The organism is Pseudonocardia sp. 2-7 (assembly GCF_056341085.1).
In genome coordinates this window covers 1237660-2150487 of sequence record NZ_CP094507.1, presented here as the reverse complement: position 1 = coordinate 2150487, position 912828 = coordinate 1237660, and the positions used below count along the sequence as shown (strand labels likewise).

The 912828-nt window shown below is 74.9% G+C and carries 847 protein-coding genes, 7 tRNA genes, 3 rRNA genes, 9 pseudogenes and 2 riboswitches (2 of these 868 cut by a window edge); of the genes and pseudogenes, 359 read left to right on the top strand and 507 right to left on the bottom strand.

Annotation, left to right across the window (positions count from 1 at the left end):
* Positions 1-199, top strand: the 3' portion of a protein-coding gene (locus MTO91_RS10640) for an ABC transporter substrate-binding protein (RefSeq protein WP_405417881.1). It extends 1133 nt beyond the left edge of the window; 199 of the gene's 1332 nt are visible here — the last part of the coding sequence; the start codon falls outside the window, past its left edge; it ends in the stop codon at positions 197-199.
* Positions 200-214: 15 nt separating this feature from the next.
* The gene (locus MTO91_RS10635; protein ID WP_405417883.1) at positions 215-1294 is read left to right on the top strand and encodes an ABC transporter ATP-binding protein; all 1080 of its coding nucleotides are present in this window, start codon (positions 215-217) and stop codon (positions 1292-1294) included.
* A gap of 186 nt (positions 1295-1480) precedes the next feature.
* Here the strand turns inward: MTO91_RS10635 and MTO91_RS10630 are convergent, their stop codons facing one another.
* Positions 1481-2467 carry a malate dehydrogenase gene (locus MTO91_RS10630; protein ID WP_405417885.1) on the bottom strand — a complete coding sequence of 329 codons (987 nt, stop codon included), beginning with the start codon at positions 2465-2467 and terminating at the stop codon, positions 1481-1483.
* 99 nt (positions 2468-2566) lie between these two features.
* Between MTO91_RS10630 and MTO91_RS10625 the strand changes: the two genes are divergently transcribed.
* Together MTO91_RS10625 and MTO91_RS10620 are read left to right on the top strand one after the other, a co-directional pair.
* Entirely contained in the window at positions 2567-3724 is a 1158-nt protein-coding gene (locus tag MTO91_RS10625; RefSeq protein ID WP_476654406.1) for a DUF418 domain-containing protein, read from the top strand.
* 64 nt (positions 3725-3788) lie between these two features.
* A complete protein-coding gene (locus tag MTO91_RS10620; RefSeq protein ID WP_337826283.1) occupies positions 3789-4301 on the top strand; it encodes a hypothetical protein in 513 nt (170 codons plus the stop codon).
* A gap of 6 nt (positions 4302-4307) precedes the next feature.
* Here the strand turns inward: MTO91_RS10620 and MTO91_RS10615 are convergent, their stop codons facing one another.
* Entirely contained in the window at positions 4308-5711 is a 1404-nt protein-coding gene (locus MTO91_RS10615; RefSeq protein ID WP_476654405.1) for an FAD-binding oxidoreductase, read from the bottom strand.
* Positions 5712-5897: 186 nt separating this feature from the next.
* Here MTO91_RS10615 and MTO91_RS10610 point away from each other — a divergent pair, with 186 nt between their 5' ends.
* Complete coding sequence (locus MTO91_RS10610; RefSeq protein WP_073573867.1) at positions 5898-6107, top strand: hypothetical protein; 210 nt, start codon at positions 5898-5900, stop codon at positions 6105-6107.
* 18 nt (positions 6108-6125) lie between these two features.
* Here the strand turns inward: MTO91_RS10610 and MTO91_RS10605 are convergent, their stop codons facing one another.
* Genes MTO91_RS10605 through pyk form a run of 5 tightly spaced genes read right to left on the bottom strand, consistent with a single transcriptional unit; the run spans position 6126 to position 11009 of the window.
* Positions 6126-6605 (bottom strand): CoA-binding protein, encoded by a 480-nt coding sequence (locus MTO91_RS10605; protein ID WP_073573868.1) that lies wholly within the window; start codon positions 6603-6605, stop codon positions 6126-6128.
* Positions 6602-7915, bottom strand: coding sequence for an O-acetylhomoserine aminocarboxypropyltransferase/cysteine synthase family protein (locus MTO91_RS10600; protein ID WP_476654404.1), 1314 nt, complete (start codon positions 7913-7915; stop codon positions 6602-6604). The genes MTO91_RS10605 and MTO91_RS10600 overlap by 4 nt, the downstream gene beginning before the upstream one ends.
* 19 nt (positions 7916-7934) lie before the next feature.
* Positions 7935-8645: a dienelactone hydrolase family protein gene (locus tag MTO91_RS10595; protein WP_208820781.1), complete on the bottom strand. Its 711-nt coding sequence runs from the start codon at positions 8643-8645 to the stop codon at positions 7935-7937.
* Positions 8642-9559 (bottom strand): acyl-CoA thioesterase, encoded by a 918-nt coding sequence (locus tag MTO91_RS10590; RefSeq protein WP_178375207.1) that lies wholly within the window; start codon positions 9557-9559, stop codon positions 8642-8644. The genes MTO91_RS10595 and MTO91_RS10590 overlap by 4 nt, the downstream gene beginning before the upstream one ends.
* Before the next feature lie 25 nt (positions 9560-9584).
* Positions 9585-11009, bottom strand: coding sequence for a pyruvate kinase (gene pyk / locus MTO91_RS10585; protein ID WP_251786066.1), 1425 nt, complete (start codon positions 11007-11009; stop codon positions 9585-9587).
* Positions 11010-11120: 111 nt separating this feature from the next.
* On the opposite strand from pyk, the gene MTO91_RS10580 reads away from it, so the two are divergent.
* A complete protein-coding gene (locus MTO91_RS10580) occupies positions 11121-11471 on the top strand; it encodes a VanZ family protein (RefSeq protein ID WP_476654403.1) in 351 nt (116 codons plus the stop codon).
* A 45-nt stretch (positions 11472-11516) separates the two neighbouring features.
* Here the strand turns inward: MTO91_RS10580 and MTO91_RS10575 are convergent, their stop codons facing one another.
* From MTO91_RS10575 to MTO91_RS10550, 6 genes are all read right to left on the bottom strand, one after another.
* Positions 11517-12548: a M28 family peptidase gene (locus MTO91_RS10575; protein WP_251786062.1), complete on the bottom strand. Its 1032-nt coding sequence runs from the start codon at positions 12546-12548 to the stop codon at positions 11517-11519.
* Between the two features lie 97 nt (positions 12549-12645).
* A complete protein-coding gene (locus MTO91_RS10570; RefSeq protein ID WP_476654402.1) occupies positions 12646-13335 on the bottom strand; it encodes a DUF2461 domain-containing protein in 690 nt (229 codons plus the stop codon).
* Positions 13332-14276, bottom strand: coding sequence for a prolipoprotein diacylglyceryl transferase (lgt, locus tag MTO91_RS10565; RefSeq protein WP_100880275.1), 945 nt, complete (start codon positions 14274-14276; stop codon positions 13332-13334). The genes MTO91_RS10570 and lgt overlap by 4 nt, the downstream gene beginning before the upstream one ends.
* 3 nt (positions 14277-14279) lie before the next feature.
* Complete coding sequence (trpC, locus tag MTO91_RS10560; RefSeq protein ID WP_308215870.1) at positions 14280-15149, bottom strand: indole-3-glycerol phosphate synthase TrpC; 870 nt, start codon at positions 15147-15149, stop codon at positions 14280-14282.
* A 49-nt stretch (positions 15150-15198) separates the two neighbouring features.
* Complete coding sequence (locus MTO91_RS10555; RefSeq protein WP_476654401.1) at positions 15199-15849, bottom strand: Trp biosynthesis-associated membrane protein; 651 nt, start codon at positions 15847-15849, stop codon at positions 15199-15201.
* Positions 15846-17459, bottom strand: a complete 1614-nt coding sequence (locus tag MTO91_RS10550) for an anthranilate synthase component I (RefSeq protein WP_476654400.1) — start codon at positions 17457-17459, stop codon at positions 15846-15848. Before MTO91_RS10550 ends, MTO91_RS10555 begins: the two co-directional genes overlap by 4 nt.
* A 57-nt stretch (positions 17460-17516) precedes the next feature.
* Between MTO91_RS10550 and MTO91_RS10545 the strand changes: the two genes are divergently transcribed.
* Entirely contained in the window at positions 17517-18164 is a 648-nt protein-coding gene (locus MTO91_RS10545) for a TetR/AcrR family transcriptional regulator (RefSeq protein ID WP_405417902.1), read from the top strand.
* Here the strand turns inward: MTO91_RS10545 and MTO91_RS10540 are convergent.
* Positions 18122-18790 (bottom strand): response regulator, encoded by a 669-nt coding sequence (locus MTO91_RS10540; protein WP_476654399.1) that lies wholly within the window; start codon positions 18788-18790, stop codon positions 18122-18124. The genes MTO91_RS10545 and MTO91_RS10540 overlap by 43 nt on opposite strands.
* Positions 18791-18985: 195 nt before the next feature.
* On the opposite strand from MTO91_RS10540, the gene MTO91_RS10535 reads away from it, so the two are divergent.
* Complete coding sequence (locus tag MTO91_RS10535) at positions 18986-19906, top strand: oxygenase MpaB family protein (RefSeq protein ID WP_405417906.1); 921 nt, start codon at positions 18986-18988, stop codon at positions 19904-19906.
* 12 nt (positions 19907-19918) lie between these two features.
* Here the strand turns inward: MTO91_RS10535 and hisI are convergent, their stop codons facing one another.
* Genes hisI through priA form a run of 3 tightly spaced genes read right to left on the bottom strand, consistent with a single transcriptional unit; the run spans position 19919 to position 21815 of the window.
* A complete protein-coding gene (hisI, locus tag MTO91_RS10530; protein WP_251786045.1) occupies positions 19919-20296 on the bottom strand; it encodes a phosphoribosyl-AMP cyclohydrolase in 378 nt (125 codons plus the stop codon).
* Positions 20293-21066, bottom strand: coding sequence for an imidazole glycerol phosphate synthase subunit HisF (gene hisF / locus MTO91_RS10525; protein WP_476654398.1), 774 nt, complete (start codon positions 21064-21066; stop codon positions 20293-20295). Before hisF ends, hisI begins: the two co-directional genes overlap by 4 nt.
* Positions 21066-21815 carry a bifunctional 1-(5-phosphoribosyl)-5-((5-phosphoribosylamino)methylideneamino)imidazole-4-carboxamide isomerase/phosphoribosylanthranilate isomerase PriA gene (gene priA / locus MTO91_RS10520; protein WP_476654397.1) on the bottom strand — a complete coding sequence of 250 codons (750 nt, stop codon included), beginning with the start codon at positions 21813-21815 and terminating at the stop codon, positions 21066-21068. Before priA ends, hisF begins: the two co-directional genes overlap by 1 nt.
* A gap of 37 nt (positions 21816-21852) precedes the next feature.
* Here priA and MTO91_RS10515 point away from each other — a divergent pair, with 37 nt between their 5' ends.
* The gene (locus MTO91_RS10515) at positions 21853-22635 is read left to right on the top strand and encodes a DNA-formamidopyrimidine glycosylase family protein (protein ID WP_405417909.1); all 783 of its coding nucleotides are present in this window, start codon (positions 21853-21855) and stop codon (positions 22633-22635) included.
* Between the two features lie 37 nt (positions 22636-22672).
* Positions 22673-23359, top strand: a complete 687-nt coding sequence (locus MTO91_RS10510) for an SDR family NAD(P)-dependent oxidoreductase (RefSeq protein WP_476654396.1) — start codon at positions 22673-22675, stop codon at positions 23357-23359.
* 47 nt (positions 23360-23406) lie between these two features.
* Here MTO91_RS10510 and hisH read toward each other — a convergent pair whose 3' ends face one another.
* Positions 23407-24042, bottom strand: a complete 636-nt coding sequence (gene hisH / locus MTO91_RS10505) for an imidazole glycerol phosphate synthase subunit HisH (protein ID WP_346109033.1) — start codon at positions 24040-24042, stop codon at positions 23407-23409.
* A 1050-nt stretch (positions 24043-25092) separates the two neighbouring features.
* A complete protein-coding gene (locus MTO91_RS10500; RefSeq protein ID WP_476654395.1) occupies positions 25093-26034 on the bottom strand; it encodes a helix-turn-helix domain-containing protein in 942 nt (313 codons plus the stop codon).
* Between the two features lie 64 nt (positions 26035-26098).
* Between MTO91_RS10500 and MTO91_RS10495 the strand changes: the two genes are divergently transcribed.
* Positions 26099-27484: a CoA transferase gene (locus tag MTO91_RS10495; protein WP_476654394.1), complete on the top strand. Its 1386-nt coding sequence runs from the start codon at positions 26099-26101 to the stop codon at positions 27482-27484.
* Here the strand turns inward: MTO91_RS10495 and MTO91_RS10490 are convergent.
* From MTO91_RS10490 to hisD, 4 genes are read right to left on the bottom strand one after another with little or no spacing between them, the layout of a single operon-like run.
* On the bottom strand, positions 27451-28503 hold the full coding sequence (locus MTO91_RS10490; protein ID WP_178375225.1) for an LLM class flavin-dependent oxidoreductase: 1053 nt from the start codon (positions 28501-28503) through the stop codon (positions 27451-27453). The two genes, MTO91_RS10495 and MTO91_RS10490, sit on opposite strands and share 34 nt — an antisense overlap.
* Positions 28504-28539: 36 nt before the next feature.
* Positions 28540-29139 carry an imidazoleglycerol-phosphate dehydratase HisB gene (gene hisB, locus MTO91_RS10485; RefSeq protein ID WP_062404576.1) on the bottom strand — a complete coding sequence of 200 codons (600 nt, stop codon included), beginning with the start codon at positions 29137-29139 and terminating at the stop codon, positions 28540-28542.
* 11 nt (positions 29140-29150) lie between these two features.
* Positions 29151-30272, bottom strand: a complete 1122-nt coding sequence (locus MTO91_RS10480; RefSeq protein WP_346109024.1) for a histidinol-phosphate transaminase — start codon at positions 30270-30272, stop codon at positions 29151-29153.
* Positions 30269-31597, bottom strand: coding sequence for a histidinol dehydrogenase (hisD, locus tag MTO91_RS10475; protein ID WP_476654393.1), 1329 nt, complete (start codon positions 31595-31597; stop codon positions 30269-30271). The genes MTO91_RS10480 and hisD overlap by 4 nt, the downstream gene beginning before the upstream one ends.
* Positions 31598-31689: 92 nt before the next feature.
* Here hisD and MTO91_RS10470 point away from each other — a divergent pair, with 92 nt between their 5' ends.
* Entirely contained in the window at positions 31690-32880 is a 1191-nt protein-coding gene (locus MTO91_RS10470) for a winged helix DNA-binding domain-containing protein (RefSeq protein WP_476654392.1), read from the top strand.
* A gap of 71 nt (positions 32881-32951) precedes the next feature.
* Here the strand turns inward: MTO91_RS10470 and nadC are convergent, their stop codons facing one another.
* From nadC to nadA, 3 genes are read right to left on the bottom strand one after another with little or no spacing between them, the layout of a single operon-like run.
* Entirely contained in the window at positions 32952-33839 is an 888-nt protein-coding gene (gene nadC / locus MTO91_RS10465; protein ID WP_405417928.1) for a carboxylating nicotinate-nucleotide diphosphorylase, read from the bottom strand.
* On the bottom strand, positions 33836-35437 hold the full coding sequence (locus tag MTO91_RS10460; protein ID WP_476654391.1) for an L-aspartate oxidase: 1602 nt from the start codon (positions 35435-35437) through the stop codon (positions 33836-33838). Before MTO91_RS10460 ends, nadC begins: the two co-directional genes overlap by 4 nt.
* On the bottom strand, positions 35434-36432 hold the full coding sequence (gene nadA, locus MTO91_RS10455; protein ID WP_062402227.1) for a quinolinate synthase NadA: 999 nt from the start codon (positions 36430-36432) through the stop codon (positions 35434-35436). The genes MTO91_RS10460 and nadA overlap by 4 nt, the downstream gene beginning before the upstream one ends.
* Positions 36433-36598: 166 nt before the next feature.
* Here nadA and MTO91_RS10450 point away from each other — a divergent pair, with 166 nt between their 5' ends.
* Both MTO91_RS10450 and MTO91_RS10445 read left to right on the top strand, forming a co-directional pair.
* Positions 36599-37309 carry an NUDIX hydrolase gene (locus tag MTO91_RS10450; RefSeq protein WP_476654390.1) on the top strand — a complete coding sequence of 237 codons (711 nt, stop codon included), beginning with the start codon at positions 36599-36601 and terminating at the stop codon, positions 37307-37309.
* 13 nt (positions 37310-37322) lie between these two features.
* Entirely contained in the window at positions 37323-37994 is a 672-nt protein-coding gene (locus MTO91_RS10445; RefSeq protein ID WP_405421879.1) for an LON peptidase substrate-binding domain-containing protein, read from the top strand.
* Between the two features lie 2 nt (positions 37995-37996).
* Here the strand turns inward: MTO91_RS10445 and MTO91_RS10440 are convergent, their stop codons facing one another.
* Together MTO91_RS10440 and MTO91_RS10435 are read right to left on the bottom strand one after the other, a co-directional pair.
* The gene (locus MTO91_RS10440; RefSeq protein ID WP_476654389.1) at positions 37997-39625 is read right to left on the bottom strand and encodes an ABC-F family ATP-binding cassette domain-containing protein; all 1629 of its coding nucleotides are present in this window, start codon (positions 39623-39625) and stop codon (positions 37997-37999) included.
* A gap of 128 nt (positions 39626-39753) precedes the next feature.
* The gene (locus tag MTO91_RS10435; protein ID WP_251786010.1) at positions 39754-40287 is read right to left on the bottom strand and encodes a type II toxin-antitoxin system PemK/MazF family toxin; all 534 of its coding nucleotides are present in this window, start codon (positions 40285-40287) and stop codon (positions 39754-39756) included.
* A gap of 81 nt (positions 40288-40368) precedes the next feature.
* Here MTO91_RS10435 and MTO91_RS10430 point away from each other — a divergent pair, with 81 nt between their 5' ends.
* Positions 40369-41406, top strand: coding sequence for a zinc-dependent alcohol dehydrogenase family protein (locus tag MTO91_RS10430; protein ID WP_476654388.1), 1038 nt, complete (start codon positions 40369-40371; stop codon positions 41404-41406).
* Positions 41407-41462: 56 nt separating this feature from the next.
* Here the strand turns inward: MTO91_RS10430 and bsaP are convergent, their stop codons facing one another.
* From bsaP to MTO91_RS10390, 8 genes are all read right to left on the bottom strand, one after another.
* Positions 41463-41684 (bottom strand): biotin synthase auxiliary protein BsaP, encoded by a 222-nt coding sequence (bsaP, locus tag MTO91_RS10425; RefSeq protein ID WP_405417936.1) that lies wholly within the window; start codon positions 41682-41684, stop codon positions 41463-41465.
* The gene (gene bioB / locus MTO91_RS10420) at positions 41681-42688 is read right to left on the bottom strand and encodes a biotin synthase BioB (RefSeq protein ID WP_405417938.1); all 1008 of its coding nucleotides are present in this window, start codon (positions 42686-42688) and stop codon (positions 41681-41683) included. The genes bsaP and bioB overlap by 4 nt, the downstream gene beginning before the upstream one ends.
* On the bottom strand, positions 42685-43389 hold the full coding sequence (gene bioD, locus MTO91_RS10415) for a dethiobiotin synthase (RefSeq protein ID WP_476654387.1): 705 nt from the start codon (positions 43387-43389) through the stop codon (positions 42685-42687). The genes bioB and bioD overlap by 4 nt, the downstream gene beginning before the upstream one ends.
* A complete protein-coding gene (locus tag MTO91_RS10410) occupies positions 43386-44567 on the bottom strand; it encodes an 8-amino-7-oxononanoate synthase (protein WP_476654386.1) in 1182 nt (393 codons plus the stop codon). The genes bioD and MTO91_RS10410 overlap by 4 nt, the downstream gene beginning before the upstream one ends.
* A 23-nt stretch (positions 44568-44590) precedes the next feature.
* Complete coding sequence (locus tag MTO91_RS10405) at positions 44591-45562, bottom strand: IS481 family transposase (protein ID WP_476651756.1); 972 nt, start codon at positions 45560-45562, stop codon at positions 44591-44593.
* Positions 45563-45754: 192 nt separating this feature from the next.
* Positions 45755-46144 (bottom strand): thioredoxin family protein, encoded by a 390-nt coding sequence (locus MTO91_RS10400; protein WP_020623876.1) that lies wholly within the window; start codon positions 46142-46144, stop codon positions 45755-45757.
* Positions 46145-46193: 49 nt separating this feature from the next.
* Positions 46194-48503, bottom strand: a complete 2310-nt coding sequence (locus MTO91_RS10395; protein WP_476654385.1) for a SulP family inorganic anion transporter — start codon at positions 48501-48503, stop codon at positions 46194-46196.
* Between the two features lie 279 nt (positions 48504-48782).
* Positions 48783-50120 (bottom strand): adenosylmethionine--8-amino-7-oxononanoate transaminase, encoded by a 1338-nt coding sequence (locus tag MTO91_RS10390; RefSeq protein ID WP_224402893.1) that lies wholly within the window; start codon positions 50118-50120, stop codon positions 48783-48785.
* 41 nt (positions 50121-50161) lie between these two features.
* Here MTO91_RS10390 and MTO91_RS10385 point away from each other — a divergent pair, with 41 nt between their 5' ends.
* Complete coding sequence (locus MTO91_RS10385) at positions 50162-51109, top strand: PaaX family transcriptional regulator (protein WP_476654384.1); 948 nt, start codon at positions 50162-50164, stop codon at positions 51107-51109.
* Between the two features lie 144 nt (positions 51110-51253).
* Here MTO91_RS10385 and dnaE read toward each other — a convergent pair whose 3' ends face one another.
* Complete coding sequence (dnaE, locus tag MTO91_RS10380) at positions 51254-54802, bottom strand: DNA polymerase III subunit alpha (RefSeq protein ID WP_346108998.1); 3549 nt, start codon at positions 54800-54802, stop codon at positions 51254-51256.
* Positions 54803-55146: 344 nt separating this feature from the next.
* On the opposite strand from dnaE, the gene MTO91_RS10375 reads away from it, so the two are divergent.
* Positions 55147-55773 carry an HAD-IA family hydrolase gene (locus tag MTO91_RS10375; protein WP_476654383.1) on the top strand — a complete coding sequence of 209 codons (627 nt, stop codon included), beginning with the start codon at positions 55147-55149 and terminating at the stop codon, positions 55771-55773.
* Between the two features lie 491 nt (positions 55774-56264).
* Here the strand turns inward: MTO91_RS10375 and MTO91_RS10370 are convergent, their stop codons facing one another.
* The 5 genes from MTO91_RS10370 to MTO91_RS10350 are packed head-to-tail and all read right to left on the bottom strand — an operon-like array spanning position 56265 to position 60821.
* On the bottom strand, positions 56265-56987 hold the full coding sequence (locus MTO91_RS10370) for a hypothetical protein (RefSeq protein WP_476654382.1): 723 nt from the start codon (positions 56985-56987) through the stop codon (positions 56265-56267).
* A 3-nt stretch (positions 56988-56990) separates the two neighbouring features.
* Positions 56991-57902 carry an RluA family pseudouridine synthase gene (locus MTO91_RS10365; protein ID WP_062404557.1) on the bottom strand — a complete coding sequence of 304 codons (912 nt, stop codon included), beginning with the start codon at positions 57900-57902 and terminating at the stop codon, positions 56991-56993.
* A gap of 10 nt (positions 57903-57912) precedes the next feature.
* Positions 57913-58461, bottom strand: a complete 549-nt coding sequence (lspA, locus tag MTO91_RS10360) for a signal peptidase II (RefSeq protein ID WP_357438027.1) — start codon at positions 58459-58461, stop codon at positions 57913-57915.
* A 43-nt stretch (positions 58462-58504) separates the two neighbouring features.
* Entirely contained in the window at positions 58505-59998 is a 1494-nt protein-coding gene (locus tag MTO91_RS10355; protein ID WP_405417951.1) for a potassium/proton antiporter, read from the bottom strand.
* Between the two features lie 13 nt (positions 59999-60011).
* Positions 60012-60821, bottom strand: coding sequence for a class I SAM-dependent methyltransferase (locus tag MTO91_RS10350; protein WP_476654381.1), 810 nt, complete (start codon positions 60819-60821; stop codon positions 60012-60014).
* Positions 60822-60887: 66 nt separating this feature from the next.
* On the opposite strand from MTO91_RS10350, the gene MTO91_RS10345 reads away from it, so the two are divergent.
* Entirely contained in the window at positions 60888-61499 is a 612-nt protein-coding gene (locus tag MTO91_RS10345) for a hypothetical protein (RefSeq protein ID WP_476654380.1), read from the top strand.
* A 23-nt stretch (positions 61500-61522) separates the two neighbouring features.
* On the opposite strand, the gene ileS is transcribed toward MTO91_RS10345, so the two are convergent.
* The 20 genes from ileS to mraZ all read right to left on the bottom strand — a co-directional run bounded on the left by ileS (position 61523) and on the right by mraZ (position 89450).
* Complete coding sequence (gene ileS, locus MTO91_RS10340; protein ID WP_476654379.1) at positions 61523-64708, bottom strand: isoleucine--tRNA ligase; 3186 nt, start codon at positions 64706-64708, stop codon at positions 61523-61525.
* Positions 64709-64974: 266 nt separating this feature from the next.
* The gene (locus MTO91_RS10335; RefSeq protein WP_476654378.1) at positions 64975-66543 is read right to left on the bottom strand and encodes a hypothetical protein; all 1569 of its coding nucleotides are present in this window, start codon (positions 66541-66543) and stop codon (positions 64975-64977) included.
* Between the two features lie 88 nt (positions 66544-66631).
* Positions 66632-67486, bottom strand: coding sequence for a DivIVA-like cell division protein Wag31 (gene wag31, locus MTO91_RS10330; RefSeq protein WP_073573917.1), 855 nt, complete (start codon positions 67484-67486; stop codon positions 66632-66634).
* A gap of 47 nt (positions 67487-67533) precedes the next feature.
* The gene (locus MTO91_RS10325) at positions 67534-67830 is read right to left on the bottom strand and encodes a YggT family protein (RefSeq protein ID WP_373324230.1); all 297 of its coding nucleotides are present in this window, start codon (positions 67828-67830) and stop codon (positions 67534-67536) included.
* A gap of 3 nt (positions 67831-67833) precedes the next feature.
* Complete coding sequence (locus MTO91_RS10320; RefSeq protein ID WP_476654377.1) at positions 67834-68583, bottom strand: cell division protein SepF; 750 nt, start codon at positions 68581-68583, stop codon at positions 67834-67836.
* A gap of 128 nt (positions 68584-68711) precedes the next feature.
* A complete protein-coding gene (locus tag MTO91_RS10315) occupies positions 68712-69470 on the bottom strand; it encodes a YggS family pyridoxal phosphate-dependent enzyme (protein ID WP_073573919.1) in 759 nt (252 codons plus the stop codon).
* Between the two features lie 64 nt (positions 69471-69534).
* Positions 69535-70302 carry a peptidoglycan editing factor PgeF gene (pgeF, locus tag MTO91_RS10310; protein WP_476654376.1) on the bottom strand — a complete coding sequence of 256 codons (768 nt, stop codon included), beginning with the start codon at positions 70300-70302 and terminating at the stop codon, positions 69535-69537.
* Positions 70303-70322: 20 nt separating this feature from the next.
* Positions 70323-71744, bottom strand: coding sequence for a cell division protein FtsZ (gene ftsZ / locus MTO91_RS10305; protein ID WP_476654375.1), 1422 nt, complete (start codon positions 71742-71744; stop codon positions 70323-70325).
* Between the two features lie 224 nt (positions 71745-71968).
* On the bottom strand, positions 71969-73000 hold the full coding sequence (locus MTO91_RS10300) for a cell division protein FtsQ/DivIB (protein WP_476654374.1): 1032 nt from the start codon (positions 72998-73000) through the stop codon (positions 71969-71971).
* A 34-nt stretch (positions 73001-73034) separates the two neighbouring features.
* Positions 73035-74399 (bottom strand): UDP-N-acetylmuramate--L-alanine ligase, encoded by a 1365-nt coding sequence (gene murC / locus MTO91_RS10295; protein WP_405421885.1) that lies wholly within the window; start codon positions 74397-74399, stop codon positions 73035-73037.
* A 47-nt stretch (positions 74400-74446) separates the two neighbouring features.
* On the bottom strand, positions 74447-75523 hold the full coding sequence (locus MTO91_RS10290) for a UDP-N-acetylglucosamine--N-acetylmuramyl-(pentapeptide) pyrophosphoryl-undecaprenol N-acetylglucosamine transferase (protein WP_208820799.1): 1077 nt from the start codon (positions 75521-75523) through the stop codon (positions 74447-74449).
* A gap of 2247 nt (positions 75524-77770) precedes the next feature.
* The gene (gene ftsW / locus MTO91_RS10285) at positions 77771-79051 is read right to left on the bottom strand and encodes a putative lipid II flippase FtsW (RefSeq protein WP_208826625.1); all 1281 of its coding nucleotides are present in this window, start codon (positions 79049-79051) and stop codon (positions 77771-77773) included.
* Positions 79048-80466, bottom strand: a complete 1419-nt coding sequence (murD, locus tag MTO91_RS10280) for a UDP-N-acetylmuramoyl-L-alanine--D-glutamate ligase (RefSeq protein ID WP_476654373.1) — start codon at positions 80464-80466, stop codon at positions 79048-79050. Before murD ends, ftsW begins: the two co-directional genes overlap by 4 nt.
* Complete coding sequence (gene mraY, locus MTO91_RS10275) at positions 80463-81533, bottom strand: phospho-N-acetylmuramoyl-pentapeptide-transferase (RefSeq protein ID WP_062404548.1); 1071 nt, start codon at positions 81531-81533, stop codon at positions 80463-80465. The genes murD and mraY overlap by 4 nt, the downstream gene beginning before the upstream one ends.
* Positions 81530-82975: a UDP-N-acetylmuramoyl-tripeptide--D-alanyl-D-alanine ligase gene (locus MTO91_RS10270; protein ID WP_405417966.1), complete on the bottom strand. Its 1446-nt coding sequence runs from the start codon at positions 82973-82975 to the stop codon at positions 81530-81532. The genes mraY and MTO91_RS10270 overlap by 4 nt, the downstream gene beginning before the upstream one ends.
* A 94-nt stretch (positions 82976-83069) precedes the next feature.
* Positions 83070-84680: a UDP-N-acetylmuramoyl-L-alanyl-D-glutamate--2,6-diaminopimelate ligase gene (locus MTO91_RS10265; protein ID WP_476654372.1), complete on the bottom strand. Its 1611-nt coding sequence runs from the start codon at positions 84678-84680 to the stop codon at positions 83070-83072.
* A gap of 368 nt (positions 84681-85048) precedes the next feature.
* The gene (locus MTO91_RS10260; protein WP_476654371.1) at positions 85049-86875 is read right to left on the bottom strand and encodes a peptidoglycan D,D-transpeptidase FtsI family protein; all 1827 of its coding nucleotides are present in this window, start codon (positions 86873-86875) and stop codon (positions 85049-85051) included.
* Entirely contained in the window at positions 86875-87561 is a 687-nt protein-coding gene (ftsL, locus tag MTO91_RS10255) for a cell division protein FtsL (RefSeq protein ID WP_476654370.1), read from the bottom strand. The genes MTO91_RS10260 and ftsL overlap by 1 nt, the downstream gene beginning before the upstream one ends.
* A gap of 64 nt (positions 87562-87625) precedes the next feature.
* On the bottom strand, positions 87626-88624 hold the full coding sequence (rsmH, locus tag MTO91_RS10250) for a 16S rRNA (cytosine(1402)-N(4))-methyltransferase RsmH (RefSeq protein ID WP_476654369.1): 999 nt from the start codon (positions 88622-88624) through the stop codon (positions 87626-87628).
* Positions 88625-89018: 394 nt separating this feature from the next.
* Positions 89019-89450, bottom strand: coding sequence for a division/cell wall cluster transcriptional repressor MraZ (mraZ, locus tag MTO91_RS10245; protein WP_043276508.1), 432 nt, complete (start codon positions 89448-89450; stop codon positions 89019-89021).
* Between the two features lie 673 nt (positions 89451-90123).
* Here mraZ and MTO91_RS10240 point away from each other — a divergent pair.
* From MTO91_RS10240 to MTO91_RS10230, 3 genes are read left to right on the top strand one after another with little or no spacing between them, the layout of a single operon-like run.
* Positions 90124-91077, top strand: coding sequence for an AAA family ATPase (locus MTO91_RS10240; protein ID WP_476654368.1), 954 nt, complete (start codon positions 90124-90126; stop codon positions 91075-91077).
* Between the two features lies 1 nt (position 91078).
* Complete coding sequence (locus tag MTO91_RS10235) at positions 91079-92431, top strand: DUF58 domain-containing protein (protein ID WP_208827051.1); 1353 nt, start codon at positions 91079-91081, stop codon at positions 92429-92431.
* Positions 92428-94773: a transglutaminase TgpA family protein gene (locus MTO91_RS10230; RefSeq protein WP_476654367.1), complete on the top strand. Its 2346-nt coding sequence runs from the start codon at positions 92428-92430 to the stop codon at positions 94771-94773. Before MTO91_RS10235 ends, MTO91_RS10230 begins: the two co-directional genes overlap by 4 nt.
* A gap of 385 nt (positions 94774-95158) precedes the next feature.
* Here MTO91_RS10230 and MTO91_RS10225 read toward each other — a convergent pair whose 3' ends face one another.
* Together MTO91_RS10225 and MTO91_RS10220 are read right to left on the bottom strand one after the other, a co-directional pair.
* On the bottom strand, positions 95159-95569 hold the full coding sequence (locus MTO91_RS10225; protein ID WP_100880227.1) for a DUF3040 domain-containing protein: 411 nt from the start codon (positions 95567-95569) through the stop codon (positions 95159-95161).
* Positions 95570-95883: 314 nt separating this feature from the next.
* Positions 95884-96642, bottom strand: a complete 759-nt coding sequence (locus MTO91_RS10220) for a class I SAM-dependent methyltransferase (protein WP_308819803.1) — start codon at positions 96640-96642, stop codon at positions 95884-95886.
* A gap of 128 nt (positions 96643-96770) precedes the next feature.
* Here MTO91_RS10220 and MTO91_RS10215 point away from each other — a divergent pair, with 128 nt between their 5' ends.
* The gene (locus tag MTO91_RS10215; RefSeq protein WP_073573930.1) at positions 96771-97601 is read left to right on the top strand and encodes a ParA family protein; all 831 of its coding nucleotides are present in this window, start codon (positions 96771-96773) and stop codon (positions 97599-97601) included.
* Between the two features lie 99 nt (positions 97602-97700).
* On the opposite strand, the gene MTO91_RS10210 is transcribed toward MTO91_RS10215, so the two are convergent.
* Positions 97701-98576 carry an SAV_6107 family HEPN domain-containing protein gene (locus tag MTO91_RS10210; protein WP_476654366.1) on the bottom strand — a complete coding sequence of 292 codons (876 nt, stop codon included), beginning with the start codon at positions 98574-98576 and terminating at the stop codon, positions 97701-97703.
* Positions 98577-98609: 33 nt separating this feature from the next.
* A complete protein-coding gene (locus MTO91_RS10205) occupies positions 98610-98930 on the bottom strand; it encodes a hypothetical protein (RefSeq protein WP_051050348.1) in 321 nt (106 codons plus the stop codon).
* A 326-nt stretch (positions 98931-99256) separates the two neighbouring features.
* Here MTO91_RS10205 and MTO91_RS10200 point away from each other — a divergent pair, with 326 nt between their 5' ends.
* Together MTO91_RS10200 and MTO91_RS10195 are read left to right on the top strand one after the other, a co-directional pair.
* Positions 99257-99868: a GNAT family N-acetyltransferase gene (locus MTO91_RS10200; RefSeq protein WP_062404536.1), complete on the top strand. Its 612-nt coding sequence runs from the start codon at positions 99257-99259 to the stop codon at positions 99866-99868.
* A 37-nt stretch (positions 99869-99905) separates the two neighbouring features.
* The gene (locus tag MTO91_RS10195) at positions 99906-100586 is read left to right on the top strand and encodes an LppM family (lipo)protein (protein ID WP_346102278.1); all 681 of its coding nucleotides are present in this window, start codon (positions 99906-99908) and stop codon (positions 100584-100586) included.
* A 39-nt stretch (positions 100587-100625) separates the two neighbouring features.
* Here MTO91_RS10195 and MTO91_RS10190 read toward each other — a convergent pair whose 3' ends face one another.
* The 4 genes from MTO91_RS10190 to MTO91_RS10175 all read right to left on the bottom strand — a co-directional run bounded on the left by MTO91_RS10190 (position 100626) and on the right by MTO91_RS10175 (position 104274).
* Positions 100626-101615 carry an NADPH:quinone reductase gene (locus tag MTO91_RS10190; RefSeq protein WP_476654365.1) on the bottom strand — a complete coding sequence of 330 codons (990 nt, stop codon included), beginning with the start codon at positions 101613-101615 and terminating at the stop codon, positions 100626-100628.
* Positions 101616-101671: 56 nt separating this feature from the next.
* Positions 101672-102292 (bottom strand): DedA family protein, encoded by a 621-nt coding sequence (locus MTO91_RS10185; RefSeq protein ID WP_405417988.1) that lies wholly within the window; start codon positions 102290-102292, stop codon positions 101672-101674.
* Between the two features lie 78 nt (positions 102293-102370).
* Complete coding sequence (locus MTO91_RS10180; protein ID WP_476654364.1) at positions 102371-103603, bottom strand: LCP family protein; 1233 nt, start codon at positions 103601-103603, stop codon at positions 102371-102373.
* A 320-nt stretch (positions 103604-103923) separates the two neighbouring features.
* On the bottom strand, positions 103924-104274 hold the full coding sequence (locus tag MTO91_RS10175; protein ID WP_251784452.1) for an ArsR/SmtB family transcription factor: 351 nt from the start codon (positions 104272-104274) through the stop codon (positions 103924-103926).
* An 86-nt stretch (positions 104275-104360) separates the two neighbouring features.
* Here MTO91_RS10175 and mgtA point away from each other — a divergent pair, with 86 nt between their 5' ends.
* Both mgtA and tatA read left to right on the top strand, forming a co-directional pair.
* Positions 104361-107096 (top strand): magnesium-translocating P-type ATPase, encoded by a 2736-nt coding sequence (mgtA, locus tag MTO91_RS10170; protein WP_476654363.1) that lies wholly within the window; start codon positions 104361-104363, stop codon positions 107094-107096.
* A complete protein-coding gene (tatA, locus tag MTO91_RS10165; protein ID WP_285898640.1) occupies positions 107093-107341 on the top strand; it encodes a twin-arginine translocase TatA/TatE family subunit in 249 nt (82 codons plus the stop codon). The genes mgtA and tatA overlap by 4 nt, the downstream gene beginning before the upstream one ends.
* Positions 107342-107386: 45 nt before the next feature.
* Here tatA and MTO91_RS10160 read toward each other — a convergent pair whose 3' ends face one another.
* From MTO91_RS10160 to MTO91_RS10150, 3 genes are all read right to left on the bottom strand, one after another.
* A complete protein-coding gene (locus MTO91_RS10160) occupies positions 107387-108031 on the bottom strand; it encodes a vitamin K epoxide reductase family protein (RefSeq protein ID WP_405417997.1) in 645 nt (214 codons plus the stop codon).
* Complete coding sequence (locus tag MTO91_RS10155) at positions 108028-108675, bottom strand: DsbA family protein (RefSeq protein WP_062402120.1); 648 nt, start codon at positions 108673-108675, stop codon at positions 108028-108030. Before MTO91_RS10155 ends, MTO91_RS10160 begins: the two co-directional genes overlap by 4 nt.
* Before the next feature lie 82 nt (positions 108676-108757).
* The gene (locus MTO91_RS10150) at positions 108758-109087 is read right to left on the bottom strand and encodes a hypothetical protein (protein WP_476654362.1); all 330 of its coding nucleotides are present in this window, start codon (positions 109085-109087) and stop codon (positions 108758-108760) included.
* 165 nt (positions 109088-109252) lie between these two features.
* Between MTO91_RS10150 and MTO91_RS10145 the strand changes: the two genes are divergently transcribed.
* Positions 109253-109753, top strand: coding sequence for a cupin domain-containing protein (locus tag MTO91_RS10145; RefSeq protein WP_405418000.1), 501 nt, complete (start codon positions 109253-109255; stop codon positions 109751-109753).
* On the opposite strand, the gene MTO91_RS10140 is transcribed toward MTO91_RS10145, so the two are convergent.
* The 4 genes from MTO91_RS10140 to MTO91_RS10125 all read right to left on the bottom strand — a co-directional run bounded on the left by MTO91_RS10140 (position 109746) and on the right by MTO91_RS10125 (position 114530).
* Positions 109746-110423, bottom strand: coding sequence for a response regulator transcription factor (locus MTO91_RS10140; RefSeq protein WP_224402914.1), 678 nt, complete (start codon positions 110421-110423; stop codon positions 109746-109748). The two genes, MTO91_RS10145 and MTO91_RS10140, sit on opposite strands and share 8 nt — an antisense overlap.
* Positions 110420-111727 (bottom strand): sensor histidine kinase, encoded by a 1308-nt coding sequence (locus MTO91_RS10135; protein ID WP_476654361.1) that lies wholly within the window; start codon positions 111725-111727, stop codon positions 110420-110422. Before MTO91_RS10135 ends, MTO91_RS10140 begins: the two co-directional genes overlap by 4 nt.
* The gene (locus MTO91_RS10130) at positions 111724-113151 is read right to left on the bottom strand and encodes a DUF418 domain-containing protein (RefSeq protein WP_476654360.1); all 1428 of its coding nucleotides are present in this window, start codon (positions 113149-113151) and stop codon (positions 111724-111726) included. The genes MTO91_RS10135 and MTO91_RS10130 overlap by 4 nt, the downstream gene beginning before the upstream one ends.
* A 248-nt stretch (positions 113152-113399) precedes the next feature.
* Entirely contained in the window at positions 113400-114530 is a 1131-nt protein-coding gene (locus tag MTO91_RS10125; RefSeq protein WP_476654359.1) for a hypothetical protein, read from the bottom strand.
* 1028 nt (positions 114531-115558) lie between these two features.
* Between MTO91_RS10125 and MTO91_RS10120 the strand changes: the two genes are divergently transcribed.
* The 11 genes and pseudogenes from MTO91_RS10120 to MTO91_RS10070 form a co-directional block, all read left to right on the top strand.
* Positions 115559-116518 (top strand): tetratricopeptide repeat protein, encoded by a 960-nt coding sequence (locus MTO91_RS10120; protein WP_405418007.1) that lies wholly within the window; start codon positions 115559-115561, stop codon positions 116516-116518.
* 118 nt (positions 116519-116636) lie between these two features.
* Positions 116637-117374: an SDR family NAD(P)-dependent oxidoreductase gene (locus MTO91_RS10115; RefSeq protein WP_405421888.1), complete on the top strand. Its 738-nt coding sequence runs from the start codon at positions 116637-116639 to the stop codon at positions 117372-117374.
* Positions 117375-117398: 24 nt separating this feature from the next.
* Positions 117399-118205 (top strand): enoyl-CoA hydratase/isomerase family protein, encoded by an 807-nt coding sequence (locus tag MTO91_RS10110; RefSeq protein WP_251784462.1) that lies wholly within the window; start codon positions 117399-117401, stop codon positions 118203-118205.
* 53 nt (positions 118206-118258) lie between these two features.
* Positions 118259-121111 carry an FAD-binding and (Fe-S)-binding domain-containing protein gene (locus MTO91_RS10105; protein ID WP_476654358.1) on the top strand — a complete coding sequence of 951 codons (2853 nt, stop codon included), beginning with the start codon at positions 118259-118261 and terminating at the stop codon, positions 121109-121111.
* A gap of 127 nt (positions 121112-121238) precedes the next feature.
* Entirely contained in the window at positions 121239-121637 is a 399-nt protein-coding gene (locus MTO91_RS10100; RefSeq protein ID WP_476654357.1) for a hypothetical protein, read from the top strand.
* A gap of 151 nt (positions 121638-121788) precedes the next feature.
* Complete coding sequence (locus tag MTO91_RS10095; protein ID WP_476654356.1) at positions 121789-123318, top strand: APC family permease; 1530 nt, start codon at positions 121789-121791, stop codon at positions 123316-123318.
* A 47-nt stretch (positions 123319-123365) separates the two neighbouring features.
* Positions 123366-124064 carry a response regulator transcription factor gene (locus tag MTO91_RS10090; protein WP_374210246.1) on the top strand — a complete coding sequence of 233 codons (699 nt, stop codon included), beginning with the start codon at positions 123366-123368 and terminating at the stop codon, positions 124062-124064.
* Positions 124061-125356 carry a sensor histidine kinase gene (locus tag MTO91_RS10085; RefSeq protein WP_346104589.1) on the top strand — a complete coding sequence of 432 codons (1296 nt, stop codon included), beginning with the start codon at positions 124061-124063 and terminating at the stop codon, positions 125354-125356. Before MTO91_RS10090 ends, MTO91_RS10085 begins: the two co-directional genes overlap by 4 nt.
* A gap of 84 nt (positions 125357-125440) precedes the next feature.
* Positions 125441-125809 (top strand): hypothetical protein, encoded by a 369-nt coding sequence (locus MTO91_RS10080; RefSeq protein ID WP_405418019.1) that lies wholly within the window; start codon positions 125441-125443, stop codon positions 125807-125809.
* Positions 125810-125921: 112 nt separating this feature from the next.
* A complete protein-coding gene (locus tag MTO91_RS10075) occupies positions 125922-126740 on the top strand; it encodes a hypothetical protein (protein WP_476654355.1) in 819 nt (272 codons plus the stop codon).
* Between the two features lie 282 nt (positions 126741-127022).
* Positions 127023-127388, top strand: a pseudogene (locus MTO91_RS10070) (C40 family peptidase); the annotation flags it as partial.
* Between the two features lie 198 nt (positions 127389-127586).
* Here MTO91_RS10070 and MTO91_RS10065 read toward each other — a convergent pair.
* Positions 127587-127991: an STAS domain-containing protein gene (locus MTO91_RS10065; protein ID WP_405418026.1), complete on the bottom strand. Its 405-nt coding sequence runs from the start codon at positions 127989-127991 to the stop codon at positions 127587-127589.
* A 315-nt stretch (positions 127992-128306) separates the two neighbouring features.
* Here MTO91_RS10065 and MTO91_RS10060 point away from each other — a divergent pair, with 315 nt between their 5' ends.
* Complete coding sequence (locus MTO91_RS10060) at positions 128307-128996, top strand: TVP38/TMEM64 family protein (RefSeq protein ID WP_405418028.1); 690 nt, start codon at positions 128307-128309, stop codon at positions 128994-128996.
* Positions 128997-129000: 4 nt separating this feature from the next.
* On the opposite strand, the gene MTO91_RS10055 is transcribed toward MTO91_RS10060, so the two are convergent.
* From MTO91_RS10055 to MTO91_RS10045, 3 genes are read right to left on the bottom strand one after another with little or no spacing between them, the layout of a single operon-like run.
* Positions 129001-129792, bottom strand: a complete 792-nt coding sequence (locus tag MTO91_RS10055) for an endonuclease/exonuclease/phosphatase family protein (RefSeq protein WP_476654354.1) — start codon at positions 129790-129792, stop codon at positions 129001-129003.
* 8 nt (positions 129793-129800) lie between these two features.
* Positions 129801-131366 carry an FAD-dependent oxidoreductase gene (locus MTO91_RS10050; protein ID WP_476654353.1) on the bottom strand — a complete coding sequence of 522 codons (1566 nt, stop codon included), beginning with the start codon at positions 131364-131366 and terminating at the stop codon, positions 129801-129803.
* Positions 131363-132247 carry a carotenoid biosynthesis protein gene (locus MTO91_RS10045; RefSeq protein ID WP_405418035.1) on the bottom strand — a complete coding sequence of 295 codons (885 nt, stop codon included), beginning with the start codon at positions 132245-132247 and terminating at the stop codon, positions 131363-131365. Before MTO91_RS10045 ends, MTO91_RS10050 begins: the two co-directional genes overlap by 4 nt.
* A gap of 126 nt (positions 132248-132373) precedes the next feature.
* On the opposite strand from MTO91_RS10045, the gene MTO91_RS10040 reads away from it, so the two are divergent.
* Entirely contained in the window at positions 132374-133510 is a 1137-nt protein-coding gene (locus MTO91_RS10040) for a glycosyltransferase family 2 protein (protein WP_476654352.1), read from the top strand.
* Positions 133507-135060 (top strand): phytoene desaturase family protein, encoded by a 1554-nt coding sequence (locus MTO91_RS10035; protein ID WP_476654351.1) that lies wholly within the window; start codon positions 133507-133509, stop codon positions 135058-135060. Before MTO91_RS10040 ends, MTO91_RS10035 begins: the two co-directional genes overlap by 4 nt.
* Here the strand turns inward: MTO91_RS10035 and MTO91_RS10030 are convergent.
* Positions 134960-135640: a CDP-alcohol phosphatidyltransferase family protein gene (locus tag MTO91_RS10030; RefSeq protein WP_476654350.1), complete on the bottom strand. Its 681-nt coding sequence runs from the start codon at positions 135638-135640 to the stop codon at positions 134960-134962. The genes MTO91_RS10035 and MTO91_RS10030 overlap by 101 nt on opposite strands.
* Positions 135641-135676: 36 nt before the next feature.
* Between MTO91_RS10030 and MTO91_RS10025 the strand changes: the two genes are divergently transcribed.
* Positions 135677-136489 (top strand): YhjD/YihY/BrkB family envelope integrity protein, encoded by an 813-nt coding sequence (locus MTO91_RS10025; RefSeq protein WP_346104566.1) that lies wholly within the window; start codon positions 135677-135679, stop codon positions 136487-136489.
* A 25-nt stretch (positions 136490-136514) separates the two neighbouring features.
* Here MTO91_RS10025 and MTO91_RS10020 read toward each other — a convergent pair whose 3' ends face one another.
* Entirely contained in the window at positions 136515-137309 is a 795-nt protein-coding gene (locus tag MTO91_RS10020) for an SDR family NAD(P)-dependent oxidoreductase (RefSeq protein ID WP_062402044.1), read from the bottom strand.
* A 153-nt stretch (positions 137310-137462) separates the two neighbouring features.
* Here MTO91_RS10020 and MTO91_RS10015 point away from each other — a divergent pair, with 153 nt between their 5' ends.
* A complete protein-coding gene (locus MTO91_RS10015) occupies positions 137463-138095 on the top strand; it encodes a TetR/AcrR family transcriptional regulator (protein WP_251784475.1) in 633 nt (210 codons plus the stop codon).
* 10 nt (positions 138096-138105) lie between these two features.
* Here the strand turns inward: MTO91_RS10015 and MTO91_RS10010 are convergent, their stop codons facing one another.
* Entirely contained in the window at positions 138106-138885 is a 780-nt protein-coding gene (locus tag MTO91_RS10010; RefSeq protein WP_405418050.1) for an SDR family NAD(P)-dependent oxidoreductase, read from the bottom strand.
* Between the two features lie 136 nt (positions 138886-139021).
* Between MTO91_RS10010 and MTO91_RS10005 the strand changes: the two genes are divergently transcribed.
* Both MTO91_RS10005 and MTO91_RS10000 read left to right on the top strand, forming a co-directional pair.
* A complete protein-coding gene (locus MTO91_RS10005; RefSeq protein ID WP_405418053.1) occupies positions 139022-140263 on the top strand; it encodes a PucR family transcriptional regulator in 1242 nt (413 codons plus the stop codon).
* A 73-nt stretch (positions 140264-140336) separates the two neighbouring features.
* Positions 140337-141167 (top strand): alpha/beta fold hydrolase, encoded by an 831-nt coding sequence (locus tag MTO91_RS10000; RefSeq protein ID WP_476654349.1) that lies wholly within the window; start codon positions 140337-140339, stop codon positions 141165-141167.
* A gap of 6 nt (positions 141168-141173) precedes the next feature.
* Here the strand turns inward: MTO91_RS10000 and MTO91_RS09995 are convergent, their stop codons facing one another.
* The 6 genes from MTO91_RS09995 to MTO91_RS09970 form a co-directional block, all read right to left on the bottom strand.
* Positions 141174-141926 (bottom strand): IclR family transcriptional regulator, encoded by a 753-nt coding sequence (locus tag MTO91_RS09995; RefSeq protein WP_307799891.1) that lies wholly within the window; start codon positions 141924-141926, stop codon positions 141174-141176.
* 143 nt (positions 141927-142069) lie between these two features.
* Positions 142070-142843 (bottom strand): SDR family NAD(P)-dependent oxidoreductase, encoded by a 774-nt coding sequence (locus MTO91_RS09990; protein ID WP_073573955.1) that lies wholly within the window; start codon positions 142841-142843, stop codon positions 142070-142072.
* Entirely contained in the window at positions 142840-143613 is a 774-nt protein-coding gene (locus MTO91_RS09985; protein WP_100880211.1) for an SDR family NAD(P)-dependent oxidoreductase, read from the bottom strand. Before MTO91_RS09985 ends, MTO91_RS09990 begins: the two co-directional genes overlap by 4 nt.
* The gene (locus tag MTO91_RS09980; RefSeq protein WP_476654348.1) at positions 143610-144920 is read right to left on the bottom strand and encodes an MFS transporter; all 1311 of its coding nucleotides are present in this window, start codon (positions 144918-144920) and stop codon (positions 143610-143612) included. The genes MTO91_RS09985 and MTO91_RS09980 overlap by 4 nt, the downstream gene beginning before the upstream one ends.
* Positions 144921-144957: 37 nt before the next feature.
* The gene (locus MTO91_RS09975; protein WP_476654347.1) at positions 144958-146694 is read right to left on the bottom strand and encodes an oxidoreductase; all 1737 of its coding nucleotides are present in this window, start codon (positions 146692-146694) and stop codon (positions 144958-144960) included.
* On the bottom strand, positions 146687-147613 hold the full coding sequence (locus MTO91_RS09970) for a dihydrodipicolinate synthase family protein (RefSeq protein WP_476654346.1): 927 nt from the start codon (positions 147611-147613) through the stop codon (positions 146687-146689). The genes MTO91_RS09975 and MTO91_RS09970 overlap by 8 nt, the downstream gene beginning before the upstream one ends.
* A 126-nt stretch (positions 147614-147739) precedes the next feature.
* Between MTO91_RS09970 and MTO91_RS09965 the strand changes: the two genes are divergently transcribed.
* Positions 147740-148633, top strand: a complete 894-nt coding sequence (locus MTO91_RS09965; RefSeq protein ID WP_073573960.1) for a LysR family transcriptional regulator — start codon at positions 147740-147742, stop codon at positions 148631-148633.
* Here the strand turns inward: MTO91_RS09965 and MTO91_RS09960 are convergent.
* The 4 genes from MTO91_RS09960 to MTO91_RS09945 form a co-directional block, all read right to left on the bottom strand.
* Positions 148630-149835 (bottom strand): cytochrome P450, encoded by a 1206-nt coding sequence (locus MTO91_RS09960; protein ID WP_073573961.1) that lies wholly within the window; start codon positions 149833-149835, stop codon positions 148630-148632. The genes MTO91_RS09965 and MTO91_RS09960 overlap by 4 nt on opposite strands.
* 38 nt (positions 149836-149873) lie before the next feature.
* Positions 149874-150821 carry a PDR/VanB family oxidoreductase gene (locus MTO91_RS09955; RefSeq protein WP_476654345.1) on the bottom strand — a complete coding sequence of 316 codons (948 nt, stop codon included), beginning with the start codon at positions 150819-150821 and terminating at the stop codon, positions 149874-149876.
* Positions 150822-150908: 87 nt separating this feature from the next.
* Positions 150909-152579, bottom strand: a complete 1671-nt coding sequence (locus tag MTO91_RS09950; RefSeq protein ID WP_476654344.1) for an FAD-binding dehydrogenase — start codon at positions 152577-152579, stop codon at positions 150909-150911.
* Between the two features lie 141 nt (positions 152580-152720).
* Entirely contained in the window at positions 152721-154001 is a 1281-nt protein-coding gene (locus MTO91_RS09945; RefSeq protein WP_476654343.1) for a hypothetical protein, read from the bottom strand.
* Positions 154002-154521: 520 nt separating this feature from the next.
* On the opposite strand from MTO91_RS09945, the gene MTO91_RS09940 reads away from it, so the two are divergent.
* Together MTO91_RS09940 and MTO91_RS09935 are read left to right on the top strand one after the other, a co-directional pair.
* Positions 154522-154983, top strand: a complete 462-nt coding sequence (locus tag MTO91_RS09940) for a hypothetical protein (RefSeq protein ID WP_476654342.1) — start codon at positions 154522-154524, stop codon at positions 154981-154983.
* A complete protein-coding gene (locus MTO91_RS09935; RefSeq protein ID WP_253067952.1) occupies positions 154980-155948 on the top strand; it encodes an arsenic resistance protein in 969 nt (322 codons plus the stop codon). The genes MTO91_RS09940 and MTO91_RS09935 overlap by 4 nt, the downstream gene beginning before the upstream one ends.
* A 13-nt stretch (positions 155949-155961) precedes the next feature.
* Here the strand turns inward: MTO91_RS09935 and MTO91_RS09930 are convergent, their stop codons facing one another.
* The 4 genes from MTO91_RS09930 to MTO91_RS09915 all read right to left on the bottom strand — a co-directional run bounded on the left by MTO91_RS09930 (position 155962) and on the right by MTO91_RS09915 (position 161317).
* Positions 155962-157161, bottom strand: coding sequence for a homogentisate 1,2-dioxygenase (locus tag MTO91_RS09930; protein WP_178375320.1), 1200 nt, complete (start codon positions 157159-157161; stop codon positions 155962-155964).
* The gene (locus MTO91_RS09925; RefSeq protein ID WP_476654341.1) at positions 157136-158908 is read right to left on the bottom strand and encodes an FAD-dependent monooxygenase; all 1773 of its coding nucleotides are present in this window, start codon (positions 158906-158908) and stop codon (positions 157136-157138) included. Before MTO91_RS09925 ends, MTO91_RS09930 begins: the two co-directional genes overlap by 26 nt.
* A gap of 24 nt (positions 158909-158932) precedes the next feature.
* Positions 158933-159892 carry an MBL fold metallo-hydrolase gene (locus tag MTO91_RS09920; RefSeq protein WP_405418078.1) on the bottom strand — a complete coding sequence of 320 codons (960 nt, stop codon included), beginning with the start codon at positions 159890-159892 and terminating at the stop codon, positions 158933-158935.
* A gap of 171 nt (positions 159893-160063) precedes the next feature.
* A complete protein-coding gene (locus tag MTO91_RS09915; RefSeq protein WP_476654340.1) occupies positions 160064-161317 on the bottom strand; it encodes a TetR family transcriptional regulator in 1254 nt (417 codons plus the stop codon).
* A 193-nt stretch (positions 161318-161510) separates the two neighbouring features.
* On the opposite strand from MTO91_RS09915, the gene MTO91_RS09910 reads away from it, so the two are divergent.
* Positions 161511-161657, top strand: a complete 147-nt coding sequence (locus tag MTO91_RS09910) for a hypothetical protein (protein WP_476654339.1) — start codon at positions 161511-161513, stop codon at positions 161655-161657.
* 507 nt (positions 161658-162164) lie between these two features.
* Here MTO91_RS09910 and MTO91_RS09905 read toward each other — a convergent pair.
* Both MTO91_RS09905 and MTO91_RS09900 read right to left on the bottom strand, forming a co-directional pair.
* Positions 162165-162719, bottom strand: a complete 555-nt coding sequence (locus tag MTO91_RS09905; protein WP_476654338.1) for an alpha/beta fold hydrolase — start codon at positions 162717-162719, stop codon at positions 162165-162167.
* 31 nt (positions 162720-162750) lie between these two features.
* Positions 162751-162882: a hypothetical protein gene (locus MTO91_RS09900; protein ID WP_476654337.1), complete on the bottom strand. Its 132-nt coding sequence runs from the start codon at positions 162880-162882 to the stop codon at positions 162751-162753.
* A 166-nt stretch (positions 162883-163048) separates the two neighbouring features.
* Here MTO91_RS09900 and MTO91_RS09895 point away from each other — a divergent pair, with 166 nt between their 5' ends.
* The 6 genes from MTO91_RS09895 to MTO91_RS09870 all read left to right on the top strand — a co-directional run bounded on the left by MTO91_RS09895 (position 163049) and on the right by MTO91_RS09870 (position 168181).
* The gene (locus MTO91_RS09895; protein ID WP_405418086.1) at positions 163049-164239 is read left to right on the top strand and encodes an FAD-dependent monooxygenase; all 1191 of its coding nucleotides are present in this window, start codon (positions 163049-163051) and stop codon (positions 164237-164239) included.
* A gap of 110 nt (positions 164240-164349) precedes the next feature.
* Entirely contained in the window at positions 164350-165270 is a 921-nt protein-coding gene (locus tag MTO91_RS09890) for a LysR family transcriptional regulator (protein WP_405418089.1), read from the top strand.
* Positions 165267-166370 carry a mandelate racemase/muconate lactonizing enzyme family protein gene (locus MTO91_RS09885; protein WP_346104521.1) on the top strand — a complete coding sequence of 368 codons (1104 nt, stop codon included), beginning with the start codon at positions 165267-165269 and terminating at the stop codon, positions 166368-166370. The genes MTO91_RS09890 and MTO91_RS09885 overlap by 4 nt, the downstream gene beginning before the upstream one ends.
* Before the next feature lie 26 nt (positions 166371-166396).
* On the top strand, positions 166397-167236 hold the full coding sequence (gene catA / locus MTO91_RS09880; RefSeq protein ID WP_405418091.1) for a catechol 1,2-dioxygenase: 840 nt from the start codon (positions 166397-166399) through the stop codon (positions 167234-167236).
* On the top strand, positions 167236-167520 hold the full coding sequence (locus MTO91_RS09875) for a muconolactone Delta-isomerase family protein (RefSeq protein WP_178375327.1): 285 nt from the start codon (positions 167236-167238) through the stop codon (positions 167518-167520). The genes catA and MTO91_RS09875 overlap by 1 nt, the downstream gene beginning before the upstream one ends.
* A gap of 226 nt (positions 167521-167746) precedes the next feature.
* The gene (locus MTO91_RS09870) at positions 167747-168181 is read left to right on the top strand and encodes a hypothetical protein (protein WP_405418092.1); all 435 of its coding nucleotides are present in this window, start codon (positions 167747-167749) and stop codon (positions 168179-168181) included.
* Here MTO91_RS09870 and MTO91_RS09865 read toward each other — a convergent pair.
* On the bottom strand, positions 168168-168800 hold the full coding sequence (locus tag MTO91_RS09865; protein ID WP_179760402.1) for a TetR/AcrR family transcriptional regulator: 633 nt from the start codon (positions 168798-168800) through the stop codon (positions 168168-168170). The genes MTO91_RS09870 and MTO91_RS09865 overlap by 14 nt on opposite strands.
* A gap of 117 nt (positions 168801-168917) precedes the next feature.
* Here MTO91_RS09865 and MTO91_RS09860 point away from each other — a divergent pair, with 117 nt between their 5' ends.
* Positions 168918-170960 (top strand): fatty acid desaturase, encoded by a 2043-nt coding sequence (locus MTO91_RS09860; RefSeq protein ID WP_405418095.1) that lies wholly within the window; start codon positions 168918-168920, stop codon positions 170958-170960.
* 90 nt (positions 170961-171050) lie between these two features.
* Here MTO91_RS09860 and MTO91_RS09855 read toward each other — a convergent pair whose 3' ends face one another.
* Both MTO91_RS09855 and MTO91_RS09850 read right to left on the bottom strand, forming a co-directional pair.
* Positions 171051-171254, bottom strand: a complete 204-nt coding sequence (locus tag MTO91_RS09855; RefSeq protein WP_139282678.1) for a hypothetical protein — start codon at positions 171252-171254, stop codon at positions 171051-171053.
* Between the two features lie 117 nt (positions 171255-171371).
* Positions 171372-171515: a hypothetical protein gene (locus MTO91_RS09850; RefSeq protein WP_405418097.1), complete on the bottom strand. Its 144-nt coding sequence runs from the start codon at positions 171513-171515 to the stop codon at positions 171372-171374.
* Positions 171516-171574: 59 nt separating this feature from the next.
* Here MTO91_RS09850 and MTO91_RS09845 point away from each other — a divergent pair, with 59 nt between their 5' ends.
* Positions 171575-176596: a SpoIIE family protein phosphatase gene (locus MTO91_RS09845; protein ID WP_405418098.1), complete on the top strand. Its 5022-nt coding sequence runs from the start codon at positions 171575-171577 to the stop codon at positions 176594-176596.
* 49 nt (positions 176597-176645) lie between these two features.
* On the opposite strand, the gene MTO91_RS09840 is transcribed toward MTO91_RS09845, so the two are convergent.
* Positions 176646-178121, bottom strand: coding sequence for an alpha/beta hydrolase (locus tag MTO91_RS09840; RefSeq protein ID WP_476654336.1), 1476 nt, complete (start codon positions 178119-178121; stop codon positions 176646-176648).
* A gap of 193 nt (positions 178122-178314) precedes the next feature.
* On the opposite strand from MTO91_RS09840, the gene MTO91_RS09835 reads away from it, so the two are divergent.
* The 3 genes from MTO91_RS09835 (at position 178315) to MTO91_RS09825 (ending at position 180488) form a co-directional block, all read left to right on the top strand.
* Positions 178315-178731 (top strand): hypothetical protein, encoded by a 417-nt coding sequence (locus MTO91_RS09835; protein ID WP_405418101.1) that lies wholly within the window; start codon positions 178315-178317, stop codon positions 178729-178731.
* The gene (locus tag MTO91_RS09830) at positions 178728-179711 is read left to right on the top strand and encodes an Acg family FMN-binding oxidoreductase (RefSeq protein ID WP_405418103.1); all 984 of its coding nucleotides are present in this window, start codon (positions 178728-178730) and stop codon (positions 179709-179711) included. Before MTO91_RS09835 ends, MTO91_RS09830 begins: the two co-directional genes overlap by 4 nt.
* A gap of 132 nt (positions 179712-179843) precedes the next feature.
* Positions 179844-180488, top strand: a complete 645-nt coding sequence (locus MTO91_RS09825; protein ID WP_476654335.1) for a response regulator — start codon at positions 179844-179846, stop codon at positions 180486-180488.
* A gap of 5 nt (positions 180489-180493) precedes the next feature.
* Here the strand turns inward: MTO91_RS09825 and MTO91_RS09820 are convergent, their stop codons facing one another.
* Positions 180494-182191 carry a sensor histidine kinase gene (locus MTO91_RS09820; protein ID WP_476654334.1) on the bottom strand — a complete coding sequence of 566 codons (1698 nt, stop codon included), beginning with the start codon at positions 182189-182191 and terminating at the stop codon, positions 180494-180496.
* A gap of 160 nt (positions 182192-182351) precedes the next feature.
* On the opposite strand from MTO91_RS09820, the gene MTO91_RS09815 reads away from it, so the two are divergent.
* The 3 genes from MTO91_RS09815 to cydB all read left to right on the top strand — a co-directional run bounded on the left by MTO91_RS09815 (position 182352) and on the right by cydB (position 185918).
* The gene (locus tag MTO91_RS09815; protein ID WP_405418108.1) at positions 182352-183356 is read left to right on the top strand and encodes an Acg family FMN-binding oxidoreductase; all 1005 of its coding nucleotides are present in this window, start codon (positions 182352-182354) and stop codon (positions 183354-183356) included.
* Positions 183357-183505: 149 nt separating this feature from the next.
* Positions 183506-184906, top strand: a complete 1401-nt coding sequence (locus MTO91_RS09810) for a cytochrome ubiquinol oxidase subunit I (RefSeq protein WP_405418110.1) — start codon at positions 183506-183508, stop codon at positions 184904-184906.
* A 13-nt stretch (positions 184907-184919) separates the two neighbouring features.
* Entirely contained in the window at positions 184920-185918 is a 999-nt protein-coding gene (gene cydB / locus MTO91_RS09805; RefSeq protein WP_405418112.1) for a cytochrome d ubiquinol oxidase subunit II, read from the top strand.
* 22 nt (positions 185919-185940) lie between these two features.
* On the opposite strand, the gene MTO91_RS09800 is transcribed toward cydB, so the two are convergent.
* Positions 185941-186756, bottom strand: coding sequence for a helix-turn-helix domain-containing protein (locus MTO91_RS09800; protein ID WP_405418114.1), 816 nt, complete (start codon positions 186754-186756; stop codon positions 185941-185943).
* A 101-nt stretch (positions 186757-186857) separates the two neighbouring features.
* Here MTO91_RS09800 and MTO91_RS09795 point away from each other — a divergent pair, with 101 nt between their 5' ends.
* The 3 genes from MTO91_RS09795 (at position 186858) to MTO91_RS09785 (ending at position 189302) form a co-directional block, all read left to right on the top strand.
* Positions 186858-187583 carry an SDR family oxidoreductase gene (locus MTO91_RS09795; protein WP_405418117.1) on the top strand — a complete coding sequence of 242 codons (726 nt, stop codon included), beginning with the start codon at positions 186858-186860 and terminating at the stop codon, positions 187581-187583.
* 445 nt (positions 187584-188028) lie between these two features.
* Positions 188029-189087: a fatty acid desaturase family protein gene (locus MTO91_RS09790; RefSeq protein WP_405418118.1), complete on the top strand. Its 1059-nt coding sequence runs from the start codon at positions 188029-188031 to the stop codon at positions 189085-189087.
* Between the two features lie 50 nt (positions 189088-189137).
* Positions 189138-189302, top strand: a complete 165-nt coding sequence (locus MTO91_RS09785; protein WP_251784515.1) for an RGCVC family protein — start codon at positions 189138-189140, stop codon at positions 189300-189302.
* Between the two features lie 35 nt (positions 189303-189337).
* Here MTO91_RS09785 and MTO91_RS09780 read toward each other — a convergent pair whose 3' ends face one another.
* Complete coding sequence (locus MTO91_RS09780) at positions 189338-191314, bottom strand: methyltransferase (protein ID WP_405418120.1); 1977 nt, start codon at positions 191312-191314, stop codon at positions 189338-189340.
* A 254-nt stretch (positions 191315-191568) separates the two neighbouring features.
* Between MTO91_RS09780 and MTO91_RS09775 the strand changes: the two genes are divergently transcribed.
* On the top strand, positions 191569-191916 hold the full coding sequence (locus MTO91_RS09775) for a hypothetical protein (RefSeq protein WP_476654333.1): 348 nt from the start codon (positions 191569-191571) through the stop codon (positions 191914-191916).
* A gap of 39 nt (positions 191917-191955) precedes the next feature.
* Here MTO91_RS09775 and MTO91_RS09770 read toward each other — a convergent pair whose 3' ends face one another.
* Together MTO91_RS09770 and MTO91_RS09765 are read right to left on the bottom strand one after the other, a co-directional pair.
* A complete protein-coding gene (locus MTO91_RS09770) occupies positions 191956-192894 on the bottom strand; it encodes an NAD(P)/FAD-dependent oxidoreductase (protein ID WP_476654332.1) in 939 nt (312 codons plus the stop codon).
* Complete coding sequence (locus tag MTO91_RS09765; RefSeq protein ID WP_476654331.1) at positions 192891-193907, bottom strand: LLM class flavin-dependent oxidoreductase; 1017 nt, start codon at positions 193905-193907, stop codon at positions 192891-192893. Before MTO91_RS09765 ends, MTO91_RS09770 begins: the two co-directional genes overlap by 4 nt.
* 149 nt (positions 193908-194056) lie before the next feature.
* Here MTO91_RS09765 and MTO91_RS09760 point away from each other — a divergent pair, with 149 nt between their 5' ends.
* Together MTO91_RS09760 and MTO91_RS09755 are read left to right on the top strand one after the other, a co-directional pair.
* Positions 194057-194539 (top strand): CBS domain-containing protein, encoded by a 483-nt coding sequence (locus tag MTO91_RS09760; protein WP_251784524.1) that lies wholly within the window; start codon positions 194057-194059, stop codon positions 194537-194539.
* Positions 194540-194609: 70 nt separating this feature from the next.
* Positions 194610-194846 (top strand): hypothetical protein, encoded by a 237-nt coding sequence (locus MTO91_RS09755; RefSeq protein WP_251784525.1) that lies wholly within the window; start codon positions 194610-194612, stop codon positions 194844-194846.
* 339 nt (positions 194847-195185) lie between these two features.
* Here MTO91_RS09755 and MTO91_RS09750 read toward each other — a convergent pair whose 3' ends face one another.
* The 14 genes from MTO91_RS09750 to MTO91_RS09685 all read right to left on the bottom strand — a co-directional run bounded on the left by MTO91_RS09750 (position 195186) and on the right by MTO91_RS09685 (position 207684).
* Entirely contained in the window at positions 195186-195998 is an 813-nt protein-coding gene (locus tag MTO91_RS09750) for a mycofactocin-coupled SDR family oxidoreductase (protein WP_405418126.1), read from the bottom strand.
* Position 195999: 1 nt separating this feature from the next.
* A complete protein-coding gene (locus tag MTO91_RS09745; protein WP_476654330.1) occupies positions 196000-196308 on the bottom strand; it encodes a hypothetical protein in 309 nt (102 codons plus the stop codon).
* Between the two features lie 141 nt (positions 196309-196449).
* Positions 196450-197262, bottom strand: a complete 813-nt coding sequence (locus tag MTO91_RS09740) for a mycofactocin-coupled SDR family oxidoreductase (protein WP_476654329.1) — start codon at positions 197260-197262, stop codon at positions 196450-196452.
* Between the two features lie 20 nt (positions 197263-197282).
* A complete protein-coding gene (locus tag MTO91_RS09735) occupies positions 197283-198167 on the bottom strand; it encodes an alpha/beta fold hydrolase (RefSeq protein ID WP_346104364.1) in 885 nt (294 codons plus the stop codon).
* Positions 198167-199087, bottom strand: coding sequence for an alpha/beta fold hydrolase (locus MTO91_RS09730; RefSeq protein ID WP_476654328.1), 921 nt, complete (start codon positions 199085-199087; stop codon positions 198167-198169). Before MTO91_RS09730 ends, MTO91_RS09735 begins: the two co-directional genes overlap by 1 nt.
* On the bottom strand, positions 199084-199995 hold the full coding sequence (locus tag MTO91_RS09725) for an alpha/beta fold hydrolase (protein ID WP_476654327.1): 912 nt from the start codon (positions 199993-199995) through the stop codon (positions 199084-199086). Before MTO91_RS09725 ends, MTO91_RS09730 begins: the two co-directional genes overlap by 4 nt.
* Before the next feature lie 18 nt (positions 199996-200013).
* Positions 200014-200826, bottom strand: a complete 813-nt coding sequence (locus MTO91_RS09720; protein ID WP_100880178.1) for a mycofactocin-coupled SDR family oxidoreductase — start codon at positions 200824-200826, stop codon at positions 200014-200016.
* Position 200827: 1 nt separating this feature from the next.
* The gene (locus tag MTO91_RS09715; protein WP_346104371.1) at positions 200828-201937 is read right to left on the bottom strand and encodes a glycoside hydrolase family 5 protein; all 1110 of its coding nucleotides are present in this window, start codon (positions 201935-201937) and stop codon (positions 200828-200830) included.
* A gap of 2 nt (positions 201938-201939) precedes the next feature.
* Positions 201940-202824: an alpha/beta fold hydrolase gene (locus MTO91_RS09710; protein WP_346104373.1), complete on the bottom strand. Its 885-nt coding sequence runs from the start codon at positions 202822-202824 to the stop codon at positions 201940-201942.
* Positions 202825-202835: 11 nt separating this feature from the next.
* Positions 202836-203987 (bottom strand): glycoside hydrolase 5 family protein, encoded by a 1152-nt coding sequence (locus MTO91_RS09705; protein WP_476654326.1) that lies wholly within the window; start codon positions 203985-203987, stop codon positions 202836-202838.
* 10 nt (positions 203988-203997) lie between these two features.
* Positions 203998-204843 carry a sugar phosphate isomerase/epimerase family protein gene (locus tag MTO91_RS09700; protein WP_346104376.1) on the bottom strand — a complete coding sequence of 282 codons (846 nt, stop codon included), beginning with the start codon at positions 204841-204843 and terminating at the stop codon, positions 203998-204000.
* A gap of 8 nt (positions 204844-204851) precedes the next feature.
* The gene (locus tag MTO91_RS09695; RefSeq protein ID WP_476654325.1) at positions 204852-205772 is read right to left on the bottom strand and encodes a sugar phosphate isomerase/epimerase family protein; all 921 of its coding nucleotides are present in this window, start codon (positions 205770-205772) and stop codon (positions 204852-204854) included.
* On the bottom strand, positions 205769-206812 hold the full coding sequence (locus MTO91_RS09690) for a Gfo/Idh/MocA family protein (RefSeq protein WP_476654324.1): 1044 nt from the start codon (positions 206810-206812) through the stop codon (positions 205769-205771). Before MTO91_RS09690 ends, MTO91_RS09695 begins: the two co-directional genes overlap by 4 nt.
* Positions 206813-206826: 14 nt before the next feature.
* Entirely contained in the window at positions 206827-207684 is an 858-nt protein-coding gene (locus MTO91_RS09685) for a sugar phosphate isomerase/epimerase family protein (protein WP_476654323.1), read from the bottom strand.
* A 130-nt stretch (positions 207685-207814) separates the two neighbouring features.
* On the opposite strand from MTO91_RS09685, the gene MTO91_RS09680 reads away from it, so the two are divergent.
* Entirely contained in the window at positions 207815-209107 is a 1293-nt protein-coding gene (locus MTO91_RS09680; protein WP_253067187.1) for an ROK family transcriptional regulator, read from the top strand.
* A gap of 175 nt (positions 209108-209282) precedes the next feature.
* On the opposite strand, the gene MTO91_RS09675 is transcribed toward MTO91_RS09680, so the two are convergent.
* The 6 genes from MTO91_RS09675 to MTO91_RS09650 are packed head-to-tail and all read right to left on the bottom strand — an operon-like array spanning position 209283 to position 215799.
* A complete protein-coding gene (locus tag MTO91_RS09675; protein WP_346104384.1) occupies positions 209283-210440 on the bottom strand; it encodes an acyl-CoA dehydrogenase family protein in 1158 nt (385 codons plus the stop codon).
* Positions 210437-211231, bottom strand: coding sequence for an NAD(P)H-dependent oxidoreductase (locus MTO91_RS09670; RefSeq protein ID WP_379673482.1), 795 nt, complete (start codon positions 211229-211231; stop codon positions 210437-210439). Before MTO91_RS09670 ends, MTO91_RS09675 begins: the two co-directional genes overlap by 4 nt.
* Positions 211228-212448 (bottom strand): acetyl-CoA C-acetyltransferase, encoded by a 1221-nt coding sequence (locus MTO91_RS09665; protein ID WP_476654322.1) that lies wholly within the window; start codon positions 212446-212448, stop codon positions 211228-211230. Before MTO91_RS09665 ends, MTO91_RS09670 begins: the two co-directional genes overlap by 4 nt.
* Entirely contained in the window at positions 212445-214088 is a 1644-nt protein-coding gene (locus MTO91_RS09660; protein ID WP_476654321.1) for an AMP-binding protein, read from the bottom strand. The genes MTO91_RS09665 and MTO91_RS09660 overlap by 4 nt, the downstream gene beginning before the upstream one ends.
* Positions 214085-214906, bottom strand: a complete 822-nt coding sequence (locus MTO91_RS09655; RefSeq protein ID WP_476654320.1) for an alpha/beta fold hydrolase — start codon at positions 214904-214906, stop codon at positions 214085-214087. The genes MTO91_RS09660 and MTO91_RS09655 overlap by 4 nt, the downstream gene beginning before the upstream one ends.
* Positions 214903-215799 (bottom strand): hotdog family protein, encoded by an 897-nt coding sequence (locus MTO91_RS09650; RefSeq protein ID WP_476654319.1) that lies wholly within the window; start codon positions 215797-215799, stop codon positions 214903-214905. The genes MTO91_RS09655 and MTO91_RS09650 overlap by 4 nt, the downstream gene beginning before the upstream one ends.
* 150 nt (positions 215800-215949) lie before the next feature.
* On the opposite strand from MTO91_RS09650, the gene MTO91_RS09645 reads away from it, so the two are divergent.
* From MTO91_RS09645 to MTO91_RS09635, 3 genes are all read left to right on the top strand, one after another.
* Positions 215950-216567, top strand: coding sequence for a TetR/AcrR family transcriptional regulator (locus tag MTO91_RS09645; protein WP_208824877.1), 618 nt, complete (start codon positions 215950-215952; stop codon positions 216565-216567).
* Positions 216568-216720: 153 nt separating this feature from the next.
* Positions 216721-218073, top strand: a complete 1353-nt coding sequence (locus MTO91_RS09640) for an MFS transporter (protein ID WP_476654318.1) — start codon at positions 216721-216723, stop codon at positions 218071-218073.
* A 207-nt stretch (positions 218074-218280) separates the two neighbouring features.
* Positions 218281-218787 (top strand): MarR family winged helix-turn-helix transcriptional regulator, encoded by a 507-nt coding sequence (locus MTO91_RS09635; protein WP_476654317.1) that lies wholly within the window; start codon positions 218281-218283, stop codon positions 218785-218787.
* 22 nt (positions 218788-218809) lie between these two features.
* Here the strand turns inward: MTO91_RS09635 and MTO91_RS09630 are convergent, their stop codons facing one another.
* The gene (locus MTO91_RS09630; protein WP_251784534.1) at positions 218810-219061 is read right to left on the bottom strand and encodes a hypothetical protein; all 252 of its coding nucleotides are present in this window, start codon (positions 219059-219061) and stop codon (positions 218810-218812) included.
* Between the two features lie 529 nt (positions 219062-219590).
* On the opposite strand from MTO91_RS09630, the gene MTO91_RS09625 reads away from it, so the two are divergent.
* From MTO91_RS09625 to MTO91_RS09615, 3 genes are read left to right on the top strand one after another with little or no spacing between them, the layout of a single operon-like run.
* Entirely contained in the window at positions 219591-220388 is a 798-nt protein-coding gene (locus MTO91_RS09625; protein ID WP_476654817.1) for a transposase family protein, read from the top strand.
* Positions 220385-220738, top strand: a complete 354-nt coding sequence (locus MTO91_RS09620; protein ID WP_476654316.1) for a hypothetical protein — start codon at positions 220385-220387, stop codon at positions 220736-220738. Before MTO91_RS09625 ends, MTO91_RS09620 begins: the two co-directional genes overlap by 4 nt.
* Positions 220735-222087 carry a MarR family winged helix-turn-helix transcriptional regulator gene (locus tag MTO91_RS09615; protein WP_476654315.1) on the top strand — a complete coding sequence of 451 codons (1353 nt, stop codon included), beginning with the start codon at positions 220735-220737 and terminating at the stop codon, positions 222085-222087. The genes MTO91_RS09620 and MTO91_RS09615 overlap by 4 nt, the downstream gene beginning before the upstream one ends.
* 240 nt (positions 222088-222327) lie before the next feature.
* Here MTO91_RS09615 and MTO91_RS09610 read toward each other — a convergent pair whose 3' ends face one another.
* The 3 genes from MTO91_RS09610 to MTO91_RS09600 form a co-directional block, all read right to left on the bottom strand.
* Positions 222328-222795, bottom strand: a complete 468-nt coding sequence (locus MTO91_RS09610) for a CBS domain-containing protein (RefSeq protein ID WP_476654314.1) — start codon at positions 222793-222795, stop codon at positions 222328-222330.
* Complete coding sequence (locus MTO91_RS09605; protein WP_476654313.1) at positions 222792-223628, bottom strand: universal stress protein; 837 nt, start codon at positions 223626-223628, stop codon at positions 222792-222794. Before MTO91_RS09605 ends, MTO91_RS09610 begins: the two co-directional genes overlap by 4 nt.
* Positions 223629-223689: 61 nt before the next feature.
* Complete coding sequence (locus tag MTO91_RS09600; RefSeq protein ID WP_405418180.1) at positions 223690-224262, bottom strand: Rv1733c family protein; 573 nt, start codon at positions 224260-224262, stop codon at positions 223690-223692.
* Positions 224263-224452: 190 nt separating this feature from the next.
* On the opposite strand from MTO91_RS09600, the gene MTO91_RS09595 reads away from it, so the two are divergent.
* Both MTO91_RS09595 and MTO91_RS09590 read left to right on the top strand, forming a co-directional pair.
* Positions 224453-225211 carry a SpoIIAA family protein gene (locus MTO91_RS09595; RefSeq protein WP_346104417.1) on the top strand — a complete coding sequence of 253 codons (759 nt, stop codon included), beginning with the start codon at positions 224453-224455 and terminating at the stop codon, positions 225209-225211.
* A 6-nt stretch (positions 225212-225217) separates the two neighbouring features.
* Positions 225218-226741: an AAA family ATPase gene (locus MTO91_RS09590; RefSeq protein ID WP_476654312.1), complete on the top strand. Its 1524-nt coding sequence runs from the start codon at positions 225218-225220 to the stop codon at positions 226739-226741.
* A gap of 42 nt (positions 226742-226783) precedes the next feature.
* Here the strand turns inward: MTO91_RS09590 and MTO91_RS09585 are convergent, their stop codons facing one another.
* Positions 226784-229399, bottom strand: coding sequence for a bifunctional acetate--CoA ligase family protein/GNAT family N-acetyltransferase (locus MTO91_RS09585; RefSeq protein WP_476654311.1), 2616 nt, complete (start codon positions 229397-229399; stop codon positions 226784-226786).
* Positions 229399-230409: a zinc-dependent alcohol dehydrogenase gene (locus MTO91_RS09580; protein ID WP_476654846.1), complete on the bottom strand. Its 1011-nt coding sequence runs from the start codon at positions 230407-230409 to the stop codon at positions 229399-229401. The genes MTO91_RS09585 and MTO91_RS09580 overlap by 1 nt, the downstream gene beginning before the upstream one ends.
* 263 nt (positions 230410-230672) lie before the next feature.
* On the opposite strand from MTO91_RS09580, the gene MTO91_RS09575 reads away from it, so the two are divergent.
* Positions 230673-231143, top strand: coding sequence for an Hsp20/alpha crystallin family protein (locus MTO91_RS09575; RefSeq protein WP_251784545.1), 471 nt, complete (start codon positions 230673-230675; stop codon positions 231141-231143).
* 60 nt (positions 231144-231203) lie between these two features.
* Here MTO91_RS09575 and MTO91_RS09570 read toward each other — a convergent pair whose 3' ends face one another.
* From MTO91_RS09570 to MTO91_RS09560, 3 genes are all read right to left on the bottom strand, one after another.
* Positions 231204-231689, bottom strand: coding sequence for a hypothetical protein (locus MTO91_RS09570; protein WP_476654310.1), 486 nt, complete (start codon positions 231687-231689; stop codon positions 231204-231206).
* A gap of 80 nt (positions 231690-231769) precedes the next feature.
* Positions 231770-234394: a cation-translocating P-type ATPase gene (locus MTO91_RS09565; RefSeq protein ID WP_476654844.1), complete on the bottom strand. Its 2625-nt coding sequence runs from the start codon at positions 234392-234394 to the stop codon at positions 231770-231772.
* Between the two features lie 104 nt (positions 234395-234498).
* Positions 234499-234999: a universal stress protein gene (locus MTO91_RS09560; protein WP_476654309.1), complete on the bottom strand. Its 501-nt coding sequence runs from the start codon at positions 234997-234999 to the stop codon at positions 234499-234501.
* A 273-nt stretch (positions 235000-235272) separates the two neighbouring features.
* On the opposite strand from MTO91_RS09560, the gene MTO91_RS09555 reads away from it, so the two are divergent.
* Together MTO91_RS09555 and MTO91_RS09550 are read left to right on the top strand one after the other, a co-directional pair.
* A complete protein-coding gene (locus tag MTO91_RS09555; protein ID WP_476654308.1) occupies positions 235273-235785 on the top strand; it encodes a hypothetical protein in 513 nt (170 codons plus the stop codon).
* The gene (locus MTO91_RS09550) at positions 235782-236657 is read left to right on the top strand and encodes a universal stress protein (protein ID WP_476654307.1); all 876 of its coding nucleotides are present in this window, start codon (positions 235782-235784) and stop codon (positions 236655-236657) included. Before MTO91_RS09555 ends, MTO91_RS09550 begins: the two co-directional genes overlap by 4 nt.
* Here the strand turns inward: MTO91_RS09550 and MTO91_RS09545 are convergent.
* From MTO91_RS09545 to MTO91_RS09525, 5 genes are read right to left on the bottom strand one after another with little or no spacing between them, the layout of a single operon-like run.
* Positions 236588-237574, bottom strand: a complete 987-nt coding sequence (locus MTO91_RS09545) for an Acg family FMN-binding oxidoreductase (protein WP_476654306.1) — start codon at positions 237572-237574, stop codon at positions 236588-236590. The two genes, MTO91_RS09550 and MTO91_RS09545, sit on opposite strands and share 70 nt — an antisense overlap.
* Before the next feature lie 10 nt (positions 237575-237584).
* Positions 237585-237854 carry a DUF1876 domain-containing protein gene (locus MTO91_RS09540; protein WP_476654305.1) on the bottom strand — a complete coding sequence of 90 codons (270 nt, stop codon included), beginning with the start codon at positions 237852-237854 and terminating at the stop codon, positions 237585-237587.
* Complete coding sequence (locus tag MTO91_RS09535; RefSeq protein WP_251784552.1) at positions 237851-240421, bottom strand: glycoside hydrolase family 65 protein; 2571 nt, start codon at positions 240419-240421, stop codon at positions 237851-237853. The genes MTO91_RS09540 and MTO91_RS09535 overlap by 4 nt, the downstream gene beginning before the upstream one ends.
* A 7-nt stretch (positions 240422-240428) precedes the next feature.
* Positions 240429-242783 (bottom strand): phosphoenolpyruvate synthase, encoded by a 2355-nt coding sequence (gene ppsA, locus MTO91_RS09530; RefSeq protein WP_476654304.1) that lies wholly within the window; start codon positions 242781-242783, stop codon positions 240429-240431.
* Positions 242770-243219 carry a CBS domain-containing protein gene (locus MTO91_RS09525; protein ID WP_476654303.1) on the bottom strand — a complete coding sequence of 150 codons (450 nt, stop codon included), beginning with the start codon at positions 243217-243219 and terminating at the stop codon, positions 242770-242772. Before MTO91_RS09525 ends, ppsA begins: the two co-directional genes overlap by 14 nt.
* 204 nt (positions 243220-243423) lie before the next feature.
* Between MTO91_RS09525 and MTO91_RS09520 the strand changes: the two genes are divergently transcribed.
* From MTO91_RS09520 to MTO91_RS09495, 6 genes are all read left to right on the top strand, one after another.
* Positions 243424-243633: a hypothetical protein gene (locus tag MTO91_RS09520; RefSeq protein ID WP_251784555.1), complete on the top strand. Its 210-nt coding sequence runs from the start codon at positions 243424-243426 to the stop codon at positions 243631-243633.
* A 202-nt stretch (positions 243634-243835) separates the two neighbouring features.
* A complete protein-coding gene (locus tag MTO91_RS09515) occupies positions 243836-244153 on the top strand; it encodes a DUF3040 domain-containing protein (RefSeq protein ID WP_251784556.1) in 318 nt (105 codons plus the stop codon).
* 192 nt (positions 244154-244345) lie between these two features.
* Entirely contained in the window at positions 244346-244723 is a 378-nt protein-coding gene (locus tag MTO91_RS09510; protein WP_346104445.1) for an STAS domain-containing protein, read from the top strand.
* Complete coding sequence (locus MTO91_RS09505) at positions 244720-246225, top strand: multicopper oxidase family protein (protein ID WP_476654302.1); 1506 nt, start codon at positions 244720-244722, stop codon at positions 246223-246225. The genes MTO91_RS09510 and MTO91_RS09505 overlap by 4 nt, the downstream gene beginning before the upstream one ends.
* A 97-nt stretch (positions 246226-246322) precedes the next feature.
* A complete protein-coding gene (locus tag MTO91_RS09500; RefSeq protein ID WP_251784559.1) occupies positions 246323-246709 on the top strand; it encodes a SpoIIAA family protein in 387 nt (128 codons plus the stop codon).
* Positions 246706-249240: a cation-translocating P-type ATPase gene (locus MTO91_RS09495; protein ID WP_476654301.1), complete on the top strand. Its 2535-nt coding sequence runs from the start codon at positions 246706-246708 to the stop codon at positions 249238-249240. The genes MTO91_RS09500 and MTO91_RS09495 overlap by 4 nt, the downstream gene beginning before the upstream one ends.
* On the opposite strand, the gene MTO91_RS09490 is transcribed toward MTO91_RS09495, so the two are convergent.
* The 3 genes from MTO91_RS09490 to MTO91_RS09480 are packed head-to-tail and all read right to left on the bottom strand — an operon-like array spanning position 249180 to position 253506.
* Positions 249180-251522 carry a phosphoketolase family protein gene (locus tag MTO91_RS09490; RefSeq protein ID WP_476654300.1) on the bottom strand — a complete coding sequence of 781 codons (2343 nt, stop codon included), beginning with the start codon at positions 251520-251522 and terminating at the stop codon, positions 249180-249182. The genes MTO91_RS09495 and MTO91_RS09490 overlap by 61 nt on opposite strands.
* On the bottom strand, positions 251519-252448 hold the full coding sequence (locus MTO91_RS09485; protein WP_476654299.1) for a universal stress protein: 930 nt from the start codon (positions 252446-252448) through the stop codon (positions 251519-251521). Before MTO91_RS09485 ends, MTO91_RS09490 begins: the two co-directional genes overlap by 4 nt.
* The gene (locus MTO91_RS09480) at positions 252445-253506 is read right to left on the bottom strand and encodes a DUF4389 domain-containing protein (protein ID WP_476654298.1); all 1062 of its coding nucleotides are present in this window, start codon (positions 253504-253506) and stop codon (positions 252445-252447) included. The genes MTO91_RS09485 and MTO91_RS09480 overlap by 4 nt, the downstream gene beginning before the upstream one ends.
* 191 nt (positions 253507-253697) lie before the next feature.
* Between MTO91_RS09480 and MTO91_RS09475 the strand changes: the two genes are divergently transcribed.
* Positions 253698-254450, top strand: coding sequence for an Acg family FMN-binding oxidoreductase (locus MTO91_RS09475; protein WP_476654297.1), 753 nt, complete (start codon positions 253698-253700; stop codon positions 254448-254450).
* Positions 254401-254688, top strand: a complete 288-nt coding sequence (locus tag MTO91_RS09470; protein WP_476654296.1) for a hypothetical protein — start codon at positions 254401-254403, stop codon at positions 254686-254688. The genes MTO91_RS09475 and MTO91_RS09470 overlap by 50 nt, the downstream gene beginning before the upstream one ends.
* 50 nt (positions 254689-254738) lie before the next feature.
* Here MTO91_RS09470 and MTO91_RS09465 read toward each other — a convergent pair whose 3' ends face one another.
* From MTO91_RS09465 to MTO91_RS09440, 6 genes are all read right to left on the bottom strand, one after another.
* On the bottom strand, positions 254739-255662 hold the full coding sequence (locus MTO91_RS09465) for a universal stress protein (protein ID WP_476654295.1): 924 nt from the start codon (positions 255660-255662) through the stop codon (positions 254739-254741).
* Positions 255659-256549: a universal stress protein gene (locus MTO91_RS09460; protein ID WP_405418189.1), complete on the bottom strand. Its 891-nt coding sequence runs from the start codon at positions 256547-256549 to the stop codon at positions 255659-255661. The genes MTO91_RS09465 and MTO91_RS09460 overlap by 4 nt, the downstream gene beginning before the upstream one ends.
* Positions 256550-256901: 352 nt before the next feature.
* Positions 256902-257450, bottom strand: a complete 549-nt coding sequence (locus MTO91_RS09455; RefSeq protein WP_405418192.1) for a GAF domain-containing protein — start codon at positions 257448-257450, stop codon at positions 256902-256904.
* A 373-nt stretch (positions 257451-257823) separates the two neighbouring features.
* Positions 257824-257970 (bottom strand): hypothetical protein, encoded by a 147-nt coding sequence (locus tag MTO91_RS09450; RefSeq protein WP_476654294.1) that lies wholly within the window; start codon positions 257968-257970, stop codon positions 257824-257826.
* A 731-nt stretch (positions 257971-258701) separates the two neighbouring features.
* Positions 258702-259529: a phosphatase PAP2 family protein gene (locus tag MTO91_RS09445; protein WP_476654293.1), complete on the bottom strand. Its 828-nt coding sequence runs from the start codon at positions 259527-259529 to the stop codon at positions 258702-258704.
* 85 nt (positions 259530-259614) lie between these two features.
* Positions 259615-260526: a LysR family transcriptional regulator gene (locus MTO91_RS09440; protein WP_179760449.1), complete on the bottom strand. Its 912-nt coding sequence runs from the start codon at positions 260524-260526 to the stop codon at positions 259615-259617.
* A 274-nt stretch (positions 260527-260800) separates the two neighbouring features.
* Here MTO91_RS09440 and MTO91_RS09435 point away from each other — a divergent pair, with 274 nt between their 5' ends.
* Both MTO91_RS09435 and MTO91_RS09430 read left to right on the top strand, forming a co-directional pair.
* On the top strand, positions 260801-261901 hold the full coding sequence (locus tag MTO91_RS09435; protein WP_208825844.1) for a PrpF domain-containing protein: 1101 nt from the start codon (positions 260801-260803) through the stop codon (positions 261899-261901).
* Positions 261902-261974: 73 nt separating this feature from the next.
* On the top strand, positions 261975-263273 hold the full coding sequence (locus tag MTO91_RS09430) for an SLC13 family permease (RefSeq protein WP_476654292.1): 1299 nt from the start codon (positions 261975-261977) through the stop codon (positions 263271-263273).
* Positions 263274-263842: 569 nt separating this feature from the next.
* On the opposite strand, the gene MTO91_RS09425 is transcribed toward MTO91_RS09430, so the two are convergent.
* Positions 263843-263917: transfer RNA gene (locus MTO91_RS09425), tRNA-Ile, on the bottom strand.
* A 95-nt stretch (positions 263918-264012) separates the two neighbouring features.
* Here MTO91_RS09425 and MTO91_RS09420 point away from each other — a divergent pair.
* Entirely contained in the window at positions 264013-264885 is an 873-nt protein-coding gene (locus MTO91_RS09420) for an LLM class flavin-dependent oxidoreductase (RefSeq protein WP_476654291.1), read from the top strand.
* A 29-nt stretch (positions 264886-264914) separates the two neighbouring features.
* On the opposite strand, the gene MTO91_RS09415 is transcribed toward MTO91_RS09420, so the two are convergent.
* Entirely contained in the window at positions 264915-270770 is a 5856-nt protein-coding gene (locus MTO91_RS09415) for a DUF4011 domain-containing protein (protein WP_476654290.1), read from the bottom strand.
* 148 nt (positions 270771-270918) lie between these two features.
* Here MTO91_RS09415 and MTO91_RS09410 point away from each other — a divergent pair, with 148 nt between their 5' ends.
* The 4 genes from MTO91_RS09410 to MTO91_RS09395 all read left to right on the top strand — a co-directional run bounded on the left by MTO91_RS09410 (position 270919) and on the right by MTO91_RS09395 (position 276609).
* Complete coding sequence (locus MTO91_RS09410) at positions 270919-272448, top strand: SIR2 family NAD-dependent protein deacylase (protein ID WP_476654289.1); 1530 nt, start codon at positions 270919-270921, stop codon at positions 272446-272448.
* A gap of 58 nt (positions 272449-272506) precedes the next feature.
* Positions 272507-274930, top strand: a complete 2424-nt coding sequence (locus MTO91_RS09405; protein WP_476654288.1) for an AAA family ATPase — start codon at positions 272507-272509, stop codon at positions 274928-274930.
* Positions 274915-275292, top strand: a complete 378-nt coding sequence (locus tag MTO91_RS09400) for a hypothetical protein (protein WP_405418241.1) — start codon at positions 274915-274917, stop codon at positions 275290-275292. The genes MTO91_RS09405 and MTO91_RS09400 overlap by 16 nt, the downstream gene beginning before the upstream one ends.
* Before the next feature lie 222 nt (positions 275293-275514).
* On the top strand, positions 275515-276609 hold the full coding sequence (locus tag MTO91_RS09395; protein WP_476654287.1) for a hypothetical protein: 1095 nt from the start codon (positions 275515-275517) through the stop codon (positions 276607-276609).
* A 308-nt stretch (positions 276610-276917) separates the two neighbouring features.
* On the opposite strand, the gene MTO91_RS09390 is transcribed toward MTO91_RS09395, so the two are convergent.
* Positions 276918-277853 carry an ADP-ribosylglycohydrolase family protein gene (locus tag MTO91_RS09390; protein WP_405418245.1) on the bottom strand — a complete coding sequence of 312 codons (936 nt, stop codon included), beginning with the start codon at positions 277851-277853 and terminating at the stop codon, positions 276918-276920.
* On the bottom strand, positions 277850-278680 hold the full coding sequence (locus MTO91_RS09385; protein WP_476654286.1) for an ARPP-1 family domain-containing protein: 831 nt from the start codon (positions 278678-278680) through the stop codon (positions 277850-277852). Before MTO91_RS09385 ends, MTO91_RS09390 begins: the two co-directional genes overlap by 4 nt.
* A 67-nt stretch (positions 278681-278747) precedes the next feature.
* Between MTO91_RS09385 and MTO91_RS09380 the strand changes: the two genes are divergently transcribed.
* Positions 278748-279404 (top strand): NUDIX hydrolase, encoded by a 657-nt coding sequence (locus MTO91_RS09380; RefSeq protein ID WP_476654285.1) that lies wholly within the window; start codon positions 278748-278750, stop codon positions 279402-279404.
* A gap of 3 nt (positions 279405-279407) precedes the next feature.
* Here the strand turns inward: MTO91_RS09380 and MTO91_RS09375 are convergent, their stop codons facing one another.
* The 3 genes from MTO91_RS09375 to MTO91_RS09365 form a co-directional block, all read right to left on the bottom strand.
* Complete coding sequence (locus MTO91_RS09375) at positions 279408-280109, bottom strand: TetR/AcrR family transcriptional regulator (protein WP_476654284.1); 702 nt, start codon at positions 280107-280109, stop codon at positions 279408-279410.
* 85 nt (positions 280110-280194) lie between these two features.
* Complete coding sequence (locus MTO91_RS09370; protein ID WP_476654283.1) at positions 280195-280950, bottom strand: SDR family oxidoreductase; 756 nt, start codon at positions 280948-280950, stop codon at positions 280195-280197.
* A gap of 69 nt (positions 280951-281019) precedes the next feature.
* On the bottom strand, positions 281020-281556 hold the full coding sequence (locus MTO91_RS09365) for a metal-dependent hydrolase (RefSeq protein ID WP_476654282.1): 537 nt from the start codon (positions 281554-281556) through the stop codon (positions 281020-281022).
* 119 nt (positions 281557-281675) lie between these two features.
* Between MTO91_RS09365 and MTO91_RS09360 the strand changes: the two genes are divergently transcribed.
* Positions 281676-282986 (top strand): D-arabinono-1,4-lactone oxidase, encoded by a 1311-nt coding sequence (locus MTO91_RS09360; protein ID WP_405418257.1) that lies wholly within the window; start codon positions 281676-281678, stop codon positions 282984-282986.
* Positions 282968-283978 carry an alanine racemase gene (locus tag MTO91_RS09355; RefSeq protein WP_476654281.1) on the top strand — a complete coding sequence of 337 codons (1011 nt, stop codon included), beginning with the start codon at positions 282968-282970 and terminating at the stop codon, positions 283976-283978. Before MTO91_RS09360 ends, MTO91_RS09355 begins: the two co-directional genes overlap by 19 nt.
* A gap of 3 nt (positions 283979-283981) precedes the next feature.
* Here the strand turns inward: MTO91_RS09355 and MTO91_RS09350 are convergent, their stop codons facing one another.
* The 4 genes from MTO91_RS09350 to MTO91_RS09335 are packed head-to-tail and all read right to left on the bottom strand — an operon-like array spanning position 283982 to position 287220.
* Entirely contained in the window at positions 283982-284422 is a 441-nt protein-coding gene (locus MTO91_RS09350) for an SRPBCC family protein (protein WP_251784596.1), read from the bottom strand.
* 22 nt (positions 284423-284444) lie between these two features.
* On the bottom strand, positions 284445-285200 hold the full coding sequence (locus MTO91_RS09345) for a hypothetical protein (protein ID WP_405418261.1): 756 nt from the start codon (positions 285198-285200) through the stop codon (positions 284445-284447).
* Positions 285200-286033, bottom strand: a complete 834-nt coding sequence (locus tag MTO91_RS09340; RefSeq protein WP_405418263.1) for a phosphoenolpyruvate hydrolase family protein — start codon at positions 286031-286033, stop codon at positions 285200-285202. Before MTO91_RS09340 ends, MTO91_RS09345 begins: the two co-directional genes overlap by 1 nt.
* Positions 286030-287220 carry a Tm-1-like ATP-binding domain-containing protein gene (locus MTO91_RS09335; RefSeq protein WP_476654280.1) on the bottom strand — a complete coding sequence of 397 codons (1191 nt, stop codon included), beginning with the start codon at positions 287218-287220 and terminating at the stop codon, positions 286030-286032. The genes MTO91_RS09340 and MTO91_RS09335 overlap by 4 nt, the downstream gene beginning before the upstream one ends.
* Before the next feature lie 127 nt (positions 287221-287347).
* On the opposite strand from MTO91_RS09335, the gene MTO91_RS09330 reads away from it, so the two are divergent.
* Complete coding sequence (locus MTO91_RS09330; protein WP_405418267.1) at positions 287348-288547, top strand: hypothetical protein; 1200 nt, start codon at positions 287348-287350, stop codon at positions 288545-288547.
* A 73-nt stretch (positions 288548-288620) separates the two neighbouring features.
* Here the strand turns inward: MTO91_RS09330 and MTO91_RS09325 are convergent, their stop codons facing one another.
* A complete protein-coding gene (locus tag MTO91_RS09325) occupies positions 288621-289751 on the bottom strand; it encodes a DoxX family protein (RefSeq protein WP_476654279.1) in 1131 nt (376 codons plus the stop codon).
* Positions 289752-289832: 81 nt separating this feature from the next.
* Between MTO91_RS09325 and MTO91_RS09320 the strand changes: the two genes are divergently transcribed.
* Together MTO91_RS09320 and MTO91_RS09315 are read left to right on the top strand one after the other, a co-directional pair.
* Positions 289833-290795, top strand: coding sequence for an ROK family protein (locus tag MTO91_RS09320; RefSeq protein ID WP_224403036.1), 963 nt, complete (start codon positions 289833-289835; stop codon positions 290793-290795).
* 43 nt (positions 290796-290838) lie between these two features.
* A complete protein-coding gene (locus MTO91_RS09315) occupies positions 290839-292560 on the top strand; it encodes an alkaline phosphatase D family protein (protein ID WP_251784602.1) in 1722 nt (573 codons plus the stop codon).
* A gap of 23 nt (positions 292561-292583) precedes the next feature.
* On the opposite strand, the gene MTO91_RS09310 is transcribed toward MTO91_RS09315, so the two are convergent.
* Entirely contained in the window at positions 292584-293453 is an 870-nt protein-coding gene (locus MTO91_RS09310) for a maleylpyruvate isomerase family mycothiol-dependent enzyme (protein WP_476654278.1), read from the bottom strand.
* On the opposite strand from MTO91_RS09310, the gene MTO91_RS09305 reads away from it, so the two are divergent.
* A complete protein-coding gene (locus MTO91_RS09305) occupies positions 293452-293835 on the top strand; it encodes a hypothetical protein (protein WP_476654277.1) in 384 nt (127 codons plus the stop codon). The genes MTO91_RS09310 and MTO91_RS09305 overlap by 2 nt on opposite strands.
* Positions 293836-293949: 114 nt before the next feature.
* Entirely contained in the window at positions 293950-297216 is a 3267-nt protein-coding gene (gene icmF, locus MTO91_RS09300) for a fused isobutyryl-CoA mutase/GTPase IcmF (protein ID WP_405418273.1), read from the top strand.
* Between the two features lie 36 nt (positions 297217-297252).
* Here the strand turns inward: icmF and MTO91_RS09295 are convergent, their stop codons facing one another.
* Positions 297253-298668 (bottom strand): MFS transporter, encoded by a 1416-nt coding sequence (locus MTO91_RS09295; protein WP_251784606.1) that lies wholly within the window; start codon positions 298666-298668, stop codon positions 297253-297255.
* Positions 298669-299114: 446 nt separating this feature from the next.
* Positions 299115-300362: an MFS transporter gene (locus MTO91_RS09290; protein WP_405418276.1), complete on the bottom strand. Its 1248-nt coding sequence runs from the start codon at positions 300360-300362 to the stop codon at positions 299115-299117.
* A gap of 67 nt (positions 300363-300429) precedes the next feature.
* On the opposite strand from MTO91_RS09290, the gene MTO91_RS09285 reads away from it, so the two are divergent.
* Both MTO91_RS09285 and MTO91_RS09280 read left to right on the top strand, forming a co-directional pair.
* Positions 300430-301329, top strand: coding sequence for a LysR family transcriptional regulator (locus tag MTO91_RS09285; protein ID WP_405418278.1), 900 nt, complete (start codon positions 300430-300432; stop codon positions 301327-301329).
* An 82-nt stretch (positions 301330-301411) separates the two neighbouring features.
* Positions 301412-302179: a helical backbone metal receptor gene (locus MTO91_RS09280; RefSeq protein ID WP_405418279.1), complete on the top strand. Its 768-nt coding sequence runs from the start codon at positions 301412-301414 to the stop codon at positions 302177-302179.
* Between the two features lie 16 nt (positions 302180-302195).
* Here the strand turns inward: MTO91_RS09280 and MTO91_RS09275 are convergent, their stop codons facing one another.
* Positions 302196-302843, bottom strand: coding sequence for a TetR/AcrR family transcriptional regulator (locus MTO91_RS09275; protein WP_405418281.1), 648 nt, complete (start codon positions 302841-302843; stop codon positions 302196-302198).
* Between the two features lie 60 nt (positions 302844-302903).
* On the opposite strand from MTO91_RS09275, the gene MTO91_RS09270 reads away from it, so the two are divergent.
* Positions 302904-305342: a glycoside hydrolase family 3 C-terminal domain-containing protein gene (locus tag MTO91_RS09270; RefSeq protein ID WP_476654276.1), complete on the top strand. Its 2439-nt coding sequence runs from the start codon at positions 302904-302906 to the stop codon at positions 305340-305342.
* A 152-nt stretch (positions 305343-305494) separates the two neighbouring features.
* On the opposite strand, the gene MTO91_RS09265 is transcribed toward MTO91_RS09270, so the two are convergent.
* From MTO91_RS09265 to MTO91_RS09255, 3 genes are read right to left on the bottom strand one after another with little or no spacing between them, the layout of a single operon-like run.
* Positions 305495-307054 carry a GMC family oxidoreductase gene (locus MTO91_RS09265; protein ID WP_405418286.1) on the bottom strand — a complete coding sequence of 520 codons (1560 nt, stop codon included), beginning with the start codon at positions 307052-307054 and terminating at the stop codon, positions 305495-305497.
* Positions 307051-308607: an APC family permease gene (locus MTO91_RS09260; protein WP_405418287.1), complete on the bottom strand. Its 1557-nt coding sequence runs from the start codon at positions 308605-308607 to the stop codon at positions 307051-307053. The genes MTO91_RS09265 and MTO91_RS09260 overlap by 4 nt, the downstream gene beginning before the upstream one ends.
* Positions 308608-308649: 42 nt before the next feature.
* The gene (locus MTO91_RS09255; protein ID WP_476654842.1) at positions 308650-310119 is read right to left on the bottom strand and encodes an aldehyde dehydrogenase family protein; all 1470 of its coding nucleotides are present in this window, start codon (positions 310117-310119) and stop codon (positions 308650-308652) included.
* Positions 310120-310246: 127 nt separating this feature from the next.
* Here MTO91_RS09255 and MTO91_RS09250 point away from each other — a divergent pair, with 127 nt between their 5' ends.
* Positions 310247-311008 (top strand): IclR family transcriptional regulator, encoded by a 762-nt coding sequence (locus MTO91_RS09250; RefSeq protein WP_346105234.1) that lies wholly within the window; start codon positions 310247-310249, stop codon positions 311006-311008.
* A 9-nt stretch (positions 311009-311017) separates the two neighbouring features.
* Here MTO91_RS09250 and MTO91_RS09245 read toward each other — a convergent pair whose 3' ends face one another.
* Positions 311018-311482: an SRPBCC family protein gene (locus MTO91_RS09245; RefSeq protein ID WP_073574048.1), complete on the bottom strand. Its 465-nt coding sequence runs from the start codon at positions 311480-311482 to the stop codon at positions 311018-311020.
* A 202-nt stretch (positions 311483-311684) separates the two neighbouring features.
* Between MTO91_RS09245 and MTO91_RS09240 the strand changes: the two genes are divergently transcribed.
* The 3 genes from MTO91_RS09240 to MTO91_RS09230 all read left to right on the top strand — a co-directional run bounded on the left by MTO91_RS09240 (position 311685) and on the right by MTO91_RS09230 (position 314465).
* The gene (locus MTO91_RS09240) at positions 311685-312044 is read left to right on the top strand and encodes a hypothetical protein (protein ID WP_405418292.1); all 360 of its coding nucleotides are present in this window, start codon (positions 311685-311687) and stop codon (positions 312042-312044) included.
* The gene (locus tag MTO91_RS09235; protein WP_476654275.1) at positions 312041-313657 is read left to right on the top strand and encodes an alpha/beta hydrolase; all 1617 of its coding nucleotides are present in this window, start codon (positions 312041-312043) and stop codon (positions 313655-313657) included. Before MTO91_RS09240 ends, MTO91_RS09235 begins: the two co-directional genes overlap by 4 nt.
* Before the next feature lie 160 nt (positions 313658-313817).
* Positions 313818-314465 (top strand): TetR/AcrR family transcriptional regulator, encoded by a 648-nt coding sequence (locus tag MTO91_RS09230; protein WP_346105240.1) that lies wholly within the window; start codon positions 313818-313820, stop codon positions 314463-314465.
* 67 nt (positions 314466-314532) lie between these two features.
* Here the strand turns inward: MTO91_RS09230 and MTO91_RS09225 are convergent, their stop codons facing one another.
* The 6 genes from MTO91_RS09225 to MTO91_RS09200 form a co-directional block, all read right to left on the bottom strand.
* Positions 314533-314736 (bottom strand): cold-shock protein, encoded by a 204-nt coding sequence (locus MTO91_RS09225; protein ID WP_020624259.1) that lies wholly within the window; start codon positions 314734-314736, stop codon positions 314533-314535.
* A 146-nt stretch (positions 314737-314882) separates the two neighbouring features.
* Positions 314883-315254, bottom strand: coding sequence for a hypothetical protein (locus MTO91_RS09220; protein WP_476654274.1), 372 nt, complete (start codon positions 315252-315254; stop codon positions 314883-314885).
* 42 nt (positions 315255-315296) lie between these two features.
* Complete coding sequence (locus tag MTO91_RS09215) at positions 315297-315704, bottom strand: DoxX family protein (protein ID WP_476654273.1); 408 nt, start codon at positions 315702-315704, stop codon at positions 315297-315299.
* Positions 315705-315765: 61 nt separating this feature from the next.
* A complete protein-coding gene (locus MTO91_RS09210) occupies positions 315766-317022 on the bottom strand; it encodes an alpha-hydroxy-acid oxidizing protein (RefSeq protein ID WP_405418297.1) in 1257 nt (418 codons plus the stop codon).
* A gap of 103 nt (positions 317023-317125) precedes the next feature.
* Positions 317126-317332 carry a tautomerase family protein gene (locus MTO91_RS09205; RefSeq protein ID WP_346105245.1) on the bottom strand — a complete coding sequence of 69 codons (207 nt, stop codon included), beginning with the start codon at positions 317330-317332 and terminating at the stop codon, positions 317126-317128.
* Between the two features lie 44 nt (positions 317333-317376).
* Positions 317377-318135, bottom strand: coding sequence for an SDR family oxidoreductase (locus tag MTO91_RS09200; protein ID WP_405418302.1), 759 nt, complete (start codon positions 318133-318135; stop codon positions 317377-317379).
* Between the two features lie 101 nt (positions 318136-318236).
* Here MTO91_RS09200 and MTO91_RS09195 point away from each other — a divergent pair, with 101 nt between their 5' ends.
* Positions 318237-319079 (top strand): helix-turn-helix transcriptional regulator, encoded by an 843-nt coding sequence (locus MTO91_RS09195; RefSeq protein WP_405418304.1) that lies wholly within the window; start codon positions 318237-318239, stop codon positions 319077-319079.
* Between the two features lie 12 nt (positions 319080-319091).
* On the opposite strand, the gene MTO91_RS09190 is transcribed toward MTO91_RS09195, so the two are convergent.
* Positions 319092-320303, bottom strand: coding sequence for a cytochrome P450 family protein (locus tag MTO91_RS09190; protein ID WP_405418306.1), 1212 nt, complete (start codon positions 320301-320303; stop codon positions 319092-319094).
* Between the two features lie 86 nt (positions 320304-320389).
* Between MTO91_RS09190 and MTO91_RS09185 the strand changes: the two genes are divergently transcribed.
* Complete coding sequence (locus MTO91_RS09185; RefSeq protein ID WP_476654272.1) at positions 320390-320989, top strand: TetR/AcrR family transcriptional regulator; 600 nt, start codon at positions 320390-320392, stop codon at positions 320987-320989.
* A 36-nt stretch (positions 320990-321025) separates the two neighbouring features.
* The gene (locus MTO91_RS09180; protein ID WP_476654271.1) at positions 321026-321214 is read left to right on the top strand and encodes a hypothetical protein; all 189 of its coding nucleotides are present in this window, start codon (positions 321026-321028) and stop codon (positions 321212-321214) included.
* A gap of 5 nt (positions 321215-321219) precedes the next feature.
* Here the strand turns inward: MTO91_RS09180 and MTO91_RS09175 are convergent, their stop codons facing one another.
* On the bottom strand, positions 321220-321597 hold the full coding sequence (locus MTO91_RS09175) for a hypothetical protein (RefSeq protein WP_476654270.1): 378 nt from the start codon (positions 321595-321597) through the stop codon (positions 321220-321222).
* Positions 321598-322081: 484 nt separating this feature from the next.
* Between MTO91_RS09175 and MTO91_RS09170 the strand changes: the two genes are divergently transcribed.
* Both MTO91_RS09170 and MTO91_RS09165 read left to right on the top strand, forming a co-directional pair.
* A complete protein-coding gene (locus MTO91_RS09170; RefSeq protein ID WP_476654269.1) occupies positions 322082-322705 on the top strand; it encodes a class I SAM-dependent methyltransferase in 624 nt (207 codons plus the stop codon).
* 489 nt (positions 322706-323194) lie between these two features.
* Positions 323195-323992: a transposase family protein gene (locus tag MTO91_RS09165; protein WP_476654817.1), complete on the top strand. Its 798-nt coding sequence runs from the start codon at positions 323195-323197 to the stop codon at positions 323990-323992.
* Positions 323993-324058: 66 nt separating this feature from the next.
* Here the strand turns inward: MTO91_RS09165 and MTO91_RS09160 are convergent, their stop codons facing one another.
* Complete coding sequence (locus tag MTO91_RS09160; protein ID WP_476654268.1) at positions 324059-324352, bottom strand: hypothetical protein; 294 nt, start codon at positions 324350-324352, stop codon at positions 324059-324061.
* Positions 324353-324667: 315 nt separating this feature from the next.
* Here MTO91_RS09160 and MTO91_RS09155 point away from each other — a divergent pair, with 315 nt between their 5' ends.
* Entirely contained in the window at positions 324668-325072 is a 405-nt protein-coding gene (locus MTO91_RS09155; protein WP_476654267.1) for a VOC family protein, read from the top strand.
* Between the two features lie 286 nt (positions 325073-325358).
* Here the strand turns inward: MTO91_RS09155 and MTO91_RS09150 are convergent, their stop codons facing one another.
* The 4 genes from MTO91_RS09150 to MTO91_RS09135 all read right to left on the bottom strand — a co-directional run bounded on the left by MTO91_RS09150 (position 325359) and on the right by MTO91_RS09135 (position 328070).
* The gene (locus tag MTO91_RS09150) at positions 325359-325619 is read right to left on the bottom strand and encodes a hypothetical protein (protein ID WP_476654266.1); all 261 of its coding nucleotides are present in this window, start codon (positions 325617-325619) and stop codon (positions 325359-325361) included.
* 111 nt (positions 325620-325730) lie between these two features.
* A complete protein-coding gene (locus tag MTO91_RS09145; RefSeq protein ID WP_476654265.1) occupies positions 325731-326066 on the bottom strand; it encodes a DUF4288 domain-containing protein in 336 nt (111 codons plus the stop codon).
* 340 nt (positions 326067-326406) lie between these two features.
* Positions 326407-327186 carry an inositol monophosphatase family protein gene (locus MTO91_RS09140; RefSeq protein WP_476654264.1) on the bottom strand — a complete coding sequence of 260 codons (780 nt, stop codon included), beginning with the start codon at positions 327184-327186 and terminating at the stop codon, positions 326407-326409.
* Positions 327183-328070: a DUF5919 domain-containing protein gene (locus MTO91_RS09135; protein WP_476654263.1), complete on the bottom strand. Its 888-nt coding sequence runs from the start codon at positions 328068-328070 to the stop codon at positions 327183-327185. The genes MTO91_RS09140 and MTO91_RS09135 overlap by 4 nt, the downstream gene beginning before the upstream one ends.
* Positions 328071-328256: 186 nt before the next feature.
* Between MTO91_RS09135 and MTO91_RS09130 the strand changes: the two genes are divergently transcribed.
* From MTO91_RS09130 to MTO91_RS09100, 7 genes are all read left to right on the top strand, one after another.
* Positions 328257-328580 (top strand): hypothetical protein, encoded by a 324-nt coding sequence (locus MTO91_RS09130; protein WP_010228114.1) that lies wholly within the window; start codon positions 328257-328259, stop codon positions 328578-328580.
* A gap of 155 nt (positions 328581-328735) precedes the next feature.
* Positions 328736-329494 (top strand): hypothetical protein, encoded by a 759-nt coding sequence (locus MTO91_RS09125; RefSeq protein WP_476654262.1) that lies wholly within the window; start codon positions 328736-328738, stop codon positions 329492-329494.
* Positions 329487-330440, top strand: a complete 954-nt coding sequence (locus tag MTO91_RS09120) for an FtsK/SpoIIIE domain-containing protein (protein WP_476654261.1) — start codon at positions 329487-329489, stop codon at positions 330438-330440. The genes MTO91_RS09125 and MTO91_RS09120 overlap by 8 nt, the downstream gene beginning before the upstream one ends.
* Entirely contained in the window at positions 330437-330757 is a 321-nt protein-coding gene (locus tag MTO91_RS09115) for a hypothetical protein (protein WP_476654260.1), read from the top strand. Before MTO91_RS09120 ends, MTO91_RS09115 begins: the two co-directional genes overlap by 4 nt.
* Positions 330757-332289 (top strand): replication initiator, encoded by a 1533-nt coding sequence (locus MTO91_RS09110; RefSeq protein WP_476654259.1) that lies wholly within the window; start codon positions 330757-330759, stop codon positions 332287-332289. Before MTO91_RS09115 ends, MTO91_RS09110 begins: the two co-directional genes overlap by 1 nt.
* 9 nt (positions 332290-332298) lie before the next feature.
* Positions 332299-332538, top strand: coding sequence for a helix-turn-helix transcriptional regulator (locus tag MTO91_RS09105; RefSeq protein ID WP_346105285.1), 240 nt, complete (start codon positions 332299-332301; stop codon positions 332536-332538).
* Positions 332538-333746 (top strand): site-specific integrase, encoded by a 1209-nt coding sequence (locus MTO91_RS09100; RefSeq protein ID WP_476654258.1) that lies wholly within the window; start codon positions 332538-332540, stop codon positions 333744-333746. Before MTO91_RS09105 ends, MTO91_RS09100 begins: the two co-directional genes overlap by 1 nt.
* 56 nt (positions 333747-333802) lie before the next feature.
* On the opposite strand, the gene MTO91_RS09095 is transcribed toward MTO91_RS09100, so the two are convergent.
* Positions 333803-333874, bottom strand: a tRNA-Asn gene (locus tag MTO91_RS09095).
* Between the two features lie 174 nt (positions 333875-334048).
* Here MTO91_RS09095 and MTO91_RS09090 point away from each other — a divergent pair.
* A complete protein-coding gene (locus MTO91_RS09090; protein WP_405418337.1) occupies positions 334049-334246 on the top strand; it encodes a hypothetical protein in 198 nt (65 codons plus the stop codon).
* A 48-nt stretch (positions 334247-334294) separates the two neighbouring features.
* On the opposite strand, the gene MTO91_RS09085 is transcribed toward MTO91_RS09090, so the two are convergent.
* From MTO91_RS09085 to MTO91_RS09065, 5 genes are all read right to left on the bottom strand, one after another.
* On the bottom strand, positions 334295-335068 hold the full coding sequence (locus MTO91_RS09085) for a trans-aconitate 2-methyltransferase (protein ID WP_251784631.1): 774 nt from the start codon (positions 335066-335068) through the stop codon (positions 334295-334297).
* Positions 335065-335577: a hypothetical protein gene (locus MTO91_RS09080; RefSeq protein ID WP_405418341.1), complete on the bottom strand. Its 513-nt coding sequence runs from the start codon at positions 335575-335577 to the stop codon at positions 335065-335067. The genes MTO91_RS09085 and MTO91_RS09080 overlap by 4 nt, the downstream gene beginning before the upstream one ends.
* A complete protein-coding gene (gene dnaG, locus MTO91_RS09075) occupies positions 335574-337442 on the bottom strand; it encodes a DNA primase (protein ID WP_476654257.1) in 1869 nt (622 codons plus the stop codon). Before dnaG ends, MTO91_RS09080 begins: the two co-directional genes overlap by 4 nt.
* 10 nt (positions 337443-337452) lie before the next feature.
* Complete coding sequence (locus MTO91_RS09070) at positions 337453-338436, bottom strand: DMT family transporter (RefSeq protein ID WP_476654256.1); 984 nt, start codon at positions 338434-338436, stop codon at positions 337453-337455.
* Between the two features lie 69 nt (positions 338437-338505).
* Positions 338506-338889 (bottom strand): STAS domain-containing protein, encoded by a 384-nt coding sequence (locus tag MTO91_RS09065; RefSeq protein ID WP_476654255.1) that lies wholly within the window; start codon positions 338887-338889, stop codon positions 338506-338508.
* Positions 338890-339033: 144 nt separating this feature from the next.
* On the opposite strand from MTO91_RS09065, the gene MTO91_RS09060 reads away from it, so the two are divergent.
* From MTO91_RS09060 to MTO91_RS09050, 3 genes are all read left to right on the top strand, one after another.
* On the top strand, positions 339034-339417 hold the full coding sequence (locus MTO91_RS09060) for a helix-turn-helix domain-containing protein (RefSeq protein WP_208824236.1): 384 nt from the start codon (positions 339034-339036) through the stop codon (positions 339415-339417).
* A gap of 111 nt (positions 339418-339528) precedes the next feature.
* Positions 339529-339975 (top strand): Hsp20/alpha crystallin family protein, encoded by a 447-nt coding sequence (locus tag MTO91_RS09055; RefSeq protein WP_208824234.1) that lies wholly within the window; start codon positions 339529-339531, stop codon positions 339973-339975.
* A gap of 268 nt (positions 339976-340243) precedes the next feature.
* Positions 340244-341026: an HNH endonuclease family protein gene (locus MTO91_RS09050; protein ID WP_476654254.1), complete on the top strand. Its 783-nt coding sequence runs from the start codon at positions 340244-340246 to the stop codon at positions 341024-341026.
* Positions 341027-341090: 64 nt separating this feature from the next.
* Here the strand turns inward: MTO91_RS09050 and MTO91_RS09045 are convergent, their stop codons facing one another.
* The 4 genes from MTO91_RS09045 to MTO91_RS09030 form a co-directional block, all read right to left on the bottom strand.
* A complete protein-coding gene (locus MTO91_RS09045) occupies positions 341091-342389 on the bottom strand; it encodes a deoxyguanosinetriphosphate triphosphohydrolase (protein WP_476654253.1) in 1299 nt (432 codons plus the stop codon).
* Positions 342386-343003 carry a YdcF family protein gene (locus tag MTO91_RS09040; RefSeq protein ID WP_062404469.1) on the bottom strand — a complete coding sequence of 206 codons (618 nt, stop codon included), beginning with the start codon at positions 343001-343003 and terminating at the stop codon, positions 342386-342388. The genes MTO91_RS09045 and MTO91_RS09040 overlap by 4 nt, the downstream gene beginning before the upstream one ends.
* Before the next feature lie 89 nt (positions 343004-343092).
* On the bottom strand, positions 343093-344139 hold the full coding sequence (locus tag MTO91_RS09035; protein ID WP_476654252.1) for an XdhC family protein: 1047 nt from the start codon (positions 344137-344139) through the stop codon (positions 343093-343095).
* Positions 344140-344219: 80 nt separating this feature from the next.
* Positions 344220-345299, bottom strand: a complete 1080-nt coding sequence (locus MTO91_RS09030; RefSeq protein ID WP_476654251.1) for an SLAC1 family transporter — start codon at positions 345297-345299, stop codon at positions 344220-344222.
* Between the two features lie 279 nt (positions 345300-345578).
* On the opposite strand from MTO91_RS09030, the gene MTO91_RS09025 reads away from it, so the two are divergent.
* The 3 genes from MTO91_RS09025 (at position 345579) to MTO91_RS09015 (ending at position 348274) form a co-directional block, all read left to right on the top strand.
* Positions 345579-347000 carry a hemolysin family protein gene (locus MTO91_RS09025; RefSeq protein ID WP_405418358.1) on the top strand — a complete coding sequence of 474 codons (1422 nt, stop codon included), beginning with the start codon at positions 345579-345581 and terminating at the stop codon, positions 346998-347000.
* Positions 346997-347986 (top strand): CNNM domain-containing protein, encoded by a 990-nt coding sequence (locus MTO91_RS09020; protein WP_208824226.1) that lies wholly within the window; start codon positions 346997-346999, stop codon positions 347984-347986. Before MTO91_RS09025 ends, MTO91_RS09020 begins: the two co-directional genes overlap by 4 nt.
* 87 nt (positions 347987-348073) lie before the next feature.
* A complete protein-coding gene (locus MTO91_RS09015) occupies positions 348074-348274 on the top strand; it encodes a hypothetical protein (RefSeq protein ID WP_073577983.1) in 201 nt (66 codons plus the stop codon).
* Positions 348275-348338: 64 nt separating this feature from the next.
* On the opposite strand, the gene MTO91_RS09010 is transcribed toward MTO91_RS09015, so the two are convergent.
* The 3 genes from MTO91_RS09010 to MTO91_RS09000 form a co-directional block, all read right to left on the bottom strand.
* Positions 348339-349745 carry a glycine--tRNA ligase gene (locus MTO91_RS09010; RefSeq protein WP_062401525.1) on the bottom strand — a complete coding sequence of 469 codons (1407 nt, stop codon included), beginning with the start codon at positions 349743-349745 and terminating at the stop codon, positions 348339-348341.
* Positions 349746-349947: 202 nt separating this feature from the next.
* On the bottom strand, positions 349948-350889 hold the full coding sequence (locus MTO91_RS09005) for a type IV toxin-antitoxin system AbiEi family antitoxin domain-containing protein (RefSeq protein ID WP_405418361.1): 942 nt from the start codon (positions 350887-350889) through the stop codon (positions 349948-349950).
* Positions 350890-351079: 190 nt separating this feature from the next.
* Positions 351080-351409 (bottom strand): antibiotic biosynthesis monooxygenase, encoded by a 330-nt coding sequence (locus MTO91_RS09000; protein WP_476654250.1) that lies wholly within the window; start codon positions 351407-351409, stop codon positions 351080-351082.
* Between the two features lie 105 nt (positions 351410-351514).
* Here MTO91_RS09000 and MTO91_RS08995 point away from each other — a divergent pair, with 105 nt between their 5' ends.
* Both MTO91_RS08995 and MTO91_RS08990 read left to right on the top strand, forming a co-directional pair.
* Positions 351515-351892, top strand: coding sequence for an ArsR/SmtB family transcription factor (locus MTO91_RS08995; RefSeq protein ID WP_020624590.1), 378 nt, complete (start codon positions 351515-351517; stop codon positions 351890-351892).
* Positions 351889-352341 carry a Fur family transcriptional regulator gene (locus tag MTO91_RS08990; protein WP_373324130.1) on the top strand — a complete coding sequence of 151 codons (453 nt, stop codon included), beginning with the start codon at positions 351889-351891 and terminating at the stop codon, positions 352339-352341. Before MTO91_RS08995 ends, MTO91_RS08990 begins: the two co-directional genes overlap by 4 nt.
* Before the next feature lie 10 nt (positions 352342-352351).
* On the opposite strand, the gene MTO91_RS08985 is transcribed toward MTO91_RS08990, so the two are convergent.
* Complete coding sequence (locus MTO91_RS08985; RefSeq protein ID WP_476654249.1) at positions 352352-353740, bottom strand: aminotransferase class V-fold PLP-dependent enzyme; 1389 nt, start codon at positions 353738-353740, stop codon at positions 352352-352354.
* A gap of 43 nt (positions 353741-353783) precedes the next feature.
* Positions 353784-353898: riboswitch (SAM riboswitch) on the bottom strand.
* A gap of 74 nt (positions 353899-353972) precedes the next feature.
* Between MTO91_RS08985 and MTO91_RS08980 the strand changes: the two genes are divergently transcribed.
* Together MTO91_RS08980 and MTO91_RS08975 are read left to right on the top strand one after the other, a co-directional pair.
* Positions 353973-354617: a hypothetical protein gene (locus MTO91_RS08980; protein WP_476654248.1), complete on the top strand. Its 645-nt coding sequence runs from the start codon at positions 353973-353975 to the stop codon at positions 354615-354617.
* A gap of 76 nt (positions 354618-354693) precedes the next feature.
* On the top strand, positions 354694-355071 hold the full coding sequence (locus tag MTO91_RS08975; RefSeq protein WP_346105320.1) for a DUF2795 domain-containing protein: 378 nt from the start codon (positions 354694-354696) through the stop codon (positions 355069-355071).
* Positions 355072-355110: 39 nt separating this feature from the next.
* Here the strand turns inward: MTO91_RS08975 and MTO91_RS08970 are convergent, their stop codons facing one another.
* The 13 genes from MTO91_RS08970 to hrcA form a co-directional block, all read right to left on the bottom strand.
* On the bottom strand, positions 355111-355503 hold the full coding sequence (locus MTO91_RS08970) for a hypothetical protein (protein WP_476654841.1): 393 nt from the start codon (positions 355501-355503) through the stop codon (positions 355111-355113).
* A gap of 20 nt (positions 355504-355523) precedes the next feature.
* The gene (locus MTO91_RS08965) at positions 355524-356354 is read right to left on the bottom strand and encodes an isoprenyl transferase (RefSeq protein ID WP_476654247.1); all 831 of its coding nucleotides are present in this window, start codon (positions 356352-356354) and stop codon (positions 355524-355526) included.
* Positions 356355-356388: 34 nt separating this feature from the next.
* Positions 356389-356751 (bottom strand): hypothetical protein, encoded by a 363-nt coding sequence (locus MTO91_RS08960; RefSeq protein WP_476654246.1) that lies wholly within the window; start codon positions 356749-356751, stop codon positions 356389-356391.
* Positions 356752-356973: 222 nt separating this feature from the next.
* A complete protein-coding gene (recO, locus tag MTO91_RS08955; RefSeq protein WP_251784648.1) occupies positions 356974-357810 on the bottom strand; it encodes a DNA repair protein RecO in 837 nt (278 codons plus the stop codon).
* 20 nt (positions 357811-357830) lie between these two features.
* Positions 357831-358733, bottom strand: coding sequence for a GTPase Era (gene era / locus MTO91_RS08950; RefSeq protein WP_224403076.1), 903 nt, complete (start codon positions 358731-358733; stop codon positions 357831-357833).
* Positions 358730-359962, bottom strand: a complete 1233-nt coding sequence (gene lhgO / locus MTO91_RS08945; protein ID WP_476654245.1) for an L-2-hydroxyglutarate oxidase — start codon at positions 359960-359962, stop codon at positions 358730-358732. Before lhgO ends, era begins: the two co-directional genes overlap by 4 nt.
* 112 nt (positions 359963-360074) lie before the next feature.
* The gene (locus MTO91_RS08940) at positions 360075-361499 is read right to left on the bottom strand and encodes a hemolysin family protein (RefSeq protein WP_476654244.1); all 1425 of its coding nucleotides are present in this window, start codon (positions 361497-361499) and stop codon (positions 360075-360077) included.
* Between the two features lie 37 nt (positions 361500-361536).
* Positions 361537-362082 (bottom strand): rRNA maturation RNase YbeY, encoded by a 546-nt coding sequence (gene ybeY, locus MTO91_RS08935; RefSeq protein WP_226356006.1) that lies wholly within the window; start codon positions 362080-362082, stop codon positions 361537-361539.
* Between the two features lie 91 nt (positions 362083-362173).
* Positions 362174-363277: a PhoH family protein gene (locus tag MTO91_RS08930; RefSeq protein WP_405418373.1), complete on the bottom strand. Its 1104-nt coding sequence runs from the start codon at positions 363275-363277 to the stop codon at positions 362174-362176.
* A gap of 93 nt (positions 363278-363370) precedes the next feature.
* Entirely contained in the window at positions 363371-364267 is an 897-nt protein-coding gene (locus tag MTO91_RS08925; protein WP_226369564.1) for an alpha/beta hydrolase family protein, read from the bottom strand.
* A gap of 158 nt (positions 364268-364425) precedes the next feature.
* On the bottom strand, positions 364426-365181 hold the full coding sequence (locus tag MTO91_RS08920) for a 16S rRNA (uracil(1498)-N(3))-methyltransferase (protein WP_476654243.1): 756 nt from the start codon (positions 365179-365181) through the stop codon (positions 364426-364428).
* 4 nt (positions 365182-365185) lie between these two features.
* Positions 365186-366352, bottom strand: coding sequence for a molecular chaperone DnaJ (gene dnaJ, locus MTO91_RS08915; RefSeq protein WP_161151755.1), 1167 nt, complete (start codon positions 366350-366352; stop codon positions 365186-365188).
* A gap of 45 nt (positions 366353-366397) precedes the next feature.
* On the bottom strand, positions 366398-367417 hold the full coding sequence (gene hrcA, locus MTO91_RS08910) for a heat-inducible transcriptional repressor HrcA (RefSeq protein WP_208824747.1): 1020 nt from the start codon (positions 367415-367417) through the stop codon (positions 366398-366400).
* A gap of 92 nt (positions 367418-367509) precedes the next feature.
* Here hrcA and MTO91_RS08905 point away from each other — a divergent pair, with 92 nt between their 5' ends.
* Genes MTO91_RS08905 through MTO91_RS08895 form a run of 3 tightly spaced genes read left to right on the top strand, consistent with a single transcriptional unit; the run spans position 367510 to position 370444 of the window.
* Positions 367510-368649: a hypothetical protein gene (locus MTO91_RS08905; protein WP_350590036.1), complete on the top strand. Its 1140-nt coding sequence runs from the start codon at positions 367510-367512 to the stop codon at positions 368647-368649.
* A complete protein-coding gene (locus tag MTO91_RS08900) occupies positions 368646-369596 on the top strand; it encodes an ABC transporter ATP-binding protein (protein WP_476654242.1) in 951 nt (316 codons plus the stop codon). Before MTO91_RS08905 ends, MTO91_RS08900 begins: the two co-directional genes overlap by 4 nt.
* Positions 369593-370444, top strand: coding sequence for an ABC transporter permease (locus tag MTO91_RS08895; protein ID WP_476654241.1), 852 nt, complete (start codon positions 369593-369595; stop codon positions 370442-370444). Before MTO91_RS08900 ends, MTO91_RS08895 begins: the two co-directional genes overlap by 4 nt.
* 22 nt (positions 370445-370466) lie before the next feature.
* On the opposite strand, the gene MTO91_RS08890 is transcribed toward MTO91_RS08895, so the two are convergent.
* Both MTO91_RS08890 and hemW read right to left on the bottom strand, forming a co-directional pair.
* On the bottom strand, positions 370467-371252 hold the full coding sequence (locus MTO91_RS08890) for a lipase (protein WP_476654240.1): 786 nt from the start codon (positions 371250-371252) through the stop codon (positions 370467-370469).
* Entirely contained in the window at positions 371249-372439 is a 1191-nt protein-coding gene (hemW, locus tag MTO91_RS08885) for a radical SAM family heme chaperone HemW (protein ID WP_476654239.1), read from the bottom strand. Before hemW ends, MTO91_RS08890 begins: the two co-directional genes overlap by 4 nt.
* A gap of 453 nt (positions 372440-372892) precedes the next feature.
* Between hemW and MTO91_RS08880 the strand changes: the two genes are divergently transcribed.
* From MTO91_RS08880 to MTO91_RS08835, 10 genes are all read left to right on the top strand, one after another.
* Entirely contained in the window at positions 372893-374560 is a 1668-nt protein-coding gene (locus tag MTO91_RS08880; protein WP_476654238.1) for a nitrite/sulfite reductase, read from the top strand.
* Positions 374557-374733, top strand: coding sequence for a hypothetical protein (locus MTO91_RS08875; protein ID WP_062401491.1), 177 nt, complete (start codon positions 374557-374559; stop codon positions 374731-374733). The genes MTO91_RS08880 and MTO91_RS08875 overlap by 4 nt, the downstream gene beginning before the upstream one ends.
* A complete protein-coding gene (locus tag MTO91_RS08870) occupies positions 374730-375434 on the top strand; it encodes a phosphoadenylyl-sulfate reductase (RefSeq protein WP_251784658.1) in 705 nt (234 codons plus the stop codon). Before MTO91_RS08875 ends, MTO91_RS08870 begins: the two co-directional genes overlap by 4 nt.
* Positions 375431-376369, top strand: coding sequence for a sulfate adenylyltransferase subunit CysD (cysD, locus tag MTO91_RS08865; protein ID WP_208824758.1), 939 nt, complete (start codon positions 375431-375433; stop codon positions 376367-376369). The genes MTO91_RS08870 and cysD overlap by 4 nt, the downstream gene beginning before the upstream one ends.
* Positions 376369-377706, top strand: a complete 1338-nt coding sequence (locus MTO91_RS08860) for a sulfate adenylyltransferase subunit 1 (RefSeq protein ID WP_346105347.1) — start codon at positions 376369-376371, stop codon at positions 377704-377706. The genes cysD and MTO91_RS08860 overlap by 1 nt, the downstream gene beginning before the upstream one ends.
* Positions 377707-378077: 371 nt before the next feature.
* Entirely contained in the window at positions 378078-378230 is a 153-nt protein-coding gene (locus MTO91_RS08855) for a hypothetical protein (protein ID WP_208824762.1), read from the top strand.
* Positions 378231-378366: 136 nt separating this feature from the next.
* The gene (locus MTO91_RS08850) at positions 378367-379281 is read left to right on the top strand and encodes a sulfite exporter TauE/SafE family protein (RefSeq protein ID WP_346105349.1); all 915 of its coding nucleotides are present in this window, start codon (positions 378367-378369) and stop codon (positions 379279-379281) included.
* A gap of 96 nt (positions 379282-379377) precedes the next feature.
* On the top strand, positions 379378-379506 hold the full coding sequence (locus MTO91_RS08845; protein WP_255625042.1) for a hypothetical protein: 129 nt from the start codon (positions 379378-379380) through the stop codon (positions 379504-379506).
* A gap of 92 nt (positions 379507-379598) precedes the next feature.
* Positions 379599-379775, top strand: coding sequence for a hypothetical protein (locus MTO91_RS08840; RefSeq protein WP_208824766.1), 177 nt, complete (start codon positions 379599-379601; stop codon positions 379773-379775).
* Positions 379772-380944, top strand: a complete 1173-nt coding sequence (locus MTO91_RS08835) for a YeiH family protein (RefSeq protein ID WP_476654237.1) — start codon at positions 379772-379774, stop codon at positions 380942-380944. The genes MTO91_RS08840 and MTO91_RS08835 overlap by 4 nt, the downstream gene beginning before the upstream one ends.
* A gap of 37 nt (positions 380945-380981) precedes the next feature.
* On the opposite strand, the gene MTO91_RS08830 is transcribed toward MTO91_RS08835, so the two are convergent.
* From MTO91_RS08830 to MTO91_RS08820, 3 genes are all read right to left on the bottom strand, one after another.
* Positions 380982-382934 carry an FAD/NAD(P)-binding protein gene (locus MTO91_RS08830; RefSeq protein WP_476654236.1) on the bottom strand — a complete coding sequence of 651 codons (1953 nt, stop codon included), beginning with the start codon at positions 382932-382934 and terminating at the stop codon, positions 380982-380984.
* Positions 382935-383166: 232 nt separating this feature from the next.
* Positions 383167-383538 carry a barstar family protein gene (locus MTO91_RS08825; protein ID WP_208824770.1) on the bottom strand — a complete coding sequence of 124 codons (372 nt, stop codon included), beginning with the start codon at positions 383536-383538 and terminating at the stop codon, positions 383167-383169.
* Complete coding sequence (locus tag MTO91_RS08820; protein WP_251784665.1) at positions 383535-384002, bottom strand: guanyl-specific ribonuclease; 468 nt, start codon at positions 384000-384002, stop codon at positions 383535-383537. Before MTO91_RS08820 ends, MTO91_RS08825 begins: the two co-directional genes overlap by 4 nt.
* Before the next feature lie 314 nt (positions 384003-384316).
* Between MTO91_RS08820 and MTO91_RS08815 the strand changes: the two genes are divergently transcribed.
* The gene (locus tag MTO91_RS08815) at positions 384317-384559 is read left to right on the top strand and encodes a hypothetical protein (RefSeq protein WP_145983293.1); all 243 of its coding nucleotides are present in this window, start codon (positions 384317-384319) and stop codon (positions 384557-384559) included.
* Between the two features lie 10 nt (positions 384560-384569).
* On the opposite strand, the gene MTO91_RS08810 is transcribed toward MTO91_RS08815, so the two are convergent.
* Entirely contained in the window at positions 384570-385430 is an 861-nt protein-coding gene (locus tag MTO91_RS08810; RefSeq protein WP_251784666.1) for an LLM class F420-dependent oxidoreductase, read from the bottom strand.
* Here MTO91_RS08810 and MTO91_RS08805 point away from each other — a divergent pair.
* The 3 genes from MTO91_RS08805 to MTO91_RS08795 are packed head-to-tail and all read left to right on the top strand — an operon-like array spanning position 385411 to position 386947.
* Positions 385411-385653 (top strand): putative leader peptide, encoded by a 243-nt coding sequence (locus MTO91_RS08805; RefSeq protein ID WP_405418400.1) that lies wholly within the window; start codon positions 385411-385413, stop codon positions 385651-385653. The genes MTO91_RS08810 and MTO91_RS08805 overlap by 20 nt on opposite strands.
* Before the next feature lie 38 nt (positions 385654-385691).
* Positions 385692-386141, top strand: a complete 450-nt coding sequence (locus MTO91_RS08800) for an OsmC family protein (protein WP_073578011.1) — start codon at positions 385692-385694, stop codon at positions 386139-386141.
* A 17-nt stretch (positions 386142-386158) separates the two neighbouring features.
* Complete coding sequence (locus MTO91_RS08795) at positions 386159-386947, top strand: enoyl-CoA hydratase-related protein (protein ID WP_405418402.1); 789 nt, start codon at positions 386159-386161, stop codon at positions 386945-386947.
* 156 nt (positions 386948-387103) lie between these two features.
* On the opposite strand, the gene MTO91_RS08790 is transcribed toward MTO91_RS08795, so the two are convergent.
* On the bottom strand, positions 387104-387988 hold the full coding sequence (locus tag MTO91_RS08790) for an endonuclease domain-containing protein (RefSeq protein ID WP_073578013.1): 885 nt from the start codon (positions 387986-387988) through the stop codon (positions 387104-387106).
* 306 nt (positions 387989-388294) lie between these two features.
* Here MTO91_RS08790 and MTO91_RS08785 point away from each other — a divergent pair, with 306 nt between their 5' ends.
* Positions 388295-389140, top strand: coding sequence for an NAD-dependent protein deacetylase (locus tag MTO91_RS08785; protein WP_073578014.1), 846 nt, complete (start codon positions 388295-388297; stop codon positions 389138-389140).
* 4 nt (positions 389141-389144) lie between these two features.
* On the opposite strand, the gene MTO91_RS08780 is transcribed toward MTO91_RS08785, so the two are convergent.
* A complete protein-coding gene (locus MTO91_RS08780; RefSeq protein WP_020626278.1) occupies positions 389145-389327 on the bottom strand; it encodes a hypothetical protein in 183 nt (60 codons plus the stop codon).
* A gap of 44 nt (positions 389328-389371) precedes the next feature.
* Between MTO91_RS08780 and MTO91_RS08775 the strand changes: the two genes are divergently transcribed.
* A complete protein-coding gene (locus MTO91_RS08775) occupies positions 389372-390337 on the top strand; it encodes a zinc-binding dehydrogenase (RefSeq protein ID WP_179760588.1) in 966 nt (321 codons plus the stop codon).
* Between the two features lie 221 nt (positions 390338-390558).
* Positions 390559-390987, top strand: coding sequence for a MarR family winged helix-turn-helix transcriptional regulator (locus MTO91_RS08770; RefSeq protein WP_073578016.1), 429 nt, complete (start codon positions 390559-390561; stop codon positions 390985-390987).
* Between the two features lie 87 nt (positions 390988-391074).
* Here MTO91_RS08770 and lepA read toward each other — a convergent pair whose 3' ends face one another.
* Complete coding sequence (lepA, locus tag MTO91_RS08765; protein ID WP_476654235.1) at positions 391075-392937, bottom strand: translation elongation factor 4; 1863 nt, start codon at positions 392935-392937, stop codon at positions 391075-391077.
* Between the two features lie 228 nt (positions 392938-393165).
* Here lepA and cynS point away from each other — a divergent pair, with 228 nt between their 5' ends.
* Entirely contained in the window at positions 393166-393630 is a 465-nt protein-coding gene (gene cynS, locus MTO91_RS08760; RefSeq protein WP_226369567.1) for a cyanase, read from the top strand.
* Between the two features lie 171 nt (positions 393631-393801).
* The gene (gene rpsT / locus MTO91_RS08755) at positions 393802-394065 is read left to right on the top strand and encodes a 30S ribosomal protein S20 (RefSeq protein ID WP_062401442.1); all 264 of its coding nucleotides are present in this window, start codon (positions 393802-393804) and stop codon (positions 394063-394065) included.
* A gap of 103 nt (positions 394066-394168) precedes the next feature.
* Here rpsT and holA read toward each other — a convergent pair whose 3' ends face one another.
* Entirely contained in the window at positions 394169-395137 is a 969-nt protein-coding gene (holA, locus tag MTO91_RS08750) for a DNA polymerase III subunit delta (protein WP_251784670.1), read from the bottom strand.
* 140 nt (positions 395138-395277) lie between these two features.
* Positions 395278-395431, top strand: a riboswitch (SAM riboswitch).
* 6 nt (positions 395432-395437) lie between these two features.
* Between holA and thrC the strand changes: the two genes are divergently transcribed.
* Positions 395438-396706 (top strand): threonine synthase, encoded by a 1269-nt coding sequence (gene thrC / locus MTO91_RS08745; RefSeq protein ID WP_073578019.1) that lies wholly within the window; start codon positions 395438-395440, stop codon positions 396704-396706.
* Positions 396707-396946: 240 nt separating this feature from the next.
* Here the strand turns inward: thrC and MTO91_RS08740 are convergent.
* Positions 396947-398395 (bottom strand): annotated as a pseudogene (locus tag MTO91_RS08740) (ComEC/Rec2 family competence protein); the annotation flags it as partial.
* Between MTO91_RS08740 and MTO91_RS08735 the strand changes: the two are divergent.
* Positions 398330-398695: a hypothetical protein gene (locus tag MTO91_RS08735; RefSeq protein WP_476654234.1), complete on the top strand. Its 366-nt coding sequence runs from the start codon at positions 398330-398332 to the stop codon at positions 398693-398695. The pseudogene MTO91_RS08740 and the gene MTO91_RS08735 sit on opposite strands and share 66 nt — an antisense overlap.
* Positions 398696-399165: 470 nt before the next feature.
* On the opposite strand, the gene MTO91_RS08730 is transcribed toward MTO91_RS08735, so the two are convergent.
* The 6 genes from MTO91_RS08730 to rsfS form a co-directional block, all read right to left on the bottom strand.
* Positions 399166-400143, bottom strand: a complete 978-nt coding sequence (locus MTO91_RS08730; RefSeq protein ID WP_476654233.1) for a ComEA family DNA-binding protein — start codon at positions 400141-400143, stop codon at positions 399166-399168.
* Positions 400144-400554: 411 nt separating this feature from the next.
* On the bottom strand, positions 400555-401409 hold the full coding sequence (locus MTO91_RS08725) for a DegV family protein (RefSeq protein WP_476654232.1): 855 nt from the start codon (positions 401407-401409) through the stop codon (positions 400555-400557).
* Between the two features lie 9 nt (positions 401410-401418).
* The gene (locus MTO91_RS08720; RefSeq protein ID WP_476654231.1) at positions 401419-402861 is read right to left on the bottom strand and encodes a xylulokinase; all 1443 of its coding nucleotides are present in this window, start codon (positions 402859-402861) and stop codon (positions 401419-401421) included.
* Positions 402858-403589, bottom strand: coding sequence for a diglucosylglycerate octanoyltransferase (gene octT / locus MTO91_RS08715; protein ID WP_062401422.1), 732 nt, complete (start codon positions 403587-403589; stop codon positions 402858-402860). Before octT ends, MTO91_RS08720 begins: the two co-directional genes overlap by 4 nt.
* On the bottom strand, positions 403582-404202 hold the full coding sequence (locus MTO91_RS08710; RefSeq protein WP_208825198.1) for a histidine phosphatase family protein: 621 nt from the start codon (positions 404200-404202) through the stop codon (positions 403582-403584). The genes octT and MTO91_RS08710 overlap by 8 nt, the downstream gene beginning before the upstream one ends.
* Positions 404199-404582: a ribosome silencing factor gene (rsfS, locus tag MTO91_RS08705; protein WP_062401418.1), complete on the bottom strand. Its 384-nt coding sequence runs from the start codon at positions 404580-404582 to the stop codon at positions 404199-404201. The genes MTO91_RS08710 and rsfS overlap by 4 nt, the downstream gene beginning before the upstream one ends.
* A 126-nt stretch (positions 404583-404708) precedes the next feature.
* Between rsfS and MTO91_RS08700 the strand changes: the two genes are divergently transcribed.
* The gene (locus MTO91_RS08700; protein ID WP_251784674.1) at positions 404709-405569 is read left to right on the top strand and encodes a MaoC family dehydratase; all 861 of its coding nucleotides are present in this window, start codon (positions 404709-404711) and stop codon (positions 405567-405569) included.
* 4 nt (positions 405570-405573) lie between these two features.
* On the opposite strand, the gene MTO91_RS08695 is transcribed toward MTO91_RS08700, so the two are convergent.
* Genes MTO91_RS08695 through MTO91_RS08685 form a run of 3 tightly spaced genes read right to left on the bottom strand, consistent with a single transcriptional unit; the run spans position 405574 to position 407553 of the window.
* Positions 405574-406254: a hypothetical protein gene (locus tag MTO91_RS08695; RefSeq protein WP_405418420.1), complete on the bottom strand. Its 681-nt coding sequence runs from the start codon at positions 406252-406254 to the stop codon at positions 405574-405576.
* 49 nt (positions 406255-406303) lie between these two features.
* The gene (locus tag MTO91_RS08690) at positions 406304-406801 is read right to left on the bottom strand and encodes a GNAT family N-acetyltransferase (RefSeq protein WP_476654230.1); all 498 of its coding nucleotides are present in this window, start codon (positions 406799-406801) and stop codon (positions 406304-406306) included.
* A 14-nt stretch (positions 406802-406815) separates the two neighbouring features.
* Positions 406816-407553, bottom strand: coding sequence for a class I SAM-dependent methyltransferase (locus MTO91_RS08685; RefSeq protein WP_346105381.1), 738 nt, complete (start codon positions 407551-407553; stop codon positions 406816-406818).
* A gap of 63 nt (positions 407554-407616) precedes the next feature.
* Between MTO91_RS08685 and MTO91_RS08680 the strand changes: the two genes are divergently transcribed.
* Together MTO91_RS08680 and MTO91_RS08675 are read left to right on the top strand one after the other, a co-directional pair.
* Positions 407617-408246, top strand: a complete 630-nt coding sequence (locus tag MTO91_RS08680) for a DedA family protein (protein ID WP_476654229.1) — start codon at positions 407617-407619, stop codon at positions 408244-408246.
* Entirely contained in the window at positions 408243-408884 is a 642-nt protein-coding gene (locus MTO91_RS08675) for a maleylpyruvate isomerase family mycothiol-dependent enzyme (protein ID WP_476654228.1), read from the top strand. The genes MTO91_RS08680 and MTO91_RS08675 overlap by 4 nt, the downstream gene beginning before the upstream one ends.
* Here the strand turns inward: MTO91_RS08675 and MTO91_RS08670 are convergent.
* From MTO91_RS08670 to map (MTO91_RS08640), 7 genes are all read right to left on the bottom strand, one after another.
* On the bottom strand, positions 408869-409420 hold the full coding sequence (locus tag MTO91_RS08670; RefSeq protein ID WP_251784684.1) for a dihydrofolate reductase family protein: 552 nt from the start codon (positions 409418-409420) through the stop codon (positions 408869-408871). The genes MTO91_RS08675 and MTO91_RS08670 overlap by 16 nt on opposite strands.
* Positions 409421-409496: 76 nt before the next feature.
* Positions 409497-409712, bottom strand: a complete 216-nt coding sequence (locus MTO91_RS08665; RefSeq protein ID WP_405418428.1) for a ferredoxin — start codon at positions 409710-409712, stop codon at positions 409497-409499.
* A complete protein-coding gene (locus tag MTO91_RS08660; protein ID WP_476654227.1) occupies positions 409709-410923 on the bottom strand; it encodes a cytochrome P450 in 1215 nt (404 codons plus the stop codon). Before MTO91_RS08660 ends, MTO91_RS08665 begins: the two co-directional genes overlap by 4 nt.
* Before the next feature lie 126 nt (positions 410924-411049).
* Positions 411050-412150, bottom strand: coding sequence for an alpha/beta fold hydrolase (locus MTO91_RS08655; RefSeq protein ID WP_476654226.1), 1101 nt, complete (start codon positions 412148-412150; stop codon positions 411050-411052).
* 81 nt (positions 412151-412231) lie between these two features.
* A complete protein-coding gene (locus MTO91_RS08650) occupies positions 412232-412411 on the bottom strand; it encodes a hypothetical protein (RefSeq protein ID WP_476654225.1) in 180 nt (59 codons plus the stop codon).
* Positions 412412-412659: 248 nt separating this feature from the next.
* Positions 412660-413592 carry an alpha/beta hydrolase gene (locus tag MTO91_RS08645; protein WP_476654224.1) on the bottom strand — a complete coding sequence of 311 codons (933 nt, stop codon included), beginning with the start codon at positions 413590-413592 and terminating at the stop codon, positions 412660-412662.
* A gap of 7 nt (positions 413593-413599) precedes the next feature.
* Positions 413600-414376, bottom strand: coding sequence for a type I methionyl aminopeptidase (gene map, locus MTO91_RS08640; protein ID WP_476654223.1), 777 nt, complete (start codon positions 414374-414376; stop codon positions 413600-413602).
* 63 nt (positions 414377-414439) lie between these two features.
* Between map (MTO91_RS08640) and MTO91_RS08635 the strand changes: the two genes are divergently transcribed.
* The 4 genes from MTO91_RS08635 to MTO91_RS08620 all read left to right on the top strand — a co-directional run bounded on the left by MTO91_RS08635 (position 414440) and on the right by MTO91_RS08620 (position 416891).
* Complete coding sequence (locus MTO91_RS08635) at positions 414440-414709, top strand: helix-turn-helix domain-containing protein (RefSeq protein WP_476654222.1); 270 nt, start codon at positions 414440-414442, stop codon at positions 414707-414709.
* A 339-nt stretch (positions 414710-415048) separates the two neighbouring features.
* Entirely contained in the window at positions 415049-415480 is a 432-nt protein-coding gene (locus MTO91_RS08630) for a nitroreductase/quinone reductase family protein (RefSeq protein WP_405418434.1), read from the top strand.
* A 349-nt stretch (positions 415481-415829) separates the two neighbouring features.
* The gene (locus MTO91_RS08625; RefSeq protein ID WP_476654221.1) at positions 415830-416384 is read left to right on the top strand and encodes a sugar O-acetyltransferase; all 555 of its coding nucleotides are present in this window, start codon (positions 415830-415832) and stop codon (positions 416382-416384) included.
* Between the two features lie 132 nt (positions 416385-416516).
* Positions 416517-416891 carry a DUF4345 domain-containing protein gene (locus tag MTO91_RS08620; RefSeq protein WP_476654220.1) on the top strand — a complete coding sequence of 125 codons (375 nt, stop codon included), beginning with the start codon at positions 416517-416519 and terminating at the stop codon, positions 416889-416891.
* 175 nt (positions 416892-417066) lie between these two features.
* Here MTO91_RS08620 and nadD read toward each other — a convergent pair whose 3' ends face one another.
* Together nadD and MTO91_RS08610 are read right to left on the bottom strand one after the other, a co-directional pair.
* The gene (gene nadD, locus MTO91_RS08615; protein WP_062401391.1) at positions 417067-417660 is read right to left on the bottom strand and encodes a nicotinate-nucleotide adenylyltransferase; all 594 of its coding nucleotides are present in this window, start codon (positions 417658-417660) and stop codon (positions 417067-417069) included.
* Positions 417661-417669: 9 nt separating this feature from the next.
* A complete protein-coding gene (locus tag MTO91_RS08610) occupies positions 417670-418284 on the bottom strand; it encodes an alpha-ketoglutarate-dependent dioxygenase AlkB (RefSeq protein WP_476654219.1) in 615 nt (204 codons plus the stop codon).
* Positions 418285-418346: 62 nt separating this feature from the next.
* Between MTO91_RS08610 and MTO91_RS08605 the strand changes: the two genes are divergently transcribed.
* Entirely contained in the window at positions 418347-419000 is a 654-nt protein-coding gene (locus MTO91_RS08605; RefSeq protein ID WP_208825170.1) for a DUF998 domain-containing protein, read from the top strand.
* Between the two features lie 93 nt (positions 419001-419093).
* Here the strand turns inward: MTO91_RS08605 and MTO91_RS08600 are convergent, their stop codons facing one another.
* Positions 419094-419408, bottom strand: a complete 315-nt coding sequence (locus MTO91_RS08600) for a hypothetical protein (RefSeq protein ID WP_179760610.1) — start codon at positions 419406-419408, stop codon at positions 419094-419096.
* A gap of 153 nt (positions 419409-419561) precedes the next feature.
* Positions 419562-420614, bottom strand: coding sequence for an ABC transporter substrate-binding protein (locus MTO91_RS08595; RefSeq protein WP_476654218.1), 1053 nt, complete (start codon positions 420612-420614; stop codon positions 419562-419564).
* 156 nt (positions 420615-420770) lie between these two features.
* Here MTO91_RS08595 and MTO91_RS08590 point away from each other — a divergent pair, with 156 nt between their 5' ends.
* A complete protein-coding gene (locus MTO91_RS08590) occupies positions 420771-421604 on the top strand; it encodes a hypothetical protein (protein ID WP_476654217.1) in 834 nt (277 codons plus the stop codon).
* Positions 421605-421623: 19 nt separating this feature from the next.
* Here the strand turns inward: MTO91_RS08590 and MTO91_RS08585 are convergent, their stop codons facing one another.
* Positions 421624-422175: a TetR/AcrR family transcriptional regulator gene (locus tag MTO91_RS08585; RefSeq protein WP_345642429.1), complete on the bottom strand. Its 552-nt coding sequence runs from the start codon at positions 422173-422175 to the stop codon at positions 421624-421626.
* Positions 422176-422258: 83 nt separating this feature from the next.
* Positions 422259-422627, bottom strand: a complete 369-nt coding sequence (locus MTO91_RS08580; RefSeq protein ID WP_062401380.1) for an SPW repeat domain-containing protein — start codon at positions 422625-422627, stop codon at positions 422259-422261.
* A 177-nt stretch (positions 422628-422804) separates the two neighbouring features.
* Here MTO91_RS08580 and MTO91_RS08575 point away from each other — a divergent pair, with 177 nt between their 5' ends.
* The gene (locus MTO91_RS08575; RefSeq protein WP_208825159.1) at positions 422805-423479 is read left to right on the top strand and encodes a hemerythrin domain-containing protein; all 675 of its coding nucleotides are present in this window, start codon (positions 422805-422807) and stop codon (positions 423477-423479) included.
* Here the strand turns inward: MTO91_RS08575 and MTO91_RS08570 are convergent.
* The 5 genes from MTO91_RS08570 to MTO91_RS08550 form a co-directional block, all read right to left on the bottom strand.
* Positions 423440-426847 carry a BTAD domain-containing putative transcriptional regulator gene (locus MTO91_RS08570; protein ID WP_476654216.1) on the bottom strand — a complete coding sequence of 1136 codons (3408 nt, stop codon included), beginning with the start codon at positions 426845-426847 and terminating at the stop codon, positions 423440-423442. The two genes, MTO91_RS08575 and MTO91_RS08570, sit on opposite strands and share 40 nt — an antisense overlap.
* A gap of 61 nt (positions 426848-426908) precedes the next feature.
* Positions 426909-428351 (bottom strand): vWA domain-containing protein, encoded by a 1443-nt coding sequence (locus MTO91_RS08565; protein WP_476654215.1) that lies wholly within the window; start codon positions 428349-428351, stop codon positions 426909-426911.
* A 41-nt stretch (positions 428352-428392) separates the two neighbouring features.
* On the bottom strand, positions 428393-428554 hold the full coding sequence (locus tag MTO91_RS08560) for a hypothetical protein (RefSeq protein WP_405418444.1): 162 nt from the start codon (positions 428552-428554) through the stop codon (positions 428393-428395).
* A gap of 18 nt (positions 428555-428572) precedes the next feature.
* Complete coding sequence (locus tag MTO91_RS08555; RefSeq protein ID WP_476654214.1) at positions 428573-429445, bottom strand: serine protease; 873 nt, start codon at positions 429443-429445, stop codon at positions 428573-428575.
* Between the two features lie 146 nt (positions 429446-429591).
* The gene (locus MTO91_RS08550; RefSeq protein WP_476654213.1) at positions 429592-430485 is read right to left on the bottom strand and encodes an AAA family ATPase; all 894 of its coding nucleotides are present in this window, start codon (positions 430483-430485) and stop codon (positions 429592-429594) included.
* 108 nt (positions 430486-430593) lie between these two features.
* Here MTO91_RS08550 and MTO91_RS08545 point away from each other — a divergent pair, with 108 nt between their 5' ends.
* The 6 genes and pseudogenes from MTO91_RS08545 to MTO91_RS08520 all read left to right on the top strand — a co-directional run bounded on the left by MTO91_RS08545 (position 430594) and on the right by MTO91_RS08520 (position 438239).
* Positions 430594-432696, top strand: coding sequence for a RecQ family ATP-dependent DNA helicase (locus tag MTO91_RS08545; protein ID WP_476654212.1), 2103 nt, complete (start codon positions 430594-430596; stop codon positions 432694-432696).
* A 61-nt stretch (positions 432697-432757) separates the two neighbouring features.
* Positions 432758-433765, top strand: a complete 1008-nt coding sequence (locus MTO91_RS08540; RefSeq protein ID WP_476654211.1) for an ABC transporter substrate-binding protein — start codon at positions 432758-432760, stop codon at positions 433763-433765.
* A 63-nt stretch (positions 433766-433828) separates the two neighbouring features.
* Positions 433829-434233, top strand: coding sequence for a nitroreductase/quinone reductase family protein (locus MTO91_RS08535; RefSeq protein ID WP_062404411.1), 405 nt, complete (start codon positions 433829-433831; stop codon positions 434231-434233).
* A 63-nt stretch (positions 434234-434296) separates the two neighbouring features.
* Positions 434297-437199, top strand: a pseudogene (locus MTO91_RS08530) (ATP-binding protein).
* Positions 437200-437333: 134 nt separating this feature from the next.
* A complete protein-coding gene (locus MTO91_RS08525) occupies positions 437334-437870 on the top strand; it encodes a DUF4333 domain-containing protein (protein WP_251784726.1) in 537 nt (178 codons plus the stop codon).
* A 3-nt stretch (positions 437871-437873) separates the two neighbouring features.
* Entirely contained in the window at positions 437874-438239 is a 366-nt protein-coding gene (locus MTO91_RS08520) for a hypothetical protein (protein ID WP_251784727.1), read from the top strand.
* A gap of 167 nt (positions 438240-438406) precedes the next feature.
* Here the strand turns inward: MTO91_RS08520 and MTO91_RS08515 are convergent, their stop codons facing one another.
* The 7 genes from MTO91_RS08515 to MTO91_RS08485 form a co-directional block, all read right to left on the bottom strand.
* Positions 438407-439645, bottom strand: coding sequence for a methyltransferase domain-containing protein (locus tag MTO91_RS08515; RefSeq protein ID WP_476654210.1), 1239 nt, complete (start codon positions 439643-439645; stop codon positions 438407-438409).
* A 25-nt stretch (positions 439646-439670) separates the two neighbouring features.
* Positions 439671-440783 carry a glutamate 5-kinase gene (proB, locus tag MTO91_RS08510; protein WP_405418454.1) on the bottom strand — a complete coding sequence of 371 codons (1113 nt, stop codon included), beginning with the start codon at positions 440781-440783 and terminating at the stop codon, positions 439671-439673.
* A 7-nt stretch (positions 440784-440790) separates the two neighbouring features.
* Complete coding sequence (gene obgE / locus MTO91_RS08505; protein ID WP_405418455.1) at positions 440791-442290, bottom strand: GTPase ObgE; 1500 nt, start codon at positions 442288-442290, stop codon at positions 440791-440793.
* Positions 442291-442410: 120 nt separating this feature from the next.
* Positions 442411-442668, bottom strand: coding sequence for a 50S ribosomal protein L27 (gene rpmA / locus MTO91_RS08500; protein WP_020624745.1), 258 nt, complete (start codon positions 442666-442668; stop codon positions 442411-442413).
* 12 nt (positions 442669-442680) lie between these two features.
* Complete coding sequence (rplU, locus tag MTO91_RS08495) at positions 442681-442986, bottom strand: 50S ribosomal protein L21 (protein WP_020624746.1); 306 nt, start codon at positions 442984-442986, stop codon at positions 442681-442683.
* Positions 442987-443167: 181 nt separating this feature from the next.
* Positions 443168-446533, bottom strand: coding sequence for a translation initiation factor IF-2 N-terminal domain-containing protein (locus tag MTO91_RS08490; protein WP_476654209.1), 3366 nt, complete (start codon positions 446531-446533; stop codon positions 443168-443170).
* A 168-nt stretch (positions 446534-446701) separates the two neighbouring features.
* A complete protein-coding gene (locus tag MTO91_RS08485; RefSeq protein WP_179760648.1) occupies positions 446702-447520 on the bottom strand; it encodes a TIGR03936 family radical SAM-associated protein in 819 nt (272 codons plus the stop codon).
* Positions 447521-447614: 94 nt separating this feature from the next.
* Here MTO91_RS08485 and MTO91_RS08480 point away from each other — a divergent pair, with 94 nt between their 5' ends.
* Positions 447615-448430, top strand: coding sequence for a class I SAM-dependent methyltransferase (locus MTO91_RS08480; protein ID WP_405418458.1), 816 nt, complete (start codon positions 447615-447617; stop codon positions 448428-448430).
* 75 nt (positions 448431-448505) lie between these two features.
* Positions 448506-448994 (top strand): AfsR/SARP family transcriptional regulator, encoded by a 489-nt coding sequence (locus MTO91_RS08475; protein WP_251784733.1) that lies wholly within the window; start codon positions 448506-448508, stop codon positions 448992-448994.
* Here the strand turns inward: MTO91_RS08475 and MTO91_RS08470 are convergent.
* Positions 448937-449485 (bottom strand): GNAT family N-acetyltransferase, encoded by a 549-nt coding sequence (locus MTO91_RS08470; RefSeq protein WP_208819388.1) that lies wholly within the window; start codon positions 449483-449485, stop codon positions 448937-448939. The two genes, MTO91_RS08475 and MTO91_RS08470, sit on opposite strands and share 58 nt — an antisense overlap.
* A complete protein-coding gene (locus tag MTO91_RS08465; RefSeq protein ID WP_405418461.1) occupies positions 449478-451451 on the bottom strand; it encodes a TIGR03960 family B12-binding radical SAM protein in 1974 nt (657 codons plus the stop codon). Before MTO91_RS08465 ends, MTO91_RS08470 begins: the two co-directional genes overlap by 8 nt.
* Positions 451452-451517: 66 nt before the next feature.
* On the opposite strand from MTO91_RS08465, the gene MTO91_RS08460 reads away from it, so the two are divergent.
* The 3 genes from MTO91_RS08460 to MTO91_RS08450 all read left to right on the top strand — a co-directional run bounded on the left by MTO91_RS08460 (position 451518) and on the right by MTO91_RS08450 (position 453994).
* Positions 451518-452393, top strand: coding sequence for an alpha/beta fold hydrolase (locus MTO91_RS08460; RefSeq protein WP_405418463.1), 876 nt, complete (start codon positions 451518-451520; stop codon positions 452391-452393).
* Positions 452394-452483: 90 nt separating this feature from the next.
* A complete protein-coding gene (locus tag MTO91_RS08455; protein WP_476654208.1) occupies positions 452484-453659 on the top strand; it encodes an acyl-CoA dehydrogenase family protein in 1176 nt (391 codons plus the stop codon).
* The gene (locus MTO91_RS08450; RefSeq protein WP_476654838.1) at positions 453656-453994 is read left to right on the top strand and encodes a nuclear transport factor 2 family protein; all 339 of its coding nucleotides are present in this window, start codon (positions 453656-453658) and stop codon (positions 453992-453994) included. The genes MTO91_RS08455 and MTO91_RS08450 overlap by 4 nt, the downstream gene beginning before the upstream one ends.
* A 13-nt stretch (positions 453995-454007) precedes the next feature.
* On the opposite strand, the gene MTO91_RS08445 is transcribed toward MTO91_RS08450, so the two are convergent.
* From MTO91_RS08445 to MTO91_RS08435, 3 genes are read right to left on the bottom strand one after another with little or no spacing between them, the layout of a single operon-like run.
* Positions 454008-454439 carry a hypothetical protein gene (locus MTO91_RS08445; RefSeq protein ID WP_346107625.1) on the bottom strand — a complete coding sequence of 144 codons (432 nt, stop codon included), beginning with the start codon at positions 454437-454439 and terminating at the stop codon, positions 454008-454010.
* 47 nt (positions 454440-454486) lie between these two features.
* Positions 454487-455668: a fatty acid desaturase family protein gene (locus MTO91_RS08440; protein WP_224403115.1), complete on the bottom strand. Its 1182-nt coding sequence runs from the start codon at positions 455666-455668 to the stop codon at positions 454487-454489.
* A 29-nt stretch (positions 455669-455697) separates the two neighbouring features.
* Positions 455698-456756 (bottom strand): ferredoxin reductase, encoded by a 1059-nt coding sequence (locus tag MTO91_RS08435; RefSeq protein ID WP_379674378.1) that lies wholly within the window; start codon positions 456754-456756, stop codon positions 455698-455700.
* A gap of 87 nt (positions 456757-456843) precedes the next feature.
* Between MTO91_RS08435 and MTO91_RS08430 the strand changes: the two genes are divergently transcribed.
* A complete protein-coding gene (locus MTO91_RS08430) occupies positions 456844-457653 on the top strand; it encodes a MerR family transcriptional regulator (RefSeq protein ID WP_208819397.1) in 810 nt (269 codons plus the stop codon).
* 13 nt (positions 457654-457666) lie between these two features.
* Here MTO91_RS08430 and MTO91_RS08425 read toward each other — a convergent pair whose 3' ends face one another.
* The 10 genes from MTO91_RS08425 to MTO91_RS08380 all read right to left on the bottom strand — a co-directional run bounded on the left by MTO91_RS08425 (position 457667) and on the right by MTO91_RS08380 (position 470363).
* The gene (locus tag MTO91_RS08425) at positions 457667-460882 is read right to left on the bottom strand and encodes an acetyl-CoA carboxylase family protein (RefSeq protein WP_476654837.1); all 3216 of its coding nucleotides are present in this window, start codon (positions 460880-460882) and stop codon (positions 457667-457669) included.
* On the bottom strand, positions 460879-461757 hold the full coding sequence (gene dapA / locus MTO91_RS08420; RefSeq protein ID WP_062401273.1) for a 4-hydroxy-tetrahydrodipicolinate synthase: 879 nt from the start codon (positions 461755-461757) through the stop codon (positions 460879-460881). The genes MTO91_RS08425 and dapA (MTO91_RS08420) overlap by 4 nt, the downstream gene beginning before the upstream one ends.
* Before the next feature lie 90 nt (positions 461758-461847).
* A complete protein-coding gene (locus MTO91_RS08415) occupies positions 461848-462624 on the bottom strand; it encodes a hypothetical protein (RefSeq protein WP_476654207.1) in 777 nt (258 codons plus the stop codon).
* Positions 462625-462701: 77 nt separating this feature from the next.
* Positions 462702-463226 (bottom strand): GNAT family N-acetyltransferase, encoded by a 525-nt coding sequence (locus MTO91_RS08410; RefSeq protein ID WP_476654206.1) that lies wholly within the window; start codon positions 463224-463226, stop codon positions 462702-462704.
* Positions 463223-463633 (bottom strand): nucleoside-diphosphate kinase, encoded by a 411-nt coding sequence (gene ndk / locus MTO91_RS08405; RefSeq protein ID WP_062404405.1) that lies wholly within the window; start codon positions 463631-463633, stop codon positions 463223-463225. The genes MTO91_RS08410 and ndk overlap by 4 nt, the downstream gene beginning before the upstream one ends.
* Before the next feature lie 72 nt (positions 463634-463705).
* Complete coding sequence (locus MTO91_RS08400; protein WP_307799092.1) at positions 463706-464116, bottom strand: DUF4233 domain-containing protein; 411 nt, start codon at positions 464114-464116, stop codon at positions 463706-463708.
* Positions 464113-465750, bottom strand: a complete 1638-nt coding sequence (locus tag MTO91_RS08395) for a bifunctional folylpolyglutamate synthase/dihydrofolate synthase (RefSeq protein WP_476654205.1) — start codon at positions 465748-465750, stop codon at positions 464113-464115. The genes MTO91_RS08400 and MTO91_RS08395 overlap by 4 nt, the downstream gene beginning before the upstream one ends.
* Positions 465751-465757: 7 nt before the next feature.
* Positions 465758-468394, bottom strand: a complete 2637-nt coding sequence (locus MTO91_RS08390) for a valine--tRNA ligase (protein ID WP_476654204.1) — start codon at positions 468392-468394, stop codon at positions 465758-465760.
* A 55-nt stretch (positions 468395-468449) separates the two neighbouring features.
* On the bottom strand, positions 468450-469796 hold the full coding sequence (locus tag MTO91_RS08385; RefSeq protein ID WP_476654203.1) for an acetamidase/formamidase family protein: 1347 nt from the start codon (positions 469794-469796) through the stop codon (positions 468450-468452).
* A 45-nt stretch (positions 469797-469841) separates the two neighbouring features.
* A complete protein-coding gene (locus tag MTO91_RS08380) occupies positions 469842-470363 on the bottom strand; it encodes a hypothetical protein (protein ID WP_476654202.1) in 522 nt (173 codons plus the stop codon).
* Positions 470364-470552: 189 nt separating this feature from the next.
* Between MTO91_RS08380 and MTO91_RS08375 the strand changes: the two genes are divergently transcribed.
* Positions 470553-470975: a PPOX class F420-dependent oxidoreductase gene (locus MTO91_RS08375; RefSeq protein WP_346107610.1), complete on the top strand. Its 423-nt coding sequence runs from the start codon at positions 470553-470555 to the stop codon at positions 470973-470975.
* A gap of 96 nt (positions 470976-471071) precedes the next feature.
* The gene (locus MTO91_RS08370) at positions 471072-472532 is read left to right on the top strand and encodes an MFS transporter (RefSeq protein ID WP_476654201.1); all 1461 of its coding nucleotides are present in this window, start codon (positions 471072-471074) and stop codon (positions 472530-472532) included.
* Positions 472533-472766: 234 nt separating this feature from the next.
* Here the strand turns inward: MTO91_RS08370 and MTO91_RS08365 are convergent, their stop codons facing one another.
* The 9 genes from MTO91_RS08365 to MTO91_RS08325 form a co-directional block, all read right to left on the bottom strand.
* Positions 472767-474311, bottom strand: coding sequence for an alkaline phosphatase D family protein (locus MTO91_RS08365; RefSeq protein ID WP_476654200.1), 1545 nt, complete (start codon positions 474309-474311; stop codon positions 472767-472769).
* A gap of 66 nt (positions 474312-474377) precedes the next feature.
* Complete coding sequence (locus tag MTO91_RS08360; RefSeq protein WP_157818505.1) at positions 474378-474524, bottom strand: MFS transporter small subunit; 147 nt, start codon at positions 474522-474524, stop codon at positions 474378-474380.
* Positions 474521-475909: an OFA family MFS transporter gene (locus MTO91_RS08355; protein ID WP_476654199.1), complete on the bottom strand. Its 1389-nt coding sequence runs from the start codon at positions 475907-475909 to the stop codon at positions 474521-474523. Before MTO91_RS08355 ends, MTO91_RS08360 begins: the two co-directional genes overlap by 4 nt.
* A 134-nt stretch (positions 475910-476043) precedes the next feature.
* Positions 476044-477333 (bottom strand): ATP-dependent Clp protease ATP-binding subunit ClpX, encoded by a 1290-nt coding sequence (gene clpX / locus MTO91_RS08350; protein WP_020625701.1) that lies wholly within the window; start codon positions 477331-477333, stop codon positions 476044-476046.
* A gap of 170 nt (positions 477334-477503) precedes the next feature.
* Complete coding sequence (locus MTO91_RS08345; RefSeq protein ID WP_062404399.1) at positions 477504-478166, bottom strand: ATP-dependent Clp protease proteolytic subunit; 663 nt, start codon at positions 478164-478166, stop codon at positions 477504-477506.
* Between the two features lie 29 nt (positions 478167-478195).
* Positions 478196-478792: an ATP-dependent Clp protease proteolytic subunit gene (locus tag MTO91_RS08340; protein ID WP_062404398.1), complete on the bottom strand. Its 597-nt coding sequence runs from the start codon at positions 478790-478792 to the stop codon at positions 478196-478198.
* Positions 478793-479087: 295 nt separating this feature from the next.
* Positions 479088-480533 carry a trigger factor gene (tig, locus tag MTO91_RS08335; protein WP_476654198.1) on the bottom strand — a complete coding sequence of 482 codons (1446 nt, stop codon included), beginning with the start codon at positions 480531-480533 and terminating at the stop codon, positions 479088-479090.
* A 211-nt stretch (positions 480534-480744) separates the two neighbouring features.
* Positions 480745-481050 (bottom strand): hypothetical protein, encoded by a 306-nt coding sequence (locus MTO91_RS08330; protein ID WP_476654197.1) that lies wholly within the window; start codon positions 481048-481050, stop codon positions 480745-480747.
* 74 nt (positions 481051-481124) lie between these two features.
* The gene (locus MTO91_RS08325) at positions 481125-481298 is read right to left on the bottom strand and encodes a CsbD family protein (protein ID WP_073578081.1); all 174 of its coding nucleotides are present in this window, start codon (positions 481296-481298) and stop codon (positions 481125-481127) included.
* A gap of 118 nt (positions 481299-481416) precedes the next feature.
* Here MTO91_RS08325 and MTO91_RS08320 point away from each other — a divergent pair, with 118 nt between their 5' ends.
* Genes MTO91_RS08320 through MTO91_RS08310 form a run of 3 tightly spaced genes read left to right on the top strand, consistent with a single transcriptional unit; the run spans position 481417 to position 482968 of the window.
* Positions 481417-482046, top strand: a complete 630-nt coding sequence (locus MTO91_RS08320; protein ID WP_476654196.1) for an RNA polymerase sigma factor — start codon at positions 481417-481419, stop codon at positions 482044-482046.
* Complete coding sequence (locus tag MTO91_RS08315; RefSeq protein WP_062401258.1) at positions 482037-482609, top strand: hypothetical protein; 573 nt, start codon at positions 482037-482039, stop codon at positions 482607-482609. Before MTO91_RS08320 ends, MTO91_RS08315 begins: the two co-directional genes overlap by 10 nt.
* Positions 482606-482968: an Asp23/Gls24 family envelope stress response protein gene (locus MTO91_RS08310; protein ID WP_062401256.1), complete on the top strand. Its 363-nt coding sequence runs from the start codon at positions 482606-482608 to the stop codon at positions 482966-482968. The genes MTO91_RS08315 and MTO91_RS08310 overlap by 4 nt, the downstream gene beginning before the upstream one ends.
* 35 nt (positions 482969-483003) lie before the next feature.
* Here MTO91_RS08310 and MTO91_RS08305 read toward each other — a convergent pair whose 3' ends face one another.
* Positions 483004-483825 (bottom strand): (2Fe-2S)-binding protein, encoded by an 822-nt coding sequence (locus tag MTO91_RS08305; RefSeq protein ID WP_476654195.1) that lies wholly within the window; start codon positions 483823-483825, stop codon positions 483004-483006.
* A gap of 586 nt (positions 483826-484411) precedes the next feature.
* Between MTO91_RS08305 and gltB the strand changes: the two genes are divergently transcribed.
* Both gltB and MTO91_RS08295 read left to right on the top strand, forming a co-directional pair.
* Positions 484412-488896, top strand: a complete 4485-nt coding sequence (gene gltB / locus MTO91_RS08300; protein WP_476654835.1) for a glutamate synthase large subunit — start codon at positions 484412-484414, stop codon at positions 488894-488896.
* Positions 488889-490340, top strand: a complete 1452-nt coding sequence (locus MTO91_RS08295) for a glutamate synthase subunit beta (protein WP_251784753.1) — start codon at positions 488889-488891, stop codon at positions 490338-490340. Before gltB ends, MTO91_RS08295 begins: the two co-directional genes overlap by 8 nt.
* 60 nt (positions 490341-490400) lie before the next feature.
* On the opposite strand, the gene MTO91_RS08290 is transcribed toward MTO91_RS08295, so the two are convergent.
* Positions 490401-490655, bottom strand: a complete 255-nt coding sequence (locus MTO91_RS08290; RefSeq protein ID WP_405418485.1) for a hypothetical protein — start codon at positions 490653-490655, stop codon at positions 490401-490403.
* Between the two features lie 392 nt (positions 490656-491047).
* Here MTO91_RS08290 and MTO91_RS08285 point away from each other — a divergent pair, with 392 nt between their 5' ends.
* Positions 491048-491446, top strand: coding sequence for a DoxX family protein (locus MTO91_RS08285; protein ID WP_476654194.1), 399 nt, complete (start codon positions 491048-491050; stop codon positions 491444-491446).
* A 103-nt stretch (positions 491447-491549) separates the two neighbouring features.
* Positions 491550-492446 carry a DUF2188 domain-containing protein gene (locus MTO91_RS08280; protein WP_476654193.1) on the top strand — a complete coding sequence of 299 codons (897 nt, stop codon included), beginning with the start codon at positions 491550-491552 and terminating at the stop codon, positions 492444-492446.
* A 63-nt stretch (positions 492447-492509) separates the two neighbouring features.
* Here MTO91_RS08280 and MTO91_RS08275 read toward each other — a convergent pair whose 3' ends face one another.
* A complete protein-coding gene (locus MTO91_RS08275) occupies positions 492510-493670 on the bottom strand; it encodes a PIN domain-containing protein (RefSeq protein ID WP_405418489.1) in 1161 nt (386 codons plus the stop codon).
* Between the two features lie 54 nt (positions 493671-493724).
* Here MTO91_RS08275 and MTO91_RS08270 point away from each other — a divergent pair, with 54 nt between their 5' ends.
* Positions 493725-494297, top strand: coding sequence for a maleylpyruvate isomerase N-terminal domain-containing protein (locus MTO91_RS08270; RefSeq protein WP_346107587.1), 573 nt, complete (start codon positions 493725-493727; stop codon positions 494295-494297).
* 33 nt (positions 494298-494330) lie between these two features.
* Here the strand turns inward: MTO91_RS08270 and MTO91_RS08265 are convergent, their stop codons facing one another.
* On the bottom strand, positions 494331-494894 hold the full coding sequence (locus MTO91_RS08265) for a DUF2231 domain-containing protein (RefSeq protein WP_476654192.1): 564 nt from the start codon (positions 494892-494894) through the stop codon (positions 494331-494333).
* Positions 494895-495020: 126 nt separating this feature from the next.
* Here MTO91_RS08265 and MTO91_RS08260 point away from each other — a divergent pair, with 126 nt between their 5' ends.
* On the top strand, positions 495021-496145 hold the full coding sequence (locus MTO91_RS08260; protein WP_476654191.1) for an alpha/beta hydrolase: 1125 nt from the start codon (positions 495021-495023) through the stop codon (positions 496143-496145).
* Between the two features lie 7 nt (positions 496146-496152).
* Here the strand turns inward: MTO91_RS08260 and modA are convergent, their stop codons facing one another.
* Positions 496153-496950, bottom strand: a complete 798-nt coding sequence (gene modA / locus MTO91_RS08255) for a molybdate ABC transporter substrate-binding protein (RefSeq protein WP_476654190.1) — start codon at positions 496948-496950, stop codon at positions 496153-496155.
* A 355-nt stretch (positions 496951-497305) separates the two neighbouring features.
* Between modA and MTO91_RS08250 the strand changes: the two genes are divergently transcribed.
* Complete coding sequence (locus MTO91_RS08250) at positions 497306-498448, top strand: hypothetical protein (protein ID WP_476654189.1); 1143 nt, start codon at positions 497306-497308, stop codon at positions 498446-498448.
* A gap of 28 nt (positions 498449-498476) precedes the next feature.
* Here MTO91_RS08250 and MTO91_RS08245 read toward each other — a convergent pair whose 3' ends face one another.
* From MTO91_RS08245 to MTO91_RS08235, 3 genes are all read right to left on the bottom strand, one after another.
* Positions 498477-499613: a regulatory protein RecX gene (locus tag MTO91_RS08245; protein ID WP_476654188.1), complete on the bottom strand. Its 1137-nt coding sequence runs from the start codon at positions 499611-499613 to the stop codon at positions 498477-498479.
* Positions 499614-499711: 98 nt separating this feature from the next.
* The gene (gene recA, locus MTO91_RS08240) at positions 499712-500764 is read right to left on the bottom strand and encodes a recombinase RecA (RefSeq protein WP_073578091.1); all 1053 of its coding nucleotides are present in this window, start codon (positions 500762-500764) and stop codon (positions 499712-499714) included.
* A 259-nt stretch (positions 500765-501023) separates the two neighbouring features.
* Positions 501024-501218 (bottom strand): DUF3046 domain-containing protein, encoded by a 195-nt coding sequence (locus tag MTO91_RS08235; RefSeq protein ID WP_476654187.1) that lies wholly within the window; start codon positions 501216-501218, stop codon positions 501024-501026.
* 78 nt (positions 501219-501296) lie between these two features.
* Between MTO91_RS08235 and MTO91_RS08230 the strand changes: the two genes are divergently transcribed.
* The gene (locus MTO91_RS08230) at positions 501297-501458 is read left to right on the top strand and encodes a hypothetical protein (RefSeq protein WP_167379121.1); all 162 of its coding nucleotides are present in this window, start codon (positions 501297-501299) and stop codon (positions 501456-501458) included.
* A gap of 9 nt (positions 501459-501467) precedes the next feature.
* On the opposite strand, the gene MTO91_RS08225 is transcribed toward MTO91_RS08230, so the two are convergent.
* The gene (locus MTO91_RS08225) at positions 501468-502721 is read right to left on the bottom strand and encodes an MFS transporter (protein ID WP_476654186.1); all 1254 of its coding nucleotides are present in this window, start codon (positions 502719-502721) and stop codon (positions 501468-501470) included.
* Between the two features lie 81 nt (positions 502722-502802).
* On the opposite strand from MTO91_RS08225, the gene MTO91_RS08220 reads away from it, so the two are divergent.
* The 7 genes and pseudogenes from MTO91_RS08220 to MTO91_RS08190 all read left to right on the top strand — a co-directional run bounded on the left by MTO91_RS08220 (position 502803) and on the right by MTO91_RS08190 (position 512314).
* Positions 502803-503324 carry a hypothetical protein gene (locus tag MTO91_RS08220; RefSeq protein WP_073578093.1) on the top strand — a complete coding sequence of 174 codons (522 nt, stop codon included), beginning with the start codon at positions 502803-502805 and terminating at the stop codon, positions 503322-503324.
* 60 nt (positions 503325-503384) lie between these two features.
* On the top strand, positions 503385-508469 hold the full coding sequence (locus tag MTO91_RS08215; protein ID WP_476654185.1) for an ATP-dependent helicase: 5085 nt from the start codon (positions 503385-503387) through the stop codon (positions 508467-508469).
* A gap of 105 nt (positions 508470-508574) precedes the next feature.
* Positions 508575-508775, top strand: a pseudogene (locus MTO91_RS08210) (DUF2848 family protein); the annotation flags it as partial.
* A 127-nt stretch (positions 508776-508902) separates the two neighbouring features.
* Positions 508903-509262, top strand: coding sequence for a DUF2848 family protein (locus tag MTO91_RS08205; protein ID WP_405418508.1), 360 nt, complete (start codon positions 508903-508905; stop codon positions 509260-509262).
* Positions 509263-509399: 137 nt separating this feature from the next.
* Positions 509400-509801, top strand: coding sequence for a MauE/DoxX family redox-associated membrane protein (locus MTO91_RS08200; protein ID WP_476654184.1), 402 nt, complete (start codon positions 509400-509402; stop codon positions 509799-509801).
* Positions 509802-509935: 134 nt separating this feature from the next.
* Positions 509936-511399, top strand: coding sequence for a glycosyltransferase family 39 protein (locus tag MTO91_RS08195; protein ID WP_476654183.1), 1464 nt, complete (start codon positions 509936-509938; stop codon positions 511397-511399).
* A 39-nt stretch (positions 511400-511438) separates the two neighbouring features.
* The gene (locus tag MTO91_RS08190) at positions 511439-512314 is read left to right on the top strand and encodes a DNA-formamidopyrimidine glycosylase family protein (protein ID WP_476654182.1); all 876 of its coding nucleotides are present in this window, start codon (positions 511439-511441) and stop codon (positions 512312-512314) included.
* Between the two features lie 121 nt (positions 512315-512435).
* Here the strand turns inward: MTO91_RS08190 and MTO91_RS08185 are convergent, their stop codons facing one another.
* From MTO91_RS08185 to rimO, 4 genes are all read right to left on the bottom strand, one after another.
* The gene (locus tag MTO91_RS08185; RefSeq protein ID WP_208819455.1) at positions 512436-513284 is read right to left on the bottom strand and encodes a PspA/IM30 family protein; all 849 of its coding nucleotides are present in this window, start codon (positions 513282-513284) and stop codon (positions 512436-512438) included.
* A gap of 189 nt (positions 513285-513473) precedes the next feature.
* Positions 513474-513845: a helix-turn-helix domain-containing protein gene (locus tag MTO91_RS08180; RefSeq protein ID WP_062401203.1), complete on the bottom strand. Its 372-nt coding sequence runs from the start codon at positions 513843-513845 to the stop codon at positions 513474-513476.
* 135 nt (positions 513846-513980) lie between these two features.
* Positions 513981-514598 carry a CDP-diacylglycerol--glycerol-3-phosphate 3-phosphatidyltransferase gene (gene pgsA, locus MTO91_RS08175; protein WP_405418514.1) on the bottom strand — a complete coding sequence of 206 codons (618 nt, stop codon included), beginning with the start codon at positions 514596-514598 and terminating at the stop codon, positions 513981-513983.
* Positions 514595-516091, bottom strand: coding sequence for a 30S ribosomal protein S12 methylthiotransferase RimO (gene rimO, locus MTO91_RS08170; RefSeq protein ID WP_476654181.1), 1497 nt, complete (start codon positions 516089-516091; stop codon positions 514595-514597). The genes pgsA and rimO overlap by 4 nt, the downstream gene beginning before the upstream one ends.
* Positions 516092-516143: 52 nt before the next feature.
* On the opposite strand from rimO, the gene MTO91_RS08165 reads away from it, so the two are divergent.
* Positions 516144-516665 (top strand): amino-acid N-acetyltransferase, encoded by a 522-nt coding sequence (locus MTO91_RS08165; RefSeq protein WP_405418516.1) that lies wholly within the window; start codon positions 516144-516146, stop codon positions 516663-516665.
* A 2-nt stretch (positions 516666-516667) separates the two neighbouring features.
* On the opposite strand, the gene MTO91_RS08160 is transcribed toward MTO91_RS08165, so the two are convergent.
* Positions 516668-517105: a hypothetical protein gene (locus tag MTO91_RS08160; protein WP_476654180.1), complete on the bottom strand. Its 438-nt coding sequence runs from the start codon at positions 517103-517105 to the stop codon at positions 516668-516670.
* 21 nt (positions 517106-517126) lie between these two features.
* Here MTO91_RS08160 and MTO91_RS08155 point away from each other — a divergent pair, with 21 nt between their 5' ends.
* Entirely contained in the window at positions 517127-517612 is a 486-nt protein-coding gene (locus MTO91_RS08155) for a PadR family transcriptional regulator (RefSeq protein WP_476654179.1), read from the top strand.
* On the opposite strand, the gene MTO91_RS08150 is transcribed toward MTO91_RS08155, so the two are convergent.
* The 10 genes from MTO91_RS08150 to MTO91_RS08105 form a co-directional block, all read right to left on the bottom strand.
* Positions 517527-517826: a gas vesicle protein K gene (locus MTO91_RS08150; RefSeq protein ID WP_062401193.1), complete on the bottom strand. Its 300-nt coding sequence runs from the start codon at positions 517824-517826 to the stop codon at positions 517527-517529. The genes MTO91_RS08155 and MTO91_RS08150 overlap by 86 nt on opposite strands.
* On the bottom strand, positions 517816-518025 hold the full coding sequence (locus MTO91_RS08145; RefSeq protein ID WP_476654178.1) for a gas vesicle protein: 210 nt from the start codon (positions 518023-518025) through the stop codon (positions 517816-517818). Before MTO91_RS08145 ends, MTO91_RS08150 begins: the two co-directional genes overlap by 11 nt.
* Positions 518022-518765, bottom strand: coding sequence for a GvpL/GvpF family gas vesicle protein (locus tag MTO91_RS08140; RefSeq protein WP_405418523.1), 744 nt, complete (start codon positions 518763-518765; stop codon positions 518022-518024). Before MTO91_RS08140 ends, MTO91_RS08145 begins: the two co-directional genes overlap by 4 nt.
* A 3-nt stretch (positions 518766-518768) precedes the next feature.
* Complete coding sequence (locus tag MTO91_RS08135) at positions 518769-519314, bottom strand: gas vesicle protein (protein ID WP_476654177.1); 546 nt, start codon at positions 519312-519314, stop codon at positions 518769-518771.
* A gap of 9 nt (positions 519315-519323) precedes the next feature.
* On the bottom strand, positions 519324-520172 hold the full coding sequence (gene gvpO, locus MTO91_RS08130) for a gas vesicle protein GvpO (protein ID WP_476654176.1): 849 nt from the start codon (positions 520170-520172) through the stop codon (positions 519324-519326).
* Positions 520173-520530: 358 nt separating this feature from the next.
* The gene (locus MTO91_RS08125; RefSeq protein ID WP_073578106.1) at positions 520531-520773 is read right to left on the bottom strand and encodes a gas vesicle protein GvpG; all 243 of its coding nucleotides are present in this window, start codon (positions 520771-520773) and stop codon (positions 520531-520533) included.
* The gene (locus tag MTO91_RS08120; RefSeq protein ID WP_251784775.1) at positions 520773-521525 is read right to left on the bottom strand and encodes a GvpL/GvpF family gas vesicle protein; all 753 of its coding nucleotides are present in this window, start codon (positions 521523-521525) and stop codon (positions 520773-520775) included. Before MTO91_RS08120 ends, MTO91_RS08125 begins: the two co-directional genes overlap by 1 nt.
* Positions 521522-521911: a gas vesicle protein GvpJ gene (gvpJ, locus tag MTO91_RS08115; RefSeq protein ID WP_062401185.1), complete on the bottom strand. Its 390-nt coding sequence runs from the start codon at positions 521909-521911 to the stop codon at positions 521522-521524. The genes MTO91_RS08120 and gvpJ overlap by 4 nt, the downstream gene beginning before the upstream one ends.
* A 36-nt stretch (positions 521912-521947) precedes the next feature.
* On the bottom strand, positions 521948-523246 hold the full coding sequence (locus tag MTO91_RS08110; protein ID WP_476654175.1) for an SRPBCC family protein: 1299 nt from the start codon (positions 523244-523246) through the stop codon (positions 521948-521950).
* Entirely contained in the window at positions 523239-524153 is a 915-nt protein-coding gene (locus tag MTO91_RS08105) for a hypothetical protein (RefSeq protein ID WP_405418527.1), read from the bottom strand. Before MTO91_RS08105 ends, MTO91_RS08110 begins: the two co-directional genes overlap by 8 nt.
* Before the next feature lie 483 nt (positions 524154-524636).
* On the opposite strand from MTO91_RS08105, the gene MTO91_RS08100 reads away from it, so the two are divergent.
* From MTO91_RS08100 to MTO91_RS08090, 3 genes are read left to right on the top strand one after another with little or no spacing between them, the layout of a single operon-like run.
* Positions 524637-525497 (top strand): helix-turn-helix domain-containing protein, encoded by an 861-nt coding sequence (locus MTO91_RS08100; protein WP_405418528.1) that lies wholly within the window; start codon positions 524637-524639, stop codon positions 525495-525497.
* Positions 525494-525880, top strand: coding sequence for a VOC family protein (locus tag MTO91_RS08095; RefSeq protein WP_405418530.1), 387 nt, complete (start codon positions 525494-525496; stop codon positions 525878-525880). Before MTO91_RS08100 ends, MTO91_RS08095 begins: the two co-directional genes overlap by 4 nt.
* A 3-nt stretch (positions 525881-525883) precedes the next feature.
* Positions 525884-526345, top strand: a complete 462-nt coding sequence (locus MTO91_RS08090; RefSeq protein ID WP_208819473.1) for a tRNA (cytidine(34)-2'-O)-methyltransferase — start codon at positions 525884-525886, stop codon at positions 526343-526345.
* Here MTO91_RS08090 and MTO91_RS08085 read toward each other — a convergent pair.
* On the bottom strand, positions 526338-527198 hold the full coding sequence (locus tag MTO91_RS08085; RefSeq protein ID WP_405418532.1) for a winged helix-turn-helix domain-containing protein: 861 nt from the start codon (positions 527196-527198) through the stop codon (positions 526338-526340). The two genes, MTO91_RS08090 and MTO91_RS08085, sit on opposite strands and share 8 nt — an antisense overlap.
* Before the next feature lie 95 nt (positions 527199-527293).
* Here MTO91_RS08085 and MTO91_RS08080 point away from each other — a divergent pair, with 95 nt between their 5' ends.
* Positions 527294-528445: an FAD-dependent monooxygenase gene (locus MTO91_RS08080; protein ID WP_476654174.1), complete on the top strand. Its 1152-nt coding sequence runs from the start codon at positions 527294-527296 to the stop codon at positions 528443-528445.
* Between the two features lie 10 nt (positions 528446-528455).
* Here MTO91_RS08080 and MTO91_RS08075 read toward each other — a convergent pair whose 3' ends face one another.
* From MTO91_RS08075 to MTO91_RS08055, 5 genes are all read right to left on the bottom strand, one after another.
* Positions 528456-529370, bottom strand: coding sequence for a YceI family protein (locus tag MTO91_RS08075; RefSeq protein WP_476654173.1), 915 nt, complete (start codon positions 529368-529370; stop codon positions 528456-528458).
* A 133-nt stretch (positions 529371-529503) separates the two neighbouring features.
* Entirely contained in the window at positions 529504-532095 is a 2592-nt protein-coding gene (locus tag MTO91_RS08070) for an FtsK/SpoIIIE family DNA translocase (protein ID WP_476654172.1), read from the bottom strand.
* A 79-nt stretch (positions 532096-532174) separates the two neighbouring features.
* Positions 532175-533863 carry a ribonuclease J gene (locus MTO91_RS08065; protein WP_476654834.1) on the bottom strand — a complete coding sequence of 563 codons (1689 nt, stop codon included), beginning with the start codon at positions 533861-533863 and terminating at the stop codon, positions 532175-532177.
* A 147-nt stretch (positions 533864-534010) separates the two neighbouring features.
* Positions 534011-535042, bottom strand: coding sequence for a 4-hydroxy-tetrahydrodipicolinate synthase (gene dapA / locus MTO91_RS08060; RefSeq protein WP_179760681.1), 1032 nt, complete (start codon positions 535040-535042; stop codon positions 534011-534013).
* A gap of 38 nt (positions 535043-535080) precedes the next feature.
* On the bottom strand, positions 535081-535707 hold the full coding sequence (locus MTO91_RS08055) for a TIGR03085 family metal-binding protein (protein WP_062401167.1): 627 nt from the start codon (positions 535705-535707) through the stop codon (positions 535081-535083).
* A gap of 165 nt (positions 535708-535872) precedes the next feature.
* Between MTO91_RS08055 and MTO91_RS08050 the strand changes: the two genes are divergently transcribed.
* Positions 535873-537186, top strand: a complete 1314-nt coding sequence (locus MTO91_RS08050) for an MFS transporter (protein WP_100880029.1) — start codon at positions 535873-535875, stop codon at positions 537184-537186.
* Between the two features lie 190 nt (positions 537187-537376).
* Positions 537377-538120, top strand: a complete 744-nt coding sequence (locus tag MTO91_RS08045; protein ID WP_357439081.1) for a Crp/Fnr family transcriptional regulator — start codon at positions 537377-537379, stop codon at positions 538118-538120.
* Positions 538121-538159: 39 nt separating this feature from the next.
* Here the strand turns inward: MTO91_RS08045 and thyX are convergent, their stop codons facing one another.
* On the bottom strand, positions 538160-538924 hold the full coding sequence (gene thyX / locus MTO91_RS08040) for an FAD-dependent thymidylate synthase (protein ID WP_062401161.1): 765 nt from the start codon (positions 538922-538924) through the stop codon (positions 538160-538162).
* A 151-nt stretch (positions 538925-539075) separates the two neighbouring features.
* Between thyX and MTO91_RS08035 the strand changes: the two genes are divergently transcribed.
* From MTO91_RS08035 to MTO91_RS08025, 3 genes are all read left to right on the top strand, one after another.
* Positions 539076-539648: a toxin-antitoxin system HicB family antitoxin gene (locus tag MTO91_RS08035; protein ID WP_357439079.1), complete on the top strand. Its 573-nt coding sequence runs from the start codon at positions 539076-539078 to the stop codon at positions 539646-539648.
* On the top strand, positions 539645-540847 hold the full coding sequence (locus tag MTO91_RS08030) for a DUF4097 family beta strand repeat-containing protein (protein WP_476654171.1): 1203 nt from the start codon (positions 539645-539647) through the stop codon (positions 540845-540847). The genes MTO91_RS08035 and MTO91_RS08030 overlap by 4 nt, the downstream gene beginning before the upstream one ends.
* Positions 540848-540913: 66 nt before the next feature.
* Positions 540914-541357, top strand: a complete 444-nt coding sequence (locus MTO91_RS08025; protein WP_476654170.1) for a nitroreductase family deazaflavin-dependent oxidoreductase — start codon at positions 540914-540916, stop codon at positions 541355-541357.
* Between the two features lie 4 nt (positions 541358-541361).
* Here the strand turns inward: MTO91_RS08025 and MTO91_RS08020 are convergent, their stop codons facing one another.
* Both MTO91_RS08020 and MTO91_RS08015 read right to left on the bottom strand, forming a co-directional pair.
* Entirely contained in the window at positions 541362-542609 is a 1248-nt protein-coding gene (locus MTO91_RS08020; protein ID WP_476654169.1) for a winged helix-turn-helix domain-containing protein, read from the bottom strand.
* A 118-nt stretch (positions 542610-542727) separates the two neighbouring features.
* Positions 542728-543612 carry a dioxygenase family protein gene (locus MTO91_RS08015; RefSeq protein ID WP_476654168.1) on the bottom strand — a complete coding sequence of 295 codons (885 nt, stop codon included), beginning with the start codon at positions 543610-543612 and terminating at the stop codon, positions 542728-542730.
* A 155-nt stretch (positions 543613-543767) separates the two neighbouring features.
* Here MTO91_RS08015 and MTO91_RS08010 point away from each other — a divergent pair, with 155 nt between their 5' ends.
* The gene (locus tag MTO91_RS08010; protein WP_476654167.1) at positions 543768-544298 is read left to right on the top strand and encodes a GNAT family N-acetyltransferase; all 531 of its coding nucleotides are present in this window, start codon (positions 543768-543770) and stop codon (positions 544296-544298) included.
* A 4-nt stretch (positions 544299-544302) separates the two neighbouring features.
* On the opposite strand, the gene dapB is transcribed toward MTO91_RS08010, so the two are convergent.
* Both dapB and MTO91_RS08000 read right to left on the bottom strand, forming a co-directional pair.
* Positions 544303-545052, bottom strand: coding sequence for a 4-hydroxy-tetrahydrodipicolinate reductase (dapB, locus tag MTO91_RS08005; RefSeq protein WP_476654166.1), 750 nt, complete (start codon positions 545050-545052; stop codon positions 544303-544305).
* A 144-nt stretch (positions 545053-545196) separates the two neighbouring features.
* Positions 545197-545676 (bottom strand): DUF456 domain-containing protein, encoded by a 480-nt coding sequence (locus tag MTO91_RS08000; protein ID WP_020627871.1) that lies wholly within the window; start codon positions 545674-545676, stop codon positions 545197-545199.
* Positions 545677-545908: 232 nt separating this feature from the next.
* Between MTO91_RS08000 and MTO91_RS07995 the strand changes: the two genes are divergently transcribed.
* Positions 545909-546967, top strand: coding sequence for an ABC transporter permease (locus MTO91_RS07995; protein ID WP_476654165.1), 1059 nt, complete (start codon positions 545909-545911; stop codon positions 546965-546967).
* Between the two features lie 39 nt (positions 546968-547006).
* Here MTO91_RS07995 and MTO91_RS07990 read toward each other — a convergent pair whose 3' ends face one another.
* The 8 genes from MTO91_RS07990 to MTO91_RS07955 all read right to left on the bottom strand — a co-directional run bounded on the left by MTO91_RS07990 (position 547007) and on the right by MTO91_RS07955 (position 555103).
* Entirely contained in the window at positions 547007-548317 is a 1311-nt protein-coding gene (locus tag MTO91_RS07990; protein WP_476654832.1) for a M16 family metallopeptidase, read from the bottom strand.
* Positions 548318-548396: 79 nt separating this feature from the next.
* A complete protein-coding gene (locus MTO91_RS07985; RefSeq protein WP_405418556.1) occupies positions 548397-550682 on the bottom strand; it encodes a polyribonucleotide nucleotidyltransferase in 2286 nt (761 codons plus the stop codon).
* Between the two features lie 242 nt (positions 550683-550924).
* Positions 550925-551194, bottom strand: coding sequence for a 30S ribosomal protein S15 (gene rpsO / locus MTO91_RS07980; protein ID WP_020621572.1), 270 nt, complete (start codon positions 551192-551194; stop codon positions 550925-550927).
* Positions 551195-551362: 168 nt separating this feature from the next.
* The gene (locus tag MTO91_RS07975; RefSeq protein ID WP_476654164.1) at positions 551363-551893 is read right to left on the bottom strand and encodes a 2'-5' RNA ligase family protein; all 531 of its coding nucleotides are present in this window, start codon (positions 551891-551893) and stop codon (positions 551363-551365) included.
* Between the two features lie 12 nt (positions 551894-551905).
* The gene (locus tag MTO91_RS07970; RefSeq protein WP_073578123.1) at positions 551906-552445 is read right to left on the bottom strand and encodes a helix-turn-helix domain-containing protein; all 540 of its coding nucleotides are present in this window, start codon (positions 552443-552445) and stop codon (positions 551906-551908) included.
* A 65-nt stretch (positions 552446-552510) separates the two neighbouring features.
* Entirely contained in the window at positions 552511-553473 is a 963-nt protein-coding gene (locus MTO91_RS07965) for a bifunctional riboflavin kinase/FAD synthetase (RefSeq protein WP_208826613.1), read from the bottom strand.
* 64 nt (positions 553474-553537) lie between these two features.
* Complete coding sequence (truB, locus tag MTO91_RS07960) at positions 553538-554434, bottom strand: tRNA pseudouridine(55) synthase TruB (protein WP_405418560.1); 897 nt, start codon at positions 554432-554434, stop codon at positions 553538-553540.
* A 9-nt stretch (positions 554435-554443) separates the two neighbouring features.
* Positions 554444-555103, bottom strand: a complete 660-nt coding sequence (locus MTO91_RS07955) for a response regulator transcription factor (protein ID WP_405418562.1) — start codon at positions 555101-555103, stop codon at positions 554444-554446.
* Positions 555104-555221: 118 nt separating this feature from the next.
* Between MTO91_RS07955 and MTO91_RS07950 the strand changes: the two genes are divergently transcribed.
* Together MTO91_RS07950 and MTO91_RS07945 are read left to right on the top strand one after the other, a co-directional pair.
* The gene (locus MTO91_RS07950) at positions 555222-556694 is read left to right on the top strand and encodes a cation:dicarboxylate symporter family transporter (protein WP_405418563.1); all 1473 of its coding nucleotides are present in this window, start codon (positions 555222-555224) and stop codon (positions 556692-556694) included.
* A gap of 121 nt (positions 556695-556815) precedes the next feature.
* On the top strand, positions 556816-558594 hold the full coding sequence (locus MTO91_RS07945; protein WP_405418565.1) for a sensor histidine kinase: 1779 nt from the start codon (positions 556816-556818) through the stop codon (positions 558592-558594).
* A 156-nt stretch (positions 558595-558750) separates the two neighbouring features.
* On the opposite strand, the gene MTO91_RS07940 is transcribed toward MTO91_RS07945, so the two are convergent.
* The 9 genes from MTO91_RS07940 to rimP all read right to left on the bottom strand — a co-directional run bounded on the left by MTO91_RS07940 (position 558751) and on the right by rimP (position 568065).
* On the bottom strand, positions 558751-560154 hold the full coding sequence (locus MTO91_RS07940) for an MATE family efflux transporter (RefSeq protein WP_405418566.1): 1404 nt from the start codon (positions 560152-560154) through the stop codon (positions 558751-558753).
* Complete coding sequence (locus MTO91_RS07935) at positions 560151-560792, bottom strand: class I SAM-dependent methyltransferase (protein WP_374231413.1); 642 nt, start codon at positions 560790-560792, stop codon at positions 560151-560153. The genes MTO91_RS07940 and MTO91_RS07935 overlap by 4 nt, the downstream gene beginning before the upstream one ends.
* Before the next feature lie 129 nt (positions 560793-560921).
* Positions 560922-561920: a DHH family phosphoesterase gene (locus MTO91_RS07930; protein ID WP_476654163.1), complete on the bottom strand. Its 999-nt coding sequence runs from the start codon at positions 561918-561920 to the stop codon at positions 560922-560924.
* A complete protein-coding gene (gene rbfA, locus MTO91_RS07925; RefSeq protein ID WP_476654162.1) occupies positions 561917-562363 on the bottom strand; it encodes a 30S ribosome-binding factor RbfA in 447 nt (148 codons plus the stop codon). Before rbfA ends, MTO91_RS07930 begins: the two co-directional genes overlap by 4 nt.
* 108 nt (positions 562364-562471) lie before the next feature.
* Positions 562472-562765 (bottom strand): DUF503 domain-containing protein, encoded by a 294-nt coding sequence (locus MTO91_RS07920; protein ID WP_062401124.1) that lies wholly within the window; start codon positions 562763-562765, stop codon positions 562472-562474.
* 69 nt (positions 562766-562834) lie between these two features.
* The gene (gene infB, locus MTO91_RS07915) at positions 562835-565885 is read right to left on the bottom strand and encodes a translation initiation factor IF-2 (RefSeq protein WP_476654161.1); all 3051 of its coding nucleotides are present in this window, start codon (positions 565883-565885) and stop codon (positions 562835-562837) included.
* 97 nt (positions 565886-565982) lie between these two features.
* On the bottom strand, positions 565983-566369 hold the full coding sequence (locus MTO91_RS07910) for a YlxR family protein (RefSeq protein ID WP_405418568.1): 387 nt from the start codon (positions 566367-566369) through the stop codon (positions 565983-565985).
* Positions 566370-566404: 35 nt separating this feature from the next.
* A complete protein-coding gene (gene nusA, locus MTO91_RS07905) occupies positions 566405-567448 on the bottom strand; it encodes a transcription termination factor NusA (RefSeq protein ID WP_208826701.1) in 1044 nt (347 codons plus the stop codon).
* Positions 567445-568065, bottom strand: a complete 621-nt coding sequence (gene rimP / locus MTO91_RS07900; protein ID WP_405418569.1) for a ribosome maturation factor RimP — start codon at positions 568063-568065, stop codon at positions 567445-567447. Before rimP ends, nusA begins: the two co-directional genes overlap by 4 nt.
* Before the next feature lie 322 nt (positions 568066-568387).
* Here rimP and MTO91_RS07895 point away from each other — a divergent pair, with 322 nt between their 5' ends.
* Positions 568388-568933 carry a hypothetical protein gene (locus MTO91_RS07895; protein ID WP_405418570.1) on the top strand — a complete coding sequence of 182 codons (546 nt, stop codon included), beginning with the start codon at positions 568388-568390 and terminating at the stop codon, positions 568931-568933.
* Positions 568930-569412: a ferritin-like domain-containing protein gene (locus MTO91_RS07890; protein ID WP_062401114.1), complete on the top strand. Its 483-nt coding sequence runs from the start codon at positions 568930-568932 to the stop codon at positions 569410-569412. Before MTO91_RS07895 ends, MTO91_RS07890 begins: the two co-directional genes overlap by 4 nt.
* A 13-nt stretch (positions 569413-569425) precedes the next feature.
* Here MTO91_RS07890 and MTO91_RS07885 read toward each other — a convergent pair whose 3' ends face one another.
* Positions 569426-569923 carry an aminotransferase class V-fold PLP-dependent enzyme gene (locus tag MTO91_RS07885; protein WP_405421910.1) on the bottom strand — a complete coding sequence of 166 codons (498 nt, stop codon included), beginning with the start codon at positions 569921-569923 and terminating at the stop codon, positions 569426-569428.
* A gap of 7 nt (positions 569924-569930) precedes the next feature.
* Positions 569931-570290, bottom strand: a pseudogene (locus tag MTO91_RS07880) (aminotransferase class V-fold PLP-dependent enzyme); the annotation flags it as partial.
* A gap of 241 nt (positions 570291-570531) precedes the next feature.
* Here MTO91_RS07880 and MTO91_RS07875 point away from each other — a divergent pair.
* Positions 570532-570942: a secondary thiamine-phosphate synthase enzyme YjbQ gene (locus MTO91_RS07875; RefSeq protein ID WP_178376808.1), complete on the top strand. Its 411-nt coding sequence runs from the start codon at positions 570532-570534 to the stop codon at positions 570940-570942.
* Between the two features lie 95 nt (positions 570943-571037).
* Positions 571038-571817: a hypothetical protein gene (locus tag MTO91_RS07870; RefSeq protein ID WP_251784801.1), complete on the top strand. Its 780-nt coding sequence runs from the start codon at positions 571038-571040 to the stop codon at positions 571815-571817.
* A 103-nt stretch (positions 571818-571920) separates the two neighbouring features.
* On the opposite strand, the gene MTO91_RS07865 is transcribed toward MTO91_RS07870, so the two are convergent.
* Positions 571921-573699 (bottom strand): proline--tRNA ligase, encoded by a 1779-nt coding sequence (locus MTO91_RS07865; RefSeq protein WP_476654160.1) that lies wholly within the window; start codon positions 573697-573699, stop codon positions 571921-571923.
* 66 nt (positions 573700-573765) lie between these two features.
* On the opposite strand from MTO91_RS07865, the gene MTO91_RS07860 reads away from it, so the two are divergent.
* Entirely contained in the window at positions 573766-574188 is a 423-nt protein-coding gene (locus MTO91_RS07860; protein WP_073578140.1) for a PPOX class F420-dependent oxidoreductase, read from the top strand.
* Between the two features lie 47 nt (positions 574189-574235).
* On the opposite strand, the gene metX is transcribed toward MTO91_RS07860, so the two are convergent.
* Both metX and MTO91_RS07850 read right to left on the bottom strand, forming a co-directional pair.
* Entirely contained in the window at positions 574236-575372 is a 1137-nt protein-coding gene (metX, locus tag MTO91_RS07855) for a homoserine O-acetyltransferase MetX (RefSeq protein ID WP_226356682.1), read from the bottom strand.
* 25 nt (positions 575373-575397) lie between these two features.
* Complete coding sequence (locus MTO91_RS07850) at positions 575398-576708, bottom strand: bifunctional o-acetylhomoserine/o-acetylserine sulfhydrylase (protein WP_226355794.1); 1311 nt, start codon at positions 576706-576708, stop codon at positions 575398-575400.
* A 276-nt stretch (positions 576709-576984) separates the two neighbouring features.
* Between MTO91_RS07850 and yaaA the strand changes: the two genes are divergently transcribed.
* The 4 genes from yaaA (at position 576985) to MTO91_RS07830 (ending at position 581459) form a co-directional block, all read left to right on the top strand.
* Positions 576985-577734 (top strand): peroxide stress protein YaaA, encoded by a 750-nt coding sequence (yaaA, locus tag MTO91_RS07845; RefSeq protein ID WP_476654159.1) that lies wholly within the window; start codon positions 576985-576987, stop codon positions 577732-577734.
* Positions 577735-577772: 38 nt separating this feature from the next.
* On the top strand, positions 577773-578243 hold the full coding sequence (locus tag MTO91_RS07840) for a hypothetical protein (protein WP_476654158.1): 471 nt from the start codon (positions 577773-577775) through the stop codon (positions 578241-578243).
* Positions 578244-578490: 247 nt separating this feature from the next.
* Positions 578491-579417: an RIO1 family regulatory kinase/ATPase domain-containing protein gene (locus tag MTO91_RS07835; RefSeq protein ID WP_476654157.1), complete on the top strand. Its 927-nt coding sequence runs from the start codon at positions 578491-578493 to the stop codon at positions 579415-579417.
* 248 nt (positions 579418-579665) lie between these two features.
* The gene (locus MTO91_RS07830; protein ID WP_476654156.1) at positions 579666-581459 is read left to right on the top strand and encodes a DEAD/DEAH box helicase; all 1794 of its coding nucleotides are present in this window, start codon (positions 579666-579668) and stop codon (positions 581457-581459) included.
* A 45-nt stretch (positions 581460-581504) separates the two neighbouring features.
* Here MTO91_RS07830 and MTO91_RS07825 read toward each other — a convergent pair whose 3' ends face one another.
* The gene (locus MTO91_RS07825; RefSeq protein ID WP_073578144.1) at positions 581505-581933 is read right to left on the bottom strand and encodes a LapA family protein; all 429 of its coding nucleotides are present in this window, start codon (positions 581931-581933) and stop codon (positions 581505-581507) included.
* A gap of 311 nt (positions 581934-582244) precedes the next feature.
* On the opposite strand from MTO91_RS07825, the pseudogene MTO91_RS07820 reads away from it, so the two are divergent.
* Positions 582245-582964, top strand: a pseudogene (locus MTO91_RS07820) (SCO6745 family protein); the annotation flags it as partial.
* A gap of 97 nt (positions 582965-583061) precedes the next feature.
* Here the strand turns inward: MTO91_RS07820 and MTO91_RS07815 are convergent.
* A complete protein-coding gene (locus MTO91_RS07815; protein WP_357457915.1) occupies positions 583062-583526 on the bottom strand; it encodes a GNAT family N-acetyltransferase in 465 nt (154 codons plus the stop codon).
* Between the two features lie 54 nt (positions 583527-583580).
* Here MTO91_RS07815 and MTO91_RS07810 point away from each other — a divergent pair, with 54 nt between their 5' ends.
* Positions 583581-584972, top strand: coding sequence for a mycothione reductase (locus MTO91_RS07810; RefSeq protein WP_476654155.1), 1392 nt, complete (start codon positions 583581-583583; stop codon positions 584970-584972).
* Between the two features lie 3 nt (positions 584973-584975).
* On the opposite strand, the gene MTO91_RS07805 is transcribed toward MTO91_RS07810, so the two are convergent.
* A complete protein-coding gene (locus tag MTO91_RS07805) occupies positions 584976-585785 on the bottom strand; it encodes a lysophospholipid acyltransferase family protein (RefSeq protein WP_226355786.1) in 810 nt (269 codons plus the stop codon).
* A 352-nt stretch (positions 585786-586137) separates the two neighbouring features.
* Here MTO91_RS07805 and MTO91_RS07800 point away from each other — a divergent pair, with 352 nt between their 5' ends.
* From MTO91_RS07800 to MTO91_RS07770, 7 genes are read left to right on the top strand one after another with little or no spacing between them, the layout of a single operon-like run.
* A complete protein-coding gene (locus MTO91_RS07800) occupies positions 586138-586866 on the top strand; it encodes an alpha/beta hydrolase (RefSeq protein ID WP_405418581.1) in 729 nt (242 codons plus the stop codon).
* On the top strand, positions 586863-588170 hold the full coding sequence (locus MTO91_RS07795) for an NAD(P)/FAD-dependent oxidoreductase (RefSeq protein WP_476654154.1): 1308 nt from the start codon (positions 586863-586865) through the stop codon (positions 588168-588170). The genes MTO91_RS07800 and MTO91_RS07795 overlap by 4 nt, the downstream gene beginning before the upstream one ends.
* The gene (locus tag MTO91_RS07790; protein ID WP_208822470.1) at positions 588167-588943 is read left to right on the top strand and encodes a DUF1365 domain-containing protein; all 777 of its coding nucleotides are present in this window, start codon (positions 588167-588169) and stop codon (positions 588941-588943) included. Before MTO91_RS07795 ends, MTO91_RS07790 begins: the two co-directional genes overlap by 4 nt.
* Complete coding sequence (locus MTO91_RS07785) at positions 588940-590247, top strand: class I SAM-dependent methyltransferase (protein ID WP_476654153.1); 1308 nt, start codon at positions 588940-588942, stop codon at positions 590245-590247. Before MTO91_RS07790 ends, MTO91_RS07785 begins: the two co-directional genes overlap by 4 nt.
* Positions 590248-590258: 11 nt before the next feature.
* Positions 590259-591623: a class I SAM-dependent methyltransferase gene (locus MTO91_RS07780; RefSeq protein ID WP_476654152.1), complete on the top strand. Its 1365-nt coding sequence runs from the start codon at positions 590259-590261 to the stop codon at positions 591621-591623.
* A complete protein-coding gene (locus MTO91_RS07775) occupies positions 591620-592429 on the top strand; it encodes a DUF1295 domain-containing protein (protein WP_476654151.1) in 810 nt (269 codons plus the stop codon). Before MTO91_RS07780 ends, MTO91_RS07775 begins: the two co-directional genes overlap by 4 nt.
* Positions 592430-592461: 32 nt before the next feature.
* Positions 592462-592926 carry a peroxiredoxin gene (locus MTO91_RS07770; RefSeq protein ID WP_476654150.1) on the top strand — a complete coding sequence of 155 codons (465 nt, stop codon included), beginning with the start codon at positions 592462-592464 and terminating at the stop codon, positions 592924-592926.
* Between the two features lie 24 nt (positions 592927-592950).
* Here MTO91_RS07770 and map (MTO91_RS07765) read toward each other — a convergent pair whose 3' ends face one another.
* From map (MTO91_RS07765) to dxr, 10 genes are all read right to left on the bottom strand, one after another.
* Positions 592951-593808: a type I methionyl aminopeptidase gene (gene map, locus MTO91_RS07765; protein ID WP_073578284.1), complete on the bottom strand. Its 858-nt coding sequence runs from the start codon at positions 593806-593808 to the stop codon at positions 592951-592953.
* 25 nt (positions 593809-593833) lie between these two features.
* A complete protein-coding gene (locus MTO91_RS07760; protein ID WP_224403194.1) occupies positions 593834-594217 on the bottom strand; it encodes a DUF3054 domain-containing protein in 384 nt (127 codons plus the stop codon).
* A 57-nt stretch (positions 594218-594274) separates the two neighbouring features.
* Positions 594275-596107, bottom strand: a complete 1833-nt coding sequence (locus tag MTO91_RS07755; protein ID WP_476654149.1) for a penicillin-binding transpeptidase domain-containing protein — start codon at positions 596105-596107, stop codon at positions 594275-594277.
* Positions 596108-596158: 51 nt separating this feature from the next.
* On the bottom strand, positions 596159-596605 hold the full coding sequence (locus MTO91_RS07750) for a MarR family winged helix-turn-helix transcriptional regulator (protein WP_345642839.1): 447 nt from the start codon (positions 596603-596605) through the stop codon (positions 596159-596161).
* 39 nt (positions 596606-596644) lie between these two features.
* The gene (locus tag MTO91_RS07745; RefSeq protein ID WP_345642842.1) at positions 596645-597355 is read right to left on the bottom strand and encodes a CPBP family intramembrane glutamic endopeptidase; all 711 of its coding nucleotides are present in this window, start codon (positions 597353-597355) and stop codon (positions 596645-596647) included.
* Positions 597356-597456: 101 nt separating this feature from the next.
* Positions 597457-598290 carry a GNAT family N-acetyltransferase gene (locus MTO91_RS07740; RefSeq protein ID WP_251784821.1) on the bottom strand — a complete coding sequence of 278 codons (834 nt, stop codon included), beginning with the start codon at positions 598288-598290 and terminating at the stop codon, positions 597457-597459.
* A gap of 45 nt (positions 598291-598335) precedes the next feature.
* Complete coding sequence (gene ispG / locus MTO91_RS07735; protein ID WP_174565920.1) at positions 598336-599493, bottom strand: flavodoxin-dependent (E)-4-hydroxy-3-methylbut-2-enyl-diphosphate synthase; 1158 nt, start codon at positions 599491-599493, stop codon at positions 598336-598338.
* Between the two features lie 55 nt (positions 599494-599548).
* A complete protein-coding gene (locus MTO91_RS07730) occupies positions 599549-600040 on the bottom strand; it encodes a phosphatase domain-containing protein (RefSeq protein ID WP_346101985.1) in 492 nt (163 codons plus the stop codon).
* A complete protein-coding gene (locus tag MTO91_RS07725; RefSeq protein WP_345642852.1) occupies positions 600037-601356 on the bottom strand; it encodes a M50 family metallopeptidase in 1320 nt (439 codons plus the stop codon). Before MTO91_RS07725 ends, MTO91_RS07730 begins: the two co-directional genes overlap by 4 nt.
* The gene (gene dxr, locus MTO91_RS07720; RefSeq protein ID WP_346101981.1) at positions 601353-602498 is read right to left on the bottom strand and encodes a 1-deoxy-D-xylulose-5-phosphate reductoisomerase; all 1146 of its coding nucleotides are present in this window, start codon (positions 602496-602498) and stop codon (positions 601353-601355) included. The genes MTO91_RS07725 and dxr overlap by 4 nt, the downstream gene beginning before the upstream one ends.
* Positions 602499-602571: 73 nt before the next feature.
* On the opposite strand from dxr, the gene MTO91_RS07715 reads away from it, so the two are divergent.
* The 3 genes from MTO91_RS07715 to MTO91_RS07705 are packed head-to-tail and all read left to right on the top strand — an operon-like array spanning position 602572 to position 604035.
* Complete coding sequence (locus MTO91_RS07715; RefSeq protein ID WP_168172194.1) at positions 602572-602859, top strand: DUF2631 domain-containing protein; 288 nt, start codon at positions 602572-602574, stop codon at positions 602857-602859.
* A 7-nt stretch (positions 602860-602866) separates the two neighbouring features.
* Positions 602867-603847 carry a non-homologous end-joining DNA ligase gene (ligD, locus tag MTO91_RS07710; protein ID WP_476654148.1) on the top strand — a complete coding sequence of 327 codons (981 nt, stop codon included), beginning with the start codon at positions 602867-602869 and terminating at the stop codon, positions 603845-603847.
* Positions 603848-603858: 11 nt separating this feature from the next.
* Positions 603859-604035 (top strand): hypothetical protein, encoded by a 177-nt coding sequence (locus tag MTO91_RS07705; RefSeq protein WP_208822450.1) that lies wholly within the window; start codon positions 603859-603861, stop codon positions 604033-604035.
* Here MTO91_RS07705 and mug read toward each other — a convergent pair.
* Positions 604032-604604: a G/U mismatch-specific DNA glycosylase gene (mug, locus tag MTO91_RS07700; RefSeq protein ID WP_251784826.1), complete on the bottom strand. Its 573-nt coding sequence runs from the start codon at positions 604602-604604 to the stop codon at positions 604032-604034. The two genes, MTO91_RS07705 and mug, sit on opposite strands and share 4 nt — an antisense overlap.
* Before the next feature lie 89 nt (positions 604605-604693).
* Here mug and MTO91_RS07695 point away from each other — a divergent pair, with 89 nt between their 5' ends.
* Positions 604694-605758, top strand: a complete 1065-nt coding sequence (locus MTO91_RS07695; protein WP_208822446.1) for an ATP-dependent DNA ligase — start codon at positions 604694-604696, stop codon at positions 605756-605758.
* A 125-nt stretch (positions 605759-605883) separates the two neighbouring features.
* Positions 605884-606015: pseudogene (locus MTO91_RS07690) on the top strand (type IV toxin-antitoxin system AbiEi family antitoxin domain-containing protein); the annotation flags it as partial.
* Between the two features lie 785 nt (positions 606016-606800).
* On the opposite strand, the gene MTO91_RS07685 reads toward MTO91_RS07690, so the two are convergent.
* Complete coding sequence (locus MTO91_RS07685; RefSeq protein WP_476654147.1) at positions 606801-607793, bottom strand: LacI family DNA-binding transcriptional regulator; 993 nt, start codon at positions 607791-607793, stop codon at positions 606801-606803.
* Between the two features lie 159 nt (positions 607794-607952).
* On the opposite strand from MTO91_RS07685, the gene MTO91_RS07680 reads away from it, so the two are divergent.
* From MTO91_RS07680 to MTO91_RS07665, 4 genes are read left to right on the top strand one after another with little or no spacing between them, the layout of a single operon-like run.
* A complete protein-coding gene (locus tag MTO91_RS07680) occupies positions 607953-609350 on the top strand; it encodes an ABC transporter substrate-binding protein (RefSeq protein WP_226369757.1) in 1398 nt (465 codons plus the stop codon).
* Positions 609347-610285 carry a carbohydrate ABC transporter permease gene (locus MTO91_RS07675; protein ID WP_405418602.1) on the top strand — a complete coding sequence of 313 codons (939 nt, stop codon included), beginning with the start codon at positions 609347-609349 and terminating at the stop codon, positions 610283-610285. The genes MTO91_RS07680 and MTO91_RS07675 overlap by 4 nt, the downstream gene beginning before the upstream one ends.
* Positions 610285-611148: a carbohydrate ABC transporter permease gene (locus tag MTO91_RS07670; RefSeq protein ID WP_224403201.1), complete on the top strand. Its 864-nt coding sequence runs from the start codon at positions 610285-610287 to the stop codon at positions 611146-611148. The genes MTO91_RS07675 and MTO91_RS07670 overlap by 1 nt, the downstream gene beginning before the upstream one ends.
* A gap of 30 nt (positions 611149-611178) precedes the next feature.
* Complete coding sequence (locus MTO91_RS07665; RefSeq protein ID WP_062401042.1) at positions 611179-612303, top strand: ABC transporter ATP-binding protein; 1125 nt, start codon at positions 611179-611181, stop codon at positions 612301-612303.
* Between the two features lie 87 nt (positions 612304-612390).
* Here the strand turns inward: MTO91_RS07665 and rlmN are convergent, their stop codons facing one another.
* Positions 612391-613500: a dual-specificity RNA methyltransferase RlmN gene (gene rlmN, locus MTO91_RS07660; RefSeq protein WP_062401040.1), complete on the bottom strand. Its 1110-nt coding sequence runs from the start codon at positions 613498-613500 to the stop codon at positions 612391-612393.
* A gap of 31 nt (positions 613501-613531) precedes the next feature.
* Entirely contained in the window at positions 613532-614110 is a 579-nt protein-coding gene (locus MTO91_RS07655) for a hypothetical protein (protein WP_337830210.1), read from the bottom strand.
* 171 nt (positions 614111-614281) lie between these two features.
* Between MTO91_RS07655 and MTO91_RS07650 the strand changes: the two genes are divergently transcribed.
* A complete protein-coding gene (locus MTO91_RS07650) occupies positions 614282-614764 on the top strand; it encodes a Rieske (2Fe-2S) protein (protein WP_251784831.1) in 483 nt (160 codons plus the stop codon).
* Between the two features lie 22 nt (positions 614765-614786).
* Here the strand turns inward: MTO91_RS07650 and MTO91_RS07645 are convergent, their stop codons facing one another.
* The 5 genes from MTO91_RS07645 to rpsB form a co-directional block, all read right to left on the bottom strand.
* Positions 614787-615539: a class I SAM-dependent methyltransferase gene (locus MTO91_RS07645; protein ID WP_405418604.1), complete on the bottom strand. Its 753-nt coding sequence runs from the start codon at positions 615537-615539 to the stop codon at positions 614787-614789.
* Positions 615536-616471, bottom strand: coding sequence for a phosphatidate cytidylyltransferase (locus MTO91_RS07640; RefSeq protein ID WP_308818468.1), 936 nt, complete (start codon positions 616469-616471; stop codon positions 615536-615538). The genes MTO91_RS07645 and MTO91_RS07640 overlap by 4 nt, the downstream gene beginning before the upstream one ends.
* Positions 616472-616476: 5 nt before the next feature.
* A complete protein-coding gene (frr, locus tag MTO91_RS07635; protein ID WP_020622047.1) occupies positions 616477-617034 on the bottom strand; it encodes a ribosome recycling factor in 558 nt (185 codons plus the stop codon).
* 101 nt (positions 617035-617135) lie between these two features.
* Positions 617136-617951, bottom strand: coding sequence for a translation elongation factor Ts (tsf, locus tag MTO91_RS07630; RefSeq protein WP_062401035.1), 816 nt, complete (start codon positions 617949-617951; stop codon positions 617136-617138).
* A 93-nt stretch (positions 617952-618044) separates the two neighbouring features.
* Complete coding sequence (rpsB, locus tag MTO91_RS07625) at positions 618045-618908, bottom strand: 30S ribosomal protein S2 (RefSeq protein ID WP_062401033.1); 864 nt, start codon at positions 618906-618908, stop codon at positions 618045-618047.
* Positions 618909-619372: 464 nt separating this feature from the next.
* Here rpsB and MTO91_RS07620 point away from each other — a divergent pair, with 464 nt between their 5' ends.
* Positions 619373-620188: a M23 family metallopeptidase gene (locus MTO91_RS07620; protein WP_476654146.1), complete on the top strand. Its 816-nt coding sequence runs from the start codon at positions 619373-619375 to the stop codon at positions 620186-620188.
* On the opposite strand, the gene MTO91_RS07615 is transcribed toward MTO91_RS07620, so the two are convergent.
* From MTO91_RS07615 to trmD, 10 genes are all read right to left on the bottom strand, one after another.
* Positions 620145-621188: a FliA/WhiG family RNA polymerase sigma factor gene (locus tag MTO91_RS07615; protein WP_405418609.1), complete on the bottom strand. Its 1044-nt coding sequence runs from the start codon at positions 621186-621188 to the stop codon at positions 620145-620147. The genes MTO91_RS07620 and MTO91_RS07615 overlap by 44 nt on opposite strands.
* On the bottom strand, positions 621163-622236 hold the full coding sequence (locus MTO91_RS07610; protein ID WP_476654145.1) for a tyrosine-type recombinase/integrase: 1074 nt from the start codon (positions 622234-622236) through the stop codon (positions 621163-621165). The genes MTO91_RS07615 and MTO91_RS07610 overlap by 26 nt, the downstream gene beginning before the upstream one ends.
* A gap of 31 nt (positions 622237-622267) precedes the next feature.
* A complete protein-coding gene (locus MTO91_RS07605; protein ID WP_405418611.1) occupies positions 622268-623449 on the bottom strand; it encodes a DNA-processing protein DprA in 1182 nt (393 codons plus the stop codon).
* Positions 623446-624960 (bottom strand): YifB family Mg chelatase-like AAA ATPase, encoded by a 1515-nt coding sequence (locus tag MTO91_RS07600; RefSeq protein WP_405418612.1) that lies wholly within the window; start codon positions 624958-624960, stop codon positions 623446-623448. Before MTO91_RS07600 ends, MTO91_RS07605 begins: the two co-directional genes overlap by 4 nt.
* Positions 624960-625322: a YraN family protein gene (locus MTO91_RS07595; RefSeq protein ID WP_062401027.1), complete on the bottom strand. Its 363-nt coding sequence runs from the start codon at positions 625320-625322 to the stop codon at positions 624960-624962. Before MTO91_RS07595 ends, MTO91_RS07600 begins: the two co-directional genes overlap by 1 nt.
* A 134-nt stretch (positions 625323-625456) precedes the next feature.
* Positions 625457-625780 carry a DUF2469 domain-containing protein gene (locus MTO91_RS07590; protein WP_020627284.1) on the bottom strand — a complete coding sequence of 108 codons (324 nt, stop codon included), beginning with the start codon at positions 625778-625780 and terminating at the stop codon, positions 625457-625459.
* Positions 625777-626547: a ribonuclease HII gene (locus MTO91_RS07585; protein ID WP_208822498.1), complete on the bottom strand. Its 771-nt coding sequence runs from the start codon at positions 626545-626547 to the stop codon at positions 625777-625779. The genes MTO91_RS07590 and MTO91_RS07585 overlap by 4 nt, the downstream gene beginning before the upstream one ends.
* Before the next feature lie 92 nt (positions 626548-626639).
* Positions 626640-628901: a signal peptidase I gene (gene lepB, locus MTO91_RS07580; RefSeq protein ID WP_476654144.1), complete on the bottom strand. Its 2262-nt coding sequence runs from the start codon at positions 628899-628901 to the stop codon at positions 626640-626642.
* A gap of 42 nt (positions 628902-628943) precedes the next feature.
* On the bottom strand, positions 628944-629300 hold the full coding sequence (gene rplS / locus MTO91_RS07575) for a 50S ribosomal protein L19 (RefSeq protein ID WP_060714490.1): 357 nt from the start codon (positions 629298-629300) through the stop codon (positions 628944-628946).
* A gap of 398 nt (positions 629301-629698) precedes the next feature.
* Positions 629699-630475, bottom strand: a complete 777-nt coding sequence (gene trmD / locus MTO91_RS07570) for a tRNA (guanosine(37)-N1)-methyltransferase TrmD (protein WP_476654143.1) — start codon at positions 630473-630475, stop codon at positions 629699-629701.
* A gap of 51 nt (positions 630476-630526) precedes the next feature.
* Here trmD and MTO91_RS07565 point away from each other — a divergent pair, with 51 nt between their 5' ends.
* Complete coding sequence (locus MTO91_RS07565; RefSeq protein ID WP_178376860.1) at positions 630527-631285, top strand: MgtC/SapB family protein; 759 nt, start codon at positions 630527-630529, stop codon at positions 631283-631285.
* Between the two features lie 31 nt (positions 631286-631316).
* Here the strand turns inward: MTO91_RS07565 and MTO91_RS07560 are convergent, their stop codons facing one another.
* The 18 genes from MTO91_RS07560 to MTO91_RS07475 form a co-directional block, all read right to left on the bottom strand.
* Positions 631317-631862, bottom strand: a complete 546-nt coding sequence (locus MTO91_RS07560; RefSeq protein WP_476654142.1) for a Clp protease N-terminal domain-containing protein — start codon at positions 631860-631862, stop codon at positions 631317-631319.
* 13 nt (positions 631863-631875) lie between these two features.
* Positions 631876-632091: a helix-turn-helix domain-containing protein gene (locus tag MTO91_RS07555; RefSeq protein WP_476654141.1), complete on the bottom strand. Its 216-nt coding sequence runs from the start codon at positions 632089-632091 to the stop codon at positions 631876-631878.
* Positions 632092-632185: 94 nt separating this feature from the next.
* Entirely contained in the window at positions 632186-632737 is a 552-nt protein-coding gene (gene rimM, locus MTO91_RS07550; RefSeq protein ID WP_350590140.1) for a ribosome maturation factor RimM, read from the bottom strand.
* Positions 632734-632964, bottom strand: a complete 231-nt coding sequence (locus MTO91_RS07545) for an RNA-binding protein (RefSeq protein ID WP_149663515.1) — start codon at positions 632962-632964, stop codon at positions 632734-632736. The genes rimM and MTO91_RS07545 overlap by 4 nt, the downstream gene beginning before the upstream one ends.
* A gap of 5 nt (positions 632965-632969) precedes the next feature.
* Positions 632970-633473 (bottom strand): 30S ribosomal protein S16, encoded by a 504-nt coding sequence (rpsP, locus tag MTO91_RS07540; protein ID WP_073578179.1) that lies wholly within the window; start codon positions 633471-633473, stop codon positions 632970-632972.
* Between the two features lie 147 nt (positions 633474-633620).
* The gene (locus tag MTO91_RS07535; RefSeq protein WP_476654140.1) at positions 633621-634586 is read right to left on the bottom strand and encodes a lysostaphin resistance A-like protein; all 966 of its coding nucleotides are present in this window, start codon (positions 634584-634586) and stop codon (positions 633621-633623) included.
* Positions 634583-635701 (bottom strand): amidohydrolase family protein, encoded by a 1119-nt coding sequence (locus MTO91_RS07530; protein WP_405418622.1) that lies wholly within the window; start codon positions 635699-635701, stop codon positions 634583-634585. The genes MTO91_RS07535 and MTO91_RS07530 overlap by 4 nt, the downstream gene beginning before the upstream one ends.
* Before the next feature lie 15 nt (positions 635702-635716).
* A complete protein-coding gene (gene ffh, locus MTO91_RS07525) occupies positions 635717-637285 on the bottom strand; it encodes a signal recognition particle protein (protein ID WP_062401008.1) in 1569 nt (522 codons plus the stop codon).
* A 10-nt stretch (positions 637286-637295) separates the two neighbouring features.
* Positions 637296-638009: an AAA family ATPase gene (locus tag MTO91_RS07520; RefSeq protein ID WP_476654139.1), complete on the bottom strand. Its 714-nt coding sequence runs from the start codon at positions 638007-638009 to the stop codon at positions 637296-637298.
* A gap of 217 nt (positions 638010-638226) precedes the next feature.
* Entirely contained in the window at positions 638227-638565 is a 339-nt protein-coding gene (locus tag MTO91_RS07515; protein ID WP_476654138.1) for a P-II family nitrogen regulator, read from the bottom strand.
* Positions 638562-639854, bottom strand: a complete 1293-nt coding sequence (locus MTO91_RS07510; protein ID WP_476654137.1) for an ammonium transporter — start codon at positions 639852-639854, stop codon at positions 638562-638564. The genes MTO91_RS07515 and MTO91_RS07510 overlap by 4 nt, the downstream gene beginning before the upstream one ends.
* A 99-nt stretch (positions 639855-639953) precedes the next feature.
* Entirely contained in the window at positions 639954-642353 is a 2400-nt protein-coding gene (locus MTO91_RS07505) for a [protein-PII] uridylyltransferase (protein ID WP_405418625.1), read from the bottom strand.
* Between the two features lie 138 nt (positions 642354-642491).
* A complete protein-coding gene (locus MTO91_RS07500) occupies positions 642492-642830 on the bottom strand; it encodes a P-II family nitrogen regulator (protein WP_062401001.1) in 339 nt (112 codons plus the stop codon).
* A gap of 3 nt (positions 642831-642833) precedes the next feature.
* Positions 642834-644093 carry an ammonium transporter gene (locus MTO91_RS07495; RefSeq protein ID WP_476654829.1) on the bottom strand — a complete coding sequence of 420 codons (1260 nt, stop codon included), beginning with the start codon at positions 644091-644093 and terminating at the stop codon, positions 642834-642836.
* Between the two features lie 289 nt (positions 644094-644382).
* Entirely contained in the window at positions 644383-646086 is a 1704-nt protein-coding gene (gene ftsY, locus MTO91_RS07490; RefSeq protein WP_476654136.1) for a signal recognition particle-docking protein FtsY, read from the bottom strand.
* Between the two features lie 56 nt (positions 646087-646142).
* The gene (gene smc, locus MTO91_RS07485) at positions 646143-649748 is read right to left on the bottom strand and encodes a chromosome segregation protein SMC (protein ID WP_476654135.1); all 3606 of its coding nucleotides are present in this window, start codon (positions 649746-649748) and stop codon (positions 646143-646145) included.
* A gap of 79 nt (positions 649749-649827) precedes the next feature.
* Positions 649828-650244 carry a VOC family protein gene (locus MTO91_RS07480; RefSeq protein WP_308818454.1) on the bottom strand — a complete coding sequence of 139 codons (417 nt, stop codon included), beginning with the start codon at positions 650242-650244 and terminating at the stop codon, positions 649828-649830.
* Between the two features lie 62 nt (positions 650245-650306).
* Positions 650307-650597, bottom strand: a complete 291-nt coding sequence (locus MTO91_RS07475) for an acylphosphatase (RefSeq protein ID WP_405418629.1) — start codon at positions 650595-650597, stop codon at positions 650307-650309.
* A 22-nt stretch (positions 650598-650619) separates the two neighbouring features.
* Between MTO91_RS07475 and MTO91_RS07470 the strand changes: the two genes are divergently transcribed.
* Complete coding sequence (locus tag MTO91_RS07470) at positions 650620-651411, top strand: CAP domain-containing protein (RefSeq protein WP_476654134.1); 792 nt, start codon at positions 650620-650622, stop codon at positions 651409-651411.
* Positions 651412-651418: 7 nt separating this feature from the next.
* Here MTO91_RS07470 and MTO91_RS07465 read toward each other — a convergent pair whose 3' ends face one another.
* From MTO91_RS07465 to kdpF, 6 genes are all read right to left on the bottom strand, one after another.
* Entirely contained in the window at positions 651419-652120 is a 702-nt protein-coding gene (locus tag MTO91_RS07465; RefSeq protein ID WP_476654133.1) for a response regulator, read from the bottom strand.
* Positions 652117-654630 (bottom strand): sensor histidine kinase, encoded by a 2514-nt coding sequence (locus MTO91_RS07460; protein ID WP_476654132.1) that lies wholly within the window; start codon positions 654628-654630, stop codon positions 652117-652119. The genes MTO91_RS07465 and MTO91_RS07460 overlap by 4 nt, the downstream gene beginning before the upstream one ends.
* Positions 654631-654653: 23 nt before the next feature.
* Entirely contained in the window at positions 654654-655262 is a 609-nt protein-coding gene (locus MTO91_RS07455) for a potassium-transporting ATPase subunit C (RefSeq protein WP_405418634.1), read from the bottom strand.
* Positions 655262-657364 carry a potassium-transporting ATPase subunit KdpB gene (kdpB, locus tag MTO91_RS07450; RefSeq protein WP_476654131.1) on the bottom strand — a complete coding sequence of 701 codons (2103 nt, stop codon included), beginning with the start codon at positions 657362-657364 and terminating at the stop codon, positions 655262-655264. Before kdpB ends, MTO91_RS07455 begins: the two co-directional genes overlap by 1 nt.
* A 155-nt stretch (positions 657365-657519) precedes the next feature.
* Positions 657520-659202 (bottom strand): potassium-transporting ATPase subunit KdpA, encoded by a 1683-nt coding sequence (gene kdpA / locus MTO91_RS07445; RefSeq protein ID WP_405418638.1) that lies wholly within the window; start codon positions 659200-659202, stop codon positions 657520-657522.
* Positions 659202-659264: a K(+)-transporting ATPase subunit F gene (kdpF, locus tag MTO91_RS07440; protein WP_238590245.1), complete on the bottom strand. Its 63-nt coding sequence runs from the start codon at positions 659262-659264 to the stop codon at positions 659202-659204. Before kdpF ends, kdpA begins: the two co-directional genes overlap by 1 nt.
* Positions 659265-659634: 370 nt before the next feature.
* Between kdpF and MTO91_RS07435 the strand changes: the two genes are divergently transcribed.
* Positions 659635-660027, top strand: a complete 393-nt coding sequence (locus tag MTO91_RS07435) for a hypothetical protein (protein WP_476654130.1) — start codon at positions 659635-659637, stop codon at positions 660025-660027.
* A gap of 44 nt (positions 660028-660071) precedes the next feature.
* Positions 660072-661118: a magnesium and cobalt transport protein CorA gene (locus tag MTO91_RS07430; protein WP_062400981.1), complete on the top strand. Its 1047-nt coding sequence runs from the start codon at positions 660072-660074 to the stop codon at positions 661116-661118.
* Positions 661119-661159: 41 nt separating this feature from the next.
* On the opposite strand, the gene MTO91_RS07425 is transcribed toward MTO91_RS07430, so the two are convergent.
* Together MTO91_RS07425 and MTO91_RS07420 are read right to left on the bottom strand one after the other, a co-directional pair.
* Entirely contained in the window at positions 661160-662347 is a 1188-nt protein-coding gene (locus MTO91_RS07425; RefSeq protein WP_476654129.1) for an HAAS signaling domain-containing protein, read from the bottom strand.
* On the bottom strand, positions 662344-662661 hold the full coding sequence (locus MTO91_RS07420; protein ID WP_178376874.1) for a PadR family transcriptional regulator: 318 nt from the start codon (positions 662659-662661) through the stop codon (positions 662344-662346). Before MTO91_RS07420 ends, MTO91_RS07425 begins: the two co-directional genes overlap by 4 nt.
* 203 nt (positions 662662-662864) lie before the next feature.
* Here MTO91_RS07420 and lysA point away from each other — a divergent pair, with 203 nt between their 5' ends.
* Positions 662865-664199 (top strand): diaminopimelate decarboxylase, encoded by a 1335-nt coding sequence (lysA, locus tag MTO91_RS07415; RefSeq protein WP_476654128.1) that lies wholly within the window; start codon positions 662865-662867, stop codon positions 664197-664199.
* Positions 664200-664211: 12 nt separating this feature from the next.
* Here lysA and mutM read toward each other — a convergent pair whose 3' ends face one another.
* The 6 genes from mutM to MTO91_RS07385 all read right to left on the bottom strand — a co-directional run bounded on the left by mutM (position 664212) and on the right by MTO91_RS07385 (position 668662).
* Entirely contained in the window at positions 664212-665090 is an 879-nt protein-coding gene (gene mutM / locus MTO91_RS07410; RefSeq protein ID WP_476654127.1) for a bifunctional DNA-formamidopyrimidine glycosylase/DNA-(apurinic or apyrimidinic site) lyase, read from the bottom strand.
* 6 nt (positions 665091-665096) lie between these two features.
* Entirely contained in the window at positions 665097-665846 is a 750-nt protein-coding gene (gene rnc / locus MTO91_RS07405) for a ribonuclease III (RefSeq protein ID WP_208821126.1), read from the bottom strand.
* Positions 665847-665854: 8 nt separating this feature from the next.
* The gene (gene rpmF / locus MTO91_RS07400; RefSeq protein WP_020626225.1) at positions 665855-666037 is read right to left on the bottom strand and encodes a 50S ribosomal protein L32; all 183 of its coding nucleotides are present in this window, start codon (positions 666035-666037) and stop codon (positions 665855-665857) included.
* A gap of 70 nt (positions 666038-666107) precedes the next feature.
* The gene (locus MTO91_RS07395) at positions 666108-666683 is read right to left on the bottom strand and encodes a YceD family protein (protein ID WP_062400972.1); all 576 of its coding nucleotides are present in this window, start codon (positions 666681-666683) and stop codon (positions 666108-666110) included.
* A gap of 26 nt (positions 666684-666709) precedes the next feature.
* On the bottom strand, positions 666710-667717 hold the full coding sequence (locus MTO91_RS07390) for a MinD/ParA family ATP-binding protein (RefSeq protein WP_476654126.1): 1008 nt from the start codon (positions 667715-667717) through the stop codon (positions 666710-666712).
* 177 nt (positions 667718-667894) lie between these two features.
* A complete protein-coding gene (locus MTO91_RS07385) occupies positions 667895-668662 on the bottom strand; it encodes an AraC family transcriptional regulator (protein WP_476654125.1) in 768 nt (255 codons plus the stop codon).
* A 61-nt stretch (positions 668663-668723) separates the two neighbouring features.
* Between MTO91_RS07385 and MTO91_RS07380 the strand changes: the two genes are divergently transcribed.
* Positions 668724-669221, top strand: coding sequence for a VOC family protein (locus MTO91_RS07380; RefSeq protein ID WP_405418655.1), 498 nt, complete (start codon positions 668724-668726; stop codon positions 669219-669221).
* 138 nt (positions 669222-669359) lie between these two features.
* Entirely contained in the window at positions 669360-670559 is a 1200-nt protein-coding gene (locus MTO91_RS07375; protein ID WP_476654124.1) for an MFS transporter, read from the top strand.
* 46 nt (positions 670560-670605) lie between these two features.
* On the opposite strand, the gene MTO91_RS07370 is transcribed toward MTO91_RS07375, so the two are convergent.
* The 7 genes from MTO91_RS07370 to MTO91_RS07340 are packed head-to-tail and all read right to left on the bottom strand — an operon-like array spanning position 670606 to position 676198.
* On the bottom strand, positions 670606-671358 hold the full coding sequence (locus MTO91_RS07370; protein ID WP_062400965.1) for a DivIVA domain-containing protein: 753 nt from the start codon (positions 671356-671358) through the stop codon (positions 670606-670608).
* A gap of 59 nt (positions 671359-671417) precedes the next feature.
* A complete protein-coding gene (gene coaD, locus MTO91_RS07365) occupies positions 671418-671900 on the bottom strand; it encodes a pantetheine-phosphate adenylyltransferase (protein ID WP_073578201.1) in 483 nt (160 codons plus the stop codon).
* A gap of 30 nt (positions 671901-671930) precedes the next feature.
* On the bottom strand, positions 671931-672665 hold the full coding sequence (locus MTO91_RS07360; RefSeq protein WP_208821119.1) for a GntR family transcriptional regulator: 735 nt from the start codon (positions 672663-672665) through the stop codon (positions 671931-671933).
* Positions 672666-672685: 20 nt separating this feature from the next.
* Positions 672686-673465, bottom strand: a complete 780-nt coding sequence (locus MTO91_RS07355) for a glucosamine-6-phosphate deaminase (RefSeq protein WP_476654123.1) — start codon at positions 673463-673465, stop codon at positions 672686-672688.
* Complete coding sequence (locus MTO91_RS07350) at positions 673465-674628, bottom strand: N-acetylglucosamine-6-phosphate deacetylase (RefSeq protein WP_476654122.1); 1164 nt, start codon at positions 674626-674628, stop codon at positions 673465-673467. Before MTO91_RS07350 ends, MTO91_RS07355 begins: the two co-directional genes overlap by 1 nt.
* The gene (locus MTO91_RS07345; RefSeq protein ID WP_062404348.1) at positions 674625-674891 is read right to left on the bottom strand and encodes an HPr family phosphocarrier protein; all 267 of its coding nucleotides are present in this window, start codon (positions 674889-674891) and stop codon (positions 674625-674627) included. The genes MTO91_RS07350 and MTO91_RS07345 overlap by 4 nt, the downstream gene beginning before the upstream one ends.
* A gap of 26 nt (positions 674892-674917) precedes the next feature.
* Positions 674918-676198, bottom strand: coding sequence for a PTS transporter subunit EIIC (locus tag MTO91_RS07340; protein WP_476654121.1), 1281 nt, complete (start codon positions 676196-676198; stop codon positions 674918-674920).
* Positions 676199-676365: 167 nt separating this feature from the next.
* On the opposite strand from MTO91_RS07340, the gene MTO91_RS07335 reads away from it, so the two are divergent.
* Genes MTO91_RS07335 through MTO91_RS07325 form a run of 3 tightly spaced genes read left to right on the top strand, consistent with a single transcriptional unit; the run spans position 676366 to position 677707 of the window.
* Positions 676366-676596, top strand: a complete 231-nt coding sequence (locus tag MTO91_RS07335; RefSeq protein ID WP_073578205.1) for a PTS sugar transporter subunit IIB — start codon at positions 676366-676368, stop codon at positions 676594-676596.
* On the top strand, positions 676593-677042 hold the full coding sequence (locus MTO91_RS07330; RefSeq protein WP_073578206.1) for a PTS sugar transporter subunit IIA: 450 nt from the start codon (positions 676593-676595) through the stop codon (positions 677040-677042). The genes MTO91_RS07335 and MTO91_RS07330 overlap by 4 nt, the downstream gene beginning before the upstream one ends.
* Positions 677039-677707 (top strand): HAD family hydrolase, encoded by a 669-nt coding sequence (locus MTO91_RS07325; RefSeq protein ID WP_476654120.1) that lies wholly within the window; start codon positions 677039-677041, stop codon positions 677705-677707. Before MTO91_RS07330 ends, MTO91_RS07325 begins: the two co-directional genes overlap by 4 nt.
* A gap of 7 nt (positions 677708-677714) precedes the next feature.
* On the opposite strand, the gene rsmD is transcribed toward MTO91_RS07325, so the two are convergent.
* Both rsmD and MTO91_RS07315 read right to left on the bottom strand, forming a co-directional pair.
* Positions 677715-678269, bottom strand: a complete 555-nt coding sequence (rsmD, locus tag MTO91_RS07320; protein ID WP_476654119.1) for a 16S rRNA (guanine(966)-N(2))-methyltransferase RsmD — start codon at positions 678267-678269, stop codon at positions 677715-677717.
* Between the two features lie 21 nt (positions 678270-678290).
* On the bottom strand, positions 678291-681671 hold the full coding sequence (locus tag MTO91_RS07315; protein WP_405418668.1) for a pyruvate carboxylase: 3381 nt from the start codon (positions 681669-681671) through the stop codon (positions 678291-678293).
* Positions 681672-681943: 272 nt separating this feature from the next.
* On the opposite strand from MTO91_RS07315, the gene MTO91_RS07310 reads away from it, so the two are divergent.
* Positions 681944-682597: a hypothetical protein gene (locus tag MTO91_RS07310; RefSeq protein WP_476654118.1), complete on the top strand. Its 654-nt coding sequence runs from the start codon at positions 681944-681946 to the stop codon at positions 682595-682597.
* Positions 682598-682601: 4 nt separating this feature from the next.
* Here MTO91_RS07310 and MTO91_RS07305 read toward each other — a convergent pair whose 3' ends face one another.
* Positions 682602-684785: an ATP-dependent DNA helicase RecG gene (locus MTO91_RS07305; RefSeq protein ID WP_405418672.1), complete on the bottom strand. Its 2184-nt coding sequence runs from the start codon at positions 684783-684785 to the stop codon at positions 682602-682604.
* Positions 684786-686576 (bottom strand): DAK2 domain-containing protein, encoded by a 1791-nt coding sequence (locus MTO91_RS07300; protein WP_476654117.1) that lies wholly within the window; start codon positions 686574-686576, stop codon positions 684786-684788.
* 157 nt (positions 686577-686733) lie between these two features.
* Between MTO91_RS07300 and rpmB the strand changes: the two genes are divergently transcribed.
* Positions 686734-686925 (top strand): 50S ribosomal protein L28, encoded by a 192-nt coding sequence (gene rpmB / locus MTO91_RS07295; protein WP_020627372.1) that lies wholly within the window; start codon positions 686734-686736, stop codon positions 686923-686925.
* A gap of 72 nt (positions 686926-686997) precedes the next feature.
* Here the strand turns inward: rpmB and MTO91_RS07290 are convergent, their stop codons facing one another.
* From MTO91_RS07290 to MTO91_RS07225, 14 genes are all read right to left on the bottom strand, one after another.
* Complete coding sequence (locus MTO91_RS07290; protein WP_285898814.1) at positions 686998-687585, bottom strand: DUF1707 SHOCT-like domain-containing protein; 588 nt, start codon at positions 687583-687585, stop codon at positions 686998-687000.
* Positions 687586-687613: 28 nt separating this feature from the next.
* The gene (locus MTO91_RS07285; protein WP_405421550.1) at positions 687614-688294 is read right to left on the bottom strand and encodes a uracil-DNA glycosylase; all 681 of its coding nucleotides are present in this window, start codon (positions 688292-688294) and stop codon (positions 687614-687616) included.
* A complete protein-coding gene (locus tag MTO91_RS07280; RefSeq protein ID WP_405418679.1) occupies positions 688291-688815 on the bottom strand; it encodes a gamma carbonic anhydrase family protein in 525 nt (174 codons plus the stop codon). Before MTO91_RS07280 ends, MTO91_RS07285 begins: the two co-directional genes overlap by 4 nt.
* A gap of 78 nt (positions 688816-688893) precedes the next feature.
* Positions 688894-689352, bottom strand: a complete 459-nt coding sequence (gene mnhG / locus MTO91_RS07275) for a monovalent cation/H(+) antiporter subunit G (RefSeq protein WP_308292828.1) — start codon at positions 689350-689352, stop codon at positions 688894-688896.
* Complete coding sequence (locus tag MTO91_RS07270; RefSeq protein ID WP_073578216.1) at positions 689334-689600, bottom strand: MrpF/PhaF family protein; 267 nt, start codon at positions 689598-689600, stop codon at positions 689334-689336. The genes mnhG and MTO91_RS07270 overlap by 19 nt, the downstream gene beginning before the upstream one ends.
* Positions 689597-690391 carry a Na+/H+ antiporter subunit E gene (locus MTO91_RS07265; protein WP_337826427.1) on the bottom strand — a complete coding sequence of 265 codons (795 nt, stop codon included), beginning with the start codon at positions 690389-690391 and terminating at the stop codon, positions 689597-689599. Before MTO91_RS07265 ends, MTO91_RS07270 begins: the two co-directional genes overlap by 4 nt.
* Positions 690388-691983, bottom strand: coding sequence for a Na+/H+ antiporter subunit D (locus tag MTO91_RS07260; RefSeq protein WP_476654828.1), 1596 nt, complete (start codon positions 691981-691983; stop codon positions 690388-690390). Before MTO91_RS07260 ends, MTO91_RS07265 begins: the two co-directional genes overlap by 4 nt.
* Before the next feature lie 41 nt (positions 691984-692024).
* Positions 692025-692483 (bottom strand): Na(+)/H(+) antiporter subunit C, encoded by a 459-nt coding sequence (locus MTO91_RS07255; protein ID WP_062400925.1) that lies wholly within the window; start codon positions 692481-692483, stop codon positions 692025-692027.
* Positions 692480-693064: an MnhB domain-containing protein gene (locus MTO91_RS07250; protein WP_405418686.1), complete on the bottom strand. Its 585-nt coding sequence runs from the start codon at positions 693062-693064 to the stop codon at positions 692480-692482. Before MTO91_RS07250 ends, MTO91_RS07255 begins: the two co-directional genes overlap by 4 nt.
* Positions 693061-695439, bottom strand: coding sequence for a hydrogen gas-evolving membrane-bound hydrogenase subunit E (gene mbhE, locus MTO91_RS07245; protein WP_476654116.1), 2379 nt, complete (start codon positions 695437-695439; stop codon positions 693061-693063). Before mbhE ends, MTO91_RS07250 begins: the two co-directional genes overlap by 4 nt.
* A gap of 167 nt (positions 695440-695606) precedes the next feature.
* Positions 695607-696041, bottom strand: a complete 435-nt coding sequence (locus MTO91_RS07240; RefSeq protein WP_345654176.1) for a GNAT family N-acetyltransferase — start codon at positions 696039-696041, stop codon at positions 695607-695609.
* A 61-nt stretch (positions 696042-696102) separates the two neighbouring features.
* A complete protein-coding gene (locus MTO91_RS07235) occupies positions 696103-697323 on the bottom strand; it encodes a cytochrome P450 (protein ID WP_476654115.1) in 1221 nt (406 codons plus the stop codon).
* A 226-nt stretch (positions 697324-697549) separates the two neighbouring features.
* On the bottom strand, positions 697550-698731 hold the full coding sequence (locus tag MTO91_RS07230; RefSeq protein ID WP_476654114.1) for an MFS transporter: 1182 nt from the start codon (positions 698729-698731) through the stop codon (positions 697550-697552).
* An 80-nt stretch (positions 698732-698811) separates the two neighbouring features.
* Positions 698812-700962, bottom strand: coding sequence for a malate synthase G (locus MTO91_RS07225; protein ID WP_476654113.1), 2151 nt, complete (start codon positions 700960-700962; stop codon positions 698812-698814).
* A gap of 174 nt (positions 700963-701136) precedes the next feature.
* On the opposite strand from MTO91_RS07225, the gene MTO91_RS07220 reads away from it, so the two are divergent.
* Genes MTO91_RS07220 through MTO91_RS07210 form a run of 3 tightly spaced genes read left to right on the top strand, consistent with a single transcriptional unit; the run spans position 701137 to position 705189 of the window.
* On the top strand, positions 701137-702591 hold the full coding sequence (locus MTO91_RS07220; RefSeq protein WP_062400921.1) for an FAD-binding oxidoreductase: 1455 nt from the start codon (positions 701137-701139) through the stop codon (positions 702589-702591).
* Between the two features lie 56 nt (positions 702592-702647).
* A complete protein-coding gene (locus tag MTO91_RS07215) occupies positions 702648-703793 on the top strand; it encodes an FAD-binding oxidoreductase (protein WP_476654112.1) in 1146 nt (381 codons plus the stop codon).
* 7 nt (positions 703794-703800) lie between these two features.
* Positions 703801-705189, top strand: a complete 1389-nt coding sequence (locus MTO91_RS07210) for a (Fe-S)-binding protein (protein ID WP_405418697.1) — start codon at positions 703801-703803, stop codon at positions 705187-705189.
* A 13-nt stretch (positions 705190-705202) separates the two neighbouring features.
* Here MTO91_RS07210 and MTO91_RS07205 read toward each other — a convergent pair whose 3' ends face one another.
* Positions 705203-705601 carry a hypothetical protein gene (locus MTO91_RS07205; RefSeq protein WP_476654111.1) on the bottom strand — a complete coding sequence of 133 codons (399 nt, stop codon included), beginning with the start codon at positions 705599-705601 and terminating at the stop codon, positions 705203-705205.
* A 224-nt stretch (positions 705602-705825) separates the two neighbouring features.
* On the opposite strand from MTO91_RS07205, the gene MTO91_RS07200 reads away from it, so the two are divergent.
* Positions 705826-706101, top strand: a complete 276-nt coding sequence (locus tag MTO91_RS07200) for a hypothetical protein (RefSeq protein WP_073578221.1) — start codon at positions 705826-705828, stop codon at positions 706099-706101.
* A 60-nt stretch (positions 706102-706161) separates the two neighbouring features.
* On the opposite strand, the gene MTO91_RS07195 is transcribed toward MTO91_RS07200, so the two are convergent.
* Together MTO91_RS07195 and MTO91_RS07190 are read right to left on the bottom strand one after the other, a co-directional pair.
* Entirely contained in the window at positions 706162-707937 is a 1776-nt protein-coding gene (locus MTO91_RS07195; protein ID WP_405418701.1) for an L-lactate permease, read from the bottom strand.
* 105 nt (positions 707938-708042) lie between these two features.
* Positions 708043-709029: a thiamine-phosphate kinase gene (locus MTO91_RS07190; protein ID WP_073578311.1), complete on the bottom strand. Its 987-nt coding sequence runs from the start codon at positions 709027-709029 to the stop codon at positions 708043-708045.
* 100 nt (positions 709030-709129) lie between these two features.
* On the opposite strand from MTO91_RS07190, the gene MTO91_RS07185 reads away from it, so the two are divergent.
* Both MTO91_RS07185 and MTO91_RS07180 read left to right on the top strand, forming a co-directional pair.
* Positions 709130-709366 carry an Lrp/AsnC family transcriptional regulator gene (locus tag MTO91_RS07185; protein WP_020627802.1) on the top strand — a complete coding sequence of 79 codons (237 nt, stop codon included), beginning with the start codon at positions 709130-709132 and terminating at the stop codon, positions 709364-709366.
* Between the two features lie 13 nt (positions 709367-709379).
* Positions 709380-709916: a DUF3515 domain-containing protein gene (locus MTO91_RS07180; protein ID WP_405418703.1), complete on the top strand. Its 537-nt coding sequence runs from the start codon at positions 709380-709382 to the stop codon at positions 709914-709916.
* Here MTO91_RS07180 and MTO91_RS07175 read toward each other — a convergent pair whose 3' ends face one another.
* Both MTO91_RS07175 and pdxR read right to left on the bottom strand, forming a co-directional pair.
* Complete coding sequence (locus MTO91_RS07175; protein WP_073578224.1) at positions 709917-710987, bottom strand: D-alanine--D-alanine ligase family protein; 1071 nt, start codon at positions 710985-710987, stop codon at positions 709917-709919.
* Positions 710988-711097: 110 nt separating this feature from the next.
* On the bottom strand, positions 711098-712435 hold the full coding sequence (pdxR, locus tag MTO91_RS07170; protein WP_476654110.1) for a MocR-like pyridoxine biosynthesis transcription factor PdxR: 1338 nt from the start codon (positions 712433-712435) through the stop codon (positions 711098-711100).
* 68 nt (positions 712436-712503) lie between these two features.
* On the opposite strand from pdxR, the gene MTO91_RS07165 reads away from it, so the two are divergent.
* The 5 genes from MTO91_RS07165 (at position 712504) to MTO91_RS07145 (ending at position 719695) form a co-directional block, all read left to right on the top strand.
* Entirely contained in the window at positions 712504-713157 is a 654-nt protein-coding gene (locus MTO91_RS07165; protein WP_208623055.1) for a pyridoxamine 5'-phosphate oxidase family protein, read from the top strand.
* A gap of 50 nt (positions 713158-713207) precedes the next feature.
* On the top strand, positions 713208-714239 hold the full coding sequence (locus MTO91_RS07160; RefSeq protein WP_224403241.1) for a mechanosensitive ion channel family protein: 1032 nt from the start codon (positions 713208-713210) through the stop codon (positions 714237-714239).
* A 23-nt stretch (positions 714240-714262) separates the two neighbouring features.
* Positions 714263-714646 (top strand): globin, encoded by a 384-nt coding sequence (locus MTO91_RS07155; RefSeq protein WP_062400907.1) that lies wholly within the window; start codon positions 714263-714265, stop codon positions 714644-714646.
* A 186-nt stretch (positions 714647-714832) separates the two neighbouring features.
* On the top strand, positions 714833-716191 hold the full coding sequence (locus MTO91_RS07150; protein ID WP_476654109.1) for a hypothetical protein: 1359 nt from the start codon (positions 714833-714835) through the stop codon (positions 716189-716191).
* Positions 716192-716227: 36 nt separating this feature from the next.
* Complete coding sequence (locus MTO91_RS07145; RefSeq protein ID WP_476654108.1) at positions 716228-719695, top strand: hypothetical protein; 3468 nt, start codon at positions 716228-716230, stop codon at positions 719693-719695.
* Positions 719696-719728: 33 nt separating this feature from the next.
* Here MTO91_RS07145 and MTO91_RS07140 read toward each other — a convergent pair whose 3' ends face one another.
* From MTO91_RS07140 to MTO91_RS07100, 9 genes are all read right to left on the bottom strand, one after another.
* Positions 719729-720373, bottom strand: coding sequence for a DUF8185 domain-containing protein (locus MTO91_RS07140; protein ID WP_405418713.1), 645 nt, complete (start codon positions 720371-720373; stop codon positions 719729-719731).
* A complete protein-coding gene (locus tag MTO91_RS07135) occupies positions 720370-720795 on the bottom strand; it encodes an acyl-CoA thioesterase (RefSeq protein ID WP_476654107.1) in 426 nt (141 codons plus the stop codon). The genes MTO91_RS07140 and MTO91_RS07135 overlap by 4 nt, the downstream gene beginning before the upstream one ends.
* A gap of 9 nt (positions 720796-720804) precedes the next feature.
* Entirely contained in the window at positions 720805-725706 is a 4902-nt protein-coding gene (locus tag MTO91_RS07130) for an NAD-glutamate dehydrogenase (protein ID WP_476654106.1), read from the bottom strand.
* Between the two features lie 57 nt (positions 725707-725763).
* Positions 725764-729990, bottom strand: coding sequence for a hypothetical protein (locus tag MTO91_RS07125; protein ID WP_476654105.1), 4227 nt, complete (start codon positions 729988-729990; stop codon positions 725764-725766).
* A 106-nt stretch (positions 729991-730096) separates the two neighbouring features.
* The gene (gene ettA / locus MTO91_RS07120) at positions 730097-731773 is read right to left on the bottom strand and encodes an energy-dependent translational throttle protein EttA (RefSeq protein WP_208826435.1); all 1677 of its coding nucleotides are present in this window, start codon (positions 731771-731773) and stop codon (positions 730097-730099) included.
* Between the two features lie 24 nt (positions 731774-731797).
* Complete coding sequence (locus MTO91_RS07115) at positions 731798-732340, bottom strand: single-stranded DNA-binding protein (RefSeq protein WP_476654104.1); 543 nt, start codon at positions 732338-732340, stop codon at positions 731798-731800.
* A gap of 866 nt (positions 732341-733206) precedes the next feature.
* A 5S ribosomal RNA gene (gene rrf / locus MTO91_RS07110) occupies positions 733207-733323 on the bottom strand.
* Positions 733324-733466: 143 nt separating this feature from the next.
* Positions 733467-736549 (bottom strand): 23S ribosomal RNA (locus MTO91_RS07105).
* Between the two features lie 324 nt (positions 736550-736873).
* Positions 736874-738393, bottom strand: a 16S ribosomal RNA gene (locus MTO91_RS07100).
* Together the 16S, 23S and 5S rRNA genes form the textbook arrangement of a ribosomal RNA operon.
* Positions 738394-739444: 1051 nt before the next feature.
* On the opposite strand from MTO91_RS07100, the gene MTO91_RS07095 reads away from it, so the two are divergent.
* Positions 739445-739750, top strand: a complete 306-nt coding sequence (locus MTO91_RS07095) for a hypothetical protein (RefSeq protein ID WP_405418724.1) — start codon at positions 739445-739447, stop codon at positions 739748-739750.
* A 3-nt stretch (positions 739751-739753) separates the two neighbouring features.
* On the opposite strand, the gene MTO91_RS07090 is transcribed toward MTO91_RS07095, so the two are convergent.
* Positions 739754-740557: a PP2C family protein-serine/threonine phosphatase gene (locus MTO91_RS07090; RefSeq protein WP_251786930.1), complete on the bottom strand. Its 804-nt coding sequence runs from the start codon at positions 740555-740557 to the stop codon at positions 739754-739756.
* Positions 740558-740749: 192 nt separating this feature from the next.
* Here MTO91_RS07090 and MTO91_RS07085 point away from each other — a divergent pair.
* Positions 740750-740823: transfer RNA gene (locus MTO91_RS07085), tRNA-Arg, on the top strand.
* A gap of 65 nt (positions 740824-740888) precedes the next feature.
* Here MTO91_RS07085 and MTO91_RS07080 read toward each other — a convergent pair.
* Genes MTO91_RS07080 through MTO91_RS07070 form a run of 3 tightly spaced genes read right to left on the bottom strand, consistent with a single transcriptional unit; the run spans position 740889 to position 743083 of the window.
* Complete coding sequence (locus MTO91_RS07080) at positions 740889-741710, bottom strand: family 1 encapsulin nanocompartment shell protein (RefSeq protein WP_139282934.1); 822 nt, start codon at positions 741708-741710, stop codon at positions 740889-740891.
* A gap of 2 nt (positions 741711-741712) precedes the next feature.
* Positions 741713-742285, bottom strand: coding sequence for a hemerythrin domain-containing protein (locus MTO91_RS07075; RefSeq protein WP_208822666.1), 573 nt, complete (start codon positions 742283-742285; stop codon positions 741713-741715).
* A 9-nt stretch (positions 742286-742294) separates the two neighbouring features.
* A complete protein-coding gene (locus tag MTO91_RS07070) occupies positions 742295-743083 on the bottom strand; it encodes a serine/threonine-protein kinase (protein ID WP_476654103.1) in 789 nt (262 codons plus the stop codon).
* Positions 743084-743503: 420 nt separating this feature from the next.
* Here MTO91_RS07070 and MTO91_RS07065 point away from each other — a divergent pair, with 420 nt between their 5' ends.
* Entirely contained in the window at positions 743504-744316 is an 813-nt protein-coding gene (locus tag MTO91_RS07065; protein WP_476654102.1) for an LmeA family phospholipid-binding protein, read from the top strand.
* A gap of 10 nt (positions 744317-744326) precedes the next feature.
* On the opposite strand, the gene MTO91_RS07060 is transcribed toward MTO91_RS07065, so the two are convergent.
* Together MTO91_RS07060 and MTO91_RS07055 are read right to left on the bottom strand one after the other, a co-directional pair.
* Entirely contained in the window at positions 744327-745826 is a 1500-nt protein-coding gene (locus tag MTO91_RS07060; protein ID WP_476654101.1) for an FAD-dependent oxidoreductase, read from the bottom strand.
* A 13-nt stretch (positions 745827-745839) separates the two neighbouring features.
* Complete coding sequence (locus tag MTO91_RS07055) at positions 745840-746784, bottom strand: AurF N-oxygenase family protein (RefSeq protein ID WP_476654100.1); 945 nt, start codon at positions 746782-746784, stop codon at positions 745840-745842.
* Between the two features lie 186 nt (positions 746785-746970).
* Between MTO91_RS07055 and MTO91_RS07050 the strand changes: the two genes are divergently transcribed.
* Positions 746971-747792, top strand: coding sequence for an MSCRAMM family protein (locus MTO91_RS07050; protein WP_476654099.1), 822 nt, complete (start codon positions 746971-746973; stop codon positions 747790-747792).
* The gene (locus MTO91_RS07045; protein WP_251786897.1) at positions 747785-748588 is read left to right on the top strand and encodes a YceI family protein; all 804 of its coding nucleotides are present in this window, start codon (positions 747785-747787) and stop codon (positions 748586-748588) included. The genes MTO91_RS07050 and MTO91_RS07045 overlap by 8 nt, the downstream gene beginning before the upstream one ends.
* Before the next feature lie 99 nt (positions 748589-748687).
* Here the strand turns inward: MTO91_RS07045 and MTO91_RS07040 are convergent, their stop codons facing one another.
* The 11 genes from MTO91_RS07040 to MTO91_RS06990 form a co-directional block, all read right to left on the bottom strand.
* Positions 748688-749023, bottom strand: a complete 336-nt coding sequence (locus MTO91_RS07040) for a hypothetical protein (protein ID WP_476654098.1) — start codon at positions 749021-749023, stop codon at positions 748688-748690.
* Positions 749024-749061: 38 nt separating this feature from the next.
* Positions 749062-750357, bottom strand: a complete 1296-nt coding sequence (locus tag MTO91_RS07035; protein WP_476654097.1) for a YeeE/YedE family protein — start codon at positions 750355-750357, stop codon at positions 749062-749064.
* A gap of 26 nt (positions 750358-750383) precedes the next feature.
* Positions 750384-752390, bottom strand: a complete 2007-nt coding sequence (locus tag MTO91_RS07030) for a hypothetical protein (protein ID WP_476654096.1) — start codon at positions 752388-752390, stop codon at positions 750384-750386.
* Positions 752391-752392: 2 nt separating this feature from the next.
* Entirely contained in the window at positions 752393-754225 is a 1833-nt protein-coding gene (locus tag MTO91_RS07025; RefSeq protein WP_476654095.1) for an FHA domain-containing protein, read from the bottom strand.
* The gene (locus tag MTO91_RS07020) at positions 754222-754587 is read right to left on the bottom strand and encodes a hypothetical protein (RefSeq protein ID WP_476654094.1); all 366 of its coding nucleotides are present in this window, start codon (positions 754585-754587) and stop codon (positions 754222-754224) included. The genes MTO91_RS07025 and MTO91_RS07020 overlap by 4 nt, the downstream gene beginning before the upstream one ends.
* Before the next feature lie 733 nt (positions 754588-755320).
* Positions 755321-756193: a 4-hydroxyphenyl-beta-ketoacyl-CoA hydrolase gene (couO, locus tag MTO91_RS07015; protein WP_476654093.1), complete on the bottom strand. Its 873-nt coding sequence runs from the start codon at positions 756191-756193 to the stop codon at positions 755321-755323.
* Positions 756194-756205: 12 nt separating this feature from the next.
* On the bottom strand, positions 756206-757171 hold the full coding sequence (locus MTO91_RS07010; RefSeq protein WP_476654092.1) for a 3-hydroxyacyl-CoA dehydrogenase NAD-binding domain-containing protein: 966 nt from the start codon (positions 757169-757171) through the stop codon (positions 756206-756208).
* On the bottom strand, positions 757168-759114 hold the full coding sequence (locus MTO91_RS07005) for an acetoacetate--CoA ligase (RefSeq protein ID WP_476654091.1): 1947 nt from the start codon (positions 759112-759114) through the stop codon (positions 757168-757170). Before MTO91_RS07005 ends, MTO91_RS07010 begins: the two co-directional genes overlap by 4 nt.
* On the bottom strand, positions 759111-759887 hold the full coding sequence (locus MTO91_RS07000) for a crotonase/enoyl-CoA hydratase family protein (protein ID WP_208822643.1): 777 nt from the start codon (positions 759885-759887) through the stop codon (positions 759111-759113). Before MTO91_RS07000 ends, MTO91_RS07005 begins: the two co-directional genes overlap by 4 nt.
* Entirely contained in the window at positions 759884-761392 is a 1509-nt protein-coding gene (locus tag MTO91_RS06995) for an acyl-CoA synthetase (protein WP_476654090.1), read from the bottom strand. Before MTO91_RS06995 ends, MTO91_RS07000 begins: the two co-directional genes overlap by 4 nt.
* A 57-nt stretch (positions 761393-761449) precedes the next feature.
* Positions 761450-761929 (bottom strand): MarR family winged helix-turn-helix transcriptional regulator, encoded by a 480-nt coding sequence (locus MTO91_RS06990; protein ID WP_226355660.1) that lies wholly within the window; start codon positions 761927-761929, stop codon positions 761450-761452.
* An 85-nt stretch (positions 761930-762014) separates the two neighbouring features.
* On the opposite strand from MTO91_RS06990, the gene MTO91_RS06985 reads away from it, so the two are divergent.
* Positions 762015-763346: an MFS transporter gene (locus MTO91_RS06985; RefSeq protein WP_476654089.1), complete on the top strand. Its 1332-nt coding sequence runs from the start codon at positions 762015-762017 to the stop codon at positions 763344-763346.
* Positions 763347-763361: 15 nt separating this feature from the next.
* On the opposite strand, the gene MTO91_RS06980 is transcribed toward MTO91_RS06985, so the two are convergent.
* On the bottom strand, positions 763362-764813 hold the full coding sequence (locus tag MTO91_RS06980) for a DHA2 family efflux MFS transporter permease subunit (RefSeq protein ID WP_476654088.1): 1452 nt from the start codon (positions 764811-764813) through the stop codon (positions 763362-763364).
* A 151-nt stretch (positions 764814-764964) separates the two neighbouring features.
* On the opposite strand from MTO91_RS06980, the gene MTO91_RS06975 reads away from it, so the two are divergent.
* From MTO91_RS06975 to MTO91_RS06960, 4 genes are all read left to right on the top strand, one after another.
* The gene (locus MTO91_RS06975) at positions 764965-766134 is read left to right on the top strand and encodes a geranylgeranyl reductase family protein (protein WP_476654087.1); all 1170 of its coding nucleotides are present in this window, start codon (positions 764965-764967) and stop codon (positions 766132-766134) included.
* A 52-nt stretch (positions 766135-766186) separates the two neighbouring features.
* Positions 766187-766726 carry an isopentenyl-diphosphate Delta-isomerase gene (idi, locus tag MTO91_RS06970; RefSeq protein WP_062400875.1) on the top strand — a complete coding sequence of 180 codons (540 nt, stop codon included), beginning with the start codon at positions 766187-766189 and terminating at the stop codon, positions 766724-766726.
* A gap of 24 nt (positions 766727-766750) precedes the next feature.
* Complete coding sequence (locus MTO91_RS06965; RefSeq protein WP_476654086.1) at positions 766751-767746, top strand: small ribosomal subunit Rsm22 family protein; 996 nt, start codon at positions 766751-766753, stop codon at positions 767744-767746.
* Positions 767747-767910: 164 nt separating this feature from the next.
* Positions 767911-768483, top strand: a complete 573-nt coding sequence (locus MTO91_RS06960) for a hypothetical protein (protein ID WP_476654085.1) — start codon at positions 767911-767913, stop codon at positions 768481-768483.
* A gap of 120 nt (positions 768484-768603) precedes the next feature.
* Here MTO91_RS06960 and MTO91_RS06955 read toward each other — a convergent pair whose 3' ends face one another.
* A complete protein-coding gene (locus MTO91_RS06955; protein ID WP_346104257.1) occupies positions 768604-769605 on the bottom strand; it encodes a CobW family GTP-binding protein in 1002 nt (333 codons plus the stop codon).
* A gap of 98 nt (positions 769606-769703) precedes the next feature.
* Between MTO91_RS06955 and MTO91_RS06950 the strand changes: the two genes are divergently transcribed.
* The gene (locus tag MTO91_RS06950; protein WP_253069424.1) at positions 769704-770693 is read left to right on the top strand and encodes a carbohydrate kinase family protein; all 990 of its coding nucleotides are present in this window, start codon (positions 769704-769706) and stop codon (positions 770691-770693) included.
* A 3-nt stretch (positions 770694-770696) separates the two neighbouring features.
* Here the strand turns inward: MTO91_RS06950 and MTO91_RS06945 are convergent, their stop codons facing one another.
* Positions 770697-771779, bottom strand: a complete 1083-nt coding sequence (locus MTO91_RS06945) for a glycoside hydrolase family 16 protein (protein WP_476654084.1) — start codon at positions 771777-771779, stop codon at positions 770697-770699.
* Positions 771780-772194: 415 nt separating this feature from the next.
* On the opposite strand from MTO91_RS06945, the gene MTO91_RS06940 reads away from it, so the two are divergent.
* On the top strand, positions 772195-772596 hold the full coding sequence (locus MTO91_RS06940) for a cupin domain-containing protein (RefSeq protein ID WP_253069184.1): 402 nt from the start codon (positions 772195-772197) through the stop codon (positions 772594-772596).
* Positions 772597-772711: 115 nt separating this feature from the next.
* On the opposite strand, the gene MTO91_RS06935 is transcribed toward MTO91_RS06940, so the two are convergent.
* Genes MTO91_RS06935 through MTO91_RS06920 form a run of 4 tightly spaced genes read right to left on the bottom strand, consistent with a single transcriptional unit; the run spans position 772712 to position 777885 of the window.
* Entirely contained in the window at positions 772712-773746 is a 1035-nt protein-coding gene (locus MTO91_RS06935) for a PHP domain-containing protein (protein ID WP_476654083.1), read from the bottom strand.
* A gap of 10 nt (positions 773747-773756) precedes the next feature.
* Complete coding sequence (locus MTO91_RS06930) at positions 773757-775343, bottom strand: CYTH and CHAD domain-containing protein (protein WP_476654082.1); 1587 nt, start codon at positions 775341-775343, stop codon at positions 773757-773759.
* A 60-nt stretch (positions 775344-775403) separates the two neighbouring features.
* Entirely contained in the window at positions 775404-776891 is a 1488-nt protein-coding gene (locus MTO91_RS06925) for an FAD-binding oxidoreductase (RefSeq protein WP_476654081.1), read from the bottom strand.
* 40 nt (positions 776892-776931) lie between these two features.
* A complete protein-coding gene (locus tag MTO91_RS06920) occupies positions 776932-777885 on the bottom strand; it encodes an NAD(P)/FAD-dependent oxidoreductase (protein ID WP_476654080.1) in 954 nt (317 codons plus the stop codon).
* 73 nt (positions 777886-777958) lie between these two features.
* Here MTO91_RS06920 and MTO91_RS06915 point away from each other — a divergent pair, with 73 nt between their 5' ends.
* Entirely contained in the window at positions 777959-778570 is a 612-nt protein-coding gene (locus tag MTO91_RS06915) for an MSMEG_1061 family FMN-dependent PPOX-type flavoprotein (RefSeq protein WP_251786877.1), read from the top strand.
* On the opposite strand, the gene MTO91_RS06910 is transcribed toward MTO91_RS06915, so the two are convergent.
* Entirely contained in the window at positions 778557-779528 is a 972-nt protein-coding gene (locus tag MTO91_RS06910) for an o-succinylbenzoate synthase (protein WP_476654079.1), read from the bottom strand. The genes MTO91_RS06915 and MTO91_RS06910 overlap by 14 nt on opposite strands.
* Before the next feature lie 50 nt (positions 779529-779578).
* Between MTO91_RS06910 and MTO91_RS06905 the strand changes: the two genes are divergently transcribed.
* The 4 genes from MTO91_RS06905 to MTO91_RS06890 are packed head-to-tail and all read left to right on the top strand — an operon-like array spanning position 779579 to position 783272.
* Positions 779579-780184 (top strand): TetR/AcrR family transcriptional regulator, encoded by a 606-nt coding sequence (locus MTO91_RS06905; RefSeq protein WP_224403274.1) that lies wholly within the window; start codon positions 779579-779581, stop codon positions 780182-780184.
* Positions 780185-780210: 26 nt separating this feature from the next.
* Positions 780211-780972 (top strand): siderophore-interacting protein, encoded by a 762-nt coding sequence (locus tag MTO91_RS06900; RefSeq protein ID WP_476654078.1) that lies wholly within the window; start codon positions 780211-780213, stop codon positions 780970-780972.
* A gap of 52 nt (positions 780973-781024) precedes the next feature.
* Positions 781025-781765 (top strand): response regulator transcription factor, encoded by a 741-nt coding sequence (locus MTO91_RS06895; RefSeq protein WP_476654077.1) that lies wholly within the window; start codon positions 781025-781027, stop codon positions 781763-781765.
* Between the two features lie 4 nt (positions 781766-781769).
* Positions 781770-783272 (top strand): sensor histidine kinase, encoded by a 1503-nt coding sequence (locus MTO91_RS06890; RefSeq protein ID WP_476654076.1) that lies wholly within the window; start codon positions 781770-781772, stop codon positions 783270-783272.
* On the opposite strand, the gene MTO91_RS06885 is transcribed toward MTO91_RS06890, so the two are convergent.
* The 3 genes from MTO91_RS06885 to MTO91_RS06875 form a co-directional block, all read right to left on the bottom strand.
* Positions 783261-784055: a MerR family transcriptional regulator gene (locus MTO91_RS06885; RefSeq protein WP_476654075.1), complete on the bottom strand. Its 795-nt coding sequence runs from the start codon at positions 784053-784055 to the stop codon at positions 783261-783263. The two genes, MTO91_RS06890 and MTO91_RS06885, sit on opposite strands and share 12 nt — an antisense overlap.
* Positions 784056-784403: 348 nt before the next feature.
* Positions 784404-784943 (bottom strand): spermidine N1-acetyltransferase, encoded by a 540-nt coding sequence (gene speG / locus MTO91_RS06880; protein ID WP_226355640.1) that lies wholly within the window; start codon positions 784941-784943, stop codon positions 784404-784406.
* Positions 784944-785005: 62 nt separating this feature from the next.
* Positions 785006-785263, bottom strand: a complete 258-nt coding sequence (locus tag MTO91_RS06875) for a hypothetical protein (RefSeq protein ID WP_405418788.1) — start codon at positions 785261-785263, stop codon at positions 785006-785008.
* 106 nt (positions 785264-785369) lie between these two features.
* On the opposite strand from MTO91_RS06875, the gene MTO91_RS06870 reads away from it, so the two are divergent.
* Both MTO91_RS06870 and MTO91_RS06865 read left to right on the top strand, forming a co-directional pair.
* Positions 785370-787040 carry an AMP-binding protein gene (locus MTO91_RS06870; protein ID WP_476654074.1) on the top strand — a complete coding sequence of 557 codons (1671 nt, stop codon included), beginning with the start codon at positions 785370-785372 and terminating at the stop codon, positions 787038-787040.
* 53 nt (positions 787041-787093) lie between these two features.
* Positions 787094-788005 (top strand): sucrase ferredoxin, encoded by a 912-nt coding sequence (locus MTO91_RS06865; protein WP_476654073.1) that lies wholly within the window; start codon positions 787094-787096, stop codon positions 788003-788005.
* Here the strand turns inward: MTO91_RS06865 and MTO91_RS06860 are convergent.
* Together MTO91_RS06860 and MTO91_RS06855 are read right to left on the bottom strand one after the other, a co-directional pair.
* Positions 788002-788787, bottom strand: a complete 786-nt coding sequence (locus MTO91_RS06860; RefSeq protein WP_405418792.1) for an HAD family hydrolase — start codon at positions 788785-788787, stop codon at positions 788002-788004. The two genes, MTO91_RS06865 and MTO91_RS06860, sit on opposite strands and share 4 nt — an antisense overlap.
* Positions 788784-789302 (bottom strand): GNAT family N-acetyltransferase, encoded by a 519-nt coding sequence (locus MTO91_RS06855; RefSeq protein WP_476654072.1) that lies wholly within the window; start codon positions 789300-789302, stop codon positions 788784-788786. The genes MTO91_RS06860 and MTO91_RS06855 overlap by 4 nt, the downstream gene beginning before the upstream one ends.
* 224 nt (positions 789303-789526) lie before the next feature.
* Here MTO91_RS06855 and MTO91_RS06850 point away from each other — a divergent pair, with 224 nt between their 5' ends.
* From MTO91_RS06850 to MTO91_RS06830, 5 genes are all read left to right on the top strand, one after another.
* Complete coding sequence (locus MTO91_RS06850) at positions 789527-791644, top strand: glycosyltransferase family 39 protein (protein ID WP_476654071.1); 2118 nt, start codon at positions 789527-789529, stop codon at positions 791642-791644.
* Between the two features lie 83 nt (positions 791645-791727).
* A complete protein-coding gene (locus MTO91_RS06845) occupies positions 791728-793014 on the top strand; it encodes a bifunctional glycosyltransferase family 2/GtrA family protein (RefSeq protein ID WP_476654070.1) in 1287 nt (428 codons plus the stop codon).
* On the top strand, positions 793011-795218 hold the full coding sequence (locus MTO91_RS06840; protein ID WP_476654069.1) for a glycosyltransferase family 39 protein: 2208 nt from the start codon (positions 793011-793013) through the stop codon (positions 795216-795218). The genes MTO91_RS06845 and MTO91_RS06840 overlap by 4 nt, the downstream gene beginning before the upstream one ends.
* A gap of 173 nt (positions 795219-795391) precedes the next feature.
* On the top strand, positions 795392-795943 hold the full coding sequence (locus tag MTO91_RS06835; protein ID WP_178374083.1) for a PH domain-containing protein: 552 nt from the start codon (positions 795392-795394) through the stop codon (positions 795941-795943).
* Positions 795940-797577, top strand: coding sequence for a PH domain-containing protein (locus MTO91_RS06830; protein WP_476654068.1), 1638 nt, complete (start codon positions 795940-795942; stop codon positions 797575-797577). Before MTO91_RS06835 ends, MTO91_RS06830 begins: the two co-directional genes overlap by 4 nt.
* Before the next feature lie 8 nt (positions 797578-797585).
* Here the strand turns inward: MTO91_RS06830 and MTO91_RS06825 are convergent, their stop codons facing one another.
* Complete coding sequence (locus MTO91_RS06825) at positions 797586-799148, bottom strand: helicase HerA-like domain-containing protein (protein WP_405418804.1); 1563 nt, start codon at positions 799146-799148, stop codon at positions 797586-797588.
* A gap of 79 nt (positions 799149-799227) precedes the next feature.
* Between MTO91_RS06825 and orn the strand changes: the two genes are divergently transcribed.
* From orn to MTO91_RS06800, 5 genes are all read left to right on the top strand, one after another.
* A complete protein-coding gene (gene orn / locus MTO91_RS06820; RefSeq protein WP_208821361.1) occupies positions 799228-799860 on the top strand; it encodes an oligoribonuclease in 633 nt (210 codons plus the stop codon).
* Between the two features lie 64 nt (positions 799861-799924).
* Positions 799925-799997, top strand: a tRNA-His gene (locus tag MTO91_RS06815).
* An 81-nt stretch (positions 799998-800078) separates the two neighbouring features.
* Positions 800079-800151, top strand: a tRNA-Lys gene (locus MTO91_RS06810).
* Positions 800152-800174: 23 nt separating this feature from the next.
* A tRNA-Lys gene (locus tag MTO91_RS06805) sits at positions 800175-800247 on the top strand.
* Between the two features lie 94 nt (positions 800248-800341).
* A complete protein-coding gene (locus MTO91_RS06800) occupies positions 800342-801787 on the top strand; it encodes an MFS transporter (RefSeq protein WP_224403284.1) in 1446 nt (481 codons plus the stop codon).
* A gap of 74 nt (positions 801788-801861) precedes the next feature.
* Here MTO91_RS06800 and MTO91_RS06795 read toward each other — a convergent pair whose 3' ends face one another.
* Together MTO91_RS06795 and MTO91_RS06790 are read right to left on the bottom strand one after the other, a co-directional pair.
* Positions 801862-802335: a VOC family protein gene (locus MTO91_RS06795; RefSeq protein ID WP_476654067.1), complete on the bottom strand. Its 474-nt coding sequence runs from the start codon at positions 802333-802335 to the stop codon at positions 801862-801864.
* An 11-nt stretch (positions 802336-802346) separates the two neighbouring features.
* On the bottom strand, positions 802347-803105 hold the full coding sequence (locus tag MTO91_RS06790; RefSeq protein WP_405418808.1) for a GntR family transcriptional regulator: 759 nt from the start codon (positions 803103-803105) through the stop codon (positions 802347-802349).
* A gap of 147 nt (positions 803106-803252) precedes the next feature.
* On the opposite strand from MTO91_RS06790, the gene MTO91_RS06785 reads away from it, so the two are divergent.
* From MTO91_RS06785 to MTO91_RS06775, 3 genes are read left to right on the top strand one after another with little or no spacing between them, the layout of a single operon-like run.
* Positions 803253-803885 carry a class I SAM-dependent methyltransferase gene (locus tag MTO91_RS06785; protein ID WP_224403286.1) on the top strand — a complete coding sequence of 211 codons (633 nt, stop codon included), beginning with the start codon at positions 803253-803255 and terminating at the stop codon, positions 803883-803885.
* Between the two features lie 9 nt (positions 803886-803894).
* On the top strand, positions 803895-805136 hold the full coding sequence (locus MTO91_RS06780; protein ID WP_476654066.1) for an FAD-dependent oxidoreductase: 1242 nt from the start codon (positions 803895-803897) through the stop codon (positions 805134-805136).
* A gap of 32 nt (positions 805137-805168) precedes the next feature.
* Positions 805169-806140 carry an asparaginase gene (locus MTO91_RS06775; RefSeq protein ID WP_405418811.1) on the top strand — a complete coding sequence of 324 codons (972 nt, stop codon included), beginning with the start codon at positions 805169-805171 and terminating at the stop codon, positions 806138-806140.
* Between the two features lie 9 nt (positions 806141-806149).
* Here MTO91_RS06775 and MTO91_RS06770 read toward each other — a convergent pair whose 3' ends face one another.
* The gene (locus tag MTO91_RS06770) at positions 806150-807127 is read right to left on the bottom strand and encodes a helix-turn-helix transcriptional regulator (protein ID WP_251786833.1); all 978 of its coding nucleotides are present in this window, start codon (positions 807125-807127) and stop codon (positions 806150-806152) included.
* A 203-nt stretch (positions 807128-807330) separates the two neighbouring features.
* On the opposite strand from MTO91_RS06770, the gene MTO91_RS06765 reads away from it, so the two are divergent.
* Positions 807331-807660, top strand: a complete 330-nt coding sequence (locus MTO91_RS06765) for a putative quinol monooxygenase (protein ID WP_251786832.1) — start codon at positions 807331-807333, stop codon at positions 807658-807660.
* A 22-nt stretch (positions 807661-807682) separates the two neighbouring features.
* On the opposite strand, the gene MTO91_RS06760 is transcribed toward MTO91_RS06765, so the two are convergent.
* The 3 genes from MTO91_RS06760 to MTO91_RS06750 all read right to left on the bottom strand — a co-directional run bounded on the left by MTO91_RS06760 (position 807683) and on the right by MTO91_RS06750 (position 811025).
* The gene (locus tag MTO91_RS06760; protein ID WP_405418813.1) at positions 807683-808687 is read right to left on the bottom strand and encodes a TerC family protein; all 1005 of its coding nucleotides are present in this window, start codon (positions 808685-808687) and stop codon (positions 807683-807685) included.
* A gap of 109 nt (positions 808688-808796) precedes the next feature.
* Positions 808797-809696 (bottom strand): SCO6745 family protein, encoded by a 900-nt coding sequence (locus tag MTO91_RS06755; protein WP_251786830.1) that lies wholly within the window; start codon positions 809694-809696, stop codon positions 808797-808799.
* Positions 809697-809714: 18 nt separating this feature from the next.
* A complete protein-coding gene (locus MTO91_RS06750) occupies positions 809715-811025 on the bottom strand; it encodes an SLC13 family permease (protein ID WP_476654065.1) in 1311 nt (436 codons plus the stop codon).
* 206 nt (positions 811026-811231) lie between these two features.
* Between MTO91_RS06750 and MTO91_RS06745 the strand changes: the two genes are divergently transcribed.
* The 4 genes from MTO91_RS06745 to MTO91_RS06730 all read left to right on the top strand — a co-directional run bounded on the left by MTO91_RS06745 (position 811232) and on the right by MTO91_RS06730 (position 815710).
* Positions 811232-812509: an NAD(P)H-dependent oxidoreductase gene (locus MTO91_RS06745; RefSeq protein WP_476654064.1), complete on the top strand. Its 1278-nt coding sequence runs from the start codon at positions 811232-811234 to the stop codon at positions 812507-812509.
* A complete protein-coding gene (locus MTO91_RS06740; protein WP_476654063.1) occupies positions 812506-813195 on the top strand; it encodes a GntR family transcriptional regulator in 690 nt (229 codons plus the stop codon). Before MTO91_RS06745 ends, MTO91_RS06740 begins: the two co-directional genes overlap by 4 nt.
* A gap of 65 nt (positions 813196-813260) precedes the next feature.
* Positions 813261-814544 carry an MFS transporter gene (locus MTO91_RS06735; protein ID WP_405421557.1) on the top strand — a complete coding sequence of 428 codons (1284 nt, stop codon included), beginning with the start codon at positions 813261-813263 and terminating at the stop codon, positions 814542-814544.
* 689 nt (positions 814545-815233) lie between these two features.
* Positions 815234-815710 carry a MarR family winged helix-turn-helix transcriptional regulator gene (locus tag MTO91_RS06730; protein ID WP_073575442.1) on the top strand — a complete coding sequence of 159 codons (477 nt, stop codon included), beginning with the start codon at positions 815234-815236 and terminating at the stop codon, positions 815708-815710.
* Between the two features lie 27 nt (positions 815711-815737).
* Here MTO91_RS06730 and glpK (MTO91_RS06725) read toward each other — a convergent pair whose 3' ends face one another.
* Both glpK (MTO91_RS06725) and MTO91_RS06720 read right to left on the bottom strand, forming a co-directional pair.
* Positions 815738-817255: a glycerol kinase GlpK gene (glpK, locus tag MTO91_RS06725; protein WP_405418819.1), complete on the bottom strand. Its 1518-nt coding sequence runs from the start codon at positions 817253-817255 to the stop codon at positions 815738-815740.
* The gene (locus MTO91_RS06720) at positions 817252-818013 is read right to left on the bottom strand and encodes an IclR family transcriptional regulator (protein WP_178374095.1); all 762 of its coding nucleotides are present in this window, start codon (positions 818011-818013) and stop codon (positions 817252-817254) included. The genes glpK (MTO91_RS06725) and MTO91_RS06720 overlap by 4 nt, the downstream gene beginning before the upstream one ends.
* Positions 818014-818189: 176 nt before the next feature.
* Here MTO91_RS06720 and MTO91_RS06715 point away from each other — a divergent pair, with 176 nt between their 5' ends.
* The 7 genes from MTO91_RS06715 (at position 818190) to MTO91_RS06685 (ending at position 825849) form a co-directional block, all read left to right on the top strand.
* On the top strand, positions 818190-819053 hold the full coding sequence (locus MTO91_RS06715) for an MIP/aquaporin family protein (protein WP_405418820.1): 864 nt from the start codon (positions 818190-818192) through the stop codon (positions 819051-819053).
* A 60-nt stretch (positions 819054-819113) separates the two neighbouring features.
* A complete protein-coding gene (gene glpK, locus MTO91_RS06710; RefSeq protein ID WP_405418822.1) occupies positions 819114-820631 on the top strand; it encodes a glycerol kinase GlpK in 1518 nt (505 codons plus the stop codon).
* Between the two features lie 130 nt (positions 820632-820761).
* Complete coding sequence (locus MTO91_RS06705) at positions 820762-822474, top strand: glycerol-3-phosphate dehydrogenase/oxidase (RefSeq protein ID WP_476654062.1); 1713 nt, start codon at positions 820762-820764, stop codon at positions 822472-822474.
* 16 nt (positions 822475-822490) lie between these two features.
* Positions 822491-822811, top strand: a complete 321-nt coding sequence (locus MTO91_RS06700) for a hypothetical protein (RefSeq protein ID WP_476654061.1) — start codon at positions 822491-822493, stop codon at positions 822809-822811.
* Between the two features lie 93 nt (positions 822812-822904).
* Positions 822905-823498: a DinB family protein gene (locus MTO91_RS06695; protein ID WP_476654060.1), complete on the top strand. Its 594-nt coding sequence runs from the start codon at positions 822905-822907 to the stop codon at positions 823496-823498.
* A gap of 163 nt (positions 823499-823661) precedes the next feature.
* Complete coding sequence (locus MTO91_RS06690; protein WP_476654059.1) at positions 823662-824618, top strand: pyridoxal-phosphate dependent enzyme; 957 nt, start codon at positions 823662-823664, stop codon at positions 824616-824618.
* Between the two features lie 67 nt (positions 824619-824685).
* The gene (locus MTO91_RS06685) at positions 824686-825849 is read left to right on the top strand and encodes a flavin-containing monooxygenase (protein WP_476654058.1); all 1164 of its coding nucleotides are present in this window, start codon (positions 824686-824688) and stop codon (positions 825847-825849) included.
* Here MTO91_RS06685 and MTO91_RS06680 read toward each other — a convergent pair.
* Positions 825826-826347, bottom strand: coding sequence for a DUF2127 domain-containing protein (locus MTO91_RS06680; protein WP_476654057.1), 522 nt, complete (start codon positions 826345-826347; stop codon positions 825826-825828). The genes MTO91_RS06685 and MTO91_RS06680 overlap by 24 nt on opposite strands.
* Positions 826344-826661, bottom strand: a complete 318-nt coding sequence (locus MTO91_RS06675; protein ID WP_476654056.1) for a YncE family protein — start codon at positions 826659-826661, stop codon at positions 826344-826346. The genes MTO91_RS06680 and MTO91_RS06675 overlap by 4 nt, the downstream gene beginning before the upstream one ends.
* Before the next feature lie 123 nt (positions 826662-826784).
* Here MTO91_RS06675 and MTO91_RS06670 point away from each other — a divergent pair, with 123 nt between their 5' ends.
* On the top strand, positions 826785-828518 hold the full coding sequence (locus MTO91_RS06670; protein WP_476654055.1) for an MFS transporter: 1734 nt from the start codon (positions 826785-826787) through the stop codon (positions 828516-828518).
* A gap of 78 nt (positions 828519-828596) precedes the next feature.
* Here the strand turns inward: MTO91_RS06670 and gndA are convergent, their stop codons facing one another.
* Complete coding sequence (gndA, locus tag MTO91_RS06665) at positions 828597-830033, bottom strand: NADP-dependent phosphogluconate dehydrogenase (RefSeq protein ID WP_251786817.1); 1437 nt, start codon at positions 830031-830033, stop codon at positions 828597-828599.
* 94 nt (positions 830034-830127) lie between these two features.
* A complete protein-coding gene (locus tag MTO91_RS06660) occupies positions 830128-830991 on the bottom strand; it encodes an alpha/beta fold hydrolase (protein WP_476654054.1) in 864 nt (287 codons plus the stop codon).
* A gap of 77 nt (positions 830992-831068) precedes the next feature.
* Here MTO91_RS06660 and MTO91_RS06655 point away from each other — a divergent pair, with 77 nt between their 5' ends.
* Positions 831069-831893 carry a TSUP family transporter gene (locus MTO91_RS06655; RefSeq protein ID WP_476654053.1) on the top strand — a complete coding sequence of 275 codons (825 nt, stop codon included), beginning with the start codon at positions 831069-831071 and terminating at the stop codon, positions 831891-831893.
* Positions 831894-831928: 35 nt separating this feature from the next.
* Positions 831929-834232, top strand: coding sequence for a UvrD-helicase domain-containing protein (locus tag MTO91_RS06650; protein ID WP_476654052.1), 2304 nt, complete (start codon positions 831929-831931; stop codon positions 834230-834232).
* On the opposite strand, the gene MTO91_RS06645 is transcribed toward MTO91_RS06650, so the two are convergent.
* The 4 genes from MTO91_RS06645 to MTO91_RS06630 all read right to left on the bottom strand — a co-directional run bounded on the left by MTO91_RS06645 (position 834229) and on the right by MTO91_RS06630 (position 837353).
* Positions 834229-835062 (bottom strand): SCO1664 family protein, encoded by an 834-nt coding sequence (locus MTO91_RS06645; RefSeq protein WP_476654825.1) that lies wholly within the window; start codon positions 835060-835062, stop codon positions 834229-834231. The genes MTO91_RS06650 and MTO91_RS06645 overlap by 4 nt on opposite strands.
* 50 nt (positions 835063-835112) lie before the next feature.
* The gene (locus tag MTO91_RS06640) at positions 835113-835697 is read right to left on the bottom strand and encodes a DUF3090 domain-containing protein (RefSeq protein ID WP_476654051.1); all 585 of its coding nucleotides are present in this window, start codon (positions 835695-835697) and stop codon (positions 835113-835115) included.
* Positions 835698-835794: 97 nt separating this feature from the next.
* Positions 835795-836502, bottom strand: a complete 708-nt coding sequence (locus MTO91_RS06635) for a histidine phosphatase family protein (RefSeq protein ID WP_073575458.1) — start codon at positions 836500-836502, stop codon at positions 835795-835797.
* A gap of 29 nt (positions 836503-836531) precedes the next feature.
* Complete coding sequence (locus MTO91_RS06630; protein ID WP_476654050.1) at positions 836532-837353, bottom strand: undecaprenyl-diphosphate phosphatase; 822 nt, start codon at positions 837351-837353, stop codon at positions 836532-836534.
* A gap of 168 nt (positions 837354-837521) precedes the next feature.
* On the opposite strand from MTO91_RS06630, the gene MTO91_RS06625 reads away from it, so the two are divergent.
* Complete coding sequence (locus tag MTO91_RS06625; protein WP_208821301.1) at positions 837522-838469, top strand: aldo/keto reductase; 948 nt, start codon at positions 837522-837524, stop codon at positions 838467-838469.
* A 105-nt stretch (positions 838470-838574) separates the two neighbouring features.
* The gene (locus MTO91_RS06620) at positions 838575-838859 is read left to right on the top strand and encodes a DUF5703 family protein (RefSeq protein WP_062400830.1); all 285 of its coding nucleotides are present in this window, start codon (positions 838575-838577) and stop codon (positions 838857-838859) included.
* A gap of 13 nt (positions 838860-838872) precedes the next feature.
* Here the strand turns inward: MTO91_RS06620 and MTO91_RS06615 are convergent, their stop codons facing one another.
* The 3 genes from MTO91_RS06615 to MTO91_RS06605 all read right to left on the bottom strand — a co-directional run bounded on the left by MTO91_RS06615 (position 838873) and on the right by MTO91_RS06605 (position 841472).
* Positions 838873-839250 (bottom strand): VOC family protein, encoded by a 378-nt coding sequence (locus MTO91_RS06615; RefSeq protein WP_062400829.1) that lies wholly within the window; start codon positions 839248-839250, stop codon positions 838873-838875.
* Between the two features lie 45 nt (positions 839251-839295).
* A complete protein-coding gene (locus MTO91_RS06610; protein ID WP_405418839.1) occupies positions 839296-840066 on the bottom strand; it encodes an SDR family oxidoreductase in 771 nt (256 codons plus the stop codon).
* A 74-nt stretch (positions 840067-840140) separates the two neighbouring features.
* The gene (locus tag MTO91_RS06605; protein WP_251786812.1) at positions 840141-841472 is read right to left on the bottom strand and encodes a M20/M25/M40 family metallo-hydrolase; all 1332 of its coding nucleotides are present in this window, start codon (positions 841470-841472) and stop codon (positions 840141-840143) included.
* A gap of 99 nt (positions 841473-841571) precedes the next feature.
* Between MTO91_RS06605 and MTO91_RS06600 the strand changes: the two genes are divergently transcribed.
* Positions 841572-841656: transfer RNA gene (locus MTO91_RS06600), tRNA-Leu, on the top strand.
* Positions 841657-841830: 174 nt separating this feature from the next.
* Here the strand turns inward: MTO91_RS06600 and MTO91_RS06595 are convergent.
* Positions 841831-843024 carry an MFS transporter gene (locus MTO91_RS06595; RefSeq protein WP_476654049.1) on the bottom strand — a complete coding sequence of 398 codons (1194 nt, stop codon included), beginning with the start codon at positions 843022-843024 and terminating at the stop codon, positions 841831-841833.
* Positions 843025-843149: 125 nt separating this feature from the next.
* Between MTO91_RS06595 and MTO91_RS06590 the strand changes: the two genes are divergently transcribed.
* Entirely contained in the window at positions 843150-844343 is a 1194-nt protein-coding gene (locus tag MTO91_RS06590; RefSeq protein ID WP_405418845.1) for an aminotransferase, read from the top strand.
* A gap of 26 nt (positions 844344-844369) precedes the next feature.
* Here MTO91_RS06590 and MTO91_RS06585 read toward each other — a convergent pair whose 3' ends face one another.
* Complete coding sequence (locus tag MTO91_RS06585; protein WP_405418847.1) at positions 844370-846262, bottom strand: ABC transporter ATP-binding protein; 1893 nt, start codon at positions 846260-846262, stop codon at positions 844370-844372.
* 84 nt (positions 846263-846346) lie between these two features.
* Here MTO91_RS06585 and MTO91_RS06580 point away from each other — a divergent pair, with 84 nt between their 5' ends.
* Entirely contained in the window at positions 846347-847783 is a 1437-nt protein-coding gene (locus MTO91_RS06580; protein WP_346104155.1) for an MFS transporter, read from the top strand.
* A 56-nt stretch (positions 847784-847839) separates the two neighbouring features.
* A complete protein-coding gene (locus MTO91_RS06575; protein ID WP_476654048.1) occupies positions 847840-848967 on the top strand; it encodes a GGDEF domain-containing protein in 1128 nt (375 codons plus the stop codon).
* 10 nt (positions 848968-848977) lie between these two features.
* Here MTO91_RS06575 and MTO91_RS06570 read toward each other — a convergent pair whose 3' ends face one another.
* Positions 848978-850633, bottom strand: a complete 1656-nt coding sequence (locus MTO91_RS06570; protein WP_476654047.1) for an FAD-dependent oxidoreductase — start codon at positions 850631-850633, stop codon at positions 848978-848980.
* Between the two features lie 165 nt (positions 850634-850798).
* Between MTO91_RS06570 and MTO91_RS06565 the strand changes: the two are divergent.
* A pseudogene (locus MTO91_RS06565) lies at positions 850799-851952 on the top strand (DegT/DnrJ/EryC1/StrS family aminotransferase).
* Between the two features lie 26 nt (positions 851953-851978).
* Here MTO91_RS06565 and MTO91_RS06560 read toward each other — a convergent pair.
* Positions 851979-852638, bottom strand: a complete 660-nt coding sequence (locus tag MTO91_RS06560) for a Dph6-related ATP pyrophosphatase (protein WP_476654823.1) — start codon at positions 852636-852638, stop codon at positions 851979-851981.
* A 124-nt stretch (positions 852639-852762) separates the two neighbouring features.
* Here MTO91_RS06560 and MTO91_RS06555 point away from each other — a divergent pair, with 124 nt between their 5' ends.
* From MTO91_RS06555 to MTO91_RS06540, 4 genes are all read left to right on the top strand, one after another.
* Positions 852763-853362 carry a sigma-70 family RNA polymerase sigma factor gene (locus MTO91_RS06555; RefSeq protein ID WP_062404298.1) on the top strand — a complete coding sequence of 200 codons (600 nt, stop codon included), beginning with the start codon at positions 852763-852765 and terminating at the stop codon, positions 853360-853362.
* A 256-nt stretch (positions 853363-853618) separates the two neighbouring features.
* On the top strand, positions 853619-854425 hold the full coding sequence (locus MTO91_RS06550) for a DUF5134 domain-containing protein (protein ID WP_476654046.1): 807 nt from the start codon (positions 853619-853621) through the stop codon (positions 854423-854425).
* Positions 854422-855828, top strand: coding sequence for a PepSY-associated TM helix domain-containing protein (locus MTO91_RS06545; protein WP_405418857.1), 1407 nt, complete (start codon positions 854422-854424; stop codon positions 855826-855828). The genes MTO91_RS06550 and MTO91_RS06545 overlap by 4 nt, the downstream gene beginning before the upstream one ends.
* Before the next feature lie 79 nt (positions 855829-855907).
* Positions 855908-856801 (top strand): oxidoreductase, encoded by an 894-nt coding sequence (locus MTO91_RS06540; RefSeq protein WP_405418858.1) that lies wholly within the window; start codon positions 855908-855910, stop codon positions 856799-856801.
* Positions 856802-856855: 54 nt separating this feature from the next.
* Here MTO91_RS06540 and mftD read toward each other — a convergent pair whose 3' ends face one another.
* Entirely contained in the window at positions 856856-858073 is a 1218-nt protein-coding gene (mftD, locus tag MTO91_RS06535; RefSeq protein WP_062400817.1) for a pre-mycofactocin synthase MftD, read from the bottom strand.
* 585 nt (positions 858074-858658) lie between these two features.
* Here mftD and MTO91_RS06530 point away from each other — a divergent pair.
* The 7 genes and pseudogenes from MTO91_RS06530 (at position 858659) to MTO91_RS06500 (ending at position 868530) form a co-directional block, all read left to right on the top strand.
* Positions 858659-859540: a LytR/AlgR family response regulator transcription factor gene (locus MTO91_RS06530; protein ID WP_476654822.1), complete on the top strand. Its 882-nt coding sequence runs from the start codon at positions 858659-858661 to the stop codon at positions 859538-859540.
* 104 nt (positions 859541-859644) lie between these two features.
* On the top strand, positions 859645-860658 hold the full coding sequence (locus MTO91_RS06525; protein ID WP_476654045.1) for a hypothetical protein: 1014 nt from the start codon (positions 859645-859647) through the stop codon (positions 860656-860658).
* A 189-nt stretch (positions 860659-860847) separates the two neighbouring features.
* Entirely contained in the window at positions 860848-863844 is a 2997-nt protein-coding gene (locus MTO91_RS06520; protein WP_476654044.1) for an LCP family protein, read from the top strand.
* Positions 863845-863969: 125 nt separating this feature from the next.
* Positions 863970-864981, top strand: a pseudogene (locus MTO91_RS06515) (ABC transporter substrate-binding protein).
* Positions 864978-866036: a FecCD family ABC transporter permease gene (locus MTO91_RS06510; protein ID WP_476654043.1), complete on the top strand. Its 1059-nt coding sequence runs from the start codon at positions 864978-864980 to the stop codon at positions 866034-866036. Before MTO91_RS06515 ends, MTO91_RS06510 begins: the two are co-directional and overlap by 4 nt.
* Positions 866033-867085, top strand: a complete 1053-nt coding sequence (locus tag MTO91_RS06505; RefSeq protein WP_476654042.1) for a FecCD family ABC transporter permease — start codon at positions 866033-866035, stop codon at positions 867083-867085. Before MTO91_RS06510 ends, MTO91_RS06505 begins: the two co-directional genes overlap by 4 nt.
* On the top strand, positions 867082-868530 hold the full coding sequence (locus MTO91_RS06500; RefSeq protein WP_476654041.1) for an ATP-binding cassette domain-containing protein: 1449 nt from the start codon (positions 867082-867084) through the stop codon (positions 868528-868530). The genes MTO91_RS06505 and MTO91_RS06500 overlap by 4 nt, the downstream gene beginning before the upstream one ends.
* Before the next feature lie 19 nt (positions 868531-868549).
* Here MTO91_RS06500 and MTO91_RS06495 read toward each other — a convergent pair whose 3' ends face one another.
* The gene (locus MTO91_RS06495) at positions 868550-870187 is read right to left on the bottom strand and encodes an asparagine synthase-related protein (RefSeq protein ID WP_476654040.1); all 1638 of its coding nucleotides are present in this window, start codon (positions 870185-870187) and stop codon (positions 868550-868552) included.
* Positions 870188-870440: 253 nt separating this feature from the next.
* Here MTO91_RS06495 and MTO91_RS06490 point away from each other — a divergent pair, with 253 nt between their 5' ends.
* The 4 genes from MTO91_RS06490 to MTO91_RS06475 all read left to right on the top strand — a co-directional run bounded on the left by MTO91_RS06490 (position 870441) and on the right by MTO91_RS06475 (position 874078).
* The gene (locus MTO91_RS06490; RefSeq protein ID WP_251785386.1) at positions 870441-871871 is read left to right on the top strand and encodes an NAD(P)/FAD-dependent oxidoreductase; all 1431 of its coding nucleotides are present in this window, start codon (positions 870441-870443) and stop codon (positions 871869-871871) included.
* Positions 871872-871963: 92 nt separating this feature from the next.
* Positions 871964-872407, top strand: a complete 444-nt coding sequence (locus MTO91_RS06485; RefSeq protein WP_251785388.1) for a nuclear transport factor 2 family protein — start codon at positions 871964-871966, stop codon at positions 872405-872407.
* Positions 872408-872654: 247 nt separating this feature from the next.
* Positions 872655-872966: an integration host factor, actinobacterial type gene (gene mihF / locus MTO91_RS06480; protein WP_020621796.1), complete on the top strand. Its 312-nt coding sequence runs from the start codon at positions 872655-872657 to the stop codon at positions 872964-872966.
* Positions 872967-873085: 119 nt separating this feature from the next.
* Positions 873086-874078, top strand: a complete 993-nt coding sequence (locus MTO91_RS06475) for an alpha/beta fold hydrolase (RefSeq protein WP_476654039.1) — start codon at positions 873086-873088, stop codon at positions 874076-874078.
* Here MTO91_RS06475 and MTO91_RS06470 read toward each other — a convergent pair.
* Together MTO91_RS06470 and MTO91_RS06465 are read right to left on the bottom strand one after the other, a co-directional pair.
* A complete protein-coding gene (locus MTO91_RS06470) occupies positions 874060-874758 on the bottom strand; it encodes a response regulator (RefSeq protein ID WP_073575477.1) in 699 nt (232 codons plus the stop codon). The genes MTO91_RS06475 and MTO91_RS06470 overlap by 19 nt on opposite strands.
* Positions 874755-876383 (bottom strand): sensor histidine kinase, encoded by a 1629-nt coding sequence (locus MTO91_RS06465; protein ID WP_405418872.1) that lies wholly within the window; start codon positions 876381-876383, stop codon positions 874755-874757. The genes MTO91_RS06470 and MTO91_RS06465 overlap by 4 nt, the downstream gene beginning before the upstream one ends.
* A gap of 215 nt (positions 876384-876598) precedes the next feature.
* Between MTO91_RS06465 and MTO91_RS06460 the strand changes: the two genes are divergently transcribed.
* The 6 genes from MTO91_RS06460 (at position 876599) to MTO91_RS06435 (ending at position 881555) form a co-directional block, all read left to right on the top strand.
* Entirely contained in the window at positions 876599-877561 is a 963-nt protein-coding gene (locus tag MTO91_RS06460; RefSeq protein WP_476654820.1) for a Bug family tripartite tricarboxylate transporter substrate binding protein, read from the top strand.
* Positions 877562-877785: 224 nt separating this feature from the next.
* On the top strand, positions 877786-878748 hold the full coding sequence (locus tag MTO91_RS06455) for a Bug family tripartite tricarboxylate transporter substrate binding protein (RefSeq protein ID WP_476654038.1): 963 nt from the start codon (positions 877786-877788) through the stop codon (positions 878746-878748).
* Positions 878745-879269, top strand: a complete 525-nt coding sequence (locus MTO91_RS06450; RefSeq protein WP_251785397.1) for a tripartite tricarboxylate transporter TctB family protein — start codon at positions 878745-878747, stop codon at positions 879267-879269. The genes MTO91_RS06455 and MTO91_RS06450 overlap by 4 nt, the downstream gene beginning before the upstream one ends.
* Entirely contained in the window at positions 879269-880777 is a 1509-nt protein-coding gene (locus tag MTO91_RS06445) for a tripartite tricarboxylate transporter permease (protein WP_476654037.1), read from the top strand. The genes MTO91_RS06450 and MTO91_RS06445 overlap by 1 nt, the downstream gene beginning before the upstream one ends.
* Positions 880778-880934: 157 nt before the next feature.
* Positions 880935-881309 (top strand): HD domain-containing protein, encoded by a 375-nt coding sequence (locus tag MTO91_RS06440; RefSeq protein ID WP_405418878.1) that lies wholly within the window; start codon positions 880935-880937, stop codon positions 881307-881309.
* A gap of 15 nt (positions 881310-881324) precedes the next feature.
* A complete protein-coding gene (locus MTO91_RS06435; RefSeq protein ID WP_405418879.1) occupies positions 881325-881555 on the top strand; it encodes a hypothetical protein in 231 nt (76 codons plus the stop codon).
* Here MTO91_RS06435 and MTO91_RS06430 read toward each other — a convergent pair.
* Positions 881552-883138 carry an AMP-binding protein gene (locus tag MTO91_RS06430; RefSeq protein WP_476654036.1) on the bottom strand — a complete coding sequence of 529 codons (1587 nt, stop codon included), beginning with the start codon at positions 883136-883138 and terminating at the stop codon, positions 881552-881554. The two genes, MTO91_RS06435 and MTO91_RS06430, sit on opposite strands and share 4 nt — an antisense overlap.
* Positions 883138-884289: an acyl-CoA dehydrogenase family protein gene (locus MTO91_RS06425; RefSeq protein ID WP_062400804.1), complete on the bottom strand. Its 1152-nt coding sequence runs from the start codon at positions 884287-884289 to the stop codon at positions 883138-883140. The genes MTO91_RS06430 and MTO91_RS06425 overlap by 1 nt, the downstream gene beginning before the upstream one ends.
* Positions 884290-884356: 67 nt before the next feature.
* Between MTO91_RS06425 and MTO91_RS06420 the strand changes: the two genes are divergently transcribed.
* The 4 genes from MTO91_RS06420 (at position 884357) to MTO91_RS06405 (ending at position 888009) form a co-directional block, all read left to right on the top strand.
* Complete coding sequence (locus tag MTO91_RS06420; RefSeq protein ID WP_062400803.1) at positions 884357-884971, top strand: TetR/AcrR family transcriptional regulator; 615 nt, start codon at positions 884357-884359, stop codon at positions 884969-884971.
* Between the two features lie 267 nt (positions 884972-885238).
* Positions 885239-886357, top strand: coding sequence for a dimethylsulfone monooxygenase SfnG (gene sfnG, locus MTO91_RS06415; RefSeq protein ID WP_476654818.1), 1119 nt, complete (start codon positions 885239-885241; stop codon positions 886355-886357).
* A gap of 123 nt (positions 886358-886480) precedes the next feature.
* On the top strand, positions 886481-886576 hold the full coding sequence (locus tag MTO91_RS06410; protein WP_357546205.1) for a putative leader peptide: 96 nt from the start codon (positions 886481-886483) through the stop codon (positions 886574-886576).
* A 194-nt stretch (positions 886577-886770) separates the two neighbouring features.
* The gene (locus MTO91_RS06405) at positions 886771-888009 is read left to right on the top strand and encodes an acyl-CoA dehydrogenase family protein (RefSeq protein WP_476654035.1); all 1239 of its coding nucleotides are present in this window, start codon (positions 886771-886773) and stop codon (positions 888007-888009) included.
* A 97-nt stretch (positions 888010-888106) separates the two neighbouring features.
* Here the strand turns inward: MTO91_RS06405 and MTO91_RS06400 are convergent, their stop codons facing one another.
* Entirely contained in the window at positions 888107-889420 is a 1314-nt protein-coding gene (locus MTO91_RS06400; RefSeq protein ID WP_476654034.1) for a TMEM165/GDT1 family protein, read from the bottom strand.
* Positions 889421-889737: 317 nt separating this feature from the next.
* Here MTO91_RS06400 and MTO91_RS06395 point away from each other — a divergent pair, with 317 nt between their 5' ends.
* From MTO91_RS06395 to MTO91_RS06385, 3 genes are all read left to right on the top strand, one after another.
* A complete protein-coding gene (locus tag MTO91_RS06395; protein ID WP_062400800.1) occupies positions 889738-890907 on the top strand; it encodes a thiolase family protein in 1170 nt (389 codons plus the stop codon).
* A 17-nt stretch (positions 890908-890924) separates the two neighbouring features.
* Complete coding sequence (locus MTO91_RS06390) at positions 890925-891671, top strand: E3 ubiquitin ligase family protein (protein ID WP_308818316.1); 747 nt, start codon at positions 890925-890927, stop codon at positions 891669-891671.
* A gap of 111 nt (positions 891672-891782) precedes the next feature.
* Complete coding sequence (locus MTO91_RS06385; protein ID WP_476654033.1) at positions 891783-893303, top strand: S1C family serine protease; 1521 nt, start codon at positions 891783-891785, stop codon at positions 893301-893303.
* Between the two features lie 131 nt (positions 893304-893434).
* Here the strand turns inward: MTO91_RS06385 and MTO91_RS06380 are convergent, their stop codons facing one another.
* From MTO91_RS06380 to MTO91_RS06370, 3 genes are read right to left on the bottom strand one after another with little or no spacing between them, the layout of a single operon-like run.
* Positions 893435-894085 carry a DedA family protein gene (locus MTO91_RS06380; RefSeq protein ID WP_476654032.1) on the bottom strand — a complete coding sequence of 217 codons (651 nt, stop codon included), beginning with the start codon at positions 894083-894085 and terminating at the stop codon, positions 893435-893437.
* Positions 894082-894882, bottom strand: a complete 801-nt coding sequence (locus MTO91_RS06375) for an MBL fold metallo-hydrolase (RefSeq protein ID WP_476654031.1) — start codon at positions 894880-894882, stop codon at positions 894082-894084. Before MTO91_RS06375 ends, MTO91_RS06380 begins: the two co-directional genes overlap by 4 nt.
* 16 nt (positions 894883-894898) lie before the next feature.
* Complete coding sequence (locus MTO91_RS06370) at positions 894899-895333, bottom strand: TIGR03618 family F420-dependent PPOX class oxidoreductase (RefSeq protein WP_251785433.1); 435 nt, start codon at positions 895331-895333, stop codon at positions 894899-894901.
* Positions 895334-895544: 211 nt separating this feature from the next.
* Between MTO91_RS06370 and MTO91_RS06365 the strand changes: the two genes are divergently transcribed.
* Positions 895545-896240 carry a hypothetical protein gene (locus tag MTO91_RS06365; RefSeq protein WP_476654030.1) on the top strand — a complete coding sequence of 232 codons (696 nt, stop codon included), beginning with the start codon at positions 895545-895547 and terminating at the stop codon, positions 896238-896240.
* Between the two features lie 161 nt (positions 896241-896401).
* Positions 896402-896977, top strand: a complete 576-nt coding sequence (locus tag MTO91_RS06360; protein WP_476654029.1) for a class F sortase — start codon at positions 896402-896404, stop codon at positions 896975-896977.
* Here MTO91_RS06360 and MTO91_RS06355 read toward each other — a convergent pair.
* Positions 896917-898164 carry a citrate synthase gene (locus MTO91_RS06355; protein ID WP_476654028.1) on the bottom strand — a complete coding sequence of 416 codons (1248 nt, stop codon included), beginning with the start codon at positions 898162-898164 and terminating at the stop codon, positions 896917-896919. The genes MTO91_RS06360 and MTO91_RS06355 overlap by 61 nt on opposite strands.
* Before the next feature lie 69 nt (positions 898165-898233).
* Between MTO91_RS06355 and MTO91_RS06350 the strand changes: the two genes are divergently transcribed.
* The 6 genes from MTO91_RS06350 (at position 898234) to MTO91_RS06325 (ending at position 910988) form a co-directional block, all read left to right on the top strand.
* Complete coding sequence (locus MTO91_RS06350; protein ID WP_476654027.1) at positions 898234-899406, top strand: citrate/2-methylcitrate synthase; 1173 nt, start codon at positions 898234-898236, stop codon at positions 899404-899406.
* A 102-nt stretch (positions 899407-899508) separates the two neighbouring features.
* Complete coding sequence (locus MTO91_RS06345) at positions 899509-900981, top strand: MFS transporter (protein ID WP_476654026.1); 1473 nt, start codon at positions 899509-899511, stop codon at positions 900979-900981.
* 185 nt (positions 900982-901166) lie between these two features.
* Entirely contained in the window at positions 901167-901964 is a 798-nt protein-coding gene (locus tag MTO91_RS06340) for a transposase family protein (protein WP_476654817.1), read from the top strand.
* Positions 901965-902468: 504 nt separating this feature from the next.
* Positions 902469-904418 carry a 3-oxoacyl-[acyl-carrier-protein] synthase III C-terminal domain-containing protein gene (locus MTO91_RS06335; protein ID WP_476654025.1) on the top strand — a complete coding sequence of 650 codons (1950 nt, stop codon included), beginning with the start codon at positions 902469-902471 and terminating at the stop codon, positions 904416-904418.
* A gap of 184 nt (positions 904419-904602) precedes the next feature.
* Positions 904603-910224, top strand: coding sequence for an ATP-binding protein (locus tag MTO91_RS06330; RefSeq protein ID WP_476654024.1), 5622 nt, complete (start codon positions 904603-904605; stop codon positions 910222-910224).
* The gene (locus tag MTO91_RS06325; protein ID WP_062400793.1) at positions 910221-910988 is read left to right on the top strand and encodes a beta-ketoacyl-ACP reductase; all 768 of its coding nucleotides are present in this window, start codon (positions 910221-910223) and stop codon (positions 910986-910988) included. The genes MTO91_RS06330 and MTO91_RS06325 overlap by 4 nt, the downstream gene beginning before the upstream one ends.
* Positions 910989-911046: 58 nt before the next feature.
* Here the strand turns inward: MTO91_RS06325 and MTO91_RS06320 are convergent, their stop codons facing one another.
* On the bottom strand, positions 911047-912006 hold the full coding sequence (locus tag MTO91_RS06320) for a helix-turn-helix transcriptional regulator (RefSeq protein ID WP_476654023.1): 960 nt from the start codon (positions 912004-912006) through the stop codon (positions 911047-911049).
* 66 nt (positions 912007-912072) lie between these two features.
* On the opposite strand from MTO91_RS06320, the gene MTO91_RS06315 reads away from it, so the two are divergent.
* Positions 912073-912828, top strand: partial view of an epoxide hydrolase family protein gene (locus MTO91_RS06315; RefSeq protein WP_476654022.1) — the 5' portion only. Its footprint extends 354 nt past the window's final position; the window shows 756 of its 1110 coding nt (coding positions 1-756); it begins with the start codon at positions 912073-912075; its stop codon lies beyond the right edge, outside the window.

The window sequence follows — 912828 nt, the reverse complement described above, 5'->3', positions numbered from 1 at the left end:
GCGCAAGATCGCCATCGACCAGCTCGACCGGACCCGCACCCAGGACCGGGCACGCGCGTTCTTCCCGGGCGCCGACCAGGAGATCGCACGGACCTGTGCCAACATCCTCAACCAGCGGGCCGACGTGCAGGGCGAGCTCACCACCCTCAAGGGCACGCTGACCCGGATCTTCGACACCGACGTGAAGCCCAACATCTGATGGCGGGACGCTGACATGGCAACGGTCACCTACGACTCGGCGACGCGGATCTACCCCGGGTCGGACACCCCCGCCGTCGACGGGCTGGACCTGGAGATCGCCGACGGCGAGTTCCTCGTGCTCGTCGGGCCCTCCGGCTGCGGGAAGTCGACGTCGCTGCGGATGCTCGCGGGCCTGGAGGACGTCGACGCCGGCGCCATCCGGATCGGCGACCGCGACGTCACCGACGTCCGGCCCAAGGACCGCGACATCGCGATGGTGTTCCAGAACTACGCGCTCTACCCGCACATGACGGTCGCCGCGAACATGGGCTTCGCGCTGACCAACGCGGGCCGCCCGAAGGACGAGATCGCCCGCCGCGTCGCCGAGGCGGCCAAGATCCTCGACCTGGAGGGGCTGCTGGACCGCAAGCCGCGTGCCCTGTCGGGCGGGCAGCGTCAGCGGGTCGCGATGGGCCGGGCCATCGTGCGCGAGCCCGCCGTGTTCTGCATGGACGAGCCCCTGTCCAACCTGGACGCGAAGCTGCGGGTGTCCACCCGCACCCAGATCGCGTCGCTGCAGCGGCGCCTGGGTGTCACCACCGTCTACGTCACCCACGATCAGGTGGAGGCGATGACGATGGGCGACCGCGTCGCGGTGCTCTCGGGCGGGGTGCTGCAGCAGTGCGCCACCCCGCGGGAGCTCTACGAGCGGCCGGTGAACGCCTTCGTCGCCGGGTTCGTGGGGTCGCCGGCGATGAACCTGGTGACGGTGCCGGTGGACGGCTCCGGGCAGGTCGCCCTGGGTGGGGCACAGATCGCGGTGCCGGCCTCGACGTCGGGCACGGTCACGGTCGGGATCCGGCCGGAGGACCTGCGCCCGGCCGGGGCCGGGGACGGGCTGGAGGTGACCGTCGACGTCGTCGAGGAGCTGGGTGCCGACGCCTACGTCTACGGCACCCTCACCGAGGACGTGGGACACGACGGGGCCGGGACGACGCTCGTCGCCCGGGTCGACGCGCGCACCCCGCCGGAGCGCGGGACCCGGCTGCGGCTGGTCCCCGACCCGGACCGCACCCACCTTTTCGACGGCGGCACCGGCGCCCGCCTGGGGTGACCCGGCCTGCCGCCGCCGGTCGTGCCGCGCAGCGTGGTGATCCGCAGCCCGCGTCATGATCCGCTCGGCGCGCGTGTCCGGACGCGCGCGCGGCGCGGATCACCGCGCGGATCGGCGATCACCGGTGAGCGCACCGCGGCCCCGCACCCGTGACGGGTGCGGGGCCGCGGTCCGTGTGCGGTCGGCTCAGATGAGGCCGAGCTTGGCGACGGTGTCGCGCTCCTCGACCAGCTCCGCGACGCTCGCGTCGATCCTCCCGCGGGAGAACTCGTCGATCTCCAGGCCCTGGACGATCTTCCACTCGCCGTTCTCGGAGGTGACCGGGAACGAGGAGATGATGCCCTCGGGGACGCCGTAGGAGCCGTCCGACGGGATCGCGGCGGAGGTCCAGTCGCCGGCCGGGGTGCCGTTGACCCAGTCGTGGACGTGGTCGATGGCGGCGTTCGCGGCCGACGCGGCCGAGGACGCGCCCCGGGCCTCGATGATCGCGGCACCGCGCTTGGCGACGGTCGGGATGAAGTCGTTCTCCAGCCACTCCCGCTCGACCTGCTCGGCGGCGATCTTGCCGCCGACCTCGGCGTGGAAGAGGTCCGGGTACTGGGTGGCCGAGTGGTTGCCCCAGATCGTGAGCTTGCTGATCTCGTCGAGGCCGACGCCGAGCTTCGTCGACAGCTGCGCCAGCGCGCGGTTGTGGTCGAGGCGGGTCATCGCGGTGAACCGGTCCGCCGGCACGTCCGGCGCCGAGGCCTGGGCGATCAGGGCGTTGGTGTTGGCCGGGTTCCCGACGACCAGGACGCGCACGTCGTCCGCGGCACCGGCGTTGATCGCCTTGCCCTGCGGGCCGAAGATGCCGCCGTTGGCCTCGAGCAGGTCGCCCCGCTCCATCCCCTTGCTGCGGGGACGGGCGCCGACGAGCAGCGCGACGTTGGTGCCGGAGAACGCGGCGTTCGCGTCGTCGAAGATGTCGATGCCGCGCAGCAGCGGGAAGGCGCAGTCGTCGAGCTCCATCGCGGTGCCCTCGGCGGCCTTCACGGCCTGCGGGATCTCCAGCAGGTTCAGCTTCACCGGGGTGTCGGGCCCCAGCAGCTGCCCGGAGGCGATCCGGAAGAGCAGCGCGTAACCGATCTGGCCAGCGGCTCCGGTGACGGTAACGGTAACGGGGGTAGCAGACACGCCACGGACCCTAGCCCTGATCGCGCCCGCGTACCGCGACGGGGAGCACACCCACCGCCACGCGTGGCGGGAACCACACCGCCGGTAGCGTAGGGCGTGATGCGTGACGTCCCGGTGACCGGTCGTGCACCGGCGCCGGACCTGGCCCGCGGCGCGGCGCTGCTGCTGATCGCCGTCGCGAACGCCCACACCTTCGTCACCCACCGCGGCATCGGGGTGCGTGCCTACCCGCTCGACCCGACCGGCGTCGACGCCTGGCTCGCCGCGGCGCAGCTCACCCTGGTCGACGGCCGGGCCTATCCGCTGTTCGCGCTGCTGTTCGGCTACGGCATCGCCGGGCTCGCCCGCCGTGCGGCCCGCGACGGTGCCGGGCCCGACCAGGTCCTGGCCCTGGTGCGTCGCCGGGGCGGGGCGCTGTTCGCCGTCGGAGCCGCGCACGCGGTGCTGCTGTGGCACGGGGACTTCGTCGCCGCCTACGGGCTGATCGCGGTGGTCCTCGCGCCGGTACTGGTCCGTGGGTCGACCGCGGTGCTGGTGCTCACCGGGGTGGCCGCGACGACGCTGCTGGCGCTGCTCTACGCCCCCGTCGCGCTGACCCGGTCCGACGCGGCGTCGGCGTCGCCCTCGCTGGTCGCGCCGGACGTGCTGTCGGCGGCGGTGGAGCGGTTCGGCGAGTGGTTGTTCGGCAACCTGCTGATCAGCGCGGTCGGGCTCCTCGGCGCGGCGGTCGCGGGGGTCCTCGTCGCCCGCGCCGGGTGGCTCGACGCCCCGGCCCGGCACCGGCGGGCGCTGCGCCGGGTCGCCGTCGCGGGGATCGGGGCCGGGGTCGTGGGCGGCGTGCCGCTGGGGCTGGTCGCCGCCGGGGTGTGGGCGCCGTCGGAGCCGGTGGCGCTCGTGGTCGGGGTGCTGCACGCGGTGACCGGCTACGCGGCCGGGGCCGGGTACGCGGCCGCCGCGGCGCTGGTGGTGGCCCGGGGGTCGGCGACCCGGCCGGTCGCGGGCGCGCTGGTGGCGCTCGGGCGACGGTCGCTGAGCGGGTACCTGGCGCAGTCGGTGGTGTTCGTCGGCCTGTTCCCGGCGTGGACGCTGGGGCTGGGGGCCGGTCTGCCGTTGTGGGCGGCGACGCTCTGCGGGGCCGGGGTGTGGCTGCTGACCGTCGTCGCGGCGGTGGTGGCCCGGCAGCGCGGACGGCGCGGGCCCGCGGAGGTGCTGCTGCGACGGCTGACCTACGGCCCCGCGCCCGCCGCGGCCCGCTGACCCGGTCCACCCGGGCCGGCGTCGACGGCCGCGGGGCCGCGGCCCGCCTCGCTACCCTCGCCGCATGAGCGGCACCCGCGGCGACGGCACCCACGGCGACCGGGCGGACGACGGCCGGGACGGCGGCGCCGCCGTTCCGGGCTCCGGGCCGGACGGTCCGCCGCCCGCGTGGCAGGGCGCGACCGGCTGGTCCGGGGTGGACCCGCTGCCGTCCGGGTCCGCGGAGGTCGGGCCGCACGCCCCGCTGCCCGGCGCGCCGCCGTACCCGCCGGGCACCGAGCCCGAGCGGGCCGCGGTCGCCGACCGGCCGGCGGCGCTCCCGCGGCCGGCCGCGGTGCTGCCCCGGTGCCTGGCCGCGACGGCCGGCTGGGTCGCGGTGGCACTGCTGCTCGCGCTGGCCACCGGGGTCGCGTCCTGGCCGCTGCGCGGCGTCGCCCTGCTCGTCCCCTGGGGGCTCGCCGCCGTCGCACTGGTGTTCCCGGCCCGGCGCGGCGTGGGGCCCGGCGGGCTGGTCGCCCTGGCGTTCGCCCCGTTCTGGCTGGTCCACGCGTTCCTGGTCGGCCTGCTCGGCTGGTGAGCCGGATCAGCTCGCGGGCGGGACGTTGACGTTGCGGTGGAAGACGTTGTCCGGGTCGTAGACCGCCTTGACCGCAGCGAGCCGTGCATAGTTGGGGCCATAGGTGGCGCGGACCCGACCGGCGTCGTCGCCCATCATCGAGTTGACGTACACGCCGGCGCCGAGCGCGTGCGGGGCCATCGCCGCGGCCAGGCCCCGGACCCACTCCCGCTCCGCGGCGAGGCCCTGCGGGTCGGTGGTGAGCCCGACCGCGAACAGCCCGAGCCGCGGGCTGCGGCCGCCGCCGAACGCGGTCGCGTCGTCGTCGACGGCGGAGAAGGCGCCGTCGAGGGTGTACAGGTGCACGACCGACATCGGCGAGACCTTCCGCGCGACGTGCGCGGCGAGGTCCTCGACGGCCGCGTCGGTCAGCGACGGCAGGAAGCAGCCCTTCTCGTAGCAGTGCACGCCCCAGCCGTTGGGCTCGTCGAACATCTGCTGCAGCGCCGTCCAGGGCATCGGGGTGCAGAACTCGAACAGCCGGTCCGGCAGCGTCGCGCGGAGCAGGTCGTGCACCTGCTCCGCGTCCGGGTCCGGGACGGCTCCGGTGGTGCCGACGACCATCACCGCCCATCCGGGACGCAGGCGCACCTCCTCCGGGACGAACGGGGCGGGCGGTGCGTTCACGGCGACGATCTGAAACCCGACCGTCGACGGCAGCCGCCCGATCGCGTCGCGGGCGGCGCGCAGCAGGGCCGGCCCGTCGTCGAGGCCGCAGAAGAACATCCCGACCGACACGAGCGGGCCGACCGGTACCGCCGTGAACTCGAACTCGGTGACGATGCCGCAGTTGCCGCCCCCGCCGCGCAGCGCCCAGAACAGGTCGGGGTGCTCGTCGGCGGCGGCCCGCACGACCCGGCCGTCGGCGAGCACGACCTGCGCCGACACCAGGTGGTCGACGGTCAGCCCGGCCCGCCGGGTCAGCCAGCCCATGCCACCGCCGAGGGTCAGCCCGCCGACACCGGTGTGCCCGATCTCCCCGGCCGGGACCGCGAGCCCGTGCTCCTGGGTGGCGGCGTCCATCCCGCTCAGCAGGGCGCCACCGCCCACCCGCACCCGGCGGGCGTCCGGGTCGACGACGACGGCGTCGAGGTCACCCAGGTCGATCACCAGGGCGCCGTCCCCCGCGCTGTGCCCGGCGGAGTTGTGGGCGCCACCGCGGACGGCGACCTCGAGCCCGGACCTCCGGGCGTGGTCGAGGGCGGTCACGACGTCCTCCACGTCGGCGCAGCGGACCAGGACGGCAGGTCGCTGGTCGATCGCGGCGTTCCAGACCCGCCGCGCGGCGTCGTAGCCGGGGTCGGCGGGTCCGAGGACGGGGCCCCGCACCCGGGCGCGGAGGAGGGCGACGTGGTCGACGGTGGCGGTCATGGCGGTTCCCCCGGATCTGCGGGTCGACGGACGACGGCGGTCCACCGTGTCCCCCGTCACAGCCGCTGTCACGGTCCCGACCCGGATTTCGTCACGGTTGACGACGGCGGACCGGACCCGCGCCACGAATGGCGCACGTCGCTGCGGCGCGCAATGATGCCCGTCACGCCACCGAAGGAGGCCCCCGTGGACGGTCACGACCCGCAGGTGCTGATGATGGCCGACGTCGCCGACCGGTGGGTGGTGCGCTGCGACTGCGGGTGCGGGGTCCTCACCGAGTACGCCACCCGGGAGGAGGCCGACGAGGCGGCGGAGCAGGCCCGCGCCGAGGCCGGTCCCCCGGCGGCGAGCGAGGAGGTCGTCGACGACGCCGGGCGGGCCCCCGAACGGATCTGACCGCCGGGGGCACCCGGGTCAGTCCCGGCGCCGCGAGGTGATCACTCCGGTGTCGAACCCGGCCAGGTGCAGTCCACCGGCGAACCGCGCGTGCTCGACCTTGAGGCAGCGGTCCATGACGACGGTCAGGCCCGCGCTCTCGGCGCGGCGGGCCAGGTCCTCGTCGAACAGCCCGAACTGCAGCCAGAACGTCGACGGGACCGGGTCGAGGGCGAGGGCCTCGTCGAGCACGCCGCCGAGGTCCTCGGGCCGCCGGAACACGTCGACCAGGTCGGGCGTCACCGGGAGCTCCGCGAGCGAGGGGTACACCGGGCGCCCGAGGATCGTGGTCGCGTTCGGGTTGACGAAGTACACCTCGAACCCGGTCGAGGCCAGCAGGTAGGTGGCGACGAAGTTGCTGGCCCGGGCCGGGTTGGGGCTCGCCCCGACGACGGCGACGGTGCGGGTGTCGCGCAGGATCTGCTGCCGCCGCCACGCGGGCGGGTTCTCCCAGGTCACGCGGTCTGCTTCTGCGAGGCGGTGAGGGCCTGGTCGAGGTCCCAGACGATGTCGTCCGGGTCCTCCAGCCCGACCGAGATCCGGATCATGTCCTCGGGGACGCCGGCGTGCTCCAGCTGCTCGGTGGTCAGCTGCTGGTGGGTGGTGGACCCGGGGTGCAGGACGAGGGTGCGGGCGTCGCCGACGTTGGCGAGGTGGCTGCACAGCTGCACCGACTCGATGAACCGCGCCCCGGCGGCCCGGCCACCGCGCACCCCGAACGCGAACACTGCACCCGGCCCCGCGAGCAGGTACCGGCGAGCCCGCTCGTGGTGGCGGTGCGACGGCAGCCCGGGATAGGTCACGTACTCCACCCGCGGGTCGGCCTCGAGCCACTCGGCGACCTTCTGCGCGTTCGCGACGTGGGACTCCATCCGCTGCGGCAGCGTCTCGACACCCTGCATCAGCAGGAACGCCGAGTGCGCGGACAGCGTGGCGCCGACGTCGCGCAGCTGCTCGGCACGCAGCTTGGTGAGGAACCCGAGCTCCTGGAAGTTGCCCCACCAGGTGAGCCCGCCGTAGGACGGGACCGGCTCGGTCATACCGGGGAAGCGGCCGTTGCCCCAGTCGAAGCGGCCGGACTCGATCACGACGCCGCCGAGGGTGGTGCCGTGCCCGCCGAGGAACTTCGTCACCGAGTGGATCACGATGTCCGCGCCGTGCTCCAGCGGTCGGCACAGGTACGGCGTCGCCAGCGTCGCGTCGATGATCAGCGGGAGCCCGGCCGCGTGCGCGATTTCGGCGAGCCCGGCGATGTCGGCGACCTCGCCGCCCGGGTTGGACACGACCTCGGCGAAGACGAACTTGGTGTTGTCGCGGATCGCGGCGGCGTAGTCGGCCGGGTCGGTGCCCGGCACGAAGGTCGTGTCGACGCCGAAGCGGCGCAGCGTCACGTCGAGCTGGGTGATGGTGCCGCCGTACAGCCCGGCCGCGGCGACGGCGTGGTCCCCCGCCCCGGCGAGCGCGGCGAAGGTGAGGAACTCGGCGGCCTGCCCGCTGGCCGTGCACACCGCGCCGATGCCCCCGTCGAGGCTGGCCAGGCGTTCCTCCAACGCCGACACCGTCGGGTTGGCGATCCGGGAGTAGATCAGCCCGTACTTCTGCAGCGCGAACAGCGCCGCGGCGTCGTCGGTGTCGCGGAAGACGTAGCTGGTCGTCTGGTGGATCGGCACCGCCCGGGAACCGGTCGCGGCGTCCGGCACCGTCCCCGCGTGCACGGCCCGGGTGCGGAAGCCCCAGGCCCGGTCCTGCTGATCATCGCGCTCGCTCACACCCCCCATCCTGCCCCGGCTACAGGTGGTCGCGCAGGAAGGCCCGTACCCGCTCCGTCGCGTCCGTCGCCGACGGCTCGTGGTACTCCGCGTGCAGCGGTGTCCGGCGCGCCACCGCGCCCTTCACGCCCGGCGTGCGCGTCATGAACGAGTGCCCGGCCTCGGGGTAGACGACGACGTCGTGCGGGATCCCCCGCTCGGTCAGGTCGGCCTCCAGGCGCTGCGGGTAGCCGTCGGCGAACTGCGCGTCCCGGCCGCCGAAGCTGGCGACGACCGGGCAGACCGGTTCCACCTCGACGCCGGCGCGGCCGTAGAACGGCACCGCGACCCGGTACAGACCGCTCTGGGACAGCAGCATCGCGAACCCGCCGCCCATGCAGAACCCCATGACCCCGATCCGGTCGGCGTCGACGGTGGGCTGGTCGGCCAGCCAGCGCCGCGCGGACTCGCAGTCGCCGAGCGCGGCGCCGCGGCCGGTGGCCATCGTCGCCACCGTCGAGGCGATGCACAGCGGCGTCACCCGGCCGCGGGCGAACAGGTCCGGGATGAGCACGGTGTAGCCCTCGCGGGCCAGCTCGCGGGCGATCCGGCGCATCTCCGGGGTCATCCCGAAGATCTCGTAGATCATCACGATCGCCGGGCCCGGGGTGGTGGTCTCGGGGCGGGCCAGGAAGCCGGGCAGCCTGCCGCCGTTGACGCTGGGCAGCGAGATCTCGGACTCGACGGTCATGGGCGTGCGTCTCTCCCGGCGCGCGGGACCCGGACGAGTCCCTCCTGCATGGTGGTGGCGACCAGGCGGCCGTCGGCGGTGAAGAAGCGTCCGCTCGCGAGGCCGCGCCCGCCCGACGCGGCCGGCGAGAAGCACGAGTACAGCAGCCACTCGTCGGCCCGGAACGGCGCGTGGAACCACATCGCGTGGTCCAGGCTCGCCATCTGCAGCCCGGTCCGGGGCACGTCGTGGCGGGCGACGACCGACCCCAGCAGGGTCAGGTCGCTGGCGTAGGTGAGCAGGCACACGTGCAGCAGCGGGTCGTCGGGCAGCTCGCCGTCGGCGCGCAGCCACAGCCGCATCGGGTCGTCGGACGGACCGGGGTGGTCCTGCGACCAGGACGGCTCGTCGATCAGCCGGATGTCCAGCGGGCGCGGCAGCCCGGCCATCCAGCCGCCGTCGCCGCGGGCGGCGCGGGTGCCGAGGTCGTCGACGGCGTCCGGCGCGGGGACGTCCGAGGGCATCGGCTGGGAGTGTTCCAGGCCGTTCTGCGGCAGCTGGAACGACGCCGACAGCGAGAAGATCGGCTCGCCGCGCTGGATGGCGAGCACCCGGCGGGTGGTGAACGACCGGCCGTCGCGGACCCGCTCGGTCTCGTAGACGATCGGGATGCTCGGGTCCCCGGGCCGGATGAAGTAGGCGTGCAGCGAGTGGACGCCCCGGTCGGCCGCCACCGTGCGGCCCGCGGCGACCAGCGCCTGGCCCGCGACCTGCCCGCCGAACACACGGGGCAGCGACACCGGCGGGCTCACCCCGCGGAAGAGGTTGTCCTCCAGCCGCTCCAGGTCCAGCAGCGCGACCAGGTCGTCGAGGACGGCCTGGCCGCGCGGTTCACCGTCGGCGGCGGTCTGCGCGGTTGCGGAATCGGCACTCACGGTCGGTGAGTATGCCCAACCGGCCTCAGGCGTGGTCGTCCTCGCCCAGGCGGTGCACCCGGATCAGGTTGGTCGAGCCGACCGTGGAGGGCGGCGACCCGGCGACGACGACCACCAGGTCACCCGGCTTGAACCGGCCGATCGAGAGGATCGCGTGGTCGACCTGGCGGATCATGGCGTCGGTCGAGTCGACCTTGTCGACCAGGAACGTCTCGACGCCCCAGGTCATCGCGAGCTGGCTGCGCACCGCGGGCTCCGGGGTGAACGCCAGCAGCGGGAGCCGGGTGTGCAGCCGGGCCAGGCGGCGCACCGTGTCACCGGACTGGGAGAACGCGACCAGCGCCCGCGCCGAGAGACGCTCGCCGATGTCGCGGGCGGCGTAGGACAGCACGCCACGCTTGGTGCGGGGCACGTGGTTGAGCGGCGGCACGTCGGCCGGGCCCGCCTCGACGGCCTCGACGATCTCGGCCATCGTCCGCACGGTCTTGATCGGGTAGCGGCCGACGCTGGTCTCACCGGACAGCATCACGGCGTCGGTGCCGTCGAGGACGGCGTTCGCGACGTCGGAGGCCTCGGCGCGGGTCGGGCGCGAGCTGGTGATCATCGACTCCAGCATCTGGGTCGCGACGATGACCGGCTTGGCGTTCTCCCGCGCGATCTGCACCGCGCGCTTCTGCACCAGCGGCACGTTCTGCAGCGGCAGCTCCACGCCCAGGTCACCGCGGGCGACCATGATGCCGTCGAAGGCGAGCACGACGGCCTCGAGGTTGTCGACGGCCTCCGGCTTCTCCAGCTTCGCGATCACCGGGACGCGGCCGGCACCGGTGTTGTCCATGATCTTGTGGACGAGGTCGATGTCGGCGGGGCTGCGCACGAACGACAGCGCGACGACGTCGACCCGCAGCGACATCGCGAACTCGAGGTCCGCGATGTCCTTGTCCGACAACGCGGGCACCGAGATGTTCATGCCGGGCAGCGACAGGCCCTTGTTGTCCGAGACGGGGCCGCCCTCGGTGACCCGGCAGACCACGTCGTTGCCGTCGACGGCGACGACCCGCAGGCCGACCTTGCCGTCGTCGACGAGCATCCGGTCGTCGACCTGGGCGTCCTGGGCGAGGCCCTTGTAGGTGGTGGAGACCCGGTCGGGGGTGCCGGCCACGTCGTCGACCGTGATCCGCACCTCCTCGCCGGTCGCCCACTCGGTGGGCCCGTCGGTGAAGCGGCCGAGCCGGATCTTCGGGCCCTGCAGGTCGGCGAGGATGCCGACGGCGCGCCCGGTCGAGTCGGCGGCGGCGCGGACCATGTCGTAGACGCGCTTGTGGTCGGCGCGGTCCCCGTGACTGAAGTTGAGCCGGGCCACGTCCATGCCCGCCTCCACGAGGTCACGGATCCGGTCCGGGGTCGCCGTGGCCGGTCCGATGGTGCAGACGATCTTGGTTCGACGTGTCACGGCTATCAGGGTAGCGCTGTCTGGAACGATCAGGACGATCGGAACCCGGCCTGTCGGCGTCCGGTCCGACGGTGTTCATCCCGGCGGTCACCGGTGGAGCAGACTGGGGGTGTGCGCGTCCAGCCGTTCGTCTTGTCGGTCCTGCTGAGCCTGGTGGTCCTGTTCACCCCGGCGTCCGGGGTCCCGACGGCGCCTCCGGGCACCGACAAGGTCGGCCACCTGCTGCTGTTCGCGCTGCTGGCCTGGACCGGGCGGGCCGCCGGGATCCGGGTGTGGCCGCTGCTGGGCGGGCTCGTCGTCTACGCCGCGGCGTCGGAGGTCGCGCAGGCGCTGCTGCCGATCGGGCGCAGCGGGGACGTCCTCGACGCCCTCGTCGACGTCGCCGGGGCGGCACTCGGGGTGGGGCTGGCCGTGCTGGTGGCGCGCCGCAGGCCGGACCGCGAGACGTCGTCGCGGCTCTGAGCCGGAACCGGTCCCCACGGCCGCCCGTGGGACCGGTCGGTCGGCTCAGCCCGAGGGGCGCTGGGTGGCGTCGGCGAAACGGGCCAGGGTCGCCGCGATCGCACGGGTGTAGCGGTCCAGCTTCACGGTGTCGACGTTGCCGATCCGGTCGCAGGCCGAGTGGTAGCAGCCGTCGTAGGCCCGGCCCGCCTCACCGCCCCAGAGCTGGGCCTGGGAGCGGGACTTGGTGTCCTCGTCGCCGGTGACCGCGCCCGCGACCGGGATGCCGACCTCGGCGAAGGGGCCGTCGTCGTCGCCGTAGAGGCCGATGGTCTCGGGCTGCGGGGCGCCCGCCGCGGCCAGCTCCTCGGCCAGCACCGAGGCGACGACGCCGGACCCGGACGGGCCCCGCTCCTCGTCGTCCTCGCCGCGGCCGCCCTGCACGAAGTAGCCGCCGTTGGGTGAGCCGAGCATGTCGGCGTTGAGGTAGAGCAGGTGGTGCTCGCGCTCCTCCTCCGACAGGGACCGCACGTAGCCGGTCGAGCCCTGCAGGTCGTCCTCCTCCGAGCCCCAGAAGCCGAAGGAGACGGTGGCGCCGACGCCCGGCTGCGGGCCGAGCGCGGTCGCCGCGGCGAGCAGCCCGGCGATGCCGCTGCCGTCGTCGTTGATGCCGGGGCCGGCCCGCACGGAGTCGAGGTGGGCGCCGGCGAGCACGATCCGGGCGGGGTCGCCGCCGCGGGTGCGGGCGACGACGTTGCGCAGCTCGCGGCCGTCCCCGGCGTCGTAGGTGGGGGTGGTGACGTCGAACCCGGCGTCGCGCAGCACGCCGGCGACGTAGTCGACCGTCGCGTCGTAGCCGGGGGTCCCGGCGGCGCGGTTGCCGCCGTTGTCGTCGGCGATGCGTTCCAGGGCCCGCAGGTGCGGCACCGCGGCCTCGCCGGTCGCGGCGCCCGTGACCTGCTGGGACAGCGCCCCGGCGGGCGGCGGCGCGGTGGCGGGCCCGGCGGCGGTGCACCCGGCGACGACGAACGCCGCCGTCACCAGCGCCAGCAGCCCGTCACGGCTGCGCCGGCCCCGCGTCCGCCCCTGCACTCCCATGCCCACTCCCCCGTGCGTCGACCCGGACCGCGTCGGCCCGTCCGCGGTGTTCGTACCCCGGCCGTCGTCCGGATCACCGCGCAGGTTGTCGACCGTGTCACGGAAACCCGTCCGGCGCCGCCCGGACCGTCGGCGCCGCCGCGGCGGGCCAGCGGCGCGGGAGCTCGCTGGGGCCGACGTGGTCGTCGAGCCACTCGGTGACCGGGCGGGAGGCCCGCCACACCGTGCGGACCCGGTCCCGGGCCCGCGGGCCGTGCAGCACGTCGTCCGGCGGCCAGCTCCGCGACACGTAGAGCCCCTTGTGCCGCAGCAGGTCGAGCCGCGGATGGCCGGGATCGGTGCCGCGCGGGCGGGTCCTGAGCGTCGCGCCGTCGACGGTGAGCCCGGCGGCGCGGGCGGTGTCGAGCCGGGCCCGCAGGTCCTCGCCGCGGCGCTGGTCGTCGACGCTCTCGCGGTAGCGGGTCAGCTGGTCGGGCGCCATGTGGTAGTAGCCGCCCGCGGCGAGCATCCCGTCCGCGGACACCTCGACGTAGAACGGCTCGGCGAAGCCGCCGCAGTGGGTCTTGTACGGCGTCTTGTCCGCGGCGAAGCGCACGTCGCGGTAGGGCCGGAACACCTTGCCCGCCCCGAACTCCGGTTCGAGGTCGGCGAGCAGCGCCGTCATCGGGCCGCGGACGTCGCTCTCGTAGACCTCGCGCTGGTCGGTCCAGTACGCCCGGGAGTTGTCGGCGAGCAGGCCGTCGTAGAACTCGACGGCGCCGTCGCCGAAGCCCGCGAACGCGCTCACGCGTCCTCGCGCTCCTGGGGCGTGCCCTGCTCCCCGGGAGCGGTGGTGTCCTCCGGCTCGGGCGCGACGAACTCCTCGCGGCCGCGCCGGGCGAACGCGACGTAGAGCACCGCCCCGACGAACACGACGGCCGAGACGACGACGTTGATCCGGACGTCGCCGAACACGCGGGTCGCCGGATCCGTGCGCATGAGCTCGATGAAGAACCGGCCGAGGGTGTAGCCCGCGACGTAGAGCGCGAACACCTTGCCGTGGCCGAGCCGGAACCGGCGGTCGGCCAGCACGATCAGCGCGGCGACGACGAGGTTCCACAGCAGCTCGTAGAGGAAGGTGGGGTGCACGACCGCGATCGGCGTGGGGTCGAGCGCGACGCCGCCGAGCGGGTCGTCCAGCCCGGTCGCGGGGTCGACCCGACGGTAGATCTCCAGGCCCCAGGGCAGGGTGGTCGGACCGCCGTAGAGCTCCTGGTTGAACCAGTTCCCGAGCCGCCCGATCGCCTGGGCGACGATGATGCCGGGCGCGACCGCGTCGGCGAACAGCGGCAGCGGGACGCCGTGGCGGCGGCAGCCGATCCAGGCCCCGACCCCGCCGAGCGCGATGGCGCCCCAGATCCCGAGCCCGCCGTTCCAGATCTCCAGCGCACCCCACGGGTTGCCGCCGGGGCCGAAGTAGGTCCGCCAGTCGGTGGCGACGTGGTAGAGCCGCCCGCCGAGCAGGCCGAACGGCACCGCCCACACCGCGACGTCGAGCACCGTCCCGGCCCGCCCGCCGCGCGCCTGCAGCCGACGCTCGCCCCACCACAGGGCGACCGCGATGCCGGCGATGATGCACAGCGCGTACGCCCGGATCGGGACCGGGCCGAGGTGCCAGACACCGCGGTCCGGGCTCGGGATCGAGGCCGGGAGCGCGGCGGGCAGGACGGTGGCGAGCGTGACGAGCACGGCTCAGCCGCCGTTGCGGCTGCAGGACGGGTGGAACCCGGCCGCGACCAGCCCGCGCACCGCGGCCGCCGGGTCACCGCTGGTCACCAGGCCCTCGCCGACCAGCACCGCGTCCGCACCCCAGCCCGCGTAGGTGAGCAGGTCACCGGGGCCACGGACACCGGACTCGGCGACCTTGAGCACGTGCGACGGCAGCCCGGGGGCGATCTCACCGAAGACCGACCGGTTCACCTCGAGGGTGTGCAGGTTGCGGGCGTTCACGCCGATCAGGGTGGCGCCGGCCTCCAGGGCGCGGTCGCACTCCTCCTCGGTGTGCACCTCGACCAGCGGGGTCATACCGAGGGACTCGATGCGGTCCAGCAGCGAGGCGAGCACCGGCTGCTCCAGCGCGGCGACGATCAGCAGCACGACGTCCGCGCCGTGCGCACGGGCCTCGTGCACCTGGTACGGCGTGACGACGAAGTCCTTGCGCAGCAGCGGGGTGTCGACCCGGGCGCGGACGGCGTCGAAGTCGGCCAGCGAGCCGCCGAAGCGGCGCTGCTCGGTGAGCACGCTGATCACCCGCGCGCCGTTGGCGGAGTAGGCCTCGGCGAGGTCGGCCGGATCGGGGATGTCGGCGAGCGACCCCTTCGACGGGCTGGCCCGCTTCACCTCGGCGATGACGCCGACACCCGGCTCGCGCAGGGCCGCCATCGCGTCCCGCGGCGGCGGCGCGGCCGCGGCCCGCCGTTTGATCTCGGCGAGGTCGACGACGCTCTCGCGCTCGGCGAGGTCCTCCCGGACCCCGTCCACGATGGACTCGAGGACGCTGGGTACGCGACCCGGTGTCCCGTTCGGGTGTCCGGCAGTACCGGCAGTGCCCGTAGTGCTCACAGGGCCGACTCCTCCTCCGCTCGCGCGTCGCCCGGACGTCGAGGTCATGCTAGTTCTCCCCCTCACGCGGGCCGACGGTCGGGTCGCCGCCGGCGTCGAGCCGTTCCCAGGCCGCCCGGTCGGGGTCGGCCGGTGTCGTGGCCGCCTGCGTCCCGGGTGCGGCGTACCGGGCGCCGAGCCGCGGCAGCCGCGGCTCGCGGACCACCAGCAGCACCGCCGCGGCGAGCGCGACGACCCCGCCGGCGACGGCCAGCCAGGGCCACGGCGTCGCCGAGACCGCGCCGGAGCCCGCGGGGGCGTTCGGGGCGGTCAGCCCGGAACGGGCGGAGGCCAGCTCCACCGCCGACGGCGGCACGGCGACCAGCCGCAGGGTCAGCACCACCGCGGCCGCCCCGGCGAGCCCGACCAGCACGCCCAGCACGCGGCGGGCGATCCCGGACAGTGCGACCAGCGCGGCGACGGCCGCCACCAGCAGCGCCGCGACCGCGGTGACGGCGGGCTGCAGCTGTGCGCCGGTGGCGCCGAGCTCGACGGTGCCGCGGGTCGCGGTGGGCACCTCCAGCACGAACCACTCGGCCGCACCGGCACCCCACAGCGCACCGGCGCCGAGCAGCAGTCCGAGCGCGGTCAGGCCCAGTGCCCGCCGGTCGCTGCGGTCCGCCGTGTGCGCGGCGGCGCCGTCGTCGCCGGGCGCCGTCACGCGCTGCCCGGGGCCGGCGGGGGTGACATGGACCCGGCCGCCGCGACGGCCGAGAGCACCGCCCGGGCCTTGTTCAGGCACTCCATGTCCTCCGCGGCCGGGTCGGAGTCGGCGACGATCCCCCCGCCCGCCTGCACGTACGCGGTCCCGTTGCGGATCATCGCGGTGCGGATGGCGATCGCGGTGTCGGCGTTGCCCGCGAAGTCGAGGTAGCCGACGATGCCGCCGTACTGACCGCGCCGGGTCGGCTCCAGCCGGTCGATGACCTGCATGGCCCGCACCTTCGGCGCCCCGGACAGGGTGCCGGCCGGGAAGCAGGCGACGACGGCGTCGAACGCGGTGCGGTCGCCGCGCAGCAGCCCGGTCACCGTCGACACCAGGTGCATGACGTGGCTGTAGCGCTCGATCTCGAAGAAGTTCCGCACGGTCACCGTGCCGGGCTCGCACACCCGGCCGAGGTCGTTGCGGCCGAGGTCGACGAGCATCAGGTGCTCGGCGCGCTCCTTCTCGTCGCCGCGCAGCTCCTTCTCCAGGAGCTGGTCCTCCTCGTCGGTCGCGCCGCGCCAGCGGGTGCCCGCGATGGGGTGCGTGGTGGCACGCCCGTCGAGCACGCTGACCAGCGCCTCCGGGCTGGACCCGACGATGGAGAACGGCGGCCCGCCCGCCGCGTCGTCGAGACGCAGCAGGTACATGTACGGGCTCGGGTTCGTGGTGCGCAGGATCCGGTAGACCTCGAGCGGGTCGGCGTCGCACTCCATCTCGAAGCGCTGCGAGAGCACGATCTGGAACGCCTCGCCGGCGCGGATCTGCTCCTTGGCGTCCTCGATCGCGGCGTGGTGCTGCTCGGGGGTGCGCCGGCGGAGGAACTCGGGGCGGGTCGGGGTGTACACCGCGACCGAGCTGGGCGCCGGCACGGCGAGCTCGCCGGTCATCCGGTCCAGCCGGGCGACGGCGTCGTCGTAGGCCTGGTCGACGCGCTCGTCGGTGGCGTCCCAGTTGATCGCGTTCGCGATCAGGGTGACGGTGCCCTCGTGGTGGTCGAGCGCGGCCAGGTCGGTGGCCAGCAGCATGACCAGCTCGGGCAGCGCCAGGTCGTCGACGGCGGGGTCGTCCGGGTCCGCGATGCGCTCGACGCGGCGGACGATGTCGTAGCCGAGGTAGCCGACCATGCCGCCGGTCAGCGGCGGGAGCCCGGGCAGCGGCTCGGAGTGCAGCTCGGTGACCACGGTGCGCAGCGCGTCGAGCGGGTCGCCGGTGGTGGGCAGGCCGTCGGGCACCTCCCCGGTCCAGACCAGCTCGCCGTCGACGGCGGTGAGCGCGGCGGCGCTGCGGGCCCCGACGAACGACCACCGCGACCAGGACCGACCGTTCTCGGCGGACTCCAGCAGGAACGTGCCCGCGGTCCCGCCCGCGAGCTTGCGGTAGACCCCGACCGGGGTCTCGTCGTCGGCCAGCAGCCGCCGGGTCACCGGGATGACCCGGTGCGCGCGCGCCAGCTCCCGGAACTCCTCACGGGTGGGGCTCACCGCGCCCAGGGCCGCGACCGCGGGAGCCGCGGGGGCCCCGGTCGTCGTCGCGCCACCGGATGCGTTCTGGGTCCGCTGGGTCATGCGACTCATTGTCCCCGAGCAGTGACGGCCGCCCTCGCGCGGGTGAGGATGGGGCGCATGACCGAACCGAGCGCCACCGCACCCCCGGGCCCGGGGGCGTCGCCACGGCGTCGTGGCCGCCGGTCCGGCGGCGCGGACACCCGGGCCGGGCTGCTCGCGGCCGCCCGCGCCGAGTTCGCCGACCGCGGCTTCGACGGCGCCACGGTCCGCCGGATCGCCGAACGGGCCGGGGTGGACCCGGCCATGGTGAACCACTGGTTCGGCGGCAAGGAGAAGCTGTTCCTCGCCGCGCTGGACCTGCCGGTCGACCCCGCACAGGTCCGGCGGATGGTGCTGGACGGCCCCGCCGACCGGGTCGGCGAGCGGATCGTACGGGGGTTCCTGACGGTCTGGGACACCGGCGGCGGCGCCCCGATGGCGGCGGTGCTGCGCAGCGTCGCGGGTCACGACATCGCGGCCCGGATGCTGCGTGAGTTCGTCGGCGGCGGGATCCTGCGCCCGGTCACCCGGGCGCACTCCCCCGACCGGCCCGACGAGCGGGGCGCGCTCGTCGGCTCCCAGCTGATCGGGCTCGGCATGATGCGCTACGTGGTGCGGCTGGAGCCGCTGGCCTCGGCGCCGCGCGAGGACGTCGTCGCCGCGGTCGGGCCGACCGTGCAGCGCTACCTGACCGGGAACCTGGGGTCGACGAACCCCGAGGAGTAGGCGGCGACGACGGCCTGGGTCCGGTCCCGCGACCCGGTCTTGGCCAGCACCGCGGCGACGTGGGTCTTCACCGTCTCCACGCCCAGCACCAGCTCCTCCGCGATCTCGGCGTTGGACAGCCCGCGCGCCACGAGGCGCAGCACCTCGCCCTCGCGCGCGGTCAGCCCGGCGGAGGCGAGCCGGTCGCCGTCGTCGGCGGCGAACCCGGCCACGAGCTCACGCACCGCCGCCGGGAACAGCAGCGACTCCCCCGCGGCGACGGTGTGCACGGCCCGCACCACGTCGCGCGGCGGGGTCCGCTTCAGCAGGAAGCCACCGGCCCCGGCGCGCAACGCGTCCAGGACGTGCCGGTCGTGGCCGAACGTGGTGAGCACCAGCACCCGCGGTGGGTGGGGCCTGCGCAGCAGCGCCCGGGTGGCGGTGATGCCGTCGACCGCGGGCATCCGGACGTCCATCAGCACGACGTCCGGCCGCAGCCGGGCGACCAGCCCGGGGACCTCGGCGCCGTCGGCGGCCTCGCCGAGGACGGTGATGCCGGGGTCGGCCTCGAGCACCGCGCGCAGCCCGGTGCGGATCAGCTCCTCGTCGTCGACCAGCAGGACGCCGACCGTCGCGTCGCTCGTCATCGCTCCCCTCCGTACGCCGGTCACCGTCCTACCGCGCCCGTCGGCGTGTCCCCGCATCGCCTCGCCGAGCGGCCGGTGAGCACGCCACCCCGGGAGCAGGACTGTCACCCGACTGCCGCAGCCGTCCTGCCCTCGGGACCGCCGGAGGCACCCGACCCGGTGGCCGCCGCCGGGGCACGACCGCACACTGGGGCCATGGTCGATCTGTCCGCCCGGCTCCCCGACGCCGTCACCGACCGGCTCGCGGCCCTGCGCTCGCGGGCCGGGTCGGCGGTGTTCAGCCGGGTCGCCGGGGACGAGGGCTCCGGCCGCCGGGCCCGTGTGCTCGGCGCCGAGGGCCCGCGCTGGTTCCCCGAGGACGCGGCGATCCGCACGGTGCACGGCGACGCGTCGATGTTCGTCGGCGGGCTGCGGGCGCTGCTGCTGCAGTCGCTGCACCCGCTGGCCATGGCCGGGGTCGCCGGGCACTCCGGGTTCCGGGGCGACCCGTGGGGACGGCTGCAGCGCACCTCCTACTTCCTGGCCGCGACGACGTTCGGCCCGGCCGAGGAGGCCGAGCGGGTGATCGCCCGGATCCGGCGGGCGCACGTCCACGTCCGCGGGACCGCGCCGGACGGGCGCCCCTACTCGGCGTCGGACCCGCATCTGCTGCGATGGGTGCACATCGCCGAGATCGACAGCTTCCTCACCGCGCACGACCGCTACGGCAGCGCACCGCTGGACGCCGCGGGCCGCGACGCCTATGTCGCCGACGCCGCACGCGTCGCCCGTGAGCTGGGCGTGCCCGACCCGCCGGAGTCCACCGCGGAGCTGAAGGCGCAGCTCGACGGGTACCGGCCCGAGCTGGCCGGCACCCCCGAGGCGCGCGACGCCGCCCGGTTCCTGTTGTGGGAGCCGCCGCTGCCGCTCTCCGCGCGGGTGCCGTACGCGGTGCTGGCCGCCGCGTCGGTCGGGCTGATGCCGCGCTGGACGCGGCTGCCGCTGCGGCTGCCGTGGCTGCCGGTGGCCGAGCGGACGGTCGTGCGAGCGGGCGGGCACGCGATCACCGCAGGCATCCGGTGGGTGACGAGCACACCACAGCCCGCTCCCCCGCCGATGCCCCCGGCGCACCCCTGACCGGGCGCGCGCTCAGCTCCCGGCGAGCAGGACGTCGGAGTCGAAGCAGGTCCGGGTCCCGGTGTGACAGGCCGGCCCCTCCTGGTCGACGACGACGAGCACCGCGTCGCCGTCGCAGTCCAGCCGGACCTCGTGCACGTGCTGCACGTGCCCCGACGTGCCGCCCTTGACCCAGTACTCCTGCCGCGACCGCGACCAGTAGGTCCCCCGGCCGGTGGTCAGGGTGCGGTGCAGCGCCTCGTCGTCCATCCAGCCGACCATCAGCACCTCGCCGGCGCGGGACTGCACGACGGCGCAGACCAGGCCGTCGGCGTCGCGCTTGAGGCGGGCCGCGACCGCCGGGTCCAGCGCGGACTCGGCCGCGGACAGGCGCACGCTCTGTGCGGTCATCGGATCTCGACCCCCTCGCCCCGCAGCGCGTCCTTGACCTGGCCGATCCGCAGCTGCCCGAAGTGGAACACGCTCGCGGCCAGCACCGCGTCCGCTCCGGCCCGCACGGCCGGGGCGAAGTGCTCGACCGCGCCGGCACCACCGGAGGCGATCACCGGGACGTCGACGACCTTCCGGACCGCGGTCAGCATCTCCAGGTCGAACCCGGCGCGGGTGCCGTCGGCGTCCATCGAGTTGAGCAGGATCTCCCCGACGCCGAGCTCCTGGCCGCGCTGCGCCCACTCGACGGCGTCGATCCCGGCGGAGCGGCGCCCGCCGTGCGTGGTGACCTCCCAGCCCGACGGCTGCGGCTGCTCGCCCTCGGGGACGCGACGGGCGTCGACCGACAGCACGATGCACTGGCTGCCGAAGCGCCGCGACATCTCGTGCAGCAGCGTGGGCCGGGCGATCGCGGCGGTGTTCACCGAGACCTTGTCCGCGCCCGCGCGGAGCATCCGGTCGACGTCGTCGGGGGTGCGGATGCCGCCGCCGACGGTCAGCGGGATGAACACCTGCTCGGCGGTGCGGCGCACCACGTCGATCATGGTGCCGCGCTCCGACGACGACGCGGTGACGTCGAGGAAGGTCAGCTCGTCGGCGCCCTCCGCGTCGTAGACCCGCGCCATCTCGACCGGGTCGCCCGCGTCGCGGAGCTCCTTGAAGTTGACGCCCTTCACCACGCGCCCGGCGTCGACGTCCAGGCAGGGGATGACGCGGACCGCGACGCCCATCAGGCGCTCACCGCGTCGACGGCCTCGATCGCCTCGGGCAGGGTGAACCGGCCGGCGTAGAGCGCCTTGCCGATGATCGACCCCTCGATGTTCACCCCGGTCGCGGCGACCTCGGCCAGCCGCACCAGGTCGGCGACCTCGGAGATCCCGCCGGAGGCGATCACCGGGGCGGTGGTGGCCTTCGCGACCTCGGTGAGCAGCTCGACGTTCGGGCCCTGGAGGGTGCCGTCCTTGGAGACGTCGGTGACGATGTAGCGGGTGGCGCCGTCGGCGTCGAGGCGGGCGAGGACCTCCCAGAGGTCGCCGCCGTCGGAGGTCCAGCCGCGCCCGGCGACGCGGCGCCTGCCGTCGATCATCTTGACGTCGAGGCCGATCGCGATCTTCTCGCCGTGCTCGGCGAGGACCTTCCGGCACCACTCGGGCTGCTCGAGCGCGGCGGTGCCCAGGTTGAGCCGGGCCGCGCCGGTGGACAGCGCGCGCTCCAGGGACTCGTCGTCGCGGATGCCGCCGGACAGCTCGACCCGCAGGTCGAGCTTCCCGACCACCTCGGCCAGCAGCTCGGCGTTCGAGCCGCGGCCGAACGCCGCGTCGAGATCGACCAGATGGACCCACTCGGCGCCGCCGGCCTGCCAGTTCAGGGCAGCGTCCAGGGGCGAGCCGTAGCCGGTCTCGGTGCCGGCCTCGCCCTGCACCAGCCGGACGGCCTGCCCGTCGACGACGTCCACCGCGGGAAGCAACGTGAAGCTCACCGCGCCAGCGTATCCGCGCCGCTCGTAGCCTCCGGGGGTGGCCGAGGGGGACAGCATCTTCCGGCTCGCGGCGCGGCTGGACGCGGCCACCGCGGGCGCGGTGATCGCACGCTCGGACGTGCGCCACCCCCGCCTCGCCGGCGCCGACCTCGCCGGGGAGGAGATCACCGGCTGGGTGCCGCGCGGCAAGCACCTGCTGGCCCGCACCGCGGGCGGCTGGACGGTGCACTCGCACCTGCGGATGTCCGGGCGGTGGTCGGTGCTGCGGCCCGGGAAGTGGCTCCCCCGCGCCGTCGCGGCCGACCTGCGGATCGCGCTGCACCTCGTCGACGGCCGCACCCTGGCCGGGATCGGGCTGCCGGTGCTGGCGGTGCTCCCGACCCGCGACGAGCACACCGTCGTCGGGCACCTGGGCCCGGACCTGCTGGGCGACACCTTCGACGGCGACGCGGCCCTCGCCCGGCTGCGCGCCGGCCCCGGCCGGGCGGTGCTGGCGGCGCTGCTGGACCAGCGCGTCGTCGCCGGGCTGGGGAACATGTGGGCCCAGGAGCTGCTGTTCCTGGAGCGGGTCTCCCCGTGGCGGGCGTGCTCCGCGGTCGACGACCCCGGCGCGCTCCTCGGGCACGGCCGCGCGCTGCTGCGCGACGCCGTCGTGCGCAACCCGGCGCAGAACACCACCGGGCGGGTCCGGCCGCGGCACTTCGTCTACGGCCGCTACCGGCGGCCCTGTCTGCGCTGCGGCACCGCGGTGGCGTTCGCGGCGCCGGAGCGCACCCCGCACGGCCGCGAGACCTGGTGGTGCCCGCGCTGCCAGCGGTGAGCGCGCGGTCGTCGCCGGTTCGCCCTACCGTCGGATCATGGAACTCTCCGGGGCGCGGACGCTGGTGGTCGGGGCGACGGGTGTGCTGGGCGGCGCGCTCACCGAGGCGCTGCGCGACCAGGGCGCGACGCTCGCGCCGGCGGGCCGCACCGATCCCTCCGGGGCCGACGGCGAGCCCACGTTCACGCTCGACGCACTCGACCTCGAGCGCTGTGCCGCCGTCGTCGACGAGGCGGCGGACGCCCTGGGCGGGCTGGACCTGGTGTTCGTGGCGATCGGGGTGGCCGGGTTCGGGGAGGAGTCGGAGAACGACGTCGTCACCGAGCACCTGCTGACGGTCAACGCGCAGGCGCCGATGGCGATCGGCCGGGCCGCCCTCCCGCACCTCACCGACTCCGGTGGCACCCTCGCGATGATCTCGGCGATCCTGGCGGACGTGCCGACGCCGGGAATGGCGGCCTACTCGGCGTCGAAGGCGGCGCTGTCGGCGTGGCTGACCGCGACCCGCGGTGGCCTGCGCAAGCAGGGGGTGCGGGTGCTCGACGTGCGGCCGCCGCACATCGAGACCGGGCTCGCCGACCGCGCCGTCGCCGGGACGGTGCCGTCCGGCATCAGGGCCGGTTCCGACGTCGCGACGCTCGTCGGGCAGGTGCTCGAGGCGCTGCGCTCGGACAGGCGGACGGTGACCTTCGACCTGCGCTCCGGGGAGTACGCGCTGGGCTGAGGCGCGTTCCGCGGAATGGGCCCGCTCGCCCCGACGCCGCCCTCGGCTCAGCCCTTGACCGAGCGCAGCCAGTTCTCCAGGACCGCGGCGCCGGCGTCGCCGGACTTCTCCGGGTGGAACTGGGTCGCCGACAGCGGCCCGTTCTCGACCGCGGCGACGACGTCCTCGCCGTGGTGGGTCCAGGTCACCTTCGGCGCCGCGATCGCGTGCGAGGGCTCCAGGGTCCAGCGCCGGACGCCGAACGAGTGCACGAAGTAGAAGCGGGTGTCGGCGTCGAGCCCGGCGAACAGGGTGCTGTCCTGCGGGGTCCGGACGGTGTTCCACCCCATGTGCGGCAGCACGTCGGCCTGGATCCGCTCGACGGTGCCGGGCCACTCGCCGCAGCCCTCGGTGTCCTCGTCGAACTCGACGCCGCGCTCGAACATCACCTGCATGCCGACGCAGATGCCGAGGACCGGGCGGCCACCGGCGAGGCGGCGCCCGATGATCTGCGGGCCGCGGACCGCGTGCAGGCCCTGCATGCACGCCGCGAAGGCGCCCACCCCGGGGACGACGAGACCGTCGGCCTCGGTCGCCGCGTCGAAGTCGGACGTCACGGTGACGTCCGCGCCGACGCGTTCGAGGGCGCGCTCGGCGGAGCGCAGGTTCCCGGAGCCGTAGTCGAGGACGACGATGCGTGCCACGCGACCAGCGTAGTCGCCGCCCCGCGCGTCTCCCCGCGGCCCGGGGGGCGACGCCGTGATCATCGGTACCTGTGCGCTGCTCGGGCCGACCGGCGACGGCGCTCGAGTACCGATGATCGTGCCGCCGGGTACGGGGTCGGACCGCGCGGTAGCGCGTCGCCGTTCCGTGCTCTGTCCGGCGAACGCGGCGAGCCCCGCCTCGGCCGCGACCGGAGCAGGACCGCGTCCTCGACACCCGGGCGCACACCACCTCGCCGAGCTCGCGCTGGCCCCCGCAGACCGGCGGTGACGACATCCTCGGGACTCATCCGCGGGACGGCGCCCAGGTCGGGTCCCTGGCGGCTGTGGAGCTCGGTGGCCACGACACCGGGCACAGGACCTGGCCACGGACCACGGTGCCCCGGCTCACCGGGTGTCGCTCGTCCGGGGGGCGGTGCCGGCCCCACCAGCCCGGCCCGGCCGGGGGCGGGTGCACAGGCCCCGCCGTTCGGGGTCCTCACAACGCCCCACCCGGTGATCAGCGGTCCGCGCGCAGATCCTCCGTCCGCGTGCGTCCGGACGCGCGCGAGGGGCGGATCTCCGCGCGAACCCGCAATCAACGAGGGGTGAGGTCGGCGAGGCGGTCGGTGTCGTCGCCGCCGGGTGGCCCGGGGGCACGGAACCGGGTGGTCGACCCGGCGCAGCGCCAGGGCCCCGGGCCGCGGGTACGCCCAGCACGACGACGCCGGTGAGCAGGCCGACGTCGTGGCATCGCCGGACCTCGCGGAACGTCGCGCTCGCCACCGACAGTTCCTCGGAGCCGGGCGGCGACGGCGGGCGTCGCGAGGTCGGGACCGCGAGGCCGCGACTCGACCACCAGCGTCGCGGCCTCGCGGTCCCGGTCCGGTTGCTGCGCGCGCTCGACGGCGTCGAGCAGCAACCGGCTGCCCTCGGGCACCTCCCCAGCCGGACCGGGGTTTCCGGCCTCCCTCCGGCCGGACCGGCCCGTGCGAGTGGGCCGTGACCGCGGTGTCGAGCTGCAGGACGCGGGCGAGCAGTGGCGACCTGGGCCTACGGTTTGGTGTCGCGTCCCTTCTCCAGCCGCACGTGGTGGTCGATGCCGATGCCCGCCGGCGTCGCCACCGCCTCGCGGTGGAGCCCGGGGGTGCGCCGGGTGCCGGTGCCGGACAGCCCGACATCGTCGGGGATGACGAGCGCCCGCGGCGGCTGCAGGTGGGTGCTCGCCCCAGTGGGTCCGGCCACGGGCGCACCCCAGGACGCCTGCGTCCCCCGGGCCGCGAGGGCGGCGGCCAGCCGGGCCGCGGCGCGGTCCAGGGTGACGCTGCGGTCGGCCCGGCCCCGCCGGGTGCCGGTGAGCACCGCCGCCGCGACCGTCTCCCCGCCCTCCTCCACCGGGACGGCGACGGCGCGGATCGCCGGGTCCGCCAGCCCGTCGCTGCGGGCCAGCCGGGTACGGACGATCTCCGGTCGCTCGGCGAGGTAGGCCGCGACCGCCGGCGGGTCGTCGACCCCGGCCAGCCCGCGGGCGGACTCCTCGGTATCGCCCAGGGCCAGCAGCAGCCGTCCCGCCGCGGTGCGCAGCGGCGGGCGGGGCCGGTGGACGTCCGTCACCCGTTGCAGCCGGTCGGGGGCCCGAGGACCGGCGTGGTCGACGTAGCGCACCTGCCCGCCGACCAGCACGGCGAGCGCCACGGGGGCCCGGGCGGCGAGGCTGAGCGCGTCGAGATCGGTGTGCGTGAGCGCGGTCGGCGGGCCCACCCCGGCGAGCAGTCCCAGCACGTACGGCCGGTGACCCAGGACGTGGCCGCGCCCCCGCAGCCGTACCCAGCCGGTGGCCCGCAGCTCGCGCAGCAGGTCCGCGGTGGAGCTGAGCGGCAGGTCGAGCGCGCGGGCCACCGCGGTCACCGACGGGGGTGTCGCAGCGGTCGCGACCAGCTCCAGGATGCGGTCGGCCCGGCCGACCGCGCGGGCGGAGGCGACGGGTCCGGACACCCGACTGAGCTACGGATATACGGAGGTCGTGGAGAGTCCCGCCGTCCCGTCGCAGGCTGGAGCCATGACCACGACGACCCCGCCCGCACGGTTCCCCTCCGCCGCCGATACGGCGGCGACCTTGCTGCCGGACGCTCCCCCGGTGCGTTCGACGCTGCGGGTGACCGGCTCGGATCCGCTCACGCCGTCGGTGCACCGTCTCGCCGACGCGATGTCCGCGGCGGTCGGGGCGTTCGGGCTGCAGGTCGCGGGGCTCGCCGAGGACTCCGGCGGCGCACCCCGCGAGATCCGGGTGCGGGCGGCCGACGCGATCGACACCCTGCGCGCCCCGTTCCTCACCACCCTCGGCGGGGTCGACGTGCAGTCCGTCGCCGAGGACCCGACCGCGCTGGCCAACAACGGCTTCGTCCGCACCACCGACGGGTGGATCTTCCTGATCACCACCTACCCGCACCAGCGCGACGCCGTCTGCCGGGTGCTGGACTGCCCGCCGCTGCGGCCGCGGATCGCCGAGGAGGCCGCCCGGTGGCGCGCGGTCGACCTGGAGGACGCGGTGTGCGCGGCGGGCGGGGTGGCCGCGGCCGTCCGGAGTGCCGACCGGTGGGCCGCGCACCCGGCGGGCCGCCACCTGGCCGGGCGCCCGGTCGTCGAGGTGGAGCGGATCGGCGACGCGGCGCCGGAGCCGGTCCCGGACCGGCCGCGGGTGCTCGACGACACCCACGTCATCGCCGGGCCGGTCGCGGCCAAGCTGCTCGGCACGTTCGGCGCGGACGTCCTGCACGTGTCCCGCCCGGACCTGCCCGACCCGCTCGCGATGGTCGCGCTGACCGGCGGCGGGAAGCGCAACGCCTGGCTGGACCTGCGGGACCCGGCGCAGGCGGCGACGCTGCGCGACCTGGTGGGCGGGGCGGACGTGTTCGTCAACGCCTACCGGGGCACCGCCGCCCGGGGCTTCGGACCGGAGGACCTGGCGGCGCTCCGGCCCGGGATCGTCGCCCTGGACCTGCACTGCTGGGGCGCCGACGGGCCGTGGGCCGCGCGCGGCGGGTTCGACCAGCTGGCCTGCTCCGCGACCGGCTTCGCGGTCGAGGAGGGCCGGGACGGCACCCCGTCGCTACCGCCGACGCACCTGCTCAACGACTACCTCGCCGCCTGGCTCGGTGCCGCCGGGGTGCTCGCGGCGCTGCGCCGGCGCGCCGTCGAGGGCGGCTCGTGGCGGGTGCGGGTCACCCTCGCCGGGGTCTGCACCTGGGTCCGGGGGCTCGGGATGTTCACCGCGGCGGAGGTCGCGGACCTCCCCCGGCCCGGTACGGCGACCATCGCCACGCACGCCGTCGACGGGCCGATGGGCCGGCTCGTCGAACCCGTGCTCCCGCTGGAGTTCGACGGCCGGCCCGCGCCGCTGCCCGGCCCGCCTCAGCTGCTGGGGACCGCCGCCGCCACCTGGTGACCGGCCGGCGCCCAGCCGATCGCCGGGGCGACCCGCTCGGCGATCGAGCGCAGCAGGTGCGCGTTGTACTCGACACCGAGCTGGTTGGGCACGGTGAACAGCACGTAGTCCGCCTCCCGCACCGCGGCGTCCTCGGCGAGCTCGGCGGCGATCCGGTCCGGGTCACCGACGTAGCTGCGGCCGAACCGGGACCGGGCGCCGTCGAGGATCCCGACCTGGTCGTCCTCGCCGCGCTCACCGAAGTAGCGGCGGTCGAGGTCGGTCGTGACCGGGATGACGCTGCGCGACACCGACACCAGCGGGGTGCGCTCGTGCCCGGCGGCGGCCCAGGCCTCGCGGTAGCGCAGGATCTGCTCGGCCTGCAGCCGGTCGAACGACTCGCCGGTGTCCTCGGTGAGCAGCGTCGAGCTCTGCAGGTTCATGCCCTGGGTCGCGGCCCACTCGGCGGTGGCCCGGGTGCCCGCGCCCCACCAGATCCGGTCGCCGAGGCCCGGGGACTGCGGCTGCACCGGCAGCGCGACGTGCCGCCCGCGGGTGCGGGACGGGTCGGCGGGCGCCACCCCGGCACCGCGGATCGCGGCGAGAAACACCTCGGCCTTGGCGCGGGCGGCGTCGGCGTGGGTCTGCCCGTCGGCGGGCCGGTACCCGAAGGCCTCGGCACCGTTCAGCGCGATCTCGGGCGACCCCCGGCTCACGCCGAGCTGCAGCCGCCCGCCGGAGAGCAGGTCGGTCGCGGCGGCCTCCTCGGCCATGTAGAGCGGGTTCTCGTAGCGCATGTCGATCACGCCGGTGCCCATCTCGATCCGGCTGGTGGTCGCCGCGATCGCTGCGAGCAGCGGGAACGGCGCGGCCAGCTGGCGCTCGAAGTGGTGCACGCGCACGAAGGCGCCGTCGATGCCGATGTCCTCCGCGGCGCGCGCCAGCTCCACGGTCTGGCGCAGCGCGTCGGCGGCGGTGGGGGTCCGGGACCCGGGGACCTCCCCGTGGTGCCCGAACGACAGGAACCCGATCTTCGTCATGCCCTCTGCAACAGAAGTTGAGGGCTCAACATTCCGTCAGAGGGCGCCCTTGGTGGACGGCACGCCGGTGACCCGCGGGTCGGGCTCGGTCGCGGCCCGCAGCGCGCGGGCGACGGCCTTGAACTCGGCCTCGGTGATGTGGTGCGGGTCGCGGCCGTCGAGCACCCGGACGTGCAGGGCGAGGTGCCCGTGGAAGGCCAGGGACTCGAACACGTGCTTGTTCAGCACGGTCGGGTAGTGCCCGCCGACGACGAAGCCGCGCATCATCTCCGGCTCGCCGGTGCACACGGTGTAGGGGCGGCCGGAGACGTCGACGACGGCCTGGGCCAGCGCCTCGTCCATCGGGATCCAGGCGTCGCCGAAGCGGCGGATGCCCTTCTTGTCCCCCAGCGCCTGGCGGATCGCCTGCCCCAGCACGATCGCGACGTCCTCCACGGTGTGGTGGGAGTCGATCTCGATGTCGCCCTCGGCGTGCACGGACAGGTCGAAGCTGCCGTGCTTGCCGAACGCGTCGAGCATGTGGTCGAAGAACGGGACCTTGGTGGCGATGTCGGTGCGCCCGGTGCCGTCGAGGTCGATCTCGACGACGATCCGGGTCTCCTTGGTGACGCGTTCGACGCGTCCGATGCGGCTCACCTTGTCGGTCGTCACAACAGCTCCTTGGTGGCGAGGTCGGTGGCGGCGGCGAGGAAGGCGTCGTTCTCCTCCGGCGTGCCCACGGTGACCCGCAGCCGCTCGGGGATGCCGACGTCGCGGATCAGCACGCCCTGGTCGAGGAACCCCTTCCAGGCGCGGCCGGCGTCGGCGAAGCGTCCGAAGAGGATGAAGTTGGCGTCGGAGGCGACGACGTCGTAGCCGGCGGCGGCCAGCTCGCCGGAGATCCGGTCGCGCTCGGCGGCGAGCAGCGCCACCGAGCCGAGGGTGGCCTCGGCGTGGCGGAGCGCGGCCCGCGCGGCGGCCTGCGACAGCACCGACAGGTGGTACGGCAGCCGCACGAGCTGGAGTGCGTCGATCACCGCGGGCGCGGCGGCGAGGTAGCCCAGCCGACCGCCGGCGAAGGCGAACGCCTTGCTCATCGTGCGGGAGACCACGAGCTTGTGGCCGTGCGTCGCCAGCAGGGTCGTGGCGCTCGGGCGGCCGGTGGCCTCGGCGAACTCGGCGTAGGCCTCGTCGACGACGACCATCCCGGGGGCGGCGTCGACCAGCCGGGCCAGGTCGTCCGGGGCGATCGACTGCCCGGTCGGGTTGTTCGGGCTGGTCACGAACGTGACGTCCGGGGCCTTCCCGGCCAGGACGGTGACGGCGGCGTCGACGTCGAGGGTGAAGTCGTCGCGGCGCGGCACCGGGACGAACTCGGTCTGCGTACCGGAGGCGAGGATCGGGTGCATCGAGTAGCTGGGCACGAAGCCGAGCGCGGTGCGGCCGGGACCGCCGAAGGTCTGCAGGATCTGCTGGAGGATCTCGTTGGACCCGTTCGCGGCCCACAGGTTCGCCGTGGTCAGCTCGACCCCGGTCTGCCGGGACAGGTAGGCGGCGAGGTCGCCCCGCAGCGCGACGAGGTCGCGGTCGGGGTACCGGTGCAGCTCACGGGCCGCCTCCTCCACCGAGGCCGCGACGTCGGCGACCAGCTCGGGCGGCGGCGGGTACGGGTTCTCGTTGGTGTTGAGCCGCACCGCGACGTCGAGCTGCGGCGCGCCGTAGGGGCTCTTCCCGCGCAGGTCCTCGCGCAGCGGCAGGTCCGCGAGCCGGACCGTCGAACCGGCGGTCACGCCCCGGCCCCCTCGAACCGGGCGGTCACGGCCTCGCCGTGGGCGGGCAGGTCCTCGGCGTTCGCCAGGGTCACGACCCGGCCGGCGACCTCGGCCAGCGCCGCGCGGCCGTAGTCGACGACGTGGATACCGCGCAGGAACGTCGCCGTCGACAGCCCGCCGGAGTGTCGCGCGCAGCCCCCGGTCGGGAGCACGTGGTTCGACCCGGCGCAGTAGTCGCCCAGCGACACCGGCGACCAGGCCCCGACGAAGATCGCGCCCGCGTTGCGGACCTTCGCCGCGTCGCCCGCGGAGTCGGCGGTCTGGATCTCCAGGTGCTCGGCGGCGTAGGCGTCGACGACGGCGACCCCGTCGGCGGTCGAGGACACCAGGATGACCCCGGACTGCGGCCCGGTCAGCGCGGTGCGCACCCGCTCGGTGTGCTTGGTCGCGCCGACCCGGGTCTCCAGCTCGGCCTCGACCCGCTCCACCAGCGCGTCGGAGGTCGTGACCAGCACCGATGCGGCGTTCGGGTCGTGTTCGGCCTGCGAGACGAGGTCCGCGGCGACGTGCGCGGCGTCCGCGGTGTCGTCGGCGAGGATCGCGATCTCGGTGGTGCCGGCCTCGGCGTCGATCCCGACCAGGCCGCGCAGCATCCGCTTGGCCGCGGTGACGTAGACGTTGCCGGGGCCGGTGACCATGTCGACCGGCTCCAGCTCGGCGCCGTCGGTGTCGGTGCCGCCGTAGGCCAGCAGCGCGACGCACTGGGCGCCGCCGACGGCCCACACCTCGTCGACGCCGAGCAGCGCGGCCGCCGCCAGGATCGTCGGGTGCGGGCGTCCGCCGAACTCCGCCTGCGCCGGGGAGGCGACGACCAGCGACTCCACGCCGGCCGCCTGCGCCGGGACCACGTTCATGACCACGCTCGACGGGTAGACCGCCAGCCCGCCCGGGGCGTAGAGCCCGACCCGGCGGACCGGGACGAACCGCTCGGTGACGGTGCCGCCGGGGACGACCTGGGTGACCACGTCGGGCCTGCGCTGCTCGGCGTGCACGATCCGGGCGCGCTCGATCGAGGTCTCCAGCGCCGCGCGCACGTCCGGGTCGAGGTCGCGCAGGGCGGCGGAGATCGCCTCGGCCGGGACGCGCACGGTCGCCGGACGGACCCGGTCGAAGCGCTCGGTGGCGTCCAGCGCGGCGGCGGCGCCGCGGTCGCGCACGTCCTCCACCAGCGGGCGGGCACGCTCCAGAGCGGCGTCGATGTCCAGCTCGGCGCGCGGCATCATGCCGCGCAGGGTGGCCGGACGGGGCAGCGGTTCGGCTCGCAGGTCGAGGCGGCGGAGCATGACCCCAGGGTACGGCGGGGGTCCGACACGGTCCCATCCCGGCGGGGTGAGCCACGTCCTCGCCGTCGGTGGGCCGTGGCAGTCTCCGCGGCGTGACCCGCCACGTGAGCGACGCCGAACGCCGGGCCCGGCTGGTGACCCGGCACCGGCTCGCCCCGCACACCCGCACCGACGACGTCGTCGCGATCAGCGACGACCTGGTCGCGCTGCACTCCACCGACCCGGTCACGGTGTACCTGTCGGCGGCCGCGCGGATGGCGGCCCCGTCGCTCGCCCCGGTCGACGCCGCGCTGCACACCGACCGCACGCTGCTGCGCCACCACGCGATGCGCCGCACGCTCTGGGTGTTCGGCCACGCCCACGCCGCGCTCGCCCACCACGCCGCCACCGTCGACGTCGCCGCCGTCCAGCGCCGCGAACTGCTGCGCCAGGCCGCCGCGGCCGGCCACGCCGACCCCGGGGCGTGGTACGCCGAGGCCGCCGGGCAGGTCCTGGAGGTCCTCGCCGAACGGGGTCCCACCGCCGCCCGCGACGTCGCCCGCGCACTGCCCGAGCTCGCCACGCAGCGGCTCGTCCTGCCCGGTGGGGGCCCGCAGCCCGCCCACACCCGGGTGCTGCTGGTGCTCGGGTTCGAGGGCCGGGTGCTGCGGACCCGGCCGATCGGGACGTGGATCAACGGCCAGTACCGATGGGCCGCGGCCGACGCCTGGGTCCCCGGCGGGATCGGCCCCGCCCCCGGCCCGGACGGTGACGCCCGTCGCGTCGCCGCGGCCGGGCTGGCCCGCGCCCAGCTGCGGGCGTTCGGGCCGGTCCGCCGCGACGACCTGCGGTGGTGGGCGGGCTGGACCGTCGCCACCACCACGACGGCGCTGGCCGACGTCGGCGCGGTCGAGGTGACCCTCGACGGCGGGGGCACCGGGTTCCTGCTCCCCGACGACCTGGACCCGGTCCCCGACCCCGGGCCGTCGGTGGCGCTGCTGCCGAGCCTCGACCCGTCGACGATGGGCTGGAAGGCCCGCGACTGGTACCTGCCCGCCGAGGTGGCACCGGAGCTGTTCGACCGCAACGGCAACGGCGGGCCGACGGTCTGGGTGGACGGGCGGATCGTCGGGACCTGGGTGCAGCGCCCGGACGGCGGGATCGCGACCCTGCTGCTCACGCCGGTCGCGGACCGGGCGCGGACCGAGGTGGCGGCCGCGGCGCGACGGCTGCGCGAGTTCCTCGGCGACGCCCGGTTCTCCGCCCGCTTCCCCGCCCCCGCCCAGCCCCGGCTGCTCGCCTGAGGGTGCCCGGCCCGAGGTGGCACGCCGCGGACCCCTCCGTGACGGGGCCCGGGCGTGCCGGCCGGCCGTGCTCACCCCAGGTCGAGCCCCAGGTCCAGCGCGGTCACCGAGTGGGTCAGCCCGCCGACGGCGAGGAAGTCCACGCCGGTGGCCGCGTAGTCCCGGGCGCTGCCCGGTGCCAGCCCGCCGGAGGACTCCAGCAGCGTCGCCCGGTCCCCGCGCCGCCGTACCGCCTCGGCCGTCTCCGCGACGGTGAAGTTGTCCAGCAGCACCAGCTCGGCGGCGAGCTCCAGGACCTCGTCGAGCTGGTCGAGCGAGTCGACCTCCACCTCGCACGGCAGGTCCGGGGCGAGCGCGCGGGCCGCGGCCAGCGCCGCGGACACCGACCCGGCCGCCGCGACGTGGTTGTCCTTGATCAGCACCGCGTCGCCCAGCCCGAGCCGGTGGTTCACCCCGCCGCCGCACCGCACGGCGTACTTCTCCAGCAGCCGCAGGCCCGGCAGCGTCTTGCGGGTGTCCCGGATCCGGGCCCCGGTGCCGTCGACGGCGTCCACCCAGGCGCGGGTGGCCGTAGCGATCCCGGACAGGTGCGTGAGCAGGTTCAGCGCCGTGCGCTCGGCGGTGAGCAGTCCGCGGACCGGGGCCCGCACCGTGAGCGCCGGGGTCCCGGCGGTGAGCCGGTCACCGTCGGCGGCCCCGGCGAGCACCGCGTACCCGCCCGCGCCCAGCACCTCGTCGAGCACGGCGCGGGCGGCCGGGAGCCCGGCGAGCACCCCGTCGGCCCGCGGGGTGAACGACGCGGTCGCCACGGCCCCGGCGGGCACGGTCGCCGCCGTCGTCGCGTCCGGGCCGTACCGCAGGTCCTCCTCCAGCGCGGTGCGCACGACGCGCAGCAGGTCGTCGGGGTCGGGGACGCCGACCTCGGTGACCCCGCCGACCCCGGCGGCGACGGTGCTCATGCGACACCCGCCAGCGTCTCGCCGGCCACGACGACCGGCCGTCCCGTGGCGTCGACCCGCACCCGCAGCGACGAGCGCTGGTAGGTGTCGTCCCGGTCCGGGAAGTCGGTGCGCACGTGGCAGCCGCGGGTCTCCCGGCGGGTACCGGCCGCGGCCAGCACGGCCTGGGCGACCAGGGTGAGCGCGGCGTCCTCGACCGCGGCGCGGCCGGCCGGGACCGCGGTGGCGGTGACGGCCTCGATCGCGTCCGACGCCCCGGCGAGCCCGGCGGCGTCGCGGCCGATCCCGGCGCTCACCGACATCGCCCGCTGCACCACGGCGCGGTCGGCCACCGGCAGCGCCGGGACCGTCGCGGCCGGGGTCGGCACCCCGGTCGGGCCCGCGTCGGCGAGCACCGCGCGGACCACCCGCTCCCCCACGACCAGTCCCTCCAGCAGCGAGTTCGACGCCAGCCGGTTCGCCCCGTGCAGCCCCGTCCGGGCGACCTCGCCCGCGGCGTAGAGGCCCGGCACCCCGGTCCGCCCGGACGTGTCGGTGACGACGCCGCCACAGGCGTAGTGCGCGGCGGGGGTCACCGGGATCGGCTCGGTCAGCGGGTCGATCCCGGCGGCCCGGCAGGACGCGTACACGGTCGGGAACCGTGCGGCGAACCCGTCGAGCGCGGTGGCGTCGAGCCAGGCGCACGCGCTGCCGGTCTCGGCCATCCGGCGGGTGATCGCCGCGGCGACGACGTCGCGCGGGGCGAGGTCGGCCCGCGGGTGGACCCCGGCCATGAACGCGGTGCCGGCCCGGTCGCGCAGGACCGCGCCCTCGCCGCGGACGGCCTCGGTCACCAGCGGGCGGCGCCCGGCGGTGCCGCTGCCGGGCCCGGTCCACAGCACGGTCGGGTGGAACTGCACGAACTCCAGGTCCGCGGCGACCGCACCGGCGCGCAGGGCGAGCGCGACGCCGTCGCCGGTGGAGGTGCCCGGGTTGGTGGTGGAGGCGTAGAGCTGGCCGTAGCCGCCGGTCGCGAGCAGCACCGCGGGCGCGGACAGCACCCCGGCGCGACCGTGGGCGTCGAGCACCGTGAGGCCGGCGACCCGGCCGGCGTCACGCAGCACCTCGGCGGCGACGTGCCCGTCGAGCACGGTGAGCTGCGCCGAGCGGGTGGCGGCGACCAGGGCGCGCTCGATCTCCGCGCCGGTCGCGTCACCCCCGGCGTGGACCACCCGGTACGCCGAGTGGCCACCCTCCCGGGTCCGCGCGGGGCGGTCCCCGCTCCGGTCGAACAGGGCGCCGCGGCCGCACAGCCTGCGCACCGCGTCCGGTCCGGCGCGCACGATCGTCCCGACCGCGGCGACGTCGTTCAGCCCGCCGCCCGCGGCGACCGTGTCGGCGACGTGGGAGTCGAGCGAGTCCCCCGCGACGTCGCCGAGCACGACGGCCACCCCGCCCTGCGCCCAGCGGGTGGAGCCCTCGCCGATGCCGTCCTTTGTGACCACCACGACGCGCAGCCCGGCCGCGGCCGCGTCGAGCGCGGCGGTCAGCCCGGCCACCCCGGACCCGACGACGACCAGGTCGGCTCCGGCCTCCCAGCTCACCCCCCGCGCCGTCACTCCCCACCTCCCGGCTGACCGATCTCGATCATCCGCTGCACGGCGGCGCGGCCGCGCGCGGCGAGGTCGGGGTCGACGTGGACCTCGTCGGTGCCCTCGCGGACCGACCGCAGCAGCGCCTCGGCGGTGATCATCTTCATGTAGGGGCAGGACGCGTTCTCGTTCACCGCGCGGAACGCGATCTCCGGGGCGGCCAGGCGCAGCTGGTGCAGCATCCCGACCTCGGTCGCGACGAGCACCTCCGTCGCGCCGGTGGCGCGGGCGGCGTCGATCATGCCGCCGGTGGAGAGGATCCTGACCTGCTCGGCGGGCACCGCGCCGGTGCCCGCCAGGTAGAGCGCCGAGGTCGCGCAGCCGCACTCGGGGTGCACGAACAGGTCGGCGCCGGGGTGGGCCGCGGCCCGCTCGGTGAGCTGCTTGCCGTTGATGCCGGCGTGCACGTGGCACTCCCCGGCCCAGACGTGCATGTTCTCCCGCTCCAGGGTGCGCCGGACGTGCGCGCCGAGGAACTGGTCGGGCAGGAAGAGCACCTCGCGGTCACGCGGGATCGAGTCGACGACCTCGACGGCGTTGGAGGAGGTGCAGCAGATGTCGGTCTCGGCCTTCACCGCGGCGGTGGTGTTGACGTAGGAGACGACGACGGCGCCCGGGTGCTCGGCCTTCCACTCCCGCAGCTGGTCGGCGGTGATCGAGTCGGCCAGCGAGCAGCCGGCCCGCGCGTCGGGGATCAGCACGGTCTTGTCCGGGCTGAGGATCTTGGCGGTCTCGGCCATGAAGTGCACGCCGCAGAACACGATCGTCGACGCCTGGGACTCGGCCGCGATCCGGGACAGCGCGAGCGAGTCCCCCACGTGGTCGGCGACGTCCTGGATCTCGGGCAGCTGGTAGTTGTGCGCCAGCAGGACCGCGTCCCGCTCGCGGGCCAGCGCACGCACCTCGTCGGCCCAGCCGGGGTCGGTCCCCGTGCCGCCGGGTGCCGTCAGCGTTCCGGTCATTGCGCCCTCCCGGGCCGTGTCGGGTTTTCGCCTAGCGGGCGGAAACTGAGCGGATGGTAGCACCGGTCGCGCGCCACCGGCACCTCCGTCGTGACCGGGACCTCACCCGACGGACACCCCGCCGTCACGTCCCGGTGCCGCGGCCGGTCCGCCCTAGGCTGGCCCCGTGACACCGCCACCCGCCCTGCACGAGGTCCTCGCCGTCGTGCTCAGGATCCGGGATGGCCGGGCGGGCGCCCTGCTCTGGCAGCGGGCCCTGGACCCGGACGCCGGACGCTGGGCGCTGCCCGGCGGCACCCTGGGCCCCGACGAGGACGTCGAGACCTCCGTGCGCCGCCAGCTTGCCGAGAAGGTCGACGTCCGCGAGGTCGCCCACGTCGAGCAGCTGTCGGTCTTCTCCGACCCGGCCCGGGTGTCCGGGGAGCGCCGCATCGCCACCGCGTTCCTCGGCCTGGTCCCCTCCGACGCGGACCCCGAGCTGCCCGGGGACACGGCGTGGCACGACGTCGAGGACCTGCCCGCGACCGCGTTCGACCACGCCGCGATCGTCGCGGCGGGGCGGGACCGCCTGCGCGCCAAGCTCTCCTACACCAACCTCGGGTTCGCGCTCGCCCCCGCGGAGTTCACGATCTCGACCCTGCGCGAGCACTACGTGGCCGCGCTGGGCCACGAGGTCTCGGCGACGAACCTGCAGCGCGTCCTCACCCGTCGCGGCCTGCTGGAGCCCACCGGGGAGGTCGTCCCGTCGGGCCGTTCCGGCGGCCGCCCGGCCGCGGTCTTCCGGTTCACCGACCGCGGGATGCGGGTCACCGACGCGTTCGCCGTGCTCCGGCCACCTGCGCGACCCGGCGGGCCCCGCGACGGCGTACTACCGTGAGCCGGTGTCCGCCATGCTCCCGCTGTTCCCGCTGGGGACGGTGCTGATGCCGGGTGCGGCGCTTCCCCTCCACATCTTCGAGCCCCGCTACCGCCAGCTCACCGTCGACCTGCTCACCGGTGCCGTCCACGACCGCGAGTTCGGTGTCGTCGCGGTGCGCGAGGGCCATTCGCCGGACCGTTCCGGGGCCGCCGGGATGCACGCCGTCGGCTGCACCGCGGTGCTCATCGACGCCCGCCGGCTGCCCGACGGCCGCTACGACGTCGTCACCCGCGGGGCCCGCCGCTTCCGGCTGCTCGACCTCGACGCGGGCTCGCACTCCTACCTCTGCGGCGAGGTCGAGTTCCTGCCCGACGACACCGGCGACGAGGCCGACCCGCGGCTGGTGGCGATGCTGGAGCGGTCCGCCCGCGCGGCGCACCGCGAGTACTGCGACACCGCGTGGCGGACCGGTGACTGGTCCGAGCCCGCCGACGACACCCCCACCGCCGACCTCGCGCACCTGCTGGCCGGGGACTGCCTGCTGCCCCTGGGCGACCGCCAGCTCCTGCTGGAGCAGACCAGCGCGGTGCAGCGGCTCCGGGAGATCCGCAGGCTGCTCGCCCGCGAGCGCGGCCTGCTGGAGACCCTGCGGGCGGTGCCCGCGCCGCTCGGGTCGTTCCCCGACGAGCACAGCCCGAACTGAGCTCACCCGCCGACGGCGAGGTGCGGCCCCTCCCAGCGCCGGCGCAGCCACCGGTCGTGCGAGGTGACGACGACCGTCCCCGGCGCAGTGCCGAGCGCCGACTCCAGCTCCCCGGCCAGCCGCAGCGAGACGTGGTTGGTCGGCTCGTCGAGCAGCAGCAGGTCCGGGGCGTCGGCGACGACGACGGCCAGGGCCAGCCGCCGCCGCTGGCCGAGGCTGAGCTCTCCGACCGCGGTGCCGTGCTCGCGCGGGTGCAGCAGCCCCAGCTCGCGCAGCGGGACGGTCTCCGCCCGCTCCACGCCGACGGCCTCGGCGTAGGCGGCCGCGGCGCTGCGGTCGGGCGGGCCGACGTCGGGGTCCTGGGCCAGCAGGCCGACCCGGCGCGCCCGGACGTCCACGGTGCCCGCGTCCGGAGCGAGATCGGCGTGCAGGACCGCCAGCAGGGTCGACTTCCCGGCCCCGTTGGGGCCGGTGACCAGCAGCTTCTCCCCCACGGCCAGGTCGAGCAGGTCGAGCCGCAGCCTGCCGTCGACCCGCAGGTCCCGCACGCTCACGGCGAGCCCGCCGGCCGGGGTGTCGCCGGTGAGGTGCCCGGCGAACTCCAGCGGCCGGGGCGGCCTGCGGACCGCCTCGCGCTCGGCGACCTCCAGGCGGCGCTGCGCGTCGTGGACCCGGCGGGCCCGGGTGCGTTCGACGCCCGCCCCCTTGAAGGCGTGGATGAACTTGTCGTTGTCGCGCGGGCCGCGCCCGGGGGCGATCGTCGACAGCCCGGCCCGCGCCTTCTCCCGCAGCGCGGCGATCTCCTCCTGCTCCGCGGCGAAGCGCTCCTCCCAGCGGCGGCGGCTCGCCGCGGCGGCGTCGAGGTACTCGGTGAACGAGCCGCCGAACCGGCGCCCGCCGTACCCGTCGGTGCCGAGCTCGCCGGCGTCGAGGTCGAGCAGTTCGGTGCAGACCCGGTCGAGGAAGGTGCGGTCGTGGCTCGCCGCGACGACGACGCCGGGCAGCTCCACCAGCGAGCGTTCCAGCAGCTCCAGGGCGGCGTCGTCGAGGTGGTTGGTGGGTTCGTCGAGCAGCAGCACCGCGGGGCGGCGGACCAGGGCGGCGGCCATCGCGAGCCGGGTGCGCTCGCCCCCGGACAGGGTCGCGACCGGCCGGTCGCGCTCCAGGTCGGCGACACCGAGCGTGCCCGCGGTGACCTCGGCGCGCCGGTCGGCGTCCCACGCGTCGTGGGCGATCGCCCAGGCCAGCACCCGGTCGTAGGCGGCGGCGCCGCTGCCGTCGGCCAGACCGGCGGCCAGGCGCTCCAGCTCGGCGACGGCGTCGTGCAGCGGGCGCAGCGCCGCGTCGAGCAGGTCGCCCACGGTCCCCCCGTCGCCCAGGTCGGGTTCCTGCGGCAGGTACACCCGGTCCGCGGGAACCGTGAGCGTCCCGCCGTCCGGGGTGTCGACGCCGGCGAGCAGCCGCAGCAGCGTGGACTTGCCCGAGCCGTTCTCCCCGATCAGGCCGACCCGGGTGCCCGGCGCGGCGACGAGGTCGACGCCGTCGAGCACCGGCGAACGGCCGGCGCGGGTGGCGTGGGAACGGACCAGCCCGCGGGCGGTGACGGCGTGGACCTGCTCGGTCGATGACATGACGACGACTCCGGTGGAGACGGAGGAGGACCGCAGGGGCGTGTGCCGCGTCCGCGGTCGAGGGGGTCGTCAGTGCCTCATGATGACGGCGACCCTACCGGGTGCGCCCGCACGGGCGCACCCGGGTTTCAGCGCCAGCCGTAGCGCGACCGCAGCTCGTCCGCGACCCGGTCGAACCGCGCGCGGTCCAGCACCGCACCCTCCCGGCGGATGCCGTGCTCCTCGACCTCCAGCACCCGGTCGAGCCGGATGTAGGAGTCGCGGCCCTCGCGGTCCCAGGCGCCGGAGCCGATCCCGACCCAGTCCGGGTCGTGGGCCCGCTTGTCCTGGCTGGACAGCATCAGCCCGAGCAGCTCGCCACCCGACCGCCCGACGACGAGCAGCGGCCGGTCCTTGCCCTGGCTCGCGTCCTCCTCGTAGGGCACCCAGGTCCAGACGATCTCGCCGGGGTCCGCGGCGCCGTCGGGCTCGGGGGCATAGGCGACCTCCCGGGCGCGGTCGCCGGTGGGCGCGGTGCGCACCCGCCCGGCCGTCGGCGGCGGGCCGGGCCGGGCGCCGCCGTGGCCGCGCCGCGGGTCCTGCCCGTCCTTCTGCGAGTCCTTCAGGAACTGCACCGCCAGATCCGCGGCCTTGCGCAGCACCGAGCCCCAGTTGATCGCCATGCCGCCCAGCCTGCCGCACGTGCGGCACGTCACGACCACCGGGCGCGCATGAACGGTTCCGCATACGGGAAGTCCGGGGGCATGAAGGCGACTCTGATCCACGGCACGCACGACATCCGGGTCTCGTCCGACGTACCGGACCCGGTCATCCGTGACGACACCGATGCGATCGTGCGCGTGCTGCGCTCCTGCATCTGCGGCAGCGACCTGTGGCCGTACAACTCGGCCGAGGACAACCCGCAGGGCGACCGGATCGGCCACGAGTTCCTCGGCGTGATCGAGGAGGTCGGGTCCGGGGTGCGGAACCGCACGGCGGGCCAGCTCGTCGTCGCACCGTTCGTCTGGGCCGACAACACCTGCGACTTCTGCGCGCAGGGGCTGCAGACCTCGTGCCGGCACGGCGGCGGCTGGGGCTCCGACGGCACCGACGGCGGCCAGGGCGAGGCGGTGCGCGTCCCGTTCGCCGACGGCACCCTGGTCCCGATGCCGGGCGAGCCGGACGACGCGCTGCTCGCGTCGATGCTCACCCTGTCCGACGTGTTCTCCACCGGCCACCACGCCGCGGTCTCGGCGCGGGTGCGCCGCGGGGACACCGTGGCCGTCGTCGGCGACGGCGCGGTCGGGCTGTGCGCGGTGCTCGCGGCGAAGCGCCTCGGCGCCGAGCGGATCATCCTGCTCGGCAGGCACACCGACCGCACCGACCTGGGCCGCGAGTTCGGCGCCACCGACGTCGTGGCCGAGCGCGGCGACGAGGCGGTCGAGAAGGTGCGCGAGCTGACCGGCGGCGACGGCGTGGACGCCGCGCTGGAGTGCGTCGGCTACGTGGAGGCGATCCGCACCGCCATCGACGTGACGAAGGACGGCAGGCTGGTCGGCCGCGTCGGCGTCTCGCAGTACTCCGACATCCCGCTCGGCGTCGGCGAGTTCATGCGCAACGTCGGCGTGCACGGTGGCGTCGCCCCGGCGCGCGCCTACATCGAGGAGTTGCTGCCCGACGTGCTGGAGGGCCGTATCCAGCCCGGACGGGTCTTCGACCGCACCATCGGCCTCGACGAGGTCCCCGACGGCTACCGCGCGATGAACGACCGCGAGGCGCTGAAGGTCCTGATCAAGCCCTGACCCGCGCGGACACCGGCGCGGCCCCCGCCACCGCGGGGGCCGCGCGCGGCGGCGGGTCAGGGCGAGGTGCGCTCGCCGTGCCGGCTGCACCGGGCCGTCCAGCCGACCGGGTGGACCTGCACCACCATCCGCCGTGCGCAGTCCGGGCAGAACCGCGGCGGCTCCAGCTCGCGCCGCGCCGCGCACCGGTCGTGCCCGGCCGCGGAGTCCGGCGACCCGCACTGGTCGCAGTACCGGCCCCCGTCCTCGCGGGTCGGCGTGCCCACCGGCGCCGTCACAGCGTCTCGTTGAGGGCCTTGATCGGCATCTCCAGCTCGCCGAGCAGGTCGATGTCGGACTCGGCGGGACGCCCCAGCGTCGTCAGGTAGTTCCCGACGATCACCGCGTTGATCCCGCCGAGCAGGCCCTTGCGGGCGCCCAGGTCGCCGAGGGTGATCTCGCGGCCACCGGCGAAGCGCAGGATCGTGCGCGGCAGCGCCAGGCGGAACGCGGCGACGGTGCGCAGCGCGTCCGGCCCGGACATCGGCTCCAGGTCCCCGAACGGGGTGCCCGGGCGCGGGTTGAGGAAGTTCAGCGGCACCTCGTCGGGCTCCAGCTCGGCGAGCTGCCCGGCGAACTCGGCGCGCTGGTCCAGGGTCTCCCCCATCCCGACGATGCCGCCGCAGCACACCTCCATGCCGGCCTCACGGACCATGCGCAGGGTGCCCCAGCGCTCCTCCCAGGTGTGGGTGGTGACCACGTTCGGGAAGTGGCTGCGGGCGGTCTCGAGGTTGTGGTTGTAGCGGTGCACGCCCATCGCGGCGAGCTCGCCGACCTGCTCGGCCGTGAGCATCCCCAGCGAGCAGGCGATGTTGATGTCGACCTCGTCCCGGATCGCCGCGATGCCGGCGGCGACCTGGGACATGAGCCGCTCGTCGGGCCCGCGGACGGCGGCGACGATGCAGAACTCGGTGGCCCCGGTCTTCGCGGTCTGTTTGGCGGCCTCGACGAGCATCGGGATGTCCAGCCAGGCCGAGCGCACCGGCGACGCGAACAGGCCCGACTGGGAGCAGAAGTGACAGTCCTCCGGGCATCCGCCGGTCTTGAGCGAGATGATCCCCTCGACCTCGACGTCCGGCCCGCACCAGCGCATCCGCACCTCGTGGGCCAGCTCGAGCAGGTCGTCGAGACGGTCGTCGGGCAGGTCGAGCACCTCGCGCACCTGGGTGACGGTGAGGCCGCGACCCTGGTCGAGGACCTGGTCGCGCGCGACGGTGAGGACGTCGGTCCGGGCGGTCGTCATGCCCGTGGATCCTGCCAGTCACCCGGCTGGATCGGACCCAGTGTGTCCCGGGCCACCGCGGCGAAACGGTCCGGCGTCACCCGTCCGAGGCCCTCGGGCAGCAGGCCCCGGACCAGCACCCGGGTGATCATCGGCAGGTCCTGGAGGTTGCAGCGCTCGGCCAGGTCCGGCTCCGCCGGCCAGGACCCGATCACGATCCCCGCGCAGGTCAGGCCGCGCACCCGGAGCGCCTCGACGGTGAGCGCGGTGTGGTTGAGCGTGCCGAGCCCGGCCGCCGCGACCACCACGACCGGGGCGTCGAGCAGCCGGGCGACGTCGGCGAGGGTGCCGCCCTCGTCGGTGAATCGGACCAGCAGCCCACCCGCACCTTCGACGAGGACGAGGTCGTGGTGGTCGGCCAGCGTCCGCGCGGTCGCCGCGGCCTGCTCCGGGGTCACCGGGCGCGCCCCGCAGCGCCGGGCCGCGGTCGCCGGGGCCAGCGGGTCGGGGTAGCGGGCCAGCTCCCGGGTGGTGACCTCGGGGACGAGGCGGGCGACCTCGTCGACGTCGCCGGGGTCGTCCCGGCCGACCCCGGTCTGGGCGGGCTTGAGCACCGCCACCCGCTCCCCCGCCGCGACCGCGACGGCGGCCAGCGCGGCGGTGGCGACGGTCTTGCCGACCCCGGTGCCGGTACCGGTGACGACCACGAACCGCCCGGTCACGCCGGGGCCCCCGTCCGGGCGTCGGCGAGCACCTCGGCGAGCACGCCGGTCGCGAACGACAGCTGCGCCCCGGTCAGCCCGGCGCGGGCGGTGAGCCGCAGCCGGGACGTGCCCGGCGGGACCGACGGCGGCCGGAAGCAGCCCACCCGCAGACCGCGTCGCAGGCAGGCGGCGGCCGCGGCGACCGCGGGGCCGGGCTCGCCCAGCACCACCGGGACGACCGCGGACACCGGCACCGCCGCGTCGCAGGCGGCGGCGAGCGCACCGGCGACCCGCAGCACGTCCGCGGCCCGCTCGGGCTCGGAGGCGAGCACCCGCAGCGCGGCCAGCGCCGCGCCCGTCGCGGCGGGGGCGAGGCCGGTGTCGAAGATGAACGAGCGCGCGGAGTCGACCAGGTGCGCGGTGACCGCGGCCGGGCCGAGTACCGCACCGCCCTGGCTGCCGAGCGCCTTGGACAGGGTCACGGTGGCGACGACGTCGTCCGCCCCGGCCAGCCCGGTCTCGGCGAGCAGGCCACGCCCGCCCGGACCGCGTACCCCGAGACCGTGGGCCTCGTCGGCGAGCAGCACCGCGCCGCGGGCCCGGCAGACCCGGTGCAGCGCGGCGAGCGGGGCGAGGTCGCCGTCGGCGGACCCGACCGAGTCGGTGACGACGAGCGCGCGGGTCTCGGTGCGGGCGGCCAGCGCGGCGTCGACGGCGTCGACGTCGGCGTGCGGCACGACGACCACCCGGGCCCGGGAGAGCCGGCAGGCGTCGACCAGGGAGGCGTGCGCGGCGGCGTCGGACACGATCAGCGCGCCGGGGCCGGTGAGCGCGGTGACCACCCCGAGGTTGGCGGTGTAGCCGGAGGAGAACACCAGGGCGTCGTCGTGTCCGCAGAACGCGGCGAGCTCGGCCTCCAGCTCGGCGTGCAGCGCGGTCGAGCCGGTGACCAGCCGTGACCCGGTGGCGCCCGCACCCCAGGTGCGCAGCGCCGCGGTCGCCCCGGCGACGACCCGCGGGTCGGTCGAGAGCCCGAGGTAGTCGTTGCCGGCGAGGTCGAGCGCGGGCCCGCCCGCGGGACCGGCCGGACGCGGGGACAGCCTGCGGCGCAGACCGGCCTCGGTTCGGGCGCGGGCGTGGGTGTCGAGCCAGGCCAGCGGGCGGGGTCCGGGCGGCGTCGGGTCGGGGCCGGTCACGCCCACACCCTAGGTGTACCCGGTCATGACGTTGGTGCCAGTCGGCTGGTCGGTGGGAGCCCGCCGAGCGCGCTGTGGCGTCGTCGAGTGTTGTAGTGCTCGATCCAGGGGGCAAGCGCTGCGGTGCGTTCGGCGTTGCTGGTGAAGACCTGCCGGTAGGCCCACTCGGTGGCCAGGGTCCGATTGAGACGTTCGACCTTGCCGTTCTGCCAGGGGCAGTGCGGCTTGATGAACACCTGCCGGGCCCCGAGGTCGGCGACCACTGACCGTAGGGACCACTTGTAGGCCCAGGCGTTGTCGGTCATGACCCGTTCGATCCTGGTGATGCCGTGTCTGGCGAAGTAGCCCGCGGCCCGGGCGAGGAACCCGGCGCAGGTGGTGCCCTTCTCGTCGGTCAGGACCTCGGAGTAGGCCAGCCGGGAGTGGTCATCGACCAGCGAGTGGATGTAGTCGAACCCGACTCTGGTCGAACGGTCGCGAGTGGCGTCGCGGCTGGCGCGGCCGTGCGCGCGCCAGCCGCCGCCGTCGGGGATGCGTCCGATCTTCTTGACGTCCATGTGTACCAGCTCGCCGGGGCGGGCGCGTTCGTAGCGCACCGCGGTGGTCTTGCTGGCGCGGATGCGCTCACCGGTGAGCGGGTCGAGTTCACGCAGGTAGGGGACGTGGTGGCGGCGCAGGATCCGCGACACCGTGCGTGGGGTGAGGCCGAGTTCGGGGCCGATCTCATCGGGCCCACGACGGTCGCGGGCGCGCACGGCCAGCACGCGAGCCTCGGTGTCGGCCGTGGTGCGAGTTGGGCAGCGATGCGGGCGCGAGGACCGGTCGTGCAGGCCGTTCTCGCCTTCGGCGCGGTAGCGGGCGACCCAGCGGCCGGCGCACTGGCGCGAGACCCCCATCTCCGCCGCGACGTGGGCACGAGGACGTCCCTGACGCACGATCCGGTCGACCAGCAGGACCCGGCCGTGGAACGTCAGGCGGGCATTACGGTGGGCCACGAGAGCCTCCAGGTGGTGTGGGTCCTAGACAAGCCACACCCCACCTGGGGGCTCTCCTCACGATCAACGACTCGCGACTGCGTGTCGCGACATCCGCACCGTCACCAACCTCCTGGCCGGGTACACCTAGGCACGACGGAGCCCCGCCCACCCTGGGGTGTGCGGGGCTCCGTGGGTCGTGCGGACGCCGGGTCAGGCCTGCGGCGCCTCGCCCTGCTGCTTCTCCTGCTCGGCGACGGCGGCACGGACCTCGTCCATGTCGACCGCCTTCACCTGACCGATGAGGTCCTCGAGGGCCTCGGCGGGCAGCGCGCCCGGCTCGGAGTAGAGCACCACGCCGTCGCGGACGGCCATCACGGTCGGGATCGAGGAGATCCCGAACGCGCCGGCCAGCGCCTGCTGGGCCTCGGTGTCGACCTTGCCGAAGGTCACGTCCTGGTGCTTCTCGGAGGCGGCGTCGTAGACGGGGGCGAACTGGGTGCACGGCCCGCACCAGGACGCCCAGAAGTCGATGAGCACGGTCGTCCCGGGCGCACCCACGACGTCGTCGAAGTTGTCGGTGGTCAGTTCCACGGTGGCCATACGGTCCCCAACGACGTCGTGGGTGCGGATTGTTCCCGGATGCGCGGGCTCAGACCTTCAGCAGCCGGCGGGCGGCGGCGGTGGCCCCGTGCCCGTGTCCGGCGGCGATCCGGTCGAGGTCCGAGACCCCGATGCCGAGGTCGGCGCGGGGCTCGACGAACCGGCCCGCGTCCTCGTCGAGGACGAGCACACGGGCCCTGCGGATGTCGTAGAACAGGCCCAGCACCTCGGCGCCGGAGTCCTGCGCCCGCAGCATCTCCAGCTGCATCGTGACGTTCACCATCGCCAGCTGGTCGGCCTCGCCGAATCCGTCCCGCGCGGCGGCGACGGCGACCGGGTGACCGTTCTCGTAGGCGCGCAGCACCGGCCGCGCCTCGCGCAGCCACTGGCCGAGCGCGGAGTCCCCGCTCGCGCCGCCGGCGAGCAGCCCCTGCATCGCGCCGCAGCCGGAGTGGCCGCAGACGGCGACGATCGGGACGTCGAGGGTGCCGGTCGCGAACTCGACGGCGGCCGCGGTGCCGGGCCCGACGACGAGGTTGCCGACGTTCTGCACGGTGAACACGTCGCCCGGGCCGCTGTGGGTGATGACGTGCGGCAGCACCCGGGAGTCCGCGCAGGTGATCATCATCGCGGACGGGGACTGCCCGTCGGCGAGCCCGGTCATGGTCGGGAGGATCGCCTCGGAGGTGTTGTCGTGGTACGCGGCGACGCCCGCCATCAGCGTCCCCGACGCACGCCCCTCGGTCTCCCTGCCCTGCCACTCGCCCCAGGTCAGGAAGCCGGCGCCGGGCGCGGTGGCGCGGCGGGCCTGCTCGGGCTCGATCACGGTCACGGTGGCGCCGGTGCCCTCGTGGCGGGCCTTCCAGGCGAGCAGGTGGTCGTAGGCGGCGTGGTCGAGGTAGTCGGTAACCAGCCGGACGGTGACGTCGCAGCCGCGCGGGACGGAGTTCAGCTCGCGGGACAGCCGCGGCACGGCCAGGAAGCTCAGCGAGCCCTCGACGACGAGCTCGCAGCTGCCGTCGTCGGCCTGCTCCAGGTGCGGGCGGGACCGGACGGCGCGCCAGAGCAGCATCAGCCCGGCCAGGACCAGCCCGAGGACGACGCCCTCGAGCAGGTTCAGGAACACGACGCCGAGCAGGGTGGCGGCGTAGATGACCAGCTCACCGTGCTGCCGCGCGGTGCGGATCTCGGCCGGCTTGACCAGCCCGACACCCATCATGACCAGCAGACCGGCCAGCGCGGCCATCGGGATGAGCTCGATGACGCCGATCAGCACGATCGCGAACAACGCGATCCAGACGCCGTGCAGCACCGCCGACGCGCGGGTCTCGGCACCGGCCTTGACGTTCGCGGCGGACCGGACGATCACGCCGGTGATGGGCAGGCCGCCGATCATGCCGGAGACGGTGTTGGCCGCACCCTGGCCGAGCAGCTCGCGGTCGGTGTCGGTGCGGGTCCCGGGCCTCATGCGCTCCACCGCGACGGCGGACAGCAGCGACTCGACGCTCGCGATCAGCGCGATGGTCAGCATGCCGAACAGCACGCCGCCCCAGTTCGACTCCGGCAGCGCGGGCAGGGACAGCGCGTCCAGGAGCGAGCCCCCCAGCTGCACCCGGACGACGTCGGCGAAGGCGAGGGAGACGACGGTGGCCGTGACGATCGCGACCAGCGCGGCCGGGACGACGGTCACCTTCGCGGGCAGCCGGTTCCAGGTCAGCATGATCGCGATGACGATGCCGCCGAGGAGCAGCGCGGGCCAGGACAGGTTCGCGATCGCGCCGGGCAGCGCGGCGATCGAGTTGACGCCACCGGTCTGCGCCTGACCACCGAACACGACGTTCAGCTGGCCGAGGGCGATGGTGGCGCCGATGCCCGCCAGCATGCCGTGCACGACGGCGGGCGGGATGGCCTGGGCGAACCGGGACAGCCGGGTCAGCCCGAAGACGATCTGCAGGACACCGGCGCCCGCGGTGATCAGCGTGGTGACCTGCCAGCCGAAGGTGTTGACCAGCTCGGCGACGATGACGGTCAGACCGGCGGCGGGGCCGGAGACCTGGAGCTTGGAGCCGCCGAGCAGACCGGCGACGACGGCACCGACGACGGCGGCGATGAGGCCGGCCAGGATCGGGGCGCCGGAGGCGACGGCGATGCCCAGCGACAGGGGCACCGCCACGAGGAACACGACGATCGAGGCGGAGAAGTCCGCCCGGGCGTGCGGGAACGTGCGGCCGAACCAGGAGCCGCCCGGCGGCGAGTGCTCACCGCGGCCGGACTCGGCCGGGGCGTGCTCGTGGTCCTGCACGCGGTGTTCGGAGTTACTCGTGGGGCTGGTGGTGCTGGAGTGACTGTGCGTGGGCACCGGATCCTCCGTATCGGTCCGTGGGGGGCGCCGGACCGCGACGGTGCGGTCGACAGGGGCGGGTCGCGCGATGCGCGACCGGCGGAGCGGGTGCGGCCGACCGGACGAATGCGACCGGCCGACACCGTTTCACCCCGACCACGGAAACGGATCATGATGAGAACGCTTCTCATCGTTTCGGACGTCCACGACGAAACGCCCGGTCAGCGCCGTACACCTCTGCGTAACGTGAGGTGGAACACACCGAAGTCCACCGGATCGGTGGTCCGGATCACGAACTCAGCGCTGATCCCGCTGCCCGGCAAGGGCTGCGGCCCGCATCCCGGCGGTGATCAGCGCCACGTCGTCGCGGGTGCTGACGAACGGTGGCATCGCGTAGACGAGGTTGCGGAAGGGCCGTAGCCAGACCCCGGCGAGCACCGCGGCGGCGGTCGCGGCGGCGACGTCGACCTCCTCGGCCATCTCGACGACACCGATCGCGCCCAGGATCCGGACCTCCCGCACGCCCGGCAGCGACCGGGCGGGGGCCAGCCCGGCGCGCAGCCCGGCGGCGACGTCCTTCACCTCGCGCCGCCAGTCGCGTTCGAGCAGCAGCGACACCGAGGCGTGGGCGACGGCGGCGGCGAGCGGGTTGCCCATGAACGTCGGCCCGTGCATGAGCACCCCGGCCTCGCCGTCGGTGATGCCGCGGGCCACCCGGGTGCTGCACAGGGTCGCGGCCATCGTCAGGTAGCCGCCGGTCAGCGCCTTGCCGACGCACATCACGTCCGGGGCGACGGCGGCGTGGTCGGCGGCGAACAGCTCGCCGGTGCGGCCGAAGCCGGTGGCGATCTCGTCGAACACGAGCAGCACGTCGTGGGCGTGGCACAGCTCGCGCAGCACGTGCAGGTAGCGGGGGTCGTGGAAGCGCATCCCCCCGGCGCCCTGCACCACCGGCTCGACGACCACCGCGGCCAGCTCGTCGGCGTGGGTCTCGACGAGCTCGGCGAGGTGGGCGACGTAGTCGTGGGTGAAGTCCTCGGGCGGGGCGTCGGCGAACACCTGCTGCGGGAGGACGTCGGACCAGAGCGAGTGCATGCCGCCGTCGGGGTCGCAGACGCTCATCGCGCCGAAGGTGTCGCCGTGGTAGCCGCGCCGCCACGTCATCAGCCGGTGCTTGCCGGGGCGGCCGCGGGACCGCCAGTACTGCAGGCACATCTTGATGGCGACCTCGACCGACACCGATCCGGAGTCGGCCAGGAACACGTGCTCCAGCCCCTCCGGGCTGACGTCCACGAGCAGCCGGGCCAGGTCGACGGCCGGGCCGTGGGTCAGACCGCCGAACATCACGTGGCTCATCCGGCCGAGCTGGTCGCGCACCGCCGCGTCGAGCCGCGGGTGGCGGTAGCCGTGGATGGCCGACCACCACGACGACATCCCGTCGACGAGCTCACGGCCGTCGGGCAGCCTCAGCCGCACCCCCTGCGCGGACTCCACGACGATCGGCGCCCGGGTCGCCGGCATCGGCGCGTAGGGGTGCCAGACGTGGTCCCGGTCGGTGGCGAGCAGTGCCCCCGTGTCGAGCGGGGATCCGGAGAGGGTCGGGTCCGGGACACGCCCGGGGCCTGCGGTGGTCACGGACGCCCACGCTAGTGCCGACCCTCTACGCTGGCCCGACCATGGCCACGCCCGACTCCGTGTACGAGCCGGAGGGGCCCGACGGGTCGGCCCTGCGCCGTCGCGAGCTCGGGCAGACCTCCGCACGATCGTTGCTGCTCACCGTGCTGGGCGAGTTCGTCCTCCCGGCCGGGGAACCGGTCTGGACCCGGGCCCTGCTCGACGTGCTGGGCGCGCTCGGGGTGGAGGCCAAGTCGGCCCGCCAGGCGCTGGCCCGCACCGCGGGCGAGGGCCTGCTGACCTCCGACCGCGACGGCCGCCGGGTCCGCTGGTCGCTCACCCCCGCCGGGTCGGAGCTGCTGTCCGACGGCGCCGCCCGCATCTACGGCTTCGGCCGTCCGACGACCGGCTGGGACGGCCGCTGGCTGGTCCTGCTCGCCTCGGTCCCGGAGTCGCGCCGACGCCTGCGCCACCGGCTGCGCACCCGGCTGGCCTGGGCCGGGCTGGGCTCCCCCGCCCCCGGGGTGTGGGTCAGTCCCGACCCCGGCAAGGAGGCCCGCGTCGCGGCGGTGCTCGACGAGCTCGACCTCGCCGGGTCCGGGTACTCTTTCGTCGGGCACTACGGCGGCATCGGCCGCGCCGACGACATCGTGGCCCAGGCCTGGGACCTCGACGTCGTGGAACGGGCCTACTCGGAGTTCCTCGACGAGTTCGGCCCCCACCTCGACGCGGTCTCCGCCGCGTCCTGCGCGGCCGCCGCCACCTCGGCCCCGGGCGCCGCCGGGCCCGCCACCGACGACGGCGGCGACGGCGACGGCGACGTCCTGGCCCGCCAGGTCCGCCTGGTCCACGCCTGGCGACGGTTCCCGTTCCTGGACCCCGAGCTGCCCGCCGAGCTGCTGCCCGAGCAGTGGGCCGGGTCCCGCGCGGCGGAGCTGTTCACCACGCTGCACGAGCGCTGGGACGCCCCCGCCCGCGCCGCCTGGGCCGACCTGGCCCGCCGGGCCTGAGCCCTGCCCACCGCGACACCCCGCCGCACCCGGGCCGCCCGTCGCGCGCCGGCGGCACGGACCGGTCGGCGCCGCACCCACACCCGTGGCCCGGTGTCCGCACCCGTGGCACGGGTGTGGACGCCCGGGGAGGGGTGTGGGCGGTCAGCCGCCGAGGCAGCCGGGGCCGAGCAGGGCCTTCAGGTCCCCCATCAGCGCCGAGGTGTGCATGACCTTGAGCGAGTCGTCCAGCCGCAGGGCGGTCATCTTGGTGCCGTAGACCAGGGTCAGGTGCACCTCGGAGGTACCGGGGTGGTGGGTCAGCACCTCCTTGAGCTTCGCGACGCGCTCGGGGGTGCACTGGTCGGTGCGCAGGCTGACGCGGATCGGCAGCCCGGCCTCGCCGGTGGCCAGCTCGGGCACCGCGAGGTCGTTCGCGATCAGCGAGACGCGGTCGTCGCGCTTGTTGACCCGCGCCTTGACCAGCACGATCGCGTCCTCGGCGACGTCGACGCCGACCACCTGGTACGCCCGCGGGAAGAACAGCACCTCGATGCCGCCGGCGAGGTCCTCGATCTGCGCCGACGCCCACGGCTCGCCGTTCTTGTTCACCCGGCGGTTGACGTTGGCGAGGATGCCGCCGACCGTGACCTGCGCACCCTCGGCGACCGAGCCCTCGACGATGTCGGCGATCGAGGTGTCGGACTTCGCGGCGAGCGCCTGCTCGAGGCCCTGCAACGGGTGCCCGGACACGTAGAGGCCGAGCATCTCCCGCTCGACGGCGAGCTTGTGCTTGGTGTCCCACTCCTCGTCGGGCACCTTCACGTCGAAGATGCCACCGAGACCGCCGTCGTCGCCCTCGCCCGGCCCGTCCAGCGAGCCGAACAGGTCGAACTGGCCCATCGAGGCGGCCTTCTTGGTGCTCATCACCGCGTCGATGGCGTCGGCGTGCACGAGCAGCAGGCCCTTGCGGGAGTGGCCGAGCGAGTCGAACGCGCCCGCCTTGATCAGCGACTCGACGACCTTCTTGTTGCAGACGACCGCGTCGACCTTGCGCAGGAAGTCGGAGAAGTCGACGAAGTTCCCCTTCTCCCGCCGCGCGGCGACGATCGCGTCGACGACGTTGTGCCCGACGTTGCGGATGCCGCCGAGGCCGAAACGGATGTCGTCGCCGACCGGGGCGAAGTTGCGCACCGAGTCGTTGACGTCGGGCGGGAGGACCGTGATGCCCATCCGGCGGCACTCCGCCAGGTAGACCGCGGCCTTGTCCTTGTCGTCGCGCACCGAGGTGAGCACGCCGGCCATGTACTCGGCCGGGTAGTTCGCCTTGAGGTAGGCCGTCCAGTACGACACCACGCCGTAGGCGGCGGAGTGGGCGCGGTTGAAGGCGTAGTCGGAGAACGGGAGCAGGATGTCCCAGAGCGTCTTGACCGCGGCCGCGGAGTAGCCGTTGTCCTTCATGCCCTGGGCGAAGCCGGCGTACTCCTTGTCCAGGATCTCCTTCTTCTTCTTGCCCATCGCGCGGCGGAGCAGGTCCGCCTGGCCGAGCGTGTAGCCCGCCAGCACCTGCGCGATGGACATGACCTGTTCCTGGTACACGATCAGGCCGAAGGTCTCACCGAGGACGTCCTTGAGCGGCTCGGCCAGCTCCGGGTGGATCGGCGTGATCTCCTGCCGGCCGTTCTTGCGGTCGGCGTAGTCGTTGTGCGCGTTCGCACCCATCGGGCCCGGGCGGTACAGCGCGCCGACCGCGGAGATGTGCTCGAACTCGCTGGGCGCCATGCGGCGGAGCAGGTCCCGCATCGGGCCGCCGTCGAGCTGGAACACGCCGAGGGTGTCGCCGCGGGAGAGCAGCTCGTAGGTCTTCCGGTCGTCGAGCTCGACCTTGTCCAGGTCGACGGCGGGCTTGCCGTTGAGCTCGATGTTCTCCAGGGCGTCGTCGAGGATGGTGAGGTTGCGCAGCCCCAGGAAGTCCATCTTCAGCAGGCCGATGGTCTCGCAGACGCCCATGTCGAACTGCGTGATGATCGCGCCGTCGGACTCGCGGCGCTGGATCGGGATCACGTCGATCAACGGCGTCGAGGACATGATCACGCCCGCGGCGTGCACACCCCACTGCCGCTTCAGTCCCTCGAGGCCCCGCGCGGTGTCGATGATCTCCTTGACCTGCGGGTCCGCCTCGTAGAGGGCGCGGACCTCGGTCGCCTCGGAGTACCGCTTGTGCGACGGGTCGAAGATGCCCGACAGCGGGATGTCCTTGCCCATCACCGCGGGCGGCATGGCCTTGGAGATGCGGTCGGCGACGGAGTAGCCGGGCTGGCCGTAGAGCACCCGCGCCGAGTCCTTGATCGCGGCCTTCGCCTTGATCGTGGAGTAGGTGATGATCTGCGCGATCCGGTCCTCGCCGTACTTCTCGGTGACGTAGCGGATCATCTCGCCGCGCCGGCGCTCGTCGAAGTCCATGTCGATGTCGGGCATCGAGACGCGGTCGGGGTTGAGGAACCGCTCGAAGATCAGCTTGTGCCGGATCGGGTCGAGGTCGGTGATGCCCAGGACGTAGGCGACCAGCGAGCCCGCCGCCGAGCCACGGCCGGGGCCGCAGCGGATGCCGACGGACTTGGCGTGCTGGATGAGGTCCGCGGTCACCAGGAAGTAGCCGGGGTAGCCCATCTTGATGATGACGCCGACCTCGTAGTTGGCCTGCTGCCGGTACTTCTCGGTGACGCCGTCGGGGAACCGCATGTGCAGTCCCCGCTCGACCTCCTTGATCAGCCAGGACTCCTCGGTCTCCCCCTCGGGGACGGGCGCCTTGGGCTGGAGGTCCTGGCCGGTGGTGAAGTCGATGTTGCAGCGCTCGGCGACGAGCAGCGTGTTGTCGCAGGCCTCGGGGTGGATCGGGTCCCAGAGCTGGCGCATCTCGGCGGCGGACTTGAGGTAGAAGTCCTGCGCGTCGAACTTGAACCGGTTCGGGTCCGCGAGGGTCTTGCCGGTCTGGACGCACAGGAGCACCTCGTGCGCCTTGGTGTCGTCCGGGTAGGTGTAGTGCAGGTCGTTCGTCGCGAGGCCGGGCAGGTCGAGCTTGTCCTTGAGCCGGAACAGGTCCTCCTGGACCCGCTTCTCGATCTCGATGCCGTGGTCCATCAGCTCCAGGAAGAAGTTGTCCTTCCCGAAGATGTCGCGGTAGTCGCTCGCGGCCTGGCAGGCCGCGTCGAAGTCGTGCTGCTGGAGCAGGCGCGCGACCTCGCCGGACGGGCAGCCCGTCGTCGCGATCAGGCCCTTGCCGTACTTCTCCAGCAGCTCGCGGTCCATACGCGGCTTGTAGTAGTAGCCCTCGAGGCTGGCCAGCGAGGAGAGCCGGAAGAGGTTGTGCATCCCCTCCGTGTTCTCCGCGAGCAGCGTCATGTGGGTGTACATGAGGTCGGGGTTGTTCTCGCTGCCGTTGCCCAGCGCGGTGCGCTTGCGCTCGTGCCGCGACCCGGGCGCGAGGTAGCCCTCCATGCCGATGATCGGCTTGACGTCGTGCGCCTTCGCCTTGCGCCAGAACTCGAAGGCGCCGTAGACGTTGCCGTGGTCGGTCATCGCGATGGCCGGCATCTCGTGCTTGGCGGCCTCGGAGAACAGGTCGTCGAGCCGGGCGGCACCGTCCAGCATCGAGAACTCGGTGTGCGTGTGCAGATGGACGAAGGAGCGACTCCCGGATCCGGCACTGCCCATGTGTGTCCCGCGCTCCTCTCCCGCGCCGCTGGGACGGCGCGGACCTCCGCTGGTGCGCACGCCCGTCGGGGCGGACGTGCCGACACCGGGCCGGCGGCGCGGACGGGCAGGGGCATCGGCGCCGGTGCGCGGACCTGGCGGGGCCCGCTCGCCGGAGCCGGTGGACCCTGCGGGTCCGGGCCGACCGGATCGGTGAGGGCCCCAGCGTAACGGTGGGGTCCGACGGTTCCGGCGACGGCGGCCGGGCACGATCGGGCTCCGCGTGTCGGGCCTGCTCACCCCCTGTCCACCCCGGACGACGGCGTGTCGCGGACGGTCCGGCGGCGGGTTAGGGTCGGGCCACGATGCCCACCGCCCCCGAGCCGACGACGCCACCCGGCACCGTGGTGTTCGACCTCGGTGAGGTGCTGGTGCCGTCCGCGGGCCTGGAGCGCCGGCTGGCCGGGGTGTTCGCCGTTCCCGAACCCGTGCTGCGCGAGGCGTACTGGCGCCACCGCGCCCGGCACGACCTGGGCGACCCGCCGGACCGCTACTGGACCGCCGCCTGCGCCGACCTGGGCCTGGCACCCGAGCGCGCCCGGATCGACGCCGCCGAGCGGGTGGACGTCACGTTCTGGTCGACGCTGCCGCCGTCGTCGTCGATGCTGATCGCCGACCTCGCGCGGGCCCGGGTGCGCCTCGCCGTGCTGTCCAACGCACCGCGCGGGCTGGCCTCCGCGGTGCGCGCCGCGGCCTGGAGCAGCCCGTTCGACCGGTTGCTGTTCTCCGCCGACGTGGGCGCCGCGAAACCGTCGCAGGACATCTTCCGGCGCGCCGACGTCGAGTTCGGCACCGCACCGGAGCAGGTGCTGTTCTTCGACGACCGCGTCGACAACGTCCGTGCCGCGTCCGCGCACGGCTGGGACGCCCACCGCTGGGAGGGCGCCGCCCGGGCCGTGCGGGTGCTGCGCGAGCGCGGGGTGCTGGGCTGACCGGTCCCCGGGACCAGCGGCAGCGACGGTCGTGCACTGCCGTGCACTGCGGTCAGGGGGTCCGCCGACCTCGGGCCCCGTCGGGCTCATGATCGGCACGCGTGCAGCGATCGGTGCCACGTCCGGCACCGATCACCTCCATCACGGCGATCATGGCCGGGCTGCCGGGCGGGGGACCGGCGCCGCGACCCCGTGATCGACGTCTGTGCAGCGATCGGTGCCACATCCGGCACCGATCGGCTCACTCGTGCTGATCATGGGCGGGCGGCCGGAGCGACCAGGGCCGCGCGACCGGACGGGGCCGGGCACGGGCGGGCGGTAGCCCGGGGGCCGCCCGGAGGCCGGGGGCCGGCCGGAGACCGCGAGGCCGGACGAGGTCCGCGGCCGGCCGGGCCCGGGTCGGACGAGGGCCGGGGTCTGACGAGGGCCGGGGCCTGACGAGGGCCGGGGGCTGACGAGGGCCGGGAACGCGGCTCGGGGACGCGCGCGGCTCAGGGGACGGGGCCGTCGTCGGGCGGCGGGCTCGCGGTGGTGGTCTGCTCGGGCAGCAGCGGCGACAGTGCGAGCTCCGGTGCGCCGGTCCCGGCCGGCGCGGCCTGGACGCCGCGCACGCCCGGGCGCGCGGCGAGCGCCTCGAGCCCGGCCCGGTCGGCGGTCACGACCAGCGCGACCACGCAGGCGCAGCCCGGGTCGGCGAGCGCGCGTCGCTCGGCCGCGGCCACGGCGGCCCGCCGGGTCAGTGCCGCGCGGGCCTCCGGGGTGGCCGCTCCCCCACCGTCGCGGACGGCGCGGTCGGCGTCGGCCTCGGCGGCGTGGGCGGCCCGCTCACGGGCGACGCCGAGCGCGGCCGCCGGGTCCCCGGTGCCGGTGACCGGCTCGAACCGCAGCGCGGTCTGCACCCGGTCGAACGGCACCCGGAACACCGCGGTCGTGGTCGTCGTGCCGGAGCCCGCGGCCGCGGCGTCGGACGGGGCCAGCGGGCGGGTGAACTGCACGAGCGCAGGCACGGACACCCCCGGTGCAGGCAGTGTCGCGGGCAGCCCGGCGAGGTAGCCGGCGACGTCCTGGCCGGGGTCGGGGCCCAGCCGCACCGACCCCGTCGCCGCCGGGGGCCCGGCCGGCGGACCGGACCCGGCGGCCCAGAGCGCACCGAGGAACACCACCGCCATCGCCGCGGCGATCCACGCCAGGGCCCGGGTGCTCAGACCGGTCACGCGTCAGTCCCGCAGGACGTCCAGCGCCGCGTCGAGGTCGGCCGGGTAGGGGCTGGTGAACTCGACGTGCCGCCCGTCGGCGGGGTGGGCGAACCCGAGCGTGCGGGCGTGCAGCCACTGCCGGGACAGCCCGACCCGCTTGGCCAGCGTCGGGTCGGCGCCGTAGGTGATGTCGCCGACGCAGGGGTGGCGCAGTGCGGAGAAGTGCACCCGGATCTGGTGGGTGCGCCCGGTCTCCAGGTGCACGTCGAGCAGGCTCGCCGAGCGGAACGCCTCGATGGTGTCGTAGTGGGTGACGCTGGGCTTGCCGCTCTGCATCACCGCGAACCGGTAGTCGTGGCGCGGGTGCCGGTCGATCGGGGCGTCGATCGTGCCCGACGACGGGTCCGGGTGCCCCTGCACGACGGCGTGGTAGCGCTTGTCGACGGTGCGTTCCTTGAAGGCCCGCTTGAGCTCGGTGTAGGCGTGCTCGGAGGTGGCGACGACCATCACCCCGGTGGTGCCGACGTCGAGCCGGTGCACGATGCCCTGCCGCTCGGCGGCGCCGGAGGTGGACAGCCGGAACCCGAGCGCGGCGAGCCCGCCGGTCACGGTCGGACCGGTCCAGCCCGGGGAGGCGTGCGCGGCCACCCCGACCGGCTTGTCGACGACGACTATGTCGTCGTCGGAGTGCAGCACCGTCAGGCCCGCGACGACCTCCGCCGGGCCCTCGATGACCGCGGGCGCCGGCGCGTCGGGCAGCTCGACCTCCAGCCAGGACCCGCCGGGCAGCCGGTCGGACTTGCCGGCCTCGCGGCCGTCGACCGAGATCCGGCCGGACTCGGCCAGGGTCGCGACGACGGTCCGGGACAGGCCCAGCAGCCGGGACAGCCCGGCGTCGATCCGCATGCCGTCCAGCCCGTCGGGCACCGGCATGCTGCGTACCTCACCCACGTTCGCGGCTCCCGTCGATCTCGATGCCGCGCACGGCCATCAGCACCAGCAGGATGCCGCCGCACACGATGCCGGTGTCGGCGATGTTGAACACGGGGAAGACGCTCCCGTCCGGGGAGAAGAAGGCCAGCATGTCCACGACGTGCCCGCGCATCGGTCCGGGTGCGCGGAAGAACCGGTCGACCAGGTTGCCCAGCGCGCCGCCGAGGACCAGGCCGAGGCCGATCGCCCAGCCGGTCGAGGCGAGCCGCCGCGCGATCCGGATGATCACGCCGACGACCACCACGGCGACGATCGTCAGCACCCAGGTGTAGCCGGTGGCCATGGACCAGGCGGCGCCCGGGTTGCGCAGCAGCGTGAGGTAGAAGAACCCGTCGATCACGGTGACCGGCCGCTGCCCCTCCAGCGTGGCGACGGCGGCGACCTTGGTGACGAGGTCGAGCGCCAGCCACACCGCGGCGATGCCCGCCAGCAGCGCCACACCGCGCCGTCGTACGGCGGGGTCGATCGGCGCGGTGGGGGGTGGGGGGTCGGCACTCACACCCGTGATTATGCGGGTCGCCCCGACACCGCCGACCGGCCGGTCAGCCCGCCCGCCCGCTCGGCCGGCCCCGGCCCTCGTGCCAGCGGACCAGCTTGCCGCCGCGGTCGACGTCGCGGATCCGCTGTTCGGTGTCCTCCCGGTTGTCCCGGGTACTGACGACGAGGAACTGGTCCCCCTCGCGCAGCCGGGTGTCCCCGCCCGGGGAGAACGCCTCGGCGTCGCGTACGACCAGGCTGACCGTGGCCCCGCGGGGCAGCCGCAGCTCGCGCAGGTAGACGCCGTGCAGCCGGGACCCGGGGGGCACCTTCACCTGCAGGAGCTCGGCGTCGACCTCGTCGAGCGGGGCGGCGTCGACCTCGACGCCGCGGGTGTCGGTGCGCGAGACCACCCCGAGCAGCCGCGCCACCCAGGGCAGGCTGGTGCCCTGGACCAGGGTGAGCAGCACGACCAGCACGAACACGACGTCGACCAGGCGTTGGTTCTGGCCGCCGCCCTCGGTGACCGCGACGAGGGCGAGCACGATCGGCACGGCTCCGCGCAGCCCCGCCCAGGACAGGAACGCCTGTTCGCGCCAGGGCACCCGGAACGGCAGTGCGGCGGCGGCCACCGACAGCGGCCGCGCGGCGAGCAGGACGACCGCCGCGCAGATCAGCGCGGGCACCACGGCGGCGGGCAGCCGCTCGGGCACCGCGTACAGGCCGAGCAGCACGAACAGCCCGATCTGGGCGATCCACCCGGTGCCCTCGGCGAAGGAGACGACACCGCTGCGGTGCGGCAGCCGGGAGTTGCCCAGCACCAGCGCGGCGCAGTAGGTGGCGAGCAACCCCGAGGCGTGCACACCCTGCCCGGCGGCGAAGGCCAGCAGGCAGGACGCGATCGCCGCGAGCGGGTACAGGCCGGTCGAGGGCAGCGCGGCGCGGCGCAGCGCCCAGGCCGCGCCCAGCCCGAGCAGCACACCGACGACGGCGCCCGCGACGAGCTCATAGACGACCAGCAGCGGCGTCGTCCAGCTGATGGCCTCGGTCCCGGCCAGGACGACGACGGCGATCACCACCGGCGCGTCGTTCATCCCGGACTCGAGCTCCAGGGTCCCGGCGAGGCGCTGCGGGACGGCGACCCCGCGCAGCACGGAGAACACCGCTGCGGCGTCGGTGGAGGACAGCACCGCGCCCCACAGCAGCGCGGTGCGCCACTCCAGGTCGAGCAGCAGGTGCAGCAGCCCGCCCGCGACGGCGATCGACACCAGCACCGACAGCGTCGACAGCAGCAGCCCGAGCCCGAGCGCGGGCCGCACCGCCGACCAGCGGGTGGTGAGCCCGCCCTCGGTGAGGATCAGCACGAGCGCGGTGAGGCCGAGGGACTCGGTGAGGCCGGTGTCGTCGAACCGGATGCCCAGCACGGACTCGCCGAGCAGCACGCCGATGCCCAGGTAGAGCAGCAGCGACGGCAGGCCGAGCCGCACCGAGACGCGCACCGCGAGCACGCCGAGCAGCAGCACCCCCGCGGAGATGCCGAGCAGCAGTTCCAGACTCACCGGGGCCCCCTGCTCAGGGCGACCAGGTCAGGGTGACGGCGTCGGTGCGCCGCGGCGGGAGGTCCACCAGCGCGGCGGCGACCGCCTCGACGCGGTCGGCGGGCAGGCAGAGCCGGCGGGTGACCCAGGCGGCGTCGTGCGGCAGGCGGGCCGCACGGGTCCAGGTCAGCACCTCCGGGTCGACGCCCTGCTGTTCGCGCAGCACCGCGACGGCGTCGTCGTGGGTCGCCGACGGCGGCCGGACCACGTCGTGGAAGCGCTCCCACAGCGGGTCCAGCCAGGCCAGCGGGTGCTCGGTCAGCATCTCGACCACGACGCCGCCGATCCCGCCGCGGGTGCGGACGGCGCCGGTCAGCGCGGCGAGGAACGGGGGCAGGTCGACGACGTTGTGCAGGACGTGGTGGCAGACGACGACGTCGTGCCGTCCGGCGTCCCCGGCCGCGTCGGGCCAGCTGCCGTGCACGGTGCCGTGGGGCAGGTCCCGGGCGCGGGCCGCCGCGGTGAACACCGCCAGCATGTCGGCCTGCCGGTCGACGCCGACCACCCGCGCCACCGGCGACGGCTCGGGCCACGCCGCGCCGAACGCGGCGTCCCCGCCCCCGCAGCCGACGTCGAGCACCGACGCCCCGGCGCAGGTCCACGCGGCGGCACGCTCGGCGATCGCCCGCGCCGCCCGGTGCGACGGCGTGTCGGCCGGCTCCGCGGGCGGGGTGAAGTCGGCGGGGTCGTGGGTCCACGGGTCGGCGGGGGCGTGCCGGAGGACGTGGTCGGGGATCCCGCGGCCGGTCTGGCGTTTCCGCCACCGTTCCGCCGCGTCACCCATGGGGTGAGGATAGGGCCCGGTGGTTCTGCGGAGTTGCGGCCGGTCCCGGTCGGCCAGACTGCCCCCGTGCCCGATCGACCCCGTCCGCCCCGGTGGTGGCTGCCGCTCGTCGTCGTCGTGGTCCTCCCGACCGCGCTGGTGCTGTGGTCGCAGCACGAGCCGCTGCCGTCGCCTGCCGAGGGCGCGGCGCTGCTGGTCGAGGCGGCGACGGGCCGGGAGCACTCCGGCGTCACCGCCGACTGCCGGGTCCTGGACGGTGACGACCCGGTCCTCGGCTGCCGGATGCGCGACGACGAGGGCCGCCACGGCTGGGGCACCGTGCGCGTCGACGGGACGCGGGTGGAGGGCGCCCGCGGGTCCACCCCGCAGGACGTCGTGCGGACCCGCTGGGACTTCCCGGTGTCCGCCGACGGCGTCGCGGAGCTGGACGTGGTCGTCCCCGGCCTCGGCCCCGGCCCGACCGGGACCGACACGCTGGCCGGGGTCCTGATGTTCGCCGTGCGCGACCCGCTGCGCGCCGCGGGCCACGACGCGGTGCTCCTGTCCCCGCGCTGCCCGCCGGTGGCCGAGGGCGCGACGGTCGTGTGCCGGGTCGACGGGGTCCCGGCGACCGTCGAGGTCACCCGGGTCTCCGGCGCCGACCACCGCGTCCGTCTCACGGTGACACCCCGCCCCTGAGCGGTGGTCGGCGCCGGTACCGGTCAGGCGCGGGCGACCGCGGCCGACAGCGTGACCGACGTGCCGTCGGGGCCGACGACCTGCCCGCTCGACGCGCCGTCCCCGGCGGCGCCGTAGGCGACCGAGGTCGCCAGCACCTCCCCGGCGACGAACGCCTCGTGGGTCCGGACGGCGTCGAGCACCGCGTCCGGACCGTCGAGGGTCAGCGCGATCCGGTCGGACACGTCCAGACCCGCGTCACGGCGGGCCTGCTGCACGACGCGCACGACGTCGCGGGCGGTGCCCTCCGCGGCCAGCTCCGGCGTCACCGTGGTGTCGAGGACGACGAGCCCCGCGTTCCCGGGCAGGGCCTGGGTCCGCTCCGGGTCGGCGGCGACGAGCTTCTCGGTGAACTCCCCCGGCTGCAGCGCGATCCCCGCGGCCACGACGGTGTCGCCCTCCTGGGACCACTCCCCCGCCTTGACCGCGCGGATGCAGGTCTGGACGTCCTTGCCCAGGCGCGGTCCGGCGACCCGGGCGTTGACGGCGATCTCGAACCGGCCGTGCGTGGCGACGTCGTCGGTCAGCTCGACCGAGCGGACGTTGACCTCGTCGGCGAGCAGCCCGGTGAAGTCCTCCAGCGCCGTGGCGTCGCCGGCGGCGACGGTCAGCGCGGGCAGCGGCTGGCGCACCCGCACCTTCGCGGACTTGCGCAGCGACAGCGCCGCGCTCGCGACCTGCCGGATCCGGTCCATCCCGGCGACGAGACCGGCGTCGTGCGGCAGCCCGGCTCCGGCCTCACGGTGCGAGACCGAGGCGTCCGACCCGGCGGGCCAGTCGGTGAGGTGCACCGACCGCTCCCCCGTGAGACCGCGCCAGATGGCCTCGGTGGTCAGCGGCAGCAGCGGCGCCGCGACCCGGCAGGTCACCTCCAGCACGGTGTGCAGGGTGTCGACGGCGTCCTGGCGCACGGCCGGGTCCCCGGACCAGAACCGCTCGCGGGAGCGGCGGACGTACCAGTTGGTCAGCGTCTCGGCGTGGTCGCGGATCCGCTCGCAGGCCCCGGCGATGTCGTAGGCGTCCATGGCCGCGGTGACGCCGTCGACGAGGTCGGCGGTCTTGGCCAGCACGTACCGGTCGAGGACGTGCGGGCTGTCGGTGCGGAACGTGCCGCGCTCCCCGCCCGCGTAGAGCGACAGGAAGTACCAGGTGTTCCACAGCGGCAGGATCGCCTGGCGGACGCCCTCGCGGATGCCCTGCTCGGTGACGACGAGGTTGCCGCCGCGCAGGATCGGGCTCGCCATGAGGAACCACCGCATGGCGTCGCTGCCGTCGCGGTCGAAGACCTCGTTGACGTCGGGGTAGTTCTTGCGCGACTTGGACATCTTCGCGCCGTCGTCGCCCAGGACGATGCCGTGCGCGACGCAGTTGCGGAACGCGGGCCGGTCGAACAGGGCGGTGGCCAGCACGTGCAGCGTGTAGAACCAGCCGCGGGTCTGGCCGTTGTACTCGACGATGAAGTCGCCCGGGTAGTGGTGCTCGAACCAGTCGCGGTTCTCGAACGGGTAGTGGACCTGCGCGAACGGCATCGAGCCGGACTCGAACCAGCAGTCGAGCACCTCCGGCACCCGGCGCATGGTCGAGCGCCCGGTCGGGTCGTCCGGGTTGGGCCGGGTCAGCTGGTCGACGTACGGCCGGTGCAGGTCGGTCGGGCGCACGCCGAAGTCGCGCTCGATCTCGTCGAGCGAGCCGTAGACGTCGGTGCGCGGGTAGCGCGGGTCGTCGGACTGCCACACCGGGATCGGGCTGCCCCAGTAGCGGTTGCGGGAGATGCCCCAGTCGCGGGCACCCTCGAGCCACTTGCCGAACTGGCCGTCGCGCACGTGCGCGGGCGTCCAGTCGATCTCCTGGTTGAGCTCGACCATCCGGTCCCGGAACCGGGTGACGCGCACGAACCAGGAGTCGACGGCGCGCTGGATCAGCGCGTTGCCGCAGCGCCAGCAGTGCGGGTACGGGTGGTCGTAGGTCTCGTGGCGCAGCAGGACGCCCTGCGCGTGCGCGTTGCCGTCCTTCAGGTCGCGGATGACCTGCGGGTTCGCGTCGAACACCTGCATGCCGGCGTACGGCGGGACCTCGGTGGTGAACTCGCCGCGGGAGTCGACCGGGTTGACGACCTCGATGCCGGCCGCGTCGGTGACCTCCTTGTCCTCCTCACCGAAGGCGGGGGCGATGTGGACCAGCCCGGTGCCGTCCTCGGTGGTGACGTAGTCCGCGGCGAGCACGCGGTGGGCGTTCTCGCGGCCGGTGAAGAAGTCGAACGGCGGGGTGTAGCTCGCGCCGAGCAGGTCGGACCCCGTCACCCGCGCCAGCACCGGCGGCTCCTCCCCCAGCTCGCGGGCGTACGCGGCGACCCGGGCCTCCGCGAGCAGCCAGCGCTCGGAGTTCGCCTCCACCACCACGTAGTCGACGTCGGGGTGCACGGCCACGGCGAGGTTCGACGGCAGGGTCCACGGAGTGGTCGTCCAGACCACGGCGAGGGCGCCGTCGGTCTCCGGGCGGTCCGGCGTCGACAGGCGCAGCCCGACGGTGACCGCAGGGTCCTGCCGGTCGGTGTAGACGTCGTCCATCTTGGTCTCGGTGGCGCTCAGCGGCGTCTCGCAGCGCCAGCAGTACCAGAGCACCCGGAAGCCGGAGTAGACGAGACCCTTGTCCCACAGCGACTTGAACGCCCAGAGGACGGACTCCATGTAGTCCAGGTCCAGGGTCTTGTAGTCGTTGTCGAAGTCGACCCAGCGGGCCTGGCGGGTCACGTAGTCGCGCCACTCGCCGGTGTAGCGCAGCACGGACGTGCGGCACGCCTCGTTGAACGCGGCGACGCCCATCTCGTCGATCTCGGACTTGTGCTTGATGCCGAGCTGGTTCTCGGTCTCGACCTCGGCGGGCAGGCCGTGGGTGTCCCAGCCGAAGCGGCGCTCGACTCGGTGGCCGCGCATGGTGCGGTACCGCGGGACGACGTCCTTGACGTAGCCGGTCAGCAGGTGGCCGTAGTGCGGCAGGCCGTTGGCGAAGGGCGGGCCGTCGTAGAAGACGTACTCGTCGGCCCCGTTCTCACCGGCGGGGCGCCGGTCGACCGACGCGCGGAAGGTGTCGTCGGTGTCCCACGACGCGAGCACGTCCTGCTCGAGCGTCGGGAACGACGGGTGCGCCGGGACGTCGGGATAGCCGCTCACGTGTGTCGCTCCTCGTGCGTGCTCTCGCTTCGCACGGGGACGACGACGGCTCTGGAGAGCCGGGCCGCGGTACCACCCCGCTTGCCCGTGCACGGGTGCACGGGCCTCTCGTTCGACGGCGATGACGGGCCGCACCCGTCCGGTTCTACTCCGGCCCGGGGCCGTTTCTTCCGGAGGCTCCCCGGTGATGGCCGGATCGGTGCCTGTGGAACCAGGGTAGCGCGCGACCGCGCCCCGTTATTCCGTGGGGCGCGCCGCGCTGCTGGTCAGCGGGCCTGGGCGGGGTGACGGTCGCCGAGGGTCCGGTTCGGTGCGCACCAGCCGCACGGGGTGAACCCGAGCTCGACGGCCTCGCTGACCGGCAGCGGGATCACCGGGCGACCGGTGAGGGCGCGGCAGGTCTGCACGTGGTACCGGGGGTGTTCGTCGATGACGAGCACCTCGTCGGGGAGGCGCGCGGCGAGTGCGGCGAGGGTCGGGTCGCGCGGCTCCTCCGGGGAGTCGCCGTCGGTCCCGGTCGGCGCGTCGGCCCCGACGGCGTCGGCCGGGGTGCCGTTCGTGTCCACGCCGGCTCCGGCGGGCGTGCCCGCCGGTGTCCCGGCCCGGTCGTCGTCGGCCGGGGCCTTGGATCCGGCGGCCGCGGCGCCCACGGGGGCAGCGGCGTCGGGAAGGCCTGCGCCGGACGGGCCGCCCGCTCCGACCGGTCCGCCGGGGCTGCCCGCGTCCGGATCGCCGGGTGCGCCCGCGGCGCGGGTCGCCGTGGTGGCGTCGGCCGCTCCGGGGGTGCGGGTCGCAATGGTCGCGTCCGCCGCCCCCGGGACGTGGTCCGCCGTGGTGGCGTCCGCCGCTCCCGGAGCGCCGTTCACGGTGGTCGTGTCCGCCGTTCCCGGGGTACGGGTCGCGGTGGTCGCGTCGGAGGGGCCGGACCGGCCCTCCGTGCTGTCCGGCCGGTCGGATCCGGCGGCGGGCGGGGTGCCCGTGCCGGCATCTCCCGTGCCGTCGGCGCCCGAGCCGGTGCCCGACCCCGAGCCGAAGCCCGGGTCGTCGGCACCGTCGTGGGCACCGGAACGTGCTGCCGGGTCCGAGCCCGACCCGCCGTCGCGGCCGGCTGCCACGGCACCGGCCGTCCCGGCGGCGACCGCGCCTGCGGCTGCCGCCGTCACGGCCGACGTCGTGCCGGCGGCGCCGGTTCCGGTCGGCCGCGAGTCCGTCGCCCGCGTCGTCGCCTCGGCGGGCGGTTCCGCGGTGCCGGGTTCGCCGGGGCCGGACCGTGCCGGGTCGCCGCCACGACCCGCACCGTCCTCCCCGTCCGGTCCCGCCGGGGCGCCCGCGTGCGACGCGGCCACCCCACTCGGGTCGGCCGCGTCCCCGGCACCGGATTCGGTCACCGTGCGTGACGAAAGTCCACCCGATCGAGATGCGCCGGGCGGTCCCTCCGCAGAGCCGGACGGCCTGACAACCGGCATCTGGATGGTCTGGTCGGTCGCGTTCTGCGCCGCCTCGGGCGTACCCGAGGCCGCGCCGCTGTCCGGCCGGACGACCGGCAGGACCTGCGTCGCGGGCTCCATGTCGGCGCCGTAGCGCGCCTCCATGTCGGCCCGGTCGGCCCGGTCCGGCGCCGCGGGGGCACCGGTGCCACGACCGGAGGCGTCGGCCTCCGCCCGGTCACCTGCCCTCACCGCGGCACGGGTCTGCCACCAGTCGTAGGCGAGCACCAGGCCCGCGATCAGACTGATGACCACCGATGTCCACGCCAGTGCCACCACGTGCAGGAACCATCCTGCGAGCAGCAGCACCAACGCGATGACCACGAGGATCAGGACCAGCACCAGCATCGGCGAACTCCGTCGGTCGGCAGCGGCACCTGTCCGCTACCCGGTCGTCGTCGGTCGTCCCCGGCACCTCGGAGGCGCCGTGGGGCGGTCAGCTCCCGGTGTCGGCCCGCTGGCCGTACCCGGAGGCGGCGTACCCGCCGTTCGAGCCCGACCTGGTGGCACCGGTGCCGTCCGACGGGGCAGCCGAACCGCGACCCTCCAGGTCACGCAGCTGCGACTCCAGGTAGGTCTTCAGACGGGTGCGGTACTCCCGCTCGAAGGTCCGGAGCTCGTCGATCTTCTTCTCCAGAACGGACTTGTCGCGCTGGATGGCGCCCATGATCTCGTTCTGCTTGCGCTCGGCCTCACTGACCAGGCCGGACGCCTTCTCGCGCGACTGGCGCTCGAGCGTCTCGGCCCGCGTGCGGGCGTCGTTGAGCATGGTCTCGGCACGCGAGCGCGCGTCGTTGACCAGGCCGTCGGCCTTCGTCCGGGCGTCCGACAGGAGCTGCTCGGACTTGTTCCGGGCGTCCGACAGCATCGTGTCGGCCTCGTTCTTGGCCTCCGCGGTCAGGCGGTCCGCCATCTCCTGGGCGAGGCCCAGGACCTTGGCGGCCTGCACGTGGTGGTCACCGCCGTCGGCATCGGCGGGGCCGGCACCGGCCAGCTGCGGAGCGGGAGCACCCGCACCACGGCCCATCGGCGACGGGGAGGCGGCCAGGGCCTGGGTCTGCGCCGGAGCCGGCTGGCTCCGTGCCTCCTCCAGGTCGGCCTCGGCATCGCCGAGACGCTGCTCCAGCTGCGCGACCTGGTCGCGCAGGTCGTCGTTCTCCCCGATCAGCCGGGCCAGTTCGGCCTCGACCAGATCGAGGAAGGCGTCGACCTCGTCCTCGTTGTAACCCCGCTTCCCGATCGGGGGTTTGCTGAACGCGACGTTATGAACGTCGGCGGGCGTCAGCGGCATCGGATCACCTCATGCGGTCCTCGGCGGCACTCCCGGGTGACTGGGGCTCATCCCAGGAGCTGTGATCTGACGGCGCTCATCGAGATGAACACCACCAGCAACAGAACCATAATCGACAGGTCCAGTCCTACGCCTCCGATACGGACCACGGGGATCACTCTCCGCAGCAACTTGACCGGAGGGTCGGTCACGGTGAAGACGACCTCGAGCGCCACGGCGGGCGCTCCGGCGGGTCGCCACTGGCGCGCGAACGACCGGACCATCTCGACGACGATGCGGGCCGCGAGCAGCAGCCAGAAGAAGAACAGGACGTAATAGATCAGCGTCAGGATCGGGTCGGCCACGACTCAATCCTGTCGGAAAGCTCCGCGCTCGGCGAGCCTCCGCGCGTCGTCCGCGGAGACCTCGACGTCGGCCGGCGTGAGAAGGAACACCCGATCGGTGACCTTGTCGATGCTCCCGCGCAGGGCGAACGCCAGGCCCGCGGCGAAGTCCACCAGGCGTTTCGCTGCCGCGCCGTCCAGATCCGTGAGGTTCATGATGACGGGCACACCGTCGCGGTAGCGCTCGCCGATGGTGCGGGCCTCGTTGTAGCTGCGGGGGTGCAGCGTCGTGATCGACGCCGGTCCCGCGGCCGCCCGGTCGCGCTGCTCCGGCACCGGCGCGGGGGCCACGACGGGCTCGTTCCGCTCCTCGCGTGCCGGACCCCGGAGGGTCTCCGGGTCCATCGCCAGCGCCCCGCGGACGGCCGCTCCGGGGCCGCCTCCGAGGGGAGTGGGAAGGTTCCCGCGCTCCGGGACCAGCCCGAGCGTCTCCCGCTCGCCGCGCGGATCCTGCCGCACGGCGCGCGCCGGACGGAGGGTCTCCCGCGCCGGGCGGGCGCCCCAACCGTCCTCGTAGCGGACCGCGGTCTCGTAGCGGTCGCCGTCGTAGGACGCCTGGTCGGCGAACCGACCGGCCCCGGCGGACCAACGGTCACCGCGCGGGCCGGCGTGGTGCTCGTGGCCGCCCCGGTAGTGATCCGGTTCGTCCACATAGTCCATCTCGTCGGCCGGGACCATGCCGAAGTACGCCTTCAGCCGGTACATCGCGCTCATCCGCTGTCCCCTCGCAGTACTGCTCGACTCCGTACGCGTCCCAACCGCACGCGCACCCCGCGTTCTGGCGACGGTCTCGCCGACGGTGCGGTCTCCGCCACCTGCTCAGTACCCACACCCACCAGCGATTACTCGGAGGCTATCCGCCGATCCCCCACAAGGGCCGTACCGACACGCACCACCGTCGATCCGTGACCGATCGCCGACTCCAGGTCCCCGCTCATCCCGGCGGACAGGACCGTCGCCCCGGGGTGCCGCCCGACGGTCTCCCGGTGCGCCTCGGCGATCCGCTCGAACGCCGCATCGGGCTCCCAGCCCAGCGGCGCGACGGCCATCAGCCCGGCCAGTTCCAGCCCCGGCAGCTCCGTGACCAGGTCCGTCAGCTCGACGAGCCCCTCCGGGGCGACGCCGCCGCGGTCGGCGTCGCCGTCGACGCTGTACTGCACGAGCACCGGCAGCGGGCCGCCGCGCTCCCCCGCGTCGCGGGCCTTCGCGACCTCCTTGTCGATCGCGCGGGCCAGCCGGGGCGAGTCGACGGAGTCGATCCGTGTCACCCACGGGAGCACCGTCCGTACCTTGTTCCGCTGCAGCCCGCCGACGAAGAACCAGTCCGGGGAGGCGTCCGGGCGCAGCGCCCGGACCTCGTCCACCTTGGACGCCGCCTCCTGCGCGCGGTTCTCGGCGAAGGCGTCCAGCCCGAGGTCGACCAGCGCGGCCACGTCGGCGGCCGGGATCGTCTTGGTGACGGCGAGCAGCCCGACCTCGGAGGGGTCGCGGCCGGCGGCGCGGCAGGCCTCGGCCACCCGCTCGCGGACGGCGGCCAGTCGGTCGGTCAGTTCGCCGACGCGGTCGGCGGTGGGGGTGCGGGGATCGGACACGGCGTCCATCGTTCCCGCCCGCGGGGGCGCCCGCGAGCCCCGCGTGGCGTGGATCGCCGGACCGGGCCGCCGGTCAGCGCGGGTCGAGCCAGGTGATCCCGGCCTGGCGGCCGCAGCGGCCGTCGCGGCGGTGGCTGAACAGGTCCGGGTCCTCGACGGTGCAGCGCGGGTCGGTCGCGACCTTCGTGACGCCGAGGTCGGCGAGGCGGCGGGTGAGCCCGGCGCGCAGGTCCAGGCCGGCGGTGCCGGTGCGGGTGGTGGACGCGCTGCCCGGCAGCGCGGCGTCGACCTCGGCGCGCATGGCCGGGGGCACCTCGTAGCAGCGGCCGCAGACCGACGGCCCGAGCAGGACCTCCAGCCGTGCGGGCTGCGCGCCCAGTGCGGTCATCTCGGTCACGACGGCGTCGACGACGCCCGCGGCCGCGCCGACGCGGCCCGCGTGGGCGGCCCCGACGACGCCGGCGACCGGGTCGCCGAGCAGCACCGGTACGCAGTCGGCCGCGAGCACCGCGACGCCGAGCAGCGGCACGTCGGTGACGACGGCGTCGACGTCGGCGATGTCCGGGGCGACACCACCGGTGCCGGGGCGGGCCCGCGGGGGCTCGCGCAGCACGGCGACGTCGCGGCCGTGGACCTGGTTCAGGAACACCAGTCCGGACAGGCCGAGCTCACGCACGACGCGGGCCCGGTTCCCGGTCACCGCGGCCGGGTCGTCCCCGACCCCCGACGACAGGTTGAACGAGGTGAACGGGCCCTCGGACCGGCCACCGGCCCGGGTGGTGGTGACCCGGCGGATCCGCGCGCGGCGGGTGCCGCCCGCGCGGGCCGCCGTGGCCGGCATCGGTGAGTCCGGCACGCGGGTCAGCGCCGCATGAACGGCGGGACGTCCACCTCGTCCTCGACCGGCTCGGCCGGACGCGCCGCGGGGTTCCCGCCGACGGTCCCGTGCTGGGCCGGGGCCGACGTCGGCGAGGCCGGCGCGGACATCGGACCGCTCGGGACGGACGCGCCGTCGCCGCCGTGGTGCTGGGTGTCGCCCTGGCGCGGGGCCGGGGCGGTGGGCTGCGCGGGCGGCAGCGTCCCGGTGCGCTCGGGGGCCTGCGCCGTGGCGGGCAGGTGCGGCGCCGACGGGGTGGTCGCGGTCGTCGCGGCCCAGCGGGACTGGCCCTGCGGCTGCTGGCCCTGCGGCTGCTGGCCCTGGTGCTGCTGGGTGTGGTGCTGCTGGGTCTGCTCGGCCTGCTGCGGCGCCGCGGGCGGCGCGGCCTGCGGTGCGGGCTCGGCGGACGTCCGGGTGCCGCGGGCGAACACGGCGGGCTCGAGCTTCTTGTGGGTCGGCGTGCCGCCCTCGAAGCCGGCCGCTATCACGGTGACCCGCACCTCGTCACCGAGCGAGTCGTCGATCACGGTGCCGAAGATGATGTTCGCCTCGGGGTGCGCGGCCTCCTGGACCAGCGACGCCGCCTCGTGGATCTCGAACAGACCGAGGTCCGAGCCGCCCGCGATCGACAGCAGCACGCCCTGCGCGCCGTCCATCGACGCCTCGAGCAGCGGCGAGTTGATCGCCTTCTCGGCGGCCTGCACCGCGCGGCCCTCGCCGCGTGCGGACCCTATTCCCATCAGCGCCGACCCGGCCCCGGACATGACCGACTTGACGTCGGCGAAGTCGAGGTTGATCAGGCCGGGGGTGGTGATCAGGTTGGTGATGCCCTGGACACCGGAGAGGAGCACCTCGTCGGCGGAGCGGAAGGCGTCCATCAGCGAGACGCCGACGTCGCCGAGCTGCAGGAGCCGGTCGTTCGGGATGACGATGAGGGTGTCGCACTCGTTGCGGAGCGCCTGGATGCCCTCCTCGGCCTGCCCGGCGCGGCGGCGCCCCTCGAAGGTGAACGGGCGGGTGACGACACCGATGGTCAGCGCGCCGAGCTTGCGGGCGATCGACGCGACGACGGGTGCGCCGCCGGTGCCGGTGCCGCCGCCCTCGCCCGCGGTGACGAAGACCATGTCGGCCCCCTTGAGGACCTCCTCGATCTCCTCGGCGTGGTCCTCGGCGGCCTTGCCCCCGACCTCGGGGTTGGCGCCGGCACCGAGGCCGCGGGTCAGCTCACGACCGATGTCGAGCTTCACGTCGGCGTCGGACATGAGGAGGGCCTGGGCGTCGGTGTTCACCGCGATGAACTCGACGCCCTTGAGGCCGACCTCGATCATCCGGTTGACGGCGTTGACGCCGCCGCCACCGATGCCGACCACCTTGATCACTGCCAGGTAGTTGTGCGGGGGCGTCATGCGCGGCACCTTCCAGTCGCTCGGGGTCCGGGGTTCGGGTGGGTCAAGCTCCGGGTGCCCCGGGCCTTCGGGTGCGCACGCTAAGTGGAGTGCGGTGCCCGGGTCCAGCAGGCGCGCCGCACGACGACAACACCCCGCCCGGGTGGTTCGACCTCGCCGCCGGTGGAAACCCGCACGGTCGTCGGACGGTCACCCACCGCGACGATCTGGCCGGGTGCGGCGGGTCAGCGCTGCCGGACGGTGACCAGCGACGGGCTGGAGACGTCGTAGACGGCGCCCTCGCGCTGCAGCACCGGTCCGAGGACCCGGGCCCGGGCGGCGGTCCGGTCGGTGTCCGGCCACGGGCCCCACAGGACCCGCCGGTCCTCGGTGAGCCCCAGCTCGAAGGTGGATCCGCCCCCGCCGAGCGACAGCGTCTGCACCTGGTCGCGGACCGGGACCGGCAGTGCCTGCAGGACGCCGACCGCGGCGAGGGTGGCGGGGTCGTCCGGGGCGACGCGCGGCAGCTGGAGCCGGGGCAGCCGGACGTCGGGCGGGGCGTCGCGGTAGACGAACCCGGTGACGTCGACGAGCTTCGGCCCGTCCGGGGTGTCGAGCAGCGCGGCCGGGGTGCGTTCGGTCACGGCCACCACCAGGGTGTCCGGCCAGGACCGGTCGACCTCCACCGCGGCGACGCCGGGGATGGCCGACACGCGGGCGGCGACGCCGTCGGTGTCGACCGCGGCGAGCGGGACACCGGTCTGGTCGCCCGCGGCGTCCTCGACGTCGCGGACGGGGATCTGGCGGGTGCCGTCGACCCGCACGGTGGCCACCGGGGGGCCGTACCGGCCCAGCGCCCACCAGCCGGCCGCGGACACCCCGAGGAGCACGACGGCGGCGGTGGCCAGCAGGGCGACGAGGCGACGGCGCCGGTAGCGCGGGTCGCGGCTGCGGGACCGTTCGGCCGCGCGGGCCGCCGTGCGCTCCCGGACCGCGGCAGCCGCGCCGCGCCCGCTCCCCCGGCCCGCCGGGCCGGCCACCTCCTCGGTGTCGGCGGCCCGGTCGCCGGCCTCCCCGGGCTCGTCGGGCTCGTCGGGCTGGTCGTGGCCGTCGGCGGCGGGGGTCCCGGCGGCGGCGCGGCGTTCGGCGGCGCGGCGCTCCCGGATGCGCCGGGCGCGCTCGGCGGCGCGGCGCTCCTGCTCGGGGTCACGGCGGCCCGGCGAGCGGGCACCGTCCCGGGCCCGGTCGTCGCCGGTGTCCTGCTCGTCGCTGCTCATCGTGCCCCCGCTGTGCCGCCGCCGTGTCGCGCGCTCACCCCTCGCCGGCGAGCTCCCGCAGGATCTCCGGCCCGAGCGCGGTGACGTCACCGGCGCCCATGGTGATCACGACGTCGCCGTCGGTCGCGAGCGCGGCGATCGCCGCGGGTGTCCGCTCCCACGAGGGGGCTCGGTGCACCCGCCCGGCCGGCAACGTCACCGCGTCGGAGATGAGCGCCGGACCGACGCCGGGTTCGGGATCCTCCCGGGCACCGTAGACGTCGAGCACCATCACCTCGTCCGCCAGCGACAGCGACGCGCCGAACTCGGCGGCGAACAGCCGGGTGCGGGAGTACAGGTGCGGCTGGAACGCGACCAGGACGCGGCCGCGTCGCCCGTCGCGGACCGGCGCGGCCTCGCGGGCGGCGCGCAGGGTGGCGGCGACCTCGGTGGGGTGGTGGGCGTAGTCGTCGTAGACCGACACGCCGCGGGCGCGGCCCTTGAACTCGAACCGGCGCTGCACCCCGCCGAACCCGGCGAGGCCCTCCAGCAGCACGGCCGGGTCGGTCCCGACGGCGACGCCGGCGAGGAACGCACCGAGCGCGTTGAGGACCATGTGCTCGCCCGGGACGCCGAGGGTGAGCTCGTGCTCGGCGTCGCCGGTGCGGAACCGCGCACGGCAGCCGGTGCCGTCCGGGGTGAACTCGAGCAGCCGGGCGTCGTGCGGGCCGGTCGCGGTGCGGCCGTAGCGCAGCACGGTGACGCCCGACTCCTCCGCCCGCACCGCGACCTCGGCGGACCCCGGGTCGTCGGCGCAGGCGACCAGCGTGGCGCCGGGGACGAGCCGTTCCAGGAACCGCTCGAACACCGCCCGGTAGGCGGCCTCGTCGCCGTGGTGGTCGAGGTGGTCGGGCTCGACGTTGGTGACGATCGCGACCGACGGGGCGAACGCGGTGAACGAGCCGTCGCTCTCGTCGGCCTCGACGACGAACACGTCGCCGCTGCCGTGGTGGGCGCCCGACCCGGACACCGACAGGTCGCCGCCGATCGCGAACGACGGGTCGGCCCCGGCGTGCTGCAGGGCGACGGTGACCATCGACGTCGTCGAGGTCTTGCCGTGCGTCCCGGCGACGGCGACCAGCCGCCGTCCCTCGGTGAGCGCGGCCAGTGCGACCGCCCGGTGGACGACGTCGTAGCCGCGCTCGCGGGCGGCGGCCAGCTCCGGGTTGGTCTCCCGGATCGCGGTGGAGACGACCACGGTCGGCGGGGTCTCGCCGTCGTGGCGCAGGTGGCCGGCGTCGTGCCCGGTCTCGACGCGTGCGCCGAGCGCGCGCAGCGCGGTGACCGTGCGGGAGTCCCGCGCGTCGGACCCGGAGACGGTCGCTCCGCGGGCGAGCAGGATCCGCGCGATCCCGCTCATCCCGGCGCCGCCGATCCCGATGAGGTGGACGTGGTCGGAGAGCACGCTCACCGGCCCGCCACCTCCATGACGATGCGGGCGATCCTCTCGTCGGCCTCGCCGTGCCCGGCGGCGCGGGCGCGGCGGCCCATCGCGAGGGCCAGGTCGGGGTCGGTGAGCATCGGCATCAGCTCGTCGATCGCGCGGTCGCCGTTCATGTCCTCGTCCTGCACGAGCTTGCCGCCCCCGGCCTCGACGACCGGGCGGGCGTTGAGCGCCTGCTCACCGTTGCCGTGCGGCAGCGGCACGTACACCGCGGGCAGCCCGACGGCGGTGAGCTCGGCGACGGTGGTCATGCCGGACCGGCCGAGGACGACGTCCGCGGCGGCGTAGGCGAGGTCCATCCGCTCGATGTAGGGCACCGGCACGTAGCCGGGCCGCGGGTCGGCGGGGGTGCCGTTCTTCCCGTACGCGTGCAGGACCGAGATGCCCCGCTCGGTGAAGGCGGGCAGGGACTCGGCGACCGCGTCGTTCAGGGTCCGGGCGCCCTGGGAGCCGCCGAAGACCAGCAGCACCGGTCCGTGCGGCGGGAGGTTGAAGTGCGTCCGGGCCTCCGGCCGCAGCGACGCCCGGTCCAGAGTGGTGATCGAGCGGCGCAGCGGCATCCCGACCACCTCCTCGTTCGCGAGTCCGGTGCCGGGCACCGCGACGCAGACGGCGGAGGCGAACCGCGCACCGACCTTGTTCGCGAGCCCGGCGCGGGCGTTCGCCTCGTGCACGACGATCGGCACCCGGCCGCGGGCGCCGAGGTAGGCGGGCAGCGAGACGAACCCGCCGAACCCGACGACGACGTCGGCCTCGGCCGCCTCGAGCACCTCACGGACCCGCTTCACCGCGCCCCGGACGTTGCCGGGGAGCTTGAACAGGTCGGCGGTGGGCTTGCGGGGCAGCGGCACCGGCGGGATCAGCTCGAGCGGGTAGCCGCGGGCCGGGATCAGCTGGGTGTCGAGGCCCTTCTCGGTGCCGAGCGCGGTGACCCGGGCTCCCGGGACGAGCCGCCGGATCGCGTCGGCGACGGCCAGCGCGGGCTCGATGTGCCCGGCCGACCCACCCCCGGCGACGACGACCGACAGGCCGCCCCGCACCGGCGCCGGCGCCTGCTCCCCCGCGGGTCGCGTGGTGGCGGGGCCGAAGGTGCGGGTCGCGTCGGGGCAGGTGGGTCCGGGCACGCCGGGCCCGGGCACGCCGTCGCCCTGCGGGTTCTGCTGCGGGCCGTTCGGCTGGGGGCCGGGTCCCTGGGGGCCGGGTCCCTGGAGGCCGTGCGGCTGCGGGCCGCCGGGGCCCTGGGGGGCACCCGGGCCCTGCGGTCCGGGGGTGACCGGACCACCGGGGCCCTGCCGGCCGGGTGCACCGGGTCCGCCGGGGCCGTACGGGCCGGGGGTGGCCGGACCGAACCCGCCCGGGCCGACCGGGCGGAACGGGCCGGTTCCCGCGGGACCCGGGCGGCCGGGGCCCGCGTACCCGGGCCCCTGACGTGCGGGGCCCTGCTGACCCGGCGCCTGCGATCCGGGACCCTGCGGACGCGGGCGGGCGGTGCCCGGGCCCTGTGCTCCGGGGCCCTGCTGTCCGGGGCCCTGCTGTCCGGGGCCCTGCTGTCCGGCGGCGGGGTGGTGCGGGCCGGTGCCGGTCAGGGCGTTCGGGCCCGCGGGGCCGGGACGCCCGAACTGCTGCGGGCCGGGGCCACCGGGGACGGGGCCGTGGGGACCGGCGCCGGGACGTCCGGGCGCGTACGGACCGGGGGCGAACCTGCCGTGCGGGGGTACCGGGCCACGGGGACCGGTCGCCGACAGCGCGCCCGGCTCGGGCCCGCTCTGCGGACCGGTGGCGGTGACGCCGGCGTGCTCACGCTCGCCGGGCTGCGCCGGGCGCTGCTGCGGGGCCGACGGGGTCCGGGCCTGCTGCCACCCGGTGCCCGACGGGGTGTCCGCCGAGGCGGCGGCCGGGAGCCCGGCGGCGTCGCCCGCGGGGTGCGCGACGGTCGGCGGTTCGCCGGCCGCCTGCTCCCGGCGGGCCGGGGTGGATCCGGTGGACTCCGGCCCCGGGGTCGCCGGGCCGGTCCGCCGGGGCTGCTGCGGGCCGGTCCGCTGCGGGGCGCTCCGCCCGGGGTCGGTCGCCGTGGGGTCCTCGGCCGCTGCGGTGTCCCGGCCGTCGGCGACGGGCTGCTGCGGGCCCGTCCCGGCGTCCGGTCCGGTCGTGTCGACCGGGTCCGGGCCGGTGGCGGCGACGGTGGGGCCGGTGTCCGTCCCCGGCGCGCCGGGGACGTGCGGCCCCGGACCGGCGGGTGCGGGGCCGGCGGTGGGGCCGTCCTCCCCCGGGCCGGTGCGCGGCACGCCGTTCGCCGGGGCGCCGGACCGGGTCGGGTCCGGGCCGCTGCGTCCGGTGCTCCCGCGGGGGGTGAACAGGTCGTCGGCCGCGCCGGGACGCGCCGGCATCGCTCCGGGCGGCACCGGTCCCCCGGGCCGGCGGCGCGGCAGGCCGCCCGGCTGCTGTCCGGCGTCGTCGGCGGGGCGCGGTGCGCCGTTCAGGCCGCGCGGGCCACCGTCCGGGGCGACGCCGTCCGGGCCGTGGGACACGCCGTTCGGGCCCTGCGGAGCACCCTGGTCCCCCTCGGCCGCGCCGCGCGGGACACCGTTGCCCGGTGCGCCGTTCCGGGAGCCGCCGTTGCGGGGGGCGCCGTTCTGCGGAGTGCCGTTCTGCGGAGTGCCGTTCTGCGGAGTGCCGTTGCGCGGGTCACCGTCGTGCGGGGCGTCGTGGCGGTCGGCACCGTTGCGTGCGACGCCGTTCCGCGGGCCGTCGGTGCGCGGGCCGTCGTGGCGGTCGGCGCCGTCGGGCCCGAGGTCCTCGTGCGCGGCGCCGTTCGCCGGCCGGGCCGCGCCGCGGTCGCCGTGCGCGACGCCGTTCGTCCCCTGCGGCCCGTCACCGCTGCGCGGGGCGCCACCCGGGCGGCGGGACTGCGCATGCGGGTCCCACCCGGTACCGGGCAGCCGCTGCGGACCACGCGGACCCGGCTCGACGGACGGCTGCGACGCGGGGACCTGCGCCGACGCGGACTCCGGAGCAGCGGAGGCACCGAACAGGTCCGCACCCGACGGGGACTCCGTGGGCCAGGCCGGGCGACCGCCCGTGCCGCCCGCCCCGTCCGGGGCGCCGAAGACCACACCGTCCGGCCGGACCTCGTGGGGCCCGGGGGCGCGGCCGCCCATGGTCGGACGCCGGCCGGGCTCCCGGCCCGAGCCGGTGCCGTCGTTCCCGCCGGTCTGATCCGTACCCGTCACGCTCTCGTGCCCCTTGCGTCGTCCGTCGTGTCCGCTCCCACCCGGAGTGGGAGCGCCCTAACGCGCCGCCCACCGCGACACCGGTGCCGGTGCGCGGTAGGGCTGCGGCAACGGCAGGCGCAGCAGCTTCGCCAGCCGCCCCTGCCCGTCCTTCCGGAGCGCGGCGACCGCCTCCGGCTCGTGCCGGGCCGCGTTCGTGAGCAGCCCGAACAGGAACATGGTCACCACCAGCGAGGTACCGCCGGAGGAGATCAGCGGGAGCTGCAGCCCGGTCACCGGCAGCAGTCCCACGACGTACCCGATGTTGATCGACGCCTGCACGACCATGCCCGCCGTCGACGTCGCAACGACGATCCGCAGCCACGGGTCGGTGTTGCGGGCGGCGATCCGCATGCCGGTGTAGGCCAGCGTCGCGAAGAGCGCGAGTACCGCTCCCGCGCCGACCAGGCCCAGCTCCTCGCCGATGATCGCGAAGATGAAGTCGTTGTGGGCGTTGGGCAGGTAGTCCCACTTCGCCCGGCCCTGGCCGAGACCGACGCCGAACAGGCCGCCGTCGGCGAGCGCGTACAGCGCCTGCGTCGCCTGGTAGGCCGGGCCCAGCGGGTCCGCCGACGACGACAGGAACGCCGTGATCCGGCTGGCCCGGTACCCGGCGGTCAGCCCGAGGATCACCGCGCCGGCCAGGCCGCCGCCCGCGATCAGCGCGAGCAGCTTCACCGGGGCGCCGCCGAAGTACAGCAGCGCGAGCATGATGATCCCGACCGAGATCGTCATGCCGAGGTCGGGCTCCAGGACGAGCAGCGTGAAGATCACCAGCGTCACCGGGACGACCGGGTTGAGGGCGTGCTTCCAGCGGTGCATCACGGCGCGGCGGGCGGCGAGCACGTGGGCGCCCCACAGCGTCAGCGCGATCTTCACGCCCTCCGACGGCTGCAGCGAGACCGGGCCGAACGCGAACCAGGACCGGGCGCCGCCGCGCAGCGCACCGATCCCCGGGATCAGCACCAGGACCAGCGCGACCAGGCCGATGATCAGCAGGACCGGTGCCGCGGCGCGCAGGCGACGCGGGGGGACCCGCAGGCCCACGTAGAACAGCACCAGCCCGACCGCGCAGAACATCAGCTGACGGGTGAACACCGAGTACGACGAGCCGTCGCCGACCGACGACGCGGACAGCACCATCACCAGCCCGAACAGGGTCAGCAGCCCGAAGACGCCGAGGATCAGGTGCAGCGAGGTCAGCGGGCGGCGCAGCCAGCGCCGCAGCCGTCGCACGGCCCCGCGGGTGCCGGTCACGGCGGCCTGGCCGAGCGTGCGGTCCGGCGCGGCCGGGCTCACCGGGACACCCCGGCGGCGGCCAGGCCGGCGACGGCGGCGGCGAACGCGTCGCCGCGGTGGGCGTAGTCGCGGAACTGGTCCATCGAGGCGGCGGCCGGGGCGAGCAGCACGACGTCGCCGGGGCGGGCCAGGCCGGACGCGCGGCGGACCGCGGCCGGCATCGGGTCCTGCGGGTCGGAGGGCGCCATCGGACCATCGTGTCCCGGCGCGACCTCCTCGACCGGGAGGCCGGGCGCGTGTCGCGTCAGCGCCTCGACGATCGGTGTCCGGTCCGTCCCGATCACGACGATCCCCGCCAGCCGCTCGGCGTGCGCGGCGGCGAGCCTGCCGAGCTCGGCCGGGTCGACCCCCTTGAGCAGCCCGCCGACCACCCAGACGGCGCGGGCACCGGGCCGCCGGGCGGCGACGGCGGCCAGCGCGGCCCCGGCGGCGTGCGGGTTGGTCGCCTTGGAGTCGTCGAGGTAGGTGACACCGGCGTGCTCGCCGGCCGGGGCGCTGCGGTGCGGGCCGGGGGCGAACGCCGCCAGGGCGGCGCCGACGTGCTCCGGGTCGACACCGTGCGCGCGGGCCAGCGCGGCCGCGGCGAGCGCGTCGGTGATCCCGGGCGGCCCCGGGGGGACGACGGCGTCGGCCGCCAGCAGCGCCCCGCCGCCGAACGCGCGGTCGGTCAGCACCCCGTCGGCGACGCCGAGCTGGTCCGGTCCGGGCGGGCCGAGGGTGACCCCGACGCGTCGCGGTGCCGGGGACTCCCCGAGCAGCCGTGCGGCCACGGGGTCGTCGACCCCGCCGACCGCGACGTCGCCCAGCAGCGCACGTGCCTTGGCCGCGGCGTAGGCGTCCATCCCGCCGTGCCAGTCCAGGTGGTCCTCGGCGACGTTGAGCACCACGCCCGCGGCCGGGCGCACCGACGGCGACCAGTGCAGCTGGAAGCTCGACAGCTCGACCGCGAGCACCTCGTGGCCCTCCGCGACCGCGGTGACCACCGGGTGGCCGATGTTGCCGCAGGCGACGGCGTCGACCCCGGCGCGCGCGAGGATCGCGGCGAGCATCTCGGTGGTGGTGGTCTTGCCGTTGGTGCCGGTCACGACCAGCCACGACGGCGGCGTGTCGCGCAGCGCGCCGAGCCGCCAGGCGAGCTCGGGCTCCCCGATGACCTCGACGCCGAGCCCGGCGGCCTCGGCGACCAGCGGGTGGTCCGGCCGGCGCCCGGGCGAGGTGACGACGGTGCGGACCCCCTCGGGGATCCCGCCGCCACGCCACGGCTCGACGCCGTCGGGCAGCGCGGCCAGCGCGTCGGCGCGGTCGTCGGACAGGAGCACCCGGGCCCCCGCGTCCACCAGGGCCGTCGCGGCCGCGAGACCCGAGACACCGGCCCCCGCGACCAGGACCGGGTCCCCGCCGAACGGGCCGCTCACCCGGAACCCGACATGGACAGCCACTCGGAGTAGAAGATGCCCAGCCCCATCGCCGCGCAGATCGCGGCGAGCAGCCAGAACCGGATGATGACGGTCGTCTCGGCCCATCCGGCGAGCTCGAAGTGGTGGTGGAACGGCGCCATCCGGAACAGCCGGCGGCGCGAGGTGCGGAACACGATGATCTGCAGCGACACCGACAGCGCCTCGACGACGAACACGCCGCCGATGACGACGAGCAGCAGCTCGGTGCGGGTCACCATCGACAGCCCGGCGAGCAGGCCGCCCAGCGCGAGCGACCCCGTGTCGCCCATGAAGATGCGGGCCGGGGCGGCGTTCCACCAGAGGAACCCGATGCAGCCGCCCATCGCGGCGGCGGCGACCAGGCCGACGTCGAGCGGGTCGCGGACCTCGTAGCAGCCCGCGGTCGCGGCGATCGCGCAGTTGTTGCGGAACTGCCAGAACGCGATGATCACGTAGGTGCCGAGCACCATCGCGGCGGTACCGGCGGCCAGGCCGTCGAGGCCGTCGGTGAGGTTCACCGCGTTCGACCAGGCGGCGACGATCAGGTTGCACAGCAGCACGAACCCGACGACGCCGAAGCTCAGCACCGTGATGTCGCGGACGAACGACAGGCTCTCCGAGGCGGGCGCGAGGTTGCGCTCGTTCACGAAGCGCACCGCGAGCACACCGAAGATCGTCGCGGTCAGGACCTGGCCGACGATCTTGGAGGTCTTGTTCAACCCGAGGTTGCGCTGGCGACGGATCTTGAGGAAGTCGTCGAGGAACCCGACGACGCCCAGCGCGGTGGTCAGGAACAGCACCAGCAGCGCCGAGGCCGTGATCGGCTCCCGGGTGAACGCGTGCGAGCCCAGGTAGCCCACCCAGATGGCGAGCAGGATCGCCACGCCGCCCATCGTCGGCGTACCGCGCTTGGACTGGTGGCTCTGCGGGCCCTCCTCGCGGATCTCCTGCCCGAAGCCCTGCCGCGCGAAGAAGCGGATCAGGTACGGGGTGAGCAGGATCGACACCGCGAGCGCGAGACCCGCGGCCAGGAACAGGCCCCTCACCGGCACACCATTCCCTCGGTCGTCAGCAGGCCGGCGGCGAGCCGCTCCAGCCCGGCGCTGCGGGAGGCCTTGACCAGCACGACGTCGCCGGGCCGGGTCCGCTCCCGCAGCAGGGTCAGGGCGGCGGGCACGTCGGCGACGTGCTCGGCGCCGGGCCCGTAGTCGGGTGCGCCGACGGCGACCACCCGGGCCCCGGCGGCGCGGGCGTTCTCCGCTGCCGCGGCGTGCTCGGCGGCCGCGCCGTCGCCGATCTCGGCCATCGGGCCGAGCACGGCCCAGGCCCGGCGGTCCGGGCCGGCGATCTGCCCGAGCGCGGTGATCGCGGCGCGGACGGACTCGGGGTTGGCGTTGTAGGCGTCGTTGACGACGGTCACCCCGTCGGCGCGGTCGGTGACCTCCATCCGCCAGCGCGACGCCGGTGTCGCGGCGGACAGCGCCGCCGCGATCCCGTCCGGGGTGCCGCCCAGCTCGAGGGCGACCGCGGCGGCGGCGAGCGCGTTGGAGACCTGGTGCTCCCCCACCAGCCGCAGCGCGACGTCGGCCGACCCGGCCGGGGTGACCAGCCGGAACGACGCCCGGCCCGCGGTCAGGGTGACGTCGGTGGCCCGCACGTGCGCGTCCGCGGCGCGTCCGAAGGTGACGACCCGGGCGGGGGTGCGGGTCGCCATGGCGGCGACCAGCTCGTCGTCGGCGTTGAGGACGGCGACGCCGCCCCGCCCGCCGGGCAGGTCACCCGGTGGCAGCGCCTCGACGAGCTCGCCCTTCGCCGTGGCGATCGCGGCGCGGGAGCCGAACTCGCCGAGGTGGGCGGAGCCGACGTTGAGGACGACCCCGATCCGCGGTGGCGCGACCGCGCACAGCGCGGCGATGTGGCCGATCCCGCGGGCGGAGAACTCCAGCACGAGGTTGCGGGTGCCCGCGTCCGCGCGCAGCGCCGTGTACGGCGTCCCGAGCTCGTTGTTGAACGACTCCGGCGGCGCGACGGTCGGCCCCAGCGGGGACAGCACCGCGGCCAGCAGGTCCTTGGTGGAGGTCTTGCCCGCCGACCCGGTCACGCCGACGACGGCGAGGCCCGGCAGGGCGCCCAGCACGTGCCGGGCGAGGCGCCCCAGCCCGGCCAGGACGGCGGCGCCGGTCCCGTCGGGGTCGACCGCACCGAGGTAGGTGTGGCTGTCGCGGACCTCGACCGGCGGCACGACGACCGCGGGGGCGTCGACCTCGCGGCCCGCCAGCACCGCGGTCGCACCGCGGGTGACGGCCTGCGCGGCGAAGTCGTGGCCGTCGGCCCGCTCCCCCGGCAGCGCCAGGAACAGCCCGCCCGGCCCGACCCTCCGGGAGTCGAACTCGACGGCGGTGACCGGCACGGCGGCGGCCTCCTCGTCGATGCGGTGCAAGCGGCCGCCGGTCACGGCCGCGATCTCCGCCGGCGTCATCTCGATCATCGCCCGCTCGCCTCCACCGGTCCGATCCGTCCTCCTGCCCGTGCGCGGTCCGTGCCGGGTGCCGGCACGCCCTGCCCTGCCGCCCCGCGGCGCGTCACGTCGCCGCCCGGATCGCCGCCACCAGCTCGTCGGTGTCGTCGAACGGGTACTTGACGCCGTTGATCTCCTGGCCGGCCTCGTGGCCCTTGCCGGCGACCACCACCGCGTCGCCCGGGCGGGCCGAGCGGACCGCGTAGACGATCGCGCTGCGCCGGTCGCCGATCTCGATGACGTCACCGCGGGCGGGCTCGCCGAACGCGCCGTCGAGCATCGCGCGGCGGATCGCGCCGGGCTCCTCGCTGCGGGGGTTGTCGTCGGTCACGACGAGCACGTCGGACCGGATCGCGGCCGCGGCGCCCATCAGCGGGCGCTTGCCGGTGTCGCGGTCCCCGCCGCAGCCGAGCACGGTGATCACCCGCGCGTGCGGGCGGACCTGGCGGCGCAGCGCGTCCAGCAGCGCGGCGACGGCGGCCGGCTTGTGCGCGTAGTCGACCACGCCCAGCCAGGGCTGACCGGCGTCGACGCGCTGCATCCGGCCCGGCACCGACGCCCGGGCGAACCCGGCCGCGGCCACCTCGGGGTCGATCCCGTCGGCGTCGAGCACGGCCAGCGCGACGAGCGCGTTCGCGACGTTGTAGCGGCCGGGCAGGCTCAGCGTGACCGGCACCGCGAGCCCGCCGGGGCCGACCGCGGTGAAGGTCTGGGTGCCGTCGGGGTGGGCGGTGAGGTCGCGGACCGTCCAGGTGGCGGGCGCGCCGCGCGGGTCGGAGGAGACGGTGACCGCGTCCCGGTGGCGGGCCGCCAGCCGGCGGCCCCACTCGTCGTCGACGCAGACGACGCCGTGCCGCGCGGCCTCCACGCCCGCCCCGCCGCCGCCGAACAGCCGGGCCTTGGCCTCGAAGTAGTCGGTCATCGTGGGGTGGAAGTCCAGGTGGTCCTGGGACAGGTTGGTGAAGGCCCCGGCGGTGAAGCGGGACCCGCCGACCCGGCCGAGCGCGAGCGCGTGGCTGGAGACCTCCATGGCCACGTCGGTCACGCCGGCCTCGACCATGACCGCGAACAGCGCCTGCAGGTCCGGGGCCTCGGGGGTGGTGAACGCGCTGGGCAGCGCCCGGGCCGGGTGGCCGGGGACCTGGACCCGGGTCCGCACGGTGCCGAGCAGGCCGGTGGCCCGCCCGGCGGCGGTCAGGCCCGCCTCCAGCAGGTGCGCGACGGTGGTCTTGCCCGAGGTGCCGGTCACCCCGAGCACCCGCAGGCGGGCGGTGGGCTCGCCGTAGACGGCGGCCGAGACCGGGCCGAGGACCTCACGCGGGTTCGGGTGCACCAGCACCGGGAGCCGGGAGTGCCGGATCTCGGCGCGGTCCGCGCCCGCGGCGTCGGTGAGGATCGCGCCGGCGCCCGAGGCGACGGCCTGCGCGGCGAAGTCGGCGCCGTGGGCGCGGGCGCCGGGCAGGGCCGCGAACAGGTCGCCGGGGCGCACCGAGCCCGCCCGCAGGGTGGCGCCGGTGACGGTGTGCGGTCCGGCCGCGGGGTCGAGCAGCGGGCCGGGCCCGCTGCCGGCGGTGCGCGGGTTCAGCTCGGCGCCGACGAGCCGCCCGAGCAGGGCGACGTCGACCGGGCGCACCTGCGACGGGCGGTCCGGCAGCGACTCGAGGGATCCCGCCACGTCACCCGTCCCCGTCCGGTCGCCCTGCACACCACCCGGCCCGCCGCCGAGCGCGGATCCGCCGGCGCTCCGGGAGCGGGCGGTGGCTGCGGTGTGGAGGTCGGGCACAGGGCCGGAGGTTACCGACCGCCGCGGGCCGCCCCTCGTCCCGGTCAGGCGCCCGCGACCGCTCGCGGAGGCGGTCGCGGCGGGCGGCGGAACGACGACCGGCACACGGTCGTCCGACGAGCCGGATACGGCCATCCGGCGCAGGTTCCGGGCCGGTGGGCGGCTCGTCGGGCGGGGTGCACGGCGGCCCGGACGGCACCCGTACGGGTGAGCAGTGGCCGGGACCGTCCGACGCAGCCGGACCGCACCCGGCCGCGCCGTCACCTGATCTGCAGGGTCTGCACCGGCTGCGGCACGGTCTGGACCGGCACGGCGTCGCGCTGGGCCAGGTAGGAGGCGATGTCGTGGAACAGCGGCGCCGCGCTCGTCCCGCCCTTCGGGGCGTCGAGCATGATCCCGATCACGAACCGCGGGTCCTGGGCCGGGAGCATCCCGGCGAAGGTGATCCAGTACTGGGAGCGCGAGTAGGCCCCGGTCGCCGGGTCCACCTGCTGGGCGGTACCGGTCTTGCCCGCCACCTCGTAGCCGGGCACCGCGGCGGCGGGCCCGGTGCCGGACTGGCCGTGCGCCTTCTGGGTGACGGCGGTGAGCATCGTCCGCAGGGTCTGCGCGGTCTGCGGCGACATCACCTGTACCGGCTCGGGCGCCTCGGTCGGCACCCGGACGCCGTCCGGGCCGGTCGTCGCGGCGACGATCCGCGGCGGGACCCGGACGCCGTCGTTGGCGATGGCCTGGTACATCCCGGCCATCTGCAGCACGGTCATCGACAGGCCCTGCCCGATCGGCAGGTTGCCGAAGGTGGAGCCGGACCAGGTCGCGCGGGCCGGGACCCGTCCGCCGCTCTCGCCGGGCAGCCCGACACCGGTCTTCTGCCCGATGCCCATCTTCGCGAGCATGTCCGAGAAGCGGTCCTCGCCGACCTTCTGCGCGATCATCAGGGTGCCGACGTTGGAGGACTTCGCCAGCACGCCGGTCAGCGTGTAGCGGTCGACGCCGTGCGCCCAGGCGTCCTTGATCGTGCGGTCGGCGACCTCGATGCTGCCGGGCACGTCGAGCACGTCGTCGGGCTTGGCGACGCCGGCCTCCAGTGCGGCGGCCATGGTGACGACCTTGTTGACCGAGCCGGGCTCGAAGGGCGTGGTGACGCCCTTGTTGCCCAGCGAGTTCGGGTCCGCGGACAGCAGCTGGGCCGGGTCGAACGAGGTGTTGTCGGCGAGCGCGAGCACCTGCCCGGTGGCCCGGTCGAGGACGACGGCCGAGCCGCTGCGCGCCTCGGCGCGGCCCGCGTAGTCGGCGAGCATCCGCTGCACCTGGAACTGCAGGTCGGAGTCGATCGTCAGCTGCACGTCGGAGCCGGACACCGCGGCCTGCTCGGAGCGCACGCTGCCGGGGATGACGGTGCCGCTGCCCTCGGCGGTGTCGGCGATCTGGAAGCCGTCGCGACCGGCGAGCAGTTCGTCGTCGGAGGACTCCAGGCCGATCCGGCCGATCAGCTTCTGCGCGTCGGCGCTCCAGGTCGCGGCGCCGATGATGTTCGAGGCCAGCGTCCCGTTGGGGTACTGGCGCGCCTCGCGGCTCTCCTCGGCGATCTCCGGGAACTGCGTCCGGAGGTCACGGGCGGGACCGGGGTCGACCGCGGTGGCCATCACGACGTAGCCGCGGTCGCTGTTCAGCGCCCGCTTCAGCTCCTCGGGGTCGCCGTGGGTCACCGCGGCGACGGCGTCGGCCATCCGGTTCTTGTAGGCCACCGCGTCCGCGCCCTTGGTGGAGTTGATCAGGCGCGGATTGGTGACGAGCGCCTTGGACTCGGTGGAGAACGCCAGCACGGCGCCGTTGCGGTCGCTGATCGCGCCGCGCTCGGCCGGGATGACGATCCGGCTGGCGCGTTGCTTCTCCGCGTCCGCGGTCAGCGTGCCCGCCTGCACCGTCTGGACGACGACGAGCTTGGCCCCGGACACCAGCAGCAGGGCGGCCAGCGCCACCCAGGCCAGGCGCAGCCGGAACCGCGGGTCGTCGGCCGGGGACCGGCGCCGGCCGCCCCGCGGACCCTGCCCCCGCGGCCGGGGGCGCGGCGGCGCGTAGACCATCAGTTCCCGCCCGCCGCCCGGGTGTCGGCCGGGACCTCGTGCTCGGTGCCCTCACCGGCACCGGCGGCGCCACCCGCGGCGGCGCCCGGAGCGGCGTCACCGCCCTCGGCGGCCGGGTCGGTGGTGGCCGCGCCCGGCTGCTGCGCCTGCTGCGCGGGCGGGGCCTGCGGGGCCGGTGCGTCGGCGGCGGGCGGGGCGGGCGGCGCCGCGGCGACGGCGGCACTCGGCTCCCCGACGACGTCGACGCGTCCGTCCGGTGCGACGACCAGGCGTGCCGGGTCGGTCACCCGGACCATGCCCTGGGCCGCGGCGCGGTCGGCGAGCGAGCCGGGGCTCTGCAGCACCGTGACCTCCTTGCGGAGCGCCTCGGACTGCTCGGTGAGCGACGCGGTCCGCTCCCGGGCCGCCTGCAGCGCGTAGGAGTCGGCCGCCGCGGCGGTCGACAGCCACAGCGTCGCGATCAGGCCCGAGACCAGCAGGACCATCACGACCAGCACGAACTTCGCGCGGCCGGTGTTCTCCCTCGCCGCGCTGCGGCGGCGCTGGTCGGCCACCCGTCGGGCGTCGCCGGGGCCGCGCTGGGCCGGGATCCGCGGAGGTGCCGCGGTACGACGGCTCTGGCGGGTGTCGGGCCGCTGCCGGCCACCGCCCGGGGTGCCCGGGCGCTCGATGACGGGTGTGCTCATCGGGGGTTCCTGCCTCTCCGCCGTGCCGGTGCTGCCTGCGTGCTCGGGTCCGTGCCACGGGTGCTCACGGCTCGTCCTCCACGCGTTCCGCCGCGCGCAGGCGTACCGGGGCGGCCCGGGGGTTGCGGGCGATCTCGGAGTCGGACGCCTGTTCGGAGCCCCGGCTGAGCAGCCGGAACTCCGGTCCGTGTCCGGGGAGCTCCACCGGCAGGTCCACCGGGGTCCGCGAGCGGACGCGCTCGGCGAGCACGCGCTTGGTGATCCGGTCCTCCAGCGAGTGGTAGGACAGGACGACGATCCGCCCGCCCGGGGCGAGCGTGTCCAGTGCCGCGGGCAGCGCGTCGCGCAGCACCTCGAGCTCGCGGTTCACCTCGATGCGCAGGGCCTGGAAGGTCCGCTTCGCCGGGTGCCCGCCGGTGCGCCGGGACGCGGCGGGGACCACGCCGTAGAGCAGCTCGACGAGCTCGGTGCTGCGGGTGAACGGGCGCTTCTCCCGGGTCCGGACGATCGCGTTGGCGATCGGTCCGGCGAACCGCTCCTCGCCGTACTCCCGCAGGATCCGGCGCAGCTCGCCGGCGGTGTAGGAGTTCAGGACGTCGGCGGCGGTCGGCCCGGTGGTCGGGTCCATCCGCATGTCGAGGTCGGCGTCGCGGGAGTAGGAGAAGCCGCGGGCGTCCTCGTCGAGCTGGAGCGAGGAGACGCCCAGGTCGAACAGGATGCCGTCGGCGGCGGACACGCCCGCCTGCTCCAGCGCGCCGGCGACGTCGTCGTAGACGGTGTGCACCCGGTGCAGCCGGTCGGCGTAGGCGGTCAGCCTGCGGCCCGCGAGCTCGAGGGCCTGCGGGTCGCGGTCCATGCCGACGACGGTCAGCCGGGGGTGCGCGGCCAGCAGCGCCGCCGCGTGGCCGCCCATGCCGAGGGTGGCGTCCACGTAGACGGCGTCGCGGTCGCGCAGTGCGGGGTCGAGCAGCTCGGAGACGCGCTCCAGCAGGACCGGGGTGTGCCGGTCACCGGGCGCGCGCTCGTCGCGCGGGGTGGCGCCGTCGCCGGAAGTACCGTCCACGTCCCACCCCCCGGTGCGCCGTCCGTCCCCGTGTGGTGCGTGCGTGTCGTGCGGGCCGCCGGTGCGGCGGCCGTACCCGGTCCCGGCCACGGGGGCCGGGACCGGGTGGGTCGATGTCCGTGGGTGTGGCGTGCCGGCTCCCACAACCGGTCCGCTCCACGCCCGAAGACGCGCGGGCGCCACCGCGCCACCCGAACTCCCCAGTCGGGGTGGGCGCCGGCGCCGTCCCCACCCGGGGGCCGTGCCGAGACGGACCTGGCACCGGGGAAGGTGTGCCAGGGCCGACTCGATCACGGCACCCGGGTCGGGGCGGCGACGGTGGTGTCGTCCGCTGTCGGTCGTGCTGTCCTGCTCAGGTACTGCCGCCGTCCGTCGTCCCGCCCGCCAGCGGAACTCAGAACAGCCCGGGCAGAACCTCCTCCTGGGCCTTGGCGAACTCGTCCTCGTGCCGCTCCTGGTACTCCTGCCAGGCCTGCGCGTCCCAGATCTCGGCGCGCGTGAACGCGCCGATCACCACGCAGTCCTTGGACAGTCCGGCGTACCGGCGCAGCTCGGACTGGATCGCGATCCGGCCCTGGCCGTCGGGGTTCTGCTCGTCGGTGCCCGAGAAGAGGTTCCGCTGGAACACCCGCGCCGACTCGTTCGTCAGCGGGGCCGCGGCGATCTTGCGCGCCATCTCGGTGAAGGCGTCACGGGTGAACACGTAGAGGCAGTGGTCCTGCCCTTTCGTGATCATGCAGCCGCCTCGCAACTCGTCGCGGAATTTCGCGGGCAGCGTGAGCCGCCCCTTGTCGTCCAGCTTCGGGGTGTAGGTGCCGAGGAACACCGACCCCACCTCCACCTGGGACCCCTGTTCGCCCCAGCGATCACCACACTACCCCACACTCACCCACCGTCAACCCGAGACGGGTGGATCTTCGACCGTTCATCCGATGTTTTCCCAGGTCAAGGACGGTGGGGCGCGGTGGGGGCACGCGACGCGCCACCCGGTCGCGCGACGCCCGGAGGCCGTTTCCGGCCGCTCCGGCCGCACCTGCGCCCCACCGCTCCCCCACCGGCGTCGTCCCAGGTCAGGGACGGTTTCCGGGCCGATCGGGTCGTCCGGGGTGGGGACGGATGGGGAGCCGGTGGGGGGACCGTGGTGAGCCCGGGTGGGGGGCGGTGGGGGGATCGGCGGACGCGCGGTGGAGCGGCGTGGGGAACCACCGTGGGGCGCCGTGGGGGGACCTCGTGGGGGACCTCCCGCCCGGGGCCGCCGGCGAGCCCCGGAGCGCTCCGCGTTCGGCCGTACGGAGCAGCGGGGCGAGGCGGGTGGCGGCGCCCGGTCCCGATCGGGGGACGTTTGACAGACTGGGGTCACCCGAGCCGTCTCCTGAGGAGGCCCGTTGTCGTCGAGCGCGCCGTCCGCGCCCTCCGTGCCACCCGTCCCGTCGCCGTCCGGTGGTCCCCTCCGCCGGGCCGAGGCCAGCGGTGCGCACCCCGGTTACGCGCCCGAGCCGATGGACGCCGTCGCCGTCGCCGACGCGGCGGGCCGGATCGCCGCCGCGATGGCCCGGATCATCGTCGGCAAGCCCGACACCATCCGGCTGGCCCTGGTCGCGATGCTCGCCGAGGGGCACCTGCTCGTCGAGGACGTGCCGGGCGTCGGCAAGACCACGCTGGCCAAGGCACTCGCCCGGGCCGTCGACGGGGCGGTGAGCCGGGTGCAGTTCACCCCGGACCTGCTGCCCGGCGACATCACCGGCTCGTCGGTCTACAACCGGCAGACCTCGGAGTTCGAGTTCCGGCCCGGCCCGGTGTTCGCCAACGTCGTGATCGCCGACGAGATCAACCGTGCGTCGCCCAAGACCCAGTCGGCACTGCTGGAGTGCATGGCCGAGCACCAGGTCACCGTCGACGGCGGCACCTACCCGCTGGGTGACCCGTTCATGGTCGTCGCCACCCAGAACCCGGTGGAGATGGACGGCACCTACCCGCTCCCCGAGGCCCAGCAGGACCGGTTCACGATCCGCGTCTCGGTCGGCTACCCCGACCCGGCGGCCGAGCTGGCGATGCTCGAGGAGCACGGCTCGACCGACCCGCTGGAGCGGCTGTGGCCGGTGACCGACCTGCGCACGCTGCGGTCGATGATCGCCGGGGTCCGCGGCCTGCACACCGCGGCGGAGGTGCGCCGCTACTGCGTCGAGGTCGTCGGGGCGACGCGACGGCTGCCCGAGGTCCGCCTCGGCGCGTCGCCGCGCGCGACCCTGCACCTGCTGCGGGCCGCCCGCGCCTGGGCGGCGACCGCCGGGCGCGGCTACGTCGTGCCCGACGACGTCCAGGCCGTGGCCGTCCCCGTCCTCGCGCACCGGCTGGTGCTGGGCCCCGAGGGGGTCGCGGCCCGCCGGACACCGGCGGACCTGGTGCGGGCCGCCGTCGCGCGGGTCGCGGTGCCGTCCCCGCCGCGGGGCTGAGATGGCGCCGACCGCGCCGCCGTCCGGGCCACCGGCTCCCACCGAGCCCGGTGCCCCGGCGGCACCCGGGTCGTCGGCGCCGCTCGCGGCCGGCGGCGCGCCGCGCCGGGAACGGCGGGCCGGGCTGACCGTGCGCGGGCGCTGCCTGCTCGCCGGCGGCGCCGCGATGGTCGTCTCGGCGATCGCGCTCGACGAGCGCGACCTCGTCCGGATCGGCGCGTTCGTGCTGTTCCTGCCGCTGCTGGCACTCGTCGTCGCGCTGCGGTCGCGCCGCTCGCTGCAGGTCGGGCGCACCCTGGAGCCGGCGCGGCTGGAGGCGGGCAGCGGCGGCACGGTGCTGCTGCGGATCGCCGGCGGCGCCCTGCTGGGCGCACTGCGGATCGCCGACCACGTGCCCGACGCCGCCGGTCCCGCCGACCGTTACCCGCCGCGGTTCACCGTGCACCGGCTCGGCCGGCGCGGTGCCCGGGTCGGCTACCCGGTGCGGCCCGCGGTCCGCGGCGCGTACCGGATCGGTCCGCTGCGCGGTCGCGGCACCGACGCGCTCGGCCTCGCCGAGTTCCGCCACGACCTGCTCCCCGCCGACCGGCTGCTGGTCCTCCCCCGGGTCACCCCGCTGACCGGGCGCCCGGCCCTGACCTCCACCGCCGCCGGGCGCGGCGCCGAGGGCGGCAGCCGTCCCGGCCCCGGCACCCCGGACGTGCTGATCCGCCCCTACCGCCAGGGCGACGAGCTGCGCCGTGTGCACTGGCGCTCCAGCGCCCGGCGCGACGAGCTGATGGTCCGCCTCGACGACCGTCCCGACCCGTCCGGGGTGACCCTGCTGATCGACCGGCGCGACAGCGCCCACCGCGGGCACGGGCCCGCCTCCAGCCTGGAGTGGGCGGTGGCGTTCACCGCGAGCGTCGCGGTGCACCTGCTGCAGCGCGGCGAGGCCGTCGCGCTCGTCGACGAGTCCGGCGAGGCCGTCGGCGACGTGCCGCCCGGTGTGACCGGTGCGGACGCCGTCCCCCCGCGGCTGGAGTCGCTCGCGGTGCTGCGGCCCTCGGCGAGCACCGGGTTCACCGCGCCCGGCCCCGGGCCCGGGCACCCGGAGGGTGTGCTCGCGGTGCTCGGCGGGACCGCGCCGCAGGACGTCACCGCGCTGGTCTCGGCCTGGCCGCGCGGCGGGCACGCCGTCGTCCTCGACGTCGACACCTGGTCGGCCGCGACGCGGTCCCGCCCGGCGTCGGTCGCGGCGGCCGCGCTCCGCCGTGCCGGGTGGCACGCCACCGTCGTCACCTCCGACATGACCGTCCAGCGGGCCTGGGCGGACGCCTGCGGCTCGCCCGGTATCGCGGGGGCGACCGGATGAGCGCGCCGACCCGGCCCCCCGTCCGGCCCGCGCCGCAGCCCGCCGCGCCCGTCCCCGATGCCGCACCCGCGGGCCGGACGCCGGGTGCCCCGGCCTGGACGGTCGTGCTGGGACCGGTCGCGACGGTCGTCGCGGTGCTGCTCGCCGGGACGGCGATGAGCTCGGTCGTGCAGGGCGCGACCTGGTTCGCCCACGCCGCCGTCGCGGTCGTGCTGGTCTCGCTGGTCGGCGGCCTGCTGCTGCCGCTGCGGGCCTGGCTGGTCGCGCCCGGCCAGCTGCTGGCCCTGGTCCTGCTGGTGACCGCGTGGTTCACCGGTAGCGGCGTGCTCGGGGTGCTCCCCGGGCCGTCGGCGTTCGGCGAGCTGTCGGGCCTGCTCGGCGGGGCCGGGCAGCAGATCGACAGCGGGCTGCCGCCGGTCGCGGCGAGCCCGGAGATCCTGCTGCTGGTCACCCTCGGGTTCGGCACGATCGCGATCGCGGTGTTCGGGCTCGCGGTGACCGTGGCCGCCCCGGCCGCGGCCGGGGTGCCGCTGCTGGTGGTGTTCGCGGTGCCGACGGCGCTGCAGCCGGACCTGCTGCCCTGGTGGACCGTGGTCGCGGCGACGCTCGGCTACGGCGTGCTGCTGCTCCTGCGCCCGGACCGGCTGCGGCAGATCCCGGCCGGGGCCGCGGTCGTCGCGGTCGCCGTCGTGGGCTCGCTGCTGGCGGGACTGCTGGCATCGTCGGTGGGAACCTCGGGACGCTTCGACGCCACCGGCGGGACCGGGGGCGACGCCGACGGCTCGATCGGGCTGAACCCGTTCACCTCGCTGCGCGGACAGCTGACCCGCAGCGAGCCGCGCCCGCTGTTCAGCGTCCGGGGTCTGCAGACCCCGACCTACCTGCGCGCGCTCACCCTGCAGTCCTACGTGCCGCAGGAGGGCTGGAAGGCGGGGCGCCCGCTGCCGGGCGTGCCGCTGACCGGGCCGCTGCCGCCGTCGACGTCCGGGCCGGCCGCGTCCCAGGACGTGCAGGTCGACAACCTGGGCTTCCGCGACTACTGGCTGCCGGTGTTCGGCGACCCGACCCGGATCGCGGTGAACTCACCGAGCTGGGCCTACGACGCCGACGGCGGCATCGTCTACAGCGAGCGCGCACAGTCCGAGGACGGCTGGACCCAGTCGATGCGGCTGCCGGAGCCGTCGGCCGACCAGCTGCGCGCGGCCTCCGGGCCGACCACGGTCGACCGGTCCTACCTCGACACCGACGGTGTCGACCCACGGGTCACCGCGATCGCCCGGGAGGTGACCGCCGGGGCCACGACGCCGTTCGACCGGGCGATGGCGCTGGAGGACCACTTCACCGGGCCCGGCTCCCCGTTCACCTACAGCCTGGCGACCGCGCCGGGTGGCAACGGCGACGCCCTGGTCGACTTCCTGACCCGCGGCCGGACCGGCTACTGCGAGCAGTACGCCTCGGCGATGGCGGTCATGCTGCGCGCCGTCGACGTCCCGGCCCGGGTGGCGGTCGGTTTCACCGCAGGCGACGCCGACGGTTCCGGGGCCCGCACGATCACCACCGAGGACGCCCACGCCTGGGTCGAGGCGTGGTTCCCCGGCTACGGCTGGATGACCTTCGACCCGACCCCGCTCGCCGACGGCCGCACCATCGACCCGGCCTATGTCCAGCAGGCCCGGGAGCAGGACGGCGGCACGCCCGCCGCCGAGCAGACCCCGCAGCCCGAGCCGTCCGCGACGCCGCCGCCCCCCGAGGCCGGTGGCCCCACCCCGGAGCCTCCGCCCACCGAGGAGCAGGCGGCCGACCGGCCGACGGCCGCGACCGGGTCGTGGTGGCCGCTGGTCGTGGCGCTGCTGCTGGCGGCCGCGGTGCTCGCGGTCGTGCTGACCCCGGGCCTGTGGCGCCGGCACCAGTACTCCCGCCGGGCCGGGCTGGCCCGGGCGGGCGGCGACGGCGCTGCGGCGGCGGCATGGGACGAGGTCCTGGCCGCCTCCCGCGACCACGGGGTCCCGGTGCCGCCCGGGGACACCGTCCGCGCGGCCGCCGACCGCATCACCGAGCGGCACGGCCTGTCCGGGCGCCCCGCCGAGGCGCTGCGGGAGCTGGCGGGCCGGGTCGAGGCGAGCTGGTACGGCGGGATGCTGCCCGAGCCCGGCACGCTCGACGGCCTGGTGGACGAGGTGCGGACGGCGATCGCGGCCGGCGGGACGTCGTTGCGGGCACGGGTGCTGCCTGCCTCGGTGGTGCCGGAGGCGGTCCGGCGCGGGCGCCGCCCGTCCGACGACGACCCGACGGCCGACGACGGCGCCGCCGACACGGCCGGGGAACCTGCCGAGCGCGGCTGACGCGCCCGGCGCGCACGGCCGCCCCGCCCAGCGCGCGCGGCCGACCCGCCCACCGCGGCACGGGGTTCGCAGCCCCCGGCACCCCGGATCAGCGCCCGGCATCCGATCGGGGGCGTCGTCCGGTCGGCGGCATCGTCCGGTCGGCGGCATCGGCCGGCGGCGTCGCCCGGCCGGCGGTGTCGTCCGGCCGGCGGTGTCGTCCGGCCGGCGGCCGTCGGACGGCGCGGGCCGGTCCCGATCGCCGGGCTCCCGTCCCCGGTGACACCCGGGCCCGACGCCGGTACAGCGGACGGCCGGCGCCGGACACACGACGGCGGGGCGGGCCACCGCATCGGTGTCCCGCCCCGCCGGGTGTCGTACGGGCGGCCACGTGGGCCGCCCCGTGTCACTCCTGCTCGAAACGGCGCCGGAAGCGCTCCTCCATACGGCCGGTGAAGCCACCGCCGCTCTCGCCGGACTGCTTGTCCTTCGGGGCGGCCCCGCCCTGACCGGTCGTCTCCTCGCCGCCGCGACGGGCGCCGATCGAGGTGACCGCCAGCAGCGCGCCGCCGAGCATGGCGAGGAAGCCGACGATGCTCAGGATCGGCAGGTCGCCGAGCCAGAGTGCCCGGAAGGGGATCCCGGCGACGAGCAGCACGAGGCCCACCACGAACAGGACGGCGCCCTGGATCCGGCGGCGCCGGGCGGGCTTGCTCCGCCGGCTACCGCTGACCGAGGACGCGAACTTGGGGTCCTCCTGGTAGAGGGCGCGTTCGATCTGTTCGAGCAGGCGCTGCTCGTGCTCGGAGAGCGGCATGCCTTCACCTCCGGCACACGTAATCGGACGGTAGGCCGCATTCAGCCCGGGCCTCCTCGCCCCGGCCGGTACGACGGGCGCCCCAACCTGGGCGTCTGATGTCCAGAGTACGAGGCGAATCGTGCCGCGACCACCCGGACCGTCCAACCCGCTCGGCTGATCGTCGAGCGGGCGGCGTGGCGCGGCGTGTCGTCGCTCACCCGGACTGTCGCAGACCCACCCGGACGGGGGTGGGCAGCCGGGTGAACGCCGGACGACCGGTCACCGACGGCAGCCGGACGGCGACCGTCGGACACCGGCGGCGGGGACGGGTGTCAGTACCGCCGGGCGAGCAGATGCAACCGCGGGGCGACCTCGGCGAGGGCGCCGACCTGCGACGCGAGCGCGTCCAGCTCGTCGCGCTCGTCGCGGCCCGCCGCCTCGCCCTCCTGGCCGGGGCCGGGCAGCCACGCCTCGAGGGTGCCGTCGCCCTGCAGGATCTCGGTCCGCAGCCGTCCGGTCCCGGCGGTGAGCTCCTGCAGCCGGTGCGCGTCGAACCGGCGCAGCAGCCGGTCGTCGGTACCGGTGCGGCCCTCGGGGTCGGTGAGCAGGGCACGGGCCTCGGCGAGCCGGCCGGTGGCCAGCCGCCCGATGAACGCGCCGTAGCGCCCCACCGTGAGCACCGACACCGCCCCGCCCGGGGCGGCGGCCGCGGCGAGCGCGGCGAGCACCCGGCCCGGGCCGTCGACGACCTCGAGCAGCCCGTGTCCCAGCACGAGGTCGGCGCCGTCGGCCGGGGCGACCTCGGCGAGGGTGTCGACGTCGCCGTTCACCGGGGTGATCCGGTCGGTCACGCCGGCCTCACCGGCGCGCCGGGCCAGCGTCGCCAGCGCGTTGGGACTGGTGTCGACGACGGTCACCGCGCAGCCGGCGATCGCCAGCGGCACCGCCCAGGTGCCGCTGCCCCCGCCGACGTCGAGCACCCGGGGCGCGGCCCCGGTGTCCCGGCGGACACGGTCGATCTCCCTGTCCAGCACCCGGAACACGGCGGCCCCGCGCGCTGCTCCGGCCTGCTCGCGTGTCGGCGATCCCACGGCACCGAGACTAGTGGCCCCCGCCGGTGCCCGGCCCGCCCGCCCGGCGGGACGCCCACGACCGGGCGCCCGACGATCACCGGCACTCCGCTCGGCGACCGTGCCGGACCGCACGGTAGGTTGGGTGGGTGCAGGTCGTCGCCACGCTCAGTCTCAAGGGTGGCGTCGGCAAGACCACGGTCGCACTGGGTCTGGCCGGCGCGGCGCAGCGGCACGGCGTCTCCACCCTCGTGGTGGATCTCGACCCGCAGGCCAACGCCACCACCGCGCTCGACCCGGAGCCCACCACGGCGACCGTCGCCGACGTGCTGGACGAGCCGCGCCGCGCAGTCGTCGAACGGGCCATCGCGCCGTCGGCGTGGGGCGAGGGCCTCGACGTGCTGGTCGGCGCGGAGCAGACCGAGCGGCACAACCACCCCGACCCGGGGGCGGCGCAGCTGTACCGGCTGGACCGCGCCCTGCAGCGGCTGGCCGGTGAGCTGATCACCGACGACTCCGGTGGCTCCGAGCACGCCGAGGAGCGCTACCGGCTGGTGATCGTGGACTGCCCGCCGTCGCTGGGGCAGCTGACCCGCAGCGCGCTGTCCGCCGCGGACCGGGCGATCCTGGTGACCGACCCGACGATGTTCTCGGTGTCCGGCGTGCAGCGCGCGTTCGACGCGGTCCAGACCGAGCGCGAGCGGTCCAACGACCGGCTTCAGCCGCTGGGTGTACTGGTCAACCGGGTGCGGCCGCGCAACACCGAGCACGAGTTCCGGATCTCGGAGCTGCGCGAGCTCTTCGGCCCCCTGGTGTTCAACAGCGTCCTGCCCGACCGCTCGGCGGTCCAGCAGGCCCAGGGCGCCTGCCTGCCGATCCAGGCCTGGGACACCCCGGGCGCCCGGGAGATCTCCGCGGTGTTCACCGCGCTGCTGGGCCGGGTGCTGCGCAGCGCCTCGCGCCCCGCCGCCTCGGCCTGACCGGCCCCTCCCGGCCCGCTTCTCGGCCCGTCCGCTCGCGTTCTCCTCCGTCCGCCGATCCGCTCCCCCGTGCGGCCCGCCGCCCCCGGCGGACGGACCTCACCGGGGCAGCAGCAGCTGCACCCGGGTCACGAACTGCTCGGCCTGGCGCAGCAGGTCGTCGGCGGCGCGCCGGTCGACGTGCCGCCCGATCCCGACCTCGGCCTCGATCCGCAGCCGCGAGCACCCGGCGAAGAACGCCGCCCACTCCTCCAGCTCCGGAGCGACCTCGGCGAGGAGCCGCCAGACGTCGCGCGGGGCGCCCCGGCGGGTCCGGGGCCGGGCCCGCATCGCCAGCACCGCCGCCCCGGCACGCAGCGCGGCGAGGTAGGCGGCCGGGTAGCGGCGCAGCGGCTCGGTCTCCCGGTGCGCCTCGGCGAGCTGCTCGGCGGCCTGGCGCAGCAGCCCGAGCGCGTCCCGCGACGGCGGGGCGGGCGCAGGCGACCGGAGGGGCGCCGGCCCGGCCGGCCGTGCCGCGCCCCCGGCCGACCCGGCAGCGCTCCTGTCCGCCCCGGCAGCGCTCCCGGCCGGACGGGCCGTGCCCCCGGCCGACCGTGCGGTGCTCCCGGTCCGCTGCGGGGCGCCCCCGTCCGACGGCACGGGTGCGCCCGGCAGGGGGACCACCTGCCCGGACCGGCCGGCGGCGCCGGTCTCCCCGGCCCGGCCCGGCCGGCCGGTGCACCCGGTCCCGGCCGGGTCCGCACCGGTGCGACCGCTCCCCCGCCGGGACGGCGCCGCCCCGGCGGCGGCCCCCGTACGGTCGGCGGCGCCCCGACCCGTGCCCCGGGCCGCGCCGCAGTCCAGCGGCCACAACCCGTCGGCGACCGGCCGCACCCGGCCGGACCGCCGCTCCGGCCGCGCGGCGCCCGCCGGGGCGTCGCCCGGCCGTCGCGCCCCGGCGGACCGCGGCGACGGCAGCGCCAGGTCCAGTTCCATCGTCCTGCTCCGCACGCGCACCTCCCGCACCTCTCAGTCGACCTTCACCAGGTCCCACACGCCTGGACCGGACCGCATCCGCAGCACCACCTCGCGCGGCGGCTCCTGCGGGTCCTGCACCGACCGGGCGAGCACCCGCCAACAGCTCAACCGGTCCCCGCCCACCGGCATCGGCGACGGGAACGGCCACGGGGACTCCTCGATCCACTGGTCTCGAACCCCGGTGACCAGGAAATGTTCCCCGCGGCGCGACGGACGCCGCGAGAACTCGACCGGCTCACCGTTCTGCCAGCGCACGTCGATCGCCGCCGGCTGGCGGGACCGGAACAAACGCGAGAAGCCGCCCACTGGCATCACCACGCCCTCCACCCGGTGGCCGGGCCTCGGTTCCCACCACCGGAATCGGTCTCCGGGACGCCCGGCGACGGGGTGCTTCCCCCACTCCGCCCACCGGACGCCCCGGCGTCGAACGCGCGTTCGACATGCGTCAGTAGAACGCGTGTTCGATCGTCGCGTCAAGTCGGGCGACCGGGTGGCGCCACTCACCCACCGGCACCGCGGCGGGGTGCCCGGTCCGGACCCGCCGGGACCGGCCGGACGTGGTGTGATGGGGGCATGTACCCGGACACCGACCCCGCCCCGGCGCGGGCGTGCGGTCCCCACCGGGGCCGGTGCTCGCGGTGACCGCCGCACCGTCGCGTGCGCGCCTGGTCGGCCTCGGCCGCAGCGACTTCGCCGACCGGCTGGGCGAGGCGATCGACGTCTACGTCACCGCGATGGGCTACCCGCGGTCGACCGCACGCCAGCGCCGCTCGCTGTGGCTCGAGCACTCCTACCGGCCGGGCTGGCGCTCGGTCGGCTGGCTCGACGCGCAGGACCGGCTCACCGGCATCGGCTACGGCTACTGGGGCGGCCCCGGGCAGTGGTGGTTCGAGGAGGTCCGGCGCGGGCTGCGCGCCCGTCGCGGGGAGCCCGGGGCCGTGAGCGCCGACTGGCTGACCGACTACTTCGAGCTGACCGAGCTGCACGTCCACCCGCAGGCCCAGGGCTCGGGCATCGGCGAGTCGCTGCTGCGGGCGCTGGCCCGCGACGCCGCCCGGGCCCGGATGCTGCTGTCCACCCCCGAGTACGGTCGCGCCACGCCCGGCCGGGCGTGGCGGCTCTACCGTCGTGCCGGGTTCGTCGACGTGCTGCGCGAGCACCTGTTCACCGGGGACCCGCGCCCGTTCGCCGTGCTCGGGCGCGAGCTGCCGCTGCTCCCCACGGATCACCCGACACACGCCCCCGAGTGACGCCGGGACCGTCGTGCCCGGGTGGCACGATGACGCCATGCCGTCGCACCGCACCGCGCCACCCGCACGCCGTCGATCCCGGACGCGTGCGCTCGTGCTGCTCGCGGTGCTGGCCCTCCTCGCGCTGACCGGCTGCACCCGGGTCCAGGTGGCCCTGGCCGTGCAGCCGGACGACACCGTCGACGGCACGATCGTCGTCGCGACGCCCGAGGGCGCGCCGGACGGCCGCGGCCCGCAGCTGGAGGTCCCGGCCGACCTCGCGGGCGATGTCGAGCTGTCGCCGTACGACCAGGACGGCTTCGTCGGCACCCGTGCGGCCTTCGAGAACCTGACCTTCGCCCAGGTCTCGCAGCTGAACCTGCTCGGCGGGAACGCGTCGGGACGGGCGAACCTGGAGCTGCGCCGGGTCGGGGAGCGGATCGCCGTGCAGGGCCGGGCCGACCTGACCACGATGCCGGTGGACCGGGCCGACGTGCGGCTCGCGATGAGCTTTCCCGGCGAGGTCGTCGAGTCCGACGGCGAGACCGACGGCGGCACCGTCACCTGGGAGTTCGTCCCAGGTGAGGTCTCGCAGATCAACGCCTCGGTGATCTCGACCGATCCGAACGCGCCGTCGATCCTGGGCTGGTCGCTGCTGCTGGCCGGGCTCGTCGTCGTCGCGGCGGGGGCCGCCGTGCTGCTGGCCCGGCGCGACCGGAACCCGCCGATCCGGCGCTGAGGGCGCGCCGGACCGGCGGGGGTGGCCGACCGGAACCGGTCAGAGGTCGACCACGACCTTGCCCGTCGTCCCCGCCTCGACGGCCTCGTGCGCGGCGACGACGTCGTCGATCCCGAACCGGGTGACCGGCAGCGGGGTCAGCGCTCCGTGCGCGGCCGCCACGCCCAGCCCGTGGGCCGCGTCGGCCAGCACCGGGCGGGGCACGGTGTAGAGCAGCGCGAACCGCAGCACCGCGTTCGCCCCCATCAGCGCGCGGACCGGGATCGACGGGTCCTGCGGGGTGGCGGCGTAGGAGACGACAGCGCCCCCGTTGCGCAGCACCGCGAGGTCCTGCGCCAGGTTCTGGGCGAGCGAGACCTCGACGATCCGGTCGACCGGTCCGGCGGCGTCGAGGATCGCGGCGCCGGGGTCGCCGTCGCGGTAGTTGACGACGTGGTGCGCGCCGGCGGCCCGGGCCAGCTCGGCCTTCTCCGGACCGGACACGGTGGTCACCACGGTCGCCCCGGCCCAGCGGGCGAGCTGGATGCCGTAGTGCCCGACCGCGCCCGCACCGCCGGTGACCAGCACCGTCCGTCCGGCGACCGGGCCGTCGGCGAACAGGCAGTGGTAGGCGGTCATCGCCGGGACGCCCAGGCAGGCGCCGAGGTCGTCCGGCGCGCCGTCGGGCAGCACGGTGGCCTGCTCGGCCGGCAGCACCGTGTACTGCGCGCAGGTGCCCCACTCGGCGAGCGCGGCGCCGCCGGCACCGCCCGGCGACGCGAGCCAGGTCCAGACCCGCTGCCCGACCCGGGACGTGTCGACCCCCTCCCCCACGGCGTCGATCTCGCCCACGCCGTCCTGGTGCGGGACGCGGACCCCGTCGAAGGGCCGTGACGTGGTGCCGTCGCGGGTCTTGGTGTCGGTCGGGTTGACCGCCGAGATGCGGACCCGGACCCGGACCTGCCCCGGGCCGGGCTGCGGGGTGTCGATCTCACCGACAGTCAGGACGTCGCGGGCGGTGCCCTCACGGGAGTAGCTCACTGCCTTCACCCCGGCCATCCTGCCGTCGCCGGTCCGGGCCCGCACCCGGTGCGGCACGACCGGCGTCAGGCGGCGTCGCGGCGCTCCTCGGCCAGGGCGGCGACGGTCTCGCGGGCGGCGGCCCGGCGGGCCTCGGCGCGACGACGCCGCACCCGCCACCCGCCGACGCCGGCGACGACCACGACCGCCAGGACCACCCAGCCGGCGATCCCGAAGGCCTTCTCGAACTGCTCGGCGGCCTCGCGCAGCAGGAACCCGGCGGTCACGTGCACGGCCGACCAGACCGTCGCCCCGACGACGACGGCGGGCAGGAACCGCCGCAGCGGCAGCCCGGACGCCCCCGCCGCGGCCGGGGTCATCGTGCGCACCACCGGCAGGAACCGGGCGCCGAGCACCGCCCACGGACCCCAGCGGCGCAGGGTGCGGGCGGCGTCGTCCCAGGCGTCGCGGCCCATCCGGCCGATGATCCGCGACTCGCGCAGCCGCGGGCCGAAACGGCGGCCGATCGCGTAGCCGATCGCGTCGCCGCAGGCGGCGGCGACCGCGACCACGCCGGTGACCAGCACCGCGGCCGGGACGTCCGGAACGGCCATCGCGGCGGCGATGAGCACGGTCTCGCCGGGCAGGACCAGCCCGACGCCGATCGTGGTCTCGCCGAGGGTGACCAGCCCCGCGACGAGCACCACCACCCACAACGGGACGGAGGTCAGGAAGTCGATGATCTCGGTGATGGGAGGCTCCTCGGCCGGGGTGACGGGGCCGCGTCAGTCGACGCAGGGCACCCCGTCGGCGGTCAGCTCGGGCTGGGTGTCGGCGGCCGGGGTCGGGTCACCCCGGGGCGCCGCGGCCCGTCCGGTCCCGCTCTCCGTCGGGGCCGGTGCCGCCGGCGCGGCGGTGTCCGCGTCGTCGCCGTCACCGGGATCGGCCGGTGCCCCGGGCGCGGTCAGCCCGGCGAAGAACGCCGTGACCTGCCCCGGGTCGACCTTCACCGCGACGCCCTCGCTGCCGGTCCGGTAGTCGGCCCGGCCGGTGGGGATGGTGCGGAAGGTGACCCGGTCACCGCGCAGCTGCGCCGCGTGGGCGAGCATCGAGGTGAGGTCCCAGCCCTGGTCGAGCACGACGGCACCGTTGACCGCCTGCATCAGGTCGGCGACGGCCGTCGGGTCGGTGAGGGTGCCCGCCGACAGGAGCCGGTGGGTCAGCCCCGCGAGGAACGCCTGCTGGCGACGGACCCGGTCGAGGTCCCCCTCGGGCAGGCCGTGCCGCTGCCGGACGAACTGCAGGGCCTGGGCGCCCTGCACGGTCTGCGGGCCCGCGGCGAAGTCCGCGCCGGAGTAGCTGTCGCGCACCGGGGCCCTGAGGCACACCGGGACGCCGCCGAGCGCGCGGGTGATCTCGGCGAACCCGGCCAGGTTGACCTGGGCGTAGTGGTCGATCGAGACGCCGGTGAGCTCCTCGACTGTGCGCACGAGCAGCCTGCTGCCCGCGGCGTTGGCCTCCCGCTCCAGGTCCGGCCCGCTCAGCCCCCGCCGGATCAGGTCCGGCCGGGCGATCGCCGCCCCGCGCGCCAGCGCAGAGTTGATCTTGTGTTTGCCGAGGCCGGGGACGTCGACCCAGGAGTCGCGCGGGATCGACACCGCGGAGGCGCCGAGGTCGGGGTCGTCCGGGATGCGGACCAGCATCAGGGTGTCGGTGTTGTCCTGGCCGTCGGCGTCGCCCGCGTCCAGGGCGTCGAGGACCTCGCGGGGCAGCGGGTTGCCGCGGGCGTCGACCCGGGAGTCGCTGCCGACCAGCAGGATGTCGGTCGCGCCGTCGGCGACGTGCGGTCCGGTCACGTCCGCGGTGGTCAGACCGCTGGTGCCGCCGACCATGGCCCAGCCGGCGCCGGTGGCGAGGAAGACCGCGACCGACAGTGCCGCGACGAGGCCGCGGACGCGGTGCCGCCGCGGGGCGGGGGCGCCCTGCTCGGCGCGCGGCCAGGGGGCGACCGGGCGCATCGGGGTGGTGGGGCGGGCGCCGGGGTCGGCGGGCCGGGCCCGCGGGCCGGCCGACGCGGGCCGATCGCCGGGCCGGGCCGGGCGGCCCGACGGAGCACCGGGGACCGCGCGCGACGGACGGGGACCGGCCGGGGCGCCGGGGCGCGCCGCCGGCGGGCCGCCGGAACGGGGCCACGCGCCCGGCGACCGGGTGTCCCGCGGCGCTGCACCCCGGGTCCCGGTCCGCGGCGCGCCCGGAGCCGGCGGGACGCCGGGGACACGGGGTGCGCCGGCCCGGTCCGGACGCGGACGGTCCGGGGGCACCGGACCCGGCGGCGGCGTCACACGATCCCCCGCCCGCGCACGGCGTCCGGCTCACGCCTGCGCTCCTGCGCGGCCACCACGGTCCGGACCACCTCGACCATGCCGGCGTCCGCGATGACGTAGATCTGGTGGCGGCCCTCGCGGCGGGCGCGGACCAGCCCGGCGAGCTTGAGCTTCGCCAGGTGCTGGCTCACCGTCGCCACCGGCTGGCCGAGGGTCGTCGCGAGGGTGCCGACGTCGCGCGGGCCGTCGGCGAGCAGCCAGACGATCTGCAGCCGCGAGGTCGCGGCGAGCATCCCGAACGCCGCGGCCGCGTCGGCCAGCAGCTCGGGGTCGAGGGGCTGCGGGTCCTCGGGGGCGGTCTCCACCGGGCCTCCAGACAGTTGCGTCACTTACGCAACTGTTACCGTACCGGGCGGCGCCGGACGCGGTGCCGGGGACCGGAGGGGCACCGTTGGACCGGACGATCGGGCGCGACGGTGCCGCGGCGCGGCCACCGCCCCCGCCGGCCGATCCGCCCGTCACCCCCGGCGAGCCCGCGCTGCGGCACTGGGCGGGCGCCGACGCGTTCGCGCTGCTCCGGGGCCTGGAGTCCTCGCGCCGCGGACTGTGCGAGGACACCGCCGCACTACGCCTGCACGCCCACGGCGACAACGCCACCGATGCCGTCCGGCGCCCGGGCGCGGCCGTGTGGGCCCGCCGCGCGCTCGCCGGCCCGTTCTCCGGCCTGATGACCGTGCTCGGGGTGCTGCTCGCCGTCGCGGGCAGCCCCGGCAGCGCGACGCTGGTGCTCGTCGTCGCCGCGCTCGGCGTCGGGCTGCGCCTGTGGCACGCCGCCCGCGGCGACCGGCTGTCGCGGGAGCTGCGCGCGCACGCCGCGACCACCGTGACGGTCCGCCGCCGCCCGGCCCCCGGGACCGCACCGCGCGACAGCGAGGTGCCGCCGGAGGACCTGGTGCCCGGCGACGTCGTGCTGCTCGGCGCGGGCGACCCCGTCCCGGCCGACGCGCGGCTGCTGCACGCCCGGGACCTGCTGGTCGACCAGTCGTCGCTGTCCGGGGAGCTGCTGCCGGTGGCGAAGGCACCGCCGTCGTCACGCGAGCCGCGCCCGGCGCCGCGGCGACGGTCGTCGCGGGCGGGGACCGACGACGGCCCGGTCACCGCGCACCCGGCGCTGCTGTTCGCCGGGAGCACCGTGGTCCGCGGCACCGCGACGGCGGTCGTGCTGGCCACCGGGGCGCACACCCACACCGAGGAGCTGGCCGGGCGCGGCCGCCGTCCCCGTCCGGAGTCCGAGGTGGACCGGGGACTGCGGTCGGTGCGCCGGGCGCTGGTGCGCTGCATGCTGCTCGCGGCGCCGCTGGTGCTGCTGGTGAACGTCGAGGTGTCCGGTGACGTGCGGCAGGCGCTGCTGTTCGCCGTCGTCGTGACGGTCGGCCTGGCCCCGGAGCTGCTGCCGCTGATCGTCGGGACCACGCTGTTGCGCGGCGCGTACCGGCTGCGCGAGTCCGGGGTGCTGGTGACCCGCCCGGAGGCCATCCACGACCTCGGCTCGATCGACGTCGCCTGCCTGGACAAGACCGGCACGCTCACCGAGGACCGGGTGGTGTTCACCCACTCCGTCGACGTCGACGGCCGTCCCGACCCCGCCCCGGCCGACGCGGCCGCGGTCGCGGTGCGCTTCCAGACCACCCCGCGCGACGGCCTCGACGACGCGGTGTCCGCCGCCGACCGGGACGGGTCGGCGCTGCTGGCCCACGGCCTGCTCACCCGGGTCGAGGAGCTGCCCTTCGACCATTCCCGGCGGCGCTCGGCGATGGTGCTGCGCGACGCGCACGACCCCGGTGAGCTGGTGATCGTGCGGGGCGACCCGGACACCGTGCTCCCCCGCTGCACCCGGGTCGCCCGCGACGGCGGGGCCGTGGAGCTGACCGCGTCGCTGCGGGCCGCGGCCGCCGACGCCGCGGCCGGGCACCGCGCGACCGGGCTGCGGGTCGTCGCCGTCGCCACCCGTCGGACACCGCTGCTGCGTCCGCTCGGCGCCGGTGACGACGACGACCCCGAGCGCGACCTGCTGCTGCTGGGCTTCGTCGGGATGGTCGACCCGGTGCGGGAGTCCGCGGCCCGCGCGGTGGAGCGCTTCGCCGAGCAGGGCGTCGCGGTGAAGGTCCTGACCGGCGACGACACCGCTGTCGCCGAGCAGGTGTGCGCGCGGGCCGGGATCGCGGTCACCGGGGTGCTCGACGGCGCCGGGCTCGATGCCCTCAACGACGTCGCGCTGGCCCGGGCGGTGGCGCGCATCACCCTGTTCACCCGGCTCGGGCCGTTGCAGAAGGAGCGGGTCGTCGCCGCGCTGCAGGCCCGCGGGCACACCGTCGGGTTCCTCGGCGACGGCCTCAACGACGTCGGCGCGCTGCGGATCGCCGACGTCGGGATCGGCGTCGACGGGGCGGTGCCCGCCGCCCGGGCGGCCGCGGACATCGTGCTGGCCGACCGCAGCCCCGACGTCGTCGTCTCCGCGGTCGAGGAGGGCAGGCGGACCCTGGGCCGCGCCACCCGCTACCTGACGGTGACCGCGGCGCTGAACGTCGGCAACGCCCTGTCGGTGCTGGTCGCCTCGGCGGTGCTGCCGTTCCTGCCGCTGCTGCCCGCGCAGCTGCTGCTGCAGGGCGTGCTGTTCGGGGTGGCCGCGCTGTCGCTGTCGTTCGACCGGGTCGAGCCGGGCTGGACGGCGCGGCCCCGGCGCTGGGACACCCGCGGGATGCTGTGGTTCATGGCGGTCCTCGGGCCGCTGGCCTCGGCGTTCGACCTGGTCACGTTCTGGGCGGTGTGGCGCTTCCTGGGCCTGGACACCCCGCAGGAGCAGGCGGTGTTCCAGGCCGTCTGGTTCATGGAGGGGGTGCTGTCCCAGGTCCTGGTGCTGCTCCTGCTGCGGACCCGGGCCGGGCGCGCCGCGCGGCCGGTGGTGGCGACGGTGACGGCCGTGGTCCTGGCCGGGCTGGCGGTGCCGTTCACCCCGCTCGCCCCCCTGTTCGGGATGGCGGCGCCACCGCCCGCGGTGTGGCCGCTGCTGGCGGCCGTCGTGCTGCCGTTCCTGTCGTGTGTGGCCGCGACGCGGCCGCTGTACCTGCGTCACGTGCTGGGGATCCGCCCCGCGGACCCCCGGCAGGAGAAGGAGAGGATCCGATGACCCCACCCGGACCGACCCAGCTGCTCGTCGTCCTGCTGGTCGTCGTGCTGCTGTTCGGCGCGAAGAAGCTGCCCGACCTGGCCCGCTCGGTGGGCCGGTCCACCCGCATCCTGAAGTCCGAGCTGAGCGGGACCCGCGAGGACGGCGCGGCCCGCTCCGAGGACCGGGACCTCGAGGAGCGGCCCGCCGGGGAGCCGGCGGCCCGGGAGCGGGTCGCGGAGGAACGGACCACCGGCGAGCGCTGACCGTCGCGGGGCCGGGGACGCACGTCCCCGGCCCCGCGGGCCGGTTCAGAGCAGCGAGGACCAGTAAGTCCAGAAGCGCTGCAGGATCAGCCCGACGACCACCAGGAACCACAGCACCACCGGCACCGCGTGGTAGCCGGTGATCCGGGCGTGCAGCGCACGCGCGCCGCCGCCGAGGGCGTCCAGGGTCGCGAGCAGCGAGTACCAGAAGATCGGGATCGTCACGGCCCACACGACCATGCAGTACGGGCAGAGCGCGCCGATCCGGTACAGGCTCTGGACGATCAGGTAGTGGACGAAGACGACGCCGAGCGCCGACCCGGCCGTCAGCCCCACCCACCACCAGCGCGGGAAGCGGGCCCCGGCCAGCAGGGCCGCACCCGTCGTCACCACGACCGCGAACGCCCCGATCCCGAGCAGCGGGTTCGGGAACCCGAAGAACGCCGCCTGCGGGGTCGTCATGACCGACCCGCAGGACAGCACCGGGTTGATGCTGCACGACGGCGTGTAGGCCGGGTCGATCAGCAGCTCGATGCGCTCGACGGTCAGCGTGAACGCCGAGATCAGCCCCAGCACGCCGCCGACGACGAGCAGCCACGGCAGGAACCGCGGCACCGGCCCCGGCACGGCCGGGGCGCCGGTGGTGACGCGGGAGAACTCCTCGGTCCGCGCCGCGGCGGGGACGCTCACCGGTTCACCGCGGCGTCGAGGGCGTCGGTGATGTCCTGCACCGAGCGGAGCTGCACCTTCTCACCGTTGACGAAGATCGTCGGGGTGCCCTCGACGCCGGCGGCGAGCCCGGCGTCCTTGTCGGCCTGGATCTTCGCGGCGGTCGCCGGGTCGGCGACGGCGGCGTCGTAGGCGTTCAGGTCGAGGCCCAGGTCCTGGGCGTAGCCGCGGAACACCGTCGCCGCGTCCGGGGACTCGGACCAGTCGCGCTGGGTCTGGAACAGGCGCTCGTACATCGGGTGGAACGCGCCCTGGGCGCGGGCCGCCTCACCGGCGAGCGCGGCGGCCTCGGCGTTCTGGTGCATCGGCAGCGGGAAGTTGCGGAACACGAACTGCACGCGGTCGCCGTACTGCTGCACCAGCTGGTCCATGATCGGCTGGACCTGGCCGCAGGCGGGGCACTGGAAGTCGGCGAACTCGACCAGGGTGGCCGAGGCGTTCGGGGCGTCGTTGAGGCGGGCGGCGTCGGCGGTGACGAGGCTGTCGGGCGCACCGGCGGCGGCGCCGGTCTCCGGGGTGCCGGGTCGCGTCGCGAACAGCAGCGCGGCGACGATCAGCGCGAACGCGCCGACGACGGCCAGGGAGATCTTGACGTTGCGGGTCATCGGGAGTCTTCCTCCACGGGGCCCGGCGCGGTGGCCGGGTCGGAACGGGTGCGGGGACGCGGTGGCGGGGTGTCCGCACGCCTCAGTTGCGGTCCACGCAGAGGTGCTCCACCGGCGACGGCGCGCACAGCGTCCGTTCCGGTGCGGCGGGCGGCGCGGTGCCGGTGTGCCCGGCCGCCAGGACGGCGACCACGGCGACCGGCAGCAGCGACGGGACGGGCACGTCGTCGTCGCGGCGGGGGGCCTGCTCGCAGTCCCCCGCGTGCATCAGCGTGAGCGGGTGCTGCGAGCAGTCCGAGCCGACGACGACCGCAGGGGTGGTGCCGTGGGCGCCCGGGGCGGTCGCGACGGCGGGGCCCGCGCACAGCACCAGGGCCAGGACCAGCAACGCCATCGGGGCGAGGACGCGCACGTGCCTCACCCCACCTCTCCGCTCCGACCACGGCCGGACGCCTCCGGCAGCGCCCACGACGATACCGAGGGGCCCTCGCCGCCCCGGTGCTCCCCCACGGCCCGCGTGGGTGGCGACCGGCCGCCGCGCCGGGACGCCCGGTCGCCGGGCCGCTACGGTCGGTGCGTGAGCTTCCCCGAGCCCGGCGCGGTGTGGCGCCCCGCCGCGACCACCGAACGCGCCGTGACCTCCCCGACCGGCTCGTGGACCCGGTTCGCCGCACCCGGCGCGGAGGTCGGCGGAAGGTTCGGGCTGTTCGAGTCGTGGATCCCGGCGGACTCCCCGGGCGCGCTGCCGCACCTGCACACCGGGTTCACCGAGAGCTTCTACGTCCTCGACGGCGCACTGCGGGTCATGACCGGCGACACCTGGACCGAGGCCGGGCCGGGCGACCTGGTGCACGTCCCGCACCGGGGGGTGCACGCGTTCCGCACCGGCCCGGACAGCGACGCGCGGTTCCTCATCCTGTTCGTGCCCGGCGCACCGCGGGAGCGATACTTCCGGGGGCTGGCGGAGTTCGCGGCGCGGGCGACGCCGCCGTCGGCGGAGGAGGTCGACGCGTTCGCGCTGACCTGCGACCAGGTCAACCTGCGCGACCACCCCGGCTTCACCACGCCGCTCAGCTGACCAGACCCGCCCGGAACGCCAGCGCGACGAGCTGCACCCGGTCACGCGACTGCGTCTTGGCGAGCAGGTGCCCGATGTGGGTCTTCACCGTCGCCTCGGAGACGACGAGGTCGGCCCGGATCTCGGCGTTGGACCGGCCGTTGCCGACGAGGACGAGCACCTCCCGCTCCCGCGGGGTCAGGTCGGCGAGCGCGGCGACGGCGTCCACCGACGGCTCCGCGGCGGCCGGCTCGGGCGCGGTGAGCAGCGGCCGGGTGGCGCGCAGCAGCCGCCGGGTGGAGACGGGGTCGACGACCGAGTCGCCGCGGTGCACGGTGCGGACGGCCTCGATGAGGTCCTGCGGGGACACGTCCTTGAGCAGGAAGCCGCTGGCACCGGCGGCGATGGCCTCGGTGACGGACTCGTCGAGGTCGAAGGTGGTGAGCACCAGGACCCGCACCCCGGGGTGCTCGGCGACGACCCGGCGGGTGGCGGCGATGCCGTCGAGGCGGGGCATCCGCACGTCCATCAGCACGACGTCGACCTCGGTGCGGCCCAGCTCGGCGAGCGCGGCCTCGCCGTCACCGGCCTGGGCGACGACGGCGAGGTCGTCGCACGAGTCGAGCACCATCGCGAAGCCGGTGCGGACCAGCTCCTGGTCGTCGACGAGCATCAGTCGTACGGGGTTCACCGTTCTCCTCGGGCCGGGGGTGTGAGGGGCAGGCGCAGCCGGACCGTCCAGCCGCCGTCGGCGTGCGGACCGGCCTCGACCGAGCCGCCGTGCAGGGCGGCGCGCTCCCGCATGCCGGTCAGGCCGTGGCCGCCGCGCGGTGGGGTGGGGACGGGGCCGCGGGCTCCCTCGTCGTGGACGCGCACGGTCAGCTCGTCGGTGGTCCACCGCAGGTCGACGTGGGTGGGCACGCCGGGCCCGGCGTGCTTGATGACGTTGGTCAGCGACTCCTGCACGATCCGGTAGACGGTCAGGCCGGGACCGGTCGGGAGCTCCCGCGGGCTGCCGATGGTCTGCAGGTCGACCGGCAGCCCGCCGGTGCGGACCTGCTCGACGAGTGCGGGGACGTCGCCGGCGCCGGGCTGCGGACGCGCCGGGTCGGTGTCGGAGTCGTCGTCCGGGCCGGTGTCGCGCAGCATCGACAGCAGGCCGCGGACGTCGGACAGCGCGGACCGGCCCGTCGACGCGATGCCGGAGAGCACCTCGACGGCCTTCGCCGGGTCGCGCTGCGCGGCGAACTGGCCGCCGTCGGCCTGGGCGATGATCCCGGACAACGAGTGGGCGACGACGTCGTGCACCTCGCGGGAGATCCGCGACCGCTCGGCCAGCAGCTCGAGACGGACCTCCTGGCGGCGGCTCTCCTCCAGCAGCCGGTTGCGTTCGCGCAGGTCCAGGGTGCGGCGGTGGGCGGCACGGCGCAGCGACCCGAGCAGCCACACCAGCAGCGGGACCGTCGCCATCGCGCCGAACAGGGCCAGTACCACCAGCGGGGTCATGTCCGGGGAGGCGAACAGCGCCGCGGGACCGCGCGCCACGAACGGTCCGAACACCCCGACCGTGAGCACGACCAGCGCCAGCCAGCCGGCCCAGCGGGGCCCGTAGGCCACGGCCGAGTACCCCATGACCAGCGACGGCAGCAGGAACGCGGCCATCGTGCCGGGCAGCGCGAAGGAGCAGACCAGCGCGACGACCGCGGTCGCGATCGCGGCGGGCATCGGGTACACGCGGCGCAGCGGCACCGGAAGTGCCGCCAGCACCGAGACGACGAGCGCCTCGATCCGCATGTCCGAGCGGACACCCTTGCCCTCGAGGGTCCAGCTGACCGCGACCCAGATGAGCAGCGCGGCCAGCACGGCGTCGACGACGACGGGGTTGCGCCGCCCGAGGGCGACGGCCCGCTCGACGAGCGTGGGCGCCTCCGACGGGCTCGACCGGAGTGCGGGCAGCCGGCGCAGGGAGTCCCGCATCCGTGTCGCGATGCTCATCGCGCCTCCTCCCGCACCGGGTCCGATGATCCCCGGTACCCGATCGTGTCGGGCGCGCGGCCCGTCGTGCCGTTCTGCATGTCCCGAGCCTCCCGCGCCGCGGACCCGCCGGGCATCGGAGCGGGGTCCGATCCCCGGTCTCCGACCGTGGGCGGAGAACCGGCCGCGCGCACGGAGACGCTGTGCACCAGCGCCTCCAGCGGACCGCGCCCGACGAGCCCGCGCCAGGCCCACGCGGAGGCCACGGCCAGGACCGCGACCAGCGCCGTCGCCGCCCACGGCGCGGTCTGCGGCCACCCGCCGAGCGAGGCGAGCAGCGCGATGTGCCCGGCGTAGAGGGTCAGCGCGAGCGCTCCGGTCGCCGTGAGCGGGGCGAGCAGACGGCCCCCGTACCGGGCGGTGAGCAGACACAGGCCGAGCACGGCGACGGCGACCCCGGCCGCCCCGACGACGTCGAACGGGCTGCCGCTGTGCGGGGTCGCGGCGAGCAGCCAGGCGGGTGTGGTGGTGGCGACCGTGCCCAGGGCGCTGCCACCGAGCAGCTGCAGCGCGAGCGCGGCGGGCACACCGAGCCGGTCGGCGACGGGCGCGACCGACGCGAGGAGCGCGTCGCGGCCGCCCAGGACGTCCAGCGCCAGCCAGGACCCGCCGTAGCCGAGCACCGCACCGGCGGCCCCGCCGGCGACCAGCCGGGTGCCCGCCGTACGCAGGTCGAGCCGGCCGACCGCCATCCCGAGCAGCAGGAACGGCATCCAGGTCAGGACCGGGTAGGCACCGCTGAGCAGCACCGTGTCGAGCGCGTGCACGAGCCCGGCGGGCGAGGTGAGGTCGGACAGGTGCACGGTCGCGCCGAGCACCGTCCGCCCGTCGGCGTCGGCCGGGGACCCGAACCGGGCGCGCAGCACCCAGGACAGCAGCGGCCCGGCGACCGCCCCGACCGCGGCGGCGACCGCCAGCGCCCGGGCCGGGGCGAACAGCACCGGCAGGAGCAGCCAGAACAGCACCCCGTAGACGACGAGGATGACCATCGGCCCGCTGCTGACCTCGGCCAGGAGCAGCCCGAGGACCACCAGGAGCAGTCCGCGGACCGCGATCCGGCGACGCAGCCACACCCGGTTCCGCGCGGACGGCGCGGCGAGGACGGGCGCGGCCATCAGGGCCGGCGACACCCCGCCGAGCACCGCGAACAGCACCGCCGCGCGCCCGTTCACCGCCTGGACCAGCCAGGACGACCCCGCGGCGACGGCGACGTGCGCGACGATCATGCCGAGCACGGCGAGGCCGCGGGCGGCGTCGACACCGGCCACCCGGGCGCGCCCGGGACGGTGCCGGCCGGGACGGTGCCGGCCGCGCGGCCACGACCCGCTGTGCGGTCCGGCGGGTGGTTTCGACGGTGGGACGGGGGCCCGGTCTGTCGTGGTCATGCGGCAACGGTGCGGGCCGGGGCGGCCCGGGCGCGTCGGAGCGGGGAACGATCTGCGCTGTCCGACCACGGTCCTAGGGCCGCCCTCGTGGGCGACCCCTCCTCCGTGATGGTCGTCGCGCCCGGTCACGGTGCGCCGGCTGCACCTGCAGGCCCTGCGCACGCCGCGGGCACACCGCCGTCCCGCGGGAACAAGTGCCGGCGGCGGGCCGAGTCGCCCGCCGCCGCACGTCCGTCGGCCCTCCGGACTCAGGATCCTGATGGGGTCGTGGTGCCGCGGCCGCCGGTGCTGCCGCTGTCGACGCCGCCGCCGGTCCTGTTGTCGCCGTCCCTGCCGCCGCCGTCCCTGCCGCGGCTGTCGACGTTGCCCGCCTGCGGGGTGCCGGTCGACGGGCCGCCGCTGCCCGCGCCCTCGTCCGGCCCGGTGCCGGTCGCGTCCGGGGCACCGTTCCCGGTACCCGGGCCGGATCCCGACCCCGATCCCGGTGCGGTGCCCGGACCCGAGGTGGGACCGGATCCCGCCGTGGGCTCGGGACCCGGCGCGGTGCCGGGTCCCGCGCCGCCGTCGGAGGGCTGACCCGCGCCGGAGCCGCCGGGGTCCGACGGGTTCGTGCCCGCACCGGGTGTGACGGGCCCGCCCGGGTCCGAACCGCCCGGTGGGGTGCCGGGCGCCCCCGGGGGCGCACCCCCGGCCGGGGCGCCGGGCTCTGCCGGGACGGTCCCGGAACCGCCGGGCGCCGGAGCGACCGGGCTACCCGGGCCGCCCGGGGCCGCAGGGCCGCCCGGGGCCGGTGCATCCGGTGCCGGCGGAGCGGCGGGTGCCGACGGGGTACGGCCGACGCCCGGCGCCGGGCGCGGTGCCGTGGGATCGGCCCGCCGCTCCCCCGGGCCCGCGGACGGGTCCGGGCGGGACGCGCGGTCGGTGTCCGGGTCGGTGCGGCGCGGCTCCGGCGACACGGCCCGGTCGCGCTCCGCGGCCCCGGAGGAGCCCTCGGGCACCGGGACGAGAGGAGCCGGGGCCCCCGGGAGGCCGGCGGTCACCCCGTCCGGGCGGGTCACCGCCGTCGGGTCGGTCGCGCCGGGCCAGCCTGCGCCGTCGCTCTGCTGGGAGGCCAGGGCGACCGCGCCCGCGGCCGCACCGGCGGCCGCGAGCAGCGACCCGACCAGCACCACGGCCGTGAGCCGGGGGATCGGGCGCGGCGTGACCGCGGGGACACCGTGCAGGGTCGGGTCGGGGCCGGTCGTGGGCGGCCGGGGCGGGATCGCGTCGGGGGCCGGGACGGCCGTCGCCACGGTCGCGCCCGTCCCGGTGCCGTCCGGCGCGGCGGCCGCCGATGCCTCGCTCCCGGTCGACGGGATCGGGTCCGGGTCGGCGGGCACCGTCGTCCCGCTGTCCGGTCCCGTGGAGCCGCTGCCCGATCCCGTGGAACCGCTGCCCGATCCGGTGGAGCAGCTGTCCGGCGCCGTCGGCCGGCCGGCCGGCGTGGGGGAACCGCTGTCCGGCACCGGGGGATCCGTCGTCGCGGCGCCCGGGGGCGCACCGTCCGGCACGACAGCACCCGACGGCTCCACGTCCGGATCCGGCGCCTGCGGGCCCGGGTCGACGGACCCCGGCGCGGTAGCCGGGTGGGCCGGCGTCGGCACGGCCGACACCGCCACGGCGGACGCCGGGTCGTCGGCGTCGGGTGCGAGGGCGTCCGGCGCTGCGGCGTCCGGCGCCGGGCCTGCCGGAGCGAAGGTCGCCGGGTCCGGGGTTGCCGGGGCCGGCGTTGCGGCGCCCGGGGCCGCGGACACCGGGTCGGCAGGGGCCGGAGCACCGGGCACCGCCCGGGGTCGCGTCCCTCCCGCCCCGAAGGCCTCGATGCCCGGAGGACCGGGCTCGTCCGCGGGCGGTGCGACGGGTGGCGCCACCCCCAGGAACGGCGAGGTCGGCCGCAGCGGGGGCCGCGGAGGCGGCGGCCGGGGCGGTCGGCGCGCGGGCCGTCCCGCTGGGTCTCCGGTGGCGGGGTCGGCGCCGGTGTCTCGACGCCTCACCGCCCCTGCGTCGTCCGCGACCTCACCATCGGTGTGGTCGGCGTCCCCCTGCCCCGACACGAGGCCCCCTCTCCGCACGGCGTGCGCGCGATTGTCGAGCCCCCGGACACCGCACTCCAGGCACCGCGGCGGACGTGCACCCGTCCGGGGGCAGGGACCGCACGGCCGGGTGACTGCGTCCGGACGGGTCCGCCGGCCTCGGACCGTCGGTGCGCCTCCTGCGACGCACAGTGATCGGTAAGGGTGGCCTTCGCCTCGGATGCGCGTCCGGAGCGCGCGATACCGCCGGTTACAGGTACGTTCGGTCACGATTCAGTGGGCCGTCCGGGTGAGTCCGGACTGCTCGTCGCGGTGAGGGGGGAGGTCGGGTGTCCGTGGCCGACCGGCGAGTGACCGTCCCGCACCACGGTGCGGACCGGTCGACGACGACCGCCGACCCCCTGCGCGAGGCCCTGCGGTCCCGTCACGACCGCGCCGCGACCGACGTGCGCGCCGCGGGACGCAGCGGCGACATGCCCGCGCTGCTGGACGCGACCCGTCGCGTCCAGCAGGTCCTCACCACCGCCCGTCGCGACCTCGGCCCGGACGACGCCGACACGCTCGTCGCCGAGGGGAGCCTCGCCGTCGCGCTGCTGCTGGGCTACGACCACGCCGGCGGGCTGGAGATCGCCACCCGCAACCTCGCCGCTCGCGAGGCGCTGCTGGGCCCGGACCACCCGGCGTCGCTCGCGGCCGCCGACGCCCTGGCCGCGGCCCACCGGGTGACCGGCGACGCCGAGGAGGCGGTCCGCCGGCACGAGGACGTGATCACCCGGCGGGCGCGGGTGCTCGGCGGGTCCCACCCCTGCACGATCGCGTCCCGGGCCGCGCTGGCGCTCGCCCGTGCCGAGACCGGCGACCTGCGCGGCGCGGCCGGCCTGCTCGCCGCGACGCTCGAGATCGCCGAGCGGGTGCTCGGCGCCGGGCACGCGGTGACCGACGACGTGCGGGAGCTGCTCACCGACTGCCGCGCCGCGGCCGACTCCGCGGGACACGCGACGGCACCCGCCACCGCGACCACCGGGGAGCCCGGCGTGCGACCGGCCGCGGTGCCCGCCGTGCGGCCCGCCGGGGAACCCGCCGACGGGGCCGAGCCGCCCACGGGCGTCCTGCCGCGGATGCGCCCGCCGTCCGGGGAGCCCGAGCCCCCGACCGGCGTCCTCCCGCGGATGCGCCGTCCGCGGGAGGACGACGAGCCCACGACCGGGGTCCTCCCCCGGACCCCCGACCCGCGCGAGGAGACCCTCCCGCTGTTCTTCGACCGGCCCTCCGGCCCGCTGCCCGTGGTGCGCTGACCCGGCCCGGCGTCACGGACCCGCCGTCGGAGATTGACCATGGGGGCCGGTGTCGTCATGGTGGGCGGGGTCCGACACCGGTGTCGGCGACCAGGAGGTGGACCGGCCCGTGGGCAGGATGGACGACCGGACGGTGCTCGTCACCGGGGCCGGGCGCGGCATCGGCCGTGCCACCGCACTGCGGCTCGCCGGGGAGGGCGCCCGGGTCGCGGTGACCGACCTCGACGGTGACACCGCCGCCGCGACCGCCGCGGAGCTGGGCGGGGCCGGGACCGCGTACGCCCTCGACGTCGCCGACCCCGACGCCGTGCGCGACATCGTCGAGCGGGTCCGCGGCGACCTCGGCCGGATCGACGTGCTGATCAACAACGCCGGCTGGGACAAGGTCGGCGCGTTCGTCGACTCCGACCCGGCCGACTGGGACCGGATCGTGCGGATCAACCTGTTCGGGGTGCTGCACACCGCGCACGCCGTCGTCCCGCACCTGATCGCGCAGGGCTCCGGGACGGTGGTGAACCTCGCCTCCGAGGCGGGCCGCGTCGGGTCCAGCGGCGAGGCGGTCTACTCCGCCGCCAAGGGCGGGGTCATCGCGTTCACCAAGACCCTCGCCCGCGAGGTCGCCCGGCACGGTGTCAACGTCAACTGCGTGTGCCCCGGGCCCACCGACACGGCGCTGTTCGCCGACGTCGTCGAGGGGAACGACCGGCTGCGCGACGCCCTGGTGAAGGCGATCCCGTTCCGCCGCCTGGCCCGCCCCGAGGACGTCGCCGCCACCGTCGCCTTCCTCGCCTCACCCGACGCCGACTACCTCACCGGGCAGACCGTCAGCGTCAGCGGCGGCCTGTCCATGCTCTGACCGCAGCCCCCCGGGAGGACCCCCATGACCCTCGACCCGAGCACCTACACCCAGCTGCGGTTCGAGCGCCGCGACGACGGCGTCCTGCTCATCACCATCGACAACCCGGCGAAGTACAACGCCGCCGACGAGGTCCTGCACGGCGAGCTCGCGCGGGTCTGGCGGGACGTGTCGTCCGACGCCGCCACCCGGGTCGCGGTGATCACCGGGGCCGGGAGGGCGTTCTCCGCGGGCGGGGACCTCGGCATGGTCGAGCGGATGGCCGGCGACCACGAGCGCGTCGCCCACATGCTCCGGGAGATGTCCGACCTGGTCTGGAACATCATCGACTGCGAGAAGCCGGTCGTGTCGGCGATCAACGGGGTCGCCGTCGGCGCCGGGGTGGTCGTCGCGTTGCTCGCCGACATCGCGATCGCCGCCGAGGACGCGAAGCTGGGCGACGGCCACGTGAGGCTCGGCGTCGCCGCCGGGGACCACGCCGCGATCATCTGGCCGCTGCTGGCCGGGATGGCGAAGGCCCGCTACTACCTGCTGACCGGCGAGATGGTCACCGGCGCCGAGGCCGAGCGGCTCGGGATGGTCGCCAAGGCGGTGCCGCGCGAGCAGGTCCTCGACGAGGCGCTGCGGGTCGCGCACGCCCTGGGCACCGGCTCCCAGCAGGCCATCCGGCTCACCAAGCGGGCACTGAACTCGTGGCTGCGCAGCGCCGGACCGGCCTTCGAGCAGTCCGCCGCCTACGAGATGTTGACCTTCATGGGCCCCGACGTTGTGGAGGGCGCCGCCGCGCTGCGCGAGAAGCGTCCCCCGAACTTCCCCTCGGCACGGGGCTGACCCTGGGGCAGGGTGGGTGCACGCGCGTCCCACCACACGCCAGGAGCACCACCGTGACCCTCACCGGATCGCCCGCGGAGACACCGCCCACCGACCCAGCAGGCCGCCCTCACGTGCACGCCCTGCACGACCGGCTCGCCGCCGCGGTCCGCCCCGCCGCCGTCGCCACCCGGGCGATCGACCGGCTCCGGATGGCGCACGACGCGTCGCACTTCGCCCGCACCCCGGCCGCGGTGGTGACGGCGTCGAGCGCCGCCGAGGTCGCCGCGCTGTTCCGCGCCGCGGGCGGGGTGCCGGTGACCTTCCGCTCCGGCGGGACGAGCCTGTCCGGCCAGGCCGTCACCGACGGCATCCTCGTCGACGTCCGCCGCCACTTCCGCGGCATCGAGATCGAGGACGACGGCGCCCGGGTGCGGGTCGGGCCGGGCGCGACGGTGCGCTCGGTCAACACCCGCCTGGCCCGGTACGGCCGGATGCTCGGCCCGGACCCGGCCAGCGAGGTCGCCTGCACCCTCGGCGGGGTCGTCGCGAACAACTCCTCGGGCATGGCCTGCGGCACCGCCGCGAACAGCTACGCGCTGCTGGACTCCGTCGAGCTCGTCCTGCCCTCGGGCACCACCCTGGACACCGGTGCCCCCGGCGCCGACGACGAGCTGCGCGCCCGCGAGCCCCGGCTGTGGGCGGGCCTGGCGCGGCTGCGCGACCGGCTCCGCGGCGACGCGGCGCTGCGCACCGAGATCGAGCGCCAGTTCTCCCTGAAGAACACCATGGGCTACGGCCTGAACTCCTTCCTCGACCACCACGACCCGGTGCAGATCCTGGCCCGGCTGCTCGTCGGCTCGGAGGGGACGCTGGCGTTCCTCGCCTCGATCACCATGCGCACCGTTCCGGTGCTGGCCCACACCCGCACCGGGCTGCTGGTGTTCGACGACCTCGCCGCCGCCAACCGCGCGCTGCCCGGCCTGGTGGACTCCGGCGCCGCGACGATCGAGCTGCTGGACGCCACGTCGCTGCGGGTCGGACAGCGCGACACCGACGCCGACCCGCGGCTGCGGGCACTGACCGTCGACGAGCACGCCGCGTTCCTCGTGGAGTACCGCGGGCACACCGTCGAGGAGGTCACCCAGCTCGCCGGGGACGCCTCCGGGCTGATCTCCGGGCTGCCGCTGCGGGGCCCGCGGGAGCTGTCCGCGGACCCGGTCGCGAAGGCCGGGCTGTGGACGCTGCGCAAGGCGCTCTACGCCAAGGTCGCGGGCGCCCGCCCGCCGGGCACCGCGGCGCTGCTGGAGGACGTCGCCGTCCCCGTCCCGGATCTGCTCGCGACCTGCGAGGGCCTCATCGCGCTGTTCGCGAAGCACGACTACGACCACGCCGTGATCTTCGGGCACGCCAAGGACGGCAACGTCCACTTCATGCTCACCGAGGACCTCGACGACTCGGGCACGGCGGGCGGCCGGGACCGCTTCGGCCGGTTCACCGACGACATGGTCGACCTCGTGCTGGCCCACGGCGGGACGCTCAAGGCCGAGCACGGCACCGGCCGGATGATGTCGCCGTTCGTCCGCCGCCAGTACGGCGACGAGCTCTACGAGGTCATGCAGGAGATCAAGCGGCTCTGCGACCCGCAGGGGATCCTCTCCCCCGGCGTCGTCCTCGACGACGACCCGACCGCGCACCTGGCCGGACTCAAGTCCGCCCCGGCCGTCGAGTCCGAGGTGGACCGCTGCGTGGAGTGCGGGTTCTGCGAGCCGGTCTGCCCCAGCCGTGACCTGACCACCACCCCGCGGCAGCGGATCGTGCTGCGCCGCGAGATGGCCGCCGCCCGGGCCGCGGGCGACGAGGCCCTGCTCGCCGAGCTGGAGGCCGACTACGCCTACGACGGCGTCGACACCTGCGCCGTCGACGGCATGTGCGGCACCGCCTGCCCGGTCCTGATCAACACCGGCGACCTGGTGCGACGGCTGCGCGGCGAACGCGACCACGGCGCCGCGGGCGCGGGCTGGACCCTCGCGGCGAAGCACTGGGGCGCCACCACCCGGGCCGCCGGGCTGGCCCTCACCCTCGCGCGGGCCGTACCCGGCGCCGCACCCGTCTCGGCCGCGCTCCGCCGGGTCGCCGACCCCGAGCAGGTCCCGCAGTGGAGCCCCGACCTGCCCCGCGGCGGCGGGAACCGGGTCCCCGGCGGGCTCGTGTCCACCGACGCCGACCTCGTCCTGTTCTCCTCGTGTACCGGCGCCATGTTCGGCTCGGCGGGCACCGGCGCGGGCGAGGCGTTCGCCCGGCTCTGCGCGCGGGCGGGCCTGCGGGCGAGCGCACCCGCCGGCCTGGGGTCGCTGTGCTGCGGCACGCCGTGGAAGTCCAAGGGGCTCACCGACGGCGCCGCCGCGATGGCCGAGCGGGTCCTGCCCGCGCTGTGGACGACGACCCGCGCCGGGGCGGTCCCGGTGGTGTCCGACGCGTCGTCGTGCACCGAGGGGCTGCGGGTGATGGTCGCGTCCGGCCCCGAGCGCTACCGCGGCCTGCGGGTCCTCGACGCCGTCGAGTTCACCGCCGACCGGATCCTGCCCGCGCTCACCGTGTCCGCCCGGCTGGCCCGGCTCGTGCTGCACCCGACCTGCTCGGCCACCCAGCTCGGCCTGCTCGACCCGCTGCGGCGCCTGGCCGGGGCCGTCGCCGACGACGTCGTCGTCCCCGACTCGTGGAGCTGCTGCGGGTTCGCCGGGGACCGCGGGATGCTGCACCCGGAGCTGACCGCGGCGGCCACCGCACCGCAGGCCTGGGAGCTCGCCGGGGTCGACGCCGACGCCCACGCCTCCTGCAACCGGACCTGCGAGCTCGGCATGAGCCGCGCTACCGGGCGTGACTACGAGCACGTCCTGGAGGTGCTCGAACGGGTGACGAGATGAGCGATTTTCGTGATCCTGACGCCTCTTTTTCGGTCAAGTCCTTGTTTAGACCCCCCGGGACCGGGGATGAATGTCCGTGATGCGCGTTCCGTCGGGGGTGACGCGCACCCGGAAGGAGTCCGAGACCGTGACCGTGGTGACAGGTGGGGCCGCGGCGAACGCCGTGATGGCGGTCGTCCGGGTCGAGGCACCCGCGGGCGTCGAGGCGGACGTCGTGGAGGCCGAGCTGACCCGCGCCCTGTACACACACCGCAAGCGTCCGATGACCGTCGAGCTGTCCCTGGCCGACGGCACCGGCCCCTGGCCGCGGAGCGGACCCGCCCGGTACGCCTTCGTCGCCGTGCTGACCATGTCCGGGTGCTCCGAGCCGGAGCGGCTCGCCGCACGCATCGAGAAGACGGCCCGCAAGGCGATCCGGCGCCGTTTCGGCCGTCCGGCCACCGCGGAGGTCCGCACCGGGATCTCGGGCGCCGAGGCGGGCGCCTACTGGTTCAGCGTGCGGGGCACGCCGCACCGGCAGTTCTGACCACGGCGGGGGCGCGGCGTGAGACGCGACACCGCTGTTTCCGTTCGGGCGCGTCCGTGCCGCATCCTGTGTGCCGCCGCCGGCCCGGGCGGGAGCCGACGAGACGGGGAACGACCACCGTGCTGACCATCCTCACCGCCGAGAACGGCGGTTGACCGCCGCCGCACCGCCTCCCGTCGTGGAGGCCGGCCCGAAGGGTCTCCGCACCGGAGCGCTGGGCCTGTGGGGCAACACCGTCATCGGGCTCGGCGCCACCGCACCGGCCTACAGCCTGGCCGCGACGCTCGGCTACGTCGTCCTCGCCGTCGGCGAGAAGGCGCCCGCGATGTTCCTCGTCGCGTTCGTGCCGATGCTGTTCGTCGCCGTCGCCTACCGCGAGCTGAACCGCGCCGTGCCCGACTGCGGGACGACGTTCACCTGGGGCACCAAGGCCTTCGGGCCGTGGGTCGGGTGGATGGGCGGCTGGGGCGTCGCGGTGTCGGCGATCATCGTGCTGGCCAACGTCGCCGAGATCGCCGCCGTGTACACCCTGCGCGCGCTCGGGTTCGTCGCCGCCGCGGAGAATACGCTGGTCAAGGTCGGCGTCGGGGTGCTGTTCATCCTGGTCATGACCTGGGTCAGCCACCGCGGGATCGTGCTGTCCGAGCGGTTCCAGAACGCGCTGATCGTGTTCCAGATCGTGGTGCTCGCCGTCCTGGCCGCCGGGGCGCTGTGGCTCGTGTACTCCGGCGACGCCGGCCCGCAGGCCGTGCTGCCGAGCTGGAGCTGGTTCGACCCGACCGGGATCTCCGGCTCCGCCGCCGCGCAGGCGCTGATCCTCTGCATCTTCGTCTACTGGGGCTGGGACGCCTGTCTGGCCGTCGGCGAGGAGACCCGCGGCTCGACCAGCACCCCGGGCCGCGCCGCGCTGCTCGCCACCGTGATCCTGCTGGCGATCTACGTCGTCGTCGCCGTCGCGCTGCAGTCCTACGCAGGGTTCGGCGACACCGGGATCGGCCTGGCGAACCCCGAGCACTCCGAGGACGTGCTCACCCTGCTCGGCGCCCCGATGGGCGGCTCGGTGCTCACCGCGGTGCTGCTGCTGACCGTCGCGGTGTCGGCGGCGTCGTCGACCCAGACCACGATCCTGCCCACCGCGCGCGGCGCGCTGGCGATGGCCGTCTACGGGGCGGTCCCGCGCCGCTTCGGCAACGTCCACCCCCGCTACGCGACGCCCGGGTTCGCCACCGTCGTCATGGGGTTGTCCGCGGTGGTGTTCTACCTGGTGCTGGGGCTGGTCAGCTCCGACGCGCTGCTCGACACCGTCGCCTCGCTCGGCCTGGCCGTGGCGTTCTACTACGGCATCACCGCCTTCGCCTGCGTCTGGTACTTCCGGCGCACCCTGCTCCGCTCGCCACGCGACCTGCTGCTGCGCGGTCTGCTGCCGCTGCTCGGCGGCGTGGTCATGGTGTGGGCGTTCGTGCAGAGCTCGGTCGACATGCTCGACCCGGCCTACGGCGAGACCTCCTTCGGTCCGGTCGGCGGGGTGTTCGTGATCGGCGTCGGCATGATTGCGCTCGGTGTGCCGCTGATGCTGGCCTGCGCGGTGCGGCTGCGGCCGTTCTTCCGCGGCGAGACCCTCGACGAGGACACCCCGGTGCTCGTCCCGGAGACGGGTGAGCCGCCCTACGGCGGTTCCTAGGCCGCACGGGGTGCGGCGGCCCGGCCGGATGGACGATGATCGGGCCGGTGAACGCCCGCATCCTGCTCGTCGAGGACGACCGCACGATCGGTGACGTCCTGCGCGGCAGCCTGACCGGGCACGGCTACGACGTCCGGTGGGAGCAGGCGGGCGGCCCGGCGCTCGCGGCGGCCGGGCACACCCCGTTCGACCTCGTCCTGCTCGACCTCGGGCTGCCCGACCTCGACGGCGTCGAGGTGTGCCGTCGGCTGCGCACGCTGCGCCCCGACGCGGTGCTGGTCGTGCTGACCGCCCGGACCGCGGAGATGGACGTGGTACTCGGCCTGGAGGCCGGCGCCGACGACTACCTGACCAAGCCGGTACGCCTGGCCGAGCTGCTCGCCCGGATCCGGGCGCACCTGCGGCGCGCCGGCGGCGACCGCACCGGGGACGTGCTGGAGGTCGGGGACCTGCGCGTCGACACCGGGGCGCGCCGCGCCACCGTCGCCGGGCGGGAGCTGGTCCTGCGCACCCGCGAGTTCGACCTGCTCGCCCGGCTCGCGACCGACCCGGGCACCGCGCTGAGCCGCGAGGTGCTGATGACCGACGTGTGGGACGCGCACTGGTTCGGCTCCACCAAGACCCTCGACGTGCACGTGGCCGCGGTGCGCCGCCACCTCGCCGCGCACGACGGCCCCCGGGTCCCGCTGATCACCACCCTGCGCGGGCACGGGTACCGCCTGGAGCTGCCCGGGGGCCTCCGGTGAGACGCCGCATCGTGCGCCTCACCCTCGTGGCGGTCGGGGTGACGCTGGTGCTGTTCGGGGTCCCGCTGGCCGCCGGGCTGGAGCGCTACACCGTCGCCCAGCAGCGTGAGTCGCTGCAGCGCATCGCGGACTTCGCCGCCCGCTCGGTCTACGACGACGTCGTCCACGACCGGGTCCCGGCCCGGCTGCCCGACGGCCGCGACGACGACACCGCCGTCGCGCTCTACGACTCCGACGGCGACCGCACCACCGGCGACGGCCCGCCGGAGGGCGACGAGGGCGTCGACCGGGTCCTGGACCGGGGTCTGTCGTCCTCCCCGCCGGGGCAGCTCGTCGCGGTGTCCCCGGTGACCGACGGCGACGACGTCGTCGGGGTGGTGCGCGCGGCGCGCCCGACCTCGGCGGTGTGGTCCTCGCTCGTACCGCTCTACCTCGGCATGGTCGCGCTGGCCGGGCTGGTGCTGGTCGCGGTGTGGGCGCTCGCGATGCGCCTGGCCGCGCACCTGTCGGCGCCGCTGGAGTCGATGGCCCGCGACGCGGCCCGGCTCGGCGAGGGCGACTTCGGGGTCCGTCCCGCGCCCACCGGCATCGGGGAGCTCGACCGTGTCGGGTCCGCGCTCGGCCACACCGCAGGCCGCCTCGACGACCTGCTGGCCCGCGAGCGGGCGTTCTCCGCGGAGGCCTCGCACCAGCTGCGGACGCCGCTGGCCGGGCTGCGGCTGCGGCTGGAGTCCGCGCTCGACGACCCGGCGCTGCTGCGGCCCGCGACCGTGGAGGACGGGCTGGCCTCGGTCGACCGGCTGGAGCGCACCATCGACGAGCTGCTGCTGCTCGCCCGCGAACGCAGCCGTGACGCCGTTCCGGTCGACCTCGCCCGGCTCTTCGACGAGGCGCAGGCCGAGTGGGGCGACCGGCTGTCCCGCGCCGGGCGGTCGTTCTCGGTGTCCCGCGACGGCGCCCTGCCCGACCCGCCCGCCTCCGCCGCGGCGGTCCGCCAGATCGTCGCCGCGCTGCTCGACAACGCCGTCCAGCACGGGGCCGGTGCGGTCGCGCTGACCGCGCGGGAGGCCGGGCCGGACGCCGTGGCCGTCGACGTCGCCGACGAGGGGCCCGGGGTGGCCGAGGAGGACCTGTCGGGCAGCGACGGCCGGCGCGGCCTCGGGGTCGCCCTCGCCCGGCGGCTCGCCGAGGCCGAGGGCGGACGGCTCACCGCCCGCCGGTCGCCGTCGGTGGTCACCCTGCTGCTGCCGCTGGAACCGGTCCGGGACGGCCGATCGCTTACCTCCTCCTAACCTCCACCTCATCCCCCGTGGCACACGGGCTCCCTACCGTCGGTACCGGACATGATCGACGACGGTCGGCACCGGGAGGCCCGCATGACCACGACGCCCGACCAGCGGATCCGCGACGCCCTCACCGCCGACCCGGTCCTGCGGACCCTCGGGTTCGACCACCGCTCCGTCGGGTCCGCGCCCCCGCCCGCGGGACCGGGCATCGTGCTCGGCTGGTCCGGGCAGTGGGCGGCGTCGGGTTCGGCGGCGCTCGGCACGGTGGTCGTCGACGTCGTCGGCGTCGACGGACGCACCCGCACGGCGGTGCTGGCCCGGATCGAGGTCGTGCTGTCCGGGCTGCGCGACGGCCCCGTGCGACGGGTCGGGGCCGGGTCCCCCGCGGACGGTGTCACCGTGCTCGCCGGCACCGGCGAACCCGCCGGCCGGGCCGCAGCCGGCGCGACCGTCGGGTAGCGACCGGTCACCGCCCCCATCCGGTGACGGGCCCGGCGGAACGGACACGACGGCGTATCCGCCCAGGTGGGGGGCCGTCGCGGCGATCTTGACCTCGCGTACGGTGCGGCCCATGGCTTCCGACACGAGCAGGCCCACGGACCGCAGCACGGCGACCGGCACCCCGGAGACCGACGACGCGGCCGGCTCCGTCGCGACGGACCGGGCGACCGCCGACGGCCCCGCCACGACCGCCACCGACACCGCCGACGGCGCGGCCACCGGCACAACGGCCACCGGCTCCACCACGGCGGGCTCCACCGCCACCGACGGCACCGCGACCGGCTCCACCACGGCCGGCTCCACCGCCACCGACGGCACCGCGACCGGCTCCACCACGGCCGGCTCCACCGCCACCGACGGCACCGCGACCGGCTCCACCGCGACCGCGGGCGCGGCCACCGACGACGCCGCCACCGGCCGCGCCGCCCCCGTGCGCACCGCGGCCGCCACCCCCGCCGGGGCCCCGGCCGACACCGCCTCCGGCGGTGGCCTCGCCGGTGCGGGCGCCGTCGTCGCCGCGGGGCTCGGTCTCGCCTCGCTGACCGGCACCTCGGTGGGCGACATGCTGCGCGAGCGCGAGTCGCTCGTCGGGCAGATCCAGGCCGCGACCGGCGGCCCGGGCGACACCATCGAGTCCTTCTACGGCGCGCCCTGGGACGTCGCCGCCGTGGTCAACGGCGTCGTCGCGCTGGTCGCGGTCCTCCTCGGGCTCGTCCTGGTCCTCGGCCCCGCCGCCCGGCCCGCCGCGGGCGCCTGGGTCCGGCCGGTCGCCCTCGGCGGCCTGGTGCTCGGCGTCCTGGGGCTGCTGGTGTCCGGCGGCATGTACCTCGACCTGTTCGCCTCGACGCCGGTGCTGCCGCAGATGCCGGGCATCCCGGGCCTGGGCTGACCCGCCCCGGTCGGTGGCCCGCGCCGGTCCCCGGACCCACGCGGCACCGACCGGGTCACCCCGTTCACCCGCTCGATCGCTTCCGCTTCCGGTCGCCGCGGTCCCGTCCCTAGGTTCGGCGCAGGTCACCGCCCGGTGGCCCCGTCGCACCCGCCGACCGCGGGCGACCGGGAGGAACGCCGTGCCGCTTCGGTCCCCGTTCGCGACGATGCTCGCCGCCGTGGTCCTGCTGCTGGTCACCGGCGGTGTGGCCGCGGCCGGGCCGGCGGCGACGCCCGAGCAGCGTGCGGCCACCGCGGTCGAGGTCGCACTGCGCCAGATCGGCTGCCGTTCGTGTGGGGCGGCAACGGGCCGGAGAACGGCGACCGCGGCTTCGACTGCTCCGGGCTGACCGCGTTCGCCTACGGCAAGGCCGGCGTCGTCCTGCCACGGACCGCGCACGCCCAGTACCGCCGCGGCCCGCGGGTCCCGGCCGGCTCCCCGCTGCGCCCGGGTGACCTGGTCTTCTACGGCACCGTCGACAAGGTCCACCACGTCGGACTGTTCGTCGGGCAGGACCGGATGGTGAGCGCTCCGACGTTCGGGCTGCCGGTGCAGACCTCCTGGTACCGGTGGCGCGGCGACGACTACCTCGGCGCGACCCGACCGGTGCAGGCCACCGACGGCGTCGGGGACCCGGCGGTCCGGGAGACGCCGGACCCGTCGATCCCGGACGAGCCCTGGTTCGACGCCCCCGCCGCACCGCCACTGCCCACGTCGCCGACGGCCCCGCGGCAGACCCCGGCGCCCCGCTGACTCCGCCGGTGGCACCGGGGGCGTGGAGCGGCGACGCCGGCACCCGCCCGGTCAGGACGCGTCGGCCACCGGGGTGTCGACCGCGACCACGGTGAGACCGAGGGAGGGCACCAGCCTCAGGACCCGGGCCGCAGGCGCCGCCGGGTCCAGTACCACCACGACCGCGGTCCCGTGGGCACGGGCGCGGTCGGCGGCCGCGCGCAGGATCGTGACCCCGCGCAGTCCGAGGAAACGGACGGCGTTGAGGTCGAGTACGACCCGGCCACCCACCGCGAGGTCGACGGCGGCGAGCACGCGCACCTCGACCGCGGGTCCGGTGGCGAGGTCGAGGTCGCCGGACACGCCGATGACGACGGTCGCGGCGGGACCGCACCCGACCTCGACCTGCGGGCCGGCGTGAGTGGGCTCGGGCTCGGGGACGAGGAGGAGACGACGGGATGGCGTGGGCGCGGTCATGGGTCCGCCAGGAGGGAGGTGGGGCCGGTCCCGCTGCGGGGACGGTCAGCCCGTGGTGCCGTCGGGGCACTGAGCTGTACCGGACGACCGAACGGCGACGGCTCCGAGGAGGCGTCGCCCGAAGATGCGTCGAGCTGGACCGGGATCGTCACGGTCGACGGGCCCGGCCCGTCACCGTAGCCGTCGCCGACACCGGGTGTCCAGGGTGCGGTCCGCTCCCCGGCGGGCCGGCGCCGCGGCGGGGATACTCACGACGATGCCGACCGCACCGGAGATCCCCCGGGCCGCCGGGCCCCGACCGCCCGCCGGAGCCCGGTGACCGGGCCCGTCGTCGCCCGCCTCTGGCGTCCCGTCCTGCTCGTGGCGCTGGTGGGTGTCGCGGTCGGCGTCGCGGTCGCCGTCGGGGTGCCCTCGGTGGAGCAGCTCCGTGACGGCCTGGCCGGGACCGGATGGGCGGGACCGCTGCTGTGGGCGGCGCTGTACGCCGGACTGTCGCTCACCCCGGTGCCGGTCAGCCTGCTCGCCGTGCTCGGCGGGGTGCTGTTCGGGTTCGGCGAGGGGCTGCCCGCCACGCTCGCCGGGAAGTTCGTCGGCGCGGCGGTCGGGTTCGCCCTGGCGCGGCGGCTGGGCCGGGACACGGTGCTGCGGCTGGTGGACCGCTCGGGCCGGGGCGCGGAGCGGATGGCGGTGGTCGACGACCTGGTACGCCGTCGCGGCCTCCTGGCCGTGGTGGGGGTCCGGCTCGCGCCGGTCCTGCCGTACTCGGTGCTGAACCTGCTGTGGGGGCTGACCGCGGTCCGGTTCCGGCACTACCTCCTCGGCACCGTCCTGGGGGTCACCCCGGGCACGACGGCGCTGGTCGCGGTCGGCGCGTTCGGCACCGACCCCGGGTCGCTGCCGTTCCTGGTCTCGGTGGCCGGGCTCGGGGTCGTCGTGCTGACCGGGGTCGTCCTGGCCCGGCGCCGGCCGGCCCGCTCGCGCGCCGACCCGCCCGCGGACGGCTGAGGGCTCAGCCGGGCCCGACCGTCGCGGCGACGGCGCGGTGGTCACCGACGTCGAGCTGCAGCACGGCCGGGTCCCGCCCGGTCAGGCGGCCGAGCGCGATCAGGTGGTCGAGCTGGGCGCGCGGCGTCGCCGCCGGGAACGTCCGCCCGTCGACGAGCCGCCGGCCGCCGGTCACCGTCGCGGGGAGCGAGCCGGGCAGGTTCAGGTCCCCGGCGACGACCACCGGCCCGGGCAGCCGTGCCGTCCAGCGCCGCAGCGCCCGGAGCTGGCGGACCGCCGTCGGCGGGGCGAACGACAGATGGGTCGCCACCACCGTGAGCGTCCCCAGCTCCGCGGCGACGGCGGCGCGCGGCTCGTCGAGGAACCAGGCGAGCCGGGTCCCCCCGCCGGGGGCGGGCACCGGCACCGGCAGCCGGGCCCGGCCGGCCTCGAACCCCAGCACGTGCCAGCGGCGCACCGGGAGCCGGGAGAACAGCGCGACGCCGTAGCGCGGCCCGGGCGCGGGGTCGCCGGGACCGCGCAGGACCGGGGGGTCGAGCGGGGTCCACGACGGCAGCGGGTCCGGACGCGGCTCGCCGTGCATGGTCGCGGCGCAGCGCCAGTCCACGGCACCGAGCCCGGCCGCGAGCAGCGACGGCTGGTCGTCGCCCGCCGAGCGGGACTGGCCGGTGTCGACCTCCTGCACCGCGACGACGTCGGCGCCCACCCCGGCGACGGCCGCCCCGAGCGCGGGGCCGGTCAGGTACCGCCCGTCCGCCCCACGTCCGGAGGCGAGGTTCAGCGACGCGACCCGCACGGCCGCGGTCAGCGGGTCGCGGCGTGGCGTCCGCGGGCCCCGCGCAGCGCCGGGACGCCGGCGAGCAGCCCGCGCTGCGGGATCCCGTCGACCGGTTCGGCGGCCGCCCCCAGCTCGGCGAGCACGTCGTTCGCGGCGAGCACCCCCGACATCGACGAGCGCTCCATCAGCCCGGCGAGGTAGGGCGTCTCCACGAAGTCACCGGCCACCCGCAGGCCGCGCGCGTCGGTCCGCACCCCCGGCCGGGTGCCCGCCGTCCCGGGCGGGAACGCGGGCGCGGTGGCCTCCAGCCGGTCGTACCGGTCGAGGACGGTCGCGTCCGCGGTCTCGGGCCACAGCACGGCCAGCTCGGCGCGCAGCGCGGCCGCGGCGGACGCCGCGTCGGGCTCGGCGCAGGAGTAGGAGTGCAGCTCCACCACCGACCCGCCGGTCCCGGCGGCCCACCGGGCCGAGGGCTCCTCCAGCCGGGAGTAGACGGTGACCGAGTCCAGGGTCGGCTGCCCGCTGACGGCACTGAACACCGCCCGTCCCGGGTCGACGTCGCGGTCCAGCCACAGCCTGCTGACCGCGAACGGGGGCGCGACGCGCAGCGCCGCACACTGCGCGTGCAGCCGCGGCGCCGTCGTCGCCAGCCCGGGTGAGCCGGTGACCAGCGCGCGCAGCGCACCCGGGTCGAGGGCGAGCACGAGGTGCCGGGTGGTGGTCGCCCCGGGGCCCTCGACCCGCCAGCCTGCGCCGTCGGGGTGCACCGCGGTGACCCGCGCCCCGGTGCGGACCTGCGCCCCGAGGGAGGTCAGGTGGCGCCACAGCGGCTGCCACACGGCGGTGGCGTGGTCGGTGCACGGGGCGTCGAAGGCGATGCCCTCGGGGTTGCCGAGGAAGTAGTAGTGGAACATCGCGACGAGCTCGGCGGCGGACAGGTCGCCCTGGTTGCAGAAGAACGACCGGGCGAACGCCTCGAACAGCATGCTGCGGGTGCGCTCGGTCATCCCGAGCCGGTCGAGGAACGACGCGGCGTCGACGCCGTCGAGCTCGGTCGTGGTGGTGGCCCGGTCGTAGGCCAGCAGGGCGCGTCCGGCGTCGGGGTCGGCGGAGGTGAGCTCGCGCCGCGACAGGCTCCTGCTGCGCAGCGCCAGCGCGAGCAGGTTGAACGGCGGGGCGGCGGGCAGTCCCGACAGGTCCTCGTCGGGCCACCGCGCGGAGATCACCGGGTAGTTCCCGACCGGGCGCAGGAACGACAGCTGCGGGTCGGCGCGGCGCAGGATCGACCGCCAGGTGTAGTACTGCCGGAAGAAGGCGTGGAAGCCGTGCTCGACCTGCGCGACGGTGCCGTCGGAGAGGGTGTGCGGCCAGGCCCCGAGCCGTCCGCCGAGGTGGTCGGCCGCCTCGAGCAGGGTGACCCGCACCCCGCGTTCGGCCAGCACCACCGCCGCGGACACCCCGGCGATCCCGCCCCCGACGACGACCGCCTCCGACCCGGCGGGCACCGCACGCGGCAGCAGCGGGTCGGGGGTCACCAGCCGTCGTCGGCGCATGCGCAGCGGTGCGGCGCGGTGCCGCAGCGGGTCGGTCACAGGGTCCCTCCGGGACGGACGTGCGGACCGTGTCCGCCGGGATGGCTGGCAGCGGAGCCGTGGGCGGCGGAGTCGTGGGCACCGCGGTGGCGGGTCCCGGGGCGGTGGGCGGCGCGGTCGCGGCGCAGGACGAGCGCGTACGGGACCGCGACCAGCCCCATCAGCACCCCGCCGACCAGGGCCGAGCCGGGCAGGCCGAAGAACACCAGGTGGGCGAGCACCGAGGAGGCGTAGACCCACAGGTACAGCGCGGCCGCGGGCCCCGAGCGCCGGGGGCCGCCGGGCAGCGCACGGTGCAGGGTCCCGACGATCACCAGCGAGACGACCAGCCAGCCGGCGTAGTTGGTCAGCGGGATGCCGGGCACCAGCGGGAGACCCGGGTCGGGGCGCGCCCACACCCAGTGGCCCGCGTCGACCATCTGCGGGTCGAGGAACACGTCCCAGGCGGCCAGGGCGAACGCACCGACGGCGACGGTCCCCGCCCCGCGCCGGGCCAGCGCCCTGCCCACGACCAGCGCGGGCCACGCCATCATCGCCCAGGCCATCGGCACGACCAGCGGGACACCGGCCACCTCGGCGCCGAGGGTCCCGGTGTAGGCGTAGGCGCCGAACGGCCACCCCGTGGCCAGCCCGACGGACTCCGCGACCAGTCCCCCGCCGCCCGCGACGCCGAGCAGCACCAGCCCGCCCCGGGTGCCGTGCACCCGGACGACGTCGGCGACCGCGGCCAGGAAGAACACCGCGACGCTCAGCACCGTCACCGACGTCCGCAGCGGGGCGGGGGTGAGCGGGTAGAGGATCTGGACGGTCACCGCTCCGGCGACCAGCACCCAGGCGGGCAGGGTCGTGCGCAGTGCCCGGGGGGCAGCGGCCAACGCCACGCGGGAACCTCCACACGGTCCGGTCGGGGGTGGTCCCACGGTGCCACCACCCGGGCACACCCGCGCGTCGTCCGCGGCCGCGGCGACGTCGCGCGGCCGGGCCGCCCCCTCCGTAGGGTCGCCTGCGTGCTCCTCCGCCGGCCGCTGCGCGCCGTCCGTCCGCTCGTGGCCGCCGGGTCCGTCCTCGCCGCGGCCGGGACGGTGCAGGCCTGGGTGAACCGGGCCGGGCTGCGACGCCCGCCCGCCGCGCCGCCCACGGTGACCGTGCCGGTGTCGGTGCTGGTCCCGGCCCGCGACGAGGCACACCGGATCGCGCCGACCGTGCGGGCGCTGACCGGGCAGCGCGGGCTGGCCGACGTCGAGATCCTCGTCCTCGACGACGGCTCCACCGACGGGACCGCCGCCGTCGTCCGTACCGCGGCCGGCGGCGACCCCCGGCTACGGGTGCTCACCGGCACCCCGCCCCCGCCCGGGGTGCTGGGCAAACCGCACGCCTGTGCCGCGCTGGCCGCGGCCGCCCGCGGTGAGGTCCTCGTCTTCGTCGACGCCGACGTCGTCCTCGTCCCGCACGCCGTCGCCGCCGCGGTGGCGCTGCTGCGCGACCGGGACCGGCCGCTGGACCTGCTGTGCCCGTGGCCGCGGCAGGTCGCCTCCGGCCCGCTCGGCCGGCTGGTGCAACCGCTGCTGGCCTGGTCGTGGCTGACGACGCTGCCGCTGGCCGTAGCGGAACGGTCCGGACGGGGGTCGATGGCCGTCGCGAACGGGCAGTTCCTGCTGGTCGAGGCGGCCGCACTGGCCCGGGCGGGCGGCTGGGCCGCGGTGTCGGGCGCCGTCCTCGACGACATCGGGCTGGCCCGGGCGGTCCGCGCCGCCGGGGGCCGGACCGGCATCGCCGACGGGTCGCAGGTCGCGTCCTGCCGGATGTACGCGACCGGCGCGGAGCTGCGGGCGGGCTACCGCAAGTCGCTGTGGGCGGCGTTCGGCTCGCCCGCCGGGGCGGTCGCGGTCGGCGCCGGGCTGGTGCTGGTCTACGTGCTGCCCGCGCTCGCCGCGCTGACCGGGTCGCGGGCCGGGCTGCTCGGGTACGCCGCCGCCGTCGCCGGGCGGGTGCCCGCCGCGCGGTGGGTCACCGGGCCGTCGGGCGGCGGCGCGGTCGACGCGCTCGCCCACCCGGTGTCGGTGCTGGCCCTGCTCGGGCTGCTCGCGTCCTCGTGGGCGGGCAGGCTGCGCGGCACGCTGAGCTGGAAGGGGCGTGCGTTGTGAGCCGGGTCGTGGTGGTCGGCGCCGGGCTGGGCGGGCTCGCGGCGGCGGCGCGGCTGGCCGCCGCCGGGCACGCGGTCACCGTGTTCGAGCGGGCCGACACCCCGGGCGGGAAGCTCGGCGTCATCACCCGGGACGGGTTCACCTTCGACACCGGCCCGTCGCTGCTCACGATGCCGGACCTGCTCGACGACCTGTTCGCCGCGACCGGCGGTCCCGCGGACCTGCCGGTCACGCCGGTCGACCCGGCCTGCGGCCACGTCTTCTCCGACGGCACGCGGTTGGACCTCCCGCACGCCGCGGCCGCGGTCCCGGCCGCCCTCGACGCCGCCCTGGGCGACGGCGCCGGCGCGTCCTGGGCGGCGCTGCACGAGCACTCGCGACGCCTGTGGGGCCTCGTCGGCGAGCCGGTCCTGCGCCGCCCGCTCACCACGGCCGCGCTCGCCCGGATGAGCGCCCGCCCGGCCGACCTGCGCGCGGTCGCGCCGTGGCGGACCCTCGACGGGCTGGGCGCGCGGCTGCTGCCCGACCCGCGGCTGCGGACCTGGCTGAACCGCTACGCCACCTACTCCGGTTCCGACCCGCGTCGCACACCGGCGGTGCTGGCGGTGACCGCCTTCGTCGAGCAGGAGTTCGGCGCGTGGTGGGTGCCGGGCGGGCTGCGCCGCATCGTCGACGCCGTCGTGGACCGCTGCCTCGCCCTCGGCGTCACGCTGCACCCGGGCACGGCCGTCGACGAGGTCCTCGTGGAGCGCGGCCGGGCCGCCGGGGTCCGGGCCGGGGGCCGCGAGGTGCGCGCCGACGTCGTCGTCTCCGGGGTCGACGCGCACGTGCTGCACGAGCGGCTGCTCCCCCGCGACGTCGCGCGCCGGGCCCGCAGGCGGCTGCGCCGCACGCCCCGCTCGACCGCCGGGTTCGTGCTGCTGCTCGGGCTGTCCGGCCGGGAGCCAGGGCCGGCGCACCGGGTCTGGTTCCCGCGCGACCAGCACGCCGAGTTCGACGCGATCTTCGGTCGCGAGCCCCGCCCGGTGCCCGACCCGACGGTGTACGTGCACGCCCCCGACGACCCGGCGCTGCGCCCCGACGACGCCTCCGAGGGCTGGTTCGTGCTGGTCAACGCACCCCTGCACGCCCCGGGGCGCGGTGTCGACTGGGACGCCCCCGGGCTCGCGGAGCGCTACCGGGACCGGGTGCTCGGCGTGCTCGCCGCCCGCGGCACCGACGTACGCGACCGCCTGCGGTTCGCCGAGGTCCTGACACCGGCCGAGCTGGAGCGGCGCACCGGTTCGCCGGGCGGCGCGATCTACGGCACCGCCTCGCACGGCCCCCGGGCCGCGCTGCGCCGGCCCGCCAACCGCGGCCCGGTGCCGGGCCTCTACCTGGTGGGCGGGTCCGCGCACCCGGGCGGCGGCATCCCGCTGGTGCTGATGTCGGCCGAGATCGTCGCCGGGCTCATCGGCCCGGCGGGGACCCCGGGAACCGCGGCGGGGTCGTCCGGACCACGCCCACCGCGAGCTGCGCCAGCCCGATCGCACCCAGGACCGTCCAGGTGAGGGCGAAGACGGTCCCCCACGACACCCCGACCAGCGGCGGGCCGGCCGGGAGCACCGCCGCACCGAGTGCGGGCAGGGCGACCACGACCAGCCGGGTCGGCCGCTCGGCGACGGTCACCGCGCCCACCCCCGGCATGCCGACCGACTGCGCGCGGGCCCGCAGGAACTCGTGCACGAACACCAGCGCGAGCGCCGCGAGGACCCAGCCGGGCGCGGCGCCGAGCGCGACCAGCACCGCCCCGAGCAGCAGGTCCCCGAGGCGGTCGGCGACGGCGTCGACCACCGCACCCAGCGGCCGGGCCCGCCCGGTGCGCAGCGCGACGGCGCCGTCGAGGCCGTCGAGCACCCCCGCGGCGACGACGAGCAGAGCCGTCGCCGCCGTCCACGGCGCCCCGGCGAGCGCGACCGCCCACGCCCCGGCCAGCACGACCACGCCGGACGCCGACAGCACGTCCGGCGGGACCCGGGCCACCGGGCCCGTGGAGAGGACCCGCACCATCCGGAGCCAGCCGCGTACCACCGGGGAGGGCCGGATGCCGCCGTGCAGGGCCGACCAGCCGTCGTCGTCCCCGGTCGTCATCGGACCAGCGTGCCAGCGCCGCAGCGGGGGCGCGCCGTGAACCGGGCCCGCACCCTCGCCCGCCGGCTCGGGAACACCTTCCCCGGCAGCGACATCGCGCTGTGGGCCGCCGGTGCGACCTACTTCGGGGTGATCGGGCTGGTGCCGCTGGCGATGGTCGCGCTGTGGGGCGTCGGTGCGCTGGCCGGGCCGGAGACGGTGACCACGGCGATGGACGCGGCGATCGGCGGGCTCCCCGGCGGGCACGGCACGCCCGAGGCGCTGCGCACACTGGCCGCGGTGTCGCTGTCGATGGCCTGGTGGCAGGCACTGGTCGTGCTGTTCCCGGCCAGTCTCTACGGCGAGGGCCTGCGCCGCGCGTTCGTCCAGATGTCCGCAGCCCGCGACCGGCTCACCGGCTGGCGCGGCCGCGCCGGGCTGCTGGGGGTCGCGGCGGTCGCGCCGTTCCTCGTGCTGGTCGTGCTGGGCGCGGCTCCCTACGTCGGGCCGCTCTACGCCGCGGGTGGCTGGTCGCTGGTGTGGGGCGTCGTCGTGGCGTTCCACGTGGTGTGGGTGACGCTGTCGACCGCGCTGCTCGCGGTGTTCGGGCTGGTCGGGCCGGGGCGGCTGGGCCGGCGCGCGCTGGTGCTCGGCGCGTTCGGCACCGGGTCGGTGCTGGCCGGGTTCCTGCAGGGTTTCCTGCTGTTCCTGGCCATCCCGATCGAGTGGTCGGCACCGTTCGCCGGGCTCCCCGTGGTCGGGACGGTGTCGGCGCTGGCGCTGTGGCTCTACCTGCTGCACATCCTGGTGCTGTGCGGGTTCCGCGCCACCGTGGTGCTCGACGAGGTCCTCGCCGCCCGGGACCGGTGATCCCGGGCGGCGGGGACCCGGCGGGTCACATGCCCATGCCGCCGTCGACCGGCAGCCCGGCGCCGTTGACGAACCGGGCGGCGTCGGAGGCCAGGAAGGCGACCGCGTCGGCGATGTCGGCGACCTCGCCGAGCCGGCCCGACGGGGTCAGCTCGACCACCGCGCCGACCGCGGCCTCCGGGCTCTCGAACAGCCCGAGCCCGGCGGTCTCGACGGCGAGCTTCTGCCCCATCGCGGTCGGGACGAGCCCGGGGTACACGCAGTTGACCCGCACCCCGTAGCCGAGCTTGCCCGACTCCATCGCCGCGACCCGGGTGAGCCGGTCGACCCCGGACTTGGTCGCGGAGTAGCCGCCGATGGAGGGGAACGCGATGGTCGCGGCGACCGAGGCCACGTTGATCACGGCTCCGCCGCGGCCCGCCGCACCACCCGGGCGCATGGCACGGAAGGCGTGCTTGATGCCGAGCATCGTGCCGAGCAGGTTGACCTCGAGCATCCGGCGGACGTCGTCGGGCTCGGTGTCGACGAGCAGCTGGGTGACCTCGACGCCCGCGTTGTTGACGACGACGTCGAGGCCGCCGAACCGCTCCACGGTCTCGGCGACCGCGGCGGTCCACGAGGCGTCGTCGGTGACGTCCAGGTGCACGAACCCGTGCTGCTCCCCCAGGGACTTCGCGAGCGTGCCGCCCGCCTCGTCCTGCAGGTCGGCGACGACGACCCGGCCGCCCGAGTCGGCCAGCGCGCGGGCCATCCCCTCGCCCAGCCCCTGTGCGCCCCCGGTCACGAGCACGGTGCGTCCGGTCAGGTCGATCTGCGTCACGGCGACTCCAGTGTCGATCGGTGATGTGGGCCACACCCTGCCGCGATCTCTGACCAGTTGTCAAGATATCGTCGGGCGGGCGTCCAGAACGACGGCGTCGGAGACGCAGCGGTCGGTTACAGTGGCTCCCGGCGGACGACGGGAGGGGGCCGCGTGGCACGGGCGAACCCGGTCGACAAGCACGACGCGCGCCGCCGAGCGCTGGCGGACTCGGCCCTGCAGACCCTGGGCGAGCTCGGCTACGCCCGGGCGTCGCTGCGCGAGATCGCGCAGAACTCCCCGTACAGCCACGGCGTCGTGCACTACTACTTCGCCGACAAGCTGGAGCTGATCGTCTACTGCGTGCGGCAGTACAAGGCGGTGTGCGTGACCCGCTACGACGGCGCCGTCGCCGACGCGACGACGGCCGACGGCCTGGTCACCGCGTTCGCGGACAAGCTGTGCGAGACGATCGTCGACGAGGCCCCGATGCACCGCCTCTGGTACGACCTGCGCGCCCAGAGCATGTTCGAGCCGAACCTGCGCGAGGCCGTCGGGCAGATCGACCGCACCCTGGAGGACATGGTGTGGCGGGTCGTCACCCGTTACGCCGACCTCACCGGCACCGCGGTCGCGCTGAGCCCGCACGCCGCCTACGGGATGGTCGACGGCGTGTTCCAGCAGGCCCTGCTGGGGTTCCTCACCGGCGACGACCCGCACGCGTTGGACACCCTGCGCGCCGAGGTCCGCGACCTGCTGCCGCTGACCCTGCGCCCGGTGCCGGTCGGCGCGGGCGCCGGGGCCTGAGCGCCGGGCCTCACCGCGACCGTGCGGACAGCCCGCCGTCGACCGGTAGACAGACCCCGTTGACGTAGGCGGCGCGGTCCGACGCGAGGAACAGCGCGGCCTGGGCGACGTCGTGCGGGGAGCCCATCCGGCCGGTGGGGCTCACCTCGTGCCGGGTGGCCAGCGCGCCGGGGTCGTCGACGACCTGCTCGCGCACCATCGGGGTGTCGATCAGGCCGGGCAGCACCGCGTTGGCGCGGATCCCGTCGCGGGCGTAGGTCAGCGCCAGCGACACGGTCAGCTGGTCGACACCCGCCTTGGCCGCGCTGTAGGCGGGGTAGACGTAGCCGGTGTCGCGGATCGCGGCCAGCGACGACACGTTCACGATCGCCCCGCGACCGGCGGCGCGCATGTGCGGCAGCGTGTGCCGGCAGGTCAGGTAGGCGCTGGTCAGGTTCAGCGCGAGCGCCCGGTTCCACCCGGCGAGGTCGAGGTCGACGACCTCACCGAGCACCGCGGCGCCGACGTTGTTGTGCAGTACGTGCGGCACCCCGAGGGTGTCCACGACCGCGGCGACGGCGCGGGCGACGTCGTCCTCGTCGGTGACGTCGGCGGTGACCGCCAGCGCCGCGCCACCGGCTCGGGTGATCTCCCCCGCCACCCGGGCGGCCTCGGCGGTGTCGCGGTCGACCGCGGCGACGACCGCACCGGCCCCGGCGTAGGCCAGCGCCGCGGCCTCGCCGTTGCTCGTCCCCCGCCCGCCCGACCCCGCGCCGAACACCACCGCCACCCGGCCCTCCAGATCCCGCACCGGACCCTCCCCGCCTCGTCGTGCCCTGCCGCGCCGTCCCCTGCTTCCGGCCACGGTGCGCCCGCGGTGCGCGCGGCCGACACCGTCCGCCGACGAACACGGCGGCCGCGGTGTGCTCCGTCTGTAGGATCGCCGGGTGCTCGGTGACGCGGCGACGGCGCTGATCGACCGGCTCGCCGAGGAGCTGTCCCGGTCGGTCGTCGTCGACGACCCCGCCGTGCAGGTCCTCTACGCCGGCGCGCACTACGGCGACGCGGACCCCACCCGCGTCGCGGCGGTGCTCAACCGCGGCGCGGAGCCCCGCGTCCGCGGCTACGTGCTCGCCCACGGTGTGCTGTCCTGGACCCGTCCCGGGATCATCCCGGCCAGCGACGAGCTGGGCATGCACGCCCGGGTGTGCGTCCCGGTCCGCTGGGAGGGCCGGCTGCTGGCTCTGCTGATGGTGATGGACGCCGACGGCTCGCTGACCACCGGCGAGCTCGGGCGCATCACCGCGGTCGCCGAGCAGCTGGCACTGTCGCTGCAGGACCTGGCGCGCACCGCCGACGCGGCCCGCGAGGACGAGCGCCGGGTGCTCGACCTCGTCGGCGACGACCCGGTGGCCCGGGTCCGGGCGGCGGCCGCCCTCACCACGGCGGGCCGGGCGCCGGAGCCGGGCGCGACGGCCGTCGTCGTCGCGGTGCCCGGGGCGGACGGGTACCACGAACACGCCGGGATCGCCCTGCGTACGGCCCTGTCCGGGCGCCGCCGCGACGGGACCGACGGGTGGCTCACCGCCGTCGCCGGCGGCACCGCGGTCCTGCTCGCCGCGCCGCCGACGCCCGGCTCCGAGGACCTCCCCGCGCGGGTGCGCCGGGTCGTCGATCGCGTCGGCGAGCTGGCCCACGGCCGCTTCCGCTGCGTCGCCGGGATCGGCGACCCGGCCCCCGCACCGGAGCTGCTGGCCGGGTCGGTGACGCGGGCCCGGACCGCGTGCACGGCCGCCGAGCTCGGGCTCCGGCCCCCGGTCGCCCGGTGGGCCGGGCTCGGGGCGCTCGGCCCGCTGCTCGCTCTCCCGCCGGCCCTGCTGACCGACGACGTGGTCCCCGACGAGGTGCGCCGGCTGCGTGCCGCCGACCCCGACGGACGGCTGGTGGCCACCGTCCGCGCCTACCTCGACGAGGCGGGCAACGGCCCGGCCGCGGCCGCCCGCCTGCACATCCACCGCACCTCGCTCTACTACCGGCTCGACCGGGTCACCCGGCTCACCGGTCTCGACGTCTCCGACGGCGCGACCCGGCTGGCGCTGCACCTGGGGCTGGTCGCGCTCGACGTCGTCGCGGCCCGGCACCCGGCACCCGGCCGGGAGCTTCGACAGACGGAGCACACACCGGCCTGATCCCTCGACCACCGGCGGTGGTGACCGGCGCCACTGCGGCCCAGACTCCTCCGCGGCCCCGAGGAGGACACCGATGCCCACCTTCACCACCGCCGACGGTGTGACGCTCGACTACCGCGACTCCGGCGGGGAGGGCGTCCCGCTGGTGATGCTGCACGGCTGGGGCCAGACCCAGGCGATGTTCGCCCACCAGCTCACCGGCCTCGGCGCGCGGCGCCGCGTGGTCACCTACGACCAGCGCGGGCACGGCGTCTCGGACAAGCCGCACCACGGCTACCGCATCGCCCGGCTCGCGCAGGACCTGGTCGAGCTGCTCGACCACCTCGGTCTCGACCGTGCCGACCTGCTCGGCTGGTCCATGGGCGCCTCGGTGCTGTGGAGCCACATCGACACCCACGGCACGGGCCGGATCGGCCGGCTGGTGCTGGTCGACCAGCCCGCGGCCGTCGCCGCGATGCCGTGGATGTCGGCGCAGGAGCAGGCCGGGTCGGGCGCCATCTTCGACGTCGGCGGCCTGCTGGACCTCGCCGGCAGCCTCGCCGGCCCCGACGGGGACACGGTGCGGGAGGCGTTCGTCCGCTCGATGTTCTCCGGCACCCCCGCCGACGACGTCTGGTCCCTGGTCGCCCGGGAGATCACCCACACCCCCGCCCACGCCGGGGTACCGCTGCTGTTCGACCACTGCGCACAGGACTGGCGCGACGTGCTGCCTAGGATCGACGTCCCGACGCTGGTCCTCGGGTGCGAGGGCAGCCACGTGAGCCCGGAATCGCAGCGTTGGATCGCCGACCGTGTCCCCGGCGCGGTGCTGCACGTGTTCGGGCCCGACGAGGCGAACTCGCACTTCGTGTTCCTGGAGAACCCGGCCGCGTTCGACGCGGTGGTGGAGAAGTTCCTCGGCTGAGCGCACTCAGGGCACGGGGTCTCCCCCGCCGTGCGCCCGGGCGATGCCGTGGGCCGCGGCGCGCAGGGCGGGGACGAGCGTGCGCGCCCGGCCGTCGTGCGGCTGCACCGTCGACAGCGCGGCGACCACGGCCCCGTCGCGCCCGCGGACCGGGACGGCGACGCCCGTCGCGTCCGGATGGACGTGCCCGTCGGTGACGACGTACCCGTCGCGCCGGACACGGGCGAGCAGCACCCGCAGCCGGTCCGGGTCGGTCACCGTGGCGGGCGTCCGTCGTTCCAGGGGCGCCGCGAGCACCCGTTCCTGCTGCTCGGGCGGCGCGTGGGCGAGCAGCACCAGCCCCGACGACGAGACGTGCAGCGGCAGCCGCCCGGCGATCCGGGTCAGGTTGACCACCGCCCCGGGCGCGGAGAGCCGCTCCAGGAAGATGACCTCGTCGCCGTCGAGGACACCCAGCTGCACGTGGTGCCCGACGACGGCGTGCAGGTCCCCGAGGAACGGCAGCGCCGCGGCCCGCAGGGTCAGCGTCGGCGACGCCCGCTGCCCCAGCTCCCACAGCCGCATCCCGATCCGCAGCCGCCCGGAGCCGGTGCGGGTGAGCAGCCCCTGCTCGACGAGCTGCCCGACCAGCCGGGACGCGGTCGCGACGTGCAGCCCGGAGGCGCGGGCGATCTCGGCGACGCCCAGCTCGGGCCGCCCGGGCTCGAACACCGACAGGATCCGCACCGCCCGGGCCAGCACCGGTTCGCCCGCGACCACGGGTGGAGTCTGCCCCAGGGTGCGTCCCCGGTCACGCGGCCCGGTGGCGATCACCTGCCCGTGACGCCGCGACGGGCGGGCCGGCCCGGGCCCGTCGTCGCGGGTGCCCCGTACGGACCGTCGGACGGATACCGCCCCGTGGCTCAGCCCTGCGGGACGCGGAGGCCCGACATCCCGCCGTCGACCGCTAGGACGGCGCCGGTGAGAGAGCGCTGGTGCGGGTCGGCGAGGTGGAGGATGGCCCGCGCGACCTCCTCCATCCCCACGAGGCCCCCGGTCGGCTGGCGGCTGCGCAACGCCGCGAGCTCGGTGTCGGGGTCGGCGGCGGCGTCGAGCAGCCGGCCGATCCACGGGGTGTCCACGGTGCCGGGGCACACGCAGTTGACGCGGATGCCGTCGCGGACGTGGTCGGCGGCCATGGCCCGCGTCAGGGACAGCACGGCCCCCTTGCTCGCCGAGTACAACGCCCGGTCGGGCAGTCCGGCGGTGGCCACGATGGAGCCGACGTTCACGACCGAGGCCGAGCCCGCGCGGCGCAGTGCGGGTAGCGCGGCCCTGGTCGTGCGCACCAGCCCGAGCAGGTTCACGTCGAGAACCCGACGCCACTCGTCGAGGTCGTTGGCCTCGACGGTGCCGGCCGCGCCGACACCGGCGTTGTTGACCAGGATGTCGATCCGGCCGAACGCCGTCATGACCTCGTCGACGGCGGCGGTGACGGAGTCGTCGTCGGTGACGTCGGCGCGCACGCCGAGCAGCGGGCTCGGCACATCGCCCGGATCGAGGTCGAGCACGGCGACCCGGGCGCCGCGCGCCGCGAACAGGGCCGCCGTGGCTGCGCCGATGCCGGAGGCCCCGCCGGTGACGACGGCGGTCAGCCCGGCGAAGTCCGCGCGGGGGTCGGTGGTGGTGTCGGTCATGGCAGGGTCTGTCCTCCGTCGACGTGCCAGGACTGCCCGGTGACGAACCGGCTGGTGTCCGAGGCGAGCACCAGGGCCAGGTCGGCGACGTCCTGCGGGGTGGTGAGACGTCCCATCGGGATGCCGGTGCGGTACTTCGCGGGGTCACCGTGGATCTGGCGCTCCGGGCCGACGCCGAGCTCACGCCACTGGGCGCGTTGCAGCTCGGTGTCGCAGGAGCCGGGGCACAGCGTGTTGACCCGGATCTGCTCGGCGGCGAGTTCCAGCGCCAGGCAGCGGGCCATCATGTCCGTGGCCGCCTTGGACGCGCAGTACGCACCCAGGTCCATCCGCGGGGTCCGGGCACAGTTCGAGGTGACCACGACGATCGAGCCGGGCCCGCCGCGGGCACGCATGTGGCCCGCCGCGGCGCGCACCGACAGGAACGCCGCCCGGGTGTTGACGGCGAACTGGGCGTCCCAGTCCTCGACGGCGGAGGTGACCAGGTCACCGGCCCGCAGGATGCCGGCGTTGTTGACGAACACCTCGGGTGCCCCGAGCCGCTCGACGACCTCGGCGAACGCCCGGTCGACGGCGTCGGCGTCGGTGAGGTCGGCCGACACCGGGACGCCGCCGAGCTCCTCGGCGACCAACCGCGCGCCGTCGGCGTCCTTGTCGATCACCGCCACCCGGGCCCCGGCGTCGGCCAGCGCCGTGGCGATGGCCCGGCCGATGCCGCGGGCCGCGCCGGTGACGGCGGCGGTGCGACCGGTGAGATCGAGTGCGGTCACGACGCGACCTCCCCGGTGGTGTGGTCGGCGTACCGGGCCCGCATGGTGAGCAGGGACGCCAGGCTGATCACGGCGGTGGCGACGAGGAGCGCGGCCATCGGCCAGGACGCCTGGTCGTAGGCGACCAGCAGTGCGCTGGCCACGAGCGGGACCAGCCCGCCGAGCATGCCGCCGATCTGGTAACCCAGGGAGGCACCCGAGTAGCGGAGCGCGGGCGGGAACATCTCCGAGTACAGCGCCGCCTGCGGCCCGTACATCAACGGGTGCCCGATGCCCATGATCACGATGACACCGAGGAACAGCAGCGGTGTCGACATCGTCTCGATCAGCCAGAACAGCGGGAACGCGAACACCGCCACCAGGATCGCCCCGGCCGCGAACACCGGTCGTCGGCCGACCCGGTCCGACAGCGCGCCGAACAGCGGGACGGTGCCGCACATGATCACGGCGGCGACCAGGACGGCGGCGAGGAACGTGCCGCGCGGGATGCCCAGGTGCGACGTGGCCCAGGACAGCCCGAGCACGGTGACCAGGTAGAAGACCGTGTTGATCACGATGAACGCGCCGGCGGCGCCGAGCACACTGCCCGGGTGCCGGGCCAGTGCGTCGCGCACGGGCAGCCGTGCGGTCTCCCCGGCCGACTGCATCTGCGCGAACACCGGGGACTCCATCAGCCGCAGCCGGACGACGAGCCCGACGACGATGAGCAGCGCGCTGGCCAGGAACGGCACCCGCCAGCCCCAGGACAGGAAGTCCTCGTCGGGCAGGCTGCTCACCGCGGAGAACGCCGCGGTGGACAGCACGAGCCCGAGCGGGCTGCCGACCTGCGGCCACGACCCGTACCAGCCGGCCCTGCCGGGCGGCGCGTGCTCGACGGCCATCAGCACCGCACCGCCCCATTCGCCGCCGACGGCGACGCCCTGCAGGAACCGGAGCGCCACGATGAGGACCGGGGCCAGGATGCCGATCTCGGCGAAGCCGGGGACCAGCCCCATCGCCAGGGTGCCGAGGCCCATCGCGAGCAGCGAGACCACCAGCATCTTCTTGCGGCCGACCCGGTCGCCGAAGTGGCCGAACACGATGCCGCCGAGCGGGCGGGCGGCGAAGCCCACCGCGTAGGTGGACAGCGAGGCGAGCAGGCCCGCACCCGGGGAGAACTCGGGGAAGAACAGCTTCGGGAACACCAGCGCTGCGGCGGTGCCGTAGATGTAGAAGTCGTACCACTCGACGGTGGTGCCGATCAGGCTGGCGAAGGCGACCTTGCTGCTCTGCCGCCGGTTGCCCGGTGGTGCGTGTACTGCGCTCACTGACGGCTCTGTCATGGCAGGGGACCTCTTGTCGATGTCAGGGGGTGGGGGCGGATCGGGCGCTGGGGGCCAGGGCGGCGTCGAAGGCGCTGGTGATGGCCTCGCGGGCCTTGCCGGCCCGGGCGGCGTCGCCGACGACGAGCACCGTGCTCCCCGGGTCGACGGGCAGTCGGCGGGCCAGTTCGGCGCCGCGTCCGGTGCGGAGCCGGTAGTAGAGGGCGTCCCGGATCCGCGGGGAGGCGAACAGGCGGGCGGCTGCCCGCGAGCGGGCGGCACGGGTGCGCAGCAGGCGGGGGACGACGGCGCCGAGGCCGAACCGGTAGTGCGCGCCGGTGGCCACGACCACCAGGTCGGCGCCGCGCAGGTCGTCACCGGTGGCTTCGGAGCCGTAGCGGAACCGGACGCCGCCGAGCCGGCAGGTCCGTTCCAGCTCGTCGACGTAGGCGGTGAACGTCGGTTCGGCCGCGGCGACGTCGTTGAACCGGGGTGCGAGCCCGGTGAGCCGGAACGCCCCGCCGGCGCGTTCCGCCCTGTCGATCACCATGACGTCGTTGCCCTCGGCGACCTGGGAGGCGTAGGTCAGCCCGGCCGGTCCGGCGCCGAGCACCACGATCCGGCGGCCTCCCGGCGCGCTCGTGCCGGCGTAGACCTCCTCCCGGCCGGTCGCCGGGTTGACCACACAGGACAGCTGCGCGCCGGAGCGCATGTTCGTGATGCAGTGGTTGCAGGCCAGGCAACGCCGGACCGGAACTCCGGCCTGTGCCTTGGCCACCCAGTGCGGGTCCGCGATCAGTGGGCGGCCCAGGGCCACGATGTCGAGCTTGCCGTCGGCCACGGCGCCGGCGGCGACCTCGGGGTCGCCGAGCCGCCCGACCCCGATCACCGGGACGTCCACCAGCTGCTTCATCCGTGCCGCGTACTCGACGAACGTCGCCGCGGGGTACGCCATCGGCGGGATCATCCGCTCGGCGGCCGGCAGGGAGCGGTAGTGCCCGGCGGTCACACTGACCGCGTCGGCGCCGTCCCGCTCCGCCCACCGGCCGACCTGCATGCCCTCGTCGGCGGTGAGCCCGCCCGGGAAGAAGTCCTCCACCCCGATCCGGAAGATCACCGGCAGGCCGGGGACCTCGGACTTGATGCGGCGCAGGATCTCCAGCCCGAAGCGTGCGCGGTTCTCCAGCGACCCGCCGTAGGAGTCGGAGCGGGTGTTCTCCAGCGGGGACAGGAACTGCGAGATCAGGTAGCCGTGCGCGCCGTGCAGCTCGACCATGTCGAACCCGGCCCGCTGCGCGCGGGCCGCCGCGGCCACGTAGGCGTCGACCGTCTCGCGCATCCGGGCAGCCGACATGGCCTCGGGGACGGCGAGCTCGGCCTCGATCTCGAAGACCGGGGTGGGCACCGCCGACGGCGCCACGGGCGTGGTGCCGGAGACGACGGACCGCGCCCGGCTGCCGCCGTGCCCGAGCTGGATCGACGCCCGCGCCCCGGCCTCGTGCAGCGTGTCCACCAGCCGGCGCAGGCCGGGCAGGAACATGTCGTCGTAGATGCCCAGCTCGCGGAACCGGTGCTTGCCGGCGATCTCGGGTGAGGCCATCTCGACGGTGACCAGGCCGACGCCACCTTCGGCGCGGGCCCGGTAGTAGGCGAGCGTCGCGTCGGTGACGTGCCCGGCGTCGTCCGCGAGGCGGGTGGTCATCGAGGGCAGCAGCGTGCGGTTGCGGAGCCGCACTCCCCCGATCTCGATCGGGTCGAACAGGCCGGGGACCTCAGCCACGGGGCAGCTCCGCCCGCTCGACGGCCGCCCGCAGCGTGGCCCGCTCGGTGTCGGACACCGGCTGCAGGGGTGGGCGGACGTGCGCGGCGTCGATCCGGCCCAGCTGCGCCAGCGCGACCTTCATCCGGTTGTGCCCGTCCAGGAACGGGTCCGCGTAGCAGGCCTCGGCGACCGGCTGGATGCGGTCCCAGACCCGGCGTGCCTCGCCCAGGTCCTGCTTCTCGACGGCGCGGAACAGCTCCACCTGCAGGTCCACGACGAGGCTGCCGTGCCCGGAGAGGATCCCGTCGGCGCCGAGCACCAGGGAGGCGAGCAGCGAGCGGCTGAAGCTGGACAGCAGCGACACCGGCCGGTCCAGGCTCCGCAGCGCCCGCAGGTTGCGCTCGTAGGCGACGATGTCGTTCGACCACTCCTTGACCGCGGCCACGGTCGGGATCTCCGAACAGACCCGGACCAGGGTGTCGGTGTCCAGCCGGAGCCCGGACGTCGCCGGGTAGACGAACGCGATCATCGGGAGCGACGTGGCATCGGCGATCGTGGCGTAGTGGCTCACCGCCATCTCCGGGCGCAGCTGTGCGCCGCCCTCGAACACGACCGTGGGGAACACCAGCAGGCCGTCGGCTCCGGCGGCTTCGGCATCCGCGGCGATCCGCGCGGCCTTGGCCGAGCCGTCCTGGTACACCCCGGAGATGACCGGGACCCGCCCGGCGACCTCGTCGAGGACGATGTCGAGCTGGCGGCGCTGCTCGTCCGCAGTCAGCGTGGCCACCTCGGAGGCGTGCGCGTTGGTCGTGATGCCCGCGACGCCCTCGACGTCGAGCAGCGCACGCAGGTGGCGGCGGAGGTTGGTCTCGTCGATCTGCAGGTCGTCGGTGAACGGGAGCAGATGCGCCGGGATCACCCCGTGGAAGGAGACCATCGTCGGTTCCGTCCTCTCGTCGTCGGCTCGGCTTCTCCTCGTCGGATCAGCGCGCTGACACCGACGCTAGGCCGGTCGACCATGCGGGATGAAATGCCGTTTCAGCACCGCTTATGCTTCCGGTGCATGACAGAGATTCCTGCGGAGCACGGAGTGGAGTTCCGGCATCTCCGCGCCTTCGTGGCCGTGGCCCGGGAGCGGAACTTCACCCGCGCTGCGCACCATCTCCGGATCACCCAGCCTGCTCTGAGCCGCACCGTCGCCTCGCTGGAACGACTGCTCGGCACCACGCTCCTGGCACGGAACCGCCGGACGGTGCAGTTGACCGCCGCCGGTCAGCAGGTCCTGCCACACGTGCACCGGGTGCTGGCGGCGCTCGACGAGGCGGTCGGCGCCGCGACCGGCGCACCTCCCACCCTGCGGGTCGGCTTCACCTGGGGCTCCACGGCCGAGTACACCGCGCCGATCGTGCGCGACTTCGAACGTGCCCACCCGGACGTGACGGTGGAGATCCGGCGTTACGACGACACCGTGGCCGGTCTGGCAGACGGGCGTACGCACGTGGGTTTCCTGCCGGGTGACCCCGGTGACCCCCGGTTCGGGACGCTGGTGCTCGCCGACGAGCCCCGCGTCGTGGCCCTGCCGGCGGACCACCGGCTGGTGGACGGCGGGACCGTGGTGCTGGACGACCTCGCCGACGAGGCGATCGTGATCAACGTGGTGTCGGGCACGACCACGCTCGATCTCTGGGAGCCGGCCCGGCGCCCGGACACCGTCGTGCGTGTGCGGAACGTCGACGAATGGATGGAGGCGATCGCGGCCGGGCGGGGCGTCGGGCTCACCCCCGCGTCCACCGGACGGCTCTACACCCACCCGCAGATCCGCTACCGGCTCGTCTCCGACTCGCCACGGGTACCGATCACGCTGGCCTGGCCCCGGTTGGCCGCGCACCCGCTGGTCGCGGACTTCGTCGCCAGCGCCGAGCGCCTGCGACACCTGTCCGATCCCACCACCACCTAGGCCGGCGTGACCCGCAGCGGCATCGACGCCCAGGCGCGCATGGTGTTGTTCGGCCGTCGGCGCGGTGGCCCGGCGGGGGTGATCGTCGCGACCCGCGCGGCGAGCGCGGCCAGCACCGCCTCGGCCTCCAGCCGGGCGACGTGCTGGCCGACGCACTGGTGCAGCCCCATCCCGAACCCGACGTGGCCCGACGGGTCACGGTCGAGGTCGAAGGTGCCCGCGCCGGGGCCCCAGTGCCGAGGGTCCCGGTTCGCCGAGCCGAGGAACATCAGCACCTTGCGCCCGGCCGGGACCCGCACGCCGGCGAGCTCGGTGTCGGTCGCCGTCGTGCGGAAGAAGGTCTGTACCGGTGACTCCCAGCGGACCGCCTCGTCGAACGCGACCCGGGCGAGCCCGGGGTCGGCGCGCAGCCGCGCCCACTGATCCGGGTACCGGGCGACGGCGTGCAGCACCGCCGCGAGCCCGGTGACGGTGGTGTCGACCCCGGCCGACAGGAGCGACCGCACGACCAGCGGAGCCTGCTCGGCGGTGATGTCGCCGCGGTCGGCGGCGGCCCAGATGTCGGCACCGAACCCCTCCCCGGCCAGGGCGTCGCGGGCGCACTGGGCGTTCACCCAGGCCGAGAGCTCCCCGAGCCGCGGAAGCTTCTCTTCCAGCAGCGCGTTGCGCGGGCCGAAGGCGTTGAACAGCAGGTCGCCGTAGGGCAGCAGGTTCTCCCGGCCCTGCTCGGGTAGCCCGACGGCGTCGGGGAACACGCGCAGCGGGAACGCCTCGGCGACGGCGGGGACGGCGTCGAACTCGTACCCGCCGGCCAGCACCTCGTCGACGAGGATCTCGGCGTCGGCCGCCCAGCGCTCCCGCAGCACGCGCAACGCCCGGGGGCCGAGGACCTTCCCGAGCACGCGGCGGGGCGCGTCGTGGTGCGGCGGATCGGCCTCCAGCAGCAGCGACGGCGGCCGCCACGGTGGTTCGGTGTGGAAGTTCAGCATCCCGACCCCGGCCCCGGAACGGAAGGACTGCCAGTCGACGAGCGCGGCCCGGACATCGGTGTAGCGGCCGAGGGCGAGCACGTCGTAGCGGGTGAGCCGGACCAGCGGGCCCGCGGCGCGGAGTTCCTCGTGGAACGCGAGCGGGTCGGTGAGGACCTCGGGGGCGAACGGGTCGACGTCGGTGGTGGGCAGGTGGTCGAGCGCGGCCGTCATGGGCGCTGCCTTCCGGTCGGATCGGGTCGGGGTACGGCTCAGAGGTCGAGGACCAGTCGCGGGCCGACCGAGCGCGAGACGCAGACGAGCATGCAGTCGGCGGCGGCGCGCTCGTCGTCGTCGAGGACGGAGTCGCGGTGGTCCGGCTCGCCCGCCAGCACGGTCGTCTCGCAGGTCCCGCAGGTGCCCTGCCTGCAGGAGGACAGGACGTCGACGCCGGCGTCGGCGACCGCGTCGAGCACGCTGCGCCCGGGCGGCACGGTCACCTCGGTCCCGCGGCGGGCGAGGTCGACCGCGAAGGCGGTGTCGCGGACCGGGCCGGTCGCGCGCGGGACGAAGCGCTCGGTCCGCACCGTGTGCGACGGCCACCCGGCCGTGGTCTCGGCCAGCGCCGCGAGCAGCGGGGCGGGACCGCAGCCGTACACCCGGGTGTCCGGGGTGGGCCGCCCCAGGAAGCCGGGGAGGTCGAGCAGGCCGTGCTCGTCCTGCGGGACGATCCGGACCCGGTCCCCGTGGACCGCGAGCTCACGGGTGAACGCCATCGATGCGCGGGTACGGCCGCCGTAGAGCAGCGCCCAGTCCGCGCCGAGCAGGTCCGCCGTGGTGATCATCGGCAGGATCGGGGTGATCCCGATGCCGCCCGCGACGAACAGGTAGCGCGGGGCCGGGACCAGCGGGAAGTTGTTGCGCGGCCCGCCGAGACCAATCTCGTCCCCGACCGCGAGGCGGTCGTGGACCCAGGCCGAGCCGCCGCGTCCGGCGGGCTCGCGCAGTACGGCGACGCGGTAGCGGTGGGCGTCCCACCGGTCCCCGCACAGCGAGTACTGGCGGGTGTGCCCGCCGGGCAGGACGAGGTCGACGTGCGCACCGGGGGTCCAGTCCGGCAGCCGCCCGCCGTCGGCGGCGACCAGCTCCAGCGACACCACGCCGTCGGACTCCCGGTGGCGGCCCGCCACCCGGACCGTGCGGTTCTCGGCACCGGTCACCGCTGCTCCCCTCGTCGTCGAGGAGCCGAGCATCCGTCGCGAGGCCACCGTCCGGGAAGGCGACTCTCGCTCAGTGAGAGACCGGGTTCAGGCGGTTCCCGCCAGGCTCCGGCCGGCGGCCCGGCCGGAGAAGATGCAGCCACCGAGGAACGTGCCCTCCAGCGCGTTGTACCCGTGCACCCCGCCCCCGCCGAACCCGGCGGCCTCCCCCGCCGCGTAGAGCCCGGGGATCGGTTCGCCGTGGGCGTCGAGGGCGCGGGAGTCGAGGTCGGTCTGGATCCCGCCGAGGGTCTTGCGGGTCAGCACGTGCAGCTTCACCCCGATCAGCGGACCGGCGGCGGGGTCGAGGATCCGGTGCGGCGCCGCGACCCGCCCGATCCGGTCACCGAGCGAGCGGCGGGCGTTGTGGATGCCCTGGACCTGGGCGTCCTTGCTGTAGGGGTGGGCCAGCTGCCGGTCACGGGCCTCGATCTGGCCGCGGATCAGGGCCGGGTCGAGCGGCGGGGCGTCGGTGAGGGCGTTCATCCCCGCGACGAGCTCGTCGAGGGTGTCGGCGACGACGAAGTCCTCCCCGTGGGTCGTGAACGCCTCGACCGGGCCGGGCGCACCCCGGCTGAGCAGCCGTTCGCGGAGGAAGGCACTGCGGCGACCGGAGGTGATGTCGGGGTTCTGCTCGGAGCCCGACAGCGCGAACTCCTTCTCGACGATCTTCTGGGTGAGCACGAACCAGGAGTGGTCGTAGGGCGCGATGTCCGGGGTGGTGCGCAGGTGGCGCAGGGTGCCGAGGGTGTCGTAGCCGGGCAGGTACGGCGCGGGCAGCCGCCGCCCCAGCGCGTCGAACCACATCGACGACGGCCCGGGCAGGATGCGGATGGCGTGGCCGGGCCAGACCGGGTCCCAGTTCACGACGCCCTCGGTGTAGTGCCACATGCGGTCGCGGTTGACCAGCCGCACACCCGCGTCGGCGGCGATGTCGAGCATCCGGCCGTCCACATAGGCGGGCACCCCGGTGATCATCGACGACGGCGGGGTGCCCATCCGCTCGGGCCAGTACCGGCGGACCATCTCGTGGTTCGCGCCGATCCCGCCGGTGGCCAGGACGACCGCGGTCGCGGAGAGGGTGAACTCCCCGGTCACGTCGCGGTTGCTGGGTGCGCCGCGCGGCGAGTCGTCCGGGGCGAGGACGGCGCCGCGGACGCCGGTGACGGCGCCGTCGGTGCGGACCAGCCCGTCGACGCGGTGCCGGTGGTGGAAGGTCACCAGCCCGGCCTCGGCGGCGCGCAGGGCGGAGTCGACGAACGGTCCGACGACGCCCGTACCGGTCCCCCAGCTCACGTGGAAGCGGGGCACGGAATTGCCGTGGCCGGTGGCGGTGAGGTCGCCGCGCTCGGCCCAGCCGACCGTGGGGAGGAAGGAGATGCCCAGCTCGGTGAGGTAGGCGCGCTTCTCCCCCGCGGCGAACTCGACGTAGGCGCGGGCCCAGCGCGCGGCGTGGGTGTCCTCGTCGTCGAGGCGGTCGAAGCCGGCGCTGCCCTGCCAGTCGCTCCAGGCCAGCTCGACCGAGTCGTGCACCCGCATGCGGCGCTGCTCGGGGCTGTCGACGAGGAAGATGCCGCCGAAGGACCACCACGCCTGCCCGCCCAGGTCGACCGGCCCCTCCTGGTCGACGACGGCGACCCGGCGGCCCCGCCGGGTCAGCTCGTGGGTGGCGACCAGACCGGCCAGCCCGGCCCCGACGACGATCACGTCCGCGTCCATGCCACTCCCGTTCGTCGCCGGCCCACCGCACCCCGGCAGGGGCGGCCGGTACGCACAGACGTATCAGATCCGGACCCGGGAACGGGTGACGGGCGGGTCGCGGCGCCCGTGCGCCGCGACCCGCCCGCCGGGGCCCCGGGGTCAGCGCACGACGGTCGTGGTCACCCGTGTGGCGTTGTTGGCGAGCTTCGGGTCACGGACCTGCGACGGGGCGACGCCCGCGTCGAGGGTCCGCACCCCGGCCGCCGTGCGGTCCACGGTCACGGTGATCGTGAAGGTCCGCTCGGTGCCCGCGGCGATGCTCGGGACCAGGTAGGCGACGCTGCGGCCGCCGCTGACGATCCCGCCCTGGGCCGCGGTGGCCCGCAGACCGGTCGGGAGGGTGACGGCACCGGCGACCCGGGTCGCGCCGGCCGGGCCCGCGTTGCGGATGGTCACGGTGACGGGGGCGGTGGTGCCCGCCTTCGTCGTGCCCGGCACGCCGAGCCTGATCGAGAGGTCGGCCTCCCGCGGGATCACCGGCGCGGGGGTCACGGTGAGGGCGAACGTGGTGCTCATCGTGCCGGCGGTGGCGGTGACCGTCACCGGGCCCGCGGTGTCACCGGCGGACAGTGCCGGGCCGGTGGCGACGCCGTCGGCGCCGGTGGTGGCGGTGGCGGTGGCCCCGCCGGGGAAGGCGGCGCTGCCGCCGGTCACCGTGAAGGTGACGTCCTGGCCCGCCACCGGGGCGTTGCCCGCTCCGGTGAGGGTGGCCGACAGCGGCTGGGCGAAGACGGTGCGGACCTGGGCGCTCTGCCCGTTGCCGCCGGTTGCGGCGAGCGCGGTCGGGACGACCGGGTTGTCGAAGTCCACCGTGGTGCCGTTGATCCGCAGGTTGTCGACGCCCGAGCGCAGCCCCGGGTTGCCGCTGCCCTGGTTGATCCCGATCCCGCCGATGACGACGGCGTCGGGCAGCGCGGCCTTCACCGCGGCGAAGTCGGCGGTGTAGGTGTCGAAGCCGTACCGGTTGGGCGTGCCGGTGCCGGTGATGCTGCCGCTGGCCCACCAGCCGCCGCTGCCCGCGGGGGTGCTCGACGCGGGCCACGTCTGCCACGCCCCGGTCTGCACCGGGGCGGTTCCGGTGTAGACCGGCTCGAACACCAGGGTCGTGAAGGTCGAGCCGTCCTTCATCGGGTTGACCGGGATGTTCAGGGCGGGTGCCTGCTGCGGGCCGCCCACCTGCTCGACGAGGGTCTGGTACTCGAGGTCGGTGATCTCCGAGAGCTTGCGCCCGTCGAAGGCCTGGGCGTACACGGTGACCTTGTCACCGCCGCCGGGGGTGTCCAGGCGCAGGTAGCCGTGTCCGGTGCGGGCCCTGGCATCGTCGACGACGGCGGCCGTACCGGCGTTGCGGACAGCCGTGCAGTACCCGGTCGGGCTCACCGTCGCGCCGCACGCCGGGATCTGGTCGTCGGAGACCCGGACGCCGTCGGAGGCGGCGGCGGTCCCGGCGACGAGCGGGACGAACCCGACCGCCCACCAGCGCGGCCGCCAGCAGGCGTCGTCCGCCCACCCGTGCTCCGTGCTCCCCGACCCGACGCGCCATGACTGCCTCCACCGCTCCGCCCGTCCCCGGGCCGTCGTCGCCGGGGCCTCTGCGCTCCCGACGGCCCCTGTGTCGTGGCGGCGGCCACGGTCGCTACACGACCTCATCAGAGCTGATGACCCACTCGGAGCATCACCAGGTGAGCCGGTCGGGGCACGGTCGGCTCCCACCGTCGACGCAACGACGACACGCGGACGGACACGCCGGACCGGTCGTCGGACACCGGCCACCGGTCCGCCCGCGGGCGGGGCCGGCCACCGACCGGACCGGGATTCGCAGCGCGTCCACAGCGGTCCGGCCGACGGATCACAGGAGTACCCTCTACCGTTGATCCGGTCAGCGGGACGAGCGTGGGAGGTGGACGTGCGGACCGACACCCGGCCCGGCCACGGCCCCTCCCGCCCGCGGTGGCACGTCCCCGGGCTGCTCGGCGCCGCGCTCGCGCGGCCCGCGACTGGCGCCCTGTTCGACGGGCCGGCCGAGGACCCCGGTGACCACTTCTGCTCCGCCTCGGTGGTCGAGTCCACCACCGGCGACCTCGTCGTCACCGCCGCGCACTGCGTCGCCGACGGCGACGAGGACGCGACGACGGTGTCCGGCACCGCCGGGACGCTCGACGAGGACCAGTGGCAGCTCGACCGGCCCGGCCTCGACCAGGGTTCCAGCGGCGGCCCGTGGCTGACCGGCCCGGACGACTCCGAGATCCTGGCCGTCACCGGTGGCTACCAGCAGGGCGGGGACTCCCCCGACGTCTCCTACGGCGCCGACCTCGGCCCGGCCGTGCAGTCGGCGTACCGCTCGGCCGGGGGCACCGACTGAGCCGGCTCGTCGCCTGGTGGGACCGCCACCAGGTCGCGCTGTACCTGGCCGCGATCCTCGCCGGGGCGCTCCTCGGTCTCCTCGCGCCGCGGATCGCGCCCGCGCTCGCCGCGTCGGTCACCCCGCTGCTCGCGCTGCTGCTGTTCGCGACGTTCCTCGCGGTCCCGCTCGCCGACCTCGCGCGGGCCCTGACCGGTACCCGTTTCCCGGTGGTCGTGCTGGTGGCGAACGCCGTGGTGGTCCCGCCGGTCGCGATCGGGCTGTCGCGATGGGTCGCCGACGACCGCGGCCTGCTCGTGGGCGTCCTGCTCGTGCTGCTGACGCCGTGCATCGACTACGTCGTCGTGTTCACCGGGCTCGCCGGTGGCGCCCGCGCGCAGATGCTCGCCGCGACACCGCTGCTGATGGTCGCGCAGATGCTCCTGCTGCCCGGCTACCTGTGGCTCGCGGCCGGACCGGAGGTCCTCGCCGTGGTCGAGGCCGGGCCGTTCCTGCACGCGTTCCTCGTACTGGTCCTGGCCCCGCTGGCCGCGGCGGCCCTGGTCCAGGGCCTGCGACGACGGCGCCCGGCCGGCCGCGCAGTCCGTGTCGAGGGCGCCGTCGCCGGGGCGATGGTGCCGCTGATGGCGGCGACCCTGGCCGCGGTCGTGGGCTCGCAGACCGCCGCCGTCGGGGCGCAGGCGCTCACCCTGGTGCGGCTGGTGCCGCTCTACCTGGCGTTCGTCGTCGCGGCCGTGGTGATCGGTCTGCTCACCGCCCGGGTGGCCCGCCTGGACGTGCCGGCCACCCGGGCGGTGGTGTTCTCGGTGACGACCCGCAACTCGCTGGTCGTCCTCCCGCTCGCGCTGGCGCTGCCCGGCGCGCTCGCCCTCGCCCCGCTCGCCGTCGTCACCCAGACCCTGGTCGAGCTCGTCGCCCTGGTCGTGCTGGTACGGCTGGTGCCGGTGCTCGTCCCCGCCCGGTGAGCGGTCGGCCCGGTCACCGGGCCGGGCCGCGCCCCGCCCAGCTCCAGGCGTACGACGGGTCCTCGCAGGCCCGTCCGCCCTCACCGAGGGCCAGCGGCCGGAACGTGTCGACCATGACCGCGAGCTCGTCGAAGGACTCCGCGCCGAGCGCCCGCTCGACGGCGCCGGGCTGCGGGCCGTGGCTGTGCCCGCCCGGGTGCAGCGAGATCGATCCCTGCCCGATCCCGGAGCCCTTGCGGGCCTCGTAGTCGCCACCGCAGTAGAACATGACCTCGTCGGAGTCCACATTGGCGTGGTAATAGGGCACCGGTACGGCGAGCGGGTGGTAGTCGACCTTGCGCGGCACGAAGTTGCAGATCACGAAGCCGGAGCCCTCGAAGACCTGGTGCACCGGCGGTGGCTGGTGCACGCGGCCGGTGATCGGCTCGAAGTCGGCGACGTTGAACGTGTACGGGTACAGGCAGCCGTCCCAGCCGACGACGTCGAACGGGTGGGTGGGCACCACGTAGCGGGTGCCGGTGATCCCGTCGGGCCCGCCCCGGTGCTTCACCAGCACCTCGACGTCGGTCTGCTCGACGAGCAGCGGCGCCCCCGGTCCGTGCAGGTCGCGCTCGCAGTACGGGGCGTGCTCGAGCAGCTGGCCGTAGCGCGACAGGTACCGCTTGGGCGGGGCGATGTGCGACGACGCCTCGATGGCGTAGGCGCGCAGCGGCTCGGAACCGGTGGGGACCCAGCGGTGGGTCGTCGCCCGCGGGAGGACGACGTAGTCGCCCCCGGCCACGTCCAGCGCGCCGAACACGGTCTCGACGATCGCCGACCCGGACTCCAGGTAGACGACCTCGTCGCCGACGGCATTGCGGTAGAGCGGGCTGGTCTCCCCCGCGACGACGTAGGAGATCCGCACGTCGGCGTTGCCGAGCACCAGCCGGCGCCCGGTCACGACGTCGACCGACTTCCAGTCCGGGGTGCCGAGGTCGTGCAGCCGCAGGTGGCGCGGGAGGAGCGGCCGGTTGTCGGTCAGCGACTGGTCGCCCGGGTCCCAGGGGGTGGCGTCGACGATCGCCGACGGGACGCCCGCGTGGTAGAGCAGCGAGGAGTCCGAGGAGAAGCCCTCCTCCCCCATCAGCTCCTCGTAGTAGAGCGTCCCGTCGGGACGCCGGTGCTGGGTGTGCCGCTTCGGCGGGACGTCACCGGCTCGCCTGTAGTACGCCATCGTGGCCCTCCTCCGGTCCGTTCGATGTCCGTGCCCGTGGCGGTGGCGCCGTCGTGCCGCGGGCGGTCGCGCGGGCGAGGGCGGCCGCGACGTCGTCGCGGGACGGGGCGGCGAGCACGGCGGCGACGTGGGCGTCCGGGCGGAGCAGCCACACCTCGTCGGGCCGGGCGGCCAGGGTGGCCGTCACCGTCGGCCCGTCCCCGTCCCCGTCCCCGTCTGCGGCTCCGGCTCCGTCCCCGTCTCCGGCTCCGGCCCCGGCTCCGCCGAGGGCTCCGGCGACGGTGCCCGTGCGGCCGTCCAGCTCGTCGAGGGCGAGCACCCGGACCGGGCCGGGCGCACCGGCCGCCGCTGCGGCGACCGCGTCCGCGTCGGCCAGCGGGCCGGTGAGCAGCAGGAACCCGTCTCTGGCCAGCGCGCGCAGCCGTCCCGGACCGGCCGGGGTGCGCACCGGGGCGTCCGGGACGAGCACCCCCGGTCCCGCGGGCGGCACCTCGCCGCGGGCGGGGCGCCCGGCGAACGGGCGCCGCGCGTCGGCGGTGGTCAGGGCGGAGTCGACGTACCAGAACGGCTCGGCCAGCCGGCCCGAGTCGACCCGCGCCCGGGCCGCGGGGTCCGTCGCCGCCGCGGCGAGGACCTCCGCGCGGGCCCGCGCCCGCTCCGCGTCGCGCGGGACCAGGAAGTCCATCGTCGCGGTGGTGACGGCGACGTTCTCCCGGGCGGCCGCGTGCCGCTCGGCGTGGTAGCTCTCCAGGAGCCCCTCCGGCGCCCAGCCGCGGCCGACCCAGGCGATCTTCCAGGCGGCGTTCTCCGCGTCGGCGACGCCGGAGTTCAGCCCGCGGGCACCGAACGGGGACACCAGGTGCGCCGCGTCGCCCGCCAGCAGGACCCGGCCGCACCGCATCCGGTCCACCACGCGCGAGTGGAACCGGTAGACCGAGGACCAGACCACCTCGTGGTCGACGTCGCCGATGACCGCACGGATCCGGGCGTCCAGCGCGCCGGACGCGGTCTCGGCGTCGAGGTCGTATCCGGCCGGGACCTGCCAGTCGATCCGGAACGTCGAGTCCGGGCAGGGGTGGACCAGCACCTGGCGGCCGGGGTTCGCGGGCGGGTCGAAGTGGAAGCGGCGCTCGGTGGCCCACCCCGGGAGGTCGGCGCGGACGTCGCAGATCAGGAAGCGGTCGTCGAAGCTGGTGCCCTCGAAGGTGACTCCGAGCAACCCGCGCAGCGCGTCGCCGCGGGCACCGGCACAGACGACCAGGAAGCTCCCCGCGACCCGCCCACCGCCGTCGAGGGTGACGGCGACACCGTCGGCGGTCTGCTCCACGCCGACGACGTCGTGCCCCCAGCGCAGGTCCACCAGGGCCTCGTCGGCGATCCGCTCGTCGAGGATCTGCTCGGTCCGGGCCTGCGAGAGGTTCACGAACGGCGGGAACGCGGGCCGCCCCGGCTCGGCGAAGGTGTGGGCGAACAGCTCGGTGTCGCGGTGGAAGGTGCGCGCGGTGGTCCAGGTGACGCCCTCGTCGGCGATCCGGCGCCCGGCACCGACGGACTCCCACACGTCGAGGACGTCGCGCTGCTGACAGATCGCCTTCGACCCGGTCCGGTCCCGCTCCGGGCGGCGGTCCAGCACGACCGTCGGGACGCCGTGGCGGGCCAGCAGCAGCGCGGTGGTCTGCCCGACCGGCCCGGCGCCGAGCACCAGGACGGGCGACGACGGCCAGGCCGGCGCGGCGGACGTCGACATGGGTTCCCTCCCCTCGCCGGTGTCTCAGCCCTGCAGCCGGGCCCAGACCTCCTGGTCGCGTTCCGCGGTCCAGATCACCGGACGCTCCACACCGGACAGCTCGTCCCACAGCCGGGAGACGTCGAACGGCAGACAGTGCTCGAAGATCGGCCAGTGCCCGTAGTCGTCGACGAGTGCGGCGTGGGTCGCCTCGAACGCCTCCTTCAGCGTGCCGCCGCGCCCCTGCACCGCGCCGACCTCCCGGATCATGACCTGCAGGAACCCGCGGGTCTGGGCGATCGCGGCGTCGACCTCGGCGCGGCCGCGGCTGACCGCGCCGCGCCCGCCGACGAGCTGCTCGGCGCCGAGCGCGGCGAGCCGGTCGAGGGTGCCGCCCGCCCAGTCGCGGTGGAACGCGTCGCCGGTGTAGAGCGCGGCCCGGGCCTCCACGAGGTCACCGGCGAACAGGATCCGGTGCCGCGGCAGCCAGGCGGTGATGTCGCCCTCGGTGTGGCCGCGGCCGTGGAACTGCAGCACCAGCTCGCCGCGGTCACCGCCCAGGTCGAGGGTGAGACGGTCGGCGAAGGTGAGCGTCGGCCAGGTGAGTCCGGGCACGGAGTCGGCGGCCTCGGCCAGCCGCGGCATCCGCGCGAACTCCGAGGCCCAGTCCTCCATGCCACGCTCGGCGATCAGGGCCGCGGTCGTCTCGTGCGCGACGACGGTCTGCGCGTCGAACGCACTCGCGCCCAGCACCCGGACCGCGTGGTAGTGCGACAGCACGAGGTACCGGACCGGCTTGTCGGTGTGCTCGCGCAGCATCGCGAGCCACTTCCGGGCGGCGACCGGGGTCGCGAGGGCCTCGAAGCAGACGACGAAGTCCTCCCCCTCGATCGCGCCGATGTTCGGGTCGCCCTCGGCGGTGAGGGCGTAGACGCCGTCCGCGAGCACCTCGAGGGTCTGCTCCTTGGCGGCGGTGTCGGCGGAGGAGGCGAAGGGCTTGGCCACGGCGGGTGTCCTCTCGGAGCCGGGAGACGGGCGGCGACCGCGGCGACCCGTCGTCGGGACCTCCGACCGGCCGGACACACCCGACGATCAAAGGTTGAATCACTTGTGCAGGACCGTAGAGGGCCGCGCCCCCCGGCGCCAGGGCCGGTCCGGCGGCGCGCGCCGAGCGGTTCAGGTCCGCCGGTTGATCCAGTCCGCCCGGTGCGCCGCCCGGGCGAGGCGGACGAGCAGGGCGTTCAGGGCGGCGAGGTCGTCGGCGCCGAGCAGCGCCGCCCACTCCGACTCGCGACGGTTGTGGGTGCCGAACGCGGCGACCAGCCGGTCGGTCCCCGCGTCGGTCAGCGACAGGTGCACGGTCCGCCGGTCCCCGGCGGCCGGCGTGCGCCGGACCAGCTCACCGGCCGCGAGGGTGTTGGCCAGGCTGGACACCGCGGCCCGGCTCATCCCGCACAGCTCCGCCGCCCGGCCCGCCTCCTGCCCGCCCGCGACCCACAGCGTGAACAGCAGCCGGAACGCCGACCAGCTCCATCCGGCGGGGCGGTGCACGGTCGACTCGAGGTCGTAGACCAGGGAGCCGGCGATCCGGTGCAGGTTCAGCACCAGCGCCATGGCCTCGCGGTCGGTGCCGGGGAGCCGATCGCCGGTGCGGGCGAGCGCGACGTCGGTGAAGGTGAGGAACCCGTCCACGTCGTTCCCGCTGCCGTCCACGCCGTCGCCGGCTCCGTCCCGTGCGGCCGCCGCCCGGCCCGGTGACCGCGCCCCGGCCCCCGGCGGGTCCCCGCCCGGCCCGGCGGTCCCGGCCCGGGTCGCGCCGCCACCGAGCCCTGCGAGGAACGCGGCGACCACCTCGCCCGGCGCCGCCCCCGCCCCGCCCGACCCAGGCGCCGTCCCCGCTCCGCCCGGCTCCGGCGTCGCCCCCGCCACGCCGGGCCCCGGCTCGGCCAGTGCCTGCACCCCGTGGAGCAGGGCCAGCAGCTGCTCCACGAGCACCCCGTCCGGAGCCGGGACGACGATCCCGCCCGCCCGCCGGGCCTCCTCGAACCGGGCCACCAGCCGGGTCCGCCACCGCGCGGTCACCTCGGCGAGGACCGCGGCCGGCCCGGGCCCGGACGCCGCGACCCGGGCGAACGGCGTCCCGGTGTGCGCGGTGACCTCCTCGCAGAACACCTGCAGCGCCGCCGTCCCGGACAGCCCGGCCGCGCGCCGCGCCACCCGGGCGTCGAGGTCGTCGAGGGCCCGCCGGAACGCGCACTCCACGATCGCGGCGCGGCCGGCGAAGTAGTGCGCCGGCGCCCCGTGTGCGACCCCCAGTGCCGCGCTGACCTCCCGCAGCGTGACCGCGTCCGGACCGCGCTCGGCGATCAGCCGCCAGGCGGCGTCGGCGATCTCGCCCCGGCGCTGCTCGTGGTCCACCCGCTTCGGCACGGCCGCTCCTCGTGGTAGCTCCCGGTTTTTCTACACCAGGAGAACCATGGCGGCCGCATCCAGATCCGGACGATCCTAGTCCATTCGGGCTAACGATAAGTCGTCGTCGCACGTCACCGGGCTGTTCGGCCTGACCCTCGCGCTCGGCGGCTCGGACACCCCGCGCGAGGCCCCGCACGGCGCGAACACCGTCATGCCGGCCCGGCTGTTCGTGACGGTGCACGGCAGCGGGGGCGACATCGTCGACGCGCCCACCGGGCGGCCCCACCCCGACGCACCACAGGTGCACGTCGACGTCGAGCGGCGCCAGGTCGGGATCCGCGTGCCGCACTCCGCGTGAGACCCCGCCGACGGGACGCAGCGACTCGCCGCCGCGGCCGGGCTGTGGGACAGCGACGCCGACGCCTACCTCCTCCCGCAGGTCACCGCGGACGCGACGCACCCCGGCGGCGCCGTCGTCGGCGACCCGACGCCGTCGGCGTTCTCCGACGCGGCCTTCCGGTTCCACGAGCCCTTCGAGGCGCCCTACCGGAACCAGAAGCGCGCGATCGCGGACGGCGACCTCTCCGGGACGCGCCCGCCGACCCGCTGGCGCCGCTCGGCAACCCGGCGCAGGGCACGCCGCTCCCGCCGGAGGTGGGCAACGCCCCGCAGGCGCCGCTGCAGGAGCTCCCGCCCCTGCGGTTCCCGCCGAACCAGCTCGGCCAGGACCCGGCGCCCGGTGACGGCGCGCAGGAGCACCCGACCGGCTGACCCTCCGCACGGGCACGGGCACGGGCACGGGCACGGGCACGGGCACGGGCCCCCGGAACACCCGGGGGCTCGCTCCGGTGGGTCAGGACGCGACTCAGGCCTTCAGCAGGGCCTCGGCCAGGGCGTCGGGGCGGGTGAAGCAGCCCTCGTGGCTGCCCGGCACGGTGACCGGGGTGACCCCGAGCCGCTGCGGGAAGCGGTCCCAGCCGTACTCGCCGGGCGGCAGCGCGACGTCCTCGGTCGAGAGCACGTAGGCCACCGGCACCCCGAGCGTCGCCGGGTCGATCGGTTCCACGGTCTCGGTGAAGTACTGCAGCGGCTGCGGCACCAGGAGCTCGTGCACCAGGCGCTGGACCGGCTCGTCGGCGTCGTTCATGAACGCGCCCTGCCACACCTCGAACGGCAGTGCCACGGAGTTGTTCCCCGAGGCGGCGGCCTGACCGGCGAACAGCTCCCGGTACTGCGGGGGCACCTCGTCGTTGAGCGAGCGGCCCGCGGCGGGCACGAACGCGCTCCAGTAGACGAGCTTGCGCAGCCGGGAGGAGACCCGGTGCGCGGCACCGGTGATCACGTAGCCGCCCCAGCTGTGCCCGACGAGCGTCACGTCGGTCAGGTCGTGCGACTCGATCAGGTCGACGACCGCGTCCACGGTGTCGGACAGCCGGTAGCGGGTCGGGTCGTCACCGTCGTGCAGCCCCCGGCAGGGTGGGGGTCAGCACGCGGTGTCCCGCCGCACGCAGCCGCTCGGCGACCGGGCGCCAGGCCCAGCCCCCGTGCCAGGCACCGGTCACCAGCACGAACGTCTCGGACATCGCTCACTCCTCGTCGAGGTCGGAACGGGGCAACGGCCCCCGGCGGGTGAGCCTGGCGGACCGGCGGGGCCCGGAGAAGATGCCGTGCGGGTCGTGCCGAAAGGGGTCCCGACTGAGACGATCCGTGGAGGAACACCCCATCGGTATCCGTGTCAGGATCAGAGTCATGGACGAATCAGTGGTGATCGTCGGTGCCGGGATCGGGGGCCTCTCGCTGGCCCTCTCGCTGCACGCCCGCGGCGTCCGGGTCACCGTGCTCGAGCGGGCGGCCGAGCTGCGCGAGGTCGGCGCGGCCGTCGCGCTGTCGGCGAACGGGCTGCGCCCGCTGGACGAGCTCGGCCTGCTGGGCGAGCTGGAGAAGGTGTCCGCCCAGCCGACCGAGCTCATCCACCGCGGCTGGCGCGACGACGAGCGGGTGACCGCCTTCCCGGTCGGCTCCGACGGCAGCTACCGGCGCCGCTTCGGCGCCCCCCACCTGGGCATCCACCGCGCGGAGTTCCAGCGGGTCCTCGCCGGCGCCTGCCCCGCCGGGATGGTGCGGCTCGGCTGCGAGGTGACCGCGGTCGACCCGGACGGGACGGTCACCCTCTCCTCCGGGGAGCGCGTCCGGGGCTCGGTCGTCGTCGGTGCGGACGGGGTGCACTCCCGGGTGCGCTCGGTCGTCGACCCCGCGGCCCGCCCCCGCTACACCGGGACGTCGGCCTTCCGCGGGATCGTCGACGTCGCCGACGCCCCGCTGCTGCCCGACCCCGGCGCGATCCAGTTCTGGATGGGCCCGGACGCGCACGTGCTGCACTACGCGATCGGCCCGCACGCCGAGCAGATCAACTTCTTCGCGGTGCTGGAGGGCCCCGACCCGTGGACGGGCGAGACCGGGCCGACCGAGACCGACCCCGGCACCCTGGCGCGGGCCTTCGACGGCTGGTCCCCGGGCGTCGTGCAGATGCTGACGGCGGTGCCGCAGTCCCCGCGCTGGCCGCTGTACACGCTTCCCCCGATGACGCGCTGGTCCCGCGGCCGCGTCGTCCTGCTCGGCGACGCCGTGCACACGATGCTGCCGCACCACGGTCAGGGCGCGAACCAGTCCATCGAGGACGCGGCGGTGCTCGCCGACCTGCTCGCCGCCCCCGGTGCGCTCGACGGCGGCCACACCGCGGTGTTCGACCGCTACCAGCGGCTGCGCCGGGCGCGGACCCGGTCGATCCAGCGCAGCTCGCTGGTCACCAGCGGGCTGCTGCACCTGCCCGACGGCCCGGCGGCCGACGCCCGCAACGCGGGGCTGACCGGGCTGGACCCGTGGTTGACCTGGATCCACGGCGTCGACGCGCGGGCCGACACCCGGCCCGTACCGGCCTGACCCGAGATTCAGCTGCTCCATCTCTGAATCGGGCCTTTTCCGGTCTTTGTGTCTACAGAGTCACCCGCTTACCGTCAGGTGACGCGCCAGATGCGAGGGAGGTGACGGGAATGGATCTGCGGCAGCTCCGCTACTTCGTGGCGGTCGCGGAGACGCGGCACTTCGGCCGCGCCGCCGAGCGGCTGCACATGGCCCAGTCCCCGCTCTCCCAGGCCATCCGCCAGCTGGAGAGCCAGGTCGGCGCCACCCTGTTCGAGCGCACCACCCGCCGGGTCGACCTGACCCCGGCGGGGACCTCGCTGCTGGAGGACGCACGGCGGATCCTCGCCGGCGTCGAGGACGCGCGCCGCCGCGTCGAGCAGGTCGCCGCGGGCACCGAGGGCGTGGTGACCGTCGGTGCCACCGACCTCGCCGCCTACCGGCTGCTGCCGCGGCTGGCCGGGGTCGCCGCCCGCCGGATGCCGGGCGTCTCGCTGCGGTTCCTGCCCGGGCTCCTCACCGCGGCCCAGGAGGACGCGCTCGACGAGCGCCGCATCGACCTCGCCGTGCTGCGCCCACCGGTGGTGCGCCCGGAGATGTCGGTCCGCCCGATCGCCCAGGAACGGCTCCTCGCGGTGCTGCCGGCCACGCACCGGCTCGCCGGGGCCGGGACGGTCGCGCTGGCCGAGCTGCGCGGCGACGACTTCGTCGCCTACGGCGCACCCGGGTCGGTGGTCGACTCGGTCGCCACCCAGGGCTGCCTGGACTCCGGATTCCTCCCGCGGCGCCGCACCGAGGCCCGCGACACCCCCATCCTGCTCACCCACGTCGCCGCCGGTGCCGGGGTCGCGCTGCTGCCCGAGTCGGTGCGCGCCCTGGGCACCGAGGGCGTGGTCTACGCCGACCTGGACCGCGAGCTGCGCGTCGACCTGGCCCTGGCCTGGCGCACCGACGACGACTCCCCCGCCCTCGTCCGGCTGCTCGACGTGCTCGCCGAGTGCGCCCACGAGCTGGACCCCCGCCCCGCCACCGTCCCCGGAGGACCGCAGTGAAGATCGTGGCCGTCGAGGCGATCCCGTTCGCCGTGCCCTACCGCAAACCGCTGCGGTTCGCCTCCGGCGAGGTGCACACCGCCGACCACGTGCTGGTGCGGGTGCACGCCGAGGACGGCGTCGTCGGCGTCGCCGAGGCCCCGCCCCGCCCCTACACCTACGGCGAGACCCAGGCCTCCATCCGCGCGGTGGTCGACACCGTGTTCGCCCCGGAGATCGTGGGCCTGAGCGTGTTCGAACGGGAACGCATCCACGCCGTCCTGGACCGCACGATCGGCAACCCCACCGCGAAGGCCGCGATCGACATGGCAGTCTGGGACGTCATCGGGCGCCGGCTCGGTGTCGGCGTCTCCGAGCTGCTCGGCGGATACACCGACCGGATGCGGGTCTCGCACATGGTCGGCTTCGCCCCCGACGACGTGATGGTCGCCGAGGCGCAGCGGATGCGCGACGAGCACGGCGTCACCACCTTCAAGGTCAAGGTCGGCCGCCGCCCCGTCGCGCTGGACACCGGCGCCTGCCGGGCGCTGCGCGAGGCGCTGGGCCCCGACGTGGAGCTCTACGTCGACGGCAACCGCGGCTGGACCGCGTCGGAGGCGGCCCGGGCCCTGGACGAGATGGCCGACCTCGGCCTGACCCTGTCCGAGGAGCTCATGCCCGCCGACCAGGTGCTCGGGCGACGCTGGCTCACCGCCCGCACCACCGTCCCGACCGTCGCCGACGAGTCCGCCACCCGGCCCGGCGAGGTGACCCGCGAGCTGCTCGACGGCGCCGCCACCATGATCAGCATCAAGACCGCGCGGACCGGGTTCACCGGCTCGCAGCGGGTGCTGCACCTGTGCGAGGGACTCGGCACCGAGGTGGTCATGGGCAACCAGATCGACGGTCAGCTCGGCACCGCCTGCACGGTCGCCTTCGGCGCGGCGCACCGCCACACCAGCACCCGCGCCGGGGAGCTGTCGAACTACCTCGACATGAGCGACGACCTGCTCACCGAGCCGCTGCGGATCAGCGGCGGCGAGCTGCGCGTCCCCGGCGGGCCCGGGATCGGCGTCGCCGTCGACCCCGACAAGCTCGCCCACTACCGCACCGACACCTGAGCACCGCCCCACCACAGGAGAGAGACATGTCCGAGACCGCCACCGCCGCCGGCTCCGGCGCGAACGCCACCGCCACTTTCGCGAGGAAGGAGCGCACCGGCGCCGCCGCCGACCCGGCCCGGGTGTCCGCCATCGCCACCGACACCCTGCAGGCCCTGCACGAGGTCATCCGCAAGCACGAGCTGACCTACGCCGAGTACGACGCGCTCAAGGCGTGGCTGATCCAGGTCGGCGCCGACGGCGAGTGGCCGCTGTTCCTCGACGTGTTCGTCGAGCACGTCGTCGAGGAGGTCGCTAACGCCGACCGCCGCGGCGCCGTCGGCACCATCGAGGGCCCGTACTACGTGCCGGGCGCCCCGGTCATCGAGTCCGGGTCCGCGATGCCGATGCGTCCCGATGAGAAGGGCACCCCACTGCTGTTCCAGGGCACCGTCACCGACCTCGACGGCGCCCCGGTCGCCGGCGCGACGGTCGATCTCTGGCACGCCGACGACGAGGGCTACTACTCCCAGTTCGCCCCCGGCATCCCCGAGTGGAACCTGCGCGCGGTCGTCCACACCGGCGCCGACGGGCACTTCGCGTTCCACACCATGCAGCCCGCGCCGTACCAGATCCCGACCGACGGCTCGACCGGCGCGTTCATCGACGCGGCGGGCTGGCACCCGTGGCGGCCCGCGCACCTGCACCTCAAGGTGTCCGCGCCCGGCAAGCAGCCCGTCACCACCCAGCTCTACTTCGACGGCGGGGACTACGTCGCCGACGACGTCGCCCAGGCCGTCAAGCCGGAGCTGGTCCTGCACCCCGGCCCGGCCGCGAGCGGCACCGGCAACGAGGTCACCTACGACTTCGCGCTGGACCCCGCCTGATGGCCCGCTTCGCCGTCCGGATGGAGGTCGACCTCCCCGCCGACATGGACGCCGACGCCCGGGCCGACCTGCTGGCCCGGGAGAAGGCCTGGTCGCAGCAGTGGCAGCGCTCGGGTGAGTGGGTGAGCATCTGGCGCTGCGTCGGCGAGTACGCCAACCTGTCGATCTTCGAGGTGCGCGACAACGAGCAGCTCCACGAGATCCTCTGGGGTCTGCCGCTGTTCCCGTACATGACGATGCAGGTGACCCCGCTGGCCACGCACCCGTCGGACATCCACGCCTGATCCCCGCCGGGGCGCCCGGACCCGGTGACGGGCGCCCCGGCGGCCACGCCGACGCCGACGCCGACGGCTTCACCGCGTCCGGGCACCCGGCCCGGGACCGGTTCGGCGAGCACCTGCTCGGCTGAGCCCGGCCCGTTTTTACCGTCGGCTTCCCCAGGGCTGTCCGCGGGCTGAGGTGGGGCGTCCTAGCGTCGGGGACACAGCGACGACCGTCCCCGGAGGCCCGATGATCCAGCCGGATCTGCAGCTCGTCGGACCCGCCGAGTTCGCCCGCGACCAGACCCTGCTTCTTCTCGCCGGCGACCCGGCCCTCATCCGGTCCGGTGTCACCTTCGCGAGCGTCGTCGCGCTACCGGGGATCGGCGGGTCGTACGCCGTGCCTGCCCGCGCGTCCGAGGACGTGCTCGCCCTGACCTGGTCGCCGCCGCGCGCCGCCGCCGACGGCACGGTGTGCCAGCGCGTGTGCCTGTCGGTGATCCCGTCCTGCGACGGGCACCGGCGCGGGGGCGCAGCGGTCCTGCGGGCCGCCGGGCGGGCACTGCTCGGTGCGGGCGGCTCGGTGCCCGGCGTCGCAGCGATCGGCGTCGCGCGGCCGCACATCCAGCGCTGCGTCGGCGACGGCGTCGTCACGACCGGGTTCGACGTCCTCAGCCGGGGCTGACCCCGGTCCCGCCCGGCCCGGCGGCGCCGCCGAGGAAGCCGCGGAGCAGCCACCCGGCCTGCGCGACCGCCGGCTCGGTGGAGTCCCCCGGTGACGTGGCGTGGCTGACCACCAGCCGCACCACCCCGTCGACGAGCCGGGGCAGGTCCGCGACCCCGGCCAGGGCCGGGTGGAGCGCGGAGATCTCGCGCAGCAGCGCCGTCGCCGCCCGGTCGCGCACCACGTCGGGCCGGGCCGTCACCAGCGGGAGCAGGCTCTCCCCCACGCCCTCGTCGACGGTGAGGATCGACGTCAGGAGCGCGTTGCGCGCCCCGTACTCCAGCACGTCGCGGACCGCGGCCACCACGCCGGCGACGGCGTCCGCGGGGTGGGCGCGCATCTGTTCGCACATCACCGCGACGAACCCGTCGGTCTCGCGGCCCACCAGCGCGCTGCCCAGCTCCGCCTTGGTGCCGATCTCGTTGTAGAGGTGCTGGCGGCTGATTCCCGCACGCCCGGCGACGGCGCTCATCGTCAGCGACGACCACCCCGACTCCGTCGTGATGTCCCGCGCGGCGTCGAGGAGCCGCGTGCGGAGAACCTCCCGCCGCTCCCGCCGGAACGCACCCGAGCCCGCCACGCCTGCACTGTACAGAGCAACCACCGATGACTGATCTGTTGACAGATGACCCGTGATTGTCAACTATTCCTACTGGCGGTCGACGACGACCGCGCTCCGTCCGGTCAGGAGGCAGCCATGAGCACGGCGGCGGGAACCACACGCGAGGGAGCCGGCGGCGACCGGCCCGCGGACCCCGGGCGGCCCGTACCCACCCCGGGGATCACGCTCCCCGTCGTCGCACTGCCGACCCTGGCGTTGTTCCTGGGCTCGCTCGCGGCCTGGGTGGGGGCGACCGCCCTGGTCCTGACCGGGACCGACCCGTGGCGCTACCTGGTCACGGTGCCGGTGCACGCCCTGGTCACGTTCGCGATGTTCACGGTGCTGCACGAGACCGTCCACCTCGCGGGCGGACGCCTGCGGTGGGTCAACGAGGTGCTCGGCCGGCTGTCGATGCTGTTCGTGGTGGCCTGGGCCGCGTTCCCGATGCTGCGTTACCTGCACATCGAGCACCACCGCAACACCAACGAGGACACCTCCCGCGACCCCGACGCGTGGACCGAGTCGGGCCCGGCGTGGAGCTGGCCGCTGCGCTGGATGACCATCGACCTCTGGTACGTGCGCTTCTACCTGCCCCGGATCCCGAGCAGGCCGCGGGCCGAGCTCGTCGAGCAGGCCGTGGTGTTCCTCGTCGTGGTCTCCGCGTTCGTCGCGACGGCGGTGACCGGCCACGGCTGGGAGCTGCTGGTGATCTACCTGATCCCGCAGCGGCTCGGCATCGCGCTGCTCGCCTGGTGGTTCGACTGGCTGCCCCACCATGATCTCGGGGAGACCGCCCGGTCCGACCGGTTCGCCGCGACCCGCATGCGGGTCGGCTGGGAACGCCTGGTCACCCCGTTGATGCTCGGCCAGAACTACCACCTGGTCCACCACATCCACCCGACCGTCCCGTTCTACCGCTACCAGGACGTGTGGCGCCGGGCGATGTCGGACTGGCTCGACCGCCCGGTCCCGATCACGACGGTCCTCGGCTCGGACCTGTCCCCCGCCGAGTACCGGGCGTGGCGACGGCTGACCTCCCACACCGACCGCGACGCCGACCTCCCGACCCGCCCGCACCCGCTGCGCGTGACCGCGGTGGACCGGCTCACCCCGGACGCGGTCGCGGTCACCCTGGAGGTGCCCGGCGAGCTGCGCGACGTGTTCGCCCACCGCCCCGGCCGCCATGTCACCGTGGGCACGCGGATCGACGGCGAGCTCGTGCGGCGCAGCTACTCGATCTGCTCCACCGACGGGTCGGCGCTGCGCATCGCCGTGCGCCGCGTCGACGGCGGACGGTTCTCGACGTGGGTGGGCTCCGCGCTCGCCGTCGGCGACACCCTCGAGGTCACGCCGCCCTCGGGGCAGTTCGTCCTGCCCGCCGGCCCCAGCGGGGACCGCACCGTCGCCGCGGTCGCCGCGGGCAGCGGCATCACCCCGGTCATCGCGATCCTCACCGCCGCCCTCGACGAGGACCCCGACCGCCGCGCCGTCCTGCTCTACGCCAACCGCGACACCGAGCACACGATGTTCGCCGACGAGCTCGACGAACTCGTCCGCCGCTCCGGGGGGCGGCTCACCGTCGTGCACCACCACTCGCGGTCCGGTGCCGCCGGGTCCGCCGACGGGTCCGCACCGGACGGCACGACGCGCACCGTCGTCCCGGGCCGCCTCGGCGCGGACCGGTTCGCCGAGCACCTCACCGCGCTGCCGGTGGACGACGCGGACTGGTTCCTCTGCGGGCCGCCGCCGATGCTCGACGAGCTCGTCGGCGTCCTCGACGCCCACGGCGTCACCCCGGACCGGGTCCACCGGGAGTTCTTCGTCGCCCCCACCGGCGACGACGGCGACGCCGTCCCGACCCGTCCGGCCGTGGTCACCGTGCGCCGCGGCGGGCGGGAGACCGTCACCCGGAGCCGGGGCACCGCGTCGCTGCTGGAGACCGCACTCGAGGCCGGGGTCGAGGCCCCGTACCTGTGCGCGGGCGGCATCTGCGGCACCTGCCGCGCGCAGGTCGTCACCGGCGCGGTGCACATGCAGCAGAACTACGCCCTCACCGACGACGAGGTGGCCTGCGGCGCGATCCTCACCTGCCAGTCCCGGCCCACCACCGACGAGGTGACCATCGACTACGACCGGTGACACGCGCATTCCGGTCGATTCCCGGGAACCCGGCGACACCGGCGACCGCGGCACCGACCGGGGAGTGAGCGCGGTCCGCCGACCGGCCGGTCAGATCGCGCCGGTCAGCTCCCCGGTGACCACGCGGCGCTCGTTCTCCGTCCGCCAGGCGCGGTAGTCGGCGTCGTCGGCGGCGGTCCCGATCCGGGCGATGCAGTCGGCGCAGAGGTCCGCGACCTGTAGCAGGCAGTCCTGGCCGCAGTCCCGGCACGCGATGAGCTCGGCGATGGGGTCGTTCACGGTCGCTCCGGACATGACCCCGAGCCTACCGAGGGCGCCCGGCAGCCCCGGCGTCGACGCCGGTCCACGAGCCGGTCCGGCAGCGTCCCGGCGGGCGGCGTCCACGACCGCTCGGTCGCCACGGAGGCGCTCCTACCGAGGTGGTCGTGGGCGGGCGTCGGCGAACGGCCCGTCCGCCGCGTGGTCGAGCGGGCTGTCGAACGGCCCGTCGACGAGCCCGTTCACCTGGACGACGGCGTCGCAGATGCTGTCGCGCCGCGGAGACGAGTGGCGCACGTCCGGACGGTGTCGGCTAGATTTTCCACGGCCGCCCGACGGGGCCGAGGAGGTGGTTCATGCGCGGCGACGACGACGCGGTCGAGAGCACGCGGTCCGACCACGTCCACGCCGCGATGGCGGCCCACGACTGGTCCTCCCACCCGCTCGGCCCGCCCGAGCGCTGGTCACCGGACCTGCGCAGCGTCGTCCGGATGCTGCTCGACTCCCGGTTCTCGATGTGGATGGCGTGGGGCCCGGACCTCACGATGTTCTACAACGACGCCTACCGGGGCGACACGCTGCGCGACAAGCACCCGTCGGCGCTCGGCCGCTCCGCGCGCGAGGTGTGGGCCGAGGTCTGGGACGACGTCGGCCCGCTGATCGGGTCGGTGCTCGCCGGCGGCGGGGCCACCTGGGACGAGGACCTCCTGCTGTTCCTCGAACGCAGCGGCCACCCCGAGGAGACCTACCACACCTTCTCCTACAGCCCGCTGCACGAGGACGGCGCCGTCGCCGGGATGCTGTGCGTGGTCACCGAGAACACCGACCGCGTGCTCAGCGAACGGCGCATGCAGACCCTGCGCGACCTCGCCGCCGACCTGGGGCCGACCCGCACCGGGGCGCAGGTGTACGCGGCGGTCGGGCGCGCGCTGGCCGGCAACCCGCAGGACGTGCCGTTCGGGCTGGTCTACGAGTTCACCGAGGACGGCGGGACCCGGCTCGCCGGCTCTGCGGGCATCGCGGCCGACGCGCCCGGTGCCGATCCGGCCGGCTGGCCGCTCGACCCGGTGCGCGAGGGCGGCACCGCGGTCGTCGAGGACCTGGCCTCCCGCCTGCCGGGCCTGCCCCACGGCGCCTGGGACCGGCCGCCGTCGCACGCCGTGCTGGTCCCGCTCGCCGGGGCGCAGGGCGAGACCCGGATCCGGGGGGCGCTGGTCGTCGGGCTGAACCCGTTCCGGATCTTCGACGAGCGCTACCGGGCCTTCGTCGACCTCCTGGCGGGCCAGATCGGGGCCGCGCTGGTCGCCGCGGGCGCCTACGAGGCCGAGCGCGAGCGGGCCGAGGCGCTCGCCGAGCTCGACCGCGCCAAGACCGACTTCTTCTCCAACGTCAGCCACGAGTTCCGCACGCCCCTGACGCTCATCATGGGACCGGTCGAGCAGCTGCGCGACGACCCGCCGGGGCCGGACCGGCTCGCCGCGGAGCTCGACGTCGTGCACCGCAACGCGCTGCGCCTCGGGCGGCTGGTCACCACGCTGCTCGACTTCTCCCGGCTGCAGGCCGGGCGGCTGCGCGCCACGTTCGAGCCGACCGACCTCGCCGCCTTCACCACCGAGCTGACCAGCCTGTTCCGGTCGGCGATGGAGCGCGCCGGGCTGGAGTACACGGTGGACTGCCCGCCGCTGCCCGGGCCGGTCCACGTCGACCGGGAGTCCTGGGAGAAGGTCGTCCTCAACCTGCTGTCCAACGCGCTGAAGTTCACCCTGGACGGCCGCGTCGCGGTCGCCCTGCGCGCCGACGGCGACGACGCGGTCGAGCTGACCGTCGCCGACACCGGGGCCGGGATCGCGGCCGAGGAGCTGCCCCGGCTGTTCGAGCGGTTCCACCGCATCGCCGGCGCCCGCGCCCGCTCGACCGAGGGGTCGGGCATCGGGCTCGCCATGACCCGCGAGCTGGTCACCCTGCACGGGGGGACGATCACCGCGGCGAGCACCGCGGGCGCGGGCTCCACGTTCACCGTCCGGATCCCGACCGGCACCGCCCACCTCGACCCGGACCGCGTCACCGACACGGCGTCGGGCGGCGCACCGACCGCGACCTCGGAGGCGTTCGTCGGCGAGGCGCTGCGCTGGCTGCCCGGCCCGGCACCGGCGCCCGTCGTCGTGGAGGGGGCGGGCCCGGATGCACCGGCCTCCGCGGGCCGGATCCTCGTCGCCGACGACAACGCCGACATGCGCGAGTACCTGCAGCGGCTGCTGGCCGACCGCTACGAGGTCCAGCTCGTCGAGGACGGGAAGTCCGCGCTGACCGCGGCCCGGGAACGCCCGCCGGACCTGGTTGTCACCGACATCATGATGCCGGTCCTCGACGGCATGGAGCTGCTGGCGGCGCTGCGCGGCGACCGTCGTACCGCCGGGGTGCCCGTCCTGCTGCTCTCCGCCCGGGCCGGTGAGGAGGCCGCGATCGAGGGCCTCGGCGCCGGCGCGGACGACTACCTGGTGAAGCCGTTCTCCGCGGCCGAGCTCGTGGCCCGGGTCAACGCCCACCTGAAGCTGGGGCGGGTTCGCCGCGACGCCGAGGCCCGGTTCACCGCCATGGCCGATCTGGCCCCGGCCCTGATCTGGGTCGCGGACCCGGACGGCGCGCGGATTTACGTCAACTCCGGCTGGCAGGAGTTCACCGGCCGGGAGGTCCCCGCGGACCTCGGCGACGGCTGGACCGACGGGCTGCACCCCCAGGACCGGCAGCGCTACCGCGACCGCGTGACCCCGGCGCTCGCGTCCGGGACGGGCTGGCAGATCGAGTACCGGCTCCGCCGTGCCGACGGCGCCTTCCGCTGGATCCTCGAGCACGCCGTCCCGCTGCACACCGGTACCGACGGGACGGTCACCGGCTGGGTGGGCAGCGGCACCGACATCAACGCCCGGTACCGCGAGTCCGAACGCCAGACGCTGCTCGCCCGGCTCAGCCGGGAGCTGGACGGCTCCGACGGCGTCGACGACCGGCTGCGGCGGCTGACCGCCCTGCTCGTCGAGACCCGGCTGGCCGACGTGTGCACGGTCCGCCGCGTCGACGACGCCGGGCAGCTCGTCCGCATCGCCCGGTACGGTCCGGACGCCGCGACCGAGGAGGCGCTCGACGAGCGCCCCGCCGAGACCTCGTTCGGCCTCCGGGTCCTCGACACCGGCGCCGCCGTCCTGTGGGACGACACCGCCCCCGGCGCGATGGTCCCCGGCTCCTCGATCCCCGCACGCTCCGCGATCGGGGTGCCGCTGTCCGCGCGCGGCCGGACGCTGGCTGTCCTGGTGCTGGTCCGGGGCCCGCGGACCACCCCGTACACCCCTGACGACATCGAGCTCGTCACCGAGCTCGCCGACCGGGCCGCGCTCGCGCTCGACAACGCGCTGCTGCTCGCCGACGAGCGGGCCAACGCCGACCGGCTGGCGCTGCTGCAGCGGGCCACCGCGGAGCTGTCGGCCGCCGCTGACCCGACCGAGGTGGCCCGGACCGTCGTCACCCACCTGACGGCGCTGCTCGGCACCTGCCGGATCGCGGTCTACGAGCTCGACCCGGCCGGGCAGCAGCTGCGGGCATTGGCCCTGCACGGCGTCGCCGACCCGCAGGCGTGGCGCGAGGTGCCGCTGACCTCGCCGGTGCCGGCGGCGGTGACCGCCCGCCAGGCCCGCGCGCTGTGGCTGGAACCGGGCACCGACTGGCGGGAGCGCCACCCGGAGATCGCCACCCTGCTCGACGGCCTCGGCCACGCGACCGTCTTCACCCTCCCGCTGGTCACCGCCGCCCGCACCGTCGGCGTCATCGCGGTCGCGTTCGGGACGCCGCGCCCGCTCACCCCGAACGAGCGCGCCACCCTGCTCGCCCTGACCGACCCGGCCGCGCAGGCGCTCGAACGCGCCCGGCTCTACCGCGCCGAGCGGGAGGTGGCCCACACCCTGCAGCGCACGCTGCTGCCCACCCGGCTGCCCGACCTCGACACCGTGGAGATCGCGGTGCGCTACCAGGCCGGCGCCGCGGGCACCGAGGCCGGCGGCGACTGGTACGACGTCGTCGACCTCGGCGACGGGCGGGTCGGGCTGTCGGTGGGCGACGTCGTCGGACAGGGCGTCGCGGCGGCCGCGGTGATGGCCCAGCTGCGCACCGTGCTCTCCGGCGCCGTCCGGCAGGGCCGCGACCCCGCGGCCGCGCTGGAGCTGCTGGACGAGTTCGCGACCTGGATCCCCGGTGCCCGCTACTCGACAGCGGCCTGCGTGGTCGTCGACCCCGGCCGCGGGGAGCTGCGCTGGGCGCGGGCCGGGCACCTGCCCGTGCTGGTGGTCGACGAGAACGGCAGCCGTTACCTCGCGGGCGGCCACAACCCCGTCCTCGGCGTCCGCGGCCGGCCGCCCTTCGGCGAGGGTGTCGCCCCGATCGCGGCCGGGCAGACGCTGGTCCTCTACACCGACGGTCTCGTCGAGCGCCGCGGCGAGGTCGTCGACGAGGGGCTGGACCGGCTGGCCCGGATCGCCGCCGAGGTCGCGGGGCTGCCGCCCGAGCAGTTCGCCGACCAGATCGTCGGCCGGGCCCTGGCCGGGGCCGCCCACACCGACGACGCCGCGCTGGTCTGCGTCCGCGTCCTCCCGCCCGACATCGACCTCACCGTCCCCGGGTCCGCCCGGGAGCTGCCGGCGATGCGCCGCCGGGTCCGGCGCTGGGCCGGCCACGTGGGCCTGGGCGAGGACCTCGGCGACGACCTGGTCCGCGCGATCGACGAGGCCGCCGCCAACAGCGTCGAGCACGGCTACGCCGAGTTCGACCCGCCCGGCGAGGTGCACCTGCGTCTCGGGTACAGCCCGCACGACGGTGTCCGGGCCCGGGTCGCCGACACCGGCCGCTGGCGGCCGCCGCCGCCCGACCCCGGCTACCGCGGGCGCGGCCTGCAGATGATCCGCGCCATCGCCACCACCGCCGAGATCGACACGGCGGGCGGGGGCACCGTGGTGCGCATGCAGATCACCCCGGACCCGCGCACGCCCGCCGTGGCGCAGCAGCCCGCGCCGCCCGTACGGCCCTCCCCCGGACGCCGGCGCACCGAGCTGCACGACGACGGCCGCAGCGGCGACGCCCGCCGCCTCACCCTGGCCGGCGACCTCGACCTCGCCGGGGCCGCCGAGATCCGCGACCGGCTCCTGGAGCTGGTCGCCGCCGGGCCGGTGCTCCTCGCCCTCGACGGACCGACCTACGTCGCGAGCAACGGCGCCGCCCTGCTCGCCGAGGCCGCCGACCGGGCGGGCGCCCGCGGGCACCGGCTGCGGGTCGAGGTGCCGCCGGGTCCGGCGCGGCACGCGCTGGAGCTCTCCGGGCTGCTCACGCTCCTGGGGTGAGGGCCCGGCGGCCCGGCACACAGCTGCCTGCCGAGCCGTCGCGAGCGGGTCAGCGGCAGACCACGTCGTCGGGCGGGAGTGTCCCGTCGACCAGGTACGACGTCGTGACCCCCAGCGCGCACGGGGTGTTCCCGACGCCGGCGTAGACGCCGTGGCCGCTCCCGTTCTCGACGACGAGCCGGGCCCGGTCGCCGAACTTCTCCCGGAGGAGCTCACCGCCGCGCAGCGGGGTGACCGGGTCGTGGCGGTTCTGCACGATCAGCACGTTCGCCGGGCCCTCGTCGAGCACAGCGACCGGCGGCTCGGCCGGCTCGTACGGCCAGAAGGCGCAGGGCAGCACGTTCGCGCTCGCCGCGCCGTACACGGGGAACCGCTCGCGGTCCTGCGCCACCGCCCGCTGGTAGACCGCGACGTCCCGCGGCCAGGCGACGTCGTTGCAGGTGGTGGCGAGGAACGCCGTGTACGCGTTGTCCTGCGGCGACGGGCCCTCGGGCGGTGCCGGGGCGGGCGGCGCGTCGCCGGACAGCAGCGACTGCCAGGCCGCGGCGGTGCTGCCGTAGAGGGTCGGGCCGTACAGGCCGACGAAGGTGGCCGCCCGGAACATCCGGCCGTCGACCCCGCCCGACGGCCGGTCGTCGAGCTGCGCGGCGAGCCGGAGGTAGGTCTGCCGCACCTCCTCCGGGGTGGCGCCCAGCCCGTAGGTGCCGTGCCGGTCGGCGGCCCAGCGGGCGAAGTCCCCGAAGGTCTCCTCGGCGCCGAGTGCGTAGCGGCGGATGCCGTCGGGGTCGAGGTGGGTGTCACCGACGTTGCTGTCGAGTACGACGCGGTCGGAGCGGTCGGGGAACAGGGAGGCGTAGGCCGCCCCGAGCGCCGACCCGTAGGAGAAGCCGAGGAAGCTCGCCTTCTCCTCGCCGAGCGCGGCCCGGATGCGGTCCATGTCCCGGGCGACGTTGGCGGTCGTGACGTGCCGCAGGTGCCCGTTGCGGTCGTTCGCCGCGCACCGCTGCGCCACCTCCCGCGCGACCTCGGCCGTCCGCAGGACCGCCGCGTCGTCGGCGGCGTACGGCGGGATGTTGCCGATGTAGTCCTGGTCGGTGGTGAATCCGCAGCTCACCGGGTCCGAGTGGCCGACCCCGCGGGTGTCGAACCCGATGATGTCGTAGCTGTCCTGCACGCTCGCCGGCAGACCGCGCTTCATCAGGTCGTTCGCGAACGCCAGCCCGGACCCGCCCGGACCCCCGGGGTTCAGGATCAGGATCCCGCGGCGCTTCTCCGGCTTCGTGCTCGCCAGCCGCGACACCGTGATCGTGATCTGCGTGCCGTCGGGGCTGCCGTGGTCCAGCGGCACCGGGATCTGCGTGCACTGCAGCGCCACCAGCGGCGCCACCACGTCCGCGGGGCAGGGGCCCCACTCCGGCCCCGCCGCGGGTTCCGCCGCCCCCGCGGGTGCGGCGACCGCCGCACCGATCAGCCCGGCCAGCAGCGCCGGCACCGTCGCCCGTAGGAGGCTCCGTCGTCCTCGCATCGTTCCCGTCCCCTCGTCGCGGTCGGGACGGACGCTAGGAACGCCGTCCGGCTCCGCACATCGGTCCTACGGCCACGGCCTCCGACCGAAGTCGTAGTGCGGGACCTTCGGCCGGGCCGGGCGTGCCGCCAGGCCCTGCCCTGCACCCGGTGCCCGGCGGAGCATCGGATCGGGGACGACGGAGGAGGTCACCATGGTCGAGGCCGGGGTGCGCGGGCAGTTCACGGTGATGGTCGCGCTGGCCGGTGCCGACCGGCGGTCGCTGGACACCGCGGCCGCGATCGGTACCGAGCTGGTGGTGCAGGGGCTGCGGCCACTCCTCGTCCGGGCGGGCGACGCGGACACGCTCGCCGGGGTCGCCGGGGTCGTGCTCGTCGGGGCGTGGGGCAGGCCGTGGGCCCGCGCCGCCGCGAGCCGGTTCCTGCACCGGCACGCGACCGTGCTGCGGGTCCGTCCGCTGTGGATGGTCGACGCCGCGCCCGCCGGGGACGGTCACCCCCACCCGGTTCCGGCGCCGGATCTGGAGCTCCCGGTGCGGCTGCACACCGCCCGGACACACGGCGGTCGGGAGAGGGCGGTCGGGCCCGCCGCCGCGGCGGTGTCGCGGTGACGGCGTCGCCGGCCGGACCGGAGGTGTTGCGGCGTGCGCTCGCCGCGGCGGTGCGCGCGCCCTCGGTGCACAACACCCAGCCGTGGCGCTGGCGGGTCACGTCCGACCGGCTGGAGCTGCACGCCGATCCCGACCGACGGCTGCCCTACACCGACCCCGACCGGCGCGACCTGCTGGTCAGCTGCGGGTCCGCGCTGGGCTTCCTGCACGTCGCGCTCGCCGCGCTGGGGGCGGGCCACGAGGTCGTCCGGTTCCCGACCGGGGACCGGAACCACCTGGCGACGGTCCGGCTCACCGGGGCGGCCCCGGACCCCGCCGACCACACCGTCGCGGCGCTGGCCCGGGCGATCCCGCGCCGTCGCACCGACCGGCGGCCCTTCCGCGAGGGCGTGGACTCGCGGCACGCGCGCGCGGTCCTCGGCGAGCACGCGGCGCGCTACGGCACCACCCTGCACACCGTGACCGACGCGGTCGCCCGCGAGCACCTCGCCGCGCTGGAGGACACGGCCGCGCGGGAGATCCGTGCCCGCCCCGGCCAGGCCGCCGAGCTGCTGGTCTGGACCCACCGCTATCCGGGTTCCCACGACGGGGTGGCTGCCGGGTCGCTTCCCCGCGGCGCCCCGTGGCGGCCGGGTCCCGACCTGGGTGTGCGCTTCCCGGGCGGCTCCTTGCCGGCCCGAGCCGCCGTCCGCGACGAGGCCACCATCATGGTGCTGACCACCCACGCCGACGACGACCCGGCCCGGCTCGCCGCCGGGGAGGCGACCGGGGTCGTGCTGCTCGCCGCCACCGCGCTCGGTCTCGCGACCTGCCCGCTCTCGCGGGTGCTGGAGACCTCGCGGACCCGGGCGGACCTGGCCCGGCAGGTCCTGCGCACCGCCGACCACCCGCAGCTGCTGCTGCGCGTCGGCCGGGCCCAGGACGACGCGGAGCTGCCGGAGACACCGCGCCGGAGCCCCGCCGACGTCCTGCTGCACTGACCGCCGCACCGGCTGCCGCGCCGGCGTCCCGGTGACGGGGAGCACCCGGGCGCCGGGACCTTCGGCCCGCCCGGTGTGCCCGGAACGCCGGTTAGCCTCGGTCCGACGACGACCCGGCCCAGGAGGACGACGATGACGATCTCGGTGTTCCTGCTCGACGACCACGAGATCGTCCGCCGCGGGCTGGCCCAGCTGCTCGGCATGGAGGACGACATCGAGATCGTCGGCGAGGCCGCGGCGCAGGCCCTCGCCCGCGTCCCCGCCCTGCGCCCGGACGTCGCACTGCTCGACGTCCGGCTGCCCGACGGCGACGGCGTCTCGGTGTGCCGCGACCTGCGCTCCGCGGTCGTCCCGCCGCCGGCCTGTCTGATGCTGACCTCGTACTCCGACGACGAGGCGCTGTTCGGCGCGATCATGGCCGGGGCCGCCGGGTACCTGCTCAAGCAGGTCGCGGGCGTCGACCTCGTGGGTGCCGTGCGCACGGTCGCCGCCGGGGGTTCGCTGCTCGACCCGCGGGCGACAGCCGCGGTGCTGCAGCGGCTGCGCACCGGCGGCTCCGACGCCGACGCCGACCCCCGCTACGACACCCTCAGCCCACAGGAACAGCGGATCCTCGGGCTCGTCGCCGACGGGCTCACCAACCGCCAGATCGGCGCCACCCTGCACCTGGCCGAGAAGACCGTGAAGAACTACGTGTCCTCGATCCTGCACAAGCTCGGGTTCTCCCGGCGCACCGAGGCCGCCGTGTACGCGGTCGAGCGCCGCCACGGGCACTGACTCGCTCAGTCCAGCGGGACCCGCCACCGCAGCCGGGTGCCACCGGTTGCAACACTCTCGGCGACCGAGGTGCCGCCGAGTTCGGCCGCGCGGTCGGCGATGTTGCGCAGCCCGCTGCGCCGGTCGGTCGGGCCGATGCCGCAGCCGTCGTCGACGACCTCCGCGGTCAGCTCACGCCCGGCCTCGACGGTCACGTGCAGCGTGCTCGCACCGGAGTGGCGGACCGCGTTCGACACGGCCTCACGCACCACGGCCAGCAGGTGCACGGCGACGTGCGCCGGCACGACGGTGTCGATCGCCCCCGCGGTGTCGACGGTCGTGTCGATCCCGGACGCGGCCGTCCCGTGCGCGACGGTGTCGAGCAGCTGCCGTCGCAGACCGCCGCCGTCCTGGCCAGCGGTGTGCAGGTCGAAGATCGAGGTGCGGATCTCGCGGACCGTGCGGTCCAGCTCGTCGACGGCCTGCCCCACCTGTTCGCGCACGCCCGCGCCCGCGGGGTCGTCGCCGACGCGGCGCAACGTGCTCTGCAGTGTGAGGCCGACCGCGAACAGCCGCTGGATGACGTGGTCGTGCAGGTCGCGGGCGATGCGGTCGCGGTCGGCGAGCACCGCGACCTCGCGCTGGGTCCGTTGCTTCTCCCCCAGCTCCAGGGCCAGCGCCGCCTGGTCGGCGAAGGACACCAGCAGCGGCACCTCCGACGGACGGAACGGCGGGTCCCCGGCGGCGCGGCGGGCCACCAGGACCCCGCGCACCGTTCCCACGACCCGCATCGGCACCGCCACGACGGGCCCGTGGGCACCGTCGACGCTGACCGCGACCTCGGTGATGTCGGCCAGGACCGGCTGGCCGAGCTCGACGGCCCGGCGCAGCAGCGCGTCCTGGGGACCGCTGACGAGCGGCGGGCGGCCCGCGGTCGCACCCTCGCGGAACCCGCCGTCCTGGTCCGGGCCCAGCGCGATCGACGTCCCGTCGGCGCGCGACAGCTCCAGGCTGCGGCGGGCGACGAGGCCGAGTGTCGCGGCCTCGTCGGCTCCGGCCAGTACCTCCCCGCGGATCTCGGCCAGCGCCTCCAGCCACTGCTGCCGGAGCAGGCCCTTCTCGAACAGGTCGGCGTTCTGCACGGCGATCCCGGCGGCGGCGGCGAGCGCCATGAGGATCAGCTCGTCGTCGGCGGTGAACTCGGTGCCGGTGCGCTTCTCGGTGAGGTAGAGATTGCCGTAGACGGAGTCACGGACCAGCACGGGGACGCCGATGAAGCTGCGCATCGGCGGGTGGTGCGGCGGGAAGCCGACCGAGGACGGGTGCGCCGACAGGTCGTGCAGGCGCAACGGCCGGGGGTCGGCGATCAGCTGGCCGAGCAGGCCACGGCCCTCGGGCGGGCGCCCCAGCGCGGTACGGGTCGCCTCGTCCAGGCCGACGTCGATGAAGCGGGCGATGCCGCCGTCCGGGGCGAGCACCCCCAGTGCGCCGTAGCGGGCGTCGACCAGATCCACCGCGGACTGCACGATCCGCTGCAGCGTGGTGTCCAGCTCCAGGCCGGCCGCGACCCCGAGCACCGCGTCGAGCAGCCGCTGCGTCCGCCGACGGGTGGAGGCGATCTCGGCGAGACGCTCCTGCACCTCGGCGATGAGGTGGTCCAGGCGCAGCCCGGCCAGGAGCCCGGAGATCTCCCCGGTCCCGTCACCGGCGTCGTCGGTCGTCACTGGCACCGCCTCCTCGGGGAGCCGCGTCCCGGGCCGCCCCACCCCGACGATACGGCCGTCGGGGTCCGGGACCTTCGCACCTGTCCGACCGGAACCGGCAGCGCCGACCATCGCCCCCGCAGGCACCGGTGAACGCCCGGTCCCGGGAAGGACGCACATCATGGACACCGTCGATGCGGACGCGCCGGTCACCCCGATCCTCGGTCTCGACGCCGCGACGACCGCCCGGGTGCTGGCCACGGCGGGTCGGGCGCCGTCGCTGCACAACGCCCAGCCGTGGCGGTTCCGGACCGGCGCCGACCACGTCGAGCTGCGGGCCGACCCCGCGCGACGGCTGCCGGTCGCCGACCCGACCGACCGCGAGCTGCGGATCGGCTGCGGGGCGGCGCTGTACTCGCTGCGTCTCGCGCTGGCCGGGGCCGGGATCCGCCCGCTCGTCACCCGCCTCCCCGACCCGTCGGACCCGGAGCTGCTGGCGGTGGTCCGTCGCGGCGCCGTGATGCCGCCGACCCCCGAGCAGCGACGGCTGCTGGAGGCGGTGCCGCGCCGGCACACGAACCGGCGACCGTTCTCCGACGTGCCGGTGCCGGCCCCGGCCCGCACCGCGCTCACCCGCGCCGCCTACGAGGAGGGCGCCTGGCTGCAGCTGGTGACCGACCCGGACGACCTCGCCGTACTGGGCCGCCTCGCCCGCGAGGCGCACGCCCGCCAGTCCGCCGACCCCGCGTTCGTCGCGGAGATGGCGGCCTGGACCGGGCGGCACGGCGGCCACGACGACGGTGTCCCCGCCTCCGCGGGCGGACCGCTGCCGGCCCCGAACCACCCGTGGGTGACCCGGGACTTCGGCGGCCCCGCCCACCCGCGGCCCGCGCCGGCCGCGTTCGAGTCGGCGCCGCTGATCGCGGTGCTGACCTCGCACCTCGACGGCCCCCGCGACGACCTGCGCGCCGGCGAGGCCATGGCGCGGGTGCTGCTGACCGCGACCGCCGAGGGCCTGTCGGCCTCGCCGGTGTCCCAGCTGGTGGAGATCCCCGACGTGCGGGAGCGGGTGCGCCGCTCGCTCGCCCGGGACCGGCCCCCGCAGGTCGTCCTGCGCCTGGGCCACGGGGTCCCCGTCCCGGCGACGCCGCGGCGCCCGGCCGCCGACCTGGTCGACCCGGGCTGACCCGGCCCGCCGGTGCGGGACCTTCGTCCCGGGCCGGCGGGCCCTCCGGTGGGCCGCGGGCCGACCTTCGCCCGGAGCCCCGTCCACCCGGCGCGGACGACGATCGGGTGACGGGTCCACACGGGACCCGCCGGCTCCGGAGGGGCGTGATGAACCTCGACCTCGCGCGGTGGCAGTTCGCGATCACCACCGTCTACCACTTCCTGTTCGTCCCGCTGACGATCGGCCTGTCCCTGCTCGTCGCGGGCCTGCAGACCACCTGGTTCGTCACCGCCGACGACCGCTGGCTGCGCGCGACGCAGTTCTGGGGAAAGCTCTTCCTGATCAACTTCGCGATGGGCGTCGTCACCGGCATCGTGCAGGAGTTCCAGTTCGGGATGAACTGGAGCGACTACAGCCGCTTCGTCGGCGACGTCTTCGGTGCCCCGCTGGCGATCGAGGGACTGCTCGCCTTCTTCCTGGAGTCCACCTTCCTCGGTCTGTGGATCTTCGGCTGGGACCGGCTGTCGAAGGGCGTGCACCTGGCCTGCATCTGGCTGGCCGCGACCGGCACGGTGCTGAGCGCCTACTTCATCCTCGCCGCGAACTCCTGGATGCAGCACCCGGTCGGGTCCACCGTGGACGCCGCGACCGGCCGGGCGGAGCTGACCGACTTCGGTGCGCTGCTGACCAACTCCACCGCGGTCGGGGCGTTCTCGCACACCCTGACCGCCTGCCTGGTGACGGCCGGGATGTTCCTGGTCGCGATCAGCGCGTGGAACCTGGTGCGGGACCGCCACCCCGAGGTCTTCCGTCCCTCGATCCGGGTCGGGCTGTGGACGACGCTGGCCGGGAGCCTCGGCGTCGTCCTCACCGGGGACCTGCAGGCCCGGCTGATGACCGAGCAGCAGCCGATGAAGATGGCCGCGGCGGAGGCGCTCTACGACACCGTCGCGCCGGCGTCGTTCTCGGTGTTCACCGTCGGCTCCCTCGACGGCACCCGCGAGCTGTGGAGCCTGCGGGTGCCGCGGCTGCTGTCGTTCCTGGCCACCGGCACCTGGGACGGCGAGGTGGAGGGCATCCACCAGCTGCAGGAGAAGGCCGTCGCCGCGTTCGGGCCGGGTCTGTACACACCGGACATCCCGCTCAGCTACTGGATGTTCCGGCTCATGATCGGTTTCGGGGTGCTGGCGGGGCTGCTCGCCGTCACGGGGCTCTGGCTGACCCGGCGTGCGCGGGCCACTCGGCGGCTGCCGCGCTGGTTCGGCCCGGCCGCCGGTCTGGGTCTGGCCGCACCGCTGCTCGCGAACACCGCGGGCTGGATCTTCACCGAGGCGGGCCGCCAGCCCTGGGTCGTCTACGGCGTGCTGCGCACCGCCGACGGCGTCTCGCCGAGCGTCGGCTGGGCGTCGGTGCTCACCTCGCTGGTCGTGTTCACGCTGCTCTACGGCGCGCTGGCCGTCGTCGAGGTCGTCCTGCTCGTCCGGGCCGTCCAGGCCGGTCCGCCGCCCCCTGTGGCTCCGGCCGTCCCGGAACCGTCCGGCACCGCCGCCCCCGTGGCGACCTACTGAGGAGGAGACCGCCATGGCGCTCATCGACGTCTGGTTCGTCCTGATCGCGGTCCTGTGGACCGGGTACCTCTGCCTGGAGGGCTTCGACTTCGGGGTGGGGATGCTGCTGCCCGTCGTCGCCCGCGACGAGACCGACCGTCGCGTCGCGCTCGGCACGATCGGCCCGGTGTGGGACGGCAACGAGGTGTGGCTGCTCGTCGCGGGCGGGGCGACCTTCGCCGCCTTCCCCGAGTGGTACGCGAGCCTGTTCTCCGGCTTCTACCTGGCGTTCCTGCTGCTGCTCGTCGCGCTGATCCTGCGCGGGATCGCGCTGGAGTACCGGGCCAAGGAGCCGCGCTGGGCCCCGGTGCTGGACCGCGTGCTGACCGGCTCGTCGCTCGCCGCGGCACTGCTGCTCGGGGTGGCGCTGGCGAACATCGTGCACGGTGTCCCGCTCGACGCCGACCACGAGTTCACCGGCACGCTGCTCACCCTGCTCCACCCCTACGCGCTGCTCGGCGGCGTCACAACGGTCCTGGTCTTCGCCCTGCACGGAGCCGCCTTCCTGGCCCTGAAGACCGACGGCCCGGTGCGCGAGCGCGCCGCCACCGTCGCGGTGACGGCCGGGCTGGGCGCGATCCCGGCGGGTGCGGTGTTCCTGGTCTGGACGCTGCTCGACGGTGCCCCGGCGTGGATCCTCGCCCCGGTCCTGGTCGCGGCCCTCGGGCTGGCCGTCGGGACCCTCGCCGCCGTCCGGGGCCGCTCGGGCCGGTCGTTCACCGCGACCACGGTCGCGATCGTCGCCGTCGCGGTGACGCTGTTCGGGTCGCTGTACCCGGACGTGCTGCCGTCGACGACCGACCCGGCCTTCTCGCTGACCGTGGTCAACGCGGCGTCGACGCCCTACACGCTGACGATCATGACGTGGGTGGCCGCGGTCGTCACGCCGGTCGTGCTCGCCTACCAGGCGTGGACGTTCTGGGTGTTCCGGCGGCGGCTGACCCGCGAGGACGTGGTGGACGCGGCGCACTGAGGCCCCGGGGCGGGCGACGGCGTCAGGCGCGGGACGCGGCGGCGATCCCCAGCAGCTCCAGCCGGTCCGCCGTCTCCGACCCCGGCTCGCACCCGTAGACGACGAGCTGCTGCCCCGGCGCCGACCGGACGTCGAACGACTGCCGGTGCAGGTCCAGCGCGCCGACGTCGGGGTGCACCAGCCGCTTGTGCTCGGCACCCTTGCCCCGGGCGTCGTGCCGGGCCCAGTGCTCGGCGAACTCGGGGCTGCGGTCGAGCATCGCCGTGAGGACCTGCCGGACACGGGGGGCGTCGGGGGCCTGGCCGTGCAGCACCCGGAACCCGGCGACGGTGTTCGCCGCCGCGGCGGTCCAGTCGGCGTAGAAGGTGCGGGAGGCCGGGTCCCCGAAGACCTTCTCGACGAGGTTGGTCCCGGGGGCGAACCCGAGCGCCGCCCCGAGCCGGTTGGCGCCCAGCACATCGTAGGCGCGGCCGAGGACGATCGCGGGCAGGCCCGGCCAGCTGTCGAGCAGGGCCGCCAGTTGCGGGTCGAGCCGCTCGTCCGCGATCGGGGCCCGGGGCCGCGGCGCCGCACCCGCCAGCCGGAACAGGTGCATCCGGGCGTCGTCGTCGAGCCGCAGGACGGCCGCGAGCGCCTCCAGCACCTGCGCCGACGGGTTCCGCTCGCGGCCCTGCTCCAGCCGCACGTAGTAGTCGGCGCTCATCCCGGCCAGCAGCGCGACCTCCTCCCGACGCAGCCCCGGGACACGACGGACCCCCGCCGGGACCAGGCCGACGGCGTCGGGGGTCACCTGTGCGCGCAGGGTCCGCAGGTACTCGCCGAGCGGTGTGGCCACCATGGACGCGACCCTAGGCGACCCCGCGCCGGCCGGGGTGGGTGCGGCACTCCCACGACCGTCGCGCCCTGCCGCGCCGTCGCCGCGGCTCGTAGGAAGGGGGCATGACCGACACGAACCCCACCCCCGTGGACCTGGTGACCGGCGCGAGCAGCGGCATCGGCCGCGCGATCGCCACCCGGCTCGCCCACGACGGCCACCACGTGATCGCCACCGCCCGGCGGGCCGACCGGCTCGCCGACCTCGCCGCACAGGTGCCCGGTGTCGAGCCGCACCCGGTCGACGTCGTGGACCGCGACGCCCTCGTCACGCTCGTCGACGACGTCGTCGCCCGGCACGGGTGGATCGACGTCGCCGTCGCCAACGCCGGGGTGATGCCGCTGTCGCGCCTCGACGCCGGCCTGGTGCAGGAGTGGGACCGCATGGTCGACGTGAACGTCCGGGGGCTCCTCCACACGATCCACGCCGTCCTGGGGCACTTCACCTCCGCGGACCGGGGCCACTTCGTGACGACGGCCTCGGTCGGCGCCCACGAGGTGGACGCGACGGCGGCGGTCTACGCCGGCACCAAGCACGCGGCGTGGGCGATCACCGAGGGCCTGCGTCTGGAGTCGTCGCCGGGCATCCGGGTCACCACGGTGTCCCCCGGTGTCGTGACCTCCGAGCTCGCCGCCGGCATCACCGACCCGACCGCCCGCGACGCCATGGCCGTCTACCGCAGGCACGCGATCGCACCGGAGGCCGTCGCCGACGCCGTCGCCTACGCGGTCGGCACCTCCCCCGAGATCGACGTCAACGAGATCCTCGTCCGGCCGGTCCGGCAGCGCTGAGCGCCCGCCGGGCGGCCGGAGCCCGGCGCGGCGCAGGCCGACGGCCTCGTCGACCCCGATCTCGACGCGCGCGACGTCCACCCCTGGTCATCGGCCTCTCACCGGCCTGGTCCCCCGCCTCCCCCACGATCACCGCCGACCCGGCCGACGCCGCCGCGGTGCACGAGCGCCGCAGGGCGGCCCTGTCGGCGGCGGCCCGCCGTGCCTTCCGGCGCGGCTGATGAGGAGGCCCCCGGCCGGGCTGCGACCGGGCGTGGGCGTGCGGCCCGGCGACCGGTGTGCCACATTACGGAGGCGTGACCGTGCCGTCCCGTGGTGCGGTTCCGGCCGCTCCCGCACCGGCCAGGCCGCGTGGTCGCTGTCCCGGCGGCTCGTTCCGACGCGTGAGCCGTGCGGTCGTGAGGACCGCTCGTCCCGTGTCCCGAGGGTCGATCGGAGAGCACGCATGACGACGTCCCCACCCACCGGCACGTCCCCCCGTCGTACCCGTCCGACGACGGAGGGCGGGTTCGGCGAGCTGGCCGCCCTGGTGTCCGGGGCGGGTCTGCTGCAGGAGGCCCGCCGCACCTACCTGCTCCTGTTCGCGGCGAACGCGGTCCTGCTCGCCGGCGGCCTCACGGTGTTCGTGTGGCTCGGCCCGTCCTGGTGGCAGCTGCTGCTCGCGGTGTTCTTCGCGGTCGTGACCACGCAGCTGGCCTTCATCGGCCACGACGCGGGCCACCGTCAGATCTTCGCCGGCCGGCGTGCCAACGACGTCGTCGGCTACCTCCACGGCGGGCTGGTCGGGCTGAGCTACGGTGCCTGGGTCACCCAGCACACCGCACACCACGCCCATCCCAACCACGCCGACGACGACCCGGACATCGACATCCCGGTGCTCGCCTTCAGCCCCGAGCAGGCCGCCGCCACGCGGGGCCCCGTCCGATGGATGGTCGGCCACCAGGCGTACCTGTTCCTCCCGCTGCTGTTCCTGGAGGGGTGGAGCCTGCACCTCACCGCCGTCCGGGCGATCCTGCGTCGAGAGGTCCCCCGCCCGCGGCTGGAGGCGGCGTTGCTCGTCGCGCACGCCGTCGGGTACCTGGGGGCGGTGTTCTGGGTCCTCGCGCCGGTGCAGGCCGTCGCGTTCGTCGTCGTGCACCAGGGGCTCTGGGGCGTGTACATGGGCCTGGCGTTCGCTCCGAACCACAAGGGGATGCCGGTCATCCCGGCCGGCCGTCGACTGGACCACCTGCACAAGCAGGTGCTGACCTCGCGCAACGTGCTCGGAGGCCGGGTCCTCGACGTCGCGCTGGGCGGCCTGAACTACCAGATCGAGCACCACCTGTTCCCCCGGATGCCGCGCCCGCACCTGCGCCGCGCTCAGCCGATCGTGCAGGAGTTCTGCACCACCCACGGCCTGCCCTACACCCGGACCGGTCCCCTGCGTTCCTACGCCGAGGTCCTCCGTCACCTGCACGAGGTCGGCGCCCCGCTGCGGCGCCCCACCGGGCCACCGGCCGGCTGACCCGTCCCCGGGTCCGCTCGGGGCGACAACCCCGAAGGAGAACCACCACCATGGACGACCCGACCCCCTCGACCGCCTCCGACCACACCACCCCGGACGAGCTGTGCCCGGTCTGCCCGCACCCCTGGGAGGACCACGACGCGATCGACCGGAGGTTCTGCTCGGCGAAGATCGCGGGTGGGTCCTCGCAGGGGTGCGTCTGCGCGAAGGGGTGACCGCACCACGCCGTACCGCCGCCGGGGCGGGGTGACTACGTCGCCACCAGCAGCTGCTGCCCCAGCGCCCGCAGCGGGTCCGTGTCACCGGGCAGCGCCGCGACCGGCCGCAGACCGGCGGCGGCGAGCTCGGCCCACCACTGCCGTTCGGTCAGGAAGATCCGGTCGGTGCCGGCGCGCAGGTCCCCGCTGCCGGCGGCGGCCGCGCCCGGACGCGCGGACATGAGGAACTGCATCGACACCAGCGCCGGGAGGTGCTCGCGGGTCGACTCGACCAGGGCGAGCACCCCGCCGGGGGCCAGCACCCCGCGGACGGCGGCGAGCGTCGCGCGGACGTCGACGGCGTTGTGCAGGACGTTCGCCGCGACGACGAGGTCGTGGCGGCCGTCGTGGGCGGCCAGGTCGGTGGTGACGTCGAGCAGCGCGGTCCGCACCCCGGGGAACCGGGTCGCGGCCAGGTCGAGGAAGAACCGTGAGACGTCGGTGAACAGGTAGTCGACCGGCGCCTCCCCCAGGCCGTCGAGGACGGCGCGGGTGCTGCCGCCGACGCCGCCGCCCAGCTCCAGGACGCGCAGCGGCTCCGCCCGGGTCCGTGCGGTGGTCGCGGCGAGGTGGGCCAGCGCCCCGTTGAGGTAGGTGGTGATCGTGTTGTCCTGGTAGCTCGCCAGGGCGGTGGCGATCTCGCCGTCGGGGAACAGCAGCGCCTGCAGCGGCACCTCGTCGCGCAGCAGCGCGGGCAGGTGGGCCATGGCGGCGGCGAAGAACTCGACCATCGCGGGCGGGTAGCCCAGGTCGGTGCAGGCCGCGTGCAGCGCGCCGTCCGGCTGCGGCCCGGGGTCGCCGTGCGCGGCGAGCTCGGCCCGCCACCGCCGCACCAGCCACGCGTGCCGCGGGGCGACGTCGGGGTCACCCGCGTCGAGCACCGAGGCCATGGCACGCAGCGCGACGGCGTCGAGCCGGGTGACCGCGTCGGCGGGGCCCGCGTCGCCGGCCGGTGCGCCGCCGGGCAGCGCGGCCCGGCCCGCCGCGTCGGCCGCGGCGACGTCGTCCGGCCCGGCGACGGGCAGCAGGACCGTCGCGTCGGTGCCGGTGAGACGCCGCGCGAGCGGCCCGACCCGGCTCCGCACGAACGCGGGGAACGGCTCGTGGGCCCGGCCCGGGCCGGCCAGCCCGGCGGCGGGCCGGGCGGCCGCGGCGGCGGGCCGGGCGACCGCCAGCAGCTCGGGGTCGTCCGGGTCGAGCAGGACGGCGGCGTCGTGACCGGCGAGGTCGGTGCGCAGCCGGGCCGCGGTGACCGCGTGCGGGCCGGGACGCAGCAGCGCGTTGGGGATGCCGCGCAGCAGGACCGGCTCCGTCCCGGCCAGCGGGTCGCCGGTCCAGTCCAGGACCTGCGGAACCGGCGAGGGTCCTGCGTCGACGTGCAGGACGGCGTCGAACCGGTGGCGCGACAGCTCGGTGTCGTCGGTGAGGGTCTTGGCGTGCACGGCGACGGCGATCCGGCGCCCGCCTGCGAGGGCCGCGGTGGCGAGGGCGGCCGGGTCGACCAGCAGCTCACGGTCCGTCGCGGCGCGGTCGGCGACGGTGCGCGCCAGGGTGTCGTCGTCGAGGTCTGGCTCGGTGGCGGTGACGGTCTCCCGCCAGTGCCGCAGGTGCAGGCCCGCGTGCCGCACGTCGCCGACGACGACCGTCCCCCCGGCCGCGACGACCGCGGTCGCGGTACGGAGCACCTCGGTCAGGTAGGCGAGGTCGGGGAAGCACTGCGTCACCGAGTTGATCACCACGCAGTCCGGTGCCCGCCCGCCGAGCGCCTCCCGGACGGCGGCCGAGCCGGCCTCGTGCGCGGCGCCCCGCACGACCCGCACCCCGGGCGCGGCGGCGGCGCGGTGCCGGTCGACGACGTCGCCCGCGATGTCGGTGCCGACGTAGGCCTCGACGTGCGGGGCGATCCGCTCCAGCAGCATCCCCGTGCCGCAGCCCAGCTCCAGCACCCGGCGCGGGCGCGCGGCGAGCACGAGCCGACCCGACGGTCGCCGGGGTCGCGGCGGCCGGACGGGCGTCCTGATGGCCGGAGCCCCCCGTCCGCTGGTCGCCGTGCTGGGCGCGTCGGGGGCGACCGGGCGGGCCGCGGCCGGTCGACTGGCCGCGACGGGCCGGGTGCGGCTGCGGCTCGGGGCCCGCGACGCGGGCGCGCAGCCCCTCCCCGGGGACCGGGTCGAGGGAGCGCCTGGCCGCGGACACCGGTGCGGCGCAGCTGCGGGCCTACTCGGTGTTCCCGGGGCCGGGGCTGCCGGACACCCTCGCGTCCGCCTGGGCGTCGGGCGACCCGCCGGCGCACGTCGACGCCGTCATCGCCGCCGCCGACGCCGACGTGGCCGCGCACGGCGTCGCCATCACCCTGCTCGCGTCGGCGCGCTACGCCGACGGGGCCCGCCGCACGCTGCTGCGGTCCACCGACTCGCTCGCCCTGACCGGCGCGTTCACCGCGCTCGCCGTCACCGACGTGCTGGCGGGCCGGGTCCCGCACGGGGTCGGCCGGGCCGCCGAGGTCCTCGACCCGGTGACGACGGCCGCCCGGCTGGCCGCCGACCCCTCGGTGGACGAGCTGCGGTACTGACCCGGGCGCCCCGGACCGCGTCCGGGGCGCCCGCCGGGCTCACCCCTGGCCGGGGGCGACCGGCAGACCGGTCCGGAACAGCTCCTGCTCCAGCCACACCGCCGCGGCGACGCCGCTCCCGGCGCCCACGCTCACCAGTGTCACGCCGTCGGGCAGCCCGGGCTGCCGGGCCGCGTCGCCTGCGGCGGAGACCCCCGGGACCGAGGTCCGGCCGCACTCGTCGACGGCGATCGTGCCGTCGTCGAGCACGGTCGCGCCGAGGCTCCCGGCCAGCGCGGTGCCGGGGCGGGTCGGGGCGCGGTGGTAGATGCCGTCGCGGGCGAGGGTGGTGCCGTCGGCGAAGCGCAGCTCGAGTGCGCCGAGGTCGCCGTCGATCGCCGTGATCGGGGACTCCACGACCCGCACGCCGCCCGCCTCCAGGTTCGCCGCGACCCAGCCGGGCAGCTCGGCGGGGCCGTGGGTGGCGAGGACGACGTCGTCGCTGAACCGGTCCCGCACGTAGGCGGCGAGCATCCCGGCCAGGCCGTTGCCGATCACCACGAGCGCCATGCCGGTGGTCTCGTAGCCGTGGCAGAACGGGCAGTGGAACACCGAGCCGCCCCACCGCTGCGCCAGCCCGGGCACCTCGAGCGGCTCGTCGACCTGGCCGCCGGCCAGCAGCAGCCGGCGCGCCCGCACGACGGTGCCGTCGTCGAGGTCGAGGACGAAGTCGTCGAGGGCGCCGCGCACGCCGGTGACCCGGCCCGCCCGGCGGGTCACCGTCGGGTAGGCGTCGACCTCCGCGCGGCCGTCGGCGAGCAGCTGCGCCGGGTCCCCGCCGTCGCGGCCGAGGTACATGTGCATCTCGGCGGCCGGGGCGTTGTGCGGCTCGCCGGCGTCGACGAGCAGGACGCGACGCCGCTGGCGGCCGAGCACGAGGGTCGCCGACAGGCCCGCGGGCCCACCGCCGACGACCACCACGTCGTAGGTGTCGTTCACGCGTTCTCCAGTTCCGTGCGGACGGCGGGCAGGACCTCGGTCGCGAGGCGTTCGACGTTGGCGAGCACCGCGTCGCGCTCGCCGGAGGACTCGACGTGCAGCAGCACCCGGCCGGCCCCGCTCCCCCGGACCAGGTCGACGAGCCGGCGGACACAGAGCTCGGGCGGCCCGATCGGCTGACGGGCGAGGATGCCCGCGGCCAGCTCGTCGGGGGTGGGCCGCGGGGCGCGGTACTCCTCGACCATCACGTACTCGGCGTAGCCGGAGGCGAACACCGGCGCCAGCCGCTCGTGGACGACCCGTTCGGCCTCGGCGACCGAGTCGGTGACATGGGCCAGGGCCGCGGTGCCGTGCACCGGCCGCGCCGCGGTGAGCTGCTCGTAGTCGGCGACCAGCCGTGCCTGCTCGTCGGCGGTCTGGGAGAAGAAGAACAGCATCGGCAGGCCGTGCCGGGCGGCCAGCTCCACCCCGGTGACCGAGGTCGCGGCCACGTGCACCGGCGGGTGCGGACGCGTGTACGGCTCCGGGCCGGGTGCGACCTCGCGGAACCGGTAGTGCTCGGAGTCGGCGGACACCCGCCCGGTGAAGGAGTCGAGGACCAGGCCGAGCGCCTCGGGCAGCCCGGTGCGCCACCGCTCGATGCCGGTGCCGAGGACCTCGTGGTCCACCACCGGCCCGGCCCGGCCGACGCCGAGGTCGAACCGGCCGCCGGAGAGCTGGTCGAGCAGCGCCGCCTGCTCCGCGACGTGCACCGGCGGGTGCGTCGGCAGGGTCGTCACCGCCGTGCCGACCCGCACCCGCCGGGTGCGGCCGAGCAGGAACGCGGCCAGCGTCGTCGCGGAGGGGTTGACGCCGTAACCGGTCAGGAAGTGGTGCTCGGTGGTCCACACCGACGCGAACCCGTGTGCCTCGGCCGCCTGCGCGACGTCCGCGGCCAGCGCGAACACCTCGGTCGCGCTCTGCCCGGGGAAGCGGTGGGTGAACAGCATGACGCCGAACGACGGAGGGGACACGCCTTAACAGTAGCGGATGTCGTTATCGACTGATGGTGGTCGGTGGCCCGGGGCGGGGGCGGACCGAGGGGCGCAGCGGGACCTCCGGCCCGTCCCTCCGGGGGCGGTGGCGGGGCAGGCTGCGCGTGTCGGCCGACGGAGGGATCACGATGGGCCAGCAGGACGACCGCACACGATTCCGGCTCGACGCCCCGCCCGAGACCGTCGACGACGACCCGCCGCTGCACGCGGTCGTGGCCTCGCGCCTGGTCGCGGTCACCCCGCAGACCCCGGTCCGGACCGCGCTGGACCTGATGCTGGCCCACGACGTCCACCACCTCCCCGTGTTCGCAGGTCCGCGCTGCATCGGCCTCGTGACCGAGTCCGACCTGCTCCGGGGCGTCGCCGCCCAGTGGGGTCCGCTGGGCCAGGCCGTCCTCACCGTCGCCGAGGTCCACGGGCCGGTCGCGGTACTGCCGTCCTCGGCGCCCCTGTCGGCGGCCGCCGCGGCGATGGCGGCCGACGGGCGGGACGCCGTCCTCGTCGCGGACGGCGACCGGATCGACGGCATCGTCACCGCCTCCGACGTCGTCGGCGTCGTCGCGCGCCGGACCGGTCCCGTCCCGGGAGGGGTCCCGGGACCACCGATCTAGCTTCGGTCCGTCCGCAACGACGACCGGCGGCGCACCCCGGAGGTGACGCCGCGACGAGGCAGGAGAGCAGATGACGAAGCGACTGGGCATCCTCATCGGTGGAGCGGCGATCGCCATGGGTGCATCGCTCGCCGTGGCCGCACCCGCGTTCGCGGAGACGGTCGGCTACTACAACAACAAGACGGTCTGCCAGCAGCAGGGCGCGAAGATCGTCAACGCGGCCCCGGGGGCCCCGACCACCTTCACCTGCATCGGGAACGGCAACCCCACCACCGACTCCACCCGCTGGGAGCTGCGGGTCTACTGACCCTCCCCGCGGCCCCGGGTGCCGGGGAGACGACGCGCCCCCGCCGGTTGCTCCCGGGGGCTCTCGACCCGGAGCGCTGCCGGTGGTGCCCCCGGGAACCGCCCGGCGCGGAGTCGGGTGGCTCCCGGGGGGGGTGGCCCGAGCCGCCGGGCCCGCCCACCCCGTGGATCACCGACCCGGCCGGGGCGCCATCCACGCTGACGGTCGAGGCGGCCCAGCACGGCGTCGCCCTCCACGGCGGCGACGCCTGCGTCGACCAGGCCGTCACCGACGACCCGATCGGCCTGGGGACGCCACGGCAGGACGCGCGGTGCGGTGGCCGAGCACCACCGGTGCGGCCTACTTGAGCAGGAAGCCCGCGTCCACGGGGACGGTCGTCCCGGTGATCCACCTCCCCGCGTCGGAGCAGAGGAACGCGATCACCTCGGACACGTCGGTCTCGGCCAGGGCGTCCACCGGCATCAGGTTGAACCGCATGGCGTTGCCCAGCTCCTCGTGCTCGGTCAGCCACTGCGGGAAGAAGTCGTTGTTCGACATCGGCGACGCGACGCCGGTGGGGTGGATGGTGTTCACCCGGATCGACTCCGGCGCGAGCTCGGTGGCCAGCGTGCGCATCAGGCCGACGATGCCGTGCTTGGCCGCCGTGTAGTGCGTGCAGCCGGCCACGCCGCGCAGCCCCGCGATCGACGACGTGATCACGATCGAGCCGCCGTCGCCGCCCGCCCGGATGTGCGGGACCACCGCCCGGCAGGCCTTGAACACGCCGGTGAGGTTGATGTCGATCATGTCGTCCCAGGCCTCGTCGGTGAGCTCCCAGGTGTTGTCCGACAGGCTCAGGATCCCGGCGTTGGCCAGCAGGACGTCGATGCGGCCGAACTCGCTCATCGCCGTGTCGGCGAGCCGGGCCATGTCCGCGGTGCGGCGCACGTCGCCCTCGAGCGCGATGCAGCGACGACCCAGCTCCTCCACCTGCGCGACGGTCTCCTCGAGGTCGCCGGGGCGCCCGGTGGCGAACGGGACCGTGGCCACCTGCTCGGTGATGTCGCAGGTGACGATGTCGGCGCCCTCGCGGGCGAGGCGGAGCGCGTGCGCCCGTCCCTGCCCGCGCCCGCCGCCGGTGATCACCGCGACCTTGCCGTCCAGCTGTCCCATCTCAGTTCCCCTTCCGGTACGCCGCGGCGCGGCGGTTGTGTTCGGTGATGGCGTCGGTCAACGGCCGGTAGGGCTCGTCCCACGGGTCCTTGAGCCCCCAGCCGCGCCCACCGGTGTTCTCGACGTAGCCGCACCAGTGCCACCCGGCGAACCACGGCTCGTCGAGCACGGCGTCCAGGGCGGCGCCGTAGTCGACCCCGCGGGCGGCGTGGTCGGGCAGGCCCTCGCGGTGCGGGTCGAGCTCGGTCGGGGTCCAGTTCCCGACGTCGGCGCTGCGGCTGCCTGGGTCCGGCTCCTGCCGGCGACGCACTGCAACAACGGTCATGGATGCTGCGCGCTCGGCAAGCCAAGCGGTGGCCGCACCCCTGTCCGGCCGACACGCCGCACGGCCTGCATCAACTCGACGACGGCAACGCCGGCCTGCCGGAGCACCGCGCCGTCCGAGCAGGGCCTACTTCAGCATGAAGCCGGCGTCCACCCGCACCTCTGTACCGGTGACGTAGCGGGCGTCGTCGCTGACCAGGAACGCGATCATCTTCGACACGTCCTCGGGCTGCACGACATCCACGGGCATGAGGTTGCCGCGCATCGGGCCGGTGAGCCGTTCGTGGGTGCCCATCCAGTCGACGAACCACTGGTTGTTGGACATCTCGGTGTTCACGCCGGTGGGGTGCACGACGTTGACCCGGATCATCTCCGGCGCCAGCTCCCACGCCAGCGTGCGCATCAGTGCGATCAGCCCGTGCTTGGCCACGTTGTAGTGGGTGCAGCCGGCCACCGAGCGCAGGCCGCCGGTGGAGCCGGTGAGCGTGATCGCCCCGCCGCGCTTCCCGGAGATCATGTGCGGGATGAACGCCCGGCAGACCTTCCAGCCACCCGTGACGTTGATGTCGAGCATGTCCTGCCACTGCTCGTCGCTGAGCTGCCACGTGCTGTCCGCGGCGCCCATGACGCCGGCGTTGGACACCAGCGCGTCGACGCGTCCGAACTCGGTCATCGTGACGTCGGCGGCACGCTGGACCGCCGCGGTATCGCGGATGTCGGCCTCGATCGCCAGGCAGCGCCGGTCGTGCTTCTCCACCAACGCCACGGTCTCGGCCATGTCGTCGGCGCTGCTCATCGCGTAGTCGATGGTGGCGATGTCGCCCGGCGCGTCGAGGATGACGACGTCGGCGCCCTCGCTCGCGAGCGTGACCGCATGCGAGCGGCCCTGCCCGCGCCCGCCGCCGGTGATCACCGCGACCTTGCCGTCCATGCGGCCCATGTCAGTTCCTTCCGTCTCTCTCACGCAGCGAAGAACTCACGCAGGACACCGGCCAGCTCCGCCGGCTGCTCCAGCGCCATGCTGTGTCCGCACTCGGCGATCTCGACGTAGCGCACGTCGTCGCTCACGCGCTCCATCTGCCGGCGGGTCTCCTCGCCGATGAACAGTTCACTGGCCACCGCGAGCACCGGCATGGGCAGCTTGGTCCGGCCCCACTCCTCGTCGAGCGCGATGTTGGTGAACGTGGCGCGGTAGACCTCGAAGATCGCCCGCAGCCCGCCCGGCGCGGATGAGCAACGCGTCCACTCGGCCACGCAGTCCGGAGTGATCGCGGCGGGGTTGTAGGTCTCGTTCTTCATCCACGTCGACCAGAAGATCTCCTCCCGACCGCTGATCAGCATTTCCGGGAAGTCCGGGACGTGGAAGAAGCCGACGTGCCACAGGAAGTGGCTGGACCGCACGTTGTCCGCGGTGAGCGCCGACCAGTCCTCCAGCCCGAAGCCGGGCAGCAGCATCTCGCCGTAGGACAGCTTGGTGACGCGCTCGGGGAACGTGGCGGCGACTGCGTAGGCGAACGCGGCGCCCCAGTCCTCGCCCGCCACGGCGAACGTCTCGTGGCCCAGCTCGGTGAGCAGCGCGCCGACATCCTCGGCGATCGTGCCCATGTCGTAGCCGCCCTCGGGCCGCTCGGAGTCGCCGAACCCGCGCACGTCGGGGGCGATCACGGTGAAGTGCTCGGTGAGCAGCGGGATGACGCGGTGCCAGTAGTACCAGGTCTTCGGCACGCCGTGCAGCAGCACGAGCGCGGGCCCCGACCCGGCGGTGACGTAGTGCAGCCGCACCCCGTTGACGGTCTTGCGGCCGTGCGTGACGGGGGTGCCGGTGTGGTCGGTGACGTCCAACATCAGTGCTCCCTGGTGGTGCGGTCGAACCGGGTCACGATCTCCACCAGCGCGGCCGGGTTCTCCTCGGCGATCCAGTGCCCGGCCTGCGGCACCGACTCGACGGTGACGTTCTCGGCGACCTCGCGGCCCATCTCCTCGGTGACGGAGTCGAACAGGCTGACCTGGCCGTGCAGCCCGAGCACAGGCATCGTCAGCTTCCCGTTCGCCGCCAGTGCCGCCCGCGTGTCGACGGCGTCCTGCTCGAAGGCGCGGTAGAGGTCGAACCCGGCGCGCATCGCGCCCGGCTCGGCGTACGCGGCGGCGAAGTGGTGGGTGTCCACCGCGGTGGGGCGGAAGCCGAGCTTGTCGTAGAAGTGCTGCAGATACCAGCGCTCGCGGCCAGCGGTGAGTGCCTCGGGCAGGTCCAGGATCGTATGGAACGCGAAGTGGAACAGGGTGGGGTCGTTCTTCATCCGGTCGTGCACCTCGGTGCCGGGCAGCGGCGCCTCCCCGTAGCCCATGGCGCGGGTGTCACCGGGGTAGCGGAGGGCGTACGCGGTGGCGAGTTGGCCGCCCAGGTCGTGCCCGAGCACGAAGGCGGGCCCGGTCAGCCCGAGATGGTCGTGCAGGAGCTGGTGGATGTCCTCCGCCATCTCCCGCTTGGTGTAGCCACCGGGAGGCAGGTCCTCGACCCGTGGGTCCACGGTGCGGCCGAGGTCCAGACGCGGGCGCGACGTGTTGCCCGCGCCGCGGTAGTCGGGCGCCACGACGTGGTAGCCCTCGGCGGCGAACATCGGCAGGACGTGACGCCACTGCCACGAGGTCTCCGGCCAGCCGTGCAGCAGCACCAGCGTGTCCTCGCCGGTCCCGGCCTCGTAGTAGTGCATCCGGACGCCGGTCTCCAGCAGAGCGGTCCCGGTCATCTCCGCGAGGTCGTTCATGCCGCCACCGTTTCCCCGAAGAACTCCAGATAGATCCGCGCCAGCTCGTCGGGCCGCTCCAGGGACGGGTTGTGCCCACACCGCTCGATCACGACGCTGCGGACGTCCTGCGCGACCGGCTCCATCTGGTGGCGGACCTCGTCGCCGAAGAACGCCTCGCCGCCGACGGCCAGCACCGGGATGGTCAGCTTGTGTTCGAACTGGGGTGCGTTCTGCTCGCCGTCGAGGTCGTTGGCCCGGTACACCTCGAGGATCGTGTGTGTGCCGCCCGGCGACTCCAACCAGCGGACCTGCTCGTCGACGTCCTCGTCGGTGGCTGCGCTGGGGTCGTACATCTCGCGCTTCATGAAGAACGACCAGAACTCGCGCTCCCGGCCGGGCATGAGCATCTCGGGGTAGTGCGGCACGTTGAAGAAGTCCAGGTGCCACATCGTGCGGGTGTCCTCCTTCTTCAAGGTCCTGGTACGACCCGCGACGTCGTCGCTGCCGTACCCGAGCCCCGGCAGGAGCATCTCCTGGAACACGAGTTGCTCCACGCGGTCGCGGTGGAACGCGGCCACCGCGTAGGCGATGGCGGCGCCCCAGTCCTCCCCGACGATCCGGAAGCGCTCGAAGCCCAGGTGGTCGGCGAGCGCGACGATGTCCTGCGCCATCGTCTGCGTGTCGTACCCGGTCTGCGGCCGCTCGGAGTCGCCGTAGCCGCGGCAGTCCACCGCGACGACGGTGTGGTGCGGGGTGAGCAGCGGGATCACCTTGCGCCAGAAGAACATCGTCTTCGGCACGCCGTGCAGCAGGATCACCGGGTCGCCGGAGCCACCCATCGCGTAGTGGATGTTCACGCCGTTGACCTCGGGGCGGCCGTGGGTGAGCCGCTGTCCGGCGTGGTCGGTCATGTCGTAGGCGCCCATGGGGACCTCCGTTCCGTCCTACTTGAGCATGAAGCCGGCGTCGATCGGCACGGTCGTCCCCGTGATCCATTTGCCCGCGTCGGAGCAGAGGAAGGCGACGACGTCGGACACGTCGCGCTCGGGCAGCGCGTCCACCGGCATGAGGTTGAAGCGCATGGCGTTGCCGAGTTCCTCGTGCTCGGTGAGCCACTGCGGGAAGTAGTCGTTGTTCGACATCGGCGAGCCGACACCCGTCGGGTGGATCGTGTTGACCCGGATCGACTCCGGCGCCAGCTCGCGCGCCAGCGTCCGCATCAGGCCGACGATGCCGTGCTTGGCCGCCGTGTAGTGGGTGCAGCCGGCGACCGCGCGCAGGCCCGCGATCGACGACGTGATGAGGATCGTGCCGCCGTTGCCGCCCGCGCGGATGTGCGGGACGACGGCGCGGCAGGACTTGAACACGCCCGTCAGGTTGATGTCGATCATGTCGTCCCAGGCCTCGTCGGTGAGCTCCCAGGTGTTCTCCGACAGGCTGAGGATCCCGGCGTTGGCCAGGTGGATGTCGATGCGCCCGAACTCGCTCATCGCCGTGTCGGCGAGGCGCTCCATGTCCGCGGTCTTCCGGACGTCGGCCTCGATCGCGACACAGCGCCGGTCGAGCTTCTCCACCGCGGCGACGGTCTCGTCCAGGTCACCGGGCCGCCCCGTCGGGAACGGGACGGTGGCCACCTGCTGCGTGATGTCGCAGACGACGATGTCGGCGCCCTCCTGGGCCAGCCGGATGGCGTGGGACCGGCCCTGCCCGCGCCCGCCGCCGGTGATCACGGCGACCTTGCCGTCGAGCTGCCCCATGTCAGTCCTTCCCGTGCTGCGCGAGCGCGCGGCGGTTGTGTTCGGTGATGGCGTCGGTCAGGTCGCGGTAGGGCTCGTCCCACGGGTCCTTGAGCCCCCAGCCGCGACCGCCGGTGTTCTCCACGTAGCCGCACCAGTGCCAGCCGGCGAACCACGGCTCGTCGAGCACGGCGTCCAGGGCGGCGCCGTAGTCGACCCCGCGGGCGGCGTGGTCGGGCAGGCCCTCGCGGTGCGGGTTGAGCTCGGTCGGCGTCCAGTTGCCGGCGTCGGCGACGATCACCGGCTTGCCCCCGCACTGTTCGCGCCAGCGCGCGAGGTCCGCGCGCAGCTGCGTGCGGGACTCCTCGGTCGGCTCGGTGAAGTACTGCACCGACAGCACGTCGACGAAGGGCTCCATCGCCCGCAGCACAGGCTCCGGGATGCCCTTGTTGCCGTTGAACCGGTCGCCGAGGATCAGGTGGTCGGGGTCGTAGCGGCGGATCGCCGTCACGATCGTCTCGTAGTAGCGGCTCGCGACGTCGTAGAGCTTCTTCTCCCGCTCGGCCGCGTCCAGGCCCTGGAGCTCGGCGAAGTCGGCGCCGGAGGCGTGCGGCAGCCAGGCCGGGATGTCGACGAGGAAGTAGCCGAGCAGGTCGGGCGAATCGGCGTGCTCGGCGGCGATGCTGCGCGCGAGGTAGTCGCACCAGACCGCGAAGTCGTCGCCTCCGTGAGCAGGGTCCATGGGCCGGAACGCGGGGTAGCCGTTCCAGTCCTCGATCTCCTGCACCGGCACCTGCGCGACGTAGGGGATGCCCGCCCCGCGCAGCTCGGTGGCCGACCACGGGGTGGAGTGCTTGAGGTCGATCGGGTCGCCGAACCAGTCCAGCGCCTCGCCCCAGCCGCCCGCGACGTACTCCTGCGTCCAGCCCAGTGTGTTGAACGACCAGTTCCGAAGGTCGGCGACGGCCCCGTCGGCGATCCAACGTTCGCGGGAGCCGTAGCGCTCCCGCCAGATGTCGCGGTTGTACGGGAACTTGAGGTTGGTCTCGTCCACGTGGTTCAGGGCCAGGGACAGGAACGGTTTCCCGTCCGGGTCGACCAGCCGCCCGTCGCGGACCGCGAACGTCGCCATCTCTACAGCTCCCCGGCGAAGAAGCGGAGGTAGTGCCCGGCCAGCTCGTCGGGTGCCTCCTCGGCGAGCTGGTGGCCCCACGGCAGGGTCACCGCCCGCACGTCGTCGGCGACCTCGCGCATCTGCCGCTCGTTGTCGGCGCCGATGAAGTGCTCGCTGCCCACGGCCAGCACCGGCATCGGGAGCCGGGTCTTCGCGGACTCCCTGTTCTGGTCGCCGTCGGTGAGCGTGGCCCGGTAGATCTCGCACATGCACTTCACGCCGCCGGGCGAGGAGTAGCAGCGCACGTACTCGTCGAGCGCGTCCGGGGTGATCGCCGACGGGTCGTGCGTCTCGTGCTTCATGAAGTAGGAGAAGTACTCCCGCTCGTGCCCACTGATCAGCATCTCCGGGAACTCGGGCACCGAGTAGAAGTTGATGTGCCAGAGCCAGACGTAGCTGCGGACGTTGTCCGGGGTCAGGAACGAGTAGTCCTCCAGCCCGAACCCGGGAAGGATCATCTCCTGGTAGACCAGTTGCTGGACGCGGTCGGGGTGCCGGGCGGCGAGCTGGTAGGCGGCCGCGGCGCCCCAGTCCTCACCGACCACGCGGAACCGCTCGTGACCCAGCTCGGTCATCAGCTGCGCGAAGTCCTCGGCCACGTTGCGCATGTCGTAGCCGTCTCCTGCGTGCTCGGAGTCGCCGAGCCCGCGCATGTCCGGGACGATCACGCGGTACCGCGACGTGAGCAGCGGGATCACGTGCCGCCAGTGGTAGGACGTCTTGGGCACGCCGTGCAGCAACAGCACCGGCTCGCCCTCGCCGGCGGTCAGGTAGTGCAGCCGTACCCCGTTGACGGTGGCCCGCCCGTGTGGGACGAGGTCGCCGCGATGGTCGACGATGCGCATGGATTTTCCTCTCAGAGCAGGTCGTAGACGGTGCGGTTGAAGTCCGCGATCGGGTCGACGTACTCGCCGTACGGCTCGTCCCACGGGTCCTTCATGCCCCACCCGCGCGAGAGGTTCTCGACGTAGCCGCACCAGTGCCAGCCCAGGAGCCACGGCTCGCGCACCAGGTCGGTGAACGTTTCGATGTAGTGGCGGGCGCGAGTGGCCTGGTCCGGGACGCCGTCCATCGTGCGCTGGGGGTTGAGCTCGGTAGCGGTCCAGTTGCCGATGTCGGGGATGAGGATCGGCTTGCCGACCCGCTCGTGGAGCCCGCGGGCGTGGGTGATCACGTGGTCGCGCGAGGCCTGGTCGTTGCCCGGGTAGTACTGCACCGACAGCACGTCGATGTAGGGCTTCGCGGCCTCGAGCACCACGTCGGGGAGCTCGTTGTCGCCGTTGTAGCGGTCGCCCAGGATCAGGTGGTGCGGGTCGTAGGTGCGGATGTGGCGGTGGATCGTCTCGTAGTACTTCGTGGCGATCTCGAACAGCTTCGCCTCGCGCTTGTCCCCCTCGAGCCCCTCGAGCCCCGGCCAGTCCGCGCCCGCGGGGTGGCGGAACCACAGCGGGGCGTCGACGAACGAGTAGCCGATGAGGTTCTTGCTCGCCGCGGCGTCCACGCAGATGCTGCGCGCGAGGTAGGCGCAGTGGTCGTCGAAGTCGGCGTCGAAGACGTCGGGGTAGTACGGGCGCCCGTTCCAGTTCTCGTTCTCCGCCAGTCGCATCTGGATGATGTAGGGCATTCCGGCGGCCTCGAGGTCGGCCACGGTCCACTGCGCGCCGTGCTCGACGACGACGATCTGCGACCAGTCGAACTTCTCGCGCCAGCCGCCGCCGATGTACTGCTGGGTCCAGCCGATCGAGTTGAACCCCCAGTTGCGTAGGTCGGCGACGACGCCCTCGGAGATCCAGCGCTCCCGCGAGCCGCCGTAGCGCTTCTGCCAGACCTCCAGGTTGTGCGGGTACTTGAGGTCGGAGTCGTCGATGTGGTTCAGGCCGACGGACAGGAAGCCGTTGCCCAACGGGTCCACGAGCCACCACCGGCCGCTGTCGCGGTCGAGCCGGAACGCCCCGGTGGCATCGAACCTCCAGCGGGTCGAGCCGCCGTAGCTGTCGATCTCGGACAAGGTCTTCCCCTCAGCGCGGCAGGCACGAACGCACGTACGCGTCGGCCTTGGCCAGTTCGTCGGTGATGTGGTGCAGGGGCCAGCCGCCGGTGCCGTGGCACTTGAGGCTGGCGGGGCCGGAGTAGCCGACGCGGGCGAGCGTGCCGAGCGGGACGGCGTGGTCGAGAGTGCCGCCGACGCGGGGCAGCTGCTGCTCCCCCGACCCGAAGTTCAGACCGTCGACGCCGTGGCGGTAGGCCCGGTCGATGTCCCAGATGTAGTAGTAGAAGAGCTTCCGGCGCTCGGCGAGCCAGGTGATGGCCTCGCTGATGCCGTCCTGCATGACCCACAGGTGTGGCGGGGCGAGGCAGATCCCGAGGTTCGGGTGGTCGATGTCGCGTACCAACCGCTTGATCTGCGCGAGTGTGTCGACGCCTTCATCCCAGCGCTGCTCCTCACCGTGACCGGACTCGAAGTCGGCGTTGAACGGCACGGTGAGGTGGTTCTCCACGGCGATCCGGACGCCGTTACGGGCGGCGGCCTCCACCAGGGTGGGGAGGAACGTCGCGACGAAGTCGGGGTAGTTGGCCTCGCAGTCGAAGATCACGGTGTCGATGCCGAGGTCGCGGGCGAACTCGATGCGCTCGAGCATCTCGTCCTGTGTCTTCCCGTACATCGTCAGGCCGCAGGGGCGCACGCCGTAGCGGTCGAGCACCGCGCGGATCGCCGACGGGTCGTCGCCCGGGGTCACGTGGTGGGCCAGCGGCGCGGCCGAGGACCACAGGTTGACCTCGGTGAACCCGAGCCCGGCGAGTTCGCGGATCGCCACCTCGAGCGGATAGTCGTGGTACGGCAGGATCTCTGCGGTGTAGCGCACTTCTCTCCTCACGCCACGATCAGCGGCCGCAGGGTGCGGTGGGCGACCTCCAGACCGGTGTGGATCCGGTCCTCGGTGCCGCCCCAGACCGGGTCCTCGCGCACGACCGAGAGCACGCCGTCGAAGCCGCCCTCGTAGAGGGTGTCGACGACCCGGCGCCAGTCCACGTCACCGAGTCCGGGCACGCGGTAACGCCACCAGCCGACGTCGAACGGGTCCTCGCGCACGACGGCCTTGCCCGGCCAGCCGTAGCGGTGGCGCCGCTCCGGGAAGAGCTGGATGTCCTTGGCCTGGGCGTGCGGGACGCGGTCGACGTAGGGACGCAGGGCCTCGACCGGGTCGATGCCCATCCACACCAGGTGGCTCGGGTCGTAGTTGAGGTAGAGCCCGAGCGAGAACATCCACTCCCACAGCTCGGGCGAGTAGGCGAGGTTGCCCGGGTAGCCGTCCGGGTGCCAGCCCTCCATCACGCAGTTCTCGACGATCAGCTTGACGCCGTGTTCGCCGGCCCGCTCCACCAGCGGTGGGAAGATCTCCTCGGCGTCGCGCAGGTTCTCCGCCACCGTCCGGCCGGGATGGCGCCCGACGAACGTCCCGACGGTCGGGCAGCCGAGCAGCGCGGCGGCGTCGATGCAGGCCGCGAGGTGGGCGTGCACGGCGGCGCGTTCGGCCGGGTCGGGGTGCAGGTTGTTGTCGTAGAACGCCAGCGAGCTCAGTGTCAGACCGTGCTCGTCGAACAGCGCGCGCGTGGTGTCGGCCTCGCGCTCGCCGAACGCGGCGACGTCGAGGTGGCTGGCGGTGAACGGCCGGTCGCCGATCGCCGGCCAGGCCGCCACCTCGAGGGCCTCGTAGCCCGCTCCCGCGGCCCATCGGGCGATCTCGTCCAGCGGCCGATCGGGCAGACAGGCGGTGAGCATTCCGAGTTTCACGAGGGCACCTCCACCCAGGTCGAGGACTCCGACGAGCGGATCACCGCGTCGGTCAGTGCGGCAGCACGCAGGCCGTCGGCGAACGTGGGCAACCCGTCCGGTGCATCGCCGTGGACCGCGGAGTAGGTGTCGGCCACGAACGCGTTGAAGCAGTCCTGGTAGCCCTGCGGGTGGCCGGGCGGGAGCAGTGAGTACCGTGCCGCGGCCGGCGAGTACGCGGGCGCGCCGCGGTGCAGCACCCGGTCGCCGTCGCGGTCACCGATCCACAGCTGTTCGGGCGACTCCTGGTCGAAGCGGTAGGCCGCCCGCTCGCCGTCGAGGGAGATGCGCAGCGCGTTGCGCCGGCCGAGCGCGGTCTGGCTGACCACGACCGAGCCGGTGGCGCCGCTGTCGGTCTCGAACTGGACGGTGCTGGCCGTGCCCCCGCCCGCGGTCGCGGCGAGCAGGCGGGTGATCCGGTGCCCGCTGGTGAACTCGACCAGGTCGCACCAGTGCACACCGACGTCGGCGAACGCACGGTGCGCGCCGCCCTCGGCGGCGTCGCCGCGCCATCCGGCCGGCGCTCCGGCCGCCTGCCAGTCCTGGAGGTAGGCACCGTGCAGCAGGTGCAGCGGCCCGGCCCCGCCCGCGTGGACCCGGGCCCGGATCTCCCGGGCCGCGGGGTGGAAGCGGTAGACGAAGGGCACCGTCGCGACCCGGCCTCGGGCCGCGGCGACCAGCGCCCGCGCGTCGTCCAGCGTCGTCGCGAGCGGCTTCTCGCAGACCACCGTCTTGCCCGCGGCCAGCGCCCGGCGGGCCAGGGCGACGTGGGTGGAGTTCGGGGTGCACACGTGCACCACGTCGACGTCGTCGGCGTCGACCAGTGCCTCGCCGCTCACGGCCGCGGTGCGGGCACCGAGGCGGACGGCGGCCTCCTCCGACCGGTCGGGGCGCGAGGCCGCGACACGGGTCACCTCGCCCCCGGCCGCCCGGACGGCGTGTGCGTGCACGCCGCCGATGAACCCGGCGCCGATGATCCCGGCGCGGAGCCTGTCCGCCATCGCTTGCTCCTGTCTCAACTCGTCGTCACGGTCAGTCCGGCCCGGTCCAGCGCGTCGTCGAGCCAGGCGCGGCTGATCCGGGCCGCCTCGGCCGGGTCGCCGTCGTAGGAGTCCAGCTCGACGACCAGCCAGTCGTCGTAGCCGACCTCGGCGACGGCGGCGAGCACGCCGTCCAGGTCGAGCGCGCCGCGGCCGAGCGGCAGGAACGTCGCACCCTCGGACCCGAGGTCCTTGAGGTGCACGTGCCGGATCCGGTCCGCGTGGCGGCGGATGAGCGCGGCCGGGTCGCCACCACCGGCGGCCAGGTGGGCGGTGTCCGGGCAGAAGCCGATCGTGGACCGGGAGAACACGGCCTCGATCTGTTCCGGGGACTGGCCGATCGTGCCCAGGTGCGGGTGGTAGCAGGCGGACAGGCCGTGTTCCGCCGCGATCCCGGCGACCGTGTCGAGGGCCCGGGCGAGCCGGTCGTGGTCGCCGTCGGCGATCCCCTGCGCTCGCGGCGCACCGCCACCGACCACCAGCTGTGCCGCGCCGAACCGGGCGGCGTCCTCAGCGGCCCGGCGCACCCGGTGCAGCTCGTCGGGCAGGATCTCGGGGTAGACGAAGTTCCCGCCCGTGTAGACCCCGACCAGCGACAGCCCGGTCTCGTCGAGCAGCCGGTGCAGCGAGCCGGGGTGGTCGTCGCGGACCTCGGCGAACTCGCGCACGTTCCCGTCGAACATCTCGACGCCCCGGTAGCCGGCGGCGGAGATGTCGCGCAGCGCCCGGTCCATGTCTCCGGGGACCCGGTAGACGAGGTCCTTGACGCTGGTCACCCCGGCCGCGGCGCCGGTGACGCCGCCCCAGGTGATCGAGTGATAGCCGAGACGCACGACCCACCTCCTTCGGTGCGGCCACGGCGCCGCACTTGCGATCGATGCGATGACAGTAAAGTTTGATCTACACAAAAGTCAATGGACTATCCTCGGAAGCCTGGCCGAGGCGGAACGAGGAGGTCGCCGAGTGGGACCGTCCGTGCAAGGGGTCGCGCCGGACCAGCTGGACACGCTGGTCACCGTGCTCGACCTGGTTCGTTCCGGCGGCGCGCGCACACGTCCGGAGCTGGCCCGTCGCTCCGGGCTGGGACGCACGGTCGTCTCGCAGCGGCTCGGGCAGCTGGAGGCAGCGGGTCTGGTGACCGAAGGCGACCTCGGCACGTCCACCGGCGGCCGAGCGCCGCGCGAGCTGCGCTTCCGTGCCGATGCGGGGGTGCTGCTGGTGGCCTCGCTCGGGGTGACCGGATTCGACGCCGGTGTGGCCGACCTGAGCGGACGTCTGGTCGACCACCGGAGTCGCGCCTGGGACATCGCCACCGGGCCGGAGGCCAGCCTGAGCCGGGTGGAGAGCCTGTTCGACGAGCTGCTCGCCGACCGGGGCGCTCCCGCCGTCTGGGGCGTCGGTCTGGGGGTGCCGGGCCCCGTCGAGTTCGCCTCCGGCCGTCCGGTGGCGCCACCGATCATGCCGGGCTGGGACGGCTACCCGGTCCGCGACCGGCTGGCCACCCGCTACGACGCGCCCGCGTTCGTGGACAACGAGGTCAACCTGATGGCGCTGGGCGAGTACCGGGCGGGCCGGGGGGTCGGATCCCCGGACCTGGTCCTGGTCAAGATCGGTACCGGGATCGGGGCGGGACTGATCTCCGGCGGACGGCTGCACCGCGGTGCGCAGGGCTCGGCGGGCGACATCGGACACGTCGGGTTGACCGGATCGGTCCCCGGCGCGGAGCAGGTGGTGTGCCGTTGCGGCAACGTCGGCTGCCTGGAGGCGTTCGCGGGCGGCGCCGCACTGGCACGGGATGCGACGGCGGCCGCCCTGGACAACCGGGGGGAGCACCTGACCGAGCGGCTGGCTAAGGCGGGCGAGATCACGTCCGACGACGTCGTGCGCGCCGCCGAGTTCGGCGATCGGGTCGCGGTCGAGCTGTTGTCGCGTGCCGGTCGCCTGGTCGGCGACACCGTGGCGGCCATCGTCAACTTCTTCAACCCGTCGACGATCCTGCTCGGCGGCCGGGTCGGGACCTCCGGCGATCTGCTGTTGGCCGGGGTTCGCCAGTCGGTCTACCGCCGGTCTCTGCCGCTGGCCACCCGCGACCTGCAGATCGCGCGGGCGTCGCTGGGCGAACGAGCGGGCCCGACCGGGGCGGGCTGCATGGTCGTCGACGAGCTGTTCGGCCGGGACCTGCTGGCCCGGTGGATCCCGCACGGCAGCCCCGCCGGGATGCCTGGGCTGCATCCGAGCTCGCGCGCAGACGCCTGACGGGACAGCGGTCCACGGCCCAGCCGGCGCCGAACCGTCGGGGCCCGCGGCTCGCGCCCTGGCCCACCGCGCAGTCGGATGGCGAACCGGGCGTCGTGCAGCGGTGGGCGTGCCCCACCGATCCGGTTGCCGCGGCGGAGGGACGACGGGCTGTGTGTCTCAGGAGCGGTGCGTCTCAGGCACGGTCGGTCCTCCCCAGCAGAGCGTCGGAGATGATCCGCAGCTGGATCTCCGACGTCCCCTCGAAGATCTTGGTGAGCCGGGCGTCCCGCCAGTAGCGTTCGGCCGGGAAGTCCGTGGTGTAGCCGGCGCCGCCGTGGATCTGCAGGCCCTCGCTGGTCACCCGCTCGGCCATCTCGGAGGCCACGAGCTTGACCATCGAGGCCTGTGTCGGACTGGGCCGCCCGGCGTCGACCGCGGTGCACACCTGGTACATCAGGGCCCGCGCGGCCTCGACCTGCGCCGCCATGTCGGCGATCCTGAACCGCAGCCCCTGGTTGACGCCGATCGGGCGGCCGAACTGGACCCGCTCGCCGACGTAGGCGATCGAGTCCTCCAGCGCCCCGCGGGCCAGCCCGATCGCCCGGGCCGCGGTGTGGATGCGGGCGGTGTCCAGGTCGCCCATGGCGATCCGGAAGCCCTTGCCCGGTTCGCCGACGATCTCACTCGCCCAGGCGCCGTCGAAGGCGAGCTCCCAAGTCCTCCAGCCGTGGTAGCCGATCTTGCGGACCGGGGTGCCGGTGACGCCCTCGGGCAGGGTGCCCCGCTGCTTCGGCATCAAGAAGCAGGTCACCCCGCGCGAGCGGTGTGCGGGGTCGACGGGCTCGGTCCGCGCGAAGACCTGCAGATAGTCCGAGCCGTCGGCGAAGGTGCACCACATCTTCTGGCCGGTGATCCGCCAGCCCTCGCCGTCCGGGACGGCGCGGCAGCTCAGGTTCGCGACGTCGGACCCCGCCTCGGCCTCGGACAGCGCGAACGCGCTGAGGAACTCGCCGCGCGCCATCGCGGGCAGGTAGCGGGCGCGCTGGTCGGCGTCGAACCCGGCGGTGAACTGCTGCCCGCGGGCGATCAGGCTGGCCACGCTCATCCAGGCGCGGGCCAGCTCCTCGACGATGATCGCGTACTCGGACAGGCCCAGGCCGAGCCCGCCGTACTCCTCCGGGATGAGGATGCCGAAGAAGCCCAGCCCGGCCATCTTCTCCCGCAGGGCCATCGGGATCTCGCCGTGCTCGGGGTCGAGCTCGTTGGCGACGGGCAGGACCTCCTTCATCGCGAAGTCGCGGGCCATCGCCTGGATCGCCAGGCGGTCCTCGGTGAGGAACGGTTCGGTCATCTCTCCGTCTCCGTGGGTCGATCGCGCAGGTGGATGCCGAGCCCGGCCCGGCCGGGGGCGAGGTGGTCGCGCAGGACGAGGTCGTCGTCGTAGTCCCCGCCGTTCTGCCTGCGGAACGGCAGCGGGGTCGTGTGCGGGACGGCGAGCACCCGCGCGCACAGCTCCGTCGCGGCCGTGGCGAACTCGTCGTCGGACACCCGGTTCGCGCCCGTGACGACGACGGGCGGCAGGACCTCGTAGCCGACGTAGAACAGGGTGCCGTGCTGCAGGGGGAAGAGCAGCTCGTCGAGGTGCCCGTGGACGCCGCGGGGTCCGAGGTCCGGGCCGCGCCCGCCGACCGTGGTCACCACCAGTGCCCGCTTGCCGGCGAGCGGGCCCTCGCCGTAGCGCAGGGTGCGGCCGGGGTGGTCGGGATCGGTGACGCCGTAGGCGAAGCCCTTGAGGAACACGCGGTCGAACCAGCCCTTGAGGATCGCGGGCATGCCGTACCACCAGAGCGGGAACTGGACGACGAGCGTGTCGGCGGCCGCGACCTTGGCCTGCTCGGCGCGCACGTCCGCGCTCAACGCACCGGCGGCGTAGGCCTGGGCCGACACCGGCCCGACCCGGAACCGCTCGTCCGGGTCGTGGCCGTAGTCCGCCGCCGTGACCACCGGGTTCCAGGCCATGGCGTGCAGGTCGGAGACGACGACCTCGTGCCCGGCCTGCTCGAGCGCGGCGACGCCCGCGTCCTTCAGCGCCCCGTTCAGCGAGCGGGGCTCGGGATGGGCGAGGACCCAGAGGACCCTCACGCGACGAGCTCGACGATCGCGGCGAGGCCCTGGCCGCCGCCCATGCACATCGTCTCCAGGCCGTAGCGGCTCCCGCGGCGGCGCATCTCGTACGCCAGGGTGGTGAGGATCCGGCAGCCGGTCGCCCCGGCCGGGTGACCGAGGGAGATCCCCGAGCCGTTCACGTTGAGCCGCGGCTCGTCCGAGGGGAGGCCCCATTCCCGCAGGCAGGCGATGACCTGGGCCGCGAACGCCTCGTTGACCTCGATCAGGTCGATGTCCGCCCACCCCAGCTCGGCGCGCCGGAGCGCCGTGGCCACCGCGGGGACCGGCCCGATCCCCATCGTCCGCGGCGGCACCCCGGCCGACGCGGAGGTCACGATGCGGAGGAACGGCGTGAGGCCGAGCTCGGCGGCCCGCGCCGCGCTGGTCACGACGCAGACCGACGCGCCGTCGCTCTGCCCGCAGGCGTTGCCCGCGGTCACCGTGGCGTCCGGGTCCTCGTGGCGGCGGACCGGCCGCAGCCGCGCCAGGTCGTCCAGGGTGAGACCGGCGCGCGGGTGCTCGTCGAGGGTCACCACGGTCTCCGGCGTGCGGCGGGTCCCGGGCACCGTGACCGGCACGATCTCCTCGGCGAACCGGCCCTCCTTCACCGCGCCGACGGCCTTCTCCTGCGAGGCGAGCGCGAACTCGTCCTGCTCGGTGCGGCTGATCGCGTACTGGGCGCGCAGGTTCTCGGCGGTCTCGAGCATGCCGCCGGGGACCGGGAAGTTCACCCCGCCCGCCGTGGTGCGGCCGCGGGCGATCCGGTTGACCATCCGCAGCTCGTCGCCGCGGACGCCCTTCTGCAGGCCCAGCGCGTAGTACTCGGCCTGGCTCATCGCCTCGACGCCACCGGCGACGACCAGGTCCGCCCAGCCCTGCCCGACGGTGAGCGCCGCCTGCAGGACGGCCTGCAGCCCGGAGCCGCAGCGGCGGTCGAGCTGCATGCCGGCCACGCCGACGCCGAGCCCCGCGTTCAGCGCGGCGACCCGGCCGATGGCGGGCGCCTCGCTCGTCGGGTAGCAGTAGCCGAGCACGACGTCGTCGACGTCGCCCTCCCCCAGCCCGGTCCGGGCGATCAGCCCCTGCAGGGCTTGGGTGGCCAGGTCCGCGGCGGTCAGGGTGGCGAACACCCCGCCGTCGACGCCGACCGGCGTGCGCACCGGGTCGCAGACGACCACGTCGGACGGGCTCACGTCGGGACCTCCGTGCTGTACAGCCGCGCCGCGAGCTCGCGCAGCGCGGCGGCCTTGATCTTGGAACCGTTGGTGCCGACGGTGGTCGGCATCTGCTCGACGAGGTGCACGGAGTCGGGCACCTTGAACGTCGCGAGCGCCTGGGCACACCAGGCCCGCAAGGCGGCCGGGTCCGGGGTGGTGCCGGGCACGGCCTCGACGAACGCGACGGCCCTGGTGTCCCCGTCCACCGTGACGCCGACGACCTTGCTCCGGGCCACGTCCGGGTGCTCGGCCAGGCGGATCTCGATCTCGGCGGGCTCCACGAGGAAGCCGCGCAGCCGGAACGAGTCGCCCATCCGGCCCGCGTAGTCGAACGCGCCGTCCGGGTGGACCGTGCCCAGGTCGCCGGAGCGGAACCAGCCGTCGGCGGTGAACGAGCGCGCGCGGATCGCACCGTCGGTGTCGCCGAGGTAGCCGTCGACCACGGCGTAGCCGCGGAACTGCAGCTCACCGGGCTCGCCCTCGGGCGGCGGCCCGCCGGTGACCGGGTCGACGGCGCGCACCTCGATGTCCGGGGACACGGGTCGCCCGCCCGCCCGCCACCGCGCGGGCGCCGGGTCGTGCTCGAGCCAGAACGACAGCAGCGAGAACAGCTCGCTGGAGCCGAAGATCCCCATGGTCGGGGTGCCGGTCTCCTTCTCGGCCCACTCCGCGACCTGGATGGACTTGCCGTAGAAGTCCCCGATGAGCAGGCGGCGCCACGCGGACAGGTCGCCGCCGTGGGCGCGGTGGCTCTCCATCAGCCGCCCGGCCACGTCGTCCGCGCCGGCCAGGTGGGTCACCCCGAACTCGCCCATGTGGGCCACGACCAGGTCGTCGTCGAACGTGGGCTCCAGCAGCGCCGCCCCGCCGGCGGCGATCGCGGCGAGCGCCGGGACGTAGCCGAAGACCCCGGACAGCGGCAGCACGACCAGGCTGACCGACTCCGCGTCCCAGCCGCCCGCGGCGGCGACGTTCCGCGCGTGGGTGGCCACGCCGCTACCGAGGTGGGCGGCGAGCTTCGGCATGCCGGTCGAGCCGGAGGTCGTGAACGCCACGGCCAGGGCGTCCCGGGTGCCGCGCAGCGCCTGCGGGTCGGCCGCGTCCGACGGCGGGCCGGGCACCCAGGCCCCCGCGCCGACGTCGTAGGTCGCGGCGACGGCCTCGTCCGCGGGTGGACGGCCGGGTCCGGTCACGACGGCGATGCCGGGGGCGGGCACGTCCGCCTCGGCGACCGCTTCGCGCAGCCTCGCCCGCAGGTCCAGGCCGAGGAAGTCGTGGGCGATCAGCACCACCCGCGGCCGGGCCCGGTCCAGGACGTGCGCGACGTCCGCCACGCCGTAGCGGGTGTTGATGCCGATGACGTGGGCGCCCAGCGCGGCCGCGGCGAACTGCGCCACCAGCGACTCGGACCAGTTCGGCAGCCACACGCCCACGCAGTCGCCCTCGCCGACGCCGTGGGCACGCAGGTCCTCGCGCAACGTGAGGACGCGTGCGACCAGCTCCGCCCGGGAGACGCGGCGCGGGGCGGGCCCGCCGTCGATGACCACGGTGCTCTCCGGGGCGGCCGCGGCGGTGTCGGCCAGCAGGTCGGCCAGGGTGGTCGTGCGGCCGGTCATGCGGCACCCCGGCTCTCACGGGCGCCCAGCTCACCGAGCCAGCCGTGCAGGACGTCGGCGAAGCCCTCGACCTCCTCCATCGGGTAGTGCCCGATGCCCTCCAGCAGGGTGAAGCGGGAGTCCGGGATGAGCTCGGCGGCGCGGCGGACGTCCGCGGGGTCGAGCCACAGGTCGTCGTCCCCGACGACGAGGTGGGTCGGGCAGGCCACGCCGTCGAGCGTCGCCCGCACGTCGTGGGTGGCCCAGCCGATGAGGTCGCTGGTGGAGATCTCGGGGTCCTCGCGGCGGTGCATGCGCGCGATCAGCTCCGCCCGCTCGGCCGCCACCCGCCGCCCGACGACGGCGAGCGTCCCGAGGTAGGTCCGGTCCGACCGGCTGGGCGCGGCCGAGTCGACCAGCTCGCGCTCCAGCCCGCGGACGCTCAGCATCGTCGAGTCGGTGCCGCCGCGTGCCGCCAGCGCGACGGCGCCGGCCAGGCGTTCGCCGCGACGCACCGCGAGCTGCAGGGTGATGGCGCCTCCGATGGAACAGCCGACCACGAAGGGCCGGTCCATCCCGAGCCGGTCCATGAGCTCCTCGCACCACTGCGCGTAGACGCCCAGGTCCCGCACCGGGCCGCCGGGGGCGGGCTCCGAGCGACCGTGCCCCGGCAGGTCCGGGACCACCACCCGGTAGCCCAGTTCGGCGAGCCGCGGCTGGACCTCCCGCCACTGCACACCGTTCTGACCCGCCGTGTGCAGGCACAGCACCGGCCGCCCCGCGCCCTCCTCCAGCACGAAGGCGCGGGTCCCGCCCACCTCGACGTAGTCGGCCCTCATCGTGTCCCCTCCGTGCGGGCGAACGCCCGCGCCTCGTCGACCAGCGCGACGACCGCCGCGGTCAGCCGCAGGTACTCGTAGGCACTGCCCTCGACCTCGAACTCGTCGCGCAGGGTCCGCTCGGTGAAGTCGTTCCGCGGACCGGTCAGCAGCCCGGCCCACACGACGTCGGGCGCGGAGAGGACGAACGCCGGCCCGTCCGGTGTCCGGGTCCCGGCCTCGAGCACCCGTCCCTTGTAGACGCGGAACACCACCAGGTCGCCGCCGAGGCGCAGGCCGAGGGTGCCGTCCCAGGTCCCGGTGGCCCGGGTGAACGCGGCCGAGTCGCCGAGCGCGGTGGCCAGCGCCCGCGCCCACTCCACGGACGGGAAGGACCGGCCGAGCCGGGCGCGGCGGTCGTCGACCGCCTCGCGCGCCGTGACCAGCGCGGCGGTCCGGCCCACTTGCACGACCTCGTCGTGCTGGTTGCGGACCACCACGTGCCTGCCGACGACACCGTTGCGCAGTGCCGACGTGCGACGGGTGCGGGTCACCGTCATCTCGTAGGTGACCGAGTCGCCGACGTGGATCGGCGCCACGAAGTCCCAGTGCGTGTCGAACGCCGCCTCGACGTGCGCCGACAGGCCGCGCTCGTGGTGCCAGCCGAAGAAGCCGGCCAGGCCCAGCGGACCGTGGACCAGCGGGCGGCCGTCGGCGGACCGGCCGTGCTCGGTGTGCAGCGCGGCCCGGTCCCCGCTGACCTCGGCGAAGGCCGCGACCACCGCCGCGGAGAAGCTCCGCGCCGGGCCGGTGTAGACCTGCCCGACCTCGAAGTCCTCGAAATGGGGCGCGGCCGTCCCTGCCCCGGGCCCACCGGCGTGCACCGGGGACCCGGTGGTGGCACTGGTGCTCATCGACCGTCCTCTCCGACGGGCCGTCGCGATCATCGTCCCCGACGGGCTCGCGACGACATGAACGAACGTTCTTACGTCTTCCATGCAATCAGCAGCTTCCCGGCCCGTCAAGAGCAGGGGCGTCGTGGCGGGTGCGCTACCGTGAGCGACATGAACGACCGTTCCCCGACCCTGGTCGCCGAGACGGGGCGGCGGAACGAGGCCGCGATCCTCAACGCCGCGATCCACGCCTTCGGCACCCAGGGGTTCAACGGTGCCTCGATGCGCGACGTGGCCCGCGGCGCCGAGACCAGCCTGTCCAACCTCTACAACTACTTCCCGTCGAAGTCCAAGCTGCTGGCCGCGGCGCTGCGACACGCCAACGCCGAGCTGCGCAGCCGCGTCCTGTCGGCCGTGGAGCTGGCCGGCGACGACGCCCCGTCCCGCATGCGCGAGGCGGTCCGCGCGCACGTCGGGTTCGTCGTCGAACACCAGACGGCGACCCTGGTGGCGACCAACGAGCTCCGCTACCTCGACCCCGGGGACCGTGCCGCGCTGGTGGAGGACCGGGACGCCACCCAGGACGCCTTCGAGCGCATCGTCGCCCAGGGCGTCGCCGACGGAGCCTTCCGCACGCCCTACGCCACCGACGCGGCACGCACGATCCTCGGTGCCGTCGCGGCGATCGCGAGCTGGTACCGCCCGGACGGCGCACTGGGCCGCGGCCAGCTCGCCGAGCAGTACGCGCGCTACGCCCTGGCCCTGCTCGAGGCCCCCCTCACGCACTGACGCCCGCCGCCGGGGGCGACCCGGCGAGATGCCTCTTGTCCGTGGTGACCCGAGTCGCTAGCGTTCTAAGAACGATCGTTCGTACTCGTGTCGGAGCTCCTCGTTCTCCGGCACCCTCACCGCCGCACCGTTGCGGCCTGGAGGTGGACCCGGATGGACCAGCACGCACCCCCGAAGAAGATGGGCCGGCTCGCTGCCGCGGCGGTCTTCGCCACCGCGCTCGAATGGTTCGACTTCCTCATCTACGCCACGGCCGCCGCCCTCGTGTTCGGGCACCTGTTCTTCCCCTCGGTCAGCCCGGTGGCCGGCACCCTGGCCTCCTTCGCGACGTTCGCCGTCGGCTTCGTCGCGCGACCGCTCGGCGGCATCATCGCCGGGCACGTCGGCGACCGCTTCGGCCGCAAGCCCCCGCTGGTCGCCGCCATGCTGCTGATGGGCGTGGCGACGTTCGCGATCGGCGTCCTGCCCGGGTACGCGACCATCGGGATCTGGGCACCGGTCCTGCTGGTGGTCGCCCGCCTGGTCCAGGGCCTGGGCGTCGGCGCCCAGTGGGGCGGCGCCGCACTGCTGCTCACCGAGCACGCCCCGGTCGAGCGGCGCGGGTTCTACGGGTCGCTCGTGCAGACCGGCGCCATCGCAGGAGCGGTCGCGGGCAACCTCTTCTTCCTCCTGCTGACCACCGTCCTGTCCGAGGAGCAGTTCGTCGCCTGGGGGTGGCGCGTCCCGTTCCTCTCCGGCCTCGCCCTGGTCCTGATCGGCGCCTACGTGCAGCTCAAGATCGAGGACACCCCGGTGTTCCACGACCTGCAGCAACGGTCGGCGGAGTCCCGGCGCGACGCCGGACTGCGCAAGGCACCGCTCGTCCAGGCCGTGCGGCACTACTGGCGGGAGATCCTGCAGGCCGCGGGCGCGTTCTTCGTCGTCAACGCCACCTTCTACATCCTGATCAGCGGGATGCTGAGCTACGCCACCACACAGGTCGGCATGTCCCGGTCGGCGATCCTGTGGTGTGTCATGGGCGCGGGCCTGACACAGGTCGTCTCGATGCCGTTCTTCGGCGGTCTGACCGACCGGATGGGCTCGCGGAAGAAGCTCTACCTGACCGGCACGGTGCTGATGGCGGTCTGGGCCTTCCCGATGTTCCTGCTGATCGACACCGGCTCGCTGCCACTGGTGTTCCTCGCCCTGCTGGTCGGGTTCACCATCCACGCGACGATGTACGGCCCCCAGGCCACCCTGTACGCCGAGATGTTCCCGGCGGACGTCCGCTACTCGGGTGCCTCGCTGGGCTACCAGTTCGCCTCGGTGTTCGCCGGCGGCCTCGCCCCGTTCATCATGACCGCGTTGCTGGCGGGCACGGGTGCCTCCTGGTCGGTCGCGCTCTACATCATCGCCACGTCCGTGGTCACCTTCGTCGCGGTGGCGACGCTGAAGGAGCGCTACCGCCGCGACCTCTACGAGACCTCCGACGCCGAGGCGGCCGGGACCATCGCCACCCCGAGCTGAGCGCTCCGGCCGGCGCGCGGCCCCACCGCCGCACCGGGATCGACCGGATGCCCCGCGGCGCCGCCCCGGCGACATCGGGCGCGTACGGACCCGACCACCCGGCGGGCGCCGGCCGCCACGGGCCGAAGGTCCCGATCTCCCCTGCCGTCCGATCCTGACGCCCGTCCGTCGCGGTGGCCTAGCGTCGCCCCGGTCGGAAGGACGGCAATGGACCGGATGGCTGTGCAGCTGCGGAACGTCATCGTCGCCAGCGACGAGTACCGGCGTGCGGAGGCCGCCGCGCTCGGCGTCGGCCTCACCGAGTCCGCGGCCCTCGGCGAGCTCTACCACCGCGGCCCGCTGCCGCCCTCGGCACTGGTGACCCGGCTCGGCGTAGCGTCGGCGAGCGTCACCACGCTGCTGGACCGGCTGACGGCGGCCGGGCTGGCGCAGCGCGTGCCGCACCCCACCGACCGGCGCAGCGTCCTCGTCGTGCTGACGCCGCGCGGCCGCCAGGCGACCGCGGCGATGTTCGCCATGTTCACCGAGGACATCCTGCGCGCGGTGCACTCCGCGCAGCCGGAGCACGTCCGCGAGTTCACCGCCGTCCTGGCGCGGATCGCGGCGGCGCTGCACCAACGGGTCGCGGACCCGGCGACCGTCGCCCGGGACCTGACCCGGCGGGTGGCGGAGGGCGGGCCGGATTCGAGCACCCCGAGCACGGAACCCGTCTGACCCCGGACCCGCCACCCCGGGGTCAGACGGTCTCCCCCGCACCAGCGAGGCCGTCGACCAGCTGCACCAGGCGCACCAGCGGGCACGGGTGCCGCTCGGGACGGCCGGCGTGCACGGGGTGCTCGCATCGGCCCACGGGGTCGGACCGGTGCCCCTCCACCAGACGGTCGCAGATGATCCGCCGGTCGGGTGAGGCCAGCAGCACGTCCGCCATGCCCAGCATCGCGCGCATCGGCGCGCCACCCGGGCTTCTGCAGATCATTCCCTCGGACATGGGAACCCCCTCTCGTCGTGGTCCACCGATGTTGCGGACCCCATCAGCGTAAACGGCGGGTGCCGCGATTCACGGTCCGATTGGAAACGATTTGTACGGCGACCGGATATCATGGCGCGAGTGCTACGACCGGCCGTTCGGCCGCGAGATCCGAATCGTGCCGGTCGGGCGGCCGCGGGACCTTCGGCCTGCCGATAGAGGACCGAAGTACCCTGGCCGGCAGGGCCTCGCCGGGCCATCCGTCACCGTTCGGCGCGCGCACGGGAAACGTATCCGGCGCACGGGTTCCGACACACGCCGGTGGCGCTACCGTGGTCCCATGAAAGGTGACGAGAAATCATCGACGGCGTGGCCGAACGATCCAAACGAGTGGCCGACGTTCTCCGATGCGGCATTGCTGCACTGAGCCTTTGCCAACCTGATGGACGAGCAGGTCAGCTGGCGTGCGGCGTGGCGTGACCTCGAAAGGGTGAAGCTCCTGGTAGACGGGCGATTGCCTAGATCAATCCGCCTGACCAGGAGCTTCAGAGTGTTGTCTTACCCGTCCGGGATGACCGTGTCCAGCCGCGCGCTCGGCCTGCTCGCCGACGCGCTGCGCGCGCACCGCAACCAGCGGGCTACACGCTGGCGCAAGCTCTCCGCCGGCCGCCAGGCCCTGCTGGTGGTGGCCTATCTGCGCAAGGGCGAGACCTATGCCGACCTGGCCTGCGGGTTCGAGATCGGCACGTCAACGGTCTACCGCTACGTGCGCGAAGCGCTCGCCCTGCTCGCGGCGATGGCCCCGACGCTGGAGCAGGCGATCGAGGTCGCCTCACGCAAGGCGTTCGTGATCGTCGACGGCAGCCTGCTGCGGATCGACCGGGTCGGCATGGCGTCCGGCCGAGACCGCCCCTACTACAGCGGCAAGCACAAGGCCCACGGGCTGAACGTGCAGGTCATCGCCGACCCGGTCGGCAGGCTGGTGTGGATCTCCCCGCCGCTGCCTGGCGCGCGGCACGACATGGGAGCCGCCCGCGACCACGGGATCATCGAGGCGCTGACCGCGCATGAGATCCCCGCGGTCGCCGACACCGCCTACCAAGGCGCCGGTCCGATGGTGGCCGTGCCGCAGCGGCGTCGGCGCATCGACCCGGACACCGGGCGCTACCGGCGCCTGTCGCGCAACCAGAGGGAGGTCAACGCCGCACACGCCCGCCGACGCGGGCCGGGTGAGCGGGTCAACGCCGAGCTGAAGAACTGGAAGGTTCTGCGCAAGATCAGATCCTGCCCGACCCGGGCCGCCGAGCTCGTCGCCGCAGTTCAGACCCTCATGATCGCCAACGGATGATCAGGTTGGCAAAGGCTCAATGGCTCGACGGTCACGAGATCCGCGACACCGACCTGCTCGACTTCGGTGTGATCACGATCCGGTCCGACGACCGCGTCATCGGCTACAACCGGTACGAGTCCGGTCGGGCCGGTATCCGGGCGGAGCGGGTCCTGGGCCGGGACCTGTTCGTCGACGTCGCGCCGTGCCTGAACAACTTCATGGTCGCCGAGCGGTACCGGACCGACGGCGACCTCGACGAGGAGCTGGACTACGTCTTCACCTTCCGCATGCGCCCGACCCCGGTCCGCCTGCGGCTGCTCGCGGCCGCCGGCGGGCACCGCCGTTACCTGGCGATCAGGCCGCGATGACCGCGTCCGGCCCGCCGCCCGACGCGGCGGCCGAGCTCGAGGACCTGCTGCAGTTCTTCTACCAGTGTCCCGTCGGCCTGGTCGACGCCCACGACGACGGACGGGTGCGCCGGGTCAACCCGGCCGCCGTCCGGATGCTCGCCCCCGCACTGCGGCCCGGCGAGGACCTGGACCGGCTCCACCCCGTGCTCGACCGGCTCGCCCCCGGGCTGTCGGCGATGCTGACCACCCGGCCCGAGCGGCTCGGGCCGCTGCACCCCGGGACCCGCGTCGTCGTGAACGTCCCGCCGGACGGGGGCCCGCAGGTGGAGCTGCGCTTCGTCCGCGTCGCCCCCGACCACGTCATGGTGGTCGCCGCCGACGTCACGGTCGAGCAGCGGCTCGCCCGTCGCACCCTCACGCTGGCCGCCCGCCTGCGCGACGTCATCGCGGCCACCGAGGCCTACCGGGACGCCGCGGCCGAGGTCCTCGGTGTCGGGGCCAGCGGGGTGGGCGTCCTGGAGGAGCTGGTCCTGCGCAGCCCGCGCACACCGAGCGCGATCTCCCGCCGGGTGGGGCTGTCCTCCTCCAGCGTCACCGCCGTGGTCGACCAGCTCGAGTCGGCGGGACTCGTCGAGCGGGTCGCCAACCCGGCGGACCGCCGCAGCACGCTGGTGACCCTCGCCCCCGGTGCCTCCGACCGGATCCGTCCGGTGCTCGACCTTCGTCAGCGGCATCGACCGGGTGGCCGAGGGCGCCTCGGCCCACGCCCAGGACGTCGCGGCGACGTTGGAGGCCGTCACGGCGGCGCTGCGCAGCCGCACGGCCGTGCGCGGCGGACAGGTGCCGCGCCCCGTCCGGCCGACGGACGGCTGACCGCCCTCCGTCCGGGTGGGTCGATGCCGGTGCCGTCACCGGACCCGACGGCGCGGGTGGACGGTCCGGACGGCGCGGACCACCGAGTCGAGGTCGGCGTACCGGCCGGAGGGCAGCTCGGCCAGGAGCCGGCGCAGCACACCGGGCGCGTCCCAGGCGTCGGCCTCGGCCAGCACCTGCCAGCGCTGGGCGGGAAACGCCAGCCCGGCCAGGACGGGACCCACGGAGCGGAGCAGGACCTCCGGCGGCTGCGGCGGCACCCGGCGGCCCGACGGCCGCGCCGGGGCCGCCGGGGCAGCCAGGGCAGCCGGGGCAGCCGGCGGGCACGGGACAGCGGGCGCGCCGTCCGGGAGCTCTCCGGGCACGACGAGGCGCAGCCCGCGCCCCGTCCCCCGGGCGACCGGCCGGAGGTCGGTCGCGGTCATGCGGCCGCCCCGCCGTCCGGTCCGAACTGCTCGCCGGTACAGGTCGGGTCGTCGCGCAGATGCCGGTAGCTACGGCCGGGGCGCAGCAGCGGCCGCCCCGGCTCCGGGTGCGCAGCGACGAGGCAGGCCCGGTCCGGGGGGATCGGGGTCCAGCATCGCTCGCACAGACGGATCTCGAGTTCCTTGCGCACGGGCACCTCCGGCCTCGCTCCCCCGCCGGTCGGGAGGACGGTTCCAGAGTGGCCGTCGGCGGGGCCCGCCCTCGTGGGCCGGGTGGAGCAGTTCCGCGGGAGATGTCGGCGACGCGGACTACGCGGCTCCGGTGCCTCTCGGGACCGGAGAATCACCGTTGCCGTCGTTCCCCGGCCCGTGTTCCTCCAGGACGGCGGCCAGGACGTCGCGGATCGACACGATCCCCGCGGGGCTCCCGTCCCGGGTGGCCAGCAGGTGCCGGATGCCCGCCTCGAGCATCACCCCGGCGGCCGTCGTGACCGCGGCGGACACGTCCACCGACACGATCTCGGTGGTCATCGCGTCCTCGACGATCGTGTCGTCGGGATCGAGACCCGCGGCGACCGCCGCCACCAGGTCGCGTTCGGAGACGACGCCGAGTGCCGAGCGCCGGCGCACGACGAGCAGGACGCCGATCTCGTCGGCGGCCAGGTCACGGGCGGCGTCGCGCAGGCTCCGGTCCCACTCGACCTCGCTGACCGGGGACCGCAGGACACTGCGCACCGGCACCGGGCCACGGGGCGGACCCGTCGTCGTGGCGCTCACCGGGCACCGTCCGCGCGCACGACGGCCAGCGGGCACGGCAGCTCGTAGAGCAGCGCCTGGCTCGTCGAACCGTGCAGCAGCCCGGTCAGCCCGGCCCGCCCCGCCGACCCGACGACCAGCAGCTGCGCGATGCCCGCCCGGGCCAGCAGCGCCGCCCGCGCGGGACCGTGCGCCACGATCCGGCGGACGGGGACGTCGGGGTACTTCTCGGCCCAGCCGGCGAGGGCCTCGGCCAGTACGCGTTCCTGCGCCTGCTCCGCCTCGACGCGGTCGAACCCGCCCGCGCGGTCGTCCACCCGATCACCGGCCGCGTCCTGCCAGGCGTGCACGGCGACGAGCGCGGTCCCCGCGGCCGCGGCGTGGTCGAAGGCGAAGGCGAGGGCGGCCCCGCCGAGCTCGGAGCCGTCCACCCCGACCACCACCGCACCGGCGGTCCGGGCGGGACCGCGGCGAGGAGGGACGGCCACCACCGGGCAGGGCGACAACACCGTCAGGGCCGCGGCCGTGCTCCACCCGAACGCCTCCAGGGGCTCACCGGTGTGCGGGGCCAGTACCAACATCACGGCGTCGCGGCTCTGGTCCCGCAGGACCGCGACCGGGTCCCCGGTCAGTACCCGGCTCTGTACCTCCACCGCGGGCGCGACGAGCCGGGCGTGCTCGGCCGCCGCGCTCACGGCGTCCGCTCCGGCCCGGTCGAACCGCCGCCCCTGCGCGTGCAGCAGGCGCAGCGGGAGGTGCCGGCTCCCGGCGGCTTCCGCAGCCCAGGTGACCGCGGCGCGGTCGCGCGGTGAGCCGTCGACGCCGACGGCGAGGAAGGATCGGGGTGCACTCATGGTCTCCTCCGTGTGGTCCGGTGTGGTCCGGTGGTGTGGTCACCGGACGCGGCCGCCGCGTTCACTGCCGCGCGCGCCCGGTCCAGACCGGTTCCACGCACGCCCAGTCCTCCTCCCACGCCCGCGCGAAACGCCGGCCGGTCCACCGGTAGAGCCCGGCGCCGAGCCCCAGGACCGTCGCCCCGGCCGTGATCGCGACGAGGACACCGGCGATGACCGCCGCAGCGACCGCGTCGGCCGCGGTGACCGGTGCCGGCACCAGCCGGTCGTCGGCCGTCGTCCAGACCCGGACCCGGTCGCCCGCGTCGCCGGGAGGCTCCGTGCGGGTGGTGCCGGTGCGCGGGAGGCCGTCGTGACCGGTCCACCGGACCGTGGCCGGGTAGGGCTGTCCGGAGACGCGGCTCCCGCTCGCCGCGATGTCGTACACCAGCACCGCGTCGGTCGCCGTCCGCTGCCGGGCCTCGGCCCGCGCCCGGTCGGTCGTCGCCCCGTGCACGCTCGTGACGACCGCCCAGCACCCGGCCGCCGACAGCACGAGCAGGACGGCCAGCAGTACGGTGCCGGCGTCCTCCAGACGCTGGGCGCGCCGCCGTGTCCGGTCCGCTGTGGACACCGTGCGCAGGCCCTCCGCCATCGGGCCACCTCCCCGTGTCGTCCCCACGAACAGCGTGGTCCGGCGGGGAGCACACCGGGCAGGGCCGGGCCGCCCGTCCCGGCGGGGCATCGGTCATGGCCGGTACGGGACCTTCGGTACTGCTCCGTGCCGGGCGCGACGGACACCGTGGTGGCACGGCCCCGCGGGGCGGCACCACGAGGAGGACCCCATGATCTCGACCATCGACGGGCTCCCGCCGGGCATCGACGGCGTCCGCGTGTCCGGCACCGTGACCCGTGCCGACTACGACGACGTCGTCGCACCGCTGGTCGCGGCGGCGGCGGCCACCGGTCGACGGCTGCGGGTGGTCGCGGTGCTCGACAGCTCCTTCACCGGCATCACCCCCGACGCGGTGTGGGAGGACCTCGAGCTCGGCATGCGCGCGCTGCCGCTGTTCGACGGGTGCGCGGTCGTCAGCGACCGGGAGTCCGTCCGGATCGCCTGCCGCGTCGCGGCCGTCGTGGCGCCGTACTCGCTGGCGGTGTTCCCCGAGGCGCAGCAGGACAGCGCCGTGAGCTGGCTGGTGGGGCTGCCGGCCGCCGGGTTCGCGATCGACCTGCGCCCGGACGACGGCATCGCGGTCGTGCGCGTCGACCGCCCGCTGCGGGCCGCCGACTTCGACCGGCTGACCCGGGAGATCGAGTCCTGGAGCGCCGCCCACGGTGAGCTCGGCGGGCTGGTGCTGGTGGCGCCCTCGTTCCCGGGCTGGGAGAACGTCGAGGGCATGGTCCGGCACGTCACGTTCCTGCTCGAGGAGCACCGGCGCGTGCACCGGATCGCGCTCGCCGTCGACGGACTGCTCCCCACCGTGGCCCCGGCCCTGGCCGGAGCGGTGCTGCACCCGGCCGTGAAGCACTTCGCCCACCGCGACGTCGAGGCCGCGATCGCCTGGGCGGCTGCCGGCAAGCCGGCCGCGGTGGAGTCCTGACACCCGGTGAGCACCGAGCCGGCCGGGATCCGGGAGACCCACACCGGTCTGGTCGTTCTCGCCGGGGACCGGGCGTACAAGGTCAAGAAGGCGGTGCGGACGCCGTACTGCGACTTCGGCAGTGCCGCGCTCCGGCGGCGGGCGCTGGCCCGCGAGCTGGAGCTCAACCGGCGCTTCGCACCCGACGTCTACCTGGGTCTCGGGAGCTTCCGGTCACCGGACGGCGCCACCGCGGAGCCCGTCCTGGTCATGCGGCGGATGCCGGCGGACCGGAGCCTGACCGCGGCGCTGTCGTGCGCCGGCCCGGACGAGCGCGACGAGCTGGTCCGCTCGGTGGCCCGCGCGGTGGCCGACGCCCACCGGCGCGCACCGCGCGGCGATCCCGGCCGGGCCGGGCCGGCGGCGCTCGCGGCGCGCTGGTCGGCCAACCTCACCGAGCTCGGCGAGCTCACCGCCGACCGGGCGGTGCAGGACCGGCTGGCCCCGATGCGGACGCTGGCCCGGGACTACCTGGCCGGGCGCACCGAGCTGTTCGGGCTCCGCGAGACCCGGGTGGTCGACGGGCACGGGGACCTGCTCGCCGACGACGTGTACTGCCTCGACGACGGTCCGCGGCTGCTGGACTGCCTCGACTTCGACGACGACCTGCGCCAGGTCGACGTGCTCGACGACGTGGCGACCCTGGCGATGGACCTCGACCACCACGGCATGCCCGGGGCGGCCCGGGCACTCGTCGACGGGTACCGGCGGTTCACCGGCGACGACGCACCGGACTCGCTGCTCCACCACTTCGTGGCCTACCGGGCGGTCGTCCGCGCCAAGGTCGCCGCGCTGCGGGGCCGCCAGGGCGCCGCCGGCGCGGCCGCCGAGGTCGACGCGCTGTCGGCGCTCGGGCTGCGCGGGCTGCAGGCGGGTGCGGTGCGGCTGGCCCTGGTCGGTGGGCCGCCCGGCAGCGGCAAGACCACCCTCGCCGGGGCGCTGGCCGCGGCGACCGGCGCCCGGCTGCTGTCGAGCGACCTGATCCGCGACGACCTCGACCGCGGCCGTCCCGGCGACGGTGCCCGCCCGGGCAGCGGCACCGGCGGCAACGGCACCGGGGGCGGCGGCACCGGGGGCGGCGGCACCGGGGGCTACGGCACCGGCCGGTACACACCCGAGCGGGTCGCAGCGGTCTACACCGCCCTGCTCGATGCGGCCGGTCCGCTGCTGGGGCGGGGTGAGTCGGTGGTCCTCGACGCGTCGTGGACCACCGCGGAGCGCCGGCTCGCCGCCCGGGCGCTCGCCGCGCGGCACCACGCCGTCTGCGTGGAGCTGCGGTGCGCGGTGGACCCCCGCACCGCCGACGCCCGGATCGCGGCCCGCGGGCCGTCGCCGTCGGACGCCGACGCCGCGGTCGCCGCCCGGATGCGGGCCGCCGCCGCCCCGTGGCCGGAGGCGGTCCGGATCGACACCGCGGGCGGCCCCGGCGCCGCGTCCGGAGCGGCCCTGTCGGCAGCCCTGTCGGCATGGTCCGCGGGCGTCGGGTGCTGAGGGGCCGCGGGGCGGGACACCTCGACCCGGTGGCCGGGGCGCTCAGCCGCGCAGCCGTATCCGGGCGTCGACCGCCGTCGCCCCCACCCCGCCCCGGCCGTCGGGTCGCAGGACCAGCGGGTTGATCTCCGCCTCCACCATCCGCGGCACGGTCCGCACCAGCCAGCCCCACCGCAGCAGCACGTCGCGGACCGCGGAGCGGCCCTGCGCGGCCAGCCGCGGCCCGAGCGCGGAGTCGGCGACGGCGCCGTCGGCGTCGTCGGGGGAGGCGACGGCGAGCAGGTGGCTCCGTCCGCCGACCGCGTCGGTGGCGCTCCCCCCGGGGCCCACCGTGAGCACCGGTCCGACGACGGCGTCGACGGTCGCCCCGACCAGGACCTCGTCGCCGCCGGACACCATGGGCTGGACCAGGACACCGCGCAGGGTGTCGCCGAACCGGGCCGCGAACCGCCCGACCGCCGCGCGGACCCCGTCCGCGGAGTCCACGTCCAGCACGACACCGCCGGCCGCGGCCTTGTGCAGCAGACCGGTGGCCTCGGCCTTGAGCGCGACCGGTCCCCCGGCGGCCCGCCACCGCTGCACCGCCCCGTCCGCGGTGCGCACCCGCGCCACCGGCGCCGCGGGGATCCCCGCGGCGCCGAGCAGCTCCAGGACCCCGAGCGGGTCGAGCCAGCCCTCGCCGGCCCCCGCGACGGCGGCGTGGGCCCGGGTGGCGTCGGTCCGGAGCAGGGCCGGGACCGGGTCCGCGGCGTGCCGGAGCCAGTGTCCGCGGCGCACCCCGGCAGCGACCGCCGCGGCGGCGGAGGTCACGTCGTCGTGCACCGGGACCCGGTCACGCGGGCGGGAGCCGCCCGGCGCCACGACCACGACCGGCACGGGCTCCCCCGCGGCGTCGCCGATCTCCGCGAGCGGGTCCCCCAGGTCCGTGGGCACCCCGGTGACGACCACGGCGTCCACCCCCGGGTCGTGCGCGACGACGGTGACGGCGCGGGCGAAGGCCCGGGCCCCGACCACGGCGGTCGTGTCGACCGGGCCGCCGACGGCCGCGGTCGCCGGCAGGATGCCGGCCAGCGCGAACCGGGTGCCGGCCTCCATCCGGGCCACCTGCAGCCCGGCGTCGGTGCACGCGTCGGCGGCGAGCACGCCCAGGCCGCCGGCGTTGCTGACGATCCCGACCCGGGGCCCCGCGGGCAGCGGCGCGCTCTGCAGGGTGGCGAGCATCTGGACGGCCTCGCGCGGGTCGCGGGCGAGCAGCAGCCCGGCCTGCCGGTACAGCGCGTCGCGGGCGGTGCGCGGGGTCGCCGTGGACGCGGTGTGCGACGCCGCGGCCCGCCGCCCGGCGTCGCTGCTCCCCGACGGGATCACCACGACCGGCATCGTGCGCGCGGCCCGCCGCGCGACGGCGGCGAACTCGTGCGGACGCCGGGCGGACTCCAGGTAGAGCACGGCGCCCCGGGTGCGGCCGTCGTGCGCCCACCAGGCGAGCAGGTCGTCGGCCGCGACGTCCAGGGCGTCGCCGGTGCTGACCAGCGAGCTGATCCCGAGTCCCGCGGCGGCCAGCTCGTGGCCCAGCGCGACGGCGATCCCGCCGGACTGGGCGGCCACGCCGATCTCCCCCGCCGGGGCGGTGGTGGCGAACGTGGCGTCGAGGGCGACCCCGGGGGCGGTGTCGACCAGGCCCAAACAGTTGGGGCCCACGAGGCGCATCCGGTGGTGCGCGCAGACCGCGGCGAGCCGGCCGGCGTCGGCGCCGGTGACGCCGGAGGTGAGCACGAGCAGCGCGCCGACCCCGGCCCGGCCGCAGTCCTCGGCGACCGGCACGACGGCGTCGGCCGGGACGCAGAGGACGGCCAGGTCCGGCACGGTGCCGAGCTCGCCGACGGTGCCCGCCCACGGCAGGTCCGGGGCCGGCGTACCGCGCGGGTTCACCACCGCGAGCGGCCCGCTGAACCCGCCGCGCCGGATCCGGTCCAGCACGGCCCGGCCGACCGTGCCCGGCCGGCGCGAGGCCCCGACGACCGCGACCGAGGCCGGGGCGAGCACCGGGGTCAGCGAGATCGCCGACGCCGCGGAGACCCGGGACCAGTGCGGGTCGTCCGACAGCGGGGTGGGGTCGCCCGTCTCCAGCCGGACGTGGGTGACGGGCCCGTCCGGACGGGTCCGCAGCGGGCGCCCGAGGTCGGTCAGCACCCGCATCATGGGGGCGTTGTCGGAGGCCACCTCCCCGGTCAGCGTGGCGAGACCGGCCGCGGTCGCGGCCCCGGCGAGTGCCTCCATCAGCAGGGTCCCGGCACCGCGGTGGCGCGCCGCGGGCGCGACCAGGACGGCGAACTCGGCGGTGGAGCCGTCCGGGACGGGCACGTAGTGGGCGACGCCGAGCAGCTCCCCCGCCTCGAACACGCCCACCGCGTGACCGGTCGGGGCGAGCACCGAGCGGGCGGTCCGCCGCGGGTCGGGGGCCGAGGCGGACAGGTAGCGGAAGTGCCGGTCGGTCGTGTCGAGACCGGTGTGCAGGGCGGTCACCGCAGGCAGGTCGGACCGGTCCAGCGGCCGGACGACGGCCCTGCGGCCGTCACCCAGCAGGACGTCGTGACCGCGGCCGGCGACGGGCTCCGACGGATCCCCCGACCGGGTCGTCGCCGACGCGGGGACGCCCATCAGAACTCCATCACGAGCCGGGCCGGGACCCGCCCGGCGAGGAGGTCGTCGACGGCGGCGTTGACGTCGTCGAGCTTGCGGGTCTCGGTGACCACCCGGGTGCGGCCGCGGGCGTGCAGGTCGAACACCTCGGCCAGCTCCTCGCGGGTACCCACGATCGACCCGAGCACGGTCAGCCCGCCCAGCACGAGGTCGAAGATCGGCACGGCCAGCGTGCCGTCGGCGGGCAGCGCGACGCACACGAGCCTGCCGCCGCGCCGCAGCGAGCGCAGCGCCTGCCCGAAGGAGTCCGGCGAGGGGGCCAGCGCGACGGCGACGTCGAGCCCGCCCAGGTCGTGGATCGCCTCGACGGGGTCGGTCGTGCGGGCGTCCACCACGGCGTCGGCGCCCAGCCCGGTCGCCAGTGCGAGCTTGGCGTCCTCGACGTCGACGCCGACGACCGAGGCGCCGACCAGCCGGGCGTACTGGACGGCCAGGTGGCCCAGGCCGCCGATGCCGAACACCCCGACCCGTTCGTCGGGGGCGACCCGCGCGTTGCGGATCGCCGCGTAGGTGGTGACCCCGGCGCAGGTCAGCGGAGCGGCTTCGACCGGGGGGATGTCGTCGGGCACCGGCACGGCGAAGCGCTCGTCGACCACCGCGTACTCGGCCCACGCGCCGTCCACCGAGTAGCCGCTGTTGGTCTGGCTCTCGCACAGCGTCTCCCGGCCGCTGACGCAGTAGCGGCACCGGCCGCAGGCCGACCCGAGCCACGGGATCGCGACCCGTCGCCCGATCGTCCGGTGGTGGGGACCGTGCACCGACTCCACGACGGTGCCGATCCCCTCGTGCCCGGGGACGAACGGCGGGCGGGGCTTCACCGGCCAGTCCCCGCGCGCGGCGTGGACGTCGGTGTGGCAGATGCCGCTGGCCTCCATCCGGACCAGGACCTGCCCGGGGCCGGGGACCGGCACCGGGATCTCCCGGATCTCCAGGGGCGCTCCCAGTGCGGGGACGACGGCGGCGCGCATCGTGTTCACGGCTGCTCCTCGGTCACCGGCGGCGGGCCGGTGGGGCTGCGGCGGAGAGAACTGAGGTCGCGGCCGACGCTAGGTACGGCGCCGGCCGCGGAGCAGGGCCGGAGGGCGCCCGGCGGGCGGGACCTTCGGCGACGGCGGTGACCGCCGCGACGTGCAGATCCTCGGGCCGCGGGCACCGGGCCGACCGTCCCTGGTCGCGCCCCCGCCCGCGGGCCACCGTGGGGGCGTCCTGGACACACGAGGGAGGACGTCCGATGAGCAGCACGATCACGCGCCGGGCCGGGGCACTGCCCGGCGCACTCACCGAGATGGAACGGATGGTCGACGACTGGTTCCGCGCGTTCCCCGTGCGGCGCCCGGTGTACGCCGGCCGGCTGCGCGAGGAGGCGGCGATCCGCGTCGACGAGTTCGTCGAGGACGGGTCGCTGGTCATCCGGGCCGAGCTGCCCGGGGTCGACCCCGCCGCCGACGTCTCGGTCACCGTGGCCGACGGCCTGCTGACCGTACGGGCGGAGCGGGGCGGCGAGGAGGAGCGGTCCGAGGACGGCTACCGGAGGCGCGAGCTGTGGCGCGGCACCATGTCGCGCGTGCTCCAGCTGCCCGAGGGTGTCATCGCCGACGACATCGCGGCGAGCTACACCGACGGCATCCTGGAGATCAGGGTGCCGATGCCCGAACCGCCCGCACCGGCCGAGGCCACGATGATCCCGATCAGTACCGGCTGACCCCGGAGCGGTCACGGCACGGCGGCCGGGGCCGGGTCCACGACCCGGTCCCGGCCGCCGTCACCCCTGCGGGAGGGGACCGGGGGCGGCGTCGCCGGCGGTCAGCCGGTGGAACGTCGCCGGCTCCGGCGCCGGGTCCCGTCGTCGCGACGCCCGCCCGGCCCGCACGACCGGGCACCCGGCGGGCGGGCGCGCGGGCCACGCCGCGTACCGGGCCAGCACGACGAGCCCGGCGGTCCTCGCCTCGTCCCTCAGCACCCGGTCCCAGCCGTCCCTGCGCAGCTCGGCCTCGAGGTCCACCTCGCCGGTCTCGACGGCGACCTCGTCGGTGACCGCGTCGAGCAGCCGCCGCGCCATCTCCGTCCGGGCGGCCCCGGTCGGCGGACCGCCGACCGTCCGGCGTGGCGGCGGGACCACGACGACCAGCCGCAGGTCCCGCCCCGACCGGCGGGCGACGTCGGCGGCCCAGCGGACGTCGTCCGGGTCCAGCTCGTCGCGGCCGACGACCACGACCGGTCCCCGCCGCGGACCCGCCGCCGCCGTCATCGCGTCCTCCCGGCCGCGCACCGGTCCACCGACCGCACCCCCTCCCCTGCGCCCCTGCCGGACGCCGGGTCGTCGCCGGGTCACGGCCCGGCCACCGGTGGTGCGGGGTGCCGTGCGGTGGGCCCCCGCGCCCGCCGCACGGCCCGGTACGCCTCGTCGGTCCCCCAGACGAGCAGGGGCATCGGCAGGAGGCAGGCGAACACCCACGCCGGGGGCGGCGTGGTCCCGAGCAGGGAGTTCGCCACCGGCAGGAAGATCGCGGCCGCCGCGAAGGCGAGCTCGGCGGCGAGGGCACCGAGCAGCAGCCGGTTCGTCGTGACGCCCACCGACCGCAGCGACGCGCGCCGGGTGCGGGCGGCGAACGCCGTGCCGACCTGGCAGGCGACGATCGCTGCGAAGGTCGCGGTGGTGGCCTGCCGGTAGGTGGTGTGCAGCGGCGATCCGGGACCGGTCGCGGCACCGGGCGTCCACCCGCCCCGCACGAGGACGGCCAGGAACAGCCCGGTCGCGAGCACGGCCGCCACCGGGCCCATCAGGCCCCAGGCCCGCAGGAGCATCTCGCCGGTGATGACGTTCTCGCGCCGCGGGCGCGGTGGCCGGTCCATCAGTCCGGGCTCGGCGGGCTCGCGGCTCAGGGCCAGCGCGGGCAGCAGGTCGGTGCCGAGGTCGATCGCGAGTATCTGCAGCACGCCGATCGGCAGCGGGACCAGCCCACCGGAGAGCGCGAACGCCAGGAACGGCACGAGCTCGGGCAGCAGGTGGCCGAAGATGTAGACGACGAACTTGCGCACGTTGTCATAGACCCGCCTGCCCTCCTCGACCCCGGCGACGACGGTCGCGAAGTCGTCGTCGGTCAGCACCAGCGTCGCGGCCTCGCGGGCCACCTCGGTCCCGGACCGGCCCATGGCGACGCCGATGTCGGCGTGCCGCAGTGCGGGCGCGTCGTTCACCCCGTCCCCGGTCATCGCCACCACCTGGCCGCGGGCACGCAGCGCGTCGGCGATGCGCAGCTTGGCCTCCGGCGCGGCACGCGCCACCACCACCTCGCCGGAGGCGGCGAAGAACCGCTCCAGCTCGGGCTCGGTCATGGCGTCCAGGACCGGGCCGTCCACGACCCGGTCGGCGCCGATGCCCACCCGGCGGGCGATCTCGGCGGCCGTGCGCCCGTCGTCGCCGCTGACGACGTGCACCCGGATGCCCGCGTGGTGGCACGACGCGACGGCGGCGGGCGCCTCCGGGCGGGGCGGGTCCAGCAGGCCGACGAGCCCGAGCAGGGTCAGGCCGCTCTCCGCGGCGTCACGCGCGGCGGGGTCGGCGGCGGCGGGGTCGGCGGCGGCGGGGTCGCGGCGGGCCACGGCGAGGACCCGCAGACCCCGCCCGGCCATGTCGGCGACCGCCTCCTCGACCGCGGCCCGCCGGTCGGCGGGCAGCACGCAGCGCGCCAGCACCGGACCGGGGGCGCCCTTGACGTGCAGCACCGGCCCGTCCGGGCCGGGGTCCAGGGTGGACATCAGCATCCGGTGCGGGTCGAAGGCGTGGAGGACCAGCCGTTCGGCGTCGCGCACCCCGGCGTCCACGCCGGCACCGGCGGCCGCGGCCCCCTCCAGCAGGGCGAGCTCGGTCGGGTCCCCCGCGCCGGTCCGCGGGTCGGCCGTGCTGCAGCGCGCCAGCGTCGTCCAGAACGCGGGCCCGGGCGGCGCGGACGTGGGGCCCGGGCCGCGGACGTCGACCACCCGCATGGTGCCGGTCGTGAGCGTGCCGGTCTTGTCCGTGCAGATCACCGTGGTCGAGCCGAGGGTCTCCACCGCGGAGAGTCGTTTCACCAGCGCACCGCGGTCGGCCATGGCGCGGACCCCCACGGCCAGCGCCAGGGTGATCGTCGGCAGCAGCCCCTCGGGCACGTTCGCCACGATCAGGCCGACGGCCAGCACCAGGGCCTCGGTGAGCGAGAGCCCGGCCACCACGCCGAGCGGCACGAAGGCGACACCGACCCCGACGGCGACCGCCGCGATCAGCCGGGCGACACGGCGGACCTGCCGTTCGAGCGGGCTCTCGTCGGTCGGCCGGGTTCCGGCGAGCGCCGCGATGCGGCCGATCTCGGTGTGCGCCCCGGTGGCGTGCACGACGGCCTCGGCCGCGCCGGCGACGCACCCGGTCCCGCTGAACACCAGGACCGGCGAGTCCAGCGCACTCGCCGCGGTGTCGGGTGCCGAGGCGTCGCGGACGACGGGGACCGACTCCCCGGTCAGCGCCGACGCGTCGACCTGCAGGCCGCCCGACAGCAGCCGGGCGTCGGCGGGCACCCGGTCGCCCTCGGCCAGCAGCAGCACGTCACCGGGAACGAGCTCGGCGGCGGGGACGCTGCGCACCGTCCCGTCGCGGCGGACCCGGGCGTGCGGGGGCAGGTAGCGGCCCAGTGCCTCGACGGCCCGGCCGGCGTGGCGCTCCTGGAGGAACGCGAACCCGGCGTTGAGCACGACCACCACCAGGATCGCCGTGCCCAGCTGAGCGGTGCCGGCGGCGACGGCGAGGGCCGCCGCCACCAGCAGCAGCACCGCCAGCGGGTGGGTCAGCTGCCGTCGCAGCGCCCGCCAGGTCGACCGGCTCCCCGCCCGGGCCGGTGTGTTCGGCCCGAACCGGGCGAGCCGCCGCGCCGCATCACGCCCGGAGAGCCCGGCCGGTCCGGAGCGCAGGTCCCGCAGCAGCCGGGCCGCGGGCTCCCGGGGGTCCGGGACACCCCCTGCGGGCGGGTCGTCGGCGGGTCCGCCGGTCCCGGGGACGGGGCCGGCCGGCCGGTGCCGGGTGTCGGTCACCGGGAAGCGTCCGAGGCCGCCCCCGCTCCCGTCGCGCCGAGCAGGACCGCCGCCCGGCGCGGGGTGACCACGACGACCGGGCAGCCGGCCCGGCGGACGCACGCGGCGCTGACCGAGCCCAGCACGGCACGGCCCAGCGGTCCGTGCCCGTGGCTGCCCACGACGAGCATCGCCGCCTCCGCCGACTGCGCCACGAGCTCACCGACGACGACGCCCTCGATGAGCTCGCCCTCCACCCGCACCCCCTCGGGGACCGGGATCTCCGCCAGGTCGTTCTCCAGCGCACGTTCCTCGTCGTCACGGACGACCGACCCCACCACGAACACCGGCGCCGGCGGCGCGAACAGCGGCGCCGGGTCCCACACCCGCACCGCCCGTACCCACCGGCCGCTGCGGGCGGCCTCGGCGACCGCCCAGGCGAGCGCCGCCCGGCCGCCCTGCGACCCGTCGGTGCCGACGACGATCTCGTCGTCCCGCACCGTCCTCTCCTGCTCCATGACGCCCTCCTCGTGACGAGGGGCCCAGCGTCCGCGCCCCGGGCCGGGCGCCGCGCCGGGCGAACGTCCCGCGGAACCGGGGCCGTCCGGTCCCGCCGCGCCCGGCGTGGCCACGCGGGACCAACGGCCCGCCGGTCGCGGGGCCTTCGCGGGTGGGCCCGGCCGCCGTCCCCCGGCAGGGTCGCCGAGGACCTCCGCAGCCTCCCGGCACGCCGGCGACGCCCGCCGGGGCCGTGCTCCCGGCGGCCGTGACCGACGACCCGAGGAGAAGCCGTGCACGTACAGATCGTGGTGGAGTCGCTGTTCGGCACCACGCGCGCCGTGGCCGAGGCCGTCGCCGACGGCCTGCTCGCCCGGGGGTGCGACGTCGACGTCGACCCGCCCGGCCCCTCGACACCGCTGCGGCCAGGTGAGCTGCTCGTGGTGCTCGGTCCGACGCACGCGTTCGGCATGACCCGGCCCGCGACGCGCGAGGACGCCGTCCGGCAGGGCGCCACCGCTCCCCCGTCGGACGGGATCCGTGAGTGGCTCGACCGGTTGCCCGACGCCGGCCCGGACGCACCGGCGACCGTCTGCGCGGACACCCGGGTCTCGCGGTGGGTGCCGGGGTCGGCGGCCCACGCCGCGGCGCGGGTGCTGGGTCGCCGCGGCTACCGTTCCGCAGGCGCCCCCCGGTCGTTCCTGGTGCGCGGCAACGGACCGCTGCGGCCCGGCGAGCTGGAGCGCGCCCGCGAGTGGGGCGCCGCGCTGCTGCCGGCGACGACCCGTGCGGACGGCGCCCGGTGAGCGGGCGGCCGGTGGTCGTCGGCGTCACCGGGGCGCCGTCGTCGCAGGCGGTGGCCCGGTGGGCGGCGCGAGAGGCCCTCGCGCGTCAGCGGGTGCTGCGGGTCGTGCACGCCGCGGACTACGACACCGGCGACGTCCCCGCCTGGCACCGGCACGCCCGCCTGGTGCTGTCGCGTGCGGCGGCGACCGCCCGCGGTGCCGCCCCCGGGGTGGTGCTGGAGACCGTGCTCGTCGAGCAGCCGCCCGTCGCTGCGCTGGAGGCCGAGGCTCTCGGCGCCGAGCTGCTGGTGCTCGGGGCGGTCGGCTCGGGGCACCCGGCGGACGGACCGGCCGATCCGGTCCTGCACCGGGTCCTCGACCGGGTGCGGGTGCCGGTCGCCGTCGTCCACGCCTCGACGGCCGAGGGCACCGGCCCGGTCGTGGTCGGCCTGGAGTACCCGCGCACCGACGCGGAGCTGCTGCACGACGCCCACGCCTGCGCCCGCCGCGGCGGCGGCGTGCTGCGGATCGTGCACGCGCTGCGCCCGGGGCACGGCTCCGCTCCGGCCGTCACCGCGGTGTTCGCCGAGCTCGCCCGGCACTGGGACGAGCGCTCGGACGCGGTGGACGTCGAGCTCGAGGTCGTCGACGACCGTCCGCTGCCGGCGCTGCTCCGGGCCGCCGAGCACGCCGGCCTGCTGGTCGTCGGGGCACGGCCGCACGTGGGCGGGCCGCTCCGGCGTTCCACCCCGGAGGAGCTGGCGTGTCTGGCCGCGTGCCCGGTCCTGGTGCGCCCCGTCGGGCCGGCACCCGGTCGCGACGCTCAGGGGGCCAGCACCGCGGACAGCGCGCGCCGGGGGGTGGCGGGCAGCTCGCGGTCGTCGGCCGGGTAGCCGAGCCGCACGATCAGCTGTGGGTGGGCGTCGACGTGCAGGACGTCGCGGGCGAGCACCGACCGCGTCGCGGACAGCTCGAGCGCCTGGCTCAGCGGCGTGGTCGCCAGGCCCGCGCGCACCGCGGTGAGCAGCACGGCGCTGGTCGCCTCGCCCGCCCGCAGCCGGTCCTCGGGTCCGTCGCGCCGGGTGCAGAGCACGGCGAGCACGCCCCCGCCGGCCGGTGCCGCCGCCGTCCCGGTCAGCCGACCGGCCGGGAAGGCCCGGTTCGGGCCGGTCCCCCGTGGGGCGGGCCGGGTCGGCCGTGCCGACGCGGGGATCCCGTCGTGCGCGCCGGCGTAGCGGTTCGTCCAGGTCATCAGCTCGGCCAGGTAACCGGGGCGGCAGCGCTGCTCGTCGGCCGCGCGCGCCAGGACGGCGTCGAGCCCGGCCCGCCGGGCCTGCCCGGACACGGGCAGCAGCAGCGCCCCGTGGCGTCGCGCGGCCGCCGTCACCGCCTCCAGCACGGACCCGGGCACCGGGCGGTCGTCGTAGCGCCGCCGGTCGGTGCGCCGGCGCGGCAGCGCGGGCCACAGGTCCGCCTCGGCGGCGTCGGCGGGACCGTCGACGGCCGTGACCACGGCGAGCAGGTCCGTGTCCTCCGGGTCGGGCAGGCGCACCGTGCGCACCGCCGTCCCGGCCGCGGCGAGTGCGACGTGCAGGTGGTGCAGGCAGGCCCCGCAGCTGACGAGCAGGTCGCGGCGGTCCGGGTCGGTCTCGTACAGCCGGCGCAGGGGGTCGGCGTACAGGGCGGCCCGCGCCGCGTCCACCCGCCAGCGCCAGGGCTGGCTGTTGTGCAGCGAGGGGGCCCGCAGGGCCCAGCCGACGGCGTCGAGCATCGTCGGGCCGGGCCCGTCCGGGCGGTCCGGGACGTCCATCGGGCCGGGGTCAGCGCGTGAGGTGCGCCCGCGTGCCGGTGGACTGCTCGATGTCGAACACCGTGGACTCGAACAGCCGGTGCTGCAGGTCGGCCAGTGCCCGGGCGACGGCCAGCTCCGCCCCGATCTCCGGGACCTCGCGGTCCTGCGGGTGCCGGTGGGCCTCGCCGGCGCCCACCAGCCGGGTGTCGTCGCGCGTGGTCAGCCGGGCGGTCGCCCGCGTCCGGCCCGGCTCCTCGCTGATGTCGATCGTGACCGTCCACTGCTCGGCGTAGCTCATCGGGGTCTCCTCCTCCACGGCCGGAACTCGAGGACCGGCCTCCACCACGGTGTCGGGACGCGGCCCCCGGGCCCAGGGCCGTGCGCCCCGCCCACGGAGGGCCACAGGCCCCGGCCCGGTTCCCCCTCCGGTGCCCCGGGCCGGGCGCGCAGCCGCACCGACCCCCCGGGACGCAGGACCCGCCGCGTCGCGCCGCACCGCACGGTGATCGGGTCGCCGGGGCCGCACGCCGCACGGACCAGCACCTCGCGGCCGCGCACCCGGACGTCGACCACCAGGTCGCGGTAGCGGATCTCGAAGGACAGCCGGCCGGAGTCGCGCGGCCAGTGCGGGTTGAACCACAGGGCGCCGTCGCGCACCTCGACCCCGGCGAAGCAGCGCTGGAGCAGGTCGACCGACCCGGCCATCGCGCCGAGGTGCACGCCCTCGGCGGTGGTGCCGCCCTGGACGTCGGCGAGGTCGCTGCGCACGGCGCGCCGGAAGTGGTCGAGGGCGTCCTCGCGGTGCGCGCGGGCCAGAACCCAGGCGTGCACCAGGGAGCTGAGCGTGGACCCGTGCACGGTGCGGGCGAGGTGGTGGTCGATCGTGCGCCGGACGGCGTCGGCCGGGAGCCGGTAGCCCAGGCCGTGCAGGAGCTCGCGCAGCTCGTCGGTGGACAGCAGGTAGAACAGCATGAGCACGTCGGCCTGCTTGGTGACCTGGTAGTCGTCCACCGACCGGCCCTCGGCCTCCAGGATGCGGTCCAGCCGCTGCAGGTCGCCGTAGCGGCGGCGGTAGTGCTCCCAGTCCAGCTCGGGCAGCGCGCTCGCGCCCTCGAACTGCTCCAGCACGCCGTCGGGGCGGATCGGGACGTAGGACCGCCGGGTGCGGTCCGCCCAGGACCGCAGCTCCCGGTCGGTGAGGCCGAGCTGTTCGAGCAGCTCGTCGCGGCGCCGGACCGGGATCAGGTCGAGGCACTCGCGGGCCCGCCGCCAGAGCCACACCGCCATCACCGTGGTGTAGGTGTTGTCGTCGACGCCGGGGCGGTCGGCACCCGGGTAGCGGGTGGAGAACTCGTCGGGCCCCATCACCCCGCGGATGCGGTAGCGGCCCCGCTCCGGGTCGAGCTCCGACAGCTCCGCGAGGTAGCGCGCCACCTCCAGCATCACCTCCGCGCCGTGCGCGGCCAGGAAGTCGCGGTCACCGGTCGCCTGCACGTAGTGCCACACGTTGTAGGCCACGGCCAGGCCGACGTGCTTCTGCAGGGCGCTGACGTCGGGCAGCCAGCGGCCCGACAGCGGGTTGAGGTGCAGGCTCTGGCTCTCCTCGCGGCCGTCGCTGCCGGACTGCCACGGGAACATGGCGCCCCGCCGGCCGGTCGCCCGGGCGGCCCGGCGGGCGGCGTCGAGCCGACGGACCCGGTAGTGCAGCAGGGCCCGGGTCACCTCGGGCATCCGCAGCGTCAGCACCGGCAGCACGAACAGCTCGTCCCAGAACACGTGGCCGCGGTAGGCCTCGCCGTGCAGGCCCCGTGCGGGCACACCGGCGTCGACGTCGAGGGCGTGCAGGGACACGGCCTGGAGCACGTGGAACAGCCCCAGCCGCAGGTCGCGCGCGGTGTCCGGGGCGTCGGGCACACCGGTGCCCGCCAGGTCGAAGCGGAACCGCCGCCACACGTGCCGCCAGCTCACGGCCTGCTCCTCGAGCAGCGCGGGGACGTCGGGGGCGTCGGCGAGCAGGTCGAGCGCGGTGGTCGCCGGGTCGGCGATGGCGACGTCGCGGGAGGTCACCAGCGTCACGACGGTGTCGACCCGGACGGCGGACCCGCGGGGCACGTCGAGCACGTGGTCGTACCCGACGGCGTCGCCGGTGCGCACCACGGACGCGGCGGCGCTGTCCGGCCGGACCCGGGTCCGGGCCGCGACCGCGATGCGGACGTCGGACCGGGAGGTGCGCGTCGTCAGCAGCACGGTCCCGGGCCGGGGTGCGTCGACCCGCTCGGTGTGCAGGTGGTGCGCGGCCAGGCCGCGGTACCGGGCGACGCCGGTGTTGCCGACCGCCCCGTCGATCCGGGAGCGGACGCGCAGCCGCCCCGACCAGTTCTCCGCGACGACGGTGGTCTCGGTCGCGGCGACGTGTCTGCGGGTGCGGTGGACCAGGCGCCGCTCGTGCAGCGCGGTGCGCCTGCCCTCGGCGTCGACGTAGCGGACGAGCCGGGTCAGCACGCCGTGGCGCAGGTCGAGCAGGGCCCGGTTCTCCAGCAGCGCGGCGGGGCCGAACGGGTCGACGTCGGTCCCGTCCGGTCCGGCCCGCAGCCACGTCCAGTCCGGCAGGGCGACCATGCTCTCGTTCTCCACGACCCGGTCGCCGAGGGTGTCGACGAGCCGGTTGTAGACGCCCGCGGCGTAGGTGCCCGGGTAGTGCGGTCCGCCGGCGGAGGCCGCGGCGGCCGCCCCGCGGACCGCCTGGTAGCCGTTGCCGAGCGTGCACAGCGCCTCCCGCCGGCCCTCGTCGGCCGGGTCGAAGCCGTGGAAGCAGACCGACCAGCCGTCGCCCGTCGGCGCGCAGGCGGGGCAGTCGGTCGCCACCGGCGACTCAGTGCGCACCGCGGCGCGCGGCGTCGAGGAGCACCCGTCGTTCGGCCGCGCCGAGCGCCCGCCGCACCGCGCCGACGGCGTCCGGGTCGACCGAGACCGCCGTGATCCCTGCCTCGACGAGGTGCCGGACGAACGCGGGGTCGCGGCTGGGTGCCTGGCCGCACAGCGAGCTGGGCACGCCCGACAGGGCCGCGAGCTCCACGATCGCCGTGATCGCGGCCAGCACCGCCGGGTCCGACTCGTCGTAGAGCTCGGCGAGCCGCTCGGAGTCCCGGTCGACGCCGAGGACCAGCTGGGTGAGGTCGTTGCTGCCGATCGACACGCCGTCGATCCCTGCCGCGACGTACTCGGGCAGCCAGTGCACGACCGACGGCACCTCGGCGGTCAGCCACCGCTGCAGGAGCCGGTCGCGGCCCGTCTCGGCGCCGTCGACGAGGTCGAGCACCGCGGCGAGCTCCCAGCGGGTCCGCACGAACGGCAGCATGAGGTGGACGTTCGGGCAGCGCTCCCTGACCCGGGCGAGCATCCGCAGCTCGAGCCGGAACAGCTCCGGCTCCCGCAGGTAGCGGTAGGCGCCGCGGAAGCCGATCATCGGGTTCCGTTCGACCGGCTCGTGGTCGGCGCCGCCGGTGAGCAGGCGGAACTCGTTGCTGCGCAGGTCGGCCGCCCGGTAGAGGACCGGCCGTGGCCGGAACGCCTCGCCGACCTCCCCGACGGCCCCGGCCATCGCGGTGACGAACTCCTCGGCGTCGCCCGCGGCGATCATCGCGAGCGGGTGGCGGCCGCGCAGCGCGTCGGTCAGCGCGATCTCGGCGCGCAGCAGCCCGACGCCGTCGACGGGGAGGGCGGCGGCGCGCCGTGCCGCCTGCGGGGTCGCCACGTTCACGTGCACCTCGGTGGCGAGCGGCTCCGGCGGGGCCGCAGCGGCGTGGCGGGCGACGGCGGTCGTGGCCGGCCGGGCCGTGCCGGCCGACACCGTGCCGGCCGACACCGTGCCGGTGCCCCCGTCGACGGTGACCAGGCGGCCCGGGGTGATGTCGGCGGTGGCCGTCCGGCTGCCGACCACACAGGGGATGCCCAGCTCGCGGGCGACGATGGCGGCGTGGCAGGTGACGCCGCCGTGGTCGGTCACCACCGCGGCCGCGCGGCGCAGCGTCGGCAGCCAGTCCGGGTCGGTCCGCGGGGCGACGAGGACGTCGCCGGTCGTCAGCTGCGCCCCGTCCGCCGGTGAGGACAGGATCCGCGCGGGACCGCTGCGGCGACCCGGTCCCGCCGCGACGCCGGTGACGAGGACCTCGCCGGAGGCCGCCCGGCCCCCGGCGCCGTCGGTGCCGGTCCCGGCCGTGGTGGTCACCGGGCGGGCCTGCACCAGGTAGAGGGTGTCGCCCTCCAGTGCCCACTCGACGTCCTGCGGGACGCCGAAGTGCTCCTGCACCCGCTGGGCGAGCCGGGCGACCGTGGCCGCCTGTTCCGGGGTCAGGACGCGGGCCGACGCCCGGTCCGGGTCGAGGGCGACGGAGCGGTCGTGGCCGTCGGGGCCGGGTACGACGGCGTGGGACTGCACCCCGATGTGCTCGAACACCGGCTCCAGGCCGGGCAGCGCGAACACGGAGGTGTCGGGCTCGACGAGACCCCCGACCACGACCTCGCCCAGCCCCAGCGCGGCCTCGACGACGACCCGGTCGGTACGGCCGGTCACCGGGTCGGCGGTGAACGCCACCCCGGCGCAGTCGGACTCGACCATCCGCTGCACGACGACCGCGACCGCCGGTGGGCCCGTCAGACCGCGACCGGCGCGGTAGGCGAGCGCGCGCGGGGCGAACGCCGACGCCCAGCAGTCGGCGACGCGACGGTCGAGCTCGTCCTCGCCCCGGACGTGGGTGAAGCTGGAGTGGATGCCGGCGAAGGAGTGCGCCCCGCTGTCCTCACCGATCGCCGACGACCGGACCGCGACCGCCACCGGGCCGGACCCGTCCGCCAGTGCGGCGTAGGCGCGGTGGATCTCCTCGGCCAGCTCGGGCGGCGGGCCGGCGGCGCGGACGAGCTCCTGCAGGCGCGCGCAGTCCGGCCCCGGGTCGTCCCGGGACTCGCCGGCCCCCACCTGCGCCAGCAGCCGGTCGAAGCGCTCGTCCAGGGCGTCCAGCACCCCGCCCGCCCGCATCGCCTCGCGGTAGGCGGGAGCCGTCACCACGAATCCGGGCGGGACCGCGAACCCGGCCGCGATCAGGTCTCCGAGACCGGCGGCCTTGCCGCCGACGGTGGCCGCGTCGGCCCGGCCGAGCCCGGCGAGCGGCCGGACGCCCGGCCCGCCGGTCGCGCCGGGCGCGACCCGGGTGCCCTCAGCCGCGGTCACGGCTCGCCATCCCGGCGTGCTCACGCCAGCGCTCCTCGGACTGCAGGGAACCGCGCGCGACCTCGCGCAGCACGTCGTGGCGCGACAGCAGCCCCACGCAGCGCCCACCGGACTCGATCGGGAGCGCGCGCAGGCCGTTCTCCAACATCCGGGCCACGGTGAAGGCCAGGTCGTCGTCGGGACCGGCGGTGAACGGGTGGTGGGTCATCACCGCGGCGACGACCTCCTCCGGGTCGATCTCCCCCGGGTCGCCGCCGACCGGCACCCGGCCGGCCAGCAGGTCCGACTCGCTGACCACACCGACCACCCGGTCCTCGGCGTCGACCACCGGGGACGAGGCGTGCCCCCGGCCCACGAGCACGCGTGCCGCGACCGCGATCGGGGTGTCCGCCCGGACCGTGGTCACGCCGGTCCGCATGACGTCTCGGACGTGCATGGCTGCCTCCTCGTCTCGGTGCACGCGGGCACCGGCCCGCGGCCCACCGAGCGTCTCCGGCGGCACCCGGTCCGGCCAGGGCCGGAGTGCTCGGGGCACGGCACCACCGTCCCGACCGGCGTCCGGGACCAACGGCCCTGGCCGGACGCGGCGGGCGGGGGTGCGGTGGGCCCTCCGATCCGCCGAGCCGACCGGAGGAGCTCCGTGGCCCCGAGCTGTCCGACCCTGTTCCCGCACGCACCCGCCGCGGTCGTTCCCGCGGCCGTCGCCCGCCTCCGGCCCGAGTTCCCGGGACGGAGGGTCGTCGCCGTCGTCCGCCGGTCGCTGGCCGACCTCGCCGGGGCGCCCGTCCCGGCGCTGCCCGAGCTCGTGGAGCGGCTCGCGCGGCAGCGCCTGCTCGATGGGGAGGGCTGACCCTCCGGGCGCCCCGGCCGGTCCGCCGGCGACGTCCGCCGTCGTGCCGGACGGCTCCCGGGCGGGTGCCGTCCGGTACCCCGGCCGCGGGACCTACGGGCCTGGTGGCGCCGGGCCGGCGCTGGGCAGGGTCGCACCGTCGCCGGTCGCGGCGGCGGGGAGGCACAGCTCCCGGGACCCGGGCCGAGCGGAGGGGACGACGATGTTGAGCGAGGGCGAACGACGGCGGCTGGTCCGGATCGAACACGAGCTGACGGCGGAGGCCCCCCGGCTCGCCCGCCGGTTCCGGAACCCGTCGCGCCTGCGGGTGTGGCTGCTCCCGGCGGCGACGGCAGCGCTCGGGCTGGCCGCGGCGGTGGGTCTGCTGGCGCTCGGCCGGCCCGGCGACGCCCTCGTGCTCGGGGTCCTGGGCTGCTGGCCGGTGTACCGCCTGCTGGAGCGCCGACGGGTGTGGCACCGGCTGCGGACCCGGTTCCGGGACCGCTCGGGCGGCGGGGGCAGCACGTCGCGGAGCACCTGACGACCCGCCGGCCACCGGTGCCGCGGGCGGCCGGCGGGCCCCCGTGGACGGCGCGGTGGGCGTCGGCGGACCGGCCGGGCCGCGGGCGACCCGATCGCGTGCCCTCCGCCCCTGGGTCACCGGAGCGGGGCGGGACGACACTCGCAACCCGCGCCACCGGCACGGGACGCCCACGACGACGAAGGATCCGCGATGAACGACCATCTGCTCACCGCCGACACGCCCCGGACGGGTACCTACCGGGTGCGGGTGTCGGGGGTCTTCGACACCGCGGCCGGGGCGCACCTGCTGCGTCAGCTCGACGCGTGGGCCCGCGACAGGGACACCGTCGGGGGGACGACCCGGACCGTCGTCGCCGACCTCACCGGGGTCACGGCCGTCTCCGCCGCCGGGCTGAAGGCGATCCCGCACGCCGTGCGCACCGTGAGCCGGCGCGGGTGCGCCTTCACCGTGGTCGGCGCCGAGCACCTGCTCGGTCGCGTGCCCCCCGCCGCCCGCCCGTTGCTCCGGCCGTCCGAGGCCGTCCGGCTCCCCGAGCCGGTGACGTCCGGCGCCGGGAGCGCGCCGTGACCGGGCGAACGCCGCTCACCCGGCGGCGCCTGCTGGGTGTCGCGGCGGCCGCGGGGGTGGTCGGCGGGGTGGCCGCGTGCACGGGGATGCCGGTGTCCGGCTCCGGCCGTCCCGGGCCGGTGGCCGGGCTCCCCTTCGCCGATCCCCCGGAGCGAGTCGCGCGCGCCGGGGTCCTGTCCGGTGTGCTGAGGGCGACCCCGGGGGTGGACCTCGCCGGTGCCGCCGGTGCCGGCCTCGGCTACGACGGGACCTCCCCGGGCCCGACCCTGCGGCTGCGGCCCGGCGACGAGCTCGCGCTGCGCCTGGAGAACGGGCTCGACACCCCGACCAACCTGCACCTGCACGGGCTGCGGGTGCCGCCCGACCCGGGCGGTGACGACCCGTTCCGGATGGTCGGCCCCGGCGGGACCGCGGACTACCGGATCCGGGTGCCGCGCGACCATCCCGCCGGCACGTTCTGGTACCACCCGCACCACCACGGGACGGTGGCCGACCAGGTGTTCGCCGGTCTCGTCGGGGCGATCGTGGTCGAGGGCGGACCGGACCTGGGCACGGCGGAGGACCACGTCCTCGTCGTGACCGACACGACGGTGGGCGACGACGGCCGGGTCGCCGCGGCCGGTCCCATGGACCGGGTCGCCGGCCGGGAGGGCGAGCTCGTGCTGGTCAACGGGCTGCGGCGGCCGGTACTGGCCGGGGCGCCGCAGCGCTCCCAGCGGTGGCGGCTGGTCAACGCGACCTGCTCACGGGTGTTCGACGTGTCGCTCGACGGGCAGGACCTCGTCCACGTCGCGACCGACGGGGTGTTCCTGCCCCGTCCGGTCGTCCGCGACCGGGTGCGGCTCGCGCCGGGCAACCGTGCCGACGTCGTCGTGCGCCCCCCGGACGTCCCCGGCGACGTCGACCTGCTCGCCGCGGACGTCGACCGGGGCGGCATGGGAGGGATGGGCGGCACGGGCACGGGAGGGATGGGTGGCACGGGCACGGGAGGCATGGGCGGCACGGGTGGCACGACCGGCACCGGGCCCGTCGTGCTCGCCACGCTGCGCGTCACGGGGGCCGCGGCCCCGACCCCGCCGCCCCCGGCGGTGCTGCCCGCGCCGGTGGTGCCACCGGGGCCCCCGGACCGGACACGGGTGCTGACCCTGACCGCGCCGATGGGCGGCGGGGGCATGGGCTTCGGGATCGACGGTCGCGGGTTCGACCCGGCCCGTGACGACCTCGTCGTCGTCCCCGGGACCGTGGAGGAGTGGGTGGTCGAGAACCCGGGGACCATGCTGCACCCGCTGCACCTGCACACCTGGCCGATGACGGTGCTCGACGCCGCGGGCTCGGACGGCGCCGTGCGGGACGTCGTGACGGTGCCCGCCGGCGGCCGGGTGGTGCTGCGGGTGGCGTTCACCGGCGCGACCGGCCGGACCGTCCTGCACTGCCACGTCCTCGACCACGAGGACGCCGGGATGATGGCGACGGTCCGCGTCGGGGGCGCCGGGACCCCGTAGCGGGACCTTCGGCCGGGCGCCGACGGTCTTCCGGATCTGCCCGCGCACGCACGCCCCTGCGACGGTCGCCGGGACGGCGCCCCGAGGAGGACCACCCATGCTGCGGCTCATCGACGACCTGCCCGAGGGGACGGTGGGGGTGGCCGCGAGCGGGGTGGTGACCGTCGCCGACCTGGTGGACGGCCTGGCCCCGGTGCTGACCGCCGTCGCCGGTCCGGTGCCGCTGCTTCTGCAGGTCGCCGACACCACCGACACGGCGGTGCCCGGGGCGTCCGCGCCGCGGCGGGTCCCGCGGCTGGCCCGCGTCGGGTCCTGCGCCGTGCTGGCCGCGCCGGACACCCACGCGACCGCCCGCCGGATCGCGTCGTCGCTGCGGCCCGTGCGGGTGCGGGTGTTCGCACCGGAGGAGCGCGCCGCCGCCCTGACCTGGCTGACCGGCGGATCGGCCGGACCGGTCCGCGAGACCGCGCTGCTGCGCGCGTGAGCCCCGTGGCGGGTGACGTGTCCCCGGTCGCGCCACCGCCCCACCCGTGGGCGCAGGACGCGGTCGCGCTCGCGGAGCAGCTGGGGACCGACCCCGACGAGGGGCTCGGCGGGTCGGCGGTCGCCGACCGTGCGGTCGCGGACGCCGACCGGCCCTCCCCCGGGCTGGACCGCAGCCTCGCCGCCTCGGTCCTCGCCCAGCTGCGGGAGACCATGATCCTGGTGCTGCTGGGCGCGGCGGCGCTGAGCGTGGCCGTCGGCGACGCCGGCGACGCGGCCGTCATCGTGCTGGTCGTCGTCCTGAACACGACGGTCGGCGTCGCGCAGGAACGTCGGGCCACCGGGGCCGTGGCGGCGCTGCGGGCGCGGGCCGCACCGCGGGCGACGGTGGTCCGCGACGGGCGCCGTCACGAGGTGCCCGCGGCCGAGGTCGTCGTCGGTGACCTGCTCGTCCTGGGCCGGGGCGACGTGGTGGCCGCCGACGCCCGGCTGCTGACGGCCCACGAGCTGCAGGTCGACGAGTCCGCGCTGACCGGCGAGTCGCAGCCCTCGGACCGCCGGGCCGCCCCGGCCTGCGCGGAGGACACACCGGTGGCCGACCGGAGCACCGTGGTGCACGCCGGCACGCTCGTCGTGCGCGGGCGCGGGCGGGCGGTGGTCACCGCCGTCGGGCTGCGGACCGAGCTCGGCACGGTGGACGTGCTGCTGCAGCGCCGCCGGCCGCCGCCGACACCGCTGCAGCGCCGGCTCGCCCGGCTCGGCCGGGCGATCTCGCTCGGGGTGGTCGTGGCCTGCGTGCTGGTCGGCGTGGCGGGGCTGGCCCGGGGCGAGCCGTGGCCGCTGGTGGTGCTGACCGCGCTGAGCCTGGCCGTCGCGGCGATCCCCGAGTCGCTGCCCGCCGTCGTGGCGCTGGCGCTGGCCGGGGCGACCCGCCGCATGGCGCGGCTGGGCGTCATCGTGCGCACGCTGCCCGCGGTGGAGGCACTGGGCTCGGTGACCGTGCTGGCCGTCGACAAGACCGGGACGCTGACCACCGGACGGATCACCTGCACCGCGGTGTGGCATCCGGACACCGGTACGACGGAGCTGACCGGTCCGCTGCCCGCGGGACCGGCGCGGGCGGTGCTCGAGGCCGCGGTGCTGGGTGGCGACGCCGAGGAGGGCACGCCGGGGACCGAGGGCGCGGTGGCCCGGGCCGCGGTCGGCGCCGGGCTGGACCTGCGTGCGGTGCGGTCCCGCCGGCCGCGCACGGCGGTGCGCCCGTTCGACGCGCACCGGCGGTGCACCGTCAGCCGCCACGACGGCCCGGACGGCCCGCTGGAGGTCGTCGTCGGGGCCCCCGAGGTCGTGCTGCCCGGACGTGCCGACGCCGCGGCCGTCGTCGAGGCCTGGGCGCGGGCCGGGGCGCGGGTCCTGGCGGTGCGCGCAGGGCGGCGGGAGACCGGGCTGCTGCGCCTCGACGATCCGGTCCGCGACGACGCCGCGGCCGCGGTCGGCGCGGCCCGCACCGCGGGCGTCCGCACCATGATGATCACCGGTGACCATCCGGCGACGGCCGCCGCGGTGGCCGCCGCCGTCGGTCTGGACACCGGGGAGCGCGACGGCCTGCCCGCCGTGCACGCCCGTGCGGACCCCGGCACGAAGCTGGCGCTCGTCGAGTCGCTGCGCGCGGCCGGCGAGATCGTCGCCATGACCGGCGACGGCGTCAACGACGCCCCGGCGCTGCGGGTCGCCGACGTCGGCGTCGCGATGGGCGGGCGCGGCACGGAGGTGGCCAAGGAGGCCGCCGACGTCGTGCTGGGCGACGACGGGCTGGGCCGGATCGTGGCCGCCGTCGCCGAGGGCCGCCGGGTCGCCGACAACGTGCGCCGCTTCGTCCGCTACGGCCTGGCGGGCGGCCTCGCCGAGCTGCTCGTGATGGTCGCGGGGCCCTTCCTGGCGCTCGGTCTCCCGCTGCTGCCCGCGCAGATCCTGTGGGTGAACCTGGTGACCCACGGGCTGCCGGGGGTCGCGATGGGGTCCGAGGCGGCCGAGGCCGACGTGCTGTCCCGCCCGCCGCAGCCGCCACGGCAGGGCATCCTCACCCGGCGCACGGTCGTCGAGACCGCGGTGCTCGGCGGCGTCGTCGCCGGCTGCTCGCTGGTGGTGGCGACGACGGCGGCCGCGACCGGACGGCCCTGGCAGACCATGCTGTTCGTGACGCTCGCGCTGAGCCAGCTGGGACTCGCCCTGACCACCCGGTCGGACAGCACGCCGCTGTGGCGGCTCCCGGTGCGCAGCAACCCGTTCCTGTACGTGGCCGCCGCCACCAGCGTGCTGGCGACGCTCGCCGTGGTCTACCTGCCCGGTGCGGGCCTGCTGTTCCACACCGTCGCGCTCGGCCCGGCGGAGCTCGCGATCGCGGTCGGCGCGGCGGCGGTGCCGTCGGTGCTGGTCGAGGCCGAGGAGCTGCGGCGTTCCCGCCGGCGGGCTCACCCCGGCCAGGACCAGTCCCGCACCAGCGGGGCGTCCTCCCCCGTCTCGTCGGCGTGAGCGAGGCAGACCGCACGCAGGTCCAGCAGTCGCTGCCGCAGGCCCGTCCGGCGCACGGCGAGCCCGGGGACCCGGTCGAGCGCGTCGACCGCCAGCCGGAAGCGGTCCAGCCCGTCGCGGGCGAGCACCCCGAACGGGGTCGCCGGGCCGCCCCGCCGTCCGCGGCCCGCCACGTGCCAGAGCTCGCGCCCGGGGCGCCGGGCCAGCAGGTGGTCGATCAGGGCGGGGCGGCCGTGGAAGGCCAGGACGACCGGGACCCCGGGCGGGAACAGCGCGTCGTGGTCGCGGGCGGGCCACCCCTCGGGCCGTTGCGCGGGCGTCGCGAGGCGGCCCGGCTCGACGACGTCGACGACCCGCACCGCGAGCCCGGGCAGGTGCTCGCGCAGCAGCGACGCCGCCGCCACGACCTCGACGGTGGTGGCGGCCCCGCACCCGGCGAGGACGACGTCGGGCAGGGCACCGGGATCGACGGTCCCCGCCCACTCCCAGACCCCGCCGCCGCGGCGCACGTGCGCCGCGGCCGCGTCGGGGTCGAGCCACTGCGGGCCGGGTGCGGTCCCCGCGACGACGACGTTGAGCCCGCTGCCCGGGCCCAGGCACCGGCGGGTCACGCACAGCAGGGTGTTCCCGTCCGGGGGAAGGAACAGCCGCGCGCCCCACGGACCGTCCCCCACCACGTGGTCGGCGAGCCCCGGGACCGGCCCGGCGTGCCCGTCCGGGCCGTGTTCCCCGCCGCGGTCAGCCACCAGCACCGTCAGCGCCGCCGGAGACCGCCGCCAGGGCACGGTGTCGATCTCGGCCAGCACGCTCGCGTAGCCGTCGAGCATCGCGTCGACCTCACGGACCTGCTCCTCGGGCAGGACCGCCAGGCCGTGGCGGCCGGACAGCACGTAGCCCTCCAGGCGCCCCTGGCAGACCCGGGCCGAGGCGATGCCCAGGACCCGGTGCCGCTCGGGCGGCCCGGCCCCGTCGGGGCGGTCGTCGTCCAGCGCCCCGCCGAGGCGGGCGTCGGCGACCCCGCCGGGGGCGACCACCCGGAAGCGGTCCGGGTTGGCCGCGAGCACCTCGCGGACCCAGCCGCCGAGCATCCGGGTCGCGCCCGCGACGGTCACGCCGGGGACCGGGACCGGGCGCTGGTGGGTCCGGATCGTCGGCAGGTCCAACGGCCGTACGAGGGCGCCGCCGTCGGCCTGCGGGCACGCACTCGGCGGCGGCACGCACCGGCCCTCGGCGGCCGGGACCGGAGCGACCCGCGGCGCGCCGCGGTCGTCGAACAGCTCCTCGGGGCGGTAGCTGCGCAGCCACTCCTCCAGGGCGGTCCGCTGCTCCGGGTCGGTGCGGGCCCGCGGCAGGGGCGTCCCGGACGGTGCCCGGCCCGCCGGGGCCGGGTCCCCGGTCGGCGGCCCGGTCCAGCCCGGCGGGCTGCGCAGCACGACGACCGGCCGCCCGTCGCGGACGACGGCGGCGCCGCGGGCGGCCCGGGCCCGGGCGTCGGCGATCCGGGCCCACGCCTCGTCGAGCGCGGCGGCCATCGGTGCGTGCGCGTCCGCGGCGGCACCGTCGGGGTCGACGGTCACCTCGAGGGGCGTGTACCCGCGGCCGCGCAGCAGGCTGCGCAGGTCCTCGGCCGGGAGCCGGGCGAGCAGCCCCGGCGGCGCGCCCTCGATCCGGCTGCCGTCGAGGTGCAGCAGCGGCAGCACGGCGCCGTCGGTGGCCGGGTCGGACAGCGTCCCGGCCTGCCACGCGGCGTCCGACGGGTCGCTCTCGGCCTCGCCGTCGCCCACGACGCACGCCACGACCAGCCCGGGGTTGTCGTCCGCGGCGCCCTGGGCGTGGGCGAGCGCCTGCCCCGGGGTGTCGGTGGGGTGCAGCACCCCGGGCGTCGCGGCGGAGGTGGTGACCCGGACGCCGGTGGGGCTGCCGTACCCGCGGACCAGGGCCCGAAGGCCGTCGCCGTCGCGGCGCAGCCCGTGGTCGCGGGCGCCGAGGGTGCCCTCCAGCCAGGCGGCGGCCCGCACCGCGGCTCCGGCGTGCACCGGTCCGGCGACGACCAGCGCCGGTGTGCCGTGCCGGGCGGCTGCTCGGGCGACGTGGGCCCAGCAGAACGTGAGGCCCGGGGCCGTGGACCAGTGGCCCCGGGGTTCCGGCCGGACGTGCCCGGGCAGCAGCGGCTCGGCCGGCAGCGGGATGTCCAGCAGGTGCATCTGCGCGACCACCAGGTAGTTGGCCGTCCGCCACCACCGGTCCACCGCGGTGACGTCGTCGTCCACGGACCCGGTCATCGGGTCCCCGGCGCTCCGACGACCGCCACCGGGCACCCGGCGTGCCGCAGGACCGCCTGACCGGTGGATCCGAGGAGCGCCCCGGACAGCGCGCCCCGCCCGTGTGTCCCGACGACGACCAGCCGGGCCCGCGGGGACTCCCCGACCAGCGCCCCGGCCGGGTTGTCCAGCAGGACCCGTTCCCGGGCGTCGAGCTCCGGGTACCGGGACCGCCACGGCGCGAGCGCGGTGCGGACCCGGTCGGCCGCCGCGTCCAGGGCGGCGGCCTGCCTGCCGTCGCGGGCGAGCAGCTCCGCGGTGTAGGGGTCCATGTCGTGGTCGAACCAGGCGTGCACCGCGACCAGCGGCGCCCGGTGCGCCAGCGCGTGCTCCACGGCGAAGCCGAGCGCGGGGCCGGTGAGGTCGTGCACCCCGACGACGACCGGGCCGCCCGGGTCGCCCGGGGCCCGGTGCACCACGACGGGGCACTGCGCGGTCGCGGCCGCGGCGACCGCGACCGACCCGGCGAGCAGCGTGGCGAACCCGCCGCGACCGCGGCTGCCGAGCACCAGCAGGCCCGCGGTGCCGGACACCTCCCACAGCACCTCCGCCGCGGAGCCGCCCCGCACCTCGGAGCCGACGCGTTCGGGGCCGAGGGTCCGGCGGGCCGGTCCGGCCGCCTGCTCCAGGCACCGTTCGGCGTGCCGGACCATGGCGTCGCGGCCGTACTCCTCGCCGAGATGCGGGAGCCCGACCGGCAGGAACGTCGTCCAGGGCACGGCGACGACCAGCAGCAGCGGGACCTGCCGGCACGCGGCCTCTTCGGTGGCCCACCGCGCGGCGGCGTAGGAGGAGTCCGATCCGTCGACGGCGGCGACGACGGGCCCTCCGGCCGCGGCACCGGGGGCCGGGGGCGGGCCGGACCCCGCCGGCTCCGCACCGGTCATCGTCGCCCGCCCTCCCCGCCGACCGGGCGGGCGCCGACGGCGACGAGGACCGCCCCGGCCAGGGCCAGGACACCTCCCGCGACCAGCGCGACGGCCGTCGCGCCCGGACCGGTCGCGCCGGTCACGGATCCGGTGCCCGTGGTGTCGACGGCCCCGGCGACACCCCCCGCGAGCCCGAGCAGCAGGGCCCAGGCCCCGGCGGTCAGCAGCACCGCACGCCCGGCCGGCGGCGGCGCGAGCGGCGCCGCCGCGACCCGCGCCGGGGGCGCCTCGGGGCGGGTGAGCAGGGCCTGTCCGCCCCTGCCCTCCGCGGCCCCGGCGGCCGGGGCGGCCGTGGTCCGGTCCGGCCCGTCACCGGGCAACGGTCCGGCCGGGTCCTGCGGGCCCTGGTCGAGCCGCATCGGCGGGTAGCTGTCGGTCATCAGCGCCGCGTAGGCGACGACCCGCAGCACCCAGCGGTCGATGCCGGTCACCAGGTCCAGCAGACCGGCCGGGTAGCGCCCGGTGAACAGCAGCAGGACCCCCACGAACAGCACCAGCAGCGACAGCAGCCCGCCGCCCTCGGTGCCGAAGGCCCCGCCCCCGCCGACACGGCCCACGATCGTGCCGCCGGCGCCGACGAGCAGCGCCAGCACGAGATAGTGCGGCAGCGCCAGCAGCCACCACTTCACCAGGACCAGCCCGCGGGACAGCCGCCCCGGATAGGCGATGTCCAGCCGCGCCGCGTCGTCCGGACGGTCGTCGAGCGCGAATCGCGGGTACCGGTCGGTGCCGAGCCCGCCGTAGCCGTACCAGGTGACCCGCCACCCCCAGCGCAGGACGCCGACGTTGTAGGCGAACATCGTCCGCGGGTACCGGCCGGTGACCAGGACCGCGAACAGGGCCACCACGGTCAGCACCCAGAACGCGACGCCGAGCACGCCGAGCACCACCAGGTGCGGGACCAGCAGCAACCACTTGACCAACCACAGGCCGCGGGACAGGTGCTCGTCGGTGCGGGCCTGGATCCGCACCGGGGAGTCCTCACCGCGGGCGGGAACGGGCGTCGAAGTCGTCATGGCGCGAGGGTCCGCTCCCGCCCGGTCGCCGGTCAGGGCAGCGCGACCCGCCGCGGGTGGGTCCTCGGTCCCGCGATCGTGGTGACCGACGGCGGCGGTCCCCGGGTCGGGGTGGCCCTGCCGCCGGGCCCCGGGCGGTGGGGGGATGGCGGGTACGGCTCCCGCAGGGGAGCACCGACGGAAGGCCTGCCATGTCCCCCATCGACCCCGGAACGTTGCGCGCCGCCCTCACGCTGGCCGCCCGTGCCCCGTCCGTGCACAACACCCAGCCCTGGCGCTGGCGGTGGGACGACACGGGGATCGAGCTCGAGGCCGACGCGACACGCCGGCTGGGCTCGGCCGACGCCGACGGCCGGGACATGCTGCTGAGCTGCGGCGCCGCGCTGCACCACCTCACGGTGGCGCTCGCCGGCCTGGGCCTGCGGTGCACCGTCACCCGTCTCCCGTACGCCGGGCGCCCCGAGGTCGTGGCCGCCGTGCACGTCACCGGCGGGACGCGCAACCCCGATCCCGCCGCGGTCGACACCGCGGCGGCGATCCCGGCCCGGCGCACCGACCGGCGGCGCTTCACCGACTGGCCGCTCACCGACGCCCAGCTCGACCTCCTGTGCCGGCGGGCGTCCGGCTGCGGCGCCGTGCTGCGCCCGGTCGACGATCCCGGCGCGCGGCGGGCGCTGGCCGACGCCTTCCGGGAGGCCGCGACCACGCACGACGCCACGCCCGGCTACGACCTCGAGCTCGGGCTGTGGTCCGGCCGCCGTGTCACCGACGACGGCGTCCCGGCCGCGAACGTACCGGTGCCGTCGGGGCCCGGTGCGGGTCTGCCGCACCGCCGGTTCGCCGGGGCCGAGCTCCCCCCCGGCGCCGCACGGGGAGGACGGCGCGACGCTGCTCGTGCTCGGCACGTCCTCCGACGACCGGCTCGCGCGGCTGCGGGCCGGTGAGGCGCTCAGCGCGGTCCTGCTCCAGGCGACGGAGCTCGGGCTCGCCACGTGCCCGCTCACGGAGCCGCTGGAGGTCGCGAGGACCACCGAGGCCGTGGCCGAGCGCGTGCTCGGCGGCTCGCTGTCGCCGCAGGTCGTCCTGCGCGTGGGCTGGCCGAGCGTCGCCGCTCCCCCGCCGGCGACCCCCCGCCGGGCACTCGTCGACCAGGTCGACCGGCGGGGGACGCCCCGGCCCTGATCCCGCGCCCGCCCGCCCGGCCCGGCCACGGCGGGGCCGGGCCGGGCGGCTCAGCCGCTCTCCGCGCCCGACCCGACCGGCTCGGCACCCAGGGTGACCCGGGCCGCCGCCGGAACCACCAGCACCGGGACGTGGGTACGCCGCAGCACGGCCAGCGCCGTGCTCCCGAGCAGCTCCGTCCGCCAGGTGGACCGCCCCCGGGACCCCACCACGACGACCGACGCCGCCTCCCGGCGGGCCGCCTCGGCCAGGGCGCGGGCGGTCGCCCGCGCCGGGCCGGGCACCGGGTGCGGGGCCGGCACCCGCCGCAGGGCCACCCCGCGGCCGTCGCCATCGAGCGGCACCGCGCCCCGATCGTCGTCGCCGACGACGACGGCGACCCGGGGCCGTCCGGGGAGCAGCGCCTCGGCCTCGTGCAGCGCCTGCGCCGCCCCCGGCGACCCGTCCCACCCGACGACCACCGGCCCCGTCCGGGCCCGCTCGCGTTCGTCGACGAGCATCGGGAACGGCACGACGAGCACCGGCACGGGGCTGTGCTGGACGACGAGGTCGGTCGTGCTGTCCAGCACCGCGGAGACGCCGCTCAGGCCGCGGGCCCCGACGAGCACCAGGTCCGCACCGCTCTCCTGGGCCACGGCCGCGAAGCGCAGGCCGTCGCCGCCGTAGCTGCGTGCCACCCGCGCCGTGGCCGTCCACCCCTCCGCCCGGGCGACGACGCAGCCGAGCCGTGCCACCCGTTGGGCCTCGGCGGCACCCTCCTGCTCGACGAGCCCCATCAGCTCGTCGACGGTGCGGGCCCGGTCGACGAGCCGGCGTCGCAGGACGTCCCCGGCGAAGGGTGGCGTCCACAGGTGCAGCACGGTCGCGTCGGCGCCGGGCAGCAGGTCGGCGGCCACCCCCAGTGCGGCGATCGCGGCAGGCGACCCGTCGAACCCGACCAGGACGCGGGGGCCGGCCGTCGCCGGGCCCGTCATCCCGCCACCCGCCGGGAGTCCTCGGGACGGACGACGGCCACCGGGCAGGCGGCGTGGTGCACCAGGGACTGGGCGACCGAGCCCAGGACGAGACCGGCGAGACCTCCCCGCCCGCGCGCCCCGACGACGACCATCCCGGCCTCGGCCGAGGCCCCCTTCAGGGCCGCCGCGGCCGACCCGTGGGTGACGTGCGTCGTGACCGGTACGTCCGGGTACTTCTCGCGCAGCGCCGCCACCGCCTGCTCCAGCTCCTCGGCCTGCGCGCGGCGCAGCTCCACCGTGTCGAGCAGCGCCGCGACCGCCGGGTCCATGGCCGGCTCCCCCCAGGCCCGTACGGCGACCAGTGCGGTCCGCCGCTGCGCGGCCGTCTCGACGGCGTAGGCGAGTGCCGCCTCGGAGCCGTCCGACCCGTCCACCCCGACGACGACGGGGCCGTCGGCGGCCTCGTTCCCCCGTACGACGACGAGCGGGCAGTGCGCCGACGCGGTCAGTGCGACACCCGTCGACCCCAGCAGCAGACCGCGGAAGCCACCTCGTCCGCGGTTGCCGACCACGACGACCGCGGCGTGCCGTGACTCGTCGGCGAGCACCGCGGCGGGTCTCCCGTCCCGGACGACGGTCCCGACCCGCTCGGGGGGCAGGAGCGGCGCCACCGCCGCGGCCGCCGCCCGGAGGTGGTCCTCGGCCGCCGCGACGGTGGCCGCCCTCAGCTCGGCCCACACCTCGGGTCCGGCGTCGGCGAGCGGCGGCGGGTCCGTACTCACCGCGACCAGGCGCAGGGGGCGTCCGGCCGCGGCCGCGTCCCGGGCCGCCCACCGCACCGCCCTCAGCGCGGACTCCGACCCGTCGACACCGACCACCTCGGGGGACTCGTTCGCATCGTTCATCGGGCTCCCTCCCTCGTCCCCCACGCTGGCCCGCCGCCCGCCGCCCGCGCCCCGGCCAAAGGGCCCCCGCGGACGGGCCGGAGGTCGCGCCCGGCGACGGACGGTCGCGCCGGGCCGGGCCGGGCCGTCGGGACGCCTGCGGTCCGGTCACCGCTCGTCACCGCACCGGTCACCACGGGCCCGGGCCGCCGGGCCCAACGACCCTGCCGCACGGGTCGACACCGGTGTCATCGTCGACGGACGCGGAACCATCGCGGTGCCCCGGTCCGGGGTGCGGAGGGAGGGAGCGGACGGTGGAGGGTCGGACCGTGGTCGATGTCGGGGGTGTACGGCCGTCGCCGGCCCGGCGGTCTCAGCCGCCGGAGGTGTGGCGGGTCGTGTACTCCTCCAGCATCGCCAGCACGACACCGGCGCGAGCGGCGAAGTCGACCAGCAGTGCTTCGTCCGCGTCGTCGAACGGGCGTGGGACGGAGTAGCGCACGAGTGCCGTCCCGCCCACCAGCCGTCCGTCGTGCTCCACCGGGACGCCGAGCACCGCCGTGACCGGGAAGCGGTCGAGGAATCGGGCCTGCTCGTCGGACGCCTCGGCGGGCGTGCTCCCGGGGTCGACGCGGTAGCGGACGGCGCGGCGCTCCTCGACGACCGGTCGCCACAGCCCCGACCGGGCGCGAGGGGCCGTCTCCTCCACGATCGCGGTCATGGCCGCGGTCATCCCCGGGTCGGGGTGGTGGGCGGCGACGGGCGACAGGCACTCGCCGTCCGCGGAGAGCCTCCGTAACGTCGCGGCGCTGCCGGCCGCGATCGACAGCCGCTCGGTCATCGCGCCGAGCAGCGTGTGCACGGAGCAGTCGACCTCGCGGTCGAGCTGGGCCCGCAGCCACCCCCTCGCCGGGTTCGCCACGTCTCGCCCGGCCGCGCAGGACCTCGTCACATCCCGCCCCCCACCGTCGTCTCCGACACGGACTCGGCGTGCGCCGCTGCTCCGTTACCGGTCGGGGCCCGGGGCTCGGCACCGACGGGGCCCGCAGCGGGACCGGCCACCGCAGCCGGGCCCCCGCCGTGCGGGACGTCCAGGTCGACCCGGCCGCCGGGCTCGGCGTCGCGCTCCTCGAACGGTGCGGGACCGGTGGGCGGGGATCGGACGGGATGCGCCCCGATGCGCCGGGGAGCCGCGCACCGGGGCCGTCCCGTCGGCCGTCAGGAGGTCCGCCGGCTCCGGCGGATCTCCGCGACGACGGTGTGGACGCCGGCATAGCTGCCCTCGGGGAGGTCGGTCAGCCAGAGCCGGAGGCTGCCGCCGCCCCCCAGGCGTCGGCCTGCGCGAGGACGCGCCAGCGTGGCACCGGGAACCGCAGCCCGTCGAGCACCCGGTACAGCGTCCATCCCAGGTGCGCGTCGAGTGTCGCGTCGGCACCGGACATGTCGTCCGTGGTGGTGCCGATCCGTCCCGGCGGGGCCGTGCCGGGGCGCGCCACCGCGAGGGGCCGGGCGGCGAGCGGCCGCGGGGTCGGCCGAGGATGCCCGGCGGCGACGGCGCCGGGGCCCGTGCCGGGGGCCGGGGCGGACCCCGGGACGGCGGGGACGGACCCCGGGACGGCCGGGCGGCCCCCGGTCACGAGACGCAGGTCCGGGACCTGTCGCTCCCGCGGGGACCGTCGTGGCGGCCCGGTCATGTCACGGACCCGGCCCGTGCGTCCGCCCGACGGCGCCCGGTCGGCGGTCTCCTGTCGTCGTCCGGCATGTCGGTGGCTCCCAGGACAGGTTCCGGCTCCGTGACCGGCACGTCTCGCTCGAGGGTCTCGGGACCGGGCATGCGGATTCGAGGGCCTTCCGGAGCAATGTCGCCCGAGAATCGTCGCGACCGGCTTGCACGGAACACATACCTCACGCCGTGCTGCATTGTCGGAATCCGAGAGAGCCGTTCCCCCGCGCTCTCGGGGACCACCGGGGCCGGCCACGCTCCCCGAGCGTGGCCGGCCCCGGCCCTCGTCCACCCGCCTGCTCCCCAGCGGCGGGTGGACGGCATCCCCCCGAGGCCTCCATGGTGCTCGCGGGCGGCGGGGAGGCGAAGGGCCGAAGGGCCCGGGCCCGGTGGCGTCGGTCCGGAACCCTGAGAACGCGTCCACCGAGTGCGTCGTCCGCGTCGAGCCGATCAGCCCGCGGCGGGCGGCCCGGGGCGTCCGGCCGTCCGGCCGCGTGCGCCGGCGCCCGAGCCCCGTCCGGTCACCCACATCAGACCCGTGACGACGACCGCGAGCCAGGCCCCGCCGAGCGTCCAGCTGGTCGCGACGTCGGTGACCCAGTGCACCCCCAGGTAGAGCCGGCTGACGCTGATCGTGAGGACCGCGGCGGCGGCGACGGCGCCGACCACGACCCGCCACCCGGTGGACCGCACCGCGCGCCCCAGGACCACCGCGATGATCCCGATGACCACGATCGCGCCGAGGGCGTGGCCGGAGGGCAGCGACAGGTCCGGCTCGACGACCAGCTGGGTCGCCACCGGCGGGCGGGTGCGGCCGTAGAGGTCCTTGAAGGTCGGCACCAGCACCGCCACACCGCCGGTCGCGACGGCGACGGCCAGTGCGTCCCACCAGCGACGCGTCACCAGCAGGACGGCGACGGCCGCCGCCGCGAGCAGCAGCGTCCCGTTCGTACCCCCGTAGCGGCTGACCGCCTCCATCAGCGACGTCAGGTCCGGGGTGCGGTGGACGATCATCCAGTCCAGCACCGGCCGGTCGGCCCCGGCGACGATGCGGTTCGGGGCGTCCTCCACCGCGTCGACGACGACGGCCTGCCCGGTGTAGAACGCCACCGCCGCACCCGATCCCCACAGCAACGGGCCGGGGACCCGGACGTCGCGACCGATCAGCGGCCCCGACGTCACCAGGCCCGCCCGGTGGGCGAACAGGACGACCGCGACGAGCAGCCATCCGAGTGTCAGGACGAGTCCCGCGGCCTGCTGTGCATCGGCGGTGTTCACCGTGCAACTGTCCCGCGCCGGTGCTGTGGCGGCGCTGAGAACGCCGGCGCGGGAGGTACGGGGACACCGACGCGACCGTCCGGGCTCACGGCTGCGTCTGGTACTCCCGCGCGACGTCGACCAGCATCTGGTGCATCGCCAGCTCCGCCGGCGCCCGCAGCCGGTCCGGCCGGTGCGCCAGCAGCACCCGCCGCGACGGCGCCTCCCGTCCGAGACCGAGCACCCGCACGTCAGGACGGGGTGCGCTGACCGCCGTCCGCGGGGCCAGCGCCACCCCGACGCCGACGCTGACCATCGCCTGCGCCTCCTGGTAGTCGTTCGCCTCGAAGGCGATGCGCGGGGAGAACCCGGCGGCCCGGCAGCTGCGTTCCAGCACCTCGGCCACCGGGTGGTCGTGGGCGCGGACGATCCAGTCCTCGTCGGCCAGCTCGGCCATGGTGACGCTGCGGCGGCGGGCGAGGCGGTGGTCGTCGGCGACGACGAGGACGGTCGGGTCGTCGAGCAGCGGGGTGAGCGAGAACTGCCCTGGGTCGACCCGGTCCCAGGCGTAGTCCCAGAGCAGCGAGATCCCGACCCGGCCGCTCTCCAGCATCGCGATGAGCTCGTCGTGGCGGGCGCTGCGGACGTCGAGCCGGATGTCGGGGTACTGGCGGCGGAAGCGGCTGACGACCCGTGGCATCAGCGCGCTCGCGATCGTCGGGAACGTACCGATCGCGAGCGTCCCGCGGCGCAGCCCGGCCAGCTCGGCGAGGTCCGCCTCGGCGGCCTCGAGGCGGCGCAGCACGTGCCGGGCGTGCCCGGCGAGCACCGCGCCGGCCTCGGTGGGGAGCACCCCGCGGGCCTGGCGCTGCAGCAGCGGCTGGCCGGCCTCCTTCTCCAGCCGGCGCAGCTGCTGGGACACCGCCGACGGTGAGTAGCCGAGCTGTTCGGCGGCCGCGGTCATGGAGCCGGAGTCGAGCACCGCGGCGAGCAGCGCGAGCCGTCGGACGTCGAGCACGGGGGCCTCCGGGGGCCGGACGGCCGCGCGAAGCGACCGATGACGAGGGGTCGGTGAATCAGCGTTCTGCTGGGGGTCGTGCAGTTCTACTTCACGCTGCCGAGCTGGATAGTGACGCGCCGACGCCGGTTCCCCGCCCCGTTCCGGCCTTCGCCGTCATGAAGCAGGACTTCACGAGGGTGCCACAACTCGTGATTGTGCTGCACGTCGGTCGGCGTCACCGTCGACGACGTCGCCGACCCCCGGCGGCCGCGCCGCAACCCCGGGAGCAGCCATGCGAGACATCTCCGCCACGTGGATGCGCGGTGGGACCAGCAAGTGCTGGGTCTTCGACGCCGACGACCTCCGGGTCGACGGCCGCACCGCGGACGAGGTGCTGCTCCGGCTCTACGGCAGCCCGGACCCGCGCCAGATCGACGGCGTCGGCGGCGCGACGTCCACCACCAGCAAGGCCGTGATCCTCTCCCGCAGCACCCGCCCCGGCGCGGACGTCGACTACACCTTCGCCCAGGTCGGCATCGCCGACGGCCGGGTGGACCGGACCAGCAACTGCGGGAACTGCTCCGCGGTCGTCGGGCCGTGGGCGCTGCGCCGCGGGTGGGTCGTCCCCACCGGGGACGTCACCGAGGTCCGCGTGCACAACACCAACACCGGCCAGCTGATCGTGCTGGAGGTGCCGACCCCCGGCGGGCGCGTCGTCGAGGAGGGCCACGAGCACATCCCCGGGGTCCCGACCCCCGGCGTCGGCATCCGCATGTGGTTCGTCGACCCGGCCGGTCGCACGACCGGGTCGCTGCTGCCCAGCGGGAACCCGGCCGACGTCGTGCACGGCGTGCCGGTCACCCTCGTCGACGCCGGCGCCCCGGTCGTCGTCGTCCCGGCGGCGGCCGTCGGGATCACCGGGCACGAGTCGCCCGCCGAGATCGACGCGCTGCCGGGCCTGCTGGACCGGCTGGACGTGCTCCGCCGGGCCGCGGCCGTCCGCATGGGCCTGGCCGACACCCCGCGCGACGCCGCCCGCGCCGTCCCCAAGCTGGCGCTGGTCGCCGAGGGCGCGCCGGGCCGGTCCGACGTGGCCGTCCGCATGCTGTCGATGGGGCGCACCCACCCGGCACTCGCCGTGACCGGCAGCATCGCGCTCACCCTTGCGACCCGCACCGCCGGTACCGTCCTGCACGACCTCGTCGCGACGGAGCGGGAGGACCTGCTGATCGACACCCCGGCCGGCGTGATCGCCACCGTGCACGGCAGCCGTGACGGCCTGCCCGCGGTCGCGGTCCGCCGCACCGCGCGCCGGATCGCGGACGCGCTCCTGGCCCTGCCGGAGCCCGCGACCGCCGCCACCGTCCCGACCGCCGCGGTGCACGCCGCCTGACACCGCCCCGGGACCGGCACCACCGGCCGGCTCCCGCCCACACCCGGACCGCTCCGAGTCACGAAGGACAACGATGTCACCCCAACTCCTCTCCGTCCTGGTCCTGGTCCTGGCCGGCATGTTCGTCGTCGCGACGATGCTGCCGATCAACATCGGGATCCTCGCCTTCGTCGCCTCGTTCGTGGTCGGGACGTTCGCCCTCGGCCTCGACGAGAAGGAGATCTTCGAGGGCTTCCCGGTCTCGCTGTTCATCACCGTCGTCGGCGTCACGTACCTGTTCTCCGTGGCCAAGCTGAACGGCACCATCGACCTGCTCGTCGACGCCGGGATCCGCCTGGTGCGGGGCCGCGCGATCCTGGTGCCCTGGGTGCTGTTCGCCGTCGCCGCGGTGCTCACCGCACTCGGCACCTTCACCCCGGCCGCCGTCGCACTGCTCGTCCCGGTCGGCATGAACTTCGCGTTCAAGTACCGCATCAGCCCGCTGATGATCGGCATGATGGTCATCTGCGGCGCGCACGCCGGGGCGTTCTCCCCGATGGCCGTCTCCGGGGCGCTGGTCTTCGGGATCGTCGCCGACTCCGGCCTCGCCGTGTCCCAGGCCGTGCTGTTCTTCGCCAGCCTCGCGTTCAACGCCCTGCTCGGCGGCATCACCTACCTGCTGCTGCGCCGTCGTGGCGAGGAGAGCTTCGTCGAGCGGCCCGAACCCGCCGACGACGACGAGCTGCCCACCGGGGGCGGCGGTGTGGCGACGATGGTCCGCACGCAGCCCCGCGTCGTGACCTGGCAGCAGCGCGCCACGCTCGTCGCGCTGGTCGGCCTCGTCGTCGGCGCCCTGGCCTTCCACCTGCAGATCGGCTTCCTGGCCCTGGCCGCCGGTGCCGTCCTGGCCCTGATGGACCGCGACAACCTCGGCAAGGCGATCGACGGCATCAGCTGGCCGACGATCCTGCTGGTCGCGGGCATGGTCACCTACGTCGGTGTACTGGAGCACGCGGGCACCATCGAGTGGGTGTCCGAGGGCGCCGTGCACCTGGGCGCCCCGCTGCTGGTGGCCCTGGTCCTGTGCCTGGTCGTCGGCATCACCTCGGCTTTCGCGTCCTCGACGGCGATCCTGACCGCGGTGATCCCGATGGCGATCCCGCTGCTGCTGACCGGTTCGCTGCCCGCGGCGGGCGTGATCGCGGCGATGGCCATCTCCACCACGATCGTCGACGTGTCCCCGTTCTCCACCAACGGCGCCCTGGTGCTGGCCAACGCCCGGGGTGTGGACCGCACCCGCTTCTACCGCCAGGTCATCACCTACACCTGCGGGATCGTGGCCCTCGGCCCGCTCGCCGCGTGGGCGGTCCTGGTCCTGCCCGGGGCGTTCTGACCCCGCCGGCCAGCACCCCCGACGACGTCGGGACGGGACCCCACCCACGCGACCGGGGCGTCCCCGACCGACCTCCGTGTGCCGGTACCCGCTCCCCGCGGGTGCCGGCACACGGCCGTCCGGGGGCCGGGCTGCCTGCCCGCCGACGACGACCACGCCGTCCGCGCCCGGTTGCTGCAGGCCCCGCGGCACCGGACACCCGCGCACCCCGCGGAAGGGCTGTGGTGCGCATCGATCCGATGGCCGTCTGCGCTCTCCCGCCGTCGCGGACACCGACGAACAGCACGGTCGGGTGGGTCAGGACGGGACGGCCCGGGTCGACCCGCCGCGGTCGGCGGTGAGCTCGGCGGGCAGGGCCCGCACGCGCGCGTCGATGTCGTCCGGACCGCTCGTTCCCGCCGGAGTTGCCGCCCTCCGTCACACCGGTGGCAGGGCCGGGGTCGGGCCCGGCGACGCCGCGCACCTCCGATCGAGCGGACCCGACGACTTCCGACGGATGTCCATCGGGTGTCGATCGTCGAAGGCCACCACGTCGGAGCAACAGCACCAGCCCCTGAGCTGCACCTCTGTGCGGCGGGCCGGGCTCGAACCGGCAACCTGACGGGTTATGAGTCCGCTGCTCTGACCAATTGAGCTACCGCCGCGGCGAGCCGGAGAGTACCGGAGCCGGGACACCCCGCACCCGCGTCACCCCGGTCCTCCGCCAGGCCGGAGAGGATCCGGCCTAGGCTGCGACGCCATGCGGCTCGGTTACCTCACGCACGTCACCGGTGACGATCCGTCACGCGCCTACCGCGAGACGATCCGGTTGGCGGAGCGGGCCGAGGAGCTCGGGTACGACTCGTTCTGGGTGGCCCAGCACCACGACGGGCATCTCGGTGGGCGGCTGCCGTCGCCGCTGGTCCTGCTGGCCGCGGTCGCCGAACGCACCCGGCTGATCCGGCTGGGGACGGCCGTCGTCGCGCTGCCGCTGGAGGACCCGCGCCGCCTCGCCGAGGACGCCGGCGTGCTGGACGCGCTCTCCGGCGGACGCCTGGAGCTCGGCATCGGCGCGGGTGCCGACCCCGACGCGGCGCGACGCTTCGGGCGTCATCACGACGACCGGCACCGTGACACCGTCGCCGCGCTGGACGTCCTGCTGGAGATGCTGCCGCCCGCGCTCGCCGCGCAGCGGGTGTGGTGGGCGACGGCGACGCCGTCATCCGTGGACGCCGCCGCGGCCCGCGGGGTGGGGGTGCTGTCGGGCAGGCCGCCGTCGTCGGACGGCGACGTCGTGTCCGAGCTGGCCCGGTACTGGACCTACGCCCGCGGGGTCCCGCGCGTCGCGCTGTCCCGGCCGCTGCCGGCGGGCCACTCGACCGGCCGGATCATCGACGAGCTGCTGGCCGACCCCGCCCTCCCGTGGGCGGGCGAGATCATCGTGCAGGCCCAGCCGTCGACCGTGCGCGCCGACGTGCACGACGAGGTGATGGAGCGGACCGCGCGCTTCGTGCGGCCGTTCCTCGGGGTGGCGGGGCCGGCGCACGGGCCCGCAGGCGTCGAGGAGGTCGACACCGACGACGACCTCACGCCCGCGATGCGGCCGCGGCCGGTGGTGCGCCCGTCCCGGTAGGGGCCGGTGACCGGTCGGGACCGGATCGGTCACCGGCCGAGCGTTCGAACCATGTCGTGCTCGTCGACGTCCAGGTAGCGGCCCCGGCTCAGTTCCAGGGCGGTGTCCAGCCGCTCGACGGCCGCCTGCGTCCGCCGCAGCAGCCCGAACACCCGCAGCGTCTCGCCGTGCAGCTCGGCGCGTTCCATCCCACCGCCGGCCGCGACGAGGGCGGCCATCGCGTTGCCGATCTCCCGCAACGGCACCTCGGTGAACCGGCGCGGTGAGGACTCCCCCGCCGGGCGGTACCTCGTCCAGGCCTCCGGGTCGACGCCGGCCGGCCACACGACGTCCTCGACCCGGTCTCGTCGCAGCTCCGGCGGTACGTGCCGGAGGATCTGCTCGCGCCGGTTCTCGTTGACCTTGGTCAGGTCGAACGCGTTCGCGACGAGCGAGGCGAGCCGCTCGGCCCGGACGGGCCCCTCCGCCGTCACGACCTCTCCGATCGCCCGCCGGACCAGGTCCGCGGCCGCCCGGTCCGGCAGCGCGTCGAGCACGTCGCGACCGCCGAGGCGGCGGGGGTGCCATGGGGCGAACTCCGTCGCGTCACCCGGCCACGCCGAGCCCGTGCGGGCGGCCGGTGCCGCCGCGGCGATCACCGGGGTCCGCCCGTCCGGTTCGAGGCGGCGCCGGCGTCCACCGTCCGGAGGGGGCTGAGCCGGCTCCGGTGCGGCGGGCGCCTGCGCGGGAACGCGGACCGTGGTCTCCGCGTCCGGCCCGGTCGACGGCACCCGGGCGGCCTGGTCGGCGGCCGCCGCGAGGGCGTCGAGGACGGCGTCGGGCGCGGTCAGCCACTGCGGCAGCCACACCCGTTCCACCCGGGCCCAGCCCAGGACCCGGTGCAGCACCTCGACGGGCAGGTGGTCCCGGTCGCGCACGGTCAGGCGGCGGGACCAGGACGCGCCGTCGAGCAGGACCGCCACGTCGCGGCCGGCGGGCGCCCCCGGGGCCGAGACGACGAGGTCGATGGTGAAGTCCGACAACCCGACCCCGGTCCGCACCCGCAGTCCCCGCGCCCGCAGCCGGTCGGCGATCTCGTCGCGGTGCCGGTCCCGCACGGCCGGCCGTTCCCGGTCCCGCGGCAGCGCCGACGGCCCGTTCGCGGCGAGTTCGAGGTAGGTCCGCAGGTGCCGCACCCCGACCGACGACGTCTCCTCGGTGCGCATCTGCGACGGGTCGAAGCTGGTGAACACGACGACCTGGCGCCGGGCACGGGTGACGGCGACGTTCAGCCGTCGCTCCCCGCCCGCCCGGTTCAGGGGCCCGAAGTTCAGCGGCAGCACCCCGCGGTCGTTGACCCCGAACCCCGTCGAGAACAGGATCGTGTCCCGCTCGTCGCCCTGCACGTTCTCCAGGTTCTTCACGAACAGCCCCTCCGGGGCCTCCAGCGCCTCGACGATCCGGGGGTCGTCCAGGTCCCGCAGCAGGCCCTCGATGTGGGCCCGCTGCTGCTGGTTGAAGGTGACGACGCCGAGCGAGGGCAGGGCGTCCGGCGATGCCGCGAACCGGCGGACGACGTCGTCGACGACGGCACGGGCCTCGATCGGGTTGGTGCGCAGCAGCGGGCCGCGGCCGCTGCGGTGGAAATCGCCGTCCACCCTGACCAGCGACACCGCGGCCGTGCCCCGTTCCGGGGCGGGGAACGACGAGAGCGCACCGTCGTAGTAGTGCCGGTTGCTGAACGCGATCAGCGCCTCGTCCTGGCTACGGTAGTGCCAGCCGAGTCGCTGGGACGGGACCCGCGCCTGGACGCATTCGGTGAGGATCGACTCCTCGTCGTCGACCGTCTCCACCGGATCGGCGGCCTCGTCGTCGGGTCCACCGCCGGTGTCGGCGAAGCTGGTCGGCGGCATCTGCTTCGAGTCGCCGACGACCACGACCGACCGCGCCCGCCCCATCGCGCCCACGGCGTCGGCCACCCGGACCTGGGACGCCTCGTCGAACACCACGACGTCGAACAGGTCGGCCTCGGCGGGGAAGAACCGGGACAGCGAGTCAGGGGAGACGAGCACACAGGGCAGCGCACGGGTGATCAGGTCCCCGTGCGTCGACATCAGCTCCCTGATCCGCATGCCGCCCCGGCGCGCCCCCAGGGCGCGGCGCAGCGCGCCGATCCGGCCGGCGGTGGCCCCGGCGTCGAAGTCGCGCGTCCCGAGGACCCGGTGCGGCAGGTGCGACACCAGGTGTTCTCGGACGGCGGCGCCGGCGAGGCCGAAGCGGTGGATGGACCGGTCGTGGGCCGCCGGGTCGAAGCGGTCGAGCTCGGTGCTGCGCAGCCGTTCGCGCACCGAGGCCCGGGCCAGCCCCAGCTCGAAGGAGCGCCGGGCCTCGTCGGGGTCCAGCCGGCCCTCGAGGATGCGGATCCGGACCTCGGGCAGGGTCGCGCGCAGCGGTTCCACGAGTCCGACCAGGTCCAGCCACGCCCGCAGGACGGGGGCCCGGCCGTCGACCGGCCCGCGCTCGGCCCTCGCCGTCCACCAGCGCGGGACGAGTCCGGTCGCGCCCGCCCACCCCGCCAGCGCCTCCGGGGTGCACCGGCAGGCGGCGACCAGCGCGGATCCGGCCGCCGCCGCCTCGAACACCGGGGCGGGATCCGCGGCGCCGGCGGCCAGTGCACGGCGCAGCGGCTCGACGAACGCGGGCCGCATGCCCGTCGAGACGGCGGGGTCGACGACGGTCGCCGCCCACCTCAGCCGGTCGATCCGCACGCCGACCTCGGCGCGCGCCGCGTCGACGTAGGGCAGGCCGTGCGGCGGCCGCCCGACGCCGGGGAGCGCACCCAGGGCGGCGACGGCCGCGTCGACGCGTTCCCGCAGCACGAGCAGCTGCGCAACCAGCTCGGGCACCTGTTTCGGCGTCGGGACGACGCCGGGGCGCAGGACCGGTGTCAGCCGGGCGCCGACCGCGGCCAGCCGCTTCTTCCGACCGAGGAGCCCGGAGGCGGCCGCGGCCCGGGCCTCACGGTCCAGGTCGGCGAGCGGCAGGTCCAGCGCCGCGGGCCGGACGGTCCCGAGGACCGGGTGCGGCTCGCCGCGCAGCCGGTCGATCCCGGCCAGGGCGCCCTCGACAGCCGCGGACCAGCGCGGGCTGCGGACCTCGTCGAGCACCGGCAGCGGCGTCCGCTGGGCGGTCAGTCTGCCCAGAAGCTCCAGCTCGCCGGGGGTGACGGCCGCGTCGAGGCAGGGTCGCAGCCGCGCCGGGAGATGCGGGACGGCCGCGTCCAGCCGCGCCGCGGCCGCCGCGACGGCGACCGGGTCGACGCCGGCGGAGACGTCGACGAACCCCCACGGATGGCCGGGTCGAGGACGGGCGACGTCGGCGACCCCGGGGAGCCGCCCCAGGACGCGGCGCAGGGTGGCCGTGGTCTCGGCGTCCGCGGCGGCGACGGCCTCGGGCACCGCGAGGGCGTCGGCGTCGGCGTGGGCCAGCTCGGCCGAGCGGGCCTCGGGCAGCGACATCCCGGCCCCGTTGCGCTCCCCGAGCCGGTAGGCGTAGCGGGTCAGCGCGCGGCGAGCGGCACGGGTCTCCTCGAGCCGCGCCTCGTGCTCGACCGGGTCGACGGCGACGGTGTGGTCGAGCGCCGCGGCGATCCGCTGCCGCACGGCGATCGGCTTGCTGCCCTTGTCGTGCAGGTCCAGGCACAGCGGGCCGAGACCGACGGCGTCGAGCCGCCTCTGCACGACGTCGAGTGCCGCCCGCTTCTCCGCGACGAACAGCACCCGGCGGCCCTCGCTCACCGCGTGGGCCAGCAGGTTCGTGATCGTCTGGGACTTGCCGGTCCCCGGCGGGCCCTCCAGGACGAACGTGCGCCCGGCGACGGCGTCGGCGACCGCCCGCAGCTGCGAGGCGTCGGCCGGGACCGGGCACCGCTCGTCGAGTCCGTCGAGGTCGTGGGTCCCCGGGTCGAGAACCGGGTCGGCGAAGGGCTCGGTCGGTGTGTGCACCAGGTGTGCGACCAGGGGGTTCGCGGCGAAGGTCGACCAGTTCTCGTCGAGGTCCTTCCACAGCCGGAACTTGGCGAACTGCAGGATGGAGATGTCCGCGGTCGGCTCGACCCGGAAGTTGAGCCCGCGCTCGGCGATCGCCCGGCGGGTCGCGTCGAACGCGGCGTCGAGGTCGATGCCCGCACCGTCCTCGGCCGGGTCCGCCAGGCCGGGAATCGTCAGGCCGTGCGTCTGGCGGAGCTTCTCGACCAGGCAGTAGTTCGGGGTCGAGGTGCCCGACTCGTCGAGCGAGAGGCGGTACCGGCCGCCGCGACGCGCCGGCCGGAGCACGACGGGCACGAGGATCAGCGGCGAACGCAGGGTCCGCCCGTCGAGGTCCCAGACCAGCGTGCCGAGCGCCAGGTAGAGGTTGTTCGCGCCGGTCTCGTCGGTGATGGTGCGGGCCTTGTGGGCGAGCCCGCGCAGCCGGGTCGGGTAGGCCGCGGCGGTCACGTCGACATGCACGGAGCGGTCGTGGTGCAGCAGCTCGGCGAGCGGCTGGTCGCCCAGGTCGCGGGCGGTGCGGGCGCCGCGCTCGACGGCGATCCGGGTGATCTCGTCCGACGCCCGCAGGGTGACCGCGGTGCCCTGGTGCAGGAGGTCCTCGAGCGGGCCAGCGCCGCCGTCGGGCAGCATCAGCGACAGGGCCCCCCGGTCGGTGAAGTTGATGAGCCGGTTGCGGAGGCTCAGGTCGAGCAGCGCGTTCTTCCAGCGGGTCACCCGGGGTGGCTCGGCGGGAGCGGGGCCGCGGCGGGCCCCGTCGGCGGCGGGCCTCACGGGGGCCGGGGTCGCGACGACGGGCGTGGGCGGGGCGTAGGTGACCACCTGCACCGCACCGTCGACGTCCCGCACGCGCGCCGGGAGCGGGAGCACGGAGTCCTTCCGGGCCCGCCGGACGTCGACGACGCCGTCCACGTGGCCGAGGTCGCCGTGCAGGTGCTCCCGCGCCGAGCGCATCGACGCCACCAGGGCGTCCGGTCCCTCGTCGCCGGTCAGCGCGGTCGTCTCGATCAGGCCGATGGTGCCCAGGTCGACCTGGTTGACCGCACTCGCGGCGTCGAGCTCGACGGTCGAGGCGAAGGACAGCGGCTCACGCCAGTAGCCGAGGAAGGCGTGCCCGTGGATGAGCCAGAGCAGCGGGTGGATCCCCGCGTGCTCCAGGGCCGCGGCCATCACCACGACGGTGTCGAGGCACGTGCCGACCCGCCCGTTGAGGACCTCGTCGGGATTGCGCACCTTCTGCCCGTCGTCGGCCCAGCTCGCCGGGGGCATCGAGTAGGCGATCCCCCGGGCGTGCATGGCGAGGAACGTCGCGACCACGATCTGGTCGACCCGCTCCGGTCCCGACTGGTAGCCCTGGATCGCCGTGCTGCCGGTGATCTGCCCGAGAACGGTGGCCGTCTCCCGCATGAGGACGCCGATCGCCGGGTGGTTCGGCATGACGTGCGCGGCGAGCATCTCCATCGACAGCGCGAGCGGCTCGGCCCGCCACTGGTGGGCGGCCAGGAGCGTCACCGCCACGTCGTGCGTGGCGACGACCGCACCGTCGAGCTCGACCGTGGCGTGCACCCGTCCCGGGCGACGCTCCTCGATCTGCAGGACCGCGCCGGCGTCGAGGCGCAGGTCGAGATCGGTGACGACGGCGGGTTCGTCGGCGCGCACGGCCACGTCGCGCCCGGTGGGGGCCCCGATCGGGCCGGTCGCGTCGGTCACCCCGAGCGAGAGCCGCACCGTCGTGTCGGTCCTCGCCCCGTGCACCACGGCCCGGGACACCACCGGGACCCCGTTGTGCGCCATGGCGTAGCTGAGGACCGGCCGGACCTCGAGCTCGACCGACCACGTCCCGAGACCGTCCCCGTCCATGCCCACCCCTCGTGCCCGACACCCGGCACCGGACGTATACCGGCCCGGACAGGATGGTTCCCGCGCGGCCCTCGCCGACACACTCCGCGAACGGATGACCGGTTCGGGTGACACGCCGGGCGGTCGGATATGCGGCACGCTCTCGGGAATGGGCCACGTCTTCGTCGTCCCCGGCGACATCACCCGCTTCGCCTGCGACGCCTGGTTGCTTCCCTCGGACCGGACTCTGAACGTCGAACGTCCGTGGCTCGACACCGTCGACGGGTTGGCCGGGGCGATGCGCGCCGCCGAGCGCGACCCCGCTTCCCGGGATCTGCGCGAGGAGAACACCCTCGCGTTCGCGCTGCCCTGCCGGGACGACCGCCCGACACCGGTCCTGACCGCGGTGCCCTTCCACGGCGTCCGCTCCCCCGCCGACGTCGAGGAGCGCGTGACCGCGGGACTCGCCGAGGCCGCCCGCGTCGCCCGGCGCCGCACCGGTCCACGGGGCCGCCCGCTGGTCGCGACGCCGCTGTTCGGCACCGCGGCGGGCGGCGGGGACGCGTTCCGCGGAACGCTCGTCCGGGCCGTCCTGGAGGCCGCCCGCCGGGCGCCGGTGGACGTCGCGCTCGTCCTGCGCACGCCGCGCGACCTCGCCCACGCCCAGCGGATCCGGTGCGGCGAGATCGACCGGTGGTGGCCCGAACTGGAGGGGGACCTGCGCACGACGTCCCTCCGGCTCGCCGAGGAGGCACGCCGGGGTCGGCTGGTGCCGTTCATCGGAGCGGGGGTGTCGATGTCGGCGGGACTGCCCTCCTGGACGGGGCTGGTCGACCGGCTGCTCGGCGACCACCCGGAGCCGGTCGACCGTCGGGAGTTCGGCGGCCTCGACATCCTCGACCAGGCCGAGATCCTCGAACGCCGGCACGACGACCGCGCGGCGTTCGCGGCGGCCGTCGTCCGCCACACCACGGCCACCCGCTACGGCGTCGCCCCGGCGCTGCTCTCCGGGCTGCCGTGCCGCGAGGCGGTCACGCTCAACTACGACGAGCTCTACGAGATGGCAGGCGACGCCCTGGGCAGACGGACCGCGATCCTGCCCGGGGAGTCCGCGGAGGCGGGACAGCGCTGGCTGCTCAAGCTGCACGGGACGGTGCGCGACCCCGCCTCGATCGTCTTGACCCGCCGTGACTACCTCGACTTCCGCAGCGGCCGCGACGCCCTCGCCGCGCTGGCCAAGGCGGTGTTCCTGACTCGTCACCTGCTGTTCGTCGGGTTCGGGCTCACCGACGACCACTTCCACGAGGTCGTGCACGACGTCCGGGCGGTCCGCCGGTCCGGCGGTCACGGCCCGAAGCTCGGGACCGCGCTGATGCTGTCCACCTCGGACCTGCAGCGACGACTGTGGGGCGCCGACCTGGACCTGGTCCCGCTCGACGGCGGAGGCGTCCACACCCGGGTCGAGGACCGGGCACGACGGATGGAGATGTTCCTCGACCACCTGCTCGCGCACTCCGACACCGGGCTCGGCCACGTCCTCGACCCGCGGTTCCACGCGGTGCTCACACCCGCCGAGCAACGGGTCGCCTCCCTGCTGACGGAGCTCGCCGGATCGTTCGGCCCCGACGAGTGGTCCACCCCGGCGGGCACCGCGGTGGGAGAACTCCTCGGACGCCTCGGTCACGACACCCGCCGGTGACCGTCGGTGCCCACCGATACCGTCCGCGTGACCCCCTCGCCCCCCGGGAAGGTGACCGATGCGCGAAGCCGAGCGTGGCCTGCACGATCTGCTCGTCGAGAAGCTGCTGGCCGACGACGCGGTGGACGACGCCGTCGCGGCGCTGGTCCTCGCCGCGTGGTCCGGGACGGAGGACCTCACCCACGCCCTGGCCGGCCGGGCGCCGGCGTCGGCTGACCCGCACGCGCCGGTCCCGGCGCCGCAGCGCCCCGAGGCCTACCTCGCGGCGGTGCACGTGGCGGGGTTCCGCGGCATCGGCCAGGACGCGACGCTGCCGCTCAAACCCGTCCCTGGCCTGACCCTGGTGACCGGCCGCAACGGGTCGGGCAAGTCCAGCTTCGCCGAGGGTGCGGAGATCGCGCTGACCGGCACGAGCAGTCGCTGGCGCAACCGGGCATCGATCGTCTGGCGGGAGGGCTGGCGCAACCTGCACGCCGGTGGACCGACCTCGGTGTCGGTCGACCTGGTCACCGCGGGCGCCCCCGGCACCACCCGGATCACCCGCTCCTGGGCGCCCGACGCGGGTCTCGACGACGCGACGTGGACGGTGCAGTCCTCCGGCGGCAGGCGCGTCCCCCACGACGGGGGGCCGTGGGCCGCGGAGATGGAGACCTATCGGCCGTTCCTGTCCTACGGCGAGCTGGGCGCGCTGATCGACGGCAAGCCCAGCGAGCTGCACGACGCGCTGTTCCGGCTGCTCGGCCTCGGCCCCCTCACCGACGCCCAGGACCGGCTCAAGGCCGCCCGCAGGCCCCTCGACGACGCCGCCCGCGCGGCCAACGCGACACGGCGCGAGCTGCGCACCGCACTGGAGTCCGTCGAGGACGACCGGGCCGCGCGTGCCGCGTCCCTGCTCCGGAAGACCGCCCCGGACCTCGACGAGGTCGCCGCGCTGGCCGTCGGCTCCGACGACGACACCGGCGCCGGTGAGGCCCTGCGTGCGCTGGCCGGCGTCGAGATCCCCACCGCGGAGCAGGTCACGCAGGCCGCGTCGGCCCTGCGGGGCGCCCGGGAACACTACCACGCGCTGGCCACCGTGGGCGCCCGCGAGGCCGACGAGACCGCGGTGCTGCTGCGAGCGGCGCTGGTCCACCACGGCGGCCACGGCGACGGCGTCTGTCCGGTGTGCACCACCGGGGTCCTCGACGGCGCGTGGCGCGACCGCGCGAGCACCCGTGCCGACGAGCTGGAGACCACCGCACGGGAGCTGCGGGCCGCGAAGCAGGACCTGGACACCGCCCGCGCGGGCGTCGCCCGGCTCGTCGCCGCGCTGCCGCCGGAGACGGTCGCCGCCCCGGTCGACACCGAGCCGCTCGTCGCTGCGTGGCGGTCCTGGTCGCTCGCGGCGGACGACCCGGACGCGCTCGAGCGAGCGCACCCGCCGCTGGTCGCCGCGGTTGCCGCGACCGTGAAGGCCGTCGAGGCCGAGCTCGCGCACCGCGACGAGGTGTGGGCGCCCCTGGCCCGGCGGCTCGCGACCTGGCACGACCACGCGGCCGCCGTGCGGCGCGACGCCGTGGCCCGCACCCAGCTGGCCGACGCCGACGGCTGGCTGTCCGCCACCGCGGGCACCCTGCGAGACGAGCGGCTCGCCCCGTTCGCCGACGCCTCCGAGCACGTCTGGCAGACCCTGCGCCAGCAGTCCAATGTGCGCCTGGGCCGGGTCCGGCTCGACGGCAAGGGCCCGCGCCGCAAGCTGGACCTGTCGGTGCAGGTCGACGACGTCGACGGCGGCACTGCGCTCGGGGTGATGAGCCAGGGGGAGCTGCACGCGCTCGGCCTGTCGCTGTTCCTGCCGCGCGCGACGGTCGCGGAGAGCCCGTTCCGGTTCGTCGTCATCGACGACCCGGTGCAGGCGATGGACCCGGCGAAGGTCGACGGCCTCGCCGCCCTGCTCTCGGAGATCGCGCGGGACCGGCAGGTCGTCGTGTTCAGCCACGACGACCGGCTCGCCGACTCGGTGCGCCGCCTCGCCCGCCCGGCGACCATCTGGGAGGTGCAGCGCCGGGAGCGGTCGGCCGTCGAGATCCACCGCAGCGACGACCCGGTCACCCGCTACCTGGCCGACGCGCGGGCGCTCGCGCACGTCGAGGAGATCCCGCTGCCGATCCGCGGCGAGCTCATCGCGACCAGCTGCCGCAGCGCCATCGAGGCCGCCTGCCAGGACCGGGTACGGCGGACCCGGCTGCGGGCCGGCGCGACGCACGCCCGGATCGAGGAGTTGCTCGCGGAGGCCCGCACCACCCACCAGCTCGCGACGCTGGCGGTGTTCGACGATCCCGGACGCGCGTCGGACCTGCTCGGCCGGCTCAACGCCGGCGCGGGCGGGGCGGCGACGACGGCGTTCCAGAACTGCCGGGCCGGGGCGCACACCGGGATCACCGTCCCGCTGCCCCGTTTCCTGGACGACGTCCGCACGCTCGTGCGATGGCTGCAGAAGTGACCCCGGCGGTGGACGCCGGTGCCCGGCTCGCCGTCGCCGACCGGCTGCTGCGCGATCCCGAGGTGGTCGAGCACGCCGTCTGGCCGCGGGCGTGCACCTGGCTGATCCGGATCGCGGTCGAGCACGCCGTCGACGGCTACTGGGCGCGCACCGAGCCCGCGGTCGGGCGGTCCCGCAACCGGACCGCGCAGTTTGTGGTGCTGCGCCACCGCGAGCCCGACACCGGGCAGCGTGCGTGGGAGCTGTGGTCGCGGCTCAGCCGGGCCGCGCACCACCACGCCTACGAGCTGGCCCCCACCGCCGACGAGCTGCGCTCCTGGCACCGGGAGGCCGAGCGCCTGGTCGCCGCCCTGGGCGGCTGAGCCAGGAGGACAGCTCTGCGCCGTTTCTGACACCCTCGGGGCAGAGCCGAGGTATCTGCGGCCCAATCCCCGGGGACCGTCGCCGTAAGCATCGGGTCGGCAGGAAAGCAAGTGTCCCGCAATCGTCAATAGGGAAGTTGACACGATCGGGCTGTGGAAAGCCCTCAGGAATCGAACCGGTCCACACTGTGCCGGTCGAAGGCGCGCCGCTGAGGAGGCTTCGTGGACCACCTGCTTGTCGTCGAGGGAAGCACCGCCGCCCCGGCAGGACGGACCAGCCTGCCGGCCGCGAAGTTCTTGGAACGAACCCACCTTCAAGAGTGGATCATCGCCAACCCGCAGGTCATCGGCGCAGATGTTCTTGTCGTGACATCGGAGTACAACAGGTGGACCAGTGAGTCCGATGGAGCGACAGCCGCCGATCGACTCGACGTCCTCGGACTCGATGACACCGGCCAACTCGTCGTTGTCGAGATCAAGCGGGATGGATCCGGCCGGGACGTGCACCTGCAGGCGATCACTTACGCCGCGCTGGTCTCCCGGTTCACGATCGACACTCTCGCAGTAGCCCACAGGGATTTCCTGCGTACCCGGGGGGAGCCTCAGCTCGGTGTAGAGGAAGCTCGGACGCGTCTTCTCGAACACGTCGATGGTGATCTCGATGAAGACGTCCTGCGCCGACCCCGGCTTGTCCTCGTCGCAGCCTCGTTTCCTCGGTCGGTCACGCACACTGCAGTGTGGCTGTCCGAGATGTCAGTTCAGATCCGCCTCGTTCAGGTCTCCTCTTGGCAAGTCGGAGAACAACATGTCATTGGATTCGGGCAGATGTACCCGCCGTCATCAGTCGAGGAGTTCACTCTGGCTCCGGCGCGTGGAGATGCCGCCCATGTCGCGACAAAGGTCGAGCAGCGCAACCGGGCCCGCAATGCGGTGGCCGTGCTGCGGGAGTCAGGATGGTTTCCCCAAGGCACCCGGTTCCGTATGGTGCCGTCACACGGCGCCACTCAAACCCAACAGGCCTCAATCCATCAGTGGCTGCAGGCCGACCCCACACGGCGCTGGGCACGATGGAATCAGGACGCCGGGAAGCCACTCGTCTGGGAACAGGACGACACTGCCGACACCCCGACCGGCATCGCGACCCGGGTGCTCGAGGAACTCACCGGTGGACCGGTCGTCGGCGTTCAGGGAACGGCGTGGTGGGTGCTCGATGATCCGGATGTCCCGGACGGGGTGCAAGACGAGCACTGGGCTGCGTTGCAGAACCGGTCGCTCGTACAGCTAGCAGACCGAGTCCGCGAATCGGATCCATCCTAGTTCTCTGCAGACTTCGGGGGGATAGTTGTACCGCCGCAGGCCGGACGCATCTGCGGCACAGGCAGACGTGGCCACCATGCCGGACTACTCCGTGGCGCGCGGAGTCCCGGTCTCATCCACCACGGGGTCGGCGCTGTGACGAGCTGGCCGATCTTGATCCGAAGACCGCAGCACTGTCCGACTTATCGATCGCCTGATTCGACGACGGGACTGTGTCGGTGTGTGACTAGGCCGAGGGGCGGTTGCGCGACCCGCGCCCTGAGCCCACCCACCGCGGCCGGCCGACCCCACACGGCCGGCCGCGGCCCTCACCGGTGCGTCCCCACCACCCGCCCGGCGAGCCCCGTGAGGTCCCCGGCCCGCAGCCCCGGCCATCCGTGGACGGCGTCGCGGTACCGGCGGGGGATCCCGGACGCCCCGAACCGGGCCCCGAGCAGCGCCCCGGCGATGGCCGCGACGGTGTCGGTGTCCCCACCGCCCCCGACGGCGGCCACCACCCCGTCCTCGAACGACGTCGCCCGCTCCACCGCCGACCACGCCCCGAACAGCGCCGCGACCACCCAGCCGTTGTTCGCGCCGAAGGCGCCCGGGGGCTGGTACGGCGACTCGTCGAGCCACCGCGTCCACTGCGGATCGAGCCGGGGCAGCCCGACTTGCAGGTCGGCGACGCCGGTGCGCACCGCGTGGTCGATCGCCAGGCACCACAGCGCGCACGCCTCCCCCGCGACGGGGTCGTGGTGGGTCAGTGCGCTGACCGCGTGCGCGGCCTCGACGATCGCGTCCGGGTCGCCGAGGTGGGCCAGCGCGACCGGGGCGGTGCGCATCAGCGACCCGTTGCCGGCGCTGCGGCCGCGCTCGCGGTGCAGCTCGGCGGCGGTCCCGCGCAGCCGGGCCGCCGAGCCGGGGCCGGGCTCCACCCGGGCGAGTACGCCGCGGGTCTGGATCCCGACGTCGCGCGGGCCCGAGGCGTACCAGGCGAGGAAGCCGTCGGCGACCGCGTCGAGCGCCCCGGGGGCGCGCAGGTCCGCGCCGGTCGCGGCGACCCGGGCGAGCACGCAGGTCATCTCGGTGTCGTCGCTCCACTGACCGGGCGCGTAGTCACCGAGGCCGCCGCCCAGCATCTGCGGTGCCCCGGTCAGAGGGCGGGAGCCGTACTCGTAGGGCACCCCGAGCGCGTCCCCGGCCGCGACGCCGAGCAGCGCCCCGGCCGCCCGGTCCGCGATCGCGGCGTCGGGCGCGCTCACGCCGACACCAGCGGGTGCGCCGGGTTCGTCGCGACGGTGACGATCGCACGCCCCCGCCAGGACAGGCACCCGACGCGAGCGGCGGGCGTCGCCCCGGCGAACGCGGTCGCCGCTCCCCCGCCGGACACCGGCGCGGTCGGCACCGCGGCGACCTGCCCGGCGAACCGGCGGGCCCGGCGGCCGGGGGTGACGACCGGGTCGGCGTCGACGGCGTCGACGGCGATCCCCGCGAGCAGCCCGTCCCACGCCGCGGCGAGGGTGCGCGGAGAGTCGAACACCTCCAGCAGCAGCGGCTGCCCGGCGACCCCGGCCAGCACCCCGCACTGGAACGGCAGCGGCGCCGTCGCGCCGACCAGCAGCCGGGCCCGCTCGCGACGGTCGCGGGTGGTGTCGCGCAGCGCCCCGGTGGCGCCGGTGCCGTAGCCGGCGACCCGCCGCCACACCGCGGACTGGTCGTCCGTCGCCGCGCGCACCGCGACCGGCGCGCGCTCCCCGGCCCGGACGTGCCCGGCCCCGCCCGCCCAGCGGCCCGCCTCGACGCAGCGCACCGCGACGACCACCGACCGGCCCGCCGCGACCAGCACCGGCCGGGTCACGACCCGGTCCTGGCGGCCGCCGGTGAGAAGCTCCCCCTCGGTCAGCAGCGCCGGGCGCGGCCCCCGGTTCGTCACGACCAGCTGGTCGACCACCGGCGTCCCCGCGCGCTCCGCGACGTGCAGCGACCCGCCTCCGAGATCGTAGCCGCGGCCGCGCACGGCCCCGCCGTTGAAGACCGGGAACAGGGTCAGCGCGCCGCGCACCATCGGGTTGCCCACGTGCAGGTCCATGTTGTCCTCCGTATTAGCTCATCGTTGCTCTAATACATAAGAGCACGAGTGCGCTAATCTGTCCAGCATGACCTGGATCGACGAGCACGGCCGCTCGCTCGAGGACTACGCGCGGCCGTCGGTGGCCGTCGACGTCGCCCTACTGACACTCGACGCCGGCGGGCGGCTCGCCGTCGTCGTGCACGGGCCCACGGGCGCCCACACCCGCGGGCTGCCCGCGCTGCCCGGGACGTTCCTGCACGTCGAACGGGGCGAGACGCTGCGCGAGGCGGCGCTGCGCGCGCTGCGCGACAAGATCGGCGTCACCGGACGCGAACCCGCCCAGCTGCGGGTGTTCGACGACCCGGGGCGCGACCCGCGCGGGCGCGTGCTGTCGGTGGCGCACGTCGACCTCGTGCCGCACGACCGGATCCAGGACACGACCGGCGTCCTCGCCCCGGTCGAGGACGGGACACTGCCGTACCCGCTCGGCTTCGACCACGACCTCGTCGTCGCCCACGCGCTGGCCTGGGCCCGCGAGCGCTACGCGGCGGCGCCGGACCCAGCGGGACTGGTGGGCGAGGAGTTCACGCTGCTGGAACTGCAGGGCGTGCACGAGGCCGTCGAGGGACGACGCCTGCAGAAGGACACCTTCCGCCGCCGGGTCGCCGACGGCCTCGTCGAGACGGGGCAGGTCCGCGCCGGGACGGTCGGGAAGCCGGCCCGGACGTTCCGGCGGCGGTGACGCTCACCCCCGCCGCGCGAGCTCGGCCAGCCACTTCTTGAGCAGCACCGTCTCCGGCGCCCCGAGGACGTCGTTGTCGTCGGGCAGCGCGAGCAGGGCCGCCGCGGCGTCGCCGACCCCCGGCCCGCCGGGTGCGTGCTCCGCGTGCCCACCGGTGATCGCGGCGAGGGTGGCCTCGCGCATGTCGACCGACAGCCCGGGGTCCGGGCGCGCGGTGATGATCTGTCGCAGGGTGACACCGACATTGGCGGCGAGGACGTGGGCCGCGGCGCGTTCCGGGCTCACGGTGAGCCGGCCCCGGCGGTCGGCCTCCCGGGTCAGCCCGAGCAGGGCGGCAGCCGGTCCGTCCTGGGCGGACGGCCGTCGCCCGGGGGTGACCTGCCCGTACATCAGGGCGTAGAAGCCCGGGTTGGCGATGCCGAACTCGACGTGGGCGTCCCACCCGTCGCGGATGTCCTGGATCGGGTCACCGCTGGACTCCCGGGCCCGCTTCGCGGACAGGTACTGCTCGAACCCGTGCTCGACCACGGCGTCGAGCAGGCCCTCCTTGCTCCCGAAGAAGTGGTACAGCGTGGGGAGCCGGACGCCGGCGGCGTCGCAGATGGCCCGCAGCGGGACGGTCTCCCCCGGCGACGCCGCGATGAGGTCGGCAGCCGCACGCAGGAGCCGGTCGCGGGTCCCGACCTCGGCCGGTTGATCTGCCACGACCCCACTGTAGGACGCCCGGCCGGAGCCGGGGCGCGGACCGCGGGCCGGCCGCCGCCCGCCCCCGGCACCCACCGGACCACCCTCAGCGCGTGGTGTAGCCGCCGTTGGCGAAGATCGTCTGGCCGGTGATCCAGCGCCCCTCGGTCGCGAGGAAGCGCACGATCGGCGCGATGTCCTCGATCTCGGTGAGCCGCCCACCCATGGCCATCGACTTGTGGAACTCGACCCGGTCCGGGGTCTCCTGCGGGTAGAAGAACGGCGTGTCCATCGGGCCGGGGGCGACGTTGTTCACCGAGATCCCGCGGTCGGCGAACTCCTTGGCCGCCGCACGGGTGAAGTGCTCGACCGGGGCCTTGCCGCCGGCGTAGGTGGAGTAGCCGTCGGTGAAGGCCGCCAGCAGCGACGTGACGACGGTGATGATCGCGCCGTTGTCGGCGAGACTGCGGCCCGCCTCCTTGATGAAGAAGTACGCGGCCTTGGAGTTGATGTCGAACATCGCGTCGTACTCGGCCTCCGTGGTGTCCACGATCGGCTTGCGGAGCACCTTGCCGACGGCGTTGACGGCGACGTCGATCGGCCCGAGCGACCCCGCCGCGTCGGCGAAGAGCCGCTCGACCTGCGCCGGGACGGTCAGGTCGCCCTGCAGGAGCACCCCTTCGCGACCCGCTGCCTCGACCGCCTTCAGCGTCTCCTCGGCCTCGGCGCGCGAGGACGCGGAGTTGTAGTGGATCGCGACGTTCGCCCCCGCCTCGGCGACCTGGCGGCTGATCAGCCCGCCGAGGTTCTTGCCGCCCGCGGCGACGAGAACGGTCCGGCCCTGCAACGACTGCACGCTCATGCGTTCCTCCTGTATCGACTGTATAGCTACATGTATCAGCTATACAGAGCGATGTCGAACGCAGTGTCCTCAGAAGGCCCAGGTCCCGGTCAGCAGTGCCACGCCGGTGACGGCCAGCAGCCCGACGACGACGTGCTCCCCCGTCCCGCCCGTGCGGAACCGCAGGGCCCGTGGCCAGCGGATCCCCTCCAGCGGCCAGAAGGCGAACCGGTTGCCGTGGGAGGTCAGCTCGTCGCCGATCGCCCCGACCCAGCAGCCCGCGCCGGCCGCGACACCGGTCCAGACCGCCGTCTCCCCGGGCAGCAGGACACCGGTCCCCCACCACGCCAGCAGCCCGACCGCGGCCGCGAAGACCGGCGAGTGCGATAGGCCACGGTGCGAGACCCCGGTCGTCACCCGGGACAGCCACCGGATCGCCCGGCACAGGAGCCAGGTGACCGGCGGCAGCGACCGCGCGGCGACGCTCGACGGGTGGTCGAGGTCGGGCGCGAAGGCCGCCAGCGCGCACACCACCACGACCACCGGCACCAGCACCGGTGGCGGCGGGACCGCCGAGCAGACCGCGAGCCCCAGCACCGCGCCCGACAACGCGTGCGTACGCCCCATCATCGTGACCCCACCCCTTCCGAACGGACACGGAGGGTAACCGCGCGATACCGTGACGCCGGGTCGCCGACACGCGTGCCGGTCTTGACCGTGCCCGCCGGGCCGCGCAGGCTCGCAGCGTGACGGACCATTGGCGCAACTGGGCGGGCAACCAGCGCACCCGTCCGATCAGGACGGTCCACGCCCGCGACGCCGACGACGTCGTCCGGGCGGTGCGCGACGCCGCCGAGGGCGACCTGCGGGTCCGCCCGCTCGGCAGCGGCCACTCCTTCACCGGCATCGGCGTGCCCGACGGCGTCGCCCTCGCCGTCCCCGCCGACCCCGCCGCGATCCGGCTCGACGGCGGGCTCGTCACCGTCCCGGCCGGGGTCACCCTGCACACGCTGAACCGGTGGCTGTGGGCCCACGGCCGCGCCCTGCCCAACCTCGGCGACATCGAGGCCCAGACCGTCGCCGGCGCGATCTCCACCGGCACCCACGGCACCGGCGCCGGATACCGCGGCATCGCCGACGGGGTGCGCCGGCTGCGCCTGGTCGACGGGCTCGGGGAGCTCCACGAGCTGGGCCCGGCCGCCGACCCCGACCTGTTCGACCTGGCGCGGGTGGGGCTCGGGGCGCTCGGTGTCCTGGTCGAGGTGACGCTGGCGACCGTGCCCGCGTTCCACCTGCACGCCCGCGAGTCCGCGCGCCCGCTCACCGAGGTCCTCGAGCGCCTCGACGATCTCGCCGCCGGCCACGACCACGTCGAGTTCTACTGGTTCCCGCACACCACGACCGCGGTGCTCAAGACGAACGACCGGACGGAACGGCGCTCGCCCGGGCGCGGCCGGGTCGCCGCGCTGGTCGGCGACGAGGTGCTCGGCAACGGCGCCTTCGGGCTCGTCCAGCGCGTCGCCGCGCTCGCCCCACCGCTGGTCCCGCGGCTCAACCGGGTCATGGCCGGGCAGATGGCCGCCGGGGAGTACGTGGCCCCGTCGTACGCGGTGTTCTGCAGCCCGCGCCGTGTCCGGTTCCTGGAGATGGAGTACGCCGTGCCGCGGGCCGCGCTGCCCGAGGCGTTCGCCGGGCTGCGGGCCGCCGCCGCGCGGCACGCCCACGACGTCGCGTTCCCGGTCGAGGTGCGGATCCTGCGCGGCGACGACATCGCGCTGTCCACCGCGTACGGACGGGACACCGCCTACCTCGCCGTGCACGTCCACTCGGGACGCCCGCACGAGGCGTACTTCGGGGCCGTCGAGTCGGTGCTGTCCGCACTGGACGGACGGCCGCACTGGGGCAAGCTGCACACCCGCACCGCGGAGCAGCTGCGTCCCCGCTACCCGCGGTTCGACGCGTTCGTCGCCGCACGTGACCGACTCGACCCGGCGGGCCGGTTCCGCAACCCCTACCTCGACCGGGTCCTGGGAGTGCCGTGCGCGTCGACGACCTGACCACACCCGCGCTGCTCGTCGACGCCGCCGCGCTGGAGGCGAACCTCGCCGACATGGCCGCGCTGCTGCCCGGCCCGCGGCTGCGGCCGCACGTCAAGGCGCACAAGACGACCGAGCTGGCCCGGCGGCAGGCCGCCCACGGCCACACCGGGTTCACCTGCGCCACCGTGCGGGAGGTGGAGGGCATGGCGGCGGCCGGGCTGGGCGCGGACCTGCTGCTCGCCAACGAGGTGCTCGACGCCCGCCGGCTCGGCGCCGTCGTCGGGTCGGGCGCGCGGGTCACCGTCGCGATCGACTCGGAGCAGACGCTGCGGGCCGCCGTGGACGGCGGCGTCCGCGAGGTGCTCGTCGATGTCAACGTCGGCCTGCCCCGCTGCGGCATCGCGCCCGCGCGGGCCGGGGCGCTCGCCGACGCCGCCCGCGCCGCCGGGCTCGTCGTGCGCGGCGTGATGGGCTACGAGGGCCACCTGCAGATGCTCGACGACGCAGCCGAACGCGCCCGGCTCACCACCGAGTGCACCGACCGGCTGCTGGCCGCGCACGCCGACGTCGGCGGCGAGGTGGTCTCCGGCGGCGGCACCGGCACGCACGCGATGAACACCGCCTGCACCGAGATCCAGGCCGGGTCCTACGCGCTGATGGACACCGCCTACACCGCCGCCGGGCTGCCTTTCCGCCAGGCGCTGACGGTGCTGTCCACCGTGGTCTCGACGACCGCACCCGACGGCGACATGCCCGGCTGGGCGGTCGCCGACGCGGGCCTCAAGGCGTTCGGCATGGACCACGGCAACCCCACGGTGCCCGGTGGGAACGTGTGGTTCTGCTCCGACGAGCACCTGGTGTTCGCCGCCGACGCCCCGCCGCGCACCGGTGACCGGGTGCGGATCGTGCCGGCACACGTCGACCCGACCGTCGCGCTGCACGAGCGGATGCACCTCGTCGACGGCGACGAGGTGCTGGAGACCTGGGCGGTCGACCTGCGCGGCTGGTGAGGCCTACCGGCCGAACCTCTCCCCCAGCGCCGCCAAGCCCGTACCGAACACGCCGTTCGCGAACAGGCCCGCGAGGTCGCCCTCGTCGGGGCCGTCGGCGTCGAACTCGGTCCACCACTCGCCGAAGGTGTGCCCGACCGCGGTGACCGGGGCCAGCCGTACGGTGGAGACGTAGCGGCGCACCGGGAACGGCGACTCGAGGATCTCGTAGGTGAGGGCGTGGCCGCGCTCGTCGAGTGCGGTCAGCTCCTCGACGACGGTGCCGCCGCCCTCGGCGAGGGTCAGGCGTCGCTGCGCGCCGATCTCGCTGCCGGAGGCGCCGCGGATCAGCTCGCAGGTCGCGATCGCCGGGTGCCAGCGGTGCAGGCCACCGAAGTCGCGGACGTGCGGCCACACCTCGGCCAGCGGTGCCGTGATCACGGCGCTGGAGTAGGGACGGGGCATCGGGGACTCCTCCTCGGGAGTGTCAGGACTGCCGGCGCAGGTGGGGGGCCTGCGCCGCGAGCTGGTCGAGCTGGGCGCGGACGTCGTCGAAGCCGCTGTCGACCCGCAGGTCCAGCGCGATCGACGCGGCCAGTTCCGCGGTGTCGTGGAAGGCGGTGCGGGCGACCTCGAGGCGGGCGCCCACGGTGCGGGCCATCTCGCTGCCCTGGCCCGCGCTCTCCAGGCTCTCCCCCATCCGCGCGGTGCGCAGGGCCTCGGCGAGCTCGGCGTCGAGGTTGCGGCCGATGTCGTGCAGCCAGTCCCTGGCCGGGCCGTCGGGCACCGTGCGCACGACGCCGTGGAAGGCGGTCACCGAGCCGACGCAGCCGGAGTAGGCGCGGGCCCAGCGCGACCCGGCGACGAGGCCGCCGGGCAGGGAGGCGGGGGCGTTCTCGGCGGCCCGTCGCATGGCCTCGCGCTCGGCGGGGCTCGCGGAGCGCAGGTAGGAACGGGCCAGCGCCTGGGCGGGCAGCCCGACGAACAGCACCGCCGGGACCGCGCAGAACACCGCCGAGGCGATCGCGTAGCCCAGCGTCCGGCCGAGCAGCTCGTCGGCCGGGTACTGCCCCACCTGCGTGATGCCGACGATCACCCCGATCAGCACACCGAGGGCCGCCCCGGCCAGCAGGAGCACCAGCCACCCGTGCGCGGCGAGGGCGTGCGACACCCTGCCCCCGCGCACCGCCATCCGTCGCCGCCAGTCCCCGCCGGGCGGCGGGGCGGGCATTCCACGCGCCATCACCGCTCCAGCACGTTCTTGAAGGCGCGCGTCTGCTCGGTCAGCGCGGTCTCGGTCGGCAGCCGCTCCATCGACGAGGCCCCGTAGAAGCCGTGGCAGACCTTCGCCGTGCGGAGCACGTGCGCGGCGTCCTCGGGCATCGCGACCGGCCCGCCGTGGACGAGGACGAGCACGTCGTCGCGGACCTCCAGCGCCGCCTGCGCCCACTCGTCGACGAGCGCGACGCAGTCGTCGAGGGTCTTCGCGGTGCCCGCCCCGATCGCGCCGCCGGTGGTGAGCCCCATGTGGCACACCACGATGTCGGCACCGGCCCGGGCCATGGCGCGGGCGTCGTCGGCGGAGAAGACGTACGGCGTGGTGAGCATGTCCTTGGCCCGCGCCGCGGCGACGAGGTCGACCTCCAGCGCGTAGCCCATCCCGGTCTCCTCCAGGTTGGCCCGGAAGGTGCCGTCGATCAGCCCGACGGTCGGGAAGTTCTGGATGCCGGCGAACCCGAGCGAGGACAGCTCGTCGAGGAAGCGGTCGGTGAACAGGAACGGGTCGGTGCCGTTGACCCCGGCCAGCACCGGGGTGCGGCGGACCACCGGCAGCACCTCGGCCGCCATCTCGACGACGATGTCGTTGGCGTTGCCGTAGGCCAGCAGCCCGGCGAGCGAGCCGCGGCCCGCCATCCGGTAGCGCCCGGAGTTGTAGATGACGATGAGGTCGATCCCGCCGGCCTCCTCGCACTTGGCCGACAGCCCGGTGCCCGCGCCGCCGCCGACGATCGGCTCGCCGCGGGCGGCCATCTCGCCGAACCGCTCCATCAGCTCCGCGCGGGTGAACCGCCTCATCGCCGTACCTCCTGCCAGGCCGAGAGCACCGCGTCGGCGAACTCCGGGTCGTTGACGTGGTGCGCGACCCGCCGGACGTTCCCCGGGGAGTCCGCACCGGACTCGATCGCGGCGAACAGTGCCGCATCGGCCTCGGGATCGTGGAACGCCGCGCCCGGCGCGTCCAGTGCGGACACCCCGCCCAGCGGGAGCAGGAACCGCCACGGCCCGGTCAGCGCGTTCAGCTTCGCCGCCAGCCAGGCACCGATCTCCCGGTTCTCGTCGACGGTGGTGCGCATCAGGGTGACGTTCGCGTTGTGCTCGTGGAACAGGCGGCCGGCGAAGCGTTCCGGGACGGTCGCCCGTGCGCCGAAGTTGACCATGTCCAGTGCACCGCAGGACCCGACCCACGGCACCGCGGTGCGGGCGATCGCGTCGAGCCGGTCGGGGCCGCAGGCCATCACCCCGCCGACGAGCAGGTCCGCGACCTCGGTGGTGGTCAGGTCCAGCACCGAGTCGACCAGGCCGGAATCGACGAGCTTCTCCATCGACGGCCCGCCGGAGCCGGTGGCGTGGAAGACCAGGGCGTCGACGCCGTCGCCGAGCCGTTCGCGGACCGCGGTGACCAGCGGCGTGGTCACCCCGAACATGGTCAGCCCGACGGCGGGCAGGTCGGCACCGGTCTCCGGCGGCGGGGCGGTGACGGCGGCGGCCAGCATGTGCGCGGCGTTGCCCAGTACCCGTCGCGAGATGCGGTTGAGGCCGGCGACGTCGGTGACGGCGTACAGCATCGCGACGTCGCTCGCCCCCACGTAGGGCGCGGTGTCGCCGGAGGCGACCGTGGAGACCATCAGTTTGGGGACCCCGACCGGCAGGTCGCGCATCGCCGGGGTGACCAGTGCGGTCCCGCCCGAGCCGCCGAGCCCGAGGACGCCGCCGACGTCGTCGCAGCCGGCGAGGAAGGCCCGCAGCGCCTGCGCCATCGCCCCCACCGCGCTGCCGCGCTCACCGGTGAACACCGGGCCGGCGCCACCGGGGTGGCAGGCGGCGACCTCGGCCGCGGTGACGTCCGGACCGGGGCCCGCCGCACCGGAGGTGGACACGTCCACCCGGCGCACGTCGGCGCCGTCGGCGGCCATCAGCTCGGCCACCCACGCCAGCTCGGCGCCCTTGGTGTCGAACGTGCCGATCACGTATGCGGTCCCCACACAGGAGTTCTACCCGGACCCGGGCACCCGGGGCGAGGGCCGGAGCCCGGACGGCGCAGGGCACCATGGACACGCCCCCCTTCCGCCGGGCTCGTGACCTCGGGGCCCGTGACGTCGTTGGAGAGACATGCTCGGTCAACCGGACGACCCGCGAGGCATCGTGCTCCCGCTCGACGGGCGGCCCGGCGGAACGGAGACCGGCGCCCCCGAACGCAACGGTGGCCCGCGTCCCCTCCGCAACGGGACCCCTCCCCCCGGCCCGGCACTGCTGCTGAGCTGGACCCCCACCCCGGCCGTCGACGACGACGACCGCACCTGGGCGACACTGTCGGCGTCGAGCGAGCTGGCGCGGCGGCTCGCGCCCGACGCCGGCCGCGCACCCGCCGCCGGGCTCACCTTCCGGCTCGCGCTGCCCGAGGCGTTCGGCGCCGAGCCGCTGCTGCGCCTGGCCGGCGGCGAGACGGCCGTGGCGGCCCCCGGGTCGTCGGCGCTGGTGCCGGTCGCCCCCACCGCACCCGGTGACCGGCACGGCGCCGGGCTGGGCCTGCTCACCCTGACCACCGCGGCCGAGATCGCCGCGACGGGCACCCAGACCCGGGTGCTCGACGAGCTGACCACCGCGGTCGACCAGCTGGCACCGTCGTGCGTGATGCGGCTGGACTCGCGGCTCCGCGCGGCCGAGGAGTCGCTGCGCGAGGCCCAGACCGAGCTGCTCGAACGCGGCTCGCTCGTCGTCGACGGCGACACGACCGACAGCGGTTCCCCGTCGCGCGGGCTCGAGACGGCCGTCGCGAACCTGTCGGTCCTGCGCCACCAGACGCACGCCTGGATCGCGGGCTGGGAGCGGGTCGTCGCCGGGGCGGACCCGTCGGGGACGCCCGGCCTGGCGCTGCGGGACGCGCTCGGTGAGGTCGGCAAGCTCGGCTGGACCGGGTTCCCGGCCGCGGTGCACGGCGCCTACCAGGCACTCGTGCTGGACGCCCGGCGCATCCTGCTCACCGCGGCCGACCACCTGCTGCGCGCCCCGAACCGGCCGCTGACCGCGCTGCGGCCCCTGGTCGAGAGCGACCTCGCGGGCCGGGCCGCCGACGTCGCGCGGCTGCACCGGCTGCTGACCACGCTGTCGACGCTCCCGCAGACCGTGCGCAAGCGCTCCGGCGGGATGATGCCGAACCTGATCGCCGACCAGGCGACGGCCAACGCGCGCAGCCAGGCGCTGTTCACGCGGATGGCGAACGCGCTGCGCTCCCCGGTGTGGGACGGCCGGGTCGTCGTCGAGGTGCGGTCGCTCGACTCGGGCGAGCTGCAGGTGCTGCGCCCGGTCTGACCCCGGACACGTCACGGCCCTCCCGTCCGGCGCGGGGGCGGTCGGGAGGGCCGTGGACGGGTGTCGCGGTGGGTCAGCGGGCGACGGCCTTGGCGCGCTTGCGCGCGTCCTTCGCCGACGCCTTGGCCTGCTTGGCGGCCTCGGCGCCGGCCACCGACGCGCGGTCGGCCAGGTCCGATCCGAGCTTCGCGGCCTGCGACTGGGCCTGGGTGACCAGGGTGGAGAAGCGGTCGGCGTACTCGGGGGCACGCTTCTCCGCGCGGGCGGTGGCCTTGCGGGCCTGCTTCTCCCAGCGGACGCGACGCTTCTCGGCCTCGCGCACCCACCGGTCGCCGGTGCGCCCGGCGGCCTTGCGGTACTGGGCACCCTTCTTGTCCACGACCTTCTCGAGCTGGGCGCCGCGCTTCTCGGCCGCCTTGGCCAGCTTGGCGCCGCGCTTCTCGGCGACCTCGGCCTGCTTCTGGGCGGCCTTGGAGGTGCGCTCGGCGGCGGCCGAGAGCTGCTCGGACCAGGTGGACGCCTTGTCCGAGGCGACCTCGGACAGGTGCGCGGCCTGCTCGGAGGCCTTGCCGCCCCACTCGGTGGCGCGCTCACGCACGACCGGGCCGTACTCCTCGACGGCCTCGGCCAGCTTCTCCCGGCTACCCGCGGCGGCCGCGGCGATCGAGGTGCCCGCGCCGGCCAGTCCCGCGGCGAGCTGGGCACCGGTGTCGGAACCGGAGCCGGACAGCCGGGCCTGGGCGCGCTCGGCGGCCTGGCGCGTCCGGTAGGCGTGCGACGGCTTGCCGTGGGTGTCGGCGGCCGCGATGAGCAGCCCGCCGAGCAGGCCGACGTTCTTCAGGAAGTGGATCTGCTCGTTGGCGCGCTTCTGCTGGTCGGTCTCCTCCCAGAAGCGGTGCCCGGCCAGGGTGGTCGGGACCAGCGAGGCGGCCAGCGCGGTGGCCGACAGGCGGGGGAACTTGCCCAGGGCGAGCAGCGAGCCCGCCACGATCTTCACTCCGGCGTCGACCTTGACCAGGGTCTCGTTGTCGGGGCGCCGGTCCAGCGGGGCGTTCTCCACGACCTTGTCGATGGCCGGGGCGGCCTGGTCGAGAACGGGCTGTGCGGCGGAAGTCAACGCGTCGGCGTTCCGCAGCTCGTTGATTCCGCCGTAGATGAAGACGGCCGCGAGGGCGGGTCGGGCTACACGTCGCAAGACTGGCATGGGGCACCTTTCCCCGGCTCGTCCGTCCGCAAACCCGGGGTGGGTGTGGCGTCACCGCCGTGGGATGGCAATCATGCCCGGGTGACGAACGGACGGCGGGCCATCGGGCTCGACATCGGAGGAACGAAGGTCGCCGGAGCGATCGTGGGCGAGGATGGCACGGTCCACGCCGAGCTGCGGCGCAACACCCCGGACACGTCCGATGCGGACACGATGACCACCCTGTTGCGGGAGATGGTCGAGGAGCTGCGCGGCGACGCCGAGGGGGCGGACGTGTCCGCGATCGGGGTCGGTGCCGCGGGGACCGTGGAGTGGCCGGTCGGCCGGATCCGCTGGGCACCCAACAACAACTACGAGAACTGGGACGTCCGCGGTCTCCTGGAGTCCGCGTGCGGGCTGCCGGTGGTCGTCGACAACGACGGCAACGTCGCCGGTCTGGCCGAGGCCCGGCTCGGCGGGACCCGCAACGACGACATGGTGCTGCTGACCGTCGGCACGGGCGTCGGGGCGGGGATCGTGCTCGACGGGAAGATCTACCGCGGCGCGCACGGGCTCGGTGCCGAGGTCGGGCACATGAACGTCAACCCGGACGGCCCGCAGTGCGGCTGCGGCAACTACGGCTGCCTGGAGGCGGTCGCGTCGGGGACCGCGCTGACCCGGATGGGCCGCAGCGCCGCCCTGCACGACCCGCGGGGCATGATCGCGACCCTGGCCGCGGAGGCCGGGGGCGAGGTCACCGGCCAGCACGTGACGATGGCCGCGATGGCGGGCGACAGCACGGCGGCGTCGCTGTTCCAGCGGCTCGGGCGCTCGCTGGGGATCGGCATCGCCAGCATCAACGCGATCTTCGAGTTCGAGGTCGTGCTGATCGGCGGCGGCCTGGTCGACGCGGGCGAGCTGCTGCTCGAGCCGGCGCGCCGGGCGGCCCGGGAGTTCCACTACGGCCCGCCCGAGGTCCGCCCGATCCCGCCGGTGCTGCCCGCCACCTACAAGGGCGACGCCGGGAAGATCGGTGCGGGGCTGCTGGCGCTGGAGGAGACCTGATCTCGTCCCGCAACGGGGCCGGGGCACGACTACGCTCGGACGGGTGACACTCCTGCTCGGACCGGTGCTGCGGCACGTCGACGAGACCAGCGCGCTGGTCTGGGTGCAGACCTCCGGCCCGTGCCGCGTCTCGGTGCTCGGCTGCGACGCCGCGACCTTCGAGGTGTCGGGCCACCACTTCGCCCTGGTGCGGGTGACCGGGCTGACGCCGGGCACCCGCACCGCCTACGAGGTCCACCTCGACGGCGAGCAGGTCTGGCCGCTGCCGCACTCGCCGTTCCCGCCGAGCCTGATCGCGACACGCGGCGCGGACACCGAGGCCCACCAGCGGATCGTCTTCGGCTCCTGCCGCTACGTGAAGCTGGCCGACCCGAAGCTGGCCCGGCAGTACGGCCTCGACGCGCTCGACGTCTACGCCGGCCGGATGGCCGGGCTGCCCCCGGAGACCTGGCCGACCACCCTGCTGCTGCTCGGCGACCAGGTCTACGCCGACGAGCTCACCCCGCAGACCCGGCGGCGGATCGCCGGGCGGCGGGAGCGGCACCCGGACTGGCCCGACGACGAGATCGTCGGCTTCGACGAGTACTCGGGCCTCTACCGCGACACCTGGTCGGACCCCGAGGTGCGGTGGATGCTCTCCACCGTCCCCACCGCGATGATCTTCGACGACCACGACGTCCGCGACGACTGGAACACCTCCGGCGCCTGGCGCGAGCAGATCGCCCGCACACCCTGGTGGTCCGAGCGCATCCGCTCCGGCCTGGCCTCGTACTGGGTCCACCAGCACCTGGGCAACCTCTCCCCCGCCGAGCTCGCCGCCGACCGGACCTGGCAGGAGGTGCAGGCCGCCGAGGGCGACGTCTGGCCGCTGCTGTCCGAGCGGGCCGCCCTGTGGGACCGCGAGACCGGCGACGGCGACGACACCCGCAAGGACGAGCGGTTCTCCTTCTGCTGGGAGCTCGGCCGCACCCGGCTGATCGTCATCGACTCCCGCAACGGGCGGATCGTGGAGTCCACGCCGCGCCGGATGGTGTCCGACGCCGAGTTCGACTGGATCTCCGCCAAGGCGCTCGCCCCCGGCGACGTGGACCACCTCGTCCTGGGCACCTCGGTGCCCTGGCTGATGCCCCAGGTCATCTCCGACCTGGAGGCCGCGACCGAGAAGGGCGCGAACGGCTCCGGCCGGGTCGCCGCCGTCGCCGAGTGGGCCCGCCAGGAGGCCGACCTGGAGCACTGGCCCGCGTTCGGGCACTCCTTCGCCCGGCTCGCCGAGCTGATCCGCGAGGCGTGCCGCCCGCGCGCCGGGGACGCCCCGCCCGCCACGGTGTCGGTGCTGTCCGGCGACGTCCACCACTCCTACGCCGCCGTCGCCGACGTGCACACCCACACCCCCGGGGACCGGCCCGGCCGCGGCCCGGAGGGCACCCGGGTCCACCAGCTGACCTGCTCACCGGTGCACAACGTGGTCCCCGCGGTGATGCGGGTGATGTTCCGGATCACCTGGTCGCGGCTGCTGGGCAGGATGACGACCCGCTGGACCCGCCGGACCGGGGCCGGCAGCGCGGGCGTGGCCTGGGAGCGGACGACCGGTCCGCTGTTCGGCAACCTCGTCGCGACCCTGGAGACCGACGGGCGACGGGCGTCGTGCCGGTTCGAGCGGCCGCGCTCGGCCGCGGTGCTCGACACCGCGGCCGAGGTCGTGCTGACCCCGCAGGCCCCGCCCATGGCGGCCCGGCAGCGGAGGGGGACCACCCCGGCGGTCTGACCGGGGGCCTCGGCGACGGCCCGTCAGAACCCGGTACGGGCCAGCCAGCCCGTCCAGACCTCGGCGTCGCCGAGGACCTGGAGACGGTCGTCGTCGGCGGGGATGCGGCGGGTGACGCCCCGGAGCAGGTCGGCGGCGGTGCCGCGGACGGCGGCGTCGCCCTTGCCGTGCCCGTGCTCCCAGACCACGCGCCCGCCCGCGCCGCGCACCATCCACTCCCCCGCCGCGTCCGGCACGTCGTCGGTGGAGTGCAGGTGCAGCGTGGCGCCGTCGGCGAGCGGGGGCTCGTCGGCGGCGGGGCGGGCGGCGAGCAGGCCCAGCCACTCCGAGACGCCGTCGGCGGCGACCTGCGGGTCGATCGGGAACGGCGCCCCCAGCGCGACGGCGGCGTCGGCGCGGTGCACCGTCGCCTCGTGCAGCCGCCGCCGCACCCACCACGCCGAGGGCTGCGGACCGGTGAAGGTCCACACCGGCGCGGTCGGCCCGGCCGCGACGACGGCGTCGAGCAGCTCGGTCGCGCCGTCGCGCAGCCACTGCGCCGCGACCTCCGGGCCGCCCTCGGGCGGCTTCCCGCCGGGCACCTCGCGCGGGTCGAGGGCCTCGGTGGCGCCGGTGGCGACCATCCGGGCCGCCCACCGGTGCCCGCGCCCGACGTGGCGGAGCAGCTGCAGCAGCGACCAGCCCGGGCAGGTCGGGACCGGGGTGGCCGGATCGGCCGTCGTCAGGAGGGTGGCCAGCCGGTCGTTCTCCGAGAGGAGGACGGCGGCGTACGGGTCGACCGCGGTGCGGTCCGGTGTCGTGGTCATGAATTCGTACCCCCGGTCGCGGAACATGTGGGCGGGTTGCGGCGAGTCGTGCATGACGATCGCGGAGTTCGGGTAGGCAGGGATCATGCCGCCTCATCGCGACTGGACGCGACGGGGCGCGGGGCGGGCACTGCTGTACTGGCCGTTGACGGCCTTCCTGCTGGTGGCCGCATTCCCCGCGTACTCCGTGGTGCTGGTCATCGCCTCCGGGATTCTGCTGCCCACCCTCGGCCTCGTCGCCGGGCTGGCCGGGAAGCGCTGGCGGGCACGCAAGCTCGCCCGGGCGCGTCGCGTGCTGTCCGACGTCGTCGACCCCGGCCCATCCGCCGACGAGGACCTCGTCGCGCACGAGGACGAGCCCGACACGACCGGTCCGGAGAGCTCCTGGCCGACCGGCCGGCACGCCCGCCGGGGCCGCGACCAGGCCGCTCCGGCCACCGGGGAGCCCGTGGCACGCGACGCGGCCTGACCCGCACCGTACGACCCCTGTGACGCTCGCCGGATTCCTTGTACGTCCGATACTAGGATGTCAAACTAAACCGGCCGGGACACCGCCGTCCGCCCGGCGGGAGGAACGTCCCCGATGAGCACGGACACGAACGCACAGGCCGAGCTGCACGTCCCCACGCACCCGGTCCGTTTCGTGACCGCGGCCAGCCTGTTCGACGGGCACGACGCCGCCATCAACATCATGCGCCGGATCCTGCAGCGGCAGGGCGCCGAGGTGATCCACCTCGGCCACAACCGCTCGGTCGACGAGGTCGTGACCGCCGCGATCCAGGAGGACGTGCAGGGCGTCGCCATCTCCTCCTACCAGGGCGGGCACGTCGAGTACTTCTCCTACCTGGTCGAGCTGCTGCGCGAGCGCGGCGCCGGCCACATCAGGGTCTACGGCGGGGGCGGCGGCGTGATCGTCCCCGAGGAGATCGAGCTGCTGCACTCCCGCGGCGTCGCGCGCATCTTCTCCCCCGAGGACGGCCAGCACCTGGGCCTCCCCGGGATGATCAACATCATGATCCGCGAGTGCGACACCGATCTCGCGGCGCAACCGCCGTCGTCGTTCGACGGGCTGTTCTCCGGGGAGACCGCGACGCTGGCGCGGGCGCTGACCCTCGCGGAGTCCGGGACGCTGCCCCAGGAGGTCCGCGAGCGCGTCGCCGCCGCCGAGCGCCCGGTGCCGGTCCTCGGCATCACCGGCACCGGCGGCTCCGGCAAGTCCTCGCTGACCGACGAGCTGGTCCGCCGCTTCCGGCTCGACCAGGAGGACAAGCTCCGCATCGCGGTGCTCGCGGTGGACCCGACCCGACGCAAGGGCGGTGGCGCGCTGCTCGGCGACCGCATCCGGATGAACGCGCTGTCTTCCGGGCCCGCCGGCGCAGGAGGCAGTCACAGCCCGGTCTTCTTCCGCAGCCTCGCCACCCGCGGCAACGACGGCGGCTCGCTGCCCGAGCGGCTCGGCGACACCATCGCGGTGCTCCGCTCCGCCGGGTTCGACCTGGTGGTCGTCGAGACGCCCGGCATCGGCCAGGGCGACGCGGGCATCGTCCCGTTCGTCGACCACTCGCTGTACGTGATGACGCCGGAGTTCGGCGCCGCGTCCCAGCTCGAGAAGATCGACATGCTGGACTTCGCCGACGTCGTCGCGATCAACAAGTTCGAGCGCCGCGGCGCCGAGGACGCCCGGCGCGACGTCGGCCGCCAGCTGGTGCGCAACCGTGAGGAGTTCGGCGCGACCTGGGAGGACATGCCGGTCTACGGCACCTCGGCCGCCACCTTCAACGACGACGGCGTCACCGCGCTCTACCAGCACCTGCGCGACCTGCTCGCCGAGGGCGGGCTGACCGTCGGCGAGGGGCGTCTCCCCCGCGTCGACACCAAGACCTCCAGCGACTACGCGGCCGTCATCCCGCCGGAGCGGGTCCGCTACCTCGCCGACATCGCCGGTGCGGTGCGGGACTACCACGCCGACACCGAGACCCACGCCCACGCGGCCCGCACCGCGCAGCACCTGCGCACCGCTGCCGAGCTGGTCGGCGGCGACGACCTCGACGAGGCGCTGCGCACCGCCGAGAAGAAGGTCCCCGCCGAGTCCGCCGAGCTGCTGGAGTCCTGGCCGTCGCGGGTCGCGGACTACTCCGGCGACGAGTACGTCTACACCGTGCGGGACAAGGAGTTCCGCACGAAGCTGACGCGCGAGACGCTGTCCGGCAACCCGGTGCGCCGGGTCGCGCTGCCGAAGTTCGACGACGACGCCGCGCTGCTGCGCTTCCTGCGCCGGGAGAACCTGCCCGGCTTCTACCCCTTCACCGCCGGGGTGTTCCCGTTCAAGCGGGAGGGTGAGGACCCGGCCCGCATGTTCGCCGGCGAGGGCGACCCGTTCCGCACCAACCGGCGGTTCAAGTACCTGTCGGAGAGCTCGGACGCCAAGCGCCTGTCGACGGCGTTCGACTCGGTCACCCTCTACGGCCACGACCCGGACACCCGCCCCGACATCTACGGCAAGGTCGGCACCTCGGGCGTCTCGATCGCGACCCTGGACGACCTCAAGGCCCTCTACGACGGCTTCGACCTGTGCTCGCCGACGACCTCGGTGTCGATGACGATCAACGGCCCGGCGCCGACGATCCTCGCCTACTTCCTCAACGCCGCGATCGACCAGCAGGTCGACCGGTTCCGCGACGAGCAGGGCCGCGAGCCCGACGGGGGTGAGCGCGAGGAGCTCGTCGCCTACGCGCTGGCGAACGTCCGGGGCACGGTGCAGGCCGACATCCTCAAGGAGGACCAGGGCCAGAACACCTGCATCTTCTCCACCGAGTTCTCGCTGCGGATGATGGCCGACATCCAGGAGTGGTTCATCGCGCACAAGGTGCGCAACTTCTACTCCGTCTCGATCTCCGGATACCACATCGCCGAGGCCGGGGCGAACCCGATCAGCCAGCTCGCCTTCACCCTCGCGAACGGGTTCACCTTCGTCGAGAGCTACCTGGCGCGCGGGATGGACGTCGACGACTTCGCGCCGAACCTGTCGTTCTTCTTCTCCAACGGCATGGACGCCGAGTACACGGTGATCGGCCGGGTCGCCCGCCGCATCTGGGCGGTCGCGATGAAGGAGCGCTACGGGGCCAACGAGCGCTCCCAGAAGCTGAAGTACCACGTCCAGACCTCGGGACGGTCCCTGCACGCGCAGGAGATGAACTTCAACGACATCCGCACCACGCTGCAGGCGCTCTGCGCGCTCTACGACAACGCGAACTCCCTGCACACCAACGCCTACGACGAGGCGGTCACCACGCCCACGCAGGAGTCGGTGCGCCGCGCGATGGCCATCCAGATGATCATCAACAAGGAGTGGGGTCTGTCGCTGAACGAGAACCCGCTGCAGGGCTCGTTCGTCGTGGACGAGCTCACCGACCTCGTGGAGGAGGCGGTGCTGCGCGAGTTCGAGTCGATCGCGGAGCGTGGCGGCGTGCTCGGGGCGATGGAGACCGGCTACCAGCGCGGCCGGATCCAGGACGAGTCGATGCTGTACGAGCACCGCAAGCACACCGGTGAACTGCCGATCGTCGGCGTCAACACCTTCCTCAAGCCGGCCGACCCGGACGAGGCGCACCAGGAGATCGAGCTGGCCCGCGCCACCGAGGCCGAGAAGCAGTCCCAGCTCGACCGGCTCGCGGACTTCCAGTCCCGGCACCGCACCGAGGCCGAGCAGGCGCTGCGGCGGCTGCAGGACGTCGCGACCGGTGACGGCAACGTGTTCGACGAGCTGATGCGGGCCGCGCGGGTGTGCTCGCTGGGTCAGCTGACCACGGCGTTCTTCGAGGTCGGCGGACAGTACCGGCGCAACATGTGACGACGGGCGGGGCCGGTCCGCCCGGCCCCGCCTCCCTCACCAGCGGCCGCGCCGGTTGGGGATCCGTGCGGCCGCCAGGCCGACCGCCGCGAGCGCCACCGCCAGCACCCCGTAGGCGATCCCGGCGGCGACGCCCGGGTCCTCGGCGGCGGTCACCGCGGCGGTCAGCACCGACACCGCGGCGATCCCACCCATCTGCCGGAACATGATGCGCAGCCCGGACACCGCGGCGACCTCGTCGGGCACCAGGTGCATGCCGGCGTTGTTGGCGGCCGGCCCGGACAGGCCCGTGCCCAGCCCGAGCAGGGTGGAGCCGGCGAGCAGCCACACCGTGGGCCCGCCGAACGGGGGCGCCACCGCGGTGACCACCAGCCCGGCGACGACGGCGACCAGGCCACCGAGCAGCAGCGGCCGGAAGCCCAGCCGGCGCAGCAGCGCGACCGCGGCCGCCGAGGTGACGATGGTGCCGACCGCGCGGCCGGTCAGCAGCGCCCCGGCGACGAACGCGGGCAGGTCGTAGCGGACCTGGGCGTAGAGCGGCAGGGTCGCCGAGAACCCGATCACCACGGCGCCGAAGACGACGTTGGTGACGTTCATGATGCCCAGACCGCGCCCGGCGAGCAGGTGCATCGGGACGACCGCGTCGGGCCGTCGCCGGGCGTGCCGGACGAACACCGCACCCGCCGTCAGCGCGACCACCCCGGCCAGGGCGGTCCAGCCGGGCCCCGACCCCGGCGAGCCGAGCCGGGTGATGGTGAGCATCGTGGCCAGCAGGGTCACGACGAGCAGCGCGATACCGGCGGCGTCGATCCGCGCGGTCCGCCGGTGCGGAGGATCGTCGACCAGGGCCAGCCCGACGGCGACGAGCAGGATCCCGATCGGCACGTTCACCAGGAAGATGCCGTGCCAGGTCCAGGTGGTGAGCACCAGCCCGCCGACCAGCGGCCCGAGGATCGCGCCGATCGGGAAGACGCTGGTGAACAGCGCGAGCGCCCGGTCCCGGTCACGGCCGAACTGGTGCGCGACGATCCCGTTGGCGGCCGGCAGCATCACACCGCCGGCGAGGCCCTGCACCAGCCGGCAGGCGATGAGCACGCCGATCGAGGGGCTGAGCGCGCTCAGCCCGGACATCACCGTGAACACGGCGACCCCGGCCAGGAACATCCGCCGGCCGCCGAAGCGGTCGGACAGCCATCCGCCCAGTGGCAGCGCCAGGATCTGCCCGACGGCGGCGACGGTCACGACCCAGCCGGTCCAGGCCAGGTCGGCGCCGAGGTCGCCGCTGATCGTCGTCAGCGCGGTGGCGACCGACGTCCCGTCGAGGGAGAACATCAGCAGCGCCAGACCGACGACGGCGAAGACCGGCACGCGCCGGGGCAGCGGGTCGTCGCCGGGCGGCCCGGCGGAGCCGTCCCCGGCCGGGCGGTGGGTGTCGTGGGCGGCGTCGGTCACGTGGTGGGCACACCTGTCTTCCCGGAGGAAACGGACATGATGTGCTTACCACAAGCTAAACACCTCGGGCGGGGCGGCCGCCCGGCCGGCTCAGCGGCGGGGGCGGCTGCGTCGACGGCCGCGGTTCCAGCCGCCGAGGATGCCGATCGCCTCGACGAACGACTCGGCAGCCTTGGAGAGCTTGCGTCCGGCCTTCCGCATCGGGGTTCCTCCGAAGATGTGTCTGGTGCTGGGGGCGAGACCTCACCGTGACAGACGACGGCGAGTCGTCGACACGGGGGCACTGGTCCATGAGGGTGACGAACCGGACAGCGTCCGGTCCCGTCGCGGACGTCGACCACCCGGGCGGAGCACCGCGGCACGGCGTGTCGGGTGGCGGTGGCACCGACGGAGCAACGCCGGGGTGGACGCGCCGGGCCACTGCTCCAGGTGGGGAGAAGCGCGTCTCACACCGCGGGCGCCGGGGTCCGGCTCAGGACCAGCGCCAGCGCCAGGGCCCCCACCAGCAGCGCGCTGACGTAACCGACGACGCCCGCCCAGCCGGCGTGGTCGTAGGCGACCCCGCCGACGGCGCCGCCGATGCTGGACCCGGCGTAGTAACCGACCAGGTAGAGCGACGACGCCTGGGCCGGCACCGCACCGGGCAGCATCGCCGAGCGACGCCCCACCCAGGAGCTGGCGACCGAGTGGGCGCCGAAGAAGCCGACGGTCACCAGCAGCAGCCCGGCCAGGGTGGTGGGGAGCAGGTCGGGCAGGGTCACCCAGATCCCGCCGAGCGCGACCAGCGTCGCCACCCACAGCACCGGGCGGCGCCCGAACCGGTCCCCCAGCCTGCCCGCGCCGGTGGAGGCCCAGCTGCCGGCGAGGTAGCCGAGGAACACCAGCCCCACCAGGGTGCCGGGCAGCGAGAACGGCGGGGCCAGCAGCCGGAACCCCAGGTAGTTGTAGACGGTCACGAACGCGCCCATCAGCAGGAACGCCATCCCGAACAGGCAGAGCAGGCCCCGGTCGGTGAGGTGGCGGCGCAGCGGTCCACCGAGATCGCGCAGCCGGGTGCGGGCCGGGGCGGGCGCCGTCGCGGGCGGCAGGAGCAGCCGGAACGCGACGGTCGCGAGCACCGAGACCGCACCGACGGCCGCGAGCCCGGCCCGCCAGCCGCCGAGCTCGGCGACCCAGGACGCGACGAGCCGCCCGGACAGCCCGCCGAGGGTGTTGCCGGCGATGAGCAGACCGACCGCGCCGCCGAGGTGCCGCGGCGCGACCTCGTGGGTGAGGTGGGCCATCGACAGGGCGGGCAGCGCCGCGAGGGCGATGCCCTGCAGCCCGCGGACGACGACGAGGGTCTCGAAGGTGGGCGCCAGCGGGGCGAGCAGTGCGAGGACCGCCGACGCCGCGAGCGCCCAGGTCATGACCCGCGCGCGGCCCCAGGACTCGGTGAGCGCGGAAAGCGGCAGTACGGCGAGGGCGAGGGTGCCGGTCGTCGCCGACAGGACCAGGCTGGCCGTCGACGAGGGCACGCCGAACTCCGCCGAGAGCGTCGGCAGCAGCCCCTGCACGCTGTAGACCAGCACGAACGTCGCCAGACCCGAGAGCCACAGGGCGATGCCGAGCCGCCGGTAGCCGGGGGTGCCGCGCTCATGGGGCGGGGCGGGCCGGGTGGCGGTCGGAGCCGGGGGACGCTCGGTCGTTGTCATCGCACACGACCGTAGGTGTCGACGTCGGATGCGTCCAATGCATGCTTCTCCGACGTACCATGCATCGATGCATGAGTCGTTGGCGCCGGCGCTGCACCGCTTCGTCGCGGTCGCGCGCGACGGTCACCTCACCCGCGCCGCGGAGCGGATCGGGGTCCCGCAACCCACGCTGTCGCGGGCGATCGCCCGGCTGGAGGGCGAGCTGGGCGTCGCGCTGTTCCGGCGTTCCGGGCGCGGGCTGGCGCTGACCGCGGCCGGGCGGACGCTGCTGCCGCGCGCCGAGGCCGCGCTGGCCGAGCTCGGTGCGGGCGTCGCCGAGCTGGCGGGCGACGCCGACCCGGTCACCGGCCGGGTCGCGCTCGGCTTCCTCGGGACGATGGGCACCTCCGCGGTGCCGGGGATCCTGCGGGAGTTCCGGGAGCACCACCCGCGGGTGCGGATCGAGCTGGTGCAGGTGCCGCACGCGGCACTGCTGGAACGGGTCCGCGACGGCGCGGTCGACCTGGCCCTCACCTCCCCCGTGCCCGACGAGCCGGGCCTGGTCGCGACCCCGCTGGCCGAGGAGGAGCTGCGCCTCGCGGTGCCGTCCGGGCACCGGCTGGCGGGCGCGGGTGCCGCGGACCTCGCCGAGGTCGCCGACGACCCGTTCCTGCTGTTCGCCCGCGGCTACGGGCTGCAGGGGGTGGTGGAGTCGTGGTGCGCGCAGGCCGGGTTCCGCCCGCGCCGGGCGTTCGAGGGCGGGGAGACGGCGACGCTGCGCGGCCTGGTCGGGGCCGGGCTGGGCGTCGCGCTGCTCCCCGCCGGGCCGGACGTGCCGGGGGTGGTGCAGGTGCCGGTGCGCAGCCCGCACACCGTGCGGACGCTGGGGATGGTGCACGCGGCCGACCCGCGGCCGACGGCGCCGGTGCGGGACCTGCGGGAGTTCGTCGTCCGGCACGGGCCCCGGTGGCTGGCCGACCACGGGTGAAACGGGGTCGGCGGACCCGGCGGACGGCCGCGGTGCCGGACAGGGACACGTCCGGCCCGGCCCCCCGGGATACCGTCGGCCCATGACTGCGCGGACTGCGGCACCGGTCGACGACGAGGGCCGCGGGGTCCCGATCCCGGGCACCGTGCGGCGGGTCGTGTCGATCGTGCCGTCGCTGACCGAGGCGCTGGAGGCGACCGCACCCGGCATCGTCGTCGGCGCGACCGACTGGTGCACCCACCCCGGCGACCTCGGCGCGGAACGGATCCGGGGGACGAAGAACCCCGACGTCGAGCGGGTCGTCGCGCTGGCCCCGGACCTGGTCGTCGCCAACCAGGAGGAGAACCGCCTCCCCGACCTGGACGCGCTGCGCGCCGCGGGGCTGCCGGTCTACGTCACCGACATCCGTGACGTCGACGGCGGCCTCGCCTCGCTGGGCCGGCTGCTCGCCGCCTGCGGGCTCGGCGAGCCCGGCTGGCTGCGCGAGGCCCGCGAGCTGTGGGCGGCCGTGGAGCCCGCGTCGCCGCGGCGGCGCGCCGTGGTGCCGATCTGGCGGCGGCCGTGGATGGCCGTCGGCTCGGACACCTTCACCGGCGCGGTGCTGGAACGGCTCGGGATCGACAACGCGCTCGCCGACTCCCCCGAGCGCTACCCGCGGATCGACCCCGCGGCGCTGCCGGAGCACGACCTCGTCGTGCTGCCCGACGAGCCGTACCTGTTCACCGCCGACGACGGGCCCGAGGCGTTCGACGCGCCGTCGGCACTGGTCAGCGGGCGGCTGCTGACCTGGTACGGGCCGAGCCTGGTGGAGGCGGCGCGGGAGCTGCCCGCCGCGCTCGGGACCCGCTGAGCGCCCCCGGGCGTCGTCACCGCGGCGGGACGAGCGCCGCGACGAGGGCACGCAGATCGGCCGCCATGTCGAATCCGCCGGGGTCGGCGGGGTCGGCCGGGGCGGCCGGGTCACCGCCGGGAGGGCGGTCGAGCAGCCACTGGACCTGCAGCCCGTCGGCCGCGGCCAGCAGCAGCCGGGCCACCCGGTCCGGGGTGAGCTCCCCGGCGGGCGCCGCGCCGGCTCCGGGGTCCGCACCGGGACCCGCTCCGGGCTCCAGCTCCGCGGCGAGCGCGGTGCGCAGCCGGTCGTAGCGCCGGGCGAACCAGTCGTGGGCGGCGTGGCCCGGGTCGGTCGCCTCGGCCGAGGTGACCGCGTACAGCCGGACCAGACCGGGCTCGGACCCGTTGTCGCGCACGGTCTCCAGCAGCGCCTCGGGGCCGGTCCCGGGCTCGGCGCGCGCGGCGGCGGAGCGCTCGTCGCGGGCCTGCAGCACCGCGACCAGCAGCGCCTGCTTGGACCCGAAGTAGTGGAACAGGGTCGGCTCGCTGACCCCGACCCGGCGCGCGATCTCCTTCGTCGACGACGCGTGGAACCCGCCGGTCGCGAACACCTCCAGCGCCGTGTCCAGGATCTGCTCCCGCCGCTGCCGCCCCTTGGCGTAGCGCCCGCGTGCCGTCGTCACCGGTCGAGGCTAACCCACGAATCCCGAGTGTCACTAGATTTTCACGGGTACGGTGGCCCCATGCCTTCCGTCGACGAGGACCTGCTCACCACACTCATCGCCCGGCTCGACCTGGAGGCGAAGGTCCGGCTGCTGACCGGGGCCGACTTCTGGTCCACCCCGGCCGAGCCCGCGATCGGGCTGCGCCGGATGGTGCTGTCGGACGGGCCGTCCGGGGTGCGCGGGGAGAGCTTCGACGAGCGGTCACCGTCGCTGTCGCTGCCGTCGTCGACGGCGCTGGGCGCGACCTGGGACCCGGAGCTCGCCCGCCGCTACGGGTCGGCCCTCGGCGCCGAGGCCCGCCGGCAGCACGCCGACGTCGTCCTCGGGCCGACGATCAACCTGCACCGCACCCCCTTCGGCGGCCGCCACTTCGAGGCGCTGTCGGAGGACCCGCTGCTGACCGGCGAGCTCGCCGCGGCCTACGTGGAGGGGCTGCAGGCGCACGGGGTCGCCGCGACACCGAAGCACTACGTCGCCAACGACGCCGAGTCCGAGCGCTTCACCGTGGACGACGCGGTCGGCGAGCGGGCGCTGCACGAGCTGTACCTGGCCGCGTTCGAACCGGCCGTCACCCGGGCCGGGGCGTGGGCGGTGATGTCGGCCTACAACGGAGTCAACGGGGCGACGATGAGCGAGAACCCGCTGCTCGCCGAGCCGCTCACCGGCGAGTGGGGCTTCGACGGGCTCGTGATGTCGGACTGGGGCGCGGTGCGCACCACGGTCGCGTCGGCGCGCGCCGAGCAGCACCTGGTGATGCCCGGCCCGGTGGGCGCCTGGGGCGAACGCCTGGTCGCCGCGGTGCGCGACGGCGAGGTCCAGGAGTCCGTCGTCGACGGCAAGCTGCGGAGGCTGCTGCGCCTGGCCGCCCGGGTCGGCGCGCTGGAGGGGGCACCGACGCCGCCCGCCGCCCCGGCCGCCGAGGACGGCGCCGGCGTGGCCCGCGGGCTCGCCGCCGCGGGCAGCGTCCTGCTCCGCAACACCGGCGAGCTGCCGTGGGACGCCTCGTCGCTCGGCACGGTCGCGGTGCTCGGGCACAACGCCGCGCTCGCCCGCACCCAGGGCGGCGGGAGCGCCACGGTCCGGCCCGCCGCGGTCGTCGCGCCGCTGGACGGGCTGCGCGCCGCGCTCGGCGAGGACCGGGTGCGGTACCGGCTGGGCGCGCAGGTCGCCGAGGGCGTGCAGCCCTTCGACCCGGCCACGGTCACCGACCCGGTCACCGGGGAACCCGGACTGCGCGCGGTGTTCCGCGCCGCGGACGGCTCCGCGCTGCGCAGCGAGCACCGGCTCGGCGCCTCGCTGATCTGGATGGGCGCCGAGATCCCCGACGGCGCCGAGACCGTCGAGGTGTCGGCGCGGTGGGCACCCGAGCCCGGGACGCACCGGGTCGGGGCCGCCGCCGTCGGGCACGTGACGGTGCACGCCGACGGGACGGTGGTGCTCGACACCGAGGCCGTCCTGACCGGCGACGAGGGTCCGGGCGCGGCGATCTTCGAGGCCCCCTCGGTGACCGGGGAGGTCGACACCGACGGACCGGTCGACCTGGTCTTCCGGTTCCGCCCGTCCGGCGGCGAGGCCGGCATGGCGCTGTTCGCGCTCACCGTCGGGACCGAGACCGTCGTCGCCGACCCGCAGGCCGAGGTGGCCGCGGCGGCCGCGCTGGCGGCGGCCTGCGACGTCGCCGTCGTCGTGGTCGGGACCAGCGACCGGATCGAGAGCGAGGGCTTCGACCGCACCTCGCTGGCACTGCCCGGCCACCAGGACGACCTGGTCCGGGCCGTCGCCGCGGCCAACCCGCGCACCGTGGTGGTGGTCAACTCCGGCGCCCCGGTGCTGCTGCCCTGGTGCGACGAGGTGGCCGCGGTGCTGCTCGGCTGGTTCGGCGGGGAGCGCTTCGGCGACGCCGTCGCCGACGTGCTGCTCGGGCACGCCGAGCCGGGTGGGCGGCTACCGACCACCTGGCCCGCCACGGGCGAGGAGCGCTCGGTGCTGTCCGGGCGCCCGACCGGCGGCGTGCTGCGCTACGACGAGGGCGTGCACGTCGGGCACCGCAACTGGCTGCGCCACGGCGAGACGCCGGCGTACCCGTTCGGGCACGGGCTCGGCTACACCACCTGGACCCTCGACGACGCCGTCGCCGGGCCCTGGTCGGCCGACGGCATCGCGGTGACGGTCACCCTGACCAACACCGGCGACCGGGCGGGCCGCCAGGTCGTGCAGGCCTACCTGTCCCGGCCCGGCTCCGACGTCGAGCGGCCCGTCCGCTGGCTGGCCGGCTGGGCGGTCGTCGACGCCGCCCCCGGCACGACAACGGCCACCGTGGCGGTGTCGCGGCGCGCGTTCCGCCACCGTGCGGGCGGGACGTGGGCGACCGAGCCGGGGACCTACGACCTGCACCTCGGGTTCTCCGTGACCGACACCCCGCTGCACGCGACGGTGGAGGTCGTCGGCGAGGGCTGAGCGGTCAGCCCGTGGCGGGCTCGAGCGTGACCTCGTCCACCGGACCGGCGCGACGCACGTGACGCTGGACAACTCCGCCGACGACGTGCCGGTCGACGACCTCGTCGACCGGCTCCTGGCGGCCGTTCCCGGCTGAGCCGGTCCGGTCCGGGTCAGCCGGCGTGCGCGGCCCGCACCAGGTCCGAGCACTTCTCCCCGATCATCATCGTGGTGATGTTCGGGTTGATCGCCGGCAGGAAGGGCATCGCCGACGCGTCGGCGACCCGCAGGCCCTGCACCCCGCGGACCCGCAGCTGCGGGTCCAGGACGGCGTCCGGGTCGCCGTCGGCGCCCATCCGCGCGGTGCACGCCGGGTGGTACACGGTGTTGTGGGTCTTGGTGATGTAGTCGGCGAGCTCGTCGTCGGTCACGGCGTCCGGGCCCGGTGCCAGCTCGGCGGCGATCCACTCCTTCAGCTGCGGCTGCTCGGCGATGCGGCGGGCCAGCCGGACGCCCGCGGTCATCACCCGCATGTCGTGGCCCTCGGGGTCGGTGAAGTAGCGCGGGTCGACCCGGGCCCGGTCCCGGAAGTCGCGGGTGCGCAGCCGCACGGTGCCCCGGGACCGGCCACGGGTGACGTTCGGGGTGAGGCAGAACCCGTTGTCGGTGGTCGGGTAGCCCCAACGCAGCGTGTTCATGTCGAACGGCACCGAGCCGTAGTGCATCATCAGGTCCGGCCGGTCCAGGGCCGGGTCGGTGCGGTGGAACAGCCCGATCTCCCACCACTGGGTCGACTCGGTGACCATCGGCTTCGCCGCGTCCCAGAAGACCAGGCCCTCGACGTGGTCGTCGAGGTTCGAGCCGACGCCGGGCAGGTCCGAGCGGACCTCGATGCCGAACTCGCGCAGGTGCTCCCCCGGGCCGATGCCCGAGAGCATCAGCAGCTTGGGGGTGTCGATCGCCCCCGCGGAGAGGATCACCTCGCGCTCGGCGTGCGCGGTCTCGCGGCCCGGGCCGATCCCCCGCTGGTACTCGACGCCGGTGGCGCGGGTGCCGTCGAACAGCACCTGCGAGGCCCAGCAGTCGGTGTGCACCTCCAGGTTCGGGCGGGAGTCCAGGATCGGGTGCAGGTAGGACACCGAGGCCGACGCGCGGGTGCCGTCGGGGAAGGAGTTGATCTGGAAGTACCCGGCGCCGTCGGTGACGGTGTGTCCCTCGTTGAACCGCACCGTCGGCATGCCGACCTGCGCGGCGGCGGCCAGCACGGCGTCGCCGCAGGGATCCTTCGCGGGGATCTGCATGAGGTTGACCGGGCCGGAGCGGCCGTGGCCGTCCCAGTCGCCGTCGTTGGTCTCCAGGCGCCGGATCAGTGGCCAGCACTCGTCGGCGGACCAGCCGGTCAGGCCGGACGCGGCCCACTCGTCGAGGTCCTCGCGCGGGGTCCAGAAGGCGATGCAGGAGTTGTGCGAGCCGCAGCCGCCGAGCACCTTCGCGCGGGCGTGGCGCATGTGGGAGTTGCCGCGCTCCTGCGGCTCGACCGGGTAGTCCCAGTCGTAGCCGGAGTCGAGCAGCGCCATCCAGTCGGTGAGCCGCAGGATGTTCGGGTCGCCGACGTCGGACGGGCCCGCCTCCAGCAGCAGCACCCGCACGGCGGGATCCTCGGAGAGCCGCGCCGCGAGCGCACAGCCCGCCGAGCCGCCGCCCACCACGACGTAGTCGAACCGGTCGGTCATGCCGTCTCCCCCATGCCCTGCTCGATCTCCTTCGCCCGGTGCTCGGGCAGGCAGCCCAGTCCGTGGCGGCCACGCAGCCGGAACCACGTCAGCCCGGCCAGTGCCACGACGCCGATGAACAGGAACGCGATGAACCGCAGCCACCCGGTGCCGTAGACCTCCTCGCGCGGCCAGGCCAGGTTGATCGCCATCGCCGCGCCCCACAGCACCGCGAGCACGTTCACCGGCAGGCCGAGACGCCCCAGCGAGAAGTACCCCTTCTGGCCCTCGTCCGGCCACTGCCCGCGCAGCCGCCGCACCAGCATCGGCACCGTGACCAGCAGGTACGCGATGTAGATCATGATGATCGCGACGCTGGTGACCGCGGTGAAGACCTCGGGCACGCCGACGTTCGCGACCAGGATCAGGATCGCGACCAGCCCGACGACGATCGCCGGCACCACCGGCGTCTTGTGCTTCGGGTCGATCCGCGCCAGCACGGAGCCGGCGGGCAGTGCGTTGTCGCGGGCCATCGCGAACATCAGCCGGATCGCCGCGGTGTGCACCGCGAGCAGGCAGACGATCACCGCGATGCTGATGGTGATCAGGAAGATCCGGCCGATCGTGCCGCCGGCGACCTCCAGCAGCACGAGCTGCCCACCGCCGTCCTTGCTGCCCAGGCGCGGGTCGGCCAGGTCCGGTGCGGCCAGGATGATGCCGAGCAGGATCAGTCCGCCGAGCACGAACGAGGCGATCACCGCGCGCAGGATCGCCGCCGGGGCGGTGCGCCGCGGGTCGACCGTCTCCTCACCGAGCGAGCTGGCGGTGTCGAAGCCGTACATGACGTAGGCCGAGGCGAGCGCCGCGACGAGGAACGTGCCGAAGTATCCGCCACCGCCCGCGGCCGGTGCCGGGGTCTCGAACAGCACCGAGACCGGGTTGCGGATGCTCAGCAGCAGCGCCACGACGATGACCACCGCGGCGATCAGCTCGATGAACACCCCGGTGGAGTTGATCCGCGCCATCAGCTTGACGCCGACGGCATTGATGACCGTGGTGAGCACGATGAGGATCGCCCCGAGCAGCACGCCGTTGACGGCGGCGTCGCCGGCATCGGAGGCGTCGCCGACGAGCTGGAAACCCGACCAGATCTGGGGGAAGGTCAGCTGCGCGGCCAGGGCGACCGCCGACAGCGACACCACCGAGGCCGTGAACATCATCCAGCCGGCCAGCCAGGACACGGTCGGCCCGGCCAGCTGCTTGGACCAGTTGTAGACCGACCCGGCGACCGGGTAGCGCCCGGCCAGCTCGGCGAAGGACAGCGCCACCATGAACTGGCCGGCGAACACCATCGGCCAGGACCACCAGTAGGCCGCGCCGCCGGTGCCGAAGCCGAAGTAGAACAGCTGGAACGTGCCGGTCAGGATCGAGATGTAGCTGATCCCGGCCGCGAAGCTGGCGAACTTGCCGATGCTGCGGTCGAGGGTCTGGCTGTAGCCGAACTCGGCGAGCCCTCCCCCGTCGCCGTCCGTGTCCGGGGACGGGTTGCGCCGGGTCGGTTCGGGAACGGTCATCGTGGACCTCCTGGGCCGTTGCGTCGCGTCATCAAGGCGCCGTCAGCGGCCCGAGAACCATCCCTGGGGCTGCGGAGCGGTGTTGGTCCACACGTGCTTGATCTCCTGGTACTCGGCCAGCCCGGTCGGACCCAGCTCGCGGCCGTTGCCGGACCGGCCCATGCCGCCCCACTCCGCGCCCGGGAAGTACGGGTGGAAGTCGTTGATCCAGACGGTGCCGTGGCGCAGCGCGGACGCGACCCGGTGGGCGCGGCCCATGTCGGCGGTGAACACCGCACCGGCCAGCCCGTACTCGGTGTCGTTGCCCAGGCGGACGGCCTCCTCCTCGGTGTGGAACCGCTCGACGGTCAGCAGCGGGCCGAAGGTCTCCTCGCGGATCAGCCGCGACCCCGGGGCCAGGTCGGTGATCACCGTCGGCAGGTAGAAGTAGCCCTGCGCCAGGTCCGGGTCGTCCGGGCGGGCACCGCCGCACTGGATCGTGGCGCCCTCGGCGCGGGCGGCCGCGACGAAGTCCTCGATCTTGGCCAGGTGCGCGGCGGAGACCAGCGGGCCGACCTCGACGCCGTCGGTGAGACCGTTGCCGAGCCGGATCAGCTGCGCGCGGCGCACCACCTCGTCGACAACGGCGTCGGCGACGGAGTCCTCGATGATCAGCCGGGCCCCCGCGGAGCAGACCTGGCCGGAGTGCAGGAACACCGCGAGCATCACGTAGTCGACGGCGAGCTCGAAGTCGGTGTCGGCGAAGACGATGTTCGGGTTCTTCCCGCCCAGCTCGACGGCGGTGCGCTTCACCGTCTCGGCCGACGCCCGGATGATCTTCTGGCCGGTGGACAGGCCACCGGTGAAGCTGACCATGTCCACGTCCGGGTGCTCGGTCAGCGGGGCGCCGATCGACGGCCCGTCGCCGAGCACGATGTTCACCACGCCGGCCGGGACCCCGACCTCCTCGCACAGCTCCACCAGCACGATCGAGGTGAGCGGGGTGACCTCGCTGGGCTTGATCACCATGGTGTTGCCCGCGGCGATCGCCGGGGCGACCTTCCAGGACAGCTGCAGCAGCGGGTAGTTCCACGGCGTGATCAGGGCGCAGACGCCGACCGGCTCGTGCACGATCCGCGACACCACGGCCGGGTTGCCGGTGTCGACGACCCGCCCGGCGTCCTTGTCGGCGAGCCCGGCGTAGTAGCGGAAGACGGCGGTGACGTCGTCGACGTCCTGGCGGCCCTCCGCGATCGTCTTGCCCGTGTCGAGGGTCTCCAGCCGGGCGATCCTCTCCCGGTCGCGCACCAGCAGGTCGGCGATCCGCCCGAGGAGCGCACCGCGCTCGCCGGTCGTGGTCCGCCGCCACGGCCCGTCGTCGAAGGCGCGGCGCGCGGCGGCGACGGCACGGTCGACGTCGTCGGGCCCGGCCTGGTCGACCTCGGTGACGGTCGAGGCGTCGTAGGGGTTGACCACCGGGGCGGTCCCGGCGGACCCGGTGGTCCAGCTTCCGTCGATGTAGAGGCTCGGCACGGCGCGAGCTTTCACCGGGAACCGGTCGATGTGCAAACCCGGGCCGGTGTCCTTGCGGGGGGAGACGGTCACGCTTTCCAGCCGGCCCCGCGTGGCAACGTGCCGAATGCCGGGTTAGGGTTGCGCGATGGGCAACACGGTGCGTGGACGGGAGCCCGGGGTGCAGTCGGTCGACCGGGCCATCACCCTGCTGACCCTGCTGGCCGACCGCAGCGAGGCGGGGGTCAGCGAGCTCGCGGCCTCGCTCGACGTCCACAAGTCGACCGCCTTCCGGCTGCTCGGGGCGCTGGAGGAGCGTGGACTGGTCGAGCAGATCGCCGACCGCGGCAAGTACCGCCTCGGGTTCGGGCTGATCCCGCTCGCCGGCCGTGTCGCCGAGCGCCTGGAGGTCACCACCCAGGGCCACCCGGTCTGCGAGACGCTCGCGGAGCGGCTCGGCGAGACCGTCAACATCGCCATCCCCGACCGCGGGTGGGCGGTCAACGTCGACCAGGCCCGCGGCCCGTCGATGGTCACCACGTTCAACTGGCTCGGCCGGATCACCCCGATGCACAACACCTCCAGCGGCAAGGTGCTCCTCGCCTCGGTGGTCCTCGACGACCCGGGGACGATGCCGGACACGGTGCCGGAGCAGGGCCGCGACACACTCGTCGAGGAGCTGCGCCGGGTCCGCCGGCACGGGTACGCGTGGTCGCTGGAGGAGCTGGAGACCGGCCTCAACGCCGTCGCCGCGCCGGTGCTGGACCACGGTGGTGCGGTGGTGGCCGCCCTGTCGGTGTCCGGGCCCGCCTACCGGCTCTCCGCCGAGCGGATCGAGCGGATCACCCCGGAGGTCGTCGCCGCGGGGCGTGAGATCAGCCGTCGCATGGGGTTCTGGCGCGACCGCTGAGCCGCGGGCCTACGGCGGCGGGGCCGGCGCGGGCCCCTGCAGACGTTCCAGCACCGGCGGCAGGGTGCGCTCCAGCTCGTCGCCGTGCCGCTCGAACTCGCGCCGCAGGAAGGGCGCCGCCAGCTTCAGCAGACCCTTGAGCCGCACCCGGGCGTGGAAGCTCACGACGCTCCCCCCGCCCTCGGCCGGCTCGACGACGATCTCCTCGGTCGCGGTGACCGTCGGGTTCTCCCCGACGAACACGACCCGACCGGCCGTCAGCTCCCGCAGCGTGTGGTCGAGCTCGCTCTCCCGTCCGCCCCACACCGACACCGTGTGCCAGGCGGCGCCGACCGCGACCGGGCCGCCGCCGTCGGAGCGGGTGCTGGAGCGCACGGTGGGGTCCCAGATCTCGCTGTGCCCGTGGTCGGCCAGGTAACCGAGCACCGTCTCGGCAGGGGTGGACACCGTCATCACCCGCTGGACGCCGACCACGACGCTCCTCTCCCCGGCCGGGCGCCGCTCGGGACCCGGCCCGCTGCTCCCGACCGGCGCAGATGGTCTCACGGCGACCGGTCATGATCGAGAGCCCCGTGCCGGTTTCCCCGGAACGACCGTGCCGGGGGCGCGCGGCACGCACACTCCCCCCGACGCGGGCGGGCCGGGCGGGCCCGCCACCGACGACGGAGGTGCCGCGGTGCACGACCGAGACCGACCGGGGACGCCGTGGACGAGCGGCCGCGCCCGTCCCGGACCGCACCCGTCGCCGGGCGGGGTGGCGCGCTCCGACCCGGACGGGCTCGACGCCGCCGCCACGGCGCTCGACCGCGTCGCCGAGGGCCTCGCCGGGGACGCGGCGCTCGTCGGCCCCGCCGTGCCGGTGCCCGGCTTTGCGACCGGGACGGCCGCGGCGGCCTGGGAGGACGCGATGGTGCGGGCCGTCCGGGAGCACGCAGGGCACACCGCGTCGACGGCGTCGGCCCTGCGCGCGGCCGCCGCGGCCTGGCGCGCCGCCGACGACGACGCCGCGGTGGCGTTCGCCGGGCACGCCTCGTGAGCGCCGGGCCCGCGCTGGGCGACCTCGTGGCCGCCGACCCCGGCGCGTGGCTGCGCCGCGCCGGCACCTGGGACGGGGTGTCCCGCGCCCTGTCCGACCGCGCGGCCGAGCTGGAACGCTCCGCACCGGAGTCGTGGAGCGGGGCCGACGCCGACGCGGCCGCGCTCGCCCGCGCCGAGCAGGTGCGCAGGCTGCGTGCCGACGCGGGCACCGCGTCCCGGGCCGCGCAGGTGCTGGGCACCCACGCCGGTGAGGTGCTCGACGCCCAGCGCCGGCTCGTCGTCGCCGCGCTGGCGGTGCACCCGCAGTTCGTCGTCGACCTCGAGCGCGGCACGCTGTGCGCCGGCCCCGCCGCGCACCCGCCGGGTGTGTGGCGGCTGCCCGCGACGGTCGCCCGCTTCGGGGCGGACCTGGTCCGCCTGTCCACCGCGGTGGCCGACGCCGTCGGCGCCGCCACCCGGTCCGACCACGCCACGGCCGCCGCGCTCGACGCGCTCCGCCCGGCCCCCGCGGCGGTGCCCCGCCCGGTCGCGCCCGCCGCGGCGCCGCCCGCCGGTGCGGACGCCGGCGCCGTGCGGTCCTGGTGGACCGGGCTGCCCGGGGCCGACCGGGAGCAGCTGCTGCACACCCGGCCCGGGCTCGTCGGCGGGCTGGACGGCGTCCCGGTCGCAGTCCGGGACCGGGCGAACCGGGTCCTGCTCGACGCCGAGCTGTCCCGGCTGCGGGCCCGGGCGGCGCTGCTGGACCGGGCCGGGGACACCGCGGGCGCGGACCGCGCCCGGCGGGCCTCGGCCGGGCTGGAGACCACCCGTCGACGCCTGGACGGCGGCGACGCGTACCTGCTCCGCCTGGAGCGCGGGGACACCGGCGGGCGGCTCGTGCTCGCCGTCGGCGACCCGGAACGCGCCGCGCACGTGCTCACCCACGTCCCCGGGACGACCGCGGGCTGGGGCACGGTGCCCGGCGACCTGGCCCGGGTCGAGGCGACCCGCGCGGCCGCCCGGGCGGCCGCGCCGGACGGTGCCGTCGCCGCGGTCCTGTGGACCGGCTACGACGCTCCCCCGGACCTGCTCGCGGCGGCGGACCCCGCTGCCGCCCGCGCCGCCGCCGGGGACCTGCGGTCCTTCCAGGACGGCCTGCGGGCCGGGCACGCCGGACCGGTCCACCTGACCGTCGTCGGGCACTCCTACGGCTCGACGGTGCTCGGGAACGCCGCCCGGGGCGGCGGCCTCGCCGCCGACGACGTCGTGTTCGTCGGCAGCCCCGGGACCGGCGCGGGGCACGCCTCCGAGCTCGGCACCGCACCCGGGCACGTCTGGGCGACGACCGCGCGGCACGACCCGATCGGCCGGGTGCCCGGGGTCGAGGTCTTCGCGACCTCGCGCGGTCTCGCCCCGACCGGGCTCCTGCACGGCCCGGACCCGGCGGCACCGGCGTTCGGTGCACGGGTGTTCGGCTCGGCCCCCGGGTCGGCGCTCCCGCGCCCGGACGACCCGGCCACCCCGAACGACGAGTCCGCGTTCGCCGCCGCGCACGGCGGCTACTGGGACCCCGGCTCGCCGAGCCTGAGCACCCTGGGCCGGATCGTCGCCGGAGCACCCGTTCCGCCGTGACGCTCCGTCATGGGCGATCCGCTTTGCGAGACCACCGCACGTCCGTCCGGCCGAACGAACGACCGCTCAATGAACGAGAGATGGGCCAGGTCACAGGTAGTCGTCAGACGAACCGCGACTAGCCTGTCCCGGACGTGGGCACGGGCAGTAGCATGCGGGCGTGACCGAGACCGAGAGCAGACCGGCACGGCGCACCGGCCGTCCGCCACTGACCGACCGCGCGACACTGCTGGCCGCTGCGCGCGAGCTCGGCTTCTCCGACCTGACGGTCGGCGCGGTGACCGCCCGGGTCGGCGTGAAGTACTCCACGTTCTACCGCCACTTCCCCAGCCTGGAGGCGCTCGTCGCCGCGCTGGTGGACGACGTGGTGACCGACGACGTCTTCCCCGCGACCGACGAGGGCCGGTGGCAGGAGCAGATGCTGGCGTTCGCGGCGGCGACGTTCGACGTGATGGCCGAGCACCCGGGACTCGCCCCCGCGATGGTGCGGCTGCCGGAGTCCCCCGACGCGATGATGTCGGCGTTCCGGCGACTGACAGACCGGCTGCTGGAGGCGGGCTTCACCGCCGAGGACGCGGCGCTGGGCGCCTCGACCGCCATCCAGATGGGAATGCAGCCGTGGCTGGCGGCCAACTCCTCCGGCATCGGGGACGTGCGCCGGCGCGACCAGGTGCTGGAGTCGACCGAGCCGTTCGACGCCCAGATCCGGTCGGTGTTCCGGGACCGGATCGACGACCCGCCGCGCAGCTGGACGCTGAGCCGCGTCGAGCTGGTCGTCGCCGGGCTGGAGACCCGCCTGGCGTCCTGACCCCCGACACGACGACGCCCGGGGTGCTTCGCGTGAGCACCCCGGGCGTCGGCGTCGGATCAGGCGGTCAGGTGGGAACGACCTGGTCCGCCTGCGGACCCTTCTGACCCTGGGTGACCTCGAAGGTCACGGTCTGCCCCTCGTCGAGGCTGCGGTATCCGGAGGACTGGATCGCGCTGAAGTGGACGAACAGGTCCTGCCCGCCTCCGTCCGGCGTGATGAACCCGTACCCCTTCTCCGCGTTGAACCACTTGACGGTTCCCTGTGGCATCCGGATGTCTCCTCGCGTCTTGCCGGTTCCTACGGGGTGGACATTAGCCGTACCGGACCCCGCCGTGCTACAGGCGACGTGCGATCGGGTACCGGCGCGTCGCGCCGGGCGTCCCGTTCGCCCGGTTTTCCGGGTCCCCGGGGCGCTCAGCCGAGGATCGCGGCCAGCACCAGCCCGCCGCTGGTCGCGACGAAGGACAAACCGCTGACGACCCGGAAGACCGGGTGCCGGACGACGTCCGGTCCCCAGGCCATCGGCAGGAACAGCGCCGGGTTGACCCAGGTGCCGAACACCAGCACGGCCACGAGCCGGTCCGGCAGGTCCGGCGCGGCCAGCCCGACGGCGACCAGGATCAGCCCCATCAGCACGAAGTCGAGGTGCGCCTGCAGCAGCCGGCGTGGTTCCACGATCCCGACCCGCCGACACGCGTCGGGACGGGTCACCGACACGACCACCGCCCAGCCCAGCATCGCGCCGAGCGCGAGCTCGACGAGCCCGATCCGCACCATCGCGTCCATCCGGTGATCATGACAATCGGCCGGCGGCGGACCGGCACCGGCTCACCGGCGCGGGATCAGCCCTCCCGCGTAGAGCGCCCACGCCACCAGCAGCGGCTGCCCGGCCAGCCGCGCGGCGCGCTTCGTGTCGGTGTCGAGGCCGAACCCGTCGACGCGGTTGCGGTACTGCGAGACGTTGCCCGGGAAGATCGCGGTGAAGAACGCCGCGGCCAGGCCGCCGACCCGGCGGCGCTCCTTCGGGAGGCCGGCCAGCGCGGCGCCGAGCGCGATCTCGGCGGCCCCGGAGAGCAGCACGACGTCGTCGGTGTCCATCGGGACCCACGGCGGGACCTGGGCGCGGAACTCGCAGCGGGCGACGGTGAGGTGCGAGGTCCCGGCGAACACCAGCATCGCGCCGAGCGCGAGGCGGGCGACGTCCTGGCGGGTACGGGTGGCCGTCGTGCGCGTCATGATCCGACGGTGCCACGGCCCGGGCGGCCGGGCGCGCCGGACCGCACCGCCGGGTGACCCGTCAGGGACGCTCGCGCAGCTCGATCCCGGCCGGGGTGGTGGCCCCCGCCAGCCCGCAGACCAGGTCGAGCTCGGCGACGACGTTCTGCAGCACCTGCGCGACGCCACGGGCCCCGTCCAGGGCGAGTCCGTGCACGAACGGGCGCCCCAGCAGCACGGCGCGGGCGCCGAGCCGGACCGCGGTCGCGACGTCGGCGCCGGTGCGCACCCCGGAGTCGAGCAGCACCGGCAGCGCGTCACCGACGGCGTCGACGACACCGGGCAGCGCGTCCAGCGAGGCGACCGCGTGGTCGATCTGGCGGCCCCCGTGGTTGGACACGACGACACCGTCCACACCGGCGTCGGCGGCGCGGCGGGCGTCGTCGGGGTGCAGGACCCCCTTGAGCAGGATCGGCAGCCGGGTCCGCGAGCGCAGGGTCGCCAGGTCCTCCCAGGACAGCCGCGGTCGCGAGTAGACCCGCAGGAAGGTCTCCACGGCCGCCCGCGGGACGGGCGAGCGCAGGTTGTCCCGGAACCGTCCGGGGGCGTTGCGGGTGATCTCGAGCAGGGTGCGCACGGCCTGCGGGGTGACCTTCGGCGGCGCACCGGTGGACGGCGCGGCGAGGGTCTGTTCCACCAGGCCGCGGAACACCGGGTCGGAGGTGTACTGGGCGATCCCGATGCCGCGGGCGAAGGGCAGGTGGCCCAGGTCGAGGTCGCGGGGGCGCCAGCCGAGCATCGTCGTGTCGAGGGTGACGACGACGGCGTCGCAGCCAGAGGCCTCGGCGCGGCGCAGGAAGCTGTCGACGAGCTCGTCGGAGGTGGACCAGTACAGCTGGAACCAGGTGGGGCCGCCGACCGCGGCGATGTCCTCCATCGGCGTCCCTGCCTGGTTGGAGATCACCATCGGGACCCCGGCGGCCGCGGCCCCGCGGGCGACGGCGAGGTCGGCGCCGCGCCGGACCAGGTCCAGCGCGCCGATCGGGGCGAGGAGCAGCGGGGCGGGCAGCGTGCGACCGAACAGCTCGACGGTCAGGTCGCGCTCGCCGACGTCGCGCAGCACCCGCGGCACGATCTCCCGGCGCGCGAACGCCGCCCGGTTGGCGCGCATCGTGGTCTCGGCGCCCGCGCCGCCGGTGACGTAGGCGTCGGCGCGCCGGCTCATGGCCCGCCGCCCGCGGCGCTCCAGCTCGTCGGGACCGGTCGGGACCCGGGGCCGGGCGCCGGCGACGCCCTCGCGGTAGATCCGTTCCTGCCGAGCCCGGCCCGGTGCCGTCATGGCGCCCTCCCCCGTCGTCGCGCGGTCAGCCTACGGGCCGGGCCGCCCGTCCCGGACGGACGCGGGACCGGGCCGCGTCCGGGGTGGGCGGCGGGCCGGACGGTCACCGTCCCCGCAGGTCGGCGAGGGTCAGGACCTGCCCGCGGATGCCCCAGCCGCCGTCGGCGACCTCGTCGACGAGGACCATGGTGTTGGCGCGGACCTCGTCGCCGAAGACGGCGGCGTAGAGGTCGGTGACCTGCTCGACGAGCTCGCGCTTGGCGTCGGCGTCGAGCAGGCCCGCGGGGACCTTGAGGTTGGCGAAAGGCACGGGTGTCTCCTGTTCCGGGTGCACGGTCGGGTGCGGTGTGGTGGTCAGTGCGGGTCGGCGGCGTTGAGCCGGGCGACGACGTCGGCGTACTCGCCGCGGGCCTCGGCGCGGCGCAGCGGAAGCACCCGCTCGACGAGGACCTCCCCGCCCGGCGCTCCGGCCTCGAGCAGTGCGAGGACCTCGGCGACGAAGTCGTCGAGCGGCATCGCGATCGGGCTGTCCCGCTGGCCGGGGAGCAGCTCGGTCGCCACGGACGGCGGCACGATCTCGACGAGCTCGACGGTGGTGTCGGCGAGCTGCAGGCGCAGCGACTCGGTGAGCATGTGCACCGCGGCCTTGGTGGCGTTGTAGCTGGGCGTCGCGGCGAGCGGTACGAAGGCCAGACCGGACGACACGGTGACCACCGACGCGACCGGCCGTCCCCGCAGGTGCTCCACGAGCGCGCCGATCAGCCGGATCGGGCCGAGCAGGTTGGTGGTGACGACCTGCTCGGCCGAGGCGAGGAAGCCCTCGGGGCCGTGCCAGTCCTCGACCCGCATGATCCCGGCCATCGCGACGAGCACGTCGAGGTCGGGGTGCCGGTCGAGGACCTCGGTGACGGCCGTCGTGACGCTCGCCGGGTCGGCCGTGTCGATCTCGACGGCGTCGAGGCCGGGGTGGGCGGCGTCGAGCTCGTCGAGCAGGTCGCGCCGCCGGCCGCCGAGGACCACGGTGTTGCCGCGCTCGTGCAGCGCCAGGGCCAGGGCGAGTCCGATGCCGCTCGTCGAGCCGGGGATGAAGACGGTGCGTCCGGTGATCTGCATGTCCCCACCGTCGCCGCGCGGCGGACGGGACGGCAGAGACCGGTCATCGGGGGATCGCCGGTCCCTGGTCGCCCGGCGGGTGCCCACGGATACTCGACGCCGTGGACCGAGCAGCCCTGGCCGACTTCCTGCACCGGCACCGCGCCGGCCTCCGCCCCGGCGACGTCGGGCTCCCCGACGGGCCGCGCCGACGCACGGCGGGGCTGCGCCGCGAGGAGGTCGCGGCGCTCGCGGTCATGTCGACCGACTACTACACGCGGCTGGAGCAGCAGCGCGGCCCGCAGCCGAGTGAGCAGATGCTGGCGTCGCTGGCCCGGGCGCTGCGGCTGGGCAGCGAGGAGCGCGACTACCTGTTCCGGTGCGCGGGCCGCAACGCGCCGGCGTCGGGCCCGGTGTCCGAGCACGTGACCCCGGCACTGCTGCGGGTGCTGGACCGGCTGCACGACAGCCCGGCCCTGATCCTGACCGTGCTCGGCGAGACGCTCGTGCAGAACGACATGGCCCGGGCGCTGTTCGGCGACCACACCCACCACACCGGGCTCGCCCGCAGCGAGGTCTTCCGCTGGTTCACCGATCCGGACGCCCGGCGCATGTACCCGCCCGACGACCGGCCCCGCCAGAGCCGCGCGCAGGTGGCGACGCTGCGGGCGGCACTGGCGATGCTCGGGCCCCGGTCGCGGGCCGGGGAGCTGGTGGAGGTGCTGTCGGAGCGCAGCCCCGAGTTCGCCGCCCTGTGGGAGCTGCACGAGGTCGGGCGCCGGTTCGCCGACCACAAGACGCTGCTGCACCCGGAGCTCGGCGAGCTGGAGGTGGACTGCCAGGCGCTGTTCACCGAGGACCGGTCCCAGGCGCTGCTCGTGCTCACCGCGGCGCCGCGCAGCGAGACCGGACGACGACTGGAACTGCTCCGGGTGATCGGTAGCGAGCAGTTCAGCGCGGGCTGAACCGGGTACCGGTCATGCGTTCAGGCGCACCGGGAGCGCCGTGAGCGCGTGGATCAGCGTGCTCTCCCGGTACTGCCCGGGGGCGCCGGCGAGCGCCATGTCCGGGAACCGCGCGAGCAGCGTCCGGAACGCGACGTCGGCCTCGAGGCGGGCCAGCGGGGCGCCGAGGCAGTGGTGGATGCCGTAGCCGAAAGCGAGGTGCCCGGAGGTGTCGCGATCGGGGTCGAACCGCTGCGGGTCCGGGTAGCGCCCGGGGTCGCGGTTGGCCCCGATCAGTGAGACCAGCACGACCTCGCCGGCCGGGATCGTCACCCCGGAGTACTCGACGGGCTCGTCGGTGAAGCGGATCGTGGCGAGGTTGACCGGTCCGTCGTACCGCAGGAACTCCTCGACCGCCTGCGGCACCCGGTCGGGGTCGGCGCGCAGCCGGGCGTGCCGGTCGGGGTCGCGCAGCAGCGCCAGCATGCCGTTGCCGATGAGGTTGACCGTGGTCTCGTGCCCGGCGACCAGCAGCAGGAACGCCATCGCGGTGACCTCGGTGGAGCTGAGCGAGTCGCCGTCCTCCGAGGCGCGGACGATCTCGGACAGCATGTCGTCGCCGGGATGGGCGGACTTGTCGGCGACGAGCTCGGACAGGAACTGCGCCATCGACGCGGCGGCCGCGGCGCGCTCCTCGTCGGGGCCGCTGGAGAGCAGCAGGTTCGACCAGTGCCGGAAGTCCTCGCGCCGCTCCCCCGGGACGCCGAGGATCTCGGAGATGACCGTCATCGGCAGCGGGAACGCGAAGTGGTCCAGCAGGTCCAGCTCGGGACCCGCCTGCTCGGCGGCGTCGGCGAGCTCGGTGGCGATCTGCTCGATCCGCGGCCGCAGCCGGGCGATCGAGCGGACGGTGAACGCCCGCCCGACCAGCTTGCGCAGCCGGGTGTGGTCCGGTGGGTCGGCGTTGAGCATGTGCCCGACGAGCGAGTCGGCGAACTGGCGGAACGAGGTCGCGCCGTGCCGCTGCAGCACCTCGGGCAGCCGCCGGGAGTCCTTCCGCAGCCGCGGGTCGTTCAGCGCGGCGCGGGCGTCGTCGTAGCGGGTGATCATCCAGAACGTCAGCCCGTTCGGGCCGGTCGCACGGGCGACGGGGCGCGCGTCGCGCAGCTCCCGGTAGAGCGCATCGGGATCGTCGAAGAAGTCCTGGTCCAGCACCACCGGCCGGGTGTCGTGGTCGATCGTCATCGTCGGCTCCTCGTCCTGTCCTCGTCCACCGGGCTCCCTGGTCACGATTGCACGTCTCGTGCAAAATTGCACGCGTGATGAATGGGATGGAGGGGCGCCTCTCGGCCAGGGAGCGCAACCGGCGGTCGATCCTCGACGCGGCACAGGCCGTGCTGCGCGAGGACCCGGACGCCTCGCTCGACGAGGTCGCGAGCCGCGCCGGCGTCGTGCGACGCACCGTCTACGGCCACTTCCCCAGCCGTCACGACCTCGTCGTCGCGCTCGTCCGGGCGGCGTCGGCGGACTTCGTCGAGCAGGTCGGCGAGGTCGACCCCGACACCTCCGACCCGGCCGGGGAGCTCGCGGCCACCCTCCTGCGTACCTGGAGCACGTCGCGCCGCTACGGCCCGGTCATCGCGCTGGCCCGCCGGACCGCCGACGACGAGATCCGCGCCGCGATGGCGCCGTTCCACACGATCATGATCCGGCTGCTGGAGAACGGGCAGCGGGCCGGTGTGTTCTCCCGGCACGTCACGGCCCCGGTGCTGGCCGAGGTGCTGCAGGCGGGGTCGATGGCCTACCAGCACGCCGCACAGGACGGGCGGTGGGACGGCGACGAGGCCGACGTCGCCCTCGGGCACCTGCTGACCCTCGGGGTCCCCGTGGCCGACGCGCGTGCCGCCGTCGCCCGGGCGCGGGCGGCTTGACCCCGACCCGACTCCAGCTCGACCGACCCGTGGCGGGTGCGGTTCGTCGAGGTCCGCGGACGAGGCGAGGCGCTGACCGAGCCGCCGGACTCGGCGGGGCAGCCGACGGCGTCGAGGGCGATCATCCGGATCCGTCCGACCCGGATCCTCAGCCTGGCACTGTCCCCGGAGGAGCAGCGGATGCACCCGCACGAGGCGCCGCTCCGGGCGCGCGACGTGGGCTGAGACGGCTACAGCATCGCGTCGATCTCGCCGCGGTGGAACGCGAGGGGCGTGGCCGGGAACCCGTACCGGTCCTGGTGCCGTGTCCCCGAGCCGCACCACCCGCAGCGGCCCACCGCGTCGTAGACCGCCCGGCCCTCCAACTCGGCCCGACGGGCCGTGACCGCACGGTCGGCGCGGGTGGGCCGCGGGGCCGACCGCCGCGCGGGGCGCGCCGTCGGACGGCCGGACAGGCGGGAGTACAACCAGATGCCCGCCACCGGCAGCGCGACCAGACCGGCGGCGACCACGACCCACTGCAGGACGCCGATCACCGTGCCGACGACGAGGACGGCGAGCACGACGATCCCGATCGCCTGGGCGAGCTTGAGCACGAGCGTCGACATCGCGGGGTCCTCCACGTCCGGTGTGGGTGGTTGCGGTCCCGATGTCGGATCGCCGCGGTACCGCGTTACACCGCCCCGGCGGGCCCGTGCACCCTCGCGCGCGCGGCGGTCGGCCCTCCGCTTCGCGGACGTCGGCCCCCCGCTCGGCGAATGCCGCGACGTCCTGCATGTGCAGTCGTGACTGCCGGCGGAAGACGCCGCGCAGGAGTGGCGCCGCCAGTCGCATGGACAGGCTGCTGAACCGGTACTCGTTCTCGCTCACCCGGAGCGTCGTCCCCGGACCGGCCTCGGCGAACCGTTCCCGAGCGGCGCTCCACATACCGTCGGCGACGATCTCACGGTCGAGGCGGACGACCCTGTCCGCCGGGATCCCGTCCAGATCCGACGGTTCCCGGCGCGTGACGGTCTCGGTGCACTCCCTCTCCTGCCCTCCCGTCCGCAGCACGACGCCACAACTGCTCGTGAGCGGCCTACCGTGTCGCCCATGTCCGACACCTGGCTGTCCGATACCCGCTCGTCGTACGACACCGACGCCGCCGGATATGCCGAGAAGGTCCGTGGCCTGCTCGACGACAATCCCTACCTGCGCGCGGGCCTCGGGTTGTTCGCCGAGTCGGTGCACAGGGCCGGTGGCGGCCCGGTCGCCGACGTCGGCTGCGGCCCCGGCTACGTCACCCGCCACCTCCAGGACGCCGGAGTGGACGCATTCGGCATCGACCTGTCACCCGAGCTGATCGCGATCGCACGCCGCGACTACCCCGGGCTCCGCTTCGAGGTGGGGACGATGACCGACCTCGACCTCGACCTCGCCGACGGCTCGGTCGCCGGTCTCGTGGCGTTCTGGTCGATCGTCCACGTGCCCGACCACGCCCTACCCGGGGTGTTCGGACAGTTCCACCGAGTGCTGCGCCCCCGAGCACCGCTGCTCGTCGGCTTCCACGTCGGCGACGAGACCCGACACACGTCCGAGGGCTACACGGGCCGACCGGTCTCCATCGAGAACCACCACCGCCGGCCGAGCACGGTGGCAGCCCGGCTGCGGGCGCGGGGTTCACCATCGACGCCCACCTCGTCATCCGGCCGGATGAGGACGTCCCGGGGGCCATGATCTTCGCGCACACCCGCCCCTGATCGCAGCTCGGCTCCGACCGCTCTCGCGTCCGATCCACCGCGGTCGTGTGGGCAGACGTGGGTTCACCTGGCCACGACCGGGGCGAGGGGGCCTGGAGGTCGCCGGAACGACGTCGACCCCCGGAACCCATCGGTGTGGGTCTCCTGGGGGTCGATCGTGAGTTGCCACCCCGGGTCACGGTCTGACCTCGGGGAAATGCTCCTCCGATTGGACTCGAACCAATAACCGCCCGACTCTCTGTCGAGGTTGGGCACCGTTCGTGGTTGCCGCCGAAAAACCGTTGTGACCTGCGGTGAAACGATCCGGCACCCCTGACAGGTACGTAGCGATTGCAGACACTGAGCCTTTGCCAACCTGATGGACGAGCAGGTCAGCTGGCGTGCGGCGTGGCGTGACCTCGAAAGGGTGAAGCTCCTGGTAGACGGGCGATTGCCTAGATCAATCCGCCTGACCAGGAGCTTCAGAGTGTTGTCTTACCCGTCCGGGATGACCGTGTCCAGCCGCGCGCTCGGCCTGCTCGCCGACGCGCTGCGCGCGCACCGCAACCAGCGGGCTACACGCTGGCGCAAGCTCTCCGCCGGCCGCCAGGCCCTGCTGGTGGTGGCCTATCTGCGCAAGGGCGAGACCTATGCCGACCTGGCCTGCGGGTTCGAGATCGGCACGTCAACGGTCTACCGCTACGTGCGCGAAGCGCTCGCCCTGCTCGCGGCGATGGCCCCGACGCTGGAGCAGGCGATCGAGGTCGCCTCACGCAAGGCGTTCGTGATCGTCGACGGCAGCCTGCTGCGGATCGACCGGGTCGGCATGGCGTCCGGCCGAGACCGCCCCTACTACAGCGGCAAGCACAAGGCCCACGGGCTGAACGTGCAGGTCATCGCCGACCCGGTCGGCAGGCTGGTGTGGATCTCCCCGCCGCTGCCTGGCGCGCGGCACGACATGGGAGCCGCCCGCGACCACGGGATCATCGAGGCGCTGACCGCGCATGAGATCCCCGCGGTCGCCGACACCGCCTACCAAGGCGCCGGTCCGATGGTGGCCGTGCCGCAGCGGCGTCGGCGCATCGACCCGGACACCGGGCGCTACCGGCGCCTGTCGCGCAACCAGAGGGAGGTCAACGCCGCACACGCCCGCCGACGCGGGCCGGGTGAGCGGGTCAACGCCGAGCTGAAGAACTGGAAGGTTCTGCGCAAGATCAGATCCTGCCCGACCCGGGCCGCCGAGCTCGTCGCCGCAGTTCAGACCCTCATGATCGCCAACGGATGATCAGGTTGGCAAAGGCTCACTGGCAACGGGTAGCGGGAGGTAAGCGGTGGCGTCCGGCGGGCCGAATCAGCTCACGTCGCGCGAGGGTAGACGCTGCCCACGATGTGCATACACCGACATCGCGCAGATCACGATCGTCGGCGTGGCCATGACTACGAATCCTGCTGCCGTGAGCCACCACCACCAGCGGGCCAGCTCGGGAAGGGCGACCGCCGCCCAGACGAGTGCGCAGGCGAAAACGATCCACACGAACGCCACGACGAGCATGCCGACGGCGCCGCGCATCGTCTGGGTCCAGTACCAGTGCGGCCCCGGTGGCGGGTACTCATCGAGCGGTCGACCCACCCTGTCCAGCTCCACCCCGCAGCCTCGGCAGGTCCAGCCGCCAGCGAGAGCCTGCCGGAACGACGTGGGGCGTCGGACAAGCGGCATCGACGCGGCACATCGTGGACATGGGCCGAGCCATAGGGAGGACCGGAGCTTCACCTGTCCCATCATCTCCGGATCCGCTTTCAAGGCCACTGGGGCGCCTGGTCGTGGACCCGTTCTGGCTGGTCGGGCGTACGTGGCTGTCCGGTGGTGTCTCGCCGTTCTCCGGTGGGTTGCGGTCACGGTTGTGGTCAAAGGACGACGGACCGCAGCTCGATGCGAGACGGAGGTGCCACGCTCTTGCGCATGGCGTACCTACAGCTCACCGCGCTCGTCGTTAACGACTACGACGAGGCGATCAGCTTCTTCGTGGACACGCTGGGCTTCGACCTCGTCGAGGACTCAGCAGCGCACACCAACGACGGCCGCCCCAAGCGATGGGTTGTCGTCCGGCCAGCGGGCGCAGAGACCGGGATCCTGCTCGCTCGGGCCGACGGAGAACGTCAAGTCGCGGCAGTCGGTGATCAGCACGCTGGACGGGTCGGGTTCTTCCTGTGGGATGACGACTTCGAGAATCGGTACGCACGCATGCGAGCGGCTGGGGTTGAGTTCCTTACGGAGCCACGAACAGAGGCTTACGGTCGGGTCGTCGTCTTCCGCGATATCTCCGGGAACCGCTGGGACCTGCTTGGGCCCGCCGACTCCGGGTGAGCTACAGCGCTCCGCGGAGTCGGCCGCGGTCTGCGAAGTCCGGCCCGTAGCTCATGAGGTATTCGGCCATTATCGAGCACTCGTTGTGGTCAGTCGCCACGCTGGGCCCTTCCCCGATAGAGGCCGGCTTGGGCGTGGTCCGTGGGGCGTCCAGGGGCGCCGCAGGCGCTCGCGCAGCGACGGTTCTGTGTGGGGTAGGGGCCCCGCGCAGGTTCGCCCTGGATGCCGCGCGGACCACGTACGACCGTTTCCGGCATCGGGGGCGGGCTGTCCCTTCCTCGGTGCGCTAGCTCTGATCTTCGCCTTGCTCGAATTGGACTTGCTCGACCAGCACGGGGTAGATCTCAACGGCCTCTGGCCTGTCGAGGGGCAAGTACGTTGTCGTCCAGGGGGTCGGGCACGGTCCGTTGTGCTCCGGGTCAGGACACAAGAGGAGTCCGATCTCGTCGACCAGATTCCTCGCTTGCGCCTCCGTGCAGTACACGCCGACCTTGAGTTCGAAGTAGGCCTTGCGGTCGGTGTTCGGCCGGGACGCGCTCTTCTCCATGTCCCGGATGTTGGCACCGCGGATCGAGGCGGTCCTCAGGGATCTTCCGGACCTCGGTGGGGTGACGGGCACCGAGACCCTCAGGGCTGGGCCGAGCGGAGCCGACGCCATTCAGAGCGCTTCGCCGTCGAGGAGGGGCTCGAACGTGCGGTAGGAGGTCAAGTCCCGGAAGTGGCGGCTGTATAGGTCGGCGGGCAAAGTGTCGGGCTCGGCCAGGGCGACTGCTACGTCGACGACCTCCACCAGTCGATCCCTGATTTCCTCCCCCGCCTCATTGCTGTAGGAGATCTGGGCGTCGCGCCCGTGTCGCTCTGCCCGATCACGCGCCTCACGCAGTGACGGCGCTCGCAGCGTGACGATGTCCTCGCGGTAGAGCGGCCGGTAGTCCGGCGCAGATGACGACGACTCGAACAGGAGGATGGCGACGAACAGCGTCTCGGTGGCCATGTCCGCATCGTCGTCCCGTTCCGACCGGCTCACCTCCGGTGGAAACCCTGAGATGCATCCGGGCCCGACTCAGTCTCGTTGCCGCACCTTCGGCCGTTCCGGGGTGCGGTCTTCTCGCGTTTCGAGCTGGTCGACAGTGGCGGGCGTGCGCGCGCCGGTCGCCGGGCCGGAGGCAGGAGGCGAACCGGCAGCGACGCCGCCCGTCCGGCCCGTCAGGGCCGGCTTGAAGACGTAAAGAAAGTCCTCACCGACCGGAAGCCGAACGATCGGTCGGCTAGGTGGCCAGGGTATCGCCATCGACGCAAACCGCTCGAAAGGCGGCCGATAGAGGTCGCTGCTACTACTCGGCGAGCAGCGGAATCAAGTCACCGAACAGTTCCGGCGAAAGAGCGACTGTGCTAGTGGATTCCAGCGAATGCTGCTCGCCGAACCGGTCGACGACCAAAGCACCGGCCTCACGGGCGATCAGCGTCCCGGCCGCTGTGTCCCACGGCTTGTTCGCAAGGATGACAGTCGCGTCGATCTTCCCGTGAGCGACCCATGCGAGGTCGGTGGCTGCCGACCCGACCATGCGGATCCGCTCAACCCGTTCGGCCAGTCGGGCGGTGATGGCCAGTCGGTCGACGTTCTTCTCGGTCGCGGACTCGCCCACGGCGTAGTCCCCGAGCGACACCATCGCGTCCTGTAGAGACGCGGTGGCCCGGGAGCGGATGAGGTCGCCGTTGCAGCGTGCTCCGCCGTGTTGCATGGCTGCGTAGTGCAGGTCGACCACCGGCAGGCTGATGAGTCCGACGACGGGCTGTCCCTCCTCGACCAGCGCCAGAGACACGGCGTAGAGCGGTACCCCGCGAACGAAGTTGGCCGTGCCGTCGACCGGGTCGAGGACCCACAGGGTCTCGCGGTCGTCGGTCTCGCCGTTCTCCTCGCCAAGGAACCCGATGTCGGGGGTCTCGCGGGCGAGGAAGGCACGGAGCTCGTTCTCCACGGCGTAGTCGACCTCGCTCGCGACGTCCCGGTCACTCTTGATCGTCACCCTGCCCGGGTCCCGCGACGCGATGAGGTCCAGGGCGACTTTCATCGCGGCCTGCCCGATTCCGAGAAGGTCAGCCGCGGTCGTCACTGCGATTCCGCCCGGTCCCAGAGTGAGTCGAACACACCATTGAAGATACCGTAGAGGCCGGCCTCGCCGTCGGCAGCTCGGTCGGCAATGAACGTCGGTGCATCCAAACCGCGAGCATCGGGAAGATACGGCTGCACGACACACGTTCGATCACTCACGATTGTGATGTTGAATCGAATGGTTTCGTCGTATGTCCTGATGCATAGCCGTTCCGCGGATTCCGTCGACAGTTTCCGGCGGAGCCGCTGGGCGACCTCGATGTTCAGTTCGGTGAGCATCGACAGGTGGCCGGCGGTGAGCCCCTCCTCGTCCTCGCGGGCGGTGATCGCGTTCCCGCGCGGGCGCAGGAACAGGAGCCGCACATCGCATCCGGCGTCGAGCAGGGCGCCGAGGGCACGGTCGCCGTACTGCTGGCAGAGCATGTTCAGGGAGAGCCCGGCGGACCGAATGGAGGTCGCGCCGTCGAACAGGACCGCGGGTGGCAGCTCGTGGGTGAACTCGGTCCGGCTGGTGAACACCGCCGACAAGTCGGCGAGCCGCGCCGGGCGCGCGGAGACCTGGGGCAGCTCGGCCGCGGTGCGTGGCTCGCTGTCGGCAGGCCGTAGACGCGGCTGCGGCGGCGCGCCGTCGATCCATGCCTGGAACAGCTCGTCGGCGGTCCAGCCGGGGAGCATCGCTTCGAGGACCCGGCAGTGTCCGGGGTGTGGCAGACGGGTCATCTGCCCGGCGAGCCAGCGGTAGAACGTCGCCTTGCTCGGCCCGCTGCCGATCAGCTCCTTGTCGAGCTTGCTCGCGGCCCGGTCGTAGGCACGCAGGAACAGTCGATGTTCCTGTAGGTGCTGCTGCTTGAGCAGGTTCTTGAGCACGGTCTCCGTCGTCGCCATGGGACCCCCTCCGTGGCCGTGACCAGCAGTCTAGACCACGTGAGACAAAAATGAGACTCATTCGGGAGAACGTGGGTCGAGGTGGTCCACGCACGGGACAGAGATGACTGTTCTCGCAGGTCAGCCTGGTTTCAGTCGCTCCCGAAGGGTTCGGGACACGAGCGGCTGAGTCCCAGGAGGACCGTCATGGCGACGATCAAGGTCGACACCACCGGTACCCGCTACACCGTGGGCGCGGCTCCGCGTCCGAAGAACGACATGGACGGCCGTCAGCGCACCGACCGCCAGACCGGGACGCCGCTGTTCACCACGCAGCTGGTCAAGGTCGACGCCGAGGGCGCGGAGATCCTCACGATCACGACTCCGGGTGCTCCGCAGGTGGAGCAGGGCGCGGAGGTCCGGCCGGTGGGGTTGATCGCGATCCCGTGGCAGCAGGGCCAGCGGGCCGGTGTGGCGTTCAAGGCCGACCGGATCGAGCCCGCGCACGCGCAGGCGTCCAAGGCGTCCTGACCCGCTCGGTCGGAGGTGCGGGTCGGGGCGCTTCTTCCCCGGCGTCCCGCCCCGCGCCCCGGCGTCCGTTGCTCTCGCCCGTCTGCGCTCGGAAGGCCCTGATCATGGCTCGCGCCGCTGCTCCGTCCCGCTCATTCGGACTCGGAAAGTCCCGTGTGGACTCGTTCGAGATCATCTCCGCCCCGCCCCGAAACCCGGCCGTCCGGGTCCTGGCGCTGCTGCTGCGCCTGCGCGCCGAGCTGGCCGTCGCCGTGGTCCTGCTGACCGCCTGGGTGTGGCTGGGTCCTGACCATGTCCGCGACGCCGCCGGCCGCTGGGTCGCGGTTCCCGACAGCGGCTGGGACACCACCACCCGCACCGCGGTGTTCGTCGGCGTCGCCCTGGTGGTGGCCGGGCTGCCCTGGACGCGGCGATCCCTGTTCCACCGCGCCCAGGCCGTCCTGACCCGCCACCGGGTCCGGCAGACGCTGCTGGAGTGCCGGGTCCTCAACTCACGGTCCCGGGCCTGCCCGCTCACCGTGTGGGCCCGTCCGACCCGGGTCGGGGAAGTCGTGTGGGTCGTTCTGCGCGCCGGGATCTCCCCGTCCGCCGTCGCCGAGCAGGTTGAGGAGCTGGCGTCGGCGTGCTTCGCCCGCGAGGCCCGTGTCATCCCGTGGCCGCGGCTTTCGACCATCGTGCGGGTCGAGATCATCCGCCGCGACCCGCTGGCGCCGAACCTGATCCGCTCGGACCTGTTCCGCTACGCCTCCGGCGACATCCACGACCCGGGCTGGCCCGCTTACGACGGCCCCGACTCGCCGGTCCCGGCCCCGCGCCGTGAGCCGTCCCGCCCGGCCCTGCCCGCGGCGCCTCAGCCGGCGTTCGACGGCCCGTCCGACGGCGGGCGTGGTGGGGACTGGTCGGACTATGTCTGAGCCGAGCAACCCTCCGACCCTGCCGCTGCCTCTGGCCGAGACCGAGGCGTCTGACCGCCTCGTCCGGCCGCTGCTGGTCCTGGCCCGCTGGGCCGAGGAGTTCACCGCCCGCCGCCGGGCCCGTCGCACCGACGCCGGTCCGTCGATCTGGGAGCCGATCCACCTCGGCACCGACGAGAACGGACGCCCCGTCCGGGTCCCGCTGATCTACCGCAACATGCTCCTGGCCGGTGAGCCCGGCGCCGGGAAGTCGGTGGGGCTGAACAACATCGTCGCCCACGCCGCCCTCGCGACCGACTGCCGCCTGTGGCTGTTCGACGGCAAGATCGTCGAACTCGGTCTGTGGCGTTCCTGCGCGGACCGGTTCGTCGCCAATAGCCTCGACGACGCCATTGGCGCTCTGCTGGACCTGCAGTCGGAGATGGATCAGCGCTACGCCGTCCTCGACGACGAGCGCCGCCGCAAGATCGCCCCCGCCGACGGCGTCCCGCCGATCATGGTCGTCCTCGACGAACTGGCCTACTTCTCCGCCACCGTCGGGACCAAGCGCGAGCAGGAAGCCTTCTCGGTCCTGGTCCGTGATCTCGTGGCCCGGGGCCGCGCCGCCGGGATCATCGTCGTCGCAGCCACGCAGCGCCCGTCCTCGGACATCATCCCGACGAGCCTGCGGGACCTGTTCGGCTACCGGTGGGCGTTCCGATGCACCACCGACACCAGCTCGGACATCGTGCTCGGACACGGCTGGGCAGCCCGCGGCCACTCCGCGGCCTCGGTGGCTCCGGAGACCAAGGGCATCGGGTTCCTGCTCGCCGAGGGCGGCATCCCGCGCCGGATCAAGGCCGCGCACCTGTCCGACGAGCAGGTCTACGCCCTGGCCGACCGCGCCGCCATGCGACGGCTCGCCCACGGCCAGGACCTCGACGACACCACCAGTGGTGCCGCATGACTGCCCGCCCGACGACCGCCGAGCTGGTCCACGCCGGGCTGCACCGCGCCGGCGAGACCCGCCGTGTCGCCATCGCCCGCTACCAGCGGGGCGCGATCACCCCGGTGCAGTGGCGCACCGCCCTCGCCCACTCCCACGCTCGGGAGGCCCGGTGGTGGGGAGTCCTCGCCCGCGTCGCGGTACAGGACCACTCGGTTCCCCTGATCTACATCGCAGCCGTCGCCGCTGCCCAGGGCGCCGCGCTGAACGACGCCGCACACTGGGCCGACTCCGCCCGCGACCACGCCCGCACCACCACGCCGGCTCGGGTGGCGTGATGAGCACCGGCCACGGCTCGGCGACCGTCGACAGCCTCGCGGCCCGACGGCTCACGCGCCTGGCCGGACAGACCCCCGCCGCCGAGCTGGTCGCTGCTGCCGGACGACGTGAGGATTTCGCCGGCTGGCTGCGCCACGTCACCCCCGCCGCCGGATGCGCCCACCCCATCCGACTGTCCGGAACCGTGTTCCGCGTCGAACAGGCCACCGGCCGCATCACCTCCGAGCGGCACACCGCCGAGATGCCCGACGGGCTGATCTACAGCGCCTGCGGCAACCGCCGAGCGTCCGTCTGCCCCTCGTGTGCCGAGACCTACCGCGCCGACACCTTCCAGCTCGTCACCGCCGGACTGGTCGGAGGCAAAGGCACCCCGGCCAGCGTCGCTGCGCACCCGTGCGTGTTCCTGACCGTCACCGCCCCGTCGTTCGGACCGGTCCACGCCCACCGCAGCGACCGGAAAGGCCGGCTACTTCCGTGCCGCCCCCGTCGAGACGACACGAGCTGCGAGCACGGGACCGGGCACGCCTGCTGGGAGCGCCATGCCGCCGACGACCCGCGCGTGGGCCAGCCGCTGTGTCTGGACTGCTACGACCACCCGCACCAGGCGGTGTGGAACCTGCACGTCGGCGAGCTGTGGCGCCGCACGATGATCGCTGCCACCCGCAACCTGCGGCAGCTCGAGAAGCTCACCGACGCCAAACTGCGGCTGTCCTACACCAAGGTCGCCGAGTTCCAGGCCCGAGGCGCGGTCCACCTGCACGCCCTGGTCCGGCTCGACGGCCGCGACCCCGACCCGGCCCTGTCGCACCTGACCCTGTCGCCGCCGCCCGGGATCTCCGCCGCCCAGGTCGCCCTGCTGCTCCGGGGAGCGGTCACCGAGACCGCGTTCACCACCGCTCCGCACCCGGCCCGGCCCCAGGGCTGGCCGATCGCGTGGGGTGAGCAGGTCGACCCGCGCCCGGTGCGGCTCGCCGCCCGCGACCTCGACGACGCCGCGGAGATCACCACGACCGCCGTCGCCGCCTACCTCGCCAAGTACGCCACGAAGGCCACCGAGACCGCCGGGCACCTCTCGACCCGGCTGCGGCCGGACACCGTGCGCTCCTACACCGACCACGCCACTCACTCCGGCCGTCAGATCGACGCTTGCTGGCGCCTCGGTCAGCGGCCCGGTGGCTGGGACCCCGAGGAGTGGGCGGCGTCCTGGGGACGGCTGTGGCGGTGGGCGCACATGCTCGGGTTCGCCGGCCACTTCTCCACCCGCTCGCGGCGCTACTCCACGACGTTGACCGCGTTGCGGCAGGCACGGCGGGACTGGCAACGCGACCACGCCAACCCCCGCCCCGCGGCCGACGACGTCGAGCGCCTGGACGACGGCGAGGACACCACCGAGGTCGTCATCTCCGCGCTGCACTTCGCCGGGATCGGCTGGCACACCACCGCCGACGCCCTGCTGGCGAACACCGCGGCTGCCCAGGCTCGGGCCAGGAGGCGCACCGCACGCGAGGAACTGACCAGCACTGCCGGATGAGGAGCAGCGATGAGCGACACGACACGAGGACTGATCGAGAGCGACAAGGTGATCACGATGGATCGCACCGCAGGACGGTTGTGGGGTGTGCAGGACGTCTCGGCGTACCTGGGCGTCCCCGTCATGACGATCTACCACTGGCGCCGAACCGGGTACGGCCCGAAGGGCACGCGGGTCGGCCGGTACGTCCGCTACCGCCCCGAGGACGTGCGGGCATGGTTCGACCGGCAGTGCAGGGAGGCCGGCTGATGCCCCGCCCTCCCCTGCCGATCGGCACCTACGGGGCGATCCACACGACCACCCTGACGAACGGTGAGGTCCGGGCGTCGACCCGGTTCCGGGACCTCGACGGCGTCACGCGGAAGGTCGAGCGCACCGGACCGAGCGCGACGGCGGCGAAGAACCGGCTCCGCGAGCATCTGCGCGACCGGGCCCAGCAGGGGCCCCGCGAGGGTCTCAACGGTGACTCCCGGCTCCGGGAGGCAGCCGAGCTCTGGATGAGCCGGGTCGAGCAGCTCGTCACGCTCGGGCAGCGCTCGCCGAACACGGCCCAGCTCTACCGGATCACGCTGGACTCACACGTCCTGCCCGCGCTCGGCGAGCTGCGTCTACGCGAGGTGACCGTTCCGCGCCTCGACCACGTCATCCAGACCATGCAGCTCCACAAGGGGACCGCCACGGCCAAGGTGTCCCGGACTGTGCTGTCCGGGCTGCTCGGGCTGGCGGTGCGCTACGGCGCGATCCCGAGCAACCCGGCCCGCGACGTCGGGCGGATCACCGGGGCTGCGCGTCGGGCGCCCCGCGCACTCACTGTCGAGGAGCGCCAGAGCTGGGTTCGGCGCCTGGCCGCCGACCCGGCCGCACGGCGGAAGGATCTTCCCGACCTGTGCGAGTTCATGCTCGCCACCGGTGTCCGGATCGGCGAGGCTCTGGCGGTGACGTGGGACGACGTCGACCTGTCCGCGCGCCTGGTCATCATCGAACACACGATCATCCGGAGCAAGGGGGTCGGCCTGGTCCGGAAGACGACCAAGACCGAATCCGGCGAGCGGACCTTGCGGCTCCCACGTTTCGCGGTCGCCATGCTGCGCCGGCGGAAGCTCGAATCCGGTGCCAACGGGCCGTTGTTCCCGGACTCGCGAGGCGGATGGCGCGACCCGTCGAACGCCTCGCGGGATCTGCGGAACGCCCGCGGTTCGGACGAATTCGCGTGGGTCACGAGCCACGTGTTTCGAAAGAGCGCCGCCACGTGGATGGAGCAGGCCGGACTCTCGGCTCGCGACGTCGCCGATCAGCTCGGGCACGCCCGGGTGTCGATGACGCAGGACGTCTACTTCGGCCGGCAGATTCTCGGTGAGGGCGCCGCCGACGCCCTGGACGACGTCTACCGGGCCGCCCGTGAGGACGACCCGGAAGATGACGGTGGTGACGCCCCGGTCGGTGTTTCCGCCGGGTAAGCGCCGGGTGGGAGCCGCAGGTTCTCTGATCACAAGTGATCTACCTGTGGAAAGTGCTCCTCCGATTGGACTCGAACCAATAACCGCCCGATTAACAGTCGGGTGCTCTGCCATTGAGCTACGGAGGACCGTTCATGCCGTTCCGGGTGGTGTTCCCGGCGACGAGAAGAACTCTACAACACCCCCGACAGCCCTCTCGCAACCCCCCGTTCGGCCGCTGTTCCCGCAGGTCGGAGCCCCATCCGGGTGGCGGTCGGACAACGGCCGCGGGCCGGGTACGGTCGCGGTCGGAGGTGAGGGGAATGGTCAAATTCCTCGTGGGTGTCGCCGTCGGGTACGTCCTCGGCACCAGAGCCGGTCACGAGCGCTACGAACAGCTCGTCCGTGCCTATCACCGGGCGGCGGACCACCCCGCGGTGCAGGGCGCCGCGGGCGTCGCGCGGGCGGGTGTCGAGGGTGCGCTCGACAAGGTGCGCGGCGGCCCGAGCACCGGGCACTGAGGGCTCGCCCCGTCCCGTGCCCCGTCCCCGGGTCACGGGACGGGCGGGTCAGCGTGTGCGGGCCACCGCGAAGACGCGGCGGAACGGGAACCAGGTGCCGCCGTCGGCGCTCGGCGGGTAGGCCGCCCGCAGCCGGGGCGCGAGCTCGCGGACGAACGCGTCGTAGGCGTCGTCGTCGAGGGCGTCGCGGACCGGGCGCAGGGCGGTGCCGGAGATCCAGCGCAGGACCGCGTCGTCGCCGTCGAGCCGCTGCAGGTAGGTCGTCTCCCAGGCGTCGACGTCGGCGCCCGCGGCGGCCAGGATGTCGGCGTAGCCGAGCGGGTCGAGCACGGTCTCGGTGCCGCGGAGCAGAATCCGGTCCCGCCACTGCGGGAGCGTCGCCACCTCGCGGGTCAGCACGTGGGACGGGGCGTCGAAGTTGCCGGGGACCTGCACCGCGATCCACGCGCCGGGCGCGAGCGAGGCCACCCAGCGGCGCAGCACGTCGGGGTGCTCCGGCACCCACTGCAGCACCGCGTTGGTCACGAGCACCCCGGTGTCGCGGGGCGGGGTCCAGTCGCGCACGTCGACCTGCGTGGCGTCGACGCCGGCGGCGCGGGCCGCGGCGACCATGTCCGGGGAGGAGTCGAACGCCTCGACCGTCGCCGTCGGCCACCGCCGGGCGAGCAGCCCGGTCAGGTGGCCGGGGCCGCAGCCGGCGTCGACGACCCGGGTCAGCGCGGGGTCGGGCTCCCCGACCCGGGCCAGCAGGTCCAGGAACGGGCGCGAGCGGTGGTCGTCGAAGGCGCGGTAGAGCTCCGGGTCCCAGCTGGTCGTGGTCACGGTTCCTCCGGGAGTCGTGCGGCGATGCCCTCCGCCAGCCTCCGGGCGGCGACCGGATCGGTGCCTGGGTCGGGCCGGACCTGCAGCACCAGCCCGTCGCGGCCGGGGACCCGGCGCTGCAGCACCCAGACCCCTCCCCCGGGCAGCTCACGGCGGTTGCGGGTGCGGATGGACTGGGTGACCCGCTCCTGCACGGCCTGCGGCACCTTCCCCGGTTCGACGAGGCGGAACCGCAGCGGGCGCCCGTCGGTGAGCAGCTCGGTGCCGGGGGCGATCTGCTCGGCCGAGGTCGGCGTCACGACCAGGCTGACCTTGTCCCAGGTGGCCTTCGCGATCTCGTGCCAGCCCAGCCGCTCCCCACCGGGCGGCCAGATCCCCCACGAGGTGACCACGAGCATCCCGTCCGGGGCCTGCGCGGTGGCGACGACGGCCTCGGAGTCGGCGAGGGCGTCGGCGACCGCGTCGGGCACCGGCTCGCGGCCGAGCAGCCGCGCCCAGAAGCCCGTCACGACGCGACCCCGGACGCCTGCTCGCGCAGCTGGATCTTGTACTGCTCCAGCGGGACGAGCACGCCGAACAGGTCCATGTACTCGTCGTGGTCGGTCTCGGCGTTGGTGCGCTGCAGCTGCGACTTGAGGTCGGCGATCTCGCGCTCGACCAGGCCGAGCCGAACCCCGGCGAGGACGCCGTTGACGTAGCGGACCTCGTCGGTGTTGCGCTTGGGGAGCTCCAGGTTCTCCACGGCCAGCTCGCTGACCAGGCGCTTCACGTCGTCGCCCGCACCCTCGGCGACGACGGCGTCGAGCCAGTCCGACCCGTCCAGCCCGGCGCACACCCCGCCCGCGGCCATGATCGCCCGGTGCACCGCGGCCAGCTGCGGGTGGGTGAACCCGGCCTCGGGCAGCTCGTCGAAGCCGGGCCCGACGACGCCGGGGATCTGCAGGGCCGCCTTGAGCGCCTCGCGCTGCAGGTGCAGCTGGGTGTCGTCACGTCTCGGGGCGGGCAGCGGGGCGCGACGCCGGGAGCGGCCCCCCTCGGGCTGCACCCCGGCGCTCTCGCGCACCCGTCGCACGACGACGGCGATGTCGTCCCAGCCGACCCAGCCGGCCAGCCGCCGCGCGTACTCGTCGCGCAGGTCCTCCCGCTTGATCTGCGCGACCAGGGGGACGGTCCGCTGCAGCGCCGCGACCCGGCCCTCGGCGCTGGCGAGGTCGTGGCTGCGCAGCTCGGTGCGGATGGCGAACTCGAACAGCGGCTCGCGCCGGGCGACGAGGTCCTTCACGGCGGCATCGCCGTGGTTGTTGCGCAGGTCGCAGGGGTCCTGGCCGTCCGGGGCGACGGCGACGAAGGTCTGCGCGGCGAAGTTCTGGTCGCCCTCGAACGCCTTCATCGCGGCGCTCTGCCCGGCCGCGTCGCCGTCGAAGGTGTAGATGACCTCCCCGCGGTCGAAGGAGTCGTCGCCGATCAGCCGGCGGATGACCGAGACGTGCTCGGTGCCGAACGCCGTCCCACAGGACGCGACCGCCGTGGTCACCCCGGCCAGGTGCATCGCCATGACGTCGGTGTAGCCCTCGACGACGACCACCTGCCGGGTCTTCGCGATCTCCCGCTTGGCCTGGTCGAGGCCGAACAGCACGTGGGTCTTGCGGTAGACCGGCGTCTCGGAGGTGTTGAGGTACTTGGCCTCGATGCCGTCGTCGTCGAACAGCCGGCGCGCGCCGAAGCCGACGACGTCGCCGCCCAGGTCGCGGATCGGCCACAGCAGACGCCGGTGGAACCGGTCGATCGCGCCGCGCCTGCCCTCCTTGGAGATGCCGGCCTTGATCAGCTCGTCGAGCGCGAACCCCTGGGACAGCAGGTGCTTGGTGACGGTGTCCCAGCCGGCCGGGGCGTAGCCGCAGCCGAACTTCTCGGCGGCGGCAGCGTCGAAGCCGCGGTCGGCGAGGAACTGCACGCCCGCGCGGCCCGCGGGGGTGGCGAGCTGCTCGGCGTAGAACGCCTGGGCCTTTTTGTTGATCTCCAGCAGGCGGCTGCGGGTGCCGCGGTCGCGCTGCACCGAGGACCCGCCGCCCTCGTAGGTCAGCCGGACCCCGCACCGCTCGGCGAGCCGCTCGACGGCCTCGGGGAACCCGATGACCTCCATCTTCATGACGAAGTCGATGACGCTGCCGTGCTCGCCGCAGCCGAAGCAGTGGAACGTGCCGTGCGAGGGGCGGACGGTGAACGACGGGGACTTCTCGTCGTGGAACGGGCACAGGCCCTTCAGCGAGCCCGCCCCGGCGCGGCGGAGGGCCACGTACTCCTCGACGATCTCCTCGACCCGCGTGCGGTTGCGGACCTCGGTGATGTCGGCGTCCCGGATCCGTCCTGCCACGCGGGCCAGTCTAGGCGCCTGTGGCCCGGCGCCCCGGTCCGCCCGCCGCCGGTGCGACGGTGTGTCCGTCGGGCCGACCGGACGGGGCGGCGACGGCCGTGTCGGCGACCACCCGGCGGCCGCGCAGGCCGGGCACCCGGCCCAGCCCGACGAACATGCCGACCAGGGCGATGCCCAGGCCCAGCAGCGCCTGCACGGTGAGCGGCTCGCCGAGCACGGGCACGGCGACCAGCGCCGTCGTCGCCGGGACCAGGTTGAGCAGCGACGACACGAATACCGTCGAGCGGCGTCGCAGCAGCACGAACATCAGCACGAAGGCGCCCGCCGAGTTCACGACTCCCAGGAAGGCCACGGCCGCCCAGCCCGACGGCGCGCGGGGCAGCCAGTCCGCACCGAGGAACGGCCAGGCGGCCAGGGTCGCGACCAGCGAGGTCGCCATCTGGACCACGACGCTGGTCACCACGGGCGTGCTGTCGTTGAACCGCTTCTGGTAGAGCGTGCCTGCCGCCAGCGACAGCACGCCCAGCACCGGAAAGACGAGGTTGCCGCCGAGACCGGCGCCGAGGTCGTCGGCCAGCACGACGTAGACGCCGGTGGCGCCGATCAGCAGGCCCAGCACCGGTCCGACGCCCAGACGGGCGGCCAGCAGCAACGGGGTCAGGAGCCCGACCAGCAGCGGCGCCATCCCGAGGATGAGGCTCGAGAGCCCGGCGGGGACGCCCGAGGCGAGCCCGCTGTAGACGAAGGTGAACTGCCCGACCTGCAGCAGCAACGCGGTGACCGCCAGGTGCAGCCAGGCCCGGCCGTGCGGCAGGCCCGGTCGCAGCACCGCGACCGCGGCGAGCATCACGACCAGCGCGATCACGAACCGCCAGAACAGGACCGCGGGCACGTCGGTCGACCCGGTCGCGATCTTGCCCGCGATGAAGCCGGACGCCCACAGCGGGACGAAGAGCACGGCCAGCACCGGGACGAGCCAACGCGAGGAGGTCACGCCCTCACTCCATCGCAGTGCTAACGATCGGGGCAAGCCGGGGCGGCGGGAGCCTCACCCGAGGTCCGGTCAGGCCGCGACGACGGCCGGCGGCTCCAGCTCGGCGAGCGCCGAGGCCAGGTCCGGGTGGTTGCTCATCCCGTGCAGGACCGCCCGGGCGCCCGGCACCATGCGCGGCGCGACGCGTGCGGCGCCGATCAGCCGGACGTCCAGGCCACGGTTCCGCGCCATGTGCCGCAGGTGGTGCAGCGCCCGCGCCCCGCGCGCGGTGACCCCGGTGCCCAGGTCGACGAGGACGTGCCGCGCCGGCACCCAGCCGGCGCCGGCGACGGCGAGGTGCGCGTCGACCTGGCGCAACAGCGACGCGCCCGCCGCCGCATCCAGCTCGCCCTCCACGCGGACGCGGAGGACGTCCTCCCGGGGACGGTCGGTGCGGACCCTGCTCTCGTTCATCACGCTCTCCTCCCGGATCGTCGTCTCACTCATATCTCTAGCGCACAGGTAAGATTTTCGCCATCGGGTGGCTACACTCGGGGTCGACGGAGGATCGGCCCGGGCGCCCAGGAGTGCGCCGCGGACCGCGAGGGAGGACCGACCATGGCACTGGACCGACTCGACGACCCCGACTACCCGACCGTCGCGATGGGCCAGGCCGCGCACCTGCTGGAGGTCGAGCCCGCCTTCCTGCGCAGCCTGGACAGCGCGGGCGTGGTGAATCCGCACCGCTCCGCGGGCGGGCACCGCCGCTACTCGCGCAACCAGCTGGAGCAGGCCGCCCGCCTGCGCACCCTGCTGGACGAGGGGCACCCGCTGGGGTCGGCGTCGTGGATCGACCGGCTGCGCGGGGAGCTCGCCGACAGCGAGGACCGCCTCGGCGCCGCGCACCGCGAGATCGAGCGCCTGCGCACGGAGCTCGCGCAGCTGCAGACCGAGCTCGGCGCCGACGCCCGCCCGAACCCCTTGACAACAGAAAATCTCTAGCTATAACTGGAGATATCCGGAGCTCCTCTCCGGAGTACCGACCCGACGAAGGACGACGAGGAGTCAGCCGACCGGTCGCGAACCGGCACGGCTGGAAGGGAGTGGTTCACGATGCTGCTGCGTACCGACCCGTTCCGGGCCCTGGACCGGCTCGCCGCGCAGGCGTTCGAGTCCGGCGGCACCTGGTCGCGCCCGGCGGCGATGCCGATGGACGCCTGGCGTCACGGTGACGAGTTCGTCGTGGAGTTCGACCTGCCCGGCATCGACCCGGACGCCGTCGAACTCTCCGTCGAGCGCAGCACCCTGACGGTCAAGGCGGAACGCCGGCCCACCCACACCGGGACCACCGACCAGGTCGAGTGGGTCGCCTCCGAGCGGGCCTACGGCGTGTTCGCCCGTCAGCTGCTCCTCGGCGACAACCTCGACACGTCCGCCATCCACGCGTCGTACGACGCCGGGGTGCTGCGCATCCGCATCCCCGTCGCCGAGGCGGCCAAGCCGCGGACGATCGCCGTGGAGTCCGGGCACGACTCCGACCGGCCGGCGATCAACGCCTGACCCCGCCGCCGGGCCCGGCCGTGTGCCGGGCCCGGCGGCGGGCCGGCCGGCCGGCGACGCCGTCGCGACGAGCACGCGTAGCCCGGGCGTGCCCCCCTCCCACCCCGGCCGTGGTGGACAACAGGTCGATGAGCGTGATCACGCCCCCGCGGTCCGCCCCGACCCTGTGAACGGACTGGGAGCCTCCTGGCAAGCTACTTCACCCTGAGTGACGAACACGCGGCGTGTTGGCGCGGTTCCGGCGCGCGCGTTCGCGACCATCTACGGCGTGCGTGTACGAGGTGTGCGGGTCGCCGGGCTTCTGGCGACGATGATGGTCATGGCCGGGTGCGGATCCCCCGGGTCGTTCGTGGACGTGCTGGACGCGGCGCTCGACACCGGCGCCGTCGACGTCGGTGTGGTCGCCCCGGTGACACCCGGGACCGTGGAGGGCGCGGCCGCGGGCAGCGCGTCGACGACGCTGAAGACGCTGGCGGTGAAGGGCCGGGCGCCGAAGACCGGCTACACCCGCGAGCAGTTCGGACGCCGCTGGACCGACATCGACCGCGACGGCTGTGACCAGCGCAACCAGATCCTCGCCCGGGACATGGACCGCGAGACGTTCAAGGCGGGCACCCACGACTGCGTCGTGCTCACCGGGTCGCTGCGCGACTCCTACACCGGCACCACCATCTCCTTCACCCGCGGTCAGGGCACCAGCGAGAAGGTGCAGATCGACCACGTCGTCGCGCTGTCCGACGCCTGGCAGAAGGGCGCCCAGCAGCTCGACGCGACCACCCGGGAGAAGATCGGGAACGACCCGCTGAACCTGATCGCGGTCGACGGCCCGACCAACGGCCGCAAGGGCGACGGCGACGCCGCGACCTGGCTCCCGCCGGACAACCGCTACCGCTGCGCCTATGTCGCGCGGCAGGTCGCGGTGAAGAAGAAGTACAAGCTGTGGGTGACCGGCGCCGAGCGCGACGCGATCGACAGGGTCCTCGGGACCTGCCCGACCCGAGCCGTCACCAGCGAGGCCGACGCGGCGAAGCCCGCGATCACCCTGCGCTGACCTCTGCCGGCCCTGCCGTCCGACCGGACGGCGGGGCCGTCGGCGTCCCGGGGCCGGTGTGGTCTCAGGGTCGGCAGAGCGTGCGGTGCCAGGCGTGCGCCTGCGGGTCGGTCAGCGTCGCGACCTGGTCGATCACGACGCGCAGCCGCGCCCGGTCGTCGGGGGCGGCCGTCCAGTCCTCCGCGCGGGCCGGGTCCAGGGCGTCGGGCCCCCGGGCGCACAACGCCGCGACGAGGTCGTGCAGCAGGTCGCGCTGACGGGACTGCATCTCCAGCCGCCGCGGGTCGCTCATCACGTAGCGGGTGGCCAGCGCCTTGAGCACCACGACCTCCGCCGCCGCGACGACCGGGACCACCAGGTCGGCGCGGTGCCGGGCCAGCGGTGCGTCGCCGTAGGTGTCCAGGGTCGCGTCGGTGGCGGCCAGCGCGAACCGGCCCACCAGCTCGGAGGTCATCCGCTTCATCGCGACCAGGTCGTCGCCCGCGGCGGTGGCGGCGTCGAACCCGCGGACCGCGCGGACCACCGGCAGCGCGTCGAGCCGGGCGGCGGCCTCGGCGCAGGCGCCCTCGTCCTCGCCGAAGCGCAGCGACGCCTCCACCGCGAGCGCCGCGCGCTCGGCGGGCGAGGACAGCACGGCCAGGTCCATGCGGCCGGCGTGCACCGCGTCCTCGACGTCGTGCACCGAGTAGGCCACGTCGTCGGCCCAGTCCATGACCTGGGCCTCCATGCTCCGCACCCCCGGCCGGGCCCCGGCGCGCAGCCACTCCAGGGCGGGCAGGTCGTCGGCGTAGGCGCCGAACTTGCGCTCCGCGCCGCGGCGCGCCCACGGGTATTTGGTGGCGGCGTCCAGCGTCGCCCGGGTCAGGTTGAGCCCACCGGGGACGAGACCGTCGCCGGAGCGGGCCTTCGGCTCCAGGCGGGTCAGGATGCGCAGGGTCTGGGCGTTGCCCTCGAACCCGCCGCACTCCGCACCCGCGACGTCGAGCGCCCGCTCGCCGTTGTGCCCGAACGGCGGGTGGCCGATGTCGTGGGCGAGCCCGGCGGCGTCGACGACGTCCGGGTCGAGCCCCAGCTCCTCGGCGACGCCGCGGCCGATCTGGGCGACCTCCAGCGAGTGCGTCAGCCGGGTCCGCGGGATGCCGCTGACCTCGGCGCCCTCCCCCGGCCCGACCACCTGGGTCTTGCCCGCGAGCCGGCGCAGCGCCGCGCAGTGCAGCACCCGGGCCCGGTCCCGGGAGTAGGGGCTGCGCCGCTCGACGCGGCCGCGCTCCCCCAGCCCGGACCCCTTCGGGGCCTCGGGGTGGCGGCGCTCGGCGTCGGCGGCGGTGTAACCCGGATCGGCCGGGGCGTGCTGGACGCTCATCCCAGACCGCTGCTCGCGGTGTCGACCGAGGCGTGCGTCAGCTCGTAGAACAACAGGGCACCGGTCTCGCGGTAGATGTAGCGCAGCTGCGTCTCACGGGTCTGCACGATCGGGCCGCTGCGGGTCGGGGAGGTGTAGGCCTTCAGCCCGGCGTCGCGGGCCATGGTGCGGGCCCGCAGGCTGTGCCACGGGTCGGACACCAGCAGCGCCGAGGACCAGCCCTGCTGCCGCGCGGTCGCCGCGACCGCCTGCAGGCTGCCGAGCGTGTCCGCGCCCTCGGGCACGGCCTCGACCGCCGAGGACGGCACGCCCTGCTCGATCAGCCAGTCCCGGCTGGCCTCGGCCTCGGTGTAGCGGTCCCCCGTCCGCCCGCCGCCGACGGTGACGATCCGCGGGGCCACGCCGTCGCGCCACAGCTGTTCGGCGTGCTTGAGACGGTTGGCCAGCACCGCGCTGGGCTCGCCGTTGTACTGGGCGGCGCCGAGCACGACGACCGCGTCACTGGGGCGCTGGTCGTCCACCCGGGCGACCTGCCAGACCCGCAGCGCGGTCACCCCGACCACCGCGACGAGCATGACCAGCCCGCCGACGAGCAGCCGCGCGCCCCAGGTCATGCCGGTCCGCACCGGGCGGCGCACGGTGCGCCGGTCCGGACCGGGCTCCGGCGGTGCGCCGCCGAGCCCGCGCCGCGACGACGTGCCGGTCATCCGCCGATCCGACCGGCGGAGGAGGCGAGCGCCGACGCCGAGCGCCCGGCGCGCAGCGCCACGACCTGGGCGACGATCGACACCGCGGTCTCGGCCGGGGTGCGGGCACCGAGGTCGAGACCGACCGGCCCGTGGACCGCGGCCAGGGCGTCCTCGGTGACCCCGGCGGCGAGCAGCCGCTCGCGGCGCGCGGCCTGGGTGCGCCGCGACCCGAGCGCCCCGAGGAACCCGCGGCCGTGGGCGAGGCCGTCGAGCAGGGCCGCGTCGAAGGCCGGGTCGTGGTCGAGCAGCACCAGCACGTCGGCCTCGGTGAAGGCGGCGACCGCGGCGCGCGCGTCGTCGACGGTGGTGACGGTGCGGGCGCTCCAGCCGAGCAGGCCCGCCTGGGCGTGCAGGGCAGCCCCGAGCGCACCCTCCCCGACGACCAGCACCGACGGGACCGGCACCAGCAGGTCGACCAGGACCGCGGTGCCGTCGACGTCGAGCCGCTCGGTGGCCGTGGCCCCGCGGCGCAGCAGGGCGCGGGCCTGCTCGGCCGCCGCGGCGGTGACCCCGCCGAGGTCACCGGTCGACTCCTCCAGGCCGGGCCCGGTGAGCACGAGGGCCGCGCCGGTGTCCACGACCGACAGCAGCGCGGCGGGCCGACCGGCCTCCAGCGCCTCCCCCAGCGCGGCGGCGGGAGCGGCGGGCAGCGGGTGGGCGAGCAGCGTCGCCCCGCCGGCGCAGGCGAGCCCGGCCGCGACCGCGGAGGACTCCCCGACGTGCGCCTCGCGCACCGTGGCCGTCCCGGACGCCGCCTCGGCGGCGAGCGGGTGCGCGGAGTCGTCGAGGGCGCCGAGGTAGAGCAGGCCGCCGACCTCGCCGTCGGTGGTGCCCGCGACCAGCTGGCCGGACTCGACGGAGCCGAACCCGTGCCGGTCGAGCACCCGGACGACGCCGATCCCCGGGCCGCCGGTCACCGCCCAGCGGCGCAGGGCCGCGCCCAGGTCACGACGGGGGTCGGCCGGTGGCCGTGCCGCGGAGGAAGTCGCCGAGGTGCTCACGGTCGCCAGGGTAGCGACGGGGCCTGACGGTGAGCTGAGAACGGGCCACCGCGCGCCGCTCACGAGGACCGTGTCCGGGGTCAGGCCCGTACCGACCGTCGCGCCGGCCCGATCTCGTCGGCGACGTCGGACAGTGCCGACAGCACGGTGGCGGCCGCGACCACCACCCACACCAGGACCAGTACCGCGAACAGCACCACCGCCGCCCCGACGACCGGGGGCAGCGCCGTCCGCGCGGCGAGCGCGTTCGTGCCGGTCACCAGGGTGCCGAACGGGAACGTCACCGCCCACCAGGAGGCGCTGAAGGGCATCCCCCGGCGCAGGGCGTGGCCGATCAGCACCGCCGACAGCACCGTCCAGCCGACCGCGAAGCCCCAGGCGGGCGCGCCGTAGAGCAGTCCCGCACCGATCGCGACGCCGGCGAACGGCTCGGTCAGCAGGCCCTGCGCCTGTCCCGCGAGCAGGTTCGCCGCCGTCACCGACTGCCCGAAGGGCCCCAGCACGATGACGACGGTCGGGGTGTCGGCCAGGGCGAGCCCGGCCGTGCCGAGCCGGGCCAGCACCCGTGGCAGCAGGGCCAGCGCCGACACCACGCCCAGCCCGAACAGGGCCACGCAGACCAGCAGCATCGTCGACGCCGCAGCCGGGCCCGGGGTGTGTCCGATCAGCAGCGCGCCGTCGGCGGCGGCGACCATCGGCCCGACCACCGGCATGATCCAGGCGGGCGCCGGGTCGGTGGCCGATCCGGGCCTGCTGATCCAGCGGAACGGCACCCACACCGCGACGACCAGCACCACCACGGTGCCCGACGACCACAACGTCCAGCTCAGTGCGGCCGCGGCCGGCTCGCCGAACAGGCCGGGACCGAGCTCGACCGCCCCCGCGCCGACGGTGAGCATCCCGAGGCCGGGTGCACCGAGGAACGGCAGGTCCGACGGGTCGGGGCGGTCACCACGCCGTCGTCGCGCCGCCCCGGCCCGCACGACCAGCACGCCCAGCGCCACCAGCAACGCCGCCGCGAGCAGCCACAGCACGGTCCCCACGAGGCGCAGGCCCGGCACCGGCACCGGGAACGAGGTGGTCGCGACCGCGACGATCCCGGTCCCCATCACCGTCCCGAACCAGGGCGGACCGGCCTGTTCCAGGCGAGACGTGATCACGGACGGGGATGACCCGCTCCCGCGTTGCACCAAACACCGGTACCGCCGTTCGGGCTATCACAGGGTGACCACCGCGACGGCTGCGTTCCGGAACCGTACGATTCCGGCACGCGTTGTACGCGTCGAACACCCATCAGACCGCGAGTCAGGAGTCATGGACCCCACCTGCAGTCCGCGCGCCGACCGTCCCCGTGACGGCCGGCGACCCCGCATCGTCCTCGTCCCCGCCCACGCCGTGCACATCCCGGCCGGGCCCGAGACCCGGGCGGTGACCTCCCGGTGATCGGCACGATCCTCGGCATCCTCCTGGGCATCCTGGTGGTCCTCGCGATCACCGCCCTGACCGGCTACTTCGTGGCCCAGGAGTTCGGCTACATGGCCGTCGACCGCTCCCGGCTCAAGGCCCGTGCGGCCGAGGGCGACACCGGAGCGTCCCGAGCCCTCGACATCACCCGTCGCACCTCGTTCATGCTGTCGGGCGCCCAGCTCGGCATCACCGTCACCGGTCTGCTGGTCGGTTACGTCGCCGAGCCGCTGATCGGTAACGGCATCGGTGAGCTGCTGGGCCTGGTCGACGTCCCGCTCGGCGTCGGTGTCGCGATCGGCACCGTGATCGCGCTGCTGTTCGCCACCGTCGTCCAGATGGTGTTCGGCGAGCTGTTCCCGAAGAACCTGGCGATCGCCCGGCCGGAGCCGGTGGCCCGCTGGCTGGCGCTGTCCACCAAGACCTACCTGGCGCTGTTCGGGTGGATCATCCGGATCTTCGACGCGGCTTCCAACCTGCTGCTGCGCGCGCTGCGGATCGAGCCGGTGCACGACGTCGAGCACTCGGCCACCCCGCGCGACCTCGAGGCGATCATCGACGACTCGAAGGACTCGGGTGACCTCAACCCGGAGCTCGCGGTGCTGCTGGACCGCGCCGTCGACTTCGGCGACCGCACCGCGCGGGCCGCGATGATCCCGCGGCCGCGGGTGTCGTGGGTCCGCGCCGACGCGACCGTCGAGAGCCTGGTCGGCCAGATGGCCGTCCAGCACTCGCGGTACCCGGTGCTCGGGCCGCCCGCCGAGGCGACGGACACCGAGAACGCGCTGGAGCTGGTGGGCGTGGTCTGCCTGAAGGACGTGCTGGCCCTCGCCGACCGCGACGACCGGCCGTTCGACCAGGTGCTGGTGTCGGACCTGATGCGGGCCCCGGTGCTGGTGCCCTCGTCCCTGCCGCTGCCGCAGGTGCTGGCCCAGCTGCGTGCCGACGACGAGGAGCTCGCCTGCGTGCTCGACGAGTACGGCGGCCTCGCCGGTGTCATCACCGTCGAGGACGTCGCCGAGGAGCTCGTCGGTGAGATCACCGACGAGCACGACCAGGCCGGGACGGACCAGGCACTGCGGTCCGACGACGGCTGGGTCGTGCCGGGTGACCGGCACGTCGACGAGGTCGGCAGGTTGATCGACGCCGAGCTGCCCGAGGGCGACTACCAGACCGTCGGCGGTCTGGTGATGGCCGAGCTGCAGCGGCTGCCGGACGCCGGCGACGCGGTCGTCGTGACGATCCCGGCCGAGAGCCCGGACGACGAGGACCGCGCCCTGCGCCTGGTGGTGCAGGAGGTCGACCGGCGGGTCCCGTCGGCGGTCCGCCTGGAGTGGACCGGACCGGTGATCGCCGGTTCCGAGCAGGACAGCGACGAGCGGGAGGTGCGGGCATGAGTGCTTTCCAGATCATCGCGACCATCGTCCTGATCGGGGCGAGCGCCTTCTTCGTCGCGATCGAGTTCGCCCTGATCGCGGCTCGCAACTACCGGCTGGAGGAGGCCGCACAGACCTCGGCCGCCGCCCGGGCCGCCCTGCGCAGCTCCAAGGACATCTCCGTGCTGCTCGCCGGGTCCCAGCTCGGCATCACGCTCTGTGTGCTGGGACTGGGCGCCATCAGCAAGCCGGCCGTGGACTACGCGCTGCGCCCGGTCCTGGAGGGCTGGGGCATCCCCGCCGGGGTCGCCGGGGTGGCGTCGTTCGTCATCTCGCTGATCGTGGTGACGTTCCTGCACCTGGTCGTCGGGGAGATGGCGCCGAAGTCCTGGGCGATCTCGCACCCGGAGCGCTCGGCGATCATGCTGGCGATCCCGATGCGCGGGTTCATGGTGGTGGCCCGGCCGGTGCTGCTCCTGCTCAACGGTGCCGCCAACCGCTGCCTGCGGCTGTGCGGGGTCCAGCCGGTGGACGAGATGGCCTCGGGCCGCAACGCCGACGACCTGCGCCAGCTGGTCGACCACTCGGCGAAGACCGGCACCCTGGACCAGGGGCGCCGTGACCAGCTGGTCACGGCGCTGGAGCTGGAGCGGACCCCGCTCGGCGAGCTCGCGCGGGAGCCCTCCGGGGTCGCCGCGGACGACGACGTCGCCGCCATCCAGGCGACCTGTCGCCGGACCGGTCACCTCCGGCTGGTCGTCCGCGACGGCGACACCCCGATCGGGTACGTGCACGTCCGCGACACCCTGACGCGGGCCCCGGGGACCCGGGCCCGGGACCTGATGCGCCCGGTGCTCACCCTGTCGGCGGACACGCAGTACCACACTGCGGTGAACACGATGCGTGAGCAGCGTGCGCACCTGGCGCTGGTGGAGTCCGACGACCGCCCGGTCGGCATCGTCACCCTCTCCGACCTGGTGGAACGGCTCCTCCCCGAGCCGGTGTAGGAGCGACCCCGGACCGGGTACCCGAGCTGCGCCCGGTCCGGGGCGGTCCTACTCTGGGTCGCCTCCCGATCACCCACGGAGGTTGTGATGACCGCTCCGACGCTGCGTCCCGCCGATCTCGACGACACGGCGTTGGCCAGGCTCAAGCAGCTCGAGGACCGCATCGGCGGCCCGCTCGTGGCCTACCGGCCCGAGTCGCCCTACGCCGCGCTGACCGCCGAGCAGCTGGAGGAGGTGCGCCGCGCCGAGTCCGAGCTGGGCGTACAGCTGCTGGCCTACCGGCGCTGACCCACTCACGACGAACGCCCCCGCCCGGGTCCCGGGCGGGGGCGTTCGTCGGTCCGGAGCCTGCTCAGCAGCCGAGCAGGCGCGTCGCCAGGTAGGTCTCGACCTGGTCGAGGGCGACCCGCTCCTGCGCCATCGAGTCGCGCTCGCGGATCGTCACCGCCTGGTCGGTGAGGGTGTCGAAGTCGACCGTGATGCAGAACGGGGTGCCGATCTCGTCCTGGCGGCGGTACCGGCGGCCGATGGCGCCGGCGTCGTCGAAGTCGACGTTCCAGTTCTTCCGGAGCTGCGCGGCCAGGTCCTTCGCCTTGGGCGAGAGGTCGGCGTTGCGCGACAGCGGCAGCACGGCGGCCTTGACCGGGGCGAGCCTGCGGTCGAGCTTCAGCACGACGCGCTTGTCGACGCCGCCCTTCGCGTTCGGCGCCTCGTCCTCGGTGTAGGCCTCGATGAGGAAGGCCATCATCGACCGGCCGACGCCGGCGGCGGGCTCGATCACGTACGGCTTGTACCGGGTGTCGGAGGCCTGGTCGTAGAACGACAGGTCGACGCCCGAGTGGTTCGAGTGCGCCGTGAGGTCGAAGTCGGTGCGGTTCGCGATGCCCTCGAGCTCGCCCCACTCCTGGCCGGTGAAGTTGAACCGGTACTCGATGTCGACGGTGCGCTTCGAGTAGTGGGAGAGCTTTTCCTTGGCGTGCTCGTAGTGCCGCAGGTTCTCCGAGGAGATGCCCAGGTCGGTGTACCAGCGGGTGCGCTCGTCGATCCAGTACTGGTGCAGCTCCTCGTCGCTGCCGGGCTCGACGAAGTACTCCATCTCCATCTGCTCGAACTCGCGCGTGCGGAAGATGAAGTTGCCCGGGGTGATCTCGTTGCGGAAGCTCTTGCCAATCTGACCGATGCCGAACGGCGGCTTCTTGCGCGAGGTCGTCTGCACGTTCAGGAAGTTCACGAAGATGCCCTGCGCGGTTTCCGGGCGCAGGTAGTGCAGCCCCTCCTCGGACTCCACCGGGCCGAGGAACGTCTTGAGCATCATGTTGAACTCGCGGGGCGCGGTGAACCGGCCGCGGGTGCCGCAGTTCGGGCAGGGGACCTCGGAGAGGTCGTTCTGGTCGGCCTGCTCCGGGTCGCGGCCCTTGCGCTCGGCGAACTCCTCGGCGAGCTGGTCGGCGCGGTAGCGCTTGTGGCAGGACTCGCACTCGACCAGCGGGTCGGAGAAGGTGCCGACGTGGCCCGACGCGACCCAGGTCTGGCGCGGCAGGATGACCGAGGAGTCCAGGCCGACGACGTCGTCGCGGCCGGTCACCATGGTCTTCCACCACTGGCGCTTGATGTTGTCCTTCAGCTCGACGCCGAGGGGCCCGTAGTCCCACGCCGACCGGGTACCGCCGTAGATCTCACCGGAGGCGAAGACGAATCCGCGCCGCTTGGTCAGCGCGACGATGGTCTCGATCTTGGCGGAGGTGGGCTTGCTGGCCACTGGCGGCACTCCAGAGAAGGTGGTTCGGAGGTCCCCCGGATACGGGGCGTCCCAGATTACCGACCCGCCATGCATCCCCACCCCCTGCCCCGCCCCACCCCCGCCGCGGTGGCTCCGACCGGCCGACCTCGCACAGGTTCCTGCGACCTCGCACACCCCGCAGAGGCTGCGAGGTCGCAGAACGGTCTGCGAGGTCGAGCGCTCACGCGGCACGGTCCAGGGCACGGTGCAGGCGGGCGACGGTCGGGGCGAACGACGCCGCGCTGCGCAGGTCGCCCCACACCCAGCGCACCACAGCGACTCCCTCGGCCCGGATCGCGTCCTCCCGCAGCTTCTCCCGCCACAGGACCTCCTCGAGGTCGCCGCCGGGGTCGAGCCGCCGGCCGTACTTGATGCGCCCGTCGAACTCCCCCGCCACCCGGGCCTGCTCCCACCAGAAGTCGACCCGGCCGAGGAACCGTCCCGCCGGATCCCGCAGCTCCTGCTGGGTGGCCGCTGCGGGCAGGCCGCAGGAGTGGAGGAGGAGCCTGCTGCGGGTCTCCCCCGGGCCGTCCGCGCCGCCGTCGGCCGCGGCGAGCACCCGGCGGGCGGCCGGGGTACCGGGACGTCGCGCGGACCGGGCCACGGCGGCAGCGAGTTCGTCGGCGGTGACGGCTCCGGCGTGCAGCGCCGCGTCGGTGACCGCGACCGCCACGACGAAGGGCAGAGCGCGGGCCAGGTCGACGACCGTGCGCGGGACCGTCGTCACCGGGACGCCGTCGACGACGGTGATCTCGTCCGCGGCGAGCGTCGCCGCATGGACCCGCGCCGACGGCGCCGTCCGCGCACCGCTGCGCCGGTTCCTGGTCACCTCCACCCGGTCGAGCGGGACCCGCCACAGCCCGATCCCGTGCATCGCGGCCGCCGAGACGTGGCTGAACACCGCGTCCGGGGACAGGGTGCGGACCGCCGCACGCACCGTCTGCCGGTGTCGTTCCACCCGTCCGAGGTCACCGGCTCCGACGTAGGCGCCGCGGCGCAGCCGGACGAGTCGGCCCGAGGCCCGGAGCCTGCGGAGCTCGTCGTCGCCCACGCCCGCCGCGACCAGGTCCCGGCGCAGCACGGGGGCGGGCGAACCGTGCGCCGGTCGCGGGTCGGGGTCCATGTCCCCACCGTCGCCGTGCACCGGGAGCGGGGAAGCCCGTCACCCGTCCGGCCGTGGACGGTCCCGGCTCGCGCCGGGCGTCGAGCGCGTGCTGTGGACAACCCGGCCCCGCCGGACCTCGCACATCGTCCTGCGACCTCGCACCGTCTGCAGCGGCTGCGAGGTCGCAGGACGATGTGCGAGGTCGGGGTCAGCTCAGCAGGCTGGGGTGGTGGACGGGGGCGGCGCCGGCGGCCACCGTGATCAGGGACTCGTAGGTCGCCTCCGTGGTCGTGTCGGCCTCGGCCAGCAGCGGGTGCACGTGCTCACGGACCGCGAACGGCCCCAGGGCGCGCCGGTAGGCGTCGACGGAGTCGAACCGGACGGTCAGGACCCACTGCCCGGCATCCTCGATCGCCCGGCCCGCCTCACCCCCGCGGCAGCCCGGCCGGGCGGCCAGGAGCTCCAGCGCGCGGGCCGCGCGCGCGGTGAACGCGGCCTCCTCGGAGGGGGACACGCGGAAGCGGCAGACCAGCAGCACGACGCGACGATAACGAACACGCCTACCATGTCGGGTGCGGCCGGCACGGCACAGCAGCGCCGGGGGGTGTGGCCGCCGCCTCCGGGGAACGGACGGGTCCACCACATGTCTGCCGCAGCCCAGACCACGCACGCACCGGGAGCCGGCCCGGGTGCGGACGACGACCACCACCCCGCGCCCGAGCCCGGCCCGACCCGCGACCCGCGCACCCTGGCCGCCGCGGGCGACCTGCTGCGGGCACTCGCCGCACCGGTCCGGATCGCCATCGTCCTGCAGCTGCTGGAACACTCCCGGTGCGTGCACGACCTGGTGGACGCGCTCGGGGTCACCCAGCCCCTGATCAGCCAGCACCTGCGGGTCCTCAAGGCCGCCGGGGTGGTCGAGGGCGAGCGGAAGGGCCGTGAGGTGCTGTACTCGCTGGTGGACGACCACCTGGCACACATCGTGGTGGACGCCGTCGCCCACGTCGAGGAGGACACGTGACGGAGACGACCGACCGGACGACCGCGGCGACGATCACGCAGCGGTCCACCGCCGGGCCGCGCGGCATCCGCGCCACCCGGCAGCGGGCCGCCGTCACCGCGCTGCTCGACCGTCTGGAGGACTTCCGGTCCGCCCAGGAGATCCACGAGGAGCTGCGGCGCGCCGGTGAGGGCATCGGTCTGACCACGGTCTACCGGACGCTGCAGACCCTCGCCGACGGCGGCGAGGTCGACGTGCTGCGGGTCGCGTCCGGTGAGGCGGTCTACCGGCGCTGCGAGACCGAACACCACCACCATCATCTGGTGTGCCGCCGGTGCGGCGCCGCCGTCGAGATCGAGGGCCCCGCGGTGGAGTCCTGGACCGAGTCGGTCGCACAGAAGCACGGCTTCACCGAGGTGTCGCACACCCTGGAGATCTTCGGCCTCTGCGGCCGCTGCTCGGCGGGTTGACGCCCGGGGCTCAGTCCCCGCAGCCGGGGACGGCCGGCAGCTCCCGGTCCCGGGCGAACGGGTCGGCCGGGCGCGGGTCCGGGGTGGGCGCCCACCGGCCGTCGACGAGGGCGTAGGTCCAGGCCGGACCGCGCCGCGCCAGGTCGGTCAGCGCGTCCACCAGCCGGTCGACGTCGGAGGAGCCGGTGCGCAGGCCCAGCGAGGCGCGCACCGCATCGCGGCCGCCGGTGAGCCGCTCCAGCAGCGGGTGCGCGCAGAACCGCCCGTCGCGGACGCCGATGCCGTACTCGGCGGACAGCGCCGCCGCGACGAGGCCGGCGGGCAGCTCGCCGAGGGTGAACGAGACGGTCGCGGTGCGGTCGGCGTCGGGCCCGTCGTCGAAGCAGGACAGGATCCGCAGGCCGGGAACGGTCGCCAGGCCCGCGCGCAGCCGGGCGGCGAGCTCGCGCTCGTGGGCGGGCACGGCGTCGTCGATCAGGTCCTCGAGGGTGCGGCAGGCCGCGCCCAGCGCGGCGGCGCCGAGCACGTTCGGGGTGCCGCCCTCGTGGCGTTGCGGCGCAGGCAGCCACTCGGTCACGGTGCCGCCCGGGCCGTCGACGGCGTCGTCGGCCGTGACGCCGACCGACCGGACCGCTCCCCCGCCCGCGACGTGCGGCTCCGCGGCGTCGAGCCAGTCCCGGCGGCCGACGAGGACCCCTGCGCCGTAGGGCGCGTAGAGCTTGTGCCCGGACAGTGCGACGTAGTCCGCGCCCCACCCGGCCAGGTCGACACGCCGGTGCGGGGCGAGCTGCGCGGCGTCGACGCACAGCCGGGCGCCCGCGGCGTGCGCGATCCGGGCGATCTCGGCGACCGGGAGGAGCTCGCCGGTCACGTTGGACGCACCGGTGACCGCGACCAGCGCGGCGTCGGGACGGGCGGCGAGCTCGGCCCGCAGTGCGTCGAGGGTCGCGGCGATACCGTGGCCGGCCCGCACGACCCGGTGCTCGGCGCCGCCGGTACCGCCCCGCCAGGCCAGCAGCGTCGCGTGGTGCTCCAGGTCGAGGGTCACCACCGGGCCGGGCACGGCGCGGGCGAGCAGGCCGAGCGCGTCGGTGGTGTTGCGGGTGAACACCACGACGTCGTCGGCGCGGGCCCGGACGAACCGGGCGACGTCGGCGCGGGCGTTCTCCACCAGGGCGGTGCAGACCTTCGAGGTCCAGCCGGCGCCGCGGTGCACGCTGCCGTGGTAGGGCAGCACCTGCGCGACGTGCGCGGCGACGCTCTCCAGCGCCGGCGCCGACGCGGCGGAGTCGAGGTCGCAGTAGCGGGCCCACCTGCCGTCGACGAGCGGGACGGTGAGGTCCGCGCCGACGACACGGGGTAGCGCGTGCTGGACGGGACGCGACAGGGCGAGGGTCATGATCGGGCCTCCGGCCGATCTCGGGGACCCGGCGTGGCGCACGGATCCGCGCTTGCCAACTGCGGGTGTCGCGTCGGCCCGGTCATCACCCGGGGCACCCCACCGCGGAGGAGGGTTGCCGTCCAGCGAGCCGGGGCTTCGCGCTGGCACTCGTGACCTTCGCCGCCGAAGCTAGCAGACCGTCTCAGAAGGAGACACCGTGACCGTCGCCACCCCGGATAGCGTCTGAACGATGACCGACACGCAACCCGCCCCGGGCACGGTACGGCGGATCGACGTCCCGGAGTCCGGCGAGCTTGCCCAGCTGGCGGCGGTGTTCGACGACCTGCAGTACGTGCTGCAGTGCTGCGAGCACCTGGTGACCGCGCTCGGCGGTCCGGAGTCCGGTCCGGTCCGGGTGGCCGCCGACCCGGCCCTGGTCGAGGCACTGTGGACCGGTGCGGTGATCGGCTACGTGCGCTGCTTCTCCGGCCGCACGAAGACCCTCACGAAGGACGACCTGTCCACCCTGGAGCTCGAGGGTGACGTCACCGGGTTCCACGACATGATGGCGACGCTGCGCGACCACTACGCGTCGCGGCACGTCAACCCGCGTGAGTCCTACGAGATCGGCGTCGCCCAGTCCAACGACGGTGCCCCGCGCGGTGTCGCGGTCGTCTCCACCCCGCGCCCCCAGGTCGACGAGACCACGGTGCGGCTGCTCGGCCGGGTCGCCTACCGCCTGTCCGGGCTGGTGGACGCGCGGATGACCAAGGCCCAGAACGACGTGCTGGGCGTGGCGCACGCGATGACCGCGGGCCAGCTGGCGGCGCTGCCGATCGTGCACCTCAGCGACTCCGGGGACGCCGCCGGGGAGACCACAGACACCGACGGCTGACGGGTGCGGCCGTCCGTGCATGGACGGCCGCACACCGGCTACCCGGTCACCGAACGTCCACGACGAGAGGTGACCCATGACAGCCCGTACGACGACCGCCGACGCCGTCCGCAGCGCCCTGCACGGTCTCGAGTTCCCCGCTTCCAAGGACGACCTGGCGTGGACCGCCGAGCGCAACGGCGCCGACGCCGCGACGGTCGAGGCCCTGCGGGCGGTGCCGGCCGAGGAGTACTACTCCTCGATCGGTGCCGTGGTCTCCGCCACCGACCTCCGCGACGACGACCCGGCCGCGCAGACCGCGGGCGACACCGACGGGGAGACCCGCGAGGAGACCGAGCAGCTGCGCCGGCAGCGACGCACCGGGCACACCGCCTCGGGCCTGTCGGAGTCCGGCACGGACGCCGACCCGGTCAACCCGATCGCCGAGGAGCTCGGGACCAACCGCAAGAAGTGACCGGACCACGGCCGGGGGCACGCCCCCGGCCGGACGGTCTCAGCTCTCGACCAGCTCCGCGCGCATGCTCGACGCCGAGGACACGACCAGCATCAGCAGGGTGCCCATCGGCCCCTCGTCCAGCCCGGCCGCGGGGAAGGCGTAGCGCAGGGTCACGTCCCAGCCGCGCTCGCCGCGCACCACCCGGGGCGTGCCGAACAGGCCCTCCCCCACCCCGAGGCCGACCCGGCGCGGCACGTCGTGCTCCGGGTCGGCGGACTCCGGCAGGTCCCACGCGACGACGCAGGTCAGGTTGAGGACGGGCAGACCCTCCTCCAGCTCGGTGCCCTGCACCACGCACAGCACGCCGCCGTGGGCGAAGGTCAGCGTGCCGTCGTCGTCGGTGGTGACGTCGTGGAACCGCTCCAGCGCCCCCTTGGCGGTGGTGAGCATCCCGGGGATCACATCGGTGGTCACGGTGTCACTCCATCGTTCGGGACGGCGGCGGCGGCCGTGTCGATGCTCGCGTCCGCTCCGCGACGCTCGGAAGCTCCCCCGAAACGCCGGTCCCGGCGCGCGTAGATCTCGATCGCCTGCCAGATGTGGCGGCGGTCGAAGTCCGGGAACAGCGTGTCCAGGAAGACCATCTCGGCGTAGGCGCTCTGCCAGAGCAGGAAGTTCGACGTCCGCTGCTCCCCCGAGGAGCGCACGAACAGGTCGACGTCGGGCATGTCCGGCTCGTCGAGGTACCGGGCCAGCATCCGCTCGTCGATCTTGTCGGGGTTGATCCGGCCCTCCGCGGCGAGGCGGGCGAGCTGCCGCACGGAGTCGACGATCTCGGCGCGGCCGCCGTAGTTGACGCACATGGTCAGGTTCAGCACGTCGTTGCCGCGGGTGCGCTCCTCGGCGATCTCCAGCTCCTTGATCACCGAGCGCCACAGCCGCGGGCGCCGGCCCGCCCAGCGGACCCGGACCCCCATCGCGTCCATCTCGTCGACGCGGCGGCGGATCACGTCGCGGTTGAAGCCCATCAGGAAACGGACCTCGTCGGGGCTGCGCCGCCAGTTCTCGGTGGAGAACGCGTACGCCGACAGCCAGCGCACGCCCAGGTCGATGCAGCCGCGGGCGACGTCCATCAGCGAGGCCTCGCCCCGCTTGTGGCCCTCCGTGCGGGGCAGGCCGCGGGCGTTGGCCCAGCGGCCGTTGCCGTCCATCACCAGGGCGACGTGGCGTGGCACCAGCTCCGGCGGGATCGCCGGGGGCCGGGCACCGGACGGGTGCGGTGCGGGAGGCTGGAACGGCACGTCGCCGACCTTACGTCGGGGACGGCGGACGGGTTCAGTCGCGGTGGTCGGGCTGCGGCCAGGCCGGCACGGCCGGGTCCTCCAGCCGCTCGATGGTCTCGCGCAGCCGGCGCATCCCGCGGTGCCCGCGGATCCGGTCGGCCTCCGACATCGGCTCGGACTCGTCGGGCCGGATCACCGGCAGCATCGGGATGGCCGGCCACGCGCCGTCCTCGGTGCGGGCGCGGACCTGACGCATCGCGCGGGTGGGCCCGTCCTGCGGGGACTCCGGCATCGCCTCGGTGCGGACCGGGAACTGCTGGGTCGGCGGCACCGGGATGCGCTGCGTAGCGGCCGGGAGTCGGTGGGTGCGACCGGTGTGGTCGTCGTCCGGCGGCGGGGTTTGGGGTCGGTTCACGACTGCCTCTCCGACGGGGCTGGGGTCCCCTCGATCACAGGAGCGTAACGAGACGGCGGAACCGGTTGCCCGTCGAAAGCGATGATCACCCGGTGGAGTCGGCGGAAGTCCCGTACGACGCGACCGGCGGCACCGAGAGGGCCGGCACGCCCGTACGTCAACCGCTCGACGGAGCGGACGGCCCGCTCACGGCACCCCACGCCGGACACAGGTCCGATCGGACTAACCGGGGAGCGCGTCCGGGGGTGTCGCGGTTCCGCCGTCCGGCGGTTCCGGGGCGGGCCCCGGCACCCCGGGTGCGACGGCGGCGGCGGGCCGGACCCGGGCGCGGCGGTCGACCAGGGGCAGCGAGCGCAGCTGCCGCTCCAGGTGCCACTGCAGGTGCGCCGCGACCAGGCCGCTGGCCTCCCGCCGGGTCGGGGTGCCCGAGGCGTCCGCGGTGTCCCAGTCGCCGTGCAGCAGCGCGGACAGCAGGGCCACCGTCTCGGTCGCCGGGGTCACCGAGCCCGGCGGGCGGCAGCGCGGGCACACCATGCCGCCCCCGGCGACGGTGAACGACCGGTGCGGGCCGGGGGTGGCGCAGCGCGCGCACTCCGACAGCGACGGCGCCCACCCCGCGTGGCTCATCGCCCGCAGCAGGAACGCGTCGAGCACCAGGGCCGGTTCACGGGCGCCGTCGGCCAGCGCCCGGGTGGCGCCGAGCAGCAGCAGGTACACCCGCAGGCTCGGCTCACCCTCCTCGGACACCAGCCGGTCCGCGGTCTCCAGGATCGCGCAGCCGCAGGAGTACGCCGACCAGTCCGCGACGATCGCCGGGGCGAACGCGTCGACGGTCTGGGCCTGGGTGACCACGTCCAGCGTGCGCCCGGTGTAGCACTGGACGTCGACGTGGTTGAACGGCTCCAGCCGTGCGCCCCACCGCGACCGGGTGCGGCGCACGCCCTTGGCGACCACCCGGATCTTGCCGTGCCGGCGGGTCAGCATCGTGATGATCCGGTCCGCCTCGCCCAGCTTCTGCACCCGGAGCACGATCCCGGTGTCGCGGTAGAGCTGGGCCACGCACCCAGTCTAGGTCCTGCTCAGAACCCCAGCTTGCGCAGCTGCTTCGGGTCCCGCTGCCAGTCCTCGGCGATCTTCACGTGCAGGTCGAGGTGCACCCGGGTGCCCAGCAGCTTCTCGATCTGGCGACGGGCGTCGCTGCCGACCTGCTTGAGCCGGGCACCGCCCTTGCCGATCACGATGCCCTTCTGGCTGGACCGCTCGACGTAGATGATCGCGTAGATCTCCAGGAGGTCCTTCTTCTCGATCGTCTCCTCGACGACGACGGCGATCGAGTGCGGCAGCTCGTCGCGCACGCCCTCCAGCGCCGCCTCCCGCACGAGCTCGGCGACGAGCACGTCGGTCGGCTCGTCGGTGAGGTCGCCGTCCGGGTAGAGCTGCGGACCCTCCGGCAGCAGTCCGACCAGCAGGTCCGAGAGCAGCGACACCTGGAAGCCCGACCGCGCCGAGGTCGGCACGACCTCGGTGAATTCCATCAGGGCCGACACCTCGGTGAGCCGCTCGGCGACCTGCTCGGGGCGGGCGGTGTCGGTCTTGGTGACGACGGCGACCACCGGGGTGTGCGCGGCGATCCGCCGCAGCTCCTCGGCGATGAACCGGTCGCCCTTGCCGACCTTCTCGTTCGCGGGCACGCAGAACCCGACGACGTCGACCTCGGACCAGGTCTCGCGCACCAGGTCGTTGAGCCGCGACCCGAGCAGGGTCCGCGGGCGGTGCAGCCCCGGGGTGTCGACCAGGACGATCTGGGCGTCCGGGCGGTGCACGATCCCGCGGATCGCGTGCCGGGTGGTCTGCGGTCGCGAGGAGGTGATCGCGATCTTCTCCCCGACCAGCGCGTTGGTCAGCGTCGACTTGCCGGCGTTGGGCCTGCCGACGAAGCAGGCGAACCCGGACCGGAAGCCCTCGGGCTGTGCGCCGGTCACGCCGCACCCAGCCGGTCGAGGATCTCGCGGCCGATCGGCAGGGCCGCCGTCGCCGCCGGGGACGGTGCGTTCAGCACGTGCAGGATCGAGCCGGGGCGGCCCGCGCCGTCCGGGCCGGCCTGGTCGAGGAACAGGAAGTCGTCGACCAGGGTGCCGTCGGCCTTCACCGCCTGGGCCCGCACCCCGGCGCCGGCCGGGTGCAGGTCGGCGGCGGTGACGTCGGGCAGCATCCGCTGGATCTGGCGGACCATCGCCCGCGTCGACAGCGAGCGGCGGACCTCGCCGATGCCGTAGCGCCAGTGCGTGCGCGCCACCTTGACCATGCCGGGGTAGGTCAGCGTGCCCAGCAGTTCCCTCGGCCTGACCGTGCGCCAGTCGTAGCCCTCGCGGGCCATCGCGAGCACGGCGTTCGGGCCGGCGTGGACGGTGCCGTCGATGCCGCGGGTGGCGTGCACCCCGAGGAACGGGAACGCCGGGTCGGGCACCGGGTAGATCAGGCCGCGGACCAGCGAGGCGGCCCGCTCGGAGAAGCCGGAGTACTCGCCGCGGAACGGCACGATCCGCACCCCGGGGTCGGCGCCGGCCAGGCGGGCGAGCTCGTCGCAGCGCAGGCCGCCGCAGACGACCGCGCGGGTGCCGAGCAGGTCACCGCGGGTGGTGCGCACGACGACGTCGGACGGGCGGCGGGCGAACCCGGTGACGGTGCGGCCCAGGTGGACCTCGCCGCCGTTCTTCTCCACCAGCTCGCCCAGCTTCTCCGCGACCAGCCGGTAGTCGGTGATGCCGGTCGAGGGCACCCACAGCGCGGCGAGACCGCGGACGTCGGGCTCGTAGGTGCGGATGCCGTGCTCGTCGAGGCGGTGGTTCTCCACGCCGTTGGCGTCGCCGCGGCGGGCCAGCTCGTCGAGCCGGGGCAGCTCCTCGGGCTCGGTCGCGACGACGAGCTTGCCGCACACCTGGTGCGGCAGGTCGTGCTCGCGGCAGAACGCGATGGTCTCGGCACACCCGGCGACGGCCAGGCGGGCCTTGTAGCCGCCCGGCGCGTAGTACAGCCCGGAGTGCACGACGTTGGAGTTGTTGCCGGTCTGGTGGTTCGCCAGGCGCTGCTCACGCTCGACGACGGCGACGCTGAGCCCGTTGCGGGTGGCGGCGTACGCGGTGGCCAGGCCGACGATCCCACCGCCGACGACGACCAGGTCGTAGCGCGGTGTCGCGGGCAGCCCGGTCACCGGGCACGCTCCGCGGGGATGGTCGTGCGGGCAGCCATCAGGTCCTCCTCGCGTCCCACCCGTGGCGGGACGTCACGTCCGTCGGTCGCTCCCCGTGGCGGGGGCGGCCAGGTCAGTGCCGGTCGGCGCCGGCGTGCTCGGTGGGGTCGCCCGCGACGTGGTCGGGCACGTCGGACTCCCGGGTGTCCCCACGCGGCTCGTCGTGGTCGGTGTCCTCGGTCTCGGCCGGGTCGAGCGGGCTGACCAGCACCGAGGTGATGCGGACACGACCCCGGGCGTCCTTGCCGCCCTCGCCCTGGAGCCGCAGCAGGCCGTCCAGCTCCGCGGTGGCGCCGGGCAGCGGCACCTTGCCCAGCCGCTGGGCGAGCAGCCCGCCGACGGTGTCGACGTCGGCGTTCTCCAGCGCCTCGTGCAGCTCGTCCTCCCGCGGGGTGCCGCGGAACCGGCCGGCGAACAGCTCCTCGAGGTCCTCGGCGGGCAGCCGGGCGGAGACCCGGAAGGCGCCGTCGGAGGCCTCGGCGACGTCGGGCACCTCCTCGGTGTCGTACTCGTCGGTGATCTCGCCGACGATCTCCTCCAGGATGTCCTCGATCGTCACCACGCCGGCGGTGCCGCCGTACTCGTCGACGACCACGGCCATGTGGTTGCGGGTGCGCTGCATCTCGCGCATGAGGTCGTCGCTGCGCTTGGAGTCCGGCACGAAGGCCGCGGGGCGCAGGATGTCGAGCAGCGGGACCTCGCGCTCCCCGCGCCGGGCCTCCTCGCGGGCCCGGACCAGGTCCTTGAGGTAGGCGATGCCGATGACGTCGTCCACGCCCTCGCCGAGCACCGGGATGCGCGAGTAGCCGCTCTTGAGCGCCAGGCGCAGCACCTTCTCCACCGGGGTGTCGCGCTCGGTCCAGATCAGGTCCGGCCGCGGCACCATGATGTCGCGGACCGGGGTCTCCCCCAGCTCGAACACCGAGTGGATCATCTTGCGCTCGCCCTCGTCGACCACGCCGCGGTTGCTGGCCATGTCGACGAGCTCGCGCAGCTCGACCTCGGTGGAGAACGGGCCGTCGCGGAAACCGGGGCCCGGGGTGATCGCGTTGCCCAGCAGGATCAGCAGCTTGGCCAGCGGGGACAGCACGACGCCGATCGCGCGGATCGGGCCCGCGAGCAGCAGCCCGATCCGGTACGGGTGCTGGCGGCCCAGCGTCCGCGGGCCGACGCCGATCAGGACGTAGCTGGCGAGCACCATGAGCACGCCGGTGAGCAGCAGCCCGATCCAGGTGGCGGAGAACAGCGGCGCGAGCGCGAGGGCCAGCAGGATGATCGCGACCGTCTCGCAGGTGACCCGCAGCAGCATCAGCAGGTTGACGTGCCGCGGCCGGTCCGCGACGACAGCGGCGAGCGCCTTCGCGCCGGCGCGGCCGGCGCGCACCACGGCGTCCACCCGGGCGCGCGAGATCGACATGAGGGCCGAGTCCGCGGCGGCGAACACGCCGGCCAGCAGCACGAGCAGGACCGTCGCGACGATCAGCCAGACGGTGGTCACTTCTGCTCCTCGGAGAACGTGGTCGTGGGTCTTCCGGTCACCGGCCGGACTCGTCCTCGAAGCCGGCGGCACCGAGCAGGCGGTCGTCGCTGCGCTTCTGGGCGTCCCGGGCGCGCTCGCGGGCCCGGTCCTCCCGCCAGCGGACCAGCAGCCGGTTCTGCAGCGCGAACATCTCGCGCTCGTCCTCGGGCTCGAGGTGGTCGTACCCCAGCAGGTGCAGGATGCCGTGCACGGTCAGCAGGTGCAGCTCGTCGGCCAGGGTGTGCCCGGCCTTGCGTGCCTGGTCCCGGGCGAAGGCCGGGCAGAGCACGACGTCGCCGAGCAGGGCGGGGCCCAGGTCCGGCGCGTCGGGGCGCCGGGTGTCCTCGGCGAGGGAGTCCATGGGGAACGCCATGACGTCGGTGGGGCCGGGCTCGTCCATCCAGCGGACGTGCAGCTCCTCCATCGCGTCCAGCCCGACGGCGGTGATCGCCAGCTCGGCGGACGGGCTCACCTTCATCGCGTCCAGCGCGTACCGGGCGACCGACACGATCTGCGCCTCGTCGACCGTGATCCCGGACTCGTTGACGACCTCGATGCTCACGCCGCCGCTGCCCTGCCCCTGCTCGCCGATACGGATGTAGGGGGCAGCCTAGACGGCCGTACCGACGGTCCCGGTGCCACCCGCCCCCCGGTCACCGCCGCCGGTCGGGACGCCGCGCGGGGCCGTTGCGGGGTGCGCCGTTGCCGACGGCGGCCGCGCGGTGCTCGGACGCGTCGAACCGGGCGTAGGCGTCGACGATGTCGGACACCAGGCGGTGCCGGACCACGTCGGCGCTCTCGAGCCGGGAGAAGTGCACGTCGTCGACGCCGTCGAGGATGTCCTGCACGACGGCCAGGCCGGACCGGGCGTTGCCCGGGAGGTCGACCTGGGTGATGTCGCCGGTCACCACGATCCGCGAGCCGAAGCCGAGCCGGGTGAGGAACATCTTCATCTGCTCGGGCGTGGTGTTCTGCGCCTCGTCGAGGATGATGAACGCGTCGTTGAGGGTGCGGCCGCGCATGTAGGCCAGCGGCGCGACCTCGATCGTCCCGGCGGCCATCAGCTTCGGGATGGACTCGGGGTCGATCATGTCGTGCAGCGCGTCGTAGAGCGGGCGCAGGTACGGGTCGATCTTCTCGAACAGCGTGCCGGGCAGGTAGCCCAGCCGCTCCCCCGCCTCGACCGCGGGCCGGGTCAGGATGATCCGGTTGACCTGCTTGGCCTGCAGCGCCTGCACGGCCTTGGCCATCGCCAGGTAGGTCTTGCCGGTACCGGCCGGGCCGATGCCGAAGACGATGGTGAACGCGTCGATGGCGTCGACGTAGCGCTTCTGGTTGAGCGTCTTGGGCCGGATGGTCTTCCCGCGCCGGGACAGGATGTCCAGGCTCAGCACCTCGGCCGGGGACTCGCCCAGGCGCTCGTCGGCGGTGTTCTCCGCCGAGAGCATCTGCACGGTGCGGCGCACGGTGTCCGCGCCGACCAGCTGGCCGCGCTCGGCCAGGGTGATCAGCTCGGTGAAGACCCGCTCGGCGAACGCGACGTCGCCCGGGTCCCCGGACAGGGTCAGCTCGTTGCCGCGGACGTGGACGTCGGCGGTCAGCTCCTCCTCGGCGGCGCGCAGGCTGTCGTCACGCGAGCCGAGCAGGGACAGGAGGGCGGTGTCCGGCACGGCCATCCTCGACCGGACGGTCCCGCCCGGTGCTACGTCGGACCGCTCGTCGGTCCGAGGGGTGGGGCCGGGTTCGGTGCCGGTCAAGAGTGTGTTCGCCTGCCTCGTACGTCGGGTCGCCGGACTGCACCGATCGTACCGGTCGGACCGCCGACGGCACCCGGGGATTCTCCCCGCGGATCAGGCGGGGGTGCTCAGCCGTTCCACGGCCTGCAGCGCGGCGGCCCAGCCGGGGTGGGCGACGTCGATGAGCTGCAGGTGGTTCGCGCCCTCGACCCGCACGAGCTCCGACCGGTCACCGGCGGCCGTCGCGGCGGCGACGAAGTCCTCGCTCTGGGAGAGCGGGACCACCTCGTCGGCGGTGCCGTGCACGCACACCGACGGCACGCCGAGCGGGACGGCCTCCAGCGGGCTGGTCGCCCGGAAGCGGGCCGGGTCGGCGCCCGGGGTCGCCGCGACGAGGTCGGCGACGGCCCCGTCGCCGAGCAGCGTCCCGCCTGCCAGGTCGAGCACCCCGGCCAGCGAGACCACCCCGGCCGGGCGGACCACGGGCGTCGCGCCCGGGTCGCCGGGGGCGAGCGTCGCGCGCATCGCCAGCCAGCCCGCGAGGTGTCCGCCCGCCGAGTGCCCGAGCACGACGAGCCGGCGCAGGTCGAGCCGGGTGGAGCGCAGGGTGGCGAGGTGGTCGGCGGCCATCGCGACGTCGTCGAAGGTGGAGGGCCAGCCGCCGCCGGCGCCCACCTTCCGGTACTCGATGTTCCAGACCGCGAAGTCCGCCGCGACCAGCGCGTCGACGACCGGGCGCATGATCGTGAGGTCGGTGCCGGCCCGCCAGAAACCGCCGTGCACGACGATCACGGTGCCGCGGGGCAGGTCCCGGCTCGCCGGGAAGGTCAGCTCGCCGAACTGGTCGGGCTGGCCGCCGTAGGCCATCCGCTCGGTCCGCGGGGCGGTCTCGTCGCGCGGGGGCCGCCGCGGGGCCGCGGGGGCGTCGTTGCCGCAGGCGCCGAGCAGCGGGGTGGCGGCGAGGCCGGCCAGCAGCGCGCGGCGTCCGATCCGGGGAGCGTGGTCACTCACGCGGCGGATGATGACACCCGCGCCCGGTCCCCGACGACCGGTTCGCCGGATCGTGACGCGCGTCGGTCCCTCCGTGCCCTGCTCCCAGGGTCACCCTCGTAGCGCTCTAAGCCCCGAAAGTTCCCCTGGGGGCATCCGGGGCGGGTCGGCGAGGGGGCTCAGCGGGCCCAGCGGCCGGTGCGCACGGCGAGCGCGCCGAGCGCGACGCAGGCCGCGGTGGAGGCCCGCAGCACCTCGGGCCCCATCCGGACCGGGACGGCGCCGGCCTCGGTGAGGCGGTCGAGCTCGGCGTCGTCGACGCCGCCCTCCGGTCCGACGGCGAGCAACACCTCCCCCGCCGCGGGCAGCGCGACCGAGGCGAGGTCCTCGCCCGCGGACTCGTGCAGCACCAGCGCGGTGTCGGCGGCACCGACCCGGGCGGCGAGCTGCGCGGTGGTCACCGGGCCCGCGACGTCGGGCTGCCACGGGCGGCGGGCCTGCTTGGCGGCCTCGCGGACGGTGGACCGCCAGCGTTCGAGGGCCTTCGCGCCGCGCGGGCCGTCGTCCCAGCGGGTGACGCAGCGGGCCGCCCTCCAGGGGACGAACCCGTCGGCGCCGGCCTCGGTGGCGGTCTCCACGGCGAGCTCGCCGCGGTCGCCCTTGACCAGCGCCTGCGCGACGACGACGCGGACCGCGGGTGCGGGCACCCGGGACACCTCGTGCAGCCGCACGGTCAGCGCGTCCCGCCCGGCGACGTCGACGACCTCGGCGCGGGCGAGCCCGCCCCGGCCGTCGGACAGCACCAGCGCCTCGCCGGGGCGCAGCCGTCGCACGGTCGCGGCGTGGCGCCCCTCCGGGCCGTCGATCACCGTGTCGGAGCCCGGGCCCGGGAGGGACCCGACGTCGTCGACCAGGAACAGCGGCGCCGTCGTCACCGGGTCAGCGTCCGGTCCAGCTGTCGCGCAGCTTGGAGAACAGGCCGTGCCCGTTGCGGGAGCCGCCGATCAGGTCCGGCTGCTCCTCCCCGCGCAGCTCGGCGAGCCGGCGCAGCAGGTCGGTCTGCTCCTTGTCCAGCCGGGTCGGCACCGCCACCTCGACGTGCACCAGGAGGTCGCCGTGGCCGTCGATGCGCCCGGTGGAGCGCAGCCGGGGCATGCCCTTGCCGCGCAGCGTGCGGACCGTGCCGTGCTGGGTGCCCGCCTCGACGTCGATCTCGGCGACCGAGCCGTCGAGCAGCGGCAACGGCAACGTGGTGCCGAGCGCGGCCGCGGTCATCGGCAGCGGGAGCGTGCAGTGCAGGTCGGCGCCGTCGCGGGTGAACAGCTCGTGCGGCGCCTCCTCCACCTCGACGTAGAGGTCACCGGCGGGACCGCCGCCGGAACCGACCTCGCCCTGGCCGGACAGGCGCACCCGCATGCCCTCGGCGACGCCCGCCGGGATCTTGACGGCGACGGTGCGCCGCGACCGGACCCGGCCGTCGCCCGCGCACTGGCGGCAGGGGTCGGGGATGACCTCGCCGAACCCGCGGCAGGTCGGGCAGGGCCGTGCGGTGACGACCTGCCCGAGGAACGAGCGCTGCACGCTCTGGATCTCCCCGGAGCCGCCGCAGGTGTCGCAGGCGGTGGGGTGGGTGCCCTCGGCGCAGCCGGAGCCCTGGCACTGGGTGCACAGGACCGCGGTGTCGACGGCGAGGTCGCGCTGCACACCGGCGGCGCAGTCCTCCAGCGTCAGCTCCATCCGGATCAGCGCGTCGGCGCCGGGCTGGACCCGGCTGCGCGGGCCGCGCCCGCGTCCGCCGCCGGCGGTGCCGCCGAAGAACGCGTCCATGATGTCGCTGAACCCGCCGAACCCGGCGAACGGGTCACCGCCGCCGCCACCCCCGCCGCGGGCGTCGAGGGGGTCGCCGCCGAGGTCGACGACCCGGCGCTTCTCGGGGTCGGTCAGCACCTCGTAGGCGGCGCTGACCTCCCGGAACCGCTCCTGTGCCGCGGGGTCGGGGTTGACGTCCGGGTGCAGCTCACGGGCGAGCTTGCGGTACGCCCGCTTGATCTCCGAGGCGTCGGCGCCGCGCTCGACGCCCAGGATCCCGTAGTAGTCGCGTGCCACCTGGCTCTTTTCCTCAGTGAAGTACGTACAACGACGATGAAAGGTCTACCGACCGGTCAGGATCTCACCCACGTACCGGGCGACCGCATGCACCGCCGAGATCGTGCCCGGGTAGTCCATCCGGGTCGGCCCGACGACGCCCATCCCGCCCAGCGGGGTACCCGATCCGTACCCCACCGTGACCACGGACGCGGTGCGCAGGTCCTCGGCCTCGTTCTCCTCGCCGATCCGGACCGTCACCAGCCCGGAGTCCTGCGAGGCCGCGAGCAGCCGCATGACCACGACCTGCTCCTCCAGGGCCTCCAGGACCTGGCGCAGCGAGCCGGGGAAGTCGGCGTGGCTGCGGGTCAGGTTGGCCGTGCCGCCCAGCACCATCCGCTCCTCGGGGTGCTCGACGAGGGTCTCGATGAGCACCGTCGCGAGGTGCAGCAGCGGGGTGCGCAGGTCCTCCGGAGCCGTCTCCGGCAGCTCGGCCACGGCCGCGGAGGCCTCGGCGAGCTTGCGACCGCCCAGAGCGTTGCCGAGGATCTCGCGCAGCCGGGCGACGTCGGCGTCGGCGAGCACGTCCCCCAGGTCGACGACGCGCTGGTCGACGCGCCCGGAGTCGGTGATCAGCACCAGCATCAGCCGGGCCGGGGTCAGCTGCACGACCTCGAGGTGGCGGACCGTGGATCGGGTGAGCGTCGGGTACTGCACGACGGCGACCTGGCGGGTCAGCTGCGCGAGCAGCCGCACCGAGCGGCGCAGCACGTCGTCGAGGTCGACGGCGCCGTCCAGGAACGTCTGCACGGCCCGCTTCTCGGCCGACGACAGCGGCTTGACCTGCGAGATCCGGTCGACGAACTGCCGGTAGCCCTTGTCCGTCGGGATCCGGCCCGCGCTGGTGTGCGGCTGCGCGATCAGGCCGTCCTCCTCGAGGACGGCCATGTCGTTGCGCACCGTCGCGCTCGACACCCCGAGGTTGTGCCGGTCGACGATGGCCTTCGAGCCCACGGGCTCCTGCGTCGAGACGTAGTCGGCCACGATGGCCCGCAGCACGGCGAACCGCCGCTCGTCGGCGTTCATCTCCTCACACCTCCCCCGCTGTGCCCCGTCCATCCTAGGCGCCCTCGTGGCCGCGCGGCCGGGGCACGCGGCGTGGCACGGTGGGTGGGGTGATGTCCGCACGCCGCTTCGGCCGGCGCTCCCTGCTCGTCGGTGCCGGTGCCGTCGCCCTGGTCGCGGTGGGTACGACCGACCGCTGGCTCCCCGTCGGCGACGTCGCCGGGACCCCGGACCCGGCCGCGCTGCGGGCCCGGATGCTGGCGGGTGTCGTCCCCCACTCCGGCCTGGCGACGGCGACCGGCCGGCTCGGGCTGCCCACCGTCGCGCCGATCGGGTCCGCGGCCCGGCTGCTGTCCACGACCACCCGGATCCGCGTCCAGGTCGCCGACGCGGGCCGCTGGCGGGTCGACGAGCTGACGCCGGTCGGCGAGGTCGACACCTACCGCGACGGACAGGTCGAGCGGATCTGGGACTACGGCGCGAACCGGCTGACCACGGTCTCCCCGCTCGCCCCGGTGCGTTTCCCGCGGGCCTCGGACCTCGCCCCGTCCGACCTGGCCCGCCGGCTGCTCGGCGCGACCCCCGACGACCCGGTGACGGCGCTGCCGGCACGGCGGGTGGCCGGGCGGGCCGCGGCCGGGCTGCGGGTGACCCCGGCCGACCCGGACAGCCTGGCCGGGCGGATCGACGTGTGGTCGGTTCCCGTCGGCGACGGCGCCCTCCCGGTCGCGGTCGAGATCGCCGCCCGGGACGGCGCGGGCCCGCTCCTGGAGACGGCGTTCGAGGCGGTGGACACCGCCGCGCCGCGGGCCGCGGCGCTGGTCCCGGCGCCGCCGTCGTCGGCGGAGCGGGTGCGGGCCCGTCCCGACGACCTGACCGGCTCGCTGCGCGGGGCCGGAGCGGCGCCCCCGCCGGACCGGCTCGCCGGCCGGGACCGGGTGGAGCTGCCGGTGTCCGGGGACGTCCCGGCCGCCGAGCTGCTGCCCGGGGTCGGTGTCTACGGCACCGGGGTCGGCCGGTTCGTGCTGGTCCCGGCCGGGCCGGAGGTCGTCGACGGGATCGTGCGCGGCTCGGCCGCCGCGGGCGGGGTGGACGTGGCCGGCCTGCCCGGCGGCTCGGCCGCCCGGGTGGCGACGCCGCTGCTCAGCCTCGTCGTCGCCCGTCGGCGACGGCGCGGGGTGCTGCTGGCCGGGACGGTGCGACCCGGGGTCCTGGAGTCCGCCGCCGTCGAGCTGATGGGGACCCGCCGGTGAACGACCCGGTGTTCGCGACGCACGCGGTGACCAAGCGGTTCGGCCGGGTCACCGCCGTCGACGGCGTCGACCTGGCGGTGCCCGCCGGCTCCCGGTTCGGGCTGCTGGGCCCGAACGGCTCCGGCAAGACGACGCTGGTGCGGATGCTGCTCGGGCTGGTGCACGCCACCTCGGGGTCGATCGAGGTGCTGGGCTCGCCGATGCCGCGGGCCGCCCGCACGGTGCTGCCGCGGGTCGGTGCGCTGGTCGAGTCCCCCGCCGCCTGGCCGGGGCTGTCGGGCCGGGCGAACCTGGCCCTGCTCGACGCGGCGGGCTCGGTGGGCGGCCCGCTGCACCGGCCCGCCGACCGGCGACGACGCGTGCAGGAGGCCCTGGAGCAGGTCGGCCTGGGCGGGGTCGACCGCCGCCCGGTGCGGGCCTACTCGCTGGGGATGCGCCAGCGCCTGGGCATCGCCTCGGCGCTGCTGCGCGCCCCGGCACTGCTGCTGCTCGACGAACCGACCAACGGCCTGGACCCGCGGGGCATCGGCGAGATGCGCGCCCTGCTGACCGCGCTGAACGAACGGGGCACGACCGTGGTGCTGTCCAGCCACCTGCTCGCCGAGGTGGAGACGCTGTGCACCCGGGTCGGGGTGATGGACGCCGGGCACCTCGTGCTCACCCAGGACCTCGACGAGCTGCGGGCACCGACCGGCCGGGTCGTCGTCCGCACCCCGGCCCCGGCGGCCGCGGCGCGGGTGCTCGGCCGGGCGCTGGAGTCCGCCGACGGCGACCGGCTCGTGGTCCGCGCCGTCGACCCCGCCGACCTCAACGCGCACCTGGTGCGGGCCGGGGTGCCGGTGGCGTCGCTGGAACCGGAGCGCCGCACCCTGGAACAGGTGGTGCTGGCACGGACCGGTGACGGCTCGGACCGGGTGGCCACGGCCGGGCAGGGGGTGGCGCGGTGATCCTCGTCGAGCTGGCGCTGCTGCTGCGCCGCACCCGGGTGTGGCTGTGCTGGCTGCTGCTGTGCGCGCTGCCGGCGCTCGTCGCGGTGGTCGTGTCGGCCACCGGGATCCTCCCGCCGCCCGGGCAGGGGCCCGCGTTCCTGTCCGCGGTCGCGACGAACGGGCAGATCTTCCCGGCGTTCGCGCTGGCGCTGGTGCTGCCGTTCCTGCTGCCGATCACCGTGGCGGTGGTCGCCGGGGACACCGTCGCCGGGGAGGCCGCCGCGGGGACCCTGCGCTACCTGCTGATCCGGCCGGTCGGGCGGCTGCTGGTGGCGAAGCTGGTGTCGGTGGCGTTCTTCGTGGTCACCGCGGTGACGCTGGTGGTGCTGACGTCCTACGCGGTGGGGATCGCGGTGTTCGGCACCGGCACCACCACCGCCACCGGCGGTCTCACCCTGCCCCCGGTCGACGCCGGGCCCGGCTCGGTCGCGTCGCTGTCCGGGACGGTGATCGAACCGGTGGACCTGGCGACCCGGACCGGGCTGACCGTGGCCTACCTGGCGCTGTGCATGCTCACCCTGGGCGCGCTGGGGATCTTCTTCTCCACCCTGACCGACTCCCCGCTGGCGGCGGCGCTGGCGGTGCTCGCGGTCGTGGTGACCAGCGCGTCGCTGCAGGCCCTCGACGCCTCGGCCGCCTTCGTCGACTTCCTGCCGACGGCGCACTGGCTGGCCTGGATCGACCTCTACCGCGACCCGGTCCTCTACGACGCCGCCCGCACCGGGGCGTGGGTGCAGGCGGGCTGGGTCGCCGTCGCCGTCGGGGCGGCGTGGGCGAACCTGGCGACCAAGGACATCGCGAGCTGACCGCCCGCCGCGCCGGGCCGCCTCAGCCCGCGGCGCGCAGGGTGCCGCAGGCGGCCGGGGCCTCGTCGATCGGTGCGGTGGACAGGGCACGGACGACCAGGCCGATCACGGCGTCGTCGGCGGGCAGGCCGCCGTGGCCCACGGTCGAGCCCGGGCACAGCTGCTGCAGCTCCACGTTGACCGCACCGTCGAGGCGGGCCGAGGTCGGCGGGGTGACGACCTGGTCACGGTCGGTCCACACCGACAGCCAGGGCACCACCGTCCCGGCCCCGGCGAGCTCCCCCAGCAGCGCCGACCCCGGGGCGAGCTGACGGCACGCCTGCGGGCACGCCTCCGGGGCCACGGCCGCGGCGGAGCCGGCCACCGTCGTCCCGGCCAGCGGGGAGCCGATCGACACGATCCGCCGGGCCCGCGCCGGGCCGTCGTCGCGGATCGCCCACAGCCCCGCGACGACGCCGCCCGCGGAGTAGCCGACGACGTCGACCGACGGCGCCCCGGCGTCGGTGGCGACGGTGACCGCGCGGTCCAGGACCTCCACCTGCCGGTCGAGGTCGCCGGTGCCGTCGCCGTCCAGGGCCAGGACGCGCGCGTCGCGGCCCTGGGTGCGCAGGGCCCCGGCGAGGACCTCCAGGCCGGTGCGGTCGCCGCCGTAGCCGGGGACGAGCAGGACCGGGCCCGGCCGGTCCTGGGCGACGGGCCCGCCGGCTCCGCGGGCCCCCTCGGGCAGGGCCGCGACGACGGCGGCCACCACGCCCACCACCACCAGCAGTGCGGCGACGACCAGCAGCGCCCGGCGGCGCGGGCTCACCGGGCCCCCGCCGGGGTGCCGGCGGCCGGGGTGTCGTCGGCGATCAGCAGGTCGGTGACGACCCGGTCGGCCAGCAGCCGTCCGCGGTCGGTCAGCACCGCGCGGCCCGCGGCGTGCGCCGCCGGGTCCAGCAGCCCGTCGGTGACGGCGCGGGCGGCGGCCGCACGACCGCCGTCGTGCAGCAGGGTCAGGGCCATGCCCTCGGCGAGGCGCAGCCGCAGCATGACCCGCTCGGTGTGCCGCTCGTCCGCGGTGAGCTCCTCGCGACCGCCCTCGGGGGTCTCCCCCGCGGCGAGCGCGCCCGCCCAGCGCGCCGGGTGCTTGACGTTCCACCAGCGCGTCCCGGCCAGATGGGAGTGGGCGCCGGGGCCGATCCCCCACCAGTCGCCGTCGCGCCAGTAGCCCAGGTTGTGCCGGCACTCGGCGCCGGGCAGCGACCAGTTCGACACCTCGTACCAGGACAGCCCGGCGTCGCGCAGCCGCGCGTCGAGCAGCTCGTAGCGAGTGGCGGCGACGTCGTCGTCGGGGGCGGGCAGCTCCCCGCGGCGGACCCGGCGGGCCAGCGCGGTGCCGTCCTCGACGATCAGCGCGTAGGCCGAGACGTGGTCCACCCCCGCATCGAGGACGGCGTCGGCGGAGGCGCGCAGGTCGTCGTCGGTCTCGCCGGGGGTGGCGTAGATCAGGTCCAGGTTGACGTGGCCGAACCCGGCGGCCCGGGCCTCCCGGGCGGCGGCGACGGCGCGCCCCGGGGTGTGCGTGCGGTCCAGTACGGCGAGCACGTGCGGGGCGGCGGACTGCATGCCCAGCGAGATGCGGGTGAACCCGCCGGCCCGGAGCCGGTCGAAGAACTCCGGCGAGACCGACTCGGGGTTGGACTCGGTGGTGACCTCGGCGTCGTCGGCGAGCCGGAGGTGCTCGCGGACCGCGTCGAGCATCGCGACGAGCCGGTCGGCGCCGATCAGCGACGGGGTGCCGCCGCCGACGAACACCGTCTCCACGGTGCGGTCCCCCACCGTGCGGGCGGCGAGCGCGATCTCGGCGCGGGCGGCGGCGAGCCAGCCGTCCGGGGACGCGGCGTCGCCCGCGAGCTCGGAGGCGGTGTAGGTGTTGAAGTCGCAGTAGCCGCAGCGGGTCGCGCAGAACGGCACGTGGACGTAGAGCCCGAAGGCCGGCGGCACGGGGGTCACGTCCGGCGAGTGTGCCACCGCCGGGCCGGTGGGTGCCGGGCGCACCTCGGGCCCGGACCGCTCCCCGGCACGTCCGGGGCGCGCGGGACGGGCCGGTCGCGACGGGGTGGCACCCGGGGGCCCCGCGGTGGACGACGGGTTCCACCGGGCCCGTGACCCCGGTGGTTCCGGGTGAACCGGACACCGCGCGGCGAACGTCCGGACCTATCCGCCCACCCCTCCCAGGATGCGAACATCACTTTGTGGCAGGTCCGGACACCGTGGCACCCTGTATCCGTGCCCGCACTCCGTCTCCGCCTCGTGGCGCGTCGCCACGTGGACCTGAACCGGACCCGTAGCGCGCTCTGTCGTCGTCGCTGACCCGACGGCCCCTCCCGAACCGCCCCGGGCCGCTCCGTGCCCTGTCCCGGGCCGGGGTGTGCCCGGTCCGCCCGACATCGGAGCACCCACCACATGGCGCCCTCGAAGACCGCACCCCGCCGCCCGAAGGGCCAGGGGCAGTGGAAGCTCGGCCACCGCGAACCGCTGAACCCCAACGAGCGCAGCAAGCGCGACGACAATCCGCTGAACGTGCGCGCGCGGATCGAGAACGTCTACGCCCGGCGCGGCTTCGACTCGATCGACCCCGCCGACCTGCGCGGACGGTTCCGCTGGATGGGGCTCTACACCCAGCGCAGGCCCGGGATCGACGGCGGCCGCACCGCGGCGCTGGAGCCCGAGGAGCTCGACGACGAGTACTTCATGATGCGCGTGCGCCTCGACGGCGGCTCGGTCTCGGTCGAGCAGCTGCGCGCGCTCGGTGAGGTCTCGCAGCGCTACGGCCGCGACACCGCCGACGTCACCGACCGGGAGAACATCCAGTACCACTGGATCCGCGTCGAGGACGTCCCGGCGATCTGGAAACTGATCGAGCCGCTGGGCATGCAGACCACCGAGGCCTGCGGCGACTGCCCCCGTGTGGTCATGGGGTCCCCGGTCGCCGGCGTCTCGGCCGACGAGGTGGTCGACCCGACCCCGGCCATCGACGAGATCGTGCGCCGCTTCATCGGCGACCGCGAGCTGTCGAACCTCCCGCGCAAGTTCAAGTCCGCGATCTCCTGGCAGCAGGACGTCGCGCACGAGATCAACGACATCTCCTTCGTCGGCGTCGAGCACCCCGAGCACGGCCCCGGCTTCGACCTGTGGGTCGGCGGCGGACTGTCGACCAACCCGCGGATCGCCGAGCGGCTCGGCGCCTGGGTCCCGCTCGACGAGGTCCCCGACGTGTGGCACGGCGTCATCCAGGTGTTCCGCGACTACGGCTACCGCCGCCTGCGCCACCGCGCCCGCATCAAGTTCCTCATCGCCGACTGGGGCCCGGAGAAGTTCCGCCAGATCCTGGAGGACGAGTACCTGGGCCGGAAGCTCGTCGACGGCCCCGCCCCGGCGGTCCCCGAGCGGCCCATCGACCACGTCGGCGTCCACAAGCAGAAGGACGGCCGCAACTACGTCGGCGTCGCCCCGCCCTCGGGCCGGGTCTCGGGCACCACGCTGCTCGCCGTCGCCGACGCCGCCGAGCGCGCCGGGTCGGACCGGATCCGGTTCACCCCGTACCAGAAGATCGTCGTGCTGGACGTGGCCGACGACAGGCTCGACGGGCTGATCGAGGACCTGAACCGGCTCGGCCTGCCGGCCCGGCCGTCGACCTGGCGCCGTTCCACGATGGCCTGCACCGGCATCGAGTTCTGCAAGCTCGCGATCGTCGAGACCAAGGAACGCGCGATCCGGCTGGTGGAGGACCTGGAGAAGCGTCTCGCCGACGTCGTGCCCGACGTGCCGATCTCGCTGCACCTCAACGGCTGCCCGAACGCCTGCGCCCGCACCCAGGTCGCCGACATCGGCCTCAAGGGCCAGATCGTCACCGACGCGGACGGCAACCAGGTCGAGGGCTTCCAGGTCCACCTGGGCGGCGGGCTGGGGCTGGACTCCGGTTTCGGGCGCAAGCTGCGCGGGCTCAAGGTCACCAGCGCCGAGCTGGGTGACTACGTCGAGCGCGTCGTGCGCCGCTTCGCCGAGCAGCGCGACGGCGACGAGCGGTTCGCCCAGTGGGTCCTGCGGGCCGACGAGGAGGACCTGAAGTGAGCGGGCGCGTCACGCCGTTCCACTGTCCGTACTGCGGCGAGGAGGACCTGCGCCCGGCCGAGCGGTCCGAGAAGGTCCCCGGCGCCGCCTGGTGGTGCGCGGGCTGCCTGCGCACCTTCGTCGTGACCTTCGTGGGGATCGGCGTCCCCGAGACCTCGGGAGCGGAATCATGAGTGTTGCCCTGGAGACCGACCTGCGCGCCACCGCCGAGCGCGGTGCCGCCGAGCTGGGCCCGGACGCGACCGCCGAGCAGCTGCTCGCCTGGGCCGCGGAGACCTTCGGTGACCGGCTGATCGTCGCCTCCAACATGCAGGACGCCGTCCTGGTCGACCTGGCCCAGCGGGCCCGGCCGGACGTCGACGTGCTGTTCCTGGAGACCGGCTACCACTTCGCGGAGACCATCGGCACCCGCGACGCGGTCGACGCCGTCTACCCGCGGCTGCGCATTGTGAACGCACAGGCGGACCAGACGGTCGCCGAGCAGGACGCCGAGTACGGCAAGGACCTGTTCGCCCGCGAACCGGACCGCTGCTGCGCGCTGCGCAAGGTCGTCCCGCTGGAGCGGACGCTGTCCGGCTACGACGCCTGGGTCACCGGCGTCCGCCGCGTCGAGGCCCCGACCCGGGCGAACACGCCGCTGGTCACCTACGACGAGAAGTTCGGCCTGGTGAAGATCAACCCGATCGCCGCGTGGTCCGACGAGGACATGGACGCCTACATCGCCGAGCACGGGATCCTGGTGAACCCGCTCGTCGACGCCGGCTACCCGAGCATCGGCTGCGCGCCCTGCACCGCGAAGCCGAAACCCGGCGAGGACCCCCGCTCCGGCCGCTGGGCCGGGCGTGCCAAGACCGAGTGCGGGCTGCACGCATGACGACCCTGGAGGAGACCGCCGTGACCGCCGCCGTCACGACCCCGGCCCTGGACGCGCTCGACGCGCTGGAGTCCGAGGCGATCCACGTGTTCCGCGAGGTCGCCGGCGAGTTCGACCGCCCGGTGATCCTGTTCTCCGGCGGCAAGGACTCGACGCTGCTGGTGCACCTGGCCATCAAGGCGTTCGCGCCGGCCAAGGTGCCCTTCGGCCTGCTGCACGTCGACACCGGGCACAACTACCCGGAGGTCATCGAGTTCCGGGACCGGGTCGCGGCGCAGCACGGGCTGCGCCTGGAGGTCGCCCGCGTCGAGGACTACCTCGCCGACGGGCGGCTCGTCGAGCGCGCCGACGGCACCCGCAACCCGCTGCAGACCCAGCCGCTGCTCGACGCGATCGCCGAGCACCGCTTCGACGCCGTGTTCGGCGGCGGCCGGCGCGACGAGGAACGCGCACGGGCCAAGGAGCGGATCATGAGCCTGCGCGACGCGTTCGGCCGCTGGGACCCGCGCAAGCAGCGCCCGGAGCTGTGGAACCTCTACAACGGACGGCACGCCGCCGGTGAGCACGTCCGCGTCTTCCCCATCTCCAACTGGACCGAGCTCGACGTCTGGCGCTACATCCGGCGCGAGGGCATCGAGCTGCCGTCGATCTACTACGCGCACGAGCGCGAGGTCTTCCAGCGCGACGGCATGTGGCTCGCCGAGGGCCCCTGGGGCGGAGCGCGCGACGGCGAGCGGCTGGAGCGCAGGTCCATCCGCTACCGCACGGTGGGCGACGGCTCGTGCACCGGCGCCGTCGAGTCCACCGCCACCACCCTCGACGAGGTCATCGCCGAGGTCACCGCGTCGCGGCTCACCGAGCGTGGCGCGACCCGGGCCGACGACCGGCTGTCCGAGGCCGCGATGGAGGACCGGAAGAAGGAGGGCTACTTCTGATGACGGGCACTGCCGACACCACCTCCCGGTCCCTGCTGCGCTTCGCCACGGCGGGCTCCGTCGACGACGGCAAGTCCACCCTGGTCGGGCGCCTGCTCTACGACACCAAGTCGGTGCTGGCCGACCAGATCGAGGCCGTCGAGCGCGCCTCGGTCGACAAGGGGATGTCGACGCCGGACCTGTCGCTGCTCGTCGACGGCCTGCGCGCCGAGCGCGAGCAGGGCATCACCATCGACGTCGCCTACCGCTACTTCGGCACGCCGACCCGGGAGTTCGTCCTCGCCGACACCCCGGGCCACGTCCAGTACACCCGCAACACCGTCACCGGCGCGTCCACCGCCGAGCTGGCGGTGCTGCTGGTCGACGCCCGCAACGGCGTGGTCTCCCAGACCCGCCGGCACGCCGCGGTGCTGTCGCTGCTGCGCGTCCCGCGCCTGGTCCTGGCGATCAACAAGATCGACCTGATCGAGTACGACCAGGCGAAGATCGCCGACATCGAGCGCGAGTTCACCGAGCTGACCCGCTCGCTGGGCTTCACCGACGACGCCGTCCAGGTCATCCCGGTGTCCGCGCTGGTCGGGGACAACGTGGCGTTCCGCAGCGGGAACACGTCCTGGTACACCGGGCCGACGCTGCTGGAGCACCTGGAGTCGGTCCCGGTCGACGGCCCCGACGCCGACGCCCCGTTCCGGATGCCGGTCCAGTACGTGATCCGCCCCAGGAACGGTGCCGAGTCCCGCTCCGCTGACGCTTCGCTCGGTGACCTGCACGACTACCGCGGCTACGCCGGCCAGGTCGCCTCGGGCACCGTCCGTCCGGGCGACGAGGTCGTCGTCCTGCCCGAGGGGCACCGCACCACCGTCTCCGAGGTCCGGACCGCCGACGGCCCGCTGGCCGCCGCCGGGGCGGGCCTGAGCGTGACGGTGCTGCTCGCCGACGACATCGACGCCCCCCGCGGCGCCCTGATCGCGGCCGCGTCCGACGTCCCGGAGGTCACCTCCGAGATCGACGCGACGCTGTGCTGGCTGGCCGAGAAGCCGCTGCTCCCGGGCGCGCGGCTGCTGCTCAAGCACGGCACCCGCACCACCCAGGTGATCGTCGGGGCGCTGGGGTCGCGGCTGGACACCGAGACGGTGTCCTACGCCGCCGCGCCGGAGAAGCTGGAGATCAACGACATCGGCCGGGTGTCGCTGCGCGTCGCCGACCCGCTGCCGGTCGACTCCTACGCCCGGGTCCGCACCACCGGCGGGTTCCTGCTGATCGACCCGCCGACGGGCAACACGCTCGCCGCCGGTCTGGTGGGCGACCCGCTCGCGGCGGTGCCGGCCGCCGGCTGACGGTGACCGCGCCCGACGGCCCCGCACCCGCTCCGGGTGCGGGGCCGCGGTCGTCCCCGGCCCCGCGACGACGACCGCGACCGACGGGCCCGTGGCGTCGCGATCCGGCGATGATCGCGACGAGTGAGGGGATCGGTGCCGGAACCGGCACCGATCCCCTCACTGCCAGCGATCACCGGGTGGGCGCGATGGCGCACGGTGTCCGGACCGGCCCCGGTGTATCGGGTCACAGCCGCAGCCCACGACAGCGGGCCGACCCCGAAACCATCCCGAAACCAGCTGGTCACAGCCGTTGTCCGGACATCTTCGCCGCGGTCCCGACCTGCGGACGTCGGCTTGTCGACACCCCGCTCGCGTTCCACCATGGATCGGTGACCACCACCGCCACGCCCACCGACCGGGTCCTGTCACCCGGCCGCTCGCAGGCGGATCCGGCGGTGTCCTGGCACCTCGTCGCGCACCTCGAGCGGTTCTGGCCGTCGCGCCGGCTCGACGCGTTCGACGAGTTCTGTCGCGCTCGCTGACCCGGCCCACGGCGCCGAGCGCCACCCCCACCACACCACCGGTCACCGTGACCGCGGCCGCCCCTCACCCCGCGTCCTCATCGGGACGTGCCGGGGCCCGGGACCGCGTCCACCGGCAGCCCGGGAAGGATCGTCCGTGCCCACACTCATCGTCTTCGCCCTCGTCGGCCTCGCCGCCCAGCTGGTCGACGGCGCACTCGGCATGGCCTACGGCGTCACCTCGACCTCGCTGCTGATCTTCGCCGGGATCAACCCGGCCACCGCGAGTGCCTCGGTGCACCTGGCCGAGGTCGGCACCACGCTCGCCTCCGGCGCCTCGCACTGGCGCTTCGGCAACGTCGACTGGAAGCTCGTGCTCAAGCTGGGCGTGCCCGGTGCGGTCGGCGCGTTCCTGGGAGCGACGCTGCTGTCGGCCCTGTCCACCGAGAACGCCGCCCCGTACATGTCGGGGATCCTGCTCGCCCTCGGCGTCTACGTCCTGCTGCGCTTCAGCGTGCGGCCGCCGAGGGTCGCCACCGCCCGCACCTCCCCGCACGGCGCCCGGTTCCTGTCCCCGCTCGGGCTGGTCGCCGGCTTCGTCGACGCGTCGGGCGGCGGCGGGTGGGGCCCGGTCTCCACCCCGGCGCTGCTCGGCGCCGGGCGGACCGCACCGCGCACCGTCGTCGGTTCGGTCAGCGCCTCGGAGTTCCTGGTGGCGCTCGCCGCGAGCGTCGGGTTCCTCGTCGGGCTCGGCCACGAGGTGCTCGACCCCTCCACCATCGGCGGGCTGCTGATCGGCGGGGTGCTGGCCGCACCGCTGGCGGCCTGGCTCGTCACCCGCATCCCGGCGCCGGTACTGGGCTCGGCGGTCGGCGGCGTCATCATCCTCACCAACGCCCGGACGCTGCTGCGGGCCGCCGACGCGAGCGGTCCGGTGACCGCGGGCGTCTACGTCGTCATCCTCGCGCTGTGGGCGCTGGCGATCGGTGTAGCGGTCACCCGGCTGCGCCGCAGCCGGACCGAGGGCGCGGCGTCCCCGGCCGAGGCGGAGCAGCCGGTCTCCACCGGCTGACCTCCCCACGGGCCGGACGGACGGGATGTACGGACATCCCGTCCGTCCCGTGGGCGACACCTTGTCCCCTTCGGTCCGACCGCGCACGATCGGGCCATGACCGCCCCGGTGTCCCGTCGCTGCGCGACGCACCCCGCGGTCCTCGCGCACCTCGCGCGGCACCGGGAGGAGTTCTGGCCGTCCCGGCGGCCGCACGCCTACGACGAGTTCTGTCCGCGGCGCTGACGCGCGCCCCGGGCCGGGTCGCGCGCCGTCCTGCGCCCGCACCCACCCGTCGTGAGGAACCCCATGTCCCGCACCACCTCCGGGGGTCACCCGTGAGCACCCCGTCCGACACCCCACCCGGCTCCCGCGCCGGGACCGACCGCGAGCCAGGGGACGTGCCCGCCCAGCGGCGTCTCGCCCTGAACGAGGACTGGGCCGCGACCGTCGTCGGCCTCCTGCTGCTCGTCCTGATCCTGTCCGGGCTCTGGCCGGGGTGGCTGGTCCCGTGACCGACCAGCACGCCGGCCGACCGGCCGAGCCGCACACCACGCCGCCGACCGCACCGCAGGCCGGGCCCGACACCGGGCCACCGGCGCCGACCCGCTCCCCCGTCCTGTGGGGGCTCGGGGGCGTCGCGGTCGTCCTCGTCCTCGGCGGACTCGTCCGCTTCCTCGAACAGACCGTCCCGGACGCCGCCGAGGGCACCGCGCTGTCCGGGATCGCCGACGCGATCGAGTACCCGGTCTACGCGATCGCGCTCGGGCTGCTCGGCAACGTCCTGCTCACCGTGACCGGGCTGCGCGAACGGCTCTCGGGCGGGTTCCGCACCGAGTTCTTCATCAAGACCGGCCTGGTCCTGCTCGGCGCCTCGATCGACTTCGCGGTCATCGTCCGCGCCGCCGGACCGGCCGTGGTGCAGGCGGTCGTCCTGATCACCGTGGTCTTCGGCTTCACCTGGTGGCTCGCCGGGCGGGCCGGGGTCGACGACAAGCTCCGCGCCCTGCTGGCGTCCGCGGTGTCCATCTGCGGGGTCAGCGCGGCGATCGCCGCCGCCGGCGCGGTGCAGGCCAGGAAGGAGCAGCTCGCCTACACGGCCAGCCTCGTGATCATCTTCGCCCTCCCGTCGATCTTCCTGCTGCCCGCCGCGGTCGGGGCGCTGGGTCTGTCCCCGGCCGTCGCCGGGGCGTGGATCGGCGGCAACATCGACACCACCGCCGCGGTCAGCGCGGCCGGGGCCATCGTGGGCGAGGAGGCGCTGCAGATCGCGACCATCGTCAAGACCACGCAGAACGCGCTGCTGGGCGTCGTCGCGGTGGCGCTGACGGCCTGGTTCACGCTGAAGGTGGAACGCAGCGGGTCGGCGGGCAGGCCGGGGCTGCGCGAGTTCTGTGAGCGCTTCCCGAAGTTCGTGCTCGGGTTCCTCGCCGCCTCGGTGATCGCGACGGTGTTCGTCGCGACCGCCGGGTCCGACGTCGCGAAGCCGCTGATCGGCGACGTGAACGCCTTCCGGACGATGTTCCTGATCCTGGCGTTCGTGTCGATCGGGCTGGAGTTCCGGGTGGCGCCGCTGCGGGAGGCCGGATGGCGCCCGATCGGGGTGTTCGCCGCGGCGACCGGGGTCAACCTGGCCGTCGGACTCGGGCTGGCGGTGCTGCTGTTCTCCGGGCTCACCGTCTGAGGTCCCCGTCCCGCCCGGGCACGCCGGGCGGGACGGCTCAGGCCGCCGGGACGGCGCGGGACGCGGCGCCGGGCAGGGCGCCCAGCACGGCGCGGGCGACGGCGTCGTTGTAGCGCAGGCTCTGCGCGTTCATCCCGGGCCGGGTGAACGCCCCGGCGACCTTGACCGTCGTGTGCGGCCCGACCGCGAACCGCCGCTCGTGCACCCCGCCGTCCGCGGTGTGCAGCGCGCCGTCGGCCGGACGGACCGACAGCAGGCCGGTGTTGCGCAGCGGGGCGCCGTCGTCGTCGTGGAGGACCTCCTCGACGGCCTCGCCGCGGGCGAGCAGGCCGCCCAGCAGCCCGTCCACCGTGCGCGAGACGCTCGGGTCGGGCAGCCGGGCGTCGACCAGGACCCGGGTCGTCACCGGCGTCGCCCCGGCCAGGGTGGTGCTGGTGGCGTGGAAGCCGTCGGCGTCGATGTCGACGCTCATCCCGGCGCCGAGGAACCGCAGGTACCCGGCACGGGACAGGGCGAGCATCTGGCGGACCCGGAAACCGGGTGGGCCGGACGCGACCGAGTTGAAGAACGACTGCCACCACGGCATGTCCCTCGCCCGCGAGCGCGGCGAGAGCACCCCGGACCCGGCCAGGCGGGTGGTCTCGGTGTAGACCGACAGCATCGCGACGAACGCGCCGAGGTGCGGGGTGTGCCGCTCGTCGACGTGCTGGCGCAGGTCCTCGGCGATGCGTTCGCGCACCAGGGGTTGCAGCGCCTCGAGGTCCGGGGCGTGCACGCCGTCGAGCGGGCGGTCCAGCGCGGTCAGGTCGAGCCGGTCGAGCGGGTCGGGCACCAGCTCGGCGATCAGCGCCACCTCCTCGGACGAGCCGTGCGCGACGGCGGAGAACCGCCGGGCGAACTCGTCCCACCCGGCGCGGACGCGGTCGGGGTGGCCGACGAACAGCTCGTGGTACCAGCCCCAGCCGATCTCCTTGGCCATCAGCGGCCACACCCGGGTGGCGACGTCGACCGGGCCGCCGGAGGCGATGAGGTCGTCGGTGACGTCGGGGCCGAGGAACCGCGGCAGCGGCGGAAGCCCGGCCCGTAGCTGGTAGTGGGTCTTGGAGTGGTAGGTCGCGCCGCGCGGGGACCCGCCGACGAGCACCGGCTCCCGCCCGCACGGCTCGTACCGCAGCCGGCCCGGGTCGGCGTCGTCCGGGTCGGGGACGAAGCGCCCGCCGCGGCCCTCGAACAACAGCACCACGAGGTCGACGAACGCCAGCCCCAGCCCGCGGGCCAGCACGGTCTCGCCCGGCGCGATCACCGACAGGTCGGAGTCGGAGGTCTGCTCCGGGGGCAGGTAGCGCAGGCCGAACTCGTCGGCGCGGGCGGCGAGCGCGATCTCGTCGTCGGTGGGGGTGGCGTCGAGGTGCCCGGAGGCGAGCACGACGGCGTCGCCGCGCAGGACGGTGCCGTCGGCGAGGGTCACGACCTGCCTGCCGTCGGTCTCGTCGAGGGCCTCGGCGGTGGTGCGGTGCACGTGCACCCGCATCCCGGCCGGCGCCCGGCCGACGACCTCGCGCAGCACCGCGGCGAGGTAGTGGCTCTGCAGCCGCCGCGACGGGAACGTCGACGCCGTGACCTGGGCCAGCTCGTCGGCGAGCTCCGGTCCGAGCTCGGCCCGCGGGTCGCCGTGCTCCCGCAGGTCCTGCGCCCAGTCCCAGAACGACGGGCCGGGCGCCACCGGGCCGTCGCAGACGACCGAGGAGTCGGTCCACATCGTGACGTCGGCGGCCATCGAGTTCATCGCGAGCAGCGGGGACTGCGCGTGCCGCCAGATGCGGCCCGCCCCGGCCGGGAACGGGTCGACGAGGTGGACGTCGACGCCGGGTCCGGCGAGGGCGTCGGACAGCAGCTCGGGCGCACTCGCGACCATGCGCTCCAGCACGCCGGCCCCTCGGGGGCCGGCGCCGACGATCACGACGGACGGGGCGTGCGGGCTACGGGACATCGGGGCGCTCCTGGGTCGGCGGACGGAGGGGGACGACCCCTCACGGCGCCCACCGCAGGCGGCACAGGTCGACGTGCCTGCGCCTCACCAGCCGAAGACCCATGGATGCCACGGTAGGTCGCCTCCCTCGCCGTGGCCACCCGCCACGGTCGGTCCACCTGGCTCAACACCGCACCGGGCCTCCGGGATTCCGCACCCCGTCCGTGAGCGCGGGGCGGTGGCGGCACGGTCGTCAGGCGGCCGGGCCGGCCAGGGTGACGTGCAGCGGCCGGTCGGTCCCCGCCGTCGCGGCGACGGCCTCGGCGAGGATCTCCAGGACCGTCGCGTGGGTGCCGGGGTCGGCCGCGGCGAGCGGACCGTCGGCGACGACGAGCTCGACGGGTCCGGCGGGCAGCCAGGACAGATCGCCCAGGCAGTCCGCCAGCGCGTCGAGGTTGTGGCCGTAGTACTCGGGGAAGCTCAGCGCCCGGCCGAGGGCGGACAGGACCGCGGCGCGGTCCGCGACCCCTTCGACGACGGCGACGAGACCGGAGCCACCGGCCCGCCCCCGGGCCGCGTCGACGGCGGGGGCGGTTCCGGCGCTCTCACGGGGAAGGGTGCTCACCTCGAGACGTCTACCACGACGAACGAGGCGTAGTGGTCGGCCGTGTAGTAGTACTCCCCGCCCGATCCGGTGACGATCCGCCGGGCGCCGCGGGTGCTCGCGCCGGGGGTCGGCACGGTGAACTCCTGGTAGTAGCCCGAGGACTTCGCGGGCAGGATCCCCTCCCGGTTCTGGAAGGTCGTCCCGTCCTGGCTGTACGGGTACGGCCCGCCGGAGCGGATCAGCCGGTAGGTGTCGGTGGCCTGGGACGGCAGCGACGACAGCGCCCGCACCGGCAGCCCGGACTCCTGCTCCCCCGGCACGGCGGCCGGGGCGACGGGAGCGGCGACGGCGGCAGGCACGGCCGGAGCGGGTGCGGCGGCGGCCGCGGCGGGCAGGGCGAGGCCGAGGGCGGCCAGAACGGCGACGAGTGCCCCGACGATCAGGGCACGCGTCCCGGACCGCGCATCCGGTCGAATGATCATGGTCCGGACGCTAGGCCGGGTCACCCGTTCGGGTACAGACGTCGCGACGAACCGCCACCGTCCCGTCACCCGCTGTTTCCACGGCTGCCGCGACGACCACCCTCCGTTCGCCCGCCGACCGCATCGGCGGGCCGGTGACGGGCCATGATCACGACCGGTCACCGCGTAGGTGCATCCGGTCACCGTGTCCTGCGTCGCACCCCTGTTCTACGCGCAGTAAAAGCGTGTTGAAGCGGGTACAACGGAGCTCGAGAGACCAGGAACGACTGCGCATGACACGCCCCGATCCCGACACGTTCAACGGAGAACGTCGCATGACCGCAGAGTTGATTCACCCCCTGCCCGAGGCTCCCGCACCCGTGGAGCTCCCGGCACCCCAGGCCGGCCGCTCGACCGTGGACCGGCTGCTGGACTCGATCGACGACCTGGTGCGCCGGCACCGCGCGCTCGCCGCGCACGACGGCGCCTCCGCCGCCCTGCACGCCGAGCTGATCGCGGCCGAGCTGGACCAACAGGTGGCGATCCTGCGGACGATGCCCCGCCAACCCGGCAGCTGACCCACGCGGGTCAGAGCTCGGCCGCCGCCGGGATGATCTCCGACCCGAACACCCGCAGCGGCTCGATCGTCGCCACGTCCGGCACCACCGTGTGCACGTGCTGCACACCGAGCGCCGCGTAGCCGCGCAGCTCCTCGACCGCGGCCTTCGGGTCGGCCGGGTCGAGCCGCGCCATGACCGTCTTCTCGATCTCGTCGTAGTCGCGCCCGACCTCCTCGCAACGGGTGCGCAGCACGTCCAGCTTGCGCTCCAGCTCGGGGCCGCCGAACAGGTTGCACGCGTCGGCGTACTGCGCGACCAGGCGCAGCGTCTTCCGCTCCCCACCGCCGCCGATCAGGATCGGCGGATACGGCCTGCGCAGCGGCTGCGGGGTGTTCAGCGTGGCGCCGAGCCGGTAGTGGGTCCCCTCGAAGGGGCCGTCGTCGTCGCTCCACATCTGACGGGCGATGCGCAGCGTCTCCTCCAGCCGTTCGAACCGCTCCGCGGTCGGCGGGAAGAACAGCCCGAGCCCGGTGGCCTCCTCGTCGTTCCAGGCGGCGCCGACACCCAGCATCGCGCGGCCCTTCGACAGCACGTCCAGGGTGGTCACGGCCTTCACCAGCAGGCCGGGGTCGCGGTAGGTCACCGCGGTCACCCAGGCCAGCAGGTCGACCTTCTCGGTGCGGGCGGCCAGGTAGCCGAGCACGGTGTAGGCCTCGAGCATGTCGGTCTCGACCGGCCCGACCGGCCGGATCTGCCAGAGGTGGTCCATGACGCTCACCCGGGAGAAGCCCTGCTCCTCGGCCGCGACGGCGATCCGGGACAGGTCGTCGGCCAGGCCCGCCGGTCCGGCCGGGTAGGTGAAGTCCGCGATGTGCAGTCCGATCCTCACGGCATGTCCTCTCGTAAACGGAGCCAACTCCGTTTCGAGCCTAGCCCTCTCCCGGCGACCGGCGCCACCGCGCCCATCGGACCGCGGGCGTCGCCGGTTCGGTCGGCTCCGTCACGTCGCGCACGACCGTTCGGTGCGGTTCACTGATCCGGTGATCGTGCTCGTGCGGAGGCTGCACATCGACCTGAGCCGGACGGCCGGGGCCCTCTGTCCCCGCTCCTGACCCCGTCCCCCCGCAGCCCCTCGTACAGGAGTTCACCCATGCCTCTGGTCACCTTCGCCGTCAGCGGCCAGGGCACCGGCGTCGCGCAGACCGTCGCGGTCGACGGCGCCGGCTACGTCATCGAGACCGACGCCTACCCCGCCTTCGGCGGCAAGGACGAGCACCCCAGCCCGCTCGCCTACACGCTTGCGTCGCTGTCGTCGTGCAACCAGGTCACCAGCTCGATCGTCGCGAAGGAGCTCGGCATCACGATCGAGCACGTGCGCTTCGACGTCGCCGCCGACTTCAACCCGACGACGATGACCACCGGGACCCACCGCGACGGCGAGACCACCTTCCAGAACCTGCGGGTCGACGCCGTGATCACCACCGACGGCACCGACGAGCAGGTCGCGCAGCTGGCCCGGGAGACCGAGCGCCGCTGCCCGGTGTCGCAGCTGTTCGCCCTGGCCGGGGTGTCGATCACCAGCACCTGGACGAAGGCCTGAGGTCCTAGTCTGCGGGGGTGGCAGACACCGTCGACTCCCCCGAGCTCGTCCACCTGGCCGTCGAGGCCGGGATCGCGACGATCACCCTGGACTCCCCGCGCAACCGCAACGCACTCTCGGCGCAGCTGCGCCGGGAGCTGATCGCGCACCTCGACGCGGCGATCGCCGACGACGCGGTGCGGGTCATCGTGCTGACCCACACCGGCACGGTGTTCTGCGCGGGCATGGACCTCAAGGAGTCCCGTGGCGCGGGCGCCGAGCAGCAGGGCGTCACCGAGGTGCCGCGGATCCTGACGACGCTGTGGGACTCCCCCAAGCCGGTCGTCGCCCGGCTGTCGGGCCCGGCCCGCGCCGGTGGGGTCGGGATCGTGGCGGCGTGCGACATCGCCGTCGCCGCCGAGTCGGTCACCTTCGCGTTCTCCGAGGTCCGGATCGGGGTGGTGCCCGCGGTCATCTCGGTGACCGTGCTGCCCCGGCTGTCCGCCCGCGCCGCGCACGAGCTCTTCCTCACCGGGGAGACCTTCGACGCGCGGCGCGCGGCGGCCGTCGGGCTGATCAACAGCGCCGTCCCGGCGGAGACCCTCGACGACGAGGTGGCCCGCTACACCGGCATGCTGCGCCTCGGTGCGCCCGGCGCCCTGGCCGGGGCGAAGGCGATGCTGCGCCGCGAGCGCCCGGCGACGATGAGCGACGACTTCGCCGCGATGAACACGCTGTCCGCCTCGTACTTCGCCTCCGAGGAGGGGCAGGAGGGCATCCTGGCCTTCGGGGAGAAGCGGACGCCGTCCTGGGTGCCGGAGGGCTGAGCCCCGCGCCCCCGGCCCGGCTCGCCACGGCCCAGGCCCGCTCCGGCTCGACAGGCCCGGCTCGCCCCGCGCCGGCCCGGCTCGCCACGGCCCGGGTCCATCCCGGCCCGGACAGCCGAGTGGCACACCGGGCACCTCGGACCCCCTCGGGCAGGTTCACGGCGTACCACTCGTCGGTGCGTGGTCCAGCGCCCTGCCGATCTCCGCGACGATGCGCCCGGGCTCGTCGCGCAGGTCGAACCGGGTGTAGCGGTAGATCCGCCACCCGGCGTCGACGAGGCGGGTCACCCTCGTGGCGTCGCGCAGGACCCGGTCGGGGCCGGTGTGGTCGGCGCCCTCGTACTCGATGCCGACGCGCGGCGCGGGATAGGCGAGATCGAGCCACACCGCGCGGCGCCGGGCGTCGTCGAGCACCGGGTGCTGGACCTCAGGTCGCGGCAGGCCGGCCCGGACCAGGAGCAACCGCAGCCGGGTCTCGGGCGGGGACATGGCGCGCCGGTCGGCGAGCCCCAGGACGCCGGGAACGCCGGCCACCCCGCGCAGCCCCCGGTAGCGGACCGCGAAGTTCAGCAGCAGGTCCGGAGCGAACCCGTGCCGGAACGCCAGCGCGTCCACCGCGACGACGGCGGCAGTCTCGTCGCGACCCCGGGCCAGGTCGAACGCGGTCCGCAGCGGCGTGGTGACCCGGACCCCGTCGCACCACCCGATCTCACCGGGGTGCAGCCGGTCGCGGCGCACGCGCACCCCGGCCGGGGCCCGGGCCCGGACCGGGAGCACCACGTCGACCGGCGCCCCGGCCGGCGCGCACGGTGCGCCGGACAGCTCAGCCGCGGCCCATCCCGCGATCACCCCGCGACCGCCGGACCAGCGGAACACCGCCCGGCACCGGTCGGCGTGTCCGAGCGGGACGAGGTGCCGGGCGGCCCAGGTGTCGGGCAGCACCCGGACGAACGCCGGGCCCTGCAGCCGTCGCGCCGTCACGAGGCCCGCGCCGACGGCGGCCGAGCCACGGAAGATGAGGGGCCACCCCGGCACGTCCACCGACGCAGGATCCGGGGACACCGCGCCGGGCGGGGCCGTTCGGCGTCGCCGGTGTGCGATCGCGAACCGGTCCGGTCGCCGGAGTGCGCCGAGTGGCACACCACGGACCCGGGACCGGCCCCGACAGGTCCACGGTGTGCCACTCGGCAAAGCGGGCCGGGCGGCCCGGAGAGCCGGGGGGGGTGTGCCGCGAGGGGGTCCTGCTGCGGCTCGGCGAAGTGGGCTCCGCGGCGGCGGGGCGAGGTGCGGAGGTGGGGCGGGCCGCCGAGGGGCGGGGAGCCACCGGGCGCGCCTACCCTGGAGAGCATGAGCGTCCCCGTCGTCAGCACCGACCCGGGCGCGGCACCGGACCTGCTCGCCGGGCGGCGCCTCGTCGTCCTCACCGGGGCCGGGCTGTCCACCGACTCCGGCATCCCCGACTACCGCGGCCCGGGCTCACGACCGCGCAACCCGATGACCTACTCCGAGTTCGTGTCCGGGGAGCCCGCGCAGCGACGGTACTGGGCGCGCAGCCACGTCGGCTGGGCCCGGATGCGTCGCGCCGACCCCAACCCCGGACACCGCGCGCTGGCCGCACTGGGGGCGGCGGGCGTCGTCGACGGACTGATCACACAGAACGTCGACGGCCTGCACTCCGTGGCCGGCAGCCGCGGCGTGGTCGACCTGCACGGGCGCATCGACGAGGTCGTCTGCCTGGACTGCCGCCGCATCACCCCGCGCGACGCGCTGCAGGCCCGGCTCACCGCGCTCAACCCCGGCTTCACCGAGGCGCACAGCGCGCAGGTCGAGACGGCCCCCGACGGCGACGCCGCGGTGGAGATCACCGACGGCTTCCGGATCGCGCCGTGCGCGTCGTGCGGCGGGGTCCTCAAACCGCACGTCGTGTTCTTCGGGGAGAACGTGCCGAAGGACCGGGTGGCGCGCTGCTACGCGATGGTGGCCGCGCTGACCCCCGAGGACGGCGCGCTGCTCGTCGCCGGGTCCTCGCTCACCGTCATGTCGGGGCTGCGGTTCGTCCGGGCCGCGCACCGGGCGGAGGTGCCGGTCGTGATCGTCAACCGCGGGGCGACCCGGGGCGACGAACTCGCCGACCTGCGCGTCGACGCGGGCTGCTCGGAGGCGCTCGCCGCACTCGCGGCCCAGCCGGTCTGAGCGCTCAGGCCCCGCCGTCGCGACGCCCGCGGGGGGTGTCGAAGCGCCGGGTGGCCCGGTCGGCACCGATCGCGACCAGCGCGCACGCGGGCAGGACCACCACCGTCACGAACACGACCTGCACCACGAACGGCAGGCCGGTGAGCCACAGCTCGAACGCGTCCCAGCCGTCGATGATCGTGCGCACACTCCACACGGTAGTCCCCGGGCCCAGGCATTAGGTTCGGGGCCATGTTCGCTGTCTATGCGCAGGAGCCCAACGCCGACGCTCCCCTCGACTCCCTCGTCGTGGGCGAGCGGCCCGACCCGGAGGTCCCCGACGGCTGGGTCTCCGTCAACGTCTCCGCCGCCAGCCTCAACATGCACGACCTGTGGACGCTGCGCGGGGTCGGCATCAAGCCCGACCAGTTCCCCATGATCCTCGGCTGCGACGGCGCCGGGACCCTCGACGACGGCACCGAGGTCGTCCTCTACCCGATCATCGGCGACCCTGACTGGCGCGGCGACGAGACGCTCGACCCGAAGCGCACCCTGCTCACCGAGCGCCACCAGGGCACGATGGCCGACACGGTGATCGTCCCGGCGCGCAACGCGGTCCCCGCCCCGAAGGGCCTCACCCCCGGCCAGGGCGCCGTCCTGGGCACCGCCTGGCTGACCGCGTACCGGATGCTGTTCACCAAGTCGGGCCTGCAGCCGGGCCAGACGGTGCTCGTCCAGGGCGCCTCCGGCGGCGTCTCGACGGCGCTGGTCCAGCTGGGCCGCGCCGCGGGCTTCCAGGTGTGGGTCACCGGCCGCGACGAGGAGAAGCGCGCACTGGCCGAGCGGCTCGGCGCGCACGCCACGTTCGAGTCCGGGGCGAGGCTGCCGGGCAAGGTCGACGCCGTCATGGAGTCGGTCGGCGAGGCCACCTGGAAGCACTCCATGCGGGCGCTGCGTCCCGGTGGCCGCATCGTCGTCTGCGGCTCCACCTCGGGCCCGAACCCGCCCGCGGACCTGCAGCGGCTGTTCTTCCTCCAGCTCGAGGTGGTCGGCGCGACCATGGGGACGCGGCAGGAGCTCGCGGATCTCATGAACTTCGTGGCGACGGCCGGGATCGCGCCGGAGATCGGGACAGAACTGCCGATGGACTCCGCGAAGGAGGCGTTCGAGGCGATGGCCGCGGGGCGCACGGCGGGGAAGATCGTCCTGACCCGCTAGGGCGTTACGTGATCCGGGTGTGATGCAGTCGTGATGTCGTTGGTGAACGTCAAGCGGTCTACGTAATCGCTGGTCGTCGGCCTGTCGGTCATCGCTGCGTGACGACCGCCCGGCGCTCGGGGGACGTTTGCCCAGGACAGGGTCGGATTTCGCCCGTTCGGCAAGTACAGTGCGTCATCGTGACCGAGCCTTTGAGTCGACGGGCGTCGGGGACTGCCACCATGGCTGCCCCGACGCCTGGAGCCGCGGGTGTCGTCGAGTTCCTGGACCGGGTCGACCACGCCGTGGCCACAGCCCTGTCCACCAACCCGTCCTCGACGGACGTCAGCCGTGACGGCTGGCGGGTCCTGTTGATGCTCGCCCGCGGCACCGGCCGCAGCATGGGCGAGGTCGCGGGACACACGTCGCTGCCCGCCCCCACGGCCACCCGGATCGTGGACCGCCTCGTCGAGAAGAAGCTGGCCTACCGGTCGGCCGACCCGCTCGACCGGCGCCGCGTGCTGGTGCACCTGTCGGCCGAGGGCCGGACGGTCGTCGAGTCCGTCTGCCAGCGGGTGCAGCGCATCCTGTCGCCGCGCCGTGCCCCCGCCGCCCGGCCCGCGTCGTGCGACGGGCCGATCCCCGGCCCCCGGGCGGGCTCGGTCATGTAGACCGCCCCCGCGCTCCCCCGCCCCCCACCACGTACACGTCGGGCCCGACCCCCAGCCGGGAGTCGGGCCCCCTTCGCGTCCGGGGGGCTACTTCTTGGGCTTCTCGGTAGCCGTCCCGCCACCGGTGGACAGCGCGGCGACGAAGGCCTCCTGCGGGACCTCGACGCGGCCGATCGTCTTCATCCGCTTCTTGCCCTCCTTCTGCTTCTCCAGCAGCTTGCGCTTGCGGGAGATGTCGCCGCCGTAGCACTTGGCGAGGACGTCCTTGCGGATCGCGCGGATCGTCTCGCGGGCGATGATCCGGGCGCCGACGGCGGCCTGGATCGGCACCTCGAACTGCTGGCGCGGGATGAGCTCGCGCAGCTTGGTCGCCATCGAGGTGCCGTAGGAGTACGCCGACTCCTTGTGCACGATCGCGGAGAACGCGTCGACGGCCTCGCCCTGCAGCAGGATGTCGACCTTGACCAGGTCGGCCACCTGCTCGCCGGCCTCCTCGTAGTCGAGGCTGGCGTAGCCGCGCGTGCGGGACTTCAGGTTGTCGAAGAAGTCGAAGATGATCTCGCCGAGCGGCATCGTGTAGCGCAGCTCGACGCGGGTCTCGGACAGGTAGTCCATCCCGCCGAGCTGGCCGCGCCGGCTCTGGCAGAGCTCCATGATGGTGCCGACGAACTCCGACGGCGCCAGGATGGTGATCTTGGTGATCGGCTCGCGGACCTCGGCCACCTTGCCCACCGGCCAGTCGCTGGGGTTGGTCACCTCGATCTCCTCGCCGTCGTCGGTGGTGACCTGGTAGACGACGTTGGGTGCGGTGGAGATCAGGTCGAGGTCGAACTCGCGCTCGAGCCGCTCGCGGGTGATCTCCAGATGCAGCAGGCCGAGGAAGCCGCAGCGGAAGCCGAAGCCCAGCGCGGCCGAGGTCTCCGGCTCGTAGGTGAGCGCGGCGTCGTTGAGCTGCAGCTTGTCCAGCGCCTCACGCAGGTCGGGGTACTGCGAGCCGTCGATCGGGTAGAGCCCGGAGTAGACCATCGGCTGCGGCTCGCGGTAGCCGGTCAGTGGCGCGGTGGCCCCGTTGCGCTTGGACGTGACGGTGTCGCCGACCTTGGACTGACGGACGTCCTTCACCCCGGTGATGAGGTAGCCGACCTCGCCGACGCCGAGGCCGTCGGACGGCTTGGGCTCCGGGGAGACGATCCCGATCTCGAGCAGCTCGTGCTCGGCACCGGTGGACATCATCTTGATCTTCTCGCGCGGCGAGAGCTTGCCGTCGACGACCCGGATGTAGGTGACGACGCCGCGGTAGGTGTCGTAGACCGAGTCGAAGATCATCGCGCGGGCGGGGGCGTCGGCGTCGCCGACCGGAGCGGGGACCTGCGCGATGACGGCGTCCAGCACCGCCTCCACACCCTCACCGGTCTTGGCGCTGCACCGCAGCACGTCCTCCGGCTCGCAGCCGGTGATGTGCGCGATCTCCGCGGCGTAGCGCTCCGGGTCCGCCGCCGGCAGGTCGATCTTGTTGAGGACCGGGATGATGTGCAGGTCCTTCTCCATGGCCAGGTACAGGTTGGCCAGGGTCTGCGCCTCGATCCCCTGCGCGGCGTCGACCAGCAGGATCGCGCCCTCGCACGCCTCGAGCGCCCGGGACACCTCGTAGGTGAAGTCGACGTGGCCCGGGGTGTCGATCAGGTGCAGCACGTGCTCGGTCTCGACGCCGTCGGCGTTCTTCGCCGTCCACGGCAGCCGCACGTTCTGCGCCTTGATCGTGATGCCGCGCTCGCGCTCGATGTCCATCCGGTCCAGGTACTGGGCCCGGGCGTCACGCGCGCTGAGCACCCCGGTGACCTGCAGCATCCGGTCGGCCAGGGTGGACTTCCCGTGGTCGATGTGGGCGATGATGCAGAAGTTCCGGATGCGCTCCGGCGGGGTGAACGTGCGGTCGGCGTACGTCGTCACTCGGCTGTACTCGGCTTTCGCTCATGCGTGGGGCTTCGGGCACTTCGGGTGCTCAGGGCACTCGGGGCTCGGGGCACTGGGACCCATCGTCCCATGTCGGGCCGGGCGACCGCCGTGGTGGCACCGCAGATCGTCACACGCCGTTCACGCGACGCGTCCCGGCGTTGCCGCCCGCCCACCGATCGCGCACGATCGAACGGTCAGCCACCCCCACCCGGAGGAGTCACCGTGTCGGTCACCCCCGTCCCCCCGCTCGACCGACTGGGCGCCGCCCGCGTCGTGCTGGCCCGCAAGAAGAAGCTGGGCCTCACCTGGGACAAGATCGCCGAGGCGTTGGGCCACCCGGTCGAGTGGTCCACCTCGGCCCTGCTCGGGCAGCAGACGCTGACCCGCGAGCAGGCCGAGACCGCCGGTTCACTGCTCGACCTGGACCCCGACGTCGTCGATGCGCTCACCCTCCCGCCGGTCCGCGGCGCGTCCGCGGTGGACCTCACCGATCCACTGGTCTACCGGCTCTCGGAAATGGTCCAGGTGTACGGAACGACGATCTCGGAGCTGGTCCGCGAGGAGTTCGGCGACGGCATCGTCTCGGCCATCGACTTCGAACTGGACCTGCAGCGGGTGCCCGACCCCAAGGGCGACCGGGCTGTGATCACCCTCAACGGGAAGTTCCTGCCCTACCGCGTCTGGTGACCCGGCACAGGGCGCGACGACGCCGCTGGTAACCTTGTGCGTCGAGCGCTCGGCGTGCTCGCCCGAAACGGCCTGGACCCTCTCTCCAGTGATGCTGTTCGGTGCCGCCGGAGCGGACCCGGACGAGAACACTCACCAGCCGACCAGCAGGCAGGAAGACCAGAGGCAGACGTGGCCAACATCAAGTCGCAGATCAAGCGAGTCAAGACCAACGAGAAGCGCCGGCAGCGCAACAAGTCGGTGAAGTCGTCGGTCAAGACCGCGATCCGCCACTTCCGCGAGGCCGCCGACTCCGGCGCCGACAACGTCGTGGAGCTGCAGCGCAAGGCGGCCAAGGCCCTCGACAAGGCGGCCGGCAAGGGCGTCATCCACCGGAACCAGGCGGCGAACCGCAAGTCGGCCCTGGCCAAGCGTCTCAACGACGTCCAGGCCTGAGCCACCCCGGTTCTTCCGACGACGGCGCCGCCCCACCCGGGCGGCGCCGTCGTCGTGTTTCCGGGCCCCGGGCGGTGTCGGAGCGCTCGGGGGTCCGGCCGGGTCAGCGCGGGGTGCGCGCGGAGACGACGGCCAGTACGGCCCGTTCCAACGCGTACTCCGCGTCCGCGGCGACGCCCTTGACGTCGGCGTTCACCCGCGCCGTCGCCGCGATGGCGACGGCGAGCTGCTCCGGCCGCCACTGCCGGACCGTCTGCTGGGCCTTGCGGATCTTCCAGGGCGGCATGCCCAGCTCCCCGGCCAGCCGGTTCGGGTCGCCCCGCCCGGCCGAGCCGACCTTGGCCAGGGTGCGCACCGAGTCCGCGAGGGCGTCGGCGATCAGCACGTGCGGGACACCGAGCACCAGCGCCCACCGCAGCGCCTCCATCGCCGCCCGCCGGTCCCCCGCGACCGCCGCGTCGGCCACCGCGAAGCCCGAGGACTCGGCCCGGCCGCGGTGGTAGCGCCGCACCCCGGCCTCGTCCACGGCGCCGCCGGTGTCCGCGACGAGCTGCCCGGCCGCGGCCGCCAGCTCCCGCAGGTCCGACCCGACCGCCTCGACCAGCACCGCGAGCGCCCCGGGCGTGATCGTGCCGCCGTGCCGGCGGACCTCGTCGCGCACGAAGTCCGACCGCTCGTCGGCGCGGGTGATGCGGTTGCAGGTGACGGTGTGCGCCCCGGCCTTGCGCATCAAGTCCAGGACCGCCTTGCCCTTCGCCCCCCCGGCGTGCTGGACCACGAGCACGATCCCGTCGGCCGGGTCCTTCACGTAGTCGGCGATGGCGGCGGTCATGTCCTTGTTCGCGTCCTGGCCGTGGGTGAGCACGATCACCCTGCCCTCCGCGAAGAGCGAGGGGCTGAGGTGCCCGGCGAGCTCGCCGGGTGCCACCTCGGAGGTGCGGAAGCGGCGCAGCTCGGTCTCCGGATCGCGCTGCCGTGCGCGCCGGACCAGGTCGGACACCGCCCGCTCGGCCAGGAACTCCTCGTCCCCGACGACCAGCTGCAGCGGGCCCGGTTCGCTCGTGCTGCTCACACCCCCATGGTGGCCCACACCTCCGACAACGGGTGAGCCGCGTCCCGACCGGAGGACGCCGTCTGGCGGTGGGGCGGCCCGCTCGCGTACGGTCGTCGTCGATTCCGGCGCCCGGCGTCCGGAGCACCACAACCGCATATGGCTCATCCAGAGGGGCAGAGGGAACGGCCCGTTGAAGCCCCGGCAACCGGCGTCGCACGACGATCCGCCCAGACCTGCGCATTCCGCGTGGCGAGGACGTCGACGAACACGGTGCCAATTCCGGCCCGCCACCTCCGGCGGGACAGATGAGGAGATCTCGTGACTCTCACTGCTGCGCCCGAAACCACCTCCGCCTACGACCTCGGTTCCGCGCGCGCTCTCGCGTGCCGCGAGTGCCGCCACGAGATCCCGCTCGCCGCGGAGTTCGCGTGTCCGCGCTGTTTCGGCCCCCTCGAGGTCGCCTACGAGTTCCCGACGGTCACCCGCGCCTCCATCGAGGCCGGGCCGAAGTCGATCTGGCGCTACAAGGACCTGCTGCCGGTGCCGTCGACCGTCGAGCAGCACGCGAACACCGAGCCCGGCCTGACCCGGCTGATCGAGGCCGACAACCTGGCCCGCGCGCTCGGCGTCCGCAAGATCTGGATCAAGGACGACACGGGCAACCCGACGCACTCGTTCAAGGACCGCGTCGTCGCCGTCGCGCTCGCCGCCGCCCGTGAGCTCGGCTTCTCGGTGCTGTGCTGCCCCTCGACGGGTAACCTGGCCAACGCCGTCGCCGCCGCGGCCGCCCGCGCGGGCTGGGACTCGGTCGTGCTGATCCCGTCCTCGCTGGAGCAGGCGAAGATCGTCACCACCGCCGTCTACGGCGGCACCCTGCTCGCCGTCGACGGCAACTACGACGACGTCAACCGGCTCGCCACCGAGCTGGCCGCCGAGCACGAGGACTGGGCGTTCGTGAACGTCAACGTCCGGCCGTACTACGCCGAGGGTTCGAAGACCCTGGGCTACGAGGTCGCCGAGCAGCTCGGCTGGCGGCTCCCGCAGCAGGTCGTCGTCCCGGTCGCCTCCGGCTCCCAGCTTACCAAGATCGACAAGGGGTTCACCGAGCTCGGCACCCTGGGTCTGGTCGAGCCCACCCCGTACACCGTGTTCGGCGCCCAGGCCACCGGCTGCTCGCCGGTCGCGCGGGCCTTCGAGGCCGGCCACGACGTGATCCAGCCGCAGAAGCCGGACACCATCGCGCGCTCGCTGGCGATCGGGAACCCGGCCGACGGTCCGTACGTCCTCGACTCGGTGCGCCGCACCGGCGGCTCGGTGGGGCACGTGTCCGACGAGGAGGTCGTCGCCGGCATCCGGCTCCTGGCCCGCACCGAGGGCGTGTTCGCCGAGACCGCGGGCGGGGTCACCATCGCGACCACCAGGAAGCTGCTCGAGGCCGGGGCACTCGACCCCGACGCCGAGACCGTCCTCATGATCACCGGAGACGGCCTCAAGACCCTCGACGCCGTCTCCGGCGAGGTCGGCCCGACGGCGACCGTGCCGTCGACGTCCGCCGCGGTCCGCGAGGCGCTGGCGAACCGGGGCTGACCGGCCCCGCCGGCCGGGCGCCGGACGGGGGTCGCCTCGCGCGACCACCGCCAGCCCGGCCGGGTCGTCGCCGGTCAGGGCCAGGTCGCCGGACCGGTCGGTGCGTGCGACGACGATCCCCGCCCCGGCGAGCCGGTCCACCAGCTCCGCGTTGGGGTGCCGGTAGCTGTTGCCGTTGCCGACGCTGATCACCGCCGCCCGCGGCGCGACGGCCGTGATCAGCCGCGGGACCACCTTGCGGGACCCGTGGTGGGGCATCTTCAGCACGTCCGCCCGCAGGTCGGCCCCGGAGTCGAGCAGGTCGTCCTGGGCGACCAGCTCGGCGTCGCCGGTCAGCAGGATCGTCGCGGCCGGGGTGGTCGCGCGCAGCAGCAGCGAGATGTCGTTGACCGCCGTCCCGTCGCTGCCGTCGACCGTCAGGGCCGGGTGGACCGGACCGAGGACCTGCAGGCGCAGCTCCGGCCAGCCCAGCGCCATCCCGCGCGCGAGCCCCACCACCGGGGCACCGGCCTCCTCGGCACGCCGGGTGATGTCACGCAGCCCGGACGCCGGCTCCCGTACCGGCCCGACGGCGATGCCGCCCGCGGCGCGGCCACGCAGCGCGCCGGCGAGTCCGCCGTCGTGGTCGGCGTGGAAGTGGGTGATCACCACGAGTTCCAGGACCCGGACGCCGAGCCGGTTCAGGCAGGTGTCGACGGCGTCGTCGGTCGGCCCGGTGTCGACCAGGACGGCGTGCCCGGGGGTACCGGTGGCGAGGACGAGCGCGTCGCCCTGACCGACGTCGCAGGCCACCATCCGCCACCCGGCGGGCGGCCATCCGGGCGGCGCGAACCGGGTCGGGACGAGGACGACGAGCAGCCCGACCAGCAGGGCCAGCAACAGCGCCCGCAGCCGGGGCACCCGGCCCATCGCCAGCAGCACGACCAGCACCCCGGTGAGCAGCAGCGCGCCGCCCGCCCCCGCGGGCCACGGCACGGTGGCACCGGGGACCGCGGCGGCCCGGTCCCCGACCACCACCAGCCACCACACGAACGGTCCCGCCAGCCAGGCGCAGCACCACGCGGCGGCCGGGCTCACCGCGGACAGCACCGCACCGAGCACGCCCAGCACCGTCGCGGGGGCGACGGCGGGCGCCGCGAGCAGGTTCGCCACCACGGTGACCAGCCCGACTCCCCCGTTGAGCCCGGCGATCACCGGCGCGGTGGCCAGGGCCGCGGCGACCGGGACGACCAGTGCCTCGGCCGGTCCGGACGGCAGCCCACGCCGCCGCAACGCCGCCGTCCAGCCCGGGCCGAGCAGGACCAGCGCACCGGTGGCGACGACGGAGAGCACGAACCCGGCGTCGACGGCCAGGGCGGGGGCGGCCAGCAGCAGGCCGAGCACGGCCACCGCCAGCGCGGGCACCGCCGACCGGGCGCGGCCGGCCGCGAACGCGATCAGCACCACCCCGCCCATGACCGCCGCCCGCAGTACCGACGGTGACGGCCGGGCCAGCACGACGAACCCGACCAGGGCCAGCATCGCTGCCGCGGCCGCGATCCGCGGGTCGGTCCGGAACAGGCGCAGGAGGAGCAGCACCGCCCCGGTGATGATCGCGACGTTGGCCCCGGAGACGGCGGTGAGATGCGCGAGCCCGGCGGTGCGGAAGTCCTGCTCGGTCTCGGCGAGCTGGGCGCGGGTGTCCCCGATCGCGAGCCCGGGCAGCAGTCCCGCGGGTGCCTCGGGCAGCGCGGAGACCGCCGCGTCGCGCAGGCCGTCGCGCAGCGCCCCGGCCCCGGTCTGCCACCAGGGCGGCGCGGTCACGTCCTGCGGCGCACCCCGGACCTTCAGCACGGCGACCGTGAGGTCGGGGCGCTGTGCGGGCATGAGCAGCCCGGCGGCGGAGACCTCCTGGCCGGGGAGCAGCCCGGTCCAGCTCGCCGCCGGGGCCAGGAGCAGGAGCTTCCCGCCGGTGGTCGCCCGGTCCCCGCCGACGGTGGCCGTGACTAGCTCGGTGGGTACCAGCGCCATCGCCCGGGCGGCGCCGGACTCGTCGCCACCACCGGTGGTGCTGCGCAGGACCCGGGGGTCCTCGGTGAGCCGGACGCGGACCTCGGCGGCGGCGCCGCGGTCGGCGGGTGCCCGCAGCGGGTGCGACGCCAGCGCGGCCGCGTGGACGGTCCCCAGGACGGCCGCGACGAGCGCGCACCCGGCCGCGGCGAGCACGATCGAGGACGGTGCCGCGGCACGGGCGCTGGTCCGGGCGCGGAGCAGCGCGACCGGCAGGGCGAGCGCGGCGAGGGCGGCGGCGGTGATCCCACCCGCAGTGCCGCCGAGCAGTCCGGCGAGGACGGCGGCCCACGTGGCGAGCGCGGCGGGGACGAGGCGCAGGTCGGGTGGGGCGGGACGCTCGGCCTGCCCCTCGTGCTCGTCGTCGTGCTCCCCGTGGACCGGGTCCGCCCGGCGGGCTCCGGCGCGGGTCACACCCGTACCAGTTCCTGGAGCTGGGCGAAGCGGCGCTCGCCGATGCCGTCGATCTCCCGCAGCTGCTCGACCCGGCTGAAGCGCCCGTTGGCATTGCGCCAGTCGATGATCTTCTTCGCGGTGACCGGGCCGACGCCGGGCAGGGCGTCGAGGTCGGACGCGGTCGCGGTGTTCAGGTCGATCTTCCCGCCGGGGGCGCCGGGCGGGGCGGGGGCGCCCGGTTCGGTGCCCGACGCGGGCTCGGAGCCCGGGGCGGGCAGGACCGGGGCGGCGTCGGCGGCCGGTGGGACGCCGACCGCGATCTGTTCGCCGTCCCCGAGCCGCCGCGCCAGGTTGAGCACGCCGAGGTCGACCTCGGGCAGCGGGCCCCCCGCGGCGTCGAGGGCGTCGGCGACACGCGACCCGTCGGGCACCCGGACGAGGCCGGGCCGGGCGACCCGCCCGACGACGCTGACGACGAGCGGCCCCGCGGTGACCGGGGCCGCCGCGACGGGTGCCGGTGCGCCCGCGTCCGCCGACCGGTCGGTCTCCTCGGCCGCCGCCCCGCCGGGCACCGCCGTCACCTCGGGGAGGCCGCCGACGGGCTGCACGGTGGGGCGGTCGAGCCACACACCCACCCCGGCGACGAGCGCACCGACGAGCACCACCGCCACCAGCGCGAGCGCACCGGGGCGGCCCGGGTCGACCCGCGCCCCGGCCAGCGACGACGGCAGCCACCGCTGGGCCCGGCGGCGCAGCCAGGAGGGGCGTCCGCCGTGCGGGCCGTCGTCGGCGAGAGTCTCCTCGGGCGGGGCGGGGTCGTCCCGGGCCAGCAGGGCCAGGGGGTGGCCGGCGTCGGGGTCGGCGGTCCACACCGGCCTCGCGCCCTGCGGGTCGGCGGGCCACTCCGGTCCCGCACCGTGCGAGGCGTCGGGGTCGGCGTGCCGGACAGGTGTCGCACGGTGCGGGGTGTCGCGTCGGGAGGCGGACGGCATCGGACCCGGCGGAACGGCACCGCTGACATCATGCGGCGGGAGTGGCCCGGGTGCGGGCGGTCGTCCGGGGCGTGACCCGGCCGGGCCGGGAGGCACCGGCAGCGCGGGCAACGGGACCGTCGGGGGTCCGAGCCGGTCCGCGACCGTGTCCGGGCGCCCGCGCCTCCCGATCCCGGCGAGCCGCCGGGCCGGGTCGAGGGCGGTGTCGGTCCTGGTCACGCATCCGACGCTAGGTCCGTGACCCCCGTTCCGACCGGCCGGTGTCCGGCCTGTGGACGGATCCGTCGCTTGGGGACCGACGGCATCCCGTGGGCCGTCACGGGGCCGGACCGTCGGCGGTCCGTGCTACACACCGGCGGGGCCCCGCCGGCCCTGGCAGGCGTCCGGAGCCGGCCACCCTCGGGGAGGCGGTCAGCCCGCCGGCACCACCACGACCCCCACCAGCCCGGGTCCCGCGTGCGCCCCGATCACCGCGCCGACCTCGGAGACGTGCATCCCGGCGGCGTCGGGCAGCTGTTCGCGCAGCCGATCGGCGATGTCCTCGGCCCGGTCCTCGGCACCGAGGTGGTGCACGGCGACGTGCGCCCCCGGACCCGCCGCGGAGACCGCGAGCGCGACGAGCCGTTCGGTCGCGCGCGAGGTCGTCCGCACCTTCTCCAGCGGCGCGATCCGGCCGTCGCGCAGGTGCAGGATCGGCTTGACCGACAGGGCCGTGCCCACCAGCGCGGACGCGGCACCGATCCGCCCGCCACGGCGCAGCCGTTCCAGGTCCTGCACCGCGAACAGGACCCGTGCCCGTGCGGCGACGGCACCGGCCACGGCCTCGACCTCCTCCGGGGCCGCACCTGCCCCGGCGGCGTCGGCGGCGGCCAGCACGGCGAAGCCCAGACCCATCGCGACGGCGCCGGAGTCGACGACCCGGATCCGGTCCGGGGCGACCTCCTGTGCGGCGAGCCGGGCCGCGTCCCAGGTGCCGGACAGCTCCCGGGACAGGTGCACGGCCACGACGGCGGGGGCGCCGTCGTCGAGCAGGGCGGTGAAGCGCTCGGCGAACGCGGCCGGGGTCGGGCGCGAGGTCTGCACCAGCAGGGTGCGGTCGGCGAGGGCGGTGATCAGCTCGGCGGCGGACACGTCGACACCGTCACGGGCGGTGCGCTCACCGAGCCGCACCTCCAGCGGGACGACGTGGATGCCCCGCCGTTCCGCGACGCCGGGCGGCAGGTGGGCGGTGGAGTCGGTGACCACGGCGACCGGCGAGGGGGGCACGGCCGGACCCTATCCACCCGTCGGGCGGAACAGCGGTGCCAGTGCCCGCTGCGCGGCGAGGTAGCGGCCGTGCGCGTCGTCGAGGCGACCGCGGGTGCGCGGGTCGGGGGTGAACTCCCGGTCGAGGCGCACCATGCGCCCGGCGAGCTCGCCGACCGAGGCGGCGTCGCCGGTCGCGAGCGCGGCGAGCATCGCGGCACCGAGCACCCCGGCGTCGCGCTCGGCGGTGCGGCGCAGCGGCCGGTCCAGCACGTCGGCCTTGATCTGGCACCAGAGGTCGCTCGCCGCACCACCGCCGCAGGCGGCGATCGTGTCGGCGCGACGTCCGGCGGCGGCCTCCAGCGGCCCCAGGACGTGCCGGGCGGCGTGCGCGACGCCCTCCAGCACGGCGCGGCCCAGCTCGGCGGACCCGGTGGCGAAGCCCGCGCCGAGCCAGTGCCCTCGCAGGTCCGGGTCCCACAGCGGGGCCCGTTCCCCGGCGAGCTGGGGCAGGAACAGGACCTGGCCCGGGTCGGGGCAGGCGGCGCGGTCCAACAGCTCGCCCGGTGCGACGCCGAGCACCGCGGACGCCCAGGTCAGGGCGTCGCCGCCAGCCTGGGTGGGCCCGGCGTGCACGTGCAGCCCGCGCCACGACGGGAACGTGACGATGCCCGGGGCGCCGCCGCCGGGCGTCGCGGCGAGGGCCAGGACCTCCGAGGTGCCCGCGATGTCGATCGCGTCTCCGGGGGCGGCGATCCCGCCGCCGAGCAGCGCCGCCCAGGCGTCCATCGTCCCGACGGCGACGGGCAGCCCGGCCGGGAGTCCGCCCGCGCCGGTGGTCTCCCCCGCGACCGACGCCGGGTCGGCCAGGGGCGCCGGCATCGCGCGCAGCCCGGGGACGAGCAGGTCGAGCCAGTCCGGGTACCGGCCGTCGGGGCCGAGGAGCCCGGTCGAGGACAACGGGTCGGCCACGGCGGTGCCGGTGAGCCGTTCGAGCAGCCAGTCCTTGGGGGCGAGCAGCCTGCGTGCGCGGGCCCACGCGTCGGGCCGGTGCGCGGCGAGCCAGGCGGCGCGGGCGGCCGCGTGCGAGGCGTCGACGGTGCCCAGCCCGCCCCGGACCCGGGCCCGGTCGGCGGGGGTGAGCCGTCCGGTCAGTGTCGCCGCGACCGGGCCGCACCGGCCGTCCTGCCAGGTGATCGCCGGGTGCACGGGGGCACCGTCGTCGTCGACGAACAGATGGGTGTTGACCTGGGCGCACACCCCGACCGCCGTCACCCCGGCCAGTGCCGGGCCGAGCGCGCCGACCACCTCGGTGAGCCCGGACCACCAGTCGTGCGGGTCCTGCTCGGCGTGCCCGGGTGCGGGCCGCGCGGTGGGGTGGGCGGCCCGGGCCGCGGCGACCCGGACGCCGTCGCCGGTGAACACCGCCGCCTTGACCGAGGTGGTGCCGAGGTCGATACCGAGCAGGGTCACGGCCGGTCCCCCGCGGCCGCGAGGAGCCCGGCCAGTGCCTCCCCGACGGCGGCGTGTCCTGCCCAGCCCCAGTGCAGCCCGTCGGGGTTGCCGTGTCCACCGAGGACGTGCTCGCCGACCAGGGCGGGCACGTCGAGCACCGTCACCGCCGGGGCGCCGGCCGCCCAGCGGTGGATCGCGGCGTCGGTGGCGGCGCGGTGCGGGTGGGCCAGGCCGTAGTCGGCGGCGCGGTGCACCGACGGTGCCAGCGCCACCACCGGCAGCCCGGGGCGCAGCGCGTGCACCCCGGCGCGGCAGCGTTCCAGGTAGGCGGCGGTGAGGCGGGGCGGCAGGGTCGCCGGTCCCCCGCCGGGCAGCCGCGCCAGTGCCGGGGCCAGCCGCGGCTGGGCGCGCCGGTAGGCGCTGCGGGCCGCGTGGCGCAGCGGGGCGGGCCGCAGTACCGGGATCAGCTCGCGCAGCGCGGTCGGCAGCGGGGACGGCAGCGAGTCCATCCCGGACACCCCGAGCACGACCGCTCCGACCCGCGGCAGCGCCGCCCACACCCGCGGGTCCCCGGTGATCGCCGACCAGGCGTGCCGGGCGGTCCACCCGGCACGCGCGACGATCTCGGCGCGGCCCCCGAGCCGGGCGGCGGCGATGTTGGGCCACAGCCTCGGCTCGTCGGCCGGGCAGGGCCGCTCGGGCCCGTGGAAGGCCAGCGAGTCCCCGACGACCAGCAGGTCAGGCACCGATGTTGTACCCCGACAGGCGCCAGCGGGGGTGGTCGTCACGACGGGCGACGACGGCCCAGCGGGTGTTGCCCAGCCCGCCGATCACCGGCCAGGACGACTGCGGCAGGTCGAGCAGCCCGCACACCATCCCGGCGATCATGCCGCCGTGCGCGACGAGCAGCACGGAGCGCTCCTCCGGGTCGGAGGCGTACTCGAGGTCCAGCTCCTCGACGACCGGCAGCGACCGGACGACGACGTCGACCCGGGACTCCCCGCCGGGCGGGGTGAACCGCGGGTCGGACCGCCACTCGGCGATCGCGCCCGGGTCGTCGGCACCGATCTCGGCGATGGTGCGTCCCTGCCAGTCCCCGAGGTGGGTCTCCCGCAGCCGCTTGTCCACCGACAGCGGCAGCCCGACGGCCTCGGCCACGGCGGTCGCGGTGTCGTGGGCGCGGGTCAGGTCCGAGGTGATGATCCGGTCGAACCGTTCCTGCGCGAGCCGCGGCGCGACGGCCGCGGCCTGCGCGCGCCCGGCGTCGGTCAGCCGGGTGTCCAGGTGCCCCTGCATCCGGCCGACGGAGTTGTACTCGGTCTGCCCGTGCCGCAGCAGGGTGACCCGGCGCAGCGTCATGCAGTGCCGTCCGGGGCGCCCTGGGGGTCGGGCACCTCGATCGCCGGGCAGTCCTTCCAGAGCCGGTCCAGGCCGTAGAAGCCGCGCTGCTCGGTGTGCATGACGTGCACGACGATGTCGTTGAAGTCCAGCAGGACCCAGCCGTTGTCGTTGTCGCCCTCGCGCCGGGTCGGCTTGCTGCCGCGCTCGCGCAGCTTCTCCTCGACCTCGTCGACGATGGCCTGGACCTGACGCTCGTTGGCCGCCGACGCCAGCACGAAGCAGTCGGTCAGCGCGAGCTGGTCGGACACGTCGAGCGCGACGATGTCGACGGCCTTCTTGTCGGCCGCGGCGGCCGCGGCCACCTTCGCCAGCTCGACCGCCTCCGGTGATGCCGTCACCACACTCTTCCCTTCACGACCACGATTGACCTCGACAGTGTGTCAGCCGGGCACCGGGGGCTTGGGCGGCGGGCACCGGGCGGGATAGGTTTCCGCCTCACGGTGGATCGTCGAAGGAGACTCCCCATGCCCCTGGCGCCCGATCTCGAGGGCACGCAGTGCGAACCGGTCAGCTTCGCGTGGGCACGGGACGACGTGCTCCTGTACGCGGTCGCCGTCGGCGCAGGGGGTGAGGACCCCACCGCCGAGCTGTCGCTGACCACGGAGAACACCGGGGGCGTGCGGACGGCGGTGCTGCCGTCGTTCGCGGAGATCGTCACGGCGGGCGCGAAGGTCGACCTCGGTGACGTGGACGCCTCGCGCGTCGTGCACGCCGAGCAGGCGTTCCGGGTGGTCGGCCCGCTGCCGGTGGAGGGGCGGGTTCGGGTGACCGCGACGGTCACCGAGGTGCTCGACAAGGGGTCCGGGGCGCTGGTGCGCACCGAGGCCGAGGCCGTCGACGCCGGCACCGGGGAACCGGTGCTGACCAGCACGAAGACGTTGTTCCTCGGCGGCGAGGGCGGCTTCGGCGGCCCCCGCGGTGACAGCGCGCCGAGCCCCGTCCCCGACCGGGCGCCCGACCACGAGGTGACCTACCGGACCACGCCCGGCCAGGCCCTGCTGTACCGGCTGACCGGGGACCGCAACCCGCTGCACAGCGACCCGCAGTTCGCCGCGAAGGGCGGTTTCGACCGGCCGATCCTGCACGGCATGTGCACCTACGGGTTCACCACGCGTGCGCTGGTCGCGACCGTCTGCGACGGCGACGCCCGTCGCCTCGTCGCGATGGACGCCCGGTTCACCCGCCCGGTCGTGCCCGGGCAGTCCCTGACCGTCTCGGTGTGGGACACCGGCGACGGCACGGTCGCGTTCCGGACCGCCGTCGACGGCGAGGTGGTGCTGGACCGCGGCACCGCGGAGGTCACGGCGGCGGCCCCGTCCGCCTGAGTGCTCAGGACGCCGCCGCGGTGACCCGCGGCGGCGCCGGGTCCCCCGGGTAGTCCTGACCTCCCCGATAGGCGAGGGCGGACAGCGCGTCGAGCGCCGCGAGCTGCGGGTAGGTCCGGTCCGGGTCGCCCCGGTGCGGCCACCGGTGGTCCAGGTGGCGGAAGGACACCGCGCGGTGCCGCGTGGTGGCCAGGAAGCGCGGGTTGTCCCGCACGAAACGGGCGTAGGCGTACCGGAGCACGGGGTGGCGGCCCAGCTCGGTGCGGACGAACCGGTCGACGTCGGCGCCGATCTCGTGGACGTACTCCCCGCAGGGGGCGACCACGAACGGCACCACCCACGCCTCGTGTACGCCGAGCAGGTCGCGCACGGCGCGCTGGCGGTGCCCGGCGTTCTCGCTGCGCGACATCCACGCGGCGACGACGGCGCGGCGGCGCGTGCCCATCCGGGCGAGCACGGCCGACGACGGCCAGGGGAACGACGTCCGGAACGGGATGTGGACCGGGTCGCCGTCGACGTGCACGTCGTGGTCGGCGACGCCGCCGCCGGAGTCCTGCACGAGCTGCGCCGACACCGCGCCCCACGGGGCGAGGGTGTGCATCGCGGCGTGGGCGTCCCGGCGGACGGGCTGCGGCACCGCGCGGAGCAGCAGACCGGCCACCGTCGGGGTGGGGACCTCGATCACGAGGATCACCGTAGCCCGATCGGCGCAGCGTAGCGTGACCGATGGTTGATTATCGCGCTGTGTCGTCACCCTTTCGGCGCTGCGTGACCGGTAGTCGGTAGAGCGCGGCGACCGGCTCGCGGCCGTCCGGGAACCGCCACCCGGCGGGCGCGGTCCCGGTGCGAACCCAGCCGGCCGCCCGGTAGAGGCGTTCGGCCGGGACGGACTCGACGACGTCGAGAACCCCGTCGCGGCCGCGGGCCGCCAGCGCGGCGGCGACGCCCGCCAGCAGGGCGCGGGCATGTCCGGCACGACGGACCGCCGGGTCGACGAACACCCGGGTCAGCCGCAGCGCACCGGGGTCGCCCGCGTCGTCGGCGACGAGCGCGGCGTGCCCGGTGACCCGCTCCCCCACCGTGACGACCAGCGCGGTGACCAGCCCCGTCGGCGACAGGAACGCCGCCGGGTCGGCCGGCCAGGTCGACGGGTAGCGGTCGGCGGCGTGCACGGCGCGCAGCACCGTGACGCAGCCCGGCAGGTCGTCGTCGGTGCGGGGGCGTACGACCACGTCCGGCCGCCGGGTCAGCGCGGACGCAGGACGTAGCCGGTGTAGCCGTACTCGGCGCCGAACCGTTCCCGCACGGTGATCTCGTCGCCCACCTCGTCCAGCGCCGCCGGGTCGACGCCGTCCTCCCGCAAGGTGGCGATCCGGCAGGCCAGCGGCCGGTAGTAGGCGTCCCAGTCGGAGTCGGGGAGCAGGTAGACCGCCTGCACCGTGTACCCGGCGCGCTGCGCGGCGGCGACGTTCTCCGCGGTCGTCCGCATCCCCGGGTAGCCCGTGTCCCAGAACTCCCGCGCGCCGGGCGACGGCTCGGTGGTCGTCCACTCGGCCTCGGTGAGGACCAGCACACCGCCCGGGGCGAGCAGCCGCCGCCAGCCGGCCAGCGCGGCGTCGAACCCCATGATGTAGGCCGCTCCCTCGGACCAGACGAGGTCGGCCTCGCCGTCGGGGAGCGGGAGGTCGTCCATCGCCGCGACGAGCGGACGCACCCGCTCCCCCAGCCCGGACGTCGCGGCGCGGGTCCGCAGCCGACGGAGGAAGGGCTCGTGCAGGTCGACGGCGACGACCTCACCACCGGTCGCCGCGGCCAGCGGGAGCGTCGAGGGGCCCGTCCCGCAGCCGATGTCGACGATCCGCGGCCGCTCGGGCAGGTCACCGGCCAGCCGCAGCAGCAGCGCCGTCGTCTCCTCCGACCCCGGCGCCTCACGGGGCAGGTCGTCGTGGGCGGCCAGGAAGACCTGCTCCAGCGGTGTGCTCACGCCCGCGCATGATGCCCGCACCGGGCCGTCACCGCACCACCGAGACGTGTGCATGATGGAGTGGTGCACGTCGACATGCTGCTGATGGCGATCCCTCCGCTCGCGATCTACTTCCTGTGCGCGGCGGTGGTCGGGGTCGAGAGCATCGGCGTCCCGCTGCCCGGTGAGATCGTGCTGGTCGGCGCGGCCCTGCTCGCGGCCCGCCCGGGATCGCACATCGATCCGGTTGCCGTCGCCGCGGCGGCGACGGCCGGGGCGATCGTCGGCGACTCGATCGGCTACTCGGTGGGCCGCCGCTACGGCACCGGCCTGCTCGACCGGCTCGGCCGCCGTTTCCCCAAGCACCTCGGTCCGGCGCACATGACCGTGGCCCGGCGGATCTTCGACCGGCACGGGGTGTGGGCGGTGCTGTTCGGCCGCTTCGTGGCGATCCTGCGCATCCTCGCGGGCCCTCTCGCCGGGACGATGAAGATGCACTACCCGAAGTTCCTCGCCGCGAACGCGACCGGCGCGGTGCTGTGGGCGGGCGGCACGGTCGCGTTGATCTACCTGCTCGGGATCGTCGCCGAGACCTGGTTGAAGCGGTTCTCCTGGATCGGGCTGGTCGTCGCCGTGGTCGGCGGGCTGGTGGTGTCGCGGTACGTGCGGCACCGGGTCGAGCGGGCAGCGGCCCGGGAGGAGACGGCGCAGTGAGGCTCGGCCCGGTGCACGACCTCGCCGCCGCGGAGCGTGCCGACCTGGCCGGTCTGCTCGACACTCTCACGCCCGGCCAGTGGGTGTCGGACTCGCTGTGCGCCGGCTGGCGGGTGCGCGACGTCGTCGCACACCTGATCGGCTACGACGTGGCGGGGCTGCGCGGGTTCCTCGGCACCGTGGTGCGGGCCCGGGCCACCGGCCGCGACCCGAACGACCTCGTCGTCGCGCAGTGGGCCGATCGTCCGGTCACCGAGGTGGTGGCGGCCGTACGGGCGCATCTGCGTCCACGCGGGGTCACCGCCGCCTTCGGCGGGCGGATCGGGCTCACCGACGCCCTGATCCACCACCAGGACATCCGCCGCCCGCTCGGGCTGCACCGCAGCGTCCCGGCCGACCGGCTCGCCGCCGCGCTGCCGTTCACGATGACGGCACCGCCGCTGGGCGCCCGCAGGCGGGTCGCGGGCCTGCGGCTGGTCGCGACCGACCTCGACTTCCGCCACGGTGACGGCCCGGAGGTCGCCGGGCCCGCCGAGGCGCTGCTGATGGCCGCCGCGGGGCGGGCGGACGCGGTCGCGGAGCTGTCCGGCCCGGGCCGGGAGCTGCTGGCAGCGCGGACGGCTCAGCGCGGCGCGTGAGCGGTGTAGACGATCCCGCCGCCGAACGAGCGGGCGTCGAGGAGCCGTAGCCCCTCGGCGTTCCAGCCGTCGGGGAACAGCCGCCGGCCGGCACCCTGGACCACGGGGTGGTGGAAGAGCCGGAACTCGTCGACGAGCCCGGCGGCGATGAGCGTGTGGCAGAGCGTGATGCTGCCGGTCAGCACGATGTCGGTGCCCGGCTGCTCCTTGAGCGCCGCCACCTCGGCCACCGGGTCCCCGGACAGGATCGTCGAGTTCTGCCACTCCGGGTCGGTCAGCGTGGACGACACCACGTACTTGTCGACCTGGTTCAGGTAGTCGGTGATGCCGGTGGCGTCGTCGGTCTGAGCGGGCCAGAAACCGCGGAAGTCGCAGAACGTGCGACGGCCGAGCAGGGTCGCGTCGGACGCGGAGTCCTGGCGGTGCAGCTCGGCCAGGACGTCGTCCTGGCCCTCGGCGCTCGGGTCGAACCAGTCGCCGAGGAACTCGACGGCGCCGTCGAGGGTGATGTTCTGGGTGATCGCGAGGGTGCGCACGGGAGGTGCCTCCACGGTCGTCGGTGCGTCGTACACCATGGTCGACCGCGGAGGCGTCCCGGACTCATCGCTCCGCTCAGCCGTCGACGACGGTGATCGCCGACGCCGGGCAGCCGCGCGCCGCGTTGCGCACGGCCTGCTCCTGGCCGTCCGGCGGGGTGTCGGTGAGCAGCTCGACGACGGCGTCGGAGTCGCGCTGGTCGAACACGTCCGGGGCGGTGAGCAGGCACTGCCCGGAACCGACGCACGCGTGCTGGTCGACCTCGACCTTCATCGCGGTCCCCTCCCTCACCAGCGGACCGGCAGGCTGCGGACGCCGCCGGTGATGTGGTCGGTGCGCACGTCGAGCTCGTCCATGCCGACGGCGAGGTCCAGCCCGGGAAGCCGCCGGGCGAGCGTCGCGAACACCGCGCGCAGCTCGGTGCGGGCCAGGCTCGCGCCGATGCAGAAGTGCGGCCCGTGGCCGAAGCCGACGTGCCCGCGCTCGGTGCGGTCGGGGTCGAAGGTCTCGGCGTGGTCGAAGACGTCGGCGTCGCGGTTGGCGGCGTTGACCGAGAGGATCACCGCGTCGCCGCGCGCGACGGTGACCCCGGCGATCTCCACGTCGGAGTGGGCGTAGCGCAGCAGCCCCAGGTCCCCGGGCGCGCCGAGGCGCATGACCTCCTCGATGACGGCGTCGACCCGGCCGTCCGGGTCCCCGGCGAGCCTGTCCCACTCGTCGCGGTTGGTCATCAGGAACAGGATGCCGAGCCCGATGCGGTTCACCGTGGTCTCGTGGCCGGCGAAAAGCAGCCCGACGCAGAGCCGGACCATCTCGGGGTAGCCGAACCCGGGGTCCTCGGCCTGGGCCTGCACGAGGTCGGTGATGACGTCCTCGCCCGGCTCGGCGCGCTTGCCCTCGGCGAGCCCGGCCATGTAGCGGCCGAACTCCTCGCGGGCGAGGTGGGCGTCCTCCCCGGAGAAGGTGGCCATCCGGTCGGACAGGGCGCGGAAGTACTCGCCGTCGGACTCGGGGACACCGAGCAGCGAGCAGATGACCGCGACGGGCAGCGGGAAGGCGAGGTGGGTGTGCAGGTCCACGATGGCACCCGGGCCCGCGGCGTCGTGCTCGGCGACCATCGCGTCGACGTAGCCGTCGACGAGCTCCTGCACGTGCCCCGACAGCGTCCGCATCCGCTTGGCGGAGAAGGCCGGGGTGAGCAGCCGGCGCATCCGGCCGTGCTCCTCCGCCTCGTTCTCGTAGGTGCCGGTCGGCCCGTCCTGGACGGCGGCGGTGCTGATCCTCGACGCCTTCTCCGGCTCCGGGTGCGACCGGCCGAACCGCTTGTCCCCGAGCAGCTCGCGGACCTCGGCGAACCGGGTCACCAGCCAGGCCGGGTCCCCGGCCGGGGTGGTCACCGGCGCGATCGGTGCCTCGCGGCGCAGGACCTCGTAGAACGGCGCGAGGTCGAGCAGGTTCGGTCGGGTGAACGGCAGGCGGGGACGCTCGGTGGCGAGGGTCATCGACACTCCTGGGGTCGTGGTGGTGATCCCCAGCCTACGATTTGTTGGCAGTATCTGCCACGAATGTGTCCGGAGTGCGCCGGACCGTCCCCGAACGGGCGGGTCGGGGACGGTCCGGGTCCGCGGTCACGCCGGGCTGTCGAGCAGCTCCTGCAGGTACTGGTCGATCTGCGGCATGTAGGTGGGCGCGACGCCGAACAGGGCGAGGTGCCCGAGCAGGTCGTCGACGACGCGGATCGTCGCGTGCGGGGTCAGCTCCAGCTCGGCCTCGTGGTCACGGACCGGGAAGAACATGTCCTCGTTGATCGGGATGACCCGGGCGACGGACTCGTTGCGCCCGAGCGCCTCGGCGAGGTCCCCGCCGGTGTGGCGGGCGACGTCGCCCCGTTGCCACTTCCACGCCATGCACAGCAGGTCGTTGGGGTCCATCGCGGTGAAGTACGGCTCCAGGAAGCCGGCCATGAACGCCTCGCGGGACTCGAACTCCAGGGCGCGCCACACCTCCTGCTTCCAGAACTCCGTGGAGAACCCCATCACCGCCCAGATGCCGGCGTGCCGCTTCAGCCCGGCCTCGACCTCGGTGTTGCTGCGGTAGTTGCCGCCGGCGAAGCCGGGGTCGGAGGTGATCGCCTCGATCAGGGCCTGCGTGTAGAGGAAGTCGTGCGGGGTGTTCTGCGCGGTCCCGGCGATCGGCGCGGCGCGGCGCACCTTCTGCGGGAACCGGACCATCCACTCGTAGGTCTGCTGCGCGCCCATCGAGCCCCCGACGACCAGCGCGAGCCGGTCGATCCCGTAGTGCTCGCGCAGGAGCTGCTCCTGGGCCCGGACGTCGTCGCCGATGCGGACGTGCGGGAAGTTCGACATCGCGATGCCCGCGTTGGCGCCCGAGGCGTTGTGCGGGCTGGTCGACAGACCGTTGCCGATCTGGTTGACCACGACGATGAAGTACCGCTCCGGGTTCAGCGCGTGGTCCGGGCCGATGTAGACGTCGCGGAAGATCTGGTGCGTGCCCGAGTACCAGGTCGTCACGAGGATCGCGTTGTCCTTCGCCGCGTTCAGCGTGCCGAAGGTGGCCACCGCGAGCTGCAGGTCGGGGATCACCCCGCCCTCCTCCAGCGCGAACTCCCCCAAGCTGATCAGGTCGTAGTCGCCGTGGAACTCGTGGGTGTAGTAGGGATTCTCGATCGCCGTCGGCTGCGCTGTCGTCCCGGTCGTCACTGCTGTCACGCTCCTGCTCCGTCGAAGACGCGGACCGGGACGACTCTTCTCCCTTGTGACGCGTGGCACAAGATCCCGACCGGGCCGTGCTCAGCTCCAGGCGACGACGAGCCCCAGCATCGTCACGACGATGCCGAGTCCCAGCACCGTCATCAGCAGCCAGGCCGCGGCGTTCGGTGGCGCCGCGGCGGGGGCCGGGTCGGTGCTGCGGCGCAGCTCGGCGAGCTGGGCGGGGTCGAGGATGGGCATGGTCAGGTCGTCGGAGTTCATACGGTGGTAACGCGCGGGGCCGGGTCGCAGGCACTGCGTTCCCGTCTCTCGTGTGCCGCAGGAAGATCGATGTCGCGGACGGTGGCTCACGTCCGCCCACCGGGTTCACTTTCCGTAGACCGAGAACACGCGTTGCATGACTCACCGTGATCGGTCGGGTCGCGGCATCGCACCTCGCAGAGGCTTCCCGGACCTCGCAGCCCCCGCAGTGGCTGCGAGGTCGGGGCACGGTGTGCGGGGTCGGGTCGTCACACGCCGGGCGGCGGGGACGCGCCGTCGATCCGGGCGGACAGCCGGTCCCGTGCGTACCGCAGCGCGGTCGCGGCGACCGGGGTGTCGTGTCCGGCGAAGCCGTGCGGGACGCCCGGGTGGACGCGCAGGTCGACCTCGACCCCGGCCGTCGCGAGCCGGGCGGCCATCGCGAGGTTGTCCTCCAGCAGTACGTCGTCGGTACCGACCGTCATCAGCAGCGGTGGCAGGCCGGTGAGGTCGGCGAACACCGGGGAGAGGTCCGGGACGGTCCGGTCGGCGACGTGGCCGGCGTAGGCGCGCAGGAAGTACTCGTCGGCGATGCGGCGACCGGCCGGGGTGCGGGCACTCAGGTCGTAGGTGCCGTACCGCAGCTCGGCCCCGGCGACGCGGTCGGCCAGGCCGCGGTCGCGCAGCCGCAGCAGCGTCGTCACGGCCAGGGTGGCTCCAGCGGAGACGCCCGTGAACGCGACCCGGTCGGTGCCGAACAGCTCCGGCGCACGGTCGAGCAGCCACAGTGCCGCGGTCGCGCAGTCGTCGGGGGCGGCGGGCCAGGGGTGCTCCGGGGCGAGCCGGTGGTCGACGGCGACGACCGCGACGCCGAGCGCGTCGGACAGCGCCCGGTTCCCGACGTCGTCCCGCGCGGCCGAGCCCAGGTAGGAACCGCCGCCGTGGATCTGCAGGAGCACCCCGCGCGCCGTGCCCGGCGGGAGGCAGATCCGCACCGGCACCCGACGGCCGTCGGCGACGGCGACCTCCCCCACCGCGGGCGGCACCGCGGGCGGTGGCGTGGCGGCCGCGGCGCGGACCGCGCGGAGCTCGTCGGCGTCGGCGGGGCCGCGGCCCGCCGGACGGGAACCGTAGAAGGCCCGGGTCCGCTCGGCGTCGACCGGCGGGACCGGCACGGTCAGTGCGTCGAGGGCGACACGCACGGGCCGATCAGTCCTTCCCGCGGCGGGTCAGCACCGTGGGGCCGTCCTCGGTGATCGCGACGGTGTGCTCGGAATGCGCGGTGCGCGAGCCGTCGGCGGAGCGGATCGTCCAGCCGTCCGGGTCGAACACGATCTTGTCGGTGGTCCGTGCGAACCAGGGCTCGAGTGCGAGGGTCAGCCCCGGGCGCAGGGTCAGGCCGCGACCGGCCCGCCCGGCGTTCGGGATGTGGATGTCGCCGTGCATGGTGCGGCCGAGGTCGTGCCCGCCGAACTCGGTGTTGACCGGGTAGCCGTAGTCGCGGGCGACCCCGCCGATGGCGGCGGAGATGTCGCCGAGCCGGTTGCCCGGCCGGGCCGCGTCGATCGCGGCCTCCAGGGCGTCCTCGGTGGCCCGGATGACGCGCAGGTCGCCCTCGTCGGCCGTCGTGCCGACGACGACCGTCCGGGCGGAGTCCGCGACCCAGCCGTCGATGCTGACGGCGATGTCGGCGCTGAGGACGTCGCCGTCGCGCAGGACGTAGTCGTGCGGGAGCCCGTGCAGCACGGCGTCGTTGACCGACAGACAGATGACGTTGCGGAACGGGCCGCGCCCGAAGGACGGGGCGTAGTCCCAGTAGCAGGACTCGGCGCCGCGTTCGGCGATCATGCCGCGCACGTGCTGCTCGATGTCGAGGAGGTTCACGCCGACGTCGGCGATCCGGCCGACCTCGGTGAGCACCTCGGCGACGAACCTGCCGGTCGTGTGCATCCGGTCGATCTCGGCCGGTGTCTTCAGTTCGATCACGGTATTACTATACCGGACCGTCACGGCTTGCCGGTACAGTAATACCGACCCTACGCTCGACGCATGGTCCGTCAGCCCCTCACGCCCGAGCAGATCGAGGCCGGCCGCCGTCTCGGCGCGCTGCTGCGCCGGGCCCGGGGCGACCGCGACCCGGTCGACGTCGCGCGGGCGGCCGGCATCTCCCCCGAGACGCTGCGCAAGCTCGAGACCGGACGGCTGCCGTCGCCCGGGTTCGGGACGATCGTGTGCCTGGGCGAGGCGCTCGGGGTGCCGCTGGTGGAGCTGGCGGCGGAGTGGCGCGGGAGCGACGTGGCCATGGAGGCGGCCGGGTAGCGGTGCCCCGGGTCTCCCGGGCCGTGCGCCGATCGGCCACCCGTCCGGCCGGCCCTCGCCGTCGACGACGCACCGGCCGGCACCGTCGAGCCACCGGCGCCACACGACCCGGTCCGGCCGCCGGTGGACCGGTCGCCCGTCCGCGTCGGACGCCTCGCGGTGGAACCGGCACACGAGCCCGTCGGACAGGCGCACGAACCCGACGGGCTCCACGGCTCCCGGGTACCCGACGCGGCCGGGTCCGTCGATCGGGTTGCGGCCCGCCGGAATGGCCGACGACGGGGTGAGGGTGACCGGAGCGGTGCCGACGGCGCCGGACACCCGTGGGAGGAGCACGAGATGAGTGACGCGTCGGCCCCGTTCGATATGGCGGCGATGAACCGCGCCGTGATCGAGGAGTTCCGGGCGACCGGAGGACGGGCGGGCGGCATGTTCGAGGGCAAGCCGCTCGTGCTGGTGCACCACACGGGAGCCCGGTCCGGCACCGAGCGGATCGCGCCCCTGGTCCCGCTCCTCGACGGCGAGCGGATCTTCATCTTCGCCAGTAAGGGCGGCGCCGACACCAACCCGGACTGGTACCACAACCTCCTGGCGAACCCCGGCACCCGCGTCGAGCTGGGCACCGAGACCCTGCCCGTGCGGGTGCGGGAGGTCACCGGTCCCGAGCGGGACGAGGTCTACGCCCGCCAGGTCGCACTGGAGCCGCAGTTCGGCGAGTACCAGCGCTCGACGGAGCGGACCATCCCGGTGCTGGAGCTGCAGCGGACCTGAACCCGCACCCCGGTTCAGGCCCGCCGCGTGGCCGGCCGGTCGCCTGTCCATCAGTACCTGAGCGCGCTCGCGTGGGGCGCGCACAGCACTCCTGTACTGATCGACGGGACCTCGTCGTCGCCCGGGGTGGATGGGGCAGGATCCGCACTCCTCCCCGGGCGCGGTGCAGAGGTGCACCGGCACCTCCACCGTGGCGATCACACCCGGCGCACCGACAGGCCGGCCGAGCTCCCGTCCACCCGGCGGTCCCCGGCCCCGTGGTGGTGACCGGTCGTCGTCGGGCCTCGCCGGCCGGGCCGGCATGTACCGGATTTGTACCCGAAGGCCCTCGGGACGCAGGATCAGAAGCGTGGGCGAGCACAAGGAACGCATGCTCCGCAACGACTGGTACCTCGACGAACCCGACCTGGCCGAGCACCGACGTCGCTGCTGGCGTCTCCTCGACCGGTTCAACGCGACCGGCGCCGATGACGACGACGAACGCGCCATGCTCCTCCGCGACATCGTCGGACACGTCGGCGGCGGCGTGGTGGTACTGCCCCGCTTCCTGTGCAGCTACGGCACCCACATCTCGCTCGGCGACCGCGCTTTCGTCAACCACGACGCCCTCTTCATGGACGACGCCGCCATCACCATCGGCGATGACGTCCGCATCGGACCGCGCACCCAACTCCTCACGGCACAGCACCCCGTCGACGACCGTGACCGCCGTCGCGAGGGATGGGAACGTCCTCTCCCCATCAGCATCGCGAGCAACACCTGGCTCGGCGCCGGGGTCATCGTCTGCCCTGACGTGACCATCGGGGCGGATGCCGTGGTCGGGGCAGGAAGCGTTGTGACGCGGGATGTGCCCGACCGCGTTCTCGTCGCAGGGAACCCGGCCCGGCTCGTCCGCGAGTTATGAGAGAGCCAGGTACATCGACCCCGTTGCGATCGTCGACATCGGGCACAGTCCTGGACAGCTGACGCCCGCCTCCCCCTACGGTCCGTCGATATCCGGTCCGACCACTGCCGCCGCTCGTGCCAGGATCACCTCATGTCGACGCTGCGAACCGTGGGACGTCTGACCGGGTGGGCATGCATCGCGATCGGTGGGATCCAGCTCGTCGACGGAACACGCGGGGAGCCGGGCATGACCGACGACGCGACGGTCGACTCGCACGTCCGCTTCATGGGGCCTGTCTTCGCCGGCTACGGAGTCGCCTGGCTCGACGCCGTGGCCGACGACGAACCGAACCTGGACCGCATGCGGCTCCTCGCCGGGCTGATGGCCCTCGGGGGGATCGGACGGCTCGCGACCCGCGCGACCCTGGGCCGGCCGCACCGGTTCCATGACCTGCTGCTCGCAGTCGAGCTCGCCGCACCGGTCGTCACGGAGGTGGCGGGCCACCGTGAGCGTCGACGTCGATGAGGACCGCGCGGTCGACGACGCCGCACGGGAGATCGCACTCGCCATCGCCGAACGACGACGTGGACAGCGGCGCCACGGCCGCGGGAGACGCAGGCGGGTCCGCTGGACCGACCCACAGACCGGCGAGCCCCGTACGGAGCCGTTCGAGCACAGGGCCGGTGGGAGGAACCGCAGGTCAGACGTCCGGATTCAAGTACAGACTGCGCTTGGAGATGTACTGCACCACCCCGTCCGGCACGAGGTACCAGACCGGCCTCCCCGCACCCACGCGCGCCCGGCACTCGCTGGACGAGATCGCCATCGCGGGCACCTCGACCGTCGTCACCGACCCCTGGGGCAGGTGCCCGTCGGCCAGCTCGTACCCGGGCCGGGTCACACCGACGAAGTGCGCGTAGCGGAACAGCTCGTCGACCTTGCGCCAGGACAGGATCTGCTGGAGCGCGTCGGCGCCGGTGATGAAGAACAGCTGCGCGTCGGGCATGGCGTCGTGCAGGTCGGCGAGGGTGTCCGCGGTGTAGGTGGGGCCGTCGCGGTCGACGTCGACGCGGCTGACCGAGAACCGGGGGTTCGACGCCGTCGCGATGACCGTCATCAGGTAGCGGTCCTCGGCCGGCGAGACGTCGCGGCCGGTCTTCTGCCACGGTCTCCCGGTCGGTACGAAGATCACCTCGTCGAGGGCGAAGCGGTCCGCCACCTCACTGGCGGCGACGAGGTGGCCGTGGTGGACGGGGTCGAACGTCCCGCCCATCACGCCGATCTTGCGCTGCATCGACGCAGACTATGTCGGTCGCCCACCCGGCGGCATCCCCGGATACAGGTGGCGGAACTGGACGCTGATGCGCGGACCGCTGCACGCCACCTTCGGCACGCTGTGCTGCCAGGTCCGCTGGCACGTCCCGCCCATGACCAGCAGGTCGCCCGAGGCGAGCGGGAACGACACCGACGCGCCGCCGCCGGCCGGGCGCAGCCGCAGCGGCCGCGTCGCGCCGAGGGCGACCAGCGCGACGACGGCCTCGGGCCGCTCGCGGGCGACCCGGTCGCCGTGCCAGGCCACGCCGTCGGCGCCGTCGCGGTAGAGGTTCACGCCGATCTGGGTGAAGTCGTGGCCGTAGCGCTCCCCCAGCGTCCGGCCCATGTCGCGCAGCCGGTGGGGCACCGCGTCGTCGGGCAGGACCCAGCGGTGGGTGAGGCGCGGCTCGTCGACCACGCGGTCGTACATGCGGCGGCGGTGGCCGCGGAACGGCACGGTCGCGCGGAGCAGCGCGAACAGCTCGTCCGCATCGGGGGCCCAGCCAACCGCGACGTCGACCCACGCCCCGGCGGTGAGCTCGTGCCGGTACGCCGGGGCCGCACCCCCAATCGCGAAGAGCGAGGCCTGCCCACCGACGTCCACCCCCCGGACGCTACGCCGGATCGAACGAGAGTTCGAGTGACGTCTCTGCGACGATCTTCGCCATGTCCTCGCGTGCCGACGGTGCCGTGCTGTCCTACCTGGGTCTGCGGCGTGCCGTCGGCGTGATCGGGATCCTGCTCCCGTTCGTGCTGGTGGCGGGCGACCTGGCCCTCGGCGGCGACGGGCTGCGGGACTCCATCAGCCGCTACTACTACTCGCCGATGCGCGACGTGTTCGTCGGCTCGCTGTGCGCGGTCGGCGTGTTCCTCTTCTGCTACCGCTACGAGCGGCCGGACAACCGGCTCGCCAACATCACCGGGACGGCGGCGATCGCCGTCGCGCTGCTGCCCACCCGGCCCGACGGCGCGGCGACGACGGCGGCGACCGTCGTCGGCTACCTCCACCTGGCCGCGGCGACGGTGTTCTTCGCGGGCCTGGCCTGGTTCTGCCTGGTCCTGTTCACCCGCGGCGGATCCGGGACGCGGAGCAAGGCCGCCCGCAACCTCGTCTACCGGGTCTGCGGCGCGACGATCGTGACCTGCCTCGTGCTGGCCGCACTGGACGCGGCACTGGTGCCCGACGCCGTCGCCGAGCGGTTCCACACCCTGTTCTGGCTGGAGGCCGTCGCGATCCTCGCGTTCGGTGTCGCGTGGTTCGTCAAGGGCGACACGATCCTGAAGGACCCACCGACGCAGGACCCTGCGCCGGTGATCTGACCCGCCCGTACGACACCGGCCCCGCAACGGCGGACGGGCCGGTCCGGACACCCCTCGAGGGTCCGGACCGGCCCGTCACGGGACCGGGGTCGGTCAGCCGACCGGGGTCGCCGGCGCCGACGGCAGGTCGCCGCCGGTGGCACCGGTGATCATGTCGACGACGCTGTCCAGCGGGGCCGGCAGCGCGAGGTCGTGCTTCTTGTCGTCGTGCTTCTCGTGGTCCCACTTCTTGTGGTGACCGTGCTTCTTGTGGTGGCCCTTGTCCTTGTCACCCTCGTGCTTCGAGTGACCCTTGTCCTTGCCACCCTCGTCGTAGCCGGTGGTGCCGGCGAAGGCCGCGGCGGGCGCCGCGACGGCCAGGGGGAGCAGCGCTGCGCCGACGAGCGCGCCGCGAACGGACTTCCGCATCTCACAACCTCCATGGTTGGTCGTTAGACCGTCGCAAACGGTCTTGCCCACTCAACGAGGGGCGACCGTGCCCGCAACGCGCATTCACCCGTTCGCGTCACCTGCGGAGATAACTGATAGTCAGACTTCGACTACGGCAGGTGGGTGACCGGATCAACCGCGCGAACGGGCGGCGGCGTCGGCCAGGATCGGCAGGTACGCGTCGAGCACCCACGGGATCGACAGGACCGACGGCGCCGAGCTCGCCACCACCCGGTCGGCCCCGACGACCGGGGCGAACCCGCCACGGGCCATCGCCGGCAGCAGCCCGACGCCGGGCGCGCTCCGGAAGGCCTGCTCCTCGGCCGGCGTCGCGAAGAAGCCGATGACGAGGTCGGACTCGACGCGCGAGAGCAGCTCACCGCTGACGGTGTAGTAGACCTCCCCACCGCCCGGCGCGTTCTGCTCGACGTAGGGCGCCAGGGTGAGCCCGAGGTCGGTGACCAGCTGGACGCGGACGTCGCCCGCCCGGAAGACACCGAGCGCACCGGAGTCCATCCCTCCGGTGTAGACGAACGTGGCGCCCGCCAGCTGCGGATACCGCTGGGCCGCGGTGCGCAGGCGCTGCCCGGTGGAGTCGATCAGCTGCCGGGCCCGCGCCGGGTCGCCGAACACCTGACCGGCGATCCGGGTCTGGTCCTGCCAGCCGGTGGAGTAGGGGGCGTTGGGGTAGGCGACGGTCGGGGCGATCGCCGACAGCTGGTCGTACTCGGCCCGCGTCAGCCCCGAGTAGGTGGCCAGCACCAGGTCCGGCCGGGCCGCAGCGACCTGTTCGATCGGCGTCACCGACAGGTCGTCGGAGCCGATGACCTGCGGAAACGCGCCACCGTGCGCGGTGATCGCGTCGCGCACCCAGGGCAGCACACCCTCGGCGTCGCCGCCGTAGACGGTGCGTGGGATCGCGACCGGCAGCACCCCCATCGCCAGCGCGACGTCGGTGTTCGCCGCGCTCAGCGTGACGACGCGCTGCGGCCGGTCGGGGACGACCGTCTCGCCCAGCGCGTGCCGCACCGTCACCGGGTAACCCTCCGCGGCCGCACCGTCGGTCCCCTGCCCGTCCTGCGTCCGGGTCCCGCACCCGGCGAGGACCAGCAGACCGGCGGCGCCGGCGAGGACGCCGCGACGGCTCACGGAACGGGCGGACAGGGGTGCTGCGGCGAGCGGCACGGGAGCCTCCTTCGAGTTAGGAAGGCGAGCCTAACCTGACCGGTTCGTCGACTCCGCGTGATCCGTACCGCTCGTTCGGCGCCCCGGGGGCCGCACCCGTCGCGCGGGACCGACACCCCGGCCGGAGCACCCCGACCCGCGGGTAGCGTCGCGGCCATGCGTGCTCCGGACACCGGCGACCGGGCCGACCGCGACGCCGGCCCCCGCTCCCCCGCGCCCGGTCCCCCGGCCCCTCCGCCCGCGCCCGGCGGACGTCGGCCGCCGCACGAGCCCGCGGCCCCGCCGCCCCCGGGTCCCCCGGGTGCACCCGGCCCGGTGCTGGCCCCGCCCGCGCCGCCGGTGCCCGAGGGCCGTCCCGGCGACCGGCCCGGCGAGCCGGCCGCAGCCGTCGCGCCGGCCGGGCCGTGGCCGACCGTGCGACCGCCGTCGCTGCGGGCCGTCGTCGTCGGCCGGGTCGCGGCCGGGGTCGCGGCGGCGTGGTTCGGCGTCGTCTACTCGATCACCACCGACGTGCACGCCCGCGCCGACCACCTGCTGGCCGCGATCGTCGTCGGCGGGCTGCTGAGCCTGCTCGGCGTGGTGCTGCTGTGGCTGTCGGCGTCGCGGATCCCGGTGCGGGTCACCCCGGCCCGCGGGCCGGACATGGGACTGGTGCGCGACCGCGCGGCCGCACGGAAGGTGCTGCGCACGGGAGGCACCCCGGACGGTGAGCAGCGCAGGCTGATCGCCGTCGACGTGCTCGCCGACGCCCGGCTCCCGCAGGTCGCGGGCGCGGTGTTCGCGCTGCTCGGCCCGCTGGTCATGGCCGCGGTCAACGCCTCGGGTCCGCTCGGCTGGGCCGGCCCGCTGACCGCCGGGCTGATCGTGGTGCTGCTGGCCCTGCTGGGGGGGCGGACATGGACGGCGCACGCGCTGCACCGGCTCGCCGACCGCAGGCACACCGTCCCGCGCTACGAGGAGTCCGGCGCCCCCTGGCGCCCCTGGCCCTGATCCCGCTCGGGGAGCGCCGCTACAGGCCCGCGGCGACGAAGGACAGCTCGGCCTCCATGTCGGTGCGGTCGTCGTCGCCGTGCCGATCGAGGGCGTAGCGGTGCCCGATCGCCGCGGCCAGCAGTCGGGCGGCGCCGCGGATCCGCTCCGGCGCCCCGCCGCCGGTGGCGAGGACCTCGCGCACCGCGTCCTCCAGCTCACCGGAGCGGCGCAGCAGCGCGTCGCGGACGACCGGGTGGGTGTCGGCCTCGCGCCACAGCAGGTGGGACAGGACCGAGGACGCGTCGAGCGCCCGGTCCAGGGCGGCGACCAGCGCACGCAGCCCGGCGAGCACGTCCCCGGCGACGGCGACGTCCGCCCCGTGCACCGGGTGCGGGAGCCGTTCGACGAGCGCCTCGAGCAGGTCGGGCTTGCGGCGGAAGTAGTAGTGCACCAGCCCCTTCGGCACCCCGGCACGCTCGGCGATGCGCGAGGTGGGCGTCGCGTCGAAGCCGTGCTCGGCGAACAGCCCCTCGGCCGCGTCGAGGATGCGGTCCCGGGCGGGTGCGTCCGGGTCGAACTCGTGGTCCACGGTGCGATCCTCCCCCGGACGCGGCGGAGGCCGCGACCCCTCCGGGTCGCGGCCCCTCACCTGGTCGTCGTGCTGCCGGACGGTCAGTGCGTCGCGAGCGTGCGGTGCTCCGCGTTCGCCGCGGGCAGCGCCGAGGCCGCCACGACGACCGCGAGGACGCCCGCCACCCAGGACGTCCACGACGCCCCGGTCAGCGCGCTGTAGCCCATCACCCAGGGGGCGAGGAACAGCAGCACGCCGAGCACACCGTGCACCCATTCGCTCGCCACCGAGCCGGGCACGGCGAGCGACCAGAGCGACGTGGCGGCGAGCACCACGCCCAGTACGACCATCGTCCACGCGGCGGCGGCGTTCGTCGTCGTCACGAGAGGCGAGAGGGCCGTCAGCACACCGATCACGAGAGCGGCCCAGTCCTGCCACCGCTGCCAGGTACGACCAGTGGTCCCAGCCATCGTCAGTCACCTTCTCCTGTGAGGTCCCTGTGGGGATGCCTCCGGTCTACTCTTGGTTGGCCGGCCGGTCAAGACCCGGCGAACGGTGGCACAAGTGAGGTGCAAGTCCCCGGCCGGCGGGTGGGCGCACGATCTGCGGTGTCGAGACCGACCGCCCCGAACCCGTAGGAGACCCCGGTGACCACCGCACGCGACACCCGTACCGCCGACCTGGTCGGCATCACCCTCGCCCACCGCGTCATGCGGGTCGACCTGCACCGGCTCGCCGACGCCGCCCGCGCGATCGCCGACGGCGCGCCCTGCCCGGACCGGCGCGCCCGCGCGCTGCGGACCTGGCTGGAGCAGCTGGAGCACGAGATCCACGGCCACCACACCGCCGAGGACGACATCGCCTGGCCGGTGATCGCCCGGCACGCCGGGCACGCCGTCGACCTGGACGAGCTCAGCGACGACCACGGCCGCCTCGACCCGCTGCTCGCCGCGGTGCGGGAGGCCGCGGCCGCCGTCGTCGCCGCGGCGCAGGGACCGGCCCGGGCGCGGGCGGCGGGCGTACTCGCGGACCGGCTCGCCGTCGTCCGCGACGAGATCGACGAGCACCTCGACGCCGAGGAGCGCGACCTGTTCCCGGTGATCGAGCGCCACGTGCCCGCCGACGACTGGGACGCCGTCGTCGCGCAGGTGCAGAAGTCCGGGCCGGGCCTGCGGTTCATGCTGCCGCGGATCGTCGCGGTGACCACCCCGCAGGAATGGGCCGGGATGCGCCGCGAGGCCGGGCCGGTGGTCGTGCTGCTGGAGCGCCTGCTGCGCGGCGGCTACCGCAGGCGCTGTGCGCTGGTGTTCGGCACGTCCTGAGCCCCGGGAGCCGGTGCCGTCGAGGGGTCGGCGCCGGCCGCCGAGAGCAGCCGCCGGGCGCGGTCGCGCCACACCGGGGCACCCAGCTCCGCCGCGACCCGCTCGGCCTCGCGCAGGTGGTGGACCCGGCCGCCGCCTGCCGGGTCGAGCAGCCCCTCCAGACCGGCGAGCACCAGGTCGGTGGGCCCGAGCGCGATCGTGCCCGACGACAGCCCCGCCACCGTTCCCGTCCACGGGCGCAGCTGCTCCCGGCACCGCGCGGCGACGTCCCGGTCGGCCAGGCCGACCGCCACCTCGGCGCGCACGCAGGTCCAGATCAGCCAGTAGTAGCTGCGGGCCAGCTCCGCGTCCGGCGCCCACATCTCGCGGGCCCGGACGGGGTCGCCCGCGTGCAGGTGGGCCAGCGCGAGGAAGTCGCCGAAGGTCGGCGGCAGCGCGTCGCGGAGCGTCTCGAGCTCGGGGGCCAGCTCCCCGAGGCGGCCCTGGTCGTGCCGCACGACGAACCTCCCGAGCAGCCCCATCAGCGCCCCGTTGACCTGGCCGGCACCGACCAGCCGGGTCGCGAGCTCGGTGTAGCGCTCCTCGGCGGTGCCCAGCTCCCCCGCGACGAGTGCGCGCAGCGCCGAGAAGATGTAGGCCCAGCCGAGCGTGAACTCCAGCTGCCCGCCCGGGGCCCCGGCGACGGCGGCCTCCGCGTGCCGTGTCGCCGCGTCGAGGTCGTGGCTGCCGGCGGCGACCATGAGCTGCAGGTGGTGGGCCTGCGTGCGGTAGCCGGCGTGCCCGGCCCGGCCGCCGAGCTCGGCCAGCTCCTCCCCCACCGGGGCCATCTCGTGCCACAGGTCCGGGGCGAGGACGGCGAAGAACCGGGCGTTGAGCGCCCGGCAGCGCAGCAGCGGGTCGACGCCGCGCCCGGTGAGCGCCATGGCCTCCGCCGAGGCAGAGCGGACCCGGTCGTCGTCGTGCCCCTCGATCTCGAACACCAGGGCGGCGAGCAGCCGCACCCGCCGGTCGACGGCGTCGGGCGGGGTCTCCGCGAGCTCGGTCACGATGAGGTCGATCAGCTCGGCGTCGATGTTCTGGCCCGGCCGGATGGTCCAGCTGACCGGGGTGTCGTAGCTGGTCAGGACGGCGCCGAGCCACTGCGGTGCGGCGGCCGTCGCCTGGTCGACGGCGGTCCGGCGTTCGATGAGGGCGGTGTGGCCGTCGCCGCCGCGGGCGAGCTCGGCGACCAGCGCGCAGCGCAGGGCCAGCTCGTCGTCGACGCCGGTCCCGGCCCGTCCGGCGAGCTCGACGGCGCGGCCGTAGAACCGGGCGGCCTCGCGGTGCGAGCCGAACCCGGCGGCGGCCGCGGCGGCGGCACGGACCGCGGCCAGGGCACGGTCCGGTTCGACGGCGGACCCGGCGGCGAGTGCGTGGTGGGCCAGCGGGACCGGGTCGTCGGGCCGCCTGCGGGTGAGGATCGCGTGGGCCGCGGCGTGCAGCCGGGCGCGACGCAGCTGCGGGATGTCGCCGTAGAGGGTGTCCCGGACCAGGTCGTGGGAGAACCGCAGCCGTCCCGGCCCGGGTTCGAGCAGCATCCCGCCGAGCACCGCGGGCTCCAGGGCGTCCAGCGGGTCGACGCCGTCGGCGGTGGCGGCGAGGTCGAGGGCGTCGTCGGTGTCCAGGTCGCGGCCGAGCACCGAGACCCGGGCCAGCGCGGTGCGGGTCGTCGCGGGCAGCCGGGCCAGGCGCCGGCGCAGCACCTCGCGGACCCCGGCCGGGACGGCGTCGGCCGCGGCGGACGGGCCCTCGGCGGCGACGAGGCGGGCCAGCTCGCGGACGAAGAGCGGGTTCCCGCCGGTCCGTTCGGTGATCCGGGCGACCAGCTCGGGCGCGGCGGCGGGCACGCCGTGCCGGGCCAGCATCCCGGCGACGTCGCCCGCGGTCATCGGCGCCGGCTCGATGCGGTCCGCCGTGGGCTCGGCGAGGGCGGCGAGCGCGGCCTGCAGCTCGGCGCCCGCCTCGGCCGGGCGCAGGCCCGCGGCGACGAGCACGGGCAGCTCCGCGACCCCGGCGACGACCGCGCGCAGCAGGGCGAGGGTCTCGGACTCGGCGCGGTGCAGGTCGTCGAGGACCAGCAGCAGCGGCCGCTCCCGCCCCGCGACGGCGAGCAGCTCCACCACCGCCCGGGCCAGCCAGAACGTGACCTCGGCGCCGCCGGGCCCGGCCGGGGAGCGCAGCGGGGCGAGCCGCTCGACCAGGTCGGCGGGCGGGTCGTGCGCCGTGACGAGCGCGTCGACGATCTCCCGCCACGCCCAGGCCGGCGGGGCGCCGTCGATCTCCGGGCAGCGGCCGGTGACGGCGGTCCAGCCGTCGGCGGTCGCGGCGGCGGCGAACGCGGCGAGCAGCGTGGACTTGCCCGCGCCCGCGTCGGCGGCGACGAGCACCAGCTGCCCACCGCCGCGGGCCCGCTCCGCGGCGGCGGTGAGCCTGCCGAGCTCGGCCGCCCGTCCGAGCAGGGCCGGGGTCCGCGGGGACGTGTCGGCCGGTCCGGGCGGGCGCGGCGCGGTCCCGGACGCGGGCGCGTCGGTGCGGCCGGCGGGACCGACGCCGGTTCCCCCGCCGGGGTCGCCGCCGGGGTCGCGGTGGGCGAGCACGTCCGCCTCGATCGCGCGCAGCCCGGGGCCGGGGTCGACTCCCAGCTCGTCGGCGAGCAGGCGACGGGTGCGGGCCAGCACGGCCAGCGCGTCGGCCTGTCTGCCGGTGCGGTACAGCGCGACGGCCAGCAGCCCGACCGCGTCCTCGCGCAGCGGGTGCTCCCCCGCCAGCGACGTCAGGTCCGGGACGACGGCGTCGGCCCGGCCCAGCCGCAGCCGCGCGCGGGCCCGTCGCTCGAGCGCGACCTGACGCAGCTCGTCGAGGCGTTCGGCCTCGGCGCGCGCCCAGGCGGCGTCGGCGAACTCGGCGTAGGCGGGACCGTCCCACAGCGCCAGGGCCTCGCCGAGAAGGGCGTCGGCCCGGTCCGGTGCGGCCTCGGCGGCGCGGTCGAGGAGGTCGGTGAACGCGCGCGCGTCGAGCCCGTCGGGGCCGAGTGCCAGCGCGTAGCCGGGTGGGCGGCTGACCAGCACCGTCGGGACCGCCCGCGGGGACCGGTCGGGTTCGAGCACCCGTCGCAGCCGGGAGACGTGGACCTGCAGCCCGCCGTGTGCCTGCGCGGGCGGGGCGCCCTGCCACAGGTCCTCCACCAGCGTGTCGACGGCGACGACCTCGCCGCCGGCCGCGGCGAGCCGGGCGAGCAGCTCGCGGCGGCGGCCGGAGCCGACCTCGACCGCCGCGCCGCCGGCCGTCACACGGAGCGGGCCGAGGACCCGGACCGTGATCTCCTGCACCCCGGCAATCTAGGACGCGACGACGCCGGTGTCAGCCCTCCCGGGATGATCGCCCGGAGGATCAGACCGGCAGCAGCGCCTGGACGACGTCGGTGAGCTGCGCGGCGGTACGGCACTCGTGCATCGGGAGCACCTCGCCGTAGCGGGTGGCGGCCGAGTCGCCGGAGCCCCAGCTGCGCTCGGGCTCGGGGTTGAGCCAGTGCGCGTGCCGGACCCGCCCGGCCATCATCGTCAGCGCCCGCAGATTGGGGTCGCGGTAGTTGGTGCGGCCGTCGCCGAGCACCAGCAACGACGTCTTCGGGGTGAGCGCGTCGCCGTGGTGCTCCAGGAAGTCGCCGAACGCGCTGCCGTAGTCGGAGTGCCCGTCGAACGCGGTGAGCGTGGCCTCGCGCAGCACCCGCTGCATCACCCCGGACAGCTCCGCGCCGGGTTCGAACAGGTGCGTGACCTCGTCGGTGCGCTCGATGAACGCGAACACCCGCACCTTGGAGAACTGCTCGCGCAGCGCCTGGACCAGCAGCAACGTGAAGTGGCTGAAACCGGCGACGGAGCCGGACACGTCGCACAGCAGCACCAGCTCGGGGCGGCCGGGGCGGCGCACCTTGTGCGCCGGGTCCATCGGCACGCCGCCGGTGGACATCGACCGGCGCAGCGTGCGCCGCAGGTCGAGCCGGCCGCGGTTCGAGCGGCGCCGCCGCGCCGACAGCCGCGACGCGAGCCGCCGGGCCAGCGGCTGCACGGTGCGGCGCAGGTCGGCGAGCTGGGTGGCGTTCGCGGTGAGGAAGTCGACCTGGTCGGTCTGGGTGGGGGTGGTGGTGCGAGCGATCTGCTCGCGGCCCCGCTGCTCGGCGGTGCGGCGGCGGACCTCCTCGCGGACGACGTCGCGGAACCGGGCGATGCGGTCGCGGATCTCGCGGCGGCGGACCTCGGACACGAAGTCGGTGTCGCCCTCCTCCCGCAGCCCGTCGAGGATCCGGGCGAGCAACGTGTCCGGGGACAGCGCGCCCAGCGCCTGGTAGGCCGACCAGTTCGGCTTCGCCGTCTGCCCGCGGACGCCCTGCCCGGCGGCACCGGAGGTCCCGATCGCGTCGACGGCGGCGCGGGCGAGCTCGCGCAGGGTCTCCTCGTCGCCGTCGCGGAGCAGGTCGGCGAGGATCTCGCGCAGCGCGTCGACGTCGACCGGGCCGGTACCCTCCCCGGACTCGTCGTCGATCCGCGGGACGTCGACGTCGGACGACCCGGCGCCCAGCGCGGGCGGGAACCACAGGTCGAACATCGCGTCGAAGGTGCCGCGCTGCCCGGAGCGGCGCAGCAGCGCCGCGGCGAGCCCCTCCCGCAGCTGGTCCCGGTGCAGCAGGTCCAGGGCGCCGAGCACGCGGGCCGCGTCGACGGTCTCCCCCGGGCCGACCGCGACGTGGTGGCGGCGCAGCGCGGAGACGAAGTCGACGAGGTGCCCGGGCAGGCCGTGCTCCGGGGCGAGCGCGGTGGCGGGCGGGATCGTCACCGGTCCATCATGCGTGACGCGGGCGTGGTCGGCGAGGGTGGTCAGCCCACCGTCCACAGGCTCCAGGCGTAGGTCGCGCCGGGGTCCGGGTACCGGGTGCGGACGGGGTCGACCCCGCCGGGGTCGTCGGCGAGCACGTACACCGGCGCTCCGGTCGAGCCGCCGAGCCACGCCCGGAGCGCCGGGGTGCACCGCGGTCCCACACCGCGGGGGTCCTCCGCCTAGAAGGCGGGGTCGATCGGCATCGGCTGCGGGGTGAAGGGACGGTCGCCCTCGACCAGGCGCAGTGCTCCGCCGTGGCCGCCGGGGCCGTTGGCGTAGTCGAGGATCCTCCGCAGGTCGCTGATGCCGTTCGTGCCGGGCGCCGGAGCGAGGTTCAGCGTCGAGAGGACGCCGAGGGCACGGCCGTCGGCGGTCAGGTAGCCCGAGCCGGAGTCACCGGGCACGCCGGGCGGGACGGTCACGACGGTGTGCGTCCAGCCGCCGCCCCCGGTGCCGGTCGAGGTGCCGGTCTTCGGCCGCAGCGCGCGCACGCCCTGGCGCAGCGAGGAGTTGCCGTAGCCGTAGACGATCCCGCCGGTCGCGACGCCGTCGGCGGCCACCCCGGCCGGGCCGCCGTAGAAGGGCACCGTGGGGCTCGTGCGAGCGGCGTCGTCCGGGCTGAGCTCGACCAGCGCGAAGTCGTTGAACCGGCAGGTGTCCGGGTCGGTCTCGCCCCGCTCCTGCATGCTCAGCCAGGAGGAGTACACGAGCCGCCCCGGTGCGGCGGCGCCCTCGACCTCGACCGGGGTGCCGAGCGGCAGCGACCCGGCCTCGCACCCGTCCACCTCGGTGGACCCGCCGGTGCCCGCGCAGTGTGCGGCCTGCCCGAGGTAGGTCGCGGACCCGTCGGTGAAGACGAAGTTCGCGGTGCACTGCGCACCCTCGGGTCCGGTACGGGTCATGACCCCCGGGTGCACACCGGCGTCCGGGGCGCCGTCCTGCGCCGACGCGGTGCCTGCGGCGGCGAGCCCGAGCGCGAGCACGGCACCGGCGGCCAGTCCGGCGCGCAGCAGGCGGCGGGCGGTGCGGGGCAGTTCCGGGAGGGCGGTCATCGGTGGACCTCCGGTCGCTGGGGAGCGTGTAACCGGAACAACTCGCGCCACCCGTCCCGGTTACGCCCGGTGCCCCGATCGATCCGATCTTCACTCCATAGGGGCGCAGATCTTGACAGCCGATCAGCGGTGCGTGACTGGGCCGTTCAGTTCAGTCGCAGCTCGGCGGCGGCCTTGTCGGCGTCCGAGCGGTGCTTCAGCACGACACCGAGGGTGGCGCGGACGGCGTCGTCGTCGAGGGTGTCGAGGCCCAGGGCGAGCAGGGTGCGGCCCCAGTCGATCGTCTCGGCGACGCTGGGGGCCTTGCGCAGCTCCATCGCGCGCAGCACCCGCACGGTGCGCACCAGGGCGTCGGTGAGCTGTTCGGTCAGCTCCGGGACGCGGGTGAGCACGATCCGGCGCTCCAGGTCGGCGTCGGGGAAGTCCAGGTGCAGGAACAGGCAGCGGCGCTTGAGCGCCTCGGACAGCTCACGGGTGGAGTTCGAGGTCAGCAGCACGAACGGGCGCCGGTTCGCGGTGACCGTGCCCAGCTCGGGGATGGAGACCTGGAAGTCGGACAGGACCTCCAGCAGCAGGCCCTCGACCTCGACGTCGGCCTTGTCGATCTCGTCGATCAGCAGCACGGTCGGGTCGGTGCGCCGGATCGCGGTGAGCAGCGGGCGCGGGAGCAGGAACTCCTCGGAGAACACGTCGTCGCGGGTGGCGTCCCAGTCCGCGCCGTCGTCACCGCGCTGCCCGGCGGTGATCCGCAGCAGCTGCTTGGCGTGGTTCCACTCGTAGAGCGCGCGGGCCTCGTCGATGCCCTCGTAGCACTGCAGACGGACCAGCCCGGACTCCGTCGCCGCGGCCACGGCCTTGGCCAGCTCGGTCTTCCCGACGCCTGCGGGGCCCTCGACGAGCAGCGGCTTGCCGAGCCGGTCCGCGAGGAACACCGTCGTCGCGACGGCCGTCGAGGCCAGGTAGCCGGCGTCGGCGAGCCGGGCGGTCACGTCCGCCACGGAGCCGAAGACCGGGCGGTGGACGGGGCTGTCGGACGACACGCGATCATCCTGCACGCCCGGCCCGCCGCGCGTCGGACGGGTGGCCCGGTTCACACCCCGGTGGCCCGCGTCGGGTCGCTGTCGGGGGTCGGGTCCACCATGGGTGCCGTGACCACCGCATCGAGCACCGACCTGCGCGAGCGCGCCGAGACCGTCCTGCAGCAGCTGGCCGGCCCGCAGGCCCGGCTGCGCGAGGACCAGTGGAGGGCGATCGAGGCACTCGTCGCCCAGCACCGCCGCGCGCTGGTCGTGCAGCGCACCGGCTGGGGCAAGTCCGCGGTCTACTTCGTGGCGACCGCGCTGCTGCGCGCCCAGGGCGCCGGGCCGACGGTGATCGTGTCGCCGCTGCTGGCGCTGATGCGCAACCAGATCGACGCCGCGATCCGCTCCGGGATCGTGGCGGTCACGGTGAACTCGGCGAACGCCGACGAGTGGGACGCGGTCTACGCCGACATCGCGAACGGCGACGTCGACGTGCTGCTCGTGTCCCCGGAGCGGCTCAACAACCCCGACTTCCGGGACCGGGTGCTGCCGGAGCTGGCGGCGAGCGCGGGGATGCTGGTGGTCGACGAGGCGCACTGCGTCTCCGACTGGGGCCACGACTTCCGCCCGGACTACCGGCGGCTGCGCACGCTGATCGCCGAGCTGCCGTCGGGGATCCCGGTGCTGGCCACGACGGCGACGGCGAACGACCGGGTCGTCACCGACGTCTCCGAGCAGCTCGGCATGGGGCGCGACCAGCAGGACACGCTGGTCCTGCGCGGGTCGCTGGACCGCGAGTCGCTGCGCCTGGCGGTGGTCCGGCTCCCGAGCCCGGCGCGGCGGCTGGCCTGGCTCGCGGCCAGGCTCGACGAGATGCCCGGCGCCGGGATCGTGTACACGCTCACCGTCCAGGCGGCCGACGACGTCGCCGAGTTCCTGCGCGAGCGCGGCGTCGCCGTGCGCTCCTACTCCGGGCGCACCGACCCCGAGGACCGCCTCGCCGCCGAGTCCGACCTGATGGAGAACCGGGTGAAGGCCCTGGTCGCGACCTCCGCGCTGGGCATGGGCTTCGACAAGCCCGACCTCGGGTTCGTCGTGCACCTCGGCGCGCCCGCCTCGCCGGTCGCCTACTACCAGCAGATCGGCCGTGCCGGGCGTGCGCTGGACCGGGCCGAGGTGGTGCTGCTGCCCGGCCGCGAGGACCGCGACATCTGGGCCTACTTCGCGTCGCTGGCGTTCCCGCCCGAGCCGCTGGTCCGTCAGACCCTCGCCGTGCTGTCGGACCGGCCGCAGTCCACCGCCTCGATCGAGACCCGGGTCGACCTGTCCCGCACCCGGCTGGAGATGCTGCTCAAGGTCCTCGACGCCGACGGCGCCGCGAAGCGGGTCAAGGGCGGCTGGGTCGCGACCGGCCGGGAGTGGGTCTACGACACCGAGCGGCACGAGCGCGTGAACTCCGCCCGCCGGTCCGAGCAGCAGGCGATGCTCGACTACATCGCGACCACCGAGTGCCGGCTGGTGTTCCTGCGCCGCCAGCTCGACGACCCGGACCCGACGCCGTGCGGGCGCTGCGACACCTGCACCGGCACCGTCTGGTCCGACGAGGTGTCCGCCGACGGCGAGCAGGCCGCCGCCGAGCGCCTGACCCGGCCCGGGATCGAGGTCGCGCCGCGGAAGATGTGGCCGTCCGGGATGAAGGACATCGGGGTCCCGCTGTCCGGGAGGATCGGCGCGGGCGAGCAGGCCGCGTCCGGCCGGGCGATCGGGCGGCTGTCCGACATCGGGTGGGGCACCCGGCTGCGCGAGCTCGTGACCGGCGGCGACGACCCGGTGCCGGCCGACGTGCTCGACGCGCTGGTCCGGGTGCTCGCCGGGTGGGGCTGGGAACAGCGCCCGGTGGGCGTGGTCGGGATCGGCTCACGCACCCGCCCGCACCAGCTCGACCACCTCGCCCGGCGGATCGCCGAGATCGGCAGGCTGCCGCTGCTCGGCACCCTGTCCCCCGCCGGCGAGCGCCCCGCGGCGACCGAGAACTCCGCCCAGCGCCTGGCCGTGGTGTGGGAGGGGATCGACAGCGCGACCGTGCCGGACCTGTCCGGGGTGGACGGGCCGGTGCTGCTGGTCGACGACGTCGTCGACTCGGGATGGACGATGACGGTCGCCGCGCGGGCGCTGCGCCGGGCCGGGGCCCCGGAGGTGCTGCCGCTGGTGCTGGCCGTCGCCGGGTGAGACTTCCTCGCCGTACCTGTTCTCTGATACAAGGTGAGCCTCACCTCACCTGAGGAGAACGATGAGGCACCGTGGAACCACGCTGCTCGCGACGCTGCTCGGTGCGGCCCTGGTCCTGACCGGCTGCGGCGCGTCGCCCGGCGGCACCGGCACCGCCCCGGCGACGCCGTCCGACGGGGCCGCGTTCCCGGTGACCGTCCGGCACGCCTTCGGCGAGACGACGGTGCCCGCACCCCCGCAGCGGGTCGTCGCGTTGGGCATGAACGACCTGGCCGTCGCCCAGGCCGTCGACGCACCGGTCGTCGGCGCGGTCCGCAGCTCCGGCGACAGCGGTCCCGTGCTCCCCTACCTCGACCCCCTCCCGCCCGAGGTGCTGGCGATCGAGCCCGACGGGACGCTGCCGCTGGAGCAGATCGCGGCGTTCCGGCCCGACCTGGTCCTCGGGGTCTCGGCGTTCCAGGTCAGCGACCGAGCGGGCTACGAGGCGCTGTCGCGGATCGCGCCGACCGTCACCTACGCCGAGGGCCTGTACACCTCCTCCATGCAGGACGACGCCCGCCAGATCGGTCGGGCGCTGGGCCGCGGGGACGCCGTCGAGACGCTGGTCGCCGAGGCGGACCGCCGCATCGCCGAGACCCGTGACCGGCTGCCCGGGCTCGCCGGGAGGACCTACCTCTACGGGCAGGCCCGCGGGGAGATCCTGCCGATGGTGGTCGGCGAGCAGAACCAGTCCACGGTGTTCCTGCGGTCGCTGGGTCTGGAGGTGCCGGCGTCGTTCCGGGACGCGCCGGCGAGCGACGCGCTGGCCCCGGGCACGGTGGGGGTGTCCTACGAAGAGGTCGGCAGGCTGTCGGAGGCCGACCTGCTCCTGATGACCTTCGCGGGGCCGACCGACCGCGCGAGGTTCGAGGGCGACGAGCTGGTGCGCCGGGTGCGAGCGGTGCGGCAGGGCACCTACACACCGGTGACGCTGGACCAGGCCATCGCCCTGCAGGCGCCGAACGTGGTGTCGGTGGGCTGGCTGCTCGACGGGCTGCGGCCCGCACTGGAGAAGGTCGCGACGAGCTGACGAGCCCGGCTACCCGCCGGTAGGCTCGGGGTCGTGAACCCACCCGACATCGCGCTGAAGGCCATGAACGCGGGCCACCGTCTGCTGATCCGGCTGACCGGTGGGAAGGTCGGCCACTCGGCGATGGGGATGCCCGTCGTCGAGCTGACCACCCGCGGCCGGCGCTCCGGCGAGCCGCGCACGGTGCTGCTGACGGCACCGGTCCACGGTGACGGGAGCTACGTCGTCGTCGCCTCCCGGGGCGGCGACGACCGCCACCCCGCCTGGTTCCTCAACCTGCGTGCGGACCCGGACGTCGAGGTCGCCGTGCAGGGCGGGCCCCGCGTACCGATGCGCGCCCGGATCGCCGACCCGGCCGACCGCGCGACGCTCTGGCCGCAGATCGCCGGGAAGTACCGCAACTACGCCGGCTACCAGCGCAGCACCACCCGCGAGATCCCGCTGGTCCACCTGGAGCCGCGCGGCTGACCGGCCACGCATCATCAGGGCAGATGATTCCGGAGATCCGGATCATCTTCGTAGGGTCGGGGCATGTCCGGTCCTGCCGTGCCTGCGGAGGCGGTCCCCCCGCAGGCGTCGTCACTGCAGCTCTCGGTCCTCGGAGGTGTGCGGGCGAGCCGTGACGGCGACGACCTGGGGCTCGGCGGGCCGCGCCCGCGGGCCCTGCTCGCCGCGCTCGTCGTCGCCGCCGGGCGTCCGGCCACCGAGGACCTGCTCATCGACGCCGTCTGGGACTCCGAACCCGCCCCGGCCGCGAAGCAGGCGCTGCACACCTACGTCGCCCGGCTGCGCGGTGTCCTGGAGCCCGGCCGCTCGGCGCGCGGGGCCGCGACGGTGCTGGTCCGCGGCAGCGGCGGCTACACCTTGGCCCTCCGGCCCGAGCAGGTCGACGTGTGGGCGATGCGCGAGCTCGCCGCCCGGGGCGCGACCGCGCTGGCGCAGCGACGCCCGCACGAGGCGGTGTCCGTGCTGGACCTGGCGCTGGCCACCGGCGACGGCACCCCGTTCGGCGACCTCGCCGACCGTGCCTTCCTGGCCGCCGAGGTGGCCGCGCTGACCGAGCTGCGCGCCGGGATCCGCGAGGACCGGGCCGCCGCCGCGCTCGCCACCGGCGAGGACGTGACGCTGCTCGACGACCTGGCCGCGCTCACCGCCGAGTACCCCCTGCGCGAGCGCGCGTGGGAGCTGCGGGCGCGCTCTACCGCGCCGGGCGCCAGGCCGACGCCCTCGCCGTCCTGCGGACCGCGCGGGACCTGCTCGCCGAGGAGCTCGGCGTCGACCCGGGGCCCGGCCTCGCCGCGACCGAACGGGCGGTGCTCGCCCACGACCCGGAGCTGCTGCGCCGGGCCCCCGCCGCCGACGCCCCGGCGCCCGCCGCCGGGACCACCCGCAGGCCGCTGCCGGTGCCGTCGACGGCGCTGCTCGGCCGCGACGACGACCTCGTCCGGCTGCGCGCCGCCCTCGACGCCCACCGGCTCGTCACCGTCGTCGGCCCCGGCGGGGTGGGCAAGACCCGCGTGGCGCTGGCGCTCGCCGCCGACGCGGGCGGTCCGGTGTGGTGGGCCGAGCTCGCCGACCTCGCCCCGGGGACCTCCGGCGCGCTGCTCGCCCCGGTCGTCGCCGAGGCCGCCGGGGTGCTCACCGCCCAGGGCGCCGACCAGCTCGCCGCCGCCCTGGCCGGCGCCCCCGGCCTGCTGGTGCTCGACAACTGCGAGCACGTCCTCGACGCCGTCGCCGAGCTGCTCACCACGCTGCTGTCCGCGTGCCCCGGCGTGCGGGTGGTCGCGACCAGCCGCGAGCCCGTCGACCTGCCCGGTGAGCAGCTGCTGGAGCTCGCGCCGCTGTCCTCCGCCGCGGCCGAGCAGCTGTTCCTGGACCGCGCGTCGGCCGCGGCCCCCGGCGCGGCCCCCACCGGCGACGACCGGGCCCGCGTCGCCGAGGTCTGCGCCCGGCTCGACGGGCTCCCGCTGGCCGTCGAGCTGGCGGCCGCCCGCAGCCGCACCCTGTCGGTCGGGGAGATCGCCGACGCCCTCGACGACCGGTTCTCCCTGCTCGTGGGGGCCGGCCGGGGTACCCCCGCCCGGCACCGGAGCCTGGAGCACACCATCGCGCTGTCGGTCGACGACCTCGGCCCGGCCGACCGGCGGCTGTTCGGGGCGCTGTCGGTGTTCACCGGCGGGTTCGACGCGGCCGCGGCCGCCGCCGTCGCCGGGGTGCCGGTCCGCGACGGGCTGGCCACGCTCGTCGCGAAGTCCCTGGTCGGCGTCGACACCGGTACGCCGGGCCCCCGCCGGTTCGCGCTGCTGGAGACCCTGCGGGCCTTCGGCGACACCCTGCTCGACGACGCCGCGCGCACCGCGGCCCGCACCGCGCACCGGCGCTGGGTCCTCGACGTCGTCACCGAGGCCGACGCCGCGTGGCTCGGCCACGACGCGGCCCGCTGGTTCGGGCGGGTCCGCGCCGAGCAGCCGAACGTGCGGGCCGCGTTCGGTGCCGCGCTGGCCGACGGCGGTGCCGCCGCGGTCGACGACGCGCTGCGCCTGGCCGGGGCGATGGGCTGGTACTGGTACCGCTTCGGCCGGGTCGCCGAGGGCATCGGGTGGGCCACCGCCGCGCTGGCCGCGGCCGGGCCGGACGCCGACCCGGAGGCCGTCGGGCTGGCGCACTTCGCCTCCGGTCCCCTGCGCTACCTGGCCGGTGACCCGGCCGGTGCGGCCGCCGACGTCGCCGCCGGGCTGGAACGGATGGACCCGGCCCGGCACCCGACGAAGGTCGCCCGCGGGCTCGCGTTCCGCGCCTACCTGGCCGCGGCGGCCGACCCGGCGGCCGCGCAGGCCCTGCTGGGCGAGGCACTCGCGGTCTCGCGCGCGGCCGGGGACGGCCCCGGTGAGTCCGAGACGCTGATGGCCGCCGGGCACCTCGCGCGCCTCGGCGGGGACACGGCGACGGCGCTGGACGTGCTGCGGTCCGCGGTGGCCGTGGCGCGGCGGGCCGGGCACGGGTTCGCCGACGGGTCCTCGCGCTGGCACCTGGTGAAGACCCTGCTCGACCGCGGCGATCCGGCTGCGCTGGACGAGGCCGAGTCGCTCGTGCGGTTCCTCGGTGGCGAACCCGACGTGACGTCCTGGCTGGTCGCGGTGCACACGCTCGCGGGCGCGCTGGGACAGTCCGGCGACGGAGCGCGGGGCGCCCGGCTGCTGGGGGCGGTGTCCGCGGTCGGCGGCGAGGTCGGCTACCGGCCCGAGGAGATGGACCCGCAGGACTCCGAGCGCAACGTCGCCCTGGTCCGGGCCGCGCTCGGCGGCTCGGCGGAGCGGTACGCCACCGCGTTCACCGAGGGCGTCGCGGGTGGACGGGCGGCGATCGCCGCAGTCCTCGACGAGCTCGGTGACGGCGGCACCGTCGCCACCCGGGTGGTGGGCCGGAGCGCCTGAGCCGCGCTCCGCGGGACCGCGTGCAGGACCCTGCAAGGCCGCTGCAAGTGGATTGCCAGTGGCCCACCGCAGAGTTCGTGGTGTTCGCCCCACCGGCCGCCCGGGCCGCCGGGGCCACCACCCGAGGAGACACCATGAACGCCACCCTGCGCAGCCTCGCCCGGCTCGGCCTGGTCGCCGCGGCGACCGGCACCGTCCTGTTCGGCACCACGGCCTGCAGCCTCGCCTCCGTCCCGGCGGACAGCGTCGAGCAGCAGATCGTCAGCAAGCTGGGCGCGCAGGGCGTCTCCCTCGACAACGGGAAGGCCGACTGCGCCACCGACCTCGACGCGACCGTCGGGGCGAGCCAGACCTGCGAGTTCCACTCCGGTGGCCAGCCGGTCGGCGCGGTCGTCACCGTCACCGCCGTCGACGGGGACAACGTCTCCTTCGACATCACCACCGAGCCCCGCCCGGTGCCGAAGGCCCTGCTGCAGGACACCGTCGGCTCGCTCGTCGCGCAGAACGCCGGCGTCCCGATCGACACCACCACCTGCGACGGCGACCTCGCCCCCACCACCGGCCAGGCCGTCGGCTGCCGCGTCACCTCCGGCGAGGACTCGATCGACGTCCGCGCGACCGTGACCGAGATCCAGGGCGGTCTGGTCAACTTCGACGTCGAGCAGGTCTGAGCCGTGCGGACCGCGACCTGGCTCTCCGCACTCGCACTGGTCGTCGTCGCCGGGGCCCCGCTGACCGCCTGCTCGACCGGACCGGAACGGCAGGTGTGCGGGGTCCTGGAGGCCGACGGCGACGACTACCTGGAGGTGGACCCGGCCGCCTGCCCGGCGCCCGAGGCGGTCGTGTCACCGGCCGGGCCGCGGTGGGTGCCGGTCTCCGCGCTCGACGACGACGACCACGACCACCACCGCACGGTCGTCGCCCGGTCCCCGGGCACACCGCGGACCACCGCCGCGCGGACCCCGGCCCCCCGGGCGACCGCGGCGCCGCGGACCACGACGAAGACGACGGGTCCGAAGCGGACGACCCGGTCCCGGTGAGCACCGTGCCCCGGTCACCGCGGGCGGGCCGCCGGCGGGCCCGGGGTCCGCCGGCGGCCCGCCCGGGGACGCCGGTGGGCCGGGGCACCGGGCCACGGGCTCCGCGCCGCAGCAGCGGTGCGGGACCGTGTCGCCCCGGGCCCGGCTCCGGGCCGTGTCCCCGCGTGTCAGCCCGTGGCCGGACCCCAGCGCAGCGTCAGCCGGGTACCCGCGCCGTCCACCACCACGTCCCCCGGCCCGGCCCGGTCCACACCGGAGCCGCGCTCCGCCCCGCCACCGGGACCCGCGAGCGACGGGACGACCGCCTCGATCCGCAGGTCCGCCGCGTGCGGCCGGCCCGCGTCGACCCACCCCGCGACCAGCCCGGCCAGCCGCTCGGCGGCGAGGTCACCGTCCGGCCCGCAGGCCCGCACCGTCGCCTCCGGGTCCCCCAGCAGCACCGCGCACCCGTCGCCCGCGACCAGGCCCAGCGTCGCGCGGACGCCACCGAGGTCGAACAGCGCCGGTGCGACCCCGCCCCCGGCCGGGCCGAACAGCCGCACCACCCCCGGGTCCGCGACCGCGCACCACAGCCCGAGCCCGTCCCACAGGTCCGCCACCGTGCCCGCCGCGGCCACCGGCCGGTCGGTGCCCGCACCGGTGGTCGCGCGGGCCAGCGCCCGCGGGTCCGGGACGTCGGCGTCGTCGGAGCCGCAGGCGGGCTGCACCCGCCACCGGCCGTCCGGAAGCGCGACCTCGGCGCCCGGGTCGGCGCCCTCCCCGCGCAGCCGGACGAACGCGCAGCTGCGCACCGACCGCGAGTGCAGCCGTCCCGGGGCGGTGTGGGCGAACGCCACCGACAGCTGGCTGCCGCGCACCGTGAGCGGCAGCAGCAGCCGCCCACCGGGCGCGAGCTGGGCGACCCACTCCGGCCGGACGCCGGTGGAGCCGACGGTCAGCTCGATCCGGTCGTAGGGCGCGGCGGGCGGGTACCCGAGCGCCCCGTCCCCGACGACGACGTCGACGCCGTCGAACCCGGCGGCGTCCAGGTTCGCCCGGGCCCCGGCGACCAGGTCGTCGTCGATGTCGAGGGTGGTCACGGCCCCGTCCGGACCGACCAGCTCCGCCAGCAGCGCCGCGTTCCAGCCGGCCCCCGCACCGATCTCCAGCACCCGGTGCCCCGGCCCGGCCTCCAGCTGTTCCAGCATGATCGCGACCATCGACGGCTGGGAGACCGAGCTGACCGTCACGCCGTCGTCGACCTTGATCGGGACGGCGACGTCGTTGTAGGCCCCGCCGGGGTCGAGGGCGGGCAGGAACAGGTGGCGCGGCACCGTCTCCAGTGCCGCGCGGACCGCGGGGGTGCGCACCCGGCCGTCGCGGACCAGGGACGCGACCAGCGCGGAACGGGCGCGGTCGGCCGACATGCGGGCATTGTGCCCCTGCCGCCGTCTAGAGCAGAACGAGGTCGTCCGCGTGGACGAGCTCGCGCCGCTGCTCGGGCGGCAGCTCGCGGGTCCGTCGGCCGATCATGTGCGGCAGCTCGGTCGCGTCGTAGGAGACGACACCCCGCGCGATGGCCCGCCCACCGGGGGCGAGCAGCTCGACGACGTCGCCGGCGTCGAAGTCACCGGACACGCCGTGCACCCCGGCGGCGAGCAGCGAGCGGCGACGGCGGCGGACGGCCTCGACCGCGCCGTCGTCGAGGTCGAGGGCCCCGCGGACGTCGGCGGCGTGCCGCAGCCAGAACCGGCGGGCACCCATCCGGGTCCCCGCGGCGCGGAACACCGTGCCGACCTTCGGGCCGTCCTCGGTGGTGGCCAGGGCGTCGGCGATCCGGTCGGCGGAGGTCAGCAGCACCGGGATCCCGGCCGCCGACGCCATCGCGGCCGCCTCGACCTTGGTGGCCATGCCGCCGGTGCCCAGTCCCGACCCGGGGCGGGTGACGCTGACCCCGGCGAGCTCGGCCGGGTCGTCGACCTCGGTGATCAGCGACGTCCCAGGGTCGCGCGGGTGGCCGTCGTAGAGGCCGTCGACGTCGGAGAGCAGCACGAGCGCGTCGGCGCCGACGATGTGCGCGACGAGCGCGGCGAGCCGGTCGTTGTCGCCCACCCGGATCTCGGCGGTGGCGACGGTGTCGTTCTCGTTGACCACCGGCAGCGACCCGAGCTGCAGCAGCCGCTCGAGGGTGCGCTGGGCGTTGCGGTAGTTCGAGCGGCGGATCATGTCGTCGGCGGTGAGCAGCACCTGCCCGATGCCCTGCCCGTGCCGGGCGAACGACGCCGAGTAGGCGTGGGCGAGCAGCAGCTGCCCGACCGACGCGGCGGCCTGCTGGGTCGCCAGGTCCCGCGGCCGGCGGCGCAGCTGCAACGGCGCGAGGCCGGCCGCGATCGCCCCCGAGGAGACGAGCACGACCTGCGCACCGGCGGTGCGGCGCCCCACCAGGGCGTCGACCAGGGCGTCGAGCCGGGCCGGGTCGAGACCACCGGTCAGGCTCGTCAGTGACGACGACCCGACCTTCACCACGATCCGCTTCGCCGCACCCAGTGCGGCGCGCGTGCTCACGCGGGTCTCACTCCTCGATCTCGTGGTCCGACGAGTAGCGGGCGCCCGCGGCGAGCTCGGCGTCGGACAGGTGGTTCCGGCGCGCGACCCGGGCGCGCTTGCGCTCGGCGGCGCCGACCCGGTCGTTGCCCTCCAGCCGGATGTCGGTGCCGCGCCCGGTGAGCAGGGCGGCGACGCCGGCCGGGGTGGACGGCTCCCAGTCGAAGGTGACCTGGCCGATGGTGACCGGGCAGCCGGGGACGGCTCCGGCCTTGGCGAGCGCCTCCTCCACGCCGAGCCGGGCGAGCCGGTCGGCGAGGTAGCCGACGGCCTCGTCGTTCTCGAACGCGGTCTGGCGGATCCACCGCTCGGGGCGCTCCCCGCGCACGACGAACCCGCCGTCGAGCTCCGGGTCGGGCGTGATGGTGAAGCCGGTGTCATCGACGGCGCGCGGGCGCAGCACGACCCGGCTCGGCTCGGCCTCCGGGCGCGCGGCACGGGCCGCGGCGACCCGCTCGGCCATCGCGAAGCTCAGCTCCCGCAGCCCGGCCCGGGACGCGGTGGAGATCGCGAACACCGGCCAGCCGAAGCGCTCGGTCAGGTCCTCGCGGACCATGTCGACCAGGTCCGCGGCGTCCGGGACGTCGATCTTGTTGAGCGCGACCAGGCGCGGGCGCTGGTCGATCCGCTCCCCCAGCGCGCTGGTGCCGAGGGCCTCGGCGTAGTGCGCCAGCTCGGTCTCCAGTGCCTCGATGTCGGACACCGGGTCGCGCTCGGTCTCGAAGGTCGCGCAGTCCACGACGTGCACCAGCACCGAGCAGCGCTCGATGTGGCGCAGGAACTCCAGGCCGAGGCCGCGGCCGTCGGCGGCGCCCGGGATGAGGCCGGGGACGTCGGCGACGGTGAAGGTGTCGTCCCCCGCGCTGACCACCCCGAGCTGGGGCACGAGGGTGGTGAACGGGTAGTCGGCGATCTTCGGGCGGGCCGCGGACAGGGCCGCCACCAGCGAGGACTTGCCCGCGCTGGGGAACCCGACGAGGCCGACGTCGGCGAGGCTGCGCAGCTCCAGGGTCAGCTCGACCTCGTCGCCGGGCTCACCGAGCAGCGCGAAGCCGGGGGCCTTGCGGGCGGCGGAGGACAGCGCGGCGTTGCCGAGCCCGCCCCGTCCGCCCTCGGCGGCGACGAACCGGGTGCCGACACCGACCAGGTCGGCGACGACCTCGCCGCCGGCGTCGAGCACGACGGTGCCGTCGGGCACCCGCAGCTCCAGGTCCGGGGCGTTCGCGCCCTGCTTGAACGCGCCCTGCCCCTGGGTGCCGTTCTTCGCCTCCGCGCGGGGGCGGTGGTGGTAGTCGAGCAGGGTGTGCACACCCGCGTCGACGACGAGCACGACCGAGCCGCCCCGGCCGCCGTTGCCGCCGTCGGGGCCGCCGAGCGGCTTGAACTTCTCGCGGTGTACCGAGGCGCAGCCGTTGCCCCCGGCACCCGCGGTCGCGTGCAGCACGACGCGGTCCACGAACCGGGACATGACGGTGCTCCTGTCGTTGTCGTTCCGCGGCGGGGCCGCGGTGGGTGGTGACACGACGAACGGCGGGCCCCCCCGTTACCGGGGTGACCCGCCGTCGGCGTCGCTGTGCTGGCGGGTCGCTCAGACCTCGGCCGGCACGATGTTCACGGTCTTGCGGCCGCGCTTGGAACCGAACTCGACGGTCCCGGCGGCGAGGGCGAACAGCGTGTCGTCCTTGCCGCGCCCGACGTTGACACCCGGGTGGGTGGCGGTGCCGCGCTGACGGATGAGGATCTCGCCGGCCTTGACCGACTGGCCGCCGAACCGCTTCACACCCAGGTACTGGGCGTTGGAGTCGCGACCGTTACGGGAGCTGGACGCACCCTTCTTGTGTGCCATGACGCGGGCTCCTTACTTGCCGATCGCGGTGACCTGGACCTTCGTCAGGGGCTGACGGTGCCCCTGACGCTTGTGGTACCCGGTCTTGTTCTTGAACTTGTGGATCCGGATCTTCGGACCCTTGGTGTGCTCGACGACGGTGGCCGTCACCGCGGAGGTGAGGCCGCTGGCGTCGGTGGTCACCTGGTCGCCGTCGACGAGCAGCACGGCGGGCAGAATGATCTCGGCGCCGGGCTCACCGTCGAGCTTCTCGACGGTGACCACGTCGTCGACGGCCACCTTGTACTGCTTGCCGCCGGTCTTGACGATCGCGTACATCGCTGACGCACGACTCCTGAACATCGGGGGCGCATCTGGTGCGCTCGGGCTTTCACAGCTCGCGCCGGTCCCCGGCGCGCACACCACGGCCCCCGTGCCGAACACTGTCGTGTGCAGAGGCGTGGCTTCTGTCGGTCAAGGTTACGCGACCCCGTCGGAGTGCTCTCCGCCGGGGTCGCCGTCACCCTCCGTCCTGGGGCGGACCCGCCGGACGGGAGGCCGCCCGGCGTGGACGGCGGGTACGGGTGACGGCCGCGGCGGGCTCCGGCTGCGCGGCGACGGCCGGAGCGGCCGCCGTTCCCGCGTCGGCCGGTGCCGCCGTGGCCGCCGGCGGAGCGGACTCCTCCGGCGTCGAGGCGGTCGTGATGACCACCGCCTCACCACCGCGGACCGGGGCGCCGGCGGAGCGGCTGACCCGGCGGCGGCGCGGTGCGGGTGCGTCGGGCTCCGGGGCGGCGGGGGTCGTCCCCGCCGGCTCCGGGGCCACGTCCTGGGCAGGGGCCACGTCCTGGGCCGGTGTCGCGGCCTGCGGGGCCCCGGTGGGCTCGGCGACCACCGGGGCGGCCGGACCGGTCAGCTCACCGCGCGGCTCGGCGACGACGGTCTCGTCGTCGGCCGGGGCCGGTGCGGGTGCGGCGTCGGTGACGGTGGTGTCGGCCGTGGCCGGGACGGAGACCCCGGTGGACCCGGCGGCCGCGCCGTCGTCGCCCTTCGGGGTACTGCCCGCGGCGACGGCCGCGGCACCCGCGGCGGCGTCGACGCGCCCGGTCTCGCCGGAGCCGTCCCGGTCCTCGGCACGGTCGGCACCGTTGCGGTGCCCGGAGCCGTTGCGGTCGGGCGCGTGGCGGTCGGCGTCGTGGCGGTCGGCGTCCCCGTTGCCGGAGGCGGCGTGGCCGGACTCGCCGTTGCCGGACTCGCCGTTGCCGTTGCCACCGCGGCGACGACGGCGACGCCCGCCGCCGTCGGAGTCGCCGTTGCCGGCGTTCCCGGAGCCGGACCCGTTGCCGGATCCGCCGCCGTTGCCGTTCCCGTTGCCGGAGCCGTTCCCGTACTGCGCGCCGTTGCCGGAACGGCCGTGCTGGTGGTCCGGACCGGTGTCGGTCGAGACGATCACGCCCCGCCCGCGGCAGTGCTCGCAGGTGGTGGAGAAGTGCTCCAGCAGCCCGCCCCCGACCCGCTTGCGGGTCATCTGGACCAGGCCGAGCGAGGTCACCTCGGCGACCTGGTGGCGGGTGCGGTCCCGGGCGAGGCACTCGGTGAGGCGGCGCAGGACCAGGTCCCGGTTCGCCTCGAGCACCATGTCGATGAAGTCGACGACGATGATCCCGCCGATGTCACGCAGCCGCAGCTGGCGGACGACCTCCTCGGCCGCCTCCAGGTTGTTGCGGGTGACGGTCTCCTCGAGGTTGCCGCCGGAGCCGGTGAACTTGCCGGTGTTGACGTCGACGACGGTCATCGCCTCGGTCCGGTCGATCACCAGGGTGCCGCCCGAGGGCAGCCAGACCTTGCGGTCCAGTGCCTTGAGCAGCTGCTCGTCGATCCGGTACTCGGTGAAGACGTCGGACGGGCCGGTGTGGCGGTGCATCCGGTCGGTGAGCTCGGGCGCGACGTGCCCGACGTAGCCGGACACGGTGTCCCAGGCGTCGGCGCCGGACACGATCAGCTTCGAGAAGTCCTCGTTGAACTGGTCGCGGACGACCTTGACCAGCATGTCCGGCTCCTCGTAGAGGAGCGTCGGGGCCTTGGGCGCGCCCGGGCCGGTCTTGTTCGCCTTCTCCTTGACGACCTCCCACTGCGCCTGCAGGCGGCGGACGTCGCGCTCGAGGGCCTCGTGCGAGACACCCTCGGAGGCGGTCCGGATGATCACACCGGCGTCGGCCGGGACGATCTCCTTCAGCATCTCCTTGAGGCGCTTGCGCTCGGTGTCGGGCAGCTTGCGGGAGATCCCCGCGGCGCCGCCGGAGGGCACGTAGACCAGGAAGCGGCCGGCGAGGGAGATCTGCGTGGTCAGCCGGGCACCCTTGTGGCCGACCGGGTCCTTCGTGACCTGCACCAGCACCTGGTCGCCGGAGGACAGCGCCTGCTCGATCTTGCGCGCCTTACCGTTGAGGCCGGCGGCGTCCCAGTCGACCTCACCGGCGTAGAGCACGGCGTTGCGGCCGCGCCCGATGTCGACGAAGGCCGCCTCCATCGAGGGCAGCACGTTCTGCACGCGGCCGAGGTAGACGTTGCCGACCATCGAGCTGCCGGAGTTGCCGCCGGTGATGAAGTGCTCGACGAGGATGTCGTCCTCGAGCACGCCGATCTCGGTGCGGTCGGAGCGCTGGCGGATCACCATCTGGCGGTCGACCGACTCGCGCCGGGCCAGGAACTCCGACTCGGACAGGATCGGCGGACGGCGGCGGCCCGCGTCGCGGCCGTCCCGCCGGCGCTGGCGCTTGGCCTCGAGCCGGGTGGAGCCGCGCACGCCCTGGACCTGGTCGTCGGAGGACGACCCGGAGTCCTGGCGGGACTCGCTCCGGGCCTCGCGGACCCGGGTGACGGTGTTGGGCGGGTCGTCCTCGGAACGGTCCTCGACGTCGGACCCCCCGCGACGACGACGGCGCCGCCGGCGGCGCGAGCCGCCCGAGGACTGCTCGTCGGAGTCGTCGTCGGCGTCGTCGGAGTCCTCGGAGTCGGCCCCGGTGGAACCGGGGTCCTCGGAACCGGACTCGTCGGAGTCCTCCGAGTCGTCACCGTCCTCGCCGGAGTCCTCGCCGCCCTTGCCGCGGCCGCGGCCACGACGGCCCCGGCGGCGGCGGCGACGGTTGCCGTTCTCGTCCTCGCCGTCGTCGTCGGAGCCGTCGCCCCGGTCGTCGGCGTCGGTGGTCCCGTCGGCGTCGTCGGCGGCCGGGGTGGTGGCCCCGGTGTCCGCGGCCGGGGCCGCGGTGGTGTCGGTGTCGCGGTCCTTGCGGCGGCGGCTCTTGCGGCCGCGGCGGGGGCCGCCGTCGGTGCCGTCCTCGCCACCGGGCTGCTCGGCCGCGTCGTCGCCGGCGGGCTCGGCCGCCGCCGGAGCGGTCTGCGCGGTGCCCTGGGCGGTGGGGGCCTGGAACATCGGGACGGCGAAGACCGGCGCCAGTGCGGGCGCGGCCCCGCCCCGGGAGGCACCGGAACCGGTGTCGAACGGGTTCGCCGGGACCTCGGTGGTCGCGTCCCCGGCGTCGGCGGGGCCGATGTCGAGTACGGCCGCGGCCTCGGCGAGGGCGGCGTCCGGCGCGCCGGACGCGGGGGCGGGCTCCGCCGCGGCGGGCTCGGCACCGTCGGCGGGGTCCGGGGAGGTGGCCCCGGCCGCGTCCGTGACCGGGCGCAGCGCCGCGACGACCTGCTCGGCCGTCGCACGGGTGATGCTGGACTGGGCGCTACGGACCTCCTGGCCCAGACCGACCAGGGTCGCCAGGACATCGCGGCTCGCCGTGCCCAGCAGCTTGGCCAGGGCGTGGACCCGCATCTTCTCCGGCAGCTCGGAGAGCCCGCCGGTGCTACCGGCGGGCGCGTCGTTCACGGACATTCAGCTCCTTCGCCCCCGGGCGCCTCACGTCGGAGGCGGCCGCTCAGGGACCTTGCGCGTACGTTCCGCAGCTCGCGCGGGTTGCGCGGTACGGCACATCTGGTGTCGCTCCCCGGTCTTCGGGGATGGTGCTCGACGCCGGACCGGAGGCGGGAAGTGCCGTCCGTGTCAGGAACCGTCCGGCCGGGCCCGGGTCGCCGGGACCGCACCGAGCGGATCCACCAGGTCGCCCCCGTCGTCGAGCAGGCCCTGCGCCAACCGGGTGGCCGTCACCGGTACCGGCGGCGCCAGGTCTGCGACGACGGTGAGCGCGCCCAGTACGTCATCGGGTCGGACGGTCGGTGTCGTCAGCCGTACGACCGCCGTCAGTATCGCACAGTCGGTGACCGAACCCGGGGAACCCGCCGCCCCGGACGGGTCATGATCGGCCGGTGTGCCGTTCACCTGCGGTTCGACCGACAGAGTCACGACGGCGGCGCGCACGTCGATCTCCTTGCGCCCGGACGGGGTCACCCGGGTCACCACGACCGAGGTCTCGGCGAGGAACCGCTCGACCGCGGACCGCACCTCGGCGGGGTCGAGCCCGCGGATCTCGAGCCGCCAGCGGGCGGCGTCGATCCGGTCGGCCAGCGCGGGCGGCGTCGCGACCGCCGCCGCGACGACGTCGAGCCCGTCGGGCAGCGCCCGGTCCATGGCCTCCCGGACCAGCTCCGGGTCGACCTCGCGGGTCAGCCCCATCTCGACGTACTCGGCCTCGCTGGCCGCCCCGGTCGGGGCGGCGCCGACCCAGGACAGCCGCGGGTGCGGGCTGAAGCCGTGCGAGTGCGAGACCGGGACACCGGCCCGGCGGACCGCGCGTTCGAAGCTGCGGGCCACGTCGCGGTGCGAGAGGAACCGCAGCCGTCCGCGCTTGGCGAAGCGCAGGCGGACCCGCTGCACCGTCGGGGGTGCCGGGTTCGCCGCCGCTCCTGCCTTCACGCGCGCCATGCACCCGAGTCTAGGAGGGGTGTGCACACGGTCGGGCACACGGTCCGCGCCGATCCTCGCGGGGCGACCAGCCGCTCGGGAGGAGCACCCCACCATGACCATCGTTCCCGACCTCGGCACGCTCGGCGCGGCCCACCGCGCCGTGTGGGCCTCCGGCGACTACCCGGCCGTCGCGGCCGAACTCATACCCGGCCTGGGCGAGGTCGTCGTCGACGCGGTGACCGTCGGCCCCGGTGACCGGGTCCTCGACATCGCCGCGGGCACCGGCAACGCGGCGATCCCGGCCGCGCTGCGCGGCGCCACGGTCGTCGCCGCGGACCTGACCCCGGAGCTGCTGACCGTCGGCGCCCGGCTCGCCGCGGACCGGGGGGCCGCGCTCGAGTGGGTCGAGGCCGACGCCCAGGCGCTGCCCTTCCCCGACGCCGCGTTCGACGTCGTGCTGTCCTGCGTGGGCGTGATGTTCGCCCCGTTCCACGAGCGGGCGGCGGCCGAGCTGCTGCGGGTCTGCCGTCCGGGCGGCCGGATCGGGCTGCTCTCCTGGACACCGGGCGGGTTCGTCGGTGGGCTGCTCGCCACGCTGCGCCCGTTCGTGCCCGCCCCGCCGCCCGGCTCGGCACCGCCGGTCCGCTGGGGGGACGAGGCACACGTGGGCACGCTGCTCGGGGACGGGGTGCGGGACCTGCACACCTCACTGGGGTCCGCCCGGTTCGCGGTCACCGACTCCCCGGCCGCGTTCCGCGACTGGTGGAAGCAGCGCTACGGGCCGATCGTCACCACCTACGCCCGCATCGCCGACGCCCCGGAACGGACCGCCGAGCTGGACGCCGCGTTCCTCCACCAGCTGACCGCCGCCCGCACCGGCGACCACTGGGACTCCGAGTACCTGCTGGTCACGGCCGTTCGCCTCTGAGAGGAGGGGCCGAACGGCCGGTTCCCGCGGCCCGGCGGCGGTGTCATCCTCCCCCTGCGGGCAGGGAGGTGCCGTGTGACCGTCGTCCGGCTGCTCGGCCCGCCCCGCGCGGGCGCCGCGGAACCGGTCCGGGGCCGCAAGCCGTGGGCGCTGCTGGCGCTCGTGCTGTGCAGCAGCGGCCCGGTCCCGCGCTGCCGCGCCGTCGGGCTCCTGTTCCCCGGTGCCGAGGACCCGGGGGCCGCGCTGCGCTGGACGCTCAGCCGGGCGCGGCGGGCCACCGGGAACGCGCTACGGCTCGGTGGTGACCCGCTGCGCGTCGAGCCGGCCGAGGGGACGGTCGTCGACGTGCTCGACGTGCTGGCCGGGCGACGGCCGCGGTACTGGCCGGTCGCCGAGGCGACGCTGCCGCTGCTGGAGGGCTGCGAGCCGGACGTGCCGGAGTTCGCCGCCTGGCTGCACGGCCGCCGGCTCGACCTGTCCCGCGCCGGGCAGCGGCTGCAGGAGGTCTACTGCTCCAGCACCAGCAGCGCGTCGCCGGCGGGCCGGAACCCGGCACGCCGGTAGAACGCGGCGCTCCCCGCGGTCGGGGCGAGCATCAGCCGCCGGTACCCGCGGGCCCTGGCGTGCGCGACGACCGCCGCGAGCAGCACCCGCGGCACCCCCGCCTCGGTGAACGCGGCGAGGACGAAGGCGTTGCCGACCTGCCCGCTGCGCGTGCCACGGCCCCCGGGGCGGGGCATCTGCACGGTCTCCAGCACGTTGATCGACCCGACCGGTGTCCACCCGGCGCGGTCACTGCCCGCCTCGGCCACCCAGAACGCCCGCCGCGGCTGCTCGACCCGCCACCAGGCGGCGAACGACTCGGCGAACGACGGGTCCTCGACCGGCCGCCCGGCGCGCTCCTCCAGCCAGAGGCGGCGCAGCCGGGCGAGCGCGGCGACGTCACGCTCGTCGGCGACCCGGACCCGCAGGCGCCTCCCGCCGTACTCCCAGGAGGATCCGTCGGCGTCGGCGACGGCCGGGTCCGGGATCGAGGACAGTCCGTTCTCAGTCACCCGGGTGTGCGCCCCCGAGCGACCCCGCGGCCGAGGCCGTCGGGTTGACCACGGTCAGCGGCAGCAGGGTGGTCCCGCTGGGGCCGACCTCGATGTCGGTACCGGTGGACGGGCAGACGCCGCAGTCGAAGCACGGCGTCCAGCGGCAGTCGTCCTGCTCGCGGCCGTCGAGCGCGTCCTGCCAGTCCTCCCAGAGCCAGTCGCGCTCCAGGCCGGAGTCGAGGTGGTCCCAGGGCAGGATCTCGTCGGCGTCGCGCTCGCGGGTGGTGAACCAGTCCAGCGACACCCCCTGCGGCTCCAGGGCCTCGGCGGCGGAGTCGACCCAGCGGCGGTAGGAGAAGTGCTCGGACCAGCCGTCGAACCGGCCGCCGTCGCGCCAGACCTTCTCGATGACGGCGCCGACCCGGCGGTCGCCGCGGGCGAGCAGTCCCTCGATCAGCGAGGGCTCGCCGTCGTGGTAGCGCATGCCGATGTTGCGGCCGATCTTCCGGTCGGCGTTGACCGCCTCGCGCAGCTTGCGCAGCCGGGAGTCGACGACCTCGGGGTGGCACTGCGCGGCCCACTGGAACGGGGTGTGCGGCTTCGGGACGAACCCGCCGATGGAGATGGTGCAGCGGACGTCGTTGCGCCCCGACGCCCTCCGCCCGGCCTCGATCACCCGGTAGGCCATCCCGGCGATCTCCAGGACGTCCTCGTCGGTCTCGGTGGGCAGCCCGCACATGAAGTACAGCTTGACCTGCCGCCAGCCCTGGGAGAACGCCTCGGCGCAGGTCCGGATGAGGTCCTCCTCGGAGACCATCTTGTTGATCACGCGGCGGATGCGCTCGGAGCCGCCCTCGGGGGCGAAGGTCAGCCCCGAGCGACGGCCGTTGCGGGAGATCTCGTTGGCCAGGTCGATGTTGAACGCGTCGACCCGGGTGCTCGGCAGCGACAGCGAGGTGTTGGTGCCCTCGTAGCGGTCGGCGAGGCCCTTGGTGATCTCGGCGATCTCGGAGTGGTCGGCGCTCGACAGCGACAGCAGACCGACCTCGTCGAAGCCCGAGGCCCGCACGGCGGCGTCGACCATCTCGCCGACGCCCTGCAGCGACCGCTCCCGCACCGGGCGGGTGATCATCCCGGCCTGGCAGAACCGGCAGCCGCGGGTGCAGCCGCGGAAGATCTCGACGCTGGCCCGCTCGTGCACGGTCTCGGCCAGCGGGACCAGCGGCTTCTTCGGGTACGGCCAGTCGTCCAGCTCGATCGTGGTGCGCTTCTGCACGCTCGCGGGGACCCGCTCGTCGGCCGGGGTGACGGCGGCGATGTGACCGTCGTCGGCGTAGGTCACGTCGTAGAGGGACGGCACGTAGCAGCCCGGCGTCGACGACAGCCGCAGCAGCAGCTCCCGGCGCCCGCCCGGGCGTCCCTGCTCCTTCCAGTCCCGCACGACGTCGGTGATGTCGCCGACGACCTCCTCGCCGTCACCGAGCGCGGCGACGTCGACGAAGTCCGCGACCGGCTCCGGGTTGAACGCCGCGTGCCCACCGGCGACGACGACCGGGTGGCTCTCGTCGCGGTCCTGGGCGTGCAGCGGGATCCCCGCCAGGTCGAGCGTGGTGAGCAGGTTGGTGTATCCGAGCTCGGTGGAGAACGAGACGCCGAGGACGTCGAAGTCACCGACCGCGTGGTGGGCGTCGACGGTGAACGACGGCACCCCCGACTCGCGCATCAGGGCCTCGAGATCGGGCCAGACCGCGTAGCAGCGCTCGGCCAGTGCGTCGGCGCGCTCGTTGAGGACCTCGTACAGGATCTGGACGCCCTGGTTGGGCAGGCCGACCTCGTAGGCGTCCGGATAGAGCAGTGCCCAGCGGACGGCCGCGGAGTCCCACGGCTTGACCTGCGAGTTCCCCTCACCGCCGACGTACTGCACCGGCTTGGCGACGCGGGGCAGGATCGGCTCCAGGGCGGGGAATACGGAGGTGGGTGCCACGCTGCACCAGGGTAGCCACGTCCGTTCGGGACGAACCGGCGGGTCGCGTCCGGCCGAACGCGGGGTGTGGAACCCGAGCAGTACACCGACGTCGGCGCGGTCCGGCTGTGCCACCAGTCCGTCGGCGACCCGGCCGACCCGGTGGTGGTCCTGGTGATGGGCCTGGGTCTGTCGCTGGACTGGTGGCGCGAGGACCTCTGCACCGCCCTGGCCGGCCGCGGGTTCCGGGTGGTGCGGTTCGACAACCGCGACGTCGGCCGCTCGACGCACCTGTCCGGCCCCGGGATCTCGGCGTGGGGGTTCCTGACCCGCCGGGCCCGGCCGGTCTACACCCTGGCCGACATGGCCGACGACACCGGCGGGCTGATCGCCCGGGTCGCGCCGTCCGGGGGGCACGTGGTCGGTGCCTCGCTGGGGGCCTCGGTCGCCCAGGAGACCGCGATCCGCCACCCCGGCCTGGTCCGGTCGCTGACCTCGGTGATGGGCCGCCCCGGCGACGGCACCGGGCGGACCGCGCCGCGGATGCTGCCGGAGTTCCTGCGCCCGCCGCCCGCGGACCCGGTCGAGGGCATGGTCCGGTCGTTCCGCCGGATCGGCTCCCACGACCGGACCGCCGTGGACGACGAGGACGTCCGCGTCACGTTCCGGCGGGCGCAGGCCCGCGAGACCGGCGACGGCAGCGGGGCCGGCAGGCAGCTGGCGGCGATCGTCGCCGAGCGGGACCGCACCGCGGACCTGCGGGCGCTGACCTGCCCGGCGCTGGTGCTGCACGGGTGTGAGGACCGGGTCATCCGCCCCGACGGGGGCCGTGCGACCGCCGCGGCCGTCCCCGGCGCCGAGCTGGTGGAGGTACCGGGGATGGGCCACGACCTGCCGCGGTGGGTCTGGCCGGAGCTCGTCGAGGGGATCGTGCGGACCGCCGCCCGGGCGCACACCCGCTGAGGCACGGGTCACGGCGGACCGGCGGGCCGGGCACCTACGCTGGCGCCGACCTGCTCCCCACGCGCGTCCCCGAACTCCCAGGAGACCCCCGTGCCCGTGACCGACGCCGAGCTGCACGCCCGGTTCCGCCCGCTGTTCGAGAAGATCGCCGCCGGCGCGGTGGAGCGCGAGCTGAGCCGCAGGCTGCCCGTCGAGGAGATCGCCGCCCTGCGCGACGCCGGGTTCGGCGCGGTCCGGCTGCCGGTGGAGGCCGGCGGCGCGGGGGCCTCGCTGCGCCAGCTGTTCGCGCTGCTCGTCGAGCTGGGCGCGGCGGACTCGAACATCCCGCAGGCGCTGCGGACGCACCTGCTGTTCGCCGAGCTGTGGTCGGCCGGTGCCGCCGACGACCCGGTGCTGCGCGGTCGGCTGGAGCAGGTCGCGGCCGGCCGGCTCGTCGGCAACGCCATCTCCGAGCGCGGCGGCGTCGTGCGCAACTCCTCCACCACGGTGCTGCACCGCGACGGGGACAGGCTGCTGCTCGAGGGCGAGAAGTTCTACTGCACCGGCACGCTCTACGCCGACCTCGTCGACGTCGTCGCGCTCGACGAGGACGGCAGCCGGGTGAGCGTGCTGGTGGAGACCTCCGCGCCCGGTGTCGAGCGGATCGACGACTGGCGCGGGTTCGGGCAGAAGCTGACCGCCAGCGGCACGACCCGGTTCACCGCGGTCGAGGTCGACCCGGCCCAGGTGCGGCCCGCGCCGACCGATGCCCACCAGCCGGTCCGGCAGGGGTTCCTGCAGCTGGTGCAGCTGGCGGCGCTGGCCGGGATCGCCCGCCGCGCCGCCGACGACGCCGCCGCCTACGTCCGCGACCGGCGCCGCAACTGGCCCTACGGCAACGCCGACCTGCCCAGGGACGACCCGCTGGTGCAGCAGGTCGTCGGGAAGGTCGACGCGGCGGCGTTCACCGTCGCCGCCGTCGTCGACGCCGCGGCCGCCTCGCTGGAGCGGGCGTTGTCCGAGCCCGGCCACGGCCCGGCCGCCGAGCTCGACGTGTACCGGGCCCAGTCGACGGTGCCGCAGCTGGTGCTGGACGCGACCTCGGAGCTGTTCGAGGTCGGCGGCGCGTCCACCGTCGACGTCGACCGGGCGCTGGACCGGCACTGGCGCAACGCGCGCACCGTCGCCGTGCACAACCCGATCGTCTACAAGCAGCAGGTGGTCGGGGCCTTCGCGCTGAACGGGACGGTGCCGGTGCTGTCGCTGTCCCCGGGCGTCGCGGGCTGAGCGGGGCTCACCCGTCGGCGCGGAAGGCCCGCGTCGCCGAGCTGTTCACCACCGACGTCCGCTACACCGACCCGCTCGCCGACGTCACCGGGCGCGACGGCGTCGCCGGGTTCCTGGACGCGGCCCGGGAGAAGCTGGCCGGGTTCGAGTTCCGGCTGTACGGCGAGATCGACGCGCACCACGACCGGGCGCGGTTCCGCTGGCAGGCGGCGCCGCCGGAGGTCTTCGCGGCGGGCGCCGAGCCTCCGGTGGTCGGGTTCGACGTCATCGTGACCGACGGCGACGGCCGGATCGCGCAGGTGCACGGCTTCCTCGACGTCGTCCCCGCCCTGTGACGGGCCGGGCCGGTCAGTGGACGACCGGCCCCGACGACGGGCCGTGCGCCCAGGACGGCGGCGGGCCGGGTTCGGCCCGCCGCCGCGGGACGGCGAACGCGGCCACGGCCAGCAGCCCGGCCAGGAGCATCCCGTACTGCAGGCTCAGGAGGTAGCCGAGCCCCCGGCCCAGCACGAACGGCGCCTGCGGGTCGAACAGCGTCCACGCCGAGCCGGCCAGGAGCAGTACGGCCCCGGTCAGCGGTGCGCCCGGGGACAGGCGCGCGGCGAGCACCACCGCGCCCAGGAGCAGCCCGCCGACGAGCAGCAGGCCCGAGCCCGCGGGGACCCGGTCGAGGTCCATCCGCATCATCGACTCGTAGGCGATGCCCATCCCCGCACCGGCGACGACCAGCGCCACCGCCGTCCCGACGAGCCCGACCAGGATCCCCACCAGGTGCCGCACGACCGCCCCCTCCGCCGACCCGGACGGATCGGACGGAACGGAAGCTATCAGCGCTTCCCGTTCGGCAGGGCCAGTCGGTTGATCGTGCCCAGGACCTGCATGTACTGCTTCCACAGCGGCCCGGTCGTGTACTCCAGCCCGTACTCCCGGCACAGCTCCCGCACCTCGGGCGCGATCTCGGCGTAGCGGTTGCTGGGCAGGTCGGGGAACAGGTGGTGCTCGATCTGGAAGGACAGCTGGCCGGTCATCAGATGGAAGAACCGGCCGCCCTCGAGGTTGGCCGAGCCCAGCAGCTGACGGACGTACCACTCGCCGCGGCTCTCGTCCTCCAGCTGCTCCTCGGTGAACTGCACCGCGCCGGTCGGGAAGTGCCCGCAGAAGATGACCGCGTGCGACCAGACGTTGCGCACCAGGTTCGCGGTGAGGTTGCCCGCGAGCACCGGCAGGAAGAACGGCCCGGCCAGCGCGGGGAACGCGACGTAGTCCTTCAGGATCTGGCGCCCGGTCTTGCGGCCGATCGACTTGACCTGCTGCCACACCCGGCTCAGCGGCTTCTCCCCCGCCACGACCTTCTCGACCTCGAGGTCGTGCAGCGCGACGCCGTACTCGAAGAACAGGCTGAGCAGGAGGTTGTACAGCGGGTTGCCCAGGTAGTACGGCGTCCACCGCTGTTCCTCGGACAGCCGCAGGATCCCGTAGCCCACGTCGCGGTCCTTGCCGACGACGTTGGTGTAGGTGTGGTGCATGTAGTTGTGCGAGTGCTTCCACTCCGCCGAGGACGAGACGTTGTCCCACTCCCAGGTCGATGAGTGGATCTTCGGGTCACGCATCCAGTCCCACTGGCCGTGCATGACGTTGTGCCCGATCTCCATGTTCTCGAGGATCTTGGCGATCGAGAGCATGGCGGTCCCGGCGATCCAGGCCGGGGGCAGGACACCGGCGAACAGCAGCGCGCGGCCGCCGATCTCCAGCGCCCGCTGCTTGCGGATGACGCCGCGGATGTACTCGGCGTCCGAGGCGCCGCGCTCGGCGAGGACCCGGTCACGGATCGCGTCGAGGCGACGCCCGAGCTCCTCGATCTGCTCGGCGGTCAGGTCGGTGGTCGCGGCCACGTCCTCGCGGCGCGACGACGGCACGAGCTCCAGCACCGGGCGCTGCGGGTGCTGCTCGCGGCCGGTCTCCTCGGGGCCGGGCTCGGCGTGCGTGGGGTTCTCCAGGACGGCGGTCATGAGGACCTCCTTCGGTCGGAGCGGGTGTGTCAGGGAAGGTCGATGCGGGCGGGCCCGCACGCGGAGTTGATGCAGGTCTGGACCAGGTCGCCGGGCTCGCCGTGCGCCTCGCCGGTGCGAAGGTCGCGCACCCGGCCCTCGCGCAGCGGCAACACGCAGCCGAAGCAGATGCCCATCCGGCAGCCGCTGGGCATGAGCTTCCCGGCGGCCTCCCCCGCCTCGAGGAGGCTCTGGCCGGACTCGACGACGACGTCGTCGCCGCCGAGGTCGACGGTGCCGCCGGTGCCCTCGGTGGCGCGGGCCGGCGGGGTGAAGCGCTCGGCGGTGACGCCGTCCCAGGCATCCTCCAGGGCGTCGAGCAGGCCGTCGGGGCCGCAGGCGTACACGGCCCGGTCGGCCCGGTCGGCGACGGCGGCGTCGAGGGTCGCGGGGTCGAGCCGCCCGGAGACGGCGCTGTGACGCAGCACGACCCGCAGCGACGGGTGCCGCGCGGCGAGGCCGGCCAGCTCGGCGCGGAAGATCGTGTCCTCCGGCGTGCGGGCGCCGTGCACGAGCACGACGTCGGGCATCGTCCCGGCGCGGTCGAGCGTGCGCAGCATGCCCATCACCGGGGTGATGCCGCTGCCCGCGGTGACGAACAGCAGCTTCCCCGGGAGCGGGTCGGGCAGGACGAAACCGCCCGCCGCCTGGTCGAGCTCGACGATCGTGCCGATCGGCAGGTCGCGGACCAGGGTCGGCGACACGGCGCCGCCGTCGACCTCCTGCACGGTCACGGTGAGGTGCTCCGCGCCCTCCGGGGAGGTCAGCGAGTAGCTCCGGGTGAGCCGGACGCCGTCGACCTCGACGCCGATGCCGACGTACTGGCCGGCGCGGTGCCCGACCCAGGCGCGCCCGGGCTCGATGATCACCGAGACCGCACGGCCGGTCTCGCGGCGACGGGCGACGACCCGGCCGCGCAGCGACGTGGTCGACCAGAGCGGGTCGACCAGCGTCAGGAAGTCCTCGGGCAGCAGCGGGGTCGTGAGGGCGCTCGCGGCGGCCAGCAGGCCCCGGCGGCGCGTGGTCGTGCCAGGAGCGGATCGGAACATGACATCAACTGTGCACGGTCCTATGTCACATAGCAACCGGGTCTGTCTGGATCCTGTGTCACATGCCCGCCTGCTATTCTCCGTGTCATGGTCGAGGACCCGGAGTCGGCGGACTGGCGCACCATCGACGAGCTGGCGCGGTCCAGCGGTGTCACGGTGCGCAACATCCGCGCCTACCAGTCCCGGGGGCTGCTGCCCCCGCCGCAGGTCAAGGCCCGGACGGGCTACTACGGCCCCGGTCACGCGGCGCGTCTGGAGCTGATCCAGGACCTGCAGGACGAGGGCGTCAAGCTCGACACGATCAAGAAGCTGCTCGACACCACCGGTGGCTCCACCGAGCAGGTCGTGCAGTTCATCCGGACCGTCCGCGCGCTGTTCGCGCCCGAGGACCGGCAGATCGTGCACCTCGCCGAGCTCGCCGAACGGTACGAGAGCACCGACGTCGGCGTCGCCAAGCGCGGGGTCAAGATGGGCCTGCTGCGCGAGCTGGGCGACGACACCTACGAGGAGATCAGCCCGCGGCTGATGAACGCCGCCGCCGAGCTGACCGGTCTCGGCATCCCGATCACCCGCTCGCTCGACGTCGTGGAGCAGCTGCGCAAGCACGCCGACGCCGTCGCCCGGCTCTACGTCGACCTGTTCCTCGGCGAGATCTGGCAGCCCTTCGACGCCGAGGGCCGTCCCGACGACCAGTGGCCGCGCGTCTACGAGACGATCGAGCGGATGCGCCGTATCTCCGGCGAGGTCATGATCGCCGTGCTGGAGCTGGCCGTGGCCGAGCGGGTCGACGTCACCTTCGGCCGCGACATCGTGCGCAACGTGAAGACCACGAGCGCGGGCCCCACGGTCGCACCCGACGCCGCGGGGCCGTCCGCGGACGGGGCGGAGCCGTCCTGACCACCGGCGCCGGTCAGCGTCCGCGCAGCGCGCGGGAGACGACGGCCCGGGTGTCGGCGGGGTCGATGACGTCGTCGATCTCGAACACGGTCGCCACGCCGAGCGCCTTGCCGCGCTCGTAGTACCCGGCGACGAGCTCGTCGTAGCGGGCCCGCCGCGCGGTCTCGTCGGTGATCGCGGCCAGCTCGTCGCGGAAGCCGAGGCGGACCGCGCCCTCCAGCCCCATCCCGCCGAACTCGCCGGTGGGCCAGGCCACGGTCAGCACCGGTGCGTGCAGGTCACCGCCGGCCATCGCCATCGCGCCGAGGCCGTAGCCCTTGCGCAGGACGACCGTCACCAGCGGCACCGTCAGCCGTGCGCCGGCGACGAACATCGCCCCGAACCGGCGGACGGTCGCGGTGCGCTCGGCGTCCGGGCCGACCATGAACCCCGGGGTGTCGCACAGCGACACGACCGGCAGCCCGCGGGCCTGGCACAGCGTCAGGAACGCGGTGGCCTTGTCCGCGGCGTCGCCGTCGATCGCGCCACCGAGGTGCTCGGGGTCGTTGGCGATCACGCCGACGGCGCGGCCGTCGAGCCGGGCCAGTGCGGTGACCATCCCCGCGCCGAACCCGCCGCGCAGCTCGACGACGGAACCGGTGTCGCACAGGGTGTCGACGACGCGGCGGACGTCGTAGGCGCGCAGCCGGTTCTCCGGGACGAGGTGGCGCAGCAGCCGCTGGTCGGCGTGCCCGCCGGCCACCGGGTCCCCGGCGACGTGACGCAGGTACCGGCGGGCCGCGGCGGCCGCGGCCCGGTCGTCGGGCACGAGCAGGTCGACCACGCCGTTCGCCCACTGCACCGGCATCGGTCCGACGTCACCGGGTGCGACGACGCCGAGCCCGCCGCCCTCGATCATCGCCGGGCCGCCCATGCCCAGGCTGCTGCCCTCGGTCGCGACGATCAGCTCGCAGGCCCCGGCGAGGGCCGCGTTGCCGGCGAAGCAGTAGCCGGCGACGACCGCGACGGTCGGGACCCGGTCGCGCAGGCGGGCGAACAGCCGGAAGGTCGGCACGTCGAGCTGGGTGACGGCGGAGGTGTCGGTGTCCCCCGGCCGGCCGCCGCCGCCTTCGGCGAACACGACGACCGGCAGCCGGTCGCGCTCGGCGAGCTCGAGGAGCCGGTCGGTCTTGCGGTGGTTGAGCACGCCCTGGGTGCCGGCGAGCACGGTGTAGTCGTAGGCCAGCACGGCGACCGGGCGTCCGCCGACGGTCCCGGTGCCGGTGACGATGCCGTCGGCGGGGGTGCGGGCGACGAGCTCGGCGGTGCTGCGCCGGGCCCGCTGCGCCGCCAGGGTCAGCGCGCCGTACTCGACGAGGCTGTCGGGGTCGAGCAGGTCGGCGACGTTCTCCCGGGCGGTGCGCCGCCCCGCCGACCGCTGGCGTGCGACGGCGGCAGGCCGGCCGGCGTCGAGCCCGCCGTGGCGGCGGTCGCGGACCTCGGCCAGGTCGGGCCGGATCCGGTCGGGGTCGACGCCCTCGCCACGGCCGGGGACGTCCGCGGCGTCGGCGTCGGCGAGGACGGCGAGCAGCTCCCCCGCCTCGACCGCGTCCCCGACGGCGACGACGACCGTCTCCACCCGGGCCGGCCGCTCCGCGGTGACCGGGTGCTCCATCTTCATCGACTCGAGGACGACGACCTCGCCGCCCGCGGCGACGACCTGCCCGGCCGGGGTGGGCAGCGCCACGACGACGCCGGGCCGGGACGCGCGCACGGCGGTCCGGTCCGCGGGGACCTCGACCGCCGGGCCCGGCGCCGATCCGTTCCCGGCGGCGTCACCGGCCGCGGGCGCACCGGGCGCCGGCGCACCGGGTGCGGGCAGCACGGTCTCGCGGGGCGTCGCGGACAGCTCGGCCAGGTGCCGGTCGACGAAGGTGGTGTCCAGGGTCCCGTCGACCAGCTCGGGGCGGGCGAGGACGGCCTGCAGCAGCCCCAGGGTGACCGCGACGCCGGCCACGTCGAACCCGGCGAGGGCACGCCGGGTGGCGGCGGCCGCGGCCTCCGGCGTCGCCCCGCGGGCGACGACCTTGGCCAGCAGCGGATCGTAGCGCGGCCCGACCCGGTACCCGGCGTAGCCGTGGGTGTCGACGCGGACCCCGCGCCCGGCGGGCGGCTGGAAGCGGGTCAGGGTCCCGGCGGCCGGGACGAGGGTCCCGTCCTGCCCGACGGTCTCGGTCGTCACCCGGGCCTGCACCGCGGCCCCGCGCGGCGCGGGCGGGGCGACGAGGCCGAGGTCGGCGAGCCGGGCGCCGTAGGCGACCCGCAGCCCCAGCTCGACGAGGTCGAGGCCGGTGGTCTCCTCGGTGACGGTGTGCTCGACCTGGATCCGCGGGTTGACCTCCAGGAAAGCGATCTCCTGCCCGGCGAGCAGGAACTCGACGGTGGCGAGGCCGCGGTAGCCGTCGCACAGGCGCAGCGCGGCCTCGTGCAGCCGTGTGCGCACCGGGGCGGGCACGGCGGGGGCGGGCGCGATCTCGACGAGCTTCTGCCGGCGGCGCTGCGCGGAGCAGTCCCGGTCCCCCAGCACGACGGCGCCGGTGCCGTCACCGAGGACCTGCACCTCGACGTGCCGGGCGGCCGGCAGGAGGCGTTCGACCTGCACCGCACCGTCGCCGAACGCGGCGAGCGCCTCGGACGAGCAGCGGGCGACGGCGTCGTCGAGGTCGGCCGGGTCGGTGACCGGGCGCATCCCGCGCCCGCCGCCGCCGGAGCGGACCTTGACCATGACGGCGCCGCCGGGGCCGAGGCGGGACAGCAGCGCGGCGCCGTCGGCGGGTTCGACGGCCTCCAGCACCGGTACGCCGAGCGCGCCCGCGTGGTCGCGGGCGGCGGCCTTGTCCCCGAACAGCTCCAGCGTCCGCGGCGACGGCCCGACGAACACCACGCCGGCGTCCGCGCAGGCCCGGGCCAGCGCCGGGCTCTCGGAGGCGAACCCGTAGCCGGGGTGCAGCGCACCGGCCCCGCCGTCGACGGCGGCCCGCACCAGCGCATCGACGTCGAGGTAGGCGGCGGCGCCGGTGCCGGGCAGCGCGACGGCGGCGTCGGCGCGGGCGACGTGCGCGCAGGCGGCGTCGTCGGCCGCGTGCACGGCGACCGTGCGCACGCCCAGCGCCGACGCCGTCTCCATGATCCGGACCGCGATCTCGGCGCGGTTGGCGACGAGCAGCGCCCCGGGGAGCGTAGGACTCAGGACAGCAGGCCCGCGGCCCGCAGCGCGGCGCGGACGTCCTCGTGGTGCCACTCGTCCAGCGGCACCAGCGGCAGCCGGATCCCGCCGGGCATGAGCCCCAGCTCGGCCAGCGCCCACTTCACCGGGATCGGGTTCGGCTCGGAGAACAGCGCCGCGTGCAGGCCCGCGAGGTCGGCGTCGAGCGCGGAGGCGGTCTCGGCGTCACCGGCGACGGCGGCCTTGCACATCCGGGCCATCGTCTCGGGGGCGACGTTCGCCGTCACCGAGATGTCGCCGTGGAACCCGGCGAGCATCGACGCGCGGGCGGTGCCGTCGTCACCGGAGTACAGCGCGAAGTCGTCCAGGCCCAGCGCGACGAGCTCGCGGACCCGGTCCAGGTCGCCCTTGGCCTCCTTGAGACCGACGATGTTCGGGATCTCCGCCAGCCGGGCCACCGTCGACGGCAGCATGTCGCAGGCCGTGCGGCCCGGGACGTTGTAGAGGTACTGCGGGATGTCGACGGTCTCGGCGATCCGCTTGAAGTGCTGGTAGAGGCCCTCCTGCGGGGGCTTGTTGTAGTACGGCGTCACGAGCAGCGCGCCGTCGGCGCCGGCCGCCCGCGCGGCGCGGGTCAGGTGGATCGCCTCGTCGGTGGAGTTCGCCCCGGTGCCGGCGATGACCGGGACCCGGCCGTTCGCGACCTCGATGGTGCGCCGCATGACCTCGGTGTGCTCGAGCACCGACAGCGTGGACGACTCGCCGGTCGTGCCGACCGAGACGATCGCCGCGGTGCCCGCGTCGACCTGCCGCTCGACGAGCTCGCCGAGGGCCGTGTGGTCGACCTCGCCGCTGTCGTGCATCGGGGTCACGATCGCGACGATGCTTCCGGTGATCATGCCGGGCCTCCCTGGTACCGCTGCTCCTGCCGGTGCGACCGTAGCAAGCGGGACCGACGTCCCGGTGCGGGTTTCCTCTCAGCCGCCGGCTCAGCCCAGGGCCAGCCGGGCGGGCTGGACCGACCGCGTGATCCGGCGCACCGCCTGCACCGCGATCGCCCCGGCCGCGACCGTCGCGACCAGGGTGACGGCGATCGGCCGGTCGCCCGCCACGATGCCGATCAGCGCCCAGCACAGCGCTCCGGCGAAGCCCGCGAACCCGGCGGTGGAACCGACGACCGACAGCACGACCGCGGTGAGGATCACGAGCAGCAGGATGGCCGCGACCTGCGGGAGCACCCCGTCGGACGGCAGCCCGACCGCGACGCCGGCCGCCATCAGACCCAGCACCAGCGCGGCCGAGGCCCAGCCGAGGTAGATGGCCAGCGGCAGCCGCATCGCCAGCCGTTCCGCCCAGCCGTCGGCGACGCCGCGGGACAGCCGGCCGTAGACGACACCGAGCGCGACGACGAGCAGGACCAGCAGCACCTCGGCGGTGACCACCCAGCGGTTCGAGAAGGCCGCGATCCACAGCGGGTTGAGCACGGCGGTCGCCGCGACCCACCAGCCGACGCGGCGGTGCACCTCGCGGCCGCGCTGGCCGGGCAGCAGGGCGTAGCCGGCGTAGACCAGCACGCCCAGGTAGATCAGCCCCCAGATCGAGAACGCCCAGCCCGCGGCCAGCAGCGGGGTGTCGTAGTCGCGCGCGACGGCGCCGATCCCCGACCCCCCGAACGCCGACACGAGCACCTGCAGGATCGCCAGGACCGCCACGACGACTCCACGGACCAGGTCCGCGGTCGTCGGGCGCGGGGTGAGCACGGTCATGGCCCACATGGTGGACCGCGGGGACGGCCTCTGCCATCCGGCCGTCGGGGGGAATCGATCTTCCCGCGGGCCGGGGGTCAGCCGAGCGGCAGGAAGAACAGGTGGACGTCGCGCGCGTCCTCCGGGGAGAGCAGCACCCCGCCGGGCAGCCTGCCGTACTCGACGAAGCCACGGGCGGCGTAGAACGCGGGCAGCGGGGTGCCGCCGCGGGCGCCGAGGGTCAGCATCGCCAGGCCCGTCTCCCGGGCGTGGGTGACGGCGGCGTCGAGCAGGACCGTACCGAGACCACGTCCCTGCAGGTCCGGGTGCACCATGAGGCGCTGCACGTCCGCGCGGTGCGCGGCGATGCCGGTGCCCGGGACCAGGAAGACCGTGCCCAGCGGCGCGGTGTCCTCCCCCAGCACGAACATCAGGGACGCGCCGGACCGGGCGGCGTCGACGGTCTCGACCGCCAGCGCGCGGACCTCGTCCGGGTCGGCGCCGGGCACGAAGTCCACGGCGCCGCCGGCCTCGGTCACGGCGATCCAGAGATCACCGAGCGCGGCGGCGGCGCCGGGGCGGGGGTCGACGACCCGGCGGACGGCCGGGACGCCTGCGGTCACAGGTTCGGGAACCAGAGCTTGATCTCCCGGTCGGCCGACTCCGGGGAGTCCGAGCCGTGCACCAGGTTGGAACCGGTCTCCAGGGCGAGGTCGCCACGGATGCTGCCGGGGGTGGCCTTCTCCACCGGGTCGGTGCCGCCGGCGATCTGCCGCCAGGCGGCGATGGCGCGGGGGCCCTCGACGACCGCGGCCAGGACCGGGCCGGAGGTGATGAACGACAGCAGCTCCTCGAAGAAGGGCTTGCCGTCGTGCTCGGCGTAGTGCTGGGCGGCCAGCTCACGGTCCACCGTGCGCAGGTCGAGGGCCACCAGGCCGAGGCCCTTGCGCTCGATGCGCGAGACGACCTCACCGACGAGCTTGCGCGCGACGCCGTCGGGCTTGACCAGGACGAGAGTGCGTTCAGTCACGCGCGACAGGGTAGCGACGACCCACCGGGGGTCCGGCACCCACCGTCACGAGTGCGCCCGGACCGCCGTGTGTCAGTCCTGCTGCTGCGACGGCAGCGTCCCCGCCGCCATCCGGCGGGCCACCTCGCGCCGCATCCAGACCAGGACCGCCCACACGAGGATGAACACCACCGCGACCACGACCAGCGAGGACAGGAACACCAGCGCCGCGACGAGCAGCGCCCCCTGCAGCACCAGTGCCGCGGTGAGCCCCCACGGCCGCCGCTGCACCCCGGACGCCAGGATCATGGCGACGGCGATGCCCGCCACCACCCCGAAGCCGAGCGCGGTCGACCCGGTGCCGAAGCGCGGGAGCACCAGCAGCGCCAGGAGGACGACGATCGCCTCCAGGATCAGCGTCGCGGCGAACACGCCGCGGGCACCCTTCATGGGGTCGGTGGGCGGCGGCCGCACACCCTCGGGCACACCCGGCACGTCGCTCACTCCGGTACCTTCCCGAACAGCGCCCGCGCCTCGCCGACGGTGACGACCGACCCGGTGACGACGACGCCGACCCCGGACCCGCCCGCCTCCTCGGCGATCTCACGGGCCTGCTCGACGGCCTCGGCCAGCGACGGCTCGACACTGACCCGCTCGGAGCCGAACACCTCGGCGGCGAGCGCGCCGAGCTCGTCGGGGTCCATCGCGCGGGGCGAGGAGTTGGTGGTGACGACGACCTCGTGCAGCGCCGGCTGCAGCCCCTCCAGGATGCCGCGGGCGTCCTTGCCCTGCAGCACCCCGATCACGCCGACGAGCCGGGTGAAGCGGAACTCCGAGCCCAGCGCGCCCGCGAGCGCGGTGGCGCCGGCCGGGTTGTGCGCGGCGTCGAGCAGCACGGTCGGCCGGTCCGGCCCGCCCTCGACGGGCTCGAGCCGCCCGGGTGAGCGGACCGAGGCGAACGCGGCGCGGACCGCGTCGGGGTCGAGGGGCTGCGCGGTACCGGCGCCGACGAGTGCCTCGGCCGCGGCCAGTGCGACCGCCGCGTTCGACGCCTGGTGCTCGCCGTGCAGCGGCAGGAAGATCTCGTCGTAGCGGCCGGACAGACCCTGCAGCTCCAGGCGCTGCCCGCCGACGGCGAGCTCCCGCTCCACGACGCCGAACTCGGCGCCCTCCCGGGCGACCTGTGCGCCGACCTCGGCGCAGCGCTCCAGGAGGACCTCGGCGACCCGCTTGTCCTGGGCCGCGAGGACGGCGACCGACCCCTCCTTGATGATCCCGGCCTTCTCGCGGGCGATGTCGGTGATGTCGTCGCCGAGGTACTCGGCGTGGTCGAGCCCGACCGGCAGGACCACCGCCACGTTCCCGTCGGCGACGTTCGTGGCGTCCCAGCGCCCGCCGAGCCCGACCTCGACGACCGCGGCCTCGACCGGGGCGTCGGAGAACGCCGCGAAGGCCATCGCGGTGAGCACCTCGAACTTGCTCAGCGCGGGCGCGTCGCCGCGCTCGGCGTCGACGAGCTCGACCAGCGGCTCGACCTCGCGGTAGGCCGCGACGTAGCGCTCGGGGGTGACCGGGCGGTTGTCCAGGTTGATCCGCTCGGTGGCGCGCTGCAGGTGCGGGCTGGTGTAGCGCCCGGTCCGCAGCCCGATCTCGGTGAGCAGCGCGTCGACCATCCGGGAGGTGGAGGTCTTGCCGTTGGTGCCGGTCAGGTGCACGACCGGGTAGCCGCGCTGCGGGTCGCCCAGCGCGTCGCACAGCGCCTGCATGCGCTCCAGCGACGGCTCCATCACCGACTCCGGCCAGCGCCGGTCCAGCGCCGCGTCGACGGCGAGGAACTCGGCGTAGCCGGTCACCGTGGACTGGGCCGGGACGACGTCGGGGTCTCCCCCGCCGCGGATCTCGTCCAGGACGGCCGCGATCAGGGCCTCCTGGGTGTCCTCCGGTGCCGCGGCGGACGCCTCGGGGTCCTCGGAGCGGTCCTCGCCACCGGGCTCGTCGTCCTGCTGCTGCTCGGCGTCGCCGCCGGACGGCTCAGCGTCGGGCGAGTCGCCGAACCCGCCCTCGGCCCACCGGTCGCCGCCGTAGGTCGGCGAGTCGGCCTCGGTGAAGTCGTCGAACTCGTCGTACTCCTTCGCCACGGCGGGATCAGGCCTCCGGGAGCGCGGCGAGCCGCGCGGTGATGCGGTCGATGTCGGCGACGGCGGTCGCGTGCCGGGCACGGATCCCGTCGACGACCTCGGCCGGTGCCTTCTCGGTGAACTTGGGGTTGGTCAGCTTCTTGTCCGCCTGGTCGCGCTCCTTCTCGGCGACGGCGAGGTCCTTGCCGAGCCGGGCCCGCTCGGCGGCGACGTCGATCGCCCCCGAGGTGTCCAGCTCGACGGTGACCGGACCGCCGGAGGTGGCGACCTCGAAGCTCGCGGTGGCGGCGAAGTCGTCACCGGCCGGGTCGAGCCGGTTGAGGAAGCGCAGCGCGCGCTCGTGCGCGGCCAGCCCGGCGGCGTCGAGGCCGGTGAGGCGGGCGGCGACGGCCTTGCGGTCGGGCAGCCCCTGCTCGGTGCGGAACCGGCGGACCTCGGTGATGACCTTCTGCGCGTCGGTGACCCGGGCCGTGGCGGCCGCGTCGACCGGCGCGCCGGTGCCCTCGGCCGTCGGCCAGGCCGCGGTCACGACGGTCTCGCCGCCGGTCAGCGCGGTCCACAGCGCCTCGGTGACGAACGGCGCGATCGGGTGCAGCATCCGCAGCAGCGCGTCGAGGACGTGCCCGAGGACGGCCCGGGTGCCCGGCTCGGTGGCCGGGTCGTCGAGCTGGGTCTTGCAGAGCTCGACGTACCAGTCGGCCAGCTCGTCCCAGGCGAAGTGGTAGAGCCCCTCGGTCGCCTTGGCGAACTGGTAGCCGTCGAGCAGCTCGTCGGTCTGCGCGCGGACCTCCGCGAGCCGGCCCAGGATCCAGCGGTCGGCGTCGGTCCGGTCGGCGTGCGCGGGCAGCGGCAGGCTCGCGTCCGCGCCCTTGGCCAGGGCGAACCGGGTGATGTTCCAGAGCTTCGTGGTGAAGTTCCGGGACCCGGCGACCCACTCCTCCGACAGCGACATGTCGGTGCCGGGGTTGGAGCCGCGGGCGATGGTGAACCGGAGCGCGTCCGCGCCGTAGGAGTCGATCAGCGCCAGCGGGTCGATGACGTTGCCCTTGGACTTCGACATCTTCTTGCCGTGCTCGTCGCGGATGAGCCCGTGCAGGTAGACGTCGCGGAACGGGGCCTTCCCCATCACGTAGGTCCCGAACATCATCATCCGGACGACCCAGAAGAACAGGATGTCGTAGCCGGTGACCAGGACCGAGTTCGGGTAGTAGCGCTCCAGGTCCGGGGTCTCGTCCGGCCAGCCGAGCGTGGAGAACGGCCACAGCCCGGAGGAGAACCACGTGTCGAGGACGTCGGGGTCCTGACGCCAGCCCTCGCCCGACGGCGGCTGCTCGTCCGGTCCGACGCAGACGACCTCGCCGGCCGGGCCGTACCAGACCGGGATGCGGTGCCCCCACCAGAGCTGACGGCTGATGGTCCAGTCGTGCATGTTGTCGACCCAGTCGAAGTACCGCTTGGCCTGCTCCTTCGGGTGCAGGACGGTCTCGCCGGAGCGGACGGCGTCGCCCGCGGACCGGGCGAGCGGCTCGACCTTGACGAACCACTGCAGGCTCAGCCGCGGCTCGATCGGGACGCCGGTGCGCGAGTCGTGCCCGACCGAGTGCAGGTAGGGGCGCTTCTCGGCGACGATCCGGCCCTGCGCGCGCAGCTCCTCGCGGATCGCGACGCGCGCCTCGAAGCGGTCCATGCCGTCGAAGCGGGTGCCGGTCCCGGCGATGGTGCCGGCCTCGTCCATGATCGTCGGCATCGGCAGGTCGTGGCGGCGGCCCAGCTCGAAGTCGTTCGGGTCGTGCGCCGGGGTGATCTTGACGGCGCCCGAGCCGAACTCGGGGTCGACGTAGTCGTCGGCGACGACCGGGATCCGCCGGCCGGTGATCGGCATCTCGATCTCGGTGCCGACCAGGTGCGCGTAGCGCTCGTCGTCGGGGTGGACGGCGACCGCGGTGTCACCGAGCATCGTCTCGACCCGGGTGGTCGCGACGACGAGCGAGGCGTCCCCGTCGCCGTAGCGCATCGAGACCAGCTCGCCCTCGGTCTCGATGTGGTCGACCTCGATGTCGGAGATCGCCGAGCGCAGCGCCGGGGACCAGTTGACCAGGCGCTCGGCCCGGTAGATCAGTCCGTCGTCGAACATCTTCTTGAAGACGGTGGCGACGGCGCGGGACAGGCCCTCGTCGAGGGTGAAGCGCTCGCGGGACCAGTCGACGCCGTCGCCCAGGCGCTCCATCTGCCCGAGGATCGAGCCGCCGGACTCGGCCTTCCACTGCCAGACCTTCTCGACGAACGCCGCACGGCCGATCGCGTGCCGGTCCGGCTCGCCCGCGGCCGCCATCCGCCGCTCGACGACCGACTGGGTCGCGATGCCGGCGTGGTCCATCCCGGGCAGCCACAGCGCGTCACGGCCCTGCATGCGGGCGCGCCGGGTCAGCACGTCGATGAGCGTGTGGTCCATCGCGTGGCCCAGGTGCAGGCTGCCGGTGACGTTCGGCGGCGGGATGACGATGCAGAACGGGTCCTTGTCCGACGACGGGTCGGCCCGGAAGTACCCGGCGTCGACCCAGCGGCGGTACATGTCGCCCTCTACCTCGCCCGGGGTCCACTTGGCGGGCAGGTCGGCGGTACGCGCTGGCAGGGTCTCGGTCACATGTCAAGTCTACGAGTCGACACCGACACGTTTCCCGGCCCCCGGACCCGCGCGCTCAGGACCGGAAGTGCGCCTTGGGGATGACCCCGTGCACCCCGACGGTCCGGTCCACCACCTGCGAGACCGCGAAGTCCGCCGCCGCGGAGAGGTAGGCGTAGGCCGTCGCCCGGTCCATGCCCCGGTCCTCCTGCAGGAAGTCGAGCGCGTTGACCACGGCCCGGCGCATCGCGACGTCCAGGTCGCCCTGCTGCCCGCCGATGCTCCCGTCCGGGTCGGAGAGCCCGATGGGCACCCAGGCGTCCGGGGTCTCGCCGAACGGGTAGCCGAAGGCCACCGACGGCGCCGTGCCCTCCCCCGGCCGGCACACGGTGAGCCGGAACGTGGCGCGCAGCGAGCCCTCCAGCGCGGTCAGGGCGACCTCCCCGTCGCCCATCGCCAGGTGCGGGTCGCCGACGTGGAACAGCGCCCCCTCCGCGCGGACCGGCAGGTAGAACGCCGAGTCCGGGCCGAGCAGCCGGATGTCGATGTTGCCGCCGCCCAGGGTCGGCGGGATCGAGTTCAGCTCCGGGGCGTTCTCGGCGTCGGCCGCGGCGTGGGCCACCCCCATGGTGCCCATGAACGGGCGCAGCGGGAACGACGCCTCCTGGCCCTCGCCGAACGCCAGGTAGGCCTCGGGGCCGTCCGCCCCGTCGCGGACCGGGGTGAACACCGAGACGTTGCCGTAGCGCGCGGGGTCGCCGGTGGCGCGACCGTCGGTGGCCGGCGGCGGCATGACCTCGTCGAGGACGATCCCGGCGGGCGGCGCGCCGGACGCGGTGCGCCCGAGTGCCCCCTTCCCGTGCCTGCTGGAGACGACGCCGTACGGCACCCGGGGCACCGCGGACAGGGTCTCGACCTTCAGGACGTCGAGGGGGCGCGCCCCCTCGACGAACACCGGCCCGGTGATGACGTGCGGGCCGTCGGCGTCGAAGTCGCGCGGCGTGCGCCGGTAGTCCCGGGCGACCGCGACGGCGTCGGAGAGCACACCGTCGGCCGCCACCCCGTGCCGCCCGAACCAGGCGACCGGGTCCCGGCCCTGGTCCTCCAGGATGCCCTCGTGGGAGACGGTGTCGATGGTGACCGTCTGCCCCGACCGCATCGTCAGCACCGGCGCGGCCCCGATCGCCGGGACGTAGCCCCAGCGCACGTCGGCCGGGTCGGACCCGAGGTAGTGGTCGCCGGGGATGTCGCCCGCACCGGGCTGCAGCGGACCGTCCGGCAGCGCCGCCGCGGCGGGCCCGGGGGCGGCGGCGGACGTGCCGCAGCCGGCCAGCCCTCCGGCCGCGGTGACGGCGGCGGCCGCGCGGAGGAAGTCGCGCCGGCCGAGCGCGGCGAGCAGCGGGCGGGGATCGGGGGGAGCCATGTCCCCACCCTCACCCGCGTCCGTTACGTCCGGATCACCGCTCGTTTACGCCCGGCCCGCGGGCAGCAGCAGGCACCACGGCCGCGGCCACCCCAGCACCCCGCCGACGGCCGCCGGGTCGCCCCGCCGGAGCGACGCCGGGTCGAACGCCCGCACCCGGCCGGAGCCGGGCTCGTAGACGCGCCACCGGCCGTCGGCGTCGACGCCCAGGACCAGCACCCAGTGCCGCGGCAGCCACCGGGACCCGACCAGCAGCGGAACCGGGCCGACGGCGGCGGGCACCGCGGCGAGCGCGTCGCGGGTCGCCGGGCGGATCCGGAACGGTCCCGCGGCGGGTGCGTGCCGGCGCAGCCACGCCCGCATCCCCCACGGCGTCGTCCCCAGGGCGCGCGGCCAGAGCCGGTTGGCCTGGCGGTGCGCGGTCCGCTGGGCGGCGGCGAACCGGTCCGCCACCACGCCGGGCCACCCCGAGCCGGCCAGCACCGCGGTCACCACCAGCACCGAGGGTCCGCACGTGACACCGTCGACCTGGCGGCCGAGCAGGGTGCCGGGTGTGAGCTCGTCCATGGCGGACACCCTCCCCCGGCGGCGCGCGGCGCGGCACCCCCGGGCGGGTCCGTGGGACCGCCGGGCGGCGGCTACGGCTGCCTGCCGGCACGGCCCGGCGGTGGGCGCGTGTGGTCACGGCCGGTCCGGGCGGACACGACCCGGTGTCGCCCGGGTGGTCGGGCGGGTTCCCGGCCTAGGCTCGGCGACATGCCCGTTCTCTCACCCGAGGTCGTCGAGTTCCTGAACCACGGCACCCGTACCGGAATGCTCGGCTGGACGGCGAAGGACGGGCGCCCGCTCGTCGCGCCGGTCTGGTTCCTCGTCGAGGACGACACGATCGTCTTCGACACCGGGGCGGACACCGCGAAGGGACGGGCGATCGTCCGCGACCCGCGGGTCGTGCTCACCGCCGACCTGCCCGCACCGCCGTACGCCTTCGTGCAGGTGCAGGGTGTCGCCGAGATCAGCACGGACCCCGACGAGCTCCTGCGCACCGCGACCGCGCTCGGAGGCCGCTACATGGGCGCCGACCGGGCCGAGGAGTTCGGCCGGCGCAACGGCGTGCCCGGCGAGCTCGTCGTCCGGATCCGCCCGACGAAGGTGGTCGCCCACCTCGACATGACGGCGTGATCGGTTGACCTGAAGTCCGGTTCACCGTCCACCGTCGCGGCGGGCGATGAGTTCGGCCGTCGGCGTCGGTCCATCACCCCGAGAGGACGGTGGACCATGGCGCAGCTCGACCTCCGGCACGGCACGCAACGGGTCTTCGCGCACCTGCTGGTGAGCACCCTGGTCGTGTCGGTCGTGAACTTCACGGTGTGGTTCGCCGTGACGTTCTGGGTGTTCCTGGAGACGGGGTCGGTCGCGGCGACCGGCATCATCGCCGGGATCTTCCTGGTGGCGACGGCGCTGACCGGGATCCCGTTCGGCGGGGTCGTGGACCGGTTCGGCAAGCGCGCGGTCATGCAGGTCTCGGCGGCGGTGTCCGCCGTGGTCTACGCGCTGTGTCTGGCCCTGCTGCTGCTCGCCCCCGACGGGGCGTTCCGCGACCCGACGGGCCCGTTGCTGTGGACGCTGGTCGTCGCGCTGATGCTGGGGGTGATCGCCGGGAACCTGCGCACGATCGCGCTCCCGACCCTGGTCACCCTGCTCGTCCCGGCCGCGGTCCGGGACCGCGCCAACGGACTGGTCGGGACCGCGACCGGGGTGAGCTTCCTGGTCACCTCGGTCGCGTCCGGGCTGCTCGTCGCGGTGGACGGGATGCGGTCGGTGCTCGTCGCCGCCCTCGTCGTGCTGGTCGTGTCGCTGGTGCACCTGTCACGGGTCCGGATCCCGGCCGCGCCCGCAGCGGCCGGCCCGGCCGTCCCCGTGACCGTCGAGGAGCGGGGCGGCCTCGACCTGCGCGGCACCGTCCGGCTCGTCGCGGGTGTGCCGGGGCTGCCCGCACTGATCGTGTTCTCCTGTGTGAACAACCTGCTCGGCGGGGCGTTCATGGCGCTGATGGACCCCTACGGCCTGTCGATGATGTCGGTCGCGGCCTGGGGGCTGCTGTGGGGCGTGCTGTCCGCCGGGGTGATCGTCGGCGGGCTCCTCGTCGCCCGGATCGGGCTGGGCAGCCGCCCGGTCCGGTCGTTGCTGCTGGTCAACGCCGTGCTCTGGGCCTCGACGATGCTGTTCCCGCTGCAGGCCTCGATCCTGCTGCTCACGCTCGGCATGGCGGTGTTCATGCTGCTCATGCCGTTCGCCGAGGCCGCCGAGCAGACCGTGCTGCAGCGGGTCGTGCCCTACGGGCGGCAGGGCCGGGTCTTCGGGTTCGCGCAGAGCGTGGAGCAGGCCGCGTCGCCGCTGACCGCGTTCCTGCTGGCCCCGTTCACCGAGCTGGTGGTGGTTCCCTACATGAGCGACGGCGGCGCCGGTGCGGCCGCGATCGGCTCCTGGTTCGGCACCGGCACCGCCCGCGCGATCGCCCTGGTGTTCGTGGTCTGCGGCGCCCTGGGCGTGGTGCTGACCCTCGCCGCCCTGGCGAGCCGCCCCTACCGTCGCCTGTCCGCCGCCTACGCGACCGGGCCCACCGGGTCCGTCACCCCCGCCGCGGAGGCCGCCGTGGCCGTGACCACCACCCCCGTCCCCGGACCGGCCACCGCCGCCCGGCTCCCCGCGGAGCCGGACTCCGCACCCCGGCGCTGACCCGGGCGTGGGCACCCGGCCGTCGCCTGGATCCACACCCCCTGGCGGGCTCCCACACCCGTCGCGACAGGTGTGGGTGCCCGCCGGAGGGTGTGGGCGCGGCCGGAGGAGCCGTCGCACCCCGGCCGGGGTCGTCGCACCCGCCGCGGAGGGTGCGACGACCCCCGCAGGGGTGCGGCGGGCCGCCGGTGACCGCCACGGGGGCTCCGGGCGCGGGGGCCGCGGACGCGGTCGTCAGGTCCGGCGCAGGGTGGTGGTCCAGAGGGAGGCGCCGGCCTGGTCGCGCAGGTGGACCTCCAGGGTCGTCCCGTCGGGGGCGACGTCGAGCTCCCCGAAGTGCTGGAACCCCTCCAGCGGGCTCGCGCCCTGCCGGGACGGTCCGCGCACGAACTCCGCCCGCGGACCGAAGGTCGGGTCGAGCTCGTTCGGACCGAAGGCACCGGCGTGCAGCGGGCCGGACACGAACTCCCAGAACGGGTCGAAGTCGGTGAACGCGGCGCGCTCCGGGGCGTAGTGGTGGGCGGCGGTGTAGTGCACGTCCGCGGTCACCCAGACCACGTTGCGGACCCTCCGCCGGCGAATCCCGGCCAGCACCCCGGCGATCTCGGACTCCCGTCCGCTCGGCGGACCGGGCACCCCGTTGGCCACGGCCTCCCAGGCGGTGTCGCCGTCGGGCACCAGCACGCCGATCGGCATGTCCGAGGCGACGATCTTCCAGGTCGCCCGCGACGACGCGAGCGCGTCGACGAGCCAGCGGGCCTGGGCCTCCCCCAGGATCCGCTCGCCGCGGCCGGTGTTGGCGGAGTTCGCGCCGCGGTAGGTGCGCATGTCCAGCACGAACACCTCGACGTGCGGGCCGAACGGCACCCGCCGGTACACCCGTCCGTCGACGGCGGTGCGTGGGTCGACCGGCTGCCACTCGTGGAACGCGCGGAACCCGCGGGCCGCGAGCACGTCCACCCGCTTCTCGGTGTAGCGCTCCCCCACCTCGCCGGTGAGGATCTCCCCCGGGTACCAGTTGTTGGTGACCTCGTGGTCGTCCCACTGCACGATCTGACCGACCGAGGCGGCGAACCGGCGCAGGTTGTCGTCGCGCAGGTTGTAGGCGAACTGGCCGCGGAACTCGGTCAGGGTCTCGGCGACCTTCGCCTTCTCGGGCGTCATCTCGTTGCGCCACACCCGGCCGTCGGGCAGCGTGACGGTCTCGGTGAGCGGGCCGTCGGCGTAGACGGTGTCGCCGGAGTGCAGGAACAGGTCGGGGTCGCGGTCGGCCATCGCGGAGAAGATCCGCATGCCGCCGGTGGCGCGGTCGATGCCCCAGCCCTGCCCGACGACGTCGCCGGACCACTGGATCCGCACCGGCTCGCCGCGCCCGGGGACCGCCCGGAAGGAGCCGGTCAGCGGCGCGCTCGCGGGACCGCCGTCGAGCGGCTCGGCGACGACGCGGTAGTGCACCCGCCCCCGCGTCGTCGGGACCCGCAGCTTCCCGGTGAGGTCGGTGTCCGGGGTCAGCACCGGGCCGGGGACCCGCAGGGCCCGCCGGAAGTCCGGCGAGCCCGCGACCTCCACGACCATCCGCGACGGCCGGTCGGCGCGCGTCCACACCAGCCCCGACCCCGGCCGGACGTCCCCGGCCTGCACCCCGTGGGTGAGGACGGGCCGCCCCGAGCGGACGAGTGCGGGCGCGGCCGGTGCGGTGCCGGGCAGGGCCAGTGCCGCGGCGCCGGCGAGACCGCCGGCGGCCGCGGTGCGGAACAGGGAGCGTCGGGAGAGAGCCACGCCCGCCGTTCTAACCCGGACGAGTGACCATGAACCGGACCGTACGGGTGAACGGCGGGCGAAGACTCAGCCGAACAGGGCGGGGATCTTCAGGACGAGCTCGTACAGCCCGTAGGCGAACGGGACGCCGACCCACACCCAGGCCAGGACGGCCCCGATCCACTGCACCGGCCCCCAGGTCGACGACCCGCCGGTCTCGGCAACGCTGCTCACGCGGTCTCCTTCTGCTGTGTCGAGCCCGGCGCGGCCGCCGCGGCGGTGGGCTCGTGGAACTTCCCGTCGACCGGGCGGATCAGCTCGTTGCAGACGAACGCGATGACCAGCAACACGATCATGATGATGAACGCGGTCGTGTAGCGGGCCGGTCCCTCGACACCGGCGTCGATCCGCGCGTCGGCGATCGCGTTGACGATCAGCGGACCGAGGACGCCCGCGGTGGACCACGCCGTCAGCAGGCGGCCGTGGATCGCGCCGACCTGATAGGTGCCGAACAGGTCCCGCAGATACGCCGGGACGGTGGCGAACCCGGCGCCGTAGAACGACAGGATCAGCACCGCGGCGACGATGAACAGCGCCCGCGACTGGTTCGGGATCAGCGTGATCAGCAGGTACAGCAGCGCGCCGACGCCCAGGTAGATGCGGTACATGTTCTTGCGACCCAGCACGTCCGACAGCGACGACCAGGCGATGCGCCCGGCCGAGTTCGCCAGCGACAGGATCGCGACGAACCCGCCCGCCGCCGCGGCGAGGGTGGCCGTGGCCCCGTTCTCCGCGAAGAAGTCCTGGAAGATCGGCGAGGCCCGTTCCAGGATGCCGATGCCCGCGGTGACGTTGAAGCACAGCACGACCCACAGCAGCCAGAACTGCAGCGTGCGGATCGCGTTGTTCGCCGAGACGTTGCCGGTCGAGATCATCCCGCTCTTCTTGGCCGTCGACGGGTCCCAGCCCGGCGGCGTCCAGCCCTCGGCGGGCACCCGGATGAGGATCCAGCCGACCGACATGAAGACGAGGTAGATCAGGCCCATCGTGAGGAACGTGGACCCGATGCCGGCCGAGGTGGCCCCGTCACCGGACCCGCCGAACGCCGACAGCAGCGAGTTCGTGAGCGGGGTCGCGATGAGCGCGCCGCCACCGAAGCCCATGATCGCCAGGCCGGTGGACAGACCCGGTCGGTCCGGGAACCACTTGATCAATGTGGAGACCGGCGAGATGTAGCCGATGCCCAGGCCGATGCCGCCGACGAAGCCGTAGCCCAGCACGACCAGCCAGTACTGCTCGGCGTAGAGACCGAGACCCGAGATCAGGAACCCGGCGACGAAACAGCTCGACGCGACGACCATCGCCCAGCGCGGGCCGTTGCTGTCGACCTTCGTGCCGAACAGCGCCGAGGACAGGCCCAGCATGATGATGCCGAGCGTGAAGGGCAGCGCCGTGGCGACGCCCGACAGGTCGAGCGCGTTCGCCAGCGGGGTCTTGAAGACGCTCCAGGCGTAGACCTGGCCGATGGCCAGGTGGATGGACAGCGCGGCCGGTGGGACGAGCCAACGGCTCCATCCGGGTGGAGCGACGATGCGCTCCCGCGTGAGAAATCCGGACATGTCGCCCTCCGTCGTAGTTGACGGAGCAACGCTAAGTAGTGCGGAAGGGTGCAGCAACCCGAGCGGGTCTCGAAACGACAACGCCGGTCCCACCTGCAGGTGGGACCGGCGTCGGGTCGGATCTCGCGGCGGGCTCAGGCCGAGCGGTCGCGCCGCTCCCGGCGCTGCGGCTGGCGCGGGACGATCGTCGGGTTGACGTTGTCCTTCACCGTCTGTGCCGTCACCACGACCTTCGCCACGTCGTCGCGGCTGGGGATGTCGTACATGACCGGGAGGAGCACCTCCTCCATGATCGCCCGCAGGCCACGGGCGCCGGTGCCGCGCAGGATCGCCTGGTCGGCGACGGCGTCGAGGGCGTCCTCGGCGAACTCCAGCTCCACGCCGTCCATCTCGAACAGCTTGCGGTACTGCTTCACCAGGGCGTTCCGCGGCTCGGTCAGGATCTTGACCAGGGCGTCCTTGTCGAGCGAGGTCACCGAGGCGACGATCGGCAGCCGGCCGATGAACTCGGGGATCAGGCCGAACTTGATCAGGTCCTCGGGGAGGGTCTCGGCGAAGCGCTCCGCGGAGTCCAGGTCCTTCTTCGAGCGGATGTCGGCGCCGAAGCCGATACCGGACTGGCCGACCCGCTCGCCGATGATCCGCTCCAGCCCGGCGAAGGCGCCGGCCACGATGAACAGGACGTTCGTCGTGTCGATCTGGATGAACTCCTGGTGCGGGTGCTTGCGGCCGCCCTGCGGCGGGACGCTCGCGGTGGTGCCCTCGAGGATCTTCAGCAGCGCCTGCTGCACACCCTCGCCGGACACGTCGCGGGTGATCGACGGGTTCTCCGACTTCCGCGCGATCTTGTCGACCTCGTCGATGTAGATGATGCCGGTCTCGGCGCGCTTCACGTCGTAGTCGGCGGCCTGGATGAGCTTGAGCAGGATGTTCTCGACGTCCTCGCCCACGTAGCCGGCCTCGGTGAGGGCGGTCGCGTCGGCGATGGCGAACGGGACGTTGAGCATCTTGGCCAGCGTCTGCGCCAGGTAGGTCTTGCCGCACCCGGTGGGGCCGAGCATCAGGATGTTCGACTTGGCGATCTCGATGCCGTCGGAGGCGTCGCCGCCCGCGGCACGGCTGCGCTCGCCCGCCTGGATGCGCTTGTAGTGGTTGTAGACCGCCACCGACAGCGTGCGCTTGGTGGTGGCCTGACCGACGACGTACTGGTCGAGGAACTCGTGGATCTCGGTGGGCTTGGGCAGCTCGTCGAGCTTGACCTCACCGGCCTCGGCCAGCTCCTCCTCGATGATCTCGTTGCAGAGATCGATGCACTCGTCGCAGATGTAGACGCCGGGGCCGGCGATGAGCTTCTTGACCTGCTTCTGGCTCTTCCCGCAGAACGAGCACTTGAGCAGGTCCCCGCCGTCGCCGATGCGTGCCATAGGTGTCGATCCCCAGTCCTGGTCCGGCGTTCTCGCGTCGCGCCCGTCGCCCCGTGCGGGTTGACGGTACCTGCCCGCGGCCCGCACGGGGACCGGAAGCGGTGTCCGGTTCCCCGGCGGGTCGCCGGGCGGTCACCGGCGGCCGGAACCGGCCGCCGGTGACCCGGGTGTCACTTGCCGCCGGCGGTACCGGACAGCTTGCGGCTCTGCACGATCTCGTCGACCAGGCCGTACTCCTTGGCCTCCTCGGCCGTCAGGATCTTGTCCCGGTCGATGTCCTCGCGCACCTGGTCCGCGGAACGGTTCGAGTGCCGCGCGATGACCTCCTCCATCCGCTTGCGGATGCGGGAGATCTCCGCCGCCTGGATCTCCAGGTCCGACACCTGGCCGTACACGCCCTGCGTGGCCGGCTGGTGGATCAGGATGCGGGCGTTCTCGACCGCCATGCGGCGGCCCGGGGTGCCCGCGCACAGCAGCACCGCCGCGGCCGACGCCGCCTGCCCGAGGCAGACGGTCTGGATGTCGGGACGGATGAACTGCATGGTGTCGTAGATCGCCATCAGCGACGTGAACGACCCGCCCGGCGAGTTGATGTACAGCGAGATCTCGCGGTCCGGGTCGAGCGACTCGAGCACCAGCAGCTGCGCCATGGTGTCGTTCGCCGAGGTGTCGTTGATCTGCTCACCGAGGAAGATGATGCGCTCCTCGAAGAGCTTGTTGTACGGGTTCGACTCCTTGACCCCGTAGCTGGTGCGCTCCACGTAGGACGGGAGCACGTACCGGGAGCGGGCCGGGTCCGGTGCCCAGCCGCCGGGGCCGCGCAGGTCGGTCATCGACTCCGGGTGGCGAGGGTCGAAGGTGCTCACTTGTCGCTCCCGTTCTGCTCGCCGATCCGCCCGGCGTGCGTCACGACGTGGTCGACGAAGCCGTAGTCCTTGGCCTCCGGCGCGGAGAACCAGCGGTCACGGTCGGAGTCCCGCTCGATGGTCTCGACCGACTGACCGGTGTGCTGGGCGATCAGCTCCGCCATCTCCCGCTTGGTGCGGCGGAACTGCTCGGCCTGGATGGTGATGTCGGCTTCGGTGCCACCGACGCCCGCGGACGGCTGGTGCATCATGATCCGTGCGTGCGGCAGCGCCGAGCGCTTGCCCGGGGTGCCCGCCGACAGCAGGAACTGCCCCATCGACGCGGCCATGCCCATCGCCGTGGTCGCCACGTCGCACGGGATCAGGTTCATCGTGTCGAAGATGGCCATGCCGTCGGTGACCGAGCCACCGGGCGAGTTGATGTAGAGCTCGATGTCCTTGTCCGGGTCCTCGGCCGCGAGCAGCAGCATCTGCGCCGCGATGCGGTTCGAGATCTCCGCGTCCACCTGCTGACCGAGCACGATGATGCGCTGCTGGAGCAGGCGGTCGTACACGGAGTCGGACAGCGACATCGCGCTGATGCCGGACCGCATCTGCGGCCCGGTGCCGCGGCCCGCGGACGGGCCGGTGTCCTGCTGGCTCACTTCACCCTGCTTTCCGAAGTCGGGCCCGCCCCCGTGGCGCGGACGCCGCGGGAGAGGGTCCCGGAGTCTTCCTCTGGATCGCTCTCGGTTCTCCGGTGTCGGGTCTTGCGAACCCGTTCACGGTCCGGTTGGGGACCGGTTCGGAGCCGACCCTACGCGGAGCGGATGCCCCGCGTAGGGAACGACGCCCGATGTTCGCCGACAGCGCACGACGAGTCGTGCGGGACCGCGCGACGACCGCCGATCAGGCCTTCGCGTCGGCCTTGTCGGAGGCCTCGTCGGCGGTGGTGTCCGCGGCGTCGTCGGCGGTGTCGTCGGCACCGTCCACGTCGGTCGCGGGGATCTCCTCGACGGTGGTCTCGTCCTCGTCCGGCCCGAGCAGGTCGGACAGGTCGACGGCCTCGCCACCCGGCAGGGTGACGGTGGCGGAGCGCACCGCGGTGATCAGCGCCTTGGAGCGGCGGACGTCCTGGTAGATCACGCCGAGCTGGCCGGCCTGCTGGATCTGCTGGACGAACTGCTCCGGGGCCATGCCGTACTGCTGCGCCTGGTAGACGATCCGCTCGGTGAGCTCCTGGTCCCCGACCGAGATCTCCTCGCGGTCGGCCAGGGTGTCGAGCACGAGGCGGTAGCGGACGGCCTTCTCGGCCTCCTCGCGCGTCTCGGTGTCGAACTGCTCGCGGGTCTTGTCCTGCGAGGAGAGGAACTCGCCGAACTTGTCCTCGTCGTGGTCGAAGGCGTGCACCGCGTCGTGGGTGCGGGTCTCGACCTCGGCGGCGACGACCGACTCCGGCAGCGGCACCTCGGTGTCCTCGACGAGCTTGTCCAGGAGACGGTCACGGGCCTGCGCGGCCTGCTCCATCCGCTTGGACCGGCCCAGACGCTCGCGCAGGTTCTCGGTCAGCTCGTCGAGCGTGTCGAACTCCGAGGCCAGCTGGGCGAACTCGTCGTCGGCGTCGGGGAGGTGACGCTCCTTCACGGTGGTCACCTTGACGGTGATCTCCGCGTCGGAGTCGGCGTGCTCACCGGCGACCAGCTTCGAGGTGAAGGTCTTCTCCTCGCCGGCCGACATGCCCTCGAGGGCCTCGTCGATGCCGTCGATGAGACCGCCCTGGCCGACCTCGTAGGAGAAGCCGGTGGTGGTGGCCTCCTCGATCTCCGTGCCGTCGACGGCGGCGGAGAGGTCGATCTGGACGTAGTCACCGGACTGCGCGGGACGCTCGACACCGGCCAGGGTGCCGAACCGGGCGCGCAGCTGGTCGAGCTGCTCGGTGACCTCGTCCTCGGTCACCTCGGTCTCGTCGACCTCGACGGTCAGGCCGTCCAGGTCGGGGAGGGTGATCTCGGGGCGGATGTCGACCTCGGCGGTGAACGCGATGCGCTCGCCGTCGGCGATCTCGGTGACCTCGATGTCGGGCCGGCCGATCGGCTTGACGTCCTCGGACGTCACCACGGCCTCCTGGTACTTCACCGGGATCGCGGCGTTCACGACCTCGTCCAGGACGGGGCCACGGCCGATCCGGGCCTCCAGGATGCGGGCCGGCGCCTTGCCCGGGCGGAAGCCGGGGATGCGGACCTGCTGGGCGATCTTCTTGTACGCGCGGTCGAAGTCGGGCTTGAGCTCGTCGAACGGCACCTCGACGTTGATCCGGACGCGCGTCGGGCTGAGGTGCTCGACGGTGCTCTTCACGGTGGAACTCCTTGGGCGGTACGAGTGCTGCAACGGGCCGCGGCTCGCGCGGCCCCCGGTCGGTGGCCCCGCCCGCCGGCGCCGGACGATCCCGGCTCTGCGCCGGGCGTCCCGTGCCACCGGCCGCCGGGTACGTGGGACGCGCCCGGTGACGGCGGGGCTCGCGCGAGTCTAGGCGAGCCCGGTCACCGTGCGACGGCCCGGGCGCGGGTCAGGGTGCGACGGCCCCGCCCGCACCGACGTCGGCGACGGTCACGTCGACGGCCAGGGTGTCGTCACCGAGGACGGCACGGACCCGGTCGGCGACCTCGTCGGCGACCACGGAGAACGGCCTGCCCAGCCGGAGGACGACGGCGATCTCCACCGGGTCGGCCAGCCGCACACCCTGGACCCGGTGCCCGGGCAGGTACGACGCGATCGAGCCGAACGGGCCGCCGTCGAGCCGCAGCACCGACGGGTGGGCGAGCACGGCGTCCACGACGGCCTGCGGGCCGGGTCCTGCGGCGGGGTCGGTCACGGGTCGGACCCTAGCCACACACGACGGCGGCGGCACCCCGCTGCGGGGTGCCGCCGCCGTCGTCGTCGTGCGGGTCAGCTCGTGAAGGTGTCCTTGAGCTTCTCGCCGGCCTGCTTCAGGTTGCCGGTGGCCTGGTCCGCCTTGCCCTCGGCCTGCAGGTCCTTGTCGTCGGTGGCCTTGCCGGTGGCCTCCTTGGCCTTGCCACCCAGCTCCTCGGCCTTGTTGCTGATCTTGTCTCCGAGACCCATGGGGCTCACCTGATTCCTGATCGCGTGTCCGGCGGGCGGGGGTGCGAGCCGGTCGCTACCGTCGCTGACGGGGTGGACTACCCCCACCCTCCACTTCCCACACCCCGACGGGGCGTCCATGGCGAACGCACAGGTCAGCGGCCCACCGGCCGCCGGGCCTCCGGGCCCCGGCGTGCCGTCGGCGCGGGTGCCGTCGCGGGCCGCGCTGGACGAGACCACGCTGGTCGTCCGGGCCCAGGACGGCGACGTCGGCGCCTTCGAGGAGCTGGCCCGCCGCCACCAGAACGCCCTGTTCCGGGTCGCGGTCCGGGTGCTCGGCGACGCCACCGACGCCGAGGACGCCCTGCAGGACGCGCTCATCGACGCCTGGCGGCGGATCGGCGGCTTCCGCGGCGAGGCGGCCTTCTCCACATGGATGTACCGCATCGTCACCCACCGCTGCACCGCGCTGGTCCGGCGGCGGCGACGGACCGACCCGCTCCCGACCGACGACGGGCCGGGCGCCCCGGCCGACGACCGCTCCCCCACCCCGGAGCGGGCGGCCGAGGTCGACGCGGAGATGGCGGCCCTGTCGCGGGCCGTCGCGTCGCTGCCGGAGGACCAGCGCACGGCCTGGGTGCTGCGGGAGCTGGAGGGGCTGGGCTACAGCGAGATCTCGCAGATCACCGGGGCGGGTGAGACCGCCGTCCGCGGCCGGATCCACCGGGCGCGCGGGGCACTGGCGGAGAGGATGCGGGCATGGCGGTAGAGAGGAGCGGGGCGGAGCGCGTCGAGCCACTGGCCTGCGGCCGGGACGCCGCCGACGTCTGGGACCACGCGGAGGCGGGTGTGCTCGACGAGCACGAGCTGACCTGTCCGCACTGCGTGCGCGCGCACGCGGACCACGACCGGCTCGGCGGGCTGGTGGCGCGGATGGCGGCCGAGCCGCTGCGGCCGCCGCCGTCGGTGCTGGAGCAGGTGATGGGCGCGGTCGTCGCGGACCTGCGCCCGCACGAGCTGCTCGCCCTGGGGCCGGACGCCTGGCTGGGCAGGCCGACCGCGGAGGCGGCGCTGCGGCACGTCGTGGACACGATGGACGGGCTGCGGGCCCGCCGGTGCCGGATCGAGCAGCTGCGCGCCCCGGACGGTTCCGGGGACGGCCCGGCCGCGGTGTGGGTGCGGGTGACCGTCGCGGCCCGGTTCGGGGTCGACCTCGCCTCGGTCACCGCGCGCGTCCGGCAGATGATGATCTCGGCAGGGGACCGCACGCTCGGCGTGCCGATCGCCGGGGTCGACATCCTGGTCGAGGACCTGTGGGAGGAACCGGCATGAGCGGGCGCACGACGGTCACCGTCTCCGACCTGGCCGTCGCACGGGTGGCGGCGCGGCGGGTCCGGCGGGTGCCGGGGGTGGCGGCGCTGATGGGCGACGTCACGCAGACCCTGCTGGGACTGGCCGCGGACTGGCTGCCCCGCGACCCGGTCCCCGAGGAGCTGCGGGTGCAGGGCCTGGTCGCGTCGGTGCACGGGCACGAGGCCGAGATCCGGGTGACGGTCGGGGTGCGGTTCGGCACGAACTGCGCCGAGCTGGCCGAGCGGGTGCGCCGGGAGGTGACCGAGGAGGTCGCGACGGTGTGCGGCCTCGACGCCCGGGTGCGGGTGACCGTCGCCGACATCGCGCTGCCGGCCTGAGCCGCGGCCCCTTCTCTCCGCGCGCGGAGAGCGGGTCAGGCCCGGCCGGCGAGCACGCAGTCGCCGCAGGTCCCGCCGCCGGGGGCGCGGACGTAGAGGCAGCAGGAGCGGCGCCGGAACGCCCACTCGGTGTCCGGGTCGGTGTCGTCGAGGCGGAGCAGCCGGCCGGTGGCACCCGACGGCAGCGGCCCGCGCAGCACCGGGTGGTCGGCGAGCGCGTCGAGCAGGGCCAGACAGCGGCGCCGGTCCGGGCGTCGCACGGTCTCCATGACCCGTGCCGCCCCGCCGATCGAGGACACGACGTTGCCGCGCAGCACCCGCGGCGACACCACGGCCCGGGCCGCGACGGCGGCGTACAGCGGATCGAGGTGGGTGGTGGCGAGCTCGCGGGCGAGCAGGTCCGCGGCGCCGGCCGGGTCGTCGGCCACGTCCGGGGTGGCGACGCCGGTGGACCCGGCGGGCAGGCTCGGCGCCCACGGGTCGTCGGCGCCGGGGTCGCGGCGCAGCTCCCCGAGCGACGGGAGCACACCGTGCAGGGCGACGGCCGCGAAGGGCATCGACACGATCCGCGCCGCGAGCCCCATCACCGCCACCGAGGCACCGATCCGCCGGTCCCCGCCGAGCGCGGTGGTGACCTCGTCGATCCGCCGGCCGAGCGGGTCCGGGCCGCCGGGGACCGGCGCGGCGTGGAGGTCGTCCCACCGGACGGTCCCGGAGGCGGCGGGGGTCGCCACCGCGAACCAGGGACCGATGGTCGCGACGTCGGCGAGGACCTCCGCCACCCGGCCGTCGGTCACCCGTCCGGGTGAACCAGGCAGCGGCCCGGGTGTGGCGACGCGGATCGGGGGCACGTTCACGGGGGAGCAGTCTGCCCGACCCGGATACGCGTTGCGTAACGGTCCGGACGCCCCCGGCGATCCCATGCAGAAGAAGGCCGGTCCCGACGGATGGTCACGCCTCGCTCACCGTCCGGACACGGGACGGCAACGTTGACCTGCTCGCATGGTCAGCGATCCACATCACGGGACCGGTGGGCCGCTCTCAGTAGCGCACCCCGGTGGCGACGTGCGACTCTGTGCACTCGCCAGACCGCACTCGCCGGGGTGTGCGGTCGAACCGTGCCGCAGGAATGGCCGGGTACTGGAAGTCAGCGCCCGGCCGCTCGGCGTGCCCGGAGGAAGATTCCGTCCGCCGGTCACCCACCCGGCGGCACGGTGCACCTGAACGGCCCTCGTCGCACGTCCCACTCGGGCTGCGCGCTGTATCCTGAGATCTTTCTTCGGACCGCAGCGAGCTGCCCGGTCCGGGTCGTCCGATGCGGGTGACTCAGGTGCACCGAGACGACAGGAGGAGCAGTTGGCCGCGATCAGTGACCAGACGCGTCGCCCCTCGCCCGGTGGGCTGTACGCCGCCGATCACGAGCACGACGCCTGCGGTGTGGCCATGTTGGCCGACGTCACCGGCAAGCGCAGCCATGCCATCGTGCAGAAGGCCATCGAGGCCCTGCTGCGACTGGAGCACCGCGGTGCGCGTGGCGCCGAGTACAACACCGGTGACGGTGCCGGGATCCTGATCCAGGTCCCGGACGCGTTCTACCGCGAGGTCACCGACTTCGACCTGCCCGCGGAGGGCGCCTACGCCACCGGCATCGCGATGTTGCCGCGTGACGAGGCCGAGGCCGCCGCGGCGATCGAGCGGATCGGCGAACTCGCCGCCGAGGAGGACCTCACCGTCCTGGGGTGGCGCGAGCTGCCCACCGACCCCGACGCCGCGGACCTGGGCTCGATCGCCCGGGACGCGATGCCCGGGTTCCGCCAGCTGTTCGTCGGCGGCGTGGAGCTGGCCGGGGACTCCCCCGGGACCGCCCCGGCCGGCATCGACCTGGAGCGTCGGGCGTTCTGCTTCCGCAAGCGGGTCGAGCACGACACCGAGACCTACTTCCCGTCGCTCTCGCCGCGCACCGTCATCTACAAGGGCATGCTCGCCGAGCCCCAGGTCGCGGCGTTCTACCCGGACCTGAACGACGAGCGCGTCACCTCGGCGCTCGCGATCGTGCACTCGCGCTTCTCCACGAACACGTTCCCGGCGTGGCCGCTGGCGCACCCGTTCCGCTACGTGGCGCACAACGGTGAGATCAACACGCTGCGCGGCAACCGGAACTGGATGGCGGCCCGCGAGTCGCTGCTGGAGTCCGCGAACCTGCCCGGCGACCTGTCGCGGCTGACCCCGATCGTCACCCCGGACGCGTCGGACTCGGCCACCTTCGACGAGGTCCTGGAGCTGCTGCACCTGTCCGGGCGCAGCCTGCCGCACGCGGTGCTGATGATGATCCCGGAGGCCTGGGAGCACAACACCGAGATGGACCCCGCCCGGCGGGCGTTCTACGAGTACCACTCCACGCTGATGGAGCCGTGGGACGGACCGGCCCTGGTGGCGTTCACCGACGGCACCCGGATCGGCGCGGTGCTGGACCGCAACGGTCTGCGCCCGGCCCGCTACTGGGTCACCGAGGACGGCCTGGTCGTGCTCGCCTCCGAGGTCGGCGTGCTGGACGTCGCGCCCGACAAGGTCGTCCGCAAGGGCCGCCTCGAGCCGGGCCGCATGTTCCTCATCGACACCGAGCGCGGCAAGATCGTCGACGACGACGAGGTCAAGGGCGCGCTGGCCGCCGAGCAGCCGTACGCCGACTGGCTGCACGCCGGACTGATCCGGCTCGACGACCTGCCCGCGCGTACCCGCGAGACCCCGACCCACGAGACCCTCAACCTGCGTCAGCAGGCCCTCGGCTACACCGAGGAGGAGCTCAACGTCCTGCTCCGCCCGATGGCGGTCACCGGGGCGGAGCCGATCGGCTCGATGGGCAACGACGCGCCGATCGCCGCGATCGCCGAGCGCCCGCGCCAGCTCTACGACTACTTCATCCAGCTGTTCGCCCAGGTCACCAACCCGCCGCTGGACGCGATCCGCGAGGAGCTCGTCACCTCGCTGTTCAGCCAGCTCGGGCCGGAGCAGAACCTGCTCGACGCGACGCCGGCGCACTGCCGGACGATCGTCGTGCCGTTCCCGGTGCTGACCAACGACGACCTGGCGAAGATCGTCCACATCAACGACGACGGGGAGTTCCCCGGCTTCGCCTCGCACGTCGTCCGCGGCACGTTCACCGCCCGCGACGGCGGCAAGGGCATGCTCTCGCGGCTGGCCGAGATCAAGCAGGAGGTGTCCCGCGCGATCGAGAACGGGGCCCGCCTGATCGTGCTGTCTCAGCGCGGGGTGGACGCCGAGCACGCGCCGATCCCGTCGCTGCTGCTCACCGGCACCGTGCACCACCACCTCGTCCGGGAGCGCTCGCGCACCCGCGTCGGGCTGGTCGTGGAGTCCGCGGACGCCCGCGAGGTGCACCACATCGCGCTGCTGCTCGGCTACGGCGCCTCCGCGGTGAACCCGTACCTGGCGATGGCCACGGTCGAGGACCTCGCCGAGCGCGGCGACGTCCCGGGCGTCGACGGCCGGACCGCGGCGAAGAACCTGGTCAAGGCGCTCGGCAAGGGCGTCCGCAAGACCATGTCGAAGATGGGTGTCTCGACGGTCGCGTCCTACACCGGCGCGCAGATCTTCGAGGCCGTCGGCCTGGGCGCGGAGGTCATCGACTCGGCGTTCCGCGGCACTGCGTCGCGGATCGGCGGCGTCGGCTTCGACGTCCTCGCCGAGGAGGTCCTCTCCCACCACCGCCGCGCGTACCCCGCCGACGACGTCCGTGCCTCGCACCGGGCGCTGCCGGTCGGCGGCGAGTACCAGTGGCGCCGCGAGGGCGAGCTGCACCTGTTCAACCCGCAGACCGTCTTCAAGCTGCAGCACTCCACGCGGGCCGGGAAGTACGAGGTCTTCAAGGAGTACACGAAGGCCGTCGACGAGCAGGCGAAGCGGCTGATGACGCTGCGCGGCCTGTTCCGGTTCAAGGACGGCCTGCGCGAGCCGGTCTCGATCGACGAGGTCGAGTCCGTCGAGTCGATCATGACCCGGTTCGCGACCGGCGCGATCTCCTACGGCTCCATCTCCCAGGAGATGCACGAGACCCTGGCGATCGCGATGAACCGCATCGGCGGCCGCTCGAACACCGGTGAGGGCGGCGAGGACCCGGACCGCTTCACCCCGGACCCGAACGGGGACTCGCGCCGCAGCGCGGTCAAGCAGGCGGCGTCCGGCCGGTTCGGCGTCACCAGCGAGTACCTGGTCAACGCCGACGACATCCAGATCAAGATCGCCCAGGGTGCCAAGCCCGGCGAGGGCGGTCAGCTGCCCGGCGGCAAGGTCTACCCGTGGATCGCGACCACCCGGTACTCGACGCCGGGTGTCGGCCTCATCTCGCCGCCGCCGCACCACGACATCTACTCGATCGAGGACATCAAGCAGCTCATCCACGACCTGAAGAACGCCAACCCGCGGGCCCGCATCCACGTGAAGCTGGTGTCCCAGGTCGGCGTCGGGACCGTGGCGGCCGGCGTGTCCAAGGCGCACTCCGACGTCGTGCTCATCTCGGGCCACGACGGCGGCACCGGCGCCTCGCCGCTGTCCTCGATCAAGCACGCGGGTGGTCCCTGGGAGCTCGGCCTGGCCGAGACCCAGCAGACGCTGATGGCCAACGGGCTGCGCGACCGGATCACGGTCCAGGCCGACGGCCAGCTCAAGACCGGTCGTGACGTCGTCATCGCGGCGCTGCTCGGCGCCGAGGAGTACGGCTTCGCCACCGCCCCGCTGGTGGTCTCGGGCTGCATCATGATGCGCGTCTGCCACCTGGACACCTGTCCGGTGGGCGTCGCGACGCAGAACCCGGAGCTCCGCAAGAAGTTCAACGGCAAGGCCGAGTACGTCGTGAACTTCATGAGGTTCGTGGCGCAGGAGGTCCGCGAGATCCTCGCCGGGCTGGGCTTCCGCTCGCTCGACGAGGCGATCGGCCGGGCCGACGTGCTCGACGTCGACTCCGCCGCCCAGCACTGGAAGTCCCAGCACCTGGACCTCTCGCCGATCTTCCGGATCGCCGACGTGCCGGACGACGCGCCGCGCAAGCGGACCCGCGAGCAGGACCACGGCCTGGACAAGGCGCTGGACAACACCATGATCCAGCTGGCCGAGGGCGCGCTGCGCAACGGCGACCGGCTCCGCCTGGACCTGCCGGTGCGCAACGTCAACCGCACGGTCGGGACCATGCTCGGGTCCGAGCTGACCCGGGCGCACGGCGGCAAGGGCCTGCCCGACGACACGATCGACATCACGTTCACCGGCGCGGCCGGGCAGAGCTTCGGTGCCTTCGTGCCCAAGGGCATCACGCTGCGGCTGGTCGGCGACACCAACGACTACTTCGGCAAGGGCCTGTCCGGTGGCCGGCTGACCCTGCAGCCGGACCCGTCGTCGCCGTTCGCCGCCGAGGAGAACGTCATCGCCGGCAACGTGATCGGCTACGGCGCGACCTCGGGCGAGATGTTCATCCGCGGTGTCGTCGGCGAGCGGTTCTGCGTCCGGAACTCGGGCGCGGTGGCCGTCGTCGAGGGCGTCGGTGACCACGGTTGCGAGTACATGACCGGTGGCCGGGTCGTCGTCCTCGGGCGGACCGGGCGCAACTTCGCGGCCGGCATGTCCGGTGGCGTCGCCTACCTGCTCGACATCGACAAGAACCGGGTCAACCCGGAGATGGTCGACCTCGACCCGCTGTCGGACGAGGACCGCTCGATCGTGCACGACCTCGTCGAGCGGCACCACGCCGAGACCGGCTCCGCGGTGGCGCACGCGCTGCTCACCGACTGGGACAACGCGGTCGAGCGGTTCGGCAAGGTCATGCCCAAGGACTACAAGCGCGTGCTGCTCGCGACGGAGAACGCCGAGCGCGAGGGCCGCGATGTCAACCAGGCGATCATGGAGGCTGCTCATGGGTGACCCCAAGGGCTTCATGACCACTCCTCGGCAGACGCCCACCCGGCGGCCGGTGGACCTGCGGCTGATGGACTGGCGCGAGGTCTACGAGGACTTCCCGACCACGACCCTGGAGTCCCAGGCCGGGCGCTGCATGAACTGCGGCATCCCGTTCTGCCACCAGGGCTGTCCGCTCGGGAACCTCATCCCCGAGTGGAACGACCTGGTCTACCGCCACGATTGGCGGGAGGCGATCGAGCGGCTGCACGCGACGAACAACTTCCCGGAGTTCACCGGGACGCTGTGCCCCGCCCCGTGCGAGGCGGCGTGCGTGCTGGCCATCAACGACGACGCGGTCACGATCAAGCAGGTCGAGATCGAGATCATCGACAAGGCCTGGGACGAGGGCTGGGTCGGCCCGCAGGTGCCCGAGGTGAAGACCGGCAAGAAGGTCGCCGTCGTCGGGTCGGGTCCGGCCGGGCTGGCCGCCGCCCAGCAGCTGACCCGGGTGGGGCACGACGTCGTCGTGTTCGAGCGGGCCGACCGCATCGGCGGGCTGCTGCGCTACGGCATCCCCGAGTTCAAGATGGAGAAGGCGCGCCTGGACCGGCGCCTGGAGCAGATGGTCGCCGAGGGCACCCACTTCCGGGCCTCGGTCGACGTCGGCACCGACATCACCGTCGAGCAGCTGCGGGCCGACTTCGACGCGGTCGTCCTCGCCGGTGGCGCGACGGCGTGGCGCGACCTGCCCGCCGACGGCCGCGACGCCGAGGGCGTCTACCAGGCGATGGAGTTCCTGCCGTGGGCCAACCACGTGCAGCAGGGCGACATGGACGCGCCGCCCATCTCCGCCGAGGGCAAGGACGTCGTGATCATCGGCGGCGGTGACACCGGCGCCGACTGCCTGGGCACCTCGCACCGTCAGGGCGCGAAGTCGGTGACCCAGCTGGAGATCATGCCGACGCCGCCGGAGCACCGCACCGACGGCATGCCCTGGCCGACCTACCCGATGGTCTACCGCGTCTCCTCGGCCCACGAGGAGGGCGGCGAACGCCTGTTCTCGGTCAACACGACCGAGTTCGTGAAGGACGCCGACGGCAAGCTCGCCGGCATCCGGATCGTCGAGGTCACGCGCGGCGAGAAGGGCTTCGAGCCGGTCGAGGGCACCGAGAAGGAGCTCCCGGCCCAGCTGGTGCTCCTCGCGATGGGCTTCGTCGGCCCGGAGAAGGGCGCCCTGCTGAACGACCTCGAGGTCGATCTCGACGAGCGCGGCAACGTCGCCCGCGACGACCGCTACATGTCCTCGGTCGACGGTGTGTTCGTCGCCGGTGACATCGGCCGCGGCCAGTCGCTGATCGTGTGGGCCATCGCCGAAGGCCGCTCCGCGGCCGCCGGTGTGGACGAGTGGCTCACCGGCCGCTCGGTGCTGCCCCGCCCGATCGACCCGGGCGACCGCCAGATCGCCTGACGTCGTACACGCGCACGAGGGGCCCGGCCGCACAGGCCGGGCCCCTCTCGTGTGTCGGGGTCAGTCCACGCGTTCCAGCTCGTACGCGTCGTCGCCGATCCAGATCCGCACGCCCTCGGCGTCGTCGGAGATGTAGCCGTCCTCGTCCTCGCCGAGCTCGCGGATAGCGCCGAGGGCGAGCCGGTCGAACTCCACGACGCCGTCACCCACGTCGACCGGCCGGTACTCCCGGGCCAGCATGGCGGTGCGGCACTGCGTAGCCAGCCACGTCGCGTTCTCCGTACCGACCTCGACCCGCCACCGCTCATCGCGCATGCGACGAGTATGCCCCGGATCTCTCCGTCCGTCGCCGGTCTTCTACCGGCGATCGTGACGGAATGCTCCCCGCCGGACGCACACCGCGATCCGCTCCCGCCCGTCGCGGGGGCGGCGCCGCTCACGGTGGCGGGCGAGACAGGGGCCACTGCACCCACAACCCGACGGCGGGTCGGGCGTTGAACCCCGTGACCGGCATCTGCAGAACCGGGAGCCCCTGTCGATGCCGGGCACCATCGGGTCATCGGGTACCGCGGCCACGCGCCGCGGGCCCGATGCCCGGTGGTGTATCCCGCGCCGGTCGCCGCGCGCGGCGATGAGTTCTCCGGGGCCCGCCGGTCGTAGGCGGTGAGTGCCCCGGAACCGCCGGGGCCGTGCCCGCGGAGGCCACCATGACCGCCCCCTCCCCCACCCGTCGCATGCCGGTCGCCGCACACCGTGCGCTGTGGGTGCTGCAGATCCTGCTCGGCCTGTTCTTCGTCCTGGCCTCGGCGCTGCCGAAGTTCTGGGGCGACCCGTTCGCCGTCGCGATCTTCGACGGGATCGGCCTCGGACAGTGGCTGCGCTACGTCGTCGGGTTCCTCGAGCTGGCCGGCGGGATCGGCCTGTGCACCCGGCGCCTCGCCGCCCCGGCCGCCTCCGGGCTCGTCCTGCTGATGATCGGTGCGGCGCTCACCCAGGCGTTCGTCCTGCACGGCGGGGCCCTGGTCGTCATGCCGCTGGTCCTGGGCGCCCTGGCCGCCGTGATCGCGGTCGCGCGACGGAACGAGACGCTCGCCACGCCTCGCTGACCTGCGTTTACGCACAGCGATCATCGGGCATCTCCAGGGAGAGAAGACCGATCCGGACACCCCGGTTCGCCCGAGTCAGTCCCGCAAGGGGGAGGAACCCGCCATGGCCGACCGCCACGTCAAGCCGGTCGACGACGGCTGGACCGTCGAGAAGGAAGACGCCCAGCGCCCGAGTGCCCGTACGAGCACCCAGGCCGAGGCCATCACCCGGGCGGTGGAGATCATCGCCAACGACGGCGGCGGCAACCTCGTCGTGTACGGCACCGACGGCTCGGTGCGCGAACGCCGCTCCATCGACTCCGACGCCGACGGCGGCACCGCCACGAAGGCCGTCGCGAGCGCCACCGCCACCGGGGCCGGCGACACCGCGTCGAAGGCCGCCGAGACCACGGGCAAGGCCGCCGACAAGATCGGTGCCGACACGAGGACCACCGCCAAGAAGGTCGCCGGCGAGACCGGTGACAGTGCGGCGAAGGCCGGCGAGACCGTCAAGAAGGGCGCCGACAAGGTCGCCGCCGAGGCCCGCAAGGTCGACGACCAGGGCAAGGACCCGAAGAAGGCGGGCAAGGCCGCCGCCGAGGCCGCGAAGGCCACCGGCGAGCAGCTGGCCGGGAACGCCCAGCGCACCGGAAAGCAGGTCGCCGGCGAGGTGTCGGCGTCCGCGGAGCGGTCCGCCGCCACCGTCAAGGCCGTCGCCGAGCAGGGTGCCGACTCCGCGGTGCGCACCGCGGACCGGGCCGCGCGCGTGAGCGCCCGCGTCGAGGACGACCTCGACGACACCGGGGCCCGCCTGGCCCGCCGGCTCTACGAGAACGGCGAGCGTGCCGCCTCGCAGCTGGACGACTTCGCCCTGCGCGTCTACAAGCCGCTGAACCCGATCCGGTTCACCAGCCGCGTCGCCGCCGGGGCGGTCGCCACCGCGTTCGGGGTGACCGGTGCGGTCACCTCGCGCGCGGGCAAGCTGTTCCAGCGCGGGACCCGCAAGGCCGCAGGCCGCTGAGTCCCCGTCGTACCGCGACCGCGCCCCCGCCGACCCCGTCGGCGGGGGCGCGGTCGTCTGCGGTCAGGACGTCGGGCGCAGCACGTAGTCGCCGGTGTCGTCGCTCCACTCCATCGCGATGAGGTCCCGGGCGCGGGCCGCCTTCGCGAAGGACAGGAAGCTGCCGAAGCCGTAGCGCTTCTCGGAGAAGTCGGGCACCCGCTTGCGGAGCTGGTTCTTCAGCCCGGACAGCTGCGGCGGGTCCCCGGCCGCGGCGATCCCGCGCACCACGTCGACCAGCAGCGCGAACGCGTCGTGGTCGGCGTCCGGGTCGTCGGGCAGCGCCACCTCGGGGTCGCCCTGCGCCGCACCGGTGGTCAGCGTGACCGCACCGCGGTCCTGCAGGTGGCGCAGCAGCTCGCCGAAACCGCGGAAGCCGTGGTCGGCCTCGTCGAACGTGGGGTCCTTGCGCAGGATCGCGCGCTTGAGCCGCGACGCCAGCACAGTGCCGTCGGCCTGCCGGGCGAGACCGCCCAGGGTGCTGACGACGAGCCCCGCGACGTCGCGCTCCTCGGCGCCGGTGGTGGCGGTGTCGTCGCTGCCGTCGGAGAAGGTCACGTCGAACGGGTCCGGCGGGACGATCGGGGCCGGTTCCGGCTCCGGCGCCGGGACCGCGACCGGAGCGGGCGTCGACACCTGTCCCACGGCCGGGGCCGGGCGGGGACTCCCCCGGCGACGACGCGGCGGCGCGGGCGCCTGGGTCGGCTCGACACCGGGGAGCCGGTCGTAGAACAGGAACTCGTCGCAGGCGGGCGGCAGCAGCGCCGAGGTCGAGGACTGCACCCCGATCCCGATCACGCGTTTGTCCAGCTCGCGCAGCTTGTGCATGAGCGGGGTGAAGTCGGAGTCGCCGGTGCCGATGGCGAAGGTGGTGATGAACTCCCGCTCGTAGGCGAGCTCGATCGCGTCGACGGCGAGCTTGATGTCGGCCGCGTTCTTGCGGGAGCCGCCGATCCGCTGCGGGATCTCGATGAGCTCCACCTGGGCGCGGGCCATCAGGCGGCGGTCCTCGTCGAAGGAGGACCAGTCGGCGTAGGCGCGGCGGACCACGACCCGCCCGCGTTCGGCGAGCGCGTCGGCCACCGGGCCGAAGTCGAAGGGGACGACCCCGAGCCCGTCGCGGGCGCCGATCGCGAGATTCTCGTAGTCGAGCAGCAGTGCGATGCGTTCGTCCTCGTGGGCCACCGCGGAAGCCTAATGCGCTGGCCCGGATGCCCGCCCGCAGGGCACGGTGCTCCGATGCGCGCGGAGGACGTCGAGGACGCGGTGACGATGATCGTCGGAGCCCTGGGGACGGTGCCCGACGACGGCTGGTCCGCCCCGGCCGGACCGCTCGACTGGTCGTGCCGCGACACCGTGGTGCACGTCGCGGACGACCTGTTCGGCTATGCCGCCCAGGTGGCGCTCGCCCCGCCCGACGACTACCCGCCGTTCGAGATCGTGGTGCCCGGCGGCGTCGGCACCGCCGGTCTGCTGCAGGTCGTCGCGACCGGCGGGGCGATGCTTGCCGCCGCCGTCCGGACCGCACCCGCGGGGGTGCGCGGCTGGCACCCCTACGGCGACGCCGACGCCGCCGGGTTCGCCGCGATGGGCGTCACCGAGGTCCTGGTGCACACCCACGACATCACCCGGGCCACCGACCCGGCGTGGACGTTGCCGGCGGCGCCGTGCCGGGGCGTGCTCGCCCGGCTGTGGCCGGACGTCGACGCGGGCGACGACCCGGCCGGGGCGCTGCTGCACCACACCGGCCGGGCGTCGTGGCGCGGTGTGCCCGCGCCGGTCCGGTGGCGCTGGCACGGCGCGCCGCGCTGAGGGCGGTGCCGGGGGGTCGATGGGCGCGGGCGGTCAGCCGCGGTCCGTCTCCCCCTGCGACCCGCCCAGCGGCTGTTCGGCGACCTGACCGGTCCAGGCGGCACGCGCCCCGGAGTCCCCGATCCGCACCGTCGTCACCACCGCCCCGACCGCGACGACGACGGCCAGCACGGCCACGACCACCGTCGCGACGGTCCCGCCGGGCGCCGTCCCGGCCGGGACCTCCGGGGCCCCGCCGCCGGCCGTCGCGGGGACGCGGCGCGCGGCCCGGACCGCCACGACGTGGCGCACCGCGACCACGACGGCGACCACGGCCAGCCCGGCGGCCCACGGCAGCAGCCCGTCGCCCAGCTCGGTGTGGGCCCGGATGAGCGGGGTCCGCGGCAGCCGGTGCTCCAGCCACTCCCCCGCCTCGGTGGTCACCGGGACCAGGGCCAGCATGACCGCGGCGAGCACCACGGTCGGCCAGACCAGACGTACCCGTGCCGCGGGCCAGACGGCGACCAGCACCAGCCCGAGGGCGGTCAGCGGGACCAGCACCACGATGCCGTGCACCAGCAGGATGTGCGCCGGCAGCCCGGCGATCGTCGACTCCACACCGACGACGCTAGGACCGGCGTCACCCCTCCGGACAGTGAACTCAGCAGATCCTCACCGGGTTCTCACCCGGGCCTCACAGCGGCAGGGGATGATCTCGCGGGCACGACACGAGGAGAACGGTCCATGGGCGCCGGCACCACCGGGATCGACGCGGTCCCGATCACCACGTGGCAGTTCGTGACGGGGTTCGTCCTCGCCGGTGTGGTGCTCCTCGTCCTGACCGTCCTGGGGGTGCGGCGGGCCGGGCGGTCCCGGCACCGGTCGCTGCGGATCCTCGCGCGGCTGGGCGCGACGGGTGTCGTCGCGGTGGTGCTGCCGGCGAACGTCCTGGTCGGGGTGAACGCCGGGCTGGACTACCTGCGGACCGTCGGCGACGTGGCCGGGACCGGGCCGGTGGAGGGGATCGGGGTCGCCCAGCTGCTGCTGAGCCGGAAGGTCCCGGCCACCGGTCAGGTCGTGCAGATCCCGATCCCGGGCACGGCGTCGCACTTCGCGGCCCGGCCCGCGGTCGTGTGGGTGCCGCCCGCCTGGTACGAGCGGCCCCGGCCGCAGCTGCCGGTGATCGTGCTGCTGCACGGGACCCCCGGCCGTCCGGTGGACTGGGTGGACTCCGGGGGCGCCGCCGACGTCGCGAACGCCTGGGCCGCCCAGCACCACGGGGTGGCACCGATCCTGGTGATGCCCGACGTCAACGGGACCTACACCGCGGACTCCGAGTGCGTCGACACCCCGACCGCGAAGGTCGAGACCTACCTGACCCGCGACGTGCCCCGGGTGGTGAGCAGGCTGCTGGGGACACGGCCGCCGGGGCCGTCGTGGGCGGTGGCGGGGTTGTCCGAGGGCGGCAGCTGCGCGGCGATGCTGGCGCTGCGCCACCCCACGGTGTTCGCCACGTTCGGTGACTACGCCGGACTGCTCGGCCCGCGGGTCGGGGACTCCAACGGTGGAGTCCCGGACACCGTCGCCGGGCTGTTCGGCGGGTCGCAGGCCGCGTTCGCCGCACACGACCCGGCGACGCTGCTGGCCGCGAACCGGGTCCCCGGGATCGCCGGCTGGTTCGAGGCGGGTGACGCCGACACCGACCCGGCCGCCGCCGCGCGCACACTCTCGGCGGTGGCGACCCGGGCCGGTGCCGAGAACCGGCTGGTGATCGTGCCCGGGGGCGGGCACGACTTCGACCTGTTCTCCCAGGCGCTGTCGGACTCCTACCCCTGGCTCGCGGGACGGGTGTCGGACCCCGCGCCCTGACCCGGGGTCAGGGGGCGCCGAAGCCGGCCGCCCCGAGGACCTGACGGCCCTCGTCGCCGTTCACGAACTGCACCCACTTCTGCGCCAGCTCGGCGTTCCTCGTGTCCTTCAGGACGACGATCGGGTACTGGTTGACCGCCTCCGACGCCTGCGGGATGTCGACGCCCTGCGCCTGCCCCTTCGACGCGGTGACGTCGGTCCGGTAGACGAGCCCGGCGTCGGCGTTGCCGGTGGTGACCTTCTGCAGCACCGACTTGACGTCCTGCTCCTCGGAGACGGGCGTGATGTCCACGCCGGCGGCCTTCTCCACCTTCTCCGTCGCCGAGCCGCACGGCACCTGCGGGGCGCAGACCACGGTGCGCAGACCGGGCCTGCCCAGGTCCTGCAGCGACGCGATCTGCTTCGGGTTCTGCGGAGCGACCGCGATCTGCAGGGTGTTGGTGGCGAAGACCTCGGGCTGCCCCTGGGCGTTGCCCGCGTCGGTCACCTTGGTCATGTTGTTCTGGTCGGCCGAGGCGAACACGTCGGCCGGTGCGCCCTGGTTGATCTGCTGGGCCAGGGCCGAGGACCCGGCGAAGTTGAACACCACGTCCGTGCCCGGGTTGGCGGCCTCGAACTTCTTCTCCAGGTCACCGAACGTGCCGGTCAGCGACGCCGCGGCGAACACCGTCAGCGTGCCGCCCTGCGCCTCGCCGCTCGGCTGCGCGGCGCTCCCGCCGCCCCCGGCTCCCCCGCCGCAGCCCGCCAGCGCGAACAGCGCCGTCACCGCCAGCGCGGCGCCGGCCACTCGTCCTCGGATCCTCACGAACACCCTCCCGGGATCGACTCCCCGCGCTGTTCGCCGATCACGAACTGCGGCTCGGCAGGCATCTTATGCACGCAATCACCGGTTACGCACTCCCGATCGGCACGCAGGACCGGATCTCCGGTGTGCGGCTCGACTGTGGACTCTCAGTGATCGCTCAGCGTCCTCTGGGCTTGCTCTGCGCAACGACCGGAAGGGTCACCCGCGGCGGCGGATCGTGCCGCCACGACGCAGGAGGACGACGGCGCATGGTGCTGGAGACGCTGGTCCCGCCGGGGGCCCCGGCCCCGGGGACGACGGCGGTGGGGGCGCCCCGCGGGCGCGACGGATCCACCCCGTGCCCGGCGGTGCAGCGGTGAGCGCGGTCGAGACCACCGCCGGGATCGCACCGGGCCCGGAGCCGTCGCGGCGCCGCCGCCGCAGGCGTCGGGCGGGTGCCGTGCTGGGGGTGCTCGTGGTGCTGCTCGGCGGCGCGGGCGCCGGGGTGGGCGCGGTGACGCTGGCCGCGCCCCCCGGTACCGGGCCGGTCGAGGCGACCGCCGAGTGGGCCCGCGACCACGGGCTGAACTGGCTGGTCACCGGCCTGGAGAAGCTCCAGTACGCCGTGGACGCGCCGTCCGAGGGCGGGAGCCCGGCCGGCGGGATCCCGCGGGCTCCGGGTGCGCTGTCCGACCCGGCGACGACGCCGCCGGTCGCGGCGGGAGCCCCGCTGCCCGGGGAGGGCGTGTGGCAGACCGTCGTCGCCGCCCACGGGCGGCCCGCGGTGCAGGTGACGACGCTGCGGGTCGACGACACCCACACCTCCTACCTCGCCGGGGTGCTGCGGATGGACCCCGCGCTGGTGCGGGGCACCCTGCACCCGGGCGTCGGCGAGCCCGCCGGGCACTGGCACGCGTCGACGTCGCTGGCCGGGAGGGCGGGTGCCGGCGTGGCGGTGGCGTTCAACGGCGGGTTCAAGCTGTCCGACCCCAGTCACAACGGCTACTACGCCGAGGGCCGCACGGTCGCGCCGCTGCTGCCCGGCAAGGCCAGCCTGGTCCTGCACACCGACGGCCGGGCCGACGTCGGGGCCTGGGGCACCGAGGTCGGGATGGGGCCGGACGTCGCGAGCGTGCGGCAGAACCTGCTCCCGCTCGTCGACGACGGCGCGGTGAACCCGACGTGCGCCACCGGCGGCACCGCGGAGTGGGGCAGCACGGTCGGGCAGAACGCGTTCGTCCACCGGTCCGGGTTCGGCGTGACCGCCGACGGCACCGAGGTGTACGTCGCCGGACCGGCGCTGTCGGTGTGCACGCTGGGCAGGCTGCTCGCCGACGCCGGCGTGGTCCGCGGCATGGAGCTGGACATCAACCCGGCCTGGGTGAGCGGGACCTACTTCCACGACCGGCCCGGGCACACCCCGCAGGGGTTCGCGCTGTTCCCGGCCGAGCAGGTGCCGCCCACCCACTACCTCACGCCGACGATGCGGGACTGGTTCGCCTGGTACCTGCGGTCGTGACCGGGCGGTGGGTCCCGCCCGGGACGGGTCAGTCCTCGGGCGGGGCCTCACCCAGCTCGTCGGCCTCCGCACCGGCGGCGGCGATCTCCTCCTTGACCACCCCGTAGGCGACCCCGGGCCCGTAGCCCTTGCGCGCGAGCATGCCGACCAGCTTGCGGGCGCTGGACTGCCGCTCCTCGCGGCTCCCGACGGGCAGGCTCCGCAGCCGCCGTACGACGAGCTCGCGGGCCCGGTCGCGTTCGGAGTCGTCGTCGATACCGGTGAGCGCCTCGTCGGCGATCTCGCGGTCGACGCCCTTGCGGTGCAGCTCCATCGCGATCGCCCGCTTGCCGAGGCCGCGGTGGCGGTGGCGGGACCGGACCCACTGTTCGGCGAAGGCCTGGTCGTCGACGAGTCCGACCTCGTCGAACCGGTCGAGGACGCGGTGCGCGACCTCGTCGGGGATCTCCTTGCGACGCAGCGCGTCGCCGAGCTCCTTGACCGTGCGGGCGCGGTCGGTGAGCAGGCGCAGGCAGATGTCGCGGGCGCGGGTCTCCTGCTCCTGCGGTGTCTCGACGCGTGGGGTGGCGTCCTCGCCCCGACGTCTCCCCCGGCCACGGCCCTCTCCGCGGCGCCGGCCACGGGGGGTGGTGCTCTCCTCGACCGGGTCCGGCCCGGTGTCCTCGGGCGCGGCGGCACGGTCGGTCGCGCCTGCCACGGCGGCCGGACGCCGACGCGCGGTCGCGCCGTCGCGACGGGGTCCGCTGCGGCGAACGCCCCGTCCGGACAGCTCCTCGAAGGAGACCACACGGGGTGAGCCGGGTCCCGCACCGCCGACGCCGCCGTCGGCGCTCTCCCCGGAGGCCGGGTCGAGCCCGGGGCCGGGGCCGGGGCCGGGGCCGGGGCCGGGGCCGTCGAGGGTCAGCCTGCGGACCGGGGCGGGGGCCGCCGCCCCGTCCGTCGCGCCGTCCGCCGCCGGTCCCGTGGACCAGGCAGCCGGCGGGTCGGTCGCCGTCGTGGGGGCCTCGTCGGCACCGCTCAGCGCGGCGAACGAGACCTGGTGGGGGCTCGTGTCCCAGCCGGGGACCGCCGGGGGCTCGGCGACGGACTCGTCCGGCTCACCGCCGGTCGGGTCGGCGGTCCGGATCGCGGGCGGATCCTGCTCGTCGGTGACCGACGGGGTCACGCCGAACAGTTCGTCGAGCGGGACGGTGCGGGGCCTGACCGGCTCCGCACCGTCCCGTCCGGACGTGCCTCCGGACCCGTCGCGCTCGCCGGCCACGCTCAGAAGTCGACCGGGGCCGGGAGGGGCTCGACCGGGCTGGTCTCCTCGGCGTCGACGACGGCGCCGATCCCCAGCTTCTCCTTGATGCGCTTCTCGACCTCGGCGGCGACGTCCGGGTTCTCCTTGAGGAACTTGCGGGCGTTCTCCTTGCCCTGCCCCATCTGGTCGCCCTCGTAGGTGTACCAGGCACCGGACTTGCGGATGATCCCCTGCTCGACGCCCACGTCGATCAGCGAACCCTCCTTGGAGATGCCGACGCCGTAGAGCACGTCGAACTCCGCCTGCTTGAACGGCGGGGCCACCTTGTTCTTCACGACCTTGACCCGGGTCCGGCTGCCGACCATGTCGGTGCCGTCCTTCAGGGTCTCGATGCGGCGGATGTCCATGCGGACCGACGCGTAGAACTTCAGCGCCTTACCACCGGTCGTGGTCTCCGGGGACCCGAACATCACGCCGATCTTCTCGCGCAGCTGGTTGATGAAGATCGCGGTGGTGCCGGAGTTGCTGAGCGCACCGGTGATCTTCCGCAGCGCCTGGCTCATCAGCCGGGCCTGCAGGCCGACATGGCTGTCGCCCATCTCGCCCTCGATCTCGGCGCGCGGCACGAGCGCGGCCACCGAGTCGATGACGATGATGTCGAGCGCGCCGGAGCGGATCAGCATGTCCGCGATCTCCAGCGCCTGCTCACCGGTGTCCGGCTGGGAGACCAGCAGGTCGTCGGTGTCGACGCCGAGCGCCTTGGCGTACTCCGGGTCGAGCGCGTGCTCGGCGTCGATGAACGCCGCGACGCCTCCGGCGGCCTGCGCGCTCGCGACGGCGTGCAGCGCGACGGTCGTCTTGCCGCTGGACTCCGGGCCGTAGATCTCGACGACGCGGCCGCGCGGGATGCCCCCGACGCCGAGCGCGACGTCGAGCGCGATGGAGCCCGTGGAGATGGCACTGATCGGGACGCGGGTCTGGTCGCCCAGGCGCATCACCGATCCCTTGCCGTGGTTCTTCTCGATCTGGGCGAGGGCGAGTTCGAGCGCCTTGCCGCGGTCCGGAGCGGACATCTCTTGACTCCTCGCTGGTGGTCGACGATCGGGTCCTGCTGGTGTCTTTCGGGGAGGCACACCACAACGGTATGGGGTACCCCTGACAGTTACGGGCCCGGATCGGCGCCTGTGGACAACTCGTCCGACACCGCGCCGCAGGACCGGTACCGCGAGCCCTGGCGGAACCGTAGACGAACACGCGTTCGATCCGACACCGCGACACGCCGACCGGGCAACCACGGGAGCCGAGCGGTCCCCACGACCGCCCGGGACGCCGCTACCGCCGTGCGGGTGGGACCTCGTAGGCCGCGCAGACCGCGCGCCAGACCCGGCGCAGGTCGAGACCCGCCTCGATCGCCTGCTCGACGGTCCGGCCGCCGAGGTCGGAGAAGACGTGGTCGCGGGACAGCGACGCCGCCCGCACCGGCCCGAACTCGCCCTCCATCAGTTCCCGGAAGTGGCTCAGTCGCACGCCCGCGAGGGTAGACGGGTCACCCGTTCCGTGTGGTGTCCGCCCGTTGACGGCCCCGGAGCCGGTAGCCTGGGTGATATGTCCGAACTGCTCGCGACCGTCCCGGTCGACGTCGCCGACGAGGTCCTCGCGACGACCGGCATCGGGTCGCCCCTGGCGTGGCAGGTCGTGTCGCTGCTCGCGCTGCTGTCCGCGCTGGTCGTGCTGGTGCGCTGGTGGCTCCACCAGCGCCGTCGCTGAGGGTCCCGCTCAGCCGGCCGCCGTGCGGGCCGGGCGCGCGACCACCAGCAGGAACGGCACCGTCGCCACGACCACCAGCGCGCCGAGCAGCGCGTAGGACGACACCGTCACGAGCACCCCGGCCACGATCCCGGCGGCGGCGCCGGCCAGGTTCATCGCCACGTCCACCCAGCCCTGCACCCGCGGCCGGTCGGCCACCGCCAGCGACGCCGTGAGCTGCGCCGACCCGCCCACCACCGCTGCCGACCAGCCCAGACCGAGCAGCACCAGGCCCACGGACAGCAGGCCGGTCGAGGTCGGCGCGGCGAGGGCGCAGACCACCCCCGCCAGCGGCAGCAGCACCCCGGCACCGGCCAGCACCCGGGCCGGTCCGAGCCGGTCGGCGAGCCACCCGAACAGCGGGCTGAGCGCGTACATCCCCGCGATGTGCAGGCTGATCACCAGCCCGACGACCGACAGCGCCGCGCCGCCGTGGTCCATGTGCACCGGGGTCATCGACATCAGCCCGACCATCACCGCGTGCCCGAGCACGATGCCGACCGCGCCGAGCAGCGCGGGGCGCGAGGCCCGCAGCACCGCCCACGGCCGCACCGCCGCGGCCCCGGGCGCGGTGGCCGGCGTCCCCGCGTGCTCCCGGGCCCGCAGCAGCGGGTCGGGCCGCAGACCCAGCCACCCGGTCAGGGCCGCCAGGGCGAAGGCGACCGCGCAGAGCAGGTACGGACCGGCGACACCGGGCAGCCCGGCCGACACGGCCACGGCGGCCGGCGGACCGAGCAGGTTCGGCCCGGCGACCGCACCGACCGTCGTCGCCCACACCACCAGCGCGAGCGCGCGGCCGGCCCGCGCCGGCGCGGCCAGGTCGGTGGCGGCGTAGCGCGCGGCGAGCCCGACCGCCGTCCCCGAACCGATCAGCAGCAACGACACCAGCAGCAGCGCCACCGAGCCGGTCGTCGCCGCGACGACCGCACCGACCGCACCGAGCAGTCCCACCAGGTGACCGCCGACCAGCGCGGGACGCCGTCCCCGGGCCTGGGCCACGCGTGCGACGACGGCGGCCGCACCCGCCGCGCCCAGCACGCTCGCCGTCGACGCGACGCCACCGACCGCGGGCGAGCCGGACAGCCGGGACGCGACCAGCGAGCTCGCGGCGATCGAGGTCGCCACGGCCGTCCCGCCGAGCACCTGCCCGATCGCGAGCACCGCCAGCAGGCGGGGCTGGGCGGGGTCCTGCGGCGGGGAGGCGGCGTCGGGTGCGGCGGTCACGGACGGATGCTGCCGTGCCACGGCCGCCGCGCGCCAGGGCGTTACGCTCCGGCCCGGCCACACGAGCGGAGGACGGTGGACATGGCAGGCACGACCCCGAACACACGCAGGTCGGCGGGCACGGACGACGCGGAGCTGCAGAACGCCTACCGCATGGTCTCCGACGTGCTGGCCGGAGCGGTGCGCGAGACCCTCGCCGCGCCGGGGCCCGACCCGGCCCGGTTCGCCGTGCGCAGGCTGACCGCGGTCGACCGGGACATGCCGCCGGACGCCACCCCGCCCGGCTGGTCGCTGGCCTTCCTGGTGCTGGCCGACTGGTACGACGCCGCCCGCACCGCGCTCGCCGACCACGACGACCGCTCCGAGCGGGCGCTGGGCTGGATCGGGAGCAACCTGGGCCCGCGCTACGCGGCCCGGGCCCGCTACACGGTCGCCCCGCTCGTCGACCCGGCCGACGCCCGCGAGACCTCGCACTACGTCGACGCGCTGGGCGTGGACTTCCTGGCGTCGATGGTCTGGACGGTCGCGGCGGTCGTCGCCGAGTTCCCGGCCGAGGACACCGCGGAGGTCTGGCCCCGCACGAGGGCCGACGCCGCCCGCTGACGTCGCAGGTCACGCCCGGTCCGACGGGCGTTCGACGGGTGACTGTCGGACCCCACCCGCATGATTGTCGGCGTGACCGCACTCGAGGGCTTCTTCCCCGCCACCCGCCAGTGGTTCGAGGGGGCCTTCGCCGCGCCCACGGCGGCCCAGGAGGGCGCCTGGTCCGCGGCGCAGGCCGGGCGCAACGCGCTCGTCGTCGCGCCGACCGGGTCCGGCAAGACCCTCGCCGCGTTCCTCTGGGCGCTGGACCGGCTCGCCGCCACCCCGCCGCCCGCCGAGCCGAAGCACCGCTGCCGGGTCCTCTACGTCTCACCGCTCAAGGCGCTCGCCGTCGACGTGCAGCGCAACCTGCGCTCGCCGCTGACGGGCATCCGCCAGGCCGCACAGCGGCTCGACGAGCCGGTCCCCGACATCACCGTCGGGATGCGCACCGGCGACACCCCGGCCGACGAGCGACGCCAGTTCCAGCGCACCCCGCCGGACGTGCTGGTGACCACCCCGGAGTCGCTGTTCCTGCTGCTCACCTCGGCCGCGCGGGAGTCGCTGCGCGGGGTGACGACGGTGATCCTCGACGAGGTGCACGCCGTCGCCGGGACGAAGCGGGGGGCGCACCTGGCGGTGTCGCTGGAACGCCTCGAGGAGATCACCGAGGCCACCCCGCAGCGGATCGGGCTCTCGGCGACCGTGCGCCCGGTGGACGAGGTCTCGACGTTCCTGTCCGGCACCCGCCCGGTCGAGGTCGTGCAGCCCGCGATCCCCAAGACGATCCGGGTCGAGGTGCAGGTCCCGGTGCCCGACCTGGCCGCGCTCGACGAGCGGCCCGCCCCGGGCAGCACCGACGAGGAGGTCGTCGGGTCCGCCGCGGGCACGGCGCGCAAGCCCTCGATCTGGCCCGCGGTGGAGGAGCGGCTGCTCGGCCTGGTGCGCGAGCACCGTTCGACCATCGTGTTCTCCAACTCCCGCCGGCTCGCCGAGCGGCTCACCTCCCGGCTGAACGAACTCGCCGCCGAGCAGGAGGCCGCGGCCCTGGAGGAGGCCGCCGACCTCGACGCCGACGCCCCGGGCGCGTTCCCGGCCGAGGCGGTCGGGCAGTCGGGGGTGGGCGGCGGGGCCGCGCCGACGGTCGCCAAGGCCCACCACGGCTCGATGTCGCGCGACCAGCGGACCCTGGTCGAGGAGGAGCTGAAGTCCGGCGTGCTGCCGTGCGTCGTCGCGACCTCCAGCCTGGAGTTGGGCATCGACATGGGGGCGGTCGACCTGGTCGTGCAGGTCGAGGCGCCGCCGTCGGTCGCGTCCGGGCTGCAGCGGGTCGGGCGCGCCGGGCACCAGGTGGGCGCGGTGTCCGAGGGCGTCGTGTTCCCGAAGTACCGCGGGGACCTCGTGTCCTGCGCCGTCGTCGCCGAACGGATGACGACCGGGTCGATCGAGTCCACGCGCTACCCGCGCAACCCGCTCGACGTGCTGGCCCAGCAGATCGTCGCGATGGTCGCGATGGAGTCGTGGCAGCTGTCCGACCTCGCCGCGACGATCCGCCGGGCGGCCCCGTTCGCGGCGCTGCCGGACTCCGCGCTGCACTCGGTGCTGGACATGCTGGCCGGGCGCTACCCGTCCGAGGAGTTCGGGGAGCTGCGCGCCCGCATCACCTGGGACCGGGTCACCGACGAGCTGCGCGGCCGCCCGGGCGCGCAGCGCCTGGCCGTCACCTCCGGCGGCACCATCCCCGACCGCGGCCTGTTCACCGTCATGACCCCGGGCGGCGCGGACGGCGCCGGGTCGCGGGTCGGCGAGCTCGACGAGGAGATGGTCTACGAGTCCCGCGTCGGGGACACGTTCCTGCTGGGGACCTCGTCGTGGCGGGTCGAGGACATCACCCACGACCGCGTGATCGTCACCCCGGCGCCGGGGGTGCCCGCCCGGATGCCGTTCTGGAAGGGCGAGTCGATCGGGCGGCCGCTGGAGCTGGGCCGGGCCGTCGGCGCGTTCGTGCGCGAGATGTCCGGGCTGGCCGACGCCGACGCCCGCGAGCGCGCCGGCGCGGCCGGGCTCGACGAGTGGGCCTGCGACAACCTGCTGTCCTACCTGCGCGAGCAGCGCGAGGCGACCCGGCACGTGCCGAGCGACCGCACGATCCTCGTCGAGCGGTTCCGCGACGAGCTGGGCGACTGGCGCCTCGTCGTGCACTCGCCGTTCGGGGCGCAGGTGAACGGGCCGTGGGCGCTGGCGATCGCCGCCCGGATGCGGGAGCGCCGCGGGGTCGAGGTGAGCGCGTCGGGCGCCGACGACGGGATCGTCCTGCGCCTGCCGGACGCCGTCGACGACAACGGCACCGAGGTCGTCCCGAGCGCGGAGGACGTGCTGCTGGAGCCGGGCGAGATCGAGCAGATCGTCGTCGCTGAGCTGGGGAACTCGGCGCTGTACGCGTCGCGGTTCCGGGAGTGCGCCGCGCGGGCGCTGCTGCTGCCCCGGCGCGACCCGCGCCGCCGCAGCCCGCTGTGGCAGCAGCGGCAGAAGTCGGCGCAGCTGCTGAGCGTCGCGGGCAAGTTCGAGCAGTTCCCGATCACCCTGGAGGCGATGCGGGAGTGCGTGCAGGACGTCTACGACCTCCCCGGCCTGCGCGAGCTGATGGGCGACGTCGCCGCGCGGAAGGTGAAGGTCGCCGAGGTCGAGTCGTCGCAGCCGTCGCCGTTCGCGCGCAGCCTGTTGTTCGGCTACGTCGGGATGTTCCTCTACGAGGCCGACGCGCCGCTGGCCGAGCGCCGCGCGGCCGCGCTGTCGCTGGACTCGACGCTGCTGGCGGAACTGCTCGGCTCCGAGGCGATCCGGGAGCTGCTCGATCCGGAGATGCTGGCCGAGATCGAGGGCCAGCTGCAGCGCACCGACCCGGACCGGCACGCCCGCGACATGGAGGGCGCCGCGGACCTGCTCCGCTTCGTCGGCGACCTGTCCGAGGCCGACGGGCGGGCCCGCGGTGTCGATCCGGCGTGGCTGGCGCAGCTGGAGCGCGACCGCCGGGCGCTGCGGGTGCGGATCGCCGGCGAGGAACGGTTCATCGCGATCGAGGACGCCGGCCGGATCCGGGACGCGCTGGGCACGGCGCTGCCGGTCGGGGTGCCGGAGGCGTTCACCGAGCCGGTGCCCGACCCGCTCGGGGATCTCGTGCTGCGCTGGGCACGCACGCACGGGCCGTTCACCGCCGCCGAGCTCGCCCGCCGCTTCGGGCTGGGCGTGGCCGTGGTCGCCGGGGTGCTGGAGCGGCTCACCGGCACCGGTCGGCTGATGAAGGGCGAGCTGCGCCCGCAGGCGTCGGTGCCCGCCGGCTCCGGCGGCGAGCTGGAGTACTGCGACGCCGAGGTGCTGCGACGGCTGCGGCGCGCGTCGCTGGCGAAACTGCGGCACGAGGTCGAGCCCGTCGAACAGCGGGCGCTGGGCCGGTTCCTGCCGCAGTGGCAGGGCGTCCAGGTGCGGTCGGGCTCCGAGCGGCGAGGCCGGGTGCGCCGCGCACCGGGTGCCGAGGACGTGCTCGGTGTGGTCGAGCAGCTCGCCGGGGCGCCGCTGCCGGCGAGCGCGGTCGAGTCGCTGGTGCTACCGGCCCGGCTACCGGGCTACACCCCCGCGCTGCTCGACGAGCTGACCGCCGCCGGTGAGGTGACCTGGGTCGGGTGCGGCGCACTGTCCGGGCAGGACGGCTGGCTGGCACTGGCCCCGGCCGACGTGGCGGACCTGCTGCTGCCCGCCCCCGACCTGGACACCGCGGGCACCCCGCTGCACACCGCGGTGCTGGCCGCGCTCGGGCTGACCGACCCGGCCGCGCTGACCGACCCGGAGGCCGCACCGGACTCCGGGGGCGGCGCGCTGTTCTTCCGCGAGCTCGCGACCCGGGCCGGGGTGCTGCTGACCGAGCAGGACGAACCGGCCCCCTCCGACGACGACGTCGTCGCGGCGGTCTGGGACCTGGTCTGGGCGGGCGCGCTCACCAACGACACGCTCGGCCCGCTACGGGCCCGGCTGTCCGGGGGCGGCGGGCGGCGTGGCGCGTCCGGGCGGCAGGGCGGGGCGCACCGCACGGCACGCCGGCCGGCCCGCGGGCGTTACGCGCAGCTGCGTGCGGGGCGGCCGTCGATGCCCAGCCGGACCGGGCCGCCGTCGGTCGGCGGGCGCTGGTCGGTGGCCGTGCCGCGCGAGCCCGACCCGACCCGCCGTGCGCACGCCACCGCGGAGGCGTTCCTGGAACGCCACGGCGTGCTCACCCGGGGCGCGTTGGGCACCGAGCGGGTCACCGGCGGGTTCGCCGCGGTCTACAAGGTGCTCCGGGCGATGGAGGAGTCCGGCCGGTGCCGGCGCGGCTACATCGTCGAGGGGCTCGGCGCGGCGCAGTTCGCGGTACCGGGCGCGATCGACCGGGTCCGGGCCCTCGCCGGGACCGACGGCGGCCCGTCCCCCGCCCCGCCGACCGGTCCGCGCCGCCTCGGTGCCGGGCCGGGCGCGGTCGTCGCCGACCCCACCGACCGCGCCGGTTCCGCCGACCCGGCCGGGTCCGTGGACCCGACCGGGGACGGCGAGCCCCTGCCCGACGACCTCTCCGGCGAGGCGGCCGGGTTCCCGGGCTCCGACGACCTCGCCGGCGACGTCGCGGGGCTCCCGCACGGCGACGACCCGTACGCGGGAGTGCCCGACGACCTGCGCGGCGGCCTGGGCGGGCTCGGCGGCGCCAGCCGCCACGGCGAGTTCGACGGCGCCGGTCGCCGCCCGCAGTCGCCGCGGGAGGCGTGGCGCGAGCTGTCCCGGGTGGTGCTCGCCGCCACCGACCCCGCCCAGCCCTACGGCGCGGCCCTGCCCTGGCCGGAGACGACCGGTGAGACCCGGCACCGCCCCGGTCGCAAGGCCGGCGCTCTGGTCACCCTGGTCGACGGGGCGCCCGCGCTGTACGTCGAACGGGGCGGGAAGTCGCTGCTGTCGTTCACCGAGGACCGCGACGAGCTGCGCGCCGGCGCCGAGTCGCTCGCCGGGGCGGTGCACGAGGGCTGGCTCGGGTCGCTCGCCGTGGAGCGCGCCGACGGGCAGGACTCGCTGGTCTCGGCGCTGTCCGAGGTCCTCACCGAGGCCGGGTTCCGGGTGACGCCGAAGGGGCTGCGGCTGCGGGCCTGACCGGGCACCTACCCCCGTCGGACGCCCGCGGCCGGACCGTGGGGGGTGCGGCCGGGGCAGGCGCGCGGGCGGCCGGAGTCGGTACACATCTGACGGAGGTCCCCCGTGACGCTCGAACTGGCCCTGCCCGACGGCAGCACCCGCTCGGTGGAGGTCCACCGGGTCTTCAACGCCGGGTACGCCGGACGCGCCCAGGAGGAGGTCGCCGCGCACGTCGCCGAGCTGGCCGAGCTGGGCGTGCCGGCCCCGGACACGGTGCCGGCGCTCTACCCGGTCTCGCCGTACCTGGCGTCGCAGACCGACCGGGTCCCCGCCCAGCACGGCCGGACCTCCGGCGAGGCGGAGTGGGCGCTGGTCGTCGGTGACGACGTGACCGGACCCGCTGCTGACCGTCGCCTGCGACCACACCGACCGCGCCCTGGAGGTGCACGGCGTGGCGTGGAGCAAGAATGCGGGTCTCGACGTCCTGGGCCGGAAGGCCTGGCGGCTGTCGGAGGTCGCCGACCGGCTCGACGACATCACCCTGCGCGCGTGGGTCCGTCACGGCGGCACCGAGGAGCTCGTGCAGGACGCGACGCTGGCCGCCCTGCTCCCGCCCGGGTACTGGGTCGGTCTGCTGCGCGAGCGCGGCTGGCTGGTGCCCGGCACCGTCCTGCTGTCGGGGACCGTCGCGATGAGGTCGGGGGTCGACCAGTTCGCCGACGCCTGGAGGGTGGAGCTGCACGACCCGGCCACCGGCGACACGATCGGCCTGGCCTACGAGGTCGACCGGCTCCCGGAGCCGATCGGCTGACCGGCCGCCCGGCGGGGACCGGTCAGCAGGTCCGGTGGACGTGGCCGGGATCGCCCGCGGGCACCCGGCGCCGACCGTGACGCCCGCCGCATCGGCGGGCGCGGCCGCCGCCCGTACCGGGTGGCACCATCGCTGTCATGATCCGTCGCTCCCCCGGCACCCCGTCCCGCGACCGCCGTCTCGCTCTCGGGCTCGCGGGGCTGCTCGGCACCGCCGCCGTCCTGCACGTGGTGCGTCCCGAGCCGTTCGACTCGATCGTGCCGCGCAGCCTGCCCGGGGAGCCCCGGTTCTGGACCTACGCCTCCGGGGCCGCCGAGGGCGCCGTCGCCGCGGCGGTCGCGCATCCGCGGACCCGGCGTGCGGGCGGCTGGGCCGCGGCAGCGCTGTTCGTGGCGGTGTTCCCGGCGAACGTGTCGATGGCGCTGCACTGGAACCGCACGGACCCGCTGTACCGGGCGATCGGCTGGGGACGGCTGCCGCTGCAGGTCCCGCTGGTGCTGTGGGCGGTGCGGATCGCCCGCAGCGCCCCGCGCGGCTGACCGGAGGGTGGACCGCCGGTAGACCGAAGTCGATCGTCCACCGCCCGATGCCCGCTGCACCGGACGGACCCGCCGGGGTCTGATGGCGCCGGGCCCGGGACCGCCGGTGTCCACGTCGTCGCTCGGGGGGACACATGACGTCGTCGACCACGGTCCGGGACTCCGCCGCTGCACCCACGGCGGTTCCGCGGCTCGCGCGGCTGCCCGTCGGGATCGTCGCCGGGGTGGTGGCCGTCGTCCACCTCGTCATGGGGGCGCTGGGGCGCGGGTACTGGTTCGACGAGGCGCTGATGCTGGCGATCGGACGGCACCACCTCGACTGGGGGTCGGCCGACCAGCCCCCGGTCGCACCGGCGCTGGCCGGGCTCGCCGACGTCCTCGCACCCGGGGTGAACGGGGTGCTGCGGATCGCGCCGTCGCTGGCGACGGCGGGTGCGGTCGTCGTCGCCGCACTGATCGCCCGTGAGCTGGGCGGCGACCGCCGCGCCCAGGTCCTCACCGCGCTCGCCCAGGCCACCGGGCTGTGGGTGACGCTGTTCGGGCACTTCCTCACGCCGTACTCGCTGGAACCGCTGCAGTGGGCGCTGCTGCTGTGGCTGCTGGTGCGCTGGACCCGCGTGCGCGACGACCGGCTGCTCCTCGCCGTCGGCCCGCTCCTCGGCCTGGCCGCGCTGACGAAGTTCCAGGTGATCCTGCTGGGCGCGGTGCTGGTCCTCGCGATCGGCCTGGCCGGGCCGCGGGCGATGCTGCGGCGGCCCGCGTTCTGGTGGGCCGCCCTGCTCGGTGCACTGATCGCGTCACCGACACTGGTGTGGCAGGCCGTGCACGGGTGGCCGCAGCTGCGCATGACGTCGGTCGTCGCGCAGGAATCGGTGCTGTTCGGCGGGCCGGGCCCCAACGCGGTGGCGATGCTCCTGCTGGCCGGGCTGCTCGGCACCGTGCTCGTCGTGGTCGGGGCGGTCGCGGCGTTCACGACGCCGCGGCTGCGGCCGTACCGCTTCGTCGCGGTGACCTTCCTCGTGCTGTGGATCGTGTTCGCGGTGACCGTGGGGCGTGCCTACTACCTGTGCGGTCTGCACGGTGCCGTCGCCGCGCTCGGGGCGGTGTGGTTCCAGGAACGGCGCGCGACCGGGCGACGGCGGTGGTCCTGGGTGGCGTGGCCGGCCGGGGTGCTGTCGGTCGCCCTCGCCGCGGCGATGCTGTCCGCGAGCGCCGGGGCGGCCGACCCCGCCGTGCCGGAGCGGATCGTCGGCGAGGTCGCCCGCGTCCGCGACGGGCTGCCCCCGGACCAGCGGGACCGCTCCGTCGTGGTGGGCGGCTCGTACATCTTCGCCGCCTACGTCGACACCGCCGACCCCGCGCTCGGCCTGCCGCCCGGGTACAGCGGCAACCGCAGCTACGGCTACTTCGACCCGCCCCCGGACGACCACGACGTCGTGATCTTCCTCGGCAGGGACCCCGGCCTGCTGGCGCCCACCGGGGTGGTACTGCGACCGGTCACCGACCTCGGCGACGGGAACCGCGTCTGGCTGGGCGAGGGCATGACGCACCCGTGGTCGCAGGTGTGGCCGCAGCTGCGGACGCTCGTCGTGGACTGAGCCCGGCCGGTCCGGGCCCGCCCGGGTAGCGTCGCGGTCGTGCCCGAGGGAGACACCGTGTACCTGGCCGGCAAGCGGCTGCACACCGCGCTGTCCGGGCACGAGCTGCTGCGCGGCGAGCTGCGCCATCCGCGCCTGGTCGAGCACGACCTGGCCGGGCTGACCGTGACCGGCGTCGTCTCCGTCGGCAAGCACCTGTTCACCCGCTTCGACGACGGCCGCAGCCTGCACAGCCACTTCCGGATGGACGGTTCCTGGCACCTGTACCGGCCCGGCATGCGGTGGCGCCGGGTCGCGCACGAGGCGCGCGCGGTGCTGGAGACCGCCGACCGGGTCGCCGTCGGGTTCGCCCTGCACGACCTGGAGCTGCTCCCCACCGACGACGAGGAAACCCTCGTCGGGCATCTCGGGCCCGACCTGCTCGACCCGGAGTGGGGCCCCGGCCACGACGCCGAGGCGCTGCGCCGGATGACCGCCCGGGCCGACCACCCGCTCGGGCTGGTGCTGCTCGAACAGCGGGTCATGGCCGGTCTCGGCAACCTCTACCGCAACGACATCTGCTTCCTGCTCGGGCTCACGCCCTGGGTGCCGATCCGCGACGTGCCCGACCTGCCCGGGGTCATCGACCTGTCGCGGCGGCTGCTGTCGTCGAACAAGGACCGCCCGGAGCAGACGACGACCGGCTCGCTGGCCGCCGGCGAGGCGCACTGGGTGTTCGAGCGGCCCGGACGTCCGTGCCGCCGGTGCGGGACCCGCATCCGGACCGCCGACCATGGCGACGACCACCGGGCCCGGGTCACCTACTGGTGCCCGCGCTGCCAGACGGGACCGTCCCCGCGGCCGGTGCGCCGGGCCACCGGCCCGCGCCGCGGTGCCCCCGGGCGACCGCCGCCCGGCGCCGCCCGCACCCGCTGAGCCCTGCTGCCACGGGCGCCACCGGCGGCCGGGGCCCGCGGAGGGCCGCCCGGGCCCGGACACACGTCCGCCGCGGTCCCTGGGCGGGGCCGCGGCGGACGGTGCGGAACGGGCGAGCGGCTCAGGCGGTGCCGGGCTGCTGCTGGTTCTGGGTGTTCTGCTGCTGGGCCGGCGCCGGCGAGGACGGCAGCTGCTGCTGCGGCTCCCCCTGGCCCACCTGCGGGGCCTGCTGGCCCCCGGCGATCGGCGCCCCCGACATCGACGCCCGGATCTGCTCCAGCCGCGACATGCCGGCCATGTCGGTGGTCGACTGCTGGACCTCCAGCATCCGGCCCTGCACCGAGTTCTGGGCCAGCTCCGCGGACCCGAGCGCGGTGGCGTACCGCTTCTCGATCTTGTCGCGGACCTCGTCGAGCGAGGGGGCGTTGCGCGGCGCGGACAGCTCGCTCATCTGCTGCAGCGACTTCGCGGCCTGCTCCTGCATCTTGGCCTGCTCGAGCTGGCTGAGCAGCTTGGTGCGCTCGGCGATCTTCTGCTGCAGCATCATCGAGTTCCGCTCGACGGCCTGCTTGGCCTGTGCGGCGGCACCGATCGACTGGTCGTGCAGCGTCTTGAGGTCCTCGACGCCCTGCTCCGCGGTCACCAGCTGGGTCGCGAAGGTCTGCGCCGACTGCTCGTACTGCTGGGCCTTCTGCTCGTCGCCCTGGGAGCGGGCCTGGTCGGCCAGCACGAGTGCCTGCCGCGCCGACGACTGCAGCTTCTCGATCTCACCCAGCTGCCGGTTCAGCTTCATCTCCAGCTGGCGCTGGTTGCCGATCACCGCGGCCGCCTGCTGCGACAGCTGCTGGTGCTGGCGCTGGGCGTCCTCGATGGCCTGCTGGATCTGCACCTTCGGGTCGGCGTGCTCGTCGACCTTCGACGAGAACAGGGCCGACAGATAGCTGAAGAACTTGGTGAATCCGTTGGCCATCTCTGCGCGTCCTCCGCCTGCGTTCGCTCGCGACCGTGCCCGCCACCACGGCGGGCGTGCGGACCCCGGACCGACCCCGCGTTCCCCCCGTGGTCGGCACCGGACCTCCGGCCCTGTCCATCCTGGCATCGCTGCCGGTCTGTCCGCACCCTACCGCGCAGGAGCGGTCGGCCGGGGCGGGCCGTGCGATCAGGCGGCCGAGGCCACCGGCCCGCCCGAGGACGCCGGTGCGGCGACCACGGAACCCGGCCGCCCGGCCAGCCGCAGCTCGGCGTGCCGCTGCCCGATCGGGACGAGCACGTCGTCGCGACGGCCCGCGGCCGCGGCGGACGTCGCCGTCGCCATCTCGGCGGCGACGGTGGTCAACAGGTCCGGCACGGAGACCCCGAGCGCCTCGCAGATCGCCGCGAGCAGCTCGCTGGAGGGCTCCTTGCGCCCGCGCTCGACCTCGGAGAGGTACCCGAGGCTCACCCGCGCGGCCCGCGAGATGTCGCGCAGCGTGCGCCGGCGCGCGGTGCGCACCTCACGCAGCCCACTGCCGATCGCTTCCCGCAGCAGCATGTGCCCTCCTCGACTGCTCCCCGGACACCCGGTGATGTCTCACCGTACCGACTTCCCCGGTTCCCACGCGCCGTGACGCTGTCCGCCCACGGCGAACACCTCAACGCCGCGCGGGCCCCGGATCGTCCCCGCAGGTCAGGCGGGCCGGGGACGGACGGCCTTGCGGACGTAGTCGGCACCGGTCACCACCGTGAGCACCAGCGCGACGGCCATCACCGCCCACTGGAGGACGAGCACGGCGGTCGCGGCGGCGGTGCCGGGGCCCAGCAGCTCCGGCAGCGGCAGCAGGAACAGCCCGATCGCGACGGTCTGGGCGACGGTCTTGGCCTTGCCACCGCGGCTGGCCGGGATGACCCCGCGACGGCGGATCACGACGAAGCGCAGCGCGGTGATGCCGAGCTCGCGGACGACGATCACGATCGTCACCCACCACGGCAGCACCCCGAGGAGCGACAGCCCGATCAGGGCGGCGCCCATCAGGGCCTTGTCCGCGATCGGGTCGACCAGCGCACCGAACCAGGTGACGAGCCCGCGGCTGCGGGCCAGCTGGCCGTCGAGCCGGTCGGTGGCCGCCGCGATGACGAACACGGCGAACGCGACCAGCCGCCACACCACGTCCTCGCCGCCGTCGACGAACAGCGCGACGACGAACACCGGGACGAGCAGCAGCCGCAGGACGGTCAGCGCGTTCGCGATGTTCAGCAGCGGCGGGTCACCGACTCCGGCGGTGCCCCCGGCCGGGTGCGAGCTCATCCGGCTGCGGAGGCCGCCGGGACGGCCGCGGCCGGCACACGCGGGTCGAGCAGTTCCAGGGCCTCCACCAGCAGGTCGACACCCTCGGTGTCCACGACGCGGCAGCGGACCAGGTCACCGGGTCGCAGCGAGTCCGGCTCCGGGCCGTCCTGCGCCGCCCCGACGACGGTGGACTCGCCGTCGGCGTCGGGGCCCTGGTGCGCGGCGCGGCCGGTGCAGTCGTCCTCGTCGCTCTCCCCGGACTCGACGAGCACGACGACCTCGGTGCCGATGCGTTCCTCGGCGCGCTGTTCCATCAGCTCGTCGACCAGCGCGGAGATCCGCGCGACGCGGGCCTGCACCTCGGCCGGGTCGACGTGGCCGTCGTAGCCCTCGGCCTCGGTGCCGTCCTCGTCGGAGTAGCCGAACACACCGACGGCGTCGAGCCGGGCACCGGTGAGGAAGGCCTCCAGCTCGGCGAGGTCCTCCTCGGTCTCGCCGGGGAACCCGACGATGACGTTGGAGCGGATCCCGGCCTCCGGGGCGAGCGCGCGGATGCGCTCGCAGAGGTCGAGGAAGTCGGTGCGCGACCCGAAGCGGCGCATCCGGCGCAGCACCCGCGCCGACGCGTGCTGGAACGACAGGTCGAAGTAGGGCGCGACGCCCGGCGTGGTCGCGATGACCCGGAGCAGGTCGGGCCGCAGCTCGGCCGGCTGCAGGTAGGCGACCCGGATCCGCTCGATCCCGTCGATCCCGGCGAGCTGCGGGAGCAGGTCGACCAGCGCGCGGGTGCCGCCGGGGAGGTCCTTGCCGTAGCTGGTGGAGTTCTCGCTGACCAGCACGATCTCGCGCACGTCCTGCCGGGCGAGCCAGGCGGCCTCGCCGAGCACGTCGGCCGGCGGGCGGGACACGAAGCTGCCGCGGAAGCTCGGGATGGCGCAGAAGGCGCAGCGGCGGTCGCAGCCCGACGCGAGCTTCAGCGACGCGACCGGTCCGCCGGACAGGCGGGTGCGCGCGATGTCGGGCACCCAGTCGTGACCGGGGACCGAGACGTCCGCCGCCGCGGCCGGGCGCTCGACCGGCGAGATCGGCAGCAGCGTGCGGCGGTCGGTGGGGACGTGCGGGGCCGGGGCGTGCCCGCCCAGGACGTCGCCGAGGCGCTCGGCGAGCTCGGGGTAGGCGTCGAAGCCGAGCACCGCGTCCGCCTCGGGCAGGTCGGCGGCCAGCTCGGCGCCGTAGCGCTCGGCGAGACAGCCCACGGCGACGACCTTCGCCCCCGCCGGGCGGGCCACGTCCGAGGCGGCCAGCACGGTGTCGATCGAGTCCTTCTTCGCCTGCTCGACGAATCCGCAGGTGTTGACGACGATGACGTCGGGGCTGCCGTCCTCGGCGTCGACCAGCTCCCAGCCGGACCCGGCCAGGCGGCCCGCGAGCTCCTCGGAATCGACCTCGTTGCGCGCGCAGCCCAGCGTCAGCAGGGCGGCGCGGCGGGGTGCGTTCTCGGGGGAAGCCACGGGTACCAGGGTAGACGCCGAGTCCGACGGCCCCGGTCTAGGCTCTCCTGCCGTGCCCGAGCCCGTCCCCGCCCCGGTTCCCGACGTGGTCGTCCGCCGTGCCCGCACCCGCGACGTCCGCCGGATCCGCGAGCTCGTCGACGAGTACGCGGGCACGGTGCTGCTGGCCAAGGAGACCGTGACCCTCTACGAGGCGGTCCCGGAGTTCCTCGTCGCCGAGGTCGACGGCACGGTCGTCGGCTGCGGCGCCCTGCACGTGCTCTGGGAGGACCTGGGTGAGATCCGCACGGTCGCGGTGTCGCCGTCGGTGCTGGGCCGCGGGGTCGGGCACCGCATCGTCGCCGCCCTGATCGACGGCGCGCGCGAGCTCGGGCTGGAGCGGCTGTTCGTGCTCACGTTCGAGAAGCAGTTCTTCGCCCGGCACGGCTTCGCCGAGATCGACGGGACACCGGTGTCGGCCGAGGTGTTCGCGGCGATGCTGCGCAGCTACGACGCCGGCGTCGCCGAGTTCCTCGACCTCGCCCACGTGAAGCCGAACACCCTGGGCAACGTGCGGATGCTGCTCACCCTCTGACCTCAGCCGGTGGCGGCCCTCACCGCCGCGACCACGGCCCACACCAGCGCGGCGACGATCGCGACGACCAGTGCCACCAGCAGCAGCACCGGCGCCAGCGCCACGACGACGCCGATCAGCACCTTCGCCGCGGTCCCGAGCGCGGCGAACCCGCCCTTGATCGCGCCCCACACCGGGTTGTCACCGCGGGCGAGGGCCTTGCCCGCCCCGAGCGCGGCGCCGAGACCGGGCCCGCCGTCGGCCGCCATCCGCTCCAGCGAGTCGGCCAGGCGGTCGACCTGGTCGCAGGCGAGCGCGGCGAGCCGGTCGACGAGTGCGGCCAGGAGCCGCTCCCCGGCGTCGCGCAGCTGCGACATCGGGTCGGGCGGCGCCGGCGGGGTCGCCGTGCGCGGCGCCCGGGCCTGCGGGACCGCGGGGGCCTCCTGTGTCGCGGTGCTCATCGGGTCCTCGCGGGTACGGCCATGACGATCGGTCCTCTCGGTTCCGGGTGTGTGTCGGTTTCCGCCCGCCCGGTCGGGGGAACGCTGCAGTTCGAGCCGACGAGCGGAGGGAGCGCGCCCATGCGGCCACCGGACCGGTCGACGCTGGACCTGCTGCTCCTCGGCGCGATCCACGACGCCCCCGGCGACGGGGCCGCGGTCCGCGACGCCGTGCTCGACCGCTCCGGCGGCGCGCTCGTCCTGTCGGCGGGCCCGGTGTACCGGGCACTGCACCGGCTCGAACGGAACCGGCTGGTGCGACGCCCGGCCGGCAGCCGCGGGTACCGGCTGACCCCGGGCGGGGAGCGGGTGCTGAGGTCACGGACCCGCGAGTTCGAGGCGCACGTGCGGGCGGTGCGCGCGGTGCTGCCCGGCGGGGGTGTCACGAGCGGTGCCGGGGCAGCAGCGGGCCGAGCGGGCCGAGCTCGAGGTTCAGGTCCGCCGCGGTCAGACCGAACTCCGCGGTGAGCTCGTCCATCGCCTCCTCGAGGTGCATGAGGGCGGTGCCGAGGTCCTCGACCTCGTCGTCGGTGAGGTCGCCCTGCTCGACACGGCGCAGCGCCTGGCGCTCCATGAGCTGACGCAGCAGCTCGACGATCGTCAGCACCAGCTTCATGAGGTCGCGGCGGACGGCGTCGCGGTCGATGTCGATCCGGCCACCGGGGCGCGGGTCAGGCGTCATCGGGCGGCTCCTCCCCCGCCTGCTGCCCGGCCGGGGCGATCGACACGATCAGCGCGCGCAGCGAGATGCGGATCAGGTCCACCCCGGCCAGCGAGACGGTGACGTCCCCGGCCAGCACGACCCCGCCGGCGAGCAGCCGGTCCAGCAGGTCGACCAGCGCGACCTCGCGGTGGGCGAGGCCGGTCTCCCCCGTGCTCACCGCTCCTCCTCGACGAACGAGTACGGCACCCACGGCCCGGTGACCTCGACGGTGAGCCCGGCGCCGTCCGCGGCCCCCGCGACGGCGGCGCGCCAGGTGTCGCGGTCGGCGTCGTCGACCAGGTAGGCGCCGTTGAGGACCATCGGCTCGGTGCGTCCGGTCAGCGCAGGGGCGTGCAGCCGGTGCCGTCGCGTCGTCACCGCGGCCCGCGCCGCCGCCTCGTGCAGCCGTTGCGCCGCGGCGTGGGCGGCGTCGTCGTCACCCGCGACGCGGTCGAGCTCCCGGCGACGGCGGCGCAGGTACTCGGCCCCGGACGAGGCCCGCCCGGCGTCGCGGCCCTCCGGCCGCGGCGTGGCGTAGGCCTTCACGCCCCACTCGGTGCGGCCCCGGAGCCGGTCCAGGACCTCGGCGAACGCGGTGCGCCGTTCGGTCAGCACGGCGCGGACCCGGTCGTCGTCGCGGTAGACCGTCGCGAGGGCGAGCGGCGCGACGACGGTGCGCGCACCGAGCGCGTCGACGACGGCGTGGTGCTCCCGCGCGGTGGTCGCCAGCCAGGTCAGGTCCTCCAGCCGGGCGGTCAGGGCGCTCTCGCCGAAGTCGGACTCGGGGACGGTGCCGGTGGCGGCCCAGAGCGCGTCACCGCCGGTCACCGTGTGCACCGGGCGGCCCCCGATGCCTGTGAGCCCGGCCAGGTCGGGCGGGGCCGCGTCGCCCACGGCGTAGACGTAGGTCAGGTCCACGGCTCAGTCCTTCCCGCGTGCCGGGCGACGGGTGGTGGTCGTGCGGCGCCGCCGGGTGGCGGCGGGGCGGGTGCGACGCGGTGGGGCCTCGGGTCCGTCCTCGTCCCGGTCCGCGACGGCCCGGTCGATCGACCTCTCGACGGCGGCGTCGTCGGCCCGGGCCGACTCCCCGTCGGGACCGTCGTGGGTGTCGTCGGACGGCGTGGACCGCTCGTCGGCGGGGAGCAGGCGTTCGAGGCGCTCCACCCGGTCACGCAGCCGTGCGTTCTCCTCCTCCAGCTCGTCGCGGCCGCCCGACAGCGTCGGGTCGCGCTCCCACCAGTCGATGCCCATCTCCTTGGCGCGGTCCACCGAGGCCACGACCAGGCGGATCTTGATGGTCAGCAGCTCGATGTCGAGCAGGTTCACCTGGATGTCGCCGGCGATGACGATGCCCTTGTCCAGGACGCGCTCGAGGATGTCGGCCAGGTCGGTGCCCGACTGCCGGGGTGGTTGCTCGCTGCGGCGCTGCGGCGCACCGGGGCTGCTCCAGCGGACGGCGTCGCTCATGGTCCTCCCTCAGTCGTCGTCGCCGCGGCCGCGCGGGTAGCGCCGGACCCGCTGGTACGACATCAGCTCGGCCTCGTCGTCGAGCTCGGCCTCGTAGACGGCGAGGACGTCGGAGGAGTCGGGGATGCGCTCGGTCTCGACGACCTCGACACCGACCAGCCAGCCGTCGTCCTGCCTGCGGACGAACGTGACCCCCTCCGGTGCGCGGCCGGTCATCTCCACGATCTGTTCGACGGCGGCGCGGGCGGCCGCGCGGGCGCCGATGCGACGCCGGGGTGGGTCGGGTCGCTCCTCCGGCTCCTCGTCCTCGGAGTCCCCGGGCTCCTCGTCCTCCGTCACCTCGTCGTCCGGTCCCTCGTCCTCGGGGAAGTCGTCCTCGTCGGAGCCGTCGTCCTCGTCGGAGCCGTCGTCCTCGTCGTCGGCACCGAGCTCGTCCGCCATCGGCTCGGGCTCCTCCTCCTCCTCCTCGGACTCGGGATCGGGATCGGGCTCGTCGACGTCGAGATCGGACTCCCGGTCGTCCCCGGTGTCGGTGTCGGCCCCGTCGCCGGGCCGGACCTCGTCCCCGGTCCCGTCGTCGGCCCCGGTGTCGTCCAGGACCTCCTCGTCCCGGTCGCCCACCGGCTCCCGGTCCGGCTCGTCGCGGCCGGCGCGTCCCCGCCGCGGGCCTCCGCCCGCCGGGCGACGCCGCCGCTGCGGGGGCTGCTCCTCCGTGTCGTCACGGCGACGTCGTGGCGTCGCCGAGGCCCGGTCGCCGGCGCGGGGCCGGGTGCGGCGCGCGGGCCGCTCCCGGGTCGCACCGTCGTCGCCGGACCGGCGACGACGGGCGGGCTCGTCCCCGGCGGAGCGACGACGCACCGGCCGCTCGCCGGTGTCGCGACGCCGCTCGGACCCGCCGTCGGGTGCACCGCGTCCGTCCCGCGCCGACGGCGCGTCGGCCGCCCGGTCGTCCGCGGTGTCGGAGCGGCGGCGCGACGACCCGCCGTCGGCCCGACGGCGCCGCCGGGGCGGTTGCCCCCCGTCCGCCGACCGGCGGCGCGGCGCGGCGTCGTCGTCCGCCGACCGGCGGCGGGGCGGGTCCTCCCCGTCCCGCGACCGACGCGGCGGAGCCTCCCCCGCCCGTCGCCGCACCGGAGCCTCCGATCCGTCCCGCCGACGGGCCGGCTCTCCCGACCTGCGACGACGCGGTCGCTCGTCGGACGGCCGGTCCTCCGGCTCAGCCACGGCCGTCCCCCGGTCGCCCCGTCAGCCGGGCCAGCAGGACCTCCTGACGCGCGTCGCGGTCGGCCTCGGAGATCTCCCCCTGCTCGTAGGCCCGTTCGACCTCGTCGATCTGCCGGCGCACCGCGACCGGGTCGTAGAGCCGGGCATGGGCCTGGTCCTGCAGCTGCTCCCCCACCCAGACGACGCCGCGCAGCGGTGCGAGCGGCAGCCCGAGCAGGCCGCGCAAGAGCCCCATCAGCCCTCGGCCTCCGGTGGTTCGGGCAGGAAGTCGTACGGTGCGACCGGGCCGATCAGGCGCAGCCGCACCCGCTCGTCCCACTCGTCGCCGAGCGCGTCGACCGCCTGCTCGAAGTCGCCGACCCGGTCGCGGTGCACCAGCAGCGCCAGCTCGACGGCGCCGTCCTCGGCGGCGGGCTCCTTCACCGACGTCGCGACCGCGAACGGGCCCAGCCGCTCCACGGCGAGGTCCGCGTCGTCGGACCGGATGCGCTCGACGTGGCCCGCGATCGCCTCACCGAGCCGGATGCGCTCGTAGTACGTGGCGTCCGGGTCCTTGCCGCGCACGGCCTCACCGAGCTGCTGGATCTCCGGGTCGGCCTCGACGATGCCCGCCACCAGGCGGTCGGAGTCGTAGCGGCCGGTCAGCACGAACTGTCGGCAGCCGTCGAGCTGCTCCAGCGCCCAGGCGAAGTAGTCCTGGTGCGCGGCGAGGAGCTCGTCGACGACGGCGCGGTCGTCGTCGACGACGCCGCCGAACCGCATCGGCAGCACGGTCGTGCTCCCGGCCAGGGTGTTCACGGTGCGCTCGTGGGCCAGGAGGTCCTCGCGGCTGCCCAGCGGGGCGTCGCGCGGGACGTCGCTGACGACTGCGGCGAGCCGCCCGTGGTCGATCACCGCCACCTCCTCACCGCCGCCGACGGGGGTCAGCCCCTCGGGCAGGTCGATGTCGGCGGCGACGACGGCGTAGACGTAGGTCGCGCTGCTCACCCGCTCTTCTCCTTCCGCGAGCGACGCTCACCCCGGAGGTCGTCGAACTTCTCCTTGCCCGCCTCGATCACTCCTTTGGTGGCTCCTTTCGAGACCCCTTTCGAGCCGCCCTCCGAGATGCCGCTGACGACCTCGCCGAGGTCCTTGCCGCCCTTCTGGTGCAGGTCGAGGCGGTTGGTGGCCTCCGCGAACCGCAGGTAGGTGTCCACACTGGCGACGACGATGCGGGCGTCGATCGTGACGAGCTCGATCCCGACCAGCGACACCTTCACGAAGATGTCGATGACGAGACCCTTGTCCAGGATCAGGTCGATGACCTGGGCGAGGTCGCCCTGCGGGGCGCGGTCGACACGGCCGCCGCCCCCCTGTCGATGGCTGACGGTCACGGTGTCCGTCCCTCCGTTCGCAGGTGCCGGGCCGGGTCAGGCACGGGAGCCCGCCGTGCGACGGCGACGGCTCCCGGCCCGTCGGCCGCCGTCCTCCTCCGGCTCGGGCTCCTCGGCCTCGGCCTCCTCCGGCTCGGCGTCGTCGTACTCGGGGTCGTCGTACTCGGCGTCGTCGTACTCCGGGTCGGGCCCGTCGGCCGGTTCCTCGTCCACGGCCTCGTCGTCGGCGAGGTCGTCCTCGTCGAGGTCCTCCTCCGCGTAGTCGTCGTCCTCGACCGGTTCCTCGTCGGCGAGGTCGTCGTCCTCGACCGGTTCCTCGTCGGCGAGGTCGTCGTCCTCCGCGAGGTCGTCGTCCTCCGCGAGGTCGTCGTCGTACTCGGCGTCCTCGTAGTCGTCGTCGTACTCGGCGTCCTCGTCGTCGTACTCGGCGTCCTCGTCGTCGTACTCGGCCTCGCGCTCCTCCTCGAGCCCCTCCTCGTGGGTCTTGACGACCTCGCTGTCGCGGATCTCCCCGCGCCAGCCCTCCAGCTCCTCGCGATTGAGCAGGGTCTCGACCATCACGTGCCGGCCGTAGTGCTTGAACTCCAGCCGGGCCCGGCGGCCGACGGCGCGCCAGATGTTGCCGGTCTTCTCGAACAGGCCGACCGGGTAGTACTCGAGGATCAGCACGACGCGGGTCAGGTTCGGCGCGAGTTCGTGGAACGACACGCACCCGTTGGCATAACCCTTGGCACCCTGCGAACGCCAGATGATGTGGGTGTCCGGAATCTGCTCGATGATCGTCGCGCTCCAGGTGCGCTTCGACCAGAACACCTGGGCCTTCCAGTTCGTCTTCTCGTCGGACTCCTGGTCGACCGACTGCACCTTCTTCATGAAGGTCGAGAAGTCCGCGAACTGCGTCCACTGGTCGTAGGCGACCCGCACCGGGACACCGACGTCGAGGTGCTCGACGATGTTCATGAACTTGAACTTGCCGCGGCCCCCGCCGGAACCACCGCCGCCGGAGCCGCCCTCGGAGTCCTCGGAGTCGTCGTCGCCGCCGAGCCCGACGGCCCCCATCACCTTGTCCTTGACGGCCGAGAACCCGCCCTTCACCGCGTTCGTCACCGGATTGCCCCCCTCCTCCGAGCCACCCCCGCCGAGGGCCGCACCCAGACCCGTCCCACCGTTCTCGGCGACGCCCGTCAGCCGCTCGGTGAGTCCCTCCACCTGGTTCATCGCGGCGCCGACCGCACGGTCGGCGGCCGCCTTCAACAGCAGCTGCCCGGCCTGTTTCAGGCGGTCGGTGGGCAGCTGGTCCAGCACCGAGGTGCTGCCGTCCCGCTCCTCAGCCATCGGCCCGCGCCTCCGACTTCTTCGTCGCACGCCCGCCCGAGCGCGGCGCCCGGCCGTTGCGCGAGCCGCCCTTGCCCGACGACCCCGAGGACGACGAGGACGACGACTCGGAGCTGCGGCCCGAGGAGGACCGCGCGGTCCGCCGGGCCGGGGCCGCGCGGCCCTCGGAGTCGGAGTCCGACGACGACCGGCTCGACGATCCCGCACGTCCCGACGACGACCCCGAGCCCGACGACCGTGCGGTCCGCCGGCGCGGGGGGTCCTCGGAGTCGGCGTCGGCCGACCGCGGACGGCGCGCCTTCGACGTCGTGCCCGCGACCGCCCGGCCCGCTCCCCGCGTCGCCGACCCGGCCGCGCGGGTGGTGCCCTTCGCGGCCCGGCCGACCACCGGAGCCTCCCCGGCGGCGTCGCCGACGGCGTCGGTCGTGTCCCCGACGGCGTCGGTCGTGTCCCCGACGGCGTCGGTCGCGCTCTCCGCGGTGTCCCCGGCGGCACCGGCGGCAGCACCGGCGCCCTCGACGGCCGCACCGGCCGCGTCACCGGTCTTCTCCACACCCGCCCCGGCAGCGTCACCGGCGGCGCCGGCGACCTCCTCGACCGGCCTGCCGAGGTTCTCGACCCGCTCGACGAGCGAGTTGGTCAGCGCCTCGAGCCGGTTGCCGGCCGCGGACACCGCGGCCTGTTTGCCCGCCTCGAACAGCCGGCCGCGCACGGCGTCGGACAGCCGGGTCAGCTCCGGCGACCCCGCCACCACCTTCGACGCCTGCGACACGACTCCGGCAGGCGTCAGATTCAGCTTCCGCCCGGCGAGCGCACCCCCGAGCATGATCGCCAGCTTGGCCTTCTTCGTTCTTCCCAGCACATAGCCGCCGACGACGGCCATTCCGATCTTGGAGGCGTTACTCATGACCCCGTCCCTCTCCATTGAGCGATTACCGGACAGCACCCCGGAACGCCCCGCGTTCCCCACTCCGAATCGGAACCATGACACACCACGAACCGATCTGCCTCCCCCGACGAATACGGACCGGGAGATCTCACAATTCCGATCTTGCCGACCCGGTGTCATTTCGATCTCCAGAGAGATCGAATGGACATGGGATCGATTAAGGAAATGTTTCGTCCGAACGGAGCGATTGGGCGACGACCGCCCTAAGATCCATTCCGTGAAGAGCCCTGTCCACTACGACGGACGGCCGCGTGCGACAACCGCTCACTTTTCGGCCCAGCGGCCGTTCTCAGGATCGCCGGGCACCCCCGGTGGACCCCCGTCGACCGTTCGACGAACGACCGCGGAACACCTGGCGGCACGGGCGCGTCCGGGCGTCGCCGACGATCGTCCGTTCCGGACTCCCGGCCTCCCCGTCCCGGCGGCGCTACCCTGGCCCGTATGTCCGACGGGGCCCGGCGCTGGCGTCCCTCCGTCCGCCTGCGCCCGTTCGTGTCCGGGATCTGGTGCTGGTCCTCCCCCGCGGGTCCGGCGGGGACGCACCAGGGCGTGTCGAGCGCCCACCTGACCGTCGTGCTCTGCCTGGACGGTGCGGTCGACCTGCTCGCCGCTCCGGATCCGCGGCGCGGCCCGGGCCGGTTCGCCGCCTCGGCAGCCGGCCTGCACGCCGCACCCGCGGTGCTCGCGACCGGCCCCCGGCAGGCCGGGATGCAGCTGGAGATGACCTGGCGCGGGGCCCGCACGCTGCTCGGGCTGCCCGCCGGCGAGCTGGCCGGCGACGTCGTCGACCTCGCACTGCTCCTCCCCGGCCTGGACACCCTGCTGGACCGGCTGCGCGCCGAGCCGGGGTGGGCCGGGCGCTGCGCGCTGCTCGACGCCGCACTGTGCGCCGTCGCCGACGCCCGGGACCGTCCGGGCGACGCGCCGCCGGAGGTGGTGCGCGCCTGGGAGCTGCTGGCCCGCAGCGGCGGGACCGCGCGCGTCGCGGACGTCGCGGGGGAGGTCGGCTGGTCGCAGCGCCACCTCGGTGAGCGGCTGCGACGCGAGACCGGGCTCGCGACGAAGTCCGCGGCACGGGTCATCCGGTTCGAGCGGACGTGCACGCTGCTGCGCCGCCCGTCGGCTCCCCCGCTCGCCGAGCTGGCCGCGATCTGCGGCTACGCCGACCAGCAGCACCTGGCCCGCGACTTCCGCGACCTGGCGGGCACCACCGCGTCGACCTGGCGGGCCGAGCGGGTCCGGCCGGCGGCTCCGATTCGTCCACGACCGCGGAGCCCGTCCCCGGCACCCTCGCACCCATGAGCGACCTGCCCGGCCTCTGGCCCAGCCTGTCCAGCCCCGACCCGCGCGCCCTGGTCACGTTCCTGACCTCGGCGCTGGACTTCACCGAGCGCGCCGTCCACACCGGCGACGACGGCACGATCGTCCACGCCGAGCTGGTGCGCACGGGGTCCACCGGTGCCCCCGGCGGCGTGATGCTCGGCCCCGCCCACGACGGGTGCCGCCCACCCGGCGGCGCGGCCGTCCACCTCGTCTGCGACGACCCGGACGCCCTGTTCGCCCGCGCCGTCGCGGCCGGTGCCACCGTCGTGCACGCGCCCTTCGACGCCGACTACGGCAGCCGCCTGTTCGAGATCGCCGACCCGGACGGCAACCATTGGAGCGGGGGCACCTGGTACGAGTAGCGCGTGGTCCGCCTCGCCCTGCACACCCCGGAGATCCCGCCGAACACCGGCAACGCGATCCGGCTCGCCGCGAACACCGGCGCCGAGCTGCACCTGGTCCGGCCGCTCGGCTTCTCCCTCGACGAGCGCTCGGTTCGCCGGGCCGGGCTCGACTACGCCGACCTCGCCGAGGTCGTCGTGCACGACGACACGGCCGCGTTCGCCGGCTGGGTGCGCGCCGCGGGGGCCCGGGTGTTCGCGTTCGTGCCGGGCGCGCCGGTCCGCTACACCGACGTCGCCTACTCCGACGGGGACGTGCTGCTGTTCGGCCGCGAGTCGACCGGGCTGCCGCCGGAGGTGGCGGGCGCGGACTGGGTGACGGGCACGGTGGCGCTGCCCATGCGGCCGTCGAACCGCTCGCTGAACCTGGCCAACGCCGCCGCCGTCGCCGTCTACGAGGCGTGGCGGCAGCAGGGGTTCAGCTGATCCCGTCGAGGAACCGGGCGATCCCGGTGTCGAGGACCCGCTGCAGGTCGTAGGGGTGGTCCCCGATCCGGCGCAGCGCGGGCCCGCCGTGGCGCCGCAGCGCGGTGCGCAGCCCGGGGTCGTGGTCGGCCCAGGTGTCGGCGTCGACGCCGGTGTCGGCCTGCGCCTCCTGCTCCGCGGCCAGGGTCAGCGCCATCCCCCGCACGAACCCGGTCAGCGCCAGGTGCAGGTCGAACCGCTCCACCGGGTCGGCGACGACCTCCTCCAGCGCGGCGAGCTCGAACTCGGCGAAGCGCAGCAGCGACGGCAGCGCCTGCGGACGGGACAGCGACAGCACCCGCGCGAGCCACGGGTGCCGCCGGTGCACCCGCCACTGCGCGTGCACCGCCCCCTCCAGCCGGGCCCGCCACGGCCCGTCGGCCGGGGGCAGCACCAGCTCGGCGAACGCCGCCTCGAGCATCGCGAGCAGCAGCTCGTCGCGGCTGCGGACCAGCCGGTACAGCGACATCGTCGGCACGCCGAACGCACCGGCGAGGCGGCGCATGGACAGTGCGGCCAGGCCCTCGTCGTCGGCGATGCCGATCGCGGTCCGCACCAGCCGGTCCGTGTCCGGCGGCGGCACCGGACCCGGGTGTCCCGCCGGCCCGGCGACGACGGAACCGACCCGGGCCGTCGTGTGCAGCACACCCTCCTCGCGCAGCCGGGTCAGCGCCCGGGCGGCGGTGGACATCGCGACGCCGTGCTCGGCCACCAGCGCGCGCACCGACGGCGCACGGTCCCCGGGGCGCAGGTCGCCCGCCTCGATGCGGGCGCGCACCGCGGCCGCGACCCGGTCCGTCGGCGACCCGTCCACCGCACCTCCCTGTACCACCTGTACCGCTACAGGCCAGGCGTCGTCCCAGCTCGTGAGGTCATGGTGATCTCGTACACCGTACCGAGGGAGGACGCATGACCGACATCCTGATCAGCGGGGCCGGCATCGCCGGGGCGACACTCGCGTGGTGGCTGCGGCGGCACGGGTTCCGGCCCGTCGTCGTCGAGTCGGCGCCGGGACCGCGGCCCGGCGGGCAGGCCGTCGACGTCCGGGGGCCCGCGCTGACCGTCGTCGACCGGATGGGGCTCGGAGCCGCGCTGCGAGCCGCACGCACCGCGATGGACGGCATGTCCCTGGTCGACGAGGACGGCACCGAGGTCTTCCGCAGTACCGAGGTGACGCTCACCGGCGGGCCGGTCGCGAGCGACGACGTCGAGATCCTCCGCGACGACCTCGCCGCCCTGCTCACCGGCGCGCTCGACGGCGTCGAGCACCGGTGGGGCGACCGCGTCGTCGCCCTCGACCCGGACCCGGCGGGCGGTACCCGGGTCCGCTTCGCGTCCGGCACCGAGGAGCACTACGACGTCGTGGTGAGCGCCGACGGCCAGCACTCCGGCGTCCGGCGCCTGGCCCTGGGCCCCGACGACGACGGCCGGCTGGTCCCGCTCGGCCAGCACGTCGCCGTGTTCACCCTGCCCAACACCTTCGAGCTGAGCCGCTGGCAGGTGTTCCTGCAGCGCCCCGACGCGATGGCCGGGCTCTACACCGCACGCGACGACACCGAGGTCCGGGTGATGCTCGGCTTCTCCGACCCGGACGCCACCTACCACCATCGCGACCTCGGGGCGCAGCGCGCCCTGGTGGCGCGGCACTTCGCCGGCGGGGGCTGGTGGCTGCCCGAGCTGCTCGCCGGCATGACCCGCGCCGAGGACCTGTACCTCACCCCGGTCACCCAGGTGCGGCTGCCGGCCTGGTCGCGCGGTCCGGTCGCGCTCGTCGGCGACGCCGCCTGGTGCCCCACGCTGCTGTCCGGCCAGGGCACGACGCTGGCCGTGGTCGGTGCCTACGTGCTGGCCGGCGAGCTCGCGCGCACCGGCGGCGCCCCCGGGCCTGCGGCCGCCGCCCACGAGCGGCGGATGCGCGGCTGGGTGGAGGCGAACCAGGAGCTGGCGCTGACCAACGCCGCACGCGTCCGGGAGCTGACCGCCCCGGACGCCGCCGCTCCCGGGCTCGCCGAGCACTGGGCCGCGACCGCCGCCACGGCCCTCGCGCTCCCGGAGTACTGAGCACCGGAGGTCAGGACTGCCGGATCGCCTGCACGTCGAGCTGGATCTGGATCGTCGACCCGACCACGGGCAGTCCCTTGGCGATGGTCTGCTGCCAGTTGAGCGTGTAGTGCTCGCGGTGCAGCTGGGTGGTGGCCACCGCGCCGACCCGGTCACCGTTCCACTCCGCGGTGCCCAGGAACGTGGTGTCCAGCGAGACGTCGCTGGTGAGGCCGTGCAGCGTGAGGTCGCCGTCCACGGTCCACCGGTTCCCGCCGTGCGCGACGAAGCGCACGCTGGAGAAGCGCAGTTCGGGGAAGCGTTCGACGTCCAGGAAGTCGGCCGAGCGCAGGTGCGTGTCGCGGGCTGCGACATTGGTGTCGACGCTGGCCGCGTCGATCACGACGTCCACCGAGGACTCCTCGAACGGCTCGGCGATCCGGATCTGCCCCTGTAACCGGTTGAACCGGCCGTACACCTTGGACATGCCGATGTGCCGGGCGACGAAGCGCACCGAGCTGTGGTCGCCGTCGATCACGAAGACGCCGGGGCGCGGCGGGCGCAGCGCCGGGTCCTCGCCGAGGACGATGTGGCCCATGTCGGCGTGCTCGCCCCAGGACACCTCGACGACGTCGGTGACCTGCTGGTAGCCGCCGGCCTCGACACGCACCCGGTACCGGCCGGGCATCAGCGACGCGGCGAACCGGCCGAACGGGTCGGTCTCGACGTGCACCGCGCGCCGGTCGGCGGGGTCCATCACCGACACCTCGGTACCGGCCAGGGCACCGCCCTGCTGGTCGCGGACCTGACCGGACAGCACACCGCCGGTCAGCGGAATCGGGACGAGCGCATGCCGGTCGGTGGTGCCCCGCGCCGGGCGACGACGGTCCTTCTTCCTCCAGAACACCAGCCACAACCTCCTCTGCCCGGCGACGACGGGCAGCACGACGTGCGGTCGCCGGCCGGCGACCCCTGGTCACTCTGGCACGAACGTGACCGTCCCGTTAACCCGTCGGCCCGAAAAGTCGATCACCGACGGTGTCGGGATCATCACCGCCCCGCAACCGTCACCCGCGGCGTCACTCGTCCTCGTCGGCGATCTCGCCGCCGTCGGCGGTCCCGCCGCCGCGGATCAGGAGGAGAGCACCCTCCAGCTCGTCCGGCTTGACCAGCACGTCGCGGGCCTTCGAGCCCTCCGAGGGGCCGACGATGTTGCGGGTCTCGAGCAGGTCCATCAGCCGGCCCGCCTTCGCGAACCCGACCCGCAGCTTGCGCTGCAGCATCGAGGTCGACCCGAACTGCGAGGTGACGATCAGCTCGGTGGCCTGCAGCAGCAGGTCGAGGTCGTCGCCGATGTCGGCGTCGATCTCCTTCTTCTCGCCGGCCTTCTGCGCGGTGACGCCCTCGGTGTAGCTGGGCTCGGCCTGCTCCTTGGTGAACGCGACGACCTTCGAGATCTCGTCGTCGTCGACGAAGGCGCCCTGCATGCGGACCGGCTTGCCGGCGCCCATCGGCAGGTACAGCGCGTCGCCCATGCCGATCAGCTTCTCCGCGCCCGGCTGGTCGAGGATGACCCGCGAGTCGGTGAGCGAGGACGTCGCGAACGCCAGGCGGCTGGGGACGTTGGTCTTGATCAGACCGGTGACGACGTCCACCGACGGCCGCTGGGTCGCCAGGATCAGGTGGATCCCGGCCGCACGCGCCTTCTGTGTGATCCGGACGATCGCGTCCTCGACGTCGCGCGGCGCGGTCATCATGAGGTCGGCGAGCTCGTCGACGATGCACATGATGTACGGGTAGGGCCGGTACACCCGCTCGGACCCGGGCGGGGCGGTGATCTCCCCGGTGCGGACCTTGCGGTTGAAGTCGTCGACGTGGCGGACCCGGTTGGCCTGCATGTCCTGGTAGCGCTGCTCCATCTCCTCCACCAGCCAGGACAGCGCCGCGGCGGCCTTCTTCGGCTGGGTGATGATGGGCGTGATCAGGTGCGGGATGCCCTCGTAGGGCGTCAGCTCGACCATCTTCGGGTCGATGAGGATCATCCGGACCTCGTCCGGCGTGGCCCGCGTCAGCAGCGACACCAGCATCGAGTTGACGAAGCTGGACTTACCGGAACCGGTGGAGCCCGCGACCAGCAGGTGCGGCATCTTCGCCAGGTTCGCGACGAGGTAGTGGCCCTCGATGTCCTTGCCCAGGCCGATGCCCATCGGGTGCTGCTCGGCGCGGGCGTTGCCCGAGCGCAGCACGTCGCCGAGGCGGACCATCTCGCGGTCGGTGTTGGGCACCTCGATGCCGACCGCGGACTTGCCGGGGATCGGCGCGAGCAGCCGCACGTTGTCGTTGGCGACGGCGTAGGCGAGGTTGCGCTGCAGCTGGGTGATCTTCTCGACCTTCACCGCCGGGCCGAGCTCGATCTCGTAGCGGGTGACCGTCGGGCCGCGGGTGAAGCCGGTGACCTGGGCGTCGACGTTGAACTGGTCGAGGACCCCGGTGATCGCCTCGATCATCGCGTCGTTGGCGGAGCTGCGCGACTTCGGCGGCGGCCCGGACTCCAGGGTGTCCGCCGGCGGCAGGATGTACTCGGTGTCGGACTGCGGCTCGCGGATCGCCATCGAGAGCTGCTCTCCCTCGAGCGGCTCGTCCGCGACCTGCGGCGTCTCGACGACGGGCTTGCGCGGCTTCGTCGCCGGCGGTGCGGCCGCGGCGGGGACGGCGGCGGGCGCCTCCTCGTCCGGGACGCCGGGCAGCGACGGGTCCACCGGGGCCGGGGCGTGCTCGCCCTCCTCCGTCCGGAACGCGTCGGCCTCCGCGGCCCCCTGCCTGCGCCGCGCCGGGCGCCGCTTCTTCGGGGCCTCCGCGGCGTCCCCGGCCTGCCCGTCCCGCTCGGCGACGGCGTCGGCCACCGTGCGCGGGCGGCCCGCGCCGGTGTCCTCCTCGTCGTCCTGCTCGGGCGGCAGCTGTCCGGTGAGCCTGCGGAAACGGTCCGGCAGCTCCCGCACCGGGATGCCGGTGACCAGCAGGACCGAGTACAGCGTCAGGAGGACGAGAACGGGGACGGCCGTCCACAGGCTGAGCCCGGCCTTCAGCGGGGTCCCCGCGACGTAGCCGACCGCGCCGCCCGCGCCGCGCCAGGCGTCGGGCTCGGCGGGCGCTCCGGCGCCCAGGTGCACCAGCCCGAGCACGCCGAGGGCGAGCAGCAGGCTGCCGGTCACGATCCGCGGCCGGGCCTCCGGGTGCCCCTCGGTGGTGACCAGCACGATGCCGATGCCCAGCAGGATCGCCGGCAGCGCCACGCCGGCCTGGCCCATCACCGCCTGCACGAGGAAGGTGAACCAGTAGCCGACCGAGCCGCCCGCCTGCCACCACAGCCCGGCGGCGGCGATGACGGCGAGCACGAGCATGCCGAAGCCGATGCCGTCACGGCGGTGCGCGGGGTCGATCTCGCGGGTGCGCCCGACCGCGCGCCCGGAGGCGCGGACGGTCTTCGCCACGCCCCGGCCGACCGCGTCGATCCCGCGGTCGACCAGGTCCGGGCCCTGGCGGCGGGCCGGTGGCCTGCGGCCTGCCGACGGGCGCTTGCGGGCGGTGGACGCGCGCGAGCCCGACCGCCCCGAGCCGCGGCCCGCGGCCGCAGTCGTGGTGGTCCTGCCCGTGCCCGTGCGTCCCGCCATGTCACACACGGTAGCCCGGTTCGGTGATCGAACCGGGGACCGACGCGGGTGTGGAGGGGTCGACGACCCCTCCACACACTCAGACGGCGATGACCGTGGGGACGATCATGGGGCGGCGGCGGTAGGTGTCCGACACCCAGCGGCCGACGACGCGCCGCACGCCCTGGGCGATCCGGTGCGGGTCGGTGACGTTCTCGTTCTCCAGCCGGGACAGCTCGTCCTCGACCAGCGACTGGGCGGCGTCGAGCGCCTTGGGGTCGTCGGAGAACCCACGGCCGGACAGCGTCGGACGCGACAGCGCACGGCCGGTCTTGTGGTCGATCGCCACGTTGATCGCGATGAAACCGCCCTCGCCGAGCGCGATGCGGTCACCGAGAGTGGTCTCGCCCACGTCACCGACCGACAGCCCGTCGACGTAGACCTGCCCGACCTCGACCCGGCCGGTGATCGCCGCGCGGCCGTCGACGAGGTCCACGACCACGCCGTTCTCCGCGATGACCACCGACTCCTCGGGCACCCCCGTGCGACGCGCGAGCGCGGCGTTGGCCCGCAGGTGGCGCCACTCCCCGTGCACCGGCATGACGTTCGACGGGCGCACCGCGTTGTAGAGGAACAACAGCTCGCCGGCCGGGGCGTGCCCGGAGACGTGCACCTGGGCGTTGCCCTGGTGCACGACGGTCGCGCCGAGCCGGGTCAGCCCGTTGATCACGCCGAACACGGCGGTCTCGTTGCCCGGGATCAGCGAGCTGGCCAGGATGATCGTGTCGTCCGGACGGATCGTGATGCTGCGGTGGTCCCCGCGCGCCATCCGGGACAGCGCGGCGAGCGGCTCGCCCTGCGATCCGGTGGAGACGAGCACCAGCTTCTCGTCGGGCAGGCGCATCGCCTCGTCGATGTCGACGAGCAGCCCGTCGGGGATGTTCAGCAGCGAGTGGTCGTCGGCCAGGCCCATGTTGCGGACCATCGAGCGCCCGGTCAGGCACACCTTGCGGCCGTGCGCGTGCGCGGCGTCGAGCACCTGCTGGACACGGTGCACGTGGCTGGCGAAGCAGGCCAGGATGATCCGCGACGGCGCCCGGCGGACCAGGTCGGAGATGACCGGCCCGATGTCGGCCTCGGGGGTGACGAAGCCCGGCACCTCGGCGTTGGTGGAGTCGACCAGGAAGAGGTCGACGCCCTCCTCGCCCAGCCGGGAGAACCCGCCCAGGTCGGTGAGCCGCCCGTCGAGCGGGAGCTGGTCGAGCTTGATGTCGCCGGTGTGCAGCAGCAGTCCGGCGGGCGTGCGGATCGCGACGGCGACGGCGTCGGGGATCGAGTGGTTGACCGCGAAGTACTCGCAGTCCCACCCGCCGTGGGACACCCGGTCGCCCTCCTTGATCTCCTGCAGGTGCGGGGTCAGGCGGTGTTCCTTGCACTTGGCCGCGACCAGGGCGAGCGTGAACCGGGACCCGACGACGGGGATGTCCGGGCGCATGCGCAGCAGCCACGGCACGGCACCGATGTGGTCCTCGTGGCCATGGGTCAGCACGAGCGCGTCGATGTCGTCGAGGCGGCCCTCGAGGGTCCGGAAGTCGGGCAGGATCAGGTCGATGCCCGGCTCGGAGTCGGACGGGAACAGCACGCCGCAGTCGACGACGAGCAGCCGGCCCTCGTACTCGAAGACGGTCATGTTGCGACCGACCTCGCCGATGCCGCCGAGCGCGTAGACGCGCAGGCCGCCCCGTGCGAGGGCGGGTGGCGGGGCGTCCGGGAGCTCCGGGCGCTCGATGTTCTCCGGCGGCGCGGAGAGCGTCCGGCCGGGCCGGTTGCGTCGGTCGTTGCGCTGGGGACTCACAGGGGTTCGTGCCTCACATGGGTTCGTGTTCTCTGGTTCGTGTTCTCGGGGCCCGCTCGGGTGCGGAGCCGGCGCACCTGCTCAGGTGCGGTGGTATGCGACCTCGGCGCCGACGTCGGCTGCGGTGCGTCCGCCCAGGGCGCCGTGGCCGGGCTGGTAGGCGGGGGCGTTCGGGCGGGCCTGCGGGTCCAGCGCCACCCCGGCGACGGCGAGGTCGCCGGCGATCGCCGCGACCTGGTCCTCGGTGGCGGGCGGCAGCGGCAGCCGGGTGTCGCCGACGTCGATGCCGCGCAGCCGCAGTGCCGTCTTGGCGAACACCGCGCCGCCGACCCGGCCCATCCCGCGGATCACCGGGAGCATCGCGTAGTGCAGCGCACGGGCCCGCTGGTGTTCACCGGCGTGGTAGGCGTCGATCATGGCGCGCAGCCGGTCGGCGACGACGTGGCCGATCACGCTGACGAAACCGACCGCCCCGACCGAGAGCCACGGCAGGTTCACCGGGTCGTCGCCGGAGTAGTAGGCCAGCGTGGTCGTGGCGAGCACCTCGGTGCCGACCCGCAGGTCGTTGCGTGCGTCCTTCACCGCGACGATGCGCGGGTTCTGCGCCAGGCGCTGGAAGGTGTCGACATCGATGCCGATCACGCTGCGCGGCGGGATGTCGTAGAGCATCACCGGCAGGTCGCCCGCGTCGGCGACGGCGGTGAAGTGGGCGAGCAGGCCCTCCTGCGGCGGCCGCGAGTAGTACGGCGTCACCACGAGCAGTCCGTGCGCACCGGCGCGCTCCGCGCTGCGGGCCAGCTCGATCGAGTGCGCGGTGTCGTAGGTGCCCGCCCCGGCGACGATCGTCGCCCGGTCCCCCACCGCCGACACGACGGCGCGGATCAGCTCCGACTTCTCGATGTCCGACGTCGTCGGTCCCTCACCGGTCGTGCCGTTGACGACCAGCCCGTCGTTACCGAGATCGACCAGGTGGTTCGCCAGCTCCTCGGCCTTCGCCAGGTCCAGCTCGCCGTCGGCGTCGAACGGCGTGACCATCGCGGTCAGCACCTCGCCGAACGGTCGGCGCGGCGGGTGCTGCTGCCCGCCGGGGGCGGGCTCGGGACCGGTGCTCATGACTGGTGACGGTACCGCCCGGGGCCGACGGATCCCGGTCACATCCCGGACGGGGCGCCGCGGTAGGCCTCCACGTCGGCGGGCAGACCGGTCACCTCGACCCGCGCGGCGTCCCGGCCGAAGGCGTGCAGCACGAGCTCGGCGGGCTCGCCGGTCACCGTGACCACGCCGAAACCGGTCGCGACGACCTGGGTCGCACCCTCCGGGCGGGCCAGGACCACGCCGACCGGGCTGCGCCGGAACAGCAGCTTGGCCTGGGTGTGCAGCAGGTTCCACAGCTGTCCGTCGCGCTCCGGGTCGGACGGGCGGGGCTCCCAGCCGGGCTCCCCGCGGCGCAGATCCTCGTGGTGGACGAAGAACTCGGCGCCGTTGGCGATCTCGTCGACCTTGCCGACCTTGAACGGCGACCACGCGGGCGGGCCCTTGCGCAGGTCGTCGATCATGTTCGGCCAGGCCGCGGACGCGTAGCCGTCCATCGCCTTGTCGGTCATGCCCGACAGGGCGGGCACCACGATCCCCGCGGCGTTCCACGGCTGCCGCTCCCGCACCAGCAGGTGGGTGAGCAGGTCCCGGGCGTTCCACCCCTCGCACAACGTCGGGCGGTCGGGGCCCGAGCGTTCGAATTCGGCACACAGGGCGGCACGTTCGGCGGTGGCGAGGCTCACGCCCCCAACCTAGTCCGGCCCGCCCCGGGCCGCACCGCGCGACGAACGGTCGACAAACGGCTGACGGAACGCAGGCCATCTGTAGCCGGTGATACAGATCTCACCTGTCCGTGTCCGGATACTCCGGTCCGTCCCACTACACGCTTCTCGACGGGGAGAACACACGTGACGAACGCTGCCACCACGCAGCCGCCGCGGTCGATGCGCCGGATCGCGCTCGCGAGCATGACCGGCACGGTCATCGAGTTCTACGACTTCTTCATCTACGGCACCGCCGCGGCCCTGGTGTTCAACAAGGTCTTCTTCCCCGAGCTCGGGGCGGCGGCCGGTACCGCGCTCGCCCTGGCCACCTTCGGCGTCGCGTTCGTCGCGCGCCCGTTCGGGTCGGTCCTGTTCGGCCACTTCGGCGACCGGCTCGGCCGCAAGGGCACGCTGGTCACCACGCTGCTGCTGATGGGCTTCTCGACGCTGGCCATCGGCCTGCTGCCCACCACCGGCACGATCGGCGTCCTCGCGCCGATCCTGCTCGTGGTGCTGCGCATCCTGCAGGGCCTCGCCGTCGGCGGCGAGTGGGCCGGTGCCACGCTGCTGACCGCGGAGAACGCGCCGACCAAGGCGCGGGGCAAGTACGCCCTGTTCCCGCAGCTGGGCCCGTCGGTCGCGTTCGCGCTGGCGTCGGCGACCTTCCTGGTCACCGCGCTGACCATGAGCAACGAGGCGTTCCTGGCCTGGGGCTGGCGCATCCCGTTCATCGGGTCGGTGCTGCTCGTGGCCGTCGGGCTCTACGTGCGGCTCGCGCTGGAGGAGACCGCGGGCTTCAAGAACAGCGGCCCGGTCTCGACGAAGCTCCCGATCACCGAGGTCTTCACCAGCCGTCCGGCCGCGGTGTTCCTCGGCGCCGGCTCGACGACCGCGGTCTTCGCCTTCTTCTACATCGGCGTCACCTACCTGACCAGCTACGGCACCCAGCAGCTGCAGCTGCCGCGGCCGTCGGTGCTGGCCATGGGCATCGTCGGCGGCATCGTCTTCGCGCTGACGACGATCGCCTCGGCGATCCTGTCCGACCGGGTCGGGCGCCGGAAGATGGTCGTCGGCGGCAACATCGCCTCGGTCGTCGCCGGGCTCGTCGCGTTCCCGATCATCGACATCGGCACGGTGTGGTCGTTCGGTCTCGGCCTGTCGCTGGTGCTCGGCGTCGTCGGCATCGCCTACGGCCCGATCGGCGCCCAGCTGCCGGAGCTGTTCCCGACCCGGTTCCGCTACACCGGCGCCGGGATCGCCTACAACCTCGCCGGCGTCTTCGGCGGCGGCGTGGTCCCGCTGTTCGCCGCGGCGCTCGCCGCGTCGACGCTGGGCAGCCTCGGCATCGGCCTGCTGCTCTCGGCGGTCTCGCTGATCAGCCTGCTCTGCACGCTGGCCCTGCCGCAGACCGACGCGGACTCCCTCGCCGAGCAGGACGCACAGCTCGCGGCCGCCTGACCGGCCACCGGTGCGGCCCGTCCGGGCGGGCCGCACCGCACCCACCCGGTGCCGGCGGCCGCCGGCCGGCACCCCCGGACCCCGACGGCCCGGACGCACCCCTCGGCGTCCGGGTCGTCCCGCCTACCCGCAGGCGCCCCAGCCCGCTACCGTCCGGACGGACCATCGGCGACGGCCGGGAGGCGGGACCATGAGCAGCGGCGCGGCGCGGCGGCCCAACGGCTCCGTACGCGCGCTGCCCGCCCCCGATCTCGACGACCACCCGGTCTCGCCGTTCCTGACCGCCCCGTGGACGTCGCTGACCTCGCGGATCGCGCAGCTGGGCAGCCCCCGCCACTACGCCCGCGGCGAGCACGTCTACACCCAGGGCCAGCTGTCGTCGCGGTTCCACCTCGTCGTGTCCGGGCGGGTGCGGATCTACCTGCACCGGCCCGACGGCTCGGAACGCTCCCTGGCCTACGCCGAGCCCGGCGCCAGCCTCGGCGAGGCGGCCTGCGTCGACGGACGGCCGCGCCACCTCGCCTCGGTCTGCACCCGGCCGTCGGAGATCGTCTCGGTGAGCCGCGACGCGTTGCTGAGCGCCGCCCGCGAGGAGCCGGAACTGCTGCTCGAGATCACCCGACGGATCGCCTACAAGCAGCGCGTCATGCAGCTGCACGTGCTCATCGAGGGGCTGCCCGCCCGCGAGCGGATCATCCTGCTGCTCGGCCACCTGGTGGAGGCCTACGGCGAGATCGCGCTCGACGAGGTGGCCCGGCTGTCGATCCGCCCCGCCGTCGACGAGCTGGGGCTGCTCGTGGGGCTCACCCGGGTCACGACCAGCCGTGAGCTGTCCCGGCTGGTCGCGGAGGGCCTGCTGGAGAAGGAGGGACGCGGGTTCGTCGTGCGGGACCTACCGGACCTGCGACGACGGGTGCACGCCGTCCTGGCCTGAGCCGGTGCTCGGCGCCGGTACCCGCTCGGTGAGCCTCGCTCAGCCCTCGGCCACCAGTGGGCTGGAGGCGATCTCGGTGCCGTCGGCGAGGGTCTGGATCTGGAAGTCCGCGAACACGTTCGGCACCTCGACCTGCAGCTGGCGCAGGCACTCGACGGCGAGGTTGCGGATCTCGACGTCGGCGGCCTCGGAGGCGCGCATCGCGATGAAGTGCCGCCACGCCCGGTAGTTCCCGGTGACGACGATCTTGGTCTCGGTGGCGTTCGGCAGCACCGACCGCGCGGCCTGGCGGGCCTGCTTGCGCCGCAGCGTGCCGTTCGGCACGTCGGCGAAGCGCGCCTCCAGACCCTCGAGGAGCTTCTCGTAGGACGCGAGCGCGTCGGCCGAGGCCTGCAGGAACAGCTCGTGCAGCTCCGGGTCCTGGGCGATGACGTCGGGCTCCACCATCGCGGCGTCACGCTCGGGGACGTAGCGCTGCGAGAGCTGGGAGTAGGAGAAGTGGCGGTGCCGGATCAGCTCGTGGGTCAGGGAGCGCGAGATACCGGTCAGGTAGAAGCTGACCGAGCCGTGCTCGAGGACCGAGAGATGCCCGACCTCGAGGATGTGGGCGATGTAGCCGGCGTTGGTCGCGGTGCGCGGGTTCGGCTTGGTCCACGACTGGTAGCAGGCGCGGCCGGCGAACTCGGCCAGCGCCTGGCCGCCGTCGGCGTCGGTGGACCACGGGACGTCCGCGGGCGGGGTGAACTCGGTCTTCGCGACGAGCTGCACGGTCAGCGGGACGGTCTTCGGCGCGGTCTCCGGCATGCCGCGAGGGTAACGACCGGCGTCTCCGGCACCCGCCGGGCCCCGCGCCCGCACCGACGGTGGCGGCCGCGGCACCCCCGGTGCGCTGCGACGTCGCCACCGACGCCACGAACGAGTGGCGTGATGTCAGGAGTGACGCCATAGTGGTGTCATGGACCTCACGTCGTATGTCGCGCAGCTGCGCGACGACCTCGCCGCCGCGGCGGCCGCGGGCGACGAGCAGACCCGCCGCACGGCGGCTCTGCTCGGCTCCGCGATCGAGCCCGCCGCCCGGCTCGCGATCATGAACGCCCTGTCCGACCTGGCCTCGGAGGCGACCGCCGCGCTCGGCGACCGCTCGGTCGAGGTCCGCCTGCACGGCCGGGAGGTGCGCGTGTCGGTGTCCGGGGGCGACCCGGAGCCGGGACACTCCGCCACCCCGGACCCGGCCCCGGCGAGCGAGGGGACCTCGCCGTTCGGCGGCTTCCCGTTCGGCGGCGGCGCCTCCGGTGGCCCGACCTCCGGTGGCTCGCCGTTCTCCGGTGACGCCGGGGACATCAGCCGGGTCACCCTGCGCATCGTCGAGCAGATCAAGGCCCAGGCCGAGCGTGCCGCCCAGTCCCAGGGCGTCTCGCTCAACACCTGGGTGTCCCAGGCGGTGCAGGGGGCACTGGCCGGCGCGGAGGGACGCGCCGGCCGTCCGCACCGCGACGGGCGCAACCTGAGGGGATGGGTGCAGGGATGAGCGACGGACAGACGGGCCCCGGACCGGACGACGGCAGCGGTGACGCCACGCACGACGGCGACGCCCACACCGGCTCCCGGAGCCGCCCCACCGGGGAGAGCGGCGCCTCCACCGGCGCGAGTGGCGGCGACGGCGATGGCACCGGCCACACGCCGACCGGCGACACCGGCAGCGCGGGCACCGGCAGCACAGGCGGCGACAGCACAGGCGGCGGCCACGGCTCCACGGGCGGCGCCGGAACACCCTCCCGCAGCGAGCGGTTCGACTGCGCCGGCGCCGCCGAGATCGAGGTGACGACCGGCGCCGGCCGGGTCCGGATCGACCTGGTCGACGGGGCCGACGAGGTCCGCGCGGAGGTCACCGCCGACCGCAGCACCGCGCCGTGGTCCGGCGGCCTCGGCGGGCTGCTCGACTGGATCGGCAGCTCGATGACCGGCGGCTCCGGCGTGCCCCGGGCCGGGGCGGGCTGGTCCGGCCGCGGGTTCGACCCGATCGTCGGTGCCCCCTGGGAGGCCACCGGCGACCCGTCGGCGGACGCCGTCGACGCCGTCACCGTCGAGTGGTCGGCCTCGTCGCGACGCCTGGTGGTCCGCGGGCCGGACGACCCGGCCCTCGGCGCGGTGCCGCTCGTGGTCACCGTCTCCGCCCCCGCCGGGTCGCGGCCCGCGGTGCGGACCGGCGCGGCCTCGGTCGAGCTGACCGGCCGGGCGTCCTGGGCCGCGGTGCGGACCGGGTCCGGCGCGGCCCGCGTGGCCCAGGTGCACGGCGACGCCGACGTCACCACCGGGTCGGGGTCGATCGACCTGGGCACGTGCTCGGGCCGGGCGCATCTGCGTGCCGGCTCCGGCAGCGTCGAGGCCGGGTCGCTCGGCGACGCGTCGCGCATCCGGACCGGCAGCGGCGACGTCCGCGTCGGCGAGCTCACCGCGGACCTCGAGGTGCGCTCGGGGTCGGGGGACGTCGTCGTCGCCGACGCGGTCTCCGGTGACGTCCGGCTCGGCACCGGGTCGGGGTCGGTCCGGGTCGGGGTGCACTCCGGTGTGGCCGCCGAGCTGGACCTGTCGACCGGGTCGGGCCGCGCCCGATCCGAGCTCGACGTCCGCCACGACACCCCGTCCACGGCGCCCGCGGTGCGGCTGTCCGGACGCACCGGCAGCGGCGACGTCCTCGTGACCCGGGCGTCGGCCGCCGCGGTCTGACCCCGCGACCAGTTCCTCGCTCATCGAGATGATCGGTGAGCGAGGTACCGGCGTAGGCTCGGCGTCGTGGACCGCACCGAGATCGCCGCGACGAACGCCTCCATGACCGCCCGGGTGCTGCAGATGCCCGCCGGCCCCGTCCCCGACGGCGGCTACGCCCTGCGCGTGCTGCGTACCCGCGGGCGGCGCAGCGGGGAGCCGCGCGACACCCCGATCGGTGTCGTCGGGCACGGTGGTGCCGGCTACCTGGTCTCCCCCACCGGTGGGCGGGACTGGGTGCGCAACCTGCGGGCGACGCCGGAGTGCGCGATCCGCTCCGCCACGGGCGACGAGCCGCACCGCGCGGTCGAGCCCGGGCGCGCCGAGGCCGCGGCCGCCGTCGTCGGCTACCTGCGGGCGCTCGACGTGCCGTGGGCGCTGTCGGCGTTCCCGGTGCCGGCCGACGCCACCGAGGAACAGGTCGCCGAGCACCTGGACACGATCGCCGTGTTCCGCCTCGATCCCGCCTGACCCCTCAGCGGGCGGCGACCTCGGCGCGGAGCTCGGCGGCCAGATCGCCCCGCTCCCCCACGGCGACGCCGTCGAGCCCGAGCCAGCCCGCCATCGTCGCGAGCTCACCGGCCAGCTCGGCCGCGATCCGCGGGCGCGGGGCGCTCGCCCCGGGCTCGGCGAACACGCCGGGCACCCGCAGCACCCCGGCCGCCCGGTCGGCCTTGAGGTCGACCCGGCCGACCAGCTCGCCGTCGAGCAGGAACGGGAAGACGTAGTAGCCGTACTCCCGCTTCGGCTCCGGCACGTAGACCTCGATGCGGTAGCGGAACCCGAAGATCCGCTCGGTCCGGTCCCGCTCCCACACCAGCGGGTCGAACGGGCACAGCAGCGCCCGCCCGGTCACCGCGCGCGGCACCCGGGCCGCCGGGTCCCGGTAGGCGGGCCGGTCCCAGCCGCGCACGCTCACCGGCTCCAGGGCACCCGCGTCGACCAGCTCGGCGATCGCGGTGCGGGTGCGGTCCGGGCCGAGCCGGTAGTAGTCGCGCAGGTCGGTCTCGGTGCCGATCCCCAGCGCCGACGCGGACTTGGCCACGAGCTCGCGAGCGGCGTCCGCCGGATCCGGCTCGGGCAGCGCCAGGATCTCCGGCGGCAGGACCCGGGAGGGCAGGTCGTAGCGGCGTTCGAAGTGGACGCGCGTGCCGACCGACAGCTCCCCCGTCGCGAACAGGTACTCGCAGACCCGCTTGACCTCCGAGCGTTCCCACCAGGTCGCGCCGGGCGGACGCGGGCGCACCTCACCGGCCCGGCCGGCCGGGGCCAGCGCCTTCTCGATCGCCCCGGCGCCCATCGGCCCCGCCTCCGCGACGACGTCGAGGATGTCCCCGGCCAGCCGCGGGTGCTTCTCCAGCAGCGGCCCGTAGTGCTTCCACCACCGCCGCGGCAGCGTCTCGTGGGAGAGCAGCGGCCGGTCGACGACCGGGACGAGGCTCGCCTCGTGCGCCCAGGTCTCCACCAGCAGCCGCGGGCGGCGCGCGTCGGGCGACCAGGCGGCGTCGTCGAGGAGGGCGGCGGGATAGGCACCGAGCCTGCTGAACAGCGGCATGTAGTGCGCGCGCACCGCGATGTTGACCGAGTCGAGCTGCAGCAGCTTCACCCGGTCCAGCACCCGTCCGAGATGACGACGGGTGACCGGCCCGGACGGCCGCGGGTCGGTGAAGCCCTGGGCCGCGAGGAACGTCCGACGGGCGACGTCGGCTGAGATCGTGCGCACGGCCGGGATGCTGCCACGGGGCACCGACAGGATCCGGTACCGCCCGGACCGGTGGCCGGGCCGCACCACACCGGGCGGCAGCGGACCCGCGGCACCGCGCCGGATGACATCCGGCCGGTCAGCTGCCGGGCGGCGGGCCGCCGGCACCCGGCCCGCCACCGCCCGGGGCGGCTCCCGCGGCCGGCTCGGTGGTGGGGTCGACGGCGGCGGTCAGTGCGACCGTGTAGCCCGTGGCCGGGTCGCCGGTGACGGTCGCGAGCTGGAGGGCGCCGCCGTCGTCGCCGAAGACGTTGTCGGACGCCAGGCTCAGCTCGGCCAGGTTGGACACCGACTGCTCGTATCCCGTGGTGGCGTAGACGGTGTCGCAGTCGGCCTGCGGCAGGGCGACCTGCGAGGTGGCGACCGCGTCGGCGGCGTCGGTGATGTCGGCCTCGGAGGGGTAGACCTCGAAGTGGATGTGCGGCCAGCGCCCCTTGTAGCAGGCCGGGAAGATGCTGGTGAAGCGCACCTTCCCGTCGCTGCCGGCGACCTGGACCCCTCGCAGGTAGTTCTCGTCCTCCAGCCCCTCGGAGTACAGGGAGTACCGGCCGTCGCGATCGCAGTGCCAGACGTAGACCGCGGCACCCGCCATGCCCGCGGCGGCCATGTCGGTGATCGTCAGCTCGAGGGTCATCGGCACCCCGGCCGCGGTCGCCGAGCCGGTGCCGAAGCTCGACCGGATGTCGCTGCGCACCACCCCGGAGTCGGTGAGCACGTTCGCACCGTTGGAGCCGTCGCCGGGGTACGGACCCGCCGTCTCGTCCGGGATCTCGCCGGTCGTGGTCGCGGTCGTCGCCGACGGGGCCGCGGTACCGCAGGCCGCGAGCCCGGCGGTGACGGCGCCGACGCCGAGCACGGCCAGCATGCGGCGCCTGCTCAGCAGGGTGCCGAGGTCGAACCCGAGGCCCTGGTCGACGACCTCGTCGTCGGGGCGGGGCAGGTCACGGCCCTGGTAGCGGGGCATGGCGGGTCCTCCGGTGCGTCGTCGTCGGGAACTGTCGTGCGGAACCGACGACGACGCTAGGGACCGGGGATGGGGCGCGGATCGCAACGACCTGTGCGGCCGCTGTGGACCCGGGCGGTGACGCGGCCCGCGGGGTCGCACGGTAGGCATGACCCATGGCCACCGCGACCGTCCGCCCCGCCACCGATGACGACGTCGGCGCGATCATGGCGATCCAGGACCGCACCTGGCGCACCGCCTACGCCGGGCTGCTGCCCGAGGAGGCGTTCGCCGGGCTCACCTCGGACGCCGCGCGCTCGCACTGGAGCGACGCCGTGCACGCCGGGGACGGCTTCCACCTGTTCGTCGCCGTCGAGGGGGAAGAGACCGTCGGGTTCGCCGCCGCCGCCCGCTACGCCGGGGCCGACGGCATGGCGATCGCCGAGGTCAGCACGCTGCTCGTGGAGCCGCGCTGGGGCAGGCGCGGGCACGGCGGACGGCTGCTCGCCGCCGCCGCGGCCGCGCTGCGGGAGTCCGGCTCGGACTCGGGGCGCACCTGGGTGGCCGAGGCCGACACCGCCTCACGGAACTTCTACGGCCGCGCCGGCTGGGCACCCGACGGCGCGGTGCGCACGCTGGACACCGGCACGTCGACGCTGCGCGAGGTCCGCCACGCCGGGACGCTGGACCTGCACCTGGTCGACTGAGGGCTCAGCCGAGCCCGAGCAGCGGCTCCAGGCCGATGGTCAGGCCCGGGCGGTCGCGGACGGCGCGCACCGCGAGCAGCACCCCCGGCATGAAGCTGGTCCGGTTCATCGAGTCGTGGCGCAGGGTGAGCACCTCGCCGTCGGTGCCGAGGATGACCTCCTGGTGCGCGATCAGCCCGGGCATCCGGACCGCGTGCACGTGGACGCCCTCGACGACCGCGCCGCGGGCACCGTGCGGGTCGTCGGTGGTGGCGTCGGGGACCTCGCCGAGCCCGGCCTCGCGTCGTGCCGCGCCGATCACCGACGCGGTCCGCGCGGCGGTACCGGACGGCGCGTCGACCTTGCCGGCGTGGTGCAGCTCGACGACCTCGGCGGAGTCGAAGAAGCGGGCGGCCTGCGCCGCGAAGTGCATCATCAGCACGGCGCCGACCCCGAAGTTCGGGGCGACGAGCACGCTGCCGGAGCCGCGCTCGTCGAGGATCGCGCGGACCTCGTCGAACCTGGCGGCGTCGAAGCCGCTGGTCCCGACGACGGGCGCGACCCCGCGCGCCAGGCACTCCCGGATGTTGGCGATCGCGGCGCCGGGGTGGGTGAAGTCCACGGCGACGTCGGCGCCGTCGAGGGCGGACAGGTCGTCGTCCGCGTCCAGCGCGGCGACCAGCTCGGTGTCCCCGGCGGCCTCGACCGCCCGGCACACCTCGGAGCCCATCCGGCCCTTCGCCCCGAGGACCGCCACCTTGATCGTCCCGCTCACCCGTACACCTCGCGCACCTCGACGTCGTGGACCGCCGCGGAGTCTATGCAACGGCCCGGCGTGATCCCGGATCCGGCACCGGACCGGTCCCACGCCGGTGCGGACGGTGCCCGGTCCGCGACCGCGGGGCACGGTCGGCCGGGCTCAGCCGACGACCAGGCCGCCGATCCACACCGCGACCGTCACCAGCCCGGCCGCGAGCTCGATGAGGATGCTCCAGCCGACGGCGGTGAGCGCCTCGCGTGCCGAGCGCCAGGCGGTGGCGGCATCGGGCAGGCGGGCCAGCTCGGCCAGCCACACCCCGAGCACGAACCCGAGGAACAGCCCGACGACGGGCACGACGAAGAACCCGACGACCCCCAGCACGAGCCCCGCGAACAGGGTGCGCGTCGGGACCCCGGCGGCCTTGAGCCGGCGTCCCGGGAGCAGGTACTTCGCGACCTGACCGGCGACGGTGACGAGCACCGCGATGCCGAGCACCCACCACCCGACCGCGTCGCCGCGCGGGACCGCCCAGACCGCCACCCCGCCGACGATCAGCAGCGGCCCGGGCAGCACCGGCAGCACGATCCCGGCCAGGCCGACGAGCATCATCAGGCCGGCGACGACGGCGAGGGCGGTCATGACACCCAGCCTGCCAGCAGGTCACACGCGCCGAGCGGACGAACCCGCGATGACGGCCGGGTGTCATCATCACGAATGGGTACACGCTGTGAGCCGGGTCTACCGATTTCTGGTACTGGCGTGCCAGCCTCGATGTCACCCGAAACAGTGACACCCGCTCACCTGCGGTCGTCCCACCACCCGCGCGTGCCGGTCACCACCACCGCACCGCGGACGAACAGAGAAGAGCAGCGTGCTCCGGTACCTCCTGCGCAGGGGCGCCGGGTGGCTCGCGATGATCGTCGTCGCGACCAACCTGGTCTACTTCCTCGCGAACTCGTTCCTCGACCCCCGGGTCAACTACCTGCAGCTGCGGCCGCCGCGCACCGACGCGGAGATCGCCCGTTCGCTGGGCCAGTACAACCTGGACTCGAACGTCCCGGTCCTGGAGCGGTGGTGGATCTGGGTCACCGGGATCGTGACCCGGTGGGACTGGGGCACCAGCCCGATCGGTGACCCGGTGAACGCGCAGGTGGCGTTCCGCGTCGTGGTGTCCGGGCAGCTGGTGTTCTTCTCGCTGCTGCTGTCGATCGTGATCGGGGTGGCGCTCGGGGTCTACTCGGCCCAGCGCCAGTACCGGCTCGGTGACCGCGCCGCCCAGCTGACCTCGGTGTTCACCCTGAACATCCCGTCGGCGGTCGCGGCGCTGGCGGTCGTGTTCGTCGCCATCGCGATCAACCAGGGTGTCGGCGGGACGCTGTTCTACGTCGCGGGGTCCGAGTCGCCCGGGGTCACCGGGTTCTGGCCGCTGCTCCTCGACCGGGCCCAGCACCTGGTGCTGCCGACGATCTCGCTGCTGGTCATCTCCTACGCGGGCTACCACCTGCTGCAGCGCTCGATGCTGCTCGACGTGGTCAACTCCGACTACGTGCGGACCGCCCGGGCCAAGGGGCTGACCCGCAGGCAGGCCATCCGCCGCCACGGGCTGCGCAGCTCGATGATCCCGGTCGCCACCCAGGTGGCGTTCGCGATCCCGGCGCTGTTCACCGGCGCGGTGATCACCGAGAAGACCTTCGCCTGGCAGGGCATGGGCGACTACTTCATCCGCACCATCTCGACCAACGACATCCACGGCGTCGTCGCCACGGCGGCGTTCGGCGCGGTGACGACGGCGGTCGGCGCCATGCTCGCCGACGTCGCGGTCGTCGCCCTCGACCCAGTGACGGCACAGAGCCCCGGACCGCCCGGTCCGGGGCTCTGCCCGTCTCACCCACCACCCCGGATGCCCCGAGAGTCACTCTCGGGGCCGTAGAAGCCACGAAAGTGACCCTCGGAGCAGGTTCGGGGGAGGTCAGGCCAGGTCGCGCAGCGCGGCGGGGAGGTCGTCCACGTCGCCGTAGGGACCCACCACGGCCGCGGTGAGCGGCTGGGCCAGCAGCTCCCCCGCCAGCGCGGCGACCTCGGCCGGGGTGACGGCGTCGATGCGGGCCAGGCTGTCGGCCAGCGACCGCTGCCGCCCGTGGTCCAGCTCGGCGCGGCCGAGCCGGTTCATCCGCGACGCGGTGTCCTCGCAGCCCAGCACCAGTCCCCCGCGCAGGGCGCCCCGGGCGCGGACGACCTCGGCCTCGGTCAGGCCGTCGGCCGCGACCTCGCCGAGCACGTCACGCACCACGGCGACGACCTCGCCCAGCCGCTCCGGGGCGCACCCGGCGTACACCGACAGCGCGCCGGCGTCGGCGTAGCGGACGGTCGAGGAGTAGACCTGGTAGGCCAGTCCGCGCTGCTCGCGGACCTGCTGGAACAGCCGCGACGACAGTCCCCCGCCGAGGGCGGAGTTCAGCACCGCCAGCACCGGCAGGCCGCGCCCGGCGCGGCCCGCGGTGGGCACGCCGAGCATCATGTGGGCCTGCTCGGAGTCGTCGTCGAGCAGGCCGAGGGCTCCGGTGCGCACGGGGCGGGCCCCGGTCGCCGTCCGCGGCGGCACCGGGCGCGCGCCGGTGTGGCCCCGCGACGCACGGTCCAGTGCGGCGGCGACGAGCTCCGCGACGTGGTCGTGGTCCAGGTTCCCGGCCGCGGCGACGACCATCCGCGGCGCCGTGTACTCCCCGCGCCAGAAGCTGTGGAGGGTGTCGCGGCTCATCGCCCGGATCGAGTCCTCGGAGCCGATCACCGGGCGCCCGAGCGGGTGGTCGCCGAACAGGGTCTCGTCGAACAGGTCGCCGAGCAGGTCCTCCGGGTCGTCGTCGCGCATCGAGATCTCCTCGAGCACGACGCCCCGTTCCAGCTCGACGTCGGTGTGGGCCAGCTCGGCGTCGGTGACGACGTCGGCCAGCACGTCCACCGCCAGCGCCACGTCGGTGTCGAGGACGTGGGCGTAGTAGCAGGTGTGTTCCTTGGCGGTGAACGCGTTCAGCTCACCGCCGACGGCGTCCATCTCCTCGGCGATGCCTGCCGCGGTGCGCCGCCGGGTGCCCTTGAAGAGCAGGTGCTCCAGGAAGTGCGCGGCACCGGCCTGCTCGGGGGTCTCGTCGACCGAGCCGATCCCGATCCAGATGCCCAGCGCGACCGAGCGGACGCCCGGCACCGTCTCGGTGACGAGCCGGACCCCGCCGGGCAGGTCGCTGCGGCGGACCGTGTCGGTGGTGTCGTCGGCGGTGGCCACGGGCGGCGGGGACACGCGGGCGGCGGCCCGGGAGGGTTCCCGGGCCGCCGCCGCGTGGTCGTTCTCAGGTGCCAACAGTTCAGCTCGGGTTGGCGGCCTCGGCCGGGGCCTCGGCGTCGACGGCGACCTCGGCGGCCGGGGCCTCGGTGACGTCCGCGGAGGCGGACTCCTCGACCACCGGGATCAGCGAGATCTTGCCGCGGTTGTCGATGTCGGTGACCTCGACGCGCAGCTTGTCGCCGACCTTGACGACGTCCTCGACCTTGCTGATCCGCTTCCCGTTGCCGAGCTTCGAGATGTGGACCAGGCCGTCCTTGCCGGGGACGAGCGAGACGAAGGCACCGAACGCGGCGGCCTTGACCACCGTGCCGAGGAACCGCTCGCCGACCTTCGGCAGCTGCGGGTTGGCGATCGCGTTGATCATGCCGATCGCCTCCTCCGCGGAGGGGCCGTCGTTCGCACCGACGTAGATCGTGCCGTCGTCCTCGATCGAGATGTCGGCGCCGGTCTTCTCGGTGATCGAGTTGATCATCTTGCCCTTCGGGCCGATGACCTCGCCGATCTTGTCGACCGGGACCTTCACCGCGGTGACCCGCGGCGCGTACTTGCTCATCTCGTCCGGGCCGTCGATGGCCTCGCCGATCACCTCGAGGATGGTCAGGCGGGCGTCCTTGGCCTGGTTCAGCGCGGCGGCGAGCACCTCGGACGGGATGCCGTCCAGCTTGGTGTCCAGCTGCAGCGCCGTGACGAACTCCTTGGTCCCGGCGACCTTGAAGTCCATGTCGCCGAACGCGTCCTCGGCACCGAGGATGTCGGTCAGCGCGACGTAGCGCGTCTGGCCGTCGACCTCGTCGGACACCAGGCCCATCGCGATGCCCGCGACCGGCGCCTTCAGCGGCACACCGGCGTTGAGCAGCGACATCGTGGACGCGCAGACCGAGCCCATCGAGGTCGAGCCGTTCGAGCCGAGGGCCTCGGAGACCTGGCGGATCGCGTAGGGGAACTCCTCGCGGTTCGGCAGGACCGGGATCAGGGCCCGCTCGGCGAGCGCGCCGTGGCCGATCTCGCGGCGCTTCGGCGAGCCGACACGGCCGGTCTCACCGGTCGAGTACGGCGGGAAGTTGTAGTGGTGCAGGTAGCGCTTGCGCGTCTCCGGCCCCAGCTGGTCGATCTGCTGCTCCATGCGGAGCATGTTCAGCGTGGTGACGCCCATGATCTGGGTCTCGCCACGCTCGAACAGCGCCGAGCCGTGCGCCCGCGGGACGACCTCGACCTCGGCCGACAGCGGCCGGATGTCGGTCAGGCCGCGGCCGTCGATCCGGACCTGGTCGGTCAGGATGCGGCGGCGGACCAGCTTCTTGTTCAGCGAGCGGAAGGCGTTGCCGAGCTCGGACTCGCGGCCGACGAAGCGCTCGCCGAGCTTGTCCAGCACCGACGCCTTGATCTCGTCGGTCCGGGTCTCGCGCTCCTGCTTGCCGGCGATGGTCAGCGCCTGCGCCAGCTCCTGCTCGACGGCCTCGGAGACCGCCTCGAAGGCGTCCGGCTGGTAGGCCGGGAACACCGGGTAGTCGGCGGTCGGCTTGGCCGCGACGTCGGCCAGCTGCTGCTGGGCGACGCACAGGCTGCGGATGAACGGCTTCGCCGCCTCCAGCCCGTCCGCGACGACGCCCTCGGTCGGGGCGGTGGCCCCACCGGCGACGAGGTCGATGGTGTTCTCGGTGGCCTCGGCCTCGACCATCATGATCGCGACGTCGTCACCGACGATGCGGCCCGCGACGACCATGTCGAACGCGGCGCGGTCGAGCTGGTCGTGGGTCGGGAAGGCGACCCACTGGGTGTCGGTGCCCGCCTCGTTCGCGATGAGCGCGACGCGGACGCCGCCGACCGGGCCGGAGAACGGCAGGCCGGCGAGCTGGGTGGACGCCGACGCGGCGTTGATCGCCACGACGTCGTAGGGGTCCTTCGGGTCGAGCGACATGACCGTCACGACGACCTGGATCTCGTTGCGGAGACCGTCGACGAAGGACGGGCGCAGCGGGCGGTCGATGAGGCGGCAGGTCAGGATCGCGTCGGTGCCCGGGCGGCCCTCGCGGCGGAAGAACGAGCCGGGGATCCGGCCCGCGGCGTACATCCGCTCCTCGACGTCCACCGTGAGCGGGAAGAAGTCGAACTGGTCCTTCGGCCGCTTCGAGGCGGTCGTGGCGGACAGCAGCATGGTCTCGTCGTCGAGGTACGCGACGACGGACCCGGCGGCCTGGCGGGCGAGCCGGCCGGTCTCGAACCGGACGGTGCGGGTGCCGTAGGTGCCGTTGTCGATGACGGCGGTGCTCTCGTGCACGCCGTCCTCGGAGATGACGTCAGTCATACGGGGGTGTTCTCCTCGTCGTTGGGAGTGGTCTTCGTCTACCCCCACCACCGTGGCGCCGGCTCGATCCCCTGCTGGGCCGGTCTTCGATCGAAGCCCCCGGCCGCGCGTCGCGCTCCGGGGGCCACTACCGAGGACCGGCGGATGTCCGGTCGCCCGAGTGGCGGGCTCTGTTCAGTTGTGTCGCTCGGTGTTACGGAACGACCCGGCACCGGGAACCGGTGCCGGGTCGGCCGGGCGGGTCAGCGGCGCAGACCCAGCTTCTCGATCAGCGCGCGGTAGCGGGCGACGTCCACCTCGCGCAGGTACTTGAGCAGCCGGCGACGACGACCGACCAGCAGCAGCAGGCCGCGCCGGCTGTGGTGGTCGTGCTTGTGCTGCTTCAGGTGCTCGGTCAGGCCGACGATGCGCTGCGTCAGCAGCGCGACCTGGGCCTCGGGGGACCCGGTGTCGGTGGCGTGGGTGCCGTACTGCTCGAGCGTGCTCTTCTTCTCGGCGGTGGTCAGTGCCACTGCTCAACTCCTTCATCCTTGAGACGGTCCGTGGGGCCGTGACGTCCGACGAAACCCGGATGAACCGGGGGGGGACGGCAGGAAGTCGGTCTCGGCCGCCACGGACTGCAGCCGGACCCGGTGTGAAACGGTACCAGCGACGGGTGCGCCGACCGCCGCCGACCCGTGTCACCCCGGTGTGCGGTCCGGTGTGCCGGGGCGCAGCGGGACCCGGTGGACCACGGTGTAGCGCGCACCGGGCTCGCTGCGCACGAGCACCGCCTCCCCCGGTGTCCACCAGGGGCCCGCGGCGATGTCGTCGCCGCCCACGGTCGCGTCCCCGCGGCGCCGGTCCCACCGGGCCAGGGTGACGTGCGGGCGGTACGGCCGGGGCCCCGTCGCACCGGCCCGGGCGGCCAGCTCGGCGAGGGCGCCCGCGGCGGGGCCGTCGCGCTCCTCGACCCCGGCCCACAGCACGCCCGGGAAGGTGCCGGTGCCGGCGATCCGCAGCCGGGGCGCGACGGCGCCGGTCAGCGCGATGTCCAGGGTCGCGGCGCGGGCGTCCGGGTCGTCGTCGCCGTGGAAGCACAGCGTCACGTGCCAGGTCGACGGGCCGGCCCGGCGCGCGCCGTCCGGGAGCGGGGACGGGGCCCCGCCGAGTGCGCGGGTCAGCGCCGCCACCGCCCCGGGCGGCGGCCACAGCGCGGTGAACAGCCGCATCCGCACAGCCTGTCAGCGCCGTCCGGCGGCGGCCCGGCGCAGCACCTCCGCGATCTCCGGGAACGCCGGCGCCAGCTCGGCCGCCGCCGCGACGAGCCGGGCCGGTGCGCTCACCCCGCGCAGCGCGTCCTCCGCGGTCGGCTCGGCCGGGGCCCGTCGCGGTCGCGGCACCGCCGGCCCGGTGGCGGGGGTCTGCTCGGCGCAGCGGCAGGCGCCGGTGGGGCCCCACGGCGTCGGCTCCTGGCGGACCCGGGCCAGCAGCACGTCGCGCTCGGCGTCGGGCACCGGGCCGTGCGCGAGCCGCCGGTCCAGCGCGGTCATCCGGCCCAGCACCGCCGGGTCCCCGATCTTGACCCGGCGCCCACCCGCCAGCTGGGACAGCATCGCCGGGCTCAGCCCGACCGCGGCCGCGAGGCGGGCCTGGGTGATGCCGAGACCGGTCGTGAGCCGGCGGATGCGCTCGTCGAGGGGCTCGCCGTAGATCGCGCTCTGGCGGTCGCGGTTGCGCGCGATCTCCTGCGCCACCGGGTCCGCGGTGCGGGGGTCGTCCATGCCGGACAGCCTCGGCGACCACGCGGTGCGGGCGTGGACGTTCGGCCCCGGCAGGGGGTTTTCACCTAACCCGGAGCCCCGTCGGGTCCGGTCGCGTCGCCGGCCGCGGTGAGGATCTCGCGGCAGGTCGCGACGTCGCGGCCCATCTGCGCGACGAGCGCCTCGATGCCGTCGTAGTGCTCCTGGCCGCGCAGCCGCTCGACGAACTCGACGCCGACCTCGTGGCCGTAGAAGTTCTCGTCGACGTCGAGCACGTAGACCTCGACGGTGCGCACCCGCCCGGAGAACGTGGGGTTGGTCCCCACCGAGACGGCGCCCATCAGGCGGCGGTCGCCGATGCGGAACCAGCCCGCGTAGACGCCGTCGGCGGGGATCGCCGTGTGCGGCGGGCTGGCGACGTTCGCCGTCGGATAGCCCAGGTCACGGCCACGCTTGTGGCCGTGCACGATCACGCCGTCCACCCGGTGCCAGCGGCCCAGCGCGTGCGCGGCGTCGCGGACGGCCCCGGCATCGATGCAGGACCGGATGTAGGTGGAGGAGAAGGTCACGTCGCGGTCGGAGACCAGGTCGAGGGCCTCGCAGGCGAACCCGAAGCGACGGCCCAGCTCGGCGAGGGTCCCGACGTCGCCCTCGGCCCGGTGGCCGAAGGTGAAGTTGCTGCCCACGACGACGACGGCCGCGTGCAGCCGGTCCACCAGCACCTCGTGCGCGAACCCGGCGGGCGCCATCCGGGACAGCGACTCGGTGAACGGGATGACGCAGAAGACGTCCGCGCCCGCCTCGGCCACGAGCTCCGCCCGCCGGTCGAGTGTGGACAGCCGCGCCGGGTGCGTGCCCGGCCGGATCAGCTCGGCCGGGTGCGGGTCGAACGTCACGACGACGGCGGGCAGGCCGCGTTCGTGCGCCCGTTCCACCGCGCGGGCGATCAGCTGCCGGTGTCCCCGGTGCACCCCGTCGAACACGCCGACGGTGACGACGCACCGGCCCCAGCCGGGCGGAACCGCCTCCAGACCACGCCACCGCTGCACGGCCGCGAGCCTAGGCGAACCGGGTGGGATCCCGCGCAGCGGGCGACCGCGGCCGGTCCGGGGCTCAGCCGGCCGGGGCGAGCACGACGACCGGGCGGGCGGCGGCGCCGCGGTCGGCCATCAGGGCCAACGCGGCGCCGTCCGGGGCGAACACGCCGTAGGTGCCCTCGATCCCGGCCGCGGGCAGCGACTTGCCGAACCGCACGTCGGTGGCGGCGGACGCGTCGAGGTCGACGCGGGGGAACGCCGTCGCGACGGCCGCGGCGAGGTCCAGCGACAGACCCGGGTCGTCGGCGAGCTGCTCGACGGTGCGCGCGTGCTCCAGGGTGAACGGTCCGACCCGGGTGCGTCGCAGCGCGGTCAGGTGGCCGGCGGAGCCCAGCGCGGCGCCGAGGTCGCGGGCGAGCGCGCGGACGTAGGTGCCCGAGGAGCAGTCGACGGCGACGTCCAGGTCGCACCACGGCCCCTCGCGGCGCACCGCGAGCAGCTCGAAGGCGGACACGGTGACCGGGCGGGCCGGGATCTCGACGGTCTCGCCGTCGCGGACCCGCTGGTAGGCGCGCTTCCCGTCGATCCTGACCGCGGAGACCGCGCTGGGGACCTGCATGATCCCGCCCGTCAGCGCGGCCATCGCGGTCCGGAGAGCGGCGTCGTCGGCATCGACCGGGACGGGCTCGCCGACGGGCGTGCCCTCGGCGTCGTCGGTGTCGGTGGCCTGCCCGAGGCGCACGGTGGCGGTGTAGGCCTTGGTGTCCAGCGACAGGTGCCCGAGCAGCTTGGTGGCCCGCTCGATGCCGACGACCAGCACCCCGGTCGCCATCGGGTCCAGCGTCCCGGCGTGGCCGACCTTGCGGGTGCCCATGATCCGGCGGAGCTTCCCGACGACGTCGTGACTGGTCGGGCCCCGGTCCTTGTCGACGATCACGAGTCCGGGCGGCGGGGGCGGGTTGCGTGCGGGCACGCCGGGACGCTAACGCGCCAGCCGGTACCCGACTCCACGGACCGTCACCACGACGTCGCGGGTGCCCAGCTTCGACCGCAGCGACGCCACGTGCGCCTCCAGGGTGCGTGCCGCGGAGGCGTCGGCGATCCCCCACACCTGCTCCAGCAACTCGGTACGCGGCAGCACCGCACCCTCGCGGCGGGCGAGCGCGGCGAGCAGGTCGAACTCCTTGCGGGTCAGCGCGACCTCGGCGCCGCCCGCGGTCACCGCGCGCCGGTCGAGGTCGACGACGACGTCGCCGACGCTCACCGTCGCGGCCACCGCCGCGCCGGTGGCACGACGCAGGACGGCCTCGATCCGGGCGACGAGCTCCTCGGTGGAGACCGGCTTGACCAGGTAGTCGTCCGCGCCCGAGCGCAGGCCCTGCACCCGCGCCGCGACGTCGCCGCGGCCGGTGATCGCCAGGATCGGCACCCGGGACCGCTCCCGGATCTCCCGGCAGACGCCGATGCCGTCGCGGTCGGGCAGGCCCATGTCGAGCAGCACCACGTCGGGCTCCCGCTCGGCGACGGCCGCGATGGCCGCGGACCCGCTGGTCACGAGGTCGGTCGGGTAGCCCTGGCGGACGAGGCTGCGGCGCAACGCGTCGCCGAGGATCGCGTCGTCCTCGACCAGCAGCACCCGCACGCCGCCCACCCTAGCCACGCTTTCCTCAAAGCTTCCTCAAGCCCGGTGTCCCCGCGGTTGCCCCACGACACGACCCGACCCCATCGTTTCCCCACCGCACACGTCGAGGAGGACGGACATGGCCGAGGTCGCCAACGCAGACGGCTCGTCCGGGACGGGGTCGACCACCCCCACCCGGACCAAGAAGAAGGTCTACACCCAGCTCTGGTTCTGGGTCATCGTCGGCATCGTCTCCGGGATCCTGGTGGGCTTCCTCGCCCCCGGGTTCGCCAAGGAGACCAAGTGGCTGGCCGACACGTTCGTCCAGATGATCAAGGTCATCATCGGCCCGGTCATCTTCTGCACCGTGGTCGTCGGCATCGCCTCGCTGGGCAACCTGGCCCGCGCCGGCGGTCTCGCCGCCCGGGCGCTGGGCTACTTCCTGGTCATGACCGTCATCGCGCTGACGATGGGGCTCGTCGCGGGCAACGTGTTCCAGCCGGGCGCCGGATTCACCGGCCAGCCGAGCACGTCCGACCTCGCGAAGGCCACCGACCAGGCCGCGACCGGCAGTCAGGAGTCGGGTGTCATCCCGTTCATCCAGGACTCGCTGCTCCCGCACAGCTTCTTCGGCCCGTTCGTCGAGAACTCGGTGCTGCAGGTCCTGGTGCTGGCGATCCTGTCGGCCTGCGCCATCTCCTCGCTGAACCCGGCCCTGCGCAGCCGCCTGGTCGGCGGCATCGAGGGCATCGCCCAGGTCATCTTCGGCATCATCAAGATCATCATGTGGGCCGCACCGGTCGCCGCGTTCGGCGGCATGGCCTACACCGTCGGCCAGATGGGCGGCGGGTCGCTGGTCAACCTGCTCAAGCTGATGGCCGTGTTCTGGGGCACCTGCGCGGTGTTCGTGGTCGTCGTCCTCGGCGCGGTCTCCTGGGCCGCCGGGTTCAACGTCTTCAAGGTCATCCGGCTGATCAAGGACGAGCTGCTGATCATCGTCGGCACCTCGTCGTCGGAGTCGGTGCTCCCCCGCTTCCTCACGAAGCTCCAGTCCGCCGGTGCGTCGAAGCAGACCGTCGGCATGGTCATCCCGACCGGCTACTCGTTCAACCTCGACGGCACCTGCATCTACCTGACCCTGGGTGCGCTGTTCATCATCCAGGCCGGGGGCGAGGTCCTGCCGATCGGCGCGCAGATCGCGCTGGCCGTGCTCATGGTGCTGACCTCGAAGGGCGCCGCCGGTGTCACCGGCGCCGGGCTGGTCACCCTGGCCGCGTCGCTGCAGGCCTTCGGCGGGGAGTTCTTCACCCCCGAGGCCATCGTCGTCGGCCTCGCGCTGATCGTCGGCATCGACCGCATGATGTCCGAGGGCCGCGCACTGACCAACGCGATCGGCAACGTCGTCGCCACCCTGGTCGTCGCCCGCTGGAACGGCGAGCTCGACCGTGAGCGGCTCGCCGCGGTGCTCGACGACCCGACGCTGGTCGAGGCCGACATGGAGGCCGCGCACGGTGGCGGGGCCGCGGACGCCGAGATCGACGAGGCCGCCGACGGCGCCGCGAAGCCGGACGCCGACGAGTCCCGTCGCGAGAAGGTCGGCGCGGGCTCCTGACCGGGCACGTCCTCCTCCCATGACCGTCGCACCCCCGCGGAGCCCCGAGGCCCGCGGGGGTGTCGACGTCCCGGCCGGTGCACGGGTCCCACTGCCGCCCCCGCGGTGGCAGGCTGGGCCCGTGCGCCGGCCGCTCCGTTCCTTCCCTCCGCTGCGCCGCTCGCGGCTGGTGCGTCGGCTGTTCCTGCTGCAGGTCGTCACGGTGCTGCTCACCGTCGGCGGGCTCGCCGCGCTCGGCGGCTACGGGGCGAGCCGCCTGGAGCACGACGCCGCGGGCCGGCTCACCACCGGGATCGCGCTGTCGCTCGCCTCGGACCCCGAGGTCGTCGACGCCGTCCGCGACGGCGGCGGTCTCGCCGCCCTCTCCGCCCGCCTCCAGCCCATCGCCGAGCGGGTCCGGCGGGCCACCACCACCGGCTTCATCGTCGTGATGTCCCCGCAGGGCATCCGCTACAGCCACTACAACCCCGACGAGATCGGGCTGCCCTACCAGGGCAACATCGCCCCCGCGCTGGCCGGGCGGACCTCGACCGAGGTCTACACCGGCACCCTCGGGCCCTCGGTTCGCACCGTCACCCCGGTCCTGGTCGACGGCCGGATCGCCGCCGTCGTGTCCGTCGGCGTGCTGCAGACCCGGATCAGCGACCTCGCCCTGCGCTCGCTGCCCGGGATCGTCGCGGCCGCCGCGGCGGCGGTGCTCGTCGGCTCGGGGCTGGCGGTGCTGCTGGCCCGGCGGCTGCGCCGCCAGACCCTGGGGCTGGAGCCCGAGGACATCACCGCCGCCTACACCCACCACGAGGCGGTGCTGCACGCCGTCGGCGAGGGGCTGCTGGTCGTCGACGGCGACGGGCGGCTCGTCGTCGTCAACGCCGAGGCCCGGCGGCTGCTCGGCCTGCCCGGCCACGACTCCCCCGACGACCCCGCCGTACCGGGGCGGCCGCTCGCAGGCCTCGGCATGGATCCTGCCGTCGCCGCCGTGCTCACGAGCGGGCTGCGCTCGGACCTGCGTGACCGGGCCGCCCTGGCCGGGGAGCGGGTGCTGCTGGTCAACAGCAGGCACGCCGGGCCGGCCGCGGGCCCGGGGACGCGGGTGTTCACGCTGCGCGACCGCACCGAGCTGGCCGGGGTGCTGCGCGAGCGCGACGAGGCCCGCGACACCGTCGCCGCGCTGTCGGGCCAGGCCCACGAGTTCGGCAACCGGATGCAGACCGTCCTGACCTTGATCGAGCTCGGCGACACCGCCGACGCCGCGAAGGCCGGAACCGCCGCGCTCGACCGCACCCGCGGCCCCGCCGCGCAGGTCGTGGCCGCGGTCTACGACCCGGTCCTCGCCGCGCTGCTCGCGGACAAGGCGTGGCAGGCCGCCGAGCAGGACGTCATCCTGACCGTCACCGACACCTGCGACCCCGGCGTCCTGCCGGACCTGCGGCTGCCGTTCGCCGCGGACGACCTGGTCTCGCTGGCCGGGAACCTCGTCGACAACGCGATCGAGGTGGTCGCCGGGCGCACCGGGGAGCGGTCGGTCGCGGTCGCGCTGAGCACCCCTCCGGACGACCGCGAGCTGCGGCTGGAGGTCGCCGACAGCGGTCCCGGCGTGCCCGAGGACACCGCCCGCGAGCTGTTCACCTTCGGGTTCAGCACCCGGGCCACGCGCGGCGGCCGCCCCCGCGGCATCGGGCTGGCCCTGGTCGACCGGATCGCCCGCCGCCTCGGCGGGTCGGTGACGGTCGGTACCCGCGACGACGGCAGCGGCGCCGTGTTCACCGTGCGGCTGCCGCTCCCGGCCGGGTCCCCCGGGGACGACGGGAACACCGGGCCGCCGGAGGACCCCGGGGCGCCGCTCCACCGGCCGGGTGCCGCCGTCCACCGTCCGGAGACCCCGGCCACCGACCGGGGCTGAACCCCGCCACCACCGGGCCCCGGGCGCGCCGCGCGGGACGTCGCCCGGTGCCCCGTCCCGGAACCGCCCGGTGGCACGTCGTGCACCTCCGGACCTCCGCACCGGGTGCCGGGTGTGCCACTCCGCCGCCCGGGCTCCGTCGACGGGCCACGCGCGTCAGGCCCGGACCTCCCCCGGGACCGCCCAGCGCCCCGACCGCGCCCGCAGCCCCACCGCGACCAGGCGCACCACCATGAACGCGGCGAGCCCGGTCCAGATCCCGGCCAGCCCCCACCCGAACAGCAGCGACAGCCAGATCATCGGCAGGAACCCGCCGAGCGCGGCGAGCAGCGTCGTGGTGCGCAGGAAGGCCGCGTCACCGGCGCCGAGCAGCACGCCGTCCAGGGCGAACACCACCCCGGCGATCGGCTGCAGCGCGGTGAAGAACCACCACGCCGCGGGGATCGCCGCGAGGACCGCCGCGTCGCGGGTGAACACCGGCGGCAGGACGGGGTAGAGCGCGGCGAACAGCACGCCGAACCCGCAGCCGAGCACGAGGCCGTAGCGGGTGACCCGGGCGGCGAGCGACCGCGCCGGTCCGGTGTCCGCACGGTCGCCGTCCGCACCGTGTCCGCCGTCCGCACCGTGTCCGCCGTCCGCGCCACCCAGGGCGGCCCCGACCAGCGACTGCGCCGCGATCGCGACCGCATCGAGCACGAGGGACTGGAACACCCACAGCTGCAGCACGATCTGGTGCGCGGCGACGGACTCGGACCCGAACCGGGCGGCGACCGCCGTCGCGGACAGGAAGCAGGCCTGGAACCCCAGCGACCGCACGATCAGGTCGCGGCCCATCGTCGCCTGCGAACGGAGCACCGCGGCGTCCGGGGCGAAGCGGACCGGGTCACCGGCGGGCGCGCGCCGGCGTTCGACGACCAGCGCCCGCAGGAACAGCGACGCCGCGACGGCCTGCCCCGCGACGTTGGCGATCGCCGAGCCCTCCAGCCCCCAGCCCGCCCAGTCCCCCGCCCCGTGCACCAGCAGCGGGCAGAGCAGCGCGGACAGCAGGTTGCCGCCGATCACGATCCACATCGGGCGACGGGTGTCCTGCACCCCGCGCATCCAGCCGTTGCCGGCCAGCGTCACCAGGACCAGCGGGGCGCCGAGCAGCGCGATCCGCAGCCACGACACCGCGCCCTCGGCGATCACCGGGTCCCCGGCGAGCAGCCCCGCCAGCGGTGCCGCGGCGAGCTGTCCGAGCACGACGACCAGCAGCCCGACGCCCAGCGCCAGCCAGGTCGCCTGCACACCCTCCGCCACCGCGGCCGACCGGCGCCCGGCACCGTAGAACCGGGCCGCGCGCGCCGTCGTCCCGTAGGACAGGAACGTCAGCTGGGTCGTGACCTGCGCGAACAGCACCGCCGCGACGGCGAGCGAGGCCAGCGGCAGCCCACCCAGCCGCCCGACGACGGCGGTGTCGACCAGCAGGAACAGCGGCTCGGCCGCCAGCACCGGGAGCGCGGGCAGTGCGAGCCGGAGGATGTCACGGGGCCCGCCCGCGATGGGGGCGGACCGGGTCACCGACGGGGACGACGGCAGAGGAAGCAGAATGCGGGCGGCAGGTTGCGCCACACCGTGCGGGTCATCACGACCTCGTCGAACGTGTCGTGCAGGGCCGCCTTGAACCGCCGCGCCGAGGGCATCGGCAGGGTGTGGGAGTAGGCGAACGTCGCGAACGCACCGGTCTCCCCCACCGCCCCGACGACCTGGTCGAGGATCTCCTGCTGCATCGCCCGGTCGAACAGCGACCAGGGCAGCCCGGAGATCACCGCGTCGACCGAGGTGATGTCGCGCTCGGCGAGCAGCGACCCCAGCTTGCGGGCGTCACCGTTCACGACCTCGACGCCCGGGTGGCGGTCCTGCAGGAAGCGGGCCATCCGCGGGTCGAGCTCGACGGCCAGATGCCGGCCCTCCGGCGGGAGCCGCCTGCCGACCTGCGTGGTGACGGCGCCGGTGCCCGGCCCCAGCTCCACGACGACCGGCGCGCCGTGACCCGGCGCGATACGGGCCAGCTTGGCCGACAGCCGCGGCGAGCTCGGCCACACCGCACCCACCTGGGCCGGGTTGCGCAGCCAGGCCCGGAGGAACTCCGGCCACCCGCTGGGCTCGTTGCCGTGACTGTCGTCGCCCCCGCGGGCCGCAGCGGGCTCGGATCGCACCGCTCACCTCCTGGTCTCGCGGGACACGCTACGTGCCCCGGTGCCGCGACACCGGACCGCCCCGAGGTCCATCCGATCGTGGTGTCGCGGCGATGTACCCCGGATGAACCCGATCAACCGGGCACGTGCTCAGCGGGCCAGCTCCGCCCGGAGCAGCTCCAGGAGCCCGTCGCGGGTACCGGAGCGCTCGAACCCGGCGGCACCGGTGTGCCCGCCGCCGCCGAGCGTCGTCGCCACCCGGGACAGGTCCGGGGACCCGTTACCGCGCAGCGACACCGACCACTCCCCCGGTGCCGTCTCGGTCAGCAGCGCCGCCACCCCGCCCCCGGCCGCGGCCTGCAGCGGCCCGACCAGGGCGACCGTGCGGTCCCGGAACCGGGTCGCCGTCGCCACGTCGACGGCGGCCCATACCAGGTCGGCCCCCGCCGCGACGCCCGCCTCCCGGTGCGCCCCGGCCAGCACCGTGGCCTGCGCGGCGAGCCATGCGAACGGCACCGGACCGCCGATGTCCCGCAGCAGCGGCGCGGGCTCGGCACCGGCCTCGACGAGCTCGGCGCCCAGCCGGAGCGCCTCCGCACCACCCCGCCGGAAACCACCGGTGTCGGTGTAGAGCCCCGCGAACAGGGACCGGGCGAGGACCGCGTCCAGCGGGGCGCCCAGCTCGGCGAGCACCGCCCGGACGAGCGTCACCGTCGCCGGGGCGCCCGGGTCGACGAGGTACCGGTCCGTGAACGCCACGAACGACGCGTGGTGGTCCACCGCCAGCGACGACCCGGACGTGTCCAGCACCGGTTCCAGGTCCCCCAGCCGGCGGGACGACGAGATGTCGCAGCAGACCAGCAGGTCCGGCGCGCGCGGCGCGTCCACCGAGGCGACGACCAGCCCGTCGGGGTCGAGGGTGTCGACCAGCCCGGCGGGCACCGGGTCCGGCCCGCCGAACGACACGGTGACCGGGGTCCCCGCGCGGTGCAGCGCCGTGGCCAGGGCCAGGGCGCTGCCCGCGGCGTCCGCGTCGGGCCGGACGTGCCCGACCACGAGCACGTCACGGGCCCGGCGCAGCACCGCCGCGGCCCCGGCCGGGTCGACCGGACCGGGACCCGGGACGGGCTCGTGCGCGCCGCCGGTCACTCGGCGTCGGTCTCCCGCGGGGCCTTGTACGGGTCCGCGTCCCCCGCCGGCGACGCCGTGGCCGCCAGCCGGGCCACCTCCTCGTCGGAGGCGCGGGTGCGGGCCAGCAGCTCCTCCATCCGGCGGGCCGTGTCCGGCACCGCGTCCAGCACGAACGCGAGGCTCGGCGTGTGCCGCACCCCGGTCTGCTGCCCCACCCGGCTGCGGAGCACCCCGCTCGCGCTCTGCAGCGCGGCGGCGGCCCCCGCGGTGTCCGGCTCCTCCTCCAGCGAGGCACCCATGACCGTGTAGAACACGGTCGCCTCGCGCAGGTCGCCGGTGACACGGGTGTCGGTGATCGTCACCATCGCCAGCCGCGGATCCTTCACCTCGCGCTCGAGGGCCTCCGCGACGATCTGCGAGATCCGCTTCGCGAGCTTACGCGCGCGGGCCTGGTCGACCATGTCCTGCTCCTTCCAGCGGGTCGTGCGAGCCCGAGTCTAGGCACGGGTCGCGGGGTCACGCCGCGTTCGATTCTCGGTCCTGCCGGTTCGTCCCCCGCCCGCCGGGACTCAGTCGTCGTCGGGGCCGAACAGCCGGGTCCGGGCCGACAGCAGCTCCAGCTCGGGGCGGGCGGCCACCAGCCGCTCGCACCGCTCCAGCAGGGCACGGACGTGCCCCGCGTCGGCGGCGACACAGCTCACCCCGATCAGCGCACGGCGGTGCAGGTCCAGATGGCCCGCCTCGGCCGCCGCCACCTCGAACCGGCGCAGCTCGGCCAGCAGCGGACGCACCGCCGAACGCTTCTGCTTCAGCGACCGGACGTCGCCGAGCAGCACGTCACACTCCAGGGAGCCGACGTACACACACACCTCCGCTGACGCCGACGGGGCGGCCGGTGACCGGCCGCCCCGTCGGAGCGCGTTCGTCAGCCGCTAGTCGCGCGGCTTCTCCCGCATCTCGAACGTCTCGATGACGTCGTCGACCTTGATGTCGCCGTAGGTACCGAGCGTCAGACCGCACTCGAAGCCCTCGCGGACCTCGACCACGTCGTCCTTGAACCGGCGCAGCGACGAGATCGGGAGGTTCTCGTGGATCACCTTCGAGTCGCGCAGCAGGCGCGCCCGGGCGTTCCGGCGGATCTCCCCGCTCATCACCAGGCAACCGGCGATCGTGCCGAACTTCGAGGACTTGAAGACCTCGCGGACCTCCGCGCGGCCCAGCTCGACCTCCTCGTACTCCGGCTTGAGCATGCCCTTGAGGGCCGCCTCGATCTCGTCGATCGCCTGGTAGATCACCGAGTAGTAGCGGATCTCGACGCCCTCGCGGTTGGCCAGCTCGGTGGCCTTGCCCTCGGCACGGACGTTGAAGCCCATGACGATGACGTTGTCCGCGATGGCGAGGTTGATGTCGCCCTCGGTGATTCCGCCGACGCCGCGGTGGATGACCCGCAGCTCGACCTCCTCACCCACGTCCAGCTTCATCAGGGCTTCCTCGAGCGCCTCGACGGTGCCCGAGTTGTCACCCTTGATGATCAGGTTGAGGGTGTTGGTCTCCTTCAGCGCGGCGTCCAGGTCCTCCAGGCTGACGCGCTTGCGACGGCTCGCCAGCTCGGCGTTCCGCTCGCGGGCACGCCGCCGGTCGGCGATCTGGCGCGCGACCCGGTCCTCGTCCACGACGAGGAACGTGTCGCCCGCACCCGGCACCGACGTCAGACCGATGACCTGCACCGGACGCGACGGGAGCGCCTCGGTGACGTCCTGGCCGTGCTCGTCGACCATGCGCCGGACGCGCCCGGAGGCGTCGCCGGCCACGACCGAGTCGCCGACCCGGAGCGTTCCGCGCTGGACCAGCACCGTGGCCACCGGGCCGCGGCCGCGGTCCAGGTGACCCTCGATGGTGACGCCCTGCGCCTCCATCTCGGGGTTGGCCCGCAGGTCGAGCGCCGCGTCGGCGGTCAGCAGGATCGCCTCGAGCAGGGCCTCGATGTTGGTGCCCTGCTTCGCGGAGATGTCGACGAACATGGTGTCGCCGCCGTACTCCTCGGCCACCAGGTTGTACTCGGTGAGCTGCTGGCGGATCTTCTGCGGGTTCGCACCCTCGACGTCGATCTTGTTGACCGCGACGACGATCGGCAGACCGGCCGCCTGCGCGTGGTTGATCGACTCGACGGTCTGCGGCATCACGCCGTCGTCCGCCGCCACCACGATGACCGCGATGTCGGTGGACTTCGCACCACGGGCACGCATGGCGGTGAACGCCTCGTGACCCGGGGTGTCGATGAACGTGATGAGCCGCTCCTCGCCCTCGAGCTCGGCCGCGACCTGGTAGGCGCCGATGTGCTGGGTGATGCCGCCGGCCTCGCCCTCGCGGACGTTCGCCTTGCGGACCGTGTCCAGCAGCCGCGTCTTACCGTGGTCGACGTGACCCATGACGGTCACGACCGGCGGACGCGCCTCGAGCGCGTCCTCGTCGCCCGGGTCACCGAACTCGATGTCGAACGACTCCAGCAGCGCACGGTCCTCCTCCTCGGGGGAGACGACCTGCACGCGGTAGTTCATCTCCTGGCCGAGCAGCTCCAGGATCTCGTCCGAGACCGACGCGGTGGCCGTGACCATCTCACCGAGGTGGAACAACACCTGCACCAGCGAGGCCGGGTTGGCGTTGATCTTCTCGGCGAAGTCGGTCAGCGACGCGCCACGCGGCAGCCGGACGGTCTCGCCGTTGCCCTTCGGCAGGCGGACGCCGCCCACCGAGGGAGCAGCCATGGCGTCGTACTCCTGGCGCTTCTGCCGCTTCGACTTGCGACCCCTGCGGGCCGGTCCGCCGGGACGGCCGAAGGCACCCGCGGCACCGCCGCGGCCACCGGGACGACCGCCGCCACCGGGACGACCACGGAATCCACCGGCCGGGGGCGGACCACCGGGACCGCCGCCACCGGGACGGAAACCGCCGCCACCGCCACCGGGACGACCGCCACCGGGGCCACCACGGCCACCGCCGGGGCCACCACGACCGCCGCCGGGGCCACCACGGCCACCGGCACCGGCGCCGGGACGCCCGGCAGCCGGACGCGCGGGCATCATGCCCGGGTTCGGCCGCGGAGGCATGTTGCCCGGGTTCGGACGGGGACCGCCCGAACCCGGAGCGCCGCCCGGACGGGGCGGACGCGGCGGAGCCTCACCGGAACGCGCGGCCGGAGCCTCGGGACGGCCGCCGCCCTGCTGGCCGCCACCGCCCTGCTGGGGCTGCGGCGGGCCGGGACGCGGGCCCGGCTTGGGCGAACCCTGGCCGACGCCGAACGGGTTGTTGCCGACGCGCGGCTGGCGCGGGCCCGGACGGGCGCCACGCTCGCCGGGCTGGCCGGCGGGACGCGGGGCGCCGCCGCCCTGGCCACCCTGTCCCTGTCCCTGTCCCTGGCCCGGACGGGGCGCGGGGGCGGGGGCGGGGGCGGGCTTCGGCGCGGCCGGACCCGGCTTCGGGGCCGCCGGACCGGGCTTCGGCGCGGCGGAACCGGGCCGCGGCGCGGCCGGGGCCTCGGCGGCCGCGGCGGGGGTCTCGACGGCCGGGGCCGCCGGGGCCTGCGGGCCGGGCTTGGGCGCGGCCGGTCCCGGCTTCGGGACGTCGGTGCGCGCCGCCGGCTGCGCCGGCGACGGGGCACCCGGGGTGGGTGCCGCGGGGGCCGGCGGACCCGGACGCGGGCCGGGCTTGGGGGCCGGACCCGGGGTCGGGCGCGACGGCGACGGGGCGCCGGAGCCACCGGCGCGCGGACGACCGCCACCGGGCGCGCCGGAACCGCGGCGCTGACCGCCGGCGGCGCCCCCACCGGAGGCCATCGCGTCGCGCAGCTTGCGCGCGACCGGGGCCTCCACGGTGGAGGAGGGGGACTTCACGTACTCCCCCAGGTCCTGCAGCTTGCTGAGGACCTGCTTACTGCTGATTCCGAGCTCTTTCGCGAGCTCGTGCACGCGGGCCTTGCCTGCCACTGCTCTCCTCATCCTGACCGGAGGCCGGGCGGCAGCATCCCGCTCGACCTCGAACCTAGTGTCGAAGCACGTTCATGGTGCGATCTTCACTGCTGGCTCATGACGGGTCGACCTTGCTTTCTTCCGATGACGGGTCCGAGAGGTTCCCGGGCCCCAGCGGGTCGCGCGGCTCCTGCAGCCACCGCCTGACGGCGGTGACGTCCGGTGCCGAGCGGACGCGTAACGCCCGGGCGAACGCCGAGCGTCGCTCGGCCCTGTCCAGGCACCCCGTCGAGAGGTGCAACCAGGCACCCCGTCCGGGGAGACGGCGGCGCGGATCCGGAATGCAACGTCCGTTCTCCACGACCACCCGCAACAGTACGTCGGCCCGTTCCCGGGTCCGGCACCCCACACAGGTCCGGATCGGAACCGACCGGGTGTGCGTGGGCGACGGTCCGCGACCGCGGGCCGATGACGAGTGTAGCGCAGGGCGATCGTCGGGCATTCCCTCGCCCGACCCCTGCTGTTGATCTCCGTCGGTCAGGACGGCTCCCCGGCGGGGTCGGCCGGCCCACCGTCGGGGGTGACCGGGTCGCGCGGGTCGGCGTCGCTGCGGATGTCGATCTTCCAGCCGGTGAGACGGGCGGCGAGCCGGGCGTTCTGCCCCTCCTTGCCGATCGCCAGCGACAGCTGGAAGTCCGGCACGACGACGCGGGCGATCCGGGCGCGCTCGTCGAGCACGGTCACCGAGACCACCTTCGACGGCGAGAGCGCGTTGCCGACGAACTCGGCCGGGTCCTCGGACCAGTCGATGATGTCGATCTTCTCGCCGGCCAGCTCGCCCATCACACCGCGCACCCGGGCACCCATCGGGCCGATGCAGGCGCCCTTGGCGTTGAGCCCGGAGCGGGTCGAGCGCACCGCGATCTTGGAACGGAACCCGGCCTCACGGGCCACCGAGACGATCTCGACGGAGCCGTCGACGAGCTCGGGCACCTCGAGGGCGAACAGCTTCCGCACCAGGTTCGGGTGGGTCCGCGAGAGTGTGATCGAGGTGCCCCGCGGGCCGCGGTTCACGCCGATGACGAAGCAGCGGATCCGGTCGCCGTGCCGGTAGACCTCACCCGGCACCTGCTCGGCGGCGGGCAGCACGGCCTCGGTGCCGCCGGAGAGCTCGACCACGACGACGCCGCGGGCGTTGGCGCGCGCGTCGCGCTGCACGATGCCCGCGACGACCTCGCCCTCCTTGGTGGAGAACTCGCCGTAGGTGCGTTCGTGCTCGGCGTCGCGCAGCCGCTGCAGGATGACCTGGCGGGCGGTGGTCGCCGCGATCCGGCCGAAGCCCTCCGGGGTGTCGTCGAACTCCGGGCCGGGGGTGCCGTCCTCGGAGGCGTCGGCCGCGTCGCGGACCATGACCCGCACCACACCGGTCTTGCGGTCGATGTCGACGCGGGCGTCCGCGTGGTGGCCGTCGGTGTGCCGGTAGGCGGTGAGCAGCGCCGTCTCGATGGCCGAGAGGACCGTCTCGAACGGGATCTCCTTGTCCCGCTCGATCGCGCGCAGCGCGGGGATGTCGACGTTCACCGGTTCTCCTCGTCGCGGACGGTCTCGGCGGCGCCGCCGTCGTGGTTCGTGGGGGCCCCGTCGGCCCCGTCGGTGCTGCCGGACAGCGCGTCCGGGTCGAGCAGTGCGGTCTCGGCGGGCGGTGCGGGCTTGAACTCGACCTGCACCTGGGCGTGCCGGATCCCGGCGAGCGGGATCTCCCGCCGTTCCGGCGCCTTCCGGCCGGGGACCGCGACGGCGACCGTGTCGCCGTCGAGCCGGCCGACCCGGGCCTCGACGACGGTGCCGTCGGTCAGGGTGATCCGCGCCAGGCGCAGGTAGGCCCGCCGCCAGTGCCGGGGCTCGGTGAGCGGCCGGTCGATCCCGGGCGAGGTCACCTCGAGCGTGTACGAGCCCTCGATGAGGTGCTCGTGCGGGTCCAGCTCGGCGGCCGCGGAGCGGCTGAGCCGGGCGATGACGTCGAGGTCGATGCCGGTCGCGGGCGAGGACTCGGGCAGGTCGACGACGAGCTTGACCGAGTGCCGTCGCCCGGCGGTGCGGACCTCCACGGCGTCGATCTCCAGCCCGGCCCCGTGGACCACCGGCTCGAGCACGCCGCGCAGCTGGTCTGCCAGCTGTGCGGGGTCCGGACTGCGCATCGGGTGACTCTCCTCGTGTCAGGGTGCCCGCCGCGGTGGCGACCGGTCGGCGGGGCTTCGGGTGGGCGTCGATCGTGGTGCCGTGACCGCCGGTGGGCGGGCACGTCGGACGCGTGCGGACGGCATGCGACGTCGGCGCCGCACACCGCGACGCGTCCGGCCGGGACCGGACGGTGCCGGTGACGGTGGGGACGGCCGACGAGCCTAGCGCGTCGGCCCGGCGGGCCGCCGGTCGGTGGCCCGTCGGTGGGCGGTCGTCCGCGGCCCGGGCGGGCACGGTCGGTGCCGGGCGGCCCGGCACGTGCTGGCAGCATGACCCGACGTGAACGACCGCGAGCCATCCGTGTCGCCCCGGGTGTCCCCGGCCGGGCCGCCGCCGTCGGTGGCCCCGTCGCCGGTGACCCGCCGCGGCGGTGTCCGCCCGACGCGGCGTCAGGTGCTGGCCACCGCGGCCGCGGTGGCCGCGACGGTGCCGCTGGCGGGCTGCTCGAGCGCGACGACGCGCACCGAGGACGCCTCCGACGCCCTGCTCGCGCTCGCCGACGCAGCCCGGTCCGACGCCGCGCTGGTCGTCGCCGCGGTGACCGGCGACCCGTCGCTCGCGGGCCGGCTGGAGCCGCTGCGCGCGGCCCGGATGGAGCACGCCGCCGCGCTGGACCAGGCGGGCGGGCGCACTCCCGGCCAGATCGCCGCCCCCGCGACACCGCCGTCGGGGGACCTCGCCGCGGTGCGCGACGCGGTCGCCGGGTCGGCCCGCAGCGCGGGCGAGGTCGTCCCCCGAGCCTCGGCGCTGCAGGTGGGTCTGGTCGCCGAGGTCGCCGCCTGCTGCGCCACCTACGCGGCGGTCCTGACCGGGGCGCCGGCGTGAGCGCGGGTCCTCGGCCGCGGCAGTCCTCCGACGACGAGCCGCAGGTCCCCCAGGTCACCGTCGAGGCGCTGCAGCGGGCACTCGCCTGCGAGCACGCGGCGCTGTGGGCGTACAAGATGGCGCTCGCGTTCATCCCGCCGGAGTGGGCGACCCGGGCCCGCGGCGACATCGAGGCCCACACCACCCTGCGCGGTCAGATCACCCAGACCCTGTCCGACATCGGGCAGCGGCCGGTCTCGGCGCAGCCGGCGTACGCCGCCCCGCAGCCCGTCGTCGACGGGGTGTCGGCCGGGGCGCTGCTGGTGTCGGCCGAGACCGACGCGATCGCCGCCTGGCGGTCGGTGACCGAGCGGTCGTCGTCGGTCCCGCTGCGCGAGGCCGGGCTCAAGGCGATGGTCGAGTGCACCGGCCGGCTCGCGTACTGGCGCGGGGTCACCGAGCGGTCCCCCGTCGTACCGGTGTTCCCCGGCCGCAGCTGAGGGGTCGCGGCGCTCAGCGGAGCGCCGCGGCGGCCGCCTCGACGTCGTCAGGGGTGGTCGACAGGTGGAACGCCAGCCGGGCGGCCCCGTCACGCACGGCGGCGGTGATCCCGGCCGCGGCCAGCCGGTCGGCCGCCCCCTCGGCGCGCACCGACACGATGGCCGACCCGGCGGGCGGCATCCCGAGCCGCTCGCGCAGGGTGTCCGCGAGACCGACGCAGTGCGCGCGCAGGCCGTCGGCGTCGAGCGAGGCCAGCCAGGGCAGCGTCACCGCGGCGCCGGCGTGGGCGAACCAGACGGGGGCCTCCTCGCCGCCGGCCGGCCCGGGCCGCGCGGGCGGGTCCGGGGTGTAGAGCCCGCCGCCCCAGCGGTCCCGGGTGCCGTACCAGCCCGCGGAGTGCGGGACGGGCTCCGGCCAGCACGCCCCGGCGGGCGGGCCCGTCCACCCACGACGGACGCCGGGCCAGCCAGGCGGTGCCGCGCGGCGCGAGCAGCCACTTGTACCCGGCACCGACGACGGCGTCGGCGTCGTGCAGACGCAGCGGGAGCCACCCGGCGGCCTGGGTGACGTCGAACAGCAGCCGCACGCCGCTGCGGGCGCGGGCGGCGAGCAGCGCGTCGACGTCGGTGATCGCGCCGTCGGCGGACTGCACCACCGACACCGCGACGAGGTCGTGGTCGGCGGCGTGGGCCGCCAGCTCCGGGAGCGGCACCTCGGTCACCCGGACCCCGCGGTGGGCCTGCACCGCGAACGGCCGGGTCACCGAGGAGAACTCGCCGCGGGCGACGAGCACGCGGGTGCCGTCGGGCACCGACGCGGCGAGCGGACCGATCAGGCCGGAGGTCGTGGCGCCCTGCGCGACGTCGGCGACCGGCACCCCGGTGATCGCGGCGAACCCCGCGCGGGCCGCCTCGACGTCGTCGTCGAAGTCCTTCGGCGAGGCCGCGCCGACCGCCCAGCGCGCCACGACGTCGGCGACCACCGCCGACGCCCGCAGCGGCGGGATGCCGATGCTCGCGGTGTTCAGGTAGCCGGGCCGGTGTGGCAGTTCCCACCCGGCGACGGTGACGGTGTCGTCCACGCTGCCCGAGCGTAGTGAGCGTCCTAGTGTCTCCGGTGTGCACAGCGAGCTGATCGAGATCCGGACCGGTTCCGAGGAGACCGTCGTGGACCTGACGCATCGGATCGAACGCTTCCTGTCCGACTGCGGTGCCGGTGACGGCCTGCTCAACGTCTTCGTGCCGCACGCGACGGCAGGCATCGCCGTCATCGAGACCGGCGCGGGCAGCGACTCCGACCTGCTCGAGCAGCTGCGCGAGCTGCTCCCCGCCGACGACCGGTGGCGGCACCGGCACGGCAGCTCCGGGCACGGGCGCGACCACGTACTGCCCGCGTTCGTGCCGCCGTCGACGACGGTGCCGGTGATCGACGGCCGCCCCGCGCTGGGGACCTGGCAGTCGATCTGCCTGGTCGACACCAACATCGACAACCCGACGCGTTCGGTGCGGCTGACGCTGCTGCCGGGCTGAGCCCCGCCGCACGCCCCGGACCGCCGGGCGACCGCGGTCGGCCGCCCGCCGGAACACCGCGTCGGGGTCGCGCGACACCGCCGTACGCTGCGCCGGTGACCTCCGGCCGGACGACGACGACCGACCGCCCGGCTCCCGCGACACCGTCGCGCCCGGGCGCCCCCTCCCCCGGTTCCGGGCGACGGCTGCGTCCCGCGCTGGCCGCCGCCGTCGCCGTGCTGGTCGTGGCCGGCGCGGTGGCCGGGCTCGGCGGCATCCGCCCGGACTCCACCACCGCCACCCCGGCCGGATCGGCCGGACCGGCCGCCCCCGCACCCGCCCCGGCCGCGGAGCCCGCCGCGTTCGCCGTCACGCCCCCGCCCGGTTGGACGGCCCCGACCGCCGGGGCGCCGGCCCTGGACGTGTTCGGGGTGCCGTTCGCCCGGCTCGCCGAGGCGCCGCCGTTCGCCGCGGGCGACTGCCCCGTCGGCGCCGCGCCGCGCGGGGTCGCCGCGGCCGCACTCGTCGCCGTCCCGGCCGGGACGACGGTCGAGCAGGCCGCGCAGGCGTTCGCCCGCGGCGCCGGGGAGTCGGCCTACGCCGGCTCCGCACCGCAGGTGGCGGTCGGGCCGCCCGGACCGCGCCCGGGCAGCGGTGAGCCGGGGACGTGGGTCGAGGCCACGGTCCGCACCGACGGCACCGCGTCGGGGGCCGGCGGGTGCCGCGCCACCGACGGCGCGGTCGGGGTGCTGGCGGTCCCCCGCACCCAGGCCCGGGACGGGTCGGTCGGCGTCGCGATGCTGGTCGTCGCCGCGGACGCGGGCGGCGGCCCGGGCGACGCGGTCCCCCGCTCGGCCCTCACCGACCTCGCCGCCTCGGCGGTCCGCCCCGGCTGACCCCCGCCTGGCTCGCACGAACGGGCCCTTCGTACGAAAGGTTCGCACGAAGGGCCCGTTCGTGCGGACGCGGGGTGGCGGCGGCGCGGGGTGGCGGTGCCGCTCAGGCCCCGCGGACGATCCCCGCGACCAGCTCGGCGGCACCGGCGCGGTCGATCTCGCTCCGCTCGCCGGTGGCGCGGTCCTTGAGCTCCAGCTTCCCGTCGGCGAGCCCCCGCCCGACGACGACGATCGTCGGCACGCCGATCAGCTCGGCGTCGGCGAACTTCACGCCGGGGCTCGCCTTGCGGTCGTCGAGCACGACCGACAGGCCCTGGGCCTCCAGCTCGGCGGCGACGGCCTCGCCGCCCGCCAGCAGCTCCGCGGACTTGCCCGCGACGACGACGTGCACGTCGAACGGCGCCACCGACCGCGGCCACACCAGGCCGGAGCCGTCGTGGGACTGCTCGGCGATCGCGGCGACCAGCCGGGAGACACCGATGCCGTAGGAGCCCATCGTGATCCGGACCGGCTTGGAGTCCGGGCCGAGCGCGTCGAGGGAGAAGGCGTCGGCGTACTTGCGGCCGAGCTGGAAGATGTGCCCGATCTCGATGCCGCGGGCGGCCTCCAGCACGCCGGTGCCGTCCGGGGACGGGTCCCCGGCGCGGACCTCGGCGGCCTCGATCGTGCCGTCCGGGGTGAAGTCGCGGCCCGCGACGAGGTCGACGACGTGGTGGTCGGCCTTGTCCGCGCCGGTGACCCAGGCGGTGCCGGTGACGATCCGCGGGTCCACGAGGTAGCGGACGCCGTTCGCGGCGAGCGCGCCCGGCCCGATGTAGCCCTTGACCAGGAACCCGTTGCGGGCGAAGTCGGCCTCGTCGAGCAGCGCCACCTCGGCGGGCTCCAGCGACGCCTCCAGGCGCTTCATGTCGACCTCGCGGTCGCCGGGGACGCCGATCCCCAGCAGCTCCCACTCGGCCGCGCCCGGCTGCCGCGTCTTGACCAGCACGTTCTTCAGCGTGTCGGCCGCGGTGAAGGTCCGCTCGGCGCCGAGGCTCGTTCCGCTGACGCTGCTCTCGCGGTGCGCGTTGAGGAAGTCGACCAGCGACTCGATGGTCGGGGTGTCCGGGGTGTGGTGCACCTGCGCCGCGGGCAGCCCGTCGAGCGGGATCGCCGGGGGCGCGGGCGTCGTGACGGCCTCGACGTTGGCCGCGTAGCCGCCGGGACCGCGGACGAAGGTGTCCTCGCCGGTCTCGGACTCGGCGAGGAACTCCTCCGACGCCGAGCCGCCCATCGCACCCGAGGTCGCGGACACGATCACGTAGCGCAGCCCGAGCCGGTCGAAGATCTTCACGTAGGCGTCGCGGTGCTTGCGGTAGGACTCCGACAGTCCCTCGTCGGTGAGGTCGAAGGAGTAGGAGTCCTTCATGAGGAACTCGCGGCCGCGCAGGATGCCCGCGCGGGGGCGCTCCTCGTCGCGGTACTTGTTCTGGATCTGGTAGAGGATGACCGGGTAGTCCTTGTAGGACGAGTACTCGCCCTTGACCGCGAGGGTGAACAGTTCCTCGTGGGTCGGGCCGAGCAGGTAGTCGCCGCCCTTGCGGTCCTTGAGGCGGAACAGGTTCGGGCCGTACTCGGTCCACCGGTTCGTCGTCTCGTAGGGCTCGCGCGGCAGCAGGGCCGGGAACTGGATCTCCTGGCCGCCCATGGCGTCCATCTCCTCGCGCACCACGTTCTCGATGCGGCGGAGCACCGTGAGACCGAGCGGGAGCCAGGAGTACACGCCCGGGGCCACGCGACGGACGTAACCGGCGCGGACCAGCAGCTTGTGGCTGGGTACCTCCGCGTCGGCCGGGTCCTCACGCAGGGTGCGCAGGAACAGCGACGACATCCGGGTCAACACCTGCAGAAGGGTAGCGAGGGACCCCGGCGCCGCTCATCCCGGTTCCGGAGCGGGCAGACTCGGGGCATGGGAGACGAACAGCACGAGCTGCTCGCGGGGGCACGCCAGGGCGTCCTCGCGACGATCAAGCGCAGTGGCATGCCCCAGCTGTCGCCGGTGACGCCGTACTACGACCGGGCGGCCGGGACGGTGCAGGTGTCGATGACCGAGGGGCGGGCGAAGACCGCGAACCTGCGGCGGGACCCGCGGGCGGCGCTGTCGGTGGAGAGCACCGACGGCCGCTCCTGGGCGACGGCCGAGGGCCCGGTCGAGCTCGTCGGGCCCGACGACTCGCCCGACGGACCGGCCGTGCAGGCGCTGGTCGACTGGTACCGCGCCGCCGCCGGGGAGCACCCGGACTGGGACGAGTACCGCGAGGTCATGGTCCGGGACCGGCGGGTGCTGATGACGATGCGGGTGCAGCGCGTCTACGGGGAGAACCTGGGCTGACGGCGTTCCGGCCGGTGGCCGCGCCCGGTGGGCGCGGTCCCGGCGGCTCAGACCGCCTCGTCCAGCAGCTCGGCCAGCAGCCGGGCCACCGTCGGCGTCTCCACCAGGAACCCGTCGTGCCCGTACGGCGAGTCGATCACCTTGAGCGGGTCGGCGCCGGGGATGCCGTCGGCCAGCTCCTGCTGCTCGGCGAGCGGGTAGAGCCGGTCGGAGGTGACCCCGGCGACGTAGGTCCTGGCCCGGACCCGCGACAGCGCCGACGCCACCCCGCCCCGGTCACGGCCCACGTCGTGGTGGTTCATCGCCTGGGTCAGCCGCACGTAGGACGCGGCGTCGAAGCGGTGCACCAGCTTGTGCGCGTGGTGGTCCAGGTAGGACTCCACGGCGTAGCGGCCGCCGTCGAGGGGGTCCTCACCGGACTGCGGGTCACGGCCGAACCGGGTCGCCAGCTCGAAGCCCGACCGGTACGACAGGTGCGCGATCCGCCGCGCGACGCCCAGCCCACGCCAGGGCCCCTCGGGCGTGTCGTGGTAGTCGCCGCCGTGCCAGTGCGGGTCGGAGGTGATGGCCTGGATCTGCGGGCTCGCCCAGCCGATCTGGTCCGCCGACGACGCCGCGGGCCCGGCGAGCAGGAACAGCCGCCGTACCCGGTCGGGCTCGGTGGCCGCCCACTCCAGGGACCGCATGGACCCCATGGAGCCGCCGATCACGCAGGCGAACGCGTCGATGCCGAGCGCGTCGGCCAGGTACTGCTCGGCGACGACCGTGTCCCGCACGGTGACCGTCGGGAACCGGCTGCCCCAGGTCCGCCCGTCCGGCGCGCGGGACGCCGGACCGGTGCTGCCCTGGCAGCCGCCGACCGCGTTCGGCGCGACGACGAACCAGCGGGCCGGGTCCAGCGGGCCACCCGGCTCGATCAGCCCGGGCCACCAGCCGGACGTCGGGTGACCGGGGCCGGCCGGGCCCTCCAGGTGCGCGTCGCCGGTGAGGGCGTGCAGGACGAGGACGGCGTTGGAGCCGTCCGGTGCGAGCTCGCCCCAGGTCTCGTAGGCCAGGCGCACGCCCGGCAGCTCCCCGCCGGCCGCCAGCTTCAGCGGCGCGGGCAGGTCGAGGAAGTGGCGGCGGCCGGGGTCGTCCCCCTCCCGCCAGGCGCCGCTGGCGGGAGGGAGCTCGATGTCGTTCACGGACACCAGGTAATCAGATCCGCTCTCAGGCGCCCTTCGCGGCGCGGAACCCGGCGTCCAGGTCGGCCTTGAGGTCCTCGATTCCCTCGAGGCCCACCGACAGCCGGACCAGGCCCGGGGTCACGCCGGAGGCGAGCTGCTCCTCCGCGGAGAGCTGGCTGTGCGTGGTCGACGCCGGGTGGATGACCAGGCTGCGGACGTCGCCGATGTTGGCGAGGTGGCTGTGCAGCTCGAGGGCGTTGACGAACTTCTTGCCCGCCTCGATGCCGCCCTGCAGCTCGAACGCCACGATCGCGCCACCGCCCTTGGGCAGGTACTTCTGCTGGAGGGCGTGCCACGGGCTGGACGGGAGACCGGCGTAGTGGACCTTCTCCACCTCGTCGCGGGCCTCGAGCCACTCGGCCAGCGCCTGGGCGTTCTGGTTGTGCCGGTCCATCCGCAGCGACAGCGTCTCGATGCCCTGGATGATCAGGAACGCGTTCTGCGGGGAGATCGCCGGGCCGAGGTCGCGCAGCAGCTGCACGCGGGCCTTGATGATGTAGGCGATCGGGCCGACGGCGTCGGTGAACACCGCGCCGTGGTAGCTCGGGTCCGGGCTGGTCAGGCCGGGGAACCTGTCCTTGTTGGCGACCCAGTCGAACTTCCCGGAGTCGACGATGATGCCGCCGACCGAGGTGCCGTGGCCGCCGAGGAACTTGGTCAGGGACTCGACGACGATGTCGGCGCCGTGCTCGATCGGCCGCACCAGGTACGGGGTCGGGACGGTGTTGTCGACGATCAGCGGGACCCCGGCGTCGTGCGCGACACCGGCGACGGCGGCGATGTCGAGGATGTTGCCGCGCGGGTTGCCCAGCGTCTCGCCGTAGAGGGCCTTGGTGTTCGGCCGGATCGCGGCCTTCCACTCCTCCAGGTCGTCGGGGTCCTCCACGAAGGTGACCTCGATGCCCATCTTCGGGAAGGTGTAGTGGAACTGGTTGTAGGTGCCGCCGTAGAGCGAGGCGCTGGAGACGATGTGGTCCCCGGCCTCGGCGATGTTCTGGACCGCGAGCGCCTGCGCGGCCTGCCCGGACGCGACGGCCAGGGCCGCGGCCCCGCCCTCCAGCGCGGCGACGCGCTGCTCCAGCACGTCCTGGGTGGGGTTCATGATCCGCGTGTAGATGTTGCCGAACTCGGCGAGCCCGAACAGGTTCGCGGCGTGGTCGGTGTCGCGGAAGACGTAGGACGTCGTCTGGTAGATCGGCGTCGCCCGGGCGTTCGTGGTCGGGTCGGGCGCGGCGCCGGCGTGCACCTGCTTGGTCTCGAACGACCAGTTGGCGGTGGTGTCGGGGTCGGTCACGGTGGAACTCCTCTTCGGGTCGACCGCCGGTGTGAGCGTGCCGAGGCGGGCCGGGCCCGGGTCGGTCGATCGCGGCGGCTTCAGGGCTGTGGCGGGGCGGACGCGTACGTGGGCCCTCGGACGAGCGCGGGTCAGCGGCAGGGGCGACAGGCCGCGCTCGTGATCCGCATGCAGTCGACGTGGATGCGCGCCACCAGGCAGGTCACGGGCCCGAACCTAGTGCGGTCCCCCGGCGGGCACAACGGCCCGCGGAAGCGATCACTAGTCTGATGCGCCGTGCTCGTCGTGCTGCCGCCCTCGGAGACCAAGCGTGACGGCGGCGACGGCCCGCCGCTCGACCTCGCCGCCCTGTCCCACCACGCCGACCTCGGCCCCGTCCGCACGGACCTCTGCGACGAGCTCGTCGCACTGGCCGGCGACCGGCCTGCCGCGCGCGCCGCGCTCGGGGTCTCACAGCGCCAGGACGCCGAGATCGACCGCAACGCCGCGCTGCGCACGAACCCGACGCTTCCCGCGCTGGACCGCTACACCGGGGTCCTCTACGACGCCCTCGACGCCGGCTCCTTCACCCGCGCCACCCGGGACCGGGCCCGGTCCCGGCTCGCGGTGTGCTCGGCCCTGTTCGGGCTGCTCGGGGCCGACGACCCGATCCCGCCCTACCGGCTCTCGGCGGGCTCCAGGCTGCCCGGCTCGGGCACCCTGGCCGCGCGCTGGCGCCCGGCGCTCGACCCGCTGCTGGCCCGCATCGCCGGCGGCGAGCTAGTCGTCGACCTCCGCTCGGGCGGCTACGCCGCGCTCGGCACGGTCCCCGGCGCGGTGACGGTGAACGTGCTGGCCCAGCGCCCGGACGGGAGCCGGTCGGTCGTCAGCCACCACAACAAGTCGCACAAGGGCGGCCTGGCCCGGCTGCTGGCGACCTCCCGGGCCGAGCCCGCCGACGCCGGCGCGGTGGCCCGGATCGCGCGGCGGGCGGGACACCTCGTCGAGCGCGACGGCGACCACCTGGATCTCGTCATCCCGGCCTGAAGCCGCACACCGAGTCGGACATACGGCATGATCCGGGCATGGTCGAGCAGCTGAACCTGTGGGTCGACGCCCTGCACCCGGTGTGGCAGTTCCTGGCGGTGTTCGTGATCGGCGTCGTGCCGTTCCTGGAGTCCTACACGGGCACGCTGGTCGGGACGATCACCGGCATGCCGGTGCTCCTCGCCGCCGCCGGGGCGATCGCGGGCAACGTGCTGGCCCTGGTCGTCGCGGTGCGGCTGGGCGACCGGGCCCGGCGGGGACTCGGCCGCCGCGCGTCGCGGCCGCCGTCGGAGCGGCGGCAGAAGGTGATCGCCCGGGTGGACCGCTACGGCGTCCCGGTCGCGTCGCTGCTGGCCCCGACCCTGATGGCGATCTCGGTGACCGCGTTCGGGATGGTCGCGGCGGGGCTGGACCGGCGGCAGGTCGTGATCTGGCAGGTCGTGGCCGTCGTGGTGTGGGCGGCGCTGTTCGCCGCGATCGGGCTCGGCGCGCTCAGCGCCTTCGGCTGAGCACCGGCCCCGCGCGGCGCGGAAAACCGGTGGCGGGCCGGGACGGCCTCCGGCAGGGTCGCCACCGGCCGGAGGGACCGGTGGCGCGGCAGGGCCGCGCGGTGCGAGCGGGGAGGTGCGTACCGATGGCCGTCCGTCGTGTCCGGGTGCGCAGCGCGTGCCCGCCCGCACCGTCCCCGCCGCGCGGCACGACCGGTCCCTGAGGACCGGCTCCGCGCGGCACTCCCTGCCGCCTCCGGAGCCGCACGTGTACTCCTCCGACCGTCCCGATCCCGTCCGCCGTCGCCGCCGTTTCGACGACGACGAGCCCCGCCCCCGTCCCGGCCGCGCCGACACCGCCGCGCTCGCCCTGGACGGCCGGGCCGGGCACGACCCCGACACCGCCGAGGTCCCCGGCGGTGGTGACCGCTGGTCCACCTGGCCCGGGCTGCCCGCCGGTGCCCGTGGCCCGCACCCCCGCCCCGGCTGGCTGGTGACCGACGCCGGCGCCGTCGACCACGAGCGCGGGGTGCTCAAGACCGGCAAGGAGGCCGACGTGCACCTCGTCGAACGCGGTCTCCCCGGCCGTGACGGGGTGCTGCTCGCCGCCAAGCGCTACCGCGACCCCGCGCACCGCATGTTCCACCGCGACGCCGGCTACCTGGAGGGGCGCCGCGTCCGGCGCTCCCGGGAGACACGGGCGATGGCGCAGCGCACCGCGCTGGGCCGCGACCTCATCGCCGGGCAGTGGGCGGCGGCCGAGTTCGCCGCACTCGCCCGGCTGCACTCCGCGGGCGCCCCGGTGCCCTACCCGGTGTCGGTCGACGGGACCGAGGTCCTGCTGGAGTTCCTCGGCACGCCCGACGGGCGCGCCGCACCCCGGCTCGCCGCGCTGCGCCCGGACGCGGGCGAGCTGACCGCGCTGTGGCACGACCTCGTCGACGCCCTCGGCGTGCTCGCCGACCTCGGCTGGGCGCACGGCGACCTGTCGGCCTACAACGTGCTCGTCCACCACGGCCGGGCGGTGCTGATCGACCTGCCACAGGTCGTCGACGTCGTCGGGAACCCGCAGGGACCGGAGTTCCTGGACCGTGACGTCCGACGCATCGGCGAGTGGTTCGTCGCCCGCGGGCTCGACCCCGCCGCACCCGGGCGACTCCTCGCCGAGCTGCGGGAACGCACCCTGCTGGGCTGACCCGGCCCGCCGCTCCCCCGGGGCGCGACGCGGCGTCACGCGTCGCGTCCCGGCGGCCCGGCACCGGGGAGCACGGGTACGGCGCGTAGTGTGGATCGACGAGCGTCCGGCCGCCAGAGCCGCCGGGCCGAGCCCTTCCATCACGGAGCGCGCACCGCGACGACGCGCCGCCGCGCCCGGGCCCGTCGGCCGAGCACACCTCCCCCGAGGTCTCCGCAGGACGTGCCACGTTCTCGAGGAGACCTGTCTTGACCAGGCCGCAGTTCCGCCCGCCGTCGTCCGACGCCGGCACCACGTCCGACCGTCCCGCCCGCCGGCGGGCCACCCGCCCGTCCGGCCCGTCCGCCGACGGCGGTGCCCAGCGCGGGTCCGCCCGGCGCGACGACCGCCGCACCGAGACCCGCGGCGACGACCGCCGCGACCGTCCCGCCCGGGACGACGACCGCCGCGACGCCCCGCGTCCGGCCCGGGGCGCCCGCACCGGCGGCCCCGCCCGCGGCGAGCGCTCCGGCGCCCCCCGTGGGGACCGCCCCGCCCGGGGCGAGCGCTCCGGCGACGGCGGCGGCAACCGCGCCGAGCGTCGCGAGCACCTCCAGGACGGGAGCCGGGTCGACCGCGGCCCCGCCCGGTCCGCGCAGCGCGGCGGTGACCGTCCGGCCGCCCGCCGCGGCCGCCGCGGTGGTGGCGCCGCCGCGGCATCGCGTCCGGCCCCGGCCCGCGCCGCCGCCGTCGCCGCCCCGAAGGCGGAGCCGGAGCCGCAGTGGGTCGAGCCCGAGGACGGCATGCCGTCGTTCGCCGAGCTGGGCCTGCCCGAGCGCCTGACCAAGGCGCTGGCCGAGCAGGGCTTCACCGCCCCGTTCCCGGTGCAGGCGGCCACGCTGCCCGACACCCTCGCCGGGCGCGACCTGCTCGGACGCGGCCAGACCGGGTCCGGCAAGACCCTCGCCTTCGGGCTCGCGCTGCTGGCCCGCCTGGCCGGGGAGCGCTCCCGCCCGACCGCCCCGCGCGGCCTGGTGCTGGTCCCGACCCGCGAGCTCGCCACCCAGGTCGTCGAGGTCTTGGCGCCGCTGGCGAAGGCGGTCGACCTGCGGGTGACCGACATCGTCGGCGGGATGTCGATGAACAAGCAGGTCGCCGAGCTCCGGCGCGGGATCGACCTGCTGGTCGCCACCCCGGGCCGGCTGTCCGACCACCTGCAGCAGCGCACCTGCGACCTGTCCGAGGTCACGATCACCGCGCTGGACGAGGCCGACCGCATGGCCGACATGGGCTTCCTGCCCCAGGTCCGCGCGATCCTCGACCGCACCCCCGCCGACGGGCAGCGCCTGCTGTTCTCCGCGACCCTCGACGGCGACGTCGACACCCTGGTCCGGCGTCACCTCACCGACCCGGTGACCCGCTCGGTCGCCCCGCCGACCGGCAGCGTCGCGACGATGGAGCACCACGTGCTCGTCGTCGACCGCGACGACCGGTCCCGCGTCGTCGCCGAGATCGCCGCCCGGGAGGGCCGCACGATCCTGTTCGTGCGCACCAAGCACGGCGCCGACCGGATGGTGCGGGTGCTGCGCCGCGAAGGCGTCGCCGCCGGGCCGCTGCACGGTGGCCGCTCGCAGAGCCAGCGCAACCGCGCGCTCGACGACTTCCGCTCCGGTGCGGTGCCGGTGCTCGTCGCGACCGACGTCGCGGCCCGCGGCATCCACATCGACGACGTCGGGCTCGTCGTGCACGTCGACCCGCCCGCCGACCCCAAGGCCTACCTGCACCGTGCAGGGCGTACCGCCCGGGCCGGTGAGGACGGCGTCGTGGTGACGCTGGCGATGCCCGAGCAGCGCGCCGAGGTGGACCTGCTCACCCGCCAGGCCGGGGTCTCCGCCGAGGTCTCGACGGTCCGCCCGGGGCACCCGGACCTGGTCCGCGTGACCGGTGCGCGGGAGCCGTCCGGCGAGCCGATCGTCGTCGCCAAGCCGCCGAAGCCGGCGCCCCGCCGCCGCCCGGCCGCGGGCGGGGCCGCGCGCACCGACCGGCCGCGCCGCCGGCGCTGACCTCCCCGGGGTCGCGGCCGCATCCCCGGCCGCGACCCGTGCGGGTCAGCCCCGCCGCGCCTGCCGGCGCAGCTGCAGGATCCGGCCCGTCCCGGGCACGGCGACCAGCAGGATCCCGGCGATCGCGGCGAACAGCAGCGCCACCCCGGTGGGCAGCGTCCCGGTCAGCCACAGGAAGTTGATCGCGACCGGCTCGGTGTTCTGCAGGATGAACACCAGCAGGAAGATCAGCACGACCGCCGAGAGGATCAGCGCGGCCCACAGCCCGCCGGTGCGGGTGTGCGGGATCGCGCGCTTCTCGGTGGTGGCCTCGGAGTCCGGGCCGCCGCCCTCCACCGGCACCGCCACGGTCGGCTGATCGGCCGTGGGGTCGGGTGTGCGCAGCGCCGGATGGGTCGCCGGGTCCGCCGTCGGGTCCTCCGGTCCGACCCGCCCCCAGGCCGGGGAGTCGCCGCCCCGTCGGTCGTCGCTCATCCGTTCCGCCTTCCTCTCCCAGCGTGTCCGCCCGTGCACCCTCTGGGTCCGGGCACGCGCGGGAGTATCGCGCACTCGGCGTCCCGGCGACGGCGACGCGCGGGGCACGCCCGCCGTCCGGTCGTGCGACACCGGCCTTGGAACTACCGTCGGGCCGGCAGCGCCGCCGAACCCCGCGAGGAGCGCACGTGGACCACGCCGAAGCCGTCCGGATCTTCTTCGCCGCCGCACCGGAGGGGATCGAGGTGCCCGGCGCGGTGACCGGGGGCGCACCGGCCCGCCGGCTGCGCGACGCGCTCGAACCGGTCGCGATGCACGACGTCTGGTCCTCCCGGGTCGGCGACGCCGTCGGCGCCCGCGGCCTGGACTTCTTCACCGCCTACGTCGGCGGGCGCGGCGGACCGTTCGGCGGCCGGGCGCCCGGGGCGCTGGTCGCGGCCGCGTTCGCCGTGTTCGAGCCCGGGTTCGTGGGTTCCACCTGGGAGGACGCGCTGCGTCTTGTCGACGTCGAGGAGCTGCAGCAGCTGCGCGACGCCGAGACCGCCGCGAGCCTGCGCGCGGTCCTCGGCGACGAGACCGACGCGGGCCGCGTCGCCGAGGTCGCCGGGATCCTGGAGCGTGCCGTCGACGCGGTGTCCGGCGCGGGCAGGCCGCTGTTCTCCGCCCTGCGTGCCCGGCCCCGGCCGCAGGACCCGGCCGGGCGGCTGTGGCGGGCCGCCGACCTGGTGCGCGAGCACCGCGGCGACGGCCACGTGGCCGCCTCCGTCGCGGCCGGGCTGGACCCGGTGCGGATGGGCATCCTCGCCGAGCTGTGGGTCGGCTACCCGCTCGGCGAGTACTCCGGCACCCGCGCCTGGCCGCAGGACATGGCCGACGCGGGCGCCCGCAGGCTCGCCGAGGAGGGCCTGACCACCTCCGCCGGGTCCGACGCCGCCCTCACCGACGACGGCCGCCGCTTCCGCGAGCGGGTCGAGGCCGCCACCGACGCGTCCCAGGACGACCTGGTCGCCGCGCTGGGCGACGACCTCGACGGCGTCGTCGCCGACCTGGACCGCTGGTCGCAGGCCTGCATCGACGCCGGGCAGTTCCCGCCGGACCTGCGCAAGCGGGCCGCGGGCCGAGCCCCGCTCAGGAGCGGCGGCGCTCCATCGGGACGTGCGGGATGCCGTCCTCGACGAACCGCTCCCCCGCCGGCACGAATCCGTGCCGCGCGTAGAACGGCTCCTGGACCTCCTGGGCGTCGAGCACGCAGGGGCGGTCCCCGACCTCAGCAAGCACCGAGTCCATCAGCCGGTGCCCCAGCCCACGTCCGCGCGCGTCGGCGCGGGTGCAGACCCGGCCGATCCGCAGCACCCCGCCGGGATCGGCCAGCAGCCGCAGGGTCGCGACGACCGTGCCGTCGTCGGCCAGCCAGTGGTGCCGGGTGCGCGGTTCGAGGTCGCGCCCGTCGAGCTCCTGGTAGGGGCACTCCTGCTCGACGACGAAGATCGCGGTGCGCAGCGCGAGCAGCGCGTACAGGGTGGCCGGGTCGAGGTCGGCGGCCCAGGCGCGGTGCAGGGTCGGGGTCGCCGCGGCCGGTGTGGGAACGGTCATCCGCAGAGGGGTACCAGAGCGTCGCGGGCCCGCGGAAGCGGTTAGCCTCGCGACGTGGCCCACCATGATCTGGTCGTCATCGGCACCGGTTCCGGAAACACCTTCATCGACGAACGCTTCGCCGATCTCGACGTCGCGATCGTCGAGCACGGGGTGTTCGGCGGGACCTGTCTGAACGTCGGCTGCATCCCGACCAAGATGTACGTCTACGCCGCGGACGTCGCCGAGACCATCCGGCACGCGCACACCTACGGCGTCGACGGCACCGTCGACAAGATCCGCTGGGCCGACATCCGGGACCGGGTGTTCGGCCGGATCGACCCGATCTCCGACGGTGGGCGCTCCTACCGGGTCGACCGCAGCCCCAACGTCACCGTGCACTTCGGGCACGCCCGCTTCACCGGCGAGCGCGAGCTGGGCGTCGAGCGCACCGACGGCTCCGGCACCGACACCGTCACCGGCGACCGGATCGTCATCGCCGCCGGGTCGCGGCCGAGCATCCCGCCGCTGGTCCGCGACGCCGGTGTGCCGTTCGAGACCTCCGACACCGTGATGCGGATCGACGACGTCCCGCGCCGGCTCGCGATCCTCGGCGGCGGCTACATCGCGTCCGAGTTCGCGCACGTGTTCTCCGCGCTCGGCGCCGAGGTCACCGTGATCGCCCGCGGCCCGAAGCTGCTGCGCCACCTCGACGACACGCTGTCCGACCGGTTCACCGAGGTCGCCACCGCCCGCTGGGACTGCCGGCTGGGCCGTCAGGTCACCGCGCTGTCCGGCGACGGCAGCGGCGGCCCCGGCGAGGTGGAGATCACCCTCGACGACGGCTCCACCGTCGTCGCCGACACGCTGCTCGTCGCCACCGGCCGGATGCCCAACGGCGACCGGATGGACCTGGACCGGGGCGGCGTGACCGTACACGCCGACGGCCGGGTCGCCGTCGACGAGTACCAGCGCAGCGTCTCCGCCGCGGGCGTGTGGGCGCTGGGCGACGTGAGTTCGCCCCACCAGCTCAAGCACGTGGCCAACCACGAGGCCAAGATCGTCGGGCACAACCTGGCGCACCCGGACGACCTGCGCGCCACCAACCACGACTTCGTCCCGGCCGCGGTGTTCACCGAGCCGCAGATCGCCTCGGTCGGCATGACCGAGACCGAGGCCCGCGACGCCGGGTTCGACATCGCGGTCAAGGTGCAGAACGTCGGCGACGTCGCCTACGGCTGGGCGATGGAGGACCGCACCGGCATCTGCAAGCTGGTCGCGGAGAAGGGCACCGGACGGCTGCTGGGCGCGCACCTGCTCGGGCCGCAGGCGTCGACGCTGGTCCAGCAGCTGATCCAGGCGATGGTGTTCGGCCAGACGGTCTCCGAGATCGCGACCGGGCAGTACTGGATCCACCCGGCGCTGCCCGAGGTCATCGAGAACGCCCTGCTCGGCCTGGAGATCTGAGGATCAGCCGGCGGCGCGCTCGGCCGGGTCGAGCGGCTCGCCGGGCGCCTCCGGACGCGGCCGCGCCTCCGGGTCGTACGTCGTCGCCGGACGGGTCTCCCCGCGCAGCTCCTCGAGCAGCCCGGTCACCGCGTCCATGATCTTCGCGGTGGCCGCGTCGAGGGTGGTCTTCGTGAGCGGCTTCCCGGCGAACTCCGAGAGGTCCACCGGCGGGCCGAGCGCGACCGTGACCCGCTTGCGCGGGAACGGCGTCGGCTTCCCGTCGGCGGGCAGGAAGTCCTGGGTGCCCCAGTTCGCCATGGGGATCACCGGGGCGCCGGAGCGCAGCGCGATCCGGGCGACGCCGTTCTTCGGCTTCATCGGCCAGTGCCCGGGGTCGCGGGTGTAGGTGCCCTCCGGGTAGATCGCGACGATCTCCCCGCGCTCCAGGGCGTCGATCGAGCCGGTGAACGACTCCGCCGCCCGCTTCGACGACCGGTACACCGGGATGTGCCCGCCGTGCCCGAGCACCCACTTCACCACCGGCACCGACCACAGCTCGCCCTTGGCCAGGAACCGCGGGATCCGGCCGTGCGCGGTGCCGAAGGCGATGTCGAAGATCGGGTCGGAGAACGAGACGTGGTTGCCGACCAGCAGGGCGCCGCCGGTGCGCGGCAGGTGCTCCGCGCCGCGCCAGCCCAGCCGGGTCCCGAAGACGACGAACGGCCAGATCACCGCGATCGCGAGCCCGAACCAGAAGCCCGACCCGCGACGCCGGCGTCGCACCGTCGCCACGACCTTCTGCCACACCGTCAGCTCCGGTGGCACGCCCATCGTCGTCGTCCTCTCCCCGCCCGTCCGTCCGCGGCGCCCGGTCCCGGGCACGCGACCATCTTCGCCCCTCACGACGACCGGATGCGTCCGTGGTCCTACCCACCCCGGCCGCGACCACCGGAGGTGATGCACACCTCACCCGTTCGAGCGATCCCCGCGCGCCGAGATGTCTCGACGAGCGAGGTACTGCGGACCCGATCTAGGGTCGACGGGTACGCACCGGTCGCGGACCGTGTCCGGGCCGACCCGATGTGAGGACGGTCCCACCGACCGGCCACCACCGGGCCGCCGGACGAACACGCGCCGAGACCGTCCCGGTGCCCCGTGCACCCCGTCCCCTGCGAGGCGCCCCGTGCCCGATCCGAGTCCGTGGCTGGAGAACGCCGGCGACCGACACCCCGAACCGGCCGGTGTCGTGCTCGTCGCCCACGGCGGGAAGTCGCACTCCACGGCGCCCGCCCGGCGCGGGCTGGCCCTGCTGCGCATGCTGCCGTTCGCGCACTCCCTGGAGCGCGGCGGGCGCGCCCACCGGACCGGGACGGGCTCGGGCGTCGCGGTGCACCTGCTGCGCTACCGGGTGCGGGGCTGGAACGGCCCGGCCATGGACGCCTACCGCGACGCCGAGTGGGCCGTCCACGAGCTCGCGCGCCGCTACCCGGGCCGCCCGGTCGTGCTCGTCGGGCACTCGATGGGTGCCCGCGCGGTGCTGCGGGCGGCGGGCGCACCCGGCGTCGTCGCGGTGTGCGGGCTCGCCCCCTGGCTGGAGGGCTCCGACCCGGTCGACCAGCTCGCCGGGCGGTCGGTGCTGATCGCGCACGGCGACCGGGAGCGGATGACCGACCCCGCGGCGTCCTACGCCTACGCCCTGCGCGCCCGGTCGGTGACCGACCGGGTCGCCCGCTTCGACGTGCTCGGCGACGGCCACGCCATGCTCCGCCGCGCCGGTGACTGGACCGCCCTGGTGCGACGTTTCGCACTCGGCGAGCTCGGGGCCGAACCCCGTGACCCGGTCATCGCGAACGCCATGGCGGAACCCGCCCCGGCCGGGCTGCGGGTCGCCCTCGAAGGAGTTGACAGGTGAGTGCACCGCAGGCGCGTCCGACCGTCGCCGTGGTCGGCAGCGGGGTGTCCGGTCTGACGGCCGCCTACCTGCTGTCCCGCAGCCACGACGTGACGCTGTACGAGGCCGACGCCCGCCCGGGCGGGCACGCCCACACCCACGAGCTGGCGTCCTCGGACGGCGGGACCACCCACGTCGACTCCGGGTTCATCGTCCACAACGACCGCACCTACCCGAACCTGCTGCGCCTGTTCGGCGAGCTGGGGGTGGCCACCCAGGACTCCGACATGTCGATGTCGGTGCGCTGCGACGGCTGCGGGCTGGAGTACGCCGGTGCCCGCAAGCTGGGTGGTCTGTTCCCGCAGGCCTCCAACGTGGCCCGGCCGGCCTACCTGCGGATGCTCGGCGAGGTCGTGCGGTTCCACCGGCACGCACGCCGGGTCCTGGCCGAGGAGTCCGCCGGCGATGTGACGCTCGGGGCGTTCCTCGCGATCGGCGGCTACTCCCGCTACTTCGTGCAGCACTTCATGATCCCGGTGGTGTCCTGCGTGTGGTCGGCGGGCGCGGCGCTCTCGCTGGACTACCCGGCGCGCTACCTGTTCACCTTCCTCGACCACCACGGCATGCTCGGGATCGGCGGCTCCCCGCAGTGGCGGACCGTCACCGGCGGGTCCCGCTCCTACGTGGACCGTGTCGTCAAGCAGCTCCCGGCGGTGCGCACCGCGACGCCGGTCCGCTCGGTCCTGCGCTCGACCGCGGGCGTCGAGGTCCGCGACGACGCCGACACCGTCGCCGCGTTCGACCACGTCGTGCTCGCGACCCACCCCGACCAGGCGCTGGCGGTCCTCGGCGACGGCGCCACCGCCGACGAGCGGGCCGTGCTGGGGGCGTTCACCTACTCCCGCAACGAGACCTGGCTGCACCACGACACCTCGCTGCTGCCGCGCCGGTCCGGCGCCCGGGCGTCCTGGAACTACCTCAAGCCCGCCTGTGCGGACGCCACGGGCGGGCCGGGCGGATCCGACGGCACCGCGGCCCCGGTCCTGGTCAGCTACGACATGAACCGGCTGATGCGCCTCACCGACCCCGACGACTGGGTGGTCACGCTGAACGGCGCCGGGCGGATCGACCCGGACGCCGTCGTCGCGCGGATGACCTACGAGCACCCGGTGTACACGCCGGAATCGGTGGCCGCCCAGCGCCGCCTGCCGGAGCTGAACACCCCGGTCACCGCCTACGCCGGTGCCTACCACGGCTGGGGCTTCCACGAGGACGGCTGCGCCTCGGGCGTGCGCGCCGCCCGCGCGCTCGGGGTGAGCTGGTGAGCACCCCGGCGCTCTACGACGCCGAGGTCCGTCACGCCCGCAGGCGCGACCTGGAGACGGCGTTCTCGCATTCGATCTACTACTGGCTCGTCGACCTGGACGCGCTGCCGCGGCTGCCGTTCTGGCTGCGCCCGTTCGCCCGCTTCGACGCCCGCGACCACCTCGGGGACCCGGAGCGCGGGATCCGGGAGAACGTCGACACCTACCTGGCCGCGCACGGCATCGACCTGGCCGGGGGCCGGGTCCTGATGCTCGCCCACGCCCGGGTGCTCGGCTACGTGTTCAACCCGATCTCGGTGTTCTGGTGCCACCGCGCCGACGGCACGCTCGCCTGCGTGGTCGCGGAGGTGCACAACACCTACGGCGAGCGGCACTGCTACCTGCTGCACCCGGACCCGTCGGGGCGGGCGGGCGTGGACAAGGAGTTCTACGTCTCGCCGTTCCTCACGGTCGACGGCCACTACACGATGCGCCTGCCCGAGCCCGACGACCGGCTCGGCATCGCGATCACGCTGCACCAGGACGGTGCGCCCGCCTTCGTCGCCACCCTGGCCGGGATCCGCAGGCCCGCGACCACCCGGCAGGTGGCGCGCACGGTGCTGCGCCGCCCACTGGTCACCCAGCGGACCGCGGCGCTGATCCGGCGCCACGGCATCGCGCTGTGGACGAAGCTGCCGGTCGTGCCGAAACCGGCCCGGCCACCACAGAACCGCGCGGGCCTCCCCGACGAACACTCCACACAGGATCAGCACCAGGAAGGGGTCACGCGATGACCATGCAGCACGACGGGATCGCCGTGCCCACCCCCGGTGGCGTGCGCGGCGCCCGGCCCCGTAGGCACGCCGTGCCCCGCCCCAACGAGGGTGTGTGGCCCGGTCTGGCGACACCGCCCGTGGCTCCGGCCAAGGCCCGGATCGCGGAGTCGCTGTTCCGCAACGCGGTCCGGTCGCTGCCGGTGCGGGTGGTGTTCCCCGGCGGGGAGCGGCTCGGTGCGGGCGGCCCGACCTCGCCGGTCATGCGCATCGAGCGCCCGTCGGCGTTCTTCCACCGGCTCGGCGCGAACTCCAAGATCGGGTTCGGCGAGTCGTACATGGTCGGCGACTGGACGACCACCGACCTGCCCGGGCTGCTCACCCCGTTCGCCGCCCGGCTGTCGACGCTGGTGCCGCCCGCCCTGCAGCGGCTGGGCCGCCGGTTCGCCGAGGCCCGCCGGCCCACCGTCGAGGTCAACTCGGTCGAGGGGTCGCGGGAGAACATCCACCGCCACTACGACCTGTCCAACGAGCTGTTCGCGCTGTTCCTCGACGACACCATGTCCTACTCCGCCGGCTGGTTCGCCGACGGTTCCGACGACCTCGTCCTCGCCCAGGAACGCAAGATCGACGGCATCCTGGACATGGCGGGCGTCGAGGCCGGGATGCACGTGCTGGAGATCGGCACCGGCTGGGGCGGGCTCGCGACGCGGGCCGCGCAGCGCGGCGCCCGGGTCACCACGCTGACGATCTCGCAGGAGCAGAAGACCCTCGCCGAGGCGCGGCTCGCCGAGGCGGGCGTGGCCGACCGGGTGCAGGTGCTGCTGCGCGACTACCGCGAGGCCCAGGGCTCCTACGACGCCGTCGTGTCGGTCGAGATGATCGAGGCCGTCGGCGTCGAGTACTGGCCGACGTACTTCGCCGCGCTGGACCGGCTGCTCAAGCCGGGCGGGCGGGTCGGCCTGCAGTCGATCACCATGCCGCACGACCGGATGATGGTCGCCCGCAACGACTACACCTGGATCCACAAGTACGTCTTCCCCGGCGGGATCATCCCGTCGGTCGAGGCCATCGAGGACAACCTCGCCCGGCACACCGGCGGGCTGCGCGTCGCCGAGCGCCGGAGCCTGGGCTACGACTACGCCCGCACCCTGGGCCACTGGCGCACCCGCTTCCTCGCGCGGTGGGACGAGGTCGAGGCGCTCGGCTTCGACGAGACGTTCCGGCGGATGTGGGAGTTCTACCTCGGCTACTGCGAGGCCGGGTTCCGCGTCGGCTACCTCGACGTCGTCCAGTTCTCGCTGCAGCGCCGCCCGTCCTTCTGAGAGGTGCCCCCATGACCACCACCCCCGCGGAGCGCCTCACCTCGCTCCTGGAGGACGTCCTCGGCGCCCCGCTCCCGGTGCGGCTGCGCGCCTGGGACGGCAGCGAGGCAGGCCGCACCGGCACCCCCGACGACCCGAACCCACCGACGGTGATCGTGAACCGCCGCCGGGCCCTGCGCCGGCTGCTGTGGGCGCCGGGCGAGCTCGGCCTGGCCCGCGCGTTCGTCTCCGGCGACCTGTCCGTCGACGGGGACGTCGCCGACGGGCTGTCCCGGTTCTGGGCGCTCGCGAAGCCGGGGACCGGTTCGGCGACGCTCGACCTGCGTCAGAAGCTGGGTGCGCTGGGCACCGCGGCCCGGCTCGGCGCCGTCGGCCCCCCGCCGCGACCGCCGGCGTCGGAGGCCCGGCTGGGCGGGCGGCGGCACAGCCGTCGCCGCGACCGCGACGCGATCAGCCACCACTACGACCTGTCGAACGAGTTCTACGCCTTCCTGCTCGATCCGCAGATGGCGTACTCGTGCGGCTACTGGACCCGCGACGAGGGGCCCGGCTACACCCTGGTCGACGCCCAGCGCGACAAGCTGGACCTGATCTGCCGCAAGCTCGGCCTGGCGCCGGGGATGCGGCTGCTCGACGTCGGCTGCGGGTGGGCCTCGCTGCTCGTGCACGCGGCCGAGCACTACGGCGTGCACGCCACCGGCGTGACCCTGTCCGCCCAGCAGCGCGACTACGGCGTCGAGCGCGTCCGCCGGGCGGGGCTGTCCGAGCGGGTGGAGATCCGGCTGCAGGACTACCGCGAGATCTCCGAGCAGCCCTTCGACGCCGTGTCCTCCATCGAGATGGGCGAGCACGTCGGGCAGGAGAACTACGGCGTGTACGCCGCACAGCTGCACCGCATGCTGCGCCCGCACGGACGCCTGCTGCTGCAGCAGATGTCGCGCGGGTCGGTCGGGGCGAACACCGCACCCGGCGGCGGCGCGTTCATGGAGGCCTACGTCGCGCCGGACATGTACATGCGCCCGCTCGGTGAGACCCTCGGGTTCCTGGAGCAGGCCGGGCACGAGATCGTCGACGTGCACTCGCTGCGCGAGCACTACGTGTGGACGGTCCGGCCCTGGCTGGAGACGCTGCAGGCGCACCGCGACACCGCGGTCCGGATGATCGGCGAGGAGCAGTGGCGGATCTGGCTGCTGTACCTGGCCGGCGCCGCGCTGGCGTTCGAGGAGAACCGGATGGGCGTGCACCAGATCCTCACCGTCCGCCCCGGTGCCGACGGCACCTCCGGGCTCCCGCGCAGCCGCACCGGGATCCTGGGGCTCGACCCGGCCGTCGGGTCCGCCCCGGCGGGCGCGCCGTCGCCGGCCGCGACAGCATGACCGGGGTGAACCCGTTCCCCTGGGCGGCGTGGGCCGTCAACCTCGGCGTCACCGCCGTCGCCGTCGCCGTGCTCATGGCCCTCGCGTACGCGATCGGCGTGCGGCGCGGCCGGCACGACGGCGTCGACGTCGTATGGGGGCTCGGGTTCGTGTGGGTCGCGTTCGTCACCGCGGTGACCGCGACGGCCCTCGACCCGACCGGCGACGGCTGGCGGCGCGCCCTGGTGGTCGTGCTCGTCGCGGTGTGGGGCGGGCGGCTGGCCCGCCACATCGCGCGGCGCAACCACGGGAAGCCCGAGGACCGGCGCTACGTCGACCTGCGCGAGCGCGGCTCGATCGGCCGGCGCGTCTACCTCACCCAGGGCGCGGTGATGTGGGTCGTCTCGCTCCCCGTGCAGGTCGCCCAGTACGGCACCGCGCCCGCCGGATGGCTGGTCGCCGTCACCGTGCTCGGCGTGCTCCTCTGGGCGGTCGGGTTCACCTTCGAGTCCGTCGGCGACGCCCAGCTCGCCCGGTTCACCGCCGACCCCGCGAACCGCGGCGAGGTGATGGACCGCGGGCTGTGGCGGTTCACCCGCCACCCCAACTACTTCGGCGACGCCTGCGTCTGGTGGGGCCTGGGCATCCTCGCCCTGCACCACCCGGCCGGGCTGATCGGCCTCGTCGGGGTCGCTGTGATCACGGCGAACCTGATGAAGGGCACCGGCGCGGCGCTGCTGGAACGCGACATCGCCGACCGGCGCCCCGGCTACGCCGACTACGTCCGCCGCACCAGCGGGTTCCTCCCGCTGCCCCCACGTTCCTGACCCACCCCGCACCCGCGACCCGAGGAGACACCATGGCCGTCGGCGACACCGCCACCGACTTCGAGCTGCCCGACGAGGCCGGCGCACCGCGCCGGCTGTCCGACCTGCTGGCGGCCGGGCCCGTCGTCCTGTTCTTCTACCCGGCCGCGATGACCGGTGGCTGCACGGCCGAGGCCTGCCACTTCCGGGACCTCGCGGCCGAGTTCGCCGAGGTCGGCGCGCAGCCGGTCGGGATCTCCTCGGACCGGCCGGACAAGCAGAACATGTTCGCCGCCGCGAACGGCTTCGGGTTCCCGCTGCTGTCCGACGCCGACCACGCCGTCGCGAAGTCCTTCGGCGCCTACCGCGCCTGGCTCCCGGGGAACTTCCACACCCGCCGCAAGACGTTCGTGATCGGCCCGGACCGCGCGGTCCTCGCCGAGGTCGGGTCCGAGACCGACATGAACAAGCACGCCGACGAGGCGCTGGCCCTGCTGCGCGAGCGCGCCGCCGCCTGACCGCACACGCCGGGCGGCCCCGCCTCAGGGCAGGGTCAGGATCTCCGCGCCGTCGTCGGTCACCACGATGGTGTGCTCGAACTGCGCGACCCACGACTTGTCCTTGGTGACGACGGTCCAGTCGTCGTCCCAGGTGTCGTAGTCGATGCCGCCGAGGGTGATCATCGGCTCGATGGTGAAGGTCATCCCCGGCTCGAGGACGGTGTGCACGTCGGGCTGGTCGTAGTGCAGTACGACCAGCCCGGAGTGGAACTCGTGGGCGATGCCGTGGCCGGTGAAGTCGCGGACCACGCCATAGCCGAAGCGCTTGGCGTAGGACTCGATGACCCGGCCGACGACGTTCAGCTCACGCCCGGGGCGGACGGCCTTGATGGCGCGCATCGTGGCCTCGCGGGTGCGCTCGACGAGCAGCCGCGCCTCCTCCGACACGTCACCGGCGAGGAAGGTCGCGTTGGTGTCGCCGTGCACCCCGCCGACGAACGCGGTGACGTCGACGTTGAGCACGTCGCCGTCGTCGATCACGGTCGTGTCCGGGATGCCGTGGCAGATGACCTCGTTCAGGCTGGTGCAGCACGACTTGGGGAAGCCGCGGTAGCCCAGCGTCGAGGGGTACGCATCGTGGTCGACGAGGAACTCGTGGACCACGCGGTCGATCTCGTCGGTGGTGATGCCGGGGCGGACGGTCTCCCCCGCGAGCTGCAGCGCCTGGGCCGCGATCTTCCCGGCGTGGCGCATCAGCTCGATCGTCTCGGGCGTCTGGATGTCGCCGCGGCGGCTGCGTGCCGGGGCCGGCTTGCCGACGTACTCCGGACGCGGGATGTGCGACGGCACCTCGCGACTTGGGGTCGGCGTACCGGGGACGAGCAGCGTGCGGGTCGACATGACCCCCATCGTACGTCCGGGGCCCTCAGCGGGTCGGGGTGCGCGGGGCCCGCATCCGCGCGACGGCGGCGGAGATCCCCCGCCAGCCCAGCAGCAGCACCGCCAGCGAGATCGTCGCGACGACGGCGAACGACAGCGGCAGCCGCCCCAGGAACCCCAGCCGCAGCACGAGCCCGACGACCACGGCCCCGGCGAGCACGACCGCCCCGGCGCGCAGCGACGCCGGCGCCGACCGCACCCACGGCGTCGCCCAGGCCGCCGCGACCCCCAGCGCGAACGGCAGCGCGGTGCCGAGCAGGCCGAGCACGCTGTCGGCCTCGGCGTGGCTCAGCCTCCCGATGGCGGCGAACACCACGACGGCGACGAGGTCGGCCACGAACGCCAGGGCGGGGATCCGGCTGGGGTGCACGACGACCAGGGTAGGGCGCCCGGCACGACGCCGTCCCGCCGCCGCCCGGCCGGTCGCTCAGCGCGGGACGCCCGCCAGGAAGCGCGCCGTCATCTGCACCGCGGGCCCGGACGACCCGCCGTCGACGATGAGGGTGGCGAAGGCCAGGTCACCGCGGTAACCGGTGAACCAGCCGTGCGAGCGGTTGCCGCCGTCGGGGCCCGCGTACTCGGCGGTGCCGGTCTTGCCGTACACCTCGCCCTGCCCGGCGGCGGCCCGCGCCGTCCCGGAGGTGACGACGGCGCGCATCATCGGGCGCAGCTGGTCGAGCACCGCGCGGTCCGGGGTGCCCGGCGCGACGGCGGCCTCGGTCGTCGCCCCGCGGATCAGCGACGGCGTGACGGGCGCGCCGTGCTGGACCGTCGCCGACACCAGCGCCATGCCGAACGGGGAGGCGAGGACGTCGCCCTGTCCGAAGCCGTCGCTGGCCCGCTGCAGGTCGTCGGTCGCGGGCGAGACGGTACCGGTGATCGTCGTCATCCCGGGGATCTTCCAGTCCGCGCCGAAGCCGAGCGCCTTCCCGGCGTCCGGGAGGCCGCCGGCGGGCAGGCCGAGGGCGAGCCGGGAGAACGTGGTGTTGCAGGACTGCGCGAACGCCTCGGTCAGCGGCACGGTGCCGAGCACGAAGGAGTCCTCGTTGGGGATGGTGCGCCCGTCGATGACGGTGGTGCCGGGGCACTCGACCGGGGACTGCGGGGTGAGGTTCTCCGCCGGCATCGCCCCGTACGCGGTGACGATCTTGAAGGTGGAGCCGGGCGGGTAGCGGCCGGTCAGGGCCAGCGCGCCGTCGCGGTCGGCGGCCGCGTTCTGCGCCACCGCGAGCACCGCCCCGGTGGACGGCCGGATCGCGACGATCATGGCCTGCTTGGAGTCGGCGTCGACGGCGGCCTGCGCCGCGTCCTGCACGGTGCGGTCGAGCTCCAGGGTGACCGGCTTCCCCGGCCCGGCGGGCTGGCCGGCCACCGAGCGGACGGTCTCGCCGCGGGCGCCGACGACGTCGACCGACCAGCCGGGCGTCCCGCCGGCGGCCTTCTCGATGTCGGCGCGAGCGCCCTGCATCAGCTGCCCCGCGAAGCCCTGGTCAGGCGGCAGCAGCCGCGTCGAGGACACGAACCGGACGCCGGGCAGGTCGTAGATCCGGTCGCGGACCCGCTGGTAGTCGGGCTCCCGCAGCACGACGACGGTGTAGGCCTGTCCGTCCGGCACGGCGTTCGCACCCGCGGTGATGCTCGACGCCGTGATCGCGGGGTCGATCGTGCCCAGTGCGGAGCCGAGCCCACCCGCGGCCTGCCCGACCTGCGCCTTGTCCAGGGTGACGGTGACGACCGGCGTGGGCGCGAGCAGCGTGGCCCCGCCGGCGTCGAGGACGGGCGCCGGGGCGGCGGTCACGGTGCGGGTCACCGGGCGCTGGCCGTCGGTGAGGCCCGGCGCGAACGCGGCGGGCGACCAGTCGACCGCCCAGCCGGTGTCGTTGCCCGCGGCGTCGTCGGCGGCGACGAGCGGCAGGTCCAGGGTGTAGTTCCAGGCCCGGCCCTGCCCCAGGTCCCAGGCGACCTCCACCGTCGACGTCGCGCGGTCGCCGTCGGTGCGGGTGCCGGTCACCCGGGCGGTCATGCCGGCCGGGGCGAGGTCGTCGCGGGACTTCTGCAGGTAGGCGCCCGCCGCCTCCGCGTCCGTGGTGTAGACGGCCGCACCCGGCGCGTCCCCCGCGGCCCAGGCCGTGACGTACCGCTCGGCGGTCGTCCCGGCACCTCCCCAGGGGCGCAGCAGCGCCACCACGACACCCACCGCGACGAGCACGACGATCGCGGCGGCCAGGACCAGGGGGCGCTTCCGCAGAGTGGCGATCACGATCAGCGAGTATGCCGCGCCCGGTGTGAGGCCCGGGTGTCCGGGCGCCCGTCAGTCCTCCGCCGCGGCCAGCGTCTCGCGCACGGTCCGCAGCATCGCGGTCAGCTCGGCGGTCCGGTCCCGGTCGAGCCCGATGGCCTCCGGCGCGGTGAACTCCTGCACCAGCGGCCGGGCACGCTGCAGCGCGGCGCGGCCGTCGTCGGTGAGCTCCAGACCGGCGCGGCGCCCACGGCCCCCCGGCCCGTCGCGGCGGACGAGGCCGCGGGCGACGAGGTCGGTGACCAGCTCCCCCACGCTCTGCGGGCGCAGCAGCACGATCCGGGCGAGCTCGGCCTGCGACGGCGGCGGCCCGCCCGTCCGTTCGCGGTCGGCGAGCTCGGCGAGCACGCCGAAGCCGGTCGCGGTCAGGCCGGCCCGGGCGAACACCCGCTGGAACCCCCGGGCGACGACGTGGGCCGTCCGGATGAGCTCCCAGAGCGGCACGTCCTCGTCGGGCACGGACCGGACGCTATCAGGCGCCTGGTAGCTGCCCGTCGCTCACAGCACCCCGGCGAACGCCAGTGCGACGACCTGGGCCATGGCGTTGTGCACCAGGTGCGTGACCGCCCCCGGCCACACCGAGCCGCTGCGTCGTCGCAGCTCACCCGCGACCAGCCCGACGACCAGCGCCGTCAGGAACACCACGTTCAGCCCGTGCGCCAGCGCGAAGACCACGGCACTGCCCAGCACACCGACGACGGCGCCGTAGCGCAGCAGCGCCGAGGTGACCACCCCGCGGAACAGCAGCTCCTCCCCCAGCGGTGTCAGCACCGCGAGGAACAGCAGCGACAGCGCGACCGACCAGGCCCCGCCGCTGCCCGCGTCGGCGTAGGCGCCCTGGATGTTCTCCGGCTCGATCCCGAGCGCGACCATCCCGACCACCAGCAGCCGGCTGACGACGAACGCCAGGACCGCCCCGGCGGCGCCGAGCAGCAGCCAGCGCACGGACGTCGCCCGCACGCCGAACTCCGGCAGCGGGCGACGCCGGACCGCGACGGCCGCGGCGAACCCGGCGATGCCCGCGATCCCCGACAGCGCCGCGAGGAACAGGCCCCCGGCGAGCGGACCGGGGTCGAGGGTCCGCAGCACCAGCGGTCCGCCACCGTAGGCGACGGCGGCCAGCACGACCAGGCCGACGACGACCTCCACCCACCCCGGGCGCGGACCGGTCCCGGTGACGACCGGCGACGCGGAGCTGGAACGGGACACGACGACCTCCCTGCTCGTGGTGGCGCGGCGGATGTCCGCGGCCACGGCCGAGTCGACACCGTGCCGTTGCGGCACGGTCAAGCACCGCGACCCGATCGCGGTCAGAACAAGACGGTGGCGAACCGCGCGACCTGCACGAACCCGACCCGCTGGTACGCGGCCCGGGCCGGAGCGTTGAAGGCGTTGACGTACAGGCTGGCGCAGCGGCCCATCCCGGCGAGCGCGACCGCGACCGCCGACGTCCCGGCCGTGCCGAGCCCGTGCCCGCGCCAGGCCGGGTCCACCCAGACCCCCTGGATCTGGCCGACGGTGCGCGACAGGGCGCCGATCTCGGCCTTGAACACGACCTCACCGTCGTGGAACCGGGCGAACGCCCGCCCGGACGTGATCAGCTCGGCGACCCGGGCCCGGTAGCCCGCCCCGCCGTCGCCCTCCCGGGGGTCGACGCCGACCTCCTCGGTGAACATCGCGACGGCGGCCGGCAGGTAGCGGTCGAGCTCGGAGATCCGGACCGGACGCACCCGGGCGTCGGGCGCGATCATGGGCGGCCGTTCGAGGGTCATCAGCGGCTGGTCGGGCCGGATCTCGCGGGCCGGGCCCCAGCCCGGTGCGAGCTCCTCCCACAGCGGCAGGACGAGCTCGGCCCGCCCCACCAGCGACGAGCACACCCGTCCGGCCCGGCGGGCCCGGTCGGCGAAGGCACGCAGCGCCGCCCGGTCACCGCGCAGCGGCACCAGGTTCGCCCCGGAGAAGCACAGACCGTCCGCCGGGGCCCCGTGGGACCACAGCTCACCGCCCAGCCGCCACGGGTCGAGGCCGACCGCCTCGATACGGGAGGCGACCATGCACGCGGCGACCGGGTCGGCGTCGAGCACGTCGTGCACCCCGGAGCGGTGACGATCGTCGAGAAGCCGTGCTCCGGCCACCCTCAGCACGGGTTCATGATGCCACGCCGACGCCCGTCCGGTACCGGCACTCGCTCAGCCGACGGTCACCTGCGGTTCACCCGTCACACCGTCCACGCTCTCGCCCATCTCCTCGGCGAGCCGCATGGCCTCCTCGATCAGCGTCTCCACGATCTTGTGCTCGGGGACGGTCTTGATGACCTCGCCCTTGACGAAGATCTGGCCCTTGCCGTTGCCGGAGGCGACGCCGAGATCGGCCTCGCGCGCCTCGCCGGGACCGTTGACGACGCAGCCCATGACGGCCACGCGCAGCGGGACCTCCATGCCGGTCAGACCGGCGGTGACCTCGTCGGCGAGGGTGTAGACGTCGACCTGGGCCCGACCGCAGGACGGGCAGGAGACGATCTCCAGCTTGCGCGGGCGCAGGTTCAGCGACTCCAGGATCTGCTGGCCGACCTTGATCTCCTCGACCGGCGGCGCGGACAGCGAGACCCGGATGGTGTCGCCGATGCCCTGGCGCAGCAGCGCCCCGAACGCGACGGCCGACTTGATCGTGCCCTGGAACGCGGGCCCGGCCTCGGTGACGCCCAGGTGCAGCGGGTAGTCGCACTGCTCGGCGAGCAGCTCGTAGGCCCGCACCATGACGACCGGGTCGTTGTGCTTGACCGAGATCTTGATGTCGTGGAAGTCGTGCTCGGCGAACAGGCCCGCCTCCCACATGGCCGACTCGGCGAGCGCCTCGGGCGTCGCCTTGCCGTACTTCTCCATCAGGCGCTTGTCGAGCGAGCCCGCGTTGACACCGATCCGGATCGGCGTGCCGTGGTCCTTCGCGGCCTGCGCGATCTCCTTGACCTGGTCGTCGAACTTGCGGATGTTGCCCGGGTTCACCCGCACCGCGGCACAGCCTGCCTCGATCGCGGCGAACACGTACTTGGGCTGGAAGTGGATGTCGGCGATCACCGGGATCTGCGACTTCTGCGCGATCGCGGGCAGGGCCTCGGCGTCGTCGGCGGACGGGCAGGCGACGCGCACGATGTCGCAGCCGGCCGCGGTCAGCTCGGCGATCTGCTGGAGGGTCGCGTTGACGTCGGAGGTCAGGGTGGTCGTCATGGACTGGACGGAGATCGGGTGGTCGGATCCGACACCGACCGGGCCGACCTGCAGCTGCCGCGTCCTCCGGCGCGGGGCCAGGGTCGGCGCGGGCGCGGACGGCATACCCAGGGAGACGCTCACGACCTCCACTATCCCACCGCGCCGCGGGACCCGCCGTACCCGGTGAGCAGGGGCACTACGTGCGGCCCTGGTTCTCCTGCGCGTCCTGCAGCGTCGAGCTGTGCGGCAGCCAGGTCGCGAGCTCGACCGGCCACCCGTCGGCCTCCAGCACCCGGACGACGGCGGGGTCGTCGTCGAGGATCATCGCGATCTCGCGCTCCCGGGCCAGCAGCCGCAGGACCTCGCGCTTGACGTAGCGGGCGGGGCGGTGGTCGTCGTCGGGGCGCATGAACAGCGGCCCGGTCGGCAGGCCGAAGCCCCTCAGCCAGGTCTCGGTCAGCCTGCGGTTCCGCTCGGGGCGACCGGTCAGGTAGACGACGTCGTACTCGTCCTGGGCCGCGCGCAACCGGTCCGCGCCCTCGTCGAGCAGCGGGTCGGCGTGCGCGGCGGCGAAGAACTTCTCCCACCGGTGCACGTCGAGGAAGTGCAGCCGGTGCGAGACGTCGGCGAGGACGCCGTCGATGTCGAAGACGGCCAGCGGGCGTGCGCCCTCGGGTGCTGCGCTCACCCGAACAGCCGCACCGGGTTGACGATGTCGGCGATCGCGACCATGACGGAGAACCCCAGGAAGACGATCACGAAGACGTAGGCGACGGGCAGGAGCTTGGCCGCGTCGACCGGCCCGGGGTCGGGGCGCCCGAGCAGCTTCGCGGTGTTGCGCTTGATGGCCTCCCAGATCGCCGGGACGATCTGGCCGCCGTCCAGCGGCGGGACCGGGAGCAGGTTCAGCAGGAACAGCGACAGGTTCACCGCGGCCAGCATCATCAGGAACCGGCTGACATCGGCCTGCCACGGGACGTCCTGCTGGGCGAGGATCTCGCCGCCGATCCGCGAGACGCCGACGACGCCCATGGGGCTGTCCTGGCTCCGCTCCTCGCCGAGGAACGCGGCACCGAACAGGGCCGGGATGCGGGCGGGGATCTGGGTGATCGCCTCCGCCGTGCGGACGACGCCGTTGCCGATCTGAGCGGCGACGTCACCCGGCCCGAGCTGCGTGTACTGCGTGTCGAGCGCAACACCGAGATAGCCCGCCGTCACCGTGGCGTAGGGGTCCGCAGAGCCCCGTGCCGGCAGGACGTTTGGGATGACGTCGACGGTCAGCGGGATCTGCCGGCCGGCCCGCTCCACGACGACCGGGGTGGGCCCCGACGACGCGCGGATCGCATCCTGGAGCGCGGTACCGTCGTCCGGCCCGAACTCCTGCCCACGGACCGACAGGATGCGGTCGTCGGGCTGGACCCCGGCCGCGAGCGCAGGGGCGAGCGGCGCTCCGGCCGGGCACTCCTGCGGGACACCGTCCTGGACCGCGACGGCCGGGAGCACGCACTTCTCGAGCGACTCGATCTGGGTGGTAGCGGTCGGTACGCCGATCCCCATCAGGACCAGGGAAAAAAGCACCACCGCCAGGATCAGGTTCATGAACGGCCCGGCGAACATGACGACGATCCGCTTCCACGGTGACCGCGTCCAGAACTGCCGGTCCGCGTCCTCCGGCCGCACGTCCATCTGCGACTGCGCCCTGGCGTCGTCCATCAGCCCCTGGAAGGGACCGGTGCGACGGTTGCGGCCCAGCGTCCCGCCCTTCGCGGGCGGCAGCATCCCGATCATCCGGACGTAGCCGCCCAGCGGGATCATCTTGATGCCGTACTCGGTCTCGCCACGACGCACCGACCAGAGGGTGCGGCCGAAGCCGACCATGAACTCCGGGACCTTGATCCCGAACCAGCGGGCCGTGGTGAAGTGCCCGAGCTCGTGCCAGGCGATCGACAGCAGCAGCCCGAAGAAGAAGATCGCGATACCGACGACCGTCCAGACGATGGTCACGTTCCCGCCTTCTCGCGCGCGTGGGCGCGGGCCCAGGTCTCGGCAGCCAGCACGTCGTCCACGGTAGCCGGGTCACCCGTCCAGGCGTCGGCCGCCTCCAGCACCCCGCCGAGGAGGTCGGTGACGTCGGTGTAGCCGATCGCCCCGGCGACGAACGCCTCGACGAGCTCCTCGTTGGCCGCGTTGAGCACCGCGGGCAGGCAGCCGCCCGTGGTCCCGGCGGCGCGCGCCAGCCGCACACCGGGGAACGCGTCGTCGTCGAGGGGCTCGAAGGTCCAGCTCTGCGCGGTGTCCCAGCGGCACGGCGCCGAGGCGCCGGCGATGCGGTCCGGCCAGCCGAGCGCCAGCGCGATCGGCAGCCGCATGTCCGGCGGCGACGCCTGCGCGATCGTCGAGCCGTCGGTGAAGGTGACCATCGAGTGCACGATCGACTGCGGGTGCACGGTGACGTCGATGCGGTCGTAGGGCACCCCGAACAGCAGGTGCGCCTCGATCACCTCGAGGCCCTTGTTCACCAGCGTCGCCGAGTTGATGGTGATGACCGGGCCCATGTCCCAGGTCGGGTGCTTCAGGGCCTGCTCGACGGTCACGTCCCGCAGCGACGCGCGCGACCGGCCGCGGAACGGGCCGCCCGAGGCGGTGAGGACCAGCCGGTCGACCTCGGACTCCCGCCCGCCGCGCAGGCACTGCGCGAGCGCGGAGTGCTCGGAGTCGACCGGCACGATCTGCCCCGGCGCGGCCGCCGCCGACACCAGCGGACCACCCGCGACCAGCGACTCCTTGTTCGCCAGCGCGAGCCGGGCACCGGTGGCGAGCGCGGCCAGGGTCGGGCCGAGGCCGCGGGAGCCGGTGATGCCGTTCAGGACGATGTCGGCGCCGCACGCGGTGACCAGCTCGGTCGCGGCGTCCGGGCCGTCGAGCACCTCGACGCCGGGCAGCTCCTCCCGCAGCCGCGCCGCCGCCGCGGCGGACGCGACCGCGACCCGCCCGACCCGGTGCGTGCGGACCTGGGACACCAGCAGGTCCACGTCCGATCCGCCCGCGGCCAGCCCGGACACCGTGAACCCGCCGGCGCGGGTGATCACGTCCAGGGCCTGGGTGCCGATCGACCCGGTGCTGCCCAACACGACGAGTGACTTCATCACCGCACATCATCCTCGGCCCGCGAGCTGTGCGACGATGACCCCGCACGGAGCCGGAGCAGGAGGACACACGGTGGCCAGCAAGGCAGTGGCGCACAGCGCAACGACCAGCAAGACCCGCGAGATCGCGGTCGCCTCCGGGGTCGACCCGGCCGACGAGCCGTCGGTCGACTGGGGCTGGCACCAGAACTTCCCCAAGGGTCTGCCGATCGCGGCCGCCGTCACCGGCATCGTGCTGCTGCTGTTCACCATCGGGCACCCGGTGAGCTGGACCGAGTTCCTGTTCTCGGCCGTGCCCGCTGCCGTCTGCCTGATCGGCGCGGTCGCGTACCCGGTCTACCGGCGGCGTCGCCGGCTCTGAGCCACGGGTGGCCGCGCGCGGGGCGGGTGAGCCGGTCGAGCTGACGATCGGCGACCGCGTGGTGCGGCTGTCCAGCCCCGACCGCGTCTATTTCCCCGAGCGGGGCGAGACCAAGCGGGACCTCGCCGACTACTACACCGCCGTCGGCGACGGCGTCGTCCGCGCGCTGCGCGACCGGCCGTGCATGCTGCACCGCTTCCCCACCGGCGTCACCGGGGAGAAGGTGCACCAGAAGCGGCTGCCGCGCGGCGCCCCCGACTGGGTGCGCACCGTCCGCGTGACCTTCCCGCGGTACAACCGCACCGCCGACGAGCTGTGCGTCGCCCACCCGGCCGACGTCGTCTGGGCGGTGCAGATGTCCACCGTCGAGTTCCACCCCTGGAACTCCCGCGCCGCCGACGTCGAGTCCCCCGACGAGTGGCGCATCGACCTGGACCCGATGCCCGACGCCTCCTGGACCGACGTCCGCCGCGTCGCCGGCGTGGTGCACGAGGTGCTCGACGAGCTGGGCGCGACCGGGTTCCCGAAGACCTCCGGCGGCTCCGGACTGCACGTCTACGTGCGCATCCCGCCCGACCACGGGTTCGCCGACGTCCGCCGCGCCGCGCACGCGTTCGCCCGCGAGGTGGAGCGCCGCTGCGACCGCGTCGACCTGTCCTGGTGGCGCAAGGACCGCGACCCGTCGACGGTCTTCGTCGACTACAACCAGAACGCCCGCGACCACACGATCGCCTGCGCCTACTCGGTGCGCGGCACCCCCGACGCGCGGGTGTCGGCCCCGGTGGCCTGGGACGAGATCGACGACTGCGAGCCCCGGGACTTCACGATCGCCACCGTCCCGGCACGCTACGCCGAGCTGGGCGACCTGCACGCCGGCATCGACGAGGCCGTGTTCGGCATCGAGCCGTTGCTGGAGTGGGCCGACCGCGACGAGCGCGACGGCGCGGAGACGCCCGATCTGCCCGATCTCGACGGGGGCGGCCGCTAGGCTCGGCGCCCATGGACGACGGGCCACGCAAGGACAGGTTGAACCGCCTCGGGTACGGGATCGGCGGTGGTCTCGCCGTCGGGTCCGCCGTATGGGTGCTGTCCGGCACGTGGTGGTGGCTGCTGGTCTTCCTCGCCGTCGGCCTGGCGCTCGGGCTGTTCCTGCGCTCGACGACCCCGGGGGCCTAGCCCGGCCCCTGCTCCCGGGCGCGGGCCCGCAGCCGCGCGAACTCGGCGACCATCGCCGCGCGCGACCAGTGCGCGTTGAGCCCCGAGGGGTTCGGCAGCACCCAGATCCCGGTCGTCCCCAGCCGGTCGGTCTGCTCCCCCACCGCCGCGTCGCGCCGCCCGAACGCGGTCCGGTAGGCCCCGATGCCGACGACGGCCAGCCACCCCGGCTCCCGCGCCGCGACGAGCGCGCGCAGCCGCTCCCCACCGGCGACGACCTCGTCGTCGGACAGCTCGTCGGCCCGCGCGGTGGCCCGGGGAGCCATGTTCGTGATGCCGAGCCCGAGCCGCGCCAGCTCGCCCTGCTCGGCCGGGGCCAGCAGGCGCGGGGTGAACCCGGACCCGTGCAGCACCGGCCAGAACCGGTTGCCGGGACGGGCGAAGTGGTGCCCGGTCGCGGCCGACACCAGGCCGGGGTTGATGCCGCAGAACAGCACCCGCAGCGGCGGGTCGCCGGGCCCGGGCAGGACGTCGTCGATCGTCGCGTCCCGCGCCCGCTCCAGCGCCTCCCGGTCGGGCAGTCGTCCCACACCGATCAGTCTGGCGCACCGGGCCGGTCCCCCCTCGGACGGGCGAGCCGGGATGCTCGCGCCGACGATCGAGAGGAGACTCGTCCGCCGTGGACCTGCCCGTGATGCCCCCGGTGAAGCCGATGCTGGCCAAGCCCGCCCCGTCGATCCCCGAGGGCAGGCTCTACGAGCCCAAGTGGGACGGCTTCCGCTCGATCGTCTTCCGCGACGGTGACGAGGTGGAGATCGGCTCCCGCAACGAGAAGCCGATGACCCGCTACTTCCCCGAGGTCGTCGAGGCGGTGAAGGCGCACTTCCCCCCGCGCGCGGTCGTCGACGGGGAGATCGTCGTCGCCTCCGGGAACGCACTGGACTTCGAGGCGCTCCAGCAGCGGATCCACCCCGCGGCCAGCCGGGTGACCCTGCTCTCGACCGAGACGCCGGCGTCGTTCGTCGCCTTCGATCTGCTGGCGCTCGGCGACGACGACCTCACCGCGCGCCCGTTCGCCGAGCGCCGCGCGCTGCTGGAGGAGGCGTTCGCCGGCGTCGCCCCGCCGGTGCACCTCACCCCGGTCACCGACGACACCGCCACCGCGCGCCGCTGGTTCGAGAAGTTCGAGGGCGCCGGGCTCGACGGGCTCATCGCGAAGGACCCGGCCGGGACCTACCAGCCCGACAAGCGCGTCATGACCAAGGTGAAGCACGAGCGGACCGCGGACTGCGTCGTCGCCGGGTACCGGGTGCACAAGTCCGGCCCGGACGCCGTCGGGTCGCTGCTGCTCGGCCTGCACGACGCCCGCGGGGTGCTGGTGTCGGTCGGGGTCGTCGGGGCGTTCCCGATGGCGCGCCGCCGTGAGCTCATGACCGAGCTGCAGCCGCTGGTCACCGACTTCGACGACCACCCGTGGGCCTGGGCGAAGCAGCTGGAGGGCGAGCGGACGCCGCGCAAGTCCGAGACGAGCCGGTGGAACGCCGGCAAGGACCTGTCCTTCGTCCCGCTGCGCCCGGAGCGGGTGGTCGAGGTCCGCTACGACTACATGGAGGGCGAGCGGTTCCGCCACACCACCCAGTTCGTGCGGTGGCGCCCGGACCGCGAGCCTGCCTCGTGCACCTACGAGCAGCTGGAGCGCCCCGTGAACTTCGACCTCGCGGAGGTGCTCGCCGGGCGCGGGTGATCCTTCTCCGCGGAACCCGCGCCGCCCTGCGGGGGACCCTGGACTCCGCGGAGAAGGGTCACGACTGCGAACGGCTCCCCCGAGTTCGCCCGTGGCGCGCGCAGTTCCCGGCCAGGGTGCCCCGCATGGACCTGGACACGGTGCTGCGCGGCCAGGACGGCGTGTTCTCCCGAGCACAGGCGACGGCGTGCGGGATCTCGGCGAAGGCACTGCGCAGCCGGGTCGCCCGCGGCGCCGTCGTGGTCGTCGCACCGGGGGTGTACCGGGCGGCGTCGCACCGGCCCACCGCATGGGGACGGGTGGTGGCCGCCGCGTTGTGGGCCGGACCGGGCGCCGTCGTCGACGGGCCCGCGGCGGCGTTCCTGCACCGGATGTCGGTACCCAGCACCGCGTTCCCGGTCGTGGGGGTGACCGTCCCCGCGCACGCGCGGCGCACACCACCGGACCGGATCCGGGTCCGCCGGCGCACCCTGGACGCGGCGGACCGGACGGAACGGCGCGGGGTCGCCGTCACGGCGCCGGCCCTGACCGCGCTGGAGACGGCCGTCGCCCTCACCGACGGCACCACCTTCCTCGACCGTGTGTTGCAGCGGGGACTGCCCTTCCCCGAGCTGCTCGCCGCTTTCCAGCGCGGGGTCGGGACCCACGGGTGGGCTCGGGCCCGCGAGCTCGTCGTCGAGGCCGCCGACCGCGCCGACTCGCGGGCCGAACGTCGCCTCGTCGCGCACCTGCGACGGGCGGGGCTCACCGGGTTCGTCCTCGGATGGCCCTTCGGTCCGTGGCGGGTGGACGTCGCGTTCGTGCCGGAGCGGGTCGCGGTGGAGCTCGACGGCTGGGCGTTCCACTCGGACCCGACCCGCTTCCGGGCGGCGCAAGCAGAACGCCCTGGTCGCCGCCGGGTGGACGGTGCTGCGGTTCACCTGGCAGGACGTCCGGGACCGGCCGGGCGACACGGTGGGCCGGATCCGGTCGGCACTGCGGTGATCCTTCTCCGCGGAGCCCGGCGCACCCTGCGGGGCATCGCACGCTCCGCAGAGAAGGATCATGGTCGGCAGCCGCAGGACTCCCGGTGCACGAAGGTCGTCGGCAGCCGCAGCGAGCGCCGCTGCGCCTCGGGCTCGGCCATGCGGCGCAGCAGCAGCCGGACCGCCTCGCGCCCGATGTCCGCGAACGGCTGCGCGACGACGGTGAGGCGCGGGCTGAACGCGTCGGCCCACGGGAAGTCGTCGAACGCGGCCAGCGCCAGGTCCCCGGGGATGTGCAGGCCCAGGTCGTGGGCGGCCTGGACGGCGCCGATCGTCATCGCGTTGTTGCCGGTGACCAGCGCGGCGGGCCGCTCGGGCGAGGCCAGCAGCTCGCGCACGACGACGCGGGCGGGCTCGCTGTCCGAGCGTCCCTCCACCACCGGCCCGGGCGGGAGGCCGGCCCGGCGCATCCCGAGGCGGTACCCGGCGAGGCGCTCGACGGTCGTCGCGAGTCCGGCCAGGCCGGCGACGAAGCCGATGCTCGCGTGCCCGGCCTCGGCCAGGTGGGTGACCAGCCCGGCGACGGGCTCGACGTTCTCCGAGCCGACCTCGTCCAGCTCGCCGTCGCGCATCCGGTCCACCAGCACCGTCGGCACGCCCTGTGCCGCGAGCGCCTCGAGGGTCGCGGTGGAGTCGCCCGAGGGGGCGAACAGCACGCCGTCGACGCGGCTGCGGAGCTGCGCGACGGCCGTCGCCTCGTAGCCCGGGTCGTCGTGCGGGTCGGCGAGCAGCAGGGTGTGCCCGGCCGCGGCGGACTCGTCCTCGATCGCGTGCAGCAGCTCGCCCAGGTACGGGTTGGAGATCGCCGACAGCGCGAGCCCGACGGTCCGGGTGCGCGCGGTCGCGAGCGAGCGTGCGGCGGCGTTGGGTGTGTAGTGCACCTGCGCCATCGCGGCCAGCACCTGCTCGCGGGTGGTCTCCCGGACGGGCCGGGTGCCGTTCAGGACGTGGGACACGGTCGCGGTGGAGACCCCGGCGAGCCGGGCGACCTCGGCCATGGTCGCGATCACGCACCTCCGAGGCGGGTCACGGGTTGGCGACAGCGTACAGGCAACCGGTTGCGCAAGCGGTTACTCCACGCATACCGTGCACCGGTCATACCGGACGGACGTGTCCCGGACCACCCCGTTGCACACCCGTCGGAGCCCTCGACGACGAGGAGAGTGCCCGTGCGCCCGAGAACCAGGTCGCGTCCCGCCGTCCTCACCGCGTTGCTGGCGGTCATCGGTCTCGCCCTCACCGGCTGCGCCGGGGCCGGAACGTTCGGCCTGCCTCAGGGCACCCGGATCGTGACGATCGCGATCGTGTCCAACCCGCAGATGGAGGACGCGATCGAGCTCAGCCCCCGGTTCGAGGCCGAGAATCCCGGCATCACCGTGCGCTTCGTGAGCCTGTCCGAGAACGAGGCCCGCGCGAAGATCACCGCGTCGGTCGCCACCGGCGGCGACGAGTTCGACGCCGTGATGATCTCGAACTACGAGACCCCCCAGTGGGCCCGCAACGGCTGGCTGGTCGACCTCGACCCGCTGATGGACGCCACGCCCGGCTACGACCGGGACGACTTCACACCGACCATCCGCGGCGCCCTGTCCGGCCCCGACGGACACATGTACTCGGTGCCGTTCTACGGCGAGTCCGCGTTCCTGATGTACCGCAAGGACCTGTTCGAGCAGGCCGGGCTGACGATGCCCGCGAAGCCGACCTGGGACCAGGTCGCGCAGTTCGCCGACCGTCTCACCGACCGCGAGCAAGGCCGCGGTGGCATCTGCCTGCGCGGCAAGCCCGGCTGGGGCGAGGTCATGGCCCCGGTCGACGCGATGATCAACTCCTACGGCGGCCGCTGGTTCGACGACCGGTGGAACGCCCAGCTGACCTCCCCCGAGGTGCGCAAGGCGGTCAACTTCTACGTCGACCTCGTCCGCCGCGACGGCCAGGCCGGCGCCGCGGGCTCCGGGTTCTCCGAGTGCGGCAACCAGTTCAGCCAGGGCAACACCGCGATGTGGTTCGACGCCACCGTCGCCGCAGGTCTGCTGGAGGACCCGGCCCAGTCCAACGTCGCCGGGAAGGTCGGCTACGCGCCGGCGCCGACCGGCGTCGACGGCCTGTCCTCGGGCTGGCTGTACTCGTGGGCGCTGGCCATCCCCCGCACCACCGCGGAGAAGGGCCCCGAGCAGGTCGACGCGACCTGGAAGTTCCTGTCCTGGATGACGTCCAAGCCGTACCAGAAGATGGTCGGCGAGGAGCTCGGCTGGACCTCGGTCCCGCCCGGCGCCCGCCAGTCGACCTACCGGATCCCCGAGTACGTCGCGGCGTCGAAGGCCTACGCGCCGCAGACCATCGCCGCGATCAACGCCGCCGACCAGGACCGGCCGACCCGCGACCCCGTCCCGTACACCGGGCTGCAGTTCGTCGGGATCCCCGAGTTCCAGGACCTGGGGACCCGGGTCAGCCAGCAGATCTCCGCGGCCATCGCCGGGCAGCAGACCGCTGACGAGGCCCTCGACCAGGCCCAGCAGTACGCCGAGACCGTCGGCGAGTCCTACCAGCAGAGCGGGGGCGACCGGTGACGACCACAGAGGCACCACCGCAGGCGGCACCGGAACGGCAGACCTCACCGGCCGCGGAACGCCGCGACGGCTGGATCCGCCGGGCACCGCTGCTGCCCGCGCTGATCTTCACGATCATCGTCACGCAGCTGCCGTTCCTGGTGACGATCTGGTACTCGCTGCAGTCCTGGAACCTGGTGCGCCCCGGCAGCCAGCGCTTCGTCGGGCTGGAGAACTACGCGACGGTGTTCACCGACTCGCAGTTCCGCGGCGTCGCGCTGAACTCGATCCTGCTCACCCTGGGCGCGGTCGCGATCGCGATGGTGCTCGGGCTGCTGATCGCGCTGCTGCTCAACCGCGCGTTCCTCGGCCGCGGCATCGTCCGGACGCTGATCATCACGCCGTTCCTGATCACTCCCGTCGCCGGTGCGCTGATGTGGAAGTCGGTGCTGTTCGACCCCACCTACGGCCTGGTGAACTTCCTGCTCTCGCCGTTCGGCGCCGGGCAGACCGACTGGGTGTCCACCTTCCCGCGGGCCGCGGTGATCATCGCGCTGGTGTGGCAGTGGACGCCGTTCATGATGCTGCTGATCCTCGCCGGGCTCGGCTCCCAGCCGCAGGAGGTCCTCGAGGCCGCCCGGATGGACGGGGCGACCGGGTTCGCGGTGTTCCGCGAGGTGACGCTGCCGCACCTGCAGCGGTTCATCGAGCTCGGTGTCGTGCTCGGCGCCATCTACCTGGTCAACACGTTCGACACGATCTACATGATGACCCAGGGCGGTCCGGGTACGGCGTCGGCGAACCTGCCGTTCTACATCTACCAGCGGGCGTTCCTGGGCTTCGACATCGGCGAGTCCGCCGCGATGGGCGTGGTCACCGTGGTGGCGACGATCATCGTCGCCACCCTGGCGCTGCGCCTGATCTTCCGCAGCTTCTCCGCCGCCGAGGAGGCGTGATGACCGCAGTCGCCGAACGGACCTCCACCCCCGCGACGACGCCGCGGAAGGCGCCGCGCGGGGCCGGGCCGCTGCTGAGCGTGCTGGCCTGGATCGTCGGGCTCGGGTTCTTCTTCCCCGTGCTGTGGATGGTGATGACCGCCTTCAAGACCGAGGCGCAGGCCGTCACGATCCCGCCGACGGTGTTCTTCGTCCCCACGTTCGACAACTTCGCCGAGGTGTTCGGCGGCGGGGTCGGGCCCTACCTGCTCAACTCGCTGTTCGCGACGGTCGCCTCGACGGTCCTGGTGCTCCTGCTGGGCACCCCGGCCGCGTTCGCGCTGTCGCTGCGGCCGGTGCGCAAGACCCAGGACGTGCTGTTCTTCTTCATCTCGACCAAGATGCTGCCGGTCGTCGCGGCGATCGTGCCGATCTACGTCGTCGTGAACTACCTGGGTGCCCTGGACAACATCTGGACGCTCGTCGTGCTCTACACGGCGATGAACCTGCCGATCGCGGTGTGGATGATGCGGTCGTTCTTCCTGGAGGTCCCCAAGGAGCTCCTGGAGGCCGCGAGCATGGACGGGGCGTCGCTGTGGCGCTCGCTGCGCGAGGTCGTGCTGCCGATCATCTCGCCCGGCATGGCCGCCACCGCGCTGATCTGCATGATCTTCGCCTGGAACGAGTTCTTCTTCGCGGTGAACCTGACCGCCTCGCGGGCCGCGACCGTGCCCGTGTACCTCGTCGGGTTCATCACCTCCGAGGGCCTGTACTTCGCCAGCCTCTGCGCGGCGGCCACCGTGGCCGCGCTGCCGGTCGTCATCGCCGGCTGGATCGCCCAGAACAAGCTGGTCCAGGGCCTGTCCTTCGGGGCCGTCAAGTGATCGTGTTCGTGACCAGGATGGGAGCCCGCCGTGGCTGACGTGGTGTTCGACCAGGCATCTCGGATCTACACCCCCGGAGCCAAGCCGGCCGTCGACCGGCTGGACCTGACGATCGAGGACGGCGAGTTCGTCGTGCTCGTCGGGCCGTCCGGATCGGGCAAGTCGACGGCGCTGCGGATGCTCGCGGGCCTCGAGGAGATCGACGGCGGCTCGATCCGGATCGACGGCGAGAACATGGTCGGGGTCCCCTCCCGGGACCGGGACATCGCCATGGTGTTCCAGAACTACGCGCTCTACCCGAACAAGACCGTCGGGGAGAACATGGCGTTCCCGCTGAAGATGGCCGGGATCGACAAGGCCGAGCGCGCGGTCAAGGTCAAGGAGGCCGCCGAGATCCTCGGCCTGACCGACTACCTCGACCGCAAGCCGCGCGCCCTGTCCGGCGGCCAGCGCCAGCGCGTCGCGATGGGCCGGGCGATCGTGCGCGAGCCGCGGGTCTTCCTGATGGACGAGCCGCTGTCGAACCTCGACGCGAAGATGCGGGTGCAGACCCGCACCGAGATCGCGGCGCTGCAGCGACGTCTGGGCGTCACCACCGTCTACGTCACCCACGACCAGGTCGAGGCCATGACGATGGGCGACCGCGTCGCGCTGCTCGCCGACGGGAAGCTGCAGCAGTTCGCCAGCCCGGCCGACCTGTACGACCGGCCGCAGAACGCGTTCGTCGCCGGGTTCATCGGTTCGCCGGCGATGAACCTGTTCACCGCGAAGGTGACCGAGCGCGGGGTGACCCTCGCCGGGCGGGAGGTCGCGCTGCCCCAGGACGTCCGGTCGACGATCGGGGCGCACCAGCTCACCGAGGTGACCCTGGGCATCCGTCCCGAGCAGTGGACGGTCTCCCCCGACGGCGGCGAGGGCATCCCGGCCCGGGTCGACGTCGTCGAGGAGCTCGGGTCGGACGCCTACCTCTACGGCACCCTGGCCGAGTCCTCCGGTGACCTGTCGGCGACGGCGTCGCTGACCGGCTCGCGCGACGACGCCGTCGTCGTGCGGACCGCGGGGCGTACCGGGGCGCGGCGCGGGGACCGGGTCGCACTGACGCCGTCGACCGAGGGGCTGCACCTGTTCCACCCGGAGAGCGGCGACCGGCTCTGAGCGGGTCCGCCCGGCGACGCGAGGGGGTCGCCGGGCGGGCGGGCCCGGACGCGACGCGGCGAGCTGCCGAGGGGGTCGCCGGGCGGGTCAGCCCGGATGCGACGCGGCGAGCTGTCCGCAGGCCGCGTCGATCTCCTGGCCGCGGGTGTCGCGGACGGTGCAGGCGACGCCGGCCGCGCGCACCCGGCGCACGAACTCCTCCTCGACGGGCTTCGGCGACGCGTCCCACTCGCTGCCCGGCGTCGGGTTCAGCGGGATGAGGTTGACGTGCACCCGGGACGTGCCGATGTGCTGCCGCAGGACCTTCGCCAGCATGTCGGCGCGCCACGGCTGGTCGTTCACGTCGCGGATCAGCGCGTACTCGATGGAGACGCGGCGGCCGGTCGTGGTGGCGTAGCGCCGGCCCGCGTCGAGGACCTCGGCCACCTTCCACCGGTTGTTGACCGGTACGAGGGTGTCGCGCAGCTCGTCGTCCGGGCAGTGCAGCGAGATGGCCAGGGTGACCGGGATCCCCTCCTCGCGGAGCCGGTCGATCGCCGGGACGAGCCCGACGGTGGACACGGTGACCCCGCGCGCGGAGATGCCCAGCCCGTCCGGGGCCGGCTCGGTGATCCGGCGGACGGCGGCGACGACCCGCTTGTAGTTGGCGAGCGGCTCGCCCATCCCCATGAACACGACGTTCGACAGCCGGGTCGGCTCGTCCAGCACGCCGTCGCGGGCCTGGGCGGCGGCGCGGCGGACCTGGTCGACGATCTCGGCGGTCGACAGGTTGCGCTGCAGGCCGCCCTGGCCGGTGGCGCAGAACGGGCACGCCATCCCGCAGCCGGCCTGGCTGGAGATGCAGACCGTCGCCCGGTCCGGGTAGCGCATCAGCACGCTCTCGGCGAGCACGCCGTCGTGGCCGCGCCACAGCGTCTTGCGGGTGGCGCCGCCGTCGCAGGCCTTCTCGGTCAGCGGCGTGACCAGCGGCGGGAGCAGCGGGCGCAGCTTCTCCCGGACGTCACCGCCGAGGTCGCTCATGGTGTCGAGGTCGTCGGTGAGACGACCGAACCAGTGGCGGGCCAACTGGTCGAGGCGGAACCGCGGTACGCCGAGCTCCTGCGCGACGGCGGCACGGTCGGCCGGGTCGACGTCGGCGAGGTGGCGGGGCGGAGTACCGCGGCGGGGTGCGTCGAAGACGAGCGGGAGGCTGGACATGGCACCTCCAGTGTGCCAGCCCGGCCGCGGGTCAGCGGATCCCGGGGATCCGCACGTTGTAGCGCCGGGACAGGTCCTCCAGGATCCCGAGCCTGCGCGCGGCCGCGACCCACAGCACGATCCCGGCGCAGAGCCCGGTCACCGGCACCGCGGACCCGGTCCCCTGGCCCTGGTAGGTCAGGGCCAGGAAGGCGCCGAACGCGGCGATGAGCAGCACCAGGCCGCCGGTCGCGACGAGGCTGCGCTCCTCCAGCACGGTGGACGCCTGGATCAGCAGCACCCCGACGAGGGCGGCGGACAGGGCGGTGGCCAGCTCGCCGTAGTCGACCAGGGACAGCAGCGACGGAAGCAGCACGACCCCGGCGACGCCGATCACGACCAGCCGCTGCATCCGCCGCTTCCGCTCGGGGTGCAGGGTCACCGCCATTGCGGCGTTGCGCCGGCGCACGATCCACAGGTACGCGGTCAGGAAGATCCCGAGCGCGACGAGGACGGTGGCGAACCCGTTCCCGAGGCCGCCCGCACCGACCACCCAGGCCAGCAGGCCCAGGACGATCTCCAGGCTCGGCACGGGAACGCCCAGCGACGGCTGGCGCATCGTGTACGGCATGCATCCACGGTAGCGAGAGCGGCCCGGGACACGGCGCAGGTGTGGCGGAACGACACACCCGTCCTACCTCGAACCGGACATCATGGGAGGCTCGTCACGTGCCCCGGGTCCCCGAGCCCCGGGCCGCCACCACCACACCGCCGGGCCCGCCCGGCCTCCCCCAGGAGAGCCATGACCCTCCCCACGACGTCCTCCACCGAGCCCGACCCCGCCCCGCGCGCCGGAGGGCCTGCCCTCGGCCGCCGCGCGATGATCGCCGGTGCCGGCGTGGCCGCGATCGGCGCGGTCGCCGCCTGCGGTGGCGGCGGTTCCAGCACCACCGCAGGCGGCGGGCAGGCCCAGACCGGGGACGCCCCGGAGGGCTCCCCCGGCACCGTCCTCGGCCCGGCGTCCGCGGTGCCGGTCGGCGGCGGCGCGATCTACGCCGACGCGCAGGTCGTCGTGACCCAGCCGCAGCAGGGGACGTTCACCGGCCTGTCCGCGATCTGCCCGCACCAGGGCTGCACCGTCAGCCAGGTCACCGACGGCCAGATCGTCTGCCCGTGCCACAACAGCCGCTTCTCCCTCGACGGCGCCGTCGTCGACGGGCCGGCCCAGCGGCCGCTCGACCCGCGGCAGGTCACCGTCGCGGACGGGTCGATCACCCTGGCCTGAGGCCGCTCCCGGCGCCGCGGGCTCAGGACGGCAGGACGAGGCCGTCGGCGCGGCGCCGGGTGTGGAGCCGGTAGCCCACGCGCACGGTGCGGTCGGCGACGTCGTCGATCGCCCGGCGCGCGGTCCGGGCGGAGAACTCGATGCGCAGGACCTCCTCCAGGTCCGCGCGGGTGTCGAACCGCCAGGTCGAGACGACCCGGCGCAGCGCGAAGCCGTGGGCGGCGAAGAACCGGTCGACCGCGGGCGGGTCGTAGCGGGGCAGGTCGGCACGCAGCCACGTCCCGTACGGCCGCACCGTGAAGTCCAGGTCGACGACGGCGAGCACCCCGCCCGGGCGCAGTACCCGCTCGGCCTCGGCGAGCCCCGGTTCACAGCCCGGCCCGAAGAAGTACGCGGTGCGGGCGTGGACCAGGTCCGCGCAGGCATCGGGCAGCGGGAGCCGCTCGGCGCCCGCGGCGTGCACGGTGATGCGGTCGTCTCCGGCCACGCGCCGTCGTGCCCGTTCGACCAGCGGCGGGTGCGGCTCGACACCGGTGACGGTGGCGGCCTGCTCGGCGAAGCGCGGCAGGTGGAAGCCGTCCCCGCAGCCGACGTCGACGACGTCGGCCCCCGCCCAGCCGCCGGTCTCGGCCCACAGCGCGGCCCAGAGCTCGCCGTCGGCGTCCTGGGCGCGGTTCTCGGTCTCGTAGACCTCGGGCCAGTTCCAGATGTTCGGGCTGGGGATGGCCGGGCCGGGCTTCGGCTGACCGCCGAACCCCTGGTAGGTGCGCTTCACGCGATCGGGACGACGATCCCGAGGATCGCCCAGGCGACGAACGCGGTCGGCAGCAGCGAGTCCAGACGGTCCATCAGACCGCCGTGCCCGGGCAGCAGGTTGCCCATGTCCTTGACGCCGATGTCGCGCTTCACCAGCGACTCGACCAGGTCGCCCAGGGTGGCCGTCGCGACGAGCAGTGCACCGACGAGCGGCCCCCAGTACCAGGGCGCGTCCAGCATCAGACCGATGCAGAGCGAGCCCGCGGCCATCCCGGCGACCAGCGAACCGGCGAAGCCCTCCCAGGACTTCTTCGGGCTGATCGTGGGGGCCATCGGGTGCCGGCCCGCGACGACGCCCGCCGCGTACCCGCCGACGTCGGAGGCGACCACGCAGAGCAGGAAGGTCAGGACCCGGCCCACGCCGTCCGGGGCGACGGTCAGCTGCACGGCGAAGGCCACGAGCAGCGGGACGTAGACCGCGACGAACAGCGAGGCGCTGATGTCGCGCACGAAGTGCGCGGCGCCGGTCCGCATCCGCCACAGCAGGCAGCCCAGCACCGTCGCGGCGAGGGCGACCGCGGCCCCGTAGAGGCCGAACGGCCAGGACAGCCAGACGACGGCCTGGCCGCCGACCAGCAGCACCGGCAGCGAGACCCGGATGTCGGCACCCCGGCGCAGCGCGCCCGCGAGCTCCCAGGTACCCACCGCGGTGACGCAGGCGAGCACCAGGACGAAGCCCTGACGCTGGATCAGCAGGCTCAGCAGGATGATGACGCCGAGCCCGACGCCGACCGCGATCGCCGCGACGAGGTTGCGGCCCAGCCGGGACCGCTTGTACCCCTTCTGCCCCCGGACGGGCTTCGGCACATCCGGAGTCGCCGACACGCCGGCCGGCCCGTCACCGGGGAGGTCGGAGGTCACGGGGACGGCGGCGTCGAAGGAGGAGGGCACCGGGCTCAGACCTCGAGGAGCTCGGATTCCTTGTTCTTGACCAGCTCGTCGATCTGCGCGACGTAGCGGTCCGTGACGCCCTGCAGCTCCTTCTCGGCGCGGGCGACCTCGTCCTCGCCGGCCTCACCGTCACGCTGGATGCGGTGCAGCTCGTCCATCGCCTTGCGGCGCAGGCCGCGGAGCACGACACGCGCGTCCTCGCCCTTGCCGCGGGCGACCTTGACCATGTCCCGGCGCCGCTCCTCGGAGAGCTGCGGGATGATCACGCGGATGATCTGCCCGTCGTTGGACGGGTTGACCCCGAGGTCCGAGTCGGCGATGGCCTTCTCGAGCTGCTTGAGCTGGCTGGCGTCGTAGGGCTTGATGACCGCCATCCGCGCCTCGGGGATCGACACCGAGGCGAGCTGGTTCAGCGGGGTCCACGCGCCGTAGTAGTCCACGACGATCCGGGAGAACATGTTCGGAGTGGCCCGGCCGGTACGCACCGACGCCAGATCGTCACGGGCGACCGTGACGGCCTTCTCCATCTTCTCCTCGACGTCGAAGAGGGTTTCCTCGATCACGGTTGCATCCCCCGGCCTGGTCGTACTCGCTGGCGGTCACGATCCTCTCACCCTCCGCCCGGGCGGTGCGCGGAGCACCACCCGGGCGGGGGTGGGAAGGATCAGTTCTGGCCGACCTCGAAGCGCACGAAGTCGGTGATGGTCAGACCCGCCTCGTCGGCGACGGCCTTGACCGACTTCTTCGGGTCGACGACGGAGGCCTGCTCCAGGAGCACGACGTCCTTGTAGTAGCCGTTGACCCGGCCCTCGACGATGCGGGGCAGGACCTGCTCGGGCTTGCCCTCCTCGCGGGCGGTCGCCTCCGCGATCTTCTTCTCGTTCTCGACGATCTCGGCGGGGACCTGCTCACGGGTCAGGTACTCCGGCCGGGCCGCCGCGACCTGCATCGCGAGACCGCGGGCGGCCTCGGCGTCGCCGCCGTCGTAGGCGAGCAGGACACCGATCTGCGGGGGCAGGTCGGTGGCGCGCTTGTGCAAGTAGACGGCAGCCTGGCCGTCGACCCGGGCGTAGCGCTTCAGCTCGAACTTCTCGCCGATGCGGGCGGACAGGGCCTGCACGGCCTCGCCCACGGTGCCGTCCTCGAGCTTGGTCTCGCGCAGGGCGTCGAGGTCGGCCGGCTTCTCGGCGACCGCGGTGGCCAGGATCTTCTCGGCCAGCGCGATGAAGTCGTCGGACTTCGCGACGAAGTCGGTCTCGCAGTCCAGCTCGACCAGGGTGCCGCCGTCGGCGACGACCAGGCCGTTGGCGGTGGCGCGCTCGGCGCGCTTGCCCACGTCCTTCGCGCCCTTGATGCGGAGGAGCTCGACGGCCTTGTCGAAGTCGCCCTCGGACTCCTCGAGCGCCTTCTTGCAGTCCATCATCCCGGAGCCGGTGAGCTCACGGAGCCGCTTGACGTCGGCGGCGGTGTAGTTCGCCATCGGGTGTCTCTCGTCCTCTGGGTCGTGACGGGAATGGATCACCGGGTCGCGTCCGGCGGGCCCACGGTGCGTGGGCCCGCCGGACGCGCGCACTCAGTTCTGGGTGCCGTTGCTGGTGGAGGCGGGGGCGGCCGCGGCCGCCGCACCGTCGCCACCGGCGGCGGAGAGGCTGGCACCGTCGGAGCCGACCTCGTTGCCCGCCAGGACGTCCTGCTCCCACTCGGCGAGCGGCTGCTCGGCGGCGGCCTCGCCACCCTCGCCCCGGCGCTGGCCACGGGAGACCAGACCGTCGGCGGCGGCCTTGGCGATGACCTTGGTCAGCAGCGCGGCCGAGCGGATCGCGTCGTCGTTGCCCGGGATCGGGAAGTCGACCTCGTCCGGGTCGCAGTTCGTGTCCAGGATGGAGACGACCGGGATCTTGAGCTTCCGGGCCTCGCCGACGGCGATGTGCTCCTTCTTGGTGTCCACGATCCAGACGGCGGACGGGACCTTGGACATGTCGCGAATACCGCCGAGGGTCTTCTCGAGCTTGTCCTTCTCACGGGTCAGCGTGAGGATCTCGCGCTTCGAGCGGCCCTCGAAGCCACCGTTCTGCTCCATCGCCTCGAGCTCCTTGAGGCGCTGCAGGCGACGGTGGACGGTCTGGAAGTTGGTGAGCATGCCGCCCAGCCAGCGCTGGTTGACGTACGGCATGTTGACCCGGGCCGCCTCCTCGGCGATGACCTCCTGGGCCTGCTTCTTGGTGCCGACGAACATGATCGTCCCGCCGTGCGCGACGGTCTCGCGCACGAACTCGTAGGCGCGGTCGATGTACGACAGCGTCTGCTGGAGGTCGATGATGTAGATGCCGTTGCGCTCGGTGAGGATGTAGCGCTTCATCTTCGGGTTCCAGCGACGGGTCTGGTGCCCGAAGTGCACGCCGCTGTCGAGCAGCTGCTTCATGGTGACGACGGCCATGGCCTGCGATCACCTCTCGGTCGGGCGCGGCGGATGCCGCGCAGGCGGTTCGTGGGCCCACCGGTCGGCGGACCACCCTGGCGCCCGCGGCGGAGCCGGACCCGCTCCCCCTGGTCACACGTGAGCGTGACGTCGGGATCGCAGGACCGCCCGGCCTCCGCTCCCGACGCCGTACCCTGGGGGGACGGCGCAACGGGCGAGCGGGCGCGCGAAGTCACCACGACGGACGTGGTGCGGGCTCCAGTGTACGCCGGGGCCTCCGGGCCGATCGCGGCGGAGCCCGGTTCCGGCGGCGGCAGTCCACAACCGGCCGGTACGTCCCCAGGACGACGATCCACCCCGGCGACGAGCGGTCGTCGTCGCAGGCTGGACGGGTGCCTCTCCCCTCGCCGTCCGCTCCCCCGCCCCGGGACCCGCGTCACGCGTCCCTCCCCGGATGGCGGACCGGGCTACGGGCGGGGGCGGTGCTGCTCGCCGTGGTCGTGACCGGAGCGGCGCTCGTGCCGCCGGGGGCGGCGGTCGCCGCACCGGCGGTCCCTTCACCGGTGGTCCCGGCACCGGCGGTCCCTTCACCGGTGGTCGCGGCACCGGCGGTCGCAGCAGCGGCGGTCACCGCGCCGGCGGTCGCGGCGTCGGGGACCGCCGTCCCGGCTCCGGGGCCACCTCCCGGGGCCGACGGCGTCCCGCCCCCGCCCGGCGCCGGGCCCACTCCGGGCGGGCCCCCGGACGGAGCGGGCCCGGCGCCCGCGCCGCCGCGGCCGCCCGGAGCGGGGATCCCGGCCCCGGGGGCGGACTACGCCTGGCCGCTGCTCCCGCCCCCGTCGGTCACCGCGGTGTTCCGCAAGCCCGCGTTCCGCTACGGCCGCGGGCACCGCGGCGCCGACCTCGGTGGCTCCCCCGGGCAGGCGGTGCTCGTCGCACGGGAGGGGGTAGTGGTGTTCGCCGGGCGGATCGCCGGGCGCGGCGTCGTCTCCGTCGACCACCCCGACGGGCTGCGGAGCACCTACGAGCCGGTGACCGCCGTCGTCGTCGCCGGGGCGCGGCTCGCCGGGGGCGACCCGGTGGGGACGCTGGAACCCGGGCACATCGGGTGCCCGGTCGCGGCCTGCCTGCACTGGGGCGTGCGCCGGGAGCGGCTCGACCACCTGGACCCACTGGTGCTGCTGCGGCCTCCCCGGGTGCGGCTGCTCCCCTGGGAGGGGGCGCCGGAACCCGCGGAGGACGCTCCGGGCCGGGTCAGCCCGCCAGCGCCGGCCGCATCGACGCCCGCAGCCGGGTGATCACCCGGGCGTGCAGCTGGCAGACCCGGGACTCGGTGACCCCGAGGACCCCGCCGATCTCGGCCAGCGTCCGGTTCTCGACGTAGTAGAGATGCAGGACCAGCCGGTCCCGCTCCCCCAGCAGCCCGATCGCGGCACGCAGCTCCGCCCCGGTCTCCCTCCGGACCGCCGCGGTCACCGGGTCCACCGAGTCGTCGGCCGGGAGCGTCGACAGCGGCGAGCCCGCCGGGCCGACCGCGCCGAGGTCCTCGGCGCTGACCAGGTACATCGGCCGCCGGGCCTGACGGAGGTCGCGCACCGCGACGCCCAGCTCCGCGGCCAGCTCGCCGTCGGTCGCGGGGCGCCCGGCGCGGAACTGCACCGCCTCACGGGCCCGTTCGACCTCGCGGCTGCGCGCCCGCACGGTGCGGGGCACCCAGTCCTGGGCACGCAGCTCGTCGAGCATGGCGCCCCGGACCCGCTGGGCCGCGTAGGCCTCGAAGCGGATCCCGCGGGCGGGGTCGAACCGGTCGACGGCCTCCATCAGGCCGAACGTCCCGGACTGCAGCAGGTCGGCGAGCTCGATCGACGACGGCAGCCGCACCGCCAGCTTCGTCCCCACACCGCGCACGAGCGGGGCGTGGTGCTCGACCAGGCCTCGTCGCGCGGCGGCGCCGCGGGTGGCGAGGAACTCGCGCCACAGCGGCACGACGGCCGGCTCGACGGTCTCGTTCAGGTGACCCGGTGCGGCGTCGGGCGTGTCGCGGGGCGCCCGGCCCGTCGCCGGGACGAGGGCGATGCACGCGGGGGCCGCGCCCGCCGGCGGTCGTCCGGTGGTGGCGTCGAGGGGGCCGCGGCGCGGGTGCCCGGGTGGGTCGGGGACCGGTCCGAGGACGGCCGCGCGGGGCATGTCGGCCCCCGCGGCCCTCCGGTCGAGGGCCGTGGCCAGGGCGGTGGGGAACGCGTCGGGACGGCGGGGCGTCGTGGGGGACGCCTCAGGCCCGAGGGTGCGCCTGGTCATGAACCACCTTCAACCGGTCGACGGTCACATGCGTGTAGAGCTGTGTCGTCGACAGCGTAGCGTGACCGAGTAACTCCTGTACGTAACGAAGGTCGGCTCCGCCCTCGAGCAGATGGGTCGCCGCGGCGTGCCGCAGACCGTGCGGTCCGACGTCGGGGACGCCCGGTACCGACCGGATCGCGCGGTGCACGACGGTCCGGGCGACGCGCGGGTCCAGCCGCCCGCCCCGCACGCCCAGCAGCAGCGCCGGCGGCGACGACGGGGTCGCCAGCGCCGGTCGGCCGTGGTCGAGCCAGCGGCGCAGGGCGCGCGCGGCGGGCACCCCGAACACGACGGTCCGTTCCCGGTCGCCCTTGCCCCGGACCCGCAGCGTACGGGCGGACTCGTCGACCGCCCCGACGTCCAGCCCGCACAGCTCCGCGACCCGGATCCCGGTCGCGTAGAGCAGTTCGAGGACCAGCAGGTCGCGCAGCGCCTCCGGGGCGTCCTCGGCCGCGCCGGAGGTCACGGCGGCCAGCACCGCCGCGGTTTCCGCCGCGGCAGGCACCTCCGGCAGGACGGTGCCCGCGCGCGGCGACCCGAGCCGGGCGGCCGGGTCGTGGTCGAGCCGCCCGGTGCGCACCGCCCAGGCGCAGAACGTGCGGGCCGCGGCGGTGCGCCGGGCGACGGTGGCCCGCCCGGCGCCTGCGGCGTGCGTCGCGCCGAGCCGCCGACGCAGGTGGTCCAGGTCGAGCGCACCGAGGCCGGGGAGCCCGCGGAGCAGGTCGGTGAGGTCCGAGCGGTAGCCGCGGACGGTGTGCGGCGAACGGTTCCGCTCGTGACTCAGGTGCCCGGTGAACTCCTCGACGGCGGTGGCGACGTCCGGCGCGAGCCCGTCACCGGCGGCGGCCCCGTCGCTGCCCGCCGGCCCGGCGCTCCCTGCGGACCCGGCGCCCGCGGCACGGGCGCCCGCCGGGCCCACGGCCGGCCCGTCGACCGCGCCGGGGACCGGCTCGGTGGCCGCGGGACCGGACGACCCCGCGGGACCGGAGGACTCTGTGCGCGCCATGCCCGGACGGTCCGCCGCCGCGGGGCCCCGGTCAAGGACCCGCGCGGCGTGCCGGACGCTGCCACAGCCCCTGGTGGTACTCGGCGAGCCCACGGTCCTCCAGTTCGGTCAGCGCCGCGCGCAGCTCGTCGGGTCCGACGCCCGCTGCCTCCCCGATCCGTCCCGGCGGCCACGCGGCCCGGGCGGGCAGCGCGTCGTGGACCGCCAGCACCCGCGGGTCGAGCCCGTCGGTCGGGCGGGACTCCCCCTGCGGCGGCAGGGCGAGGTCCACACCCAGCCGGCCGACGACCTCCAGGACGTCCTCGGGACGTCCGACGAGACCCGCCTGGTGGGAGCGGACCAGCTCGTGGCAGCCGACCGACATCCCCGAGGTCACCGGGCCCGGCACCGCCATCAGCGGGCGCCCGAGCGCGGTCGCGTCGGCGGCGGTGCGCTTCGTCCCGCTGCGTGCCCCGGCCTCGACGACCAGGGTCCCGACACCGAGTGCGGCCAGCAGCCGGTTGCGGACGAGGAACCGCAGCCGCCCGGGGATCGTGCCGGGCGGGTACTCGGTGAGCACCAGTCCGGTCGCGGCGATCCGCTCCAGGAGACCGGTGTGCGCGGCCGGGTAGACGCGGTCCGGGCCGCAGGCCAGCACCGCGACCGTCGCGCCGTCGACGGCGAGCGCTCCGCGGTGCGCGGCGGCGTCGATCCCGAACGCGGCGCCGGAGAGGACCGCGACGCCGCGCCGGGCCAGCGTCGCGGAGAAGTCCGCGGCCACGTTCAGCCCGTACGGGGTCGCGGCACGCGACCCGACGACGGTGACCGACCGGTCGGCGAGCGTCGCGATCTCCCCCGGCCCGCGGGCCCACAGCGCGATCGGGGGCGCGAGGTCGGCCCGCGGGGCCTCGGCGAACGACCGGAACGGCCACGACGGCCAGCCCCGGTCCTCCGGCACGAGCAGCCGGGCCCCGGCTGCCGCGGCCGCCTCCAGGTCGGCCTCGGAGCGGTCGGTACCCCGCCGGGCCGCCGCGGCGCGCAGCAGCTCGTCGGGGACGGCACCGCGACGCAGCCGGTCGGCCGCCTCGACCGGCCCGTACCGGTCGACCAGGGCGACGAGGTGCCGGTTCGGGGGTTCGACGCAGCGCAGCAGGTAGGCGCGGGCCTGCAGGACCTCCTCGGGCACCGTGCCGGCGTCGGTACCCGGGCGGACGGCCGGGACCGGGGCGCTCACGCGGCACCCCGCTCGCGGAAGTACAGCGCCGCGTCGACCAGGCCGCGGTCGGGCCGTTCGGCCCCGGCGAGGTCGCTGAGCGTCCACGCGACCCGCAGCGCGCGGTCCGCGCCGCGGGCACTGAGGTCCCCGGCCCGCAGCCGGGCCTCCAGCGGTGCGATCACCCGGGCGGGCAGTGGGAAGCGGTTCCGCAGGGCGGGGCCGGGCACCTCGGCGTTGCACCGCCACCCGTGCTCCGACCAGCGCGCGACGGCGGCGGCGCGGGCGTCGAGCACCCGGCGGCGGACGGTCGCGGTGTCCTCGCCCCGCTTCTCGGTCACCCGCAGCGCGGTCACCGGCTCCATCGCCACCCGCAGGTCGACCCGGTCGAGCAGCGGGCCGGACAGCCGGGACATGTAGCGGCGGCGGACGTCGGGGCGGCAGGTGCAGTCGCGGTCGATCGGCGGTGCGCACGGGCACGGGTTCGCCGCGAGCACGAGCTGGAACCGGGCCGGGTAGCGCACGGTGCCGTCGGCGCGGGACAGCCGGACCTCGCCCTCCTCCAGAGGAGTGCGCAGCCCGTCGAGGACCGAGGCCGGCCAGTGCGGGCACTCGTCGAGGAAGAGCACACCGCGGTGGGCCAGCGACACCGCACCGGGCCGGGCGACGCCGCTGCCCCCGCCGAGCAGCGCCGCGGTCGACGCCGAGTGGTGCGGCGCCACGAACGGCGCGCACGTACTGAGCGCCCCGCTGTCGCCGAGCCGGCCGGCCACCGAGCGGATCGCGGCGAGCTGCAGCGCCTCGGCGCGATCGAGCTCGGGCAGCAGCCCCACCACGCGCTGGGCCAGCATCGTCTTGCCGGTGCCGGGTGGGCCGACCATCAGCAGGTGGTGCCCGCCGGCGGCGGCGATCTCCAGGGCGCGCCGGGCGTCGTGCTGGCCGAGCACGTCGGCCAGCTCGGGTGCCGCGACGGCCGGGGCCTCCTCCTGCCCGCCGTCGTGCCGGTGCAGCAGCCGGTTGCCCGACGCCCAGTCCAGGACGTCGCCGAGGCTGTCGGCACCGAACGCCTCGATCCCGTCGACCAGCGCGGCCTCGGCGAGCGCGGCTCGGGGCACGACGGCGCGGACCATCCCGGCGTCGCGCGCGGCGAGCAGACAGGGCAGCACGCCGAGCACCGGCCGCAGCCTGCCGTCGAGGGCGAGCTCGCCGAGCAGCGCGGTGCCGCGCAGCCGGTCGGGCGGCACCGCGTCCGCGGCGACGAGGACGCCCAGCGCCAGGGCGAGGTCGAACCGGCTGCCGGTCTTGCGCAGGGTCGCCGGGGAGAGGGCGAGCACGATCCGCTCGTTGGGCCAGGTGCGGCCGGAGTGCACGATCGCGGACCGGACCCGGTCCTTGGACTCGTTGAGGGCGGCGTCGGGCAGGCCCACGAGGTGCACGCCGGGCATCCCGCCGCCGATGACCGCCTCGATCTCGACGGGGACGCCGTCGACGCCGTGCAGCGCCACCGACCAGATCCGTGCCGGGGGCCGCATCAGAACGCCGCCGGGTAGTGGGTGAGCGTGACCGGCCGGCCGGGCCGGATCAGGACCGCCACGACGTCGAACCTGATCTCCACCCAGCTCACCCGGTGGGCGGCCATGAACGCCTTCGCCAGCAACCGGATCCGGCGTGTCTTGCGGCGGGTCACCGCCTCGGCGGGCTCGCCGTAGCGGAGCCCGGAACGGGTCTTGACCTCGCAGAACACCAGCCGTTGCTGCGGGTCGACCGCGACGATGTCGATCTCGCCGTGCGTGCACCGCCAGTTGCGGCTGAGCACGACCATCCCGTGTGCCCGCTCGAGGTACTCGGCGGCGGTGTCCTCACCGCGGCGGCCGAGCTCGTCCTTCGCTGCCATGGGTCCACGATCGGGCCGGACGGGCCCGTCGCGGGGGTGGATCGGCAGGCTGTGGACGGATCCGCCGGTTGGGGACGGGCACCGCCGGCCGCGCCGCCGGGGCGGCGGAACCGTCGGTGGGGTCTGCTACGCGCTCAGCCCGGGAACTGGTCGTCGTCGGGGAGCCGCAGGTCAGGGGTGTCGAGCTCCTCGATGTTGACGTCCTTGAACGTCACCACCCGCACGTTCTTGACGAACCGCGCCGGGCGGTACATGTCCCACACCCACGCGTCGGACATGCGGACCTCGAAGTAGACCTCGCCGTCGGCGTTGCGCGGGGCGACGTCGACGGAGTTGGCCAGGTAGAACCGACGCTCCGTCTCCACGACGTAGGAGAACTGGGCGACGATGTCGCGGTACTCCTTGTAGAGCGTGAGCTCCATCTCGGTCTCGTACTTCTCGAGATCCTCGGCGCTCACCGGCCCGCTCCTCCTGTGACGATCTCCAACGGCTCCCACGCCCCGACCGTGTCCTCCGGGTCTCCGGGGTCGGGTTCCTGCTCGGGGAGCGCCCCATTGTGGACCAGCCCCGCCGGGACCTCGCGCCCGGCCACCGCGGCGACGTTCGCGAAGGAGAACCGGTGCTCCGGGCAGGGCCCGTGTGCGCGCAGCGCGGCCTCGTGGTCCGGCGTGCTGTAGCCCTTGTGCACGGCGAAGCCGTAGCGGTCGTGCTCGGCGTCGAGCGCGGTCATGATGCGATCCCGGGTGACCTTGGCCAGCACCGACGCCGCCGCGATGCAGGCCGCCACCCGGTCCCCCTTCGGCACGGCGAGGGCGGGGCGGCCGAAGCCGCGGACCGGGAAGCCGTCGGTCAGGACGTAGCCGGGCGGGACCGCGCTCAGCGCGGCCACCGCGCGACGCATGCCCTCGATGTTGGCCACGTGCACCCCACGGCGGTCGACCTCGGCCGCCGGGATCACGACGACGGCGTGGTCCAGCGCCCGGGCGCGGATGCGGTCGTACCAGTGGTCGCGGGCGGCCGGGGTCAGCAGCTTGGAGTCGGTCAACCCGTCGAGGGCCTTCGCGTCCGCGGGCCGCAGCACCGCCGCGGCGACGACCAGCGGTCCGGCACTCGCACCGCGACCGGCCTCGTCGACGCCGGCGACCGGGCCGAGCCCGTGGCGCTGCAGGACCGTCTGCAGGGTCCAGGTGCCGCCGTCGCGGACGACGGCACGCGGCGGACGCAGCCCGTCGGGCAGGACCCGTACGGGCCGTCGGCGGGCGCGCGGCCGTCCGGTGGGACGGGCGCGGCTGGGCGGAACCGGCACGGTGCTCCCGGTCAGGCTCTCCGGCGCCACCCGTGCGGGGGGCGCGTCGCGGGCAGGAACCGCTCGGCCTCGGCCCGGGCGAGCAGAGCGCGTCGCCGGCCGGCCGCGAGCGGCAGGGTCCCCAGGATGCCCAGCGCCAGCGGCAGCCCGGCGGGCAGCCCCGGGAGGCCGGCCGCCTCGGCGGTGGTCTGCGGGTCGACCGCGCTGACCCAGCCGAACCGGTCGAAGGGCAGCACGATCAGCCGGACCTTGCCGATGATGTTGGCCTCGGGGATGGGGCCGTGCCCGGCCGCCCGGGAGTCCGCGGAGTTGTTCCGCGAGTCGCCCATCATCCAGTACTGGCCCTCGGGGACGGTGATCGGGCCGAACGGGATCTGCCGGGCCGGACCCGCCTCGGGCAGGTAGTAGATGTAGGGCTCCTCCAGCGGCTGCCCGTCGACGACGACCTGGTTCAGCGCGTCGCAGCAGGAGACGGTCTGGCCGCCGACGGCGATCACCCGCTTGACGAAGTCCTTCTCGTCGGGCGGGGCGATGCCGACCAGCGAGCCGAGCGACTGCAGGCCCTTGAGCAGCGGGTTCTCGCTGCCCTCGCCGCTGTAGGTCTCGCTGGCCCAGCCGTCGGTGCCGCGGAACACGACGATGTCGCCCGGGGTGATGTCGGTGAAGTTGTAGGTGACCTTGTCGACGAGCACGCGGTCGTTGTTGCAGCCGGTGCAGCCGTGCAGCGTCGTCTCCATCGAGCCGGACGGGATGACGTAGACCTTCGCGAGGAAGGTCTGGATGAGGACCGTCAGCAGGATGGCGACCCCGGCCAGGAGCAGGATCTCCTTCCAGAACGCCGTCTTGGGCTTCTCCTCGCCCGCCGCGGCCGCGGCGGAGCCGCGCCCGGTCAGGGCGGCGATCCGGCCGCCGACGCCGACGGGGCCGCTGCGGCGCGCGGCGCGGCCACCGGTGGCGCGCTCCGGCTCGTCCGTCGCGTCCTGCGGGTCGGCGGGGATGTCGTCGGGGTCCTCTGCCGGTTCCGCCGGGGCGGCGGCCGGGCGACGGCGGCGCGGGGGCCGCGCCGGCGCGTCGGCGCCGGGGTACGGGACGGCGACGGTCCCGGGGTCGGCGTCGACGTCGTCGCCGACCGGGGCGGCGGCCGCGCGGGCGCGCCGCGGGTCGGCCTCCGGAGGCACCCGGCGACGCGTGGTCGCGGCGGCGTCGGGGTCCGGCGGGGCCGGGCGACGGGTGGTCGGGGCCCCGTCGGCGTCCGGTGGGACGGGACGGCGGGTCGTCGGTGCGGCACCGTCGACGGGCGGGCCGACGGGCCGGCGACCCGGGACACCACCGTCGGGGCGGGGCTCCGGGCGGGCGCCGTCGGAGTACTCGGCGGACGGGCCGCGGACGGGCGGACGGCCGGCGATACGACCGCGCGGGTCGGGGCGGCCGTAGCCCTCGGTCGCGTACCCGTCGGGGCCGCGGCCCTCGGGCGCACGACCATCCGCCGGGTAGCCGTCGACACCGTGGTCGCGGGGGGTGTGGCCGTCGGGGGCGCCGGGCGCGGGACCGGAGGGGCCGAAGCCGGGGGCGGCGGGGGGCCGGCCGTTGCGCCGGCGCGCGTCGGGGCCGCGCAGGGGCGGTGCGGCGGACGGGTCGAACCCGGAGGCCCGGCGACCGGGCCTGCCGTCGGGGGCGGGCTGGTCGGGGCCCGGGCGGACGCCGTGACGTCCGGTGCCCTCGGGGCGCCCGGCCGGCGGCGCCGGATGACGGGGGTCCGGGGCCTGCTCCGGACGGCTGCCGGACGGCGGCCACGGCCTGCCGTTCGGTGCGGCGCCGGGCTCGGGGCCGTCGGGCCGGTTCAGCCGGGCCGCGTAGCGGGCCCGCAGCGTGTCCGGGCCCTCGGTGGCCGGGGCGGGCCGCTCCTCGGGGAGCGGGCCGCCCGCGTCGACGCCGTGCCGCCCGGAACGTCCGGCGGCGAGTTCGTCGAAACCGTTGCGGTAGCGACGCCCGCGGGGACGGGCCTCGTCGGCGCCGTCCTCCGGGCCCGCGTGCCGGGTACGGACCCCGCGCGGTGCGCCCTCGGGCTCACCGTCCGCGGAGCCGTCCCGGGCCGGCACCCCGTGCGGCAGCGCGGTGCCGAGCAGCCACTGCTGCTCGTCACCGCCCGGCTCACCACCGGCGGGCGGCGGGCCCTCGGGGGCCCGCCGCCGACCGGGGCGCTCGGGAACATCGCTGCCGCGATACCGCCGGGGGCGGGCCCGGCGGTCGTCGGGGAGCTCGGGGAAGGCCACGCGTCGAGATTACGTCACCGGTCCGTCACGACAGGGTGACGGTCAGGACGCGGTGGTCTCCCGGCGCTCCTTGATCTTCGCGGCCTTGCCGCGGAGGTCGCGGAGGTAGTACAGCTTCGCCCGGCGGACGTCGCCGCGGGTGGCGACCTCGATCTTCTCGATGTTCGGCGTGTGCACCGGGAAGGTGCGCTCGACGCCGACGCCGAACGAGATCTTGCGGACGGTGAAGGTCTCGCGGGCACCCGAGCCGTGGCGGCGGATGACGACGCCCTGGAAGATCTGGGTACGGGTGCGGTTGCCCTCGATGACCTTCACGTGCACCTTGAGGGTGTCCCCGGGCCGGAAGTTCGGGATGTCGGAGCGCAGGGTCTCCGCGTCCAGTGCGTCCAGGGTGTTCATGTCGACGGTCCGTCCTCGTGTGTCGTTCGTGCGGGTCGTGCGGTGCCGGTCCCGGGTCGATCCGGGATCGCGCCCGGGCCACGGGGCGGTCGTGCCGTACGGCGACGACGCTCCTCACGTGGCGGGCTCGGTACGGCCGGCGCCACCGGCGGGACCGGGGGCACACGTGACCGTCACCGGGCACCACACGCGGCGCTGGCAACCCGTCCATAGTGCCAGACGGGCAGATCGCTCCGGACACCCGGTGGTGCGAGGGCGTCCGGAGCGGCTCCGCGGGCCCGGTCGTACCGGACGGACCGGGCACCGCCGGTCGCCGGTGGGGGCCCGCCGGGCGACGGCGGAACGGTCCCCCGCGCCGGCCCCGGAGCCGGGCCGCGGACGCCCACCGGCGGGAACGCTCAGGTGGTGGGGGCGTCGGCGTCGTCGTCGGGGCGCCGGGCGGCGAGCACGGCGCGGTCGGCGGCGTCCAGGGCGTCCGGCCCGAGCGCGTCGAGCAGGTCGGGGCGCCGGTCCCGGGTCCGTTCCAGGGCCCGGTCGCGCCGCCAGCGGGCGATCGCGGCGTGGTTGCCGCCGCGGAGCACGTCCGGCACGGCCAGGTCCCGCCACACCTCGGGACGGGTGTAGGACGGGCCCTCCAGCAGCCCGTCGGAGAAGGAGTCCTCGGCGGCCGAGCGCGGGTTGCCCAGCACCCCGGGCAGCAGCCGGGCGACGGCCTCGACCATCACGAGCACGGCGACCTCCCCGCCGACGAGCACGTAGTCGCCGATCGACACCTCGTCGACGGTGATGCCGCGGGCCCGGGCGTCGAGCAGCACGCGCTCGTCGATGCCCTCGTAGCGGCCGCAGGCGAAGACCAGCCGCTCCTCGGCCGCCCAGGCGTGCGCGGTGGCCTGGGTGAACGGCCGCCCGGCCGGGGTCGGGACGACCAGCCGGGCGGGCGGGTCGGGGGTGGCCAGCACCTCGTCGAGGGCCTCGCCCCACACCTGGGGGCGCATCACCATGCCCGGCCCGCCGCCGTACGGGGAGTCGTCGACGGCCTGGTGCACGTCGTGGGTCCAGTCCCGCAGGTCGTGCACGGCGACCTCGAGCAGCCCGCGGTCGATCGCCCGCCCCAGCAGTGCCTCGCGCAACGGCTGCAGGTAGGACGGGAAGATGGTGACGACGTCGATCCGCACGGCGCGGATCGTCGCAGGCGCCCGTCCCCCCGTGCAGAAGGAGGTCATGCGATGTCGGAGTCCTGGGCCGAGCCACTCTGGTCGACGGCGGCGCAGTGGAGCCTGCTGCCGCCGGTGCTGCTCGCCCTGCTCCTGACGACGGCGATCGGCCTGGAGCGCGAGGCCGGCGCGAAGAGCGCCGGTCTGCGCACGCACGTGCTGGTCGGCGTCGGCGCGGCGGTGTTCATGGTCATCTCGAAGTACGGCTTCGCCGACCTGCTCGCGACCGAGCACGTCGCGCTGGACCCGTCCCGGATCGCGGCCCAGATCGTGTCGGGGATCGGGTTCATCGGTGCCGGGCTGATCTTCGTCCGGCAGGACGTCGTGCGCGGGCTCACCACCGCGGCCACGATCTGGCTGGCCGCCGCGGTCGGGACGGCGTGCGGTGCGGGCCTGGCCCCGCTGGCCGTCCTGGCGACGGCGGCGCACTTCCTGGTGACCCGGGGCCTGCAGCCGGTCGCGCGGGTGGTGCGGCGGCACCGTCGCCGACCCCCGGTGCTGCGGATCCGCTACGACGACGGCTACGGCGTCCTGCGCGGGGTCCTGGAGCGCTGCACCGCGGCCGGGTTCTCGGTGGCGGGGGTGGCCGTGCACCGCGGCTCGGTGGCCGCCGACGGCGTCCGGGTCGCGGCGCTGACCCTGCGTCTCGACGGCCGGGGCGACCTGCCCGGCCTGGCCGCCGCGCTGTCGGAGACCGACGGGGTGCGCTCGGCGGAGACCCGGGTCGACCCGACCGAGGACCCGGACGACCCGGACCGCGCCGACGACTGAGCCGACGACTGAGCCGACGAGCGGGCCCGGCTCAGCCCGCCCGGCGGGGCCGCCGTCGCTCGGCGGCGCGCCGGGTCCCGTACAGCGTCATCCCGTGCCGGTCGAGCACCTGCGAGGCCGCGGTGTCCGGGTGCAGCAGCCCGAGCAGGACGTGCTCGGTCCCGATCGACCGGTCGCCGAGCCGGATCGCCTCGCGCAGCGCCAGCTCGAGGGCCTTCTTCGAGGACCGCGCGAACGGGATGTGCCCGGCCCACCACCGTCCGCGCCGCGGACGGTCGAGCGCGCCGGGCCCGAAGCCCGCCTCCACCGCGCTCCGGACGGCGTCGAGGTCGATGCCCAGGGTGGCGAGGGCGTCGGCGTCGCGATCGGGCACGCCGTCCGCCCGGTCGAGCTCCTCGACGACGGCGCGGGCGTCGATCCCGGCCGCGGCGAGGAGCTCCTCCCCCGGTGTGCCGGGGCTGCGCAGGATCCCGAGCAGCAGGTGCTCCGTCCCGATCCGCCCCGCGTGCCTCATCCGTGCGATCTCCTGGGCCAGGACGACGACCCTGCGGGCCTCGCCGGTGAACCGTGCGAACACGTGCGTCTCCCCTCTACACGCCGAGCCTGCGGTACTTCTTGTGCACCGCCTGCCGGCTGATCCGCAGTGCGTCGGCGATCTGCTGCCAGGACCATCCCTGGTCGCGGGCGTTGGTGACCTGCAGCTCCTCCAGTGAGTCCTGCAGGTCGCGCAGTGCCACCACCGCCCGCAGCCCCACGGCCGGGTCCGTGCTGGACGCCGCCGCGGCCACCGCCGTCGCATCACTCATGACCGTCAACATAGGTTGACACCGCGAGGATGTCAACTCTGGTTGACACTGCGACCACGAGAACGGCCCGGCACCACGGGGTGCCGGGCCGGGATCAGTCCTGCGGGTCGAGCAGCCCGTCGGGCGGGTCGAGGACCACGCGTCCGCCCGCCAAGTCGACGGTGGGCACGATCGCCCCGACGAACGGGACGAGTGCCTCGTGCCCGGCCGGCCGCCGGACGACCAGCAGGGACCCGCCGGGGCCGTGGACGACGTCGGTGACGGTGCCCGCCTCGGTCCCGTCGACCAGCTCGGCCCGCAGACCGGTCAGCTGGTGGACGTGGAACTCCTCCGGGTCCTCCGGCTCGGCGAGCGCGGAGGTCGGCAGCCGGAGCTGGACCCCGCGCAGGGCCTCGGCGGCGTCGCGGTCGGCCACGCCCTCGAAGAGCACGAGCCAGCGGCCCGAGTGGGCGCGCGCACCGGTGACGGTGAGCGGCCCGGGGCCCGCCGCGCGGGGCCGGTGGCCCTGCAGGACGGCACCGGGCGCGAACCGCTCCGCCGGTGCGTCGGTGCGGGGCTCGACGACGACCTCGCCGCGCAGACCGTGCACACGTACGACGACGCCGACCAGGACCTGGCCGGCGTCGTCGGGTGCGGAGCTCGTCACCGGTCGGTGTCGACGACGTCGACGCGCACGCCGCGACCGCCCACACCACCGATGACGTTGCGCAGGGCGGTGGCGGTGCGGCCACCCCGGCCGATCACCTTGCCGAGATCGTCGGGGTGCACCCGGACCTCGAGGATCCGACCGCGACGCCCGGTGACCAGGTCCACCCGGACGTCGTCGGGGTGGTCGACGATGCCGCGCACGAGGTGCTCGAGCGCGTCCGCCATGAGAGTCACGACTGGGTCGACTCGGTGGCCGGCTCGGCCGCGTCCTTGGTCGCGTCGGCGACGTCGTCGCTCTTCGTCGCGGCCTCGGCCGGGGCGGCGTCAGCGGTCTTACCGACGCGGTCGCCACCCTTCTTCTTCGGAGTGGTGGCCGCGGTGGTCGGCTCCTCGTTCGCCGCCGCCAGCGCCTCGTTGAAGCGGGCCAGCTTGTCGGCCTTCTCGGCCTGCGGCTTCAGGGTGCCCTCGGTGCCCGGCAGGCCCTTGAACTTCTGCCAGTCGCCGGTGATCTCGAGCAGGTTCTGCACCGACTCGGTCGGCTGCGCGCCGACACCCAGCCAGTACTGCGCACGGTCCGAGTCGATCTCGATCAGGCTCGGCTCGTTCTTCGGGTGGTACTTGCCGATCGTCTCGATGGCCCGGCCGTTGCGGCGCGTACGGGAGTCCGCGACGACGACGCGGTAGTACGGCTGACGGATCTTGCCCAGACGCATCAGCTTGATCTTGACGGCCACGCTGTGGTGCTCCTCGCGAATGTCGATTCGTGCTGCGATGAGTCAGCCGGCCTCGCGTGGGGTTACGGGCTCGCTCACTCGTAGGTGTCGGCCGTGGCAGGTAGAGGGCCGGCCACGGACCCGATCGGCCATTCTGCCAGACGTCGTTCAGACCGCGGGAAAGGCCCCGACCAGCATGAGGGCCAGGGCCAGCCCGGGCAGGAAGTTGTTGACCGCGTGCGCCACGATCCCGGCGGTGACGCGGCCGGTCAGCAGCCGTGCGACCCCCAGCGGCAGGGCGACGACGAACAGCAGCGGCGCGCGCAGGAACTCCAGGTGGGCCAGCGCGAACACCGCCGTGGTCAGCACGAACACGACCCACCGGTTGCCGACCCAGTGCGCGATGGCGTTCCACAGCAGGCCGCGGTAGACGATCTCCTCGCAGACCGGGGCGACCACCACGACGCCGACCATCACGGCCAGCGCGACCGGCCACGTCGTGCGGATGCCCTCGAAGGCGACGCCGACCGAGGTCGTCAGGTCCGGGCCGACCAGGTAGAGGTAGGCCAGCGCGGCCGGGATCGTGACGAACAGCCCGGCGACACCGATCAGCAGCCCGATGCCGACGTCCTCCCAGCGGAACCGCAGGCCCAGGTCGGCCACGGGCCCGCTGCCGAACACCCGGGTCCAGACCACGCAGGTGAGCGCGGCCAGGATCGTCGGGACGACGATCGCGAGCAGGACCTCCTGCGCGGAGTCGACCTCCCCCAGGCCCAGCGCCAGCAGGAACGACGAGCCGAGGAACACGATCTCGACGACCAGGAAGGCGAGCAGTCCGCGGAACGGTCGCGGCGGGGGCGGCGACGGCTCGATCCCGAACAGCCCGCGCCGCGGCGGCGGACCGTACGGCGCGCCAGGACCGTGGGTCGCCGGACCACCCGGGCCGTACTGCCCGGGCCCGGCGGGGCCGTACTGCCCGGGCCCGGCGGGGCCGTACTGCGCCGGCCCGCCCGGCCACCCCGCGGGCGGCCACCCGGCGGGCGGCGGACCGGCGGCGTCGGACGGGGTGGAGCCGGCCGGGTCGTCGGCGGAGGCTCCGGGCGGTCCCGGCGGCGACCCGGGCGAACTGCTCATGCCCCCGTTGATACCCGACGTCCGCGGATCAGGACCACCGACGGGGCCCGCAGCACGCCGAGATCCCCCCGCGGGTCGCGGTCGTACACGACCAGGTCGGCCGGCGCACCGGGCAGCGGACCCGCCGGGCGGCCCAGCCAGGACCGCGCGGCCCAGCTCGCGGCGCCGATCGGGTCCGGGTGCCCGGCGCGGGCCAGCTCGGCGATCTCGTCGGCGATGCGGCCGTGCCGGATGCCGCCGCCGGCGTCGGTGCCCGCGTAGACCGGGACCCCGGCCTCGATCGCGCGCCCGACGGTCTCCCAGGCGTGGGCGTGCAGGTCGCGCATGTGGGCGGCGTAGCGGGGGTAGCGCGTCGCCTTCTCGGCGATCCCGGGGAAGGTCTCGACGTTGATCAGGGTCGGCACCAGGGCGGTGCCACGGGCGGCCATCTCCTCGATGAGCTCGTCGGAGAGCCCGGTGCCGTGCTCGATGCAGTCGATCCCGGCCCGGATCAGCCCGGGCAGCGCCTCGGTGCCGAAGACGTGCGCGGTGACGCGGGCGCCGGCCCCGTGCGCCGCGTCGACGGCCTCGGCGAGCACCTCGTCCGGCCAGAGCGGGGCGAGGTCGGCGTCGTCGGGGCCCGCCGCGCGGTCGATCCAGTCCCCCACGAGCTTCACCCAGCCGTCGCCGCGGGCGGCCTGGGCCCGGACCTCGTCGACGAGCAGGCGCGGGTCGTCGAGCTCGGCGGCGAGCCCGGGGATGTAGCGCTTCGGGCGGGCGACGTGCCGCCCGGCCCGGATGATCTCGGGCAGGTCCTCGCGGGCCTGCAGCGGCGAGGTGTCGACCGGGGACCCGCAGTCGCGCAGCAGCAGGGTGCCCGCGTCGCGGTCGGTGCGGGCCTGCGCCGCGCACTCCTCCAGGTCGGTGACCGGGCCGTCCGGGCCGAGCCCGACGTGGCAGTGCGCGTCGACCAGGCCGGGGACGATCCAGCCGTCGGTGACCAGGTCCTCCGCGCCGGGCAGCGGCTCCGGGCTGACCCGCCCGGAGCCGTCGACGTACAGGTCGGCGCCCGCGGCACCGTCGGGGCCCAGCAGCGTTCCGCGGAGCCGCCACCCCGCGGCCGGAAGATCGGTCATGGGTGGCGACCCTAGCTACTTCTTCTTCCCGAAGTTCAGCTTCGACGGGTCGAACCCGGGCGGCAGCTGGTCGAGGTTGCCCAGTCCGGGCGGGAGCTGCTGCAGGCTCGGCGGCAGGTTCGACAGGTCCGGCGCACCGGCCGCGGCACGGTTCGCGGGGTTGCCGCTGCGCCGGCCCTTCTTGGCCTGCCGGGCCTTGCGCGGGTTCTTCGGGACCTTCTTGGTCGCGCTGCGCCCGCCGCCGCCGAAGCCGAACTGGCCGGCCATCTGCTTCATCATCTTGCGGGCCTCGAAGAAGCGGTTGACCAGGTCGTTCACGTCGGAGACCGACACACCGGACCCGGTCGCGATGCGCTGGCGGCGCGACGCGTTGATGATCTTCGGGTCCTCCCGCTCGGCGGGGGTCATACCGCGGATGATGGCCTGCAGGCGGTCGATCTGACGGTCGTCGACCTGCTCGAGCGCGGCCTTCGCCTGCCCGGAGTTCATCCCCGGGAGCATGTTCAGGATGTTGCCGATCGGCCCCATCTTGCGCAGCTGCAGCATCTGCTGGAGGAAGTCCTCCAGGGACAGCTCACCGGAGCTGATCTTCGCGGCGGCGGCCGCGGACTGCTCGGCGTCGAAGACCTGCTCGGCCTGCTCGATGAGGGTGAGCAGGTCGCCCATCCCGAGGATGCGCGAGGACATCCGGTCGGGGTGGAAGACGTCGAAGTCCTCGAGCTTCTCGCCGTTGGAGGCGAAGAGGATCGGCTGGCCGGTGACCTCGCGGACGCTCAGCGCGGCACCACCGCGGGCGTCGCCGTCGAGCTTGGTGAGCACGACACCGGTGAAGCCGACGCCGTCGCGGAACGCCTCGGCCGTGGCCACGGCGTCCTGACCGATCATCGCGTCGACGACGAACAGGACCTCGTCGGGCTGCACCGCGTCCCGGATGTCGGACGCCTGGCGCATCAGCTCCTCGTCGACGCCGAGACGGCCCGCGGTGTCGACGACGACCACGTCGTACTGCTTGTCGCGGGCGTGCGCGATGCCGTCGCGGGCGACGCCGACCGGGTCGCCGGGGCCCTCGGGGAGTTCGCCGGAGCCGGTGGCCCCGGGGTGCGGCGCGTAGGTCGGGACGCCGGCGCGCTCACCGACGATCTGCAGCTGGTTGACCGCGTTGGGACGCTGCAGGTCACAGGCCACGAGCAGCGGGGTGTGCCCCTGCCCCCGGAGCCAGCGCGCGAGCTTGCCGGCCAGGGTCGTCTTACCGGCACCCTGCAGACCCGCCAGCATGATGACCGTCGGCGGTTCCTTGGCCAGGTGCAGCCGCCGCGTCTCGCCGCCGAGGATCGCGACGAGCTCCTCGTTGACGATCTTGACGACCTGCTGGGCCGGGTTCAGGGCCTGGGAGACCTCCGTCCCCTTGGCCCGGTCCTTGATACGCGTGATGAACCCGCGCACCACCGGCAGGGCGACGTCCGCCTCCAGCAGCGCGATCCGGATCTCGCGCGCGGTGGCGTCGATGTCGGCGTCGGAGAGCCGGCCCTTGCCGCGCAGGTCGCGCAGCGTGGATCCGAGCCGCTCGGAGAGGGAGTCGAACACCCTTACCAGCCTACTTGGCCAGCGCCAGTCCCCCACGGGCACCGGAGCGATCGGTGCGACGGACCGAGGACCAGCCGGTCTCGGTGCCCGCCCGCAGGGCGTCGGCGGTGTCCCGGGCGCGCCGCGCGTGCGCCGCGAACGGCCGCGACCGGACCACCCGTCCGCGGGCGTGCTGGCCGTCGAGTGCCTGGTCGGGGGCGGTGTCGAGCCACAGCAGGTGCGGTGCGCGGCCGCCGAGGCGGGCCAGCGCGCGGACCGCGGCGCGCACCCGGGGCGCGGTCGCGGGCAGGTGGACCACGACGGTGTCCGCGGGGCCGAGGGCCGCGGTGACCACCGACGCCCGGTGGGTCAGGTGGGTCAGCCACCGGTAGGCCGGGTACGGCGTCGCGGCCGGGAGCAGCCGTGCGAGCACGGCCCGGGTGGCCCCGGAGTCGAGGACCCGGGTGCCCGCCGGGGCGTCGAGCCCGGCGAGCAGCGTGGTCTTGCCCGCCCCCGGCAGGCCCGCGACCAGCAGCAGCGACCGTCCCGGCAGGACGACGACCAGCGGCGCCGCCGGGCCGCCGTCGGACGGAGGGCCGGGGCGAACGGGCACGCCGGTGCCGTCGGGATCGGTGCGGCGGTGCCCGGTGGGGCGGTGCTCGGTGGGGCGGTGCTCGGTGGGGCGGTGCTCGGTGTCGCGGGTCGGCGGGACGGCGCCGGTCGGCACGGCACGGGCGGTGGTCATGTGTGGTGAAACGGTCCGGTCGCCCGGATCGTTCCGATCACCCGGTGTGTCCGGCCCGCCGCGGACCGTCCCCGGCCCGGTCCGCCAGGCCGCGAGACGCACGTTCCCGCCCTCCGCGGGGCGCGAACGCGCTGATCAACGCCCCGGTGCGGGTGGGGCGGGCGCCGGGTGGGCCGGGGCGGCGGGGCCGGTGACGATCACCCGGTCGGCCGCAGGGCTACAGGGCGTCGGTGCCACGCTCCCCGGTGCGGACGCGGACGACGTTCTCCACCGGGACGACCCAGACCTTGCCGTCGCCGATCCGGCCGGTGTGCGCGGCGTCGACGACCGCCTGCACGACCCGGTCGGCCTGCTCGACGTCGACGACGACCTCGACCTTGACCTTCGGGACGAAGTCGACCGAGTACTCCGCGCCCCGGTAGACCTCGGTGTGCCCCTTCTGGCGGCCGAAGCCCTGGACCTCCGAGGTCGTCAGGCCCAGCACCCCGAGCCCCTCGAGCGCGTCCTTGACGTCGCCCAGGACGAACGGCTTGACGATCGCGGTCACCAGCTTCATCGGTCCCCCTCCTCGGTGATCCGCCCGGCCGGCCCGCGGCCCGCCGTGCGCATCGTGCTGAACTCGTACGCGGTCTCGGCGTGCTCGGCCTCGTCGATGCCGCCGTGCTCGTCGTCGGGGGCGGCGCGGAAGCCGATCGTCCGCGACACCACCCAGGCGATCAGCGCCGTCATCCCGAACGCCCAGACCGCCGCGACCAGCACCGACAGCGCCTGCCTGCCGAGCTGCGCGGAGCCGCCGCCGTAGAACAGGCCGTCGGCGCCCGCCGGGTTGACCGCGTCGGTCGCGACGAGACCCAGCATCAGCATGCCGATGACTCCGCCGATCCCGTGGATCGCGACGACGTCGAGCGAGTCGTCGTAACCGAACCGGTACTTCAGCCGGATCGCGAGCTGGCACAGCAGCCCCGCGAGCACGCCGATCGCCAGGGCGCCCCAGGTGTCGACGTAGCCGCAGGCCGGGGTGATCGCGACCAGCCCGGCGACGGCGGCCGAGGCGGCCCCCAGGCTGGTCGGACGGCCGTCGAGCCGGTCCTCCAGGAGCAGCCACGCGACGACGGCGGCGGACGCGGCGGTCATCGTGGTGACGAAGGCGTTGGCCGCGGTGGCCCCGGCGGCGAGCGCGGACCCGGCGTTGAACCCGAACCAGCCGAACCACAGCAGGCCCGCCCCGAGCAGCACCAGCGGCAGGTTGTGCGGGCGCATCGGCTCACGCGGCCAGCCACGGCGGGCGCCGAGGACCAGCGCGAGCGCGAGCGCCGAGGCGACGGAGTTCACCTCGACCGCGGCGCCGCCCGCGAAGTCGAGGGCGCCGACGGTGTTGACCAGCCAGCCGCCACGCTGCGACACCGCTCCGTCGACGGCGAAGGTCCAGTGCGCCAGCGGGATGTAGACCACGACCACCCAGACCGCGACGAACAGCGTCCACGCCCGGAACCGGGCCCGGTCGGCGACGGCGCCGGACACCAGTGCCCCGGTGATCACGGCGAACATCAGCTGGAACATCGCGAACGCCTGCACCGGCACGTCGCCGACCAGCGCGTTCGGGTCGGTGATCCCGGCCAGCTCGAACCCGCCGATCACCCCGCCGTGCGAGTCACCGAAGGCCAGCGAGAACCCGAACACGACCCAGACGAGCCCGATCACGCCGAGGCAGACGATGCTCATCATCATCATGTTGAGCACGCTCTTGGCACGGACCATGCCGCCGTAGAACAGCGCCAGACCCGGGGTCATGAGCATGACCAGGGAGGCACAGCCGAGCAGGTAGGCGGTGTTCCCGGTGTCCACGTCGACACTCCTCGTCGCACGCCGCACCGGGCGGGCCCGCACCGGCGACGAGCATGATCGTCGCCGGGCCGCCGCTGTTGCAAGGCGACACGACCTGCGTCACGTCGTCGGTCGGGCCTCCCCGCGCCCGGCGGCCACCGTGAGGACCGCCTTCTCGATCTCGCTGCGGGCCGACAGGTCCGGGGACCCGCCGATGCCGAAGGAGTCGACGACCGAGGCGCCGAGGGTCTCGACCCGGGCCCAGACGAGGTCGACCCCGGTCCGTTCGAGCGCGGCGGTGACGTGGTGGAGCAGCCCGATGCGGTCGGTGCCGCGCAGCTCCAGCACGACCGCGCCGGTGGCCTCGTCGTCGAACCACAGCACCCGCGGCGGGGCGGTCCGTTCCACCTCCGGCGTCGACGGCGCGTAGTCGCGTTCCTTGCGGGCCAGCGCCTGCACCAGGTCCAGCGACCCGGCGCGCACCCGCACCAGGTCGGAGCGGACCAGCGCCGGGTCGGGCAGGCCGCCGAACCGCGGGGTCACCGCGAACGTCTCGACCGCGACCCCGTCGGACACGTTCACGTCGGCGGTGTGCACCTGCAGCGAGTGCAGGGCGAGCACCCCGGCGACGGCCGACAGCACCCCGCGCCCGTCCGGCAGCGCGACGGTGACCGACGCGACGTCGCCGTCGCCCGCGAAGCGGACCTGCGGCTCCCCCGCCACCGTGACGGCGTCGACCATCTCCCGGTGGGCCGGGTCCGGCGGGCCGGGCTCGACGAACGGACGGCCGTCGAGCGCGGACAGGCAGCGCCCGGCCAGCCCCTGGATCAGGGTGCGCCGCCACGGGCTCCAGACGCCGGGCCCGGTGCCGAGCGAGTCGGCCTCGGCCAGCGCGCCGAGCAGCTCGAGGAGCAGCGCCACGTCGGCGTCGCCCCGGCCGGTCGGGGCGACCGCCTCGCGCAGCGTCTCGAGCACCCGCGACACCGTCGCCGGGTCCTCCGGGTCGCGACGGGTCGCGGTGTGCGGCAGCAGCAGGTGGTGACGCACCATCGCCGCGAGCAGCACGAGGTCGCCCTCGCGCAGCCCGAGCCGCTCGCCGATCTGGCGGACCAGCGACTCCCCCACCACCGAGTGGTCACCGCCGCGGCCCTTGCCGATGTCGTGCAGCAGCGCGCCGACCAGCAGCAGGTCCGGGCGCGCGACCCGGGTGGTGAGCCGGGCGGCCTCGGCACAGACCTCGACGAGGTGGCGGTCGACGGTCCAGACGTGCGTGCGGTCCCGGGGCGGCAGGTCGCGGACGGCGCCCCACTCGGGGAACAGCCGCCCCCACAGCCCGGTGCGGTCCAGCGACTCGATCACCGCGACGGCGGCCTTGCCGGTCCCGAGCAGGGCGAGCAGCTCGGCCAGCGCGGTCCGCGGCCACGGTGCGCGCAGCTCCGGGGCGGTGTCGGCGAGCCGGGACAGAGTGCCCGCGGAGATCGGCAGCCCGGTGCGGGCGGCGGTGGCGGCGACCCGCAGGACCAGGGCCGGGTCCTTCGCCGCGGACGCGTCGCGGGCGAGCCCGACCTCCCCCGCGTGCTCGACGACGCCGGAGTCCAGCGGCCTGCGCACCGGCGGGCGGCGGAGCGCGGCGAGCCCCCGGCGGGGCAGCGCGTTGCGGGCCTGGCGCAGCCCGACCTCGGCCGCGAAGGCGACCGCGCGGGCCGCACCCGACAGGGCGCGGGCCAGGTCGAAACGGTCCCCGACGTCGAGGATCGTGGCGATGTCGTCGGCCTCCTGGGCGCGCAGGACGTCGCGGGCCCGGCCGGAGAGCCGGTGCAGCTCGGTGCGCACGTCCAGCAGCAGCGCACGGGCGGCGACGACGTCGGGCCCCGGCCGGTCGACGAGCTGGGCGGTGGCCAGGGCGTCGAGCAGCTGCACGTCCCGCAGGCCGCCGTGGCCGTTCTTCAGGTCCGGCTCGATGCGGTGGGCGACGTCGCCGTTGCGCCGCCAGCGGTCGGTGGTGGTGTCGACGATCTCGTCGAAGCGGCTGCGCATCCCGGCCCGCCAGGCCGCGCGGACGGCGTCGCGGACCTTCGCGGTGAGCGTCGCGTCCCCGGCGACGTGCCGCAGCTCCAGCAGCCCGAGGGCCGCCCGCAGGTCGGTCGCCGCGATCTGCACGGCCTGTCCGGGGGTGCGCACCGAGTGGTCGAGCCCGATCCCGGCGTCCCAGAGCGGGTACCAGAGCTTCTCCGCGAGCGCGTCGACGTCGGTCCGGCCGTCGTGCAGGAGCACGAGGTCGAGGTCGGACCAGGGGCACAGCTCGCGCCGGCCGAGCGCACCGACGGCCGCCAGCGCCGTCCCGCTGCCCTCACCGCCGACCCCGAGTGCCGCGCACCGGGAGGAGAGCCAGAAGTCGTGCAGGTCGACCAGCGCGGCCCGCAACGCCTCCGGGCCGTGGTGGTGCCGGCCGTTGGATTCCAGGAGGACCGATTTCGCCTTGACCAGGTCCGCCGCTTCGCCCGACCCGAGGACCGTCATCGCCCCGCGCCACCCGCTTCCTGTTCGTTCGAGTAGTCGACCGCATACATGCCGTGATGTCCGATTCGAGTCCGGACGGCGGACGGCCCGCCGCACTCCGGGAAGGGAGCACGACGGGCCGTCGCGAGGGACCGTCGGTCAGATGGCGTCGGCGCCGCGTTCTCCGGTACGGACGCGGACCACGGTCTCGACCGGGGTCACCCAGACCTTCCCGTCACCGATCTTGCCGGTGCGGGCGGCCTCGACGACCGCGTCGACGACCTTGTCCTGCAGCGCGTCGTCGACCACGACCTCGACGCGGACCTTCGGCACGAAGTCGACCGAGTACTCCGCGCCCCGGTAGACCTCGGTGTGGCCCTTCTGGCGGCCGTAGCCCTGGACCTCGCTGATGGTCAGACCGAGCACGCCGATCTGCTCCAGGGCGCCCTTGACGTCCTCCAGGACGAACGGCTTGACGATGGCGGTCACGAGCTTCACGGGTCAGACCTCCTGCTTCGCGACGGGGGTGGCCTTCGCCTCGGTGGCCGGCTTCGGCGAGGAGCCGAGACCGCTGCCGCCGCGCAGGCCGGAGAACTCGTAGCCGGTCTCGGCGTGCTCCGCCTCGTCGATGCCGGCCTGCTCGGCCTCGTCCTCGACGCGCAGGCCCAGGGTGGCCTTGACGATGAAGGCGATGATCGCGGTCACGATGCCGCAGTAGACCAGCGTGGCGAGCGCGGCCACGGCCTGGCGCCAGAGCTGGTCGACGCCGCCGCCGTAGAACAGACCGTTGGTCTCGTCGGGGGCGATGTCGGTGGCGAAGAACCCGATGGCCAGGGTGCCCCAGAGGCCGGCGACGAGGTGGACGCCGACGACGTCGAACGAGTCGTCGTAGCCGAGCTTGTACTTCCAGCCGACCGCGTAGGCCGACAGCGCACCGGCGAGGACACCGATGGCGAGCGCGCCCAGCGGGGAGACCGAGGCGCAGGCCGGGGTGATCGCGACCAGACCCGCGACGATGCCGGAGGCGGCGCCGAGCGAGGTGGCCTTGCCGTAGCGGATCTTCTCGATCAGCAGCCAGCCGAGGATGGCGGCGGCGGTGGCGGCGATGGTGTTGGTGAAGGCGTAGGCGGCGGCCCAGTCGGCGGCACCGGAGGACCCGGCGTTGAAGCCGAACCAGCCGAACCAGAGCAGGCCGGCGCCGAGCATGACCATGGTCAGGTTGTGCGGGCGCATGGCCTCACGCGGCCAGCCGCGGCGCTTGCCCAGGATGATGCAGAGGACCAGGGCGGCCATACCGGCGTTGATGTGGACCGCGGTGCCGCCGGCGAAGTCGAGCGCGCCCAGCGAGGTGGCGATCCAGCCCTGCTCCAGGTCGAAGACCCAGTGCGCGATCGGGAAGTAGACCAGGACGGCCCACAGGCCGGAGAAGAGCATCCACGCGCCGAACTTCATGCGGTCGGCGGCGGCACCGGCGATCAGCGCGACCGTCAGGATCGCGAACATCGCCTGGAAGCTGACGAAGGCCAGCCGCGGCAGCGTCTCGGCGGCCTGGTCGTTCGCCAGGATCGCGGTGAGGCCGAAGTAGGCGAACGGGTCGCCCAGCAGGCCGCCGCCGAGGTCCGGGCCGAAGGTCATCGAGTAGCCGAACAGGATCCAGAGGACTCCGACGAGGCCCAGCGAGCTGAAGCACATCATCATCATGTTCAGCACGCTCTTGGACCGGGCCTGGCCGCCGTAGAACAGCGCGACCCCCGGTGTCATGAGCAGTACGAGCGCGGCGCTCGCCAGGATCCAGGCGGTGTCTCCGCCGTTGAGGGCCTCTGCAGGCACTGTTCCTCCCATGTCCGTCCATCTGGCTGACTGGGGAGGAAGAATGGTGATCGCGTGTTTCGCATTCGGCGCCTGTCCGTTTCGTAACGGTTAACAGGCAGCCGCGACGGATGACGGTTGGGTTACCCAACCGGATCCGGAGGATCGACGGTCATCCGGATGGTCCGGTTCGTGACATGGCGCACGGTGCGGGCCGTCCGCGACGGCCCGCACCGTGACCTCAGTCGAGCAGTGCCTCGACGAACGCGGTGGGCTCGAACGGGGCCAGGTCGTCGGGGCCCTCACCGAGCCCGACGAGCTTGACCGGCACCCCCAGCTCGCGCTGCACGCGGAACACGATGCCGCCCTTGGCGGTGCCGTCGAGCTTGGTGAGCACCACCCCGGTGACGTCCACGACCTCACCGAACACCCGCGCCTGGGTCAGCCCGTTCTGGCCGGTGGTGGCGTCGAGGACGAGCAGGACCTCGTCGACCCGGGCCTGCTTCTCGACGACGCGCTTGACCTTGCCCAGCTCGTCCATCAGGCCGGTCTTGGTGTGCAGCCGGCCCGCGGTGTCGAGCAGGACGGCGTCGACCCCGTCGTCGGTGCCGCGCTTGACGGCGTCGAAGGCGACCGAGGCCGGGTCGGCGCCCTCGGGCCCGCGGACGACACCCGCACCGGAGCGCTCGCCCCAGGTGACGAGCTGCTCGGCGGCGGCGGCCCGGAAGGTGTCGGCCGCGCCGAGTGTCACCCGGTGCCCACCCGCGACCAGCACCCGGGCGAGCTTGCCGGTGGTGGTGGTCTTGCCGGTGCCGTTGACGCCGACGACCAGCAGCACCGCGGGCCGCCCGTCGTGCGGCAGCGCGTGCACCGAGCGGTCCTGGCCGGTGCCGAGGGCCTCGACGAGCACGTCACGCAGGGCGGCACGGGCCGCCTCGGCGGTGCGGACACCGCGGGTCGCGATCTGTTCGCGCAGCTTCCCGACGATCTCCGCGGTCGTCTCGGGGCCCAGGTCGGCCTGCAGCAGGGTGGCCTCGACGTCCTCCCACGACTCCTCGTCGAGGTCGCCGGCGCCGAGCAGGCCCAGCAGGCTCTGGCCGAGCCCGGAGCGCGAGCGGGACAGCCGCCCGCGCAGCCGGCCGATCCGGCCCTCGGCCGGGGCGATCTCCTCGGTGGGCGCGCCCGGGGCGACCGGCGCCTGCGGGTCCGCCGCCCCCGGACGCGCGACCGGCTCGGTCGGGGCACTCGGTGCGAGCTCCGGGCGTGCGACCGGCTCGGTCGGGGCACTCGCGGCGGGTGCGGCGGGCGGGGCCGGGATCTGCTCGGTGGTGCCGCCGTCGGGCGTCGCCACGGTCCCGGCGGCCCCGGAGGGGCCCTCGGGGCGGCGGAGCTGGCGGGTGGCCGGGTCCTTGCTGGCCTCGGCCGTGTCGATGATGCGGGCGTCCGGGGTGCCGGTGACGGTCCCGGTCTGCTCGGTGGGGACGGTCGGGCTGCTGGGCGGCGCGGTCGACGGGACCGGCGGGGCGGTGCTGACCGGGATGCCCCCGGGCGGGGTGCGGGCCTCCGTCGCCCCGTCGACGACGGGGGTGCCGCCGGGCGGGGTCCGGACCTCGTCGGCGGTCGGCGCGTCGGCGGCCTCGGCGGGCGGCGCCGGCGCGGCCGGGGTGGCGGGGGTCGGTGTGGCGGCGGTCGGCGCGTCGTCGCCGGGGGCGCGCGGCCGCTCGGGCGCGGTGGCCGTCCCGGAGGAGAACGCGAACCCGCCCCCGGCCTGGTAGCTGCCGCCGGTGCGCGGTGGCTCGTCCGTACCGGTCCCGAGCTCGCGCTGCTGCTCGTCGGACCGCAGGCTGATGCGCCGTCGGCGGGCGATCACCAGCCCGGCGACGACGGCGATCAGCAACACCGCCACGACGATCGCGACGACGATCCAGAGGGTCTGCGTGGTCACGACGCCACCCTGCCACGCCCGGCCGACCCGCCGTGCAGGACGGGCCGGTCAGCCGGTCAGGAGGCGGGGCGCAGGCGCTGGGAGATGACCTGGGTGATGCCGTCGCCGCGCATCGAGACACCGTAGAGGGCGTCGGCGACCTCCATCGTCGGCTTCTGATGGGTGATGACGATGAGCTGGCTGGTGGTGCGCAGCTCCTCCATCAGCGAGATGAGCCGGCGCAGGTTGACGTCGTCGAGGGCGGCCTCGATCTCGTCGAGAACGTAGAACGGCGAGGGCCGGGCCCGGAAGATCGCGACGAGCAGCGCCATCGCGGTCAGTGAGCGCTCCCCGCCGGACAGCAGCGAGAGCCGCTTGACCTTCTTGCCCGGCGGGCGGGCCTCGACCTCGATGCCGGTGGTGAGCATGTCGTCGGGGTCGGTGAGCACGAGCCTGCCGTCGCCTCCGGGGAACAGCGTCGCGAACACGGTCTCGAACTCGGCGGCGACGTCGTGGTAGGCGGTGGTGAAGACCTCGAGGATCTTGTCGTCGACCTCGCGGACGACGGTGAGCAGGTCACGCCGGGTGTTCTTCAGGTCCTCGAGCTGGGTGGACAGGAACTTGTAGCGCTCCTCCAGCGCCGCGAACTCCTCCAGCGCGAGCGGGTTGACCTTGCCGAGCAGCGACAGGTCCTTCTCGGCGCGCTGGAGACGGCGCTCCTGGGTGGGCCGGTCGAACGGGACCGGCGGCGGCGCGGAGACCTGCTCGCCGCGCTCGCGTGCGGCCTCGTACTCGGCGGTCTCGGCGGCCGACGGCGGCACCGGGACCTCGGGCCCGTACTCGGCGACGAGGTCGTCGACGCCGATGCCGTGGTCACCCAGGATCTTCTCGGTCAGCTGCTCCAGGCGCATCCGGGTCTGCTGGCGCACCATCTCGTCGCGGTGGACGGCGTCGGTGAGCTTCTCCAGCAGCGCGGTGAGCTTCGTCGTGGTGTCGCGGGCCTCGGTGTGGGCCCGCTCCCGTTCGGCGCGGGCGGCCTGGATCTCGTCGCGCTCGGCGGCCGCGGCGGCCAGGGAGCGTTCGATCCGCTCGGCGGCGACGTGCCCGGCGTCGACGACGAGCCGGGCGACCTCGGAGGCCCGCTCCCGTTCGGCAGCCGCGGCGGCGGCCCGGGACCGGGCGAGGCGCTCGGCGTGCGCCTGGCGGCGCAGGGTCTCGGCGCGCCCGGCGATGGCGCGGGCCCGCTCCTCGGCGGTGCGCAGCGCGAGGCGGCACTCGACCTCCTCGGAGCGGACCTGTTCGACCCGCTCGGCGGCCTCGTCGCGCAGCTCGGTGTCGGGCTCGTCGTCGACCGGGGCGTCGGAGGCCAGCGACAGCTGGCGCTCGGCGGCCTCCAGCTCGATCAGCGAGTCCGACCGCCGCCGTTCGACGGTGTCGCGGCGGTCGCGCAGCCGCTGGGCCTCGGCGCGGGCGGAGGTGACGACCTGTTCGAGCCGCCCGAGCTGGGCGGCGGCGGCCGAGCGGCGCCGGTCGGCGTCGGCGACGGCGGCGCGGGCCGCGGTCAGGTCGGCCCCGCGGGCGGCCTCCTCGGCGCGGGCGCCCTCGCAGGTGGGGCGCAGCGACTCCAGCTCGGCGTCGACGGCGTCGCGGGCGGTGACCGCGTCGTCGACGGCGGCCTGCAGCTGCAGCGCGCCCTCCCCTGCGCCGGTGCCGCCGCGGGCGGTGTGCGCGGTGAGCAGGTCCCCCTCGGTCGTGACCGCGGTCAGCCCCGGCCGGGCCCCGACGGCGGTGGCCGCCGCGTCCAGGCCGTCGACGACGACCACCCCGGCCAGCAGCTCCCCCAGCGCCGGGGCGAGCGCGGGCGGGGCGGTGACGAGCGCGGCCGCCCAGCGCCCGGCGGGCGGGGCGTCCTCGGGGACCGGGACCGGCACCCGCCCGGCGGAGCGGTCCGCTCCCGCGGCCCCGGCGCCGACGAGCAGCGCGGCCCGGCCCGCGTCACCACGGCGCAGGGACCGCAGCGCCTCGGCCGCGGACACCACGGAGGCGACGGCGACGCCCTCGGCGAGCTCGCCCAGCGCCGCGGCGACCGCGGCCCGCCCGTTCGGCTCGACCTCGACGAGCTCGGCGACGGCGCCGAGCACCCCGTCGTCGCCGGAGTCGAGCAGGGCGCCGGTGCCGTCGCGGCGGACCAGGCCGACCTGCAGGGCGTCGACCCGGGCGCGCCAGTGCGCGCGGCGCTGCTCGGCGTCGCGTTCGGCGGCGACCAGCTCGGCGACCCGCTCGGCCGCGCTGCGGTGCGCGGCCTCGGCCTGCTCGACCCGGGCTGCGAGCGCGTCGGTGTCCGCGTCGCTCCCGGACACGCCGAGGGACTCCCGCGCGGTCTCCAGCTCGGCCTCGGACTCGGCGGTGCGGGCGCCCGCCTCGGCGAGCGCCTCGGACAGCCGCTCGATCTCCTCCGCGGTCGCGGCGACGCCGGAGCGCAGCGCGTCGGCCTTCCCGGCGAGGGTGGCGATCCCCGCGCGACGGTCGGCGATGGCACGCACGGCGGCCAGGTGCTCGCGTTCGGCGGCGGCGAGGGTCCGCTCGCGCTCGGCCTTCTCGGTGACGGCCTCGTCGAGCAGGCGCCGGGCGTCGGCGACGGCGGCCACCAGCTCGTCCTCCTGCTCGGCGACCGCGTCGGCCTCGGCCTCGGTCTCGTCCGGGTCGCGGCCGGGGGTGCGCCCCGCCTCGGCCGAGGAGGTGAGGTGGCGGACGCGTTCCTCGGCGAGGCGCACGGTGCCGCGCAGCCGCTCGGCCAGTGCGGAGAGCTGGTACCAGGTGTCCTGGGCGACCTGCAGCCGCGGCGCGTCCGCGGCGAGCGCGGTCTCCAGCTCGTCCTGGCGCCCGCGGGCGACGTCGAGCTGCTCCTCGACCTCGGCGCGGCGGCGCCGGGCCTGCTCCTGGGACGCCTCCTCCCGCAGGGTCTCCTCGGACAGGGTCACGTAGTCGTCGGCGGCCAGGCGGAGCCGGGCGTCGCGCAGCTCGGTCTGCACGGCCTGGGCGCGGCGGGCGATCTCGGCCTGGCGGCCCAGCGGCTTGAGCTGGCGGCGCAGCTCGGCGGTGAGGTCGGTGAGCCGGGTGAGGTTGGCCTGCATCGCGTCGAGCTTGCGGAGGGCCTTCTCCTTGCGCTTGCGGTGCTTGAGGACCCCGGCGGCCTCCTCGATGTAGGAGCGGCGGTCCTCCGGCTTGGACTGCAGCACCCCGTCGAGCTGGCCCTGCCCGACGATGACGTGCATCTCCCGGCCGATGCCCGAGTCGCTGAGCAGCTCCTGCACGTCGAGCAGCCGGGCGCGGGAGCCGTTGATCTCGTACTCGCCTGCGCCGTCGCGGAACATCCGGCGGGTCACCGAGACCTCGGAGTAGTCGATCGGCAGGGCGCCGTCGGAGTTGTCGATGGTGAGGGTGACCTCGGCGCGGCCCAGCGCCGCCCGGCCGGACGTGCCGGCGAAGATCACGTCCTCCATCTTGCCGCCGCGCAGCGCCTTGGCGCCCTGCTCGCCGAGCACCCAGCTGATCGCGTCGACGACGTTGGACTTGCCCGAGCCGTTCGGCCCGACGACGCAGGTGATCCCGGGCTCCAGGCGCAGCGTGGTGGCCGAGGCGAAGGACTTGAAGCCCTTCATCGTCAGCGTCTTGAGGTGCACGGGCGGGGATCTCCAGGTGCGCGGGGGCGACCAGGGTAGCCGGGCGGGCCGCCGTGCCCGACGGCCCGCCCGCGCACCCTCAGGTGGTGGGGGCGGAGGCGTTGACTAGCCAGCGGACGCCGAAACGGTCGGTGAGCTGGCCGAACTCGTCTCCCCACATCTGCTTCTCCATCGGGACGTCGACGACGCCGCCCTCGGCGAGCCCGGCGAAGAAGCCACGCAGCTTGTCCGGGTCGTCGCCGGACAGGCTGACCGAGATGCCCGACGGCGGCCCCACCGGGCGCTGCGGGTCACCGTCGGAGGCCATCAGGGCGAAGCCGTCGGGGGTGCCGAGGTAGGCGTGCATGACGCCGTCCGGCGGGGGGACGGGGCCCTCGGCGCCCATGTCGCCGAAGGTCATGACCTGCAGCTCTCCGCCGAGCACGGAGCGGTAGAACTCCATCGCCTCCCGCGCCTGGTTCTCGAAGTGCAGGTAGGGGTTCATCTGGACGGGCATCGCGACCTCCCGGTGTCGGTGTGGGCACAGGTGTAGACCCCCGCACCGACAGAACTGAGCGGTCAGGCCTCGACGAACCCGGAGAATGCGCCGGACGGCTCAGCCCACTGCTCCGACACCGACGTCACCCGCCCCGGGGTGCCCCCGCCGCGCAGCAGGTCCAGCAGACGGTCACAGGCGGAGCGGTCACCCTCCGCGGTCACCGCGACCCGGCCGTCGGACAGGTTGCGGGCCTGGCCGACGAGGCCGAGCTCGAGCGCCCGCGACCGCGTCCACCAGCGGAAACCGACGCCCTGCACCTCCCCCTGGACCCATGCGATCAGCCGAACGGTCGAATCCGTGTTGCCACTCACAGTGCTGGTACGTTACGCGGCCGTGACCCGACGACGCACACCGCGCGCCGCGAGCGCCGTGCTCGGCGGGGTGGGGGCCGGCGCCGTGCTGGCCATGGCCGCCCCGCTCGCCGCACCGGCGCTCACGGCAGTGGGCTCGCCCGACGCCGAACGGCCCGGTGGACCGGTCTCCGACACCCGGCCGCTCCGGGCGGTCGGCGCCGCCTACGCGACGACGGCCCCGGCCGGTGACGGCGCCCCGGTCGACGGCGCCGCGCTCGTCCGCGGTGCGCTCGCCGCCGCCCCGGCCGACCCGGGTTCCTCCGCCCGGACCGCGCTCGACGCGCTCTCCGCGCACGAGGCGGCCACCGCCGCGGCCGCCACCGCCGAGCCCGTCACCGGCCGCGCCTCCGGGCCGGGCCCCGCGGCCCGGCCGGCGGTCCCGTCGGCGAGGGGCGCGGTGGCCGGGTTGTCCGGCGAGCTCGCCCGGGTCGTGGAGCTGACCAACGCCGAGCGGGCCGCCGCGGGCTGCGGTGCGCTGCGGGCCGACCCGCGGATCAGCGCGGCCGCCCAGGGCCACAGCGAGGACATGGCCGCCCAGGGCTACTTCGCCCACGACAGCCGCGACGGCCGGGACTTCGCCGACCGCATCACCGCGGCGGGCTACGGCTCCCCCGGTGCGGAGAACATCGCGATGGGCCAGCCGGACGCGGCGACCGTCGTGCAGGACTGGATGGAGTCCCCCGGGCACCGGAAGAACATCCTGGACTGCTCGCTGACCACGATCGGCGTCGGGCTGGCCGACGGGTACTGGACCCAGGACTTCGGCCGCTGAGGCCTGCTCAGTCGTCGAACCGGTACCCCATCCCCGCCTCGGTGATCAGGTACTTCGGCCGCGACGGCACCGGCTCCAGCTTGCGGCGCAGCTGGGCGAGGTAGACCCGCAGGTAGTGGGTCTCGGTGCCGTACTGCGGGCCCCAGACCTCGCGCAGCAGCCGCTTCTGCTCGACGAGCTTGCCGCGGTGGCGCACCAGCAGCTCCAGGATCCCCCACTCGGTCGGGGTCAGGTGCACCTCGGCGCCGTCGGTGCGTGCGACCGTCTTGGCGGCCAGGTCGACGGTGAAGTCCGCGGTGGTCACGACGGCCTCGCCGTCGACGGTCGACACGGCGGCGCGGCGCACCGCGGCCCGGAGCCGGGCCAGCAGCTCGGACATCCCGAACGGCTTGGTGACGTAGTCGTCGGCGCCGGCGTCGAGCGCCCGGACCTTGTCGGTGGAGTCGGTGCGCGCGGACAGGACGATCACCGGCACCGTGCTCCAGCCGCGCAGCCCCTCGACGACCTCGGTGCCGTCGAGGTCGGGCAGCCCCAGGTCGAGGACGACGACGTCCGGATGCCCGTCCGCGGCCGCCCGCAGCGCGGCCGAGCCGTCGGCGGCGACGAGCACCGTGTAGCCGTGCGCGGTGAGGTTGATCCGCAGCGCCCGCAGGATCTGCGGGTCGTCGTCGACGACCAGCACCCGCACGCCGTGCCCGCCCCCGCTCACCGGGCCACCCCCACCGGTGCGGCGGGCAGCGAGACGACGACGGTGAGACCGCCGCCCGGGGTGTCCTCCGCGGTCAGCTCGCCGCCCATCACCACGGTCAGCCCCTGCGCCACCGACAGGCCCAGGCCGAGCCCGGACGTCGCGTCGCGGTCGCCGAGGCGCTGGAACGCGGCGAACAGCGCGTCACGCTCGCGCGGTGCGACACCACGCCCCCGGTCGACGACGCGCAGCTCGACCCGGTCGGAGTAGGCGCTGGCGCGCAGGACCACCTCGGTCCCGCCGTGCCGCAGCGCGTTGTCCACGACGTTGGCGAGCACCCGGTCGAGCAGGCCCGCGTCGGCGAGGACGTCGGGCAGGTCCTCGTCGATCTCGACACGGACCCGGGCGGCGCCCTCCAGGCCGAGGAGCGCGGTGGCGGCGACCTCGTCGTAACCGACCGGGGCCAGCAGCGGGGTCACCGCGCCCGCGGCGAGCCGGGAGGAGTCGAGCAGGTTGTCGACCAGGCCGGTGAGCCGGTCCGCGGACTCCTCGACGGTCGCCAGCAGCTCGGCGCGGTCGTCCGGTCCGAGCGGCAGGTGCTCGTCGCGCAGGCTGCTCGCGGCCGCTTTGATCGAGGTCAGCGGGCTGCGCAGGTCGTGCCCGACGGCCGAGAGCAGCGCGCCGCGGGTCTCGTTGGCGGCCGCGCGGCGCTCGGCGTCGGCGGCCCCGGCCTCGGCGCGCTGCCCGCGCAGCGCCAGCAGCGCCTGCCCGCCGACGACCTCCAGCAGCCTGCGGTCGGCCGCGGGCAGGGCGCGGCCGGTCCCGACCAGGTGCAGCCCCTCGTCGACGACGACGTCCACGTCGGCCTTCTCCGGCCGGTCGCACGCCCCGGCGTCGCCGGTGCAGGCGACCCGGCGCCACACCCGGTCCTCGCCCTGCTCGAGCAGTGCCACCGACTGCAGCGCCCAGGTCTCCCGGACCCGGTCCAGCAACCGCGGAAGCGGGTCGGACCGGGTCAGGACGGTCCGCGCGAACGACGCCAGCAGCGCGGCCTCCGCCCGGGCCCGCGCCGCCTGCTCCGCCCGCCGGGCCGCCCGGTCGACGACGAGCGCCACCAGCACCCCCACCAGCAGCATGGTCGCCACGGTGATGACGTTGCCGGGGTTGGCGATCGCGAAGGAGTACAGCGGCGGGGACAGGAAGAAGTTCAGCAGCAGCCCGCCGAGCAGCGCCGCGAGCAGCGCCGGGCCGAGCCCGCCGGCCAGCGCGGCGAGCACGGTCGCGAGGAAGTAGAGGACGACGTCGGTGGACAGGTCCACCCAGTCGGTCAGCGCGATCCCGACCAGGGTCGCCGCCGCCGGCGCGAGCACGGCGGTCGCCCAGCCGGCGGCCTGACGGCCCGCGGGCAGGCCGCTGCGCAGCCTCGGCAGCCGCAGGGCCCGCCCGGCGGCCGAGTGGGTGACCATGTGCACGTCGATCGGTCCGGACTCCTGCACCACCCGCGCCCCGATGCCGGGGTCGAACACCCGGGCCAGCCGGGAGCGCCGGGAGGTGCCCAGCACCAGCTGGGTGGCGTTGGCCCCGCGGGCGAAGTCGAGCAGGGCGTCGTCGACGGACTCGCCGACGACGGTGTGGAAGCTCGCCCCGACCCCCTCGGCCATCCGCCGCACCCGGTCCGCGGCGACCACCGGCGCCCCGGCGCGGCCGGGGACCAGGCCGTCGCCGCGCAGCACGTGCACCGCCATCAGGTCGGCGCCGCCGGAGCGTTTCGCGATCCGTGCGGCACGGCGCAGCACCGTCTCGGACTCCCGGCCGCCGGTCAGCGCGACGACCACCCGCTCGCGGGTCTCCCACACGTCGGACACCTGCTGCTCGGTGCGGTAGCGGCGCAGCACCACGTCCACCTCGTCGGCGATCCACAGCAGCGCGAGCTCCCGGAGGGCGACGAGGTTGGGCACCCGGAAGTAGTGCGCCAGCGCGGCGTCGACGCGTTCGGGCGGGTAGACGTTGCCGTGCGCGAGCCTGCGGCGCAGCGCCTCCGGGGTGATGTCGACGATCTCGATCTGCTCGGCGCGGCGGACCACGTCGTCGGGCACGGTCTCCTGCTGGCGGGCCCCGGTGATGGTCTCGACGACGTCGCCGAGGGACTCCAGGTGCTGCACGTTGACCGTGGAGATGACGTCGATGCCGGCGTCGAGCAGCTCCTCCACGTCCTGCCAGCGCTTGGCGTGGCGCGAGCCGGGCGCGTTGGTGTGGGCGAGCTCGTCGACCAGGGCGACCTGGGGGCGGCGGGCCAGCACCGCGTCGACGTCCATCTCGTGCAGCTCGGTGCCGCCGTGCGCGACGGTGCGCCGCGGTACCACCTCCAGTCCCTCGAGCAGCCCGGCGGTGCGCTCGCGGCCGTGGGTCTCGACGACGCCGACGACCACGTCGGCACCGCGGCCGACCCGCCGGTGGGCCTCGCCGAGCATGGCGAAGCTCTTCCCGACCCCGGGTGCGGCACCGAGATGGATGCGCAGTTCTCCCCTCACCCGGCCATTGTGGTCCCGCCCCACTACCGCGCGTCCCGCACGGACAGGTTGAGTTCGGTGACGTCCACCCGGGGCTCGCCGAGGAAGCCGAGGGTGCGTCCGCTGGTCGCGTCGGCCACCAGCTGCTCCACCCGGTCGAGCGACAGCCCGGTGACCCGGGCGACGCGTGGTGCCTGGAGCGCGGCGTAGGCCGGGCTGATGTCGGGGTCGAGCCCGGAGCCGGACGCGGTGACGGCGTCGGTGGGGACGGCGGCGGGGTCGACGCCCTCCCGGGCGGCGATCACCGCGCGGCGCTGCTGCACCGCCTCCAGCAGCCCGGTGTCGAAGCCGCCCTTGTTGGATCCGCCGGAGGTCGTCGTGTCGGCCGGGCCGAGCCCGGCGTCGGCCTCCGCGGTCGCCGAGGGCCGGGTGTGGAAGTACGGGTCGGCGGCCGGGTCGGCGGCGACCGGGTCGATCCCGATCAGCGACGAGCCGGTGCCGCCGGGCAGCACCGAGCCCTCGGCCTGCGCGGAGAGCCCGGGGATCCGGGAGACGCCCCAGATCGCGAGCGGGTACGCGATGCCGCACAGGACGGTCATGACGAGGAGCACGCGCAGGCCGGTCGCGGTCTGGCGGCGCAGGGTGGTGAGCATCAGATCCCCGGGACGAAGCGGACGAGCAGGTCGATGAGGAAGATCCCGACGAACGGGGTGACGACCCCGCCGAGGCCGTAGATCAGCAGGTTGCGCCGCAGCAGCGACGCCGCCGACGACGGCCGGTACCGCACCCCGCGCAGGGCGAGCGGGATCAGCGCGACGATCACCAGCGCGTTGAAGATCACCGCGGAGAGGATCGCGGACTCCGGCGTGGCCAGGCCCATGACGTTGAGCAGCCCCAGCGACGGGTACAGCGCGACGAACATCGCGGGCAGGATCGCGAAGTACTTCGCGAGGTCGTTCGCGACGGAGAACGTCGTGAGCGCGCCGCGGGTGATCAGCAGCTGTTTGCCGATCTCGACGATCTCGATGAGCTTGGTCGGGTCGGAGTCCAGGTCCACCATGTTCCCGGCCTCCTTGGCGGCGGAGGTGCCGGTGTTCATGGCGACGCCGACGTCGGCCTGGGCCAGTGCGGGCGCGTCGTTGGTGCCGTCGCCGGTCATCGCGACCAGCCGGCCCCCCTCCTGCTCGCGGCGGATGTAGGCGAGCTTGTCCTCGGGGGTAGCCTCGGCGATGTGGTCGTCGACGCCGGCCTGGGCGGCGATCGCGGCCGCGGTGCGCGGGTTGTCGCCGGTGACCATCACGGTGCGGGTGCCCATGGCCCGCAGCTCGGCGAAGCGCTCCGCCATGCCGGGCTTGACGACGTCGGACAGCTCGATGACGCCGAGCACCCGCCCGTCGGTGCCTGCCGGCCCGGAGGCCCTGGCCACGACCAGCGGGGTGCCGCCGGCGTCGGAGACGGTCTCCACCAGCCGGTCCACCTCGGCGCGGTCGCCCGCGTGGGCCCAGTCGAGGACCGCGGCCGCGGCACCCTTGCGGACGACGCCACCGGGGAGGTCGATACCGGACATCCGGGTCTGGGCGGTGAAGGGCACGAACTCGGCGACGGCCTCGGTCGCGTCGGCCTCCGGCGGGAGGCCGTGCTCGGCCGCGCAGAGCTCGACGATGCTGCGGCCCTCGGGGGTCTGGTCGGCGAGGCTGGACAGCCGCGCGGCGCGGGCCAGCTCCTCGACCCCGGTGCCGCCGACGGGGTGCAGCGCGGTGGCGCGCCGGTTGCCGAAGGTGATGGTGCCGGTCTTGTCGAGCAGCAGGGTGTCGACGTCGCCGGCGGCCTCGACCGCGCGCCCGGACGTGGCGAGCACGTTGCGCTGCACGAGCCGGTCCATCCCGGCGATCCCGATCGCCGACAGCAGCGCCCCGATGGTCGTCGGGATGAGGCAGACCAGCAGCGCGGTGAGCACCAGCAGCGGCACCTGGGTGCCGGCGTAGGCGCTCATCGGGGCGATCGCGACCACGGCGAGCAGGAAGATGATCGTCAGCGCCGACAGCAGGATGGTCAGGGCGATCTCGTTCGGCGTCTTCTGCCGGGCGGCGCCCTCGACGAGCGCGATCATCCGGTCCACGAAGGACTCCCCCGGCTTCGTCGTGATCCGCACGACGATCCGATCCGAGAGCACGGTGGTGCCGCCGGTGACGGCGCAGCGGTCGCCGCCCGCCTCCCGGATGACCGGCGCGGACTCGCCGGTGATGGCGGACTCGTCGACCGAGGCGATGCCGTGGACGACGTCGCCGTCGCCGGGGATCGTCTCCCCCGCCTCGACGACGACGAGGTCGCCGAGGCGCAGCTGGGCGCCGGGGACCTGCTCCTCGGCGGCGTCGCGGTCGGCGGGCGAGTCGGTGACCAGCCTGCGGGCGACGGTGTCGCGCTGGGTGGCGCGCAGCGAGGCGGCCTGGGCCTTGCCGCGCCCCTCGGCGACGGCCTCGGCGAGGTTGGCGAACAGCACGGTGAACCACAGCCACACCGCGACGAGCACCGCGAACACGCTCGGGTCCGCGACGGCGAGCACCGTGACCAGCACGGACCCGACCCAGACGACGAACATGACCGGGTTGCGGGCCTGCACGCGCGGATCGAGCTTGCGCAGCGCCTCGGGCAGCGCCGCCAGCAGCTGGCGTGGGGCGAAGGCCCCGCCGGCGACGGGCGCCGGCGCCGGGCCGGGCGTCTGCGGCCCGGTGGGCCGCTCGGTGGACACGGACACGGTCTCCTCCGGTCGAGGGGTCCCCCCACCGCCGTCCGCTCCGAGGGTCACTTTCGTAGCGCTGTAAGCCACGAAGGTTCCCCTGGGGGCACCGCCGGAGGCGGACGACGGGGTCGGGGTCGGGGTGGGGGCGGGGGGCGGGGTGGGGCGACGGCTCACGAGAGGGCCTCGGCGATCGGGCCGAGCGCGAGCGCCGGGAAGAAGGTCAGCGCGGACACGAGCAGGACGGTGCCGCCGACCAGGCCGGCGAACAGCGGGCCGTCGGTCGGGAGCGTCCCGGCGCCGGCCGGGACGCGGCGCTGGCGGGCCAGCGAGCCGGCGAGCGCCAGCACCGCCAGCATGGGCACGAACCGGCCGAACAGCATGGCCAGTCCCAGCCCGGCCTGGAAGAAGTCGCTCGTCACGGTGAGCCCGCCGAACGCGGAGCCGTTGTTGTTGGCCGCCGAGGCCCAGGCGTAGAGGACCTCGGAGAAGCCGTGCGCGCCGTCGTTGCCCAGCGCGTCGGCGGTGCCCGGCAGCGCGATGGCCAGGCCCGCGCCGATCAGGACGAACGCGGGCATGACCAGGATCGACACGGCGGCGTAGGTGATCTCGCGCCGGCCGAGCTTCTTGCCCAGGTACTCCGGGGTGCGCCCGACCATCAGCCCGGCCAGGAACACCGCGACGACCGCGAGCACCAGCAGGCCGTAGAGCCCGGAGCCGACGCCGCCGGGGGCGACCTCGCCGAGCAGCATGTTCAGCAGCGCGACGCCGCCGCCCGCACCGGTGAGGCTGTCATGGGTGGCGTTGACCGCGCCGGTGGACGTGCCCGTGGTGGACACGACGAACAGGGCGGAGCCGGGGATGCCGAAGCGCACCTCCTTGCCCTCCATCGCCCCGCCCGCGGCGAGCGCGGCCGGGCCGTTGGGGTGCAGCTCGGCGAGCCAGGTCGCGGCGAGGAACAGCGCCCACAGCCCACCCATGACCGACAGCAGCACGACGCCCTGGCGGACCCGCCCGACCAGCACGCCGAACGTGCGGGTCAGCGCGACCGGGACGACGAGCAGCAGGAAGATCTCGAGCAGGTTCGACAGCGGGTTCGGGTTCTCGAACGGGTGCGCGGAGTTGGCGTTGAGGATGCCGCCGCCGTTGGTGCCGAGCTCCTTGACCGCCTCCTGCGAGGCGGCCGGGGCGAGCGGCAGGGTGTGGACGCTGCCGTCGACGGTCGTCACGTCGACACCGGACCGCAGCGACTGCACCACGCCGGTGGCGACGAGCACGACCGCGGCGACGGCGGCGATCGGCAGCAGGATCCGGACGACGCCGCGGGTCAGGTCGACCCAGAAGTTCCCGATCCGGCCCCCCTCGTCGTCGCCGGTCGCACCGTGGGAGACGAAGCCGCGGACCAGCGCGACCGCGACCGCCATGCCGACGGCGGCGGACACGACGTTCTGCACGGTCAGGCCGGCCATCTGCACGGTGTGGCCGAGCACCTGCTCGGGCACGTAGGACTGCCAGTTCGTGTTGGTCACGAACGACACCGCGGTGTTGAACGCCATCGCGGGCGACACCGAGGTGGCGCCGTCGGTGCCGCGGCCGAACCCGAGCGGGAGGAAGGCCTGCAGCCGCTGCATCAGGTAGAGCAGCGCGATCGAGACGAACGAGAAGCCCAGCACACCCGCGGCGTAGGTCGTCCAGCGCTGCGGGGACGCGGCGTCGATCCGGCAGACCCGGTAGACGAACCGCTCGATCCGCCAGTGCCGGGTGTCGGTGTAGACCCGCGCCATCCAGTCGCCCAGCGGCTTCCAGGTCACGGCGAGCAGCGCCACCAGCGCCGCCGCCTGCGCGAGCCCCGCCATCAGAACCGCTCCGGGCGGAGCAGCGCGATCACCAGGTAGACCAGCAGGGCCAGGGCGAGCACACCCCCGGCGATGTTCGCGATCACAGCTTCTCCATCCCGCGCAGGGTGAGCGCGAGGACGGCGAAGGACGCCACCAGCAACGCGGTGTAGGCCAGGTCGGCCACGGGACTCTCCTCGGTCGTGCCCACCCGCCGGCATGTCCGGCGGGCTGCGGGGATCGTGCGCCGCACCGGGGGTCGTGCCCGCGGCGATGACGGCGGATTGACGCCCACCGGGGCGCGCGTTGACGCGTTCTTGACGCCCGGTGGTGGCCATCACGTCCCCCGGACGGGCGGTCGGTCTCAGGAACCCGTCAACACACGCGCGTGACGACGCCAACACCGCGTCAGGGGCCGGGCCGGTCCGCCGCCGGGGGCGCACGCTCCCGCGCATGCTGCAGCGCCGCCCCGCCCGTCCGGTCCCGCCGCCCCTGCCCGGGGGCGCCGGGTTCGTCGCCGCGATCGCCACCGGCGTCGCCGCGGGGCTCGCCGCCGGTGCCGCGGGGGCCGCCGGTGCCGGGCCCGGCCTCGTCGCCGCGGTCGCGGTCGCCGTCGCGGTGGTGGGGACGGCGGCGCTCGCCGTCGCGACGACGGCGGCCGGTGCGCCGGCCGCCGCGGCGGTCTGCTGGGGGTTCGCCGACGGCTTCGGGCTGCACCGCCTCGCCGAGCTGCACACCGGCGCGCGGGACCTGGAGCTCCTGGCCGGGCTGCCGGCGACCGCGCTGGTGGCCCACCTCCTCGTCCCGGCGGTTGCGCGGCACAGCGCTGGTTACCCTGCTCGGTGACGGCCCGGGCACCCGCCCGGCCGGCCCGGCGGGGAGGTCTGTGCATGTCGGTGATCGACAACGCGGTCTACGTCGACGGCAAGCGGGCGGCGGCGCCCGACTCCGTCGACAGCGCGGTCGAGGCGCTGCAGGGCTGCCGTGCCGACCACGGCGGCGAGGCACCCGCGTTCTGCTGGATCGGCATGCTGCGGCCGGGCGTCGACGAGATCCACCAGGTCGCGGCGGAGTTCGGGCTGCACGCGCTGGCGATCGAGGACACCGTCAACGCCCACCAGCGCCCCAAGCTGGAGCGCTACGGCAGCACCGAGTTCGTGGTGCTGCGCCCGGCCCGCTACGTCGACTCCGACGAGGTCGTCGAGATCGGCGAGGTGCACCTGTTCCTCGGACCGGACTTCGTCATCACCGTCCGGCACGCCGCCGAGCCGCAGCTCGGTGAGGTCCGCGACCGGCTGGAGAGCGACCCGGACCTGCTCTCGCACGGCCCGATGGCGGTGCTCTACGCGGTGCTGGACCGGGTCGTCGACGACTACTTCCCCGTCCTCGACGGCCTGCAGGACGACATCGACGAGATCGAGGTGCAGGTCTTCCGCGGCGACCCGAACGTGTCGCGGCGCATCTACCAGCTGACCCGGCAGGTCATCGCGTTCCAGCGGGCCGTCGAGCCGCTGCAGGAGATCTTCGTCGAGCTGCGGGCCCGGTTCGCCAAGTCCGGCGACGCCCCGGACCTGGAGCTGCGCCGGGCGATGCGCGACGTGATCGACCACGCCACGCGGGTGCGGGAGCGCGTCGAGGGGTTCCGCGACCTGCTCGGCAACATCCTGACGGTCAACTCGACCCTGGTCGCGCAGCGGCAGAACGAGGAGATGACCCGGCTCACCGAGGCGGGCTTCGCGCAGAACGAGCAGATGAAGCGGGTGTCGTCGTGGGCGGCGATCCTGTTCGCGCCGACCCTGATCGCCGGCATCTACGGCATGAACTTCGACGAGATGCCGGAGCTGCACTGGGCGCTGGGCTACCCGATGGCCATCGGGCTGATGCTGCTGCTCGGACTGGGGCTGTACCTGGCGTTCAAGCACAACGACTGGCTCTGAGGGTCGGGCGCCCACCCCCCGTGGACGCCCGGCCCCCCGGTTCAGCCGCCGGCTCCGGGCGTGGCCGGTGCCGGGGTCGCCCGCGGTGCGGTCGGCGGCGCCTGCGTACCCGGACGGGCCGCCGTGGTCTGCGGGATCGTCACGACCAGCGGCGGCGGGGGCACGGTCACGCACTCCCCCGACGACGGGTCGGTCGTGCGCACACCCTGCGGGTACGGCCCGGGCGCCGGGACGGTCGAGGTGGCCGCGGAGCCGTCGGTGGGGCAGTGACCGTCGTCGACGGCGAGCGGGCGGCCGTTCTCGTCGAACAGGTAGACCCCGGTCAGCGGCCTGCCGTTCGCGTCGAAGGGCCGCACGTCGGACACCGTGTTCCCGTCCAGGGTCAGCCCCGGCGGCGGCGAGTACGACGACACGTCGGTGGTGCGGTCCTGCCCCTGGGCCGGCACCCCGGCCACCAGCAGGCCCGCGGCCAGTGCGTTCAGCGGCACCACGGCCCACAGCAGCCGGCGGTCGACCGCGCTGCGGCGGCCGAGCAGCACCGACAGCGGCACCGCGGCGACGGCCAGGACGACGGTGATCAGCAGCCCGGCGGACCCGCCCCCGCCGAACACCCATCCGACGAGCCCGGCCGCGACCAGCCCGCGCAGCACCCACCAGCCGGGCTGGAGGGTCAGGACGAACCCGCCGACCCCGCCGTCGGCCCGGGTCCGGGCGATCCGCTCGCGCAGCGCCACCACCGACGGCAGCGCCGCGACCGACGGCTGTCCCGGCCCGTCGGTCCACACGGCGAGCACACCGGCCCCGGCGGCCAGGGCCGCGAGGAACATCGGGAACGACGCCGACGGCCCGACCTGCCACACGGCGGGACCCGCGAGGACCATCAGGCCGGTGGCGCCGAGGAGCGCGGCCACCGCGAACCACGCCCCGCCCGTGCGGGGGCGTCCGGCGGGCGCCTGCGGGGCCGGATAGCCCGCGGCCGCGCGCAGCTCCGCCGCGTAGGCCTCCGGCGTGCCGAGGCGCTCGCGGACCGCGGCCCGGTCGAAGCCGGGGCCCAGCTCGTCGGAGAGGTCGGCGAGGTGGCCCCGCGCGTCCTCGACGATCTCCTCGACCTCCGCCGGGGGCAGGTCGGACAGCGCCTCCCGCAACCCGAGCAGGTACTCGGTGCCGACCGGGTCGCCGATCCGGGTCGTGGCGGCGCCGTCGGGGCCGCCGGTGCCGTCGGTGCTCACGTGCCCACCAGGCCTTCCATCGTGGTGGCGAACGCGCGCCACCGGTCGGTCGTCTCCCGCAGCCGGGCCCGGCCCGGCTCGTTGATCGCGTAGTACTTGCGGTGCGGCCCCTCCTCGCTGGGGACGACGTAGGAGGTCAGCAGGCCCGCACCGTAGAGCCGGCGCAGCGTGCCGTAGACCGACGCGTCCCCCACCTCGCTGAGCCCGGCCGCGCGCAGCGCACGGACGACCTCGTAGCCGTAGCCGTCCCCGCGGTCGAGCACGGCGAGCACCGCGAGGTCGAGCACTCCCTTGAGCAGCTGACTGGTGTCCATCGCACCTCCTTGCGCACCGGAGAGTACTACGCAGTGCGCAGTAGTGCGCGCACCACTGCACCCCGTGCGTGTCAAGGTGCCGCCAGTGGTGGCACCGGCCCCGTCAGGGCGGCGTAGCGGGAACGGGCACGGAGGCGCCCGCGGAGTGACAACGGAGGAGCACGGCGCCCGCACCGGGCGCCCGCCACCAAGGAGTCATCCCGGTGACCCTCGCCGACCTGCTCCCCTCCCTCCGCCCGACGCTGGCCGCCCGCCTCGAGCCGGGCCTGTGGCCGCTCACGACCCGCGCCACCTCCGACGGCGCCCTGCAGATCGGCGGGGTCGACCTCGCCGGGCTCGCCGCCCGCTTCGGCACCCCGGTGCAGATGCTCGACACCGCCGACGTCCGCGCCCGCTGCCGCGCCTACCGGGCCGCGCTGCCCGACGCCGAGATCGTCTACGCCGGCAAGGCGTTCCTCTGCCGCGGGATGGCCCGCCTGGTCGCCGACGAGGGCTGTTCGGTCGACGCCTGCTCCGGCGGTGAGGTCGCGGTGGCCGCGGCCGCGGGGCTGCCCGGCGACCGGATCGTGCTGCACGGCACCGTCAAGACCGACGAGGACCTCAAGGCGGCGTTCGCCGCGGGCGTCGGGCGGATCGTGCTGGACTCGGCGGCGGAGGTCGACCGGATCGCCGCGCTCGCGCCGCACCGGCAGAAGGTGCTGCTGCGGATCAGCCCGGACGTCGACGCCGGCACCCACCCGGGGCTCACGACCGGCACCGCGTCGTCGTGGTTCGGGATGCCGCCCGCCGAGGCGTGCGAGGTCGCCGGACGGGTGCTGGCCCGCCCCGAGCTGGAGCTGGCCGGGCTGCACTGCCACCTCGGCTCGCAGCTGCCGTCGGTGTCGCGCTACGAGCGCGCCGCGGTCCGGATGGTGGGCGTGATCGCGGCGCTGCGCGCGCGGTACGGGATCACCGTCGCCGAGCTGGACCTGGGCGGCGGCCACGCGGTCGGCTACGCCGAGGGCGAGCCCTGCCTGGACCCGGCGACGTTCGGCCGGGCCGTGCGCGGCACCCTGGCCCGGACCTGCGCGGCGCACGGGATCGACGAGCCGCGGCTGCTGGTCGAGCCGGGACGCGCGGTCGTCGCCCGGGCCGGGGTGACGCTCTACCGGGTCGGCGCCGTGCAGCGCTGCGGCGACGGCCGCACCACCGTGCTGGTCGACGGCGGCATGAGCGACGACCCGCGCCCCGCCCTCTACGGCGCCCGCTACCCGGTCCGGCTCGTCGGGCGCGCCACCCGGGCGCCGCTGGAGACGGTCCGCGTGGCGGGGCGGCACTGCGAGTCCTCCGACGTGATCGCCGACGGCGTCCGGCTGCCCGCCGACGTCGCGCCCGGGGACCTGCTGGCGGTGCCGGTGTCCGGCGCGTACCACGCGTCGATGGCCTCGACCTACAACCAGGTCCCACGCCCGCCGGTGATCGCCGTCGCCGCGGGGGCGTCGCTGCCGCTGCTGCGCCGCGACACCCCGGAGGACCTGCTGCGCCGCGACTGCTCCTGACCCCCGCGCCGCTCAGGGACGCGGCCGCGGCGCCGGCTGGCACCGCGGGCAGGTGAACGACGAGCGGTTCATGAACGCGTCCCGGCGGATCGGGGTGCCGCAGCGACGGCACGCCCGGTCCGCCCGGCCGTAGACGTTCAGAGAGCGGTCGAAGTAGCCCGAGGCGCCGTTGACGTTGACGTACAGCGCGTCGAAGGAGGTCCCGCCCTGGGCGAGCGCCTCGTGCATGACGGTCGTCGCGGCGTCGAGGACGGCGTGACCCTGGGCCCGGGTGAGCTTCCCGGTGGGCCGGGTGCCGTGCAGCCGGGCCCGCCACAGCGCCTCGTCGGCGTAGATGTTGCCGATCCCGGAGACGACGGTCTGGTCGAGCAGCGCCCGCTTGACCTCGGTGCGACGGCGACGCAGCGCCGCGACGGCGTCGTCGGCCGAGAACGCCGGGTCCATCGGGTCGCGCGCGATGTGCGCGACCGGCTCGGGCACCAGGCCGCCGCCCGCGGCCGCGGCGAGCGGCTGCACCGACAGCCCGCCGAAGGTGCGCTGGTCGACGAAGCGGAGCTCGGGGCCGTCGTCGTCGAACCGGACGCGGACCCGCAGGTGCTTCTCGTCGGGCGCGTCCGGGGGCTCCACCAGCATCTGCCCGGACATGCCCAGGTGCGCGAGCAGTGCGTCGTCGCCGGTGCCCGCGGTGTCCAGCTCCAGCCAGAGGTACTTGCCGCGCCGCGCGGCCGCGGACAGCGTGCGCCCGGTCAGCCGGCCGGTGAAGTCGTCCGCGCCGGTCGGGTGCCGGCGTACCGCGCGCGGATGCAGCACCTCGACGCGGGCGATCCGCCGGTCCAGCACGTGGTCGGCGAGGCCGCGGCGGACGACCTCGACCTCGGGCAGTTCCGGCATCGACGGCTACCGCCCGGAGCCGGCACTCTCGTCGGACAGCGCGTGCCAGGCGATCTCGGCCGCCTTCTGCTCGGCCTCCTTCTTGGTGCGCCCCGCACCGCTGCCGAGGTCACGACCCCCGACGACGGCCGTCGCGGTGAACACCTTCAGGTGGTCCGGGCCCTCCTCGTCGATCCGGTACTCGGGCACGCCGTGCCCGCCGGCGGCGGTGAGCTCCTGCAGGCTGGTCTTCCAGTCCAGGCCCGCGCCGAGCAGCGGGGCACTGTGCAGCAGGTCCGCGAACAGCCGGTGGATCAGCTCGCGGGACGGCTCGAGGCCGTGCGCGAGGTACACCGCGCCGAGCAGCGCCTCGGTGGCGTCGGCCAGGATGCTGGCCTTCGACCGGCCACCGGTCAGCTCCTCACCGCGCCCCAGGTACAGGTACGCGCCGAGGCCGTGCGGCCCGTCGTCCGGCGTCGGCAGCGCCACCGCGACGGTGGCGAGCGCGTGCATGTTGACCACGCTCGCGCGCAGCTTCGCCAGCTGCCCCTCGGGCAGGTCCGGGTGGTCCCGGTAGAGCCGCTCGGTGATCACGATCGACAGCACCGAGTCGCCCAGGAACTCCAGGCGCTCGTTGGTCGGCAGACCGCCGTGCTCGTAGGCGTAGGACCGGTGGGTGAGCGCCAGCGTGAGCAGCGCCTCGTCCAGGTCCACACCGAGTGCGGACAGCAGAGGTGACCGGTCCGTCACCGGACCGGTCACGCTCTTGTCGCCCACTGCTGCGATCAGGCCGGGCTGGTGACCTGACGGCCGTCGTACTGCCCACAGGTCGGGCAGGCGATGTGCTGCAGCTTCGGCTCACGGCAGGCGCGGTTCGAGCAGGCGACCAGGGTCGGCGCAGTGGCCTTCCACTGCGACCGGCGCGCACGCGTGTTCGACCGCGACATCCGGCGCTTGGGAACGGCCATGATGACACTCCTCGGTACTTCGAACGATCAGGTCTGCCCACCGGGGAGCGGGCTCATGTGGAGCCGCCGCTCAGTCGGTGGAGGGCAGGCGCTCACGGAGCGCCGCCCAACGAGGATCCAGTGTCTCATGCCCGTGATCCGACGGGAGATCGGCCCACCTCTCGCCGCACTCGACGCACAGACCGGGGCAGTCCTCGCGGCACAGGGGCGCCATCGGGAGCTCGGTGACGATCGCGTCGCGCACGGTCTGGGTGAGGTCGATGCGCTCGTCGACCAGGCGCGGGATCTCGTCGGCGTCGGTGGTCTCCTCGGTGACCGAGTCCGGGTAGGCGAACAGCTCGCCGATCCGGACCTGCACGTCCTCACCGATCGGCTCCAGGCAGCGCGAGCACTCCCCCGCCAGCCGGGCATCGGCCGTGCCGGAGACGTAGACGCCCTCGGTCACCGACTCCAGGGACACGTCGAGCTCGACGTCGGACCCGCCGGGGACGGTGATCACCCCGGTCAGGCCGATCTCGGCGTCGCCCGACGGCGCGGGGACCGTACGGGCCACGGTGCGCTGGTTACCGGGGCGGCGGGCCAGCTCACGGGTGGAGAGGACCCAGGGGTTGTCGTCGGGACGGTTCTGGCTGCGCGCGGTGTTCATCTCGCGGACCAGCGTACGCGGCCCGGTCAGTCGCGTCGTCGCACGTCGAACGCGTCGGCGACCAGGGCGCCCAGCTCCAGGAACGCGTCCGCGGTCGCCGGGCGGAGCCGGGCCGGGTCGACCCGGCCGCCGGTGGCCAGGTGCGGGTCGTGCGGGACCTCGACGACCCCGCGCACCCGCTGGGCGAAGTGCTCGCGGATCCGGGCGGCGTCGACCTCGGCGCTGCGCCGGTCGCAGGACAGCACGACCACCGCGTCGCGGACGAGGTCGCCGTGGCCGTGTGCGACCAGCCAGTCCAGCGTCTTGCTGGCCCGGCCCGCGCCGTCGACGGTCGGGGCCCCGACCACGACGACCGAGTCGGCGCGCGCGAGGGTGCCCTGCATCGTGGAGTGCACCATCCCGGTGCCGGAATCGGTGATGATGATGTTGAAGAAGCGGCCCAGGAGGTCGACCACGCGCTCGTACTCGTCGCGGGAGAACGCCTCGCCCGAGGCGGGGTCCTGCTCCGAGGCCAGGACCTGCAGGCGCCCGGCGAGGCTCGTGTAGCGGGACACGTCGGTCCAGGTGCCGACCGAGTCCAGATCGTTCAGCAGCTCGCGGACGGTGATCCGGGAGTCGCCGGTGAGGCGGTCGGCGAGCGTGCCGGCGTCGGGGTTGGCGTCGAGGACGACGGCCCGGTCCCCGCGGTGCTCGGCCAGCGCCTGTCCGAGGCAGGCCGCGACCGTGGTCTTGCCGACGCCGCCCTTCACCGACATGACCGCCACCCGGTGCGCCCCGGCCAGCGGCGCGCGGACCCGGGCCAGCAGCCCGGAGCGGAGCTCCTCGGCGTCGCTCGGGCCGGGGTTCACACGGCCGCCGGTGACGTCGTAGAGCGCGCGCCGCCAGCCGGTGCGCGGCCGGTCGGGCCGCGCGCGCAGCATGGTGTCCTCACGCAGGTCCGCCGCGGCCGCCCCGGGGTTCCTGCGCGGGGCCTCGGAACGTGGGAGCTCGGGACGCGGGACCTCGGGAGCCGGGGGCTGCGCCGGGTTCGTCACGGGGGGTCCTTCCAGCCGGTGCCCGTAGCGTGCCCACCAGGTCGTCGGGTCGGGTTCGGGCCGGCGTGCCATGCGCGGGAGGGTAGTACGGCGGGTGACCTGGATTCCTGCGTCCGGCGTATCCGACCACAGCGACTGCGCGTGGTGAAGCACCTTGTGTCGCAGCGGTACCCGTGATCACCCGGCCGCGCGGGCCGCCTGCCGGGTCGCGCCGGGCGTCTCACCGAGCACCGCCCGGTAGCGACGGGTGAAGTGGGCCTGGTCGGCGTAGCCGAGATCGGCGGCCAGCCCGGCCAGCGCGGTGTCCGGGTCGGTCCGGAGCACCGCGGCGGCGTGCTGCAGGCGACGGCACTCGATCAGCCACAGCGGGGTCAGTCCGACGTGGCCGCGGACCAGGCGTTCCAGGGTCCGCGGTGCGACGCCGACGAGCTCGGCGAGCTGGTCGGCGCGCAGGACGTCGGCGCGGGACTCGGCCAACGCGCAGGCCCGGTTGACCAGGCGTCCGGCGTCGGTGACCCGGTCCGCCAGCGGGGCGAGCCAGTCCCGCACCGTCGCGGCCGGGTCGCCGGCCGGCACGGCCGCGGTGAGCTCCGCCACCGGCGCGCCGCGGACCTCCTCGGCGGTCCCGCGCAGCGCGGCGGGTGCGGTGGCCGTGAACAGCGGGGTCGCGCCGGGCCGCAGCAGGACGCCGACGACCCACGACCGCCCGGCCAGCTCCCGGATGTCGACGCCGGTGCGCGGCCCGTGCAGCGTCGCGGTGACCGGGTCGGTGACGAGGTTGAACGCCGGGTACTGCAGCACCCGCTGGCGCACCGTGCGCCCCGGCGGGACGTCCCAGCGGGCGGTCCACACCCACCGGACGAGGTCGTCGAGCCCGATGGGCGCCCGGTCGAGCGCGACCTCGGGGGCACCCGGGTTGAGGTGTCCGCGCGACTCGACGGTCATCGACCAACCCCCTGTCGGCAATGTTCAATCCGCGCCGTCGCGGGGCGGGGAGACTCGTCGCATGGAGCTCACGAGCAGTGTCACCGGCGCCCACACCACCGACGGCCGTCCGCACGGGGTCACCTCACTCACCCCGCACCTGGTGGCATCGCCCGCCCGCGCGGCGATCGAACTCTACTGCGCCGCCTTCGGGGCCCGGGTGCTCTCGGTCACCGAGATGGGCGGGATGGTCGGGCACGCCGAGCTGGAGCTGGCGGCCGGCCGGTTCACCGTCTCCGACGCGATGCCCGACTACGGCCTCGTCGCCGCCCCGGCGGGTGACCACCCGGTGTCGCTGTCGCTCGCGGTGTACGTACCCGACGTGGACGCGGCCGTCGCGACGCTGGTCGAGGCCGGGTCGACGGTGCGCGAGCCGGTCTCGACGTTCGTGTCCGGGGACCGGTTCGGCTCGGTCGTCGACCCGTACGGGGTGCGGTGGGCGGTGATGACCCGGGTGGAGGACCTGTCGCCGGAGGAGAGCGCGCGCCGGGTCGAGGAGTGGGCGGCGCAGCAGGGCTGAGGGCACGGCGGCCCGGTCGGCCCCGGCGCCGGACGGTGCGCCGCGGGCCCTCCGGTCCCGGACGCCGATCCGGAACGCCTAGTCTCGGACGGTGATCCTCGCTGCTCCGCTGTCCGTCGTCCCGGCGACCTGAGACCGGTGCTCCGGCCCCGATCGCTCCCGCTGGCCTTCGCCACGGCATCGGTGTCCTTCGTGGTGGTCTGCGCCGCGGCCGGGGTGCCGGCCCCGCTCTACGTCGTCTACCAGCGGTCCTACGGCATCTCGACGGTCGCGCTCACCGGGGCGTTCGCCGTCTACGTCGTGCCGCTGCTGGTGGCCCTGCTGTGCTGCGGCAGCCTGTCCGACCACGTGGGCCGGCGCCGGGTGGCGGTGCCCGCACTGATCGTCGGCGCGGTGGCGTGCCTGGTGCTCGCCACCGTCGACTCGTCCGCACCGTTGATCATCGGGCGGGCGGTCCAGGGAGTGTCGGTGGGGCTCGCGCTGGCCGCGCTCGGCGGCTACGTCGTCGACCTGGCGCCTCCGGCGCGTCCCGGGCTGGCCGGGGCGATCACGAGCGGCGCGCCGCCGGGCGGCATCGCGCTCGGCGCGCTCGCCTCCGGAGCCGCGGTGCAGCTCGCGCCGGACGGCGCACCCGTCCGGTCCTTCGTCGTCGCAGCGGGACTGCTCGTCGTGGCCGCCGCGGCGCTCGCCCTGCTGCCGGAGACCGCGGTCCGGCGGCCCGGGGCGCTGCGGTCGCTGCGGCCGGAGGTCCGGGTGCCCCGCGCCGCGCGCCGACTGTTCCCGATGGTGTGTGTCGTCGTCGCGGCGACCTACGTCCTCGGCGGGTTCACCCAGGCGCTGGCCCCGTCGCTCGCGGCCTCCGTCCTGGGCCGCGACGACCTGTTCAGCGGCGCCCTGGCCGTCGCCGTCTACCACCTCGCGGGACCGGCGGCGGGGCTCGCGGCCGCCCGGCTGCCCGCCGCACGCGCGCTGACCGGTGGGGCCGTCGTGCTGGCGGCCGGCACCGCCGGGTTCGTCGTCGCGATCGCCCTCGGGAACTTCGCCGCCTACCTCGCCGCCGCGGTCGCGGCCGGGGCCGGGTTCGGTGTCGCGTTCGCCGGCGCGATCCGGGTCCTGCTCGACCGGAGCCCGGAGGGCACGCGCGCCGGCACCCTCGCCGCGGTCTACCTGTACTGCTACCTCGCGGCCGCCGTGGCGAGCCTGCTCGCGGGAGCCGCGGTCGACGTGTGGGGCCTGGCGCCGGTGGCCTCGGTCCTGTGCGGTGTGGTCGTGGTGATGTCGGTCGCGGGTGCCGCCGGGGCCGCGCTCCGGGTCCGCGGCTCGGTGGACCCGGGGTGAGCGCCGCGTCGATGCCCGGCCGGGACCGCCCGAGCCGCCGCGGCCGTCAGTCGATCAGGTCCATCCCGGTGCCGGTGCGGCCCGGCTCCGGGGGCCGTCCGCCGCCGTAGTTCGGGCCGTACTGGCCGCGCCAGATCTGGCTGCGCCCGCGCCCGACGACGCCGAGCGCGTTGTTCAGGGTGGTCTCCAGCTCGCCCAGGGTGGTGTCGACGTAGTCGTCGCACTCCCGGCGCAGCCGGTCGGCCTCGGCGTGTGCGCCGTCGACGATCCGGCCGGCCTCGGCGTGCGCGGAGCGGACGACCTCCGTCTGGGACACCAGCCGGGTCTGCTCGTTCTGCCCGTCGGCGATGAGCCGGTCGTGCGCGGCCCGGCCGGCGTGGCTCATCCGCTCGGCCTCGTCCCGGGCCCGGTCGGTGACCTCGGCGTACTGGCGGCGGCCCTCGGCGACCACGCGCTCCGCCTCGTGGCGGGCCTCGGCCAGGGTGCGCCCGGCCTCCTCCTGCGCCTCGGCGACGAGCCGTTCGGCCTCGGTGCGCGCGTTCTGCAGCGTCTCCTCGGCCTCGGAGTTCGCCGCGGTCCGGGTCTCCTCCGCCTCGCGCTCGGCCTCGGACACGACGTCGTCGCGCCGGTCGAGCACGTCCTGGGCGTCGTCCATCTCGCCCGGGATCGCCTCGCGGACGTCGTCGAGGAGCTCCAGCACGTCGCCGCGCGGGACCACGCAGTTCGACGTCATCGGGACGCTGCGCGCCTCCTCGACGATCGTCACCAGCGCGTCCAGCGACTCGAAGACCCGGTACACGCGACGGATCCTCTCACCGTCACGGGCGCGGACCCGTTATTGGGCGCCGCTCCCGCGTGTCAGGCGAGCCGGTCCAGAAGCCGGGTGTGCACGCTCGGCGGGAGGAACGCGGTGACGTCGCCGCCGCCGCGGGCGACCTCCTTGACCAGTGAGCTCGACACGTAGACCTGACCGGGCGCACCGGGCAGGAACAGCGTCTCGACCCCGGTCAGGTGCCGGTTCATGTGCGCCATCGGGAGCTCGTAGTCGTAGTCCGTCGCCCCGCGCAGGCCCTTGACCATCGCCTGGGCGCCGCGCTCGCGGCAGTAGTCGACGACGAGCCCCTGGAACGACTCGACCCGCACGCCCGGCAAATCCGCGGTGATCTCGGTGAGCATCGCGACGCGCTCGTCGACGGAGAACAGCCCCTCCTTGCGGGGGTTCACCAGGATCGCGACGAACACCTCGTCGAACAGCGCCGCGGTGCGGGCGATGACGTCGAGGTGACCGACCGTCGGCGGGTCGTAGGAACCGGGGCAGACGGCGCGACGGACCTCGGGCATGGCCGGAACCTATCAGCCGGTGATCACCGGTCAGGCCCAGCTGCGGTCCAGCGACATGTGCAGCTCGTAGCGGTCACCGCGGTAGCGCGACACGGTGTACTCGACCGGCCGGTCGCCGGAGCTGGAGGTCCGGTCGAACACCAGGATCGGGTGCCCGGCGGGGATCCCGAGCAGGACCGCCGAGGCCTCGTCGGCCTGCTGGGCGGCGACGGTCTGCTCGGCGCGGTCGATGGGGAGCCGGTAGTGCTCCTGCAGGATCCCGTAGACCGAGCCGCTGAGGTCGTGGACGTCGAGGTCGGGGACCTGTTCGGCGTCGTACCAGGCGTCGTCGATCGACATCGGCACCCCGTCGGCGACGCGCAGCCGCCGCAGGTGCCAGCACCTGCCGTCGGGGCCCTGGCCGAGCGCGCGGACGGCCTCCGGCGGTCCGGTGGTGAGCGCGACCTCGAGGACGACCGTGGTCGGGGTCAGCCCGAGCCGGCGCATGTCGTCGTGGAAGGACGCGAGGTGCAGCCGGGAGCGCGCGGTGCGGGCCGCGACGTAGGTGCCCTTGCCGCGCACCCGGGTCAGCAGCCCGTCGCGCTCCAGCTCGCCGACGGCGGCCCGCACCGTCACCCGGCTCACGCCGTGGTCCAGGCACAGCCTGCGCTCGCTGGGGAAGGCGTCGCCGGGCGCGAAGTCCCGCGCGATCGTCTCCGCGAGCAGGACGCGGAGCTGCTCGTGCTTGGGCACGACCCCGTCGCCGATCCTGACCTCGCCGTTCATGGTGCCGTCCACCGTAGCCACTACCGCCCCCGTCCCGGTCCGCCGACCTGCCCGGCCGCGACGGGCCCGGCCCGCTCCCCGGCGGCCGCCCGGTCGAGCACCAGCGTGCAGTGCGGGTGGTCGCGCAGCACGGTCGCGGGCACGTCGGTCGTGACCGGTCCGGACACCGTCGCCGCCACGGCCGCGCGCTTGCCCTCCCCGGTCGCGACGAGCACGATCCGCCGGGCCTCCATGATCGTGGCAGGCCCCTGGGTGAGCACCCGGTGCGGCACGTCCGTGGGACGGTCGAAGAAGCGGGCGTTGTCGGCGCGGGTCCGCTCGGTCAGCGTCGCGACCCGGGTGCGCGAGCCGAACGCCGAGCCGGGCTCGTTGAACCCGATGTGCCCGTTGCCGCCGATACCGAGGATCTGCAGGTCCACCGGGCCGCACGCGGCGAGCAGCCGTTCGTAGTCCGCCGCGGCCTCGGCCGGGTCCGCGCGGGTGCCGTCCGGGGCGTGCACCGCGGCCGGGTCGATGTCGAGATGGTCGGTGAGCTCGCGGCGGATGACCTCGCGGTAGGACTGCGGGTGCCCGGCGGGCAGGCCCAGGTACTCGTCGAGCAGGAAGGCGCGGGCCCCGGCGAAGGACAGCCCCTCGTCGCGGTGGCGGCGGACCAGCTCGGCGTAGGCGGGCAGCGGGGAGCTGCCGGTGGCGAGCCCGAGGGTCGGCGGCCGGCCGGTGCCGCGGGCCAGGACGTCGGCGACGGCGTCGGCGACCGCCCGCCCGCAGGCCCGCGGGTCGTCGAGGACCACGATCTCCATCACGCACCCCCGTCGGTGACGGGCAGGCCGGCGCGCAGCACCTGCTGCGGCCGCAGGTCCGCGTCGGTGACGAGCACGTCGGCGCGGTGGCCCGGGGCCAGCGACCCGACCTCGCCGTCGAGCCCGAGCAGCCGGGCCGGGGTGCGGGTCGCGGCGAGCACCGCGTCCTGCAGCCGGACCCCCGCGTCGCGCACCGTGGCGCGCACGACGTCGACCAGGCACGCGGTGCCGCCCGCGATGGGCCCGTCCGGGATCCGGGCGACGCCGTCGTCGACCCGGACCTGCATCGTGCCCAGGTGGTAGCGGCCGTCGGGCATCCCGGCCGCGGCCATCGCGTCGGTGACCAGCGCGACCCGGTCCGGCCCGACCAGGTCGAACACCGCGGCGACGGTGTCGGGCGACAGGTGCACCCCGTCCGCGACGAGCTCCACGACGAGCTCGCCCCGGCCGGCCGCGGCCAGGCACGCCGCGATCGGCCCGGGCGCCCGGTGGTGCATCGGGGGCATCGCGTTGAACAGGTGGGTGGCGCTCATCGGCGCGCCGCCCGCCCGTGCGATCCCGGTCGCGGTGGTGCGGGCGTCGGCGTCGGTGTGACCGATGCTCGGCAGCACCCCGTGTGTGGCGAGCACCGCGAGCAGGTCCGCCGCGTGCGCGGTCTCCGGCGCGTAGGTCACCGACGCGACGGCGCCGTCGGCCTTGGTCAGCAGCTCGTCGAGCAGCGCGGGGTCGCCCGGGAGGATCGCGCGCGGGTCGTGCGCGCCGCACCGCGCGGCGGCCAGGAACGGGCCCTCCAGGTGGATCCCGGCGAGGTCCCCGGCGACGACGAGCGGGCGCAGCGTCGCGATCCGCTCCGCCAGCACGGTCGGCGGGGCGGAGACCAGCGAGGCGAGGATCGTCGTCGTGCCGTGGGCGCGGTGGTGGGCGACGGCGGCCGCCGCCCCCGCCGCCGTCGCGTCCGGGAAGCCGTGCCCGGCTCCGCCGTGGTCGTGCACGTCGACCAGCCCGGGCAGCAGCAGCGACGACGACGCGGGCGGGAGCGGACCGTCGTACGCCGCGGCCGGGAGGACCGCGACGATCCGGTCCCCCGCGACCGCGACGACCGAGTCCGGGAGCAGCCGGCCGTCGGTGACGACGGTGCCGCGGAGCATGCGGTCTGCCGTCACGCGTCGTGGTCCGTCTCGAGCAGCGTCACGAGGCCGTCCAGCGCAGCCGGGGCGCCGTCGCCGTCGGCCCGCAGCACGACCTCGTCGCCGAAGACGACGCCGAGGGTCATGAGCCCGAGGACACTGCGCGCGTCGACCGGGTCCTTCCCGTCGGTCGCGACGGTGACGGGCAGCCCGGTGGCGGCGGCGGCGCGGGCGAACAGTGCGGCCGGGCGGGCGTGCAGCCCCACCCGGGACGCGACGACGGCGGTGCGGGTGTGCACGGTGCTCTCCTGCTCCTCGGCGGCGGTCACCGGTCGGCCTTGCCCGCGGTGCCGGTGGTCCGGGTGGTGTCCGTGGTGCCAGTGGTCTGGGTGGTGTCCGTGGCGCCGGTGGTCTCGTCGTCCTCCCGGCCGGGGGTGCGCAGGTTCCAGCGACGGATCACGAAGCGGAACAGCACGTAGTAGACGACGGCGTAGGCGAGCCCGATCGGGATCAGCCACAGCGGCCGGGTGGCCTGGCCGAAGTTGAGGACGTAGTCGATGGCACCGGCGGAGAAGGCGAACCCGCTGTGGATGTCGAGGGCGTTGACCAGCGCCAGCGAGGTGCCGGTGAGCACCGCGTGGATCAGGTACAGCGGCCACGCCACGTAGACGAAGGCGTACTCCAGCGGCTCGGTGATACCGGTGACGAAGGAGGTCAGCGCGACCGACACCATGATCCCGCCGACGAGCTTGCGCTTCTCCGGGCGGGCCTCGTGCCAGATGGCCAGTGCGGCGGCTGGCAGCGCGAACATCATGATCGGGAAGAAGCCGGTCATGAACGCCCCGGCGGTCGGGTCACCGGCGAAGAAGCGGTTCAGGTCGCCGCGGGTGCCGTCGAAGTCACCGATGAGGAACCAGACGACCGAGTTGACGATGTGGTGCAGCCCGACGGGCAGCAGCAGCCGGTTGACCAGGCCGAAGATCCCGCCGCCGACGACGGCGTTCTCCCCGACGGCGTTGCCCAGCCCGGTCAGCCCGGCGTTGAACACCGGGTAGACCAGGCTCATGACCGACGCGATCACCATCATCGACACGGCGGTGAGGATCGGGACCAGCCGGCGGCCGTTGAAGAAGCCGAGGAAGGTCGGCAGCGTCGTGCGGTGGAAGCGCTGCCACAGCAGTGCCGCGACCAGGCCCGCGACGATGCCGCCCAGCACCCCGAAGTCGATCGTGGCCTGCTCGCCCTTCGAGTCGAGCACCCCGGGCAGCAGCACCGGGGACAGCGCGGTGAACACGCCGTCCATCACGAGGTAGCCGACGAGGGCGGCCAGCGCGGTGGACCCGTCGGAGCGGCGCGCCCAGCCGATCGCGATGCCGAGCGCGAAGATCATCGGCAGGTGGTCGAACAGCGCGCCGCCTGCCGCGGCGAGCACGGCCGCGGGCTGCTTCAGCGCCTCGACGCCGCCGAGCAGGTCGTCCTGCCCGAGGCGCAGCAGCAGGCCGGCCGCGGGCAGGACGGCGATCGGGAGCATCAGGCTCCGGCCGAGACGCTGCAGGCCGGCCAGCCCGGCCCGTCGTCGTACCGGTTCCGCTGTGGAGGTGCTCATGGGCTCGCACTCCTCGTGAGGGTGTCGGCGACCGGGGCCGGTGCGCGGGCGTTGTGGAGCCGTCGCGTCAGCCGGTACGGTCTGGTTATAACCAGTGAGGGTGCGGGCTGGACGACACCCTGTCAAGACACTGGTCATAACCAGTTGCTACCAGAGGGAGACCTCCTATGAGCAGGGCCGACGACATCGTGGCGGGGCTGGGCGGGTCCGCGAACATCACCGACATCGAGGCGTGCATCACCCGGCTCCGGACCGAGGTCGGCGACCCCGGCCTGGTCGACGACGCGGCGTTGAAGGCCGCCGGGGCGCACGGTGTGGTCCGGTCCGGGACCGTCGTGCAGGTCGTGATCGGGCCGGAGGCGGAGAACCTCTGCGACGACGTCCGGGACCTGCTGTGACGTCCGTCGTCGCGCCCGTCGACGGCGCGGTGGTCGGCCCCGCGGGGGTGCCCGACCCGGTCTTCCGCGACGAGCTGCTCGGCGGCGGGACGGCCGTCGAGCCGCCCGCGGACGCCACCGAGGCGGTCGTGCTGGCCCCGGTCGCCGGCACCGTCGCGGCGCTGCACCCGCACGCCTTCGTGATCACCGCCGACGGTGGCCCCGGGATCCTGGTCCACGTCGGCATCGACACGGTCTCGCTCGGCGGGGCCGGTTTCACCACGCACGTCGCGAAGGGCGACGCGGTCGAGCGGGGCGCGCCGGTACTGACCGTGGACCTCGCCGCCGTGCGGGCGGCCGGCCTCGCGCCGACCTGCCCGGTCGTCGTGCTGGACTCCCCCGCCGGCTCGGTGAGCGCCCCCACCGGGCACACGGTCCGCGCCGGCGACGAGCTGTTCCGCCTGTGACGGGCACCGTTCCCGACGGCGCCCCGGTCGTGTTCGACCTCGACGGCACCCTCGTGCGCAGCGAGCACGTGCACCGCCGGACCTGGGCCCGGTTCTTCGCCGAGTGGGACGCCGAGGTCGACGACGAGACCTGCCGGCACCGGTTCATGGGCCGCCGCGCGGCCGACACGCTGCGCGAGGTCGACGGGCCGTGGCGCGACGCGGACCCCGACGAGCTCGCCGCGCAGCTGGCCGGGCACGGCTCCGCCCTCGCCGACGACGTCGACGTCGTCCCCGGCGCTCCCGCGCTGCTCCGGTCGCTGGCCGGGCGCGGGCACCGGCTCGCGGTGGTGACGAGCGCCCGCCGCGGCTGGGCCGACCGGGTGCTGGGCGAGGTGCTCGATGCGGCACCGCTGGTCGAGCTCGTCGTCACCGCCGAGGACGTCGTGCGCGGCAAGCCGGACCCGGAGGGCTACCTCACCGCGTGCCGTCGCCTCGACGCCGACCCGGCCGGCTGCGTCGCGTTCGAGGACTCCGTTGCCGGGGTGTCCTCGCTGGTCGCGGCCGGGATGGGCACCATCGTCGGGGTCCGGACGACGGCCGGGGACGCGGAGCTGACCGCCGCCGGGGCACACCGGACGGTGCCGGACCTGACGCCCGGCCGGCTGCTGGGCCCGGCGGCCTGATCCGGGCTCAGCTCCCGAGCGAGCCGTGGTGCAGGACGGTGTCGCCGTAGCGGCGGGACCGGCCCGCGGTGAACCCGGCGGGCCAGCCGAACTCCCCCGACGACTTCGCCCGCTCGACGACGACCGCCGCACCGGGCGCGAGCCAGCCGTGGGTGGTGGCGGCGGTCAGCCAGCCCGCGACCTCCTCGTCGGGCACCGCGTAGGGCGGGTCGACGAACACGACGTCGAACGCCCGCGGCGCGGGCCCGGCCAGCACCGTCCCGGCCCGCCCGGTGACGACCGACCCGCCGAGCCCGACCGCGGCCAGGTTGCGCCGCAGCACCCCCGCGGCCCGCTTGTCCGACTCGATGAACACCGCGTCGGTCGCGCCCCGCGACAGCGCCTCCAGCCCGAGCGCGCCCGACCCGGCGCACACGTCCAGCACGGCGGCACCGCCGAGCCCCGGATCGTGGTCGAGCGCGGAGAACAGCGCCTCACGGACCCGGTCGGAGGTCGGCCGGGTCCCCGACGGCGGCACGGCGAGCCGTCGTCCGCCCGCCGTGCCCGCGATCAGCCTGGTCATCGCTCCATCGTGCCGTGCGGCTCAGTCCAGCTCGACCAGCAGGTCCCCGCCCTCGACCTGGGTGACCTGCCCGATCGCGAGCCGCTTCACGGTGCCGGCCCGGTGCGCGGTGATCGACGCCTCCATCTTCATGGCCTCGATGGTGGCGACGGTCTGGCCGTCGTCGACGGTGTCGCCCTCGTCGACCTGCAGCGTCACGACCCCGGCGAACGGGGCCGCGACGTGCGCGTCGTTCCCCTTGTCGGCCTTCTCCGCGGCCTTGACCTCGGTCGCGACCGACTCGTCGCGCACCGCCACCGGGCGCAGCTGCCCGTTGAGCGTGGTCAGCAGGGTGCGGTAGCCGCGCTCGTCGGGCTCGGAGACGGCCTCCAGCTCGATGATCAGGGTGACGCCGGGCTCCAGGTCCACGGTGTGCTCGAGGTCCTCCTCCAGCCCGTAGAAGAAGTCCTTCGACGACAGCACCGCGGTGTTGCCGTACTGCTCGCGGTGGCTGTCGAAGTCCTTGGTCGGGCCGGGGAACAGCAGCCGGTTCAGCGTGCGGCGACGCTCGTCACGCAGCCCGCGACGGTCCTCGATGGACAGCTCCGCCTTCTCCGCCTCGGGGCTGCGGCCCTCCAGCGCGCGGGTCCGGAACGGCTCCGGCCAGCCCGCGGGCGGCGAGCCCAGCTCACCGCGCAGGAACCCGATGACCGAGTCCGGGATGTCGAAGCCCGCCGGGTCCTTCTCGAAGTCCGCGGCGTCCACCCCGGCCCCGACCAGGTGCAGGGCCAGGTCACCGACGACCTTCGACGACGGCGTCACCTTCACCAGCCTGCCCAGCATCCGGTCCGCGGCGGCGTAGCAGTCCTCGATCAGCTCGAACCTGTCGCCCAGCCCGAGCGCGATCGCCTGCTGGCGCAGGTTCGACAGCTGACCGCCGGGGATCTCGTGGTGGTAGACCCGCCCGGTCGGCGACGCGAGGCCGGACTCGAACGGCGCGTAGACCTTCCGCACCGCCTCCCAGTACGGCTCCATGTCCCCGACCGCGGTCAGGCTCAGCCCGGTCGCGCGGTCGGTGTGGTCGGTGGCCGCGACCAGCGCCGACAGCGACGGCTGGCTGGTGGTGCCGGCCATCGAGGCGACCGCGCCGTCGACGGCGTCGACCCCGGCGTCGATCGCCGCGACCAGTGTCGCGAGCTGCCCGCCCGCGGTGTCGTGGGTGTGCAGGTGCACGGGGAGGTCGAAGCGCTCCCGCAGCGCCGTGACCAGCTTCTTCGCCGCGGGCGGGCGCAGCAGGCCGGCCATGTCCTTGATCGCCAGGACGTGCGCGCCCGCGTCGACGATCTCCTCGGCCAGGCGCAGGTAGTAGTCCAGGGTGTAGAGCTTCTCGCCCGGGTCGGACAGGTCCGCGGTGTAGCAGAGCGCGACCTCGGCCAGCGCCGTGCCGGTGTTCCGGACGGCGTCGATCGCCGGGCGCATCTGGGAGACGTCGTTGAGGGCGTCGAAGATCCGGAAGATGTCCATGCCGGTGTCCGCCGCCTCCTGCACGAAGGCGTCGGTCACCTCCGTCGGGTAGGGCGTGTAACCGACGGTGTTGCGCCCGCGCAGCAGCATCTGGGTGCAGATGTTCGGCGCCGCGGCCTTGAGCGCGGCGAGCCGGTCCCACGGGTCCTCGGCCAGGAAGCGCAGCGCGACGTCGTAGGTCGCGCCGCCCCAGCACTCCAGCGACAGCAGCTCGGGCATGGTCCGCGCGACGTAGGGCGCGACCGCGACCAGGTCCCGGGTCCGGATCCGGGTCGCCAGCAGCGACTGGTGGGCGTCGCGGAACGTCGTGTCGGTGACCGCGACCGCGGTCTGCTCACGCAGCCGGCGCGCGAAGCCCTCGGGCCCGAGCTCGCGCAGCAGCTGCGCCGAGCCGTCCGGCGCGGGCGTCTCCAGGTCGACGCCGGCGGGCAGCTTGTCGACCGGCTCCACGACCAGCGGCCGGTCGCCGTTCGGCTTGTTGACCGTGACCTCGCCCAGGTACTGCAGGATGCGCGAGCCGCGGTCGGCCGACGGACGGGCCTTGAGCAGGTGCGGGCGCTCCTCGATGAAGCTGGTGGTGACCCGGCCCTGCTTGAAGTCCTCGTCCTCCAGCACGGCGGCGAGGAACGGCAGGTTCGTCGCCACGCCACGGATCCGGAACTCGGCCAGCGCGCGACGGGCGCGCCGGGCGGCGTTGGCGAAGTCGTGGCCGTGACAGGTCAGCTTGACCAGCATCGAGTCGAAGTGCGCGGAGACCTCGGCGCCGACGTGCACGGTGCCGCCGTCCAGGCGCACGCCCGGTCCGCCCGGGGAGCGGTAGACCGACAGCGTGCCGACGTCGGGCCGGAACTCGTTGGCCGGGTCCTCGGTGGTGATGCGGGTCTGCATCGCCGCACCGGTGAGGGTGATGTCGTCCTGGGTCAGCCGCAGCTCCGGCAGCGTCATGCCCGAGGCGATCCGCAGCTGGGCGATGACCAGGTCGCGGTCGGTCACCTGCTCGGTGACGGTGTGCTCGACCTGGATGCGCGGGTTCATCTCGATGAAGTGGTGCTTGCCGCGCTCGTCGAGCAGGAACTCCACGGTCCCCGCGTTGACGTAGCCGATCTTCCGCGCGAAGTTCACCGCGTCGGCGCAGATCCGGTCCCGCAGCTCCGGGTCCAGGTTCGGGGCCGGGGCGATCTCGACGACCTTCTGGTGGCGGCGCTGCACCGAGCAGTCGCGCTCGAACAGGTGCACGACGTTGCCGTCGGCGTCGGCCAGGATCTGGACCTCGATGTGCCGCGGGTTGACCACGGCCTGCTCCAGGAAGACGGTGCCGTCGCCGAACGCGGACTCCGCCTCCCGGCTCGCGGCCTCGATCGCGTCACGCAGGTCGCCGGGCTCGGTGACCCGGCGCATCCCGCGTCCGCCACCCCCGGCGACCGCCTTGACGAAGATCGGGAAGTCGATGTTCTCGGCCGCCGCGAGCAGCTCCTCGACGTCCGAGGACGGCTCGGAGGACTCCAGTACCGGCACGCCCGCCTCCCGGGCGGCGGCGACGGCGCGGAACTTGTTGCCCGTCAGGTGCAGGACCTCCGTCGGCGGCCCGACGAAGGTGATGCCCTCCTCGGCGCAGGCACGGGCCAGATCGGGGTTCTCCGACATGAAGCCGTAGCCGGGGTAGACCGCGTCCGCGCCGGCCTTCTTCGCCGCCCGGATGACCTCCTCCACCGACAGGTAGGCGCGGACCGGGTGCCCCGGCTCCCCGATCTGGTAGGACTCGTCGGCCTTCGCGCGGTGCAGCGAGTTGCGGTCCTCGTACGGGAACACCGCCACCGTCGAGACACCCAGCTCGAACGCGGCCCGGAACGCCCGGATGGCGATCTCGCCCCGGTTGGCCACCAGCACCTTGCGGAACATCGTTCTCCTCATCACGATCGGCGACGACGCCCGTGGCGGCGAGGGTTCCCGCGCGACGGACGCGTGATCCTGACACGACCGGCCAGGTCCCGACCACTGCTCGGGACAGGGTGCCCACACAGCGGGACGTCGCCCGGTCCCGGCGTGCCGGTGGTGCCCCGTGGCGTGGCACGACGTGCCGTCGCGGGCCGGTGCGTGGCGCGATCCGGACACCTCGGGCACCGTGGGGCGGGCACCGGCCCCGTCGGCCGGCGCGGCGGGGAGGTGGTGGCGTGGTGGCCGTGGTGTTCCAGTTGCTGTCGTTCGCGCTGCTGGCGATGGCCGTGATCGGCGCCTACCGGCGGCTGCGCGCCGACCGCGGCCCCGGTCCCGGCCCCGCCCCCGCCCCGGAACCGGCCGCACGTCCCGTGCTGTCGTCCGAGGCCGTTGCCGCGGAGCAGGCGTGGCGACGCGCGCGGGCGGAGTTCCAGCGGCTGCGCGCGGAGTTCGCCGCGCACGAGGCGGACCCGCTGGCCGTACTGCGCCGCCCCGCGCTGTCGGACACCACGGTGGCGGCCACCGCCCGGTTCGTCGACGCGTTCGCCGAGGCCCAGGCGCTGGACACCGACGGCTACCCGGGCGAGCCGCACGCCGGGACCCACGTGCGCGCCGTCGACGCCGCCCGCCGCGCCTGGACCGCCGCGGTCGACGCCGCCGACCGGATCCGGCTCGCCGGGCTGGACCCCGAGGAACGACGCACCGTCGAGCGGGTGGTGAAGCTGCTGACCACCGCGCGGGACTCCGACTCCGAACCCGAGCGGCTCGCCGCCTACGGCCGCGCCCGCGTCGAGCTGGACCGGCTGGAACGGGCCGGGCGGGTACACCTGCCCCGCCCGGCCCGCGCCCGGCTGGACGCCGCGGCCCGGGGCGAGCTCCCCGGGCCGTGACCGGTCAGGACTTGTCCAGGTAGGCGGCCCGCTCCTCGTCGCCGAGGGTCTCCCCCACCAGGTCCCGCAGCCGCGGGTGGCCGGCCAGGCCCGGGTCGTCGGCGACCAGGTGCCGGGCGTACACCTGGGCCTTCTCGATGACCTCGCCGTGGCGCAGCAGCGACAGCAGCTTGAGCCCCGAGCGGGAGCCGGACTGGCTCGACCCGAGCACGTCGCCCTCACGGCGCAGCTCCAGGTCGAGGCGGGCCAGCTCGAAGCCGTCGGTGGTCCCGGCGATGGCGTCGAGCCGTTCGCGGGCGGCGGTCGCGGCGGGCATGTCGGTGACCAGCAGGCACAGGCCGGGTGCGCTGCCCCGGCCGACCCGGCCGCGCAGCTGGTGCAGCTGGGACAGGCCGAAGCGGTCCGCGTCGAGCAGCACGATCCCGGTCGCGTTCGGCACGTCGACGCCGACCTCGATCACCGTGGTCGCGACGAGCACGTCGAGTTCGGCGCGTTCGAAGGCCCGCATCACGGTGTCCTTCTCCTCCGGCGGGAGCTTGCCGTGCAGGATCCCGACCCGCAGCCCGGCCAGCTTCTCCTCGATCAGCGGGGCGATGTCGAGCACCGCGAGCGGGGCGCGCCGCTCCTCGCCGCCGTCGTCGTCCGGCGGGGGCTCCTCGGCGTCCTCCTTCTTCTCGGCACCCTCCTTCTCGGTACCACCGACCCGGGGGCACACGACGTAGCACTGGTGGCCCGCCTCGACCTCCTCGCGGATCCGCTGCCACACCCGCTCGATCCACGACGGGTGCTCGGCCAGCGGCACGACCGTCGTCGCGACCGGGGAGCGGCCCTTCGGCAACCCCTTCAGCTCGGACACCGCCAGGTCGCCGTAGACGGTCATGGCCACGGTGCGCGGGATCGGCGTCGCCGTCATGACCAGCATGTGCGGGGCCGCGCTCCCGCGGGCGCGCAGCGCGTCGCGCTGCTCCACCCCGAACCGGTGCTGCTCGTCGACCACGACCAGCCCCAGCTCGGCGAAGCCGACGGTGTCCTGGATCAGCGCGTGGGTCCCGACGACGATCCCCGCCGCCCCGGACTGCGCGTCGAGCAGCGCCTGCCGCTTGGCCTTCGCCCCCATCGACCCGGTCAGCAGCGTCACCGCGGTCGTGTCCTCCCCGGCGCCGAGCTCGCCGCCGCGGCCGAGCGCGCCGAGCATCGCGCGCAGCGAGCGGGCGTGCTGGGCGGCGAGGACCTCGGTGGGGGCCAGCATCGCGGCCTGGGTGCCCGCGTCGACGGCCTGCAGCATCGCCCGCAGCGCGACGATCGTCTTGCCCGCGCCGACGTCGCCCTGCACGAGGCGGTTCATCGGGTACGCGCGGGCGAGGTCCGCGGCGATCTGCTCGCCGACCTCCTGCTGGCCCTCGGTCAGCGGGAACGGCAGGTCCGCGTCGAACGCGGCGAGCAGGCCGTCGTCGCGGCGCGGGCACACCGGGGCCGGCCGCGCGACGGCGGCCTCCCGCCGGAGCGCGAGCGCCAGCTGCACACCGAGCGCCTCGTCCCACACCAGGCGGTGCCGGGCGGCGAACAGGTCGGCCTCGGTCTCCGGCACGTGGATGCGCCGCAGCGCCCGCCCCAGCTCGGGCAGCTTCTCCCGCTTCCGCAGCGACTCGGGCAGCGGGTCGGTCGGGTCGTCGATCTGCTCCAGGACCTGGCGCACCGAGCGTGCGATGGCCTGCGAGGTCACCTTCGCGTTCGCCGGGTAGACCGACAGGAACGGGCGCAGCGAGTCGCTCTCCTCGATCTCCTCGAACTGCGGGTGGGTCAGCTGCAGCCGGTTGTTGAACACCCCGACCTTGCCGGAGAACACGCCGACGACGCCCTGCTTGATGAAGCCCTGCAGCTTCCAGCCGTTGAAGAAGGTGGCGTCGAGCTCGCCGCCCTTCTCGTCCCGGATGACGGCCTTGAGCATCTTCCCGCGCCGGTTGCGCATCTCCCGCAGCTCGGCACGCGCCACCGCCGCGACGACGGTGACGTGCTCGCCCGCGACCAGCCCGGCGATCTCGGTGAGCCGGCCGCGGTCGACGTAGCGCCGCGGGTAGTGCCGCAGCAGGTCCCCGACGGTCTCCAGCCCGAGCGGGGCCAGCGCGTCGGCGGCCTTGCGCCCGAGCGGCCCGTCGAGCCTGCTGTCGAGGTCGAACCCGTCGTCCATCTACTCCACTCCCAGCACCAGCGGGTAGTCGCCCTGCTCCCCCCGGTGCACCACGACGTCGACCTCCGGGTGGGTGCGGCGCAGGTCCTCGGCGAACCGCTCCCCGAGCTCGTCGGGGGCGGCCGAGCCGAGCAGCACGGTCACCAGCTCCCCACCCGGAGTGAGCATGCGGTGAGCCAACCACAGGGCACCGACAGCGAGATCCGGGGCGATCAGCACGACCTCGCCGTCGGAGATCCCGAGGATCTCCCCCGGGCGGCAGGGACCGGCCCAGGTGAGCGCCTCGGCCTCGGCGACGGCCAGCCCACCGGTCCGGGTGGCGGCCGCGGCCTCGGCCATCGCGACGACGTCGTCCGGGGCACGGCGGGCCGGGTCGTGCACCGCGAGCGCGGCCAGGCCCTGCAGCACCGAGCTCGCCGGGATCACCACCACGTCGATGCCCTCGAACCGCACCCGCTCGGCCGCGGTCTCGGTGACCGTGCGCCGGTGCGTGGCACACGGCAGCACCACGACGTGCTCGGCGCCGGTCGCGCGGATCGCGGCCAGGACCTCGTCGACGGTCGGGTCCGGGTCGGCGACCAGCACGTTCCCGCCCGCGGCCCGGGCCAGCGCCCCGGCCCCGCTGCTCTCGATCATCAGCAGGACCGCGCGGTCCCGGGTCGGCGGCGCCGGCGGCAGCGCCTCGATCCGGATCCCCGACGGGCGCCCGACCGCCAGCCCCGCCTCGACCGCGGGCCCGGCCTCGGTGGTGTGCACGTGCACCATCACCCCGCCACCGCCGTCCCCGGCGAGGCCGACCGAGTCCCCGAGCCCGGCGAGCCGGGCACGCAGCGTCTCCAGCGCGGCCGGGTCGGGACCGGGCAGCCAGTAGGTGACCTCGTAGACCGGCTGGGGCACCCACGGCACGAGCTCGCCGTCGGCGGTGACCGCCGAGGCCGGGCCGGGCGTCCCCACCTGCGACGACGGCGGCGGCCCCGGATCACCGCCCGCCGCGGCGACCAGCGCGTCCAGCACGACGACCAGGCCCAGTCCGCCCGCGTCGACGACCCCGGCCCGCACCAGCTCCGGCGGTCGCCCGGTGGCCCGGGCCAGTGCGGCCCGGGCCGCGTCCGCGGCCACCCGGGCGGCCTCGGCGAGCGCACCGGTCGTGTCGAGGCCCGCGCCGTCGAGGTCGGCGCGGCCGGACGGGTCGGTGCCCCTCGACGGGTCGGTGCCGCCGGACGGGTCGGGCAGGTCGGCGACCCGGGTGAGCTCCGCACCGGCGGAGGACGGCCCGGTGGCCGCCCCGGCCGCCACCCGCGCCGCCACGGCCGCGGCGGCGGCGTCGAGCACGGTGAGCGCGGTCCCCGGGCGCGGCGCGGACACCGCGACGGCCGCCAGCGCCGCTGCCCGCCGCAGCGCCCCGGCGAGCAGCTCACCGGCCGGGGTGTTCGGCCGTCGTGCGGCCGCGGCCTCCAGCTCCTCGGCCAGACCCCGGAACAGCTGGGACAGGATCAGGCCGGAGTTCCCGCGGGCCCCGCGCACCGCGGCCGCGGCCAGGGCCGCCGCGGCGCGCACCGGCCGGACGTCCTCGGCGGCGGGGTCCGCGGCGGGGGCGTCGGCGGCCGGGGAGTCCCCGTCCAGCGGGGCCGAGGCCGCCGCACGGGCGGTCAGCAGGAGGTTCGACCCGGTGTCGTGGTCGGCGACCGGGAAGACGTTGATGCGGTCGATCTCGGCCCGGCCTGCGGTGAGCCGCTCGGCGGCGGCGTCGATCCAGCGGCGCAGCAGCGCGGGGTCGAACGGCGAGGCCACGGGCCCCACACTAGGTGCGCGGAGGCCTCCGGTGCCGCGGGACGGCCCCGCGCGCCGGTCACGACACGGGCGTGGCTAGAATTGAAGGCCGAGCCTCGGCACGTCCGTGCCGAGAATCTGTTCGTGAATCTGTTCGTCAACCCGAGGAGTGTCCGACGTGGCTGCCGTCTGCGACGTCTGTGGCAAGGGTCCGGGCTTCGGCATGTCCGTCTCGCACTCGCACCGCCGCACCCACCGCCGCTGGAACCCCAACATCCAGACGGTGCGCGCCGCGATCAACGGCGGCAACCGCCGTCGGATCAACGCCTGCACCTCCTGCCTGAAGGCGGGCAAGGTGACCCGCGTCTGAGTGCGCGAGACCCGAACCACGATCGAGGCCCGGTCCCCTGGGGACCGGGCCTTCGTCGTTCCCGGGGCCGGATCAGCCGACCACGGACCGCCACCAGCCGCGGCGTGCCCCGCGCACGGTGACCGACCCCATGCCGACCTTGCCGTGCACCACGAGGTGCGGCCCGGCCGCCCCGGGCGTCGCCGGCACCCGGGTCTTCACCTCGCCCCAGGACGCCTTCGTGCCGTCGACGTCGGCGGTGCCGCCCTCGGGCAGGACCAGCACGACCTCGCCCATCCCGAGTGCGACCTCGATGTCGATCCGCGGCGGCAGCGACCGCACCTCGGACAGATCGAGGTGGATGGTCCCCATCGACGACGACAGGTGCAGCGCCGCCGGCACCTGCCAGTCCCCGGTGCGCTTGATCGTCCCCGCCGCGGTCGTCAGCCGCACCCGCTCCGACGGCGCGGGCGGACGCGCGGGGACGGGCGCGAGCGCGGTGACCGACGGCGGCAGCCCGCCCGGCAGGTCCGCCAGCGGCGGCTGCAGGTCCCGGGCGACGCGCGCGGCGTAGACCGCGTCGAGCCGTTCCTCCAGCTCGCTCAACGTGATGCGGCCCTCGCCGACCGCGTCGTGCAGCCGGCGGGCCGCCGCCTCGCGGTCGGCGTCCGATATGCGCATGTCCCCCGGGTCGTCCACCCGGTCCAGCCTAGGGCAGCTTCCAGTCGACGGGTTCCCCGCCGATCTCCTCCAGCAGATCGTTGGCCCGGCTGAAGGGCCGCGACCCGAAGAAGCCGCGGTCGGCCGACATCGGCGACGGGTGGGCCGACTCGATCGTCGGCACGTCCTCCAGAAGACGGGCGAGGTTGCGGGCGTCGCGGCCCCAGAGGATCGCGACCATCGGCTCGGCGTCGCGGGCCACCAGGGCGCGGATCGCCTGCTCGGTGACCTCCTCCCAGCCCTTGTTGCGGTGCGAGGCCGGCTCCCCGGGGGCGACGGTCAGGCACCGGTTGAGCAGCAGCACGCCCTGCTCGGTCCACGGGGTCAGGTCGCCCGAGGTGGGCGCCGGGTGCCCGAGGTCCTCGGCGTACTCGCGGAAGATGTTCTGCAGCGAGCGCGGCAGCGGGCGGGTCTCGGGGGCGACGGAGAACGACAGCCCGACCGCGTGGCCCGGGGTCGGGTACGGGTCCTGTCCGACGAGCAGCACCCGGACCTCGTCGAAGGGCTGCTGGAACGCGCGCAGCACGTTCGCCCCGGCGGGCAGGTAACGGCGGCCCGCGGCGATCTCGGCGCGCAGGAACTCGCCCATCGCGGTGATCGTCTCGGCGACCGGTTCCAGTGCCTGGGCCCACCCGGCCTCGACGACCTCGTTCAGCGGCTTGGCCATCAGCCCTCCAGCCGGCGCAGCTGCGACGCGAAGCGGCGGCCCCGGTCGACGTAGGACTCCACGGCGTACCGCCAGCGGTCGGCGGGCACCTCGTAGCCGTCGCGGACGCGGGCGGGCACGCCCAGCGCCATCCGGTACGCGGGCACGTCGGCCTTCGGCGACACCACCGCGCCGGCGGCGACGATCGCGCCCTCGCCGATCGTCGAGCCGTTCAGCACCACCGAGCCCGAGGAGATGAGCGCCCGGTCGCCGATGGTGGCCGCCTCGATGTGCACGTTGTGCCCGACGGTCACCTCGTCCCCGATGATCGTCGGCTGCTCCAGGGTGGTGTGGATGATCGACCCGTCCTGGATGCTGCTGCGGGCACCGACCTCGATCCGGCCGTCGTCGCCGCGCAGCACCGCGGTGGGCCAGACGGTGGACTCCGGGCCCAGCGTCACGTTGCCGATCACGACGGCGTCCGGATGGACGTAGGCGGTCGGGTGGATGTCCGGTTCGGCGTCACCGAGCGCGTACAGAGGCACACCGCGAGGGTACGAAGCGCCCGCGGACCGCCACGCCGGGGCCCCGAACCGTGTACGTCGCCCTCCGGGGCGGCCGTCCTACCGCTCCGGTGCCCGGTCGACCCCGTCGACGCTGCGCGAGGACGGACCCGGCTCCGGCGACGACGGCTGAACCGTCCGCACCTCCCGGGCGCGCGCGTCGGCGTCGATGTCCTCCCCCAGGTCGTCGACGACGAGTGCGTCCCGGTCGATCGCGCCGCTGCGGTAGGCCGAGCGACCGACCACCTGCGAGATGACCGGCGCCGTCAGCACCTGGAACAGCACCACCAGGATCAGCGTCGAGGAGTTCTCGAACTCCAGGTTCACCGCGACGCCCAGCAGGATCAGCAGCAGCCCCAGGGTCTGCGGCTTGGTGGTGGCCTGCAGCCGGGCGGGCAGGTCCGGCAGCCGGACCAGCCCGAGCGCGCCGAGCAGGCAGGACAGCCCGCCGGCGAGCATCAGCGCGGCGGAGACCACGTCGAGCACGTCGTGCACGCCCATCAGCGGTGCCGCTCCCATCGTTCGACCAGACGGGCCGCCGTCGCCGAGCCGACCAGCGCGATCAGCGCGACCGCGGCCAGCAGCGGGATGTTCGACCCGTCGGAGTAGATCGCCGCGTACACCGCGGCCGCGGCCACGATGAGCACGACGAACACGTCCAGGGCCGCGATGCGGTCCAGCGTGGTGGGGCCCGTCAGGAGCCGCCACATCGTCAGCGCCGCCGCGGCGGTCAGCATGATCAGTACCAGCGTGTGGACGACGGTCACCGGTCGTTCCTCCCCGCGTCCTCGGCGGTGACCGCGGCGGCGCACCGATCCCGGTCCTCCTGGCTGCCGACGGCGTCGATGACCCGCATCTGCAGCCGCATCATGTCCCGGCGAGTCCGTTCGACGGCGCCGGGTCGGTGCAGGCCGAGTGCGTAGACGTACCAGCGGTGCCGGGCGCGGTCGATCTGCAGCGTGAAGCTGCCCGGGGACAGCGCGCAGGCCGCGACGATCGTCGTCGCGGTGCGGTCCGAGCCGGTGCACAGCGGCAGCCCGACGATCCCGGACCGGGCGCGCGGCCCGTGCCGTAGCGTCACCATGCTGACCCGGATGCCGGAGACGACCAGGTCCGAGACCAGGAAACCCAGCAGCCGCAGCAGCTTCCACGGGCGGATCGGGAGCGGCTCGGGCAGTAGCGGCAGTGGGAAGACCGCCGTGACCGCGGCACCGACGAGCAGCCCGCCCACGATCGCAGCCGGGGAGAGACTCCCCCACAGCAGCACCCACACCAGCGCCAGCGCGAGCACCTGCGGGACCCGCCGGCGCACGCTCCCGCCCCGGGAGCTCCCACCCGTCGGCTCGGCGACGGAGTCGGGGGCCGGCGGGGGCACCCGGGCGGGGGTGGGGACGTGGTCGGGCGGGTCGCCGACCTCGGCCGCTCCCATCTCGGCCTCCCGGCGAGCCTCCGGTGAGGACAGCACCCGGTCCTCGCGGTCGTCGCCGTCGGGGCGGTCCTGCGGGTCCGGGCCGTCGGCCGTGCCCGCGCCACCGCGGCTCGGGGTCTGCTCGCTCACGGGGTCACCTCCGGGGTGTCGCCGGCCGCGGTCCGGACGGTCGTGTTCCCGTCGACGCCGCCGGCCGGCCCGCCGGCGCTGATGGTCCCATCGCTGCCGGGGTCCGCGCCCGGCCCGAGGACGGCGTCGGTGTAACCGGTCCGGTCGTGCAGGTCCACCCCGGCCCGGGCGGTCACCCCGGACAGCGGGCCGGCGAACAGCGCGATCGCGACGCTGACCACGACCAGCGCGGACGCGCCGACGTACATGCCGCGGGCGCTGCGCGCGGTCCCGACGACGAGCTCGTCGTTCGGGTCGTCGTCGGCGAGGGGCTCCTTGGGGGCGCCCCAGAACACCCGCACCCAGACCCGGGCGACGGCGTAGAGGGTCAGCAGGCTCGCCAGCACGACGACGGCGGCGACCAGCGCCCCGGCGGGGCCCGCGCCCGCACCGGCCTGCAGCAGCGCGAGCTTCGCGACGAACCCCGAGGTGGGTGGCAGCCCGGCGAGGGTGATCGCGGGGATCGCGAACAGCACGGCCAGGTGCGGTGCCCGCTGGGCCAGCCCACCCATCTGGGAGATCGACACCGTCCCGGTCCGCCGGGTGATGAGCCCGCTGACCAGGAACAACGTCGCCTGGACCGTGATGTGGTGGACGACGTAGAGCCCGGTCCCGGCGATGCCGTCGGGGGTGTGCAGGGCGAGCCCGAACACCATGAACCCGATGTGGCTGACCAGCAGGAACGACAGCAGCCGGTTGAGGTCGTCCTGGGCGACGGCGCCGAGTGCCCCGACCACCATCGTGACGGCGGCGATCACCAGCAGCAGCGTCGACGGGCTGTCCTGCGGGAACACCAGCGTCTGGGTGCGCAGCAGCGCGTAGATGCCGACCTTGGTGAGCAGGCCCGCGAACAGCGCGGTGACCGGGGCGGGCGCGTTCGGGTAGCTGTCGGGCAGCCAGAAGTGCAGCGGCACGATCGCCGCCTTGATGCCGAACACCACGATCAGCACCAGGGCCAGGACCGCGCGCAGGCCCTCCGGCAGCGCACCCATCCGCCCGGCGAGGTCGGCCAGGTTGACCGTGCCGGTGGCGGCGTAGACGAGCCCCACCGCGGTGAGGAACAGCAGCGACGAGGTCAGCGACACGATCACGTAGGTCATGCCGGACCGGATCCGCGACGCCGACGTGCGCCGGGTGATGAGCACGTAGCTCGACGCCAGCATGATCTCGAACGCGACGAACAGGGTGAACAGGTCGCCGGTCAGGTAGGCCAGCGACACCCCCGTCGACAGCAGCAGGAAGATCGGGTGGAAGGTGGTGCTGGCGGTCTCCCGGCCGTAGTCGGAGATCCGCTGGTCGATCGCGTAGACGAGCACCGCGAGGGTCACCACCGTCGAGATGAGCAGCAGCAGCGCCGACATCCGGTCGGCGACGAGCACGATGCCCATCGGGGCCGACCAGCCGCCGAGCTCGGCGACGACCGGGCCGTTCGCGTCGGCCGCGACCAGCAGCACGGCGGCGACGACGCACACCAGCGTCAGGGTCACCACGCCGATGACCCGCTGGGCCGAGGCGCGGCGGCTGACGACGACGCTGGTCGCGGCACCGAGCATGGGCAGCAGCACCGGCAGCGTGACCAGGGCCTGTAGCGGGGTCACCGGCGGCCCTCCTCGAGCTCGTGGGAGTCGGCGGTGTCCTCGGGCTCGGCGTCGGTCTCGTCCGCGGTGCCCTCCTCCATCGCGCCCTTGGGCTTCTGCCGGTCGGCGATGCGGCGGTCCTCCACGTCGTCCTGCACCTCGTCGTGCCCGACGAGCACCCAGGAGCGGTAGCCCAGGGCCAGCAGCAGCGTGGTGAGGGCGAAGGTGATGACGATGGCGGTCAACGCCAGCGCCTGCGGGAGCGGGTCGGTGATCTGCTCGGGCAGCACCGCGTCGAGGATCGGGGCGCGGCCGGGCGGGCCGCCGGAGACCTGCAGCAGCAGGTTCGCGCCGTGCCCGAGCACCACGATGCCGATCAGGATGCGCATGAGCGATCGCTGCATCAGCAGGTAGAACCCGACCGAGTACAGCACCGCGAGCACGATCGCCATGCTCAGGTTGATCGTGGTGTTCATCCGCGACCACCTCCGCCCGGGACGTCCTCGCCGGCCTCGCGGGCATCGCGGGCGATGCCGGAGCCGAGCGAGCGCAGCAGGTCGAGCACCACGCCGATGATCAGCAGGTAGACGCCGACGTCGAGCAGCAGGCTGGTCACGATGTCGAGGTAGCCGAACCGGCCGAAGGTGATGGTCCACTTGACCGAGGCGAGCACCGGATCGCCCCAGGCGACCGGGGCCAGTGCGGTGAGCACCGCGACGATCAGCCCGGTGCCGACCAGCACGGGCGGGCGGATCCGGAACCGGGAGCCCAGGTTGTCGTCGCCGCCCGCGATGTGGCGCAGCACGAACGCGAGCCCGGCGACCAGGCCGCCGGAGAACCCGCCGCCGGGGCCGTAGTGGCCCTCCAGCAGCAGGAACACCGAGAACACCAGCACCACGGGGAACAGCAGCCGGGCCGCGGCCTCCAGCACGAGGGTCCGCTCGCGGACGTCCGGGCAGGCGCCGGGGAGCATCCACCGCCCGCTGGGCTGGTCCATCCGGGCCCAGCTCTCGGCGTCCCCCGGCGGGGGTGCGGGCTTCTCCTGCGAGGCCGTCATCCGAGCACCTCCTGCTCGTGCTTCGGCGATCCCGAGCCGCTGCGCACGACCGTGCCGCCCTTCCTCTTGTCGTAACGGGTCGCGAGCACCAGGCTCGCGGTGCCGGCGGCACAGATCAGCAGCACGGTGATCTCACCGACCGTGTCGAGCGCGCGGAAGTCCACCAGGATCGCGCTGATCAGGTTGGTCGCACCGGCCTCCGGCGCGCCGGCGATGAACGGCCCGGTGGTGGCGGGCGGCAGCGTGCGGGCCCCGGAGAGCACCACGGCCATCCCCGCGACGAGCAGTCCGCCGACCGCGGCGACCGCGGCCTTGGGGGCGCGGACGCGGCGCTCGCTGTCCGGCTCGTCGAAGTGGGCGGGCAGGCGTCGCAGCACGAAGACGAACGCCACCAGGGTGAGCGTCTCGACCAGGAACTGGGCGAGCGCCAGGTCGGGGGCACCGTCGATGACGAACAGGCCGCCGATGCCGTAGCCGACGGCGCCGACCAGCAGCACCGCGGTGAACCGGCGGTGCGCCAGGCACAGCGCGATCGCCGCGACGATCACCATCAGCCCGACCGGGACCTGCATGATCGAGTGGTACGGCGCCTGGTCGGTCGGGAACGTGCCGGTCACGGCGAGGACCGGGCCGGGCAGCGCGATCAGTGTCGCGAGGATGCAGCCGAGGTAGACCGGCAGCGAGCCGATCTGCAGCCGGCCGGTGACCGTGATCGCCGAGCGCTCCAGCCCGGTCACGACGGCCTCGTACCCGCGCTGGGCGGACACGTGCGGCACCGAGAGGTGCCCGGTCAGGGTCTGTCCGTAGCGGTGCAGGAGGAGCCCGCCGGCCAGCGCGACGCCGGTGAACAGCAGCGGCAGCGCGGGGGTGTGCCACAGGGCCAGCTCGTAGCGGGCGGCGTAGGCGTCGCCGAGCGGGGGCAGCGACGCGGCGTAGGAGGCGGCGAGCTGCTGGACCAGCGGCGCGGCGAACCCGGCCGCGATCCCGGTCAGCGCGCACAGCCACGCCGGGCCGGACAGGCCGAGCGGGACCGGGTCGCCGCCGGTGGGGTGCAGCCCCTTGGTGGAGAACGCGCCCCACAGGAACCGTGCGGTGTAGGCGACGGTCAGCAACGAGCCCGCGACCAGTCCGATCGCCGCGATCCAGCCGCGGACGCCGCCCTCGAGCACGAACGCCTCGAACGCGGCCTCCTTGCCGACGAAGCCGAGCATCGGCGGGAGCCCCGCCATCGACAGCCCGGCGAGCGTGGCGACGACGGCCAGCCCGCGCCGGCGGCGCCCGAGACCGCACAGCTCCCGCAGGTCACGGGTGCCGCAGGCCTTGTCGATAGCCCCGACCACCATGAACAGCGGCGCCTTGAACAGGCCGTGCGCCAGCAGCATCGCGATGCCGGCGAGCCCGGCCACCCGCGAGCCGGACCCGAACAGCACCATGAGGAACCCGAGCTGGGAGACGGTGCCGAAGGCCAGCAGCCGCTTGAGGTCGGTCTGGCGCATCGCGCGCCAGCCGCCCAGCACCATCGTCGCGAGGCCGAGCACCATGACCGGCGCCCACCACACGGGGTGCACCGAGAACGCGGGCCCGAGCCGCGCGACGAGCACGACCCCGGCCTTCACCATCGACGCCGCGTGCAGGTACGCCGAGATCGGGGTCGGGGCGGCCATCGCGTACGGAAGCCAGGGGTGGAACGGCAGCTGCGCGGACTTGGTCAGCGCGCCCAGCAGGATCAGCACCAGCGACACCGACAGCGCGACCGGGCTGTCGGGGGCGAGCGTGCCGGAGGTCGCGGCCGCGGTGATCTCCGGGATCGAGTACGTGCCGGCCAGCTGGCCCAGCAGCACGATCCCGAGCAGCATCGCCAGCCCGCCGAACACGGTCACGACGAGCGCCTGGACCGCGGCGCGGCGGTTCTCCCGGTACTGGCCGCCCTGCCCGACGAGCAGGAACGACGTCAGCGACGTCAGCTCCCAGAACACGTAGAGGGTCAGCAGGTCGTCGGCCAGCACCAGGCCGAGCATCATCCCGGCGAAGGCGACCAGCAGCGCCGCGGAGCGGGCCGCGTCGGTGGAGCGCGGTCCGAAGTACCAGGCCGCGTAGATCATGATCAGCGCTCCGACGCCGGAGACGAGCACGATCATCGCGATCGCGAGCGCGTCCATCCGCAGGCTCAGCGTCAGCCCCAGCTCGGGCGCCCACTCGACGCGGTCGGTCACCCCGCCGGAGAGCGCGGTCGAGGCCTGCGTCATCGCCCACACGAGGGTGGCGGCGAGCAGGGCGGCGCCGGCGCCGAACGCCAGCCGCCGGTGGTACCGGGCGAGCGCGGGCAGGCACAGCGCCAGGACGAGATGGGCGGCCACGACGGCGAGCACCGACACCTCCTGGAGTCACGGGGTCGTTCGGACCAGCGGTTCCGCTCACGTCACGGCCGGACCCGGGGAGCGCCGGAAGAGGCCGCCGCACGATCACCGGAAGGGACGCGGCGACGACGCCGAGGTCATCCTATCGGCGCAACCGGACGTTTCGCCCGTGACCGTACCGAGTCTCACGCCGCGAGCGGTTTGGCGAAGCACCGGGAGCGGGGGTCGTTCCGGTACGCACCGAAGTTGCTGGTCCGACGGTATCCGCTGGTCTCGTACAGCGCGATCGCAGCGGGCTGGCCGTCACCCGTCTCGAGGATCATGCGACGACGCCCGGCGGCGGCGGCCGCACGCTCCAGCGCGACGAGCACCGCCCGGGCGTGTCCCCGGCCGCGGGCGGCGGGCTCGACGTACATCCGCTTCAGCTCGGCGTCGCCGTCACGGCGCGCCGGGTCGGCCGGGTCGGCGTCGACGGCGCGCCACGCCCCGGTCGCGACGGGGACGCCGTCGTCGTAGCCGACCAGGAACAACCCGGACGGGGTCCGGAAGTCGGCCGGGTCGACGGCGGTGGCGTCGCCGTCGCCGTAGACCTCGCCGTAGAACGCCTGCAGCCGCCGCATCAGTGGCGTCACGTCCGGATGGTCGAGCCCCGCCACGCGCAGTTCGAGTTCCCCCACGTCCTCATGATCGGTCCCAGGTGACCGGCAGCGCACGCAGCCCTCCGGTGAGCACGTCCGAGCGCAGCTCCAGCTCGGTGCGCGGCACGGCGAGGCGCAGCGACGGGAACCGGGCGGGCAGCGCCCGGAACACCTCGGTCAGCTCGACCCGGGCCAGGCTCGCGCCCACGCAGAAATACGGCCCGTGCCCGAACGCGAGGTGCGAGGACTTCCTCTCCGCGTCGAACTCGGTCGCCCCGTCGAAGTGCCGCGGGTCCCGGTTCGCCGCGCCCGGGGCGAGCAGGATCGCGTCGCCCGCCGGGATGTGCACCCCGGCGATGTCGACGTCGGCGTGCGCGTAGCGCGGGATGCCGCCGTTGCCCCCGCTGGGCACCGCCAGCCGCAGGACCTCCTCGACCGCCCCCGGGGCGCGCTCCGGGTCCGCGGCGAGGGCCGCCCACTCCCCCGGGCGGTCCAGCAGCAGGACGGTGCCGGTGTCGATCCGGCCGACCGTCGTCTCGTGCCCGGCGAACAGCAGTCCGGCACCGAGCGCGGCGAGCCGGTCGCGCTGCTCCGGCGCCGAGCCGAGCGCGGCGAAGTCCGACAGCACGTCCTCCCCCGGCTCGTCGTCCTTGCGGTCGACGAGGCCGCGGACGTAGGCGAACAGTGCCTGCGCGGCGGCCTCGGCGCGGGGCCGGTCGTGGAGCAGCCCGAGCTCGCCGGACCAGCGCCGGAACTCCTCGCGGTCGTCGTAGGGGACGCCGAGCAGCTCGCAGATGACCAGCACCGGCAGCGGGAAGGAGAACAGCTCGTGCAGGTCGGCGCCGGGACCGGCGGCCTCGACGACGTCGAGCTGCCGGGCCACCAGCTCCGCGACGTGCCCGGAGAGCCTGCGCATCCGGCGCGCGGAGAACGCGGGCGCGAGCAGTCTGCGCATCAGGGTGTGGTTCGCGCGCTCGGTCTCCGGTGAGTCGCCGCTCGGCCCGCCGAAGATGATCGAGTCGGAGATGCGCGCGGCCCGCTCCGGCTCGGGGTGGCTGCGGCCGAGCCGGTCGTCGGCGAACAGGGCGCGGGCCTCGTCGTAACCGGTGACCAGCCACGCGACATCACCGGCCGGGGTCCGGACCGGGGTGATCGGGGACCGCTCCCGCAGCCGGTCGAACAGCGGCGGGAGCTCGAGGACGTCGTGGCGCGGGAACGGGAGGCGCGGCAGGTCCGTGGCGTCCGGACCGGTGGTGGTGGTCACCCGACCGACGGTACGAGCGCCGGCCGGTGGCCGCCTCCGTCCCGGGGTGGACATCGGGTGGACCCCCGGCCGGGGGCGGCGGCGCGCGCCGACCCCGACGGCCTCCCGGCTCGGACGGCGGGGGATCCGCACCGCGCGCGGTGATCCGCGGCGCGCGCGGACCCGGATGCGCGCGCGGAGCGGATCAGCGCGCGGACCGCGACCACACCGGGGCCGTGGCCACGGGTCAGGGCACCGCGGTCCGCTCCCGTGGGGACCGGCGCACCCGGTGCGCCCCCGCCCAGACCAGGCCCAGGCAGACCGCCTGCACCCCGGCGACGACGAGCAGCAGGACCGGGTATCTCGCGGCCCCGGTCAGGGCGGACAGCAGCATCGGCAGCAGGAAACCGGCGTAGGTCAGCGAGTAGAACACCGCGGTGAGCCCGGCCAGGTGCTCCGGCGCGGCGATGCGCTGGACCTCCTGCAGTCCTGACAGCAGCACGAAGCCGTAGCCGGCGCCGAGCAACGCGGCGGCACCGAACGCGACCGGGACGGAGCGGCCGGCGGCACCCGCCGCGGCCACCACCGTCCCGACGACGACGAGCGCGAGCCCGATCCGGGTGGCGGCGAGCGGCGAGCGTGCGTCGATCGTCCGGGCCGCGGACTGGGCGAGGAAGCCGCAGCCCAGGGTGACGGCGGTGAGCAGCGTCGCGACGAGCAGCCCGTAGCCGCCGACGACGTCGCCGAGCGCGGTCGGCTGCACCGCGAACGACAGCGCGGCGGCGCCGAACACCCACGCCGCGGCGGGCAGCACCAGCCACCGGAAGCGGGGGTGCGCGGCGGCGGGCACCCGCAGGTCGCGCAGCCAGGACCGGGAGCGGCCCGGCACGACCGTCTCCGGGGCCGCCACGAGCCACCAGGTGACGGGGACCATGAGCGCGATGTGGACCAGGTAGGGCAGCTCCATCGGCAGCGGTGCGAACTGCGCGAGCAGCCCGCCGACCAACGGTCCGAGGCCGAAGCCCGCGGTGAGCGCGAGCGCCGCCCGCCGGGCGCCCTCCCCCTCGCCGGACAGCTCCTTGACCCACGTCGTCGCCACCGCCATCGCGACGCCGATGCACAGGCCGAACAGCAGCCTGCCGGCGTAGAGCAGGATCTCGGAGAACGCACCGAGCGCGATGACGGCACTGGCCGGGATCGACGCGGCCGTCGCGGGCAGCAGCACCCGGCGGCGGCCCCAGCGGTCCGACGCGGGCCCGCCGACGAGCAGGCCCGGGGCGAGACCGAGCACGTAGACACCGAAGAACGCGGCGACCACGGTCGGCGAGTAGTGCCCCTGCTCGCGGTACATGACCATCAGCGGGCTGAACTGGTTGGCGCCGTAGCCGACGCCGAACAGCACGGCGGCCGGCCGCGTCCACGGCTTCACGATCGGTCTCCTCCTCGGAACGCGACGACGCCCCCGGGGACCGGTCCCGGGGGCGTCGTCGTCGACGGTGGTGGTGCGGCCTAGGCCGCGGCCTTGGCCCGCTGACGCCAGCGGGTCAGCGTCCGCTCGGTGTAGCCGTTGGGCTCGGTCGCCCCGCTGAACACCAGCTCCAGTGCGGCCTGGAACGACTCGCTGGAGTCCAGGTCCTTGGCCATCGCGGGGTAGCCGTCCTCGCCGGCGTTCTGCTCGTCGACGACGGCGGCCATCCGGGCGAAGGTGTCCCGCACGGTCTGCTCGTCGACCACACCGTGGGCGAGCCAGTTCGCGACCAGCTGGGCGGAGATCCGCAGGGTGGCGCGGTCCTCCATCAGCCCGACGCCCTCCAGGTCCGGGACGGTGGAGCAGCCGATGCCCATGCCGACCCAGCGCACCACGTAACCGAGGATCGACTGGGCGTTGGTCTCCAGCTCGTGGGTCACGTCCTGCGCCGACAGCGACGACGCGTCGGTCACCGGGACCTCGAGCAGCTTGCGACGGTCCGCGGTGGCGCGGGAGGCGATCTCGTCCTGCACCGCGTGCACGTCGACGCGCAGGTAGTGCAACGCGTGCAGGGTGGCCGCGGTGGGCGAGGGCACCCATGCGCAGTTCGCACCGGCCTTCGGGTGGCCGATCTTCTGCTCGATCATCTCGGCCATGGCGGCGGGCTTGGCCCACATGCCCTTGCCGACCTGCGCGGTGTGCGCGAACCCGGCCGCGAGCGCGACGTCGACGTTGCGGTCCTCGTAGGTCTTCAGCCAGGTGGTGGACTTCATGTCGCCCTTGCGCAGCACCGGGCCCGCGGCGAAGCAGGTGTGGATCTCGTCGCCGGTGCGGTCCAGGAAGCCGGTGTTGACGAAGATGACCCGGTTCGCGGCCTCGGCGATGCAGGCGGAGAGGTTGACCGTGGTCCGCTTCTCCTCGTCCATGATGCCGATCTTGAGCGTGTTCGCCTGCAGCCCGAGGGCCTCCTCGACGGCGCCGAACAGCTCGACGGTGAGCGCGACCTCCTCGGGCCCGTGCTGCTTGGGCTTGACGATGTAGACGCTGCCCGCGCGGGAGTTGGTGTGCGGGCCCTTCCCCTGCAGGTCGTAGAGCCCGGCGACGGCCGAGACGAGCGCGTCGAGCACGCCCTCGGCGACCTCGGCGCCGTCGGCGGTGCGCACCGCGTTCGTCGTCATGTGGTGGCCGCAGTTGCGGACCAGCATCAGCGAGCGCCCGGGCAGGGTGAGATCGGAGCCGTCGGCCGCGGTGTACTCGCGGTCCGGGTTGACCCGGCGGGTGACGGTCTTCCCGCCCTTGCGGAACTCGGCGGTCAGGTCGCCGCGCAGCAGCCCGAGCCAGGTGCGGTAGGCCAGCGCCTTGTCCTCGCCGTCCACGGTCGCGACAGAGTCCTCGAGGTCGACGATCGTGGTGACCGCGGACTCGAGCACGACGTCGGCGACGTCGGCGTGGTGCTGGGTGCCGACCTGGGTGGTCGGGTCGATCGTGATCTCCAGGTGCAGCCCGTTGCGGGTCAGCAGGACCGCGCCGCGGCCGTCGCCGTCGACCGGGCGGAACCCGGCGAACTGCGCGGAGTCGGCCAGCCCGACCGTGCCGGTCGCGCCGGTGTCGACGACGAGCCCGTCGGTCGAAGCCCGGTAGGCGGTGGCGTCGGCGTGGCGGCCCTTCGCGAGCGGGAACAGCTCGTCGAGCAGCTCGTCGGCGGCGGTGATCACCTGCGCGCCGCGGCGCTCGTCATAGCCCCGGGCGAGCTCCCCGTCCTGCGGGAGCGCGTCGGTGCCGTAGAAGGCGTCGAACAGCGAGCCCCACCGCGCGTTGGCGGCGTTGAGCGCATACCGCGGGACGGTCGAGGGGACGACCAGCTGTGGGCCGGGGACCTCGGCGATCTCCGGGTCGACCCGGTCGACCGAGATGCTCGGGGACTGCTCGGGCAGCAGGTAGCCCAGATCGGTGAGGAACTTCTCGTAGTCCTCGACCGAGCCGGTGCCGTGCTCGCGGTGCCACTCGTCGATGCGCGCCTGGATCTCGTCGCGGCGCGCGAGCGCGTCCGCGATCCTCGGGCCGAAGTGCCCCTGGAGCCGCGCGAGGGTCGACCAGAAGTCGCCCGCCGACACCTCGACGTCGGACAGCAGCTCGTCCTCGACGAAGGACTTCAGGTGCGGATCGACCTGCAGGCCGGCGGTGTCGGCCATCTGTGACCACCCTCTCCGTGTGGTTGAAGGACTGGCTGCATTTCTACCAGTGGATTATCTTTTCCGCATCACGGAAGTGACGCGGCTCCGATCGTGATCTCCGAACAGGCGTCGCGATCCGGTGTCGGCTTACCCTTCCGTGAGCCCCGCCACGCGCAGCAAAGGAGTGCAGCGATGCCTCTGGCCCGCACCGTCCACGACGAGTTCGTCGCCCTCCTGGGCGCGGCGGACGTGCTCGACGACCCGGTCCGCACCCGCACCTACGAGTGCGACGGCCTGACCGGCAGCCGGGTCGTCCCCGAGCTGGTCCTGCTACCCCGCACCGCCGAGGACGTCGCCGGCTGCGTGCGGATCTGCGCGCGCCACCGGATCCCGTTCGTCGCCCGCGGCGCCGGGACCGGCCTGTCCGGCGGCGCGCTGCCGGTCGCCGAGGGCGTCGTCATCGGGCTGAACCGGCTCAACCGGGTGCTCGAGGTCGACCCGGAGAACCGGCGCGCGGTACTGGAGCCGGGCGTCACCAACCTCGAGATCACCGCGGCCGCGTCGCCGTACGGGCTCTACTACGCCCCGGACCCGTCGAGCCAGCAGGTGTGCACGATCGGCGGCAACGTCGCGGAGAACTCCGGCGGCGCGCACTGCCTCAAGTACGGCTTCACCACCAACCACGTGCTGTCGATGGAGGTCGTGCTCCCCGACGGCGAGGTGGTCACCCTCGGCTCGGACACGATGGAGCAGCCCGGGCCCGACCTGCGCGGGGTGTTCCTCGGCTCCGAGGGCACGCTCGGCATCGTCACGAAGGTCACCGTCCGGCTGCTGCGCACCCCCGAGGTCATGCGCACGCTGCTGGCGGACTTCCCGTCGGTGTCGGCGGGCGGGCAGGTCGTCTCCGACATCGTCGCGGCCGGGATCGTGCCCGCCGCGGTCGAGATGATGGACGCGCTGGCCATCGAGGCCGCCGAGGGCGCCACCGGCGCCGGCTACTCCCTCGACACCCCGGCCGCGCTCGTCGTCGAGCTGGACGGGACCGTCGAGGAGTGCGAGGAGCAGTTCGCGCTGGTCAAGGAGATCTGCGACCGGCACGGCTGCACCCGGCTGCACATCGCGGGCTCCCCCGAGGAACGGGCGAACATCTGGCGGGGCCGCAAGGCCGCGTTCGCCGCGGTCGGCCGGATCTCGCCGGACTACATCGTCCAGGACGGCGTGGTCCCCCGGACCCGGCTCGCCGAGATCCTCGAACGGATCGACGAGATGGGCACCGACGCCGGGCTGCGCGTCGCGAACGTCTTCCACGCCGGCGACGGCAACCTGCACCCGCTGGTCCTGTTCTCCGCCGCCGAGGGCCAGACCGAGCAGGCCGAGCACCTGTCGGCGCAGATCGCGGAGCTGTGCGTCGAGATGGGCGGCTCGCTGTCGGGCGAGCACGGCATCGGCACCGACAAGGCCTGCTCCATGCCGCGGATGTTCGGCGAGGACGACCTGGCCGTCATGCGTCGCATCCGCGACGGCTTCGACCCCGACCACATCTGCAACCCCGGCAAGCTCCTGCCCACCCCGCGGCTGTGCGGGGAGAAGCCGGGGCTCTACCGGCCGCACCCGCTGGAGGAGGCGGGCCTGATCGAACGGCTGTGACCCGTCCGGCCGACCTGTCCGACCGACCCGTACGAGACCCGGAAGGGCCCGACGACATGACACGCGCTGCTCCCACCACGCTGCGCCCCACCTCGGCGAAGGAGGTCCGGGACGCCGTCCTGGACACCCCCGGCCGCCTCGCGATCACCGGCGCCGGCACCGCCACCGGCTGGGCCGGCCGCGCGGCCGACGACGTCGCCGCGACGCTCGACCTCTCCGCGCTGTCCGGGGTGATCCACCACAACCCCGGCGACATGACCGTCTCGGTGCACGCCGGGACCCCGGTCCGCGCGCTGCAGGAGCAGCTGGCCGAGCACGGTCAGCGCCTCGCGTTCGACGCCGCCCGGGTCGCCCGCGGCGCCACGGTCGGCGGGCTCCTCGCCACCGCCGACGCCGGCCCGTCCGCCCTGGTCTGGGGCGGTCTGCGGGACCTGGTCATCGGCACCACCTCGGTACTCGCCGACGGCACGATGGTCCGCTCCGGCGGGCACGTCATCAAGAACGTCGCCGGCTACGACATGGCCAAGCTGATGCACGGCTCCTACGGCACCTTCGGCCCGCTGGTCGAGGTCGTCCTGCGGCTGCACCCGGTCCCGAAGGCCGTCGCCTGCGTGGGCGTCGACGGCCCGGTGGCCGAGGCCGCCTCGCGGGTGCTGGAGCTGATGGCCAGCCCGCTGGAGCCGATCGCCGTCGAGTGGGTCTCCGGTGACCCGGGACGCCTGCTGGTCCGGTTGGAGGGCGGCGCCCGGACCCTGCCCGCACGGGTGGAGCGGCTGCGTGAGCTGCTCGGCGCCGACGCCCGGGAGGTGGGCGCGGACGCGTGGGACGCCCACACGTCGCTGACCGACGGTCCGCACGCCGGCGGTGACGGCGACGGACTCGCCCTCGACGGCGCCGTCGTCCGGATCGGGTGCGCACCGACCCGGCTGGCGCCGCTGGTGGAGCAGCTGCCCGCCACCGCCGTCACGGCCGGCCTCGCGACCGGCGTCGCGACCGTCACCGTGCCGGGGGCCGCCGTCGCGGAGGTGCACGACGCCGTCGCCGCGGTCGGTGGCACCAGCGTGCTGCGTGACCGGCCCGAGACCCTCGACGCCCCCGCGTGGGGCCCCGCACCGTCCGCACTCGCCCTGCTCAGGGCCGTCAAGACCCAGCTCGACCCCGAGGCCCGGTTCGCCGCCGGTCGCTTCGCTCCCTGGATGTGAGGCACGCATGACGAGCACCCACGAGCCCGCAGGCACCCCGACCGGGGCGGCCGAGACCAAGATCCCCCAGCAGGGCCCGAGCGCGTTCGACGACGTCCACCCGCCGCAGCGCGAGCTGCTCGACGACTGCGTCCACTGCGGCTTCTGCCTGCCGACCTGCCCCACCTACGTGCTGTGGGGCGAGGAGATGGACTCCCCGCGCGGCCGGATCCTGCTGATGGACCTGGCAGAGAAGGGCGACATCGGCCTCGACGGGCCGTTCACCGAGCACATGGACAACTGCCTGGGCTGCATGGCGTGCGTGACCGCCTGCCCGTCCGGGGTGCAGTACGACAAGCTGCTGGAGTCGGTGCGCCCGCAGATCGAGCGCAACGTGCCCCGCAGTACGTCGGACAAGCTGTTCCGCGACGCGATCTTCGCGCTGTTCCCCTACAAGCGACGGCTGCGGGCGGCCGCCCTGCCCGGCGCGCTGTACCAGCAGCTGCGGAAGGTCCCCGCGATCCGGAAGCTCGCCGAGAAGCTGCCCGGTCAGCTCGCGGCGATGGAGTCGCTGCTGCCGCCGGTCTCGGTGCGCGAGGCGTTCGCGACGCTCCCGGTGCACACCCCCGCGGTCGGCACCCGCCGGGCCCGGGTCGCACTGCTCACCGGCTGCGTGCAGGACGTGTTCTTCCACCGGGTCAACGAGGCCACCGTGCGGGTGCTCGCCGCCGAGGGCTGCGACGTGCTCGTCCCCCGCGACCAGCAGTGCTGCGGCGCGCTGGAGGTGCACGCCGGGCGCGAGGAGTCCGCGCTGGACCGGGCCCGGCGCACCATCGCCCGCTTCGAGACCCTCGACGTCGACGCGGTGGTCACGAACGTCGCGGGCTGCGGCTCGTCGATGAAGGACTACGGCCACCTGCTCGCCGACGACCCCGCCTGGGCCGAGCGCGCGGCGCGCTTCTCCGCCCGCTGCCGCGACGTGCACGAGGTCCTGGCCGACCTGTACTCCCGGGAGGACGACGGCGGCCCCCGCGCCCCGCGGACCCCGGTCACCGGCCGCGTCGCCTACCACGACGCCTGTCACCTCGGGCACGCCCAGGGCGTCCGTAACCAGCCGCGCGAGGTGCTCCGGACCATCCCCGAGCTGGAGCTCGTCGACATCGCCGAGGCGTCGCTGTGCTGCGGCTCGGCCGGCATCTACAACATGGTGAAGCCGGACGCGGCCGCCGATCTGGGCGTGCGGAAGGCGGAGAAGATCCGCGACGCGAAGCCGGACGTCGTGGTCACCGCGAACCCGGGCTGCCTGCTGCAGATCGGCAAGTACCTGCCGAACGAGGACTTCGCCGACGTTCCGCTGCTGCACCCGGTGCAGCTGCTGGACGCGAGCATCCGGGGGGCGGCGGTGCCACGGCGCTGACCCCCGCCCCCCGTCAGGAGGGACGCCGCCGGGCACGGCCCACCGGGCGCCGGTGCGACCGGCGCCATGCCGTGGCGCCGGCCGTCCGGGTACGCCCGGGCGTCCCGCCGGCCGGGACCGGGGACCCGGGGTCACCTCCGGGGTGCCGCGGCACGGACGGGCCGGCACCGGTGGACGCGGCGGGGTCGGACAGCTCGTCCGGCCGCCGGTGCAACGCCCGCAGCTGGGCACGCAGCGCGACGATGTCCCACTTGCGGGCGGTGTGCTCCCGCTCGAGCCGCTCCAGCCGCCGGTGGGCCAGTACGAGCAGCACACCGGCGGCGATCCACCCCGCCAGGGCGGCCCACGCCACCACCGCCACCAGCCCCGACACGCCCGCTCCGTCCACCCGTCCCACCTGCTCGGCACTCACCGTAGCGAGCACCCGGGTCTCCGACGGCGTGCCGGGTGAGCCACCGCACACGTCTCCGGAGCACGTCACGTCGGTACCCTGGGTGTGCAGGCACCGCCGCCCCGCGCTCGCCTCCCGGGCCCGGCGGTGCCCCGTCCCGGATGCGGCCCGTGCGGGTGGACCCCGGCCCCGGCGGGTACGGGTCCCGGCGATGCGCCCCGCCCGAGACCGTGAGGAGGCCGGAGATGCAGCAGGCCGTCGGTAACGACCCGACCACCGCGAGCGATGGACCGGCCGTGGAGGAGACGACCGTGCACCCCGAGAAGACCCCGTCGCCCGATGCGCGCCACTTCCCCCAGACCCTGGTCGCGATGGACCCGCCCACCCTCCCGGCGGCCCACCTGACCCCGCCGCCCGCGGAGTTCCGGCAGTTCCCGGCCCCGCAGCGGTCCGTGCCCGGTCACCCGAGCCTGCGGAGCCGGCTGCGCCGGGTGCTGCTGTTCTGGCGCCGCGGCTCCTGATCCACACGACGACGGCCCGGTCCCCGCAGCGATGGGGACCGGGCCGTCGTCGTCTCCGGGTCAGGCCGGCAGCCGGGTCGCCGCCCGCCGCAGGCCCACCACGATCGCGGCCAGTGTCAGCAGCACCAGGGTGAGCAGCACCGTGCCGGTGTTGAGCCCGACGCCGTGGATCAGCACGAACGCCAGCCCGCCCGAGAGCAGGCAGTAGTACGTCATCGGGATGATCGTCATCCGGATCACGTCGCCCTCCCGGCCGAGCAGCCCCACCGTCGCCGACGCGGCGACGACGTTGTGCACGGTGATCATGTTCCCGGCGGCGCCGCCGACCGCCTGGGCCGCGACCACCGTCTCCGGGGTGGCGCCGATGTTCTCCGCGGTCGCGAACTGGAACAGGGCGAACGTCAGGTTGGACACCGTGTTCGACCCGGCGACGAAGGCCCCCAGGGCGCCGATCCACGGTGCCAGGACCGGCCAGGCCGGCCCGGCGACGGCGGCGGCCCCCTCGGCCAGCGTCAGCGGCATCGAGGCCAGCCCGGTCGTGTTCAGCTCGGCACCGGAGTTGATCAGGATGCGGACCAGCGGCAGCGCGAACAGCAGCGCGACCGCGGCACCGGCGAGCTGGCGTCCCGACACGGCCCATGACGTCGCGACCTGGCGGCCGTTCATCCGGTGCAGGCCGTAGGTGACCAGACAGACCAGCAGGAACACCGCGCCCGGCGAGTAGAGCGGCTGCAGCGTCTCGTCGATGCCGGTCCCGAGGATGTCCGCGGGTCCGACGGTGATTCCCGACAGCGCGTCCTTCACCGGTGCGACGGTGCGGGTCAGCACCAGCACCGCCGCGACGAGCACGTAGGGCGACCAGGCCAGCCAGGTGCTCATCCGGGTGCCGGTGACGCCGTCGTCGGCACCCGCGGAGATGGCGCCGGTCCAGCGGTCGAGCCACCGCTCGCGCGGCGGGAAGTCCCACACCGTGCGCGGCATGAGGAAGCCGCGGCTGGAGGTGAACATCACCAGCGCCAGCCCGACGAGCCCGCCGAGCAGTGACGGGAACTCCGGGCCGAGCAGCGCGGCGACCAGCACGTAGGGCACGGTCATCGCGAACGCGGCGTAGAGCGCGAACGGGGCGACCGCTAGGCCCTCGGCGAAGCTGCGGTTCTCCCCGAAGAAGCGGGTCAGCAGGCACACCAGGAACAGTGGGACGAGCGTCCCGGCGACGGCGTGCAGCGCCGCGACCTCGAACCCGATCGCGGACAGGTAGCCGGTCGCGTCCAGGCCGAGCGCAGCGGTGCGCGCGTCGACCTCCGCCGACCCGGACAGCCCCTGCCCGATGCCGGTGAGTACGGGCGTCCCGGCGGCGCCGAAGCTGACCGGCGTCGACTGGATCACCATGCCGACCAGCACCGCGGCCAGCGCCGGGAAGCCGAGCGCCAGCAACAACGGCGCGACGACGGCTGCCGGGGTCCCGAACCCCGACGCACCCTCGATGAACGACCCGAACAGCCAGCCGATGATGATCGCCTGGACCCGCCGGTCCGGGCTGATGCCGGTGAACCCGGCACGGATCGTCGCGAGCGCGCCGCTCTGGGTGAGCGTCTGCAGCAGCAGCAGCGCACCGAAGATGATGTAGAGCAGGCCGACCGCGATGATCAGGCCCTCGATCGTCGACGCGACGATCGCGGTGGTGCCCATCCCCCAGACCAGCGACCCGATCAGGGCCGCCGCGACGAAGCCGAGCGGCATCGCGTACTTCGCGGGCCAGCGCAGCCCGACCAGCAAAACCGCGACGACGAGGATGGGGGTGAGAGCGAGCAGGCTGAGTACGCCCAGGTTGTCCACGGTGACACCCCTCCGGTGCGGGGCGAATCGCGACACGTGCCCGAATCGCCCGATCGTGAGGGCACGATGTCACCCGTCCCGGCGCCGCGCAAGCACGATGTGGAATCAGTATTTCGCGAAGTGGACCCAGCCGCCGTCGCCGTCGTAGGGACGGCCGTCGACGGTGACCCCCGGGCCCGCCTCGTCCGGTGCCTCCACCGCCCCCACCTCGGTCCAGCCCTCGGGCAGCGGCGCGTCCCCGGGGAAGGTCGCCGCCAGCGCGTGGTCCTCACCGCCGGTCAGGACCCAGCGCAGCGGGTCCAGGCCCAGCGCGGACGCGATCTCCGCCATCCGCGGGGCCACCGTGAACGGCCGCGACCGCAGCCGCAGCGCCACCCCCGAGGCCCGCGCGACGTGTGCCAGGTCGGCCAGCAGGCCGTCCGAGACGTCGATCATGGATGTGGCGCCGGCGTCGGCGGCCTGCGGACCGGCGGAGTAGGGCGGTTCCGGGACCCGGTGCGCGTCGACCAGCGCCGCCGGGGAGCGGAACCCGCGCCCGAGCACCGCCAGCCCGGCCGCGGACCAGCCCAGCCGCCCGCAGACCGCGATCCGGTCCCCCGCCCGGGCCCCGGAGCGCAGCACCGGGGCCCGGCCCTGCAGGTCCCCCAGCGCCGTCACCGAGACGACGATCACCGGCGCCGAGGTCAGGTCGCCCCCGACGAGCCCGGCCCCGGTCGAGCGGGCCTCGGCCCACAGCCCGTCGGCCAGCTGCTCGAGCTGCGCCGCGGGCGTCGACGAGGGGCACGCCAGCCCCACCAGCAGCGACGTGGGCACCGCCCCCATCGCGGCGATGTCGGCCAGGTTCGCGGCCGCGGCCTTGCGCCCGACCTGCTCGGGACTCGACCAGTCGAGCCGGAAGTGCACGCCCTCGACGAGCACGTCGGTGCAGGCGACGACCCGCCCGTCGGCGGCGGTGACGACGGCCGAGTCGTCCCCGGGACCGAGCTCCGTCGTAGCCGGTTGGACACGGTCCGTGGTGACCCGGTCGATCAGTGCGAACTCACCGACCTCCCGGAGTGAGACACCGGTCTCGGAACCGCCCTCGGGCGTGATCGCGGATGGGGACACGGGGGCGGCCTCCGGTAGGTTCTGCGTCCGACATTCCTGCCGCCAACCATCCGGCAGGTCGGCAGTTACCGGAAAGGGGCACGCCGTGGTGCAGGCATACATCCTCGTCCAGACCGAGGTCGGCAAGGCCGCCTCCGTCGCCTCCGAGATCGGGGGTCTGCCGGGCGTGGTCTCGGCCGAGGACGTCACCGGCCCGTACGACGTGATCGTGCGCGCCGAGGCGGACGACGTCGACGAGCTCGGCCGGCTGGTCGTGGCCCGGGTGCAGAACGTCAACGGGATCACCCGGACGCTCACCTGCCCCGTGGTCAAGCTGAGCTGAGACGGGCGGAGACGTGGCAGGGGCACGCGTGTCACCACCGGTCGTGGTGGCGATCGCGCTGCCCCTGCTGCTCGCCCTCGTCGTGGCGGGGCTCGCGGTCTGGGCCCGCCTGACGACGGGGCCGGACACCGGCCCCCTGGAGCTGCCCGCGCAGGCCGCACCGCAGGCGTCGTCGACGTCGTGCGACGCGGTGCTGCGCGCGCTGGGGGCGGGCATCCCCGGCGACACCGGGGACCTCGCGCCGCGCGAGATCGACCCGCCGGTCCCCGGCGCGCGGGCGTGGGTCGCCGAGCCGGAGCCGGTGGTGCTGCGCTGCGGCACCGAACGGCCGGCCGAGCTCGGGCCGACCTCACCGCTGATCGTCGTCAACGGGGTGAGCTGGCTGCCGCTGGCGACCCCGCAGGGCGCGCTCGCGACGACCTACGCCGTCGTCGACCGCGGGGTGTACCTGGAGCTGTCCGCGCCCGCGGAGACCGGTCCGGGGCCGCTGCAGGCGGTGTCCGACGCGGTCGTCGACACCCTCCCGCCGCAGCCGGTGCGGGTCCGGTAGCTACCGCAGCCCGGTCCCGCGGGCCAGCGCGGTGTCGACCATGGTGCTGAGCAGCTCGGAGTAGTCGAGCCCGGTGACCGCCCACATCTTCGGGAACGCCGAGCTCGGGGTGAACCCGGGCATCGTGTTGACCTCGTTGACGGTGATGTCGCCGTCGTCGGTGACGAAGAAGTCGACCCGGGCCAGACCCTGCACGTCGAGCGCGCGGAACGCGGTGATCGCCTTCCAGCGCAGCGACTCGGTGATCTCGTCGTCGAGCTTGGCGGGGATCTGCAGCTCGGAGGTGTCGAGGTACTTGGACTCGAAGTCGTAGAACTCGCCGTTGTAGCGCAGCTCGGCGGGCAGGCTGGCGCGGACGCTGCCGTCGGGGAACTCCAGCACCGCGCACTCGATCTCGCGGCCGGGCACGGCCGCCTCGACGAGCACCTTCGGGTCGTGCCGGCGGGCCTCGGCGACGGCCGCGTCGAGCGCGGCCGGGTCGGTGACCCGGGTGACGCCCATCGAGGACCCGGCGCGGGCCGGCTTCACGAACAGCGGCAGCCCGAGCCGGTCGCGGTCGGCGAACCCGATGTCGGTGCCGGGGCGGAGCACGACGCCGTCGGCGACGTTCAGGCCCTCGGCGCGCAGCAGCTTCTTCGCGAACTCCTTGTCCATGCCGACCGCGGAGGCCAGCACGCCGGCGCCGACGTAGGGCAGCCCGGCCATCTCCAGCAGACCCTGGATGGTGCCGTCCTCGCCGAAGGCCCCGTGCAGGATCGGGAAGACGACGTCGACCGAGGTCAGCGCCTCGCGCGCGTCGAGGCGGACCAGGCCGCGGCCCGGTTCGCCGGGCAGCACCAGGGCCTCGGCGGTCCCGTCGACCTCGGGCAGCTCGCGACCGGAGATCGCCAGCCGGACCGGGTCGGACGGGCCGACCACCCACGCGCCGTGCGGGGTGATCCCGACCGGGACCGCCTCGAACCGCTCCGGGTCGAGGTGGGTCAGCACGCTGCCCGCGGACACGCACGAGATCGCGTGCTCGGAACTGCGGCCGCCGAAGACGACGGCGACCTTGACCCGGTCGGCACTCATGGGGCCCGAGGGTAGGCGGCGGCTCCGCCGGGTCGCACAGCCGGGCGTCGGCCCGGCCCCCCGGCACGGCCGGGCGTCGGTCCGGCCCTCGGCACTGCCGGGCGGGCCGCTCACCCCACCAGCGCCGCCAGCGCGGCGGTCAGCTCGGCCCGGGTCCCGGCGGCGTACCCGACGACCAGGCCGGACGTGCCGGGTCCGTCCCGGTGGTAGTCGGCCAGCCCGCGCACGGCGACGCCGCGCCGGGCGGCCGCGGCGATCGCGGCCCGCTCCCCCTCGGGAGGGCGCAGCACGAGGTGCGCCCCGGCCGGGTCCCCGTGCGCGGCCCAGCCCGCCGTGCGGGCGGTGTCCAGGACCAGGGCCCGCCGCTCACGGAGCTCGCGGCGCAGCCGTCGCAGGTGCCGGGACAGGTCGCCGTGTGCGGCGAGTGCGGTGAGGACCAGCTGCCCCGCGGGCGACGGCCGGGTGCCGGTCCGGGCGCGCAGGTCCCGCCACGCGTCGACGACGGCGGGCGGCGCGACCGCCCAGCCGACCCCCAGCGTCGGGCTGAGGATCTTGCTCGCGGTGCCCAGGTGCACGACGTGGCCGGGCGCGAGGGCGGCGAGCAGGGGCAGCGGGGCGACGTCGTAGCGGAGCTCTCCGTCGTAGTCGTCCTCGATGACCAGGAAGTCCTCGGCGCGGGCACGCCCGACCAGGGCGACCCGGCGGGCGGCGGACAGGCGCACCGCGGTCGGGAACTGGTGCGCGGGCGTGGTGTAGACGGCCGCGCAGCCGGCGGGGACGGCGTCGACGACCAGGCCGTCGTCGTCCACGGGCACGCCGAGGACCCGCAGCCCGGCGGCCCGCAGCGCGCTGACCGCCCGCGGGTACCCCGGCTCCTCGACGGCGACGGTGGCCCCCGCAGGCAGCAGCCGGGCCAGCTCGGCGACGGCGGCGGAGGTCCCGGCGGTGGCCAGCACGGTGCCCGCGGGCGGGGTGAGCCCGCGGTGACGCAGCAGGTGGCCGGTGACGGCGTCGTGGAACGCGGGCAGCCCGTCGGCGCGGGGCCGGTCGTCCGGGGGCGGATCGGCGGCGGCCCGCCAGGCGCGGCGCCACATCGCGGGGTCCAGCGCGGCGACACACGGCCGCCCCGGGTCCAGCACCGACGGCTCGGCCTGCGGCCGGGGCCCGGCGGGCGCGGCCGGGCCCGCCGGGGCGGGCCCGGGGACCGCGGTCACGAACGTCCCCGCGCCGACCCGGCCGGCGACCCAGCCCTCGGCGAGCAGTTGGTCGTAGGCGGCGGCGGTGACCGTCCGGCTCACCCGCAGCGTCGTCGCGAGCCCCCGGGTCGACGGCAGCCGGTCACCGGGGCGCAGTGCCCCGCCCACGGCCGCGGCGCGGAGACCGTCGGCGAGCTGGACCGCCAGTGGGGTCGCCGCGGCGCGGTCGAGGACGATCGGGAGATCCTGCACAGTGGCCTTTCGTCCGCGACCGGAAGTGGCCGTTCCAGGATGCCACTGTCGAGAGCCATCCTCGGCTGGTGACGCTCTCCCCCACCACCCGCAGCACGCTGGGCCGCAAGCGCGACCGGGCCGCCGTCGACCGGTCCGACCTGCACGCGGTCCTCGACGACGGCCTCGTCGCCCACCTGGGCTTCGTCCGCGACGACGCACCCGTCGTCCTCCCGACCGCCTACGGCCGCGACGGCGACACGCTCTACCTGCACGGCTCGTCCGGGGCCCGCTACCTGACCGGCGACACGCTGCCCTGCTGCGTGACCGTGACCCACCTCGACGGCATCGTGCACGCCCGCGCGCTCATGCACTTCTCGATGAACTACCGCAGCGCGGTCGTGCACGGCGACGCCCGCCGCGTCACCGGCGACGACGAGCGTCTGCACGCGCTGCGGGTGATCGTCGAGCACCTCACCCCGGGCGCATGGGACCACGCCCGCCGCCCGGACCGCCGGGAGCTGGCCGCCACCGCGGTGTTCGCGCTCGACCTGACCGAGGCCAGCGTGAAGAGCCGCTCCGGGCCGCCGTCCGACGACGAGGCCGACGTCGCCGCCGGTCTCGCCTGGGCCGGCGTGGTGCCGCTGCGTACCGTCGCCGGGCCTCCGGAGACCGCCCCTGACCTGCAACGACACCGGTCGGTTCCGGACCACGTGCGCGACCGTCGTCACACCGGCGGGTGACGTAGCCTCGGGGGTTCCGACGCAGCCCTCACCGCCCCCGAGGAGGACTCGTGACCCCCGTCGTGCTGCCCGACGTACCCCTGCAGAACGTGACGCTGATGCCGGACTGCGTGCAGGACGCCGGTTCGTGGTGCGCCACGCTCTACCGCTGGACCAGCAACGACTTCCTGGCCCAGCACGCGGACACCCTGGTCAGCAGGACCGTGGCGATCACCGTGATCGTCGTGATCGCGGTGCTGTTCCGGTGGCTGGCGCACCGGGCGATCGCGCGGATGGTCGACGGCGCCACCAACGGCCGGTTCACCGCGCTGGTGGGCCGGGCCCGCCGGCTGCGTCCGGGTGGCGGCGCCGCCGTCGCGCCGGCGGCGGACCCGGGCACCCAGCGACGGGCGCAGCGGGCACGCACCATCGGCTCGGTGCTGCGCTCGATCGTCTCGGCGGTCGTGCTGCTCGTCGCGGTGATGATGGTGATGAACGAGCTCGGCTACCCGCTGGGCCCGTTGCTGGCCGGCGCCGGGGTGATCGGGCTCGCCATCGGTTTCGGTGCGCAGAACCTGGTGCGCGACTTCCTGTCCGGCATGTTCATGCTGCTGGAGGACCAGTACGGCGTCGGCGACGTCGTCGACGTCGGGGAGGCCGTCGGCACCGTCGAGGCGGTCGGCCTGCGGATCACCACGATCCGCGACATCAAGGGCACCGTCTGGTACGTCCGCAACGGCGAGATCCTGCGCGTGGGCAACATGAGCCAGGGCTACGCGGTCGCGGTGGTCGACCTGCCGATCGCGCACCACGCCGACGTCGAGGAGGCCACCGAGCTGGCCGGGAGCACCGCCACCGAGCGCGCCTCCCAGGACGACATCGCCGGTGACGTGCTGGAGGCCCCCGAGGTGCTCGGCGTCGACAAGATCGGCCCGGAGGGCGTCACGCTGCGGATCACCGTGCGGGTCAGCCCCGGCCGGCAGTGGGCGGTGCAGCGCGCGCTCAACGGCGCGATCACCGACGCGTTCGACGACCACGGCATCCCGCGGCCGATGGTCTACCCCGGCGCGGCCTTCGACGGCCAGGCGCAGAAGCAGAACTGACGACTCCTGGGAGACTGGTCGGCGTGAGTGCACCGCAGAACTTCTACGCCGAGGTGGGTGGCGCCCCGGTCTTCCACCGGATCGTCCACCGGTTCTACGAGGAGGTCGCCCGGGACGAGGTGTTGCGGCCGCTGTACCCGGAGGAGGACCTCGGCCCGGCCGAGGACCGCCTGCGGCTGTTCCTGGAGCAGTACTGGGGCGGCCCGCGCACCTACTCCGACCAGCGCGGCCACCCCCGGCTCCGGATGCGGCACGTGCCGTTCAAGATCGGCCCGATCGAGCGCGACGCCTGGCTGCGCTGCATGCGGATCGCCGTCGACGAGGAGAACCTCTCCCCGGAGCACCGCGAGCAGCTGTGGAACTACCTGCAGTACGCCGCGGTGAGCATGCAGAACTCGGAGTTCTGACCCGAGTAGGGGCGTTACCACACAGTGTGATCGTTAGCCCGTCCGTCCGGCGGCCATTCGAGTGGCATTCGGGCGCATTACGGGTTGATCCAGCGCTGAACGTGACCGAACGCGTCCGGTCTCGTTGGACGGGACGCCGCCCCGGCACGTCGGGCGGCTCGTAGTCACCCGTCTTGGGGGTTCATCGTGAGCGTCTCTCCCTCGCTGTCCGGTCCGCATCGGCACGAGCCGGTCAACGGGTCGTCGCGGCACGCGCACCGCAGCGGCGACTCCGGGGCCCACCCCGACCGCCACGAGGGCGAGGACGGCTCCTGGTTCACCGTCGTGCTGCGCGGCTACGACCGCGGCGAGGTCGACACCCGGCTGGCCGAGCTCGACCACCGCATCCACGACGAGATCCGCCGCGCGGACGCCGCCGAGCAGTCGCTGTCCGCGGCCCGCGCGCAGGTCCGGCGGCTGCAGGAGCAGCTGGAGAACGACTCCGCCGCCCGGGCCGGTGAGGAGCGCCGCGCCGAGGAGGCCGGCTTCGGCCGCCGCGTCGAGCGCGTCCTGCAGGCCGCCGAGCAGGAGGCGGCCGAGCTGCGCGAGCGTGCGGCCGACGAGGCCGCGGAGATCGTGGAGCGCGCCCGCCGCGAGGCCGAGGACCGTCGTTCCCGCACCGAGGAGGCGCTGCTCGGCCGCGCCGCCACCCTGGACCGCGAGTTCGCCTCCCGCAGCAGCACCCTCGACGACCGTGAGCACGACGCCGACCGCCGCGACCGCGACCTCGCCGAGCGGGAGCGCACCGTGTCCGACCGGCTGTCCGGCGTCCGCACCGAGGCCGAGCGGATCCTCGCCGACGCCCGCTCCGACGCCGAGCAGACGCTGTCCACCGCGCGCGCCGAGGCCGCCGCACTGCTCCGCGACGCCGAGCAGGGCGCCGGGGAGCGGCGCTCGGCGGTCGTGCGCGACGTCGAGCGGCTCGCCGCGCTGCGCGACGACGTCCGGGACGAGCTGGCCCGGGTGCAGCGCACCCTCACCGAGGAGCTGGACCGTGAGCCGGTCTCGGCCGCCCTCGACGACGCCCTGTTCGGCCCCGCGCCCGTCTCCCTGCCGCCGGTCTCCCCGTCGCCCGTCTCCCTGCCGCCCGTCTCCCTGCCACCCTCGGCCTCGTCGTCCTCGAGCCTCTCCTCGGCCTCCTCGTCGTCCTCGGCGCCGGCGTCGGACGAGGGTTCGATCGCCTCGGTGTCCGAGCTCGGCAGCAGGCCGTCGGCCGACGCCGGCGGCTCCCGCTCCGAGGCCGGCGCTCCCGCCGAGGACGAGGACGCGCCCGCCACCGGTTCCCTGCTCCTCGGTCCCGGGCACCGCCCGGCCGAGGAGGACCCCGACAGCACCACCGTCGGCCGCATCCCGCCGATCTCGCTCACCTCGATCGGGGTCCTCCCGTTCGGTGACCTCGGGACGGGGCGTGACCAGCCCCGGACCAGGACGGACGTCGCAGGTGGGACGACCAGGACGGGCCGGGGGGCCACCCGGGGTCCGGGCCCGGGACGACGCTCGCGATAATCGAATCGTTATGTGCACCCGACCGCCGCAGAACGCATGACGTCGGCGCCCGGTCACCCGGGCCCCGACGACCGCTCCCCCCGGCGTGCCGACGGCCCGCCGGACCCCGAACCGAACCCCGACGGGCTCGGCGAGGCGATCCGGACCGGCCGCGTGCCGGTGGTCCCCGGCTCCCTGGTCGACCTGGTCATGCGGTCCGGCTCGGGCGAGGCCCCGGAGCCGGAGGCCACGTCCGAGGACGACGGCGCCCGGCGCGAGCCGACCCCGACCGGGTTCACCGAACTGGTGTCCCGCGAACGGGGTCCCGCGCCCGCCCCACGGCCCACCCCGGGACCGCGGCCCGCCGTCCCCGAACCGCCGTCGGATGCGGGTGACTACGCCGATCTCGGCGACCTCGGCGACGACCCGCTGGGCGTCGGGCCGCTGCCCGACGAGCCCGGCGACGACGGTCTCGACCCCCTGCACACCCCGGCGGACCGCTTCGCGCCGCCGCCGTCGTTCGCGCCGGGCACACCGGGTGGGACGACACCTCCCGCGACCGGCCGCACCCCGGCCGCGCCGACGCCCGGCCCGGCCGACGCCACCCCCGCGGCACCGCGGCCGGACTCGGCGGACGGCGGCCCGGCGTCACCCCGGCCCGGCCTGGCGGACGCCGTTCCGGCGGCCCCCCGGTCCGGCTCGTCGGACGTCGCCCCGTCGGCCCCCGGGCCGGACGCAGCGGGCGCCCTCCCGCCGGCGCCCCGGCCGGACCCCGCGCAGACGGGGCGTCCCGGGCCCGGGCCCGGTGCGGGCCGGCCCGACCCCGCCGCCACTCCGGCGGAGGGCGGTCGTCGCACCGATGCCGGTCCCGGGCCGGACGGTGTCCCGGTGACCGCACCCGCACCGACCGTCGTCCCGCCGATCGCGCCCACCCCGCGGCCGCTCGGCGACGGCACCCGTTCCACCGCCGGCTCCGCCCCGGACCAGGACGCCACCCCGTCGCCCTCGGCCGGGGACACCACGGAGTCCGGCGGCACCGGCTCCCGCGACGGGGACCGCGACACCGCGGGACAGCACACCACCAAGCGGTGGCCGCCCCGCCCGGCGCGCAGCGGCGCCGACGGTCCGGAGACCGACATCCTGCCGCCCGGCGCACTGATCGGGCACTACCCGAGCGCGGACCCCTCCGACGACCGGACCGAGCAGCCGCCCGCGCGGCCCTCGACCCCACCGTCCGGGAACCGTCCGACGATGCCCGGTCGCAGGCCTTCCGCGCCGGCGGGCCCGGAGCAGCGTCCGGTGCCCCGTCCGGCGATGGGTGGGGCACCGTCCGGTCCGGCGATGGCCGGGCTGTCGGGCAACGACCTGTTCGCCACCGCCGGCGGTGACTCGGGCAGCGGCTTCGGCCGGCTCCCGGGCCGCGCCGACGACCCGTGGCGTTCCCGCGACGACACCGCGGCCTCCGCGCCCGGCACCGACGGGCCCTCCCCCGACGACGTCCACCGTGACGACACCACCGGTGAGGATTCCGCCCGGGACGCCCCGGCGTGGGACACCGGCCGTCCGCCCACGGACGACGTCGCACCGTCCCGCGACGGCGCGTTCCCGACGCCGGGGTCGTACGGCGACACGCCGTCGCGCTCCGGGTCGGCCGCGGCCCCGGACCACCGAGCCGCTGCGTTCTCCGGACCGGCGCGGACCGGGGCGTTCCCCGCCCCCGGCGCGGGCCCGGACGAGCGGCGCGGCGGACCGGGCACCGGGGCGTACCCCACCGACCGGCCCGGCGGACCGGGCACCGGCGCGTACCCCACCGACCGAACCGGCGGACCGGGCACCGGCGCGTTCCCGACCGACCGCTCCGGTGGTCCGGGCACGGGGGGGTACCCCGTCGACCGCCCCGGTGGGCGGGGCTTCGGTTCGTCTCCGACCGACCGGCCCGGCGCCCCGGGGGCCGGTGGCCGCCCGGACGGGCCCGGTACCGGTGCCCACCCGTCGAACGGCGCCCCCGGTGCCCGTTCCTGGGCCCCCGCCCCGGACCGCCCGGGCCCCGGAGGACCGGACGGACGGCCCGCACCGCGACCGGACGCTCCGTCCGAGAACGAGACCACCGTGGTCCTGCGGCCCGTCGGCACCGACGGCGAGCCGCCCACGCTGCAGGGCCACACCCCGGTCACCGGACACCCGGACGCCCCGGCGACGGACGACACGGGCGGCCCGTCGGGCCCGGACCGGCCGGACGCCTCGACGACCAGCCGCAACGCCGCCGCCGCGGCCTCGGTCGGGGCCGTCTCGGTGGCCGCCGCCCGCGCCGCGTCCGGCCGGGACGGCACGGTCAGCGACACCGGTCCGGGCACCGCGGTCCAGCCCGCGGCCGCGGCGGCGACCGGTGAGAAGCCGCCGGTCACCCCGCGCCGCGAGGCGATCATGTCGGCGAAGCCGCGCAACGGCCGTCGCAGCCCGTCCGCGGCCGGGCTCGCGATCGCGCTGGCGATCGTGCTGCTCGGCGCGCTGACGCTGTGGGCGATGCTGTCGCCCAGCCAGTCCGACCCGGGCGCGAACGCGACCCGGCCCGCCGTCTCCGCCGGTCCGGGCACGGGGCCGCGTCCGGACGCGGTCGCGGCCGGGGCGAGCCTGGCGCAGCCGACGGTGCGGGCGACCGTGCCCCTCGGCGGCGCGCCGGTCGCCGTCGCGGCCATCCCGGACGGCTCGACGGCCCTCGTCGCGGTCCGTGACGCGAACCGGCTCGCGGTCGTCGACACCGCGTCCGACGCCGTCGCCGGGGAGATCGAGCTCCCGGCCGCACCGCAGGGGGTGGTGACCTCCCCGGACGGCACCCGCGCCTACGTCAGCACCGCCGGCCAGGGCGGCGGGCAGATCGCCGTCGTCGACGTGCCGGGGCGGACCGTCGTCTCGACCGCTGCCGTCGGCGGGGATCCGGCCGCGGCCGCGGTGTCCCCCGACGGCCGGTTCCTCTACGTGCCGTCCCGCGCGGACGCCACCGTGCAGGAGCTCGACCCGAACGCGGGCACCGTCACCCGGACCGTGCCGGTGTCCCGCGACCCCTACGCGAGCGCCACGAACGACGCGGGCGACCGCGTCTACCTCGCCACCCGCGGCGCCGACCAGCTCACCGTCCTCGACCCGGACAGCCTCACCGTGCTCGGCAGCTTCCCGGTGCGTGGCGGCGCGGAGTCCCTGGCCGTCAGCCCCGCGTCGGTCCCGCGGACCGTGGTCGCGGTCGGCGGTCCGGAGTCCGGCACCGTGACCGTCCTGGACCCCGCCGACGGCCGCGAGATCGCGACCGTGCAGGTCGACGGCGGCGCCACCGGCATGGCCTTCGCCCCCGACGGCCGCCACCTCTACGTCGCGACCCGGCAGGCCCTCGTCACCGTCGACACCGGGTCCTGGCAGGTCACCGGGACCACCGACGTCGCCCCGAACCCGACCGCTGTCGCGGTCGCCCCCGACGGCCGCACCGGCTGGGTCACCGGCGACGGCGCGGTCAGCGTGCTGAACCTGACCTGAGCCCGGGCCGGCCCCTGCTGCGGGCCCGGCCCGTCAGCGCGCGACCGACAGCGGCAGCGACACCACGCGCCGCTTCACCACCGCCCCGTACCGGGCGTCGAGCCGCATCCACGAGCCCGACGCGGACACCCGTACGCGCGGCCCGTCGGTCTCCTGCGGCGCCGAGCCGAGGAAACCCATCCCGGACATCGCGAACAGCACCCGCATCGGCACGGTCACCGGGCGGCCCGCGTCCGGCGGGGACACCGTCAGCACCGTCTGGTCCAGCAGCGACGCCGGCGGCCCCATCGGGCCTGCGTGCTCCCGGGCCAGTGCCAGCCCCCGGTCGGCGAGCTCGTCGAGCTCCGCGGCGGGGACGTCGTCGACCCGGGACCAGCCGTCCTCGGGCGGGAGCTCGTCGAGCCACGGCGCGGGCGGGCCGGGGTCGACCGCGGCGGAGCGGTCGACGGCCAGCGCCGTCAGCAGCGTCGACGCCTGCGCGATGACCGGCAGCGCCGGGTCGAGCTCCCCGGCCACCGACCGGGTCACGAGGACGTCGAACGGGGTGCGGGCCCACGCCGTGATCCGGCCGGCACCGGCGGCGAGCCGGATCGCGGCGGTCTGGTCGAGCCGGGCGACGCGCGCGGTGAACGCGCCGAGGTCGTCGCGCTCGGTCGCGTCCGCCAGTCGCAGGGTCACAACACGTCTCCCCGGTGGCGCTCGAGGAAGTTCCGCTCGTCGACGGTGAGTCGGCGGACCCGGTCCGCCTCGAGGTCGTAGAGGGCCATCCGGGTCCAGGCGGTGACCGCGACCGGGTCGTCCGCGCCGGGTCCGTCGTGCAGGGCGTAGTCGAGGACGAACGACGCGGCCCGCAGCTCCCGCACGGTGATCGCGCACCGAAGCGGCTCGGGGCGCCACGGCAGCTGCCGCTTGTACTCCACGTGCAGCCCGGCGACGAGCAGACCGGAGGAGAACCCGGCGAGCCCCTCCCGCCCGGCGGCGGTGAAGGCCAGCGCGACGCGGGCCTCCTCGACGAGCGTGACGATCCGGGCGTGGTTGACGTGGCGGTAGGCGTCCTGGTCGGTCCAGCGCAGTGGGACCTCGGCGACGAAGGCGGTCACGGGGAGCTCCTACCGGGCCAGTCCGCGCAGCTGACGCGAGATCACCGACAGGGTCGCGAGGTCCAGCGACGCCGACGCCCCGATCTCCTCCAGCGCGCTGCGGGCGCGTGCGAGCTTCGAGGAGTTGGCCTGCTCCCAGGCGGCGATCGCGTCGTCGACACCCGTGCCGGGCGGAGTCTCGCGCAGCGCGTCGAGGGTGATCGAACGCAGCGACCCGTAGAGGTCGTCACGCAGCGCGAGCCGCGCCAGCGCGTGCCAGCGGTCCCCGCGGTCGAGCCGGGACACCGCGGTCAGCGCCTGGTCGACGCCGAGGTGCTCGGACAGCGCGTAGTACAGGCGGGCCACCTCGGCGCCGGGCCGTGGCTCGGCCTCGCGGTCGGACAGCTCCACCAGCTCGACGACGTCGAGCAGGCCGTAGGCGTAGAGCGACAGTGCGGCCGACTCCACCATCTCCTCGGGCACCCCGCAGGCGCGCAGCTCCGCGGCACGTTCCTGAACCGCGTCGAGCTCGCGGCCCTGCAGCAGCTCGGGCAGCCGCGCCCGCAGCTCCGCGATGGGGCCGGCGAACCGGTTGACCTCCGCGCCGACGGCGAGCGGCTGCGGCCGGTTGGTCAGGAACCAGCGCGACACCCGGTCGAGCAGCCGCCGCGACTCCAGCACCACCGCGTCGGCGATCGGGACTCCGACCTCGGCCCGGCGGACGGCCTCCCACAGCGCGGGCAGCCCGAACACGCGGGTGGTGACGGTGTACGCGCGCACCACGTCGTCGGGACCCGCGGAGATCTCCTCGCCCAGCCGGAACGCGTAGCTGATCCCGGCACCGTCGACCATGTCGTTGACCAGCGACGTACCGATGATCTCCCGACGCAGCGGGTGGTTGCGCACGGCGTGCTCGAAGCGCTCCCGCAGCGGGTGCGGGAAGTAGCCGGGCAGCGCCGGCGCGAACGCGGGCAGGTCGGGCAGGTCGGTCTGCAGCAGCCGGTGGGTCAGGTCGAGCTTGGTGTGGGCGAGCAGCGTCGCCAGCTCGGGGCCGGTGAGACCGAGACCGTCGGCGGCCAGGCGCGCGAACCCCGCCTCGTCGGGCAGGACCTCCAGCGTGCGGTCGAGCCCGGTGCGCCCGGCGAGGTCGGTGACCATCCGGGCGTGCACACCGACCATGTCCGGGGCGTGGGCGCGGGCGACGCCGAGCACCTCGTTCTGCGCGACGTTGTCGGCGAGCACGAGGGCGGAGACCTCGTCGGTCATCGACGCGAGCAGCTCGTTGCGGGCGTCGCGGTCCAGGGAGCCGTCCGCGACCGGGCGGTCCAGCAGGATCTTGATGTTGACCTCGTGGTCGGAGCAGTCGACACCCGCGGAGTTGTCGATGGCGTCGGTGTTGACCCGGCCGCCGGCACCGTCCGGGCCGCCGCGGCGGGCGAACTCGATCCGCCCGCGCTGGGTGAGCCCGAGGTTGCCGCCCTCGCCGACGACGCGCACCCGCAGGGCGCGGCCGTCGACCCGGATGGCGTCGTTGGCCTTGTCCCCCACCTCGCCGTCGGTCTCGCCGGACGCCTTGACGTAGGTGCCGATGCCGCCGTTCCACAGCAGATCGGCGGGGGCGAGCAGGATCGCGTGGATCAGCTCGGGCGGGGACAGCGCAGTGACCGTGTCGGCCAGCCCGAGCGCGGCCCGGATCTCCGGCCCGACCGGCACCTTCTTCGCGGTCCGCGGCCACACCCCGCCACCCGCGCTGATCAGGGAGGTGTCGTAGTCGGCCCACGAGCTGCGCGGCAGCTCGAAGAGCCTGCGACGCTCGGCGTAGGAGGTCGCGGCGTCCGGGGTCGGGTCGACGAACACGTGCCGGTGGTCGAACGCCGCGACGAGCCGGATGTGCTCCGACAGCAGCATCCCGTTGCCGAACACGTCACCGGACATGTCGCCGACGCCGACGACGGTGAACTCCTCGCGCTGGGTGTCGACACCCAGCTCGCGGAAGTGCCGCTTGACCGACTCCCACGCGCCGCGGGCGGTGATGCCCATGGCCTTGTGGTCGTAGCCGACCGAGCCGCCGGAGGCGAACGCGTCGCCCAGCCAGAAGCCGTAGGACTCGGCGACGGAGTTGGCCAGGTCGGAGAACGTGGCGGTGCCCTTGTCCGCGGCGACGACGAGGTAGGAGTCGTCGCCGTCGTGACGCACCACGTCGGTGGGCGGCAGCGTCTCGGTGGTGCCGTCGGCGTGGGTCAGCAGGTTGTCGGTGATGTCGAGCAGCCCGGAGATGAAGGTCCGGTAGCAGTCGCGGACGTGCTCGGGCGCCGGCCCGGGCCTGCGCACGACGAACCCGCCCTTCGCCCCGACCGGGACGATGACGGCGTTCTTCACCGCCTGGGCCTTGACCAGGCCGAGCACCTCGGTGCGGTAGTCCTGCTGGCGGTCGGAGAAGCGCAGACCGCCGCGGGCGACCGGGCCGAACCGCAGGTGCACGCCCTCCACCGCGGGCGAGTACACGAAGATCTCGAACCGCGGGCGGGGCAGCGGCATGTCCGGCACGGCGGCCGGGTCCAGCTTGAAGGAGAAGAACGGGCGGCCCCGGAACCAGTTGGTCCGCAGCGTCGCCTCGATGACGGCCAGCAGGCCCCGCAGGATGCGGTCGGCGTCGAGACCGGAGACCTGGTCGATCAGGGTGGTGACGTTCTCCAGGGCCCGCTGGTGGGCGGCCTCGCGCTCGTCGGCGTCGGCCGTGGCCGGGTCGAACCGGGCGCGGAACAGGGTGATCAGACCCTGCGCGACCTGCGGGTGGGCGACCAGGACGCCGGCCGTGTACTGCAGGGTGAACAGCCCGCCGAGCTGGCGGGTGTAGCGGCTGTAGGCCCGCAGAACGGCGGCCTCGCGCCAGTGCAGACCGGCGCGCAGGACGAGCGCGGAGAACCGGTCGGACTCGGCGTCGCCCCGCCAGGCCGCGGCGAACGCCTCCTCGAACCGTCGTCCGGCGTCCTCGACGGTGACCGTCGGGACCGCGGGGGCTCCGGCGGGCTGCGGGGGCCGGAGCCCGAAGTCGTAGAGCCAGCAGCGACGGCCGTCGGGGCGGCGGAACTCGTAGGGCCGCTCGTCGACGACCTCGACGTCGAGCTGCTGCAGCAGCGGCAGCACACCGGTGAGGGTGACCGGGTCGTCGCCGACGTAGAGCGCGAACCGGATGTCGCCCTCGATGCTGCGGTACAGCCGCAGGTCGAACGCGTCCTCGCCCTTCTCCCCCAGCGTCATCAGCCGCCGCAGGTCCTCGACGGCGCGCAGCGGGGTCACCGTCGCCTTGTAGGACTCGGGGACCCCGGCCAGCATCGGGCGGGCGGCGGGCCCGGCGTCGCCGAGCGCGGCGACGAGCAGGTCGTCCCACGTGCGGGTCGCCTCGGCGACGTGGTCCTGCAGCTCGGCCAGGTCCACCGTCACCGGCTCGGCGCCGGGATCGGTGGTGATCGTCAGGTGCAGCAGCGCCAGCTCGACGTCGCCGACCTGCGCGGTGTAGCTGACGTCGGTGCCGCCGAGCCGGGTGCGCAGGATGTCGGTGATCTTCAGCCGGGTCGCGGTCGTGTAGCGGTCGCGCGGCAGGTAGACCAGGCAGGACAGGAAGCGGCGGTACGGGTCGGGGTGCACGAACAGCCGCACCGCGCGGCGGGCGCCCGCCTCCAGCACCCCGACGGCGGTGTCGTGCAGCCGATCCTGCGACGAGGTGAACAGCTCCGCGCGCGGCAGCTGGGAGAACACCTCGAGCATCTGCTGCCCGGAGTAGGAGTCGGCCGGGAAGCCCGCGCGCCGGATGGCGCCACGGATGCGGCGGGCGACGACCGGGATGTCCAGGACCGACTCGTGCCGGGCCGGGACGGTCAGCATCCCGAGGAAGCGGTGCTCGCCGGTGACGGTCCCGTCGGCGTCGCGGGTGCGGACCCCCACGTAGTACGGGTGCACCGCACGCAGCACCCGGCTGCGCTCGCTGGCCCGGGTGAACAGGAGCAGGCCCGCGGGGTCGGCGGCGCCGGTCTCCTCGGGGAGGAAGACGTTCGCGCCGGCGTCGCCGGGGCGCAGGACGCCGAGACCGGTGTCGGTGTCGGGCCGCAGGCGCCCGTCCGGGTCTCCCCCGTCGTCGGTGCGCCGGGAGTAGTGGCGGTAGCCGACGAACACGAAGTGGTCGTCGACGAGCCAGCGCAGCAGGTCCGCGACCTCGGCCGGGTGCACGTCGTCCTCGTCGGTGTCGGCGGCCGTGGCGGCACCGGTTCCGGAGAGGTCGTCGGCGAGGGCGCGGGCGCGCAGGGTCATCGCGGCGGTGTCGTCGACGACCTGCCGGACCGCGGCGAGCGTGTGCTCCAGCTCGGCGTGCAGCGCGTCGGGGTCGAGGTCCCCGGAGGACACGACGTCGACGTGCATCCAGGACTCGACCGAGGCGCCCTCGGTCGGGTCGGTCGGGTCGGCGGCGGTGTCGACGCCGGTCAGCGTGCCGTCGGCGGCGCGGTGCACGACCAGGATCGGGTGCACGACGCGCCGCGCGGTGCCGCCGGCCCGGCCGATCCCGGCGAGCGCCGACTCGACGATGTAGGGCATGTCGTCGGTGACGATGTCGACCGTCACCGCGTCTCCCCCGGCGGCGGTCACCCGGACGGCGGCCCGCCCGGGTGCGCGGTGCGCACCGAGCGCGAGATGGGTGTCGACGACGGTCGCCGGCCCGGGCAGTTCCGCGCCGCCGGTCGTGTCGGTCTCGGGGGTGTGCCGGGCGTAGAGACGGACGAGGTCCGCGGCGGCACCGCTCCCGGGGCGGGGATCACCGCCCGGCCCGTCGGTGCTCGTGGTGTTCCCGGTCTGCCCCGTCGTCCCGCTGCTCACGATCCACTCCGGCCCCGTGCGTGTGCTGACGGCCGTCACCCTATCCCGGGGTACCGACGCCATCGGCGGACCGGGACGGCCGCGTCCGCGACGACCGGGCGAGCGGTTCCCGGCGGCCGGTCAGATCTCGCGGTAGGCCGCGAGGGCCCCGGCGAGGAGATCGGCGAGGCCCATGTCCTCGGGGATGCCGGCGGGGTCGGACGGGGCCGCCGCGCCCGGTGTGCCGTCGGCCGGTGACGACGTCGTCCCCGGGGCGTCGGCAGCGCTGTCCTGCCGTCCGGGCGTCACCGGTGACGCGCCGTCCCGCGTCGCGGCCGGGGCGTCGTCACGCGGGGAGGTCGGCGGCTCGTCCCTCGTGGCCGGGCCGTCCTCCCGTGTCGCGGTGTCCGACGGCACCGGTCCGTCCGCGGGGACCGCTCGGCGGGAGCGAGCGCGTCGGGTCGCGGTGCCGGCGTCCGGCGCCCGCCCGCCTGCGTCCGGTCGGTTCCCGCCGGGTCGTAGGCCCGTCGTCGGTGTGGGGACGGCGCCGGTCGACGGTTCGTCGTCGCCGCCCGCGGCGGCGTCACCGATCACGGCGGCGTCACCGACCACGGCAGCGTCACCGGTCACGGCAGCGTCACCGCCCGCAGCGGCGTCACCGCTCACGGCAGCGTCACCGCCCGCGGCAGCGTCACCGGTCGCCGGGGCGACGACGGCCGCCGCACCCCGCACCACGGTCGGTCCGGTCGCGGTACGCACCGTCCAGGTCCCCACGCCCACGCCGCTGCCGTCGGGATCGCCGGACGCACGGTGGCCGCCTGCGGACGTGGTCCCGCCCCCGTCGAACAGACCGGCGGCCCCGCCGTCTCCGTCATCGGCCGGTGGGGTGGCGTCCCGCCCACGACGACGCGGCAGCGCTGACTCCCCCGCTCCGTCGTCGACCCCGGACCACCGCACCGGCAGCCCGGAACGTTCCCGGGCCGGGCCGTCGAAGCGGGAGGCGGCGCCATCCGGTCCGGGGAGGTCGAGGTGGGCCCGGACCGCCTCGGCGAGGCGCCGGTCCGGTTCCGGGGGCAGCGCGAACCGGGTGTCCAGCAGGTCCGGCACCGGCGTGGGGTCCGCCGGGGCGGAACCGCCCCACACCCGCGACGGCTCGTCCCTCGCCGGCCCGGCGGGGTGGCTGCCCACCTCGTCGCGGGCCTCGTCGCGGGCATTGTCGCGGGCGGAGGGGTGTGGCGCGGCGGGATGTCCGGGGTCACGATCGCGGGCACCGGAGTCGTGGGCGGCCCGGTGCCGGACGGTCCGGTCACGGGCCGCCGGGTCCCGGAGGGCTCCGTCGGAGCGGCGCCGCCCACCGCTCCCGGGCCGGACGGTGAGACCGACGGCGCTCAACGACGCCGTCCCGTCGCCGGCGGCCCGTCGCCGCCCCCCTCGGGCCGCTCGCTCGCCGGACAGGTCCAGCGGCGTCGCCAGCGCCGGCCCCGCGACCGGCACCGGGGCGGCCGCCGGCTCACCGGCACCCGATCCCGCGTCCCCGGTCTGCGCGGCGCCGGACTGCCCGCCGGCCCGGGCCGAGGGGGCCTCGGGGAGGGGCGCCGGTGTGTCCGGCCCGGTCAGCTCGGTGATGATCTCGTCGCCCTCGACACCGTGCGGTCCGACGGCCTGCATCCGCAGGGACGTCCCCGCCGGCAGCCCGCCCCGGCGCACGCGGCCGCCGAGGTGCGTCGCGAGCGACCGTGCCCAGAGCAGGACGGTGACGTGGTCGACGTCGGGCAGGGTGACCCGCACCGTGTCGTCGTCGCGACGTGTGGTTCCGGACGGCGGAACCAGCCGGCGGGCCCGGGTGACCACGTCGTGCAGGGCCCCGACCGCCGCCGTACCGGTGACGGTCTCGAGGTCGCCGTCGACGAGGTCGAGGACGATCGACCGCTCCGCCGTACCGGGTGGCCCCGTCGGGGCCGCAGGGGCCGTCGGTGCCGCGGCCGGGCCGCTGTCCCCGGCACGGGCCGCGGCGCGCGCGCTCGCCCGATCGGACCTCGGGTCGGCCTCGGCGGGGTTCGGCTCGCCCGCAGCACGCCCGGCGACCACGGTCGGCTCGCCCGCAGCACGCCCGGCGACGGCGGGCGGCTCAGTCGCAGCCCGCTCGGCGGCGACGGCCGGCTCCGGCGTGGGAGCCCCGTTCCGGTCACCGTCGACGGGACCTGGCCCGGCTGCCGGGCCGGCCCCGTGGCCGTCGCCGGGCCGGTGGGCCGCCTCGTGCCGAGCTCCGTTCCGCGGGACGGCGTCGGCCGGACCGTGGGCCCCGTTGCGGTGCATGGCCGCGGGCTGCTCGGGGGCCCGCCACTCGGCAAGGAGGGCGTCGGCGAGCGGCGAACCGCCTGCCGCGTCGGGGGTCCACGACGGGCCGGTCCACGAGGAGTCCCGGGGTGCCATCGGTGCCGGGCCGTCCGCGAGGAGCCCGGAGACGCCCAACGGGTCGGCGGGGTCGATGCCCGCGGGTCGTCGATCGCCGGCATCCGTCGTGTCGTCCGACGCCCGGTCGGCCGCCCCTGCGGCGTCCGCACTGTCCGGCGTACCGGCGGTGTCCGTCGTGCCCGGCGTACCGGTCGCCGACGACGCATCCGCCTCGAGAGCGGCCTCGCCGGGACGGCGACCGTTCCGGTTCGCCCCGGCGGATCCGCCCACGGTCCGGTCGTCCGGCGACGGGTCGGCGGTTCCGGCGCCGTTCCTGGTCCCGGGGTCCTGGAGCAGGCTCTCGGACGGCGCCCAGCGCACCGGGAAGCGTCCGGCCGCCGGGAGGCCGTTCGCCGGGAGGCCGTTCGTGGCCCCGGCTCCCGTGGCGCCGTCGTTCCCGGGCCCGGTCGGATGGTCGTCCCCGGCTCCGTCCGAGCGACCGTTCCTGCTCTCCGTGCCGGTGAACCGGTCGTCCCCGGGCCGATCGTCGGTCGGGCGATCGTGGTCGGGCTCGGTGTGGCCGGTTCCGGCGGGTCGGTCGGTCCCGGCACCGACCTCGCCTTCCTCGACGGGCGTCCCGGCGGGCGGGGCGGCTCTGTCCCGCTGGTCCGCGCCGGAGGACGGGTCCCCGCTGGCGGGGCGGGACGCGGCGAACCCTGGTTCCGGCGTACTGCGACCGGCGCTGTCCCGGTTACCGGCACCGGGTCCGCCCGTCGGAGCACCGGCAACGGTGCCTCCGGTCGCGGCCGGACGTTCGGCGGGTACGGCAGGCGACCCGCCCGTGCGCGGGAACGGGGTGGGTCGCTCGGTGGTGCTGGTGCGGACGGCGGCGAGCGGCAGCAACGCCGCCACCGCGTCGCGGAAGCGCGTCCCGCGGTCGCGGTCGACCTGGTCGGCCTCCATCGCGGCGCGCATGGTCTCCAGGGCCTCGCGGTACCGGCCCGAGCCCTCGTGCAGCTCGGACTGGGCGGTTCGGCAGGCCGCGACCAGCGCGGGGACACCCGCCTGTTCGGCGCCGTCGGCGGCCTCGACCAGCGCGCGGGCTGCGTGGTCCGCACGTCCCGCCTGCACCCGGGCCAGTGTGAGCCGCAGCAGCACACCCTGCCGACCGGCGTCCTCGGCCTCGCGCTGCACGGCGGCCGCGGCGACCGCGTCGGGCGGGACGTGCCCGGAGTCGAGCAGCGCAGTGATCCACTGGCTGAGCAGTGCCGCGGCGAGGTGGGTCGACAGCGGGCGGGACCCGGGTCGTTCCGGTGTCCATCCGAGCTGGGCCAGGCCGCGCAACGCGCGGTCCACGGCGGCATCGTGTTCGCGCCGGGCCCGGTGCACCGACCCGACGACGAGGTCCGCGTACGCCGCCGGTTCGCCACCGAAGCCGGAGCCGCAGGCGTCGACGTCGCTGCGCAGCCGCTCGAGCTCGGAGGCGGAGGCGCCGGCGAGTGCGCAGCGCACCTCGACCGCGAGTCGGTCGAGGCGCAACAGCCCCGGGTCCTCGCCCGGGGCGTCGTCCGGCAGGCCGACGACGAGTGCCCGAGCCGCCTCGAGCTCTCCGTCGGCCTGGGCGACCCCGGCCAGCTCCACCCGCAGACGGGCGCTCTCGGGGCGGGTGAGGATCTCGGTACCGGGCGTGCGGAGGGGCACGGGGACCGTGCTGTCACCCGGGGTGGCATGACCGGTCACCCCGGCGACGACGGCAGTGGCGACGTCGCGGGCGTCCCCACCGGCCGCGTGGCCGTCGAGCAGCCAGCCCGCGGCCTGCAGCCAGCGCAGATCGTCACCGTCTGCGACAGCTCGCGCGCACGCCTGCTCGGCCAGTTCCGCGGTGAGCAGGGGCCGCTGCCAGCGCAGGGCCGCCGCCGTGCGCAGTTCGGCCGTCGTCGCGCCGGCGGCCCGACCTTGCAGGTCGAACGTCACATCGCCTCCCGTGAGTGACACCACCGTCCGGACCTCCCGAGGGAGCCGGTCACCCCGTCGCCGGGGACCGGCCCGACCGGATGGGGAGGTCCGGACCGGGCGGTGATCAGTCGCGGGTGAGCTTACGGTGGGTGACCCGGTGCGGTCGCGCCGCCTCCGCGCCGAGCCGCTCCACTTTGTTCTTCTCGTAGGCCTCGAAGTTGCCCTCGAACCAGAACCACTCGGCCGGGTTCTCGTCCGTGCCCTCCCACGCCAGGATGTGCGTACAGGTCCGGTCGAGGAACCAGCGGTCGTGGGAGATGACCACGGCGCAGCCGGGGAACTGCTCGAGCGCGTTCTCCAGCGAACCGAGGGTCTCGACGTCCAGGTCGTTCGTCGGCTCGTCGAGCAGGATCAGGTTGCCGCCCTGCTTGAGCGTCAGCGCCAGGTTGAGGCGGTTGCGCTCACCACCGGACAGGACCCCGGCCGGCTTCTGCTGGTCCGGCCCCTTGAAACCGAACGCCGCGACGTAGGCGCGCGACGGCATCTCGGTGTTGCCGACCTGGATGTAGTCGAGCCCGTCGGAGACCACTTCGAAGACGGTCTTCTTCGGGTCGATCCCGCCGCGGTTCTGGTCGACGTAGGACAGCTTGACCGTGTCGCCGATCTTGACCTCGCCGGAGTCCGGGTGCTCCAGACCGACGATCGTCTTGAACAGCGTCGTCTTACCGACACCGTTCGGACCGATCACGCCGACGATGCCGTTGCGCGGCAGCGTGAAGGAGAGATCCTTGATCAGCTGGCGACCGTCGAAACCCTTGTCGAGGTGGGAGACCTCGACGACCTGGCTGCCCAGGCGCGGGCCCGGCGGGATCTGGATCTCCTCGAAGTCGAGCTTCTTGTGCCGCTCGGCCTCGGTCGCCATCTCCTCGTAGCGGTCGAGCCGCGAGCGGCTCTTCGCCTGGCGGGCCTTGGGGTTGGAGCGGACCCAGGCCAGCTCCTCCTTCAGGCGCTTCTGGAGCTTCGCGTCCTTCTTGCCCTGGACGGCGAGGCGCTCGCCCTTCTTCTCCAGGTAGGTGGAGTAGTTGCCCTCGTAGGGGAAGGTGCGTCCGCGGTCGAGCTCGAGGATCCAGCCCGCGACGTTGTCCAGGAAGTACCGGTCGTGGGTGACCGCGAGGACGGCGCCCGGGTAGTTCGCGAGGAACTGCTCGAGCCACAGGACGCTCTCGGCGTCGAGGTGGTTGGTGGGCTCGTCGAGCAGGAGGAGGTCGGGCTGGGACAGCAGCAGCTTGCACAGCGCGACGCGCCGGCGCTCACCACCGGAGAGGTGGGTGACCTCGGCGTCCCCGGGCGGGCAACGCAGTGCGTCCATCGCCTGCTCGAGCTGGGAGTCGATCTCCCACGCGTCGGCGTGGTCGAGCTCCTCCTGGAGCTGGCCCATCTCCTCCATCAGCTCGTCGGTGTAGTTGGTCGCCATCTCCTCGGCGATCGCGTTGTACCGATCGAGCTTGACCTTCACGTCGCCGAGACCCTCCTCGACGTTCCCGAGGACGGTCTTCTCCTCGTTGAGCGGGGGCTCCTGCTGGAGGATGCCGACCGTCGCCCCGGGCTTGAGGAAGGCGTCGCCGTTGTTCGCGTTCTCCAGCCCTGCCATGATCTTGAGGACGGTCGACTTCCCGGCGCCGTTGGGGCCCACGACGCCGATCTTCGCCCCCGGCAGGAAGCTGATCGACGCGTTCTCCAGGATGACCTTGTCGCCGTGCGCCTTACGCACGTTCCGCATCGTGTAAATCAGATCCGCCACGATGCGATGGTAGATCGGGCCCGCTCAGCCGCTCGAGGCCGGTGCGGTCGCCAGCCTCGCGAGCTCGTCGAGCTCCGCGCTCTCGGCCTCGTCCGAGGCGTCGTCGTACCCGTCGTGGTCCGGCTCCTCCACGGGCGGGGCGCCCCACCGCGTCGCGGCGTCGTCGGTGTCCCGGGCCTGCGGCACCGACGGACCCTGTGACACCGACGGACGAGGCGCGACGGCCGCCGGGGAGAAGCGGATGTCGAGTCCGACGCTGGACGGCTCGATCCGGATGCTCTGCCGCACGTTGCCCTCCCGGCCTGTCCACTCCTCGACGTACATCCGGCCGATGACGATGACGCGGTGTCCCTTCTCGAACGTCCGCACCGCGTGCTCGGCCAGGGTCCGCCAGCACGTCACCGTGTAGTAGGTGCACGCGACGTCGTGCCACTGCTCGGTCATCGGGTCCTTGCGACGGTGGTTGACCGCGACCGTCAGGTCCGTGACCGGGATGCTGTTGGCGGTGTAGCGCAGGACGGGGGTGCGGGTCAGGTTGCCGACGATGGTGGCGGTGTTGTCGCTCATCGGATCCTCCGGGGCTCTGGGGTGCGTTGTCCCCATGAGCTTCACCCGCCGACGCCCCGTCGACGCGGTCGCTTCAGAGCCTGTGGACAACCGTGCCCGTTGGGGATGACCGGCCGTTCCGACCCGGTCCGGCGACGACGACTGTCGGTCGGGTGTGCTTCCCCCACCCCGACGTGTCCGTCCCCGTGGCCGGCGTCCCGGGGCGGTGACACCGCGGCCGCACGGCCCGCGTCGTCACCTCACCTGTCCCCTGCCGACCGGAGACGGACCCCGCTGCTTGATCGGAGCGGTCCCCATCGCCCGCCCGACGCCTCCTGCTCCCTCACGCACCGGACGCGGGCTCTCGATCGCACGGCATCGAACGCCCGGCGATCAGCGGGACGCCCCGACACGGTCCGCCGTAGGCCGCATGCCGTGGATGTCACGGACGCCGGTGGGGGTCCCGTGCGGCCGCCACGAGCCGGGCGCCGCACCCGATGAACGTGCCCGGCAGCGCCCGACGGGCCCCGCGACGCACACAACACTGTCCGGGCACCGTGACGACCGAGCCGTTCGGCACGCCGCACCGGGGACCCCACGTCGCTCATGTTTCTGTGACCTCGCAGGCCCTGCAGAGGGTGCGAGGTCACAGGAAGGGGTGCGAGGTGCGGCCGACCGGCAGGACGGGCCCGAGATGCGACTCCCGACTCCGCCGGGGGAGCGGCACGCCCCTGACCAGCGACCCCAGGGGGACCCGCACCAGTGCTCGGGATCGGACACCCCGATACCCGACCCGGGCCGGGTATCACGCATCGGACCGAGAAACGGTCCGGAAACGAGAAATGCCCCGGACTCGAAAGTCCGGGGCATCTCCCATGAAAGTTGAATGTCGGCGACGACCTACTCTCCCACACCCTGGCGAGTGCAGTACCATCGGCGCTGGAAGGCTTAGCTACCGGGTTCGGAATGGGACCGGGCGTTTCCCTACCGCAATGACCACCGACAACACTATCCAACTATCACCCCACCCCCCAGAAAAACCCGAGAGACGGGGGTCGAGCACACCAACCGACCCCACGATCCCCGGATCACCGGGAACATGGACGGTTGTGGACTCAGGGTCACACAGTGGATGCGAACAACTCGTTGTGGCAAGCCCTCGGCCTATTAGTACCGGTCAACTCCACCCCTCACAGGGCTTCCATCTCCGGCCTATCAACCCAGTCATCTACTGGGAGCCTTACCCACTCGAAGGTGGTGGGAGACCTCATCTTGGAACAGGCTTCCCGCTTAGATGCCTTCAGCGGTTATCCCTCCCGAACATAGCCAACCAGCCGTGCCCCTGGCGGGACAACTGGCACACCAGAGGTTCGTCCGTCCCGGTCCTCTCGTACTAGGGACAGCCTTCCTCAAGTCTCCAACGCGCGCGGCGGATAGGGACCGAACTGTCTCACGACGTTCTAAACCCAGCTCGCGTACCGCTTTAATGGGCGAACAGCCCAACCCTTGGGACCTACTCCAGCCCCAGGATGCGACGAGCCGACATCGAGGTGCCAAACCATGCCGTCGATATGGACTCTTGGGCAAGATCAGCCTGTTATCCCCGGGGTACCTTTTATCCGTTGAGCGACACCCCTTCCACAAGGTGGTGCCGGATCACTAGTCCCGACTTTCGTCCCTGCTCGACCCGTCAGTCTCACAGTCAAGCTCCCTTGTGCACTTACACTCAACACCTGATTGCCAACCAGGCTGAGGGAACCTTTGGGCGCCTCCGTTACTCTTTGGGAGGCAACCGCCCCAGTTAAACTACCCACCAGGCACTGTCCCTGAACCAGATCATGGCCCGAGGTTAAGACACCCAATTCGACCAGAGTGGTATTTCAACAACGACTCCACCACCACTGGCGTGGCGATTTCACAGTCTCCCACCTATCCTACACAAGCCGAACCGAGCACCAATACCAAGCTATAGTAAAGGTCCCGGGGTCTTTCCGTCCTGCCGCGCGTAACGAGCATCTTTACTCGTAGTGCAATTTCGCCGAGTCTGTGGTCGAGACAGCGCCCAAGTCGTTACGCCATTCGTGCAGGTCGGAACTTACCCGACAAGGAATTTCGCTACCTTAGGATGGTTATAGTTACCACCGCCGTTTACTGGCGCTTAAATTCTCCGCTTCGCCCCGAAGAGCTAACAGGTCCTCTTAACGTTCCAGCACCGGGCAGGCGTCAGTCCGTATACATCGTCTTGCGACTTCGCACGGACCTGTGTTTTTAGTAAACAGTCGCTTGGGCCTGGTCTCTGCGACCGGCCGTCCCTAGCCCGCAAGGAGCCTCAAGACAACCGGCCCTCCTTCTCCCGAAGTTACGGAGGTATTTTGCCGAATTCCTTAACCACAGTTCGCTCGATCGCCTCGGTATTCTCTACCTGACCACCTGTGTCGGTTTGGGGTACGGGCCGCAACAGCACTCGCTAGAGGCTTTTCTCGACAGCATGGGATCACCCTCTTCGCCTCAATCGGCTACGCATCACCTCTCACCCTTAAATGAGCCCCGGATTTACCTAGGACTCGGGCTACAGGCTTACACCACGACAACCACCGCGTGGCGGAGCTACCCTCCTGCGTCACCCCATCACTTGCCTACTACCAGATCGGATCCCACGCTCCCCCACAAACAACACTCCCGAAGGAACGAAGGTGGGTTCGGATGGTTAGCATCACCAGCCTCGGCATGGACGCACTATCACGAGCACGGGAATATCAACCCGTTGTCCATCGACTACGCCTGACGGCCTCGCCTTAGGTCCCGGCTCACCCTGGGCGGAACAACCTGGCCCAGGAACCCTTGGTCATCCGGCGGCAGAGATTCTCACTCTGCATTCGCTACTCATGCCTGCATTCTCACTCCCACACCCTCCACCCGTAAATCACTCCCGGGCTTCACCAGATGCAGGACGCTCCCCTACCCAACAACACCTAAGTGTCATTGCCACGGCTTCGGCGGTGCGCTTGAGCCCCGCTACATTGTCGGCGCAGGACCACTTGACCAGTGAGCTATTACGCACTCTTTCAAGGGTGGCTGCTTCTAAGCCAACCTCCTGGTTGTCCGGGCGATCCCACATCCTTTCCCACTTAGCGCACGCTTAGGGGCCTTAGCCGGTGATCTGGGCTGTTTCCCTCTCGACCACGAAGCTTATCCCCCGCAGTCTCACTGCCGCGCTCTCACTCACCGGCATTCGGAGTTTGGCTGACTTCGGTAAGCTTGTCGGCCCCCTAGGCCATCCAGTGCTCTACCTCCGGTGAGAAACACACGACGCTGCACCTAAATGCATTTCGGGGAGAACCAGCTATCACGAAGTTTGATTGGCCTTTCACCCCTACCCACAGCTCATCCCCCAGGTTTTCAACCCTGGTGGGTTCGGGCCTCCACGACGTCTTACCGACGCTTCACCCTGGCCATGGGTAGATCACTCCGCTTCGGGTCTACACCCCGCGACTCAGACGCCCTATTCGGACTCGCTTTCGCTACGGCTACCCCACACAGGTTAACCTCGCCACGAAGCATAACTCGCAGGCTCATTCTTCAAAAGGCACGCCATCACCCCGAAAGGCTCTGACGGCTTGTAAGCACACGGTTTCAGGTACTATTTCACTCCCCTCCCGGGGTACTTTTCACCTTTCCCTCACGGTACTTGTCCGCTATCGGTCATCAGGTAGTATTTAGGCTTGACGGGTGGTCCCGCCAGATTCACAGCGAATTTCACGGGCTCGCTGCTACTCGAGAACACGCCCACAACAGAACCCAGTGTTTTCGCGTACGGGGCTATCACCCACTACGGCCGACCATCCCAGAGTCGTTCCGCTAACACAGGCACTTGCTGTCCCACCCTCGGCAGAAGATGAACGACACGTCTCACAACCCCGCACCCGCAACGCCTGCCGGCTTGACACGGACACGGTTTAGCCTCTTCCGCTTTCGCTCGCCACTACTCACGGAATCACTATTGTTTTCTCTTCCTGTGGGTACTGAGATGTTTCACTTCCCCACGTTCCCTCCACGCACCCTATGAATTCAGGTACGGGTAACGCCCCATGACGGGCGCTGGGTTTCCCCATTCGGACACCCTCGGATCACAGCTCGGTTGACAGCTCCCCGAGGCCTATCGCGGCCTCCCACGTCCTTCATCGGCTCCTGATGCCCAGGCATCCACCATGTGCTCTTAACAACTTGACCACAACAAGATGCTCGCATCCACTATGCAACACTCAACCCACAACCACACCAGACCAAGAAACAACCACCACCCACACACGCAGGCGTTAGGAAGCTCTCAACCAGAGCGGCCAAAGAAAACAACCCCAGCTCCGAAGAACCACAGGATGTCCTCTCAGGACCCAACAGTGTGCCAAGCCAAACGGTCCGACGTACTGCGTTCCACCCAACGCACCCGACCCACGAACGAGGCCGCAAATGCGATTCAATGAAGGAACCACAGACTCACCATGAGCACAACTCACAGAGCATCGTGGCGCCCCATCACATGATGGGACTCCTTAGAAAGGAGGTGATCCAGCCGCACCTTCCGGTACGGCTACCTTGTTACGACTTCGTCCCAATCGCCAGTCCCACCTTCGACAGCTCCCTCCACAAGGGTTGGGCCGCCGGCTTCGGGTGTTACCAACTTTCGTGACGTGACGGGCGGTGTGTACAAGGCCCGGGAACGTATTCACCGCAGCGTTGCTGATCTGCGATTACTAGCGACTCCAACTTCACGGGGTCGAGTTGCAGACCCCGATCCGAACTGAGACTCACTTTAAGGGATTCGCTCCACCTCACGGTCTCGCAGCCCTCTGTATGAGCCATTGTAGCATGTGTGAAGCCCTGGACATAAGGGGCATGATGACTTGACGTCATCCCCACCTTCCTCCGAGTTGACCCCGGCAGTCTCCCATGAGTCCCCACCATTACGTGCTGGCAACATGGAACAAGGGTTGCGCTCGTTGCGGGACTTAACCCAACATCTCACGACACGAGCTGACGACAGCCATGCACCACCTGCACACCAACCACAAGGGAAGCCCTATCTCTAGGGATGTCTGGTGCATGTCAAACCCAGGTAAGGTTCTTCGCGTTGCATCGAATTAATCCACATGCTCCGCCGCTTGTGCGGGCCCCCGTCAATTCCTTTGAGTTTTAGCCTTGCGGCCGTACTCCCCAGGCGGGGCGCTTAATGCGTTAGCTGCGGCACAGAAACCGTGGAATGGTCCCCACACCTAGCGCCCAACGTTTACGGCGTGGACTACCAGGGTATCTAATCCTGTTCGCTCCCCACGCTTTCGCTCCTCAGCGTCAGTATCGGCCCAGAGACCCGCCTTCGCCACCGGTGTTCCTCCTGATATCTGCGCATTTCACCGCTACACCAGGAATTCCAGTCTCCCCTGCCGAACTCAAGTGATGCCCGTATCGACCGCACGCTCAGAGTTAAGCCCCAAGTTTTCACGGCCGACGCGACACACCGCCTACGAGCTCTTTACGCCCAATAATTCCGGACAACGCTCGCACCCTACGTGTTACCGCGGCTGCTGGCACGTAGTTGGCCGGTGCTTCTTCTCCAGGTACCGTCAATCGCTCTTCGTCCCTGGCGAAAGAGGTTTACAACCCGAAGGCCGTCATCCCCCACGCGGCGTCGCTGCGTCAGGCTTCCGCCCATTGCGCAATATTCCCCACTGCTGCCTCCCGTAGGAGTCTGGGCCGTGTCTCAGTCCCAGTGTGGCCGGTCGCCCTCTCAGGCCGGCTACCCGTCACCGCCTTGGTAGGCCATCACCCCACCAACAAGCTGATAGGCCGCGGGCCCATCCCCCACCGAAAAAACTTTCCACCACCAACCATGCGATCAGTGGTCCTATCCGGTATTAGACCCAGTTTCCCGGGCTTATCCCAGAGTGGAGGGCAGGTCACCCACGTGTTACTCACCCGTTCGCCGCTCGTGTACCCCCGAAAGGGCCTTACCGCTCGACTTGCATGTGTTAAGCACGCCGCCAGCGTTCGTCCTGAGCCAGGATCAAACTCTCCAACAAAACCCTGACTTGCAACAAACAACTAGCCACAACACCCGACGGGATCGAATGCTGCAACCAAACAAACAATTTGGCACAAAACGCCAAACCGAATCAAAATAGCTCGACACACTGTTGAGTTCTCAAAAGACACCCGCACCGCACTCACCCACCCCCCAACAAGGAAGCAGGATCCTGAAGACGGATCGCCTTGACCCACCAAGACAATCACACCGAGAAACTCGATGAACCACCGGGGGTCACTGTCCGCGGGGCCTGTTGACCGGGCCTCAGGGCCCGTTCTGTCCGGCTCACTCGCTGACAGGAAGAAAGTTACGGCATGGCATTCGGGCACGTCAAACCGGGGTCGGAAACCCGCGCTGACCTGGGCGAACCCGCCTCCGGGCCGCACAGCACCACGGTCGAGCCCGACCCTGTCGAGCGACGAACGGTCGCCCTGACGAGCTCACTCCGGATACTGGTTGACCAGCGCCGATCGCGCAAGTGGAAGCTCACGACGGCGTCCGGAACCGGTGCTCCACCCGTCGTTCGTCCCGCGTCCGCCTGCCCGCCAACAAGTTTCAGAATTTTTTTCGACCGTCCGTCGCGGCGTCCGGCCGCGACGAGCGGTCGGCAGGCGGGGGCTCCTCCCCGACGGAGACCGGTCGGGGCAGGTGATCACGATCGTCGTCCGCGGTCGGCCGTTCGTCGTGGTGGCTGGTGGGAGCCGTCCGTCGGCACGCGAGACTCGGCGCGTGCACCCCGACGGAGACGTCCTCCCGCCCGTCCTGCACCGGCTGCGTGCCGGCGCGGAGCTCACCGCGGCGGCCTGGTGCCGTACCCCGGGTGCGACGAGCCGGGTACGGGCGACCGTCGTCGCCGGGCGGCTGGTGGTGGAGGCGGGGGACAGCGAGCCCCTGTGGATCACATCCTCGGCCGTGGCGCTCCCGCTGCGGACGCGGTCGGTGGACCGGGTCGCCGTGCCGATGCTGCTCCCCCCCTCCGGGACATCGACGGTCTCTTCGCGGAGCTGCGGCGGGTACTCGCCCCTCACGGGCTCATCTCGGTCCTGGTGCCGGCGCCCCGGTCGTTCGGCTGGGGTGGGGGCGCGCTGCGGAAGGCGGTGCGTGACGCGTGGCGGCACCGGTCGGCCGTCGAACACCCGGAATGGCTCGCGGCCGCCGCGGACTTCGCCGTACTCGCCGACGACCGTCTCGACTTCACCCTCGACGGGGTCGAGGCGTCGAAGGGTGCGGACGAGCTGTGCGCGGCCGGCGTCTACCCGCCCGATCTGCCGGAGCGGGCCCGGGCGGACCTCGCGGCGCACCGTTCGGCGGTCCGCACGGTGCGGCTGCGCCGGGTGGTGGCCCGGCGCTGAGCGTCAGTCCGCGGTGGCGATCTCGGCGACGGCCCCGGCGATCCGCAGGTCCTGACCCGGGCCGTCGAGGTCGTCGATCTCCACGACGTCGGCGACGATCGCGGTGATGTTGTCGGGCCCGCCGCCCTCGTTGGCGAGTGCGATGAGCCGGGTGACGACCTGGTCCGGCTCGGCGCCGGAGGCGAGCTCGCGGTGCAGGGCGTCGTCGTCGAGCACCGCGGTGACGCCGTCCGAGCAGAGCAGATAGCGGTCCCCGGCGAGGATGTCGACGCGGTCGAGGTCCGGGTCCGGCGCGTGGTCGGTGCTCAGCGCACGCATCAGGACGGACCGGCGCGGGTGGTGCGCCGCCTCCTCCAGGGTGATCTGACCCTGGTCGACGAGCTGCTGGACCATCGTGTGGTCGTGGGTGAGACGGCTCAGCTCGCCACCCCGCAGCAGGTAGATGCGCGAGTCGCCGATGTGGGCGAGCGCGAGCTGGTCACCGGTGAGGAGCAGCGAGACGACGGTCGTGCCCATCCCCCGCATCTCCGGCTCGTCCGCGGCGCGGCGGGCCAGCCGGTCCGTGGCGTCGTTGAGTGCCTCGGTCAGCTCGGCGGCAAGATCGATGTCGCTGAGGTCCTGCGGGAGGCGGGCCTCCAGCTCGGTGAACACCGACACCGTCGTCGCACTCGCGATCTCGCCATGGGCGTGACCGCCCATCCCGTCGGCCACGATCAGCAGTCGGCCGGTCGTCGCTCCGGAGTCCTGGTTCGACGTCCGGCGACGGCCCACATCCGACCCGAGCGCGGATCGCAGTCCCAGCACCATGGGGACAGTATGGACGTCACGGTCCGTCAGCGTCGCAGGCGAGGCCCGTTCGGCGTGTGCTTCAACCGGTCGGATGGCACTCCGCCCAGCACACGGGCCGGATCGGGTGGTTCGTGACGGCGGTGCCGCAGCCGTGATCGCTTGCCCTCCTCGCTACGGTGGGAGCGCACCGGACGAGGTCCGGGGCGGCCGGCCCTCGTAGCTCAGCTGGATAGAGCAAGAGCCTTCTAATCTCTAGGTCGCAGGTTCGAGTCCTGCCGGGGGCACACTATCCGCACACGACTGTGCCCCGCCGGATCACGACGGGGCACGGCCGGTGGCGGGTCGCGGGTCAGCGCAGGCGCACGCTCGCGTCCGGCTCGACGGCGCGGAAGGTGAAGCTCTCCTCCAGGTAGAGGTGCACCTCGCGCGCGTCGTGGTCGGAGTAGCCGATCGCCAGGTCCTGGCCGACGTCGAGCAGGAAGTCCCCGCCGCGCTGGCTGACGACCACGGCCCCGTCGAGGCCGTGGGCGCGCAGGATCTGCCCGCCGAGGATGCGGCTCAGGTGTTCGAACAGCGGGTAGCCGCCGTGCTCGGCGGTCTCCACGATGCGGGTGTAGCCCTCGGGCGCGATCGCCATCGCGTAGGGGCCCTCGATGCCGTTGCGGCGCAGCTGGTCCACCGCACGGGCGACGGCGCCGGGGTAGGTGTCGGGGTTGTCGCCCAGGGCCACGGTGTCGTAGGGCGAGACGTCCGCGATGCCGGCGAAGCCGGCCTCCGGCCAGCCGTGGAAGATCGCGCGGTTCTCGATCGCGGCGGCCGCGCGCGCGGCGCGGGCGAGGTCGTCGAACTCCGGGTCCTGCGCGCCGCGCTGCAGGTCGTCGATCTCGTCGCGGGACACCGTGAACGGGACCCGGAACTCGGCGAGCGGCTGCACCCGGCGCAGGCGGGCCGTGATGCCGTCGACGGCGACGCCCGGCGGCGGCCCGTCGAGCCGCTGTGAGCGACCGAGGTCGACCGACGACGTCTGCCAGCCCGCGGTCCCGGTCCAGTCGGCGAGGCGGCGCCCGGCCAGGAGCGGGGTCAGGCGCTCGCGCGCCTCGTCGTCGACGGCCTTCCAGGCGGTCGTGGGGATGGGTGCCTTCTCCCGCAGGAGGTGGTCGTGCACGGCCACGTCTACTTCCCCTTCAGACTGCCGATGCCGAGCCCGTCACGGGTCGGGTCGGACGGGTCGATCTCGGCCCGGACCTCGTCGACGTAGGCCTCGGGGTCCTTGTCGGAGTTGTCGAGGCCCGCGGTGGTGGGGTGGGCGTCGAGGAACTCGGCGAACTGCCGGCCGAGCGACTCGCGCAGGCCGGTGGTGGCGTTCAGGCGGAAGTTGGCGAGGCCCTCGTTCTCCTCCTCGCCCATGTGCTCGTCGTTGGCGCGGCGGGCGGCCCACACGCCCTCCCACCACTGGCCGCTGCCGACCGGGCTGCGCTCGGCCTGCGCGACGCCGTCGCGGATCTCGTTGTGGTCCCCGATGGCGTCGAGCGTCTCGTCCTCCGGGTCCTCCCCGTGCGCGAGGAGCTGCGGGTAGAAGATCTTCTCCTCGGCGAGGGCGTGCACGTCGAGGCGCGCGGCGAGCGGCTCCCAGAGGCGGGCGAGCTCACGGGGGTCGGAGTCGCGGGCCTGGAGCTCGTCCAGCGCGGCGAACTGTCGGCGGAACCAGGCGTGGTCGTCGAGGATCAAGGTGGTGATGTCCGGCACCCGCGCAGGCTACGACGATCCGGACCCACCGTCTCCCCGGAGTTCCGGCGGTCGTCGGGGGTACCGGAGGCCGACGGCGAGGTCGGCGACGGCCGGCCGGTCCCCCGGGTGCCGGCTGGTCGAGTCGGACAACGCCCGGTGCAGCCGGGCCGGCAGCTCGTCCGGGACACGCGGTGGCCGGTGCAGCCGGGCGACGGCGGACTCCACCGTGGTCCCCGGGTACTCCCGCTCTCCGGTGAGCGCCTCGAGCAGGACCAGGCCGAGAGCGTGCACGTCCGCGGCGGGCCCGACGGTCGCACCGGCGACCTGCTCGGGCGCGAGGTAGGCCGCGGTCCCCAGGACGGCGTCGGTCCGGGTCAGCACGGAGTGGCCCAGCACGCGGGCGATGCCGAAGTCGGTGAGCCGCGCCCGGCCGGTGTCGGAACAGAGCAGGATGTTGGCGGGCTTCACGTCGCGGTGCACCACCCCACGGCTGTGCAGGTGCGCGAGCCCCGACGCGATGTCGGCGCCGATCGCGACGGCCCGCTCGACCGGCAGCGGGCCACGGGCCAGCCGGGCCGCGAGCGTCTCCCCCTCGACGAGCTCGGCCACCAGGAAGGGTCGGCCGCGGTCGACTCCCCCGCCCAGCAGCCGCACCAGGCCCGGATGGTCCAGGTGGGCCATGGTCCGCAGCTCACGGCACTGCCGGTCCACGCCGTCGGCGTCGTGGCGGTCGAGGAACAGCTTGACCGCGACCACCCGGTCCTCGTGCGGGTCCCACGCCCGGTACACCGTCGCCCGTCGACCCGATACCGACATGGGTCGCCAGGATGTAGCGGCCGGCGATCACGTCGGTCTCCGGGACGGGAGAGCGCATCACTGCCATGACAGACGGTGCCGACACCACCTGTGCACCTGTGCAGACCGGAGCCCGTCGATCACTCTCACGAGCGTCCGTAAACAACCCGATGAGGCCATTCCCGGGACCCGGAAGGCCTTGCGGGACAGCGGAAGGACGACGGTCCCCCCGCGCTCCGCCGGGGTGGCCCGCCGTCCGCGACCGGACGACCGGGGGCGGCCGGCGGTGCCGGTGCGCCGGCGCCGCGCGACCGCCGTCGCGCCACCGGCCGACCACGCCGTGCGGGTCGTCGCACACCCCGGCCGCGGCCGGGCGGGTCGCCGCCGGGCCTGCGAGGCTCGGACCGACCCCGTCCACCGTCCGAGGGAGCCCCCAGCGCCATGGCAGTCGAGACGCCGGCCGGGGTCTCCGCGGCGTCGGCCCTGCTGGACGCGGGCACGGCGCCCGGGTCGGCGCTGCTGCTGCGCGCGCTGCTGGAAGCCGCGCGGCTGCGCTACGTCGGACGCCCGACCACGCTGCGTTCCCGCGGGTCGGAGGTACGGCTGGTGCCGACGGCCGTCACGTCGTCGGGGCTCGGTGCCCGGGCGCTGACGACCGGGCGGTTCGCCACGGTCACCCTGGCCGCGCGCGACGTCGTCCGGTCCGGCCTCGCGCTGCGCGGGCTCACCGTGACCGCCGCCGACGTGCGGCTGCGCCCCGGGCTCGCCCCGGAGCTGGTGGCCGGTCCGGTGGAGATCGAGGCCGAGCTCGACCCGGACTGGGTCGCCGGGCGGCTGCGCGAGCACGTGCCGCAGGTCGAGGTGGGTGTCGACGCCGACGGCGTCGCCCGGGCCCGGCTGCGTCGCCGTCCCGGGCTCGGGGCCGCCGACCTCGCCGTGTCGGTGGACGGGCACACCCTGTCCTGGAAGGTCACCGGCCTGACCGTCGCCGGGCGGTGGATGGGGCCACCCCGGTCGGCGGACACCCGTCGCTCGGTGCGGGCGGTGGTCGACCGCAGCCCGCTGGCGGCGATCCGCTCGGGCCGGGTCGAGCTGCCCGGGCTGCCCGGTGCGCTGCGGCTGCACGGGATCGACCTGGCTCCCGGGCGGATCCTGGTGCGCGCCGGGCTCGACGGGTGGCGCCGCACCGTCCCGCTCGCACGGATCGACGACGTGCTGCGCGGCGCGCTGTCCCTGCTGGACCTGAGCCGCTGACCAGGGGCGGTCAGCTCCGGCGGAGCCGCCGGGTGATGGCGCCCAGGCGCGAGGCCGGGCGGCGCGACGGGAGCCGGCCGGCGACGGCGTCGTCGAGCAGGGACCCGACGGTCTCGGCCGCGCAGGTGCGGTTGGTGCCGATCCCCCCGGACGGGCCCCGCTTGATCCAGCCGACGACGTAGTGGCCGGGACGGCCCTCGACGCGGCCCGCGTCGTGCGGGACGACGCCGCGGTCGTCGTCGAAGGGCAGGCCGGCGACCGGGCGGCCTCGGTGCCCGACGGCGCGCACGACCAGGTCGGCCGGGATGTCGGTCCCGTCGGCGGTGTGCACCCCGCGGGCCCGGGTGGTGCCGTCGACCCGTTCGGGCGCCGAGTGGAACCGGAACACCACCCGCGGGCGCTCCGCGGGCACCGACCAGTCGATCTTCTCCCGGCGGGCGCCGCGCAGCAGCGCGTGCGACGGGGACGCGGCGGGGCCGTCGAGGGACTCGGCGATGCGGGGGTCGTGCTCGTCGACCACGACCTCGACCGTGCTGCGGCCCAGCAGCTCGCGCAGCTCCGGCGCGGTCGCGGCGACCGCTTCCGGGCCACGGCGGGCGAGCAGCACGACCTCGGTGATCGCACCGGTGCGCAGGGCGGCCAGCGCGGCAGGATCGATCGGGGTGCCCTCCAGGTCCGCGGCGGGCGCGGTGAGGACCCGGGCGACGTCGATCGCGACGTTGCCGGTGCCGACCACGACGACCCGTCCCGCCGCGGTGTCCACGGCGTCACGCGGCACGTCGGGGTGGCCGTTGTACCAGCCCACGACGGTGTCGGCGGCGATGCTGCCGACTCGCCCCTCCCCCGGCAGGCCCAGGTCGCGCGGCACGGGCGCCCCGACGGCCCAGATGACGGCGTCGTGGCGCTGCGCGAGCTCGTCGGCGGTGACGTCGCGGCCGACCTCGGTACCCAGGCGCATCCGCACCCGCGGGTGGGTGTGGAAGCGGGCGAAGGACTCCCCGATCCCCTTCGTCGACGGGTGGTCGGGCGCGACCCCGAACCGCACCAGCCCGCCCGCGACGTCGAGCCGGTCGTAGAGCGTGACCGTCGACGAGGTGTGCAGGAGCAGGTCCTGGGCGGCGTACATCCCGGCGGGCCCGGTCCCGACGACGGCGACGTCGAGCGGGGCCATGTCCGCGGGCAGCGACCGCGTGAACCTGAGCGGGTACCACTGGTGGAACAGCGGGGAGTCGTCCTCCAGCTTCCCGGCGACCGGCTTGCCCTCGTAGTAGTCCGCGTTGACCTCTGCGTACCCGGCGAGCGACGCGCTCAGCCTCTCCACCGGGAAGATCGCGTCGACCGGGCAGGCGTCGGCACACGCCCCGCAGTCGATGCACGCCCGCGGGTCGATGTAGAGCATGTCGGTCGTGGCGAAGTCCGCCTCGTCGGGCGTCGGGTGGATGCAGTTGACCGGGCAGGCCGCCACGCAGGACGCGTCGGTGCAGCAGGTCTGGGTGATCGCGAAGGGCACGGCCGGCTCCGGGTCAGATCAGGTTCGCGCGACGGTAGAAGTACAGCGCGGGCCTGGTCAGCAGGCCGCAGGATCCCAGGAACTCCATGAGCCCGGCGCAGGAGGAGCGCAGCAGCGCCTTGTGGTGCTCGTTGGCGGCCGCCTCGCGCAGGGCCCGCCGGGTGTCGAGGCCGACGTTGGCGTAGACCTCCTCGTTCCACATGCTGGTCACGATGAAGTACGCGGCCATCGCGACGGCCAGCGCCTGCCAGTGACGACGGACAGGGCCGGCGCCGCGCAGGTTCTCCTTGGTCTCCTCGCGGGCGAACTTCATGTGCCGCGACTCCTCCACCACGTGGATGTTGGAGATGGTCCGCACGAACGGGGCGACCCGCTCGTCGCGCATCCAGTCGCGCTGCATGACGTCGAGGACCTCCTCGGCGACCAGGATGGAGGCGTAGGCGGCCTCGCCCCGCCAGGTGGCGGCGCAGAAGCGGCCGAGCGCGACCGTGGAGCGCTTCGGGACGTACGCGGGGGCCCCGAGCTTCGCCGAACCGCGGGCGAACATGATCGAGTGCCGGCACTCGTCGGCGATCTCGGTCAGGGCCCACTGGAACGACGGGTCGGTCGGGTCCTTGGCGTAGAAGTCCCGCAGGACCAGCTGCTGCAGGATCATCTCGAACCAGATGCCGGTGGAGGCGACCGAGGCGGCCTCGTGGCGGGTCAGCTCCTTGCGCTTCGCCTCGGACAGCCCCGCCCAGTAGTCGGTGCCGTAGAGGCTGCTCCACTCCGGGCTCATGCCGTGGTCGTCGGGGTTCAGCGGGGTCTCCCAGTCGACCTGGGTGGACGGGTCGAACGACAGCTCCGCGGACGAGCGCAGGAGACGCTCGGCGGTGTCGTGACGCTCGGCGGTGTGCCGGTCCGCTGCGTGCCGGACGTCCCCGGCCTCGAGCCCGTGCTCCGGAACGGTGGCGGTCATGTCGACTCCTCGCAGACAACGACGTCAGTGCTGTAACCGCCGGTAACGTTACCACCGGTTACACGTGACGCAAGTCCTGGGATGCGGCACGACACGATCACCGCCCGGCGACACCGGTGCGGGTGACGCACCGTCCACCCGGGAGGGTTATCGTTGCGATGCGCAACTAACCTGGGAGGTCGCGACGTGACACCGGAACGGGACGGACCTGCGGTCGTCGGCACCGTGCGGGGGCGGTCCGGCACCCCCGTGCCGGGCGCGACCGTCACCGTCACCGACCTGGACGGGCGCCAGCACGGGCGGGCCGTCACCGGCGGCGACGGCACCTACGCCGTGGCCCTGACCACCGGCGGGACCTATCTGGTGGTGACCCGCACCGACGGTGCCGGGCCCGACGCCGGGCTCGTCGCCGTCGTCGCCTCCCCCGCGCGGCACGACGTGACCGTCGCCGGCGGCGGCACGGTGCGGGGCACGCTGACCGACGCCGCGGGCCGCCCGATCGGGGGCGCCGCCGTCACGCTGATCGACACCGCGGGCGAGGTCGTCGCGCACACGCCGACCGACCCGGCGGGCCGGTTCCTGGCCGAGACCCCCGGTACCGGCCCGCACACCCTCACCGCGACCGCACCCGGGCACGGGCCGCTGGCCCGCACGGTCGACGCCGACCCGGCCGGGCCGCCGGTGGAGCTGCGGTTCCCGGCCCTGGCCGGGATCGCCGGCGTCGCGCGCAGCGGCGACGGCCGCCCGGTCCCCGGGGCGCGGATCGTGATCGGCGACAGCGACGGGCGCACCGTCGCCGAGACCACCACCGGCCGGGACGGCAGCTACGAGCTGCACGGGCTCCCGCCCGGACGGCACGAGCTGACGGCGAGCGGCTGGGCGCCGGTCGTCGTCGCGGTGCAGGTGGCGCGCGGCGCGACCACACCGGTCGAGGTGCGCTTCGGCGCCCCCGACCCGACCGACGACCGGATCGGCGACCCGACGAGGACGGAGCAGGGACGTGGCTGAGCTCTACGGACGGCTGAGCACCCCCGACGGCTGGCCGGTGACCGGCGCGACGGTCACCGTCATGGACGCCACCGGCGTGCAGCGGGGCCGGGCGGCCAGCCGGGCCGACGGCGGGTTCGCGGTGGCGGAGCTGGCGGCGGGGCCGCACACGGTCGTCGTCGCCGCGGCGGGGTACGAGCCGTCGGCGCGGGCGGTCTCCCTCGCCGGGGACGGCACCGACCTGGGCCGCGTCGAGCTCGCCCGGGCGGGCGGCGCGGTGCTGCCCACCCCGGGCCTGTGGCGGATCGACCCGCAGCACTCCAGCATCCGGGCCACCGCGCTGCACCTGGGGATGAGCCGCATCCACGGCAGGCTGCGCCGGTTCTCCGGCGACCTGCGGGTGGCCGACCCGTTCGAGGCCAGCTCGGTGAGCGTGTCGATCGACGCGGGCTCGGTGGACTCCGACGACCCCGACCGCGACACCCACCTGCGGACCGCGGACTTCCTCGACGTCGAGACCCACCCGGCCATCGGCTACGAGGGCGACGGCCTGACCCGCGTCGACGCCACCCGCTGGACGGTGCACGGGATGCTGGCGCTCAAGGGCGTCAAGGCCCCCGTCGACCTGCACATGACCTACGGCGGCACCGGCCCCGACCTGTGGGGCGGCACCCGGGCGGCGTTCACCGCCACCACCGAGATCTCCCGCGACGAGTTCGCGATCGACTGGAACCAGTCGGTGCTGGCCGGGGTGCTGGCCGTCGGCCGGACGCTGCGGATCGACCTCGACGTGCAGGCCGTCCTGCAGGAGGACTGACCCACCCCCGGCGCACGGCCGCCCCGCCCGGACGCGCGGTCCGGGCGGGGCGGTCGGCTCGGCCCGGGCGGCCCTGTGCACAGCCGCCCGGGACGGGTCTCAGCTCAGGCCGTCCAGCACGCCGAACGCGGGCGCGGTCAGGTCGACCGGCTTCAGCAGGTCCTCGGGCGCCGCCGCCGCCGGGACGTCCTTCAGCAGGTACACCGGGGTGTCGCCGTCCGCGCGGTCGCCTGCGGACTCGTTCAGGTCGGCCGAGTCGCTCGGCGTCGCCTCGCCGTCGTAGTGCCAGACGGAGCCGTCGTAGTGCGCGTCGCCGTGGCCGTGGCGGCTGCCGTGGTGGCCCTCGTCGGCGTGCGCGAGGCCGCCGGCCAGGGTGGCCAGCGCCCCGGCGCCGGCGACGGCGGCCAGCGCGCGGACGGTGGTACGTGCGGTCATCGTGTGAACCTCTCTGGTGGGGGTAGCGTCCGGCCGGCTCAGCAGAGCGAGTCGGCAGGCTTGGGGTTGGTCAGGCCGAACAGCGGCCGCAGCCGCAGCCCGACCCAGGTGCCGCCGAGCGCGACGACGGCCCAGATCCAGCCGTGCAGGCTGAACGAGGCGATGCCGGAGAAGTAGGCACCGATGTTGCAGCCGCCCGCGAGACGCGCGCCGTAGCCCATGGCGATGCCGCCGAGGACCGCGCCGAGGGCGAGCTTCCACGGGATCCGCTTGTGCAGCACGAACGCGCCGCCCACCGCGGAGGCCACCAGCGCGCCGATCATGATGCCGACGTCGAGGTTGGAGATGCGGTCGGCCAGCACCGGGGCGGCCAGCGACCGCGCGTTCGCCGGGACCTGCCAGTACGCCAGCCCCGCCATGTCGAACCCGACGGCCTGCAGGAGCTTCGAGCCCCACAGCGCGAACGCCGAGGTCACGCCCCACGGGGCGGCGGAGACGAACAGGACCGCCGCGTTGAGCACGGCGAGCACGACCGCGCCGACCCACATCGGCCACGATCCGCGCAGGACCCGCGCGACGCCGCGCGCCGACGGCGGGCGCTCGACCGGCGGCGGGGTCCGCCGGCGGGCGACCACCCAGGTGACCGCGGTGATCGCGGCCGTCACCAGCAGGGTGACGGCGACGGCGCCGGGGTAGCCGAGCAGCTGGGCCAGGTTGACGCTCGGGCCCTGCGGCACGGTCTGCGTCCAGAAGGTGTGGGTGAACACCGCGAACATCGAGCCGACGACGAACCCGAGCAGGGTCAGCACGATCGCGGACTGCCCGCTGCCGACGGCGAACAGCGTGCCCGAGGCGCACGACCCGCCGACCTGCATGCCGACGCCGAACAGGAACGCGCCGACGACGAGCCCGATGCCGATCGGGTTGGTGAACCCCTTCGGCTCGCCGGCGAGGGCGAACCCGGACGAGAGGATCACCGCGAACAGCACCGACGCCGTCGCCAGCATGACCATGTGCGCGCGGATCGCGGCGCCCTGCCCGACGGCGACGAGCTGGCGCCAGCCGGAGGTGAAGCCGAACCGGGAGTGGAACAGGGTGAAGCCCAGGGCCAGGCCGAGCGCGGCGGTGCCGACCATCGTCACCGGGGCCACCGTGCCCACCCCGACCAGGAACAGCACGGCCAGGACCAGGCCGACGGCGACGACCCGCCACTGCGGCGGGGCGGCGGCGCGGTCCTGCGGCCCGAACGCGGTGCGCCCGCTGCCGGGCAGCTCGCGCAACGCGCGGGCCAGTGTTCCCGGCGACCGGCCGGGCGGGTCCTTCGTGATCGACACGGGAGCCTCCTCGTGGGTGGTGCTGGTCAGGGGGTGGGTCCGGCAGGGGCGCCGGTCCCGGGGTCGGTGTCCGCCCGTCCGGGCCCGGTCAGCGCGGAGCCGATCCGGACGATCGCGCCGCCCGGGAACCAGGCGGCCTCGTTGGGGCCACCGTGGTGCCCGCCGTCGTCGTCGGCGGCGGTCATCGGCACGCTCACCGGGGCGGCACCGTACAGAGCCGGTGCCGGGTCGGTGTAGGCCTCTCCGGTCGTCGCCGCCCAGGCGCGCAGCCCCGACAGCGACGGGGCGGATCCCGGTGCGACGGCGGCGAGCGTCCGGACGTAGCGCTGCGGGACCTGTTCCTGCGGGCCGAAGTCCAGCGGGAGCAGGGTGCCCGGGCTCTGCCCGAGCACTCCCCCGGTCAGCAGCCACGGCGCGAGGTAGGTCCCGCCGAGCGCGGTCGGCGTGGTCTGCGCCGCGCGGGCGGTGTCGCGGACCGTCGTCGCGGCGTGCTGCCAGCCGGACACGACGACCAGGGCGTCGTCCGGGCCGGGGGCCGGGCGCACCGGCAGCCCGGCGGCACCGGCTTCGGTACGGACGACGTCGGCGGCCGCACGGGAGCGGGGCGACACGTCACCGGCGATCGCCAGACCCGGCGCCCCCTGGGAGGCGAGCGCGCGGACGGTGCCGCGCAGCGCCAGGGCGTCGGCCGGGTCGAGCCCCTCCGACGGGCACGGGCCGGCTGCGGGGTCGCCCCCGGCCAGGATCCGCCCGACGGCGGCGGACAGGCACTCCGGCCCGTCGGCACCGCTCGCGCCGGCGGGCGCGGTCCGGTCGGTGCCGACGTCGACCGGCACCGCGCGGGCCAGTCCTCCGGCGGTGACGGTGATCGAGGTGGTGCCCTCGGGCAGGTCGACCAGTGCCCAGCCGCCCGGTGCGCCGGATCGGGCCGTGAACGGCACGTCCCGGTCACCGGTGCGGACGGCGTAGCCGGCGGGGGCACCGGTGTCCCCGTGCCCGGTGGACATCGTGGCGTCGGGCCCGGTCACGGTGACCCCGGCGCCGGTGAGCTGGACGAGGTTGGGGCCGGGGCGCATCGGGGAGACCGCCAGGGTGAGCGGTCCGGCACCGAGGTCGACCGAGCGCAGCAGGGCCTGTCCCGGGACGGCCGCGGGCGCCGGCGCCGGGAGGGCGGCGAGCAGCGACGCCGCACCGACGGCGACGACCGCGGCCAGCGCGGCGGGGGTGCGGACGCGGTCGCGCACCTCGTCGGCGCGGACCCGGTTGGCCGCACGGCGGATCAGCAGCGTCTCGGCGAGCAGCAGGGCCGCGACCGCGGCCGGGGCCACGACCGTCACCAGCGCGGCGCGGCCGAACCCGGTGCCGTGCACGTCGGTGAGCGAGAACGGCCCGGCGACGGCGAGCCGCACCGCGGCGAGCACGGCCCCCACCGTGCCCGCCGCGATGCCGAGCACGCGCACCCGGGCGGGCCGCGTGTCGTCGTCGGTGCGGGTGGTGACCAGGTGCACCGCCGCACCGGCGGCCAGGGACCCGGCGACGGCGTACCCGGCGTCCGGCGCGAACCACGGCGCGCCGGGGGTGCCGGCGAGCTGGAGGGCCAGCAGCGCGGTCACGGCGACTGCGGGCAGCACGGCGAGTACCGGGCGGGGACCGACGAGCAGCGCCGGTACCGCGACCGTGACCAGGAGGAGGAACAGGGTCCAGCCGGTGAGCCCGGCGCCGGACCGGGTCACCGCGGCAACCGCGGCGGAGACGGCGACGAGCGCCGCGACTCCCGCGACGACCCGCTCGGCGCGTCCGGGCGCACCGGCCAGGACCCGGACCAGACCGGTTCCGGCCACCACGGCGAGCGCGGTGAGCAGGACCAGCCGCAGGGCCGTGTCCGCGAACGGCACGCCGTCGAAGGGTCCTCGGGCGAGGACCGCCGGGGCGGCCCCCGCCACTGCACGGAGCAGGGCGGGGGCGTCCCCGGCCGGGCCGGCGGGCACGAGCCCGCCGGCCGGCACGGGCGTCACGATCGACGAGGGGGACATCATCAGTCCTTGATGTTCTCGTCGGCCGCGACGAACAGCATCGAGTGCGGCTTGGCGTTGCCGAAGTCGCCGTGCGGCCAGTGCTGGCGGTTGAAGCTCACGCACGTGTCGCCGGTGTCCTCGTCCGTGAACGACTCGTCCAGGCTCAGCGAGCCGTCCGGGGCGATGTCGGTCATGCACAGGCGGTGGTCGCCGTCGAGCCCGGTGCGGGCCACGAAGTAGTTCGCGGTCGCGAGGCGCGTGGGCCGGTCGGTGTGGCGGTAGTAGCCGTCGTCACCGCGCTCCAGGTTGTCCAGCGCGCCCCAGTGCGGGCCCGCGCCGGTCTGGTCCGGGTTGATGCCGACCGTGCCCTTGATCGTCGGGCAGTCGCTCTCGGCGCCACCGGCGGTGGTCTCCTCGATCGTGTCGATCGAGCACTGCGGCGCGTTGCCGGAGGCCAGGAGCTTCTCGATGTCGAGCGCGATGACCCCGCCCGCGGTGCCCTTGTCGTCCGGGCCCAGCGTGCCGGCCTTGCGACCGATCGTGGCGTGGTAGAGCGTCGTGTCGTCGGCGCTGGTCTGGATCCAGCCACCGTTGGCGCTCGGGCCGCCGTTCTCGCCACCGACGCCCAGCTCGGGCGCGGAGGTCCCCAGGTCGAAGACCTCCTTCCACTCCGGGTTCTCGGCGGTGATGTCCGGCGTGTAGAAGATCGCGCCGCCCTGCATGGTCTGGGCGAACGCGCCCTTGTTCTCCGGCCGGTTGGTGACCGTGGTCTCCATGACGGCGCGGTTCTCGTTGCGCAGCGGGTCGACCCCGTTGGAGCGCGGACCGGTCGGCAGGTACTGGACCGACTTGACCTTCGGCTTGTTCAGGTCGGAGATGTCCCAGGTCCGCACGGTGGGCCGGCGCAGGTACGGCGACGGGTTCTTCACCGGGTCGAGGATGATCGACCGCGGCTCCGCGTAGTCACTGGTGACCATGGTGTTCAGGTCCTCGCGGACCTGGATGCCGTGCGGATTCGCGCAGGTGGGGTTGCCCAGGGCCGGCATGTTGAGGCACTGGGTCGGGTCCTCGGGCGTCTCGGTCGCGGCCGGGGCCTCGACGAGGTTCCTGCCCTCCTGGTCGAACCGGATCACCGAGCCGGGAGAGCCCGCGAAGCCGTTGCCGGTGCGGACCTCGCCGTTGGTGTAACGGCACGGACCAGGGGCGACGGGGCCGCCCATGTAGGTGCCGTAGGCGGTGCCGTCCTTGAGGACCCAGTAGGCGTCCGGCACCGAGCCGCAGAGCGTCTGCGACGGCAGCGAGATGCCGGAGAGCTTGATCTCCGGAAGCGCCGCGACGTCGAAGACGTAGGTGGCCGCGGAGAACAGGCCGCCCGCGTAGATCTTGTCGCCCTTGCGCCACGAGTACTGCATGTGGTGCGGCTCGTTCTCCACGAGCGGGCCGACGGTCGCGGTGTTGACGACCTTGCCGTAGTCCGGGGTGCCCTTGGTGACGTCGACGACGGCCAGGAAGTCCGGACCGGGGAGTGCGTCGCGGACCTTGTCGACCGGGTCGAGCAGCGACCCCGGCAGGTTGCGCACGTCGGCGACCGCGGTGTCGGCGACGTTCTCGTCACCGGCCCAGACCAGCGCGTACTCCTTCTTGGGCCCGTCGGCGGACTGCTGACGGGCCTCCGGCGTGAGGTTGTTCTCGACCCAGTAGTTCTTGCCGTCGGCGCCGATGACCTCGGACTTGACCTTGTCGATCGTTCCCTGGGCCGACGCGGGGATCGCGACGACCCCGGCGACGACGGCGGCGCTCGCGAGGGCGATGAGCCCCCGCCGCGCCCAGCGGGACTGCGGGAGCAGGCTCATTCGCCGGCCCCACCGGACAGGAAGGTCGGGGTGATCTGCTTGGGCGCCTTCGACACGACGTCGACCAGCCCGGCGGCGGGGACGCCCGCGGGGGCGAAGTCGCGCAGCTGCTGGATCGGCTGGTCGGAGTCGAACGCCTCGTAGGACGACTCGACGGGCGGCGCGGTGGGCGCCGGGTCGGGCTGGTCGTCGTTCGCGGGCCCGGAGGAGTCGGAGCTGAGGATCGGGCCGAGGTCGGGGACCAGGTCCGGGGTGGCCGCCTGGGCCGCGCCGGACAGGCCGATCAGGGCGGTGCCGGCGAGAGCGGCGCCGCCGGCGATCAGCCGGGCCCGGGACGCGGACCGTGCGCGGTGCTGAGGCACGACGTGTCTCCTTCATTCGTGACGGGGAGCGAGGTGGGGTCCGATGTGGACATCCGCCGAGCGGCGAGCCGCGGCGTCGTCCGTCGTGGACGGCGCCGCGGGGCGCGGGCAGGTGCGGGCGTGCCCTCCGAGGGGCGTCGGACCCCGCCCTCCCGGGCCGCCGGGAGGGCGGGGCGGGAGGTCCGCGCGGGGGCGCGGTGGTGTGTCGGGGAGTGCGGGGGCGGTCCCGTGGCTACCGCGGCTGCGGACCCCGTGCCGGGGACGGCGTGCGGCGGAGCGCGGGCGCGCCCCGGGAGCCGGGCGCGGTCAGGCGCCGGAACAGAGCGCGCTCGCCTGGCGGCGCAGGTCGACGTGGCGCCGAACCGCGAACCGGGAGACGAGGTGCATGGGAATCAGTAAACAGACCCGTTCGGAGCAACTCGACACCGGACAGGTCCACATCATGGGAACGGGGTCGCAGAGCCCCGAGATCGGGCGTGGGGAGTGACCTGGGCTACTCCGTACGGACCGGGACGACCCGCCCCGCGGTGCCGGAACACGGCGAAACGAATCACCTGATCGTGTCAACGACGTCGGGAACCGGTTCGCTTCGAGGCGCTGACCTGCGACGACGCACGACGCGACGGGCCGTACGGGAACCCGTCCGGACAACCCGGGCGGCCGTCGATCCCGTGACCGGCACGAGCGAGGGGTCCGGTGCCGCATCCGGCAGCGGACCCCTCGCCGTCGACGATCACCCCAGTCCGAGCATCCGCACCGCGTTGTCCTTGAGGATCATCGGCCGGACGTCGGGCTTCATCTCGAGGGTCTCGAAGTCCGCGAGCCACCGGTCGGGGGTGATGACCGGGTAGTCCGAGCCGAACAGCACCTTGCGGCGCAGCATCGTGTTCGCGGCCCGCACCAGCTGCGGCGGGAAGTACTTCGGCGACCAGCCCGACAGGTCGATGTACACGTTGGACTTGTGGGTGGCGATCGAGATCGCCTCGTCCTGCCAGGGCACCGACGGGTGGGCGAGCACCACGGTGAGGTCGGGATGGTCGGCGGCGACGTCGTCGAGCAGCATCGGGTTCGAGTAGCGCAGCTTGATGCCGCGTCCGCCGGGCAGGCCGGCACCGATCCCGGTCTGTCCGGTATGGAACAGCGCGGGCACCCCGAGCTCGGAGATGGCCTCGTAGAGCGGGTAGAAGGCCCGGTCGTTCGGCTCGAAGGCCTGCAGGCTCGGGTGGAACTTGAACCCGCGCACGCCGTGCTCGGTGACCAGGCGCCGGGCGCGCGCGACGGCGGCCTTGCCGGCGTGCGGGTCCACCGAGCCGAACGGGATGAGGATGTCGGCGTGCGCCGCGGCGGCGTCGGCGATCTCCTCGCTGGACAGCGGCGGGTGCCCGGTGCCCGACGGTGCGTCGACGGTGAACACCACCGCGGCGATCCGGCGTGCCCGGTAGTGCTCGGCGATCGCGTCGATGGTCGGCGTGCGGTCCTGGTCGGCCTTGAAGTACTTCGCCGAGGCGTCGAGCAGCTCCTGGTCGAGGGCCAGACAGCCGTGGCCGTCCTGTTCCACGTGGACGTGCACGTCGATCGCGTCGACGGCAGCGAGGTCGATGGGCATGGGGAACCTCCGTCAGGGGAGCTCGGTACGGGACTTGGCCTCGAGCAGCGCGGCGAGGACGCTGTCGCGGCGGGCGGCGAGCGCGGGGCCGTCGAGGTCGCCCAGCTCGTCGCGGACGCCGTCGACCAGCGTCGCGGCCAGCTCGGGGGTGAGCGTGACCTGGCCGAGGTCGCGCCACCACCGCTCGGTGGGCGGACCGAGATGCTCCAGGATGTGCGCGAGGCCGCCGGGACCGCCGGACAGGTGCTGGTTGGCGAACGGGCCGAGCACCGCCCAGCGCAGGCCGGGGCCGTGGGAGATGGCGGCGTCGACGTCGGCGACCGTCGCGACACCCCGCTCGACCAGCGAGTACGCCTCCTGCCACAGCGCGGCCTGCAGCCGGTTGGCCAGGTGGCCCGGCACTTCGGCCCGCAGCCGGACCGGCCGCTTGCCCAACGCGGTGTAGAAGGCGAGCGCGGCCTCGACGGCGGACTCCGCCGTCCGCTCCCCCGGTACGACCTCGACCAGCGGGATGACCTGCGGCGGGTGGAACGGGTGCCCGACGAGCACCCGCTCGGGGTGGCGTGCCGCGCCGCGGGCGATCGTCGTCGGCAGCAGGCCCGAGGAGCTGGAGGCGAGCACGACGCCGGGGGCGGCGGCGGAGTCCAGCTCGGCGAACAGGGTGTGCTTGAGGTCCTCGCGCTCGGGGCCGTTTTCCTGCACGAACCCGGCGGGCCCGGCGGCGTCACCGGCGCTGCCGGCGAACACCAGGTTCGCCACCGGCAGCGGGCCGTCGTGGCCGGGGAACGGGCCGAGCGCGGCGAGGTCGGCGCGCAGCCGGTCCTCGGCGCCCGGTGCGGGGTCGAAGGCGCGCACGTGCAAGCCGCGGGCCAGGAACAGCGCCGTCCAGCCGACGCCGATCACCCCCGTCCCGACGACGGCGACGGTGCCGACCCCGGCCGCGGCACCGGCGCCGCCGGGGGTCCCGGGCGCGCTCACGCCGGCGTCCCGGAGGCGAGGTGGACGAACGCGTCGAGCGCGGTCGGGTCGGCGAGCACGTCGCGGGAGGCGACGTCGTCGACGGCCGCGCCGAGCAGGATGCGCTTCACGGGGACCTCCAGCTTCTTGCCGGTGCGGTTGCGCGGCACGACCGGCACCGCCTCGATCCGGTCCGGGACGTGGCGCGGGGTGAGCTCGCCACGCAGCGCGGTGCGGATCCGGGTGACCAGGGCGTCGTCGAGGGGGGTGCCGTCGGCGGGCTGCACGAACAGCAGCAGCTCACCGTTGCCGCCCGCGGGGTCCTCCAGGTGCACCACGAGCGAGTCCTCGACCTCGGGCAGTTCCTCGACGACGCGGTAGAACTCGGCGGTCCCCAGCCGGACGCCGCCCCGGTTGAGGGTGGCGTCGGAGCGGCCGGCGACGACCGCGGAGCCGTCGGCCGAGAAGCGGACCCAGTCGCCGTGCCGCCACACCCCGGGCCAGGTGGCGAAGTAGGTGTCGCGGTAGCGGCTGCCGTCGTCGTCGCCCCAGAAGCCGACGGGCATCGACGGCATGGGGGCCCGGATGACCAGCTCGCCGAGCTCGCCGACGACCGGGCGGCCCGCGTCGTCGAAGGCGGCGGCGTCGACCCCGAGGCAGGGCCCGGAGATCTCGCCGGACCACACCGGCTGGAAGGGGCTCCCCTGCACGATGCCGGAGCAGACGTCGGTGCCGCCGCTGCCCACGTTGAGCAGTACCTCGGGGCCGAACTGCTCGGCCACCCAGCGGTAGCCCTCCGGCGGGAGAGGGCTCCCGGCGGCGCCGATCTGGCGGACCGCGGACAGGTCGTGCTCGGCGGCCGGGCGCAGGCCCGCGGCGCGCGAGGCCATGAGGAACCCGGGGCTGGCACCCAGCAGCGTCGCGCCGGTCTCGGCGGCGAGACGCCACTGCCACCCGAGGTCGGGGTGGGCCGGGTTGCCGTCGATCAGCACGATCGAGGCCTGCCGCAGCAGCCCGGACACCAGCGCGTTCCACATCATCCAGGCGGTCGTGGAGTACCAGAGGATCCGGTCGCCGGGGCCGAGGTCCCAGCTCAGGGCGTGGTTCTTGAGGTGCTCGACCAGGATGCCGCCGTGGCCGTGCACGATCGCCTTGGGCAGCCCGGTGGTGCCGGAGGAGAACAGCACGCACAGCGGGTGGTCGAACGGGACCGGGTCGGCACCCGGCTCCGGGTCGGCGGCCAGCAGCTCGTCCCAGGTCATCGCGTCGGGCACGGTGTGCGGCCCGTACGGCACGGCGACGACGTGGCGCACCCCGGGCAGCCCGGCGCGCAGGGCGGCGACCTCGTCACGGCGGTCGACGTCGCGTCCGGCCCAGCCGTAGCCGCCGACGGTGAGCAGCACCACCGGGTCGACCTGGCCGAACCGGTCGAGCACGCTGCGGGCGCCGAACTCGGGGGCGCAGCTCGTCCAGACCGCGCCGAGCGAGGCCGTCGCGAGGAACGCGACGACGGTCTCGGGCAGGTTCGGCAGGTACGCCGCGACGCGGTCGCCGCGGCCGACGCCGAGCCTGCGCAGCCCGGCCCGGGCGCGGGCGACCTGCTCGCGCAGCCCGCCCCAGGTGAGCTCCACCCGGTCGCGGGTCTGGGAGCAACCCACGACGGCGACGTCGCCCTCGGGGCCGTCCAGGGCGTGCGCGGCGTAGTTCAGCGTCGCGCCCGGGAACCATTCGGCGCCGGGCATCCCCCGGCGCCCGAGCACCGCCCGGGGCGGGGTGTCGAACCGGACGCCGAGGTGGGTCGCGACCGCGGACCAGAACGCCTCGGGCTCGGTCACCGACCAGCGGTGCAGCGCGGCGTAGTCGGGCAGGGTCAGGCCGTGCCCGCGCTCGACGGCGGTGACGAACCGGCCGATCTCCGTGGTCTCCCGGACGTCGTCGGCGACGGGGCGCAGCAGCTCGCTCACCGGCGCACCTTCCCGCCGCGGCCGTCGAGGAAGGCCCGCATCCTCTCCTGGGCCTCGGCACTGGACGAGGCGACGGCGGCGACCAGCGACTCCATCATGAAGCCGTGGTCCGGGGAGGCCTCGGCGATCCGCGGCAGCGCCTGGAGCACGGCGACGTTGGTGATCGCCGAGTTCCCGGCGACGGTGCGGGCCAGCTCGCAGGCGCGGGCCAGGCCCTCCCCCGGGCCGGTGCGGTAGTGCGACAGGCCCAGCGTGTGGCCCTCGTCGGCGTCGAGGACGCGGCCGGTCAGCATCATGTCGGTCATCCGGTGCACGCCGATCAGCCGCGGCACCCGCACCGACCCGCCGCCTCCGACGAACAGGCCGTGCTGGCCCTCGGGCAGCGCGTAGAAGGTGGAGTCCTCGGCGACGCGCAGGTGGGTGGCCGAGGCCAGCTCCAGCCCGCCGCCGACGACGGCGCCCTTGAGCACCGAGACGACCGGCAGCCGTCCCTCGGCGAGCCGGGCGAACGCGCGGTGCCACATCCGGGAGTGCTCCATCGCCGCGACGACGTCGCGGTCCCCGAGCTCGGACAGGTCCAGCCCGGCGCAGAAGTGGTCGCCCTCGGCGTCGAGGACGACGGCGCGCACCCCCTCGGGCGGGCGGGCGAAGAAGTCCTCGATGCCGAGCACGGTCGCGTCGTCGAGGGCGTTGCGCTTGCGGGGCCGGGACAGGCGCAGCACGGCCACCTCGTCGTGGCGTTCCACGGTCAGCGACTCCGGCAGAGAACTCACGACAGCTCCTCGGCGACGGCCGCGGCCGCACGCAGGTCGACGCGCCGGACCTTGCCGGACGCGTTGCGGGGCAGCTCGTCGACGAACCGCACGTACTTCGGGACCTTGTAGCGCGCCAGCCGCCCGGCGAGCAGCGCGCGCACCGCGTCGGCGTCGAGGTCGGTGCCGGGGCGCAGCTGCACGTAGGCCGCGCCGACCTCACCCCAGCGTTCGTCGGGGACCCCGACGACGGCGCAGTCGGCGATGTCGGGATGGGTGACCGCGACCGCCTCGACCTCGGCCGGGTACACGTTCTCGCCGCCCGAGATGATCATGTCCTTGACCCGGTCGACGGCGAACGCCCAGCCGTCCTCGCCGGCCCGGAGCACGTCGCCGGTGCGGAACCACTCCCCGCGCCGCGACGCCGCGGTCTCGTCCGGGCGGTTCCAGTAGCCGGGGCTGACGTGCGGCCCGCGGACCAGCAGTTCGCCGGGCTCGTCGTCGAGGGGGGCGAGCTCGCCGTCGCGCTCGACGGCGACGTCGGTGAAGAAGTGCGGCACCCCGACCGAGGTCGGCGGGTGCGCGGCCGTGCCGTCGCGGGTCGCCATGTGCACCCCGGGCGAGGCCTCGGTCATCCCGTAGCCCTGCTGCAGCGCGACGCCGCGCTCCAGCCAGGCCCTGGCGACCCGCTCCTGCACCGGGGACCCGCCGTAGACCACGGTGCGCAGCGACGACAGGTCCGTGCCCGCGAACGACGGGGACTCGCACAGCATCTGCAGCATCGTCGGGACGGCGGCGAAGCTGGTGATCCCGGCCTCGGCGATCCGGCCCAGGACCGCCGCCGGGTCGAACCGGGCGACGAGCTCGACGCTGCCGCCCTTGAACAGCGTGGGCAGCGTGACCTGGGAGAGCCCGACGCAGTGGAACAGCGGCGAGATGCACAGCGTGCGCTCGTCCGAGCAGACGTCGACGTGGGCGAGCTGGTTGACCGTGTTCCAGGTCAGGTTGCCGTGGGTCAGCACCGCCGCCTTCGGACGACCGGTGGTGCCGGAGGTGTAGAGCAGCACGGCCGGGTCGTCGAGACCGGCACCGGCGTCGTCGCGGGCGGGCCCGCGGGCGAGGTCCTCGACGCCGCGCACGACCGGGATCCGCGGCGAGGTCGCGGCGACGAGGTCGTCGGCGTCGGCGCCGTGCACGAGCAGCGTCGCGCCGCAGTCGTCGAGCATGTAGCCGACCTCGGCGGGGGCCAGGCGGTAGTTCAGCGGGACCGCGACCGCGCCGAGCCGCCACGCCGCGAAGCAGGTCTCCAGGGTGGCGACGGCGTTCACCCCCAGCCAGGCGACCCGGTCCCCCGGCCCGACGCCCCGCTCCGCCAGACCGCCGGCGATCCGGGCGGCGCGCCCGGCCAGCTCGGCGTGGTCGACCGCCCGCTCCCCGTCGGACAGAGCCGGCGCGTGCGGACTGATCCGCGCGCGGCGGGCGGGCCAGGTGCCCAGCCCGAGGCCGGGACCGGTGATCGGGCTCATGGGGCTCCCTCGCTCCTTGATATCAACTAGCTTGATAGCAAGGTGCTTGCCATGGGGTCAAGCATCGCCGTCCGGCGGGATCCCGTCGCGACCGGCCAGCGCGGCGAGGCACCGTTCGAGGGCGTCGGCGAACACCTCGGCCTGGTCGGGCTCCAGCGCGTCGAGCATCCGGCGCTCGACGACCCCGGCCGCCGCGTGGCAGCGGGCCAGCGTCGCGTCGCCGTGCGGGGTGAGCCAGACCTGCAGGATCCGGCGGTTGTCCGGGTCCGGCCGGCGCTCGACGATCCCGTCGCGCTCCATCGCGGCGACGAGCTGCTGCATCGCCTGCGGGGTCACGAAGTGCCGTCGCGCGAGCTGCGCCGAGGACAGCCCGCCGCGGCGCTCCAGCACGCTGAGCGCGGTGTACTGGGCCAGCGTCACGCCCAGCGGGCGCAGCGCCTCCTCCATCCGGGCCCGCTCGGCCATCTGCAGGCGCTTGACCAGGTAGGTCAACCGCTGCCCCCGCGTCCCCGTCGGTACCGACGCCGCATCCGTCACGTGTGCGATCCTAACGATCGTGGCGCTGATCACAAGTAACTTGCTATAAAGCTGCTTTCCATCTCACGGAAGGCAGGGAGCTGCGATGACGCACCCCCGGTTCTCCTCGACCCAGCGCCGGCGCGCGGTCCTGTCGAGCTATCTCGGCAGCCTGATCGAGTACTACGACTTCCTGCTGTACGCGACGGCCTCGGCCGTCGTGTTCAACGCGGTCTTCTTCTCCGACCTCGACCCACTGGTCGGCACCGTCGCCGCCTTCGGCACGCTGGCCACCGGCTACCTGGCCCGCCCGCTAGGCGGGATCGTGTTCGGCCACTTCGGGGACCGGGTCGGGCGCAAGAGGATGCTGGTCATCAGCATGGTGCTGATGGGGGTGGCGAGCATCCTGATCGGCCTACTCCCGACCTACGCGCAGGTCGGCGCGCTGGCCCCGGTACTGCTGATCGTGCTGCGGGTCGTGCAGGGCGTCGCGGTCGGCGGGGAGTGGGGCGGCGCGGTCCTGATGTCGGCCGAGCACGCGTCGTCGCGGCGGGGCCTGTGGGCGAGCTTCACGAACGCCGGCGCGCCGAGCGGCATGGTGCTGTCGACGCTGGTGCTGGCGCTGTCGGCGGCGCTGACCGGGGACGCGTTCCTCACCTGGGGCTGGCGGATCCCGTTCCTGCTGAGCGTGGTGCTGCTGGGCATCGGCCTGTTCGTCCGGCTGTCGGTCACCGAGACCCCGGTGTTCGCCGCGGCGGCCGCCGCACAGCCGACGACGCCGGCCCGCGCCCCGCTGCTGGAGGTGCTGTCCCGGCCGCGCAACCTGCTGCTCGCCGTCGGCGTGGGGTTCGGGGCCTTCGTCGCGCAGGGGACGCTCACCACGTTCCTGATCTCCTACGCCGTCGGTGCCGGGTTCGAGCGCCAGACTGTGCTGAACGCGCTGACGCTGTCCTCGCTGGTCGCCATCGTGGGGATCATCGGCTTCTCCGCGCTGTCGGACCGGGTCGGACGACGGCCGGTCGTCCTGGGCGGGGCGGTCGCCACCGGGCTGTGGTGCGTCGCGATCTTCCCGATGATCGACACCGGCTCGGCGGTGCTGCTCACCCTCGCCGTGGTGGTCGGGCAGGGCGTGACGCACGCGGCCTGGTTCGGGCCGTCCGCGGCGCTGTACTCGGAGATGTTCTCCACCGGCTCGCGCTACACCGGGGCCTCCCTGGGCTACCAGATCTCCGGGATGGGCGCGGGCCTCTCGCCGGTGCTGTTCGCGTCGCTGCAGGCCGCCGGGTTCGGCACCGGGACGCTGTCGGCGGTGATCGGGCTGCTGGCGCTGGTCTCGGTCGGGTCGGTGCTCGCCCTGCGCGAGACCTCCCGCGACGGGCTGGACGACCCGGACGTCCCCGCCCCCGCCGGCACCACCGGGAGGACCGCGACCCGCTGACCCGGCGGACGGGCCTCAGGTCCGGGCGTCCTGCGGGGCCGCGGTGGGTGCCGGTAGGCGGGACGCGGCCACCGCGACGACCACCGTCACCAGGGACACGCCCGCCGCGACCAGGAAGGCCGCGTGCACCCCGGCCGCGTCGACGCCGGCGCCGGCCGAGGCCAGCGTCATCACGGTGATGAACAGCGCCGTCCCCGCCGCGCCCGCGACCTGCTGCAGCGTGGTGAGGATGGCGCTGCCGTGCGAGTACAGCTCGCCGGGCAGCGAGCCGAGCGCGTCGGTCATCAGCGGCGTGAACATCAGCGCCAGCGCTGCGGACAGGCCTACGTGCAGCACCACGACCAGCCAGATCGGCGTCGCCGCGGCCAGGGTGGTGAACCCCCACATCACGATCGCGAGCAGGACCGAGCCGGGCAGCACCAGCGGACGGGCGCCGACCCGGTCGTAGGCCCGGCCGACGAACGGGCCCAGCAGCCCCATCACGAGCCCGCCCGGCAGCACCACCAGGCCGGCGACGAACGCGCTGTCGCCCAGCACCTCCTGGATGTAGAGCGGCAGCAGGATGATCGCGCCGAACAGCGACATGAACCCGGTCGCGACGAGCACCAGCGACAGCGAGTACCGGCGGACCGCGAACGGGCGCAGGTCCAGCAGCGGAGCCGTGCCGATGCCGCGCTGCAGCCGGACCTGGCGGTGCACGAACACCGCCAGCGCCGCCGCACCGAGCACCAGCGGCACCCACGGCGGCACCGCGGTGTGCGCGCCCCCGGCGGCGGACTCGCCGATCGCGGACAGCCCGTAGACGATCCCGGAGAACGCGACCGCCGAGATCAGGACCGAGGCGACGTCGAGTGGGGCCCGCGTGGTCTCCGCGGCGACCCGCAGCCGCAGCGCCCCCGCGACCAGGGCGACCAGCGCGATCGGCAGCACGATCCAGAACATCCAGCGCCAGCCCAGCGCGGAGAGGATCACCCCGGACAGCGTCGGGCCGACCGCGGGCGCCACCGCGATGACGATCGAGATCGTCCCCATCGTCTGCCCGCGGCGGCTCGCCGGGACCAGGCGCAGGATCGTCGTCATGAGCAGCGGGATCATCACCGCGGTGCCGGTGGCCTGCACGACCCGCCCGGCCAGCAGGAACCCGAACGTCGGCGCGACCGCGCACAGCAGGGTGCCGGTGCTGAACAGGCCCATCGAGGCGAGGTAGACCGACCGCGGCGGGAACCGCCCCAGCAGGTAGCCGGTGATCGGGATGACCACGGCCATCGTCAGCAGGAAGCCACTGGTCAGCCACTGCGCGGTGGCCGGGGTGACCCGCAGGTCGGCGATCAGCGCGGGCAGCGCCACGCTCATGATCGTCTCGTTGAGGATCATCACGAACGCCGAGCCGACGAGCAGCGAGATGATCAGCAGGGCTCCGGCGGGCAGCCGCTCGGCGTCGCGGCCGGCGGCCGGCTCGGTGGTCACAGCGTGCTCCTCGGTACGTGACGGACGCGCCCACCCGCGGCGCCGGCACACGGCGCGGCCGGACGAGGGGGTGGCGGTGTGCGAGTGCACCACGGCCGGGCGGGCGGTGGCGAGCCGTTTCCGCCCGGGCGCGGAGGGGGACAATGGCGCCATGTCCACCTACGACGTCGTCGTGGTCGGGGCCGGTCCCGCCGGCTGCGCCGCGGCACTCAACGTGCTGCGGCTGCGACCGTCGGCGTCGGTGCTCCTGCTCGACGCCGCGGCCTTCCCCCGCGACAAGACCTGCGGCGACGGCGTCGCGGCCGAGGTGTTCGACCTGCTCGACGAGCTGGGTGCCACCGGGGTCCGGGCCCTCGGCGTCGCGGCACCGCGGCTGCGCCTGCGCACCCCCCAGGGCCGGGTCGTGCACCGCACCGCACCCCGGCCGAACCGGGTGGTCACGCGGCTGGAGCTGGACGCGGCGCTGGTCGACGCGGCCGTCGCCGCCGGGGCGCAGCTGCGCCGCCACCGGGTCCGCACCGTCGTCCCGCACGGCGACCGGGTGCTGCTCGACGACGACGTCGTCGCGAGGATCGTGATCGGCGCCGACGGGGCCCACTCGGTGGTCCGCCGCGCGCTCGGCGCGCCGGGCGTGCCGCCGTCGTCGACGGCGGTGGCGATCCGCGGGTACACCCCGGTCGCCGCCGAACCGGGGACGCTGTCGATCGAGTACGCCGGCGGCGCCGTCCCGGCCTACGCCTGGTCGTTCCCGATCGCGGGCGGCGGCGCGAACGTCGGCTACGGCGTGTTCGACGAGCGCGGCGCCGGGAACCGGGCGTCGCTGCTGGAGCGGCTCGCCGCGCTGCTGCCCGGCCAGGAACCGGACCCGTCGACGCTGCGCGCGCACCACCTGCCGCTGTCCACCGCGCCCCGGTTCCAGCCCGACGGCCGGGTGCTGCTGGCCGGCGACGCCGCGGCGAAGGTGAACCCGCTGACCGGCGAGGGGATCTTCGACGCCGTCGCCTCCGGGATCCTCGCCGGGCGCAGCGCGCTGCGCGGCGACGACGCGGGCGCCGCCCACCGCGCCGCCATGGAGCGGACCTTCGCCCGCCACCACCGCCACGTCGGGACGCTCGCCCGGCTGGCCGCGCGTCCCGCGTTCCTCGACGCCGCGATCGGCGCCGCCGCCCGGAGCAGGCGGGTGTTCGACTGCGCGGTCGAGCTGGGGCTGGCGCGGGGCACGGTCTCCCCCGCCGCACTCGCGGTCGTCGCCGCGCACCTGCCGGGTGCCGCGCTCGGCGGCGCGGTCCGGCGCCGCGCAGCCGCCCGCCCCGGGGTGTGAGCCGGTACCGGCCGACGGGCCGCGGCCGCCGGGCTCCGGTAGACAGGACGGCATGGAACAGGTCGTGCTGCTGGACGACGACGGCAACCCGGTCGGCGTCGCGGACAAGGCCACCGTGCACGGTGCGAGCACCCCGCGGCACCTGGCGTTCTCCTGCTACGGCGTCGACGACGCCGGCCGGCTGCTGGTGACCCGGCGCGCCCGCACCAAGACCGCCTTCCCGCTGGTCTGGACCAACACCTGCTGCGGGCACCCCGCCCCCGGCGAGGACATGGCCGACGCGGTGCACCGCAGGCTGGCCGACGAGCTGGGCATCCGCGCGACCGAGCTGCGGATGGTGTTACCGGACTTCAGCTACCGCGCGTCGCAGGACGGGATCGAGGAGAACGAGCTCTGCCCGGTGTTCGTCGCCCGGATCAGCGGCGAGCCCGAGCCGCGCCCCGACGAGGTCGAGGACGTGGCCTGGTGGAGCTGGTCGCGCTTCCGCGCCGCCGCCGACGACCCGGCCTCCGGGCTGTCGCCGTGGGCGCGGATGCAGGCCCCGCTGCTCGACGTGCTGGCCGACCCGCTGCTGGTCGGCGCCCGGGGCTGAGCCCGGGACTGGTGGAATGGGCGGGTGGTCCCCGACCTGTCCCCCGACCTGTCCGGCGCACTCGGCGCCGCCCTCGACGACGCGCTCGACCGGGTCCCCGCCGCGCGGCTCGCGCCGGTGGTCGACCGGCTGATCCGCGACTACCGCAGCGGCACCGTGCCCACCGCGCCGATCCTGCGCACCGACGACGACGCGGCGGCCTACGCCGCCTACCGGATGCCCGCGACGCACGCGGCGGTCGTCGACGTGCTGGAGCGGGCCGCCGCGCGGGTGCCGGAGCCGGTGTCGCTGCTCGACCTCGGCGGGGGGACCGGTGCCGCGGTGTGGGCCGCGGCGCAGGTGTGGCCGTCGCTGGAGCGGGCCACGGTGCTGGAGGCCGCGGCGCCGGCCCGGGCGCTGGGGCGCAGGCTCGCGGGCGGGGCTCCGTCGGCGTTGCTGCGCGGCGCCCGCTGGGAGGCCGCGGTGCTCGGCACCGCCCCGGCGCTGCCGGACACCGACCTACTGACCGCCTGCTACCTGCTCGGGGAGCTGCCGGTGCCGGTGCGCGACGCCGTCGTCGACGCCGCCGCCCGGGCCGCGCGGGTGGTCGTGCTCGTCGAGCCGGGGACGCCGGCCGGGCACGCGCGCATCCTCGACGCCCGTGCCCGGCTGCTCGCCGCGGGCCTGACCGTCGCCGCGCCCTGCCCACACGACGGCGCCTGCCCGGTGACCGGTGACGACTGGTGCCACTTCGCCGTGCGCGTCGGGCGCAGCTCGCGCCACCGGGTGCTGAAGGCCGGCTCGCTGGGCCACGAGGACGAGAAGTTCTCCTACGTCGTCGCCGTGCGTGACGACGACGGCACCGTCGGACGGGCCCCGGGCCGGGTGGTCCGGCACCCGCACACACGCAAGGGACTGGTGACGCTGCGTGTCTGCGAGGCGGACGGGACGCTGCGGGACACCCCCGTCCCGCGCAGTCGCAGGGAGCTGTTCCGGCACGCCCGTGACACCGCGTGGGGCGACGCCTGGCCACCCGGGTGAGCCGTCCGGGTTGCTCGCAAGCGGGGGAGGCGAACATCACAGACCGGACGCGCCGAGGAACGTTGTGAATCTGTAACACCGACCGGCATCGTGGGCGACTGACCGGGCGAGACGGCCATCAGGTGGGCCGCGAGCAGCAGCATTCTCACAGATCGAGCACGACCATGAACGACTTCGTCACCGGCGCCCCCGCCGACCGCCTGCCCACCCTCGTCCGCACCCGTACCGGATACCGCGTGTACGACCCGGCTCTGATCACCGGCACCGACTACGTCGTCGACGACGCGGGCGACCTCGTCTACACGAAGCTCCCGGCCGGTGCGATGACCGGCACCGCCGTCGTCGCCGCCGCCGTGGTGGCGCTCACCGTGGGTGAGAACAGCTGGTCCTGGTCGGCGCTGGCGTTCCTCGCCTGCCTGCCCGTCGCGCTCGGGCTGGCGATCGGGGTGCTCTCGATCATCCACGCGGTCACCGACCCGGTCCGGGCCTACCGCGCCCGCACCGGGCACACCCGTTTCGCCCGCGACATCGCCGCGACCGACCCCGCCTCCTGGCAACTCTGCGCACGCGCCGAGCGGCTCGCGGCGACGCCGTCGTGGCAGGCAGGACGGATCGACCCGACCCGCACCCTCGGTGTCCTGCTGTGGACCGCCGTGGCCGGTGGGGAGGCGTGGGCCGCCGACGCGCTGACCCAGCTGGCCGAGCCGGCGACGGGCCCGGACCTCACCTCGGTCTGATCTCGGGTCCAACCGCCCCCACCCGCCGCTCGAGCCCCGCGTCATGTCCCCAGGGTCACCCTCGTAGCGCTCTACGCCCCGAAAGTGACACTGGGAGCAACAGCAGCAGGGGAAGACGGGTCAGACGGCGTAGCGGGCGACGGGGAGGAGGGCGTCGACGTCGCGACGGTCGGAGTCGGTCGCGACGCAGGCGCGCAGCGCGCGTTCCAACGCGGCCTCGTCCAGCCCGGTCCCGATCAGGACCAGGGTGGTGCGGCGGGGCTCGTCGGGGTCCCACCGGCTCCGGCGGAACCGTACGTACCGGCCGACGGTGTGCAGGTCCCAGCGTTCCCGGTCCGGGGCGGCGGCGAAGCGCACCGAGCCCTTGATCCGGTACAGCCCGGACGGCCGGGCGTCGAGGAGGTCCTGCAGGCGGGCGGCGTCGAGCGGCTCGTCGCACAGGAACGTCAGGCTCTGGTAGCCGGCGTGCAGGTGGTGGGAGTGCGGCTCGTCGACGCGCTCGCCCAGCATCAGCTGGCGGCCCGGCACGATCTCGATGTCGAACAGCAGCGCCGGGTCCACCGCGCCGTCGCGGACCGGGACGATCGGGGCCCGCGGGTTCGCCTCGCGGCACAGCCGCCGGACCCGCCACAGCGGCCCCGGCCCCACCCGGTCGATCTTGTTCAGGACCACGAGGTCGGCCATGCCGACGTGCTTGTCGAGCTGGGGGTGGCGGCGCCGCGAGTCCTCGAACTCCGCGGCGTCGACGACCTCGACGAGCCCGCCGAAGCTCAGGTGCTGGCCCAGCGCGTCGAGCACGAGCTGGACCAGCGTGCCGGGCTCGGCGATGCCGCTGGCCTCGATGACGACGACGTCGATCTCGTCGCGGCGGCGGGTCAGCTTCTCCAGCACCGAGGAGACGCCGCCCTCACCGACCTCGCAGCACAGGCAGCCGTTGCCGAGCCCGACGACGTCGCCGGCCTGACCGGCCACGCGCATCGCGTCGATGCCGACCGACCCGAAGTCGTTGACGACCACGCCGATCCGCGCGTCCCCGCCCGCGGCGAGGAGGTGGTTCAGCAGTGTCGTCTTGCCGGCTCCGAGGAATCCGGCCAGCACCACGACCGGGATCTTCCGGGGCATCCGTCATGCCTACCACGTGCGTGTCGACGCACCGTGACGTGGTCGTGACCCGTCACGGACCTGTCCGGGGACCCCGATCGGACCACTACAGTGCGGCCATGCCCGACACAGCTGCCGGACGCCCGCCACGCGGAGTGATCGCCGTCGCCGGAGAAGCCCTCGTCGACATCGTCCCCGCCCCCGCGCAGGGGTACTGGGAGCTCGCGCCCGGCGGCAGCCCCGCGAACGTCGCGGTCGGGCTGTCCCGCCTCGACGTGCCGGCCCGGATGCTGGCCCGGCTCGCCGACGACCTGCTCGGGCGCAAGCTGCGCGACCATCTCGCGGACAACGGCGTCGACCTGTCGCACTCGGTCGAGGCGGACGAGCCGTCGTCGCTGGCGATCGTGGAGCTGGCCGCCGACGGGCAGGCGTCCTACGACTTCCGGATCGCGGGCACCGCGGACTGGCAGTGGACCGACGACGAGCTCGCCGGTGCCCTCGACGACGGCCCGGCCGGCCCGGTCGTCGCCGTCCACTCCGGATCGCTGGCGCTGACCACCGCGCCCGGTCACGACGCGCTGCGCGAGCTGCTCGCCTCCGCTGTGGACACCGCGACGGTGAGCTACGACCCGAACTTCCGGCCGCTGCTGATGGGGACGCCGGAGGAGATCCTGCCCGGCGTGCACGAGCTGCTCGGCGTGGCCGACGTGGTGAAGGTCAGTGAGGAGGACCTGGGCTGGCTGCACCCGGGCCGCGAGCCCGGCGACGTCGTCGGCGAGTGGCTCGAGCTCGGTCCGGCGGTCGTCGTGGTCACCCTCGGGGCGAACGGGGTGCTGGCCGGGACGTCGTCGGGGCTGCACCTGGTGCTGCCCGGCCGCACCGTCGAGGTCGTCGACACCGTCGGTGCCGGGGACAGCTTCTCCGCGGCGCTGCTCGCCGGGCTGCACCGGCGCGGGCTGCTCGGCGCGACCGCCCGCGACGACCTCTACCGCATCGACCGGCCGACGCTGGAGGCCGTGCTGACCGAGGCCGTCGCGGCGTCGGCGATCACCTGCTCGCGGCACGGCGCGAACCCGCCCACCCGCGCGGAGCTCGACGCCGCGGTCTGAGCCTCAGCGGTGCTCACGGGCGAGCATCGCGGTCTGCGCCTGCTGCTCGGGCTCCGACAGCTCGCGCGGCTTCCGGTCGGGGAAGTCGCGGGGCTGCCCGGTCGCGGCCGAGCCGGGCGGCAGGCTCAGCGTGGCCACGGTGCTCTGCGGCAGCGCCCACTGCCGGGCCCAGTCCATGTGCATCGCGGTGGGGCCGCCGGCGTTGCCGAAGTAGTCCAGCTGCATGGTCATGTTCATCGGGCGCGGCGGGAACTGGTCGGTGTCGGTGTTGGAGTACCACTCCTTCCCGTTCACGTACGCGGTGATCTTCTCCGGGGTCCATTCCAGCGCGTAGGCCGACCACTGCGTCGAGTCGTGCTTCACCGACCCGTAGTCCTGGTCGTTGCCCGGACCGTAGTGGAGGAAGAAGCTGGTCTTCTGGCGGGAGTCGTCCATGATCTCCATCCAGTCGACCTCGCCGCCGACCGGGAAGTCCTCGGCCACCGGCCAGAGCAGCAGCAGCGCGTTGATCCCGCCCCGGCCCTCGTCCGACTTCACGCAGGCCTCCCACCGGCCGTAGCGCTGGCCGGGGTGCCAGCTGACGGCGCCGGTGTTGCCGTCGGCGTCGGCGGAGATGGTCATCGCCCCGTCGGCGACGGTGACCGCCTCCGGGGTGCGGGTGCCCTTCTTGTTGTGGCCGGGCTCGGGGCCGTAGGGGTGCCAGTCCGGCGGGACCGTGGTGCCGTCGAAGTCGGACTCGCGGGCGGGCGCGCCCCAGCCGAGCTCCTGCGCCGCGGTCTCGGTGCAGTGCGACGACGCCGGGGGTGCGGCGGGGTCGGCCGGGGTCTTCACCGTCCCGCCGGCCGGGTCGCCTCCCGGGGTCGCGGTGCCCGCGGCCGGGCCGGTCGGGTCTCCGCCGGCCGGGGCGGGCGCGGCCGCGCCGCTGTCGTCCCGCGGGGGCACCGGGTCGTCGGCGACGGTCCGGGTCACGGCGGCCGCCGGAGCCGCGGGTGCCGCCGACGCCGCCGACGCACCGGCCGTCGTGACCGCCGACAGCGCGAGCGTCGCGGCGAGCACCGCCACCGTCGTCCTGGTCCTGGTCCGCACCGTGGATCACTCCCGTCACTCGGTCACCTGCGGTCCCATCTCACGTGCGGTGGGTGAGGAGCACCAGTCGAACCACCCGTCCGGGGAGCGCGCGGACGAGTGGAATGCGCTCGCCCGTGAACGGAAAGTGACTCTCCTGCGGACACCGGTGACGACGGGTGACCGTCCCGGTGCGCGGCCGCGGGTGCGGCACCCCGTCGCGGCGCGGGGCGCCCCGCGCGCGGGGTGCCGGGCGCGGTGGCGGGTCGCCGCACCCCACGGACGAAGGTGCCGCACCCCGGCGGGGGCTCCCGCACCCGCCGCGACGGGTGCGGCGACCGCACCAGGGGTGCGACGCGCCCCGGGGCCGATGCCCCGGGGCGCCCCGGGGTGGGGACCGGGGACGGACCGCGCGTCCGCCTGCCACAGTGGCGGCGTGGCTCGCCCCGACCTCGCCGTCGCGCTGGACCTCGCCCCGCACCCGGAGGGTGGCTGGTACCGGCGGACCTGGACCTCACCGGTCGTCGTCGCGACCCCGTACGGTCCACGCCCCTCGGCGACGGCGATCCTCTACCTCTTCGACGCCCCCGGCCGGTGGCACCGCGTCCGGTCCACCGAGCTGTGGTGCCGGCACTCGGGTCCCGAGGCGGACCTGGTCCTCGGTGGTGACGGACCGGACCCCGTCCCCGGCGCCCGGTTGCGGCTCGGGCCGGCCGGCCCGCAGCAGGAGGTCCCGCCCGGGGTGTGGCAGCGGGCGGAGCCGGCGGGGCCGGGGGCGGTCCTGGTCAGCTGCGTCGTCTCACCCGGCTTCGACGTCGCCGACTTCGAGCTGCGCTGACCCGGGCGCCCGGGAGCCCGCCGGCGCAGTAAGGTCGGCGGCGCGGCCCTCACCGGCGCAGCGGCTGCAGGGCAGCGCGCAGCGCGGCACGGGGGCAGCACGGGGACGCAGCGGGTCAGCGGCGCAGCAGGCCCGCGAGGTCGCGGGTGTTGCGGATCCGCTCCGGGGCCACCCCGCAGGCGACGGCGCGGGCGCAGCCGTGGTCGAGCCAGTCGAGCTGCCCGGGGGCGTGCGCGTCGGTGTCGATCGTGAACTCGCACCCGGCCTCGACGGCCAGGCGCAGCAGCCGCTTGGGCGGGTCGAGGCGCTCGGGCCGGGCGTTGATCTCCACGGCGACGCCGTGTTCCGCGCAGGCGGCGAAGACGGCGTCGGCGTCGAACTCGGACTCGGGGCGCGTGCGGCGGCCGGTGACCATCCGGCCCGTGCAGTGCCCGAGCACGTCGACGTGCGGGTTCGCGACGGCGGTGAGCATCCGCTCGGTCATCTCGTCGCGGGGCATCCGCAGCTTCGAGTGCACGCTGGCCACCACCACGTCGAGCGAGGCGAGCAGGTCCTCGGACTGGTCGAGGGCGCCGTCGTCGAGGATGTCCACCTCGATGCCGGTGAGCACCCGGAAGTCCGACCCGGACGCGGTGATCCGCTCGTTGAGCTGCGCGATCTGCTCGACCTGGCGGCGCAGCCGGTCCGCGGACAGCCCGTTCGCGACGGTCAGGCGCGGTGAGTGGTCGGTGACGACGAGGTAGTCGTGGCCCAGCCCGATCGCGGTCTCGGCCATCTCGGCGAGCGGGGAGCCGCCGTCGGAGGCGTCGGTGTGGCTGTGGCAGTCCCCGCGCAGGCCCTCGCGCAGCCGCAGCGCCGCCTCGGCCAGGGGCACCCCGGTGGCGTCGGCGCGGGCGACGGCGTCCTCCAGCCGTCGCAGGTAGACCGGTTCCTTCCCGGCGACGGACTCCCCCACGCAGCGCGCGGTCACCTCGCCGACGCCCTTCAGGTCCGTGAGGCCGCCCGAGGCGTGCAGCCGGGCCAGCTCCTCGGCGTCGCGACCGCGCAGCGCGGCGGCCGCGGTCCGGAACGCGCGCACCCGGTAGGTCGACTCCTGGGCGCGTTCGAGGAGGAACGCGATCCGGCGGAGGTCGGCGACGGCGTCTCTCACCCCGCGCAGGCTAGCGGCGCATCCACCGGCGGGCGCGTCGCGTCCACGCCGTCTCCCACACCGTGGGCAGCCTGCGCTCCAGGTCGAGCATCGTCGCGGTGTCCCGGCCGTGCAGCACACCGAAGGTGAACCCGTTGTCCCGCTCGGCGCCGGCGCGGGCCCCGAGGGTCCGCAGGGTCTCCCGGGAGACGACGGCGTCCTGGTGCTCGCCGAGCACGTCGGAGACCTTCTTGAGCCGCTTCGCGAACGCCCGCGCGTCCTTCCCGACGCTGGGCCGGGCGACCTCGGTGGCGTAGCGGAGCTGCTTGCCGGTCTTGCGGGCGTCGTGCAGCGAGTCGGGGGCGACCTGACCGGCGTCGAGGTCGGCCAGCGCGCGTTCCATCCGCCGCTCCAGCTTGCGGGCCGTGCGGCCCACCATCGCGGGGAGGACGGTGATCGCGGGCTTGCGGGCCCGGCGCGACAGCGGCGGGTCGGCGAGCAGCCGGCGCAGCGCGCCCTGCAGCGCGGCGTAGCGCTCCCCGTCGACGACGTCGAGCACCGCCGCCCCGGTCTCGGCGCGGGTGCGGGCGAAGTGCCGGGTGACGGCGGCCCGCACGGGTCCCAGCAGCAGCTCCGGCTCCAGTGCGGTCAGCCGGGCGTTCAGGCGCTCCTCCTGGACCTCGGCGTCGCGCTCACCGGCCAGCGCCCGGCCCAGCCAGCGCAGCTCGGCGACCACGTGCGCGGCCCGCGGGCCCTCCAGGAGCCCCGCGTAGGTGCGCAGCGCGCTGCGCATCCGGCGGGCGGCGATGCGCATCTGGTGCACCGCGTCCGGGCGGTCGGCGCGCAGGTCCTGCTCGCGCGCGGCGAGCGCGTCGACCTGGTCCCCGAGGTAACGCAGCAGCAGCGCACCGGCGCTGCCCCTGCGCCCGGTCCGCCGCGGCGGGTCGACGGGCGCCGCCTCGGCCAGCAGCGCGGTCAGCCGGGCGTACCCGCCGCGCGGGGCACGGACGAGGCCGGTGGTGCGCAGGGCGTCGTCGAGCTGCTGCAGCAGGGCGGTCCCGGCCGTCCCCGGTTCGACGACGGCCTCGGTCCAGCTCTCGACGGTCGCGGACCCGCCCAGCGTCGCGACGTCGACCTGCTCGCGGGTCAGGGTGGCCAGGTCGCGCCCGGCGTCGTCGCGCATCCTGCTGACGGTGCGGGTGACGTGCACCCGGCCCACCGGCACCAGCGGCGCGTCGCCGCGGACCCGGCGGACGAGCGCGTCGATGCCGTCGGGGACCGACCGGTCGGCGACGCCCTCGACCTCGCTGCCGGACAGCGGGACGCGCAGGTCGTCGTCGGGGCCGGCGTCGGGCAGCCGCAGCACCCAGGCCGAGCCGGGCGCCACCACCGAGGCCCGGTCGGGCACCACGTGCTCGATGAGGAGCTCGATGCCCGCGGAGAACAGCCGAAGGTCGGCGGTGTCGAGGCGTTCGACCTCGCGGACCTCGGCCGCCACCACCGGCACCACCTCGTGCACGCCGTCCACGCCGGACAGCCGCGGCGCGCCGGTGTGCGCCGGACCCCGGTAGGTCAGGGCGAGCGCGGACGGGACCAGGGCCGGGTCGGTCGTACTCATCCTCCGGGGTTCCCCGGCGCGGGGACGATCACGCGCGGCCATCCGGGCGATACGGCCGGTTCAGACGGCCTTGCCCGGGTTCAGGATGCCGTCCGGGTCCAGGGCCGCCTTCACCGCCCGCTGCAGGGCGAGCACCTCCGGGCCGAGCTCGCGCTCCATCCCGTCGCGCTTGAGCAGGCCGACGCCGTGCTCGCCGGTGACCGTCCCGCCCAGCTCGACGGCCGCGCCGATGATCTCGTCGAACGCGGCGCGGGTGCGGTCCCGGGCGTCCGGGTCGTCGTGCGGGGTGAGCATCAGCGGGTGCAGGTTCCCGTCGCCGGCGTGCGCGACGGTCGCGATCCGGACCCCGCGGCGACGGCCGATGTCCTCGATCCTGGCGAGCATCTCGGCCATCCGCGGCCGGGGGACGCAGACGTCCTCGGTCAGCATCCCCATCCCGAGCTGCTCCAGCGCCGGGTAGGCCATCCGGCGGGCGGCGAACAGCGCCTCGGACTCGGTCTCGTCGGTCGAGGCCATCGCCTCGGTCGCCCCGTGCGCGGTGAACGCTGCCAGGATCGCCTCGGCCTCGGCCTGTGCGGCGGGCTCGGGCAGGTCGGTCTGGGCGATGAGCAGCGCCGCGGCACCGGTCGGCAGGCCCGCGTTGCGCCACGCGTTGACCGCGGCCAGGCACTCCCGGTCGACCAGCTCGAACACCGCGGGCTGCAGCCCCTGCTCGGTGACGGCGGCGACCGCGGCCCCGCAGTCGGCGAGGGAGTCGAAGAACCCGACGACGGTGCGCGGCGCGGCCGGGCGGGCCGGGCGCAGCTTCACGGTGATCTCGGTGATGATCCCGAGCGTCCCCTCCGAGCCGACCATCAGCCCGGCGAGGTCGTAGCCGACGACGCCCTTCGCGGTGCGCCGCCCGACCCGCACGACCTCACCGGTGGCGGTGACGACCTCGAGGGCGAGCACGTAGTCGCGGGTGACGCCGTACTTGACGCAGCACAGCCCGCCCGCGTTGGTCGCGACGTTGCCGCCGATCGTCGACCAGGGCGCCGACGCCGGGTCCGGCGGGTACCAGAGGCCCTGCTCCGCGCAGGCGGCCCGCAGGTCGTCGTTGACCACCCCCGGTTCGACGACGGCGAGCCTCTCCCCCGCCGAGATCTCGCGGATCGCGGTCATCCGTTCCAGGCCGACCACGACACAGCCGTCGACTGCGTTCGCCCCGCCGGACAGCCCGGTGCCCGCTCCCCGCGCGACGACCGGGACCCGGTGGGCCGCACAGGCCCGCACGGTCGCGGCGACGTCGGCGGTGGTTCGTGCCCGCACCACGCAGAGCGGCGTTCCGTACTCGGCCCACTCGGCCTCGTCGTGGACGTAGGGGCGCACGACGTCGGGGTCGGTGAGGACCCGGTCGGCGTCGAGGGCGGCGGCCAGCTCGGCGAGCACCGCGCGCCCGGCGGCGTCCGGGCCGGAGGCGTCCAGCTCCGCGGGCGCGGTGGACCCGCCGAACGGCCGCCCCTCCGGTTCGACGACGACGGGGGCGGCAGCGGTGGCGCGGTCGGGCATGACCACGACGGTAGGTCGCCGACGCCGACGCGGCCAGGGATCAGCGACCCAGGCGTCCCGCGAGCTCCCCGGCCAGCTCCAGCCCGGACAGCCAGGCCGTCTGCACCCGGGACCGGCCCCAGCCGTCCCCGGCCAGGGCGACGCCGTCGTCGTCGAGGTGGAAGGTCTGCTCCCGCGTGCCGGCGGGGGCGGCGAAGCGCCAGCGGTGCACGTGCGTCCAGTCCGGCTCCGCGGTGATGCCCAGCAGCTCCCGGACGGCGGCGGTCATCGCGGGCACCGCGCCGGCGGGGTCGGCGTCGTGGGCGCGGGCGAGGTCGCCGGTGGAGTGCGCGACGAGCACCGGGGCGTCGTCGCCGCGGCGGTCGCCGTCGTCGGCGACGAGGGACAGGACGGGGTGGTCGTTGACGAACGCCGCGGGCAGCCGCGGCCAGTCCCGCGCGGCGAACCCGGCGGTCAGGGCGAGCACCGGGTTCCACTCCCGCCCGGCGACCGCGGCGCCCGCGGGGGTGTCCGGGTCGAGCAGCCGGGCGGCCTGCGGGTCGGGCATCGCCAGCACGACGGCGTCGGCGCGCTCGCCGTCGACGGTCGGGCCGTCCGGGCCGGAGCGGACCCGCTCGACGGTGCGGCCGGTGCGGACGTCGAGGTCACGGGCGGTGTCGGTGACCAGCGACCGCAGCCCGGCCGGCGCCGCTAACCGCAGCGGGCCCGGGTTGTCCGCGCCCCGGCCGGTGCCGTCGAACACCGCGAGGGTGTCGGTCCACCCGCGGACCAGGCCGTCGTCGCGCCAGCGGCGGACGCGGGCGTCGAACCGGTCGTCGGAGACGGTGAAGTAGGCGGCACCGATGTCGGCGGGACGGCCGTCGTGCCGGTGCACCGCGAGCCGTCCCCCGGCTCCGCGGGCCCGCTCGTACACCGTCACGTCCACGCCGCGGGCGGCCAGCTCCGCGGCGCAGGTCACCCCGGCGATGCCGGCCCCGATCACGATCACACCCACACCGGGACCCTAGGCGGGGGTCGCCCCGGCAGCACGTCCACGGTTAGGGTGACCTAACAACGAGGGGGATGCGATGGAACACGTGACCGACGAGGCCAGGCTCCGGGAGATCATCGGCGAGGTGCCCGCGTTCATCCGGGACAAGGCGCGCGACCGGGTCGACCCGGTGACCGCGGAGTTCCTGGCCGCGGCGCCGTTCTTCCTGCTGGCGACGACCGGGCCGGACGGCGTCGACGTCTCGCCCCGGGGCGACCCGGCGGGCTGTCTGCTGGTCCTCGACGAGCACACGATCGCCTTCGCCGACCGCAAGGGGAACCGCAGGCTCGACTCGATGCGCAACATCCTGCACGACCCCCGGGTCGGGATGATCGTCGTCGTGCCGGGGTCGAACGACACCGTGCGGATCAACGGGCGGGCCCGGATCGTGTACCGGCCGGACTTCGCCGACCGGCTCACCGTGAAGGGCTCGACGCCCGAGGTGGCGATCGTCGTCGAGATCGACGAGCTGTTCCTGCACTGCGCGAAGGCGTTCCTGCGCTCGGCGCTGTGGGACACGGCGACCTGGCCGGGCACCGGCGCGGTGCCCAGCGCCGGGAAGCTGGTGAAGGGCCAGTACCGGGTGCCCGGTCCGGCGCGGGCGATCGACGCGGCGCTGCGCCGCGACGGGCGGGTCAACCAGTACTGACCCGGCCGGCGCCGGTGGCCGCGTCGAGCAGGGCGGCGACGCGGTCGTACCGGTCGCGCCACCAGGCGGCGCGGTCCGGGGCGGCGGCGACCGCGGCCCGGTGCACCGGCTCGGGCGCGACCCGCGGCACGGGCAGGAAGCCCTCCTGCGGGGCGAGCGGCTCGGCGACGACGTCGGCGGCCAGCAGCGAGACCGTCCCGAGCCCGCAGGCGTGGTGCAGCTCCGGCAGCGCCCCGGCCAGCGCGAGTCCGGCGGCGAGCCCGACGCTCGACTCCACCGCCGAGGACACGACGACCGGCAGCCCGACCTCCTCGGCGATCCGCAGGGACCGGCGCACCCCGCCCAGCGGCGACACCTTCAGCACGACGACGTCGGCCGCCCCGGCCCGCACCACCCGCATCGGGTCCTCGGCGCGACGGATCGACTCGTCGGCGGCGATCGGCACGTCCACCTTCCGGCGGACGGCGGCGAGGTCCTCAACCTCCCAGCAGGGCTGCTCGACGTACTCCAGTCCCCCGGCGGCCCGGTCCAGCTCGCCGATCGCGGCGACGGCCGTGTCGACGTCCCAGGCGGCGTTGGCGTCCACCCGCACCAGCCCGGTGGGGCCGAGCGCGTCGCGGACGGCGGCGACGCGCTCGACGTCCCCGGACAACGGGGCACCGGCGTCGGCGACCTTGACCTTCGCGGTGGTGCAGCCGGAGGCGCGCACGATCCGCTGCGCGTGCTCGGGGCCGACGGCGGGCACGGTGCAGTTGACCGGCACGCGGTCGCGCACCGGCTCCGGCCAGCCCACCTCGGCCGCCTCGCGGGCCGCGGCGAGCCACGCGACGGCCTCGCGGTCGTCGTACTCGGGGAAGGGGCAGAACTCCCCCCAGCCTGCCGGGCCGGGCAGCAGGAGGCCCTCGCGCACGGTGATCCCGCGGAATCGGGTGGTCATCGGCAGGGAGTAGACGTCCATTCCCGCTCGCTTCCTACCGCCAGTAACTTACTGCGGGTAAAGTCTCCGACGTGACCGCGCAGACCGTACCCGGCCCCCGCCGCCGCGTGCCCAGGGCGGAGCGGGAGCGTCAGATCGTCGACGCGGCCGTCGCCGTCTTCGGCGAGCGGGGCTACGCCGAGGTCTCGATGGAGCAGGTCGCGGAGCGGGTCGGGGTCACCAAGCCGGTGCTCTACACCCACTTCGGCTCCAAGGAGGGCCTGCTGCTGGCCGCGATCGCGCGGGCCCGGTCCGAGCTGCTCGACGTCGTCGCACAGGCGGCGGGGGCCGCGGAGTCGCCGGAGGCGATGCTGCGGGGCGGGACGCTGGCCTTCTTCCGCTACCTCGACCGGCGGGCGCCCGCCTGGCAGCTGTTCTGCTCCGAGGCCGGGGTCACCGACACCGCGCTGGAGGAGATCCGCGCCCAGCAGACCGACTTCACCGCCGCCCTGCTGGCCGCGCAGGTCCCCGGCACCGAACCGGCCCGGCTGACCGGCTGGGCGCAGGTGATCGTCGGGGCCTGCGAGCGGCTCGCCGTCTGGCGCGGCCAGGACGAGTCGGTCACCGCCGAGCAGGCCACCGAGTACCTGATGGACCTGGTCTGGACCGGCCTGGCGGGCCTCGGCCACCGGGCCTGAGCGCGCATCCGGGACAATTCCCGGCCATGAGCACGACCGCACCACGCCTGCTGCAGGTGGCCCGCACCGAGCGGGTCACCCCCGGCATGGTCCGGGTGACCCTGACCGGCGAGGAGCTGGCCGGGTTCCCCGGGCACGGCCCGGACCGCCGGATCAAGATGTTCTTCCCGGTCGAGGGCCAGCAACGGCCCGCCGTCCCGCGCGCCTCGACCGGCGGACCGGTGTGGCCCGCCGGGGAGGCCCGCCCGGCGATCCGCACCTACACGGTGCGCCGCTTCGCCCCCGACACCGGCGGCCACGGTGAGCTCGACGTCGACTTCGTCGTGCACGCCGGGCACGGCCCGGCCGCCGCCTGGGCCGTGTCGGCCGCCCCCGGGGACTGGGTCGGGGTGTCCGAGCCCGGCGGGCGCTGGGAGCCGGACCCGGCCGCCGCGCACCACCTCGTGATCGGCGACGAGTCCGCGCTGCCCGCCATCGCGACCGTCTGCGAGACCCTCGCCGAGGCCGCCCCCGGGGTGCCGGTCCGGGTCGTCGCCGAGGTCGCCGACGCCGGCGAGGAGCAGACCCTGCCCGGCGACGCCGCCGTCACCTGGGTGCACCGGGGCGACGCCCCGGCGGGTGAGCCGCTGGTCGCGGCGGTGCGGGCCGCGCAGCTGCCGGGCGGGCACGGCCAGGCGTGGCTGTCCGGGGAGTCCGCCGCGGTCAAGGAGCTGCGCGCGCACCTGCTCGGCGAGCGGGGGTTCGACCGGCGCGCCGTCTACGCCACGGGGTACTGGCGCGCCCGGTGAACCGACAGCAGGCGCACAGCCGTCGCACAGGTTCGTGCGGTGTGCTCCTAGCATGACCGAGGTGATGGACCGGGACGCCGACCCGCTGCGCCGCGCCGACGGCGGCCCGATCCGGGTGCTCGTGGTGGACGACGAGTCGACGCTGTCGGACCTGCTGTCGATGGCCCTGCGCTACGAGGGCTGGGAGGTCCGCGCCGCCGCCGACGGCATGTCCGCGGTGCGCCACGCCCGCGAGTTCCGCCCGGACGCGATCGTGCTGGACGTGATGCTGCCCGACGTCGACGGCTTCGAGGTGCTGCGCCGGGTCCGCGCCGACACCCCCGAGGTGCCGGTGCTGTTCCTGACCGCGCGCGACGCCGTCGAGGACCGGGTCGCGGGCCTCACCGCGGGCGGCGACGACTACGTCACCAAGCCGTTCTCGCTGGAGGAGCTGGTCGCGCGGCTGCGCGGGCTGCTGCGCCGCGCCGGGATGGCCGCCGCCCACCGCTCCTCGGAGCTGGTCGTCGGCGACCTGGTGCTCGACGAGGACGCGCACGAGGTGTCGCGCGCCGGCGACCCGGTGGAGCTGACCGCGACCGAGTTCGAGCTGCTGCGCTACCTCATGCGCAATCCCCGCCGGGTGCTGTCGAAGGCCCAGATCCTCGACCGGGTGTGGAACTACGACTTCGGCGGCCAGTCCAACGTGGTCGAGCTCTACGTCTCCTACCTGCGCAAGAAGATCGACGCCGGGCGCCGGCCGATGATCCACACGGTGCGCGGCGCCGGCTACGTGCTGCGTCCCGCGGCGGAGTGACCCGGTGGTCGTCACCCGCGTCTCCGGCCGGGTCCGCTCGCTGCGGGCCCGGCTGGTCGTCACGGTGCTGCTGCTGTTCACGGTGGCGTGCGTGGCGATCGGCGTCGCGACGACGCTCTCCCTCGACCGCTACCTGTCCACCCGGCAGGACCACGAGCTGTCGTTCTCCCTGGAGGGCTTCGTCGCCCAGCAGACCGGGCGCGCCCCCGGGCGGCTGACCCAGGACGAGGGCGACGGGACCGGCGCCCCGTCCGGGGACGGCGGCCGGCGCCCCGGCCCGCCCGACGGGGTGTTCCTCGGTCCCGGCCCGAGCGCGAACGCGATCGGCGCGGTGTTCGACGACGGCCGTGTCGTCGTGGCCCGGCTCGCCCAGCGCGGCGGCACCAGCACCGCGGTGTCCGGCGACGACCTCGGCGCGCTCCGATCGGTGCCCGCCGACACCGCACCGCACGACGTCACCCTGTCCCTGGGCGACTACCGGGCGGTCGGCTGGACCGAGGGGACGACGACCTACCTGATCGCGCAGCCGGACAACGCCGGTGCCACCGTGACCAGGCTCGTCGTCACCGAGCTCGTCGTGCTGGGCGGGGCGGTGGTGCTCGCGGGCATCGCGGCGGCCGTGCTGGTGCGCCGTGAGCTGCGCCCGCTCGAACGCGTCGCCGGCGTCGCCGCGCAGGTCGGGGACCTGCCGCTGGACCGGGGCGAGGTCCACCTCGCCGCCCGCGTCCCCGACCCCGACCCGCGCACCGAGGTCGGCCAGGTCGGCACCGCGCTCAACCACATGCTCGACAACGTCGAGGGCGCGCTCGCCGCCCGCCAGGAGTCCGAGACCCGGCTGCGGCGCTTCGTCGCCGACGCCAGCCACGAGCTGCGCACCCCGCTAACGGCGATCCGCGGCTACGCCGAGCTGTCGCGCCGCGAGCGCGACCCGGTCCCGGAGCGGACCACGCACGCACTGGCCCGGATCAGCTCGCAGGCCGAACGCATGTCCACCCTGGTCGAGGACCTGCTGCTGCTCGCCCGGCTCGACGCGGGCCGCCCGCTGGAGCGCGCCGAGGTGGACCTCACCCGGCTGGTCCTCGACGCCGTCGGGGACGCCCACGTGGCGGGCCGCGACTACCGCTGGTTCCCGCACCTGCCCGACGAGCCGGTCACGGTCACCGGTGACGCCCACCGGCTCGCCCAGGTGGTCACCAACCTGCTCGCGAACGCCCGCACCCACACCCCGCCCGGCACGACGGTCACCGTCTCCCTCGACCGGCCCGTCCCCGGCCGGGTCCGGTTGCGGGTCGCCGACGACGGCCCCGGCATCGCCCCGGACGTGCTGCCGCGGGTGTTCGAGCGGTTCGCCCGCGGTGCGGAGGGACGCACCCGCGCCGGGAACGACACCCCCAGCACCGGGCTGGGCCTGGCGATCGTGGCCGCGGTCGTCGCCGCCCACGACGGGACGGTCGGGGTCGACAGCGACCCCGGCCGGACGGTGTTCACCGTCGACCTACCGGTCTGAGTACGGCTCCGCGGCCCCGGGGTCGACGGGCGGGTCGGCCGGGGCGAGGTCGGTGGACAGCCGGCGGATGAAGTCGTCCATCGCCTGCTGCATCGTCTGGCGGAAGGCGCCGAGCAGCGACTGGGTGGCGACCGGCTGCAGGGCCTCGACCGCCGTGCGCAGGTCCGCGACGCCGCTGCGGGGCAGCCCGGCCGCGACGTGCGCCGCCCAGACCTGCTCCCGGAACAGCTCGACGAAGATCTCGGCGATCTCACGGGTGCGGGTCAGCAGCTCGTCGCCGACCTGCTGCACCGCCTCCGGGGCCAGACCGAGGGCGACGGCGTGCGCCTCGGAGCGGACCATCGACGGGTTGAGCACACGCAGCCGCCCCGGGCCGGTGCGCTCGATCATCCCGGAGGCGACCAGCTGCCCGACGAACTCCGGGGACGTCCGGGCGCCGGCCCACTCGGCCAGGTCCTCCTCGGCGAGCTCGACCGGCTCCTCCGGCTGCCACGGGGCGAGCATGCCGCGGTAGAGGCGCAACGCCTCCTCGGCGCTGCCGGAGGGAGTCTGGTTGATCAGCACGCCGATCGCGGCGAGCGAGAACCCGCGCCGCTGCAGGCCGGCGATCAGCTCCAGCCGGGCCAGGTGGACAGGGCCGTACCAGGCGGTGCGCCCGCGCATCTCCCCCGGCTGCAGCAGCCCGCGGGACAGGTGGGCGCGCACGTTGCGGACGGTCATGCCGGCACGCGCGGCGAGCGTGTCGATCGGGAACTCGTCCCCGGCCGTCGGCGTTCCGGACATCGGGGCGGATCCTACCCGGGGCAACCGGGCGCGCACGGCGACGACGGGCGGGCCGCAACCACCCGTGACCCGCGGCGACGACGGTCGCGGGCGCTCACCCGACGATCAACGATGTCACCGGTTGTCCGATCCGCACCGCGACATCGAGCAGACCCCGACCCACACCCGGTTCTTGCTGGTCATGGGCGCAGCGTAGCGGAACGTTGACACGACTACGTGGCGGGATAGTACTGTTCATGGGTGTCGTCGTCATCACGGTCGACGCGCCCGACCCCGGTCGCATGCCCGCGACCGGTGCACGCCGGGCCGGCCGACGGGTCCCCCTCCCTGCCGGCCGGCCCGGTCCGGTCAGCGCGGTCCGTCGACGGTGCGCCCGAGGTGCTCACGCTGCAGCACCGCCATCCGGTACGCGTCGTGGTAGCGGCCGCTGGCGAAGTACTCCTCGCGCAGCTCGCCCTCGACGACGAAACCGGTGCGTTCGTAGGCGCGTACGGCACGGGCGTTGTCGACGTCGACGACGAGGTACACCTTGTGCAGGTTCAGCACGCCGAAGGCGTAGTCGAGGGCCGCGGCGGTGGCGCGGGCGGCCAGACCCCGGCCCTGGAAGGCGGGGGCGACGATGATCTGGAACTCCGCGTTGCGGTGGATGTAGTCGATCTCCACCAGCTCGACCAGGCCGGCGCGCTCGCCCGCGCAGTCGATGATGAACCGCCGCTCGCGGTTGTCGTGCACGTGCCGGGCGAAGATCTCCTGCAGCTCGACGAGCGACTCGTAGGGCTCCTCGAACCAGTACGACATGATCCCGGAGTCGTTCGACAGCCCGTGGACGAACGGCAGGTCCTCGCGCTCGAGGGCGCGCAGCCGCATCTCGGGGGTGGGCGTACTCATGGGGCCTCCGCGGTCGGCGGACCCGGTGCCCGCCGACCCGGGAACCTACGAGGCCGGGGCGTTCAGCGCCCGGCGCGGGCCCGCTGCGGCATGCAGGACGGACAGTCGCGCCACGGCAGGGCGCGCGCGTCGGCGGGCCGGGCCGCACCGCAGCGGCAGACGCCGGCGAGGCCGCCGAACCCGGGCATCGACTTGGTCGGACGTCCCGCGCGGACCAGGGTGCGGCCGGAAGCGGACGTGCGTGTGGGCAGGTAGAGGCGCATCAGGATCCCCGACGGTGTGTGGTGGAGTTCGGCGACCTGTGGGTCACCGAGGGACACATCGTCTTCACCCTACGAAACATGACGGACATGCTCAGTGACCTCTGACACAGATCACCGCACCGGACCCGGCGACCCGACGGGTGGCCCTGACAGACTGCGCCGCATGGCTGGCTCCCCGCTGCTCCAGAACCTCTCCGGCACCGCCCGTACCGCGTACGAGCTGGGCAGCGGCACCGCCCGCGCCGCCGTGGCCCTGACCCGCTCGGGTGTCGTCCGCCCGCTCGGCCCCGGGAAGCTGTACGGGATGGGCCGGGCCCTGGTGCGCTACGGCAACAGCATCACCGCCGCGTTCGCCGTCGGAGCGGCCCGCCACCCGTACCGGCTCGCCGTCGTCGACGACGACGGGGTCACCACCTACGCCGAGCTGGAGGCCCGCACCGACAGCCTCGCGCTGGCGCTGCTCGACTCCGGTGCCGGGCCGGGCGCCCCGGTCGGCGTGCTGTGCCGGAACGCCCGCGCGCCGATCGAGGCGATGGTCGCGGCGGGCAAGGCGGGCGCCGACGTCGTGCTGGTGAACACCGGGCTCTCGGCCGAGCAGCTGCGCGGGGTGCAGGAGCAGCAGCAGCTGCACACCCTCGTCGCCGACCCGGACTTCCTCGACATCGTCCCGGACGGGCCGCGCGTCGTGCTGACCCGCACCCCGGACGGGCCGCGCCCCGCGGGCGACCGCGCGCTCGACGACCTCGAGGCGATGGTCGAGCGCGGCGGGCCGGGCGAGCTGCCGTTCAAGCCGGAGCCGTCCAAGCAGATCGTGCTGACCTCCGGCACCACCGGGACGCCGAAGGGCGCCAAGCGGCCGCACCCGTCGACCCTCGCCCCGGCGGCGTCGATCCTGTCGGCGATCCCGCTGCGCGCCGGTGAGCCGACGCACATCGCCGCGCCGCTGTTCCACACCTGGGGCAACGCGGGGCTGCTGCTCGCCTCGCTGCACGGCGCGACCGTCGTACTGCGCCGCAGGTTCACCCCCGAGGGGTTCCTCGACGCCGTGCGCGAGCGCCGGTGCACGACGGTGTTCGCGGTGCCGGTGATGCTCCAGCGCGTCCTGGAGTCCGAGGCCGAGGGCTGGGGCGACGGCTGGGACGACCCGGCGGGCCCGCGGATCGTGGCCGTCTCCGGGTCGGCGCTGCCCGGCGGGCAGGCCAACCGGTTCATGGACCGCTTCGGCGACTGCCTCTACAACCTCTACGGCTCCACCGAGGTCTCCTGGGTCTCGATCGCCGGACCGGAGGACCTGCGCGACGCCCCCGGCACCGCGGGCCGCGCCCCGGCCGGGACCACCCTGGTCATCCTCGACGACGACGACCGGCCCGCCGCGGCAGGCGTCGACGGCCGGGTGTTCGTGGGCAACGACCTGCCGTTCGAGGGCTACACCGGCGGCGAGGACGGCCTGGAGGAGCGCGACGGGCTGCTCGGGACCGGCGACGTCGGACACCTCGACGAGCAGGGACGGCTGTTCCTCACCGGCCGGGCCGACGACATGATCGTCTCGGGCGGGGAGAACCTGCACCCGGGCCCGGTCGAGGAGCTCGTCTCGGGGATGGACGGGGTGCGCGAGGCCTGTGTGCTCGGGGTGGACGACGACGAGTACGGCCAGCGCTTCGCTGCTTGGGTGGTGCTCGAGCCGGGAGCCGACGTCACCGCGGACGCGATCCGCAGCCGGGTGAAGTCCGACCTCGAGAAGTTCGCCGCCCCACGGGACGTGCACTTCCTGGACGAGCTGCCGCGCAACCAGACCGGCAAGGTCCTGCGCACGGAGCTCCCCGGCCGGGAGTGACCCGACCGGGCGTCCCGGGTTGAAGTCAGGGAAACCTTCCCTAAGATGGCCCGATGACGGTCACCGCGGCACGTGGCGCACTCGGCGGTCCCCCCGCCGGGGCGCCCGCCGGGGGCTGTGCCGGGCTGAGCGAGGCCGTCGGCGAGCCGATGACCGGCACCGCGCCGCACGTGCGCCGCCTCGTCGCCGTCGAGCACATCGGGGCGTGGCCGCGGAAGGTCGCCGACCATCCGGACCCGGCGGTCACCGCGTTGTCCGACCGGCTCCGCGCCGACGACGTCGTCCTCCTGCTGATCCGCCGCCCCGGCCGCGAGGGCCGCTGCGACGCCGACGGCGACCGCACCGTCTACGTCGCCGACCTCGCCCCGGGCGGCTCGCGGGCGTGGTCGCGCACCGTGCGCGGCACCGACCACCTCGCCCGCATCGACCTCGACCCGGGCGCGGGCACCCCGGTCACCGATCCGGTGATGCTGGTGTGCGCGCACGGCAGGCGTGACGTCTGCTGCGCCGTCCGGGGCCGCGCGCTCGCCGGGGAACTGGTCGCCGAGGGCGCCGACGTCTGGGAGTGCACCCACCTGGGCGGGCACCGGTTCGCACCGACCGCACTGGTGCTGCCCACCGGCTACGCCTACGGCCGCCTCGACACCGGCGGCGCGCTGGCCGCGCTGAAGGCCGCGGCCGGGGGCGGCGTCGACCCGTGGGGCTGCCGCGGGCACACCGGGCTGGACCCGGTCCGCCAGCTCGCCGAGCTCGCCGTGCGCGAGCACACCGGCATCGGCGACGCCGCAGCACTGCTCGTCGACGCCGTCGACGGTCCTGGGGACGTCACGGTCCGGTCCCGCGACGGCCGCGTCTGGACCGTGCCGGTGGTCCTCGACACCTCGCTGCCGCCGCGGCCGCCGTCGTGCGGGGCGGCCCTCGAGGCGGCGACGCCGCTGGTCGCCGGCACCCCCGTCGAGCACTAGCCGAACACGCGCTCCAGGGCGCGGGCCAGGCCGTCCTGCGCGACGGTGCCGGTGGACTCGTCGGCGTCGGCGTGCACCTGCGGCGGGGCCTGCCCCATCGCGATCCCGCGGCCCGCCCAGCGCAGCATCGCGCGGTCGTTGTCGCCGTCGCCGACGGCGAGGACCTCGGAGCGGTCGACGCCGAGCCGGGCCGCGACCCGCGCGAGCCCGGACGCCTTGGACACCCCGGCCGGCACCAGCGTCACCCACGGCAGCTCGTGGTCCAGGGTCGGCTCGGTGCCGGGAACGTGCAGCCGGGCCGCGCGGACGGCGGTCTCGTCCGGATCGCGCCCCGGCCAGTACATGACGAGCTTGGGCGTCGGCTCGTCGAGCAGACCGGCGCGGCCGACCTCGGTCACGGTGCCGGCGAGCACGCCGTCCGGGAACGGGGCGCTGACCCGCTGCCCGACCCCGACGTGCTCGCAGGCGAACACCGCCCCCGGGAACAGCTCGGTCATCGCGTCGAGGGCCGCGGTCACGGCCTCGGGGGCGAGCCGCTCCATCGCCAGCACCCGGCGGGTCGCGGTCTCCATCTCGACCGCACCGTTGGAGGTCAGGGTGACGCCGTCGCGCAGCCCGATCGCGTCCAGCGCGCCGGCCACGCCGACGACGGTCCGGCCGGTGCACAGCATCACCTCGGCCCGGGTCCCGGCGAGCGCGATGGCATCGAGGACCGCGGGGCTCGGGGGCCTGCGCCCGTGGACGATGGTGCCGTCGATGTCGAGCGCGACGAGCCTGATCACGTGGTCGACCCTACGTCGAGCCGGAACCGTGCGACGCCGTCGCGGGTCCCGGTGGGGCGCATCCCGATCCGCTGCAGCACCCGCTCCGAGGCGGGGTTGCCGGGCTCGACGCCCGCGACCAGCGGGGACGCCCCGGCCGAGCGGGCCAGCGCGAGCAGCAGGCGGGCGGCCTCGACGGCGTAGCCGCGGCCGCGCCGGGACGGCACCACGCCGTAGCCGAGCTCGACGGCGGCCGGGCCGTCGTCGGGGGCGGGGAACAGGCCCGCGCCGCCGACGACCGTGCCGCCGTCGCGTTCGACGAGCAGCCGGTGCCCGAGCTCGCCCCAGCCCGGCCCGGCCGGGTCGCGGGCGAGCAGCCGGGCGATCACCCGGTCGCCCTCGGCGGGGAAGTCCGGCGCCCAGTCGCCGCGCCGGGTCCCGGCGACGACGGCCGCCGCGACCTCCGGGGTCCAGCCGGGCAGCAGCAGTCGTGGCCCGGCCAGGACCGACTCCGGGGTCGACGCGGGGACCGGCACGTCGCCGATCCTCCCCCGCACCCGCCCACCCCGCACCGCGGCGCCGTCCCGCGTCACACCACCCGCGTCCGCCCGGGCGTCCCTGCGTCGATCAGTACATGAGGGCTGGCACGACCCGGGCTCGCAGCGCTCAGGTACTGATCGACGGACCGGGGGTGACCGGCACAGGTGGTTCACAGGTCGATCACCGGTTCCGCACAGCGCGGCGGAGCAGCGTCGCCCGGGTGACGAGCACCCTGTCCCGGCCCCGGCCCGCCCCCGCACCGTCCCCGCCGCCGACCCGCCGGTGGCGGCACCTGCCGCTCGCGGTGCTGCTCGCCGCGACGGCCGCGCTGTACCTGTGGGGTCTGTCGGCCTCGGGCTGGGCCAACGCGTTCTACGCGGCGGCCGCGCAGGCGGGCGGGCAGAGCTGGTCGGCGTGGTTCTTCGGCGCCTCCGACGCGGCCGGCGGGATCACCGTCGACAAGGCGCCGGGGGCGCTGTGGCCGATCGGGCTGGCGGTGCGGCTGTTCGGGCTGTCGAGCTGGAGCGTGCTGGTGCCGCAGGCGCTGATGGGCGTCGGCGCGGTCGCGCTGCTGCACGCCGCGGTCCGGCGCGTCGCCGGGCCGGGGGCCGGGCTGGTGGCCGGGGCCGCGCTCGCGCTCACCCCGGTCGCGGTGCTGATGTTCCGCTTCGACAACCCCGACGCGATGCTCGTGCTCGTCCTGACCGGCGCCGCCTACTCCCTCACCCGGGCGGTCGAGCAGGGCCGCACCCGGTGGCTGGTGCTCGTCGGTCTCCTGGTCGGCTACGGCTTCCTCACCAAGATGCTGCAGGCCTTCCTGGTGCTGCCGGCGTTCTCCGCCGTGTGGCTGCTCGCCGCCCCGCTCGCCTGGTGGCCGCGGATCCGGGCGCTGCTCGTCGCCGGTGCCGCGCTGCTGGTCTCGGCGGGCTGGTGGGTGCTCGTTGTGGAGCTGTGGCCGGCCGCGGACCGGCCCTGGATCGGCGGCTCCCAGGGCGACAGCGTGCTGGAGCTGGTCTTCGGCTACAACGGCTTCGGCCGGCTCACCGGCGACGAGGTCGGCTCCGTCGGCGGCGGCGCGGGCGGACGTGCCGGTGGCTGGGGCGAGACCGGGCTGCTGCGGCTGTTCGGGTCGGAGATGGGCCGGGAGGCGTCCTGGCTGCTGCCCGCGGCGCTGGTGCTGCTCGGGGTCCTGCTGTGGTGGACCCGGCGGGCACCGCGCACCGACCCGCTGCGTGCGGCGACCGTGCTGTGGGGCGGCTGGTTGCTGGTCACCGGGCTGACGTTCAGCCTGATGGCCGGGATCGTGCACAGCTACTACACCGTCGCGCTGGCCCCGGCGGTCGCCGCGCTGGTCGGGATCGGCGGGGCGACGCTGTGGCGGGACCGTGCGTCCGCGGCCGCCCGCTGGTGGCTGGCCGCGGCGGTCGCGGCGACGGCGGTGTGGGCGTACGCGCTGCTGCCCGCGGCCTGGCTGGGATGGCTGCGCCCGGCGATGCTCGTGGTCGGGCTCGGCGCGGCGCTCGCCCTGCTCGGGGTGCACCGGATGCCGCGGGTGCTGGCCACCGGGGTGCTCACCGCGGCGCTGCTGGCGGGGGCCGGTGGGACGACGGCCTGGGCGCTGGGGACGGCGGCGACCCCGCACACCGGCGCGATCCCGAGCTCCGGGCCGGAGGGCTACGCGTCCGGACCGGGCGGGGGCCGGGGTGGCCCCGGCGGGATGCGCGGGCCGTGGGCCGGTTCCGGGGCCGGCGCCCCGGGTGGCGCATCCGGCCCGGCCGGAACCGTCACCGGTGGGGCCGTCGGGGCACCGGGCGCGGCCGGGGGCGGCGCGGCTGCGGGCTCGGCCGGGACCGGTGGGGCCGCGGGCGCACCGGGTGCCGCGACGGCGCGCGGGCCGGGCGGCCGGTGGGCCGGTGGCGGACCCACCCGGGGGCCGGGGGTTGCCGGCGGGCGCGGCGGCGGGCCGGGCGGCATCCTCAGCGCCCCCACGCCGTCGTCGCAGGTCACGGGGTTGATCGCGGCGGACGCGGACGACTTCACCTGGGCCGCGGCCACGGTGAGCTCCATGCAGGCGGCGGGCTACCAGCTCGCCTCGGGGGCACCGGTGCTCGCCGTCGGCGGATTCAACGGCACCGACCCCTACCCGACGCTCGCGCAGTTCCGGCAGATGGTGGCGCAGCACCGGATCCACTGGTTCGTCGGCTCCGCGGGCAGCGACATGATCTCCACCGCCTCCGGCGGCAGCGACGAGGCGCGCCTCATCGCCGAGTGGGTCGCGGCGACGTTCCCGGCCCGCACCGTCGACGGCGTCACCCTCCACGACCTGAGCGCGTCGTGACCCGGCGGGCGGCAGACAGGCTCACAGCCGACGCACAGGTCGATCACACGGCTGCGACAGCGCAGGCCCCGATCGTCGATCCCATGACCACAGTCGTCGCCGGCCCCGCGACCGGCACCCACCCGGACCACCCCGAGGCGCGTCCGTCCGACCGCGGCCGGACCGTGCTCGACATCGTCGTCCCCGTCTTCGACGAGGAGCGCGACCTGGAGTCCTCGGTGCGGCGCCTGCACGCGTTCCTCACCTCCGGGTTCCCTTACTCCTTCCGGATCACGGTCGCCGACAACGCCAGCACCGACGCCACCCCGGTGATCGCCGGGCGGCTGGCCGCCGAGATCCCCGAGGTCCGCACGGTGCGCCTGGAGCAGAAGGGCCGCGGCCGCGCCCTGCGCCGGGTCTGGTCGGACTCCGACGCCGATGTCCTCGCCTACTGCGACGTCGACCTGTCCACCGACCTCGGCGCGCTGCTCCCGCTCGTCGCCCCGCTCGTGTCCGGGCACTCCGACCTCGCGATCGGGACCCGGCTGGGTCGCGGCTCGCGGGTGGTGCGCGGCCCGAAGCGGGAGTTCATCTCGCGCAGCTACAACCTGATCCTGCGCGGTGCGCTCTCGGCCCGCTTCTCCGACGCCCAGTGCGGGTTCAAGGCGATCCGGTCCGACGTGGCGCGGCGGCTGCTGCCGCTGGTCGAGGACACCGGCTGGTTCTTCGACACCGAGCTGCTGCTGCTGGCCGAGCGGTCCGGGCTGCGCATCCACGAGGTGCCCGTCGACTGGGTCGACGACCCGGACTCCAGCGTGGACATCGTGGCGACGGCCGTCGCGGACCTGAAGGGCGTGTGGCGGGTCGGCCGGGCACTGGCGACCGGTGCGCTGCCGCTGGCCGAGGTCCGCGCGCAGCTCGGGCGGGCGCCGCTGGCCCCGCCGGAGGTGCCCGGGGTGCCGCGGGCGATGCCGTTCCAGCTGGCCCGCTTCGCCGCGATCGGCGTCGCGTCGACGGTGGCGAACCTGCTGCTGTTCCTCACCCTGCGCGGGATGCTCGGGCCGATCGCGGCGAACGTCGTCGCGCTGCTGGTCTGCGCGGTCGCCAACACCGCGCTGAACCGGCGGTTCACCTTCGGGGTCCGTGGCCGGGACCGCGCGGTCACCCACCAGTTCCAGGGGCTGATCGTGTTCGCGCTCGGCCTCGTCCTGACCACCGGCGCCCTCGCCGTGCTCGGCGTCGTCGCACCCGGCGCGCACCTGGCCGTCGAGGCCGCGGTGATCGTCGGGGCCAACCTGGTCGCGACGGTGCTGCGCTTCGTCCTGTTCCGCTCCTGGGTGTTCCGCACCCGGTCCACCACCGCACCGCTCGAGAAGGCGACCGCCGCATGACCAGCACCCTCGACCGGTTCCCCACCCGGGCCGACCCTCCCCCGCCCCCGTCCGACGGTCCGCGCCGCTGGACCCGGCCCGTCCCGGTCGCCGCGCTGCTCGTCGCGACGGGCGCGTTCTACCTGTGGAACCTGGGCGCCTCGGGCTGGGCCAACTCCTTCTACGCCGCCGCGGTGCAGGCCGGGGCGGACGACTGGACGGCCTTCTTCTTCGGCTCCCTCGACCCGGCGAACGCGATCACCGTCGACAAGCCGCCCGCGTCATTGTGGCCGATGGAGATCTCCGCACGGATCTTCGGGTTCTCGTCCTGGAGCCTGCTGGTGCCGCAGGCGCTGATGGGCGTCGCCGCGGTCGGGCTGCTGTACGCCGCGGTGCGCCGGGTGTCCGGGCACGGCGCCGGGCTGCTCGCCGGGGCACTGCTGGCGCTGACGCCCGTCGCGGCGCTGATGTTCCGCTTCGACAACCCCGACGCGCTGCTGACGCTGCTGCTCGTCGCGGCGGCGTATCTGCTGGTCCGGGGCCTGGAGGACGGCCGGACCCGGTGGATCGCCGCGGTCGGGCTGGTGCTCGGGTTCGCGTTCCTGACCAAGTCGCTGCAGGCGTTCCTGGTGCTGCCCGGTCTGGCCCTGGCCTGGCTGTGGGCCGCACCCGGCCGTCCGTGGCGACGGGTGTGGCAGCTGCTCGTCGGCGGTGCCGGGATCGTCGTCGGCGCCGGCTGGTGGCTGCTCGCCGTCGCGCTGTGGCCGGCCGACGCCCGCCCGTACATCGGCGGGTCCGGGGACGACACCCCGCTCGGCCTGGCCTTCGGCTACAACGGGCTGGGCCGGATCGTCGGCGGCGAGGGCGGCCGCGGCCGTGACACCGTGGGCGACGCCGCGGCCGGTGCGTTCCCGGGTGGCGCCCCCGCCGGTGGCGGCATGCCGCCGGGTAGTCCGGGTGGTGGGAGCTTCGGCGGTCAGGCCGGGTTCCTGCGGATGTTCGAGACGTCGTTCGGCACCCAGGTCTCCTGGCTGCTCCCGGCCGCGCTGCTGCTGCTCGTCGCAGCGCTGGTGGTGCGCGGCCGCGCGGTGCGCACCGACGCCGTCCGCGGCTCGCTGCTCGTGTGGGGCGGCTGGACGCTGGTGACGGTGCTGGTGCTGTCGTTCATGGAGGGGATCGTCCACCCCTACTACACGGTCGCGCTGGCGCCCGGGATCGCGGCGCTGGTCGCGGTCGGCGGTCGCGAGCTGCTCGGGCACCGGGACGCCCGGTGGGTCCGCGGGGTGCTCGCCGTCGCCGTCGCCGGGACCGCGGTGTGGGCGTTCGTGATGCTCGGCTGGTCGCCGCAGTTCCTGCCCTGGCTGCGCTGGGTGGTGCTGGTGGCGGGCGTCGTGGCCGGCGCGGCCCTGCTGGTCCCCGCCCGCGGACGGCGGTGGCTCGCCGTGGCACTCGGCGTCGCGGTCCTGAGCGGGGTCGCCGCCCCCGCGGCCTACGCGGTCCAGACCGTGGCGACCCCGCACGAGGGCTCCATCCCGACCGCCGGGCCGGAGGTCGCCGGAGGCGACCGGGGCCCGGGCGGGTTCCGCGACCGGCGGGGCGACCGGGACCGGGGCCTGGACGGGACCGGCGCGGCGGCTGCCGGCGCTCCCGGGGCCCCGGCGGCGGCAGCTCCCGACGGCACCGGGGCCCCGGTAGCGGCAGCTCCCGGTGGTACCGGAACCCCGGCCGGTGCCGACCCGTCGGCCGGCGGCGGACTCCCGGCCGGTACCGGGCAGGGCGCTGCGTGGCAGGGCGGAACCGGGCCGAGCGGAACCGGGCAGGGCGGCGCGGGTGGGCCGGGCGGGACGTCCGGCGGCGGTCCGGGGACCGAGCGGACCGGCGCGCAGGTCGTCGCGCTGCTGCGGGACGCGGGCCCTGCCCGCTGGGCCGCGGCGACGATCGGCTCGCAGGGCGCGGCGTCGATGATGCTCGCCGCGGGCGGGGACACCGCCGTCATGGCGATCGGCGGCTTCTCCGGCAGCGACCCCTCCCCCACCCTGGAGCAGTTCCGGCAGTACGTCGCGCAGGGCGAGGTCCGGTACTTCGTCAGCGGCGGCGAGCGGGGCGGCCCCGGCGGTGGTCGCGGCGGCACCGGGGCGGAGATCGCCGCCTGGGTCGCGCAGCACTACACCGCGACGACCGTCGACGGCACCACCGTCTACGACCTGTCCGCACCGGCCCACTGACCGTCGTCGCCCGCCGAGTGGCACACCTCGTACCCGGACCCGGATCCCGGACGCACGTGGTGTGCCACTCGGCGGCCCCCCTCTGTCGGCCACGCCCCCACTTTCGGCCACAGTGGGATCTCCGACGGCGTGCTCGGATGCTCCCGCCAGGTGCGGTTCGGCAGAGTGGGACCATGACCGCCTCCGGCCCCCGCACCGGCGACCCCGGACCCGGGATCCCGACCGACGCGCCGCCGCTCCCGTTGCGCCCACCCGCGAACCGGGTCGACCCCCGCGCGATCTGGTGGTGGCGGCTCTCGGCGGCGCCGGTCCCGCTCGTGCTGCTCGCCGGCCAGGTCGTCGCGTGGTTCCTGCTGCCCGCGGTCCCGTGGCACGGGGTGCTGATCGCGACCGTGGTGCTGACGGTGCTGTGGCTGCTGGTCGGGACGCTCGTCGTGCCCGGTCTGCGGTACCGGCTGCACCGCTGGGAGGTGACCGAGGACGCCGTCTACACCCGGTCGGGCTGGCTGGTGCGGGAGTGGCGGATCGCGCCGATCCCGCGGGTGCAGACCGTCGACACCGAGCACGGCCCGCTGCAGCAGGCGCTGCGCCTGGCGACGGTGACCGTCACGACCGCGTCGGCCCGCGGCCCGGTCCGCATCGCCGGGCTCGACGCCGACGCCGCCGCCGAGCTCGCCCGCCGGCTCACCGAGACGACCGGGCGGTACAGCGGGGACGCGACGTGACCGAGCCCGCGCCCGTCGCCCCCGCGGACGGCACCGGCACGACCCCCGACGAGGTCGGCTGGCGACGGCTGCCGGGCCGGATGCTGCTCGTCGGCCCGGCCACCGCGCTGCTGCGGCTGGCCCCCGCGCTGGTCGTGCTGGTCCTGTTCGGCGCGGGCAGCGGCAACTCCACCCAGGTCTGGATCGCGGGGGCGGCGGTCGTCGTCGCGGTCGCGGTGGGCGTCGTGCGCTGGCGCACCACCCGCTACCGGATCACCGACGAGCGCGTCGAGCTGCACAGCGGACTGCTGAACCGGCAGCGCCGCTCGGTGCCGCGGGACCGGATCCGCACCGTCGACCTGACCGCACCGCTGCTGCACCGGCTCGTCGGGCTGTCGGTGGTGAAGGTCGGCTCCGGGCAGAGCGGGTCGGACGCGGGCCTCGACCTCGACGCCGTCACCACCGACGAGGCCGAACGGCTGCGCCGCGAGCTGCTCGCCCGCCCCGCCCCGGCACGCGGACCGGCCGCGGTCGCCGGCGGGACCGGGGCGGACCGGGCCCGGGTCGAGGGGGACGGTGCCGACGGCAACGGTGCCGACGGGGACGTGGCCGCCGGCGACGGGACCGCAGGCCCGGCCGATCACGTCGACCCCGCGGGCGCAGAGCTCGACCGGATCCGCTGGTCCTCGCTGCGCTTCGCCCCGCTGACGGTCAGCTCGCTGGCCGCGATCGGTGCGCTGGCCGGCGCCGGCTGGAACGTACTCAACGAGACCGGCCTCGACCCGCGCTCGCTGCCCGGCGCGGACGCCGTCGCCGGGGAGCTGTCGGCCGCACCGGTCTGGGCGACGGCGCTCGTCGCGGTCGGGCTCCTGCTGCTGGTCATGGTCGCAGGCAGCATCGTGCTGTTCGTGGAGCGCTGGTGGGACTACCGGCTCAGCCGCGAGCCCGACGGCACGCTGCGGGTGCGACGCGGCCTGCTGACCAAGCGGTCGCTGTCGGTGTCCGAGCAGCGGCTGCGCGGGGTGACGGTGTCCGAGCCACTGCTGGTGCGTGCCCTGGGCGGCGGCGCCCAGGCCGGGGCGCTGACCGTCGGGCTCGCCGGGGAGGACAAGGACTCCGGCGGTGGCGCCCTCGGCCCGCCGGTGCGCCGCGCGCACGCCCACGCCGTCGCCGCGACGGCCGCACGCGCGACCGGCCCGGTCACCGACGGCCCGCTGCGGGCGCACCCGGCGCGGGCCCGGACCCGGCGCCTGGTGCGCGCGGTCGGCCCCGCGCTCGTCCCGGCCGTCGCCCTCGGGGTGGTCGCCTGGTTCGACGCCGCGGTCTGGCCGGTCGTCGTCGGCGTTGCGCTGGTCGTGGTGGCCGTACCGCTCGCGTTGGACCGCTACCGCGCCCTGGGGCACCGGCTCGACGAGCGCTACCTCGTCGCCCGGCACGGGTCGCTGCTGCGCACGACGACCGCGCTGCGCCGCGACGGCGTCATCGGATGGCGGGTGCGGCAGAGCCTGTTCCAGCGCCGCGCCGGGGTGCTGACGCTGGAGGCGACCACCGCCGCGGGCGGCGGGGCGGTGCAGGTGCTGGACCTCGACCCCGCCGACGCCGTCGCGCTGATGGCCGCGGTGACCCCGGACGCGGTCGCCCCGTTCCGGGTCTGACCCGTGGGTCAGCGACGCCGGCGGGTCCCGAACAGGCTGCGGGTGATCTCGCGGGTGACCGTGTTGGTGAGCTGACGACCGGTCGGCGACTGCAGGAAGTCCCCGATCTTGGAGAAGAACCCGCCGCCCGGCGAGTCCTGCGGCGGGGGCGGCGGGGCCTGGCCCGTCTCCGGGGCGGGTGCCGGGGGCGCCTCGACCGGCGTCGCCTCGCCGCCCGGCCCGGCCGCGATGCTCGCGGTGAGCTTCTCGTAGGCGGACTCGCGGTCGACCATCTGGCCGTACTTCGCCTGCAGCGGTGAGGCGGCGGCGTCGGCGCGGACGTCCTCGACCGGCAGGGCCGCCATCAGCGAGCGCGGGGCCCGCAGCCGGGTCCAGGCGACCGGGGTGGGCGCGCCGCGCTCGGACAGCACCGTGACGACCGCCTCACCGGTACCCAGCGAGGTCAGCGCCGACTCCAGGTCGTAGACGTCGGACTTCGGGTAGGTCCGCACCGTGCGCGACAGCGCCTTCTGGTCGTCCGGGGTGAAGGCCCGCAGCGCGTGCTGGATCCGCGCGCCCAGCTGGGACAGCACCTCGTTCGGCACGTCGGTGGGCAGCTGGGTGCAGAAGAAGACGCCGACGCCCTTGGACCGGATGAGCTTGACGGTCTGCTCGATGCGGTCGAGGAACGCCTTCGAGGCATCGGTGAACAGCAGATGGGCCTCGTCGAAGAAGAACACCAGCTTGGGCCGGTCGAGGTCGCCCGCCTCGGGCAACTCCTCGTACAGCTCGGCGAGCAGCCACATCAGGAACGTGGAGAACAGCACCGGGTTCGCGGCGCGTTCGGCCAGCTCCAGCAGGGTGACGACGCCCTTGCCGTCGATCTGACGCATCAGGTCGGCGGGGTCGAACTCGGGCTCGCCGAAGAACTCCTCGCCGCCCTGGGCCTCCAGGTTGACCAGCGCGCGCAGGATGACCCCGGCCGTCGCCGGGGAGACCCCGCCGATGCCCTTGAGGTCGGCCTTGCCCTGGTCGGAGGTGAGGTGCCGGATGACCGCGCGCAGGTCCTTGGTGTCGAGCAGCGGCAGCCCGCGCTGGTCGGCCCAGTGGAAGATCAGGCCGAGGGTGGACTCCTGGGTGGCGTTGAGGCCGAGCACCTTGGCCAGCAGGATCGGGCCGAACTGGGTCAGCGTCGCCCGCACCGGTACGGCGACGCCGCCGTCGCCCAGCGACAGGAACTGCACCGGGTACGCGGTCGGGACCCAGTCGTCGCCGGTGTCGGTCGCGCGGGCGGTGACCTTGTCGTTCGGCTCGCCCGCACGGGCCATGCCGGACAGGTCGCCCTTGACGTCGGCGAGCAGGACCGGGACCCCGGCGTCGGACAGCTGCCCGGCCAGGGCCTGCAGGGTCTTGGTCTTGCCGGTGCCGGTCGCCCCGGCCACCAGGCCGTGCCGGTTCAGCGTCGCGAGCGGGATCCGGACCCGTGCCTGCGGGTCGCACACCCCGTCGACCAGGACGGCGCCGAGCTCGAGCGCGGCCCCCTCGGTGGCGTATCCGGCGGCGATGGTGCGGGCAGGTGTGTCGTCAGCCACGGCGCGAGCCTAGGGCACTCCCCCGACGGTGACGGCCGAGGCTCGCGCCGGTCGCGACGACGTCACCTAGGCTGTGGCGATGACCGATCGGCTGGTGTGGATCGACTGCGAGATGACCGGGCTGGATCTGGGCTCCGACGCCCTGATCGAGATCGCGGCACTGGTCACCGACGGCGACCTCAACATCCTCGGCGAGGGCGTCGACGTGGTGATCGCCTGTGACGACGCGAAGCTCGACGCGATGCCCGACGTCGTGCGCGACATGCACGCCCGGTCCGGGCTGACCGAGGAGGTCCGGCGCGCGACGGTCACGATCGAGCAGGCCGAGAAGATGGTGCTCGACTACGTCCGCACCCACGTCCCGGACGCCCGCTCGGCGCCGCTGGCGGGCAACTCGATCGCGACCGACCGCGGCTTCATCGCCCGGGACATGACCGAGCTCGACGGGTACCTGCACTACCGCATGATCGACGTCAGCTCGGTGAAGGAACTGGCGCGGCGCTGGTTCCCGCGGGTGTTCTACGCGAAGCCGGAGAAGGGCCTCGCGCACCGCGCGCTCGCCGACATCCGCGAGTCGATCCGCGAGCTGGCCTACTACCGGCAGGCGCTGTTCGTGGCCCCGCCCGGTCCGACGACCGAGCAGGCGCAGGCCGCGGCGGCCGCGGTCGCGCACGTCGCGGCGCCCCCGGAGGGCGGTACGACCCCCGCCTGACACCCCCCGGAGCGGGCGGGCTACAGTGGTTCAGCGCTTCCGGGAGTGCCCGGGAGAACGCATGGTGGGTGTAGCTCAGTTGGTAGAGCACCTGGTTGTGGTCCAGGGGGCCGCGGGTTCAAGTCCCGTCACTCACCCGGTCGCCGCCTCGGCGATCGATCCCACCGCACGTCCGGGGTCGATCTTCCGTGCGTGGGCGAGGCACGACAACTCCACACGCGCCGTTAGCTCAATTGGCAGAGCAGCTGGCTCTTAACCAGCGGGTTCGGGGTTCGAGTCCCTGACGGCGCACGCAGTACCACAACTGAACACATGCGCCGTTAGCTCAATTGGCAGAGCAGCTGGCTCTTAACCAGCGGGTTCGGGGTTCAAGTCCCTGACGGCGCACCGCCACGGCCGTCCTCCTCACACGGGAGGGCGGCCGTCGTCGTTCCCGGGTTATCGTCGTCCCAGTTTCGTTAGCTCCGGACAAGGAGATGTCGTGGGGAACGACGTCGTCGTACCGGCCGGTCCCGCCGGACGCCGGCACCGGCTGCTGATCCTGGCCGTGCTGTGCACGAGCATCCTCGTCGTCTCGATGGACGTCACGATCATCAACGTGGCGCTGCCCGCGCTGGTCACCGACCTGCGCGCCTCGATCACCGAGCTGCAGTGGACCGTCGACGCCTACACCGTCGTCCTGGCCTGCTTCCTGATGCTGGCCGGTGCGACGGCCGACCGGGTCGGGCGCCGCCGCGTCTTCCAGACCGGGCTCGTCCTGTTCGGGATCGGGTCGCTGCTGTGCAGCCTGGCCCCGACGGTCGGCTGGCTGATCGGGGCACGGGTGGTCCAGGCGCTCGGCGGCGCGATGCTCAACCCGGTCGCCATGTCGATCATCACCAACGTCTTCACCGACGTCCGGGAGCGGGCCCGCGCGATCGGGGTGTGGGGCGCGATGGTCGGCATCTCGCTGGGCGTCGGCCCGGTGCTCGGCGGGCTGCTCGTGGACAGCGTCGGCTGGCGGGCGATCTTCTGGGTGAACATCCCCGTCGTGCTGGCGGCCTGGGTCCTGACGGCCCGGCTCGTCCCGGAGTCGCGGGCCGCCCGTCCGCGGCGGGCCGACCCGGTGGGTCAGCTCCTCGTGGTGGCGCTGCTCGGGTCGACGGTGGCGGCGGTGATCGAGGGGCCGCGGCTGGGCTGGTCGTCGGCGGGGGTTCTCGGGCTGGCGGTGCTGGCCGTCGTCGCGCTGGTGTCCCTGGTCGTCTGGGAGCGGCGCCACCCCGAACCGCTGGTGGAACTGCGGTTCTTCCGGAGCGCCCCGTTCGCCTCGGCGACGGTGATCGCGGTCTGCGCGTTCGCCGCGTTCGGCTCGCTGCTGTTCCTGTCCGCGCTCTACCTGCAGGACGTCCGCGGGCTCGGTGCGCTGCAGGCCGGGCTGACCCTGCTGCCGGCCGCCGTCGCCACCACGGTGGTCGCGCCGCTGTCCGGGCGGATGGTCGCCGCCCGCGGGGCACGCCTGCCGCTGGTGCTGGGCGGGAGCGCGATGGTGCTGGTCGCGCTCACCTTCTCCCAGCTCTCCCCGACGACGCCGCTGTGGCTGATCCTGCTCGCGCACGGGGTGTTCGGCTGCGGGTTCGCCCTGCTCAACCCGCCGATCACGAACACCGCGGTGAACGGGATGCCGCCGGAGCGGGCCGGGGTCGCCGCCGCGGTGGCCTCGACGAGCAGGCAGGCCGGGCAGTCGTTCGGCGTCGCGGTCAGCGGGACCGTGGTCGCCACCGCGGCGAGCACCGCCGCCGGGGTCGCGACGGCGTGGGCGGTCGTGACGCCGCTGACGGTGGTGGTCGTGGTGCTCGGCGTGCTGGGGACGACGGCGCGGGCCCGTGCGTCGGCAGCACGGGTCGCGGCGCTGTTCCCCGCGGCCCCGTCCCCCGCCCGCGCGTCCTGAGCGGGGGGGCGGCGGCATCCCGCCGATGACCCCGGCCGCGGGCCGTCCGGGGACGGGCCGCGACCGGGTACGGCTCAGACGGCGAAGAGCTGCTCCGGGTCGGCGAAGGCCTTGAACTCCAGCGCGTTGCCCGCGGGGTCGAGGAAGAACATCGTCCACTGCTCCCCCGGCTCGCCCTCGAACCGCACGTAGGGCTCGATGACGAAGTCGGTGCCCGCGGCGGTGAGCCGCTCGGCCAGCGCGCGGAACTCCGGGACGCTCAGGACCAGGCCGAAGTGCGGGACCGGCACGTCGTGGCCGTCGACGGGGTTGGTCCCGGCCACACCGGCGCGCGGGGTGTCCGACGGCTCGCCGACCTGGTGGGTGACGACCTGGTGCCCGGCGACGTTCCAGTCCGCCCAGCGCTCGGCGGAGCGGCCGCGGCCGAAGCCGAGCAGCGTGCCGTAGAACTCCCGGGCCGCCTCGATGTCGTCCACCGGGATCGCCAGGTGGAACGGCGGGCGGACGGACGTGACGATCGCGGGGGTTTCCGTGGTCGGTGCGGACACTGGGGTACCTCTCATCCTTCGGTGTCGCGGCCGGACACGATGGCGTCCAGACGCAGGGGATCCCCGGGCCGGAGCCGGCCGAGGAGGTCGATGTCGCACCTCGCCTCCCGTGCCGCCCAGAACGCGGAGAGCTCGCCCCGGTCGGCCGACCAGGCCGCGTGCAGGCCCTCCTGGCCGCCGTCGATGTGGGCCAGCACGAGACGGCCGAGCTCGTCGGCGTCGCCGTCGGCCAGTGCCTGCACCATGCCCCGGTGCTCGTCCTGCACGCGCTCGTAGGCGCCGGTGCCGTGCACGTAGAACCGGGAGTAGGGCTCCAGGCGGTGGTAGAGCTGGGAGATCAGCTCGTAGCGCAGCGGCAGCCGGGCGAGCCGGTACATGTCGAGGTGGAAGGCCAGGTTGGTGCGGGACCACTCGGCGGCGCCGGTCCGGGCGACCTGGTCCATGTCGCCGGCCATGCCGTCGAACCGCGCGACGTCGCGCCGGGACACCCGGTCCGCGACGTGCGGGGCGAAGCTCGGCTCGACCATGCGCCGCAGGTCGTAGATCTCGTCGATCTCGGCCAGGTCCAGCTCGGTGACGAAGGTGCCGCGGCCGGCCTCGCTGCGCAGCAGGCCCTCGCCGACCAGGGTGCGCAGCGCCTCCCGCAGCGGGATGCGGCTGACGCCGTAGCGGTCCGCGAGCTCCTCCTGCACCAGCCGGTGGCCGGGCGGGTACACGCCTTCCACGATCGCGCGACGCAGGGCGTCGACCAGCGGATCTTCCGGTGCCATGTGCTCTGTATACGGTGGATACAGCGTGTACGGAAGCCCCTCGGCGCTCGCTTAACAGGAACGACACCGACCGACACACGCCCGTCGCCGGGTGACCCGGATCGCCCGGACATGACCGGGACCGCGCGAACGGCCACGATGTACCGCATGGGCCGACCCGACCACGCCGTCTTCCTCAAACGCTCGTTCTCGAAGATGGACCAGCTCGCGACCCCGTTCCTCACCGGACGGCGACTGTGCCGCCAGCTCGCCGCCGTCGTCCCGCGCGGGACGAACGGCGTCGTCGTCGAGCTCGGCGCCGGACCGGGGGTGCTCGCCGAGCCGATCCGCGAGCGGCTCGGGCCGCACGCGCGCTACCTCGCGATCGAGATCGACTCCGAGCTGGTCGCGCACCTGCGCCGGCACAAGCCGTGGCTGGAGGTCGTGCAGGGCGACGTCGCCGACCTGGACCGGATCCTCGACGAGGCCGGCATCACCGAGGTCGACGCGTTCGTCTCGACCCTGCCGTGGGCGGTGTTCCCGCAGACCCTGCGCCTGCAGGTCATGGGCACGATCGCGCGCCGACTGGTCCCGGGCGGGGTGATGAGCATGATCATCACCTGGATGGCGCTGCCGAACCGGGTGCGGGTGCTGCGCGACCTGCTCGACACCCACTTCGACGAGGTCGTGGAGACCGCGACCGAGTGGCGCAACCCGCCGCCCGCCCGCACCTTCCTGTGCCGCCGACCGCTCCCCCAGTTCAACTCCCTCGATGGACAAGACACTCGATCGGCGAGCTAACATGGTCGGGTGACCGCGGAACGGACGATCGTCGCGGGCGGTGGCCCCGGCGGCATGCTGCTCGCCTACCTGCTGGCCCGGGCGGGCCTGCCGGTGACACTGCTCGAACGCCACCGGGACTTCGACCGCGACTTCCGCGGCGACTCCCTGCACCCGTGGACGCTCGAGCTGTTCGACCGGCTCGGGCTCGCCGGACGCCTGCTGGAGCAGCCGCACGTCCCGGCCCGGCGGTTCCGCTTCCGCACCGGTCGCGGGACGGTCACCACCACCGACTACGGCCTGCTCGACACCCCCTACGACTACGTCGCGCTCATGCCGCAGGCCCGGTTCCTCGACGTCCTCGCCGCCGAGGCGGCGACCCTGCCGACCTTCGAGCTGCGCACCGGCGCCGCGGTGAACGGCCTGCTCGGCGCCGGCACCGCCGACGACCCCGTCCGCGGGGTGACCCTGCGGTCCGGGGAGCGGATCGACGCCGGGCTGGTCGTCGCCGCCGACGGCCGGTTCTCCCGCCTGCGCACCCTCGCCGGCCTGACCGCGGAGTCCCAGGGGGCCACCACCGACCTGCTGTGGTTCGCCCTGCCCCGCCACGACGACGACCCGCCCGACGCCGCCGTCGACCTGTTCCTCGGCACCCGCAGCTACGTCGGCCTGCTCGGCGGCGAGGACCGCTGGCAGGTCGGCCTGTCGCTGCCCAAGGGCGGCTATCCGGCGCTGCGCGAGGCCGGGGTGGAGCACGTGCGCCGCGAGGTCGCCGGGCTGGTGCCGTGGCTGGCCGGCCGGGTCGGTCTGCTCACCGACCTCGACGACGCCACGCTCCTGTCGGTCGACATCTCCCGGGTCCCGGACTGGCACCGGCCCGGTCTGCTGCTGATCGGCGACGCCGCGCACGTCATCTCCCCCGTCGGCGGCAACGGGATCCTGATGGCCCTGCAGGACGCGCTCGCCGCGGCGAACCACCTGGTGCCCGCGCTGCGGGCGGGCACGGTCGGCACCGCGACGCTCGCCGCGGTCCAGGCCGAGCGGGAGCCCGCGATCGTGTCCGTGCAGAGCCGACAGGTCCGCATCGAGCGGGGCGTCGCACGGGCCCGCGAGCGCGGCCGCACCATCGCCCCTCCCGCGTTCGTCCGGCTGCTGATGCGCCTGCCCGCCGTGCGGCGGCGCTCGGCCCGGGACAACGCCTACGGTCCCGTCCCGGTGCATCCGACGCCGGAGCTGGCACGGGAGCTGGGTCTGGCCCCGGTCCCCGCCTGAGCGTCCGCCGCGGCGGACGTAGCGTCGGCCGCATGAGCACACCCGGCACCGTCCCACCCGTCCTGGCCGCCGCCGTCCCGCTGGCCGTCGTGGAGCGGGAGGGCACGGTGGAGTCGGTGCACCTGGGCACCGTCGCGGTGCACCGCCCCGGCGGCACCGTGACCGGCTCCGGCGACCCGGACGTGGCGTTCCTGCCGCGCTCGGCGCTCAAGCCGGTGCAGGCGGTGGCGATGCTGCGGGCCGGGCTGGACCTCGACGGCGAGCTGCTCGCGCTGGCCTGTGCCTCGCACTCCGGCGAGCCCGGCCACGTCGACGGCGTGCGGCGCATCCTCACCGGTGCCGGGCTCGACGAGGCCGACCTGGACAACACCCCGGACCTGCCGCTGGGGCCGGCGGCCGCGGCGGCCGTCCGCGCGGCGGGGTCGGGACCGTCGCCGGTGCTGCAGAACTGCTCGGGCAAGCACGCCGCGATGCTCGCCGCCTGCGTGGCCGCGGGGTGGCCGACGGCCGGCTACCGCGACCCCGCGCACCCGTTGCAGTGGCTGGTCCGGGAGACCGTCGCCGAGCTGACCGGGGTGCCGGTCGACCTCACCACCGTCGACGGCTGCGGCGCCCCGCTGTTCGGCACCACCCCGGCCGGGCTGGCCAGGGCCTTCGCGATGCTGGCGACGGCCGCACCGGACACCCCCGAGGGGCGGGTCGCGGCCGCGGTCCGCGCGCACCCGTGGTGGGTCGGCGGCACGGACCGGCCGGTGACCCGGTTGGCCGGCGCGGTGCCGGGCCTGGTCGTCAAGGACGGAGCCGAGGGTGTGCTGGCGGCCGCGCTGCCCGACGGGCGGGCGTTCGCCGTCACCGTGCTGGACGGGTCGCCGCGGCCGCTGCCGGTCGTCGCCCGCGCCGTGCTGGAGTCCCTCGGCACCGGGTCCGACGCGCTCACCGCCGCGACCCGCACCGACGTGCTCGGCCACGGCACGCCCGTGGGCGCGGTCCGCGCCGTGGGCTGAGCGGTCCGGTCAGCCGCCGCCGTTCGCGCGCGCGTGGTCCGCGGCCCGCCCGAGGCGGGCGGCGACCGCGTCGAGGTGCTCCACCAGCTCGACCGGCTCGACCACCTCGAAGTCGACGCCGAAGAAGCACAGCCACACCGCCAGCGACTCCAGGGTCCAGGCCCCGGCCGCGAGCTCGCAGCGGTCCCCGCCGAGGTCGGTCACGATCCCCGACGCCGGGGTGACGTGCTCGGCGATCCGCTCCGCCGGGGCGTGGAACACGATCCGCGCCCGGTGCGGGTAGGCACCCGAGGAGATACCGCGCTGGGCGAACGCGGCGAGCCCGCCCTCCGGTTCCGGGCGCGGGACGAAGCGCGGCCCGGCGGGCAGCTTGGGCCGCATCCGGTCGACCCGGAAGGTGCGGCGGTCGTCGCGGCCGGTGTCCCAGGCGACGAGGTACCAGCGGCGCCCGGTGTGCACGAGACCCTCGGGTTCGGCGACCCGGCGGGTCTCGGTCCCGTCCCCCGCGACGTAGTCGAACCGCAGGACCTCGTGGTCGCGGCAGGCGGCGGCCAGTGCGGACAGCACGTCCGCGTCGACGGTCGGGCCGCGCGCGGCGAGCGTGGACGTCGCGGTGCCCAGCGCGGCGACGCGGCGGCGCAGCCGGTTCGGCAGGACCTGCTCCAGCTTGGCCAGGGCCCGGACCGAGGTCTCCTCGATGCCCGAGACCGACCCGCCCGCGGCGGTCCGCAGCCCGACCGCGACGGCGACGGCCTCGTCGTCGTCGAGCAGCAGGGGTGGCAGCGCGGCCCCGGCGCCGAGCCGGTAGCCGCCGGTCACCCCGGGTGTGGAGTGGACCGGGTAGCCGAGGGTGCGGAGCTTGTCGACGTCGCGGCGGACGGTGCGCACGTCGACGTCGAGGCGCTCGGCCAGGGCGGGCCCCGTCCAGTCGCGCGGCACCTGCAGCAGCCCGAGCAGGCGCAGCAGCCGCGCCGATGTCCCCATCACGACGACCAGTGTGCCGCCGATTCCGGTCCGATCCTGTCCTGGATGGCGGCGGGTGGATCGGAGTGGACCGGAACCACGGCATCCGAGGAGATCGTCGGCACCGCCTCCGGTGCGGAGGGACGGCCCCGGCGACGCCGCCCGGCCCGCCGGCCGAGCCCGCCCCGGCCCCGCGACGCCGGGAGCGGCCGTCTACGGTCGCCGCCGTGGAGACGAGCGAGCGGGTCGGCCGGTACGTGCGGATGGTGGCCCTGGAGGGACAGGGGACCGAGCTGGCGGGCGCGCTGCTCCGCGTCGCCGACGACATGGCCGCCCAGCCCGGCTGCCTCGCCTACGTCGTGAACGCCACCCCGGACGAGCCCGACGTCGTCTGGGTCACCGAGATGTGGTCCGACGCCGCGTCGTCGGAGGCGGCGCTGAGCCGCGACATCGGCGAGAGCGGCCTGGGCGACGTGCTGGCGCTGCTCACCGCCCCGCCGGACTACATCGAGGTCACCCCGCTCGGCGGGCCCGGCCTGGCCGGCCTGCCCGGCTGAGCGCCGGGCCGGCCGGACCGGCTCAGTCGCGCTGCTCGGAGCGCTCCTTGCGGGCACGCAGCGACCCGGCGTGGGCGGTCATCGACGGGTCGTTGCGCGTCTTGATCAGGCTCGCGACGGTGACCACGGCGAGGATCCCCAGGATCACGACCAGGCTGGCCATGGTCGGGATCTCCGGGACGGCCGGGTTGATGTCGACGTGGGCCCAGTGCAGGACCAGCTTCACCCCGATGAAGCCCAGGATGACCGCCAAGCCGGTCGAGAGGTAGACCAGGCGGTCCAGCAGGCCCTTGACCAGGAAGAACAGCGCCCGCAGGCCGAGCAGGGCGAAGGCGTTCGCGGTGAAGACGATGAACGCCTCCTGGGTCACGCCGAACACCGCGGGGATCGAGTCGAGCGCGAACAGCAGGTCGATGCCGCCGATCGAGACCAGCACGATGAACATCGGGGTGGCGACCCGGCGGCCGTTGTCCCGGGTGAACAGCTTCCCGCCATCGTACTCCTCGGTGACCGGGAAGAGCCTGCGCGCGCCCTTCACGACCATGTTGTCCTCGATGTCGGGGTCCTCGTCCTTGTGCCGGTAGAGCTGCACGGCGGTCCACAGCAGGAGCAGACCGAAGACCAGGAACATGAACGAGAACAGGTTCAGCAGCGTCGCCCCGACCGCGATGAAGATCGCGCGCATGATCAGGGCGAGCACGATGCCGAAGGTCAGCACCTTGTGCTGGTGCTCCTCCGGCACCGCGAACGTCGTCATGATCACGACGAAGACGAACAGGTTGTCGACCGACAGGCTCTTCTCGACGATGTAGCCCGTGAAGTACTGGGTGCCGAAGTCCCAGCCGTGGATCGTCGCGAACACCAGCCCGAACGCGATCGCGACCAGGATGTAGAACACCGACCAGGCGGTGGCCTCCTTGAATCCCACCCGGTGCGGCCGCAGCCAGCCCAGGACGAGGTCGAACGCGAGCAGCGCGATGATCACGCCGATCGTGACGGCCCATTCGAGGTCGCTGATCTCGAGCACCGGGGTCCTCCTGCAGGTCACCACACCGACCACGATGGTCGGTTGCGGAGCGCACCATATCGGGCAGTCAGGACACCGCGCCCGTCCTGAGGCCGGGCGCGGAGTGCGATCAGCCCTTCGGACGCGCCGCGAAGACCCCCTCGGCGGGGAACGCCCCGTTCGCCAGGGCCGTCCGGACGAACGCCCCGCCGAGCTCCCCGAGCCGCGTGGCCCCGTCGGCGCCGAGCGCGGACCACGGGGCGGCGCCGAGGCGGTGGGTGTCGTTCTCGATCCGCTTGCGCAGCGCCGTGCCCTCCTCGGTCAGGACCGGTTCGACGGCGTCGTCCCCGGCCGTGTCGGCCGGCTGCAGCAGACCACGGTCCGCGAGTCCGGCGACGGCGGCGTTCCACTCGGCGGCCGACCAGCCGCGGCTGCCGCGGGCGAAGGCCACGGTGAACCCGGTGCCCGTCGCGGTCGCGGTCACCAGCGCCTCCAGCCCGGACAGCCCGGCCTCGACCAGGAGCGCGATGTGCCCGTCGCCGCGGTGCTCGCGCAGGATCGACAGCGCGTGCCAGAGGACCAGGTGCGGCGCGGTCGGCCAGGGCACGTCGAGGTGGCCGGCGGCGAGCGGGCGCCCGTCGGGGGTGACGGCCCCGGCCGCGGTCCGGGCCAGCCCGGCGGCCTCGGCCATCTCGGGCGAGGCGACGGCGTCGTCGCCCAGGGTGCGGCGCAGCGAGGCGTCGGCGACGGCGAACCGCACGTCGAGCAGGTCCGGTGCGGACACCAGCTCCCACGCCCGCGGGACCGACTTCGCGACCAGGCGCGGGGAGAAGTTGTAGAACGTCGCGGTGACCACCGAGGCGCCGACCGCGCCCATCGGTGCGGCCCGCGGGGCGAAGTAGCTCATCCGGCCCGGCTCCAGCCCGGCGGCGGTGTAGGCCGGTTCGCCCTCGGGGGCGAAGTAGACCTGGGAGTGCAGCGGTTCCAGCCCACGGGCGAGGCGCCCGGCGGCGACGGCGGCGTCGTTCATGCCCGGACGTTAACCCGTTCAGAGCACCCCGGGCAGTACGAGCAGTGCCCAGGCCAGCAGCGGACCGACCAGCACGACCACGCCGGCGTAGGCGAGCATCTGCCGGTAGAAGCGGTCCCGGTCGACGTCGGCGGGCGCGTTGGCGAGCACCAGCGCCCCGTTCGTGGAGAACGGGCTGACGTCGACGACGGTCGCGGCGACCGCGAGCGCCGCCACCATCCCGACCGCGGACACCTCACCCTGCTGCAGGATCGGCAGGGCGAGCGGGATCGCGACGCCGAGGATCGCCACCGAGGACGCGAACGCCGAGAGCACGCCGCCGACGTAGCAGAGCAGCAGCGCCGCGAGCAGCGGTGCGCCGATCCCGCTGATCCCCGAGGAGACAAGGTCGACCGCACCGGCCTCCAGGAGCACGCCGACGTAGGTGACGACACCGCAGATCAGCAGGACGGTGGACCAGGAGATCCTCCCGACGACGTCCGGGCGGCGCGGGGCGACCAGCCGCAGCACGATCGCGACGGCGAGCGCGACGACGCCGACGTCCCAGCCGAACGCGGCGGAGCCGACGGCCATGAGCGCGATGCCGGCCAGCGTGATGCCCTGCTCCAGCCCCACCCGGCCGGCGACCGGGGCCCCGGTCACGGTGCCGGCCGCGGCGCCGCTCCCGGCCCCGGTGCCCCCGGCGGGGGCGGCGTCGGCGTCCGGAGCCTCGACCGGGTCGACCGTGCGCCCGACGAGCGACCGGCCGCCGAGCACCAGGAAGATCACGACGGCGATCACGACGTTGACCACGAGCGGGGTCAGGAACAGCGCGATCGGGTCGCTGGGCAGGCCCACGCCCGCCATCGTCGAGTTCACGAACGCGCCGTAGACGGTGATCGGCGAGAACGCCCCGCCGAGCGCGCCGTGCACGACCATCATGCCCATGAGCAGCAGGTTGATGCCGTAGCGCCGGGCGAAGGGCATCGCCAGCGGTGCGACGATCGCGACCGCGAACAACGCCCCGAGCCCCGAGAGCCCGCACGAGATCGCGAAGAACACGAACGGCGCGAGCACCAGCCGTCCGCGGACGGCCCGCATCGCCCAGTGGACGATCAGGTCGACGGTGCCGTTGGCCGTCGCCAGCGCGAACAGGTAGGTCAGCCCGACGAGCAGCAGGAACAGGTCTCCGGGGAAGCCCGCGAGGACGTCGTCGAGGCTCAGCCCCAGCACGCCGATCCCGACCGCGGTCGCGCCCAGCAACCCCAGTGCGCCGAGGTTGACCGGCATCGTCGTGGCGATCACGAACATGACCACCAGCACGGCGATCGCGATGATCTCGGGCCCCATCGGCCTCGCTCCTCGGTGTCGACCGGCCCGGACGGCGGTGACCGGGCCGGTCGACACCGTGACAGATCACCCACATCGTGAGCAAGCGACCACATCGCGGCGTTCCACAGTCTGGTCAACCATTGACAGTCGACCGTGCACCGGCGCACGGTGCGATCGTCGGCCACAGCGGGGTGGCACGGCGGCGCGGCGTGGAGGGGCACCGGATGGGTCTGTTCGAGACGATGCAGCAGCGCTCCACACCGGTCCGGGCCGGCGTGATCGGTGCGGGCACGTTCGCGACGATGTTCCTGCACCAGGCGGCCCGGGTGCCGAACCTGCAGGTCAGCGCCGTCGTCGACCTCTCGGAGGAGCGCGGCCGCGCCGCGCTGGACACCGCCGGGCTCACCGGGACCCGGGTCGCGACCTCGGTCGACGCGGTGCTCGGGGCCGACGACGTGGACGTCGTCGTCGAGGCGACCGGCTCCCCCGTCGCGGGCGCCGCGCACGCGCTGGGCGCGATCGAGGCCGGGCAGCACGTCGTGATGGTGACCGTCGAGGCCGACGTGCTCGTCGGTCCGGTGCTCGCGGCCCGCGCGGCCGAGCGGGGCGTGGTCTACACGATGGCCTCGGGCGACCAGCCCAGCCTGATCTGCGAGCTGGTGGACTGGGCGCGGACCAACGGCTTCGCTGTCGTCGCCGCCGGGAAGGGGACCAAGTACCTGCCGGAGTACCACCGCTCCACGCCGGAGACGGTGTGGGGGCACTACGGGTTCACCCCCGAGCACGCGGCGGGGTCCGGGCTGAACCCGGTCATGTTCAACTCCTTCCTCGACGGCACGAAGTCCGCGATCGAGATGGCCGCCGTCGCGAACGCGACCGGCCTGCTCCCGCCGGAGGACGGGCTCGCCTTCCCGCCCGCGGGCACCGACGACCTGCAGCGGGTGTGCATCCCGCGCGAGGCGGGCGGGGTGCTGGACCGGACCGGGACGGTGGAGGTCGTGTCGTCGCTGCACCGCGACGGGAGCCCCGTGGACCGGGACCTGCGGTGGGGCGTCTACGTGACGCTGGAGGCGCCGAGCGACTACGTCGCGGGCTGCTTCGCGAACTACGGGCTGCGCACCGACCCCTCGGGCCGCTACACCGCGATGTACCGGCCGTACCACCTCATCGGGCTGGAGCTGGCCCAGAGCGTGTGCGCCGCGGGGGCCCGCGGCGCGGACTCCGGGCTGCCGCGGGGCTGGGTGGCCGACGTCGTCGCCACCGCCAAGCGCGACCTGGTCCCCGGGGACCGGCTCGACGGCGAGGGCGGCTCGACCGTGCACGGGGTGGTCCGCCCGGCCGCCGCGGCCCGGACCGGCGGTTTCCTGCCGATCGGGCTGGCCGACGGTGTCACGCTGCGGCGCGCCGTCGCCGCGGGCGCCCCGGTGACCCGCGACGACGTCGAGCCGGTGACCGGGTCCGGTGTCGCCCACCGGTTGCGGGCGGAGCTGGAGGCCGGGTGACCAGCCCGACGCCGGAGGTCGGGGACCTCGCCGCCCATCCCGGCCTCGGCGACGCGGCGGCCGACCGGGTGCGGGGCCTGATCCTGTCCGGTTCGCTGCGCGACGGTGACCGGCTGGTCGAGCGCGAGCTCGCCGCGCGGCTGGGGATCAGCCGCGGCCCGGTCCGCGACGCGCTGCGCAGGCTCGACGCCGAGGGGCTGGTCGTGCTGCTCCCCCGCCGCGGCGCCCGGGTCGCGACGCTGACCGCCGACGACGCCGAGGAGATCATCGCGCTGCGCGCCGCGACCGAGCCGCTGGCCGTGCGGGCCCTGGCCACGACCGGATCGGCGGAGCACGCCCGGGAGCTCGGCCGGATCGTCGACGACCTGCACGCCGCCTGCGCAGCGCGGGACAGCGCCGCCGCGGTGACCCTGGACTTCGCACTGCACCGCCGGATCCACGAGCTCTGCGGACGACGGCGCCTGCTGCACACCTGGGAGACGATCTCGGCCCCGCTGCAGCACGTCTTCCGGCTGTCCCGCGACCTCTACGACGACCTGGGCGACATCGCCGACAGCCACCGCTCGCTGCTCGACGACATCACCTCCGGCGACCCGGCCCGCGCCGAGGCCGCCGCGCGGGCCCACGTGACCCGCTTCGGACCGGAGCTGCTGCGGCGGATGCCGCGCGAGGAGGGGGACCAGTGACCGAACCGGACGCATCGACCGGACCGGGGGCGACGAGGGGGCCGGACGCGGAGACCGCACCGACCATGTCGGCGCAGCGCATCGCCGTCGCCAGCTTCATCGGCACCGCGATCGAGTTCTACGACTTCTACATCTACGGCACCGCCGCGGCCCTGGTCTTCGGCACGCTGTTCTTCCCCGACCTCGACCCCCTGGTCGGCACGCTGGCGGCGTTCGCGACCTTCGGCGTCGGGTTCGTCGCACGCCCGGTCGGCGCGGTCGCCTTCGGGCACTTCGGCGACCGGGTCGGCCGCAAGGCGACCCTGGTGGTCTCGCTGCTGACGATGGGCGTCGGCACCGTCGCGATCGGACTGCTGCCGACGTACTCGACGATCGGGATCGCCGCGCCGGTACTGCTGGTGCTGTGCCGGTTCCTGCAGGGCTTCGGGCTCGGCGGCGAGTGGGGCGGTGCGGTCCTGATGGCCACCGAGCACGCGCCCGAGGGACGTCGCGGACTCTATTCGAGCTTCCCGCAGGTCGGCCCGGCGGTCGGGTTCATCATCGCGAGCGGGGCGTTCCTCGCGCTCTCCGCCGCCCTGACCGACGCCCAGTTCGCCGCCTGGGGCTGGCGGGTGCCGTTCCTGGCCAGCGCGGTCCTGGTGGTCGTCGGGCTCTACATCGGGCTGCGGATCGCCGAGACCCCCGTGTTCGAGAAGGCGATGCGCGAGCAGGAGCGCGAGAAGGCGCCGGTCGCCGAGGTGGTGCGCCGTCAGCCCCGGTCCCTGCTCCTCGCGACCGGCGGAATGATCATCACCCACACGATCTTCTACACGGTCACCACGTTCAGCCTGTCCTACGGCACCTCCGAGCTCGGTCTGTCCCGGACGACCCTGCTGGTCGCGGCCATGGTCGCGGCGGCGGTGATGGGCGTGGCGACCCCGGTCCTCGCGGTGCTCTCGGACCGGGTCGGACGGCGCCGGGTGTGTCTGTGGGCCTGCATCCTGGCGGTGCTGTGGGCGTTCCCGCTGTTCTGGCTGCTCGGGACCGGTGACGGGGTCCTCATCGCCGTCGGCTTCTCGGTCGCGATGATCGCCTTCGCCGGTGTGTTCGCCCCGATGGGCGCGTTCCTGCCGGAACTGTTCGCGACGCGCTACCGCTACACCGGCGCGTCGATCGGCTACAACGCCTCCAGCATCGTCGGCGGCGGCATCACGCCACTGCTCGCCACCAGCCTGGTCGCCGCGACCGGCGCGTCCTGGCCGGTGTCGCTGCTGATCGCCGGACTGGCCGCCGTGTCGGGCCTGTGCGTGTGGGGCCTGCACGAGACCCGCACCGCCGACCTGACCGACGCCGGGGCGTTCACCCGCTGACCGCCCATCCCACCTTCACCGACGGCGCCCTCCGGCCGGGCGCCACGATCGCGAACCGCTCAGCGGAATCCGCAGTGGTGGACCGCCCGGTCTGCTACCGCTTCCCCATGCGGCGCGACACCTCCCACGACACCTCCCACGACATGCTCGGCGGACCCGACCGGAGGTCCCGGGGTATCGCTGTTCCGCGAATTCGCTTACTGGGTAAGCGAATTCGCGGGAAGGGGTCGTCGGATCCGGCCGGCGGCTCCGACCCCGACCCCGGCTCCGACCCCGGCTCCGCCCGGCCACGCGGCGAGGACCGGTCGACCGTCGCGTCGGGTGGGGAGGTCCGCGGAACTCGCTTACCCGGTAAGCGAATCCGTCCGGACTCCACTCCGGGGAGCCCGCTCCCCGATGGCCTCGGATCATCGGAGGCCGTCCGAGACGTCGGAGTCACCGGGGCAGCCGGAGACACCGGGGCCGCCGGGGCCGCCGGGGACATCGGGGCCGCCGGGGACACCGGGGCCGCCGGGGGCACCGGGGCCGCCGGGGCCGCCGGGGACATCGGGGCCGCCGGGGACACCGGGGCCGCCGGGGGCACCGGGGCCGCCGGGGCCGTCGGGGACATCGGGGCCGTCGGACGGGACACGCGCGCGTGGCGGACGGAGGCGGAGGAGGACCGCCGGATCCGGGCCGAGACCGCGGAGGTGCTCGGACCGCTCCTCGCCAGGGCGGAGCTGCTCGGCTTCTACCGGATCCGGTCCGTCGCCGAGCGGTTCGGGCTGACGGTGCACGAGTACACGGTGCTCGCCGAGCTGCTGCTCGCCCGTCGGGCCATGACCGGCGCGGAGGTCGCGGAGACCGTCGGGCTCGCGACCGGAGGCACCACCCGGCTGCTCGCGCGGCTGGAGGAGCGCGACCTGATCGAACGCGAGCCGGATCCCGAGGACGGTCGCCGGCTGCTCGTCCTGGCGTCCGCCCGGGCCCACGAGATCCTCTGGGAGGACGTGACCGACACCGGCGCCCGGCGGATCGTGACCGGTGTCCCCGGGGAGTGGATCGACTGGTTCGCGCCGGTGACCGGGCGGATCCTCGACGTCGCCGTGCGCCGGTTCCAGGAGATGCGGGACCACCAGTACCGGGACCGGGTCCGACGGCGTCGGCAGCGGGCGGCAGAACGCTGAGGCGTCCGCGGCACGTCCCCGCGAGGCTCAGTCCGGGCGCGCCCACCCCGTGCTCCGCTGCACCGCCCGCTTCCAGTTGTCGTGCTCGCGGCGGCGCAGGCCGGGGTCCATCGTCGGCTCCCAGGCGGCCGCCCGGTGCCAGTTGCGGCGCAGTACCTCCGGGTCCGGCCAGTAACCGACGGCCAGGCCGGCCGCGTACGCCGCGCCGAGCGACACCGCCTCCGAACCCAGGGGACGTTCCACCGTGAGGTCCAGGACATCGGCGACGCACTGCATGAGCAGGTGGTTCGCGGTCATGCCGCCGTCGACCTTCAGGCGGGTGACGGGCAGGCCGGAGTCGGCGTTCATCGCGTCGAGCACCTCACGGGTCTGCCACGCGGTCGCCTCCAGCACCGCGCGGGCGAGGTGGCCGCGGTGGATGTAGGAGGTCAGGCCGACGATCACGCCGCGGGCGTCGGGGTACCAGTGCGGGGCGTAGAGACCGGAGAAGGCGGGGACGACATAGCAGCCGCCGTTGTCCGGGACGGTCAGTGCGAGCGTCTCGATCCGGGCCGCCGTGGAGATCATGCCCAGCGCGTCGCGGAACCACTGCACCAGCGAGCCGGTCATCGCAATCGAGCCCTCGAGCGCGTAGACCGGCCGGTCGCCGAACAGGTAGCCGACGGTCGGGATCAGGCCGGCCTCGGACCCGGCGATGCGGGAGCCGGTGTTCTTCAGCAGGAACGCACCCGTGCCGTAGGTGCACTTCGCCTCGCCGGGCGCGAAGCAGGTCTGGCCGACCAGCGCCGCCTGCTGGTCGCCGAGGGCACCGGCGACCGGCACACCGTCCAGCAGACCGGAGCACCGGCCGTAGACGCGGGCGTTCGGCACGATGGTCGGCAGCATCCCCCGCGGCACCCGCAGCGCCGAACACAGCGCGTCGGACCACTCCAGCGTGCGCAGGTCCATCAGCATCGTGCGGCTGGCGTTGGTGACGTCGGTGACGTGCACGCCGCCGTCGGGGCCGCCGGTGAGGTTCCAGATCAGCCAGGACTCCATCGTCCCGAACAGGACCTCGCCGCGTTCGGCGCCGTCGCGCGCACCCGGCACGTGGTCGAGCAGCCACTGCAGCCGCGGTCCCGCGAAGTACGTCGCCGGGCCGAGCCCGCTGACCCGGGCCCAGCGGGCGGCGTCGGCGTCAGCGGCGAGACCGGCGACGATGTCGGTGGTCCGGGTGTCCTGCCAGGTGATCGCCCGCGCGAGCGGGACCCCGGTGCGGCGGTTCCAGACGACCGTCGTCTCGCGCTGGTTCGCGATCCCGAGCGCGACCACGTTCTGCGGCCCCAGGCCGGCGCGGCGCAGCGCGGCGGGCACGACCCGGGTCACCGCGCGCCAGATCTCCGAGGCGTCGTGCTCGGCGCGGCCCGGGCTCGGGAAGTGCTGCCGGTGCTCCCGCTGGGCGACCGCGACCATCCGGCCCGAGCGGGTGAACAGCAGGCAGCGCGTCGACGTCGTCCCCTGGTCGATCGCGGCGACCACCCGCTCCCCCGGCGACAGGCCGCTCACGTCAGTCCCTCCAGCCCGTCGGCGATCTCGGCGGCCGCGGCGACGAGCTCGACGACGACCTCCGGGCGAGCGCGGCCGTCCGCGGCGAACAGCTCCTCGACCGGGGCGCCGATCCCCAGCGCCGCAACGGTCAGCCCGCCCCCGCTGCGGACCGGCACCGCGAGCCCGCCGGCGCCCGGCTCCCAGCCGCCGGCGTCGGCCGCCCAGCCGCGCCGCCGCGTCGCCGTGATCTCCCGGGTCAGCGCCGCCGGGTCGGTCACGGTCGCCCGCGTGTAGGTCTCCAGCGGCTCGACCGCCCGCACCGACGCCGGCGCGAAGGCCAGCAGGCACCGCCCCCACGCCGTCGCGTGCAACGGCTGGGTGGTGTTGGTCCGCAGCCGCTGCGGTGTGTCGTCCGGCCGGAACACGTGGTGCACCAGGTCGACCCCGGCCCCGTCGGCGGACGGCACTCCCAGGTACACCGCGCAGCCGGTGCCCGCCGCCAGCGCGTCGGCCCAGTTCATCGCCCGGGCGCGCAGGTCGTGCCGGTCCCACGGGGTGCCCAGCCGCCCCAGCCCCTCGCCCAGCAGGTAGCGGCCCGACGACGACTCCTGCGCCACCAGCCCCTCCTCGCGCAGGGTGCGCAGCAGCCCGTGCGCGGTCGGGCGCGGCAGGTCCAGGGCCGCCGCCAGCTCGGCCAGCGCCAGCGGGCGCCCCGCACCGCCGAGCAGCCGCAGCAGCGCCGCCGCCCGCTCCACCGACTGGATCGCCCGTGCCACGCAGCGATCGTAGGCCGTCCGGACGCTCCGCGGACTGGATCATGGACCGATCGACCCGCAACGTTCGGCATCGTCGAACGATCCTCGTTGCCCACGACCGCGAGCACTCCTAGCGTCCCACGTCACACAGCGGGGCCGCCCGGTCCCGTGAGGGGGACTCACCAGGAGGGGGTTCGATGACGAGCTCCGAGAACACCGCGGCCGATCCCGCACCCGCGGAACGGACCGCACGGGCGACCCCGTCGGCCGCCCCGAAGGCGCCGTCGCTGATCGGCGAGCTGAGCGCCGAGTTCGCCGGGACGATGATCCTGATCCTGTTCGGCGTCGGCGTCGTCGCGCAGGTCGTCACCACGCCCGACGGCTCGAAGGGCGCCTACGACTCGATCGCCTGGGCCTGGGGCTTCGGCGTGATGCTGGGTGTCTACGTGGCGGGCCGGATCTCCGGCGCCCACCTGAACCCGGCCGTCACGCTGGCCTTCGCCGTCTACGAGGGCTTCCCGTGGCGGAAGGTCGCGCCGTTCGTGCTGGCCCAGACCCTCGGCGCGTTCGTCGCCGCGCTGATCGTCCGGTTCGTCTACGCCGACTTCATCCGCTCGGTCGACCCGAACCTGACCGACACCCAGGGCATCTTCTCGACCTCCCCGGGCGACCCGACGACGATCACGACGGCGTTCTTCGACCAGGTCGTCGGCACCGCGATCCTGGTGTTCGTGATCTTCGCGCTGGTCCACCCGCGCAACAAGGGCCCGCTGTCCAACATGGCGCCGTTCATGATCGGCATCCTGGTCGTGGGCATCGGGATGGCCTGGGGCGCGAACGCCGGTTACGCCATCAACCCGGCCCGCGACTTCGGCCCGCGCCTGGCATCGTGGATCACCGGGTACGAGACCGCGTGGGTCACCGGCGACGGCACGCCGTACTGGTGGCTGCCGATCGTCGCGCCGCTGATCGGCGCCCTCGTCGGCGGCGGCCTGTTCAAGCTGCTGATCGACCGCTACATCCCCGCCGAGGACGCACCGCAGGAGGTCGGGCGGGCCTGACCCGGCCGAACGCCGTCCCCACCGCACCCACGCCCCGATCCCCGCAAGAAGGAGAGCTCAATGGCCGAGTTCGTCGGCGCCGTCGACCAGGGCACCACCTCCAGCCGCTTCATGATCTTCGACCACAGCGGCAACGAGGTGGGTCGCCACCAGCTGGAGCACGAGCAGATCCTGCCGCAGGCCGGCTGGGTCGAGCACGACCCGATCGAGATCATCGAGCGCACCAACACCTGCCTGCAGCAGGCACTCACCAAGACCGGGCTGTCCGCGTCCGACCTGGTCGCGCTGGGCATCACCAACCAGCGGGAGACCACCGTCGTGTGGAATCGGCGCACCGGGCGCCCGTACTACAACGCGATCGTCTGGCAGGACACCCGCACCGACCGGATCGCGACCGCGCTCGACCGCGACGGCCGCGGCGACGTCATCCGCCGCAAGGCGGGCCTCCCGCCCGCCACGTACTTCTCCGGCGGCAAGATCCAGTGGATCCTGGAGAACGTCGACGGCGTCCGCGAGGCCGCGGAGAACGGCGACGCGGTCTTCGGCAACACCGACACCTGGGTCATCTGGAACCTCACCGGCGGCACCCACGGCGGGCTGCACGTCACCGACGTGACCAACGCCAGCCGCACCATGCTGATGGACCTCGAGACCCTCGACTGGGACGACGAGCTGCTCGGCTTCTTCGGCATCCCGCGGCAGATGCTGCCGGAGATCAAGCCGTCGTCGTCGGCGACCGCGTTCGGGACGACCCTCGGAGGGGGCCCGCTCGGTGGCGAGGTCCCCATCACCGGTGACCTGGGCGACCAGCAGGCCGCGACCGTCGGCCAGGTCTGCTTCGCCCCCGGCGAGGCCAAGAACACCTACGGCACCGGCAACTTCATGCTGCTGAACACCGGCACCGAGCTGGTCCGCTCGGAGTCCGGGCTGCTCACCACGATGTGCTACCAGTTCGAGGGCGAGCGTCCGGTCTACGCGCTGGAGGGCTCCATCGCGGTCACCGGCTCGGCCGTGCAGTGGCTGCGCGACCAGCTCGGCATCATCTCCGGCGCCTCGCAGTCGGAGTCGCTGGCCCGCCAGGTCGAGGACAACGGCGGCGTGTACTTCGTCCCGGCGTTCTCCGGCCTGTTCGCGCCGTACTGGCGTTCCGACGCCCGCGGCGCGATCGTCGGCCTGTCCCGGTTCAACACCAACGCGCACCTGGCGCGGGCCACGCTGGAGGCGATCTGCTACCAGTCCCGCGACGTCAGCGACGCCATGACCAAGGACTCCGGGGTGACCCTGGAGACGCTGAAGGTCGACGGCGGCGTCACCCAGAACGAGCTGTGCATGCAGATCCAGGCCGACGTGCTGGGTGTTCCGGTCTCGCGGCCCGTCGTCGCCGAGACCACCGCGCTCGGTGCGGCCTACGCGGCCGGGCTGGCCGTCGGGTTCTGGAAGAACACCGACGAGCTGCGGGAGAACTGGAACGAGGCCCGGCGCTGGGAGCCGACCTGGTCGCAGGAGCAGCGCGACGAGGGCTACGGCCGGTGGAAGAAGGCCGTCGAGCGGACCCTGGACTGGGTCGACGTCGAGTAGGACCACCCGCCCGGTGTCGCCCTCACCACACGTGGGGGCGACACCGGGCACACCCGCGATCGGACGGGTGTTCAGCGGGTAGTCCCCCGGCGGGACAGCACGAGCACGAACCACTCAGGAAGGTCTGATCATGAAATCGGTGGCGCTCTCCCCGGAGGCCCGTACCACGGCGCTGCAGGCGATGGGCGACCGCGAACTGGACGTGCTGGTCGTCGGCGGTGGCGTCGTCGGCGCCGGTGCCGCCCTCGACGCGGCCACCCGTGGTCTGACGACCGGCCTGGTCGAGGCCCGCGACTTCGCGTCCGGCACGTCGAGCCGTTCCTCCAAGCTCATCCACGGCGGCCTGCGCTACCTGGAGATGCTCGACTTCCGCCTGGTGGCCGAGGCACTCCAGGAGCGGGGCCTGCTGATCCAGACCCTCGCGCCGCACCTGGTCCGCCCGGTGCCGTTCGTCTACCCGCTCAAGCACCACGTGTGGGAGCGCTTCTACGCCGGTGCCGGCGTCGCGCTCTACGACTCGCTCGGGCTGCTGTCCGGCCGCGCCCGCGGCCTGCCGCACCACCGGCACCTCACCCGTCGCGGCGCCCGCAAGGTCGTGCCGTCGCTGCGCAAGGACGCCCTGGTCGGGGCCCTGGAGTACTACGACGCCCAGGTCGACGACGCCCGCCACACCATGGAGATCGCCCGCACCGCGGCCGCCTACGGCGCGCACGTGGCGACCCGCGCCCGCGTCGTCGGACTGCTGAAGGACTCCGGCCGCGTGATCGGCGCGACCGTGCAGGACCTGGAGTCCGGGGACCGGTTCGACGTCCGCGCCAAGGAGGTCATCAACGCCACCGGGGTGTGGACCGACGACACCCAGGGCCTCGCCGGCGAGCGCGGCCAGTTCAAGGTGCGCGCGTCCAAGGGCATCCACCTGGTCGTCCCCCGCGACCGGATCCGCGGCGACGCCGGGCTGATCCTGCGCACCGAGAAGTCGGTGCTGTTCGTCATCCCGTGGGGCCGGCACTGGATCATCGGCACCACCGACACCGACTGGGACCTGGACAAGGCGCACCCGGCGGCGAGCGCGGCCGACATCGAGTACCTGCTCGCGCACGTCAACGAGGTGCTCGAGCAGCCGCTGACCCACGAGGACGTCGAGGGCGTCTACGCCGGTCTGCGCCCGCTGCTGCACGGCGAGTCCGAGGCGACCTCGAAGCTGTCCCGCGAGCACGCCGTCGCCACGCCGGTGCCCGGTCTGGTCGTCGTGGCCGGGGGCAAGTACACGACCTACCGCGTGATGGCCAAGGACGCCGTCGACGCCGCCGTGCACTCGCTCGACGCGAAGGTGCCCGCCTCCTGCACCGAGAAGGTCCCGCTGCTCGGCGCCGAGGGCTTCACGGCGCTGCGCAACTCGACCCACCAGCTCGCCGCGCGCAGCGGGCTGCACCCGGTGCGGATCGAGCACCTGCTCGGCCGGTACGGCTCGCTGATCGACGAGGTCCTCGATCTGCTGATCGCCGACCCGACCCTGGCCGAGCCGCTCACCGGCGCCGAGGACTACCTGCGGGCCGAGGTCGTCTACGGCGCCTCGCACGAGGGGGCGCGGCACCTGGAGGACATCCTCGCCCGCCGCACCCGGATCTCGATCGAGACCTTCGACCGGGGCGTGGGTGCCGCCGAGGAGACCGCGATCCTGGTCGCCCCGGTGCTGGGCTGGAGCGACGAGCAGATCGCCCGCGAGGTCGACCACTACGTCAAGCGGGTCGAGGCCGAGCGGGAGAGCCAGAAGATGCCCGACGACGCCACCGCCGACGCCGCCCGCCTCGGCGCGCCGGACGTGGTGCCGGTCAGCGGCTGAGCGCCGCCGCCATCCCGTGAGCGAACCCGAGCGGACCCCGGACGGGCGGTACATCGTCGTCCGGGGCCGCCGGTGGCGCGCCACCGACCCGACGATCCCCGACGACGTGCGGTCCGCGCTGCAGCAGCACCTCGGGAACGCCCGCGCCGAGGTCGGGGCCGGCAGGCGGACCGGCGACGACGAGCGCGTCGCCGCCGCCCGGACACGGGTGTCCGCGGCCAAGCACGGCCTCGGCGAGCGCGGCACCCCCTGGTGGGAGCTGGACGACGACGCCCGCCGGGAGCGCTGGGAGACCGCGCTGCACGACCTCGGCGACCGCCCCGCCGGCAGTTCCTGATCGAGGACCGGATCCGTCCGCGATCGGTCCTATCGTCGTTCCCGTCGGACCGGGACGGCCCCGGTCCGCGGACCCCGAGAGGCGGCCCCGGAGATGAACGCCACCGACGAGAAGCAGGCCCTGACCGGCGAGCGTGCCGAGCTGATCGCCACCCTGGAGCGGCACCGCGGCTTCCTGCTGCAGACCGCCGACGGGCTGACCGAGGAGCAGGCGCGCACCCGCAGCACGGTGAGTGCGCTGACGATCGCCTCGCTGCTCAAGCACGTCGCGGACACCGAGGAGCAGTGGTTCCGCTTCGCCGTCGAGGGTGCCGCCGCGTTCGGTGACGTCGAGGTCTACAACGACTCCGTCGACTGGGACGCCGTCGACGCCGAGGCCGGCGCGAACGGCGGTGACTGGTCCGCCTCCGGCGAGGAGTGGGTGGACACCCGGTTCGTCCTGGCCGACCACGAGACCCTGGAGTACCTGCGGGCCCGGGTCGAGCAGGTCGCCGCGCGCACCGAGGAGGTGCTGCGGACCGCGGACCTGGACTCCTCGCACGCCCTGCCGGTCGCGCCGTGGTTCGAGCCGAACACGTCCTGGTCGGTCCGCCGGGTCGCGATCCACGTGCTCGCCGAGACCAGCCAGCACGCCGGGCACGCCGACGTCATCCGCGAGGCGATCGACGGCGCGCGGACGATGGGCTGAGCCGGGCGAACGGCGCCGCACGGATCCCGGGCGGGTTCGACGCGGTCGTGCCGACCCGCCCGCCACCGGTTCCGCGGCGACCGCCACGGGCCACACGGTCGCCGCCCGGGGCGGCCCCGGACGGCCGCGGGGCCGGGGTTACGTTGCGGCGGTGGCGGACCAGGTGAGCATCGCAGACATCGAGACGGCGGCGGAGCGGATCGCCGGGGGCGTGGTGCGCACCCCGACCGTCCCCTCCCCCGGGCTGTCCGCGGCCCTCGGCGCGCCCGTGCTGCTCAAGCTGGAGCACCTGCAGCGGGCCGGGTCGTTCAAGCCGCGCGGGGTGCTGGCCAAGCTCGCGTCGCTGACCGGCGCCGAGCGCGCCGCGGGCGTCGTCGCGGTGTCGGGCGGCAACCACGGGCTCGCCGTCGCCGAGGTCGCGGGCGCCGCGGGGGTGGACGCGGTCGTCGTCATGCCGCGCACCGCGCCGGCCCGGTCGGTCGCCGCGGCCCGCGCCGCCGGTGCCGAGGTACGGCTCACCTCCGACATCGCGGCCGCGTTCGCGCAGGCCGGGGACCTGCAGCGGGCCGGGCGGACGCTGGTGCACCCGTTCGACGACCCGGTGATCGTCGCCGCGCAGGGCACCGTGGGGCTGGAGCTGGCCCGCGACGCCGTCGCTCTCGGCGAGCCGCCGACCGACGTGCTGGTCTCCATCGGCGGCGGGGCGCTGATCTCCGGGGTCGCCACCGCGGTCCACGCGCTGCTGCCCGGCACCCGGGTGTGGGGTGTGGAGACCGTCGGCGCCGAGGCGATGTCCGCCGCCCTGGCCGCGGGCGGCCCGACGCCCGTCACGATCTCGTCGGCGATCACCACGTTGTCCGCGCCGTCGGCGTCGCAGCTGACCTACGACCACGTCCGTGCCCTGGTGCACGAGGTCCTCGTCGTCGACGACGCCGAGGCCTGCCGCGGCACCCTCACCCTCGCCGAGCACGCCGGGATCTGGGCCGAGCCGGCCGCGGGCTGCCTGGTCCCGGCCGCCCGCCGGATCGTGCAGCGGCACCCGGACGCCCGGCTCGCCCTGGTGGTCTGCGGCGCCAACGCCGACGTCGCCGACGTGGTCCGCGCCGCGGCGCAGCCGTGATCACCGGTTGTGGCGCGCGGCGTCCGCGAGGCGGGCGTGATGCTCCGCAACCGGTGCTCGCCGCGGGATGACCGTGTGCGGCCGGGGCGTTGGCCCGGGTGTGGAGCGGACCGGGGTCGTGGTGATCGGCGCGGGCCAGGCGGGCCTGTCGGCGGCGGCCGGGCTGCGGCGCGGCGGGCTGGAGCCGGGCCCCGGTTTCGTCGTGCTCGACGGCGAGGACGGCCCCGGCGGGGCGTGGCGGCACCGCTGGCCGACGCTGCGGATGCGCACGGTGAACGGCATCCACGACGTCGCCGGGGTCCGCTCCGGGTTCGACGACCCCGGAGCCGACCCGGACCTCCCCGCGCGCGACGCCGTCCCGGCCTACTTCGGGCGCATCGAACGCGAGCTGGACCTGCGGGTCGTGCGCCCGGTGCACGTCCACCGGGTCTCCGACACCGGCGGGTCGCCGGACGCCGACGCCGGCGGGCCGCCGGCCGTCGACACCGGCGGGTCGCTGACCGTCGACACCGACCGCGGCACCTGGGTCGCCGACCACCTGATCAACGCCACCGGTACCTGGACCCGCCCGTTCGTCCCCGCCTACCCGGGCCTCGCGACGTTCCGCGGCACGAGCCTGCACGCCCGTGGGTACCCGGGTCCCGAGGCCATGGCCGGCCGGCGGGTCGTCGTGGTCGGCGGCGGGATCACCGCGGTGCAGCTGCTGCTGGAGATCGCCCCGTACGCCGCCGCGACGACCTGGGTCACCCGCCGGGAGCCCGAGTGGCACAGCACGCCGTTCGGGCCCGAGCAGGGGCGCGCCGCCGTCGCCCGGGTCGAGGAGCGGGTCCGGGCCGGGCTGCCGCCGCGCAGCGTCGTCGGCGTGACCGGGCTGGGGCTCACGCCCGGGGTGCGGGCCGGGATCGCGAGCGGGGTGCTGGCGCGCAGGCCGATGTTCACCCGGGTCGTGCCGGACGGGGTGGAGTGGTCCGACGGCACCCGCGCGCCCGCGGACGTGCTGCTGTGGGCGACCGGCTGGCGGCCCGCGCTGGGCCACCTCGCCCCGCTGCGGCTGCGCGGACCGGGCGGCGGGATCGTGATGGGCGGGCCGCGCGACACCGGCGTCGTCGCCGACCCGCGGGTGCACCTGGTCGGCTACGGCCCCTCGGCGAGCACGATCGGCGCCGACCGGGCCGGCCGCGCCGCGGCGCGCGCGGTCCTGGAGCGGCTACCGGTCGCGGCCGGCGCCTGAGTCGGCGGCCTCCCGGCCGAGCAGCCGGTACTCGCGGATCACCATCACGATGATCGCGAGGTCGAGCGCGGCGAGGAACGGCAGCACGACGGAGTGCGTGTGCCAGGCGTGGACCAGCTCGTACACGACGAACACCGCCAGGATCACCACCGCGGGCGGGTAGGCGGGTCGCCAGCGGGTCAGCAGCGCCGCGACCAGGCCGAGCTTGAGCACGCCGTGCAGCCCGAGGTAGACGATGACGAAGGTGCGGTCCCCGCCGGCGAAGCGGTCGACGCCCTCGGTCAGGTGCCGGGCCAGGGTGCCGTTCGGCGGACCGATCAGGTCGCGGGCGAGGATCTGCGCGACGACCCGGTGCAGCCAGTCCCCCGACACCAGCACCAGCGCGACGGCGCCCAGCAGCTCCGCCGCCCCGTCGATGCCCTTCACGACCAGGGCGACGCGGAACAGCTGCTCGGTCCGGCGGGCCGAGGTCGTCGTCGCCGTCGGTCCGGCGGTCACCGGGTGATCCCGGTGTGGCCGAGGGAGTAGCGGCCGGGCTGCGGCCACACGCACAGCCCGTGCGGGCCGTCACCGACCGGGATCCGCCGGATCAGGTGCCCGTCGTCGGTGGAGAGCACGTACACCTCCCGGTCGTCGCGCCCGGACAACCACAGGGTCCGGCCGTCGGCCGAGACGTTACCCATGTCGGGACTCGCCTTCCCGGGGATCCGCCAGAGCGCCTCCGTCACCGCGAGCAGGGCTGCGGCGGCCGCCGCGCGCAGCACCTCGCGCCGGGTCCTCCCGGCGGACGGCTCCACCCCTCGCCACCTCACGCCGCGGACTGTAGACCCCGTCCGACCTGGGAATTCCTTTACCCGAGGGAGGATCGGGACGGACCGGACGAGCCGGGCGAGACCGTGGCGCGAACACGCACCGGAGAGCTACAGTTATTAGCGATGCTCAACAACTCGGGACCGGCCGACCGGTACAAGTGGGTCGCACTGTCGAACACCACGATGGGCGTGCTGATCGTGACGATCAACATGTCGATCCTGCTGATCGCGCTGCCGGACATCTTCCGCGGCATCGGGATCGACCCGCTGGCGCCGGACAACATCGACTACCTTCTGTGGCTGATCATGGGGTACCTGGTCGTCACGGCGGTGCTGGTGGTCAGCTTCGGCCGGCTCGGCGACATGTACGGCCGCACCCGGATGTACAACCTGGGCTTCGCCGTCTTCACGGTGTTCTCGGTGCTGCTGGCCGCCACCTGGATGCAGGGCGACGCCGGCGCGGTCTGGCTGATCACGATGCGGGTGCTGCAGGGTGTCGGCGGGGCGCTGCTGCTCGCCAACTCCACCGCGATCCTGACCGACGCCTTCCCGGTGCACCAGCGTGGCCTCGCGCTCGGGATCAACTCCGTCGCGGCGATCGCCGGCTCGTTCCTCGGACTGGTCGTCGGCGGGGTGCTCGCCCCGGTGAACTGGCACCTGGTGTTCCTGGTGTCGGTCCCGGTCGGGGTGTTCGGCACGATCTGGGCCTACGCCCGGCTCCGCGACACCGGCGCCCGCCGCGCGGCGCGGATCGACTGGTGGGGCAACCTGACGTTCGCGGTCGGGCTCGTCGCCGTCCTGATGGGCATCACCTACGGCATCCAGCCCTACGGCGACGACGTCATGGGCTGGACCAGCCCCCTCGTCCTCGGCCTGATCCTCGGCGGGATCGCGGTGCTGGCGTTGTTCACCTGGATCGAGCGCCGGGTGCCCGAGCCGATGTTCCACGTCTCGCTGTTCTCGATCCGCGCGTTCACCGCGGGCAACATCGCGAGCCTGCTGGCCGCGCTCGGCCGCGGCGGGCTGCAGTTCATCCTGATCATCTGGCTGCAGGGCATCTGGCTGCCCGAGCACGGCTTCCCGTTCGAGACGACGCCGCTGTGGGCCGGCATCTACATGGTCCCGCTGACGATCGGGTTCCTCGTCGCCGGGCCGGTGTCGGGCATCCTGTCCGACCGCTACGGCGCCCGCGCCTTCGCCACCGTCGGGATGCTCGGTGCGGCCGCGACGTTCCTCGCGCTGCTGGCGCTGCCGGTGGACTTCGACTACCGGGCGTTCGCGCTGCTGCTGGCGCTCAACGGCCTGGCGATGGGCCTGTTCAGCTCCCCGAACCGGGCGGCGATCATGAACTCGCTGCCCGCGCACCAGCGTGGCGCCGGGGCCGGCATGACCTCGACCTTCCAGAACGCGGCGACGGTGCTGTCGATCGGGGTGTTCTTCTCGCTGCTCATCGCGGGCCTGTCGACGACGCTGCCCACGTCGCTGCACGACGGGCTCATGGCCCAGGGCGTGCCGGAGCTCGCGGCGGACCGGGTCGCGGCGCTGCCGCCGGTCGGGATCCTGTTCGCGGCGCTGCTGGGCTACAACCCGATCGCGACGTTGCTCGGCCCGCAGGTCCTCGGCGCGCTGGCGCCCGCACAGTCGGCGTACCTGACCGGACGGGAGTTCTTCCCGCAGCTGATCTCCGGCCCGTTCGCCGACGGGCTGACCTTCGCGCTCGGGTTCGCCGCCGTCGCCTGCCTGGTCGCCGCGGTGGCGAGCGCACTGCGCGGCGGGAAGTACCACCACGTCGACGGGCCCGTGGCGACCGACGGCGACGCGTCCGGCGCGGCGCGGCCGGCGGCCACCCGCGGCTGAGGGCCCGCCCGGCACACCGCGGCCCCGGCCCCGGCCCCATGGTGCCGGGGCCGGGCCGGGGTGTCACGGCGCGGGGGGTCAGTCCGCGGCGACCTCGCTGCCGTCCTGGCTCCAGCGGGTGTGGAACTTGCCGTCGGCGTCGGTGCGCGCGTAGGTGTGCGCGCCGAAGTAGTCGCGCAGCCCCTGGATGAGGTTGGCCGGGCCGCGCTCGCGACGGTAGCCGTCGTAGTAGGACAGGCTGGAGGAGAACGCGGGGATCGCCACGCCCTGCTCGGTCGCGGTCACCACGACCCGGCGCCACGCGTCCTGTGCGTTCGCGACGGCCTCGGTGAAGTACGGGACCATCAGCAGGTTGTCCAGGTCCGGGTGGGACTCGTAGGCCTCGGTGATCCGGTTGAGGAACTGGGCGCGGATGATGCAGCCACCGCGCCAGATCCGGGCCATCGCGCCGAGGTCGAGGTCCCAGTCGTTGGCCTGCGAGGCGGCGCGCATCTGCGCGAAGCCCTGGGCGTAGGCGACGACCTTGGACGCGTAGAGGGCCTGGCGGATGTCCTCGACGAGCTCGTCGCGGTTCTTCCCCGAGCCCGGGGTCGGGCCGCCCAGCGTGGTCGAGGCCTCCCGGCGCTCGTCGCGCAGGTTGGACAGCGTGCGGGCGAACACGGCCTCGGTGATGCCGGTCAGCGGGACGCCGAGGTCGAGCGCGTCGATGGCCGTCCAGCGGCCGGTGCCCTTCTGCTCGGCCTGGTCGACGATGACGTCGACGAGCGGCTTCCCGGTCTTCTCATCGGTCTTGGCCAGCACGATGCCGGTGATCTCGATGAGGAAGGACTCGAGGTCGCCCGAGTTCCACTCCTCGAAGATCGTCCCGATCTCCGGCGCGGACAGCCCGGCGACGTGCGTGAGCAGGTCGTAGGCCTCGGCGATGAGCTGGATGTCGGCGTACTCGATGCCGTTGTGCACCATCTTCACGTAGTGCCCGGCGCCGCCGGGGCCGACGTGGGTGCAGCACGGGGTGCCGTCGACGTTCGCGGCGATCGCGGTGAGGATCTCCTCGACCTCGCCGTAGGCCTCCTGCGGTCCGCCGGGCATGATGCTCGGCCCGTTGAGTGCGCCCTCCTCGCCGCCGGACACGCCGATCCCCATGAACCGCAGGCCCCGCTCCTCGCAGTACGCGGCGCGACGGTCGGTGTCGGGGAAGTGCGAGTTGCCGGCGTCGATGATGATGTCGCCGGAGTCGAGCAGCGGGGCCAGCTCGTCGATGACGGCGTCGACCGGCTTGCCCGCCTTCACCATGACGACGATCTTGCGCGGGGTCTCCAGCGCGTCGACGAACTCCTGCAGCGACTCGGTGCCGGTGAAGGCACCCTCGTCGCCGTAGTCCTTCATGAACTCGGTCGTCTTCGAGGTGGTGCGGTTGTGCACCGCCACCGGGAAGCCACGGCGGGCCATGTTGCGGGCGAGGTTCGCCCCCATCACCGCCAGCCCGGTGACCCCGATCCGGCTCTTCTCCGCCATCAGTGCTTCCTCCGTGTCGTTCCGACGCCGCTGTACCCGCCCCATCCTGGCCCGCGGCCCCCGGCGGCGCAGCGAGGAGCGCGTGTCCCCTCGGTCACCCCGCGAGGAAGTCGGCGAGCAGGGCGCTCGCGGTCTCCGGCGCCTCCTCCGGGATCCAGTGCCCGCAGCCCTCGACGCGCTCGAAGCGGAAGTCGTCGACGTACGCCGAGGAGCCCCGCATCTGCCCCTCGGTGAGCGCGAGGTCGCCGTCGCTCCACACCCCCATCGTCGGCACCGTGATCCGCGGGGGCTGGGGGATCGTGGTGGGCACGAACGTCGCCGGGTCGATGTTGGCGCGGTACCAGTTCAACGACGCCGTCAGGGCGCCCGGCCGGGACAGGTCGGCGAGCTGGCGGGCGGCCATCGGGTGTCCCTCGGGCAGCGTCGCGTGCAGCCAGCCGCGCAGGAACTGCCAGTCGTCGGCCGGCATCACCTGCTCGGCGACGCCGGGGAACTGGAACCAGAGCATGTACCAGGACATCGCCTTCTGCCGGAACCCCGCGGTGGCGAACGCGGCGGGATGCCCGACGGAGAACGCGGCGTAGCGGGTCACCCGCGGCGAGGCGAGGGTGAGGGCCCAGCCGAGGGAGGCGCCCCAGTCGTGCCCGGCGAGGGCGAACCGGTCGATGCCGAGCGCGTCCGCGACGCCGAGGACGTCGGCGGCCAGGGCCCGCATCCGGTAGTGCTCGACCTCGGCGGGCCGGTCGGAGTCCCCGAAGCCGCGCAGGTCCGGGACGACGACCCGGTACCCGGCCCCGGCGAGCGCGGTGGCCTGGTGGGTCCACAGGCTCGCGCGGTCCGGCCAGCCGTGCAGCAGCAGGACGGGGTCGCCGTCGCCGCCGGTGTCGTGCACGGACAGGGCGATCTCGGGCAGGGTCGTGCCGGGGACGGTGATCCGCTGCGGGGCCGGGAGGGTCATGGGCCGACCGTATCCCCGGTTCCCGCCCGCTGGGACGCCGCGCACGGCGGGACCGCCGTCGGGGTGACACTGGCCCGATGGTCCGCCTCTCCCCCGACACGGACCGGGACGGCCGGGCCGTGCCGGTGGGCGTGATCGGCCTGATCGGCGGCGTGGTCGGCGGGCTGATCGGCGGCGGCAGCGGAGTGCTGTTCGTGCCCGCGCTCGACCGGTTCACCGCGATGTCGCGGGCCCGGATCCACGGCTCGTCGACGATCGCGAACATCGGGGTCTGCGTCGCCGGTGCGGTCGCCTACGCGCTCGGCGGCGGTTCGCTGGACCTGCGGACCGGCGCCGGGCTGATCGTCGGTGGCACGGTCGGCGGGTGGATCGGGCCGAAGCTGCTGGCGCGCGCGTCGGAGACGCTGCTGCGGGTGCTGCTGGTGGCCGTACTGGTGCTGACGGCGGCGAAGCTGCTCGTCGACGCGCTGGGCGTGCCGCTGCTCGGCGGGGCGGTGGTGCCGGCGTCGCTGGTCGCCGATCCCTGGTTCCTGTACCCGACGGCGACGGTGGTCGGCCTGGTCATCGGCGCCTGGGCGGGTGCGATGGGACTCGGTGGCGGGCTGCTCGCGGTGCCGGCGATGGTGCTGCTGTTCGGCACGGACCTGCACGTCGCGGCCGGGACGTCGCTGCTGATGTTCATCCCGAGCTCGATCGTCGGGACGGTCGTGCACCTGCGGCAGGGCACCGCGTCCGGGAGGTGGGGCACGGTGCTGGCGCTGACCGCCGCACCGGGCACGGTGGCGGGCGCGTTCCTCGGCCTGGCGCTCGACGCGGTCGTACTGGGGCTGGTGTTCGGCACGTTCGCGACGGCGATGGCGCTGCGCGAGACGGTCGGACTCGTCCGCCGACGAGGGAGATGAGTGCGCAGGAGGCCGGGATCGCGCTACCCTGTGGGGTGCGCGCAGAACACGAGGACGTAACCGTACAGTCTCAGCATAACACGGATGGCAAGGCCCCGGCGACCACCCACTCCTCCTACGAGGCGGAGCTGACCCGCGAGACCCGGCACCTCCGCGGGCTGCACGCCCTGCTCGACGACGAGCTCGCCGCGGCGGGCGCGCAGGCCCGGGGCGCCGCAGCCGAGCGCGCCGGGGAGCAGCTCAGCGCGCGCTGGGAACGCGACGTGTCGGTGCACCGCGCCTCGGAGCGGGTGCGCACCCTCACCGCGGCCCGCGCGGGACTGTGCTTCGGGCGTCTCGACCACGTCGACGGGGCCGCCCCGACCCGGGTCGGCCGGATCGGGCTGACGGACCCGGCCGACGGCGAGAGCGCGCTGGTCGACTGGCGGGCCCCGGCCGCGCAGCCGTTCTACTGCGCCACCCCGGTCACCCCGCTCGGGGTGACCCGGCGCCGGCACTACACCGTCGCCGGCACCGCCCCGCACGAGCGGGTCGCCGGCTTCCACGACGACCTCCTCGACGGCGACGGGCCCGGCACCGGGACCGTGTCGGCGTCGGACCCCGCGCTCCTCGCCGCCCTCACCGCGCCGCGCGGGACCCGCATGCGCGACATCGTCACGACGATCCAGTCCGAGCAGGACGAGATCATCCGGCTGCCGCTGTCGGGCACCGTCGTGATCGAGGGCGGCCCCGGGACCGGCAAGACCGCCGTCGCGCTGCACCGGATCGCCTACCTGCTCTACACGCACCGTGACCGGCTCGCCCGCAGCGGCGTGCTGGTCGTCGGGCCGAGTGCGGGGTTCGTGCACTACGTCGGCGGTGTGCTGCCCGCGCTCGGCGAGTCCGCGGTCGTGTTCACCACCCCGGGACGCCTCGCGCACGGCGTCGTCGCCGACGCGACCGACCCGCCGGGGACGGCGCGGCTCAAGGGCGACCTCGCGATGGTCGACGTGCTGCGCCGCGCCGTCGGCGACCGCCAGGAGCTGCCCGGGGCACCGGTCGCGATCGGGATGGACGACGTCACCGTCGAGATCGACGCGACGCTGGCCGCCGAGGCGCGCCGGCGGGCCCGCGCCGCCGGGCAGCCGCACAACACCGCCCGCGCCACGTTCCGCGACATCCTCGGGCGGCTGCTCGTCGACCAGGGGCTGGAGCGGCTCGAGGTCGGTCTGGAGGACCCGCCGGAGCTCGCGGAGCTGCTGGCCGGGCTGGACATCCCGGAGATCGAGCCCGCCGGGGCGGCCGAGGTGTCGGCCGAGATGCGGGCCGAGCTGCGCGACGCGCTGCGCACCGACCCCCGGTTCCACGCGGCCGTCGAGCAGCTGTGGCCGGTGCTGACCCCGCAGCGGGCCCTGGCCGAGCTGTACGCCGACCCGGACCGGCTGGCCGCCGCGGGCGCTCCGGAGTCGCTGCGGCGGGAACCGGGCACGCCGTGGACCGTGGCCGACGCGCCCCTGCTCGACGAGCTCGCCGAGCTCCTCGGCCCGGTCCCGGACGGGACACCCGCCGCGGCACCGGAGCCGGACAGCGCCTACGCCGCCGAGGTGCTGACCGTGCTGGAGTCCGCGGACCGGTCGCTCGCCGGGGAGGACCCGGACGAGCTGCGGCCCACCGACTTCGTGACCGCGGACATGCTCGCGCAGCGGCACGTCGCCGGGGTGCCGCTGACCGTGGCCGAGCGCGCGGCGTCGGACCGGGACTGGCGCTACGGGCACCTCGTCGTCGACGAGGCGCAGGAGCTGTCCGCGATGGACTGGCACGTGCTGCTGCGGCGCTGCCCTGCGCGGTCGATCACCGCGGTCGGCGACCTCGCCCAGCGCAGCGCCCCGGCCGGCGCCCGGGCCTGGGCCGACGTGCTCGCCCCGCACCTGGCCGGACGCTGGACGCACCGCACGCTGACGGTGAACTACCGGACGCCGTCGGAGATCATGGACGCCGCCGCGCGGGTGCTGGCGACCTACGCCCCGGACCGTCGCCCGCCGGAGTCGGTGCGCAGCACCGGTGAGCAGCCGTGGACCCGCACGGTCCCGGCCGGGGAGCTCCGCGCCGCGGTCCGCGCCGCCGTCGACGACGAGCGGGCCCGCACCGCCGACGGGACGGTCACCGTCATCGCCCCGCCCGGCACCGACCTGGGGTCACCCGGCGTGCCGGTGCACACCCCGGTGTCGTCGAAGGGCCTGGAGTTCGACGCCGTCGTGATCGTCGACCCGGAGCGGATCCGGGCGGCCGACCCGGCGGACCTCTACGTCGCGATGACCCGCGCGACGCAGCGGCTCGGGCTCCTGGATGTGACCGGCTAGAACGCCGGCCAGGGGATGGCCGGGCCGTAGCCGTCCGGGCCGGGGAAGCGCGGCTCGGCGAGCAGGTGGTCGATCCGGGAGCGCAGCGCCGCGACCTCGCGGCGGGTGACGTGCTCGCCGAGGACGTCGGCGAACTCGCCCGCCAGCCGGGCGCGCAGCTCCTTGAGGACGGCCGTCTGCTCCTCGCCGAGCTCGTCCCCGACCCAGCCCCACAGGACGGTGCGCAGCTTCGGCTCGGTGTGCAGGGTCAGGCCGTGGTCCACGCCGTAGACGTCGCCGTCCCCGGCGAGGATCACGTGCCCGCCCTTGCGGTCGGCGTTGTTGACGACGACGTCGAACAGCGCCATGTCCCGCAGCTGCGGGTGGTCGGCGTGGACCAGCACCACCGGGTCCCCCGCGCCGTCCCGGGCACGGAGCACCGGCAGCCAGCCGCCGGGGATCTCGTGCGGCTCGCACAGCTCGACCAGCGACTCGGTGGCGAGCTGGACGGTCTCCTCGGTGATGTCGCCGTCCAGCTCGTCGCCCGCGCCGTCGGCGGGCGGCTCGGACAGGGCGCTCTCGTCACCCGAGGAGACCCAGGCCTGCACCATGCCGGTCCCGAACGGGGCCTGGTCGCGCAGCACCGTGGGCGGGACGACGTCGAGCCCGGAGATCTGGGAGACGAGGAAGGCACCGACCTCGCGCCCGGCGAGGGTGCCGTCCGGGAAGTCCCACAGCGGGCGCTCCCCGCGCACCGGCTTGTACACGCAGCGCAGCTCGACGCCGTCGAGGGAGACGGTGCCGAACAGGGTGGCGTTGGAGGCGTCGACCATCCGGCCGGTGATGTCCATGCGGCCGGTGCGCAGGACCTCGAACACCGCGGGGTCGCGCAGGTCGAGCGTCACTCCGTCCCGGCCACGGGGTTGCGGTCGTGATAGCCGTTGAGGCGCACGCAGACGTGGCCCGTCGGGTCGAGTGGCTCGGCACACAGCGGGCACGGGGCACGGCCGGCGTCGACGACCTTCTCGGCGCGCTCGGCGAAGGCCTTCGCCGCCGTCGGGGACAGGAACACGCGCAGCGCGTCCGGGCCCTCCTCGGTGTCGTCGAGGACGACCGACTCGTCGATCTCCTCCTCGGTGACCGCGAGCAGCTCGACGACGATCGAGCTCGAGTCGGCGTCCCAGCCCAGCCCCATCGTCCCGACCCGGAACTCCTCCTCCAGCGGGACCGCGAGCGGGTCGTTGTCCGAGGACCCCGTGGTCACGGTCGCGCCGAGCAGGTTGTCCTCGCCGAAGCGCTTGGACACCTCGCCCAGCAGCGCCGTGATGCGTTCGGCGAGCACCGAGACCTGCTGTTTCTCCAGCAGCACACTGATCGTGCGGCTGCTCTCGATCGCCTGCAGGTAGAAGGCGCGATCGCCGGGCTCGCCGACGGTCCCGGCCACGAAGCGGTCGGGTCGGCGGAAGACGTGGATGACGCGTGCCATGACCCTTCCCAGGGTAGGCGTATCCGGCTGCGGGGGCATCCCCGCGGTCACCTGTGGGTGCGTCCACCAGGGACGATGCGAGGTGGATCACCCCGCCTCACGCGTTCGTGGAACCCCCGACCACGGCGTCGGAGGCGTTCACCGGCTGTTCCTCGCCCTCGGCGGGCTTCGGCTTGGGGACCAGGCTCGCGACGTCGCCGGACTGCTCGTTCATCCGCGCGACGAACGGCCGCAGCTCGGTGTAGGTGACGACGCTCACCGAGCAGGTGTCGACGACGATCCGCTGGAAGTTGTCGAGGTGGCTGGCCAGCGCGTCGGCGAGGATCGCCTTGATCACGTCACCGTGGCTGCAGGCCAGGACGATCGCGTCCTCGCCGTGCTCGGCCCGGACCCGGGCGACGTGGCGACGCACCGCCGCGACCGAGCGGGCCTGCATCCCGGCCAGGGACTCGCCGTCCGGGAAGGTCGCGGCCGACGGGTGCGCCTGGACGACCTTCCACAGGTCCTCCTTGAGCAGGTCGGTGATCTTCCGCCCGGTCCACGCGCCGTAGTCGACCTCGGCCAGGTCGTCCTCGACGACCGGCTCCAGGCCGCGGGCCGCCGCGAGCGGCGCGACGGTCTGGCGGCACCGCTCCAGCGGGGAGGTCACGACCGAGGCGATCGGCAGGGCCGCGAGCCGGTCGACGACGGCCGCCGCCTGCTCCCGGCCGCGGTCGTCGAGCTCCACGCCCGGGGTGCGCCCGGCCAGCACGCCCGCGGTGTTCGCGGTGGACCGGCCGTGCCGCAGCAGGATCAAGGTCGTCACGCCGACCGAGGCTACGGGAGCGAGGGCGGTCAGTACGCGCTGACCGCGCCGAGCGACAGGGCGGCGAGCAGGGCGACGCCCAGCGCGATCCGGTAGGCGACGAACACGTAGACGGTGTTGTTCTCCACGAAGCGGAGCAACCAGGCGATCACCGCGTAGCCGACGACGAACGCGACCAGCACGGCCACGAGCATCTGCGGCCCGGACGGGCCGTCGCCGGCGAACACGTCGGGCAGCGTGAACAGGCCGGCACCGAAGACCGACGGGATCGCCAGCAGGAACGAGTACCGCACGATCGCGGGCCGGGTCAGCCCCAGGAACAGGCCGGCGGTGATCGTGCCGCCGGACCGCGAGACGCCCGGGATCAGCGCCATGGCCTGGGCGAAGCCGAGCAGGATGCCGTCCTTGACGGTGATCCGTTCGACCGGCTTGACCTGCTTGCCGAAGCGCTCGGCCAGGCCGAGCAGGACACCGAACACGATCAGCGTGGTCGCGACCAGCCAGAGGTTCCGGGCGACGCCCTCGATCTGGTCCTTGAACAGCACCCCGAGCACGGCGATCGGGACCGACCCGATGATGACCAGCCAGGCCAGCCGGTAGTCGTCGGTGGCGCGGACCTCCGCGTCGCGGAACCCGCGCACCCAGGTGAGGAACAGGTGCCAGATGTCCTTGGCGAAGTAGACGATCACCGCGGCCTCGGTGCCGAGCTGGGAGACGGCGGTGAACGCCGCCCCCGGGTCCCCGCCGAAACCGACCGCCGAGACGATCCGCAGGTGCGCCGAGGAGGACACCGGGAGGAACTCGGTGAGCCCCTGGACGATCCCGAGGACGACGACCTCGAGCCAGCTCACGAACGGCTCCCGTCGCGGCCGCGGTCCGGCGTGCTCCGGTCCGGGGTCGTCCGGTCCTGGCGGCTCGGCTCCTGGTTGATCACGGGCCGTCACCGTACTCGCCGAGACGGGGGTCACTCTGCGCGCCCTCACCGGTCCCGCGGGCCCGCGCGCCTAGGCTCGACGACCGTGCAACGCAGACCGGTGGGCGGCAGCGGCCTCGAGGTGTCGCGGGTCGGTCTGGGCACCATGACCTGGGGCGAGGACACCTCCCCGGCCGACGCCGCGGACCAGCTGCGCGCGTTCGTCGACGTCGGCGGGACCCTCGTCGAGACCGCCGAGGACTACGGCGGCGGCGCCGCCCAGCAGGTGCTCGGCGGGCTGCTGCGGGGCACCGTCCGTCGCGACGACGTCGTCCTCGCCGGGCGCGGCACGGCAGCCCCCGACGCGGGTGAACGGGCCTCGCGGACCGCGCTGCTGCGCTCACTGGACCGCACGCTGCGCCGGCTGGGCACCGAGCACCTGGACCTGTGGCAGTTCCCCGGCTGGGACCCCCGGGTGCCGCTGGACGAGACGCTGTCCGCGGTGCAGGTCGCCGTCTACTCCGGACGGGTGCGCTACGCCGGGCTGGTCGCCCCGGCCGGCTGGCAGCTGGCGACCGTCGCGGGTGGCGCCACCGCCGGGCCCGACCCGGCCGTCTGCCGTCCGGTGTCGGCGCAGGTGGAGTACTCGCTGCTCGCCCGGGAACCGGAGGCCGAGCTCCTGCCCGCCGCCCGGCACCACGGCCTTGGGCTGCTGGCCTGGGCCCCGCTGGGCCGGGGAGTGCTGACGGGCAAGTACACCGACGGCACCCCGGCGGACTCGCGGGGCGCGAGCGCGCTGCTGGCCTCGTACGTGGAGGCGCGCCGCACCGAGCACTCGGCGCGGATCGTCCAGTCGGTCCTCACCGCCGCCGACGGGCTCGGCACCTCGCCGCTGTCGGTGGCGCTGACCTGGGTGCGGGACCGCCCGGGGGTCGCCTCGGCCGTCGTCGGGGCGCGGGACGCGGCCCAGCTGCGGGCCTCGCTCGCAGCCGAGGACCTCGTGCTGCCCGCCGAGATCCGCACCGCGCTCGACGACGTGAGCGACCCCGTCTGAGCCTCCCCCGCCGGCCCGGGTGCCCTTTACAGTGGGAATGCCCGACGCGACACCCGCCGTTCATCCGGTGGGCACCGACGAGCACGGCACGACCGGGAGGCACGCATGACCGAGGGCGCTGGGAACGGGTCGGAGGACTCCGCCGCCGGGAATCGGGTGGCCGGGACTCGGGACGGCGACGGCTGGACCGACGACCGGTACGAGTACCGCCCGGTGCGCATCGAGGGGGACGTCTCCCGGCTGACGGCGTCGGTGCGGCTGGCGATCCAGGCCGAGTTCTCCGGCTGGGAACTGTCCCGGCTGCGCCTCTACCCCGGCGGAGTGCGCAAGATCGTGCTGCGACGACGGCTCGGTGCCCAGCAGGGCCTGCTGCCCGAGCCCACCTTCTGACGGTCCCCGCCCGTCAGCCGCCGTAGGGCACCGTGATGAGCTCCATGCGGTGCCCGGACGGGTCGTCGAAGTACACGCCCCGGCCGCCGTCGTGGGTGTTGATCTCGCCGGGACGGCTCCCGCCGGGGTCGGCCCAGTACTCCTGGCCGCGGGCGGTGATCCGGGCGAACGCGGCGTCGAACTCGTCGTCGGAGACCAGGAACGCGTAGTGCTGCGGGACGATCGTCGCCGGGTCGGCGTCCATGAAGTCCAGGTCGACGCCGTTCGCGACGCGCACGACCCGGAACGGCCCGAACGACGTCGGCTCGGGCAGCCCCAGGATCTCGGTCAGGTACGCCGCCCCGGCGCGCTTGTCACGGGAGTGGACGATGGTGTGGTTCAGCTCGGCCATGCCCCCAGGATGTGACCTGCACCGCAGTCGAGGTCAAGACCCGGCTCAGGCGTCCTGCCAGCCGACCTCCGGCGGCGTGCCCGCCCCGCGCGGGCTGGGCACCCCCCGGAAGCCGTAGGGCGCGGGCTCGCGGCCGGGCTGCACGTACCAGCACTCCCCCGGCTCGCCCCGCTCCAGGATCTGCTCGACGGCCGCGGCGACGTCGTCGGCCCCCAGCAGCGGGAAGTCGCCGAACTGGGCGCGGACGTTGCCGATCAGCGGGGTGTCGGCGAACCCGGGGCACACGGCGGTGACCCGGATGCCCTCCCCCGCCAGCGCCGGGCCCGCGGCCCGGACGTAGCCGACGACGGCGTGCTTGGTCGCGGTGTAGAGCGCGTCGCCGGGCAGGCCGATCAGCCCGGCCAGCGACGCGGTCGCCACCACGTGACCGCCCCCGGCGCGGCGCAGCGCCGGGACGGCGGCGTTGAGCCCGAACACCACGTGGTCGAGGTTCACGCCGAGGATGCGCCGGTAGCCGTCCAGGTCGAGGTCGGTGACGCCGGACTGGCCCGCCGTGACGCCGGCGTTGAGCAGCACGATGTCGAGCCGCCCGAAACGCTCCTCGGCCGCGGCCACCGCGGCGGCCATCGCCGCGGGGTCGGTGACGTCGGCCGCGTGGGCGAGCCCACCGGCCCTCTCCGCGACGGCCGCGGCGCCGTCGGCGTCCCGGTCGACGACCACGACCTGCGCACCCGCCGCCACCAGCCGGTCGACCGCGGCCGCGCCGATGCCCGACGCGCCTCCGGTGACCAGGGCGACCTTGCCCGAGAGATCCATGCCGCCACCCTGCCACCCGGCGGCCGGTGCCGTCACGGAGCGGGGTGCCGGGCCGGCCGGGCCCGGCGTCCCCGTCACACCGTGCGCAGGAAGCGGTCGAGCACCCGGGTGCCGAACCTCAGCGCGTCCACCGGCACCCGCTCGTCGATGCCGTGGAACAGCGACGCGAAGTCCAGCTCCGGGGGCAGCCGCAGCGGCGCGAAGCCGTAGCACTTCATGCCCAGCGTCGAGAACGCCTTCGCGTCGGTCCCCCCGGACAGCATGTACGGGACGATCTCGGCGGTCGGGTCCTCGGTGCGCAGCGCGGCCTGCATCGCGTCGGTCAGCGCACCCTCGAACGGCGTCTCGACGGCCGGCAGGTCGGTGACCCACTCGCGCTCGACGTCCGGGCCGAGCAGCTCGTCGACCTCGCGCAGGAACGCCTCCTCGCGGCCCGGCAGCACCCGGCAGTCGACGACCGCCTCGGCCGTCGACGGGATGACGTTGGCCTTGTACCCGGCGTTGAGCATCGTCGGGTTCGCGGTGTCCCGCACGGTCGCGCCGATGATCCGCGAGATCGGTCCGAGCTTGGCCAGGGCGCCCTCGAGGTCGTCCTCCGGGTACTCGACGCCGGTCAGCTCGGTCATCCGGTCCAGGAACGCCTGCACCGTGTCGGTGATCGTGAGCGGGAAGGTGTGGTTCCCGAGCCGGGCGACGGCCTCGGCCAGGATGGTGACGGCGTTGTCGTCGTGCAGGAACGAGCCGTGGCCGGGCTTGCCCTTGGCCCGCAGCCGCATCCAGGCGATGCCCTTCTCCGCGGCCTCGATCAGGTACGCCCGCTGGTCCTCACCGAGGGTCAGCGAGAACCCACCGACCTCGCCGACGGCCTCGGTGCACCCCTCGAAGAGATCGGGCCGGTGCTCGACCAGCCACTGCGCGCCCCACTTCCCGCCGGCCTCCTCGTCGGCGACGAAGGCCCACACGATGTCCCGCGGCGGCACGACACCCTCGCGCTTGAAGCGGCGGGCGACCGCCAGCATCATCGCGTCCATGTCCTTCATGTCGACGGCGCCGCGGCCCCAGACGTAGCCGTCCTGCACGGCCCCGGAGAAGGGGTGCACCGACCACTCGCCCGCGTCCGCGGGGACGACGTCGAGGTGGCCGTGCATCAGCAGTGCACCGCGGGTGCGGTCGGCGCCCTCGAGCCGGGCGATCACGTTCATCCGCCCGGGCATGCCGGACTCGACGAGCTCGACGTCGTAGCCGACCTCGCGCAGCTTGTCCGCCACGTAGTCGGCCGCCTCGGCCTCACCGACGAGGGTCTCCGGGTCGGCGGTGTTGGTCGTGTCGATCCGGATCAGCTCCGAACACAGCTGCACGACCTCGTCCTCGGCACTGCTCGGGTCGTCGTTCGCTGAAGCGGTCATGGGCGTCGTTCTACCACCGGCGACGCGTGCCGACCCCGCCGCAACCCGGCCGTGGGCCTCGGCTATGCTTCCCCCACGACGCGATCGAGAGATCGCGACGTCCGAGTGGCGGAATGGCAGACGCGCTAGCTTGAGGTGCTAGTCCCCGTATAAGGGGGTGGGGGTTCAAGTCCCCCCTCGGACACACATCCTCCGAAACCGGTCACGGTCCTCCGTGGCCGGTTTCGTGCGTTCCGGGCCCGTCGCCCATCCGTGAGGGAGGATCGGCGCGGCGTGGTCGTCGCGGGGCGGCCGGGACACGCGACGCCGCGCCACCACCGGCGGCAGGTCCCGGGGGCACGGGCACGGCCCGGCCGGGTCACCGCGGATCACGGACCCGGGTGCCGACGGCCAGCACCGCCCCCACCGCGGCGGCCCCGGCGAGCACCGCGAACAACTGCGGGTAGCCCCCGAGCGGCCCGGCCAGCGCCGCGCCGGCCCACGGCGAGACCGCGACCGCCACCGTCGCGGGCGCCGACAGCAGCCCGCCGAGCCGCCCGTAGAACCGCGACGGCCACCGGTCCGACACCGCTGTGGCCTGCAGCAGCGTCGTGATCCCACGGGCCGCGCCGGTCAGCACCGCCGCGCCGACCAGCAGCCACGCCGGGCCGGGCAGCAGTCCCAGCAGCGCGGTCGACGCGGCCAGCGCCACCAGGACGAGCACCGCCCGTGCCGGTGGGGCCACCCGTCCCACGGCACGGGTGTAGAGGGCACGCCCGGCGACCTGCCCGACCCCGCCGAGCCCCAGCGCCCAGGCCGCCGTCTGTACGTCGAGTCCCCGCTCGATGAGCAGCGGCACCTGGTTCACCGCGACCGCGAACCCGCAGAACGTGCCGAGGAACACCGCGGCCACGGTCAGCAGGAACGGGCGGCTGCGCGCGATCGCGCCCGGGTCGGCGTGCTCGGGCGGGGCGGGTGCCTCCGGCCACGGGCCGCGCAGCCCGAGCAGGTGCGCGGGGACCGTCACGACCAGCAGGACGACGGCGAGCACCAGGTAGGTGCCGCGCCAGCCGAACCCGCCGAGCAGCGCCGCCGACATCGGAGCGAACACCGTGCTGGCCAGGCCGCCGGCCAGGGTGAGCCCGGTCAGCGCGCGCACCCGGTCGCTCCCCCACCAGCGGGTCAGCGCCGCGAACGCGGGCGGGTACAGCGTCGCGGACTGCGCGAGCCCCGCGACCAGCCACGCGACGAGGAACCACGGCCAGGACGGCGCGACCGCGATCCCGACGACGGCGGGCACCCCCAGCAGCGATCCGGCCGTCATCACCCAGCGCGGGCCCCACCGGTCCAGCAGCCGTCCGACGACGATCCCGGCCAGCGCGGACACCCCGAGGCCCGCGGAGAACGCGCCGGTCACCGCGCTCACCGACCAGCCGGTGTCCGCCGAGATCGACGGCGCGAGCACCGGGAACGCGTAGTAGAGGACGCCCCAGCTGGTGATCTCGGTGAGGCACAGGACGAGCAGGACCCGGCGGCGGAACCCCGCGCCGGGCGCCGTGCGGACCTCGACCACCGTGCCACCTCGCAACGCCTCGTGCGGCGACCGTATCCCGAGGGTCGCTGGACCGCCCCGGGCCGCGTCGGCGACGATCGGACCGCAGGACCGACGCAGGACGACCCGGAAGGCGGCATCCCACGGTGCGACTCGACCCCACGACGGCGGCCGGCAGCGACTCCCCCATCGGTGCGGCCCTCGCGCTGGCCGGCGAGCGGGACCCGGCGCGGAACGCGACGCACCCGTTGCTGGACCTGTCGCAGGCCGCGCCGCCGTACCCGCCGGCACCCGAGGTCGTCGAGCGCGTCGTCGAGGTCGCACGGGACCCCGGCCTGTCCGGCTACGCGCCGGTGCCGGGCATCCCGCCGCTGCGGCGGGCGATCGCCGACGAGCTGGCCCGCGAGCACGGCGGGGACCTCACCCCCGACGACGTCGTGGTCACCGCGGGCTGCAACCAGGCGTTCGCCGTGGTCGCCGACGCGCTCGCCGGTCCGGGCGACGAGGTGATCTCGCCGCTGCCCTACTACTTCAACCACGACATGTGGCTGCGGATGCGCGGCGTCACGCCGGTGTACCTGGAGCCCGACGCCGACCTGGTCCCGCGGGCCGCCGACGCCGAGGCGCTCCTCACCCCGCGGACCCGGGCGATCGTGCTGGTCACCCCGGGGAACCCGAGCGGGGTGACGGTCCCGCCCGAGGAGATCACCGCGTTCGCCGAGCTGGCCCGGCGCCACGACATCGCGCTCGTCCTCGACGAGACCTACCGCTCGTTCCGCCCGGACACGACCGAGCCGTCGCACACGCTGTTCGCCGACCCGGCGTGGCGTTCGACCGTGGTCGGCCTGCACTCCTACTCCAAGGACCTGGCCATCCCGGCGTACCGGGTCGGATCGGTGATCGCGGGCCCCGAGCTGCGACGCCAGGTGCTCAAGCTGCTCGACTGCATCGCCATCTGCGCACCGCGGACCGGGCAGGAGGCCGCGGTGGCCGGGCTCACCCGCGCCGGGGCGTGGCGGGCCGACCGGGTCGCGGAGATCGCCCGGCGGCGGGAGTGGGTCGGTGCCGCACTCGCCGACCGGCCGGGTGGGTTCGAGGTCGCCGCCCTCGGCGGGTTCTTCGCCTGGGTGCGCCATCCGTTCCCGGACCGCCCGACCCTCGACGTCGTCCGGACGCTGCTGCTCGACCACGACACCCTGACCATCCCCGGCACCGCGTTCCTGCCCGACGACCGGCAGATGCTGCGGCTGTCGGTGGGGCGGGTGGACGAGGCGGCCGCGGCGCTGCTGGCCGAGCGGCTCGCCGAGGCCGGGCGGCGGGCGGGGGTGGTCACCGGCTGACCCCGGCTGGGACGCGGCCGCACGGCTCACAGGTCGGCGTAGGCGGCCCCCTGCAGGGTGAAGAGCTCCCGGTAGGGGCCGTCGTTCGCCATGAGCTCGGCGTGCGTGCCCTGCTCGATGATGCGGCCGCGGTCGAGTACGACGATGCGGTCCACGCCGCGGATGTTCGCCAGGCGGTGCGTGACGAGGACGGTGATCCGGTCACGGCCACCGGACAGCTCGCGCAACGCGCCGAACACGGCGTGCTCGGCACGGGCGTCCAGGGCGGCCGTCGGTTCGTCGGCGACGACGACGGCCGCATCGCGGTAGAGACCACGCGCGACCGCGATGCGCTGCCACTGCCCACCGGACAGATCCCGACCGCCCTGGAACGCCCGGGACAGCACCGTCGCGCCGCCGTCCGGCAGGTCGTCGAGCACCGCGCGGGCCCCGGACCGCTCGACGGCGTCGGCCAGCGCGGTCCCACCGGCGTCGGGGCGGTCGAGGCGGCCGAGGCGGATGTTGTCCTCCGCCGACACCGGCCAGTGCACCGGTTCCTGCAGCACGAGGGCCACCCGGTCGTGGAGTGCGCGCTGGTCGAGGCCGCCGGTGTCGAGGCCGTCCCACCGGACGCTGCCGGTCTGCGGCCGATAGAGCCCGACCGCGAGCTTGGCGAGCGTCGACTTCCCCGAGCCGTTCTCCCCCACCAACGCGACGACCTCGCCGCGGCGGAGGGTGAGGTCGATCCCCGCCAGTGCCGGATCGGGCTGGCCGGGGTAGGTGAAGGTGACGCCGGAGAAGCGGATCTCGTCCGGATCGCCGGCGGGCGCAGCGGTCCCGCGGGACCGGCGGTCGCGCGCTTCGACGAGACACCGGTCGTAGAGCTCGGCGAACAGTCCGGCGTCGAACAGGTTGTTCACCCCCAGCACCACCCCCACCGCTGACGACGTCGCGGTCCGGAGCGCGAGGACCCCCGTACCCGCCAGCGCCAGCGGGAGCCATCCGCCGTGGAGCAACAGGCCGAGAACCGCATACCCCGCTCCGGCCCCGACGCCCCCGAGGACGCGGCCGACCGCGGTGACGAGCGTGGCGCGGTGGCCGACCCGGACGGATTCCTCCGCGACCACCGCGGCGATGCGCGCGTGCTCGGCCAGGAGTGTGTCCTGCACGGTGAAGGCGCGGACCTCGGCCGCGTCGCCGCGGCTGGTCAGCAGGCCACCGCTGATGGCGAGACGTCGGTGGTTGGCCATCATCCGCAGGTGGGACAGGAAGGTGTTGCGGATCGTGCGCAGGGTCGCCCACGCCTGCGGCAGGGCGGCGAGGAGCACCACCGGGACCAGCAGGGGATGGACCACGCCCACCGTGGCGGCCGCGGCGAGCAGGCCGATGCAGTTCCCGAGCAGGTCGCCGACCATCCGGACGCCCTCCCTGATCCGGGCCGTCGCCTGATCGGCCCGCTGCACGAGCAGCGTGAAGTCGGCGTCGTCGAAGGCGATCAGCTCGACCCCGGCGACGTGCTCCAGCAGCTCGCGCTCGACCAGTCGCTCGACCCGGGGCGCGAGCGTCGTCGTGACGGCACGGACGGCGAGCTCGAGGGCTGCGCGCGCCGACAGTGCCGCCACGACGAGGGCGACGGCCGGCAGGGACGCCACCACCCGTTCCGGGGTCGGACCGTCCGCGAGCAGCCGGGTGAACACGTCGGCCGTGGCGAGCAGTCCGAACGCGGTCGCGACACCCGCCAGCAGATGCACGATCCCGGCCAGCAGCGTCCATCCCGGCGCGGCCCGCCACGCCCACCGGGTCAGCGACATCGCGGTCCTCGGCACCGACCGGGCGACGGCGAGGACCCCGGCCTCGGCGGCCACCTGCATCGTCCGCGCCCACTCCGGGACCGCCAGGTCCTCGATCCCGATCAGCGGCCGCGCCGCCCGTTCCGCCATGGCCGGCAGTGTGCAGGCACCCCCTGACAGGAACGGCACGTCGCGGCGACGGAAGAGACCAGGACATCCCGGTGTTCGCCGACCATGGACACCGGACTGCGCACCGGCACCGCGGCCGGCCGTTGGGTCATCACGGCCTGCGTGCTCGGCTCGGGCATGGCGATGCTCGACAACACCGTCGTCACGATCGCCCTGCCCCGCATCGCCGAGGACCTCGGCGCCGGATTCGCCGGTCTCCAGTGGACGGTCAACGGCTACACGCTGACCCTGGCCGGGCTGATCCTGCTCGGCGGCTCGCTGGGCGACCGGTTCGGCAGGCGGCGGATCTTCGTGACCGGGGCGGTCTGGTTCGCGCTGGCCTCGCTGCTGTGCGGGCTGGCGCCGAGCGTCGAGGTGCTCGCCGCGGCCCGGGCCCTGCAGGGGGTGGGCGGGGCGCTGCTGACCCCGGGCAGCCTGGCGCTGATCTCGGCGTCGTTCCACGGGGCGGACCGGGCGGCGGCGATCGGGGCCTGGTCCGGGCTCGGCGGGGTCGCGGGGGCGCTGGGCCCGTTCGTCGGCGGGACGCTCGTGGAGTGGTCGTGGCGGGCGGTGTTCCTGATCAACCTGCCGCTCGCGGCGGTCGTCGTCGCGGTGGCGGTGCGGCACGTGCCCGAGTCGCGTGACCCCGACGCCGCGCACCGGCTCGACGTCCCGGGCAGCGTGCTCGCGGTCGCCGGGCTGGCGTTGCTGACCTGGGCCGGGACGGCGGCCGGCGCCGGTGCATCGCCCGGGCTGCAGGTGTGGGGCGCGGGCCTCGCCGGAGTGGCGGCACTCGTGGCGTTCGCGCTGGTCGAACGGCGCAGCCGGTCCCCGCTGGTTCCACCGGAGCTGTTCACCGGCACCGGCGACGCCGGGGACGGGCGCCGGTTCACCGGCGCGAACGTCGTGACCGTCGCCGTCTATGCGGCGCTGGGGCTGCTGTTCGTGCTGCTCGCCGTGCAGCTGCAGATCGTGGCCGGGTTCTCCCCGTTGCTGGCGGGGACCGCGACCCTGCCGGTCACCGTGCTCATGCTGCTGCTGTCGGCCCGCGCCGGGCGGCTCGCGACGCGCACGGGCCCGGCGCCGCTGGTCACCGGCGGGCTGCTGCTGGCCGCGGCCGGGATGCTGCTGGCGTCGCGGATCGGGCCCGGCGCGACCTGGCTCACCGACGTGCTCCCGGCGACGGCGCTGGTCGGGCTGGGGCTGTCCGCGGCCGTCGCGCCGCTGACCACGGCGGTGCTCGACGCGGCGGCGGACCGGCACGCGGGCGTCGCGTCGGGGGTCAACAACGCGATCGCGCGGGCGGCGGGCCTGCTCGCGGTGGCGGCCGTGCCCGCGATCGCAGGGATCCGCGGGGACGCCCCGGCCGACCCGGCCTCGTTCGGGCCGGGGTTCACGAGCGCCATGTGGATCGGGGCATCACTCCTCGTGATCGGTGCGGTACTTGCCGCCGCACTGTTACGGGGAGGGACCGAGACTCGCATCACACAGGCAACCGCTTAACCGTTCACGCACGTATAACTTTGTGACAAGCGTTACTGCAAATGAGTGAGGCGTGAGTGATCAGTGCCGGGGACTCCGCACTCATGCCCGGCGTCGCGCACCGCCCCTCACGGACCGTCACGAAGCCGCTGCTCGACGCGCTCGCCCTGGCGATCGAGGAGTTCGCCCTCGCCCCGTCCCGGGACCGGCCGATGGCGGTCGTCGGGCTCGTCCAGCGGTCGGAGTACCTCCGGCCGGCGCTCGGCGTCTGGGACCGGCTCGCCGCCGTCTGCGGGGACGGCGCCGTCGTCGCCACCGTCGGCGACGCCCCCGACGGGCTCCCCGACGGCCTCGGGCACATCCGGCTCACCGACGGCGAGGACGCGGCCCGCGAGCGGAGCGTCACCGTCCTGACGCCGCGGTCCGGGGCGACCGTCGTCGCCCACGACCTGGAGGCCGTCGACGGGGCGGCGCGCTCGCTGGAGCGGGGCAGGCTGTTCTCCGCCCGCTGGTCCTTCCGGCACGCCGACGCCCACTCCGAGCTGCTGCGGCTGCGTCACCAGCTCGGCGCGCGGCTCGGCTCGCGGCACACCGGCGGCCTCGACGAGGTGCTCTCCCGGGTCGTCCCCATCCCCGGCACGGCCACCGACCACCGTTACGACGCCGCGGCCGACACCCTCGCCCGCGAGCTGTCGCTGGAACGCCGCCGCGCCGACGCCGCGCAGACCCGGCTCGACGAGCTCGAACCCGGCGCCGAGCGCGACCCGCGCAGCGGGCTGCCGACCCGGGCGTTCCTGGAGCGCTGGCTCGACGGGTCCGCGCCGGGCACCCTGCCGCTGGGCCTGGTGCTGCTGCGGGTGCAGGGGCTGGGGTCGATGACCCGGCGGCACGGGTTCCGTGCCGAGACCGCGGTGCTCCGCGGGATCGCCCGGCTGCTCACCGGGCAGGTCGGGTCCGCCGGGCGGCCGGTGCGCGTCGGGCGCGAGGAGTTCCTCCTGCTGCTGCCCGGCGCCGACGTCCGGTCCCTGGCCGCGGCCGCCGAGCGGCTCTGCGAGACCGTCGCCGGGCTGGCGGCGGTGTTCCCGTTCGTCCCGACGCCGTCGCACGCGGTGATCACCCGGACCCGGCACCGCCCACTTCCCCTCGAGGAGATGTGGGCGGCGCTCGACGACGCCGGGACCGGGGTCACGCTGCTGCGCGGCTGACCGCGCGGGCTCAGCCCCGGACGTCGGCCGTGATCAGCTCCGCGGTCCGGCAGGCCAGCGCGACCAGCGCCAGCGTCGGCCCGACCGCGCCGGCCGACGGGAACACCGCGCTGGAGGCGATGTGCACGTTCGGCGTGCCGTGGACCCGGCACTCCGGGTCCACGACGCCGGTGCGCGGCGAGTCCGACATGCGCAGCAGCCCCATCTGGTGGGTGCCGTCGGTCATGTCCATGTCGTGCACGTGCTCCACGTCGGACAGGTCGACGTGGGCGAGCCCGGTCCGCTCCAGCTCCTTGCCGATCAGGGACAGCGACGTCACGATCGCCTCCCGGTCAGCGGCGGAGACCCGGTAGTCGACCCGCAGCCGGTGCTGGCCCAGCGCGTCGCGCTCGCGGTCGAGCGTGACCCGGTTCCCCGGGTCGGGGGTCTGCTCGGCGTCGAACCGCAGCCGGCAGTGCGCGGAGTCCAGCGGCATGAACGACGGCACCCGCCGCTCCCCGGTGATCCGCGGCCGGGCCCACCCACGGGCGAAGCGTGCCACCCGCAGCGGGTCGGCGGCGACGTTGCGCACGTGGTGGCCGATGTCGGTGGTGTGGCTGTACTGGGCGTGCGTCCCGGCGGCCTTGAACCCGGTGCGGAGCTTGCCCAGGCCCCAGTAGGTCAGCGCGAACGTCGACAGCAGCGCGTCGCCGTGCTCGGCGTCCTTCGGGTCGGCGAACCACAGCGCTGCCTTCAGGTTGCCCAGCCGGTGGTCGGCCTGGACCTGCGGGGACAGCGAGAGCATCCGGCGGGCGTAGACGCCGTCGTCGGTGGGCAGATAGCCCAGGCCCAGCGTGCGCCCGGCCGTGGTCAGCCGCAGCCGCCCCACCTCGCCCACCGGGTGGGTCATGTAGTGCCGCCCGACCTGGCCGTACTCGTCGCCGATCCCGGCTCCGGTCCCGGTGCCGCCGTAGCCGTCGGAGGCGAGCAGGATCCGGACCGACTCCAGGCCCCCCGCCGCGACGACGAAATGCCGCGCCCGGATCCGGATGTCGCATCCCGGCCGCGGGACGACGACGGCCTCGGTCGCGGTGCCCGACACCGGGTCGCGCTCCAGACGGGCGACGGTGGCGTGCAGGAACAGCCGGATCCGCCCCGCCTTCGCCATGGTCTCCACGGTCGGCGCGAACGACGTCGGCGGGCTCCAGCGCCACAGGTCGTCCCAGCGCAGGGTGTCGCTGTGGATCCCGGGCGGGCCGGCCGGGAAGCCCGACTCCGGGGCCGAGTACTCGCAGGCGCCGGCGTCGAGGTGCCGCTGGGCGGCCGGGTACCAGGCGCGCAGCTCCTCGTGCCGGATCGGCCACGCGGCACCGGGCATCCACTCGCGGTCGGAGAAGTCGACGTCGTCGAGCGGAGCGCAGCGCCCGCCCCACACCAGGGAGGTGCCGCCGAGGCGCTTCTGCCGGACGGCGTCGACCGGGTCGTGCTTGCCCCGCCCGGTGATGCCCCGGTAGGTGTCGCGGGCGGTGCGGCTCAGACCCGGGCCGCCACCCTCCAGGACGACGACGCGCAGGCCGCGGTCGGCCAACTCGGTCGCGGCAGCGGCCCCGGCCGGACCGCTGCCGATCACGCAGACCTCGGCCTCGAAGATGGAGCCGGGGAGCGCGCGCCGGGTGTCGATGAGCATGGAGGGCGGTTCCTTCCGAACGTGGTGCGGTACTGCCACCGATGGTGCCCCGGCTCGGCTGTGAGGACGCTGTGGCTGCTCCCGGCCTCCCGTCGCCGGGGGCGTGCCGACCCGCCCGGTACCGTCGTGTCCGGTTCACACGGTTCGCATCCGGAGGAGCACGGTATGGGACTCGCCGCCATGGCGACGACCGCACGGGGGATGGCCGCGACGGTCCGGGTCCTCGGGCGCGGGGAGCTGGGCCGCTTCACCGGCGGCGACCGCTCGGAGGTCGCACGGTTCGAGTCCGAGCTCGCCGGGTTCCTCGGGACCTCGCACGCACTGGCCGTCAACAGCGGCACCAGCGCCCTGGTCGCGGCACTCGTCGGCGCCGGGGTCGGCCCCGGCGACGAGGTGCTCGTCCCCGCCTATACCTGGGTGTCGACGGCCGCCGCGGCACTCGCCGTCGGCGCCGTGCCGGTCCTGGTCGAGGTCGACGCCTCGCTCACGATGGACCCGGCCGACCTCAAGGACCGGATCACCCCGCGCAGCCGAGCGGTGCTGCCGGTGCACATGCTCAACCATGTCGCCGACATGGACGCGATCATGGACGTGCGGCCGCCCACGACCTCGTCGTGATCGAGGACGCCTGCCAGGCCATCGGCGTCACGTACCGGGGGCGCCCGGCCGGGTCGATCGGCCACGCCGGCGCCTTCAGCTTCAACCAGCACAAGAACATCCGCTCCGGCGAGGGCGGCGCCCTGGTCACCCGGGACCCGAAGCTGTTCGAGCGGGCGTCGATGTACCACGACGTGGGCAGCTACGAACGCGCCGGATTCGCCGGGGCCGACGCGGACCTGATCGTCGGGGTCAACCTGCGGATGCCCGAGCTGTCCGCGGCGGTGCTGCGTCCGCAGCTGGCCGGCCTGCGTGCGCAGATCGCCCGGCGCGGGCGGCACCGCGACATCATGCTGTCGGCGCTGTCGGACCGGATCGGGCGCGACCTGGAGCCGGTGCCGCACCACGACCCGGCGCACGCCGCCGGGCTGGCGCTGGCCTTCCCGTCGGCCGAGGCGGCGGCGGAGTTCGGCACCCGCCGCGGGGTGCACCGGCTCATCGACACCGGCCGGCACGTGTACACGAACTGGCGCTCGCTGCGGGCCCGCAACCCGCTGCACCCCGGGTTCGACCCGTACGCAGCGAACGGCACCGAGATCGACCACGGCCCCGGCGCCTGCCCGCGCACCCTGGAGATCCTGGCCCGGACCTGCGTGGTCGACCTCGCCCCCGAGCTGCCGACGCCGGCGTTCCGGCTGCTCGCCTCCCGCACCGCGGGCTGAGCCGCCCGGCGGGCCCGGACCCGGTCTCAGCCGGCCGGGGCCAGCACGGCCTGCACGTGGCCGTCGCGGGCGACGGTGCCGGTGACCGCGACCGGCACGTCGTGGGCGAACCCCGGCCCGCCGGTGACGAAGGTGTGGAACTCGCCGTTCTCCCCGCACGGGTCCACCCCCGGTGGCAGCGCTGCCAGGAACTCGGCGTCGAACGCAGCCCCGGCGAGCCGCGCGGGGACCCGGCCCGGGTCGACGGCGACGACGACCGCCCGCAACCCGGCGTCGAGCATCCCGGCGGCCAGCGCACCGGTCGCCGCGCCCCACAGCGGGAACACCCCGGTGACCCCGGTGCCGTCGAGGACCTCCTCGCGGAACGCACGGACGTCGGCCAGCGCCAGGTCGCCGTGCACCAGCCCGGTGACACCGGACGCGGCGGCCGGCGCGAGCGCGGCCCGCAGCCGGGCCCGGTACTCGCCGTCGGGGCACGACGGCGGCAGCTCCACCCGGTGCAGCGGCAGGCCCAGCGCGTCGGCCTGGGCGGCGACGAGCGCGGCCCCCACGCCGTGCACCGCGATCTCCGCGCCACCGGGCCCTGCCGTGACGGTGCTGAGCAGCCCGGTCACCCGCGCTCCGGCCCGCCGCGCGGCGGCCAGCGCCGTCGCCGCGTCCTTGCCCCCGGACCAGCTGACCCACATGTCGGACACCCTGCGACGGTAGCGTCCGGACAGCATCGATCCGGTCACACACCGTGCTCCCACGGAGCGGACGGTGACCGGGTCGGGCTTCTGCCCCGCACGGCCGACGGCTACCGTGACCGGCGTGCCCGAACGCCACGACGACGCCACCGTGACGGCGTGGGCGTTGGCCGCGGGTGCCGGTGACACCGCCGCGCTCGCGGAGTTCGTGCGGGCGACCCAGGTCGACGTCCACCGCTTCCTCGTCCACCTCGCCGGCCGCGACGACGCCGAGGACCTCGCCCAGGAGACGTTCCTGCGGGCCCTGCGGTCGCTGCCCTCGTTCGCGGGCCGCTCCACCGCCCGCACCTGGCTGCTGTCGGTCGCCCGCCGGGTCGCCGTCGACGCGGTGCGCACCGCGGTCCGCCGTCCCCGCGTGCGGGACCTGGGCGAGGACACCCAGGAGGTGCTGGAGCGCGCGGTGCCGCGCACCGGCGCGCAGGAGGCCGTCCTGCTGCGGACACTGGTCGACGCACTGCCCGACGACCGCCGTGAGGCGTTCGTCCTGACCCAGGTCCTGGACCTGGGCTACGCCGAGGCCGCACAGGTCTGCGGCTGCCCGGTCGGCACCATCCGGTCCCGGGTCGCCCGGGCCCGCGAGGACCTGCTGCGCGCGCTCGGCGAGGACGGGACCGGGACCGCCGGGGCGCCCGCGTCCGGCGTCCGTCGCGCCGCCCGCCCCTGAGACCGCGCCGCACCCGGCGTGCCCCGGGCCGCCGCCCCGACCACAGCGGCATCCGACCACGGACGCCCCCGGTCGCTGCACCCGCCCGCCGCGGCATCCGTGCCTCTGCGCCACCCGGCCACCGCCCTCCGGCGATCACGACGGGAGTGACCGGCGTCGCACCCCTCGGACCGGTACCCGCGGGAACCGGACGGGCCCCACCGGCGACCACTTCCGGCGTGCGCCCCCGCACCTCCCCCGCCCCCGAGGAGTACCTGTGATCTCGTCGTTGCCGCTGGCCTGGGCCCTGACGGCGGTGTTCGCCGCCACCGGGTTCTACGCGCTGGCCCGCTGGGCCACCGCGGTCTCGGAGCGCCGCTCCGCCGCGCACCGCACCGCGGAGCTCGCGCACCTGCTGATGAGCGCGGCGATGGTCGTCATGACCTGGACCTGGTACGGCAGCGCGGGGCTGTGGACCCAGATCGTCCTGTTCTCCGTGCTGGGTGTGTTCTTCCTGGTCACCGCGTCACGCGGGGTGCCCTGCGGACCCTCGGGGCGGGTCGCGGGTGCGGCGCACGCACTGATGGCCGCGGCGATGGTCTGGATGCTGGCCGCGATGCCGCTGATCATGGCCTCACCGCCGGCGGCCGCGGGCGGCGGCGGTGCCCACGCCCACCACGGCGGCGACACCATGGACATGTCCGGGGCTGCCCATGCCGCAGGCCCGGCCGGATGGGCGGTCGCGGTGACCGTGGCGCTGTGCGCGGTGCTGCTGGCCGCCGCCGGGTACTGGGGTGCCCGCGCGCTGAGCCACGACCGCGACGCCGGGGACCCGCTGACCCCCGACGACGCGGCGACGGCCGCCGAGGCGACCGACCGGGCCGCCTGCGACTGCGCCGACCCCACGGCGGCCGCGCAGCCGGCGCCGGACGGGGCGGCCGGGGCGACCACCGCGCTCGCCGAGCGGGTCGGGACGCCCGCGCGACCCGCGGGGCGGCTGGGCGCGCGCTCGGACGCCGCCTGCCACGCCGCGATGAGCGTCGGCATGGTCGTCATGCTCGCGGCGATGGTGGCGGGCTGGTGAGCACCGGCCTCGACACCCGGCCCGGGGCGCCCGTCCCGCCGCCGGAGCGGCCCCCGCTGTTCCGGGGCCTGAAGGGACTCGTCACCCGGATCCACTTCTACGCGGGCCTGTTCGTCGGCCCGTTCCTGCTGGTCGCGGCGCTCACGGGACTGCTCTACACGCTGTCGCCACCGATCGAGCGCTGGATGTACGCCGATGCGCTGACCGCCCCGGTCAGTGGCCCGGAGCTCCCGCTGTCCCGTCAGGTCGAGGCGGCCGTCGCGACCCAGCCCGGCCTGCCCGTCACCGAGATCCGGCCGTCGCGCGAGCCCGGCGCGACGACCCGGGTGTCCTTCGACGCCGACCTGCCCGAGAGCTACAGCCGCACCGTGTTCGTCGACCCGTACACCGCGCAGGTGCGGGCCACCCTCGACACCTACGCCGAGTGGCTCCCCGCCCGCGGTGTGATCGACAACCTGCACCGCTCACTGCTGCTGGGAGCCCCCGGGCAGGTCTACACCGAGCTCGCGGCGTCCTGGCTGGCCGTGCTCACCCTGTCCGGCCTCGTGGTGCAGGTGACCCGCCGGGTACGACGACGCCGGGAGCGGCTGCTGCCGCGGACCGGCGGGTCGTCGCGGTCGCGGCTGCGGTCCTGGCACGGCGCGGTGGGCGTCTGGGCCTCGGTCGGCTTCCTGTTCCTCGCCGCGACCGGCCTGACCTGGTCGCAGTTCGCCGGGGCCAACGTGGGCGCACTGCGCACCGCCCTGGACTGGACGACGCCGTCGGTCAGCAGCACGCTGCCCGCCGCCGGTGGCGACGCGGCCGCGCCCGTGACGGGCACCGCGACCGCACCGGCGGCCCCGCGGGCGGTCCCGGCCGTCGCCCAGCGGGTCCTCGACGCCGCGCGCGCCGACGGCCTCTCCGGACCGGTCGAGCTCACCCCGGGCGAGCCCGGGGAGGCCTGGACGGTCCAGCAGACCGTGCGCAGCTGGCCGTCGCAGCAGGACTCCGTCGCCGTGGACCCGGCGACCGGGACGATCACCGACCGGCTCGCCTTCGCGGACTGGCCGGTCGCGGCGAAGCTCGCCCGCTGGGGCATCGACGCGCACATGGGCCTGCTGTTCGGCACCGTCAACCTGGTCGCGCTCGCCGCCCTCGCGTCAGCCGTGGTCGTGCTGGTCGTGTGGGGCTACCGGATGTGGTGGCTGCGCAGGCCGACCCGGCCGGACGGGTCGCGCGGACCCGCCGGGCCGCCGGGGTCCCGGGAGCGGCCCTCCCCCGCCGCGGTGGCGCTGGTCGGGCTGGCCGCGGTGGCGGCCGGGCTGGTGCTGCCGGTGCTGGGGGTCTCGCTGATCCTGTTCCTGCTCGTCGACGCCCTGGTCGCGGCCCAGCGGGACCGGACGGCGGCCGAGCCCGCGGGCTGACCCGTCCGGGGCGCCGGCGGGTGGGCACCGGCCCGAGCGGGTAGACCTGGACACCCGTTCCCCGTGAAGGAGTCACCCCGTGTTACGGACCTCACCCGCCCCCTGGACGACGGCGGACATCCCGCCCCAGCAGGGCAGGACCGTGATCGTCACCGGCGCCACCAGCGGCCTCGGGCTGGAGACCACCCGGGCCCTGGTGCACGCCGGTGCGCGTGTCGTGCTGGCCGTACGGGACACCACCCGCGGCGAGGAGATCGCCTCCGAGCTCGGTGGCGCGGTGTCGGTGCGCCGGCTCGACCTGGCCGACCTCACCTCGGTCCGCGAGTTCGCCGCCGGGTTCGAGGGCACCGCCGACGTCCTGGTCAACAACGCCGGCCTGATGGCGGTGCCGTTCTCCCGCACCGCGGACGGATTCGAGACCCAGCTCGGGGTCAACTTCCTCGGCCACTTCGCGCTGACCGGTCTGCTGGCCGACCGGATCACCGACCGCGTGGTGACGCTGTCCAGCGTGGCCCACCGGATGGGCCGGATCGGCATCGACGACCTGAACTTCGAGCGCCGCCGCTACGAGCGCTGGACCGCCTACGGCCAGTCCAAGCTCGCCTGCCTGATGTTCGCCTACGAGCTGGAGCACCGGTTCGTGGCGGCCGGGTCGCGGCTGCGGTCGATGGCCGCGCACCCCGGGTATGCGGCGACGAACCTGCAGTCGCGCACCGAGTCCGTCCAGGACGCACTGATGGGCGTGCTCAACAAGGTGGTCGCCCAGTCCGCGTCGGCAGGGGCGCTGCCGACGCTGTTCGCCGCGACCGTCCCGGACCTGCCCGGCGGTGCCTACATCGGACCCGACGGGATCGGCGAGGCACGCGGCAACCCGCGGCCGGTGGGGTCCACGGCGGCCTCGCACGACCGCCAGATGCAGCGGGCGCTCTGGGAGCGCGCCGAGGAGCTGACCCGGGTCACGTACCCGCTGTGAGCAGGCGGTGGTGCGGGGGCCCGGTCGCGCCGGGCCCCCGCACCACCGGGTGTCTCAGAGCTTCGAGACGCGGGTGAAGTTCTCCGGGACGATCAGGTCGTCGCGGGAGAGCTCGTGGATCGACTTCTTGCCCAGGCCCAGCAGCGCCTCGTCGATCCCCTTGTAGAGGATCGACAGGACGTTGGTGACCCCGCGCTCGCCCTGCGCGGCCATCCCCCACAGGTAGGCGCGGCCGATCAGGACCGCGCGGGCACCGAGCGCGAGCGCCTTGACGACGTCGGCACCGCGTCGGATGCCGCCGTCCATCACGACCTCGACCTGGTCCCCGACGGCGTCGACGATCGCGGGCAGCGCCCGGATCGCGGCCGGGGTGCCGTCGAGGTTGTTGCCGCCGTGGTTGGACACCGAGACCGCGGTGGCGCCCGCGTCGACGGCGCGACGGGCGTCGTCGGGGTGCATGATGCCCTTGATCATGAACGGGCCGCCCCACTTCTCGCGGAGCCAGGCGATGTCGTCCCAGGTCGGCAGCGGGGTGGTCCACCAGACGCCGTAGGCGCCGAAGAAGGTGGGGGCGTCGCCGCCGCCGGGGGGCGCCATGTTCGGGGCCTTGAGGTCCGGGATCCTCCCGGACTTCGCCCAGTCCAGCACGTAGCGCGGCTTGGTGATCATCTCGGGCGCGAACTGCAGCGCGGCCTTGACGTCGACCTTCTCGGGGATGGGCGGGCTGCCCCAGTCGCGGCGGGTGGCGAAGGTCCAGTCCAGGGTCACGATGAGGCCCTTGGCGCCCGCCCGCTTCGCACGCAGGGCGCGCTCGAGGATGTCCTCCTTCGACCCGGCCCAGTAGACCTGGAAGAAGACCTTGTCGTGGACCGCGCAGACGTCCTCGACCGAGCGGGACGCGAACGACGACAGACCCATCGCCGTCGACACGGTCTGCTCGGGGTTCAGCGGGTTCTGGATGTTGGAGCTGTGCGCGGCGCGCGCGACCGCGACCTCGCCCTCGGGGTCGACGGCCTGCACACCGGTCGGGGAGATCATGACCGGGAAGTCGATGTCGACGCCCATCACCGAGGTCTTCTGCTCCCGCTGCGGCGGCAGCCCCGCGATGTGCGGGCGGAAACCGAGCTCGTCGAAGGCGGCGACGTTGTCCGCCAGCGTGATCCCCTGCTCCGCGCCGGCGACCAGCGCGTAGTAGACCGACTTCGGCAGGCGCTTGCGCGCCCGTCGCTGCGCCTCCGCGACCGTCTCGAACCAGTCCTTCGTGCTCGCCATGCCTGCCCCTTCGCAGTCGGAGGTTTGCGCCCGGCCACCGTCGGTCGCGGCCGGTCCGACACGCCGACCGCGTACGAGACGGTCCCACGTGGCGGGTCTCACGGCACGGTAGCGTTTCGGCACCGAGTGCCACAATGACACCCGCTCGCAGCCCGTCCGATCGGCGGGGGAACGACCCTCCGCCCGACCAGCCACGACGCCGTCCCAGGCCCCGAGGACGGACCGCGTCCACGACCGGCTGCCACGACTCGTGACGCTCCGCTGTCACGCCCACTCCGAAGGCCCACCCCGGATCGTGTGGGACGGGAGGCCGGACCGGCCGTCGGTGACGCTCCGCTGTCTCGATACGGTGTGCCCGCAGTCACCGGTCAGCGGGCGGTGTGCCCGCGGCAAGGAGGAGCCGTGTACAGCCACGCGCGGGGTGGGCACGCTTCGGGCGCGACGCCCGCCGGCCCGGTCGGCCACGTGCTGCAGCCCGGGTACGGCGCCGCGAGCAACCACCGGCCCATCGGGGTCCCGGGACAGCTCCGCGCCCCGGAGCCGCCGCAACCACCGCCTGCCGCCCCGGCGGGGACACGGCTCACCGTGCTCGCCGTCGACGACGAGGAACCGGCCCTGCTCGAGCTGGCGCACCTGCTCGGCGAGGACCAGCGGGTCGCGACCGTGCTGACCGCGCCGGACGCCACCGAGGCGCTGCGCATCCTGCACGGCTCGCAGGCCGACGCGAGCACCCCGACCGTCGACGTCGTGTTCCTCGACATCCGGATGCCCGGCCTCGACGGCCTGGAGCTCGCCCGGGTGCTGAACGCGATGGCCGACCCGCCGCCGGTGGTGTTCGTGACCGCCCACGACGACCGCGCCGTCGACGCCTACGAGGTCGGCGCCGTCGACTACCTGCTCAAGCCGCTGCGCACCGAGCGCCTGTCCGGCTCGCTGGACCGCACCATGGCGCTGCGCGCCGCCCGCCGGGCCGCCCCCGGCCCACCCCCGGCGCCGCCGCGCCACGGCGTCGAGCAGGGCGGCAGGCCCGATCCCGCGGCCGCCCGCCGGGGTGCCCCCGCCGCGACCACCGACGACGAGGTGGTGCCGGTCGAGCTGGCCGGCACCACGAAACTCGTCCCCCGCTCCTCGATCCGGTTCGTCGAGGCCCAGGGCGACTACGCCCGGCTGCACACCAGCGAGGGCAGCCACCTGGTCCGGATACCGGTCTCGGTGCTGGAGGACCGCTGGGGCGAGGCCGGGTTCGTGCGGATCCACCGCGCCTACCTGGTGTCGCTGCCGCTCATCACCGAGCTGCGCATGTCCGGGTCGGGGTACGTGGTCCGCCTCGGCAACGGGCCGGGGGCGGTCGAGCTGCCCGTCAGCAGGCGGCACACCGCGGGCCTCAAGCGGATCCTGCGGGGACGTCCACCGCGTCCGCAGCGCGGGCCCGAGGACGGCCCGGACGGGCCCGTCGTCCCGCGCTGACCCGGGTCGGACGACCGCGGCGGGCCACGGCCCGTCGCGTGGCCGACACGCCCGGTCACCGTCCGTACTGCCGTGCGCGATCCTGTCGCCTAGCCTGGTGACCGGTGTCCATCTCGGGTGAGTCCTCGCACGTCCTGTCCGTCACCAGCCGTCGTCGCCGCGCGCGTCGCCTGCGTCCGCCTGCGTTGCTCGTGGCGCTGCTGACCGCGTGCGCGCTGGTCGCGGGCTGCTCCGCGAGCGCCGCCGCCCCCGCCCCGGCTCCGGCCGCCCCGCCGTCCCCCGAGCAGCCGGCGCCCACCTCCGCCGCGCCCGCGGTGCCGGAGCTTCCCGGTGGTGGCACCGAGGTCTTCCCGGGCCGCCGGATGGCAGCGCTCTACGGACACCCGGGCACCCCGTCGATGGGCGTCCTCGGCGAGCAGGACCTGCCGCGCTCGATCGCCCGCGCGAAGGACCTCGCCGCCGACTTCCAGCCGCTCGTGCGCGAGCCCGTCGTGCCGGCGTTCGAGATCATCACGACGGTCGCCGACCGTGCCCCCGGCCCGGACGGCGACTACTCGGCGGAGATGAGCGTCGAGGAGCTGCGACCGTGGGTCGAGCAGGCCGGGAAGGCCGGCGTCTACGTGGTGCTGGACCTGCAGCCCGGGACCACCGACTTCCTGACCCAGGCGAAGCGCTACGCCGAGCTGCTCGCGCAGCCGCACGTCGGGCTCGCGCTCGACCCCGAGTGGCGGCTGGAGCCGGGCCGGCGCCACGGCGTGCAGGTCGGCTCGGTGACCGCGGCCGAGATCAACCGGACCTCGGAGTGGCTGGCCGGGCTGGTGCGCGCGAAGAAGCTGCCGCAGAAGGTGTTCCTCATCCACCAGTTCCGGGTCTCGATGATCTCCGACCGGCAGACCGTGGTCACCTCCCACCGCGAGCTCGCGACCGTGCTGCACGCCGACGGCTACGGCACCCGCCAGGAGAAGACCGAGACCTGGAACGCACTGCACGCCGCACCCCGTCCGCCCGGTCTGTGGTGGGGCTGGAAGAACTTCATCGACGAGGACGAGCCGACCTTCACCCCGCGCGAGACCTACGCCGTCCGGCCCGAGTCGCCCGTCTTCGTGTCCTACCAGTGACGGGTATGTCCGCCCTGCCCGGCGCCACCCACCGGGGTGGGTGGCCGCTCACCGAGATCGTGATCACGGCAAGTACCCTCACCGGGACCCGAGCGCCGTCGTCGCCGCCGGGTGCGCAGGCACGTGCCGCGGCTCCTCCGCGCGGCACGGCCACCCCGCCCGTGCCGACCAGTGAAGGGGGTGCTCCGGGTGGACGAACGACCGCAGGAGGGCTCCCGCCCGACCGGTCCGGACCGGCCACGACGACCCGGCCCTCCCGAGCGCGCCCGCCGCGACGACCGCCCGCACCTGCGGGACGAGGCCCGGCGTGGCACCCCGCCCCGGGACCGCGGTGAGACCCCGCCGCCGAACGACCGTCGCGACACCCCGCCGCCCACCCGTGGCGGTGCCACACCCCCGCCCGGCCCCGCCGGGCCCCCGGCCCCGCAGTCCGGCAGGCCCGGTGACCGCAGGCCCCCGCAGTCCGGGAGGCCTCCCCAGGAGCAGCCGTCGGGCCCCCGGCGACGACCCGGTCCGCCCGCACCCGGTGCGCCACGCCCGCCCGCCGGTGACCCGCGCCCCGGGACCGGTCCCGCGGCGCGTCCCGGTGGCAGGCCCCCCGGCCCGCCGGACGGTGCCGGGCGCCCCGCCGAGGACGAGTCCTGGCTCCCCCGACGCGAGCGGGAGGCCCGGGCCGCGGTCCGGCAGGCCGCCGCCTGGTCGTCCCGCGCGACCCGGGAGGAGACCCCGGGCCGTGGTGGGCACAGCGACAGCAGGCCCACCGACATCCGTTCCATCCGCGCGACCCGTCGTGGCATCGGTGACACCGTGAAGGTCCCCGGCCGGCCGGACACCGCCGCGGAGCACCGGCGGCACCGCGCCTCCGAGCCCGACGCCCCGCCGGAGGAGCGTGACCGCGCGGCCCGGCTCAGCGGCGAGCTGCCGATCGTCCCGCGCCGGCCCGGTGGCCCGGACTCCGGTGGCGCGGTGCCCGGTGGTGCCGGTGCGTCCGCGCCCACGGGTTCGCGCCCGGACGCACCGTCGCGCCCCGGCGGTCCCGCGGTCCCGAGCGGTCCGGGTCGGTCGCGTCCGGGCCAGGCGGGCCCGGGGCCGCTGCCGCCGCGTGGCGCCCGGCGCCCCGGTGAGGCCCGTCCCGGTGCTCCCGACCCGCGGTCCGACGGCCGGCCCGACAGCGGCCCGCAGGCCGTACCGGGCCGTTCCACCGCGACCGGGCAGCCCGGCGGCGCCACCGCGCCCCCCTCCGGTGCGCGGTCGTCCGGCACCGCCCGCCCGGACGGCGCCCCCGGTCGGTCCGACACCGGCAGACCGGACGGACCGCAGGCACGCCCCGCCGACACACGCCCGGCAGGTCCGGGCGGGTCCGCGCCGGAGGCCCCGCGCGACACCTCGCGTTCCGCTCCTCCTCGGCCACCGCACACCGGTCTCGCCGCCGGTGCCGCGGCAGGCACCGCCGCGGCAGGAACCGCCGCAGCAGGCTCGGCGGCGGGAGACTCCGCGGCGAAGGCCCGGGGCGGCCGCGGTGAGAGGCGCGACGGGAACAGCACGCTGTCCCCGCCCGCCGGCAGGTCGGCCGCACCCGACCCCGCGCGGCGCACCCTCGCCGCCGCGCTCGGACTCACCGTGGCGTCCACCGTGGTGCCCGGCAGCGGACACCTCGCGCTGCGCCGCCGTCGTACCGGTGGGCTGATCCTCGGCACAGTGGTCGCGATCGTCGTCGGGCTGGCGGCGGTGGTACTCCTGGCCCGGCGCTCGACGCTGCTCCAGAACCTGCTGTCGACGACCACGCTGACCGTCATCGCGGTGGCGCTGGTGGTCGCCGGGATCGCCTGGATCGCCCAGGTCGCGCGGACCTACGCACTGGCCCGGCCGCGCGGGATGCCGCTCGGCCGGAAGATCCTCGGCACCGGGACCGCGGCCCTGCTGTGCCTCACCGTCGCCGTGCCCTTCGGCTACGGCGTCGAGCTGATGAACTCCCAGCGCGGGCTGCTGAACTCGCTGTTCCAGGGCGGCGGGACCTCGGCGGCCGAGGCGCTGGGCAAGCCCCGGCTGAACGTGCTGCTGCTGGGCAGCGACGCCGGCGACGACCGGACCGGTACCCGTACCGACACCATGATGGTCGCCAGCATCGACACCCGTTCCGGCCGGACGACGCTGTTCAGCCTGCCCCGCAACATCCAGCGGGCCGAGTTCCCGCCGGGCAGCCCGGCCGCGGAGGAGTTCCCGGACGGCTTCCACGACCCGTCGCAGCCGTTGTCGGGCGACTACCTGCTCAACGCCGTCTACGCCTATGCCGAGCAGCACCCGGAGATCGCGCCGTCGGGACCGACGTCGTCGCCGGGCATCAACCTGCTCCAGTCCTCGATCGCGTACATGACCGGCCTGCCGCTGGACTACTACCTCGAGGTCAACATGGCCGGGTTCTCCTCGATGATCGACGCCGTCGGCGGGGTCACCGTGAACGTCGGGCCCGAGCCGATCCCGGTCGGTGGCGTCACCGCGTTCGGCAGGCACGTCACCCCGGACCGCTACATCAGCCCCGGGGTGCAGACCCTGGGCGGCGAGGACGCGCTGTGGTTCGCGCGCTCCCGCCGGGACGGCACCGACTACCAGCGGATGGGCCGCCAGCGCTGCCTGATCCAGGCGGTCATCTCGCAGACGACCGCGACCGAGCTGATCTCCCGGTTCCAGAGCATCGCCGCGGTGACCCGGGACAACGTCGCCACCGACATGCCCCAGCAGGTGCTGCCCGCGCTGGCCGTCCTGGCCGACGAGGGGTTCCGGCTGGAGAGCGTCGCGTTCGACCCGTCGCTGCCGGACCCGAACTCCTCGACGGGCTACTTCGTCACCGCCGACCCCGACGTCTCCTACATGCGCGAGGTCGTCCGCAACGCCATCGCCGACCCGGCCCCGGAGCCGGCGCCCGGGAGCGCCCCGGCGCCCGCCGCCCCGACGACGCAGCCGTCCCCGAGCACGGAGTCGTCGCTGTCGTCCTCGGCGAGCGCGTCGCCGACCCCCGACCCGGCCGCGGCGCTGCCGCAGTCGGTCGAGGAGTCCTGCGCGGCGACGGGCGCGGCCGACGTCCCCGCCGGGGGCGAGCCCGGCACGTCGCAGGACCCCTCCGCGACCGGTTCGACCGGGGCCTCCGGCTCCGATCAGGTCGACGGCCTCCGTCCTGACCAGAACTGAGCGCTCCGCACCCGGGCCCGCCGTACCGGGGGCCGTGCGGCGCCAGTTGTGGCGCAGACGGCTGCGGTCCGCTCTTCCGTTCGCCGCACCCGGGATGGTGAAGTAAGGGTCACCTGTTCAGTGGAATGGCGGCCCTTACCGTGCGTCGAACGCTCCCCCTGTTCGCCGGTCTGCTCACCGTGGTGATGGTGCTGGCCGGATGCGGCTCACCGGCGCCCGCGCCCGCGCCGGGGACGGCTCCGTCCGGGGACGGCGCGTTCCCGGTGACGATCCCGACCGCGTTCGGCGACGTCACCGTCCCCGAGCAGCCCCGCCGGGTCGTCGCCCTCGGGTGGAGCGACGCCGAGACCGCACTGGCCCTGGGCGTCGAGCCGGTCGGGGCCGCGGACTGGCTGGCCGTCGGCGGCGACGGCCTCGGACCGTGGGAGCAGGCCCGCTACACCACCCCGCCGCAGATCCTCGGCACGCTCGAGGTCGACCTGGAGGCCGTCGCCGCGCTGGACCCGGACCTCGTCCTGGACACCCGGGCATCCGGCGCACGCGACCGCCACGACCGGCTGACCCAGCTCGGCGTCCCGGTGGTCGGCATCCCCGCCGGCGCGGAGAACTACAAGACGACCTGGCGCGACCAGCTCCGCACGGTCGGCGCCGCCCTGGGGAAGCCGCAGGAGGCGGCGCGCGCAGGCCGACCTGGAGCAGCGCTTCGCCGACGCCCGGGCACAGCACCCGCAGCTGCAGGGCGCCACCGTCGTGTCCGGGGCCCGCAACACCCTCGGCGAGTACGCCGCCTACACCGGTGACTCCGGGCGCCTGGCGTTCCTCCAGGAGCTGGGCATGGTCAATGCCCCGCAGATCGCGTCGCAGCGCACCGACGGCTTCTCCGTCCCGATCTCGCGGGAGCGGATGAATCTCCTCGACGCCGACGTCACCGTCATGCAGGCGATCTCGAAGGACACCTCGGCCATCGCGGGCGACCCGCTGTGGAAGGCCGTGCCGTCGGTCGCCGCCGGTCGAAGTGTGCTGCTGTCGGACCGCGACGTCTCCCAGGCGTTCTCCAGCGCCTCGGTCGACGGCTGGCGCTACGCCCTCGACCGCACCGTGGCCCCGCTCGCGGACGCGGCGGCGAAGGCGCGGTGACCGCCCCGGCGACCACCGCCCCCGTCCCGCCCCCGCCGGGCGCACCGGCGACGGTGCGGCGCCGGCGGTGGCCCGCCGCGGCCGGGCTGGCCGCCGCGCTGCTGGCCGTGGCCGCGCTCGGCCTGCTGGTCGGCGCCCGGCCGCTCGCGCCGGGGTTCGTGCTGGACGTGCTCACCGGCGCCGTCGACCGGTCCTCGCCGGACGCGCTCGTCGTCACCGAGGTGCGGCTGCCGCGCACGGTGCTGGCGGTCCTCGCCGGGGCCGCGCTCGGCGTGGCCGGGGTGCTCGCGCAGGGCATGACGCGCAACCCGATCGCCGAGCCCGGCATCCTCGGGCTCAACACCGGCGCCGCGCTCGCCGTCGTGCTCGGGATCGCGCTGCTCGGCGTCGACACCCTCACCGGCTACGTCTGGTTCGGCTTCGCCGGGGCGGCGGTGGCGGCCGTCGTCGTCGCGGGGGTGGCCGGGATCGGCCGGCGCGGCAGCGTCTCCCCCGCCACGCTGGCCCTGGCGGGCGCCGCGCTCGCCGCAGGCCTGCAGTCGATCACCACCCTGTTCCTGCTCACCGACCCCCAGGCCTTCGACGACTACCGGTTCTGGCAGGTCGGCTCGGTCGCCGGACGGGACCTGGGGATCGCCGCGCAGGCCGCGCCGTTCGTCGTCGCGGGGCTCGCGCTGGCCCTGACCTGCGGTCCGCGGCTCAACGCGCTGGCGCTGGGCGACGACGTCGCCCGGTCGTTCGGCCGCGCGGTCGGGACCGACCGCGCCGTGTGCGGGGTGGCCCTGGTCGAGCTGGCCGGGGCGGCGACCGCCGCCGCGGGACCGATCGCCTTCCTCGGGCTGGCCGTGCCGCACCTGGTGCGACGCCTCGCCGGGACCGACCACCGGGTGGTGCTGCCGCTGGCGGCGCTCGCCGGGCCCGTCCTGCTGCTGGCCGCGGACGTCCTCGGGCGGGTCGTCACCCCGCCCGGCGAGGTCCAGGCCGGGGTGGTGACGGCCGTGGTCGGCGCCCCGCTGTTCGTCGCGCTGGTCCGGCGGCGGAGATTCCTGCGATGAGCACCGGGACCGTCCCCGTCGGGGATCCCACCGCGGTGCTGCGCCGGATCCGGGCCCGATCCCGGCGCCGTCGTACGACGGCCGGGCTCGCCGTCACCGTCGCCGCGCTCGCCGCGTTCGTCGCCTCCCTCTCGGTGGGTGCGCAGGGCCTCGGTCCCGGCGACGTGCTGGCCGCGCTGACCGGGCTCGGCACGCCGCGCACCGAGCTGGTGGTGCTGCGGCTGCGGATGCCGCGGGCGCTGACCGCGTTGCTGGTCGGCGCGGCGCTCGGCCTGGCCGGGGCGTTGTTCCAGCGGGTGCTGCGCAACACCCTGGCCAGCCCGGACGTGATCGGTGTGGGTGCCGGTGCGGCCGTCGGTGCGGTCACCGCCTCGGTCGTGCTCGGCCTGTCCGCCACCGGGACCTCGGCCGGCGCGGTCCTCGGCGCCGTCGCGGCGGCGCTGCTCATCACCGTCCTGGCCCGCCGCGACGGCCTCGGCGGCACCCGCTTCGTGCTGGTCGGGGTCGGGATCGGGTCGGCGGCGATGGCCGTCGTGCCCTACCTGATGATCACCGCGTCGCTGACCACGGCACAGCAGACGCTGGTCTGGCTGACCGGCAGCGTCACCGAGACCGGCTGGTCCACCGCGGTCTCGCTGGCGCTCGCCTGCGCCGTGCTCGTCCCGGCCGGGCTGCTGCTGGCCCGCGCGTTGCCCCGCCTGGAGCTCGGCGACGACACCGCGACCGCGCTCGGGCTGCCCGTCGGCCGGGCCCGGGCCGCGCTGCTGGCGGTGGCCGTCCTGCTGGTCGCCGCCGCGGTCGCCGCGGCCGGGCCGGTCTCGTTCGTCGCGCTCGTCAGCGGGCCGCTCGCCGCGCGGCTCGCCGGCCCCGGGCGGGCGTCGCTGCCGCACGCCGCCGGGATCGGGGCCGCACTGGTACTGCTCGCCGACGTCGTCGCCCGCACCCTGATCGCCGAGGTCGCGCTGCCCGCGGGCGTCGTCACCGGCGCGATCGGCGCCCCCTACCTGCTGTGGCTGCTCGCCCGCTCCCGGACCGGAGGAACCCCGTGACCACGCCCGCCACCGCCCCCGCCGGGCCCGCGTTGGACGCCGACGACCTGGTCCTGCGCTACGACGAGCGCGTCGTCGTCGACGGCCTGACCGTGCACGTCCCGCCCGGCCGGATCACCGTGATCGTCGGTCCGAACGCCTGCGGCAAGTCCACGCTGCTGCGTGGGCTGGGCCGGATCGTCGCCCCGGCCGCCGGGACCGTGCGTCTCGACGGCACCGACGTCCGGACGCTGCCCGGCCGCGAGCTGGCCCGGCGGCTCGGGCTGCTCCCCCAGTCCCCGACCGCCCCGGACGGCATCACCGTCGCCGACCTGGTGGAACGCGGCCGGTCGCCGCACCAGGGCTGGTTCGGCGGCCGCGGCGACGCCGACGACGCCGCCGTCGCCGACGCGATGCGCGCGACCGGGGTGCTGGAGCTGGCCGACCGGCCGGTCGACGAGCTGTCCGGCGGTCAGCGGCAGCGCGTGTGGATCGCGATGGTGCTGGCCCAGGACACCGGGGCGCTGCTGCTCGACGAGCCGACCACGTTCCTGGACCTGCCGCACGCGGTCGAGGTGCTGGACCTGCTCGTCGACCGGAACCGGGTGCGGGGCAGCACGGTCGTCGTCGTCCTGCACGACCTGAACCTGGCCTGCCGCTACGCCGACCACCTGATCGCGATGGCCGACGGCGCGATCGTCGCGCAGGGCCCGCCCGCGACGACGATGACCGCAGACCTGGTGCGCCGGGTGTTCGGGATGGAGTCGCGGGTGGTGCCCGACCCGGTCGCGGGCACCCCGATGGTCGTCCCGGCCGGCCGGCACCACCCGCTCGCCGCACCGGGCACCGGCGCGGCCGACGGTTCCGGGATCCGGACCGAGGAGGAGCTGCGCGCCGTCGTCGCGGAGCCGCACCCGCTGGTCGCGCACAAGTCCACCGACCGGGTCGACGAGGTCGCCGCCCGGTTCGTCGCCGCGTCGCCGCTGGTCTTCCTGGGCACCACCGCCCCCGACGGCACCGTGACGGTGACCCCGCGCGGCGACGCGCCCGGCTCCGTGCGGGTCCTCGACGGCGGTCGCCGCCTCGCCGTCCCGGAACGACCGGGCAACCGCCGCGTCGACAGCATGCGCAACCTGCTCGCCCGCGACGGCGTCGGCCTGACGTTCTGCATGCCGCGCTCGGCCCACGTGCTGCGCGTGCACGGCCGGGCCCGGGTCACCCGGGACCCCGGGGTGCTGGCGTTGTGGGGCCCGTCCGACGCCGACGCCCGGGGCCCGGCGGCCCACCGGCCACCGCCGCTGGCGCTGCTGGTCGACGTGCACGACGCCTACGTGCACTGCGGCCGGGCGCTGACCGCGGCCGGCCTGTGGGACCCCGACAGCTGGGGCGACGGCGACGACACCCCCGGCCTGAAGGAGCTCGCCGACGCGTCCCGCGCCGACCGGGCGGCCCGGGCCCGGGGCTGACCCGGGGCCGACCTGCGGCTCAGGCCGTCGCGAACGCCCCGAGCACGTGGTCCGGCCGGATCCCGTCGAAGTGGGAGCGCCAGATCCCGTGGTAGAGGACCTCCTCCTCGCTGCGCAGCGGCCAGGAGTCGGACGGGTGCTCGGGCACCCCGTCGGTCACCCCGGCGTCGGCCGCGGCGGCGGCCTTGCGGGCGGCCAGCTCGGCGAGCACGGTGCCGGCGCCGGAGCCGTCGCCGAACTGCTCCTTGCCGCGCCACAGCAGGTCCTCGGGCAGCCAGCCCTCGAACGCCTCGCGCAGGATCGCCTTCTCGGGGCGGCCGTCCGGGCACTGCTTCCACTCCGGCGGCAGCGCCAGCGCGGCCCGGACCAGGCCGGAGTCCAGGAACGGCTCGCGGGCCTCCAGGCCGAAGTACATGGTGGTGCGGTCGCAGCGCTGCAGGTTGAGGTGGTGCAGCTGCTCCAGCGAGCGGACCAGCTCGGCCTGCAGGGTGTCCGGGTCGGCGTACTCGGGGCCGTGGATGTAGGAGTACCCGGCGAACAGCTCGTCGGCGCCCTCCCCGGTGAGCACGACCTTGACCTTCTTCGCCGCCTCGCGGGCGAGGATCAGGTTGGGCACCGCGCTGCGGACCAGGGCCGGGTCGTAGTGCTCGATGACCTCGACGGCGTGGTCGAGGGCCTCGGCGATGTCCTCGGGGGTCACCAGGATCTCGTGGTGGTCCGACCCGATGTGCGCGGCGACCTTGCGGGCCGCGATCAGGTCACCGGACTCGGCGGTCCCGACGGCGAAGGTGGGCAGCTGCTCGCCACGGGCCCGGGCCTCCTGCGCGGCGATGGCCGCGACCAGCGCCGAGTCCAGGCCACCGGACAGGAACACGCCGACCCCGACGTCGGACATCATCCGGCGACGGACCGCGGACACCACGGCCTCGCGCACCCGGGACAGGTCCGCGTCGTCCCAGCCGGGGCGGATCGCGCGGCGTGCCGGGCGGACCTCGACCGGCACGGCGTCGGCGAACCGCACCAGCCCCGACGACGGGCTCCACAGGCAGCCGGGCGGGAACGAGCGCACGTGCGGGCGGTCCTCGGGGTCGAACGCGCGGAGCTCGCTGGCGAACAGCACCGTCTCCGACGGGTCCGGCGCGGTGTACGGGACGGCCCCGGCCGCACCGCCGCCGTCACGGAGCTCTGCCGGCGGCACCCAGTACAACGGCTTCACGCCGAACGGATCCCGGGCGACGAGCCCGGCGCCGTCGGTGCGCCCCATGGCGACGGCGAACATGCCGTTCAGGGAGGCGACCGCGGCCTGGCCGTCCCACATCACCGCGTGCAGCGCGGCCTCGGTGTCGGACTTGGTGCGCACCGTGCCGTCCGGGAACGCCTTGGCGATGCGCTCGTGGTTGTAGATCTCGCCGTTGCCGACGATCCACGCGGTGCGGGCGACGTCGGACATCGGCTGGTGCCCACCGCTGACGTCCATGATCGACAGGCGCTGATGGCCGAGCCAGGTGTTCCCCACGACCTGCACGCCGGTGTCGTCGGGGCCGCGGTGCGCCACCCGGGCGAGCATCCGCTCGTACTTCCCGGGGTCGGCGGGCTCACCGCCCGGCCACGCCGTGGGTCCACCGAACGCAGCCACGATCCCGCACATGGGCTCCATCGTCGCACGGTCGTGCGCACCCGCATCCCGGCTTCCGCTCCCCCACCGTGTGAGTTCGGACTCTGAAAGGCGTTTCCGGAGCGATCCGAATTGCCCCGGCGGCCGTGGGTTCGTACGGTCGGAGACCGGCCAGGACGGCCGCCGTCCACCGCCGACACCAGGACTCAGGGTCCGGAGGCGGGGACCGACACCGGCCATCGAGCAGGTGCGCGGTGATGCCGCGCCAGGACCGACCGACAAGGGGCGGACTCAGGTGAGCACGGCAGAGCACGACGAGCGGCAGGGCCGGCACAAGGTCGTGATCGTCGGCGGAGGGTTCGGCGGTGTGCAGGCCGCCAAGGCGCTCAAGGGCGCCGATGTCGACGTGACGATCGTCGACCGCACGAACCACCACCTCTTCCAGCCGCTGCTCTACCAGGTCGCGACGGGCATCCTGTCCCCCGGCCTGATCGCCCCGGCCCTGCGCCGGGTGCTGAAGAAGCAGAGCAACGTCCGCACTCTGCTCGCCGAGGTCGGCGACATCGACCTCGAGGCCAAGGTCGTCCACGCGGCCGCGCCGGACGGGCAGCGGATCGTGCTGCCCTACGACACCCTCGTCGTCGCCGCGGGCGCCACGCACGCCTACTTCGGGCACCCGGAGTGGGCCGAGCACGCGCCCGGCATGAAGTCGATCGAGGACGCCCGGCTGCTGCGCTCGCGCATCCTGGGTGCCTACGAGCTCGCCGAGGTCGCGACGACCGAGGAGGAGAAGCAGGCGTGGATGACCTTCGTGGTCGTCGGCGCCGGCCCCACCGGCGTCGAGCTCGCCGGTCAGCTCGCCGAGCTGGCGCAGTACGTGCTGCCGCGTGAGTACCGGTCGATCGACACCCGCTCCGCGCGGATCATCCTGCTCGACGCGGCGCCGGCGGTGCTCCCGCCGTTCGCGAAGAAGCTGCAGAACTACACGCGCAAGACGCTGGAGAAGAAGGGTATCGAGGTCCGCCTGAACACCATGGCGACCGGGATGGACGCCGACTCCATCACGGTGAAGGGCCCGAACGGCGAGGAGCGCATCACCGCCCGCACCAAGGTGTGGGCCGCGGGCGTCCAGGCGTCGCCGCTGGGCGAGCTGCTGGCGAAGGCCTCCGGCGGCGAGGTGGACCGCGCGGGCCGTCTCACCGTGGACCCGGACTGCAGCCTGCCGGACCGCCGCGACGTGTTCGCGATCGGCGACATGGTCTCCACCATCGACCGGCTGCCCGGCGTCGCGCAGGTCGCGATGCAGCAGGGCACCTACGTCGGCAAGCTGATCAAGGCACGGGCGAAGGGCGACGACACCACCCCGGCCCCGTTCAAGTACTTCGACAAGGGCTCGATGGCCACCATCGGCGCCCGCGAGGCCGTCGCCGACGTCCGCGGCATCAAGCTCACCGGCTGGCTCGGGTACTTCATCTGGTGCTACGTGCACGTGATGTTCCTGATCGGCTGGGGCAACCGCTTCGGCACGCTCTACAACTGGCTGCGGTCGCTGCGCTACGCCCGCTTCCGCGGGCACCGGCTGATCAGCGTCACCGCCTCCTACGACAAGGCGGTCGACCCGGAGAAGCCGCTGGGCGAGAAGACCGACGAGCGCGCCGAGCTGGACCCGCGGGTCTCGCCCGGCACGCCGCCCGCGCCCGAGGAGCGCCCGGCCGCCACGGCCTGAGCCGGCCACGCACCACGACCGACGCCCGGGGGCCACGTGCCCCCGGGCGTCGTCGCGTGCGCGGGTGGGCCGGGGCGTGGCACCGTGATCCGGTGACCCCGGCGATGCAGGTCCTGATGCGCGACATCGCACGGCTCTGGGACACCGCGGCCGACGCGCTCTACGCGGCGGGCGACCCCGGCCCGGCGACGGCCGCGCTGGCCACCGACGTGAGCTGGACCGAGCTGCCGACCGGCGCCGGGGGCCACGGCCGGGACGCGGTCGCCGCGCACCTGGCCGCCCTCGCGGCGGCCCGGCCGTCCGGGCTGACCCGGACCCGGGTGTCGCGCACCGTCGACGTCCGCCGGGTGGTCGACGAGGTCCGCGTCGGCTTCACCCACGACCGGGAGCTGCCGTGGCTGGTGCCCGGGCTCGCCCCCACCGGACGCGCGGCGGAGGTGCTGGCGGTGCAGCTGGTGCGGGTGCGGCAGGGCCGGATCGACGAGGTCCGGACCCTCTGGGACGTCACGGGACTGCGCTCCGTGCTCGAACGGTGAGCCCATCGTCACCGCTTCCGCGCTTTCATGCCGCTGACCTGCGGCAACAGCCCCGACCCCGCGCCGTGCGACGGGCGGTCGCCCGGGTGCGGTGAGCCGCGCCACGGACGGCCCCGAACAGGGCCGACACGCCCTGAGGAGGGGGTTCCCGCAGGTCGTGGCGATGTCTCTGCCAGTCTGTACCGCGATCGGAGATGGCAGTCCACCCCGGTGAGCGGGGTGCGTGAACCGAGAGGAGTTGTCAGCGATGGCTCTGCCCACCCTGACCCCGGAGCAGCGCGCCGAGGCGCTCAAGAAGGCGGCTGCGGCCCGTACCGCCCGCAAGGAGCTCCGCGACAAGATCGCCAGCGGCGAGGAGACCATCCCCGCGGTGCTGGGTCGCGCGAAGACCGACCAGATCGTCGGGAAGACCAAGGTCGCGGACCTGCTCAAGAGCGTCCCGGGCTGGGGCCCGGCGAAGGTCTCCAAGGTGATGGAGGAGGCCGGCATCGACGTGTCGCGCCGTGCCGCCGGCCTCGGCGACCGTCAGCGCGCCGCGCTGATCGAGAAGGTCGGCTGACCTTCCCCCAGCTCCTCGCGACGGCCCGGTACGCACACTGTGCGGACCGGGCCGTCGCGCGTTCCGGGTAGGGCCCGGTCGGCGGAGGCGGGTCGTCACCGGTCTGGCAGCCTGCGCATGTGGAGATCGCCGGCACCGTACGCGAGGTCGAGACCGAGCCGGGCGTGACCCTCTGGGTGCAGGACCTGCCCGCACACCGGCCGACGCCGGCGGCGCCGGTGCTGCTGGTGAACGGGGCGGGCTCGGCCGGGTACGGCTGGCCGGACGCGCTGGTCGAGGTGCTGCGCGAGCGGCACCGGGTGGTCCGCTACGACCATCGCGACACCGGCCGTTCGACCCACGCGTTCGAGGACCGGCCCTACGCCGTCGCCGACCTGGCGACCGACGCACTCGCGGTGCTCGACGGCTGCGGGATCGACCGGGCGCACCTGGTCGGGATGTCGATGGGCGGGACGCTGGTCCAGCTGCTCGCGCTCGACGCGCCGCACCGCATGGTCAGCGCGACGCTGCTGTGCACCGCGGCGCTCGACACCGGCGACGCCGACCTGCCCGGCCCGACCCGGGACGTGCAGCGGATGTGGCAGGAGCTGGGCGACCCGCGTGACGAGGCCGGGGAGCTGGCCTGGCGGGTCGAGTACTGGCGACGCGTCTCCGGCGGGGTGCTGCCGTTCGACACCGCGGAGTTCGCCGCGCGGGAGCGGCGGATCATGGAGCACACCGGGCGGGTCGAGCCGTGCACCGCGCACGCCCAGGCCGATCCCGACGGGCTGGACCGCGGCGCCGAGCTGGGCTCGGTCACGGTGCCGACGCTCGTCGTCGAGGCGCCGGAGGACCCGGTGCACCCGCCGCCGCACGCCGACCACCTGGCGGCGCGGATCGGGGCGGCCGCGCAGCTCGTCACGGTGGACGGGATGGGGCACGCGCTGCCGGACCTGCTGTGCGAGCCGATCGCGGCGGTGCTGCTGGAGCACGCCGCCGAGGCCGAGGAGGCGGAGGCCGACCCGGTGGCACCGCAGGCGGAGACCGACCCGGTGGCACCGCAGGCGGAGACCGAGCCGGCGGCGCCGCACGCGGAGGCGCTGCGGGGGGCCGGTCAGCCGACCCAGCGGTAGCGGCGCTCCGGGCGGCCGGTGCCGCCGTAGCGCAGCCGTACGGTGACCTGCCCGGTCGACACGAAGTGCTCCAGGTAGCGGCGTGCGCTGACCCGGGACAGCCGGGTGGCCTCGGCGCACTCGGTCGCCGACAGGTCCGCCTCCGCGTCGGTCCCCGAGTGCGCGCGCAGCGTGCCCGCGACGAGCTCCGCGGTCGGGGTGGTCAGCCCCTTCGGCATCCGTTCCGGGCCGCCGGGGGTGCGGGCCGGGGCGGCGCCGGTGCCGCCGAAGAGCCGGTCGATGTCGGACTGGTCGCGGACCCGGTCCAGGTCGCGCCGGATCCGCGTCGCGCGGTGCACCTGGGCGGCGAGCGCGGCGGAGTCGAACGGCTTGACGAGGTAGTGCAGCGCGCCGCCGTGCAGGGCGGCGGCGACCGTGTCGGAGTCGTCGGCGGCCGTCACGACCAGCACGAACGGGTCGTCGGCGGCCCCGGTGCGCAGCCGCGTCAGCACCTCCAAGCCGGACATGTCGGGGAGGTAGACGTCGAGCAGCACCAGCTCCGGGCGGAGCCGGGCGGCGGCGTCGAGGGCGTCGGCGCCGTTGTGCGCGACGCCGACCACGGTGCAGCCCTCGATCCGCTCCACGTAGCCGGAGTGGACCTTGGCGACCATGAAGTCGTCGTCGACGACCAGGACCCTCACACCCGCACCCCCGTCGGCGCCACCGGCAGCACCGCCTCGAACACCGCACCGACCCGGCCCGCCGGCGCCGGCCGCACCGCGATGGTGCCACCCCGGCGCAGACACGCCTGCCGGGCCAGGGCCAGGCCGAGCCCGCGGCCGCCGATCTCGGCGGCCTTGGTCGAGTAGCCGGCCCGGAACACCTCCTCGGCCAGCTCGGAGGCGATCCCGGGGCCGGAGTCGCGGACCTCGACCCAGACCTCGTCGCCGTCGGTGTCGCCGCCGCCGGCGAGCCCGATCTCGATCCGGCGCGGGCCGTCCCGCCCGGCGGTCGCGTCGATCGCGTTGTCGATCAGGTTGCCGAGCACGGTCACGAGGTCGGCGGACAGGTCCGGGTCGTGGTCGGGGTCGGTCGGGTCGAGCCGGGACTCCGGGTCCAGGGCCAGCTCGACGCCGCGCTCGGCGGCCTGGCTGTTCTTCGCGACGAGCAGCGCGGCCGTCGCCGGGTCGCCGACGCTGGCGGTGACCTCGCGGCGCCACCCCTCCGAGGCGGCGACGATCCCGGCGACGAACCGGCGCACCTCGTCGTGCTCGCCGAGCTCGGTGAGACCGGCGATGGTGTGCAGCCGGTTGGAGAACTCGTGGGCCTGGGCGCGCAGGGTGTCGGTGACGGTGTGCGAGGCGTCGAGCCGGTGCTGCAGGGTGGTGAGCTCGGTGCGGTCCCGCAGGGTGACCACGGCGCCCACGTCGCGGCCGTCGACGCGGACCGGGCGGCGGTTGAGCACCAGGGCCCGGGTGTCGCGCAGCACGAGCTGGTCCTCGCCGTCGGCGGCACCGGTGAGGACCTCGCGGAGCCGGTCGTCGAGGCCGAGGTCGGCGACGGCGTCGCCCTCGCGGGCGCCGGGCAGCTCCAGCAGCTCGCGGGCGACCGGGTTGAGCAGGGTGATCCGGTCGGCGGTGTCCAGCCCGACCACGCCCTCCTTGATGCCGAGCAGCATCGCCTCGCGGCGCTGCACCAGCTCGACGATCTCGTCGGGCTCCAGGCCGAGGGTCTGGCGGCGGACCCGCCGGGCGAGCAGCAGCGACCCGAGGACGCCGACGCCCAGGGCCAGCCCCAGCAGCGCGCCGGTCTCCGCGCGGGCCCCGGCGAGGGACTCCCACAGCGACGGGGCGCGGATCCCGGCCGACACCAGCCCGGCGACGGCGCCGCGGTCGTCGATCACCGGCACCTGGGCGACGACGGCGCGCCCGTCGGGGTTGCCGACCCAGGCCCGGCCCTGCGGCGCGGTGCTGGCACCGGGGTCGAACCGCTGCCGGACCCGGGACGGGTCCGGTGAGGTGCGCACGACCAGACCGGCGTCGACGATCTCGATCTCGTCGGCCCCGGACAGGTTCTCCGCGCTGCGGGCGAACGACGGAAGCAGGTCGTAGCGGCGGGTCTGCAACGCCTCGCGCACGGTCGGTACGGACGCGACGTCCTCGGCGACCGACAGCATCCGGCGTCCCTGGGTCTCGCGGAACGACTCCGAGGACTGCACGGCGGCCAGCGCCGCGACCGCGCCGAGCAGCACGACCACGACCACCAGCTGCCAGACGAGGAACTGGCGGGCCAGCGGTCCACCCGTCCCCCCGGCGCGCCGTCGCATGCGCCCAGCGTAGGACGTGCGGCGACGGCGGCGGGCACGCGAGGCGGCGGGACCACGACGCGTCGCGCGGCTCACCTCGGTGGACCGGCCCGGCCGCGGACGCGCAGACTCACCGGCGGCGGCACGGCGACGGGCGGGTGGGCATGGCGGGGACGGTGACGCGGCCCGGCGGGGCGCCGATCGCCCGCGGCGCCCGCCGGGGTCCGGTCGTCTCGCTGGTCGTGGTGCTCGTGCTGGCCCTCGCCGCGGTCGTCGTCCCGATCGTGCTGACCGACGGGCCGCGGCCGCTGTCCGACCTGCGCATCCTGGTCCCCAACCCACCCGGCGGCGGCTACGACGTCACCGCCCGCAGCGCGGCCAAGGTGCTGTCCGACACCGGGATCGCCGGCCCGGTCGAGGTGTTCAACCTGTCCGGTGCCGGCGGGATCGCCGGGCTCGGCCGGGTCGAGGGCGAGGCGGGCAACGGCAGGCTCCTGATGAGCATGGGGCTCGGGATCGTCGGGGCGACCGCGTCCCGCGACACCCCGCTCTCGCTCTCCGGCACCACGCCGATCGCGCGGCTGACCGAGGAGTCGGAGATCGTCGTCGTGCCCGCGGACTCGCCCTACCGCGACGTCCGCGCCCTGCTCGACGCCTGGCGCGCCGCCCCCGGCGGGCTCACCGTCGGCGGCGGCTCGAGCGTCGGTGGGCCGGACCACCTCGCCACGATGCTGCTCGCCGAGGGCACCGGCATCGCGCCCGCCCGGGTCCGCTACGTGTCCTACGAGGGCGGGGGTCCGTTGCTCGCGGCGGTGCTGCGCGGCGAGGTGGGCTTCGCGGTGTCCGGGGTGGGCGAGTTCGCCGACCAGATCGGGTCCGGTGACCTGCGGGTGCTCGCGGTGACCGCGGGCGAGCGGGTACCCGGCCTCGACGTGCCGACGCTGCGCGAGTCGGGGGTGGACGTGGAGTTCAGCAACTGGCGCGGGCTGGTCGCGCCGCCCGGGCTGGCCGACGCCGACCGCGCCGCGCTGGCCGACGCCGTGTCCGCGATGCGCGACACCCCCGAGTGGCGGCAGGTGCTGGCCGCGAACGGGTGGCGCGACGCCTGGCTCCCGGGCGCGGACTTCGCCCGGTTCACCGCCGCCGAGAACGAGCGGGTGGAGCACGTCCTGGGCGAGCTGGGGCTGCGGTCACGCTGACCCGCGCACCCGGGCCGCGGTGACCGTAACGACCACAACGACCGTTGTGGCCGTTACGGAGACATCGGAGGGGTGACTCCGCACACTGCAACGCGTTCGCTTCGCAACGGTGAGATCGGACGCAGATGCCTCAGACGGCTCCTCCACGAACGCAGGACCGGCCCCCGCCGGACGACCCCACGTCGCCCGGGCCGCGGCCCCGGGTCGGACCTCTCCTCGGCACGGTGGTGGCCGTGCTGGCCGCCCTGCTCCTCGTCCCGCCCGCGGTGGGCGCGATCGGCGGCGGCGGCGACGGCACCCAGCTCCGCGGGCTGCGGATGCTGGTCCCGAACGCCCCCGGCGGCGGCTACGACGTCACCGCCCGCAGCGCGGCCAAGGCCATGGAGGACGCCGGGCTGACCGGGTCGGTCGAGGTCTTCAACCTGCCCGGTGCGGGCGGCACGGTCGGGCTCGGCCGGACCGTCAACGAGGCCGGCGACGACCGGCTCGTGATGAGCATGGGCCTGGGCGTGGTCGGGAGCGTGTACTCCAACGACTCGCCGGCCACGCTCGAGCAGACCACACCGATCGCGCGGCTCACCGAGGAGACCGAGATCGTCGTCGTCCCCGGTGACTCGCCCTACCGGAACGTGGGCGACCTGCTGGCCGCCTGGCGGGCGGCCCCCGGGAAGACCCCGGTCGGCGGCGGCTCCTCCCCCGGCGGCCCGGACCACCTGGCCCCGATGCTGATGGCCGAGGGCGCCGGCGTGGACCCGCGCGCGGTCAACTACGTCTCCTACGACGGCGGCGGCGAGCTGCTCGCCGCCGTCCTCGGCGGCAAGGTCGCGTTCGGGGTGTCCGGGCTCGGCGAGTTCGCCGACCAGATCGCCTCGGGCGACCTGCGGGTGCTCGCGGTGACCGCGGGCGAGCGGATCCCCGGCCTCGACGCGCCGACGCTGCGCGAGTCCGGCGTCGACGTCGAGTTCACCAACTGGCGCGGTGTCGTCGCGCCGCCGGGGCTGGACCCCGAGGGCGTCGCCGAGCTGGAGAGCGCCTACGCCGAGCTGCACACGACGCCGGAGTGGCGCGAGGTGCTGGCCCGCAACGGCTGGCAGGACGCGTACCTGCCGGGGCCGGAGTTCGGCCGGTTCCTGGCCGACGAGGACGCCCGCGTCGAGCGGGTACTGACCGGGCTGGGGCTGACGTGACGACCATCGGGGACACCGGGACCGCTCGCTCCTGGTGGAAGGAGCACTCGGAGCTGGGTGTGTCGGTGCTGCTGGCCCTCACCGGCCTGCTGGTGCTCGGCGACACCCTCGCCGAGGGCGGCGGCGGCAGCGCGTCCGACCCGCTCGGACCGCGCACCGTCGCGTTCGTGCTCGGCGCGGCGCTGCTGGTGCTGGCGGCGCTGCTGACCGTCGACGTCCTGCGCGGCGGCCGCGGCGAGGCCGAGGGCGGCGAGGACGTCGACCTCGACACCGCCGTGGACCTGCGCACGGTCGGGATGCTGGCCGGGGTGATCGTCGCGACGGCGGCGCTCATCCCGCTCGCCGGCTGGCCGATCGCCGGGACCGTCCTGTTCGCCGGCGCCACCTACGCGCTCGGCTCGCGCGCGGTGCTCCGCGACCTCGGCATCGCCGCCGCGGTCTCGCTGCTGACCTGGGTGCTGTTCGACGCCGTGCTCGGCGTCGACCTCCCGGGCGGCCCGCTGATGGGGGTGTTCGGCTGATGGGCACGTTCGACCTGCTCATGCACGGGTTCGCACACGCGCTGACCCCGCAGAACCTGCTGTTCGCCGCGTTCGGGGTGCTGCTCGGTACCGCGATCGGCGTGCTGCCGGGCATCGGCCCGGCGATGGCGGTGGCACTGCTGCTGCCGGTGACCTACGCGTTCGACCCGACCGGTGCGTTCATCATGTTCGCCGGCATCTACTTCGGGGCGATGTTCGGCGGGTCGACGACGTCGATCCTGCTGAACACCCCCGGCGAGTCCGCCTCGGTGATGGCGGCCATCGAGGGCAACCCGATGGCGAAGTCCGGGCGCGGCGCCCAGGCGCTCGCCACCGCCGCGATCGGGCACTTCATCGGCGGCATCGTCGGCGTGACCGGGCTGGTCCTGGTCGCCCCGCTGATCGCCTCGGTGGCCGTCGACATCGGCGCCCCGGACTACTTCGCGATCATGGTCCTGGCCTTCGTCGCCGTCAGCGGCGTGCTGGGCGCCTCGCGGGTCCGCGGGTTCGCCGCGCTCGCCCTGGGCCTCACGATCGGCCTGGTCGGGCTCGACCCGATCTCCGGGCAGCCGCGGCTCACCTTCGGGGTGCCGCAGCTGGCCGACGGCATCGACGTCATCATCGTCGCGGTCGGGCTGTTCGCGATCGGCGAGGCGCTGTGGGTGGCCGCCCACCTGCGACGACGCAAGCAGGAGGTCATCCCGGTCGGGCGCCCGTGGCTGGGCCGCGAGGACCTGCGGCGGACCTGGAAGCCGTGGCTGCGCGGCCCGTTCATCGGCTTCGGCTTCGGTTCGATCCCGGCCGGCGGCGCCGAGATGTCGACCTTCATGGCGTACGTGACCGAGCGGAAGCTCTCGAAGCACCCGGAGCAGTTCGGGAAGGGCGCCATCGAGGGCGTCGCCGGGCCGGAGTCCGCGGCCAGCGCGTCGTCGGCGGGGACGCTGGCGACGATGCTGACCCTCGGCCTGCCGACGACGGCGATCGCCGCCGTCATGCTCGCCGCGTTCCAGCAGTTCGGCATCCAGCCCGGCCCGCTGCTGTTCCAGAAGGAGCCTGACCTGGTCTGGACGCTCATCGCGAGCCTGTTCATCGGCCTGGTCATGCTGCTGGTGCTGAACCTTCCGCTGGCCCCGGCCTGGGCGACGCTGCTGCGGATCCCGCGGCCGTACCTCTACGCGGGCATCCTGTTCTTCGCCTGTGTCGGCGCCTACGCGGTGTCCGGCCAGCCGGTCGACCTGCTGGTGCTGCTCGCGATCGGCGGCATCGGGTTCCTGATGCGCCGGTTCGGGCTGCCGGTGCTGCCGGCGATCATCGGCGTCATCCTCGGCCCGGACGCGGAGCTGCAGCTGCGCCGCGCCCTGCAGATCGCCGACGGCGACGTCACCACGCTGGTCTCCACCCCGCTCGCGATCGTCGTGTACTCGCTGATCGCGATCCTGCTGGTCGCCCCGGTCGTGCTCCGCGCGGTCCGCGCCCAGCGGGGCGACCGGGAGTCCGAGACGGTCTGACCCGGTCGGTGCCCCGACACGCCCCGCGGCCGCACCGGCCGCGGGGCGTCGTCGTCCGCGCGGTGATCCGTGCGCCGCGCGCGTCCGGACGCACGCGCGGCACGGATCACCGCGCGCGCAGCGGATCACCCCACGGCGGGTGGGGCAGGATCGGGTCATGGGGTTCGACGCCGCCCGCGCGCTCGCCGAGACGCTGCTGGCCCACCAGCGCCCGGAGCTGTGGGAGCGCGCCCAGCGGGCGGCGATCGCGGCCCGCGCCGCCGCCGAGGACAACGGGCACGACCGGGACCTGCTGATGACGGCCGCGGTGCTGCACCCCATCGGGCACTCGCCGGTCACCCGCCGGACCGGGGACCCGCAGCGCGACGCCGCCCGGTTCCTCGAGGTCCGCGGCTACGACGCGCGGGTCGTCGAGCTCGTCGCCGGGCGCGGCCCGCTCGCCGGTGCGCTGCTCGCCTGCACCGACGCGGCCACCGTCACCCCACCGGATCCGGACGATCCGCCCGCAGGAGCGGCGCCGACGGTGTCGTAGCGCAATCCTGGGCCGGTGGCGGTCACCGAGGCCCCGCGGCGGGTCCGCAACCGGGTGGGCTCCTGGCTCCTGCAGGACGCGCACCGTCCCCACCGGCAGGGCCCGCACGCCCGGCCCAAACCGGAGCACCCGCGCCACGCCCGGTGCGAGGTCACCGGCGTCGGCGAGGTCGCCCCGATCACCCGGGAGATCCTGCGGGAGGCCGAGCCCGACGTGGCCCGGCCTCCCGTGGTGCACGTCGGCTAGGGCGGCCCGTAGTGGCCGGCGTGGGTCTCGCGGACGACGTTCTTGCGGATCTTCCCGGTCGAGGTGCGCGGCAGCTCGTCGGCGACGATCACCGCCTTCGGGACCTTGTAGGGGTCGAGGTGCGCGCGCAGCGCGGCCAGCAGCGCCTCCGGGTCGACCGTCGCACCGGGCCGGGGCACGACCACCGCGGTGATCGCCTCGCTCCACCGCTCGTGCGGCAGCCCGACCACGACCACCTCCGCGACGTCCGGTGCGGCCGCGTAGACGGCGCGCTCGACCTCCAGCGAGGCCACGTTCTCGCCTCCCGTCTTGATCACGTCCTTGACCCGGTCGGCGAACCACAGCACGCCGTCCTCGCCGAGCCGGCCGACGTCGCCGGAGTGGAACCAGCCGTGCCGGAACGCCTCGTCGGTCGCGGCGCGGTCGTCGAGGTAGCCGTTCATGGTGGACGGGCCGCGGTAGACGATCTCGCCCTCCTCCCCCGGGCCGAGCAGGGTCCCGCCGGAGTCCATGACCGCGACCCGGACCCCGGTGATCGGGGTGCCGACCGCACCGATGTGGGTCAGCTGGTGCTCGGGACGGAACAGGGTGGTGCACGGGCTCATCTCGGTCTGCCCGAACAGCAGCGCGAAGTCGCAGCCGAAGCCGTCCAGGCAGGCCCGGATCAGCGGCTCGGGCATCGGCGCCATCGCGTACACCGCGCGCCGCAGCGACGACAGGTCCCGCCCGGCGAACGACGGGTGCTCCAGCGCCGCCCGGTACATCATCGGCAGTCCGAACACCTGGGTGATCCGCTCGCGCTCGACCGTGTCGAGGAACGCGGCGGGCTCGAACCCCCGGGAGAGGTGGATCGTCGCCCCGACCAGCACCGCCGGGGTGCAGAACGCGTTGAGCTGCGCGGTGTGGAACATCGGCATCATCGCCAGGAAGCTGTCCGCCGCCGACCAGCCCGAGTCCAGCGCCGCGGAGAACGACTCCAGGGTGACCGCCAGGTGCGAGGTGACGACGCCCTTGGGGAACGACGTCGTCCCCGAGGTGTACAGGTAGGACAGCGGGTCCCGGTCCTCGACCAGCACCTCGACCGGCCCGGCGCCGTCACCTCCCCCGGCCTCGACGTCGGCCAGCGGGACCCCGGCCCCGGCCGGCCCGCCGGTGCCGGGCGCGACGAACACCTCGGTCAGCGCGGGCACCTGCTCCCAGGCCGGCGCGAGCGCCGCGACCAGCTGCGCCTCGACGACGATCCCGCGGGCCCGGGAGTGGCCCAGGACGTAGGCGACCTCGTCCGGGCGCCAGCCCAGGTTCACCGGCACGCAGACCAGGCCGAGGCGGGCGCAGGCGTAGTAGACGGCGAGGAACTCGGCGCTGTTGCCCGAGGCCAGCGCGAGCGCGTCGCCGCGGGTCCAGCCGCGCGCGGCGAGCCCGCGGGCCAGCCGGTCCACCCAGGCGTCCAGCTCGGCGTAGGTCCAGGACCGCTCCCCGTCGACGACGGCGGTCCGCCCCGGCCGGGCGGCGGCGCTGCGGCCGAGCGCGTCGGCGACGTTGACCCGCCCGATCAGGTTCCGGCCGAGCTCGCCGGCACCCATCAGTACGACCTCGGCAGCCCGAGCCCGTGCTGGGCGACGTGGTTGAGGATCATCTCGCGGTTGACCGGCGCGACCTGCATGAGCCGGGCCATCCCCCAGTACGGGATCAGCCCGTATTCGCCGGCCAGACCGTTGCCGCCGTGGGTCTGCATGGCCGCCTCGACGGCGTGCGTCGCCGCCTCCGCCGCCGCGTACTTGGCCATGTTGGACTCCTCGCCCGCGGGCATCCCGCGGTCGTGCAGCCACGCGGCCTTGCGGGTCATCAGCGCCGCGAGCTCGGTCTCGATCCGGGCCCGCGCCAGCGGGTGCGAGACGCCCTGGTGGGCACCGATCGGGGTGTCCCAGACCTGCCGGGTGCGGGCGTAGTCGGCCGCCTTGGCCAGCGCGAACCGGGCGATGCCGACGCCGAGCGCGGCGCCGGTGATCCGCTCGGGGTTGAGCCCGCGGAAGACCTGGCGGAACCCGTCGCCCTCGGCGCCGACCAGGTTGCCCGCCGGGACGCGGACGTCGTCGAAGTGCAGGACGTGCTGCTTGTCCGGGGCGATGAGGTCCACCGGCAGCGGGGTGCGGGTCAGCCCGGGCGAGTCGACCGGCACGACGAACAGGCTCAGGCGCGCCTTCCCGTCCGGCGCCCTCCCGGTCCGCGCGACGACCAGCACGGCCTCGGCGTCGTCGGTGCCGGAGATGTAGTGCTTGGTGCCGGTGAGCACCCAGTCGTCGCCGTCACGGTCGGCGCGGGTCGCCATCCGGTGGGTGTTGGACCCCGCCTCCGGCTCGGTGATCGCGAAGACGACCTTGGTCGAGCCGTCGGCGAGCCCGGGCAGCCAGCGACGGCGCAGCTCCTCGGAGCCGAACTCCCCGATCACCTCGGCCGAGATCGCGGCGGACACCAGCACCAGCAGCAGCGGGGCGCCCTGCGCCGCGGCCTCCTCGCAGACGATGGACAGCTCCACGAGCCCGCCGCCACCGCCCCCGTGCTCCTCGGCGACGTTGACGCCCAGGAACCCGGCCTGCCCCATCGCCTTCCACAGCTCGTGGGTGTGCCGGCCCTCCCGGGCGCACCGCAGGTAGTACTCGCTGCCGTAGGAGGCCGCGATGGCGCCGACGGCCGCCCGCAGATCGCGTTCCTCGTCGGTCTCGGTGAAGTCCACGCCGACTCCCTAGTGATCCGTTGTTCACTTGTGGCGGACCGTACCGCGCGGATGCGATGCTGGAAAGATGCCGACGCGAACCAGCTCCGGAACCGCGGGACCCCCGCGGCGGCGCGACCCGGAACGCGGGGAGCGGATCCTCGAGGCGGCGGCCCGGCTTGCGGCCGGGCGCGGCTTCCACACCGTCGGGATGGCCGAGATCGGCGCCGAGGCCGGCATCGTCGGGTCCGGGATCTACCGGCACTTCGCCTCCAAGGAGGCCGTCCTGCTCGCCCTGCTCGACCGCGGCATGGCCCGGCTGGAGGCCTCCGCGGCGGCGGCGCTGGCCGCGGGCACACCCGAGCGCGAGACGCTGACCGTCCTGGTGGCCGACCACATCCGGCTGGTGACCGAGAACCGCACCGAGTTCGCCGTCTACTACGGCGAGGTCCACACCCTGCCCGCCGAGGCCCGCCGCGACCTGCGGCGCCGTCAGCGCCACCACGTCGAGGACTGGGTGCACGTGCTCGCCCCGCTGCGTCCGGACCTGTCCGACGGCGAGCTGCGCGTGCTGGTGCACGCCTGCGTCGGCGCAATCCAGTCGACGCTGTTCTTCCGCAGCGGCCTGGACCAGCACCGGCTCGTGGGGTTGCTCGGCGGGCTGGCGCACGGTCTGCTCGGCGTCGACCCGGTCCACCGGTGAGGACCCGTGGTGATCTCCCCGGCATCCGGTTGACAACGATTCGCACCGCGGGTTCGGTGGAAGCGTGACCGGCTTCCTGCTGACCCGACGCCGTCACGTCGACAACCTCGTCGTCGTGAGCCAGGCCTGTCGCTGATCGCGTCACCGCAGATCCGTTTCCTCCCTCTTTTCTCTTTCCGGCGCCGTCGTGTGCCTGTCTGCCGTGCCCGGCACACCCCCGAGGAGTCTCCCGTGTCCGATGCTCTCGCCACCACGCCCAACACCCGGATCCAGGAGCCGCTGAAGTTCGCGTACTGGGTCCCGAACGTCTCCGGCGGGCTGGTCACCAGCACCATCGAACAGCGCACCGACTGGGGCTTCGAGTACAACAGGAAGCTGGCGCAGACCGCCGAGAACAACGGCTTCGAGTACGCGCTGTCCCAGATCCGCTACATGGCCAGCTACGGCGCCGACCACCAGCACGAGGCCACCGCATTCTCCCTCGCGCTGGGCCTGGCCACCGAGCGGCTCAAGGTGATCGCCGCCGTCCACCCCGGCCTGTGGGAGCCCTCGGTGCTGGCCAAGTGGGTCGCCACCGCCGACCACCTGACGAACGGCCGGCTCGCGGTCAACGTCGTCTCCGGCTGGCTGAAGGCCGAGTTCACCGCGATGGGCCAGCCGTGGCTCGAGCACGACGAGCGCTACCGCCGCAGCAACGAGTTCATCCGGGTACTGCGCGAGATCTGGACCTCCGACGGCGGCGCCGAGTTCGCCGGCGACTTCTACCGGATCCGCGACTTCGACCTCAAGCCCCGCCCGGTCGAGGTCCCCGGCCGTCCGCACCCGGAGATCTTCCAGGGCGGCAACTCCACCGCGGCCCGCTACAACGGCGGCACCGTGTCGGACTGGTACTTCTCCAACGGCAAGGACTACGACGGCTTCTCCGAGCAGGTCGAGGAGGTCCTCGGCCACGCGAAGACCGCCGAACGCCTGCAGCCCGTCCGGTTCGGCCTCAACGGCTTCATGATCGCCCGGGACGGCGAGAAGGAGGCCCGGGACACCCTGCGCGAGATCATCGAGAAGGCCAACCGGCCCGCCGTCGAGGGCTTCCGCGACGCCGTCCAGCAGGCCGGCAACTCCACCGGCGACAAGCGCGGCATGTGGGCGGACTCGTCGTTCGAGGACCTCGTCCAGTACAACGACGGCTTCAAGACCCAGCTGATCGGCACCCCGGAGCAGATCGCCGACCGCGCGATCGAGTACAAGCGGCGCGGCGCGAACCTGCTGCTGCTCGGCTTCCTGCACTTCCAGGAGGAGGTCGAGTACTTCGGCGCGAAGGTGCTGCCGATCATCCGCGAGAAGGAGGCCGAGCTGGCCGCCCGCGAGCCGCAGCTCACCACCGTCTGAGCGACACCGTCCGCACGGGCCCGGCGACCGTCGTCGCCGGGCCCGTCCGCGTTCCCGGGGCCCGTCCTGACCGGACATCCCGCGCCGCGTCCCATTCCCGGGAACGTCTCGTTGACTTCCACCGTGATCTCCCCGAACACTGGGGCCGTGCTGTTCACCGAGCTCACCCGTCGACGCCACGTCGACCTCTCGCGTGTGACCTCGTCGCTCTGTCGCTGACCGGCATCCCCGCGGAGCAGGCTCCCTGACCTGCGCCGCGGCCGGCGACCCCGGTCGCCGGTGACCGCCCCGACAGTTCCCTCCCGTCCGGGCCCACCGTTCCTCCGCCGATCCGGTGCGCATTCCCGCGCGTATCCGCCGCATCGTGCGCCGCCGCGCCCGGACACCTTTCTCCGACGACGAGGAGACACACCGTGACCACGACCGAGAACCGTTCCGAGCCCACCACCGTCGAGTCGCTCGACTGGTCCACCACGCCCACCGACGCCCCGGACTGGCTGGCCCGGGCCCGCGACGTCCGCCGTGTCCTGGAGCGTGACGCCGCGGCCCGCGACCGGGCGGGCGCCACCCCGCACGACGAGGTCGCCCTGCTCAAGGACTCCGGCCTGGTCACCATCCTGGGGCCGGTCGAGCACGGGGGCGGCGGACAGGAGTGGCCGCTGGCCTACCGGGTGATCCGCGAGGTCGCGGCGGGCGACGGCTCCATCGGCCAGCTGCTCGGCTACCACCTGCTCTGGTTCTGGGCCGCCCGGCTGGTCGGGACGCCCGAGCAGATCGCGGCGGTCGAGGCCGACGCCACCCGCAACCGCTGGTTCTTCGGGGGCGCGGTCAACCCGCGCGACGCCGAGCTGACCATCCGCGACGAGGGCGACGAGCTCGTCTACTCCGGCCGCAAGTCCTTCTCCACCGGCAGCAGGGTCTCCGACGTCACCGTGCTGGAGGGGGTGATCGAGGGGACCGACACCCACGTCTTCGCCATCGTGCCGAGCCACCAGGAGGGCATCGTCTTCGGCGACGACTGGGACAACATCGGCCAGCGCCTCACCGAGTCCGGCAGCGTCACGATCACCGACGTCCGGGTGCCGTGGGCGGCGGCCGCCGGGTTCACCGACAGGGTGTTCACGCCGCGGGTCTACAACACGCTCAACGTGCCGATCATCCAGCTCGTCTTCGTGGAGTTCTACCTCGGGATCGCCCGCGGGGCGCTCGAGACCGCGGCGCGCTTCACCCGCGAGCGGACCCGGCCGTGGCTCCACGGCGGCCACGAGCGTGCCGTCGACGAGCCCTACCAGCTCGACCTCTACGGCGACCTGCACGCGAAGCTGTGGGCGGTGGAGGCGCTGGCCGACGCCGTCGCGCAGGAGCAGCAGGCGATCCACCGTGACGCCGACGGCGTCACCGCCGAGCAGCGCGGCCGGCACGAGGTGCGGGTCGCCGCGGTGAAGGCGCGTGCCACCGACGTCGCGCTGGAGATCACCTCGGGGATCTTCGAGGGCCTCGGGGCCCGCGCGACGACCACGGAGCTGGGCTTCGACCGGTTCTGGCGCAACGTCCGCACGCACACCCTCCACGACCCGGTCGCCTACAAGCGGCGCGAGGTCGGGGCGTGGGTGCTGCGCGACGAGCTGCCCGAGCCGACCTGGTACTCCTGACCCGCCTGCGGACCCCGGTCCCCCCGGACGACACCGCCCGCCCCGGTCGCGCCGGGGCGGGCGGTGTCGTCGCCGCAGTGGCGTCGCGGCGGGCCGCTCAGCCGACGGTCGTGCGGTCGCCCTCACCCGCGGGGGTGCGGTCGGCGCGGACCCGCGGGAGGAACCGGCCGGTCCGGGCGCGGTACTCGTCGTACTCGGCGCCCAGTGCGCTGCCCAGGCCGGGCTCGTAGACCGCACGGGCCTGGATCTGCACCGCGACCAGGATCAGCACCCCGGCGAGCACGCCGAGCAGGGTCGGGGCCATGAACAGCATCCCGGCGCACCCGACGATCAGGCCCGTCAGGGCGGGGTTGCGGACGCGGCGGTAGATCCCGCCGGTGGCGAGCACCGGGCGTCGTGCGGCGTCCGGGTCACCGGCCGCGGCCGCTCCGGCCTCGGTGGCCGAGCGGCGCCACACCGTGCCGAGCTGCAGCATCGCGACCGCGACGACGGCGAAACCGAGCAGCAGCAGCCCCGCCCCGACGACGGCGACCGCCGGCCGGGCCAGCACCGAGATCGGCTGCAGCACGTCGAGGGCGACCAGCAGCGGCGCACCGAACCCGAGCACCGCGGCCAGCACGAACAGCGTGCGGGCCCACCAGGCCGGGCTGCCCGGGGTCCGGGCGACGTCGAGCCTGCGCTCCCCGCGGGCGCGGTGCGCACGACCGCGGAACCACAGCCCGGCACCGACGGCGAGGGTCCCCAGCACCAGCGCGGCCCAGCCGAGCCCGTGGTGCCCGGCGACGTCGACCACGCGGCCCCAGGCGTCCTCGCCCCACACCTGCGGGACGGCCTCGTAGAGCAGCCAGGCGCCGAAGACGAAGAACATCACCGCGGCGCCGATCGAGATGGCCCGCTCCGGGAGCCGCTTGCCGAGCTGACGCCCGACGACGATGGCCAGCCCGTCCGCGGCGACCATGCCGACCGTGGACCCGGCCCAGATGCCGATCGACCCGGCGAGGGTCCCGTGCTGGGCGGCCAGGGTGATCGTCGCGAGCATCGTCTTGTCACCGAGCTCGGCGAGGAAGAACGCGACCGACGCGGCGACGACGGCGGACCCGCCGGCCCGCTTGGCCTTCGCCTCCTCGTCCTCGGAGAGGCTGTCACCGCGCAGTGTCCAGGCACCGAACGCCAGGAACGCGACCGCCGCGACCAGCGCGATCCAGCCGGTCGGGATCGACGCGCCCAGGCCGTAGCCGACGGCGACCGACACGAGGTGGGTCACCGAGGTGGCGATCGTGATCCCGATCAGGACCGGGACCGCGTTGAAGCGCGTCGCGAACGTGAGGGCCATGAGCTGCGACTTGTCGCCCAGCTCGGCCACGAAGATGACGCCGAAGCTGATCGCGAACGCGATCAGGAATCCGTCCATGTCCATCCCTCGATCTCGACCGGACCGAGGTTGGGGTGCCCTCGACCCGGTATATCCGGATCGAAGGTCTCGCTCGCCTGGTCGTGGTCAGGCCGCTGCACCCGGGTCGGCCGTCGGAGTACGAGGCGGACCAGTATGTCGAGCGCAGCGTTGGGAGCTACTCCCCTTCGCGTACGCCGGAGACGGTACCTCATCGATCCAGGGCGCCTCGACACCTGATGCACATACGACGCTGTGATCGCCCTCTCAGCGCCGACCCCCTCCGATGGCTTAGCGTCGCGAACGAGTCGTGTCACCGGTGACCGAGGAGGACCCCCATGCCCGAGGCCGTCGTCTGTGCCGCCGTCCGCACACCGATCGGGAAGCGGAAGGGGTCCCTGGCCGAGGTCCACCCGGTCGACCTGTCCGCCGCCGTGCTGAGCGCCCTGGCCGAGCGGACCGGGATCGACCCCGCCGTCGTCGACGACGTCGTGTGGGGCTGTGTGAACCAGGTCGGCGACCAGGCCGCGCAGATCGGCCGCTACGCGCTGCTCGCCGCGGGCTGGCCGGAGACGGTGCCCGGGGTGACGGTGAACCGCGCGTGCGGGTCGAGCCAGTCCTCGTTCGACTTCGCGGCCGGGATGGTGCTGGCCGGGCAGTACGACGTCGTCGTCGCCGGTGGGGTGGAGTCGATGACCCGGGTGCCGCTGGGCGCGGGCCGCGACCTGGGACGTCCCTACGGGCCGCTGGTGCGCGAGCGCTACCGCGCCGACCTGGAGTCCGGGGAGTTCCCGAACGGGGACTTCAACCAGGGCGTCGGCGCCGAGCGGATCGCCCGGGACTGGGGACTGTCGCGGACCCGGCTCGACGAGTACGCGGCACGCAGCCACGAGCTCGCCGCCGCCGCGATCGACGCCGGCGTGTTCGACGACCAGCTCGTCGACGTGCCCGGAGCGCCCGGGTTCACCGCCGACGAGGGCCTGCGCCGTGGCACCACCGCCGACACCCTGGCCGCGCTGAAGCCGTCGTTCTCCGCGGACGGGGTGATCCACGCCGGGAACAGCTCGCAGATCTCCGACGGCGCGTCGGCGGTGCTCGTGACCACGCCGGAGCGGGCCCGCGAGCTCGGCCTGACCCCGATCGTGCGCTACCACTCCGGGGCCGTGTCCGGCGCGGACCCGCTGCGGATGCTGACCGGGCCCGTCCCGGCGACGCAGAAGGTGCTGAAGCGCTCCGGGCTCTCGATCGGCGACATCGGCGCGTTCGAGGTGAACGAGGCGTTCGCGCCGGTCCCGCTGGCCTGGCAGGCCGAGCTGGGCGCCGACGACGCCGTGCTGAACCCGCTCGGCGGGGCGATCGCCGTCGGGCACCCGCTGGGGGCCTCGGGCACCGTGCTGCTCACCCGCCTGGTGCACCACATGCGCGACCGCGGGATCCGCTACGGGCTGCAGACCATGTGCGAGGGCGGCGGCACCGCCAACGCCACGATCGTGGAGCTGGTCGCCTGACCTGCTAGGTTCCGCCCGTGCTGTGGGTGGGGATCATCGCGCTGCTGGCCGGGGCCGCCTGCATCTGGGTCGCGGTCCGTACCCAGCGCCGGGTGCACGCGATGATGGCGGCCGAGACACTGTCGGTGCCCGAGCTGCTCGACCTCGCGGGCGTCGCGGCGGAGCTCGCCGGGCGGCCGGGCACGTTCCGGAAGGTCTGCGAGGTCGTCGGGCAGACCGCGCCCGCCCCGGTCGGGGTGCTGCGCTCGGACCTCGCGGGCGTCGACTGCGTGTGGCACATGCAGCGGGTCGAGCGCCGGTTCGAGCGCCGTGAGCGCGACGACGAGGGCCGCACCCGGACGCAGACCCACACCGAGACCGTGTCCGAACGGACGTCCCCGCACGGCTGGGCGCTGCTGCGCGACGGGCACACCATCGGCGTCGACCCGGGCGGGCGGCACCCGGACCCGGTGGAACGGGTGCTGGACCGGTTCGACCCGGCCGACGACCGGGGCCGGGGCGGGGACCGGACCGTCGGCTACCGCAACCAGGAGTGGGTGCTGCGCCCCGGCGTCGCGATGTACGTCCTCGGCGAGGTCGACGACCGCGACGGGCCACTGGTGATCCGGCCGCCGCAGGACGCCGGCGGGACCTTCGTGCTGTCCACCCGCACCGAGGCCGAGCTGACCGCCTCCGACCGGCGCGCGCAGCGGCTGTGGGCCCGCGGCGGGGCCGCCCTCGCGGTGCTGGGACTGGTGCTCACGGTGGTCGGCGCGATCTCCTGACCTGCCCGGACCGCCGGTGAGGACCCGCGTGCCGGGCACTCTCACCCGATGCCCGAGCGATTCCCAGCGCGGTCACAGGGTCGTCTCAGGGTCACGGCGCACAGTTGCCCCATGACCGAGAACGGGCCGGGAACGGGCGAGTCGTCCGACGGACGGACCTCCACCGGAGGCGGCGCCACCGACCCCGTCCGGCCCGCACGGCGTCACGAGGGGGCGGTCCCCGCCCACCCGGCCGGCGACGACGGCACCCACGCACAGGAGGCGACCACCGTGACCGACACCGACCACCGGCAGCAGGGCGGCAGCCAGGGGGGCGACCCGGGCGGCGGCCACGGGACCCAGACGCCCCCGCCGTGGGCGACGACGAGCAACCCCACGATCCCGGCCTACGGCGCGGGGAGCCCGCCCACCTCGGTGTACCCGCCGTTCCCGCAGCAGGGTCCGGCACCGAGGCCGCCGCGCCGGTTCGGGGCGGGCCTGGCCGCCGTCGCGCTGACGGCCGCCCTCGTCGGCGGTGCGGCCGGTGTCGGCGGCGCCTACCTGGTGCTCGACGGTTCCTCCACCCCGGCCACGCTGACCAGCGCCGCCGCCCCCGGCACCCCGGCCACCCCCGCCGACGGCTCGATCGCCGGTGCCGCGGCCGCGATCACCCCGAGCACGGTGGACATCCAGGTCCGCACCGCGCAGAGCGTCGCCGAGGGCTCCGGGGTCATCCTGACCTCCGACGGCCAGATCCTCACCAACAACCACGTGGTCGCCAACGCCACCGACGGCGGCCGGATCACCGTGTCCACCGCCGACGGGAGGCAGTACACCGCGACCGTCGTCGGCACCTCCCCCAGCTACGACCTCGCCGTCATCAAGCTGCAGGGCGCCACGGACCTCAAGCCCGCCACCCTCGGGGAGTCCTCGAGCGTGCAGGTCGGCGAGCAGGTCGTCGCGAACGGCTCGCCGCAGGGCCTGTCCGGCACCGTCACCGCGGGCATCGTCTCGGCGCTGAACCGGACCGTCACCGCGGGCGGCGACGGCCAGGCCCCGGTCGTCTACAACGGCCTGCAGACCGACGCCCCCATCAACCAGGGCAACTCCGGCGGCCCGCTGGTCAACCTGGCCGGGCAGGTCGTCGGCATCAACTCCGCGATCGCCACCGCCGGGCAGAGCTCCGGCTCGATCGGGCTGGGCTTCGCGATCCCGGTCGACACCGCCAAGCGGGTCGCCCAGGAGCTGATGGACTCCGGCGTCGCGACCAAGCCGCAGCTCGGTGTGCAGGGTTCGGTGTCGGCCTCCGGCAGCGCCCCGAGCGGGACCGCGGGCGCCCAGATCACGACGGTGGAGCCGAACTCGCCGGCGGCCGCCGCGGGCATCACGGCGGGCGACGTCGTCACCAAGGTCAACGAGTACCCGGTGTCGAGCTTCGCGGACCTGATCGCCCGGGTCGGCAACTTCACCCCCGGCCAGCAGGTCACGCTGACCGTCGGCAGCGGGTCCGGTGCCCGCGAGGTGCCGGTGACGCTCGGCAGCGTGCGCGACACCGCCGCCGCGACCGCCCAGAACGGGGCGCGCACCGTGCCCGAGGGCGGCTCCACCGGCGAGCTGCCGTTCGGCATCAACCCCTTCGGGGGCGGCAACTGACCTGATCCCCCGGGGCGACGCCACGCCCCGGGCACCCGCTCCGGCCGGGCGCGACACCCCCCTCCCGTCGCGCCCGGCCGGTTCCGTGTGCACGGTGGACGGGCGTGCCGGGACGGCGGGGCTGCCGGTACTCAGCCGGTGGGGTGCCGGGCCCGTAGCCGCACCCGCCCGGCCAGCGCGGTGACCGCCGCGACGACGGCCACCAGCCCGACCGCGAGCAGCGCGGCCACCAGCGGGGAGTCGGTGAGGTTGCCGGTCAGCACCCCGAGCACGCCGTAGAGCAGCGTCCACAGCACCGCCCCGGCCGCGACCGCGGGCACCAGCTTCGCCCAGGCCATCCCGGAGACCGCGGCGGCGATCAGGGTCGGCACCCGCCCCGCAGGGGCGACCCGTCCGACCAGCACGACCAGCCAGCCGCGCTCGGCGAACGCGCCGCGCATCCGTTCGATCCGGGCCGCGGTGCGCTCACCGCCGAGCCGCCCGCCGGCGACGGCGGCGCGGACCGGGTCACCGGCCAGGCGGGCGACGGCGAAGGTGATGACGTCACCGAGCAGGGCCGCGGCGAAGGACAGCAGCAGCACCACCGGCAGCGACAGGGCGGAGCTGGTCATCGCCGTCGCGGCGGCGGCGCCGACGATCGCACCGGTCGGCACGACCGGCACCACCGACCCGAGCAGCACTCCCCCGGCGACGACGAGGTAGGCGATCCGCCCGGCGTCCGGGCTGAGTTCGGCGTCCAGCCACTCCTGGGCGGACGCGGCCAGCAGGTGCGGCGCGCTCACGCCGGCGTTCCGACGGCGGCGCCGGGCGGGAGCACGAGGGTGCGGGTGGGCAGCCCGGCCGCGGCGACGGCGTCGGCGAAGTCGTGCGGCGGGCGCACGAGCAGCTCCCGCATCCGGGACCCGGTCCGTCCCGGGACCGAGCACAGCCCGGCCACGGCGAGGGTCCCCCAGTGCACCGGCAGCGCGACCGCCGGTGCGAGCCGACGGACGGCCTCGGCGGCACCGGCCGGGTCGAGGTGGCCGGGGCCGAGGTTCGGGCCCCACCCCCACACCGGCAGCGCGGCGAGGTCGATCGGGCCCTGGGCGGCGACGTCGTCGAGCCCGGGGAACAGGCCGGTGTCACCGGCGACGTAGACGCGCAGCCCGTCGCCCTCCAGCAGGTGCCCCATCGCGTCGGCCTGCGGGCCGTGGGTGAACCGGGGTCCCCACCGGTGCCCGGAGTGGTCGGCCGGGGTGCCGGTGACGCGCAGCCCGTCGAAGACACGGGTCTGCCCCACGGCGAGCTCGGAAACCCGGGCGACACCACGACGGCGGAGCCAGTCGCCGGCGCCCGCGGGGACCACGACCTCCACCGCGCGGGGCAGCCGGCGCAACGAGGCGAGGTGCAGGTGGTCGGCGTGCAGGTGGGAGATCAGGACCAGGTCGGCCCCGGCGGGCCCCGTCGGGTCGACGGCCGGCGCGGCGCGGCGCAGCGGTCCGACCGACCGCCCCAGCACCGGGTCGGTCAGGACGGTGCGCCCGCCGATCCGCAGCCGCAGGGTGCTGTGGCCGAGGAAGGTCGTCTCCGGCAGGTCCACACCGTCGAGTATCCCCTCAGGCGTTGCCGAGGACCCGGTCGACGGCGATCTGCAGCACCACCCGTGCAGGGTTCTCCCGGGGCTGCTTGTACTCGGCGGCGTAGCGGCGCTCGGCGTCGGCGACGACGTCGGGCTCGTCCCGCACGACGGCGCGGCCCTCCAGCGTGGACCAGGTGCGCCCGTCGACGACGGTGACGCTGACCCGCGCCCCGTCCGGCCCGGCCGCGGCGACGTTGCGCGCCTTCTGCGACCCGCCGCTGCAGATCACCCGGGCGGTGCGCCCGGCCACGTCGACGGTCACCCCCACCGGTACCGCGTGCGGGGTGCCGTCGCGGCGCGGGGTCACCAGGACGCACGGGCGGCGCTGGGACCAGAGCTCGACGAACGCGTCGGAGACACCGTCGTCGAGGGACCGGCGGCGACGCCGGGGCGGTTCGGGGGTGGTCGTCACGGTCGCCATCCTGGACGTCGCGCCGGGCCCCGCGCGCCCCGGCACGCCGAGGCGCCGGTCACTCCGGGCGACGCCACCCGCCCCGGTGATCCCCGTACGGGCGACTTCCCTGGCCCTGTCGACGGGGTGTCGCTTCACTCTCCGCCATCGGACAGGGCGTCCCGTTCGCCCCACCGGTCACCAGGATCACGTTCGTCACAGGGAGTGGATCATGACCGCACGTTCGCTCGTCCGCCGCACCGGCGCCGTCGCCGCGGCCCTCACCCTCGCCGCGCTCGCCGGGGTCCCGCTGGCGGGAGCGGCGTCGGCCGCGGAACCGGCCGTCACCCCGGTGGCGGGCGCCGTCACGGCACCGGCCGCCGTCGCCACCGTGGGCCCGGTCGTGACGGCCCCGGCCCAGGAGGACACCGAGGAGCCGCCCGCCGAGGAGCCCGCGGACGACGCGACGCCGGCCGACGAGGACCCCGAGGCCACCGCCCCGGACGCGACCGGTCCCGAGGGGACCGCGCCCGCGGAGACCGCCGCGGCCCCGGAGGCGACGACTCCCGCGGCCGGGGCCCCCGCCGCCGGGCGCGGCAGCGACCTGGACTGCGTCGATCTCTCCCGGGCCCGGGCCCAGGCCGTGCTCGCCGCCGACCCGTCGGACCCGAACAACCTGGACCGCGACAACGACGGCCGGGCCTGCGAGGGCTCGGACCTCGTCGCGGCCGCCGGTACCGGGCAGGTCCGCGCGGTCCCGGGTGGTGGCGTCGAGGCCGGTGACGGCTCCGGCGGCGCCGGGGTCGACCCCACGGTGTTCCTGCTGGTCGGGACGGGCGCGGTCCTCGCCACCGGGGCGGGCGTCGTCGTGTGGAGCGGGCGTCGCACCGGCCGCGCCGCGCTCCCCCTGACCACCCGCCACTCGTGACCCCCGCCCCCGCACCCGCTCCCGCGGCCCCGTGGGGACACCGCACGCGCGGCGCTCCGGAGAACGCGCTCCCGATCGGGGACGCGTCCTCCGACCCCGCGCGCGTCCGAGGTCCGCGGGGGCCGCTCGGGCCCCGTGCCGTGCGACGGGTGTGGTGGGGGGTGCTCGTCGTGCTGGCGCTGGCCGTCCCGCTCGGGGCGCCGCCGGTGGCGGTCGGCGGGGCGGTGCCGCCGCTGCCCACCACCACGCTCCGTCCGGCGGCGGCCCCGCTGCCGCCGTCGGAGCCGGTGCGGGTGCGGGCGCCCTCGATCGGGCTCGACAGCGGGCTCGTCCCGCTCGGCCTGACCGGTCGCGGAGCCCTCGAGGTGCCGCCCGACGGCGCCGACACCGGCTGGTACACCGGCGCCCCCACGCCGGGGGCCCGCGGGCCCGCGGTACTGGCGGCGCACGTCGACTGGGACCACGAGCCGGGCCCGTTCTTCCGGCTGCACGAGCTCGCCCCGGGTGACCTGGTGACCGTCGACCGTGCCGACGGGGTCACCGCGACGTTCGAGGTCCAGGCGGTGCGTCGCTACGCCAAGGACCGCTTCCCCACCGCGGCGGTCTACGGCGACCTGCCCGGCGCGGGCCTGCGGATGATCACCTGCGGCGGGACGTTCGACCGGGGTGTGCGCAGCTACACCGACAACGTCGTGGTGCTCGCCTCGCTGGTCGACCCGGGCCGCGGCCCGGTGTAGACGCCGGTCGGCCGGAACCGCAGACCGGGTTCGGCGTACTCCTCCAGGGCGTGCGCCACCCAGCCGACCGTCCGGGCGCAGGCGAACAGCAGCTCGCCGGCGTCCGGGCGCAGGTCGTGGGCGTGCATCAGCGCGGCGAGCGCGAGGTCGACGTTCGCGGCGGGGCCGTCGCCGCCGCGGTCCATCCCCGCGACGACGGCGTCGACGCAGGCCACGACGTCGTCCGCGGCCGGGTCGGCGCGCAGCCGGTCGAGCAGCACCGTGGCCCGCGGGTCGGTGCCCCGGTAGACCGAGTGGCCGAAGCCCGGGACCCGCTCGCCGGCCCGCAGCCGCTGGGCGAGCGCGCCGGGCGGGTCGTGCAGGGCGTCGGCGAGGAAGCGGTGCGCGAGCCCGCTGACCAGTCCGTGCCGGGGCCCGTCGAGGGCGCCGAGCCCGGCCGAGACGACGGCGTGCACGTCGGCCAGGGTGCTCGCGGCGACCCGGGCCGCGACCGTCGACGACGCCAGGCCGTGGTCGGCGAGCAGGACCAGCGCGGCGCGGACGTGTCCGGCCGTTGCCGGCGCGGGTGCCCGGTCCGGGTCACGGACCAGAGCCGGAAGCAGCCGCTCCGCCAGGCCAGCCCCCGCGACACCCGGCCCGCCCGCGGCTCCCGGGTCCCCGGCGAGCGCGGTCACGACCGTCCCCAGCAGCGACGACGCCGTCGCCACCACCGCTCCCGGCCGCGCGTCGGCGCGCAGCGGGTCGGCCGCGGCCACCGCGGCGACGGCGAGCCGGAACCGGTCGGTCGCCCGGGCCCCGGCGGGGGCGGCGGCGAGCACGGCACGCGCCGGGGCGAGCAGGTCCGGGTCGGCGTCGAACGGCACCCGGCCGGGGACCTCCCACAGCAGCGCCGCGACGTGCTCGAGATCCTCCGACCCCGCGAGCGCGGGCACCGCCAGCCCGCGGAACCACGGCCCGCCGTCGGCGACGAGTGTGATCCGCGTCCTGATGCGCTCGACCGTCCCGGACGGCTCGCCCGACTCGCGGCCGCGCGCGGCGAGGGCCTCCACCTCGTCCTGGGCGAACAGGCTGCCCCGCCGCTGCGCGCCGCGCACGCTGGTCAGCAGCCCGCGGCTGGCGTAGGCGTACACGGTCTCCCGCTTCACCCCGAGGCGTTCCGCGGTCTCGGCGACGGTCAGGTACTCCACGACGTGGACCATATCAACATTGACTGCATCAATATTGACAATGGTCCCCGACGGGCGGACGGTCCCGTCATGACCAGCACCGACAGCATCGGCGCCGCCGCCGGGCAGGTCCCACCGGGCCTGCGCGGCGTCGCCGTCACCAGCACCCGCATCGGGGACGTCCGCGGCGACGAGGGCTTCTACCACTACAGCCGGTACTCCGCGGTCGACCTCGCGCGCACCCGCACCTTCGACGACGTGTGGTTCCTGTTCGTCCACGGCCGTCTCCCGGACGCGGGCGAGGCCGCGGAGTTCGCCGCCGCCACCGCGGAGCGCCGGGCGCTGCCCGACGCCGTCGCCGCGCAGCTGCCCGCGATCGCCGACGCCTGCGGGCCCGACCTGCTCGCCGGGCTGCGCACCGCGCTGTCGCTGCTCGGCCCGCAGCACGGGATGCGCCCGCTCTGGGACGACCCGGCGGCGGGCACCCGCGACGCCGCGACCGTCTGCGCCGCGACACCGACCGTCCTCGCCGCGCTGCACCGGCTGCGGCACGGCCTCGACCCGGTCGCGCCGCGCACCGACCTGTCCTCCGCCGCGAACTGGCTGTGGATGCTGGACGGGGCCGAGCCCGCGCCGGCGCACGTCCGCGCGCTCGACGCCTACCTCGTCGCGACGGTGGACCACGGCTTCAACGCCTCCACCTTCACCGCCCGGGTGGTCGCCTCCACCGGCGCCGACGTCGCGTCCTGCGTGGTCGCCGCGCTCGGGGCGTTCGCCGGGCCGCTGCACGGCGGCGCCCCCGACCGGGCGCTGGAGAGCCTCGACGCGATCGACCGCGACGCCGGCGGCTCGCCGGAGCGCTGGGTGGCCGACCGGCTCGCCGCGGGGATGCGGATCATGGGGTTCGGCCACGCCGTCTACCGCGGGCCGGACCCGCGCTCGGCGCTGCTGCGCGAGGTCGCCGCGGAGCTGGGCGGGCCGCTGCCCGCGCGGGCCGCCGACGTCGAACGGCGGGTGGCCGCCACCCTCGCGGAGCTGCGCCCGGACCACCCGCTGTTCGCGAACGTCGAGTTCCACGCGGGCGTGGTGATGGAGGGCTGCGGGATCCCCCGCAGCATGTTCACGCCGACGTTCGCGGTCAGCCGGGTCGTCGGCTGGTGCGCGCACGTGCTGGAGCAGGCCGCCGAGCGACGGCTGATCCGGCCCTCCGCGGTCTACGACGGCCCGCCGGCGCCCGAGCCGGTCCCCGCACGCGGGAGGTGACCCGGCTTGCCGGACGGGTGACCGGCGTGCTCATCTGATGGGTGACTCCCGCTTCAGCGGGGTCGTCCGCCGGCACGATCTGTCACCCACCACGGAGGTCGAGTGTTCCGGGCACGCCGCCCGCACCAGCAGCCCGAGAGCACCCACCCCGAGGGATCCGCACCGGTGCCGCCACGCCCCGGCGTCGCGATCGCCGTCCTGGCCTCCTGCGGGCTGCTCGTCTCGCTGGTCCAGACCATGGTCGTCCCGCTGCTCCCGCGGTTCCCGGAGCTGCTCGACGTCAGCGGGTCGACCGCGTCGTGGCTGATCACCGCCAACCTGGTCGCCGGCGCGGTGTCGGCGCCGGTGCTGGGGCGGCTCGGCGACATGTTCGGCAAGCGGCGGATGCTGCTCGTCGCGCTCGGCCTGGTCGGGGTGGGGTCGCTGCTCGGCGCGCTGGCGCCCGGGATCGGGCTGCTGCTCGTCGCCCGGGTGCTGCAGGGCGCCGCGTTCGGGGTGATCGCGCTCGGGATGAGCCTGATGCGCGACGTCCTGCCCGCCGACCGGGTCGGGTCCGGGGTCGGGCTGATGTCGTCCTCGCTCGGCTTCGGCGGGGCCATCGGGCTGCCGATCACCGGCGTCGTCGCCCAGTTCGCGAGCTGGCGCTGGCTGTTCGCCGGGGCCGCGGTGCTCGGTGTCGTGCAGATCCTGCTGGTCCGGTGGCTGGTGACCGAGTCGCGGCTGCGCACCGGCGGCCGGTTCGACGTGCCCGGGGCGCTCGGTGTCGGCGGGGCCCTGGTGTGCCTGCTGCTGGCGATCTCCAAGGGCAACGACTGGGGCTGGGCCTCCCCGACCGTGCTCGGCCTGTTCGCCGGCACCGTGGTGCTGGTGGCCGCGACCGCCCGGTACGAGCTGCGCGTCCCCGCACCGCTGGTGGACCTGCGGGTCTCGGCACGGCCCGCGGTGCTGCTCACCAACCTGGCCTCGGTGCTGGTGGGCTTCGCGATGTTCGCCGGCTTCGTGCTCGCCACCCAGATCCTCCAGGCGCCGGTCACGACCGGCTACGGGTTCGGGCTCTCGCTCGTCGTCGCCGGGCTGGTGCTGCTGCCGATGGGCGGGTCGATGGTGGTGTTCTCCTCGGCCTCGGCGCGCCTGTCGCGGCTGCGCGGCCCGCGCACCACGCTGGTGCTCGGCACGCTCCTGCTGGGGGCGGGCAACTTCGCCTTCGCCGCGATGCCCTCGACGGTGCCGCTGCTGATGGCCGCCTCCACCGTGGCCGCGGTCGGCGCCGCGCTCGCCTACTCGGCGATCCCGCTGACGATCATGCGCGCGGTGCCGGAGTCGGAGACCGCCGCGGCGAACAGCCTCAACACCCTGGCCCGCCAGCTGGGCACGAGCTCGTGCACCGCGGTCGTCGCGGCCGTGACGGCGACCTACGTGCTCGGCGACGGCGGACCCCCCTCGGCGACGGCGTACACGATCTCCTTCGTCGCGGCGGGCGCCGCCGGGCTGCTCGCCACGGTGCTGGTGCTGCTCACGCCCGCACCGGCGGCGGAGACCGTCGCGGCCCCGGCCCCGGCCACCGCCCACGGCTGAGCACCGGACCCCCCGGGAACGGTGCCCCGGAAATGGGCGACCACATTCCGCCGACACATTGAGCCTTTGCCAACCTGATGGACGAGCAGGTCAGCTGGCGTGCGGCGTGGCGTGACCTCGAAAGGGTGAAGCTCCTGGTAGACGGGCGATTGCCTAGATCAATCCGCCTGACCAGGAGCTTCAGAGTGTTGTCTTACCCGTCCGGGATGACCGTGTCCAGCCGCGCGCTCGGCCTGCTCGCCGACGCGCTGCGCGCGCACCGCAACCAGCGGGCTACACGCTGGCGCAAGCTCTCCGCCGGCCGCCAGGCCCTGCTGGTGGTGGCCTATCTGCGCAAGGGCGAGACCTATGCCGACCTGGCCTGCGGGTTCGAGATCGGCACGTCAACGGTCTACCGCTACGTGCGCGAAGCGCTCGCCCTGCTCGCGGCGATGGCCCCGACGCTGGAGCAGGCGATCGAGGTCGCCTCACGCAAGGCGTTCGTGATCGTCGACGGCAGCCTGCTGCGGATCGACCGGGTCGGCATGGCGTCCGGCCGAGACCGCCCCTACTACAGCGGCAAGCACAAGGCCCACGGGCTGAACGTGCAGGTCATCGCCGACCCGGTCGGCAGGCTGGTGTGGATCTCCCCGCCGCTGCCTGGCGCGCGGCACGACATGGGAGCCGCCCGCGACCACGGGATCATCGAGGCGCTGACCGCGCATGAGATCCCCGCGGTCGCCGACACCGCCTACCAAGGCGCCGGTCCGATGGTGGCCGTGCCGCAGCGGCGTCGGCGCATCGACCCGGACACCGGGCGCTACCGGCGCCTGTCGCGCAACCAGAGGGAGGTCAACGCCGCACACGCCCGCCGACGCGGGCCGGGTGAGCGGGTCAACGCCGAGCTGAAGAACTGGAAGGTTCTGCGCAAGATCAGATCCTGCCCGACCCGGGCCGCCGAGCTCGTCGCCGCAGTTCAGACCCTCATGATCGCCAACGGATGATCAGGTTGGCAAAGGCTCATTCCGTCCCGCACACCGCCCGCCGGTCCGGCCCGCCCGCCGCGACCCCGCGCACGACCGTCCACATCGGAGGCTCGACACCGTCCTCCCCCGTTCGGACGATGGTGCACCCCACCAGGTGCGGGTGACGATCGCCGCACGGGCTGTGACGCCGACGACCACGCTCCCGCCTGCATGTGCACGCGTCGGGACCGACCGGACACACGTGGTGATCATTCCACTGTGGACGACCTCCGCCCGCCAACCTGCGGATCTGCGGAATTCTTTCGGGGAACCGACGAGTAGAACCGGCCGGTAACATTCTCGCCGGTAACAGTCCGAGTTGACCGACCATCCGTGAGAGCGCACACTCGGCGGCTGGATCACATTCCGATCGTGACTGTTCATCGATAGCGTTGCAGGCACCGCAACCGATCCGATCGACCAGGCCGCACCGCGTCCCGCCTGGCGATTCCGCCGGTCGACGCCGCTGCTGGAGGTCGTCACATGAAACCGTTCGTGGTCAACAACCACGACCGACTGGTCTTTCCCGCCAATTTTCTCGGAGAACTCGACTTCTCCGTCATCGACGATATGGAGCAGTTCACCGCCATCGTCGGTCGCGATTTCGAGGCAAAGGCGCCCACCGGCACCGACATCCTCGAGCGGGTCACCAGCGGCGCCTACGAGAGCCGCTTCGCGCTGCTGCGCGACATGAGCCAGAACCTGTTCTGGGTCAACCGGTACACGCTCACCATGTTCGAGAAGCGTCCGACCCGCTGGCGCGACCTCCCCCGCCACCGGAGCGACGTCTTCCTCCCGCTGCTCACCCCGTGGCGCGACCTCGAGAAGAAGGTCCGGGCCGTCGCCGACGCCTTCGCCGCGCTCCCCAGCACCTGGGACGAGGCGACCGAGCGCCGCATCTTCGACCTCCTCTTCGACGTCTACGGCAACCGTCGGCACCACGCGACCGAGCTGCCGGCCGTCAAGCCGACCGTCGAGCAGTTCCTCACCACACCGGGTGCGCAGACCTTCGTCGTACCGCAGCACGACCCGGACTACCCGGTCTTCTCCTTCAACGAGATCCTCGACGCGCACGCCGAGCGTCCCGAGCTCGAGGCCCTGACCCGCTGGGCGATGGTGCTGCACAACCAGTACCCCTGGGACCGTGCCGCCACCGAGCTGCGGACCGCCGACGAGATCGGCGACGACGAGTACGTCATCGCCTTCCACCCCCGCAACCGCGACGTCGAGCAGTTCCTGGACCGCGCCACCGGCACCCGCCCGGCGCGCCGGGGCCGGCTCTCCACGCAGTCCGACCCGGTCGAGCCCGCCACCCCGCTGCCGCCGATCCGGGTCCGTGAGACGTTCGCGGTTCAGCCGAAGGTCGAGGCGCTCGCCGTCGTCCGGGGCGAGCACGTCTGCTCCAACGACGACGTCGTCCGCAACTCCGCGTTCTCCTGGTCGCCGATGAGCGCCGACGAGATCTCCGCCAAGACCGGGATCGACCAGCGCCGCTACACCGAGCTGGACATCGAGGACCTGGCCTGGGCCGCCGCGGTCCGCGCGCTGGAGCACTCCGGCCGCGACCGCTCCGAGATCGGCGCCGTGCTCGTCGCCACCTGCACCAGCGAGCGGCTGATCCCGTCGCTGTCGACGTGGCTGTCCGGGCGGCTCGGGCTGCTCCAGACGCACTGCTCGGCCGACATCGTCGCCGCCTGCGCCGGGCTGCCCTACGGCCTGTCCGAGGCCGTGCGCCAGCTGCAGGAGGTGAACCGGCCGGTCCTGCTGGTCTGCGTCGAGAAGTTCTCCGACAAGATCGGCAACGTCCGCACCTCGCGGATGATCTTCGGTGACGGTGCGGCCGCGATGGTGATCGCCCCGGCCGCCGAGGGCGAGCGCGGCGACATCGACCTGCTGCAGACCTACGCGTCGGGCCCGGACACCCAGGTGAACTCGATCATCTGGCCGAACCCGGAGTTCGACAACGACATCACCGTCTACGGCCCCGAGGTGAAGGCGCTCGTCGCCCGCTACCTGTCGCAGATGATCGGCGAGCTCACCGAGCAGGCCGGCCCCGACGGCGAGGGCTCGATGCTCGACGCCGTCGACCTGATCGTCCCGCACCAGGCCAACAAGACGATGATCCTGCAGCTCGCGGGCAAGGCGGGGCTCTCGGCGGAGCAGCTGTACTTCAACATCGAGTCGATGGGGAACGTCTCCGCGGCGTCCATCCCGATCGCGCTGTTCGACTCCGTCGCCGACGGCGTCGTGGCCGGCCGGACCCGGGTCTTCGCGCCCGGATTCGGGGCCGGCGCGGTGGGCGGCTACGCGGTCCTCGAGGTCGACCCCGCCGTCATGGCCCCGGAGGTCCACCTCGACCCGACCGCCGCGGCGACGGCCGAGCCGGCCGCCGCGCCCACCTCCGACGACGTCCGGATCGCCTTCGGCGAGTAGCCACGACCGGGTGACACGGGCCACAGTGGGCGGGAAGATCCCCGTCCGGGAGGTGAGCCCGCCCGCATTCCGGCACCGACCGGGCCACCGTCCGCACCGACCCGCCGACCGCACGACGACGATGTCGATGCGGCACACCGCCGCCACCTCGTCGCAGCACCCGTAGGAGCAGTGAAGCCCAGCCATGTTCTCGCGCATCGCCATCGTCAACCGCGGCGAACCCGCCATGCGGCTGATCAACGCCGTCCGTGAGTGGAACGCCCAGAACGGGCCCGACCGCCGCCTGCGCACGATCGCGCTGCACACCGCCGTCGACCGGCGGGCGATGTACGTCCGTGAGGCCGACGAGGCCGTCCTGATCGGGCCGGACGACCCGGACCACATGGGCACCAGCCCCTACCTCGATCACGCCGAGCTGGAGCGCGCGCTGCGCGCCACCCGCGCCGACGCGGTCTGGCCGGGCTGGGGCTTCGTCTCGGAGAAGGCGGACTTCGCCGAGCTGTGCGAGCGGCTGGGGATCACCTTCGTCGGCCCGTCGGCCGAGGTGATGCGCAGGCTCGGGGACAAGATCGCCTCCAAGCAGCTGGCCGAGTCGGTCGGCGTGCCGATGGCGCCGTGGTCCGGCGGTCCGGTGGCCGACGTCGAGACGGCGCGCAAGGCCGCCGAGACCGTCGGCTACCCGCTGATGGTGAAGGCGACCGCGGGCGGCGGGGGCCGCGGCATCCGCTACGTGCCGGGCCCCGAGCAGCTCGACGATGCCTTCGAGCGGGCCGCGTCGGAGGCGTCGAGGACCGCCGGGGACGCGACCGTGTTCCTGGAGCGCGCGGTGTCGGGCGGACGCCACGTCGAGGTGCAGGTCGTCGCCGACGCCACCGGCGACGTCTGGACCCTCGGGGTACGCGACTGCTCGGTGCAGCGGCGCAACCAGAAGGTCATCGAGGAGTCGGCGTCCACCGCACTCGACGCCGAGCAGGAGGCGCTGCTGCGCAGCTCGGCCGCCGAGCTGGCCCGCGCCGCGGGCTACGTCAACGCCGGCACCGTCGAGTTCCTCTACCAGCCCGAGGAGAAGCTCCTCTCCTTCCTCGAGGTCAACACCCGGCTGCAGGTCGAGCACCCGGTCACCGAGGCGTGCACCGGCGTCGACATCGTGAAGCTGCAGCTGCACGTCGCCGCGGGCGGCACCCTCGCCGAGGTCGCACGCGAGGTCCCGGCGGCCCAGGGCTGGGCGATCGAGGCCCGGCTGACCGCCGAGGACCCGGAGCGCGAGTTCGCGCCCGCCCCGGGCCGCATCGAGCACCTGGCGCTGCCGTCCGGTCCGGGCATCCGGGTCGACACCGGCGTCGCCGCCGGTGACGTCATCCCGCCCCAGTTCGACTCCATGATCGCCAAGGTGATCGCCTGGGGCCGCGACCGCGACGAGGCCCGCGCGCGGCTGTCCCGGGCGCTGCGCCAGACCTCCGCGGTGATCGACGGCGGCTCCACGAACAAGGCGTTCCTGCTGGACCTGCTCGACCGCGACGAGTTCCGCTCGGGCGAGCTGCAGACCACCTGGCTCGACACGATGATGGCCGGCGGCTACGCGCCGCCGCGCCGCCTCGACGTCGCGCTGCTCGCCACGGCCGTGCAGAGCCACGACGGCCACGTCGCCCGCCAGCAGGAGCGGCTGTTCCGCTCCGCCGAGGCCGGCCGGCCCGAGGTGGGCTACGAGACCTGGCACCAGACGGACGTCACCGTCGCCGGGCAGTCCTACAAGCTGACGGTCGCCCGCACCCGCGCCGGCCGCTACACCGTCGAGCTGGACGGCGTGTCGGTCGACGTCGACGTCGAGCGCAACGGCGCCTACGAGCGCCGGCTCACCGTCGGCGACCTGTCCTGGACCGTGCTGTCGGTCGCGCAGGAGGCGGACTACCTCGTCGAGGTCGACGGCGCCGTGCACCGCATCTCCGGCGGCGAGGCCGGCATCGTCCGCGCCCCCGCCCCGGCGATGGTCGTCGCGCTGCCGGTCACCGCGGGCCAGACCGTGTCCGAGGGCGACACCCTCGCCATCGTCGAGTCGATGAAGCTGGAGACCTCGCTGCGGGCGCCGTTCGACGGCACCGTCGCCGAGATCCTCGTCCCGGCCAACACCCAGGTCGACGGCGGCACCAAGCTCGTGCGGCTGGAGCCGTCGGCCGACGCGGACGCGGCAGGCCCCAGCGGGGAGCGCGCCGACCTGTCCGCGTTCGCCGCGGCCGGCGCCGACACCGACGCCGCCGCGACCGCGGCCGACGCGTTGTCCGCGCTGCGCTTCCAGGTGCTGGGCTTCGACGTCGACGAGCGCCAGGCCCGCCCGCAGCTGCGCCGCCTCGCCGCCGCCCGCGAGCAGCTGGCCGCCGACGACCCGGCCGTGCTGGCCGGGGAGACCGCCGTCCTGCAGATCTTCGCCGACCTCTGTCAGCTCTCGCGCAACCGGTCCGAGACCGACGACGAGACCGGCGAGACCGAGCGCAACCCGCAGGAGTACCTCTACGCCTACCTGCGCTCCCGCGACGCCGACGACGAGGGCCTGCCCGAGTCGTTCCAGGCCAAGCTGCGCCGGGCGCTGGCCCACTACGGCGTCACCGAGATCGACGGCGGGACCGGCCGCGCCGACGACCTGGGCCCGGCGCTGTACCGGATGTTCCTGGCCCACCGCCGCGCACCGCAGCAGGTGCCGGTGGTGCTGGACCTGCTCAACTGGCGGCTGCGCCACCCGGAGTCGGTCGCGAACCTCTCCCCCGCGGCGCGCGAGGACTACCTGCGCACCCTCGACGAGGTCGTCGTCGCCACCCAGCTGCGGCACCCCGTCGTCGGGGACACCGCGCGGCTGGCCCGCTACCGGGCGTTCGACGCCCCGGTCGTCGCCGCCGAGCGGGACCGGGCGCTGGCCGAGGTCCGGGAGAGCCTGGACGTGCTCGCCTCGGACCCGGGGACCGCGGACCGGGCCCGCCGGATCGACACCCTCGTCGGGTCCTCGGAGCCGATCCTGGGCGTGTTCGGGGAGCGGCACGACGCCGTGCTGCTCGAGGTCATGACCCGGCGCTACTACCGGGTGCGGGTGCTGCGCGACCTGGAGCTCGTCGAGCACGCGGGCAAGCCGCTGCTGACCGCCCGCTACCAGCACCTGGGCCGGGACCGCACGGTCTTCGCCTCGGTGATCGACAACAACGACCCGGCCGCCGCGCAGGCCGTGTCCGACGAGCTGCGCCGCCGCGTCGGCGAGCTCGACGGGGACCGCACCGCGCTCGTCGACCTCTACGTCACCTCGACCAAGGCCGACGACGGCGGTGACCCCGACGCCCGCGCCGAGCGCGTCCGCGCCGCACTGGGGAAGGTTCCCGCGCACCTGCACCGGGTCGCCGTCGCCGTCCGCCCGAACCCGCGCGCCGCGGGTACGGCGAGCGACGAGGCCGAGCCGCCGACCTGGTTCACCTTCCGGCCCGACGAGACCGGCGAGCTGGTCGAGGACCGCACGCTGCGGGGCATGCACCCGCTGGTCGCGGACCGGCTGCGGCTGTGGCGCTTCCGCAACTTCGAGCTGCACCGCCTGCCCGCCGCCACCGACGTGCACCTGTTCCGGGCCACCGGCCGCGAGGTCACCGCCGACGACCGGCTGGTCGCGATGGCCGATGTCCGCGAGCTGACCGTGCTGCGCGACGAGGAGACCGGGAAGGTCCGCTCGCTGCCGCAGTTCGAGCGCGCGCTCGACGCCTGCATCAACTCGCTGCGTGCCGCCCGCGCCGGGGACCGCACCCTGGCCCGGATGTCGTGGAACCGGATCGCGCTCTACGTGTGGCCGGAGGTCGACGTCCCGCTCGCCGAGCTGGACTCGGTGGTCCGCCGGCTCGCGCCGCGCACGGCCAACCTCGGGCTGGAGCAGGTCCTCGTCGAGTTCCGCACCGCCGACCCGCAGGTCACCGGCGGCCAGGGCGGTCCGCGCTCGATGCTGCTGCGCATGTCGCGCCCGCCCGGCGCGGGGCTCACGGTCAAGCTCGACCAGCCCCCGACCGAGCCGATGCGCGAGCTCGACGCCTACGACCAGAAGGTGCTCAAGGCCCGTCGCCGCGGCGCCGTCTACCCCTACGAGATCGTCCCGCTGCTCACCGCCCCGGTCGACGCCGGCCCGGGCACCTGGCAGGAGTACGACCTCGTCGACCCGGCCGACCCGGCGCTGCCGGTGCCGGTCGACCGCGCGCCCGGCGGCAACAGCGCCAACCTGGTGCTCGGCGTCGTCTCGGTGCCGACCCGGCGCTACCCGGACGGGATGAAGCGGGTCGTGCTGCTCGGCGACCCGACCCGGGCCCTCGGCGCGATCGCCGAGCCGGAGTGCCGCCGCGTGATGGCCGCGATCCACCTGGCCCGTGAGCTGGACGTGCCGATCGAGTGGTTCGCCGTCTCGGCCGGCGCGAAGATCGCGATGGACTCCGGCACGGAGAACATGGACTGGATCTCCCGGGTGCTGCGCGGGATCATCGAGTTCACCCAGGACGGCGGGGAGCTCAACGTCGTCGTCACCGGCATCAACGTCGGCGCCCAGCCCTACTGGAACGCCGAGGCGACGATGCTCATGCACACCAAGGGCATCCTGGTGATGACGCCGGACTCGGCCATGGTGCTGACCGGCAAGCACTCGCTGGACTTCTCCGGCGGTGTCTCGGCCGAGGACAACTTCGGCATCGGCGGCTACGACCGGATCATGGGCCCGAACGGGCAGGCGCAGTACTGGGCGCCGGACCTGGGCGGCGCCGTGGGCGTGCTGCTGGCGCACTACGCCCACACCTGGACCCAGCCGGGCGAGCGGTTCCCGCGACCCGCGCCGACCACCGACCCGGTCTCCCGCGACGTCACCACGGCGCCGCACTCCGGGCCGAACTGCGACTTCACCACGCTCGGCGAGATCTGGGCGCCGGAGACCAACCGGGAGCGGAAGAAGCCGTTCGACATCCGCTCGGTGCTGCGCGGCGTCGCCGACGCCGACCACCCGACGTCGGAGCGGTGGGCCGACATGCACGACGCCGACTCGGTCGTCGCGCTCGACGCCCACCTCGGCGGCCAGCCGATCGCGATGATCGGCATCGAGTCGCGGCCGCTGCCGCGGCGCGGGCCGCGCCCGGTCGACGGGCCGTCGCAGTTCACCGCCGGGACGCTGTTCCCGCGCTCGTCGCGCAAGTGCGCGCGGGCCATCAACGCCGCGTCCGGCAATCGGCCGCTGGTCGTGCTGGCGAACCTGTCCGGGTTCGACGGCTCGCCGGAGTCGCTGCGCGGCCTGCAGCTGGAGAACGGCGCCGAGATCGGCCGGGCCATCGTCAACTTCGACGGCCCGATCGTGTTCTGCGTGGTCTCCCGCTACCACGGCGGCGCGTTCGTGGTGTTCTCCGGAACGCTGAACGACAACATGGAGGTCGCCGCGATCACCGGCTCCTACGCCTCCGTGCTCGGCGGGGCGCCCGCCGCGGCCGTCGTGTTCGCCGGCGAGGTCAACGACCGCACCGCCAAGGACGAGCGGGTCACCGACCTGGAGACCCGGATCAAGCAGGCCGTCACCGACGGGGACGAGGCGACGGCGGCACGGCTGCGCGGCGACCTCGCCACCCTCCGCCCGGACGTCCGCTCCGAGAAGCTCGGCCAGGTCGCGGACGAGTTCGACACCAAGCACTCCATCGAGCGGGCGCAGTCCGTCGGCTCGGTGCACCGGATCGTCTCCCCCGACCAGCTCCGGCCGTACCTGGCCGACGCGGTCCAGCGGGGCATGAAGCGCACTCTCGACACCTTTGGAGGAAACGCATGACCGCGATCACCGATACCCACCCGGAGCAGCGCGTCGCCATCGTGACCGGGGGTGCGCGCGGGATCGGCGCCGCGATCACCACCGCGCTGGCCCGCACCGGGGTGCACGTCGCCGCGGGGTACTCGTCGAACTCCAAGGCCGCCGACGAGCTGAAGGGCAAGCTGGAGGCCGAGGGCGCGTCGATCTCGGTGCACCAGGGCAACGTCGGCTCGCCCGAGGACTGCCAGCGGGTCGTCACCGAGGTCCTGGAGCAGCGGGGCCGCGTCGACTACCTGATCAACAACGCCGGCATCACCGTCGACAAGACCGTCCGCAAGCTGACCGTCGACGACTGGCACGCCGTGCTGCGGATCAACCTGTCCGGCGCGTTCTACATGACCAAGGCCGTGCTGGAGCACATGACCGGCAACGAGTTCGGCCGGATCGTGAACATCTCCTCGGTGATCGGTCAGACCGGCGCGATGGGCCAGGCCAACTACGCCTCGTCGAAGGCCGGCCTGATCGGCTTCTCGAAGTCGCTGGCCCAGGAGGTCGCCCGCAAGGGCGTCACCGTCAACTGCGTCGCGCCGGGCTTCATCGAGACCGAGATGGTCGCCGCCGTGCCGGAGAAGGCGCTCGAGAAGATCGTCTCGAAGATCCCGGTCGGCCGCCTCGGCCAGGCCGACGAGATCGCCCGCGCCGTGCAGTTCCTCGTCGACGACCGCGCCGGCTACGTGACCGGCTCGGTCATCAGCGTGAACGGCGGGCTGGACATGGCGTCCTGACCGTCGTTCTCCCCTGCCGAGGGCCTCGCACAGTGTCGTGCGGGGCCCTCGTGCGTACTCAGGGGACCGTGGTCGCCCGGGTGTAGCGGTCGGCCAGTGCGCGCAGCCGCGCCACCAGCTCCGGTGGCTCGGTGACGTGGAAGTCCAGGTCGAGCAGCCCGATGTACACCGCGACGGTCTCGATGCTGTCCGCCCCGGTCACGAGGACGCAGTGCGTGTCGTCGACCTCCTCGACCGCGCCGACGGCCGGGTTGATCCGGGCGAGCACCGTCGCCGCCGGTGCGTCGACGGTGATGCGGACGTGCACCTGCCACCCGGTCGACGCGGCCTCCCGCAGGACCAGGGCCGGGTAGTCCCCGCCGGGCAGCGGGTCCGGGACGAACCGGCGGCCGGTCGCCGTACGCGGGCGGACCAGGTCGACCCGCCACGTCCGCCACCCGCCGTCGAGCCGTCCGACCAGGTACCAGCGGCCCTGCCAGGAGACCATCCGGTACGGCTCGACCGTGACCGGCCACTCCTGCCCGGGCAGGTCGAGCCGCACGCAGGTGTGGTCGCGGATCGCGGTGGTGAGCTCGGTGAGCACCGCCGGGTCGACCTCCGGATCCGGGTCGACGGTGTCGGTGTTGCGCGGCCCCGCGACGGTGCCGTCGTGGATGGCGGCGACGCGGCGGCGCAGCCGGTCCGGGAGCACCTGGTCGAGCTTGGCCAGGACGCGGTCGCCGCTGTCCCCCAGCCGCCCGCCGTGCGCGCTCACGGTGCGCAGCCCGATCGCCACGGCGACGGCCTCGGCGTCGTCGAGCTGCAGCGGGGGCAGCCGCGCGCCGGGCCCGAGCCGGTAGTGCCCGGCGCCGCCCCGGACGGCGTGCACCGGGTAGTCGAGTCCGCGGAGCCGGGCGACGTCGTTGCGGATGGTGCGGGTGCTGACGCCCAGCCGCTCCGCCAGTTCGGGTGCGGTCCACTCCGGACGGCTCTGCAGCAGCCCGAGCAGCGCGAGCATGCGGGCGGCGGTGTCGGCCACGAGAATCTCCGGATCCGGTCGCGAACAGGAAGGGAACGTGCCTGATCGACCGGCACCGTAGTACCCATGACGTCGTTCACCGTGCAGATCCCGCAGTCCGACCTCGACGACCTCGCCGACCGTCTGTCCCGCACCCGGCTGCCCCGTCCCGCGCCGGGCGACGACTGGACCTACGGCACCCCGAACGCGTGGCTGGCCGCGACCGTCGCGTACTGGCGCGACGGGTTCGACTGGCGGGCCCAGGAGGCCCGGATGAACGCCCACCCGCAGTACCTCACCGAGATCGACGGCCAGGTCCTGCACTACCTGCACGTCCCCTCGGCCGAGCCCGGCGCGACGCCGGTGCTGCTGCTGCACAGCTGGCCCGGCTCGTTCGCGGAGTTCCTCGACGTGATCGGCCCGCTGACCGATCCGGTCGCGCACGGCGGCCGGGCCGAGGACGCCTGCTCGGTGGTGGTGCCGTCGTTGCCCGGGTTCGGCTTCAGCACCCCGCTCCCCGAGGGAGGCTGGACCACCGCCCGGATCGCCGCGACGCTGGACACCCTGATGCGCCGGCTCGGCTACACCTCCTACGGGGCGCACGGCAGCGACGCCGGGGCACTCGTCGCACGGGAGCTGGGCCTGCTCGACCCGCCCGGGTTCCTCGGGCTGCACGTGCTGCAGCTGTTCTCGTTCCCGTCGGGCGACCCGGCCGAGTTCGAGCGGCTGGGACCGGACGACCACGCCGCACTGGAGTTCATGCAGTGGTTCTCCTCGGTCGGCGGCTACAACGGGATGAACGCCTCCCGCCCGCAGACGATCGGCGCGGCGCTGGCCGACTCA

Excerpts from the sequence above, each read along its gene's own strand:
- MTO91_RS10635 (WP_405417883.1), top strand. The coding sequence starts at position 215 with ATGGCAACGGTCACCTACGACTCGGCGACGCGGATCTACCCCGGGTCG.
- MTO91_RS10625 (WP_476654406.1), top strand. The coding sequence starts at position 2,567 with ATGCGTGACGTCCCGGTGACCGGTCGTGCACCGGCGCCGGACCTGGCC.
- MTO91_RS10620 (WP_337826283.1), top strand. The coding sequence starts at position 3,789 with ATGAGCGGCACCCGCGGCGACGGCACCCACGGCGACCGGGCGGACGAC.
- MTO91_RS10615 (WP_476654405.1), bottom strand. The coding sequence starts at position 5,711 with ATGACCGCCACCGTCGACCACGTCGCCCTCCTCCGCGCCCGGGTGCGG.
- MTO91_RS10595 (WP_208820781.1), bottom strand. The coding sequence starts at position 8,645 with ATGACCGTCGAGTCCGAGATCTCGCTGCCCAGCGTCAACGGCGGCAGG.
- MTO91_RS10575 (WP_251786062.1), bottom strand. The coding sequence starts at position 12,548 with ATGGGAGTGCAGGGGCGGACGCGGGGCCGGCGCAGCCGTGACGGGCTG.
- MTO91_RS10550 (WP_476654400.1), bottom strand. The coding sequence starts at position 17,459 with ATGACCCAGCGGACCCAGAACGCATCCGGTGGCGCGACGACGACCGGG.
- MTO91_RS10545 (WP_405417902.1), top strand. The coding sequence starts at position 17,517 with ATGACCGAACCGAGCGCCACCGCACCCCCGGGCCCGGGGGCGTCGCCA.
- MTO91_RS10540 (WP_476654399.1), bottom strand. The coding sequence starts at position 18,790 with ATGACGAGCGACGCGACGGTCGGCGTCCTGCTGGTCGACGACGAGGAG.
- MTO91_RS10535 (WP_405417906.1), top strand. The coding sequence starts at position 18,986 with ATGGTCGATCTGTCCGCCCGGCTCCCCGACGCCGTCACCGACCGGCTC.
- hisI (WP_251786045.1), bottom strand. The coding sequence starts at position 20,296 with ATGACCGCACAGAGCGTGCGCCTGTCCGCGGCCGAGTCCGCGCTGGAC.
- hisF (WP_476654398.1), bottom strand. The coding sequence starts at position 21,066 with ATGGGCGTCGCGGTCCGCGTCATCCCCTGCCTGGACGTCGACGCCGGG.
- MTO91_RS10510 (WP_476654396.1), top strand. The coding sequence starts at position 22,673 with ATGGAACTCTCCGGGGCGCGGACGCTGGTGGTCGGGGCGACGGGTGTG.
- MTO91_RS10495 (WP_476654394.1), top strand. The coding sequence starts at position 26,099 with ATGACCACGACGACCCCGCCCGCACGGTTCCCCTCCGCCGCCGATACG.
- MTO91_RS10490 (WP_178375225.1), bottom strand. The coding sequence starts at position 28,503 with ATGACGAAGATCGGGTTCCTGTCGTTCGGGCACCACGGGGAGGTCCCC.
- hisD (WP_476654393.1), bottom strand. The coding sequence starts at position 31,597 with ATGCTCCGCCGCCTCGACCTGCGAGCCGAACCGCTGCCCCGTCCGGCC.
- nadC (WP_405417928.1), bottom strand. The coding sequence starts at position 33,839 with ATGAGCACCGTCGCCGCCGGGGTCGGCGGGGTCACCGAGGTCGGCGTC.
- nadA (WP_062402227.1), bottom strand. The coding sequence starts at position 36,432 with ATGACCGGAACGCTGACGGCACCCGGCGGCACGGGGACCGACCCCGGC.
- MTO91_RS10445 (WP_405421879.1), top strand. The coding sequence starts at position 37,323 with ATGCTCCCGCTGTTCCCGCTGGGGACGGTGCTGATGCCGGGTGCGGCG.
- MTO91_RS10440 (WP_476654389.1), bottom strand. The coding sequence starts at position 39,625 with ATGTCATCGACCGAGCAGGTCCACGCCGTCACCGCCCGCGGGCTGGTC.
- MTO91_RS10435 (WP_251786010.1), bottom strand. The coding sequence starts at position 40,287 with ATGGCGATCAACTGGGGCTCGGTGCTGCGCAAGGCCGCGGATCTGGCG.
- MTO91_RS10430 (WP_476654388.1), top strand. The coding sequence starts at position 40,369 with ATGAAGGCGACTCTGATCCACGGCACGCACGACATCCGGGTCTCGTCC.
- bioB (WP_405417938.1), bottom strand. The coding sequence starts at position 42,688 with ATGACGACCGCCCGGACCGACGTCCTCACCGTCGCGCGCGACCAGGTC.
- MTO91_RS10400 (WP_020623876.1), bottom strand. The coding sequence starts at position 46,144 with ATGGCCACCGTGGAACTGACCACCGACAACTTCGACGACGTCGTGGGT.
- MTO91_RS10385 (WP_476654384.1), top strand. The coding sequence starts at position 50,162 with ATGGCCACGCCCGACTCCGTGTACGAGCCGGAGGGGCCCGACGGGTCG.
- dnaE (WP_346108998.1), bottom strand. The coding sequence starts at position 54,802 with ATGGGCAGTGCCGGATCCGGGAGTCGCTCCTTCGTCCATCTGCACACG.
- MTO91_RS10375 (WP_476654383.1), top strand. The coding sequence starts at position 55,147 with ATGCCCACCGCCCCCGAGCCGACGACGCCACCCGGCACCGTGGTGTTC.
- MTO91_RS10365 (WP_062404557.1), bottom strand. The coding sequence starts at position 57,902 with ATGCCGGTGCCCGACGGGCTGGACGGCATGCGGATCGACGCCGGGCTG.
- MTO91_RS10350 (WP_476654381.1), bottom strand. The coding sequence starts at position 60,821 with ATGGGTGACGCGGCGGAACGGTGGCGGAAACGCCAGACCGGCCGCGGG.
- MTO91_RS10335 (WP_476654378.1), bottom strand. The coding sequence starts at position 66,543 with ATGCTGGTGCTGGTCCTGATCCTCGTGGTCATCGCGTTGGTGCTGCTG.
- wag31 (WP_073573917.1), bottom strand. The coding sequence starts at position 67,486 with ATGCCGCTGACGCCCGCCGACGTTCATAACGTCGCGTTCAGCAAACCC.
- MTO91_RS10320 (WP_476654377.1), bottom strand. The coding sequence starts at position 68,583 with ATGAGCGCGATGTACCGGCTGAAGGCGTACTTCGGCATGGTCCCGGCC.
- MTO91_RS10315 (WP_073573919.1), bottom strand. The coding sequence starts at position 69,470 with ATGGACGCCGTGTCCGATCCCCGCACCCCCACCGCCGACCGCGTCGGC.
- pgeF (WP_476654376.1), bottom strand. The coding sequence starts at position 70,302 with ATGCCGGCCACGGCGGCCCGCGCGGGCGGCACCCGCCGCGCGCGGATC.
- ftsZ (WP_476654375.1), bottom strand. The coding sequence starts at position 71,744 with ATGACGCCCCCGCACAACTACCTGGCAGTGATCAAGGTGGTCGGCATC.
- MTO91_RS10300 (WP_476654374.1), bottom strand. The coding sequence starts at position 73,000 with ATGAGCAGCGACGAGCAGGACACCGGCGACGACCGGGCCCGGGACGGT.
- murC (WP_405421885.1), bottom strand. The coding sequence starts at position 74,399 with ATGAGCGGGATCGCGCGGATCCTGCTCGCCCGCGGAGCGACCGTCTCC.
- MTO91_RS10270 (WP_405417966.1), bottom strand. The coding sequence starts at position 82,975 with ATGATCGAGATGACGCCGGCGGAGATCGCGGCCGTGACCGGCGGCCGC.
- MTO91_RS10260 (WP_476654371.1), bottom strand. The coding sequence starts at position 86,875 with ATGGTCTACGCGCCGCCGCGCCCCCGGCCGCGGGGGCAGGGTCCGCGG.
- ftsL (WP_476654370.1), bottom strand. The coding sequence starts at position 87,561 with ATGAGCACACCCGTCATCGAGCGCCCGGGCACCCCGGGCGGTGGCCGG.
- MTO91_RS10240 (WP_476654368.1), top strand. The coding sequence starts at position 90,124 with ATGGACGCCGTCGCCGTCGCCGACGCGGCGGGCCGGATCGCCGCCGCG.
- MTO91_RS10235 (WP_208827051.1), top strand. The coding sequence starts at position 91,079 with ATGGCGCCGACCGCGCCGCCGTCCGGGCCACCGGCTCCCACCGAGCCC.
- MTO91_RS10230 (WP_476654367.1), top strand. The coding sequence starts at position 92,428 with ATGAGCGCGCCGACCCGGCCCCCCGTCCGGCCCGCGCCGCAGCCCGCC.
- MTO91_RS10225 (WP_100880227.1), bottom strand. The coding sequence starts at position 95,569 with ATGCCGCTCTCCGAGCACGAGCAGCGCCTGCTCGAACAGATCGAACGC.
- MTO91_RS10210 (WP_476654366.1), bottom strand. The coding sequence starts at position 98,576 with ATGGAACTGGACCTGGCGCTGCCGTCGCCGCGGTCCGCCGGGGCGCGA.
- MTO91_RS10205 (WP_051050348.1), bottom strand. The coding sequence starts at position 98,930 with ATGCCAGTGGGCGGCTTCTCGCGTTTGTTCCGGTCCCGCCAGCCGGCG.
- MTO91_RS10195 (WP_346102278.1), top strand. The coding sequence starts at position 99,906 with ATGCCGTCGCACCGCACCGCGCCACCCGCACGCCGTCGATCCCGGACG.
- MTO91_RS10180 (WP_476654364.1), bottom strand. The coding sequence starts at position 103,603 with ATGCGCCCGGTCGCCCCCTGGCCGCGCGCCGAGCAGGGCGCCCCCGCC.
- tatA (WP_285898640.1), top strand. The coding sequence starts at position 107,093 with ATGACCCCACCCGGACCGACCCAGCTGCTCGTCGTCCTGCTGGTCGTC.
- MTO91_RS10155 (WP_062402120.1), bottom strand. The coding sequence starts at position 108,675 with ATGACCCGCAACGTCAAGATCTCCCTGGCCGTCGTCGGCGCGTTCGCG.
- MTO91_RS10135 (WP_476654361.1), bottom strand. The coding sequence starts at position 111,727 with ATGAGCATCGCGACACGGATGCGGGACTCCCTGCGCCGGCTGCCCGCA.
- MTO91_RS10130 (WP_476654360.1), bottom strand. The coding sequence starts at position 113,151 with ATGACCACGACAGACCGGGCCCCCGTCCCACCGTCGAAACCACCCGCC.
- MTO91_RS10115 (WP_405421888.1), top strand. The coding sequence starts at position 116,637 with ATGGACGACCGGACGGTGCTCGTCACCGGGGCCGGGCGCGGCATCGGC.
- MTO91_RS10110 (WP_251784462.1), top strand. The coding sequence starts at position 117,399 with ATGACCCTCGACCCGAGCACCTACACCCAGCTGCGGTTCGAGCGCCGC.
- MTO91_RS10080 (WP_405418019.1), top strand. The coding sequence starts at position 125,441 with ATGACCACGACGCCCGACCAGCGGATCCGCGACGCCCTCACCGCCGAC.
- MTO91_RS10075 (WP_476654355.1), top strand. The coding sequence starts at position 125,922 with ATGGCTTCCGACACGAGCAGGCCCACGGACCGCAGCACGGCGACCGGC.
- MTO91_RS10065 (WP_405418026.1), bottom strand. The coding sequence starts at position 127,991 with ATGACCGCGCCCACGCCATCCCGTCGTCTCCTCCTCGTCCCCGAGCCC.
- MTO91_RS10030 (WP_476654350.1), bottom strand. The coding sequence starts at position 135,640 with ATGACGACCGGGGACGACGACGGCTGGTCGGCCCTGCACGGCGGCATC.
- MTO91_RS10000 (WP_476654349.1), top strand. The coding sequence starts at position 140,337 with ATGCCCACCTTCACCACCGCCGACGGTGTGACGCTCGACTACCGCGAC.
- MTO91_RS09990 (WP_073573955.1), bottom strand. The coding sequence starts at position 142,843 with ATGACCGACACCACCACCGACCCCCGCGCGGACTTCGCCGGGCTGACC.
- MTO91_RS09970 (WP_476654346.1), bottom strand. The coding sequence starts at position 147,613 with ATGGTCTCCTTCCACGGGGTGATCCCGGCGCATCTGCTCCCGTTCACC.
- MTO91_RS09965 (WP_073573960.1), top strand. The coding sequence starts at position 147,740 with ATGACAGAGATTCCTGCGGAGCACGGAGTGGAGTTCCGGCATCTCCGC.
- MTO91_RS09960 (WP_073573961.1), bottom strand. The coding sequence starts at position 149,835 with ATGACGGCCGCGCTCGACCACCTGCCCACCACCGACGTCGACCCGTTC.
- MTO91_RS09950 (WP_476654344.1), bottom strand. The coding sequence starts at position 152,579 with ATGGACGCGGACGTGATCGTCGTCGGGGCCGGGCTGGCCGGTCTGGTC.
- MTO91_RS09930 (WP_178375320.1), bottom strand. The coding sequence starts at position 157,161 with ATGGCGTACTACAGGCGAGCCGGTGACGTCCCGCCGAAGCGGCACACC.
- MTO91_RS09925 (WP_476654341.1), bottom strand. The coding sequence starts at position 158,908 with ATGTCGACGTCCGCCGCGCCGGCCTGGCCGTCGTCGCCCGTCCTGGTG.
- MTO91_RS09910 (WP_476654339.1), top strand. The coding sequence starts at position 161,511 with ATGCCGGCCCGGCTGTTCGTGACGGTGCACGGCAGCGGGGGCGACATC.
- MTO91_RS09900 (WP_476654337.1), bottom strand. The coding sequence starts at position 162,882 with ATGTCCGAGACGTTCGTGCTGGTGACCGGTGCCTGGCACGGGGGCTGG.
- MTO91_RS09895 (WP_405418086.1), top strand. The coding sequence starts at position 163,049 with ATGGACGAATCAGTGGTGATCGTCGGTGCCGGGATCGGGGGCCTCTCG.
- MTO91_RS09890 (WP_405418089.1), top strand. The coding sequence starts at position 164,350 with ATGGATCTGCGGCAGCTCCGCTACTTCGTGGCGGTCGCGGAGACGCGG.
- catA (WP_405418091.1), top strand. The coding sequence starts at position 166,397 with ATGTCCGAGACCGCCACCGCCGCCGGCTCCGGCGCGAACGCCACCGCC.
- MTO91_RS09875 (WP_178375327.1), top strand. The coding sequence starts at position 167,236 with ATGGCCCGCTTCGCCGTCCGGATGGAGGTCGACCTCCCCGCCGACATG.
- MTO91_RS09870 (WP_405418092.1), top strand. The coding sequence starts at position 167,747 with ATGATCCAGCCGGATCTGCAGCTCGTCGGACCCGCCGAGTTCGCCCGC.
- MTO91_RS09860 (WP_405418095.1), top strand. The coding sequence starts at position 168,918 with ATGAGCACGGCGGCGGGAACCACACGCGAGGGAGCCGGCGGCGACCGG.
- MTO91_RS09855 (WP_139282678.1), bottom strand. The coding sequence starts at position 171,254 with ATGTCCGGAGCGACCGTGAACGACCCCATCGCCGAGCTCATCGCGTGC.
- MTO91_RS09845 (WP_405418098.1), top strand. The coding sequence starts at position 171,575 with ATGCGCGGCGACGACGACGCGGTCGAGAGCACGCGGTCCGACCACGTC.
- MTO91_RS09840 (WP_476654336.1), bottom strand. The coding sequence starts at position 178,121 with ATGCGAGGACGACGGAGCCTCCTACGGGCGACGGTGCCGGCGCTGCTG.
- MTO91_RS09835 (WP_405418101.1), top strand. The coding sequence starts at position 178,315 with ATGGTCGAGGCCGGGGTGCGCGGGCAGTTCACGGTGATGGTCGCGCTG.
- MTO91_RS09825 (WP_476654335.1), top strand. The coding sequence starts at position 179,844 with ATGACGATCTCGGTGTTCCTGCTCGACGACCACGAGATCGTCCGCCGC.
- MTO91_RS09815 (WP_405418108.1), top strand. The coding sequence starts at position 182,352 with ATGGACACCGTCGATGCGGACGCGCCGGTCACCCCGATCCTCGGTCTC.
- MTO91_RS09810 (WP_405418110.1), top strand. The coding sequence starts at position 183,506 with ATGAACCTCGACCTCGCGCGGTGGCAGTTCGCGATCACCACCGTCTAC.
- cydB (WP_405418112.1), top strand. The coding sequence starts at position 184,920 with ATGGCGCTCATCGACGTCTGGTTCGTCCTGATCGCGGTCCTGTGGACC.
- MTO91_RS09800 (WP_405418114.1), bottom strand. The coding sequence starts at position 186,756 with ATGGTGGCCACACCGCTCGGCGAGTACCTGCGGACCCTGCGCGCACAG.
- MTO91_RS09795 (WP_405418117.1), top strand. The coding sequence starts at position 186,858 with ATGACCGACACGAACCCCACCCCCGTGGACCTGGTGACCGGCGCGAGC.
- MTO91_RS09790 (WP_405418118.1), top strand. The coding sequence starts at position 188,029 with ATGACGACGTCCCCACCCACCGGCACGTCCCCCCGTCGTACCCGTCCG.
- MTO91_RS09785 (WP_251784515.1), top strand. The coding sequence starts at position 189,138 with ATGGACGACCCGACCCCCTCGACCGCCTCCGACCACACCACCCCGGAC.
- MTO91_RS09760 (WP_251784524.1), top strand. The coding sequence starts at position 194,057 with ATGGGCCAGCAGGACGACCGCACACGATTCCGGCTCGACGCCCCGCCC.
- MTO91_RS09755 (WP_251784525.1), top strand. The coding sequence starts at position 194,610 with ATGACGAAGCGACTGGGCATCCTCATCGGTGGAGCGGCGATCGCCATG.
- MTO91_RS09750 (WP_405418126.1), bottom strand. The coding sequence starts at position 195,998 with ATGGGACAGCTGGACGGCAAGGTCGCGGTGATCACCGGCGGCGGGCGC.
- MTO91_RS09740 (WP_476654329.1), bottom strand. The coding sequence starts at position 197,262 with ATGGGCCGCATGGACGGCAAGGTCGCGGTGATCACCGGCGGCGGGCGC.
- MTO91_RS09735 (WP_346104364.1), bottom strand. The coding sequence starts at position 198,167 with ATGTTGGACGTCACCGACCACACCGGCACCCCCGTCACGCACGGCCGC.
- MTO91_RS09730 (WP_476654328.1), bottom strand. The coding sequence starts at position 199,087 with ATGAACGACCTCGCGGAGATGACCGGGACCGCTCTGCTGGAGACCGGC.
- MTO91_RS09725 (WP_476654327.1), bottom strand. The coding sequence starts at position 199,995 with ATGGGCGCCTACGACATGACCGACCACGCCGGACAGCGGCTCACCCAC.
- MTO91_RS09720 (WP_100880178.1), bottom strand. The coding sequence starts at position 200,826 with ATGGGGCAGCTCGACGGCAAGGTCGCCGTGATCACCGGCGGCGGGCGC.
- MTO91_RS09715 (WP_346104371.1), bottom strand. The coding sequence starts at position 201,937 with ATGGCGACGTTCGCGGTCCGCGACGGGCGGCTGGTCGACCCGGACGGG.
- MTO91_RS09710 (WP_346104373.1), bottom strand. The coding sequence starts at position 202,824 with ATGCGCATCGTCGACCATCGCGGCGACCTCGTCCCACACGGGCGGGCC.
- MTO91_RS09690 (WP_476654324.1), bottom strand. The coding sequence starts at position 206,812 with ATGGCGGACAGGCTCCGCGCCGGGATCATCGGCGCCGGGTTCATCGGC.
- MTO91_RS09675 (WP_346104384.1), bottom strand. The coding sequence starts at position 210,440 with ATGACCGAACCGTTCCTCACCGAGGACCGCCTGGCGATCCAGGCGATG.
- MTO91_RS09660 (WP_476654321.1), bottom strand. The coding sequence starts at position 214,088 with ATGACCGGCCGCACGACCACCCTGGCCGACCTGCTGGCCGACACCGCC.
- MTO91_RS09655 (WP_476654320.1), bottom strand. The coding sequence starts at position 214,906 with ATGAGGGCCGACTACGTCGAGGTGGGCGGGACCCGCGCCTTCGTGCTG.
- MTO91_RS09650 (WP_476654319.1), bottom strand. The coding sequence starts at position 215,799 with ATGAGCACCAGTGCCACCACCGGGTCCCCGGTGCACGCCGGTGGGCCC.
- MTO91_RS09645 (WP_208824877.1), top strand. The coding sequence starts at position 215,950 with ATGAACGACCGTTCCCCGACCCTGGTCGCCGAGACGGGGCGGCGGAAC.
- MTO91_RS09640 (WP_476654318.1), top strand. The coding sequence starts at position 216,721 with ATGGACCAGCACGCACCCCCGAAGAAGATGGGCCGGCTCGCTGCCGCG.
- MTO91_RS09635 (WP_476654317.1), top strand. The coding sequence starts at position 218,281 with ATGGACCGGATGGCTGTGCAGCTGCGGAACGTCATCGTCGCCAGCGAC.
- MTO91_RS09630 (WP_251784534.1), bottom strand. The coding sequence starts at position 219,061 with ATGTCCGAGGGAATGATCTGCAGAAGCCCGGGTGGCGCGCCGATGCGC.
- MTO91_RS09620 (WP_476654316.1), top strand. The coding sequence starts at position 220,385 with ATGATCAGGTTGGCAAAGGCTCAATGGCTCGACGGTCACGAGATCCGC.
- MTO91_RS09615 (WP_476654315.1), top strand. The coding sequence starts at position 220,735 with ATGACCGCGTCCGGCCCGCCGCCCGACGCGGCGGCCGAGCTCGAGGAC.
- MTO91_RS09605 (WP_476654313.1), bottom strand. The coding sequence starts at position 223,628 with ATGAGTGCACCCCGATCCTTCCTCGCCGTCGGCGTCGACGGCTCACCG.
- MTO91_RS09600 (WP_405418180.1), bottom strand. The coding sequence starts at position 224,262 with ATGGCGGAGGGCCTGCGCACGGTGTCCACAGCGGACCGGACACGGCGG.
- MTO91_RS09595 (WP_346104417.1), top strand. The coding sequence starts at position 224,453 with ATGATCTCGACCATCGACGGGCTCCCGCCGGGCATCGACGGCGTCCGC.
- MTO91_RS09585 (WP_476654311.1), bottom strand. The coding sequence starts at position 229,399 with ATGGGCGTCCCCGCGTCGGCGACGACCCGGTCGGGGGATCCGTCGGAG.
- MTO91_RS09580 (WP_476654846.1), bottom strand. The coding sequence starts at position 230,409 with ATGCGCGCCGCCGTCGTCCCCGCACTGGGAGCGCCCCTGGAGATCCGG.
- MTO91_RS09575 (WP_251784545.1), top strand. The coding sequence starts at position 230,673 with ATGAGCAGCACGATCACGCGCCGGGCCGGGGCACTGCCCGGCGCACTC.
- MTO91_RS09570 (WP_476654310.1), bottom strand. The coding sequence starts at position 231,689 with ATGACGGCGGCGGCGGGTCCGCGGCGGGGACCGGTCGTGGTCGTCGGC.
- MTO91_RS09560 (WP_476654309.1), bottom strand. The coding sequence starts at position 234,999 with ATGGAGCAGGAGAGGACGGTGCGGGACGACGAGATCGTCGTCGGCACC.
- MTO91_RS09545 (WP_476654306.1), bottom strand. The coding sequence starts at position 237,574 with ATGGACGTCCCGGACCGCCCGGACGGGCCCGGCCCGACGATGCTCGAC.
- MTO91_RS09540 (WP_476654305.1), bottom strand. The coding sequence starts at position 237,854 with ATGAGCTACGCCGAGCAGTGGACGGTCACGATCGACATCAGCGAGGAG.
- MTO91_RS09525 (WP_476654303.1), bottom strand. The coding sequence starts at position 243,219 with ATGCACGTCCGAGACGTCATGCGGACCGGCGTGACCACGGTCCGGGCG.
- MTO91_RS09515 (WP_251784556.1), top strand. The coding sequence starts at position 243,836 with ATGTTGAGCGAGGGCGAACGACGGCGGCTGGTCCGGATCGAACACGAG.
- MTO91_RS09510 (WP_346104445.1), top strand. The coding sequence starts at position 244,346 with ATGAACGACCATCTGCTCACCGCCGACACGCCCCGGACGGGTACCTAC.
- MTO91_RS09500 (WP_251784559.1), top strand. The coding sequence starts at position 246,323 with ATGCTGCGGCTCATCGACGACCTGCCCGAGGGGACGGTGGGGGTGGCC.
- MTO91_RS09490 (WP_476654300.1), bottom strand. The coding sequence starts at position 251,522 with ATGACCGGGTCCGTGGACGACGACGTCACCGCGGTGGACCGGTGGTGG.
- MTO91_RS09485 (WP_476654299.1), bottom strand. The coding sequence starts at position 252,448 with ATGACCGGTGCGGAGCCGGCGGGGTCCGGCCCGCCCCCGGCCCCCGGT.
- MTO91_RS09480 (WP_476654298.1), bottom strand. The coding sequence starts at position 253,506 with ATGACGACTTCGACGCCCGTTCCCGCCCGCGGTGAGGACTCCCCGGTG.
- MTO91_RS09475 (WP_476654297.1), top strand. The coding sequence starts at position 253,698 with ATGTCCCCCATCGACCCCGGAACGTTGCGCGCCGCCCTCACGCTGGCC.
- MTO91_RS09465 (WP_476654295.1), bottom strand. The coding sequence starts at position 255,662 with ATGACGGGCCCGGCGACGGCCGGCCCCCGCGTCCTGGTCGGGTTCGAC.
- MTO91_RS09460 (WP_405418189.1), bottom strand. The coding sequence starts at position 256,549 with ATGAACGATGCGAACGAGTCCCCCGAGGTGGTCGGTGTCGACGGGTCG.
- MTO91_RS09450 (WP_476654294.1), bottom strand. The coding sequence starts at position 257,970 with ATGTCCGGTGCCGACGCGACACTCGACGCGCACCTGGGATGGACGCTG.
- MTO91_RS09435 (WP_208825844.1), top strand. The coding sequence starts at position 260,801 with ATGCGAGACATCTCCGCCACGTGGATGCGCGGTGGGACCAGCAAGTGC.
- MTO91_RS09430 (WP_476654292.1), top strand. The coding sequence starts at position 261,975 with ATGTCACCCCAACTCCTCTCCGTCCTGGTCCTGGTCCTGGCCGGCATG.
- MTO91_RS09420 (WP_476654291.1), top strand. The coding sequence starts at position 264,013 with ATGCGGCTCGGTTACCTCACGCACGTCACCGGTGACGATCCGTCACGC.
- MTO91_RS09415 (WP_476654290.1), bottom strand. The coding sequence starts at position 270,770 with ATGGACGGGGACGGTCTCGGGACGTGGTCGGTCGAGCTCGAGGTCCGG.
- MTO91_RS09410 (WP_476654289.1), top strand. The coding sequence starts at position 270,919 with ATGGGCCACGTCTTCGTCGTCCCCGGCGACATCACCCGCTTCGCCTGC.
- MTO91_RS09405 (WP_476654288.1), top strand. The coding sequence starts at position 272,507 with ATGCGCGAAGCCGAGCGTGGCCTGCACGATCTGCTCGTCGAGAAGCTG.
- MTO91_RS09400 (WP_405418241.1), top strand. The coding sequence starts at position 274,915 with ATGGCTGCAGAAGTGACCCCGGCGGTGGACGCCGGTGCCCGGCTCGCC.
- MTO91_RS09385 (WP_476654286.1), bottom strand. The coding sequence starts at position 278,680 with ATGGACCTGCACGTGGGCAACCCGATGGTGCGCGGCGCGCTGACCCTG.
- MTO91_RS09380 (WP_476654285.1), top strand. The coding sequence starts at position 278,748 with ATGACCTGGATCGACGAGCACGGCCGCTCGCTCGAGGACTACGCGCGG.
- MTO91_RS09370 (WP_476654283.1), bottom strand. The coding sequence starts at position 280,950 with ATGAGCGTGCAGTCGTTGCAGGGCCGGACCGTTCTCGTCGCCGCGGGC.
- MTO91_RS09365 (WP_476654282.1), bottom strand. The coding sequence starts at position 281,556 with ATGGGGCGTACGCACGCGTTGTCGGGCGCGGTGCTGGGGCTCGCGGTC.
- MTO91_RS09350 (WP_251784596.1), bottom strand. The coding sequence starts at position 284,422 with ATGCCCCGTCCCTACTCCAGCGCCGTGATCACGGCACCGCTGGCCGAG.
- MTO91_RS09345 (WP_405418261.1), bottom strand. The coding sequence starts at position 285,200 with ATGGCGCGTGGAATGCCCGCCCCGCCGCCCGGCGGGGACTGGCGGCGA.
- MTO91_RS09340 (WP_405418263.1), bottom strand. The coding sequence starts at position 286,033 with ATGAGGCGGTTCACCCGCGCGGAGCTGATGGAGCGGTTCGGCGAGATG.
- MTO91_RS09330 (WP_405418267.1), top strand. The coding sequence starts at position 287,348 with ATGCTCGGTCAACCGGACGACCCGCGAGGCATCGTGCTCCCGCTCGAC.
- MTO91_RS09325 (WP_476654279.1), bottom strand. The coding sequence starts at position 289,751 with ATGCCAGTCTTGCGACGTGTAGCCCGACCCGCCCTCGCGGCCGTCTTC.
- MTO91_RS09305 (WP_476654277.1), top strand. The coding sequence starts at position 293,452 with ATGCCGCCTCATCGCGACTGGACGCGACGGGGCGCGGGGCGGGCACTG.
- MTO91_RS09310 (WP_476654278.1), bottom strand. The coding sequence starts at position 293,453 with ATGATCCCTGCCTACCCGAACTCCGCGATCGTCATGCACGACTCGCCG.
- icmF (WP_405418273.1), top strand. The coding sequence starts at position 293,950 with ATGAGCACGGACACGAACGCACAGGCCGAGCTGCACGTCCCCACGCAC.
- MTO91_RS09290 (WP_405418276.1), bottom strand. The coding sequence starts at position 300,362 with ATGACAACGACCGAGCGTCCCCCGGCTCCGACCGCCACCCGGCCCGCC.
- MTO91_RS09285 (WP_405418278.1), top strand. The coding sequence starts at position 300,430 with ATGCATGAGTCGTTGGCGCCGGCGCTGCACCGCTTCGTCGCGGTCGCG.
- MTO91_RS09280 (WP_405418279.1), top strand. The coding sequence starts at position 301,412 with ATGACTGCGCGGACTGCGGCACCGGTCGACGACGAGGGCCGCGGGGTC.
- MTO91_RS09270 (WP_476654276.1), top strand. The coding sequence starts at position 302,904 with ATGCCTTCCGTCGACGAGGACCTGCTCACCACACTCATCGCCCGGCTC.
- MTO91_RS09265 (WP_405418286.1), bottom strand. The coding sequence starts at position 307,054 with ATGACCGACCGGTTCGACTACGTCGTGGTGGGCGGCGGCTCGGCGGGC.
- MTO91_RS09260 (WP_405418287.1), bottom strand. The coding sequence starts at position 308,607 with ATGACCGTTCCCGAACCGACCCGGCGCAACCCGTCCCCGGACACGGAC.
- MTO91_RS09250 (WP_346105234.1), top strand. The coding sequence starts at position 310,247 with ATGGGCAACACGGTGCGTGGACGGGAGCCCGGGGTGCAGTCGGTCGAC.
- MTO91_RS09225 (WP_020624259.1), bottom strand. The coding sequence starts at position 314,736 with ATGCCACAGGGAACCGTCAAGTGGTTCAACGCGGAGAAGGGGTACGGG.
- MTO91_RS09220 (WP_476654274.1), bottom strand. The coding sequence starts at position 315,254 with ATGGACGCGATGGTGCGGATCGGGCTCGTCGAGCTCGCGCTCGGCGCG.
- MTO91_RS09215 (WP_476654273.1), bottom strand. The coding sequence starts at position 315,704 with ATGACGCGCACGACGGCCACCCGTACCCGCCAGGACGTCGCCCGCCTC.
- MTO91_RS09210 (WP_405418297.1), bottom strand. The coding sequence starts at position 317,022 with ATGACGGCACCGGGCCGGGCTCGGCAGGAACGGATCTACCGCGAGGGC.
- MTO91_RS09200 (WP_405418302.1), bottom strand. The coding sequence starts at position 318,135 with ATGCAGATCACCGGACGCACCGTCTTCATCCCCGGCTCGACGAGCGGC.
- MTO91_RS09190 (WP_405418306.1), bottom strand. The coding sequence starts at position 320,303 with ATGACGATCGACCACGACACCCGGCCGGTGGTGCTGGACCAGGACTTC.
- MTO91_RS09185 (WP_476654272.1), top strand. The coding sequence starts at position 320,390 with ATGGAGGGGCGCCTCTCGGCCAGGGAGCGCAACCGGCGGTCGATCCTC.
- MTO91_RS09175 (WP_476654270.1), bottom strand. The coding sequence starts at position 321,597 with ATGTCGACGCTCGTGCTCAAGCTCGCCCAGGCGATCGGGATCGTCGTG.
- MTO91_RS09170 (WP_476654269.1), top strand. The coding sequence starts at position 322,082 with ATGTCCGACACCTGGCTGTCCGATACCCGCTCGTCGTACGACACCGAC.
- MTO91_RS09155 (WP_476654267.1), top strand. The coding sequence starts at position 324,668 with ATGGCGTACCTACAGCTCACCGCGCTCGTCGTTAACGACTACGACGAG.
- MTO91_RS09150 (WP_476654266.1), bottom strand. The coding sequence starts at position 325,619 with ATGGAGAAGAGCGCGTCCCGGCCGAACACCGACCGCAAGGCCTACTTC.
- MTO91_RS09145 (WP_476654265.1), bottom strand. The coding sequence starts at position 326,066 with ATGGCCACCGAGACGCTGTTCGTCGCCATCCTCCTGTTCGAGTCGTCG.
- MTO91_RS09135 (WP_476654263.1), bottom strand. The coding sequence starts at position 328,070 with ATGGCGACGACGGAGACCGTGCTCAAGAACCTGCTCAAGCAGCAGCAC.
- MTO91_RS09130 (WP_010228114.1), top strand. The coding sequence starts at position 328,257 with ATGGCGACGATCAAGGTCGACACCACCGGTACCCGCTACACCGTGGGC.
- MTO91_RS09120 (WP_476654261.1), top strand. The coding sequence starts at position 329,487 with ATGTCTGAGCCGAGCAACCCTCCGACCCTGCCGCTGCCTCTGGCCGAG.
- MTO91_RS09115 (WP_476654260.1), top strand. The coding sequence starts at position 330,437 with ATGACTGCCCGCCCGACGACCGCCGAGCTGGTCCACGCCGGGCTGCAC.
- MTO91_RS09110 (WP_476654259.1), top strand. The coding sequence starts at position 330,757 with ATGAGCACCGGCCACGGCTCGGCGACCGTCGACAGCCTCGCGGCCCGA.
- MTO91_RS09105 (WP_346105285.1), top strand. The coding sequence starts at position 332,299 with ATGAGCGACACGACACGAGGACTGATCGAGAGCGACAAGGTGATCACG.
- MTO91_RS09100 (WP_476654258.1), top strand. The coding sequence starts at position 332,538 with ATGCCCCGCCCTCCCCTGCCGATCGGCACCTACGGGGCGATCCACACG.
- MTO91_RS09090 (WP_405418337.1), top strand. The coding sequence starts at position 334,049 with ATGGTCAAATTCCTCGTGGGTGTCGCCGTCGGGTACGTCCTCGGCACC.
- MTO91_RS09065 (WP_476654255.1), bottom strand. The coding sequence starts at position 338,889 with ATGAACGAGAGCAGGGTCCGCACCGACCGTCCCCGGGAGGACGTCCTC.
- MTO91_RS09060 (WP_208824236.1), top strand. The coding sequence starts at position 339,034 with ATGGCACTGGACCGACTCGACGACCCCGACTACCCGACCGTCGCGATG.
- MTO91_RS09055 (WP_208824234.1), top strand. The coding sequence starts at position 339,529 with ATGCTGCTGCGTACCGACCCGTTCCGGGCCCTGGACCGGCTCGCCGCG.
- MTO91_RS09045 (WP_476654253.1), bottom strand. The coding sequence starts at position 342,389 with ATGAGCGTCCAGCACGCCCCGGCCGATCCGGGTTACACCGCCGCCGAC.
- MTO91_RS09040 (WP_062404469.1), bottom strand. The coding sequence starts at position 343,003 with ATGACCTGGGGCGCGCGGCTGCTCGTCGGCGGGCTGGTCATGCTCGTC.
- MTO91_RS09020 (WP_208824226.1), top strand. The coding sequence starts at position 346,997 with ATGAGTGCTTTCCAGATCATCGCGACCATCGTCCTGATCGGGGCGAGC.
- MTO91_RS09015 (WP_073577983.1), top strand. The coding sequence starts at position 348,074 with ATGACCGCTCCGACGCTGCGTCCCGCCGATCTCGACGACACGGCGTTG.
- MTO91_RS09005 (WP_405418361.1), bottom strand. The coding sequence starts at position 350,889 with ATGGACCCCGACCCGCGACCGGCGCACGGTTCGCCCGCCCCCGTGCTG.
- MTO91_RS08995 (WP_020624590.1), top strand. The coding sequence starts at position 351,515 with ATGTCTGCCGCAGCCCAGACCACGCACGCACCGGGAGCCGGCCCGGGT.
- MTO91_RS08985 (WP_476654249.1), bottom strand. The coding sequence starts at position 353,740 with ATGACCCTCGCCCTGTCGCGTCCCGTCCAGCACGCGCTACCCCGTGTC.
- MTO91_RS08980 (WP_476654248.1), top strand. The coding sequence starts at position 353,973 with ATGACCGACACGCAACCCGCCCCGGGCACGGTACGGCGGATCGACGTC.
- MTO91_RS08975 (WP_346105320.1), top strand. The coding sequence starts at position 354,694 with ATGACAGCCCGTACGACGACCGCCGACGCCGTCCGCAGCGCCCTGCAC.
- MTO91_RS08970 (WP_476654841.1), bottom strand. The coding sequence starts at position 355,503 with ATGCTCACCACCGCCAAGGGGGCGCTGGAGCGGTTCCACGACGTCACC.
- hrcA (WP_208824747.1), bottom strand. The coding sequence starts at position 367,417 with ATGAACGCCGACGAGCGGCGGTTCGCCGTGCTGCGGGCCATCGTGGCC.
- MTO91_RS08905 (WP_350590036.1), top strand. The coding sequence starts at position 367,510 with ATGTCCGCACGCCGCTTCGGCCGGCGCTCCCTGCTCGTCGGTGCCGGT.
- MTO91_RS08880 (WP_476654238.1), top strand. The coding sequence starts at position 372,893 with ATGGCGCCCTCGAAGACCGCACCCCGCCGCCCGAAGGGCCAGGGGCAG.
- MTO91_RS08870 (WP_251784658.1), top strand. The coding sequence starts at position 374,730 with ATGAGTGTTGCCCTGGAGACCGACCTGCGCGCCACCGCCGAGCGCGGT.
- cysD (WP_208824758.1), top strand. The coding sequence starts at position 375,431 with ATGACGACCCTGGAGGAGACCGCCGTGACCGCCGCCGTCACGACCCCG.
- MTO91_RS08860 (WP_346105347.1), top strand. The coding sequence starts at position 376,369 with ATGACGGGCACTGCCGACACCACCTCCCGGTCCCTGCTGCGCTTCGCC.
- MTO91_RS08845 (WP_255625042.1), top strand. The coding sequence starts at position 379,378 with ATGACCGCCCCGGTGTCCCGTCGCTGCGCGACGCACCCCGCGGTCCTC.
- MTO91_RS08830 (WP_476654236.1), bottom strand. The coding sequence starts at position 382,934 with ATGTCCCGTAGCCCGCACGCCCCGTCCGTCGTGATCGTCGGCGCCGGC.
- MTO91_RS08820 (WP_251784665.1), bottom strand. The coding sequence starts at position 384,002 with ATGATCATTCGACCGGATGCGCGGTCCGGGACGCGTGCCCTGATCGTC.
- MTO91_RS08815 (WP_145983293.1), top strand. The coding sequence starts at position 384,317 with ATGACCGCAGAGTTGATTCACCCCCTGCCCGAGGCTCCCGCACCCGTG.
- MTO91_RS08805 (WP_405418400.1), top strand. The coding sequence starts at position 385,411 with ATGTGCAGTCCGATCCTCACGGCATGTCCTCTCGTAAACGGAGCCAAC.
- MTO91_RS08800 (WP_073578011.1), top strand. The coding sequence starts at position 385,692 with ATGCCTCTGGTCACCTTCGCCGTCAGCGGCCAGGGCACCGGCGTCGCG.
- MTO91_RS08785 (WP_073578014.1), top strand. The coding sequence starts at position 388,295 with ATGAGCGTCCCCGTCGTCAGCACCGACCCGGGCGCGGCACCGGACCTG.
- MTO91_RS08775 (WP_179760588.1), top strand. The coding sequence starts at position 389,372 with ATGTTCGCTGTCTATGCGCAGGAGCCCAACGCCGACGCTCCCCTCGAC.
- MTO91_RS08770 (WP_073578016.1), top strand. The coding sequence starts at position 390,559 with ATGGCTGCCCCGACGCCTGGAGCCGCGGGTGTCGTCGAGTTCCTGGAC.
- MTO91_RS08735 (WP_476654234.1), top strand. The coding sequence starts at position 398,330 with ATGCGCGAGCCCGGCGGTGCGGAAGTCCTGCTCGGTCTCGGCGAGCTG.
- MTO91_RS08730 (WP_476654233.1), bottom strand. The coding sequence starts at position 400,143 with ATGCCGTCCGCCTCCCGACGCGACACCCCGCACCGTGCGACACCTGTC.
- MTO91_RS08710 (WP_208825198.1), bottom strand. The coding sequence starts at position 404,202 with ATGACGCTGCGCCGGGTCACCCTGCTGCGGCACGGGCAGACCGAGTAC.
- MTO91_RS08700 (WP_251784674.1), top strand. The coding sequence starts at position 404,709 with ATGCCCCTGGCGCCCGATCTCGAGGGCACGCAGTGCGAACCGGTCAGC.
- MTO91_RS08660 (WP_476654227.1), bottom strand. The coding sequence starts at position 410,923 with ATGACCCTCGCCACCGAGCGTCCCCGCCTGCCGTTCACCCGACCGAAC.
- MTO91_RS08650 (WP_476654225.1), bottom strand. The coding sequence starts at position 412,411 with ATGAACTCCGACGACCTGACCATGCCCATCCTCGACCCCGCCCAGCTC.
- MTO91_RS08635 (WP_476654222.1), top strand. The coding sequence starts at position 414,440 with ATGGTCCGTCAGCCCCTCACGCCCGAGCAGATCGAGGCCGGCCGCCGT.
- MTO91_RS08630 (WP_405418434.1), top strand. The coding sequence starts at position 415,049 with ATGAGTGACGCGTCGGCCCCGTTCGATATGGCGGCGATGAACCGCGCC.
- MTO91_RS08620 (WP_476654220.1), top strand. The coding sequence starts at position 416,517 with ATGTCGACGCTGCGAACCGTGGGACGTCTGACCGGGTGGGCATGCATC.
- nadD (WP_062401391.1), bottom strand. The coding sequence starts at position 417,660 with ATGCAGCGCAAGATCGGCGTGATGGGCGGGACGTTCGACCCCGTCCAC.
- MTO91_RS08605 (WP_208825170.1), top strand. The coding sequence starts at position 418,347 with ATGTCCTCGCGTGCCGACGGTGCCGTGCTGTCCTACCTGGGTCTGCGG.
- MTO91_RS08600 (WP_179760610.1), bottom strand. The coding sequence starts at position 419,408 with ATGCGGAAGTCCGTTCGCGGCGCGCTCGTCGGCGCAGCGCTGCTCCCC.
- MTO91_RS08590 (WP_476654217.1), top strand. The coding sequence starts at position 420,771 with ATGCGTGCTCCGGACACCGGCGACCGGGCCGACCGCGACGCCGGCCCC.
- MTO91_RS08580 (WP_062401380.1), bottom strand. The coding sequence starts at position 422,627 with ATGGCTGGGACCACTGGTCGTACCTGGCAGCGGTGGCAGGACTGGGCC.
- MTO91_RS08555 (WP_476654214.1), bottom strand. The coding sequence starts at position 429,445 with ATGACCGCCCTCCCGGAACTGCCCCGCACCGCCCGCCGCCTGCTGCGC.
- MTO91_RS08540 (WP_476654211.1), top strand. The coding sequence starts at position 432,758 with ATGAGGCACCGTGGAACCACGCTGCTCGCGACGCTGCTCGGTGCGGCC.
- MTO91_RS08535 (WP_062404411.1), top strand. The coding sequence starts at position 433,829 with ATGAACGCGGGCCACCGTCTGCTGATCCGGCTGACCGGTGGGAAGGTC.
- MTO91_RS08525 (WP_251784726.1), top strand. The coding sequence starts at position 437,334 with ATGAACGCCACCCTGCGCAGCCTCGCCCGGCTCGGCCTGGTCGCCGCG.
- MTO91_RS08515 (WP_476654210.1), bottom strand. The coding sequence starts at position 439,645 with ATGTCGGCCGACCGCGCCCGTTCCGCGCTGGTCGCGTCCCTGGTCCGC.
- obgE (WP_405418455.1), bottom strand. The coding sequence starts at position 442,290 with ATGTCCCGGTTCGTGGACCGCGTCGTGCTGCACGCGACCGCGGGTGCC.
- rpmA (WP_020624745.1), bottom strand. The coding sequence starts at position 442,668 with ATGGCACACAAGAAGGGTGCGTCCAGCTCCCGTAACGGTCGCGACTCC.
- rplU (WP_020624746.1), bottom strand. The coding sequence starts at position 442,986 with ATGTACGCGATCGTCAAGACCGGCGGCAAGCAGTACAAGGTGGCCGTC.
- MTO91_RS08490 (WP_476654209.1), bottom strand. The coding sequence starts at position 446,533 with ATGTCCGTGAACGACGCGCCCGCCGGTAGCACCGGCGGGCTCTCCGAG.
- MTO91_RS08485 (WP_179760648.1), bottom strand. The coding sequence starts at position 447,520 with ATGGCGCGCGTGAAGGCAGGAGCGGCGGCGAACCCGGCACCCCCGACG.
- MTO91_RS08480 (WP_405418458.1), top strand. The coding sequence starts at position 447,615 with ATGACCATCGTTCCCGACCTCGGCACGCTCGGCGCGGCCCACCGCGCC.
- MTO91_RS08440 (WP_224403115.1), bottom strand. The coding sequence starts at position 455,668 with ATGACCGCCGTCCTGGAGAACCCCACGCACGCCGAGCCCGGCCCCGAG.
- MTO91_RS08435 (WP_379674378.1), bottom strand. The coding sequence starts at position 456,756 with ATGTTCCGATCCGCTCCTGGCACGACCACGCGCCGCCGGGGCCTGCTG.
- MTO91_RS08430 (WP_208819397.1), top strand. The coding sequence starts at position 456,844 with ATGGTCGAGGACCCGGAGTCGGCGGACTGGCGCACCATCGACGAGCTG.
- dapA (WP_062401273.1), bottom strand. The coding sequence starts at position 461,757 with ATGATCACCGGAAGCATCGTCGCGATCGTGACCCCGATGCACGACAGC.
- MTO91_RS08415 (WP_476654207.1), bottom strand. The coding sequence starts at position 462,624 with ATGACCGTGCTCACCCCGCGCCCGACGACCGCGGACCTGGTCCGTGGA.
- MTO91_RS08385 (WP_476654203.1), bottom strand. The coding sequence starts at position 469,796 with ATGGCTCCCCCCGATCCCCGCCCGCTGCTCGCCGCGCTCGGCCGGCGC.
- MTO91_RS08380 (WP_476654202.1), bottom strand. The coding sequence starts at position 470,363 with ATGGACGAGCTCACACCCGGCACCCTGCTCGGCCGCCAGGTCGACGGT.
- MTO91_RS08375 (WP_346107610.1), top strand. The coding sequence starts at position 470,553 with ATGCCCGTTCTCTCACCCGAGGTCGTCGAGTTCCTGAACCACGGCACC.
- MTO91_RS08370 (WP_476654201.1), top strand. The coding sequence starts at position 471,072 with ATGGCGCAGCTCGACCTCCGGCACGGCACGCAACGGGTCTTCGCGCAC.
- MTO91_RS08355 (WP_476654199.1), bottom strand. The coding sequence starts at position 475,909 with ATGTCCGGATTTCTCACGCGGGAGCGCATCGTCGCTCCACCCGGATGG.
- clpX (WP_020625701.1), bottom strand. The coding sequence starts at position 477,333 with ATGGCACGCATCGGCGACGGCGGGGACCTGCTCAAGTGCTCGTTCTGC.
- MTO91_RS08345 (WP_062404399.1), bottom strand. The coding sequence starts at position 478,166 with ATGACCGACCTGCGCGGCCCCGGCGGCTGGGCACCGGACCCGGCCCGC.
- MTO91_RS08340 (WP_062404398.1), bottom strand. The coding sequence starts at position 478,792 with ATGCGGTCCGGCATCAGCGCGATGTCGCTGTCCGACTCCGTGTACGAC.
- MTO91_RS08325 (WP_073578081.1), bottom strand. The coding sequence starts at position 481,298 with ATGGGTCTCGGAGACAAGATCAGCAACAAGGCCGAGGAGCTGGGTGGC.
- MTO91_RS08320 (WP_476654196.1), top strand. The coding sequence starts at position 481,417 with ATGGCGAACGCACAGGTCAGCGGCCCACCGGCCGCCGGGCCTCCGGGC.
- MTO91_RS08315 (WP_062401258.1), top strand. The coding sequence starts at position 482,037 with ATGGCGGTAGAGAGGAGCGGGGCGGAGCGCGTCGAGCCACTGGCCTGC.
- MTO91_RS08310 (WP_062401256.1), top strand. The coding sequence starts at position 482,606 with ATGAGCGGGCGCACGACGGTCACCGTCTCCGACCTGGCCGTCGCACGG.
- gltB (WP_476654835.1), top strand. The coding sequence starts at position 484,412 with ATGTTGGCCGACGTCACCGGCAAGCGCAGCCATGCCATCGTGCAGAAG.
- MTO91_RS08295 (WP_251784753.1), top strand. The coding sequence starts at position 488,889 with ATGGGTGACCCCAAGGGCTTCATGACCACTCCTCGGCAGACGCCCACC.
- MTO91_RS08290 (WP_405418485.1), bottom strand. The coding sequence starts at position 490,655 with ATGCGCGATGAGCGGTGGCGGGTCGAGGTCGGTACGGAGAACGCGACG.
- MTO91_RS08285 (WP_476654194.1), top strand. The coding sequence starts at position 491,048 with ATGACCGCCCCCTCCCCCACCCGTCGCATGCCGGTCGCCGCACACCGT.
- MTO91_RS08280 (WP_476654193.1), top strand. The coding sequence starts at position 491,550 with ATGGCCGACCGCCACGTCAAGCCGGTCGACGACGGCTGGACCGTCGAG.
- MTO91_RS08270 (WP_346107587.1), top strand. The coding sequence starts at position 493,725 with ATGCGCGCGGAGGACGTCGAGGACGCGGTGACGATGATCGTCGGAGCC.
- MTO91_RS08260 (WP_476654191.1), top strand. The coding sequence starts at position 495,021 with ATGGGCGCCGGCACCACCGGGATCGACGCGGTCCCGATCACCACGTGG.
- recA (WP_073578091.1), bottom strand. The coding sequence starts at position 500,764 with ATGTCCGCTCCGGACCGCGGCAAGGCGCTCGAACTCGCCCTCGCCCAG.
- MTO91_RS08230 (WP_167379121.1), top strand. The coding sequence starts at position 501,297 with ATGTCCGAACTGCTCGCGACCGTCCCGGTCGACGTCGCCGACGAGGTC.
- MTO91_RS08220 (WP_073578093.1), top strand. The coding sequence starts at position 502,803 with ATGGCAGGCACGACCCCGAACACACGCAGGTCGGCGGGCACGGACGAC.
- MTO91_RS08215 (WP_476654185.1), top strand. The coding sequence starts at position 503,385 with ATGATTGTCGGCGTGACCGCACTCGAGGGCTTCTTCCCCGCCACCCGC.
- MTO91_RS08200 (WP_476654184.1), top strand. The coding sequence starts at position 509,400 with ATGATCCGTCGCTCCCCCGGCACCCCGTCCCGCGACCGCCGTCTCGCT.
- MTO91_RS08195 (WP_476654183.1), top strand. The coding sequence starts at position 509,936 with ATGACGTCGTCGACCACGGTCCGGGACTCCGCCGCTGCACCCACGGCG.
- MTO91_RS08185 (WP_208819455.1), bottom strand. The coding sequence starts at position 513,284 with ATGGCCAACGGATTCACCAAGTTCTTCAGCTATCTGTCGGCCCTGTTC.
- MTO91_RS08180 (WP_062401203.1), bottom strand. The coding sequence starts at position 513,845 with ATGCTGCTGCGGGAAGCGATCGGCAGTGGGCTGCGTGAGGTGCGCACC.
- pgsA (WP_405418514.1), bottom strand. The coding sequence starts at position 514,598 with ATGAGCTCGCACCCGGCCGGGGGCACCGCCGGAGTCGGTGACCCGCCG.
- MTO91_RS08160 (WP_476654180.1), bottom strand. The coding sequence starts at position 517,105 with ATGAGCACCGCGACACAGGAGGCCCCCGCGGTCCCGCAGGCCCGGGCG.
- MTO91_RS08155 (WP_476654179.1), top strand. The coding sequence starts at position 517,127 with ATGACGATCGGTCCTCTCGGTTCCGGGTGTGTGTCGGTTTCCGCCCGC.
- MTO91_RS08150 (WP_062401193.1), bottom strand. The coding sequence starts at position 517,826 with ATGACGCCTGACCCGCGCCCCGGTGGCCGGATCGACATCGACCGCGAC.
- MTO91_RS08135 (WP_476654177.1), bottom strand. The coding sequence starts at position 519,314 with ATGAGCGACGCCGTCCGCTGGAGCAGCCCCGGTGCGCCGCAGCGCCGC.
- MTO91_RS08125 (WP_073578106.1), bottom strand. The coding sequence starts at position 520,773 with ATGGGGCTCTTGCGCGGCCTGCTCGGGCTGCCGCTCGCACCGCTGCGC.
- MTO91_RS08110 (WP_476654175.1), bottom strand. The coding sequence starts at position 523,246 with ATGGCTGAGGAGCGGGACGGCAGCACCTCGGTGCTGGACCAGCTGCCC.
- MTO91_RS08105 (WP_405418527.1), bottom strand. The coding sequence starts at position 524,153 with ATGAGTAACGCCTCCAAGATCGGAATGGCCGTCGTCGGCGGCTATGTG.
- MTO91_RS08100 (WP_405418528.1), top strand. The coding sequence starts at position 524,637 with ATGTCCGACGGGGCCCGGCGCTGGCGTCCCTCCGTCCGCCTGCGCCCG.
- MTO91_RS08095 (WP_405418530.1), top strand. The coding sequence starts at position 525,494 with ATGAGCGACCTGCCCGGCCTCTGGCCCAGCCTGTCCAGCCCCGACCCG.
- MTO91_RS08080 (WP_476654174.1), top strand. The coding sequence starts at position 527,294 with ATGACCGACATCCTGATCAGCGGGGCCGGCATCGCCGGGGCGACACTC.
- MTO91_RS08070 (WP_476654172.1), bottom strand. The coding sequence starts at position 532,095 with ATGGCGGGACGCACGGGCACGGGCAGGACCACCACGACTGCGGCCGCG.
- dapA (WP_179760681.1), bottom strand. The coding sequence starts at position 535,042 with ATGAGCACCGGTCCCGAGCCCGCCCCCGGCGGGCAGCAGCACCCGCCG.
- MTO91_RS08045 (WP_357439081.1), top strand. The coding sequence starts at position 537,377 with ATGAGCAGCGGCGCGGCGCGGCGGCCCAACGGCTCCGTACGCGCGCTG.
- thyX (WP_062401161.1), bottom strand. The coding sequence starts at position 538,924 with ATGCCGGAGACCGCGCCGAAGACCGTCCCGCTGACCGTGCAGCTCGTC.
- MTO91_RS08035 (WP_357439079.1), top strand. The coding sequence starts at position 539,076 with ATGGACCTCACGTCGTATGTCGCGCAGCTGCGCGACGACCTCGCCGCC.
- MTO91_RS08030 (WP_476654171.1), top strand. The coding sequence starts at position 539,645 with ATGAGCGACGGACAGACGGGCCCCGGACCGGACGACGGCAGCGGTGAC.
- MTO91_RS08015 (WP_476654168.1), bottom strand. The coding sequence starts at position 543,612 with ATGCCCCGCTACCAGGGCCGTGACCTGCCCCGCCCCGACGACGAGGTC.
- MTO91_RS08010 (WP_476654167.1), top strand. The coding sequence starts at position 543,768 with ATGGCCACCGCGACCGTCCGCCCCGCCACCGATGACGACGTCGGCGCG.
- MTO91_RS08000 (WP_020627871.1), bottom strand. The coding sequence starts at position 545,676 with ATGACCGCCCTCGCCGTCGTCGCCGGCCTGATGATGCTCGTCGGCCTG.
- MTO91_RS07985 (WP_405418556.1), bottom strand. The coding sequence starts at position 550,682 with ATGACTGACGTCATCTCCGAGGACGGCGTGCACGAGAGCACCGCCGTC.
- MTO91_RS07975 (WP_476654164.1), bottom strand. The coding sequence starts at position 551,893 with ATGCGGCTGTTCACCGCGCTGTGGCCGCCGCCCGGGGCGGTGGCGGCG.
- MTO91_RS07970 (WP_073578123.1), bottom strand. The coding sequence starts at position 552,445 with ATGGACGACCCCCGCACCGCGGACCCGGTGGCGCAGGAGATCGCGCGC.
- MTO91_RS07950 (WP_405418563.1), top strand. The coding sequence starts at position 555,222 with ATGGCCGAGGTCGCCAACGCAGACGGCTCGTCCGGGACGGGGTCGACC.
- rbfA (WP_476654162.1), bottom strand. The coding sequence starts at position 562,363 with ATGGTCGACCAGGCCCGCGCGCGTAAGCTCGCGAAGCGGATCTCGCAG.
- MTO91_RS07910 (WP_405418568.1), bottom strand. The coding sequence starts at position 566,369 with ATGCCCGACGATCGCCCTGCGCTACACTCGTCATCGGCCCGCGGTCGC.
- rimP (WP_405418569.1), bottom strand. The coding sequence starts at position 568,065 with ATGCGCAGTCCGGACCCCGCACAGCTGGCAGACCAGCTGCGCGGCGTG.
- MTO91_RS07860 (WP_073578140.1), top strand. The coding sequence starts at position 573,766 with ATGGGAGACGAACAGCACGAGCTGCTCGCGGGGGCACGCCAGGGCGTC.
- MTO91_RS07840 (WP_476654158.1), top strand. The coding sequence starts at position 577,773 with ATGGTCGAGCAGCTGAACCTGTGGGTCGACGCCCTGCACCCGGTGTGG.
- MTO91_RS07825 (WP_073578144.1), bottom strand. The coding sequence starts at position 581,933 with ATGAGCGACGACCGACGGGGCGGCGACTCCCCGGCCTGGGGGCGGGTC.
- MTO91_RS07815 (WP_357457915.1), bottom strand. The coding sequence starts at position 583,526 with ATGACCGTTCCCACACCGGCCGCGGCGACCCCGACCCTGCACCGCGCC.
- MTO91_RS07805 (WP_226355786.1), bottom strand. The coding sequence starts at position 585,785 with ATGGGCGTGCCACCGGAGCTGACGGTGTGGCAGAAGGTCGTGGCGACG.
- MTO91_RS07785 (WP_476654153.1), top strand. The coding sequence starts at position 588,940 with ATGACCATGCAGCACGACGGGATCGCCGTGCCCACCCCCGGTGGCGTG.
- MTO91_RS07780 (WP_476654152.1), top strand. The coding sequence starts at position 590,259 with ATGACCACCACCCCCGCGGAGCGCCTCACCTCGCTCCTGGAGGACGTC.
- MTO91_RS07775 (WP_476654151.1), top strand. The coding sequence starts at position 591,620 with ATGACCGGGGTGAACCCGTTCCCCTGGGCGGCGTGGGCCGTCAACCTC.
- MTO91_RS07770 (WP_476654150.1), top strand. The coding sequence starts at position 592,462 with ATGGCCGTCGGCGACACCGCCACCGACTTCGAGCTGCCCGACGAGGCC.
- map (WP_073578284.1), bottom strand. The coding sequence starts at position 593,808 with ATGTCGACCCGCACGCTGCTCGTCCCCGGTACGCCGACCCCAAGTCGC.
- dxr (WP_346101981.1), bottom strand. The coding sequence starts at position 602,498 with ATGAAGTCACTCGTCGTGTTGGGCAGCACCGGGTCGATCGGCACCCAG.
- MTO91_RS07705 (WP_208822450.1), top strand. The coding sequence starts at position 603,859 with ATGGACGACGGGCCACGCAAGGACAGGTTGAACCGCCTCGGGTACGGG.
- MTO91_RS07670 (WP_224403201.1), top strand. The coding sequence starts at position 610,285 with ATGACCGCAGTCGCCGAACGGACCTCCACCCCCGCGACGACGCCGCGG.
- rlmN (WP_062401040.1), bottom strand. The coding sequence starts at position 613,500 with ATGTCCAGCCTCCCGCTCGTCTTCGACGCACCCCGCCGCGGTACTCCG.
- MTO91_RS07655 (WP_337830210.1), bottom strand. The coding sequence starts at position 614,110 with ATGCCGTACACGATGCGCCAGCCGTCGCTGGGCGTTCCCGTGCCGAGC.
- MTO91_RS07650 (WP_251784831.1), top strand. The coding sequence starts at position 614,282 with ATGACCCTCCCCACGACGTCCTCCACCGAGCCCGACCCCGCCCCGCGC.
- tsf (WP_062401035.1), bottom strand. The coding sequence starts at position 617,951 with ATGGCGAACTACACCGCCGCCGACGTCAAGCGGCTCCGTGAGCTCACC.
- rpsB (WP_062401033.1), bottom strand. The coding sequence starts at position 618,908 with ATGGCCGTCGTCACCATGAAGCAGCTGCTCGACAGCGGCGTGCACTTC.
- MTO91_RS07615 (WP_405418609.1), bottom strand. The coding sequence starts at position 621,188 with ATGACCAGGCGCACCCTCGGGCCTGAGGCGTCCCCCACGACGCCCCGC.
- MTO91_RS07610 (WP_476654145.1), bottom strand. The coding sequence starts at position 622,236 with ATGGCGCGCACAGAGTCCTCCGGTCCCGCGGGGTCGTCCGGTCCCGCG.
- MTO91_RS07600 (WP_405418612.1), bottom strand. The coding sequence starts at position 624,960 with ATGCGGCCCCCGGCACGGATCTGGTCGGTGGCGCTGCACGGCGTCGAC.
- MTO91_RS07595 (WP_062401027.1), bottom strand. The coding sequence starts at position 625,322 with ATGGCAGCGAAGGACGAGCTCGGCCGCCGCGGTGAGGACACCGCCGCC.
- rplS (WP_060714490.1), bottom strand. The coding sequence starts at position 629,300 with ATGAACACCCTGGACGCACTGGACGCGGAGACCCTGCGCTCCGACATC.
- MTO91_RS07565 (WP_178376860.1), top strand. The coding sequence starts at position 630,527 with ATGTCGGAGTCCTGGGCCGAGCCACTCTGGTCGACGGCGGCGCAGTGG.
- MTO91_RS07555 (WP_476654141.1), bottom strand. The coding sequence starts at position 632,091 with ATGAGTGATGCGACGGCGGTGGCCGCGGCGGCGTCCAGCACGGACCCG.
- MTO91_RS07545 (WP_149663515.1), bottom strand. The coding sequence starts at position 632,964 with ATGGCGGACGCGCTCGAGCACCTCGTGCGCGGCATCGTCGACCACCCC.
- MTO91_RS07535 (WP_476654140.1), bottom strand. The coding sequence starts at position 634,586 with ATGAGCAGTTCGCCCGGGTCGCCGCCGGGACCGCCCGGAGCCTCCGCC.
- MTO91_RS07530 (WP_405418622.1), bottom strand. The coding sequence starts at position 635,701 with ATGACCGATCTTCCGGCCGCGGGGTGGCGGCTCCGCGGAACGCTGCTG.
- MTO91_RS07520 (WP_476654139.1), bottom strand. The coding sequence starts at position 638,009 with ATGACCACCGCCCGTGCCGTGCCGACCGGCGCCGTCCCGCCGACCCGC.
- MTO91_RS07515 (WP_476654138.1), bottom strand. The coding sequence starts at position 638,565 with ATGAAGCTGGTGACCGCGATCGTCAAGCCGTTCGTCCTGGGCGACGTC.
- MTO91_RS07505 (WP_405418625.1), bottom strand. The coding sequence starts at position 642,353 with ATGACGGTCCTCGGGTCGGGCGAAGCGGCGGACCTGGTCAAGGCGAAA.
- MTO91_RS07495 (WP_476654829.1), bottom strand. The coding sequence starts at position 644,093 with ATGACACCGGGGGTCGCGCTGTTCTACGGCGGCCAGGCCCGGTCCAAG.
- MTO91_RS07480 (WP_308818454.1), bottom strand. The coding sequence starts at position 650,244 with ATGCCCGTCCAGATGAACCCCTACCTGCACTTCGAGAACCAGGCGCGG.
- MTO91_RS07455 (WP_405418634.1), bottom strand. The coding sequence starts at position 655,262 with ATGCTCACCACCCTGCGCCGCCAGACCGCGACCGGCCTGCGCGTGCTC.
- kdpA (WP_405418638.1), bottom strand. The coding sequence starts at position 659,202 with ATGGCGGGGCTCGCGCAGGCGGCGGCGCTGGTGGCGCTGCTCGCCGTG.
- MTO91_RS07435 (WP_476654130.1), top strand. The coding sequence starts at position 659,635 with ATGCTGCAGCGCCGCCCCGCCCGTCCGGTCCCGCCGCCCCTGCCCGGG.
- MTO91_RS07430 (WP_062400981.1), top strand. The coding sequence starts at position 660,072 with ATGTCGGTGATCGACAACGCGGTCTACGTCGACGGCAAGCGGGCGGCG.
- MTO91_RS07420 (WP_178376874.1), bottom strand. The coding sequence starts at position 662,661 with ATGGACACCAGTCAGCTGCTCAAGGGAGTGCTCGACCTCGCGGTGCTC.
- mutM (WP_476654127.1), bottom strand. The coding sequence starts at position 665,090 with ATGCCGGAACTGCCCGAGGTCGAGGTCGTCCGCCGCGGCCTCGCCGAC.
- rpmF (WP_020626225.1), bottom strand. The coding sequence starts at position 666,037 with ATGGCCGTTCCCAAGCGCCGGATGTCGCGGTCGAACACGCGTGCGCGC.
- MTO91_RS07395 (WP_062400972.1), bottom strand. The coding sequence starts at position 666,683 with ATGAACACCGCGCGCAGCCAGAACCGTCCCGACGACAACCCCTGGGTC.
- MTO91_RS07385 (WP_476654125.1), bottom strand. The coding sequence starts at position 668,662 with ATGACCGTCGAGTCGCGCGGACACCTCAACCCGGGTGCCCCCGAGGTC.
- MTO91_RS07380 (WP_405418655.1), top strand. The coding sequence starts at position 668,724 with ATGGAGCTCACGAGCAGTGTCACCGGCGCCCACACCACCGACGGCCGT.
- coaD (WP_073578201.1), bottom strand. The coding sequence starts at position 671,900 with ATGCCCGAGGTCCGTCGCGCCGTCTGCCCCGGTTCCTACGACCCGCCG.
- MTO91_RS07360 (WP_208821119.1), bottom strand. The coding sequence starts at position 672,665 with ATGAACGGCGAGGTCAGGATCGGCGACGGGGTCGTGCCCAAGCACGAG.
- MTO91_RS07355 (WP_476654123.1), bottom strand. The coding sequence starts at position 673,465 with ATGGAGATCGTGGTCCTCGACGACCCGCGGGCCTGCGGGCGGGCGGTC.
- MTO91_RS07340 (WP_476654121.1), bottom strand. The coding sequence starts at position 676,198 with ATGAGCACCTCCACAGCGGAACCGGTACGACGACGGGCCGGGCTGGCC.
- MTO91_RS07335 (WP_073578205.1), top strand. The coding sequence starts at position 676,366 with ATGAGCAGGGCCGACGACATCGTGGCGGGGCTGGGCGGGTCCGCGAAC.
- rsmD (WP_476654119.1), bottom strand. The coding sequence starts at position 678,269 with ATGACCAGGCTGATCGCGGGCACGGCGGGCGGACGACGGCTCGCCGTG.
- MTO91_RS07315 (WP_405418668.1), bottom strand. The coding sequence starts at position 681,671 with ATGTTCCGCAAGGTGCTGGTGGCCAACCGGGGCGAGATCGCCATCCGG.
- MTO91_RS07305 (WP_405418672.1), bottom strand. The coding sequence starts at position 684,785 with ATGGACGACGGGTTCGACCTCGACAGCAGGCTCGACGGGCCGCTCGGG.
- MTO91_RS07290 (WP_285898814.1), bottom strand. The coding sequence starts at position 687,585 with ATGCGCATATCGGACGCCGACCGCGAGGCGGCGGCCCGCCGGCTGCAC.
- mnhG (WP_308292828.1), bottom strand. The coding sequence starts at position 689,352 with ATGGGAGCGGCACCGCTGATGGGCGTGCACGACGTGCTCGACGTGGTC.
- MTO91_RS07260 (WP_476654828.1), bottom strand. The coding sequence starts at position 691,983 with ATGCTCGGTGCCGCGACCAGCGTCGTCGTCAGCCGCCGCGCCTCGGCC.
- MTO91_RS07255 (WP_062400925.1), bottom strand. The coding sequence starts at position 692,483 with ATGAACACCACGATCAACCTGAGCATGGCGATCGTGCTCGCGGTGCTG.
- MTO91_RS07250 (WP_405418686.1), bottom strand. The coding sequence starts at position 693,064 with ATGACGGCCTCGCAGGAGAAGCCCGCACCCCCGCCGGGGGACGCCGAG.
- MTO91_RS07240 (WP_345654176.1), bottom strand. The coding sequence starts at position 696,041 with ATGCGGCGGCTGCAGGCGTTCTACGGCGAGGTCTACGGCGACGGCGAC.
- MTO91_RS07225 (WP_476654113.1), bottom strand. The coding sequence starts at position 700,962 with ATGGCCGACACCGCCGGCCTGCAGGTCGATCCGCACCTGAAGTCCTTC.
- MTO91_RS07220 (WP_062400921.1), top strand. The coding sequence starts at position 701,137 with ATGCCTCTGGCCCGCACCGTCCACGACGAGTTCGTCGCCCTCCTGGGC.
- MTO91_RS07215 (WP_476654112.1), top strand. The coding sequence starts at position 702,648 with ATGACACGCGCTGCTCCCACCACGCTGCGCCCCACCTCGGCGAAGGAG.
- MTO91_RS07210 (WP_405418697.1), top strand. The coding sequence starts at position 703,801 with ATGACGAGCACCCACGAGCCCGCAGGCACCCCGACCGGGGCGGCCGAG.
- MTO91_RS07200 (WP_073578221.1), top strand. The coding sequence starts at position 705,826 with ATGCAGCAGGCCGTCGGTAACGACCCGACCACCGCGAGCGATGGACCG.
- MTO91_RS07175 (WP_073578224.1), bottom strand. The coding sequence starts at position 710,987 with ATGAGTGCCGACCGGGTCAAGGTCGCCGTCGTCTTCGGCGGCCGCAGT.
- MTO91_RS07145 (WP_476654108.1), top strand. The coding sequence starts at position 716,228 with ATGACGTCGGCGCCCGGTCACCCGGGCCCCGACGACCGCTCCCCCCGG.
- MTO91_RS07130 (WP_476654106.1), bottom strand. The coding sequence starts at position 725,706 with ATGGCGTCGGTACCCCGGGATAGGGTGACGGCCGTCAGCACACGCACG.
- MTO91_RS07115 (WP_476654104.1), bottom strand. The coding sequence starts at position 732,340 with ATGAGCGACAACACCGCCACCATCGTCGGCAACCTGACCCGCACCCCC.
- MTO91_RS07090 (WP_251786930.1), bottom strand. The coding sequence starts at position 740,557 with ATGGTGCTGGGACTGCGATCCGCGCTCGGGTCGGATGTGGGCCGTCGC.
- MTO91_RS07070 (WP_476654103.1), bottom strand. The coding sequence starts at position 743,083 with ATGTCGGTATCGGGTCGACGGGCGACGGTGTACCGGGCGTGGGACCCG.
- MTO91_RS07065 (WP_476654102.1), top strand. The coding sequence starts at position 743,504 with ATGGCAGTCGAGACGCCGGCCGGGGTCTCCGCGGCGTCGGCCCTGCTG.
- MTO91_RS07055 (WP_476654100.1), bottom strand. The coding sequence starts at position 746,784 with ATGACCGCCACCGTTCCGGAGCACGGGCTCGAGGCCGGGGACGTCCGG.
- MTO91_RS07040 (WP_476654098.1), bottom strand. The coding sequence starts at position 749,023 with ATGACCGCACGTACCACCGTCCGCGCGCTGGCCGCCGTCGCCGGCGCC.
- MTO91_RS07030 (WP_476654096.1), bottom strand. The coding sequence starts at position 752,390 with ATGTCCCCCTCGTCGATCGTGACGCCCGTGCCGGCCGGCGGGCTCGTG.
- MTO91_RS07025 (WP_476654095.1), bottom strand. The coding sequence starts at position 754,225 with ATGAGCCTGCTCCCGCAGTCCCGCTGGGCGCGGCGGGGGCTCATCGCC.
- couO (WP_476654093.1), bottom strand. The coding sequence starts at position 756,193 with ATGCCCATCGACCTCGCTGCCGTCGACGCGATCGACGTGCACGTCCAC.
- MTO91_RS06995 (WP_476654090.1), bottom strand. The coding sequence starts at position 761,392 with ATGAGCCCGATCACCGGTCCCGGCCTCGGGCTGGGCACCTGGCCCGCC.
- MTO91_RS06985 (WP_476654089.1), top strand. The coding sequence starts at position 762,015 with ATGACGCACCCCCGGTTCTCCTCGACCCAGCGCCGGCGCGCGGTCCTG.
- MTO91_RS06975 (WP_476654087.1), top strand. The coding sequence starts at position 764,965 with ATGTCCACCTACGACGTCGTCGTGGTCGGGGCCGGTCCCGCCGGCTGC.
- idi (WP_062400875.1), top strand. The coding sequence starts at position 766,187 with ATGGAACAGGTCGTGCTGCTGGACGACGACGGCAACCCGGTCGGCGTC.
- MTO91_RS06960 (WP_476654085.1), top strand. The coding sequence starts at position 767,911 with ATGAACGACTTCGTCACCGGCGCCCCCGCCGACCGCCTGCCCACCCTC.
- MTO91_RS06955 (WP_346104257.1), bottom strand. The coding sequence starts at position 769,605 with ATGCCCCGGAAGATCCCGGTCGTGGTGCTGGCCGGATTCCTCGGAGCC.
- MTO91_RS06950 (WP_253069424.1), top strand. The coding sequence starts at position 769,704 with ATGCCCGACACAGCTGCCGGACGCCCGCCACGCGGAGTGATCGCCGTC.
- MTO91_RS06930 (WP_476654082.1), bottom strand. The coding sequence starts at position 775,343 with ATGAGTACGACCGACCCGGCCCTGGTCCCGTCCGCGCTCGCCCTGACC.
- MTO91_RS06925 (WP_476654081.1), bottom strand. The coding sequence starts at position 776,891 with ATGCCCGACCGCGCCACCGCTGCCGCCCCCGTCGTCGTCGAACCGGAG.
- MTO91_RS06915 (WP_251786877.1), top strand. The coding sequence starts at position 777,959 with ATGGAACACGTGACCGACGAGGCCAGGCTCCGGGAGATCATCGGCGAG.
- MTO91_RS06910 (WP_476654079.1), bottom strand. The coding sequence starts at position 779,528 with ATGGACGTCTACTCCCTGCCGATGACCACCCGATTCCGCGGGATCACC.
- MTO91_RS06900 (WP_476654078.1), top strand. The coding sequence starts at position 780,211 with ATGAGCACGACCGCACCACGCCTGCTGCAGGTGGCCCGCACCGAGCGG.
- MTO91_RS06895 (WP_476654077.1), top strand. The coding sequence starts at position 781,025 with ATGACCGAGGTGATGGACCGGGACGCCGACCCGCTGCGCCGCGCCGAC.
- MTO91_RS06885 (WP_476654075.1), bottom strand. The coding sequence starts at position 784,055 with ATGTCCGGAACGCCGACGGCCGGGGACGAGTTCCCGATCGACACGCTC.
- speG (WP_226355640.1), bottom strand. The coding sequence starts at position 784,943 with ATGAGTACGCCCACCCCCGAGATGCGGCTGCGCGCCCTCGAGCGCGAG.
- MTO91_RS06870 (WP_476654074.1), top strand. The coding sequence starts at position 785,370 with ATGGCTGGCTCCCCGCTGCTCCAGAACCTCTCCGGCACCGCCCGTACC.
- MTO91_RS06865 (WP_476654073.1), top strand. The coding sequence starts at position 787,094 with ATGACGGTCACCGCGGCACGTGGCGCACTCGGCGGTCCCCCCGCCGGG.
- MTO91_RS06845 (WP_476654070.1), top strand. The coding sequence starts at position 791,728 with ATGACCACAGTCGTCGCCGGCCCCGCGACCGGCACCCACCCGGACCAC.
- MTO91_RS06840 (WP_476654069.1), top strand. The coding sequence starts at position 793,011 with ATGACCAGCACCCTCGACCGGTTCCCCACCCGGGCCGACCCTCCCCCG.
- MTO91_RS06835 (WP_178374083.1), top strand. The coding sequence starts at position 795,392 with ATGACCGCCTCCGGCCCCCGCACCGGCGACCCCGGACCCGGGATCCCG.
- orn (WP_208821361.1), top strand. The coding sequence starts at position 799,228 with ATGACCGATCGGCTGGTGTGGATCGACTGCGAGATGACCGGGCTGGAT.
- MTO91_RS06790 (WP_405418808.1), bottom strand. The coding sequence starts at position 803,105 with ATGGCACCGGAAGATCCGCTGGTCGACGCCCTGCGTCGCGCGATCGTG.
- MTO91_RS06785 (WP_224403286.1), top strand. The coding sequence starts at position 803,253 with ATGGGCCGACCCGACCACGCCGTCTTCCTCAAACGCTCGTTCTCGAAG.
- MTO91_RS06775 (WP_405418811.1), top strand. The coding sequence starts at position 805,169 with ATGAGCACACCCGGCACCGTCCCACCCGTCCTGGCCGCCGCCGTCCCG.
- MTO91_RS06755 (WP_251786830.1), bottom strand. The coding sequence starts at position 809,696 with ATGAACGACGCCGCCGTCGCCGCCGGGCGCCTCGCCCGTGGGCTGGAA.
- MTO91_RS06750 (WP_476654065.1), bottom strand. The coding sequence starts at position 811,025 with ATGGGGCCCGAGATCATCGCGATCGCCGTGCTGGTGGTCATGTTCGTG.
- MTO91_RS06745 (WP_476654064.1), top strand. The coding sequence starts at position 811,232 with ATGGGTCTGTTCGAGACGATGCAGCAGCGCTCCACACCGGTCCGGGCC.
- MTO91_RS06735 (WP_405421557.1), top strand. The coding sequence starts at position 813,261 with ATGTCGGCGCAGCGCATCGCCGTCGCCAGCTTCATCGGCACCGCGATC.
- MTO91_RS06715 (WP_405418820.1), top strand. The coding sequence starts at position 818,190 with ATGACGAGCTCCGAGAACACCGCGGCCGATCCCGCACCCGCGGAACGG.
- glpK (WP_405418822.1), top strand. The coding sequence starts at position 819,114 with ATGGCCGAGTTCGTCGGCGCCGTCGACCAGGGCACCACCTCCAGCCGC.
- MTO91_RS06705 (WP_476654062.1), top strand. The coding sequence starts at position 820,762 with ATGAAATCGGTGGCGCTCTCCCCGGAGGCCCGTACCACGGCGCTGCAG.
- MTO91_RS06695 (WP_476654060.1), top strand. The coding sequence starts at position 822,905 with ATGAACGCCACCGACGAGAAGCAGGCCCTGACCGGCGAGCGTGCCGAG.
- MTO91_RS06685 (WP_476654058.1), top strand. The coding sequence starts at position 824,686 with ATGACCGTGTGCGGCCGGGGCGTTGGCCCGGGTGTGGAGCGGACCGGG.
- MTO91_RS06670 (WP_476654055.1), top strand. The coding sequence starts at position 826,785 with ATGCTCAACAACTCGGGACCGGCCGACCGGTACAAGTGGGTCGCACTG.
- gndA (WP_251786817.1), bottom strand. The coding sequence starts at position 830,033 with ATGGCGGAGAAGAGCCGGATCGGGGTCACCGGGCTGGCGGTGATGGGG.
- MTO91_RS06660 (WP_476654054.1), bottom strand. The coding sequence starts at position 830,991 with ATGACCCTCCCGGCCCCGCAGCGGATCACCGTCCCCGGCACGACCCTG.
- MTO91_RS06655 (WP_476654053.1), top strand. The coding sequence starts at position 831,069 with ATGGTCCGCCTCTCCCCCGACACGGACCGGGACGGCCGGGCCGTGCCG.
- MTO91_RS06645 (WP_476654825.1), bottom strand. The coding sequence starts at position 835,062 with ATGGACATCACCGGCCGGATGGTCGACGCCTCCAACGCCACCCTGTTC.
- MTO91_RS06640 (WP_476654051.1), bottom strand. The coding sequence starts at position 835,697 with ATGGCACGCGTCATCCACGTCTTCCGCCGACCCGACCGCTTCGTGGCC.
- MTO91_RS06620 (WP_062400830.1), top strand. The coding sequence starts at position 838,575 with ATGACCGAGGGCGCTGGGAACGGGTCGGAGGACTCCGCCGCCGGGAAT.
- MTO91_RS06615 (WP_062400829.1), bottom strand. The coding sequence starts at position 839,250 with ATGGCCGAGCTGAACCACACCATCGTCCACTCCCGTGACAAGCGCGCC.
- MTO91_RS06610 (WP_405418839.1), bottom strand. The coding sequence starts at position 840,066 with ATGGATCTCTCGGGCAAGGTCGCCCTGGTCACCGGAGGCGCGTCGGGC.
- MTO91_RS06605 (WP_251786812.1), bottom strand. The coding sequence starts at position 841,472 with ATGACCGCTTCAGCGAACGACGACCCGAGCAGTGCCGAGGACGAGGTC.
- MTO91_RS06585 (WP_405418847.1), bottom strand. The coding sequence starts at position 846,262 with ATGGCGGAACGGGCGGCGCGGCCGCTGATCGGGATCGAGGACCTGGCG.
- MTO91_RS06580 (WP_346104155.1), top strand. The coding sequence starts at position 846,347 with ATGGACACCGGACTGCGCACCGGCACCGCGGCCGGCCGTTGGGTCATC.
- MTO91_RS06570 (WP_476654047.1), bottom strand. The coding sequence starts at position 850,633 with ATGCTCATCGACACCCGGCGCGCGCTCCCCGGCTCCATCTTCGAGGCC.
- MTO91_RS06560 (WP_476654823.1), bottom strand. The coding sequence starts at position 852,638 with ATGTGGGTCAGCTGGTCCGGGGGCAAGGACGCGGCGACGGCGCTGGCC.
- mftD (WP_062400817.1), bottom strand. The coding sequence starts at position 858,073 with ATGGCGAGCACGAAGGACTGGTTCGAGACGGTCGCGGAGGCGCAGCGA.
- MTO91_RS06505 (WP_476654042.1), top strand. The coding sequence starts at position 866,033 with ATGAGCACCGGGACCGTCCCCGTCGGGGATCCCACCGCGGTGCTGCGC.
- MTO91_RS06495 (WP_476654040.1), bottom strand. The coding sequence starts at position 870,187 with ATGGAGCCCATGTGCGGGATCGTGGCTGCGTTCGGTGGACCCACGGCG.
- mihF (WP_020621796.1), top strand. The coding sequence starts at position 872,655 with ATGGCTCTGCCCACCCTGACCCCGGAGCAGCGCGCCGAGGCGCTCAAG.
- MTO91_RS06465 (WP_405418872.1), bottom strand. The coding sequence starts at position 876,383 with ATGCGACGGCGCGCCGGGGGGACGGGTGGACCGCTGGCCCGCCAGTTC.
- MTO91_RS06445 (WP_476654037.1), top strand. The coding sequence starts at position 879,269 with ATGGGCACGTTCGACCTGCTCATGCACGGGTTCGCACACGCGCTGACC.
- MTO91_RS06440 (WP_405418878.1), top strand. The coding sequence starts at position 880,935 with ATGGGGTTCGACGCCGCCCGCGCGCTCGCCGAGACGCTGCTGGCCCAC.
- MTO91_RS06430 (WP_476654036.1), bottom strand. The coding sequence starts at position 883,138 with ATGGGTGCCGGCGAGCTCGGCCGGAACCTGATCGGGCGGGTCAACGTC.
- MTO91_RS06420 (WP_062400803.1), top strand. The coding sequence starts at position 884,357 with ATGCCGACGCGAACCAGCTCCGGAACCGCGGGACCCCCGCGGCGGCGC.
- MTO91_RS06400 (WP_476654034.1), bottom strand. The coding sequence starts at position 889,420 with ATGGACGGATTCCTGATCGCGTTCGCGATCAGCTTCGGCGTCATCTTC.
- MTO91_RS06395 (WP_062400800.1), top strand. The coding sequence starts at position 889,738 with ATGCCCGAGGCCGTCGTCTGTGCCGCCGTCCGCACACCGATCGGGAAG.
- MTO91_RS06385 (WP_476654033.1), top strand. The coding sequence starts at position 891,783 with ATGACCGAGAACGGGCCGGGAACGGGCGAGTCGTCCGACGGACGGACC.
- MTO91_RS06365 (WP_476654030.1), top strand. The coding sequence starts at position 895,545 with ATGACCGCACGTTCGCTCGTCCGCCGCACCGGCGCCGTCGCCGCGGCC.
- MTO91_RS06350 (WP_476654027.1), top strand. The coding sequence starts at position 898,234 with ATGACCAGCACCGACAGCATCGGCGCCGCCGCCGGGCAGGTCCCACCG.
- MTO91_RS06335 (WP_476654025.1), top strand. The coding sequence starts at position 902,469 with ATGAAACCGTTCGTGGTCAACAACCACGACCGACTGGTCTTTCCCGCC.
- MTO91_RS06330 (WP_476654024.1), top strand. The coding sequence starts at position 904,603 with ATGTTCTCGCGCATCGCCATCGTCAACCGCGGCGAACCCGCCATGCGG.
- MTO91_RS06325 (WP_062400793.1), top strand. The coding sequence starts at position 910,221 with ATGACCGCGATCACCGATACCCACCCGGAGCAGCGCGTCGCCATCGTG.